Raw genomic sequence first — 857,904 nt, forward strand, 5'->3', positions numbered from 1 at the left:
CCCCGGCGTGTCCGGCAGGGAGAGTCCGGCCGTGAAGTCCGCGATCAGGGCGTGCACGGACAGCTCCGGCCGTTCCTCCAGCAGCGCCTTCGCCGCACCGCGAAGCGCGCTCTCGCTCACATCGACCGGTACGTAACTGTGCAGCCGGGGCAGGGCGTCGAGCAGATGCCGGGTCTTCTCCGAGGAGCCCGAGCCCAGTTCGACCAGGGTCCGGGCGCCGGACGCGGCGGCGATCTCGTCCGCCCGGTCGAGCAGGATCTCGCGTTCGGCGCGGGTCGGGTAGTACTCCGGCAGCCGGGTGATCTCCTCGAACAGTTCACTGCCCCGGGCGTCGTAGAACCACTTGGGCGGCAGTGTCTTGGGGTGCCGGGTCAGGCCGTGCAGCACATCGGCGCGCAGCGCCGCGTCCGTCGCGTCCACCGGCAGGGTGCGGGTCAGCAGGAAGGGACTCACTCGGTGGGCTCCTTGAGCGGGGTCAGCAGGACATCGGTGCCGGTCGCGGTGAGCAGTGTGCGGTCGGGGACCTCGTGCCAGCGCGGATCGTCGTCGTAGGGCTCCGAGGCGACGACCGTGTGCCGGCCGGGCTCGGCCAGCAGCCACAGGGTGTCGCCCCAGGCCGTCGCCACGATGGTGCGGCCGTCGGTGAGCAGCAGGTTGAGCCGGGAGCCGGGTGCCGCCTCGGCGACCTCCCGGACGGTGTCGGCGACGGCCTGCGGGAGCGCGTCGCCCGCCTCCAGCCGGTGCAGTACGAGCGCCCACACCAGGGCGGAGTCGCAGCGGGCGGTGAGCCTGAGCAGTTCGGCCGCGGGAAGCGTCGCCGCCAGGGGGGCCATCGACTCCGGCCAGCCCTTCACCGCGCCGTTGTGACTGAACAGCACTCCGCCCCCGGTGAAGGGCGCGGCCGCCGCCTCGCCGTCCGGATCCGCCTCCGTCGCGTCCCGGACCGCCGCGAGCAGGGCATGGCTGCGCACCACCCTGGCCAGGTCCGCGAAGGTCTGGTCGCCCCAGACGGGCCCCTGCCTGCGGTAGCGTCCCGGGACCGGGTCCCCCTCCGCGTACCAGCCGACACCGAACCCGTCCGCGTTGACGGTCCCGTACCGCTGCCGGCGCGGCTCCCAGGACTGGCGCACCAGCGAGTGCACCGGCTCCGTCACCATCGTGCCCAGAGTCACCGGCGGTCCCAGGTAAGCGATATGACGGCACATCAGAGGTCCCTCGCGGTACGGAATCCGGAGAAGATCTGGCGCCTCACCGGCAGGTCCCAGTTGCGGAACGTGCCCCGGCAGGCCACCGCGTCCACCGCGAACGAACCGCCGCGCAGCACCTTGTGCTCCGGCCCGAAGAACACCTCCGAGTACTCGCGGTACGGGAACGGCGCGAAGCCCGGATAGGGCAGGAAGTCGCTCGACGTCCACTCCCAGACGTCGCCGATCAACTGCCCGGCGCCGGACGGCGACCGCCCGGCCGGGTACGCCCCCGCGGGCGCGGGCCGCAGATGGCGCTGCCCCAGGTTGGCGTGGACCGGTGCCGGGTCATCGTCGCCCCACGGATAGCGCCGGGAGCGCCCGGACGCCGGGTCGTGGCGGGCGGCCTTCTCCCACTCCGCCTCGCTGGGCAGCCGGCGGCCGGCCCAGCGGGCGTACGCGTCCGCCTCGTACCAGCTGACGTGCAGCACCGGCTCGTCCTCCGGCACCGGTTCGGTCACCCCGAAGCGGCGGCGCAGCCACTGCCCGGCGTCGCGGTGCCAGAACAGCGGTGCGGTCAGCTCGTGCTCCCGGACCATCGCCCAGCCCTCGGGCGCCCACCAGCTCCGCTCGCCGTATCCGCCGTCCTCGATGAACGCGCGGTAGGCGCCGCAGGTCACCGGGGCGGTGTCGATGAAGAACCCGGGGACCTCGCGCCGGTGCGCGGGGCGTTCGTTGTCCAGCGCCCACGGCTCGGTCGACGTCCCCATCGTGAACGGGCCGGCGGGCACCATGACTTCGGCCGCCAGGGTGGCCGCGTCGGTGGCGTGCGGCGGCTCGGGCGCGCTCAGCGCGGCAGGACCCGAGCGCAGCTGATGGGTGATCAGCATGGTCTCGTCGTGCTGCTGTTCGTGCTGGGCGATCATGCCGAAGGCGAATCCGGACCGGACGAGCGCGGGACCGCCCAGCGGGGTGGACTCCAGGACGTCCAGGGCCCGTCCGCGTACCTCCGAGGCGTAGGACCGGGCCTCGGCCGGTGCCAGCAGGGGGAGCGAGGGGCGGGTGGCCCGGGGGTGCTCGAAGGCGTCGTAGAGGCCGTCGATCTCCGGGCGCATGGCCTCCCGGCCCGCCACGCCGCGCAGCAGCCACAGCTCTTCCTGATTGCCGATGTGCGCGAGGTCCCAGACCAGGGGCGACATCAACGGTGAGTGCTGGGCGGTGAGTTCGTGGTCGTCGACGCTGTCGGTGAGGAGCGTGGTGCGCCGTCGGGCGGTGAGGAGCGCGGCGAGCGCGCGCTCCCGGAGCACCTCGGGGTCCTGGAGGTCCGGGCCCCGGGTCCCGTGCGGCGAAGGTGCGGGGGAGTCGGTCATGAGAGGGTCCCCTTCGGGTGGTCCGGACCGTGTGCCCGGTCCGTCGTGAACAGTCCCCGCAGGTCGTCGGCCGGACATCGGCCCCGTGCGACGTAGCGGTCCCGGAATTCGGCCACCGCGTCCTGGACGGCGCGGGTCGCACCCATCCGCGGCAGCGCCTCCAGCGCGAGGCCGAAGCAGACGGCGGCGGCCGTCCGCAGTTCCGGATCGGCCAGTCCGTCGCGGGCGGCCGCCACCCAGAGCGGATTGCGCGGCGCGGCCAGCGGCCCCGCCGTCTCGGCGAGGGGCTTGACGGTGCGGTACACGGTCTCGGCTGCCTCCGGGTCGTCGAACAGGGCGGTGGTGACGGCGAGCGGCACGAGCCAGCCGTCGTCACCGGGCTGCGCGTCGATCATGCGCAGCTCCAGGTGCCCGCGCGGGCGCACCGGCGGGAACAGCGTGGTGACGTGGTAGTCGAGATCGGCGCGGACCGGACGTCTGGGCACTCCGCGACGGATCCATTCACGGAAGGTGAGCCCCTCGGGCACCACCCAGACGCTGTCCTCGTCGCCCCGGATGCACATCACCGGTGTGTCGAGGACGTGCGCGCTCCACGCGTCCCGCGGCGGCAGCTGTCCCGCGGGGGCCAGCGTGCGCAGCGGGTCGAGGTCGGCCCACAGCGACTGACGCGTGGACTGCCAGGGCGTCGGCCGGCCCAGCCGGTTCGGCGAATTGGCGAACGCCGCCACCAGCACCGCGCCCAGCAGGTGGGCCAGCTGCCAGCGCCGCCCGTACCCGAGCGGTCCCGGCTCCTCCTCGCCGGCGTCCAGACAGACCTGGACGGACGCGGTCGTGCACATCATGGCGCGGCCGGCCGGGCCGAACCGGTCGAGCGAGGTCTCCATGGCGTCGTAGCGGGGCTGCCGCAGCAGCCGGCGCGGCGGATGCCAGGGATCGACACCGAGCCCGACCGGGGCGAGGCCCAGCCGGCCGAGGGTGTCACGTACGGCGATGAGGTCCGCGGCGGTGTCGTCGACGCACGCCATGAGGGAATCGGCGGGACGCGAGCTGAGCTCCAGCTGGCCGCCCGGTTCGAAGGTGAGCGCCGCGTTCAGCGGCAGCTCCCCGACGGCCGTGGCGGCCGCTTCGAGACGGTGGGGCGAGACAGGGACATGGGGCCGGTCGAGATCGTGGAGGAGCCATTCGAGCTCGACCCCCACGATGCGGGGCGGTCCTGTCTTGAAGCAGATGCCGCGCAGTAAATCCTCGGCCTCGCCCTCGCCGATGGGGGAGTCCGATTCCTGTCCGGGCGGACCGTGGCCGCCGGGTGTGTCGGATGACATGCCGGGCCTCCTGTTCCGGTGCGTCCGTCCTACCCAAACCCCTGCCGGGAGATCGCACAAGGGTGCCCCCGTGCGTCAGAAATTCGCTTGCGTCACTGCGGCGGGGCATCGACGATGCCCCGTATGCACCATAAGGGGGAGGGCCGGTGAGCGCCCGGCTGCGCGGTATCGCGCGGGAGACCGAGACCATCGTCGACGCGGGTGTCTACCGCACACCGCAGGGCCGCGAGGTCAGCATCGAGCGGGCCCTGACCGCCGCGCTCTCGGGGACCAGGCTGTACGGCCCCGAGCCGGTGCCCGTCGCGGTACTGGACCGGGACCGCGCACCGCGCTTCGAGGTCACCGGCGAGAGCAGCCTGCGGGCGGCCGCCAGGATGACCGCCGAGGCACCGGGCAAGGTGGCCGTCCTGAGCTACGCCTCCGCCCGCAATCCGGGTGGCGGCTATCTCAACGGGGCGCAGGCGCAGGAGGAGGCCCTGTGCCGCGGCTCGGCGCTCTACACCACGCTGCTGCGCGCCCCCGAGTACTACGCCCACCACCGGGCCGAACGGGACGCGTTCTACACCGACCGGGTCATCCACTCGCCCGGGGTGCCGGTCTTCCGCGACGACCGGGGCCGGCTGCTCGACACCCCGTACACGGCGGGATTCCTCACCTCGCCCGCGCCCAACGCCGGAGTGATCCGCAGCCGGACCCCGGAGTCCGCGCACCGCATCCCCGCCGCGCTCGCCTCGCGGGCCGAACGGGTGCTGGAGGTCGCCGCGGTGCGCGGCTACCGCCGGCTGGTGCTGGGTGCCTGGGGATGCGGCGTGTTCCGCAACGACCCGGCCGAGGTCGCGGGCGTGTTCCGCGCCCTGCTCAGCGACGGCGGACGTTTCGCGGGTCACTTCGAGCAGATCGTCTTCGGGATCCTCGACCGTGACGGCGATTCGCCCACCAGGGCCGCCTTCGATCGTACGTTCGCTGATCGGGTCCAACCCTGACGCTGAGGTTGAGCCATAGGGTTGGACATCGGCGGACTCGCGACGGCTGAGCCGTTCGGGCGTGGCGGTCCCGTCACGACGGCATCGGGAGCCCGGGGGCACGCGAGCCCGGCCGTGACGGGGACCGGCGCACGCCACCGCCGGCCGGGGCGCTATTTCCAGCCGTAGCGCTCCCGCAGCCGCTCGACGACCAGATCGAACCTGTCCCGGTCCAGTGCGCACGCCTCGCGCCGCATGCCGTCCTCGTGGACACGCAGGACCCGGTCCACATCGACCCAGGACGGGCGGCCGGAACTGTCCCAGGGGCCCGCGCCCAGAGCCACCCACTCGCGGTCCCGGTCGTGCTGCTTGCTGGAGAGCTGGACGGCGAGCAGCGTGCCCGCCCCTTCGCGGGCGACCACGAGAACCGGCCGGTCCTTGCCGCGTCCGTCGTTCTCCTCGAACGGCACCCAGGTCCAGACGATCTCGCCCGGATCGGGGTCGCCGTCGCGGTCGGGGGCGTACGAGGTCCGGACCGGGCCCACGTCGTGCGGGTCGGCCTGGGAGGTGGCGGTGGGACCGGTGCGGCCGGGGAAGTCGGCCGTGCCGTCATTGCTGTCGGTGCGGTGCTGGATGGTCATCGCAACACCGTAGGACCTGTACGGCCCCGCGCGGGGAGCGGGTCCGTCGAACGGGCCACCGGCGACGGGCGTGACTGACCCTCACCCGCCCGGGTCCTGACCTCCACTTGAGGTGCACATCCGGGTCCGGGCCCCGGCGCGTTCCCGCGCCGCACGGGTCTGGAAGACTGCCCGACGCCATGAGTCAGTTACCCAAGCAGCCCGCCGAAGGCCCCGTCCCGACCAGCGCCGACGTGGCGCGGCTCGCCGGCGTCTCCCGGGCCACCGTGTCGTACGTACTCAACAACAACGCGGCCGTGCGGATCAGCGATCCGACCCGCCGCCGGGTGCGGGAGGCCGCCACCGAGCTCGGCTACGTACCCCACGCGGCGGCCCGGAGCCTGCGCGCCGGACACTCCCGCATGGTGCTCCTGCCGACGGCCGGCTTCCCCTCCGGGCCCCTGCACCACCGCTTCCTCCACGAACTCGAATCGGGCCTCCGACGGCTCGACTACACCGTCGTCCAGTACGGCTCGATCGGCCTCGACCCGGACGACGCCGCCCGCGCCTGGGCCGAACTGCGGCCCGTCGCCGTCATCGCGCCCGGCTCGGTCCCCCTCACCCCGCAGGGCATCGCCGTCCTCCGGCGCTCCGGGGCGAAGGCCGTGATCACCCTCGGACCGCAGCCGCTGGCCGGCGCCCACGCGCTGATCATGGACCAGCGCGAGGTCGGCGGCAGCGCCGTCCGGCACCTGCTGGCACGCGGCCGCCGCCGGATCGGCGTGGTGATCCCCGGCGAACCCGGCCTCGCCCTGTTCGCCGAGCCCAGACTGGCCGGTGCCCGGCGGGCCGCGGCGACGGGCGGGGTCCGGATCGAGACGCTCCCGCTGCGGTACGCGGAGGATTCCGCGGCCGACCTGGCCGCCCGGTGGCGCACCCTCGGACTGGACGGCGTGTTCGCGTACGACGACAGCTACGCGATGCTGCTGATGAGAGCCCTTCAGGACACCGGTGTCGACGTGCCCGCGGAGACCGCCGTCGTGGGCGCGGACGACTCCATGCAGGCGCGGCTGCTGAGGCCGCGGCTCAGCAGCGTACGGATGGAACTGGCCACGGCGCAGCCACTGGCCGACCTCGTCGACCGGCTGGTGCAGAACCCCGGGACGGAGTTCGAACGGCACGATCTGCTGCGGGCCCGGACCGTCCACCGGGAGTCCAGCTGAGCCGCCCCGTCAGCGCGGCGACATGCGCGGCGGACCTCCCTTGCCTAGCGTCATGACCATGAGCCATCCGCAGAGTTACGAGATCCTGCTGGTCCCCGCGTTCGCCGACGACCGGAAGACGCGGAGCAAGGGCGCTGCCGGTACGAACGACGTCACCGCGAACGACGTGGGTACGGACGACTCCGGCGCCAACGATTCCGGTACGGGCGACTCCGGAACGGACGACTCGGGGACGAACGATTCCGGGACCAACGATTCCGGTGCGGGCGACTCCACCACCGGGACTTCCGAGCCGCAGGCTTCCGGCAGCCGGGCGGTCGGGAGCGTCGGACCCGGCTCGGCGATCCGCTCCGCCGTCGTGGTGGCCACGGGCGAAACGGGCGAGACCGGATACCCCCGCTACGCAGGCGACGGCATGGTGGCGGACATCGACCCCGAGACCCAGACGGTCGAGGGCCTGCTGATCGACGGCTCGGAGCTCGACTACGGACTCTCGGCCCGGATCTCCGAGCGGACCACGGAGGACTGAGCGGGTACCGGAACCCGGTACGGGGCACCGCAGCAGTCAGGGCCCGGCCGTCACCGGCCGGGCCCTGACACGTGGGCGAGCCCTCGGCCCGCCTACTTCTGCTCCTTCTGCTGGTCCTCGATGGACTTGCGCACCTCGTCCATGTCCAGGTTCCGCGCCTGGCCGATGACGTCCTCCAGCGCGGCCTCGGGCAGCGCGCCCGGCTGCGAGAAGACCGCCACGTTGTCCCGGACGATCATCAGCGTCGGGATGGACCGGATCTCGAAGGCGGCCGCCAGCTCCTGCTGCGCCTCCGTGTCGACCTTGGCGAAGACCAGGTCGGCGTGGCGCTCGGACGCCGAGTCGTAGACCGGGGCGAACTGCCGGCACGGGCCGCACCAGGAAGCCCAGAAGTCGATCAGGACGAACTCGTTGTCACTGACGACCTGATCGAAGTTTTCCTTGGTGAGCTCTACGGTGCTCATGTTCTGCTACCTCTTCCTGTGCCCGTATCGACGTGTCCGGGACAACGGTGCCTGTGCTTGCGCTATTCCGCCTGCCCATGTGGCCGCCGCGCACACCCATGACCAAAATGGTCCCCATGACACATGCTGTGGAGCCTGTCGCGTACGACGTCGTGGTCATCGGAGCAGGTCCGGTGGGTGAGAACGTGGCGGACCGGGCCCGGGCCGCCGGGCTCAGCGCCGCCATCGTGGAATCCGAGCTGATCGGCGGCGAGTGCTCGTACTGGGCCTGCATGCCGAGCAAGGCGCTGCTGCGCCCCGTCGTCGCCCGCGCCGACGCCCGCCGCGTCCCGGGTCTCGCCGACGCGGTGCAGGGGCCCCTGGACACCGCCGCGGTCCTCGCGCACCGCGACGCGTACGCCTCGCATTGGAAGGACGACGGCCAGGTGTCCTGGCTGGAGGGGATCGGCGCCGACATCTACCGCGGCCACGGCCGGCTCACCGGCACGAAGGCGGTCACCGTCACGGGCCCCGACGGTGCGGAACAGCGGCTCACGGCCCGGCACGCGGTGGCCGTCTGCACGGGCAGCCGGGCCGTCGTGCCCGAGCTGCCGGGCATCGACGGCGCCCGCCCCTGGACCAGCCGGGAGGCGACCAGCGCCAAGGAGGTGCCCGGTCGTCTCGTGGTCGTCGGCGGGGGAGTGGTCGGGGTGGAGATGGCCACCGTCTGGGGCGCCCTCGGTGCCCGGATCACCCTGCTGATCCGCGGCGAGGGGCTGCTGCCCCGGATGGAGCCGTTCGCCGGTGAGCTGGTCGCCGAGGCACTGACCGAGGCGGGCGCCGACATCCGTACCGGCGTCTCGGTCACCTCCGTGCGGCGTGCCGCCCCCGACGGACCGGTGACCGTCGAGCTCGACAACGGCGAAAACGTCGAGGCCGACGAGATCCTCTTCGCCACCGGCCGGGCCCCGCGCACCGAGGATCTCGGCCTGGAGACGGTCGGCCTGGAGCCGGGGTCCTGGCTGACGGTCGACGACAGCTGCCGGGTCGAGGGCACGCCCTGGCTCTACGCCGTCGGGGACGTGAACCACCGGGCACTGCTGACCCACCAGGGCAAGTACCAGGCCCGCATCGCGGGGGCCGCGATCGCCGCCCGTGCCCAGGGCGTCCCGCTCCTGGAGACGGACCGCTGGGGGGCCCACGCGGCCACCGCCGACCACGCGGCCGTGCCCCAGGTCGTCTTCACCGACCCGGAGGCGGCCTCGGTCGGCCTCACGCTCGCCGAGGCGGAGCGGGCCGGGCACCGGGTCCGGGCCGTCGACCACGACCTGGCGGCGGTGGCGGGTTCCGGTCTGTACGCGGACGGGTACCGGGGCCGGGCCCGCATGATCGTCGACCTCGACCGGGAGATCCTGCTGGGGGTCACCTTCGTCGGCCCGGGCATCGGTGAACTGCTGCACTCGGCGACGGTCGCGGTCGCGGCCGAGGTGCCCGTCGACCGCCTCTGGCACGCGGTTCCCGCGTACCCGACGATCAGCGAGATCTGGCTCCGACTGCTGGAGACATACCGGGGGTAGCAGACCACCGCCGAACGCGGACCCGTTCGGTTGCCATCCCCGATGCCCGGAGGACGAGCGTGCGACCGAGTCTGCCCCAGCGCCTGTACCTGCTCTGCTACACCGTGGAGAAGGAGAAGTTCGAGCTCACCGATCTCCAGGGGCGCGGCCAGTTGCTGCGGGCCGGGGCGCTGACCGAGCTGGCCCTGGCCGGACTGCTCACCGCCGAGGGAGGGAAGGTCGCACGGCGTGCTGCCACGGCGCCGGGTGATCCCTTCCTCGCGGCGGTGTGGCGCGATCTGCCCGAGACGCCGAAGAGGTGGCTCTCGTACGTCCACAACAAGGCGCACACGGCGGAGAAGCCCGTCCGTGAGCAGCTTGCCGCCGCGCGCGCGATCACCGTGCGGCAGGAGAAGCGGCTGGGAGTGCTCCCCGTCGACCGGGTCGTCGTGGAGGATCCGCAGCAGGTGCGCGCCCTGCAGGACAGGGTCCGGGACGCGGTCATCGGCGGCTCCGAACCGGCCGCGATCCCCGTGGACGAACTGACCATGGCCGTGCTCGCGGCGGAGACCGAGGTGAGCAGCGTGTTCAGCGGGAAGGAGCGCCGGGCGTACAAACCGGCGCTCAAGGCGCTCGCCGCGCACTTCGACGGCGTCGTGCCCGGCCTGCGCAAGGCATTGCGTGACTCCTACCTGTCGAGCCGGGCGGTCGGGGGTGGCTGGGGCGCCTGAGCGCCGGCCGTCTCCGCCGTGAGCGGCCGGCCGGTACGAAGGTTCCACCTCCCGGACCGGCCGCTGAGCTCCGTCAGCGTCAGAGGGGCGACGTCGATCCGCCAGAAGGCCCGCGGCGGAAGGTCCAGCGCGTGGACGACCGCGGCCCTGACCACGGCGGGCTCGACCACCGCCAGCACGCGTCCGGGTCCGCCGCCGTCCAGGGAACCGAGCCAGGCGCCGGCCCTGGCGCACAGACCGAGCAGCGACTCACCGCCGTGCGGGGCGGCGGAGGGATCCGCGAGCCAGGCGGCCACTCCCTCCGGATCACTCGCGCTCACCTCGTCCAGCCGGGCGCCCGCCCAGCGGTTCAACTCCCAGTCCCGGAGGGCGTTTTCAGGGGCGGAACGGAGCCCGAGGGCGGCTGCGGTCAGGCTGCACCGACGGGACGGCCCGTGCAGCAACCGGTCGGCTGCGGGCACCGCGTCCGCGGCGGCGCGGGCCTGCCGCTGCCCGGCTTCGTCGAGGGGCGCGTCCCCCGCGAAACGGGCCTCGCGCAGCGCGGCGTTCATCGCCGGTGAGATCAACATCACCCGTACCGTCATAACCGCTCTCAACTCCCTGAACTGTGGCCACTTGGCCAAGCACACCATGGCATTCGGGGCCCCCGGTACGGCCGGCGGCACCATGGCGGCGCCCGCGTCCAGGCGGTATGGTCGCGACGACATGACGAGGGTGTGACGGAAGTCCGGTGAGAATCCGGCACGGTCGCGCCACTGTGAACCCGTACCCGTACGGGAAGTCAGACCCAGCACCTTCGTCTCAGGCACCACGATCGGGACGCGTGTTCCCCCAGGAGGTTCTGCCATGGCACAGACTGCTGCCCCCGCCACCGGCGCACCCGCCATCACTCCCATCTCGCTGAAGGCCATTGCCCCTTGGGCCGCCTTCTTCGGCATCCTCATGCTGATCCTGCTGTACTTCGTCGGCGCCGAGCAGGGCGCCACCGCGCTCATCTCCGGCGAAGGCGTGCACGAGTGGGTCCACGACGGGCGCCACCTCCTCGGTTTCCCCTGCCACTGATCCCGTCGCTTGATCCAGGGGAACCCCTCATGAACTCCATATCTGTCCGAGCCCTGCTGGTCCGCGGCATGCTGGCCGGTCTCGCCGCGGGTGCGCTCGCACTTCTCGTCGCCTACTTCCTCGGCGAGTCCCGGGTGGACGCGGCCATTGCCCTCGAAGAGGCGCACAGCCACACCCACGACCACGGCGGCGGCGAGGAACTCGTCAGCCGCACCATGCAGTCCACCGCCGGTCTCGCCACCGGTGTCCTGGTGTTCGGCGTGGCGGTCGGCGGCATCGCCGCACTCGTCTTCTGCTACGCCCTCGGCCGGATGGGGCGGTTCGGCCCCAGGGCCACGGCCGCGCTGATCGCCGGTGCGGCCCTGCTGACGGTGTACGTCGTGCCGTTCCTGAAGTACCCGGCGAACCCGCCGGCCGTCGGCAACCCCGACACCATCGGCAAACGCACCACCCTGTTCTTCCTGATGGTCGCGCTCAGCGTCCTGCTGGCCGTCGCCGCCGTCATCCTCGGCAAGCGGCTGGCTCCCCGCCTGGGCAACTGGAACGCCACCATCGCGGCGGCGGCCGGCTATGTGCTGGTGATCGGGCTGGCCTACGCCTTCCTGCCCTCGTTCAACGAGGTCGGAAAGGACTTCCCGGCCTCGCTGCTCTGGGAGTTCAGGCTGGCGACGCTCGCCGTCCAGGTGACGCTCTGGACCACCTTCGGGCTGGTCTTCGGGTATCTCACCGAGCGGTTGCTGGTGCCGAGGCCGCAGGCGGTCACGGCCGAGAACGGCAAGGCGAACCGGCCGGCCACGGTCGCCGGCTGAGCCCAGGGCAGTGCGATGTGCGGGGCCTGCCGGGAGAACCCGGCAGGCCCCGCCGCATGCGTGGGTCCGGTGCCTCACTCCGGCTGTCCCACTCCCGCGGTGGGGCCCGTCCGACTCCCGCTGTCTCACCCCTGCGGGGCGGGCGCGTCCCACTCGATCCGGTAGTGCTTCAGCAGTGCGTCCTCCTTCACGAAGAGCATTCCCGCGGCCGTCATGACGTGCTGGGAGGCGACGTTGTCGAGGTCGGTGTCACCGTGCACGCAGACGACGCCCCGGTCACGGGCGAACCGCAACAGGCCGCGAAGCGCCTCGGAGGCGTACCCCATGCCCCGTGCCGACGGCACGAGTCCGTAACCGATCGTGACGTGCCGGTGCTCGTCGGGCGTCCCGTGGAACCCGACCCCACCGATCACCACCGCGTCCTCGCGGCGCTGTATCACGTACCCTCCGAAGGGGCCCGGATCCCCGCTCTCCGCACAGGTGTTGAGGAAACGCGTGGCCGCCGCGACCTCGCCGACGGAGGGGTAGCCGGGCGCCCAGCGCACGCCCGGCGCGGGACTGCCGGCCACCACCTGCTCGGCGTCGGCAACGGTCATCAGGCGGAGGGACAGGCGCGGTGTCACAAGGTCGGTCATGACTCCGTGGACTATCACGTGCCACGACCGGGCCGCACCCGGATTACGCGGGTGCGGCCCGGTGCACGCGGAGGTCAGGCGCCGGATGCCGGGGCGAACTCCCCGGACAGGGCGGCCGCCATCCGCAGCTGCGTGTCCGCCTCGGCCTGCCGGCCCTGCCGCTCCAGGGTGCGGCCGAGCATCAGCCGGGCGTACTGCTCGACGGGGTCACGCTCCAGCACCGCGCGCAGTTCACCCTCGGCCCGCACGAGCCGCGCCGAGTGGTAGTAGGCCCGGGCCAGCAGCAGCCGCGGCGCCACCTGCTCCGGAACCTCCTCGACCAGCCCGCCGAGAATCCGGGCGGCGCTCGTGTACTCCTTCGCGTCGAAGAAGAGCCGTGCACGGTCCCAGCGCTCGGCGGCGGTGCCGAACTCGAAGTAGGTGTCGCTCATATGACCTCCTCGGCCGAGGGTGGTAGCCGGGCCGCTCCCGTACGTACCGATCCCCACAACACACAGAGATGGTTTAACATTCCACTAAATATTCGGCGTGGGTGCCACCCGCCCGGACTCGCACGGGAATAGGTTGAGCGCCATGAGCAATCTCGATCGCCAGGCAGCACTCTCCGTCTGCGGAGGGCGTGGCTTCGTCGTCGCCGAACCCGTACGTGAACTCCTCACTCCGCGCCGGGTGCAGCTCGGCGAGTCCACCGAGGTCCGCCGGCTGCTGCCCAACCTGGGCCGCCGCATGGTCGGGGCGTGGGCCTTCGTCGACCACTACGGCCCCGACGACATCGCGGACGAGCCCGGTATGCAGGTGCCGCCCCACCCCCACATGGGCCTGCAGACGGTCAGCTGGCTGCACGACGGCGAGGTCCTGCACCGCGACAGCCTCGGCAGCCTGGCGACGGTCCGCCCGCGCGAGCTCGGCCTGATGACCTCCGGACGGGCGATCAGCCACTCCGAGGAGAGCCCCAAGCAGCACGCCGCACTGCTGCACGGCGCCCAGCTGTGGGTCGCCCTCCCCGATGCGCACCGCCAGGTCGAACCGCACTTCCAGCACCACACGGACCTCCCGTCCGTCACCGCACCCGGCCTCACGGCCACGGTGATCCTCGGCGAGCTCGACGGCGCCACCTCGCCCGGCACCGCGTACACCCCGATCGTCGGCGCCGACCTCGCCCTGAGCCGGGACGCCGAGGCACGCCTCCCGCTGAACCCGGACTTCGAGTACGCCGTGCTGTCGATGTCCGGCCGGGCGGAGGTCGACGGCGTCCCCGTGGAGCCCGGCTCGATGCTCTACCTCGGCTGCGGCCGCACGGAGCTGCCGCTGCGCGCGGACTCCGACGCGGGCCTGATGCTGCTGGGCGGTGAACCCTTCGAGGAGGAGATCGTCATGTGGTGGAACTTCGTGGCCAGGAACCAGGACGAGATCACGCAGGCCCGGGAGGACTGGATGAATGGTGATCGGTTCGGCGCCGTGCGGGGGTACGACGGTGCGCCGCTCCCGGCTCCCGCACTGCCCGCTGTGCCCCTGAAGCCGCGTGGACGTGTGCGCTGAGCTGCGGGTTCTTACGGGTTGCTCGCTTACGAGGTGAGCCCGATCATGCCTGCGTCGTTGCTGTGGGCGGGAGGGGTCTGGAAGCGGCTGAGAGTGCCTCGGAGGAAGGCCTTCCACTGGACCGGCGTTCCCGTCTGTGCTCGCGTCTGACCTCGTGTGCCAGGACGGATGCTGACTCAATGCTGACTTCGCACACGCCGACTGCCAGGGCCTCATGCGCGAACACGGGGTGCGGATCCAGTCGTGGGGCGGCTTCGCCGAGGGGCGGAACGACCTGTTCACCGACCCGCTGCCGGCGGACATCGGCAAGGGACACGGCAAGTCGGTGGCGCAGGTGGTGCTGCGCCGGCTGACCCGGCGGGGTGTGGTCGCCATCCCCAAGTCGGTGCGTGCCGAGCGGATGGCGGAGAACCTCGACGTCTTCGACTTCCGGCTCACCGACGAGCAGTTGGCGCGGATCGGCACGCTCGACACCGGCGCCTCGCTGTTCTTCGACCACCGGGACCCGAGATCGTCGCCTGGCTCGCCAGGCGTCGCCCGGACGCCTGAGCCGTCCGGGCGCGGACCGGTCCACGTGCAAGTCAGCCGTCGGACGACCGGATCGGAGGATACGGGAAAGATCTTCCCGGAATGTGCGTGCCCCGAACGAAAAAGTGTGGCGTCATGTGTCATGTACTGAACATTTTCGCATCGCTGTGATGCGTCAAGGAGAAGGGCGCCGACGCCATGAGAAGAACCGCCTCCCGGGGCCTCGTCCGTCTGAGCCTCGCACTGGGTGCCGCCGTGGCGTCGACCGCGCTGGTCACGACGGCGAGTGCGGCCTTACCGGTGACCGCCGGGTCCACGGGGCCGCCCGTCGCTCCTCGGACCGGCACCGAACGCGGCTGTGTCGTCGTGTACTTCGACCTGGGCGAGACCCTGGTCCACACGGCCGACGACGACACCACGGGCTACCGGCAGGACGCGGCCGCCCACCTGGCCGCACTGCGCAAACGCCACATCAAGGTCGGGCTGATCACCAACGTGCCGTCCTCCTGGGGCACGACCGACGCCGCGCGCGCGGCCGTGCTCAAGAAGGAGGTCGACAGCACCTGGACGGGCAGCACGCCCTTCGCCTGGGACGACTTCGGTGACCGGATCCTGACCCCGCGCACCGAGGCCGAGCGCAAGCCGGCGCCCGCCCTCTGGGAACGCGCACGGCACGCGTCCGGTGGCTGTCGTCTCGTCTACCAGGCCGAGACGGCCGAGGAGACCGACACCGCCGCCTCGCTCGGCTACGTGGCGTACCGGATCGGACAGCCCGCCCGGCCCGCCTTCCTGCCGGCCCCGCTGATCGAGCTGCTCGCCCACCTGCCCGGCTGACGCCCGCCGGCGACGCGCGCCTTCCTAGGAAGGCGTGTCCGCCTGCCGGCGCCCCCCTCCGGCCGGACGGCCCGCACCGTCGGCGACGGCATCCAGCCGTACGCCCGGGGCCGTTCGGTCGGAGGGCCGCTTCACCACCCCGCTGCGCAGCACCAGTTGGAAGACCCCGAGCAGCACCGCGGTCGCCAGGGCACTGTGCCAGAGCAGGGCGTCCAGGCGCCCGGCGGAGAGGTACGCGCCCGCGGCCACCGCGGCCAGCGCACACACCGCGCGGTCCACGATGCTCTCCACCGAGAGCAGGGTGGCCCGTGGTGCGTGGGCGGGCACGGCGTCGTTCACCAGCTTGCGCTGGACCGGGTAGGCGAAGCCGGTGGCGGCGGCGAACAGGCAGAGCAGGGCGACCACCGCCCAGGGCCCGCCCAGGGTGAGCCCGGCCAGGGTGCCCGCGAGCGCGAGGCTCAGGACCGATACCCAGGCCACCGGCGTCAGCCGGCGGCTCAGCCACTGGGGCCTGGCCGATGCCACGGCCTCCGCCACCGTCATGGCGGCCAGCACCCCGCCGTGCGAGGACTCACCGATGCCGTGGTCCAGCAGGATGGGCTGGAAGAGGTTGACCTGGCAGATCCGCGAGAGCGTGAACACCGCCACGCCCTGCATCATCACCAGGGCGAGCCACGGCGAGGAGGCGACGCAGCGTAGCGCGGAGCCCGCGTCGCGCAGGAACGCCCCGCCCCGGCGCCCGCCCCCCGCCCGTCCGCCGGCCTTCCCCGAACCGGCCGCGTCCGCCGGGACGGTGAGCCGGGGCAGGGCCACCGCACAGGCCAGGGAGCCCGCCGCGCTGGCGGCGCTCAGCACGTACGGGGCCGTGTGGGCGAGGGCCATCAGCGGCCCGACCAGCGGCCAGCACACGACCTTGGCCGCCAGCCCCAGGGCCCGCGCCGTGCCCTCCGCCTTCAGGTAGTGCTCGTCGCACTTCTCCGCCCGCAGCCCGTCGTACAGATAGGCGCTCGCCGCTCCCGAGGTGAGCGAGCGGCCCGCGGCGATCGCGAGGAAGTGGAGCAGGAACCCGGTGTACGAGGCGCTGAACACCGGTGCCAGGTTCGCCGCCGTCATCACGACGGCCCCGGCCCGCAGGCAGTTGCGGGTGCCGATCCGGTCGGCGATGAGCCCGGTCGGGATCTCGAACAGGCAGAACGCCACGTAGTAGATGCTCTGGATGCCGAAGATCTGCCCGTCCGAGAGCCCGGCCGCCTTCTGGTAGGCGTAGAACACCGGCATCCACCACAGCAGGTTGAACAACAGCTGGAAGCCGTAGTTCAGGCGAATGATCCGGCGGGCCGTGTCGGTCAGTGCGCCGCCGGTCCGGCCGGTGGAGGGCGCCCGGGGGAGGCGGGCCCTCACAGCGCGTAGGGGCGGATCTGGACCAGGCGGAGCTCGCCCCGGTCGCTCATCAGCCACTCGATGTCCAGCGGCCGGTCCACGTCGTCCGCGCTGAAGTGGGACTGCAGGAGCCGTCCCGTCAGCGACAGGTCGGCGAGCCGGGCGCGGGTGGCGGCGGGCAGCCCCTCACCCCAGGAGCCGAGGGCCACGGTGCGGCCGCCGCCCTCCACCGTGTTGTACAGGTACTGCTGCGGCAGCACGGAGCCCTCGACGACCTGCTCGGGGGAGCCGGGGGAGCAGTTGAGGTAGACGTTGCGGAAGTCCTCGCGCCGGGTCGGGTTGCAGGTCACCAGGACGCCGCCGAGGGAGGCGGGGACGTACTCCTGGATGATCACTCCCATGTACGTGTCGTCCAGGGAGATGCCGACCTGATGACGCAGCCGGACGCTGCGCGGTGACAGCAGCGAGGCCCACACCTGCCTTACGGCATCGAGGAGTTCGGCGGTGCCGCGCACGGTGGTGACGGAGTCGTAGACACCGGCCGCGGAGAAGCCGGGGAGGTCCTCGGCGTTGGAGGAGGAGCGCACCACCAGGCGGCTGCCCGCGGCCAGTGGCGCGGGGAACGCTTGCCTGATCTGCCGGGTGACGGTCTCGGGCATGGGCGTGTGGCGGATCAGGTGCTGGAGCTGGAGACAGAGCGCGTCCAGCATGTCGGTGGCGTCGAGTTCCAGCGCCATCTTCAGCTTGCCGATGCCCTGCTGGAGCGCCGGAGAGGAGGTGAGGAAGGCGTGCTGGAGCGCGAAGGGCAGCGCGACGCCGTCCGGCGCACCGACCGTCGCCGCGACGAACGCGGCTGCTGCCGAACGCAGTTCGGCTGCGGAGGGCGCGTGCAGACCGAGCCGGACGGAGAGGTGCCCGTAGAGGTCTTCACGCGGCGGGCGGGGACGTCCGTAGAAGGCGGTGAGATCGGCCGTGCGGCTGTCCAGGACGTGGTGCAGCTCTCCGAGATTGGCCGCCTTCGTGCCGTACCGGTCGCGGTCGTCGCTGCGCAGCCGGTGCAGAGACAGCACGGGCGCGTCCTCCAGCAGGGGCGGCTCCAGACGGATGCGCTGCCGGTGCCAGGCCGGGGCCTGCAGGGCGGGCTCCCGGTCCAGCCGCTCCAGACTGATCTCGTCCTCGCGCACCCGGTAGCGGACCCACGCACCGTCCAGGCCGTCCTTCTCGACGAGCTGTTCCAGGTCGCGGACGATGGCGTTGGGGATGCCCCAGCCGGAGGCGAGGACGTTGGTGTGCGAAAGAGGCGTGATCTGTGCCGTGTTGAGGAATCCGGCCACGCGCGGTACGTCGTCCGGCAGGCAGGGCATGGCGACGATGTCGGCCCAGCCGAGCCCGGCCTCGGCGGCCGCGTACTCCTCACGGGTCCGGAAGAAGCGCAGCCGCCCGGTGGCGTCGCCGGGGTTCAGAGGCGTCCGGTTCCGCGTGCCGAAGAGCTCGTGGCCGAGGATGCGCGGTACCCGCGGCTCGCTGATCGCCGTCAGCTCCTCTTCCTGGCCGTGGTTCGCGGGCTTGAGCAGCAGCGGCAGCCTGCCGTCGACGCGCTCCCGGACGAACTCGTAGAAGGACTCCAGCAGTGCGCCGTGCATGGTGTCGGCCTCGGTCGTCTCCAGGACGAGGAAGACCCGTTCGCGGCCCTCCGCCTCCTGCTCCGTGTGCAGGGACAGCACCCCGAGGAGGAAGCGGCGCCCGGGGTCGGTGTACACGGAGGCGTTGAACGCGTCCAGGCCGGCGTCCAGCGCGGACAGTTCCATGCCCAGGACCCGGGTGGCGATGTAGTTGACGTGGAAGGGGTGCGCGGCGGTGTCGAGCAGGTGCCAGGTGTCCTCGGTGCGGTCGACGACGACCTTGAGGTACGGGTGACCTGCCAGCACCCCCGAAAGGGTCCGGAACAGCGGCAGCGACAGGTTCCCGCCGACGACCGTACGGTCCGTCGCCGGTTCCGGTGCGCCGGTGGAGAGCGTGGCGGTCATATGGCGGCTCCCTCGGGCAGCGCGGCGGGCAGTACCCGGGGCAGGGCGTCGACCAGGGCCTCGAAGTCGCGGAGCACGGTGCGCGGGTCGGCGGCGGAGAGCAGGCACAGTGCCGCCATGGTGTTGGCCCCGGCAGCCGGGTCGTAGACCGGTACGACGCTGCCGTCGGCGAGCGAGCTCTCCGTGACCACGGACAACTCGCTGCCGCGGCTGAGCGGGACGCCCGCGGAGACCACCGGGAAGTCCCAGACCCGCAGGTCCTGCCAGGCTTCGCCGCTGCCGTCGACCGCGAGGACGACGAGGGAGCCGGCCGCGCCGCTGGCCTGCGCGGGGGTACGCGCCTGCTGAGGCCAGTCGACCGGGCGACCGAGGAGGTGGTCGACCAGCATGCCGACGAGGTCGAGGTGGAAGACCTCCTCGATCTGCGGGACGGTCATCGCGCCGCCCAGCCGGGCCGCCGTCTCGATCAGCCACATGCGGCCGTCCGCCCCGAGCTTGATCTCGGTGTGCGTACCGCAGTTGCTGAGCCCGAGGGCATCAACGGCCTCCCGGGCGAGGGCCACGACACGCTCCTGGGCCTCTGGCGGCAGCAGGGCGGGGGTGATGCCCGCGCGTTCGGTGAACGGTTCGACCGTGGGCATCCGGCCGCTGAGGCAGACCGGGTGGAAGTCGCCGTCGGCCACGACGCCCTCGACGCTGACGTAGTCGCCCCAGCCGGGCTCGTCGAACCAGTCGGTGGCCAGACCGGTGACGATCTCCTCGACGACGAAGTCCGCCTGGGCCTCGGCCACGTGGAGTTCCGCGTAACCCAACTGGGCTGATTCGGCCATTACTTCCCGCGAGCGGGACCAGGCGGCGGAGGCCTCGTGGGGGGAGCGGATGATCTGGTGCGCGGTGGAGCCCGCGCTCCAGGCCGCCTTGAGCAGCAGTGGGAAGGTCAGTGCTTCGGTGGCCGCGTGGAGGTCCGCCTCCGTGGCGACGGGGCGGAACTCCGGTTGTGGCAGCCCGTGTTCCTGCCAGGTGCGGCGCATCAGCCGCTTGTCGCGGGCCAGGGCCGAGGCGCTGCCGGCCCCGGCGAGTCCGAGTTCCTCGCAGGCCTCGGCGACTGCCACCACCGCGTACTCGGAGAAGGTGAGCACCGCCTCCGCCCTGACGGCCCGCGCCCGCGAGACGATCAGGGAGACCAGGTCCGCCCGCTCCGCGTCGGCCGGCGTCTCGACCGAGGCGCACAGCCGCGCGGCGGAGCCGGCGACCGAGGGCGGCAGGGCGCTGAGCGCCAGCAGGTGCACCTGCGACCTCGCGGCCGCCCGGGAAAGGACGTGACCGAGCGGCGGACCACCCTTGGCATGCACCAACAGCACCTTGCTCACTGAAGTTCGTCTCCGTTCGTTCGTGTGGTCAGAAGCCGCGGCCGGGCGGTTCGCCCCGTACCCGCTGCGGGGCCCGGCCCCGGAGCCGTGCGTCCGGGAAACATCGGAAGGAGACCTCGCCCGTGACATGGCGTGTCTGCCCGCACACACAAGGGAATCAGGCGAGAGGGGGCCGGAATGACGGTGAAGGCGTGCAACGGTCAGGCAAATGCCAGAGTTGCAGGCCGCGTAGAAGGATCGTGAGAGTTCCGGGAGGCCCGCCGGCGCGTCACGGGTGAGGCGCCCGCACTCCTCAGGTCGGCCGAGAACCGAGCATGCGCCGGATCGGGACGGGATACACATTGCGATGGCAACCCGTGTCAGTCAGTCGACCGAGGACGGAACATCACTGTGGACGATCACGCGCTCAAGGCACTGCTTGAACATCTACCCGTGTCCTGGTGGGAGGTTGACGGGCAGTGGCGCGTTCTGGAGCGAGGTGGCGGCGCCTTCGCCGACCTGGGTACGGCGCAGCGGTTCCTCGACCGGTTGCGGCAGGAACTGTCGGATCCGGGCTCCTCGACCGCGGACGGCCACCGGCGGACCCGGTTCGACGGCCGCACCTTCGACGTGACCTGGTCACTGGACGGGGCACGTGGCCAGGGCCGCAGGCGCGGGCTCGCGGTGGAGGCCGACACGCGGCCCGAAGTGCCGCGCCGTTACGCCGCGTTCGCGGACTTCGCCGACCTCGCGCCCGCCGCCGCCTTCATCCGGGACCGGGAGGGACGCTATCTGTGGGCCAACCACGCCTACGCGCACCTCTACGGCACGACCCCGCAGGAGGTCGTCGGCAAACACATCGAGGACTTCGACTCCCCGGCCGACGCCGTGCAGTTCCGCGCGCTCGACCAGGAGATCCTCGCGCGCGGCAGGCCGGTCCGCCACACGCTCGGCTATCAGCGCGCGGACGGCACCACCGGGCAGGCGGCGGGCCACCGCTTCCCCGTGGAGGAGAACGCGGAGACCTGCGTCGCCGGGATCTACGTGGACATCACGGAACACACCCGCGCGATGGTCCAGCGCCGGGAGGCCGAGGAGAACCTGCAGGCGCTGCGCGACCACAGCGGGCTGCCGTGCGCGCTGCTGTCGGCCAACGGGCGGGTCGTGCAGGCGAGTGCGGCAGCCGCTGAGCTGTTCCGGACGAGCCTGGCCGATCTCGTCGGCCGCCGTGCGCACACCCTGCTCGCGCCCGCGCCCGACCTCGGCCAGCTGCACCGGAGATGGAACGGGCTGATAGCCCGCAGGGTGAGACGGGTGGAGACGTCCGCCGTGTTCGTCGACCTCCAGGGGCGGCAGCGCCGCGTACAGCTCCACCTGACGACGGTCGGGCGCTCCGCGGCGCGGGCCCGGCACGTGTGGGCCGTCGTCACCCACCAGAGCCTTGCCCACGCGGCCCATCCGCCGCTCACCGCCGCGCAGGTCCGCATTCTGTCCCTCCTCGCCGAGGGCAGCAGCAACGGCGAGATCGCCACGTCACTGAGGCTGTCCCGGCAGACGGTCGACTACCACCTCAGCCGGCTCCGGGAGATCCTCGGGGCCGCGACCAGGCCGGCCCTCGTCGCCCGCGCCTACGTACTGGGCATTCTGGCGCCCCGGGCCTGGCCCCCGCGCTCCGTCACGGCTACCCACCCCCTCAGTTCCACCTGAGCCGCCGCTGCCCCGGAACCGTATCGGGCCATCCGCGCGGGAGAGCCGCCGTCCGCCCTGCTCCGAAAGTCCGCACGATGATCCGAACGAAAGCGCCCGGGGCGGCAGTCCCACGCCCTGGACCGGCGCGCACGCGCGGCGAGAGCGCGGACGGAGAGTGCCCCCCTCCCCTCGCGTGCGATCGGTGAGAAGATCATCGAGACCCTCGCGGCGTGCTGCCGTACGGCGCTGTCGGAATCGGGAGGGTCGATCGAAGCGCTGAGGAACGGGGCGAGCATTGCAGGGGAGAGTCGCGGAGCGGGACCGCATGGATCAGATGCTCGCCGACACCCTTCGGGGAATGAGCAGCGCATTGCTGGTCCGCGGGGAGGCGGGCATCGGGAAGACAGCCCTGCTCGACTACGCCGCCGGGCGGGCGGACGGCATGCGCGTGCTGCGCGTCGAAGGCGTCGAGTCGGAGATGGAGCTTGCGTTCGGCGGGCTGCACCACTTGTTCCTGCCGGTGCTGCATGTCGTCGACCAACTGCCCGGCCCGCAGGCTGCGGCGATGAGGGCGATATTCGGACTCACCGACGACGTCGTGCGCGATCGTCTCACCGTCGGCCTGGCCGTCCTCACCATGCTGTCCGAGATCGCGGACGAGAGGCCCCTGTTGTGCCTGATCGATGATGCGCAGTGGCTCGACCAGCCATCGGTGGACATGCTCACCTTCGCCGCGCGCCGACTGCGCACGGAGGGCGTCGTGATGGTCTTCGCCGTCCGCAGCGGAGCCCGCGGCGCCGATGTTCGAGGGCTGCCCGACCTCCTGCTCGAAGGATTGGACCGGGTGGCGGCGGAAGAACTGGTTGCCGACCTGCCCCCCTACGTCGCTGATCGGATCATCGAGCAGTCACAAGGCAACCCCCTGGCTCTCATCGAACTGTCCGCCGCGCTCACCCTTGCCCAGCGGGAGGGGCAGCTGAGCCCCCTGCCGGTCCCCGAGGTGACGTCCCGGCTCACGGGCCGCATGCAGGACGCGTTCCTGACGCAGATTGCCGCTCTACCTCGGGCCACCCAGATGGTGCTGAGCGTGGCAGCCGCGGACGACACCGGAGAGCTGCCGCTGGTACTCGCGGCCGCAGGCCGACTCGGTGCCGTGGTCGAGGATCTCGCCCCTGCGGAACGCTCCGGGCTCGTCTTCGTGTCTGGCGAGATGGTCCGTTTCCGGCATCCCCTGGTCAGGTATGCCGCTTACCAGGGGGCACCACTCGCCGGCCGCATCGCGGCACACAAGGCGCTGGCGGATACGTTGGCGCCCTCCGGGCATGCGCACCGGCGCGCCTGGCACCTGGCCGCTGCGTCGACGGGCCCGGACGAGCAGGTCGCCGACGAGCTGGAGCGGGTTGCCGAATGGGCCGGCAGTCGGCAGGCCATGGCGTCCGCCTCCGCAGCCTACGAACGCGCGGCCCAGCTCACGGCGGTTCCGCAGCGTCGCGCGCGCCGCCTCATCTGTGCCGCGCAGAAGGCGAGCGACGCCGGCCAGGACAAGCGGTGCGGGGCGCTGGCCGACCAAGTGCCTCTTCCTCTTCTCGACCCTGACACGGCGGCGGATTTCGCGCGGGTGCGAGCCGTCGTCGAGCTCGGCTACGGCAGGCCGGAGACTGCCGGCCGCATCCTGCTTGAGTGCGCCGACCTGATCGGCCCCAACCGCCCCGACAGCCTTGCACCGCTCCTGGTCGACGCGGTTCATGCGGCCTTCTCCGCGGGCGACGCGGGGCTGATGACCGAGATCGGAGCCCGCGCCCCTGACCTGCTGGTGGTCGATGTGGCAGCACGTCTGTTCACCGACGACCCGACCGGCGCGCTCGGCTCCCTCCAAGCGTTGGTGCGGGCCGGCAGGGAACCCGGTACCGGGTTCATGGACCGGCTGATGACCGGGATCTACTGCCACGTCGTCGCCGACCACGCGGCCGCACACGAGATGGCCGCCGCCTCGGTCGCCCACTGCCGCGACCACGGGATCAGCGGCTGGCTGCCCACAACACTGCACCTGCTCGCCCAGGCTGAGCTGGCACTCGGCCGGCACGAAGAGGCAACGGCAAGCGCCGCCGAGGGACTGCGACTGGCCGAGTACTACAACCTGGACCACCGGGCCGCGCACCTGCGGGCGGTCCTGGCGACACTGGCCGCCGTCCGGGGGCAGGAGCACGACAGCCGCACCCTGGCGCAGGAGGCCCTGGACTACACGCGACCGCGCGATGTCGGACGGGGCACAGCGGACGCCCTGTGGGCACTGGGCCTGCTGGAGCTGGGCCTCGGGCGGCCGGAATCGGCGCTGGAGCTGCTGGAATCGGCGCAGAAGCAGGTGGACCACCCCCTGCTGACCATGTTCCTCCTGCCCGACCTCGTCGAGGCTGCGGTGCGCGCCGGCCGTCCCGAGCGGGCCGAGGAACCAACCCGCCTCCTCGGCGCGTGGGCGGCCGCCGCTCCCGGGACTCTCCTCGACGCCATGGCCCTGCGCTGCCGGGCCATGGTGAGCCAGGACGACAGGGCCGAAGAGCACTTCACCGCAGCCGCGCACCTCCATCATGGCCGCGGCGACTTCGAACGGGCCCGCACCGAACTGCTCCACGGCGAATGGCTGCGCCGGCTCCGGCGAAAGATCGATGCCCGGGATCACCTGCGCGAGGCACTGGAGGTCTTCGAGAGGCTAGGAGCTCGGCCCTGGGCCCGCCGCGCCCGCGCGGAGCTCCAGGCCGCAGGGGGCAGCGCCGACCTCACCGGGCCGGTCGACGGACGGGTCAATCCGTTGAGCCCGCAGGAGCGCGAAGTCGTACGGTTGGCCGCCACGGGTGCGACCAACCGCGAGATCGCCACCCAGCTGTTCCTCAGTCCCCGCACCGTGGGGCATCATCTCTACCGCGCGTTCCCCAAACTGGGCATCAGCTCCCGCACCGAGCTCGCTGAGCTCCTGGCCTCGTGATCCGCTCAGGACTCCGGCGCCGAGTAGATCATCCGGATCTGCGCGGTGCGGTATCCGGCCCGCGCGAAGGCAGCCGCCATCGGCGCATTGCCCGTGTCCGTGGTGGCCGTGATCACCTCGGCTCCGGCCTCCGCGTGGACCCGGGTGATCTCGGCGAGTACCTCATCGACATAGCCGCGTCCGCGGAACTCGGGGATGACTCCCAGGTATCCGACATTGCGGTTGTACGGAGTGGCCGACGGGATCGCCAGGCCCACGGTCTCCCCTTCGGAGTTGCGGGCCAGCCGCCACCAGGCGCGCTCCCCCGGGCAGCCGAGATAGAAGTCCATTTCGTCACGGGCCGTGGCCTCGGCCCCCTTGGCCGCCAGGTTCCTGCGGGTCTCGCCATCCAGGCTGCCCACCGCGATCTGTCGGAATACCCGCAGAAACTCCTCGTCGCTCGCCTCCACGAAGTCAAGGCTCCCGTTGACAGCAGGGACCCCTGTGCCGGGTGCCCACTCCAGGCGCAGCCGCTCGACCTCGTCAGTGAGACCGGCCGCCAGGGCGGCGTCGCGCCGCCAGGCAAGAGCGGCCGCGACGGCCGGAGTCTCACGCCAGCCGTTCGGCAACGTCACGTTGTACAGCGGCATCTTGGGTGCGCCCTGTTCGGCGAAGGCTTTCAGACTTGCGGACACCAGCCCTGCCGCGACCGCCGTACGGTCGGGGGCCGAGGCGTCGACGTGCAGGCAGTCCAGGGCAAGGGGGTACTCACCGCTCGGCTGCCCCCACCACAGGGCACGGCCCACCACCTGCCCTGCGTCCTCGGCGATCCAGGTCCACTCCGGCCTGTACATTGCCTGGCCCAGCTCATCGAGGTAGCGATCGGCGGCGATCCAGCTGACGGGTTCGTCGACCGTGACGTCTGTGACCCGGTCGAGGTCGGCTTCGGTCGTAGATCGGAACAGCATGTGCTCTCCCTGGTTGTTCACACAAGTGGTCATGGTTGTGGCGGAGTTGAGGATCCGGGAGTCAGCCGGCATGAGGCGATGTGGCGGCTCCGCTGACGATCCGGTGGCGCCTGACATGCAGTTCGTTGATCTCGGTCATCAGCCGACGAGTCTTGGCGAGGCGAGCCGGCGGCCGAGAGTCCGCATCGCTGCCCACGGCCGGCGGCGGCCGCCTCGGCACCGTCCGGCTCAGGCGGATTCGAGGAGCGGTCGGAGTTCGAGTGCCTCAGAAGTGGGGAAGGAGCAGGCCAGCTCGACGGCCTCGGCGTGGTCGGTCACCTCCAGCACGAACCAGCCCCCGAGCGTCTCCTCACCGCCGTGTACGGGCCCCTCGCCCACGGTGGCCACCCCGTTCTCCGCCTTCCGTACGGTGGTGGCGCCTCGGCGCCCGGTATCGAGCGCGTCGCCGCCCACCAGCTTCCCTGCGGCTGCCGTCTCGCCGATCCAGGTCTCGTATGCCTTCCGGTACAAGTCCCGGTCGGCCTGGATCTGAGCGCGCGAGGCATCCGTCTCGAAGATGACGAGTGCGTACTTCATGGTTCGTTCCTCCGGTCGCTGTTGCTGGTTCTGTTGCTGTTGGCGGGGGGTCAGCTGCCTCGACGGGCTGGTACGAGGCGGGCGAGGGAACCGACTTCCAAGGCTGCCCACAGGGCACCGTCCGGGCCGACGGTGATGCCGTGCGGTTCCGAGGCCGGGGTGGGCAGGTCGTGGACTGCTACGACGCCGTCCGTGCCGAGGGACCCGATGCGGTTGGCACCCCACTCCGTGAACCATGCCGTTCCACGGGAGTCGGTGGTGACGGCGTGGGGGCGGGACGAGCGGTCAGGCAGAGGGTGTTCGGTGATTCGGCCCTCGGGAGAGATCCGGCCGATCTGGCCGGCGGCGATCTCTGCGAACCAGACGTCACCGTCGGGGCCGACAGCGATACCCACCGGGCAGGCGGCGTCGGTGGGCAGGTCGTGGAGGAAGATCCGACCGTCCATGTCGATGCGGCCGACGGCGTTGGCCTGATTCAGCGTGAACCACATCGCGTCCTGCCCTGCGGCGATCGCGGAGGGGAACGCCCCGTCGCGCGACAGCGGGTACTCCGTGACCGTTCCGTCAGGGGTCAGGCGCCCGATGCTGTCGGTGGCGGTCTCGGTGAACCAGAGCGCACCGTCCGGCCCTGACGCGATACCGAATGGCCCGCAGGAGGCACTTGGCAGCGCGAACTCCGTGACTTGGCCCTCCGTGGTGATCCGGCCGATCCGGTGGGAGCGGTATTCGGTGAACCACAGCGCACCGTCGGGACCCGGGGTGATGACGGTCGGCCCGGAGCCGGGGTCCAACTGGTGGATGACCGGCTGCTGTCCGGGCAGCAGGCGGCCGATGCCGCCGCTCTGCACCAGGGTGAACCACAGTGCACCGTCCGGACCCGTGGTGATCCCGTAGGGGCCGCCGTCCCGTCCGGACACGACGTACTCCTCGATGGCGGGTGGCCCGGCGGACGTCACAGCGCCTGCCCCGGCCCCTCGGCAACGGCGGCTGCGATGTCCTGCGGAGCTTGCTCCCTGAGAGTGCGGGGCGGCACGGGGCGAACGATGTCTGAATGAGGCAGCACGCGGAATCCTTACCGGCGGCGGGGTTGACGTCATCGACGGTAGGGCCGGCGGTAGTCCGCCGGCATCGGTCACCCCGACTTAACATGACCGGCCCAGGGCCACCCCTGAACGGACCGGTATGCACTCGGCGGTCTTGAACGGGGCAAGTCCTGGTGGTGTGTCGGCAGACGGCGGAGTCCACGGAGACGGCCCGGCCCACGTCGGCGTCGGCCGCGGTCAGGACTGCCACGAGGACGAGTTCCGGAGTGCCGTCCACGGCCCAGTGGTCATGACACGACCGGCGAACCGGCGTCCGTGGTGGCGTGGGCGGCAGAGACCAGCCGGCAGAGTCGCTCCCATCCCGCACCGTCCTGCGCGGGCAGTGTCACCCGAAGCGAGGCTTCGAGACGCTCCGCGGCGCCCTCGTCCGGCGACCCGCACGCCTGGTCGAACTACCTCACCGAGACCATCGATCTCTTCGGTGACGAGGTCGAGGCGGTTTCGCCCCCACCACTGGGGCCACGGATGAGTGACAACGTCGCGGAGTTGACCGACAGTTCCTTTGGCGCACCGGCAGCCGGCGGCCACCTTGCCACCCCCGCTCATTGCCCGGTGCTTCAGTCCGCCGTGCCGGGCTTGACGCCCCACACGTAGACGCGGTCGTCCACCGCGAGGAGGTCCCACAGGGCCGCCGCGTCGTCCACGGTCAGGTTGACGCAGCCCGCCGAGCCGCCGCCGTCGTACAGGTCGCCCGGGTGTCCGTGGAGTGCTTGTCCGCCGTCGAAGAACTGGGCGTACGGCATGGGGGCGTTGTCGTAGATCGTGGAGACGTGGTCGCGGTGGCGCCAGTAGATCGAGTGCCACCCCGGCCGGGTCTCCTGCGCGTCGCGGCCCGTACGGATGGGCGCTGGTCCGAAGACGACCCGCTTGCCCCGCTGCACCCACAGCAGTTGGCGGTCCATGTCGACGCAGGTGACGCGGGAGGGCTCGACGGGGCAGTGTCCGGCGGCGTTCGGGTCGGGGGTGGCCTCGACGACGAGCACGGTGCGGTACGTGCCGAGGTCGGCGCGGCCGTCGGCGTGCGGCCGGTCGTGTGCGGTCTGGAAGGACCGGATTGCCCGGCAGTCGGCCATGGACTGGCGGCCGTCCACGGGCCGGCCCAGGTGCTTCTCCAGCTGGCGCTGGTAAGGCCCGGCCGGTGCCGTGCACGGGATGTCGTCGGCGGAGGCGGAGGGGGCGGCCGCCGAGGGGGCCGCGGTACACAGCAGTGCCGTGGCCGCTGTGGCGACCACGGCACCGATGAGGCTGTTGGGACGCACTGCCGGACCTCCTGGCGGATCAGTGACCGAGTCCTGCCAGCCAAGCAGCGCCCCCGCCCGGCCGCCCATTGATGGGCGGCCGGGCGAGTGACCGGATCAGGCGCGCGCACCCTCGTGGACGCGCTTCTTGCAGTCCTTGCCCTTGCAGGGCTCGCCGCGCTCGTTGGACAGTTCGACGGTGACGCCCTGCGAGCTGTTGGCCTCCGTCACCTCGAACGGCCCCGAAACAGGGTTGGCCGGCAGGACGTATCCCTCCGGGACGGCGGTCTCGCGCAGGTAGTACTCACCGAGAGGCAGATCGTCGAACGTGCACTCACCCGTGTCGTCCGTCGAGCACCCCGCGTCGGCGAGCGTGTCGGGGTTCGTCCCGGCCGTCTGGAGGCCGGGCACGTCGTTGGTCTCGCGCCACAGCTCGAAGACGGCCCCGGCGAGCGGCTGCCCGTTCTTCGCGTCCGTCTTCTCCAGGGTGAGCGAACCCGTGACCGGCGGTACCGGCTCCTCGGTGTTGGCGGCCTCGGCCTGGACGCCGGCGTCGGCGTTGTCCTCGGTCAGCACGAGCGGGCCGAACACGGCCGGATCCGGCAGTTCGTAGCCTTCGGGAGCCTGTGTCTCCTGCCAGTAGTAGGTGCCGGGCGTGGTGGTCGCGGCGCAGACACCGTTCGCCGGGGTCGTGCACGTGGTGACGAGGGTGTCCGGGTCCGCGCCCGTGGTCTGCAGGCCGTCGACGCCGTTGGTCTCCCGCCACAGTTCGAAGTCGGCACCCGCCAGCGGATCGCCCGTCTCGGCGTCCGTCTTCAGGACCCGCACCTCGCCCGTGACCGGCGGTACCGGCTCCTCGGTGTTGGTGGCCTCGACCTGGACGCCGGCGTCGGCGTTGTCCTCGGTCAGCACGAGCGGGCCGAACACGTCGGGGTCGGGCAGTTCGTAGCCTTCAGGTGCTGCCGTCTCGCGCCAGTAGTACGTGCCCACGGTGGTGGTCTCGGCGCAGACGCCGTTCGAAGGTGTGGTGCAGGTGTCCACCAGGGTGTCGGGGTCCGTGCCGGTGGTCTGGAGGCCGTCGACGCCGTTGGTCTCTCGCCACAGCTCGAAGTCGGCACCCGCCAGCGGATCGCCGGTCTCGGCGTCCGTCTTCAGGACCCGCACCTCGCCCGTGACCGGCTGCGGTCCGTCGCAGTCCGGGAGGTCGCCGTTGAAGGGGTACGCGTGGAACTCCTGGCCGCCACCGCCGGTCGCGGAGCTGGTGTGCGTCACCGAACCGGTGGTGAAGAACCTGCCGTTGACGCCCGGAAGGGACACGGTGGTCATCGAGGACTGCTCGCCCATCAGGAAGCTGCCCTGGAACTGGCCGGTCCCCGCCAGGTCCACGGTGGTGGCGTCCGGGAAGTTCCACAGGAGGCGTTCGCGGTAGGCGTTCAGCGGGTCGGTGTCCGCGATTCCGCCGCTGTAGGTGTTGATCGCGCGGTCGGCCCCGATGACGTTGACCAGGATCGTCGCGTCGTCGGGGATGCTGTCGGGGTCGAAGACGACTCCCTGCTGGCCGCCGCCGTCGGCCGTCAGGTCGAAGTCCACGTTGAAGACCTGGAGGGCGGACGTCCCGTCACCCGTGAAGAGGGTCTGCGTGCCCTGGTTGACCGCGGTCCCGGTCGGAGTCCGGAGCTGCCCGCCGGGCCGGGCGTAGCACTGGCTGGCGTCGGTGAGCTGGTCGCGCAGTCCCACGTAGGGTGCCGCGGCGTCCGGGTCCTGGACGAGGGCCCCGGTGACGGTGCCGGTCTGCGTACCGGCGTAGCGCACGGTGCCCACCTCGTCGACGAGGCCGCCGGTCGTGTCGAGGGTCTGGCCATCGGCGATCGTCACGTCTCCGCCGGTGGTCAGGAAGTCGGAGTCGACGGGCGGCGGGACACGGGATCCGACACCGACGATCCCGAGGTTGTACGAACCGCCCGCCTCCGGGTCCTTGTCCTGGTCGAAGTCGTCGAGCACCACGACCCGGCCCTCGGCCTCGGCCGCCCGGCCGCGTACGAGGAAGTCGTCCCCGACGTAGATGTTGATCGCGTCGTCCCGGCCCGCGAAGTCCCCGTTGTTGATCGGCGGGAACGGGTCCGGGCAGTCGCCCGGCACGCACGGGCCCAGCCCGCCGGGCAGCGGCGCGGCGGCGGCGGGCGCCGCGCTCAGGCCGAGAGTGAAGGCAGGGACGACGGTGGCCAGCACGGCGCAGGCCGCGCCGGTGGCGCGGGCGCGGGCGCGCAGCGCGGCAAAGCGCTTGGGCATGGGTCTCATACGGGCATCCTGGGCAGCGGCTGCGCACCGGTTCCGGGGCGACACGGGCCATTGCCCCGTCCAGCGGCCGACCCCACCCGGACGGACCTCCCCCGACACGCCCTGCTTCGGATCCTCACCAGCGGCCGGCTCGCGAGGCCAGAAGTCGACGGGTTGCCGTGATCGGTGAGGATCGCACCGTGTGGTTCGCCGACCCACCACGTGGCCGGCCTCGTCCAAAGCAGCGGTGACCTGCAGGAGCTTGTGGCGAAGTGGCCCAGTGGTCGTCGGTCGCCCTTGTCCGCTGCGCGCACCGTCGATGTGACGGATGCTGGAGACGCTGTGCGGAATCCAGGGAGCCGCATGACGCCGTCGGAGCCTGCGGAGAAAAGGGCCTGAGCTGCGGGTTCGTGGCTCGAGTAGCCTTTCTGCTTGTTTCCCACCGAGCAGGGGGTGGAGTGGACGGCTCGCCCCCGCATGCCTCCTGACGCGTACATTGCAGCAGGTCAGGGTGGGTGCGGGGAGGGTCGTGCGCCTGGGTGACGTTGTGGCCGGCCGCTGCTGGGGCAGCTGCGGTCTCCATTGAATTGAGGGTGACCGCTTGCCCGGGGCACCGGTCTCTGCCCAGGGCCCGCAGGCTCTCGTGTGCGGCCAGACCCTGGCCCCGACGGATCGTTCGCGGGCCTGCCCGCAGACTGTGGGCCGGGCCCACGCTTCGGCTCGTGTGTTCCTCCCTGCCTCCGTATGCTGATCTAGGTACCTGGATCGGTGAGTGCGGGAGATGGTTGTGCTTCTTCGCCTCTTCAGAACAGCCATGGCGGTACCGGCCGCACTGCCGCTGGCGGTCATGGGAATCGCCCTCGTCGTGGACGTAGCCACGGGTACCCAGTTCAACCTGCTGCCGGTCTACGCGGCCGGCCCGGCTCTCGCCGCAGCGCGTGGACCTGTACGCCTCGTCCCGGCGGTGGGCGTGGTCGCGATGGCCGTTTGCGTCGCAGTGGCGGCGAGTTCGGGCCGTCTGGGCTACGCCCGGATGTACGTCGCGCTGATCGCCATCCTGTACGTCACGCTGGCCGCGTCATACGCGGCGTGGGCCAGGAGCAGGGCGGAACGACGCCTCGTGGATGTGCAGGAAGTCGCCAACACCTTGGAGGACGTGCTCTTCGCCCCTGTGCCGCCGATGATCGGCCCCGTCCGACTCGCTGGTTCGTATGTCTCTGCGAGTCGGGCCACCCGCGTCGGAGGGGACCTGTACAAGGCGGTGGCCTCTTCTCGGGGGGCCCGAGTAGTGATTGCCGATGTCCAGGGCAAGGGGCTCGGAACCGTACGCTGCGCGGCCGTGGTGCTGGCCGCGTTCCGGGAAGCCGCTCCCGACGCGGTCCAGCTGACGGAGATCGCCCGTCGCGTGGAGACCGCTCTGGACCGCAGCACTGACGGCGAGCGGTTCGTGACCGGCCTCCTCGCTCAGGTCAGCGACGCCGGACACCTCGTGGTGCTCAACCAGGGCCACCCCGCTCCGCTGCTGGTGACCACCCACGGGCGGGCCGAGCTGATCGAACCGAGCGTGTCCCTTCCACCTTTCGGACTCACCGCCCTAGCGGGAGCGGACCCCCAGCAGGAAGGGGTCACACGATCGACTCTTCAGGCCGGCGACCGGATCCTCTTCTACACCGACGGGCTCAGCGAGGCCAGGGACGGCACCGGCCGCTTCTACCCAGTGGCCGAGCGGGCGGGGCCACTGCTCGCTGAAGGCCGTCCGGAAACAGCCCTGCGCCGACTGCGTGCCGACGTGGCCACGTTCACCGGGAGCACCCCGAACGACGACTCCGCGCTGCTCCTCCTGGAATTCGACCCGGGAAACCCGCCATCTAAGAGAGCCTGAGCGGGCTCAGGGCGCCCGATCGGCAGGTGCTGCCGCGGGGCCTTGCCAGTCGAGGCACAGGACGGTTGCGTCGTCCTTCGGCGGTCGGTCGCCGTAGGCGTCGGCCACTGCGGCTACCAGAGTGCGGACGACCTCGCGTGGGTGCTCGGCGGCGGTCTGGACCAGGAGGCCGGGCAGGTCGACCGTCTGCGCTTCGCGTTCCTGCATGCCGTCTGTGTGCAGCACGAGACGGTCACCGGGGCGCAGGTCGATGTCCTGTACCTGATAGGACCCCTGCGAGGTGAAGCCGAAGGGCATGTCGACGGCCAGGCCCAGCTCCTCGACCGTGCCGTCGCGAAGCCGGAGGGGCCCGGGGTGGCCGGCGTTGACGAGCTGGGCGAGGCTCCCGTCGAGGGAGATGCGCAGCAGCTGGCCGGTGGCGAAGGTGTGCCGCCCGTGATCGAGGAGGGCCTGATGCATCTGGCGGGCCTGTTCGGCGAGATCCGCTCCGGCGCGGCGTGCGCCGCGGGAGGCGTTCACGACGAGGGTAGCGATGAGTGAGGCATTGACGTCGTGGCCCATGGCGTCGGTGACGGACAGGTGCAGAGCGTTGCTGTCGAGGCTGTAGTCGTAGGTGTCTCCGGCGATGTCCGAGGCCGGAACGAGGGCTCCGGCGAGGGCGAACTCCGCCGCCTCGCACGAGGGGGCCGAGGGGAGGAGCTGGCGCTGGATCTCCGCCGCCAGGCTGACCGCCGTGGTGCGATTGCCCCAGTGGTAGAGGTCGGTGAAGCGACGGTCGGTGACGATGATGTACGCCAGCGCGTGCGCGGCCTCCTCGACCTGCTCCAACACGTCCTCGGTCACGACGTCGAGGAACAGCTCCAGCACGCCGATGGTGTCCCCGCGGTTGGTCACCGGCGCAAGGACCCGCTGCCCCTGCCCGCCCTCCTCCAACCGCACCGGTCTCTGGGCGCGCAGAACCTTGTCGTAGATGCCACTGCCGACGAGGGGGACTCTCTCAGCTCGGTGCCCCTGTGAGGCGCCTGCTGTGTCGTTCACCCGCAACAGACGTCTGCCGACCACGTCGACGAACAGGAACGATACGTACCGCGCGCCGAACCGGGCACGCAGATTGCGGGCCACGACATCAAGCGAGTCCACCGGTGCGGCGTCCTCTGCCGCAGCCAGCACTTCAGCCAGTCCAAGCCGATCACACGCCACCACAGCCTCCAAAAGTTAAGAGGGCTTCTGCCCGCCCACCCGCCCCGCAGTACCTCGGCCGAAAAATCCACCCCACCCGACCCCGGAGGCGCTCCTCACCAGACTTCTCACGTCCTGCTCCTCACCAGATCGTCGTGCTGGCCCCGGCGGCACCTTGAGCATGCTGCAGCTATGAAGCGGGTCCGTCCTGTCCGGGTCGGATGCCGGGGTGAGGCGGGCGGTGAAGGCACGGGTGACCGGGCGAGCCCGGCCGATACAGGCCGCGCGGCCGCCCTGGACCACGGCTGGTACGGGGGCGTGGAAGTGATGCTGATCGTCGTCGTACTGCTCATACGCGTACATCCCACCTGTGATCGGTTGTACTGCTTGTGACGTGACGCCCCGCCTGCCCGCTCTGCGAGTCCTTCACACCTCCCGGTGGATGTGCTCAGTGCAGTTTCCAGGTAATGCGCACCGCAGGACATCACTGTCAGTTGGTTCAGGAAATCTGCCATGGCGGAGGTAGACATGCGGGTCGCGCTGGGGTTAGTGTTTTGCCCGTAGCCAAGAGATCGAGCGGCCCGGCAGAGATGAACTGCCGGGAAGCACTACACGTAAGTGCAGGTCGGTGCGGTGGTGGAGTTCCGAAGCCAGGTATTTGCAGAAAGGGCGACGGGACTGGCCCCGGACCGGGTGGCCCGCAGTGATCAGGGGCCACCATGAGCAGTACGCAAGTGCAGTCGCAGTACCAGTGGTCCCTCGGTAAAGGCGTCAGGCTGCGGCGCGCGTACCGGGAAGTTCGGCAGTGGGGTTCTAAGCCAGAGCAGACGCAGGACGGGCGACGGGGCTGGCTGCCGGAGTGGCGCTGGGAGAGGCCACCAGGAGTACGGAAGTAGTTTGTCCAGAGGGAAGAACGGAGGAGCCAGGCGCCATCAGGATCGCCCGGGCGGAGTGTTGAGCCCGGGTACCGCAGGACATCGATAGTGAGGTGGTCTCCGGTCAAGCAACCGCGATCCCCGCAACCCCCGGACCTCTTCCCGGCAGGTATGCGGAAACACAGAGCCGGCGTAGCCGATCAAGGCCGGCTGATGGTGTAGCAGTTCCTTCGGGGCCCTGGTGCCAATGGCACCAGGGCCCCTCCGACGCGTGTTCCACAGGAAGGTACAGATGACAGCAGACGATTCGTTCGGCCGCCTCGATGATGATGACTACCCCGCCTACACCATGGGCCGGGCCGCCGAGATGCTCAACACCACCCAGAGCTTCCTCCGCGCCATCGGCGAAGCCCGCCTCATCACCCCGCTGCGCTCCGCGGGCGGCCACCGCCGCTACTCCCGCTACCAGCTGCGCATCGCGGCCCGCGCCCGCGAACTCGTCGACCAAGGCACCCCCATCGAGGCCGCCTGCCGCATCGTCATCCTGGAGGACCAGCTCGAGGAAGCCCAGCGCATCAACGCCGAGCATCACCGCGCCGGCGAATAGAGCAGTCCACGAGATCGTGCTTGTCCGGCCGACGGGATGCAGTCTCGGTCTCGCAGGTGCCACGCGCCTCCCCAGCAGCGGTGTGTCCAACTGCGCGTCGGCCGGGTCTGCTCCGGTGCTGGCTCGATCGTCCTTAGCGCGAGTAGCTCAGGACAAGTAGTCGTTGGTCCAGAACCCCGATTCTATTTTGGCTGACCCGGGCAGGGTGCCCAACTCCATCACGAACTGGAGCGTGTGCTTCCATGTGCCCTTGTCCATATCTGCGAAATAGGGCCAATCGACTTCCTCAATGTGGCCGGCATCACTGCGTCCGGGATGCCGGGCATCGCCTGCCTGACTGCAGGGACAATGGCCGGGTCGTCCACATGTAAGTTCAGGTAGGCCGAGCCCTGTTCCACCGCCGTGATGAATTTCTTGACTGTCGAGGCGTGCTGGGCGGCGTACGTTCTGCGGCTCACCACTACCTGTCCGTAGCCGGCGTAGGACCCTGACCATTCATGCACCGTCTGTGAGTTCGCTACGACGACGCCGTCTCCGGCGGCCTGGATCTGCAACGGAAGCGGCTCCGAGGTCACGAACCAGTCGATCCGGCCATCGGTGAGTGCTGCCCTGTCCTCGGTGGGGCTGGCCAGAGACACCCAGGAGACTTCGTCGAGGTCCACGGAGCGGTTCTTGAGGAACATCTCCGCCTCTGCCCTTGTGTTGGCCGAGCTGTAGCCGCCGACTGAGCCCCTGAGGGTCTGGGCCGCCTTCTTGGGGGATGTCTTGGAAGTGAGTGCATGCTGCTCTGCGAACCGCTTGTTCACGACAAGTCCGAGCGGATTGCCGAGCCCGTCTGCACCGATCGCCACTTCCTTCTTCCCCTTCGCCACCGCTGAGAGGAAGTTGGTGGGGCTGGAGTTGAGGAACTCAAGGGCGCCGGACTCGAGGGACGGCCGTCCACTGGCTGCTGTCACATGTACGAATGTGACCTTCAGCCCCTGCTCTCGGAAGAAGCCGCGGGCATCCGCCACCCGCAGGGGGGCGTCAAAGATGTTGCCCGCGACGCCGACGGTGACTGATTCCGCCTCGTTGGAGGCGGGGCTGCTATACCCGCTGCACGCTGCCAGCAGGACCGAACCGAGCGCGATGGTGGTCGCGACCACCATCCTCCTGGCGCCGAGCGACGACGGCCTGCTGCTGGCGGATGCTGACGCGGTCCGTCTGAGGGGGTACTCCATGATTCTCCTGTCACCAAGTCTTAGGGGCGGGGATCGGCCGGCGGGTGCACGGGAAGCCGGCGAGCCCCTGGCCGGCTCGCCATTCCCCAGTCGATCGGGTCCGGCGGCACGGAGGCGTCGCGTCCTCGCCGGTCTGGCAACGGGAAGCACCCCAGCCGTGCGTCAGCGTGGCGGGCTAGCCACGTCCGTGGGCGGGGGAGGCTTCAGGTTGTGCGGATCAAAGGGCTGACCCTTCGCGTCCTTCCGGCCTCCGACAGCATCGCGAGGCATCCTGCAGGGAGTGCGGCTTCGCCGATGTCGCGGAGCCGAGGCCTTTGTTCGTGCTCGACGGGGGTTCTTGGCATCTCGGCGTGATCGTTCCGTGCGCAGGGAGAACGGCGGATCGTGCCTGACGTGGTAGCGCCTCGGGTGGGCAGCCGCGTTGGTTCGCCACCAGCGTTGCTTTAGCTCGCAGGGTGAGCGGCGAACGGGCGCGCGACGGTGAGCGACGTCTGCCGACAGGACAGGGCGTTCGTCTACCGCGTCGGCACGGCCGTTCTCCTTGTGTGGTCAGCCATCCCTGCGCGATTGCAGATTGTCTGACAAGTGGTGCGTGGGAATGTAGCAGCAGTGATGTCGCGCTTCAAGGGTCCAGGTGAAGGGCTGCGTGTTGCGCTTGGTCGGTCTGTTCAGCGTTATCTCGGTGGTTGCTGCCGGGCGGTCGCCTCATCTGCCCCTTGGAGGGAAGGGCGTCATCTGTCGCGGGAGGGGAAATCAGGTATCAGAACCTTCGGGTGAACAGTTTTGTCCGACGATCCTTGTTGCAAATCAGTCAAATCAGTCATACTCAACCTTGATTGAGACTGGCGGGGTGCCGCTGCTGGAGGGTGCGGAATCAGAGGCTGGGTGCATCGGTCACCCGCCTGTCCGGTCAGGAGTTGCGTCACCGGTTCCGAGGGGGGCGTCGAGAGGCTCGAGCGGCCCGCTGATGCGCGCACCCTCGACTGTGGGCGCTTCGTCCCGTGGGGTGCCCTCTTGGGGTCGCGCCAGGAGGCTGTCGTTCGCCGTCGAGTGTCGCACTGGCCCGGCAGGTCGGCGTGGCACGGTCGGGGCTGGGACATCTTCTGCCGCCGGGCCGGCGCCCCGCGCTCTTGGGCTGAGTGACGGCGTTGCTCTGGTGTCGGCCCCCACCTCGCGGGTGCAGCACCCTGTGCGCTCGAGGTGTGGCGCTCTGCCGGTGACGACCCTTTGTCGGACAGTTCTCCAATGGGTAACCCGCGATTCCTGTGAATGACGGCTTCTTCCTGCGCACTTCTTGTGCGGCCCGGATGGCGGTGTTAGCTTCCCCTCATCGGTTGTCAGACAATCTGGCGGCGTCGGCGTCGCCGATGACTGATCAGCAGGAGAGCCAACGCCAACCTGGATGCCCGTCCGCGTGCTCCAGGCGCACCACCTTCACAGCACCGCCATCCACGACGCCGCCACAGGCGCGAGCGCACGGCCCCGCTTCAGCTCTTGCGAGGACGAGGCCGAGGAGACAGATATGTCGACCACACAGCGCAACTCCCATTCGGAGGCACTCCGTCTGGACCACGTCACGCTGGAGTTTCCCGGGACTCACCGACCGGCGATCGAGGACGTGTCGTTCAGTGTCGATCGCGGCAAGGTCGTGGCCGTGATCGGGCCCAGCGGGTGCGGAAAGAGCACCATCCTCAACCTGGCCGCCGGACTGCTCACTCCTACGCAGGGGCAGGTCCACTACGCCGGCGAACCGGTCACGGGCGTCAACTCCGACGCGGCGTACGTGACTCAGCAGTCCCACTTGCTGCCCTGGCTGAGCGTCCAGTCCAACATCGGACTGGCGCTGAAGTTCCGCAAGGTTCCCAAGGAGGAACGCGAAGAGCGCGTCGCCCAGTGGGTCGAACTCGTCGGCCTGACCGGCTTCGAGCATCACTTTCCCCGAGAGTTGTCCGGCGGCATGCAGAAGCGCTGCGCGATAGCGCGGGCCTTGATCTACAACCCGTCCATCGTGCTGATGGACGAGCCGTTCGGGCCGCTCGACGCCATCACCCGTCTGGAACTCCAGCAGGAACTGCTCAACATCTGGCGGGAGCAGAACGGGACTCTGATCTTCGTCACGCACGACCTCAACGAGGCCATCTACCTGGCCGACGAAGTCATCGTGATGTCCAAGGGGCCCGGCACGATCCGCCGTGTCATCAAGGTTCCCTTCGAACGTCCTCGGCAGATCGGTTCGCTCGTCGAGTCGCCCGAGTTCTCGGAGCTCTACAACGACCTCTGGGGTCTGTTCGCCGCCGAGCGCAAGGCCGCCGCGTAGCACAGCCAGGCCCCGGAGCCGGATCGGACAGCCCGCACAGGTCCCCGGTCCATGTCCGGAGCTCCGCGCCCCAAGACACCATGCCGGTCGTGCCGTCACGCCCCCTTGTCCGTCTGACGTCGCACCTGCCGCCCAGTGAGGTACACAGCTTTGATATCGATCACGGAAGAGATCGTCGTTCCGAGTCCGCCCGAACGGGTGTGGGAGGTCATCTCCGATCCCTCTGCCGTCGTCTCGTGCATCGGCGGCGCCGAGCTCGGCCCGTCGCACGACGACGGATCCTTTGACGGCACCCTGGCCATCAGGTTCGGTGGCCTCCGGGTCAAGTTCGCCGCCCGGGTTTCCCTCGATCTGGACGAGACCGCACATGAGGGACGTCTTACGGCCCGCGGCGCGGACGGGCAGGGGGCCACCCGCTTCAGTGCCGGCGCCACCTTCCGGGTCGTCGAGGGGGACACCCCCGGCGCCTCGCGGGTCTTCTGCGACGGGGAGATCAAACTCAACGGCAAACTCGCCAAGTTGATCGAGTCGGGTGCGGGGATGGTGGTCTCCAGAATGACGAAGGAGTTCACCGACCAACTGGTCCAGAAGTGCGCCGCCGCTCCTGCCGAGCCCCTTGCTGCCACGCCAGTGGAACCTGCCGCAGCCACATCCGACGGGACGCGGACCGCTCAGCCGCGGTCGGCCGGACTATTTGCCCGCTTGCGGGCGTGGTGGGCAGATCAACGGGCCAGGCGCGCGGGACGGACGACGCAGCGTCCTGAGGGCAAGTCCGCGGAGGCACTCGACCAGGGAGGTCGGCGATGACAACATCCAGGCTCAACAAGGTGATCGGCGCCCTGGCCGAAGGGAAGCACGTCTTCGCGACCTTCGCGGCGGCCGATCCGACGTCGGCGATCGAGCTGAGCAACTCGGACTACGACGCCGTGGTGTTCGAGATGGAGCACAAGCCCTGGGACATCAATGCGCTCAAAGACAGCTTCCAGTACCTGCTGAGCAGGCGCCGGGTCTTTGAGGCGCACAGCCTGGCGCCGGACGTCACCCCGATGGTGCGGATCCCCGCCAACGGTGCGGAGAAGGCGCAGTGGCATGCCAAGCAGGCACTCGACCTGGGCGCGTTCGGCATCATCTGGCCGCACATCTCCACCGTGGAGGAAGCCCGTAACGCCGTCGCCGCCTGCCGCTACCCGCGACTGCCCGACACTCCGCGCTACGAGCCCGCCGGCCTGCGAGGGGACGGCCCGCACGCCGCGACACGGTACTGGGGCATCTCGAACATCGAGTACTACGCCCGCGCCGACGTATGGCCGCTCGACCCCGACGGCGAGATCCTGGTCGGCCTCATGATCGAGGACCAGCTCGGCATCAAGAACCTGCCGGACATCCTCGACCAGGTGCCGGGCATCGGACTGATCCTGATCGGCGAGGGCGACATGAGCCAGGAACTGGGCTTCCCGCGCCAGTACGAACACCCGCGTGTCCTGGAGTGCAAGCGGCAGATCCTCGACATCTGCGCCGAGCGCGGAGTCGCCGTTGCCCACCCGCACGTCACCGCCGGCAACGTCAAGCAGGTGCTCGACGACGGCTACCGCTTCCTGATGTCGGCGCCGGTGCGTACCTACCCCGGCCTGCAGAAGGCCCGCGAGCTGACCGGCCGCAGCTGAGGGACGCACCAGCCCGGGCCGCACGGCACGTCACCACCGCATCGCAAGTTTCGGAGTAATTCATGATCATCGACAGTCATGGTCACTTCACCACGGCGCCTCCCGCGCTGGGGGAGTGGCGCGAGAAGCAGATCAGAGCGTTCGAGGAATGCGGCGCCCGGGTCTCGCCCGACGAGCTGCACATCAGCGACGACGAGATCCGTACCGCCATCGAGAACGGGCAGCTCAAGCTGCAGATGGAGCGCGGCACCGACCTGACGGTCTTCTCGCCGGGTGCGGGCAAGATGGCTCATCACTACGGCGACGAGCAGACCAGCCTCGACTGGTCCCGGGTCAGCAACGACCTGATCGCCCGGGTGTGCGGTCTCTTCCCCGAGCGGTTCGTGGGCGTGTGCCAGCTCCCGCAGTCGCCGGGCGACGCCCTGGCCGCTTCGCTAGGCAACTCCGTCATCGAACTGGAACGCTGCGTAGAGGAGTTGGGCTTCATCGGCTGTCTCCTCAATCCGGACCCATCGGACGGCTACTACCAGGCGCCGCCGTTGACGGACCGGGTCTACTACCCGCTGTACGAGAAGATGGTCGAGCTCGACGTCCCCGCGATGGTTCATGTCGCGATGTCGAGGAACCCGGCGATGCAGGGCACCTGTGCCCACTACCTCGCCGGCGACACCGCGGCGTTCATGCAGCTGTGCGAGGCGGACCTGTTCAAGGACTTCCCGACGCTGAAGCTGATCCTGCCGCACGGCGGCGGCGCCGTCCCGTACCACTGGGGCCGCTACCGCGGAATGATGCAGGACCGCGGTCGGCCGCCGCTGGAGGAGTCGATCCTGCGCAACGTCTATTTCGACACCTGCGTGTACCACAAGCGCGGCATGGAACTGCTGCTGGACATCATCCCCGCCCAGAACGTCCTGTTCGCCTCGGAGATGATCGGCGCCGTCCGCAGCGTGGACCCGGAGACCGGGCGTCGGTTCGACGACACCAAGTACACCCTCGACTCCATCGACACCCTGAGCGACACCGACCGCCAGGCGGTCTACGGAGGCAACGCGCTCCGGGTCTTCTCACGGCTCGACGGCGTCCTGAAAGCGCGGGCGACGGCCGCGGCGAACGTGAAGGAGTCCCACAAGTGAAGGTCTACGAAGCACTCGCCGAGGCGTTCGTCAAGGAAGGCACCAGCGACGTCTTCGGCATGATGGGCGACGCCAACATGCACTGGATGGCCGCGCTCGCCGACCGCGGTGTACGGCTGTACGAGGTGCGGCACGAGGGCTCCGGACTCGGCATGGCGGACGGCTGGGCCCGCGGCGCGGGACAGCCCGGCGTGGTTACCACGACCAGCGGCCCCGGCGTCTCGCAGCTCGCCACTTCGATGCTCTGCGCGAGCCGGGCGGGCACCCCCCTGGTGGCCTTCTGCGGGGAGACCCCGCTGGGCGACGAGGGAGCCACGCAGTACCTCGACCAACGGCGCTTCGCCGCCGCGATCGAGTGCGAGTTCATCCAGGTGACCCGGCCCGAGAACGCTCAGGAGGCGGTACGAGACGCCTTCTACCTGGCACGGACCAAGTCCAAGCCGGTCATGATCAGCGCGCCGTTCGACGTCCAGGTCGCCGATATGGACGACTACGACGAGAACTATGTGCCGTCCACCGCCCTGATCGAGAAGTCCCGGCTGCTGCCCGACCCGTCCAAGGTCCAGGCAGCCTGCGACCTGATCCAGGACGCCAAGCGTGTAGTGATCATCGCCGGGCGGGGTGCACGCAAGGCGGAGTCGGGCGAGGAGATCCTTGCTCTGCAGGAGCAGACGGGCGGCCTGCTGGCCACCACCCTGCAGGCGAAGAACTGGCTGTGCGACCGCACCGACTTCCACGTCGGCCTGTCGGGCCTGTTCGGCGACAAGCTGTCGATGGAGCTGCTGCAGGAAGCCGACTGCGTGATCGCGGTGGGCGCCAGCCTGAACCACTACACCATCGAGAGCGGCTACCTCTACCCCGAGGCCGAGTACATCCAGATCGACACCGCTCCACACCTGGTCATGGGCAACGGCAAGGGGGCGGACTGCTACCTGCAGGCCGACGCGGTCACGGCTCTCAGCGAGCTGACCCGCGTGCTTCAGGAACGTTCGGTCCGGCTGGAGGGTTACCACACCGACCAGGTCCGCCAGCACCTGACCGGCCGGCTCCAGCAGCCGCAGTACGTGCAGGAGCCCGGCCGGCTCGACCCGCGCGAGGCCATCTGGATCCTCGACCACGAACTTCCGGGCGAGATCGGTCTGGTCCTGGGAAGCGGACACCAGACCGACTTCGGCACCATGCTCTTCCAGCGCTCCCGTGACGTGCTCTCCAACTACGGCATGTTCGGCGCCATCGGCCAGGCACCCCTGATCGCCATGGGCCAGATGGTCGCCAAGGGCAACAAGCCCGGCTTCGTGGTGGAGGGTGACGCGAGCTTCATCATGCACCTGTCCGAGTTCGAAACGGCGTGCCGGTACGACATCCCGCTGCTGGTCGTCGTGATGAACGACCAGGGCCTGGGCGCCGAATACCACAAGGCGAAGGCCAAGGGACTCGACCCTGAGCTGGCGACCATCTCCACGCCGGAACTGGGCGCGGTCGCCCAGGCACTTGGCGGTGGCGGGGCCACGGTCCGCACCGCACAGGAGCTGCGTGACGCACTGGCGGAGTACGTGCGGGCTCCCCGGCCCACAGTGATCGACGTCCGCATCACCCGAGAGGTGCTGAGCACCCCGTACCGCCGCATCCAGTACGGCGAGGACGTGTGAGCCGCATGAGCGAGACACACCCCACGGCACCGCTGACCGTGCTGCTGGGCAACTACCCGCACACCCGGCCGCTGAAGGACGGAACCATCCCTGTGGACGGGGTGGGCTGCCAGTACCTGGAGTCCTCTCCGCTGCCCCCGGCCTTCGCCCGGATGGTACGTGAACTGGCTTACGACATCTGTGAGATGCCGATGGCCACCTACCTTCAGGCGCGCGACGCCGGCATCCCGTTGACCCTGCTGCCGGCGGTACTGGTGGGAAGCACCCACCACCGTTCCCTGACCCGGCTGCCGCAGGACCCGGAGATCACTCCCGGGGACCTTGTCGGCCGACGGGTGGGCGTCCGCGCGTACGGCCAGACCACCGGTTTGTGGGTGCGGGGCTGGCTGCAGGAGGAGTACGGGGTCAAGTCCTCGGACGTGACCTGGGTGACCACCGAGGACGTGCACGTCGCCCAGTACGTCAACCCTTCTTATGTGGAGCGGTCGGGGGCCGAGCGGGTCGTGGACCTGCTGCGCTCCGGCGACGTGGCCGCGGCGGTGCTCGGCCCGAAGGCGATCGGCGGGCAGGGCGCGGGACTGGTCCCGCTCGTGGCGGATGCCGAGAGCGCCGGGACGGCATGGGCCGAGCGGCACGGGACAGTCCCGGCGAACCACCTGCTGGTGGTCCGCGACGACGTCCTGCGCACCCGTCCGGACTCCGTGCTCAATTTCTACCGAACTCTGAAGAAGGCGATCGTGGCCACCGCCGGCGAGCGCGACGACTCACCCGCCGGACGTGCGGTCACGGCCGGATGGAGCGCATCCCTGATCGCCTGCCTGGAGATCGCCGGACGCTACGCCCAGGAGCAGGACCTCATCAGAACGCCGGTCGATGTCGAGGCGATCGAGGAGAAGACAGCCTTCCTCGACAACTGAGGAGGCGATCGATCAGGGGTGTGCCGCCCAGCGGCGCACCGTGAGCAAACACCGAGAGGAGGAGCAGCGATGGGAGAACCAGTAGGGCTGCGCAAGCGGGGCAACCCGCCCACTCGCAAGCCGGAGACCTGGACGCCCGACCTGCTCGAAAAGATCGCCTGGCGAGTGAGGGCGGCCAAAGAACCCTTCCGGGGTGTGGCCACGTCGGACGGGATAGAGCCGGGACTGTTCCCGCTGCGCGACACCGGCGCGGACGTCAGCAAGGTGTACCTGGCGGCGGAGGACTACCTGGCCGGCCTGACCGCGGAGGAACTCGCCGAAGGCCGGTTCCCGATGGACGACGTGAGCTGGCGTCACTGGAACAACGGCGCCCGCTACTTCCTGCGCCACGGTCTGCTGCTGGAGGACTTCGACGACGTGGGGCGCGACCGGGCCCTGGCCGTCATCCGGGCCAGCCTCAGCGTCGACGGGTACCGCCAGATGGTCGACCTGATGCGCCTCAACCTCACCATCGGTGAGATGAGCGACAACACCGACGGCCTCAACGAGTGGCTGTACTGGTTCTCCCTCTACGGCGAGCCGGAGACCGGTGGCCCGTGGGGCTGGCAGCTGGACGGACACCACGTCAACATCAACTGCGTGTTCGTCGGGGACCAGATGGTTCTCACCCCCACCTTCCTCGGCGCCGAGCCCGTGGTCGCCGGGTCCGGGAAATACGCCGGGACTGTGGCTTTCCGGGGCGAGGAAGCACTGGGCCATGAGCTGTTCACTCAGCTCGACGGAGGGCAGCGGGAGCGCGCCGTGATCGCGGACGCGATGCCCAAGGAGCTCCTCGTCGGAGCGTTCCGGGACAACTGGGAGCTCGACTGCCAGGGACTGCGGCTCGCCGACATGTCCTCCGGCCAGCGGGAGACCGCCCTCCAGCTTCTCGGTCTGTACGTGAACCGGGCCGACGACCACCACGCCCGGCTCCGCATGAAGGAGGTGCTGGCTCACGAGGGCGACACCCGCTTCGGCTGGGCCGGGGACCCGGACGGCACCTTCTACTACCGCTTCCACAGCCCGGTGATCCTCGTCGAGTTCGAGCACATGGCCGGTGTGCTCTTCGACAACGACTACCCCTCGCGCCGTCACATCCACACCATCGTGCGCACCCCCAACGGCAACGACTTCGGCGTCGACCTGCTGCGTCAGCACCACGAGCGGCACCACAAGCCGCGGACGGTGCGCCCCGGCCAGCAGGTCTGAAGCGCTCCAGCGCTTTGCAAGAAAAGAGGAGAAGAAGATGAAGTTGGTGCTCGGCCGCGATGATCTCGCGGCAGCCGCACTGTCGGCGGCCCGCGAAGCGGGTTCGGAGCCGGAGCGCGTCGACATCAAGCCGGTGCACAAGGCTTCCCGGGGCTTCGTGAACGAGTCGACCGTGGACCTGTGTGAACTGGCGATCGTGACCGTTCTGCAGGCCCTGGCCCACGGCAAGCCGGTCCTGCTGCTGCCCGTCACGGCCCTCGGGCGCCACCAGCACCAGACTCTGGTGACCCTCGGCAAGCTGTCGGCCGCCGATGTGGAGGGACACAGCGTCGGAGTGCGCGCCTGGAGCCAGACCACCGGTGTGTGGATGCGCGGTTTCCTCACCGAGCAGTACGGCGTCGATCTGCGCAAGGCCGATTGGACGACGTACGAGGGCCATCACGTCCAGGGTGCTGAGGACCCGTCCTGGGTGCAGCGGGCGCCGCAGGGTGCCAAGCTGCCGGCGGACTTCCTGGAGGGCCGGGTCGACTTCGGGATCATGGGCAACGAACTGCCTTCCGACGACCGCATCCGCACCGCCATCGACAGCGCCCACGAGGTCGCCGAACAGTGGTCGAGGGACCAGGGATTCATCCCGGTCAACCACGTGGTCGGTGTATCCGAAGCAGCCGCGGCGGAGCACTCCGCCGCCATCCTCGCCGCCTACGACGCGATGCGCTCCGTACTCACCGCCAACGAGGAGGGCGGGCCTGTCGCCCTGCATCCCGTGGGCTTCGAAGGACTGCGCGCGGCGTTCACCAAGGCCGCCGCCTACGCGCTGGAGCAGGACGTGATTCCACGGGCGGTGGACTACGACGAGCTCGTCGAGCGGTCCTGCGCGGCACTCGGCGTCTCCCCGGCACGCCTCGGCGGCTGAACGCCGCACCGGCAGCCGGAACCGAATCAGAAACAGCAAAGGACAGGGTATGGACAAGCTCACGGTAGTTCTCGGAGACTTCCCGCACGCGCAGCCGCTGCTGGACGGCGACACCGAGACAGACGGATTCCTGATCGAGCCCGTCCAGGTCAAGCCGGTCATCGGCGCATACCGGCGCATGATCCGGGACCTCGAGTTCGACGTGTGCGAACTGGCTCCGGTCTCCTACCTGATGGCACGCCAGGAAGGCATTGCGCTGACCGCGGTGCCGGTGTTCCTCAACAGGCGCTTCCACCACGGCGACGTGCAGTGCGCCACCCACTCGGGCATCCGTGTGCCGAAGGATCTGGAAGGACGCCGGGTCGGTGTCCGTGCCTACTCGGTGAGCACGGGTGTGTGGGTACGGGGCGTGCTGCGTGACCAGTACGGAGTGGACATTGACAAGATCACCTGGGTGGTGGACGACGACGACCACATCGAAGGCCGGGTTCCCTCCAACGTCGAGCGCGTCACCGACGGCCGCTCGCTGGGCGAGCTGCTGCGCGCCGGAGAGATCGACGCCGCACTGACCGGAAACGCGGGGACGGGACGGGCCGGCGCACCCAAGGCCGGGTGGACGGCGGCGGCAGAACCCGAGTCCGCCGGCGGGGACGGCCCCTACCCGCTGTTCGCCGAAGCCGGCACTCTCGCCGTGGACCACTACCTGCGCACCGGCGTCTACCCCCTGCACTCGCTGATCTCCGTGCGCACCGAGCTCGTGGAGCGCGACCCCGGCCTGCCGACCAAGCTGTACGCCGCCTTCGTGGAGAGCAAGCGGCGCCACCTCGCCGCGCAGCCCCAGTGGTCGGCCGTGCCCCGGCTGGCCAGGCAGGGACGTGCGATCGGCGGCGACCCCGTCCCCTACGGGATCAAGGCCAACGAAGCCAGCCTGAACGCGATGGTGCGGTTCGCCAAGGATCAGGGGCTGCTCGACGCGGACTTCTCCTCCGACGCGCGTTCGCTGTTCGCGAAGGGCGACTACCCGGACGCCTGAGCCGGCCCGCACAGATCACACCGAAGACAGAAGACGAAGGGAGCAGCACGTGGACGTCGTCGACGCACACTGTCACATCATCTCCGAGGACCTGACCCGCTACCCCAAGGACCCCATCGGGGGCAAGCAGTCCGAATGGGCCGCGACCCGGCCGGTGACCGCCGAGGGCATGGTCAGCCGCATGGAGGAGACCGGCGTGGACCAGGCCGTCCTGGTCCAGGCCACCACGAACTACGGCTACGACAACTCCTACGTCCTGGACAGCAGCCGCCGCTGGCCGGAGCGTTTCGTCGCCGTCGGTACCGTCGACCCGCTGCGACCGGATGCCGCCTCGAACCTCAAGGCTGCGGTCGGCGAAGGGGGACTGGCCGGCGTCCGGCTGTTCACCAGCGGCAGCACCGTGCCCACGCAAGGTGAGTGGTTCGTTGCGCCGGAAACGTTCCCCTTCTGGGAGCAGGCCCAGGAACTGGACCTGCCGGTCTGCCTCCAGATGCGCCTGGGCCCGGCCACCGCGCAGCTGGTGGAACTGCTGGAGCGGTTCCCGGGTGTGAAGGTGCTCCTCGATCACATCGGCTACCCGGACATCGCTTCCTCGCCCGCCCGTGCCGGTGCCGAGGTTGCCCAACTTGCGGCCCACCCCGGCCTGCACCTCAAGCTCACCCACCGCAACCTTGAGCGGCTGCAGGATGCGGGAGAGCGAGCCGGAGAGTTCCTCGGACCGGTTCTCGACACGTTCGGCGCCGAGCGGATCGCCTGGGGCTCGAACTGCCCCGCGGCCGAGCAGTCGCTGCCGGACCTCCTCGCCCTCGCCCAGGAGGTCCTCGTCGGACTGCCGGAGCAGGTCCAGCAGGAGATCTTCGCGGGCACGGCCCGCCGTCTCTACCCGTCCCTCGGCGCGCACGGAAGCTGACCTGCCATGTCGTCGGTTAGTGTTCCGGCCTCAGTTCTCACTTCTACGCAAGAGGAAGGCGGCCGCGGTGGACAGCGAGAGCATCGGTGCCGAATCCGGAGCGAAAGCCTCGGGCACCCGCTACAGCCAAGCCTACGAGGGGCTGCGCTCCTTGTTGTTGTCGGGGAGTATCGAGCCCGGCACGCGGCTCACCGAGGCGGACCTCACGCGGATGTTCGACGTGTCACGGAGCACGATGCGCACCGCGCTCGCGCGGCTGACGCAGGAGGGCTATATCACCGGCGAGGTCAATCGTGGGGTGCGCACCAGGAGCTTCTCCGTCGAGGAGGCAGCGGACATTCTGGAGGCCCGCGAGATTCTGGAGTCGGCACTGGCCGGCAAAGCGGCGGAACGGGCCACAGCCGAGGAGGTCGCACGGCTGCGCAGCACATTGCAGGACATGGAGGAGTCGCAGTCACGCGGGGACCAGGACGCCTACTCGCGTGGCAACCGCAGCTTTCACCAGCAGGTCAAACTGGCAGCGCACCAGACAACTCTGGCCCGCGCCTACGACACGCTGCTCTACCCCCTGGTGATGCGCCAGTACCGCAACCTCTCCGCTCAGCACCCCCGATCCGGGTCGCTGGAGGAGCACCAGACCATTCTCCTCGCCATCGTTACGCGCAATCCCGATGCTGCTGTTGCGGCGATGCGCCATCACGTCGGCTCCGCCCGCAGGGCGTTGCTGCTGGACAAGTCCCCGATGCCACCGGTCACCTGACCGTAAGCGGGGGCGGAAAGTACCCCATGCGCCACACGGTTGACACCGAAGCGGGGCCCGTTGAGGGCATACCGTGCCGGGACCGCGCCGTCACCGTATTCCGAGGTATCCCGTATGCCGCCCCGCCGGTCGGCGACCTGCGGTGGCGGCCGCCCCAGCCGCCTGTGCGCTGGGAAGGTGTCCGGCGTGCCGACCGGTTCGGGCCCATGTGCCCTCAGGCGCCGACCGATGCGGCCGCGACCGGTGTCGATGTGCCCATGAGTGAGGACTGCCTGAGTCTGAACATTTGGACGGGGGCACCCGCCACCGCGGAGCTCCGCCCTGTCCTCGTGTGGATCTACGGAGGCGGGTTCCGCGAGGGCACGGGAGCTCACCCCCGCTACAACGGCGAAAACCTTGCGCGCAACGGTCTCGTCGTGCTCACCTTCAACTACCGCCTCGGCGCCTTCGGCTTCCTTGCCACCCCAGAACTGAGCGAGGAGTCCGAGCACGGCGCCTCTGGCAACTACGGTCTCCTCGACTGCGTCGCCGCCCTGCGGTGGGTGCGCGACAACATCACACGCTTCGGCGGCGATCCCGCCCGCGTCACCATTGCCGGCCAGTCCGCAGGAGCGGGCATGGTCAACTTCCTGGCCATGTCTCCCCTGGCCAAGGGTCTGTTCCACCGCGCGATCACACAGAGTCACTCCCGCTACGCACGCGATCCCGAACTCCGCTATATGTCGACCTCCTACCGGCTGCAGCGGGACGCGGAGAGCGCCGGCGACCGCTACACAAGAGCACACGGCGCAAACACGGCCCGCGACCTACGGGGCCTGCACTGGCGGAAGCTGATCGACGGGCACCACCCGCTCGACACGGCCGTCGACACGGGAGGCCCGGCAGGGCCCCCGCTCTTCCGCCCCGTCGTGGACGGGTGGGCCCTGCCGGCCGGCTACGACGAGACCTATGCCAAAGGGCTGCAGAACGACGTCGACTACCTGACCGGAAACAACCTCGACGAGAGCGGCGCGGTTCCGGAAGCCCTGGTCTCCGCCCTGCGCAACGGCCGGCAGAAGGCCAGGCCGGGCTCCCCGCCGGTCAACGTCACCCTCGAACAGCACGTCACGTCGGCCCGCCGGAAGTTCGGGCCCTACGCCGAGGAGTTCCTGCGGCTCTACCCGGCCGGCACGGACGACGAAGCGGCGCGGGCGAGCAGCCTCGCGGCACGCGACAACTCCCGCATCTCGACTTCCCTGTGGGGATCGGACTGGACACGCCACGTTACCGGCACGGTGCGCTCCTACTTCTGGACCCACCGCGCGCCGTCACCGGATGCCGGGCCGAGGCGGGCCGGCCACGGTTCGGAGATCGACTACGTCTTCCATAACCCCACCGGCGGCACCGGTGCCTGGAACGAGGAGGACCACGAGATCGCCCGGACGATGGCCGGGTACTGGACCAACTTCGTCTCCACGGGCGACCCCAACGGAAGCGGCCTGCCTCACTGGCCCGCCTTCTCACCGGACTCCGCCACCGTCATGGAGATCGGCGCGCACTTCCGCACGATCCCTGTCTCCGATCCAGTACGCACCGACTTCTGGATCCGATTCTTCGCCTCCCAGCAAGCCTGGTGAACAAAGGAGTTCCCATGAACCACCGCACGAACCGCTCGTCCCTCGCACTGGCCATCTCCGTGATATCGAGCGCAGCACTCCTGACCGCCTGCGGCAACGACGGCGCTTCGTCGGTCGGCTCGGACGGCAAGACGACCGTCTCGGTCGGCGTCAGCGGCAACGTCTTCGACCTGTCCATCCGCCTGGCGGACGAGGCCGGCTACTTCGACAAGCAGAACATCAAGATCAAGTACGTCACGCTGACCGCCTCCACGGGCACCTCGGCACTCCAGTCGAATTCCGTGCAGTTCCTCAACTCCAGCCCGACCAGTTTCCTCGCCGGCCTCAGCAAGGGCCTGCCGGAGCTGTCGGTCGCCACGAACGGCGGAGGAAACCCGCTCGGAATCGTCGTCAGCACAGCGTTCGCCAAGAAGCACAGCCTGACCGCGGACAGCCCGGCGCCGGAGGTGGCCAAGGCGCTGGCCGACTCGACAGCCGGCGCCAGCTCCGCGAACACCAAGGCCGAAGCAGGAATCTTCCTCAAGGCACACGGTGTGGACCCGACCAAGCTGAAGTGGGTCTCGCTGCCGAGCCCGGCCGCCGACAAGGCAGCACTCACCAAGGGCGAGGTGGACTGGTTCATCACCTCGGAGCCGATCCCGCTGCAGGTCCAGCACGAGGGCGACGGCGTTGTGGTGGCCAACCCCAAGAAGGTGCCCGAGTGGGGCGCCGGACAGGCCGGCTACGGCCAGGTCGTGGTCGTGAAGAAGGACTACGCGAAGAGCAATTCCGCCCTGGTCAAGGGATTCGCCACCGCCGTACAGGAGGCGACGACCTACCTCGACACCCACGCCTCCAACGACAAGGCCGTCGTGGCTGCGGCGCGCGAGAGCCTGCCGGGCATGCCCGACGACGTGCTGAGCGCAGCCGTCGCGGAGGTGGACTGGCCCACGACCGCCAAGATGGATGCCGACGGATGGAAGAAGACCGTCACTTTCGTGAAGGACGGCATAGGCGCGGTGCCGGACGCGAGCGTCAACGCTGACAACTGGACCAACACGTACCTGCCGTGACACGGCCGAACCCAACCGGAAGGGAGAAGACCATGGCAACCGTCACAGACAAAGCCGTGACCAAGCCCGAGCAAGCAACCTCGGAGCGGCCCGTCAACAAGGCGCGCGCCGGCTGGCAGAGTACGGGCTCCGTCATCGCGCTGCGCATCCTGGTGATCATCGCCGCCCTTGTCCTGTGGCAGCTGATGAGTGGTCCGGTCGTACCTGAGTACGCAGTCAGTAAGCCCACCGAGGTGTACGACGCACTTACGGACATGCTCGGCTCCGCCGCCGGATGGAACAACATCAGGGTGACCACCGTGGAGGTGCTGGCGGGCTTCGGCCTGGGCGTCGCAGCAGGGACGGTCATGGGCCTCGTGCTGGGCTCCTTCCCGCTCCTGGGGCGCGTCCTCGAACCGCTCGTCGCGGCCGTCAACGGCATCCCGAAGATCGCACTCGCCCCGCTGTTCCTGCTGTTCTTCGGCATCGGACCCTGGTCGAAGATCACCATCGCCATGACGGGCGTCGCCTTCGTGGTCTTCTACAACATCTATCTCGGCCTGCGGATGCGCGAACGCGAACTCGTCGAGGTAGTCCAGGTGATGGGAGGGCGCAGGCACCACGTCCTGGGCTACGTGACGATTCCGACGCTTGCCGCGCCCTTCTTCGCCGCGCTCAAGACCGGCGGGCCCCTGGCCATCCTCGGCGTCATCGGCGGAGAGTTCATCGCCTCCTCCGAGGGCGTCGGCCACGAACTGTTCACCGCAGCCCAGAACCTTGACGCGGCCTCCGAATTCGCCGGCCTCATCGTCCTCGTCGTCCTGACCCTTTCCCTCAACGGCGTGCTCAGCGGCCTCGACACCTACGCTCTCAAGCGCCTCGGCCTCGCGGCCCGCCGCCGGCCCCAGACCAAGCACTGAATCGCACTCCCTCCGGCATGTGAAAGGACAGTTCCCCCGATGAACGAACCTCCGCACGTCTCAGCCGGCGCCATCCGGGGCGAGGCGCCCTCCCGCAGGACCCTGCTGGCAGCCATCGCGGCATCGACCGCAACCGCCGTGCCGCTGCTCTCCAGCACAGCCGCCGCCTCACCGGCTCGGCACCCCGGCCATGACCTGCTCTACATCGGAACCTGGGGCAAGAACCAGGTGCACGCCCTACGGTTCGACCCCGTCCGCGGGACCATGAACCCCCTCGGGGCTGTGGCAGAGGTCAGTTCGAACTGGGTCGCGGTGCACCCGACCCGCCCGGTTCTCTACGTCGCCGGCGCGGAGCCGGGCGGATTCATCCGCACTTACCGCATCGACGACACCTCCGGAGCCCTCCGAAGGACCGGCGAGATCGAGACGGAGGCCGTCCCGGGCGGCAGCGGCGGCCTGTCGTACATCGGCCTCAACGCGGACGCGGACACCCTCCTGATCGCCGACTTCGCCACCGGCTCAGCAGCGACCGTTCCGGTCAGGCCGAACGGTGAGCTGGGCCCGGTGGCCTCTAGTGTGCAGAACACCGGCTCAGGGCCCAACCCACGCCAGGCCGGCCCGCACACGCACCACGTAGTGATCGACCCGAGCCGCAGGTTCGCTCTGGTCGCCGACTTCGGCGCCGACCGGGTCTTCATCCGACACTACGACCGAGCCACACACCAACTGTCCGACGGCGACCGCTCCTACGCGACGGCACCCGGGTCGGGCCCCCGGCGCCTGGCCTTCCACCCGAACAGGCAGTCGGTGTATCTCCTCAACGAGCTGACGGCGGACATCGAGGTCCTGCAGTGGGACGCCCGTCAGGGATCGCTGACACCCCGCCAACTCCTGACGACGAACGCCCAGGGCCACATCGGCACCACCAGCGCGGCCGAACTGGCAGTCAGCGATGACGGACGGCACGTCTACACCTCCAACCGCGGCGACAACACTCTGGTCGTCTTCGAGGCCGACCCGAGGACCGGACTGCTGACCGAAGCCCAGCGCCTGCCGTGCGGGGGCGTCACCCCGTGGAGCTTCTCCCTGCACCCGGGAGGACGCTGGCTCTTCGTCGCGAACAAGGCGAGCGCAACGGTCAATCTCTTCCGTGTAGACCCGCGATCCGGGCACCTCACGGACACCGGAACGGCCGTGGACATCCCCGATCCCGACTGCATCAGCGTCCGCATGGCACGCCACTGAGTCGATCCGCCCTTCTCCTGTGACGGCGCGGATGCCGCCGCGCCTGACCGGCCCGGCAGCATCCGCGCCGTCACAGGAGCTTTCGCAGCCCATTCCGGTGACAGCCGGGCCGATCACTGGTCGCGGGCCGCGCGAGGCACGGACCGGCGAGGCACGGACCGGGACACAACGAGCATGGCGATTCCGACGGCTGCCGCGGCTAGACCGCCCACCAGGAGGGCGCTCCGGGGCCCACTCGCCGTTCCGACCGCTCCGACAGTCGGCGCTCCGATGACGGTGCCCCCCATCCAGCCGATCGTCCAGATCGATACCACCCGGCCCCGCATCTGCGGAGCCGCACTCGTTTGCATCAGCGTCTTGGCCGAGGAATTGAACGTGATCGACCCGGAGCCGACGAGCAACAGCGCGGCCAGCGCCAGCGGCAGGTTCGGAGCCAAAGCGGCGGCACAGATCAGAGCTCCCCAGATCACCGCCGACACCGACAGGGACCGCGTAGTGACATGAGCGCGTCGCACCACCATGAACCCGCCCAGGACCGCGCCAGCACTCATGACAGCCATCGCCGCCCCGAACCCCTCGGGGCCGGCATGGAACACAGAAGTGGTGAGCAGCGGAAGTGTCACCGGAAACTCCCAGGTCAACACGCCCGTCACATACACCATGATCATGGGATGAAGGAGTTCGGGGGTGCGACAGATGTAGGCGATTCCGGCACGGATCTGTCCCTTCGCACGAACCTCTCGTTCGGTGGGGCGCATCTCCGCTTGCCGCAGGGCCAGGAGACTGATGATGACGGCCGCGAAAGACAACGTGTCCAGCGCAAAACACGGAGTCACCCCGAGGGCAGCGATGATGATTCCGGCGAGCCCCGGGCCGACGAGCTTCGCCGTGTTCACGAGGGTGGAGTTGATGGCAATCGCGTTGGGCAGATGTTCCCGGTCGACCAACTCGCTGATCAGGCTCTGGCGCGCCGGACTGTCGAAGACATTGATGGCACCGAGGACGAGCATGATCGCGACGAGCAGTGGCAACTTCACCAGACCGGCCCAGGACAGCACTGTCAACACAGCGGCTTGAACAGCGAAGAGGACCTGCGTGAGCGTGAGTAGACGCCGACGGTCATGACGGTCCACCACAAGCCCGCCCCAGGCACCCAGGAGCAGGATCGGCAGGTACCGGGCGGCCGTGACAAGGCCAAGCATGGTTCCGCTGTGCGTGAGCTGCAGTGCCAGCCAGCCCACCGCAATGCTCTGCATCCAGTTGCCGACCACTGAAACGGACTGCCCGAGCATGTACAGGCGGTAGTTGCGGATCCTGAGCGACGCGAAGCTGCTCAGTCGAGCAGCGTCGGCGTTGGTGCTCCCGGCCGGCGCAGGGCGATCGAGAGCACTCATCGGTCCACCTCCGCAGTTCGGCGCACCTCGGCTGCCGCGGGGCGGCACCTGTTCCGTATGACGCGTACGGCCTGTAGCCGAAGGAATGTCACGAAGCCCCTTCCGGGTGCCCGACTCCGACGGACACGGCATCTGGACAGAACGCGAATCACCAGGCCTGCTGGCTGGCTCCGAACCGATGCCTCCAGGCTGCCAAGAAGTTTCAGACCGGTACTAAATACGGTACGCCATCCGGAGGTCTGCGGATGAGGTTCCACCCTGTGAACTGACGTCGCAGTGGTCATCCTTGGGCTGTTCGGAGCTCAACTAGGTGCCCATACGCTTCATCGCCGGTGTCGCGACCCCGGTGAGTAAGCAGTATGACTCAGGGGGAGGAGCATGAGATCAAGTATTGATACGCAACTAAATGACAGGCCGCAGCTTCGCTCGCACGGCATGGCTGATCGACGTCCCGCCTGTCAGGCGCGCGGGCGTTTCGAGGATCAGATCGGGATGGCGCGGTCTTCCTCGACTGGATTGTCGACCGCAGCCGTACTGCCCTGTCGCGCATGACAGTCGATGCGTGCCGGCGTCCGGGCCGCACGCAGGACTTCGGCATGCCCAACACTTCTGGCCGCAACCCTCGATCCGGCGGCGCGTTCCGGAAGAGCCCGTGCCAGTCGTCACTGAGGGGCGGTGCCTGTACTGCGTACGACAGTCAAGTTGGCGTCTGGCGAGAAGGGTGCCTGGAACTGCTACACCCCAGCGACCGCGGGTGGCCCCAAACGGGTCGACCAGTAGAAACACGGTGCCCGGTTCGTTCAGTGTCAGCTCCGGACGCCACAACACGACCTCGCCGTCGCCGAAGTAGGAGCCCAGTCCCGGAGACTGGGCCTGCTGCCAGTCGCTGAATTCCTTCGAGTGGAACGTGTCTTCGTTGTCCCAGACACGGCATTCAGTTCCGTGCTGGTCCCAGGTGGCTTCGTCGTAGGTTTCGTCGTGGAGACTGGCCTTGGCCTAGGTGTTCTGCCCACAGAGGTTCGTGACGCGGCACTCCGATTGGCGCCCTTTGGCATGCGTGGAGGTGGGAGCTGGGCGGCCCAGCTTCGGCCGTGCAGGCTGGCCTTCGCGCGGCTGCTAGGTGGCGGGCGGGCGGATCGTGACGCGCGCGATGATGAGGTCGATGCCGGCCAGGAACTGCGCGCGGTCGTCGTGGTCCAGTCCATGGTCGGCGACGGCTCGGGTGAAGGGGTATTCCTCCGGGCTGAGCTGTTTCCATGCGCCCGCCACAGTGTCCGTGAAGGCACCGCGATCGGTTTCCGTCCCGAGACTGCGGGCGCGCGAGGTTCGCGGCGTTTTGGCCGGCGGCGCCAAGGATGTAGTGCATCAGGGCGGACGTCGCGGTGATCTGGGCAGCGAGCCAGTGGTAGCTCCCGATCGCGCCGAAAAGGCCGAGAGCGACGTTGTGTATCCCTCCCGGCGGACCGGTCTTCTCTGCGGCCAGTGCGAGGCTGGCGACGCGGCCTGTGGCCGCGGCCAGGATCTCGCTTTTGTTGGCCACATGCCAATAGATCGCACCGGGGCCGGTAGCCAGGCGTTCGCTCAGCGCTCGGAAGGACAATCCGGTCTCGCCGGCCGTGTCCAGCAGGTCGATGGCGGTATCGATGACCTGCTCGCGGGAGAGTGGGTCGGGGCGGCACGCATCTGGCGCTCCGCTGCGTGACAGAAGGAGACAGACATGGCACTGCAGGACCAGCCCGCCTACCTCATCAAGATGCGCGCCAAGCCCGGACACGGCGACAAGCTGTTCGCGCTGGCCACCGCGGGCATGGAGAAGTCGGGATCCTCCGATCGGTTCATCATTGCCCGTGAGGACGCCGACCCCGACGTGCTGTGGAACATGGAGGTGTTCCGCAGCCACGAGGCCAAGGACGCCTATGAGAACAGCCCGCTTGCCGACGAGCTGCGCGACGAGATCATCGGCCTCCTCGCCGAGCCGCCCCTGCGGATCGAAGTCCACCCGTACGCGGCTCTGCCCGCCGACCCGGCCTGAGGGCGGCGAGGTGCCCGCCGAACCGCCTCTTCGGCGAGTGCCTCGCCCTCTCGCACCGCACCGGTGAGCGCTCCGGACTTCATCGCCGCCCCTCCGCTCGGGAGACCGTCAATCCGTAGGAACTGAACCCTCGTCGTGGACCGGGCCGGGCTCAGTCCCACCACAGGACGACGGTGAGCCGCCGTTCAGCGGCCTGCTGGTAGAAGGTACGGAGTGCCTCGAAGTGGCGAGTGAGGTACGGGCGAGGGTCGCCAGTGATGTCTATTCCCAGGGCAGCTGCCGCTTCTTGGCCGTCCGCCGGAAGCGCCGCGATGGCGGCCTCCCAGTCGACCGCAGCGAGTGTGGCGGCGATCTCCGCTACTGCGGCGGGGGCAAGGGCTCTGGGCGGAGGACCGAAGGTGCCAACGGCGTCGTCGTGGTCGAGGTAAAAGACATCGACCAGCGCATCGCCGTAGGTGGATCGTTCGAGTGCCGCAACTGCCGCCGGTCCGACCCGGGCCAGTTGGCAGAGCCGCCGGAGGGACTCGGGCGACCAGCCGAGGTCGATCCAGTCTGCCCTTGGCGGGTTCCACTCGGGGTTGGCGTCCGGGGAGGCTTGTGATGCCTGTCGGCAGAAGTTCAAGTACTCCGTCGTCACTCGTGCGAGCTGCTGCGTCACTGCCATGGCGGCAGTGTTCCGGACGGGCGTCACCGCTCACCAGTCGACCGACAGCACCGACAGCACCGACGGGGCCACCCCGGGACGCCACACCCTGCGTTTTTGGTTTGGCCGCATCGCGGGACGTGGGCTGCGTTTCCATGTCCCGCGGACCGGCGGCCTCATGTCCGGTGTCCGCGGCGCCGTCCGGAGGCAGAACCGTGTCGACCCGCCGCCGGGCGATCACCCACTCCTGCCATTCCTCCTCGGCCGCGGCCAACTCGGCCTGGATACGGTCAGAGCAACTTCCAACGCCCCGGCGAGTCCTTTGCATCGTCTCGCGGCTGACGAGCTGCCAGTAGCAGACCTGGGAGTCCGGTTCGCAAAGGACCACCACGACCGGCAAGGAGTGGTTGAGCCAGTACTGGACGTGCGCGGAGTCAGGGCGAATCCACCAGCCACCACGAGCTGGGTGTGGGTGACTCCTTCGCTGCCGACCTTGGCAGCGGGATTTTGGCGCATCATGGCCGCCACTATTCGCTGCGCTCGGGGCGCCGCCGCTTTCGCGGATGCTCTCAGACCGCACCCGGCCTCCAGCCCTCGGCGCCTGCCCTGCGTTCAGGCCGGCCAAGTCCGAACCACACTTGTCGACGCCATCAGCTACCGAGGCAACCCTCTTTGGCCATGCTCGCAGCCGGCCAGATCACAGGGTGCCTCCAGCTGCCTGGCGGACCCTGCCTACGTCTCACGCCGGCCCCGAAGGTTTCAGTCCTCCGCCGACAGCCCATCAGCAGGAGCGACCAGGCGTTCCAGCAGCATCACGGCAGCGTCAAGCATGACCCTCTCCGCCTCGGAGAAGTCGGCCAGCCGTGACAGGAAAAACGTGTCGGTCCGTTCCGAAGTCGCGGCGAGGACCCGGGTACCTTCCGGTGTCATTCCGACCAGAGTGGACCGGCCGTCGTTCACGTCCGATGTGACTTCGACAAGCCCGTCCGCCGCCAGGTTGCTCACGATGCGTGTGACCGAGGACTTACTGATCTTCTCCAGACGCGCGAGGTCCGTCATCCGCAGCGGCCCGAACTTGTCGACCGACCACAGAGTGGAATGCCGCGACGGCGTAATGGACGTTGCGACAGCGGAAGGCTCACGCATCTGCCGAGACAGCCACATCGTGACCGTGCGCAACCGCGCCAGGACCGCCGCGTCGTCGGACCTCTGGCCCATGACTCTCCCTCGGTGCACCTCGAGCTTCTGGCTCCGTGAACCACGAGTTTAACGAGACCTCGCCACGTCAGGCGCAGAGGCGCCGGAGGGCCGACTGCGGATGCGAGCGATGGAACCGACCCGTCGTAGTTGTCGGACAATCAAGGACGCTCCTGGGGTGGCGGATGGGTCGTGTGCCGTGTTCTTGCAGGATCTCTTGTGGTCGGATTTCCGCGGTGTTACGTTCACGCCCAACTTGTTCGACAATCCATGCGGCGGGCGCATGTACTGACGAGCCGAGCGGCCCCCTGGGACCTGGCTGAGTCGCAGCCGACAAGGCCCTACCGCAACTCCGCAGATGCGTCACGCGCGGCGACTCTCCCGTGCGGTCACGCGCCCTCCCGTCAACGAAAGGACCCGGACAGCGATGTCACCTGACATGAAGCGTCGAGCGTTCCTCACGGCCAGCACGGCCGTCGCCGGCGTCGCACTCCTGCCCAAACCGTTCGCCGTGGCGGCAGCAGCGTCCGGCAAGAAGGGGGTGATGCTGATGAACCGCATCGGCCCATCCTCTTCAACCCTTTGCGTCGCGAACGCTGACGGTTCCAACGAACGCGTGCTGCTGCAGAGCGCGGCCTTCGATCACCACGCCGCCTTCTCCGCCGACGGGGCATCGGTGTTCTTCACATCCGAGCGCACCGGGGACGGAAACTCGTGCCTCTACCGGGCCAAGACCGACGGAACGGGCGTCCAGCCGTTGGTGGTCAACTCCGCCATGAACGACTGGGCCGTTCCCTCTCCGGACGGAAAGAAGGTGGCCTACGTATCCACGAGCGGCGACCACAAGACACACATCTGGCTGCTCGACCTGGCCACGAACAAGCGGACCAACCTGACCGGCACCTCAGCCCTCGCCGGCGATCCCGCAAGCCCTGACGGCCACTTCCGCCCCTCCTGGTCACCGGACGGCAAGTGGATCGCCTTCTCCAGCGACCGCAACACAACCTGGCGGGGCCACGGCAACGGCACCGGCTGGGAGCACACGCAGGAACTGAGCGTCTACATCATCCGGCCCGACGGAACCGGCTTTCGCCAGGTAGCGACCCGGGACGGATACTGCCTCGGTTCACCGAAGTGGTCTCCCGACGGCTCCCGAATCGTCTTCTACGAGATCACCGTCGAGGGGACCTGGGGCGCGCACCGGCCGGAAGCCATCGGTACCGTCGTTTCCCAGATCGTCTCAGTCGATCTCGCGACCGGGGCACGCGTCGAGCACACCTCCGGTCCCAACCTGAAGGTCGCGCCCCAGTACGTGAGCGCGACCGAGATCGGGTACCTCGTCAAGGGCGGAGCCGACGAAGGACTGGCCTACGTCGGCGGCAATCGGCTGCCGGTCAAGAGGGGCTTGCGTTCGCCGGTCTGGTCGCCGGACGGAACGAAGGTGATCTACGAGAAGCTCGACTACACGACACGTACCCTCGACGAGCCGCTGTACAGCTGGGACCCGGACTGGGACTACCGCTTCTGCGACGTCTTCCCCGCACTGTCCAAGGACGGACGCCTCGCTATCACCAACAAGCAACTCGGAAACTCCTCGATCGTCACCATGCGCCCGGACGGATCAGACCAGAAGGTCGTTTTCGACACCGCCACCTCGGGCCTCGACCAGGTGATGGTCCAGCACGGGCTAGCCGGCGCGTTCCGGCCCACCTGGTCGCACGACGGCAAATGGATCGCGTTCGGGCTGGGCGGATGGTTCCAGACCCGCGCGACCACCAATGCCGTGCTGGTCAGGGTGCCCAGTGACGGCTCCTCGCACCAAGTGCTCACCGACGGTACGACCAACGCCGGTTTCCCGAGCTACTCGGAGGACGGCAACCGCATCGTCTACCGCGTCTGGGGCGACGAAAAGGGACTGCGCATCCTCGACCTCAAGACGGGAGCGACGACCGTCCTGACCACCGAGTCCGACAACCTGCCCGACTGGTCCTGGGATGGCAAACTCATCCTCTTCACCCGCAAAACGAGCCCTACCAACTTCGACGTCTGCACCATCAAGCCCGACGGAAGCGACCTGAAGATCCTTACGAGCAGCGGCGCGAACGACGGCCACGCTGTCTGGAACTACGACGGCCGCATTCTGTACAACAGCGGCATGCACGGGTTCCGCGAAGAAGCCGCACTCTACGACGACACTTTCCAGCCCTACGGTCAGATCTTCAGTATGAACGCCGACGGGTCCGACAACAGGATGCTGACGGACAGTCAGTGGGAGGATTCGATGCCGCTCTACCTCACGCAGGATGCCCTCTGCATGTGAGGCAAGCGAGAGGCCGGCGGTACGTGCAGCAAGTAGAGGACACGTGCGCCGCAGCCCTCGGGTATTCGCCGATCGGCGAGACGAAAGCCTGCACGACGACCGCTCGCCATGTCATGCCCGCCTCGCGCGCGATCGAGGTATGACCGGGACGCGGCGGGTGGCCGCGCCTCGTCACTTCTGGTGACGAGAGCTCGTCCACTACGCCGCGTCGCCTCGAGCACCTGCACGCGCGGCCCGAGTCGCCGTGGCCACCCCCAGGACAACACCGCGAGCACACAACGGAACGGTGATAGGTGAGTGGACGCCTGGTCGACGGGCCTGAAGGTCCTCGTGGGTGACGCCGGATACTGCGCCGCATCGACCGCCGGTATGGGCGCTTCATCACGTCCCGCTCGGTGGAGGGCAGCCGCCGGCGTCTGCTCTCACTCGCCCCACGCAGCTGACGACCCTCGGTGCGACGGCAGTAGCATCGAGCGAGTTGCCCGCATGATTGAACCCGGCACCGTGGAAAGGGTGTTGCTGAACGAATTGATGGGCAACCCCGACCACGCCTTCAAGGGCGCACACATCACCACCGTCCCCAAGTGCGGCGAGACGAGCAGGCCGACCGCCTTGCCGAAATCCTTCGCGAGCGGACCAGCACCACCCGCGCCACACGCCGGTAACGGCACCCAGCCCCAAGGACTCACCACCCCCGCTCTCGCCACGTCGGCCGTCCCTCACTGAGGTAGACGGCCGCCCCCGGCCGGCGCGTGCGCCAGCACAGTCAGCGGCGCGTTCCCATCCACATTGGTCGGGTGAGGATCTGTGCCAGGTGCCGTCCCGCTGCCGCCGGCGGAACAGGTCGTAGATCCGTCCCCACGGCCCGTATCCGCCGGGCACGTCCCGCCGCGGCACACCGGTCCGGAGCGGAACCGTATGCCGTCGATCAGCTGCCTCCAAGGCCACACCGGCGACTGCCCCACCCGCGCCCCTTCGGCAACAACGGATCCAACACCGCCGACTGCTCGTCCGTCCTGGTCCTGCTGCAGAACCGAGGCGAAGTGCGCAGCGTCTGCGGACCCACCGTGCGTCGGTATCCGGAGGCAGGGCAGTGAGTGAGAGGTGAGCGGCCACAACCCTGGCGGGTCGTGCGGTGCAGCCGTCCGGGTTGGTGACACGGAGTGCGGTGCGTGTCCCACCCGTGATGTTCATCCGTTTTACATACTTTTCTTGACATGAGTCTGAGAGATTTACGCGCCACGACCTCCGGAGCCGGACGCACTTCCGGGCTGCGGTGGGCCGCGACCGGGCTGGGTGTCCTCGGGATCGTGGCCGCGGGCCTGGGCCTGCCGGGCCAGGCCGCATCCGCGCAGCCCGTGGGCGTACCTTTGGTCGACGAGACGTTCACCGGGGCCGACGCGCAGGCGGAGTTCGAAGCGTTCGGGCCCGCGTGCCTGACGGGTGCCCCACAGGCCCCGGCCGCCGGAACGGGGACACACCCCCTCACGGGGTGCCCGGCCGGTGCAACCGGGCCCGTCCCCCCGGACAACGGGGCACCGAACGGCTACCTGCGGCTGACCGACGCATCGAACGACCAGTCGGCCGCAGTCCTCTACAATCACGCCCTGCCGGCGAACGCGGGTCTGGTCACCACGTTCGATCAGTGGCAGTACGGAGGGGCCACCAACCCTCCTGCCGACGGCATCTCGTTCTTCCTGATCGACGGTGCGGCCTCTCTGGCCTCACCGGGCGCCTTCGGCGGCAGCCTCGGGTACGCACAGAAACTTCCCAACGACGACCCCGCTGAGACGTTCGTTCCGGGAGTCAACCGAGGCTACGTCGGCGTCGGTCTGGACGTGCTCGGCAACTACTTCGGAGACTGGGAGCACCGCGGCAACGGCTGTGCCAACCGCTCCCCGGCCGGCACGTCCTTCCGGATTCCCGCACCGGGCACCAACATGGTGACCCTGCGCGGCCCGGGCGACGGGATCGAGGGTTACTGCTTCCTCGACGCCACCACCAACAACTTCTCGACGACCGGCCCCTGGCCCTCCACCCTGCCCGGACAACTGCACGGGCCCACCACCTCGATCCCCGCCGGCTCCACCCCGGCGCAAGCCGAGGCGCTGCTCGAGCCCTCGCGTCGCACCGTGACGGTGGAGATCTCACCCTCGCCCGACCCAGTGATCACGGTCGCGATCGACTTCCACGACGGCAACGGCTCCCAGGAAGTGCTTTCGACCCCGGCTCCGCAGCCCGTGCCGGACACGTACAAGTTCGGCTTCGCCGCGTCGACCGGCCTGTTCACCGACGTCCACCTGATCCGGAACGTCACCGTCCATCCGGCTGCCGCGCTGCCCCGGCTCAACCTCGTCAAGCAGGTCTCCCAGGAGCCCCCGCTGCCCACCCCGCTGACACCGGGCATGAACGTGCCGTACGAGTACGTGGCGACCAATAGCGGCAACGTCCCGCTGACCGGTGTGACGGTGACCGACGACCGTGTCACCGGGATCACCTGCCCGAAGACGACGCTCGCTGTGGGCGAGACGACGACCTGCACCGGTACCTACACCGTCACGGACGCCGACGGGACGGCCGGATCGGTCACCAACACCGCCACCGCGCAGGGACAGGACGGCAGCACGCCCGTGGTGTCGCCACCGGACGACGTCACGCTGCCTGTCCGGACCGGCCCGGGGCTGCGGCTGGATAAGTCGGCCGACGATACCCAGGTGTACCGGGCCGGTGACGAGGTGACGTACACCTACACCGTCACCAACACCGGGCCCCAGGAACTGACCGGGATCGGTGTCACCGACGACCACGTCACCGGCGTGTCCTGCGGTGCAACGACGCTCGCCCCGGCCGGCGACCCCGGCGACAGCACCACCTGCACCGGCTCCTACACGGTCACGGACCAGGATGCCGCCCAGGGATCCGTCACCAACGTCGCCACCGCGCAGGGCAGGGCCGGCGAGACTGCTGTCCAGTCGCCGCCCGACAATGTGACCCTGGTGGTCGGCTCCGAACTGAGCCTGCACCTGGATAAGTCCGCTGACGACAACCGGGTGTACCGGGCCGGTGACGAGGTGACGTACACCTACACCGTCACCAACACAGGCGACACGCAGTTGACGGACCTCGCCGTCACCGACGATCTCGTCCCTGACGTCACCTGCCGGTCCACCACTCTCGCACCGGGAGCGACCACCACCTGCACCGGCACCTACACCGTCACCGAAGCGGACGCTGCCCGGGGCTCCGTGATCAACGTGGCCCTGGCGCGCGGGAAGGCCGACGGAACCGAAGTCGTCTCGCCGCCCGCCGACGTCACCCTCAAGGTCGAAGCCAAGCGCCCGTGCCACGGTAAGCACTGCCCCAAGCCGGAGCCGTGCCGTGGCAAGCACTGCCCCAAGCCGACTCCCACGCCCACCCCCACACCGACGCATACGCCGAACCCGGTGCCCAGCTCACACCCGAGCCACGCCGGCCACCACGGTGGTGGTCACCTGGCCGACACAGGTTCAGGGACCACGCTGCTTGCGAGCGGTGCGGGCCTGGCGGCCGCGGGCCTTCTGCTGAAGGCGGCGTTCGTCATGTACTCCCGTCGCAGCCGTACCCGCAGAGGAAGCGGCTCATGACGCCACCGGTTCAAGCGTAGGAACGCACACCGGGCCGGGACCGCTTCAGCGGTCCCGGCCCTTTGCGATCAGGCGGTGCCGTTCCAGCCCGTGCGCGCGATGGCGATCCGTTTCATCACACGGCGCTGCCGTAGTAGTCGCTGATCGCATAGTGCTGCACGGCCCTGGCGCTGGATCTCTGCCACCAGGCTGACCGCCGTGGTGCGATGATGTATGGCGACACTGCGGAGCAGACTGACCTCAGTCTTCCGCCGCCATGTCCGGCGCGACCGCCGTTCCAGGACTTCTTGGCCAGCCCCCCGGCTCGCCGAGAGGGTGACACTTTCCTCGTGGGACAACTCAGTCGGTGAGCATGCCGGTACGGAGTTTCGCGAGGGTCTTGTTGAGGAGGCGGGAGACGTGCATCTGGGAGATGCCGAGCTCCTCCCCGATGCTGGACTGGGTCATCTCCTGACCGAAGCGCATACGGAGCAGAGTGCGTTCACGGTCGTCCAACTGCTCGCGCAGCAGAGGTGCCAGGGTGTTGAGGTTCTCGAACAGTTCGATGTCCGGGTCGCGGCCACCGATCAGGTCCGCGTAGTTGCGGCTGTTCTGGTCCAGCCCCTCGTCCGCGCTGTCCATCGGCATGTCCAGGGAACCCGCGGTGTAGCCGTTGGAAGCGATCATGCCCTCGATGACGTCGTCCTCGCTGATCTCCATGTACTGGGCGAGTTCGGCGACACCGGCGTCCCGGCCGAGTTCGGTCGCCAGGTGCTCGCGCGCCTTGGCCAGGTTGACCCGCAGTTCCTGGAGGCGGCGCGGCACGTGCACGGCCCAGCTGGTGTCGCGGAAGAACCTCTTTATCTCGCCCACGATGTAGGGGATCGCGAAGGAGGTGAACTCGACCTCGCGGGTCAGCTCGAATCGGTCGATGGCCTTGATCAGACCGATCGTGCCGACCTGGATGACGTCCTCCATGTCGCCGCCGCCGCGGTTCTTGTAGCGGCTCGCGGCGAACTGCACCAACGACAGATTCATCTCGATCAGGCTGTTGCGCACGTACTGGTACTCGTGCGTGCCCTCTTCGAGGTTCTGCAGCCGGTCGAAGAAGACCCGGCCAACGGCCCGCGCGTCCTTCGGCGCCACCTGGGAGGGATCCCCCACGGCGGGCAGGTCCAAGGCCGCGACGATGTCGACACCTGCTGAAGTGGAAGTCTTGACGGCCACGGGGGTCCTCCTAGCAGAGATACAGGCATTCGCGCGTGTCCCCCTTCGGACAGAGCCCAAACCCCTTATTAGGGAGCGATTCTTCTGCCGCCGTGTGGGGTGAACTCAGGCCCGATCGATGCCCCGCTGCCTACGTCCTGCCCGGAGTCAAGAGCGAGGTCAAGAGCGGCGTCAGGGCACCGGTCCGTCCGGTTGGGGCGGGCACGGGGTTCATGTAAGGGAGATCAGGGCGACGATGCTCTTGCCGCCGGGGTGGACGGTGACGGACACCTGCTTGGCTAGCCGACGCACCAGGGCCCAGCCGTAGCCCCCGATGCGGCCGACACAGGAAGTCTCGGCATCGGTATCGACGGGGACGGGCAGGTCAGGGCTGGCATCCGCGACCGAGAGGCGGAGTCCCTCGTCAGTGAGTTCGGCTGCGAATCCGGTGAGTCCGCCGCCGTGCCGGACGGCGTTGGTCACCAGTTCCGACGTGACGAGCAGCGCGTCGGCCACGACCACGTCGGCTGCCAATCCCTCGTTGACGAGCCCGCAGAACTGTGACGTCAGGAGCCGCATGACGGCGTCACGCGCCTCGGCCGCATTCGCCGGAACAGGAGTAGTAACGGACTCATCCAGCCCACCGGCCGGACTCGTACCGCGCTCCGCCATCTCTCGTTCCCCGTGCATAAGGTTCATCGCATGCCCGGCCAAACCCCGCTCACACGCCGCTGCGACCAAAGGGTGCAGCTCATTCACTGATCGCCTCGTCGACATCGTCCGCGAAGCGGAAGGCGTCAAAGGTGCCGGTGACCTCGAACAGGCGGCGCACCTTCGCGCTCAGCGGACCGGCCACCACCAGACTCACCCCCGCCTTGTCGTGCTTGCGCTGGCCGTGCAACAGGGCGTGCAGACCGGCCGAGTCGGCGAAGTCAACGCCGGACAGATCCACCACGGTCCGCCGCCCTCCACCCCCGGCCACCTCCGTCAGTGCCTCAACCAACTCGGCGGAGCCCGCCCAGCCGTCCAGACTGCCCCGGACCCGAACCAGCACGACACCGTCGCCGACGGGCTCCAGGACCGGGCCCCCTTCTTCGGACGCACCCGATGAGGGCTCTCGCATATTTGCCACACAGCAATTCTTACAGAGCCGAACAATCGTTCCGCAACTCACCCAAGAAAACGGAGATTCAGCCGTCGTGTTCCGGGACGGTATGACGGACCGCCGGGGCAGTGGTCCGCCATACCGCAACCGCTGGCACCCGTCACCGCGTCGTCTTGCGTGGACCGAGTGCCACCGACGCGTGCGGTGTCTGACGGTACTCTCGACCCTGGCGCGTCACTCGGGGCGCCGTTACTCATGTCCGGGACTGACCGGTGAGTTGGGGACGGGCTCGGTCGTGGTGTCGGGAGTGCCTGGCTGGGCTACAGGACAGCGTAGTGAGCGAGTGCGGGGGCATCCTCAGGAGTCGCGGTCGCGCCTCGCCCCACCGGGGCCCGGCGTGCTGCCAAGCGTTGTGGCAGTGGATGATACTCTTCGGATCGGTGACCTTCGTCGTCCCGTCGGTTGGGTTCGAATCCAGTACGAGCGGGCAGCGACAGCCAGCGCGACTCCGTACACGGCGAACGCCCCCAAGCCGATCCAGGCGACCAGCAGGGCATCGCTCGGGGAGTGGAAGTCGCCTCGTGGCATCGTCACCACGCCGGTCGTGGCCAGGGCCGCGTAGCCGACCCCGAGCACCCCGTACGGAGCCAAGCTGGCGGCGCCGATCAAGGCCGGGGTCAGGGGGAGCCAGCGCTGAACGCGCCGACCACTGAGCCACCGCGTCCAGCGTGGGAAGACCTGGCCCCACGGGCGGACCAGGCCCCACAGCAGGAAGGTGCCGAGCACGGCCAGCAGCACGGTGCCGTCCAGGCCCCAGGACTCCAGGGTGAGCCAGATTCCCGACGCACCGTTGCGCTTGGAGGCCGCACGCATTTCCGCGCCGGTCATCCCGGCGAAGGTGCCGCCGGAAGCCCAGATCAGCTTCATCGCCGCGTAGGGGAGAAATGCCACCGTCCCGGCGCAGGCGGCGAGTTGGACCGGCCGGGAGGCGGCAGAAGGGGGACGCACAACAGCTGCTCCGGACGGGCGGCGGACGGATCGGGCAGTGGCCGCGAGCAGCCCAACCCCAACCGCCGCCAGCGCGTGGTTCGCAGCGGCCATCCCACTGTCCACCCCCTGGCCGAACGCCAGTGTGATGAAGTCCATCAGCAGACCGAACGCGGCGAGCCCGGCCAGCAGGCAGACCGCCCACAGCACCACCCGTAACGCCGGCCGCAGCCCCAAGCGCCTCACCACGCAACAGGTCACCGCAGCAAGCGACCCCACTGCCACGACCGCCCAGCCCAGCGCTGAGGGCCCCGGCGCGTCGCCCAAGTAGAGCAGGGCCTTCCCGCTCAGCACGCATGTCAGGCCGAAGCCGGCGTACACCGCTGCCCAGAGCGTGGTGGCCGGGCCCACCCAGCACGGCCACCGCTGCAGCCACGTGCGCCAACGCGCCTTCGTCGTCCCTGTCGCACCGATCACGCATTGACCCTCGCATCGCCTGCGGCGCCGCGACATCAACAGACAGAACGACCTCCCACCCCCTGCCGAGGGAGGGCCTCTACGACCTAGGCATGACATCACCGGCCTGATGTCACAACGGGCCATACGTGAGGGACTCGGACCAGCCGCCCTCAGCGTGGCTGACGGGCGGCTCGCCGTCTCGCGTGCGGAACCACGACAGTGCCGTCCTTTCGCATCGACATTCATGAGTCAGATGATCATCAACTGCCTCCGGAACCGGGCGACAGTTGCTGGCCCCAGAAGGGAACAAAGCCAGTCCGGCTCACCTCCGCTCATGCGGAGAGCACGGAGGAGTCGGCATGAGGGACGGGTGCGAGCCCGAAGATCCCATCCCCCGAGGTCGACGAGGACGCCGATGGGAAGCACCTGCTCAACCCTCCCGCGGAATTCCTGGCCCACCACTGTGCGGTCGGCGAAAACCTGGAGGGGGCCGGGCTCCAGTGCCCGCCAGGACAGTTCGGGGATACCGAGGAACCCGACACCGGGCGGCACCTTGATGGCCCGGACGAGTCCCAACTGTGCAGCGAGCAAAGCGGGTCACAGTGCGTCGTGGCCCTCGAGGACCAGGACGATTTTGCCTTTGGTGCGGTTTGTCTCGCCCAGGGTGTGTGCCTTGGGGGCCTCGGAAAGCGGGAAGGTTGCCTCGATGTGGGCGCGGAGCCGGCCGGTCCGGGCGAGGTCGGAGATTGCCTGCATGCCCGCGTGGTCGGCTTCGACCAAGAGGGTCTTGACTCGGACGCCGAGCAGGGCGGCTGCTCCTGCTTCTTCCTCCGGTGCGGCCGCGGGCAGGAGTGAGACGAGGATGCCGCCGCGGCGCAGGACGTTGAGCGAGCGGGCGCGGGTCTCCCCGGCGAGCGGGTCCAGCACCACGTCGACGTCGCTGACGGTCTCGGTGAAGTCCACGCTGCGGTAGTCGATCGTTTCGTCCGCGCCGAGCTCGCGCAGGAAGTCGTGCTTGGCGGCGCTGGCGGTGCCGATCACGTACGCTCCGCGGGCTTTGGCGATCTGTACGGCGAGGTGGCCCACCCCGCCGGCGGCCGCATGGACGAGGACACGCTGTCCGGGCTGGACGTCGGCGGTGTCGACGAGCGCTTGGTAGGCGGTGAGCGCTGCGAGAGGGAGGGCTCCGGCCTGCACGTGGTCGATGCCGGCGGGCTTGTGCACGAACGCGCGGGCGGGACCTGTCACGTATTCGGCATGCGAGCCGACCCCGTGGGGGTAGGGGAGCATGCCGAATACCTCGTCGCCCGGTTCGAAGAGGGTCACGCCGAAGCCGACCGCCTTCACAACGCCGGAGACGTCCCATCCGAGGATCAGCGGGAGCCTGTTGACGAACAGACCGCCCGCCCGGTGCTTCCAGTCCGTGGGGTTGAGGCCGGCCGCACGGACGGATACGAGGATCTCGCTCGGCCCGGGGGTCGGGCGGGGAACGCGGGCTTCCCCGAGGACCTCGGGACCGCCGTGCTTGTCCTGGCTGATGGCGCGCATGGAGGGCGCCGCTGCATCGCTGATCTTCGGGCTCATGCACTCCAGTCTTCAGGAGGCGGCCCGCCTTGGCCATGGCAGGGTTGCCATCTTCCGATAGGATTCTGCCATGCGTTCCCATCGTGTCGTCGTTCTGGCCCTGGACGGGGTCTATCCGTTCGAGTTGGGCATTCCGAGCCGCGTCTTCGGTGCGGCGCACGGCCGCTACGAGGTTCTGACCTGCACGGTCGACGGACGGCCGGTGCGGAGCAACGCCGACTTCTCGGTCGCCGTGGACAACGGGCCGCAGGTTCTCTCCACGGCGGACACCGTGGTGATTCCACCGGTCGACCCCTCCCTCATCACGAAGGAACTCCCCGAGGCCGTTTCCGCCGCCCTGGCGTGCGTGCGGCCGGGTGCCCGCATCGTGTCCATCTGCACCGGTGCGTTCGTCCTGGCTGCCGCAGGGCTTCTGGGCGGCCGCCCGGCCACCACTCACTGGCGCCTCGCAGCCGTCTTCCGCGAATGGTTCCCCGAAGTGGCGCTGGATCCGGACGTCCTGTACGTCGACGACGGCGACATCCTGACCTCCGCGGGAGCGGCCTCGGGCGTGGACGTGTGCCTGCACCTCGTACGCAAGGACCACGGAAGCAAGGTGGCCAACGAGGTGGCACGCCTCTGCGTGGTGCCGCCGTGGCGGGACGGCGGGCAGGCCCAGTACATCGATCATCCGGTGCCCGAGGCGTCCGCGAACGGGACGTCCGCCACCCGGCAGTGGTCCCTCGAACACCTCCGCGAGCCTTTGACCGTGGCCGAACTTGCCGCGCATGCCGGAATGAGCGAGCGCACCTTCGCCCGCCGTTTCCACGACGAGGTCGGCATGAGCCCCGGCCGGTGGCTGATCCAGCAACGGGTCGACCGGGCCCGGCACCTGCTCGAATCCAGTGACCTTTCGGTGGACGAGATCGCCGGTCAGGCGGGTTTCGGTACGGCGACATCGCTGCGACAGCACCTGCACGCGTCCGTCGGGGTCGCCCCCCTTGTCTACCGCCGCACCTTCCAAGGGAGCCGATAGGCCGCCCGCCGCGGGGTCAGTTCTACGTCATGGAAGAGGCATTGCTCCGGCTGGAGGTTCTGTTGCTCCCGTCGGTTGCCGACGGGACGGTTCTGGCGGTGGACGTATGTGACGAGGCGGTACGCGTAGAGGTCCGGATCTAGGGCCTCTCGTTCGGATCATGCCGGGCTCGCGGGCCCCGGCACGCGCATCTGCCGCGTTGTCGTCAGTCGCCAATGCTCCGCAGTGACTCCCTCCTCCGCCTTGCAGCTGCACGCACCGGACCCCGCTCCCTGATCCAGCCTGATCCAAACGAAAGACCCTAGCCGCTTGGACCAAGTCATCGGGCGTGTGTGACGATCGGGCCGAGGGCGGCCGAGCGTGACCGCAAGGACAGTGAGTTCGCGCGGGATGGCCCGTAGGGCAAGGAGGGGTGCCGGGAATGTTCGCCGGCGGAACTGCCGGTGCGGTTCTCGCGATCCTGTGATCCAGCAGGTCACGGCCCGTCAAGACGTAAAGGTGCGTGCCGATCTGGAATCCCGGCCGTTCACGCAGAGCTCGTCCCTCTGACTGCCCTGCGCCACGGGCTGGGACGGGGCCGGCCAGGGGAGTGAGGCGATCGCCAGGCGGCTGTCCGCATCGATCATGACTTGCACGTTCGCTGAGGACAGTCACTGGAGGGTGCGGCGACCGTGCGGTCGTGGACCTGTACCCGGGTTCCGTCAAGGATCCGCAACCGTTCGACATCCGCGACGGGCTGCGAAGACAGCTCGATCGCGAGGAGTGGCTGCGGGCGCTGAATGGCCCGGCGGGCGGTGGCCGGGGCAATTCCGAAGTGCGGGGCGAGCTGCCGCAAGCTGAGGTCGGTGCGGTAGTGCATGGCTACCAGAAGGGCCCGGTCTGCCAGCGGTGGGCACTGCGGGCGACCGCCACCGGGGCCGTTCCTCCCGCTCTCGTACGGCCTTCACCAGCTTCTCGAACCGGTCCATCCGTCGGCCGGGGAAATTCCACTCCCAATGGTTCAGTCGCAACACTCCACCCATACAAGAGGAATGCCCCATCTCGGGTGTCCTGCAACAGCCTTTGGGTGAGGCTTGCGGTGTTTGCCGGCGGTGTGCGGCGTGTGGCTCACGCGTCACCGAGTGGGGGCGGGGTGAGGTCGCGGAGGCCGGCGATGACTTGTGCGCCGGTGGGGGCATGGTCGGGGTCGACCAGCCACTGAAGCATGAGGCCGCCGAGGAGTGCGAGGGGGACTGATCCGCCGAGGCCGTCGCGTGCCCGTCGTTGGCCCTCTGCGAGGCGCTCGCGCACTGTCGGGGAGCGTTCGGCCTGGACGACGGCTTCCAATTGGGCGACCCAGAGTGCCCGGTGGGTGGTGAAGCTGTCGATCAGGGCCTGCCAGCGTTCCTGCGGGTCGGGCGTGCCCGGGTTGGTGGCCAGGGTTGCGTCGAGTTCGTCGACCGCCTCCACCAGGGCTTGCGTGAGCAGTGCTTCGCGTGAGCCGAAGTGGTAGCCGATGGCCGCGTGGCTTACGCCGGCGGCGGCGGCGATGTCACGGACTGTGGTTCGTGCCCAGCCGCGCTCGATCAGGCACTGTTTGGCGCCATCGAGCAGGTCCTGCTTGTTTCCCATCGCCCAAGCGTAGCACCGCCTTGACCAAATGGATTAGACGAACGACTAGACCATTTGGTCAAGGCGGCGTACGGTCCCAGCCATGACAAAGAAGACGGTCCTCATCTCAGGTGCCGGTGTGGCGGGTGCCGCCCTCGGACACTTCCTCCACGCTGACGGCTACCAGGTCACCGTCGTCGAACGCGCTTCCGGCCTTCGCAGAAGCGGCTACGCCGTCGACTTCCGCGGCGGCGCCTTCGACGTCCTGGACGAACTCGGTGTGCTGGACGAGGTCCGCAGCCTCGACACCGCGATGCGCGGCACCACACTCGTCGACGCGGACGGAGTGGAGGTCGGCCAGCTGCCTGCCGAGATGTTCGCCGGGGAACTGGAGGTGCCCAAGCCGGAGTTGACGAGGATCTTGCACCGTCTGACCGAGTCGGAGCTCACTTACGTCTTCGGCGACTCCGTCACCTCGCTCACCCAGTACGACGACGGTGTCGCGGTCGCGTTCGAACACGGCGAGCCCCGGTCCTTCGACTTGGTGGTCGGCGCGGACGGGCTCTTCTCCAAGGTGCGCCAACTGGCCTTTGGACCGCATGATCAGGCCTTGCGCCACCTGGGCATGTCGGGCGTAGGGTTCACGGCCGACAACATTCTCGGACTCGAACACAGGGGGGTGCTGCAAAGTGGCGACAGCACCGCGGTCTACGCCGTCAGCGCCGCCGATCCCGGCCGGATGTCGGTCAGCCTGTCGTTCGCAACCGACGCACCCGTCCTGGACCGCCGGTCGCGGAGCGAACAGGAGCACGCGCTGCGGGAGGCGTTCGGCGGTGCCGGCTGGGTCGTACCCGAACTACTGAAGGCGATGACAGCCGCCGACGACTTCTACTTCTCCTCCTCCGCCCAGGTCCACCTGGGCGCCTGGTCGACGGGCCGGATCGTCCTCGTGGGTGACGCCGGATACTGCGCCGCACCGACCGCCGGTATGGGCACCTCACAAGCCCTGATCGGGGCCCGTACCCTGGCCCGTCACCTGGCCGCGACCGAAGGCGACTATGCCGCCGCGTTCGCTGCCTACGAGGCCGAGCTCCGCGGATATGTGACGGAGAACCAGATCATAGGGCAGGAAGGTGCTGCCGCCTTCGGTGGCAGCAGCCAGTAACCCCACAACCTGGACCGTGCACACCCCGAACACCAGCAGGGGGAACGGCTGAACACTGAGCTGTGGTAGATCAGTTCAGCGATGGGCCTGCAGGTGACGGCGGTGTGCAGTCGGCCGGCGTCGGCACGGCTCGGAATGGCCACGGCGAAGCAGGAGTCCGCCCGATTCCGTTGGCGCGGGCCGATCGCGTGGTAGTCGATCCGGTTCGCGGCTTCTATCGCCCACGGTCGGTATCCACCGAACCTTCTGCCGGTACGGGGGCGGCGCTCAGTTCGCCGGTGCAGCAAACCACTGGGCGGCGGCCTGCTCGAAGGTGTCACGGTCGTCCCCGGCCCATGCGACGACTCCATCCGGCCGCACGAGTACGGCCGTCAGGCCGAGGCGGTTGCGCGCCGGACCGGCGGCATAGTGGAGGCGGCCCCGCCACGCCTGGGCCGCCTCCTTGAGTTCGTGGTCGGCGGTGAAGTCGAGCAGGACGCCCTGGCCCTGGTGCAGCAGATCACCGAGGCGGGTGCCGTCCTCGAAGCAGAAGTCCGGGGAGCTGCGGCCGGCGAGCGGGTGCCCGCTGCCCAGGTCGTAGTGGTGGAACAAGCCCGAGGTGCGGCGGTACACCAGGGTCGTACCGTCCGGGGTGCGCATGAGGTCGTGGACCAGGGCACGCAGGGCGGGGGCGGCGGGGCCCGGCTTCATGGTCGCCACCTGCGCGCGTGACCAGTCGAGAATGCCGGCGCCGACGGGGTGGCGCTCGTGGGTGTAGGTGTCGAGCAGCCCGTCGGGAGCGATGCCGCGGATGGTGGCGGCGAGCTTCCAGCCGAGGTTCATCGCGTCGCCGATGCCCAGGTTCAGGCCCTGGCCGCCCAGCGGCGAGTGGATGTGCGCGGCGTCGCCGGCGAGCAGCACGCGGCCTGTTCGGTAGGCCGTCGTCTGCATGGCGCGGTCGGTGAAGCTGGAGGCCAGGTGGACCTCGTCCAGTATGACGTTCGTGCCGGAGATGCGGCGCAGCACGGACTGCAGATGGTCGCGGGTCAGCGGCTTGGAGCGGTCGAAGGTGCCGCCGTCGAAGTCCATCATGCCCAGGTGGCCTTCCAGCGGCGTACGCAGATACATGCCGTTGTCGGTGAGGTTGAACCCGAGCGGCAGCTGGTCAGGGTCGGCGAAGGTCACCCGGGCGACGTAACCGGTGAACAGCGGCTCGGTCCCGACGAAGTCGAAGCCGGCCAGGCGCCGCACCGTGCTGCGCCCGCCGTCGCATCCCACCAGCCAGCGCGCGGGATAGTGCTGTCCGCCCGCCGTGACGGCCACCTCGTCGTCGTCCTGGCTCACCGCAGTGACTGCGGCGCCCCGGACGATCTCCACGCCGAGTGAGAGAGCCTGCTCGGCCAGCACCTCGGTGACCGCTTCCAGGCTCGTCATGAAGCCTTCCATGGCCGGACTGGGCAGGCGGTAGGCGAGGGCCGCGGTCTCGACGTCGGCCGCACTGAGGGGCATGCCGGCGAAGTGGCTCAACTCGCGGGGATCGGGAACGTCGACTGCATCGGAGCTCGCGCCGACCCGTTCCACCGGGACGCCGGAAGCCTTCGCCATCGCGTCCAGCAGCCCGCGCCGGTAGAACGTCTCGACCGATCCGGCATTGAGTCCGCGCAGTCCGAGCGGAAGCGCCTTCAGCGACGGACGGGCGTCCGGGTCCTGTTCGAGGACCAGAACGGAGCAGCCGGCCAAGGCCAGCTCCCCTGCCACGAACAGGCCGACCGGGCCGGCGCCCGCAACGATGACGTCATGCATGGGAAAGCTCCTTGTCGGTAAAAAGTGGTGAAGAGGAGATCGGCGGGCGCCGTGCGGCCGGTCAGCGCAGCCGGGTCAGGCCATCGAGGACGACGGCGATACCGGTGAGGAACTGCTCGCGGTCGTCGTGTTCTCGTATCTGGCCGGCGACGGCGTTCAGGAACGGGTAGTGAGCGGCCGGGAGTTCCTGCCAGGCCGACGACGTCGCGCCGAAGAAGTCCGCGCGGTCCACGTCGGCGTCGAGCTCCGAGGTGTCGCCCTCGATGTGCGCGTTCTGGCTGATCGCGCCGAGGATGTAGTGCACGAGCGTGGAGGCCGCGACGAACCAACGATCCTCTGGCACGCCGAGCGCGCTCACCTGACCGCCGATCCGCTCGAAGATCCCCACGGTGACCGGGCCCGTCGGGTTGCGCACGATCTGCAGTGTCAGCCGCGTGGCGAGCCACTCGTGCGCGGCGATCGCGTCGAACAGAGCCAGCGCCACACCGCGAATCTCCTCCTGCGGGGAAGTGCCCGTCCCGGCGGGCGTGGCGGTCAGAGCGGCCATGACGAGCGATTCCATCGCCGCGTCCAGCAGCTCGTCCCGTTTGCCCACGTGATAGGCGATCGCCCCGGAGCCGGTGGACAGCCGCTCGCTGAGAGCCCGGACGGTCAGCGCGCGCTCCCCGCCCGCATCGAGCAGCGCGATCGCGGCCTCGATGATCTGCTCCCTGGAGAGCACCTGATTACGCCGCTCGGTGCGGCGTGCTCGCGTTGTCATGTCTCCATGCTGCCACATTTGGTGCGTCATACCAAGTTGGAGCGACGTACCAAATGACGTAGTGTCGCGCATTGGCGCGTTGCACCAAATCGAGGACGGTGCGTCTATCACCCCTGCTGACGAGGGGGCATCATCAGATGCGGCCCCGCACCATCGCCCGCCAGGGGTCGGGTCCCTTGGGCGAGAGGCCGTGGGCGTCCTTAGCGGGTGGCAGAGGCCGTCCACCTGGCAACGTGTGGATCCACCCGCCCGGGGAGATGACCAGGACCCCTGTTATCGTGCGCCGATGTCAACGATCAAGCAGCTCCAAGTGACCTTCGACTGCGCGGAACCTGCGCGCCTCGCCGCCTTCTGGTGCGAGGTGCTGGGATACGTCGTACCGACAGTCCCGGACGGATTTGCCACGTGGGAGGAGTACCACCACTCGCTGTCGCCTGAGGACGAGGTCTACTTCGCGTGCGCTGATCCCTCAGGTGTGGGCCCGCGCGTGCTTTTCCAGCGGGTTCCCGAAGGCAAGGTCGTCAAGAACCGGGTGCATCTTGATGTGCGGGTCGGCACAGGGCTCGTGGGTGATGAGCGCCTGGCCACACTCGAGACTGAATGCGCACGGCTGATGGCGCTCGGCGCAAAACACGTGCTGACGCAGCGCGCCGATGGCGTCAACGAGTCCTGCATCACGATGCAGGACATCGAGGGCAATGAGTTCTGCCTTGCCTGATTCTCCTCCGGGACTGCGAGGGGGAGCTTGAACTCCCTCCCGGGGGGGCGTGAGAGCGAGGTTGCGCAGTCGGGCGATGCCGAGCACGGCGTGTCGGACGCCGTCGCCCTTGAGGCGGCAGTCGCTGAGGATCTTCCAGGTCTTCACGCGGGCGAAGACGTGCTCGACGTGGGCCCGGAGCCCGGGCCCCTTCATGCGAGCGATTGTGCTCGCGCTTCCAGCCCGCCAACTCTGCGCCCGGGGCGCGGCGGTGGGGCATGAGACGGCCTGCGCTGAGCTGCCAGGATACGAGGCAGGGCCCCCACGCCGTGGCGGGCCCTGCCCGTGCGTGCGGTGGGGGATCAGCGGCCCTGGACGTACTGGGCGTGGAAGTAGCCCTGCTCGGCCTCGACGTGTGCGGGAATGTGTCGTGCCGGGTGGGGTAGCGCCCATCGGGGCGGGGTCGTAGTTGCCAGTTGAGGTCACCACCGGATGCTCGCGGTAAGAACCCGTCGAGGAGTCATCAAACCTGCCTGTTGCGTCGTCGGGCCTTGCACTGCCGCTGCGGCCAGAGGTCACACCGCGCGCAGGTGGACCAGCGCGGCGCTCTGGGGTGCGCGCTCGGGGCCGGGCAGGCCGAGCGTGCCCAGAGCCGCGCCGGAGGCGTGGATCCCCTGCACGTTCCAGGTCACCTGGGGATCCTCCGGTGCGACGAGCGAGGCGCGGTAGGTCCGGTCGGGGTCGAGGCCCGGGATGCGCAGCCGTGGAGGCACGGGCACGATCTCGTCGAGCTGGGCATAGGAGAAGACCGCCTCCGACCTGTCCCTGGCGACCACTCCTTGCGCGAGGAGGCCGTCCGGCAACTCGACGCGCGTCAGCCTGCCCGTGTGGAGGAGAGCGCGGTGCTCCTTGTAGAGCTCGATCCAGCGGGCGAGGCGGTCCAGTTCCCGGGCCGGGACCTTCGTGAGGTCCCACTGGACGCCGAGCTGACCGAAGAAGGCCGTGCCCGCGCGCAGGTCCAGGGTGCCGGGGCGGCCGGTCTGGTGGGAGACCGGCGCCGTGACGTGGGCGCCGAGGTACTCCAGTGGGGCGAGCTGTGCGGTCCAGTGCTGGATCGACTGGCGGGACAGGGGGTCGGTGACATCGGAGACCCATGTGCTCTGCACGCGTTCCAGCACGTCCAGATCGATCCGGCCGCCCCCCGAGGCGCAGCTCTCCCACGCGATGCCCGGATGGCGACGGGCCAGCTCGCCGAGGAGGCCTCGGAAGGCGAGGGTCTGCCGCCGTGATGCCGCCCGGCCCGAGCCGCGCGAGTCGCCGCCGTCGATCAGGTCCCGGTTGTGGTCCCACTTGACGAAGTCGATCCGGTGGGCCGCGGCCAGGTGGTCGAAGGCGTCGAGCAGGTGGGTCCGTACCTCGTCCCGGCAGAGGTCGAGCAGGTAGCACTCGCGCTCCAGCACGGGTGAGCGGTCACCGGTGCGAAGGATCCAGTCGGGGTGGTCCCGGTAGACCGCCGAGTCGGGGTTGACGGCCTCCGGCTCCCACCAGAGCCCGAACTCCATCCCCTTGTCATGCACTCGGTCCACGAGCGGAGCCAGCCCCTCCGGCCACACCGCCGGGTCCGCGAACCAGTCGCCCAGGCCCCGGGCGAGGGAGGTGCGGTTCGCGAACCACCCGTCGTCGAGGACGAAGCGCTCGGCGCCCAGCTTGGCCGAGGTGTCGACCAGTGTGGTCAGCGTGTCGACGTCGTGGTCGAGGTAGACGGCCTCCCACGGGTTGAACATGACGGGTGCGGGCGTGGACGGGTGGGCCGGGAGCGACCGCACGTACTGGTGGGTCGCGTCCGCCAGGCCGTCGAGCCCCTGTGCCGAGGCGTTGGCGTGCACCCAGGGCGTCTCGTACGTCTCGCCCTCCGCGAGGACCAGTTCGCCCGGGTGCAGCAGTTCGCCGGCCCGGACGACCGCGGTGCCGGAGCTGAGTTGCTCGACGGCGTACCGGTGGTTGCCGCTCCAGGCGAGGTGGACGCCGAGTACCTCACCGTGGCCGTAACCGAAGCCGGGCGTGCCGACGACGACCAGTCCGGTGCCGTCGAGAGCCCGCATGCCGCGGCGGTGCTCCCGCACCCACTGCCCGTCCGCGAGGGCGCGGCGCTGGGGCTGGCGCTCGCGGGCCCAGCGCCCGGTGAAGTCGAGGATCTCGCCGGCGCCGGTCGGCAGGGGCAGGACGACGTCGAGGGCGTCGACGACGTAGGGGCCGCTGCCGGTGTTGGTCAGGAGGTGCCTGAGCCGGAGCCCTCCTCCGGTGACGGCTTCCGCCTCGAAGCGGAGGGCGAGTCCCGCGGCCCGGTCGGTGGCCTCGACCGTGAGCGAGCCATCGGTGCACCGCACCGAACCGGGGCCGAAAGCGGTGGACCAGTCGCTGCCGGGTCCCTCGGGGCCGATGCGGTGCCCGAGCAGCGCGGGCCGTCCGAGGTAGCCGCGCGCGTGCTCCGGGAGGAGGCTGACCGGCGCGCCGATGAGCCAGGCGTTCCACGACGTGGTCTCGATCGAGGCGGGGGCGGTCAGGGCACGTATGTCCGCCGCAGGCAGGGGCCGGCCCATCCAGCCGATGTCGGGCAGGCCGTCCGCGCGGGGCAGCAGGACCATCGTGGTGGTCTCCGCCCCGTCGCGACCGGACACGGAGACGGGGGTGGTGGGTGCGGGCTCGGCGACGCGTCCGGGCTCGATCATGGGGTGGCTCCTTCGGTGCGGGGAGGGGACGCGGGTCAGGCCGGCACGGCGAGCATGCGCGCCTCAAGGTCTTCGAGGGCCATCCGGGCCGCGCCGAGCGCGACGGACTCGTCGCCCAGGAGGGACAGGCGGATCTCCGGCGCGTCGAGGGCGGTCTCGGCGAAATGGCGCCGGAACGGGCCGGCGAGCACGTCGCCCGACCGGGACAGACCGCCGCCGAGTACGACGAGGTCGGGGTCGACGGCGTGCACGAGGGCCGAGGCGCCCAGGGCGAGGGCCTCGGCGACGCGGTCGACGGTGCGCACCGCGGTGTCGTGCCCCGCGGCGGCGGCGTTGAAGAGCGCCAGGACCTCTTCGCCGGTGGCCTTGTCGGCGGTCGAGCCTGCGAGGCGGCGGCTCTGCTGGTCGAGGCTGGCCATCGCCTCGGGCCACCCCAGGATCTTCATGGCGCCGATGGAGGCCCCGAGTCCGTGGCGTCCGCTGTGGATGCGCCCGTCGATGACGATCGCCGACCCGATGCGGCGGCCGGCGTGCATGTAGACGAGGTCGCGTGCCTCGGTGGCCGCCCCCTGCCACTGTTCGGCCATGGCCGCTAGGTGGATGTCGTTGGCGATCAGCACGTCGCGCTTGAAGCGCGCGGAGACCTCCGCGACCACATCGATGCTGTCGAAACCGGGTAGCGAGTAGACGTCGAGGTTCCGGCCCGCGGGCAGATTGCGGATGTCCCTGACTCCTGATCCGTCGGTCACCGTGCCGGTGATACCGCATGCCACGGAGCGCACGCGGTCCCAACTCGTCCCGCTCTGCCGGACGCTCGTCTCCATCAGGCGCGCCGCCGCGCCGATGCGTCCGGCAGGTCCGAGGTCCGGATCGACGCTGCGCCGGCGCACCGACACGGTGTTCCCCCGCAGGTCGCAGATGACCACCGCCACCTTGTGGGCGCCGATGTCGACCCCGACGACGTTGAACGCCTCGGCGTCCACCTCGAAGTGCCGGGCGGGCCGCCCCGCGGACCTCTCACCGTTCGGCTGCTCGGCCGCCTCGCGAATGAATCCCTGGTCCAGCAGCGTCGACAGCACCTCGTCGGCGGTGGGCCGTGAGACGCCGATGCTCGTACGCAGCCCGCTGACCGTCAGCGATTCGGCGTCGAGGAAGGCTCGCATGGCGGCTGCGAGATTGAGCTTGCGCAGCAGGCCGGCATCGCCGGACCGGCCGGCCGGAGTCTGGGCGGATTGTTTCCCGCGGGTGTCTTGACGCACATCGGCACACTATCTAGATTGACCCCACCTCAGCAATATTGCAAAGAAGCTTACTTTAATTATTGCGAGGTTCGAGCGAAGCCCAACACGGGGTTCGACGGCTGAAGGAGCGCCCCATGGGCAAGCTGACTAACCGGGTCGCGATGACCACGGCACTGGGCCTCGTCGCACTGACGGGCTGCTCCGTCGGGGGCGGAAGCACCAGCGGAGGAACGGCGGACGGCGAGGTGAAGCTGAGTCTGCTCACCTTCGAGACCCCCAACCTCACCGCCAAGTACTGGGACGACATCATCGCCAGGACCAACGCCGAGGTACCCGGGGTGAAGATCGAGAAGCTCGTCGCGCCCAGCTCCGAGCAGCGCAACGAGTACGCCCGCCAGCTCGAATCCACCGGCGCACTGCCCGACATCATGGTGGCGGTGGACCCGGCCGGACTGGCCGAGTCCGGCAAGCTCGCGAAGTTCAGCCGCGCCGAGCTGGCTGACTGGACCGACCCGACCGCGAACAGCTTCGGCGGCGACATCTACCAGTTGCCGACCAACTCGCAGACCTGGCAGATCTATTACCAGAAGGCCGCCTTCAAGAAGGCCGGCATCGCCAAGCCCCCGGCGACCTGGGACGACCTGCTCGCCGCCGTCGGAAAGCTGAAGACGGCGGGGGTCAAGCCGTTCGTCATCGGCGGCGGAGCGCCCGACGGTCTCGGCCCGCGGTGGACCTTCTCCCAGCTGGTGGGCACCGAGGTATACGCCAAGGACCCGAAGTGGCTCGACAAACTGGCCGCCGGGAAGACGGACTTCAACGACCCGCTGTTCGTCGCCGCGGCGACCAAGATGAAGGCGCTGGCGGGCAAGCAGAACGTCGACGACCTGTCCGCCACCTACGCGGAAGCGCAGAACGCCTTCCTCGCCGGCAAGGGCGCCATGTACCCGATGGGCTCGTGGTTCCCGGCCGCCCCGGACAAGGAGCAGCAGAAGCAGATCGGCGTCTTCGCGATGCCCACGCAGGACGGCTCGCTCGTCGTGCCCACGTACACCGGTGGCGGACTGTCGGTGAGTGCCAGGAGCGGAGACGTCGCGAAGGCCAAGAAGTGGGCCATCGAGTTCTCCAAGCAGAACGCCGACGGCGGCGCGCGGTACGACGGTCTGTTCGTTGCGCTCAAGGGCTACAAGCCGCCCACCGACCTGCCGCCGCTGTACAACGAGACCCTCGCTCTCTACGAGAAGGGCCGGACCACCGGGAAGGTGACGGCCGACTTCGGCAGCGAGGGCGGCCTGCTCGCCCTTCCGTCGGGATTCATGACGGAGGTCGACGCCGCACTGACCGATCTGCTCAACGGCCGCTCGGACGTCCCCTCGTTCGTCAAGAAGCTGAACGCGAAGTACAAGGAACTCTCGAAGTGACACGTCTTTCGCCATCCCGGACGACAGCAGTCGCCGGTGTGTCCGCACCGGCCGCACGACCCGAGCCCTCCCCGGCCGGTCCAGGGGCCACGACCAGGCGATCCGCCTGGTCGTGGCCGTCGGCCGGAGGCTTCGCCGCCTTCGTCCTGCCGTCCGTCGCGATCTTCACCGCGTTCGTCCTCGCACCCATTCTCTGGACCCTCTACATCGGCATGACCGACGAGCGGGCGACCCGCCCGGACACCTCGTTCGTCGGCCTCGACAACTACCGGCTGCTCCTCCAGGACGAGGGCTTCCGGCACTCCCTGTGGAACACCGTCACCATCACTGTGATCGTGGTGCTGCTGACGAACGTGCTCGGCCTCGCGGTCGCCCTGCTCCTGCGCAAGCATGGCCGGCTCTACAGCTTGCTCCGCAGCGTCTACTTCACGCCGGTCATCCTCTCCGCCGTGGTGGTGTCGGTGATCGGACGCTCCCTCCTGGCGGACAAGGGCCTGCTGAATACCACCCTCGTCTCCATGGGCGTCGACAACCCGCCGGGCTGGCTCACGGATCCGTCGTACGCGCTGTACTCGGTCTCCGGGATCATGGTCTGGCAGATGCTCGGCTTCGCCGTCGTCGTCTACCTCGCGGGGCTCGCGGGAATCCCCGTGGAGCTTGAGGAGGCGGCGAGCCTGGACGGAGCCGGCCCCTGGCAGCAGTTCCGCGCGATCACCTGGCCCATGCTCGCGCCCGCGCTGACGATCAACACCGTGATGCTGATGATCAGTTCGTTCAAGATCTACGACCAGATCGCGGTGCTCACCAACGGCGGACCCGGTACGGACGGCACGGCCACGGTCGCCTTCGACGTCGTCCGTACCGCCTTCTCCGAGCAGCGCCCCGGAGTCGCGTCGGCGATGGCCGGGATCATGCTCGTCATCGTCGCGATCGCGAGCGTCACCACGCTGAGGCTCCTGCAACGACGAGAGGCGAACCTGTGAAGTCCCGAATCCCCTGGCTGCGGCCGTTGTTCGCCACCGGCGTGGCCGGCGTGTTCTGCCTGCCGCTCTACGTGGCACTGGTCAACGTCTTCAAGCCCAGCGCCGACGTCGTGTCGTCCCCGCTGGCACTCCCCGCCCCGCCGACGCTGGAGAACCTCCAGCAGGTGCTGAACCGCCCGGACGGTCTCTACTGGTACGGCCTCGCCAACTCCGTCATCCTCACCGCGTCATCGATCCTCATCACCACCGTGCTGGCCGCGATGGCCGCGTACCGCCTCGTGCGGTCGGGCCGCTGGTGGAGCCGCGCGGTCATCGCCGTCATGCTGACCGGCCTGATGATCCCGCCCGCGGTCATCATCCTGCCGATCACCCGGATCCTCGACACGATCGGTCTGATGCACACGATGCCGGGCGCGGTCCTGGTCAACGTCGGGTACTACCTGCCGTTCGCGATGCTCGTCTTCATGGGCTTCGTCCGCTCGATCCCGCGCGAACTGGAGGAAGCGGCGGCGGTCGACGGGGCAGGCCTGTTCCGGACCTTCTGGCAGGTGGTCTTCCCGCTCCTGCGGCCCGCCTCGGCCAGTGTGCTGATCTTCCTCGGCGTGTGGGTCTGGAACGACTTCCTCACCCCGCTGCTCGTCCTCGGCCCGGGAGCGGGCAACACCGTCACCGTCGGCATTTTCCGGTCCATCGGCCCCTACCAGCAGGACTTCGGCGCCGTGTTCGCGTTCATGCTCCTCGCGACCCTGCCCGTACTGGTGCTCTACCTCGCGTTCCAGAAGCACTTCGTCCGCGGCCTCACGGGTGGCGCGACCAAGGGCTGACCGGCGAAACCGGCTGTGCCGGGCCGTATCCATCGAGAGAACAAGGGAGAACGTCATGGAATCCCCGAAGCGCACACCCCCCTCTCAGCACCTCCCGCGAAGAGCGGTACTCGGCCGGACAGCCGGTGTACTGGCTGCCGCGATGCTGCCTGCCGGCGCCCTTTCCGCGCTCGGCGCACAGCCGGCCGCGGGCGCCACCGGCGCATCCTCGCCGGAGGCGCCGTTCGCCACCGCCGTCGTCAGTCAGTCGCTCCCCGCCCACAACGAGATCTGGACGTCGAAGAGCGCCGACATCACGGGCTCGATGCCCATCGGGAACGGAGTACAGGCCGCCAACGTCTGGGTCGAGGGCAATCAGCTGCGGCTGCTGCTCACCGCGGGCGATGCCTGGGAGGAGAACGTCCGGCTGGCCAAGATCGGACGGCTCGACCTCACCTTCTCTCCCAACCCGTTCGAGTCCGGCGGCTTCCGCCAGGAGCTCAGGCTCCACGAGGGCGAGATCGTGATCACGGCGGGCAGCGCACCGGTGATCACCACACGGATCTGGGCCGGTGCGAACGAGCAGACGATCCACGTCGAGACCGACGCACCGGACGCGTTCACGGTGGACGTGTTGTTCACCAACCTCCGGCCGCAGAACAACCCGTCCCCGGCGACCAGCTCCTTCACCTTCATGGACCTCGTCAACACCGAGGACGGCTACGTGGGCATCCAGCCGAAGATCTGGGCCGACGGAGTCCAGAACGTGCCCGGGACCGTCACCTGGGCACACCACAACGGGGCGTCGGCGTACGACAAGATCATGCGCCTCCAGAAGCTCGACCCGGGCGTCCACGACGACCCGCTCACCGGCCGCACGTTCGGCGGGCAGGTCCGCGGTTCCGGCTTCGCCGCCGTCTCCCCGGCCAGACTGCTCTCCGCGAATGCCACGTCGCACAGGCTCGACATCACCTTGCACTCCAGCATCGACGCGTCCACGGGGTGGCGGAAGACGTGGGGGAAGCAGATCGGCGACCTGGCCGACGCCAGCGCACGCACGCCCGTCGAACAGCTCCGCGCCGACCACCGCACCTGGTGGGACCAGTACTGGAATCGCTCCTACATCTTCGCCACCGGCGACGCGGACGCCGCCAAGGTCACCAAGGGCTGGTTGCACACGCGGTACGTCCAGGCCGTCGCGGGCCGGACTCCGGCGATGCCGATCCGGTTCAACGGCTCGCTCTTCACTCCGGGCCGCCCGGACGACCCCGACTTCCGCATGTGGAACAGCTACCACGGGTTCAACCAGCGGTTCTCCTACTGGAACATGCTCGGGTCCGGTGACTTCGACCTGATGCAGCCGTACTTCGACCAGTACGCCGACTCGCTGCCGCTGGCCAAGGCCAGGGTCCAGGCGTTCTGGGGTCGACCCACCGTCGCGGAACCCTCCACCGTCGAGCTGCCCGCCACACAGGGGGCGATGTGGCCCGAGGTGATGGGCCTGTGGGGCCAGGCCGTCGGGGGCGAGTACGGCTGGAACCGCACCGGCCATGCCGACAGCTGGTTCTCCGGCAGCTGGACACGCTGGCTCTACGCGGGCAACGTCGAAATCGTCACGATGATGCTCGACTACTTCTCGCACACCCGCGACACGGCATTCGCCCGCGACAAGCTGCTGCCCATCGCCCGGGAGGTCGTGAAGTTCTACGACACCCACTGGCACCACAAGGACGGCAAGATCGAGATGTACCCGATGTACTCGGGTGAGGGCGACCGGAACCTGCACAACCCCGCCGCCGACACCGCGGGTCTGCACCGGATTCTCGGCGAGCTGCAGACCTTGCCGGCCTCGCTCACCACGTCCGCCGACCGGTCCTACTGGGCCGAGGTGGAGGGCCGCCTCCCCGACCTGGCGGTGGGCGCGAACGCCCAGGACAACGACACCGCGTGGGGGCCGGGGGACCGGCTCAAGACCGCCCACGACGTGTTCCTCGGCACCGACACGAACAACCAGAACCTCTACCCGGTCTTCCCCATGCGGCTGTTCGGCGCCGGCCTGCCCCACCTCGACCTGGCCGTCGCCTCCTACCAGGGGCGGCGCGGGAAGTACCCCGCCAACGGCACCCAGGACTGGCGGCACGACGCCATCCACGCCGCGTATCTCGGGCTGACGGCGGAGGCGAAGTTCCAGACCGTCGGCGCGTTCCGTACCGGGACCTGGCGCTACTCCGGATTCGGCCCCGGATCGTCCGACGGCGAACCCGGCCAGGAAGCCCACGCCATCGCCAAGACGGCCCTCCAGGCCATGCTGTTGCACCCGGGCGCCGGCGACGACGCGATCCTCTACAACGCCTGGCCCAGCGAGTGGGACGTGCAGTTCAAGCTCCACACCACCGGCGGGCGCACGGTGCAGGGCCGGCTGCTCAACGGAGAGTCCGAACACACCGTGACGCCCGAGGGCGCGGGCAATGTGATCGTCGACGGGAGGGACTCCGGCGCCGGCGCAAGCACCGGCGCCCGCTAAGGAAGCGAGCATCGCGCCTGATGGACTGTCGACACTCCGATCGGATCGGACCGTAGGTCCGCAACAGCCTCCGGGCGGAGCCGTGGACACCGAGGGAGCACGCCGGCGTGACCGAAGCGGATATCAGCGATTCGGCAAAACGACGAGGTCGCGGCTGCGGCCGCGACCTCGCTTCCGGAAAGGTGCCGGTGCTGCGGGGCTCGCCGAGCGGCACCCCGCCGGCCTGCGCGCAGGCGCTGGCCATGTACTTCCTGTTCCTGAAATTGTGGCACAAGGTCGAGATCCGTCGGATGACCGTAGAGGCACCTGGCGGAGTTCGCCGGCTTCCCTGTGCTTGAGGGGTTCCAGGGTGACGGCCCGGTCGGTTCGCCGGTACCAGCCGCGGATCCTGCCGGGCGGTTCAGGTTCTGTGCGTGCCGGCTCCGGCCGTGGTGGCTGCGGCGGGCGTGGTGGGGTCTGTCGGATGCGTAACCGCCGGTGAGTCGCCGTCATCGCCTCGCCTCTGCCGGCACGGATCCGGAAGACGTGGGGGTGGTCGAGACCGTTCCTGGGGTACGAAAGTGGCCCCGGCTGGGCCGTATTTCGCCTACGGCTGGCTTGTCTGGTCAGCTTGTGGCTTGCGTTGTCGGGTGACCTTGGGGCGCGATTTCGGTGCCGTGGCCCGCGAAACGCTGAGTTGATGCATCTCCTTGCCCGTCTCCAGGACGTCCACGACGATCCGGGCGGTGAGTTCTTGCTTCAGAGGGTCGTCGAGTCGCTCGGCAATACGTTCGGCAGTGAGGAAGTACCCGTTCAGCACTGGCTGGTTGAAGTACTGGTTCAGCTGTTGAAGAGACCTGTCGTAGACGGCTAGGAAGGTCTTGCTGAGGTAGCCGATGAAGACGGTTGAGAGTGCGGCGAGCGAACCGATGAAGACGCGTTCACCGAGGGCGTTGTACTGCATCGATGCCACGAAGGCGCCGACAAGGACAGCCAGCCCGACGCCCATCGCGATGAGGCTGCTGACGAAGGATTTGTTCGCTTGCCTGGTGGCGATCCCGTGGTACTTCTCCAGCAGGACACGGTTGAAGTTCACCAGGCTTGCCAGCTCCATGCGCTCGCGAAGGTTGTCGGCCGCGTTGTCAAGCCTCGCCTGTTCGTCGCGTCGCGCAGCGGCCTTGCGTCGCTCACGGAGAATGATCGCAATGACTGCTGCGAAGACGACGACAGTAACCGTTCCTGCAAGGGTTACCAGGAGCCATCCTGGAATGGGATCCGCTTCGGACTTGCCTGGGTCGTCGGCCAGCAGGACGGCGCCGGCTCCAGCGGCCACTGCCAATCCGGCAGCCCCAAGAACCGGTGATTCCTGCCGGATCACTGCCAGCGTGATTTGAAGGGCAGCCCCGAGCACAGTTACGCGAGGCTGGGTGGCGTTCCCCTCTGTATCCGCTTCGTGTTGATCATTCACTGAATCCCCCACTGTCATACTGCGAGGCGTCAGAGTAGCGAAGATTTCCTGCCCTGCAGCGTGCTGCGCGAGTCGCAGGGGCAGTGGCGCAGAGCGTTGGCGCACCGTTCGCCCGATGATCGCTTCCTCTGTCGGACAACTTGCTCTTCGTAGCATTTGCTGGGAAGAGCCTGCCCAGGACCACGAGCTCTAGGGACATGTGCTGATCACAGCCACCCGCTGATCGCCCTAAGGGGACAGTGGCCTCATAGAGGACCGCGAGCTTGTCATCGGGTGGCCGCGACCCGGTGCCTCTTGAGCTGGTTGGTCGCCGCACTCGGCCGCGTGGCGCTCGCGGTAGTCGGCCGGGTCGAAGTGCACTGGCCGGCCGTCGCGGGAGCCGAGCTTCTGACGGTTGCGTGCGCGGCCGCCCTTGTCGGGGATGGTGCAGGGGATGGATTCCGCGGCGGCGCAGGATGCCCGACAACGGGGCCTGCCGACCCGCCGTCAGGGACGGCACGTCCTGCAGACGCAGCTGCTGTACCTTCCCGCCTTTGAGGCCGTGGTTTCCGTCAGCGGTCGGACGCCGGTCGTTCGCCGGATGCGGTGACAGACCGTGGTGGACGGCCGGACCGCGCCGCCCCCTGCGTACACGCGGCTCATCAAGGCTGCGGAGCGGCGCGTCCGCTGGTGGCTGAGGTGACGGGTGGCGCGTGTGGCTCAGGCCGATGCTCGGTGGCCGATGTCCTGTCCGGATGTGCTGACCGCGTCGCACAGGGCGATGAGTCCGGTGGCGAGGGCGTTCTGGGCCTCGGGAGTCATGCGGCTCATGGCCTGGTGGAGGACTTCCTCGCGGCGGTTCCTGATGGCGTGCAGGTGCGCGATGCCGACGTCGGTGAGTTCCAGTTGCATCTCACGGCGGTCCTCGGGGCGCGGGGTTCGGCGCACGAAGCCGGCAGCTTGGAGACGGTCGCAGAGGCGAGTGATCGAAGGAGCGGCGGCGGAGAGACGGCGGCCCAGCGTGCTCAGGTTGACGCCGGGCTCCCGCTCGATGATGTACATCACACGAGTCTGGGCGGGGGAGAGCGGCGCGGTGCTGAGCGTGTCGCGGCGATGCTCCCAGGCGATTTCGAGCAGTTCGAGCACCTGGCCGATTTCGGGCACGGCAGGGGAAGTGTGCTGGTGGAGGGAGGTGAGGGCCTCGCGCATGTGACACTCCCGTTTGGACCTTGGTGCCCGTTCCGGCCGGTCGATGTTGGCAGTCGCTTTGATGAAGATATGCGAAAGAAAGTAGGTCCGGTACCGGTGGACAGACCCAGTGCGGTCGAGCGCTCTCTGCGCGAGGCCGCGCCCCACGAGATTTTTGACGTCGTCCGTTCCCTGATCGAGCGCCGGCATGGTGCCCGGTCGGTGGACCTGCTGTTGGTCGACTACGCGATGACGCGGCTGCAGCCCGTCGGGGTCCTGCCGCACACCCGGCCTCCGGTGCCGGTGCACGACAGCGCTCCGGGTCGTGCGTTCGGCGCCCAGGAACCTCACTGTGTGCACGACCACCAGGCGTCCACGGTGACCGTGTACCTGCCGGTCAGCGTCCGAGGTGACCGCCTGGGCGTCCTGAGCGTCACAGTGCGGGCGGCCGAGGACGGCGAGCTGTCTGCGGCCGTACTGCAGGACCTGCAGGAGTGCGCCGACGCTCTGGCGCACGAGGTGGTCGTCGCCGAACGCGACACCGACGTCTTCCTGCAGGCGCGGCGCGCGGAACGGCTGACCCTGGCCGCCGAGATGCAGTGGCAGTTGTTGCCGGGGCGTTCCTGTGCCCGGCCGGAGTACAGCCTGGGTGCCCAGTTGGAGCCCGCCTATGCCATCTTCGGTGACAGCTTCGACTGGTCCGCCTCTGCCGATGACCTGTACGTGACCGTCAGCAACGGCATGGGCGAGGGGATCGACGCCGCGCTGCTGACGAACCTCGCCATCAACGCGCTGCGCAATGCCCGCCGCGCCGGCCTGAGTCTGAGCGACCAGGCGTATCTGGCCGATCAGGCGGTGTACGGGCAGCACAGGGGAAGCCAGTACCTGTCGACTCTGCTGTTCCGCTTCCACCTCCCGACCGGGGACGTGGAGATCATCGACGCCGGTTCACCACGGGTGTGGCGGGTGCGCAGGGGAGTGGTCGAACCGATCGAGCTGGAGGCGCAGATGCCCTTGGGCATGTTCGAGGACACCGCGTACGTTCCGCAGCAGTTCCGGGTCGAGCCCGGAGACCGGCTGCTCTTCATCAGTGACGGCGTCTACGACGCCCTGTCGCCGGGCGGAGAGAAGTACAGCCTCCGCGCACTGGCCGCGTCGATCAACAACACCCGTCTGCTGCCCGCCCCGCAGGTGCCCAGAGTGATGCTCCAGGAGCTGCTGGGGCACCGCGGTTCCGGCCCGGCGGCGGACGACTCCCTGGTGATGTGCCTGGACTGGCACGGCCGTTCCGCGAGCCATGGCCGCTGACGCTCCAGGTGCTCGAAATGTGGTCCTTACGTGAAGACCTTGCGGCCTTCGTCGTGAAATGCCCGCTCAGCACACGTCTGCAGCAAGCGGCGCGCGGGGGTGGGTTGCTATCGCGGACGCCCACACGCAATGCTTGCCGCACGTTAACTATTCTCTGTCAGCGGGAAGGTGGTGCGGTTCGCCCCGGGCGGGCCTCTTCATGGCTACTACCGAGGGAGTCTCCGTTACGCGAACCGAGCAGCGTTCCGCGCCCGACCTATGGGCCCTGGCCCCCTACCCCATGATCATGGCTGACGAGAGGGGCACCGTCCTGGAGGCGAACCCCGCCGCCGCACTTCTTCTGGAGGGTGCGGTGCCTGGGGCGAGCATGCGGGACACGGTCCCCGACTGGCTGGCACAGGCCCACCTGGAAACGGTCGTGCAGGGCCGGTCGCCCGCCCGGAGGCATCAGAAGGCCGGTGGGCTGCCTTCGGTATCGGGGCGGATCTCGTCGCAGAGTTTCGAGGCGCATCCGACCTGGAGCCAGAGCGGGGACGTGGTGTGGTGGCTGGTCGACGACACCGACCGGCGACTTGCCGAAGAGGCACTCGTCACCGAGCGCGAACGCACGACTTTCCTCGCGGAGGCGTCCAATGTCCTGCTCTCCTCCTTGAACACCGAGAAGTGCATGGCGGCCACCGCGGAGCTGGCCGCTCAGCATCTCGCAGATGTCGCGGTCGTCGTCACCCCGCCGTCCGGCAGCCGAATGCTCCTCGCCCGCGCCATCGCGGGACAAGCCGCCACCCGGGCCGCGGTGAGCGCTACCCCCTCGCAACTGCCCGGTCTCAGCGAGGCACTGCAGGGATTCCCGCCCGTGCCCTCCCGCTGGATCGACCCTGCGACCCTGCCCGACTGGATCGTCCCGCAGGACTTCAGGGGGTCCATCGGGTCCGTCGTCGTGACCCCTCTCCCCGGCCATGGTGTGCCCGCCGGAGCCCTGATCCTGCTGCGCAGTTCGGACCGTGCGCAGTTCAGTGAGAACGAGGAGATCTTCGCCCGGCTGTTCGCCGCACGATCCGGGGCCGCCCTGTCCGCGGCCCGTCTCTACGGCGAGCAGAGCGCCATAACCCAGACCCTGATGCGAGATCTGCTGCCTCCCCGGCTGGAGCGGCTCAACGGGGTGGAGATCGCCGGAGGCTACCGGCCCGCCGAGGCCGGCGAACGTATCGGCGGCGACTTCTACGACGTGCACCCCGGCAGCACCGCGGCGGAGTCCGCACTGGTGGTCCTCGGCGATGTCTGCGGGAAGGGCCTGGAGGCGGCAGTCCTGACCGGCAAGATCCGCAACACCCTGCAAGCCCTGATGCCGATGGCCGACGACCACGGGCGGATGCTGAACCTGCTCAACGGCGCTCTCCTGAGCTCCCACCACACCCGCTTCGCGACGCTCGTGATGGCCTCGGTGCAGCGTGCCGAGCACCAGGTGCGGCTCCGTCTCACCTCCGCCGGTCACCCTCCGCCCCTGGTCGTCAGAGTGGACGGCAGCGTCGAAGAGATCCCCACACAGGGCACCCTGATCGGTGCACTGCCGACGATCGACATCAGCTCGGTCGAAGCCGTACTGCAGCCGGGCGAGACATGCCTGCTCTACACCGATGGCTTCACCGAGGCCCGCGGCGGACCGCTCGGCGACGAACTGTTCGGCGAGCAACGCCTGAAGCGTGCCCTGGCGGAGTGCGTCGGCATGCCCGGGGAAGCTGTCGTCGAGCACATCCAGATGCTCGCCGCGCAATGGCTCCGCAACGGCAGCCACGACGACATGGCCGTCATCGCGATCAGCGCACCTCCCACGAACCACCTGAGCGCGGTGAACGGCCACACCCGGGGCAGGTACACGGCATGAGTTCAACCCACGACGCCGGCTCCGGCAGCGAAAGCATCCAGGCAGTGCGCGGCCGGCTCTGGACAGCGGTCACCAGCCGCGACGAAATCCGCGCCGCGGACATCCTCATCGCCGCCCTGGAGAACGGCATGGGCGCCGAGACGATCCTGCTCGACCTCATCGCGCCGGTGCAGTCGAAGGTCGGGAGCGAATGGGCGGCCAACCGCCTGAGCGTTGCCCAGGAACACGCCGCCAGCGCCATCACCGAACGCGTCATCGCCGCCCTCGCCCACCATCCCTCCACCCGTACCCCACCGACGCTCGGACGGATCACCGTCGCCTGCGTGGACCAGGAATGGCACGTCCTGCCCGCCCGCCTTCTGGCGGAAGTCCTCACCCTGCGAGGCTGGCAGGTCGACTTCCTGGGCGCCCAGGTCCCCACTCCCCACCTCATCGCCCACCTGCACAACAACGGTGCCGACGCGATTGCCCTGTCCAGTTCGATCCCCACCCGGCTGCCCACCGCCCACGCCGCGATCACCGCCTGCCAGGCCATCGGAGTGCCCGTCCTCGCCGGCGGAGCGGCCTTCGGGACAGACGGCCGTCACGCCCGCCTCCTGGGCGCCAATGCCTGGGCGCCCGACGCCCGTACCGCCGCCCAGCTGCTCGCGGACGGCCTTCCCCGGCACAGTCCCGCCGCGGGGCGGCAGCAGATCGACGATCTGCCCCACCTCGCCGACCAGGAGTACACACTGGTCGCCCGCTCCCAGCCGCAGCTCGTCAAGGAAGTGCTCGCACAGCTGGAAGACCGCTTCCCGGCGATGGCCGCCTACAGCACTCAGCAGCGCGAGCGCACCGCCGAAGACATCGCGCACATCGTCGAATTCCTCGGGGTGGCTCTCTACACCGATGACGACGACCTGTTCACCGACTTCATCATCTGGACCGCCGGCATCCTCACCGCCCGCCACGTGCCAGCGGACTCCCTGCACCCTGCCCTGGACATCCTGGCGGGCCGGCTCAACGACTTTCCCCGATCCACCCGGCTGCTCAACCGGGCGCGCTTCGCCCTGGACGACGCACCCCTGGCAGCCGGCACACACCCCGGAGTCCCCGCATGATCCCCCCGCCCCATACCCCCTTCACCATCACCGTTGAAGCCGGCCCGGGCACAACGCATCTTCATCTCACCGGCGACCTCGACTACGACACCAGCGACGAACTCACCCAGCAGGCCGACCGATGCCTCAACGCCCACCCCGGCATCGAGGAACTGCGCCTCGACTGCGCAGCACTCCGGTTCTGCGACTCCATGGGCATCTCGGCCCTGCTGATGATCCACCGCAAAGCCGCCGAGCGAAGTGTGCGGCTGTACCTGGACCATCCGCCCCCGTTCCTGGAACGCATCCTGAACACCACGGGAATCCAGCGGCTCTTTTCACCCGCACCTCGCAGCAACGAGACCAGCGACGGCCCCCGGCGATAACGACGCACGGCGCAAGCCGGAAGCTCGCGTGCCGCCTCGTCGCGCCGAGCGGAGGTGAGCCGGTTCGGGGTTCGAGGTGCGGTGTTGGACTTTCCTGTGCGACCTGTTGGAGGTTCACCGCGATGCAGTACGAAATCCTTCCCCGCGCTACCCGGCGTGATTAGTTTCCCGGCTGTACGACGGAACTCGGGAGGTTCAACTTGACCACAAACATGTCACGGCGACGGCTCTTCGCGGTCGGCGGTGGTGCGCTCGGCGCTGCGGCGGTGGGGTCGCTGCTGCCGCCTTCGCTGCAGGCCGCGATAGCCGCGCAGCCGGCGCATTCGGCGGGGTCCGGAGGCCGCGACGGGCTCGGAGAGATCAAGCACGTGGTGATCCTGATGCAGGAGAACCGTTCCTTCGACCACTACTTCGGGACGCTCAGGGGCGTACGCGGCTTCGGTGACCGCAATGCCGTCGAGCTGCCCTCGGGCAAGCCGGTCTTCGAGCAGCCCGTACCGCTGGGCACCTCCGTTCTGCCGTTCCCGGTGCGTGGTGCCGCCGAGACGCAGAAGAAGGACCTCCAGTACATCGGCGCGCTCGACCACTCCTGGAGCGGCGGCGGCAAGGCGTGGGCCGGCGGGTGGATGAACGGCTGGGTGTCCGCGAAGACGGCCGCCACCATGGCGTACTACGACCGCCGTGACATCCCGCTGCACTACGAGCTGGCCGACACCTTCACGGTGTGCGACGCCTACCACTCCTCCATCCACTCCTCGACCAGTCCCAACCGCAACCACCTGTGGAGCGGGAAGACGGGCAACGAGCCGAACGGCAAGCGGGCCGTCGGCAACGACGCGTACGACGAGGGCACGCATCCCGGATACGACTGGGGCACCTATGCGGAGCGGCTGGAGAAGGCCGGGCGCAGCTGGCGTACGTACACGGAGTGGGAGAACTTCACCGACAACCAGATCGAGTTCTTCGCCACCTTCAAGGCGATCGCCCGCAAGGCGCTGGCGAGGACCGGCGGGCACACGTACATGGAGTCGTTCTACGCCGCCGTGCGGGACGCGGACGCGGCCGGGCGGGATCGGCTGTTCGACCTGTTGGAGGAGGGCGTCGCCACCCTGGACAAGGCCGAACGCTCCCTCTTCGAGCGGGCGTTGCGCCGGGTGGAGACGGGAACGCTGGCCGACGAGTTCGCCAAGGACGTGGCGGCGGGCACGCTTCCGGAGGTCTCCTATCTGGTGCCCTCCGCCATGGACTCGGAGCACCCGAGCGTCTCCTCGCCGATCCACAGCGCGACGATCGTCTACAAGGTCCTGGACGCGCTGGGCAAGCACCCCGACGTGTGGCGGCACACCGCCGTCATCATCAACTACGACGAGAACGACGGCTTCTTCGACCACGTGCCGCCGCCGGTCGCCTCGCCCGAGGTGACCGAGGAGCAGTGGGAGGGCAAGCCCACCGGTCTCGGCATGCGAGTGCCCATGCTCGTCGTGTCGCCATGGACCGTCGGTGGCTACGTCTGCTCCGAGGTCTTCGACCACACCTCCGTGATCCGCTTCCTGGAGCGCTGGACCGGAGTGCGGGAACCGAACATCGGCGGCTGGCGGCGGACCGTCACCGGCGATCTGACCTCCGCTTTCGACTTCTCGCGAGGGCGTCGCCGGCCCGAGGTGCAGCAGCCGGGGGCCATTCCGCCGTTCAGCGGCCGCTGGTCGCCCAGGCCGCCGCTCGTGCAGCACATGCCCGTGCAGGAGCCGGGTGTACGGCCGGCGCGTGCGCTGCCGTACCAGCCGGACGCGCAGGCGGAGGTGGTGGATGGCGCGGTGCGGGTGACCCTCAGCAACACCGGGCGTTCGTCGGCGCACTTCGCGCTGTATCCGTACGCGGGTGAGTTCCCGGTGCCGCAGCACCGGGACGTGAAGGGCACGACGCGGCTGACGGTGCCCGTCACGGGTGCGTCGTACCGGTTCACGGTGACGGGACCGAACGGGTTCCGCCGCGAGTTCGCCGGGTTCACGAAGGACGGTGCCCCGGCCGGGGTTGCGTCGCGGGTCGACGCCCGTGAGCTCGATCTGCATATCGCGCTGCGCAACACGGGGCGGACGACGCTCACGTTCAACGTGCGGCCGCGCGGATACGTCGAGGAGGCGGACCTGCGTGACTGGACAAGGACCGTGAAGGTCAAGCCGGGGCGCAGCCGCACCGTTGTGCATTCGGCGGCCGACGCACACGGCTGGTACGACCTGGAGGTCACTGTCGAGGGGGACGACACCTTCCGGCGCCGGCTGATGGGGCACATCGAGAACGGACGGGCGAGCGTCTCGGGCTGACCCGGATCCCGACGGTTGGTCCGGGCGGTGGGTCCGGGCGGTGGGCGCCCCTCGCCACCGGGGGCCCACCGTTCCGGCGTCGGGCCGGGTGAGTCGGTCGAGAAACGGCGTCACGGGTACTTTCGCCCCGCGAGTTCGCGCACCGGGTGTATCGATGCGGGCTGCGTCCGGTCCGCGTCCGGTCGGTCCCCGTCAGGTGGCCGCCGGGCGGCTCCTGGCCAGCAGGCGCCGGCGCTGCTGCGGGTCGGTGGCGAGCTCGACCGCGGTCCAGGCCATGGCGACGGCGCCGTCGAGGATCGCCAGGTCGGCGGCCGGGGTGGTGCCGGCCGCCGCGAACTCGACGGTGTGCTGATGCGCGCCGCCCGTGTCGTAGCCGATCATCGGATGGATGGCCGGGACGACGTGAGAGACGTTGCCCATGTCCGTGGAGCCGCCGAGGCCGGGCTCCTCGTCGAGGGTGCGGCCGAGGGCGGTGACCGCACTCGCGTAGATCTCGCTCATCGCCGGGTCCTGGCGCAGGTCCGCGAACTCGTTGCCCCGGGGTTCGATGGTCACGGACGCGCCGGTGGCGAGGGCGCCCGCCTCGAAGCAGGCGCGGACCCGGGCCTGGACCGCCCGAAGCCGTTCCAGGGTGGGGGCACGCATCTCGAAGTGGGCGGCAGCCCGGTCGGGAATGACGTTGGCCGCCGAACCGCCGTCGGTGATGATGCCGCTCACCACGGTGCTGCCGGGGAGTTGCTGGCGGAGCAGACCAATGGCCGTCTGCGCCACGGTGAGTGCGTCGAGGGCGTTGACGCCTTCCCAGGGCGCGGCGGCGGCGTGTGCTGCCCGGCCGGTGTAGACGACGTCCCAGCCGCTGATGGCGAGGGAGGATCCGCCGACGCTGTCGGAGGGGGCTGCGTGCACCATCATCGCGGCAGCCACGTCGTCGAAGACTCCGGCCTCGATGAGGAGCACCTTGCCCCCGGCGTCCTCCTCCGCGGGAGTGCCGATCAGCTTCACCGTGATGCCGAGCTCATCGGCGACGGCGCCGAGTGCGATCGCCGCGCCGAGGGCGGCCGTGCCGTTGACGTTGTGGCCGCAGGCGTGGCCGAGTCCCGGGAGCGCGTCGTACTCGGCGCAGAGCGCGATGACCAGCTCGCCGGTGCCCAGTGTCGCGGTGAAGGCGGTGGGCAGGGAGCCCGCTCGGCGCTCGACGGAGAATCCGGCGGACTCGGCGAGAGCGGCCACTGCTTCGGCCGACCGGTGCTCCTCGAAGGCCGTTTCGGGGTCGGCGTGCAAGCGGTGGCTGAGCTCCACCAGGCGCTCACGCCAGGCGTGCGCCCGGTCGCGAACGGTGGCGCGCAGGGCTGTGCGGTGCTGAGCCGTGTGGTGCCGGGCGGTGTCCTGCTGAGCGGGGGTGCTCACGGGGGCTCCTTGGGTGGAGGTCAGTACGAGGAGGTCGGCTGGGGTACGGGGGCGGGCACCTCGGTGCCCGGGAGGAGGGACTGCCTCCGCAGGAGCAGGGCGGAGATTCCGGCGAGTACGCCGCCCGCACAGCACATCCACCAGCCGGTGGTGTAGCCGCCTGTCGCCACGTGACCGGTGACGTCGGAGTGAGCTGCCAGGGCGGCACTGAGCGCGGCGGCACCGACGGCCGCGCCCAGGGACAGTACGAGTTCGTTGATACCGGCGGCGATCGCGGTGTCCTCCTGCGGAACCGCCTCGACGGACAGGGCCCGGGTCGCCGATTCGAAGACGCCCAGGCCGATGCCGTTGAAGGCGGTCAGGATCAGGAACACGGTGAGGTCGTCGTGGGCGAGCGCCAGCCCGGCGAAGCCGATGGCGGTGGCGACACCACCGGCGAGAAGCGTGGCGCGGTCCCCGATGCGGCGCAGCGCGAAGGGCGTCAGGGACGACGCGGCGATCCCCGCCGCGATGAAGGCCAGCAGAGCCCAGCCGATGGCGTCGGAATCGAGCCCGAACCCGTACCCGCCGGAAGCCGGATCCGCTGCGAGGAAGGTCGCGTTGACGACGATCGAGCCGAGTGTGGAGAAGGCGAGGAAGAAGGTCACCACGCTGAGCACCGCGATCCGCCGGTTGCGGAAGACCCGGACGTCCACCATCGGACGGTCCGTGCGGAGCTCGGCATACGGCCACAAGGCGAGGGCGGCCAGCCCGACGGCACCGCTGAGCAGGGTGGCGGCCGAGGTCCAACCCCAGGCGGAGCCCTGGGAGAGAGCGAGGACGACTCCGGCCAGGCCGACGGTGAGCAGGCCGAAGGCCGTCATGCTGAAGCGCTCGGCGGAGGGCCGGGTGTCGGCATCCGGCATCACCACGCAGGCGACGAGGCCGAGGACACCGGCGGCGACGCCCACCCACAGGCCGTGCCTGGCATCACTCGCACCGAAGACACCGGCCACGATCCCGCCGAACCCGGTCGCCAGGAGCAGCGCGCCGACGAGGATGCCGATGCCACGGCGCGAAGCCTCGTCACCGGCCCGGTTACGCAGGATTCCGATCATGAGCGGCATGAAGCCGACCACGCCGCCCTGCAGGACGGCGCCGAGGAGGAGCAACGGCAGGGTGGGCCACAGGGCCATCAGCAGTGAGCCGACGGTGACCATGCCGACGGACAGCCGCAGGATGCGCCGGTAGCCGTGGCTGTCACCGAGGCGGGAGAGCACCGGGGTGAGAACGGCCATGCTGACCGTCTGGACGACGTAGATCCAGCTGATCTGGGCGGAGGTGATGCCGCTGCGCACACCGATCCCCGGAAGCAGCGGCGAGAGGTACTGCTGAGTGAAACCGCTGGTGACCTCCACCAGCACCATGGAAACGAGCAGCGTGCGTACGGGGTCGACAAGTCGACTCGATGCGGATCCGGGCATGGCTGGGGATACCTCCGGGGCAGGCGTACGGGCAAGGGGGTGCCGTCGGCACGGCGGTGGGTGGTCCGTCAGCGTGCGGTGCGGGGACGGATCCTGGGCACTCGGCCCGTCATCACCAGGTCGACGAGTTCGTCGACCTGCTCAGGCAGGAAGGCGTCGGAACGGACTTCGGTACGGAACATGGCGACGCCCGACCAGGTGTCGATCAGAAGGTCCGCATCCACGTCGGCCGGGATGTCGCCGCGTGCGATTCCGCGCTGGATCACGGCTCGGGCGTTCTGCCGGCGCGGCAGCAGCACCTCGTGCCGAAAGCGCTCCATGACCGAGGGGTCACCCATGTTCGCCCAGAGCGCGGGGAGGATCGCACCCCCTTCACCGCGGACGTCCCTCAGCACCATGTCGAGCAGGGACCGCAGCTCAAGGCGGGTGTCGCCGTGATCAGGCACGGCTTCGACCCGTGCCTGCGAGATCAGCAACTCACCCACCAGTGCCGCCTTGTGGGGCCACCGGTGGTAGACGGTCTTGCGGGTCACACCCGCCAGAACCGCGACCTTGTCCATCGTCAGTTCCAGATAACCGAGCTCGGCCAGCAGGGTCGCTGCGGCGTCGAGCACCTTCCGGTGCACCAGCTCGGCGCGGGGACTCTTGGTCATGGTGTGCGGGCTCCGAACGCCTGACGGTTCGGGCGCGGGATGGGGACGCCCTCGATGAGCACAACCTACGGAGACCTATGCAGCACGTCAACGAGTGAAAGGAAACATTCTGTATCTCTTCGTGGACGGTGATCCTGCCCTGTCATCTGCATCTCTGCCCTTGAAAAGGAAACACTGTGTCTACGTTGCCCCGGCCAGCGGTCCCCGGAAGGCTCTACGTGCCGGCAGGCGCGATGAGCCGGCGGGGGTGAATTAACGATAATTCCAAGGAGTGTCGTTCATCTGCTACGGTGTGTGGTCATGGCTGGTGAAAAGGCAACAAGGGGCGGCGTCGTCTACGCGCAGATCCGCGAGGACATCTTCCAAGGGGTGTTCGAGCCGGGGCAGCGGCTGCGCCTGGTGGAGCTGTCCCAGCGCTTCTCGGTCAGTCAGTCGGTCGTGCGAGAAGCTCTCACCCGCCTGTCCGAGCAGGGGCTCGTCCACGCCGCACCGCAGCAGGGCTTCAGCGTGGTCACGGTGTCACTGGCGGATCTGAACGAACTGACGGAGGCCAGGGTCGAGATCGAGACCCTGGTCCTGCGCCGGTCGATGGAGCGCGGTGGCATCAAGTGGGAGTCGTCCGTCGTCGCGGCCCACCACCACCTGGCCGGCACCGCCGGGGTACGGGACGACGGAACCCTGAACAGCGACTGGTTCCCCGTGCACGAGCGCTTCCACCAGACCCTGCTGGAAGGGTGTGGCAACGCCCGGCTGCTGGCCGCCGCCCTCAGCCTGCGGGACGCGGCCACGCTCTACCGGCGCTGGTCGTGGCCCGTCGGCCACGACACCGAACGCGACGTCGCAGGCGAACACCAGGCGCTCGTCGATGCCGTGCTGGCCAAGGACGCCGACGCGGCGGTCGAACTCCTCGCCCGGCACATCGACCGCACCTCCGAGGCCCTGCGCACCGTGATCGAGGAAGAGCCCGACGCGGTCGCGTAGCCGTACCGGACCAGGCCGTACGTAGTCCCGGTGGTACCGCCCGAGTCCCCTCGGCCCAGGTGCATTGGCGCGCCCCGAAGCGAGGTGGGTTCCGAGGACAGGGCACGGCTTCCGACGGCAGCCGTAGGGCTGTGGTCCGGAGGCACCCCGCGCGGCAACGCAGCGCACGCTGCTCTCACGACGGCAAGGACGGCGTCATGACGGTTCACCACGATCCCGCCCCCTCCGGCTGGATCCGCCGGCTCGCCCCCGACCGTGCTCACGCGCCGCAGGGGCCCGCCAGCTCGGCTCGCACCATCGCCGAGGCGACCGACCGCCTCGGCTCCCGTCCCGTGGCCTGGGCCGTCACCGTCGGCGCTGAACTCGCCCGTGTGATCACCCGCGAGGTTCCCGAACTGGGCGGCGGACCGGCACCCTTCGAAACCCTCCGGATGGGCACCGAAGCAGCGACGCTGCGCGCACTGCTGCTGCTGGCCGACCCGGCGGCCGGCCTCGCGGTCCCCGAGGAATCCCTGCTGGGGGACCGCGAGTTCGCCCGCCGACGCCTGGGCCTGGACAAGGTCCTGCGCGGCATCCGCGTCGCTCATGCCGCGCTGACGCAGGCCCTGATGGCGGCGTGCCAGGAACGGACCGCGCCGTCCGAACGCGCGGAGCAGTTCCGCCGCATCTCCGACCTGCTCTTCGGATTCATGGACGAGTTCTCCTCCCGGATGACCGCCGAGTACCTGGCCGAGCACGACCGGTGGCTCGCCAGCGGGGCCGTGGCGCGTGAGGAAGCCGTCCGGGCGATCCTCGCCGGGCAACCGGTCCGGGAGGAGACAGCGCGCGAGCTCCTCGCCTACCGGCTGGAGGGCCGCCATCTGGCCGTCGTCGCGTGGTCCGACAGCCCGGCCGCCGACACCACAGGCGATCTGCAGCGAACGGCGGCCGAACTACTGCACCTGCGCGGCTGCTCCTCGGCCCTCGTCCTCCCCACCGGCCGGACCACGCTCTGGGCGTGGGGGGACCTGCATGAACCGTTCCCCGCGGCGGTGCCCGGGACATACCCGTACCCCGAAGGCTTCCGTTTCGCGTTCGGGTCGGTCCGCCAAGGGGCCGGAGGGTTCCGGCAGTCCCACGCGGACGCCCAGCACGCCGCCCGCACCGTACGGCTCGACCCTCGCGGTACGGGCCCGGCCGTCGACTACCCGGACATCGCGCTGCCTGCCCTGCTCTCCGGCGACCTGCCCGCCCTGCGCCGCTTCGTGGGCGACGAACTCGGGGCGCTGGCGGTGGACAACCCCCATGCCGAGCAACTGCGCCGGACGCTGCGCCTGTACCTGCGCAACGAGCGCAGTCTGATGGCGGCCGCGACGCAGTTGCACGTGGCGCGCAACACCGTCACCTACCGGGTCAAGCGGGCTCAGGAACTGCTCGGACACGACCTGGCATCCCGGCTGCCCGAAGTGATGGCGGCCCTGGAGGCCGCCCGGGTGCTGGGTCCCGGCGTGCTCCGGCCGGAAGACACCGGCTCGCGGGACGACCCTGCCCGCCCATCCTGATCGACGCTCAGATCAGTGGGGTGACCTGCTCCTCGACGCCCAGGAGCGCCCGCCCGTACAGCTCGCCGGCAATGGCCGGATTGATCACCGCGTGCCGGCTGCTCGTCTCCTGGTCCCGCCAGATCCGCTGCAGCGGGTTGGCCTCCGCGAAGCTGCCGGCGCCCTGGATGCTCAGCAGCAGGTCCAGGGCCTCACGGGAGCGCCGCGCCACGTAACCGGTGTCCATCCGGACCCGGGCCCGCGTCTCGAACGGCATGTACTCGTCCCGGGCCGCCCAGGTGTCGATGTCGTCGGCGGCCCGCATCAGGTGCAGCCGGGCGGTGTCGATCAGCTGGGCGGTCTCCGCCATCTGGATCTGCGTCGAGGGCGCTTCGCCGGCCCGCTCGTAGAAGGTGTAGGAGATGCCCCTGCCCTTGGCCAGAGAGGCCCTGACCAGGTCCATTCCCGCCTGCGCCAGCCCCACCTGCGGGCCTGCCAGCACCAGCGCCAGGACCGGCACCAGTGCCGAGCGGTACAGGACCTCGTCCTTGAGTTCGGTCGGATAGGCGCCCTGCACACCCTGGCTCACCGACAGGATGCGGTGCGCGGGAACGAACACCTCGTCGGCGACGAGTGTGTTGCTGCCCGTGCCGCGCATGCCGGCGACGTACCAGGTGTCCTCGATCGTCAGGTCGCTCATCGGAATGAGAGCGGCGCCCTGGTCGGTCTGCTGACCTGCGGCGTCCACGACGGGGATGCCGAGCGTCGCCCACTGCGCGTGCAGGCTGCCGGATGCGAAGCCCCAGCGGCCGGTGACGACCAGGCCGCCCTCGACGGCCCGGCTGGTGGCGCTGGGAGCGAGGACACCGCACACCCGGGCGTCGGGGTTCTCGCCCCACACCTCCTGCTGGGCCCGCTCGGGGTACAGGCCGACCATCCAGTTGCAGACATTGACCAGGGTCGTCACCCAGGCCGTGGACCCACACCCTCGCGCCAGCTCCGAGGAGACCTCCAGGAAGGTCCGGAAACCGGTCTCGTGCCCGCCGAAGCGCGCCGGCACGGTCAGCCGGAACAGTCCGGCGTCGGACAGGGCTTTGATGTTCTCCTCGGCAATCTTGCGGTCGGCTTCCGTGCGGGCGGCGTTGTCCCTCAGCAGTGGAAGCAGCTCCGCCGCGCGCTCCTTCAACGGCGTGGTGGACGCGGCGGGCGTCTGCGGGGTGGCAGCGGTCGTGGTCATGGTGTCCTCCGGGCGTGGCACGGCTCAGGTGGCGCACCTCGCGTGACGAGGTGCCGCTCCTGGGATTGCACGCCCGGTTCGCCCGGCTGTCTTGGTTCCGGGACCACACAATCGCGGCCGCTCCTTGCGCTGCCGGACCAGTCGGGCGGTCGTTCGGTCCCGGCGCCCAAGCCCGTCCACGCTGCTTGGCCCCCCGGCCCAGTGCGATGACGGGACGACCGTGGAATCACTGGGACGAGAGACCCCGGATCCCGCCCTGGAGGCAGCTGTGCCCACCTCGTCCCCCGCCGCAACGGACCTGACCGTCGCCGGCCCCGACCCGGCGGTGTTCCGCCATGTCCTGGGCCACGTACCGACCTCCGTGTGCGTGGTGACCGCCATGACGCCGTCGGGCCCGGTGGGTCTCACGGTCGGCAGCTTCACGTCCGTGTCACTCGACCCGCCCCTCGTCGTCTTCTACGCCGGCCTGACCTCGGCCAGCGCCGAGGCGATCGTCGGCGCCGGGTGCTTCCGTGTGAACGTGCTGGCCGAGGACCAGCAGGAGGTGTGCACGGCCTTCGCCCGCAGGGCGGCTGATCGGTTCGCCACCGGGGACTGGGAGTTCGGGGCGAGCGCGGCCCCGCGGCTCGGTGGGGCGGCGGCCTGGATCACCTGCGACGTCGAGGGAAACCTTCCGGCAGGGGACCACGTGGCGGTGGTGGGCCGGGTACGGGACCTCTCCGCGGCCCGCCCGCCACGCAAACCCTTGATCTTCCACCGCGGCCGGCCGACCCGCCTCGACCGCGCCCACGGCGTACACGCTCCCACCCACGCGTTCGGCTGGTGGGATCTCTGAGCTCCGGCCCGGAGGACGGCACATGAGGACGAACCGGGTGGGCGGACCCTTTGCCCGGTACCGGAGCGGCGGCACAGGCTCCATCCCTCCCTGCGTGCTTTCGTCACGGCGAGGCAGGGGAGCCGCCGGCACGAGCAGCCCGGTGTCCTTCCTCCTCCAGCCGACGGGAGATCGCGCGGGCGGTGGCCCGCACCGCCGGGCTGTAACCCGCCTCCGCGAAGCCGGTACTGGGCGCGACGACCGACAACGCCGCCACCACCTCGCCGCCGTCCCGCACCGGCGCGGCCACGGTACTCACGGGCCAGGGACGACTCTGCCGGCCGAAAGCGTGATCACCGCGCCGTACCTCGGCGAGCATGCGGCGCAGGTCGGCGGAGGTGGAGATGCCGTCATGGCCGTTCCCGGGCTCGTAGGTGTCGATGGCGTGGTCCTGGACGGCCGCCGGAGCGAAGGCGAGCAGCACCAGGCCGGCGCCGGTGGCCGCGAGCGGAAGCCGGCCTCCCACGCGGTACTGCACCGGGCTGGCGTCGAGCGCCGAAAGCCGTTCGACGAGCAGGGCCTCCTGCTGCTCGCGCACGGCGAGCAGCACGTGCTGTCGTGTGACGTGGAAGAGGTCTTCCATGAAGGGCATGGCCACGGACCGCAGCCCGTGGCCACGCGGTGCCAGGGACGCCGTCTCCAGCAACCGCAGCCCCACGACGTAGCGCCCGTCGTCGAGACGTTCCAGCGCACCCAGACGGACGAGAGCGCGGGCGAGTCGCAGCGCACTGCTGCGGGGCATGCCGGCCCGCTGCGCCAGGCCGGCGAGAGACAGCGCCCGGTGGTCGCTGTCGAACGCGTTGAGCAGGGCGAACGCCCGGTCGACGACCGGTTGGCCCTCGGCCGGCTTCTTTCCGCGCCGTGGCCGGGAGCCGCTGTCGGAACCCGGCGTTTCATTGATTGGCATCACTCATTCCATCCTACGGTCACGTTCCTACGCTGGTTCGGGTACGGACCCGCAACCCAGGGAGCCCCCATGACCCCGACCGGTCTCATCGACGTCCACGCCCACTTCGTCACCGACGGCTATGTCGCCGCCGCCCGGTCCGCCGGGATCGAACACCCCGACGGAATGCCCGGCTGGCCCACGTGGAGCGTCGAGCGGCACCTCGACCTGATGGACCGCTCGGGCACCGAGAAGTCCTACCTCTCGATCTCCTCACCCGGCGTGCACTTCGGGAACGACGACGCCGCCCGTGCTCTCGCGCGTGAGGTCAACGAGTTCGGCGCCGGGGTCCGAAGCGAGCGTCCGCAGCGGTTCGGTCACTTCGCCTCCCTGCCGCTGCCCGACGTCGAGGGCTCACTCGCCGAAGCCGCCCACGCACTCGACGTGCTCGGTGCGGACGGGGTGGCCGTGGAGACCAACCACCACGGCGTCTACCTCGGCGACCCGCGCTTCGAACCGCTGTGGGAGGACCTCGACCGCCGCGGAGCCCTCGTCTTCGTCCACCCCACCTCACCGCCCCACGCCGACGATGTCGCCCTGGGCCGGCCCCGGCCGATGCTGGAGTTCCTCTTCGACACCGCCCGCGCCGCGAGCGACCTGCTCCTGCGCGGAGTGTTCACCCGCTTTCCGCGGATTCGCTGGGTCCTGACCCACGGCGGGGGAGCGCTGCCGCTGCTCGCCGACCGCATCGACATGTTCGGCGCCGTGTTCCGCGACGGCTCCACGGACGCGCCCAGCGCCCTGAAGGAGCTCGGCCGCGTCTGGTACGACATGGCCGGGACGCCCTTCCCGCGTCAGATTCCGGCCCTGGACGCCGCGTTCGGCACCCAGCGCCTGCTGTACGGCAGCGACTACTGCTGGACACCTGCCGAAGGTGCGCTCGCCCAGGTCGCGTCCGTCGACGCGGCGGCGCAGCCGTCCGCCACCGACACCTGGCGGGACCTCACCACCCGCAACGCGCGCCGGCTGTTCACCGGGTGACGGCCGCCCGAATGCCGTAGCCGCAAGCACTGAATCGTGAGGACACCGTCGTGATGACACCAAGGAGAAGCATGAGCAGGTACGTCGAGCCGTCCTCGGTCAACGGGCGCGTGGTGGTCAGGGATGTCACCGTGGTCGACCCACTGGACGGGCGCCGCAGCCCCGGTCAGGACGTGGTGGTGGAAGGGGGCCGGATCACGTCGGTGACGGCGACCGGCGCACCCGCCACGGACGCACACGTGTTGGAGGGGCGGGGCCGGTTCGTCGTTCCGGGATTCATGGACATGCACATGCACGCCCTGAACACTCCGAAGGACGTCGACGGCACGTATGCGCTGATGCTCGCCAACGGGGTGGTCGGCTTCCGCCAGATGTCGGGGAACAGGGCGCTGCTGAAAGCCAGGAACCAGGGCACCCTTCCGCAGCCGGCCGGCGCCCCCGCGCTCAAGGCGACGGCCGGTGACCTGCTGACCCCCCTGAACGCGAGCACCGCCGAGGGCGCGGTGCAGGCCGTGCGCGAACAGCACCGGGACGGCGCCGACTTCGTCAAGGCGGGCATGACGACCCGGGACACCTTCCTCGCGGCCCTCCAGGAGGCGAACCGCCTCGGGATCCGCCTCGGCGGCCACCTGCCCGCCGACCTCGACCCCCGCGAGGCCGCGCGCGCCGGGGTGTGGTCGGTCGAACACCTCGGCCCCGGTGTCACCGTGTTCGCCGCGGCCTCCTCCAAGGAGAGCGAGGTCCGCGCCGGCAACCCCACCCGCAAGCTCCCGCCGATCCCCAGGATCAAGATCCCCGGCGCCGAGAAGCTGGCGATGAAGCTGATCAAGGGCATGGTCACGAACCCCGCGACCAGCACGTCCGAGGTCGAAGCGCACGCCTACGACCTGGCCGACGGCTCCTACGACCAGCGGAAGGCCGAGGAACTGGCGGCCCTGTTCGTCGAACACACCACCTGGCAGTGCCCGACCCTGATCCGGGTCCACACCCAGCAGTTCGGTGACTCGCCGGAACACACCGAGGACCCGAGGCGCCGGTACATGGCTCCCAAGGAGCTGCGCACCTGGGACAAGTCGTCGAAGAAGTTCTCCAGGCTCCCCGACGTCACCCGCAACGCCCTGCGCAACCACTGGGACGCGCAACTGCGGATGACCAAGACCTTCGCCGATGCCGGAGTGCCGATGATCGCGGGAACCGACGCGTGCGGGGCCGCGGGAATCATCCCGGGCTTCGCCCTTCACGACGAGTTCGGCCACCTGGCCGAAGCCGGGCTCGACCCTCTGACCATCCTGCGGATGACGACGACCGAGCCGGCCCGATTCCTCGGCGAGGAAGGCCGGTTCGGCCGGATCGCACCCGGCATGCCCGCTGACCTGGTGCTCCTGGACGAGGATCCGCTGGAGAGCCACACCGCCCTCCGCGCGATCGCGGGAGTGATGAGGGATGGTTCCTGGTGGTCCCGCGCCGACCTCGACGCCGTACTGGAGCGCATCGCCGCCGAGCCCGGCGCCCACTGACACGGTCCCGGTGCCGATGACCGCAGACAGCGCTGAGGCCCTGCTGCTCACGTGTGCCGTGAGCTCGCCGGCGCCGCGATCTGGCCGGACAGGAAGGAGAGCACGGCCGGGATGACGGCGACATCGCTGTGTCCGGCGTCGCTGACGACGTCCAGTCGTGTGGCGATGCCGTGCCGGTCCCAGTTCTCGCGCAGTTCGCGCAGGCGGTCCATTCGGCTGCCCGGTTGTTCCGCACCCTCCCAGACCTCGATGTGGGTGTCCTGTTCCCCGATGACGAGCTGTACGGGTACGTCAGCCATGGCCGTGGGGTCCGGAGCGAAACCGAAGAGCTCCGTGCTGTCGGCGGTGCCCCGCCACCAGCGGGTTTGTTCGTCGAGGAGGGTGGTGCGGCCCGGAGCGCCCACGGAGAGCGAGGCCAGGCTGTGGGGGTGGAGGTAGAAGAAGCGGTGCGCGAACTGGCCGCCGCCGGAGAAGCCGTGGAGGTGGAAGCGGTCGGTTCGGATGTGCCACCGGCCGGCCGCCTCCCTGATCATGTCGAGCAGGAGAAGGTCGGGCCGGATGCCCGGCTCGGTGAAGAATTTGTAGCTGTCGAGGTCGTTGGGGCCGGTGAGTCCGGCAGGGAACAGCGGGGCGAGGACGACGCAGTTGTGTTCCTCGGCGAAGTCGGCGAAGTGGTCGCGGACCTGGCCGACGTTTCGGCGGGTGCCGTGGACGGCCACGACGAGGGGGCGGGGTTCACCGGTGTTGCTGTGGCCACGGGGAACGTACAGGCAGTAGGAGACGCGCGGGTCGGCGGCGAGCGCGAACAGGGGCGTGGAGCCGGTGAGGAAGAGCTGTGCGGGGTGGTCGGGAGGCAGGTGCCAAGGGGAAAGGGGACGTTCGGTGGGCATGGGTGCGGCTCCGGAGTGCGTGAGGAGGAGGGCGGTCGAGGTCAGGGGGCCGCGGGCAGCTCCATGTCCATGAGCGGGGCGTACTGCTGGCCGGCGTAGCAGTCGGTGTCGTGGAGGTCGCCCTGAACGGTGGGGCGGGGCAGGGAGACCTTGACGGCTAGTGCGCCGGGGTGGTTGACGACGAGGATCCGATCGGGATCGGTGCCGTAGAGGGACGCGAAGAGGTTCGTGTCGAGGAAGCCGGTGGCCACCAGTGCGTCGTAGGCGGCCCGGTCGTGGCACATGAAGTCGAAGGTGAGGGTGAAGGGTCCGGCGTTCTTGGAGCGGACCAGGGAGCAGTAGTCGAGCAGGGTGGCCATGGGGTTCTACAGCTCCTCGGTGGTGGTGCGGAACAGCTCGGTGGGCGTGATGCCGGTGGCGACGTGGTTGAGCGTGAAGCGGTAGAGCGGTCCGCGGTCCGTCTCGGGGGGCGAATAGGGGTAGGCGAGGGTGGAGACCAGTCCGTCGTACTCGGCGATGGGCAGGTGGCTGCTGGCGTGGGCGACGAAGGTGGCGACGGCGTGGGCGGTGGCCTGGTCGGGGGCGGTCACCGTGATCAGTACGCCGAGTTCGCGGGGCCGGAGCGGCTCGGGCTCCGTACCGGTGAGGACGGCCCCGCCGCCGTAGAGGCGGTAGTCGATGTCGACGGAGGCCGGATCCACCGAGCCTTCGAAGACGTCGAGGATCTTCGCGTCGAAGTACTGCTGGGCGAAGGGCAGGAGCTTGGGCAGGGCGTCGATGACGACGCGGTCGCGTACCCCGCCGATGATGACGGTCTGATAGCCGACGAGTTCGGCGCCTTCGAGCTTGTTGGTGTAGCCGTCGGCGGGGAGGTAGCGGGCGCCCCTGACGCGGACGGTCTGTTCGTCCACCGCTTCGTAGGTGGCGTCGGTGGTGTCCAGTACGCCTGAGGGTTCGGCTATGTGGAACGGGTCGGCGTTCTCGTACAGGGTGTGGGCGGCGACCGAGCGGGGTGTGAGCCGGGTGCGGTCGGCGAGGGTGGTGACATCGAAGTGGTTGTCGCGCAGCGTGGCGAGCAGGCCGTTGGCGGACGGCGGGACGGCGCAGGCGGCGCCGCACTCGATGGTCTTGGCCAGGTGCCAGGCGAGACCCGGATCGGCGCCTCGCAGGTGGGGGAGGGCGGCGAACAGGGCGGTGTCGGATGCACGGCCGGCCAGGATGACGTCGCAGCCCTGGACGAGCGCTTCCTGGATGGGTTCGACGCCCATCATCGCCACCGTGTGGCTGCGCCCGAACAGCTCCCGGTCGATCTCGGGTGCGTTGGCGAGCGGCCGGATGCGGCCGGCGTCGTAGAGGTCCCGGAGCCGGTCGGCGGGCTGGTCGGAGTAGATCAGTCCGAGTGTGAAGTGCAGGTTCTCCTCGCCGGCGATACGGCGGGTGAGGGCTGCGACTTCGTCGACGCCGACATCGCGTCCGGAGGTGCCGCACGAACCGATGACGAGCGGCACTCCCAGCTCGTCGCGGGCCTTCAGCAGGAGCCGCAGGTCGCGCGCGACGGCCTGGGCCGAGAGCTTCGGCGTGCCGGAGCCGAGGGCCGCGGGGCCGGAGTCGGTGGACCCCGCGTCGCAGGCGATCACATGGGGACGGGCTGCGACGCCGCGACGGAACGCGTCCGCGTCGAAGCCGGCGCCCAGTGCCCCGGTCGGGGCGAGGATGCGGAATTCCATGGGGTCAGGACCTTTCGTTGTACTGGTGGAGCGGTTCCTCACGCCGTACTCCGGTCGGGAGTCCGGCGGGCCAGCAGGGTGAAGACGGCGAAGGTGACAGCGGCGAAGGCGGCGGCGTTCAGCATCATGAAGCGCCAGCTGGTGAGGTCCACGGTGATGCCGAGGATCGCCGGGCCCAGGGCCATGCCGGCGGAGGAGGCGATGGTGTAGAGGGCGGTGTAGGTGCCGAGCACCTTCTGGGTCGGGGCCAGGTCCCAGAGCGCGACCAATGCGTTGACCGCGAACGAGGCGTAGCCGATGGAGGAGAGGACCGTCGAGACGACCGTCCCGGGGACCGTCGGGACGGCGAAGCCGACCAGGAGGCCGACGATGAAGAGCCCGACGCCGTAGCGCATGGCGCGCAGTTGCCCGAGCCGGTCGGAGCCGTAGGCGAGCGGCAGCACGCACACCAGGAAGGCGATGGCGCCGGGAAGGGCGAGCCCACCGGCCTCGCCGCGGGTCAGCCCGAGCACCTCGGTGCCGTACGGCGTGTTCAGCGAGCGCAGCGCGGTCCACATGCCCGAGAAGCAGAAGATTCCGATCATCAGCAGCACCGTCGGGCTCGAAGGGCTGCGCACCGCGTTCCTCAGGACCGCCCAGGGAGAGGCGAACTCCGGTGTGTCCTGGCCGCCGTCGGTGGGTTGCTCGGGCAGGACGGACCGCTCGTGCCGGCGGCCGAGGAACATCCATGACAGCCCGAGCATGACGAGCATCAGGACCGGGGGGAGCGCGAACGCCAGGTGAAGGCTGCGGTCCACGACCAGCAGGCTGATCAAGGACGAGATGATGATGGTCAGGCTGACACCGGCCTTGATGAACCCCTGGGCCCTGCTGCGGCTGCCGGCGGGGACGTAGTCGGATATCAGCGTCTCGGTGACGCCCTTGAAGGCGTTGGCGACCAGGGCGAACCCGACGACGCACACCATCAGTACGGGAAGACTGCCCGCCCAGGGGATGAGGACGAACGGGACCGTGGCGATCACGGCGCCGATGAGCACGATCGGCCACCGCCCCGCCCTGCGGCGTACGAGCCGGTCGGAGAGGAACCCCACGGACGGCTGGGTGAAGATCCCCAAGGAGTGGTCGAGACCCATGATCAGGCCGATGACGCCGGCCGACGCGACGTAATGGCGCAGTTGCTCGGGGACCTGTGCGTCGTAGAAGTTCCAGACCGATTCCTGGGCGAAGACCGCCAGGGTGACCCACAGCACCGCGCTCGCGCTCATCCGTTTCCCGGGGGCGGGCGCGGGCGGCGCGAGGGTGGGTGTGCCGTCCGTGGCGGTCGCGTCCGGGTGGTGATGCAGCATGGCGGCTCCTTGCCATATGCTATAGCAACAAGAGGATGCGAGTGCGGCGACCATCGTCGTCGTTCGATGGACAGGCACTCGGAGGTGTTCGGTCAGCTGCTGGAGAGCTGATGCAGCGCCTCGCGATGGTGATGTGCGGCCAGCAGTTCGGCCCGCTCCTCGTCCCGGTCGACCAGGGCGTCGAGCAGGCTGCGATGCTCGCGGAACCGCCGGCGGAAGGCCTCGGCGCGCTCCGGAGCGAGCTTGATCGTCAGATCGAGGCGCTCCTCGTCACTGAACGCGCGGGCCTGTTGCAACAGTCCTTCGAGCACCGGGTTGCCGACCGCCGCTTCCACCTGGTGGTGGAAGCGGCGCATGAGGCGATGGATGGCCACCAGCTTGTCGGTGGTGTCGGCGTGCGCCCCGTGTTCGGCCACGTCCTGCTCGATCTGTCCGACCAGGGCGTCGGCCCGCTCCAGCACACCGGCCAGATCCGCGAGCTGGGCATCGGTGGCGTTCCGTGCGGCAAGGCGGGCCATGAGCGCCGACAGCCGCACCTCGGCCTCCACGATCTCCGAACGCGCGGAAGCCGAGTGGTCGGCGATCCGCAGCGCCCGGGTCCCGACGCGCTCCACCACCTTCTCGTGCACCAGCTGACGCAGTGCCTCACGCACGGGCGTGGGGCTGACCCCCAGGCGGGCGGCGAGATCGCGTTCGGTGATCTTCTCGCCCGGCTGCAACGATCCCTCACGGACGGCGGCGCGAAGCCGCCGGTAGGCCTGGTCGGCCAACGACGTCGTCTCCATGGGGCTGAGGGCATCGGAACTCATGCGCGCAACATTGACTCCGCTATAGCAAATAGTCAATGGGTGTGTCGGGTGCGATCGGCCTGGCTGCGTCCGTACCGGCCGTGCGCGCCACCGCACGGACGATCTCCCGGCAGCTGCAGAGCACCGAAGCCGTCCGGTGAGCGGCGCTACCGGGCGAAGCGGCTGAAGTACGCGAGGGCGTCGATGTCGTCGACGGCCTCGCGACCGGCCACCTTGCCGATCGGCGCACCCTGGAGAAGACGCTTGACGGGCACCTCCAGCTTCTTGCCTGTCCGGGTGTGAGGCACGGCCGGCACGGCCAGGATGTCGTCGGGGACGTGCCGGGGCGATGCCCGCGTTCGGATGGCGGTGCCGATTCGGTCGCGCAGCGCGTCGGTGAGTTCGTGGCCGACTTCCATGACGACGAACAGCGGCATCCAGTAGGTGCCGTCGGCGAGTTCCGCCCCGATGACCAGGCTCTCCTGGATGCCGGGCAACTCGTCGACGACCGCGTAGATGTCGGCGCTGCCGAGCCGTACGCCCTGCCGGTTGAGGGTGGAGTCGGAGCGGCCGGAGACGACGACGCTGCCGTGCGACGTACGGGTCATCCAGTCACCGTGGCGCCAGACACCCGGATAGGCGGCGAAGTAGGCGTCACGGTAGCGGGAGCCGTCGGGGTCGTTCCAGAAGTACAGGGGCATCGACGGCAGCGGCCGGGTGACCACGAGTTCGCCCACCTCGTCGGTCACGGGACGGCCGTCCTCGTCCCAGGCCTCCAACGCGACACCGAGCACCGGGGCGGAGATCTCACCCGCCCAGACCGGGGTGGTGGGCGCGCTCCCGGCGAATCCGCTGACGATGTCGGTTCCCCCGCTCGTGGAAGAGACCTGGACATGTGCGCCGACGTGGTCACGGACCCAGTAGTAGGGCTGTGCCGGGAGTGGGGCTCCGGTGCTGCCGAGGCCCCGCAGAGCGGAAAGGTCGAGGTCACGACCTGGTTCTAGGCCCGCCTTCGCGGAGGCGAGGAGATATCCGGGACTCACGCCGAGCACGGCCGCGCGGTGTTCCGCCGCGAGGTCCCACAGCCGACCGGGCTCCGGATACGTGGGGCTGCCGTCGTACAGCACGACGGTGGCGCCGATCAGCAGACCGGAGACCACCAGGTTCCACATCATCCAGTTCGTGGTGGTGTACCAGAAGAACCGGTCGCCGGGACTCAGGTCGAGATGCAGACCGAGCAGCCGGTGATGGTCCAGCAGCACTCCGCCGTGCCCGTGCACGATTCCCTTCGGCGTGCCCGTCGTCCCGGAGGAGAAGAGCACCCACAGGGGTGCGTCGAACGGTAGCTGCTCGAAGACGGGCTGCTCCGAACCCCCGGTCACCTCGGCCCAGTCGGACACCTGAGCGTCATCGTCCACGGGAAGTCCGAGGCACGGCACGCGGACGGTGTGCCGCACGGTGGGCAGGGCGGCGCGCAGCGCGTCCGATTCGGCACGGCGATCGTGTTCCTTGCCGTTCCAGCGGTAGCCGTCGGCGGCGAACAGGATGACGGGTTCCAGCTGCGCGAAGCGTGTCGCGGCGCCGGGAGCCCCGTAGTCCTGCCCGCAGGCTGACCATACGGCTCCGATGCTGGCCGCGGCGAGGAACGCGACGACGGTGTGCGTGGTGTTGGGCAGGTATCCGACCACCCGGTCGCCGGCCGTCACACCGCTCCGGCGCATCCAGGCCGCCAAGGAGCCGACCTGACGCCGGAGTTCGTCCCGCCCGGTGTGGGTGGTGGTGCCGTCCTCGCCGACCGAGAGGATCGCCGGATGCGGTCCCTCGTCGCGCAGGGCGTGTTCGGCGTAGTTGAGCCGGGCGCCGGAGAACCAGCGGGTGGCCGGCATGGGCGCCCCGTCGAGGACTTCGTCGTACGGGGTGTTTGAGCGCAGGTCGAAGAATTCCCACACCGCCGACCAGAACCCGGCGAGATCGTCCACCGACCATTCCCACAGCGACCGGTAGTCGGCGTGCGCCGTACCGGTACGGGTCGCGACGAACTCGGTGAAGCGGGCGATACGCGAGTGGGCGGCGGTGGCCGGGTCGGGGGTCCAGACCGGTGCCGGGGGAGAGGGGTTCCCGTCTGTCGTGTTCATACGCCGCCTGCCAGGGCCGAGGAGCCGGGTGCCGCCGCTGTCGGGACGGAGGGGGAGGAGAGCTGGTGCCGGAGACCGGTGACCAGAGCCGCCAACTCCTGCGGGGTGCCTGCCGTGCCGTAGACGTAGTGGTCGGGGCGGATCACCACGCCCATGTGTCCCGCTGCCGCCAGGTGCGGCAGATAGACGTCGAAGGCGGCGACCTCCGCGGCGGCTTCGGCACCTTCGGGGGCCAGTTGCAGCAGTCGGGCACCGATGCGGTCGAGGAAGGCGAGCTGCTCAGCCGTGAGGACGGTGCGGGGATCAGCGGTGGACGCCACCACGAAGCCGTGCCCGACCACCTCGTCCAGCAGGCCGGTACGGCCGCGGTGGCGGACCCGTGCCTGCATGCTGAGCACCCCGGCCGACGGATCCGGACCCTGCGCGCCCCCTGAGATGATGCCGTGGGGGAGCGTGGACGGGGGCAGCGGAGGCAGGATGCGCTCCGGGTCCGCTCCGAGCCCGATCATGCCGGCGTCCCGCCCGGCTGCGGCGTCGGCGTCGGTGACGCAGATGACCTTGCCGAGTTCGACGGACTTGGCGATGGCGTGCTGGACGTGGGCGCCGCGTTCGCCGCCGTAGGTGTCCAGCACCGCCGGATCGGCCTCGCCCTTGAGAACGAGACCGAGCTTCCAGGCGAGGTTGGCCGCGTCGCGGATGCCCGAGCACATGCCCTGCCCGGCGAAGGGCGGCATCAGGTGGGCTGCGTCGCCCGCGAGGAGCAGCCGGCCCGAGCGCCAGATGTCCGCCCACTGCGCCTGGAAGGTGTAGACGGCGTGCCGTTCCAGGGTGCAGTTGTCCGGAGTGAGGTCCCAGGGCTCCAGGAGACTCCAGGCGGTGGCTTCGGTGTTGAGCTGCTCCACCGTCTCTCCCGGCATGCGCATGAACTCCCACCGCCTGCGCCCGGGTCCTCCGGAGACGACGGTGGTGGGCCTGGCCGGGTCGCAGATCTGGAGGTTGACGGGGTTCCAGACACGTTCCTCGTGCGGATGGACGTCGACGATCAGCCAGTCGTAGAAGAAGCCGAGGTCGAGCATCCCGGTCGGCATGTGGGTGCGCACGAAGCTGTTGGCTCCGTCGCTGCCGACGACCCACGGTGCGGTGAAGTGGTTCTCGTCCCCGTGGGTGTCGCGGGTGGTGATGTGTACGCCCTCGGCCCTCTCGACGAGGCCGACGGCTTCGTGGCCACGCAGGATGGTGATCGCCCGGTCCGCTTCGGCGGTTTCGACGAGGGCCCTCTCCAGGTCAGGCTGGTACATCATCGACGCGGTGGGCCAGCCGGACGGGCCGAGCATGGACCAGTCGAATCGCAGCAGTGTCTCGCCGGCGGCGTTGCGCCACTCGTAGGTGTCGGCGGGCTCGGTGAGGTCCCTGAGCCGGTCGCCGAGTCCGGCGCCGGCCAGCAGGCGTGCGACCTCGTCGTCGAAGTGCACGGCACGAGGGCGGGGGTAGGGGGAGGGCCACCGTTCGAGAACGGTCACCGTCCACCCGTCGCGCGCCAGGAGGAGGGCACACGCCAGGCCGACCGGGCCGGCTCCGACCACCAGGACGTCGCTGTCCGTGGTGCGGTCCGATTGAGGGGTCATGTCGGGGGCTCCTACTTGGCGGGGGCGGCGTGGGCGCCCGTCATGAGTTCCGCGAGGTCCTCGGGCGCGAGGAAGGACGGCGGCGGGGGCGGCCCCCAGGCCCACAGGGCCTTCGCGCCCTCCCACTCGCTCGGCTTCCACAGCGCGTCGTCGACGATGCAGTCCAGATCGGAGTAGTACTCGGAGAAGGTGCCGGCCGGGTCCTTGAGGTACCAGAAGAAGTTGGAGCCGATGAAATGCCGTCCGAGGCCCCAGGTGTGCCGGCCGGGATCGGCCTCCAGCATGGCCGTCGCACCCCGGCCCACCTCGTCGACGTCGTCGACCTGCCAGGACGTGTGGTGCAGAAAGGCTACCGGCGCCTGCTGGACCAGCACGTTGTGGTGGTCGCTGGAGCAGCGCATGAAGGCGGCCAGGCCACGGACGGTGTCGCTGACCTTGAAGCCGATCCCCTCCTGGAAGAACCGCTGCGAGAACTCCTGTGCGGTGGAACCGAGCACGACATGTCCCAGCTTGCGCGGCCTGACGGGGGTCTCCCGCAGGATGCCCGGGGCGCGCTCGTGCAGGCGTGCGCTGACCCCCGGGGTGTTGTACGGCGGCGGCGGTGTGGCCGCCTGCTCGTAGCGGGGCGCGAGCTCGACGCGGACCAGCAGCTCGGTGCCGGGGTCGACGGCGGAGACGGTGGCCGGGGTTCGGTCGACGGGGACGCCGAGTTTCGACAGGGAGGCCGCGATCCGGTCGAGGTCGTCCGGGTCGTCCGCGCCGACGCCCAGCTCGACCAGGCGCCGACGGGGCGAGTGCACGATGCGCAGTTGCTCTCCGCCGTCCACGGTGGAGAAGCCGAGCCCGCCCACGGGTGCGGCGACGGTGTTCAGCGGGCCGGTGCTGGGGGTCAGGCCGAATTCCTCGTAGTAGGCGGCGGTCTGTTCGACGTTCGGTACGCCCATCACGATCTGGGTCAAGCGGTGCAGTGGCATGGTGGCCGGCTTTCTTCAGACGGACTGTTTCTCTCGGGGACAGGCGCGGTGGTTCAGGAGGACAGCATCGGGTTGCGGAGCTCGCCGAGCCCCTCGATCCAGCTGACGAGGACGTCACCGGGCGCGAGGAACTTCTGCGGGGTACGGGCTCCGCCCACGCCGGCGGGAGTGCCGGTGAAGATGAGGTCACCGGGCAGCAGCGGACACACGGCGGACAGGCGGACGATCAGCTCCGGGACGTCGAAGATCATGTTGGAGGTGCGACTCTTCTGCAGCACCTCCCCGCCCTCCAGCGTGCACCCGATCTCCAGGTCGTCCGGGTCGGCGAGCTCGTCGACGGTGACCAGTTCGGGGCCGGTGGGAGCGAAGCCGGGGTAGGACTTGCCCAGGGAGAACTGGGGTGCGGGCCCGGCGAGCTGGAGCCGCCGTTCGGACAGGTCCTGGCCTACGGTGACTCCGGCGACATGGGACCAGGCGGTCTCGCGGCTGGCCAGGTGGCAGCGGCGTCCGATGACCACGACGAGCTCGACCTCCCAGTCGACCAGCCCTTCGGGCAGGGTGACCGGCCGGTCGTGCCCGGTGAGCGAGGTGGCGAACTTGGTGAAGACGGCGGGCTCGTCGGGGATGGACAGCCCGGACTCGATCACGTGGTCGCGGTAGTTCAGCCCGACGGCGAAGACCTGGGCCGGGCGCGGGACCGGAGGCCCCCACACCACTCCGTCGCCCGGCGCGGGACGCAGCCCGGAATCCGCCTGCCCGTCGCGCACGAGTTCGTGCGCCCACCGGGAGAAGGCCTCCCAGTCGTCGAACGCCTGCTGCGGGTCCGGGCCGAACCGACCGCCGCTCGCCTCGGCGACGTCGAGAAGGCCACCGGGGCGGCTCAGGGTCAGCCGTCCGTCGATGTTCGCCACACGCATGGGTACTCCCGCTGTTTCGTGCGCTGTCGCGCGCTCTGCATCTGGAACCCAGTGTTCACAGGGCTTCTCACGAATGCAATAGATTAGCGATAATCTCGGTCCTTGGCTTTTTTCGGTTACGGTCGGCGGCCATGCCGGGAGAGCGGCCGGCGCGAGCAGCCGGGGGTGCGCGCAGATCCGGGAGGTGGTTCTCCGGGGAGTGCAGAGCCCCTGGGGGCCTGGTCGGGCGCGCCGGGCGTTTCGAGGTCGGTCAGTCCGTCGTTCGGGGAGCGCAGATCCGCCTGTCCGGGCAGGGAGAGGTGACCGCCGAGCCCGGGCCTCGGGCGACGGTCATGGCTGGTCTCGCTTGCGGTGGCGGCAGCGGGGCGACGCGCCTCAGCGGGAGGAGCCCGCCCATTGGCGGGCGATCTGCTGGACCTCGGCTTCACTCAGTACGACACCGAGGTCATCGGCGGCCGACTGCGGGCGCAGTGAGCTGATGATCAGCTCCAGGTAGCGGCTGTAGGCATCCGGGCGAACCGGAGAGCTCCGGTGTGCGAACTCCGTGAGCATCAGCATGATCATGACCAGGTCGGCAACCGTCAGATCGGGACGCACCGCGCCTTCCCGCTGGGCGCGCTGGAGAAGCTGCTCCAGCCGCGGCGCCAGGCCGTCACGCAGCGCGTCGGCGCGCCGCCGACCGTGCCTGGAGCTGAAAACGATGTCGCGCAGCCCGCGGTCGGCGACGTTCATGGCCACCGCCTGCCGCATGACGTGAGTCAGCCCCTCCCAGGCCGTGGCCGCGGCCAGGCCGTGGTCCACCAGCGCCGTCAACTCCGTGAAGCGGTCACCGAGTGCGGCGTCGACGAGGACCTGTTTGTCGGGGAAGTGGCGGTAGATCGTGCCGATGCCGACACCTGCGTGGTGAGCGATCTCGTTCAGGCCGGCTCCGACGCCCTGGGCGGCGAACACCTCGCGCGCGGCATCGATGGTCCGCCCTCGGTTGCGCGCGGGGTCGCGTCGCGGCGCGCGTCCGGCGGACGTGACGCCGGACGGCTCGTCGTCCTGCCCCTGTGAGCCCTCGGTCGATGTCACGCCACCATCCGAGCCGCTGCGTTCGGCTGGATCGCCATCGACGTGATGGTCGGGATCATGACGCTCAACCTCGTGCCCGACGACATCTACATGCCGATGCGTCTCGGTGACCACGTCATTGCGGCCACGTGGCTGATCACCGTCTCCTTGCTCTCCGGGCCCGTTCTGTTCAGGAACCCCGGAATCCTCACCGGTGTCTGGCTGGCCCTCTTCAGCTTCTTCGGCGCCCACCTGCCGATCGCCCTGCTCGGGCCTCCCGGCAGTCTGGTCGTCGTCTGGCTCGTCATGGCCGGCTCGTACCGGCTGGATCCCCTGGGCGGCCTCACCCGAGGCGCGCGTGACCCGCTTGCGACGGGGACTTCCCCGGGCGTCGCCGGCAGCTGAGGCCGCGGTCCGGGTCCGTGTCCGAGAGGACCGAGAGGCGGTACGCGAAGGGATCTCCTCGCGTGGAGATCCCTTCGCCGGTGTGCCGGGCCGCCCCGGCTCCGCCTGGGACGCGCTTCCTCAGGCGGCGGCAGCCGCTGCGGCGACGATCCAGTTCCTGAACTCGACGGCGTAGTGCCGAAGGTGGTGCTCCAGGACCTCGTCCGGGCACGTGACGGGGAAGTACACCGTCAGGTTCGCCGTGAAGCCTTCGGCGGTGTCACCGAACTGGATCAGTGCCCGCCCGACGACCGTGCCGTCGGCCAGGAAGAGATTCGAGGACATCTTGCGCGGGAACTCGGCCTCCGGGAGGAGCTCCTCCGCGTCCGTGGCCCAGGCCAGGGCTGCCGTTCCCCAGCCGCCCATGTAGAAGTCGGCGACGTGGGGGCCGATGTTCTCCACCACGCGCGCTCCGATGGAATCGGTGCCCATCACGTAGTGCTCGGGGTGGGCCGCGAGAAGGGGGCGCTCGTCGCCGGCGAACGCCTTGTCCATCCAGTCCAGGAACACGCCCGAGGTGAGTCCCTGTGTGGTGAGCACCGTCGTGCCGGGCTTGAACTTCCCTTCGGACGTGCGGGCGCTCTCGCGCAGGAAGGCGTTGCCTTCCTCGATGTCGTCGGCCAGGAGGTCGAGCAGGCCCTGGCGTCCCAGCCGCGTCCTGAAGCGGTCAAGGGCGCGGCGGGCGTAGAACAGCTCGAAGTCGTCGATGCTCCCGCCGGTGGGTCCTGACTCGAGCGTCACGGTCACGGGCGATGACGTCTGGTTGTCGGTCACTCTAGAACCTCCATAGAATGCGAATGTGAATTCATGTTCGCATTAAGTTACGCGCAGGAGTGAGTGACTTGTCAAGAGAACCTGCTGAGACTGTCGCCGATACGATGCGTGACATGACCGAGGAGCCAGATCGTCCACCGCTCTACCGAGAGCCCCGGCAGGCGCGCAGCGCGGCGACCTTGGCCCGCGTACTGCAGGCGGCCGAGGAGATCGCCTCCTCATCCGGCCTGGAGGAAATGACGATCTCCGGTGTCGCGGAACGCGCCGGTGTCTCGGTCGGCACGATCTACCGCCGCTTCGACGACAAGGAGCAGCTGGTCACCGCCCTGGCCGAGCGGATGCTGGAACGCCGCGAGGCGTACGTCGCCGAGCGGCTGCGCACAGCCGAGCCGTCGCTCTCCGGCGTCATGGACACCTACGCGCACGCCCTGCTGCAGTCCTTCGCCGAAGGCAACAAGCTCTTCCCCGAGCTGCTGCGCGCACGGGGAGCCAAGGCGCTGGACCGCGGGGCCCATGCCATCGCCGAGATCCACCGCCTCCTGATCGAAGCCGCAACCCCCTATGCCGGCCAGGTCAGGCGCTCCGACCCGCAGGCGGCCCTGGACGCCGCTGCTCGCGCCCTCCTCGGCGCCTGCTTCCACAACTCGGTGCGCCCCGACCCCATCACCGGCGAGGTCGCTCTGCGTCGGTACGCGGACGAACTCGGCGACATGGCGATGGCCTACCTCGTCACTCCCGACCGCGACCGGACTGCCCGCTCCTGAGTCGCTGACGCAGGCCGTGCGGTGAGCGCCCGTTCCTTCCGCGCAAGAACCAACAGGAGGCGCGGGCCGGTGCGCGCTGTCGCGCCGGCTCGGCATGTTCACGCACACCGACGTGGGTTCGAAGCCGCGTCGTAACGAGCGGTCGTGACCACTGGGTTTGCAGGCGCTCTCAGTCTGTCGGCGCGGACGCGGCGCAGGCGTCGGCGATGGCTTGCGTGTCCCAGTAGAACGGACGGACCTCGGTGATCCGCCCTCCCTTGACCGTGATCGTTTGCAGGATCGGGAAGCTGAGTTCACGGCCGGTCGCACGGGCGCGAGCACGGACCTGAGTGAGCACGACCGCAGTCTCGCCGGTGGCGAGAAACTCCTGCTCCACCATGTGGAACGTTTCCCAGGCCCGTCCCATCGCAAGGAAGAACCGCGTCATTCCGTGGTGCCCACGCCAAGTACCTCCGTACGGCAGAGCATCCGCTTGATGCAGCTCGACGTCCGGCGCGAAGAAGGGGGCGAGCAAGTCGAACGAAGCCTCGCCAGGGCCTCCGGCCGCCAGGTACTGCGCCTCAGCTGCGTACATGCCGGTGAGCACTGTCACTGAGTCTGTTGTGGATGACATCGTCATGCCGCCAGCATGATCAGCGACGACGCGTCCTGCTCGCGGGAATCAGACATCGTTGTACGGCAGGGGCAACACTTTCGCGAGTCGGCCGGTACCGCCTTTGGATGGGAGCCGCGACGAGGCTGACCCCCGCGGCCGCTCAGGCACTCCCTCCGTGTACCCGGTGGTGTCAGCGCGGAGCCTCCAGGAGCCCGTCGATGATGTGGCGCGCCTTGCCCACTGCTTCCGCGTCGCCCGACTGCAGGGCCGTGTTGGCGGCGCAGAGCAGGGCGTCGATCTGGAAGACGGTGAGCTCGACGTCGAGTTCGGCGACCTCGCCGGACTCCACGGCCTTGCGCAGTTCGGTCGCGATGACTTCGCGCCACTCCCGCTGATCATGGAACAGCGCGTCGTGGACCGGACCCTCCCGGCTGTCGAACTCGGCGAGATTCGCCACTCGGAAGCACCCGCCTTCGAACAGGGGGGTCTCTGCGTAGACGACCCAGTGGTCCAGCAGTGCGTGCAGGCGGGGGATGCCTGCGGGGGCTGTCCTCGCAGGGCGGATCACGGCGTCGATGAACATCTCGCGCGCGAACTCCACGGTCGCGAGCTGCAGGCTCTCCTTGGTCTTGAAGAGGGTCTGGATCCCCGCCTTGCTGTGACCTGTATCGGCGGCGAGCCGGCCGAAGCTGACTCCGCCGAGACCCTCCAGTGAGGCGATGTCGACCGCCCGGCGAAGCACCGTCCCGCGTGTCCGGGCTCCGCGCAGGAGACGCTTGTCCGTGACTTCCGACTGAATCCCCTCCGAGGCCAGGTGGGGCAGAGGCGATGCGGCTTCTCCGGCTCGGGAGCTCGTCGGCTCCTCAGCACTGCCCGTACGGTCGATCGTAGCCTGTTCGACCCGGGTCATCGGGTCCATGCAGGCCGGCCCCGGAAGTGCCCCGGAAGCGCTGAAGTGATGTCGCGTCGAGCGGGACGACCTTGATGGACAGCTCGTCAGTCAGTCCCTTGCGTACGACTCAGCACGTGAGCCAGCTCCTTGACCATCTCGGTCGCCAACACGGCCTGCCCTGAGGCCGAGAAGTGGATGCGATCCTCGCTGAGCAGGTCTTCCCGTGCGTTGACCGGGTGGTCCCACATGTCGACGACCACGGCCCGGTACTCGGCGGCCAGTGCGCGGGTGATGTCGTTGACCCTGACCACTCGCTCCGTCCAGTCCGGGAAGGCCGGAACGACGTAGGCCCTGCCCAGGGTGAAAGTGGTCAGCTGAGCCCCGGTCCGGGACGCCAGGGCGTACATGCGCCGCAGCAGTTGCTCGATCCGGTCGAAGTCCGGCTGCCGGCGCACGAGGTCGTTCGCCCCGCACGGCAGGTGCACCAGGTCCGGGCCGAACTCGTACAGGCGATCGATCTGCTTGTCGAGGGTCTGTTCCGTGGTGGCGCCGACCTCGGCCGTATTCAGATACGTCAGATCCGGCCGCACCCGGCGAAGGACCGACGCCAATCTGTCGGGCCAGCCCGCGTTCGTGTATCCCGGGCTCGGGCCCCCCGTGCCTGCCGACAGGCTGTCGCCGATCACGGCGAATCGGCTCCAGGGGGCGTCGAACAGAAGCGCCGCCGCGTCCAGGGGCTGGAGGCAGTACGGATCGGACTCCTCGGTGAGCTGCGTCAGAGGCATGAGAAAAGAATACGTACGGTCGTATGTAATAGCAAGGTGTCCGACACCGCTCGACCGGCATATGTGGCAGGCCGGGAATCGTTCGGCCCTGCCTGCGTCGACGTGGCTGCACCCAACCTTTTCGGGGAGGGCACGCAACCTTTTCGGTGGTTGAGCGCACTGAGGTCAATGACAGAAAGCACAGCACCCCATTCGCTTCGATCCGAGGATGTCCCCTCATGCTCCTTTCCCCGCTGCGGGCGGCAATCGCCCTTGCCGTCGGGCTGACGGCGGTCGTCGGCACCGCCGTCTCACCCGCCGCCGCTGCACGCACCTCCCACTGGCGGGACGTCAGTCCGCCGGCGAGCGACGGGAGTGTCCTGTTCGACGTCGAGACCGCCGGAGGTGCGACCTGGGCGGTCGGAATGAGCAGAGACGCCACCACCGGGTCCAGCGCACCGCTGGCGATGCGCTGGAGCCGCACTGGCTGGCAGACGCCCCCGCAGCCGGCCGACGAGGGCCGCCTGGAGGATGTTGCCGTCGGTGCGCCCGATGAGGTGTGGGCCGTCGGCACCCGTAACGACGCAGCGAGCGGAACGGGATCGAAGGAGGCGCGTGCCCTCCTTGAGCGCTGGAACGGCGCTGCGTGGAGCGAGACCGCCTTGCCGTTCCCGGAGGGTGCGAGCTGGACGTCCCTGTCCGCCGTCGATGTGGACGCGGGCGGATCGGTGTGGGTGAACGGCGGCTACGTCGATACGGCGGGGGAGTACGTACCGGCCCTGTTTCGCGGGGACGCGGCCGGGGGCGGCGCCTGGAAGCGGCTGCCCGCGGACACCGGGCTCACCTGGGTCTCCCAGCTGGAGGCGGGCCCGGGCGGCATCGTCTACGCCATCGGTGACGGGGTCTCGCGCTTCGACGGCACGTCATGGACCAAGCAGAGCCTGCCGCCCGCACTCGGCGAGGCGTTGTTCGACGGCCTCGAGATGCGGACTGGGAACGACGTCTGGGCCGTCGGCCACATTCGGGACGAGAACCTGTGGCGGCGTCCGGTGATCGTGCGTTACGACGGTCATGCGTGGCGCACCGTTCGCACCCCCGCCGAGACGGGCCAGCTCTACGACATCGCCTTCGACCGCTCCGGCAGCCCAGTGGTGGTGGGCGAGACGGCAGATCCTGCCGTCAACCCGGCCGGCAACTACGTCCTGACCCCTGGCCCGCACGGCGTCCTCACCCGTACCGAAGAACCGTCCGGAGCCGGATACCTCTACAGTGCCGCGACCGACGCGGCGGGCCGTATGTGGACCGTGGGCGGTACGGCCGGCGCGGAAGGCGGCATCTCTCCGTCGGCATACGCGGGCATCCGCCGCTGACCCGGACAGTGTGAGCGCCACACCCGAGCCGGATGTGGCGTGCCGGTCCACTTGACCTGGGCTCGGGCGGAATCCAGGAGGAGGCGATGTCGCGCTGACCCGGCGCGACTGCGGACAGGTCAGGAGCCGGTGCCTCCGACTCGGCCTGGACGCATCGTCCGGGTGTGCCCGCGCTCTCGGATCGTCGACGGCGCGGCCGGTCCCGTGCAGGGGCGGCCGTCGCCGTCGCCGGTTCGATCGCCAGGTTTAGTGCCGCTCAACCTGGGCTTAGGTATGGGGCGTTGTCGGCGGCCGCTGCCGGCTGCGAGCGTGGGGAGATGACCGTTCCGGTCCTCTTCGAAGGAGTTCTGACGTGCCCGTGTGTGAACAGGTGGCTTTCGCCGGTGGCAACGGCAAGCTCGCCGGGCGTCTGTTTCTGCCCGATTCAGGTTCTGACGCGACCGATCCCGTGGCAGCTGTCCTGGTCGCCGGGACCTGGACGTCGGTCAAGGAGCAGATGGCCGACCGCTACGCCGAGGAGCTGGCCCGGCGTGGCTTCGCGGCGCTGTCCTTCGACTTCACCGGATACGGCGAGTCCGAGGGCGTGCCGCGCGACTACGAGTCCGCGGCGCTGAAGATCCGCGACCTGCGAGGGGCGGCCGACTTCCTGGGCGGCCATCCTGCCGTCGCCGGCACCGGACTCGGCGTACTGGGCGTGTGCGCGGGGGCGATGTACGCGAGCGCCTTCGCCGCCGAGGACTCCCGGGTACGGTCCCTCGCGCTGGTGGCGCCGTGGCTGCACGACCGCCGCATCTGCGACGAGAACTACGGCGGCCCGGAGGGCGTGGAGGCGAAGAAGGCCGCGGCGGCCGCGGCCCGGCACCAGTACGAGGAGACCGGGGAGGTCGCCTACGTTCCGGTGGTCAGCGGAAGTGACCCTGACGCGGCCATGCCCTTCGACATCGACTTCTATCTCAACCCCGGGCGCGGCGGGATCGAGCAGTGGCCCAACCGGTACGCCGTCATGGCCTGGACCGAGTGGCTGGACTTCGACGCCATTGCCCTCGCCCCGCGGCTCACGGCACCGACACTGCTGGTGCACAGCGAGGGCGCCGCGATCCCCGACGGCGCCCGCCGCTTCCACGCCGCCCTGGCAGGAGCCTCGGAGTTCCTGTGGACCGAGGGCGGACAGTTCGACTTCTACGACCAGCCGCGGCAGGTCGCGTTCGCCGCCGACGCGACCGCCGAACACTTCGCCCGCACGCTGTGAACACCACAACCCCCGCCACCACCGTCCGGAGGTCCCCCGGCATGCCCGAAACCGTCACCACCATCGAGGCCAAGTACGCGGTCGCCGAGACCTGTACCCGGATGGCTGTGCACGCCGACCGGCGCGAATGGCAGCAGCTGCGCGGGCTCTTCGCCGACAGGGTCCTGCTCGACTACACCAGCCTGGCCGGTGGCGAACCGGTCCGGCTCAACCCGCAGGAGATCGTCGACGCCTGGGCCGGCACGCTCGGTGCCTACGACGCCACCCAGCATCTCGTCGCCAACCATCTCGTCGACGTTGACGGCGACCGCGCCGTGTGCACGGCCTCCTTCCAGGCCACCCACCGCCTGGCCACCTCATACGGAGACCCGTTGTGGACGCTGGGGGGCGACTACCGGTGGCAGCTGGTCAGGACCGGTGACCGCTGGCTGATCGACACGGTGGTGATGACCGCGACGTGGGGCGACGGAAACCAGGCACCGCCCTCGCAGGTGGCCGGCTGATGCCGCACCGGGGGACGACAGCCTCCGCACTGCCGCCCACCGAAGTCCGGGGAGGCTCTCCCGCCGTGCTCGGCGCGGCGCTGCTCGGCTTCTTCCTCATCTCGCTGGACGCACTGATCGTCACGGTCGCGCTGCCCGACATCGGCCGCAGCCTCGGCGTCGGCATGTCGGGGCTGCAGTGGGTGGTGGACGGCTACACGCTGATGTTCGCCTCGCTGATGCTTTCCGCGGGCGCGCTGTCCGACCGGATCGGCGCCAAGCGGGCGTTCGGCGGTGGTCTGGTGCTCTTCGCCCTGGCTTCGGCCGCGTGCGGGATCGCGCCCGGGCTCGGGGTGCTGGTGGCCGCCCGGCTGCTCCAGGGCGCGGCGGCCGCGGTGATGATGCCGGCGTCCCTGGCCCTGGTCCGACAGGGTTTCCCCGATCAGGCCGAGCGGGCGCGGGCCATCGCGATCTGGACCGTGGGCGGCGCGGTCGCGGTGGCCGTGGGGCCGGTGGTCGGCGGGGTACTCACCGCCTCGATCGGATGGCGGTGGATCTTCTTCGTCAACCTGCCGGCCGGCGTGCTGGCCCTGGTCCTGCTCGCCCGGGTCCCGGCGTCACCGCGGCTTCCGGCCCGGCTCGACTGGATCGGCCAGGTGGCGGCGGTGCTGACGATGGGCGGGCTGACGTACGGCGTGATCGAGGGTGGCGCCGAGGGTTTCTCGCGTCCGGCAGCAGTGCTGTCGCTCATCGTGGCCGTGGTCGCGGCTGCCTGCTTTCTCGCGGTGCAGGCCAGAGGCGCGCACCCGATGCTGCCGCTGCCGCTGTTCCGGAACCGGGTGGTGGCGGTGTCCCTGGTGGTGGGTTTCATGCTGAATGCCGCCTACTACGGCGGGGTGTTCAATTTCAGCCTGTATCTCCAGCAACAGCGGGGGCAGTCGGCTCTGCACGCAGGCATGATGTTCATCCCGATGACAGCGCTGGTCGCCGTGGCCAACCTGGCCTCGGCACGACTCGCCACCCGGTACGGGCCGCGGGTGCCGATGGTGACAGGCCAGCTCATCGGAGCCGCAGGCCTGCTGGCACTCCTCACCATCGGGACGCACACGAATGTCTGGGTGGTGGCGGGGCTGACGGTGCCGGTCGGTCTCGGTGGCGCGCTGGCGGTCCCGGCACTGACCGCGATGCTGCTCGACAGGGTGCCCGCCGACCGGGCGGGTGTCGCCGGGGCGGTCCTCAATACCGCCCGTCAGGTCGGCGGCGCGCTCGCCGTCGCGGTCTTCGGGGCGCTGCTGGCCGGCGCGGACTCCTTCCTCAGCGGGATGCACTGGAGCGTGCTGATCGCTGCGGCCGGTCTGCTGACGACGGCCGGCGCGACGCTGACCCTCCCGGCAGCCGGGCGAACCAGCCGGACGGCCACGGTGTAGGAGCAGGTCAGTGCGGTGCGGGGGCGCAGTCGAGGATGGTGCGGATGACGGCCTGCAACCCGGCTGATCTGGTCTCGTCGCGCCACATCAACGCGTACTCGACGGGACCCGCGTCAACGAACGGCACGTAGGCGATGCCGGGCCGGGCGTGGTACGTCCCGGCTCTGGCCGCCGCCACAGTGGCCCCCTTGCCCGCGCCCACGAGCGACAGCACGCCTTCCCAGCCGCGCGCCGTCGGGCCCTGCACGACGCGTCGGCCGCTGGGCGTCCGGCAGGGGTAGAACTCCTGGCGCCACGCCTGTGACACCCCCGCGGCCGTGACCAGGGGCAGCAGAGCAAGATCTTCAACCGACGCCGTCTCCCGCTTCGCCAGACGATGGGCGGTGGACACCACCAGGGCCCGGCGCTCGGAAAGCAACACCGGACCGACGACGACGTCGGGCTCCTCGACGGGGGGTTCGGCGATCAGCAGATCCACCTGTTTCTCCCGCAGCGCCGCTACGGCGTCGTTGTAGGTCATGTTCGACAACTCGACCGCGCAGCGCGGGTAACGGGAGGCGAAGACGTCCCCGGCGTGTACGAGGAGCTCCCCGGTCCACGGAGCGGTGAAGCCGATTCCCAGCACGCCGCTGACCTGCGCGCAGGCGTCCCGGGCATTCGCCACGGCTCGCTGGATCTGCTCGTGCGCGGGCAGCAGATCGTCACGGAGCTGACGGCCGACAGCGGTGAGGGCGACACGGCGGCTGCTGCGCTCGAACAACGCGCCACCGATCTGCCGCTCAAGCGCCTTGATCGTCTGGCTGACCCGACCGGGGGAGACCCGCAACCGCTCGGCTGTCCGCGCGAAATGCAGTTCGTCCGCCAGCGTGAGGAAGGTCTCGATCTCGTAGCGCTCCACCAGGCTCCCCGTTCGAAACGAAGCGTGTCCTCTCGCACCCTGCCGGTTCAGGCCGATAACTCGATGAACAGTAGATCTTCCCCGGCGCCACGGGTCCAGCCCCGCCCACAGGGCGGCCGCGGTGTACGTCAGGCCCGCGGCCGCCCTTCCGCTGCCGGTCGCAGGGCATCCACCACGAGGTCCAGCAGCCGTCCCGCCAGCTCCGGGCTGTTGACGGCAGTCGTGGACAGGAACACCCCGAGGAGCATCATCGTGACCTCGTCCGGCTCGACGTCCGCCCGCAGCGATCCGGCCTGCGCCCCGGCGTCGAGGATCACCGCGATTGCGGCGGTGAGCCGCTCCCGGGTGGCCGGTGTCGCGATGGTGCCGGCGGCCCAGCCGGCGCGGAGGGTGTCGGAGATACCGCGTTTGGCCGCGAAGAACGCCGCGTAGCGGTCCATCCACGCCCGCAGCGCCGCCTCGGGCGGCAGCGTGGAGAGCAGGGCGGGGGCGCTGGTGACGACGGCGTCGAGTTCGGCCGCGTAGATGGCCTCGACGAGCGCTTCGCGGGTGGGGAAGTGGCGGTAGAGCGTGCCGATCCCGACGCCGGCCTCGCGGGCGATGGCGTCGAGGGGCGCCTTGCCGCCGGTCGCGGCGAAGGCGTCGCGGGCGACTTCGAGCAGCCGCTCACGATTGCGCCGGGCATCCGCGCGGCCCGGGCGCCCGGTCGCTTTCGCTGATCCGTCGGGGACTGGCGAGTCTGACGCGGTCAAAGCGGAGGCCCTCCGTTTAGTGTTACGGTCGTGAGTAACGGAGTCTCTCCGTTTACCTCCATCGTCTCATGAGAGCGAGACCGCCATGACGTCCACCGCTCGATCTCCCCAGCTCACCGCCACCGGAGCGGCACGGGCCGGCGGAGCCGGTGCGCTCGCGGGCCGCACCGTCTCCCGCATCGGCTACGGCGCCATGCAGCTGCGGCGGCTGGATCGCGAGGCCGCGATCGCGCTGCTGCGCCGCGCCGTCGAACTCGGCATCGATCACGTCGACACCGCCCAGTTCTACGGCGACGGCTTCGTCAACGAGGTGATCGCGGCGGCGTTCCGCCCCGAGGACGACGTCCTGGTCGTCAGCAAGGTGGGCGCCGAACCCGCCAAGGGCGGTCCCGTCCCGCTGCGCCTCGCCCAGCGGCCCGAACAGCTGCGAGCAGGAGTGGAGGACAACCTCAAGAGCCTCGGACTCGACCGGATCCCGCTCGTCAACCTGCGCCGCGCCGACCACGGTCCCGGGCTGCGGCCCGAGGGCGACCAGATCGTCGACCTCGACGACCAGCTCGCCGTCATGGCCGACCTGCGGGACGAGGGAAAGATCGGCGCCATCGGTCTCAGCAGCGTCTCCGTCGACGTACTGCGCCGGTCCCTCGCCGTGGGCATCGCCTGCGTACAGAACGCCTACAGCCTGGTGTCGCGCGAGGACGAGGACATGCTGCGGCTCTGCCTCGCCGAGGGGATCGCCTGGGTGCCGTACTTCCCGCTCGGCGGTGCCTATGCGGGCCTGCCGAAGGTCACCGAGGAGCCCGCCGTCGCCACCGCCGCGCAGGCACTGGGCGCCACCCCCGCCCAGATCGGCCTGGCCTGGCTGCTCCAGCACGCCCCGAACACGCTCCTCATCCCCGGCACCGCCGACCCCGAGCATCTGCGGGCGAACACCGAAGCGGGAGCGATCACCCTCGACGCGGCCACTCTCGCCGCACTCGACGCCGTCCCCACGCGCTCAGGCGACATCGAGGTCGCGTAGTCCCCTTCACCCGCGCCACCACACAGGGAGGACCTCCTTGACGCTGAACGCCGCCGAGCGGCTCCGTACGGGCGAGGAGTTCGCCCGGAACCTCGCACTGACCGGGCTCGCGCCCCACGACGTCGCCGCCGACCTGGCCTTCACGCCCGTGCGGCTGCGGCAGACGCTCGACGTCGACCCCGCATCCGACCCCGTCGACGTATGGCAGCTGCGCGACTGTCTTCAGCAGGCGGTCCTGGACGCCGGGGGCACGCCCGTCCCCTATTCCGTGCTCAGTGACCGCTCCCGGCTCAAGGCGCGCCTCTGGTTCCGACTGCGCGGCGCCCCACGGCACGCCTTCGTGAGGCCATGAACCGGCCCGCGACCGCTGTGCGAGGTGACGGCGGCATCTTCCGGTCCGCATGATGGCCGCATGGCGCAACTCCACGACATCGTCATCGACTGCGGCCACCCTGCCGCCGTCGCCCGCTTCTGGGCGGCCGCACTGGACGGATACGCCATCGCCCCGTACGACGACGCGGAACTCGCACGCCTACGCGCGCAGGGGGTCTCCGGTCCGGAGGACGATCCAACCGTTCTCATCGAGCCAAAGGACGGTGGCCCCCGGGTCTGGTGCCAGCTGGTGCCGGAACGCAAGCGTGCGAAGAACCGCCTGCACCTGGACCTGCGTTCCGCCGACATGGCGGCCGAGGTCAGCAGGCTCGTCGCGATCGGCGCCGTGGTCCTGGCCCGCCATGCGGAGCACTGCGTCCTGGCGGACCCCGAGGGGAACGAGTTCTGCCTCTTTCCGCACCGGTGAGGGATGCCCGTGGCCGCTGACCACGGGTGGGATGATCGACGAGGTGGTTGCATGGCCCGCGGGCCGATGGCATCACCTCATCAAGGCTGACGTTCTACATTGGCCGTCGATCGAAGGAGGCGGCACATGGCCGACGTCATGGAGCTGATCTGTTACCCCATCAAGGGATGCGCCGGTACGTCGATGAGCGATGCGCTCCTCACACCGGCGGGCCTCGCGCACGACCGAAGCTTCATGGTCATCAGCGAGGACGGGATCTTCCGCACCCAGCGCCGCCACCCCCGTCTCGCCCTGATCCGGCCCGCCATCAGCGCCGACGGCACTCGGCTGGAGCTCAACTCGGCCGAAGAAGCCGGCCGTTACGGCACGGTGCGCCTCGACGTGACCACGTCCGCACCGCGCCGCGACGTCGAACTGTTCGGCACCGCCTTCCAGGGGATCGACCAGGGGGACGACGCCGCCGCCTGGCTCTCGGAGGTCCTCGGCGCGCCCAGCCGTCTGGTCCGCGTCCCGCCGGAGCACGACCGGGTCACCGACGGGCTGACCCCTGGCACCTCCGGCTATGCCGACAGCAACGCCGTGCACCTGCTGTCCCGCGCCTCCCTCACCCTCCTCAACCAGCGGATGGCCGAGCGTGGCGCCCCGCCCCTGTCGATGAACCGCTTCCGTCCGAACATCGTCGTCGACACCCGCCACGGCCACGGTCATGACAGCGACGGCGGAGACTGGGCGGCCGCACCGCACGCCGAGGACCGCGCACGCCGTATGACCATCGGCGGGACCCGGCTGGGCTATGCCAAGCTCGCGGTGCGCTGTGCGGTCACTCTGGTCGAGCAGGAGGCCGGGGCGCGGCAGGGGCCGGAACCCCTGCGCACGCTCGCGGACTACCGCCGGGCGGCGAGCGGGGGCGTGGTGTTCGGCGCGAAGTTCGCCGTGCTGCGGACGGGGAAGCTGTCGGTCGGCGACGAGGTGGCCGTCCAGGAGTGGGGCGACGCCGAACTCTGACAGCACGGCGAGCGAGCTCCTTCAGGCGCAGGCCGTGTTCACAGCATGGCGGTGCGGGAGCTGCGCGTGTTGGTGACCGTCACGGTCGCGGTGTCCGAGCGGTAGCGGTCCTCGGACCATTCGACGGGGGTGCCCTGGGAGTCCGTCGTGAGGCGCCGCTCCCTGAGCAGCGGGAAGCCCTCGGGGACGTCCAGCAACTCCGCGTCAAGGGTGTTGGCGGGGACGGCATCGAACGTGTGCCGGGCCGAGTGCAGATCCACGCCCTGCTCGGTGAGCAGGGCGTAGATGGAACCGGCGTCCAGGTCCGCGGAGATCAACGGGCGGCCCACCGACTCGACGTACGTCATGCGTTCCAACATGGCCGGGCGTCCGTCGAGCAGACGCAGCCTGACGAGCTGGACCGCGAGGTCGTCCGGATTGATCTGGAGAGCCGCGGCGATCTCCGGTTCGGGGCGGCGCAGCGCGATCTCCTGAAGTCTCTGGCCGGGGGAGTAGCCGGTCAGTTCCGCACGGCGGGTGAAGGACAGGAACGACTCGAACGGCTGGGTGGGAACGGTGTCCAGCACCACGGCCCGCTTGCCCTGCCCGCCGCCGATGACCCCCTCGTCGCGCAAGGCCGCGAGGGCCTGCCTGACCGGTCCTCGTGACGCCGAGAACTCCTCGCAGAGCTGGGACTCGGACGGCAGCGACCCACCGACCGCGAGGTTCCCGGAACGAATCCGCTGGCGGAGTTCGGCTGCGATCGTCCGGTGCAGAGGGGTGGCCATGCACTTGACCCTACAGGTCGCGGTCCTGTACCTCCGGCCCCGCCTCGGCCGGTGGTGCGGGCGCTCGGGCGCCCGGGGTGACAGCTGTCGATCCGTCACGGGCCCGGCGGGCGGGCGCCTCGCAGTTCGGGGCCACCCGGGTGCACAACTACCGCCCCGCCAACCTCCCGTTCACCCTCGCACCACTCCCCGCCCATCACGGAACGCGTGCTCCCGGGCGCGGGTGAACAGGGCGCGGCGCGTCGACGGGCCCATGAACTCCGAATGACTTGTCGATACAAGCTATTGCCCCTTGTTGCTCACTCTGCCAGCGTCTGCGGCACAGGCGCCGAAACGGGCGCCCACCCCTCGGTCCCCGCATCCGCGCAGGGCGGATACGGGGCGCCTGCTTTCCGAAGGAGACACACATGCCGGACAACGGCCTGGACAGACGGAAGATACTGACGGGCGGTGTCGCCGCGGCTCTCACGGTCGGGGTCGCCGGACCGGCATCCGCCGCGGGCGCCGCGCCGCGCGCAGCCGACGAAACCGCTCCGCTGCGTGCCGCCGTCCTGGAGTACGAAGACCCCTGGACCAAGGCCCTGGGACTGGCGGAACTCCTGCGGACCGCGGGCTTCGAGGTCGTGCCGCTCGACCTGACGCTCCCGGCCGACGAGCAGCCGCGGCCCGTCGACCTGATCGCGTTCGGCACCTTCACGAACAACAGCGACGACTACCTTGACTACGTCGCCGAACAGGCCGACTCCCTGCGCCGGTTCGTCGCCGGCCACCGGGTGGTGCTGGACCTGGCGCAGTCCGACCAGTACGGCGCCGCAGTCGCCTATCTGCCCAGTGGCGTGTCGGCCGTGCGCACCGACGCCGACTACGACACGATCCACCCGGTCGACGCCGGCCACCCGCTCGTCAAGGGGCTGCGCGTCAGCAACGGCCGGCTGTTCACCGGCCGGAACGCCAGTCCCCGGGTCAGCTACGAGACGGTCCAGCGGTGGAGTTCGATGCGGGTCCTGATGGCCTGTTCCGCCTCCGGGTTCCCGCCCGCCCTGCTGGAGGGCCAGTTCGGGGCGGGCCGGTTCCTCGTGACCAGCCTGACCGTGGACAAGATCCGCAACAGTGCGGGCGCGGTGGTGCAGCCGCCCGACGCGGTGGCGGACAGCGAGGCGTTCTTCACCGCGCTGGCCGGCTACGTCGCGTCGGTGCGCACCGGCTCGGCGCCCGCCGTGGTGCCTACGCCGATGCCGCCCGAGCAGCCCGTCGGGCCGATGGTGGGACACACCGAACCCGGCAACGCCCGTATCTGGGCCCGCCCCGGCCTCGATTCCTCCCTCTACTCCCGCTGGAACTGCGCCTACCGGCAGCTGGGAGGGAAGGGGAACAGGGCCTGGCGCACCGTCACCACCGCTGTCGACCCCGGCAACGACAACACGCTGATCGCCCAACTGCGGGGGCTGGCACCGGACACGGCGTACGAGTTCACCCTCACCCCGGTCAGGGAAGCGGCCGGGTTCACGCCGATGACCGGCTCCTTCACCACCTCGCCCGACCCGGACAGGCCCTCCGTGGTCACCATGGGCATGGGTTCGTGCGGCCCGTCGGTCCCCGACCACGTATGGACGGCGATCATGGACGAGGGCTGCGACAGCTTCGTCATGCTCGGCGACACCCCGTACGTCGACAGCTCCGACCTGGAGGTGGCCCGCCGGAAGCACCGCACGTTCCTGGTGCAGCCGGAGATCTCCCGGCTGGTGTCCTCCATGCCGGTCTGGGCCACCTGGGACGACCACGACTTCGGCGGCAACGACTTCCACGGTGACTACAAGAGCAAGCGCCAGAACCGCACCGCCTTCGTCAACTACCGCGCCAACCCCTCCTTCGGGCAGACGGCCGACGGGAAGATCCTCACGCAGCGAACGGACGGCGAGGGTGTCTATACATCCTTCCGCCGGGGCCCGATCGAGGTCTTCCTGCTGGACCCGCGCTGGTTCAGCCGTACCGCACCGAGCTGGGCCGACAGCACCCAGGTGACCTGTCTGGGCACGGTGCAGTGGGACTGGCTCCGCGAGCGGCTGAGCCGGAGCACGGCCCCCTTCAAGGCCATCGCCACCGGCATGATCTGGGACGACAAGCAGAACGCCGAGAAGGACGACTGGGCCACCTACTCCTACGAACGGGACGCGATCTACGACTTCATCGCCGCGGAGAAGATCCCGGGCTGCTTCCTGATCGGCGGCGACATCCACGTCTCCCGCGCCCTGAGCTACGGCCCCCGGGTCGGCTACGACCTGTGGCAGTTCATCGTCAGCCCCCTGCACGACAGCACCATCCCGAGCCTCAACGTGCCCAGCCCCTACCTGGTGCACAGCGCCGTCGAGCCGCACGTCTTCCTCAAGCTGGTCGCCGACACGACGCTCGACATGCCGACCCTCACGGCCACCTGGATCAACCGCGACGCCGAGCGCCTCTTCGAGGTGACCCGCACCGCGGCCGAACTCGGTCACACCTCCTACCCGAGGCGTCCCGGACACGCCCACCACGGCCGGGACGAGAAGCACCCCGGCGACGGACGCGGACACGGCCACCGCTGAGCCGCGGCCCCGTCCCTCCCCTCGGCCGCGAGGCCGGGCGACTCACTGCCGACTCACAGATGAACAGTTGGCAACCTGTCGATACAAGTGTTGACCGGGGTGGCTGTGCCTGAAACGTTGGCCACAGCCGCCCCGGCGAGCGACTCCCCCCACCCCGCGCACCTCCCGCTTCCTTCCCCCGTGCTGTCCTCGAACCCGGAGTTCACCGTGTCCGTCCGCCCTGTCATCCTCGCCACCTCGCTCGCCGTGGTCGCCGCGCTGTCCCTGACCGCCTGCGGCGGCAGTTCGGACGCCGCCGAGTCCGCCACCTGCCCCGGCGGAAAGATCCGCTTCGGTGTGGAGCCCTTCGAGGACCCCGCCAAGCTCACCCCGGCCGCCAAGGTCCTCGCCGACGCCCTCGGTGAAAGCCTCGACTGCGAGGTGGAGCTGACGATCACCGAGGACTACTCGGCCGAGGTCCTCGCCATGGAGAACGGCAAGCTCGACATCGCCATGTTCGGTCCTCTCGGCTACGTCTTCGCCAGCGGACGTGCCAAGGCGGAGGCAGTCGCCTCGTTCGGTGACGGCAAGGGAAAGGTGTCCAGCTACACCGCCGGCATCTGGGTCCCGAAGGACTCCGCCGTCAAGTCGGTCGCGGATCTCAAGGGCCACTCCCTCGCACTGGCCTCCGTCGGATCGACGTCGGGTGACGCCTTGCCGCGCCAGGCCATGCTCGACGCGGGCCTGAAGAAGGACGACGTCAAGGTCAACTACGCCGGAGGCCACCCGGAAGCGCTGCTGGCCCTCGCCAAGGGCACGGTCGACGCCGCCGAGATCAACTCCCAGCAGCTGGCGAGCGCCACCGCCGCCGGCACGTTCGAGCCGTCCGGGTTCCGGAAGGTGTGGGGCTCCGACCCGATCCCGAACGACCCGATCACCGTCCGCGGCAACCTGGACGCCGAGTTCAAGAAGGCCGTCACCGACGCCCTGCTGAAGCTGCCGCCGGACAAGGTCGGCAGGATCGGCGCCCTCCTCGACGTCGACCCGCCGGCGCCGCTGATCGCCGTGGACAAGTCCACGTACCAGCCGCTGTTCGACCTGGCCGCCGCCCTGAACCTGACCGAGAAGGACGTCTGATGCTCGCCCTGTCCGGGATCACCGTGCGGTACGGGGAGCGGCAGGTGCTGCACGGGGTGGACGTCGACGTCGCCCGGGGCGAGCTGCTCGCCGTACTCGGGGCCAACGGCTCCGGCAAGTCGACCCTGCTACGAGCCGCGGCCGGGCTGGAACCGATGACGGCAGGCAGCGTGAGCATCGACGGGAAGCCGTCCGCGCCGCTGGACACCGCCGTGGTCTTCCAGCACATCCACCTCGTGCGCCGGCGCACCGTACTGGAGAACGTGTGCGCCGGCGCCCTGGGCCGGCTCCCGCTGCGGCACTCGCTCGTTCCCGCGCTGTTCCCGCGCGCGCTGCGGGAGGAGGCGATGGCCTGCCTGGACCGGGTGGGTCTCGCCGACCGGGCGCACGACCGCGCGGGCCGCCTCTCCGGCGGCCAGCAGCAGCGCGTCGCCGTGGCCCGTGCCCTGTGCCAGCGCCCCCGCGTCCTGCTGGCCGACGAACCGGTGTCCGCACTGGACCCGGCCGCGTCCGAGCAGGTACTCGCGCTGCTGGCCGAACTCGCCCACGACGCGGGCCTGGCCGTACTCGCCGTCCTGCACCAGCCCTCGCTCGCCGCCCGCCACGCCGACCGCATGGTCGGCCTGCGAAACGGCCGGGTGATCCTCAACGGGCCACCCGGCCAGAACGTCGACGCCCTCTACCGGGCCGCGGTCGTGGAGGCCGTTTCATGACCGACCTCAACGGGGTACGAACGCTGCCCGTCCCCCCGAAGCCGGCCCGGCCCCGGACCGCGGCCGTGGGAGCCGTGGTCACCGCCGCGGTCGTCACCGCCCATGTCGTCGCGTGGAACACCACCGACATGTCCTTCGGCGCACTGGCCGAGGGCTGGGGCGGCATCGTGGACTTCCTGGGCGACGCGATCCCGCCCGATCTGAGCTGGGCCGTCCTGGGGCCCAGTCTCGACGGTGCTCTGGTCACCCTGTGGATCGGGTTGCTCGGCACGACGTTGTCCGTGCCGTTCTCGCTGCTCCTGGCACTGCTCGCGGCACGCGGCACCGCCCCGTCGACGACGGTCTACCAGGCGGCGCGCTCACTGCTGTCGTTCCTGCGCGCCGTACCCGACGTCGTCTTCGCCCTGATCTTCGTCACCGCTGTCGGACTCGGTCCCTTCCCCGGCGTGCTCGCGCTGCTCCTCCACAACGTCGGTGTGATGGGGAAGCTGTGGGCGGAGGCGCTGGAGGACGCCGACCCCGGCCCGGTGCAGGCCCTGCGCTCGGCGGGGGCGGGCAGGATCCAGATCGCGGCGCACGCCCTGCTGCCGACCGTGACACCCCAGCTCATCGGACTGCTGCTGTACCGGCTGGACGTCAACGTGCGTGCCTCGCTGGTGCTGGGACTCGTCGGCGCGGGAGGCATCGGCTTCCTGATCAACCAGTCCATCAAGCTGTTCCAGTTCGACGAGATGCTGACGCACATCCTGGTCGTGCTCGTCCTGATCGTCGCCGTGGACCGGCTGTCGGCATGGGTCCGGCAGCGCCTGGCCTGACCGTGTGCGGCATCGATGCCGGGCGGGCCGTGGGTCCGGGCTATGGGGGCGATAGCCGAAAGACGTGTTCCTCGTGGCCGCTCCTGCCAGCACGCTCATGGGGCAGCAGGATTTCGGCCACGTCACATCCAGCAGGGAGCCCCTCGTGACCTCAGGGACGTTCAGTGTCAACGGCAGGACCTACTCGATGCCCCGCGGGCCGGTGGTGGTCATCTGCATCGACGGCAGTGAGCCCGACTACCACATCGAGGCGATGGCGGCCGGGCGCATGCCCTGGCTCAGCAAGGTGCTGGAGGGAGAGGGCACGTCCTGGCCCGCCCACTGCGCGATGCCGGCCCTGACCAATCCGAACAACGTGTCCATCGCCACCGGCCGCCCGCCGGCCGTGCACGGGATCAGCGGCAACTACCTCTTCGACACCGAGCTCGGTGAGGAGGTGCTGATGAACGACAAGCGGTTCCTGCGCGTCCCCACCGTCTTCGGTGCGGCGAACGAGGCCGGCCTCGACGTGGTCGTCGTGACCGCCAAGGACAAGCTCCGCAGGCTGCTCGGCGCCGGACTCGTCGAGGAGGGGCCCTCGCTCGACGGTTCCGGCGAGTTCGTCGCACCGTCCCGGCGCGGCATCTGCTTCTCGGCGGAGAAGGCCGACCGCGCCACCGTCGAGGACAACGGCATCGGCGACGTACTGGAGTTCGTCGGAAGGCCATTGCCGAGCGTCTACTCCGCGGACCTCAGCGAGTTCGCCCTCGCCGCTGGCGTCAGGATCCTGGAGACCCGCGGCGCCGACCTGATGTACCTGTCGCTGACGGACTACATCCAGCACAAGCACGCGCCCGGCACCGAAGCGGCCAACGACCTGTACGAGAAGATCGACCACTACGCCGGCCGGCTGGCCGGACTCGGCGCGACCGTCGTCCTGACGGCCGATCACGGCATGAGCGCCAAGACGGACGACACCGGCGCGGCCCGGGTGATCTACGTCGAGGAGGAGGTCCGCAGGATCCTCGGAATCGCCGAGGACGCCGAGGCGGAGGGCCTGCGGGTCATCCTCCCGATCACCGACCCCTACACGGTGCACCACGGCGCACTCGGCTCCTTCGCGAGCGTGTACCTGCCGCCGGGAGCCGACCGGGCCGCCACCGTCGAAGCGCTGCGGGCCATCGGGGGAGTGCAGGAGGTGCACGGCCGTGAGGAGGCCGCCGCGCGCTACGCCCTGCCCGCCGACCGCATCGGCGACATCGTGGTCCTCGCGGAGGCCGGCACCGCGCTCGGCCGGTTCGCCGCCTGGCACGACCTCAGCGGGCTCGACGCGCCGCTGCGCTCGCACGGAGCCCTGGGCGAGCTGCAGATCCCGTTCCTGATCAACCGTCGGCCGGCGCGGCCGGAGCTGCTGGACAAACCGTTCGGCGCTCCCGCCCGCATCCACAACTACGACGCCCTCTGGGTCGCCACCACGCTGGTCGCCGAGCAGGAGAGCGCGTCCGCCCGGACCACCTGATGAGACGTGGTCGCCTCGGGGGAATCCGGCCGCTCCGGAGCTGCCCCGCGAGGCCGGCCACGCCCCGGCGGCCACCACCGCCTCACACACCGGCCCCTTCCCCGCGGCCGGACACACGGCACCTTCCCCGGATCGGTTGGGAAACCATGTCGAACGCCGAGAACGTGATGGCCGGGAGCCGCACTCCCGAACCCCTGAAGGAGCACGCGTACACCCGGCTCAAGTGGCGCATGCTGCTGTCGGCCATGTTCTGCTACTTCTTCTTCTACACCGGCAGGCAGACCTTCGGATTCGCCATCCCCGGCATCGAGGAGGACCTCGGCCTGAGCAAGGCCACGCTGGGTGCCATCAGCGGCATCCTGCTCTGGTCCTACGCCGCCGGACAGATGATCAACGGCAATCTGGCCGACAAGTGGGGCGGCCGGCGCATGATGGCGGCCGGCGCGGTCCTGTCCACGGTCCTCAACTGGGGCACCAGCTTCTCCGTCGGGGTGAAGTCCCTGGGCGTCCTGTGGGGCGCGAACGGCTTCGCGCAGTCGCTCGGCTGGCCCTCCGGCGGGCGGGTCATCTCCAACTGGTGGGCCCCGCACGAGCGCGGCAAGAGCTTCGGCTTCTACACCTTCGCCGCCGGCATGGCGTCCGTCCTGGCCTTCGTCACCTCCACGATCGTCGTGGACACGCTCGACCTCGACTGGCAGTGGATCTTCCGGGTGCCGGTGCTGCTGATGCTGGTGGGCGGCATCACCTTCTACCTGGTCGCCAGGGACAGTCCCGCGCAGGCCGGTGTCACCCCGCCGGCCGGGTCGGCCGACGCCATCGAGGCGGACGAGGCCGCGCAGGAAGCCGGCGCATCGGCCGGTGAGACGTCCTTCCAGCGGTACGCGGCCGTGCTGCGCAACCCGAGGATCTGGTCGACCGGCATCGCCATCGGCTTCCAGAACATGGCCCGCTACGGTCTGTTGATCTGGGTCCCCGTCTACTTCCTCGGCGACAACTGGGAGGACGGGGGCAGCAGCATCAGCCCTCTGTGGATCTCGGTCGCCCTTCCGGTGGGCATGGCTGCGGGCGCCCTCGTCAACGGCCAGATATCGGACCGGCTGTTCGGGTCCCGGCGTGACCGACCCATCATCCTGTTCATGGTTCTGGGCGCGCTGATGGCACTCACGATGTACGTGGCGCCCCTGAACGTGACGACCGGGATCATCGTCCTCTTCCTCACCGGATTCTTCGTCTACGGCCCCCAGTCGTCCTTCTGGGCGCTGTGCCCCGACATCGCGGGCAGGCGGATGGCCGGCACGGCGACGGGGGTGGTCAATTGCTTCGCCTACGTCTTCGCGGGGGCCGCCGAACCCATGGTCGGCGCCCTGATGGACAGCACCGGCAACACCAGCCTCATCTTCCCCATCGTGGCCGCGGCCTGCGGGTGCAGCGCCCTGGTCGCCCTCACGATCCGACGTTAGGCGGACAGAAACATGACCGAACTCAGCAGCGGCCCGACCGGAGTCCGTGAGCGCACAGGCGCGACAGCGGCCGTGTGGAGGGGGCCGGGCAGCGGATTCACCGTGGAGAGCCAGCCGATGCCGAGGCTCGCGGCCGGTGAAGTGCTGGTACGGGTGGAACTCGCCACGCTCTGCGGCAGCGATCTGCACACCATCGCGGGTGACCGGCCCACCCCCTTGCCCACCGTGCTGGGCCACGAGGCGGTCGGCGTGGTGGAGGCCGTCGGCGGCACCCCGGTCGCATCCGACGGACGGCCCGTGGTTCCCGGACAGCGCATCACCTGGACCATCGGCACATCGTGCGGCCGCTGCCGGCGCTGCCTGCGCGGAGTACCGCAGAAGTGCGAGAGCGTCCGCAAGTACGGGCACGAGGCCATGACGGACCGATGGCGGCTCAACGGCGGGCTCGCCACCCACTGCCACCTCGTCGCGGGCACGGGGTTCGTGACCGTCCCCGACTCGCTCCCGTCCTCGGTGGCGGCGCCGGCCAACTGCGCGACCGCCACGGTCGCGTGCGCCGCACGGCGTGCGGGTCTCGCGCCGGGGGACACCGTGGTGGTGACCGGCTGCGGCATGCTCGGACTCACCGCCGTGTCGTACGCGCGAGACCTCGGCGCCGAACACGTCATCGCCTGCGACGTGGATCCCGCCCGCCGTGACCTCGCGCTGAGGTTCGGCGCCACGGTGGCCTGTCCGCCCGGCGCGCTGGAGGAGGCGGCGAAGGACCTCGGCGCCGATGTGGTCCTGGAACTCTCCGGCAACAGCGGCGCGGTCGAGTCGGCACTGCGCGTCGTGGGACTCGACGGGTGCGTGGCCCTGGTCGGCTCGGTGTCACCCGGCCCCGATGTGACCTTCGCACCCGACGCCGTCGTGCGTAACCTCACGCGTGTCGTCGGCAGCCACAACTACACCGTCGAGGACCTGGCCGAGGCCGTCGCCTTCCTCGTACGCACGCCGCACCGGAACCTGTTCGCGGACCTGGTGCCGGAGCCGTACGCCCTGCGGGACATCGACGCCGCCGTCGCGGCCGCGCGATCGGGGGCCGCGCCCCGTATCGCCGTGCACATGAACTGACGACCGCTCTCCGCGACCACTTTCCGCGTCCACGCTCTGCGACCACTCTTTGCGACCACCGAGGAGTCCCCCATGGCACAGCCGAGCCCCGACCACCTGCTCAACCACATCGACGGGCGCTGGGTACCGCCCCTGACCGGAGCGGTGCGCGCGAACATCAACCCGGCCGACACCGACGACGTCGTGGGACAGTTCGCGGAGTCCGGCGCGCAGGACGTCACCGCCGCCGTCGACGCGGCGTCCACCGCGCAGCGGGAGTGGGACGCGATCGGTCCCATCGAGCGGGCCACGGTCCTGTCGGCGGCGGCACGGCTGATCGGCGAGCGAGGCGGCGAGTTCGCCGCGGCGATCACCCGTGAGCAGGGCAAGCGGCTCTCCGAGAGCGGAGGCGAGGTGGCCCGTGCCCTGGCGATCCTCGACTTCACCATCGGGGAGGCCCGCCGTATCAACGGGGTGACCACCCCCGCGGAGGAGCCGCGCACGATCGCGATGACCTTCCGGCGGCCGCTCGGTGTCGTGGGTCTGATCACTCCCTGGAACTTTCCGGTGGCCATACCCATGTGGAAGGTCGCTCCCGCGCTGGTGGCGGGCTGCACGGCGGTGCTCAAGCCGTCGCCGCTGACTCCGTGGACATCGGCTCTGCTGGTGCAGGCGTTCACCGACGCGGGTGTTCCCCCGGGCGTTCTCAACCTGGTCCAGGGGGACCGCGCGCCGGGCGAGGCGCTGGTGGCCGACGAGCGGGTGGCGGGCATCTCGTTCACCGGTTCGCTTCCGGTGGGGCGGGCGATCAACAGGGCGGGCGCCGGCCGGCTGATGCGGACGCAACTCGAACTGGGCGGGAAGAACGCCCTCATCGTGCTCGCGGACGCCGACCTCGACGCGGCCGTCGACGCGATCGTCCACGGTGCCTTCGGGCAGAGCGGACAGCGGTGCAGCGCCACCAGCCGGGTCGTGGTGGACCGATCGGTACGGGAGGCGTTGCTGGAGCGGCTGATCCCGCGGGTCGCGGCGATGCGTGTCGGCCGCGGCGACCGGGACGGGGCGGACATCGGCCCGGTGGTCAACGAGGAACGGCTGCGGGCCTGCCTGGCGGCGGTGGAGGGGGCGACGGCCGCGGGCGCGACCGCGGTCTGCGGTGGCCGTGAGGCCAAGGCGGACAGTCCGGGATACTTCGTCGAGCCGACCGTGCTGACCGGTGTGGCCCGGGACAGCGGGATCGCGCAGGAAGAGGTCTTCGGGCCCGTGCTGTCGGTCATCGACTGCGAGGGCTACGAGGACGCCATGAGCATCTCGAACTCGGTGAAGTACGGGATGTCCGGCACGATCTTCACGCAGAATCCGGGCCACATGTTCCAGGCGCTGCAGGACTTCCAGGCGGGCATGCTCCATGTGAACCGGCCGGGAGTGGGCGCGTACGCCCATCTGCCGCACATGGGCGCGAAGGCGTCACAGCTCGGCGCCCCCGAATGCTCGCCCGACGTGTGGGACTTCTACACCGACCTGCGGTCCGCCTGCATCAAGTACTGACAGCATGTCAGGAAGGCCACTCGGCTACGGCCCGGACCAGTTCGGCGAACGCCTGCTCCGGCGGTGTGAGTACGCGGTCGCTCCGGCGGACCAGGGACACGGTCCGCTTCGGAGGTGCGGGGCTGACCGTCAGGTCGGCGAGCATCCCGGCGGCGATCTCGTAGCGCGCCACGTGCTCGGAGAGCAAGGCCACCCCGAGCCCCTCGCACACCGCCTGCTTGAGGGTGCCCGGTCCCCACATGTCCCACTGCTCGGCATCGTCGAGTCCCCAGGCGCGCAAAGTCTCCTCCTGGAGGTGCCGGGTGGCCGAGCCCGCCTCGCGCATGAGGAAGCGCTGGTTCCGGAGATCCGGGGGAGTCAGCGCACGGCCGGCGAGCGGCGTCTGCGGCTCGGCCACCAGCACCATGGCCTCCTCGAACATGCCCTGGGAGACCAGCTGTTCATCGCGGGGCGTGCCGGCGCACAGTCCCAGGGCGACCTCCCCGCGCAGCAGCCACGACTCGACCGCGTCCTCGTTGCCCACGCGGATCTCACACCTCACCTTGGGAGCCCGTGTGGAGAAGTCCGCGACAAGACGCGGCAGGAGGTACGTGCCGAGGGTGGTCGTCCCCGCGAGGACCAGCCGGCCACCCCCGAGCCCGCGGAAGCCGGCGACCGTCCGCTCCAGGGAGTCCATGACCGCGAACACCTGGCGTGCGTGCTCGGCGACCACCTCACCGGCGGGCGTGGGGCGCGCACCGGCGCTCGTGCGGTGGACCAGCTGGATCCCGCAGGAGTTCTCCAGATTGCGGATGTGGTTGGAGACCGAGGGCTGGCTCATGAACAGCGATTTCGCGGCTCCTGAGAACCCCTGGTGCTCCAGCACCCTCAGCAGGACTTCCAACTGATTGAGCGTCACCATGCGGCGGATCTCCCGACGGACAAGCCATGGCATGCGCATGGCTATCGCACACGTTGTGGACCGGCCGACCCACTCATCGATCTTCATCCATCAGCGGAGGAAAACCCATGCCCCAGGACGGAATTGCCCGGCGCGCGGTGCTCGCGGCAGGGGCGGCCACAGTCGCGGCCGCCACCACGACACTCGCTCAAGCGCCCGCGGCCCACGCCGCCCCGGCCCTGCCGAACGGCATCAGCAAGGACAAGGTCCTCATCGTCGGAATGGACGGCCTGCGGCACGACCGGATCGACGCGGCGAACGCGCCGCACCTCAAGGCCATGATGGCGGCCGGTACGTACGCGAGGTCCCTGCTCTACGCGAACCCCATGGCCCCCACCCTGTCCGGACCGGGGTGGTCGACGATCTCGACCGGGGTCTGGCCCGACAAGCACGGCGTCAAGGACAACGACTTCACCGGCAGGCGATTCGACGAGTACCCCGGTCTCCTGGCCCGCCTCGCCCGGGTGAAGCCCGGACTGTCCACCTACGCGGCCGTCGACTGGCCCCCGCTGGACACCTACGGTGCCGTCACCGAGGGCGCCGACGCCAGACTCGTCCTGCCCCAGCACGACATACCCAACGACCAGAAGATCGCCGACGAGGCCGCGTCCGTCATCCGTAACCAGAACCCGGACGTCCTCTTCGTCTACTTCGGCTACACCGACCAGGTGGGCCACGAGAGCGGAACCGGTGACCGGTACCTCGACGCGATAGCCGGGCAGGACGTCCATCTGGGGAAGCTGTGGGCCTCGATCAGGGCGCGGCCCACGTACGCCTCCGAACGCTGGACCGTCATCGTGGCCACGGACCACGGACATGCGGACGCCGGCGGTCACGGCGGCAGCTCGATCGAGGAGCGGCGGACCTTCGTCCTCGCCCAGGGGCCAGGGATCGAGGCCGGAGGCCGCCCGATCGACACCCGGCTCGTGGACGTCGTGCCCACGGTGTTCAAGCAGCTCGGTCTGCCCGTCGACCCCTCCTGGGGGATGGACGGCAAGCCATTGCAGGACCGGACCGACGACGGCTTCGACACGCTTGGGCCGAAGCTGGCCGCCCGCGTGGACGAGACGGGGATCCCCGCCGACGTCCTGGGCTTCACGCACACAGCGCCGAGCGGCTGGTCCGTCATCAACGACGCCATGGGAACCGGCGGCGTGACGGAATGGCGCGGCTGGACCTTCACCACGAACGAGTTCTGGTCGCGCACCCAACGCGACCAGTGGCGCGAGCTCAATGTGCGGGCCCGCGGCGTCTTCGCGGTCGCCGACTCGGACGAATGGTCCGACAGGACGTTCTCCGGCCGGTTCGACTCGACCCTCGTGTCGCCCACGGTCGGCGGCCTCTCGGGCAGGAGCACGCTGACGATCGAGTTCGTCACGCACTACCGGCAGGTGGAACAGCAGACGGCCAGGGTCCTCGTCTCCTTCAACGCCGGCACACCCGTCGAGGTCCGGAGCTACACCACGGATGTCACGTCGCAGGAGCAGTCCATCGAGGTCCCGATCCCACCCGGCGCCACGTCGGCGCACGTCCGCTTCCACTACACCGGCGACAACGACTTCTTCTGGGTGATCGACAGGTTCCGGTTCCACGCCAGGTGACGCCACCGGCCGCACGCTTACGGGCCTGCTCCCGCGGGATGGCCCGCGGGAGCAGGAGCAGGAGCAGGAGCACAGCACGGCTCTCACCTGTACCTGGGATGTGACCCCGTCGTGTGAGGCAGTGCCGCGCACCGGCCCGGTCAGCCGCTCCGCGGAGCTGTCCTCGGTGATGCTGAGCCAATGGTTGAGCAAGGGGCTCCGTCGCGGTTCCGAGGCCGGCGTCGTGGCGGGCTGTCCACCCCGATGCCGCGGAGCGTCGCAGGGCAGGTGTTCCTGCTGCAGGTGGTCGTCGCGGTCCTGCTCATCGCCGCCACCCTCGTGGTCCTCGTCGTCCAGTCGCAGCACAACGCCACGGACGAGGCGCGGGACAGGTCGCTCGCCGTGGCCGTGGCGTTCCGGGACGCACCGGGCACCGCCGCGGCGATGCGGTCGCCGAACCCGACCCGGGTGCTCCAGCCCAGTTCGGAGAAGATGCGCAAGGACGCCGACGTCGGCTATGTGGTGGCCTTCGACCCGAGGGGCATCCGCTGGTCCCACCCCGATCCCGGCCGCATCGGCGGCCATGTCACCGGCGGCTTCGGACCCGCGCTCACGGGGAAGCCCTTCCAGGAGACGTTCGACAGCGCCCTGGGGCGAGCCGTCGACACGACCGTCGCCGTCTTCGATGCCGAGGGCCGGGTCGTCGGACTGATCTCGGTCGGGATCTACGTCAAGAGCGTCAACGAGATGGTCTCGCACCAGCTGCCGGCGATCCTCGCGGTCGCGGGCGGGGCACTCCTGCTGGCCGCGGCCGGGGCGGCGGCCGTGAGCAGACGCCTGCGCCACCAGACCCACGGCCTGGGGCCCGCCGAGATGACACGGATGTACGAGCACCATGACGCCGTCCTGCACTCGGTGCGGGAAGGCGTGCTCATCATCGACGACCGCGGTGTGCTCACGCTGGTCAATGACGAGGCGCGACGACTGCTCGACCTGCCGCGCAACGCCGAGCAACGCGAGGTGGCCGACCTCGGTCTGACACCGGACACGACGCAACTCCTGGTCTCGGGACGGACTGCCAGCGACGAGGTGCACTCCAACGGGGACCGGCTCCTGGCCGTCAACCTCCGTACCGTCGAGGGTTCAGGAGGCCCTCGGGGCAGTGTGGTCACTCTGCGCGACACCACCGAGCTGCGTGAACTGGCCGGCCGGGCCGAAGTGGCGCGGTCCCGGCTGCAACTGCTCTACGAGGCCGGCACGCACATCGGCACCACCCTCGACGTGGTGCGCACCGCCGAGGAACTGGCGGCCGTTGCGGTGCCCCGGTTCGCCGACTTCGTCACCGTGGAGTTGCTGGACCCCGTACTGCGCGGTGAGGAACCCACAGGAGCCGACTCCGACATGCGCCGCACCGCGATCGCCGGGATCCGGGGCGATCACCCCCTGTACCCGGTGGGGGAGATGATGCACTTCCCCGACGGCAGTACCGCGGCGCTCGGTGTGGCCGGCGGCCGGGCCGTGCTCGCCGCCGACCTCTCGGCCTCCGAGGTCTGGATCGCCCTGGACCGGCCGCGGGTGCGCGCAGTCCTGGACTACGGCATCCACTCCCTGATCTCCGCCCCGCTGCAGGCGCGCGGTGTGGTGCTGGGGAGCGTCGACTTCTGGCGCAAGGACAAGAGCCCCTTCGAGCCCGAGGACCTGTCCGTTGCCGAGGAACTGGCCGCCCGGGCGGGTGTGGCCATCGACAACGCGCGCCGTTTCACCCGCGAGCACACCATGGCCGTCACACTCCAGCGCAGCCTGCTGCCCCGCTCGCTGCCCACGCACTCCGCCCTTGAGGTGGCCCATCGCTACCTCCCGGCTCAGCCGGGCGTGGGCGGGGACTGGTACGACATCATCCCGCTGCCCGGAGCACGGGTCGCGCTGGTGGTCGGTGATGTCGTCGGCCATGGCCTCCACGCCGCCGCCACCATGGGGCGACTGCGCACCGCGGTGCACAACTTCTCGGCCCTGGACCTGCCCCCCGACGAACTCCTCGCCCACCTCGACGCCCTCGTCGGCCGGCTCGACGCCGAGGGGGACAGCGACGTCGAGATCTCCGGTGCCACCTGCCTCTACGCCATCTACGACCCGGCCACCGGGCACTGCACCCTGTCCAGGGCCGGCCACCCGGGCCCGGCCCTGGTGCTCCCGGACGGCACCGTCACCTACCCGGAGATCCCCGGGTCGCCGCCGCTCGGCATCAACGAGGGCCTGCCGGTGGAGACCACCGATCTCGTACTGCCCGCAGGAAGCAGACTGGTCCTGTTCACCGACGGGCTGGTCGAGCGGCGGGGCCGCGACATCGACGCCGGGCTCGAGGTCCTGCGTGCCACTCTGGCCCGCCCCGGTGACCTCGGCCCCGAGGCCACCTGCCAAGCGGTCATCGACGCCCTGCTGACCGACCGGCCCACGGACGACGTGGCCCTGCTCGTCGCCCGCACCCATCTCATGGACCCCGGCAGTGTCGCCGACTGGGACGTACCCGACGACCCGACCGTGGTCGCCGGCATCCGTGCGGAAGCGGCCCGCGCGGTGAACGGGTGGGGACTGGCGGACGCCACGTACGCGACGGAACTCATCGTCAGTGAGCTGGTCACCAACGCGATCCGCTACGGCTCCCCACCGATCAGGCTCCGCTTGCTGCACGACGACGACACCCTGATCTGCGAGGTCGCGGACGGCAGCAGCACCGCCCCGCACGTGCGTCAGGCCGCCACCACCGACGAGGGCGGGCGCGGCCTGTTCATCATCGCCCGGCTCGCGCACCGCTGGGGCACGCGCTACACCGCACGCGGCAAGGTCATCTGGGCCGAGCAGTCCCTCGGCACCGAGGTACCTCACAGCAGCCTCAACGGCGAAGCCCTGCTCGACCAGTGGGCGGACGAGGACTGGTGACGCCGCGATCGTGACGCCGTGGTGGTGCCTCGGCGTCAGGGAGAGCGAGTGGTCCGCCCGGCGGGAGCGTGAGACCGGGGCGCGCGGACTCCGCCCAGCAGGACCACGGCCGCGCCGCCACCGGCCCAGGCCAGAAGCGTCCACAACGGACCGCCGGCACCCGCGCCCCGGAAATAGGCGACCGAGGTCAGGGCATCCAGGCCCGCACCGGGCGGCAGGGACGGACCGGCCGTGCGCCAGAACGTGGGCAGCAGCTCGGTGGGATACACCCCACCCGAGCCGGGCACACCGAGAACGACCACGAGCACGAGCGCCAGACCGATTCCCGGCACTCCGGCCAGTTCGTGCAGGGCAAGTGTGAGGGCTCCCGCCGCCAGAACCAGCAAGGACCCCACGGCCCACAGTGCCCAGAAGTCTCCCGGCACCGCGTTCAGAAGAGTCCTGGCGACCAGGACACCGAGCAGTCCGGCGAGTACCGAGTACATGAGCAGCACGCCCGTCTTGACGGATGCGCGTACTACCCCCGGACGGCGCCCGGCAACGAGTGCCTGCACCGAGGCGCACAGGATGCCGCCCGCACACCAGCCCACAACGAGCGAGAAGGAGGAGAGGAGACGCCTGTCACCCGGCGCGATCGGCGCCACGTCCCGGACGCGGACAGTGCGGCCCTGCTGTCTTTCGGCCGCACCGACGTGCGTAGCGAGTTCCCTGGCCAGCGACGGGCCCGCACCACTGGCGACCAGCAACAGGTCGTCGGTGCCGGAGCGGGAGACGATGAGCGCACCCTTCACCTGACGACCGCGGATCCGGTCCAGGGCCGCAGCCTCGTCGGCCACCCGGAACGGGTCCACCGGCTCACCGGGGAGCAACGCGAGCTGATAGAAGGTGTCGTCGGCGATCCGGGTCGTGGGAGCCGTGATGGCCAGGGGAACGCGGTGCGGGGCGGGATCGCGGAACGCGCCGATGCACGAGAGGACGAATGCCGTCTGCAGCACCAGCACCCCGAGGACCAGGCGCACCGATGTCCCGCTCATGCCTTCTCCGATGCCGCGGAAGCCTGCGGACGACCGACCGCCGGGGACGCCATCCGCGCTCTGTGCCGGCATACGTCCAACCTCGGCGCAAACCTGAGCCGCCGCAGCCCGGACGGGTCCGAACGGCTCACTCCGTACGGCGCCCGGTTCTGCGAGCGGGCGACCTCCGGGGTGGGCAGGCGACGGTCAGCGCACCGGGTCGCGCAGAATCGGTCCCGTGCGCTGCCGTTCCTCGATGTCCTCGATGCGTCGGGCCTGTTCGTCGGTGATCACATCGCAGACCCAGTCCCAGTGCAGAGCCACCCGGTCGCCCGGGGAGAGGCCGTCGATCAGCGTCCTCCCGCCGGCCGAGTGGCGAGCGGTCTCCTCCTGCCAGTCACCGGTGATCAGTTCCGTGCCGTTCCAGCTGAGCGGGCGGCACCGTACCGTCGCCAGATGCCGGTCGGCGCGGAGGACCACCCCTGTACGGATGCGGCACTGGTCGAGCACGGACAGGGCGGTGGGATTCCCGCCCGTCCGCAGCATCGGCGCCCATGGGTACACCTCGAACACCTGGAAACTGTGGTGCGCGAGCGCCCGCTGCGCGGCTTCGCGCCAGGTGCCGCCGAGCTGGCCCCGGAACCGGTCCGTCATGCGCTCCACCAGACCGGCGGGATCGACCAGGTCCAGCAGCTCGTTGCCGATCCAGTACGCCTCCACCACCCGCGCGTCGAGCGGGTCCGGGATCCCGGCCACCTCCGCCAGGTACTCGAGATAGCACCAGGCTCCCTCGAACTGCCTGGCCCGCAGCTCGATGTCGGCGGTCGCTTCACGACGCAGGAGGGCCGCTGCGTCGGCGGGGCCGCAGTAGCCGAGTTCGTTGGGCGGGTAGGCGTATCGCGCGAACAGCAGTGCGCCCTCGGCGCTCATCTAACAGATCCTCGGGAGCTGTTCGCCGATCGGTAGCCCGATCACCCGGCTCCCGCCCAGCCCCGTCCTGGCGACCACCATCCCGGCGTGATCCGGCACGCAGCTGCCGATCCTGCATGCGTCCCGGGCCAGGGGGTGGGCCCGCATGGCCGCCAGCACCCGGTCCGCGTCCTCGGCCGGAACGATCGCGATCAGTTTGCCCTCGTTGGCGACCTGGAGCGGGTCGAGTCCGAGCAGACTGCACGCGTCCCGCACCGTGGGCGGCACGGGAAGCGACCGCTCGACCAGTTCGATGCCCACGTCCGAGGCGCGGGCGATCTCGTTCAGCGATGCCGCGACACCGCCGCGCGTGGGATCCCGGAGCACATGGACGTCGGCGCCGGTGGCGATCATGCCGGCGACCAGCCCGTGCAGCGGAGCGGTGTCGCTCTCGACCGTCGTCCCGAACTCCAGGCCCTCCCGGCAGCTCATCACGGCCACTCCGTGCACCCCGATGTCGCCGCTGACCAGCACGGCATCGCCGGGACGGGCCCGGCGTGCGTGGATGTCGACACCGGAGGGGACCACTCCGATGCCCGAGGTGTTGATGTAGACGCCGTCACCGCTGGAGCGCTCCACGACCTTCGTGTCCCCGGTGACCAGGCGTACGCCGGCGTTCTCCGCCGCCCGGCCCACGGCCTGGGCGATCCGGCCGAGGTCGTTCAGTGCGGTGCCCTCCGCGAGGATGAAGGCGGTCGACAGGAACATCGGCGTCGCGCCCGACATGGCCAGGTCGTTGACCGTCCCGTTCACCGCCAGGTCACCGATCGATCCGCCGGGGAAGAACATCGGCTTCACCACGAACGAGTCCGTGGAGAAGGCGAGGCGGGTGCCGGAACCGACCGTCAGGACGGCTGAGTCGCCGAGATCGGAGGCCGCCGCGGCACCGTAGGCGGGCAGGAACAGATGCTCGATCAGTTCGCCGGACATCGCGCCGCCACCGCCGTGGCCCATCACGACCGAGGGGATGTCCCGCAGCGGTACGGGGCAGGTCCATCCCTCGAAGTCGAGGCCGGCGGCGTCCGGCCGCGCGCCGGCCACTTCTTGAATCGCGTCAGTCACTTGGCATCGACCAGTTCCAGTCGGCGGTGGGTGTAGTACGCGGCGCAGGCACCCTCCGAGGACACCATGGTCGCGCCCAGCGGATTCCGCGGTGTGCATTCCCTGCCGAACGCCTCGCACGCGTGCGGCTTGATCAGGCCCTGGAGGACTTCGCCCGACCGGCAGAGAGAGGACTCCGCGGTGTGGATGCCCGTCACGTCGAACCGTTCCTCGGCGTCGAACTCCCGGTATCTCGCGGAGAGCCGCCAGCCGCTGCGGGGGATGGCCCCGATGCCGCGCCAGGTCCGGTCCGTCACCTCGAAGACGTCTGCGAGCATCTCCATGGCCGGTGCGTTGCCCTCGTCGCGAACCGCCCGGGGGTAGGCGTTCTCCACCTCGTGCCGGCCCGCCTCCAGCTGGAGGACGGTGCGGCGCACGCCTTCGAGGATGTCCAGGGGCTCGAAGCCGGTGACCACGATCGGCACCTTGTACTTCTGGGCCAGCGGCGGGTACTCCGCCGTCCCCATCACGCTGCACACGTGCCCCGCGGCGAGGAACGCCTGTACCCGGCAGGTCGGGGACTCCATGATCGCGGCGATGGCGGGCGGCACCAGCACGTGTGACACCAGCAGGCTGAAGTTGCGTACGCCGAGCCGCTTGGCCTGGTAGACCGTCATCGCGTTCGCGGGCGCGGTGGTCTCGAACCCGATCCCGAAGAACACGACCTCGCGGTCCGGGTTCTCACGGGCCAGCTTCAGTGCGTCGAGGGGGGAGTACACCACACGTACGTCACCGCCGGCGCTTCGCACGGAGAACAGGTCCTGGCTGCTCCCGGGCACGCGCAGCATGTCGCCGAACGAGCAGAAGATGACGCCGGGGCGGGCGGCGATCGCCAGCGCCCGGTCGATGATCTCCAACGGCGTGACGCAGACGGGGCATCCCGGGCCGTGGATCATCTCCACCCCGCCCGGCAGCAGTTGGTCGATGCCGTGCCGGATGATCGAATGGGTCTGGCCCCCGCAGACCTCCATCATGGCCCACTTCCGCGTGGTGGCCGCATGGATCTGGTCCAGCAGCTTCTTCGCGAGATCGGGGTCGCTGAACTCGTCGAGGTACTTCACCGGCCGGCTCCTTCGGTGGATTCGCCCTGCTGGGCTGCGAGTTCGAGGCCGTCGCCGAACTCCTCGGCGAGGATGCCGAGCCGCTCGAAGTTGGCGAGGGTGTCCTGGGCCGACCGTTCGTCGAGGCGCTGGATGGCGAACCCGACGTGCACGATGACGTACTCACCGACCGTCACGTCGGGGATGTACTGGAGGCACACCTCCTTGCGCACCCCGCCGAAGTCCACCTCGGCCATCACGGTGCCGTCGACTTCGGCGGTGCTGAGGACTCGCCCCGGAACAGCCAGACACATGGTCCCTCTTCTCTGTGGATCCCTTGGGGTACGGGGGAGGCGGGGCGGTCAGCCCGATGCGGCGATCAGGAGCTGGCCGAGGGCGATCCCGCCGTCGTTCGGCGGCAGCAACCGCGGCCGCAGGACGGTGAAGCCCCGTTCCGTCAGGCCGTGTTGTGCCGCTTCGAGCAGTACGGCGTTCTGGAAGACGCCGCCACCCAGGGCCACGGTGCCGAGCCCGGTGCTCGTGCGGCAGATGTCCGCGAGGTCGGCGACAAGCGCCGCGACGCACAGGTGGAAGCGCGCGGCGATCAGTTCGGCGGGAACGCCGGAACGTACGTCGCGGGCCACGGCCCGGACGACCGGGCCCGGATCCGCGACGGCGGGTTCGTCTCCCGCCCCGGGCCGGATCCCGAAGCCGTAGCGGGTCTCCGGCACGCGGGGGTCGGCCTGCCCGCTCCGTGCCAGCCCCTCCAGCTCCACGGCTGCCTCCGCCTCGTAGTCCACCGCGTGCCGGACACCGGCCAGCGAGGCGACCGCGTCGAAGAGCCGGCCCATGCTCGATGTGGGCACGCATCCGAAGCCGGTGGTGAACTGATGCGCCAGCAAGTCGCGTTCCGCGTCCGGGCACGCCTGGACCGCAGGGGAGTCGTCGTCCCAGGGGACACCGGCCGCGTGCAGGTGCGCGAGCGCCATCCGGTAGGGCCGCAGCACACTCGCGTCGCCCCCGGCCAGCGGCACGTAGCCCAGGTGGGCCGCCCTGTGGAACGCCTTGTAGCCGGCCACCAGGACCTCACCGCCCCAGGCAGCGCCGTCGTCGCCGTGGCCGGTGCCGTCGAAGGCGATGCCGATGACGCTCTCGTCCGCGCCCAGACCGTGCTCCGCCATCACGGACGCGATGTGCGCGTGGTGGTGCTGCACCGTGCGGACCGGCCGGCCGGCGGCGTGGGCGCGGGCCCACTCGCCGGAGTGGTAGCCGGGATGCCGGTCGGCCACCAGACGGGCCGGCCGCACACCGGTGAGACCCTCCAGGTGCTGCTCGGCCCGGGTCAGGGCGCGAACGGTGGACAGATCGTCCATGTCGCCGATGTGCTGGCTGAGCCAGGCGTAGCGGCCCTCGGCCAGGGCGAAGGTGTTCTTCAGGTCGGCGCCCACGGCGAGCGTCGCCGGGACGTCGAACGGCAGCGCGAGCGGCAGCGGTGCGTACCCGCGCGATCTGCGGAGCGGGAGTTCGGCGCCGGCCACGTACCGGCTGACGGAGTCGTCGCACGGCACGTGGATCCGCCGGTCGTGCCGCAGCCACGCGTCGACCAACGGCTCCAGTACGGTCAGCGCCGCCTCGTCGTCGGTGACGATCGGCTCGCCCGACAGATTCGCTGAGGTCATCACCAGCGCGTCCGGGCCCGGCCGGTCGTCCCCGGTCCCCAGGAGCAGGACGTGCAACGGGGTGTAGGGAAGCAGCAGTCCGAGATTCGGATTTCCGGGTGCCACGGCCTGCGACACCCCCGCTCCCGGCCGGTCCGGACGCCTGGGCAGGAGCACGATCGGACGGCGGCCGCCGGTCAGGAGCTCCTCCTCGTCGCCGGTCATGGTCACCAGCTCCCGCGCGGCATCGAGCCCCGGGACCATCACCGCGAAGGGTTTGCCGCCGCGCTGCTTGCGGCGGCGCAGTTCGGCCACGGCCCGGTCGTTGCGAGCGTCGCAGACCAGGTGGTACCCGCCGAGTCCCTTGACCGCGATGATCCCGCCGGCGGCCACCAGCTCTCGCGCGGCCCGCAGCGCGTCCTCACCGCAGGGCCGGTCAACGGTGTCCTTGCGGACCAGTTCGAGCCGCGGCCCGCAGTCGCGGCAGGCGATCGGCTGGGCGTGGAAGCGGCGGTCGTGCGGATCCTCGTACTCCGCCCGGCAGACCCCGCACATGTCGAAGGCCGCCATCGTGGTGGCGGCCCGGTCGTACGGCAGTCCGGTCACGATCGTGAACCGCGGGCCGCAGTGCGTACAGGTGATGAAGGGGTGGCGGTAGCGCCGGTTCGACGGGTCGCCCATCTCGTCGAGACAGTCCGGGCAGGTCGCGATGTCCGGCGAGACGAGCGTCCGGGCCCCCTCGCGCGTGCTCGACTTCTCGATGGTGAAGTCCGTACCGCCACGCGTCGGCTGTTCGCTCGTACGGACATCCTCGACGACCGCGAGGGGCGGGGCGTCGTCGCGCAGCCGGCGGCCGAACTCCTCGACGGCGTCGGACGGCCCCTCGACCTCGGCGAGCACACCGTCGCCGGTGTTCGTCACCGTGCCGGTGAGCATCAGCTCGGAGGCGGTGACGTAGACGAACGGCCGAAAGCCCACGCCCTGCACGACGCCGCGCACCTCGAACCTGCGCCGGATCCGCTGGACCCGGCCCCTGCCCATCATCTCCAGGCCCGACAGGGCGTCCCGGGCCTTCGCCCGGTCGATGAGTTCGACGGCGAAGCCCATGTGGAGAAGGACCCAGTCGTCGCAAACGGGCGGCGCGTCGAGCATGCCGATGTTGACGCGTCGCCGCGCGCCCTCCACGTCCACGAGAGCCAGCTGCCCCGCATACCCGTCCACGATCTCCACGACGCGACCAGGAATGCCAAGGCACATGATCAGGATCTCCGGGGTTCGGCGCTCTTCACGGACGTGGTCGGTACGGCTGATACGAGCTGCCGGACCAGGGTGTGCACTGCCTGGATCGCCTTGGGCACCGCGTGGGCGACGGCTTCACTGAGCCCGATGCCCTCCTCGACGCCGGTGGGGGTGCAGCCCACGAGGTAGGTGAGCGGAAGAGTACCGCCCAATTGATCCAGATTTGCAAGGACAGCAACCGGATTCATCCCATGGGCATCGAATTCACCCGTACCGAGGTCTTCCACGCCGATCCGGAGCACCGTCAGCTCCCCGGGCGGACCGCCACCCGGGTAGGCGTCGACCAGCACCAGCGCGTCGTACCCGTCGAGCAGGTCGTACGCGAGGTGCATGCCGCGGATGCCGTAGTCGACCAAGCGGACCCGGGAGGGCAGCCCGCCGGAGTGGCTCAGCTGCCGCACGACCTCCGGGCCGAAGCCGTCGTCACCGAGGAACAGATTGCCGATGCCCGCCACGAGCACCTGTCCGGATGTGTCCGGTTCCTGCGTCATCCTCGGCTCCTGCTTCGTGAAGGGTCGTGGGCGAGAGCACCGGGCCGCCTCAGCCGCCGGACTGCAGGTGGGGAGAGTCGGGGTCCTCGGGCTTCTTCGGCTGCACGGAGGTGCCGGAGCGTTCGTCCGAGGTACCCGACGGCCGGTCCGCCGGGCCGCCCTCCGGCTTGTCCGAGCCGGTGTCCCGCGAACCCTTGGGGCCGCGTACCTCCTGCGGCTCCTCCTCGACGGCACTGTCCTTCTTCGGCGTATCCGCCATGGGTGCACTCCTCACTCACATCGGGACTCACACATCAGGGTTCACACATCGGAATTCACATCGAACGGATTCTCAGGTAGCGGCGGATGTCGGGGATCGACCTGATCCCGACGCCCACGGCGACCAGCGCCACGGCCGCCGCCACACCGGCGGTGATCATGCCCAGGCTCTTCACGATCGGTTCTCCTCTCGGTACTGCGCCGCCTCCTCGGCGGACAGGGGTGTCAGCTCGTCGGGTGCGAAGTAGAAGTAGCGGCCGTACCAGTCGTGCAGGTCGGCCGCCGGGTCGTCGACGAGGACCAGGGCGACGTGCGTACCGCCGTCAACGTCCGCGAGAACCGCGGTCACCCGGGCCACCTGACCGGCGAAGAACAGGTCCTGCGCGTCGGCGCGCCGTGACGGATGGACGCGGACCAGACTCCCCTTGGCCACGCGCTCCCCGCCGATCGTCACCGCGTCGCTCTCCGGCCGCACCGACGCGTCGGCCGCCGGATCCCACCAGGGCGCGCCCGCGGTGTCGAAGGGGCTGTGCTCGGCGTCCGGGCCGCCGGCCGCCGGGTCCACGAGTGCCGCGGCGGAGGCCGCCGCCGGCGGATGCGGATCGCGCAGCAGACCGTGCAACTGCTGCAGGTCCGCAGGCGACATCCCGTCGCACCGGTCGATGATCTCCCGGGCCCGGGGATCGGTGGCCCGTGCCTCCGCCTTCTCCGCCTCCGTCATGGTCATCACCCGGAGGGTCAGGATCTCGTCGATCTCCGTCGAGTCGAACAGGGCGCCGGCGCTCTGCTCGGCCACCTCCGGGTAGTCGTACAGGATGATGGGCGCGCCGAGCACCGTGTCCGTCGCGCCCTTCGGACCGGCCAGCACGGGCCAGCACCTGCGCTGCCGGCAACGGCCGGCGGCGCCCGTCGCCGCGGTGGGGGGTTCGAGCAGCGAGACGAACGCGGCGTCGTGCGCCCGGAGCAGCAGATGGGCACCGATCAGTGAGGAGCGCACAGCGGCGTCCTTGGTCGTGACCGTGTCCGGGTGTTCGTTGCGCACCGCCACCGACAGCCGGACGAAGCCGTCATCGGCCTCGCTCGCGGTCCTGATCCTGACGGCCAGCGGCAGCCGGCGCCGGACGATCCGCCCCACGACCGCGCCGCTCGCATCGCTGAGCGGCTCCGACTCCTCGCCGCCCGGGACCTGGTGGACGTCGTCCATCGACTCCGCCAACGGCTTTGCGGCGAGCACGATTTCCTTCTCGACCGCCTCGTCCCAGGTCATCACGGAGACCCCGTCGACGGTGAGCTTCCCGACCGGAACATGGCTGCCGTCCGCTTCCCTGCGCTGCACCTCGCGGACCTGCAGTTGAAGGAAGCGCAGATGGACGGTGACCGCCGCGGGCCCCTCGCCCGGAGCGAGGAGGCACTGTGCCTCCATGCCCGGTTCCTCGCCGAAGCTCGCCGCCGTCGCGTGCGGCGGGCCGAGGACTCCGAACTGCCAGCGCGACCTGTTCTTGTGCGAACTCGCACGGTACGGGTACAGGAGGTACCCCTCGTACAGGACCGCGTCCGCGACCGTGCGCACCTGGTCAAGACTCACAGGACCACCTCGTCGCTCTCGGCCAGGAGGGCCTGCACCGTCTCGTCCCAGCTGATCAGCCCGCGCCGGGCCCGGAAGTCCGCGAACCGTGCCAGCACCTCGTGGTCCAGCCTGATCCAGCCGGTGTTCGGGAAGTGCGACGCCACCATGTGCCGCCACACCTCGACCGGCATCTGATACCGGGCCTCGCAGTCCCACGGCACCTGCTCGACCCCGAAGCCCTTGCTGCCGCGGGTGAACACCGTGCCGGAGAACATCAGGGCCAGGGGGACCGAACCCTCACCGAGAGCGTGCAGATAGCGGGAACCGACCACGTCGAAGTCGTACGTGCACGGCAGGGCGAGGTCGGCCTCGGTCGAGCCGCTGAACCCCTGAACCGTCGTGTCGCAGCTCATCCACTGGAACGGCTTCAGAGTGTCCGTCCAGCGCTCCCGGGTACCGAAAAGTGCCTGCAGGCCACTCTGTTCGGCGTCGTCGTAGTGCCGGCGCTGAGGCTCGATGCGGACCTGGCAGTGCAGGGCGACGGCGTGGACATGCTGGCCCGTCAGCTCCTCGATCCGCAGCCGTGCCGTCAGCTGAGGCACCGCCGCGTACGGTTCGGCGAACACATCCAGCACGGAGAAGGCGAAGTTGCTCACGGTGCCCCGATCTCCGGAGCGGGCCGGCTGCGGTCCGCCACCTGTGCGAAGAAGACGTCCATCGCGGTGCGCGCCTCGGAGCCGCCGTCGAACCCGCGCCACAGCGTGCGCAGCTGACCCACCAGTTCGTAGCAGGCATCGATCGGCACCAGATGGCACGAGCCGCCGCTCTCCGCGGTGCGGCGGATCAGCAGCGCCTCGACGTCGGGACGCAGCACGGCGAGCTCCGGGCTCGACTCGACGACGGTCTCCCATGCCTCCAGGGGCAGTTCCGACTCCGTCGCCCCGGCAGGACCCGGGTAGAACGCGACCATGCGGTCCTGCACGGAGTTGCGGAACAGGAAGGCGAGCCCGACGGGAATCTGCAGCTCGTCCCAGGCACGCCCGTCCACGGTCAGACCCGCGAAGTGCAGATAGCGCTCGGGCACCGCCCGGTAGCGCAACTGCGCCCCCTCGTCGGTGAACAGCAGGTAGCAGGCCCGGCAGCCGCACATCAGGGCGCGGCTGTCGAGGTTCACCACATGGGGGTGGCTCTCGCCGATCGGCTCCGCGCACATCTCGCAGCGTTCACCGGCGGCCGCGACCGGCCGGTCACGGGTGAGGCGCAGGAGGGTGGACGCCGGGGAAGCGGACCGGCCGGCCGGGATCACGGTGCCACCGCCGCGGGCACCGAGACGGCGACGGATCCAGCGTCCGAGAGGAGCGGGAGCGGCGCCAGGTGCACACCGTCCCCGTCGAGGCAGACCCCGGCCCGCTTGACGTCGTAGTGCGCCCTGCATCCGGCGCACCGCAGGACCGCGTCCCCGGACCCGCCACCCAGCCTTCGCGCCAGGGTGGCACCCTCGAACGGCCGCTCGCAGCGAGCGCACCGGTCCTCGAAGGCGAACAGCTCCGAGCCCACCCGGCAGGCCACCACCGGCACCCTGCCGACCTCGACCCGGGCCACGTCGCCGGTCTGCAGCTCCGCCAGCTCCGGGACGGGCTCCCAGGACGCGCCGTCGTCGCTGGCCGTCCCGGTCTCCGTGTGCAGCCGCGCGAACAGCGAGTCCACCGGCACCAGCGGACCCGACGCCCCGGCCTCCTCGTCGGCCGCCGTCTCGACCTCGATCGAGGTGATCTCCGGAGCTGCCGCCTCCACCGCACCCTGCACGGCCAGCTTGAGCGTGACCGAGGACGACGGACAGCCGTCACAACTGCCCAGCAGCCGCAGCCGGACGGCACCCTCGTCGGTGACGGCGAGCAGCTCCACGTCACCGCCGTGCGACCCAAGATAGGGCCGCACACTCTCCAGCGCCTGCTCGACCCGGGTCTCCACACCGTACGGGTGCAGCCCGTGCACCAGCAGGACACTGGCCACCAGGTCGTCACCGGCCAGCGCGGCCAGGACCTCGTCGTCCAGCCGCCCCTGCTCGTGCATGAGGTCGAGCAGACGTTCCAGCCCGGCACCGTAGAAGTCGGCGACGAGCCGGACCAGTTCCTCGCTGCGCTCGCGCGCGACCGCGCCGCCGGAACCGCTGGCGGCGATCAGGGTGTCGATGCGGTCACCGGTCGTCCGCCAGTCGGGCGCCGCCGGGGATTCCTCCTGCGCCATCACTCACTGCCCGCTGACTGGGTGGGGGAGTGCAGGAGTTCCAGCTTCTTGCCCTCGCCGAGGTACATGTGCACGCCGCAGGGCAGACAGGGGTCGAAGCTGCGCACCGTGCGCATGATGTCGATGCCCTTGAAGTTCTCCCGGTCGTTCTCCTCGAAGATCGGCTGACCCTGCACGGCGTCCTCGTAGGGGCCAGGCGTGCCGTAGGTGTCGCGCGGGCTCGCGTTCCACGGAGTCGGCGGGTACGGGTGGTAGTTGGCGATCTTCCCGTCCCGGATCACCATGTGGTGCGAGAGGACACCTCGGACCGCCTCGGTGAAGCCGCAGCCGACACCCTCCTCGGGCACCTCGAACTTCTCCCAGGTCTTGGTGTTCCCGGACCTGATCTCCGCGAGCGCCTTCTCCGCGAAGTGCAGCGCGCAGGCGGCGGCGTACGCCTGGAAGTAGCTGCGCGCCCGGTTGCGCTCGATGGTGTTGCTCCACTTCGGGACGTGCCACTCCAGCTCCACCGGGCCTTTGAGCGCGGTCTTGGGGAGGTTGATCTTGACGCTGTGGCCGGTCGCCTGGATGTAGCCGATGTCGACCAGGCCGGCCAGCGCGGTGGTCCACAGCCGGGCGAGCGGCCCGCCGCCGGTGTCCAGCGCCAGGTAGTCCTTGCCGTCGAACCACCGCGGCGACATGACCCAGCTGTACTTGTCGTCGAGGTCCCGCTTCTGCGGCTGCGGGTTGGTGTGCTGGTTCCACGGGTGGCGCCGGTCGACCGGATTGCCGAGCGGGTCGTGTGAGACGAAGGTCTCCTGCTCGTCCCAGTCGTTGTAGTACGACGAACCGAGCAGGATCCGGATGCCGAGGTTGATCTTCACCAGGTCGGTGGTGACCAGCTTCCCGTCGACGACGACACCGGGGGTGACGTACATCTTCCGGCCCCAGTCGGTCATGTCCTTGTACTCGAAGTTGCAGTGCTCCGGGTCCTGGAAGGAGCCCCAGCAGCCCAGCAGGATGCGCCGGTTGCCGACCTGCTCGTACCCGGGCAGGGCCTCGTAGAAGAAGTCGAAGAGGTCGTCGTGCATCGGCACGACCTTCTTCATGAACTCGACGTACCGCTGGAGCCGGGTGATGTAGTCCGTCATCAGCTGGATGGTCGCCACGGTTCCGACGCCGCCCGGATAGAGCGTGGAGGGGTGGACGTGCCGCCCCTCCATCAGGCAGAACATCTCCCGGGTCATCCGGCTGACCTGGAGCGCCTCGCGGTAGAACTCGCCGGTGAACGGGTTCAGCGACCGCATGATGTCGCCGATGGTCTTGTACCCGTGCGCGTCGGCGTGCGGGGAGGGGGTGCGGTTGGCCTGCTCCAGCACCCCGGGGTTGGTCTCCGCGACCATCTTCTCGCAGTAGTCGACCCCGACCAGGTTCTCCTGGAAGATGTTGTGGTCGAACATGTACTCCGCGGCCTCGCCGAGGTTCACGATCCATTCGCCGAGGTGAGGCGGCTTCACCCCGTACGCCATGTTCTGTGCGTAACAGGAACACGTGGCGTGGTTGTCACCGCAGATTCCGCAGATGCGGCTCGTGATGAAGTGCGCGTCCCGCGGGTCCTTGCCCTTCATGAAGACCGAATAGCCGCGGAAGATGGAGCTGGTGCTGTGGCACTCCGCGACCACTTTCTGCTTGAAGTCGATCTTCGTGTAGATGCCCAGGCTGCCGACGATCCGGGTGATGGGATCCCACGCCATTTCGACCAGGTCGTTCTTGCCCCGGCCCCCTCCGGCACCCTTGTGCTGCGTCGCGGTCATTGCGCCGCCTCATCTTTCTGTCCGTTGCGGTGAATACGCGGTCGGTTACCAGGTGCGTGTGGCGCCGGTCCTGAGTTCCTTGCCGGGCTTACGCCACTTCGGTTCGCGGTCCAGGGTGTGGGTGGTGATGTGGCGCAGGCGCCGCATCGTCGACCCGTACAGCCCGACCGCGTTGGTCGAGAGCTTCCCGCCGGGAGGTTCGTCCATGAACGGCATGAACTTGTCCGGGAACCCCGGCATGGTGCAGCCGATGCAGATGCCGCCGACGTTGGGGCAGCCGCCGATGCCGTTCATCCAGCCCCGCTTGGGCACGTTGCACTTGACCGTGGGACCCCAGCAGCCCAGCTTGACGATGCACTTCGGCGAGCCGTACTCCGTCGCGAAGTCGGCCTGCTCGTAGTACCCGGCCCGGTCGCAGCCCTCGTGGACGGTCGACCCGAACAGCCAGGTCGGCCGCAGCGCGTCGTCGAGCGGGATCATCGGCGCCTGGTCGGTGGCCATGTACAGCAGGTAGGTGAGGGTCTCCGACAGGTTGTCCGGCTGGATCGGGCATCCCGGCACGCACACGATCGGAATGCCGGCCTTGGACTTCCAGTCCCAGCCCAGATAGTCGGGGACCCCCATCGCGCCAGTCGGGTTGCCCGCCATGGCGTGGATGCCGCCGTACGTCGCACAGGTGCCGACCGCGACGATCGCCGTGGCCTTCGGGGCCAGCCGGTCGAGCCACTCACTCGTGGTGATCGGCTGTCCGGTGGCCGGATCGCTGCCGAATCCGCTCCAGTACCCCTCGTCGTGCAACTGCTCGTTGGGAATGGATCCCTCGACCACCAGGACGAACGGTTCCAGCTCTCCGCGGTCGGCCTTGAAGAACCATTCGAGGAAGTCGTCGGCGCCGCCGGTGGGCCCGCACTCAAAATCGATGAGCGGCCAGTGGACGGCTACCTGCGGAAGGCCGGGAAGGGCACCGAGTGCGATCTCCTCGATGCTTGGCTGAGTGGCGGCGGTCAGGGAGACGGAATCGCCGTCACAGCTCAGTCCCGCGTTGATCCACAGCACGTGGATCAGTGTGTCCTCCGCCTTTACCGCTTCCTCTGTCGGCATGGCAGTGCCGCCTTTCAGGATGACGGCCAACCGGCCATCGGCCCCCACGGATGGGTATGCGCACATTGCTACCATCACGCCCCGATTCGAGTGCTTCGGCAACACGGCGAACTCGCCGCTCCGGCTCACGTACGGGAGCCGAATGACGGCACGTGGTGGTCCGCTCGGGTGATCCGGCCTGGGCCGGTCCGGTCGGACGGCCTCACAGCCCCGTCGTGGCCCTACGGTCGGAGCCACCCGCGGAAGGACGAGGCACCGGTGCACGAGCTGGCCATCACGCAGAGCGTCGTCGACGCGGTGTGCGAACGCGCCGAGGGGCGTCCGGTCCTCTCGGTCCGGGTCCGTGTCGGAGCGCTCACCGCCGTGGTGCCGGACTCGATGCGGTTCTGCTTCGGCCTGATCACGGAGGGGACGGCGGCCGAGGGGGCGGAGTTGGAGATCGACCGGAAAGCCGGCGCCGGCCGCTGCCGCACCTGTGCCGGCGAATTCGCCCTGACCGACTCAATTCTGCTGTGTCCCTGCGGCAGCGCGGATGTGGAGATCACATCGGGACAGGAACTGCAGATCGTTTCCATGAAGGTGGGCTGACCCATGTGCGGTACCTGCGGCTGTTCCGAGGAGTCCGGCGGGACCCGGATCGTGATGCTGCGCGAGGATGATGCACCTGATCACGGGCATCCGCATCCCCACGAACACCCTCATCCGCCCGAGCGCCGGCACCCGAACGGCAGCGGTGCGACGATCACCGTCGAGCAGAAGGTCCTCGCCAAGAACGACCTCGTCGCCGAGCGTAACCGCGCCCTGATGGCCAGCCGCGGCATCGTGGCCGTGAACATGATGAGCTCGCCCGGAGCCGGCAAGACCACCCTGCTGGAGCGCACCCTCACCGACCTCGCCGGCCGGCGGCCGGTGGCCGTCATCGAGGGCGATCAGGAGACCGGACTCGACGCCGAACGCATCAGGCGCACCGGCTGTCCCGTCGTCCAGGTGAACACCGGTGCCGGGTGCCACCTCGACGCGGAGATGATGCGGGACGCGCTCACGGCGCTCTCCCCGGCCGAGGGCGCACTTCTCATGGTCGAGAACGTCGGGAACCTGGTGTGCCCGGCGATGTTCGACCTGGGGGAGAGCGCCAAGGTCGTGATCATCTCGGTCACCGAGGGCACGGACAAGCCGCTGAAGTACCCGTACATGTTCGCCGCCGCCGATCTGATCCTGATCAACAAGGCCGATCTGCTGCCGTACGTCGACTTCGACGTCGAACAGTGCACCAGGCATGCGCGCTCGGTGAACCCGGACGTACGGGTGCTGACGCTCTCCGCGACCACCGGCGAGGGCCTGGCCCAGTGGTACGACTGGCTGGCGGAAGCGCGCTAGCTGCGCGCCGCCGGCCTCCAGGCCGCTACGCCCCCGAGAACGCGGGGAACGTGGGGAACGTGGTGACTACCGAACGGCGGTGCCGGGCGCCGGGCGTTCCTTGAGTACGAAGGCCCGGCGCAGCCGGTGATACTCATGGTCCGGGTCCATGAAGATGCGGTGCATGCGCACGAGTTCGGCCTCGCGGTACGGAGCCGGATCGACCCGGTCCCGCTCCGCCTTCTTCGCGTTGATACGGGACTGCGTCGCGGGCAGCGCGGCCAGGTGCGAGGCTAGGGCCCCGACCTCGGAGTCGAACGACTGAGGGTCGCACGCGATCACCCTGTCGATCAGCCCGAGCCGGCAGGCCGCCGCGGAGCTGACCGGCAGAGCCTCCCGCATGAGCCGGTCGGCTGCCGCCGCCCCCACGCGCCGCGGCAGCGAGTACGTCCAGTACTCCGACCCGTACAGCCCCATGAGCCGGTAGTGCGGATTGAGTACCGCGCCCGCCCTGCACCACACCTCGTCGGCGGCCAGAGCCAGCATCACGCCGCCCGCCGCGGCATTTCCGGACAGGGCGGAGACGACGAGCCGGTCCGTGGTGGTCAGAACGGCCTCCACCAGGTCGTCCATGGCGTTGATGTTGGCCCAGGACTCGGCTCCGGGATCGGACGACGCCTCGATCACGTTGAGGTGGATGCCGTTGGAGAAGAAGTCCCGGCCACCGCCGACGACCAGCACCGAGGTGGGCCGGGAGCAGGCGAACCGGTAGGCGCGCAGCAGGCGTCGGCACTGCTCCGTGCTCATCGCGCCCCCGCGGAACGAGAACGACAGGAAGCCGGTCCCGGCCTCCTCCCGGTAGCCGATCTCGGACCAGACGTCCTCGTGCCCCGTCCTGTGCAGCGGAGCCGGCAGCTCCGGCACGCCGGACAGCCGCCCGGCCAGCGCAGAAGTCGCGGGGAGCTTGAAGGTGACAGGACCGCCCGGCGCACGCCGGGCCCGCAGCTCGGGGATCCACACCGCGCCGTCGGTGGTCGCCCGGCAGACCGCGCCGTCCCGGGTGGCCAGCAGTTCCCCCGGCTGTCCGCTCAGCCGCGGCTCGGGATGCCCGCCGTGCAGGAACCACTCGCCGCCGAGCAGTTCGTCGAGGACGCCCGGCTGGGAGTCCGCCGCCCTGAGCTTGCGGACCACCGTCGCGGTGGAGTCCGACCCCCAGTCGATGCGGCGCGAGGCCTGGCGCATCAGGGGGCGGCAGCCCTCGCCGGGGCCGGAGGGCTGTGGAGCCGGGACGTACGTTTCGGACGCGAAGCGCCCGACCGCCAGGAGCACCGCCTCCACGGCGGCGTCCGAGACCTCGTTGCGGTACAGGTCGCTCTTGCCCACCGGGGGCAGCGAGCAGGAAACGGTCGCCCAGACGTCGCCCGCATCCATCTCCGCATTGGCCTGCAGGACGGTCACGCCCCAATTGCTCTCGCCGTCGGTGACGGCCCAGTCGAGGGAGGAGGGCCCCCGATCGCCGACCGGCCCGGGATGGACGATGAGACAGGTGTGAGCCGACCACACGTCCCTCGGCAGCGCCGTCTTGAGGTACGGGGCCACGACAAGGGCCGGGCACTCCCGGCGCACGGCCTCCCGGACAGCGTCGTCCCCGTGCGCGAGCTGCACGGCGACGGAGTGCCCGTGGTCCCTCAGCTCGGCCTGAACACGTTGGGTGAGGCTGTTGAATCCGCTCGCGACAAGCAGAATGTGCACGGCGATCTCCCGGAGGCTGCGGTCGTCCCGATCGAGCGTGAACGCAAATTGTTGCTCGCCGGGACGGAATCGGCCGGAACACGCTGGGACTTCACTCGAAAGCGCACGCAGCGGATGGCGGAGGCGGACCGCCGGCACCTGATCCGCGCGTGGCGCGGACACGGGGCAGCGGGTACGGAGCCCCGGGCAGGCCAGGGTGCAGGATGAGGGCATGACGATCCAGCCCCGCGGCTACGCTCATGTGCGACTTACGGTGACGGACATCGACCGCTCCCGTGCCTTCTACGACGCGGTCCTGGGTCTCCCGGTGGCCTTCGACCTTCCGCCCGACGCGGACGAGGAGACCCGCGAACAGCTCTCCTTCCTCTTCGGGGGAGTGATCTACCGGCTCGGGGACTCGCTCTTCGGCCTGCGACCGGTCGCCACGGACCGCTTCGACGAGGACCGGGTGGGCCTCGACCACGTCAGTTTCGGCGTGGACGGCCGAGCCGACCTGGAGGCCGCGGTACGTCGGCTCGACGAGCTCGGGGTCCCGCACGAGGAGATCAAGGACATCGGGGCCGGGTACATCCTGGAGTTCCGGGACCCCGATGACATCGCCCTGGAGCTGTTCGCACCCGCCGGCTGACTGCCCGCGGGACCTGTTCCTGTGAGCCGGAGTGAACGGCCGGTGCGGGCTTCGGCGGAGAACGTGGGCAGACCGATTCCGGGCTGCCCCGGTGCCCGGCCAGATCTTGAGCGGTTGCCCGGGGTGGGGGCGAACATTAGCTGGAGCGTTACTTACCGCACCATGATCCGTCTCACTCGGGCTCGCTCGGACACCGTGTAGCGCCGGGGGCGAGAACCGGCGTCCTGCCCGGGAAGCCGGGGCGGACGGGGCCGGCTTGTACTCTGCACTCATTCGACGATCGGACGATCACGAGTACGACGTGAAGTACGAGTACGGGTACGCCGGCACGGGCCAGGCGTCCAGGGGCGGGAGCGCGGGGAATTCGATGAGTGACGCACATCCGATACGAAGCCGCAGACCGGGCCTCTCGGGAGGTGCCATCATCATCGCCGGGGTCCTCCTCGCCGTAGTCGGGGCGGTCGGCGCCTGGCTCCAGCACGACGCTCCCGGCCGGAGTGCGGAGCCGCGCACGGAGTTCACCGCGAACAACCCGCCCGGCGGTCTGCCCGCCGCGCTCACCACCGGCCAGCACCTCCGCTGGTCCCGCTGCACCTCGCCGTCCACGGCGCGCACGGGTTACGACTGCGCCGTCATGAAGGCCCCGCTCGACTACCGGAAACCGGACGGCAGGACGATCGACGTCGCCCTGATCCGCCGCAAGGCCACCGGTCCGAACTCCCGGCGCATCGGCTCGCTCGTCCTCAACTTCGGCGGCCCCGGCGTGTCCGGCGTGAGCGGACTGCCCCAGTTCCTCAACCAGTACAAGCCGCTCCTCGACCGCTACGACCTGGTCTCCTTCGACCCGCGCGGCGTCGGCGCGACCATCCCCGTGCGCTGCGGGAAGACCGCGGAGGACACCGGCTACGACGGGGCCGACGCCTGCGCCCGGCACTCCGGGGCGCTCCTCCCGTACATCGGCACCTCGCACACCGCGCGCGACCTCGACCTGATGCGCTACCTCCTCGGCGACAAGCGGCTGAACTACTTCGGTGTCTCGTACGGAACGTCGCTCGGCGCGGTCTACGCCCACCTGTACCCGTCGCACGTCGGGCGGCTCGTCCTCGAAGCGTCCGTCGATCCGACCGAGAACCTCGACGAGGAGCGGGTGTCGCAGGTCAAGGCGGTCCAGGCGGCGTTCGACCGGTTCGCCGCGCACTGCGCGTCCCGTATCCGCAACTGCCCGACCGGCGACGGGCCCGAGGAGGCCGCGCGGCGCATGGCGAGCCTGGCCGACCGCCTGGAGAAGAAGCCCGCCCCGGCCGGCGGCGGCAGGAAGCTCGACGCCGACGGACTCGCGTACGCCGTCAGCGGCCATCTCGACCTCGGCACAGACGGCTGGCCACCGCTCGCCAAGGCGCTCACGGCGCTGATCGACCACAACGACGGCCGTCCCCTGAGTGAGGGCGCGGAGGACATCGGCTCCGCCGACCGGGCAGAGGCTCCGGGCGACAACAGCCGCGCCGCCCGGACCGCGATCACCTGCGCGGACTCCAGCCTGCGCCCCGGTTTCGAAGACATCGACAGGGACGTGGCCCGCATCGAAGCCGCCTCACCCGTCTTCGGCGCGGCCTGGTCCACCGGCGTCTACCTCTGTTACAACTGGCCGTTCGACGGCGAGCGCGCCACGCCCCAGGTGAAGGCCGACGGTGCGGCCCCCGTCCTGGTGGTCGGCGGCACCGGCGATCCGACGACCCCCTACCCCGGCGCCCGCCACATGGTCCGCGCCCTGGGGGACGGCGTCGGCGTGCTCCTGACCGCCGAGGAGGAGGGCCACGGTACGTACCCGCAGAACCGCTGCGTCACCGAGACGGTCGACCGCTACCTCCGGACAGGCCGCACGCCGGCCCCGGGGACGGTGTGCCGGGGCAGCATGTCCTGAGGCCTGCACGGATACCGCGGGGGCCGAGCTCAGCGTGCGGCCTTCGAGAGGCCTCGCAGTGCCCACTTGCTCGTCGTGTACGCGACCGGCCCAGTTCTTCTCGCTGGTGACGTCCAGATCGCGGCAGCTCTCCCCGGGGTCGACAGCCGTGGCGATGACGTGGCCGCCCTCGCGGGCCAGGGCTGCGGCCTCGGCGGCGCCCTGACCACGGGCAGCGCCGGTGACGACGATCACCTTGCCGAGCAGTCCCGTCGGGGGACGGGTGGTCACGGACGCTCCCGGTTGCGGCGCCGGCCGGCGGGCAGCGGGAGGCGTTCCGCACCGGGGACCACGGTGTTGGTGAGCGTGCCGATGCCCTCGACGGTCAGGCTCACGGTGTCACCGGGCCGCAACGGGGGTGGGGTCTGCTCGCCGCGCAGGCCCCAGAGTTCGGCGAGGCAGCCGCCGTTGCCGCAGGTGCCCGAGCCGAGGACGTCGCCCGGTACGACGCGGGTGCCGCGTGAGGCGTAGGCGGTCATCTCCTCGAAGGTCCAGCTCATGTTGGAGAGCAGGTCCTCGCCGACGGTCTCCCCGTTGACCCTGGCGGTGAGGGCCAGCCGCAGGAAGCCTTCGGCGTCGCGGTGGGGCTCCAGCTCGTCGGCCGTCACGAGGTAGGGGCCGAGGGTGGTGGCGGTGTCCTTGCCCTTGCACGGGCCGAGGCCGACCTTCATCTCGGCGGACTGGAGATCGCGTGCGGACCAGTCGTTGAAGACGGTGTAGCCCACGATGTGGTCGCGGGCCCGTTCCGGTGTGAGGTCACGGCCTTCGCGGCCGATGACGGCGCCCACTTCGAGTTCGAAGTCGAGCACCGCGGAGCCGGGCGGCACCGGGATCCCGTCCCGGGGTCCGTAGACCGCGTGCGGATTGGTGAAGTAGAAGGTCGGTGCCGCATACCACTCGTCGGGCACCCCGGTGACGCCGTCGATCGATCGGCGCACGCCTTCGACGTGCTCCTCGAAGGTGACGAAGTCGCGTACCGAGGAGGGCTGGAGAGGGGACAGCAGCCGCACCTGGGACACATGGGGCCCGGCAGGCACATCGAGTGCCGCCGCGCCTGCGGCGAGCAGGCCGGGCAGCCCGTCGGTCTCCGCGAGCAGCGCGGTCAGAGACATGACGCCCGGCAGGGGGAAGAGTGTGCCGTCCTCTTCCACGACGGCCACCCGGTGGCCGTGCGGACTGTCGTAAGCGGCGAAGCGCATGGTGCGGCTCCAGCGAAGTGGGGTCAGGGGAGAGGGGGCGGGGGGAGGGGTGTTCCCGGGGCACGGCGGGGTGCGTCGGACAGGGGCTGTGCCGCCGCGCCCCGGGTTTCGTCCGATCAGACAGGCGGGGCGACGAACACGCCGCGGTCGGGGTCGTTGAACGACTCCTTGGCGACGATCTCGTTCATCGCGTTGGCGGTGCCCCACTGGTCGGTGACCTCGGGCCGGGAGAAGTCGTAGACGTGCGGATGCCAGGTGTCCTCGTCGAGGTTCTCCAGCTCGGTGGTGTATTCGACGGTGTTGCCGTGCGGGTCGAGGAAGTACGTGAACGTGTTGTCGCCCGCCATGTGCCGGCCCGGGCCCCAGATCTTCCTGAAGCCCGCGCGCATGACCCGGCCGGAGCCGCGCATGTACTCGTCGATGCCGCGCATCTCGAAGGAGACGTGGTGCAGGGCGGTGTGCGGGCCCTGGGCGATGGCCATCGAGTGGTGCTGGTTGCTGATCCGCATGAAGTGCATGACCTCGCCCATGTGCGGTGAGCTGAGGGTGTCGGAGAGGGCGAAGCCGAGGTGGCGCTCGTACCACTCGCGCGTGCGGTTGAGATCGGGGGAGTTGAGGACGACGTGGGACAGCTTGACCGGGATCGCCTCCTTCTCCTCGATCCGGCGGTGCTGCCGGACCTCGACGTCGGCGGACACCTCGATGGTGCGTCCGTCCACGTCGAAGAAGCGGAAGCCGTACCCGCCGCCCGGGGTGTCCACCTTCCCGGGACGGGTGATGAGTTCCACGCCCCCGGCCAGCAGCCGCTCGGCGAGGGTGTCCACGTCGGCCGGGTTCGCGGCACCGTAGGAGACGAGGTCGAGGCGCTTCTCCTCGGCCCTGCGCAGCCGTACGACGTAACGCTCGGGTGAGCCCTCGGCGGCGAGGAACGAGATCCCGGAGTCCTCGGCGACCTTGGTCAGGCCCCACACTCCGGCGTAGAAGTCGAGCTGCTTGTCGTAGTCGGGTACGGCCAGGTCCACATGGCGCAGATGAGTGAGCAGGCGCATGGGTCAGTCCTTCCGGAGGAGGGCGGCGGCGTTGCCGCCCCGGACGGCGTGGAAATCGGAATCGGTGAGCCGTGCGGCGCGCAGTGCGCCGACCGGGTCCTCGCTGCCCATGTCGAAGGGGAAGTCCGAGCCGAGGAGCACCCGGCCGGCCCCGGCGACGCGGACCAGTTCGCGCAGGACGTGGGGGTCGTGGACGAGCGAGTCGAAGTACAGCTGCTTGAGATAGCTGCTGGGCAGGCGGGCGCAGCCGGCCCCGGCGTCGGGGCGGGTGGACCAGGCGTGGTCGGAGCGTCCGATGTGGGTGGGCAGATAGCCGCCGCCGTGCGCGGCGATCACCTTCAGGCCAGGGTGGCGGTCGAGCACCCCCGAGAAGATGAGGTGGGAGAGCGCGACCGCGTTCTCCGTGGGCTGGCCGACGGTGTTGGACAGGTACCACCGGTCCAGACGCTCGTCGAGCGTGCACCCGAAGGGGTGCAGGAACACCACCGCGCCGCTCTCCTCCGCCCGTGCCCACAAGGGTTCGTACGCCGGATCGGACAGCTCGCGCCCCGGTGCGTGACTGGAGATCTCGATCCCGAGGAGCCCGCGTCCCAGGGCGTCGTCGAGGGCTTCGACGGCCAGGTGCGGGTGCTGGAGCGGTACGAGTCCCAGGCCGCGCAGCCTGTCCGGGGCTGCCGCGCAGTGTGCCGCGGTTGCCTCGTTGGCCAGCCGGCAGACCTTCCCGGCCGTCTCCTCGTCCGCCCAGTAGTGGTAGTGCGACGGGGACGGGCTGACCAGCTGCACGTCGACGCCCTGACGGTCCATCGCCGCAAGGCGCACGGCGGCGTCCGTCAGTGCCGGGATCCGTTCACGCACCATGGGACCGCTCACGGCGAGCGCCTGGGCACCGTTGCGCCGGGCGTCGAGTTCCCTGGCTCCGGCCAGGCCGGGCAGGCCGGCCACCAGCGCCTCGACCTCCGGGAGGAGGACGTGCGCGTGCACATCGACGGTGGGCGCAGTCACGGCAGCTCCCGGAGCATCATCATGGTGCGGCCCATCAGGCCGGGTACGTCCGCGTCGCGTACTCCGTCGAGCTGCCACTGCCCGATCCGGACGGACGCCTCGACCACCGGACGGACCCGGGTGATCCGACGCTCGTAGTACGCCCGGAACAGCGCGTCGTCCCACGTCTTGGACCCGGTCAGCAACTGTGCGAGGACCCACGCGTCCTCCAGCGACAGGGCGGCACCCTGGGCGAGCGTGGGCGGGCAGCAGTGCGCCGCGTCACCGATCAGCACGACGCGCCCGCGATGCCAGGACCCCTCCACCAGCATCCGGTCGAACCAGGTGTAGTTGACCTCGGCCGGGTCGGTGATGTGCTCGGTGATCTCCGGCCAGAAGCCGCCGTAGGCGGAGGCCAGCCGGCGCATCTCGTCGGCGTACGACTCCGGCGGGATCGAGGCACGGTCGCGGTTGGCCTCGACGACGTAGGCGTACAGGGTGCTGTCGCCGGTGGGGCAGTAGCCGGCGATGTAGGCCGGACCGCCGTAGGCGAGGTCCGTACGGGACACTCCGGCCGGGCGCGGGGCGGCGATCCGCCAGATGGCCATGCCGGTCGGTTCGGGCCTTGCCGTGATGCCGATGGCCGCACGGGTGGCGGAGCCGAGACCGTCGGCGGCGATCACCAGGCCGTAGCGGCCCTCCGAGCCGTCACTGAAGCGGACGCGGACACCGTCTGCGTCCTGGTCCAGGATCTCGGCGGTTATGCCCAGCCGGACGGAGGCGCCACTGGCGCGCACGGCGTCGATCAGGATGCGCTGGAGCCGCGGCCGCTGCATGCCGACGGTGGCGGGGAGGTCGTCGCCGCCGCTGCGGATGTCGTCCTGCACGTGCAGCACGGTTCCGTCGGGGGTGGTGATGCCGACCGAGCCGAAGCAGTGGCCGGACGCCTTCACCTGCTCCCACACCCCCAGTTCGCGCAGCACCCGCAGGGCGTTGCCCTGCAGCGTGATGCCGGAGCCGGCGGTGGCGTTCCAGTCGTCCTTGGCCTCGATCAGGTCCACGTCGATTCCGGCGCGCCGCAAGAGGAGCGTCACGGCGTTTCCGGCCGCGCCGCCACCGATCACCAGGACCGTTGGGGCTTCAATCATGGTGGAACTCCCTTGTTCCTGTGTCTACTTGACGGCGATCGGGTTGACGGGGGAGCCGACCGCGCCGGTGATGGGGAGGGGCGCGGCGGTGAGCAGGAACTCGTACGCGCCGTCGGCCGCGCAGTCCTCGGCGAGTGCCTCCAGGTCCCACATCTCACCTATCAGAAGACCGATGTTGGGGATGGCGACCTGGTGCAGCGGCTGGAACGCGACGTCGAACTCGTTGGGCCGGACCTCGAAACCCCAGGTATCGGTGGCGATCGCGGCGATCTCGGTGCCGTGCAGCCAGCCCGCCGTAGTGAAGGACAGGCCGGGAGCCGGGCCGCCTGCGTAGTCGCCCCAGCCGTCGCGGCGGGCGCGGGCGAGCTGTCCGGTACGAATCAGCACGATGTCGCCGCGGCCGACAGCCACACCCTGCGCCTCTGCGGTTCCTGTCAGATGTTCCCCGGTGATGGCGAAGCCGTCGGGGAGTTCACCGTCCTCACCGATCGTGCGGCCGACATCCAGGAGCACGCCGCGTCCGGCCACGTGCGGGGCCATGTGCTCGATGCCGGTGACCAGGTCACCTTCGGAGGTGACGGTCCTCGCCGCGTCCCGGCCGTTCCACGCCTTGCCGTGGTCGAAGATATGGCCGAGCCCGTCCCATTGGGTCGAGCACTGCAACGGCATCGCTATGACGTCGTCGGCACCGCCGAGACCGTGCGGGAAGCCCTGCAGCCCGAGGGCCGCGTCGGTGCCGGTGTCGAGCATGGTGTGCACCGGATTCGTGCGCCGCCGCCAGCCCTTCTGCGGGCCGTGCATGTCGAAGCTCTGGGCGAGAGAGAAGCTGACGCCCCGGCGGACGAGCGTGGCCGCTTCGCGCCGCTTCGCCTCGTCCAGGAAGTTGAGCGTGCCGAGCACGTCGTCGTCGCCCCAGCGGCCCCAGTTGGAGTACGCGCGGGCGGCTCGCGCGATCGACCCTTCGGGGTCGTGGCGGTCGGGAGTCACGACGACACCTCGGTGACACAGCGGGTGCGCTGAGCACCGAGACCCGTCACGGAACCGTCCATGACGTCGCCGTCGCGCAGCAGCCGGCCCCAGTGCATGCCGTTGCCGGCCGGGGAGCCGGTCAGGACCAGGTCCCCGGGCAGCAGTTGGGCCGTCTGCGAGGCGTAGGACACCACGCGCGCCACGTCGAAGATCATGTCCTTGGTCGACTCGTCCTGCATGGTCTCGCCGTTCAGCTTCAGCACGAGACGCAGGTCGCCGGGGTCCGCGATCGACGCGGTGGGCACGATCCAGGGGCCGAGCGGGGTGAAACCCGGCGCGTTCTTGCTGCGCAGCCAGTCCGTCCCGATCTGCGGCATGTCACGGCGGAAGACCGTGGCCCGGTCGGTCAGGTCGTTGGCGATGGTGTAGCCGGCGATGTGGTCGAGGGCCTCTTCCGCGGACACCCGGCGGGCCGGCCGGCCGATGACCGCGACGAGCTCCAGCTCCCAGTCGGGCTTCTCGGCCCAGGCGGGAAGCACGACGTCGTCGTACGGACCGGTGATCGCACTCGGCAGACCGGTGAAGACGTAGGGCAGGTCCTCGGCCGCCCGGCGGTCCATGATCTCCGCGGCCTCGGCGCGCCGCTCCTCCTCGGAGCGCTCGTCGGCCGGGTCCCGGTGCGCGACATGCAGATCGATGACGTGCTGCCGGTAGTTGGCGCCGGACTGGAACACCTGGCGCGGCTCGACCGGAGCATGCACCCGGAAATCCGCCAGCGGCATGCGCTCCGGCCCGCTGTCTTCGGCCAGGGCCGCCACGCGCGCCGCGGCCGTGTCCCAGATCTCCAGGAGGCCGCGGATGGACAGGCCGTCGTCGCCGAAGACCGCCCGCAGGTCGAGCACCTGGGCGTCCGCCGTGACGAGTGCGGGGAAGGGAGGTCCGTCCGGTGCCGAGAGCGTGGCCAGCGCGAACGGTCCTGAGAAGAGCGCGGACGCGGATGCAGAATTCACGAACATGTCCTCCTGGTTGCGGTGCGACTAATCTGGACCCGGCACCCGCAATCAGGGAAATCGATTCCGTGGATGACTCTCATCCATCGCATCTATTCTTTGCGGTCAGCGCCTTACAGCAAGGGAAGTCCCGTGAATCTGGCCCGCCTCGACCTGAACCTCGTCGTCGCCCTGCGCGCCCTGCTGGAGGAACGCAACGTCACCAGGGCCGGGCAGCGCGTCGGTCTCAGCCAGCCCGCGATGAGCGCTTCGCTGGCCCGGCTGCGCCGCCACTTCGACGACGAACTCCTTGCCCGTGTCGGCGGCCACTACGAACTGACCGCTCTCGGGCAGGTCCTCCTGCAGCGCACTTCCGCCGCCTACGAAGTGGTGGAACGCCTTTTCGCGAGCCAGGCCGAATTCGATCCGGGCAGCGAGAAGCGCGAGTTCAAACTGGTCGCATCCGACTACGCGGTCGCCGTGTTCGGTGCGGACCTCGCCCGGGTGGTCCACGAGGAGGCGCCCGGAATCCGGCTGCGCTTCGTCCAGACCCCGCCCACCGTGGTCGACGACACGGCCACGCTGCTGAGCACCACCGACGGACTGCTCATGCCGCACGGCGTGATCAGCGGCTTCCCCGCCACCGACCTCTACGACGACACATGGGTCTTCCTCGTCGCGGACGGCCATCCGAGCGTCGACGACCGGCTCACCCGCAACGATCTGGGCCGGCTGCCGTGGGTCACCTACCAGAGGACCTACGACGCCCCGGCCGTGCGCCAGCTCGGCATGCTCGGCATCGAGCCGCGCGTGGAAGTGTCCGTCGACAGTTTCCAGCTGCTGCCGCTGATGGTGGCGGGCACCCGGCGCATCGCCCTGATCCAGGCACGTCTCGCCCGGCTCCTCGCACCGCTCGCCGCCGTGCGCGTCGTGGAGCCCCCTTACGAGGCGGTGCCGCTGCGCGAGGCGATGTGGTGGCATCCGGTGCACACACACGACGCGGCGCACATCTGGCTGCGTGAAACGACGGCCCGCGTGGGCAGGCGCATGGCTGAAACGTACGAGGCACCGGCCGCTGACTGACACGCGGTGAAGCGGTCGCTGCCGCGGCCCGGGCCCCGAAGCCGCGGGCAGCGAACGGCCGGGACCCGCGACCGGCCAGGCGTGTGCGTCACCCGGACGGGCTACTCGTCCGAGCGGCGGCACCGGCTGTGTAGGTGAATGAGGCGCAGTACGTGATTCTGGCGACGAGCCCGGGAGACCGCATGCGTGTCACTGACCTGCCCTTCGAGGACACCACGGCCGCGACGAACGCCGATCGCGGGTTCATCGCGGCGCTGCCCGACCCGGTGGTGAAGGACGAGTCGGGCAAGGTGGTGTTCGACACGGCGGCGTACGCCTTCATGGATGCCGAGTGTCCGGACACCGCCAACCCCAGTCTGTGGCGTCAGGGGGGTCTGTGTGCGCGCAGCGGCCTGTACGAGGTGACCGAGGGCATCTACCAGATCCGCGGTGTGGACCTGTCGAACATGACGCTGGTCGAGGGCGACAGCGGTGTCGTCGTGGTCGACCCGCTGATGTCCGTGGAGACCGCCGCGGCCGGTCTGGCGCTGTACCGCGCCCACCGCGGCGAGCGCGCGGTGAAGGCGATGATCTACACCCACTCCCACGGCGACCACTTCGGCGGTTCTCGCGCCATCGTCCCCCACGGCGTCACGGACATCCCCGTCATCGCGCCGTCCGGGTTCATGGAGCACGCCGTCTCGGAGAACGTGTACGCGGGCAACGCCATGAGCCGCCGCGGGGTGTACATGTACGGCATGGGGCTGCCCAAGAGCCCCGAGGGGCAGATCGGCTGCGGTCTGGGCAGCGCCACCGCGCTCGGGACGATCAGTCTCGTACCGCCGACCGTGGACATCGCCGAGACCGGCCAGGAACTCACCCTGGACGGGGTACGGATCGTCTTCCAGCTCACCCCGGGCACCGAGGCCCCCTCGGAGATGAACTTCCTCTTCCCCGACCACCGGGCCCTGTGCATGGCCGAGAACGCCACCCACACCCTGCACAACGTCCTCACCCTGCGCGGAGCGGTCGTCCGTGACTCCCGTATCTGGGCGCACTACCTCAACGAGGCCCTGGTGATGTTCGAGGGGCAGGCCGACGTCGTCTTCGCCTCCCACCACTGGCCCACCTGGGGCGAGCAGGAGCTCACCGCGTTCCTCAGCGCCCAGCGTGACCTCTACGCCTATCTCCACGACCAGACGCTGCGCCTGCTCAACCAGGGCCTGACCGGTCCGGAGATCGCCGAGGACTTCGCCCTGCCGCCGGCGCTGGAGAAGACCTGGGCCACGCGCGGCTACTACGGATCGGTGAGTCACAACGTCAAGGCGATCTACCAGCGGTACATGGGCTGGTTCGACGGCAACCCCGCCCACCTGTGGGAGCACCCGCCGACCGAACTGGCCAAGCGGTTCACCGCCGACTACGGCGGGATCGACGCCCTGGTCGCCAAGGGGCGGGAGTACGCGGAGGCCGGCGATCTGCGGTTCGCGGCGACGCTCCTCAACCACGGGGTCTTCGCCGAACCCGGCCACAAGGGCGTACGCGAGGCGCTGGCCGGTGTCTACGACCGGCTCGGGCACGGTGCGGAGAACGCCACCTGGCGCAACTTCTACCTCACCGCCGCGATGGAGCTGCGCGGCTCCGTGGCCACCACCGTCGTCGACCTGGCCAACCCCGAGATGGCCATGGCGCTCTCCGTCGACCAGATCATCGACACGCTCGCCATCCGCATCGACGGCCCCCGTGCCTGGGACACCTGTCTGACCATGGACTGGCACCTCACGGACCAGAACCGCACCTGGCACCTGACGCTGTCCAACGGGGCCCTCACCTACCGGACCAGCGAAGGCGCCCCCGCCACCGGCGGCGCCGACCTCACCCTGTCGTTGACCAAGCCCCAGCTGCTCGGTGTCGTCGCCGGGCGCGGGCTCGACGGCATCACCACCCATGGCGACGCCGCCGTCTTCCAGAAGCTCGCCGGCTTCCTCGACACCGCCGACCCCGATTTCGCCATCGTCACTCCCTGACCCCGCACGCTCGGCACCGCCGGAGTGCCGGCCCGTCAGTGAAGGCCGGCACTCCGGTGCCGGCGGCGGAGCTCCGTCTTGAGGATCTTCCCCGCGGCGGACGTCGGCAGGGAGTCCACGAAGTGGATCTCCCTCACCTTCTGGTACGGCGCGACGCGGGCGGCGACGTGGTCCATGAGCTCCTCGGCGAGCACCGGACCGGAGGCCGCCGGCGGCCGGACCACGACGTACGCCACGGGAATCTCACCCGCCGATGCGGAGGGCGCCCCGATCACGCATGCCTGGTCGACGGCCGGGTGCCGGGTGAGCAGTTCCTCCAGCGCACCCGGGTACACGTTGTAGCCCTTGTAGATCAGCATGTCCTTCAGCCTGTCGACCACGAAGACATGGCCGTGTTCGTCCTGCCGGGCGATGTCCCCCGTGCGCAGCCACCCGTCGGCGTACTGCTCGGCGGTCAGCTCGGGATGGCCGAGATAGCCGGCCGTGATCTGCGGACCCCGGGCCCACAACTCACCGGTCTCTCCCGCGGGAAGGGCCTTCCCCGGGCCGGCGGGATCGCGGATCTCGATCTCCGTGTCGAAGACCGGGAGCCCGGCCGAACCGACGGGCACCTGGTCGTCCAGGTCGACCAGACCCGTGACCAGGCCCATGGTGGCCTCCGTGAGGCCGTACCCCTCCACCACCGCCGCGTTCGGGAACAGTGCCCGAAGCGCTTCGAGGGTCGTCGTGTCGATGGGAGCGGCACCCGAGTTGACCGTGCGCACCCCTGGGAAGGAGCGGCCGTCGGCGGCGGCGATGAGCGCGTGCAGCAGCGCCGGGGAGCCGGTCACGTGGGTGGCTCCGTGGTCTTCCACCAGCTTCAGGTAGCGGTGCGGATGGAAGCGGCCGGCCAGGAGCACCGTCTGACCGGCCAGCACGGCGTTGGACTGGCTGATCAGACCCATGGCGTGGAAGAGCGGCGAGATACCGACCGACACACCGTCCCCGGACGGCGCCATCGCGGCCGTCTGCGCCCCGGGCACGAGTTCGGTACGGATGCCGCCGTGCTCGTCCACCGCGGGCAGCGCACCGGTGCGCCAGCAGGTGAACTGGAGGACGTTGTGGACGACGTGCCGGTGCAGCACCATGACCGCCTTCGACCGTCCCGTGGTCCCGCCGGTGAACGACAGATGGGCGATCGACTCCGGATCGGCCCGCGGCCCCTCGACGGGCTCGGCCGCCAGCAGGTCGTCGAGCGGAACGGTCCCGGGTGACGCCGAGCCGTCCGGGGCGGGGGCGATGTCCGTACCCGTAACCACGACCACCGGACGGAGTCGCTCGGTTCCGGCGGCAAGGAGCGCCTCGGCCGTCGCCGGGTGGGTGATCGCCGCCACGGCGGAGACCTCGTCGAGCTGCTCGCGCAGTGTGGCGGGCGGCAGAGTCGGGTTCATGGGTGCGGCCGTGGCGCCGGCCAGCAGGATTCCGTAGTAAGTGACGCTGAACCAGAGTGAGTTCGGCTGATGCAGTGCAACCACGTCACCCGGTCGGATGCCCCGCTCGCGCAGGCCCTGCGCGCAGCGCAGAGCCCGGTCGTACAGCTCGGCGTAGGTCAGGGCGGCCGAGCCGTCGAGCAGAGCCGTACGGTCCGGATGGCGGCGGGCGGCCCCCGCCAGGATGTCGCCGACGCAGACCCCCGGCGGATAGTCGAGCGTGTCGGGCATGCCCTTGGGGCGGCGAGGGTTCATGGGGGCTCCCTTGCTCGGGTGCGGCACGACGGACCGCGGACACCACCTGGCCGAACATTCGTTAAAGTACGAGTGCTCCCCCTGGTTGTCCAGGGTTCCGGGTGGTGCGGGTCCGGCCGTACGTGATGCCCCCGCCCGCCGGGCCCGGGGTCACCGCTGGGCCGGGCGGATCCGGATCAGCGCCTCCTGCTGCACGGTCGCCACCAAATCGCCCTCGGCGGACCAGATCTCGCCCCGCGACAGGACCCGTCCGTCGGAGATGGCCGTGCTGTGCTGTGCGTACAGCAGCCAGGCGTCGGCCCGGCACGGCCGGTGGAACCACATCGCGTGGTCGAGCGAGGCCAGCATCACCCCGGACGGCCGGGACCGGCGCGAGCCCAGCGGTTCCCACGGCAGTGCGGCGGTGGGGGAGAGGGTGAGGTCGGAGAGGTACGCGAGGGCGGCCGCGTGCAGCAGCGGATCGTCGGACATCGGGTGGGCCGCCCGCAGCCAGGTGCGCCTGCGGGCCAGCCCCGTCGACACGGCGGTGCGTTCCTGCTCGTCGGCGGGCACCGTGCGCAGGCTGACGACGCGCGGGATCACGGCCGCGGCATGGCTCTCCGGGTGCTCCTCGGCCCACAGCGCGTACGGGTCCTCGCACTCATCGGGTCCCGGCGCCCCGGGCATCCGCGCCTGCCGGCCGGGCGTGGTCTCGGGCCTCTTGAACGAAGCGGTCAGATGGAGTACTTCCGTACCCTGCCGGGCGTCGACCTGCCGCGCGGCGTACGAACTGCCGTCACGCAGGGCGCGTACCCGGTACGTCACCTCCCGCTCCGGGTTCACCGCGCGCAGGAAGTAGGCGTGCAGGGAGTGGAGTTGCCGGTCGGGTCCGACGTCCAGGCCGCCCGCGCGCAGGGCCTGGGCGAGGGTGACGCCGCCGAAGGCGCGGGGCGGACGGCCCGCGTGCGGACGGCCGCGCAACGCACCGTCCCCGGCGTCGGTCAGCTCCAGCACCTGTTCGAAGCCCAGCGGCGGGGGTGTCCGCGGGGATGTCTCCGCTCCGTGCTCCTCGGTGTCCGGGCGGTCGCTGTAAAGAGCGCTCATGCTGCTGAATGGTGCCAGGGTGAGGCGTCGCTCCACCTGTGACGGTGCTCACTCGGCGACGGGTGCCGTGGGGCGCGCGCGTGGACGTGGGGGTGGATCCCGAGGCTGGCTTAACGGGCGTTCGACTGAGAGGCTGAGGTCTCCGGCCCGGAGGAGGCTGCTCGGCCCTCCTCGCACGCGCACGAAAGGCATCCCATGCTGATCAACGGTTCGTCAGCCGTCGTCACTGGTGGCGCCTCCGGCCTCGGCCTCGCCACCGCGAAGCGGCTGCTCGCGGCCGGTGGCAAGGTCGTCCTGCTCGACCTGCCCGGCTCCGACGGCGAGGCCGTGGCCGAGGAGATCGGCGCCGCCTTCGTCCCCGGCGACGTCACCAGTGAGACGGACGCCGCCGCGGCCGTGGCGGCCGCGGCCGCCCTCGCCCCTCTGCGTATCGCGGTCAACTGCGCCGGGATCGGCGGTGCGCGCCGGACCGTGAACAAGGACGGCGCCTACCCGCTGGACCGGTTCGCCAGGATCGTCACGGTCAATCTGATCGGCACCTTCAACGTGCTGCGCCTGGCCGCCGAGGAGATCGCCAGGAACGAACCGGTCGACGGCAAGCGCGGCGTGATCATCAACACCGCCTCCGTCGCCGCGTACGAGGGACAGATCGGCCAGGCCGCCTACTCCGCCTCCAAGGGCGGCATCGTCGGCATGACCCTGCCCATCGCGCGCGACCTGGCGGCACTGAACATCCGCGTCATGACCATTGCCCCCGGCCTGTTCGACACCCCGCTGCTGGGCGGCGCCCCGCAGGAGGTCAAGGACGCCCTCGGCGCCCAGATCCCGCACCCCTCGCGCCTCGGCGAGCCCGCCGAGTACGCCTCCCTCGCCGAACACATCGTCAGCAACCCCATGCTCAACGGCGAGGTCATCCGCCTGGACGGCGCCATCCGCATGGCGCCGAAGTAGCCGGGACCCGAAGCGCCTCCCCCTTCCTCACCGGCCGTCGGCGACGCTCCTGTCCCGGGTCAGACCGCGCCGTCGGCGCGCAGCGCGGAGATGGCGGTCTCGTCGTAGCCGAGGCCGTGCAGTACCGAGTCGGTGTGCTCGCCGACCGCGGGCACCGGGTCCATGCGGGGGGTGAGGCCGCGCGGCGTGGCCGGGGGCAGCAGCGCCCTGACCGTGCCGCCCGGTGTGGCGACGTCCCGCCAGCGGTCGCGCCCGGCGAGGACGGGATGCTCCAGGAACGCGTCGACCGTACGGAGCCGGGCGTTGGCCACGTTCGCCTCGTCGAGGAGCCTCACCGCGTCCTCGGCCGCCAGCTCGGCGAAGCGCGCGGCGACGATCGCGTGCAGCTCGTCGCGGCGCGCCACCCGGGCGGAGTTGCGGAAGAAGCGCGGGTCGGTGGCGAGATCCGCGGCGCCGAGGAAGACCGCGCAGAACGACGCCCACTCGCGCTCGTTCTGGATCGCCAGCAGCACGGTCGGGCCGTCCTGCGTCTCGTACGGGCCGTACGGCGCGATCGTCGCGTGCTGCGCACCCGTGCGCGGGGGCTGGGTGCCGGAGTAGGCGGTGTAGTACATCGGGGAGCCCATCCACTCGGACAGCGCCTCGAAGAGCGACACCTCGACGGCGCGCGCACGGCCGGTGGCCCGGCGCTCGTACAGGGCGGCGAGGATGCCGGAGTACGCGTACATCCCGGCGGCGATGTCGGCGACGGAGATGCCGGCCTTGGCGGGCTCGGCCGGGGAGCCGGTCAGCGAGACCACGCCGGTCTCGCACTGGACGAGCAGGTCGTAGGCCTTGCGGTCCGCCCACGGCCCGTCGTTGCCGTACCCCGAGATGTCACAGACGACGAGGGACGGATGCCGGGCCGCCAGCTCGTCGGCGCCCAGACCGAGCCTGCGCGCGGCACCCGGAGCGAGGTTCTGGACGAAGACGTCCGCGTCGGCCAGCAGGCGGCCGAGTACCTCGCGGCCGCCCGGCGTCTTGATGTCGAGGGTCAGGGACTCCTTCGACCGGTTCAGCCAGATGAAGTGGCTCGACTGCCCGTGCACCGACTCGTCGTAGCCGCGGGCGAAATCGCCGGGCCCCGGCCGCTCCACCTTGATGACGCGCGCACCGAGGTCGGCGAGCTGGCGGGTGGCGAACGGCGCGGCGACGGCCTGTTCGAGGCTGACGACGGTGATGCCTTCCAGCGGCAGGGCGCTCATGACTGCTCCAGAGGTGCGGGGTCGGGGAACGGCCCGGGCGATCGCGGCACCGCGCGCGTCGTGCTTCTCCGCGCACCGTACCTGGCTGAACGATCGATCAACCAGAGGAGTGTGCGTGGCGCCGGAGACCACGGGCCGCCGTCGCGGCCCCGGCCGCCGGCGATGGATTCCGGGCGGGCGGGGCGGCCGGACTGAGCGATCGTTCCGGTTGATCTCCCTGTTCAGCGGCTCGGGGCGGCCGGCAAGCGCGGATTCATGGGGCGTCGCAGGCGGCGACGTTACGATGTGACCGCCCAGGCGACTGCTGTGACTGTCCGGTCCGTTCAGTCGCTTCCGCCGGGGAAGGGCGCAGCGAGAGATCGGAGCGGTGTGTCCAGCCGACCTGCCGGCCACACGGCCATCGTCGATGCCGCGCGCGCGGAGTTCTCCGAGCAGGGGTACGGGGCGACGTCGATCCGGGACATCGCGCAGCGCGCCGGAGTGAGCCTGTCGGCGCTGTACTACTACTACAAGGGCAAGCAGGATCTGCTCGTCGCGATCCTGGAGGAGGGTGTCGAGTCCTTCTCGGCCGAGTGCGACGCCGCGCTGGCCGAGGTGGGTGACGACCCGGCCGAGCAGCTCGAGGCGATCGTCTCGGCCACCGTGCGGTTCCGTGCCGGACACCCGGACAAGAGCAACATCGTCCTCAGCGAGGGGCGCAGCCTGGAGGCCGCCCATCTGCAGCGGTACCGGGAGAGCGAGGAGCGTGGGACGCGACGGTTCCGCGACATCATCGGGCGCGGTGTCGAAGAGGGCATCTTTCTCACGCTGTACCCCGACGACGCGCGGCGCGCCGTGATCGCCATGTGCAACGCGATCGCCCAGTGGTACCGGCCCGAAGGCGCGCTGACCGTGGACGAGTTGGCCGAGCGCTATGTCTCCCTGGCGCTGACCCTGGTGGAGTACCGGCCGCGCACCGCGCGCCGCTTCGCCCGCGACTGATCCGGGTCGCCGCGCGCTGCCTGTGAAGCCCCGGTCCCGGAAGGGCCGGGGCTTTCGTGTGTCCGGAACCGTGCCGCATCGGTGCGGTGCCGGCCGGATCCGCGGGGAAAGCAAAACCGTCAGAGGTGACTGTTTGGGGTAGTCATTAAACGATCAGCGTTGTATGTTTTCTGTGGTCGGTGCGGAAGCCGACCGGAGAAACGTCCCGGAAGCGGGGCCCGGAGGACGAAGGAGACCTCATGGCCGCGGAGATCACGGAACACCGCACGCTCTTCATCGGTGGGCACTGGACCGAGCCCTCCGGTGACGGCGTCATCGAGGTCGTCTCGCCGCACGACGGCCAGGTCGTCGGCCGCGTGCCGGCTGCCACCGCCAAGGACGTCGACGCGGCCGTGGCCGCGGCCCGCGAGGCGTTCGACCACGGTCCCTGGCCGCGGACGGCCCTCGCCGAGCGCATCGCGGTCGTCCGGCGGATCGCCACTGATGACGGCCCGCGCGCAGGAGTTCAACGAGATCATCTCCCGGCAGAACGGCTCGCCGGCCGGCAGCGGCATGGCCTCCCAGGTGATGGCGGCCGTGGGACACCTCTCGATCGCTGCCGCGGCGGCAGCGGAATACCCCTTCGAGGAGCGGCGCGACGGGATGCGCTGCCCGCTGGTGATCCGCAGGGAACGGGTCGGCGTCGTCGCGGCGATCGTGCCGTGGAACGTGCCGCAGTTCACCACCGCCACCAAGCTCGGCCCCGCCCTCGTCGCCGGCTGCACCGTCGTCCTCAAGCCGTCCCCCGAAACGCCCCTCGACGCCTACCTCCTGGCCGAGGTCTGTGTCGAAGCCGGGCTTCCGGAGGGCGTGCTCAGTGTGCTGCCCGCCGACCGTGAGGTCAGCGAACACCTCGCCTCCCATCCGGACATCGACAAGGTGGCCTTCACGGGTTCCGTCGGTGCGGGCAAGCGCGTCATGGAGGTCGCGGCCCGCAACCTCACCCGCGTCACCCTCGAACTGGGCGGCAAGTCGGCCGCGATCGTCCTGCCGGACGCCGACGCCGACACCGTCGTGAAGACCGTCCTGACCGGCAGCTACGTCAACAACGGGCAGGCCTGCGTCGCGCTCACCCGCATCCTGCTGCCCCGAGCCCGCTACGACGAGCTGAGCGCCCGCATCGTCGAGGCGGTGGCCGCGCTCAAGGTCGGCGACCCGCTGGACCCCGCCACCCGGATCGGCCCCCTGGTCTCCAAGCGCCAGCAGGCCCGCAACCTCGACTACATCCGCATCGGCAAGGAGGAGGGCGCCACGCTGCTCCTCGGCGGCGGCGTCCCCGAGGGGCTGGAAGCCGGAGCGTACGTGGAGCCGACCCTGTTCGGAGACGTCACCAACGACATGCGCATCGCCCGCGAGGAGATCTTCGGCCCCGTCGTGTGCCTGCTGCCGTACGAGGACGAGGAGGAGGCCGTACGGATCGCCGACGACTCCGACTTCGGTCTCTCCGGCGCCGTCGTGACCGCGGACGTCGAGCACGGCCTCGACATAGCCCGCCGCATCCGCACCGGCACGTACACCGTCAACGGCTTCGCCCTCGACCTCACCGCTCCCTTCGGCGGCTACAAGAACTCCGGCATCGGCCGCGAGTTCGGCGTCGCCGGTCTCTCGGCCTACCTGGAGCAGAAGACCATCGCGATGCCCGCGAGCTGAGCGGCCGGTCGGCCGAGGCCCTGTGCCCCGGTGACCGCCCCGCCCCGGGACGGCCGCGATATCCGCTGCCACGTCGGGCCGGCTCCCGCGGCCCGGGTGGCCCCACGACGTAGGATCACCGCATGTCCGAGCCCAGCAGCCCGCCCCGCCGCCGACGCGTGCAGCAAAGGGCTCTGGACACCCGCGAGCTGCTGCTGCGCACCGCGGTTCAGGTGCTGGTCGACCAGGGGTACGCGCAGTTCTCCACGCTCGCGGTCGGCGAGGCGGCCGGGGTCTCCCGGGGCCGCCTCGTCCATCACTTCCCGACGAGACTGTCGCTGATCGAGGCCACCCTCGACTACCTCGCCGACCGCTACGAGGCCAGAACCCCGAGGCACCGCGAGATCATCACGGACGGGCCGCCGGGGGGCCGGCTGGTGCGCGCGCTCGACGTCCTGTGGGAACTGAAGCGCACCCCCGAGTACCAGGCGTGTCTCGAACTGATGGCGGGAGCCCGGGGCGACGCCGAACTCCGGGCGATGCTGCGGGCGTTCGACCGGCGACTGGACGAGACGCTCAACGACGCCGTACGGCTCCTGGTCGGCGACGTCGTCGACCGGCCCGAGTTCGCTGCGAGCCTGCTCACCGCCATCAGTGCGATGCGCGGGCTCCTGGTCGTGGCACGGGCCGAGGGTGCGGAGCCGGAAGAGCTGAACGCACGCTGGCGGGGCGTGCGGGACCGGCTGGTCCTGGTGTTCCGGGAGTTCGACCCGGCCCACTGAGCCGGCGGGCAAGCCGTGCGCGCCCCCGAGCGGTTGTGGCCGAGGGGCGTTTCCAAGGAGGCTGAGGCCATCCCCGCTGACGCCGGCAGACCGCTCAGTCAATGCCCCGGCCGAGCAGGTGCTCATCACCCCGGACGAGGGTGAGATCGAGCCCCTCGATCCGCAGGAGATCTCCCGCCGCGCACGCGTCGGCTCCTTGTACGGCCAACGAACCCGTTTCCCTTCCTCTTGCATTCGCAAGGGTTTGGCGCGTCGAGTAGTCGTAAATGCAAGGCGTCCGATACGGAATCCCTCTTGGTTGAATCACCAGGACGCGGCCGGACGGGCTGAAGGTTTTCCGTGTTGCGCACCAGTCGTTTTCGGCCTCCCGGGCGGCTTCACTGACGGGACGGCAGCGGATGGAGACGGTGGGAGACATGGATCTGAACACGGTTCTCGACGTGCGGGACGCGCGGCGCCAGGAGCCCTGGCGGGCGGGCGACGCCTGGCTCGGCGGCGGAACGTACCTGTTCTCGGAACCCCAGCCGCATCTGCGACGGCTGGTGGATCTGAGCCGGATGGGCTGGGAGCCGATCCGTACCCGGCCCGACGGCTCGGTGGAGATCGCGGCCACGTGCACGATCGCGCAGCTGTCCCGGTTCGGGCGGTCCCTCGGCACGGCGGCCGCCCCGCTCGTCGAGCAGTGCTGCCGGGCGTTCCTCGCCTCGTTCAAGATCTGGAACATGGCGACGGTCGGCGGGAACCTCTGCAACGCGTTGCCTGCCGGCCCGATGATCTCCCTCACCGCGGGCCTCGACGGCGAGTGCCTGCTCCGGGCGCAGGACGGTTCCGTGCGCCGTGTGAAGGCCGCGGACTTCGTCACCGGTGCGGGCCGCAAGGACCTGGCCGAGGGGGAGTTGCTGCGCTCGGTGACGATCCCCGCGCGGTCGTGGAGGTGCCGGACCGCCTTCCGGCAGGCGTCGCTCTACGGCCTCGGACGCTCCGGCGCCCTCGTGACAGGGACGCTGGATCCGGTGGACGGCTCGCTGGCCGTGACCCTCACGGCCGCCACCCGACGGCCCTTCCGCCTCTGGTTCGCGCTGCCGCCCGACCGGGCCGGACTGCACGCGACCATCACCTCGGCCGTGGGCGAGTCCGACTGGGTCGACGACATCCACGGGCTGCCCGCATGGCGCCGGCACATGGCCTTCCACCTCGCCGAGCAGGTACGGCGCGATCTCACCCGGGACGGTGTGCGATGAGTTTCGGCATCCAGGTCAACGATCAGCCCTTCGACTCCGAGCCCCGTCCCGGCCAGTGCCTGCGCACCTATCTGCGCGAACGCGGCTGGTTCGGGGTCAAGAAGGGCTGCGACGCCGGCGACTGCGGCGCCTGCACGGTGTATGTGGACGGCGAGCCGGTGCACAGCTGTCTCTACCCGGCCGTTCGTGCCGAGGGCCGGTCGGTGACCACGGTGGAGGGGCTGGCCGCCCGGGACGGCGAACTCCACCCCGTACAGCAGAAGTTCCTGGACGCCCAGGGCTTCCAGTGCGGATTCTGCACGGCCGGGTTCCTGATGACGACGGCCGCCCTCGAACAGGAGAAGGGCACCGCCCACGACGACGGCAAGCTGGACGACCTGCCGCGGGCCTTCAAGGGCAACATCTGCCGCTGCACCGGATACCGCGCCATCGAGGACGCGGTACGCGGGGTGAAGCACACCGAACGCCCTTGCGCAGGACAGGCGGTGGGAAAGAGCCTCGGCGCCCCGGCCGGCCCCCAGGTGGTGACGGGCACCGCCCGGTACACCTTCGACATCGACGTACCCGGGCTGCTCCACATGAAGCTGCTGCGCTCCCCGCACCCGCACGCCCGCATCCTCGCCATCGACACCACCGCGGCCCTGCGGGTCCCCGGCGTCCACGCCGTCCTCACCCACGAGGACGCCCCCGCCACCCTGTACTCCAGCGCCCGCCACGAGCACCCCACCGAGGACCCCGACGACACCCGCGTCCTCGACGACACCGTCCGTTACGTCGGCCAGCGCGTCGCCGCCGTCGTCGCCGACAGCGAGCAGGCGGCCGAGGAGGGCTGCCGGCGGATCGACGTGACGTACGAGCAACTGCCGTACGTCACCGATCCCGAGGAGGCCATGCGTACCGGTGCGCCCGTCATCCACGCGGGCAAGGGGAAGGAGGCGCGGATCGCCCGCGTCGAGAACAACGTGGCCGGTGAGGTCCACGGCGAGATCGGCTGTGTGGACGACGGCTTCGCCGAGGCGGCAGTCGTTTACGAGGAGACCTTCCGCACCCAGCGGGTCCAGCACGCCAGCCTGGAGACGCACGGCTGCGTCGCCTCCTTCGAGCCGAAGGAGGACGGCACGGGCGAGCGGCTCACCGTCCGATCCAGCACCCAGACCCCGTTCCTGACCCGGCGCGCCCTGTGCGCGCTGTACGGGCTCCCGGAGGACGAGGTCCGGGTGGTCGCGGGCCGGGTGGGCGGCGGCTTCGGCGGCAAGCAGGAGATGCTGACCGAGGACATCGTCGTCCTCGCCGCGCTCAGGCTGCACCGCCCCGTCAAGCTGGAGTACACCCGCGCCGAGCAGTTCTACGGTGCCACCACCCGCCACCCGTTCACCATCCGCATCAAGCTGGGCGCCCGCGCCGACGGCACGCTGACCGCGATCCGGATGCGGGTGGTCTCCAACACCGGGGCGTACGGCAATCACGGTCCCGCCGTCATGTTCCACAGCGTCGGCGAGTCCTTCGCCGTCTACCGGGCCCCGCACAAGAAGGTGGACGCCTACTCCGTCTACACCAACGGCGTTCCCGCGGGCGCCTTCCGGGGCTACGGACTGGGGCAGGTCACCTTCGCCGTCGAGTCCGCCATGGACGAGATGGCCCGTCGCCTGGGCATGGACCCGCTCGCCTTCCGGGAGAAGAACATCATCGGCCCCGGCGACTCCATGGCCAGTCCGATCGGTGAGGAGGAGGACCTGCACATCGCCTCGTACGGGCTGGCCCAGTGCCTGTCGATCGTCCGCGACGCCATCGCGGAGGACCGGAGCACGGAGGAGGTGCCGGAGGGATGGCTGACCGGCCAGGGCGCGGCCATGGCGATGATCGCCACCGGTCCGCCGGGCGGGCACTACGCCGACGCGACCGTCACTCTCCTCACCGACGGGACGTACGACATCGCCGTCGGCACGGCGGAGTTCGGCAACGGCACCACCACCGTCCACAAGCAGATCACCGCGGGGGCGCTGAACACCACCGTCGACCGGACGGTCATCCGCCAGTCCGACACGGACGTCGTCCGCCACGACACCGGCGCCTTCGGCTCGGCCGGTACGGTCGTGGCCGGCAAGGCGGTCCTGCTCGCCGCGGAGTCCCTGGCCGGGCGGATCACCACGTTCGCGGCCCGGCACACGGGAGTGGCCCGTCATCTGTGCACGCTCGGGGCCGACGCGGTGGACTGCGCCGGCCGGACCGTCACCCTGAAGGAACTCCACGAGGCGGCCTGCGCTGCGGGGGCGCAGGACGAGCTCACGGCGGAGGGCCACTGGGGCGGCAGCCCGCGCTCGGTCGCGTTCAACGCCCAGTGGTTCCGGATCGCGGTCGACCCGGACACGGGCGAGATGAAGATCCTCCGCAGTGTCCACGCCGCCGACGCCGGCAAGGTGATGAACCCGCTCCAGTGCCGCGGGCAGATCGAGGGCGGCGTCGCCCAGGCCCTGGGTGCCACGCTCTTCGAGACCGTACGGCTCGACGAGCGCGGCGAGGTGACCACGGCGGCCTTCCGGCGCTACCGCCTCCCGCAGTACGCGGACGTGCCGCGCACCGAGGTCCACTTCATGGAGACGACCGACGCGATCGGGCCGCTCGGCGCCAAGTCGATGAGCGAGAGCCCCTTCAACCCGGTGGCACCCGCCTTCGCCAACGCGCTGTACGACGCCACGGGCATCCGCTTCACCGAGATGCCCGTCACCCGGGACCGGGTGTGGCTGGCCATGCATCAGCGGGCGGCGGGGCCGGCCGACCGGCCCGCATGAGGGCGTGGCGGCCGGACCGGACCAGGACCGCCGTCGCGGTCAGGGCGATGAGGGGGACGGCGAAGCCCGCCCTGGCACCGCCGGGACCGTCGACGAGGCGGCCGGCCACGGCGGCGGACGCGGCGATGCCCGCGGCGCTTGCGGAGTTCGTCCAGGTGAAGGCCTGGGTCAGGACCGACCGGTCCACGACCGACTCGACGAGCGTCGAGGAGACGATGATGCACGGCGCGACGCACGCACCGGGGAGCAGCAGGGTGAGGGCGAGCTGCCAGGGGGCGCCCGCCAGCAGCGGCAGCATCGACGCGGCGGCCAGGAGCGTCAGGATCAGGGGGAGCTGGGCCGCGGGTGGTGTGCGCCGGCGGAACCGCCCGTAGACCAGGCCCGACAGCAGACTCGCCGCGCTCATCAGTCCGTACAGCACCCCGGCGGCCGCGGCGGCGTGATGGACCTCGGCGAAGGCGCTCACCGAGACCTGCATGGAGCCGAAGAAGACCCCCAGGGCCAGGTTGACCGCCAGGAGCGTGCCGAAGCTCCGGGTGAGAAGGGCGCCTCTCGTGCCTCGTGCCGTGGACGTACGGTTCCGGGCCGCCGCCGTCGGCGCAGGAGCCGTCCCCCGCAGCGCCGCGAAGACAAGTCCGGCACCGACGACGAGCGTTCCCGCCAGCACCGTGCCCGCGGCCGGGTGCAGGTACGTCGCCGTCAGCACCGCGAGGGCGGGGCCCAGAAGGAAGGCGGCGTCATTGCTGAGCGCTTCCAGTGCGAAGGCCGGGGTGAGTTCGGGGCGGCCGTGCAGCAGGGCCGACCAGCGGGCGGCGGAGAGCGCACCGAACGGCGGGACGGTCGCTCCGGCGGCGAGGGCGGCCGCCATCAGCGACACCGTGGGCGCGGCCGTCAGCACCAGCGCGACCAGGGCGGCCAGTGCCCCGGCGTGGGCGCACAGGAGGGGGACGAGGACGCGTGGCTGGCCGAACCGGTCCATGAGACGGGCCGACTGCGGACCCGCCAGGGTCTCGGCCACGGCGAACGAGCCGGTGACCAGGCCGGCCACGGCGAAGGATCCCGTCGCGGCATGGACCAGCCGGACGAGACCGAGGCCGGCCATGGCGACCCCGACCCGGGCCGGCATCGCGGCCAGGAAGAACGCCGTCGCGCCGGGTGTCCGGAGAGCCGAACGGTAGGAGACGGTTTCCGCGCGGACCGGGGCGCAGGGGCGGGACCTGTGTGCCCTGCGGCGGAGAACGGGTGCGGGACGACGAGTGCGGTGCCGCGAGGTCACGGCGAACCTTCCGCTGCGCGGTGGGGCGGTCCGGGAGGCCGGGCCCGTCGAGGGCGCCGCGCTCCCGCCGCCTGGAGTCGTCCATGGTGACGCGACCGGGGCGGAACCGAGGTCCGCACCCGTGTCCGCGTCGGCTCCGGCGCCGGCAGAAACGTTGAGTGTCGAGTGGGAAAGCAGGTGGTTCGGGACCGGGAAGCGGGCCGGTCCCGAGCAACACCCTAGCTGCGTCGGCCGGTGGACAGAAGATGGCGGGTGGAGAGGTGCCGTCCGGAAGCCCGCCGCCCCGCCGGCGACCTGTGGTCTCCGACGGGGCGGGCCGTCATCGCGGGGCGCGGGAACCCGCGGCCCGTCCGGGCGTGGTCAGATGCGGACCGCGGCCAGGAAGCTGCCGATGGTGTTCATCGACTCGTAGCGCACGTAGGCGCCCGGATACGGCGCGTGCAGCACGGTGTTGCCGCCCGCGTAGAGGCCCACGTGTGAATTGCCGTTGAAGAAGACCAGGTCGCCCGGCTTCAGCTGGCTGCGCGCGATCCGGGTGCCCTGGTTGATCTGGGTGTACGTGGTGCGGGTGATCTGGACCCCGGCCTGGGCGTAGGCCCACTGCGTCAGGCCCGAGCAGTCGAACGAGTTGGGACCGGTCGCCCGGGGGACGTACGGCTTGCCGATCCGGGTCTGGGCGGCATGGAGGGCGGCCGCGCCGAGTGCGGAGGCGGGGACCTCCTTGCCCAGGTCGGGAGTCGAGGCACTGGATCCGCCGGATCCGCCGGACCCGCTCGCGAGCCCGGCGCGGTCACCGGCGGCGCGGCTGGCGCGGAGGTCGTCCTCGCGCATCTGCGCCTGCTCGGCGGCGGTGAGGGTGTTGAGCACCTTGCGCGCCTCGGCGAGCTTGCTCTGTTCCTGCTTCTTCTTCTCGCCGAGCGTCTTGCGGACCTTCGCGAGGTCGCTCAGCTTGTCCTGCGCCTCCTTGCGCTCCTGCGCGAGGGACCGCTGCTTCTCCTGGATCTTCGACAGCGACTCGGCCTGCTTGGCGGTCAACTGGTCGAGTGCGGAGGCCTGGTCGAGGAAGCTGTCCGGGTCCGACGCGAGGAAGAGCTGCACGGAGGGGTCGATGCCTCCGGAGCGGTACTGCGCGGCGGCGAGGGAACCGAGGCCGGCGCGGAGCGAGTTGAGATCCTGCTGACCGCGGGCGACCTTGTCCTGGATCGCGTCGATCTGCTTCTGGAGCTTGTCCTGCTTCTCCTTGGCCCCGCTGTACTGCTCGGTGGCCTTCTCCGCCTCGTGGTAGAGCTTGTCGACCTTCGCCTTGACCTCGCTCTTGGTCGGCTTGGGGTCGGCGTGTGCGGCCTGGGAGGTCAGGGCCACGGCTGCGGCGGCGGTCGCGGTGAGCACGGTCACGCGGGTGCGGCTCGGCGGTTTGGGACGACGGTGGGACGCCACGAAGGCGAGCTCCTTCTTCCTCGAGCCGCCTACCGGGCTATGGGGGGAGGAGAATCCCCGGCTCCGTAGACAGCACGGAATCGGCGGTTCCTTCGCCGTCACCCCGGATGGGTGATCAATAGCGCGAAGGTTCGAGGCTCGACCCTAGTGACCATCCTGTGATCTTTCAAACCCTCACAGCAAAATTCTCCTCACGTGAGGGTCGTCATTTCTTCACATCGTACGCGCAGTAGCAACTGCCTGACGGTCCGTTCCGTGCGAACGGGGTACCGGCATCACAGCACCGCTGCCTTCCGGGTGCCCGGGATGGCGGCGAGCAGTTCCTCGGTGTACGGATCGGACGGCGCGGCGAAGATGTCGTCCGTCGTGCCCGTCTCGACCAGGCGCCCGTGCCGCATCACACCCACCCGGTCGGCGATCTGGCGTACGACGGCCAGGTCGTGGGAGATGAACAGGTAGCTCAGACCCAGGTCGGTCTGGAGGTCCACCAGCAGCTCCAGGATCTGCGCCTGCGCGGAGACGTCCAGCGCGGACACCGGCTCGTCGCAGACGACGAGGTCGGGCTCCAGTGCCAGCGCCCGGGCGATCGCCACCCGTTGGCGCTGGCCGCCGGACAGTTCGGTGGGCCTGCGCCGCAGCACGGAGCCGGGCAGCGACACCCGCTCCAGCAACTCGCCCGCGCGCCGCACCCGTTCCCCGCGGGTCCCCACACCGAACGCCCGCAGCGGCTCGGTGATCACGTCCGCGACGGACTGCCGGGGGTCCAGGGAGGCGTACGGACTCTGGTACACGATCTGCATCCGCTGCCGCAGGCGCCGCAGCGCGCCGCCCCGCAGACGTGTGATGTCCTGCCCGTCGAAGACGACCCGGCCGCCCGAGGAGTCGGCCAGCCGCACCACCATGCGCGCGGTCGTCGACTTGCCGGAGCCCGACTCGCCCACGAGCGCGAACGTCTCACCGCGGCGGATGGTGAAACCGACGTGGTCGACCGCCCGGAGCGTGCGTGCGCCGCCCGTCCGGCGGGGGAGCGGGAAGTCCTTCACCAGGTCCTGGACGACGACGAGGTCCTGGACGGCGGCTGGTTCCTGGACCGTGACGGGTTTCCGGGTCCCGACGGGATCCTTGGAGCCGGACGTCCCGGCAGCAGCAGCCGGCCCGGCCGTGCGCCGGCGGTCCACGACCAGGCGGCTGCCCGCGAGGCTCGGGGCTGCCGCCAGCAACTGCCGGGTGTAGGCGTGCTGCGGGTCGCCCAGCACCTGCTCGGTGGCTCCCGCCTCGACGACCGAACCGCGGGCCATGACCACGATCCGCTGCGCCCGGTCCGCCGCGACCCCGAGGTCGTGGGTGATCAGCAGGACGGCGGTGCCCGACTCCCGGGTCAGCGTCTCGATGTGGTCCAGGATCTGCCGCTGCACCGTGACGTCCAGGGCGCTCGTCGGCTCGTCGGCGATCACCAGCCGGGGTCTGGCGGCCACCGCGACGGCGATCAGCACCCGTTGGCGCATCCCGCCCGACAGCTCGTGCGGATACTGCCGGGCCCGCACCCCGGGGTCGGGCAGACCGGCCTGGCCCAGGATCTCCACGGACCGGGCCGCCGCCGACTCCCGGTCGGCGAGACCGTGGATCCGCAGCACCTCGGCGACCTGCGGACCGATGCGCTGCACCGGGTTGAGGGAGACCATCGGATCCTGCGGGATCAGCCCGATGTCCCGGCCGCGCAGGGCCCGGAGCTCCTTGTCCTTCACCCGGGCCAGATCGGTCCCGTCGAAGAGGATCTGCCCGGCCTCCAGCGCGCCGCCCGCCGGGAGCAGCCCGATCAGCGCGTGCGCGGTCGTGCTCTTGCCGGAGCCCGACTCGCCCACGACGGCGACGACTTCGCCGGGCCGTACGGTCAGGCCGACCCCTTGCACGGCCGGTACGACGCCTCCCCGGGTGCGGTAGGAGACCTGCAACCCGCGGACGTCGAGGAGTGGTTCGTCGCTCATGGTGTCTTCCTGTCTTCGCCGTCGAGCGCGCGCGAGATCCGGTTGGCGGCCAGCACCGTGGCCGCGATGGTCAGTCCGGGCAGGGCGGTCAGCCACCACGCCGTGGCCAGGTAGTCCCGGCCGCCCGAGACCAGTGCCCCCCATTCGGGGGCCGGTGGCGTCGCCCCGTACCCCAGGAAGCTGAGCGACGACACCTGGAGGACGACGGCGCCGAAGTCGACGGCGGCGTACACCAGGACCGGGCCCGAGGCGTTCGGCAGCACGCGGCGCACCAGCACCGAGTACCAGCGCGCCCCGGAGGCCCGCGCCGCCTCCACGTACACCGCGCCGCGCACCCGCAGCACCTCGGAGCGCATGATGCGGGCGAAACCGGCCACGCTGGTGATGCCCACGGCGATCGCGACGTTGACCGTGCCGAACCCCAGGGCCGTCACCACGGCCATGGACAGCAGCAGGTTCGGGATGGACAGCAGGACGTCCGCGCCGCGCATCAGGACGGCGTCGACCCAGCCGCCGAGATAGCCGGCGAGCAGCCCGGTCAGCGATCCGCCCACGAGGCCCACCGCGACCGCCAGGACCGTCGCCCGCAGCGACAGCGACGATCCGTGCACCACCCGCGAGAACAGATCGCGGCCCAGCTGGTCGGTGCCGAAGAGGTGGCCGGCGCCGGGGCCCTGGAGCTTGTCGCGGGGGACCCCGGCCAGGGGGTCCTGCGAGGTGAACACGCCGGGGAAGAACGCCGATACGAGCACCAGCGCCAGCAGGACGAGCGACAGGACGAGCCCGGGGCGGCGCAGCAGGAACCGGGCCGAGCGCCGGACCCGTTGCCCGGCACCCTCCCGGACGGACGGTCCGGGGTCCGGGGCGTGCGGCTGCCGGGCCGGCCCGGTCAGTGTCCCGGGAGTGAGGAGTCCGGTCATCGTGCCACCGCCGCGGATGTGGTGATCCGGGGATCGAGCAAGGGGTAGACGAGATCGACCGCCAGGTTCGCCAGGACGAACACGAGCGCGCCGAACACGACCAGCCCCTGGACCACCGGAATGTCCTGGGAGGCCACCGCCGTGGCGGTGATGCGTCCCACGCCGGTCCGGGAGAACACCGTCTCCACGACCACCGACCCCGCCAGCAGGTTGCCGACGAGCATCCCGACCACGGTCAGGGGAGGGATGGAGGCGTTGCGGGTGGCGTGCCGGAAGTGCACGCGTCCCCGGCTCGCGCCCTTGGCCAGCGCGGTCTCCACGTACGGTTCGGACAGGGTGGTCCGCAGGCTCTTGGCGAAGACCTGCGCGAGCACCGCACCGGTGGGCAGGGCCAGGGTGATCATCGGGAGGACCAGGCTGTCGAACCCCTCGTTGCCGACGGCGGGCAGCAGCCCCCAGCGGAACGAGACGATCTGCACCAGCACGAGACCGACCAGGAACGTCGGCGCCGACACCCCGAGCGCCGGCAGCGACAGCAGCACCTGCCGCAGCCAGCGCCACTGGGTGTACGTGCCGAGCAGGGCGGTGGCCCCGCCCAGCACCAGTGCCAGGAGCAGCGCACCGGACGTCAGCCGGAGAGTGTCCGGCAGCGCCGTGCCGATCATGTGGCCGACCTTCTCGCCGCTCTGCACCGAGATCCCGAAGTCGCCCTGCAGGGCGTGCCGGAGCTGGGAGACGTACTGTTCGAGGACCGGTTTGTCGAGCCCGTACGTCTTCCTGAGTTCGGCGAGCTGCTCCGGGCTGATGTCGTTCGTGTCGCCGCCGCCCGCCGCCATGATGGAGACCGGGTCGCCCGGCAGCAGGTACAGCACTCCGAAGGACAGGGTGAACGCTGCCCAGAGGACGAGGACCGCCTGGAGGAGGCGTCCCGTCAGATAGCGCGTCATGACAGCCACGTCTCGTGGAACTGCAGCCGCGACGAGGCCTCGAAGTCCAGGTCGTGGACCTTCCCGGACAGGCCGAGCACGGTGGTGAGTTCGAAGACGGGGATCTGGTAGGCCTTGTCCAGCACGAGCTTCTGGGCCCGGGCCACGTGCGCCGCGCGCGCCGCCGGATCGCTCTCCGACGCCTGCTCGTCCAGCACGCCGTCCAGCTCGCGGTCGGCGAGGTGCCCGAAGTTGAGCAGCTTGCCGGAGAAGCCGGTGCGCAGGATGTCGGGGTCCACCCGTGTCGTGTTGCCCCAGGAGAAGTCGTAGTCGCCCTTCTGCCGGAGCGCGATGAAGTCGCCGATCGTGGCGGACTGCAGGGTGATGCGGATGCCGGACTTCTTCAGCTGCTGCTGGATCAGCTCCAGGGCGGTCTGGTTCGGCCCGAAGTTGGCGCCCCAGATGACCTTGAGCGAGAGCTTCCTGCCGTCCTTGGTGCGGATGCCGTCGGAGCCGGTCCGCCAGCCCGCCGCGTCGAGGAGCTTCTCGGCGCCCGCCACATCGTGGCCGAGCTGTGCGCTCAGGTCCTTGTAACCGCTGGTGGTGCTCGCCAGGGAGCTGGTGGCCGGTTCGTAGCTGCCGCTCAGTACCGTGTCGACGATCTCCTGGCGGTCGATGATCTTCTGGATCGCCCGGCGGACCCTGAGGTCCTTGGTGATCGGCCGTGCCACGTTCGCCGTGAGTGCGAACGGCAGTCCGGGGTTGGCCCGGCTCTGCAGCGAGAAGCCGGCGCTCTTCAGGCCCGGCTCGTCCTGCGGCGCCACACCGCCGATGGCGTCGACCTGGCCGGACTGGAGGCTGCCGGTGCGTACCCCGGACTCGGGTATGACCTTGAAGGTCAGCTTGTCCAGGTAGGCAGGGCCCTTGCGGCTCCACAGGGAGGAGCCCCAGGTGTAGCCCGCGCGCCGGCGCTCCTCGACGGACTTGTTCGGCGTGTAGTCGACGAGGGTGAAGGGGCCGGAGCCGACCAGGTTGTCCGTGCACCGCTTCTCGGCCGGCAGCTTCACCGTGGACGCGGCGAGCAGCCCGAGGGTGAACGTCGATGTCGCCTGGAGGAACTGGGCGTTGGGGGCGGCGAAGGCCACCTCGGCGGTGTGCTCGTCGACCACGGTGGTGCCCTTGTACCCCGCCAGGTACCCGCTGCCGAGGACTGCCTTCGCGCCCAGCTTCACGATCCCGTCGAAGTTGTCCTTGACCGCCCGCGCGTTCACCGGGGTGCCGTCGCTGAAGGTGGCTCCCTCGCGGAGGGTGAAGGTGAACGTCGTCGCGTCCTTGCTCACCTTCCAGGACTTCGCCAGCCAGGGCACGATCCTGCCCGTCCGGGGGTCCTGGTCGGTCAGCGAGTCGACGAGCTGACGGGCGGGGTAGAGGGCGTCGTTGTTGCCCGCCTGCTGCGGGTCGATGCAGATGGGGTCGGAGGCCAGGGCGAAGGTCAGGTGCCCGCCGGAGTGCGGGGTCGAGCCGCCAGGGCTGTCCGCGCTGGACGAGGAGCACGCACCGGCCGCGAGGGACAGGACGGTGACGGCGGTGAGGGAGGTCAGGACACGGCGAGGCCGGCGGCGTGGGTCGGACATCAGCGGTTCTCCAGCTGAAGAGGAAGGAGGCCGGGCACGGCGGCGCTCTGCACGGACGACGGTGTCCGCGCGCGGAGGCGGGGCCGTGAAGCGGGCCGGTGGTCAAGCGGTGAGGGACGTCAGGCCTGACAGATGGCGCTGGAGACGCGGTGCAGATCGATGTGCCTGCGGGCCGCGAGGCGGGCGCCGATGAAGGTGGCGCAGCGCGTACCGGCGACACGGCTGGGGGATGCGGCCCCGGCGGCGTTCGGCTGGTACGGCATGAGTGGCGCGGTCCCTTCGAGCACAGCGGCGTCGAGCACGGCAGCACCGTCCCCGAGGGACGATGCGGCGCAACGTATCAGCCCGAACACCCTTGTGAGAAGCGGCTTCCGGGGCAGCACACCCGCTGTTCGCACAGGTGAAACACGGTGCCCGTCCAGGGGCGGGCACGACAGGGCCGCGTGGGCACGCCCACCGCTGGACGTGCCCACGCGTGACGGCTGCGAAGCCTCAGGAGGCGGCAGCGGTCCCCTGGCGCTCCACGCCGATGACCTTGCGGTAGACCCGGGCGCCGTTGCCGTAGTCGTCCACGGCGTAGTGCCAGGTCGCCCGGTTGTCCCACAGCACGAAGTCACCGGGATTCCAGCCGAACCGGATCGTGTAGTCCGGGGAGGAGGCGTGCCGGAGCAGGTGGTCGAGCAGCGCCTTGGACTCGGCGGGTGTGACACCGGTGAGCCGGAGTGCCGAACTGCTGATGAACAGGCCCTTGCGGCCGGTGTCCGGGTGCGCCAGGACGACCGGGTGCTCGACGGTCTCCCCGACGGCGGTCCGCTTGCTGCCCTGGGCGTAGTTCTCCGGATCGCCGTCGTAGACGGCGTTCACCGATTCCAGCAGCACCTTGAACGGCTCCGACAGATCGTCGTACGCCGTCTGGAGATCGGCCCACAGCGTGTGCCCGCCGAGCTCGGGCACCTCCTCGTAGGTGAGCGACTCGATGGCGAACACCGGGCTCCGCCACAGACCCCCGATGTGCCAGGTGCTCGCCTTGCCGGTCTGCTTGACGTTGTACGGGTAGACCAGCGGGTTGGCCGCGTCCTTCACGGCGGTGGGGTGGTCGAACGGGTCCGCGAAGATGCTGACGGCCGCAACGTGCTGATCGGGTGTCAGGTGCTGGTTCCGGAACACCAGGACCTTGTGGTCCTCGAAGGCCTGGCGCAGCTCCTGCGCGGTGGCGTCGTCGACGGGCCGGGTGAGGTCGACGCCGAACACCTCGGCGCCGAACCTGGGTCCTGCGCGACGTATCTCGTGACGTGTGACGGTGGTCATGCCCAACTCCCTGTGTGGTCGTGCGGGACGGACGCGCGCGGCACGGAGTGCGGCGGCGCGGACGGGTGTCAGGCGCGGCGACAGAGGGAGGCGCTGGTGCGCCCCAGATCCACGTGCAATCTGCGGTACAGGACGTTGTCGGTCACCCGGCCACGGTAGACGGACGGCCGGGCCGCGGCGAGGGCGTGCGGCCGTTCCCGGCGTCCGGCGGCCCCTTTCCCGCGGCGGCACGAGCCCTGCGACGCAGGTCCGGCCGCATCGTTTCACTCGCATGAAGAATCCGCGCGCCGGCCGGGCCCGGCTGCATGGAAGCTGCGTGGAGCATTGATTGACGGTCAATCAGGTCGACCGGGGCGGGGGGAGCGGGGCCGGGGGATCGAGACGTCTTGCCACACCGATACTCGTGAATGTTAGGTTAGCCTTACCTGAGTCAAGGTGGCCCGGGTGGAGAGGGGGAGGCGTCATGCCGGCGTCCGCCCCGGAGGAGTCGTCCGATGAGTCAGACCTTGTCGCCCGAACGCATCCGCGCCGACATAGCGGAGCTGCTCGGCTGCGACCCCGACGGGATCGCGCCCGACGAGAACCTGGTCGACCTCGGCCTGGACTCGGTGCGGATCATGGTCCTGGTCGAGCGCTGGCGGGCCGCGGGAGCCGCCACGCTGGAGTTCCCCGATCTCTTCGAACTCCCCGAACTGGCCCACTGGACAGCATTGCTGACGGGTGTGAAGGCGTGAGCCGGGTCGATCACCGGGGCCGGCACCTGGACCGGATCGCAGAGGTCCGGGCCGGTCTCCATGCCGAGAAGGTGGGCTACCCGATCGGTATCCGGCGGACCGAGGTCGTACGCGTCACGAGTGTCGGCTCCGGCCTGCTGCGCGTGACCCTGGGCGGGCCGGGCACCGAGGGCTTCGAGGCGCACGCACCCGATGAACACGTGAAACTGATCTTCCCCGACCCGGACGGCACGCTCAGGCTGCCCGAGCGGAACGGGTCGATGCTGCGCTGGCCGCGCCCGGCGCTCACCTCGCGCGAGTACACCGTCCGCCGCTACGACCCGGTGGCCGGCGAGATCGACATCGACATCGCCGCGCACGACGGCGGGCTCGCGTCGGACTGGGCGCGCGAGGCCCGGCCGGGCGACGGCATGCACCTCGCCGGACCCCCCGGCGGGCTGATCGTCCCCGACACCTACGACCGCTTCCTGCTCGCGGGTGACATCACCGCCCTGCCCGCCATCGCGCGCAGGCTGGAGGAGCTGCCCAGAAGTGCGAAGGGCTGGGCGTTCGTCGAAGTCGCCGATGCCACCGAGGAGATCGGCCTGTCCGCCCCCGAGGGGTTCGAGGTGCGCTGGCTGCACCGCGGGGATCTCGCGGCGGGGGCCGGGGACGCGCTGGAGCGGGCCGTCACCTCGGTGACCGTGCCCGAGGGCGAGCGCGTGTACGTGTGGGCCGCCGGCGAGGCCGGGCAGATCAAGCCCCTGCGGCGATGGGTCCGCGACGCGTTGCGCCTGGAGAAGGCCGACCACGACATCACCGGTTACTGGAAGCGCGGCGTCGCCGACTTCGACGAGGACGACCACTGATCCAACGCCGGACAGGGGGCAGGCGCGATGCGGCCCCCGGGTTTGTTCTGCCGCAAGAATCTCAAGTAAGGTAAGCCTTACCTAAATAGCAAGGAGTGCGGGAATGTCCATACGCAGATCGGCCGGCCTCGTCGGAGCCGTTTCGCTCGCCCTGGTCCTGGCCGGGTGCGGTTCGTCGTCGGACGGTGGGTCGGACGTCTCGGAGAAGGCGAAGACCCGGGTGTTCACCGCGGACAACGGCAAGATCACCATCCCGGCCGACCCGAAGCGTGTGGTGGCCACCGGGTACGCCGTGCCCGTCATGATCGAGGCCGACGCGCCGCTCGTCGGGATCTCGTCGTGGCAGCGCGGCGAGCCGATGATGACCAAGGAGGACCTGGCCACGTACAAAAAGCTCACCAAGGTGGCCGGTGAGCAGGCGGCCGAGACCAACTACGAGGCCGTGGCCGAGGCCGAACCCGACCTCATCGTCATCGGGGTGCCCGCCCCCGTGCTCGGCGACATCGACATCAAGCGGCTGGAGTCCATCGCCCCCGTCGTCGCGATCGGCCCGACTCTGCCGTCCGCGTGGCGCGAGCTCTCCCACAAGCAGGCCGACGCAGCGGGCGCGCTCAAGCAGTTCGACGTCGCGAAGAACACGTACGAGACCAAGGCCGCCGAACTGGCCAAGAAGTACAAGGACGTGCTGCCCCGGCTGAAGCTGGGACACGTGGGTGCCTACGGGGACGCCGCCAAGGGCACGTTCCAGCGCGAGTTCAACGGCTCATGGGGCACCAATATCGCCGAGGACCTCGGCGCGACGTACTACGGCAAGGTCAAGAAGTCCGGCCCCGGCTCGCAGTCCGTCAGTGAGTACCCCTCCATCGAGGAGCTCCCGGCCGCCTTCGGCGAGGCCGACGTCATGACCTACTCGGTCAACGCCGACGGCAGCGTCCCCAAGTCCGTCCAGTACGTCCTGGACTCCAAGCTCTGGAAGAACCTGCCCGCGGTGAAGGCGGGGAAGGCCTACCCGTTCCGCTACACCGAGGCCGCGACCTACGGGGAGGCCGTCATGACCCTGGACGCGATCGACAAGTCGCTCGCTCCGCTGCTGAACCGGTGACCGTCGCGGGCCGCGCGTACCGTGCGGCGCGGAGCGGGCGGGCCGTTCCGCAGGCCGGACTGCTCGTCGGCGGACTGGTGCTGCTGGCAGCGGTCGCCGTGCTCAGCATGGGAGTCGGGGCCCGCCACGTGCCGCCCGCCGAAGTCGTACGCGCCCTGCTGGATTACCGGGGCACCGACGACCAGGTGATCGTGCGGGACGTCCGGGCGCCGCGCGCGCTGCTCGCCGTCGCGGTGGGCGCCGCGCTCGCGGTGTCCGGCGCGCTGATCCAGACGCTGGCCCGCAACCCGCTGGCCGAGCCGGGCATCCTCGGAGTGACCGCGGGTGCCGGCTTCGCCGTCACCGTCGGCTCCGCCCTCGGACTGGCCACCGGCCGGACCGGCGAACTGGGCTTCGCCGTCACCGGATCCGTGCTCGCCGCCCTGCTCGTCGCCGCGGTCGGACGGCGCTCACCCCTGCGCCTGGTCCTCACCGGAGTGGCGCTGACCGCGGTGCTGAGCGGCGTCGCGCTGGGCATGCGGCTGATGCTCCCGGACGTCTTCGACACCTACCGGTTCTGGTCGGTCGGCTCGCTGGCAGGCCGCGAACAGAGCCCGCTGGCCGTCCCGTTGGCCGCCATCGCCGTGTCGCTGATCGGCGCACTGCTGCTGAGCCGGGCCCTCAACGCCCTCACCCTCGGCGAGCACGTCGCCCACACCCTGGGCGCGGGCGTCGGCCGGGTGCGGATCGCCGCCCTGGTGCTGATCACCGTGCTCAGCGGGGCCGCGACCGCGGTCGCCGGGCCGATCCTGTTCGTCGGACTGATCGTGCCCCACCTGGTACGCAGGCCCGCCGCCGGCTCGGTGCCGTGGCTGATCCTCTACACGATGGTCCTGGGACCGGTCCTGCTGCTCGTCGCCGACATCGCGTCGCGCGTGCTGCTGCCCACCGGCGAGGTGCCGGTGGCCATCGTGACCGCGTTCCTCGGAGGCCCCATGCTGATCTGGGCCGTCCGCCGCTACGGGGCGGAGTCGCTGTGACACTCCTGCACACGGCACGACCGCACACCACACGCCCGCGCGGACCGCGGATCGAACGCCGCACCGTCGTCCTGATCGCCGCCTTGGTGCCCCTGATGCTGGGCCTCGGCCTGCTGGGGCTGTGTTACGGGGCGTCATGGTCGTCCCCCGGCAAGGTGTTCGCCGTACTCACCGGCACGGACCACTCCGTGGTGATCCGGGACTGGCGGCTGCCGCGGGTACTGGCCGGGCTCGTCTTCGGCGCCGCACTCGGGGTGGCGGGGGCGCTCTTCCAGAACCTCACCCGCAACCCGATGGGCAGCCCCGACGTCATCGGCCTGGACGCGGGTGCCTACACCGGAGCCCTCGTCGCCCTCACCGTGCTCTCGGGAACCTCCGCCCAACTGGCCGCCGGGTCGGTGCTCGGCGGACTGCTCGTCGCCGCCGCGATCTACCTGCTGTCGTACCGGCAGGGCTTCTCCGGAATGCGGCTGGTGGTCATCGGCATCGCGGTCAACGCGATGGTCACCGCCGTCAACTCCTGGATCGTGCTGCGGGCCGACCTGGAGGTGGCGATCGCAGCGGTCGGCTGGAGCGCCGGATCGCTCAACGGCGTGGGCTGGGAGGACCTCGGAATCCCGTTCACCGTCATCGCCGTGCTGCTCGCCCTGATGACCGTACGGGCCCACGCCATGCATCAGGCATCGCTCGGCGACGCCGTCGCCGTCACCACCGGCGTCGCACTCGACCGGCTGCGCGTGCTCATGGTGCTGGTCGGTGTCGGCTGCACGGCCACGGTGACCGCGGTCGCCGGACCCATCGCGTTCATCGCGCTCGCCGCCCCGCAGATCGGCCGCCGGCTCGCGGGCGCGGCCGGAGTGCCGCTGCTCCCGGCGGCACTCACCGGAGCGGTGCTGCTGCTGGGCGCCGATCTGATCGCCCAGATGCTGCTGGCACCCGTGGCCCTGCCCGTGGGCGTGGTGAGCACCGCGATCGGCGGCTGCTATCTGATCTGGCTGCTGACGAAGGAGGTGAGGCGCGCGTGACCGCACGCCTGACGGCGCGGGAGATCACCCTGCGCTACGGAGACCGGGTCGTGTCCACACGGCTCAGCCTCGACATACCCGACGGCGCGTTCACTGCCGTCGTGGGACCCAACGCCTGTGGAAAATCAACCCTGTTGAGTGCCCTGGTCCGGCTGCTGCGCCCCGCATCGGGGCAGGTGGAGCTCGACGGCCGCGAGGTCGGCGGCTACGCGACCAAGGCACTGGCCAGACAACTCGGCTTCCTGCCGCAGGACCCGCTGGCACCCGAGGACATCAGGGTCCGTCAACTCGTCGGCCGGGGAAGGTTCCCGCACCAGTCGATGCTGGCCCTGTGGTCGGCGGACGACGACAAGGCCGTCGACGGGGCGATGGCGGCCGCCGGAGTCGCCGACCTCGCCGGCCGGCCGGTGCGGGAACTCTCCGGCGGGCAGCGGCAGCGCGTCTGGATGGCCATGGTGCTCGCTCAGCAGACCTCCTGCCTGCTGCTCGACGAGCCGACGTCCTTCCTCGACATCACGCACCAGTACCAGCTCCTCGGCCTGCTCGCCAGGCTGCGCAACGAGGGCCGCACCGTGGTCGCGGTCCTGCACGACATCAACCAGGCATGCCGCTTCGCCGACCACCTGGTCGCGATGAAGGACGGCCGGGTGGTCGCCGAGGGCGAGCCCGGGGACATCGTGGACGCCGCCCTGATCAAGGACGTGTTCGACCTGCCGAGCGTCGTCGTCCCCGACCCGGTGACCGGCACACCGATGGTCGTTCCCACACTTCAAGGAGAGTAAGTTGAGCCCCGCAAGCGCGCCCTCGGACGGCCTTCTCGCCCTGACCAGTGCCCAGTCGGGCATCTGGAACGCGCAGCGCCTCGAACCCGACTCGCCGTACTACGTGGTCGGCGACGTGGTGGAGATAACCGGCAGCGAGCCGGTCGACGCGGAAGCGCTGGCCCAGGCGGTCCGGGCGACCACCGAGGAGGCCGAGACGCTGCGGCTGCGGGTGTACGACACCCCGGACGGACCCCGCCAGGCGGTGAGCGACGAACCGGTCCCGCTGCCCGAGGTCGTCGACGTCAGCGGAGCGGCCGACCCGGTGGCCGCCGCCCAGGAGCTCGTCGACGCCGAGCGCGCACGGACCGCCGAGGCCTGCCGCGGCATGACCGGCCGGCCGCTCTGCTCACGTACCGTCATCAAGCTCTCCGACCGCGAGGTCTGGTACACCCAGCTCGGCCACCACCTGGTCTTCGACGGCTACACCGCCGCGATGCTCGCCCGGCGGACCGCCGCCCGCTACACCGCCCTGGTGCGCGGCACCGAGGTGCCGCGGTCGACCTTCGGCACCTTCGCCCGGCTCGTCGCCGCCGACCGGGCCTACCGGGACGGCGACCGGTTCGCGGAGGACCGCGCCTACTGGGTCGCGCGGTTCACCCCGCTGCCCGACCTCGGCTCCGCCGACGACTCCGGCACCGCGGGCCCGGCCGGCGGCACACTGACCGCCCGCGCGACACTCACCCCCGAGGACACGGCCCGGCTGCGCGCGTTCGCCGACGCCGAGGGCGTCACCTGGGGCGAGGCCCTGATCGCCGGCTACGCCGCCTTCCTGCACCGCATGCTCGGCCGCACCGACGTGGTGTTCGCGCTGCCGCTGATGTGCCGGACGGACTCCGCCGAACTGCGCACCCCCTCCATGGCCGTCAACGTGCTGCCGCTGCGCGTCACCGTGCGCGGCGGCGACGGACTGGGGGAGCTGAGCCGGCGCGTCGCCTCCGCCATGCGCGAGATGCGTGAGCACCAGCGCTACCGGGGCGAGGACCTGCCGCGCGACCTCGGCGTGCCCGGTGCGGGCGCGCTGCTGCACGGACGCGGGATCAACCTCAAGGCCTTCGACCTCGCTCTCGACTTCGCCGGCGCCGCCGGAGCGATGCGCAACGTGGCGGGCGGCCCGCCGGAGGACATGGGGCTGAGCGTCCTGCCCACCCGTGACGGCGGACTGCTGCTCGGCTTCGAGGTCGATGCCGGGACCAGGGACCAGGCGGCCGTCGACCGCCTGTTGTCCGGGCTGCGCACCCTGCTGACCGGGCTGACGGACGGCCTGCCCGTCGGACGGATCTCCCTGGCCGGTGACGAGGGGCTGATGGCGGACTGGTGCCCGCCCGCGCTGCCGGGCACGGCCCCGCACGTGCCGGACGCGCTCGACGCGATGGCCGCCGCCGGTCCCGGGCGGACCGCGCTCGTCTGCGGTGACGAGCGGCTGTCCGCCGGCCGGCTGGCGGAACGGGTGCACCGGCTGGCCCGCGCGCTGCGGGCCCGCGGCATCGGCGCCGGGGATGTCGTGGCCCTGGCCCTGCCGCGCTCGGCCGACTCGGTGGTCGCGCTGCTGGCCGTACTCGACGCGGGCGCCGCCTTCCTGCCGCTCGACGCCGCCCACCCTCCCGAGCGGCTGCGCGAGCTGATCGAGGACACCCGCCCCGCGCTCGTACTGACCGACGGAACAGTCGACGGGTCGGCCTGGACCACCCTGACGGCCGAGGCCGCCGTGCTGCCCGGCACACCCCTGACCGACGGCGAACTCGCCGCACCCCGCCACCCCGACCACCTCGCCTACGTCATCCACACCTCCGGTTCGACCGGACGCCCCAAGGGCGTACTGGGCCGGGCCGGCGGACTGGCCGGGCTGGTGCACCACCAACGGTCCACAGTCGTCGCGGAGGCCGAGAAGGCCGCCGGACGACGGCTGCGCGCCGCACACACCTACTCGTTCGCCTTCGACTCCGCGTTCGACCACCTGGTGTGGCTGCTCTGCGGGCACGAAATGCACGTCTACGACACCGAGACCGCCCGTGACGCCGACGCGCTGCTCGCCGCCTTCGCCCGCGACGGCATCGACATCGTGGACACCACCCCGTCGATGGCCTCGCCGCTGATCGACGCCGGACTGCTCGACCTGGCACCGACCCTGCTGGTCCTCGGCGGAGAGGCCACCCCGCCCGCGCTGTGGCGGCGGGTCGCCGCGTCCGGGATCACCGCGCGCAACATGTACGGACCGACCGAGGCGACCGTCGACAGCACCACCGCGCGCATCGACGGCGACGAGCCGACGATCGGCCACCCGCTCGCCGGCACCCGGATCTACGTGCTCGACCACGCACTGCAGCCGGTGCCCCACGGCACGCCCGGCGAGCTGTACCTCGCCGGTCCTCATCTGGCCCACGGCTACCTCGGCAGGCCCGGCGCGAGCGCCGAGCGGTTCGTCGCCGACCCGTTCGGCGAGCCCGGGGAGCGGATGTACCGCACCGGCGACCTGGCCCGCTGGGTCCCGGGCCGGGGCCTGGAGTACGGCGGCCGCGGCGACGGACAGGTCAAGATCCGCGGCCACCGGGTGGAGACCGGCGAGGTCGAGGCCGCGCTCGCGGCCGTTCCCGGGGTCACCGCATCCGCCGCCGGTGTCCGCTCGACCCGGCTGGTCGGCTACATCGTGTCCGCCTCCGTCACCGGGGACGAGGCGCGGGCCCACCTGGCCGGGCGGCTGCCCGAACACATGGTCCCCGCGGCCGTGGTGGTGCTGGACCGGCTGCCGGTCACCCCCAACGGCAAGCTGGACCGCGCCGCACTGCCCGCACCGGCCCTGTCCGGCGCCGGCCGGGAAGCGGGCACCGAGCGGGAGCGGCTGCTGTGCACGGTCCTCGCCGATGCCCTCGACGTCGAACGCGTCGGTGTCGACGACGACTTCTTCGCCCTCGGCGGCGACAGCATCACCGCGATCACCGTCAGCAGCAGACTGCGGGCCCTGGGCATCGGACTGCGACCGCGCGACCTGCTGGCCCGCCGCACCTTCGCCTCGCTCGCCGCCTCCGCCGAACTCCTGACGGAAGCAGCCGGCCCGGCGGACGACCCGGTCGGAGCCGTACCGGCGCCGCCGATCGTACGCGGCCTCCTCGACCCCCATCCGGACGTGGACGCCGTCGCCGGATACGCCCAGTGGACCGCCCTGCACGTCGACGGACTCTCCCACGACGACCTGGTCAGGGGCGTCCAGTCCGTGCTCGACCACCACGACGCGCTGCGGCTGCGGGTGGCCGGCGGACTGGAGGTACTGCCCCGGGGCATGGTGCGCGCCGTCGTCGCCGAGACCCGCGGCGAGGACGTGACCGGCCTGGCCCGGCGGCTGGCGGACGAACTCGACCCGCGCTCCGGAGACCTGCTGCGGGCGGCCCTGCTCCGCAGCGGCGACGGCACGGCCGACCGGCTGGTCGTCGTCGTGCACCACCTCGCCATGGACGGTGTGTCCTGGCGCATCCTCCTGCCCGACCTGCACACGGCCTGCACGGGCGGCACGCCCGAACCCGTCGGCGCCTCCTGGCGGCGGCACGCCACGCTCCTCGCCGAGCAGGGCACAACCGGCGCACGCCGGGGCGAACTCGCCCACTGGCAGACGGCGCTGGGCGCCGCGTCCCGGCTCGGCGCCCGGCCCCTTGACCGGACACGGGACACGGTGTCGACCGCCCACCGCTCCGTCACCGTGGCCTCGGCCGAGGCCACCGAAGCGGTCCTGACCACCCTCACCGCTGCGTACCGCGCAGGGGCCGACGAAGTGCTCCTGGCCGCACTCGTCCTCGCCCTGCGGGGATGGGGCCTGCGCGGCGACGCCGTGACCGTCTCCATGGAGGGGCACGGCCGGGAACACCTCGATCTGGCCCGCACCGTCGGCTGGTTCACCAGCGAGTACCCGGTCCGTGTCCCCGCGTCCGACGACGTGGGGCAGGCGCTGCGCGCCGCCAAGGAGGCCCGGCGCGGCGTCCCCGACGGGGGCATCGGCTACGGCGTCCTGCGCCACCTCGACCCGGAGACCGGCCCCGCACTCGCCGCCACCCCGCCGCCGGACGTACTGCTCAACTACCTCGGCAGGTTCGCCCCGCTGTCCGCCCCCGGGTGGCGGCTGCCGGAACACGACGCCTTCGCGGTGACGGAGCCGGACGCCAAGGCCCTCGAACAGGTGCTGGCCCTCAACTGCTTCGTCCACGAGGGCGACACACCCCGGCTCGCCGTCGAGTGGACCGCCGCGACCGGGGTGCTCGGCACCGAAGCCGTGGCGGCCCTCCAGGACGCCTGGGCCGCAGCCCTGGACGCACTGGCCGCGCACGCGCTCCACACCCCGGGCGGACTCACCCCCTCCGACCTGCCGCTGGTCGACATCGACCAGAGCGCCATCGACGCCCTCGAACGCACCGGCCGCGTCACCGACGTCCTCCCCGCCACCCCCCTCCAGGTCGGGCTCTCCTTCCACACCATGGTCCGCGACGGCGACGACACCGACGTCTACGTCGTCCAGGCCGTGACGACCCTCGCCGGTGAACTCGACCCGGAGCGCATGGCCGAGGCGGCGCGCGAACTGCTGCGCCGCCACCCGGCCCTGCGCGTCCACCTGGCCACGGCGGGGGACGACGTGGTGCAGGTGATCCCCGCGGACATCGCCCTGGACTGGCGGCAGGACGACCGGTTCCCCGAAGCGGCCCGCGCCGATCTGGAGCGACCCTTCGACCCGGCCCGCCCGCCGCTCATCCGCTTCCTGCTGTCCCGCGTCGGGCCCGCCGAGCACAAGCTGGTGATCACCAACCACCACGCCCTGCTCGACGGCTGGTCGATGCCGCTGGTCGGCCGCACCCTGCTCGCCCTCTACGCGGAACTGGGCGGAGGCCCCGCCGCGCCCTCCGCCCCGCCGCTGTCCGAGTACTTCCGGTGGCTGGCGGACCGGGACGGCGAAGCAGCGCTCGCCGCATGGCGGGACGCGCTGGCCGGCGTCGACGACGCGACGCGGCTGGCACCCGCGAGCACCGGCGCCGGAGTCGAACGGCCCGGCCGCGAGACCGTCGGACTGGGACGGGAGTTCAGCGACCGGCTGCGCGCGTTCGCCCGCGAGCAGGGCGTCACCCTGACCACCGTCCTCCAGACCGCGTGGGGTCTGCTCCTCGGCAGGCTCACCGGGCGCCGCGACGTCGTGTTCGGCTGCCCGGTGTCCGGGCGGCCCGCCGAGGTCGACGGCGTCGAATCGATGATCGGCCAGCTCGGCACCACCATCCCGGTACGCGTCCGGCACACCCAGGACGAGACCGTGCGCGACCTCCTGGCACGGGTGCACGCCGACAGCGTCGCCCTGGCCGAGCACCACCACGTCGGCCTGCCGGGCATTCAGCGGGCCGTGGGCATCGGCGAACTGTTCGACACGATGCTGGTCATGGAGAACTTCCCGTTGTCCAGCCGGAAGCGCACTCCCCTCGCCCCCGGGCTCGACCTGGCCGGGGTGGACATCACCGACGCCACGCACTACGCCCTCACCGTCATCGTGATCCCGGACGACGAGATCACGATCGGCCTCGGCTACCAGCCGCGCGCCTTCGATGCCGGCGCCGTCCGCGACTACGGCCGCTGGCTGCACCACCTCCTGCGCGAGATCGTCGACGACCCGGCACGCCCCGCGCTCCGACTGCCGGTCCTCGACGCCGACGAGCGGGCGACGATGCTGCGGACCGGCACCGACACCGCCGCCGCCCGGGCCCGCGGCCACTGGCTGGACGAGTTCGCCGCGTGGGTGGGCCGCAAGCCCGGCGCCGAGGCCCTGGTCTGCCGTGACCGCAGCCTGAGCTATGCCGAACTCGACCGGCGCGCCAACCGCCTGGCCCACGCGCTGATCGGGGCCGGGGTACGGCCGCAGGACCCGGTCGCGGTGCTCATCGGCCGCGACGTCGAGATGACCGTGGCCCTGTTCGCCGTGGCCAAGGCAGGCGCGGTGTACGTACCGATGGACGCGAGCTATCCGCGCGAGCGGCTGGCCTACATGTTCGACGACATCGCCCCGGCAGCGGCCGTCACGACCGGCGCCGAACTGCCCGTCGACCGCGACATCCCCGTCCTGCGTCTCGACGACCCGGCCACCCTCGCCTCCGTACCGGACGACGACCCGGCCCAGGCGCGCGCCGGGCTCACCGAGGACGCGCTCGCCTACGTCATCTACACCTCCGGAACCACCGGGCGCCCCAAGGGAGTCGGCGTGACCCACCGGGGCGTGCCCGACCTCGTCGCGCTGCAGGAGGAGGTCGTCGGCGTCACCGAGCACGACCGGTACCTGCACTTCGCGTCGACGAGCTTCGACGTCGCGTTCTGGCAGACCATGGTGCCGCTGCTGTCCGGCGGCACGTCCGTCATCGCGCCCGAAGAGGTGCGCGTCCCCGGCGACGAACTGCTCGACTACATCGTCGAGCACCGGGTGACCGGAGTGAACCTGCTCCCGTCGTTCCTGGCCGCGATGCCGGACGACCGCACCGTCGACCCCGACGTGTTCTTCGTCGTCGGCGCCGAGCGCCTCGACCCGGAGCTGGCGCGCCGCTGGGGCAGGGGCCGCCGGGCGCTGTTCAACGCGTACGGACCGACCGAGGTCACCATCAACTCCACGACCTGGCACTACGACCCGGACGACGAGGGACCGCTGCCCATCGGCCGCCCCGACCCCAACATCCGCGCGTACGTCCTCGACGGCGGGCTCCAGCCGGTCGGCACCGGGGTGACCGGCGAGCTGTACCTCGGCGGGCCGAGCCTGGCCCGCGGCTACCTCGGCCGCCCCGGTCTGACCTCCGGCACGTTCGTCGCCGACCCGTTCGGTCCGCCGGGCGAGCGGATGTACCGCACGGGCGACCTGGTGCGATGGCGGCCCGACGGACAGCTGGTGTTCCTCGGCCGCGCCGACCACCAGGTCAAGGTCCGCGGCTTCCGCGTCGAACTGGGCGAGATCGAGTCCGTGCTGACCGGCCACCCCGACGTGCGCGCCTGCGCCGTGATCATGCGGGAGGGCAGGCTCGTCGGATACGTCATCCCGGCCGACGGCGCCGGCCTCGACACCGCGGGCGTGCGCGGCCACCTGGCCGCGGAACTGCCCGACCACATGGTGCCGACGGCACTCGTCCCCATCGACCGGCTGCCGCTGAGCCCCAGCGGCAAGCTCGACGCCGCCGCGCTGCCCGCCCCCGAGACCGCCGCCGTCGCCCGGCGCGAACCCGCCACCGAGGCGGAGGCGGTCCTGCTCGCCGTGTTCCGCGACGTCCTCGGCACCGACGACATCGGCCCGGACGACAACTTCTTCGACATAGGCGGGGACAGCATCGTGTCGCTGCAACTCGTCTCCCGGGTCCGGCGGCAGGGCCTCGGCCTGACCCCGCGGGACGTGTTCGACGGCGAGACGGTCGCGGGGATCGCCGCCCGCGCCCGTACCCTCGACGGCGACGTGGCCCCCGCCGTCGGGGACGCGCCGCTGACCCCGGTCATGCGGGACCTGCTGCGCCGCGCGGGAGCGGCCGCGGACGGGTTCTGCCAGTGGACGGAGATCTGCGTCCCGCCGGGCGGCGACGAGACGACCTGGCGGGCGGTGCTCGACGACGTCCTGGCCCGTCACGACGTGCTGCGGGGCAGGCTGGCGGGCGACGTGCTGCGCATCCCGCCGGCCGGCGCGGTGACCGGGGCCGATGTGCTGACCCGGGTGCCGGCCACCGAAGACCTCCGGGGCGCGGTCGATGCCGCGATCGCCGCCGCCCAGGCGTCGATGGACCCGCGCACCGGTCCGCTGCTGCGCGCCCTGTGGGTGGACGCGGGACCCGGCAGGCCGGGCCGGCTGGCCCTCGTCGCCCACCACCTGGCCGTCGACGGAGTCTCCTGGCGCGTCCTGCTGGACGACCTGGAGCACGCCCACTCCGGCGGCGCGCTGACCCGGCACGGCCAGTCGTTCCTCGGCTGGGCGTGCACCCTGCACGACGCCGACCGGCGTGCCGAACTGCCGCACTGGCGGCGGATGGACGCCACTCCGGCACTCGCCGGACCGTTGGACCCCGCCCGGGACACCGTGGCCACCGCCGGGCACCACGAGATCCGGCTCGACGCCGAGTCGACCCGCGCCCTGGTCACGACCCTGCCGGCCGCCTACCGCACCACCCCGGACGCCGTCCTGCTGACGGCGCTCGCGCAGGCGGTACGGGAGTGGCGCGGCACCCCGCAGGTGCTGGTCGCGCTGGAGAGCCACGGCCGCCCGCGGGACGTCGACCTGTCCCAGACCGTCGGCTGGTTCACCGCCGTCCACCCCGTGCGGCTCGACGCGGACGACGACGTGCGGGCGGTCAGGGAGCGGCTGCGCGCCCAGGGCGACGGCCTCGGGTACGGCATCCTCACCGCGGCCGGCCTGCTGGACCCGGTGCGGCCGGAGATCGCCTGGAACTACCTCGGCCAGTACCCCGCCACCCCGGACCGGGAGACGGCGTGGCAGACGCCCCCGGACGCCGGACCGCTCGGCTCGAACGGCTCCGACGCGATGCCGCTCCCGTACGGCCTGATGGTCAACGCCCTGGTGCGGGACGACGCGCTCGGGATCCGGATCACCTGGCCGGCCGCGCTGTTCACGGCCGCCGGGATCGAGGAACTGGCCGGACATCTGCGGACCGCGCTCCTGCGGATCGCCGCCGCACCGGAGATCGGCGCGCTCGACCGGGACCGCCCGGTCGCCGGCGTACAGCCGCTCACCCCGCTCCAGGAGGTGATGCTGCGGCACTCGCGCACCGAGCACCCCGACCCGTACACCGTGCAGTCGGCGTTCTCGCTCGCCGGCCGGCTCGACACCGACGCGCTGCGGGCCGCGGGCGACGACCTGCTGGCCCGGCACCCGAACCTGGGGGCGGTGTTCCCCGCCTCCCTGGCGGTGATCCCGGTGCTGCCACGGCCGGAGTTCCGGGTCACCGACGAGCCCGTGGAGGAGGTGCTGGCCGCGGATCTCGCGGAGCCGTTCGATCTCGCCCGGGGCCCGCTGTTCCGGCTCACCGTGATCCGGCGCGGACCCGAGCGCGCCGAGCTGGTGATGACCAGTCATCACGCGCTGTCCGACGGCTGGTCGGCCCCGCGCATCCTCACCGAACTGTTCGCGCTCTACACGGCACGGACGCGCGGCGGGGCTCCGGAGCTGCCGGCCCCCGTCCCGTTCGCCGGCTACCTGGACTGGCTCGCCGGGAACGAGCCGGACCTCGGTGCCTGGGCGGACGAGCTGGCGGGGCTGCCCGAAGGGGACTACCTGGGCGGTGGTGAAGCCGGTCCTGCCTGGCAGGAACCCGAGGTGATCGAGTTCGACGCATCGCTGGTGGCCGGCCTGACCCGCCTCGCGGCCCGGCGCGGGCTGACCCGGAACACGCTGGTGCAGGGGGCGTGGGCGGTGCTGCTCGCCCGGCGGTCCGGGCACACGGACGTCTGCTTCGGCGCGATGGTGTCCTGCCGGCCGCCGGAGCTGGCGGGCGTCGAGGAGATCATCGGGCTGCTGGCCAACACCGTGCCGGTACGGGCACGGCTCACCGGCACCCTCGCCGACACGCTCAGCGCACTCCAGTCCCGGCAGCGGGAGCTGGTCGAGCACCACCATGTCGCCCTGTCCGACCTGGAACGGCTGACCGGGCGACGCAGGCTGTTCGACAGCATGGTGGTGTTCGAGAACTACCCGGTCGACCCGGACCGCCTGCGTGAACCCGCCCCGGGGCTCACCGTCGTCGGCACCCGCTTCCGCGAGTCCACGCACCACCCCGCGACCCTGACCGTCATGCCGGAGGGTGACGGCTGGACCGGTGTGCTCGCCCACCGGGCGGGCACGGACGTCGGGGGACTCGCCGGCGAACTGCTCGAACTGCTCCGCGGCATGGACAAGCACCTCGACGACGACGTGCGCGATCTGCTGGAGGGCCGATGAGCGGGAAGACCGCGCCGCCCGCCGGGCGAGTGGACAGGGAACTGCTGAGAACCGCGTTCATCCTGGTGCTCGGCACCTTCATGGCGACCCTGGACGCCACGATCGTCAGCGTCGGCATCGGCACCCTGACCGATGAGTTCGGTGCCTCCGTCGCCGAGATCCAGTGGGTGACCACCGCCTACCTGCTCGCCGTGGTCGCCGCCGTGCCGGCGTCCGGCTGGCTGGCCGACCGGTTCGGCGGGCGGCGGACCTGGCTCGTCGCCGTGGGCGTGTTCCTGCTCGGCTCCGTCCTGTGCGCGTGCGCCTGGTCGGTGACCAGCCTGATCGTGTTCCGGGTGGTCCAGGGCCTCGGCGGCGGGCTGCTTCCCGCGACCGGTCAGGCGCTGCTGGCCCGGATCGCCGGCCCCGGCCGGACGGGACGGGTGATCAGCGTCGTCGCGGTCGTGCCGCTCCTGTCCCCGGTGTTCGGCCCGCTGGCCGGCGGCTCCGTCCTCGCCGTGGCGCCGTGGCCGTGGCTGTTCCTGGTCAACCTGCCGATCGGCGGGGCCGCCGTGCTGCTCGCCCGCCGCCACGTGCCCGTCGTGCCGCCCTCCACCCGGCGGACCGCGTTCGACCTGCGCGGGGCCCTGCTGCTCTCGCCCGGGCTCGCCGTGTTCGTGTACGGGCTGACCGAGGTGGCCCACGGCAGGACCCTGCCGGCGACGGCCGGCGTGTGCGCGGGGCTGGTGATGCTGGCGGGCTTCACCGTGCACGGGCTGCGGACCCGTGGTACCCCGCTGGTCGACCCCCGGCTGTTCGCCCGGCCGCCCTTCGGCGCCGCGGCCGTGGCGCTGCTGGTCCTCGGCGCCTCGGTGTTCGGCACGATGTTCCTGCTGCCGCTGTACTTCCAGACCGGACGCGGGATGCCGGCCTGGCAGGCGGGGCTGCTGCTGGCGCCCCAGGGGCTGGGAGCGGCGGCCGGTTCGGTGCTGGTCAACCGCACGATCGACAAGGTCGCGCCGCGGACCCTGGTGGTCACCGGCATCGTGCTGATCCTCCTGGGCACGGCTCCGTTCACCCAGCTCGGCCACGAACTCCCGGACACCGCAGTCGTGGCGGCGCTCGCGGTCCGGGGCGTCGGGATGGCCATGGTCGGCGCGCCGGTGATGAACATCGTCTACAGCCGGATCGAGCCCGAGTACCTTCCGCGTGCCTCCGGGGCGCTCAACCTGCTCAACACGGTGGGCGGCTCGGTGGGTACCGCTGCCCTCGCGGTGATCCTTCAGGACCGGCTGTCCGCCCGTGGCGCGGACGTCCCGGCGGCGTTCGGCGACACGTTCTGGTGGGTGCTCGGGTTCTGCCTGTTCGCGGCGGCCGGGGCCACGAGGCTGCCACGGTCCGAAGACGCGCGGCCGGAGCGCGCCGCCGCCGGCTGAGGCGGGGAGCGCGGGGGCCGTCGGTCGTCAGCCCACGGCCGCCGCCGTTCAGTCCTCGGCCGGCATGGGGAGCGGGGCGTCCGCCTGGTGGCGGAGGCCGTTGACCAGCAGGGTGATCATGCGCCGGGTGTAGTCCTCGTCATCCTGCGCGAGGAGGTCGCCGACGGCGCGCAGCAGGTCGAACGGGGGGATGTCGGTCCGGATACCACCGGAGGTGCTGGCCGCTTCCAGCAGCTCCGTCACGACCGGGAGGAAGCTCTTCTGGAAGTAGGCGGGCAGGCTCTCGTACGCGGGGTCGCCGGAGTGCAGGGCGCCCTTGAGGCCGCGCTTGGCGGCGACGAACTGTGCGAAGCGCTGGAGCCACCGGGTGAGGGCCTCGACCGGCTCGTACTGCTGGGCGAGAGCGGGAGCCGCCTCGACGCAGGCGTCGACCTCGTGCCGGAAGACGGCGGTGATCAGGTCGGAGCGCTGCGGGAAGTGCCGGTAGAGGGTGCCCGACCCCACCCCGGCCCTGGCGGTGATCCGCCGCACGGGGGCGTCCACGCCGTCCGACGCGAAGACCTCGGCGGCCGCGGTCAGCAGGGCGTCCAGGTTGCGCCGGACGTCGGGCCGTACACGGCGGGCGGCCGGTTCCCCGGCAGGGCGATCAGGCATGGAGGGTTCCCTTTTGCGCTGCGGAACGTTGTTCCGTATTGTGGTTGCTGAACGGTGTTCCGGTTTCATTCTAGCCGGGCCTCCGACCGGCAGCCCAGAGGAGGAACACCATGCAGTACCGCACGCTGGGACGGACCGGGATCAAGGTCAGCCCCTACTGCCTGGGCGCCATGATGTTCGGCGCCTTCGGCAACACCGATCACGGGGACTGCACCCGAATCGTGCACAGGGCGCTGGACGCCGGGATCAACTTCGTCGACACCGCCGACATGTACTCACGCGGTGAGTCCGAGGAGATCCTCGCCAAAGCCCTGAAGGGCCGCCGGGACAACGTCGTCCTGGCGACCAAGGCGCACGTCGCGATGGGGGACGACCCCAACCAGCAGGGAAACTCGCGGCGCTGGATCGTCCGCGCCGTGGAGGACTCGCTGCGCCGCCTGCAGACCGACCACATCGACCTCTACCAGATGCACCGCCCCGACCCGGACACGGACGTCGAGGAGACGCTCTCCGCGCTCACCGACCTGATGCGGGCGGGCAAGGTCCGGGCCATCGGCTCCTCCACCACACCGGCCGCCGAGATCGTCGAGGCCCAGTGGGTCGCCGACCGGCGCGGCCTGCAGCGCTTCCGTACCGAGCAGCCGCCGTACTCGATCCTCAACCGCGGGATCGAACGCGACGTCCTGCCCCTGTGCGAGCAGTACGGCATGGGCGCCCTGGTCTGGAGCCCCCTGGCCCAGGGGCTGCTCACCGGCCGCTACCGCAAGGGCGAGGCCGTCGACACCCACCGCGCAGCCTTCGGCTTCAAGCACCTCAGGGACGAGCGCCGCCTGGACGTCGTCGAGCAGCTCATCCCGCTCGCGGACGAGGCGGGCATCAAGATGTCCCACCTTGCCGTGGCCTTCACTATCGCCCACCCCGGCGTCACCTCCGCCATCATCGGGCCGCGCACCATGGACCACCTCGAGGACCTCCTCGACGGCATGGGCACCACGCTCGACGACGAGATCCTCGACCGCATCGACGCCATCGTCCCCCCGGGTACCGACATCGGCACCCTCGACATGGCCTACAACCCGCCCGCCCTGACCGAGACCGGCCGGCGCCGCCGTCCCACGGCCACGCGCAACGCGGCCTGAACCCACCCACCACTCCGAGCGCACCGCCACAGGCCTCCGCTCACCACCGGCCGCTCCGCTCCCGCGCGGGCGACGCAGCGGCTCGTCACGTCCCTCATGAGTTCCGAATTGAGTTCCGAAGTGGGTACTCCCATGTCCGAAACAGTCCTGTCCGCCGGAAGAACCGACACCGGCCCCGACCCCAGGCGCTGGAAAGCGCTCATCTTCATCGCCCTGGCCCAGCTGATGGTCGTGCTCGACGCGACCATCGTGAACATCGCGCTGCCCTCCGCCCAGCAGGACCTGGGGATATCGGACGGCAACCGGCAATGGGTCATCACCGCCTACGCCCTGGCCTTCGGCGGTCTGCTGCTCTTCGGCGGCCGCATCGCCGACCTCTGGGGGCGCAAGCGCGCCTTCCTCGTCGGCCTGACCGGCTTCGCACTGGCCTCCGTACTCGGCGGCGCGGCCCAGGGCGAGGCCATGATGCTCGGCGCCCGCGCCCTGCAGGGCGTCTTCGGCGCACTGCTCGCACCGGCCGCCCTCTCGCTGCTCGCGGTGACGTTCACCGAGGCCCGGGAGCGCGCCAAAGCGTTCGGCATCTACGGTGCGATCGCCGGTGGCGGCGGCGCCGTGGGCTTCATCCTCGGCGGCACCCTGACCGAGTACCTGAACTGGCGCTGGACGTTCTTCGTCAACGTCCCCTTCGCGATCGTCGCCGCGCTCGGCGCGTACTTCGTGATCCGTGAGCCCGCCGGCGGCCGCAACCGCTCGCCGCTCGACATCCCCGGCGTGGTCCTCTCCTGCCTCGGCCTGGTCGCCCTGGTGTACGGCTTCACCCGCGCCGAGTCGGCCGGCTGGTCGGACGCCCTGACGATCGGCATGTTCGTCGCCTCCGCGGTGCTGCTCGCCGCGTTCCTGGTCACCGAGTCCAGGGTCAAGGCCCCGCTGCTCCCGCTGCGCGTGCCGGCCGACCGCAACCGCGGCGGTGTCTACCTCTCGCTCGGACTCGCCGTCATCGCGATGTTCGGCACCTTCCTCTTCCTCACCTACTACCTCCAGATCGTCCAGGGCTACTCACCGATCAAGACCGGACTGGCCTTCCTGCCCATGGTCGCGGGCATGATCACGGGCTCCACCCAGATCGGCGCGCGCCTGATGACCAGGGTGCCCCCGCGGCTGCTCATGGGCCCGGGCTTCCTGGTCGCGGCGGCCGGCATGCTGTGCCTGACCCGGATGGACATCGGCAGCTCGTACGCCGGACTGGTGCTGCCCGGGCTCCTGCTGCTCGGCCTCGGCATGGGGACGGCGTTCATGCCCGCCATGTCGCTCGCCACCCACGGTGTCGCACCGCGTGACGCCGGTGTCGCCTCCGCCATGGTGAACACCTCGCAGCAGGTCGGCGGCGCCATCGGCACCGCGCTCCTGAACACCATCGCCGCCTCGGCCACCACCGCCTACCTCGCCGCGCACGCCGCGGGTGCGACCACTCCGGCCGCACAGAAGCTGGTCCAGGCACAGGCCATGGTCGACGGTTACGCCTCCGCCACCTGGTGGGCCGCCGGCATCCTGGTGGTCGCCGCGGGCATCGCGCTGACGATGATCAACGCGGGTCACCAGGGCGGCCCCGCGGCCGCTTCGTCCGCCACGGAGGGTGCCCAGGACGAGGTGAAGATCCCCGTCGTGGCCCACTGATCCACGTACGACCCCGGGGTCACACCCCCGGCGAAGGCCGCGGCCGGCATGCCGACCGCGGCCTTTCCGGCTATCCGGCGCGCTCCTCCAGCAGCTGCTCGGGCACGAATCCGGCCCGCGCGAGCTCCTTCCAGAGCTCGTCCGGGACCGGGAAGCGCGCGTTCGCCGCGTTCGCCGTGACCTCCGCCGCCGAACGGCAGCCGAGGACGACCGAGTCGACGGCGGCGTGCAGCAGCGGGAACTGGATCGCGGCCGCGGCCAGGGGTACGCCGTACGCGTCGCACAGCGCCCGGCACTCCCGCGCCCGCTCCAGCGTCTGCGCCGGTACGGGACGGTAGTTGAACATGGCGCCGGGGTTCGGGTCGGCCAGCAGACCGGTGTTGAACACACCGCCGACGACCACCGAGGTGCCCGTTTCCCCGCACAGCGGCAGCAGAGTGGTGAGTGCCTCGTGGTCCAGGAGCGAGAGCCGGCCCGCGATGAGCACGACGTCGACCTCGAACTCCGCCACGTACGAGGCCAGCGGGCCGCTGTGGTTCATGCCGAACCCGATGGCCCGCACCAGTCCCTCGTCGCGCAGCCTGCGCACCGCCGGATAGGCAGTGCGGCGGATCTCCTCCGGGTAGTTGTCCGGGTCGTGCAGATACAGGATGTCGACGCTGGAGCGGCCCAGGCGCGTCAGGCTCGACTCCAGGGACTCGCGGATGCCGCGCTCCGTCCAGTCGGTGATCACCTCGCCCGGGGAGCCGTCCGGGCGGGGACGCAGCAGCCAGCCGGTCTTGGTGGAGATCAGCGGGGCCGGGCCGGCGGACGGGTCGTGCAGCCGGCCCAGACGCTGTTCGGCGAGCCCGTGTCCGTAGCGGGGCGCGGTGTCGAAATACGTGATCCCGGCCGCGGCCGCCGCCTTGAGCGTGGCGGCGGCCTCCTCGTCGGCGACGTCCTCGAAGAGCCCGCCGAGCGGGGCGGTGCCCAGGCCGATGCGGGGCAGGGTGAAGGGCAGCCGCTTGGCTGCCGGCCGGTCGGTCATGCCTTCTCCCACGGGGAGGCGCAGGCCGCACGGCCCGCGCGGAGCGTCATGGTCAGGGTCAGCCGGATCGCCGAGTGCGCGGGCAGGCCGACACGGCAGTACGGTCCGCCGACCGGCTGCTCGGGGCCGTCGTCCACGCGGACGGCGGCGATGTGGTGCTCGGCGAACGAACCCGTCTGCACCAGCAGGGAGCGCGCCGCCGCGCCGAGGTTGACCAGCTCGACCACCGTGTGGTCCGGGCGGATGTCGGACACGAGCGCGGCGACGTCCGGCGGCAGGCCGGGGCGCCGGGTGTCCGCGTCGTGGTAGCGCACGTGCAGGTGGAGGACGCCGCCGTTGTAGAGCACCTGCGGCGACCCGGTGGTCAGCTGCAACAGGGCCTCGGTCACCACCGGGTTGAGGTGCTGCCAGTGATGGATGTCCAGGGCGTCGGGTCCGACGGCCGGGTCGACGGTGTCGCTCTCGATGGCCTCCACCCGCTCGGCGCAGCTCGCCAGCGCACTGTGCAGCATCAGCTCGGGATACCGCGGGTTCCGCCCGTGCAGGAACTCGTACCAGGGCTCCTCGTGTCCCGCCTCGTCCTTGATGCGCTGGGTGTGCACGGCGGTCCAGTCCCAGCGGGAACCGGCACGCAGGCGCTCGATCCGCTCCCGGTCGACCTCGTCCCGGCTGAAGTGCCACAGGGAAAGGGGCAGTTGCCCGGGCATGACGGTGAAGTCGAACCAGCCGGAGTCGTTGTGCCGCTGGGGGACCATGAGGGTGCGCTCGGCCGTCATCGTGCGCAGGTGGGGGTCCCAGCGCTCACCGAGCGTGCCCCGCCCGTCGGGCCCGCGCTCCTCGGCGCGCGACAGCACCACGTCGAGGGGGTTGCGGGCGAGGTCCAGGAAGCCCCGGTCCCCGGTGAGCAGGGTCGCGTTGGCCGCGCCGATGACGGTGGCGCTTCCGACGGGGGACAGCCCGTGCGGCCAGGACCACCCGTAGTGGCCGCCGTACCAGCGGCCGTCCAGGTACTCACCCACGACACCGTTCAGACCGGCGTTGTCCGGCACCACGTCCCGGCCGGCGAGCCGCTCCTGCCACACGCCGACGTACTCCGCCACCCAGTCCGCGTACCGGCGTTCGCCGCTGAGCAGGAAGGCATGGGTCGCGAGGCCGGTGGCGGCCAGGTTCACGATCGTGTCACCGCGGCCCATCCGGTCCCACATCGCGCGGCCGTACGCCCGGGCGCGCTCGGGTGAGCCGGACAGGTCGTCGAAGGACCGCACGTCGTCGACCCCGTCCAGCGGCAGGCCGTACGGGCGCAGGGCCTCGCTCCACGGGAAGTACGCCTCCTCGTCGCTGAAGCCGAAGCGCGGTCCCGCCGAACCGTTGTGCGGGGCGCGCAGGACCCGGTTCGCGGAGTCGTAGTTGGGGCCGCCGGGAAGGTAGAAGTCGGCGAAACGGCAGGCGAGTTCGCGCAGTTCCGCGTCGTCCGGGTCGGCCAGGCACAGGCCGTAGAACAGCAGCAGGCCCTCGCCCTGGTGGAACCAGTCGTAGCCGCGCTCCAGGCCGTCGCTGAGCATGCCCATCTCGGCGAGCTGGGCACTGACCCCGCGCCAGTGCCGGCGCGCGGCGGACAGCAACTCCTCGCTGCCGCCCAGCAGATACAGCGTCGGCCAGTTGAAGAACGGCTCGTAGAAGTCGTCCACGCCGTCCCGGCCGTCCAGGCCCTCGCCGAGCGTGCCGCGGAAGACGAGGCGGCCGTCCCCCTCGGTGTAGCGGTCGGCGAAGAGCCGCCACGCCTTGTTCTGCTCGGCGAACAACTGCCGTTCCAGTTCCGCCCATCGGGGGACTCCCGTGAGGCTCCGCGTCGCCGTCAGCAGTGGCCCGTGGTCACCTTCCCCCGTGTGTGTGCCGCCGGTCCGCTCAGGGCTGAGCATCGAGAACACCTGCTCCCTCGTCACGTAAGCATTGAATAATCGCCCATCGATAGCCGATGGTTAGACTCACCGGCGGGGAGCCGACGTGTCAATACTCAGGAGCCGCCCCGCATGCTCCGAGGAGGAGGCGCACCGTGATCGACTGCCATGTCCACCTGTGGGATCCGGCACGGGGATTCCCGTGGATCAAGCCCGGCGGCGAGCATCATCAGGTCTACGGCGAGGACGAGCTGGAGCGGTCGGGCGCCGGCCTCGGCCTGACCGGGGCGGTGCTGGTGGAGGCGTCGCGCGGCGACGCGGGGGAGACGCACGCCCTGCGTGAACTGCGCCTGCGCCGCCCGGATCTGGTCGCCGGATACGTCGCCAACCTGCACGTCCACGGCGAGGACGGCCCGGACGCCTTCCGCGCCCTCCTGCACGGGATGGGCGGCTCCCGCCCGGCCGGCATGCGGCTCGGCGGCGCCACGTGGGACGACACCCCCGAACCGGCCCGGGCGCTCGTCCCCGTACTGGCCGGAGCAGGCGTGGCCCTGGAGCTCAACCTGCACCGGAGCGCCCTGCGGGCCGCGGTCGACACCGCCGCGCGGCACCCCGGGCTGACCGTCGTCGTCGACCACCTGGGCAACCCGCCGGACCTGCGCACAGCCGCGGCGGGGGAGTGGTACCGCGACATCGAGCACGCCGCCGCGAGCCCGGACGTGGTGGTGAAGATCTCCGGGCTGCTCACCCAGCAGCACGGGGTCCCGCCGCAGCAAGTCGCCCACATGGTGCGGCACGTCGTGGACGCGCTCGGCCCCGGCCGCTGCCTCATCGGCTCCGACTGGCCGATCTGTCTGCCCCGCGGCTCGCGGGCGGACTCCCTCGCGACGTCCCGCCTCGGACTGGCACATCTGACCGACCATCAGCGCGATCAGGTGCTGCGGACGACGGCGGTCCGGGTGTACGCACTCGACGGCTGACCACCCGCGTGGTTGACAGTGCTCGAACGCCCCTGATTCGATTCCCTCGATGATCGATAGGCGATGATCAGTGACCGACTCCTCCTCACCCCGGGCCGGCCCGGAGGGTGAACACGCCGGAGCTCCACCGGCCGGCCGCACAGCAGGAAACCTCGGTGCTACTCCATCGAGCGAAGTCGGGCGCGTATTATGTCGCAACTGACGTGCCCCAGTGCAGGATTGGGAATTCATGGCATCACAAGCGTCCGGTGGGTTCGTCTCCACGCTGGCCACCAACAAGGACCGGTTCCGCAAGACCCTGATCTCGGACCAGGTGTACGAACTGCTCCGCCAGGCCGTCGTCGAGGGCGATCTCGCACCGAACGACCGTGTGGTCGAGTCCGAGATCGCGCGGCGGCTCGGCGTGAGCCAGGCCCCGGTCCGCGAGGCCGTCAAGCGGCTGGCCCGTGAGGGCCTCTTCACACACGTGCCGCGCCGCGGGCACTTCGTCGTCGAGATCTCCTCGCAGGACGCCGACTACGCCCGTCAGGTGCGCGAACCGCTGGAGGGCCTCGCCGCGCGCCTTGCCGCCGAGCACATCACCCCGGAGCAGCTCGCCGAGCTCGACGCGCAGGTCGAGCGGATGCACCGGGCGGTGGCCGCGAACGACGTCAGCAGCTTCCGCGACGCCGACGTGGAGTTCCACTCCCTGGTCAGCCAGTTCGCCGGCAATCCCTTCCTGGCCCGCATGTGGGAGGTCATCGAGCCGAGTCTGCGCACCCTGCGGGCCATCTCCGACCCGCTGTTCGGCGGTGACTGGCAGGCGATGGCCGAGGAGCACGGGCGGCTCGTGAGCCTGCTGAGGACCGGCGAGCCCGACAAGGCGGCCCAGGCGTTCGCCGACCACGCCGCGGGCCGCGGGCCCGTGCCGGATGTGCGGGAGCCGGGGAAGCCGCGCAGGAAGGCCGCCGCGACGAAGCGGACGGCGGCCGCGAAGGCGTCGCCGAAGTCGAGTTGACCGGAACGGCCGTGTGCCCGGCCCGGAGTCTTCCGGGGCCGGGCACACGGCCGTCCGCGTGCGGACTAACGGCGGGCGCCCGCAGTCCACTTGGGTGCTCCGTACTGGTAGGCCCCGAGACTCGGCGCCGGATCCACGGAACCGTCGTTGATGCCCGGCAGTGCGATCGCCTGATTGCGTGCCGGTGATCCGGCGGTGAGCCGGAAGTCATGGTTCGCCGCGTCGACGAACAGCGGATCGACGGCCGGGTCGAGGTTGTCGGAGAGGACGAGCCCGCCGTCCGTCGCGCCGGCGAGACCCCGGATCGTCCCCAGGTTGTTGTAGATCTTCGTTCCGGTCGACTGCCCCGGCTCCTTCACGTAGAACAGCGTCATGCCGCCGGTGTTGTTGTAGACGCCGTTGTCGTGCGATCCGGTGCCCAGACCGTTGAGCATCACGGTGCCCTCCCGGTTGCCCCAGCCCACGTTGTTCGCGATCACGAGGTCGCTCTGGCCGTTGTCGGCGTAGATCCCCGAGATCCCGAACGTGGTCGACGTCGTGGCCGGCGCCGGGTCGTGCAGCACGTTGTGGTCGATGGCGGTGCCCATCATCCACGCGCTGCAGCAGGTGTAGATCGCGGCGACGTCCAGGCTCATCCGGGCGTACCCGGAGATGTCGTTGTAGGCGATCACGTCCTTGCCCGGGGTGAGGCCCGCCACCTCGTTCCACTGGAGGTTGATGCCGCTGCGGCCGACGCGGGAGATCGTGTTGTGCGTGACCGTCTGGCTGTTGCCCTGCACGGCGATGCCCGCCGCGTAGGTGCCCATGTAGTCGACGTCGTGGATCACGTTGTCCGTCGCGGTGTTGTTCTGTCCCCGCAGCGCGATGCCGTTCCCGGCGCTCAGCGACAGATCGCTGTTCACGACGCTGTTGTGGGTGCCGTCGAGGATGATCCCGGTGTCACCGACGCCCCGCGTCACCGTGCTGCCGCAGTCGGTCGCGCCCCGGGTGATGTCGGTGTAGTGCGACAGGTACCTGCCCTTGATGCCGTCCAGGGTGACGCCGGTGCTGGTCGGACCGGTCTTGACCGTGGTGGCGAACAGGCCGATCCCGTCGATCGTGGTGTGGCCGGTGTTCGTCAGGTCGAAGCCGAGGGTGCGGCGCTTGGCCTCGACGACGTGGCTGTCCGGGTCGTCGGCGCCGTACAGGTACAGCCGCTTGGCGGTCGCGTCGTAGAACCACTCGCCGGGGTGGGCGAGTTCGCCGATCTTCCCGGAGAGCGCGTAGCGCGTCTCGGCGGGCACGACCTTGTGGACGCACGGCGGCGCGGCGTCCAGCGTCACCGAGCCGACGGCCGAGCTCTTCACCGTGGTGGTGGCCGAGATGTACCAGTAGCCGGTGAGGGCACGCGCGCCGTCCCAGTACCCCGCCGGGCGGGTCAGGTCCGCGTCGGCGACGGTGGCGTCCGCGCTGCCCGCGCCGGCGTACTGGAGCGCGGGGTCGAGGAGATCGAGCCCGGGATAGGGCCACTGCGCCTCGATGTCCATCGTCTTGTCGGTGAACACCTGGACGGTGCTCACGTCCGCGCCGAGGTCGACGTCCGTGCTGTAGATGTGTCCGGCCGCCACCGCGTCGCTGAACTGCGAGTTCGCGGCGAACGGATCGGCCTGGGCGATCGCGGTGGCATCGGCGGCGGTGACCGGCTCGAAGCCGCCGATCCTGGAGGCGCCGCTCACCGTGACGTCCGCCCCCGGCGCGGCACGGTAGGTGATGGGGAGCGCGGCGGTGCCGGAGCGCGCCGGCACGACGGTCTCCTCGTACGTGCCGGACAGGATCAGACACGTGTCACCGGGCACCAGCACGTCGGCACACTTCTGGATGTGCCGGAACGGCGTGCCGGTGGTCTTGCCGTCGGCGGTGTCCTGGCCGGCCGGCGAGACGTAGTACGTCTGTCCCGCCAGGGGGCGGACCGGATGGGCGGCGGCGGGGTGGCCGGCCGCCACCATGGTCAGGGATGCGAGCAGGGCGGCTGCGGACCACAGTCCCGTGCGGGACGGCGGCCTCCTTCTCATCGGCACTCCGGAGTCCTTTCTCTGGGATCGGCTCGTTCTCGGACGGGGATGTCGCACCCGGGCGGCGTCCCGGTCAGCCCTTCACGGCGCCGACGGTGAGACCGCTGATGATGTGGCGCTGCATGTAGATGAAGAAGATGACGACGGGTGCGATGGCGAGCAGGAGGTTGGGGAACACCTTCGTCAGGTCGGTCGAGTACTGGCTGATGCCGGCGTAGACCGCCGTGGTGACCGTGTAGTGCCCCGACGAGGGGCTGAGCAGGATCTGCGGGGAGATGAAGTCGTTCCAGATCCCGATCGAGTTGAGGATGAGCACGGTGACGACCGCCGGGCGCATCAGGGGGAAGATGATCGACCAGAACGTCCGGTTGCGGCCCGCGCCGTCGATCGTCGCCGCATGGTCGATGTCCACCGGGATGGTGCGGATGAAGCCGACGAACAGGAAGATGCTCACCGGCAGGGTGGACGCCACATCGTGCGCGACCAGGCCGGTCACCGTGTTGGCCAGGCCGATCTCGCGCAGCACGTAGATCACCGGGATGATCACCGCGGCACCCGGGATGAACGTGCCGGCCAGGAAGTACAGCAGGACCAGCTGGGTGCGCCGCTTGAGGCTGCGCGCGATCGCGTACGCGGCGGGGCCCGCGAGCAGGATGCACAGCACGTCCACGAGAACGACGAGGAACAGCGTGAAGCCGTAACCGTGGATGACGTTGAACTGCGGGCTGTTGACCGCCGCCGACATGTGCTCGAAGGTCAGCCCGCCGAGCGGGATCGAGAACGGGTTGTCGAGGATGTCCTGCTGCGACTTGAAGGCGTTCACCACGAGCAGGTACACCGGCACGATCATGACGACGAAGAGCACCCCGAGAAGGGCCCACCGCACGGGCGAGCGGGACTCCTCCCGGTCCGCCCGCGGCGCGTCGTCCGCCTTGGCCGGCGCGGCCTTCGGCCTGTCGCGGACCTCTGCTTCCAGTACAACCACCAACGGCTCCTAACTTCCTGTCGCGGCCTGGTCCTGACGGTTGCGCAGCGCCGTCACCACGAGGGCGAACACCGCGGACACCACCATCAGGAACACCGCCTGCGCGGTCGCGTAGCCGACCTTGGTGCCCTCGAAGGACCGGGCGAGAATGAGATAGGTGAACGTCTGCGTGGACCCGGCCGGACCGCCTCCGGTGAGGCTGACCACGATGTCGTACGCCCGGATCAGCCCCACCAGGTTCAGCACCGTCGCCACGGTCACCACGGGCGCGATCATGGGGATCACGATCCGCAGGTTGATCTGCCGCTTGGAGGCGCCGTCGATCGCCGCCGCCTCCAGCAGCTCGGCCGGCACCGTCTGCAGGGCGGCGACGAACAGCACGACGTTGAAACCGAATCCGGCCCAGACGATCACGGCGATCAGCGAGATCAGCGCGAACTGCTCGTCGAAGAGGAAGCCGACCGGCTCGATCCCGAACTTGGCGAGCGTGTTGTTGATGGCGCCGTTGGTGCCGAGGATCGCCGCCCACAGATAGCCCAGGATCAGCGCGCTGATCACATGCGGGAAGTACGCGACGGCCCGGAAGAACGAGTTCGCACGCGAACGGCCCTTGAGCGCGAGCGCGTACACGAGCCCCAGGCCCACCATCAGGACCGTGCCGACCGCGGCGATCAGCGCCGTCACGTACCAGGCGTCCGACGAACTCGGGTCGTCGAAGAGGTGCTTGTAGTTGTCGAGTCCGGTGAAGGCGGCGGTGGAGAAACCGTCCCAGTCGGTGAAACTGAGGTAGACCGCGACTCCCACCGGGACGACGGTCATCACCGTGTAGAGCAGCACCGCCGGGCCCATCATCCCGAAGGAGACGGCCGACTCGCGCAGCCGCGCCCGGCGCCGTGCCCGGAGATCCGGTCCCGCGGTCAGCTCTGCGAGTTCCACCACTTGTCCAATCCGTCGGCCGCACCCGAGGCGGACGAGCCCGTGTACAGGGACTGGACCTGCTTGTTGAGCTCGTCGCTGAAGCCCGCGATCGGCTGGCTCTCACCGGACTTCACGATCACCGAGGGCGCCTTGTCCAGGATCTGCTGCACGGAGGTGCCGAGGCTGGACATCTTGTACGTGAAGCCCTCCCGCAGGTTCGCGTCGGAGGCGAGCTGGCTCCTGATGGCCGCCGGGTCGGTGGTCGCCCACTTCACGAACTTGACCGCCTCGGCCTTGTGCCGCGACTTGCCGACCACGACGTACGGGTTCGAGATGTTGCCGAACTGGCCCGACGGGTAAGCCCCGTCGGTCGGCATGGTGAACACGCCGATGTCGTCGCTCTTCTTGGCGGCGTCCGCGGCGGGCACGAAGAACGAACCCATGATGTACATCGCGGACTTGCCGTTCAGGAAGGCCGTCTGCCCGTCCGCGTAGGTGAGGCCGAGCGCGCTCTTCTCCAGGTAGCCCTTGTCTATCCAGCCCTTGTACCGCTCCAGGTAAGGCAGGTAGCCGCTCTTGGCGAAGGAGGCCTTGCCGTCGTTGCGCTTGACCGTCCACCGGGGGTCGGCGGTGAGCACCCCCGCGTCGGCCATCATCGAGAACTGCGATCCGGTGACCCACTGGCCGGCGGCCTGCAGCGGCTTGTACCCCGCGCCCTTCAAGTCGCCCATCGCCGCGGTGAACTGATCCATGGTCCGGATCTTCGAGGCGTCGAGCCCCGCCTTCTCGAAGGCGGCCTTGTTGTAGAAGACGAGCGACTGGATCTGCTCACCCACGCCGACGACGTAGCGCTTGCCGCCGACGGCGTACTGGTCGGCCAGCGGAGTCTTGGCGGTCCAGGGCTGGTCGGACAGGTCGGCGAAGAGCGAGGCGGTGTCGGCGGTCGGGACGATCTGCTGGGCGACATCCGGCGGATCGCCCGCCGCCAGGTCCTGCCGCAGCTTCGCGTCCGCCGAGATCGTGCCGGTCAGTTCGAGCTTGATGTCGACCCCGGGGTGCGCCTTCTCGTACGAGGCGAAGAGGTCGTTCCAGTACTTCTCCGTCAGGTTCGGCGTGATGTTCACGATCACGCGGAGAGTCGTGCCGTCCGAGGCCTGGCCGGACCCGCCGCCGCAGGCCACGGCCGATGCCATCAGCAGGGGGGCCACGGCGAGCCCGCAAGTACGGCGCCACTTAGTTTTCATCGGGACACGCTCCGTTGCGTAGTCGTGAATAATCGATAGCTGTTCTGCAGCCGCGTACTCCCGGTGGAGCAGCGGCAGGGGGGTGCGGGCGCAAGTGCGGATTGCCCGGCGGGTCGTGCGGTGCGGGGGGAGGCGGGGCAGGGCCCTCACCTTCAAGCCAATCGTCTATCGATTGTTGATGCTAGGGCTGGGTTCTCTCTTTCTCAAGAGTGCTGCCGCAACCTCTGGGATCCGATGACGCCGCTCAACGTGAAGGCCCCGCCCCGGGGTTCACTCCGCGCCGTCCAGTTCCAGCTCGATGACGGGGAGCAGCACGTCGGGCCGGGCGATCGGCAGGGTCAGGGTGAGGGTCCCCGCCGGCTGGCTCGGCGGCGCGAGGTTGTTGTGCTCGTGCCGCGTGCCGTCCAGCTCGCTGAACAGGATCTCCGAACCGTCGTGCAGGAGTTGGGCGTAGCGCACGCGCCCGGCCAGCCCCGGCAGGTGCAGGTGCTTCAGCGGCCAGACCGGCAGATGCAGATAGAGGCGGTTTCCGGCCTGCGTGTAGAGGCCGGCCGCGGGCGCTTCGTGGGCGCTCGGCCCCGCGCCCCGCACGGACCGCTCGTGCAGCGCCGACCAGTCGCCGATGGCCCGGAGCGTGGCGCGGGCCTGCGGGTCCAGGGCACCGCGGCCGGTGGGCCCGACGTTCAGGATGAGGTTGCCGCCGCAGGCGACGGACTGCACCAGCATCCGGACCAGCAGCGCGGGGTCCTTGTAGTCGTGGTTGTCACGGTCGTAGCCCCACGAGCCGTTGAGCGTGTGGCAGGCCTCCCAGGTCACCCGCTCGCCGGCCCGCTCCAGCGGCCGGTCGGGCTGGTACTGCTCGGGAGTGACGTAGTCCCCGGGCACGCCGAGGCGGTCGTTGACGAGGATGTCCGGCTGCAACGCCCGTACCGTGGACAGAAGGTGTTCCGCACCCCACTCCTCCGGGCCCTTCTCCGGGTACGTGAAGTCGAAGAAGAGGGTGTCGATCTTCCCGTAACCGGTGAGGAGTTCGCGGATCTGGCCCTCCATGTACGCGCGGTAGCGCGCCATGTCGCGGGGTTCCTCCTCCGCCGCGGTGCCGCGCAGGGGGTGGTGCTCGTCGATGGTGAAGTCGGGGTGGTGCCAGTCGAGCAGTGAGTAGTACAGGCCCACCCGCAGGCCCTCGGCGCGCATCGCGTCGACGAACTCACGCACCAGATCGCGGCCCGTCGCCCGCACCGAGGTGTAGTCGGTGAGCGCCGAGCCGAACAGGCAGAAGCCGTCGTGGTGCTTGGCCGTCAGCACCGCGTACCGCATCCCCGACTCCTTCGCGGCGCGCGCGAGTTGACGAGCATCGAACAGGTCGGGGTCGAAGCGGTCGAGGTAACGGTCGTACGCCTCCTGCGACATGGCCTCCCGGCTGCGTACCCACTCGTGCCGCGCCGCCATGCTGTACAGGCCGAAATGGACGAAGAGTCCGAAGCGGGCGGCCTCGAACCAGGCGGTGGAATCAGGGGATTCGGCACAATCGGCGGAATCTGTGGGGACACCGGTCACGGAGGGCTCCTGACGCATTGACAGCACTAATCGATTGGCTGTTATCTACCATCGATAGGCGATGATGTCACTGGCGTTGCGTGCGACGAGCGCGCGGAGAGGCACGTGCATGCACCCGATGGAGGAACAGACGGCGGCGCCGACGGGGGAGACCCGCACGAACGGGACGGAGGGGACCGGTGCCTACGCGTCGATGCGATCACCGGTCCACACCTCGTCCTACGTGCGGCCCACGGCGCAGATGGTGGACGCCCTGAAGGACGTGAGCGCGGCGACCGCCTGCGCGAAGCTGCATCAGATGGGCATCACCCGGACGTTCATCGACGGCCCCGTCCCGCTGCACCGCGAACCGGACGTCAAGATCACCGGCGGCGCCGTGACCCTGCAGTTCCTCCCGCAGCGGGAGGACGTCTTCAACGGCGCCGAGCAGGAGGACATCGAGAGCAAGACCCCGCTCTGGGGCGTTCTGGAGTCGATCCAGCCGGGTGACATCCTGGTCGTGGCGGCTCACGGCAGTCACTTCACCGGCTGCCTCGGCGACATGCTCGTGCGCTACTTCAAGCTGCGCGGCGGGGCCGGGATCGTGGTGGACGGCCGGGTACGGGACGCGGCCCGGGTGCGTGCGCTCGGTGTCCCCATCTGGTGCACCGGTGTCACCCCGCACTACGCCTCGCAGACCGAGCTGTTTCCGTCGGCCTTCAACGTACCGGTCGGTGTCGGCGGCTCCCTCGTCACGCCCGGCGACCTGATCGTCGCCGACGAGGACGGCGCCGTCGTCGTGCCGCAGCAGAACGCGATCCCGCTCGCCGAGGACTCCCTGCTGCACCAGGACCGGGAGGCGTTCGCGCGCCAACGCCTCGACGAGGGCGGGCTGCTCTCCGACTACTACCCGCTCACCGACCGGGGCCTCACCGAGTACCTCGCGAGCCGGGCGGCCACCTGAGTCGGGCGGCCATCTGGCCCACCGGGTCCGCGCCGACCCGGCGGGCGCCCCCGGCACGCCCACGGCGAATTCGCTCGACGGGACACCGCCCCGACGGCACCCTGTGGGGATGGAGTTCTTCTGCTACCACCGCGACCGGCCCGGATCCCTGCCCTTGCGCCACGAACTGCTGGAAGACCATTGGGCGTACATGGACGGCTATGCGAAGGAGATGATCGCCAGGGGGCCGACGCTCACCGACGACGGCTCCGAACCCACCGGCAGCGTGCACATCCTCGACCTGCCGGATCCTGCGGCCGCCCGCGCGTTCGCCTTCGATGAGCCCGGCTACCAGGCAGGCGTGTACCAGGACGTGATGCTGCGCCGGTGGCACAACGGCCTGGGGCGCACCATGTGGGAATTCGCCGGCGGGGACAGCGAGGGTGACCGCTATCTGGTGCTCGGACTCGGCATGGAGCAGGACGCCGATCTCGACGTGCCGCCGGACCGGGAGGACCTGATCGCCTTCGGTCCGCTGCTCTCCGACGACGGTTCCGTCCGGCTGGGGGCGGCGGCGCTGGTCCGGGCGCCGGACCCGGGCACCGCCCGCGCCGTGCTGACGGCGGGCCGGTACGCCGCCGTCGAGGTGCACCGCTGGCAGTTCGGCGGCCGGTCTTCCTGACCGGGGCCGGGGCGGCGGCGGGCCGGCACGTCAGACCGGCCGCCGTCGGACGGCGTCGGCCGTCGCCGCTGTCACGAACCTGTCGACGGCCGCCGCATCCGGCGGGCCGGGATCGCGGTCCGCGAACAGGAGATGGCCCCCGCCGACCAGGGAGAGGGTGAGCGAGCCGATGTCGGCGTCGGCCGCGATACGGCCCCGGTCCCGCTCGTCGGCCAGATGGTCGGAGACCGCGGTCGTCACCTCGGCGAGGATCGCGATGCCGCCGCCGGGCCGGGCCTGCCGCAGCCGGGTGCGCAGCTCGTCCCTGAACGTGATGAGCGGGATGATCGCCAGCGGAACCGGTCCGAACAGGCCGGTGAGCGCGGCGGTGAGGTTGCCCGTGACCGTTCCGGTGCCGGCGGCCTCGCGCAACACGGCGGCCCGTGCCTCGAGTTGCGCGGCCCGGTCGAGCACCAGCGCGGCCAGGAAGCCGTCGAAACCGTCGAAGTGCCGGTGCAGGACGCCCTTGGCGCAGCCCGCCTCGTCGGTGACGGCCCGGCTGGTCAGCCCGCTCGGCCCGTCGCGCAGGAGCACCTGTTCCGCGGCGTCGAACAGCTGCTGCCGCGCGTCGCGCAGATGTACTCCGGTCGGCACTGACCGATCCCTCCGTACGTTCGGGCCCTGGCGTCCGTTGCCCAGTGGGCATGTGCCCACTAGAGTGGGCGCATGCCCATACTACCGCGAGAGCAGCCGGAACAGCCGCGGGCGGAAGCGCACCGGGCGCGAGGGATGGCCGAGTCGTTCGGCGTCGACGCGCAGCGCTACGACCGGGCCCGGCCCCCGTATCCCGACGTGTTGGTGGCGCGAATCGTCGCCGCGAGTCCCGGCGCCGATGTCCTCGACGTCGGCTGCGGCACGGGCATCGCGGCCCGCCAGTTCCGGGCCGCTGGCTGCGAGGTGCTCGGGGTCGAGCCCGACGAACGCATGGCCGCCCTCGCCCGGACCCGTGGTCTGCCGGTCGAGGTGGGGACGTTCGAGGCCTGGTCACCGGCCGGGCGGACCTTCGACATGGTCGTCGCCGCGCAGTCGTGGCACTGGGTGGATCCGGCCGCGGGCGCCGCGAAGGCGGCGGACGTGCTGCGCCCGGGAGGACGGCTCGCCGTTTTCGGGCACGCCTACGAGCCGCCGCCCGAGGTGGCCGAGCCGTTCGCCGCCGCCTTCCGGAAAGCGGTGCCCGACTCGCCGTTCAAGGACCAGCCGGCCCACCGTCCGGTGGAGCTCTACGAGGCGGTCTACGCGAAGGTCGGCGCAACGATGCGTGAGGCGGGGCGTTTCGACGTACCCGAGCAGTGGCGGTTCGACTGGGAGCGCACCTACACGCGTGACCAGTGGCTGGACCTGCTGCCGACGACCGGGGGTCTCACACAGCTGGCTCCCGACCGGCTCGCGGGGATACTCGACGCGGTCGGACGGGCCATCGACTCCCTCGGCGGCCGCTTCACGATGCACTTCACCACCCTGGTGGCGACCGCCGTACGCACCGGCACCAGCTGATCCGTCCCCGGGGCGGGGGCTACTGGCCCACCCGTCCGTCGACGCACTCGCGCAGCAGGTCGGCGTGCCCGCAGTGACGGGCGTACTCGTCGATCCTGTGCACCATCAGCTCCCGGAGCGCGATCCCGTCCTTCCCCAGCCGCTCACCCAGATCGGGGTGCCCGGCCAGCGCGGTGTCGAGCGCGGCCTGCTCCCGCGCCAGATCGGCGTAGGCACCGTCGACCACGGCCTGATCGGCGACCGCGCCGTCGAAGTCCGCGTCGTGTGCGCCGTACAGCTTCGGCAGCGGATCACCGTCGCTGATCCAGTTGCGCCAGTCCCGCTCGACCTCGGCGAGATGACGCACGAGGCCCAGGAGCGACATGGTCGACGGCGGAACCGAACGCCGGGCCAGCTGTTCCGGATCCAGGCCCTCGCACTTCATGCGCAGGGTCAGTCGGTAGTCCGAGAGGAAGTCCTGCAGGGTCGCGAGCTCGCCCTCCGCATTCCCGCCCTCGCTGTTGCGGGGGTCGTCGTCCGGGTCCGCCCACATGTCCGGGTAGACGGTGGACCTGGTCCATCGTTCGGGTTGATCACTCATCCGCCCATCGTCGTCCGCGCGGAACCCGGTCCGCCAGTGGTTTTCCCCGGCCCGGACAGCCGTTGCTACGCCTGCTCGGCTGACCGCCCTGCGTCCTCGTGCCCACCGGCGCTTACCAGCCCCGTCTCGTAGGCCACGATGACCGCCTGGACCCGGTCACGGAGACCGAGCTTGGCGAGGATGCGGGCGACGTGCGTCTTGACGGTCGTCTCGGCCAGGTGGAGGCGGGCGGCGAGTTCGGCGTTGCTCAGCCCCTGGGCCAGCAGGCCGAGGACCTCCAGTTCGCGCGGGGTGAGCGCGGCCAGGTCGCGGTGGAGGGCGGCCGCGTCGCCGCCGCGCCGGGCGAACCGCTGCACGAGCCGGCGGGTGATGGCGGGCGCGAGCAGGGCGTCACCGGTCCGGACCGTGCGGACGGCCGAGGCCAGGTGCTCGGGCGTGACGTCCTTGAGGAGGAAGCCGCTGGCCCCGGCGGACAGTGCCGCGTACACGTACCGGTCGAGGTCGAAGGTGGTCAGGATGATGACGCGGGGTTCGCCCGGGGCGCCGGTCAGGATGCGGCGGGTGGCCTCCAGGCCGTCCATCTCGGGCATCCGGACATCCATCAGGATCACGTCGGGCCGGGTGCGCCGGGCCGCCTCGACCGCTTCGGCCCCGTTGACCGCCTCGGCGACGACGGCGATGCCGTCGGCACCGAGAATCATCCGGAATCCGGTGCGGACCAGGGTCTGGTCGTCGGCGAGGAGCACCCGCAGGGGCTCGGTCACGGTGCCTCCAGGGGGATCAGCGCTTCCACACGGTAGCCGCCGGTCAGCCGCCGGGCGGTGTGCAGGGTCCCGTCGTAGACGGCGAGACGCTCCCGCAGTCCGATCAGGCCCCGGCCGTTGCCGGAGCCCGCGTCCCGCCCCGGCCGTCCACCGGTATCGGTGACCTCCACCCGGAGCCGCTCCGGGCCGTACTCGACGGTCACGGCGGCAGTGGCGCCCGAGGCGTGTTTCACCGTGTTGGTGAGGGCTTCCTGCACCACGCGGTAGGCGGCGAGCCCGATACCGGGCGGGATCTCGCGGGACGGGCCGGTCACGGTCAGCCCGACCGGCAGCCCGGCGTCCCTGACCCGCCCGACGAGCGCGTCCAACTGGTCCAGCCCGGGCTGCGGGGCCAGCTCCACGCCCGCCGGCTGCCCGCTCCCGTCGTCCGGCGCGCCCTCGCCGGCCATCGTCAGCAGCCCCATCACGTGCCGCAGTTCGGTCATGGCCGCCCGGCCGCCCGCCTCGACGGCGAGCAGCGCCTCGCCGGCCTGCTCCGGGGCGGTCCGCATGACCTTGCGGGCGGCCCCCGCCTGAATGACCATCACGCTGACGTTGTGCGTGACGACGTCGTGCAGTTCGCGCGCGATCCGCGCACGCTCGCGCTCGACCGCCCGGCGCAGGGCCTCGGCCTGTTCGCGCTCCAGATCGGACAGCCGGGCCCGGCCCTCGTCGGTCCGGAGCTTCCAGGTGCGCAGCCCCAGGGAGGCCCCCGCCATCGGGACCAGGATCAGCAGGGCGATGTACTCGTTGGGGACGATCGGTGTCACCGAGTTCCCCGAGGTGCCGACGAGCAGCACCGACACGGGCAGCGCCGCCAGGGTCGCCGCCCGGTAGGGGCTGTGGACGGCGGCGCTGTAGACGGCGATCACGAAGGCGTAGAAGGTCAGCCGCATCACGCTGTGCGGTGTCATCAGCACCGCGGCGGTCACGACGCACAGCACGGCGAGCGGGAAGCGGCGGCGCAGCGCGAGCGCCCCCGAGGCGATGGCCGCGAGCGTGACCATGAGGGCCAGGCCCCCGGTTCCGGCCGGGCGCGCCACCACGTACTCCACGCCGGGCGCGATCTCCCGCACCACGACGTTGTCCGCGTTGTCGATGCCGTAGTAGACGGTCGTGACCCCGAGCACCAGCGCCACCAGCGCGTCGAACCGCACGGCGCGGCGGCCGGGCCGCAGTGGTGGACCGGTGGGGAGCCCGACGTCGCGCAGCGCCTCACGGGCGGGCACCCAGAGCCGCTCCAGCGCCGTCATCACGTTCATCACCGGATCATTCTCGCCGCCCCCCGGTCCGGGGGAGTCCGTCTCAGCGGTCGTTCCCGCCGCCGCCCGTACATCGGGCGCCTACATCGCAGGGATGACGTTTCGCCGGGTCGTTCCGCTGCGGTACGGCGAAGGGTCCGGGCGGCCGACGCGCGAAGACCGGGCGCGCTCCTAGCGTTCGGCGGGTCCGATGCCCGCACTGAAGGAGACCGCTCATGACCACGCCGGTGATCGAACTGTGCGAGGTGAGCCGCCGTTACGACGACGGCCCGCCCGCCCTGCACGAGGCGTCCCTGACCGTGCGGCCGGGTGAGGCGGTCGCGATCCTCGGCCCTTCCGGCAGCGGCAAGTCCACACTGCTCAACCTGATCGCGGGTCTCGACCGGCCCGATACGGGGACCGTCACCGTGGACGGGGTGCGGGTGGACCGGCTGGGCGAGGGCGGATCGGCGCTCTACCGGCGCTCGAAGATCGGCATGGTCTTCCAGTTCTTCAACCTGCTCGACGATCTGACCGTCATCGACAACGTCGTCCTGCCCGCACGGCTCGCGGGAACCGCACGCGGTCCGGCGGTCCGCCGGGCGGAGGAACTCCTGGACACCCTCGGCATCGGCCGGCACGCCCGCGCCCACCCGGGCCGGCTGTCCGGCGGCGAGCGGCAACGCGTCGCCGTGGCAAGGGCGTTGATGAACAAGCCGCCGCTGCTCCTGGCCGACGAGCCGACCGGGGCCCTGGACACGGCCGCGGGACAGGACGTCAGCAGGCTGCTCAGGGACCTCAACGCCGAGGGGCAGACCATCGTCGTGGTCACCCACGACCTGGCACTGGCCCGGTCGTGCACCGACCGCACGGTCCGCATCGCCGACGGCCGGATCACCGAGGACGTCCGGTCCTGCGCCGTCACCCCTGAGGCCGTCCGATGAGCGGGCTCGGTGGGGTGGTGCGCTCGGGGGTGGGGCGTCGCCGGGTGCAGACGCTGGTGATCGGGCTCGCCACGATGATGGCGGTGGCCGCCTCCGTCCTCGGCGGATCGCTGCTGGTGGTCTCCGCTGCGCCCTTCGACGACGCCTTCGCCCGGCGGCACGGCGCGCACCTGTCCGTGCAGTTCGACGCGGGCCGGGTGAGTGCGGGTCAGCTGGCGGAGTCCCGGGAGGCCGCGGGGGTGAGCGGCGCGGCCGGGCCGTTCCGTACGGCGACGGTCGTCCCGAAGGCGGACGCGGCGGGTCCCGGGTGGCCGATGACCGTGGCCGGCCGGAGCGGCCCCGGGCGGGACCTGGACGAGGTGACCCTGCTCGACGGGCGGTGGGCCGGGCGCCCCGGCGAGATCGTGCTGTCCGCCGACTCCTCGCTCATCCCCACCCCGGGCCGTCAGGTCGTCTTCCCCGCGCTGCCGGGCGACCCGGCGCTGACGGTGGTCGGGGTGGCCCGTTCGGTCACGCGGACCGCCGATGCCTGGGTGGTCCCTTCCCAGATGCCGGCGCTCACCGCGCCGGGCGGCGGCGGATTCCAGATGCTCTACCGGTTCACCTCCGCGGGCTCCGCCGCGGGGATCGCCGCCGGGCGCAAGGCCGTGACGGAGTCCCTGCCCCCCGGAGCAGCGACCGGCGAACAGTCCTGGCTGACCGTCAGGAAGACGGCCGAGCGCGACACTTCCCTCTACGTCCCGTTCCTCGTCGCGTTCGGTGCGCTGGGCCTGGTCATGTCGGTGCTCGTCGTCGGCAACATCGTCGCGTCGGCCGTCGGTACGGGAACGCGCCGGATCGGCATCCTCAAGGCCGTCGGGTTCACTCCGGCCCAGGTCGTGCGGGCGTACGTCGGCCAGGCGCTGATCCCGGCCACGGCCGGTACGGCACTCGGTGTGCCGGCCGGCCATCTGCTCGCCGTCCCCGTGCTGGCCGAGACCGGGGAGCTGTACGGCACGTCGTCCCTGACGGTCGTCCCGTGGGTCGACCTGACGGTGATCGCGGGGGTGCTCGGCCTGGTGGCGGTGACCGCGTGGGCGAGCGCCTGGCGGGCCGGCCGGCTGCGTACGGTCGACGCGCTCGCCGTCGGACGTTCCGCGTCGGCGGGGCGCGGTCGCCGGGCGGCCCGCCTGGCCGGCCGGCTGCCGTTGCCGCAGCCGGTCGCCCTGGGCCTGGCCCGGCCCTTCGAGAGGCCCGCCCGCGCCCTGGCGATGGGTGCGGCGGTGCTGTTCGGCACCGTCGCCGTCACGTTCACCGTGGGCATGAGCGCCTCGCTCGGCGAGGTGATGAAGGCCAAGGCCCACGACGCCGCCGATGTCACCGTGGCGGCGCCCCTGCCGGAGTCCGGCCCCGGGGGACCGGTTCCCGCGAAGGGGCCCCGGGCCGAACCCGCCGAGGTCGACGCGGCGATCGGGGCCGCCGCCGGCACGCGCAGGCACTACAGCGCCTCGACGGTACGGGCGGCCGTGTCCGGGCTGACCGGCACCATCGACGTGACCGCCTTCACCGGCGACGCCTCCTGGGGCGGCTACACGATGGTCTCGGGACGCTGGATCGACGGGCCCGGCGAGGCCGTGGTCCCGACGCCCTTCCTGGCCGCGACCGGCACCCGTATCGGCGACACCGTCGCTCTCACCGGCCTCGGCGAACCGGCCGGACCGGCCACGGTCCGGATCGTCGGCGAACTCCTCGACCCCCGCAACGACGGCATGCGGGTGTTCACCGACGCCGCGAGCCTCCCCACCGCACTTCCGCGTACGGCTGAGACGAGCCATCACATCGCGGTCGTGCCGGGCACCGACATCACCGGTTACGTCGACGCGCTGAACAAGGACCTGACGCCGCTGGGGGTCAGTGCGCGGGCGGGCGGGCCAGACAGGGGCAGCGACATGGTCGTCACGCTCAACGCGCTCGCCGGGGTCCTCACCCTGATGCTCGTCGCCGTGGCGGCGCTCGGTGTCCTCAACGGTGTGCTGCTCGACACCCGCGAGCGCGTCCGGGAGATCGGTGTGCACAAGGCGCTCGGCATGACGCCCCGCCAGACCGTCGCGATGGTCCTGACCTCGGTCGCCCTGACAGGGCTCGTCGCGGGTGCGCTGGGTGTGCCGCTCGGGGTGGCCCTGCACGGGTGGGTCATGCCCGCGATGGGCGAGGGCGCCGGGCTCCGCCTCCCCGCCTCCGTCATCGCCGTCTACCACGCGGCCCTGCTGCTCCCGCTCGCACTCGGCGGCCTGCTCATCGCCACCCTGGGCGCGCTCCTGCCCGCCGGCTGGGCGGCGAGGGCCCGCACCGCCACGGCCCTGCGCACCGAGTAGCAGCCGGTCCGCGCCGACCCGCGCGCTGACCCCGAGTCCGGCTGACCGCCGCCTCGGGGCAGCGCGCGACCCGCAGTGAACCGGCCATCGACCTGCGAGGGTGGCCGGTTTTCATTCATGGTTAGGTTAGGCTAACCTCGCCCCGTGATCGTGACTCCACTCGACCGAGAAGACACCCCACCGCGTGGCCGCGCCGTGGCCGAACCCGGCGTGCCCGCCGGGGACTCCGCCGCCCGGTCCGGGCTCGCCGCGACGGACCTCACGGTCGCCTACGACGGCACCGACGTCGTGCACCAGGCCGACCTGCGGCTGCCGCGCGGCCAGGTCACCGCACTGATCGGCCCGAACGGCAGCGGGAAGTCGACCCTGTTGCGTGCCGTCGCCCGCCTGCACCGGGCCCGTACCGGCAGCATCACCCTGGAGGAGGGCGACGGCGGTCCCGTCGACGCCCTCGCCCTCTCACGTACCGACTTCGCCCGGCGCATCACACTCCTCGCACAGAGCCGCGCGACCCCTGCCGGTCTCAGCGTCCGCGAGGTGGTGGCCTTCGGACGCCACCCCTACCGCAGCCGGCTGCGCGGCAGCGACCCGGACGGGGCGCGGCTCGTCGAGCACGCCCTCGCCGTCACGAACGTCACCGAGCTCGCCGACCGAGGCGTCGAAAGCCTCTCCGGCGGCCAGTTGCAGCGCGTCTGGTTCGCCTGCTGCCTGGCCCAGGACACCGAGGTGCTGCTGCTCGACGAGCCCACGACCTATCTCGACCTGCGCTACCAGGTGGAGATCCTGGACCTCGTCCGGGACCTCGCCGACACCCATGGCGTGACCATCGGGGTCGTTCTGCACGACCTGGACCAGGCGGCCGCGGTGGCGGACCGGATCGTCCTGCTCTCCGCGGGCCGCGTCGCCGCCGCGGGCACCCCCGCCCAGGTGTACGACCCCGCACTGCTCACCGACACCTACGGCATCCGCATCGAGGTCGAGACCGACCTCGCCACCGGCACCCCCCGCACCCGTGCGGTGGGACGACACCACCTCCGGCTCGAAAGGCCCTGAACAACCATGACGACCAAGCACTGGGCATGGCCCGCGATCGCGGCGGCCACGGCGGTCACCCTCGTCGGCTGCGGCACCTCCGAGGCACCCGAGAAGGAGACGGTCGCGGACTCCACGCTGACCGTCACCGACTCGCGCGGCCAGAAGGTGAAGCTCGACGGGCCCGCCAAGCGCGTCGTCGGCACCGAATGGAACGTCGTCGAATCGCTCATCACCCTGGGCGTCGACCCGGTCGGCGTCGCCGACGTGAAGGGCTACAACGCCTACGACACCGCGGCCCCGCTGCCCAAGGGCGTCACGGACATAGGCACCCGCGGCGAACCCAGCGTCGACACGGTCGCCGGCCTCAAGCCCGACCTGATCGTCGCCACGGACGACCTGAGCGGCTCCGCCATCAAGCAACTCTCCAAGGTGGCCCCCCTCATCGTGGTGAAGGCGGCCGACGCGAGCCGTCAGATCGACCGGATGACCGACAACGTGAACCTCATCGCCGAGGCCACCGGCACCCAGGACAAGGCCAGGACCGAGATCGCCTCCTTCCGGAAGAAGCTCGCCGACGGCAGGAAGGAGATCGCCGCCGCCGGACTCGCCGGCGAGAAGGTCGCCTTCGCCGACGGCTGGAAGGAGGGCAGCCAGGTCTCGGTGCGCCCGTTCGTCAAGGGATCGCTGCTCACCGACGTCAACACCGAACTCGGCCTGGTCAGCCCGTGGACGATGAAGGGGGACAAGGCCTACGGGCTGGCGGCCACCGACGTCGAGGGCCTCACCAGGATCGGCGACTCCTCGTTCGTCTACATCGCCAACGACTCCGACGGCGGCGACCCGTTCGCCGACGGACTGAAGGACAACGCGGTCTGGAAGTCGCTCCCCTTCGTGAAGAAGGGCGACGTCCACCGGCTCCCCGACGGCGTCTGGATGTTCGGCGGCACGGCCTCGATGAGGCAGTACGTCGACGCGGTCGTGGACGCACTGACCAAGTGAACGTGAGCACCCGTACGGCGAAGGCCGCACCCGTGTCACCGGCCGGCCCGGCGGAGTCCTCGCACTCCGCCGCGGCCGCCCGGCCGGCCCGGCGCGGCAGTCTGCCCCTCATGGCACTCGGCGCTCTCCTGGCCCTGCTCGTCCTGACGGCCGTGCACATCAGCCAGGGCACGGCGACCGTCGGACCGCACTCCCTCTGGCGGGCCTTCGCCGCACAACTGCCGGGCGGCGACGACGGACCGGCCCAGGCCGACGCCGTCCTCGTCGCGTCCCGGCTGCCGCGTCTCGCCGCGGGACTGGTCGTCGGCTGCACCCTCGGCGCCGCGGGCGCCGCACTGCAGTCCGTTTCCCGCAACGTGCTGGCGTCGCCCGACACGCTCGCCGTCGACGCCGGCGCCTACCTCGCGGTCGTCGCCGTCGCCGCGTTCGGCATCACCCTGCCGCCCCTCATGGCGGGCAGCACGGCCCTGATCGGCGGACTCCTCGCCGCCGCCGTCGTCCTGGGACTCGCCCGGGCCGGAGCGGGCCCGACCCGGCTCGTCCTCGCCGGCTCCGCGCTCACCCTCGGACTCAGCGGCCTGAGCCAGATGCTCCTCCTCCTGCGTGCCCAGCAGACGACCGGTCTCTACGCCTGGGGCAACGGCTCACTGGCACAGATCGGCATGCAGACGATCAACCCCCTCGCCCCGGTCGCCCTGGTGGCACTCGCCGGGCTGATCGTGCTCGGCCGACGGCTGGACATCCTCGCCCTCGGCGACGACAACGCCGCCGTGGTCGGCGTCAGCCCCCGCGTCACCCGGGCGGTCACGGTCGTCCTCGCCGTCGTCCTCGCGGCCGTCTCCGTCACCGTCGCCGGTCCCATCGGCTTCGTCGGACTGTGCGCACCGGCCATCGTGCGCCTGCTCGGCGCCCGGGTGCCCGCGCTGCTGCGCCACCGCGTGTTCGTGCCCGCCTCTTCGGTGGCCGGCGTGTTCGTCGTGCTCGGCGCCGATGTGCTGCTGCGCGCGCTCTTCGGCGGCCAGGCGGGCGCCGCCGTACCGACCGGCATCGTCACCAGCTTCTTCGGCGCGGTCGTCCTCGTCGCCCTCGCCTACCGCTCCCACGACGTGGGGGACAGCGGCCCCGCGGCGGCCTTCGTCCGCCTCCGCAGCCGCCGGGCCTTCGTCGTCACCCTCGTGGTGCTCGGCGCCGCTCTCGCCGCGACCGTCGTCGCCTCGGCACTCCTGGGCGACGCGCCGCTGCTGCTCGGGGACGTGGTCAACTGGCTCACCGGACGCTCCGGACGGTTCGTCACCTACGTCCTGGACAGCCGGATGCCGCGGATCGCGGCCGCGCTGCTGGCCGGGGCCGCGCTCGCGGTCGCGGGAACCGTGGTGCAGGCGGTCTCGCGCAACCCCCTTGCCGAACCCGGCATTCTCGGGGTCGTCGGGGGAGCGGGAGCGGGCGCCGTCATCACGCTGACGGCCGTACCGCTCGCGAGCTACTGGGCGGTCAGCGGTTCCGCCCTGGCCGGAGCGGCGGGCGCCGCCGCGCTCGTCTTCGGCCTCGCCGCCCGGCGCGGACTGGAGCAGAACCGGCTGGTGCTGATCGGCATCGGCGTGTCGGCGGGCGCCGCGGCGTTCGTCAGCCTCCTCATCGTGCTGACCGACCCGTTCAACGGCACGAAGGCACTGGCCTGGCTCGCCGGATCGACGTACGGGCGCACCTTCCCGGAGACCCTTCCCGTACTCGCCGCACTGGTCGTCGCCCTGCCGGTGCTCGCGGCCCGGCGCCGCGAACTCGACCTCATCGGGCTGGACGCCGACACCCCGCGCCTGCTCGGAATCCGGCTCGGCACGAACCGGCTCGGCCTGCTCGCCATCGCCGTCGTGCTCACCGCCACCGCGGTGTCGGCGGTCGGGGTCATCGGCTTCGTCGGACTCGTGGCGCCGCACGCCGCGCGAGCCCTGGTGGGCCAGCGCCACGGGCGGGTCCTGCCGGTGGCCGCTCTGCTGGGGTCCCTGCTGGTCGTCGTCGCGGACACCATCGGCCGTACGGTCATCGCGCCCACACAGATTCCGGTGGGCGTGGGGACTGCCGTGGTCGGGGCCCCGTACTTCGCCTGGCTGCTCTGGCGGTCCAAGGCGGAGAGGTAGGGCGGGGCCACCCGACTCCCTCGGCCGGCCGCTCCCGGCGTCCGGCCGAGGCGCGTCCGGCACCGGTGCCGGACGCCCTCAGTCCAGCAAGGCGGCGGTGAACACCTCGCGTTGCGCGGCCAGCCACTCCTGCCTGCGGTCCCAGCGGCGCATGCCACCCCGCTCGGCCAGCGCCCGGACGTAGACCGGGTCACCGTCGGCGACCCGGCCGACGACGAACGCCCGGCAGGACGCGGTGGCCTCCTCGATGACCCCGGGCAGTTCGGCGCGCTCCCGCCGGGAGAGGCCGTAGCTGTCGGCGAGGATCCGCAGCCGCCCCGCCGTGTCGAGCCCCGCGGGATACTGGGCCGCCGTGGACTCGGGATCCCGCACCGGAACCCAGTACAGCGCCGTCATGGCGACGTCCCACACGGGGCGGCCGGGAGCCGCCAGGTCGAAGTCGATCAGGGCCGTCGCCCGGCCGTCACGGAAGACGACGTTCTCCGGGCACACGTCGTTGTGGCAGAGGACCGTGCCTCCCGCCGGGTCGGACAGGGCCCGCGGCCAGTCGGCGAGGGTGTCGACCGGGACGGCCGCCGACACGTCGTGCAGACGCCGCAGCAGCCTGCCCACCGACCGCAGTGCGGCCTCCGTCATCACCCACTCCGGAAACGGCGGCAGCGCCACGTCGCCGGGGAGGTACGTCAGTTGCTCGCGGCCGTCCTCGGTGAGCCCGACCGGAACCGGGGCCGCGTCGAAGCCCCGCTCACGCAGTGCGATGAGGTGGGCGTGGAGGGCGCGCGCGGTGCGCGGCGCCGGACGTTCCACCAGGTCACCGCGGCGGAAGACCGCCCCCGCGTTCATCATGCCGCCGGTCAGCTCTTCACCTGGTGGCGTATCACCCTCGCTCGTCATGCCCGTCACGCTACCGGCGCCACGGGTGCGGCCCCGGGGCGGTGTGCTCAGAGGCGGACGGTCAGCCGCACGGCCACGTCGTCGCCGGCGGCGAGGTTCTGCGGCTTGCGCACCGCGTTCTTGAGCGGCAGCAGATAGCCGCCGTCCCTGGGGAAGAGCGAGGTGGTGAAGGCCGTCCCGCCGATCTCGGCGTCGACCGGGACCGCTCCCCAGCCGTACGTGGCCAGCGCGGCCACCTCACGGATGTCGGCGGCCTGTTCCTCGGGCACGGCGGCGAAGTAGAACGGCGAGGGACCGCGCCATTCCACGACGCGGCCGGTGAAGACAACCTGCATGGGATCGTTCCGCTCAGCGAGAAGGGCCGGACCCCGGGCAGCGTACCCTGGCCGCCGCCGGCCGCGGCCTCCCGGTGTCAGTCGTCCCAGTCCCACGCGCCGACGTACGCGGCCGTGCCGGTCCGGCGGGCCTCCGCGACCGCCTCCAGCCGGGCGAAGTCCCTCGGTGACATGAGCGCCCGCCACTCGGGCAGCGGCAGCACGCGTGCGTCGTCGTGCTCGGCCGGGTCCAGGGTCAGGGCGCTGATCTGCCCGGCGGTGAGCCGGCCGCCGTCGAAGACGAAGCCGATGGTCGCGTAGGGCCACTCCGCGCCCGGCTGGCCGAAGACCGTCGCCAGGAGCCGGGCGGGGCCCTCGAAGTCCATCCCGGTCTCCTCCCGGCACTCCCGCAGGGCCGTCTCCCACGGTCGCTCGCCCGGGTCCATCGTTCCCCCGACCAACTGCCACACATGGGTACGGGAGTACACCGCCTTCAACTGCAGCGGACGGTCCTGCTCGTCGGTGAAGTACAGGCAGGCGAACGCGGTCGCCTTCAGCACGGTCTCGGCGTACTCCTCCGGCGGCAGCCATTCCGGGCTCGCCGGCCGGTCCTCGCGTCCTGCCGGTGGCCGGTTCCCGCGCGGGAGCGTGCGGGACTGCGAGTGAACCGGGGGAGTCATCAAGGCGCTCCGATCGTCGGGAGGGAACGCGGACGTGCCGGAGCCCGTACGGGCACAGGGGCACAAGACACCACGTCGTCCTCCGGGAGGGTCCGGGCAGGGGCTGCCGACGCCCTGAGAACGGCCCCGGGAAGTGCCGGTAACGGCCCGTGCGGGAGGAGTTGGGGAACGGGTGTTCCAGACCCCGGTGTTCGGGACCGCCAACGGCCTGGACCGCGGGCGTCCGGGACCCGATGCCGCCCTCCCGGTGCCGGATCAGCCGCGGTCCTGCCGGTCGTCCCCCTCCCAGGGCACCTCGGTGCCCGGCAGGTACGCCAGTCCCCGCTGCGTCCAGAGCCGTCCGTGGCGGGCGAGGCGCTCGCGGTACTCCGTCCACTGCGGAGCGCGTCCGCACCAGGCGGCTTCCGCCACGGACGCGAGGCGGGGAAGCAGCAGGACGGTGACGTCCTCGAAGCCCTTGAACCGCTCGGCGAACACGGTGGCTTCCACCCCCGCGACGGACGCGTCGGGGACCGGGTACGCGGACGGATCCCACGACGCCGTGTGCCGGATGCTCCGGGGGCGGTAGGCGGTGAAGCCGAGCCGGCCGGCCGTCCCGGCCTGCTCGGGCGGTACGGACTCGGCGGCGTACGGCCGGTCCAGGTACAGATGGGACTGGGGCGACAGCAGAATCCGCCCGCCCGCTTCGACGACCCGCTCGACGTCCTGGTCCGTGGGGGCGAAGAACGACTTGAGCGCCCCGACGATCTCCGGGGTCATGCCCGCGGTCGCGAGCTCGGGACGGCCGGCGAGCTCCTCGGAGGTGTCGGGCAGGTCCATCATCGGCACGTCCACCCAGTGCTGGGCGATGTCCCGCGGCTCGATCCCGGCGCGGGACGACTCCTGCCAGCCGACCGGACGCTTGCCGAACGCGCGGACGATCGCGCGCAGTTCGCGTACGGACGCGGCGAAGCTCTCGGGCGTCGCGCCGAACGCCTCGTCGGCGCCGATGTGGACGTGGGGCCCGGTGGTCAGTTCGCAGACCTCGGCGAGGATCCGGGTGACCGCCGCGTGGGTGGCCTCGTCGGTCAGGTCCAGCGGCGGGACGAAGGGGAAGCGCTCCTTGAGGCCGGCCGGGGCCGGTGCCTCGCGCAGCCCCGGTACGGCCTCGCGGAGGGTGCGGCAGTGGCCCGGCAGGTCGATCTCGGGGACGACGGTGACGAAGCGCCGGGCCGCGTACTCCTGGAGGGACCGGTAGTCGGCCACGGTGTAGAAGTCCCGCGCCCGACCGTCCGCTCCGGGCTCCGTCAGCCGGGGCGTGCCCGGGAGTTCGATGCGCCAGCCCTCGTTGTCGGTGAGGTGCAGGTGCAGCACGTTGAGCTTGTAGAGCGCGGCGAGGTCGATGATCCGGCGCAGTTCGTCCGGGGTGAGGAAGGTGCGGGCCGGGTCCACCATGAGGCCGCGCCAGGCGTACCGCGGGGCGTCCGCCACTTCCTGGAAGGGGAGTTCGCCCGTCCCGTGGGCCGTGGCGATCAGCTGCGCGGCGGTGGTACCGGCCCGGAAGGCCCCTTCCGCCGTGCGGGCCAGGCAGGTGATGCCGTCGGCGGTGACCCGGAGCCGGTACGCCTCGTCGGCCGGGTGAGCGCCGCCCGCCGGGTCCACCCCCAGCGTCGTCCGGGGGGCCGCCCGGGGCAGGTCGTCGAGGGCGAGCGTCAGCGTGGGAACCCCGGTGTGACGCGTCCCGGCCGGCACCAGGCGGTCGGACAGGTGCGGGGCGAGCAGTGCGCGCAGGGTGTCGGCGACCTGTTCCAGGGCCGGGTCACCCGCCACCACCTGCCAGCGGCCCGAGGCCACGAGTACTCCGCCGGCGGCCGGCGGCGCGGGATCGGCGTGGGGGATGACGGCGTTCATGGGACTTCTCCCTCTGTGCGGGTGGATCCAGGGGGCCGGAGCGGCGCGGTCAGGTTCGGCGGTCCGGCCCCCTGGGGCTCTGCGCGGCCCGCTCCGGTGCGAGTTCGGCCCGGCCGCCTCTTCTCCCGTACCGCCGCCACCTGTACGCTAACACGAAAACCGATCAATGAACGCTTTTTGCGGAGTGGGTGCGACCCGGCTCCGGGCGGAAGGAGAACCTCGATGGTGAACGCGGCCGGACCCGGTCCAGCGCTGCCGGAGGGCTTCCTCATGGGAGCCTCCACCTCGGCCCACCAGATCGAGGGGGGCAACGTCTCCAGTGACTGGTGGGCCCTGGAGAACCACCCCGGCAGCTTCGTGGCCGAGCCCAGCGGGGACGCGGCGGACAGCTTCCACCGATGGCCCGAGGACATGGACCTGCTGTGCGAACTGGGCTTCGACTCCTACCGGTTCAGCATCGAGTGGGCCCGGATCGAGCCACGCAGGGGGATGATCTCGCGGGCGGCAGTCGAGCACTACCGGGCCATGGTGAGAGGGGCGCTGGAGCGTGGCCTGACCCCGGTGGTGACGCTCCATCACTTCACCTCGCCGCAGTGGTTCAGCGACCTCGGGGGCTGGACGGCACCGGAGGCGTCCGAACTGTTCGCCGCGTACGCGCACACCGCCACCGACATCCTGCGCGACGGCGTCCGCTACGTCGCCACGATCAACGAACCGAACATCATGGCGCTGATGTACGCCCTGAAGCGGCATGCGGCGGAGCACGGCTGGGAGAGCCTCGCGCAGGGTTCGGGCGCTGCCCGCGAGGGCGGGGCGGCCGCCGTCGACCCGGCCTCGTTCGAACCGGACCCCGAGGTGGTGCGGGCGCTCGTCCGGGCCCACCGGGCCGCCACTGCCGTCCTGAAGGCCGCGCTCCCGGACCTCCAGGTCGGCTGGACCGTGGCCAACCAGGTCTACCAGGCCGAGCCCGGCGCCGAAGCGGCGCTGACCGCCTACGCGTGGCTGCGCGAGGACGTGTTCCTCGAAGCCGCCCGTGAGGACGACTGGATCGGTGTCCAGGCGTACACCCGCCACCGCATCGGCACGGCCGGGCCGCTGCCGCCGCCCGCCGGCTGCGAGACGACGCTGACCGGCTGGGAGGTCTACCCCGAGGCGCTCGGCGAGGCGGTCCGGCACACGGCGGACGTGGTCGGACCGCACGTCCCCGTCATCGTCACCGAGAACGGCATCGCCACCGACGACGACGAGCAGCGCATCGCCTACACGGCCCGCGCGCTCACGAGCCTGGCGTCGGCGATGGACGACGGCGTGGACGTACGCGGCTATCTGCACTGGAGCGCGCTGGACAACTACGAGTGGGGCACCTTCCGGCCGACGTTCGGGCTCATCGCCGTCGACCGGACCACGTTCGTCCGCTCGCCCAAGGAGTCGGCGCGCTGGCTGGGGGCCCTGTCCCGGAGCCGCAGGCTGCCGGACCCCGCGGGTCTCGCCTCGGTGTCCGTCCCGTCCTCGCGTTAGGGTGACCGGCATGGCGAAACGGGGCCCGTACGAGAAGGGCGAGGCCAAGCGCAGCGAGATCCTGCACGCGGCACTGGAGATCTTTGCCGCGGAGGGCTACCGCGGTACCTCCCTGCGCAAGGTGGCGGCCAAGTGCAGCCTCAGCCTGCCCGGGCTGATGCACTACTTCGACTCGAAGGAGGACCTGCTCACCCAGGTCCTGCGCATGCGTGACGAGACGGCGCGGGTGCGCCAGGTGGAACGCGACGATCCGCAGAGCTACCGCGAGATCATCAGGGAGAGCGCGAAGACCCCCGGCCTGGTCGAGCTCTTCGTCTCCATGGCCGCGGCCGCCAGCGATCCGGCGCACCCCGCCCACGCACACTTCGCCGAGCGCTACCCGGTGCTGAGGGAGCGGGTGGCGGCCTTCGTCCAGGGGCGGGTGGACGAGGGACGGATCAGTTCCGTCGTCCCCCCGGACCGGCTGGCGGTCCTCCTGATCGCCGTGGCCGACGGCATCCAGCTGCAATGGCTGATCGACCGGTCCACGGACATGGAACAGCCCATCGAGGACCTCATGCGGATCCTCGACCCGCGCCAGGAGCCCGACGACACCTGAGCCGCGGACGCGACGGCACGACGGGGAGGGGCGGGCCGGATGATTCCGGCCCGCCCCTCCCCGTCGTCCCCGTGGCGCCGGGGCGTCAGTCCCGCGCGAGCGCCGCGGCCGTGCTCACCACCGCACCGGTCCAGTCCGTGGGCGTGGCAGAGGAACGCGGAGCCGGGTTCCCACAGCGGCCGCATCGCCGCCGGCTCCGCGACCACGCCCTCCCGGTCGAGGAGCCCGGGCAGCCCGACACCCGCAGCGTCGGCGGTGAAGGCGGGCAGCCCCGCCCGGTGGGTGAGGAGATCGGCCACCGTCGTTCCGCCCTTTCCCGCAGCGGCGGACTCCGGCCAGTAGCGGGCCACGGGCGCGTCCAGGTCCAGCAGGCCGCGCTGGCTCAGCAGATGCGCGCAGACGGCGACGAGACCCCTGGTGGCCGACATCAGCACACCGACCGAGTCCGTCCCGTACGGAGCCGGGCCGGACGGACCGGCCGGCGGAGGCGGAGGCGGCCGGACCGGCCGGACACCGTCCGGCCGGCTCCGGCTGACGCGGAACGGACCGGAGGCGGACCGGCCGGCGAGGTTCCGGCGGACGCCAGGTCCACCACCGGCCGTCCGTGGTGATGGACGGCCAGTTGCGCCGCACGGGGGTCGTTCGCCCCAGCCCCGCGCGAATGCCTCCCGCACCGCCTCCCCAGGCCGCCACCCGCCCGCTCCCCGGTCGTGTCAGGCCCCTCGACCTTCCCGTTCGACCTCGGCCGTGCGGGCCTCGACCGCGTCGGCGAGTTCGCCCAGGCTCTCCGGCGGTACGGGGCTCTGCGGGAACTCGCAGATGACATCGAGCGGCACACCGGCGAGGAAGCGCCGCATCACCGGATCCGCCAGTGCGCCCTGTCCCTTCTGGGACGCGTCCGCCCGGGCCCGGGCGAACCGTTCGGCCAGCAGCGGCCCGCCCACCGGGTGTTCGAGCCACTCCGCGAGGGTGTTGCGTCCGGTGAGGCGGATGCCCGACGGATCGCCGGCGACGGTCACCTCGACCCGGGCGCGGATGTCGCGCGAGGAGGCGCCGGCCTCGAAGCCGTACCGGCCGCCTTCGACCTTCCAGCCGTCCTCCCGCTCACTGAAGTACGCCAGATCGTGCCGTGTCACCTCCACGACCGCCTCGCGGCTCTCGCCGGGTTCGAGGAACAGTGAGACGAATCCCCGCAGTTCACGCACGGGACGCCGTACGCGCGAGTCCGCGGGGCCGCTGCCGTAGATCTGGACGACCTCGCGGCCCGCCCGGGAGCCGGTGTTGGTGACGGTCAGCGCGACCCGGAACACTCCCTCGTCCTCGTCCACGCGCATGCCGTCGTAGCCGAACGTCGTGTAGGACAGGCCGTGACCGAAGGGGAACGCGACCTCGCCGCGGCGGGCGTCGAAGCCGCGGTACCCCACGAAGATCCCCTCGCCGTACCGGGACCTGCCCTCCTCGCCCGGGAACGAGGGGTGGCTGGGGGAGTCCTCCAGCCGCAGCGGAATCGTCTCGGCGAGCTTGCCGGACGGGTTGACCGACCCGAACAGCACGCGTGCCAGTGCACCGCCTCCCGCCTGTCCGAGCAGCCAGCCCTCGACCAGGGCGGGCACCCGCTCCTGCCACGGAGCCGTGCGGACCACTCCGCCGTTGGAAAGGACCACCACGACACGGGAGTTGACTGCAAGCACGCGTTCCAGCAGTTCGGTCTGGACGGCGGGAAGGTCGATGTGGTCGCGGTCGAAGCCCTCCGACTCGTCCTGCGCCGGCAGTCCCAGGAACAGGACCACCGTCTCGCTCTCCGCCGCCAGCCGCACGGCGTCGTCCAGCAGCGAGGAGCCGGAGCCGTCGGGGGCGGCCGCGGAGGGCTCGGTTGCGGCGCCGGGCAGGGCGTAGCCGGCGGCGAAGCGCACCTCGGCGCCGGTGGCCAGTGCGCGCAGGCTGTCCAGGGGCACGTCGAGCCGGGTCGGGGTCACCTGCGAGCTGCCGGCTCCCTGGAACCGCGGGGTGCGGGCGAGTTCACCGATGACGGCCACGCTGCCGCCGGCCGGATCCAGCGGGAGCAGCGCCGGTTCGTTCTTCAGGAGCACGACGCACTGCTCGGCCGCCCGGCCGGCGATGTCGTGATGCCCGGCCACGTCGATCTCCCCGGGAGAGCCGACAGGGTCCGTCGTGCGACGGGCGAAACGGGCGAGCCGCTCGACGCCCAGGTCGAGGACAGCCTCGTCCAGCGCGCCCGACTCGACGGCCGCGATCACCTCTCGGTCCGTCCGTCCGCCGGTGCCGGGCATCTGGAGGTCGAGTCCGGCACGCAGTGCGGCCACCCGGTCGCGTACCGCGCCCCAGTCGGACATGACGACCCCGTCGAATCCCCACTCGCCGCGCAGAATGCCGGTCAGCAGGCGGGCGTTCTCCGACACGGGCACGCCGTTGACCCCGTTGTAGGAGGCCATCACCGACCAGGGGCGGTCGCGGCGGACGACGCGCTCGAAGGCGCGGAGGTAGATCTCCCGGAGCGGGCGCTCGTCGATATCGGCGCTGACCCGCATCCGGTCCGTCTCCTGGTTGTTGGCCGCGTAGTGCTTGAGGGCCGCTCCCACCCCGGCGTTCTGCAGTCCGCGCACCATGGCGCCGCCGAGTTCGGACGAGACGAGCGGGTCCTCGGAGAAGTACTCGAAGTTGCGTCCGCACAGGGGCGAGCGCTTGATGTTGATGCCGGGGCCGAGCACGACGCCCACGCCGTGCGCCGCGGCCTCGGCCGCGATCGCGGCGGCGACCTGTTCGGCGAGCTCCGGGTTCCAGCTGCTGCCGAGGGCGACGGCGGGCGGGAAGCAGGTCGCGGGGGCGGCGCTGTGCAGATCGAGCTGGCCGCCGTCACCGCTCTCCTTGGGCAGCCGAAGGCCGTGCGGCCCGTCGGAGAGCAGGACGGCGGGAACAGCGGCCGCCACCGACTCCTCGGTGACGAAGTCCCCCGCACCGCTGGTCAGTGCGGCCTTCTCGGCGAGGGAGAGGGTGGCGGCGGGCGACGGGTGGGACGGGTTCTGCTGAGGCATAGGGCGTACCTATCAGGCTTTCGTGGGGCGGGACCGCGGATCTGCGGATCCAGGGGTTCAGGGGGCGGGTCGGTCCGTGGCGCGGACCGCCATGGCGGCCTGATGCCGCGAATCGGGGCAAGACGGCATGCGACCCAAAAACGTATGGTGATCGGTTTTTGGTGTCAAGGGGTCGCGCCGGCGGGACTCCGGGGGCCTCCGGCTCCCCGGATTTCTTTTCGGCGGGACCCTTGACGGCTAGAAACCGATCACCGTACGGTTTTCGTGCTCGGGCGGCCCGCTCCGATGTGTTCGCTTCCGCCGCCCGCCCCATCCGCTCCGCTCCGCACTGCCACGAATCGAGGAACGGTCATGTCGGTCTCCGGTCGGTCATCCATGCCTGCGCACCGGGAAGCGGTCCCGCCGGCCCCGTTCCCGCGACCGGCGGGCCCCTCCTCCCGTGCGCCGCGCCTGGCCCTGACCGCGGCCGCCACCGCGGCCCTGCTGATCGGCGCGGCGGCCCCCGGTGCCGCGGCACCGGCCGGGGAGCGGGCCGCGCGGGGGGAGCGCTATGTGGCGCTCGGCGACTCGTACAGCTCCGGACCGGGGATTGGGCCGCAGACCGATACGCTCTGCGGCCGCTCAGGCCGGAACTACCCCTCGCTCGTCGCGAGCGCGGTCGGTGCCGAGGACTTCACCGACGTGACGTGTGCCGGGGCCGACACCACGCACATGGCCGGCCGGCAGGATTCGGCGCCGCCCCAGCTCGATGCCCTGCGCCCCGACACCACCCTGGTCACCCTGGGGGTCGGCGGAAACGACCTCGACCTGACCGGTGTCATCACCCGCTGCGTACTCGTGGGCTACCTGGCGCCCTACGGCTCACCCTGCAAGCACAGCTTCACCCTGCTCGGCACGGACGAGATCGGCTCCCGGATCAACGCGACGGCGCCGAGGATCGACGCGGTCCTGAACGAGATCCACACCCGCTCGCCGCAGGCCCGCGTCCTGCTCGTCGGCTATCCCTCACTGCTGCCGGACGACGGCTCGTCCTGCCGCGCGACGATCCCGCTGGCGACGGGTGACTTCGGCTGGGTCCGGGACGAGGAGAAACACCTCAACGCGATGCTCGCCCAGCAGGCCCATGTCTACGACGCCGACTACGTCGACACCTACGGGCCGTCCGTCGGGCACGACGCCTGCCGGGCGGCCGGCGAGCGCTGGATCGAGCCGGCGGACTCCGCCGAAGGTGCGGGATTCCACCCCAACGCGACCGGACACAGGAGCATGGCCGATGCGGTGCTTGCCACCCTCAATCACTGACGCCGCTCGCGGCGTCCACGCGCTCCGGGCGCAGCCCGTGCATCCGGAGGAAGGCGCGGACCTGCTCCGCCATGTCGACGGTGTCCGGTTCCAGCAGCCACTGCGTCTGGAGCCCGTCCATCAGGGCGAGCCACTGCTGGGCCACGGCCGCCGGGTCACCCGTGACCTGCGGTCCGGCCGCATCGAACAGCACCTCCAGGAGCTCGGTCATCTCGCGGCGCAGAATGCGATAGCGCTTCACGAAGTACTGGTGGGCGGGGTGTTCCGGATCGGAGGCCTCCGCCGCCAGCTTCGCGTACAGGGCGACGAGGCCCGGTGTCCCGGCATTGCGGACGACGACCTCGACCAGGCGGTGCAGCCGCTCCGCCGGCTCCGGCTCCGGGGCGTCCGGCCGGAGGATGCCGGGGAAGAGCAGCTGTGCGTCGAGCTCGTCCCGCAGGCTCAGCACCTCCAGCAGGAGCGCCTCCTTGCCCGGGAAGTGATGCAGCAGGCCGGCGTGCGTGAGTCCGGCGTGCGCGGCGATGTCCCGCAGCGAGACCGCGTGGAAGCCGGAGCGGGCGAAGAGTTCGGTCGCCGAGCCGAGGATCCGGGCACGGGTGCGCTCGCCCTTCGACGGGCGGTGCGGGGCGCCCGGCTCATGGTCGTTCACTTCGGCGGCCTCCAGCGGCAGTCGGTCGTTGCCGGGCAGTGTCGCGCATCTGCCGCCCGGGTGTCGCACGGGGCCGCGCCACGGCCCCGCCGGACGACGGAACCCCCAGGTGGAGGGCGCTTTCGCAGCGTGCTCCGAGATGTCGTCCGGCAGAACCTACCGGCTGGTTGATGTCACCGAACGAAAACCTACCAAGTGGTTAATTCCGTGTGTAGGCTCACCCGCAATCTTCCCCGGGGCAGACATTCCCCGGCTCTCCAGACGGAGTGAAAGACATGAGCAGAACTGCCAGAATCGCGACGGCGGCCGCCTGCGTCGCGGCATCTCTCGCCCTCGCGGGCTGCGGAGGCACCGGCAGTGGCGCCGAGGGCGCCGCGTCCTCGACGCTGAACATCGCGACGATGACCCTCCCGCAGAGCCTCGACCCCGCCGTCGCGACCGGGAGCGCCCTGCCGTTCTTCCAGACGGTGTACGACACCCTCATCAAGCGTGAGCCGGACGGCAGCTTCAGCCCGATGCTGGCGACCCGATGGACGTACAACACCGATCGCACCCAGCTCACGCTGACCCTGCGCAAGGGGGTCGAGTTCGCCGACGGGAGCGCCTTCGACGGCGCCGCGGTCAAGGCGAACATGGAGCGCTTCAAGAAGGGCGGCGGAGCCTCCGCGAAATGGCTGAACGACCTGGAGGCCGTCGATGTCACCGACGCCGCCCACATCACGCTGAAGCTCAGGCAGGCCAACCCGGCCCTGGAGTTCTACCTGAGCGACGCGCCCGGTCTGATGGCGAACCCCAAGCAGTTCGCGAAGGGCGACAGCCTCAAGACGACGCCCGACGGCACGGGTCCGTACCGCCTGGACAAGGCCAGGACGACGGTCGGCACGAAGTGGTCCTACCAGCGCAACGAGAAGTACTGGGGCAAGAAGCTCCCGTACAAGACCATCACCATGAGCTTCTTCGACAACGAGACCGCGATCACCAACGGCCTCAGGACCCGGCAGGTCAACGCGGCACTCCTGCAGTCGGCCGACCAGCAGGTGGCCATCGAGTCCGCCGCCGGGGTCACGACACAGAAGCAGGCCGTCGACTTCCAGGGCCTCCTGCTCTTCGACCGGGCGGGCAAGCTGACGCCGGCACTGCGCGACCCGCGCGTGCGGCAGGCGCTCAACTACGCCATCGACCGCGCGACGATGCTCGACCGCATCCGCCAGGGGCGCGGCGAGACCACCTCGCAGGTCTTCGGCCCCGAGACACAGGGGTACGACAAGAAGCTCGACCCGTACTACTCCCACGACCCTGCCAAGGGCCGCGCGCTGCTCAAGGAGGCCGGGTACGCAAAGGGATTCACCCTGAAGCTGCCCCGGATACCGGCGATCGTCAACGACGCCCTCGCGTCCTCTCTCCAGTCCGACCTCAAGGCCATCGGGGTGAAGCTGGTGTGGGACACCCTCGACGGTGCCACCGCCGTCCAGAAGGTGTTCAGGGACCGGGCCTACTCCGGAATGGTCATGAACATGGGGCAGCCCGCCTCCGACTGGGCGGCGGCCGACGACCTCGTCACGCCCGGCTCGTTCAACATGTTCGGCACCACGGACGCGACTACGCAGAAGCTGCTGCCCCGCATCCAGGCCGGAACCGGTGCCGAGGCACGGACGGCCGCGCGCGAGCTCGACGAACACCTCGTGCGGGACGCCTGGTTCGTGCCCTTCTACCGGATGACGTACCTCCACGTCTCGGACGGCAGCGTGAAGATCGCCCCGCAGTCCGGCATGGCCGTCCCCTCCATCTACAACTACGAACCGGCCAAGTAGCGCCCCGCTCCGACGGATACCGAGTGTCATGCTGAACTTCATCGCCCGCAGGATCGCCTCGGGCGCCGTGCTCCTGATCGTCATCTCCTTCCTCTCCTATCTGCTCCTGTCCGTCCCGCACATCGACGTGGGGCGGCAACTGCTCGGCGCGAGCGCGGCCCAGGACGCCGTCGACGCCAAGAACGCCTCGCTCGGCCTCGACAGTCCGGTGCTGCAGCAGTACGGGAGCTGGCTGGCGCACGCGGTCCGGGGCGACCTCGGCAGCTCCTGGTTCACGAGCGAGGACGTGGGCCGGGCCGTCGCCAACCGGCTGCCGGTCACGGCGAGTCTGATGCTCGGCGTCACGGCCGTCACCACCGCCCTCGCCTTCCTCCTCGGAGTGTGGGCGGGCGTGCGGCGCGGAGCCGTCGACCGGTTCGTGCAGGTACTGGGCGTGGTGGGGTACGCCCTCCCGGGGTTCCTGCTGACCCTGGTCCTGGTGCTGGTCTTCGCGGTCCGGCTGGGCTGGTTCCCCGCCATCGGCTACATCGGCTTCACCGATTCGCCCAGCGGCTGGCTGTCCACCGTCACCCTGCCGGTCCTGTCCCTGTCGGTGGCCTCCGTCGCGGGCGTCTCCCAGCAGGTGCGGGGCGCCGTCATCGACGTGCTCCGGCAGGACTACGTACGCACCCTGCGGGCCCGCGGGCTGCCGGCGTCCCGGATCGTGTTCAAGCACGTGCTCCGCAACGCCTCCGCGCCCGCGTTGTCCGTGCTGGGCATGCAGTTCGTGGGACTGCTGGGCGGCGCGGTACTCGTCGAGCAGATCTTCGGTCTCCCCGGCATCGGCAGCATGACCGTCACCTACACCACCCGCGGCGACATCCCCGTGATCATGGCGCTCGTCATGCTCACCGTTGTCGGCGTCGTCCTGATCAACCTCCTGGTCGACGTACTGATCGGCTGGCTCAACCCCAAGGCGAGGGTCGCATGAGCGAGAACCTCCCGGTGACGACGGCCCAAGGGGCCGCCGCCGGCACACCCTCGAAGAGCGGCGCCGCTCCCACCCGCACCCGCGGCGGCATCGTGCGACGGGTGCTGCGCAACCCCCTCGGCGGGGTGTCCGCCGCCCTCCTCGCGATCCTCGTCCTTGCCGTCCTCCTGGCACCCCTGATCGCACCCCAGGCACCCGGCGCCTCGTCCCTCGCCGACGCGTTCGCCGACCCGGGCACCGCGCATCCGCTCGGCATGGACTCGGCGGGCCGCGACATCCTGTCCCGGGTGCTGTACGGCGGGCGCAACACCCTGGGCGGCGCCCTGCTCGCCCTCGCCATCGCCCTGGCACTCGGAGTGCCGGCCGGACTCTTCGCCGGCTACTACGGCGGCAGATTCGACTCCGTCGCCACCTGGTCCGTCAACCTCGTCATGGCGCTGCCCGCCATGGTCGTCCTGCTGGCCTCCCGGGCCATCCTGGGACCCGACGTCCGGGTCCTGATGATCGTGCTCGGCGTGCTGGTGGCACCCAGCTTCTTCCGGCTGGTACGCGGCATCGTCGCCAACGTCCGGGGCGAGCTGTACGTGGACGCCGCCAAGGTCTCGGGCCTGTCCGACGCCCGCATCGTCGCCCGGCACGTACTCATCGTCGTCCGCGGCCCCATCGTCATCCAGGTGGCCCTCGTCGCGGGCATCGCCATCGCCCTCCAGGCCGGCCTCGAATTCCTCGGCGTCGGCAGCGGATCGACGGCCACCTGGGGCGCCATGCTCAACGAGGCGTTCCAGAACATCCAGCGCGCCCCCCTGCTCATCCTCTGGCCCGGACTCGCCCTTGGCCTCACCAACTGCGCTCTCGTCCTGATGGCCGCTGCCGTGCGGGACGCCCTGGAGGAACACGCACCCCGCCCGTCGCGGTCCGCCCGCCGCGCCCGCCGGACGGAGACCGCCGCACGCACGGCGCCGGCCGCCCCCGCCCGGCCCGGTCCGCCCCGCGCCGCGCTCCTGTCCGTCCGCGACCTCGCCGTCGCCTACGCACAGGCGGGCAGCACCGACAAGGAGGTCGTGCACGGCGTCGACCTCGACGTCCACCCCGGCGAAATCGTCGGACTGGTGGGCGAGTCCGGCTCGGGCAAGACCCAGACCGCCTTCTCGGTCCTCGGCATCCTGCCCGAGGGCGGCCGCGTCACCCGCGGCAGCATCACGGTCAACGGCCAAGAGGCGGCCGGGATGAAGGAGCGCGACCACCGCGCCCTGCGCGGCAGGACCGTCGCGTACGTCCCGCAGGAACCCATGAGCAACCTCGACCCAGCCTTCACCATCGGCAGCCAGCTCATGGAACCCATCCGCCACCACCTCGGACTCTCCCGGAAGGAGGCCGCGGCCCGCGCACTGGAACTCCTGCGCCTCGTGGAGATCCCCGAACCGGAACGCACCCTGCGCCTCCACCCGCACGAGATCTCCGGCGGCATGGCCCAGCGCGTCCTCATCGCCGGGGCGATGTCCTGCGACCCCGAACTCCTGATCGCCGACGAGCCGACCACCGCACTCGACGTACGCGTACAGGCCGAGGTCCTCGGCCTGCTGCGCCGGCTCCAGAAGGAACGAGGACTCGGGGTGCTCCTGGTCACGCACAACCTCGGTGTCGTCGCCGACATCTGCGACCGGGTGGCCGTGATGAGCGCCGGCCGCATCGTGGAGTCCGGCCCCGCCGAACAGATCCTCGGCAATCCGCAGGACCCGTACACCCGGACCCTGCTCGACGCCGTACTCGACGACGCCCCCACCCGTGCCCCCTGGCAACACCGAGCAGCGAGGACCGTCACCGCATGAGCAGCCACGAGACCGCGGGCCGGCCGGACGCCCTGCTCGACGTGCGGGACCTGCGGGTCTCCTTCCCCGGCAAGGGATGGCGCACCCCGGACACCGACGTGCTCAAGGGCGTCGGCCTCACCATCCGGCCGGGCGAGACCCTCGGCCTGGTCGGCGAGTCCGGCTCCGGCAAGTCCACCATCGGCCGGGCCGTCCTCGGCCTCGCCCCCGTACGTTCGGGCTCGGTCACCTTCGACGGCGAACGCATCGAACGGGCCGGCGCACGCCGCCGCCGAGCCCTCAGCCGCGACCTCCAGGTCATCTTCCAGGACCCCTACACCTCACTGAACCCCGCCCGCACCATCGGCGACACCCTCGCCGAACCCCTCATCGGCCAGGGCGCCGGCACCCGCGAGGCCCGGACGAGGATCGGTGACCTGCTGGACCGGGTCCACCTCCCCTCCGACGCGGCGGGCCGCCTGCCCAGGGAGTTCTCCGGCGGCCAGCGCCAACGCGTCGCCATCGCCCGCGCGCTGGCCCTGCGCCCCCGCCTGGTCATCTGCGACGAACCCGTGTCCGCACTCGACCTCACCACCCAGCGCACGGTGCTCGACCTCCTCCTGGAGATCCAGCAGGAGACCGGCATCGCCTATCTGTTCGTCTCCCACGACCTGTCCGTGGTCCGCTTCATGAGCCACCGGGTGGCGGTGATCCACCGGGGCGAGATCGTCGAGACCGGCGACGCGGCGAAGATCACCTCCGAGCCCGACCACCCCTACACCCGCACCCTGCTGCTCGCCTCACCGGTGGCGGACGTCGCCGAACAGCGGCGGCGGCGCGAGGCATCGGAGCAGGCCGGCACGGTAGGGCGGGCCTGACCGCAGGCCGGGGGCGCAGCCCGGAGCCCGGTCCCTGGCCGAAAAGTCACATGCCGTCAGGCCGAGAAAAACGCGTGGACCCGGCGCGCGGCCGGGCGGGAGACTGGCACCTCGCCCGACCCTCCTCATACCCCCACCGACGCACCGCCGCGAGCCGCGCCGGGGCTCTCACATCGCGCGCGCCGTGTGCCGCGGGACCGCCGGGCGAGGCAGTCGACCGAACCGAACCTCCGCGCGCCCGGTGAGTCCGGCAGCTCACCCCGCAGCCGCACAACCACACAGGGTTGATATGGGATCGCCTCAATCGCACGAAGCTCCGGGCAGGGGCTCCGTGCTCCTCGCCCTCCGGTACTACGGACGGGAGCTGGCCCGCCGAAAACGGGTGACGCTCCCCGCGATGCTGCTGCCCGCACTGGGCAACATCGGCATCAACTACGCCGCGCCGCTCGTCGTCGCGAAACTCGTCGGGCACATCGCCGGCGACCACGACACCTCGATCGCATCGATGCTCCCCTACGTCCTCGGCTTCGCGGGCGTGCTCCTCCTCGCCGAGGCGTTCTGGCGCGTCGGCCTGCACTTCCTGAACCGCCTCGCCGCCCACTCCATCGAGCACCTGTACGTGACGGGCATGGACGAGCTGTACGCCAAGGACTCCTCGTTCTTCCACGACAACTTCGCCGGATCGCTCACCAAGCGGGTCCTGAGCTTCGCCTCCCGCTTCGAGGACTTCGTCGACACGCTGACGTTCTCCGTCGTGGGCAGCTTCGTGCCACTGGCGTTCGGATCGGTGGTGCTCTGGCGCTACGAACCGCTCCTCGTCGTCGGACTGCTGGCGATGATCGCGGTGACGGGGCTGGGCGTCGCCCCTCTCATCCGCCGCCGTCAGGTCCTCGTGGGCCGGCGTGAGGCGGCCATCGCCCGGGTGTCCGGCCACGTGGCCGACAGCCTGATGAACATGGACACGGTCCGGGCGTTCGCCGCCGAGAAGCGCGAGGCCGCCGAACACCGGTCCCGCGTGGCGGAGTCGCGGCGTCTCACCCTGCGTTCCTGGGACTACGGCAACCTCCGCATCGACACGCTGGTCGCGCCGATGTCCGTACTGACCAACGCCTTGGGCCTGTTGCTCGCCGTCGCCCTGGGCGGCGGCGGCAACGGTGTGGAGGCGGTGGTCGTCGCCTTCATGTACTACTCGAACGCGACCCGGATCATGTTCGAGTTCAACCAGATCTACCGCCGGCTGGAGAGCTCCATGACGGAGGCCGCCCAGTTCACCGAACTGCTGCGGACACCGCCGGCCCTGCGCGACCCCGAGTCGCCGGAACCCCTGCTGACCCGGGCCGCCGACGTCCGCTTCGAGCAGGTGACGTTCGCCCATGCCGGTGCGCAGCCCCTCTTCGAGTCCCTCGACCTCTCCGTGCCCAGCGGTACGAAGATCGGCCTGGTCGGCCGGTCCGGCGGCGGCAAGACGACACTCAGCCGGCTGCTGCTGCGGATGACGGACATCGACGGTGGCCGCATCCTCATCGGGGGCCAGGACATCAGCAGACTGCGCCAGGCCGACGTGCGCGGCATGATCGCGTACGTGCCGCAGGACCCGGCGATGTTCCACCGCACCCTGCGGGACAACATCGCCTTCGCCCGGCCCGACGCCACCGACGCCGACATCCGCCGCGCGGCCAAGGCCGCGCACGTCACGGAGTTCGCCGACGCGCTGCCCGAGGGCTTCGACACGATGGTGGGGGAGCGCGGGGTGAAGCTGTCCGGCGGACAGCGCCAGCGGGTCGCCCTCGCCCGGGCGATCCTGCGCGACGCGCCGATCCTGCTCCTCGACGAGGCGACGAGCGCCCTGGACTCGGAGAGCGAGATCCTCGTCCAGGAGGCGCTGTGGCGGCTCATGGAGGGGCGGACGGCGCTCGTGGTGGCGCACCGGCTGAGCACGGTCGCCACCATGGACCGGCTCGTGGTCCTGGACCGCGGCCGGATCATCGAGCAGGGCACGCACCACGAACTGCTCGCGTCTCACGGCGCCTACGCGAAGCTGTGGCAGCACCAGTCGGGCGGCTTCCTCGACGCCCCCACCCCGCAGCCGCAGCGGGCCGACCTGCGCTGAGACCGCGCGGACGCGGCCGGACCCGGGAGGGGGAGTCCGGCCCCGGCCGCCGCGGGTCACAGCCACCCGGCGCGCTGTGCCTGCAGCGCCATCTGGAAGCGGTTCGCGGCACCGAGCCGGGCCATCAGGACCGCCAGCCGGCGGAACAGAGTGCGGCGGCTGATCCCCATCTCGCGGGCGATCACGTCGTCGCTCGCGCCGCCCGCCAGGAGCCACAGCAGCCGGCGGTCCGCGGGTGGCAGACCGCCCGGCCGGGTCGCGTGGCCGTGGAACGGCAGGGCGTTCTGCCAGGACTGCTCGAACAGGGCCACCAGGGCGGAGAGCAGCCCGCACGGCTGCACGACCAGCGTCGTGTTGTGCACGTCGGCCTCCCTGATCGACAACGACACGAGGGCGTAGGCGTCGTCGATGATCAGGAGCTTGACCGGCACCGATGGCAGGACCCTCGCCTGCTCGCCGGCCTTGATGCACGGTTCGATGACGTCCTTGAGATGGCCCGGATGCTCCAGCGACTCCCGCGAGTACACGACCCGCTGGGTCACTCCGCGGGCGAGCGTGGCCAGCGCGTCGTCCGTCGCCCCGGGCAGCGGGATGTACGGAGGCGACTCGAACTGCCGGATCTGCGCCCGGGCACTCGCCCACGCCTGACGGGTCCTGGGGCCGACGGCGTCCCCCGTGACGACCTCGACGAGATGGTCGTTGTACGCGGCCAGCCGCTGCCGCCGGAACGACTCGAACGCGCCCCCGACCGCCAGGCGCGACTCCTCGACCTCGGCCGCCCGGTGCCGGGCCAGGATCTCCAGGCCCGCGGCGGGCGGAACCGGGGCCACCACGTCCTCGCCCTCCCCGGCGGCACTGGCCAGACCCGCGTCGACCAGCGACGCGTACGCCGTCGCGAGTTCCGCACGCCCCAGACCGGACGCGGAGCCGATCGCGGCAAGCGGGGCGGGGGCCAGCTCCAGCAGTGCCAGATAGACCCGGCGCGCCTCCGGACCGATGCCCAGCAGCCGCAGCGCCTCATCGAGTCTCGCGTTCGTCATACCCGGCATTATCGACGGTTTCCGCCCGGCTCGTGGCCGATCTGTGCCAGTGGCGGCTCCGGGCGCCACACGCGTGTGCGCCGGGATACCGTCCGTGAACCGCCGGCAGCGAGGGCCGGACGGGGCCTTCCCCGGTTGCCCTCGCCCCCATGAACCCATCCCGAAGAAGGAGCACGACGTGGCGAAGGGCCGAAAGAACGGTCTCTACTCAGGGATCTCCGAGGAACTCTCCGCCCTCATGCGGACCGGCTGGGCTGACACCGAGCAGCACGACCTGCCGCCCGGCGAGCAGGCCCCGTACGCGGCCGGCCGCCGCGCCGCCCTCTCCGCGAGCTTCCCCGGCGAACGCCTCGTGATCCCCTCCGGCGGTCTCAAGGTCCGGTCGAACGACGACACCTACCCGTTCCGCCCGTACTCGGGCTACGTCCACATGACGGGCGACCAGGCCCGGGACGGTGCCCTCGTCCTCGAACCGCGCGCGGAGGGCGGCCACGACGCCTACTGCTACCAGCTGCCGCGGGACAGCCGGGACAACGACGAGTTCTGGACCGGTCCCACGGCGGAGCTGTGGATGGGCCGGCGCCGCTCCCTCGCCGAGTCCGAGCGCGTCCTCGGTCTGCCCTGCCGCGACGTCCGCACGGCGGCGCGCGACCTGGCGGCCGCCTCCGGCGCACCGACCCGGATCGTGCGCGGTATCGACCCGTCCCTGGAGGACGCACTCAGCACCGACGAGGGGCGCGACGCGGACCTCGAAGAGGCGCTCGGCGACCTGCGCCTGATCAAGGACGAGTGGGAGATCGGCGAGCTCCGCAAGGCGGTGGACTCCACCGTGCGCGGATTCACCGACGCGGTCGGCGAGCTGTCCGGCGCGGTCGCCTCGTCCGAGCGGTGGATCGAGGGCACGTTCCTGCGCCGCGCACGCCTGGAGGGCAACTCCGTCGGCTACGGAACCATCTGCGCCGCCGGTGACCACGCCACGATCATGCACTGGACGGACAACGACGGCCCGGTGCGCCCGGGCGAGCTCCTCCTGTTCGACGCGGGTGTGGAGACGCACACCCTCTACACCGCCGACGTCACCCGCACCCTGCCGATCAGCGGCACCTTCACGCCGCTGCAGCGCAAGGTCTACGACGCCGTGTACGAGGCGCAGGAAGCCGGCATGGCCGCCGTCAAGCCGGGCGCCGCGTACCGCGACTTCCACGAGGCGGCCCAGCGCCACCTGGCCGTCCGGCTGGTCGAATGGGGCTTCATCGAGGGCCCGGCCGAGCGCGCCTACGAGCTCGGGCTCCAGCGCCGCTTCACCATGGCGGGCACCGGTCACATGCTCGGCCTGGACGTCCACGACTGCGCGCAGGCCCGGCACGAGGAGTACGTCGGCGGCGTGCTGGAGCCCGGCATGGTGCTCACCGTCGAACCCGGTCTCTACTTCCAGCCCGACGACCTCACCGTGCCCGAGGAGTGGCGCGGCATCGGCGTCCGGATCGAGGACGACCTGCTCGTGACCGCCGGGGGCCACGAGAACCTGTCGGCCGGCCTGCCCCGCTCGGCGGACGACGTCGAGGCGTGGATGGCCCGCGTCGCGGGCTGAGGACGGGGGAGCACACGCGGCTGCCCCGGGCCCGGCTCGTTCGCCGGGGCGGTCGCACTCCTCGTACCCTGATCACCGTGCCCGCCTCCCGCCTCCACCGCACCGCCGTCCTCGTCCTCGAAGGCGCGAAACCGCTCGATGTCGGGATTCCCGCCCAGGTGTTCACGACGCGCGCGAGCATGCCGTACGAGGTGCGGGTGTGCGGAGCGGCGCCCGGCCTGGTGACCGGTGGCGACGGCCTCTCGTACCACGTCGCCGACGGGCTGGACGCGCTGGAGTGGGCCGATATCGTGTTCATCCCCGGCTACCGGTTCCCGGACCGTGACGACCCGCCGCGGCCCGTCGTCGAGGCGCTCGTCGCCGCCCACGACCGGGGCGCGCGGCTCGCCGCCATCTCGACGGGCGCCTTCGCCCTGGCCGCCACCGGTCTGCTCGACGGCAGACGGGCCACGACGCACTGGCACTACACGGGGGCGCTGGCCGCCAAGCACCCACTCGTCAGGGTCGACGAGAACGTGCTGTTCGTCGACGAGGGCAGCGTCCTGACGTCGGCCGGCGCCGCCTCCGGGATCGACCTGTGCCTCCACATCCTGCGCAAGGACCTCGGCGTGGCCGCCTCCAACCACGCGGCCCGGCGGCTGGTGGCAGCGCCGTACCGCAGCGGCGGACAGGCGCAGTACGTCCCGCGCAGCGTGCCCGAGCCGCTCGGCGAGCGCTTCGCCGCCACCCGCGAATGGGCGCTGCACCGGCTCGGCGCCCCCCTCACCCTGGAGGCCCTCGCCCGGCATGCGGCGGTCTCACCGCGCACGCTCTCCCGGCGCTTCGTCGAGGACACCGGCTACACCCCGATGCAGTGGGTCATGCGGGCCCGTGTCGACATGGCCCGTGAGCTGCTCGAACGGTCGGAACACAGCATCGAGCAGATCGCCGCCGAGACCGGACTGGGCACCGGGACGAATCTGCGGCTCCACTTCCAGCGCATCCTCGGCACCACCCCAAGCGAGTACCGGCGCACGTTCGCCAGCGGCGAGTAGCGGGCGGCGCGACCAGTGGCGCGCACGGTGGCGCGATCCTTTCGAACCGTGGCGCTCTCGCCGCTGCCGGGGAGCGGTACGACGAGCGAACCTGGGTGACGAGACGAAGGGACACTCACTCATGACTCGCATCGCCATCAATGGATTCGGCCGCATCGGACGCAACGTGCTGCGCGCCCTGCTGGAGCGTGCCAGCGACCTGCAGATCGTCGCCGTCAACGACCTCACCGAGCCCGCCACCCTGGCGCGGCTGCTGGCCTACGACTCGACGTCGGGCCGGCTGGGCCGCCCGGTGACGCTCGACGGGGACGTGCTCGTCGTCGACGGCCACCGCATCAAGGTCGTCGCCGAGCGCGAGCCGGCACAGCTGCCGTGGGCCGCTCTCGACGTGGACATCGTGCTCGAGGCGACCGGCCGCTTCACCTCGGCCAAGGCCGCCCGCGCCCACCTCGACGCCGGCGCGAAGAAGGTACTGGTCAGCGCGCCGTCCGACGGCGCCGACGTCACCCTCGCCTACGGCGTGAACACCGACGCCTACGACCCGGCCCTGCACACGATCGTCTCGAACGCCTCGTGCACGACCAACGCGCTCGCGCCGCTGGCCTCGGTGCTCGACCGCCTCGCCGGCATCGAGCACGGCTTCATGACGACGGTGCACGCCTACACGCAGGAGCAGAACCTGCAGGACGGCCCGCACCGCGACCCCCGCCGCGCCCGCGCCGCCGCCGTCAACATCGTGCCGACCACGACCGGCGCCGCCAAGGCGATCGGCCTGGTCCTGCCGAACCTCGAAGGCAAGCTGTCGGGCGACTCGATCCGCGTACCCGTGCCGGTGGGATCGATCGTCGAGCTCAACACGACGGTCGCCCGCGACGTGACGCGCGACGAGGTGCTGGCCGCCTACCGCGCCGCCGCGGACGGACCGCTCGCCGGCGTCCTGGAGTACTCCGAGGACGCGCTCGTCTCGTCCGACATCACGGGCAACCCGGCCTCGTCGATCTTCGACTCGGCCCTCACCCGTGTCGACGGCCGCCACATCAAGGTCGTCGCCTGGTACGACAACGAGTGGGGCTTCTCGAACCGTGTCATCGACACGCTCGAACTCCTCGCCCGCGGCTGACCGCTCCCCAGGCCCCGCGTCCTGCCGTCCCCGAGGTCCCGCACACGGAAGCGGGGCCTCGTTCCGGGGCGGCGGCGCCGTCCCGGAACCGCGGTCTCAGCCCCGCAGCCGCACCGGCAGCCTCGCCACGCCGTTGCCCACGAACGAGGCATGGCGCGGCAGTTCGTCCTCGGGCACGGCGAGATCGAGGCCGGGGAAGCGCGCGAACAACTGGTCGAGCGCGATGGTCGCCTCCATCCGGGCCAGCGGCGCACCCATGCAGTAGTGGGCGCCGTGCCCCAGGGAGAGGTGCCGGGTCCCGCCCTCGCGGGTGACATCGAAGCGATCGGCGCCCGCCCCGTGGGCCTTCGTGTCGCGTCCCGCCGCGGAGTAGCCCGCGAGCACCGGCGTCCCCTTGGGAATCAACGTGCCGGCCAGCGTCAGGTCGCGGGTGGGATAGCGGAACGGGAAGTAGCTGACCGGGCTGTCCCAGCGCAGCGTCTCCTCGACCACGTCCGCCCAGCTCGCCCGGCCCGACCGGACCAGGGCGAGCTGGTCCCGGTGCGTGCACAGGGCGCGGACGGCGTTGCTGATCAGGTTGAGCGTCGTCTCGTGCCCGGCGATGATCGTGAGCATCAGCGTGCCGATCAGCTCGTGCGGGCCGAGCCGGTCGCCGTCCTCCTCGCGGGCGGCGATCAGCGCGCTGGTGAGATCGTCCCCGGGACTCTCCGCCCGGCCGGCGGCGACCGCGCTCAGCACCTCCACCATCTCCCGGTTGGCGGCCATCGCCTCGGCGGGGCCGATGTCGGTGGAGACGATGAGGTTGGACAGCCGGTGCAGCCGGTCGTGGTGGCCGGCGTCCACGCCCAGCAGTTCGCAGATGACGCCCATCGGCAGCGGCAGCGCGAAACGCGCCCGCAGATCGACGACACCGTCCACGGCCGCGCCTTCGAGACCGTCGAGGAGCGATGCCGTCAACGCCTCGATGCGCGGCTGCAGTTCCTCCACGCGCCGCGCGGTGAACGCCTTGCTCATGAGGGACCGCAGCCGCCGGTGGTCGGCCCCGTCCGCCGTGGTCATCCCCTGCACCGTGGCGAACGTCTTCAGCGGCCAGCCGTCGGCGATCAGCCCGTCCTGGAGCGTCGCGAAGTGCCGCGCGTTCTTCGCGACGTCCGGGTGCGCGAGGAACTCCTTGAGCGCGTCGTGTCCCAGGACCGCCATGCCCTCCACCTCACCGGGCAGGACCACCGGTGTGACGGCTCCCTGTGCGAGCAGCCGGGCATTGGCCGCGTGCGGGCAGCCGCCCGCGGGGTCGAGACGGTGCGGCGGGAGCGCCGCGGCGTTCACCGGTGACGTGTTCAACAGGGCTCTCCAGCTGCTCGGTCGGATGATCGCGGAGCCACGAGGGGAAGCCCCCTTCGTCCGGGGGGTGCACCGAACTCCCCTTCGTAACAGGGCGCATGAAGAGCCTAGACCAACACGGCGGGCGGAAAAGGGGAGCGGGCCCGCCGCACATGGCGACGGGCCCGCGGGTTCTTCGCAACTGCGGCAGGCGTCAGGGGGCGATCGCCATGTCGAAGACGTGGACGTTCGCGTTGGCCGGGAGGACCACGAAGTCGACGGTCCTGGACGGGTCCAGCGGAACCGAGTTCGCGAAGACGCGGTACTTCACCGTGGCGTTGCCGTATCCGTCGGGCCGGTTGCGGCCGTCCGTCGACCTGACCAGCGTCGCGCCGTGGGCGTCGGCCGGGTCGAAGGACCAGTTCGGGAAGCCGAACGACCCCGAGGCGGACGTGCCGTCGGTGTAGAAGACGGTGGCGGTGCCGGTGGCCCCGCTGCCGACGCCGGAGCCCAGGAACACCAGACCGGAGCCCTTCCCGGCCAAGCTGACGGCCTGTCCGGAGCTCGACACGTTGTCCTTCGTGCCGGCCGGCACATCGGGCCACGTCAGGGTGGCACCCAGCGCGTCGACCTTCGCGCCGGGCGTCAGACCGGCCGAGGCGAGCTTCTGCGCCGAGAAGGTGTTGCCCTCACCGTCGTAGTTCCCCGCCGTCGGCGCGGACTCGTCGGTGATCGCGACACCGTTGTACGCCGCCGCCAGATTCGCCTGCGGGGAACCGGAGCGCTCGGTCCGGGTACCGGTGGCGGTGCCGAGGCCGTCGCCGCCCTGGTACGTGGCCGTCGCCGTGAACGTACGGATCACGAACCCGGACCGCTTCTCCGGCACCTGGATCCGGAACGTCGCCGAGGCCGATGCTCCTGTCGCCAGGGACCCGGACACGCTCTGCACGGAGGGCTGCACCGCCCATCCGACGGGCCCGGCGAAGGCCACCTTGAGTGAACGCAGGCGCTGCGGCGCGGAGTTCTTGACGGTCACCTGCACCGTCGAGATGGCCGGTCCGTCGAGATCCACGGCGGAGACGGTCACCTCCGTCCGCGCCTCGGAGGCCGCCGCGGGCGGCGCGGGCGCGGCCGAGGCGGCCTGGGCGGGAACGAGCAGGAGAGCTGCCGCCGCGGTGGCGGCTCTCAGCGGGGTCATCAGTCGGGCCGGTCTCATGGCTGCTCCTCGGAGGCGGAGGCGGAGGTCTGGCGGGGAGGTCATCAGGCGACGGGGGGCATCTCGGTGGTGCGCGAGTCCAGACCGGTGCGCAGATTCACCCACGAGCCGCGGGTGAAGTCCGGGATGTCGACCGGACGGCCCTTGGCGGCAAGGGACTTGACGCTCAACGGGACGGGGGCGCACCACGCCGCCGAGTCGTACACATCGATGTCCGGAACCAGCCCGGCACGCATCAGCTGGACCGTGCGCCACTGCAGGACGTAGTCCATGCCGCCGTGACCGCCGTTCTCGGCCTCGTCGCCGAGCTCCTTCCACAGCCAGTGGTCGAACTCCTTGCGGTACGCGTCGAAGTCGCGCCAGGTGTCGCCGCCGTGGTCCGGCTCGACGTAGATGCGCGCGCCCGTGGGCGAGGTGCCCGCGTAGTCCTCGAAGATGCCCCGGCTGCCGACGAGCGAGTTGATCCGGCTGTACGGGCGGGGCGAGCTCACCGCGTGCTCGGCGCGGATCGTGCGGCCCTTCGCGGTCTCGATCTGGCAGGTGACCAGATCGCCGTTGATGTACGTCTCCTTCCACGACGGGTGGGACTTGGGCAGGAACCGCTCCCGGTAGTCGGCGAGCCCCTTCGGTTCCGTCGCGGTGGCCGCGAGGGTGGTCAGCCGGTCGCCGCGGTTGATGTCCATGGCCGCGGCGATGGGGGCCAGTCCGTGCATGGGGTAGAAGGAGGCGGTGGAGCGGGTGTGCCAGAGCCGGCGCCAGGAGTCCGTGTAGTAGGTGTCGGAGAAGAGCAGGGACCGCAGGTCGTGGAGGTAGCCTCCGTGCCCGTTGGTGACATCACCGAACAGACCCTCGTGCGCCATCTTCAGCATGGCCAGCTCGTTGCGTCCGTAGCTGCAGTTCTCCGACAGCATCAGGTTCTTGCGGGTGCGCTCCGAGGTGTCCACGAGGTCCCACAGCTGGTCGAGCTCGGTCGCGATGGGGAGCTCGACGACCACGTGCTTGCCGGACAGGAGCGCGGCCCGGCCCTGCTCGTAGTGGAACTCCCAGGGCGTCGCGATGTAGACGAGGTCGATGTCGTCGCGCTTGAGCATCTCGGCGTACGAACCGTCCGAGCCGCCGAACTCCGCCGGTCGCGGGTTGCCCGCCGCGACCAGTTGGTCGGCGGTGCGCTTGGCACGGTCGGCGCGGATGTCGCAGACCGCCGCCACGACGCAGCCGGGGATGACGGACCAGCCCGTGGTCATTCCGGAGCCGCGGTTGCCGAGCCCGATGACGCCGACGCGGACCGTCGCGTGCGGTTCGAAGGGCACGTTGATCATCGACTTCTGGCCCGCGCGCCGACGAGGGGTCGCGGCTTGGCCGAGTACGGACGCGGGGGCGGTGGCGGGAGCCGCGGAAGCGCCGGCCGCCGATCCGATTCCGACGGCGAGCGCCCCCGTGGCCAGCGTTCCTCCCAGGACCAAACGGCGTGAGACTGCAGGGATTTCAGGCATGCGACAACGCTCCTCGTTACGCGACCGGGCATCACTGGCGGGGTCGACTCTCGCCGGAACGTCGGTGACATGTCAAGAGTTGCTCACCATCGCCGAGTTTCGAGCATTAGTGAGCATTCGATCGACCCGGGTCTGTCCGGAAGTCATGACGACGGACCGTCCCCTACGCTGCTGCTCGTTCGTCGTGTGGGTGAGAACCCACTCACTCCGGAGGATGCGATGCAGTACGCCCTGCTGATCTATGCGGCGCCCGACCAGGAGGATGCGCTGTCGGACGCCGAACGCGAGGCGGCGTACGCCGAGTACCTGACGCTGGCCGAGGACCCGCGGAGCGTTGCGGCCGCACAGTTGCAACCGGTCGAGATGACGACCGGTGTACGGGTGGCCGGTGGCCGCACCCTGATCACGGACGGCCCGTTCGCCGACACCAAGGAGGCGCTCGGCGGGATCTGCCTGATCGAGGCGGCGGATCTGGACGAGGCGATCGAGACGGCGTCGCGCGTTCCCGCCGCACGCTACGGCGGCATGGTGGAGATCCGGCCGGTGGTGCGGCGCTGACCGCGTTGGAGGAGGTCTTCCGGGACGAGTGGGGCCGGGTGCTGGCCGCACTCGTCGGGTATCTCGGCGACTTCGACCGGGCCGAGGACGCCACGCAGGAGGCGTTCGCGATCGCGGCCGAACGCTGGCCCGGATCGGGCGTGCCCGACCGGCCGGGGGCCTGGCTGGTGACGACCGCCCGCAACCGGGCGATCGACCGGATCCGCCGGGACCGCACCCTGGCCGAGAAGATCCGCCTGCTGCCGGCACCGGAGGCCGTCATGGACGCGTTCGACGACACCGTGATCAAGGACGAACGCCTGGAGCTGATCTTCACTTGCTGCCACCCCGCACTGCCGCCGGAGGGGCAGGTGGCGCTCACGCTGCGGGCCCTGGGCGGCCTGGAGACCGCCGAGATCGCCCGGGCCTTCATGGTCTCCGAGGAGACCATGAAGCGGCGGCTGACGCGGGCCAAGGCGAAGATCAGGGCGACCGGAATCCCGTTCGCCGTCCCCGGCGCCCACCTGCTCCCGGACCGTCTCGACGCGGTCCTGGCCGTCCTCTACCTGATCTACAACGAGGGCTACCGGGGCCGGGTCGACCTCGGGGCCGAAGCCATCCGCCTGGGGCGGGTGCTCGCCGATCTCATGCCGGACGAGCCGGAGACGCACGGGCTGCTGGCACTCATGATGATCCACCACGCCCGGCGGCACGCCCGGTTCGCCGGCGAGGATCTCGTACTGCTCGACGACCAGGACCGCTCGCTGTGGGACATGGACCGGATCGCGGCGGGACGGGCGGTGCTCGACCGCGCCTTCGTGCTCGGCGGGCGCGGCGCCTATGTCGTACAGGCCCTGATCGCGTCGATGCAGACACGGCAGCCGGTCGACTGGCCGCAGATCGCCGCGCTGTACCGCCGCCTGGTCGAGCTCACCGGCTCCCCGGTCGTCGAGCTCAACCACGCCGCGGCACTCGCCCAGGCCGGCGACCCCGCCGGGGCGCTGCGCGCCGTCGACCGGCTGGACCTGGACGGATACCTCTACTACCACTCGACCCGGGGCGAACTGCTGCGGCGGCTCGGCCGGCCGGCGGAGGCCCGGGACGCCTACCGCCGGGCTGCCGAACTGGCCACCACGACGCCCGAGCGCCGGTTCCTGAACCGGCGGATCGAAGAATCCTGACCCGGGCCGTCCCCCCGGGGCCGGCCCGTTCGTCGTCCGGGTGAGAGGGAGAACCCACTGATCCATGGAGGACGTCGTGAGCACCGCCCCAGCCACCGCGGCGATTCCGGGATACCTGGCCGGCACGTGGCGGGCCGACCCGGACCGCTGCGAGGTCGCCTTCTCCCTGCGGTACCTCACGTTCGGCACGGCACGCGGCCGGTTCACCGGGTGCGACGCCACGATCGTCACGCGCGAGGAGCCCCGGGCCTCGGCGGTCACCGCGACGGTCGACGTCGCGTCGATCGACACGGGCAACGAGAAGCGCGACAAGCACCTGCGCTCCGCCGACTACCTCGATGCCGAGAACCATCCGACGATGAGCTACCGGTCCACCGGAATCCGCCGGAGCGCCGACGGCTGGACGGTCGACGGCGAGCTGACGCTGCACGGGGTCACCCGCCAGGTACCCCTGGCCGTCGAGCCGGACGGCTTCGGCCCGGGCCCGTCAGGCGGGCAGCAGGCCGGTTTCACCGCGACCGCGCGCATCGACCGGCGCGACTTCGGGATCACCGCCCGGACCGACGGGGGAGGCGTCCTGGTCGGCAACAAGGTGTCGATCCGCCTGCTGGTCCGGGCCGCCCTCGTCAGGTAGCGACCCGGGCCGGGCTCCCGAGTGACGCGGGCCGTCACTCCGTACACGACCTCAGGAGAGGCAACATCCTCAGGAGAGGCAACATGTCGACAGAGCAGGAAACCCGCAACAGAGCGGCATTCGACCGCTTCCACGACGCGACGAACAGCGGGGACCCGGACAACATCGCGAGGACGGTCGACGAGGTCGTCGCCCCGGACGTGCTGTTCCACGCACCGCTGCCGGGCGACCGGACGGGTGTGCAGGCGATCAAGGAGGTGTGGACGGTGCTGCTCCGCGCCTTCCCCGACATCCAGGTCGCGGCCGAGGACGTGATCGCGCACGGGGACCGGATCGTCAGCAGGCAGACCGTGACCGGAACCCACCGGGGCGAGTACCGCGGTATGCCGCCCACCGGCAGGTCCGTCAGGTACGGCGAGATCTTCATCCTCCGCTTCGAGGGGGGCCGCATCGTGGAGATCTGGGGGGTGGTCGACGTCCTCACCCAGCTGCGACAGCTCGGCATGGCCCCCGCAAGCGCTGCGTGAGCGCGGATACGGCGAGGACGACGGGTCAACGAGGTTGCGGGGTGCGGCGGGAGGTCCGGCCCACGGCTGTCGCGCGGTCGGCGGAGGTCGAGGAGGACGAAGCAGCTCAGTGAGGAGCCGAGTCCCGGCCGGTCAGCAAGGTCTGGCCGGCACGGGCGCCGCTTCCGCCCATTCCCGGCAGGGAATTGCCGCTGTCGCGGGCCCGGCGCAGGATCGTGTCCGAAGCGATCCACCGGGCAAGGAGTGCACACGTGACCGAGAGTGACCCGCAGGACCTGGCCGACCGCTACATCGCCCTGTGGGTGGTACCGGATGCCGGCGAACGCCGTGCGGCCATCAAGCAGTTGTGGGCCGAGGGCGGCACCCACTTCCTTCAGCCTCCCGTGGAGATGCGGGAGACCGCGGCAGGACTCGGCTTCGACCGAACGGCTTTGACGGCCCAGGGCGTCGATGCCTTCGAGACCCGCGTGGCGCGCAGCCACGAGCAGTTCGTCAAGGAGGCGGGACTCACCTTCCGCTCGCGCGGTGACGCCGTACGCCTGCACGACATCGTCAAGTTCTCCTGGGAGACGGTGTCCACCGGCACCGGCGACGTGGTGGGCGGCGGTCTGGAGATCCTGGTGCTCGACGACCACGACCGGATCACGGCCGACTACATGTTCCCGGGGGCCTGACCGGGAGCCGGTCCCGCCGGGATCGTCTGCCGGGCCGCTGACGCGAGGGCGTCGGCGGTCTCCTGGTCGGCCGGCAGGAACGCCTCCAGTCTCAGTTCGGCGAGCGTCACGTCGACGGCGGTGGCGAAGGTCGTCACCGTCGTCATCAAGCGCAAATCGCCCAGCGATGAGCGGAGTTGGAGGGGAACGGCGAATCCGAGCTGACCGGAGGAATGATCCGGGCCGGGGACGTATCCGGCGAGTTCGTCGCGGAGTTCCTTCAGATGACCGAGGCCGGCGAGGATGTGGCGTCCCCATTCGGAGAGGTTGCGGATGCGGGGAGCCAGTCCGTCGGGGTGAAGGGCGAGGCGGTAGACGTTCCTGCCCGGGCCGACCAGCTCGGGGGCCGCACCCTCGGTGAGGAGACCGAAGGCGGAGTTCGAGGCGACCAGGTCGCCGGCCCGGTCCACGACCAGGGCCGGGTAGGGCAGATGGCCGTACAGAATGCGGTCGATCGCCGCCCGTACCGGGGCCAGTTCCGGTCCGTCGATCGAACCCTCCGGGTACGCGGGCGCGTACCCGGCCGCCAGGAGCAGGTCGTTGCGCTCGCGCAGCGGCAGCTCCAGCGACTCGGCCAGCCGTACGACCATGAGCCGGCCCGGGGCAGACCTTCCGGACTCGATGAAGCTGAGGTGGCGCTGAGTGGTTCCCGCCCGGAGTGCCAGGTCGAGCTGGCTGAGCCGGAGACGGGTGCGGCGGTCGCGTAACGCGCGGGGGAAGTCCACGGGCCCGTTGTACCGGTGCGGGAGGATTCAGGTCCATTCCCCGCAGGGAATGAGCGGGGCGTCTCCCGGCTCACCGGCCGTGCGCGGAGCGGCCGTTCGTCCCGGCGGGCTGCCCGAAGAGGCAGTGCCGGATGCCCCGGCCCCGTCGGAGGCGGGCTGGACGGGGCAGGGAATCTGCCGTGATGGTGGAGAACCGGCAGGAGGAGCGGGCCACTGCGGTCCTGCGTGGTGCACGCCCGCGACGGTGCGGCCAGGGAGACGGTGATGAGCGCACAGGACCACGGCCATCCGCACGAACAGGACGCCGGGCGGGAGCACCACGCTCCGCCGCGGGAGGGCGAGTACGACCCGGGGCGCGGGCACGGGGAGCACCTGCACGGTGCGGCCGCCGTGGCGCAGCGTGCGGCGGACACCTGGGAGAGGGGTGCGGACACGCACCACCTCCTCCGGGCGGCGGCCACCGGCCGGGCCGATGTCGTCGGAACAGCCGGCATGGGAATCCTCCAGCGGACGGTCGGAAACGCCGCGCTCGGCCCGATGATCCAGCGCTCCAGGGCGGCGGGAACACCCGAACGGGCCGAGGACGAACCGCGGTCGCCGGTCCACGACGTCATCTCCTCATCGGGCGGCACCCCACTGGACACGGACACCCGCACGGATCTGGAGAACCGGATGGGCGCGGACTTCTCCGACGTACGCATCCACAACGACTCCTCCGCGCACGAGTCGGCCAAGGGCGTTGGCGCGCACGCGTACACCGTGGGGAACAACGTGGTCTTCCAGCGTGACGCCTACGACCCCGCGTCACCGCAGGGACGCACGACGCTGGCGCACGAGCTGACCCATGTGATCCAGCAGCGCAGCGGACCCGTCGAGGGTACGGAGGCGCCCGGAGGCATCCGGGTCAGCGACCCATCGGACCGGTTCGAGCGCGAGGCCGTGGCGAACGCGGACCGCGTGCTGGCCGATCCGGCGCCGGCGGCCGCCCCGGCCGCCGCGCCGACCGTCGCATCCGCCCCCGCCGTGCAGCGGGCCGCCACCGAGGACGAGGACGAGCAACCGGCCGACGTGCAGGGCTCGTTCGTACAGCGGGCGCAGGAGAGCGGCGCGGAGGAAGAGGAGGAGACCCCGCCGGCCTGAGCGCCGCGCCGGCATCTGCCCCGGTCAGCCCGCGGAGTCGGCGCGCATCGTGCCGCCGAGGAAGAGCGACTCCGAGCACCGCGAGGGTGTGCGTGCGGCGACCGGCTTGCCGACCTTCCGGCAGTCGATCGTCATGGTGACCTTGCCCCCCGCCGGGACCAGGATCGGCGTCACGAAGTGGTAGTCCGAGTCACGGAAGTTCTCCAGCCCGAGGCTCAGCACACTCGTGTTCGACCCGGCGGAGACGACGACCGTTCCGGCATCTCCCTGCGGGTTCTGGACGACGATGTCGGTCAGCTGGAACGTGTGGCCGTCCGGCACCTGGAGGGCGGCCGCGGAGTTGGTGCCACCGCCCACCGAGTCCCTGACCCGGACCTGCGCACTCGTCGGAGTGGCCGCCCCGGCACCCGCTTCCGAACCGGCCTCGGCGGAGGGGCTCGGCGTGGGCTTCGAAGCGCCGCCGCCCGACCCCGCCCCGGCGGAGTCACCGGTCCCGGCATCGGCGCCGGCCCCCGCCGCGTCGCCCTGCTGCGGCGCCTTGCTCTTGTCGGCCGCGGCGGCGGAACGTACCGCCTCGGGGGTGACCGCCTCCCGCGCCGCGGACTTCACGGCCGGCCGCAGCAGCGCGTACCAGAGCCCGACCAGGGCGATCAGCAGAACGGCCGCCGTGATGAGGGCCCGCGGCAGCCAGCGCGGCAGGATGGGCTCCTGCTGGTAGGAGCCGTCGACGAGGACCGGTTCGACGGGCTCCTGGCCCTCGGCCACCTGCGTGGCGGCGAACACCTGGAAGGGGTGCGTCACCGGCGTACCGCGCCAGATCCGCTTGGCGGGCCGGACCCGCAGCCGGCCGAACTCCGCCTGCCCGGGCGCGATCAGCAGCTCGGGCGCGACGAACGCGACCCGGGCGAGCTCGGTCCCCGGCTGTGCCCCCAGCCGCACCGTCACCGGTGTGTTGCCCAGGTTGTCGACGGCGAGCTGGTGCCGTCCGCGCCGTGAACCGTGCGAGCTGCGCGGGACCAGTTCGGCCGTCGTCGCGGTGAACGGCAGCACGGTCACCCGGCCCTCCGGCACCACCGTCCCGCTCTGCTCGCCGGTGGGTACCACCCGTACTCCGAACGGGGTCTCACCGGCGGGAACGGTCGCATCGCGGGGCGGCCGCAGCACCAGTGACACGGTCCCGGAGTCGCCGGGGTACAGGGACAGGACCGCCGGCTCGACCGCCGACCAGGCGGCGCACGCACCGACCACCTCGAAGCGGTACTCCTCGACGGTCGGGCCGGAGTTGCGGACCTGAAGGGGGACAGCCGTCTCCTCGCCCGGTGCGGCGTTGACGGACGAGGCGTCGAGACTTGCCGTGAGACTCATACCGCGGACCGTAGAGTCGGCGGAGCCATCGAACATCGGCCTCGAAGGAACACTTTCGGGCAGATCCCATGCCCCTGACACTCTTTTAGTTTCCCTTTTCGAAGCCAAGGGCATCTTCTGACCGCCTCATGACCAATGAGGCGTACGCGAACGGCTGTGAGGCGTGTGCGTGTTGTGGCTTCCAGCTGTCGCCCGAGGGGGAGCATCGGCATGGAACACAAGGAACGCATGACGGTCGCGTTACGGGCCCAGGATCCGATCTCGCAAGCAGGTGTGGCCAGCCAGTTGAGGGCCCGCCCCGAGGTCAATGTCATGGAATGGGGCGAGGGCGAGAACGCACCCCAGGTCGTCGTCATGGTCGTGGACTCGGTCGACGAGGACGTGTTGCGGACGCTGCGCAATATTCAGCGCACCAGCGACTCCCGCACCGTGCTGGTCACCACGGACATCGATGAGCAGAAGCTCGTGAGCGCGGCGGAGTGCGGGGTCGCCGGCGTGATCAGGCGGTCGGAATCCACGCCGGAACACCTGGTCCACGTCATCGCGACGGTCTCCCGTGGCGAGGGCCATCTGCCCTCCGACCTGCTGGGAAGGCTCCTCGCGGAGGTGGGCAGGCTCCAGGGACAGGTGCTGGGACCGCGCGGTCTCCACTTCACCGGTCTGGCGGCGCGCGAGGTGGACGTGCTGCGTCTGGTGGCCGAGGGATACGACACCGCGGACATCGCCACGAAACTGGCCTACTCCGAACGCACGATCAAGAACGTGCTGCATTCGGTGATGACCCGGCTCCAATTGCGGAACCGTTCCCACGCGGTGGCGTACGCGATGCGCCAGGGTCTGATCTGACTTCTCCGGCACCCCGCACCCGGCTGTTCCACTTCCGGAATCCGCCGAGTTGATCCCTTTCACGTGATCTCCCGGACCCGTTTCCCGGAAGTGATCTTTCGGAGTGATACTTAGCGGTGATCTCTCGGAATGATCCATTGGATCCATTTCCTGGGCCGGCCGGGCGTGCGCTTTCGCGGAATTGCCCCAAAGGGCAATTCCGGCTACCCGGGGAAGTGGCTCGCCTTCCGCTGTGGGCGGCAGGTCCCCGCGGGATCGTGTGGGCGCGGCTCTTGGCTGAGAGGGTCCGGGTGCGGGGGAGGAATGCGGTGCGGTGGTTCCAGCCGGTGAAACGGTCACGCGGACTCGTGGGCGCGCGCCGTTCGGCGGCGCTGGTCCTGCTCCTCCTTGCTGCCGGAGTCGCCCCCGCGTCGACCGGGTCAGGCATGGCCCGGGCGGTCCCGGTGCCACCCGATCCGTGGGTCACTCCGGCGAGCGTCCACGAAGCCCTCGATCCGGGCGGCTCGACGGGGGTGGACAAGCAGGTGCGCACACCGGCCATCCCGCCGAAGCCGGATGTGGTGCTGCTGGTGGACGGGACCGGAAGCATGGGTGTCCCGATCGACAACGTGAAGTCCGGCCTGAAGTCCATCACCGACGCGGTACGCGCCGAGCAGCCGGACTCCTGGTTCGCCGTGGCCACCTACGGTGACGAGAAGGACGACCCGACGGCGGAGTTCGCGGTCCTCCAGGGCCTCACCGACAACCTGAGCGACGTCCAGCACAAGGGCGTCGACGAACTCGGCACCGGCCGCGGGTTCAAGAGCAAAGGACCGTCGGAGGACTGGATCTACGCCCTGTGGAAGGTGGCCAACGGAGCGGACGGCGGGACGGCGTTCAGGGCGGGGGCCAGCCCGGTCGTCGTCCTCGTCGGAGACGCGTCGAGCCACAACCCGAGCAACGGGATCCGCTACGAGGACGCGGTGTTCGCCCTCCAGGACAAGGGCGTACGGGTCATCGCCGTCGACGTGACGACCGCGGACGGCGACGGCCTCAACGGGAACGGCTACTCGAGCGACACCTACCAGGACCCGTATCACCAGCCCGACCAGGCCAAACGGATGGCCGCGGCCACCAACGGGCGGATGCTGAACGGAATCCCCGGCGACGGGGTGTCCGATGCGATCATCGAGGGCCTCAACAACCTTCCCACCGCGGTGGGTTACCGCCTCGACAACTGTGACCCCCACCTGACCGTCGCCCTCGACCCGCCCACCGTTCAGCTGACCAGTGGCGAGACCGCGCACTTCGCGGAGAACATCGACGTCTCGGCCGACGCGCCGCAGGGCACGACCCTCACCTGCACCGTGCAGTTCCTGCTCGGCACCCAGGTGCCGGGAACGGACACCATCGGGCCCGCCGCAGCCGCCGATCCCGACTTCCAGCAGCAGATCAGCATCGACGTGAACGACATCGACGCCCCGGTCGTCACCGTCGACGACCGCATCGCCCGGCCCGAGAACGACGACGGGGCACGCATCCGCTACACGGCGACGGCGACGGACGCCAACGACGGGACCCTGCCCGTGGTCTGCACCCCCGCCTCCGGATCGTTCTTCCCCGTCGGAACGACCACGGTCACCTGCTCGGCCACGGACGCGGCGGGCAACACCGGAACGGACACGGCACGGTTCGAAGTGCTGAAGCCGCCGCCACCGGGGAAGCCCCCGACCCCGCCGGGGCCGCTGCCGCCCGCGTCCGAGATCGCGGTCAAGGTGGACGTCAGCCCGGACCGCACCTACGTCACCCGCCCGGCCCGCGCCCGCTTCACCGTCACCAACGCCGGCCCGGACACGGCCAGGGGAGTCGTCATCGGCGCGACCTGGCCGGCCCCGACCGCGGCGAAGGACCGGAGCCTGCCCGCACTCACCCGCTGCACGGCCGCCGAGCCGTGCACGATCCCGGCGGGCGGCCGGATCGAGGTGACGCAGCCGGCGACCTACCGTGCGGCGATCACCGGTGACGTACGGGCCACGGTGCGCGGCACGGTCCCGGACCACCGCACCGCGAACAACCGGGACACGGACCGGTTGCGTGTCCTGAAACCGGCCCTCACCGTCACCCCGCAGGTCGCCAGACCGGGACAGCCCGTGCTGGCCCGGGGGAGGGACTATCCGCCCGGCGAGACCGTGAACCTCACGTGGGACATCGGCATCACGGCCGACCGCTCTGGCGTGAGAGTGGCCCGCGACGGCACGTTCGAGGTGCAGATGCTCGTGCTGCGCAAGGACACGCTCGGCCCACGCGTCCTGCGCGCGGGCATCCGCAGCCTTCCCCGGTTCCAGAGGCCGGTCCTGGTGGTCCAACGCAACCTGCAGCCACCGGACTTCAAGGGCCGGACATGAGAGAGGCCGTCTCCGGATGATCCACGAGGTGGACGACGTACTGCGCTCCCTGATCCGGGCCGAGGTGCTGGAGGGCGGCCAGATCGCGGTGGTCTTCGACGCCCCGACGCGTGAATGGGCGGCCAAGGTGAACGCCCCGATGGTCAACCTCTACCTCTACGACATCCGCGAGGACATGCGGCGGCGCGAGCGTGGACTCCACAACGAGTACGACGAACGGGGCGCCGTCGTGGCACGCCGCCGTCCGCCCCGCTACTTCAAGCTGTCGTACCTGATCACGGCGTGGACGAAGCGCCCGGAGGACGAGCACCGCCTGCTGTCCTCCCTGATCTCCTGCCTGCTGGCGTACGAGGCCCTGCCCCCGGAGAGGCTGGCCGGCTCCCTCGCCCGGATCGGGGCCGCCGTCCCGATGTCGATCGCGCTGCCGCCGCCGGAGGACCGCTCGTTCGCGGACGTGTGGAGCGCGTTGGGCGGTGAGCTGAAGCCCTCGCTGGACCTGGTGGTGAGCGTCCCGGTCACTGCCTCGCCGACCTACACGGCGGGCCCGCCGGTGGGGGAGGAGGGGCTCCAGGCGCACGTCGGGGACGTACCGCCGCCCGTGGAACCCCAGCGCCGCGATCCGATGCCGGGACGCGACGGCCTCCCCGTGTACGGCAGTCGCCCCGGGCGGCCAGCACCGGAGTCGGCACCCGCCTCCACGGAGCCCCGTCGCGGCCTGGCCCTCCGGATCACCGAGACCCGCCGCGCGGAGGACGGCCGTACGGAGGACGGCCGTACGGAGGGCAACTCCGCATGACACCACCCCCCGGGCACCACCCCGCCGACGACCCGAACCTGCGCCATCTGCTGGCCCGAGCGGTGGACGTCGAGCGGCGCATCCGCCATGCGGTCGAGGTGAGGCAACGCACGGATCCGGACCCGGAGGACGGGTTCCGGGGGCTGTACCTCACGGACGAGAACATCGCGAGGCTGCTGGAGGGGGACGGAGGGCGGGAATTCCCCGAACCCCCGGCACAGGGCGACGTCGGCCCTTCCGGGAGCACGGACTCCCGCCTCACCACACTCCAGGCCGACTTCGGACTCACCGCGCTCGACATCGACATCCTTCTCATCGCGCTGGTCCCGGATCTGGACGACCGCTTCGAGGCGTTCTACGGCTACCTCAACGACGACGTGACCCGCCGCCGCCCGTCGATCGGCCTGGCGCTCGGCCTGTGCGGCCGGTCCCCGGCCGACGCGGTGGCGCGGGGCCGGCTGGCGGCGCGCGCCCCGCTCCGTCGGGCCGGCCTGCTCCTGGCCGAGGACCTGGACCGCCCGTTCCTGAGCCGGGCCCTGCGCGTACCGGACCGGATCACGGCCCACCTCCTGGGCGACGACACGAGGGACCCGCGCCTCGCGGACCTGCTCGCGCCCTGGCACGCGATGGCGGGCGTTGGCGATCCCGCCCCCCTGGCACGGGTCCTCGCCGACGGACTCCCGCTCGCCTACCTGAGCGAGGACCAGGGCGGGGCGGGAACGGCCCTGGCCGCATCGGCACTCACGCTCGCGGGCCGGGACGTCCTGGGCCTGGACCTGAGCCGCCTGGCGGAGGACCCGGCCCCGCCCGACGCGGTACGGTCCCTGGTCCGCGAGGCACGACTCACGAACGCGGGCCTGGTCTGCGCCCCGCTGGACGCGCTGTCCCGCGAGCACCCGCAACTCCTCAGACTGCTCACCGGCACACCCGTCCAGACCGTCATGGTGGGCAGAGCGCCGTGGGACGCGTCCTGGTCGACGGTCCCGCCGCTGCTGCTGCACGCCCCGAGGGTGGAACCGTCGGCACGCGGCGCACTGTGGAGCGACGCGTACGCACACACGACATCGACCCCGATCCCACCGTCCCTCGACCCGGACCACCTCCTGGCCCCCTTCCTCCTCACTCCCGAGCAGGTCACGGGCGCGGCCCGCAGCGCGGCGCAGACGGCGCAACTGGACGGAGGAACGCTCACCCCGGACCACGTACGCCAGGGAGCCCGCGCCCAGAACGCGGCAGGCCTGGACCGCCTGGCCCGCCGCATCGAACCGGCGGTCACCTGGAACGACCTGGTCCTCCCACCGGACGCCCACACCCAACTCCGCGAACTCACCGCCCGCGCCCGCCACCGCGACCGCGTCCTGGGGGAGTGGGGCATGCGGCCGGGAGGGGGCAGGGGCCGGGGCGTATCAGCGCTCTTCGCAGGCGACTCCGGCACGGGCAAGACGATGTCGGCGGAAGTGATCGCGGCCGATCTGGGCCTGGACCTGTACACGGTCGACCTGGCGACGGTCATCGACAAGTACGTCGGCGAGACGGAGAAGAACCTGGAACGCATCTTCACGGAAGCGGCGGGCGTCAACGGCGTGCTGCTCTTCGACGAGGCGGACGCGATCTTCGGCAAGCGCTCGGACGTGAAGGACGCGCACGACCGCTACGCGAACGTCGAGAGCGCGTACCTCCTGCAACGCATGGAGTCCTTCGACGGCCTGGCCATCCTCGCGACCAACCTCCGCGCCAACCTCGACGACGCCTTCACCCGCCGCCTGGACCTGGTCATCGACTTCCCGGTCCCGGACCCGGAGCAACGCCTGGTGCTCTGGGAGCGCTGCCTGGGCACGGTGCTCCCGCGCGGAACGGATCTCGATCTCCCGTTCTGCGCCGAGAACTTCGAGCTGGCGGGCGGCAACATCCGCTCGATCGCGGTGACGGCGGCGTACCTGGCGGCGGACACGGGGGGCCCGGTGACGATGACGACGCTGATCCATGCGATCCAGCGCGAGTACCAGAAGCTGGGGAGGCTGACGCTGGCTTCGGAGTTCGGGCCGTATCTGGGGTTGGTGCAGGGGTGAGGGGCGAGGGCCGGCCGGCTTCCCCTGGGCCGCCTGACACATCCCTCCGCGTGTTCCCTTGCGCGGGCCGGTGGATGACGCCACCGTGGGCGGGCGGACGTGCTGTTGACCGACAGACCACCGCTGTACTGCGACGGGAGCCGACGTGACTGCTTTGTCTGTTCTGCCTCATACCCTGCACGGCGAGGGTCCGCACAAGGTGATCGCGGTCCACGGCTGGCTCGCCGACCGTTCCGCGTACGACCCGGTGCTGGCGGACCTCGACGTCGCTACGTTCCAGTACGCGGTGGTGGACCTGCGGGGATACGGCGAGGCGAGGGATGTGGGCGGCGCCTACACCACGGCTGAGGGTGCCGCCGACGTGCTTGCGCTGGCCGATCGGCTCGGCTGGGACCGCTTCTCGCTGATCGGCCATTCGATGGGCGGTTCCGTCATCCAGCGGACGCTGGCAGCCGCGCCGCAGCGGGTGCGCAGGATCGTCGGTGTGTCACCCGTCCCCGCGTCCGGCCTGCCCCTGCCGCCTGAGCAGTGGGAGCTGTTCGCTGATGCGGCGCAGAACCCGGGCAACCGTCGGGCCATCCTGGACATCACCACCGGAGGCCGACGCCCGGCCGCCTGGCTGGACCGGATGGTGCGTCGCTCGGTCGAGTGCAGCGACGTGAAGGCGTTCCGGGCGTGGCTGGATTCCTGGGCGGGCGAGGACTTCCACGACCGGATCGACGGTTCGCCGGTGCCGGCCCTGGCGGTGGTGGGGGCTCTGGACCCGGCCCTCTCCGCGGATCTGCAACGTTCCACGTGGATGCGCTGGTTCCCGAGCGCCGAGCTCGTGGAGCTGCCGTCGTGCGGACACTACGCGATGGACGAGGCTCCGCTCGATGTCATCCGGGCGGTGGAGGACTTCTTGCGGGCGGACACGGAGGGTGGCGAGGCGAGCGCGTGAGCGGGCCCATCTCCCCGGTATCCGTCCCGGACGTCTTCGATCCGAGGCAGTACGCGCTGGGCGTCCCCCACGACCGCTACCGCCACCTGCGCGACCACCACCCCGTCGCGTGGCAGAAGGAGCCGGAAGTTCTGGGCTGGCCGGCGGGCCCGGGCTTCTGGGCGGTCAGCCGGCACGAGGACGCCGTCCGCGTACTGAAGGACTCGTCCACGTACTCCTCGTACCTGGGCGCCACCCAGATCCGCGACCCGGACCCCGCGGACCTGCCGTTCATCCGCCGGATGATGCTCAATCAGGACCCCCCGCACCACCGGCGACTGCGTACGCTCGTCAGCCGCGCCTTCACCCCGAGACGCGTGGACCACTTCGAATCGGTCGTACGGGAACGAGCCCGCTCCCTCCTCACCCGCGCGATCACCGAGGCACGGGCCGCTGACGGCACCTGCGACCTGGTCACTCAGGTCACCGACGACTACGCCCTGCTCAACCTCACCGATCTGCTGGGCGTACCGGCCACCGATCGCGCGCTCCTCCTCCACTGGACCCAACGCGTCATCGGATATCAGGACCCGGACGAGGCAGGGACGCCGACACTCGGCCCGGACGGCAAGCCGGTCAACCCGCGCTCCCCGGCGTCACTGCGCGACATGTTCGACTATGCGCACACGCTGGCGGCACACAAGCGCCGACACCCTGCCGACGACGTCATGACGGCCCTCGCCACCGACCCGGAACTGACCGCACCCGAGCTGGAGATGTTCTTCTTCCTGCTGGTGGTGGCGGGGAACGACACGGTACGCAGTGCGGCCCCAGGCGGTCTGAACCTCCTGGCCGAGTACCCCGAGGCGTACGCTCGCCTGCGCATCGGCGAGGTGAGGTTCACCACCGCAGTCGACGAACTGCTGCGTCGCCACCCGCCCGTCCTCACCTTCCGCCGCACTGCGGCGGCGGACACGGACCTGGCGGGCACGCGCATCCGCGCCGGCGACAAGGTGGTCGTCTTCCACGCCTCGGCCAACCACGACGAACGCGTCTTCCCCGACCCGTTCACCCTGGACCTCGCCCGCTCCCCGAACCCGCACATCTCGTTCGGCGACGGCCCGCATGTCTGCCTGGGCGCGCACTTCGCGCGCTTGCAGCTGAGGGCGTTGTACGAGGAGGCGTGCCGGGTACTCCCTGCCGGGCCACTCCGGCTTGAGGGCCCACCACGTCGCCTGGTGTCGAACTTCATCAACGGGCTGAAGTCGCTGCCGGTGCGGGTGGCCGATGAGTGACGCCGACATTGTCTGACGTAAGTGGGCGGGACGCGCGCATGCGTTGCCGCTCGTGCGAGCCCGTAGCTGCGTCCCCATCCCCGGAACCGAGCTGTGACGCCTGCCATCTGTGGGTGAGGAGATGGAGCACGGTCTCCACGGAGGCGCGCAGATCGTGCCGGGTCGCGGCCAACACCGGACCTCCAGGCCGAACCGTGCGAGGGCCGAGCAGGCGAGATCATAGGGTCTCGGCCCAGCTCCTCCGCGACTGCGGCACCGAGGGTGCTGGCATGCCGCCTCTGCATGCGCTCCCGGTCCTCGTGGAGCGCGGGTGTCCTTCGCATCAGTGCGGTGAACCGCTCCCTCCCGACGCGGATCCGACTCCAACTTCCCTTACGGCTTCAGTGCGTGCGCGCGGAGCGCTTCGACCACGTTCTGACCCTTGAGCCCCTCGCGTACGGCGGCTGCTCTCACCTGCTCGGCCAGTACCCGGACTGGTCACACCGGATGCTTCGGGTGATCACCGAGAACGACGGCGTTCACGCCAACATCGCCTGCTCCTCGCCCTGCCAGTGCCGCACGTGGGAGCACGCGACCGTTGCGGCACGTCTCGGAGATGCCGCGCACCTCATGCCCTCATTGGGTGTCGGCATCAACCTCTTCGTGCTCGATGCCAGCAAGCTCAGCGTGAGATTGGAAAAGGCTCATTGAGACTACGCTTCCTCATTCACGAGTCGCATACGCTCCCTCCACCGGTCACGCAGGTCTGTCAGGTCGGTATCGGGAAATTTACGGGTGAGGAATTCGAGCCCGTCGTGCAGATTGGGGAGCGAGGCGCGCATTCCATAGTTCTCTTTGTCGGGTGTCGCGAACAGGTACTGCCAGTTGTATAGGCCCTTGGTGTGCAACATGACGTCGAGGTATTCGCTGTAACTGATGTCAAGTCGAGTAGGGCCCTGTCGGATATCAAAATACCAAATCTCCGGTGAGTCCTGATTATGGGTCAGTCTCAATGCAGAGTATGTTCCGGTTCCTCCCGTGGGATGGGTCTCGAAGACTCTGAACTCTCCAATGAGTTGCCCCAATTCGGAGTCCGGGTCGAAAGAAGACGACTGTGGTCCGCGGACTATGGCCTCGGCAATATGTACAATATGAAATTCTCCTGCGATCTTGTCGAACGGGCTTGCGGCTCGCCATGAGAAGAGAAGCCTTGAAAAGCGGTGAAAGTTTCTGGTCAGTTCGTTCGGTAGGGCAGCGTCTTGAACCAGGCGGATAATCTTGAATGCGTCTTCGGCCTGCTCCATGTAAACGGCAATCGGCCCTCGGTCGTATTCCTCGATTTGAATCGAATTACAGGCCTCTACCTGATCTACGGTTTCGCGAAGCCTGATTTCATATTCTGTTTCCATGTCGTCCTCCGGTTCGAATGTAGGGGGGACTGCTTCGGGTGAAGTTCAATCGAACCTGAGTCGCTGTGTGGCATTGGCGATGGTGAGCTCTGTAGTCAGATGTGGGAACTTGCTGATGGCGTCAGCCAGGTCGGAAAGCGGTGTACTCTTCACCAGCTTTTTGATTGCCCTTGCGTCGGTTCTGCTGATGTCGAGGGCGTTGTAAACGGCGTTCGGCGACGTCGGGACGTTGATTCGTAGTACGTGATGTGGTGCCATGCCGAATCTGAGTCGCTGTACCGCGTCGGCGTTCGTGAGCTCTGTAGTGAGGTGTGGGAATCTCCTGAGGGCGTCGGCAAGGTCGATGAGTGGCCTCTTCTTTACCAGTTTCTTTATTGCCTCTGCGTCGGACCTTCCGATTCCTAGCGAATCGTAAATAGCGTACTTTACTCCTGACAGGTTGATTCGAAGAACATCGCTGTTCAGTGGAGCTGGCGTATCTTGCGTATCTCCGAAGGAGCTGGATCCGTTGCCTCGGAGAGGCGGGCGCTCAGTCCATGTTCCGCCGGCGTAGTCGTAGCCGCCCCATTGGATTTGAATATTTTCAGGAAAGCCCTTTGGTGCTGTGTGGTAACTCACATTCACGTTGTACCAAATCATGCGCTCAAGCGCAGGGCTACCCGCCGCCTTGTCGAGGGACTTCCGGGCCGGGTTCTCCACGGCCCATAGGAACATTGGGTTGTTGATAAAGCCCCTCGCGGGGACGAGGTTGGAGTCCTTTGCGTCACCACCAAGGAATGCTGGCAGTAGATGCATCTTTACCCAGGCATTCGTGTCGGCTCTAGTGTTGTAGGTTTTCGCTATGTTCCATCCCTCCAGGGTTGCGCCACTATATGTGTCCGCCTCGCTTCCTTTCTCGATGTCCTTGTTGATGTAGCTCGCTTTGAACGGTCGAGCGAGGACGCCGTGTTCGAACGGCGGGAGAACTGGAGGGGGGAGTTGGGGATTGGGGCCTGGTCGATGGGCCAGCAGTTGGGCCAATTTTGAAAGGGCTGCGAGTAGGTGTTTGTATGCATCCTGCTTTGCATTCGATTGCATGGTCTGGGAGCGAAAATTGCGATTCAGTTTCCTGACTATTTCCTCATTTTTTTTGACGTCGTCAAGGGCGACGCGAGAACCTCCTGTTACCTCCAGTTCGGCTTCCCAGTCCTTGATGTATTGATCGATGTCCTGTGGCGTGCTGTGCACGACAAGGCTGGCCTCCGCACTCTCTCCACTGAATAGGACCTTGTGGGTCTCTTTGTCGATGGACTCGAAGCTCCTCTTTGGGGGTGGGTAGGAGGTAGGCCTCTTCTCCTCCTTCTTCGCATTCTCCGTCGCATTTTTGTGGTCGGGCTTCTTCTTGATCTTGGCCCAGAGCTTCTTTCCCTTCTTGACGATGAAGTCCACGATCTTGTCGATCGCCCTGGTCACCGGCCGCGCCACCGCATGGAAAACGCTCTTTACCTTGTTGGCCAGGCTCCCGATGCCCAGCAACGACGCCAGGAAACCGATCAGCAGCGGCACGCTCGCCGCCAATGCGGCCTCGACCATCTTCGGGACGCCTGCCTGGCCGCCGTTGGCTATCGCCACCACCGCGTCCAGCACCGAGTTCACGAATTCCGCGATCTGGGCGCCCTGGGTCACGACGAACGTGACGATGTCGATGATTCCCTTGACCGCGCGGACGAAGGCGGAGGCCGGGTTGAGCAGGGAGAGGATCCATGTGACGCCCGCGATGATGACCGTCGGGATCAGGTAGCTCGTCAGCTTTTCCAGGATCGTGGCCTTGAGATCGCCGGCCTCCGCCTGGATTTCCTTGACCGCGCCCGCCGGGCCCTCGCTCGCGATGTTCTTCGCGACCGGGACCGACGTCTCGACCGCCGCCATCGCCTCGTCCGGGACGCCCTTGCGGGTGACGCGGGCCTTGATGTTGTCCCAGGTCAGGCCCAGCAGTGAGCCGATGAGCTGGATGATGCCCTTCATGTCGAACTTCTGGGGGAGTTCGAGGCCCGCCTTGACCGCGGTGCCGAGGAGCCAGGAGACGACGCCCGTCTTCAGGTGCTCCGCGATGTTCGTGACGAAGAGGTTGAGGCCCGCGCCCACGGCCCTGACCAGGTTGCCCAGGAAGCCGATGGGGTCCTTGATGATCTTCATGATGGCGCCGGCGGCCTTGGCGAGGATGCCCAGGAGGAGGTTCTTCAGCTCGTTGATCGTCTTGATGGCGCCGACGATCGCGTCCTTCGCCTTGTCGATCAGGCCCTTGTTGGCCTCCTGGAGTTTCTTTATTTCTTCGTCGATCTTGTTGAGCGCCGCCGTGTACTTGGACGCCAGGTCCTGGACCAGCTGCTCCGACTTCTCGTTGACCGTCGCTTCCAGGTCGTCGAACTTCCCCGCGAAGTCCTTCGCCGCCTCCTCGCCGAACTGGCGCAGGTCCGCGGGGAGTTTGTCGACCTCCGCCTTGAGTTCGGTGCGGCCCTTGGCGATGCGGGCCTTCGCCTTGCCGAGTTCCGTGCCGATGATGTCGGCGACCGAGGAGATCACCGTCTGCATCTGGGCGACGTAGAGCTTGCGCGCTTCCTGGTAGAGGTCGTTCGCCGCCTCGGGGAGGCCGGCGAACTTGTCCTTCACCCAGCGGGCCTTGCCGGTCCAGCCCGAGTAGCGCTTGTCCTTGTACTTCTTCATCCGGCGCTTGTGGTCCGCCGTGAACGCGTCCCTGGCCGCCTTCTCGCCCGCCGTGAACGCCGTGTCGACCTTCTTGTCCAGGTCGGAGAGCGTGGTCTCGACGTCCTTCTTCGTGCCGTCGTAGACCTTCTGGAGCTTCGCCGTGACCTCGGCGCGCTTCTTCTCGTCCTTCGACTTCGTCTCGCCCTTGCCGCCGTCCACTTGCTGGCCGGCCTCGCCGCGCGTCGCGGTGAGGGCCGTCATGGCGGCCGCGCCGGAGGCGGCCGCGCCGGCCTTGGCCGTGGTGAGCTGCTGGTTCTCGGCGGCCCTGCCCTTCGCGGGGGCCTTCTCGGAGTCCGCTTCGGCCGTCTTCTTCGCGGAGAGAGCCTCGTTGAACTCCGGTTCGTTGCCCTTGGCCAGCTGGTCCTCGGTGACCTCGGCGTCCGCCATCTCCTTGTCGTTCTGCGCCGGGCCTTCGGAGAAGTCGGTGACGGCCGGCGGCTGCTTCGCGGGGATCGCGTCCGACGCGGCAGGGGCGCCGGGATTGCCCGGCGGCCGGTCCGGGGTGAGGGGAGTGACCGGTTTGTCCTTGGCGGCCGAGGTGTCCGGTGGGGCCTTCGTCGCCGTGTCTATGTCCTTGGCCGACGACTCCTTGCCGTCCGTGACCTTGCCGTCGACCTCCGCCTTGACCTTCTCGGCCTTGCCCGACTTGGAGAACTTGTCGGCCTCGTCGAGGTTCTTCGGCGCCTGGGCGTCGATCGCCTTGTTCACCGCGTCGACGAACGCCTTCTTGTCGAACTCACCGGGCTTCGCCGCGTTCATCTTCTCGGCGTTGGCCGCCTTGCCCTGGGCTTCCTTGTCGTCAGGGGGTGCGACCGCCGCGTCCTGGGACGCCTTGGACTCCGCGGCCGCAGGCGGGTGGACGGCGATGTGCGTCTTCTTCGCCGCCACGGCCGCCTTGAGGCTGCGGAAGCCGGGGGCCTGGGCCGGGGCCGGCTTGACCGGGGCCGTGTAGCGCTGGGCCACCAGTCGGGAGACCGCCGCGTTGCCGGCCGCCCGTTGCAGGCGCTGGATGCTCCGGCGGTCCGGGGCCGCGGCGGACGGGGCGGGGGCGGCCCGGTCCGTGCGGGGGGCGGCGTCCGTACGGGGCGTTTCGGGTGGGGTCTTCGCCGGAACCGCCTTCATCCGTCCCTCCCGCCAGCCACCGAACCGCCCGGACGTGGTGTGCCAGGCTGCCGCGCGCGTACCGGGCGGGTCGAGCGCGGGCGGACCGCGGCCGGGGCACGCCCCCGTGGTGCGGGAGGCGCTCGCGGATTGCCTCATCGGGCAGCCGCCGGTGCACGGCGGGGCGGCCGAGTATCCGTTCCCGGTGATCGTGCGACTGGCGAGAATTGCTCGCGGTCCCCGGCCGTGAAACGGGGCGAGGAGCATGTCGAGGAGCGCGTCAAGGAGAGGCTCATATGCCGTCGTACCTGTCCCCGGGCGTCTACGTCGAAGAGGTCGAGTCCGGATCCCGGCCGATCGAAGGGGTGGGCACATCGGTCGCCGCCTTTGTCGGCTTCGCCCAGCAGGGTCCGTTCGACGAGCCGACGCTCATCACGAACTGGAGCCAGTTCGTCAGCACCTTCGGCGACTTCGTCGACGGCACGTACCTCGCCTCCTCCGTCTACGGCTTCTTCGCCAACGGGGGCGGCATCTGTTACGTCGTGCGCATCGACGAAGGAGCTGACGGAGCGGAAGGGGCCGAGCGGGCCGAGGGACTGGACAGCGGTGCCGGTGCGCCGGCCGTCGGGGCCGAGGTCCAGATCGGGCCGTACGCCGTCAAGCCCCGGGCCGGCGTGACCGGTGAGATCAGCGTGGAGGTCGCGGAGGCCGAGGGCGACGACCCGCCCTCCGACGTCTTCCAGCTGATCGTCAGGCGGGACGGGCAGGTCGCGGAGACGTACCCCTCCGTCACCACCAAACGCAGCAAGGAGAACGTCGCCACCCGCGTCAACGCGAAATCCGAGCTCATCGAGATACGCGAGACGGGGCGCGGCGCCGCCCCCGCCAGGCCCGAGGTCCAGTCCGTCGCACTCGCCCCGGCCGCCCCCGCCGCAGGCGGTGCCGGAGCGCTCGCCCCCGAGGTGTACGTCGGCGACGCCGACCGACGCACGGGGCTCGGCGGGCTCGAAGCGGTGGACGAGGTCACGATGATCGCCGTGCCCGACCTGATGGGTGCGTACCAACGCGGCCTGCTGGATCTGGAGTCGGTCATCGCCGTGCAGCAAGGGCTGATCACTCACTGCGAGTTGATGGGCGACCGCGTCGCCATCCTCGACCCGCCGCCGGGACTCTCTCCCCAGCAGATCAGGGGCTGGCGCACCGACCGGGCCAACTTCGACTCGAAGTACGCCACGCTCTACTACCCCTGGATCAGCGTCGCCGACCCGTCATCCGGCCGCGCCACCCTCGTACCGCCGAGCGGGCACATCGCGGGAATCTGGGCGCGCAACGACGACACGCGCGGGGTGCACAAGGCGCCCGCCAATGAGGTGGTGCGCGGGGCCGTGGCGCTCCAGACGCAGCTGACCAAGGGCGAGCACGATCTGCTGAACCCGATCGGGCTGAACTGCATCCGCTCCTTCCCCGGGCGCGGCATCCGGGTCTGGGGCGCACGCACCCTGGCCTCCGACCAGGCCTGGCGCTACCTCAACGTCCGGCGGCTCTTCAACTACCTGGAGGAGTCGATCCTCTCGGGCACGCAGTGGGTCGTCTTCGAGCCCAACGACGATGCGCTGTGGGCACGTATCCGGCGTACGGTCTCGGCGTTCCTGGTGAACGAGTGGCGCAAGGGATCCCTGTTCGGGCTCACCCCTGACGAGGCGTTCTACGTGAAGTGCGACCGCGAGACCAACCCGCCCGAGAGCGTCGACGCGGGCCAGGTCATCTGCGAGATCGGCGTCGCCCCGGTCAAGCCGGCGGAGTTCGTGGTGTTCCGGCTGTCCCAGCTGACCGGCGGCAGCGGGGGTGTCGACGAGTGACCCGGGCGCCGGCAGCACCTCGCTCAGCAGTGACCGGCCCGTCCTCCCACCTGGCGTAAGGAGCCTGTTGTGCCACTTCCCGATCTGGACAGTTCCGTCGGGCATTCCTTCGGCCTGGAGTTCGACAGCGTCATCATCAAGCAGATCACCGAGGTCAGCGGTCTGAAGATGGAGCAGGACGTCATCGAGCTGAAGCAGAACACCGCCGACGGCAAGTACGCCATCAAGAAGCTGCCCGGCCGGCCCAAGGCCGGTGAGGTCACCGTCACGCGCGGCCTCACGGAGGACAACAGCTTCGAACGCTGGATCAAGGACTCCCGGTTCGGCCGCATGATGAGCGCCCGGCGCAACGGAGCGGTCATCGTCTACGACTACGAGGGCCTGCCCATCAAGCGGTACAAGCTGATCAACGCCTGGCCGAAGTCCCTGGAGATCGGCACGCTCAAGGCCGGTGACACCTCGGTCCTCACGGAGAAACTGTCGATCACCTACGAGAGCATGGAGCTCGACTGATGCGGCGCTCGGTCCAGTTCCAGGCCCCTCAGCGGGAGCCGACGGAGCGGGGGGAAGGTGCCGGGCGGCCCGAGCCGTTGCGCACGGAGTTCGCCTTCGACCTGCCGCGCGGGTACGTCGACGAGTCGGGCACCGTCCACCGTTCCGGTGTGATGCGGCTCGCGACGGCCCGGGACGAACTCGTGCCGTTGCGCGACGACCGGGTCCGGGAGAACTCCGCGTATCTGTCGGTCGTGCTGATCTCCCGCGTCGTGACCCGCATCGGGACGGTCGAGGACATCCACCCCGGTGTCATCGAGGACCTGTTCGCGTCCGACCTGGCGTTCCTCCAGGACTTCTACCGCCGGATCAACGCGGAGGGGCACACCCGTGCCGCCGTCTCGTGTCCGTCCTGCAAGGAGGAGTTCGCGGTGGATCTCGCCGGCGGTCGCCTGGGGGAATCGTGACGTACGCGGCCGACCTCCTCTACGAGGAAGTCGCGTACCTCGCCTACCACTTCCACTGGCCGCTGGACGACCTGCTGGACCTGGAACATCCGGAACGACTGAAGTTCGTCGCACAGATCGCTCGCCTCAACGGGCAGTAGCGGGAGCGCGGGAAGGGCGGGAGATTCCATGGGACTGATGTCCTGGCTGCGCGGCGGTCGCGCCACCGGCGACGCGTCCTCCCCGGCCGTCGTGGACGCTCCGCGGCCGATGGGGCGCGACCGCGTCGATGTGAGCCGGCTGGCGCCTGTGCAAAGGTCCGTCACCGCGCAGGACCTCGTCATCGACCCCGGCGGATTCCAGGCCGCTTTGACGACTCGTCGGGAGACGGCACTCGGCACGCCGCTGGGGCACTTGGTCAGCCCGGACGCGCCCGCGGGGCTGGTGCGCGGAGTCGCCCTTGCGGCGCCCGGAGTCGCCCTTGCGGCGCCGGGGAGCCCCGCCCCCGCGGTGCAGCGGGCCGTCGAGATGCCGCTGCGGATGCCGGGCAGGTCCGCTCCGGTGGCTGTTCAGCGCCAGGACGGGGACGACGCACCGTCCCTGACGTCAGCCGGGGGTTCCTCGGCCGTGGCCGGTCCTCCCGTACGGCACCTGGTCGGCGAGCAGCCGCTCGTACAGCAGGTGGAACACGTCGAGCACCCGGCGGCGGGTGCGGAATCGGGAGGGGAGGCTCCGCCCGGTGCGGCTGCGGTGCAGCGCACCGCCGGCTCCCCGCCGGCGCAGCCGCCTCGGCGTACGCCGGGGCTCGGGGCGCCGCTGCCCGGTCTGCCGCCGACCGCGCAGCGCCGGGCCGATCGTTCGCCTGCCCCGCAACTACCCGCGCTCCGGCAGCCGTTGGTTCAACGGGACACGGCCCCGGACGCGCCGGTGGACGATCCGGCCGTTCCGGCGGACGGCGGGACACCTGCCGCTCCGGAGGTGCAGGAGTCGTCCGAGCCGTCCGAGTCGGCCGAGCCTCTCGCCCCGTTGCTCGGTGATGCCCCCTCGGTCGGTGTGGTGTCCGGCGGAGATCCGGGCGGGGAGAGCATGGTGGCCCCGGCCTCCACGGACCGCACCGTCCCCGTCCAGCGCTCCGCGGCGGATTCGGCTCCCACCCCCGTACCTCCGATCACCCCCGTACCGCCGCCCGCAGTCGGCCCCACGGCGCCCCTTCTCGGCGAGCGCCCGTTGTCCCTCCGCGCCGCCAGCGCTCCGGACGATGCCGGTCCATCGGCCGCGGCGGCCGTGCAGCGCGCGTCCGAGGGCGGTGGCGGGGTGCAGCGGATGCCATCAGAGCCCGGCGGCCCGCCCCTGTCCCTGATTCAGCCGTCCGCCGTGCCCGTACGGTGGACCGCCCCGGCTCCGGGAGCGCCTGCCGGTCCGCCGGCGGCCCTCTTGCAGCGTGAAGTGTCGCCCGTACAACGGCACACGGGCGGGGCGCCGCCCGTGCCCGGCCCGGCCGCCCGTACCGGGGGCCGTGCAACGTACCCCACCGCCGGCTCCGCCGCCGTGGCGGCCGGAGTTGCCCAGCGCATGGCCGACGGGAGCGTCGTCTTCGCGGCCGCGCCCCTGCACGGGACCTCGCGGCCGGTCGTCCAGCGGGACGCGGAGATCGCCGAGGAGCCGCCACCTCTGCCGGAGCCCGAGCCGCCTCCCGTGACGGATTCCGGAGCCGAGGAGGGGCCGGGGCCGGAGGGCGGTCCCTCCGGCGACGTGTCCGCCGGTCCGGAGACCCGCACCGGGGCGCCGCCGGGTCAGGGCGCGCCTCCCGTGACGGACGAGCTGGTCCGTGCTCTCTACGGGCCGCTCAGCCGGCTTCTCAAGGCCGACCTCCGACTCGAACGCGAACGCGCCGGATTCCTGATCAACACCCGCCACTGACGATGAGCGCCCGTACCCGAGTCACTGAGCCACCGAGTCATCGAGCCACCGAGTCATCGATCGAGAGGCACGTGCCATGGCCACCTCCCCGGACGACGATCCCGCCGTCAGCGTCTGCTTCGTCGTGACCATCGACGACATCGAGCTCGGGTCGTTCAACACCTGCGACGGGCTGGGCTGCGAGGTGGTCCTCGAAACCCGGGAGGAGGGCGGCAACAACGGGCATCTGTGGCAGTTGCCGACCCGGCTGAAGTACTCCAACGTCAAGCTGTCCCGGCCGCTCACCCGCGAGACGGAGAAGGTCGCGCGCTGGTTCGCCACCATGACGACCGGGTTCAGCCGCAAGACGGCGCACATCGAGGCGCGGACCGGGGACGGGCGGAAGGTGGCCCAGTGGGGGCTGCTGGAGGTCGTGCCCGTGCGCTGGACCGGGCCCTCGTTCACCCCCGAATCGCCCAAGGTCGCGATGGAGACGATCGAGATCGCCCACCACGGTTACGTGATGGAGGGCTGAGCGGCGTGAGCGGCGCGGGACCCATCGCCTTCAGTGCCGCCGGTACGTCCGGAGCGGCGTCCTCGGCCAAGGGCGGCTCGGCCAGGCCCAAGCTGGAGCACGCCTATCTGGAGCTGCGGACGCCGCCCACCGGGGGCGGGCTCACGCCCGGCGGACCGTGCGGGCGAATCGACTTCCAGTTCAACCCCAAGGAGCTGAGCCTGACCAAGGCCGCCTCCTGGAAACGCACCCCGGCCAAGGGGGCGAAGAGCTCGGGCCCGCCGGAATACCAGGGGTCGCAGCCCAGCAAGCTCACCGTCGAGATGTTCTTCGACGCCAGCGACACGCAGGACACCCGGGTGGTCACCTCGGTGGAGCAGCTGTTCGCCTGCTGCGTGCCCACGAGCGAGACCCGGCAGCAGCAGCGGTCGTCACCGCCGTGGGTGGTCTTCCACTGGGGCGGACTCACCGGATTCCCCGGATACGTCAGCCAAGTCGCCGCGAAGTACACCCTGTTCACCACGTCCGGGGTGCCGATCCGGGCCGTCTGCCAGGTCACCATGGAGGAGATCAGCGGGGAGACGCCCGGCCAGAACCCGACATCGGGCGCGCTCGCCGCCCGGCGCGTGCACCGGGTCGCCGCGGGGGACTCGCTGCCTTCGCTGGCCCACCGGGAGTACGGGGACGCCGGCGCCTGGCGGATCATCGCCGAGGCGAACCGTATCGACGACCCGCTGCGCCTCGCACCGGGGACACAGCTCCTGCTGCCCGCCCTCGACGAGCTGAGCAGACTCGGCGGCGGCGAAGCGGACCGGGGGCCGGTGCGATGACCCAGCAGGGCGTGGCCACCGCGCTGGTGGTGGAGTTCAACGGCACCCCGCTTCCCGCGAAGTTCGTGAACACCCTCGTCGAGGGGTACGTCGACGACAGCCGTACGCTCCCCGACCTGTTCCTGCTGCGGTTCCGGGACCCCGACCGGGTGCTGCTGGAACAGGCCGGGCTGAGGATCGGCAGCGAGGCCCGGCTGCTGGCCAGGGCGGGCGGTGACACCGCTCCGAAGCCGCTGCTCGAAGGCGTCGTCACGGCGCTCGAGGTGGAGCTCGACGAGACCGGCACGTTCACCGTGGTGCGCGGACTCGACGAGTCGCACCGGCTGCTGCGGGGACGGCGCGTCGCCAGCTACCAGAACATGACGCTCGCCGACATCTGCGGCCAGGTCGCCCAGCGCGCCGGACTGAAGCCGGGGACGGTGGACGTGGCCGGTCCCGTGATCGAGCACATCGCCCAGCCCAACGTCACCGACTGGGAGTTCGTCCGCGGGCTCGCCGAGGAGGCCGGTGCGCAGGCGTACGTACGGGACGGGCAGCTGCACATCACCCGTCCCGCCGAGGCGAGCGCGGCGCCGGACGGATCCGCGCGCGCCGGACGCAACGCCCTCGTCCTCGAACTGGGCGACAACCTGTTGCGCTGCCGTGCCGGGGTGTCGGCCGCCGAGCAGGTGTCCGAGGTGGAGGTGCGCGGCTGGGACGTCGGCGCGAAGGAGCCGGTGGTGGGCAGGGCCCCGGCCGGAACCTCGACGACGCTGGAGCTCGGCGTCACGGCGGCCGACGTGTCCGCACCGTTCGGTGAGGCGCGGTTCGTGGTGACCGACGCGGTGTACGGGGCGCAGGCACAGGTGGACCGGGCGGCGAAGGCACTGGCGGAGCGGATCGCCGGGTCGTTCGCGGAGCTGGAGGCGGTGATCCGGGGGAACCCCGAGGTCAGGGCCGGCAGCGCGGTGGCGCTGAACGCGGTGGGGGCCCCGTTCGAGGGCCGCTACACCGTCACTTCGTCGCGGCACGTCTTCGACGCCGTACGCGGCTACGAGACCTGGATCACCGTGTCCGGGCAGCAGGAACGCTCGCTCTTCGGGCTCACCGGAGGCGGGCATGGTTCGGCCGGTGCGTCCGTGGGTGGGGGGCGATGCGCCGGACTGGTCAGCGGGACGGTCACGGACACCCAGGACCCCGAGGGATCGGGCCGGGTGAAGGTGCGCTTCCCCTGGCTGTCGGACGAGTACGCGAGCGACTGGGCGCGCACCGCCCAGTCCGGCGGGACGGGCGGCGGCGAGGCCTTCATCCCGGAGGTCGGGGACGAGGTGCTGGTCGGCTTCGAGCACGGGCACCTGGACCGTCCGTACGTGCTGGCCGGGCTGTACAACGGAAAGGACCGGCCCGGGGGCGGCGGTGGTGGAGGCGCCCCGGCCGCTGCCGGGACTCCCGGCGACGGCGGCGATCTCGTCGATCCCACCACCGGCGCGGTGAACCGTCGCGCCTTCGCGTCCAAGAGCGGAAACCAGCTCGAACTGCTGGACGCGGCGAACGGCCCGCAGGGCGTCAGGCTCCGTACCGGCGACGGAAAGCTCACGATCGACCTGGACCGGCGGGGCACGGCCGTCGTCATCAACAGCGACGGCAGCGTGACGATCGAGGCCAGGGAACAGGTCTCCGTCAAGGCGGCCAAGGGTGTCGCGCTCGACGCCGGCGCAGGGGCCCTGGAACTCGCCGGCGACAGCGTCACGGTGACGTCCCGCAGCGGGGTCACGGTCGACGGCGGGAACGGCGGGGTCGCGCTCTCCACCGGCGGCGCGGTGGAGGTCCGGGGCGGCCAGGTCACCGTCGAAGGAAGCCGGCGCACGGACGTCAAGAGCGGCGGTTCGGTCTCCGTCAACGCGCCGCTGATCAAGCTCAACTGACCTACAGGGACCAGCTGATGACCAAGTTCGGCCGGCCTGCCGCGATCGACCGCCGGTCACGCTCGACCGACCTGCCGCAATCAGGGGAAGAGGAGTACACCGCATGCCGTCAGCAGCAGCCGCACGGGTCACCGACCCCACCGGTCACCCCGGCACGGTCGGACCGCCCGGAGTGGTGTCGGTGCTGATCGGCGGGAAGCCGGCCGCCACCGTCGGCACCGCCCATCTGTGCGCGTCCCCCCTGGCCCACCCGCCGTCCACGATCGCACCGCCCGGCAGCACCACCGTGCTGATCGGCGGGAGTCCGGCCGCCCGGGTCGGAGATCTGAGCGGCTGCGGGTCCCCGGTCGTGTCGGGCTGCGCCACCGTGCTGATCGGGGGCTGAGCCGGTATGGGACAGCAGTTCATCGGCGCGGGCTGGGCCTTTCCGCCGCGCACGGATGCCACCGGCTCCATCGCGCTGGTGCGCGGCGAGCGGGAGCTGGAGGAGTCGATCCGGCTGATCCTGGCGACCTCCCCGGGGGAGCGGCCGATGCGGCCGGAGTTCGGCTGCGCCGTCAACGACTACGTGTTCGCGCCCGCCGACGCCGGGACGGCGGGGCAGCTCGCGTACGAGGTCCGGCTGGCGCTGGAGCGCTGGGAGCCCCGGATCGAGGTCGCCGAGGTCACCGTCCGGTTCGACGAGGCGGACAACGGGGTCCTCTACATCGACATCGGCTACTCGGTACGCGGCTCCAACGACCCCCGCAATCTCGTCTTCCCGTTCTACGTGATCCCGCAGCACGCGCAGGAGACGAGCCCCGACGACGAGGAGGCAGGCGCGTGACGCTGCCCAGTCCCCATCTGGACGACCGCCGCTTCCAGGGCCTGGTGGACGAGGCCAAGCGCCTGGTCCAGCAACGCTGCCCGGAGTGGACCGACCACAATGTGTCGGACCCGGGTGTCACCCTCATCGAGGCGTTCGCCACGATGGTCGACCAGCTCGTCTACCGGGTCAACCGGGTGCCGGAGAAGAGCTATCTGACCTTCCTCGACCTGATCGGGGTGCGGCTGCACCCGCCCACCGCCGCCCACACCGAGGTGACGTTCCGCCTCTCCGCACCCCGCCCCGAGCCGGTCGTGGTGCGGGCCGGCACGGAGGTCGCCACCGTACGGACGGAGACGGAGGAGGCGGTCGTCTTCACGACCGCCGAGCAGCTGACGATCACCCCCTGTGCCTTCGCCCATCTCGCCACCTGGCCGGTGTCGGGCGAGGCGGCCGACCGTACGGAGGAGCTGGCGATCGGCCGGGACGTGACGTGCTTCGGGGCGACCCCGGCACCCGGCGACTGTCTGTATGTCGGCCTGTCGGCCGCGGTGCCGGCGGGAGTCGTCGTCCTGCGGCTGGACTGCAGGGTCGAGGGCGTGGGCGTCGACCCGCTGCGGCCGCCGCTGGTCTGGGAGGCCTGGGACGGCACCGCCTGGACGGCCTGCGAGATCGAGAAGGACGACACCGGCGGCTTCAACCGCTCCGGCGAGCTGATCCTCCACCTGCCGAGGACACACACCCCCGCAGCCGTGGTGCGGCGCACCGGAGGCTGGCTGCGCTGCCGCCTGATCGAGGCGGAGCCCGGCCGGCCGACCTATCTGGCACCGCCCGTCGTCCGCCGGATCACCGCCTTCACCATCGGCGCGACCGTGCCCGCCGAGCACGCCGAGACCGTCACCGACGAGGTGCTCGGCGCGGCGGAAGGCGTGCCCGGCCAGGTGTTCGCACTGGCCCGTCCGCCCGTCGTGCCGGGCGACTTCGTGGTCGAGGTGGCCGGTCCGGCGAGCGGACCGGAACCGGAGTACACCCGCTGGACCCGGGTCGACGACTTCGCGCACTCCGGGCCCGACGACCACCACATCACCCTCGACCCGAACTCCGGCCGGGTCGAGTTCGGCCCGGCGGTACGCGAGCGGGACGGCTCCATCCGCTACTACGGCGCGGTCCCCGCGAAGGGCGCCACCGTCCGGGTGCGCTCCTACCGCACGGGCGGCGGCCTCCGCGGAAATGTCGCCAGGTCGACATTGAAGGTCCTGCGCAGCGCGCTCCCTTACGTGGCCCGGGTGGAGAACCGCCGGCCGGCCCTCGGCGGCGTCGACGGCGAGAGCGTCGACAGCGCCCGGGTGCGCGGCCCGATGACGCTGCGCACCCTGCACCGCGCCGTCGTCCCGCACGACTACGAACTCCTCGCCCGGGACATCGCCCCGGACGCGGCCCGCGTGCACTGCATCCGGGCCGATGAGCACGAGGGCGGGGGCGACAGCGACGGCTCCGCCCACGGGGTGAGGCTGCTCGTCGTCCCGGCCGGCCGCAGCGACGAGCAGGGCCGCGTCGAGTTCGACGAACTCGTTCCTCCCGAACACACGCTCCGCCTCATCGCCGGTCACCTGGAGGCCCGCCGCCCGATCGGGGCCCGCCTCGTCGTCGAACCGCCCTTCTACCAGGGCGTCACCGTCGTCGCCTCCGTGCAGGCCGAGCGCGGAGCGGAGCCGGATCGCGTCCGGGAGACGGCCCTGGCCGCGCTGTACGGCTACTTCAACCCGCTGTCCGGCGGGCCGGGCGGTCAGGGCTGGCCGTTCGGCCGGCCCGTCCAGTCGGGCGAGGCGTTCGCCGTGCTCCAACGGGTGCCGGGGGTGGACCTGGTGGAGGACGTACGCCTCTACCCCGCCGACCCGGTCACCGGCGAGCGCACCGACGCCACCGCCAAGATCCCGCTGGACCGGCACGCCCTGGTCTTCAGCTACGAGCACCAGCTACGGGTGAGAGGAGCCTAGGCCCATGCGTACCGGCGTCACCGGCCTCCCGACACCGCACCCGCTGATCGACCAACTCCCCTCCGTCTACCTGGAGCAGGACTTCCTCCGGCGCTTCCTCGCCGCGCTCGACGACGTCCTCGCCCCGGTCCTGCTCACCCTCGACAACCTGCCCGCGTACCTGGATCCGCGCAGCGCTCCGGAGGACTTCCTGGCGTGGCTGGCCCAGTGGGTGGCTGTGGAGCCTCACGAGGACGGCCCGACGGCGCGGCGCCGGGAGACCGTACGGGGCGCGGTCGCACGGCACGCCCGGCGCGGTACGGCGGGCGGGCTCGCCGACGCGGTGCGGCTGGAGACGGGCACGGAGCCCGAGATCACCGAGAGCGGCGGAACGGCCTGGTCGACCGTCCCGCAGACCGTGCTGCCCGGCCGGGCCCGCCCCTGGGTGACGATCCGGGTCCGGGAACCGCACGGCCGGGCGCTCGACCGGGTGCGGCTGGAGGAGCTCATCGGCAGGGAGGTCCCGGCCCATGTGGGCTACACCCTGGAGATCCTGCCCGAGGCCGGGGACATGGAAGGAGGTGCGCGGTGATCTGCGAGAGCTGTGGTCACCGGAACGCGCCGGGGCGGGAGTTCTGCGCGTCCTGCGAGGCTTTCCTGGCGTGGGAGCCGGATGAGGCGGGCGGCGCCGGTGGCCTGGACGGCCGGGCCGGCGAGAGGCGTGGGGGCGGTCCGGCCCCTGCTCCGGGTGTGACTGACCCGGTAGTCGGGGGGCCCGTGCCCGCCGTCCCGCCCGATGGCTCACTGCCCCGCCCCGCGCCGGCGCCCGCTGCGGTGAACCCGCCTGCCGGCCCTTCGCCGCAGGTGACGGCCGCTCCCCGGCGTCCCGGCGATGCTCCCGAGGGGCCCGCGCACGGGCCCGAGGCATGGCCTCCCGGCCAGGGGTCCGACGACCCCGCTCCACCCGGGCCGGCGCCGACGGCCGGCGGCGTGCCACGGGTGTGCCCCAACTGCCGTACCGAGAACGCTTCCGAACGCACCTACTGCATTCGGTGCGCACTGCTCCTCGACCCGGGGCCGCCGCCCGGGCTCCGTCCGCCGTGGTGGCGACGCATCCTCCGCCGGGGGCGGGGCAGAGGCCGTGCCGCCGGTACACGCCCCCGACGGGGACGGCGCAGGCCGAGGTTCGCGCTGCCGCTGGTGCTGATCCTGCTGGCGGTCGGCATCTGGTTCGCACTGCCGTATCTGCCCGGCCTGTTCGGCTTCGCCAAGGAGGAGACGGGTGCACCGGAGTCGGTCGTGCCGTCCGCGTTCCGGAGTTCCAGCGCGGCGTCGGGGCATCCGGCACGTGCGGCCTTCGACGGCTTCAACAATCGCTACTGGGCTCCGGGGGAGACCGGCGACGGTGCGGGGGAGTACCTGGAGTGCACGTTCGCCCAGCCGGTCCGCCTGCTGAAGATGGTGGTGTTCTCCGGGACTTCGGCCCGCAAGGACGAGTTCCTCACGCAGGCCAGGCCGGCCCGGCTCACCGTCCTGCTGACCTCGAAGGACGGCAAGAAGACCATGCGTACGATCCGGCTGACGGACCAGGCGGGCCAGCAGACCTTCGACCTCCGCGGATCGGAGACCGTCAGCGCGCGCCTCACGGTCGACTCGGCGTACGGCACCGGCAAGGGCCGCCGGGTGGCCGTGGCGGAGGTCGAGTTCTTCGGCCAGGGATCGTGACCGCCACGGACCGTGGCCCCCACTGTGTCCCGGCTGCCGGGGCGTTCCGCCTACGACCGTGCTCCGTCGTTCCCTCTACCCGGCCGCTCCGACTCCCGGCCTTTCCGACTCCCGGACGAGGTGCGTCAGACGCAGGAGCAGCCCGTCGTCACCGAAGCCGCCCGCCTTGATCAGCACCGGAAGCGAGGGCTGCCCGAGCGGCGTGCCACGGGCGACGCCGGGCTCGGGTTCGTCGAGCAGGTCGATGCCGTGGATTCCCAGGGCCTCGAACACGGTCGCGGCCGTCTCCCCGCCCGTGACGACGAGCGCGTCGGCCAGACGTTCTTCGGCCGCGGTCCGCACGACTGCGGCCAGGGAACGGGCGAGCACGTGTGCGGCCTCCGGCGCCCGGCGTTCATCGGGCGTCTGCAGGGCGAGGACGGGCGCGGTCAGGCCGCGCAGTGCGGCCACCGCCGCGGCGGGGTCGTCACCGACGGTGACCCCCTGCACGTCGGGCCGGGCGCGGAGCGCGGCGAGCTGTCGCCGGGTCGCCGGGTTGGCGCTGCCGACGACGACCAGCGGGCGGCGGGCCGGTGCGGGGGCGGGAGCGGCCTGACCGGCGGCGGGTGCGCAGCGCCGGGCCAGGGCGGCCGCCAGCCCTGGGGAGCCGACCCACAGCACGTCGTCGAGGTGCGGGGCCGCGGCGACGAGACGGTCGAGATCGCCGTCCGTCGCCGCGGAGCAGACGATCAGGCCGCCCCCGCCGGTCAGCCCGGGCAGTTCGGCCGCCCGCTCCGGACCGAGCACCACGGCCTCGGGGAACACCGTCGCCAGGTCCGAGCACCGCACGGGGTGGACCGGATCACGGGCGAACTCGCTCTCGTGGACCGGGACGCCCCGCACGTACTGCACCGATCCGACCGTCACCCGGCCCTCCGCGGGAAACGCGGGAGCCATGACGACGGCGGTGCGTCCCGATCCGGCCCACGCGGCCCGGACCTCCGCCGCGACATGGCCGCGCAGGGTCGAGTCCACCGTCTTGAGCAGGAGCGCCGAGCCGGCGAAGCGCCGGGCGGCCTGTCCGGTACGTGTGGCGGCCGGGGTCTCGTCCAGCAGCCGGGTTCCCAGGTCGACCGCGGTCACGCCGGGGCCACGCGTCGTGGCCGCGCCAGGGTCCTGCGGGGGCACCGTCCCCGTAGCCGAGAGGATGATGCGCGCCCCGTGGCCGGTCCGGCGAAAGGGTGCGGCGCCGTCGCCCGCGCTGGTGAGGTCGTCCGCGAGGATGCCGATGCCCCGCCGGTCGTCCGTGCCGGATGTCATGCCCACCTCGTCATCTCTCGACGTCATCGCCCCACATCATCCCTTCACGGCCGAGTCGCCCGAATCCCCGAGTCGCTTCATCGACCGGCACGGGAGCGCGGGACGGCGGACCTCGCTTGCGGCCACGCCACCGGCACGGCAGGGTTCCGGGGTGTGGCCACTCTGCTGATCGTGCATCACACACCCTCGCCGAACTGCCAGGCGCTGTTCGAAGCCGTCGTCTCCGGTGCGACGACGGACGGGATCGAGGGCGTCCGGGTCGAGCGCCGCGCCGCGCTCGCCGCGACCGTGTCCGACGTGCTGGCCGCCGACGGCATCCTGCTCGGGACCCCGGCCAACCTGGGCTATGTCTCCGGTGCGCTCAAGCACTTCTTCGACCAGGTCTACTACCCCTGCCTGGACGCGACGCGCGGCCGTCCCTTCGGGTACTACGTGCACGGCGGCAACGACGTCACCGGGGCCGTGCGGGCCATCGAGTCGATCACCACGGGCCTGGGGTGGCGCCGCGCCGCCGACGCCGTGACGGTCACGGGAGAGCCCGCCAAGGCCGACATCGAGGCGTGCTGGGAGCTGGGTGCCACCCTCGCCGCCGGTCTCACGGACTGACCCGCGGATTCCGGGCCCCGCGCCCGCAGGGCCTCCGCGGCGCGATGTCACCCGCTTGCCGGTCCCGGGGTTGCCGCTAATGTCGATATGTAGGCCATTTGTGGATTTTCGTTTCCGCGCTCTCCCGGTGGAGGGACGGCGCCGTACGAGAAGGAGCCTCCCATGACCCGTACATTGCGGAGCGCGATCGCCCTGGCCGGAGCGGCGGCCCTGTCGCTGGGCGCCGTGGCGACCAGCGGCGCGGCGCAGCCGGGGACGGGCCGCCAGGCCGACCAGGTGAAGATCGGCCTGCTGCTGCCCGAGAGCAAGACCACGCGGTACGAGAAGTTCGACCGGCCGTACATCGAGGACAAGATCAAGGAGCTGGCGCCGGGCGCCCAGATCGACTACTACAACGCCGCCGAGAGCGCGACCACCCAGCAGCAGCAGGTGAACACCGCCCTCGCCAAGGGCGACCAGGTGCTCATCCTGGACGCCGTGGACGCCAAGTCGATCCAGTCCTCCGTGCAGAAGGCCCGGGACGCGGGCGTGAAGGTCGTGGCGTACGACCGGCTCGCGCAGGGCCCCGTCGACGCCTACGTCTCGTACGACAACCACAAGGTGGGAGAGCTGCAGGGCAAGGCGCTCCTCGCCGCGCTGGGCAGCAAGGCCAAGAGCGGCGAGATCGTCATGCAGAACGGCTCGCCGACCGACCCGAACGCCGCCGAGTTCAAGGCCGGCGCCCACTCCGTCCTCGACGGCAAGGTGAAGATCGGCAAGGAGTACGACACCCCGAACTGGGACCCGAACAACGCCAACCAGCAGATGGCGGGTGCCATCAGCGCACTCGGCAAGGACAAGATCGTCGGTGTGTACTCGGCCAACGACGGCCTGGCCGCCGGCATCGCCACCGCCCTGAAGGCGGCAGGCATCAGCGTGCCGCTGACCGGCCAGGACGCCCAGCTCGACGCCATCCAGCGGATCCTGGCCGGCACCCAGACCATCACCATCGAGAAGCCGTACAAGCCGGAGGCGGACACGGCGGCTGCGATGGCGGTCGACCTCGCCCAGGGCAAGGACATTCCGAAGTCCCTGACGCCGACCACCGTCAAGAGCGGCAGCGGTGAGAAGGTCCCGGCCAAGCTGCTGACACCGGTCGTGGTCAACAAGGACAACATCAAGGACACCGTCGTCAAGGACGGTCTGTACACGGTCAAGGAGATCTGTACTCCGGCCTACGCCGATGCCTGCAAGAAGGCCGGCCTCCAGTAGCTCCCGCGCCCGGCCCACGGCCCTCATGACCGTGCACGGCCGCGCACGAACCCGGACGAGCCGCGACACGCGGCTCGTCCGGCGGGGGCCGAGACTGTCCGCCCGTGTGTACGGGCAACCCAGGAGGCGGTTCCTTTGCCGCAAGCACCTGTGCTCACTCTGCGGGGGATCTCCAAACGCTTCGGCGCCGTCCAGGCACTGTCGGGCTTCGACCTGGAAGTCAGTCCCGGCGAGGTCGTCGCACTCGTCGGCGACAACGGGGCCGGGAAATCGACAGCGGTCAAGGCGATCGCGGGCGTCAATCCGCCCGACGAGGGCGTCATCGAATGGCAGGGCCGCCGAGTGGCGATCGGCCGCCCGCACGACGCCCAGAACCTCGGCATCGCGACCGTCTACCAGGACCTGGCCCTGTGCGACAACCTCGATGTCGTCGGCAACCTCTTCCTCGGCCGCGAACTGCGCCGCTTCGGCGTGCTCGACGAGGTCCGCATGGACCAGCGCTCGCGCGAACTGCTCGACACGCTGTCCATCCGCATCCCCAGCGTCCGCATCCCCGTCGCCTCCCTCTCCGGCGGACAGCGCCAGACGGTGGCGATCGCCCGTTCGCTGATCGGCGACCCGAAGGTCGTCATCCTGGACGAACCGACCGCGGCCCTCGGCGTCGAGCAGACGGCCGAGGTCCTCGACCTGGTCGAACGGCTCCGCGACCGCGGCCTCGGGACCATCCTCGTCAGCCACAACATGGTGGACGTCATGGCGGTCGCGGACCGGATCGCGGTGATGCGCCTGGGCCGGAACAACGGCTTCTTCGACCGGCGCTCCACCACCACCGAGGAGATCATCTCCGCCATCACGGGTGCCTCGGACAGCGCGGTCACCCGCCGCCAGGCCCGTAAGCGGGAGGAGGAGCGATGACCCGGGATCCGTCACGCGACGCCGACGACGCCGGCCAGCAGCCGGCCCGCGATGCCATGCCCGCCGTCGACTCCCGGCTGCTCGTCCGTGAGGAGGGCATCCGGGGGTACGCCAACGAGTTCTGGCGCAAGATGCGCAGCGGGGAACTCGGCTCGCTGCCCGTCGTCATCGCGGTGATCATCATCTGGACGGTGTTCGGCAGCCTCAACAGCACGTTCCTCTCGGCGCAGAACCTCTCCGACCTCAGCCAGCAGATCGTCGGCACCGGCATGATCGCCGTCGGGATCGTCTTCGTGCTGCTCCTCGGTGAGATCGACCTCTCCGTCGGCTCCGTCAGCGGCCTGTGCGCCGCGATCTTCGCCGTGCTGAACGTCCTCAACGGAATGAACGAGTGGCTGGCGCTGCTCATCGCCGTGCTGGGCGGCGCCGCCGTCGGGCTCATCCAGGGCTTCTTCTTCGCCAAGGTCGGGGTCCCCGCCTTCGTCGTCACCCTGGCGGGCAACCTCGCCTGGAACGGGCTGATGCTCCAGGTGCTCGGCGCCAGCGGCACGGTCAACATTCCCGGTGACAGCGTCGTCGCCGAGATCTACTCGACCATCTACCACAGCCCGGCCGCCGCCTACGTGGCCGCGGCCGTCGGGGTCGGGCTCTTCCTGCTGGCGTCCCTCCTGGACGCGGCGCGGCGCAGAGCGGCCGGAGTGCCGTCCCGGCCGGTCGCGGAGATCGTGCTGCGCACGGTCGTCATCGCCGCGATCGCGTTCGTCACCGCGTACATCCTCAACCAGTACCAGGGACTCCCGCTGGCTCTGCTGATCTTCCTGATCGTGCTGGTGCTGCTGGACTTCGTGCTGCGCCGCACCACCTACGGGCGGAAGGTCTTCGCGGTCGGCGGCAACTCCGAGGGTGCGCGGCGGGCCGGTATCAGCGTCCCGTTCGTCCGGATGTCCGTCTTCTCGATCGCGGGAACCATGGCCGGGGTGGGGGGCCTCTTCCTCGCCGGGCAGATCCAGTCGGCGAGCCAGACTTCGGGCGGCGGCAACCTGCTGATGAACGTCATCGCCGCGGCCGTCATCGGCGGTACGAGTCTGTTCGGCGGGCGCGGTTCCGTCTGGTCGGCGCTGCTCGGTGCCCTGGTGATCGGTTCCATCCAGTCCGGGATGAACATCATGGGCGTGAGCAACGCCGTGCAGTTCATGATCACCGGATCGGTCCTGCTGGCGGCCGTGGTCGTCGACTCCCTGTCCCGCAGGAGCCAGAAGGCGGCCGGACGCGCCTGATCCCCGCCGGCCGGCGGGCTGGGGCAGGCAGGCGGAAAACAGTCGTCCGACGGCGGAACAGACGGCGGGGCCCCGTTGTTGAGGCTCACGGCAGTGTGAACACGACCATGATCTGCCGGGCATTGCGCGGCGCCGCCGTCGCGCGTAGCGTTCCCGGCAGGTCATGAGTGTCAGCGCACAGCCCCGGCTCGCTGACCGGCAACCCTCCTGCGCGGCGGGGTGCTCCGGGTGACGACCGGGCGGGGCCCGACCGGGTTCCGCAAGCGCGAGGCCCCCGGGCCCGCCGAGCGGGAAGAGCGGAGGCGACGGTCATGCCACCGGTGACGCGTCCGCTCGTCAAGGTCCTCGCCCCCCGGCGCCGTGTCCACCTGTACTCCCGGCAGCACATAGACCTCCAGCGCGTGGCCGGCGCGCTCTGTTGTTCCTGACCCGTTCCCGCGACGCCGAACCTCCCGACGAGGCCCGGCGATCACCCACGGTCGATCAGGAAGGCACCCTTTCGTGTCCGCATCGTCATCGCCGCACCCTCCCCTGTCCGCATCCCCCCTGCACCTCGCCGTCGCCCTGAACGGTGCCGGCTGGCACCCGGCCGCCTGGCGCGAGCCCGGGGCCCGGCCCGGGGAACTGCTCACCGCCGCGTACTGGACCGACACCGTCAAGGAGGCCGAAAGCGGCCTGCTCGACTTCGTGACCATCGAGGACGCCCTCGGGCTCCAGTCCTCGCGGTACACCGAGCCGGACGGCCGCACCGACCAGGAGCGCGGCCGGCTCGACGCGGTGCTCATCGCCGCCCGGGTGGCCCCGCTGACCCGCCACATCGGGCTCGTCCCCACCGTCGTCGCCACGCACACCGAGCCGTTCCACATCTCCAAGGCGATCGCCACCCTCGACTACGTGAGCGGCGGCCGGGCCGGTCTGCGCGTCCAGGTGACGCCCCGGCAGCACGAGGCGGCCCACTTCGGACGCCGTACGTTCCCGCGCTTCCGCATCGAGGACCGGGACACCCCTGCCGTACGGGACCTGACCGCCGAACTCTTCGAGGAGGCCGGCGACTACGTCGAGGTGGTACGCCGGCTCTGGGACAGCTGGGAGGACGACGCGGAGATCCGGGACGTCGCCACTGGACGGTTCATCGACCGCGACAAGCTGCACTACATCGACTTCGAGGGCCGCCACTTCAGCGTCAAGGGCCCCTCGATCACCCCCCGGCCGCCGCAGGGCCAGCCGGTCGTCAGCGCCCTGGCCCACCAGAGCGTGCCCTTCCAACTGGTGGCGCGCTCGACGGACATCGGATACATCACCCCGCACGACACCGGTCAGGCCCGCACCGTCATCGACGAGATCCGCGCCGGACAGACGGCGGCGGGGCGGGCCGCGGAACCCCTGCACATCTTCGGTGACCTCGTCGTCTTCCTCGACGACGATCCCGCGGCCGCGGCGGCCCGCCGGGAGCGTCTCGACGAACTCGACGGCGCGCCGTACACCAGCGACGCGAAGGTGTTCACCGGCACCCCCGCACAACTGGCGGACCTCCTCCTGGAATGGCAGCAGGCCGGACTCTCCGGCTTCCGGCTGCGCCCCGCCGGGACCGGCCACGACCTCCGGGCCATCACCCGGGGACTGGTGCCCGAACTGCAGCGCCGCGGAGCCTTCCGGAGCGCCTACGAGGCCGACACCCTGCGCGGGCTCCTCGGCCTCGCCCGCCCCGCCAACCGCTACGCCACCGTCTGAGCCGGAGGGACCACCGACATGAGCACCAGCAACGGCGCCGGCACCAGCACCGGCAAGCCGCTCAAGCAGATCCACCTCGCCGCCCACTTCCCGGGCGTCAACAACACCACCGTGTGGAGCGACCCCGCGGCCGGCAGCCACGTCGAGTTCAGCTCGTTCGCGCATCTCGCACGGACCGCCGAACGCGCCAAGTTCGACTTCCTGTTCCTCGCGGAGGGGCTCCGACTGCGCGAACAGGGCGGAAAGATATACGACTTGGACGTGGTCGGGCGCCCCGACACGTTCACCGTGCTGTCCGCCCTGGCCGCCGTGACCGATCGCCTCGGCCTCACCGGCACCATCAACTCCACGTTCAACGAGCCCTACGAGGTGGCCAGACAGTTCGCCAGCCTCGACCACCTCTCGGGCGGGCGCGCGGCGTGGAACGTCGTCACCTCCTGGGACGCGTTCACCGGCGAGAACTTCCGGCGCGGCGGATTCCTCCCGCAGGAGGAGCGGTACTCCCGGGCCAGGGAGTTCCTGGCCACGGCCAACGAGCTGTTCGACTCCTGGCGCGGCGACGAGATCGCCGCCGACCCGGGGACCGGCACGTTCCTGCGGGACGCGCGGGCCGGGTCGTTCGCGCACAAGGGACAGCACTTCGACATCGAGGGGCAGTTCAACGTGCCCCGCAGCCCGCAGGGCCGCCCGGTGATCTTCCAGGCCGGCGACTCCGAGGACGGCCGCGAGTTCGCGGCGGCGGGCGCCGACGCGATCTTCAGCCGGTACAGCGCCCTGAAGGAGGGGCAGGCGTTCTACGCGGACGTCAAGGGCCGCCTCGCCCGCCACGGCCGCACCCACGACCAGCTGCTGATCCTGCCCGCCGCCACCTTCGTCCTCGGCGACACGGACGCCGAGGCGCAGGAGCACGCCCGCGAGGTACGCCGGCAGCAGGTCAGCGGCGCCACCGCGATCAAGCACCTGGAGTTCGTCTGGAACCGTGACCTGTCCGCGTACGACCCGGAGGGTCCGCTGCCGGACATCGACCCGGACCCGGGCGAACACACCATCGCCCGCGGCCGGGCCCAGGTCCGGATGTACCGCGACCCGCTGGCCACCGCCCGGGAGTGGCGGGAGCTCGCGGCCGCGAAGAACTGGTCGATCCGCGACCTGGTCATCGAGACCGGCAGCCGCCAGTCCTTCGTCGGCTCCGCCGCCACCGTCGCCGCCGCCATCAACGACTTCGTCCAGGCGGACGCCGCCGACGGCCTGATCCTCGCCCCGCACATCACCCCCGGCGGTCTGGACGTCTTCGCCGACACCGTCGTCCCGCTCCTCCAGGAGCGGGGTGTGTTCCGTACGGAGTACGAGGGCACGACGCTGCGCGACCACCTCGGCCTGGCCCACCCCGACGACGCGGCGTCCGGGCGGGTGGCGTCATGAAGTTCCTGGCCATCACGCTCATCGTCCACGCTCCGGACCCGGTGACCGGTGTCCAGAAGTCCACGAACGAACGCTTCCGGGAGGTGATCGACAACGCGCTGCTGGCCGAGGAGCTCGGATTCGACGGCTTCGGCGTCGGCGAACGGCACGAGCGGCCGTTCATCTCGTCCTCGCCGCCGGTCGTGCTCAGCCACATCGCCGCACTCACCTCGCGCATCCGGCTGTTCACCGCCGTCACCACGCTCAGCCTGCTCGACCCGGTGCGTGCCCACGAGGACTACGCCACGCTCGACCATCTCTCCGGCGGCCGCCTCGACCTCATCATCGGCAAGGGCAACGGGACGGCGCAGCGCGAGCTGTTCCACGTCACCCCCGAGGACCAGTGGGACCGCAACGCCGAGGGCTACGAACTGTTCCGCCGGCTGTGGCGCCAGGACAAGGTGAGCGCGCAGCCGCGCTTCCGGCCGGAGCTCACGGACGCGGAGGTGTGGCCGCGGCCGCTCCAGCAGCCCGTCCGCGTCTGGCACGGCAGCGCCACCAGCCGGGAGTCGGTCGACCTCGCCGCGCGCTACGGCGACCCGCTGTTCTCCGCGAACGTCACCCACGCGATCGAGCCGTACGCCGAACTGATCCGGCACTACCGGGAGCGGTGGGAACACTACGGCCACGATCCGGCGCTGGCTGTCGTCGGTGCCGGAACGGCCGGCGTCCACGTGGCCCGGACCTCGCAGGAGGCCGTCGCCGCCTACCGGCCGGTGTTCGAGGGCTATCTCGCCTTCCAGAAGCGGCTGGGGGCCGAGCCGGTGTTCCCGAACCTGGAGGACTTCGTCGAGCGCAGCTCGGCCCTGATCGGCAGCCCCCAGCAGATCATCGAGAAGGTGCACCGCTACCACGAGCAGTTCGGCCACACCGTCCTGCACCTGAACGCGGACGCCGGCGGACTGACGGATGCCCAGCACCGGGGCTCCCTCGCGCTCTTCCAGTCCGAGGTCGCCCCGGTCCTGCGACGCGAGATCCCCGACCCGCCGTTCGACTGGGCCCCCGTGCTCGCCGGGCCCGTCCCCGTCCCGACCAACCGCTGAGGAGCACCCCGGTCATGTCCCGCATCCCTCTCGGCGTCCTCGACCTCATACCGGTTCCCTCCGGCGCCACGGCCGGCGACGCGCTGCACAACACCATCGACCTGGCCCGCCGGACCGAGGAGTTCGGCTACGCCCGCTACTGGTTCGCCGAGCACCACCTCAACCCCGGAGTGGCCGGCACCTCACCCGCCGTCGTCCTGGCCCTGACCGCCTCGGCGACCTCGACGATCAGGATCGGCTCCGGAGCCGTGCAGCTGGGGCACCGCACCGCCCTGTCCACGGTCGAGGAGTTCGGCCTCATCGACGCCCTGCACCCGGGGCGCCTCGACCTGGGCCTCGGCCGCTCCGGCGGACGTCCGCCGGAGCGCAAGGACGGGCCCGCGCCGACCACGATCCCGGTCACCGACGGACGCACGCCGAACGGGCTGCGCATCCCGCCCCGCTTCTCCTTCGAACACCTGCTGGGCTCACCCCGGACAGCGCTCCAGCAACGGCTCCTGCATCAGCCGGGCGCCCGGGCACAGGACTACGGCGAACAGATCGACGACATCCTCGCGCTCCTGCACGGCACGTACCGTTCGGACGACGGCATCGAGGCACACGCCGTCCCCGGCGAGGGCGCCGACCTCCAGGTGTGGATCCTGGGCAGCAGCGGCGGACAGAGCGCGGACGTGGCCGGCCGCAACGGTCTGCGCTTCGCCGCGAACTACCACGTCAGCCCGGCCACCGTGCTGGAGGCGGCCGAGGGTTACCGTGCGGCGTTCCGGCCCTCCGACGAGCTCGACAAGCCGTACGTCAGCGTCTCCGCGGACGTCGTCGTCGCCGAGGACGACGCGACCGCCCGCGAGTTGGCCACGGGGTACGGCCCCTGGGTCCGCTCCATCCGCACGGCCGAGGGGGCCATCGCGTACCCCACCCCGGAGGAGGCCCGCGCCCTTCCGTGGAGCGACGCGGACCGGGAACTGGTCGCCGACCGCGTCGACACCCAGTTCGTCGGATCGCCCGGACGCGTCGCCGACGAGCTCGAACGCCTCCAGGAGGCCACGGGTGCCGACGAGTTGCTGATCACCACCATCACGCACGGCCACGCCGACCGGGTGCGCTCCTACCAGCTGCTGGCCGAGGAGTGGCGGAGGCGTTGAGGCGGGGGCGGCCCCCGGCGGGCGTTCAGGCGGGGTCCGTGAGCACCTCGGCGAGCGACTCGATGAGGACGGTGAGACCGTCCCGCCCGGGGCCGCTGCGAGCCCTGCGGTATCCGTGCCGCCGGCCCCAGAACGCGCCCTGCACCGCATGGAGCTGCGCCCAGCGGCGGGTGCGCTCACGGTCGAGCTCCGCCGCCTCGGCGAAGATGTCCAGCGTGCGGCCGGCAGCCGTGCGCAGGTCGCCCGCGCCCCGGAGCGCGAGCGCCCGCGTCTTGAGGAGGGTGCCGCCGTCGTACGCCGGGTCGCCCGCGTAGCCCTTCGGGTCGACGGCCACCCACGGCTCGCGGTCGGCGCGCAGGATGTTCCTGGCGTGGAGGTCGCCATGGACGATCACGTCCGGCTGGGTGGAGCCCAGTTCGCGGACCGTGGCCACGGCGGCGTCCACCGCCCGGGGCGACAGCCGGTGGGCCAGCTCCCGGGCATCCGTGCGCAGTTGCTCCTCCCAGGCCCCGGCCTGCTCCCGCAGCCGGGGCAGCCCCGGCGGAGCCGGTACGGCCAGCCGGTGACTGAGGCGGCCCGCCACCCGCACGACCTCGTCGTTGTCCTCGACCTCCCCGAGGTCCGACATCCCCACACGCTCCAGCAGCATCGCGAAACGCCCGTCGTCACGCTCGTACAGCCGGACCGCTCCGCGCCCCTCCCACGCGACGAACGCATCCGGTTCGTGGACGTTGCCGGGGTGCGGGAAGGACACCTTCAGCACCGCGTCCGCCGCGCCCCGCCGACGGACCGGCACGATGACGCCGACCCCTCCGTGCACGGCCTCGCCGTCCGGAACGCACTCCCAGCGTTCGAGCAACTCGTCCACCAGCAGCGGCAGTCCGGCGATCCAGGCCGCTCCTGCCGCACCCTCGCGCGCAAGGGTGCCGCGCGTGAACACCTCCGGGATCCCGATCATCCCGGCACCCTATGCGCCGGCCCGGGCAGTGTCGCGGAAAAGGCGTGGCGGGCACGGACGCGGCGCGCTACGCTGCCCGCGATGACGACACACACTGCTCTCAGATTGGGGGACCCGTCCGCGCAAGGTGAGTGCTGATGCTCATCGAGAACGCGAATCGGGATCCCTTCCTGTCCTTCTGGCTGCGCGTGCGCGAGTTCGCCGTGCCGCCCTCCATGATCGAGACCGCGACTGCCCGCCGCCACGCCGGGGACTGGTCCGGGGCCTGCGCCGCCGCGGGCATCGACGTCGACCTGAAGCCACGCTCCCTGGCACGCACCCACGGCAGCGAACTCGCCACCCGGGTCCGGACCGACCTGCGCCACCTGGTGCCGGACCTGCTCCGCTGGCACCTGCCGAGGATCGCCCCGCACGGGCTGTTGCGCCCGGGGCTGACGATCGCGCTGGCCCGGTACGACTCCGAGGAACCGGGTGGCCGCGCACCCGTGCACCTCGTGGTCCGGACACCGCCGGCCTGGGCGGACGCCGGACAGCGGATCAGCCTCGCGCTGTGGGACGGTTCCCGTACCGAGGCCGGCGCCCGCCGCCACCCGCACCCCCACCCCAGCCGGCGGTTCCGCCTCGACCTGCACCGTCACCTCTGGGACGCGCGCAGGACCGGTGAACTGCGCGGCCGGTCCGGGGCCGACCGGCCGGCCGACGGCGGCGAGCCCGAACCGGACCGTACCGTACGGGACATGGTGCCGCGGGGCCGGCGCTGCGCCGTCGGCCGCTGGGCGGACGAGGCCGCCCAGCTCCTGCGCGCCGAGGGCGGGTCCGCGACCGCGGGGACCTTCCTCGTACGGTTCGGGGGCCGCCACCGCCTGCTCCTGAGCCTCGACGCGGACGACGACGGAGCCGGCGCGCACGTCCTGCGCCTCACGCCGGCGCCCGCGGCGGGAGCCGGCACCGCGCCACCGGTCCTGCCCGACGCGGCGACCTGGGCCCTGCCCGACCTGGAGCTCATCCGCACCGGCGCCGTCGACGCCGGCCGGCTGCACCCGCTGGTCGCCTCGGCGCTCGTCCCGGATCACGTACCGGTACGGCCGTCACCGGTTCCGGACGGTGCCGGGCAGCCGCGCCCGGTGGAGTGCCGGGGCGCGCGGCACCGCATCGGCCTGGTCGACGGGGTGCTGGTGCCCCTCGACCACGACCCCGCCGAGGTCCGGCGCGAGGAACTCCTGGCCGCCCTGACGGGCACGCCGATGCCGTGTCTCCAGGCCATCGACGCGGCCCACCGCCGCCCGGAATGCCTCGACGGCGTCCGGGAGCGCCTGGACCACGGCGACATCACCGGTGCGCTGGCCGTCGTCGAAGGGCTGCTGGGCCCCGGCGCCGTACTGCGCAGCGGAGCCCTGCGGGACGAACTGGAGACCGCCGCCCAGCGGCGGATCGACTACTGCCTGTTCCGCGCGGACCTGATGGGACACGGTCCGGGCAGCGGCCGCCCGGAACACCCGCGCTCCCGGGACCGGCACCCGTACCGGCTTCCCCGCCACGCAACCTTCCGCTGAACCGAGGGCCTTCGTCCCCCGCGATCGACGCCGCATCCCTTCCGTACCGAGACCCCAAGGTGATCGCCATGCCCACACGCACCCTGTCCGCGCCCACCCGCCCCGCCCACGACCGGGCCGCCGCCTCCCAACTGGACGTCGCGGGCGAGCTGGTGGCCCTCCTGAGCGACACCACCACCGAACCGCGTCCCGACACCCAGCTGGAGGCCCTGACCCTGGCCGTCGCCGCCGACCTGCCCGTACTCCTGTGGGGAGAGCCGGGCATCGGCAAGAGCGCCGCCCTCACCCAGCTCGCGGACTCCCTGGACCTCCCGCTGACCACGGTCATCGCCAGCGTCCACGAACCGTCCGACTTCTCGGGGCTGCCCATCGTGGGCGACGACCCGGCGGAACAGGGTGTCCCGATGGCCCCGCCGGACTGGGCGGTGCGCCTGGTGCGGGCCGGCCGCGGACTGTTGTTCCTCGACGAACTCTCCACCGCGCCGCCCGCCGTCCAGGCCGCCCTGCTCCGCCTCGTCCTGGAGCGGCGCATCGGCGCGCTCCGACTTCCGCCGGGGGTAAGGATCGTGGCCGCCGCCAACCCGCGCTCCTCGGCGGCCGACGGCTGGGAGCTGAGCCCGCCGCTGGCCAACCGGTTCGTCCACCTCCAGTGGGTCCACGACCACGAGGTCGTCGTCCGTGGCCTCGGCGGCACCTGGCCCCGTGCGACCCTGCCTCGGCTCGCCCCTGAACGCCTCGCCGACGCCGTCGGCTTCGCGCGCCGGGCGGTGTGCGGACTGCTCTCCGCACGCCCCGCGCTCGTCCACCGGCTGCCCAGCGGGGAGACCCGCAGGGGCGGAGCCTGGCCCTCGCCGCGGAGCTGGGAGATGACCCTGCGGCTGATCGCCTTCGCGACCGCCGCAGACGCCTCACGCGACGTGCTGTCCCTGCTGGTCAGAGGAACGGTGGGGGACGGTCCCGGGCTGGAACTCCTGGCGAGCCTGGACCGGATGGACCTTCCGGACCCGGAGGACCTGCTCGCCGACCCGGCCGGCGCCGATCTGCCCGAGCGGGGGGACCTGCGCCAGGCCGTGCTCGACGGCGTGGTGGCGGCGGTCCGGCGACGCCCGGAGAAGGCCCGCTGGGACGCGGCCTGGGCCCTCCTGGTCAGGGCGCTGGAGACCGGGGCGCCGGACCTGGTCGTCGTCCCCGCCACGACACTCGCCACGCTCAGGCAGGGGGACTGGGACGTACCGGCGTCGATCGAGGCGCTCTCCGGGGCCGTGCTGCTCTCGCGGCGCGCCGAGCAGGCGGCGGCCCGTGCCACGGCCGCCACCAAGGCCGGCCGGTGACCGCGGGCGGCGCGGGGACGCTGGACCGCGACAAGCTCTTCGCCGCCCGGCTGCAGGCGGCCCTGGCCCGGCCCTACCTGGCGACGGCGCTGTTCGCCCTGCACACCGTGGAGTCGCGGCAGGTCCCGACGATGGCGGTCGACCGGCACTGGCGGTGCTACGTCGCGCCGGGCTTCGTGGACCGGACACCGGTGGAGGAACTCGCCGGCGTCTGGGTGCACGAGGTGTCGCACCTGCTGCGCGACCACCACGGGCGCAGCGACCGGGTGGCGCGGGAGCGCGGGCTGACCGGCCGGGCCGAGCGGCTGCGGATGAACATCGCGGCCGACTGCGAGATCAACGACGACGTGTACGGCGACGGCCTGGTCCGGCCCGAGGGAACCGTCGAGCCCGCGACCCTGGACCTCCCCGAGGGCGAGCTGATGGAGGACTATCTGCGGCAGTTCGGACTCGGCCCGCGTACGCAGGACCTGGCCTGGCTGGACTGCGGCAGCGGCGCCGACGGGCTGGAGCGGGAGTGGGACCTGGGGCCGGACGGCGGCCACGGCCTCAGTGAGCAGGAGCGGGACGCGGTGCGCTTCCGGGTGGCCCAGGGCATCACCGGCCGGCCGGGGAGCGCCTCGAAGGGGTGGCGGCGGTGGGCGGAGGAGGCCTTCCACCCGCCGCAGCCGTGGCGGCAGTTGCTCGGTGCGGCGCTCCGCTCGGCGGTTTCGGGCTCGGGGGCGGGGGAGGACTACACGTACGGCCGGCCGTCGCGCCGCTCGGCCGGTGTGCCCGGAGCCGTACTGCCGAGCCTCAGGCGCAGGCCGCCGCGGGTCTCGGTGGTCGTCGACACGTCCGGATCGGTCAGCGACACCGAACTGGGCACCGCCCTGCTGGAGGTCGCCGCCATCTCCCGTGCGGTGGGCGGCCGTCGGGATCTGGTCACCGTGCTGTCCTGCGACGCTGCGACCCGGGTGGTGCACCCGCTCTGCCGGGCCGAGGGCATCGTGCTGCTGGGCGGCGGGGGCACGGATCTGCGTGCCGGCTTCGCCAAGGCGCTGAGGTCCCAGCCACGGCCCGACGTCATCGTGGCCCTCACCGACGGACAGACTCCCTGGCCCAGTGCGCCGCCGCCGTGCCGGACCGTGGTGGGCCTGTTCGACCGGCCCGGCCGGCGGCGATGGGACGAGGACGAGGCCGAATACGTCCCGGACACACCGCCCGCGTGGGCGCGCACGGTGGTGATCGGATCCGCTGCCTCGTGAGAGGCCCCGCGGGTCAACAGGCCTAGGGCTGCGGCGAAGGCCCGCCCGCACCCGGTGCCCCGGCCCGGAGCCCGTCCATCACGAGGTCCAGCAGCCAGCGGGCTCTGGGCTGCCAGTCGCTGTGCGGGTCCAGCTGCCAGAGTCCGGCGATGGCGAGCACGAAGTCGTCGGGGGTCACCCCGGGGCGGATCGTGCCCGCCTCCTCGTTCGCGTTCAGCAGGAGGGTGAGGCCGCGGGTCACCGGGTCGTGGCCCAGCTGGGCCAGGCTGCCGTATCTGCTGGCGGTGGTGCGCAGGGCGTCGGCCAGTCCGGCCTTGGCCATGGCGTACTGCGCCAGCCGGTCCATCCACTCCCGCAGGGCCCGGTCGGGCGCGCGGGTCCTGAGCAACTGGGCCGCGGTGTCGGCGACCTGCTGCATCTCGTAGCGGTAGACCTCCAGGACCAGGGCCTCGCGGTTGGGGAAGTTCCGGTAGAACGTCCCCTGCCCCACGCCCGCCTTCTTCGCGATGACGCTCACCGGGGCGTCCGCGGACCGGGTGAGCTCAGCCAGCGCGACGTCCAGGATGCGCTCGCGATTCCTTTGCGCGTCCGGGCGTTGGGGCGTGCCCTTCTCCTCCTGCACGCCTCCTCCTTCCGACACACGGCTGAGCCGGTCTTGCTGAGCGGACAGCTGTCCGCTAGGTTCGACAGATAAAGCGGACAGCTGTCCGCTTCACTCCACCATAGCGGCAGACCGGGCCAGTGTGGCCGACCGGTGTCTTTCATTTCCTGCTACCACCGGAATGGCCCTCTCCCACTCGGTACTTCCGCCGGATCGTCTCGTTCGACGCGCATAAGCAATGCGAAAGAAGGCTGATCATGGCCCCATCGACGTCCAGTGCCATCACTCTGAACATCAATGGCGAAAAGCACACCCTGCCCGTCGACCACCGCACCACCCTGCTCGACGCCCTGCGCGAGCGTCTCGATCTGACCGGCACCAAGAAGGGCTGCGACCAGGGGCAGTGCGGCGCCTGTACGGTGCTCCTCGACGGACGCCGGGCCGTCTCCTGTCTGCAGCTCGCGGTCGCTGCCGAGGGGCGCGCGATCACCACCATCGAAGGCGTCGCCGACGGCGACCGGCTGCACCCCGTGCAGCAGGCCTTCCTCGATCTCGACGGTTACCAGTGCGGCTACTGCACGCCCGGACAGATCTGTTCGGCCCTCGCGGTGATCGAGGAGCACGCCGCGGGCTGGCCGAGCGCCGTGACCGAAGACGTACGGCCGGAGGCCGGGGTGCCCGCGCTCTCCGCCGAGGAGATCCGGGAGCGGATGAGCGGAAACCTCTGCCGCTGCGGCGCCTACGTGTCGATCGTGCAGGCCGTCGCGCGCGCGGCGGAAACCTCCGCGGCCGAGTCCGAGGAGGTCGTGGCATGAGGGAATTCGGATACGAACGCGCCCTGGACGTCTCCGGGGCCGTGGCCCTGCTCGCCGAGGACCCCGACGCCCGCTTCCTGGGCGGCGGCACCAATCTCGTAGACCTGATGAAGGCCGGCGTGGAGCGGCCCACGACTCTCGTCGACGTCCAGGAACTCCCTCTCGGCGACATCACGTTCACCCCCGACGGCGGGCTGCACATCGGGGCCACCGTCACCAACAGCGACCTCGCCGCGCACGCCGATGTGCGCCGTCACTACCCGGCGCTGGCCCAGGCCGTGCTGGCGGGCGCCTCCGGGCAGCTGCGGAACATGGCCACGGTCGGCGGCAACCTGCTCCAGCGGACCCGCTGCGGCTACTTCGGCGACCTCGGGAAGCCGTGCAACAAGCGGACCCCCGGCAGCGGTTGCCCCGCCCGGGCGGGCGAGCACCACAACCACGCGATCCTGGGCGCATCCGAGCACTGCGTGGCCACCCACCCGTCCGACATGGCGGTCGCGCTCGCGGCCTTCGACGCCGTCGTCTCGTACGAAACGGCCGACGGGCCGGGGGAGTTGCCGATCGGCGACTTCTACCTGCCGGTGGGCGACACCCCGCACATCGAGACGGCCCTGCCGCCCGGCGCCCTGATCACCGGCGTCACCCTGCCGCCGGCCGGGGTGGCCGCGCACTCCCGGTACCGCAAGGTGCGCGAGCGGGCCTCCTTCGCCTTCGCGATCGGCTCCCTCACCGCCGCGCTCGACGTCGAGGACGGCACCGTCCGCGAGGTGCGGCTCGCCTTCGGCGCGGTGGCGTCCCGGCCCTGGCGGGCCCGTGCGGCCGAGCGCGCCCTGACCGGGGGACCGGCGAGCGCGGAGGCGTTCGCCGCGGCGGCCGACGCCGAACTGGCGGCGGCCGAGGCCCTCCCGGACAACGGATACAAGGTGACGCTGATGCGCAATCTCGTCGTGGCCGTACTCACCGAACTCGCCGAGGAGGCCGCCCGATGACCACGACCACCGACAGCACCACCGTCCAGGGAGCCGTCGGCTCCTCCCGCACCCGCGTGGAGGGCCGGGACAAGGTCACCGGCGCCGCCCGCTACGCCGGGGAGATCCCCTTCGCCGAGCTCGCCCACGGCTGGCTGGTCCTCTCCACCGTGGCGCGCGGCCGGATCCGGTCCGTGGAGGACGCTCCCGTCCGGTCCATGCCCGGAGTCCTCACCGTCCTGCACCACGGGAACGCACCGCGCATCGACACCGACTACACGGGCATGCTGGGCCGCCCCAACCCCGTCGTCGGGCTCTTCCAGCACGACCGGGTGCCGTTCGTCGGCTGGCCCGTTGCGCTGGTCGTCGCCGAGACGTCCGAGCAGGCCAGGGAGGCCGCCGAGGCGCTCGTGGTCCGCTACGACGAGGAACCGCACGACGTGGAGTTCCTCGCCGGGCATGCCGGGGCCTACACCCCGGACGGCTCGGACGCGGAGACGGAGAAGGGGGATCTGGAAGCCCGGCTGAGGGCCGCCGCCTTCGTCGTGGACGAGGAGTACTCCACCCCGGAGGAGCACCACAACTCCATGGAGCCGCACGCGGCGACGGCCCGCTGGGAGGGCGGCCGGCTCGACGTCGTCGACTCCAACCAGGGCACCTTCTGGGTGTCGAGCGAACTCGCCTCGCTGTTCTCCCTCGACCCGGGCTCCGTCCGGGTGCGCTCCGAGCACGTCGGCGGCGGCTTCGGGTCGAAGGGCCTGGCACCGCACCAGGTGGCGGCTGTCATGGCCACGACCCTGCTGCACCGCCCCGTGCGGGTCGTGCTGACCCGTCGCCAGATGTTCTCCCTGGTCGGTTACCGCAGCCCCACGGCGCAGCGGATCACACTCGGCGCCGGCCCGGACGGCCGTCTGAGCGCCTTCGACCACCGGGCGCTGAGCCTCACCTCGACCGTGCACGAGTTCATCGAGTCGAGCGCCAACGTGGGACGCACCATGTACGACGCCGACGCGCACCACACCCGGCACCAGGTGGTGCGGCTCGACGTGCCGACCCCGACCTGGATGCGTGCGCCGGGCGAGGCACCGGGCTCCTTCGCCGTGGAATCGGCCCTCGACGAGCTGGCCGAGAGGAGCGGCATCGACCCGGTCGAGCTGCGGGCGCGCAACGAACCCGCGGCGGGCCCCGTCTCCGGGCTGCCGTTCAGCCGCCGCAATCTGCGCGCCTGCCTGGAGGAAGGGGCCCGCAGGTTCGGCTGGGCGGAGCGCGACCCGCGCCCCGGACTGCGCCGCGAGGGGCGCTGGCTGCTGGGTACCGGAATGGCGGCGGCGTCCTTCCCCGCGGGCGTCGGCCCCTCCACGGCCGCCGTGACCGCGGAGCCCGACGGCACGTACACCGTGCGGATCAACGCCGCGGACATCGGGACCGGCGCACGGACCGCGATGGCCTCGGTCGCCGCTGACGCGCTGAGGACGGACCTGGAGCGCATCCGCGTCCGCCTCGGCGACAGCGACCTGGGACCGGCCTGGATCGCCGGAGGCTCCATGGGCACGCGCTCCTGGGCCTGGGCGGTGCGGCTGGCCGCGGACGAACTGCGGGAGCTGCTCGCGCTCGGCGGGTCCGTTCCGCCGGAGGGACTCACCACCAGGGCCGACACCTCCGACGCCATCGGCGCCATGGCCCAGAAGGAACGGCACTCCTACGGGGCGCAGTTCGCCGAGGCCGCGGTCGACGTCACCACCGGCGAGGTGCGCGTCCGCAGGCTGCTGGGCATCTTCGCCGCGGGCACCGTCGTCAACCCGCTCACCGCTCGCAGCCAGCTCGTCGGCGGCATGACCTGGGGCATCTCGATGGCCCTCCACGAGGAGGCGGTCCGCGACCGGGCGTCCGGCGGCTACGTCAACGCCGACCTGGCCGGCTATCACGTCGCCGCCCACGCCGATGTGCCGCACGTCGAGGCGGACTGGGTCGACGACCACGACCCGGAGGACCCGGTGGGGATCAAGGGCATCGGCGAGATCGGCATCGTGGGCGTCGCCGCGGCGATCGCCAACGCGGTGTGGCACGCGACCGGGGTACGCCACCGCCGGCTGCCGATCCGCCCCGACCGCGTCCTGGCGGCGGAAGAGGCCCGGCCGGGGGCGGAGGGAGCCAGCGGTGCTTGACATCGCGGCGGCCCTGCACCGCTGGTCCCAGGAGGGCCGGGACTTCGCCGTCGCCACCGTGGTCGAGGTCGGTGGCAGCGCACCCCGCGGCCCCGGCGCCGCGATGGCCGTCGACGGCGACGGCACGGTCATCGGCTCGGTCTCCGGCGGCTGTGTGGAGGGGGCCGTGTACGAGCTCTGCGTCCAGGCACTCCAGGACGGCCGGACGGTACGCGAGCGGTTCGGCTACAGCGACGAGGACGCCTTCGCCGTGGGACTCACCTGCGGCGGCGTCATCGACGTGCTCGTCACACCGGTGCGCTCCGGCGCACCGGTGGTCCGGGCGGCGCTGTCGGCCGCGGACCGCGGCGAGCCGGCGGCGCTCGCCCGCGTGGTCCGCGGCCCCGAAGGACTGCTCGGCCGCGCCCTGCTCGTCCGGGCCGACGGAACGTACGAGGGGAGCCTCGACGGGCGTGCGGACCTCGACCGCGAGGCGGCGGCGCAGGCCCGGGCGCTCCTGGACTCCGGGCGCACCGGATCCGCCGAACTCGCGGAGGACGGGACGAGCTGCCCGGGCGGACTGACCCTGTTCGTGGAGTCGAGCGTGCCGCCGCCCCGGATGATCGTGTTCGGTGCGGTGGACTTCGCGACGGCGCTCGTGCGGGCGGGGAAGTTCCTCGGCCATCACGTGACGGTGTGCGACGCCCGGCCGGTCTTCGCCACCCGTGCCCGCTTCCCCGAGGCGGACGACCTCGTCGTCGACTGGCCGCACCGCTACCTCGCCGGCACGGAGACCGACGCGCGCACCGTGCTGTGCGTGCTGACCCACGACGCGAGGTTCGACATTCCGCTCCTGGAGGAGGCGCTGCGGCTGCCGGTCGCGTACGTCGGGGCGATGGGCTCCCGCCGTACCCATGAGGACCGCAACCGGCGCCTGCGCGAGGCCGGTCTGACCGACGAGGAGCTGGCCCGGCTGCGCTCCCCGATCGGCCTCGACCTCGGCGCCCGTACGCCGGAGGAGACCGCGCTGTCCATCGCGGCGGAGATCGTCGCGGAGCGCCGGGGCGGCACGGGAGCCCCGCTCACGGGGTCGCGGACGCCCATCCACCACGACGGCGGCGGCAGGACGGAGGACGGGACCCCTTCGCCCGCCGCGGCATGAAGGGGCCGGGCGGTGGGCAACCCCACCGCCCGGCCCCCGGCCCGCCGTCAGAACGTGCGCAGCGTGACCGAACCGCCGGGGCGCAGGCCGACCTTCCTCGTCCGCCCCGCGAAGCTCACCTCGGTGGTCCGACCGCCGACGCTGTGGATCCTCGCCTCCCGCACCCTGCCGTCACGCCAGCTCAGGTCCACCAGGAACCCGCCGCGCGCCCCGATCCCGGTGACGGAACCCGAGCCGGCCCAGGCGTCCGGCAGCGCGGGCAGCAGCTCGATGTGGCCCGGCCTGGAGTACAGCAGCATCTCCAGCATGGCGGTCGGGGTGCCGAAGTTGGCGTCGATCTGGAAGATGCCGCGGTCCTCCTCGACCTGGTAGATGTCGAACAGGTTCATCGAGGAGCCGTTGCTGCTGCTGACCGACGGCCGCAGGTTGTTGACGACGAGCTGGTACGCGTTGTCCGCGTTCTTCAGCCGCGCCCAGCACATCGCACGCCAGGCGTTCGCCCAGCCGAAGCTCTCCATGCCGCGGGCCCTCAGCAGCGCGGTCGCCCCGTCCAGCAGCTCGTCGGACACGGCACCCGGGCGGATGCGGTCACCGGGGAAGAGACCGATCAGCGGGGAGAGGTGACGGTGGGTCGTCTCACCGAGGTTGTCCGGGGACATCCACTCCTGGAGCCAGCCCGTCGTCGGGCTGACCTCCGGGAGATACAGCCGCTTCCGCATCGCCGCGACCGTCGCGCCGTACCGTGCGTCGCGGCCCAGCAGCGCACAGGCCTCCTCGAAGTGCAGGAAGAGGTCCCGCACCACTTCCTGCACATAGGTGTTGCCCTTCGTGTCCTGCGGCCCGTGCTCCGGTGACCAGTCGCCGTCCGCGATCAGGACCTCGCGCCGCTCACCCGTCGCCGCGTCCGTCACCGTCGTCGTCAGCAGCCGCGCCTCCCAGAACTCACAGGCCCCCTTCAGCATCGGGAAGATGCGCGCCACGTGCGCGCGGTCCTGCGTGAACTCGTAGTGCTCCCAGAGCGAGTTGCACAGCCAGGCGTTGCCGGCCGGGTGCCACCACCAGCCGAGGCCGCCGTAGATGTTCGTGGAGAACGCCACGGTCCAGCCGGCGACCCGGCCGCTGGAGTTGCGGAACCGGTTGGCCGGGTCGTTGAAGTGCGCCCGGGTGAGCTCGCTCCAGGACGGCAGCTGGGCCAGACAGTAGTCCGTCAGCGCGTCGAAGCAGGAGGAGAGACCCGCGCGGCCCGCCATCCAGTAGTTCATCTGGATGTTGATGTCGGTGTGGTAGTCGCCCATCCAGTCCGGGTCGTTGCCGTCCAGCCACAGCCCCTGGAGCGCCACCGGAAGGCCTTCGCGCGAACCGGAGATCATCAGATAGCGGCCGAACTGGAGGTACATCGCCTCGAGTTCGGGGTCGGGATCGCCCTCGGCGGTGCGGGCCTGCAGCCGCTCCCAGGTGTCCAGGGCGCGCTGCCGAGGTGTGGAGGAGCCCAGCTCGACACTCATCCGGCCGAACAGTGCCCGGTGGTCGGCCACATGGGTGTGCAGCAGCTCGGTGACGGTCGCGGCGGCCGCGTCCCGCGCCTTGGTACGGGCGAGGACGAGCGGGTCGACGGCGGGGGCGCGGTAGCCCGTGGCCGCGTCGGGTGCGTAGTCCGTGCCGCCGCTGATCACCACGGTCAGGTCCGCGCACCGGGTGAACGTGATCCGGCCGCCGTCCGTGGACACCTTCCCGCTGCGGCTGTGCGCGAGCACGACGGCCCCGTACCGCAGCCCGTTGGCGAACGAGGCCGCCAGGAAGATCTCGGCCCGGTGCGCGTCGGCCGACGTGGATTCGCCGTGCGTGCCGTCGAGCGCTATCGAGCCGGTGTAGTGGCCGCCGCCGCGCTGGGTGAAGTGGGCGACCACGACGTCGTCGGGGCGGCTGGCGAAGACCGTGCGCTCGTAGACCACACCGGACCGGGTGTAGCGGGAGCTGACGACGCCCTGGGCCAGGTCGAGGCTGCGGCGGTAGCCGGACACCGCGGACAGTTCGTGGTCCGGCAGCTCCACGGACACGTTGCCGAGGAGCGTGAAGCTGCCGAAGTCCTCCCGGCCGTAGGGGAACTGGCCGTCCGCGTCCAGCTGGTCGTTGATGCCGCCGGTCCACAGTGTGGCGTCGGTGAGGTGCAGCAGTTCGTGGCCGGGGTCGTTGCCGACGAGTGCGCCGAGCCGCCCGTTGCCGACCGGGAGGGCCTGCTCGATCATCGCCCCCGCGTCGGCGGGCACCCGGTACCACATCTCGGTGGTGCGCCCGGGAGCGCGCATCGGGGACGAGGCGGGCCGCACCGGTGGCGCGCTCGCGGCGAAGGCGGGCAGCGAACCGAGCGCGGTGGCCGAGCCGACGGCGGCGGCGAGCGAGAACAGCCGGCGGCGGCTCAGACGGTCGGCCTCCGGCCGGGACTGCGGCTGGGGGTGCTGGTCTTTCACGGTGACTCCATTCCGGTACGGCTCACGTGCGGGGGAGAAACGGTGCGGGCGCGGAGCGCGGCGGCCGGGTGAGCCGGCCGCCGCGCCCGTCGGAGAGGTGATCAGCTCCGCTTCGGCACATCGATCCGGTCGATGTCCGGCGAGAAGCCCGATGCGCCGCTGTCGAACGTGACGGTGTTGCGGCCGGCCGCGAGCGTGACGGGCACGCTGACGGTCTCCGGCGTGCCCCAGTCACCGGTCGACGGGAAGACCCTGCTGACGGCCGGCTTCCCGTTCACGGAGATCCCGACGGACCGTTCGTCACCCGACGCGTAGGTCACGTCGACGTAGTACGTCCCGGCCCGTTCGGCCTTGACGCCGGTGAAGGCGAGGGAGCCGCCCTGGTAGAGGTTGCCGACCTTCTTGCCGCCCGAGCAGGCCTCGCAGCCGGAGACCGCCGCGTTCCCGCTCAGCGTGTTCGCCGGCGACTCCGCCTCGTACGCCGTGGTCCGCAGTCCGGGGCCGTGCGGGGTGACGGTGAACAGCCGTGAACCGTGGGCGGGCAGCGCCTGGCCGATGCCGTCCTTGTGCTGCCCGAGGTTCTCGCGGTTCCACAGGTCCCGGACGTCCGCCCGGCCGGTGAAGCCGAGTGCGGACCAGGGGGCCGTGACCGACGCGGGGGAGTCGCCGAGGTTGAACAGCGCCACGGTGTAGCTGCCGTCGGGGTTCTTCGACGCCCACACCTGCTGGTCGCCCGTCGTGGTGACCGGACGGGCCGGGGTGCCGGGCTGCTGGTTGACCCGCAGGACCTCACGGTTGGTCAGCAGGGAGACGCCGTACGCGTCGAGCTTCGTCAGGTCGTCCCCGGAGTAGAGCGGCGACTTGGCGATCGACCACAGCGTCATGTAGCTCTGCCGCTCGGCCTTGGTGAGTCCGTCCATGTCGCCGTTGCCGACATCGACGGCGTCCAGGTCGTTCCACCCGCCCGGTCCCGCGTGCCGGGTCCAGCCCGGGGTGTCGCGCCAGCGTGCCTTCACGGAGTTGTCCCACGTCACCAGCGTCTCGCAGTAGCACTCGACGTCGGTGTCCACCCGCCAGCCGTTGGAGGTCTTCTTCCAGTCGTCGGCGTAGCCGATGTCCAGCGACCAGGAGATCTCCAGGTGGACGGAGCGGCCCGTCCGCTTGATCGCCCGGTTCCAGGCGGCGACGTCGGCCCGGTTGTCGTAGTTGTCCCCGCTCTTGAAGGAGCCGGGACCCACCCCGTCGAGCTTCAGGAAGTCGTAGCCCCAGTCCGCGATCAGCTGCGCCTGGGAGTCGACGTACTTCTGGGCGCAGGGCCGGGAGAAGTCGATCTTGTACGAGCTGTCCCAGCCGTTCGTCGTGCGCAGATCGGGATAGACGATGTCACCGGTCGTGCAGCCCGGCGCGTGCCAGATGGGCAGCGTGCCGCCGCCGTACCCCTCCTTCTCCAGGCCGACCGGGAGATAGATGCCCGCCTTGAGGCCCTTGGCGTGCAGGTCGTCGGCGACCGGCTTCATCCCGCGCGGGAAGCGCTCCGGGTCGGCCTGCTGCCGTCCGTACCCGTCGAACTCGGGCGTCCAGTCCTGGCCGCGCCACCAGCCCGCGTCGATGTTGATGTACTCGTAGCCGAAGCGCTTGAGCTTGGCGGCCATGGCGTCCGCCTGCTTGAGCACGTTGGCCTCGGTCAGATAGCTGTACTGGCCCGTGGGGTTGAGGCCGGGGTACGAGCTGGTCTGCATGGACCAGCTGCTCCACCCCATGAACGGCTTCTCGGCCGGCCGCTGCGCGGGGGCGGCCTTCGCCGGGGCGGCCGCGACGGTGCCGGGTACGGCCTGCGCCGCGGGCAGCGCGGTGGCCAGGGCGGCCGTGACGGCGAGGACCGTCACGGCCCGCACCGCTCGTCTCGTGGATCGGGCGGGGGAGTGCATGCGGGTGGTCTCCTGCTCTGTGTGCGGGTGGACAGGACGGTTCGGTACGGCCCGGCTACTTGCCCGCGCCGATGGTGAGGCCGCTGATGAACTGGCGCTGCAGCGCGAAGTACACGAGGAGCGTCGGCACGGCCGTCATCAGCGCCCCCGCCGCGATCAGGTTCGGGTTGGTGAAGTACTGCCCCTGGAGGCTGGCGAGTGCCGAGGTCACCGGCCGTTTGTCGCCGGTCTCGATCAGCACGAGCGGCCAGAAGAAGTCGTTGTAGATCCAGATCGACTCCAGCGTGGCCAGCGCGGCGAACGCCGGACGGCACAGCGGCAGCACGATCTGCAGGAACTGGCGCCACACCTGCGCGCCGTCGACCAGCGCCGCCTCGGTGATCTCCTTGGGGATCGTCTTCATGTAGTTGCTGAGGACGAAGGTGCAGAAGCCGCACTGGTACGCGATGTGGATGGCGATGATGCCCCAGTACGAGTTGTACAGAAGCAGCGAATCGCTCATCCAGGCGGGCAGCGGCACCTGGAGGTACAGCCGGTAGAGCGGGGTGATCAGGACCTGCGCGGGCAGCAGATTGCCCGCGGTGAACAGCATCAGCAGCGCGATGTTCCACCGGAAGTCGAACCGCGACACGAAGAACGCCACGGCGGCCGAGAAGAACAGCGTGCCGAGCACCGCGGGAACGGTGACCAGGACCGAGTTCCAGAAGTAGTGCGGCATGCCCGACTGGCCCCAGGCGGCGGTGAAGTTGTCCAGTCCGATGCTGCGCGGCCAGGACAGGTAGCCGTGCGCCGCGGTGTCCTCGTACGGCCGCAGCGAGGTGAAGACGGCCCACAGCAGCGGGACCAGCCACAGCAGGGAGATGCCGGCCAGCATCACATGGCGTCCGGTCTGACCCCGGGGCCGGGCCGGTGCGGGCGCGGACGGCGGGCGGCGGGCCGATGAGCCGCGGACGCGCGGCGGCGATGCGGTGACCGTCACTGGTCCTCCTTGCGGAAGTTCTGTACGAGGAAGGTGCCGATGGCCGCCAGCGAGATCACCAGCATGATCATCGCGAGCGCCGATCCGTAACCGATGTGGCTGGACTCGCCGATGATGTTGTCGGTGATCAGCAGGGACAGCAGCTCCATCCCGGGCTTGCTGCCGACGCCGCCGCCGAGCACGTACACGATGTCGAAGGCGCGCAGCGACTCCATGGCCGTCACGACCAGGATGATCACGTTGACGGGCTTCAGGGCGGGGAAGACCACGCGCAGGAACGTCTGCCGGCCGTTGGCCCCGTCGAGGGCGGCCGCCTCCTTGAGGGCCGGGTCGAAGCCCTTCAGACCGGCCAGGTAGAGGATCATGATGTAGCCGGTGTGCCGCCACGCCGAGGCGATGAGCACCATCCACAGATTGAGGTCCGGGTCGCCCAGCCAGTCGATGTGGTGGCCCGGGGCGGCTGTGGCGAGGATGCCGTTCAGCAGACCGTTGTCGGGGTTGTAGATGATCTCCCAGATGAGACCCACCACGGCCAGGGACAGCACCATGGGCAGGAAGATCGCGGTCTGGTAGATCCGGGTGAAGCGGATCTTCCGGTCGAGCTGGTAGGCCAGGAAGATGCCGAACGGGGTGGGCAGCAGGGCGGTGAAGAGCAGCCAGATGACGTTGTGCTGGACGGCCGGCCAGAACGGCGGGTAATTCGTGAGAATTTCCCGGTAGTTGTCCAGGCCGGTCCACTGGATGCCGGACAGTTCGAGCCCGTCCCACTGGGTGAAGGACAGGGCGAGCGACGCGAGCGCCGGCAGCCAGACGAAGAGCAGCAGGGCGAGCAGCGGGATGCCGACGATCACGGTGAGGAAGAGCCGGTCGGAGAGGCCGAGCCGTCGTGGCCGTCGCGTCCGCCGGGTGCCGGGCGGCGCGGAAGGTACGGAGGACATGGGTGGGGCTTCCCTGGGTCGGTCAGGCGGCGAAGAATCGCGAACGCTGCGACTCGATCTTCTTGAGCGCGGCCGCGCCGTCGTCGGGGCTGCTCAGCCACTGCGACAGTCCGGGCAGCACGACGGTGGAGATGAAGCCCGGGTCACTGTCCCGGTCACCGAACTGGGTGATGTGGCGGGCCTTGGAGATGAGTTCGGCGGACTTCTTCTGGAGGGCGTTGTAGCCGCTGGTGTCGGCGTCGCCGTGCACGGCGACATTGCTCGGGTCGACCCCCATGTACAGGCCCTCCGCCCGGGCTCCGCCGAGGAATTCGAGGAACTGCTTCGCCTTCTTCTCGTTCCGGGGCCGGCGGCTGAGCATGAATCCGTCGGTCGGCGCCTCGACGGTGTCCTGGCCGTGCGACGGGTCGATCTCCGGGAAGGCGAAGAAGTCGATGTCGTCCCGCAGCTTCGGGTCGCTGATCTGCTGTCCGAGGAACAGGCCGATCACGGCCATGCCCGACTTCTTGTCCAGCAGCGACTGGGCGGCGTCCTGCCAGGAGCGGCCGCCGGCCCGCTCCTGGTAGTACGGGCTCAGCTCCCGCCAGTGGTCCAGCACGGCCCGCACCCGGGGGTCGGTCCAGCTGACGTCGCCGCCCAGCAGCGACATGTGGAACTCGTAGCCGTTGACCCGCAGGTTGAGGTAGTCGAACGCACCGAGGATGCTCCAGGTGTCCCCGCCGCCGTAGCCGGCGGCGATGGGCGACAGCCCGTCCTTCTTCATCTGCTTGGCCAGCGCGACGAACTGGTCCCAGGTGGCGGGTGCCCGGTAACCGCGTTCCCTGAACAGGCTCTTGCGGTAGAAGACGGCCCAGGGGTAGTTGTACAGCGGAACGAAGTAGTACTTTCCGTCCTCGCCGCGGGAGAGCTGCTTGGCCGCCTCGCTGAAGCCGCCGCCGATCTTCTCCCACACGTCGTCCAGCGGTGCGCAGAGCTTCTTCTTGGCGAAGTACTGCATGCGGTAGCCCGCGAACCAGGTGAAGACGTCGTCCGGAGTGCCCTGCAGATAGCTGGAGATGCTCTTCTGGAACGTGTCGTGGTCGACGGTGTTGGTCTTGACGTCGAGTCCGCTGTCCTTCTTGAACGCCGTGGTCAGCGCCTCGTACGCCTTCTTGGGGGTGGCGTCGGCACCGTTCGACCCGAAGGTCACCGTCTTCGGGTCGGCGGCGGCCCCGCCCCCGCAGGCCGTCAGCGCGGGGGCGGCCAGTGCCGCGGCGCCCACGCCCATCAGCCCGCCCATGACACGCCGGCGGCCCGGACCGCCCTGCCCCGGTATGCGGCTCTGCTCAGACATCGCTACTCCTAGAAGGTGTCGGACCCGATGAAGGTCTGGATGGCAGTGGCCGCGGCCCCGCGCGCCCACTGCTCGAACGGCAGCGGGCGTGTGATCACGTCGCACTGCGCGGCTGTGCTGAATACGGTGGTGGCGAACGCGTCACGGATCTGCGCGGCGAACAGGTCGTACGCCGCGAGGCCTTCGCCGGAGATGATCACGCACTCGGGACCGAGCAGGTTGGCGACCGCTCCGATGCCCCGGCCGATGGCGGCACCGGCACGGGCGAACGCCGCACAGGCCACCGGGTTCCCGGACCGTGCCAGCTCCAGGGCGTGCGCGGGCCCGCCGACCGGCCGTCCCGTCTCCTCCTCGATGCGCCGGACGATGGCCGAGTCCGAGGCGATCGCCTCGACGCACCCCCGGTTGCCGCAGTGGCACAGCGGTCCCAGCGGATCGATGGACAGATGACCGATCTCGCCGGCCACCCCGTGCGCCCCGGCCACCACCCGGCCGTGCACGACCAGTCCGCAGCCGATCCCGGCTCCGACCGTGACCAGGGCGAAGTCGGAGCGCCCGACCCCTGAGCCGAACCACTGCTCGGCCACGGTCAGCGCCCGCACGTCGTTGTCCACCGTGACGGGCAGCCCGGTCGCCGTTTCCATGAGCGCGGCGAGGTCGACGTCGCGCCAGTCGAGGAACGGCGAGTACCGGACCACACCGGCGGCCCGGTCCACATCGCCGGAGACCGCGACGGCCAGGCCGCGCACCCCGACGCCGTACGCCTGCGCCTCGGTGAGGAGTCCGGCGGTGAGCGTGGCGACCGTGGAGATCACCTCGGCCGGAGTCCTTCCGGGCAGCGGTGCGTGACGGGCCGTCCGGACCCGGCAGCAGAGGTCGGCGAGCACCGCGATGACCTCGTCCGCGGTCACCTTGACCCCGATGAAGAGAGCCCGACCGCCGTTGACGCGTACCGGGTTGGCCGGCCGGCCCACCGCGGGCGGCGTGCTGCCGTCCAGGTCCTCGACGACGTATCCGGTGTCCATCAGCGGACGCACGGCCCTGGTGACGGCGGCCGAGGAGAGCCCGGTCCGGCGGGCGATCTCCACACGGGAGAGCGGTCCTTGGGACAGAGCCGTGGTGAACACCAGCGAGCCGGCCGGCGTTGCCGCCGGGAACGTCTCGACGAGGTCGGTCAGTGACATGGCCGGAAACGTAGGGGAGTTAATTTCCTCTGTCAATAAAAAAACTCAAACGAACGGGTTGGGTTCCCTGTCGTTCGACATGGGCATGCCATCGCGTGGCGAGTCCGGCAGGCGGACGTCAACCAGGAGGCAGCAGTGAAGAACTCAGGACGGCTCCGCAGGGCGTCGCTCACCCTGGCCGCGGCCGCGGTGCTCGTCGTCGCCTCGTCCGGCAGCGCGTTCGCGGCCGTGCCGGGCGCCCTGCCCGCGAACGCGGACGGGCTGGAACAGACCTTCCAGCCCGCCTTCGACTACGACGGGGACGGCTGCTACCCGACCCCCGCCATCGGCGCGGACGGCACGGTGGCACCCGGGCTGAACACCACGGGTGCGGTCAACGGCAGTTGCCACGACGCCTCCGACCTGGACAACACCAACGGCTACGCCCGCTCGCTGTGCAACAACGGCTGGTGCGCGATCATGTACGGCCTCTACTTCGAGAAGGACCAGGCGGTTGCCGGCAGCGGACTCGGCGGGCACCGCCACGACTGGGAGCACGTCGTGGTCTGGGTGCAGGACAACGAGGCCAAGTACGTCTCCACCTCCGCCCACGGCAACTTCGACGTGTACGCCCGGGACGCGATGAAGTGGGACGGTACGCACCCCAAGGTCGTCTACCACAAGGACGGGATCGGCACGCACTGCTTCCGCCCCGCGACCACCGGCGACGAGCCGCCCGAGAACCACTACCACCAGTGGCAGTTCCCCGACCTCGTGGGCTGGAACGGCTACCCCGCGGGCGTCCGGGACACGCTGGTGCAGGCCGACTTCGGCAGCGCCGTCTTCGGCCTCAAGGACGGCAACTTCGCCGCTCACCTGGCCAGGGCGAAGCCTGCGGGAATCCCCTTCGACCCCTACGCGTGACCGGCCGAGAACGGCCCGCCGGGCACGGCCCGGAGCCCGGCGGCCGCCTCGTTCCTCCCGGGGAGCGGGGCGAACAGGCGGTGCGCCGCGACGGCGGCGCCGCCGCGCGCCCAGGTCTCGAACGGCAGCGGCCGCACCACGATTTCGCACCGGGCGGCCGCGCCGAACGCCTGGTCGGCGAAGGACCGGCGGATCTCCTCGGCGAACAGGTCGTACGCGGCAACGCCCTCGCCGGAGATGATGATCCGCTCCGGCCCGATGAGGTTGGCCACCGACGCGATGGCCAGGCCGAGGGCCCGCCCCGCCCGGGTGAACACCCCGCGTGCGGCCGCGTCCCCCGCGCGCGCCAGGCGGACGGCGCCCGCCAGCGACAGATCCGTGTCCCCCGTCCGCTCCTGCACCTGTTCGACGATGGCCTGCGTCGAGGCGACGGCCTCCACGCAACCGGTGTTGCCGCAGGTGCAGACCCGGTCGGTACCGCCGACGGGCAGATGCCCCAGCTCGCCCGACACCCCGTACGCCCCCGCGATCACGCGCCCGTCGACCGACATCCCGCAGCCCACCCCCGCGCCCACCGTGACCAGGGCGAAGGAGGAGAGCCCGACCCCCGCGCCGAACCACTGCTCGGCGACGGTGAGGGCCCGGACGTCGTTCTCGACGGCCGTCGCGATGCCGGTCGCCTCCTCGATCAGTGCGGCGAGCCGCACCCCGTGCCAGTCGAGGAAGGGGGAGTAGCGCACGATGCCGGCCGGTCCGTCCACGTCGCCCGAGACCGTCACGCCGATACTGTGCACCGCCGGACCGGCCTCACCCCTCTCGCCCTCCGCGGCACCGGAGAGCGTGCCGGCCAGGCGGGCGACCGCCTTCACCACCGTGCCGACGTCCCGGGAGCGCAGCGGGACCCGCCGGGTGGTCAGCGGGGTGGCGGTGAGGTCGACGAGCATGCCGATCAGTTCGTCCGCCGTCACCTTGATCCCGATGAACCGGGCACGTCCGGGCCGGACCGCCACCAGCGTGGCGGGCCGTCCGGGCTGCCGTTCCCCGGACGGGCCGAGCTCGGTGATCCAGCCGTCGTCGAGCAGGGGGGCCGAGACCTTGGTGACGGCCCCCGAGGACAGCCCGGTACGGCGTCCGAGCTCCGCCCGGGTCAACGGTCCCTGGGTCAGCAGGGTCTGGAGCACGAGGGCTGCGGACGGCGGCCGGTGGGAGAGGTTCACCCCGTCGAGATTACCTTCTGCCCGAAAGCAAGGGGATGGATCGGTTACGGCGCAGGTGGCGCGAGTGGTCGATCCCCGCTCGGGATGGCACGGAATATATTGACGATGGAAGGAAATTATCGTTAGCTTCGTCGCGGCGAAGAGTGCGCCGTGGAGCAGTTCGTGAAGAGCAGTTCGTGAACCGTCCATCGGGGTAGGGCCGTTGCGCCGGGTTCCGGCAGGAGGCCGTCTCCGCCGGGCGGTGGAGCCACGACCCCGCCCCACTGGTTTCGAGAGGACAAGGCATGACCCGCATCACCGACCGGACCGCACACCTGCGCGCAGCCGGGGTGAGTTTCGTCGTCGAGCTCCGTGCTCCGCTGCCCCGCATCCTGCACTGGGGCGAGGACCTCGGCGAGCTGACCGACGAGGGCCTCGCCGCCCTGGGGCTGACGGCGGACGGCGTCGCCCTCAACAACTCCCTTGACGAGGCGCGGCAGTTCACCGTCTGGCCCACCGAGGCCGACGGCTGGTCGGGCACCCCGGCCCACCAGGGCCACCGGGCCGGCACCGCCACCACGCCCCGGGTCACGATGACCGGCGCCGAACAGAGCCAGGACGCCTTGGTCATCGGCCTCCACGACGCCGACGCCGGCCTCGATCTCACCCTCACCTACCGGCTCGACCCGTCCGGCGTGCTGGGTGTGCACACCCGGGTGGCCAGCCCGCCCGACGCGTCCGGCACCGCCGCCCCGTACGACCTCTCCGCCACCACCGCACTCCTCCCGCTGCCGAACCGGGCCCAGGAGATCCTGGACTTCACCGGCAAGTGGTGCCGCGAACGCTCCCCGCAGCGCGGCCCGCTCGCTTTCGGCGGGCACGTCCGCGAGATCCGCCGGGGAAAGCCGGGCCTCGACGCGCCCCATCTGCTGACGGTCGGGGTGCCCGGATTCGGCTTCCGCAGCGGCGAGGTGTGGGCCCTGCACGTCGGCTGGAGCGGCAACCAGCGCTGGCTGGCCGAGCGGCTGCCCGAGGGCGCGGGGGTCCACGGCGGCGTCCTCGGCGGGGGTGAGCTCCTCGCACCCGGCGAGATCCGGCTCGGCCCGGGGGACAGCTACACCTCGCCCGAGTGCTTCTTCGCCTGGTCCGACGAAGGCCTGGACGGACTGGCCGGCCGCTTCCACACGATGCTCCGTGCCCGGCCCGGGCATCCTTCGTCACCGCGTCCGCTGACCCTGAACACCTGGGAGGCGGTCTACTTCGACCACCGCCCCGAAAGGCTCCTCGCACTGGCCGACACCGCGGCGTCGGTGGGGGTGGAGCGACTCGTCCTGGACGACGGCTGGTTCCTCGGCCGCCGGGACGACACGGCCGGGCTCGGCGACTGGGCCGTGGACCCGCAGGTGTGGCCCGAGGGGCTGAGCCCGCTCGCGGACCGGGTGCACGCCCACGGCATGCAGTTCGGGCTCTGGGTGGAGCCGGAGATGGTGAGCCTCGCGTCGCGGCTGGCCCGGGAGCACCCCGAGTGGCTGCTCGGCCCGTCCGTTGGCCTGGGGCCGAGCGCCCGCCACCAGTACGTGCTGAACGTGGCGCACGAGGACGCGTTCGCGTATCTCCTGGAGGCGCTGGACGCCCTCGTCGCCGAGTACCGCATCGACTACCTGAAGTGGGACCACAACCGGGAGCTGCACGAGGCGGTCCACCGGGGTGCGCACGGTGGTGACCGGCCGGGGGTGCACGCCCAGACCCGGGCCCTGTACCGGCTGATGGACGCACTCAGGGCCCGCAGGCCCGGCCTGGAGATCGAGTCGTGCTCCAGCGGGGGCGGGCGCGTCGACCTCGGGGTGCTCGCCCGCACGGACCGGGTGTGGGCCTCGGACTGCAACGACCCGCTGGAACGCCAGACCATCCAGCGGTGGACCGGTCAGCTGCTCCCGCCCGAGCTCGTCGGCGCCCACGTCGGGGGCCCGCGGAGCCATACGACGGGCCGGGTCGCCGACGACTCGTTCCGGCTGATCACCGCGCTGTTCGGGCACGCGGGCATCGAGGACGACCTGACCGCGCGGACACCGGAGCAACTGGAGACGCTGACGCGCTGGGCCGCGCTCTACAAGGAGGTGCGCGGGCTGCTGCACGGCGGCCGGGTGGTGCGGGCGGACCTCGATGACGACGCGACACAGCTGCACGGGGTCGTCGCCCCCGACGCCGGGGCCGCGCTGTTCTGCTGGGTGCGGACCCGGACGTCCGTGCCGGCTCAGTCGGGCCGCGTCCGCCTCCCCGGCCTCGCCCCGGGGCGCGGCTACCGGGTCCGGATCCGTACGGAGGCCGGGCTGCCCTCCGTGCACCAGATCACCGGACCCGCCTGGTACCGGGCGGCGGTCGAGGACTGGGTGGCACTGCCCGGCACCGTACTGACGGGTGCGGGACTGCCCATGCCGACGCTCAACCCGGGGCAGGCCCTGCTGGTCGAGGTCGCCCCGCAGACCACGGCGCACTGACCGGTCGTCACCGGCCCGCCCCGTCCAGAACGCCTGGACGGGGCACCGGGGGAGCTGATGGCATGACCGCCCCGGAGTTCGCCGCACTGCGGCCCTTGCGGTGAACTCTGAGGTGGGTGGTGAGGAGCGGCACGGGGCGTCCTGCGTGATCACATCGCGGGGACCCGGACGTACCGCTCGGTGATGTGCAGGTCGGCCTCGATGCGCCCGGCCGCCTCGCGCAGCCGGGGCAGTACGTCCGTGACGCACTCCTCCAGAGTGCGGCTGCTGCTGTGCATGGCGACGTTGACCGCCGCCACGACCGTGCCCCGGCGGTCGTGCAGGGGGACGGCCACCGAACGCAGCCCCACCTCCAGCTCCTCGTCGACCAGCGCGTAGCCGTCGGCCCGGGCACGGTCGAGGGCGGCGCCCAGTTCGTCGGGGCGGGTGACGGTGTACGGGGTCAGGGCGTGCGGCTCCGCCGCGGCGAGGCGGGCCGCGCGTTCCGTGGCGGGCAGCGCGGCGAGCAGGACGCGGCCCATGGAGGTCGCGTGCGCCGGAAAGCGCGTCCCGACGGTGATGTTGACGTTCATGATGCGCCGGGTCGCGACGCGGCCGGTGTACTGGACGTCGTCGCCCGCGAGCACCGCGAGCGAGGCCGAGTCCCGGACCTGTCCGGTCAGCGCGGCGAGGTGGGGCTGGGCGATCTGCGGCAGCGTCGCGCGCGACAACGGCGGGTAGCCGAGGGCCAGTACGCGCGGGGTGAGGCGGTGCTCCCGGCCCCGCGCGGTGACGTACCCGAGGTGCTCCAGGGTGATCAGGGCCCGCCGGGCGGTCGCCCTGGCCAGCCCGGTCGCCCGGGCGACGTCGGACAGGGTCAGGGCGTCCCGGCCCTCGCCGAACGTGGCGAGCACGGTCAGCCCGCGCGCGAGCGACTCGATGAACTCGCGGCCCAGCTCCTGCTTCGACGCCCCGGTCCAGGAGGCGAGCGCGGTGGGCGACTGCGGGGTGAGGGTGGGCGCGGCCTGCCGCAGGTCCTCCTCCATGGCCGCGGCGGCCGCCCGCACCCGGGGCAGCAGGGTGTCGCGCAGCGAGGCCGCGGTGTGCCGGCTGGTGTGGCTCACGACGCTGACGAGACAGGCCACTTCGCCCGCGGGGGAGCGGACCGGCACGGCGAGCGCGACCAGACCGGGCTCGATCAGCTGGTCGTCCAGCGCCCAGCCGTCGCGCCGCGCCTGTTCGGCCCGTGCGGCGAACTCCTTCTCGGACACGGGCGGCCGCGGGGGAACGGCGGGGAAGGCCAGGCCCTCCGGGTCCGCGGCCCGGTGCTCCCGCCACTCCCGCCACTCCCGCCACTCCCGCGCATCCCAGTCCGCGGCCAGCAGCGGTCCCGGGGCGGTGCGTTCGGCGGGCAGCAGGTCACCGATGCGGAAGCTCAGCGACATCGCGCGACGCCGGGTGGCCTGATGGATGAAGCGGATCCCGTCGCCGTCACCGACCGCCAGGGAGACCGACTCGTCGAGCGCGTCGGCCAGGGCGTCGGCCCGCTCCCCGAGCAGGGACGGCAGCCGCAGCGCGGACAGAAACGCGTTTCCCAGCTCCATGAGACGGGGGGCGAGCGTGACATCCCGCCCGTCCACGCGGACGTACTCCATCCGGGCCAGGGTCGCGGTGATCCGGTCGACCGTGGACCGGGCCAGGCCGGTGGCGCGTTCGATGGCGCTCGGGCTCAGCGTGCCGCCCGCGTCGGTGAGCCGGCGCAGGACCGTGATGCCGCGCATGAGCGGGGCGACCGCCTCGGCCGGTGCCGACGTCTCGGTCTGCTGGGGCGGGTGGGTCGGTGGCATCGGGCTCTCCGTCGTGCGTCGTGGGGACACAGTAGTGAACACCGGCAGGTGAGGGGCGGTACTCCGGCGCCGGTGAGGTGCCGACCGTTGACAGGGGTGCGGGCGGGCGGCAGACTCCGGGTCAAGAATAGTGAAAGAAACTTCACTGTGCGAACAAGCGAAGATGTGAGGGACGGTCCCATGGACAAGGTGGTCGCCTCCGCCGCGCAGGCCGTGGCCGATCTGCCTGACGGCGCCTCGATCGCCGTCGGCGGCTTCGGACTCAGCGGCGTCCCCGACGCCCTGATCGCGGCCCTGCACGCACGCGGGACCAGGGGCCTGCGCGTCGTCTCGAACAACTGCGGCGCGCAGGACTCGGGGCTCGCGGTCCTGCTCGCCGACGGCCGGATCAGCCGGGTCACCGGCTCGTACATCGGCGGCAACAAGGAGTTCGGCCGCCAGTACCTGGCGGGCGAGCTTGAGCTCGAACTCATCCCCCAGGGCACCCTCGCCGAACGCCTGCGCGCCGGCGGGGCGGGCATCCCCGCGTTCTACACCCCGGCCGGCGTCGGCACCCTGGTCGCCGACGGCGGAATGCCCTGGCGCTACGACGGCAACGGCGGTGTCGCCCTCGCCTCCCCGGCCAAGGAGGTACGCGACTTCGACGGCACGCCCTACGTCATGGAGCGCGGGATCCGCACCGACTTCGCCCTCGTCAGGGCGGCCAGGGGCGACCGGCACGGGAACCTCGTCTTCAACAAGGCGGCCCGCAACTTCAACCCGCTCGCCGCCATGGCCGGCCGCATCACGATCGCCGAGGTCGAGGAACTGGTGGAACCCGGCGAGATCGACCCCGACCACGTACACCTGCCCGGCGTCTTCGTCCGGCGCGTGGTCGCGCTGACCCCGGAGCAGGCCGCGGACAAGAGGATCGAGCAGCGCACCGTGACACCACGGACCGGCGCGGACCAGGACGGTGGCCGATGAGCTGGAACCGGCAGGAGATGGCCGCCCGCGCGGCCGCCGAACTCCGCGACGGCGAGTACGTCAACCTGGGCATCGGGCTGCCGACCCTGATCCCCAACCACCTCCCCGAAGGCGTGCACGTCGTCCTCGAATCCGAGAACGGCATCCTGGGCACCGGCCCCTTCCCCTACGACGAGGACGTCGATCCCGACCTGATCAACGCCGGCAAGGAGACGGTCACCGTCCTGCCGGGGGCCTCGTTCTTCGACTCGGCACTCTCCTTCGGCATGATCCGCGGCGGCCACATCGACACGGCCGTGCTCGGCGCCATGCAGGTCTCCGCCCGCGGCGACCTCGCCAACTGGGCCGTCCCGGGCAAGCTCGTGACCGGCATCGGCGGCGCCATGGACCTCGTCCACGGCGCCCGCCGCGTCATCGTGACGATGACGCACACCGCCAAGGACGGCAGTCCGAAGATCGTCGAGGAGTGCACCCTCCCGCTCACCGGCCGCTCCTGCGTCCACCGGATCATCACGGACCTGGCCGTCCTCGACGTGACCGCCACCGGCCTGGTGCTGACCGAGACCGCACCGGGCGTCGGCGTCGCCGACGTGCTCGCCCGGACCGCCGCCCCGGTCCGTGTCGCAGAAGGAGCCGGAGGAATCAGGCCGTGACGCCCCGACCCCGTACAGGCAAGGAAGGACCGCCTCCCATGACCAGCCCGTCCGCCCCGGCCGTGCCCCGCGCACTCACCCAGGCCGACATCAGCGCCGAGATCACCGCGGCGCGCGAGGACTACGCCGCGTCCCTCGCCGCGGGCGCACCCGTCCGCCCGCACCCCGCCCGGGACTACGCCCCCTACCGCAGCAGCACCCTGCGCCACCCGCGGCGGCCGCTGATCCCCGTAGGCGCGGACCCCGAGGCCGTCGAGCTCTCCGGCCCGGTCTTCGGCGCCACGGACATCACGGAGCTGGACCACGACCTCACCCGGCAGCACCAGGGCGAACCGCTGGGGGAGCGGATCACCGTGACCGGCCGCGTCCTCGACCGGTCCGGCCGCCCCGTGCGCGGCCAGCTCGTCGAGATCTGGCAGGCCAACGCCTCGGGCCGCTACGCCCATCTCCGCGATCAGCACCCCGCCCCCCTCGACCCCAACTTCACCGGCGTGGGACGCTGCCTGACGGATGATCAGGGCGCGTACTCGTTCGTCACCGTCAAGCCGGGCGCCTACCCCTGGCGCAACCACGCCAACGCCTGGCGCCCAGCGCACATCCACTTCTCGCTGTTCGGAGCCGCGTTCACCCAGCGGCTGATCACCCAGATGTACTTCCCGGGCGATCCGCTCTTCGTCTACGACCCGATCCTCCAGTCCGTCACGGACGACGACGCGCGCGGCCGGCTCGTCGCGGCGTACGACCACGATCTGTCCACCCCCGAACGGTCGCTCGGCTACCGCTGGGACATCGTCCTCGACGGCCCGTCCGCGACCTGGACCGAGGAGGGCCGCTGATGCCCGCCACACCGCCCGCCGCCGCACCGGGGAAGCTCCTGCCCACCCCGTCCCAGACCGTCGGCCCCTTCTACGGGTACGCCCTGCCGTTCGCGGGCGGCGGCGACCTCGCCCCCGCCGGTCATCCGGGCACCGTGATCCTGCACGGCCACGTCCACGACGGCGCCGGTGCGCCGGTGCCCGACGCCCTCATCGAGGTGTGGCAGCCCGCGCCCGACGGCTCCCGGCACGGCGCACCCGGCTCCCTGCGGCGCGACCCCGTCACCGGAGCGGTCATCGGCCGCCACGGCCTCGTGTTCACCGGCTTCGGCCGGGTGCCGACGGACGCCGACGGGCACTACACCGTCACGACGCTGCCGCCGGGCGGATCTCCGTACCTCGCGCTCGTCGTCTTCGCCCGCGGGCTGACCCACCACCTGCACACCCGCGCCTATCTGCACGACGCCCCCGGCCTCGACGGGGACCCGCTGCTCGCCCGACTCCCCGAGGAGCGGCGGGCCACGCTCCTCACCACGCCCGAGGAGACCGGCATCCACCGATTCGACATCCGTCTGCAGTACGACGGCGTACATGAGGAGACGGTCTTCCTTGACTTCGCCTGATGCGGACACGTCGGACCGGGCAGCGGCGGACGTCGGCCTGCTCGCACCCGTCCGCGCCGGAACGGCCGTGGAGGCGGCGACGGGTGACGCGGCGTACGTACGGGCCCTGCTCGACGCCGAGACGGCGCTCGTCCGCGCACAGGAATCGCTGGGCCACGCCCCGCCCGGCACGGCGGACGCCGTCGCGTCGGCCGCGGCGGACCCGGACCGGTTCGACGCGCGCGCCCTGGCGGTGCGGGCCCGGTCGGGCGGCAACCCCGTCATCCCCCTGGCCGCCGACCTGACGGCCGCCGTCGCCGAACGGTCCCCGGCCGCCGCCGCCCATGTCCACCGGGGCGCGACCAGCCAGGACATCCTCGACACCGCCGCCATGCTGGTGGCCTCCCGGACCCTGCGGCTGATCCTTGCCGACCTGGACCGGACGGCCGGTGCCCTGGCCCGCACCGCCGCCGAACACCGCGACACACCGATGGCGGGACGCACCCTCACCCAGCACGCCGTGCCGACCACCTTCGGCCTCAAGGCGGCGGGCTGGCGCAGTCTGGTCCTCGACGCCCGCGAGCGGGTCGCCGCGGTCCGGGGCGCGCTGCCGGTCCAACTGGGCGGCGCGGCGGGGACGCTGGCCGCCTTCGCCGCCTTCGCCGAGCCCGGGAGTCCGGACACGGGAGGGGCGGGCGCGGCGGGTGACGACGCTGCGGCGGACGCCGGGGCGATGCTCGTCGGGGCGTACGCCACCGCGACCGGACTGGCCGCGCCCGCGCTGCCCTGGCACACCCTGCGCACGCCGGTCGCCGACCTCGGCGGAGCACTGGCCTTCACCGCCGGAGCCCTCGGCAAACTCGCCGCGGACGTTCTCGTCCTCTCCCGGACCGAGATCGGCGAGGTCTCCGAGAGCACGGGCGGGACATCGTCCGCGATGCCGCACAAGGCCAACCCGGCCCGCGCCGTCCTCATCGCCGCGGCCGCCCGCCAGGTCCCCGCACTCGCCGGGATCCTGTACGGCGCCCTCGTCGCCGAGGACGAGCGCCCGCCCGGCGCCTGGCACGCCGAATGGCAGCCGCTGCGCGAGGCGTTGCGCACGGTCGGTGGAGCCGCCGACGCGGCGGCCGCACTGGCCGAGGGGCTGCGCGTCCACCCCGGGCGCATGCGCGAGAACCTCGGCATCACGGGCGGACTGATCGTCAGCGAACGGCTCGGTGCCGTCCTCTCGGCCAGGATCGGACGAGCCGCGGCACGGGCGGCGGTCACCGGGGCGGCCGCCCGCGCGGCCCGCGAAGGACTCCGCCTCCACGACGCCCTGGCCCAGGACCCGGCACTGGCGGGCGCGGTGACACGGGACGAACTGAAGACCCTCACCGATCCGTCGAGCTACCCGGGCTCGGCCGGCCCGCTCGTCGACCGCGCGCTGCGCCGCCGCACCGACGGGACGGGGGCGGACTGACGGAGCATCCCGCACGGAACGAGGTGACGCGTGCCTGCTGCCGGGCGCGCCTCGGGCAGTGGCGCGAGCGGTCGGCACGGAACCCGACCTGACCCGCACCCGCTGCCGGACGCCTTCGACAGCGGTCGGAACCGAACCGATCCGTACCCGTCGCAGGGCGCGCCTTCGACAGCGGTCGGGACCGAACTGAACCGACCTGACCCGCACCTCTTGTCGGGCGTGCCTCCGGCAGCCGCCTCGGACGCCCCGCACGGACGACCCGTCCCGATACCCCTGCAATCCCCCAGGCACCCCTCACCACCGGCACCCGCCGGCCCAGGAGCCCCATGAGCACCCCGAACGCACCCACCACCCCGGCCCCGCGCCTTCTCCACCACCAGGTCGACGGCCCCCTCACCGGACCGCCCCTCCTCCTCGGGCCGTCCCTCGGCACCGCACTCTCCGTCTGGCACGCGCAGACCGCCGGCCTGGCCCGCGACCACCGCGTCGTCCGCTGGGATCTGCCCGGACACGGCGGCAGCCCGGCCGGACTGTTCCCCGAGAGCGGCGGCGTCGCCGACCTCGGCCGGCAGGTGCTGCGCCTCGCCGACGCCCTCGGCATCGACCGGTTCGCGTACGCGGGCATCTCCCTCGGTGGCGCGGTCGGGACCTGGCTCGCCGTGCACCACCCCGACCGGATCACCTCGCTCGCGCTGGTGTGCTCCTCGGCCCGTTTCGGTGATCCGCAGGCCTGGCACGCGAGGGCCGCGCTGGTACGGGCCGAGGGCATCGGACCGGTCGCCGACACGGCTGCGGGCCGCTGGTTCACCGCGGACTTCGCCGACAGCCCCGCGGCCCGTGCCGCCGCAGCGGACCTGCGGGACGTCGACCCGCACGCCTACGCCTCGTTGTGCGAGGCCCTCGCCGCGTACGACCTGCGCGGCGACCTGCACGCCGTCACCGCCGCCACGCTCGTCGTGGCGGGCCGCGACGACCCCGCGACCCCGGTCGCGCACGCCCGCGAACTCGCCGACGCCATCCCCGGCTCGACCCTGCTCGAACTCCCGGGCGCCTCGCACCTCGCCAACGTCGAACGTCCCCTCCCCGTACAGGCGGCGCTGCTGAGCCACTTCACGGCCGGGGGCGCGGCCGGCACCGACGACGCGTCCCGGCACACCGCGGGCGATGCCGTACGCCGCACCGTCCTCGGCGACGCACACGTCGACCGGGCCATCGCCCGGACCACGCCGTTCAGCGCCGTCTTCCAGGACTTCATCACCCGCTACGCCTGGGGCGAGGTGTGGACGCGGCCCGGTCTCGACCACCGGACCCGGCGGTGTCTCACCCTCACCGCCCTGGTGGCACGCGGCCACCACGAGGAACTGGCCATGCATCTGCGCGCCGCGCTCGTCAGCGGCGACCTCACCCCCGAGGACGTCCAGGAAGTCCTGCTCCAGGCGGCCGTCTACTGCGGAGTCCCGGCGGCCAACGCCGCGTTCGCCGCAGCGGACCGGATCCTCGCCGACATCGGCAACACCCCAGAGGAGACGAGGTAGCCCATGCCCATGCACACGACCGTGGGAATCATCGGCGGCGGACCGGCAGGGCTCCTGCTCGCCGGGCTGCTCCACCGCGCCGGTGTCGACTGCGTGGTCCTGGAGAGCCGCGACCGCGCGTACGTCGAACAGCGCCAGCGCGCCGGCATCCTCGAACAGCCCACCGTGGACGCCCTCCGCGAGGCCGGGGCCGCCCGGCGGCTCGACGCCGTGGGCCTGGTGCACGACGGCATCGAGCTGCGCTGGAACGGCCGGTCGCACCGCATCGACTTCCCCTCCCTCGCCGAGGGACGCCGGGTGTGGGTCTACGCCCAGACCGAGGTCGTCAAGGACCTCATAGCGCTCCAACTGGCCGACGGCGCACCGCTGTTCTTCGGGGCCACGGTCACATCGGTCGAGGGGGCCGACACCGGCCGGCCGACCGTCCGCTACACGTACGAGGGCCGCGACGAGGTCCTGACCTGCGACTACGTGGTGGGCTGCGACGGATTCCACGGTGTCACCCGCGCCGCGATCCCCGCCGGGGCGCAACGCACCCACGAGCGCGTGTACCCGTACTCCTGGCTGGGCATCCTGGCCGACGTACCGCCGTCCTGCGACGAACTGATCTACGCCCACTCGCCGCGCGGTTTCGCCCTGCACAGCATGCGGTCGCCGGAGGTCAGCCGCCTGTACCTCCAGGTGCCCAACGGGACCGACCCCGCCGACTGGCCGGACGCGCGGATCTGGGACGAGCTCGACGCCCGCTTCGCCGTCGACGGGGACTGGACGCTGCGGCGCGGTCCGATCACGGCGAAGTCCGTTCTGCCGATGCGCAGTTCCGTCACCGAGCCCATGCGCCACGGCCGCGTCCTGCTGGCCGGCGACGCAGCCCACATCGTGCCGCCCACCGGGGCGAAGGGGCTCAACCTCGCGGCAGCCGACGTCGTCGTCCTCGCCCGCGCCCTGACGCGGCTGCACGCGACCGGCTCGTCCGATCTGCTGGACGCCTACTCGGACACCTGTCTGAGCAGGGTGTGGCGGGCCGAGCACTTCTCGTACTTCATGACCACCACACTCCACACCGACCCGGAGCAGAGCGGATTCGATACCCGGCTGCAGATCTCGCAGCTGGACAGGATCGCGGACTCGGCCCACGCCGCCGCCGAACTCGCGCAGAACTACGCCGGCCTGCCGCTCCCGTAGGGCCGGCGCGGCCGGAGCTGCGGTGAGGCACGCAGCGATCGAATAGCGGCGCAACTGATCGCATTTCGGTACGAAACGACACGGCTCCGCCTCCGTCCGGTCGGGTGCGGCGGCGGCCGTGCACCACCCGGGCCGCGGTGTTCTACTGGCCCGCGCGGACAGGAAATCCGCCGCCACCGGTACGGGCGCCGGCGGAGCGCGGTCCGTGCGCGGCCGGGCGGTGGGAGCAGGCGACAGGACGGTGGGGTGACGGGGCCGTGAGGCTGGCCGGGAGAGACGTCGGCGGTCGGTACCGGAAGGAGACACGCCTCGCACGCGGTCGCGACGAGGTGTGGGTCGCGCACGACACGGTCCTCGACCGGAAGGTGACCCTGGCGCGGATACGGTTCCGTGACGGCGGTCTCCGGGAGGCCGGCGCCGTCCGTTCCCTGGCCCGGATCCGGCATCCGCACCTGGCCGCGCTGTACGACACCGCGGCCGTGCACCGGGACGAGGCCTGGGTGGCGATGGAGTACGTGCCGGGTGTCAGCCTCGCCGACCGGCCGCGGATGTCCCTGGGGGAGGCGGCCAGGATCGGTGCGGAGGTCGCCGGGGCACTGGCGGCCCTGCACCGCGAGGGCTGGGTCCACACCGGTGTCCGGCCGGGCAACATCGTGATCACGGCGGACGGTACCGCCCGGCTCACCGGACTCCACGCGGCGCACCGGGTCCGCGATCCCCTGGACGACTCGACCCTCACCGGCGACGTCCACCTGTCCAACCCGGGCTTCGGCGCCCCCGAGTCGCTCAGCGGCTACTGGCCCGAGGCCGCGTCCGATGTGTTCTCCGTCGGCGCGACGGTGTACACGCTGGTCACCGGGGTGCCGCTCTACCGCGACGAGGACGTCGAGGAGTTCCGCAGCGGCTGGATGGCGGAGCCGGGGGCCGTGTCGCTGCCGGAGGACGTCGGGCCCCTGCGACAGGTGCTGTCGGCCCTGCTCCAGCGCCACCCGGGACGCCGGCTGAGCGCGCTCGGGGCGCAGCGTCAACTCGCCGCCGCCGCCGAGCAGATCTGCGCGGACCCGACGGCGGACGCCGCGTCGCTCCCGGTCGTGCTGTACGACCCCCCGCCGCCTTCGCCGCCGAAGGAGCTGCACGAGGCGGCCCCCGCACCGCTGCCCGCGGCACCGCCGGCCGTTTCGTCCCCGCAGCCCCCGGGACCGCTCCCGCCACCCCGCCGGCCCCACCGGCTCGGCGCGGCACTCCTGACCCCGGCGGTGGCAGCCGCCGCCTTCGTGACCCTCGCGGTCACGCCGTGGACCCCACTGAGCCACGGGTGGTGGCTCGTCCTGTGGGCTGTGCTCTGCGTCATCCTCGCCCGGCCTCGTAACACGTCGCCGGCGCATGCGCAGTCCGTAACTCCGCGCCGTCGGCCGCACGTCCCGGACGGCGCGCCGTCACGGCGGCGGGCGGTCCTGCTGGGGCTCCTGGATCTCTCGCCCGCTGACGTCACTCACCGGGCGGCCGGGCAGGCCGGCCCCTCGGTGGAGGAACTGCTCCGTCGCGCCTACGACGAACTCGGCCCGCCCCCGGGCTTCGCACACCCCGAGCCCGACCACAACGACGCGGGGTCCGACGGCCCGACACCTCTGGGAGACGTCTCGTGACCGCCCCCGCACCGGCCTCCGCCCCCGATCCGGGAGAGGTGAACGAGGCCGGCCACGGCTGGCAGGACCTGCCGCTGGCCGAACAGATCGCCCAGTGGGAACGCGTCGTGCCCGGCAGCGCCGAGCGCATGCTCCGTCAGGTCGAGGCCGACTACGAACACCGCCGGTGGAGGGAGCGGACGGAACTGCGCTGCCGGGTGGCCGGCATGGTCCTCGGCGCCGGGGCCGTCACCGGAGTGCTGTGGGTCGCCAAGCACCTGATCGACGCGGGCGCGGCCACCGCGGGCGCCGGACTCCTCGGCAGCTCGGTCGCCGCGCTCGTCGGCCTGGTCCTGACACGACAGCGCCAAGCGGGCTGACTGGCTGGGAAGAGGGGCCAAGTGGCCCACCCGCACAGCCTCGAAGTGCCCCACGCAAGGGAGCCGATTCCTGCGTAACGTCAGGGCCATGCCGAACCTACTGCCCCCGCCCGGACCTCAACGCACACTCTCACTGGCCCAGTTGAGCAACTCCGTCGGCGACGGCGCGTACTACGTCACCTCGGCCCTGTACTTCACCCATGTCGTCGGCCTCGCACCCGCCAGGATCGGTCTCGGACTCACCGTGGCCTGGGCCGTGGGCTCGGTCGTCGGGGTACCGCTCGGCCGCATCGCCGACCGCCGCGGCCCGCGGGGGACGGCGGTGCTGCTCACCCTCACGACCGCTGTCGCCGTCGCCTCCTTCCTCGTCGTACGGGACTTCGCCCTGTTCCTCGCCGCCGCCTGCCTCTACGCCACCGCGCAGTCCGGCCTGGCCGCCGCCCGGCAGGCGCTGCTCTCCGGCCTGGTCGCCCGGGAGGAGCGCACCGGGGCCCTCGCCCATCTCCAGTCGACGCTCAACGCGGGCCTCGCGGTGGGCGCCGCGCTCGGCGGCCTCGCCCTGTCCGCCGGGACCACGGCGGTGTACCTCGCGGTGTTCGCCGTCGACGCCGTGAGCTTCCTGCTCTGCGCACTCGTCCTGCTGCGGCTGCCGGCCGTCGCCGCGGTGCCCGGGGAGCCGGGCGCGAAGCTCGAAGTGCTGCGCGACCGGCCGTACGCCGTCGTCACGCTCCTCAACACGGTCCTGCTGCTGCGGATGCCGCTGCTCAGTCTCGGTCTGCCGCTGTGGATCACCGAACGGACCCAGGCTCCTGAGTGGCTGGTCTCCGCGCTCTTCGTGCTCAACACCGGGGCGGTGATGCTCTTCCAGGTCCGCACCGCCCGCTCCGTGACCGGCATCCCCACGGCCGCCCGCGCCCTGCGCCGCTCCGGCGCACTCATGCTCCTCACCTGTGCCGTCTTCGCCCTCTCGGCCGTCGACTCCCCCTGGGGCGCGGTCACCGCCCTGGCCGGCGGTTCCGTGCTCCTCGTCGCGGCGGAGATGCTCCACTCGGCGGGCTCCTGGCAGCTCGCCTTCGATCTGGCACCGGCGGGACGCATCGGCGAGTACCAGGGCTTCTTCGGTACGGGTGTCACCGTCGCGCGCACGCTGGGGCCCCTGCTGCTCACCGCGCTGCTGGTCGGGTGGGGCCCGGCGGGCTGGCTGCTGCTCGGCGGCGCGGTCCTCGCCGCGTCGTACGCGCTGGGTCCGGTGGCCCGGTGGGCGGCCGGAACACGCCGGGAGCCCGCGCCCGCGGCGGTTCCCGCTCAGGGCGTCTGAGCGGGAACCGCCGGGGTGCGACGCCGTCAGGGGCGCGGCCGGTGCGCGAACCGCACCCCCTCCCACGGCGTCCCGGCCGGAAACGACTCCACGCGGCGCTGGCCGGCCGGACGGGCCGCCGCCCGCTCGATCTCCGGTTTGGTCCCCTCGACCCGCACCAGCCACTCCAGCAGTTCGGCGCGCAGGGTGTCGGCGACCTCCCGGTGCGAGTCCAGGCCGACGAGGTTGTCCAGCTCGTACGGGTCCGCCGCCAGGTCGTACAGCTCCGTCTCCGCGTAGCGGTCCGCGCCCCGGTCGTTCCAGGCATCTGCACCCGGCGCGTCCACCGCGTACTTCCAGCGGGAGGTACGGACCGCCCGCCCCACCCGGTCCTCGCTGATCTGGACGAACACGGAACCGGGCCGGCCGGGATCGCGGCCCCCGCCGGTCAACGGCAGCAGGGAACGCCCCTGGACACCGTCCGGCACCGGGAGGCCGGCGGCCGCCAGCAGGGTGGGCATCAGGTCCACCGTGCCGACGGGCTGCCGGACGAGCCCGCCGCCGGTGAAGCCCGGCCCGGTGAGCGCGAGCGGCACCCGGACGGACGCCTCGTGGGCCGAGCGCTTGTACTCGCTGTTGCGGGTACGGAAGTGGGAGCCGTGATCCGCCGTCCAGGCCAGCACCGTGTTGTCCTCGGTCCCGATGCTCCGCAGGGCGTCGCGCAGCCGGCCCACCCCCTCGTCGACCCGCTTCAGCTGACCGAGGTAGCCGGCCAGGTGACGGTGCGCACCGCCCTGCGGGGCGCCGGGAGAGAGCGCGGCCAGGTCCGGCGGCAGCCAGGCTCCCTCGTAGCGCTCGCGGTAGCCCGCCGGGGCCGGGTAGTCGTCGGTCGGGTTCTGGTGGTGCGGCTCCAGCAGCGAGAGGAACAGCAGGTACGGGCGGTCGTGGTGGTCGGCCACGAACCGGATCGCCGCGTCGATCAGCGCGTCCGAACGGTATCCGGGCAGCCGGACGGCGGCCCCGTCCTCGTCGTACACCACCGTGCGGTAGGCGTCCGAGGTGAACTCGAGCCGGTCCGAGGCGAGCCACCGGTCGTAGCCGCCCCGGCGGCCGGGCTCCACCGGGCCGTCCGGCTGGTCCTCGCCCGCCAGGTGCCACTTGCCGATGTACCCGGTCGCATACCCGGCCGCCGCGAACTCCCCGGCCAGCGTGGGAATGTCGCGGGGGAGCGGCAGACCGTTGCGGAAGACGCCCGCAGCGGTCGGGTAGCGGCCGGTCTGCAGCGCCGAACGAGCCGGTGCGCAGACCGGGTTGGGAGTGATCGCCTGCTCGAACAGGGTGCCCTCGCGGGCGATCCGGTCGAACTCGGGAGTCACCCCCGCCGGATTCCCGTGCACACCGGCCGTGTCCCAGCGCTGCTGGTCGGTGAGGACCACGATCACCTGCGGGGGCGCCCCGGCGGGGGGCGCCGCTGCGCCACCCGCCGGGAGCGGTGCCTCACCGTGCGGAACGGACTTCGTCATGCGCCGGCCGTCGCCGCTGCCTCGGCCGTCGAGGCGCCGGACGCGATCCCGAAGGACGGGTCGGGCACAGCCTCGGGGCTGATGAGCGTGGAGGTGCGGCCGTCCGTGCCGACGGGGACGTCGCCGTCGATGGTGACGCGCCGCAGCTTGCGCTCGTGGGTGTCGGAGTCGTCCACGCCGTAGTGCTGGGTGGCGCGGTTGTCCCAGATGGCGACGTCGCCCACCTGCCAGTCCCAGCGCACCGTGTTCTCCGGGCGCTCGATGTGGGACTGGAACAGATCGACGAGGGCGCGCGAGTCGCTCCCGGTCAGCCCGGCGATCCGCTGGACGAAGTTGCCGAGGAGCAGCACGCGTTCGCCGGTCTCGGGGTGGACGCGGACCACCGGGTGCTCGGTGAGGAACTTCGTCGACGTGAACACCTCGCGGTACTTCGCGAGCGCCTCCGGCAGGGCGTTGGGACGCAGGGCGACGTAGTCGTAGTCGTTGGAGTGGACGGCCCGCAGACTGTCGGCCAGGGTGCGCAGCTGCTCCGGCAGTTCGGCGTACGCGGCCGCGGTGTTGGACCACAGGGTGTTGCCGCCGTACGGCGGGATGACGACGGCGCGCAGGATGGAGAAGGCCGGGTAGGCGGGCACGAACGTGACATCGGTGTGCCACTGGTTGGCCCGGCCGCCGTGGTCCGAGTCGATGCCGAGCGAGTAGCGGCCGTCCGCGGACGGAACGGTGGGGTGCGCGACCGGGGTGCCGAGCAGCCGGCCGAACGCCTCGTGGCTGTCCTCGTCCAGGTGGTCCTGGCCGCGGAAGAAGACGACCTTGTTGGCCAGCAGCGCGGACCGGACGGCCGCGACGGTCTCGGGGGCGAGCTCCCCGCCGAGGCGCACCCCGGAGATGACGGCGCCGATCCGGCCGCCGAGCTTCTGGACGGTCACGGTGGGAGCGGGGGCGGTGGTGGTGGAGGTCATGACGGGTTCCCTTCGAAGGACACGCTCCTCCGCCGGCCGTTCATGGCGTCCGGCCGACGGCGGAGTTGATTAATTCGGGAGCGGAAGTAATGAAGACGTCGGACTGCCCACCACCGGACCTGGGCGGTCCGGGAGAGCGGTGGGGCGGCCGGAGCCGGATCAAGTGCGGCGCAGCCCGGGTGAGTCGGTGCGAGGAGCAGCCCGGTGCGTGCGGTGCGGGGGCCGCCGGGTCAGGCGGCGGTACAGGAGCCCGGACACGCGGGCTGCGGTGCGGTGCGGCCGGCGCGGGCGGGCCGCGCATCGGTAACGGCCGTCGCGAACATGTTCCGGAGACTTCCAGCGCCCCACGGTCGGCGTCAAGCGCCCCGGCCCGCCCCGCGGCGGGCCGGGCAGTGGTTCAATCGGCCCTTGCGCCGGGCCCGCACCCCCACCGGACAGGCGCCGCGAAACAGCTCCTGACCTGCGGGTTCACCTGCCGTGCCGGAGAGCCCGTACCCCCCGCCCCGCCACCGGGTCCCAGCCCGGAGGCGAATTCATGCCGCCGTAACGTTGCGACCGCGCCCGTGTCGCAGGACCGAAGGACGACCTCATGACAGCTGCCTCCCACGTCTTCCGGGCGACCGGTGACGGCCGGCGCGAGGCCAACGCCGCCACGGTGCTGCGTACCGTGCTCGACCACGGGCCGGTCGCCCGCCGTACGATCGCCGACCTCTCCGGGCTCAGCCCGGCCGCCGTCTCCCGCCAGTGCACGGACCTCGTCGGCCTCGGCCTGGTGCGCGAACTGCCCGATCCGGTGGCGGGCGGCGGAGTCGGCCGGCCGCAGATCCCCGTCGACCTGCACACCGGGGAGAGCGGCGGACCGGTGGCGGCCGGGGTCCACATCGGGGTGCCCGGATCGACGTTCGGTCTGCTGGACCTGCGCGGCCGGCTGCTCGCCCGGCGCTCGCTTCCGCACGAGGGCATCGCGCCGGGGGAACTGTCGCTCCGGATCGTCCAGGGGCTGCGCGCCTTCCTCGCCGACACGGGCCGGGGGCGGCGCCTGCTCGGAGTGGGCGCCGCCCTCGGAGGCTGGGTGGACCCGGGCACGGGGACGGCGGTGCGGCATGACGCGCTCGGCTGGCAGCAGCGGCCGATCGCCGCCGAACTCGCCCGTGGCCTGGGCGGACTCGACGTACGGATCGACAACCACGCCCGGGCGGTGGCCCAGTCGGAGATCCTCTTCGGCCGCCCCGCCGCGCGCCGCAGCCTGGTCCACCTCTTCGTCGGCAACGTCGTCGACGCGGCCCTCGGCATCGCCGGAGTGGTCCACCAGGGGCCGGGGTCCGGAGCCGGTGACGTGGCCCATCTGCCGGTCCCGGACTCCACGGTCATCTGCCCGTGCGGACGGTCCGGCTGCCTGGAGGCGACCGCGTCCAACACCGCCGTCGCGCGGACCGCGGTGCGCCGCGGCATCGTGCCCGAGCCCGACGCGTTCCTCTTGGTGGACGCCGCGGCGGCCGGCGACCGGCGGGCCGACCGGCTGCTGCGCGAGCGCGCCCGCGCGGTCGGCCGGGCGATCGCCCTGCTCCTCGACGTCCTGAACCCGGACCTGGTCGTCGTCACCGAGCACTCCAGTCTGCTCAATCCCGACTACCTGGAGGAGATCCGGGGCGCGGCGGTGGACCTGTCCCACGTCTGCGACGACCCCGAACGCATCGTCAGTCCGCATGCCGGGACGGCCGTCCTCCCCGTCGCCGCGGGCACCATTCTGCTGAACCCGCTGTTCAGGAGCCCGCTCGCGGCATCCAGGAGCTGAGCATGCGACCCGGGCGGAAACGGGACACGTACCAGGATCCGGACAGACCGGGTTGACCGTCCGGCGAAGCCACTGTCATATTGCTCCCGTGAACCCGGACATGCGCCTCGTCTCCCGCAGGCACGTCGACCTCTGTCGGCAGGCCAGCGCGGTCTGTGCTGTCCGCGTCTGACCCGGACCGCCCCTTTCACCGGCCCGTCCCGGGTGTGCGCGGCACCTCACTGACGCCGCACCGGCACCGCGGCGTTCCCGCCCGGAGCCGGTTCCCCGAGGTCCCGCACCGCGTAACGGCCTGAGCGCCGTCGCACTCCGCACACCGCCTCCGCCCGCACCGAACGGCCCACGCTCCCGCCGTCGGCGCTGATTCCGTACGTCCGCCAAGTGCCCCCGCGCGGTGCGTCCTTGATGCTGTGCGGCCCCTCGCCTCAATTTCTCCCGCTGCGGAACGAATCACGCGGCGGAACGCATGCACCGGCGCGTCCACTCCCTTCACCGTCCTCCACCGTCACAGGCAGGCTTCGATGACCGAGCTGTACCCCCTCACGCCCCCCGGGCCCTCCCGGCGCTCGACGCTGCGCGCCGCAGGAGGCGGCACCCTGCTTCTCGGACTGGGTCTGGCGGGCTGCCGCTCGGCGGTGTCGGACTCCTCGTCCGCACCGCAGGGCGCGAGCGCCGCACCCAGGCGGGGCGGTGTGCTCAACGTCGCCGTCAACAGCGACTTCACGCCCGCCCTGCTCTTCTCGCAGAGCGGGCAGTCCCTCCAGCACCGGCTGATCTACAACACCCTGACCCGTTACGACGACCGGCTCAGCCCGCAGCCCGAGCTGGCCCGCTCCTGGACGTACGCCAAGGACGGGCGAAGCATCACGCTCCGGCTGCGCGACGACGTGACCTTCCACAACGGCCGCGCGTTCACCGCCGCCGACGTGATCTTCGCGGTGAAGAACCTTCAGAACCCGGTACGCGCAGCTCAGTTGCGCAGCACGGCCGCCACGGTCAGCGGATTCGAGAAGCGCGGCGACCACGAGCTGGTGCTGAAGCTGGCGCATCCGGTGAACAACCTCTTCGACCTCTTCGAGTTCATGATCATCGCGGACTCGGAGTCCGTCGAGGACGCCGTCACCGGGAAGAAGCTCATCGGCACAGGGCCGTTCCGGCTGAAGAAGTGGAGCCCCGGCTCCGGTCTGAGCCTGGCCAGGAACGACAGCTACTGGCAGGCGGGACGCCCGTACCTCGACGGAGTCGAACTGCGGGTGATACCGCAGGCCGACGCGCTGATCTCGTCACTGCGCTCCGGTCAGTCCCAGCTCTCCTTCAACGTGCCGGGCAAGAGCCTCGGCGTCGTGAAGAGCGATCCGCACCTCACCATCAGCGACTACGACACGGGCGCGGGCGCCGTCTATTTCGGCGTCAACACCGCCATCGCCCCGCTGGACGACCGGACCGTCCGCCAGGCCCTCGCCTGGGCCGTCGACCGCGACCGGCTGCTCGCCCAGACCCTCGGCGGCTACGGCCTCGCCTCCGCCGCCCCCTGGCCCAAGTCCTCTCCCGCCTTCACCGAGGCGCACCGCACCCACTACTCCCACGACCCCGGCAAGGCCCGTGAACTCCTGAAGTCCGCCGGGCACAGCAAGCTCGAACTGCCGCTGCTGCACCTGGCGCTGCCCAGCGAGACGGCCATCGCCGAATCCATCCAGTACGACCTCAAGCAGGTCGGCGTCCACGTCACGCTCCAGCCCACCGACCCGGCCACCGGCCAGAAGAAGCTCATCTCGCAGGGCATGCCGGCCCTGTGGACGATGGGGCACGGCTTCGCCCAGGTACAGCCCTCGACCCTCGCCGTGAGCGCCTATCCGTTCAACGAGGCGAAGAACACCTCCAAGTACCGCTCCGCCGAGTACACCAAGGTCGTGCGCGCGGCCTGGACCGAACCCGAGACGAACGCCGCCGCGGCCAACGCGCAGCACGAGAAGATCTCCGCCATCCTGCTCGACGAGGCGTTCCTCATCGACCTCGTCGTCCGCGGACAGGTCCAGGTCGCCGCCGACGGGCTGCACGGCGTCACGCTCAACAAGTTCTCGTACCTCAACCTCGACAACGCCTACCTGGTGTGACATGCGCAGCTACGTGATCCGCAGGCTGCCGTCGGCCCTCCTCGTCCTGCTCGCCGCCTCCTTCCTGATCTTCACCATCCTGCGGCTCGTCCCGGGGGACCCGGCCACCACCCTCGCCGGTCCCGACGCGGACGCGGCGACCGTCGCCGCCATCCGCGACCGGCTCGGCCTCGACGCACCCCTGCTCTCCCAGTACGCCCACTGGATCGGCTCGCTGCTCACGGGCGACCTCGGACCCTCGTACGCGATCGGCGGCCAGACCGCCGACCTGATCGGGGACGGCCTCGGCGCCACCACCGAACTCACCCTGGCCGCCCTCCTGTTCGTGATCGTCCTCGGTACGGCCTTCGGCGTGCTCGGGGCCACCTCCCGCAGCCGCTGGATCCGGACCGCGGTCCGGGTGACCACGACCGCCGCACTCGCCGTGCCGCCCTTCGTCAGCGGGGTCCTGCTCGTGCTGCTGTTCGCGGTGATCCTCGGAGTGCTGCCGCCGGGCGGCCGGGTCGCCTTCCTGACCGCGCCCGACCTCGCCGCGCAGTACCTGGTGCTCCCCGCGCTCTGCCTGGCCCTGCCCAGCGCCGCCGTCCTCGGCCGCTACCTCAAGGACGGCATCGAACGGGGCCTGGCCGAGGACTACATCCGCACCGCGACCGCCGCCGGAGTCGCCCCTCGCCGGCTGCTGTGGCGCCACGCCCTGCCGAACGCCCTCCCGCCCGTCGTCACCCTGCTCGGCATGCAGGTGGGCCATCTGCTCGGCGGAGCCGTACTCGTCGAGGCCATCTTCGCCTGGCCGGGACTCGGCCAGCTCGCCGAACAGGGCCTCCAGCGCCGGGACTACCCGGTCGTCCAGGACCTGCTGCTGCTCCTGGTCGCCGTCTTCGTCCTCGTCCAGCTGCTCACCGACCTCGTGTACGCCTGGCTCGACCCCCGGATCAGGTGGGAGTAACCCATGACCTCGACGACCGACCTCCTCGCCGCCGGCCCGCCCCCGCCGGCCTCCGGGCCACGCGGCCGGACCCGCGGCCGCCACCCCTACCGCAGCGCCCTGTCCACCGCCCGCGCCCGCACCGGCCTCGTCCTCGTCGGCGCCGTGATCCTCGCCGGGCTGCTCGCACCGCTCATCGCCGGACACGGCCCCACCGACCAGAGCGGCCAGAGCCTCGCCGCCCTCGGCACCCCGGGCCATCCGCTGGGCACGGACGACCTCGGCCGGGACCTGCTCAGCCGCGTCCTCCACGGAATCCGAGCCGACCTCGGCATCATCGCGGTCGCCGTGCCCCTCGGCGCCGCACTGGGCTGCCTGTTCGCCCTCGTCGCCGCCGCCCACCCGGTGGCCGACACCGTCGTCCAGCGCGTCTTCGACCTCCTGCTCGCCTTCCCCGGCCTGATCCTGGCGCTCGCCGTCACCGCGATCCTCGGCCCCGGACGCCTCCCCGTCGTGCTCGTCATCGCCCTCGCCGAGATCCCCGCGTTCGGACGGCTGCTGCGCGGCGGAATCCTCGTCCAGCGGGAGCGGGAGTACGTCACCGCCGCCCGGGTCGGCGGCAGTTCGGGCCGCCGGGTGCTCGTCCGGCACATCCTGCCCAACGCGGCCGACCCGCTCATCGTGCAGATCGCCGTCTCCCTGACCGTGGCCGTCTTCATCGAGGGCGCGATGAGCTTCCTCGGCGTCGGCGTACGCCCGCCGGAACCCACCCTCGGGGCCGTGCTCAGCCAGTCCATGCCCTACCTCGCCCAGGCCCCCAACTTCGCCGCGGGCCCCCTGATCACCGTGACCGCGCTCGTCCTCGGACTCTCGCTCATCGCCGAGGCGCTCAACCGGGAGATACGCCGATGACCGCCCAGGAGCTGCTGCAGGTCCGTGACCTCGGCGTCGAGTTCACCGCACCCGACGGTTCGGCGCTGCGCGCCGTCCGCGGTGTGTCGTTCACCCTGAACCGGGGCGAGACCCTGGCCGTCGTCGGCGAGTCCGGCTCCGGCAAGTCCACCACCGCGCTCGCCCTGAACCGGATGCTGCCCGGCACCGGCCGCATCACCACCGGCACGGTCCACCTGGACGGCCGGGACCTGGCCGCCGCCACCGGACAGGAACTGCGCGCGGTGCGCGGCGCCCGCATCGGCATGATCTTCCAGGACCCGATGACGGCCCTGAACCCGGTCCTGACGGCCGGCCGCCACATCGAGGAGGTGCTCCGCGCACACGGCGACCGCGACACGGCCGCCCGCAGGGCCCGCGCCGTCGAACTCCTGGCCCGCGTCGGCATCCCCGAGCCGCACCGGCGCGCCGACGACCACCCGCACCAGTTCTCCGGCGGCCAGCGCCAGCGCATCCTCATCGCCATGGCCCTGGCCGGCGAACCCGACATCCTGCTCGCCGACGAACCGACCACCGCGCTGGACGCCACCGTCCAGGACCAGATCCTCACCCTGCTCGCCGACCTCAACCGGGAGACCGGCACCGCCCTGGTCCTCATCACCCACAACATGGGCGTCGTCGCCCGCGCCTGCGAACGCGTCCTGGTCATGTACGGCGGCACGGTCGTCGAGGACGGGCCCACCGCCGAGGTGCTGAGCCGCCCCCGCCACCCCTACACCGCGGGGCTCCTCGCCGCAGTGCCCCGCCTCTCCACCCCGTCCGGCACCCGGCTCACCGGCATCCCCGGCAGCCCGCCCGACCTCACCCTGCTCGGGGACGGCTGCGCCTTCGCCGACCGCTGCACGCTGGTCGAGGACCGCTGCCGCGCCGCCGCACCACCGCTCACCCGCACGGCGGACGGGGTGCACGTCGCCTGCCTGCCCGCCGCCGCGCGGACCGAACCGCTGCCCGCCCCGGTCCCGCCGGCCCGCATCGACCGCCCGGCCCCCGGGCCCGTCGTCCTGGAGGCGGAGGGGCTGCGCAAGACCTACCGGCGGCGCGGTGTCCGGCGGCACGCGGTCCCCGCGCTCGACGGGGTGTCGCTGAGCCTGGCGGCGGGGGAGACCCTCGGCATCGTCGGCGAGTCCGGCTCCGGGAAGTCGACCCTGGCCCGGGTGCTGGCGCACGCCCACACCGCGGACGAGGGCAGCATCCGGCTGAACGGCGAGGACGTCACCCGGCCCTCGCGGCGCGCCCTGCACGCGGTGCGCCGCCAGGTCCAGATGGTGTTCCAGGACCCGTACGCCTCGCTCAACCCCCGGATGACGGTCGGCGAGATCGTCGCCGAACCCCTGATCGCCTTCGGCCTGGGCGACCGGGCCGAACGCGAGACGCGCGTGGCGGAACTGCTGCGCCGGGCCGGCCTCGACCCGGCGGTCGCCGACCGGCATCCGCGCTCCTTCTCCGGCGGCCAGCGCCAGCGCATCGGCATCGCACGGGCACTGGCCCCCGAACCCTCCGTCCTCATCTGCGACGAACCCGTCTCCGCGCTCGACGTGTCGGTCCAGGCACAGATCGTCGGCCTGCTCACCGACCTCCAGCGCGACCTCGGGCTCGCGCTGGTCTTCATCGCCCACGACCTCGCCGTCGTCCGGCAGGTGAGCCACCGCATCGCGGTCATGCACCGGGGCCGGATCGTGGAGACCGGCAGCGCCGACGAGGTCTGCGAGAACCCCCGCGACCCGTACACCCGAGCCCTGCTGGCGGCGGCGCCCGAACCCGTACCCCCGGCCGCCCGTGCCGCGGTGGCACAGAAGACGGGAGCGCTCGCGTGAGCGCGTGCCGCACCCGGCGGCCACGACACCGCGGGCAACGACCCGGAGCGGTGCACCGACCCGCGGCGGACCGGCGCACGCGTCATCCCCGGCCGTTCCCACCCGTGCCGCTCCCCGGACCGCGACCGCTGCCGGCCCGCCTCCTCCCGCTCGTCCCGACGCCTCACGACGGAGCCCCCAGCCGATGACCACGAGCACCCGCCGCGACCCGTACGAAGGCTTCCCTGGCCGGATCGGCCGTACCTTCGCCGAGTCCGAACCGGCCTGGCCCGCATCCCGCACCCCGGGCGGCCGGGCCCCCAACATCGTCGTCGTCCTCGTCGACGACATGGGCTACAGCGACATCGCCCCGTTCGGCTCCGAGATCGCCACCCCCACGCTCACCGCCCTGGCCGAGGACGGCGTACTCCTCAGCAACTACCACACCATGCCGCTGTGTTCACCGGCCCGGGCCGCCCTCCTCACCGGCCTCAACCCGCACCGCGTCGGCTACGCCATGGTCGCCAACTCCGACCCCGGCTTCCCCGGCTACGGCATGGAGATCGCCGACGACATCCCCACCCTCGCCGAACTCCTCCACGACTCCGGCTACGCCACCTACGCCGTCGGCAAATGGCACCTGGTCCGCGACTCGGCGTCCAACGCGGCCGACGACCGGGAGAACTGGCCCCTGCGCAAGGGCTTCGACCAGTACTACGGCGTCCTGGAGGGCCTCACCAGCCTCTTCCACCCGCACCAGCTCGTCCGCGACAACAGCCCGCTGGACATCGACGAGTTCGCGGACGACTACTACTACACCGACGACATCACCGACCAGGCGATCTCCATGGTGAAGTCGCTGCGCGCCCACGACCCCGACAAGCCGTTCTTCCTCTACCTGGCGCACAACGCCGTCCACGGCCCCCTCCAGGCCAAGGCCGAGGACATCGACCGCCACCGGGGGCGCTACGACGAGGGCTGGGACGTACTGCGCGAACGCCGCTTCGCCGCCCAGCTCGCCACCGGTCTCCTCCCGCCGGGCACCGGACTGCCCGACCGCAACAGCGAGGCCGGACTCGACGTGCCCGCGTGGGCGAGCCTCACGAAGGAGCAGCAGAAGCTCTACGCCCGCTACATGGAGGTGTACGCGGCGCTCGTCGACAACATCGACCAGAACCTGGGCCGCCTCACGGAGACCCTCGACGCCCTCGGTGAACTCGACAACACCATCATCGTCTTCACCTCCGACAACGGCGGTACCGGGGAGGGCGGCGCGGAGGGCACCCGCTCCTACTTCAGCCGCTTCGTCCACCATCCCGCGCTCCCCGGCGACTGGACCCCGGACGTCGACCGCGACCCGGAACTGATCGGCGGCCCGCGCAGTCTGGTGCACTACCCGCGCGGCTGGGGCATGGCCTCCAACACGCCCTTCCGGCTGTACAAGGGACACACCTACGCCGGCGGCGTCCGCGTGCCCTTCGTGCTGTCGTGGCCGAAGGGAGCCCGCGAAGGACAGCTCGCCCCCGGCCTGCGCACCCAGTACCAGTACGTCACCGACATCGCCCCCACCCTGCTGCGGCTCGCCGGACTGGAGCGGCCGGCCGGCCGGCGGGGCGTCACGCTCCAGGAGCCGGACGGCGTCGGTTTCGCCCCCGTGCTCGCCGACGCGGATCACGCCTCCACCCACCCCGAGCAGTACTGCGAGATGACCGGCAACCGCAGCTACTACCGCGACGGCCACAAGCTCGTCACCCTCCACCGGCCCGGCACGCCCTACGACGACTCCGAGTGGGCGCTGTACGACATCAGGACCGATCCGACCGAGATCCACGACCTGGCCGCCGAGCGGCCCGCCCTCGTCAAGGAACTGGCGGCCGCCTGGGAGGACGCCGCCCTGCGCAACGGGGTCTTCCCGCTGCCCGACCTCAGCGGAGCGCTCGCGCGCCGCAACCCGGCCGAACAGCGGCTCGCCCGGCCGCTGACCCTGCTGCCCGGCACACCGGAACTGGAGCGCTACCGCTCCTCCCGGCTGGTCGCGCTGCGCTCCTTCGAGATCGCCGTCGCGATCGACGAGACGGGGGAGGGCGTGCTCGTCTCGCACGGCGACCAGGGCGGCGGCTACGTCCTCTACGTCGAGGAGGGCCGGCTGCGCCTCGCGTACAACGAGTACGGCGTGCTCCACGAGACCGACGCCGGCCCCCTGGCGCCAGGCGGGCACGCGGTCGTGCTCGCGGCCACGGCCGAGCAGGGGCTGCGCTGGAGCTTCACCCTGAGCGTCGACGACGAGGTACGGGCCACTCCCCGTAGCGTGCACCAGCTCATCGGCATGGCCCCGTTCCAGGGCATCAGCATCGGGATCGACCGCAAGTCTCCGGTCTCCTGGCCGCTGTTCGAGCGCCACCGCTCCTTCCGCTACGGGGGCCGACTGCGGTCGGTGACCTACCGCCCAGGTCCGCCGGGGCCCGATTCGCCGGAGGCGGTGGCGGGCGCCCTCCGGGAGGCGGCCGCGGCGTTCGAGTGAGCGTGCGCCCGATTGGCGGCGGCCGACGGGCGGAGCTAACGTCGGGGGAGTGAACGATCGCGTTCACTGACGGTTCGAGTGCGAACGACGAGTCGCGTGCGAACGACGGCTCGACCGACGAGCAAACCCATGACGGGCTCCCAGGCGACACCCCGGCAGGCTGCCGAATCCCCGAAGAAGGGACGCGGCAGCGGGATCGCGCTTCTCGTCATCTGCTCGTGCCAGCTGATGGTGGTCCTCGACATCACCATCGTGAACATCGCGCTCCCGCACATCCAGACCTCGCTGGGCTTCTCGACCGAGAACCTGTCCTGGGTGATCAACGCCTACACGCTGACGTTCGGCGGGCTGCTCCTGCTCGGCGGCCGGCTGGGGGACATCCTCGGCCGCCGCCGCGTCTTCATGTTCGGTGTCGCCCTCTTCGTGCTCGCCTCGTTGCTCGGCGGGCTCTCCCAGGAATCGTGGCAACTGCTCGCCGCGCGGTCCCTCCAGGGAGTCGGCGGCGCGATCGCCTCGCCCACCGCCCTGTCGCTCATCACCACGACCTTCCGTGAAGGCCCCGAACGCAACAGGGCGTTCGGGGTGTTCGCGGCCGTGTCGGCAGGCGGCAGCGCCATCGGTCTGCTGGCGGGCGGCGTGCTGGTGGAGTGGCTCGACTGGCGGTGGATCTTCTTCGTCAACGTGCCCATCGGCCTGCTGATCGTGCTCGCCACCCGGCGCTACATCCGGGAGTCGGAACGGCATCCCGGACACTTCGACGTCGTCGGTGCCCTGACGGCGACCCTGGGCATGGTGTCCCTCGTCTACGGCTTCATCCGGGCCTCCGAGGAGGGCTGGAGCGACTCGCTGACCCTCGTCGCCTTCGCCGCGGCCGTGGTGCTGCTCGGCTCGTTCATCATGATCGAGAGCCGGTCCCGGCAGCCCATCACACCCCTGTGGATGTTCCGCGACCGCAACCGCTCCGGCACGTACGCGATGATGCTCTGCCTCGCCGCCGCGATGTTCGGGATGTTCTTCTTCCTGACGCTGTTCGTGCAGAACATCCTCGGCTTCAGCCCGCTCAGGACGGGTCTCGCCTTCCTGCCGGTCAGCGTCATCATCGCGATCGGCGCCGGTATCACCTCACAGCTGCTGCCCAAGCTGGGACCCAAGCCCTTCATGGTGACGGGTTCGCTCCTGGCGGCCGCGGGTCTGGCGTGGCTGACGCAGACCGATGTGCACAGCTCGTACCTGGGCAGCATCCTGGGCCCGGTGCTGGTCTTCGGCCTCGGCATGGGGCTGCAGTTCGTGTCGCTGACGCTGATGGCCGTATCGGGCGTGCAGCCGAAGGAGGCCGGCGCGGCGTCCGGCATCCTCAACACGACGCAACAGGTGGGCGGCTCGCTCGGTCTGTCCATCCTGGTCACCGTCTTCGGCACGGCCAGCCGCAACGAGGCCACCAGCCAGGCGCCGAAGTTCCTCGCCGACGCGACCCCGGCCCAGCTGGCGGAGTTCCGCAGGACCGGACAGCTTCCCGGGCAGTGGGGCGATCAGGTCCTGACGTCCGGCGTCTCCAGTGCGTTCGTCGTCGCCGCGGTCTTCGCCGTCGTCGCCGCCCTGGTCGCCCTGATCGTCATCCAGGTGCGCCCCTCTGACCTGGAACGCCTGCGCGGGGGCGGTGCGATGCCCGGGGCGGGTGCGGCGGACACGCCGGCGGAAGGGGCGGCCGCCGCCGATGTGCCGGACCCGGCGCCGCGGCGGCCCGGTCCGGACGGGATGGACCGTCCCGGCCCCGACCGGTAGCGCGCCCGCTCCGCGTACTCCTACGCCTTCGTCGTCGGCCCCGGCGTCCCGTCCTCACGGGACAGCCGGTGCGGCCACCACACCCGCGCGCAGATGTCGAGGAAGAGCGATGTCACGAGCACCGAGCGGACGACGAAGGTGTCCAGCAGGACGCCCAGGGCCACCGCGAACCCGATCTCGGCGAACACCACGACCGGGAGCGTGCCGAGCGCCGCGAAGGTACCGGCGAGGACCAGTCCCGCCGAGGTGATGACCGCGCCGGTGGCCGCCAGGCCGGCGACGACACCCGTCCGGGTGCCGTGGAGGACCGCCTCCTCGCGGATCCTCGTCGACAGGAAGATGTTGTAGTCGATGCCGAGAGCCACCAGGAACACGAAGACGAACAGCGGGAAGTCCGTGGACTCGCCCGCGTAGTCGAAGACGTAGCGGAAGGCCAGGGCGCTGATACCGAGGGCGGCGGCGAACGAGAGCACCACGGTCGCGACCAGCAGGACGGGCGCCACCACCGCGCGCAGCAGCAGCCCCAGGATGATCAGCACCACCAGGAGGACCAGGGGGATGATCAGCAGGTTGTCGTGCCTGGTCGCGGTGTCCATGTCCAGCAGCGCCGCGGTGCTGCCGCCGACCTGGGCATCGGCGTCCGGCACCGCGTGCACCGCGTCGCGGACCCGTTCCACCGTGTCCTTGGCCGCGTCGCTGTCCGCCGGATCCGTCATCGTCGCTTCGAGGATGACCTGACCGTCCGCCTCGGGACGGGCACCGGGCGGGGTGCCGACCGAACCGCGCACCACCCCCGGGGTCGTCGCCACGGCCGCCCGCACCGCGGTGGCGCGGCCGGCGTCGGCGATGATCACCAGCGGGTCGCCGCTGCCGCCGGGGAAGTACCGGTCCTGGACCTCCTGGCCGGTGATCGAGTCCGGTTTCCCGGTGAACGAGTCCGCGTTGCTGAGGCCGGAGGCGCGCAGCTGCGTCAGCCCCAGCGACAGGGCGGCGAGCACCAGCGCGGTGACGATCCAGATCGTGCGGGGGCGGCGCGAGAGCCGCTCGCCCATCCGGGCCCAGACCCCGTGCTCGGTCGGCTCGGTGGAACCGAAGTGCGGGACGACCGGCCAGAACACCCACCGGCCGAAGATCACCAGCAGGGCGGGCAGCAGGGTGAGCATGGCGACCAGGGCGACCGCCACACCGATCGCGGCCACCGGCCCGAGCCCCCGGGTCGAGTTCATCTCCGCGACCAGCAGCACCAGCATGCCGAGCACCACCGTGCCACTGCTCGCCAGCACGGCGGGACCGGCCCGGTGCAGCGCCCGGGCCATCGCCTCGTGCCGGTCCTCGTGGCGGCGCAGTTCCTCCCGGTAGCGGGCCACGAGCAGCAGGGCGTAGTCCGTGCCGGCACCGAACACCAGCACCGTGAGGATGCCCGCGCTCTGCCCGTTCACGGTCAGGCCCGCGTGCGCCGCCAGCAGATAGATGACCGCCTGGGCGCTGAACAGCGCGGCCACGACCGCGATCACGGGCAGCAGGAGCAGGGTGGGGCTCCGGTAGGTGATCAGGAGCATGATGATCACCACGGCCAGGGCGGCGAACAGGAGCGTCGAGTCGATTCCGGAGAACGCCTCCGCGGAGTCCGCCGTGACCCCGCCCGGACCGGTCACGTGGACGGCGAGACCGTCGCCGCCCTTCCCCACGATCTCCCTGATGTCGTCGACCGCGGGGCCGATCTGTTCCCAGCCCTCCTCGCCCATCGTGATGGGTACGAAGACCTGCGCCGCCGAGGGCGCGACCTTCTTGTCGTAGACGGGGCCGCGGGTCTGCGCGCCCCGCACGCCGTGCCCGCCGAGGGCGCGCAACTGCCGGGTGTCCTCGACGATCTCGGCGCGGTCCGCCACGGTCAGCCCGCCCTCGCGGGCGTACACGACGATGGCGGTGATGACCTCGGGCCGGAAGTTCTTCGAACTCTCCAGGACCTGGGTGGACTCCGCGCTGCTCGGCAACCAGGAGGTGGCGTCGTTGTCCTGGGCGTCGGTGAGTTTCTGGGCGAGCGGCGCCGCGACGACGAAGACGATCAGCCACAACGCCACGACCAGCCATTTGGTGCGCCGGCCGCAGACCAGGGCGGCCACCCCCGGCCGTCGTCGCTGCTGCTGTACGTGCGGCATGCCACTCCCCGTACTTCGTCGTGAGTGACGTCGTCATCGAGGGGGACGGCGGGCGCCGGAGCGGCCCGCACAGCGCCGATACCGCAACGTCACCCGCTCCCAGGTTCCGTGCGGGTGACAGTAGGCGGCATGCCGCGGGGCGCCCCCACGACATGCCGCCGGGCCGCCGCCGGGGCCCGGTTGGGCTATCCCGGCGGGTGACCGGCGCCCGGCACTCGCTGCCGGGCGCCGTCGGTGCTCAGCCCTTGACCGTGAAACCGGCGCGCAGCAGTGCCGCGTCGCGCGATGACGGGCCGACGAGCAGTTCGAACGCGCCCGGCTCGACGATGCGCCGGCCCTCGGCGTCCACCAGCGTGCAGTCGGCGACCGGCAGTTCGATGGCGACCTCTCGGGACTCACCGGGGGCGAGCGCCACCTGGCGGTAGGCCTTGAGCTCCTTCTCCGCCCAGGTCACCGAGGTGACCGTGTCGCTGATGTACGTCTGCACGGTCTCCAGGACCGGACGGTCACCCGTGTTGCTGACGGTGACGCGCGCCCGCAGGGTGTCGCCCGCGCCCAGGACGTCGGTGAGCACCTCCAGGTCCGTGTACGCGACGGTCGTGTAGCTGAGGCCCTCGCCGAAGACGAACGCCGGACTCTGCGTCAGATCCGCGTACCGGGAGCCGTGCTGGCCGCGTACCTGGTTGTAGTACGTGGGCTGCTGCCCCGAGTGGCGTGCGAAGGAGATGGGCAGCCGCCCGGACGGCTCGATGAGACCGAGGGCGAGTTCGGCGACGGCCCGGCCGCCGAGCATGCCGGGGTTGAAGGCGTGCACGATCGCCGCCGCGCCGTGCGCGGACGGCGGCAGGACGAGCGGCTTGGAGCTGATGACGACGACCACGAGCGGCTTGCCCGTCGCGGCCAGTGCGTCGAGCAGCGCGACCTGACCGCCGATCAGCTCCAGGGTCGCCGTCGAGCGGCCCTCACCGATCAGCTCGATCCGGTCACCGACGACCGCGACCACGTAGTCGGCGGCCTCCGCCGCGGCGACGGCCTCGGCGATCAGGGTCTCGGACGGCTCCGCCGGGACGACGATTTCCGGCCGCGGCTGTCCGTCCGGGAAGAACGCGCCTTCGGGGTCGGGGCCCACGGTGAGGATGTCGGCCCCGCGCGCGTGGGAGACGGTCCAGCCGGCGGGCACGTGCTCCCGGAAGCCGTCCAGCACCGTACGGATCATGGCGCGCGGCTGGCCGTCCGGCAGCCAGTCCGCCTGGCCGGACGAGCCCGCCCAGTCGCCGAGCTGGGTCTGCGGGTCGTCGGCGTTGGGGCCGATGACGGCGACCGTACGCGGAGCGGAGTCCGCACCCGCGACCGCGCGGCCCTGCGGACCGGCCTCGAAACCGCCGGCCAGCGGCAGCGTGCCGTCGTTGGTGAGCAGTACCAGCGAGCGGCGCGCCGCTTCCTGGTTCAGCCCGGCATGGTCCGCGCTGCCGATGACGGCGGCCTGGCGCTCGCGGTCGGGGTGGCGCGGGTTCTCGAACAGGCCCAGTTCGAACTTGAGGGTGAGGATGCGCCGGACCGCGGCGTCGACCTCCGCCTCGCTCAGCGTGCCCGCGGCGACGGCCTCCTGCGCGCCGCCGAAGAAGGCCGGCGTCGTCATGACCATGTCGTTGCCGGCGCGGACCGCGGCGGCGGCCGCCTGCGTGTGGTCGGCATACACATGCTGCTCCCACACCATGCGGCCGACGTTGTCCCAGTCGGTCACCAGGGTCCCGGTGTAGCCCCACTCGCCGCGGAGCACCTCGTTCAGCAGCCAGTTGTTGACGGTGACCGGCACCCCGTCCATGGACTGGTAGCCGAGCATGAACGTCCGGCAGCCCTCGCGGGCGACCCGCTCGAACGGGGGCAGGAACCACGAACGCAGCTTGCGCCGCGAGATGTCGGCCTCGCTGGCGTCGCGGCCGCCCTGGGTCTCCGAGTAGCCCGCGAAGTGCTTGGCGCACGCGAGGATCGCCGTCGGGTCGTCGAGCCCGTCGCCCTGGTAGCCGCGCACCATGGCCGAGGCGAGCTCACCGATGAGGAAGGGGTCCTCGCCGAACGTCTCGCTCACCCGGCCCCAGCGCAGGTCGCGGGTGATGCACAGGACCGGCGAGAACGTCCAGTGGACGCCGGTCGCGGCCACCTCGACGGCCGTGGCCCGGGCGATGCGCCGCACGAGCTCGGGGTCCCAGGACGCCGCCATGCCGAGCTGGGTCGGGTAGATCGTGGCCCCCTCCCAGAAGGAGTGGCCGTGGATGCAGTCCTCGGCGACGAGCAGCGGGATCCGAAGCCGGGTCTGCTCGGTGAGGGCGGCGGCCTCCAGGACCCGCTCGGGGGAGGCGTGCAGGATCGAGCCCGCGTGCATCTCCTCGATGTGGGAGCGCACCCCGTCCTTGGCGTTCAACTGGAGCATCTGGCCGACCTTCTCGGGCAGCGTCATCCGGCCGACCAGGTCGGCGACGCGCTCCGGGACGGACAGGGCGGGGTCGAGATAGGGCAGGGAGGAGCCCACAGGAGTTCCTTTCACAGCGTCGGCGGGACGGCACGGCGCAACACGGCCGCTGGGATCCACCGTACGCTGAATCCCGACCGGGTGGTAAGTATGTGAGTATGCGACTGTACGCAGAAGAGCCGTTCGAGACGACCGGGGAGAGTGACGAGTGACGGGTGAGGCGCGGCGGGGCTATGCGAAGGGCCGCGCCAAGCGGGTGGAGATCCTCGACCAGGCCATGGCCCTGTTCGGTGAGGTCGGCTACCGGGGAGCGTCGTTGCGCGTGATCGCGACGCGCTGCGGCATCTCGCACCCTGGGCTGCTGCACCACTTCCCCACGAAGGGGTCACTGCTGCTCGCGGTCCTTGAACGCCGCGACGACGTGGACGGCGAGCTGTTCGCCGTCGGCGAGCCCACGGGCGTGGACTGCCTGCGCCGGCTGGTCGACCTCGCCGTGCTGAACGCCGAACGGCGGGGCATCGTCGAGCTGTTCTCCGTGGTCGCCGCCGAGGCCACCTCTGCCGAGCACCCGGCTCACGCCTATTTCGTGGAGCGGTACCGCGACCTGGTGCTGACGACCGCGGTCTCGTACACGGAAGCCCGCGACGCGGGTGCCCTGCGGGACGGGATCGACCCCGACGAGGCGGCTCAGCAGCTGATCGCGATGATGGACGGACTCCAGACGCAGTGGCTCCTCAGTGACTGCACGACGGACATGGCCGGTGTGCTCCGCGCCCACCTTCAGGCGCAGTTGACCGTGCCGCTCTGAGCGGTGGCGGTGCGGCGGGAGTCACGCCGGGAGCCGGAACTCTGACCTCCGCTTGAGGAGGGCCCGATGCGGGCCGTCAGACCTCTTTACGGCCTTGTCATGTGCCGGTAACTTCCGAGCTGCAAGAGATTGCAGCAACATTCCGGCTGGAGTTTCAGTCGGAACGCACCCCCATCGCTCGGACCTTGAGGCGCGTCAGGGTTTCCGGCGGGACGGCGCAGGTCCCCGATTCCTGCGCCCTGGACGCCTCGGCTCGCCGTCGCCGTGGCCCTTCCCTGGAGACACCGATGAAACGCACCCCTCACAGGCTGCTCAGACGCCCCCTGGCGGCAGCCACGGCCGCGGCCGCAGTGCTCGGACTGTTCACCGCACTGCCCGCCACCCCCGGTCTGAACGCGAAGCCCGTCGCCGCATCCGAGACGTCCACCACCGTCTTCTACTACACGAAGACGAAGAACTGGGCGGCGTACAAACTCCATTACGCACCGGACGGCGGGTCCTGGACCACGGTGCCCGGCGTCGCGATGGAGGCCGCCTGCACCGACTGGGTCAAGAAGACCGTTCCGCTCGGCACCGCGCAGGGACTGAAGGCGACCTTCAACAACGGATCCGGTGTCTGGGACAACAACGCCGGCAAGAACTACGACCTGGGCAGCGGCGACATCACCGTCAAGGACGGGGTCGTGGCCCACAGCGACCCGTGCGCGGACGGCACCGGCCCGGACCCGAGCCCGAGTCCCACCGACAGCGCCGCGAACACCGCATCGGTGTACTACTCGACCGCCACCGTCGGCTGGACCACCACCAACCTGCACTACCAGCCCGTAGGCGATTCCTGGACCGCGGTGCCCGGCGTCGGGATGGAGCCCGCCTGCACCGGCTGGGTGAAGAAGACGGTCGACCTCGGCACCGCCGCCTCGATGCAGGCCGCGTTCAACAACGGCAACGGCGTCTGGGACAACAACAACGGCGGCAACTACACCCTCTCCACCGGCGTCAGCACCGTGAAGGACCGGGCCGTCGTCAAGGACGCCAAGGACCCGTGCGTCGCCGAGACACCCGACACCGAGGCGCCGACCGTGCCCACGGGCGTCACGGCCAAGGCCGACGGCATCGGCGTGGTCCTGACCTGGGAACCCTCCACCGACAACAAGAAGGTGACCAAGTACCAGGTCACCCGGACCGGAGGCACCAAGGGCAGCGTCGTCACCGACGTGAGCTCGACCGTGCTCTCCGAGTCGAACCTGGAGGAGAACACCGCCTACACCTACACCGTCAAGGCGGCCGACGCGGCGGGCAACACCTCCGGGGCCTCCGCGGCCGCGAAGGCCACCACGGGCGACAGGCCGCCGGCCGCCGCCCAGGGCAAGCCGCTGGGCACCGACCCGCGCAAGGACCCCATCTACTTCGTCCTGACCGCCCGCTTCAACGACGGCGACGCGAGCAACAACCGCGGCGGCAACCAGGACGTGAAGTCCGGCAACGCCGCCAACAACGACCCCATGTTCCGCGGCGACTTCAAGGGCCTGGTCAAGAAGCTCGACTACATCAAGGGGCTCGGCTTCTCCGCCATCTGGATCACCCCGGTCGTCCTGAACCGGTCCGACTACGACTACCACGGCTACCACGGCTACGACTTCTACAAGGTGGACCCCCGCCTGGAGTCCGCCGGAGCCTCGTACCAGGACCTCATCAACGCCGCCCACGCCAAGGGCATCAAGATCTACCAGGACGTCGTCTACAACCACTCCTCGCGCTGGGGCGCCAAGGGCCTCTACACCCCGACCGTCTACGGGGTCCGTGACAGCCAGTGGAGCTGGTACTACGACGAGAAGAACGAAGGCTTCGAGTACGACGGCCTGACCGTCGATCCCAAGACCGGCAAGTCGTATTACAACGGCGACCTGTGGTCCACGGCCGAGCCCGCGGGCAACACCTGCGTCGACTGGGGCAAACCAACCCAGTACACCTCCCCGGAGGGCTACCGGATCTACAACTGCCAGTGGCCGAACCCGACCTCGGGCATGTTCCCGAAGGAGTATTACCACAACTGCTGGCTGGGCAACTGGGAGGGCGAGGACTCCCGCTCCTGCTGGCTGCACGACGACCTGGCCGACTTCAACACCGAGTCCGCTCCCGTGCAGAACTACCTGATCGGCGCGTACAACAAGTACATCGACATGGGCGTCGACGGCTTCCGCATCGACACGGCCGTCCACATCCCGCGCACCACCTGGAACCGCCGCTTCCTGCCCGCCATCCAGGAGCGCGTCACCCGGCAGTTCGGCGCCGGGGCCGCGAAGAACTTCCTGGTCTTCGGCGAGGTCGGCGCGTTCGTCAACGACAAGTGGAACCGCGGCTCGGTCAACCACTCCGCGCAGTTCTTCACCTGGAAGGAGCGCAAGGAGTACGACGCCGACGACACCAAGGCCGCCCTGGAGATGTACACCTACGAGGAGCAGCTCGGCACCGGATCACAGCCCACGTCCACCAACGCGTTCCTGGACGGGAACAGCTACCACACCCCGGACCACAGCCAGTTCTCCGGCATGAACATCATCGACATGCGCATGCACATGAACTTCGGTGACGCCCCGAACGCGTACAACAACGGCAAGGACTCCGACGACTCGACCAACGACGCCACGTACAACGTCGTCTACGTCGACAGCCACGACTACGGCCCCAACAAGAGCAGCGAGCGCTACGCGGGCGGCACCGACGCCTGGGCCGAGAACATGGCCCTGATGTGGACCTTCCGCGGCATCCCGACGCTCTACTACGGATCGGAGATCGAGTTCCAGGCCGGAAAGAAGATCGACTGCGGGCCGACCTGCCCGCTGGCCACCACCGGACGCGCCTACTACGGCGACCACCTCGCCGGCGACGTCACGGCCTCGGAGTTCTCCAAGGTCGACTCCGCCACCGGCGAGGTCGCCAACACGCTGTCCAAGCCCCTGGTCAAGCACGTCCAGCGGCTCAACGAGATCCGCCGTGCCGTGCCCGCCCTGCAGATGGGCCAGTACTCCACCGAGGGCATCACCGGCCAGATGGCGTACAAGCGCCGCTACACCAGCGGCACGACGGACAGCTTCGCCCTCGTCACTGTCACCGGCGGCGCCTCGTACACCGGCATCCCCAACGGCACGTACAAGGACGCCGTCACCGGTGACACGCAGGTCGTCACTGACGGAAAGCTCACCGCCGCCGCACCCGGCAAGGGCAACATGCGCGTCTACGTGCTGAACGGCCCGGGGAAGATCGGCACGGCCGGTCCGTATCTGAAGTAGCCCGGAAACAGCGGCACTTCAGCCGTGCGGCGCGTGCCCCGGCGGACCGGTCACTCCGGCCCGCCGGGGCACGCGCACACTCGGGTGCGGCTACGAGCCGCCGCCGTCCGCCGCCAGCAGGGCCTCGCGGCCGATCATGGCGGTGGAGCCGGGAGCCGTGCACGCGAAGGCACCCGCCACCGCGCCCAGGCGGGCGGAGCCGAGGGCGTCCCGGCCGTCGAGCCGCCCGTACAGGAAGCCGGTGACGAACGCGTCACCAGCGCCGTTGCTGTCCACGACCGGCGCCGGCGGCACGGTCGCCGGGACGTGGTGCGGGTCCCCGCCGCCGTCCCGGGTGAGGACGTAGGAGCCCTCCGCGCCGGCCGTGGCGACCACCGTCGAGGCACGGCCCTCGCGCAGGATCTCCCGCATCAGGGCGGGGGCGCGGTCGCCGGTCGTCGCCGCGCTGAAGAAGACCAGATCGGACCGGAGCGCGAACTCCCTCTGGTGGTCGGCCAGTCCGTCCCAGTCGTGCAGATCCGTCGAGACGGGGAGGCCGAGGGCCTCGATGTCGTCGTAGAGGAAGCGCGTGAAGTTTGTAATGGACAGATGCACATGGCGGGCGCGCCGCAGCCGGGGAAGGTAGAAGTCCCGCGGCATCCGCAGATCCGCCGGATCGCGGGCGTCGTAGAAGGACATCCGCCGCCCCGTCGCGTCCACCAGGTTCACCGCACGGCGGGTGCCCGCAGCCGAGATCAGCGGGTGGAACTCCACATCGCCCTCGGCCAGCCGCTCGCGCACCCGCGTGCCGGTCCAGTCGTCGCCGATGCAGTCGAGCAGCGCGACGTCCAGCCCCAGCGCGCGGGCACCGAGCGCCACGTTGCCGCCGGTCTGACCGGGCCACTCCTCGATCGGACCGACCATGACGGCGTCGGCGAGCGGAACCGGGAGGGAGTCGACGCGGACGATCGTGTCCACCCCGCTGCCGCCGACCACCAGGACGTCGTATTCGGATTGTTGTCGGGCCACTGTGCCGCCTCTCTGTACCCGCCGTGATCAAGTATGGCCGAACGCCCGTACACCCGTCCGTCCCGGCCGAGGGTCCGCCATGTGAACAGTGCCGTGGAGTGCGCGGACGTCCTCTAGGGTGGGCGGTGCAGCTGGTTCGCCCTGTCCGCCAGGCAGGCGCGTCGCAAGAGGGAACCCGGTGGGAATCCGGGACTGCCCCGCAGCGGTGAGCGGGAACGACCGCCGTCATACGCACTGGATCCGAAGGGTCTGGGAAGCGACGGCCAGTAGGTGTCTGCCTCGGCAGACGTGCCCGCGAGTCCGAAGACCTGCCCGCTGCCCGCGTCCGAACCCCCGGAAGCGGAGATCTCGGTGACCTCGTGGGCGGGTCGGCGGCAGACAGCGGGCGGACGGCACCGAAACGGTGCGGTGAACCGCCCGGTCCGTCACACCTTCGCGCCCTCGTCCCGGTCCGGGATCCGCAGGAGACACGCTCGCGAAGGAGAGCTACGTGACATCCGAACCCACCACGGCGACGGCAGCGGCCACCGTGTACGGCTACCCCCGCCAGGGCCCCGACCGTGAACTGAAGAAGGCGGTCGAGGGCTACTGGAAGGGCCGCGTCACCGCCGACGCCCTGCGGGAGCAGGCCGCCGCACTGCGCCGGGCGAACTGGCGGGAACTCGCGGCCGCCGGCCTCGGTGAACTCCCCACCGGCGACTTCTCGCTCTACGACCACGTCCTGGACACCAGCGTGATGGTCGGCGCCGTCCCGGAGCGCCACCGGGCCGCCGTCGCCGCCGATCCGCTGGACGGGTACTTCGCGATGGCCCGCGGCAGCCGGGACGCAGCCCCGCTGGAGATGACCAAGTGGTTCGACACCAACTACCACTACCTGGTGCCCGAACTGGGCCCCGACACCGTGTTCACCGCCGACTCCGCCCGGCAGGTCGCCGAGTTCCGTGAGGCCGCGGACCTCGGTCTGACGGCACGTCCGGTCCTCGTCGGCCCGGTCACCTACCTGCTGCTGGCCAAGGCGGCCCCCGGCACCCCCGCGGACTTCGACCCGCTGTCCCTGCTGGACCGGCTGCTGCCCGTGTACGCCGAGGTGCTCGCCGACCTCCGGGCGGCAGGCGCCGGCTGGGTGCAGCTCGACGAGCCCGCCCTCGTACAGGACCGCACCCCCGCGGAACTGGACGCCGTCGCCCGCGCCTACCGGCTGCTCGGCGGGGCGGACGACCGCCCGAAGCTCCTGGTCGCCTCCTACTTCGGGCGGCTCGGCGAGGCCCTGCCCGTCCTGGCCCGCACCCCGGTCGAGGGACTCGCCCTCGACTTCACCGAATCCGGCGCCGCCAACCTGGCCGACCTCGCCGCCGCGGGCGGGCTGCCCGGCAAGCGGCTGGTCGCCGGCATCGTCAGCGGCCGCAACATCTGGATCAACGACCTGGAGAAGTCCCTCGCCACGCTGGGAACCCTGCTCGGCCTCGCCGGCCGGGTCGATGTCTCCGCCTCCTGCTCCCTGCTGCACGTCCCCCTGGACGCCGCCGCCGAGCGCGGCACCGACCCGCAGATCCTCCGATGGCTCGCCTTCGCCCGCCAGAAGACCACCGAACTCGTCGTCCTCGCCCGCGGCCTCACCCACGGCACCGGCGCCATCGCCGCCGAACTCGCCGCGAACCGGGCGGCCCTGGCATCCCGCGCAGGGTCCGCGCTGACCCGCGACCCGGCCGTGCGGGCCCGCGCCGCGGCCGTCACCGACGCGCACGGCCGCCGCTCCCACCCCTATGCCGAACGGAGCCCGCTGCAACGCGCGCACCTGGGACTGCCCCCGCTGCCCACCACCACGATCGGCTCCTTCCCGCAGACGGACGAACTGCGCACCGCCCGGGCCGATCTGCGGGCCGGACGGCTCGACGGCCCCGGCTACGACAAGCGCATCGAGGCCGAGATCCGCGAGGTGATCGCCTTCCAGGAGGAGACCGGACTCGACGTCCTGGTGCACGGCGAGCCCGAACGCAACGACATGGTCCAGTACTTCGCCGAACAGCTCACCGGCTACCTCGCCACCCGGCACGGCTGGGTCCAGTCCTACGGCACCCGCTACGTCCGGCCGCCGGTGCTGGCCGGTGACATCTCACGGCCGGATCCGATGACCGTGCGCTGGACCTCGTACGCGCAGTCCCTGACCGCACGCCCCGTCAAGGGCATGCTCACCGGGCCGGTCACCATGCTCGCCTGGTCGTTCGTGCGCGACGACCAGCCGCTCGCCGAGACCGCCCGCCAGGTCGCCCTGGCCCTGCGCGACGAGGTGGCCGACCTGGAGGCGGGCGGCACCTCGGTCATCCAGGTCGACGAACCCGCCCTGCGCGAGACCCTGCCGCTGCGGTCCGCCGAGCACGCCGCCTACCTGGCGTGGGCCACCGAGGCGTTCCGCCTGACCACGGGCGGCGTGCGGCCCGAGACCCAGATCCACACCCACATGTGCTACGCCGAGTTCGGCGACATCATCCGCGCCATCGACGAACTCGACGCCGACGTCATCAGCCTGGAAGCCGCCCGCTCCCACATGGAGGTGGCCAGGGAACTCGCCGGCCACGGCTACCCGCGCGAGGCGGGGCCCGGGGTCTACGACATCCACTCGCCCCGGGTGCCGAGCGCCGAGGAGGCGGCCGCCCTGCTGCGCACCGGCCTCGACGCACTGGGCACCGAGCGGCTGTGGGCCAACCCCGACTGCGGCCTCAAGACCCGGGGCTGGCCGGAGACCCGCGCCTCCCTGGTCAACCTCGTCGCGGCGGCCCGCACGGTCCGGGCCGAGTCGGCAGGCGACACCGCCTGACCGGCGCCGGGGCCGGAGCCGCCGCCATCCGGCGGTCTCCGGCCCCGGCCGGCCTTCTCTGCGCGCGGCCCCGACTTCCGCTGGCTATCGTCGGTCGGGGGCCATCGACCCGAACCGTGGAGGAGCCTCATGCTGCCGTTGCCCGAACCGCGCGACCTTCCGCCGCGCATCGCCACCGGCGCGTTCATCCTCAATTCCGGCCTGGGCAAGCTCAAGGCCGACGAAGCGACCGCCCAGGGCCTGCACGGGATGGCCTGTACGGCCTACCCGTTCCTGAAGAAGCTCGAGCCCGACCGGTTCACCCGGCTGCTCGCCTGGTCGGAGATCGCGGTCGGCAGCAGCCTGCTGGTCCCGTTCGTGCCGACCAGGCTCGCCGGACTCGCCCTCACCGGGTTCTCCGGCGGCCTGCTCGGCCTGTACCTGCGGGTGCCCGGCATGCGGGAACCCGGCAGCCTGCGCCCGAGCCAGGACGGCGTCCCGCTGGCCAAGGACTCCTGGATGTTCGGCATCGGTCTGGGCTTCCTCGGCGCGGGAACCCGCCGGGCGGCCACGGCGTCCCGTCACTGCCGCCGGCACCGCCGCTGCGGGCGCTGAACCACCCGGCGCCGGGCGGTGCCACGGAGTCCGTGGCACCGCCCGGAGTCAGTCGCGCACCCGGGCCACCAGCAGCGCCACGTCGTCATGGCCCTGGGGGTGCCGGAGCTCGCGCAGCAGCCGGTCGCAGCACTCCTCCAGCGAGGGGTCGGGATCGCGCAGCAGCCCGAGCAGGGTGTCCAGCCGGGCGTCGATGTCCTGGTCCCTGGTCTCCACCAGCCCGTCCGTGTACAGCACCAGCCGGTCCCCGGGGCCGAGCGCGACCGTGACGTCGCTGAACGGGACACCGCCCACCCCGAGCGGCGCCCCCGGCGGCAGTTCGAGCAGCCTCGGCGTGCCGCCGCGCGGGATCAGCACCGGCGGGAGATGACCGGCGGTCCCCACCCGGCACCGGCCCGCGGCCGGGTCGTACACGGCGTACACGCAGGTGGCGAACCACGGGTCCAGATCGACGGTGATCTCGTCGAGGTGCCCCAGCACCTCGGCGGGCCGCAGGCCGAGCCGGGACAACGTCTGGGTGGCGGTGCGCAGCCGCCCCATCGTGGTGGCCGCGTTGATCCCGCTGCCCATCACATCGCCCACCACCAGCGCGGTCCGCCCGTGCCGCAGCCCGATCACGTCGAACCAGTCGCCGCCGACCTCGTAGCGGGAAGCGGCCGGCTGGTAGCGGGACGCCACCTCGAGACCCACCGGATCGTGGTGGTTGTGCGGCAGCATGCTGCGCTGGAGGGTGAGCGCCGTCTCCCGCTGCTGCCGGTACAGGCGCGCGTTGTCGATACTGACCGCCGCACGGGCGGCCAGCTCGGACGCCAGCAGCTCGTCGTCCTCGGTGAACGGCAGCGGATTGTCCGTACGGATCAGGTCGATCGCGCCCAGGACCTCGCCCCGCGCGATCAGCGGCACCGCCAGGTAGGAGTGCGCGCCCGCCTCCGCGAGCAGTGCCGCCGAGCGGCTGTCACGGGCGATGCGCGAGAGTATCTCCGCGTCGAGAACCGGCTCCCGGACCGGCCGGGCCGTGCGCACACAGCGGGTGATCAGCCGGTCGGTGCCGTACTGGGCGGCGTGCCCCGGTGGGTCCGCTGCCTCCACGACGGGGTTCGGCCGCGCGGCCACGAGGGCCAGGGCCTGGATGAGGATCGGCCCCTCGGTCACACCGGGGCGCCCCTTCAGGACACTGTCCAGCACATCGACCGCGGCCACGTCGGCGAGCTCCGGCACCGTGACCTCGGCGAGCTCCCGGGCCGTGAGCTCCAGATCCAGGGTGGTGCCGATGCGCACCGAGGCGTCCGCGACCAGCGCCAGGTGGTGCCGGGCCCGCTCCGCCTCGGCCGCCGCCCGGTAGCGGTCGGTCACATCGATCAGCGACACCGCGATCCCCAGCACCCGGCCGCCGGAGTCGTCCAGCCGGTACAGCGACACCGACCAGGCACGGTCGGTCCCCGGATCGGCCGCGGTACGGCCCGCCACGTCGTGGGACACGTACGGCACACCGCTCCTGAGGACTTCGCGCATGGCCGCCACGAGGGCGCCGGACTCCAGGAACGGCAGTGCCTCGCCCACCCGGCGGCCCAGATGATCGGCGGCACTCAGCCCGTCCATCCGCTCCAGTGCGGGATTGGCCGCCAGGTACCGCAGATCGTGTCCCAGGACCGCCAGGCCGATCGGGGACTGGTCGACCAGGCGCACGGACAGCGCGAGGTCGCGCTCGACCTGGCTCAGGGTCGCCCCGTCCGCCGCCAGCCCCAGCGCGAAGAAGTCACCGCGGTCGTCCTGGAGCCGCATGTTGCGGAACTCCAGCAGCCGGGCCGTGCCGTCCTTGTGGCGTACGGGAAAGACCCCCGCCCACGCCTCGCCGCTGCTCATCACCTCGGTGAACAGCGTCAGCACCAGCTGGAGGTGGTCCTCGTCCACCAGCAGCCGGGCGGCGAACCGGCCCAGCGCCTCCTGCGGCGAGTAACCGAGCAGCTGCTCCGCCTGCGGGCTCCACAGCACGATGCGGCCCCCGGTGTCCAGCACCATCGCCGCCACCCCGAGGACATCCAGCAGGCCGCCTTCGGGCGAGCGGCGCACACCCTCCGGCTGCGCCTCTCTCCAGCCGGTCCGCATGTCATCAGTGCCGCCCACGGACATCCTTCCCATGCCGTCACCGCGCCCGGACGCAGGCCCGCTGTCTCCCATGGTCGCCCCGGAGCCGCCGCCCCCGCAGCTTCGACGGCCGCGACGCGTGTGCCGCGGGGGGTTTCGGAAACGTCAGGGCGGTCACCCGCAGCGTACTGAGCCGAATGGACGCACACGACCGTCAGGAGAGTGAGATGCCCGTCGAGAACTGGCGTATGCACGCGGCATGCCGCGAAGAGGACCCCGACCTGTTCTTCCCCATCGGGAGCACCGGCCCCGCACTCGTGCAGACCGAGGATGCCAAGGCGGTGTGCCGAGGCTGCCCCGTAAGGGAACAGTGCCTGCGGTGGGCCCTGGAGAACGGCCAGGACGCCGGGGTGTGGGGCGGCCTGGGCGAGGACGAGCGGCGCGCACTGAAGCGCCGCTCGCGCAGGCGGGCCAAGGAGCAGAGCTGAGGGCGAGGCCGCCGTCACAGGGGGCCGTCCGCGCACCCGCTCGGTGATTTCCCGTTCCGCGGGTACACGTGAGGCATGGACACCACGACATGGATCGTCATCGCCGCGGTTCTCGTGCTGCTCACCATGGGCGTCGCAGCCGTCCTCCTGGTGCGGGTCCTGCGCGCCAGGAAGCTGCTGACCGACGCCGGAATCCCGCTGCACAACAAGGCGCTGCTCTGGGCGGCGGTGCTCTACACCGTGTCGCCCGTCGACCTGCTGCCCGACCCGGTCTACCTCGACGACATCGGCTTCCTGCTGCTCGCCCTGCGTTCCCTGCACTCCGCCGCGCGGGCGGCCGGAGTGGGGACGGGCAAGCGCGGCGAGCTGCCGGTGGAGTCCCGCGGCCTCGCGCCGTAAGGCAGCCGCGCACCGCCGGCACGTACCGCAGGCGGGGGAGTGACGTCCGGATTCCGGGCGTCCGTACGACCCCGCGGAATCGACCTCGTCACGCTCGTTGACACCGGAACGGGTACACGTCACTCTCCTGGGAGAGCGCTCTCCCATTCGTTACGGGACACCTGTCCCGCACTCTTCTGCCAGGAGAGAACGTGCACAGAGTTTGCGCAGCCCTGCCCCGAAGACCGCGTTCGGGCACGCTGTTGATCACCCTTCTCGCCCTTCTCGCGTCGTCGCTCGTGATGCTGACGGCGGCGCCTCCCGCCCGGGCCGCCGAGTCCCTGCTGTCGCAGGGGAAGACCGCCACGGACTCCTCCCACGAGGGGGCCGGGCTCGCCGCGTCGGCGGCCGTGGACGGAAATCTGACCGGCACCCGCTGGGCCAGCGAATGGCGCGACCCGCAGTGGATCCAGGTGGACCTTGGCGCCACCGCCGACCTCAGCAGGGTCGTCCTGACCTGGGAATCCGCCTACGGCAAGGCGTACGAGATCCAGGCCTCGGACAACGGATCCGACTGGCGCACCCTCAAGGCCGTGACCAACGGCGACGGCGGCACGGACGAACTGGCCGTCTCCGGCTCCGGGCGCTACGTCCGGATGTACGGCACCGCCCGCGCCGGCGGATACGGCTACTCCCTCTGGGAGTTCCAGGTCTACGGCTCCACCACCGGCACCCCGCCCGACCCCGGCGGCGCCGTCCGCGTCACCGGCTCGCAGGGCAACTGGCAGCTGACCGTCGGCGGGAAGCCGTACCAGGTCAAGGGACTGACCTGGGGGCCGTCCGTCGCCGACGCGGGGCGCTACCTGCCCGACCTGAAGTCGATGGGCGTGAACACCATCCGCACCTGGGGGACCGACGGTTCCTCGAAGCCGCTGCTGGACGAGGCCGCGGCCAACGGGATCCGGGTCGTCAGCGGCTTCTGGCTCCAGCCGGGCGGCGGTCCGGGCAGCGGAGGGTGTGTCAACTACCTGACCGACGACGCCTACAAGTCGTCCTCGCTCACCGAGTTCGCCAAGTGGGTCGACACCTACAAGAACCACCCGGGCGTCCTCATGTGGAACGTCGGCAACGAGTCGGTCCTCGGCCTCCAGAACTGCTACAGCGGTGACGAACTGGAGAAGCAGCGCAACGCCTACACCACCTTCGTCAACGACGTCGCGAAGAAGATCCACACCATCGACCCGAACCACCCGGTGACCTCGACCGACGCCTGGACGGGCGCCTGGCCGTACTACAAGCGCAACGCCCCCGACCTCGACCTCTACTCGGTCAACTCCTACGGCGACATCTGCGGGGTCCGCGGCGCCTGGGAGTCCGGCGGCTACAACAAGCCCTACATCATCACCGAGGGCGGCCCGGCCGGTGAGTGGGAGGTCCCCGACGACGCCAACGGCGTCCCGGACGAGCCCACCGACGTCCAGAAGGCCGAGGGGTACACCAAGGCCTGGAACTGCATCACCGCCCACCAGGGCGTCGCCCTCGGGGCCACGCTCTTCCACTACGGGACGGAGCACGACTTCGGCGGCGTCTGGTTCAACGTGGTGCCGGACGGCAAGAAGCGGCTCTCCTACTACGCGCTGAAGAAGGCGTACAAGGGCTCGACCGTCGGCGACAACACCCCGCCGGTCATCAGCAACATGACCGTGCAGAACGCCAACGGCGCACCCGCCGGACAGGAGTTCACCGTCCGTGCCGACATCCGCGACCCGGACAACGACCCGCTGACGTACAAGATCTACCTGAGCGGGAACTACGCCACCGGCGACAAGGCCCTGGTCGAGGCCGCCTGGCGGTCCACCGGCAACGGCACCTTCGCGGTGAAGGCGCCGGAGCGGCTCGGGGTGTGGAAGGTCTACATCCAGGCCGAGGACGGACACGGCAACGCGGGCATCGAGACCAAGTCCGTGAAGGTCGTGGTGCCCCCGGTCTCCGGCACCAACCTGGCCGCCGGACGGCCGGCCACCGCCAGCTCCGCCCAGGCCGGCAGCACCGGCTGCCCCTGCACGGCCGCGATGGCGTTCGACGGCCGGATGGACACCCGCTGGGCCAGCGACTGGAGCGACCCCCAGTCGATCCAGGTCGACCTCGGTGAGCGGAAGTCCTTCCGCCACCTCCAGCTGGTGTGGGACCCGGCGTACGCCAAGGCGTACGAGGTACTGGTCTCGGACGACGGCAGCAACTGGCGCTCCGCGTACTCCACCACGAGCGGGAACGGTGACGCCGACGACATCGACGTCGCGCAGACCGCCCGCTATGTGAAGCTCAACCTGACCCAGCGCGGCACGGGTTGGGGCTACTCGCTCTGGGAGTTCGGCATCTACTCCTGATCTCCCCGCGGCGCCGGTGAGGGACCTTCCCCTCACCGGCGCCGCCCGTCGTGGGGCGTGTCGGTGACGGGGGCGGAGCGGGGGAGCGGGGATGGTGAGGACATGAATGTCGCAGACCTTTTGGTGGACGGATTCACCCGCGTCCGGGAGACGGTGCACTCGGCCCTGGAGGGCCTGGACCCCGACGACCTCCATGCCCGCATCGACGACGGCGCCAACTCGATCGCCTGGCTGGTGTGGCATCTCACCCGTGTCCAGGACGACCACATCGCCGACGCGGCCGGGATCCAGCAGATCTGGTTCACCCAGGACTGGACGGCCCGCTTCGACCTGCCCTTCGCCAAGGAGGCCACCGGCTACGGGCAGAGCAGCGCCGACGTGGCGGCCGTGCGGGTGGGCTCGCCGGAGCTGCTGATCGGCTACTACGACGCCGTGCACCTGCAGACGATCGGCTTCGTGCAGGGCCTCGACGGCAGGGCGCTTGACCGGGTCGTGGACGAGGCCTGGTCGCCGCCCGTCACCCTGGGCGTACGGCTGGTCAGCGTGCTGTCGGACGATCTTCAGCACGCCGGACAGGCGGCCTTCGTCCGCGGCTCGCTGGAACGCCGGTAGCCGCCGTCAGGAGGCGGGCACGGCGAGCGCGCCGCGGGTACGGGCGTAGTGCCCGGGACCGGTCCCCACGACGCGCTTGAAGTGGCGCGTCAGATGGGACTGGTCGTAGAAGCCGACCGCGCTCGCCACGTCCGACGCCGGCATCCCCTGGAGCAGCAGCCGGCGGGCCAGGTCGACGCGGCGTCCCGTCACGTACTGGTGCGGTGCCATCCCGAACTCCCGGCTGAAGGCCCGCACCAGATGGGTGTGGTGGGCCTGCAGACGCAGCCCCGCCTCCTGGAGGGTGATCCCCGCCACGAACCGTTCGTCGAGGAGATCGCGCAGCCGGTGCGCGACCCTGCGGTCGTGCACGTGGCGCACGGGTTCCGCCCGGTTGCGCAGATGCTGTTCGAGCCGCTCGGAGACCAGGGCGAGCCGGCTCGCCGCCTCCAGTTCGTCGCCCGGTCCGGCGAGCGCGGCGTGGAGACGGTGGATCCGGCGCCGCAGGGCCGGATCGTCGACGACGGGCCGGTCGACGGCGGTGCCGACGAGCCCCTCGTCGACCTGGCCGACATCGAGGTACAGGACGCGCTTGCGGAAGCCCTCGGGGGTGGCTGCGCCGCCGTTGTGCGGAACGTGCGGGGGCAGCAGGGTCACCACATGGGTGAGCACACCGTGCTCGTGGCGGTCCAGGTCGTAGCGGACCATCCCCTCGTCGACGATGAGCAGGGTCCACGCGTCATGCGTGTGCATGGGGTAGGTGTGGTCGGTGAAGTGGGCGTGGAAGACCTCTTCGATTCCCGCCACGGCAGGCCGCCACGCGGTGATGTCCGGACGAGCAGCAGCCATGCCCCGATCGTACGCCCGGCCCCTCCGCGCCCCCGATGCCGAGGCCGGACGTGCAAAGTTCGTACAAGACGGAGCGGCGGGCGGTCCGGCAGGCTCGGTCGCATGACAGACGAACCAGTCCCCGTCCGCTTCGACACCAAGATCGCCGTACTGCTCCGGGACGACCTGGAGACCTGGCAGCGGCTCAATGTCACGGCCTTCCTGGTCAGTGGCGTCGGTACGGCCGTGCCCGAGGTGATCGGCGAGCCGTACGCCGACGCGGACGACACCCCGTACCTCCCGATGTTCCGCCAGCCCGTTCTCGTCTTCGAGGGGTCGAAGGAGCTGCTGACGACCGCCCACACGCGGGCGGTCGGCCGGGGTGTGACCCTGTCGGTGTTCACCTCCGACCTCTTCGCGACGGGCAACGACCGGGACAACCGGGCCGCGGTCCGCGCCGTCCACCGTGACGCGCTGGACCTGGTCGGACTCGCCGTGCACGGGCCGCGCAACGCGGTGGACAAGATCCTCAAGGGCGCGTCGATGCATCCCTGACCACGCCCGCCGCGTGCGGGGGCGGGTGCGCGGCCGGCCGGGGCCGGCCGCGCGGGGCGTCACAGGGTGCGTGCGGTGAAGTACGGCAGCAGGGCGAGGAGGTCCGCCAGCGGGTCCGGGGCCAGCGTCACGCTCTCCAGACAGGCCCGGGCACGCTCCAGATTCCGGTCCGCCTCGGCCACGGCGGCCGCGCGTCCGCCGGCCTCCTCCGTCAGGCCGGCCGCCTGCCGTGCGGCGCGGTCGTCCAGGGGTTCGCCGGACCGCAGCAGCGCACCGAGCCGCTGGGCGGCGGGACCGCCGGCGGTGAGGGCGGCGAGCACCGGATACGTCTTCTTGCCCCGCCGCAGATCGCTGTGGACCGGCTTGCCGGTGACCGCCGGATCGCCCCATATGCCGAGCACGTCGTCCACCGCCTGGAACGCCACCCCCAGATGGCGCCCGGCCGCGGTGAGGGCATCGGTCTCCGTGCGCCCGGCGCCGCCGAGCACGGCGCCCAGACCGGCGGCACAGCCCAGCAGCGCGCCCGTCTTGTGCTCGGCCATCAGCCGGTACTCCTGCGGCCGCACAGCGTCGGGCCCGGTCCACGGGCGCGACTCGAAGAGCAGGTCGTCGGCCTGGCCGCGGACCAGGTCGCCGAGGGCCCCCGACAGCAGCCGGACCGCAGGCGCGCAGCTGCCCCCGGGAGCCGCGGCCAGGGTCTGCACGGCCAGGGCGAAGAGCGCGTCACCCGCGAGGACCGCGGGCCCGGTCCCGTACGCCTTCCAGGCGGTGGCCCGCTGCCGGCGGGTCTCGTCGCCGTCCATGATGTCGTCGTGGAGGAGCGAGAACGTGTGGATCAGCTCGACGGCCACCGCGCCGGGGACCGCGCTTCCCGCCTGGGCGCCGACGGCCTCCGCCCCGAGCACCGCCAGTGCCTGCCGCACCCCCTTGCCCTGCGCACCGGGGACGGCACGGCCGTCGGGCCCCTCCCAGCCGAGGGAGTACGCGGTGATCTCGGCATGCCACGGATGCAGCGTCGCCACGGCCCGGCCGAGGGCCGGCCGGACCAGATCGCGGCAGCGGGCGAGGACGGCGGGCGCCTCGGTCCGCTCGGCCAGGGGAGGCGTCATCGGCTGCCGCCCGCCGTGGCTTCGGCGGTGGAAGCGGCCGGTGTGACGCCGAGCTCCGCGTACGCCTTGTCGACCATGTCGCGGGCGTTGAGCAGCCCGATCCGGTCCAGCGTGCCGCGCAGCACGTCCAGCTCCGCGGCGGTCTCCGCACGGTCGCGGCCGAGCCTGGCCAGGGACTTCACCAGCCCGAGCCGGGCCAGCGCCTCGCCCCGGGGCTCCGTCATCTCACGGAACTCCGCCAGCGCCTGCTCGTAGACCTCGCGGGCCTCCTCGTACCGCCCGGCGCGATAGAGCACGTTGGCGCGCATCTTGTGGTTGTAGGCGAGGGCGCTCGACAGCTTCATCGCCCGACAGGTGAGTTCGGCCTCGGACAGCAGGGCGAGCGCGCGCTCCGGGTCGTTGTCGCGTACGGAGATGATGTCGGCCATGCCGCGCAGCGCCCAGGCCCGGCCGCGCCGGTCGTCCGCGTCACCGGCGAGCTGAGCCGCCTCCTCGAACATCTCCAGGGCGGTGTCGAAGGACCCGGTGTTGCGGTGGATCTGGGCGATGCCCTCCAGGGCCCAGACGGTGTGGCGGGCCTCGCCGCGGGCGCGCGCCTCGGCGAGCAGCTGCTCGTGGAGCGCGGCGACGGTCCGGTAGTCGCCCTGGATGCGGCCGGTCTCCGCGAGGCCGGCGAGGGAGTAGCCGCGCGCCACCACGTCGCCGCCCGCCTTCCCCAGGTCCGCCGCCAGCCGCAACAGGCGGAAAGCGAGCCGCAGTTCGCCCCGCTGCCGGGCGAGGGTCCCGCCGCTCCACAGTGCCCAGGCCCTGGCTCCCGTGTCGTCGGCGGACCGGGCCGCCCGGTAGCTGGCCTTCCACGCCCGGTCGGCGTCCTGGACGTTGCCCAGCCGGCGGTGCGCCTCGGCCACCGCGAGGCCGGTGCGGGCGACTTCCTGCGGGGAGCCGGAGAGCTCGGCTTCCCGCAGGTGGCGTTGTCCCTCGGCCAGTACGTCCGTGAGGCAGGCGTTCACGGACATCTTGGTGAGGGCGCCCTGGTACTCGGGCGCCAGTGCTTTGCTGTGCATGGGAGCCTTTCGCGCGCGAACAGGGCGTCCCGACTGCATCTATACGCTCCATGTATACATCTGGCGTATAGATGCACGGTAGTCGGACCCGTGCGCTCGTGGGGGGTCGGTCGAGGTCGGTCGTGTGCGGCGTGCCGCCTTGTTGTGGATCAAGACGACAGAAGCGTGCGCAGGGTTGCTTCGCGTGACGGGAAACCCCACGGGCATCCCTTCGGACCGCCGGGGCGCCGATGGCCGGCGGTCCGCCCGCGGGTCAGCCGGGCCGCTCCGTGAGATGGCCGGTGAACCACTCCAGGGCCAGGCCGGCGACCTGGTCGAGCGCGCCCGGCTCCTCGAAGAGGTGGGTCGCCCCGGCGACGACGTCGAGCCGGTTCTCGCAGCGCAGCCCGGCCTGGGCCTCCCGGTTCAGCTCCAGCACGCGGGTGTCGTGGCCGCCCACGATCAGCAGCGTCGGGGCCCGTACGTCGCCGAGACGGTCCCCGGCGAGGTCTGGGCGGCCGCCGCGTGAGACGACCGCGCCGATCCCCGTGCCCCGTTCCGTCCCGGTGGACGCCGCGGCCCGCAGCGCGGCGGCGGCTCCGGTGCTCGCCCCGAACACGCCGACGGCGACCGGTGCGCGGCGCTGCACCCACCCGGTGGCTCCGGCCAGCCGTCCGGCCAGGGTGGGGATGTCGAAGACGTTGGCGCGGTCGGCCTCCTCGGCGGGGGTGAGCAGGTCGAACAGCAGCGTGCCGAGGCCGGCCCGGTTCAGGGTGGCGGCCACCGCGCGGTTGCGCGGGCTGTGCCGGCTGCTCCCGGAGCCGTGGGCGAACACGACGAGCGCTCCGGTGTCCCCGCTCGCGGTGAGCTCGCCCGGCAGGACCACACCGCCCGCGTCCACCTCCACCTCGACGGTGGCAGAGGGGTGCACCGGCGGCGCGGCCCGGCCCAGCAGCGCGACGACCTCCTCGTCCGGTGTCTGGCCGAAGTCGCGGTACCACTCGCCCACCGCCGAGAAGCCGAACGGCGTCGACAGGCAGACCAGTTCGTCCACCGAGTCCCGCAGCCGTTCGGCGGCATCCGGCGGCGCCACCGGTACGGCCAGCACGACGCGCGCCGCGCCCTGCGCGCGAGCCACCTCGCACGCGGCCCGGGCGGTCGCACCGGTCGCGATCCCGTCGTCGACGACGATCACCGTGCGGCCCGTCAGGGGGATGCGGGGCCGGTCGCCGCGGAACGCCCTTGCCCGGCGCGTCAGTTCCGCCTCCTCCGCGCGCTCGACAGCGGCAGCGGCCGCCTCCGACACCCGGCCGCGGCGCATGATGTCCTCGCTGATGACCCGTACGCCGCCCTCGCCGATGGCGCCGAAGCCCAGCTCCGGGTGGTGCGGGACGCCGAGCTTGCGGACGACGATCACATCGAGCGCGGCGCCGAGTCCGCGGGCCACCCGGAAGGCCACCGGCACGCCGCCGCGCGGGAGACCCAGTACGACGGGGTCGCTCGCGGCCAGCGGGCGAAGGGCCTCGGCAAGCCGTTCCCCCGCATCGGCGCGGTCAGCGAACAGCACAGGGATTCACCCCGGATCAGGCGAGCACGGGCGGCCGCCCGGCCGCTTACTCCGAATCAATACCGTGCCGGGGCGACCCGCAACCGGCGAGCACCCTCCGGCCGGAGGGAACCGAACCGGCCGCGGCGGGGCGGGGGCGAATCCGCAGACCGGAGTCTCCCCGCGGTGCAGGCCGGCGCCCCGCATGCCGGGATGAATTCCGCACCGCTAGATGACAATGAAAACGATTGTCGATAGCGTGTGCCGTGCCGGGTGGGCGGCCCCCGGGTGGGTGCCGCCGCCTGCCCGGGTCCTGAACTGCACAGCGAAGAGGGGTAGTCGTGGCACATCTGCTGATGGTCGAGAGCTGGGTCGGATCGATGAGCAGACTGCTGCCACGGGCGATCCGCGAAGGCGGACACACGTTCACCTTCCTCACCCGCGATCTGCACCACTACCTGCGCGCCGCCCCCGAGGGCGCCGCACACCCGCTGCTCTCGGCCCGGCACGTGCTGACGGCCGACACCAACGACTCCGGGACGCTGCTGCCGTTCGCCGAACGGGCCCACGCATCCCTGGAGTTCGACGGCGTCATCACGTCCTGCGACTACTACCTGCCGGCGGCCGCCGGGATCGCCGCCCGGCTGGGCCTTCCCGGCCCCGCCCCGGCCGCCGTGCGGAACGCCTGCCGGAAGGACGCCACCCGGCGGGTGCTCGCCGAAGCGGGGGTGCCGGGACCGCGGTTCGCGGTGTGCCGCGACCCGGCGGAGGCGCTGCGGGCCGCGCGGGACATCGGACTGCCGCTCGTCCTCAAACCCGTCGACCTGTGCGCCGGGATGTTCGTGCGGCGCATCGACGACGAGACCGGCCTCACCGAGGCGTACCGCGCACTCGCCGACTTCCCGGTCAACGCCCGCGGGCAGCGACGCGACCCCGCCGTACTCCTGGAGGAGTTCCTCCACGGCCCCGAAGTCAGCGTCGAGACCGTGACGTCCGGCGGACGCACCCAGGTGGTCGGGGTGACGGACAAGAGCATCGGCGGAGCACCCGCCTTCGTGGAGACCGGCCACATGTTCCCCGCCCCGCTCACCGGGCCGGACGACCGCGCGGCCCGGGAGACCGCCGTGGCTGCGGTCGAGGCGCTCGGCCTGGATGCCGTCGTGGCGCACACCGAGATCAAGCTGACCCCCGAGGGCCCACGCGTGGTGGAGGTCAACCCCCGCCCGGCCGGCAACCGCATCACCGAACTGGTCCGCCATGTGACCGGCATCGACATCACCGCCGCCTGCGTGAACGTGGCGCTCGGCCGCGAACCGGATCTGCGCCCCCGCGCCACCGGACTGCACAGCGCGGCCATCGGCTTCCTGGTGCCGGGAACCGGGGGAGTGCTGGACCGGATCGAAGGCGACGACGAGGTGGGCGCGGCGCCCGGAGTGCTGGAGCTCAGCCTCGCGGCACCCGGCACCCGGGTCGGCGCCACGGGCAGCAACAACGACTACCTGGGCCATGTCATGGCCGGCGACGCCGACGGCCCGGGCGCCCGGGACCGCGTCGAGTCGCTCATCGCCCGGCTGCGCCCCCGGGTGGCGGCCCGATGACCGCGGCCGCCGCCACCGTGCCCGCCGCGGCCTCCTACGAGGACCTCGTCGCCGGAGTCCTGGCCGGCCGCTACGGGCCCGACCCGCGGAGCAGGCGCATCGCCATGGCCTTCACCACCCGCCAGTCCGTACGCCACGCCGGGCGTGGCAGCGGCTACCGCAACGAGGTGCTGAGCCTGCGCCTCGACGCGGCCGTCGGCTCCTGTGCCGTCGAGCCGGGCGAACTGCCCGCCGGCGTCGTCGACGACTGTGTCGGCGCCGATGTCGCCACGCTGCTCGGCCACGAGCTGGGCCCGGTGCGGGCCGCCGCCCTCGACACGTATCTCCTGCACACCCGGCCGCACGGCCCCGGGAGCGGTGCCCGGCCGTGGCCGCTGCCGGCCGGCAGCTCGCTGGAGAAGTCCCGGGCCCGGGCACGCGCCGTCGTCGGGCTGCTCGGCACCCCGCCGGGCGGCACCGTCCTCGTCGTCGGCGTCGTCAACTCCCTTCTGGAGGCGCTGCGTGAGCGCGGGCTCGGCTACGTGCCGTGCGATCTCAAGGGCGGCACGACCGAATGGGGCGAGCCGGTGCGGACCCGGGTGCCGGCCGGACCGGAGGACTGCGACGCGATCCTCGCCTCCGGAATGACCCTCGGCAACGGCACCTTCGAGCCGCTGCGGGAACACGCCCTGCGGCACGGCAAACCCCTGGTCGTCTTCGCCCAGACCGGCAGCGCGGTGCTGCCCCGGCTCATCGGCGCCGGAGTCACCGCGGTGTCCGCCGAGCCCTACCCGTTCTTCTGGCTCGACGGCGGCCCCGGAACCATCCACCTGTACGGAGGCACCCCGTGACCACCGCACTGCTGCGCCCCGCCGGCAACCGCGAGCTCCTCGGGCTCGTCGGCCGCACCCCGCTCGCCCGCATCACCGCCGACCTGCCCTGCCCGCACCCCGGCTTCTGGGCCAAGCTCGAAGGCTTCGCCGTGGGCGGCATGAAGGCGCGCGCCGCCGTGTCGATGCTGCAGGGAGCCGAGCGGCGCGGCGAACTGCGCCCCGGCGCACCGGTGGTGGAGTCCACCTCCGGCACCCTCGGCATCGGACTCGCCTTCGCGGGCCAGGCACTGGGCCACCCGGTCGTGCTGGTCGGCGACAGCGAACTCGAACCGTCGATGCGCCGGCTCCTGCACGCACACGGAGCCCGGCTGGAACTCGTCGACCGGCCCGCCCCCGAGGGCGGCTGGCAGGCGGCCCGGCTGGCCAGGCTCCGGGAACTGCTCGCCGGACTGCCCGGTGCCTACTGGCCCGACCAGTACAACAACCCCGACAACACCGCCGGTTACGCCTCGCTCGCCGCCGAGATCACCGGCCGCCTCGACCACGTGGACATCCTCGTGTGCAGCGTAGGAACGGGCGGGCACAGCGCCGGAGTCGCCGGTCCGCTCCGCGGGCGCTGGCCCGGACTGCGGCTGATCGGTGTCGACGCCACCGGCTCGACGATCTTCGGACAGCCCGCAAGGCCCCGCCTGATGCGCGGACTCGGCAGCAGCATCCGTCCGCGCAACGTGGCGCACGACCAGTTCGACGAGGTCCACTGGGTCGGGCCCGCCGAGGCCGCCGACAGCTGCCGGCGGCTGGCTAGGGACAACTTCGTCAGCGGCGGCTGGAGCACCGGAGCCGTCGCGCTCGTCGCGGCCTGGGCCGCCCGAGTCCACCCGGGTGCGGTCGTCGCGACGGTCTTTCCGGACGGACCGCACCGCTACCTCGGCAGCATCTTCGACGACGGGTTCAACGCCCGGCACGGACTGGTCCCGGAGACGGCGGCGGTCAGACCGGTGGAGATCCGCCATCCGCAGGCCGTGGAGGCGACCGGCTGGACCCGCTGTCGCACGGTCACCGGCCGGCGCGAGGACCTACGGCCGCCGCGACTGCCGGTCAGCCGTGCGCCCGCGGGAAACACGCTGCCGCACACCCGCCCGTACACCGTCCGCCTGCCCTACGCACCGGAGGAGTCCCGATGAAGGCGACCCGGCGCACCGTCGGACTGCGGCTCGCCGAGCCGCTGCGGATCTCCCGGTCCACCACGACGGCCCGGGACGCCGTCCGCCTGTCCATCGAGCACGAGGGTGCGCACGGCCACGGCGAGACCGTCACCAGCGTGTACTACGGCCTCGACACCGCCACCGTGACCCACTGGCTGGACCGGTGCGCCCGCGCACTCACCAGGTTCCCCGACCCGGAGACGGCTCTGGCCGCCCTGTCCGCGCATGCGTCCGGCGACCCCGGCGGTGACGGCGGGCCGCTGGGATCCGGTACGCCGCCGGCCGTCACCGCCGCCGTGGAGTCGGCGCTGCTCGATCTCGTCGGCAAGCGTGCCGGACTGCCCGCGTACCGCCTCATCGGCACGGCCTCGGCACCCGCCGCCGCCACGGCCCGCACCATCGGGATCACCTCGCCCCGCCGCGCCGGCGCCCTCGCAGCCCGGCTGGCGGACGACGGGTTCACCGTCATCAAGCTCAAGGTCGGCTCGGCCGACCCGGAGGACGACGTCGCCCGCGTACGTGCCGTGCGCGCCGCCGCCCCGCACGCGCGGCTGCTCCTCGACCCCAACGGCGGCTGGAGCGCCGCGTCGGCGCCCGTCCTGCTGGGGCGCTTCGCCGAACTGGGCGTCGAGGCCGTCGAACAGCCCGTCGCCCCGGGCGACCCCGAGGCCTTGGCCCGGCTCGCCGCACGCTCACCGCTGCCCGTCATCGCAGACGAGGACGCCGTGGACATCGAGGACGCCCGGCGGCTCGCCGGCCGGGTGCAGGGCATCAACGTGAAACTCGCCAAGTGCGGAGGCGTGAGCGCCGCCCTGCGCATCGCGGGGCTGATCGCCGGCAGCGGCACCGGTCTCATGCTCGGCTGCCTCACCGCCAGTTCGCTCGGCATCGCCCCCGCGGTGCACCTCGCCGACCGCGCCCGGTGGACCGACCTCGACGGACACCTGCTGCTCGACCACGACCCGTGGACGGGGATCGGCGGCACCGACGGCAGCGTGCGGGCGAGCGGTCACCCCGGACTCGGCGTACGCCCGCGCACGCCCTTCGACGTGCGCCGCTCGCACCCCGTGGCGGACGGCCCCGCACGGGTGCGTATCCGGGCCGCCGAGGTGACCCCGTGAAGACCTGGCGCGAGATATGCGCCTTTCCCCCGGCCGTACGCCTTCTGCTGGTCAACCAGCTCGGCGTCAACACCGGCTTCTACCTGCTGATCCCCTATCTCGCCGTGCACCTGAGCGACGGCCTCGGGATGTCCGCCGCCGTCGTCGGCACCGTGCTCGGAGTGCGCAGCCTCAGCCAGCAGGGGCTGTTCGTCATCGGGGGCTCGGCCGCGGACCGGCTGGGCGCCCGCGGGGTGATCATCGCCGGATGCGGACTGCGGACGGCCGGCTTCGCTCTATTCGCGCTCGGTGACGGGATCGCGGTCCTGCTCGCCGCGTCCGTACTCAGCGGACTGGCCGGCGCGTTGTTCAACCCCGCCGTCCGCAGCTACCTCGCCCAGGAGGCGGGGGAGCGCAGGGCCGAGGCGTTCGCGCTGTTCAACGTCTTCGCGACGACGGGCGCGCTCATCGGCCCCCTCCTCGGCAGCGTCCTGCTCCTCGTCGACTTCCGGGCAGCCGCGCTCACCGCCGCCGGGATCTTCGCCGTGCTCACCGTCGCCCAGGCCCTGGTGCTGCCGCCCCGCCGGGCCGCACCGGCCACGAGCGGCGTACTCGCCGACTGGCGCGAAGTGGTCCGCAACCGCCCCTTCATGGCCTTCGCGTGCGCGCTGGCCGGCATGGTCGCTCTGGAGAGCCAGCTCTATCTGCTGTTCCCCGACGGCGCCCGCAGGGCCACCGGCTGGGACGGTGCGGCGGGCCTGGTGTTCCTCGTGGGGACGCTCGCCGGACTGGCGTTCCAGCTGCGCATCACCCGCGCCCTGAAACGGCGGGGCAGCCGGGCCACCTGGATCGCCACGGGTCTGCTGCTGACGGCCGCGGCCTTCGTGCCGCCCGTGCTGGTGACGTCCGGCGCCCCGCCGGACACGGACACGAGCCAGGCGGTGCTGCGCGCGATACCCGTCCTTGCGGGTTCCCTGCTGCTGCAGACCGGGCTCATGGTCGCCCAGCCGTTCGTGATGGAACTGATCCCCGCCTTCGGCAGGCCCGGCCTCACCGGCACCTACTTCGGTGTCTTCTACGTCGTGTCCGGCATCGCCGCCGCCCTGGGGAACGCCGCCGTCGGCTGGGCGATGGACACCGGTCAGCGCATCGGCGCCGGCTGGCTGCCCTGGGCCTGCTGTCTGGTGCTCGGTCTCGTGTCCGCCGCCGGGACCCTACGCCTCCACCGCCGCGGCACGCTGCCCGGCCGACCGGTTCCCGTACCCGTCCATGCCTGAGGAGAGCCCCGTGGACGACGCCAACCTGCTCACCGACAACCCGGCGCTGTACGAGGCCCGCTTCCCGGACCCCGAACGGCTCGCCGGACGCTGGACCGAGGAGACGCTCAGGAGGTACGGAGCCGGACCGCGCGTCCTGGACATAGGCTGCGGCACCGGCCGCGACGCCGCCCACCTCCACGCGGCGGGGCGCGCCGTTACCGGTGCCGACCTCTCCGGCGCGATGCTCCGGCATGCCTCCCGCGAGCACCCTGGGCCGGAGTATCTCCGGGCCGACCTGAGGGGGTTCGACCTGGGAGCACGGCGCTTCGACGCCGTCGTCTGTCTGGACAGTGCGCTGCTCTACTGCCGGACCGACGCCGAGACCGACAGCTTCCTCACCTCCTGCCGACGCAGTCTGACGCCCGGCGGTCTGCTCGTCGCGGAGATACGCAACGGCGCGTACTTCCTCCGCGGCGCCGCACTCCCCACGGCCCCGGCCGTCCACACCTTCACCCATCGGGGCGTCGTCCACCGCTCCGTCACCCGGCTGCGCGTGGACCCGGCCGCCCGCCTGCTGCACCGCAGCCGCACCTGGACCACGGACGACGGCTCATCCCCGGTCGAACAATGCTCCGCCTGGCGGCTGTTGCTCCCCGCCGAGCTCCGACAGGCCCTCACCGCCCACGGATTCGAGGTCCTCGACCTCCACGACGGCCCCGGCCCACGCACCGAACCCCCCTGGCGCGAGGGCCTCCTGCCCACCGGAACGGCCGACGCCGACCGCCTCCACGTCATCGCCCGGCTCACGGGCAGCTGACCGGGCCCCTCCTCCTTCCTCGTACGCTCCCACCGGATCAAGGACATCCCCATGCCCAGCGACGAACGCACCACGACAGCGACACCCTTCCCCGGCCTGCACCGCCGCGGCTTCCTCGCCGCCTCCGGCGCGGCCGGCCTCGGCACCCTCGGGCTGACCGGCTGCGCCGGCCCCTCGGACACCCGGGCCGACGTCGACGGCGAGGCCGGTCGGCCGAAGCGCGGCGGACGGCTCAGGGCCGCCTTCGCCGGGGGCGGTGCGAGCGAGACCCTCGACCCGCACCTGAGCAACCTGTTCGCCGACGCGGCCCGCGCCAAGGCCCTCTACGACAAGCTGGCCGACTACGGCGCCGACCTCTCCGCTCAGCCCCGCCTCGCCTCCTCCTGGGAGCCCAACAGGACCCTGGACCGGTGGAAGGTCTCCCTGCGGGCCGCCGTCTTCCACGACGGGCGGCCGGTCACCGCGAAGGACGTACTGCACAGCTACCGCCGCATCGCCGACCCCGCGCGCGCCTTTCGCGCGAAGGCGTCACTCGAACCGGTCGACCTCGCGGCCAGCAGGGCCCTGGACGCGCGGACCGTCGAGTTCGTCCTCAAGCGTCCGACGGCCGAATTCCCCAACGTCATGGCCGCGTTCGGCGCGTACGTCGTCCCCGCGACCGCCCGGGACGGCGACTTCGACCACCGGCCCGTCGGCAGCGGACCGTTCCGGCTGGTGTCCTTCGCCCCCGGCCGGTCCACCGTCCTGCGGCGCAACGACGCCTACTGGGACGGCGCCCCGCACCTCGACGAGCTGGAGTTCGTCGTCGCCAACGAGGAGTCCGCACGCGTCAACGCCCTGCTCGGCGGCCAGGTCGAGTACGCCCACGAGCTGAACCCGGCGACCGCCCGCGCCCACGAGGACGGCGGGCGGATCCGGATCGTGCGCCTGCGCAACAGCGCGATGCAGTCCTTCGCCATGAAGACCGACCGGCCACCGTTCGACGACCGGCGCGTCCGGCAGGCCCTGCTGCTCGTCGCCGACCGCGCGGAACTCGTCAAGGGAGCCCTCTCCGGCGCCGGCGAGATCGGCAACGACCTCTTCGGCAAGGGGTACGAGTACTACGCCGACGCTCTGCCCCAGCGCGAACAGGACCTCGGCCGGGCCCGCAGCCTGCTGAGGCAGGCCGGCGCCGATGACCTGCGGATCACCCTCGACACCTCACCCGTCGCCGCCGGATTCACCGAGGCCGCGGCCGTCTTCCGCGACCAGGCGGCCCGGGCAGGCATCACCGTCGAGGTGAGGACCGGCAGCAAGGACACCTACTGGAAGGACATCCTCGACGCCGGCACCCTCTGCTGCTACCGCTCCGGCGCCATGCCCATCGAGTCACACCTCTCCCAGCGCCTGCTGACCGGTTCGACCACCAATGCGACCAAGTGGCGCCACCCCGACTTCGACACCCTCTACCAGCAGGCCCAGTCGACGAGGGACCCGCGGGAGCGCGCCGCCGTCTACGCCCGCATGCAGCGCCGCCTCCACACCGAAGGCCCCTTCCTGATCTGGGGCTTCGCCGACTGGATACTCGGCACCGCCCGCACGGTCCGGGGCGTTGAGCGGCAGGCGCCCGCCAACACCCTGGACTGGGCCCGCTTCGACAAGGTGTGGCTGGCGTGAGCGGACCCCTGCCCTGGGCGGCGCGGCGGCTGCTGCTCGGCGGGGTGCAGACCGCGGCCGTCGTGCTGCTCGTCCTCGCCCTCACCGAGGCGCTGCCCGGCGACGCCGCCGTGGCCCTCGCCGGTGACCAGCCGGACCCGGAACGGATCGAGACGGTCCGGGCCGCCCTGCACCTGGACCGGCCGCCGCACGAACGGCTGCTGGACTGGTCGGCCGGGCTGCTCCACGGCGACCTCGGAGTCTCGCTGACCTCGGGGCGGCCCGTAGCCTCCTACCTCGGCGACGGCTTCGGCCCGACCCTCCTGCTCGCCGTCCCGACGGTCGTGCTCCTCGTCCCGGCGGCAGTCGGCCTCGGCGTGCTGGCCGCCCGGCACCAGGGACGCGCCGTCGACCGGTTCGTCAGCGCGGTCCTGCTCGGCCTCTACGCCGTACCGGAGTTCGCACTCGGTGTCCTCCTGGTCACCGTCTTCGCGCTGCGGCTCGGCTGGCTGCCGCCGACCGCCGTCGGGTACGGCACCGACCTGCTCGCCCACCCGGCCGCCCTGGTGCTCCCCGTCCTGGTCCTGCTGGCGCGCCCGGTGTGCTCGCTCGCCCGGCTGATCCGCGCCGGGATGGCCGACGCGCTGGCCTCGCCGTACGTCGCACACGCCCGCCGCCACGGACTGTCCGGCGCCCGCGTCCGCTACGCCCACGCGCTGCCGAACGCGCTCGCTCCGGCCGCCCAGCAACTGGCCCGCACGATCGACTGGCTGCTGTGCGGCGTGGTCGTGGTGGAGGCGCTGTTCGTCATTCCGGGACTCGGCACGGTCCTGATGAACGCCGTCGCGGAACGGGACGTCCCCGTGGTGCAGGGCCTCGCGGTCGTGTTCGGCGTCGCCACGGTCCTGCTCAACCTCGGAGCGGACCTGGTCACCCACCGCTTCGCCCCGCGAGCGGGGGTGGCGGCGTGATGGCCCTCGCGCTCGCCCGTTCCCGGCGCGGACTGAAGACGCTCGTCGTCGGGCGGCGAAGGAGCGACGACGGGCGTGCCCGGGCCCGCTTCGGCCGTCTCCTGCCCGGCCTGGCCGTCATCCTGGTGCCGCTCATACTGGCACTGGCCGGACCGCTGTTCGCCGGGGAGGCCGGAGCGCGCGGAACCTCGTTCACCCCGGGAGGCGGACACTGGCTCGGGACCGACTTCGTCGGCCGCGACGTCGGCCGGCAGGTGCTGCTCGGCGGCCGGCCGGTGGTGCTGATCGCGCTCGCATCGACGGCCCTGGCCTACGCCGTGGCGCTGCCCGTCGGCTTCGTCTGCGCCCTCACCCGCCGGGCCTGGGCGGAGGAGCTGCTGATGCGTCCGCTGGACGTCCTGCTCTCCGTGCCGTCGCTGCTGCTGATTCTGCTGGTCGCCGCCGTCGTCGAACCGGGGCCTGCCGGTCTCGCGCTGCTGGTGGCCCTCGTCAACGTCCCGGACGCGGCCAGAATCGTCCGCGCCGCCGGGGCCGAGGCCGCCTCGCGCCCTGCGGTCGAGGCGCTGCGCATGCAGGGCGAGAGCTGGGCACGCATCGCCTTCGGCTACGTCGGAAGGTCGGCCGCCCGGCCGCTGGTCGCCGACGCGGGCGTACGCCTGACCGGGGCGCTGTACCTGGTGGCCACCGCGGCGTTCCTCGGTGTGGGCGTCGGGCCGGACGCCGCCGACTGGGCGGTGATGGTGGACCGCAACCGTACCGGCCTGTTCGTCCAGCCGTGGGCGGTCGTCGTCCCGGCCCTGCTGATCGTCGCGCTCACCATGGGCGGGAACCTGCTGGCCGACGCCGCACTCGTACGTTCCGACAGCAAGGAGAGGCGCCCGTGAACACGGCCGCGCAGAACCGTACGGCGGCTGAGGCAGAGCCCGTCGCCGTGGTCGAAGGGCTCCGGGTGGAGATCGGCGGGCGGGCGATCGTCGACGGTGTCGGCCTGCGGGTGCTGCCCGGGCGGATCCTCGCCCTGGTGGGCGCCTCGGGCAGCGGGAAGACGACCACCGGGCTCGCCCTGCTGGGCGAGTACCCGCCAGGGGCGCGTGTGACGGGCACCGTGCGGGTGGCGGGCGGTCTGATCGGCTACGTGCCGCAGCACCCGGCCACGGTGCTCAATCCCGCCCGCCGGATCGGCGCGCTGCTGAGGGACATCGCCCGGCGTCAGGTGCGGCACCTCCCGGGGCGCCGGCGCCGGGCAGCGGTTCGCGACCGGGTCCTGGATGCCCTCGCGCGCGTCCAACTACCCGACGCGGAAGCGATGCTGCGCCGTTTTCCGCATCAGCTGTCCGGCGGCCAGCAGCAGCGAGTGGTCCTCGCCCAGGCCCTCCTGCTGGGCGCCCGGGCGGTCGTCGCGGACGAACCCACCACCGGACAGGACCCCCTGACGAAACGTCGCATCGTCGAGCGCCTGGCCGCCGTCGCCGGCCAGGGCGTCGCCGTCGTCCTGCTCAGCCACGACCTGGACGTCGTCCGTGCGCTCGCCGACGACGTGGTCGTCCTCCGCGACGGAAAGGCCGTCGCTGCAGGCCCCGCGGCGCAGGTTCTGCACGATCCTGATGACACCTGGACCCGCCGGCTCCTGGCCGAACCACGGGACATGCGGCCCATCGCGGCGACAGCGGGCGGCACGGTGCTGGACGTACGCGCCCTCACCGCGCGCCACGGCCGGACCCCCGTGCTCCACGACGCGGAACTCACCGTGGGCGCCGGTGAATGCCTCGCCGTCGTCGGCCGGTCGGGCAGCGGCAAGACCACCCTGGCCCGCTGCATCGGCGGACTCCACCGCGACCACGACGGCGAGGTGCTGCTGAACGGCAGGCCGCTGCCGCGCAGCCTGCGCGACCGTCGCCGTGAGCAACTGGCCGCTGTCCAGTACGTCTTCCAGGACGCGGAGGCGGCCTTCGACGCCCACCGCCCCGTGCTCGGCCAGATCGCACGGACGGCCGTCCGGCTGCGCGGCCTGGACCCGGCCGAGGCCAGAGCCGAGGCGCTCACCGCGCTGAGCACCCTGGACCTCCCCGCACAGCGCTCCCTGCGCCTGCCGGGGCAGTTGTCCGGCGGCGAACTCCGCCGGGCCGCCCTCGCCCGCGCCCTGCTCGCCCGCCCCGAGGTCCTGGTCTGCGACGAGATCACCTCGGGCCTCGACACCTTCACCCGGACCTCCCTCCTCGGGCTCCTCACGGAGCTGCTCGGGTCGGGCGCGATCCCGGCGCTCGTCCTTATCACCCACGACCTGGACACGGCGGCCCGCGCCGGCCGGATCGCCGTGATGGAGCGCGGCCGCATCGTGGAGACCGGGGCGGCGCACGACGTACTGCACGCGCCGCGCCACCCCTTCACCGCCGAACTGGTCCACGCGGCCCGGCAGTTCCGGGGCGCGGCCGGCTGACGGAGGCTCTACCGTGTTCCGGAGCGGGCGACGCGGAACCCCGTGTCGTCGATCCGGAACGTGGGGTGGCTGCGCCGCCGCACCGAGGCCCGGCAGCTCCAGTGCTCGTCGAACCAGCCACCGCCCCGCAGCACCCGGTAGCTGCCGTACACCTCGGCGTCGTAGACGTCCCAGCACCACTCCCACACATTGCCCAACGTGTCGTACAGGCCCCAGTCGTTGGGCAGCCGGCCGCCCACCTCGTGCGGCCGCTCAAGGGAGTTGCCGCGATACCAGGCGATGTCGTCGAGGGGGCCGTACCGCGCCTGCGTCGTGCCCGCCCGGCACGCGTGCTCCCACTCGGCCTCGGCCGGCAGCCGGTAACCGTCGGCGGCCGCCTCCCACCGGATCTGCCCGGCCTCGGGGTGGAGGAGGTAGGCGGGCGTCAGCCCCTCGCGCAGGGACAGTGCGTTGCAGAAACCGACGGCGTCCAGCCAGGAGACGCCCTCGACCGGCAGTGGGTCGCCCTGCGCGGTACTCGGCCGCTCGCCCGTGACCTGCGCGTACTGGGCCTGGGTCACGGGGTGCGTACCGAGCCGGAACGGTGCGACATCGACCGTCCAGCTGCGCTGCGTACGACGGTCGGACAGGGTCACCCGCCCCGGCGGAACGTCGGTCATCGTGATCTCGGTGCTGGGGTCCATGGGGCGGTGATCCTATCAACGGCGCCTTCGGCAGGACCGTGCGCCCTGCGCGAGGTCCCCGGTCAACCCGGCTGTTCCGCCAGCGCCTTGATGAGGAGCAGCGCGATGTCGTCGCTGCCCGGTGTGGACCGTTCGGCATAGCGGACGAGCGTGTCGGCGAGGGCTTCCATGGGCCGGCCGGCGGCCCGGGTGAACTGCTCGGCCAGGGCCGCGGTCGCCTCGTCGAGATCGGTGCCGGGCGCCTCGACGAGTCCGTCGGTGTACAGGGCGAGCGCGGCGCCCGCCGGCAGCGGGATCTCGGTCGTCGGGTACGTGGCCTCCGGGTCGATGCCCAGCAGGAGACCAGGCGGCAGCCGCAGTACCTCGGTGTGCCCGCCGGGGTGGTGCAGGAGCGGCGGCGGGTGCCCGGCCGTGGCCAGCAGGGCGCGGTGCCCGGCCAGGTCGAGATGGACGTAGAGGCAGCTGGTGAACAGGCCGGGGTCGAGGTCGGTGAGCAGCCGGTTGGTGCGGGCCAGCACCTCGGCCGGCGGCGCCCCCGCCGAGGCGTGCACCGCGGTGCGGACCTGGCCCATCAGGGCGGCCGCCTTCACGTTGTGGCCCTGGACGTCGCCGATGGTGGCGGCCGCGGTGGTGGCGTCGAGGCGGATGACGTCGTAGAAGTCGCCGCCGATGCCCGTGCCGTGGGCCGCCGGCAGATAGCGGGCGGCGATGTCCAGACCGGGGATCCGCGGCAGGGTGTGGGGGAGCAGATGGGCCTGCAGGCTGTGGGCCAGCTGGTCCTTCGCGTCGTACAGGCGGGCCCGGTCCAGGGCCTGTGCGATCAGTCCGGCGATCGACGCGAGGAGCGCGCGTTCCTCCGGTTCGAACGGGCGGGTCATCTCGTAGGCGAGCACCAGTGAGCCGACCGGGCGGCCCGAGGCGATCAACGGCAGGAACGCCCACGCCGCCAGGCCCTCCTGGAGCACGGCGGGCGGGTAGGCACGCTTCAGCTCCGCGAACGAGCGGTAGAAGCTGGGCACCCCGGTGGTCAGGACGTGAGCGGCCGGGGTGCGTGAGGCCAGCGGGGCGCCGTCGAAGCGGTCCATGAGCTCGGGGGCGAAGCCGTGGTGGCCCTCGACCCGCAGCCGGCCCTCCGCCGCGGTCATCACGGCGAGCGCCTGGATCCGGAAGGCGGGGACGAGCTGGTCGGAGAGCAGCCCGACCACGTCCTGGATGCCGACGGCCTCGGTGAGCGTCGCGGCCAGATGCATCAGGTGGTAGAGCGCGACGGCACGGCTCGGGGCGCTCGACGGCGCGGGGGACTCCGCGGCGGGCCCCGCCGCGTGCGCGGCGGTGCCGGGCGTGATGTACACGCTGATGCCCGAGGCGTCCGGGTAGAGGCGGAACGAGAGCCACCGATCGGGCGGGCGCAGCGCGGTGAACGAGGTCGGCTGACGGCTGACCACGGCCCCGCGGTACTGGTCCTCGAAGAGCGGGTCGTCCAGCCAGGGCAGCGACTCCCAGGGCAGCGTCCCCATCAGGTCGGCCGCGCTCCCGCCGACCAGTTCGGCCCCGGTGTCGGTGAGGAACGTGATCCGGCCGTGCATGTCGAGGGCGCAGCAGCCGCCCGGCAGCCGCTGGAGGTACTCCGCCGCGCGGGACGCCGTGGCGGTGTCGGGCGGCGGTGCGCTGAGGGGCGGCAGGACCCGCAGGCCGAGGTCGGGCGGCACGGGACGGCCGTGTTCCTCGGCCTCGTGCAGCACCAGGGCGATCTCACCGCACCCGGCATGGACCGCGGCCCGCTCCTCGGGGCTGAGCTGCGGCGGGTGCGAGCCCGGCCACAGCAGCACCAGGCCACCCCACACGGCGGCGCCCGTGAGCACCGGCGCGGCGGCCAGTGCGAAGCGGTACGGCAGCACGAGCGCGGGCCGCGGATAGCGTCTGGCCAGCTCCTCCTGGCTGCCGAGCCAGACCAGATGCTGGTCCTTCAGGGCGTCGGCCACCGGCATCGGAGCGGAGAGCGGGACCCGGGTCCACGGGGCGGCGAACTCGGCCGGCACCCCGGCGAGAACGGTCAGCCGCAGCGTGGACTCGCCCGGCGCCAGGAGGTACAGCATGGCCACGGAGGCGCCGGTCCGCCGGACGGCCCGTGCCACGGCCCGGTCCAGGAGCTCCGCCCCGGACTCCGTGCGGGGCCGTACGTTGTCCATATTCGGACCATACGCCCACGTTCTGCGGTCGACCTGGTGGTACCGGCCGTGCGGCCGGGGGTCCCGGAGCCGTGCTCACCCCGCCGAGGCCTCGCGGGTGATCCGGTCGAACCGCGCACCCATGGCGGCGGCGAGCGCCTGCGCAGCGGAGAGGGGCCGGACCATGACCATCAGGTCGTCGATCTCGCCCGCCTCGTTCATGTGGAGGAAGTCGCAGCCGGTGATCTCCCGGTCGTCCACCTTCGCCTCGAACACCAGGGCGTGGTCGCGGCCGTCCTCGCTCGCCATCTCGCGGACGTAGCGGAAGTCCGTGAACACCTCGGAGACCGCGCGCAGGATCGCGGCGGTGACCGGCCGGCCGGGGTAGGGCTTGAACGCCACCGGGCTGGTGAACACGACGTCCTCGGCCAGCGTCGCCTCGATGGCGGCGTGGTCGTGCGCCTCGACAGCGGTGCGGAAGGGGTGCATCCGGGACTCCATAGTCAAATTGTTGAATAGGTGTGAAAGAGATTAATCACATGGCTGTTAGTCTGTCCAGATGTCTCTCAAGTACGCGGTCCTGGCGGCGCTGCTCGAAGGGGAGGCCTCGGGCTACGACCTGGCCAAGGTCTTCGACGTCTCGGTGGCGAACTTCTGGTCGGCCACCCCGCAGCAGCTCTACCGCGAGCTGGAGCGCCTGGCGGAGAGCGGCCTGATCGGGGCCCGGGTCGTCGAACAGCAGCGCAGGCCGAACAAGCGGCTGTTCACGCTCACGGACGAGGGCCGCGCCTCGCTCGCCTCGTTCACCGCACAGCAGCCCCGCCCCACGGCCATCCGGGACGAGCTCCTGGTCATGACCCAGGCCGTGGACGGCGGCGACGGCGACGCGGTGCGCGCCTCGGTCGAGGAACGCATGGAGTGGTCCCGCGCCCGGCTCGCCCGCTACGAACGGCTGCGGGACCGGATGCTCGACGGCCGCGACGAGGACACCTTCGTACGGGAGACCGAGCGCATCGGCCCGTACCTGACACTCATGCGGGGACGGTCCTTCGAGCAGGAGAACCTGCGCTGGGGGAAACGGGCGCTGGAGATCCTGGAGCGCCGCGCGGCGTCGGCCACCGGAGAACCGCGGGGCTGAACCGCCGTACCCCTCGAACAGTCGAACAGGACGCGCGCCCCCGCACCGTCCCGGGCTGCAATGGACAGGTGACCGCGCCCCCGGACGACTGCCTCGCGCGCAACGAATGGATCTGCGGCGCCTATCTGACCAGCCGTCGGCACATCCTCTGGGACGCCGTGCTGCAACACCTCCAGCTGACCGCCGTCTCCGTGCTCATCGGACTGGTCATCGCGCTGCCGCTCGCCCTCGCCGCCCGCCGGTGGCGCTGGGCCGCCGGACCGGTGCTCGGACTGACGACGATCCTCTACACCGTCCCCTCCCTCGCCATGTTCTCGCTGCTCCTGCCCGTGTACGGGCTCTCCGCCTCCCTCGTCGTCGCGGGCCTCGTCCTGTACTCGCTCACCCTGCTCGTACGGAACATCCTGGCCGGGCTGCGCGCGGTCCCCGAGGAGACCCGGCAGGCGGCGCGCGGCATGGGGTACGGGCCCGTCCGGCTGCTCGTGGCCGTGGAACTCCCGCTCGCCCTGCCGGCAGCCATGGCCGGCCTGCGCATCGCCACCGTCTCCGCCGTCTCCCTGGTCACCATCGGCGCGATCGTCGGATACGGCGGCCTCGGCAACCTCATCTACGCGGGAATGAACACCTACTTCAAGGCGCAGGTGCTCACCGCGTCCGTCCTGTGCGTCGTCATCGCCGTCGCCGCCGACCTGCTGCTCCTGCTCGCGCAGCGCCTGCTCACCCCCTGGACACGGAGGCAGTCGTGAACACCCTCTCCGACGCCTGGTCCTGGCTCACGACCTCCGCGCACTGGTACGGCGAGGACGGCATCTGGACCCGGCTCGCCCAGCACCTCGTCCTCACCGTCGTCTGCCTGCTGATCAGCTGCCTGATCGCCCTGCCCGTGGCCCTGGTCCTCGGCCATCTGGGCAAGGGCGGCGCGCTCGCCGTCAACATCTCCAACGTCGGCCGGGCCGTGCCCACCTTCGCCGTCCTCGTCCTCCTGCTGCTCACCCCGGTCGGGCGGTTCGGGGAGGGGCCGACCGTCGTCGCGCTCGTCCTGTTCGCCGTACCGCCCCTGCTCACCAACGCCTACGTCGGCATGCGCGAGGTCGACCAGGACGTCGTACGGGCGGCCCGGGGCATGGGGATGACCGGCCGCCAGATGCTGACCCAGGTCGAGGTCCCGCTCGCCCTGCCGCTCATCCTGACCGGCGTACGGATCGCCGCCGTCCAGCTCGTCGCCACCGCGACCATCGCCGCACTGGCCGGCGGCGGCGGCCTCGGCCGCATCATCACCGCCGGGTTCAACCTCGCCTCCACCGCCCAGGTGGTCGCCGGGGCCGTGCTGGTCGCCGTGTTCGCCCTGATCGTCGAAGGGCTCTTCGAGGTGGCCCAGCGGCTCGCGCCCGAATGGGTCCGCGACGGGAACGCCGGATGAGGGCCCGGCACGCCCTCCCGGCGCTCCTGCTGCTCCTGGCGCCCTTCACCGCGTGCACGACCGGACCCACGCTGGAGGACCAGGGCGAGGTCACCGCACCGCCCGGAGACAGCAAGCACCTGACGATCGGATCGGCGGGATTCACCGAGAGCGATCTGCTCGCCCAGATGTACGCTCTGCTGCTCGACGACGCCGGATACTCCACGGAGATCATCTCCGTCACCAACCGGGAGATCTACGAACCGGCCCTGGAGAGCGGCCAGATCGACGTCGTCCCCGAATACGCCGCCACCTTCGCCGACTGGCTGAACGCCAAGAAGAACGGAGCCGACGCCGCCCCCGTCGGCTCGCCCGACCTGGCCGAGACGATGAAAGCCCTGCGCGCGCTGGCCGCACCCCGCGGCCTCACCGTCCTCGACGCCGGCCGCGCCGTCGACCAGAACGCCTTCGCCGTCACCGCCGCCTACGCGAAGGAACACCATCTGAAGTCGCTCAGCGACCTCGGCAGATCGGGGCTCCCCGTCCGGCTGGCCGCCGGCGACGAATGCGTGCAGCGCCCCTACTGCGCGCCCGGGCTGAAGAAGACGTACGGCATCGACATCACCGCCGTCGACCCCAAGGGCGTCGGCACCACCCAGGCCAAACAGGCCGTCCAGAGCGGCCGCGACCAGATGGTCCTGACGACCACGACCGACGCCACCCTGGACGACTTCGGCCTCGTCCTGCTCGCCGACGACAAGCACCTGCAGAACGCCGACTACCTGGTCCCCGTCGTCAACCGGTCCCGCGCGGGCAGCGAAGGCGTCCGTACGGCGCTGGGCAAGCTGAACACCGTACTGACGACCAAGGACCTGGTCGAGCTGAACGAACAGGTCGACAGCTGGCGCCGGCTCCCCGAGGACGTCGCCCGCACCTACCTGCGGTCCCACGGCCTCATCCCCGGGGACTGACCCGCCGGGCGCGCGGCGCCGGGTACGGCCGGTCAGGCGGTCGCCTCCGCCGGTTCGGGCGCCCAGCCGGGGGCGTTGCCGTGCAGGGCGCTGTAGTACGGGTCGCCGGGGCCGATCTCGCCGGCCCGGACGGTGTTCCCGGTGAAGGCCGCCTTGTAGAGCGCGGCCACCAGCTCCAGGCTGGTGCGGCCGTCGGCGCCGCTGCTGCGCGGCCGGCGTCCCGCCCGCAGATCGGCGAGCAGACCACGCAGTTGCGCCTCGTGGGAGCTGGGCACATCGGCGCCGAAGTCCTGCCAGGCGGCGGCCAGTCCGGGCGCGACGCCGGGGGCGGGGGTGACGCGCCAGTCCGCGTTGCGATGGCCGTACAGATGGGTGAGCTCGACCGTGGCCCGCTCGCAGTCGATCCGGATCCGGCTCACCTCGTCCGGACTGAGGACGCTGTTGACGACCGTGGCCATGGCGCCGCTCTCGAAGCGGACCAGTGCCGTGGAGACGTCCTCCGTCTCGACGTCGTGCACCAGCCGCCCCGCCATCGCGCGGATCTCCGACCACGGGCCGAGCAGATCGAGCAGCAGATCCATCTGGTGGATGCCGTGGCCCATCGCGGGGCCGCCGCCCTCCGTGCTCCAACGCCCGCGCCACGGCACGGAGTAGTAGGCCTCGTCCCGGTACCAGGTGGTCTGGCAGTGCGCGACCAGGGGCCGCCCCATCGCCCGCTCGGCCAGCAGCGCCCGGACATGGTCCGAGCCGGACCCGAACCGGTGCTGGAACACGATCGCTGCATACGGGCCGCCGGCCGGCCCCTCCGCCGCCTCGATGGCGTCGAAGTCCTCCAGCGAGGGGCACGGGGGCTTCTCGCACCACACCCAGGCCCCGGCCCGCAGGGCGGCGATGGTCTGGTCGCGGTGGAAGCGGGGCGGAGTGCCGATCGTGACCAGGTCGGGGCGCTCCTCGGCGAGCATCCGGCCGAGATCCGAGTACGGCCGGCCGGCGCCGGCCTCGGCGCAGAACGACGCCGCGGAAGCGGCGTCCACATCCACCGCCGCGACGATCTCCAGGGGCTGTTCGGCGGCCAGCGCGCGCAGGGCGGGCAGATGGCTGCCGCGCGCGATCGCGCCGGTCCCGACGATCGCGACCCGGACCGGCCTGCTGGGGGAAGCCTGGCTGGACGTGACAAACACCTCCACGGTGAACGGGGCGCCCACCGCGTGGCAAGCGCTTTCTACCAGCGGAAACCTAGGCTTTGCGCGGGCTTGCGGTCAAGGGACCCGGAGCCTCGCCCACCCGCCCCGGGAGCCGCCGAAAACGAGTTGCCCGGCCGTCCGCCCCGGACGCAGTATCTGGCCATGACCACGGACATCGCCCTCGTGCCGCCGGCTCCCACCGACCGATCGGTGACGAGCGGCCGACAGCAGCCGGGGCGGCCGCGGAAGCCGGTGCGACACCGGCACGGATGACCGCCGTCCTGGTCGCGGGACTCCTCGCCGGATACGGCATCGCCATGCCGGTCGGAGCCGTCGCGACCTACCTCGCCGCCCTCACCACCCGCACCTCGCTCAGGACCGGTGCGTTCGCCGCGCTCGGAGTGGTGACCGCGGACGGGCTCTACGCGCTGATCGCCGTCGCGGGCGGAGCGACGCTCACCCCCGTCATCGAACCGGTGATGCGCCCCTTCCGCTGGGCCTCCGCCGCCGTCCTCGTCGCCCTCGCGGTACGCGGCGCGCTCACCGCGTACCGCGCGCACCGGAGCGGCACCGCGGCAACGCGCGACGACAGCGCGCAGCTCACCCCCGTGCGGGCCTACTTCACGCTGCTCGCGCTCACCCTGATGAACCCGATGACCGTCGTCTACTTCGCGGCCCTGGTCCTCGGCAGCGAGGCGGTCGCCGCCTCGGCCCCCGCGCACCGGGTGGTGTTCGTGCTCGCGGCCTTCGCCGCCTCGGCCAGTTGGCAGCTGCTCGTCGCGGGCGGCGGAGCGCTGCTGGGCCGCGCGCTGACCGGCAGCCGGGGGCGGCTCGTCACCGCGTTGGCCTCCAGCACCCTGATCACCGTGCTGGCCGTCCGCCTCCTGCTCCCGTCACCCTGACCCCCGTGCGAACGCAGCCCCCGAGGCCTCCCTCAGGCATCCGCCACCGAGTCGAACTGCACCTCGTCGCGTCCCACACCCTGCGCGTCCGCGTCCACCGAGCGCCGCAGCGCCTCATGGAGCTTCGCCGGGGTCAGCACTCCGAGGAAGCGCGCCCCGTCCAGCACCGCCACCCACCCGGCGTCGTGCTGGAGCATCTCGCTGAACGCCTGCTTGAGCGGGGCGCCCACCGGCACCCACGCGTCCATCCGTCGGGCCAGTTCAGCCACCGTCCCGTGCTCCCCGGCGATCCGCAGCGCGTCCGCCGACACCCAGCCGTGGAGCTCGCCGTCCCCGTTGAGCACCACCGCCCACCGCGAGCCGGCGGTGCCGAGCCGGGCGGCCGCCGCATCGGCCCGCTCGTCGAGCCGGGCCACCGGCGGCTCCTCCAGGTCGTGGGGTTCGATCGTCGTGACGGAGAGCCTCTTCAGCCCGCGGTCGGCGCCGACGAACTGGGCCACGTACGGGGTCGCGGGGGAGCCGAGCACCGTTCCCGGCCGGTCGAACTGCTCGATGCGCCCCTCCCCGTACACCGCGATCCGGTCGCCCATCCGCACCGCCTCCTCGATGTCGTGGGTGACCATCAGGACCGTTTTCCTGACCGTGGCCTGCAGGCTCAGGAACTCGTTCTGCAGCCGCTCCCGGACGACCGGGTCCACCGCGCCGAACGGTTCGTCCATCAGCAGCACCGGCGGGTCCGCGGCCAGCGCGCGGGCCACCCCGACGCGCTGACGCTGGCCGCCGGAGAGCTGGGCGGGATAGCGGGAGCCGTACGTCCCGGGGTCCAGGCCCACCAGATCCAGCAGCTCGGCCGCGCGCGCCCGGGCCCGGGACCGCTTCCAGCCGACGAGGGCCGGGACCGTCGCGGTGTTGTCGAGGACCGTCCGGTGCGGGAAGAGACCCACCTGCTGGATGACGTAGCCGATGCGGCGCCGCAGCTTTACCGGGTCGGTCTTCGAGATGTCCTCGCCGTCCACCAGGATCCGGCCCGAGGTCGGCTCGATCAGCCGGTTCACCATCATCATCGTGGTGGTCTTGCCGCAGCCCGAAGGGCCGACCAGGGTGACCAGTTCCCCCTCGGCGACCTCGAAGGACAGCTCGTGGACCGCGGTCGTGCCGTCCGGAAAGACCTTGCCGACCTGCTCGAACCGGATCATGACTGCACGGTAGGAGCCGGGCGGGTCCGCCGCACACGGGCCGGGACTGTCCGGGTCACGGCGGTGTGCTGAACTGTCCGGGAACCAGCGATCCAGGAGTCCCCTTGAACAGCTACCGCCAGCCCGGCCTCGTCCTCACCGACCGTCACTTCACCGTGCCGCTCGACCACACCGACCCCGGCGGTGAGCAGATCGAGGTCTTCGGCCGCGAGGTGGTGGCCGCCTCCCGGGCCGCCGAGCAGCTGCCGTGGCTGGTGTACCTGGAGGGCGGCCCCGGATTCGGCGCCCGGCGCTTCACCGGCGCGGAGGCGTGGCTGGGGCGGGCGGTGCGGGAGTTCCGGGTGCTGCTCCTGGACCAGCGCGGCACCGGACTGTCCACCCCGGCCAACCGGCAGACCCTGCCGCTGCGCGGCGGACCGCGCGAGCAGGCCGACTACCTCGCGCACTTCCGGTCCGACAGCATCGTGCGCGACTGCGAACTGATCCGTCCGCAGCTGACCGGCGGCGCGCCCTGGACCGTCCTCGGCCAGTCATTCGGCGGCTTCTGCGCGGTCCGCTATCTGTCGGCCGCGCCCGAAGGCCTCGACGCCGTGCTGATCACCGGTGGCCTGCCCTCCCTCGACGCCCACGCGGACGACGTCTACCGGGCCGCGTACCCGAGGATCGAGCGGAAGGTCGCCGCGCACTACGCCCGCTACCCGCAGGACGTCGGGCGCGCCCGGGAGATCACCGCTCACCTCGCGGAGCACCGCCCCGAGAGCGGCGGCCACCGGCTGACGCCCGAGGGGTTCCAGTCCCTCGGCATCCTGCTCGGCGGGGGCAGCGGCAGCCACCAGCTGCACTACCTGCTGGAGAACGCCTTCGTCGCCACCCCGCACGGCACCGAGCTCTCCGACACCTTCCAGGAGGCCATGCGCTCGGCCGGCTCGTTCGCGGGTCACCCGCTGTACGCGCTCCTGCACGAGGCCATCTACGGCCAGGACGAGCGCCCCACCGGCTGGGCCGCCGAACGGGTCCGTGCCGAGTTCCCGCAGTTCGACGCGGCGGCCGCCCTGAAGGGCGACGGCCCGGTGCTGTTCACCGGCGAGAGCATCCACCCCTGGCACTTCGAGGTCGACCCGGCGCTGCGCCCGCTGCGCGAGACGGCCGAACTGCTCGCCACCCGCGGCGACTGGGAGCCGTTGTACGACACCGAGCGGCTGGCCGCCAACGAGGTTCCGGTGGCCGCCGCCGTCTACCACGACGACATGTACGTCGACACCGCGCACGCGCTGCGGACCGCCGGTGCGATCCGCGGGCTGCGCACCTGGGTGACCGACGAGTTCGAGCACGACGGACTGCGCGCGGGCGGGCCGCGCGTGCTGGACCGGCTGCTCGCGCTGGTCCGCGACGAGGTCTGAGCCCGCCGGAGCGGGCGGGAGCCGGGCCGCACCCGGATCCCGCCCGTGCGGCTCAGCCCTGGAGGGCGTCGAGCGTCGCGTCGAGGTTCGACGCCGAGTGCGGCGCACGGTTGTGCGGGAGCTTCGACAGGACAGCCGCCATGCCGCAGGTGTTGGTCACCGCGGAGAAGACGAGACCGGAGCCGATGCCGGCGGACAGCCAGCGCGCGGCCGGGTAGCGCACACCCGCCAGCAGACCGGCCACCACGAGGGAGCCGGCCGCGAGCCGCACCTGGCGCTCCATCGGCCAGGTGCCCCGCGCACCGTCCGGGCGGTCGAGGCCATGGCCCTCGCCCTCCCACGCGGAGGTGCCGCCGGAGAGCGTGGCGGCGTCGATGTCCGCCGCGGACAGGATGTCGCAGGCCCGGGTGGAGCGGACGCCGGAGGCGCACACCACCAGCAGGGCGCCGCGGGCCGAGGCGGACTTGAGGGCGGGCACCGCCTCGGAGAGCCGGTCGAGCGGGATGTTCAGAGCGCCGGGGACGTGCCCGGCGGCGTACTCGCCGGGGGCGCGCACATCGATCACGGTGAACTCCGCGAGACGGGCGGCGGCCTGGGCGGGGGAGAGGGATACGGGGCTGGTCACTGGCAGTGATTCCTTTCGTTCACCGGGTGTGAGGCGGAGACTCGGTCTCTCCTGCCCCGGAGGGGATAGAATACCCCTTGGGGTATTAAAAGGAGGATGTGTGGAACTCGACATGGCCGCCGATGAGCTCAAATCGGTGCTCAATCGTCTGCGCCGCGCACAGGGTCAGCTGACCGGAATCATCAGGATGATCGAGGAGGGGCGGGACTGCGAGGACGTCATCACGCAGATGGCGGCCGTTTCGCGCGCCCTGGACCGGGCCGGCTTCGCGATCATCGCGACCGGACTGCAGCACTGCCTGGCCGACGGCGGCACCGATCCCGCGGACCGGGACCAGATGCGCGCCCGGCTGGAGAAACTCTTCCTCTCGCTCGCCTGAACGGGCGGCACCGGGCATCCGTCGTTGCGAGCGCCGCGCGGGGGCCGGCCGGTTAGCCTGCCGACATGACCGAGCAGCTGAAGCCCATGCCCGCCGACTGGCAGCGCGCCCTCGCCGTCGTCGCCCACCCCGACGACCTGGAGTACGGCTGCGCGGCGGCCGTCGCCGGCTGGACCGACGGCGGGCGTGACGTCACCTATCTCCTGGCCACCCGGGGCGAGGCCGGGATCGACACGCTCGAACCGGAGCGGTGCGCACCGCTGCGCGAACAGGAGCAGCGCGCGAGCGCGGCCGTCGTCGGGGTCTCGCGGGTGGAGTTCCTGGACCACCGGGACGGGGTGATCGAGTACGGCACCGGCCTGCGCCGCGACATCGCGGCGGCCATCCGCCGGCACCGGCCCGAGCTGGTGATCACACTCAACCACCGGGACACCTGGGGCGGCGTCGCCTGGAACACCCCCGACCACCGCGCGGTCGGCCGGGCCACCCTGGACGCCGCCGGTGACGCCGGGAACCGCTGGATCTTCCCGGAGCTGACCGGGCAGGGGCTCGAACCGTGGGACGGCGTGCGGTGGGTGGCCGTCGCCGGATCGTCCACGCCCACCCACGCGGTCGACGCGACCGAAGGCCTCGAACGCTCCGTGCAGTCGCTCCTGGCGCACCGCACGTACATCGAGGTCCTCACCGACGAGGATCCCGAGGCGTACTGCCGCACCTTCCTGACGGGCAACGCGCAGGCGTCCGCGGAGCGGTTCGGCGGCCGGCCGGCCGTCACCTTCGAGCTCTTCGCGCGCTGAGCCCGGACGGACCCTGGTCCGTTGCCGGGGTGCGGCCGTACGCTGTTCCGCACACCGGTATCTGACGAGTCGTCAGTCCATGGAAGGGGCGGCGGTGCTCGACACGCTCGACCACGACATCCCACCGGGCCAGGAGCGGATCACGCTCCGGACCGAGAACGGCGTCGGTGTGCTGACGCTCTGCCGTCCGGACCAGCTCAACGGCTGGAGCTGGGAGTCCAGCCGGCAGCTCGGCATCATGGCCGACCGGCTGCGGTTCGACGACACGGTCCGGGCGGTCCTGCTGCGGGGCGAGGGCCGGGCCTTCTGCGCCGGGATCGATGTCACCGCGCCCGGGGGCGGCATCACGGGCCGTTCGCCCGCCGAGCGGACCCAGCGCTACTACGAGGGCATCCGCTGGGCGCACGAGCGCTTCGCCGCGTTCGCCGGGCTGCCGCAGCCGGTGATCGCCGCCGTACAGGGCTACTGCCTCGGCTTCGGCTTCGAACTCGCCCTCATGGCGGACATCCGGATCGCCGCGGACGACGCCGTGTTCGCGCTGCCGGAGGCCGGGATCGGGGTGGCGGTCGACGCGGGCGGTGACATGCGGATCGCCCGGGAGGCGGGCGCGGGCTGGGCGAAGTACCTGGCCCTCACCGGCCGCCGGATCGACGCGGCGACGGCCGAGCGGATCGGACTGCTCCAGGCCGTCACACCGCCCGGTGAGCTGGAGCGCACCGCACGGTCCGTGGCCGAGGCCGTGGCGGGCAACGCGCCGCTTGCCGTGCGCCACATCAAGCGTTCCGTCGACGCCTTCGCGGATGCGGGGCTCGGCGAGGCGCTCGACCGTACGGCCCTGGCCGCGGCGCTCACCCTCACCTCGCAGGACGCGGCCGAGGGCTATGCCGCCAAGGCGGCCCGCCGCCCGGCGCACTTTGAGGGAACCTGAACCGGTGCCGCGGTTCACGGACCCTCCGCGATGCCATCCTCCCGGCTGCCCGGCGGGGGCCCGTCACCGTCGGGCAGGGTGAACGGGCCGCGGCCCAGCTGCTCGCGCACCGGTACCACGGGCGGGGTCACCAGCGAGCGCCGCTGCCAGTTCGCCCCGTCGACCACCAGTGAATGACCGGAGACGAACGCGGCGTACGGCGAGGCCAGGAACGTCGCCGCCCAGCCCAGCTCGCGGGGCAGTCCCACCCGGAGCGCGGGCTGCCGCCCGTCCAGCTCCCGGGCCCCGCCGTCCTCCGCCCCGGCCCGGTCCAGGTTGGCGCGGATGTTCTCGTGCATGTCCTCGTGCGGCATCAGCCCGGGCACCAGCCCGTTTGCGCGGATCCCGTACGGACCCCACTCCACGGCAAGGGTCTCGACCAGGTTCTTCACGCCGGCCTTCGCGGCCGCCGAGTGGGCGTACCCGGGACCGCCCGTCCACGCGTACGAGGCGCCGACACAGATGATCGACCCCGCGGTCCCGGCCGCCAGATGGCGCCGCCCGAACTCCCGGGTCATGAACCAGGTGCCGGTCAGCGTGATGTCGAGCACCGCCCGCCAGGCGTTCGGTGACAGATCCTCCGCGGGTGAGGGGAAGTTGGCCGCCGCGTTGTTGACGAGCACGTCGGGCGGACCCGTCTCCGCCTCGGCGGCGTCGAAGATCTCCGTGATCCTCTCCGGGTCCCGGATGTCGCCCGGGACGGTCAGGACGCGACCGCCGGTCAGCGCTGCCAGCTCCTCCCGGGCGGCGGCCAGCCGTCCGGGGTTCCGGCCGACGATCACCAGGTCCGCCCCCAGCCGGGCGAACTCGGCCGCGATCGCCTTGCCGAGCCCCGAGCCGCCGCCGGTCACCAGGACGACGCTCCCGTCGTACGTGCCGGCCGGTAACGCGCTCGCGCCCAAGGGGGGCGGAGCGGGGAGTCCGCGGGTGTGCACGCTCTCCGTCATGGCTGCATGAATACAGTCTCCGACGACAAAAGACCAGGTCCACGCACTGATGTTGTCCAGACCATTGACATGCCAGCGCCAGACTGTTGAATTCAGTGTCGTTGTGTTGCGCGACTCTGGTGACTTGAGTGACCAATGGAGGATCTGTGACGCCTCGCCCACCCCGCCTCACCGCACTCGCCGCGGCGGCCGCCCTGCTCGCCGGCGGTCTGCTGACCACCGTGCCGTCCGCCCAGGCGGCCGGTGGCAGCCCGGCCGGCCCCTCGGCCAAGGCCCGGGAAACCCCGGCCATCACCCCGACCCCGCAGTCCGTGAAGAACCGGACGGACCGGATCGTGATCACTCCCACCGTCACCCTGGTCACCGGGGCGACGCCCGACGGGCCGACGCTCGACGTGGTGGAGACGGCCCTGCGCAAGGCCGGCGCACGGCACGTCGTCCGCGCCACACGGCCGGCCCGCAACGGCCTGAACGTCTACATCGGCGACCCCGGCGCCCTCGCCGCCCAGAAGCTCGAAGGGCCGTCGGAGCTGCCCGCCGACGGATACGTCCTCGGTATCGGGGCGGACCGCATCGTCCTCGCGGGCAAGGACGCCACCGGCACCTTCTACGCCGCCCAGACCCTGCGCCAGGTGCTGCCGCAGCGGAAGCAGCCGGGCGGCAAGGTCGCCGGACTCGCGGTGCGCGACTGGCCGGGAACCGCGCTGCGCGGTGTCATCGAGGGCTTCTACGGCACTCCGTGGTCCCACGAGGCCCGCCTCGACCAGCTGGACTACTACGGCGAGCACAAGATGAACATCTACGTGTACTCGCCCAAGGACGACGCCTACCTCCGCGAGAAGTGGCGTGATCCCTACCCCGCCGAGCAGCTGGCCCAGATCAAGGAGCTCGCGGACGAGTCGGTCGAGCAGCACGTCGACTTCACCTACGCGCTCTCGCCCGGTCTTTCGGTCTGCTACAGCTCCGACGAGGACGCCGAGGCGCTCGTGGCCAAGTTCCAGACGATCTGGGACATCGGCGTCCGCACCTTCGCCGTGCCGCTGGACGACATCAGCTACACCGACTGGAACTGCGACGCCGACAAGGCGAAGTGGGGGACCGGCGGCGGTGCGGCCGGCGCCGCGCAGGCGTACCTGCTGAACCGGGTCAACAAGGAGTTCATCGCCACCCATCCCGGTGCCGAACCGCTCCAGATGGTGCCCACCGAGTACTACGACGTGACCCCGTCCCCGTACAAGACGGCTCTCTCCCAGCAGCTGGACCCGGACGTGGTCGTCGAGTGGACCGGTGTCGGAGTGGTCGCCCCGACCATGACGGTCGCTCAGGCCGACGCCGCCCGCGAGGTGTTCGGGCACCCGATCCTGACCTGGGACAACTACCCGGTCAACGACTACGCGACCGACCGCCTGCTGCTCGGTCCGTTCAACGGCCGCGAGAAGGGGCTCCCCGGCCGGCTGGCCGGGATCACCGCCAACCCGATGATCCAGCCGTACGCCTCGAAGCTGTCGCTGTACACCGTCGCGGACTACGCCTGGAACGACGCGGCGTACGACCCGCGCACCTCGTGGGGGAGGGGGCTCAAGGAGTACGCGGGCGGCGACCCGCGTACGGAGCGGGCGCTGCGCGCCTTCGCCGACGCCAACTACAGCTCGGCGCTCAACAAGGAAAAGGCGCCGGAACTCGCCGCGGAGTTCGCCCGGTACTGGAAGTCCGGTGACGCCAGGCGCCTCACCTCGGTGCTCACCGACCTGGGCGCCGCCCCGGCCCGGCTGCGGGCCGGCCTTCCGGACCGGGGCTTCGCCGAGGACGCGGGCCCCTGGCTGGACGCCACCGAGGCCTGGGCCTCCGCGTCGGGCACCGCCCTGCGCATGGTCGAGGCGGCCAGGGCCGGGGACGGCGCCCGGGCCTGGGAGCTCCGTCAGCAACTGCCCGCACAGGTCGAGCACGCCACGTCGTTCACGTACACCGGTCTGGACGGCCGCAAGGTGCCGGTCCACGTCGGTGACGGGACGCTGGACGGGTTCGTCGACGCGGCCACCGCCGAGTACGACCGGATCCTCGGCGTGAGCGGCCGGCCCACCGCGTCGACGAACCTCGGCACCTACCAGAGCAACACCGTCGCCCGCGTCCTCGACGGCGACGACTCCACCTACTTCTGGAGCGACGGGGCACCCGCCGCGGGCGACCAGCTCACCGTCGACCTCGGCGAGGCCAGGGACATCGGCCAGGTCACCCTCGCCATGGCCAAGCCGGGCAGCACGGACGACTACCTCCACGCGGGGGTGCTGGAGTACTCGGCGGACGGGCAGAACTGGACCACGCTCACCGAGTTCTCCGAGAAGCCGGACGTCACCGCGACCGTGCCCGCCGGCACCGAGGCCCGCTATGTCCGGGCCCGCGCGACCGCCGGACAGGGCAGCTGGGTCGTCGTCCGCGAGTTCACCGTCGCGACCACGGACGGTGAGATCACGGGCAACCCGCCCGCCGCCGCCGGATCCGCGCTGCGCTCGGCCGCCGACGGCGACCCGGGCAGCGTGTACAGCGCCGCGCGGGCACCCGAGGCCGGCGAATCGCTCCAGGTGGATCTCGTCGCCGCGCGCCCGGTCGGCTCCGTCACGGTTCTCCGGCCGGACGGTCCCGGGGCGGCGGCCGACATCCAGCTGCGGGGCGCGGACGGGAGCTGGCAGACCGTCGGCGCGCTCGACGGCCCGTACACGCGGGTCGGCACGGCCGGCCGGACCGCCGACGCGGTGCGTCTCCTCTGGAGCACCGGCTCGGCGGCGCCCCGGATCGCGGAGGTCGTGATCGGGAAGTAGGAGCCTCGTTCCACCGTGCGCCCGGCGCCGCCGCACCTTCCGGGGAGGGGCCGGGCGCACAGCCGTGCCGGGTCCGGCCGAATCGGTGGGCACGGATTGTTCCCACAGTGGCAAGCGACCGCTTAGTATGCCCGGGAGCAGTGGTAATGCCGACAGTGTTGTGGAGGCCCCTCATGCAGGCATGGCGAGTGCACCGGAACGGCGAGCCGAGCGAGGTGATGCGGCTCGAAGAGACGGACCGGCCGACGCCCGGCGACGGGCAGGTGCTCATCGAGGTGCTCGCGGCGAACATAAACTTCCCCGACGCGCTGCTCTGCCGCGGCCAGTACCAGGTGCGGCCCCCGCTGCCCTTCACCCCGGGTGTGGAGATCTGCGGCCGGACCGAGGACGGGCGCCGGGTGCTCGCCACCCCCGCCCTGCCGCACGGGGGGTTCGCCCAGTACGTCGTCGCCGACGAGGCGGCGCTGCTGCCGGCACCCGAGGCCCTGGACGACGCCGAGGCGGCGGCCCTGCACATCGGCTACCAGACCGGCTGGTTCGGCCTGCACCGCAGGGCGCACCTCCAGGCCGGTGAGACGCTGCTCGTCCACGCGGCAGCCGGAGGCGTCGGAAGCGCGGCCGTGCAGCTGGGGAAGGCCGCGGGCGCCACCGTCATCGGTGTCGTCGGCGGAGCCGAGAAGGCCAAGACCGCCACCGAACTCGGCTGCGACCTGGTCATCGACCGGCGCACCGAGGACATCGTCGCCGCGGTCAAGGAGTTCACCGGCGGCCGCGGCGCCGACGTCGTGTACGACCCCGTCGGCGGCGACGCGTACGCCAAGTCCGTGAAGTGCATCGCCTTCGAGGGCCGGGTGATCGTCGTCGGCTTCGCCAGCGGTGTCATCCCCACCCCGGGGCTCAACCACGCCCTGGTGAAGAACTACTCGGTCCTCGGACTGCACTGGGGGCTGTACAACACCAAGGACCCGCAAGCGGTCCGGGACTGCCACGACGAACTCACCCGGCTCGCCGCCGAGGGCGTCATCAAGCCGCTCGTCAGCGAGCGGGTCGCGATGGACGGGGCGGCGGCCGCCGTGCAGCGCGTCGCCGACGGCACCAGCACCGGCCGCATCGTCGTCCTCCCGTCAGGAGCCGCCCGATGACCGCCCCCGACGCGGCCGAACTGCGCCGCCTCACCCGCGAACTGCTGGCCGAGCACCCCCCGGCCAGCACGGACCGCACCGACTTCCTCAAGGCGCGCTTCGACGCCGGACTCGCCTGGGTGCACTACCCGGCCGGGCTGGGCGGGCTCGACGCGCCGCGCTCCCTGCAGCCCGTCGTCGACGCCGAACTCGCCGCGGCGGACGCGCCGGACAACGACCCGCGCCGCATCGGCATCGGCCTGGGCATGGCCGCCCCGACCGTCCTCGGCTTCGGCACCGACGAGCAGAAGCAGCGCTTCCTGCGCCCCCTGTGGGTCGGCGAGGAGGTGTGGTGCCAGCTCTTCAGCGAGCCGGGCGCCGGCTCCGACCTGGCCGCCCTCGGCACACGTGCCGTGCGCGACGGCGAGCACTGGGTGGTCGACGGCCAGAAGGTATGGACGTCCAGCGCCCATGTGGCGCGCTGGGCGATCCTCATCGCCCGCACCGACCCGGACGTGCCCAAGCACCGCGGCATCAGCTACTTCATCTGCGACATGACCGACCCCGGCGTCGAGGTGCGGCCGCTGCGCCAGATCACCGGCGAGGCGGAGTTCAACGAGGTCTTCCTCACCGGAGTACGCATCCCCGACAGCCGCAGGCTCGGCCCGGTCGGTGAGGGCTGGAAGGTCGCGCAGACGACGCTCATGAACGAGCGCGTCTCCATCGGCGGATCCCGCATCCCGCGCGAGGGCGGCATGATCGGCCCGGTCTCCCGGACCTGGCGCGAACGCCCCGAACTGCGCACCCACGACCTGCACCAGCGCCTGCTGACCCTCTGGGTCGAGGCCGAGGTCGCCCGGCTCGCGGGCGAACGGCTGCGCCAGCAGCTCGTCGCCGGACAGCCCGGCCCCGAGGGCTCCGGCATGAAACTGGCCTTCGCCCGCCTCAACCAGGAGATCAGCGGCCTCGAAGTGGAACTCCTCGGCGACGAGGGGCTGCTGTACAGCGACTGGACCATGCGCCGCCCCGACCTCGTCGACTTCACCGGCCGCGACGCCGGCTACCGCTACCTCCGCTCCAAGGGCAACTCCATCGAGGGCGGCACCAGCGAGGTACTGCTCAACATCGTCGCCGAACGGGTGCTCGGTCTGCCCTCCGAGCCGCGCAACGACAAGGACGTCGCCTGGAAGGACCTCTCCCGATGACCGCACAGCCCGCCACGAGCCGGACACCCGATCTGCTGTACTCGGAGGCTGAGGAGGATCTGCGGGCAGCGGTCCGCTCGCTGCTCGCCGACCGGGCCGACGCGCCGACGGTCATCGCCGGCACCGAGTCCGACACGCCGTACGACGCGCAGCTCTGGAAGGCCCTCGCCGCCGACATCGGCGCCGCAGGGCTGCTGGTGCCCGAGAAGCTCGGCGGACAGGGGGCCGGTCACCGCGAGGCCGCCGTCGTCATCGAGGAACTCGGCCGCAGCGTCGCCCCCGCGCCCTACCTGACCAGCTCCGTCGTCGCCACCGAGACGCTCCTGGCGCTCGGCGCCGAGGAAGGACCGGTGGCGGAACTCCTCGCCGGCCTCGCGGCGGGCCGCAAGGTCGCGGTGCTCGCCGTCCCCTTCTCCGCCTCGGCGTCCGGCACGCCGGTGGTGACCGCTGCCCTGGACGGAACACTCGGTCCGGTCGCCGACGCGGCCGCCGCCGACGTGTTCCTGGTGCCCACCACCGACGGCCTGTACGCGGTCGCCGCGGACGCGCCCGGTGTCGCCGTCCAGCCGCTCGTCCCGCTCGACCTCACCCGCCCGCTCGCCACGGTCACCCTGAGCGGGGCCACCGGAACGCTGCTCGCGGACGCCGGCGCGGCGCGGGCCGCGGTGGACCGGGGGCTGCTGGCCGGTGCCGGACTGCTCGCCTCCGAACAGCTCGGACTCGCCGAGTGGTGCCTGACCGAGACGGTCCGCCACACCCGGGAGCGGCACCAGTTCAACCGGCCGATCGGCTCCTTCCAGTCGCTCAAGCACCGGATGGCGCAGCTCTGGCTGGAGGTCGTATCGGCCCGGGCCGCGGCCCGCAACGCCGCCGACGCGCTGGCGACGGGCAGCCCCGACACGCCGTTGGCCGTGGCCGTCGCGCAGGCGTACTGCTCCAGGGTCGCCGTCCACGCGGCCGAGGAGTGCGTCCAGTTGCACGGCGGCATCGGGATGACCTGGGAGCACCCCGCGCATCTGTACCTGAAGCGCGCCAAGGCCGACGCGACCGCCTTCGGTACGGCGGGCCGTCACCGCGAGACCGTCGCCGGCCTGATGGAGCTCCCGGCGCCGTAACACCCGCCAGGACCCGGAGCGGGGGCACGTGCGGCAGGCGCACGTCCCCCCGCTCCGGCATGTCCGGGAACCGTGCGGACGTATCCCCGCTCCGGCACGTGCGGGACAGGTGCACATGCATCCCCGCTCCGTCGTGCCCGCGTCACGCGCGGGCGGCAGGACGGATCCCTGCGGATACGGCCAAGGCGGGCGGAACGCGGGCCGAAGAACGGGCGGCGAACGAGACAACTCTCCTCGTCCGCACACCCGTTGAGGCGTGAGGCTTCCATACTCGGTCGCGTCCCCCCGTCCGGCACGCCTCGCAACCGGGAGAATCCATGGCGTTCCCCACCCGCCGCCGCGTCGTCACCACCGCACTGGCCACCGCGGCCGCAGGCACCCTCCTGCCACTCCAGAGGGCCACCGCGAACGAAGCGCCCGCCACCGCCCCGCGTGCCCGGGGCCCGCGCCCCCTGCCCCGCGCGCACGCGCACAACGACTATCTGCACCCCCGCCCGCTCCACGACGCACTGGCCCGGGGATTCACCAGCGTCGAGGCGGACATCTTCCTCGTGGACGGCGAACTGCTGGTCGCCCACGAGGCCACCGGCCTCGACCCCGCCCGCACCCTCTCCGCGCTCTACCTCGACCCGCTCCTCGCCCGGGTCCGGGCCCACCACGGGACCGTGTTCCCCGGCGACCGCACACCGGTGCAGCTGCTGATCGACATCAAGACGGACGGCGCGGCCGCCTACGCGGAACTGGACCGCCAACTGCGCCGCCACCGGCAGATGCTGACCTCCTTCTCCGGCGGCCGGGTACGGCCCGGAGCCGTGACCGCCGTCGTCTCCGGCGACCGGGCTGCCCGTCCCCCGATGGAGGCCCAGCGCACCCGGTACGCCTTCTACGACGGCCGCTTGGAGGACCTCGGCACGGCGGCCACCGCCTCGTTCGTCCCGCTCATCAGCAGCAGCTGGACCGGGACCTTCGGCTGGCTGGGCGCCGGGCCGATTCCGCCCGCCGAACGGGACGCGCTGCGCGCGATCACCGCCGCCGCGCACCGGGCGGGGCAGCGGGTGCGGTTCTGGGCCACGCCCGATGTCCCGGGGCCCGAACGCGAGGCGCTCTGGGCCGAGCTCCTGGCGGCCGGGGTGGACCATCTCAACAGCGACGACCTCACGGGTCTCGCCCGCTTCCTGCGTACCCACGACCGGAACGCACGGTAGACGCAGGTCGTACCCGTTTGGCGTACACGCCAGTGCGCCGGATGGCTCCTCCGCTACGCCAAACTGACGGCGAATGCCGCAATTCCGGCGCGGCGGAGGAGGTTGGCCATGGCCATTTCGATCTCACTGGTGCTGCTTCTGCTGATCCTGGCGGTGATCTTCCTCCGCAGCGGCGGACTGAAGGTCTCGCACGCGCTGGTGTGCGCCCTGCTCGGGTTCTTCCTGGCGGGCACGAGCATGGCCCCCACCATCCAGGAGGGCCTCACCGCCACGGCCGACGTCGTCAGCAGCATCAGGCCCTGACCGGACGCCGGGACCGAACCGGGTGCGCAAACGCGCAGGACCGGTCCCGGACCGCACCGAGACATGATCATTACGGTCGGCCCGGTGCACCATGCGGTCTCCCGGGGTCCGCGGGCCCGCCGGTGTGCGACGGTCGGGTGGGGCGCGGAGCCGGGCCGGACCGCTGCCCCGCCCGGCGCGGGAACCGCCACCGGGTGCCGCACCGAGCCGGGCCCGGAGAGCGCAGCCATGTCATTTCCTCCTCCGGGACGCGATCCGGGCGCCGTTCATCACGAGCACTGCCACAGCGGCCGCTGCTGCCGGTGCCAGCAACGGCCCTGGACGAAGGCCGTCGGCGGTGAACGCCTCTGCGGGCTGTGCGCGTCCTGCTGCCGGGAGTGCGGCCGGGCGCCCGCCCCGCATCTGGACGGACTCGATCACGGACTCTGCGGTGACTGCCGAGGACTGTGCGGGCGCTGCGGAACGCCGCTCTCGGCCGACGGCGACTGCCGGTGCAGACAGTGGCAGCGGCCAGGGGCCGACCCGGTCGGCTATCTCCTGCACGCGCTTCCGCCGCCGCTCGCGCGGGAGTTCACCGGCGGGTATCCGAACGAACTCGTCGCCCTGATCCGGCGGGAACTGGGCCGCCGCAGCCCCGACCAGCTCCTGGACCGGATGGAGCGCCGGTGGAACGCCCGCTGGTCCCACGCGCTCCACGAGAAGGACGAGGACGGGCGCAGGCGGCAGCCGATGGAGATCGCCGAGCGGCTGCTCCGGCCCGGGCGCTGCGACGGGCCGCAGTGCGAGGACGGCCGGCTGATCGCGGCCGACACCCCGTGTCCGTACTGCGCCCGGCCGCTGCACCGCTTCGTACCCGCCCAGGCGGACCGCGGCACCGCGTCGGACCGGGCCAGGGCCACGGCCGCCGCGATCCGGCGCGAGATGCTGGACCGCCGCACCGGCGGGCGGCGTTGAGACGCACCAGAGGCGCCGGGCATCACGCGGGCAACATTGCACCACCGTGAAGCGTCCATGAAACGCCCTGCATTTCCATGGACACCTCAAGGACCTCGCCCTAGCGTCGGGCGGCGGCGCGACCCCCGCCCCCGACCGAGGAGTCCGATGTCCCCGCTGTCCCCGCTGTCCAGAAGTGGACCTCTGCGCGCACTGGTACTGGCACTGGCCCTCTGCGCCACGACGCTCATGGTGTCCGGCACACCGGCCGCCGCGGCCGACATACCCCGGGCCCCCGGGCACCGGCTGGTCAGTGACTACGAGGGCGGCCCGGCCACGGCCGTGCCCGTGCCCGGACAGGCCCCGCCCCAGCATCCCTTCCTCGCGCCCAACGGCCGCAGCGGCATGCACGCCGACGCGGCCGGCAGCGGCACCCACCCGTACTCGGGGCCGCTCGGCCGCAGCCCCGAGGTCAGCAGCGAACAGATCGCGCCCCTGGGCGGCGAGTGCGCCACCGCCACCTTCGACGCGGCGGGCCGGCTGATCACGGTGTGCGGCACGTTCACCGGGTTCCTCCTCAAGCTCCTGGACCCGCGCACCCTCGACACCCTCGCCGAGTACGCACTGCCGCAGCGCTCCTCGACCGTCGAGGCCATCACCCGGCTCGACTTCTCGAAGATCTTCAAGGACACCTCGGGCGGCGCCTACTTCTACCTCGACGACCAGGACCGCGTCGTCCTCGCCGACTCGCGCCAGCACATCCAGCGCATCGCCCACGGGCAGGCCGCCGACGGCAGCTGGCACTTCACCGTCGTCGACGACTGGGACCTCACCGCGCAGGTGCCGCACGACTGCGTCAGCTGGACGAACCTCTACCCGAGTGGCACCTGCGACCCCGTCACCTCCGTCATGCCCGACTGGCAGGGCCGCATCTGGTGGGTGACCAGGCTGGGCCGGGTCGGCACGGTCGACCCGCGGACCTCCGCCGTGCGCTCCGTCCAGCTCACCGGCGAGGAGATCCAGAACTCCTTCTCCGTCGCCGAGGACGGCGTCTCCATCGTCACCGACCACGCCCTCTACAGCTTCGCGGCGACGGCCGACGGCACCCCGCACATCCAGTGGCGGCAGACGTACGACCGGGGGACCGGCACCAAACCCGGCTCGGTCAACCAGGGTTCGGGCACCACGCCCGACCTCTTCGGTGACGGGGACGACTACGTCGCCATCACCGACAACGCCGACGACCGGATGAACGTCCTCGTCTACCGCCGGGCCCCGGGCGTCCCCGACGACCAGCGGCTCGTCTGCAAGGTCCCGGTCTTCGGCTCCGAAGCCTCCACCACCGACAACTCCATGATCAGCTGGGGCAACAGCCTCGTCGTCGAGAACAACTACGGCTACGAGAACGTCACCACGCTGCTCCTCGGCCGCAGCGTCGTCGGCGGCGTCGCCCGCATCGACGTACGGCCCGACGGCAGCGGCTGCGACACGGTCTGGAACAGCGCCGTCCGCTCACCCTCCACGGTGCCCAAACTCTCCACCGCCAACGGTCTGCTCTACTTCTACGAGAAGCAGCCCAACATCCTCGGCATCGACGCCTGGTACCTCACCGCCGTCGACTACCGCACCGGGCAACGCCGCTGGACGAAACTCACCGGCACCGGACCCTCGTACGACAACAACTGGGCGCCGGTCACCATCGGCCCCGACGGGACGGCGTACGTGGGCGTCTTCAACGGCATCGTGGCGGTCCGCGACACCGGCTGACCCCGTGTCCCGAGCGCGGCCGTCTCCGGACCGACGAAGGGCCCGTACACACGCGTGTACGGGCCCTTCGTCGTCGCGCCGTTACTCCGTGGCCGCTTCGCCCGCCGCGACGTCGGGGCCGGAGTGACCGGTCGGGACCGTGGCCGCCGAGCCCTGCCTGACCGCTTCCACCGCGGCCTCGTGCAGCGTACGGCTGGCTTCCTCCGACGGGCACGGAACGGGGCTGCCCGCCATCGTGAACCAGTCGGCCGCGTCGGTGTACTGCACGGTGATCTGCGCCGTGCCCTCGGCCCATGTGGTGTGCACGGTCAGGTCGCCGGACAGCGGCCCGACCTCTTCGGTGAGCACGCCGCCGTGCCCCGAATATATTCCGCGAGTCGTCCAGGACGCCCAGGTCATGCATCCAGGCTCGCACCAAAGCCCGCGGATCGCGACCCGCGGGCGGCAATTCCCGCGGACGCGGCGTCCGCAGGCCGGGCGCACGCGGCGCGACAGGGAACGGGCGGTGGATTTGAACGAAACTTTTCGCGCGCCCACCCTGCGGTTCCCGCAGGGGCCGATCCCGTTGTCCTGATGCGATCTTGATGACAAATCGTTGATCCCTGGCGCCGTGGCAACGAATTCCGAAGGAAATCTGCTATTGACCTGCGGAACGCGTCGGTATTGCATGACGCGCTGGGAGCACCGGAACCATCCAGCACACCCCGTCCGGAGGCGATACCGCTCCCGCGCTCAGAGACCGCACCTGTTGATCGGAACCCGACTCGATGACCGACACGCTCAGCGCTCCACAGGCGCTCGCCCCCGCGACCGGCCCCACCCCGCAGAAGCTCAAGCGTTCCATCGGCGTCGTCGGAGGGACCCTGCTCACGCTCTCCTGCGTGACTCCCGCCTCCACCCTCTTCGTGGTGGTGCCCGACCTGTTCTCCAGCCTCGGCACCTACACCGCGCTCACCATCGGCATCGGCTCGCTCCTCTGTATCGCGGTGGCGTTCTGCTACTCGGAACTGGGCACCCTCATCCCCAGCGCCGGCGGCGAGTACGCCATGGTGTCGACGATGGCGGGCAGGCTGGCGGGCTGGCTCGTGTTCGTGCTCTCCCTGCTCGTCGTGATGATCGTGCCGCCGGTCATCGCCATGGGGACCGCCGACTACCTGGCGCCGCTCGTGCACATCCCGGCCTCCGTCGCCGGGGCGGGCGTCATGCTGCTCGCCACCCTCGCGGGCCTCCTCGACCTGCGCGCCAACGCGTGGATCACCGGCGTCTTCCTCGTGCTGGAGGTGATCGCCGCCGGTGTGGTCGCCGTCCTCGGGTTCGCCCACTCCGAACGCGGCGCCTCCGCGCTGGTGCACGGCTCGGTTGCCGCCCCCGGCGGCACCAGCTCGACCGTCACCGCGATGATGGTCGTCTCCGGTCTCGCCATCGCTCTCTTCATCACGCAGGGCTTCTCCACGGCCGTCTACCTCTCGGAGGAGCTGGAGAACCCCCGGCGCAACGTCGCCCGCACCGTCCTCGCCACGCTCGCCATCTCGACGGCGGTCATCCTGGTCCCCGTCATCGCCATCACCGTCGGCGCCCCCGACCTCGCGGCCCTGACCTCCGGCGACCTCAGCGGCATGGTCGAGGCCTGGTCCAACTCGGCCGTGGGCACGTTCGTCAGCCTCTGCGTCGCCCTCGCCATCATCAACGCGGGCATCGTCATGGTCATCCAGAACTCCCGGGTGCTGTTCGCCTCCGCCCGCGACAAGGCCTGGCCGGCACCCGTCAACCAGGCACTGTCCCGGCTCGGCCGGTTCGGCTCGCCGTGGGTCGCGACGCTCCTCGTCGGCATTCCGGGCGCCGCCCTCTGCTTCGTCAACCTCGACACCCTGTACGGCGTCACAGGTGTCTCGGTCACCGCGATGTACCTGCTGGTGGCCGTCGCCGCGCTGCTCTGCCGGCGCGGCTCCCACCGCCACGCCCCCGCCTGGCGGATGCCGCTCTGGCCGGCGGTCCCGGTCCTGCTCATCGTCGTCCTCGCCTACATCCTGACCCAGCAGGAGACCGAGTACCTGCTCTGGACCGGCGGGATCACGGCGGTCGCCACGCTCTACTGGGCCCTCTACCTCAGGCCCCGGCGCGCGACCCGGTGGCTGGTCAGCATCCCCGAGGACGAGCAGTCCTGAAGCCGGTTCGTGGTTGATCGGGTGACTCCGGGCGGTGGGACGTCATGCCGGGACGGTGCGGCGGTTAGGCATGCCGGCATGACATGTGAACCCTCACCGAAGAAAACCGGCTTCCTCCGTACCCACCGCCTCCGCGCGGCCGGCGCCGCCGGCGTGCTGCTGGCCGCGGCGCTGCTGACCGGCTGCGGCCAGGACAGCGGCGGCACGTCGACGGGCACGGCTACCTCGGAAGCGGCGCGCGCCGTCCCGGAGCGGACGACCACCCCGTCGTCCGGTGCGAGCAAGAGCGCGTCGCCGACTGCCACGCTGACCGAGGACCAGAAGGACCGCAAGACCCTGCTCGGCGCCACGAAGATCACGTTCGACAAGGCCGTCACCACGGCCGAGGGCGCCGTCGCGGGCAGCAAGGTGATGGAACTCGACCTGCGCGGACCGGGGGAGTCGGACGACGACACCGACCGCGACGAGAGCGCCTCGCCCAGCGCGAGCGCCAGCACGAGCCCGTCCCCGAGCGGCACCAGCGCCTCGCCCAGCGCCTCGCCCAGTGCCTCGCCGGCCGCCACCGGCCCGGAGTGGGTCGCGGTCGTCGTCGCCAAGGACGGCACCGAGCACAACGTCCGCGTCGACGCCGTCTCCGGCAAGGTGATCCAGTCCACCGAGGACCCCGGTCAGGACGCCGAGGAGAAGAGCAAGCTGGCCGACCGGATGGCAGGGGCCAAGCAGACCGCGCAGCAGGCGGCGAAGGCCGCCACGGACAAGAAGAAGGGCACCGTCACCTCCCTCGACCTGGACGACAACGACAAGAACGTCCTGGTCTGGTCCGTGGATGTGGTCGACAAGGCGTGGAACGAGACCACGGTCGGCATCGACGCCGCCACCGGTGCCGTCACCGCCGAGGAGACCGACACCGACTGACCGTCCCCGCAGACCGCACGCACGAATGCCCCCGGTTCGCACGGACCGGGGGCATTCCTCTGCGTGCCGCACTACCCAGGACTCAGAGGGACTTCGCGTGTGCCCCGTCCTCTGCCCCGTCCGCCACCGCCGGCGCGTCGAACTGCGTCCGGTACAGCTCCTCGTACCGGCCGCCCGCAGCCAGCAGCTCCGTGTGGGTCCCGCGCTCGACCACCCGGCCCTCCTCGATGACGAGGATCAGATCGGCCGCCCGAACCGTCGACAGACGGTGGGCGATCACCACCGCGGTGCGTCCCTCCAGCGCCTCGGCCAGAGCCTCCTGCACCGCGGCCTCCGACGTGGAGTCGAGGTGCGCGGTCGCCTCGTCGAGGATCACCACACGCTGGCGGGCCAGCAGCAGCCGGGCGATCGTCAGCCGTTGCCGCTCACCGCCGGAGAGCCGGTAACCGCGCTCGCCCACGACCGTGTCGAGCCCGTCGGGCAGCGAGGCCACCAGACCGTCCAGCCGGGAGCGCCGCAGCGCGTCCCAGATCTCGTCCTCGCCGGCCCCGGGCCTGGCCAGGGTCAGATTGGCGCGCACCGACTCATGGAAGAGGTGCCCGTCCTGGGTGACCATGCCGAGCGTCTCGCGGATCGACTCGGCCGTCAGGTCGCGTACGTCCACGCCGCCCAGCCGCACCGCACCCGCATCGGCGTCGTACAGCCGCGGCAGCAGCTGCGCGATCGTCGACTTCCCCGCGCCGGACGAGCCGACCAGCGCGATCATCCGGCCGGGTTCGGCGCGGAAGGAGACCTCGTGCAGGACCTCCGTCCCGCCACGCGAATCGAGCGTAGCGACCTCCTCCAGGGAGGCGAGCGAGACCTTGTCGGCGGAGGGGTAGCCGAACGAGACACCGTCGAACTCGACGGACACCGGACCCTCCGGGACCTTCCGGGCGTCCGGCTTCTCGGCGATCAGCGGCTTCAGGTCCAGGATCTCGAAGACCCGCTCGAAGCTCACCAGCGCGCTCATCACCTCCACCCGGGCACCGGCCAGCGCCGTCAGCGGCGCGTACAGCCGGGTCAGCAGCAGGGCGAGGGAGACGACCGCGCCCGGTTCCAGACTGCCGCGCAGGGCGTAGTAGCCGCCGAGTCCGTAGACCAGCGCCAGCGCCAGCGCGGAGACCAGGGTGAGCGCCGTGATGAACGTGGACTGCGCCATGGCCGTACGGATACCGATGTCACGGACCCGGCTCGCTCGGGCGGCGAACTCCGCGGACTCGTCGGCGGGCCGGCCGAAGAGCTTGACGAGCGTGGCACCGGGGGCGGAGAAGCGCTCGGTCATCTGCGTGCCCATCGCGGCGTTGTGAGCGGCCGCCTCGCGCTGCATCCGCGCCATCCGGGAGCCCATCCGGCGGGCGGGCACCACGAAGACCGGCAGCAGGACCAGCGCGAGCAGGGTGATCTGCCACGAGATGGTCAGCATCACCGCCAGGGTCAGCAGCAGCGTCACCAGATTGGAGACCACCCCGGACAGGGTGTTGCTGAACGCCCGCTGCGCCCCGATCACGTCGTTGTTGAGCCGGCTCACAAGGGCGCCGGTCCGGGTCCGGGTGAAGAACGCGACCGGCATCCGCTGGACATGGTCGAAGACCGCGGTCCGCAGGTCCAGGATCAGACCCTCACCGAGCGTCGCCGACAGCAGCCGGGTCAGCAGGCCGAGACCCGCCTCCGCCACCGCGATCACGGCGATCAGCAGCGCGAGCCGGGTCACGGTGCCGCTGTCCTCGCCCTGCACGATCGCGTCGACGACATGGCCGGCCAGCACCGGCGTGGCCACGGCCAGCAGAGCCATCACGATGCTCAGCAGCAGGAAGCGCAGGAGCTGGCGGCGGCGGGGCCGGGCGAAGTCGGCGATCCGGCGCAGGGTGGCCCGGGAGAAGGGTCTGCGGTCCTGTTGGGCGTTCATCGCGCTGTGCAGCGATGACCAAGCGGTGACTTCCATACTCATGCGGTGCCTCCGGGGTGCGAAAAAGCCGACGCGGCTCCCGGTGGCCGGACGCGGACCGGGGGCGCAGACAGAACGCTAGGAGCTCAAGCGGACTTGAGGTCAACTGCTTTCCGGCCGCACCACACCCGGCGCAGGATCTCACGCCTCCTCGGGCGGCCCGATCGGCAGGCAGACCGTGAAACGCGTGTCTCCCGGCTCGGAGGTGACCCGGATGTCCCCGCGGTGCTTGTTGACGACGATGCGGTACGAGATGTCCAGGCCGAGACCCGTGCCCTCACCGACCGGCTTCGTGGTGAAGAACGGCTCGAAGATCCGGGGCCTGATCGCGTCCGGAATGCCCGTGCCGGTGTCCGCGACCTCGACGAACAGCCGGTCCTCGGCCCGCCAGGTCCGCAGGGTCAGCGTGCCCCCGTCGGGCATCGCGTCGAACGCGTTGACGATCAGGTTCGTCCAGACCTGGTTGAGTTCGGCCCCGTACGCGGACACGGGCGGCAGCTCGCGGTCGTACTCCCTGACCACCCGCACCCCGGCCGGGATCTTCGCCTGGAGCATCGTCAGGGTCGCGTCCAGCAGGGTGTGCACGTCGACGGTCTGCTGGGGTGCCCGGTCCAGCTGGGCGTACTGCTGGGCGGCGCCCACCAGCCCGGAGATACGCGTCACCGCGTCGTCGATCTCACCCATCAGCAGCTCCGTGTCCACGGTGTACGCCAGCCAGCGCACCGTAGGGACGAGATTGTCCGCGCCGACGGTGGTGGCGGCCGCGTCCAGCCACGGGACGCCGATGCCGGCGGAGACCAGGGTGGGGGCCAGCTCCCAGCCGCCCGCCACCCCGTGCTCCTCCAGCCAGTCGCCGACCGCGTCCTCGGCGTCGGCGGCGGCGAGAGCGGGCAGCGCGTCGGCCTCGCCCGCGCGTCGCACCGCGTCGTCCTGCAGCTCGACGAGACGGTGCAGTTCGGAGCCGTCCAGCCGGCCGTCGGCGATCATGGCGAGCTTGTGCCGCATCCCGGTCACCCGCTCCCGCAGCGCGGCGGTGGCCCGCACCGCGGCCGCCGCCGGGTTGTTCAGCTCATGCGTGAGCCCCGCCGACAGCGAGGCCAGCGCCAGCAGGCGTTCCCGCTCGTTGACGATCGCGTTGGCGGCCCGCGAACCGAAGAACAGCCCCTCCAGCAGATGCAGCGCCATCGGGAACCAGGTCCGCACCGCGTACGCGAACTCCTCGGCCGGCAGCACGAAGAACTCGGCGTCCGTGACCGCCCGCAGCGTGTGCGCGTACCGCTGCTCGACCCGGTCGCCCAGATAGGACCGGGTGGCACCGGCGTACACCCCGCGCTGATCCGTCCGGCTGACCTCCACGTCGTCGCCGTGCAGCACCCGGCTCAGCGCGATCGCCCCGCCGAGCAGTACGAAGAAGCACGTGGCGGCCTCGCCCTCCTCGTACACAGCCTCACCCGCCGGACGCTGTTCGGTGCGGCCGCGCTCCGCCAGCCAGCCCAGCTGCTCCTCACTGAGCTCCTCGAACAGGAACAGGGTCCGCAACCGCTCCGGCGACAGCCGGTCCGACTCGCTCACTGCGCCTCCAGATAGCGGTGCACCAGGGAGACCGCCATGGCTCCCTCGCCGACGGCCGACGCCACGCGCTTCACCGACGAGGAACGCACGTCCCCCGCCGCGAAGACACCCGGCACGCTCGACTCCAGGTGGTACGGATCGCGCGGCAGCCGCCAGCCGGCCGGACGCCCGCCCCCGGCCACCAGATCGGGACCGGTCACGACGAACCCCCGTGCGTCGCGCGTGACGACGCCCTCCAGCCACTGCGTACGCGGTTCGGCCCCGATGAAGACGAACAGCCACGAGGCCGGTACGGCGCGCTCCGTGCCGGACCGGCTGTCGCGCAAGGTGAGCTCCTGCAGATGCCCGTCGCCCGCACCGGCGCTCACCTCCGTCCACGGATGGACCTCGATGGTGTCGATGCCGTTGATCTGGTCGATCAGGTAGCTGGACATGGAGCGGGCCAGATCGCCCTGGCGGATCAGGATGTGGACCCGCCGCGCGTAGCGCGAGAAGTGCACCGCCGCCTGGCCCGCGGAGTTGGCCCCGCCGACGATGTACACGTCCTCGCCCGAACAGCTCGGCGCCTCCGTGACGGCGGAGCCGTAGAACACCCCCGCACCGGCGAACTCCGCCAGCCCGGGCGCGGTCAGCCGCCGGTAGGAGACCCCGGTCGCCAGCACCACCGTGTGCGCGGCGATCGAGCTCTCGGGGCCGAGCCGCAGGACCCGGCCCGCCCCGGCCGCCTCCAGGGCGACCGCCCGCTGCGCGCTCAGGATCTCCGCCCCGAACTTCAGCGCCTGCCGGCGGGCCCGGTCGGTGAGCTGGGAGCCGGAGACACCGTCCGGGAAGCCGAGGTAGTTCTCGATCCGGCTGCTCTGCCCGGCCTGACCGCCGGTCGCCCGCTCCTCCACCAGGACCGTCCGCAGCCCCTCCGACGCGCCGTACACGGCCGCCCCCAGGCCCGCGGGCCCGCCGCCGACCACCACCAGGTCGTAGAAGTCCGAGGACGGCACCGTGCTGAGGCCGACCTGCGCGGCCAGCTCCTGCTCGGTGGGGGAGACCAGCGGCTTCCCGTCCGGGGTGACGACCACCGGGACGTCTGCCGCGGAGAGCCCGGCCGCGGCGAGCAGCCCCTGCCCCTCCGGCTCGTCGGACAGCAGCCAGCGGTAGGGGACCAGATTGCGGGTCAGGAAGTCACGGACCGCGAACGACGGCGCCGACCAGCGGTGCCCCACCACCCGGGTCTGCGTCTCGCCCGGATCGGGAATGGCGTGCCAGGTCTCCAGCAGGCCGTCGATCACCGGGTACAGATGCTCCTCCGGCGGGCTCCACGGCTTGAGGAGGTAGTGGTCCAGGTCCACCACGTTGATCGCGTCGATCGCCGCCTCGGTGTCCGAGTACGCGGTCAGCAGCACCCGGCGGGCGAGCGGGAACAGGTCCATCGCCGCTTCCAGGAACTCGATGCCGTTCATGTGCGGCATGCGGTAGTCGGCGAGCAGGACGGCCAGCCGGTCGCCGCGCAGTTTGATCTCGCGCAACGCGTCGAGGGCGTCACTGCCGGAGAGCGACCGCACGATGCGGTAGCGCTCGCCGTACTGGCGCCGCAGGTCGCGGGCGACGGCGCGGGAGACCGCCGGGTCGTCGTCGACGGTCAGGATGGTCGGATTCGCCATGGTGCCCATCATTCCCGCAAGGACGGCGAAACGTCGGCCGAAGATCGGAGTCCGGACAGAACCGCAGGCCGGCCGGGGTGCGTGCCCACTACCCGGTGCCCTCCGCGGCGGAGATCGCGGACCACGTAGAATCGGCCCCTGTTTCCGGCCGAACCATGGCATACACAATCGATTGAGGCAGTGCGACGTGAGTTTCACCGACAGTACCGAGGCACCGATCTACGCCGGACTCGTGGAAGAACACGGGGATGTGCCGGCGGAGGTGCGCCGGGTGGCTGAGGAGACGCTGCGCGAGGCCGACCGGGCCATCGACTTCAGCGATGTGCGCAGGTCGGCGGCGTACCGGTAGCCCGGACCGCTCGCGCGGGGGAACCCCCGTCCCCGGCCTGACAGCGCCCCCGCACCGCGTCGGCGGCACCCTTCCCCGACGCCCGCCGGGCCTGTCGGCACCCGCCGGCGCACCCCCGCCGGCCCCCTGACCTCCCTTGCGGCGGCGGGGCACACGACCCCGTGCCCCGCCGCCGTCACGACGTCTCGTACTGCGGTCCCGGCTCTCCCGTCGGAGCATGGAACGAACAGTCGGCGACGACATCGGGACGAAGGGATGCCGGATGGGTGGTGAACGGGACGATCCGCCGCCGGACGCACTCGATGCCGAGCTGGGCCAGATCGACGCCCTGAACCGGATGGAGACACCCCGCCCCGGCTCCCCGGACGGGCAGGAACCATCGGGTCCTGGCCGGTCCGGACCCACGGGTGAGGACGGCAGGCGCCGCGACTCCCTGCTGCTCTCCGCCGGACACGCCGTCGCCGCGGCCGACTCGCTCGACGAGGCACTGAAGCTGGTGGCAGCGCTGTACGCCCCCGACTTCCCGCTGGACGGCCAGTGCGTGTTCGGCATCGGCGAGGGAAACCTGAACGTGCTGGGGCAGTACGGCTTCCGCCCCGGCGGCGCCGACCGCGGCTTCCGGATGACGCTGACGGCCGGCTACCCGGCCGCCGAGGTGGCCAGAACCGGACGCGCCGTCTATCTGTCCTCCACGGACGAGTACCGCCGCCGCTTCCCGGCCACCTGGCACCTCTCCGCCCGCAAGAAACGCGAGGCATGGGCCTTCCTGCCGCTGGTGACCGCCGGGCGGGTGACCGGCGTCTGGCTGACCGCCTTCCGTTCCCCCGTCGCCTTCACCGCCGCCGAACGCGCCCTGCTGACCATGACCGGACGGATGCTCGCCCAGGTACTCGAACGCGCCCGCGCCAGCAGGGCGGAGCTGGAACTCTCCCGCGGACTGCGCCGCAGCATGCGCACCGCGGGCCCCGCCCTGACCGGACTGAGCGTGGCGACGCGCTATGTGCCGACCGGGGGAGGGCTCATGGTCGGCGGGGACTGGTACGACAGCATCGACCTGCCCAACGGACGCCTCGCCCTGGTCATCGGCGACGTGCAGGGACACGACGTGCACGCCGCGGGGCTGATGGCCCAGCTGCGTACCGCCGTGCACGCCTACGCCGCCGAGGGACACGGCCCGGACGCCGTCCTCGCCAGGGCCTCGCGCTTCCTCACCACCCTCGACGAGGACCGGTTCGCCACCTGCCTCTACATCGAGGCCGACCCGTCCACCGGCGACCTGCACATCGCCCGGGCCGGACACCCGCATCCCGTCCTGCGCACCCCGGACGGCACCTGCCTGATCAAACACATCAGCGGCGGCCTGCCGCTCGGCCTGATGCCCGGCGAGGAGGACTACCCTGTCGACATCGTGCGGCTGCACGACGACGAGATCCTGATGCTGTGCACGGACGGGCTGATCGAGAACGGCGGCCACGACATGTACACCGGCTGGGTGCGGGTACGCGACGCGTTCTCGCCCGGCCCCGTCGACGACCTCGAGGGCATGGCCGACCGGCTGATGTCCGCCGTGCTCAGCCCCGGACCGGGGGCCGAGGGCGGCGCCACCACACGCGACGGCGACGACATCGCCCTGTTGCTCCTGCGCCGCGACTCCGGACAGCCGCGGGCGGAGGTCAGCCCCCGCAGGCTGATGCTGACCGTGGGCCAGCACCAGGCCGAGGGACTGGCCGAGGCCCGGGCCGAGCTGAAGGCCCTGCTGCACGACTGGGCACGGCCGGACCAGGTGGACACCGCGGTGCTCCTGGCGACCGAGCTCCTCGGCAACGTCCTCGTCCACACCGACCAGGACGGCGCCCTCAACGCGTACGTCACCGGCGAGGCCGGCCGGCGCCGGCTCCTCGTCGAGGTGATGGACCGCGGCGACGAACTGCCCCACCAGCGCGCCCCCGGTGAACTCGCCTCGTCCGGGCGGGGACTGATGCTGCTCGACATCCTGGCCGACCAGTGGGGCGTGCGCCCCGAACCCGAGGGCAAGACGGCCTGGTTCGCGCTCGCCGAAGTGCCCCCGGCGGACGCCGGCGACACCGCGGCGGCGGACTGACTCCGTACGGCCGGGCCGGTCAGCCGGCCCGGCCGGGCCGCTGGGCCGCCACCGCACCCACCAGGAGCCCCGCGGCGATCGCCGTCACGAGGGTCACGAGTTCGGTGAGATCGCGGAACCCCTCGACGGTGTCGCCGCCCGCCAGTGCCGTCAGACCGCGCATCCCCAGCGAACCGACCGTCAGCGTGAAGAAGCCCGGGAGCACGAGAATGTTGCGCCGGCGACCGTCGCCAGGACCGCGGTGCTGCCCACCTCGTACCAGGTCGGCTGCATCAACGGCGCGAAGCCGACCGAGAACAGGACGATGCCGATCAGCTTTGCCCACCAGGGATACGGGAGAGGGGACGAGGTGATGGCGGTGAGGCGGCGGTCGGCCTGCGCCACGTCCAGCCGGCCGGCCGCCACCTCGTGCAGGAACGGTTTGAGCGCTGCCATCCGGTCCATCCGGAAGACCTCGGGAAAGGCCCGCACCACCACCGTGGAGCTCCGGCCGTGCGAGGTCACGGCGACGGTGGCGGCATCCGGGAGCACGGCCAGGGTCGCCGTGCCGCCGAGTCCCCGGGCCACCGCGGCGACGGCCCCCTCGATCTGCTCGGCCCCCTCGCCGCTGGAGCCGAGCATCAGCCGGGTGAGCCGGCCGAGGAAGCCGGCCAGGTCGTCGTGCCCGGTCTCCCGCACGACGTCCGGCGGCCCCTCGGTCATCCCTCTCGCCCCGCCACCGGACTCAGCGGTGGGCCCGGGCGTACGCGTGGAGGAACAGGGCCTCCACATGCGCCATGTGCTCGATCTCGGTGGGGTCCACGCTCTCGTTCGGGGCGTGGATGAGGCACTGCGGTTCCTCGACGCCCATCAGGATGATCTCGGCCGACGGATAGGCGTCCGCGAGGACGTTGCAGAGGGGGATGGACCCGCCCTGGCCCAGGAACGTCATCGGCTTGCCGTACACCGTGCGCATCGCATCGCCGAGCGCCCCGTACGCGGCACCGTCCGTGGCCGCGCGGAACGGCGAGCCGGTGGACTCCGGCTCCACCTTCACCCGCACCCCCCACGGCGCCCGTTCCGTGAGGTGGCCGGTGAGCGCGGTCCGGGCCGCGACCGCGTCGGTGCCGGGCGGGATACGCAGACTGACCCGGGCCGCGGCCTTCGGCGGCACCGCGGCCGCCGAACCCACCACGGGCGGGCAGTCGATGCCGAGGACGGTGACGGCCGGCCGGGCCCACAGCCGGTCGGCGACGCTGCCGGTTCCGGTGAGGGGCACACCGTCGAGTACACCGGCGTCGGCACGGAACTGCTGCTCGTCGTAGCCGGCGCCCTCCCAGCTCCCCGAGGCGTCCAGGCCGTCGATCCGCGTCGCGCCCGACTCCGGGTCGCGCAGCGTGGACAGCAGCTGGACGAGAGCGGCGAGCGCGTCGGGGGCGGGACCGCCGAACATGCCGGAGTGGATCTCACCGGCCAGGGTGTCGACCGTCACCACGACATTCACCAGCCCGCGAAGGGAGGTGGTGGCGGTCCCGACACCCACCGCCGCGTTCCCGGTGTCGCACACCAGCAGGGCGTCGGCCGTGAACAGGTCGCGGTGGGCGTCGACGTACTGCTCCAGGCCGCCGGTGCCCTGTTCCTCCGAACCCTCCGCCACGAACTTCAGCCCCACCGGAATGTCGTCGCCCAGCGCCCGCAGGGCGGTGAGGTGCATGACGATGTTGCCCTTGCAGTCGGCCGTGCCGCGCCCGTACCAGCGGCCGTCCCGTTCGGTCAGGGCGAAGGGCGGTGTGGTCCACGCGTCGTCGTCCAGCGGCGGCTGTACGTCGTAATGGCAGTACAGGAGCACGGTCGGGGCGCCCGGCGGGGGCGGGCGGTGACCGATCACCGCGTTGCTGCCGTCCGGTGTCTCGACGAGGTGTACGTCCTGCAGCCCGGCCTCGGTGAAGGCGTCGGCCACCCACTGGGCGGCCCGGCGGCACTCCTCGGGCGGGTACTGGCGGGCGTCGGCGACCGACGGGATGGACACCAGCTCGGTCAGATCGGCCTGGGCACGGGGCATCAGCGCGGCGATGCGGCCCGCGAGTCCGTCGGTGCTCATCAGCGCCTCACAGTGTCGTCGGTCTTGAGGTCGTCGATCTTGTCCTGGATCTTGTGCAGCTTGTCCGGGCAGTAGATCTCCAGGATTTTGGCCTCCGCCCGGACCGCCTCGGTGTCCGCGATCACGGGGCGCATGCCGGGGCCGGTCGCCCCGTTGCCCAGGTTGATCTTCCACAGCGCGGTGTTGAGCGCGGAGCCGGGCTTGTCGCAGACCTGGCCGCCGTCGTTGCCCAGGGCCTGCTTGAGGTTGTTCACGTCCGGGCGGGGGAGCCCGGCGTCCTCGGCCGCGTCCGCGAGCTGTTCGGCCTTCTTCGTCGCCTGGTTGTCGGTCTCGACGTTCTCGTACCGGATGACGCCGACGACGGCGAGAGCCACCAGCAGCACGATCGCGCCGATGTACAGCCAGCGGTGCTCCGAGGCGAATCGGGTGGGGCTCATGACGTGGCCTCCTCACCGGCCGGGTCGGCCGCCGTGGTGCGCCAGCTGGGCTTGCGCAGCCGCAGGAACAGGTACGGGACCAACAGACCGAGGATGACCAGACCGCCGCCGATGATCGCGACGTACACGCCGACGCTTCCGCCGCCGAACTGCGAGGGCGGCACGAAGCCGATCGCCAGGGCCGCGACCGAGGCCAGCAGACCGACGACGCACAGTACGTTGAGCGCCGGGACGCGGTAGCCGCGCGGGTGGTCCGGCTGCGTCTTCCGCAGCCGCATGGCGGCCACGAACATCAGCAGGTACACGATCAGGTACACCTGCGTGGTGATGGTGGAGAAGATCCAGTAGACGTTCGAGACGTTCGGGATCAGCGCGTACATGAGCGCGATGACGGTCGTCACCACACCCTGGGTGACCAGGATGTTCTGCTGGATCCCGTTCTTGTTGAGGCGCTGGAGGTACGGCGGCAGATAGCCCTCGCTGCGGGAGATCTCCAGCAGGCCCTTGGACGGTCCGGCCAGCCAGGTCAGCATCCCGCCGAGGGCCGCCGACACGAGCATCACCGCGGCGATCGGTGTCATCCAGCCGACGTGGAAGTGGGCGAAGAACGCGTCGAACGCCTGCATCACACCGGCCGTCAGACTCAGCTGGTTCGCCGGCACCACCCAGCTGATCGCCAGGGCGGGCAGGATGAAGATCAGCAGGACCAGGCCCATGGCCAGGAACATCGACTTCGGGTACTCCTTCGCGGGGTTCTTCAGCGAGGAGACGTGGACCGCGTTCATCTCCATGCCGGAGTACGACAGGAAGTTGTTGACGATCAGTACGAGGCTGGCGAGCCCCGCCCACTGGGGGAGCAGGTGCGAGGAGGTCATCGGGGCGGCGGAGCCGTTGCCCTGCCCGAGGAAGACCATGCCCAGCACGACCAGCACGGTGCCGGGGATCAGCGTCCCGATGACGAGCCCCCAGGAGGAGAGCCCCGCCAGCGCCTTGGTGCCCCGTGAGGAGATCCAGACGCCCGTCCAGTACAGCACCATGATCACGATCGCGGTGTAGAGGCCGTTGGAGGCCAGGGCCGGATCGATGACGTAGGCGATGGTGGAGGCCACGAAGGCCAGCAGGCTCGGATAGTAGAAGATCGTCATCGCGAACTGGCACCACACGGCGAGGAATCCGAGCGGCTTCGACAGCCCCTCGCTCACCCAGCGGTACACACCGCCCGGCCAGCCCGATGCCAGTTCGGCCGAGACCAGCGCGGTCGGGAGCAGGAACACGATCGCGGGGATGAGGTAGAGGAAGACACAGGCGAGCCCGTAGACGGCCATGGTGGGCGCCGCCCGCAGGCTCGCCACCGATGCCGTGGTCATCAGAGCCAGCGTCAGCCAGCTGAGTCGTGGTGCCGCCGGCCGGGCCCTGGCCACAGGTCGTGCCGCTTCCTTGGGCAGGTCGGCCGGCATGTCCATCGCGCTCATGCGTACCTCCGGTTGCAACGCCACAGATGCGGGGCGTTCGAAACGTCAGCTTCCGGCGAACTGCACCGGATCGCGCGCGGGGTCACCCGAACGGGTGGTCGGACGACCGCTGATGGCGGTGGGCCGGTGTGCTCCTGGTGGACGTCGTCCCGTGAGGTGTTCCTGCCAGAACTGTTGACACCCCCTCGGGTGGCTGGCTTTATGGGCAGCAGGCGTATGGGAGCGCTCCCATGCCTGCGTGGTCACGCACCCCCACCGACGTACGGAAGGGAATGTTCCGTTGCGCGCGCTCACTCTCCCCACCTGGCGAAGACGCCCGTCCGTCCACCGGCCCCGCCGCCCCGGCGCGCTCGCCACCGTCCTCGCCCTCGGCGCCGGCCTGCTGCTTCCCCTCTCGGCGCCCGGCGACGCCGCCGCCGCACCGGCCTTCGACTACGGCGAGGCACTCCAGAAATCGGTGCTGTTCTACGAGGCGCAGCAGTCGGGCACGCTCCCGGACACCAACCGGGTCGGCTGGCGCGGCGACTCCGCCCTCGACGACGGCAAGGACGTGGGACTGGATCTGACGGGCGGCTGGTACGACGCGGGCGACCACGTCAAGTTCGGCCTGCCGATGGCGTTCTCCACCACGATGCTCGCCTGGGGCGGCGTCGAGCAGGAGGACGCGTACGCCGCGTCCGGCCAGCTCCCGTACCTGCGGAACAACCTCCGGTTCGTCGACGACTACCTCCTGAAGGCGCACCCCTCGCCCAACGTGCTCTACGGCCAGGTCGGCAACGGCGGGGACGACCACAAGTGGTGGGGACCGGCCGAGGTGATGCCGATGGCGCGGCCCGTGTACCGGATCGACGCGTCCTGCCCCGGCACCGACCTGGCGGGCCAGACCTCCGCGGCCCTCGCCTCGTCGTCGATGGTGTTCGCCGGCAGCGACCCGGCGTACGCCGCGAAACTGCTCACCCACGCGAGGCAGCTGTACACCTTCGCGGACACCTACCGGGGGAAGTACAGCGACTGCATCACCGACGCGCAGGCCTACTACAACTCCTGGAGCGGGTACGCCGACGAGCTGGTCTGGGGTGCGGTCTGGCTGTACAAGGCCACCGGCGACAGCGCGTACCTGGCGAAGGCCGAGTCGTACTACGACAGCCTCTCGACCGAGCCGCAGAGCACCACCCGCTCCTACCGCTGGACGCTCTCCTGGGACGACAGCTCCTACGGGGCGTATGTGCTGCTGGCCCAGCTGACGGGGAAGCAGAAGTACGTCGACGACGCCAACCGCTGGCTCGACTGGTGGACCGTCGGCGTCAACGGACAGCGGGTGGCCTACTCACCCGGTGGCCAGGCCGTGCTGGACAGCTGGGGATCACTGCGCTATGCGGCGAACACCGCTTTCGTGGCGCTGAGTTACTCGGACTGGCTGACCGGCGACAGCACCCGCAAGACCCGATACCACGACTTCGCGGTCCGGCAGATCGACTACGCGCTGGGCGACAACCCGCGCAGGTCGAGCTACATGGTCGGCTTCGGCAGCAACCCGCCGACCAAGCCGCACCACCGCACGGCCCACGGCTCGTGGACCGACCAGATGAACAGCCCCGTGGAGAGCCGGCACACGCTGTACGGAGCGCTCGTCGGCGGACCGGGCGCCGCGGACGACACGTACACGGACGACCGCTCGAACTACGTCAACAACGAGGTCGCCACCGACTACAACGCGGCCTTCACCGGAGCGCTGGCCCGGCTCTACGGCGAGTACGGCGGCGCCCCGCTCGCCGGCTTCCCGCAGCAGGAGACACCGGACGGACCCGAGATGTCCGTCCAGGCCTCGGTCAACGCCGCGGGCAGCACCTTCACCGAGGTCAAGGCGTACGTGGTCAACCGGTCCGCGTGGCCGGCGCGCGCCCTCACCGACGCGTCGGTGCGCTACTACTTCACGCTGGAATCCGGCACCACACCCGGGCAGATCAGCCTCACCACCAACTACAACCAGTGCGGTGACGTGACCGGCCCCACGCACGAGGCGGGCGACGTCTACTACGTGACCGTGGACTGCTCCGGTACGGACATCGCCCCGGCCGGCCAGTCCGCGTACCGCAAGGAGGTGCAGTTCCGCATCACCTCGGCCGGCGCCTGGGACCCGGCGAACGACTGGTCCTACCCGTCGTCGGCGACGACCCCCGGCACCACGCCGGTGGACGCGCCGCACATGGTGCTGCTGGAGGGCTCGGCGCCGCAGTGGGGGAGCGCGCCGGGCGGCACCGGTCCGGACCCGACACCGGATCCGACCGTGACGCCCGATCCGACGCCCACGCCCGACCCGACGGGGACCCCGGGACCGGCCGGCTCCTGCGCGGTCACCTACCGGGTCAGCCAGTCATGGGGCAGCGGGTTCACCGCCGACGTCTCGGTGCGCAACACCGGGAGCGCGCCGGTCGACGGCTGGCAGCTGGGCTTCGCCTTCGGCGGGGGAGAGGCGGTCACCAACGCCTGGAACGCGACCGCCACCCAGAGCGGTTCCCGGGTCACGGTGAGGAGCGCCGCCCACAACGCCGGCATCCCGCCGGGCGGCACCGTCTCCTTCGGCTTCCAGGCCACCGGCGCACCCGCGGCGGTCCCGGCCGCCTTCACGCTCAACGGGAAGGAGTGCGGCTGACTCCCGCGAGGGTGCCGTCCCGGCCGCTGCCGGGACAGCACCCTCTCAGGCGGCCGGAGTCATCGCGGCATCCAGGCCCGCCACGTCTTCTCGTTCTCGTCGACCCACTTCTTCGCCGCGTCCTTCGGCGACATCTTCTTGTCGGCGATCATCAGGGCGACCTTGTTCTGGTCCTCCGTCCCCCAGGAGAAGTTCTTGAGGAACGCGGCCGCCTTGCCGCCGGCACCGGCGAACTTCGCGTTGAGGTACTTCTTCAGCGGTGTGTGCGGATAGGCGCAGGCCACCTTCTCCGGTACGGCGTCGCAGCCCTCCTTGTACGCGGGAAGTTTCACCTCCGTCATCGGCACCTGCTCGAACAGCCACTGCGGCTTGTACCAGTAGGTGAGGAACGGTTTGCCGCTCTTGGCGAACTGCTTGATCTGGGTGATCTGCGCCGCCTCGGAACCCGAGAAGACGACCTGGTAGTCCAGGCCCAGATTCCGTACGAGCGCCTTGTCGTTGGTGACGTACGAGGGCGAGCCGTCCAGCAGCTGGCCCTTGCCGCCGCTCTCCGCGGTGCGGAAGCTGTCGGCGTACTTGTCGAGGTTCCGCCAGTCGGTGACATCGGGATGCGCCTTGGCGAAGTAGGTGGGGACGAACCAGCCGATGTGGCCGGTGACCCCGAGCTCCCCGCCGGGGCGGATCGTCTTCTTGTCCTTGACGTACCGGTCCTCCTGCTCCGGATGCCCCCAGTCCTCCAGGATGGCGTCCACCCGGCCCTGGCTGAGGGCGTCCCAGGCCGGCACCTCGTCGATCTGGACGGTGTCGACCCGGTAGCCCAGCTCGTGTTCGAGGAGGTACTCGGCCACCGCGACATTGGCCTGGGCCCCCACCCACGACTGCACGGACAGGGTCACGGTCTTCGCGCCCCGGGCGTTGGCGAACGGCGAGGCCTGCTGGGTCATGTCCGCCGCGCCGCAGCCGGCCACGGCGACCAGGGCCGTGGCGGACGCGAGAGCGACCAGGGGTGTACGCGGACGAGCCATGTCAGGCCCCCTTTCCGGAGCGGCGGGTCGGCTGGGTGACGCGGTCGAGCATCAGGCCGAGGAGGACGATCGCGGCGCCGGCCACCAGACCGGTCGCCAGGTCACCCTGGGCGAGGCCGAACACGGCGGCGTAGCCGAGCGAACCGCCTCCCACCAGACCGCCGATCACCACGACGGCCAGGACCAGGACGACGCCCTGGTTGACGGCGAGGAGCAGAGCCGGGCGTGCCAGCGGCAGCTGGACCTTGAGCAACTGCTGCCTGCGCGTCGCGCCGAGCGAGCGCGAGGACTCCATGGCGACGGGGTCCACGCCGTTCATCGCCTGGGTGGTGATCCGCACGACGGCGGGCAGCGCGTAGATGACGGCGGCGGCCACCGCCGGAGCGCGGCCGACGCCGAACAGGGCGACGACCGGGATGAGATAGACGAACTGCGGCATCGTCTGGAACACGTCGAGCACCGGGCGCAGCAGCCGCTCCACCCGGGCGCTGCGGGACGCGGCGATGCCGGTGGCGAAGCCGGCCACCAGGGTCACCGCGACACCGGCCAGCACCTGCGAGAGCGTGTCGAGTGCGGGGTCCCAGACATCGAGGACCCCGATCGCGGCCATCGCGAGGACGGCGGTCAGCGCGGTGCGCCAGGTGCCGATCAGCAGGGCGAGCACGGCGATCAGCAGCAGTACCGCCCACCAGGGCAGCCACTGGAGTCCGTCGCGCACCGGGTCCAGGACCCAGGTGGTGAACCGTCCGGCCCAGTCCGCGGTGCCCCCGATCACCGGCACACCCGAGTAGAGGTGGTCGGTCATCCAGCCCACGGCCTTGTTGACGGGGCGGGCGATGTCGGCGGTCCAGCCGTCCGGCCAGGATGTCGCGGAGACCAGGCGCGCGACCACGGCCGCGACGACCGTCCCGGCCGCCGCGAGGGCCCAGCCGAACAGGGCGGACCGCCCGGTCGGCGCGGCCCCGATGCGGTCGCCCGCCGCGGCGGTGACGCGGTCGAGCACCACCGCGAGGAGCACGATGGGGATGCCCGCCGTGAGCGCGGCTCCGACGTCGACGGAGGCGAGCGCCTGGTAGACGCGGTCGCCGAGCCCGCCGGCGCCGATCACCGAGGCGATGACGGCCATCGACAGAGCCATCATGATCGTCTGGTTGAGGCCGAGGAGCAGTTCCCTGCGGGCGAGCGGCAGCCGGGCCGTCAGCAGCCGCTGCCGTCCGGTCGCGCCGAGCGAGGCCGCGGCCTCCATCACACCCGCGTCCGCGTTCCGCAGTCCGAGGGCCGTCAGCCGGGCCATCGGCGGCGCCGCGTACACGACGGTCGCGAGGACGGCGGCGGGCACACCGATGCCGAACACGAGGACCACCGGCAGCAGGTAGGAGAACGCCGGCATGACCTGCATGGTGTCGAGCACCGGCCGCAGTAGGCGGAACACGCGGTCCGACAGCCCGGCGGCGAGTCCGAGGAGCGCCCCGAGCGCCACCGACGCGAGGACCGCGACGACCATGAGCGCCAGGGTCTGCATGGTCGGCACCCACATGCCGAGCAGGGCGCAGACGAGGAACGACGCGACGGCCGTCAGCGCGAGCCGGACGCCCGCGACCCGCCAGGCGATCAGCCCGGCGGCCGCCGTGACACCGGCCCACCCGGCGGCGAGCAGGACCAGGTAGACGCCGCGGACCGAGAGGACGACGGCGTTGCTGATGTGCCCGAAGAAGTAGAGGAACAGCGGGTGGGTGTCCCGGTGGTCGATGATCCAGTCGCTGACGTCACCGAGCGGTCCGGTGAGGTCGACGGTGAGGCTCGCCGGCCAGGGGCCCGTGCCGACGAGGACGGAGCCGAGCACCAGCAGCAGGGCGGCGCCGGCCAGCAGGAGCGGGGTGCGGTGCCGGGCGAGGGAAGCCGCGTACCCGGCCCCGGCGAGCGGGGCGCGGCGTGCGGGGGCCGTGGTGGTGGCGGTCATATCGACCACCGCACCCGGCGGGCGTTCCCGGTGGCCGCGGCGCGAGCGCGCGTACGGCCCGGCGGTCCCGAAGCATGGTCCGTACCCATCACGCGGCCTCCTTCACGGCCGGGATGCCGGCCACGACGCCGAGCAGGCACGCGTGATCGACCACGCCGAGGCAGCGGCCCTCGTCGACGACCCGGGCCGCCTCCCCGCTGCGGACGACCGCCTCGATCGCCGCGGAGACGGTGGTCCCGGGGGACAGGGCGGGGCCGGTGACGCTCTCGGCGCCGTCGGCGGGACGCATCGCCGCCCGAACGGTCACCACCTGCTCCCGCGGCACATCCCGCACGAAGTCGCGGACGTAGTCGTCGGCGGGCGAGCCCACGATCTCCTCCGGCGTCCCGAGCTGCACGATCCGGCCGTCCCGCATCAGCGCGATACGGTCGCCGAGCTTCAGGGCCTCGTTCAGGTCGTGGGTGATGAAGACCATCGTGCGGCCCTCCTCGCGGTGCAGCCGCACGACCTCCTCCTGCATGTCACGGCGGATCAGCGGGTCGAGCGCGCTGAACGGCTCGTCGAACAGCAGCACTTCGGGATCGACGGCGAGCGCACGCGCCAGCCCGACCCGCTGCTGCTGGCCGCCGGAGAGCTGCCCGGGACGGCGGTCCTCCAGACCTTCGAGACCGACCTTGCCGACGAACTCGGCGGCCCGCGCACGGCGTTCGGCCCGGCCCATGCCCTGGATCTCCAGGCCGTAGGCGACGTTGTCGAGGACCGAGCGGTGCGGCAGCAGACCGAAGTGCTGGAAGACCATGGCGGCGCGGTGGCGGCGCAGTTCGCGCAGGCGTCCTGCGTTCATGGCGCGTACGTCCTCGCCGTCCATGGTGACCTTGCCTGACGTCGGCTCGATGAGCCGGGTGAGGCAGCGCACGAGGGTGGACTTGCCCGAACCGGACAGGCCCATCACGACGAACACCTCGCCCTTGCGGACGTCGAAGGAGACGTCGCGCACGGCGGCGGTGCACCCGGTGCGAGCACGCAGCTCGGCGGGGTCGAGCGCGGCGAGCTCCTCGTCACCGGGCACGCGGTCGGCCTTCGGGCCGAACACCTTCCAGAGGCCGCGTACGGAGAAGACGTGCGGTGGCGTGTTCATCAGGCATGACCCCCATGGGTGGCATCGAGCAGATCCGCGCACTTCTCGCCGACCATCAGGACCCCGATCATCGGGTTGACGGCCGGCATGGTCGGGAAGACCGAGGCGTCGGCTATCCGGAGGGCGTCGAGGCCCCTGACCCGCAGATCGGGTGCGACCACCGCGAGCGCGTCGTCGGGGGCGCCCATGCGGCAGGTTCCGGCCGGGTGGTAGACGGTGTGCGCGACCCTGCGCGCGTACTCGCTCAGGTCCTCGTCGGAGGTGACCTCGGGCCCTGGGCAGACCTCGCGCTTCAGCCAGCCGGCCAGCGGCTCCTGGGCGGCGATGTCACGGGCGATCCTGATCCCGTCGACGAGGGTGCGCCCGTCGTAGTCGTCCGGATCGGTGAAGTAGCGGAAGTCCAGGGCCGGTTTGACGTCCGGGTCGGGACTCGTCAGATACAGCCGGCCGCGGCTGCGCGGCTTGGGGATGTTCGGTGTCATCGACACCCCGTGCGGCGGCCGCTCGTAGCCGAGCCGCTCCGGGTTGTCCGTGAACGGGATCTGGTAGAAGTGGAACATCAGGTCGGGGCCCGGACTCGCCGGATCCCGCCGTACGAAGAGCCCCGCGTCGCTGTCCATCGCGGAGTTCTCCGGGATCGGGCCGTGCGTCTCCCAGACGATGACGGACTCGGGGTGGTCGAGCAGGTTCTCACCGACGCCCGGCAGGTCGTGCACCACCGGAATGCCGAGCTTCTCCAGCTCGGCGCGGTGTCCTACGCCGGAGTGCAGCAGCAGCCGCGGGGTGTCCACCGCGCCCGCGCACACCACCACTTCGCGCCGTGCCCGCACCACACGCTCCTCGCCGTCCGCGGTCCGCACCCGCACACCGGTGGCCCGGGTGCCCTCGAACTCCAGCCGGAACGCCCAGGTCTCCAGGGCGATATGGAGGTTCGGCCGGTCCAGGAAGGGATGCAGATACGCGACCGAGGCCGAGGAGCGCTTGTTGTTCTCCGGGTGGTAGGCGAGGTCGAAGAACCCCACCCCGTCCTGGAAGGCCTCCTTGTTGAAGCCCTCGACGCGCGGCACCCCGAGCCTGGCCTGCGCCGCGTCGACGAAGTCGCGCGCGATGGCGTTCCGGTCGGCCTCGTCGACGGGGACGATGTTGTTGCGCAGCCGGTGGAAGTAGGGGTCCATCGACGAGGCGTCCCAGCCGTCCGCGCCGGCGGCCGCCCACTCGTCCCAGTCGGACGGCAGCGGCTTGAACGCGATCAGTGTGTTGTGCGACGAACACCCGCCCAGGACCCGGGCCCTGCTGTGACGGATGTACGAGTTGCCGCGTGGCTGCTCGGTGGTGGGGTAGTCGTAGTCCAGCTCACCGCCGAGAAGCCCCATCCAGCGGCGCAGCGTCAGCACGTCGTCGCGGCCCACGTCGCTCGGTCCGCCCTCGATGAGGGCGACGGTGACGTCGGGGTTCTCCGTGAGCCGGGACGCGATCACCGAACCGGCGGTGCCGCCGCCGACGATGACGTAGTCGTAGGGGGTCATGTCGTTCTCCATCGCCTCTGCTCCCGTGTTCCGTTCAGCCCGCGAACCAGCGCACCGGGCGCGGGGCGAGGTTCTGGTAGATGTGCTTGGCCTCGCGGTACTCGGCCAGACCGGCCGGACCCAGCTCGCGGCCGATGCCGGACTTGCCGAAGCCGCCCCACTCGGCCTGCGGCAGGTAGGGGTGGAAGTCGTTGATCCAGACTGTGCCGTGCCGCAGCCGGGCCGCGACCCGGCGCCCGCGGCCCGTGTCCGAGGTCCACACACCCCCGGCCAGCCCGTACTCGGTGTCGTTGGCCAACGCCACGGCCTCGTCCTCGGTACGGAAGGTCTCGACGGTCAGCACCGGGCCGAACACCTCCTCGCGCACGACGCGCATGGAGCGGTCGCAGTGGTCGAGCACGGTCGGGCGGTAGAAGTAGCCCGGCCCCTCGGGGCGTTCGCCGCCCGCCCGCAGCACCGCGCCCTCCTTGAGGGCGGAGGCGACGAACTCCTCGGTCCTGGCGAGCTGCCCGGCGGAGACGAGCGGACCGCACTCGACACCGTCGTCCGTGCCCCGGCCGATGCGGATCAGCTCGGCACGCCGGGCGAGTTCGGTGACGAACCGCTCGCGCACCGACTCCTCGACGATCAGCCGCGATCCGGCGGAGCAGACCTGACCGCTGTGGATGAAGGCGGCGTTGAGCGCCTGGTCGACGGCGGTGTCGAAGCCCTCCTCGGTGGAGCACGCGTCGGCGAACACCACGTTGGGGTTCTTGCCGCCGAGTTCGAGCGCGACCTTCTTGACCGTGTCCGCCGCGGCCCGCATCACCTTCGTCCCGCTGGCGAGTCCACCGGTGAACGACACCAGGTCGACATCGGGGTGGTCGGCCAGCCGGGCGCCGACGGTGGCTCCCGGGCCGGTGACGATGTTGGCCACGCCCTCGGGCAGTCCGGCCTCGGCGAGCAGGGCGAGAAGGGCGACGGTGGTGAGCGGGGTGATCTCGCTGGGCTTGATCACGAAGGTGTTGCCCGCGGCCAGCGCCGGAGCGATCTTCCAGCTCGCCTGGAGCAGTGGGTAGTTCCACGGCGTGATGAGGCCGCAGACACCCACGGGTTCGTGCACCACGACGCTGTGCACGGTGTCGGACCCGGCGTCGACGACCCGTCCGCCGCTCTCGTTCATCACGAGATCGGCGAAGTAGCGGAAGGCGTCGCGCACGCAGTCCACGTCGACGCGGCCCTCTTCGAGCGTCTTGCCGGCGTCACGGCACTCCAGCGCGCCGATCCGCTCCCGGTCCCGCTCCAGCAGGCCTGCCACCCGCCTGAGCAGCGCGGCGCGCTCGGCGACGGGGGTGTGCGGCCAGGGACCCGTGTCGAAGGCGGCCCTGGCGGCGGCTACCGCGGCGTCCGTGTCCGCGACGTCCCCCTCCGCCACGACGGCGAAAGCGGTCCCGTCGACGGGGTCGAGGATCTCGCGCGTGGCGCCGGATGCGGCCGCTCGCCACTCTCCCGCTACCTGGATGGTGAGTTGTGCCGACACGTCGTGTGCTGCCCTTTCGGTGGCCGATGGTCACTCGCCGGGCGATTCCCAGCGGTCTGGCCGTCTGCCCAGGAAGGGTGCGGCCATGCGCGGCGGCCGCGGGTAAGTGACCCGGCTCACGCGCCGGCCAGGACAGCGGAGAGGAGGGGCTCCGGGACCGACGGTCCCGGAGCCCCTCCTCCGTACGGATGCGCGCTGTCGCCGGCCGGCTCACCGGTGGTGGCAGTTCCAGTGGCCCTTCACCCAGTGGGTGTCCCAGTGGCCGGGGACGTACACCGTGGTCCAGTGCCCCTTGTGCCACTGGGTGTGAGTCGTCCAGTGACCGTGGTGCCACGTCCCGTGACGGTCGTGGTGGCCGGGGTGCCAGGTCCGGTACTCGGAGTAGTGGCCCTTGTGCCACTGCTTGTCCCAGTGGCCCTTCACCCAGTGCTTCTGCCAGTGCCCCTGTTCCCAGGTGCATCTGTCGTGGTGGCCGGTGGCGGACGCGGCGGCGGCGACGGAAACCGGCGCCGGGGCGGCCTCGGCCGTACCGGCCGCACCCAGCGCGGCCGTGCCTGCGAGCAGGCCCGTCGCCGCGGCTCCTGCCAGCACATTGCGGACTCGGACGGAGAGGGTCATCGGGCACTCCTCTCTCTTGTGGAGTGGATCCCCGAGCCGGACGGTGCCGAATGTGAAGAAGATATAAATATATCTCCTATCTCCGATCCTGGCGCGTACGGGAGCGGAGCCCCCGGTTCGGCCCGTGCACCCACGACGGGCTGCGCATCCTTGCCTCCTCTGTCCGCGTCGGCCGGAATCAGCGGGCCTCGGGCCCTCCCGGCTGAGGGAATCAGGCGCCCGCCACGTGTGCTGACGTTCCGTGGACAGGCAGGAACGTCCGGACGGCCGGCCCGACCGGCGTACGGATCTCCGACCACACGCACGCGTGCCGCAGCGCGCGCCCGCTCAGGCAATCCAGAGAGGCTCCCCATGAAGACGCTCGTCATCGCCGGTGGCACCGACGGCATCGGCAAGGCCCTCGCCGAGGTGTATCTCCGCCGGGGCGACACCGTCGTCGTCATCGGACGCGACAAGGCCAGGGGCGGGCACTATCTCGACGCCGCCCGCGCATCGGGAGCCGCGGACCGCGCCTTCTTCGTGACGGCCGACCTGAGCCTGCTCTCCGGGACCACCCGGGCCGCGGAGGAGATCCGCGCCTCCTTCCCCGCCGTCGACGCCCTGGTGTTCTGCGCCCGCCACTACCGCTCCCTCCGTACGGAGACGGCGGAGGGGTACGAGGAGAACTTCGCGCTCTTCTATCTGAGCCGGCGTCTGCTGGCCCGTGCGCTCGCCGCGCCCCTGGCGGCGGCCCGGCGTCCGGTCGTCGTCAATGTGGCGGGACCGGGGTCCGGTCTCGACCTCGTACGGTGGGACGACCTCCAGCTCACCCGCGGATACGAGGGCACCACCGCACTCGCCCAGGGCGGAAAGCTCAACGACCTGCTGGGCGTCACCTCGGCCGAGCAGTACGGCCCCGCCGGTATCCGCTACGTCCTGATCCACCCGGGCGTCACCGCCACCGGCTTCTCCGGCGAGTACGACGCCGCGACGCTGCCCCACATCCGTTCCATGAGGCAGCACGCCAAGCCGGTGGAGGCGGCCCTGCCCCCGATCACCGGCGTCATCGACACACCTCCGGCCGAGCCGCTCAGCGCGTACGTCGAGGGCCGGCGCATCCCCGTCGACACCCCGGACTTCGACCCCGCCGCCGCACGCCGGCTGGAGTCACTCACCGAACGGCTCCTGGGCGAAGGGCCGCGGTGAACCGCGATGCGCCGGCCCGCAACGGCGGGGGAGGTGTCCCTCGCCCGGCCGCTCGCACCGGAATGGGGGCTTGGTAGCTTGATCGCCATGACGGTGGCATTGATCGACTCGGGGCTCGGCCTTCTCGCCACGGCGGGCCGGCTGCGGCACCTCGCCCCGGAACTCGATCTGCTGCTGCTCCTCGACCCCGAGGGCGCCCCGTGGGGACCGAAGAGCACGTCCTTCATCACGGATCGTCTGGTCAGTGCCGCCCATGACGCGGTCGAGCGGGGTGCGGAGGCCCTCGTGGTGCCCTGCAACACCGCCACCGTCACCGCGATCGAGGCCCTGCGCCAGGAGTTCGAGCCGCGCGTGCCGGTGATCGGCACCGTGCCGGCGGTGAAACCGGCCGCGGCGGCCGCCCCGGGCATCGCGGTGTGGGCCACGGTCCGGACCACGGCGAGCGACTACCAGACCCGGCTGATCGCCGACTTCGCGCAGCACAAGCCCGTCGTGCGGGTCGCCTGCCCCGGACTCGCCGAGGGGATCGACCGCGGGGACCCGGCGGCCGTGACCGCATCGATCGCCGACGCCGCCGGGCGGACCCCCGGCCACTGCGCCGCCGTCGTGCTGGGGTGCACGCACTACGCGCTGGTGGCGGCGGAGATCCTGCGACACCTGCCTGCCGGGACCACGCTGTACGACAGCGCGGAAGCGGTCGCCCGGCAGACCTTGCGACGTCTGGGCCGGACCACGGAACCGCACGGCGCGGCGGGGCGCGTCGACGTCGTCCTCAGCGGCAGGCCGGGTTCCCTGCCGGCCGCCGCCCGTTCCTACGCCGTCGGCCGGGCCCTCGCCGCCGCGACGCACGTGCCCCGCGAGGCACTCCTGCCCGACCCGTTCCTTCCCGAAAGAGAGCACGCATGAAGATCGTCGACGCGACGGTCGTCGTCACCAGCCCCGGCCGTAACTTCGTCACCCTGAAGCTGACGACCGACGAGGGCCTCACCGGCCTCGGGGACGCCACACTCAACGGGCGGGAGCTGGCCGTCGTCAGCTACCTCACCGACCATGTGGCACCCCTGCTCATCGGCCTCGACCCGCACAGGATCGAGGACACCTGGCAGTACCTCTACCGCGGCGCCTACTGGCGGCGCGGGCCGGTGACCATGGCCGCGATCGCCGCCGTGGACGTGGCGCTGTGGGACCTCAAGGCGAAGGCCGCCGGCCTGCCGCTTTACCAACTGCTCGGCGGCGCGAGCCGGGACCGGATCGGCACCTACGGCCACGCCAACGGCCGCGACATCCCCGAACTCCTCGACTCCGTACGGGCCAGGCTGGCCGAGGGCTACCCCGCCGTCCGCATCCAGACGGGCATCCCCGGACTGAAGGCCGTCTACGGGGTCTACAACCAGGACGACGCCGGGGACACGGTCGCCCACCAGCAGGCCCGGCCCCTGGTCGAGGACTGGGACACGGACGCGTACCTGCGCCACACCCCGGCCGTCTTCGACGCGGTGCGTGCCGAGTTCGGCGCCGGGCTGCCGCTGCTCCACGACGCCCACCACCGGCTCACCCCGGTCCAGGCGGCCCGGCTCGGCAAGGACCTGGAGCCGTACCGCCCGTTCTGGCTGGAGGACTGCACACCCGCCGAGAACCAGGAGGCGCTGCGCCTGGTCCGCCGGCACACCACGACGCCCCTGGCCGTCGGCGAGGTGTTCAACACGGTGTACGACTACCAGACGCTGATCACCGAGCAGCTGATCGACTACGCGCGTTCCGCGGTCACCCACTTCGGCGGGGTCACACCCCTGCGCAAGCTCTTCGACTTCGCCGCCCAGTACCAGGTGAAGAGCGCCGTCCACGGCCCGGAGGACATCTCGCCGGTCGGCATGGCCGCCGCAGTCCACCTCGACCTCGCCGTCCACAACTTCGGTATCCAGGAGTACTCCGGCCACAACTCCCGTACCGAGGAGATGTTCCGGCACGCCTACACCTTCACCGACGGATACCTGCACCCGGGCGAGGCGCCGGGCATCGGGGTGGAACTGGACGAGGAGATGGCGGCCGCGCACCCGTACGAGCAGGCCTACCTCCCGGTCAACCGGCTCCGGGACGGCAGCGTCCACGACTGGTGAGCCGCGGCGCGCCGCCGCCCCGTAGGGGGTCACGTCCTACCGGCGCCCGGGGGCCGCACATCCGCGGGCCCCGGCGCCGGGCCCCGTCAGGGGTGGGCCGGCTGGAGGCCCGCGTACACCCCTTCCCGGCCCAGCAGTTCCTCGTGCGTCCCCACCTCGGCTATCCGGCCGCCCTCCATCGCCACGATGCGGTCGGCCCCCTGGATCGTGGACAGGCGGTGCGCGACGACGAAGACCGTCCGGCCGTGCACGAGCCGGGAGAGAGCCTCCTGGACCAGGGCCTCGGAGCGGTTGTCCAGCGCGGAGGTGGCCTCGTCGAGTACCAGCACCCTGGGGTCTCGGATCAGCGCGCGGGCGATGGCGAGCCGCTGCTTCTGCCCGCCCGAGAGGCGGGCCCCGCGTTCGCCGACGACCGTGTCCAGACCGAGCGGCAGACCGCGCACGAACTCCAGCGCGTTGGCGTCCGTCAGGGCGCGCATCAGCGTGGCGTCGTCGGTGTCCCCCATTCCGTACGTCACGTTGTCGCGGATGCTGCCCTCGAACAGGATCGACTCCTGCGGCACCACGGACAGGAACCGCCGGTAGCTGCGCAGGTCGAGCCCGGCCATGTCCGTGCCGTCGAGCATGATGCGGCCCGACGTCGGACGGATGAAGCCGATGAGGAGGTTGAGGACGGTCGACTTGCCGGCGCCCGACGCACCGACCAGCGCGATGGTCTCGCCCGGCCGTGCGGAGAGGGTGAATCCGTCGACGGCGGGAGCGGAGTCGTCGTAGGCGAAGCCGACGTCCTCGAAGTCGATGCGGCCGGTGACCCGCTCCACCTGGGCCTTGCCCGCGTTGCGCTCCAGGTCGGGGGCCTGGAGCACCTCGCCCGCCGAACGCACCGACTCCAGCCCCTTGGTGAGGACCGGGGCCAGACCCAGCAGCGTGGTCACGGACCCGGTCAGGACGGTGAAGAAGGCGCTGAGCATCACCACGTCGCCCGGCGTGATGGGCATCCAGCCGTGGTACGCGACCAGCGCGGACCCCGTCAGGCACAGCACTCCGAGCGTGTTGAGGATGACCCAGGCCAGCGATCCGAAGCGGCCGTTGATCACGTCCAGGCGCAGGCCGGCCGCGAAGACCTGGCGCAGCGAGCCGTCGACGCGGCCGAGGGCGGTGCGCTCCAGCCCGTGAGCGCGGGTGATCGGGATGAGCGTGGTCATCTCGCCGACGCGGGAGGAGAGTTGCTCGACCTCGCGGCGGAAGGACTCGTTGTGGCTGCGCAGCCGGGCGCGCAGCTTCATCACGAGGAATCCGGCGGCGGGCACGACGATCAGGAAGACCGGCAGGAACGCGGGCACGCGCACCCCGATGACGACGAGCCCGCCGACCAGGGTGACGACGGCGCCGAGCCCCATGTCGGCGCTCTGCTGCATCATCTGCTCCACCGACTCCACGTCGCGGACCACCTTGGCCTGCAGGACGCTCGAACTGACGCGTGCGTGATAGCCGATGGACAACTGCTGCATCCGGCGGCAGAGCGCCGAGCGCAGGGTCGTGCCCATGCGGCGGATGCTGCCGCCGAGGCAGCGTACGTACCACTGGTGGAGCGGGTAGTTGATCACGAGGATGAACAGCAGGACGCCGGTGGACTTCCACAGCCCGGACTCCGGGCCGTGCTGGACGACCACGTCCAGGACCGTGGCGGTGATGAGGGGAAGCAGCCAGATCGGGCTGTGCTTCACGACGAAGATGACGACCGCGAGGGCCAGCCGTCCGCGGTCGGGCCTGAAGAGGTGGCCGAGGGTGCGGACCGGGTTCTCGCCGCGGTAGCGATGGTCGAGGTGGTCGAAGGGCGCCAGGGATTCGGCGGAGGGTTGGGCAACCGCTTTCTGCATGAGTCCATCCCACCCCGCTCCCGCCGTCCGGGGCAAGCCGGTTCCACGGACGGGACAGGGGGCGGGGGAGGCGAGACTTCGGGGCCCGAAGTGCCTCAGTGGACGCGGAGTTCGTCCGGCTGCGGCGCCGGTGCCGGAACCTCGGGGCGGGGGCGGCCCGCCGAGGCGATGACCGCCGTGACCAGGCCGGCCAGCAGGCCCCAGAACGCGGAACCGATCCCCAGCAGGGTCACCCCGGAGGCGGTGGCGAGGAAGGTCACCACGGCCGCCTCCCGTGACGCCTTGTCGGCCAGCGCCGCCGTCAGCGAGGCCTCGATGGTGGCGAGCAGCCCGATCCCGGCGATCGCCAGGACGAGTTCCTGCGGCATCGCGGTGAGCAGGGAGGCGACCGTCGCGCCGAGCAGCCCGACGCAGAGGTAGAAGACACCCGCCCACACCGCGGCCAGGAAGCGCCGGTCGCGTTCGGGGTGGGCCTCCTCGCCGGTGCAGATGGCGGCGGTGATCGCGGCGAGGTTGAGACCGAAGGCACCGAAGGGGGCGAGCAGGGCGTTGGCCGCCCCGGTCCACGTCATCAGCGGCGACACCGGTACGTCGTAGCCGGCGCCGCGGAGCACGGCGACACCCGGCAGGTTCTGGGAGGCCATCGTCACGACGAACAGGGGCGCGCCGACGCTGACGAGGACCTTCCAGTCGAACTCCGGGGCGGTGAACACCGGGGTGGCCAGGGCGAGCCGGACCTTGCCCAGCTGCCACCCGCCGGTGAACACGGTGGCGACGACGCCCACGGCGAGCGCCAGCAGCACCGCGTACCGGGGGAGCAGACGCCGGCTCAGCAGGTAGAGCACGAACATGGGGAACGCCACGGCGAAACTGTCGTGCATGGTGCTGAACAGGCCCGTGCCGAAACGCAACAGCACTCCGGCGAGCAGGGCGGCCGCCAGCGGCACCGGAATCCGGCCCATGAGCCGGCTGAACCACCCGGTCACCCCGCTGACGAGGATGAGCAGACCCGAGAAGACGAAGGCGCCCACCGCCTGCGCCATCGACACCCCGCTCAGACCCGTCGTCAGCAGCGCCGCTCCGGGCGTCGACCACGCGGTCACGACGGGGGCCCGGTAGCGCAGCGACAGACCGATACAGGTGCAGGCCAGGCCGACACCGAGCGCGAGCATCCAGGAGGAGATCTCGCGCGAGTCCGCCCCGGCGGCCCTCGCCGCCGTGAAGACCAGGGCCGCGGAACTCGTCACCCCGACCATGACGGCGATCAGTCCGGCGGCCACGGCCGAGGGCGGTGCCGCCGCGCGTATGCGGGTGATCGCGAGCATGAGTGAGCCACTTCCCTGTGCCGAGCGGTTCGGGGCAGCGCCGACGGCCGGAGCGGGCCCGGGACGCGCCATCGTTCCGTATACGGAACGTTCTGTTTGTGGAACACTAGAGAGAAGGGCCGATGCCCGTCAACCAGGACAGCGGAGCGGGTGCACGCGGATGGGACTGAACGAGGACGTGGGGCGCAGGCTGCGCGCGCTGCGGCGCGAGCGGCAGCTGTCACTCTCCGAGCTGTCCCGGCGTTCCCGCGTGGGCAAGGGCACGCTCTCGGAGCTGGAGAGCGGGACGCGCAATCCGACCCTGGAGACGCTGTACGCGCTCGCCACCGCGCTCGGCCTGCCGCTGAGCGCCGTGCTGAGTGACCCGCTGCCCGCCGGCGGCCCCGGCCCGGCGCTCCCCGGCGTCTCGGGAAGCGCCGTCACCGCCGTCCTGCTCGAACGGTACGAGGCCGGGTTCGCGGTCACCGACGTGTTCCGGATCAGCATCCGGGCGGGCGCCGTCCAGGAGTCGCAGGGCCACGTCCCGGGCACGCGGGAGAGCCTGATGGTGCTGTCCGGCACTGCCGTCGTCGGCCCGCCCGACGACACCCGCACGGCCGGCCCCGGCGCCAGTGCCGAGTGGCGGGCCGATGTGCCCCACGTCTACGGCGCGCCCGACGGCGAGGTGCAGGGCGTCCTCTTCGTCCGCTACCCCCCGGCGGGCGAGCCCGGCCCCGGCTCCGGTGGAGGAGCCGAGACCGGCTGAGCGCCGCCCTCACGCCGCCTCGGCCACCACGCCGTTCGCGTAGGGGAAGGCCGGGCGGTCGCCGAGCCGTCCGACGAATTCCTGGAGGCGGGGGTACCCGCACAGGAAACCGGCCGTGCCGGGCTGCACGAGCGTCACCCACAGGTCCACATCGGCCGCCGTCAGCTGAGGGCCGCACACGTAGGGGTGCAGGGAGAGACGGTGCTCCATCACATCGAGCGCGGCCGAACGCTCCGAGGGCTCCGCCGCATCCGTGACCCCGAGCTCCAGCAGCTCACGGATGCCGTCGATGTCGGCGGCGAGCTCCGGCGGGTGCAGCGGGGAGGGGCAGGCCTCGTCGTGGCCGGACAGCAGCCCCGCGAGGTCGCGCAGGATGTCGGGCGTGTGGTTGCTGACGATGCGTCCGCTCCAGCGGTCGCACAGCGCGGGAGCGGTCAGCGGCCCGTTGTAGTGGTGCACCGTGGCCTCGTACGCACCGCGCAGCGCCGCGAAGCCCTCGGGTGTGCCGGCCGGGTGGGTCAGGAGCGTGGTGGCGACGGAGTCCTTGAGCCCGAGCAGGCCGAGGGTGATCGAGATGCGCAGCGAGCGGGGACAACTCACCGACAGGAACAGCTCGTAGCGGTGCGGTGCCGGATAGAAGCCGCCGGCCAGACCGACGCCGATCCGGCTGTGGATGGGCGCGGACCGTACGGCCGACGCGAGGAGCAGACCTGACGGACGTGACGCCGGTGCGGATGAAGCGGGGCCGAACGTACACGCGTTGCCTGTGCCACAACCGCGCGATGCTGTCTCGGGCATGACTCTCCCTGTGGGATCCCTGGGGGAACGACGAAGCCACCGCTGCCTCGTGGGCACCGGCGGCCGGATGCGGAACGACTGAGCCTGCATACCGGTCCGTCCGGAGGAACGCGCAAGGGGCCGGTTCGACAGCCCGGTACGCGTCCGTCCGCCGACGGACCCTAGTAAGCGCTGGAGACGCGCAACAGATCGATGTGCAAGCGCCTTGTCAAGCCGATCCTGGGCATTCCCACCGGTCCTGCCGTCGGGGCTCGCGAGACGCGAGACCGCGCTTGCCCCGTCGCACCGACGGGACCCGGTCGTCACCCGGGGCACCCCATCGCGGTGGAAGGGTTGCCTGTCAGCGGGCCGGGGCCGATGACCGCACGAGCGGGAGATCCCGTCCGGGCGGCGCTGACAATCGTGACCGTCCCCGCCAGTCTCGGTGCGCCCGGTGACGTCGTCAAGGAGGTGGTCCGAGCCGTCTCGCCTGGTGGTCACCGGCGTTGACATCCATTTCGGAACGGCCCTAACCTCCGGCCCAGAGCAGCACGGTCACGAGTGCCGGTGAAAAGCCCTGGCTCGCCGGCCGGCAACCCTCGCACGCGGTGGGGTGCCCCAGGTGAGGACCGGACCGGATGACGTTCGGTAAGCGTGAGGCCCCGCGGGGCGGAATGGTGACGGTGAGCGAGATGTACGCAGCTGACGGGACGGCCGCACGACGGCCCCGCGGCTGCGTCCTGCTGTGTGCGGACCGCACCGTCGACCTCCTGCGTGTCAACAGCGCGCTGTGTACGGCCGCTTCCCGCCCTCTCTGTCAGGGCTGACGGCTCTCCGATTCCCTGACACCCACCGCTGCCGCGGTGTGCCCTCTCCCCGCCCGGCCCCCTCCCGCGCTGTGTGCCGCGTTCCGCCGATCCGTTCCGACGGACACGGCGGCGTGCCGCCCGCCGCGGTCCGGGGTGTCCGCATCCGCTGGAGCCCTCCATGAGTGAATCCTCCGGCGTCGCTGTGCCCAAGGGATCAGCGCCGCCCACCGGGACGATGCCGCGCCCCGATCCGGCCGCCGGGACGGACAGCCGCCCGGCCCCGCCGAAACCCCTGGCGGCGCAACGGGTCGTCCCCCTCCGCCGTCCCTTCCGCTGGATCATCACGGCGGTCGTCCTCGTGCTGGTCGCCCAGATCACCCACGGCCTGGTGACCAACCCCTTCTACCAGTGGGACCGGTTCCAGTACTGGTTCCTGCGCCCCACCATCCTCGACGGTCTGGTCGTCACCCTCGAAGTCGCCGTGTACAGCGCGGTGCTGGGGCTGCTCGGCGGCGTGCTGCTGGCTCTGGCGCGGCTCTCCCCGAACCCCGTGCTGCGCACCGTGAGCTGGCTCTACACCTGGCTGTTCCGCTCGGTGCCGCTGATCGTGGTCCTGCTGTTCCTCTACAACTTCAGCGCGCTCTACCGGACGTTGAGCATCGGAGTGCCGTTCGGTCCGGCCTTCTTCACCTTCGACGAGTCGCGCCTCGCCACCGACATGGCCGTCGCCGTCGTCGGCCTGAGCCTCAACGAGGCGGCCTACGCCTCCGAGGTGGTGCGCGGCGGCATCCTCTCCGTCGACCAGGGCCAGCACGAGGCGGCCTCCGCGCTGGGCCTCCCGAAGCGGTACCAGTTCGCCAGGATCGTCTTCCCGCAGGCGCTGCGCTCCATCACACCGAACTACGTCAACCAGCTGATCGGCCTGATCAAGGGCACCTCGCTGGTCTTCTACGTCTCGCTGCTCGACCTGTTCGGTTCGGTGCAGAGCATGGGCAGCACCTACCCCGGCGACATCGTGCCGCTGCTGCTGGTCGCCACCTTCTGGTACCTGATCCTCACCAGCGCCGTGTCCGTCGTCCAGTTCTACGTCGAGCGGCACTACTCGCGGGGCGCCCTGCGCACCCTGCCGCCGACCCCGTTGCAGAAGGTACGGAACGGTCTGGACGGTCTGCGGGCCCGGGCCCGGAGGGAGACGGCGATATGACCACCGACACGCAGGAGATCAGCCCGGCCGCGGTCGAGGTGCACGACGTCTACAAGTGGTACGGCAGCCAACGCGTCCTGGACGGAGTGGCGCTGACCGTGCGGCCCGGAGAGGTCACGGCCGTCCTCGGCCCCTCCGGCTCGGGGAAGTCCACCCTCCTCCGGGTGATCAACCACCTGGAGAAGCCCGAGATCGGCCATGTCAGCCTGAACGGCGAACCGATCGGCGTACGCCGGCAGGGCGGGCGGCTCAAGGAGCTCAGCGAACGGGTCATCCTGGCCCAGCGCAGCCGGATCGGCTTCGTCTTCCAGAACTTCAACCTCTTCCCGCACCTGACCGTGCTGGACAACGTGGCGGCCGCCCCGGTGGCCACCGGCAAGCTCGCCAAGCGCGCGGCGCAGGAGCAGGCCCGCGAACTGCTCGCCCGGGTGGGCCTCGCCGACCGGGCCGGGTCCTACCCGCGACAGCTGTCCGGCGGCCAGCAGCAGCGGGTGGCCATCGCCCGCGCCCTCGCCCTGCGGCCCGGGGTCATCCTCTTCGACGAACCGACGTCCGCCCTCGACCCCGAACTGGTCGGCGAGGTGCTCGCGGTCATCAAGGACCTCGCGCGCAGCGGAACCACTCTCGTCATCGTCACCCACGAGATCGGCTTCGCCCGTGAGGTCGCCGACCGGGTGGTCTTCATGGACGAGGGACGGATCGTCGAACAGGGCCCGCCCGCACAGGTGCTGGACCACCCGGAACACGACCGGACCAGGGACTTCCTCAGCAAGGTCCTCTGACCCTCCCGCCCGCACCCTCATCCCACCCTCACCGGACAAGGACAGCCATGCACACCCTCAGTCTCCGCAGCAGACTCCTCCGAGGCACCGCCGCCACCGCGGCCGCCCTCTCCCTCGCCGCAGCCCTCGCCGCGTGCGGCGGCGACAGCGACGCCGCATCCGCGGACACCGCGGCGGTGGCCGGGACGGTCACCGTGGGCGCGCTGTCCAACGGCGCCGCGAAGGAGACCGGACTCAAGGTGCCCGAGGTGAAGTCGATCAGCGCCGGGCTGCCCGGAAAGATCAAGGAGCGAGGCACGCTGGTGATCGGCGTGGGCGCGCTGCCGGCCGGATTCCCGCCCCTGGCGTACGTGGGCGACGACCAGAAGACGCTCACCGGTGCCGAACCCGACCTCGGCCGGCTGGTCGCCGCCGTCCTCGGACTCAAGCCGGAGATCAAGAACTCGACCTGGGAGAACATGTTCGTCGGCATCGACAGCGGCAAGGTCGACGTGGCCCTGTCCAACGTCACCGACACCGAGGAGCGCAAGCAGAAGTACGAGTTCGCCTCCTACCGGCAGGACAACCTCGCCTTCGAGGTGCCGAAGAAGAGCACCTGGAACTTCGACGGCGACTACCGGAACCTGGCAGGCAGGACCGTCGCCGTCAGCGCCGGCACCAACCAGGAGAAGATCCTGCTGGAGTGGAAGACGAAGCTGGCGAAGGACGGCAAGAAGCTCGGCATCAAGTACTACCGGGACAGCAACGCCACCGCACTGGCCCTGGCCGGCGGAAAGATCGACACCTCGTTCGGCCCCAACCCCGGCATCGCCTACCACATCACCCAGACCGCGAAGACGCCGAACGCGACGCGCAACGCGGGCACGTACTCCGGAGCCGGCTCCACGCTCCAGGGCCTGATCGCGGCCACCGCGAAGAAGGACAGCGGGCTCGCGAAGCCGATCGCCGCAGCGATCAACCACCTGATCAGGAGCGGCCGGTACGCTGACTGGCTGGCCGCCTGGAACCTCTCCAACGAGGCGGTCGACACCTCCAGGGTCAACCCGCCCGGCCTGCCCCTCGACAACTCCTGATCCGCTGACCGTCCGGGGGCCCGGGCCGTGCCGCGGCCGGGCCCCCGCCCCACCCGGCGCCTTCCCGAGACGGAGACTCCGCACCGCCATGTCCCTCAGCCATCCCGCCGCACCCGCGCAGCCCCCGCACATACTCGACAACGCGGCCTGGGCCGCCCTGACCGGCCCGCACGCCCGCTTCGCCGAACGGGTCGGCCGGGCCGCCCGCTACCCGACGGACGTCTCCCCGTTCACCGCACTCGACGACCCGGCCGACCCCCGCGCCTGGGACGACCTGGCCGCACTCGTCGGTCCCGGCACCGTCACCCCGGTCACCGGCGTCCGGTCGGTGCCCGACGGATGGGAGACCGAGCAGACCGGCGAGGGCGTCCAGCTGATCGACACCGCCCTGCGCGCCGAACCCGCTCCCGAAGCGGTACGCCTCGGCCTCGCCGACGTACCCGAGATCCTCGAACTGATCGGCCTCACCCGGCCGGGGCCCTTCCTGCCCCGGACCGTCGAACTGGGCACCTACCTCGGCATCCGCGACCACGGACGGCTGGTTGCCCTGGCCGGCGAGCGGCTGCGCCCGCCGGGCTGGACGGAGATCAGCGCGGTCTGCACCCACCCCGGCCATCGCGGCCGCGGGCTGGCGACCCGGCTGGTGCGCGCGGTCGCCGCCGGGATCAGGGAGCGCGGGGACGTCCCCTTCCTGCACACGGCCGCGAGCAACACCGACGCGATCCGGCTCTACGAGTCGATCGGCTTCACCCTGCGCCACCGCAGCCGGTTCGTGCTCGTGCGCAGCCCCCACGCCCGCGACGGCGACGCCGGACGCCCCGAGCGGCCGCAGGCCGGCTCGCTGCTCAGCCCGCGCCCAGCAGGTTGACCATGCGGATGTAGCGGACCCAGTCCCAGTTCGGTCCGGGGTCGGTGTGGTCGGTGCCCGGGACCTGTACGTGCCCGAGGATGTGCGTACGGTCCTTGGGGATCGAGTAGCGGTCACAGACCGAGGCGGTCAGCAGCGCCGACTTCTCGTACATGGCATCGGTGAAGTAGGCGGGCTGGTCCACATAGCCCTCGTGCTCGATGCCGATGCTGCGGGTGTTGTAGTCCCAGTTCCCCGCGTGCCAGGCGATGTTCTTCTCCCGCACGCACTGGTCGATGTAGCCGTCGGCCGAGCGCACCACATAGTGCGCGGACACCTGCTTGGCCGGGTTCTGGAAGATCGCCACCGCGTCCGGGAACGTCTCCTGGGTGACGTGGATGATCACGTACTGGACGGGATAGGCCGAAGGCCGGGTCGACACGGTGTAGTTGGACGTCGAGGCCGGTACCCAGTGGGCCGACGGATAGTCCGTGTCGCCGGCCGTCGCCGCGGCGGCGGCGCGGGCGGACGCGGGCAGCACCGCGGCCGCCACCGTCGCCGCGGTGCCCTGAAGGATCCTTCTGCGATCCATGCGTACTCCTGGGTGTGGGGGAGGGGGAACGGGTGGAAGCCACGGTCCACCGCCCCGCGGCCCGGCGGCGTGCGGCAGGTCGGTACCCGATTCCCCCGACATCCCGTGACTCCCTCATGTCCGATGACCGGAACGCACTGTCCGATGTGCGGCCGGGCCATGTGCGCGCCCTACCGTACGGGCGTCACGCGAGTGGCGGAAGACGGCAGGGTCCCGAAAGGGGCTCGGCACAGACGGAGTTGGCGGCCCATCAGGAGGGGCTGGACCGCCGGACGGCCGGGTCCGGCGGCCCGCAGCCGGATACGTCAGTGCGTCAGCGGGCGCGGCAGCTTCAGCAGCGTCACGGACGTCTCGATCCCGGAGTCGACCAGCCGGCCGTCCGCGTCGAAGGCGCCCGACCCGTCGGTCATCCCGAAGTCGTTGTCGTTGACGAGGGCGAGGGTGTCCCGCCCGGTCACCGCGACGCCCTCGATCTTCCCCGGCACACCCGCGACCCTGCCCAGATCGACGACGAGGCTCTTGCGCAGGACCGGGACGCCCGCGGCCGCCGGATCGGTCAGCTCCTCGTACGAGGGCGAAGCCGCCGGCGTGTCCCAGCGGGAACCGAGGATGCCACGGCCGTGGGGGAGCGTCACCCGGTGCAGCCGGGCCGCCCGGTCGGTGCGCTCCTCCACCAGGAGCTCGTCGCGTCCGATGGCGACGACCGAGGAGATCTTCAGCTCGGACGTGTCGTCCTCACCCGGGTCCACGACGTCCACCGCGTCGAAGCGGTAGGCGTACTCCGCCGTCACCGCGCGCTTCCCCGGCGAGAAGCGCAGCAGCCGCACGTTGCGGGAGGCCTCGCCCGCGTCCTGGTCGGGCAGCGAGAGAGGGCTCTGGACGGCGAGCACCAGATCGCCGCCCGGCAGCAGCGCCAGGCCCTCGAAACCGCGGTTGGTCTTCCGGTGGAGCAGGACTCCGGGGAGCGCCTCCACGACCGGGTAGTCCGCACCCTTGAGATTCAGGCCCCTGGGGACGTAGCGGGCCAGCACCCGGCCCCGGCCGGAGACGTGCACCAGCGACGGACCGTACTCGTCGACCAGCCAGAACGAGCCGTCCGCGACGCGGACGATGCCCTCCGTGTCCAGACCGTTCGGGTTGTACGCGAGCGGAGTCCCCGCGTCGTAGGAGTACGGGGCCTCGTCCCGGCCCTCCTGGTTGGAGAGGCCGGTGACGGGAGCACCGGAGCGCGTGGTCAGCGGGACGGCTTCCAGCACCCGGACGCGCCCGCCGCTCACCCGCACCTTGACGATCGCCGGGTCGAAGCCGGGGACGGGGAAGGTGCGCCGCTTGGCGCCGTCGACCTTGATCTGGCCGTTCGGGCCGCGGTCGGTGACGGTCCAGAACTCGCCCGTGCGGCCGGCCGGGTAGATGTCGCTGCCGATCCCGCCGAGCATCACACCGCGATCGTCCCCGACCGTCCCGGGCAGCAGCCCGTTGCTGAAGCCGGCCAGCGGGATGTCGGCGAGCACGGCGGTCGACGTGACCTTCGGTGCGCCGTCGGGGCGGTGGTGGCGGTCCTGCGCGCCGGTCGCGGTGCCTGCCACGCACACGGTGCCGAGCAGGGCGAGCGGCAGCCCGACGGCAAGGGATCGACGGACAACACGCGCGGACATGGAACCTCCCGAGGAGCGAACGGCCTGACGGCCGTCAGGTTCCGCCCCGCACCTCAACGAACGGTGACATCGAGTTGAACTCCCGGGCGGAACGCGGCGGCGGACAGGGGTTCTTCGCCCCGCCCGCCGCCGGTGATCCGCCGTCAGTCGTCGGCCGGGGCCGCGTCGGCCCACGCCGCCGCCGGATCCTCGTCGGACGGACCCGCCGGAACCCAGCGGCCGCTCTCCTTGCGGTACGGATACCAGCGCCCGTCCCGCCCGTAGCGCAGCTGGACCGTGCCGTCCGCCGACGTCCAGCGGTTGCGCTCGGCCCGCAGCCGGGGCGCCTCGTCCTCGTCCCAGGCCCCCGCGAGCCGCGTCCTGGCCCGGGCGAGGGCCGCCGCGTCCGGCGCCCACTCCTCGTCCAGCACGGTGAGCGCGGCGGCGCCGCCGTACTGCCAGGCGCGCACCGCCGCCGGCAGCCCGGCGCGCTGCCGCCCCGACCCGGCCGCCAGCCGGTTCACGATCCACGGTTCGGGCCGCGCCTCGGCCGCCAGCCGCACCGCGTCCTGCTCCGGCGTCAGCCCGGCCGGGACCGGCTGCTGACCGTGCCCCGGCGACAGCGCCGCCGCCAGCATCCGGTGGGCCCGCACGGCGCTGTCCGTGGCCAGCATCTCCAGGGCCGTCGGATCGAGCCCCGGTTCGGGGTCGGTCTCCGTGTCCAGCGAGGGTGACGTGCCCGGTTCGGCGGGCAGCGCCGGGGGAGGGGGCAGCGCCGGGAGAGCGCCGGCCGCCGCGTAGGCCGCTGCCGCCGGGACACCGCGCACGGCCGGGTCCTCGGCCTCCTCCGCGGGCGCATCGGCGGTGCCGGGCGGGCCCTGGGCCGTCGCCCTGGCCGCGATCCGCACCTGCAGTTCGTCCAGCAGCCGGCGTTCCCCCCGGCCGCGCATCAGGAGCAGGACGAACGGGTCCTGGTCCAGCAGCCGCGCCACCTGGTAGCAGAGGGCGGCGGTGTGCTGGCAGTGGTCCCACGCCTCGCAGGTGCACTCCGGGTCGAGATCGCCGATCCCCGGCAGCAGGTCGACCCCGGCCGCCGCCGCGTCCTCCACCAGATGCGGCGGCATCTCGCGGTCGAGCAGCGCGGCGATGTGCCCCGACCGTTCGACGGCCATGTCCAGGAAGCGGTCCCACTCCTCCTCTGTCAGCTCCTGGAGCAGCACATCGCTGCGGTGGCCGGACTCGTCCCGGATGACCGCGGTGATCCGGCCCGGCCGCACCGATACCGCACCGACGCGGCCCTCACGGGCGAACCGGCGGCCCTTCTTGAGCTGCTGGTTGTCGAGCGCGGTGTCCTCCAGGGCCTTCAGCCAGGCCTGGCCCCACCAGGACTCGGCGAAGCCGCGGCCGCGCGCGGGAGGCAGCGCGGCGAACGTGCGCTCCTGCTCGGGCGCCGGATCGTCCTGACCGTCGCCTTCGTACCGGTCGTCGTATCCGTCCGACTCGTATCCGTCGCTCATCGCGCGCCCCCTCGCAGCTCCACCAGATCGGCCAGTTCCGCATCGCTGAGCTCGGTCAGGGCACTCTCGCCCGAACCGAGGACCGAGTCCGCGAGCCCCTGCTTGCGGGCGAGCATCTCCGCGATCCGGTCCTCGATCGTGCCCTCGGCGATCAGCCGGTGCACCTGCACGGGCTGGGTCTGGCCGATGCGGTACGCGCGGTCGGTGGCCTGCGCCTCGACCGCCGGGTTCCACCAGCGGTCGAAGTGCACCACATGGCCGGCCCGGGTGAGGTTGAGCCCGGTCCCGGCGGCCTTCAACGACAGGAGGAAGACCGGCGCACCGCCCGACTGGAACCGGTTGACCATGGCCTCGCGCGCGGCCACCGGCGTACCCCCGTGCAGGAACTGCGTCCCGATCCCCCGCGCCGCCAGATGCCGTTCCAGCAGCCGGGCCATCTGCACGTACTGGGTGAAGACCAGCACCCCGGCGCCCTCGGCGAGCATGGTGTCGAGCAGTTCGTCGAGCAGCTCGACCTTGCCCGAACGGTCCGCGATCCGCGGCTCCTCCTCCTTGAGGTACTGCGCGGGATGGTTGCAGATCTGCTTGAGGGCGGTCAGCAGTTTGACGACCAGGCCGCGCCGCGCCATCCCGTCCGCTTCTGAGATGGCCGCCAGGGTCTCGCGCACCACCGCCTCGTACAGGCCCGCCTGTTCCGGGGTCAGCGACACCGCGCGGTCCGTCTCGGTCTTGGGCGGCAGCTCCGGGGCGATGCCCGGATCCGACTTGCGCCGGCGCAGCAGGAACGGCCGTACCAGAGCGCCGAGGCGCTCGGCTGCCCCCGGATCGCTGCCGTCCTCCACGGCGCGCGCGTACCGGGTACGGAAGGTGCCGAGCCTGCCCAGCAGACCGGGGGTGGTCCAGTCGAGGATCGCCCACAGCTCGGAGAGGTTGTTCTCCACCGGGGTGCCGGTGAGGGCGACCCGTGCCCGCGCCCCGATCGTGCGGAGCTGCTTGGCCGTCGCCGAGTGCGGGTTCTTGACGTGCTGCGCCTCGTCGGCGACGACCATGCCCCACCGCACGGCCGCGAGCCGCGGCGCGTCGAGCCGCATCGTGCCGTAGGTGGTGAGGACGAACTCGCCGTCGGCCAGCTCCTCCAGGCTGCGCGATCCGCCGTGGAAGCGGCGGACCGGGGTGCCGGGGGCGAACTTCTCGATCTCCCGCTGCCAGTTGCCCATGAGTGACGTCGGGCAGACCACCAGGGTCGGTCCGGCGGCGTCCTCGAGGGTCTGGCGGTGCAGGTGCAGGGCGATCAGGGTGATGGTCTTGCCGAGCCCCATGTCGTCCGCGAGGCAGCCGCCGAGCCCCAGCGAGGTCATGGTGTGCAGCCAGTTCAGGCCACGGAGCTGGTAGTCCCGCAACGTCGCGGTGAGCGCAACCGGCTGACCGACCGTCCGTTCCTCGTCCTGCCGGGACTCCGGATCGGCGACCCGCTGCCGCAGCCGCTCCAGCCAGCCGGTGGCCCGGACGTCGACCCGGTGGCCGTCGACCTCCGTGGAGCCGGTCAGTACGGCGCCGAGCGCGTCGATGGGTGTGACCTTGCGGTCCTGGGTCTCCCGGGCGCGACGCGCCTCCTCGGGATCGATCAGAACCCACTGGTCGCGCAGCCGGACCAGCGGCCTGCCCGCCTCGGCGAGCCGGTCGAGTTCGGCCCGGCTGAGCTGTTGGTCGCCGAGTGCGAACATCCAGTTGAACGCCAGCAGGGCGTCCGCGGACAGCAGGGGTGTCGTGTCCGAAACCTGTCCCCCGGCTGCTCGGTTTCCGTCCGGTCCGCCGTCGCCGTCCTCGTCGTCCGGGGGCCCGATCACGGCGCGGGCGGTCAGCTTGCCGGCCGTCAGTTCCCGGGGCCAGTGGACCTGGACTCCGGTCGCGGCGAGGGCCCGTGAGGCGGGGCCGAGGAGCTCGGCGATCTCCTCGTCGGCGGGTTCCACGGCGTCCGGTACGGCCGCCGACAGCAGCGGGGCCAGCGGCGGCCAGGCCCGGGCGGCCCGGCGCAGCATGAGCAGGGTGTCCATCCGGGCCCTCGGCCCGAAGGCCGCGGCGGCCCGTCCGGAGCCCGCCCAGATCTCGGCGGCGTCCGCGACCAGGCCCGGATCACTGACGCCGTGGATCTGCGGAACCACCCGGAACGAGGGACCGGACGCCCCGGCCGCCACCCCGGTGCGGTCCAGGCCGGACACCTCCACGCGCAACGAGAGCCGGAGCCCCGCGTCGTGCCCCGCGGCGACATCGGCGACCCAGGCGCGCTGGCCGGGGAGATGCTGGGGGGCGTCCGCGGCGAACGCCGGGCCGCCCGCGGCGGACGACGCGGCCGGGGTGCGCGGCAGCCCGTCCGCGACCGCGTCGAGGAACGCCCTTACCAGGCCCTCCGGTTCGGGCAGCAGCAGCGGCTGGGACAGGGCGTCGACCGGCACCGCGTGGGCGGTCGGCGGCATGGCAGCGGCGAGGGTCCGGATCCGGGTCAGGTCGTCGGCGGTGAGCGGGCCGGCCCGCCAGGTGTCGTGATCCGTGGCGCTCAGTCCGGGCAGCAACAGCCCCCGGGCGGCGAACTGCAGGGCCAGCAGCCCCGCCGCCCCCCAGAACAGGGCCGCCGGTGAGGCGTGCGCGGCGGCCCGGGCGCGCGTGAGTACGGGAAGGGCGTCCCGCACCGGCAGGAGCCGGGCCGGCACCCCGTGGGGCAGACCGTCGGCGTCGGCGACAGTCAGTTCCCCGACCGTTCCCGGGGCCTCGGGCGGGCTGCTGCCGTCCGGGTACCAGAAGGCGACCCGCCCGGTCCGGGCGGGATCCGCGGGCAGGAAGACCACGGAACAGGCGGCGAGTGCGGAGATCTCGGAGAGCGTTGCTGCGGGGAGGCGGTGCACAGCGATGTCAGAGTCCTCAAATTTGACTAGTGGGCCGAGGTCGCCGAGGGTACTCCATCAATCGTTCCGGCGGCGGTGGTCGGTGTGTGATTCACCTCACCCGCGTATGTCCGGAATGTCTCCCGGGTGTGGCTGACCCCCCGTCGGAATGAGGGGGTTGGCACCAGGAAACCCGGGGTGTTGGCTCCATGGCTGCTATACATCTGCGACCCGTACGTTTCATCAGGTCAGCGCACCTATAAGACCGGAGACATCATGCCTCAGGCCGCAACCACTGTCGTGGAACGAACCCACGACAGTGCCGGAAGTACCGGAACTGCCGGAAATACCGGAAGCACCGGAAGTGCCGGAAGTGACTTCGCGCCACTGCTGCGGGCCGTGAAGGGGCAGGGACTCCTCGAACGGCGCACCGGCTGGTACGCGGCGGGCATCGGCGCCAACCTGCTCGCCCTGGGCGCGGTGATCACCGCGGTGGTCCTCCTCGGGAACACCTGGTGGACCCTGCTGCTCACGCTGCCCCTGGCCGTCATCTGGTCCCGCACCGCCTTCGTCGGGCACGACGCCGGCCACGCCCAGATAACCGGCGACCGCCGGGCGAGCCGGGCCATCGGCCTGCTCCACGCCAACCTGCTGCTCGGGATGAACGAAGCGTGGTGGAACGACAAGCACGTACGCCACCACGCCAACCCCAACCACATCGACAAGGACCCGGACGTCGGCGTCGGCGCCCTCGTCTGGACCCAGAAGCAGGCGGCCCAGCGAGAGGGCTTCGCCCGCTGGCTCACGCGCAACCAGGCCCGGCTGTTCTTCCCGATGCTGCTCCTCGAAGGCATCGCCCTGAAGATCTCCGGCTTCCAGTACCTGCGACAGCAGCCCGTCAGGGAGCGGGCCCTGTCCGGTCTGCTCCTGGTCGCGCACCTGGGCCTGTACGCCGCGCTCCTGCTCGGCGTCATGTCGCCCGGCAAGGCCGTCGTCTTCGCGCTCGTCCACCACGCGCTGTTCGGCCTCCACCTGGGCATGGCCTTCGCGCCCAACCACAAGGGCATGGAGATGCCCGACCCCGACGGAGACCGCTGGGGGCACCTCCAGCGCCAGGTCCTCACCTCGCGCAACGTGCGGGGTGCCGTCCTCACCGACTGGTTCCTGGGCGGACTCAACTACCAGATCGAGCACCACCTCTTCCCGAGCATGCCGCGCCCGCACCTGCGGCTGGCGCAGCCCCTGGTCAAGGCTCACTGCGAGGCGCTCGGCATGCCGTACGCCGAGACCGGACTCATCGAGTCCTACCGGCAGGCACTGGAGCACATGCACGAGGTCGGTGCCCCGCTGAGGTGAGGGGCGCGGATCCGGAACGGCCGCCGCCGCGGACTCGTCCGCGGCGGCTGGAACCGATGGGCACGCACAGGCGTTCTCACAACAGGAGCGGCCACTGGCCGCGAAGGAGGCGTGGACGATGTCGAACAGCGCGAAGATCGCCATCGGGGGAGTTGTCGTCGCAGTCGTCCTGATGCCGTTCATCGGGTTCTGGCTGTCACTGCTGGTGCTCATCGGGGTCCCCGCGATCGCTTATCTGGCCTTGGATCCGAGCCAGCGACGCAGGCTCCGTAGGATCACGCGTAAGGAGATAGGCCGCTGAGAGAGGACCTGCGCAGTGAGCGGGACAGTCACCGTCGTGAGCAGTAATGACACGTACAGCTTCACCAAGCCGAACCGGGACAGCATCACCCTGCTGACCGGGCTCGGTGTGGAGGGGGACGTGCACGCAGGAGTGACGGTCAAGCACCGCTCCAGGGTCGCGCAGGACCCCACACAGCCGAATCTGCGCCAGGTCCACCTCATCCACGAAGAGCTGTTCGGCGAACTGCGCGAGGCCGGCTTCGAGGTCGCCCCCGGCGATCTCGGGGAGAACGTCACCACCAGTGGTGTCGATCTGCTGGCCCTGCCCGTCGGCACCCTGCTGCACCTCGGCGACGAGGCCGTGGTCGAGGTCACCGGGCTGCGCAACCCGTGTCTCCAGATCGACAACTTCCAGGACGGACTGCTCAAGCAGGTCGTCGGCCGGAATGCGGAGGGCACCATCGTCCGCAAGGCCGGGATCATGAGCGTGGTCGCCGTGGGCGGCGTCGTGCACCCCGGGGACCCGGTGAAGGTGGAGCTCCCCGCGGAGCCCCACCGGCCGCTCGAACGGGTCTGACCCGGACCGAGGACGCCCTACGTGAGGGGGCCCGGGATCTTCTGATCCCGGGCCCCCTCACGTAGGCATCGCGCCGCGCAGGTCAGGAGGGCCGGACCGCCAGCGCGTCCAGCGCCTCGAGGAGCTTCGGGAGCTCCGTCCCGCGCCCCACGGGCAGGATCTCGCCGGGCACCTCGTCGAGCAGCATGAAGGCGATGTCGTCGGTCCTGGCGACCATCGACCAGCCGGGGCCGTCGGCCCGGATCATCCGTGCGTCGCCGGGGGCGAAGGAGGAGCGGACGCGGCCGGGCGGCGGCGGCGCGTCGACGTAGGCGTGCGCCTCGGCCAGCGCCCTTCGTATGCCGGGGTGGGTGCCCGAGGCGTCGTCGTCGGGCTCCGGCGAACCGGACTCCCCGTCCACGTCCTCCGAACGCGACTCCGGTTCCAGGTCCTCCGAGCGGGATTCCGCGTCCTCGCCCGCCCCCGAGTCGCCCGTCGCCCCGGCCCCGTCAGCCACCGCAGTCACCCCCGCCGAGGACTCCGCGCCCGGTCCGTCGTTCTCTTCCGCGTTCTCGTCACCCGCCCCGCCGCCACCCGCCGGTGCGAACGCCGTCGCGTCGTCGATCTGCTCCCGCCAGACCGCCCACTGCAGGGCGATCGCATCCGCCCCGAGCCGGCGCTGGGCGGGACCCCAGACATCGGTGGCGGGCGGGGCCAGGGGCGGCAGGTCCTCGCCGTCCGCCTCCGGGTCCGGCGCCGGATCGTGCGGGGCGGGCACGCCGGGAGCGGCGACCGCCAGGGCGAGCGGCCATCCGGGCAGGGCGGAGACCACCGAGCGGTCGTCCGGCGACAGGTCGTACTCCATTCCGCAGTCCCAGGAGGCTATGGCCACGGCCACCAGGGACACGTCGTCCACGACCACCGTCCACCGGGCCCCGTCGCTGTCCTGGCCCATCACCAGGCCGTAGCCCTCGGCGTACGGTTCGAGGCCCAGGGCCGCGCATGCCGCCGGGTAGTCGTCGCCGAGGACACTCGGGAACTGGGCAGGGGTCAGCAGGACCGCGGTCAGCACGTACAGTGCGTCGTCGTCGGCGACTGTGTTGTCCGTCCCGGCCACTGCACCCTCCTCTTCCGTCACCTTTGTCGTCGGCGCACCTTAACCAGTGGGTAACCCGCTCGTCGAGGCCCTGACAAGGCAGGATGCGGCCCGGCCGCGGCCGGCCGCTCCGGCTCAGTCGTCCGCAAGACCGAGCAGGGTGCGCGCCACCGCCTCCGGGGATTCGTCGCGCTCGCGGGCGAGCGCGATGACGGCCCGGCAGGCCAGTTCGCCGACGCCGAAGGAGAGCGCCTCCGGCGACACCCAGCCACTGGCCTCGTCCATGCGCTCCTGGTCGTCCTCGACCGATGCCGCGACGAACGTGGCGGCCGCCTCGAAGAGGTTGTGCTGCCGGCGGGCCGCGGTCCGGGTGGGGGCGGCGGGTCTGCCGTCCTTGCGCCCGGGGGTCACGGCTCTGCGCAATATGCCGAACATGCCGCTCATGGGATCGCCCTTCGTCGAAGTGTGCGCGGGGGCGGACGCCACAGGCACCTGAGGTGTACCTGCCGCTCTGTCCGCCGTGCGTACTCACCGTCCTGCCCGCACGCGTAGGCTTGGACACTCGACCGGGACGAAGGAGCTGTGCCGTGAAGCGTTTCGACCGGCTGAAGCACATCCAACGCCTCGATCCGGAGCGGGACTTCCTGGAGATCTACCGGATCACGGCGACGTACGAGTTCCCGTGGGACATCACCCGCGCCCTCGAACTGGCCCTGTACCGCACGTATGCCGTCCCCTCCATCGGCCGACTCCTTTCGGAGACCGCCGAACTGACGGACCGGTCGCAGAAGCGCTACGACGACACCGCGCTGCTCCTGGACACCGTCGTCGAGCACGGCTTCGAGAGCGAACCGGGGCGCACGGCGATCCGCCGGATCAACCGGATGCACCGCAGCTACGACATCAGCAACGACGACATGCGCTATGTGCTGTGCACCTTCGTCGTCACCCCGAAGCGCTGGCTCGACGCCTACGGCTGGCGCCGGCTGTCCGACCACGAACTGCGGGCGTGCGCCGCCTACTACCGGACCCTGGGTGCGCACATGGGGATCAGCGGCCTGCCGCAGACGTACGAGGACTTCGAGCGCACCCTCGACACCTATGAGGAGGCGCACTTCGGCTGGGACGAAGGTGCGCGCGCGGTGTCGGACGCCACCCTGGACCTCATGGCGTCCTGGTATCCGCGCCCCCTCGCGCCGGTCGTGCGCGGCGCGAGCCTCGCGCTTCTCGACGACTCCCTGCTGCGGGCCTTCCGTTACGAACGACCGGGTGCGGCGGCCCGCTCGCTCACCCGCGGCGCCCTGCGCCTGAGGGCTCGCGCGGTACGGCTGCTGCCGCCACGCGGGAAGCCGCACTACGCCCGGCAGAACCCGGAGATCAAGGGATACCCGGGCGGATACGAGGTGGCCGCGCTCGGCACCTTCCCCACGCCCGGCGCCGGGGGCTGCCCGGTCCGGCACCTGAGCCGTCCGGACGCCCCGGCCGAGTGACCGGACCGCCGGCGAGGCGGCTCAGCCGGCCCGTTCGGCCAGAGCGAGGAAGCGGGTGTCCTCGTCGGCGTACAGGGTGAGGTGCCACCCCGAACCGGCCAGCAGCGGACGGAGGCGGGGCTCGGCCCGCAGGTCGTCATCGGTGAGCCTGCGGCCGTGCCGTGCGGCGAGCGCCGCCCGGCCGATGGGATGGAACAGCGCCAGGACCCCGCCCGGCCGCACCACCCGCGCCAGTTCGGCCAGATCCGGTCCCGGGCGCGACAGGTGCGAGATCAGCCCGGCCGCGAACACCGCGTCGAGCGACCGTGACCTCAGCGGCAGCCGGGCGGCGTCGGCCTGGAGCAGCAGTCCGCTGCCGCCGCGCCCGGCACGCGCCGCCGACTCCAGCATGGCCGCGGTGAGATCGGCGCCCAGCACCGTGCCCCGGGGACCGACGGCGGCCCGCAGGGCGGGCATCGCACGTCCCGTACCGCATCCCGCGTCGAGCACCGCATCGCCGGGGCGAAGCCCCAGGGCGGCCACCGCGGCGTCGAACGCCGGTCCGTCAGCGGGAAAGCGTGTGTCCCAGTCCGCCGCGCGCGCGGTGAAGAACTCCTGGACGTGTGTGTGGTCATCGGCCATACGGACATGATCGCGCAGCCGCCGCCCGAACGAAACGTCGCGAATCGGTGTGCACGTTCGACCACGGTGCGATCGTTGGGGAACATCTCTCTGTCATATCTCGGCAGCTTTCGAATGCGCCCGGGGCGCGCGCACCGGCGCGACTAGCGTCCCCGAGTCATGGGACACCTGGACCACGCCACCTTCGGCTGGCTGACACCGCTGCTGTCGTACGCGATGGCCTGCATCGGCGCCGCGCTCGGCCTGAGCTGCACCGTGCGCGCGCTCGACACGACCGGGCGCTCGCGCCGCAACTGGCTGATCACGGCAGCGTCCGCGATCGGCTCCGGCATCTGGACCATGCACTTCGTCGCGATGCTCGGTTTCGGCGTGTACGGAACCGACATCCGCTACAACGTCCCGTTGACCCTCCTCAGCCTGCTCGGCGCCATGGTGGTGGTCGGCGGCGGCGTCTTCGCCGTCGGATACAGCCGTGACCGGACCAGGGCGCTGCTGCTCGGCGGGTTCGCCACCGGGCTCGGCGTCGCCAGCATGCACTACCTCGGCATGGCGGCACTCCGGCTGCACGGCACCGTCCACTACGACCCGCTGCGGGTCGTCCTCTCCGTCGTCATCGCGGTCATCGCCGCGACGGCCGCGCTGTGGGCCGCGCTCAACATCAGGTCGACGCGCGCCGTGGCCCTCGCGTCCCTCGTCATGGGCGCGGCGGTCAGCAGCATGCACTACACCGGAATGCTGGCCGTGACCGTGCAGGTCACGCCCTCGGGAAGCGCACTCCACGGGGCCACCGCCATGCAGTTCATCTTCCCGCTCGCCGTCGGCCTCGGCTCGTACCTCTTCCTCACCTCGGCGTTCGTGGCACTCTCCCCAACCGCCCCGGAACGCGCCGCGTACGTCCACGCCGAGCGTGCGGAGGCACCCGCCGACCCGGTGTCCGCTCCCGGGGCGGGCCCGTCCGCACGAGTCCCGGACCTCCGGCCCCGGCGCGCCCCGAAGCGCCCGGACGCCGCACCCGCCGGCACCCGTTGACGACCGGACCGCCCCGCCCCAACTCCACCCACTCCACCCACCCAGCTCCGAACCGGAACGAGGAGGCCATGCGCCCACCCCGCACGACCCCGGACACCGGTGCCTCCGATGCCCGGACCGGCACCCCGTCGGCGCCGCCGGCCCGAGGCCGCCGCGCGCACGCCGGACCGCCCGCCGACGAGAGCGCCGAGCACGACGGACCGCAGCACACCGCGGGCATATCGGCCCCGCGCGGACGGCGGACGCTGCGCCCCAGGACCGTACGGGCGAAGATCATCTCGCTGCTCATGGTGCCGGTCGTCTCCCTGCTGGCCCTGTGGGGCTTCGCCACCGTGTCCGCGGCCCAGGACGTGGCGCGGCTGCGCCAGTTGCAGCGGGTGGACGACGAGGTCAGGGCGCCGGTGGCGGCGGCGGTCGCCGCACTGCAGAGCGAACGCAAGGCGGCCATGGTCCAGGCGGCCGATCCCAGCAGCGCACACGCCTCCGCCCTGGACCAGAGCGCCGGGGACACCGACACCGCCCTCAAGGCGCTGCGGCTCGGCGACGGCCACACCATCGCTGACACCGGCAGCCTTCCCGGCGGCGTGGCCGGGCGGCTCGACCACTTCCTCGGCCTCGCCCAGGACCTGCGGACGGACCGGGGAGCCGCGAAGGGCGCCGAAGGGGACGAGGACGCGGTGTACGACCGGTACACCGCGACGGTCACCGCCGCCTTCGCCGTCTCCGGAGCCCTCACCGGCATCCAGGACGACTCCCTCGGCTCCGACGCCCGTGTCCTGCTCGAACTCGCCCGCGCCGACGAGATGCTGGCCCGTGAGGACGCCCTGCTGAACACCGCCGCCCGGGCCGGAACCCTCCAGGACGGCCCGCTTCGGCTCTTCACCGGAGCGGTGGCGACCCGGCGCAGCCTCACCGAGACCGCCGGCGTCGATCTGCCCGCCACCGAACGCGCCGCGTGGCGCGCGTTCACCGCCCGGCCCGCCTACCGCAGCATCCAGGCGGCGGAGGACCAGGTGCTCGCCGCGGCTCCCGGCCGGGCGGCCGCAGGCGTGGTCCGCGCCGCCGACTGGCAGCGTGCCGCCGACGACGTCAGGGGCGAACTGCGCAGCATCGGCACCGGTGCCGGGGAACGCGCCGCCGACCGTGCCGACCCCCTCGCCCACGGGCTGTTCAGCCCGTCCGGCGCGGCCGTCGTCTTCGGCTTCGTCGCCGTCGCCGCCTCCCTGGTGATCTCCGTCCGCATCGGGCGCGCGCTCGTCGTGGAGCTGGTCAGCCTCCGCAACAGCGCCCTGGAGATCGCCCGGCGCAAACTGCCCCTGGCCATGCAGCGGCTGCGCGCGGGCGAGGAGCTCGACATCCGGGCCGAGGCGCCACCGGGGCTGGCCTCCCACGACGAGATCGGCCAGGTCGGCGAGGCCCTCGGCACGGTCCACCGGGCCGCCCTCAGCGCAGCCGTCGAGCGCGCCGAGCTCGCGGACGGCATCTCCGGCGTCTTCGTCAACCTCGCCCGGCGCAGCCAGGTGCTGGTCCACCGTCAGCTGAACCTCCTGGACAGCATGGAGCGGCGCGCCGACGACCCCGACGAGCTGAGCGACCTCTTCCGGCTCGACCACCTCACCACCCGGATGCGCCGCCATGCCGAGAGCCTGATCATCCTGTCCGGCGCCGCACCCGGCCGGGCCTGGCGCATGCCCGTGTCCCTGACCAACGTGGTGCGCGCCGCCGTCTCCGAGATCGAGGACTACGCCCGGGTTGAAGTCAGCCGGCTGCCCGACGCCGCGGTGAAGGGCACGGCCGTCGCCGACCTCACCCACCTGCTCGCCGAACTCGTCGAGAACGCCGCGCAGTTCTCGCCCCCGCACACCAAGGTCCGCATCACCGGCGAGCCCGTGGGCAACGGCTACGCGCTGGAGATCGAGGACCGCGGCCTCGGCATGGGGCCGGAGCTGCTGGGCGAGGCCAACCGCCGCATCGAGCAGGCGGAGGCGCTCGACCTCTTCGACAGCGACCGGCTCGGCCTCTTCGTCGTCAGCCGCCTCGCCGTACGGCACCACGTCAAGGTCCAGCTGCGCACCTCTCCGTACGGCGGCACGACGGCCGTGGTCCTGCTCCCCACGGCACTGCTGCAGACCGCGCTGCCCCCCGCCGAGGAGCAGACGGCGCCGCAGAAGGCATCGGCCGAGCGCCGGGACGAGCACGAGCGCACCTCGTTCGGCCCCGGCCCCCGTGCCGTACGGGCGCAGAACACGGCCTTCCCGGCGCCCGTACCGGTCCCCGCCCTGGAGTCCCGCACGGGTCCGGCGGGGGCCCAGGTGACCTCACTGCGACCCCGCCGGACGGAGAACAGGAGCGAGCCGCGGCCGCCCGCCGCCGAGCACGCCGACGACGACACCCTGCCCCGCCGGGTGCGGCAGGCCAGCCTCGTGCCGCAACTGCGCGAGGAGCCACGGCCCGAGCCGCCGCCGGGCGGCGGACCGGCCGAGGGCGCGGCCGCACCGCGCACCCCCGAACAGGCCAGGGACCGCATGACCGCCTACCGGGACGGCTGGGTGCGCGGCGGCGGAACCGCCCCCGGCGCACCGGCGCCCGTACCGACCACCACCGAACCACGCCCGAGCGGCGAAGGAGACCCTGCATGATCGCGAACGACAGGACCGGGGTGCCCCGCAGATCCGGCGAACTCGACTGGCTGCTGGACGATCTGGTGACCCGGGTCGGCGAGGTCCGGCACGCGGTCGTGCTCTCCGGCGACGGGCTGGCGGTCGGCGCGTCCAGCGCGCTGAGCCGTGAGGACGCCGAGCACCTGGCGGCGGTCGCCTCCGGGTTCCACAGCCTGGCCAAGGGCGCGGGACGCCACTTCCGGGCGGGCGACGTGCGCCAGACGATGGTCGAGATGGACGACGGCTTCCTGTTCGTCGCCGCCGCGGGGGAGGGGTCCTGCCTCGCCGTCCTCAGCACGGCCTTCGCCGACATCGGCCTGGTCGCCTACGAGATGGCCCGGCTCGTCAAGCGGGTCGGCGAGCACCTGCGTACCCCGGCGCGCCTCGCCGAGCACCCGTCAGCCGGCTGAAGGAGACCGATACCGCAGTGTCCAGGACCGACGAGGGCCCGGGAGCCCCCGACCCGTACGAACTGCCGGGCAGCCAGTGGTACGACGCCGACGCGGGCCCGCTGGTCCGTCCGTACGCCATGACCGGTGGCCGCACCGAACCCGGCCCGGGCGGCGAGCACTTCGACCTGATCGCGCTCGTCACCTTCGACGAATCCGTGTCCGGGAGTTCCGACGACGCGCTGCTGGGACCGGAGCACCGCACCCTGCTGACGCTGTGCCGGACCGAGACGCAGTCGGTCGCCGAACTGTCCGCCGACGCCGACCTGCCGGTCGGTGTCGTGCGCGTGCTCCTCGGCGACCTGCTCGAATCGGGCTACGTCACGGTCAGCCGCCCCGTACCACCGGCGCAGTTGCCCGACGAGCGCATCCTCCGCGAGGTGATCAACGGCCTGCGGGCGCTGTGAAGGGACGCGGGAGCGTGCCTAGGAGCGCCGCTCCTCGGGACGCAGATGCGTCAGCTCGTCGTTCATCGCCTCCAGGAAGCGGACGACGACGAGCAGTTCGTCCTCGTCGAACTGCCGGCGGGCCGCGTCCGTGCTCGCGGCCAGCGGCATGAAGAAGTCGCGGGCGACCAGCTTCGCCGCCGGGGCGTAGTGCAGATGCACCACCCGGCGGTCGCCGCTGTCCCGGGACCGGCGGACGTGACCCGCACGCTCCAGCCGGTCCAGGCAGGCCGTCACCGCACCCGAGGTGAGATCGAGCTGCTCGCGAAGCCGTCCCGGGGTCATGGCCGATCCCGCCTCGCCGTGGTCGGCGTCCAGGATGGCGATGAGCGCCTGCACGTCCGTCGGGTGGAGCCCCTGCTTCTGGGCGAACTCATGGGTGAGCCGGTTGAACTCGCTGTTCATACGGCGCAGCAGCACGGCGAACGACTGAAGCCCCGTGGGACTGTCGCTCCTGCCTCTGTCCGGGCCCTCGTCTGCGGTGCGCATACCCCTACACTAATATCTCTCGATCATTGAGATAATGAATGATCGAGAGATATCCGTCGTGCGTCGACCCATGGGGAACCAATGAAGCCCGCATCACGGCACCGCATCGTCCGATGGCTGGTGCCCCTGGCCCTGCTCGTCGTCTGGCTGGGCATCGGCGGGACGCTGGGCCCGTACGCCGGAAAACTCGGCGAGGTGGCCACCAACGACCAGGCCGCCTTCCTGCCGCGCAGCGCCGAGTCCACCCGCGTCGCCGAGGCCCAGAAGGCCTTCCAGCAGTCGGCGACCGTACCCGCGATCGTCGTGTGGACCGGCGGCGCGGACGGGATTCCCGCCGGTGGGCAGAAGGCCGCCACCAAGGCCCTCGCCTCCCTGGCGGGGGAGCCCGGAGTCGTCGGAACGCCCTCGCCCGCACTGCCGTCCGACGACGGCCGGGCGCTCTCCGGCGTCGTCCAGCTCCGCTCCGATCTGGGCGACGCACTGCCGGACACCCTCGACCGGGTACGCGCGGCGGCCGGTGCGGTGGCGGGCACGACCGTGGGGATCGCCGGGCCCGCGGCCAGTCAGGCCGATCTGAAGGACGCGTTCGCGGGGATCGACGGTCTGCTCCTGGGCGTGGCGCTGGCCGCGGTGCTGGTGATCCTGCTGCTCGTCTACCGCAGTCTGCTGCTGCCGTTCCTGATCATCATCAGCGCCGTCCTCGCCCTCGGGCTGGCCTGCGCCGTCGTGTACGTCCTCGCGGACCACGACCTGGTCCGCGTGGACGGGCAGGTCCAGGGCATCCTCTCGATCCTGGTGATCGGCGCGGCCACCGACTACGCCCTGCTGCTCACCGCCCGCTTCCGGGAGGAACTCGCCGGACACGGCGACCGGACGGCCGCAGCCCTGGCCGCGCTCCGCCGCTCCTTCGGAGCGATCTCCGCGAGCGCCGCCACCGTGGCGCTGGGCCTGCTCGCGCTCCTGCTCAGCGATCTGACCAACAACCGGGCGCTGGGGCCGGTCGGCGCCATCGGCATCGTCTGCGCGGTGCTGAGCACCTGCACGTTCCTTCCCGCGGTGCTGGTCCTGTGCGGCCGGGCCGCGTACTGGCCGGCCAAGCCGCGCCAGGCGGACGAGGAGACCGGCGGGCGCGGCATCTGGCGCCGGGTCGCCGCACGGGTGAACCGCACCCCGCGCAAGGTGTGGGTGTCCACGACGCTCGTCCTCGTCGCCTGCGCGGCCTTCGCCCCCACCCTCAAGTCGCAGGGCGTGCCCCTGGACGAGATCTTCGTGAACGACGCCCCGTCCGTCTCGGCCCAGGCCGCGCTCGGCAAGCACTTCCCCGGCGGTTCGGGCAATCCCGCCGTCGTCGTCGCGGCGGCCGGCCGTGCCGACGAGGTGACCGCCGCGGCGGCGGGGACGCCCGGTGTGGCCTCGGCCGCGCCCGTCACCGCGTCCGGCCGTCCGGGCGGGGGTGCCCCCCTCGTGGTCGACGGCCGGGTACGGATCGACGCGACCCTGGAGGACGACGCGGACAGCGACGCGGCCAAGGCGACGGTCCAGCGCCTGCGCACCGCGGTGCACGGCGTGACCGGAGCCGACGCCCTGGTCGGCGGATACACCGCGCAGCAGTACGACACGCAGGAGACCGCCGAACGCGACCGCGGCATCATCGTGCCGGTGGTGCTCGTCATCATCCTGCTGATCCTGATGGGGCTGCTGCGCTCGGTGCTGGTGCCGGTGCTGCTGGTCGCCACCGTGGGGCTCAACTTCCTCGCGACGCTCGGGGTTTCCGCCCTCGTCTTCAAGCACGTCTTCGGCTTCAGCGGCACCGACGCCTCCGTGCCGCTCTACGGATTCGTCTTCCTGGTGGCCCTGGGCGTCGACTACAACATCTTCCTGATGTCACGCGTCCGGGAGGAGGCGCTGGAGCACGGGGCCCGGCAGGGTGTGCTCCGCGGGCTGGTCAGCACGGGCGGTGTCATCACGTCGGCGGGCGTGGTGCTGGCCGCCACCTTCGCGGCGCTGATCGTCATCCCGCTGGCGTTCCTGGCCCAGATCGCCTTCATCGTGGCCTTCGGTGTGCTGCTGGACACCCTGGTGGTGCGGTCGCTGCTGGCCCCGGCCCTGGTCGTGGACATCGGCCCCAGGGCCTGGTGGCCGAGCCGGATCAGCCGGATCCCGGCCGGAAAGGGGTCCCGGGAGTGAACTGCGCGGGCCCCGGTCCCGTCCCCGGAGTTCACGGGGCGGGGCCGGGGCCCGCGCACGTCGAGCGCCGTGTGTCGGCGTCAGACGTTGACGCCGTAGTCGGACGCGATGCCGGCCAGGCCGGAGGCGTACCCCTGGCCGACCGCGCGGAACTTCCACTCCGCACCGTGCCGGTACAGCTCGCCGAAGACCATCGCGGTCTCCGTCGACGCGTCCTCGCTCAGGTCGTAGCGGGCGAGTTCCACCCCGTTGGCCCGGTTCACCACGCGGATGAACGCGTTGCGCACCTGACCGAAACTCTGCCCCCGGCTCTGCGCGTCATGGATGGAGACCGGGAACACGATCTTCGCGACATCCGCCGGGACGCCGGCCAGGTCCACGTTGATGGACTCGTCGTCTCCCTCGCCCTCGCCCGTGAGGTTGTCACCGGTGTGCTGGACGGAACCGTCCGGGCTGTTGAGGTTGTTGTAGAAGACGAAGTGCAGATCGGAGAGGACCTTGCCGGAGTCCGAGCACAGCAGTGCGCTGGCGTCGAGGTCGTGATCGGCGCCCGTCGTCGTCCGTACGTCCCAGCCCAGGCCGACCGTCACCGCGGTCAGGCCGGGTGCCTCCTTCGACAAGGAGACGTTACCGCCCTTGGCCAGGGTCACACCCATGAACTTCCTCCAATGATCCGGTGATCCGTTGATCAGCGATTCTTCGGCCGTCGTCGAAGAGGACGGCGGCCCTTCCCCTATGGTTCCCTGGTTGCGCAGGTCATGAAGTGGTGGCGTGGTCGCGCGATTCGCCGCCGGCGGGCTGCTGCGGCGCGTCGTCCTTCATGGCCTTGGTCTCACTCTTCAGGATCCGCATGGATTTGCCCAGGGCGCGGGCGGTGTCCGGCAGTTTCTTCGAGCCGAACAGCACCAGCACGACGATCGCCACGATCAACAGGTGCCAGGGTTCGAGGCCGTTGCGCAGCATGTGCGGTACGCCCTTTCTCAGGTGTGTTCCGGTCAATGTTTCCAGCAGGCGTTCGTGGACAGGGGATCGGACCGACGATGGACGGGGCCGTTGATCCACACGGACACCAACACTTGCTACATTGCGCAACTGTACAACCATGGGGGGCGGGCGTCGGCTCTCCCCCGTGGCAGCCGGACGAACGGGGTGGTCGATGACAGGCAGTCACAAGGGGGCAGTGGTCCCGGGGCGGGGAGGCCGGCTGCGGCGCACCGCGATGTTCGGGCTGTCGTTCCTCGTCCTGCTGGTCGCCGGGGCGGGCTGGGGCTACCTCAAACTGACCGGCAGCATCGACACGTTCAGCGCGGACGGGATCTCCGGCGACCGGCCGCCCGACACATCCGCCGGACAGAACGTCCTGGTCATCGGCTCGGACTCGCGCTCGGGCGAGAACAGCGGACTCGGCGGGGGCACGGGCGAGGTCGGCCGTTCCGACACCGCGTTCCTGCTGCACGTCTACGCCGACCACAAGCACGCCGTCGCCGTCTCCGTCCCCCGCGACTCGCTGGTCGACATCCCGGCCTGCAAGAAGCCCGGCGGTGACTGGACGGCCCCCCAGCAGCACGTCATGTTCAACGGCGCCTTCTCGGTGGGGGAGACGGCGGAGGGCAATCCCGCCTGCACCCAGAACACCGTCGAACACCTCACCGGCCTGCGCGTCGACCACACGGTCGTCGTCGACTTCGCCGGCTTCTCCGCGCTGACCTCGGCCGTCGGCGCCGTCCCCGTCTGCCTTCCGCAGGACGTCTACCAGCGGGACCTGAACCCCAAGCGCCCCACCCGCGGCGAACTCGTCTTCGGCAAGGGGCCCCAGAGGGTGTCGGGACAGCGCGCGCTCGACTACGTACGGATCCGCCACGGCATCGGTGACGGCTCCGACATAGGACGCATCAAGCGGCAGCAGGCCTTCGTGGGTTCCCTGGTCAAGAGGGTGAAGTCGCGTGGCCTGAACCCCACCACACTGCTCCCGCTGGCCAACGCGGCCACCGACGCGATGACCGTCGACCCGGGACTCGGATCGGCCGACAAACTGCTGAAGTTCGCCCTGTCGATGAAGAACATCGACCTGCACAACACCAAGTTCGTCACCGTCCCCTGGCGTTACGAGGGAGCCCGCGTCGCCATCGTGGAACCGGAGGCGGACGCGCTGTGGGCGGCGCTGAAGGCCGACCGTACGATCGACGGCCAGGACGCGGCGGGCACGTCCCGCAGCAAGGGCGCGGCACCCGCACCGGGCAAGCCCTCTCCCACCGGACCCGTCTCGGGCCGGGGCATCGACGTGGCGGTCTACAACGGCACCACCGTGACCGGACTGGCGGCCCGGGCCGCCGAACTCCTGCGCGCGCACGGCTTCACCGTCACCGGCACGGCCACCGCGAACTCCCAGGACCAGACCGGCACCGTCGTCACCTACGGACCCGGGCTGAAGGACGAGGCCGAGACCACGGCCCGGCTCTTCGCGGGCGCGCGGACCACCCAGTCGGACAATGCGGGAATCCAGGTGATCGTGGGCAGCGACTACGCGGCCAGTCCCTCGGCCGCCCCCACCTCACCGAAGCCCGAGACCGTGCCGTCCGGCGTCGCGGACGGGGCCCGCTCCGCCGACGACGACCTGTGCAGCGACGTCTCGTACGGCTGAGGACGCGGCGGACGGCTCAGGCCGGCGGCCGGGCCGTCCGCAGCTGGAGTGACGGGTTCGCGGGCGGTGCGAACCCGAACGACTCGTACAGCCCGGCCCCGTCACCCGTCGCGTTGAGACCGACGACCGGCACCCGGGTCTCCTGACGGAACCACGTCAGCAGCGCGTCCACGCAGGCGCGGGCGTATCCGAGCCTGCGCCGCCGCGGATCGGTGCTCACATTGGACACGTGTCCGTGCAGCCCGGCCGGATTCGACGGACTCGGCGCGTGCACGTCGCACGCCCCCACCGCGCACGCCACCACGCCCAGTTCCGTGTCCTCGACGAGGAACGCGGCGAACTCGTCCGCCCGGGGCATGCGGTCGGCGAACCACCGTGCGGAGTCCGCCCGCCAGGCGGCGGTGTCGTCCCCGACGTCCATGCCCATGTCGGCCAGCATCAGCGCCCGCATCCGCACCAGCGCCCCGACATCGGCGATCGTGGCCCGGCGTACCGACACCGGCCGGCCGGGACCCGATCCGCCGTCCGTGTGTCCGGCAGCCACCGTGGTCATGAGATCCCTCGATTCCTCTCGTAGCGGTTGCGCGCCCAGCGGAGACCGCATGCGTACACCGCGAGTACGCCGGCGAGCAAAAGGTAATAGAGCGGCGGCAGGGCGCTCATCCCGAGCAGCGGGCCGAGGGGGGTGAGCGGCAGGAGCACACCGACGACCGCGAGACCGGCCGCCGCCCGCAGCGGGCCGCCGCGTCCCTCCGCGGTCCGCCGGCCGGTGCGCAGGAGGAGCATCACCAGGGCCTGGGTGAGGAGGTTCTCGGTGAACCAGCCGGAGTGGAAGGCCGCCTGCCCGTCCGCGGGTGAACCGTGCAGGGCCAGGGCGAGCACGCCGAACGTGGTCAGGTCGGCCGCCGCGTTCAGCAGCCCGAACCCGGTGATGAAGCGCAGGAAGTCCGCCGGGCGCAGAACCGTCGGCCGACGCAGGACGGAGGGCGCCGGCCGGCCGAAGGCGAACGCGAACTGCGCCGCGTCGAAGCACAGGTTCTGCACCAGCACCTGCGCCGGCAGCATGGGAAGGAAGGGCAGCAGGAGACCGGCGGCGAGCATCGCGATGACGTTGCCGAGATTCGACGACAGTGTGATGCGCAGGTACGTGGCGATGTTGCCGCTGCTGCGACGGCCCGCCGTGATGGCGTGATCGATGGCGCAGAGGTCCTTCTCGGCGAGGACGACGTCGGCGGCCTCGCGCGTCACGTCCACCGCGTTGCGCGGACAGAGACCGACATCGGCCGCGTGCAGCGCCGGCAGGTCGTTGACCCCGTCGCCGAGGAAACCCGTAGTGCGTCCCGAGGTCCGCAGCGCGTCGACGATCCGGGCCTTGTGCGCGGGGGTGCAGCGCGCGAAGACCGTCGTCCGTGCCGCGGTCTCGGCGAGCTGTTCGGCGGACAGCGCGTCGATGCCCTCTGCCGGGACAACCAGCCCCGGGTCCAGCCCGAGGTCCCGGCAGGCGCGGGCCGCCGTGCCCGGGTGGTCGCCGGTCAGGACCTTCACCGTCACACCGCGCCGGGCCAGGACGTCCAGCGCGTCGGCCGCGCTCGGTGCGAGCGCGTCCCGCAGGGTCACGAAACCGAGAAACGTCAGTCCGCGCTCGTCGGCCGGGGTGTACGCGCCGAGCCGGGCGGGCCGCTCGGTCCGGGCGACGGCGAGCAGGCGCAGACCGCCGGCCGCCTCGCGGGCCGCCAGCGCGTCCAGCCGTTCCCGTTCCGCCGGCTCCAGCGCGCACCGCTCCAGGACGGCCTCCACCGCCCCTTTCGTCACCAGCACATGGGTGCCGGTGCGGCCGGGAACACGGACGACCGCCGTGGCGAGCCGGCGCACCGGGTCGAACGGCAGCACGGCGACCGCGTCGTACTCCTCGGCAGGCAGCAGCGGCGCCTCCGGGCCGTCCTCTTGGTCCCAGGCGTCCAGGACGGCCTCGTCGAGCGCGTCGGGCGCCGGCAGATCCGCCAGCTGCAACGTCCACAGTGCATTGACGGCCGCCCAGTGCAGTACCGGAGCATCGGGCTGACCCGCCGGTCCGAGCGCCCGGTCCACGACCGGACGGTCCTGGGTGAGGGTGCCGGTCTTGTCCAGGCAGAGCACATCGATCGCGCCCAGGTCGTGCAGCGCGGGCAGCCGCTTCACGATCACCGCATGGTCACGGGCGAGCAGCGAAGCCCCCCGGGCCAGCGCCGTGGTGACGATGACCGGGAGCATCTCCGGCGTCAGCCCGACCGCCACCGCGACCGCGAACGGCAGCGTCTCCAGACCCCGTCCGCGCAGCGCGGCATTGGCCATCAGCACCAGGGGCGGAGTGATCAGCATGAACCGGATCAGGGTCCAGGAGATCCCCTGCACCGAGCGGTCGAACGCGCTCGCGCCGCGCCGGCGCGCCGAACGCTCGTAGGCGGCGGCGAACCGGGTGTTCCCACCGGTCGCCACCACCACCGCCGTGCCGCTGCCCGAGGCCACACTGCTGCCCTGGAAGCACAGCCGGCGCTCCGCGAAGTCGCCCTCCGCACCGTCGGGCACGGGCTGGGGCCCGGTCGCCCGCAGCGCACCGTCGTCCACGGGATGCTTGGGCACCGGGGCGGACTCCCCGGTGAGGGCCGACTGGTGCACGGTGAGGCCGCTCGCCCGCAGCAGTTGCACATCGGCGGGTACGAGATCGCCCGGGGCAAGCCGGACCACATCACCCGGTACGAGCTCCCCGACGGGCACTTCGCGGGCCTGCGCCGCCGCATCCGGGCCGCTGCGACGCAGCACGGTCGCGGTCGTCGCCACCAGCTCGCGCAGCGCGGCCGTCGCCCGGTCGGCCCGGTGCTCCTCCGTGGACCGCAGCAGACAGCTGACGACGACGAGCACCGAGATCACGGCGGCCGTGCCCCAGGCGGAAACCGCGGCGGAGACCAGTCCCAGGCAGAGCAGGACCGAAGTGAAAGGGTCCCGCAGCGTGCGCAGGAAGCGGCGCGGCCACGCGACCGGGCGCCGGGCTGGGAAGGTGTTCTCGCCGAACCGGGTCAGCCGCTCCTGCGCCTCCGGCTCCAGCAGCCCGCGCGGCCCGCTGCCGAGGGAGCGCAGGACCTGCAGCGAGGTCGGCACCGCGGGCGGCCGTGCAACGGGGGGCGCGGATCCGGCCCCGGGCATCGGCACGACGACGCCCGACCGCTCGCCGGTCCCTCCGGGTCCCGCAGCGGCAGCGTTCTCAGGCACCGAGTTCACGGAGACGCGCGGGCTGCGCGGGCGGATACCCGGCCCGTTCCGCAAGCTGTCCGACCATCAGCCGCACGACGGTCACCACATCGGGATCATCGACCAGATACACCTGGCGGCGGCCCTCGCGGCGGGAACGGACGAGACCGGCGAGCTTCAGCTTCGTCAGATGCTGGCTGACCGAGGGCAGCGTGCCGCCCACCCGGTCGGCCAGGCCTGTCACATCGCTCTCGCCCTGGGACAGTGCCCAGACGATGTGCAGCCGGGCAGGGGTCGCCAGAAGACCGAAGGCGGCGGCGGCCTGCGCCAGCACGTCCGCGGGCGGGTCCTGGAAACCGCCGCCGGTATCTGTCGACACTTCTGTACTCCCGTCCGCGTGGGCCGACTCCTCGCACCCGAGACGGCCAGTGTAGGCGCCGGTGACGGAGCCCTCCGAGCCGCTCGGAGCCGTGCCGGCGGAGCCACCGCCGGGTCAGAGCCCGGTGGGCAGCGGCACGGGGCGGCTCCAGATGTCCGGCGGGACGGTGCGGATCCGGCGGCCGTCGGGACCGAGCACCTGCGCGGCGAACTTGTGGCAGTGCAGCACGACGAACGAGTCGGCGATCCTGAGCCCCGGAATCCGCCGCATCAGGGTGCGCGAACAGCCCGGCAGATCGTCGAGCGAGCGCAGGGTGAGAGCGATGGCGAGGTTGTGCGGTCCGGTGATCGACATCATCTCGACCGTCTCGCGCAGGTGGACGATGGGCGGGGCAGCGGAGAGATCCGCGGCCGGCGAGTCCGCCCACAGGACCACTGACACGGGCCAGCCCGAGTAGAGCGGGGCCGGCCGGCAGATGTGGGTGAGGGTGCCGGTGCTCTCCAGTCTGATCAGCTGGCGCCGTGTGGCCGACTCGCTCCGGCCCTGCCGGCGGGCCAGTTCCGCGATGCCGAGCCGTGAGTCGGCCGCCATCGCCAGAACCAGCGGCCGGTCCTCGGGCCTGAGGGACGGGACCGCCGTCGGGCCCGGCTCACGCGGGCGGCCGGGCAGATCGATCAGGCTCCGGGTCTGCGTGGGGTCGAGCCGGTCGAGCCGCCACCGGGAACCGGACCGGTGCACCGCGGTGACGAGATGAGTACGCGTCCCGGTCACCCCCGGCAGCCGCGACAGCCGAGTGGTGACGTGCTCGTCGAGCATCGAGAGACGGGGGAAGGCGACGAACAGCAGCATGGCGCGATCGCCGGTCACCTCGAACACGGAGAGGACGTGCGGGTCCTCGGTGAGCACGGCCGACCGCAGCGGGTTCCGCCCGCCGTCGCAGAAGACCTCGATCCAGGCCATGCAGGGAGGTGCCTCGCCGGTGTGCAGCCCGAGCGCCCCGCACCACCCGGTTCCGGCGGCGGAGATCCTGGCCCAGCGTCGGGCCAGCGTGTCCGGACGGGCCCCGAGGACCGTGCCGAGCCGGTTCCAGCCGGCCCGCGGAGCGATCTGGAGGGCATGGATCACCGCCCGGTCGGCTTCGCTGAGGAGGTATTCGCTGCGTGGCACGTGGGTTCCAGGTGGTTTCACCGGTTGACGGCGGAAATCGGAAGGCGTCAGCGGACTATGCCATGAGCATGTGTACGCATGATCATCGGGATGTGAAGGGCTGTGCGCGCGGTGGGCAGGGACCAGGACATACGAAGCCTCAGCGGGCTTCTGACGGGGGAACGGCTCGTCACGGTGCACGGCCCGTCAGGCATCGGCAAGTCGTGGCTGGCGCGCCGGGCCGCCGACGCGGAACTCCGGTCGGGCCGGCAGGTGGTGTGGATATCCGCTACCGGTCCGGCGGCCGACAGGCGTCCCAGAGCCGCCGCCCACCGGCTGCGCGGCCTGGATCTCCACGACGCGCTCGTCGTGATCGACGACTGCGAACACCTCGGGCCGCACGCCCGGTCGGAGACGGCGGGTCTGCTCAACGAGTTCCCCGGCATCTCCCTCCTCGTCACGGCCCGGCGCAGGCTGTACCTGGCCGGCGAGGCGGCTCTGCTGCTGGGCCCGCTGGACGACCCCGAAGCACTGCGGTTGTTCACGGAGACGGCCGCGGCCGCGGGCGCCCCGCTGCCCGGGCCCGTCGCGGACGGCAGCGCACCGGGCGCGGTCCTGCGGGCCCGGGTGACGGAACTGTGCGAACGCCTCGACGGGATGCCGGGCCCGGTGCGGTACGCGGCGGCCCGGCTGGGAGGCGAGAGCCTGGACGCCGTCCTGGACGATCCGCTCGCGGCACCGGCGGGGTCCGGCCCCCAGGCGGACGCCGAGCAGGCCTATCTGACGTGTGATCCCGAGGAACGCCTGCTGTGGGAGCGGCTCTCCCTGTTCGAGGGCCCCTTCGACCTGGCCGGCGTGCGGGCTGTCTGTGCGTCCGGGGCGCTGCCCGAGGCCCAGGTCCTCGCCGCCCTCGACCGGCTCGCCCCGCAGCTGCTGCTGACGGACGACCGGGGCCGCTACCGGATGCCGCTCGCGGCGCGCAGGACCGGGACGGCCCGGCTCGACGCGCGAGGGGACCGATGGGCCGTGGTCCTGCACCACCGGCGCCACTACGCCGCTGTGGCCGAGGAGGCATCCGTCCTCTGGCGGGCGGGCCGGCATCGTGAGGCGCAGGAGCTGGTGGCCTCCGCGGGTCAGGACCTGGACGCCGCGATGGACCCCGGGACCGGACCACTGTCCCCCGCAGCGGAGGCGGAGACCGCCTCGGGCATCGCCGTCTCGCTGTGGTTCCACTGGGCGACCGGCGACCGGGCCACCGACGGCCGCCGCCACGTCGGCCGTGCCCTCGGTGACACCCTCGCCCCGCGCCCCGCCAGGGCGTTGTGGCTGCTCGCGTACCTCATGGTGTGCGGCGGAGAGGTGACGGCGGCGGAACCGGTGCTCGCCGAGGCCTGGCCGCTCGCCGTCCGCGACGGTGACAGCACCTGCGTCGGGCAGCTCGCCCAGGTCAGGGGTCTCGCGCGGCTCTGGACCGGGCAGCCGGCCGAAGCCGCCGCCGAGTTCGAGGAGGCACTCGAAATCCTGCCGCGGACACCGGCGTTCGGACCTGGCAAGGGACTGACGGTGGCGCTGCTCGCGCTGGCCCTCGTCCAGACCGACCCGGAAGCCGCCATGGACGTGCTCACCACCTCGGGCGAGTGGACCCCGTCCGCGCCCGACGCCCAGGCCGACGCCTGGACCCGGTTCGTGCTGGCGGAGATCAGCCGGTGGGAGGGCGATCCGCTCCGCGCCCGCCGCTACGCCACGCAGGCCACCCGCCTGATGCTCGACCTCGGGGACCGCCAGAGTGCCGCCGTGGCCGCGGAACTCCTCGCCGACATCGAGACCGGTCTGGGCCATCACCGTGCGGCGGCCCGGCTGATCGGTGCCTCGGTCCTGTCGGGACCGGACGGTCCGGTGAGCGGGCCGGCCGCCGTCCGGACGGCGCAGCGGCACGCCCGGCGATGGGAGAGGCTGCTCTCCGCGCTGGGCGAGGAGGAACTGCACCGGGAGCAGGAACGCGGCGCCGAGGAGGGGCTGGACACGGTTGTCGGCCCTGTCGGCGTTATCGGCCAGGAACAATCGAATGACTGACAATCGCACCGGAATTCGAGCCGTTCCGGGCATCGAGTGGCCCGAATCAGTCACATCCTCAAAATAGCGATCGCCCCCCACGGGTCGGATGCCTCTTTGCCATGCTGTCGCCGTACGCCTGCCGATGAAGCACTGAGTCCGAGGCTCCTCGAGATGGCTCTGACCTGCGTATTCGACGTCTTGAGGCTCCATGGTGAGAGAAGTGATCGATGCCGACCGAGCACGCTGACAGCACCCGGGGAGAGACCGCCGGGACCGCCCCGTCCGACGCCCTGGCCCTGAAGATCCTGGTCGCGGGCGGATTCGGAGTGGGCAAGACGACCCTCGTCGGCGCGGTGAGCGAGATCCGGCCACTGCGCACGGAAGAACTCCTCAGCGAGGCCGGGCAGTCGGTCGACGACACCGATGGCGTCGCCCAGAAGACCACCACCACCGTCGCCATGGACTTCGGCCGCATCACCATCCGGTCCGGGCTCTCGCTCTACCTGTTCGGCACCCCGGGGCAGGACAGGTTCTGGTTCCTCTGGGACGAACTCTCCCAAGGCGCCCTGGGTGCGGTCGTTCTGGCGGACACCCGCCGCCTGGAGGACTGCTTCCCGGCGGTCGACTACTTCGAACACCGCCGGATCCCCTTCGTCGTCGCCGTCAACTGCTTCGCGGGAGCGCGTGCGTACGGCGAACAGGACGTGTCGCGGGCCCTCGACCTCGACCCCGGCACGCCCGTGGTGCTCTGCGACGCCAGGGACCGGGATTCCGGCAAGGAGGTGCTGATCCGGATGGTGGAGTACGCGGGCCGGATGCACACGGCCCGGCTCCTCGACTCGGTGGGCTGAGCCGTCATGGCCTGATCCCGCCCCGCTCTTGTATCAGGAGACGCTTGCCCGTACGTGACCGGTGCGCAAGGCTTGCACGCAAGTGGGGCACGGGGAACGTATGAACGGGGAGGAACAGAATGGCGCTGGACAGGGGACTCGACTGGCTGCTCGACGATCTCACCAGCCGGGTGGAGCACATACGGCACGCCCTGGTGCTGTCGAACGACGGCCTGGTGACGGGGGCGAGCACGGGCCTGGCACGTGAGGACGCGGAACACCTGGCCGCGGTCTCCTCCGGACTGCACAGCCTCGCCCGGGGATCGGGACGGCACTTCCGTGCCGGAAGGGCCCGGCAGACGATGGTGGAGTTCGACGAGGCACTGCTCTTCGTGACGGCGGCCGGGGACGGCAGCTGTCTGTGCGTGCTGAGCGAGGCCGAGGCCGATGTCGGTCAGGTGGCGTACGAGATGACGCTTCTGGTCAACCGGGTCGGGGAGCATCTCGGGGTGGCGACGCGGCAGGACGGAAGCGCGGGAGTGAACCGGATCTGACGGAACTCATCGATCTGCGCGGAGTCGTGGGGCTGATGGGGGCTTATGGGACCTGACGGCTCTTGACCGGACCGAGGGGCCCTGAGGTGTCCGGCGGCCCGGCGCTCCGGCGGACTCGACCGAGCCCGATCAGTACTGCCGCCCGGCCCCTGGGAGTTATCCACAGGCCGGGCGGCAGTTGCCTTTCCCGGGCTACCGTGATCACGGAGAGTATTCGGATCTCACGGGGGAGAAGCGTCATGCCGATGACGGATGCGGTGCGCGACGACGGTGTTCGCAGGGTCGCCGTGAGCAGGGCGGCGGCGGATCTGGAGCTCAGGCGCGCAGAGTTCGACCTGGCGGTACACCTGGGCATCCTCCGGGTGGGCACACGGCGGAACGGCGGGCGGGTCACGGTGCGCCAGGAGGAGATCGACCGGCTCCGCGCCGAGGACGGGTTCCCGGACACACTGCGGGAACGGGTGCGCACGGTGGGGACCGCGGAGGGCGCCCAGCTGCTCGGGATCAGCCCGGTCCGCTTCACCCGGCTGGCCCGCGCGGGCTGTGTCACACCGGTCGCCTTCTACCTCAACCGGTACCGGGCGGTGGTGTGGCTCTACCTCGCCCAGGAGCTGGCGGGGCTGGCGGCCCGGTCACCCGAACTGCTGGTGGGCATCAGCCCGCCCTGGATGCGCAGCCGGCTGGACGGAGGCACGGACTGCCGGCCGCGCAACTGGCGCTCGCGCCGGATCGAGCGGCTGCTGAGCCTGACCGGGGACCCCTGGGCCCGTGCGGCTGTCATTGCGGAGGCGCTGGACCCGGTCCAGCTGGCGGAGGTGGTCGACGATCCGTACGAGCGCGCGTACTTCGGCAGGGTCCGGCCCGAACCGGTCTTCGGCCAACGGGGGTCGGTGGCCGGCCGGGAGGCGATGGCGCGCCTGATGCTCGCCGACGAGCCGGACGAGATCCTCTGGCGCCGGGTCACGCTCGGCATGGAGCTGGACAGCGCACGGGAGCTGCGCCAGGCACCACGGCCGGGGGAGGAGCGTCTGACGGGGGAGGAGGACCTGACGGGGCCGTCGGCGGTCGAACCGGCGGACGCACGCGCGGACGGGACGGCACTCGGGCACGTGCCGGCGCTCCCGGTCGAACAGGGTGGCCCTGGGGAGGCGTCGGCCGAACGGCCGGATCCAGTAGGCGAGGGAGCTGTGTCCGGGCTGCTGGCCCGGCTCCGTCTGCGCAGGCCGCGGGGGACCGGGCGCGCTCGGCGGACTGGCCCGCCCCGGGGTAAACGGTTCGCGGCCGACCCCCGGACCAGGCATTCTGTGCCCCATGCTGATCAGAGAAGCAACCGCTGAGGACTGGCCCGCCATCTGGCCCTTCTTCCACGAGATCGTCGCCGCGGGCGAGACGTTCACCTACCCGCTCCATCTCGAAGAGGACGAGGCGCTCGGCTGGTGGCTCCTGGAGCCGCCGAACCGGACGGTCGTCGCGGTCGCCGACGACGGGACGGTGCTGGGCACGGCGAAGATGAACAACAACCATATGGGCAACGGTTCGCACATCGCCAGCGCCAGCTACATGGTCGACCCCCGGCACTCCGGGAAGGGCGTGGGACGGGCCCTGTGCACCTACACGATCGACTGGGCGCGCAGTGCCGGGTTCCGGGCCATGCAGTTCAACGCGGTGGTGGAGTCCAACACCGCCGCGGTCGGGCTCTACCGTTCCCTCGGCTTCGAGGTGCTGGGGACCCTGCCGGAGGGCTTCGACCACCCGAAGCTGGGCTTCGTAGGAGTGCACATCATGCACCGGCCGCTCTGACGGGCGCCGGCCGGCCACTGGTCCGCCACGGTCCGCCGTCGAGCGCTCACTTCCCGCCATGACCGTCCGGCCCGAACCCCGGCTGCTGTGTCCGGGTTGCCCCAACCGGCGACGATGTGCGGGCAGTTGTGACTCCACATGGTTTGTGGGGCGGGTGCACACATGGGGCACGGGGGCAGTACTGTGCGCCCCACCGCCATTCGGGCGATGAAACATTTGCGGAGGAAGAATCCATGACCATACCCAGGAGATCGCTGCGTGCTGCGGGAACCCTCGCCGCCGCTGCGGTTGTCGGCCTGACCGGCGCGGTTCTCACCGCCGGCCCGGCCGCAGCTCACACCCCCACCTGGGACGTGACCTGTACCGAAGTGAACCTGCACCTGACCGCGTACAACGGTGACGTCACCAACTCGGTGACCGTGACCGTCGACGGTAAGGACCTCCTGCCGACGGAGACCTTCGGCAAGGGACTGGACAAGAAGCTCGACCTGCCCGAGCACGACAAGGCGCTGACGGTCCGTCTCGTCGTCAAGGCCGGGGACGGCGACCAGTACTCGCGCGACGAGTCCAAGCAGGCTCCGGTGTGCGAGGACAGCACGCCGACGCCCACGCCCACCCCGTCGGTGACGAAGCCTTCGGAGACGCCCACCACGGCGTCGCCCACCCCGACCGCGACTCCCAGCGAGACCGCTTCGTCGTCTGCGCCCGCCGCAGCCACGCCGAGCCCCAGCTCGCCGGATCTGGCCGAGACCGGTTCGTCGTCGGCCACGCCCATCATCGGTGGTGCGGCTGTCGCCGTGCTGCTGGCCGGTGGCGGCATCATGTGGTCCGTGCGCAAGCGCCGTACCGCGCAGCACTGACGTAGTCCGGTCGTCCGGGTGCACTGAGAGCGCCCGGATCCCGGTCGAGGGGCGTGCCGTATCCCGGCTCAGGGACGGGCATGCCCCTCAATGCTGTCCGCCCACTGGTCAGGCGGGGTCCGTGGGGGTGACCGGCTCCGCGGCGTCCCTGTGCACCGGCGCCGACGTGGGCGGCGCCGCCGGCCCGATCTCGCACCAGACCGCCTTGCCCTCGCCGCGCGGCTCGATGCCCCACCGGGTGGCGACGGCGTCCAGGAGCAGCAGGCCCCGGCCCGAGGTCGCGGTCTCGCCCGGTGTCCGCCGCCGGGGCCACGCACTGGAGCGGTCCTGCACCGACAGCCGGACCCGGCGCACCGGTTCCGGCAGCACCTCCAGGGTGAGCACGGCCCCGCCCTCCGTGTGCAGCAGCACATTCACCAGCAGCTCACCGGTCACCAGCTCGGCGTCGTCCGCGAGTGCGGCCATGTCCCAGTCGGTCAGGGCCTGGCGCACGATCGTGCGCGCGTCGGAGAGCCCTTCCGGGTCGGCCTGGTGGATGTACTGGTGGAGCCGGGGCGCCCGCGGCGACCCGGGGTCCGGGCTGCGCCGCAGCACGAGGAGCGCGACGTCGTCTCCCGAGCCCCAGCGCTCCCAAAGCCGGTCCGACAGGTGGTCGGCCAGTGCCTCGGCGCCGGCCGGCCCCGCGCTGACCTCGTTGATGAGGGTGCGCACTCCCGCGTCGATGTCGGCGCCCGGTTCCTCCACCAGCCCGTCGGTGTACAGGACCAGCGTCTCGCCGGGCACCAGGTCCAGCCGCGTCTCCGGGAACTCCTCGTCCTCGAAGTCCGTCGAGATGCCGAGCGGCAGCCCACCGCGCACCTGCGGGGTGCCGACGCGGCCGTCCGTGTGCCGGATCAGCGGGCCGAAGTGGCCGGCCCGCACCACCCGTACCGTTCCCGTTCCCAGATCGACCTGGGCGTAGGTGCAGGTGGCGAACCGGTCGGTGTCCAGCTCGGCGAGGAACCGCGACGCCCGGGCCAGCACGGTCGACGGCGGATGCCCCTCGGCGGCGTACGCACGCAGCGCGATCCGCAACTGGCCCATGATGGCCGCCGCGTGCGTGTCGTGGCCCTGGACGTCGCCGACCACGATGCCGAAGCGGTCCTTGGGGAGTGCGATCACGTCGTACCAGTCGCCGCCGACCTGACGGCCGCTCCATGCCGCGTGGTACCGGACGGCGATCTCGCCGCCCTCGATGTCATGGATGCGGCGGGGGAGCATCGCGGACTGGAGGCCGGTGGCGAACTCGCGTTCCTCGTCGAAGAGTGTCGCCCGCTGGAGGGACTGGGCGACGATCGCGGCCAGCCCCAGGCACAGGTTGCGCTCATCGGCGTTGAACGGCGTGCGCTCGCGGTAGAACAGCGCCAGACCGCCCAGCGTCCGCGCCTGGGCGACGAGCGGGAGATAGGCCGCGGCCTGGAACCTGAGCTGTCCCACGAACGGTTCCAGCACTGGATAGCGCCGGGTGAGCGCGCTGAGCGAGCTCACGAACCGCGGACGTCCGCTGAGGACGGTGTCGGCCAGCGGGAACTTCGGGTCGAGCCGGCCCGAGCCCAGCTCGTCGACGACTTCCAGGGAGTCGCCGCTCAGCGCGATGACATTGAGCGTGGTGTTGTCCAGCAGGCCGAGCGCGAGCCCGTCGGCGCCCAGCCGTGCCAGCCCGCCCGGTCCCGTCAGCGCGGCCGTCACATCGTCCACGGTCACCGCACGCGACAGCGCACTCGTTGTCCGTTCAACGATATCGGTCTGACGCTGGCGGCGTTTTTCCAGTTCCAGTACGAAGGCCGAATGGGTGACTTCCGCCGTCGCGTCCCGCACCAGACCGATCACCCGGTGCGCCCGCCCGTCCGCGCCGCGCAGGATCCGCGCCTGGACATGGGTCCACTGATCGCTGTCGTCCTCGAGCGGAACCCGGAAGTGAACGCTGTAGGAGGCGCTGCCGCCCTTGATGGCCTCGTCGATTGCCACATCGAGGCGGATGCGTTCGGCCGGGTCGAGCCGTTCCATCAGGGACTCGGGCCGGGAGTCGAACACGGCCGGATCCAGGCCGAAGACCAGCAGCCCCGCCTCGTCGATGTCCAGCGTCCGGGCGTCGAGGTCCCACTCGAAACTCCCGGTGCGGTTCATGGCAAGCCGCTCCGCCGTCCCGGTCTCGCCGTTGTGGGTCTTCTCGACCAACAGGCGGGGCGGGACGGGGATGAACGGTGGCCGGTCGTGATCGGTCATTCCTGCTCCGAAGATCGTCCGGCGGGCTGCCGTACGGCGTGACTCAATTGTCTGGCCGCTCCGGCCCGGCTGCCACAGCGGGAGCCAGGCCGCACGGCGCTCCCGACCGGTGTCCCCGTGGCGGACCACCCCTCATGCCGCTGCCCCCGGACGGCCGCGCACAATGGCAGCGGAAGATCGTCCGTGACCGGCGGACGGTACGGCACTGGGGCTGACCGGAGCGCACGCATGAACCACGAGGATTCCGTCCTGCTGCACACCGAGGGACGCATCCGCCACCTCACGCTGAACCGTCCGCGCGCCCTGAACGCCCTGAACCACGCCATGGTGCTGCGCATGGCCCAGGCGCTGGACGCGGCGGAGCAGGACACGGCCGTCGTCGCCGTCCTGCTCACGGGCGCGGGGGAGCGGGGCCTGTGCGCGGGCGGTGACATCCGCTCCATCCGCGACGACGCCCTGGCCGGCGGCCGGTCCTCGCTGGACTTCTGGCGGGACGAGTACCGGCTCAACGCCCGGATCGCGCGCTTCCCCAAGCCGTACGTGGCCCTCATGGACGGCATCGTGATGGGCGGCGGCGTCGGCGTGTCCGCGCACGGCTCGATCCGTATCGTCACCGAGCGCTCCCGCATCGCCATGCCCGAGACCGGCATCGGATTCGTCCCGGACGTCGGCGGCACCCGCCTGCTCGGCGCCGCCCCCGGCGAGCTCGGTACGCACCTTGCGCTCACCGGCGACGCGGTCGGCGCGGCCGACGCGCTCGCGTGCGGCCTCGCCGACCACTTCGTGCCGTCCCAGGACCTCCCCGCCCTCGTCGCGGTCCTCGACACCTGCACCACGCCCGAGGCCGTCGTAGCGGTGGCGGAGCGCTTCGCGGGCACCGCCCCGGCCGGTGAGCTGGCCGGACACCGCGACTGGATCGACGCCTGCTACGCGGCGGACACCGTCGAGGAGATCGTCGAACGCCTCGCCGACCGCGGTGTGCCGGCCGCGAAGCAGGCCGCGACGACGATCCTGGCCAAGTCGCCCACGGCGCTCAAGGTGACGCTGGAGGCGATCCGTCGCGCCCGTCGGCTGGACAGCCTGGAGGCGGTCCTCGACCAGGAGTTCCGGGTCTCGTCCGCCGCCTTCACCGGACCCGATCTGGTCGAGGGCGTGCGCGCCCAGATCGTCGACAAGGACCGCAACCCCCACTGGCACCCGGCAGAACTCGCGCAGGTCACCGACGAGGACGTGACACGCCACTTCGCACCGCTGGGCGACGGCGAACTCGGTCTCGGGCCCGCGCCCGGCACCGGCCCGGCGGCAGCCGGCTGAGGACGGGCGCGCCGGTACGGCCGTGACCGGCCGACGCCGGAGGCCCGGTCAGGCCTCCCCGTTCCGTCCCCCTCCCGGACCGGGCCCGAGCCGGGCCTCCGCGCGGTCCCAGGCACGCCGGTCCCCCCGCGGTGCGTAGTGCCGCACCTCCTGAGTACGGGCGACCAGCCGTCGCAGTCCCGCGAGGTCACCCACGAGGCCGTGGGCGCGGGCCTGCAGCAGGACGTTCCCGAGAGCGGTCGCCTCCGCGGGTCCCGCCGTCACCGGAAGCCCGCTCGCGTCGGCCGTCCACTGGCACAGCAGCTCATTGCGTGAGCCGCCGCCCACCAGGTGGATCCGCCGCGGCTCGCGCCCGGCGAGCTCGGCCGCCCTGCGCAGCGTTCTGCGATGGGCGAGAGCCAGACTCTCCAGCACGCAGCGCACGTACCCGCCCGGCGTCCGGAGCGGCGCCTGACCCGTCCGCAGCAGATACGCGTCGATCCTGGCCGGCATGTCACCCGGTGCCAGGAACGACGCGTCGTCCGGGTCGATCACCGCGGCGAACGGCCGCGCCACCGCCGCGTCGGCCAGCAGACCGGCCAGGCCGAGAGGCACGCCGGCACGGTCCCACGCCCTGCGGCACTCCTCCAGCAGCCACATGCCCATGATGTTGCGGAGGTAGCGGACCGTGCCGTCCACCCCGCGCTCGTTGGTGAAGTTCGCCGCCCGGGACTCCTCGGACAGCACCGGAGCGTCCAGTTCCAGCCCGGCCAGCGACCAGGTGCCGCAGGACACGTAGGCGAAGTCCGCCTCCGTCGCCGGGACCGCCGCGACCGCCGACGCCGTGTCGTGCGAGGCGACCGTCGTCACCGGAGTGCCGGCAGGCAGCCCGGTGAACTCCGCTACGTGCGGCAGCAGCGTGCCCGCCGGGTCGCCCGGCTCACGCAGCGGCGGGAAGAGCGAACGCGACAGCCCCAGCCGCCCGATCAACGCGTCGGACCAGTCACCGGCGCGGGCGTCGAACAGCCCCGTCGTCGACGCGTTGGTGATCTCCGCGCCCACCGATCCGGTCAGCCAGTGCACCAGCAGATCCGGCATCAGCAGCAGCGTCCGCGCCGCCCCCCACTGGGCCGTCGTGCGGTGGGCGAGCAGCTGGAACACCGTGTTGAACGGCAGATGCTGCAACCCGCTCACCGCGTACAGCTCCCGCTCGCCACAGCCCTCCGGCAACCGCTCCGGCATCCCGGCGCTGCGCCCGTCCCGGTAGTGGAACGGCAGCCCCAGCAAGGCACCGTCGGCGTCCAGGAGCCCGTAGTCCACCGCCCAGGTGTCCACCCCGGCCGAGACCACCGGGCCGGCGCGTCCGGCTGCCCGCAGCCCCTCCAGCATGCCCTGGTACAGGGCCAGTACGTCCCAGCGCAGACCGTCCGGCAGGCGCACCGGAGTATTGGCGAACCGGTGCGCCTCGGCCAGATCCAGCGTCCCGGGCCCGACCCGGCCGGTCATCACCCGGCCGCTGGTCGCGCCGAGGTCGACGGCGGCGAAGACGGCGCCGCCGGCCGTGTTGCCGAGGGAGTTCACAGCCATGGCGCCCGTGTCCGCGTCATCGGAGGAAGGCCGCGGCCACGCCGGCGTCGACCGGAATGTGCAGACCGGTGGTGTGGGTGAGATCGCCGCCGGTCAGGGCGAACACGGCGTTGGCGACGTGCTCGGGCAGCACCTCGCGCTTGAGCAGCGTCCGCTGGGCGTAGAACTCGCCGAGCTTCTCCTCCTCGATACCGTACGTCGCGGCCCGCTGCGCGCCCCAGCCCGCGGCGAAGATGCCCGAACCGCGCACCACCCCGTCCGGGTTGATGCCGTTGACCCGGATGCCGTGCACGCCCAGCTCCGCCGCCAGCAGCCGCACCTGATGGGCCTGGTCGGCCTTGGTCGCCGAGTACGCGATGTTGTTCGGACCGGCGAACACGGCGTTCTTGGAAGCGATGTAGATGATGTCGCCGCCGAGGTGCTGCGCCTGCATCACCCGGGCGGCCTCCCGCGAGACGAGGAACGAGCCGCGCGCCATGATGGCGTGCTGCAGGTCCCAGTCGTGGGCGGTGGTCTCCAGCAGCGGCTTCGAGAGGGAGATCCCCGCGTTGTTCACGACGAGGTCCACGCCGCCGAACGCGAGCACGGCCGCCCTGAACGCCTCCGCGATCTGCTCCTCGCTCGTCACGTCGACCGTGACGGCGACCGCCCGGTCCGGTCCGCCGAGGTCCTCTGCGACCGCGGCCGCACTGTCGGCGTTCAGGTCCGCGACGACGACGCACGCGCCCTCGGTCACCAGCCGGTGCGCGATGGCCCGCCCGATGCCCGAACCGGCCCCGGTCACCAGAGCGACCCGGGTGGCCAGCGGCTTCGCCTTCGGCATCCGCCGCAGCTTGGCCTCCTCCAGCTCCCAGTACTCGATCCGGAACTTCTCGGACTCCTCGATCGGCGCGTACGTGGAGACGGCCTCGGCGCCGCGCATCACGTTGATCGCGTTGAGGTAGAACTCCCCGGCGACACGGGCGGTCTGCTTGTCCTTCCCGAAGGAGAACATCCCGACCCCGGGCACCAGCACGATCGCCGGGTCCGCCCCGCGCATGGCGGGGGAGTCCGGGACCGCGTGGCGTTCGTAGTACGCGCGGTAGGCCTCGCGGTACTCGCCGTGCAGCACCTTCAGCCGCTCCACGGCCTCGGCGACGGGCGCGTCCGCCGGAAGGTCGAGGACCAGCGGGCTGACCTTCGTACGCAGGAAGTGGTCGGGGCACGAGGTGCCCAGCGCGGCGAGCCGCGGATGTCCGGTGCGGGAGAGGAAGTCCAGCACGGGTTCGGCGTCGGTGAAGTGGCCGACCTGGGGGCGGTCGGTGGACGCCAGGCCGCGGATGACCGGCGCGAGTGCCGCCGCCCGCTCCCGGCGTTCGGCCGTGGGAAGGGCCTCGCGGCCGGGCAGCACGGCCCCGAACGGCTCGGGCCTGCCGCGCTCCCGCAGGAAGGTCTCCGCCGTGCGGATCATCCACAGGGCGTTGCGTTCGCAGGCGTCCGACGTCTCGCCCCAGGCGGTGATCCCGTGACCGCCCAGCACGACGCCGACCGCCTCCGGGTTCGCCTCCTTGACGGCGGCGATGTCCAGCCCCAGCTGGAAGCCGGGCCGGCGCCAGCCCACCCATGCCACCTTGTCGCCGAAGCACTCGGCGGTCAGCTTCTCCCCGTCGGCCGCGCAGGCCAGGGCGATCCCCGAGTCCGGGTGCAGGTGATCGACGTGCGCCGCCTCGACCAGGGCGTGCATGGCGGTGTCGATCGACGGTGCGGCGCCGCCCTTGCCGTGGAGGCAGTAGTCGAAGGCCGCCACCATCTCGTCCTCATGCTCCACCCCCGGGTACACCTCCTTGAGAGCGCGGACCCGGTCCAGGCGCAGCACCGCGAGACCTTCCTCCTTCAGGGTGCCGAGGTCGCCCCCGGAGCCCTTCACCCACAGGAGTTCGGTCTCGCCGCCGGTGACCGGGTCGGCGCCGGCCGCCTTCACCGAGGTGTTGCCGCCTGCGTAGTTGGTGTTGCGGGGGTCGGAACCGATGCGGTGTGCGCGCTCCAGGAGCGCGGCGACTTCGGCGTGCGTCGCGGATGTCATGAGATTTCCTTCGGGACGGGAGGTGCGTGGTCGACGGTCGGGGCGTACGGGCGGAGCCGGGTCAGGCGCCCCAGCCGGCCTGGGTGCCGCCCACCCTCGCGGCCGCGATGCGCTGCTGGTTGCCGGAGGCCAGGTAGGCGGCGAACGGGTCGCCGGCCAGACCCTGTTCGCCGCGGACCTCGGCCAGCAGCGGCCGTACGTCGGTGTTGTAGGCATCCATCAGTACGGCGTTCGACGCGAGCACATCACCCGATGTCTGCGCGGCGACGAGCGCCTCCGTGTCGACCAGCAGGGCCTTGGCCGTGGCCTCCTGCACGTTGGCGACGGACCGGATCACCGCGGGGATCTTCGCCTCGATGTTGTGGCACTGGTCGAGCATGAAGTTGACGTTGGTCTCGGCGCGGAGACCGCCGTTCTTGACGACCTCGTGCATGATCCGGAACAGCTGGAAGGGGTCGGCGGCCCCGACCATCAGATCGTCGTCCGCGTAGAAGCGGGAATTGAAGTCGAACGCGCCGAGCCTTCCCTCGCGCAGCAGCAGGGCCACGATGAACTCGATGTTCGTGCCCGGCGCGTGGTGGCCGGTGTCCACCACGACCTGTGCCTTCGGGCCGAGCTTGAGGCAGTGCGCGTACGCCGTGCCCCAGTCGGGCACGTCTGTCGTGTAGAACGCCGGCTCGAAGAGCTTGTACTCCAGCAGCATCCGCTGGTCGTCGCCGAGCCGCTCGTACACCTGGGCCAGCGCCTCGGCCAGGCGGTCCTGACGGGCGACGATGTCGTCCTGCCCGGGGTAGTTCGTGCCGTCGGAGAACCACAGCTTGAGATCGGGTGACCCGGTCTCGTCCATCACGTCGACGCACTCCAGCAGATGGCCGGTCGCCTTCCGGCGCACCGCCGCGTCCGGGTGGGTGACCGAGCCCAGCTTGTAGTCGTCGTCCTGGAAGACATTGGAGTTGATCGCACCGATCCGCAGCCCGAGGCTCTCGGCGTGGCGGGTCAGGGCGGCGTAGTCCGCCACCTTGTCCCACGGAATGTGGAGCGACACCTTCGGGGCGACGCCGGTGAACGTGTGGACCTGCGCCGCGTCCTCCATCTTCTCGAACGGGTCGCGCGGCACCCCGGGCTGCGCGAACACCTTGAACCGGGTCCCGGAATTGCCGTATCCCCACGAGGGGGTCTCGATCACCTGGGACTTCAGGGCTGCCTTGACGGCCGACACATCAGACATGAACACCTCGTAAGCAGATTCATCCGACGACCGCGACCGTCAAGATGATGTGAATCGTTTCATCTGAACGTACGCTAGGTTTGGCGCCGCTCACTAGTCAAGCGGTCGGACGGTGTTCATCTGGGGCGGAACATGGTTTGAATCAATTCACCATGGATCGGGGCGTCCTGACCGAAGACGGGCCCGGCCCGCCCCGGCGATCCGGGGCGGGCCGGTCACGGTGCCCGGCGCGGTGTGCGACGGCGCCCGGGGCGCGCAGGTCAGCGCCCGCTGCTCGACATGCTGGGCTGGAGCGCGCGTACGAGGTCGAAGAACCGGGACTCGTTGCCCGAGAGCCCGGCCCGGCGCAGTGCGCCGTCGGCCTCCTCGATGGGTGAGGTCAGCAACGGCAGGTACAGCGGGGCGTCGTCGGGATCGGAGAGCGCCGCCCGGGTCGCCTCCAGTAAACGGACATAGGCCTGCGCCGCCGCGAGTTCGTCCTTGCGCATCTCAGCATCTCCCGGTCAGAGGTGTCGGACCCACCAGCATCTCCCATGGGTCTGACAACACCCCGCGCCGACGGCCTCGGCACGCCTTCCGGGCGGTCCGGCTATCGGCTGTCCGGCCGGGGCGCACCGGCCGGCGGCTCCACCTCCAGGAACCTCCGGCGGCGTGGCCCCCGGTAGAGCAGCGCCGTCCATCCCCACTCCCTCAGCACCGCCGCGCACCGGGTCAGTTCGGCCTCCTCCTCGTGCGCCGCGCCGCTGCCGGGCGGGCCGAGCCATTCGACCCGGGTGGTGCCAGGCGCCGTGCCCGCCGTTACCCGGTACCCCGTCACCGTGCGCTGCCCCGACGCGTCGACGGCGGACGCGATGAGCCCCGACGCCTCCAGGGTGAGCGCGACGGCCCGTACCGCCCGGTGCGTTTCCCACGGGGCCGGCACGGATTCCGGGGCGGGGTGCCCGGTGTTCGTCAGCCGCCGGATCTGGAGCATCCCGGCGAACGCGGTCCGCACCGAGGCCGCCCGCCGGTCGGCGGGCCCGGGGAGCGGTGGACCCTCCCCGATGGCCGGTTCGAAACCGGTCTCTTCCTCGGCGCCCATCCGTCTCCCCTTCGCCGTACGGCACTGGTGCCAGTGTGCGCGGCCGCACTGACAACGGGGTCAGGCGGCCCCGATCACCTTGCCCGGGTTGAGGATGCCGTGCGGGTCGAGCGCCGCCTTCACCGCGTGGTGCATGGCGAGCACCGCCGGGCCCAGCTCCTTGTTCATGCCGCGCATCTTCAGCAGCCCCACCCCGTGTTCACCGGTGACCGTGCCGCCGAGCGCGATCGCGTCGTCGAGGATGTCCTCGAACGCCGCCTGGGCGCGGGCGCGCGCGGCCTCGTCCCCCGGCGGTGTGATGATCAGCGGATGGAGGTTGCCGTCGCCCGCGTGCGCGATGTTCGCCACCAGGATGTCGTGCCGGGCCGCCGTCCGTTCGATCCGGGCCAGCATCTCGGGCACCGCGGTCCGCGGCACGCAGACGTCCTCGGTCAGCACCGGGCCGAGCCGCTCCAGCGCCGGATAGGCCAGCCGCCGGGCCTGGAACAGCGCGTCTGCCTCCTGCTGGTCCGTGGAGACGGCTGCCCAGGTGGCACCGGCGCGTTCGAAGCAGTCGCGGACCAGTTCGGCCTCCGCGTCGCCCTCGGCGCCAGGCGTGTCGACCCGGCCGAGGAGGACCACGTCGGCGTCCGCGGACAGGCCCATCTTCTTCCAGGCGTCGACCGCGGCCAGGCAGTGCCGGTCGACGAGTTCGAGGGCCGACGGGATGACGCCGGACGCGGTCACCGCGCTGACCGCCTCGCCCGCGGCGACGACCGACGAGAAGTAGCCCGCCACCGTGCGCTCCTGGAGCCTCGCCGGGCGCAGCCGCACCGTGATCTCCGTGATCACCCCGAGCGTGCCCTCGGAACCCACCATCAGCCCCGCCAGGTCGTAGCCCGCCACGCCCTTCGCGGTACGGCGTCCGAGCGAGACGACCTCGCCGAGCCCGTTGACGACCTGGAGCCCCAGCACGTAGTCGCGCGTGACGCCGTACTTGACGCAGCACATGCCCCCGGCGTTCGTCGCGACGTTCCCGCCGATGGTGGACCAGGGCGAACTGGCCGGATCCGGCGGGTACCACAGCCCGTGCTCCGCGCTCGCCGCGCGCAGATCGTCGTTGACCACGCCGGGCTGGACCACGGCCAGCCGCTCCGCGCGGTCGATGGTGACGATCCGGTTCATGTCCTCGAAGGACAGGACGATCGCGCCGTCGACGGCGTTCGCGCCCCCGGACAGGCCCGTGCCGGCGCCGCGCGGCACCACTGGGATGCGGTGGGCCAGGCAGTGGCGCACCACGTCCCGCACTTCCTCGGTGCTCTGCGGGCGCACCACGGCCAGCGGAGTGCCGTACGGAGCCCATTCGGCCTCGTCGTGCTGGTAGCGGGCCAGGCCCGCCGGATCGGTCAGCACCCGCTGGGCCGGAATGCTGTCGACCGGTGCGTTCGCCACGATGGTGGCCACCTCCCAAAAGATGTATTACCCATCATTATGGAGCGGGGTCCCTCCGGGCGGCGGGACCGGGGGGCGGGCCGGGCCGAACGGGGCGCCGGACCTCGGTAGGCTCGGCCCCCGATGAACCCCGCACACCGGAGGACCGACGTACCGTGCCCGACAACGACCGAGCTCCCGCCCCCGACCGCGCGGACGGCACCGGCCTCTCCGCTCTGCGCGCCGACTGCGGGAACTGCTTCGGGCTGTGCTGCGTCGCGCTGACCCTCACCCGGTCCGCGGACTTCGCCGTCAACAAGGCGGCAGGCACGCCCTGCGGCAATCTCCAGGACGACTTCCGCTGCGGCATCCACACCCGGCTCCGGACCGAGGGCTTCGCCGGCTGCACCGTGTACGACTGCTTCGGCGCGGGCCAGAAGGTGTCGCAGGAGATCTTCGGCGGACGGGACTGGCGAACGGAGCCGGAGAGCGCCCGGCAGATGTTCGAGGTGTTCCCGGTCGTGCGGCAGCTCCACGAGCTCCTCCGCTACCTCACGGAGGCCGCGTCCATGGCGCCGGCCCGCCCCCTCCACGCCGAGATCCGGCGCACCCTCGAAGCGACCGACCGCCTCACCCGCCTCGACGCCGACGCCTTCGCGGACCTGGACGTGGCCGCGCACCGTGACGAGGTCGCCGCCCTGCTGGCACGTACCAGTGAACTGGTGCGCGCCACCGCACCGCGCAGGAAGAAGCGCGACCACCGCGGCGCCGATCTCATCGGGGCCCGCCTCAAGGGCGCGGACCTGCGGGGCGCGGACCTGCGCGGCGCCTACCTCATCGCGGCGGACCTCGCCGGCGCCGACCTGCGGCTGGCCGATCTCATCGGCGCCGACTTCCGGGACGCGGACCTGTCGGGCGCCGACCTGACCGGTGCGCTCTTCCTCACGCAGGCGCAGGTCAACGCGGCCCGGGGGAACGGTGCCACCCGCCTGTCGCCCGCACTCGACCGCCCGGCCCACTGGGAGAAGTGACCGGCCGCCGCGTCATCACACCTGCGGAACCTCGCTCTCCAGCGCCGCCTTGAGACGCTGGAGCGTGGTGCGGATGTTGTCGCGCTGGAAGACCGCGAAGGTCTTGCCCCGGGTCGCCGCCCGGTCGAAGGCGTTGGCCAGGAAGTCCGGCCAGGCGCGGCGGTCGTCGGTCCAGGTCTCGGTGACCCGGGTGCCGCCGTCCACGGCCTCGAAGCGGTACTCCCAGGTGGCGATCGAACCCGGCAGCCGCGGCCGCTTGGCACCGATGGCGTGGACCCGGAAGGCGAACCGCTCACCCGGGTCCGCAGCCGTCACCGTGCACCGCGTCGTCCAGCGCATGGACCCGCGCTTGTTTCGGCCCTCGAAGACCATGCCGACGTACGTGCTCCGCGGCTCGCCGAGCACCCTCGCGCCCCGGTTCTCCGGACTCCAGCGCCCCATCGCCGTGGGGTCGCTGACCCGTTCGTACACGGCCGACGGCTCGGCCAGGACCACGATGCTGTCCGACACGGACATGGTGCGGGGCATGGAGCACTTCCGTTCCGCGGCCGACTGCGGCAACCACCGGGGCGTCGGGCCGACCGCACGGCCGACGGGCTCCCGGAGCCCACACCCTACTCACCGGTCACATAGGCTCCGGAAGCGGGCACCGGCTCAACCGGCGGACCGGCGAGAACGCTTCGCGTCCGTGGTTCGTTGGACGAGAACGGCGTACCCCGAAACCGCGAACACCCGCGCCGACCGGACCGAGGAGCCCGCACATGCCCATCCGAACCGAGCCCGGCAGTACCGACACCAGCCGCACCCGCCTGATCGAGCGGCTCATGGAGCAGTTCCCGCACGTGCCGCGGGAGGCCGTCATCAAGGAGGACCTGCTGCGCGGCGGCCTGGCCTTCGACGAGTCCGCGCTCAGCGACAACGAGGACGGTGACGTCAAGCCGAAGTCGTACTTCATCTTCTCCTTCGACCACGGCACCCTCCCCGAGCTGGGCGCGGCCGCACTGCGCCGCCCGCCCGAGGAGATCGTGCTCACCGGCGGCCCGTACGAACTGCGGCGCACCGTCGTCTCCGTGCGGGTCAACCCGTCGTCTCCCTACCGCGTCGCGGCGGATGCCGACGGCGTGCTCGGGCTGTACCTCGACGGCCGGCGGATCTCCGACGTCGGACTGCCGCCCATGCCGGACTACTACCGGCACACCCTGGAGAACGGCAAGTCCGTGATGGAGGTCGCGCCCACCATCCAGTGGGGCTACCTCGTCTACCTGACGGTCTTCCGCGTCTGCCAGTACTTCGGCGCCAAGGAGGAGTGCCAGTACTGCGACATCAACCACAACTGGCGCCAGCACAAGGCCGCGGGGCGCCCGTACACGGGAGTGAAGCCCGTCGAGGAGGTCCTGGAGGCGCTGGCCATCATCGACCGCTATGACACGGCGAAGACGTCCACCGCCTACACCCTCACCGGCGGCGCCATCACCTCCCACATCGGCGGACGCGACGAGGCGGACTTCTACGGTCAGTACGCCAAGGCCATTGAGGAGCGCTTCCCCGGCCGCTGGATCGGCAAGGTCGTCGCCCAGGCACTGCCCAAGGCCGACGTACAGCGCTTCCACGACTACGGCGTGCAGATCTACCACCCCAACTACGAGGTGTGGGACCGCAGGCTCTTCGAGCTGTACTGCCCGGGCAAGGAGCGTTACGTGGGCCGGGACGAGTGGCACCGCCGCATCCTGGACTCCGCCGACGTCTTCGGCGCCCGCAATGTCATCCCCAACTTCGTCGCCGGCGTGGAGATGGCCGAGCCGTTCGGCTTCACCACGGTGAAGGAGGCGATCGACTCCACCACCGAGGGCCTGCGGTTCTTCATGTCCCACGGCATCACCCCGCGGTTCACGACCTGGTGCCCCGAACCGACGACACCGCTCGGCCGGACCAACCCGGACGGTGCGCCGCTGGAGTACCACATCCGGCTGCTGGACGCCTACCGCTCGACGATGGAGGAGTACGGTCTCAGCTCGCCCCCCGGCTACGGGCCGCCCGGCCCCGGGCGCGCGGTGTTCTCCGTCAGCTCCTTCATGGACAGCCTCCCGGCCCGCGAGGAGGATCCGGCCTAGGTCGGTGGACTACCCGACGCGCTCGTCGCCGATGAACGCGGTCAGCGCGGCCACGGTCGCGTCGGGCTGTTCGTCGGGGATGAAGTGTCCGGCCCGCGGGATGACGACGCCGGTGACGTTCTCCGCCCAGGGGGCGAGGGAGCCGGCCATGTCGGGGACCGAGCCATGGGAGCTGGAGATGCCCAGGACCGGGACGGTCACGTTCCCACGCCCGAGCGCCTCGTGATTCCCGCGCGCCGATTCCGAGGCGTCGCGGTAGTAGGCGAGAGATGCCCGGAGTCCGCCCTCGGCCGCGAGGGCGGCGGCGTAGTGGCGGACCTCGGCGTCGTCGAAAGCTTTCGGGGAGAGGGACTTGGCCCTCAGGAACCAGTCGACGTAGTCGCGTTCGCGGCCGGTCAGCAGGGTCTCGGGCAGTTCGGGCACCAGGTGGAACGCGAAGTGCCAGGTCTTCCAGGCCCGGTCGGGGTCCGTGGGGACGGAGTCCGGGAGGGTGATGCCGGGGATGCCGGCGTCGAGCAGGGCGACGCCGTGCAGGCGCTCCTCGTGCCCGAGGGCCAGGGAGAAGGCGACCCAGGCCCCGATGTCGTGGGCGACGAGCCAGTACTTCGGCACGTCGAGCGCGGTCAGCGCGGCCTGGACACGCGAAGCGACGGTGTGTGTGTCGTAGCCCCCTTGCGGGCGGTCGGAGTGGCCCTGCCCCGGCAGGTCGACCGCGATCACACGGAAACGCCCGGCAAGGCCCGGCATCACCTTCCGCCAGGCCCACCAGGTCTGCGGGAATCCGGCGAGCAGGACGACGACGGGACCGGCCGGCGCGCCGCCCTCCACGGCGTGCAGCCGGATTCCTTCCGCGTCGACCCAGCGGTGAGTGAAGCCCGCGAGGTCGTGCAGCGCCAACCCGGGGAACGGGTTCTGGTCGCAGGAGCGGTCCGGGGCTGTGGCGTCGTCGGTCATGGCGTGATCCTAGCTCATCTTGAACTGATCAGTTCAAGATATGATGAGCAGGACCGGGGCGGCCGGTCCAGGAGCGAGGTGCACGGGTGATGGCCGGGAAGAAGCAGTTCGACGTGGAGGTCGCGCTCGACGCGGCGATGGTCCAGTTCTGGCGCGCCGGATACGCCGACACGTCCGTCGACGACCTCTCCAGGGCGACCGGGCTGAACCGCAGCTCCATCTACTCCTCGTTCGGGGACAAGGACGCCCTCTTCCTGCGCTGCCTGGAGCGCTACGCGGTGCGGTACGGAAGCAGCTACGACCAGGCGCTGTCACGGGCGTCCGAGGAACCGCTCCAGGCGGTACGGGCGTTCTTCGAGGTCACCCTGCGGCGCATCGCCGATCCCGACGTGCCCGACGGGTGCCTGATGGCCCAGACGGCGATGGCGGCACCGGTGCTCAGCCCCGCCATCGCCGCACGCGCGGTCGAGGCCCTGGGCCTTCAGCGTGCACGGCTGCGGACCGCCCTGAACACCACGCGGCTGGCCGGGGGCCGGGCCGACGACTTCGCGGTTCACCTCGCGGCGGTCAACCAGTCACTGGCCGTGCTGAGCAGGACCGGGGCGAGCCGGGAGGAGCTGCGCACGGTCATCGACATCAGCGTGAGCGCGCTTTCGCAGGCCTTGGACGACCGGAGTCGCTGAGCCAGTCCGGCACACCGTCCCCACGCCACGCCACGTCACCCGTCGACCGGAGCGGGGGTGCCGGCCAGTTCCCGCACCACGCGGGCGAAGCCCCGTACCAGTGAGCTGTCCATGCCGTCCGCCCAGGCGAGCACCACCCGAAGGGGTTCCACGTCCGTCAGCGGCACCCAGGACAGATCGGGCCGTGCGTAGTACCGGGCCATGCTGAGGGGGGCGAAGCAGACGGCGGATCCCTCCGCGACCTGCTCCAGCATCTCCTCCACGTTGTCATTGGTCGGCCCCCACTTCGGACTGGAGCCGTCGGGCCGGGGGTTGACGGCCCACCAGTCGACCCACTCCCGTGGTGCCCGCTCCGTCCACATCAGCGGATCGTCCCCGACCTCCAGCACCGAGACACCGGTACGGGACGCCAGGGCATGCCCGGACGGCAGCCCCACCACGCGCGGTTCGGTGTGCACCAGCTCGCTGTGCAGGCCGGTCAGATCGTTGGGCAGCCAGACGAAGGCGACATCGGCCAGGCCGTCGCGCAGCGCGTCGGCCTCCTGCCCCCAGTCGTACCGCTTGGGCGCCACCCGCACCCCCGGGTGGCGCCGGGAGAACTCCGCCCGTGCCCGTGTGGTCAGTTCACCGGCGCCGCTCGCCTCGAAGCCCACCCGCAGAACGCCCGTCTCGCCCCGCGTGTGCCGCTCGGCCGCCGCCGTCACCCGCTCGGACTGGCGCACCGTGAGCAGCGCCTCGGCGATCACGTCGCCTCCCGCGGCCGTCGCCGAGACGCCGCCGGCGTGACGGTCGAAGAGCCGCACTCCCAGTTCGGACTCCAGGCTCTTGAGTGCGTACGAGAGGGCCGGCTGGCTGACGAACAGCCGACGGGCGGCCCGCCCCAGGTTCTCCTCTTCGGCGATCACGGTGAGGTAGTGCAGCTGACGCAGCTCCATCCAGCGATCATAAGGGCCGTTTATCGATCCAGAAGACTTTTGTCTTGGACCGCACGGGACCGCGGATGACACAAATGAATCACCGCAACACCGCTACGGACAGAGGGAGTCGGACATGAACGCCGCACAGGGAGCAGCCGCCCGCGACGCCGCACAGGACGCACAGGGCCGCGTCTGGCTGATCACCGGCGCCTCGTCCGGATTCGGACGCGCCATCGCCACCGCCGCGCTCGCCGCCGGCGACACCGTCGTCGCCACGGCCCGCAGGCCGGAGGCCCTCGACGACCTGGTGGCCGCGCACCCCGACCGCGCCTTCGCCGTCCAGCTGGACGTCACCGACACGTCGCGCATCGCTGACGTCGTGGCGGACACCGTGCTCTGGCACGGCCGCATCGATGTGGTGGTCAACAACGCGGGGATGGGGCTCGTGGGCGCCGTCGAGGAGACCAGCGACCGCGAACTGCGCGACCTCATGGACCTCCACTTCTTCGGCCCCGCCGCCCTGGTGCGCGCCGTTCTGCCGCACATGCGCCGCAACGGCTCCGGAGCCTTCGTCCAGATGAGCAGCATGGGCGGCCGCTTCACCTTCCCCGGCGTCGGCGCCTACTCGGCGACGAAGTTCGCGCTGGAGGGCCTGTCGGAGGCGCTGGCCGCGGAGGTCGCGCCGCACGGGATCAAGGTCCTCATCGTCGAGCCCGGTTCGTTCCGTACGGGCTTCGCCGGGGGCGGCGCGCTGCGGCAGTCCGCCGCCCTGCCCGCCTACGAGGAGACCGTGGGCCCCGTCCGCAGCAACCTCCCCGGCTCCGACGGCAAGCAGGAGGGCGATCCGGACAAGGCGGCCGCGGCCATCCTCACCGCGCTGGACGCCCAGGACACCCCGCTGCGGCTGCCCCTCGGCAACGACGCCACGGACGCGGTCCTGGCGAGTCTCGACTCCGCCCGCTCCGAATTGCTGACCTGGGAGAAGCTCAGCCGCAGCACCGGCTTCGACGCCTGAGGCCCTCGCGCGGACGAGGCCGTGCGGCAGGGGCGCGCCCCTGCCGCACACAGCCGTACCGGGTCTCAGGCGCGCCACTCGGGGGTCCGCTCGGCGGACGCCGAGGCGAGGGCCTTCTCGATCGCCGCGACGTCGCCGCGATGGCCGTAGACCGGGGTGCCCGGCTGCTGGCGCCACGACTCGTCGAGCCCGCCGGCGTCCACCGTGTCGAAGCCGAGCTCGTCGATCAGGTCGCGCACCGTCTGCTTGGCGGCCGCGTCGTCCCCGGCCACCGGCAGTGCCTGGCGCTCCGCGGTGCCCTTGGGCGTGCCGTTGGAGAGGATGTCCTGCGCGTACGTCCCGTTGAAGGCCTTGATGACGGGGTGGCCGATCTGCTCCTGCGTCCACAGGCTCTCCGGCTGACCGTCCTCGATCGCGGCGATACGGCCGTCGCGCTCGCGCGGGTAGTAGTTCCCGGTGTCGATGACGGCGAAGCCCTCCGCAGCGCCGTCGAGGAATCCGGCGGGCAGCGCCGGCACGGCCTTGAGCGGCACGGTGACGACCACGACCTGGGCGCCCTTCGCCGCCTCGGCGGCGGTGACCGCGGTGGCACCGGTCTCCTCCACCAGGGCGGTGAGGGTCTGGGGGCCGCGCGAGTTGGCGACGGACACCTCGTGGCCGAGCGCGGTGAGGCGCCGGGTGAGGTTGCCGCCGATGTTCCCTGCCCCGATGATGCCGATCTTCATGGGTCCGACCTTCCGATGGTGCGAGCGGTACGTGAAGTGGTCTCGCCGGTTCACCAACTCCTGGCTTCCGGCACCTATTCCGTGCGCGGGCAAAAGGTTTCCCGCCCCGCGGAAGGATGGGACCCGCCGGCTGCGGGCACGTAACAGGGACAGGAAACGGAATCCCCCGAACCCCCGTAAGGCGGTGCCCATGCTGCACGGTGTCGACGTCAGCGCGTATCAGTCCTCCTTCGACACGGACGGTCTTGATTTCGTCCTCATCAAGGCCACGGAAGGCCGCTCCTATGTCAATCCGCGGCTGACCACACAGACGAAGCTCGCCCGGGACGCGGAATGCGTGGTCGGCTTCTACCACTTCCTGTGGCCCGGGAATATCACGGCGCAGGCGGAATACTTCCTCAGCAAGGCGCCGGAAAAGGCGGGTGACCTGCTGGCCGTCGACTGGGAGCAGAACGGCGAGGGCACGCACGCGAGCAATGCGGAGAAGGACCGCTTCATCCGCGAGGTCAAACGGCTGCGACCGGACCACAAGGTCCTGCTCTACTGCAACCGCTACTTCTGGCTGAACCACGACACGACGTCGTACGCCGGGGACGGCCTCTGGATCGCCGACTACGTCACCGCGGGAAAACCGCGCATCAAGGCGTCGTGGCGCATTCACCAGTACACCGACCAGCCGCTCGACAAGGATGTCGCGGCCTTTTCCTCGCGGGCGGCCATGCGCACCTGGGCGAAGGGGTAGCGACCGCGATCGGCCGGGCAGCCGAGAAAGGGCGAGAATCGGCCATCCGAAATACCCTGTTCCGAGGCTTGCGCGCCCCGGTCCGTGTGAACCGGACCGGCCGGAGGCGCGCATCGAAGCGGAGGAGCACCCATGAGAGCCGCCGTTGTCCGCAGCTTCACCGAGCCGCTGGTCGTCGAGGACAGGCCGGTGCCCACCCCGGCCGGACACCAGGTGCTGGTCCGCATGGAGGCGTCGGGGCTCTGCCACACCGACATCCACGCCGCCCACGGGGACTGGCCGGTCACGCCGAGTCCGCCCTTCGTCCCGGGGCACGAGGGCATCGGGATCGTCGAGGCGGCCGGTGACCAGGTCAGCCATCTCGCAGTGGGGGACCGGGTGGCCATCCCGTGGCTCGGCGAGGCGTGCGGACACTGCGACCACTGCGTCTCCGGCTGGGAAACGCTCTGCCTGGCCCAGCAGAACAGCGGCTACTCGGTCGACGGAAGCCACGCCGAGTACGCCCTCGCCCATGGGACGTACGTGGTGCCCGTGCCCGAGGGCATCGACCCGCTGGATGCGGCGCCCCTGACCTGCGCGGGCGTCACCACGTACAAGGCCGTGAAGCTCTCCGGTGCCCGGCCGGGCACCCGTGCGCTCGTCTCCGGCATCGGCGGGCTGGGGCACCTCGCCCTGCAGTACGCCCGGATCTTCGGCGCGGAGACCATCGCCGTCGACGTGACCGACGAGAAGCTGGCGCTCGCCCGGGAGTTGGGTGCCGATCACGTCATCGACGCCCGGGTCCAGGACGTGGCCGAGGAGACGCGCCGGCTCGGCGGCGCCGACGCGGCCATCTCCCTCGCCGTGAGCAACGAGTCCTTCGCCGCGGCCTACGGGTCCCTGCGGCGCGGCGGGACGCTCGTCCTGGTGGCTCTTCCGGCCGGGGGGAAGCTGGAGATCCCGGTCTTCGACACGGTCCTGAACGGCACGAAGATCGTCGGTTCCATCGTCGGCACCCGGCAGGACCTTGCCGAGGTGTTCCGCCTCCACCTCCTCGGCCGTACCCGTGTGGTGCGTGAGACCAGGGACCTGGCCGACATCAACGCCTCGATCGACGAAGTGCTCAAGGGCGAGGTGTCGGGGCGGCTCGTCTTCGACCTGGGCCGTCCGAAGGCGTGAGCGCCACCCGCACACCTTCGTAGGTGCATACCCGCCGCGGGTATGCACCTACGATATGCGTGATGAACGAGACCCCGCCCAGCCTCCTGGGACTCACGACGTACCTGATGTCCAGGACCGGCAAGGCCGCGCGGAGCCGCCTCGCGGAGCGGCTGGCCGGACGCGGCCTGCGGCTGCGGCACATGGCGGTGCTGTCGGCGCTCGTGGACTTCGGCCCGCATGCGCAGCGGGAGCTGGCGGACCGGCTCTCGATCGACCGCGGCGACATCGTGAACCTCGTGGACGATCTCCGGGCGGCCGGACTCGTGGACCGGGCCCGCGACACCGCTGACCGGCGACGCGTCACGGTCACCGTCAGCGAGGCGGGCCGCACGCTGTTCGAGAGCCTCCGGGCCGACGCGCTGGACGTGCAGGACGAGATCCTGGCACCCCTCACCGCGCGTGAACGCAGCCGTCTGACCAGTCTGCTGAAGCGTGTGCACGACCATGTCCGGGAAAACGCCGGGGACTGACGTCACCCGGCTCCGGTCATGGCCGCAGTCGCGGCCGATCTGCCGGACGGGCCGTGGCGGCCAGGTCGCTGACCGATTCCGCGTACCGGGTGCGGCAGACTTCTTCGGTGACCACAGCCGCGGCTCAGCCGCCTCGTGACCGTGCACTCGGGCGCGGTATCTCCACTCTCATTCCGCAGGCCGCGACCGCGACACCTGCCGAACAGGCGGCCGCCGTGCTGACGGCCATGCAGAGCGTTCCGGTACGGGTCGGTGTGCTCCAGGCCGCCGTCGTCCTGCTGGAGGAACGGGTGCGCGCCACGGGCGACGAGGCCGAACGCGCCGCGGCGGCGACCACCGTGGCCATGCTCCGCACCGCGATCGGCCAGGCCGGCTGACCACCGGCACGGTGGACGCGCCGGCGCGGGAGGCCCGCAGGATCAGCGCAACAGTTCCAGTGCTTCGGCGCACGACCCCGGATGCTCCCGCCAGTACCGCCAGTCGCCCTCCTGGGCCAGCACCGCGGCGAGCGCCCCCTCCAGGTCCAGGCGCCCCCGCCCCGCCATCTCCCGTACCACCACGACGGCGGCGGCGAGCCCCTCGTAGCCGTGCCCGGAGAAGTGCCCCAGGGCGGATGCGGGATCGGTGGCCGCCTTCGTACGCGTGGCCGCGACCAGGGGCTCCAGCCAGCGCGCCCAGCGGTCGTAAGGCCGCTCACCGGGCGGTTCCGCCGCCGCGAGCAGGGGCTCCAGCGCCCGGCCGAGCCGCTCCGTGAGCCCGGCCGGGCTGTCGTCGGCCCAGGGGTACTCGGCCGTGAAGTGCTCCCATCCGCCTTCCACGCCCAGCGCGTCGATCCACCAACGACCGGCGGGGCGCAGCCCGTCGGCTCCCGCGAGGGTGAACGCGGCGCGCACGACGTCGTAGCGCGGTGCCGTGTGCTCGGCGAGCAGGACCGCGTCGTACAGGTCCTTGCCCTGCGGATACGCGTCGCTGACCAGCCAGAGCAGCTTCCAGGCCAGGGACAGGCCGGGGGAGGCGGCCATGATCCGGCAGCCGGGACCCTCGCCGATGGGGTGCAGCTCGGTGGACAGCGGAGGTTCGGGGAGCTGCTCGTTGAAGACCACGTCCAGCTGCACCGTCCCGCCGGGTGTGCCCGGCGCCGTCCACGGCAGCAGCATGCGCCGGCCCGGCACCCGGTCGTACGTCCAGATCTCCTCGGTCACGCGGCCCGACGCGTCGATCCGGACGGGCCCGCGGGCGGCGGCCTCCGCGTCCCGCGCGACGGTCTCGAACAGGGCCGCCGTACGCGGGGAGTCCACCTCCCATTCCCGGGGGACGGCCACGAAGTCCAGATCCCCCGGATCGCGCGCCGCGTCCCCGAACCAGGTGGCCATCAACACGCTCCCGCGCAGGACCAGATGATCCGCCCACGGTCCGGTGGCGACCGCCGCGAGGACGGTGTCCAGGGCCGTTCGTCGGGCGCGGCGCCAGGCGTGGGCGGCCGCCGGATCGTCGAACCGGGGCTCGCCCGCCCGATAGGCGTTCGGGAACTGCTTGAGGGCGGGGTCGAAGACGACCGGCTGCCGCAGCCCGGGCGGCGCCGGGACCAGGGTGCGCGGGAGGTCCTCGGCCCGCCGGGTGCGCTCGCTCAGGGGGCTGTGCGGGACATGCGACGACCGGTGCCACAGACGCTTCCACGTGGGGTCGTCGGCGGAGGAGGTCATGGTGGGCTCCTGGGCGGGGAGCGGGCGCGAGCCCGCGAGCGGCGGTGACTTCACGCGTCCGCGTGCGTCGGGGGCGAGCATAGTTGCCGTGGTGCCGGTGCCGCCGCGCACGCCGGTCCGGCCGAAAACCCCTGGTTGCGGGCGGAGTTGTCCGGAGAGCAGCTGCGCGAACCATTGACAGCCTCCCCGCCCCCTCACTACCGTCACGCCAACATTTCGAACGCCTGACGAAATATCGAACAAGCTCGGCTCGACTGCCCTGCCGTGCACGAGGGATGTCCGGGGTGCCGGATCCTCGGCTGCGTCCGTCCGTCGTGCACGCCGAACCGTGTCCGGAATACCGAACCATTGATGAGAGGGCGCGCGGCCGGCCCGGCCGCCTCCCTCGCACCCGGAGGATCGACCATGCGCACCTCACGTACCGTGTCCGCCCCGCGCGTCGCCCGGACCGCAACGGCCCTCACCGCACTCGCCCTCTCCCTGACCCTCGCCGCCTGCGGGCAGAGCGGTGAAGGGGGCAGCAAGGACAAGAAGTCCGGCGGCAAGGGCTCGACCATCGGAATCGCCATGCCGACCAAGTCGTCGGAACGCTGGATCGCCGACGGCAGGAACATGGCCGCCGAGTTCAAGAAGCTCGGCTACAAGACCGATCTGCAGTACGGCGAGGACGACGTCGACCAGCAGGTCTCCCAGATCGAGAACATGATCACCAAGGGCGTGGACGTCCTGGTGATCGCCGCCATCGACGGCCGCGCCCTCAGCGACGTACTGCACCAGGCGGGGGAGCAGGGCATCAGGGTCATCTCGTACGACCGGCTCATCCTCGGCAGCCCGGACGTCGACTACTACGCCTCGTTCGACAACGAGAAGGTCGGTGAGCTCCAGGCCGGCTACCTCCTCGACAAGCTCGGCCTGAAGTCCGGCGCCGGGAAGGGGCCGTTCAACATCGAGCTGTTCGCCGGATCGCCGGACGACAACAACACCCGCTATTTCTTCCAGGGCGCCTGGAAGGCCCTCAAGCCGTACATCGACAAGAAGCAGCTCGTCGTCCGCAGCAAGCAGACGAAACTGGACCAGATCACCACGCTGCGCTGGGACGGCGGGACCGCCCAGAAGCGCATGGACGACCTCCTCACCAGCGCCTACTCCTCGGGCCGGGTCGACGCGGTGCTCTCACCGTACGACGGGATCTCGATCGGCATCATCTCGGCCCTGAAGTCGGACGGCTACGGCACCGGCTCCAAGCCGTACCCGCTCGTCACCGGCCAGGACGCCGAGGTCGCCTCGGTGAAGTCGATCATCGCGGGACAGCAGACGCAGACCGTCTACAAGGACACCCGCGCCCTGGCCAAGCAGGCCGTCCAGATGGCCGACGCCGTACTGAACGACAAGAAGCCCGAGGTCAACGACTCCACGACGTACGACAACGAGAAGAAGGTCGTGCCGTCGTTCCTGCTCCAGCCGGTCAGCGTCGACAAGTCCAACTACCGTGCCGAGCTGGTCGATTCCGGCTACATCAAGGAGAGCGACCTCCGATGACCACACCGACGGCGGACCCGGTGGCCGACGCCGGGCCGGTCCTGGAGATGCGGTCCATCGTGAAGACGTTCCCCGGTGTGAAGGCCCTCTCCGACGTCTCCCTGACCGTCGCCCAGGGCGAGGTGCACGCCATCTGCGGGGAGAACGGGGCCGGCAAGTCGACGCTGATGAAGGTCCTCAGTGGCGTACATCCGCACGGCAGCTACGAGGGCGAGATCCGGTTCAGGGGAGAGGACTGCGCGTTCAAGGACATCCGGGCCAGCGAGGCCCGCGGCATCGTGATCATCCATCAGGAACTCGCCCTGGTGCCGTACCTCTCCATCGCCGAGAACATCTTCCTCGGCAACGAGCACGCCACCCGCGGCTTCATCAGCTGGAACGAGACCCTGCGCCACGCGGCCGCCCTCCTGGCCAGGGTCGGTCTGCGCGAGCACCCGCAGACCAGGGTCGCGGACATCGGCGTCGGCAAGCAGCAGCTCGTCGAGATCGCCAAGGCGCTGTCCAAGAAGGTCGAACTGCTGATCCTGGACGAGCCCACCGCCGCCCTCAACGACGAGGACAGTGCCCAGCTCCTCGCCCTCATCAAGGAGCTGAAGGGCGAGGGCATCTCGTCGATCATCATCTCGCACAAGCTCGGCGAGATCACCGCCGTCGCCGACTCCGTCACCGTCCTGCGCGACGGCCGGACCGTCGAGACGCTCGACGTCCGTGCCGGATCGACCACCGAGGACCGCATCATCCGCGGCATGGTCGGCCGCGACCTCGACCACCGCTTTCCCGAACGCACCGCGTACGCGGGAGACCCGGGAGCCCACCCGGCCCTGGAGATCCGCGACTGGACCGTGCACCACCCGATCGACCAGCACCGCAAGGTCGTCGACCGGGTCTCGGTCCGGGCGCACCGCGGCGAGATCGTCGGCATCGCCGGACTGATGGGCGCGGGCCGCACCGAACTCGCCATGAGCGTCTTCGGCCGGAGCTACGGGCGCAACATCAGCGGCACGGTCCTCAAGGACGGCAAGGAGATCAGGACCCGCACGGTCTCCGAAGCCGTCCGCCACAAGATCGCCTACGTCACCGAGGACCGCAAGCAGTACGGCCTCAACCTCATCGACACCATCGGCCGCAACATCACTCTCGGTGCCCTGGGCAAGGTCGCGCGGCACGGGATCGTCGACGAGCACGAGGAGACCCGCGTCGCCGAGTCGTACCGCACCACCATGAACATCAAGGCCCCCACGGTCTTCGGTCAGGTCGGCCGGCTCTCCGGCGGCAACCAGCAGAAGGTCGTCCTCGGCAAGTGGATCTTCGCCGGTCCCGACGTCCTCATCCTCGACGAGCCGACCCGCGGGATCGATGTCGGAGCGAAGTACGAGATCTACTCCGTCATCGACCGGCTGGCCGCCGAGGGCAGGGCCGTCGTCCTCATCTCCTCCGAACTGCCGGAGCTCCTCGGCATGTGCGACCGCATCTACACCATGGCGGCCGGCCGGCTCACCGGCGAAGTCCCGCGCGCACAGGCCACCCAGGAGGTCCTCATGCGCCATATGACCAGCGACAAGAGGTAGCAGGAATGACCCAGGCCCCCACCGACACGCCGCCGCGCACCGGCAAGGAAGCCCACGCCGCGCCCCCGGCGACCGGCGCCCTCCTCCTGGACGCGGCCCGTCGCAACATGCGCCAGTACGGGATGCTTATCGCCCTCGGGCTGATCGTCGTCCTCTTCGAGATATGGACCGACGGGGTCCTGCTCAAGCCGAACAACGTCACCAACCTCGTCCTCCAGAACAGCTACATCCTGGTCCTGGCCATCGGGATGATGATCGTCATCATCGCCGGGCACATCGACCTGTCGGTGGGCTCGCTCGCCGCGTTCGTCTCCGCCGCCTGCGCCGTGATGATGGTCGAGCACGATGTGCCCTGGGTGCTCGCCCTCACGCTGGGCCTCCTCCTCGGCGCGGTCGCGGGCGCCTGGCAGGGGTTCTGGATCGCGTACGTCGGCATCCCCTCGTTCATCGTGACGCTGGCCGGAATGCTGCTGTTCCGCGGGGGTACGCAGATCCTCCTCGGCAGCCGCTCACTAGGCCCGATCCCCGAGGGCTTCCAGAAGATCTCCACCGGCTATCTCCCGGAGGCCGGTCCGCAGACCAACTACCACAACCTGACCCTGCTCCTGGGGCTCGTCCTGCTGGCCTTCGCCCTGCTCCAGGAGGTCCGCGACCGGCGCCGCCAGAAGCGCTACGAACTCGACGTCCTGCCGCGCAACCTCTTCCTCCTCAAGTGCGCGGCCATGGCGGCCGCCGTACTCGCGTTCACCATGACCCTGGCCAGTTATCGCGGCGTCCCCGTCGTGCTCCTCCTGCTCGCCGTGCTGCTGATCGGCTTCGGCTACGTCATGCGCAACGCGATCATCGGCCGCCATGTCTACGCACTCGGCGGGAACCGCGCCGCGGCGAAACTGTCCGGCGTGAAGGACCAGCGCGTCACCTTCTTCGTGTTCGTGAACATGGGAGTGCTCGCCGCGCTCGCCGGTGCCGTCTACGCCGCCCGCCTCGGGGCCGGTGTGCCCCAGGCCGGCACCAACTTCGAACTGGAGGCCATCGCCGCCGCGTTCATCGGCGGCGCTTCGATGAGCGGCGGCGTGGGCACGGTCTTCGGCGCCGTCATCGGCGGCCTCGTCCTCGGCGTACTCAACAACGGCATGTCGCTCGTGGGCATCGGCACCGACTACCAGCAGGTCATCAAGGGCTTCGTGCTGCTGGCCGCGGTGGGCTTCGACGTCTACAACAAGCGCAAGGTCGGCTCGTAGCCCGCCGTCCGCCTGCTCCGAATCCGGCAGGCGTGGTGGGGGCATGGTGGTGTTCGAAGTTCATGGGTCTGAATGATTTTCACATACATACACATTGACGTGAACATGGCCGAGTCCTAGGGTCATGGGAAAGCGCTTGCACGGGCCAGTTGGAACACCCCGCCAGCTGACTCGTTCATGGACTCGAACGGACACGTTGCCACGACCGGCGTCCCGGCAGAAGGGGTCGGAACCCTTCTGCCGGCTCACGGCCCTCGTGCGTGTCCGCGTTCAACTCGCCTTCCTCGCAGCGCAGTCGGCTGTGCGGCACCCGCTCCGGAGGCGCGCGGACCGCTGCGAGCACGTCGAACGACCTTGCCGAACGAACTCGTCGAACGAACCAACCCCACCTGGAGTCGAACGATGCAGATCAAACCCGTCATCGCATGCGCAGGCCTGCTGGCCGGCTCGCTCGCCGTCCTCTCGGGCACCGCCACCGCCCAGGCCGCCCCCGTCCTCCAGCGCTCGGCGGCAGCGCCCGCAGCGGCCTCCGCGGTCGCAGCGGTGGACGCCGCCGCCCTTTACGTGGCACCCGACGGAACCGACGACGCGGCCGGCACGGAGTCGGACCCGACGACGCTCTCCTCCGCGATCAGCCGTGTCGAGTCCGGCGGCACGATCTATCTGCGCGGCGGGACGTACCACTACGCGGAGACCGTCACCATCCCGCCGGGCAACGACGGCACGTCGAGCGCCCGGACGACCCTGGCCGCCTACCCGGGCGAGAGCCCCGTGCTGAACTTCGCGGAGATGAGCGAGGACCCGGCCCATCGCGGGCTCGCCGTGAACGGGGCCTACTGGCACGTCAACGGCATCACCGTCGAGCACGCCGGCGACAACGGCATCTTCGTCGGGGGCAGCAACAACATCATCGAGCGGGTCGTGACGCGCTTCAACCACGACTCGGGGCTCCAGATCTCACGGATCGCGTCCACCACCCCCGACGACGAGTGGCCCGCCGACAACCTCATCCTGAGCTCGGAGTCGCACGACAACGCCGACTCCGACGGCGAGGACGCCGACGGCTTCGCCTCCAAGCTCACCTCCGGCCCGGGCAACGTCTTCCGCTACACCGTGTCCCACAACAACATCGACGACGGCTGGGACCTCTACACCAAGACCGACACGGGGCCCATCGGCCCGGTGACCATCGAGGACTCCCTGTCGTACGGCAACGGAACCCTCTCGGACGGGACCGTCAACGCCGACGGCGACCGCAACGGCTTCAAGCTCGGCGGCGACGACATCGAGGTCGACCACATCGTGCGCCGCAACATCGCCTACGACAACGGCCACCACGGATTCACCTACAACAGCAACCCCGGCTCCATGACGGTGTCGGACAACGTCTCCATCGACAACGAGGAGCGCAACTTCTCCTTCGACAAGGGGACGTCCGTCTTCCGGAACAACACCTCGTGCCGCAGCGGCAGCGGCTCGAACGACAAGACGATCGGTGACGCCGACGGCTCGAACCAGTTCTGGACCGGCTCGAACGGGTCCCGGTGCTCCGCGTACGACGGCGCCATGGACTGGTCGTTCGCCTCGGACGGCCACCTCGTCGTGACGTTCGGCGGCACCGAGGTGACGCCGTAGCCGTTCCGCCACCCGCCGGTGCCCGTCACGGGGCCGGACGCCCCGGGCCGGTGGACGTGGGGGACCCGCATCCCGCACGTCCGCCGGCCGCGGGGCGTCGTGCGGGGCCTGCGGGCGGGAGCCGGCGGATACTCAGCGCAGGATGCCGAGCTGCCGGGCGGCCCTCAGCCAGGACGGGAACTCGGACAGCAGCCGGTCGTACAGTTCCGGGTCGGGGACCTTCTCGATGTCGTCGGCTGCGAAGAAGCCGACGTTGTCGACGCGGCGACCCGGCAGCGTGTCGAAGTACTCGAGTACGCCGTACTGCGACCGTCCGAGCCCGATGAACTGCCAGAACACCGGCTCCTCCACCGCCGCCCGCAACTCCCGTTCGATCTCGGCGTTGCGGATCACACCGCCGTCCGAGAAGAACAGGACCAGCGTCGGATCGGGCACCGGGTGGTCGCGCACGAAGGCGCGCACCTCGGCGATGACCTTCTGCTCCTCGTTCTGGATGCCGACGGCCCGCATGTCCACCTGACCGGGCCGGAGTCCCTTCGGGGGCTTCTTCCGGCCGAAGAGGCTGATCTGTCCCACGCGCACGTGCAGCGACAGCCACTCGGGGAGTTCGCCGATGACGAGGTCGGGCAGCCGGGCGGGGTTGCTGGCGAAGGTCCAGGCCTGCATCTCGCCGTCGTCGTCGAGCTGTGCCGCCACGGCCGCCATGCGCTCGGTGACACCCGCCATCGTGCCGCGCGAGTAGAGCGCGCTCATCGAGCCGGACGCGTCGAGCACGAGAATGACGCGGGCCGTGAGCTTCGGCAGGCCGTGCTTGGTGAGGCTGACCGCGATCTGCTGCTTGCGGAGCGACAGCCGCTTGCGCATGTCGACCGGCAGATTCTCCTCACCCTTGGTGAGCCGTACGGCCGGCTCGTCCCGGCCGGCCACCGCGGGAGCGGAGTGCGGCGGCGCGGACACGGGCGCGGGGGAAGGGACCGGGGCGGGAGCCGTCGCAGGTGGTGCCTCGTCGACGCTGATGCCGAAGTCCTTCGCCAGTCCCGCGAGTCCGCTGGCGTACCCCTGGCCGACGGCACGGAACTTCCATCCGCCGGCGCGGCGGTAGAGCTCACCGCTCACATAGGCGGTCTCCGCGCCGGCCGCCATGTCGAAGCGGGCCAGCTCGGCACCGGAGGCGGCATCGAGCAGACGCAGATGCAGCCCTGGCACCTGCCCGAAGGCGCCACCGTCGGACGAAGTACAGAGGGCGACCCGTTCGACGTCTTCCCCCAGTGCGGCGAGATCGATGTCCAGCGAGTCCGAGCCCGGCTGCTTGCCGAGGTGGCGCACGGCGCCGGAGGCGTGCCGAGGCTGGTTGTAGAAGACGAAGTCGCCGTCGGAACGGACCCGCCCGCTGCCGTTCAGCAGCAGCGCCGAGGCGTCCACATCGGGCACGCCGGGCCCGGCCGACCAGCCCAGGACTGCTCTGACGGCCGGGACCGTCACCGGCATGTTGGCACCCTTGCTCAGTGTCGTCACGGGGACAGTCTGCCTGGCGGTGGCCGGGAAAGCCCAGGTCCCGGATCACGGGGCGACGGCTGACCCGCGAACGCGCCGGTCACCCGGCCGGCGAGCCGACCGGCGCCGGGTGCGGGCTCCGGAAGGTGAAGGCTCCGGGGCCTTCACCTTCCCTCCGGATGAGGGCGACGCGGTCCATCGCCTCCTCGATGCCCGGGCGGTGCCCGGCGGGCACCCACCACATCGCGAGATGGAATTCGGCGAGCCGCTCGAACCACTCCCGGCGGCGTGCCAGCACCTTGAGGTGCTCGCTGCGGTAGGTGTAGTCCCGCAGCGCCTCGACCGACTCCCAGACCGAGCAGTTGATCAGGAGCATGTCGTCGTCGTTGTCGGGACGCAGATCCGTCGAGTCGGCCCCGTCGTCGTCGACCATGCGCCAGACGAAGCCGGGAGCGTGATCGGCCGCGGCGTTGATCTCCGGGAGCTGTGCGACGAAGTCGGCCAGTTGGGGGCTGCCGAGCGGGGCGAGGATGCGCCCGATATTGACCTGAGCGAGATGAAAGTCGTTCACGGGGCTCAGCATGCCCGGATGAACCTTCTAAAGTCAATGAATTCAGTTTTTAGACTCCCGGGTGCTCCTGCGTGCTCCTGAGGGACACGCAACACCCGTGCGGGAGCGGGTCCATGGCGGCGATCCAGTCCTGTCCGTCCGGCCGTCCGGCGAGGATGCCCTCGATCCTGGCCAGGTTCATCCCGCAGGCCAGGGCGGGGTACTGGTCGGCCAGCGCGTGGAACGGGCAGTTGTTCAGCCGCCAGGTGTCGCCGTCCCGGAACGGCTCGTAGCCGCGCGACCGCAACGCCTCGACCGGGTCGGCCCCACCGTCCGGGCCGGCCCCCTCCGCCTCTCCGGACGCCCGCGCCGCCGCCTGCAACTCCCCGTCGAGACCGGCCTGTTCCACCACCTCGGCCAGCAGGTGGCTCGCCGTGTCGTAGGCGCGGGGCGGCAGCGACACCGTCCGCTCGCCCTCGGCCCGCCGGTACAGCTTCGAGGGCCGCCCCGAGCCGGGACCGCTGCGCCCCGACAGCCGTCGGAAGCTCACCTCCAGCAGCCCGGCCTCGACCAGCTTGTCCAGATGGAACGCGGCCAGCGAGCGGGAGACCCCGGCGGCCTCGGCCGCGGCATCCCGTCCCACCTCGCCCGGCGCTCCGGTGACGTGCCGGTACAGCCCGCGCCGCACCGGATCGCCCAGTACGGCCAACGCCTCAAGTGCGGAATCTTCGCTGCTCACGCTCCGATTCTATAACCAGCGTCCATTGGTCCAGTGTCCTGGAATCAGCGGAGCGAGGGCCGGGGCGCCGGGGTGCGCTCCGGGAGCGGGACGATCGCCGGGCCGGGGTCCTGGCCCAGGAAGAGGCGCCGCACGACGCGCTCGGCGGCGCGCCCGTCGTCGTACTGGCAGAAGCGCTCACGGAAGGCGGCACGCAGCGCTTCGGCCTCGGGGCTGCGCCAACGGCCGCTGCGGAACGCGTCGACGAGCTCGTCCTCCGTGGTCGCGACGGTCCCGGGAGTGTCACCGGGGCGGCCCGAGAGGAGGTCGAACGTCACGCCGCGGACGTGGGCGTACGTGTCCCAGTCATGGGCCTCGATGACGATGGGGCGGTCCAGGTTGGCGTAGTCGAAGGTGACGGAGGAGTAGTCGGCTATCAGGGCGTCCGCCGCCAGGCAGAGGTCCTCGACGGCCGGGTGGCGGGACACGTCGATGATGCCGCTCTGTGCGGCCGGCTCGCTCAGGTGCGGGTCGTCCAGGTCGAGGTGGTGGGTGCGGACCAGCAGGACGAACTCGTCGCCCAGGGACTTCGCCAGCCGTGCCAGGTCGAACGGCGGCGTCCACTCCTTCCGGTATTCGCGGTGGGTCGGCGCGTACAGGAGAGCGGTCCTGGCCTCGGGTATACCGAGCCGGGCACGGATCGCGGCGATCTCCGCCGCTCCGGAGGCGTAGTAGCGGTCATTGCGCGGGTAGCCGGCATCGAGGGACTCGAAGGTGCCGGGGTAGACGCGCTCCCACTGCTCGGTGGAATGCTGGTTGGACGACAGGCTGAGGTCCCAGCCGTTCACCCCCTCCAGCAGCCGGTCGAAGTCCACGCCCTGCGCGGCGGCCGGATACTCCTGCTGGTCCATGCCCATGCGCTTGAGCGGGGTGCCGTGGTGTGTCTGCAGGTGCACCTGTCCCGGGCGCTTGACGAGATGGTCCGGGAAGCCGGCGTTGCTCACGAAGTACGTGGCCCGGGCCATCACCTCCCAGGAGCGGCGCGAGCCGGGGACGACGTGGTCGATCCCGTCGGGGACCTGGCCGGCGAGTTCCTGGCGTACTAACCAGACGCCGTGCACCTGCGGTGCCAGCTCCTTGGCCTTGTCGAAGACCGCGAGCGGATTGCAGGACGGCAGCCTGTCCCCGTACGAGGTGTAGACGGCGAGGTGAGGATCCAGCGGACGCCGGCGCTGCACGCCGTACAGGCTCACGGACGCGCGTCTGCCGACCTTGCCCGTCGCGTCGAGGACCCTTGTCGGTCCCGCCCGCTTGATGCGCGCGGCCAGCCCCATCGCCTGATAGGCGCGGAACGAGCGCCGGGCCAGGGCCCGCATCTGGATCCCGGTCGCTCCGCCGGGCAGCGTGAAGCCGGCCGGGAGGTGTTCCGCGTAGAAGTCCGCCGTGAGTCCGAAGAACTCCTTGCGGTCGGAGGGTCTGACCCGCTCGGGGCGCTTGAGCGCGAACAGCATGTGGAAAACGGCACGCTCGAACAACAGCGAGTGGGACCAGGCAAGTTCGGGACGCGCGGCGAGGAAGGCGAACAGTCCCTCGTACTGCTCGAAGATGTCGAAGTGCTTGCGCCCGGGCGTCTTCGTGATCGCCCCGTGGCGGCGCTGGCGGTACTCGACGCCGACCTTGTTCAGACAGCCGATGCGCTCGGCCGTGACCATCGCCATCTGTGTGACCGGCGCGTCCTCGTACAGGCCGGGTGCGTACTGGAAGCCCTGCTCCAGGAAGAACGCGCGGCGGAACGCCTTGTTCCAGGCCACCAGGAACAGATGGATGTACTCCGGCCGGTCCTGGAGGCGGAAGACGTCCGTGCCCGCCCGCTCGAACAGGCCCGTGGACTGGCTGGGGCCGCCCCTGCCGTGCCAGTAGGTGCGCACATGGTCGAAGGCGAGGATGTCCAGCTCCCCGGCCTCGTCGAGCCGGTCGGCCAGCGACTGCAGCAGACCGGGGGTGTAGAAGTCGTCGCTGTCGAGGAAGAGGACGTAGTCCCCCTGGGCTCGCTGCAGCCCGGCGTTGCGCGCCCGGCCCAGACCGACGTTCTGGGGGAGGTGCACGGCCTTGACGCGTTCGTCGCGGGCGGCGTACTCGTCGATCACGGCCCCGCAGGAGTCCGGTGAGCAGTCGTCGACAGCGATCACCTCGATGTCCTGGAAGGACTGCTCCAGAACCGAGTCCAGACATTCGTGGAGGTATGCCTGCACCTTGTACACGGGGACGACGACGCTGAAACGAGGCATTCGGGCAACTCCAGGTGAAGTACCGGGGACCGAGGCCGAGCAGGAGGACTCCTGAGCCCTGTGGAGCGTGGCTCGTGCCCCCTGTGGCACGAGCGAAACAAAGGGCAGGTCCTGCGGTCATCCAGCGTCCGGTACGGCCGCCTCCGTCCTTAGCACGCCTATCAGGGTGGCCAGTTGGAGGTGGGCGCGGCGGTGGCCGATCGTGGCGACGCCGATGTGCCGGGCCGGTGCGGGGGGCCTGACCGGGACGGCGCGCAGGCCCGGTATCCGCGGTGCCAGCGCGATGGACGGGATCAGCGAGATGCCCATGCCCGCGGCGACGAGGGAGCGGGCGAAGAAGTAGTCGCTCGTCGTGCCGCGCACCTCGGGGTCGAACCCGGCCCGCACCGCGTAACGGCGCAGATACGCCTCGGTCTTGAGACAGCCGAGCACCCACGGCTCGCCCGCCAGTTCGGCGAGACCGAGTTCGTCACGGCCGGCCAGTCGATGCCCCTCGGGCAGCACGACATGCAGCGGGTCGTCCATCAGCGGCGTCCACTCCAGGGCGGGGCTCTGCCCCGGCTGTCCGGGCAGCGGCCCGTCGAAGTGGTAGGCGAGGGCGACGTCCACCGCGCCCTGACGGACCAGGGGAAGACTCTCCTCGGGCTCGAACTCCCGTACATGCAGCACGGTTTCGGGATGGGTCGCGGTCAGCTCGGCGAGGGCGCCGGGGAGCAGCAGCCTGCCGCCACTGGTGAACGTGGCGACGGTGAGCTGGACCCGGCCCGTGCGGAGCTCGGTCACCTGCTGCTGCGCGTGTTCCAGCTCGGCGGCGACCGACTCCGCCGCGCCGACCATGATCCGGCCTGCCGGTGTGAGGGTGACGCCGCGCGTGCTCCGCGCGACGACCTGGGAGCCGAGACTCCGTTCCAGAGCGGCCACGTGCTGGGAGACCGCCGAGGGTGTGAGGCGCAGCGATGCCGCCGCCCGGTTGAAGCTGCCGTGTTCCGCCACCGCCCGCAGAACGCGCAGCCGCTGCACATCGATCAACAGTTTTCCTTCATACGGGGCCAGTAAGCCGGTACTTCTGCTGCGTACGGTACGTCTCCAGGATGGGGGGCATGCAAAGAATCTGCGTCATCGGCGGCAGTCGGTACTTCGGAAAGCTCCTGGTTCAGCGGCTGTTCGCGGCCGGGCACCAGGTCACGGTCATCAACCGCGGCTCGACCCCGCCGCCCCCCGGCGTCGAGCACCTCGTCGTCGACCGCGACGACGAGGCCGCCCTCACCGCCGCGCTCGGCACCCGTACGTACGACGTGGTGGTGGACCAGGTCTGCTACACCCCGGTCCAGGCCGCGATCGCCGTCCGCGCCTTCGGCGGCCGCACCCGGCGCTACGTCATGACCTCCACCATCGAGGTCTACGACCCGGCGACCGCCGCCCTGCCTGCCGTCGGCCCGGACACCCCGGTGGCGGAGGACCTCGTGGACCCGGCCGCCTGGCAGGTGAGTCCGGACCTGCCCTGGCACGACGCGACGTATCTGGAGAGCCACTACGCCGAGGGCAAACGACAGGCGGAGGCGGTCTTCACCCGGGACGCCCCCTTCGGGTTCGCCACCGTGCGCAGCGCCCACGTGCTCGGCGGCGGCGCCCAGGAGTTCACCGGACGTCTGGCGTACTACGTCGAACGCGTCGCCCGCGGAACGGAGATCGCCGTGCGCGCCGATGACCTGCCCACGGTCTTCATCCACTACGAGGAACTCGCCGCCCTCCTGCTGTGGGCCGCGACGGCCACCACCTTCACCGGCCCGCTCAACGCCTGCTCCGACGGCCTGCTCGACGCGCGCGCACTCGGCGCGGCCATCGCCGCACGGACCGGCCGGCCACCCGTGTTCCGCACGGTTCCCCCGGACACCCCGGCCGGCCCGTTCTCCGTCGACCGGCACTACGCCATGAGCAACGGCCGTGCCAAGGAACGGGGATTCGTCTTCTCCCGCACGGCCGACTGGCTGCCCGGAGCCGTCACCGAAGCACTCGCCGCATCCACCGACCCCGCCACCCGAGGATGAGTCCCGCCATGGACCACCGCACCATCGGAACGGTCGAGGTCAGCGCCATCGGCCTGGGCGCCATGCCGCTCTCCATCGAGGGACGCCCGGACGAGTCGCAGGCCGTCGCCACCCTCCACGCCGCTCTCGACGCGGGCATCACGTTCATCGACACCGCCGACAGCTACCACTGGCACGCCGGCGAGAGCGGCCACAACGAATTCCTCATCGCCCGCGCCCTGCGGAGCCACGGCGGCGACACCTCCGGCGTCCTGGTCGCCACCAAGGGAGGCCGCGGCCGGCCCGGCGACGGAACCTGGACGGTCAACGGCACGCCCGACCACCTCAGGCGCGCCGCCGAGGCATCCGCACGGCGCCTGGGCGTCGAGTCGATCGGCCTGTACCAGCTCCACAAGCCGGACCCGGCCGTGCCGTGGGCCGACTCGGTCGGGGCGCTGAGCGACCTGATCGACGCCGGTACGATCCGCGCGGCCGGCATCTCCAACGTGACCACCGGCCAGATCCGCCAGGCGCACGCGATCCTCGGTGACCGGCTGGTCTCCGTACAGAACCGGTATTCTCCCGCGGTGCGCGACAGCGAGCCCGAGCTCCGTCTGTGCGAGCGGCTGGGCCTGGCGTTCCTGCCCTGGAGTCCGCTGGGAGGCATCTCCCGAAGTTCGCTCGACGGCCCGTCGGGACCGGTCTCCGCCGGCACCGCCTTCCACCACGTCGCGGCCGCGCACGGCGTCAGTCCGCAGCAGGTCGCCCTGGCCTGGCTGCTGGCCCGGTCCCCGGTCTCGGTCCCGGTGCCCGGATCCGGCCGCCCGGGATCGATCCGGGACTCGGCCCGCGCCGTGCACCTCACCTTGAGCGAGGCCGAGATGGCGCGGCTCGAGGATGCCCGCCCGTGAGCGCCCGGCCCCGCGGCAGAGGATTCCCGCGGGGCCGGGCGCTAGACGCGGCCGGAGGCCGGTCAGGTGGTGAAGCGGTGTCCCCCCGAACCGGCGGCGAAGACGGCGCACCCGTCCTCCATCCGCAGGAACTCCGCGCTGCCGTGCGAGACGTCCGCCGCGGCCGCGGCCGGAATCCAGACCTCGGCGGTCGTGTTGGCCGGCAGGGTCAGATCGAGCCGGAAACCGTCCGAGGTCTGCTTCCAGTGGGTGCCGACCGGTCCGTGGACGGAGACGAATCGCGCCTCGGCCTCGGTCACCCCGCCGCCGGGGCGCGGCCGCACAAGGATCTTCCGGAAGCCCGGCGCACCCGGGGCGATGCCCGCGATGTTCGCGTACATCCACTCACCCACCGAGCCGTACGCGTAGTGGTTGAAGGAGTTCATGCCCGCGTCCTGGAAGCTTCCGTCCGGCCGTATCGAGTCCCACCGCTCCCACATCGTGGTGGCACCACGGTCGATCTGGTAGCCCCAGCTGGGGAAGGTGCGCTGCATCAGCAGCCGGTACGCGACGTCCGTGTGCCCGGTCGCGGTCAGCACCGGCAGCAGCCGAGGGGTGCCGAGGAAGCCCGTCGACAGATGCCAGTCCTTGGCCCTGATGAGCTCGACGAGCCGGTCGGCGGCCGGCCCGCGCTCGCCGTCCGTCAGGAGATCCATGGACAGGGCCAGGACGTAGGCGGTCTGTGTGTCGCCCTTCACCCGGCCGTCCGCGGAGACGTAGGCGGCACGGAAGGCGTCGCGGACACTGCCGGACAGGGAGGTGTACGGGGCCGGGTCCTTGCCGAGCACCTCCGCGGCCCGTGCGACCAGGCCCGCGCTGTACGCGAAGTACGCGGTGGCGATGACGTCCTTCGGCGTCTCGTCCTGGATGTTCAGCCAGTCGCCGTAGCCGGAGGCCGGCCGCAGGAAGCCGGTGCTGTTGCGCTCCAGATAGCCGAGCCACTTCACCATGGAGGGCCAGGACTGCTCCAGGACGCGCACATCCCCGTACGCCTGGTAGAGCGCCCACGGCACCGTGACCCCCGCGTCTCCCCAGCCGGCCGCGCCGCCGCCCATCGAGTCGAGCTGCGGCGCGACATCCGGGAAGGCGCCGTCGTCCGCCTGGCCGTCGCGCAGGTCGACCAGCCATTTGGAGAGGAAGCGCGCCGACTCCATGGTGTAGGCGGCGGTGGGGGCGAAGACGTTGATGTCACCGGTCCAGCCGAGCCGTTCATCGCGTGCGGGAGTGTCGGTGGGCACGGACAGAAAGTTGCCGCGCTGGCCCCAGGTGATGTTGTGGTGCAGCTGGTTGAGCAGGGGCGAGTCGGTCGTGAAGTCCATGGTGAAGGGCGCCGATGTGTGGATGACGCGCCCGGTCACGGCCGAGGGCGGGGGAGTGCCGGGATAGCCGGTCACCTCCACGTAGCGGAAGCCGTGGAAGGTGAACCGCGGCTCGTACGTCTCCGTTCCGCCGCCCTTGAGCGTGTACGTGTCCGTGGCGCGGGCCGTGCGCAGGTTGGCGGTGTAGATCGTGCCGTCGGGGTTGAGCACTTCGGCATGGCGCAGGCGCACGGTGGTTCCGGCGGCCCCCGACACGGTGAGCCGGACGGCGCCGACCATGTTCTGGCCGAGGTCGAAGACGAAGACGCCGGGCTCGGGCTCGGTCACCTTCCGGGTGCTGAGCTCGCGCTCCACGCGGGTGGGCCCGCCGGCCTCGGCGACGAGTCCGGCCGTGACCTCCGCGCCCTCGGCGGCCGGCAGCCACGCCGAGTCGTCGAACCCCGCACCGGTCCAGCCCTTGGTCTCCAGCCGGGCGTCGTACTCCTCGCCCATCAGCAGATCGGCGCCGGTGACGGGCCCGTTCACCACCCGCCAGTCGGTGCCGGACAGCACCCGGCCCGTCGTGCCGTCGGTGTAGGTGATCTCCAGCTGGGCCAGAAAGGCGGGCTCTCCGCCGTACTGGTGCGAGCCGAACCAGGCGATGTTGCCCGCGTACCAGCCGGGCGCGAGCGTCGCCCCGAACGCGTTGGCGCCGGACTTCAGCAGGGCCGTCACGTCGTACGTCTGATACTGGACACGCTTGCGGTAGTCGGTCCAGCCGGGTGCGAGCCGGTCCTCGCCGACCCGTTCGCCGTTGAGATACGCCTCGTACACGCCGAGCGCCGTCGAGTACAGGCGGGCCCGCGCGATCTTCTTGCGCGGGATGCGGAACTCGTGGCGGAGCTGCGTGGCGGGGGAGTGCGCGGGCATCACCTTGCCCCAGGGGCCCGCGCCCCACGGTGCGAGGACCGCGGCGGCGGACCACGAGCCGTCCGCGTACCCGGGAGTGCGCCAGTCGTCCGGCGGCTCCTCGGCGGTGGTCTTCCAGGTGGCATCGGTGGAGTACGTGCGCACACCGTCGGCGGTCGTCAGCTCCAGCAGGCCCAGCAGACCGGCCGGGCTCTCGGTGGCATTGACGGCGGCGACGGCGATGACGACGGAACCGGTACCCGGGCCGAGTGATCCGGTGAGGTCGACGACGGCGGGGCGGCGCCAGCCCTCGGCCGGGCCGTCCGGTTCGGCACGGGAGACCTCGACGCCGTCGGCGTACGCGGTGTAGCCGTCGTCGGCCGTCATGACCAGACGTGCCCGCGTGACACCGGCCGGCACCTCGACCCGGCCGCGGAACCAGCGGGTGGCGGCGGGGGCGTTGCTCGCCGGGTCGCCCTCGGGGAACCAGATCCACGAGGCGCCGTCCAGCTTCGGGGCGCCGAGCGCCTCCGGCGCCCCGATCCAGCGCGCCGACCAGTCCGAGGCGCCGGTGAGACCGGTCTCCCACCACGACGGCGCGCTCCACGCGGAGGCGGCGCCCGTGTCGTCCCAGACGCGCACCGACCAGTAGTAACGGGTGCGCGCCCTGAGGGCCGGGCCCGCGTACGGCACCAGGACCGACCGTTCGGACGCGATCTTGCCGCTGTCCCAGACGTCCGGCTCCGGGAGCCGCTGCGGCGCGGTGGCGACGCGCACCTGATAGGCGGTCTGTTGCCGGCCGGGCAGGTCCGCGGCGAGCGGCCAGCTCATTCTGGGCGCCGGGGTGTCGAGGCCGAGCGGATTGCGGACGTACTCGACGGTCGGTTCGGTCACGCGCAGCGAGCCGCCAGGACTTCTCCTCCCCTCGGCGGCTCCGGCGGCCGGAACTGCTCCGGCGGCGATGGCGGTCCCCAGCGGGGCGGCGATGGTGCCGAGCAGTCGTCTTCTGCTGATCACAGTGAGGGCTCCGTCACGACTCGACGATGAATCGTTTCAGGGTGTGAATCTAGGTAATTGCGACAGTCGCGTCAAGAGTTCGCGTCGACCTTCAGGGGGTTTGAAGATTTCCAAGTCCAACCATTGACTGCGTAGTTGACGCGGGTCTAGCTTCCCTGGGAATTGAATGAAACCTTTCAGATGTAATGGAACGAAACCTCGATGACCGATCGGTGTCAGCCATGAGAGAGCCCCCCGTCCTGGCCGCACAGGGCCTGAGCAAGTCCTTCGGCGCCGTACGCGCCCTCCAGGACGTCTCCCTGGAACTCCGTGCCGGCGAGGCCCACGCCCTCGCGGGTGAGAACGGCGCCGGAAAGTCCACCCTGATCAAGACGCTCGCCGGCGTCCACCGGCCCGACACCGGCACGCTGTTGCTCGACGGAGCCCCGGTCGTGTTCCACGGTCCGGCCGACGCGCGCGACGCGGGCATCGCGGTGATCTACCAGGAGCCGACGCTCTTCCCCGACCTGTCCGTCGCGGAGAACATCTTCATGGGCCGTCAGCCCCGCCGCTCCCTGCGCCGCGTCGACCACCGGGCCGTGCGCACCGAGGCGGCCGCACTCTTCGCCCGCCTCGGCGTGGACCTCGCCCCCGATCAGCCCGCCCGCGGCCTGTCCATCGCCGACCAGCAGATCGTGGAGATCGCCAAGGCGCTCTCGCTCGACGCCCGCGTCCTCATCATGGACGAGCCGACCGCCGCCCTCACCGGGAGCGAAGTGGCCCGCCTCTTCGGCGTCGTGCGCAACTTGCGCGAACAGGGCGCGGCGGTCCTCTTCATCTCCCACCGGATCGAGGAGATCTTCGCCCTCTGCGGACACGTCACCACCCTGCGGGACGGCGCCCTGGTCGCGAGCGAGCCCGTCGAAGACCTCACCGAGGACACGCTCGTACGCCGGATGGTCGGCCGGGACCTCGACGAGCTCTACCCCAAGCAGCCCGCGGAACCGGGCCCCGTGGCACTCAGCGTGCGCAGGCTGACCCGCGAAGGCGTCTTCACCGATGTCTCCTTCGAGGTGCGGCGCGGGGAGATCGTCGGCCTCGCGGGACTGGTCGGCGCGGGCCGCAGCGAGGTGGCCCGGGCGGTGTTCGGCGTGGACCGCTGGGACGGCGGCGAGGTCGAGATCGACGGCCGGCCGCTGGCCAAGGGCGCGCCCAGTCTGGCCATGGCCGCCGGACTCGCCCTCGTGCCCGAGGACCGGCGCGCCCAGGGCCTGGTGATGAACATGTCGATCGCGCGCAACATCGGACTGACCGGACTGCGCACGACGGCGCGGGCCGGCCTGATGGACCGGGCGGCCGAGCGCGACCGCTCCCTGGACTGGGCGGTCAGACTTCAGGTCAAGTACGCCCGGATCGCCGACGCGGTCGGCACGCTCTCCGGCGGCAACCAGCAGAAGGTCGTCCTCGCCAAATGGCTGGCGACCGGCCCCAAGGTCCTCATCGTCGACGAACCGACCCGCGGGATCGACGTCGGCACCAAGGCGGAGGTGCACCGGCTGCTGTCCCGGCTCGCCGCCGACGGGGTGGCCGTCCTGATGATCTCCTCCGACCTGCCGGAGATCCTCGGTATGGCGGACCGGGTCCTCGTCATGCACGAGGGCCGCATCACCGCGGAGATCCCGCGCAGCCTGGCCACCGAGGAGTCCGTGATGACGGCAGCCACCGGGAGGGCGGCATGACGGTCACGGCACAGCCGCCGGCACCTGCCCTCGATCCCGGCAAGACGGGTGGCAGGCGCCTCGTCGACCTGGTCCTCAAGGTCCGCGAACTCGCCATCCTCCTCGTCTTCCTGGTGATGATCGGCATCACCCAGGCCCGCAACGGCGAGTTCCTCTCCGAACAGGGCATCAAGGACCTCCTGCTCAACGCCACCATCCTGGTCCTGGTCGCGGTGGGCCAGGCCGTCGTCGTCATCACACGGAACGTCGATCTGTCGGTCGGCTCGACGCTCGGCATCAGCGCCTTCGCCGCCGGCACCTATCTGCACGGCGGCGGCAGCCCGGTCATGGCGGTCTTCCTCGCCGTCGCACTGGGCATCGGCTGCGGACTGCTGAACGGGCTGCTCGTCAGCCTCGGCCAGGTCCCGGCGCTCGTCGTCACCCTCGGCACGCTGTACATCATCCGGGGCATCGACTCGATCTGGGTCGGCTCCCGCCAGATCACCGCGTCCGACCTGCCCGGCGGATTCGTCGACTTCGGTTCGGGCGGGCTGTCCGCCGTCCCGTACCTGGCACTGATCGCGCTCGCCGTCGTCGTCGCCACCGCCTTCTACCTGCGGCACTACCCGAGCGGGCGCGAGCTGTACGCGATGGGCTCCAGCCCGGAGGCCGCCCGGCTCGCCGGAATCCCCGTACGCAGGCGGATCCTGGCCGCCTACACCGCGTGCGGAGCCCTCGCGGGCCTGTCCGGAGCCCTCTACCTCGCCCGCTTCGGCAACGTGGACAGCTCCACGGGCAGCGGCTACGAACTGACCGTCGTCAGCGCGGTGGTCGTCGGCGGCGTCGTCTTCACGGGCGGCTCCGGCAGCGTCTACGGCGCGGCCCTGGGCGCTCTGCTGCTCACCTCCATCAACAGCGTGCTGCCCGCCCTCGGGGTGAGTTCGGTCTGGGTCCTCGCCATCAACGGCGTGCTGCTCATCCTCGCCATCGCCGTCGACCGGATGGTCGCACTGCGCGTCGCCCGCGCTCTGAAGAAGAGGAACGCCCGCAATGGCTGACTCCCTCGGCACCTCACTCACCCGCGCCGTGCGCTGGGACACGGTCGTCGGCGCGATGCTCCTCGTACTCCTGCTGCTGTCCTTCGGCTTCGTCGACGGATTCGGGAACGCGCTCAACCTGTCGTTCCTGATCGGCAACACGCTGCCGATCGCACTCATCGCCCTGCCGATGACGCTGCTGGTGGTGGCCGGCGAGATCGACCTGTCCGTCGCCTCCACCGCAGGGCTCTCGGGCGCGGTGATGGGCGCGCTGTGGAACGCCGGACTGGCCATCGAGATGATCATCCCGCTGTGTCTGCTGATCGGCGTGGCCTGCGGTCTCGTCAACGGGCTGCTGGTGACCCGGCTCGGGCTGCCCTCCCTCGCCGTCACCATCGGAACCCTGGCCGCCTACCGGGGCATCGCCCAGATCGTGCTCGGCTCCGACGCCGTCACCGATTTCCCCACGCAGTACCTGGACTTCGCCACGGGCCGCATCGGCGACACCTTCGTGCCGTACGCGCTCCTGCCCTTCCTGGTCCTGCTCGCACTAGCCGTCGTCGCCCTGCACGCGACGCCCTTCGGCCGCTCCCTGTTCGCCGTCGGCGCCAACGAGGAGGCCGCCCGGTTCGCCGGGGTCCGCGTCAAGCGCCACAAGCTGTGGCTGTTCGCCGCCACCGGCCTGCTCGCCTCGCTCACCGGCGTCTTCTGGGCGCTGCACTACGCCAGCGCCCGCTACGACAACGCCACCGGACTCGAACTCTCGGTCGTCGCGGCCGTACTGCTCGGCGGTATCGACTTCGACGGCGGCAGGGGCACGCTCGGCGGCGCCGTCGCCGGAGTCGTCCTGCTCGGTGCCCTGCAGAACGTGATGAGCCTGCTCAACGTCTCCGCACAGTCCCAGATCGTCGTCACCGGCGTGCTGCTCGTGGTCTCCGTGCTCGGGCCGCGCGTGGCCCGGCAACTGGCCACCGCCCACGCCGGCCGCAGAGCGCCGACACCTCCCGCCCCGTGACGCACCGTCATGCACTGCAACGCACCCGTACCTTCCGAAAGGGACCGATGATGTTCTCTCCCGCCCTCCGCCGTGCCTGCGCGGTGCTGGCCGTCACCACTTCGCTCGCCCTCGGCGCCACCGCCTGCGGCGGCACCACCAAGAGCGACGCCAAGAAGGACTCCGGTGCCAAGGCCTCGGACGCCAAGGCCGATCCGAACGCGGCCACCAAGAAGGGCCTCACCGTCGGCTTCCTGCCCAAGCAGGTCAACAACCCGTACTTCACCATCGCCGACAAGGGCGGCGAGGCGGCGCTGAAGACCCTCGGCTCGAAGTACAAGGAGACCGGCCCCAACAGCGGCACCGACACAGCGGGCCAGGTGAGCTACGTCAACACGCTCACACAGCAGCAGGTCGACGCGATCGCCGTGTCCGCACAGGACCCTGGGGCCCTGTGCACCGCGCTCAAGCAGGCCATGAAGAACGGCATCAAGGTCGTCACCTACGACTCCGACACCAACCCCGAGTGCCGGGACGCGTTCGTCTCCCAGGCGAGCGCCGAGGCCCTCGGCCGCACCCAGGTACAACTGCTGGGCAAGCAGCTCGGATACAAGGGCGAGATCGCGATCCTGTCCGCCGGGCAGACAGCCACGAACCAGAACACCTGGATCGACTTCATGAAGGACGAGCTGAAGAAGCCCGCGTACAAGAACATGAAGCTGGTCAAGACGGCCTACGGCAACGACGACGCGCAGCAGTCCTTCCAGCAGACGCAGGGCCTGCTCCAGCAGTACCCGAAGCTCGCCGGCGTCATCTCCCCGACCACCGTCGGCATCAAGGCAGCCGCCCAGTACCTGTCCGGATCCAAGTACAAGGGCAAGGTGAAGCTCACCGGCCTCGGTACTCCGAACGACATGCGGCAGTACGTGAAGAACGGCACCGTCGACGCCTTCGAGCTGTGGGACCCGGCGAAGCTCGGATCCCTTGCCGCCCACACCGCCGTCGCACTGTCCTCGGGCCGGATCACTGGCGCGAAGGGTGAGACGTTCGACGCGGGCGACCTGGGGAAGTTCACCATCGGGGACAAGGGCGTCATCGACCTCGGCGAGCCCACGGTCTTCGACAAGGCGAACATCGACCAGTTCTCGTTCTGAGCGGGACGGCTTTCCGAGGAAGGGGGTGGGCGGGTCCGCGAGGTGACATGGCTCGCGGACCCCCCCCGCAGGTGGTGAGGCCACCGTGGAGTGGATGACGCAGATGATCGTCTCTCCAGGACGGAGCCTAGGATGGGCCCATGCCCCAGATGACGTCGCGGGTGGAGCTGCACCCGCTCACCCTGGCCGACCAGGCCGAGTTCTGCTCGCTCGTACGAGCCAGCGCCGAGCTCCATACCCCGTGGATGCAACTGCCCGGGACCGAGGAGCAGTTCCGGAGCTGGATGGAGCGATTCGGCGACGGCACCAACGAGGGGCTCCTGATCCGCGTCAGGGAGACCGGTGAAGCCGCCGGCATGGTCAACATCAACTCGATCATTCGCGGCCGCTACCAGGGCGCGTCCCTCGGCTATGCGGCCTTCGCCCCGTCCGCGGGACGCGGGTACATGGCCGAGGGGCTCACCGCCACCCTGGAGTACGCCTTCGACGACCTTCGCCTCCACCGGCTGGAGGCCAACATCCAGCCCGCGAACAAGGCGTCGTTGGCCGTGGTGCGGCGGCTGGGCTTCCGGTACGAAGGCCTGTCGCCCTCGTACCTCTACATCGACGGGGCCTGGCGCGACCACGAACGATGGTCCATCACCGCGCCGTCCCCCTGGAAGCCCGACCCTTCCCTTCCCGAGGTCTAAGGGCTGTCCCGCCTGTACAGGGGGACAGGCCGACGCCCGCGTTCTCGTGGTTTCCGCCATGCCTGAGGGGCTGCCAGGCCGGGAGAGACTGCTGGCCAAGGGGCCGCGACCGCCCGAACCCGGCCTGTCGCGCCCACGGCTCGGTGGAAGTACGGGGAGGACGACACGATGAGCGCCCGGCAGCAGTACGACGAGATAGGCGAGGCGTACGAGGGATTCAAGGCCCTGCCTCTGGAGCAGTACGCAGTGGTGCCCAGCTTCCTGGCGATGGTGGGGGACGTGAGCGGGAAGTCCGTCCTCGACCTGGCCTCCGGTACCGGCTTCTACAGCCGTGAGTTCGGGCGGCGCGGCGCCACGGACGTGCTCGGCATCGACATCTCGGGTGAAATGGTGGCGGTGGCACAGCAGTTGGAGGCCGCCGATCCGCTGGGTGTGCGTTACGAGGTGGGCGACGTATCCGAACTGCGCGCCTTCGAGCAGCGCTTCGATGTCGGCCTGGCGGTTCAACTGCTCAGCTACGCGCCCGACATCGCCACCACGGAGCGGATGTGCCGCAACGTGCACCGGAGCCTGCGGCCCGGTGGCGAGCTCTTCGTGCTCAACCAGTCACCCGACTTCCGCTTCGACGGGCCGTCCCCGGACAAGTACGGCTTCCGCAGCGAGCTCACCGGCGAGGAGGTCGAGACCGGACCGCAGGTCCGCATCACGGCGCTGCTCGACCCGCCCGTGTCGTTCGTCGCCAACCGCCCCCGGCGCGAGGTCTACGAGACGTGCCTGAAAGCGGCAGGATTCAGCGAGGTGACCTGGGTCCCCGTCGAGGTGTCCGAGGCCGGCGTGCGCGCGTTCGGCGCGGACCACTGGGCGGACCTCCACGCCAACCCTCCGCTGGAGATGCTGCGCTGCCGAGCCTGACGACCCGGCAGCCTCTATGGCGTAGTGCCCCTGTGCGGGGGTGGCGCGGACTCGCGGCCGCTCCCGCCGGGGTCGGAGGCCGTCGCGGCGCCACTCGTGGCGTCGCACTGTGCGGAGGTGGCCGCATATGTTCTGTCGCCGTGCGCATCGGTGATGTCGATGATCACGCCCTTCCACTCCTCGGCGGGTTCCTCCGGTACCTCACCCGTCTGATACACGGCCTCCGCCAGCAGGTCCTCGGTCACCCGGACGCCAGTGAGGCGCTCGGTCAGTGCGAACACCGCCGCCTTCCCGTCCACGCCGGGGTCCTGATCCCCCGTGGGGTTGAGTCCGACTTCGCGCATCACAGCGGTCAGCTCGTCCGGAGTGCTGCCGGACCGGTACGCCGCCGATTCGAAGGTGGTCCGCAGCTCCCCGTCCTCGTACCAGTGGAAGAAGTGCATGGGCTTCCCCCCGTTGCTCGAATGCGACACCGCTCGCGTCCCGGCGGAGAGGGCCTCCATGATGGCGGGCCGTGTCCCCAGGTCGCCGCCGAACTCCAGGGCGAGGGTCCAGTCCCCGCATTCACCGGGCACCGTGAACGCCCCCGCGACGAAGGACTCGGGCCAGGTCTCGTGCCCGAACAACACCTCCGTGTGTTCCTCGATCAGTGCGGCAAGCCCCGAGACCGCATCGCGTGGCACCGCCCCCGCCCTGCGCAGCACTTCCGTCGGCGGCACGCCCCGCACCAGCGTCAGCGTGTATCCGAACTCAAGGGCATACGTGAACAGCGACGACGAGGAACGTATCCAGCCGTAGTCGGCTGCGGTGGACGGGCTCATGCGGCGCATCCTGTCAGGGCGCACTGACAGCCCGGTGCGCTGGCCGGAGCCGCTCCGGGGACGGGCGGAGCCCGTTGTCCCCGATCGGCCCAAGGCGTCGAGGTAGGCGGAGAGCTGACCGGCGGCGGACAGCATGGCCAGTCCTCGGGACGTCAGGTCGCGCCGCCACGGCTCCAGAGTCCTGGCGAGCGCGTCGAGGCTGCCGACGTCGCGGAGTTCCCGGAGGACGGTGGCGATGGTGCCCAGGGAGCGGCCTCCCCGGCGCAGCAGGTGCGCGAGCTCGGCGTCGCGTACGTCCTGCGCGACGTACCGGCGGTGACCGGTGCGCGGGTCACGTCGGGGGGCGAGGACTCCGGTGCGTTCCCAGGTGCGCAGGGTGGCCGGGGCGAGCGCGAGATGCCGGGCGACTTCGCCGATGCTGAACGGTTCCCGGGCGTCGCCGGCCGTCGCGCGGGTGCCGACGGCTCCGAGATGGGAGAGCGCCGATTCGACCGTGCGCAGCGTGGCGCGGTCGCGAGCCAGGAGCGCGTGTCCGTCGTCGACGTACTCCAGAGCTTCGTCGAGTCGTCCGGCGGTGGCGGCGTGCATGATGCGTCGGCTCGTCGAGGAACCGAAGGCGGGGACGAGTGCCACGTACGCAGCGAGGCCGGCGGCATGGGCGGCGGTGTAGTTCCGGTAGCCCGTCGGGCCGCGGCCGGCCGGCGGGATGATGCCGGCGTCCTCGTAGTTGCGGACCGTCTGCGTGGAGAGGTCGTGCCGACGGGCCAGGTCCACGGGTCGCACATGACCTCCGTTTGAGGGTTGCGGCGTGGAGTGGCGGAGAATTCCGGGCAGAGTCTCCACCGGGCGTTCAAGGATACGATTCAGACTCATGGCACAGAGCAGGTACACCGGGTCCGGGGACTTCGACCTGACGACGGACGAGCTGCGCGTCGTGGCGCGCTACGTGGTTCAGCACGCGGAGGACGTCCTGCCGGTCTTCGAGCACGCCGTTCCGGATGATCAGCGCCCCCGCGCGGCGATCGACGCGGCCCGGGAATTCATCCACGGGGCCGGCAGGACGAAACTGCAGCGCGTCGCTTCCGCTGATGCCCATCGAGCCGCCAGGTCTGCGCCCTCCGAAGCCGCGCGACTGGCCGCACGCTCTGCGGGTGACGCCGCGTCGGCTGCGTACCTGCACCCCATAGCCCAGGCCGGCCAGGTCGGCCACATCCTCCGGGCGTGCGCGAGTGCTGCGCGCATCGGGGAGTTGGAAGCGGGTGGGGATCCCGCGATCGCGGATGCCCTGTTGGAACGGTCACTTCGGCGTGCGACACCCGTGCTCGTCGATGTGCTCCGCCGCTATCCGCCGGTGACAGGCGGCAGCAGCCGTGTCGCCCAGCTGATGAGCACCCTGGACCAATCCCTGCGCCGGACGGCCGGCAGGCCGGCCGGCCGCCAAGGCGCGTCGTGATCCTCCCGAAGATCCGCGATCCCCGCTTCGTGACGATCCGCCGTGGCGGAACGCTCACGGATGCGGATCACCGACTCCTCGCGCTATGGGCCGCCACCTGTGCTGAGCACGTCCTCGGCCTCTTCGAGTCCGTCCGCCCCATGGACCCGCGACCGCGCCGGGCGATCGAGCACGCCCGGGCCTGGACGCGCGGCGAGGTCGGGATGATGCGGGCCCGCGCGGCGGGCGGTCATGCGATGGGGGCGGCGCGCGACCTGAGCGGGGCGGCACGGCACGCCGCGTACGCCGCCGGCCAGGCCGGGGCCGTCGCCCACGTCGCCGCGCACGAACTCGGCGCGGCCGCCTACGCGATCAAGGCCGCGCGGGCGACGGTACCGGAGGGCGAGAGTGAGACCGCGCGACGGGCCGAGTGCGAGTGGCAGCGCCGGCAGCTCCCGGATGCGATCCGCGAGCTGGTCCTCGACGATCAGCGGCTGCGCAACGACATCTGCTGGTCGGTGTTCGACCGTCAGTAGTGAACGCGTTCAATAACGAGCGTAGGGTGGCGGCGAATTGCCTGCGAGTGCATCAGGTGCGGTGTGCGCGGGGCGGAGTCGGGGGCGTGATGGCGCAGGTGGTGGACGGGCGCGCAGCCGACCGGGTGGGGGCGGCGCCGTCGTCCGTGTCGATGGCTGTGCTGTGCGTCGTCATGCCCGCACTGGCACCGGCGCTGTCGTGGACCGGACTGATCGGCGGTGCCTCCCCGGGAGGGCTACTGCTTCCCCTCGCGCTGGTGATCGGACTGCCCCTGCTCGTCGGCGCGAGCGCCCTGCTGACCGCCGTGTACATCCTGCCGACGGTGGCCCTGGGGCATTGGCTCGGGCGGCTCGCCGGCCACGGGAGGAAGTGGTGGTACGCGCTCGCGGGCACAGCGGTGGGGCTGCTGCCCGTGGTCGGGCTGCACGCGGTGGCCCGGATGTCGCAGAGCGGGATCCATGGGTGGGGACGACTGGCCGCGGACGGGTTGCTGGCCGCCGCTGCCCTGTGGGTCGCTTCGGCGCCGGCATCCATCGCCGTCCACGTGACCGTGCTGCGCGAGGAAGCAGGGCGTCCGGTCCGGCCGGTGGGCGGCATCCTCCTCTGGGGGACCCTCGGGCTGACCGTCGAGGGCACCGCGTGGGTGATGTGCCTCTGACCGCCCGCCGGAGCCGAGCCCGAGTTGCTCTCCACCCCCCGGGCGCGGCCGAGGGCTGCCCCTACGCCGTGTCTGCCGTTTCGTCGTCGATGCGGATGCCCAAGTGGCCGGCCACCGCCGTGAGGGCCGGTCCCAGGGGGAGTGCGACGCGGGTGGCCGCGAGTCGGTCGCCCCGTGTCGGGTCCCGGTTGATGATCAGTACCGGTGTCCCGGCCTGGGCCGCCTGACGGACGAACCGTAGCCCGGACATCACCGTCAGCGACGACCCCAGCACCAGGACCGTGGCGGCGCCCCGCACGAGTGCGCGGCAGTGCTCGACCCGTGGGAGTGGAACGGATTCACCGAAGAACACGACGTCCGGTTTGAGGATGCCGCCGCAGACCGTGCAGGGCACGACGTGGAAGTCTCCGACCTGCTCGTCGGTGAGGTCGGCGTCGCCGTCCGGGTTGATGCCGGAGGCCACCGGTGCGAAGTCCGGATTGGCCTCCTCCAGGCGCCGGGCCAGTTCGCGGCGCCGGCTGGAGTCGCCGCACGTGAGACAGACGACCCGGTCCAGACTCCCGTGGAGTTCCACGACGTCCTCTCCGCCGCCCGCCTGGTGCAGTCCGTCGACGTTCTGCGTGATCACGCCCGACAGCAGGCCGTGCCGCTCGAACGCGGCCACGGCCCGGTGCCCGGCGTTGGGGCGGGCGCGGCCGAAGGTGCGCCAGCCGAGGTGGCTGCGCGCCCAGTACCGGCGACGGGCCTGGGCACTGGCGGTGAAGTCCTGGTACGTCATCGGAGTGTGCCGGCTCAGGCTCCCGCCCTCGCCCCGGTAGTCGGGGATGCCCGATTCCGTGGAGATGCCCGCCCCGCTGAGCACCAGCACACCGCCGGCACTCAGCGCTTCGGCGACCGGTTCCGGATCCGTGGTGGCGGGGGGCAGGTCTTCGGTGGGGGACCAGCTCAGGGCGGGGCGCATGCGCATGCGCCCCAGGGTACGGAACGGGCGGCCGCACCGGCGATCGCCTCAGGCGGCGAAGGCGTCGACCGCCACGGCGATGTCGTCCCCGGTCAGGGGCTGCTGCATGTCGCTGAGCAGCCGCGCCAAGGCGGGCAGGGCGGTCTCCTGGCCGGCGAGGGCCACACTCACGTAGTCCCGGTCCGGGACCAGGACCATGGCGGCCCGATAGCCGGGCAGGCGTCCGTTGAGATACATCTGGCCGGACGGCCCCAGGGCCCAGCCGAGCCCGTAGGCCATGGGGTCGTCGGACCGGGTGCGCGGACGGCGGATCTCCTCCAGGAGGGCCCGGTCGGCGAGCAGGCCCTCGCCGAGGGCCAGCAGCTCCGCCACCGATGACCACAGGCCGCCGCTGGGGCGTCGGGTGCGCGGATAGCCGAGCAGCGGGAGTTCGGCCGTGCCGTCCCACCCGGTGACGTACGCGGCCGGGGCCTCGAAGCCCGTGCGTTCCAGGCCCCAGGGCCCGAGGAGGTTCTTCTCCAGCGCGTCCTCGAACGTCGTGCCGCCCAGGGCCGCGAGAACCGCGCCGACCAGGAAGTAGTTGCCGTTGTAGTAGGACCACCGCTCGCCGGGCTTCCGCTCGTTGCCGGCGCGGACCACGAGCCGGCCGGCCTCCATGAGCGCGCTGTCCCCCTCGCCCAGTGCCTGGACGGCTGCGGCGTCCACCGATTCGTGGAGTCCGGACACCTGCCCGAGTATCTGCTCGACGGTGAGGGCTTCGTCGGCCCGCCAGTCCGGTTCGAGGCCGGGAAGCAGTTCCATGACAGATGTGTCCAACGGGATGCCCCGGTCCCGCAGCATGCGGACCAGGGCCGTGGAGGTGAAGGCCTTCGTCAGGGACGCGATGCGGAAGTGCGAATCCGGCGTCACCGCGAGCGCCCCATGAACGGCCGTCGCGCGTGTGCCCGCCATTGACGAACCCGCTGCCACGGCCGGGACATCGCGAAGGTTCGGCTGTTCTTCCATCAGCTTCTCAAGATTCACAGGGGGCATGCTAGTGACGGCGTTCCGGGCTCTCGGACACCGCCGTCCCGGCGCCGGGCGCAGACCGCGCGCGGGGGAGTGCGCAGGAGCCACCGCCCCCCCCGCGTGGGCCCCGCCCGCGGTCTGCGCTCCTACCTCTGCCCGCTGCTCACGCCCGGCGCAGTGCGGAGCGGCCCGCGAAGCGTGCCGAGTCGCCCAGCTCCTCCTCGATCCGGATCAGCTGGTTGTACTTGGCCGTGCGGTCGGAGCGGGAGAGCGAACCGGTCTTGATCTGACCGCAGCCGGTCGCCACCGCCAGGTCCGCGATGGTGGTGTCCTCCGTCTCGCCCGAACGGTGGGACATGACAGCCGTCCAGCCCGCCTCGTGGGCCGTGGTCACAGCGGTCAGCGCCTCGGTCAGGGTTCCGATCTGATTGACCTTGACCAGGACCGAGTTGCCCACGCCGGTGCGGATGCCTTCCCGCAGCAGTGTCTCGTTGGTGCAGAACACGTCGTCGCCGACGAGCTGGCAGCGGTCGCCGACGCGGGCGGTCAGCTCGCGCCAGCCGTCGTGGTCGTTCTCCGCCATCGGGTCCTCGATGGAGACGACCGGGTAGGCGTCGACGAGCTTGGCCAGGTAGTCGGCGTTCTCGGACGGGTTGCGGCGCACTCCCTCGCCCGCGTAGTCGTACACCCCGTCGCGGAAGAACTCCGACGACGCCGGGTCCATCATCAGGGCGATGTCCGTTCCCGGGCGGTAGCCGGTGCGCTCGATGGCCGTCATCACGAAGTCGAGCGCCTCCTCGGCCGTCCGCAGCGCGGGTGCGAAGCCGCCCTCGTCGCCGACGCCCGTCGAGTGCCCGGCGGCCAGCAGATCGCGGCGCAGGGTGTGGAAGACCTCACTGCCCATGCGGACGGCCTCGGCGAACGTCTCCGCACCCACGGGCGCGATCATGAACTCCTGGAAGTCGAGCGGATTGTCGGCGTGGGCGCCGCCGTTGACGATGTTCATCATCGGGAGCGGCAGGAGGTGGGCGTCGGCCCCGCCGAGGTAGCGGTAGAGGGGCAGGCGGTGAGCCGCCGCGGCGGCCTTGGCGGTGGCGAGGGAGACGCCGAGGATCGCGTTCGCACCGAGCCGGGACTTCGTGGCCGTGCCGTCGAGGGCCACCAGCGCGGCGTCGAGCCCCGCCTGGTCCGCCGCGTGCCGGCCGCGCACGGACGCGGCGATCTCTCCGTTGACGTGGGCCACCGCGCGGTCGACACCCTTGCCGTGCCAGCGCGCGGAGTCGCCGTCGCGCAGTTCCACCGCCTCGCGGGCGCCGGTGGAGGCGCCGGAGGGAACGGCCGCGCGCCCCAGGGACCCGTCCGTCAGGACGACATCGACCTCCACCGTGGGGTTGCCCCGGCTGTCGATGATCCGGCGGGCGGTGACGGTCTCGATGGTGGCGTAGACGGTTCCGGTCGGCTGAGCGGACATGGGAGTCCCTTCCCGTTGTCGTGTGTCGGGGCCCTGGCTGCGACAGCGCTGGCGCTGAGCCCGACAACCCGAAACCATACAGCAATGCTGCTCAGTTTTGCTGTTCAGTTATGCTGTACAGCATGGCTGTACAGGTCAGGTGCGCAGCGTTGCTGACCAGCGGGGTAAAGTGCCCTATGCCCACCTCGGAAGCCGCTGCCATCGCCGCCGAACTGCGCACCGCGATGAGCAAGCTCACCCGACGCGTCAAGCACGAGGACCGCATCCCGCTGGGCCAGGTCGCCGTCCTCGGCGCACTTGACCGCGACGGTGCCATGACCACCAGCGACCTCGCAGCCGACCAGAGGGTGCGCCCCCAGTCGATGGCCCGGGCGGTGGGGCTGCTCATCGAACAGAGCATGATCACGCGCCGTGCGCACCCCACGGACGGCCGAAAGTCGCTGGTCGAGCTCTCGGACGCGGGTAGGGCCGCGCTCGAGGCGGAGCGCGGCCGCAGGGCCGGTTGGCTCGCGCAGGCCATCGAGGCCGAACTCACCGATGAGGAGCGGACGTTGCTGGCACGGAGCGCCGCTCTGCTGGACCGGCTCGCCACCCGCTAGCCGGCCGGTCCGCGACGGGGTCAGTCCTGCCAGGTGGCGCGGATGGCCGCCGTGGCGAAACCGGGCCCGTACGCGACGGTGACGCCGGCCGCGCCCGCGGGAGGCGGGGCGGTGTGGGTGCGCTCCAGTATCCGGAGGACGGAGACGCCGCCGAGATTGCCCTCTTCGGCCAGGGTGCTGGTGGAGTGCCGGGTGTCGTGCGCGTCGAGGCCCAGCGCGGTGGCGGTGTCGGTGATGATGCGCGCGCTGCCCGGGTGGATGACGCCGAAGTCGACGACACGCCGGCCGAGCCAGTCCAGGAGGTGGGGGAGGACGTCGTCCGCCGCGGTCAGCGCTTCCTTCGTGGAGTCGAAGTGGAAGCCGGTCGCGTCGGCCCGCCCGTTGTAGCGGGTGAGGCTGTGGGGGAGGACGTGCTCGTACGTGTCGGCGGGGGAGTCGACGGTCAGGCCGGGGCCCAGAGGGGTGCTGGTGACGAGGGTCGCTGCCGCGCTGTCCCCGAAGAGGGCCTTGTAGATCATGTGCTCCACGGCGTCGTCCTGATGGTTGTACACGGCGGAGATGACCTCGGCGGCGACGACGAGGACGCGGATGCCGGGCCGTGCGGTGACCATGTCGACGGCCCGGATCAGGGCCTGGGTGCCGCCGGCGCAGGCGAGCGTCGTCAGCGCGATGCGGCGGACGCCGGGTCTCAGGCCGAGGCGGTCGATGAGGTGGATGTCGAGGTTGGGGACGGCCCAGCCGGTGGAGTGCGTGGTGATGACCGCGTCCACGTCGTCCGGGGTGAGGTGATGGCGGGTCAGGGTGGTGCGGGCCGCCTGTACCGCCATGTCGACGGCGTCACCGAACGCGGCGGCGGCCCGGGCGTCGATGCCCGCGGTCCCGGACACGGTCGGGGCGTCGAGGGGGCGGGTGAAGTACCTGGTGTTCACACCGGTGTTGTTGACGATGCGGAGGATCGCGCCCAGGCGGGGATGGCCGGGGTGGTGGGCGCGGATGTCGTCGGCGATCTCCCCTGTGGTGACCTTGTGGGCGGGGAAAACAGTGCTGGGGCGGGCTATGTGGGCGGGCACGACATCCTCCGGCGGACAGGGTGCGGCGGCATGTGGGGGGTGACCACAACCTAAGGCACTCGAGCCGGGTATTGCCCCTGATCAGAGCAGCTTCGGGAACAGAACGTGCAGTCCGTGCCCCGGCGGGTTCCGTGGAGGGTCCGCCGCGGTTCCGTTGCGCCCCTTCTGGGTTCCGCCGGGTTACGGGGCGTGGAGTACGGGTACGCGGGAGTGCGCCCGACGGGCCCCGGGGTGGAACACGAGGACGATCAGGCGGGCGCCGGGCGCGGTCATGGGCTGCGCGGCGCACATCGTCACCCAGCCGGGGCCGTCGGAGGCGTGCAGGAGCGGGCGTTCGTCACCGTCGGGGTGGATATGGGCACCGCCGCTCTCCCAGATCGGTGCGCACGCGGGATCGACGGCGACCTCCTTCTCGATCCGGCGGAGCACTTCGTCGTCGGGCCGGGTGGCGAGCGCGGCCCGCAACTGGGGGAGTACGAGGGGCGCCCAGGCGGTCGCCCAGTCGGTGAGGGTGCTCCTTCCGTCGGGGTCGAGGAGCATCCACCGCATGGTGTTCGCCGGGACCCGCCCGTTGGGGAAGAGGCGGGTGAACGGGGCGTTGTACGCGATCAGTTCCCACGAGGCGTCCGTCACGTAGGCCATGTGCGTCATGCCGTCGACGGCCTCCTGCCACACCCCGGGGACCTCCTTGCCGGAGCGGGGGGTGAGGGGGGAGGGCGGGTCGCCGATTCCCGCGTACCGGCACAGGGATACCCACTCCTGCTCGTTCAGCGCGAAGAGGACAGCGATGTCGCGCAGCAGGTCGACGGGCGGGTTCGGGTACGAGCCGGACTCGAGCCGCCGGTATGTGCCGAGGGTGCGGTGGCACAGCTGATCGACCTGGTGCTGGGACAGGCCGGGGGCGCGCCGGCCTTGTCTCGCGGGACGCTGGAAGCCGTGGCCGGTCGGATCGATCAGGGCGCGGCGTTCCGTGAGGAGATCGCGCAGGGCCTTCTTGTTCATTCGTTGAAACCCCCCGGGTGTGAGACGTCGCGTGCGGCACGCAGCCTATTTATGTTCATGGGGCTTAGCGATAAAAACCGGCCGAAGATATCCATCTGTTGACCCGTCATGCTGGGCAGGTGCGAGACGCTGGCCTGCAGTCCTGCCGGACCGTGATCACAGTGCTGCATGTGCGGGATTCCATGACAAATCGCTACATGGCGTGTGCGGTGCGGTCGTTTGGCTGGAATTCCGTGGCCCGTTCAGAACGGTGACGGGAAGGGTTTGACCAGCAGACGGTATTCCACCCCGACGGGGTGGGCTTCACCGCACGTCTGCTGCTCCAACCCTTTCCGCCGCCCACTCCGATCCACGTATCGGGCGGGACGGGCTATGGGTGCGACCGGGGTCCCCTCGTCGGTCGCACCCATTCGCATGCCTGCCCTTGCCCCGTCGCAACGCCGCATCCGCTGGGCCTGGTTCGCCGGCCGGCCGGCACACGGAGCCCCGTACATGCAGATGCTGTGCAAGTGGGTCTGGTGGCAGCCCGTACCCCTGGCCGGGCGGCTGCCAGGTGTCCATCGAAGGCCCGGAGCCCACCGGCCCGCCGGGCGCGGGACGTACGTGATGACCGCCGCGGCGGGAGGGGAGCCGGTCCCGGCGCTCGCACGCCACCGATGGTGGAACCGGTGTCCGTGAAGCGTCGTCCCGGTGGCGTTGCCGGCCCGGGCCGGCAACGCCACCGGTCAGGACCCGATGTTCTCCAGGTCCTCCAGCAGGCTCGGGTGCTTCGGCTGCCAGCCGAGGGTCTGGCGGGTGTGGGCGCTGGACGAGGGCTGGTCGTTCGCGAAGATCGGGCCCAGCGGGCCGTACGTCTCCTCCGGCACCGACTCCACCGGCACACCCAGACGGCGGCCGATGACCGCGGCGATGTCCCGTACGGCGTCGCCCTCGTCGGCCACGGCATGCCAGGACGTACCGGCCGGCGCGGCCTCCAGGGCGAGGCGGAAGAGGACGGCCGCGTCGAGCGCGTGCACGGCCGGCCAGCGCTGGGTGCCGTCGCCCGGGTAGCCGGACACTCCGCTCTGGCGCGCGATGCCGGTCAGCATTCCGGCGAAACCGCCCGCGCCTTCGTTGTGCACCGTGCGCGGCAGCCGCACGGCCGCGGTCCGGACCCCGCGCGAGGCCAGGTCCAGGGCCGCCGTGACCGCGACGCCGCGGCCACCGACCGGGCCGTCGGTCGGCACCGGGTCGGTCTCGGTGGAGGCGCGGCCCGGCGCGGCGGGGGTTCCGGAGACGGTGACGAACGGGCGGTCGCTGCCGACCAGCGTCTCGCCGAGCGCGGCGATGGCGGCGCTCTCCTCGGAGACGGCCCGCGCGAGTGCTTCTGGGCTGCTGAAGTCGTTGCTGAACGCCAGGTGGATCACTCCGTCGGCCTGGGCGGCGCCTGCGCGCAGGACGTCCAGGTCGGTGAGGGAGCCCCGTAGCGGTTCGGCGCCGGCCGCCTCGACGGCCTGTGCGGAGGCGTCGGAGCGGGCGAGAGCGAGGACGGTGTGGCCGTTGCCGAGCAGTTCGGCGACGACGGTGGAGCCGATCAGACCGGTGCCACCGGTGACGAAGACGCGCATGGAACTCTCCCGCGGGTGATGAGGCTGGGGGGCCGACCGTGATGGGACCCTTGTCCCATCACTCTAACAGGGTGATGGGACAGGAGTCCCATCACATAGAATGAGACTCATGAGCCGATGGGAACCAGGAGCGCGCGAACGCCTCGTCGTGGCGGCGGTCGACCTGTTCAGCGAGCAGGGGTACGACGCCACGACGGTCGCGCAGATAGCCGAGCGCGCCGGGGTCACCAGGAGCACCTTCTTCCGGTACTTCCCCGACAAGCGGGAACTGCTGGTGGCGGGGCAGGAGACGCTGAGCCGGCTGCTGACCGAGGGCATCCACGAGGCACCCGCCGGCGACGCCCCGCTCGCCGCGGTCGCCGCCGGTCTCGAACGTGCATCGAGCACGATGGGCCCCATCAACCGGGAGCTCGCGCCGCGCCTCAAGGCGGCCGTCGCCGCCAGCACCGAGCTTCAGGAACGTGACGCACTCAAGAGCGTGAGCCTCGCGGCCGCGATGACGACCGCCCTGGTCGCCCGCGGAGTGCCCGACCCGACCGCCGCTCTCGCGGGCGAACTCGGCGTGCTCGCCTTCAAGCGCGGGTACGCCCAGTGGTCCGAGGCCGACCCCGAGGCCAAGGAGGACCTCGCCGGCTACGTGCTGGCGGCCCTCGACGAGCTGCGGAAGGCGAGCGCCTCGCTGGGCTGACGGCCGGCGACCGGGTTCGCCCGCGACGGGAGCCCGGCCGGGCCGGTCAGGACGGGGCGCGCCCCGGGTGGCTGCGGTGAGCGTCGGGAACGGTGAAGGCCGCCCGGAGCCCGCCGGCGGGGCTCGCGCCGAGGTGAAGTGAGCCGTCGTGGAGGTGCGCCTGCTGTTCCACGAGGGCCAGACCGAGTCCGGAACCGGGTGCACGGGTGCGTGGACCGCGGGTGAATCGGTCCTTCATGGCGGCGCGCTGACCTGGTGGGATGCCGGGACCGTCGTCGCTGACGGTGATCCGGACGGTGTGCGCCTCATGGGTGAGGCGGACGTCGGTGGTGCCGTCCGGGCGACCGTGGAGAGCGGCGTTGTCGAGGAGATTGTCGATGGCCAGGCGCAGCCCGACGGGCCAGCCGTCCACCGTCGCGGGCGCATCGACGGTGAGCCGGTAGGTGGTGGTGCGGTGGCGGCGGGCCGCGTGGGCGACGGCTTCGTCGAGGAGCTCGCCGAGGTCGACGGGGACACGGTCGGGCAGGGCGTGCGCGTCACCGCGGGCGAGGGTCTGGAGCCCGGTGAGGAGCGCGGTGATGCGGTGGTGCTCCGCGCCCATGGTTTCCAGTGCGCGGGCGCGTTGCGCTTCGGACAGCTCGGGGTTGCGCCGGAGGGTCTCGACCGTCATGCCGAGCGTGGTGAGGGGAGTCCGCAGTTCGTGGCCCGCGTCGGCGGTGAAGCGGCGGGTGGCCTCCATGCTGGTACGCAGCTGGTCGAGCATCCCGTTCAGGGCGCGGGAGAGGTCGGCGACTTCCTGGGGGCGGGTGATCTCGGGAAGGCGCGGGCCGGTGGTGTCGGCGCTGACGGCGAGGGCGCCGGTGCGCAGGCGCTGGAGCGGCTGGAGGATGATCCGGGTGATCAGCCAGACTCCCGCGGCGGCGACCAGAGCGGCGGCGAGGGTGACGGCGGCGACGACGGCGGTGTTGTCGGCGAGACGGCGTTCGATCGGGTCGATGTCCTGGAGGACTTCGAGACGGTCACCGGCGCTGTTGAGGGGCTGGGTCAGAGTGCGCCAGGTCTGTCCGCCGGCCTCGACCGTGCCGTAGCCGTCGCGGGCCGGCAGCGGGAGCGGGGCGGGCGGGGTCTCGCCGCGCTGGGCGATGACCTGACCGTCGGAGATGAGACGGACCAGCGTCTGACTGCCGGCCAACAGCCCGCCGTAGTCGTCCTGTCCGCCGTCTCCGTCACCGTCGGCGTGGTCGCCCTTCCCCAGCAGCTTGTCGGCGTCCTGGTGGACCTTTCCGGCACGGGTGGCGAGCTGGCGGTCGACGTCGGCGCGGTCGCGGTGGTCGATCCGGGCGACGATGACCAGCCCGGCGAGCGCGACGACGACCGTGACCAGCACGGCGACCGCGACACTGATCCGGGTGCGCAGGCTGCGCGGGCGCCACTTCACGGGCCGGTGCGCAGGACGAAGCCGACCCCGCGAACGGTCCGCAGCACACGGGGACGGCCGTCCGCTTCGAGCTTCTTGCGGAGGTAGCCGATGAAGACATCCACGACGTTGGTGTCGACGTCCCAGGTGTAGCCCCAGACCTGCTCCAGGAGCTGGGCGCGGGAGAGGACCTGTCCGGGCCGGTGCGCGAGCGCCACGAGGAGATCGAACTCGCGCGTGGTCAGGGGCAGGTCGCGCCCCGCGCGGGCGGCCGTGCGCCGGGCCGGCTCGATCGTGATGTCGCCGATGACCAGGGGTCTGACGGCCGTCGACTCGTGCAGGCGGACCAGTGCGTGCAGACGTGCCGCCAGTTCGGCGACGGAGAACGGCTTGACGACGTAGTCGTCGGCTCCGGCCGCGAGTCCCGCGACCCGGTCGTCGACCTCGTCGCGGGCGGACAGCATGCACACCGGCAGCGTCCGCCCCTGCGTGCGCAGGGACCGGACCACCTCGATGCCGGACAGGCCCGGCATCGTCACGTCCAGCACGATCACCGCCGGCAGCCGCTCGGCAACCTGCGCAAGCGCGGCCCTGCCGTCCTCGGCGAGGCGCACCGTGAAGCCTTCCAGCCCGAGTCCCAGGCCCAGGGCCTCGCGCACGCCCGGATCGTCGTCCACCACGAGCACTTCCGGCCTGCCGGTCGCCGCCATCGCCACGCCTTTCTGCCTCTCCGGCGGCGCCCGCGGGATCGGGGGCTGCCCAAAGCCAAGGATGGGCGGCAAACGACAAGGAAGTCTAAGGACCACGCGGTCGACGGACCGGCAGCGCGGACGGCACTCCGGCCCGCACCCCTCACACCACGCGCCAAGGCGCGTACCTGGCCTCTTCCTGCCCAAGGCACCTGCCGCTGGTCAGCCGCACTGGCTGAGGGTGCGGGTCAGGCCGGGGTCGACGGCTCGCGCGGCGTTGCGTCCGGGTTGCCCGTCCGACCTGCGCGGCGTGGCGGGAGGGGGATCGGCATCCGCACAGCCGCACTCGCGAGTCGAACGGGAGATAGAGGCTGGAAATGGTGAAAATGGTGCACTGATCAGCCCCTGCCCGCGGTGTGCCTCGGGCAGGGGGAGCCCCGGGAGTGAGGTGGCCGCCGTGGCGGAGTCATCGTCCGCTGCGCAGGGCGATGCGGGACCCGTCGAAGCCGGCGGCTACCGGCAGGAGCTGAAGCGGACGCTCGGCTCCTTCCAGGTGTTCGCGATCTCGTTCGCGTTCATCTCGGTGGCGGTCGGCATCTTTGCGACTTTCGACGAAGTCCTGGTGACCGCAGGGCCGGTCGGGATCTGGCTATGGATCGTCGCCGCGGTCGGACAGACCCTGGTGGCGTTGGTGGTCGCCCAGTTCGCGGCCCGTATCCCGCTCAGCGGTTCCTCGTACCAGTGGGCCTCGCGGCTGGCCAGCCCGAAGATCGGCTGGTGGTTCGGGTGGCTGACCTTCTCGTACCTGGCGATCGGCGTGGTGGCGGTCGACAACGCACTCGCCAGCCAGGCGTTCATGCCGCTCGTCGGCATCGCGCCGGACGAGGACGCCGCGCGCCTGATCACACTGGTGGTGCTGCTCGTCCAGACCGTGCTGGCCGTGGCCTCCACACGTATCGTCAGTCTGATCAACACGGTCGCGGTCGGGCTCGAACTGGCGCTTGTCGTGGTGGTGGCGATCGCGCTCGTCATCGCCGTGGCCGTCACGGGCGACGGCGCGGTGGGCAACCTCACCTCGCGTGGTGTCGTCGAGAACGCCCCCGGCTATTTCGGGGTCGGCGGCGGGCTGATGCTTGCGATGATCATGGGGCTTGCGACGCTCGTCGGCTTCGACTCGGCGGCGAACCTGGCCGAGGAGGCCAAGGACCCGTTCCGCACCGTTCCGCGCGCGATCGTGGGGTCGGTCGTGGCGGCCGGGGTGCTGGGCATGCTGTTCCTCATCACGCTCACCATCGCGATCGACGACATCCCCCGCGTCAGCGCCGAGGGCTCACCGGTCGCGGCGATCATGCGCGACCAGCTCGGTCCGATGGTGGAGAGGGCGCTGCTGGCCGCCATCACCATCGCGTTCTTCGGCGCCGGGATCGTGGTGATGGTCGCGTGCTCGCGGCTGGTGTTCGCGATGTCGCGCGACGCGCGCTTCCCCGCCCACCGGCTGATGCGGCGGGTGAACCCCCGGACGAGGACGCCGATCCCGGCGACCGTTCTGGTCTTCGCTCTCGGCGTCGTCCTGATGGTCGCACTGCCGGGGGCCGCGCTGCTGGAGCTGATCACGGCCTCGACGATCCTCCCCGCCCTCACCTACGGCTCGACCATCGTGCTCTACCTGACGGTGCGCGGACGCCTGAGCCGGAAGAAGGGAGCCTTCGACCTCGGACGCTTCGAACTGCCGGTCGCCATCTGCGCACTGCTGTGGACGCTCATCGCGTTGTTCGTTCTGGTGACCCCGGAAGAGGCCTTTGTCTCCGTGGTGATCGTGGTGGGCCTGCTCGTGCTCGGCGGCCTGTTCTTCCTTGCCATGCTGAGGTTCGACCGCCAGGCCATGGAGACCGAGCCGGGAGAGGCGGACTCTTTCACCGGCTGACCGGAGAACATAGCCTCTGTCCGAAGGGATCTCCCTTACAGGACGCATGGTGTGCAGTTAGAGCGTCCGCCAGTAGGTGGTGAGTTGTGGCTTAGCGGTTTCGGTGAAGTCGCCGACGGGTGCTGGTCACAGGTTGAGCCCGTCAGCAGCGCATGACAGGCTCGTGCCCCATGGTTGATGACTTCGCGAAGGACTACCTGCACAGCGACCTGCAAGGGTTGCGCAAGGCGATCCTCTGGAAGCTCGACGGGCTCTGTGAGTACGACATCCGTCGCCCGCTGACCTCGACGGGTACCAACCTTCTTGGCCTGGTCAAGCACCTCTCGCTTTGGGAGGCCAGATACTTCGGCGAGGTCTTCGGCCGACCCTTCCCCGAACTTCTGCCCCGGTGGGACGACACCGCCGAGCGCGGCGCTGACCTGTGGGCGACCGAGCACGAGACGCGCGAGGAGGTCACCGACCGCTACCGTCGCGTATGGGAGCACTCGGATGCGACGATCACCACCCTCACCATCGACGCCCCCGGACACGTGCCCTGGTGGCCACGCCCCGACGTGAAGCTGTTCAACATCCTTGTCCACGTGCTGACCGAGACCAGTCGGCACGCCGGACACGCCGACATCCTGCGCGAACAACTCGACGGCTCGACTGGGACAACAGCCGAATACGCGACTGATCAGCGCGACGCAGCCTTGCGGGATGCCCACAGCGCGACGATCGAGCGAGCTGCCAAAGCTGCTGCCGAGAAGGACCAGCACTTGACTTCGCAGTAGCCGCCTAGCGGATGCGGGGGCTGGCGAGCCGGGAGTGCCAGCGGTGGGTGTTCAGGTCCTGCGGACGGGGCGTGTGGTCACGGATGTTCGCTCTGGCGGGCACCGTGAACACGGGTATGCCGCAGCTGTCGGTGAGCCAGAAGCGAACGGACTTTCAGTACTCCCGGACCCCCCCCGCGCTCGAAGCTGCCACAGAGCCACCCGAACGGCACACATGCGGATGATCTAGGCCTGTCCGGCGCATCTTGCGTGTTGACCTTGCCGCCCACGGGGAAACCTGAAGGTCTGCCCCCGATTCCAGGAGGCGTCGAACTCCTCCCGAGGCCGGACCGGGCTCGCAGCCGCTGACCACTCCCATCAGGAACCGTGAACGATGAGCCGCCAAGCGCGTTCCGGCTGAGGAGGCCGAGGGCCGGCAGGGAGCCAGGAGCAGTGGGCTCTTAGAGCGGCCACAAGAACCGGGGCCAGGGTGAAGTCATGCCCCGAGCACCTGCGCGGGGCCGTCGCAGTCGTCCTGACGAAGGAAGCGGGCCTGATGACCCTGTCCACCATGCTGCCCCAGGCGCACCGCAAGCCACCCGGTCGTCGGCAGGGCCGGCGAGGGTTCAGCCCGGCCGACCCGCTCGGCGCGCTCGCGATCCTCTCCGCGGTTGCCGTCGTCGCCCTGTGGGTGATGAACCAGGGCGGTCCGCTGAGCCTCACCAGCCCGGACCGGGCGATGGGCTCCCTCGGGCTGCTCGCGGGGCTGTTGGCCAGCGACCTGATGATTCTTCAGGTCGTGCTGCTCGCCCGTATCCCCTGGGTCGAACGCTCCTGGGGCCACGACCTGCTGACCCGCCGCCACCGCCTGATCGGCTTCGCCTCGTTCTGGCTGATGATCGCCCACGTCGTCCTGTTCGCCGCCGAACGCGCCGTGCGGGGGCCGGCGGCGACGCTGACCGCCCTGGTGAGGGTGTTCATCACCGACTCGTGGATGCTGTTCGCCACCGTCGGCACCATCCTGCTGATCATGGTGGTCGTCACCTCGGTGCGCGCGGCACGTCGCCGTCTGCGGTACGAGTCCTGGCACCTGATCCACCTGTACTCCTACGCCGGGATCGCCGCGACGTTCCCCCACACCTTCGCCGACGGCGCCGACTTCCACGAGACCTGGACCCGCGTCTACTGGTGGTGCCTGTACGGCTTCGCGTTCGCCGTCACCCTTCTGTACCGCGTGGCCCTGCCCGCCTGGCGGTCCTTCTACCACCGCCTGCGGGTCGAATCCGTGGTCACAGAGGCGCCCGGTGTCGTCTCCGTCACCGCCGGCGGGCACCGGCTGGACAGGATGCGTGCCGCGTCGGGCCAGTTCTTCATCTGGCGCTTCCTCGACGGCCCCGGCTGGTCGCGCGGGAATCCGTACACCCTCTCCGCCGCGCCCACCCCCGACCGGATGCGCATCACCATCAAGGCGGCCGGCGACGGCAGCGAACGTGCGGCGCGCCTCGTTCCCGGCACCCGCGTCCTGATCGAAGGCCCCTACGGCACCCTCACCGCACGCAGGCGCACCCGCCCCCGCATGCTCCTGATCGCCGCCGGGATCGGCATCACGCCCATGCGCGCCCTCATCGAGGACACGCCCTACGCCCCCGGCGAGGCCACCCTCATCTACCGCTACAGCGAGGACCAGCACGCCGTGTTCGCCGACGAACTGCGCCGGATCGCTGCTCGCCGCGGCGTCGAACTGATCTTCCTCCCGGGCCCCCGCCGCGCCGGTACCTCCTGGCAGGCCGCAGTCCCCGCACACCTCGGCGACGACTCCGAGGTCCTCAACGGCCTCGTCCCCGACATCGCCCACTGCGACATCTACGTCTGCGGACCACCCACCTGGCTCACCGCCGTCCGCAAGGCCGCCCTCGGTGCCGGTGCCCACCGCGACCAACTCCACACGGAGGAGTTCGCCTGGTAGAAGGCGCGGCCCCACCGCCCCACCAACACCCCGCATTCATCTACCCACTTGGAGCACACTCGTGCGACGCATCACGATCTGGATCACCGCCACCCTGGCCGTGGCCGGCCTCCTGTTCGCCAGGGCAAACCCGGCGACGACACCGCCGGTGACGGCGATCACGCAGGCAAGCCCGGCGAGAACAAGTAGGTGACTGACCAGGACCCGCAAGGGCCCCTCTGGCCCCTCACCGGCCGGCAGGCCAGGCCTTCAGCTCCTTCGGATGTCCTGGGCGCGGGCAACGAGTCCCGGAGGCAGCTTCGGCCCTGCACACGCGTGGTCGAGCAGCAGGTTCCGGTACGCGGTGTCCGAGAGCTCCGGCGCCAGGTCGATCAGGGCCGTCAGATCGTCGGACGAACCGGACAGGCGCGTGCGATAGGCGGCGCCCGCCGCACGCAGGGAGACCTCGTGAGGCGCGTGTTCCAGACCCTGTTCGACGAGGGCCGCTGCTGCGGCGAAGTCGCCCTGCTCGGCACGGAGGTCTGCCAGGTCCAGGTGGAGGGACCAGTTGGCGGAGTCCAGGGCCAGGGCGTCCTCGAAGGCCTCCGCGGCCCGGTCCAGGTCGCCCGTCGCACGCCAGGTCGCCGCCCGCGCGACCGCGGTCCACATGACCCGGTCGACGGCATCGGCGCGGTCGCACAGAGCGAAGGACAGCGCGTACCGGCCGCAGGCCCGCGGCAACCGGGCCATGGCAGCCAGCGACTCCGGTACGGGGCTGCGCGCGGACACCACGTCGAGCGCACGGAACCAGGGCGCGAACCGCTCCCGCATCTCGTCGCTGTCCAGGTCATGGCCGTGGTCCAACGTCCGCAGACACGCCTCGGCCAGGGCCTCGGCACTCACCGTGCCGAGGAACCGCGCCTCGCCGAACCAGGGCGCCGCGCCCCACGGCACGTCGGGCCGCACGCCCGTGACCGAACCGAGGGCCATCACCGCGTCGTCCATGTTCCCTTCGAGGAACAGGAAGTACGCCTGTGCCAGCACGGAGCTCAAGGAGCCTTCCTCTTCGAGGCTCCCCCTGAGCTCCGGCCCCCGGTCCTGCCACAACTCGGCAAGGGCCGCATAGGACTCCGGGGCCGCCGGCGCCGAGGCGATCGCCCCCACCAGAAGCTTCACGGCGGCGACCGGGTTTCCGCCACAGTGGGCCAGCACCCGGGCGAGACCGACTCCCGCCGTCACAGACTGATTCGACATGGCCAGAGAATATCCATGGCCAGAGGTACCGTGAGCCCGCGCTGGGACAGCGGTGCCGCTGTCCAACGAACCGAAGGGTGAGCATGACTACTTGAAGAGCACCGGCAGAGCGACGCGGCTGGGTCAAGGCCGCGGCCTGGGAGACGGCCAGGGACGGTGATCGCTGGATCTGTGTGACGTGCGAGACCGCGGTCTGTTCCTACCGGTTCCGGTACTATCCGCCCGATTCCCCCATGTACGAGCGGTGCATCGGATTGGCATGGTGTTCCAAGTGCCGCGTCTACTCCGGTGCGATGGTCCACGTTCCCCGGACGCATGTCCTCGTCGACGCGCTGGCGTCCCTCCCGACGGACGAGCGCGATCGACTGCGTCGTAGCGAGGCGAAACTCGTTGCCCACCTCGACGCCCGGGGCGCCGGTCGTATGTGATCGATGTCGCCCGGGCGGCAGGACGGCTCGCAGAACATCCCCATCAGCCGACGGGGTACGGCTCGGGCTCCCCTTGCCTTCGGGTGCGACGCCGGACTCGCCTCAACGGAAACCCGGTGGTCCGTACGGACGGAGCTGCCTACGCTGCTTTGCGTGATCCCTGCCCTGCGTGTCCGTCGGCTTTTCCACGCTCTTGAGGAGTACCAGGGCGTGGACGTCATTCTCGCAGTCGTCGATCCGTGGCTGGACGAGCACGCCGACGTCGTCCGGGAGGCGCTCGCACCGCTGGCTACCTTCGGCGGGTGGGCCAGGACCACGTACGAGTTCGGCGACCCCTTGGAGACGGCGTACGCGCTGAGCCGCGTCAACGATGCGCTGATCTACACGTTCCAGCCGCCGCTGCCGGCGGACGCCGAGACTCCTTGGGCGCACGACATCCACCACCCGGAACGTTGGCCACCCGTCACCCCTGACCAGTACCTGGCCGCCTTCGCCCGGCTCGGCATGGCCCCGATCGGCGACGTCGCGTACGAACCGTTCTTCCATGAGGTCGTCCACGTTGCCGAGAGCGAGGCCCCGGGGGCGCCGGTCGAGATCACCGGGACCGTGTGGCCGGGCCTGATGTTGGGGGAGATGCTGTTCAGCCGCACCGGTGTCACCGTGCGTGCCGGTGCCCAGCACCTGGTCGCGGGCGTGGCGGACCGCTCACCGCTCTTCGACGTATTCATGCGCAGGTACCGGGAGACCTCGGACGAGTCGATGGGCTGGGGCAGCAACTCGCAGTGGAGAACCGACTTCCGCCGCGACTACGTCACCGACGACGCCTTCCACTTCGATGTCGACGAGGAGTTCGATTCGTCCCGGGACCAGTTCGGCGAGCCGAGAAAGCTGACTCCGGCCGAGCGGTCCGACCTGGTGCGGCACCGCTGTCTGACCCGTCCCCTCCAGGATCCGGATGCCTGGGAAACTGCCTGCCCGGGTGGGAGGCTCACTGTCCGGCGGGCCTGATCCTCGCGGAGGCCACGTTCAGCCGGGCCGGCATCGCGATTCCACGGTTCAGGGGCGGACCGCCATGGGTCACGGCCTGTTCAGGCCGAGCGCAGACAGAAGGGATGTCCGGCCGGGCTGGCGTAGACGCGGGAGCCCGGCCGGTCGGCTTCGACGACACCGGTGGTCGGCCGGAGCCGTCGGCCGCCTCCGCCGAGCACTCGCTGGTCGGCGGCTGCCGCGTCGTCCGTGGACAGGTCGACGTGCATCTGCTGGGCGGCTCCGTCGGGCCACTGCGGCGGCACATGCCCCGGTGCGTGCTGGATCACGAGCACGGGGAGGCCGTCGGCCTGTACGAAGTGGTGCGTTGCCGTCCTCGTGACCGAGCCGCCGAGCAGGTGGTGCCAGAACGAGCTCTCGCTCTCCAGGTCCGCGGCGTCCACGCTCAGTGATACCAGGTTGATGGTCATGATCGATGCCTCTCTTCGAGTGCGGCGCCGGTGGTGGGGCGGATGCGAGGCCGCCGCCCTCCGCCCGGCGGCGGCCCCGTTCCCGATCGGAGCGGCGTACGCTTCCATAAAGTGAACCTGACTCCGGAAACTGTACACACAACCTGAACCCGACTCATCTTATGGAGCACTGTTGCCGTCATCACGTCCGCTGCGCGCCGATGCACGCCGCAACCGCGAAGCACTCCTGGCCGCGGCGCGTGAGGCGTTCCTCGCCGACGACGAGGCCCATGTGGAGGAGATCGCCCGCCGGGCAGGTGTGGCAGTCGGCACCCTCTATCGCCACTTCGAAACGCGAGAGGCGCTCGTCGCGGAGGTCTACCGCCAGGAGGTCGCCGAGCTCTGCACCGCCCCCGCCCGGCTGCTCGCGGACCAGTCCCCGGACGAGGCCCTGCACACCTTCCTGCTGTTGCTCGTGGAGCACGCGGCCGTGGGGAGAGGGATGGGGCAAGCGCTGGAGAGCATCATGGCGACCGACTCGCCGGTCTTCGGCGACGCGCGAGAACAGATGGCCCGCGCGCTCGACGAGCTGCTCGCTGCCGGCGTTGCGGCCGGCCTGGTGCGCGGAGACGTGAGCGGGCTGGTGGTGCTGCGTGCCCTGGGTGGTGTGTGCGGGATGCGCGCCAAGGGCTGGGAGGACGATGCGGCACGCATCGTCGCGGTGCTCTACGACGGCTTGCGTTACGGTGCCGGGCGCCTGGGGCAAGGCCCGTCCGGCGGTCCACGGGAGCCCTAGGGGCTGTCCCGCCAGGAATTGCGCGACAGCCCTTTCGTGGCGCAGCGCGGCACCAGGCCGGGCAACCGGCGTACGTGCGCGCATGGTTGGTGCTCAGTCCCGCGCGACGCCCCGGACCATGCGGCCGATGACGGTCGAGGCCTGCTCAGGGTGCGTTTCCAGCCAGCCGCTGACGTGTTCCCGGACGGCCTCCTCGACGCAGAGGCGGGCGGCTCTGTTACCCAGGACGGCCCGGGTGGCGCCGAGGAACTCGGGGCGGTCCACCTTCACCGATACGACCGCGGTCAGACCCGTGCCGATCTGGCCGGCGCTGAGATCCGGGTCCGCAGATGTGAGCAGCCCGCGCTCCCGTGCGTACGTGTTGACGGCGGCGGAGAGTCCGGCGCTGAAGCCCACCATGTGCGTGCCCCCCTGGTAGGTGGGCCGGCTGTTGGCGTAGCTCAGGACCTGCTCTTCGTGCGAGCCGGACCATCGAAGGGCCACCTCCGACGTGCCTGCCATCCGTGGATCCTCCCGTTGGAATGAGATGGCCTCCGGATGAACCGGTTTCCGGTTCTGTGCGTCGAGGAAGGCGACGAAGTCGCGTGCGCCGCCCGGAAACCGAAACCGTTCCGAGCGGGGTCGGTCCGGGACGCGTTCGTCGGTAAGAGTGATGTCCAGGCCCCGGTTCAGGAAGGCGAGTTCCCTGAAGCGCTCTGCCAGGGTGGTGAAGGAGAAGTCGTTCGTTCCGAAGATCTCGGGGTCGGCCACGAACGCGATGCTGGTCCCGTGTCCGGTCGCAGGTCCCGCGGCTGTGGGCCGGGTGACCGCGATGCCGCGCGCGTACTCCTGGATCCACCGCGTCCCCTCGCGCCGCACTTCGACCGTGAGACGGCTTGAGAGCGCGTTGGTCACGCAGAGCCACGTGCCGTTGGAGTCCAGGGCCACTCTGTGACGCCCAACGGACCCCGCTCCGGCTTCCATGCCGGTGGGCTTCGAGCCCCGGCGCCCCACCGGCCTCGGTCCGGAGGGGGCTGCCCGGTCCGTCGTCGGCGATACGCACGCCGCCATCGGGAGTCAGGGTGATGCCGATGGAGCCGACTCGGCCCTCCAGGGTCTCTTTCACGGCACGGTCGGCGACGTTGAACACCAGGTGGTGCAGGCCTCGCTCGCTGGTCGAGCCGATGTACATTCCCGGCCGTTTCCGAATGGCTGCCGGCGCCTCCAGGAACTCTGCGCGGGCGGCGTCGTACCTGACGGTTCTCTCACTCACGTGATACCCCTCCGAAGGTGTCCGGCAAAGCCCTCCCACCCTATGTGGATCCTCGTAAAGTGCCAGGTCAGGGACGGTTTCGCGAAGGTGTAAACGGGCGGTGGAGCGGCTTGTGGCAGGCGGTCGGCGAGGAGGTCCCGCACCAGGGCCAACCTGCGTTCAGCGCCCGCCCGAAGCCGCGCACGGCCCCGTTCCCAGCGGCTCGGAGGCCGCCGATTTCCGCTACGTGGCCGGGGTGGCGCAGCTATGTGCACCGGCGGCGTGCTGTGCCTCGACGAGGACCGCCCATGGGACAGCAGCACGGCTTCACTTCGGGCCGGGCACGGAAGGGAGATCGAGGAGGGCAAGAAAGGCGGTGGCCGCGGGAGTGCGGCCGACGCGGCCGCAGATGACGTATTCGACGCGGGCCGGTGCGTCGGTGACCTCGATCGTGGTGACGCCGGTGAGCTGAGACGCGTACGCGGACGGGAGCATGGCGATGCCCAGCCCCTGCCCGACCAGCCGGGCCAGGAAGTCCGCATTGGTCACTTCGAACGCGACGTCACGGCCGAGACCGGCGGCCGCGAAGGCCTGGTCGGACTGGATGCGTCCCGCGGTGTTGGCCGGCAGGTCGACGAACACCTCCGAAGAGAGCCGCCGGAGGTCGACGGTCGATTGCTCGGCAAGTGGATGATCGGGCGCGACCACGGCGACGAGCAGGTCGCGGGCGAGTTCACGGGCCTCGACTCCTTCGGGGCGCGCGGTGGTCGGCAGGCCGAGGAAGGCCACTTCGAGGGCGCCTTCCCTGACCTGCTCGACGAGTTCCTCGCTCGCGCCCACGCGCAGACTGATGCGCACGGCCGGGTACTGCCGGTGGAAGTCGCGAAGGGCGCGCGGGATGTCGACCGCGGCGACGCTGGGGATCAGACCCACGGCGAGCCGCCCGCGTACCTCACCCACGGCCGCGGCCACCTCGGCGGCCGCACGCTCGGCGGCGTCCAGACACTGACGGGCGGCGGGAAGGAACGCGGTACCTGCCGGTGTCAGCCGCACCCGGCGGCTGGTGCGCTCGAAGAGTCGCGCACCGAGTTCCTTCTCCAGGCGTGCGATCTGGTGGCTGAGCGCGGACTGGACGACCAGGCATTGCTCGGCGGCCCGGGTGAAGCTGTTCGTTTCGGCGACGGCGACGACGTAGCGCATCTGCTGGAGCTCCATCGATCCATCGTCAATCACGATCAATCAGATGACAAACATGTGTTGGACTCATTGATCGCCGCCGGTCGAGACTGCGGGCATGACCAGTCCAACAGCACAGAGAGTTCTCGCAGGGCCTGTCAGCGGTGTACCCCGCGGACATCTGCCGCGTGCCGTCCTGACGGCGCTCACCCCCATGGCGTGGGGCACGACCTACATCGTCACCACCGAACTTCTTCCGCCGGGTCACCCGCTGTTCGCGGGCCTGCTGCGGGCGTTGCCCGGTGGCCTGATCGCCCTGGCGGTCACCCGGACGCTGCCGCGCGGAGCATGGTGGGGGAGAGCCGCAGCGCTGGGTGTGCTGAACATCGGCCTCCCCTTCCCGCTGCTGTTCCTGGCGGCCGAACGCCTGCCCGGAGGCGTGGCGGCCACCCTGGCGGCGGCCCAGCCGCTGGTCATCGCCCTCCTGGCCGTGGCCGTCCTGCGCGAGGCGCTGTCCGCCTGGCGCCTCGCCTGGGGACTGACCGGCATGGCCGGTGTCGGCCTGGTGGTGATCGGGCCGAGCGCGGCGCTCGACGGCGTCGGCATCCTGGCTGCCCTCGGCAGCGCCGCGTCCATGGCGCTCGGCATCACCCTCACCAAGCGATGGGGACGTCCTCCCGAGGCGGGCCCCACCGCCTTCGCCGGGTGGCAGCTCACCGCGGGCGGACTGTTCCTGCTGCCCCTCACGTTCCTGGCGGAGGGGACGCCGCCCGCCATCGGCCCGGCCGCGGCCCTCGGCTACCTCTGGATGGGCCTGGTCGGCGGACTCCTCTCGTACGTCGTGTGGTTCCGCGGCATCACCACGCTGCCCGTCACCTCGGTCGCCGTTCTCGTCCTGCTCTCGCCACTGGTCGCCGCGATTCTCGGCGCCGTCGTGCTCGGCCAGACCTTCGGCCCGGTCCAACTCCTGGGGTTCGGGCTCGCGCTCGCCGCGATCGTTGCGGGGCAGCTCCCCGCTCCCACCCGGAGGAGATGAGGAACTCCCCGGCATCGCCCCGGCCGTCGGCGGCGCCCTGCCCGTGGGAATGCCCGCATACTCACGCGCCTTCGGCGACGACGGGAGACGGTTCGGTGACTGCCTCCACGGGGCGTGCCGAAAGCCGGCCCAGATGGTGGAAGAACAGGTTGAGCAGGACGGCCGACAGTGTGCCGAGCATGATGCCGCTCTCGAAGAGCACCTGGAGCTGCCGCGTGGGCATGTGCTCCGCGAACTGGGGATAGGCGGTGGGCAGGAACCCGATGCCGAGGCTCGCCGCGACCAGCACGGTGTTGCGGGCATCGGAGAGGTCGGCCTTGACCAGGATCTGCACGCCGACGACGGCGATCGTGGAGAACAGCACGATGGTCGCCCCGCCCAGCACCGCCGCCGGCATGGCGGCGACCAGCGCACCCACCTTCGGCATCAGACCGAGGACCAGCATCAGCACACCGGCCGCCGCGACGATCCACCGGGAGATGACCCGGGTCAGCCGCAGCAGTCCGACATTCTGCGAATAGACCGTGGTCGGGAAGGAGTTGATCAGCCCGGCCAGGACGGTCGCCAGTCCGTCGGCCCGCAGGGCGCGGGTGATGTCCCGTTCGTCGACGTCCCGTCCGGCTATCTCCCCGACCGCGAAGAACTGGCCGATGGACTCCACCGCGATGATCACCAGAACGAGGACGATCGCGAGGACGGCCATCACGTCGAAGCGCGGTGCGCCGTAGTGCAGGGGGGCCTGCATGCCGAACCAGTCGGCCCGGCCGATGCCGGAGAAGTCCGTACGTCCCACCGTCGCGGCCAGTGCCGTGCCGGCGGCGAGGCCCACGAGCACGGCGACCGAGGCGAGGAAGCCCTTGGCGAACCGGGACAGAACCACGATCACCGCCAGCGTGGCACCGGCGAGCCCGAGATGCGCGGGCGTGCCGAAGTCGGCCGCGGAGGAGTCGCCGCCCCCGACCTGCCGGGCCGCGACGCCCATCAGGGTCACACCGACGATGATCACGATGGTGCCGGTGACCAGTGGCGGGAAGAAGCGTATGAGCCGGCCGAAAACGGGTGCGACCAGGAAGAGGACCAGGCCCGCCGCGATCACCGCTCCGAAGACCGTGGGCAGTCCGGCCCTCCCGCCGCCCGCGGCGACGCCGACCGATACCAGGGAGGGCACGGCCGCGGTCGACATGCCCTGGACGACCGGCAGCCGGATACCGATGCCCGGCAGGCCGACCGACTGCAGCAGCGTCGCGGCCCCGCAGGCCACCAGCGCGGTGTTGATCAGAGCCGCCGTGTCAGCGGGGGACAGCCCCATGCCCTGGGCCACCAGAAGCGGCATGACCACGGCACCCGCGTAGAACGCGAGGACGTGCTGCAGTCCCAGTGCGCCGAGCCGCCACCACCCCGGCACCGCCTCGACCGGGTCGGCGACAGCGCCTCCGGAACCCAGTCCGCCCGGCCCCGGCACCAACCGAGCCGGCTCCGGTTGCGTACGCATGTCCGTCATGATGTCGCCACCCTTCTCCGCAGGTTCCGGTTCCCGTCACGCCACGGCCCCGTCAGAGCACCGAAGTCCGCCCGCCGCACCAAGCGCTCCGCCCGTTCCCGGGCGTGCGCGGCGAGTGCGTCCTCGTCGATGCCGGGGCAGCGGCCGTTCTCGTACACGACACGCCCGGCGACGAGCGTCATCACCACGTCCGCCGCACGCGCGGAGTAGACGAGTGCGGACACCGCGCGGTGCACGGGCTGTACGGCTGTGCCCGTCAGGTCCACGACCACCAGATCGGCCGGGGCGCCCTGACGGATCACCCCACCGCCTTCGACACCCGCGTACCGGGCACCGTCGCGTGTCGCGGCCTCGACGGCCTCCTCGCACCGCACGGCGGACGGATCGAGGCTGCTCAGACGCTGACCGAACAGGGTCTGCTTCATCACCTCGAACATGTCCTGGCGGCCGCCGGCGCTCGGGCCGTCCGTGCCGAGCGCCACCACCGCGCCCGCATCGCGCAGGCCCCGCCACGGCATTGCGCCGGAGGCCAGATAAGCGTTTGAGCAGGGGCAGTGCGCCACACCCGCCCCGTACGCGCCGACCGCCTCGGTCTCCTCCTCGTCGAGCCATACGGCGTGCGCCAGTGTGGCGTGCCCGTCGAGCAGGTTCTCGGCCGCCAGCCAGGTCACCGGCCGTTTCCCGTAGCGGTCCAGGAAGCTCTGCGGGTCCTTGGCCCCCTCGCTGCAATGGGTGTGCCAGCGAACCCCGTGCTCACGGGCGAGGGCAGCGGCTCCGCGCACCAGGTCCCGGTCGCCGTACGAAAGGTTCAGCGGGGCGGGCCAGACGCGTACCAGGGACTCGGCACCGCGGGCCGCCATGCACTGCCGGGTGAGGTCGAGTTCCTGGTCGGTGCCGTAGCGGTAGAGGGCGGTCGGCAGGCCGCGTGCCTCGGCGACGGCGGTACGGTCCCCGAGCATGCCGCGGGCGACCGCTCCGCGCAGTCCGATCTCCTCGATCGCGTCGGCGACGGCCAGAACGGTCTCGGGATCGCTGGGCGCGTAGTGGTGGTCGACGACCGTCGTGATACCCGCCCGGGCGGCCTCCACCGCGCCCAGTCGGGCGGCGACCCGGGCGTCCTCGGCGTCGAGGTGAATGGCGTACGGCCACATGAACTCGTTCAGCCACCGCCCGATGGCCATGCCGTCACCGATGCCTCGGGCCAGGCTCTGGAACAGGTGGGTGTGCGCGTCGGTGAAGCCGGGCAGGACGGCGCTGCCCCGGCAGTCGACGGTGCGGTGCGGCCGCCAGCGGGCGACCAGGTCGGCGGTCGGGCCGACGTCGACGACGCGGTTGCCGTCGACGGCCACGGCCCCGTCGGTGTGAACGGTGCGCGCGTCATCGACGGTGACCACCTGGGCACCTGACAGCAGCAGCGCACACGGGCGTGTTTCGGACATGCGGGACCCCGCTTTCGTGCGTGGGTGTCGGAGAGGGCCGCCGCGGCCGCTCGTGCGAACGGCCACGGCGGCGGACGCCGCCTCTGTGGGCGGCCGCCCGTCAGCCGGCGAAGTTGGCGGCGATGCGCTGCCGCAGGTACTCCTCGGCGGTGATCGGTGCATGACGCCCGTCCGGCGCGGCGATCACGGCGTCCCGGTCGGCCTGCGCGAAGTAGGCGATGGAGTAGCGCGGCCCCTGGTCGTCGTCCGGCCCGGGCGGCGCGACGCGGTGGAAGTTGGACGGCAGGAGATCGCCGCTCCACCGCATGAGCATGTCGCCGATGTTGCAGGTGATGAGGTCGGCGCGGGCCGGTACGGGCGTCCAGGCACGGGTGTCCGCCTCCTTGCCAGGGCACACCTGGAGACCGTCCTGGCCGTCGCGCTGGAAGAGGAGCGTCAGGCAGTCGAAGTCGGTGTGCGCTCCGGCGCGCCACCCCCCGTCCGCCCGACCGCGTGCCCGCTCGGGTACGGCGTAGTAGTGCAGCAGACGCAGGGTGCTCTGGTGCAGCGGGCTGGCCGGATCGTGCCGGCGCGCGAAGAAGTCACGTTCGAAGCCGAGGCCTTCGGCGAAGCAGGACAGGACCTGGTGGGCGAGGCGGTGGCAACGGCGCTCGAAATCCAGCAAGGTCGCGCGGAAGCCCGGCAGTTCGGCCTCGTCCGGCCACAGCCCGTCCATGTGCGGCCGGGTGAGCTGGTACGACTCCTTCTCGTCCGGGGTACCGGTGGAGGGACGTACCTGACTCCGGTACTCCCAGCCCGTGTTCAGCCCCTTCTTGAGGGCGTGGCGGCTCTTGATGCCGACGGGCAGGGCGAAGTACGCCTCCGCTGCGGCGAACGCCGAGTCGATCCCGGCCGGGTCGATTCCGTGCCCCGACAACTGGAAGAAGCCGATCTCGGTGGCGGCCTGCCACAACTCCTCGGTGATGTCGGCGCGCCGGGCATCGAAGTCGGTCAGATCGACGACCCGGATGTCACGGGCCGCGGTCGCGGTCCCGGTCGCTGCGCCCATCCGCCGTTCCCGGTCGAGCTCCTGATCGGCTCCGGAGCGTCGCTCGGCGGGTGTGTCGTACGGCTGTGTGGTCAACGTGGTTCTCCCTGTGCGCGGCGTACGCGGCCGTTGAGCCGGTACGCGGGGGAACGAAGCGCGGTCACCGCCCCCGGCGCTTCCACCGACCCGCACACGGCGGACCGGGCACGCACGCACCGGCCCTGCTGCCGGACGCGTCGTGAGCTTGCAGCCCCGGCGGGTGGATGTGCCCGTCGATCCCGGGAACTGCGCGGTGCGGAGAGTCTTGCGTTCGGGTGTTACGGGGGAGCTACGGAAGGTGTCCCCTGCGTAAAAGCGAAGCACGGGCGCGTACCCGGGGACGACGCTCAGCCCTGTTCCTGACGCCGACCGGAGATCCGCACACCGCCACCCGGCGTGGGCCTGAGGAAGTGGCGACCGCGCAGAGCGACGATCCAACCGGCGTCGCCGCAGCCATTGAGACCGCCCGCGCCACCAGGGCCCTCAGGAGGCACCGGGACGTCCAGCCGCCACCCATTCGCGAAACGCACCCGCAGAACGCCCGAGTCCGCGGCGTGAACCTCGGCCACCACTTGGTCGAGCAACTGCGGCATCCGGCCCGGGTTGATCCGACCGTAAGCGTGTACGGAACACGTCACCCCGTCCGCGGTCAGCTCGGCAGGACTCCACACCTCGATGCCGTGGGGACCGATGTGCAGCCGCATCGTGTTGCCGATGGTCACCTCGCCCACACCCACTCCCCGTATGGGGCGGACGTCCCAGCCGTCCTCCACGCGCTCGATCCCGTTCTCCATACGGCAAGACTACGGAACGGCGAACGCGAGGCACCTGGCTGGTGGCCGCGGACCGGCGAGCCCGAGTTGACCCTCCCCCTGCGTCAGGCTTGAGGCTGGGCGCCGACGAAAGGACGGACGGATGAGCTACTCCGTGGGGCAGGTCTCGGCCTTCGCCGGGGTGACGGTGCGTACGCTGCACCACTACGACAAGGCGGAACTGCTCTCGCCCAGCGACCGCAGCCGGGCCGGCTACCGGCTCTACAGCGAGGCCGACCTGATCCGGCTCCAGCAGATCCTCTTCTACCGTGAACTCGGATTCCCGCTCGATGAGATCGCCGCGATCCTCACGGATCCGCAGGCGAACGCCCTGGAGCGGCTCCAGGTCCGCCGGCGGCAGCTGAGTGAGGAAGTCGCGAGGCTGGAGCGGCTTGCCGAGGTGGCGGAACGGGCGATCGAGGTCCAGCAGACCGGGGTCCCGCTGACCCCTCGGGAACGCTTCGAGGTCTTCGGCGAGGTCGCCTTCGATCTGAGTTACGCCACCGAGGCCGAGCTGAAGTGGGCTGATTCGCCCGGGCAGCGCGAGGCGATGACGCGCGCGGCAGGCCACACCAAGGAGGACTGGCGTCAGCTCATGAGCGAGGCCGCCGCATGGCGGGCGGAGTTGCTCGCCGCCTTCGACGAGGGTGAGCCGAGCGACGGCGAGCGGGCCATGGACCTCGCCGAGGAACACCGCCTGCACATCTCACGCTGGTTCACCTCCTGCCCGCCCGGCATGCACCGGCGCATCGCGGACGACTTCGCCGCCGACCCCCGCGCCTTCGCTCTGGTCGTCCCGGCGCCGCAGCAACGCCCCGGCCTGGCCGCCTACGCATGCAAAGCCGTCCACGCGAACGCGGCCCGCCACTCGGAGGGACGTACGGACCCGGAGGAGGACCGATGAGGATACTGATCGTCGCGGCCGGATCGCGCGGCGACGTCGCGCCCTACACGGGCCTGGGCGCCGAACTGAGACGGGCCGGGTACGACGTAGCCCTCGCCACCACAGAACCCTTCGCGACTCTCGTACGCGACGCAGGACTGGAATTCCGCAGTCTCGCCGCCGGCACACGTGTGCCCGGTGGTGTCACAGGACAACGTGACATGTTGCGTACCGCTGCCACCTTCGTCACCGAGCTGGGCGACGGCTTCGCCGACGCGGTGGCCGTCGGCTCCGACGTGCTCCTGCTGTCGGCCTCCACGGCCCCGCTCGGCTGGCACCTCACAGAGGCGACGGGCACACCGAGCCTCGGCGTGTACCTCCAACCCACCGCCCCCACCGGCGACTTCCCGCCCGTCGTCACCGCCTCCCGCTCCCTGGGCCGTCCGGCCAACCGGGCCACCGGACGCATTGCCCTGAGGATGGCAGACCGTGTGTACACACAGGCGGTCGCCAAGCTTCGACAGCGCCTCGGTCTGCCCCCGGCCTCCCCGTCGGAGATGCGCCGACGTCAGGAACAGGCGAACTGGCCCATCCTGCACGGATTCAGCCCGGCACTGGTACCCCGTCCACCGGACTGGCGCACCGGCCTGGACGTCGTGGGCAACTGGTGGCCACACCTGGCCGCGGGCGCACGGCTGCCTGCCGGGCTTGAGGACTTCCTGGGTGCCGGCCCCCGCCCCGTGCTCATCGGCTTCGGGAGCATGGCGTCGGGCGAGGGGGAGCGGCTGAGCGGGATCGCTGTGCGGGCGCTGCGCCGCGCCGGGCTGCGGGGCATCCTCCAGTCCGGCAGCGCCGGACTCGCCGCCGAGGGGGACGATGTGCTCACCATCGGGGACGTCCCGCACGCGCTGCTGTTCCCGCGGCTGGCCGCGGTGGTCCACCATGCCGGGGCCGGCACCTCGGCGGCCGCGTTGCGGGCCGGCGTCCCGGCGGTGACCGTGCCGGTGACCGCGGACCAGCCGTTCTGGGCAGGGCGACTCGCATCCCTCGGCGCCGCCACCGGACCGATTCGGTTCAGGTCCCTCACCACCGAGCGGCTTGCCGACGCGCTCGCCCAGGTGACGAAGGGACAGGCACACGGCCGGGCCGCGGCGGCAGCGGCGAAGTCCATGGCGACCGAGAACGGAGCGGGCCAGGTGGTCGAGGCCATCCAGCAGCTCACCGGTGGGCCGGTGTGAGTGCGGAGTTCCACGGTCCTGTTCCGGCACGGGTCAGCGCTCCAACAGCGCCCAATCGTGGGGAAGTTCGGCCGACAGCAGCATCTCGACCTCGGCGGGTGGGAAGTCGGGCCAGCTGCGATCCACTTCGTGCCGGCGGTTGAGCCGACGGTCCAGGAAGCGCTGGGTGCGGATCAGCCCGTCCGTGGCGTCTGCGGCGCTCAGCCGGCCGTCGGCCACGGCCGTGGCGTAGTCGTCGAGGTCGAGGACTCTGTAGGGGTGGCCGGGCGGCCCGACGATGACGTCGATCCACAGGTCGTCGACCCGCAGCAGCTCGCCCTCCTGGGCGACAGCCACCAGGTCGCAGTACCACCAGCCCTGTTGTTCAGGAGGGAAGAGCACCGGCTGATTGATCTGTATCCCGTCGTCGAGCAGCACGAAGCTGCGTTGGACGTGGTGCTCTCCTCGCTGTTCAAAGCCCCAGTCGTACGCGACGACGTCGCCCCACCGGAGGCCCGCGGCCCGAAGTCTGCCGTCCCGCAGGACGGTCACGGGTTGTCCCGGGTATGCCATCGACTCAGTCACGGCGCCCAGCCTGCCATGTGTGTCGGTGACCAAGGCGCAGAGGTCCCTCGGCGCCACCCGGCTCGACGGGACGGAGCAGGAGCACCGGAACAGTGCGACCCGCCCTCCGTCCGCGAGCGCCGACCCGCCCTCCTCCGCCAAGTCGCCGAGCTGGAGGACGGATTGGCTACTGCGCCAACGCATCGACACGTCCTGTCACATGCCTACTGCGGCTCGGTGGACGGTGGCCAGGCGCGGGGGTGGGGGACGCGCAGCGACTCGGCTGTTACGGGTGTGTGCGGGGCGGCGGCGTGCAGGCGGCCGTCACGCAGGACGATCGCGCCGCCGGCCAGCATGGTGGTGACCAGTTCCGTGGCAAGGGACTCGGGTGCGACATCCAGCAGCCGGGCGGCATCGGTGAGCCAGGCACGGGCATGCAGGTACGGCTCGACCTCGGAGGTGGTCATTCCGTCGCGGATCATCAGAGCGAAGGCGAAGATCCGCCGGGCGCCGTACCAGAGCGCTCCGCCCGGGTCGTCGACGAGGCGCTGGGCCCGGCGCAGGGCGGTCGCGAACGCAGCGGAGGGGTCGGCGGGGACCGGGCCGTGCGAGGGAAGGATCACGCGCGGGGCCAGTGCGGCCAGCCGGTGCAGGGAGGCCAGTGCTGTGGCGCCGGCGTCGGGGCCGTCGAGGGCGAGGTTCACCCAGCCGACGTCGTAGTCCGACAAGGCGTCGCCGACGACGAGGAGTTGCTGCTCCGGCTGCCACAGCCCGAGGTGTCCTGGCGTGTGCCCGGGTGTCCGGACCACTTCCCAGTCGGCGTCGCCGAGGCGGAGGACCTGTCCGTCGTCGAGCGGCATGTCGACCGTGTACGGGGCGACGGGCTGGTCGAGATACTCGGCTGCGCAACAGCCCGGGTCCCGGCGGGAGATGGCCTCGGCCTCGGGCGCTCCGGCGGCGATGACGGCTCCCCGCGCCTGCAAAAGGGCGTTGCCGCCGACGTGGTCGGAGTGCCAGTGGGTGTTCACGACCAGAGCGACATCCCCGGCCTGCGCCCGGGCCCAGGAGGCGGTGTCCTCCGCATGTCCGACGAATCCGCTGTCGATCAGCGCCGGCTGCCGGCCCGGCAGCAGAAGCGTGTTGGCGTCGGGGAACGGCCGTTGCCACCAGGTGGCCCAGGACGGCAGGGAGGGCGCGGACGGCTGCGGGGTCACTCGGCGGGCCTGTTCGCCCGGATCAGAGTCTGCTGGCCGTTGGCGACCAGTTTCCCGCTGCCGTCGGACTGGACGCCGTAGACCTCCAGCCGGCAGACGGTCAGGGTGCGCCCGGGTTTCAGTACGGTGCCGATGGCTTCGAGGTGATCACCGGCGGCCGGTGCGAGGAGGTTGATCTTGTATTCGACGGTGAGTACGTCGGACTCCTCGTCGAGCAGGGTGAGCGCCGCGTAGCCGCCGGCGCTGTCGGCGATGGCACTCGTCGCGCCGGCGTGTACGTACCCGTGCTGCTGGGTCACCTCGGGACGAGCCGGAAGCACGATGTGGACGCGCCCCGGGCCGATGTGGGTGAGGCGCGCGCCGAGGTGGGCCATCAGGCCTTGGCTGTCGAAGCTGCCCTGAACGCGTGCGCGGACCGAGGAGCTTGCCTGTTCCTGTTGCGTCCGGTCTTCCATGTGCGTGCTCTCCTTCGAGTCCGCGGACAGGTGCGGGGTGGGCACCTCAGCCGGTCAGGCGTTCCACCAGCAGGAGGGCGCCGATGGTGATCATCATGGCACCGCTGACTCGCGTGACGGCCAGGGCGGCCGAGGGCCGGGTCCTGAGAACAGTCCGGGCCAGGACGCCGACGGCGAGGTAGACGACGGCGCACGCGGTCAGGTGCACGGTGCTGAGGAGTCCCGTCTGGGCGGCTACCGGCCAGCCGTCCTCGGCATGGACGAACTGCGGGAACAGCGAGAAGTACAACAGCAGCGCCTTCGGGTTCAGGCCGCTGATCCCGAGCCCCTTGAGCATGATCCGCATGCCGGAGGCGCCCAGGTCCTCCTCGTTGGCTGCCGGCAGGGCGGGCTGCCGCAACACGTTCGAGCCGAGCCACAGCAGGTATCCCGCGCCTCCGACGGTCAGGGCGGTGAGCGCGGCCGGGTGACTCGCCACGATCACCGCCACGCCCGCGACGGCCACCAGCGCGTAGACCGCGTGTCCGGCGACCAACCCGACGACGGCGGGGCCGACCGAACGCGTCCGCAGTCCGGCGGAGATCGCGTACGCCCAGTCCGCGCCCGGGGTGAAGACCAGCAGCAGGTCCACGACCAGGAAGGCCGCCAACGTCGTCGTATCCATCGAATGTTTCCTCTCATCCATGCTCCGAGAGGAAGGTTAGGGCGATTCATCCCAAAAATGTTTTCCTATTTACCCCGGCAATGCGGATTCTGAGGCAAGATCTACTGTATGGATGAGCTGGACCGGAAAATTCTTGCCGAGCTTCAGCTCGACGGGCGCTTGACCGTCACGGAACTGGCCGCCCGCGTGCAGCTCAGCGTCTCGCCCTGTCACCGTCGCCTGCGCGATCTGGAACGTGAGGGTGCGATCCGGGGCTACCGTGCCGTCGTCGACCCGGCTGCCGTCGGCCTGACTTTCGAAGCCCTGGTCTTCGCCACCCTGCGGTGGGAGTCGCCCGACACCGTTACCACCTTCGAGGACGCTCTCGCCGACATTCCGAACGTCCTCCAGGCCCAGCGTCTGTTCGGCGAACCCGACTACCTCCTGCGGGTGGCCACCACCGATCTCGCGGCCTTCCAGCAGCTGTACGACCAGCAGCTCGCCCGACTGCCGGGCGTCCAGCGCCTGACCTCCACCCTCGTCATGAAAAACGTCATCGATGACCGGCCTCTGCCGGGGTAGTCGCGGTCGTCAGTCGAGGCCTTCGATGATGCGGAAGTCACGCTCGACGCCGTCAGCAAGAGAGGCCAGCGCCTCCTGGTGGGCCGCACTCGCATGTGCGGCGACGGCCTGTTCGAAGCTGTCGAACTCGATCAGGACGGTGCGCCTCAGCTTTCGGTTCGACTCGACCCGCCCAGGCCCGGCACACCGGCCGGGGCTGTGACCGGATCGGTCTGGGGTGAGCGCCGGCGGGCGAGGGCGGCGAGCGTCGTGATCGCCATCGCGGCGACGCCGATCAGCGCCGCGTTCGTGTAGGCGTCGTCGTCCGGGAAGAGGCGGCCCGTGTCGGTGCCGGCGGCCAGGACCAGGCCGCCGATGGCGCTGCCCAGGGAGTATCCGACGCTGCGGACGACGTAGTTGAAGCTCATGGCGCTCGACGTCTCGCTCCTGGGGGTGACGGCCAGGATGACGCCGGGCATGGCGGCCGTGAAGCTGCCGACGCCGAAGCCCAGCACACCCATGGCCGCCAGCAGTTCGGCCAGGTTCGACCGGGCGGCGGCGAACAGGACGAATCCGCCGCCGACGATGGCGGCACTGCCGGCCAGGAGCAGGGGGCCGTCGACCCACTTCCGGACCCGGGGCGTGAGCTTGCCTGCGACGAACCCCAGCACGGAGAACGGGATGAGGACCAGCCCCGCCACGAAGGTGGTCAGTCCGAAGCCGTAGCCGGCGCTGTGCGGCGTCTGCGCGTAACGGGTGATGAGCGTGAGCAGGAGGTACATGCCGATCCCGCCGACGAACATGGCGATGTTCGCTCCGGCGACCGCCGGGTGCCGTACCGCCCGGACGTCGACCAGGGGCGTCCCGGTTCGCAGTTCGGAAACGGCCCAGACGCAGAGCAGGAGCACGGCGGCGACGGCAAGGGCCACCGCCACGGCGAGGTGTCGGCTCCACAGGGTCCTCTCGCCGGCCAGGAACAGGACGAGGAGCAGCCCGCCCGCCAGGACGAGCGCACCGGGCACGTTCACGTGAGCGGAGCGGCCTTCGGGGGCTGCGGGCATGGAGCGCCACGCGGTCACGAAGGCGATGGCGGTGACGAGCAGGCCGAGGCCGTAGGCGGCCCGCAGTCCGCCGAACTCGGCGAGCAGCGCGGCCAGCGGGTAGCCGACGCCGGCTCCGATGATGGAGACCACCGAGATCAGGGCGATCGTGGCCGCGCTGCGCTCCTCGGGAAGATGGTCGCGGGCCACGCCCATCATCAGCGCCGTGAGACCGAGTCCGACACCCTGGGCGGCCCTGCCCACGAGCAGCCAGGCGAACGGCAGCGGCAGCACGGTGAGTGCGCCGCCGCCGACGACGATCGCCAGGGTGACGAGAATCGTGGTCCGCCGGTGCGGTCCGGCTCCGAGCCGGCCGAGGACGGGCGTGGCGACGGCGCCGCTGAGAAGTGCGATGGTCAGGGTCCACTGCGCGCTGTCGAGGGAGACGTGGAACGTGGTCGCCACGCTGGTGATGAGCGGCGTCCCGAGGCTGGCGACCGCCGCCACGACCAGGGCGACGAATATCAGGGCGGGGACCAGCAGACGTGCCTCGGAACGTATGGGGGCAGTGCCCGTGGGCTGGTCATGAGCCTCGGCCGCGGTCACCGGTCCGACTCCTCTCGGGCGTGGCTTTCGAGCTCCGCCAGATGCAGCAGCGCCGGAAGGGCTGCTGCCAAGGCCTCGACCTCGTCACCGGCGAGTTCGTCGATCAACCGCGCGTACGCGTCGACGCCCGCCTGGCGTCGCGTCCGGACGTACGACGCGCCGGCCTCGGTCAGGCACACCAGCGTGACCCGCCTGTCGGACGGATCGCCCTTCCGCTCGACCAGTCCGGATTCCTCCATCACCCGGACCAGGACGGTCATCGCAGGCTGGGTGACGCCCTCGGCCACCGCCAGATCGGTGATCCGTCGCGGGCCGGTCCTGTCCAGGGTGGCCAAGGTGGTGGCGGACGTCAGGCTCATGTCGCGGGGAAGACGTCTCACGGCCCTGGTGGCCAGACCGTAGAGGGCTGACCCGATGGCATCGGAAGCGCCGTGCGTGGCGTCGCGGTGACTCATCCCTAAAGCATAAGGGCTTTATATGAATCCTTTATGTAAATCCTGATTCCGATGGCTTGCGACGCGTCCGCGTAAGGATGAACGCCGTCGGTCCTGACCCGTGCAGCCCTGATGTCCAAGGCGGGCACGGTGATTCTTTGGACCCGGTCAGCGACCTCGCTGTCCGGCACGCAGCAGTGCGTACATGAACATGTCCCGCCGGTCCGCCCCCACCTGCTGCCGGCCCCGCAGCAGCCCCTCACGCCGGAAGCCCGCGCGCTCGGCAGTGCGCACAGAACCCGTGTTCCACGGCGGCGGGGCGCGCAGCCGACCAGTGCGTGTGCAGTCCGGCGTGTGCCTACAACTGCTCGAAGTGGAAGGAGCGGATGAAGCAGTCGCGCGACTGGCCGATCGCGAAGAGGACGCAGTCGAGCACGGACCGGGTAGTCAGCGGGTCATCTGCCGTCCGGGAGGCGTGCTCCCAGGTGGAGTCGAGCGGGTCGCCGTCCGTGAAGTCCGGTGGGTAGAGCGAGATCACACGGATTCCCTCGGGGCGCAGCCGCTCGGAGAGGACGTCGGCGAAGCCGGCCTGGGCTGCCTTGGCCGCGTAGAACGCGGGGTGTGCCTGAGAACGGTGGTTCCGGGGTTCCGCGGCCGAGGAGACCAGGTTGACGACATCGGCACCGGGCGAGGCGCGCAGCAGCGGGAGGAAGTGCTTGACCGTGAGCAGGGTGCCCGTGGCTCCGGATGCGATCGTGTCGGTGATCGCGTCGTCGTCGGCATCCCACAGATCGGGACCTTCCAGATAGCGGGCGCCGTTGTTGATCAGCACGTCCACCCGGTCGGTGCGGGTGGAGACCGCGCCTGCGAATGTCCGTACGGAGACCGGGTCGGCCAGATCGCAGTCGAAGGCGTCGGCTCGTGCGCCGCTGTCGGCCGCCACCTCATCGGCCACTCGCTGTGCCGCGGCCAGGGAGCGCGCCGACACGAACACGCGCGCACCCAACCGGCCCGCGTTCAAGGCCAATGCTCGCCCGAACCCACGCCCGGCCCCGGTCACCACCACTGACTTCCCCGTGAGATCTGTGGGGTCCGTGAGACTCATGGCACACCTCCTCTGTGTTGATCACTGCGAGCGTAGCCGTGGGGTCTTACGTGCCGGACTCCTCCCTCGGCGAAGCGCGATCGGGGAGATCCGCTGAGCGCGCCTCGGCCGGATGATGCGCGCGTCCGGCCCGGCCCGGCCACCACCCAGTAGCCGGCGGTCCAGACCTCGGAGCTCGAGGTTCACGGAGTCTGAGCGGCAGGGGTACGTGATGCAAAGCGACAACCCCCGCCGTCGAAGCGCGTGCCGGGGCTCGATCCGCCGTCAACCCGTACGCCGACGTCAGTAAGAAGCACCACCCCTTCGCGTGACACTCGTTCGGCCCGAGAGCCGTAACGTTCCTGCTCCATACCGCCTCTGATCTGCGCGATCTTCGCAATCTGCAGTTCTGTGGATATTCGTTCGAGGGACAGTCGCGCTGGTCAAGATCCTTTTCGTGCCTATGGTCATGCCGATTCCATTCGAGACGTGATCCCGGCGAGGTGTGGGTGTCTGGCGAACTATTTCTCCCAGAAGAAGAGTTGAGAAAGCGGGACGGCTCTCCGGCCGCCGTCGTCGAGGGCCTGGCCGGCTGGGTTCCGCCTCGCGTGGTCGTCAACGAGGAGCTTCCGGAGGCCTGGGAGGTCGATGACGCGTGGGTACGTCGCCGCACAGGCATCGGCACACGTCACTGGACCGATCCCGGCACATCCACCGGCGATCTCGCCCTGGAGGCCGCCGGGCGCGCCATGGCCGTGGCCGGACATCCCCGGATCGACGCTGTCGTCGTGGCGACCTCCACCCCCGACCGGCCGATGCCGGCCATGGCCCCCCAGCTCGCCGCCAGGATGGGCCTCGGGCCGGTCGCCGCCTGGGACGTTTCCGCAGCGTGCAGCGGATTCGTCTACGCCCTGGCCACTGCTGCGGGCGTGCTCGCCGCCGGGATCGCCGACCGCGTCCTGCTGGTCGCGACCGACGTGTACTCCACCTTGCTGGCCCCGGACGACCGCAGCGCCGGGGTGGTGTTCGCGGACGGCGCCGGTGCCGTGGTGCTGCGCCGGGGCGAACGGGGTGTCCCCGGCAGCGTCCTGGGCTTCGACCTCGGCAGCGACGGAACCTTTCACGACCTCATCGAAGTGCCGGGAGGCGGCGCGCTGGAACGGTCCGCCCCCGAGCGGTACGCACCCGGCGACCGGTACTTCCGGATGAACGGGCGCGAGGTCTTCCAGCACGCGGTCACCCGGATGACCGAGTCCTCGCGGTCGGTCCTGCGCTCCGTCGGCTGGCGGGTCGAGGACGTCGACCGGTTCGTCGGCCACCAGGCCAACGCACGGATCCTGCGCGCCGTCGGCGAACGGCTCGCCGTGCCCGCGCAGCGGCAGATCGCCAACATCGACCGGGTCGGCAACACCGGTGCGGCGTCCATTCCGCTCGCGCTCGCCGACGCGGCGAGCCGCGGGGAACTCCGGCCTGGACAGCGGGTGTTGCTCACCTCCTTCGGCGCCGGGCTCACCTGGGGATCGGCCGCCCTGGTGTGGCCCGACCTCGCCCGCGTCCCGCCGGTGGCGGACACCGTCAGCGTGCCGGCGGCTTCCCCCGCCGCCGACGACTCGCCGCACCCCGCCCTGAGCGGCACCGCCCGCACCTAAGGGCTGTCCCGCAGGGCCCTCCTCCTGGATCAGGCCGGCCTCCGGGCTCCGGGACTCGCATCCGGACCAGGTCGGGACCTCGTCTGGATCATGCCGGGCTCGCGCCCTGGCCGGACGAACCCCCAGCACTCCTCTCCCTCATTTCTCCCCCCCTTTCCCAGCACCCCTCACCAAGCGAAGGCCACACTCATGTCTCCTGTCGACACCGCCGTCAACTCGGTCCTGACCGGCAAGTTCGAGGTCGTTCCGGACTCGATCCACCCCGAATCCACTCTGGAGAGCCTCGACCTGGACTCGCTCTCCCTGGCCGAACTCGCCCTCGCACTCCAGGAGGAGCTGGGCGTCAAGGTCGAGGAGCACGAGGCGACCAAGACCACCACGGTCGCCGAACTCATCTCGACCCTGGTCGCCAAGCGCGTCGCGGCAGGGGCACTGTGACGGCTGGCAGCCGTGCGGTCGCCGTCACCGGTCTGGGGATGATCACCCCGGCCGGTGTCGGCCGCGAGGCGACCTGGCAGGGCGTGCTGCGCGGTGAGTCCACGGCGGCCCGGGACTCCCAGCTCAAGGAACTCCCCACCGACTTCTCCTGCCGGATCCCTCCCATGCGCGCCGGCGAGGGGCGCATCGGCGGCGGCAAGGCATGGAGGATGGCCCGCTTCAGTCAGCTGGCCGTGCTCGCCGCACGGGAGGCCGTCGCCGACGCCGGCCTGGACCCGAAGAGCTGGGACGGCACCCGGGTGGCCGTGGTGATCGGCTCCGGGCTCGCGGGCGCCGCCCACCTGGAGGAACAGACGGCTCGCCTGCTGCAGGCCGGGCCGGATCTTGTGTCGCCGGTGCTGATCCCCATGCTCATCTCCAACATGGCAGCGGGCGAAGTGCTCCTGGACCTGGGGGCTCGCGGGCCCTCGCTCGCCACCGAGACCGCGTGCGCGTCAGGGGCGAGCGCCCTGGCCGTGGCCCGCGACCTGCTGCTGTCCGGCGCCTGCGACATCGCGGTCGCCGGCGGCACCGAAGCGGCCGTCAGCCCCGTGGTCACCACCGGCTTCCAGCGGATGGGCGCCCTCTCGTCTCGTACCGGCGACCCGGCGGCGGCCTCGCGTCCGTTCGCGGCCGACCGGGACGGATTCGTCATCTCGGAAGGTGCCGCGATCCTGGTCCTGGAGCGGGTCGCCGACGCTCGGGCCCGCGGCAGGAGCGGATACGCGCAGTTGGCGGGAGCCGGGCTGAGCTCGGACGCCCACCACCCCACGGCACCCGCGCCCGGCGGAACAGTGGCCGAGACCGCGCTGCGCAACGCCGTCGCCGAAGCCGGTCTCAGCCCGTCGGACATCGACCACGTCAACGCCCACGGCACCTCCACGCCACTGAACGACAGCATGGAGGCGGAGCTCATCGACCGCGTGCTGCCGCACCGCCCCAGCATCACCGCCGCCAAGGGCGTGCTGGGACACAGCCTCGGGGCGGCCGGAGCCATCGAGGCGGCGCTCACGGCGCTGACCATCCACCGTTCCACGGTCCCGCCGATCGCCAACCTCACCCCGAAGACCCTGGCCTTCCCCCTGCGGTGCGTGATGGGGGAGCCGCGCCAGGAGACCGTACGCGCCGCCGCAAGCCACTCCTTCGGCTTCGGCGGGCACAACGTGGTCCTGGTCCTGCGCTCGGCCTGATCTCCGCACCGCGTACCCGCAACGCCCCGCGCGGCAGGGCGTCCCGCCCTGCCGCCCGCTCCCGCCTGCCCACGGCGCCGTTCCGCAGAGAGTCCGCATCCCTTGACCGTGTACAGCTCCCTCGCCCACGCGAGCGTCCACGTCCCGCCCGGCCGCCAGACGGTCGCCGAGACCGAGGACCGCTTCCGCGCACACAACCCCGGCATCGCGATGTCCCCCGGCGTCCTACGGCACATGTACGGCCTCGTCGAGCGCACCGTGGCCCCCGCCGAAGAGCAGCCGTCCGACCTCGCGGCACATGCCGTACGTACCCTCCTCGACCAGCACGGCACCGACCCCCTCGACATCGACCTGCTGCTGTTCGCGGGCATCCTCGCCGATATGGAGGAGCCGGCGACGGCACACGTCGTCGCGGACAAACTCGGCCTGCGATGCCCGGTGTTCGACCTCAAGAACGCCTGCAACGGAGTGCTCAACGCCCTGGAGGTCGCCGACGCGTTCATCCGGTCCGGCCAGTACCGCCGGATCCTGGTCACCACCGCGGAGGTCAGTACCCGGGAGAGCCGGTGGAGCGTCCGGAGTGCCGACGACGTGCTGCGCGCCCTGCCGAGCCTGAGTACGGGGGACATGGGGTCGGCCGTACTGGTCGAGGCCCGCGACCGGCCCGGCATCCTCGGTTCCCGCTTCTTCGCCAACTCCTGGGGCTGGCGGGCGGCCACCCTCCCGAACCCCTACGCCAACCACCGCACCCTCGGACACCTGCGCATCGACTCCGCCGAACTCGTCGCCTCCTTCGAGGGGATGCCCGAGAAGGTACGCCGTGCGATGCACGACATCGGAGTCAAGAGCGGCGACCTGGATCTCGTCTGCATCCACCAGCCCTCCGTCGCCTTCACCAAGGTCGCCTGCGACTGGGTCGGGGTGGACCCGTCCCGGATCCTGGCGACATTCCCCACTCACGGCAACGTCGCCACGAACACCATTCCGCTCCAACTGGCCCTGGCCCTGGACGAGGGCCGGCTGCACCGGGGCGATCTGGTGGGCCTGTTCGGCTTCGCGAGCGGCGCGAGCGCAGGCGTCGTCATCTGCGAGTGGTGACCCCCCCCCACACTTCGCCCCGTTTCCACGTTCCCTCCCTTCCCCCTGCCTGTACGGAGCCAGCGATGCCCCCCTCTGCCACCGCCCCGCCGCACGGCGCCCCCGTCCCTCCGGCCCGGCCCGGCCCCGGCGGGCCGCGGCTCGTCCCCCTCACACCGGACGAGTGGCCGCCATCGCTGCGTACGGTGCTCGACTCCTCCCGCAAGGACGGACCGGGCAGGAACAACCTGTTCGGCACGCTCGCCCACCATCTGCCGCTCGCCGAGGCCTGGTTGGCGCTCGCGCGGGTGCTCACCCATGACGGCACGCTCGGCGCGCGGGACCGGGAACTCGTCGTCCTGCGCACCGCACACCTGCTGGGCTGCGACTTCGTCCACGCCCGGCACATCGGACAGGCCCGGCTGGCCGGACTGGACACGGCCGAGACGACGGCAACCGCCCTCCCACTCGACGCGCATCCCTGGGCGCCCGACGACCTCGCCCTGCTGCGGACCACCGACGCGCTCGCCGCCCACGCCGACGTACCGGACGCCGTCTGGCAGCAGCTCACCGAACGGATGCGACCCGACCAGCTGGTCGAACTCCTCGTGCTGGCAGGTCAGTCGGCGATGATGTGCATGACCCTGCGCACCCTGCGTACACCGGCTGACGCGCCTTCCGGGCAGCCGGAGGCGACGGGCCGGGAAGTGTTCGAGGTCCGTATCGAACGGGACCTGTGCTGCAGTTCCGGCCAGTGCGTCAGCACGGCCCCCGAGTCGTTCGAGCAGAGCGACGTGGACGGGCTGGTCACACTCCGCCCTGACCACCTCACCCGGTCCCGGCCCGCAGACCTCCAACTGGCCGCGGAACTCTGCCCCAGTGGCGCGATCACCCTCACCACCGTCCAGCAGCAGTAGCGCTGCTCACACTCCAGTCACACTCGCAGCAGAAGAACCGGAAGGCAGTCCGCGCATGTCCCTGACCAGTCCCGCACCCAGCTCCGTCCTCGCCCTCCCGGCGCAGTACGGCGACTGCCCGTACGGTCCGCCTCCGGCGTACGTGCAGGCCTCCCGGGCATCCTCGGTGACGTGCTCCGTGCTGCCTGACGGTTCCAAGTGCTGGCTCGTCACCGGTTATCAGGAGGTGCGTGCCGCCTTGGCCGACGCGCGCTTCAGCGCCGACGCCCGTACCCCCGGTTTCCCCTTCCTCTCCCCGGGGCAGCGCCATCTGGCCACCGCCAAGCCGAGCTTCATCCGGATGGACGACCCCGAACACGCCCGCCTTCGGCGCATGGTCACCAAGGACTTCCTCGTCAAACGTATCGACGCCCTGCGCCCCGCCATCCAGGAGATCGTGGACGCTGCCGTCGACCGGATGCAGGCCAAGGGCGCACCCGCCGACCTGGTCGGTGACTTCGCACTGCCCGTGCCGTCGCTCGTCATCTGCCACATGCTGGGGGTGCCGTACGAGGACCATGAGCTCTTCCAGTCGCTGAGCAGGACACTCCTGGACAACACGACGGGCCAGGACCGGGTCACCGAAGCCCATCAGGACCTGATGGCGTATCTGACGCAGCTGGCCACCAGCAAGCAGGCGCAGCCGGGCGACGACATCCTCAGCCGGCTGGTCGCACGCGACGACCTGACCCCGCAGGAGACCGCGTCGCTGGGCTTCCTGCTGTTGGTCACCGGCCACGAGAGCACCGCCAACATGACAGCCGTCAGCACCCTGGCGCTGCTGCGTCGCCCCGATCAGACGGCTCTGTTGCGGGAGCGGCCGGAGCTCGTCCCCGGCGCGGTCGAGGAGTTGCTGAGGCAGCAGACCATCATTCACCTCGGTCTCGCCCGAGTCGCCAAGGAGAGCGTGGAGGTCTCGGGGACGACCATCGCCGCCGGTGACGGGGTGATCTTCATGCTGTCCACGGCCAACCTGGACGAGGACCTGTTCACGTCGGAGACCGGCGCCTGCCCCACGGAGCTGGACGTGACCCGGGACGCACGGCGCCATCTCTCCTTCGGCTTCGGCATCCACCAGTGCCTTGGCCAGGCGCTGGCCCGGGCCGAACTGCAGATCATCCTGGAGACCCTGCTGCGCCGCATGCCCGCTCTGCGGCTCGCGGTGCCGGAGGAGGACCTGGACTTCTCCACCGAGAGCATCGTGTACGGACTGAGGTCGTTGCCCGTGGCGTGGTGAGCGTGGCACCCAGGATCCCGGTTCGTGGGGGAGCGGACATCGGTGCTGCGTGTCGGAAGCTCCGATGTGCCGACGCGGTGGGCTACTTCACCCCGTCGGCGGTAGCACGACGGGTGATGGTCGCAGGACGCACTGGTGATCGTTTCGGTGACAGCACTGGAGTGACGCGTCGTGACGGTCCTGGTCGTTGGTGGTTCCGGATTCTTGGGTGCTGAGCTGCTCCGGCAAGCGGTCGCGGCCGGGCACCCCACGGCCGCGACCTACGCGACCAGACCCGGAAGCGCCCCAGGTGTCGCCTGGTACGACCTCGACCTGCGGGATCCCGGACGTGTCGAAGAGGTCGTGGCCGATGTCGGCCCTCGCGTCATAGTCAACGCGTCGAGCGGCGAGGCGGACTGGGCGGTCACGGCCGAGGGCCCTGTCCGGCTGGCGATGGCGGCGGCAAGGTCGGGCAGCCGTCTGATCCACGTCTCGAGCGATGCCGTGTTCTCCGGCGCCCGCGTCCACTACGAGGAGTCCTGTCTGCCCGATCCCGTGTCCCCGTACGGGGCGGCGAAGGCAGCGGCGGAGACAGGCGTTCTCCTCGTACATCCTGATGCTGTGATCGCGCGTACCTCGCTGATCATTGGCGACGGTCAGTCGAAGCACGAACGGGTGGTGCACGAACTCGTCGCCGGGACGCGCGACGGTGTGTTGTTCACCGACGACATCCGGTGCCCGGTGCACGTGGCCGACCTCGCCGCAGCTCTTATGGAACTCGCGTCGGGTGACGCCAGCGGTGTCCGTCATCTCGGCGGGAGCGAGGCTCTGAGCCGTCATGATCTCGGCGTCCTCATAGCCGGACGCGACGGACTCGACGCCTCCCGACTGCGCAGGGGGCGCCGTGCCGACGCAGCGCTTCCCGGGGCTCTCGACGTACGCCTCGACAGCCGTGCGACCCAGCGCAAGCTGCGCACCAGACTGCGCGGCGCCCACCAGTTCCTGACCCCAGAGGTGTGATCGCGCCCGCACGAACCGGCTCGAAGCGTACGGGCTGCGTCCACATGCACGGCCTGAGCGCCGCAGCCGCCGGCGGGCTTTGCCTCGCCGCACTCCGCGAGGGCGGCGTCAGACGGTGCATCGGCCGTTCACGGTGCACGGTCCGCCGACCGCTGCCCCGAGCCGTAGTGGTGCCGCGCTGCGGGGTAGCGGCCGGCCGGACCGTGGCGGGGTCAGCCGCCGATTCCTGAGTCCTGCGCGGCGGCAATGATCGACGTCGCGTCCTCCGGCAGCAGGAAGCCCGCATCGACGGACGACTGCGCGGCCGTACGTACCTTGCCCACGTAGTCGGCATGGGTCGGGTAGAGCCGGCTGAGTACCGGCTCCGCCGTGGCAGGGAAGAGCGGGTCGGACGGGTCGCCGTCGTCGTGGCGGTCCCACGCGTCGGCGTCGCCGTTCCACGGATCGCGGGCGCCGTACAGGCCGCAGAAGACACCGCTGCCACTGGTGTCGCGCGCACCGGTGAGCGTACGCGTGGGCACTGTGACGTCGGGCAGGCGGACACCGCCGGTGGCCAGGCCGGTTGCCGGGTCACGCAGGACGGTGCTCAGTGACCGTCCGCTCGGGGGACGCGCACCGCCCCGCGCCCAGACGCCCAGGTGCCGCAGCGCGGAGTTCATCGCCCAGTGACCGGGCCCGTCGTTGAAGGGAGCGGAACCGGCGGCGCAGTCCGGCGACGGCGCGGCCGTACCCGCCGACTTCGTCACGGTTGCGTCGCCGAGGTCGTACGCCCACTGGTCGCCGTGCGCGGTGCCGGCCAGCTCCCAGTGCACGACGCTGCCGGTGTCCGGCTGCCGTGCGGTCGCGGCGCCCGGCACGTCGGTCTCGGTGAGCACGACGAACGTCGGCGCAGTCAGGTCGGTCCTGATCCGGGACGGGTTCGGCATCAGCAGGGTGTCGGCGAGCACGCCGCTGATGGGCGAGGCGATCGCACTGTTGCTGTGCACCATGAAACCGTCGTAGACCTTGGACACCGGCTGGACGGCGTTGACGTACGTGGTCATGAAGCCCGCCGACTGCGACTCGCCGTCGGCGAGCAGGGTCCGGACCGGTAGGCCGCCGAGGGGGTCCGGCCCGTCCGGGGTGCGCAGCGCCTGGCCTGCCTGGGAGAAGATGTCGTAGGCGAACGCGTCACCGGGGTGGACCAGACTGCCGTACCTGGCCGGGTCCCAGCCCTTGAGACCCTTGATCTCGCCCAGCCCGCCGTTGACCCCGACGGCCTGTGCCGAGACACCGACCCAGGCATACCCCTCGCGCAGCAGTTCGTCCCGTTCGAACCAGTAGTCCGGGGAGAGTTCGAGCTGGCCGCTGACGTTGAGCCACTCCACGACCACCGTGCCGTTGAACTTCGCCGGATCGGTGGGCCGGCGCACGAGCAGGCGGCTCTTGAAGGCGGCGGTGCCGGACGTCCGGACGTTCCACCTGCCGTCGGATGTCCACAGGCCGGACTTCGCGTATGACGTCGCGGTGCCCGAGAAGAAGTACTCGCTCTCGGTGTAGCCGAACGAGCCGAGGTCCTCCGCGGCGGCGAGGAACGGGAAACCGTGGCTGCCGGCGGGCGGGACGGTCACCGTGGGGGCCACGGCTGCGGCGGGGGAAGCCGCGGCCGGGGCGGTCAGCGGGGTGGCGAGGAGGGCACCGCAGAGCAGTACCCCCAGTGCGGTGGCGGCGACGGGCCGCCTGGATAAGCGGGAAAGCATGCGCATGGATTGCCTCCGTGAATGCGTGTCCCAACGCGTTGACTTGTTGAGACCGCAGTTTCTACGGATGGCGGCGAGCTGCCATCGGTGAATCCACCGGTGTCCCAGGAGCGGTGACCCGTGACCGTCCTTCGGCGTTGACCGCCTCGAAGCCGCGGTCGGTGCCACCGCGGCTCCGAGGCCGGCCGGGCGTGCCCTCTTGCCGTGTCCGCAGGCAGCCGCCTCCGCCTCTGGACCCGTTCAGGGATCCGGCGCGCTCCGCACTGTGGTGGTGCCTATGCGGCGCGGTCACTTCTCAGAGCCTGGACGAGCCAGGGGTGCACCGGGATCAGGTTCGGTACCACCTGCCAGCCGTTGACGATCCGGACCAACCGCCAGTACTGGTCCGCCCCGGGATCGTGCGCTTCTTCGAACTGCCGGGCCATCCGGTCCCGGAACTCCGTGCCGGGGGTGCACGCGAACACCTCGGCGAAGCGGTGCACGAGGTCGTCGACGACGGGGGCGGACTCATCGCCGACCGGGGCGATGCCCGACTCCATCGCCTCGGCCACCTTCTGTCGGGTGAGCTCCATGAGGGCCTCGCCGGCCTTGCTCTCGATGTCGGGCGTGCGCCCGGAGGCCTGGCACATGGCCCTCCGGCGCAACCGGATCCGGAAGTCCTCGTCGCCGATCGGACTGACCAGTCCTCCGGCTCCGGTGGGTGCGCTCACTCCCGTGATCCGGGCGCCAGGCTCTCGGCCGGATCCTCCCTCATGAAATCCGCCACCAGCTCGGCGGGATTGGCGGCCGACGTCAGCTCGAACATCGCGTCCGGTTCGAACATGTCGTAGAGGATGACCGGCGTCGGGCGTCCCAACGCCTCCACGATGCGGCCGCTCAGGTGGAGGCGGCGGGCCGCCCCGACGCAGACCTCGTGGAACCATTCGATCAGCAGGTCGTCGCGGCCGTCCGGCTCCTCGTCGTCCTCGTACCGGAGCCCCCGGGACTCGGCCTCCCGCCGGTGCGCCTCCGCGCCCTCCGGATCACGCCCGACGGCCCGGACGCCTTCGAGCCCCGTTCCGGGGAAGTACGCGTAGCTCCAGCGCGTCTCCCAGCCGTCCGACGCCTGCTGCGCCTGCTGTGCCGACCTCGCGGCGTCGGCCTCCGTCGTGTAACCGATGGCCACGTACGGGAGCCGGGGATCCTGGTCGACGCTGTCGATCCGGAACGTCACGGCGTAGATGCCGGCGTCGGCCGGAAACGCTCCGACCACCTCGTCGGCAACCCGTTCCACGTACTCAGCGAATGACATGTGCACCTCCTGGATCGGCTCAAGGATGCCAGGCGGTCCGGCGCGGGCGGCTGTCGGTGTCCGCTCAGGGTTGGACGGGGACGGGGGAGCACCGCGCCGCCCGTGATCAGATCCTGCCCCAAGGTGGCCGGCCAGTTGCCGAGATGTCCGTATTTTCGTCATGTGCAACCGGGGGTTGACCGTTCCGGCAAGTGGCTCTAGGTTTCTCGCAGCCCACTGGTACATCGATTAACCACATGGTTAACGTCCTGGTTGGAGACATCCCGCTGTGCGCTCATCCCTGAGCCGGCGCGGTTTCCTCGCTGCAGGCTCCGGCCTCGCCGCCGCTACCGCTCTGTCCGGCTGCTCCACACTCGCCTCGGCCGATTCCGACCCCGGCACCCTGACCGTGCACACCCAGCTCGGTACCACCGCGCCCGGTTCTCCCACCTACAAGGCAGTCGTCAAGGCGTTCCACGAGGAGAATCCGGACATCCGGATCAAGAACCTCGTCAACGGCGACGACCTGCCCCAGGTGTACGAGACCTCCCGGCTGGCCCGCAAGGAGCCGGACGTGGTCATGGTCAACCTCTACGACAAGACCCTGGCCTGGACCGATGTCGGGGCCACCGTCGACGTGAAGGGCTACCTCGACGACTGGGGGCTCCGCGAGCGCGTGCTGCCCGCCGCCATCGAGGAGTGGACCGACGCCGACGGCAGGCTCCGCGCCTTCCCGTACTTCGCCACCAACTGGCCCGTCGCCTTCAACACCGCCCTGCTCGGGCGGGCCGGCGTCGACTCCGTACCCACCACCGGTGACCAGCTGATCGGGGCCGCGCGCCGGCTGCGGGCCAAGGGCATCGCCCCGGTCACCGTCGGCGGAAACGACTGGACCGGACAGAAGCTGCTGGCCCAGATCATCCAGACGTTCCTCACGCCCGACGAGGCGCGGAAGGTCTACACGAGCGGAGACTTCAGCGGCAGCAGGGGAGCCCGCGAGGGCATCGACTACTTCGTCCAGCTGCGCGACGCCGGTGTCTTCGCCGACAAGGCGCAGGGGCTGACCTCGGACATCATGACCACGCAGTACAACACCGAGGCGGCGGCCATCCAGTCCGCGATGTCGTCGGCGCTGGCGAAGGTCTCACCGAAGGCGGCCGGGCACACGGAGGTCGGTGGCTGGCCGCTGGCCCCCGGCGCGGCGCACAGCAAGCCGACCATCCTGCGCTCGTACACCCTCATCGGGTTCTGGATCAGCCCCAACGGCGTCAAGAAGCTGCCATCGGTCGAGAAGTTCCTGCGCTTCATGTACCGCCCCGAGACGGTCTCGCGCTTCATCACCGAGAGCGGCCGGGACATGGCGCTCGTCACCGACACCGTCAGCAAGGACTTCCCGCTGGTGGCCAAGGCCCAGCAGCTCGGCGACCGGGTCGGCCAGGTACTCCTGCCCGACCTGTACGTCCCCCCGACGGCCACCCAGCCCCTGATCACGGCGACCAGCACCGCCTTCACCCGGGGGACGAGCGCGGCCGCCGTGCGCTCCGCCCTCGAATCCGCCTACCGCACGGCCTGATCCGCGCGCCCGAGCCCTCTGCGAGTCCCTTCATGACGTTGCTCTCGTCCGCCCCGGGCGGCGCCTCGGTCCGCCGGCCGGCCCCGCCCTCACCTCCTCCCGCACGGACCGCACGCCGCAAGCAGTCCGGGGTCGTCCTCGCCGTGCCGGCACTGGTCTGGTACCTCGTCTTCATGGTCGGCCCGCTGGTCGCCATCTTCGTCATCGCGGCCCTGCACTGGCCGGGCATGCTCCAGCCCGTGTCCTTCGCCGGGCTCGACAACGTCCGCACGGTGCTGGACGACCCGGTCTTCTGGGACTCGGTGGGCAACACCGCCACCCAGCTGGTCATCGCCCTTCCCGTGATGATCGTCTGCGCGTACATGCTCGGGTACTACGTCGCGCAGAAGCCGCCCGGCCACCGCGTCCTGCGCTACCTGCTCTTCATCCCCGGCCTGATCTCCACGCCGGCCAAGGCGATGGTCTTCTACGCGGTCCTCGCGCCCGACGGGATGCTCAACGGCGCACTGGACAAGGCCGGTCTGGGTTCGCTCACCGACGCCTGGCTCGCCTCCCCGTCCACCGCCCTCTACTGCCTCATCGTCCTCGACGTGTGGAGCGGCATCGGATTCACCGCCGTGCTCTTCGCCGCCCGGCTCGGCAGCGTGCCGGACGAGATAGGCGAGGCCGCCCAGCTCGACGGCGCCGGCCACTGGCGCGCCATGTGGCGCATCCACTTCCCCGTCATCCGCGACTTCGTCGGCGTCGTGACCATGCTCCAGTTCCTGTGGACGCTGTTCGGCTCCGCGCAGAACGTACTGCTGCTCACGCAGGGCGGCCCCGGAAGCTCGTCGACAACGTTGTCCTTCCTCGTCTACCAGAAGGCGTTCATCGCGGCCGACCTCGGCTACAGCCAGACGGTCGGCGTGGTCCTGTTCCTGGTCGGTCTGGCCGGGCTGCTGACGATCCGTCGCGTCTTCCGCCAGAACTACTGATCGGAGCGGTTCCATGAAGTTCGGAAGGTCCTGGCTGCCGGCCCACATCCTCGCGTGGCTGTACGCGGCGCTGCTGGTGGTGCCCCTCTACTACCTGCTGGTCTCGGCGTTCAAGACGAACGACCAGATCTTCGGAAGTCCCTTCTCCCTGCCCACCTCGTTCTCCCCGCACAACTTCGGGGAGGCGTTCTCCTCCGCGGACCTCGGGCCGGCCGTCGTCAACTCGGTGCTCGTCACCGCGCTGGCACTGGCGCTCACCCTGGCCCTGGCCATTCCGGCGGCCTTCGCGATCGCCCGTACCGAGGGACGCCTCGGCGCCTTCGTGGAGCGGGTGTTCTCCCTGGGGTTCCTGGTCCCCACGTTCGCCGCGCTCTTCCCCACGTTCCTGCTGGCCGCGGCGACCGGACTCTTCCACACCCGCACCTTCATGGTCCTCTTCCTGCCGGCCACGGCGATGCCGCTGTCCGTCGTGATCCTCGTCCAGTTCATGCGGACGATCCCGCGCGAGATGGAAGAGGCGGCGCGGATGGACGGGGCGTCCACCTTCGCCGTCCTGCGGCACATCTACACCCCGATGTGCATGCCCGGGATCGCCACGATCCTCCTCCTGAACTTCCTGACGTTCTGGAACGAGTACCTGTACTCCCTCGTCATCATCGGCCCCGACCCCGAACAGCGCACCGTGCAGGTGGCGCTGCCCACCCTCAAGTCCCTGACCGGCACCGACTACGGCATCCTGACCGCGGGCACGGTCCTGACACTGGTTCCCGTCTGGGTGGTGTACACCGTGCTCCAGAAGCGCATGCAACAGGCACTCGTCAGCGGGGCGGTGAAGATGTGAAGGAACGTCTCAAGGGGCGCACCCAGGAATCGGACGGCACGGCGGGCACACCGCCGGGGCAGCCGGCCCAGACCACCGGCCGGCCCACGATCAAGGCGGTGGCCGCCGCGGCCGGGGTCTCCACCGCCGCGGTCTCCCAGGCCGTCAACGGCACCGGCCGGATCTCCGAGGCCACCCGCCGCCGGGTCCTCGCGGCGGCCGCCGAACTGGGCTGGTCGCCCAGCGCGTCCGCGTCGGCCCTGCGCCGGGCCCGGACCCGCACGATCGCGCTCGTCGTCAGGCGCCCCACGGACGTGCTCGGCGCCGACCCGCACTTCAGCGAACTGATCACCGGCCTGGAGGGCGAACTCGCCCCCCGGGGCTACGGTCTCCTGCTCCACCTGGTCGCCGACATCGCCCAGGAGAACTCCCTGTACGAACGGCTGGTCGCGGAGGGCCGCATAGACGGAGCCGTACTGACCGACGCGCGCGCCGACGACCCGCGCCCGCACCTGCTGCGGGACCTCGGACTGCCCGCCGTCCTGCTGGGCGCACCCGACCCCGAATCACCCGTGCCCGGTGTGGGGCTCGGTCAGCAGGACGCCGGTGTCCGCGAGGCCGTCGCCCACCTGCTGGAACTCGGCCACCGGCGGTTCGCGTACGTCGCGGGCCCAGCCGAACTGGTGCACACCCGGCTGCGCCGCGCCGCCTTCGAGGATGCGCTTGCCGTGGCCGGGCTGAGTCCCGTGGCCGTCCGGCACACCGATTTCACCGAACAGGCGGCCGTCGCCGTGACCGAGGAACTGCTCGCTCTGCCCGGCCGGCCGACCGCGCTGGTCTTCCCCAACGACTCCATGGCCGTCATCGGCATCGGCACGGCCCAGCGCCGCGGACTCCGGGTGCCGCAGGACGTGTCGGTGGTCGGTTACGACAACCTGCCGCTCGGCCGCTGGCTCCACCCCCGTCTGACCACCGTGGACCAGCAGGTGCAACGGGTCGGTGCGGCCGCCGCCCGTGAACTGCTCCTCCGCTGCGGCGAGGACGTGCCGGCACCTGTCCTCGACGGACGCCCCAGCCTGGTCGTCCGGGAGTCGACGGGCCCGTCTCCCGCCGGGTCGTGAAACGTGAGCTCCCCAGACCGCCCCGCCCGCGGCCCGCCCCTCAGGCCCCGCTCCGCCCCGCGGCTCCCGGCCCGCCCCACCGGCCGTTCTCCCGCCGCACCGATCCACCCCCGCACATCGAAGAGGTCAGGACCCGACCATGCGACGCCACAGCGCCCAGCTCACCCACGACTCCGCCGTTCTTCCCTGGCTCGGCGCCAACTTCTGGTCCCGCACCGGCGGTCCGCTCATGTGGCGGAACTACGACCCGAAGACCGTCCGCGAGGAACTGGCCGTCCTGCGCGACCACGGACTGAACATGACCCGCTCCTTCTTCTACTGGCCCGACTTCCACCCGGAGCCCGGCCGGATCGACGAGGAGCTGTGCGAGCGGTTCCGCGACTTCCTGGACGCCCACACCGAGGCGGGGATGGGGACGGTCCCCACCTTCATCGTCGGCCACATGTCGGGCGAGAACTGGGACCCGGCCTGGCGGGGCGACCGCGACCTGTACGAGGACGTGTGGCTCGTCGGGCGTCAGGCCTGGTTCGTCTCCCAGATGACCCGCCGCTTCAAGGACCACCCCGCGGTCACCGGCTGGCTCATCACCAACGAGATGCCGGGCTACGGCCGGATCTACCAGGTCGACCCGCCCTCCAGCGACGTCGTCACCGCCTGGGCGCAGTTCATGTGCGACGCGGTCCGGGCGGCGGGCGGCACCCAGCCCGTCTCGCTCGGCGACGGCGCCTGGGGCATCGAGGTCACCGGCCGCGACAACGGATTCTCGCTGCGGGACACCGCCGAGTACGTGGACTTCGTCGGGCCGCACGTCTACCGCTCCGACACGGACCGGCCGCGCCAGCACTACCGTGCCGCGTTCGAGTGCGAACTCGCCGCGGTGACCGGCCAGCCCGTGGTGCTGGAGGAGTTCGGCCTGTCCACCGACACGGTCTCCGCCGCGAACGCCGGAGTGTTCTACCGCCAGACCCTGCACAACTCGCTGCTCGGCGGCGCCACCGGCTGGATCGCCTGGAACAACACGGACTACGACGACCTGTGGGAGCAGTCGCCGTACGATCACCACCCCTTCGAGATGCACTTCGGCATCACCGACCACACCGGCCTGCCGAAGGAACCGCTGCGGGAACTCGCCGCCTTCGCCGAGGTCCTGAAGCAGGTCGACTTCGCCCGCTGCCGCCGCACCGACGCCGACGCCGCCCTCGTCGTCCCCGCTTTCCTGGAACGCGGCTACCCCTACAGCCGGCCCGCCGACCGCCCGCTGATCTTCACCTCCCTCCACCAGGCTTACGTGGCCGCGCGCGGCGCGGACCTGCCCGTGGCGTTCGCCAGGGAGGCCGACGGACTGCCCGACGACGCCGCGCTGTACCTGCTGCCCTCGACCCGGCAGCTGACCACCCGCACCCGACGCGCGCTGGAGCGCCGGGCCCGCGAGGGCGCCACGGTCTACCTGTCGTTCTGCTCGGGCGAGCACCCGGCGACACGTGGCCCGTGGTTCCACGATCTGGACGGACTGTTCGGCGTGGAGCTCCAGCTCTCCTACGGTGTCGCGGAACCGATCGAGGACGACGTGCTGGAGATGACGTTCACGGAGGACTTCGGCTCCATAGCCGCAGGTGAGACCCTGACGTTCCCCGTCGCCGGGAACGAGGACAGCCGCGCCTACCTGCCCGTCGTCCCCACCGGCGCGCGCGTCGTCGCGACCGACGCGCACGGCCGCCCGGCGCTGCTCCGCCACGAGACGGGCGAGGGCCGCACGATCCTGGCCACCTACCCGCTGGAGCACATGGCGGCCCGGACCGCGCGGGCCAACCCGGAGCAGACACACCGGCTGTACGCGGCGCTCGCCGAACTCGCCGGGGCCGCACGGCCGGTGACGGCCGGATCGCCGTACGTCGCCGCCGACACGCTGGTCCGGGAGGACGGCACCCGCTTCGTCTGGCTGGTGAGCCAGTCCGCCGATGAACTGACCGTCCGCCCGTCGGCGGACGGTGAACTGCACGAGCTGACGGGCGGCGACCCGGTGGTGGACGTGGTGATCGCCCCGTACGGGGTGCGCGTCCTCGAACTGCGCTGACAGGCCGCGCGTCCGGCCCGACCGCTTCGCCCGTCCCGCTCAGCCCGCCCCTGAAAGTGAGCCACCGATGTCCCAGCCGCTCTTCCGTGATCCCGCGGCGCCCGTAGCCGACCGGGTGCGTGACCTCCTGTCACGGATGACGCTCACCGAGAAGGTGGGGCAGGTCAACCAGCGGATGTACGGCTGGGACGCGTACGAGCGCGAGGCCTCGGGCCACCGCCTGACCGATGCCTTCCGCGCCGAGGTGGCCGCCTTCGACGGGATGGGCGCGCTCTACGGGCTTCAGCGGGCCGACCCCTGGTCGGGCGTGACCGCGGCCACGGGTATCGGTGCGGTGGACGGCGCGCGTGTCTCCGACGCCGTGCAGCGGCACGTCGTGGAGACCACCCGGCTCGGGATCCCCGTTCTCCTGGTCGAGGAGATGCCGCACGGTCTCCAGGCACTGGACGGCACGCTGCTGCCCGTCAACCTGGCGGTCGGCGCCACCTGGAACCCGGACCTGTACGAGGAAGCCGCGGCGCTCGCCGCCGCGCAGCTGCGGTCACGCGGCGGCCACGTAGCCCTGGTGTCCGCGCTCGACCTGGTGCGCGACCCGCGCTGGGGGCGTGCGGAGGAGTGCTTCGGTGAGGACCCCTACCTCGCGGCGCGGTTCACGGAAGCGCTGGTGCGCGGTGTACAGGGACCGTCCGGAGCGTCCATCGGCCCGGACCGGGCGGCCGTGGTCCTCAAGCACTTCGCCGGGCAGGGCGCCACGATCGGCGGCCGCAACAGCGCGGCCACCGAGCTGGGCGCGCGCGAACTGCACGAGATCCATCTGGAGGCGGCCCTGGCCGGCGTCAGGGCCGGAGCGGCCGGCCTCATGGCCGCGTACAACGAGTTCGACGGCATCCCGTGCGCGGCCAACAGGGAACTGCTCACCGGCATCCTGCGCGAGCGGTGGGGGTTCACCGGACTGGTGATGGCGGACGGGTTGGCGCTCGACCGCCTGGTGCGGCTGGCAGGCGACCCGGTGGCGGCGGGTGCCATGGCCCTGCGCGCGGGCACGGATCTGAGTCTGTGGGACGCCAGTTTCCCCCGCCTGGAGGAGGCCGTGCGGCGCGGCCTCGTGGACGAGGGCACGCTGGACACCGCGGTCGGCAGGGTGCTCGCGCTGAAGTTCCGGCTCGGCCTGTTCGAGAACCCGTACACCGGGGACCGCACCCCCGCGCCGGGCCCCGAGCAACTGAGCGAGCGCATCGCCCGGGAATCGGTCACCCTGCTCACGCACGACGGCGGGACACTCCCGCTCGGCGAGCGCGCCCGCCGGATCGCGGTCATCGGCCCGAACGCCGACTCCGTGCCGCAGCAGATCGGCGACTACACCGCGCCCCAGCGGCCGGGCACGGGCATCAGCGTCCTCGACGGACTGAAGGCGGCGGCACCCCGGGGCACGGAGATCGTGCACGCCCGGGGGGCCGGTCTCGTGGGCGGCGACCTGTCCGGCCTTCCCGGCGCAGTCGCGCTCGCAGCCGGGGCCGATGTGGCGGTCGTGGTGCTCGGCGGATCGAGCGCCCGAGAGTCGGGAACCCGCTTCGACGCCAACGGGGCAGCGGTCGTCTCCTCGGGCAACCCTGTCGAGATGACATGCGGCGAGGGCGTCGACCTGGCCGAACTCGGCCTCCCACAGGGCCAGTCGGCCCTGCTCGACGCCACCATCGCGACAGGGACACCCGTCGTCGTGGTGCTGGTCCAGGGCCGCCCGCACGCGCTGCCGGACCTCGCCGGCCGGGCAGCCGCGGTGCTGAGCGCCTGGTACCCCGGCCCCTGGGGCGGGCGCGCGGTGGCCGACGTCCTGTTCGGCGCGGCGGACCCCGTGGGGCGGCTGCCCGTCTCGGTGCCGCGCTCGGCGGCGCAGCTTCCCGTTCACTACAACGGGAAGGACCACGGATACCGCGGCTATGTCGACCAGCCCGCGACCGCCCGCCACGTGTTCGGCCACGGGCTGAGCTACACGACGGTCGAGTACGGCACCCCGCGCCTGTCCCGGAGCTCTGTCCCGGTGGCGGAACTCACCCCCGCCGCACCGAACACCACGCATGCCCCACCTCAGCCGCTGGTGTGCACGGTCGGCATCCGCAACACCGGTGCCCGGCCGGTACGGGAGACGGTGCAGCTCTACGTACGCCGGGTCGTCGGGGGCACTTCGTGGCCACGGGTCCGGGAACTGCGCGGCTTCGCCGGGGTCGCTCTCGAACCCGGGGAACGGGCCGAGGTCTCCTTCCCCCTGGAGGCACGGACCCTGGCCTCCGTCACGCGCGACCTGGAGCGGGCCGTGGAGCCGGGCGAATTCGAGGTGGAGACGGGCCCGTCCTCCGACCGGACCCGCGGTGCCCGGCTCACCGTCCTGGCCGACGGGCTCGACTGACCACCGGCGCCGACGCCGCGGCACCGTTCTCCGTGTCGTGGGGGAGCGGGGCCGTGGCAGTTGACGCGCGAGCGGTGGCCCTTACCGGTAGGAGGCCGGGTCCACCGGCTCGTCGGTGTTCTCGGACGCGATCAGGAAGGGCCAGCAGTCCGGGCGCGAACCGTCGAGGTCGGTGAAGCCGTACTCCTGCGCGAGTTGACCGCTGGAGAGCGACTCGCCGTTGCGGCGCGCGACGTCGGCATCGGCGGCCAGAGCTGCCACCGCCCGTCCGACGTAGGCAGGGCTCTCCGAAATGGCGAACAGCGGCACCTTGGCAAGCGCGTCGCGCCAGTTGTCCTCCGCGACGCCGAACGCGTCGAGCATCATCTCGGAGCGAAGCCAGCCCGGAGTCAGCGCCACAGCCGTCCCGCCGTGCTCCTTCAGTTCGTGCGCGAGCACGAACGCCATGCGCAGCACACTGTTCTTGACCAGGTCGTAGAAGTACGAGTTGCGGTAACGCCCGGCGTTGTACGCCGCCGTTCCGTCGGTCATCTCGACCACCAGCCCGCCCGGCCGGCGGATCAGCAGCGGCAGCACGAAGTGACTGGTGATCGCGTGGGTTTCCACGCCCAGCCGGAGCAGGCGCAGCCCCTTGTCCAGATCGTGCTCCCACACCGGTTCGTCGAACGCGAACAGCTTCTCGCCGCCCCAGATGTCGTTGACGAGAACATCGAGCCGGCCCTGCTCGGCGTCGATGCGCGCGGCCAGTGCGCGGACCTCCTCGGGCACCAGGTGATCGGTCGGCACGGCGATGCCGGTTCCGCCCGCGGCGGTGACGCGCTCCGCGGTCTCCTCGATCGTCTCGGGCCGGTCGTACTCCGAGCGCCGCTCCCGCGTCGTGCGCCCGGTGACGTAGACCGTCGCGCCCGCGGCCCCCAACCGGACCGCGATGCCGCGCCCGGCTCCCCGGGTGGCCCCCGCGACGAGCGCGATCTTCCCGTGGAGGTCCGGTGCCGATGTTCGAGGCGTGTTTCCCATGGAGTTCCTTGTCTGTCAGAGCTTGGCCCGGCCGGCGTCCGTCGTCGACGCCGACCGGTGTCACCATGCTCGACATGCTCGACCGGAAACCCGACATCCTGTGTCGTGTTTCTGCGGGAAGGTTCCGCAGAATCCGGGCCGACCGCGGGTCAGACCCGGTCGGCGGCGATCAGGAGGTACTGGAAGGAACCGTCCCTGTAGGAGTTGATGAACGCGTCCTCGATGCCCGTCACCAGCGACGACGTGGCCCGCAGCTCCCAGTAGGGCAGCGTGTCGGGAGTGAGGTCGATGACGGCCTGCGGCACGAGCCGGTTGTCGGCCATGGCCCGCAGGTACTCCCGGCGCGAGTGGATGTTGCACTCGAAGTGCGCGTTGATCTGCGAGACCCACTTCGAGGGCTGGCCGTACCGCGGATTCCAGCAGCCGGTGATGGTCACGTAGCGGCCGCCGACCGAAAGGACACGGGAGTGTTCGGCGAAGAGGTCGTCCAGGTCGACGTACATGCTCGACTCGTTGTTCCACGAGGCGGCCGCCGACCCGGTTTCGAAGGGCGTGGCGAGCATGTTGCAGACACGGGCCCGGACGCGGTCCTGGATGCGCAGTTCCCGGGCGCGGGTGTTGGCGAAATCGGCCTGCTTGGCCGACAGCGTGACACCTTCGACCTTGCACCCGAAGCGCTGGTGGGCCATCACCATCGAACCGCCGCGGCCGCAGCCGGCGTCCACCAGTGTGTCGTCGCTCCCGATGTCACCGAGGTGCCCCAGCAGGACATCGGCCTGGGCCGACTCCAGCCGGTGGAGCTCGGCGATCAGCCGCTTCTCGCTCGCGCTGTCCTCGGTGTCGCCGAGCGCCGAGTGGTCGACCTCACCGATGCCGTAGTGGTGGTGGTAAAGGCCGTCGACATCGCCGAGGCGCAGGTTCACGGGCCTGGCCTCCCCGTCCCAGTAGCGGGCGATGTCTCCCTGGTACGGGGTCGTCGGGCCGGGAATGCGCAGGGCGGTGGAGGTGAGTTCGGTGTGCGTCACAGATGATTCCATTCTCTTACCAGAAGTCGGGCAGGCTGTAGCGATAGGTGTTGGACCGGTGCCAGTGGTGGTTGCCGTCCACCCAGGCGGCCACTCCCCGCAGGAAGCGCTGCACACCGGGTACCGGGCAGGCGACGGCAAGCGCCGCTGCCTCGGTCTCGAAGTCGTGCATGAGCTCGTTGTGGACCTCGACCGATTTCAGATACGCGTCCCGGTCGGAAAGGCCCTCCCGTTTCGCGATCACGACGGGAAGGTTCAGGTGCTGGCCGGGGGAGTCGAGTTCCTTGGTGTACGAGTACAGGTCGTTCACGATCGTCGTCGCGTTTCCCGCGAGAGCGATGACCTTCTGCATGTCCGCCCGGGCATGCAGGTCCGCGGGCAGTTCGTACCCGCCGACGGTGTCCGTGATGGTGGGGCAGGGGCGGAAGTTGTTGAACTGGCGCATCGCCAGGTACTCCCACACCTCCGGTACGTGGTCCTGCTGGGCCCAGGCCGCTTCGGCGAGGTACCCCATGTGCAGCCGCGCCATGTCGTGCCGCAGCCGGTCGGCCTGGGATGGGCCCGCCGCCCGGACGAAGTACTCCATGGCCGAGCGGTACGCGCGCCGGGGCGCGTCCGCGCGGAGCGACTCCGTCCACTGCGGCTGGTACTCCTTCGCCGTGTACAGGGGGTCCAGGGCGGTGTGCGCCAGCAGCAGGCGCTCGCCAAGACCGACGGGCGACCCGCCGTGGTCCTCGCAGTAGCAGTCGTCCACGGCGTTCTCCGCGACCATCAGCCGGGTGGCGAGCATCAGATGGTCGATGCTGGGCGCGTCCGGATGACAGCCGACCATGTACCGCCCCACGGAGAAGCCGTCGAACTGGTCCTCCCACTCCTCCGGATACAGGGCGACCTCGTCCAGCGCCCAGGCCTTGATCCGCCGGCTGACCTCCTCGACCCGCACCGGGTCGGGCTCGGGGATCGGGTGGTAGTACAGGCCCGGGACCGGCCGGCCATCCGCCGTGGCCACGGCCGGCTCCGAAGGCGTCGGCGGCTCCTCCCGCCGGAAGAGACGGAGCCCCGCCGTTCCCAGACCGCTGGGGCCGCGCAGGATCCGTTCCAGACCGGTGCCCCTCCCCGCCACCCCGGCGGGCGGGGTGGCGGAAGCAGCGGGCGCGGGTGGCGGGGTGGCGGAAGCAGCGGGCGCGGGTGGCGGGACCGCCGGCGGTGCGGGCGGAATAGGCAGGCCGACCGGGCCGCCGGTCGCGGCCTTGATGTCGCGGGCCCGGCTCGCGGCGTCGGACAGCACGTGCGCCCCGAAGCGGGAAGCGGCCTCCGGCAGGTTCGATTGCGGCGGTGTCGGCTCAGGCGCGGACATCCATGACTCCTCGGTGGGTGGGTGGGCGGCTGTTCCGAATCCCACCGGGCACATGCGGACGTTGCCGGGCGGCTTCGAGGGCGTCACACATGTCTCGGCGGGCCGGATCCGCTACTTGGGCCAGCGCGCGATCTGGACGTTCTCCAGCACCCCGACCGCGTCCGGCACGAGGATGGCGGCGGAGTAGTAGGTGCTGACGAGGTAGGACGTGATCGCCTTCTCGTCGACGCCCATGAAGCGCACCGACAGGCCCGGTTCGTACTCGTCCGGGAGCCCGGTCTGATGCAGCCCGATGACGCCCTGGTTCGCCTCACCGGTACGCATCACGAGGATCGAGCTCGTCTTCTCCTTCGTGATCGGGATCTTGTTGCAGGGGAGGATGGGAACCCCGCGCCACGCGGGCACCTGTTGGCCGCCGAGATCGACGTGGTCCGGGTACAGCCCGCGCGCATTGAACTCACGCCCCAGCGCCGCGATCGTCCGGGGGTGCGCGAGGAAGAACTTGGAGCCCCGGCGGCGGCAGAGCAGTTCGTCCATGTCGTCCGGGGTCGGCGGGCCGGAGTGGGGCTGGATGCGCTGCTTGAAGTCGGCGTTGTGGAGAAGGCCGAACTCCCTGTTGTTGATCAGCTCGTGCTCCTGGCGCTCGCGCAGCGCCTCGACGGTGAGCCTGAGCTGTTCCTCGGTCTGGTTCATCGGCCCGTTGTAGAGGTCGGCGACCCTGGTGTGGATACGCAGAATGGTCTGGGCGACCGAGAGTTCGTACTCGCGCGGATTCAGCTCGTAGTCGGCGAACGCGCCCGGGAGTTCCTGCTCCCCGACGTGGCCGGCCGACATCGCGATCTCCGCCTCACCGCGATGGTTCTGCCGCTGGCGGGAATGCGATGCGAACGATTCGACGTGCTCTCGGAGAGCCGGCGCCGTGGAGAGCACGGCGGCGAAGTCGGCGCGCGACAGCGTGAGCAGAGTGCCCGAGGTCTCGGCGGTGGCGGTCTGCTCCCACCGCGCGTCCTCGTCCAGCAGCGCGTTCTCCCCGAACCGGTCGCCGTCGGCGAGCACGTCCAGAACGACCTCGTCGCCGTAATTGCCGACCGTGGTCTGGCCGATGCGCCCGTGAGCGATGAGATGGAGCTCGTCCGCGGGCGCCCCGCGCTCGACCAGCGTCTCTCCCGTACGGAAGTCCCGCTGGACGCACCGATCGGCAAGGGCGGTCAGCACCTCCACGTCGTCGAAGCCGCGCAGCAGGGCCAGTTCGCCGAGTTCCCGCGGGATCACCCGGACTCCGGCACCGTCCTGGACGAACTCGACGACTCCGTCGCCGACGGTGTACGTCAGGCGGCGGTTCACCCGGTAGGCGCCGCCCTTGGTCTCCACCCAGGGCAGCATCCGCAGCAGCCAGCGGGAGGTGATCTCCTGCATCTGCGGGGCGGACTTGGTCGTGGTGGCGAGGTTGCGGGCAGCCGCCGTGCCCAGACTGGACTGCTGGGGCAGTTCCAGTCGTACGTCCGCACTCGGTTCAACAGTCATCGGGACAAGCTCTCCTTGGTCAGGACGGCGACGTGCGTATGCGGACGCCGCCGGGCAAGAGGAGGAAAAAGGGTTGTAGGGACGGGAATCCGCCCAGATCCACGAGAACCCTAAGGGCCGCCCCCGGCCCCGGACCAAGGGAAATCGGTGACATTAACTCGATACGATGATCGCGTGCGCCCGATGTTTGTCCGGGTACCCGCAGGATTGAGCCGCGATCGAGGGTGCGTCCCGGAGAGCGGCCGGATCGGCCTCCCGCTCGGGGCGGGTGAGCCGAGGGTCGGCAGAAGCGGGGCACAGCCGCACTGTTGCGGGGCAGTCGGGCAGGACGGGGCGGCTTCCCCGCGGCAGCCACACTCCGCAGCTAGCACGAACGGTCTCGCGGCACTACGTCGGAAACGCGACAGCGAGCAGCCCGGCGACGAGCCGGCAGGGTGTGAGATGCGCGATCGTGCGCCCGACGCCGACCGGGGCGAGCGCCGCCCCCGTGGCCGTCTCGCACGGGCCCGAGCTGCTACGACTGGCCGAGGGGAAGCTCGAATTCGTGGTGGGCCGAGGAGATGTGCAGGCCGGCGAGGGGCAGCGCCTGGCGTAGTGCGGTGGCTTCCTGGAACTCGAAGATGTTCAGTTCGGTGACGTGGGGGTGGTCGCGTTGCAGACGGGTGACGAGTGCCGAGATGACAGCGGCGAGGGTGTGCGGGCCGGCGTTCCGGTGGTGGATCGATTCCGCGGCGTTGAGGTAGGCCATGGTTCCCTCGACGCGGGCCGAGACATCTGCCTCCGATGTCGCCAGCGTGAGATCGGGCCCAGGGATCAGCCGCACGAGAACATCGGGCAACCCGACAGGGGCCCGCCAGGTGGCCGGGTCGGTGCTCCAGGTGCGGGCGTATTCGGCCTGCGTGCGGGCGAGCAGAGCGGTCGCGGCACGTCCCTCGGGGCCGGTGTCCGCGCCGCCCCAGCGCAGGAACTCGTATCCGGCCCGCTGGGCTGCCCGGGCGGCCTGTCGGCAGAGGCTCTCGACCATGATGAACTCCTCGCCCGGCGGCGCGAGCAGATCGTAGCTGCCGTTGGTGATGCGGCGGACCTCGCGCGGAACGTACAGGGCCTGCACGCGCGCCGCCCCGTCCCCACCCTGTTCGTCCTCGAACACCCAGCCCCATCCGAGCAACACACCGTCGCGACGGGCCACCGCCGAGCCGATCGTCCGGGGCCGGGGCGCCTCGTCGGTCAGATCGGGCACCGGTGCCCCGACGGACTCGAACATCTCTGCCGACAGTCGGGATGCCACCTCGGGCCTGCCGTCCCAAGAGATGGACATTTCGGAACTCATGCCCGAAGCGTACGGATCGGGACCCGGATCGGGCGGGAACCGGCGCCCCAGCTGGGCGAGGTCATCTCGCGGCCCGGTGTCTACGGCCGCCTCTGCCGTGCCGTCGTCGGCCGCCGCTCAATCAGCCGTGAAACCGAAGGAGTGCCTGATCCATGACGCCTACGCATCGCTGGAAGCATCTGATCGAGGGCCGGCTCAGCGAGGCGGCCGAGGTGTTCGGCGCCGTCCCCGGCGTCCATGGCCTGATCGTCGGCGGCGGCAGTCCCGGACGCGATGAGCCGATATCCGACAACGATCTCCTGCCTGTCTACGTCCCCGTCCCCTCGATCGACGCCGTTCTCGATCGGCAGCTGTCCAGACCCCTTCTCCGGTGATCAGTAGTCGGCGCGGGACGCCGCACGGGCCGTGAATCCGATGACCAGGACCCGGCGCCCCCGGGTGTGGCCTGCGCGGCTGTCGGCGTGAGCAGCCGCTGCCTCGCTGAGCGCGTACGACTTCTCGACCGGGATGTGGAGCCTGCCCCGCGAGATGAGATCGACGGCCTCGGCGAGCGCGTCCGGCACGCTCCCCGCCACGCCGGAGAACCGAACGCCCAGCCGCGGCGCTCCGAGGTCGGCGATGGAGACGACCTTGCGCGGGTCCCCGGTCAGTTCGACGAGTTCGCGGATCACGCCCGAGCCGGCCAGGTCGAGGGCCGCGTCGACCCGGCCCAGGTGCCGCACCCGTTCGACCCACCCCTCGTCGTAGGTCGTGGCGAGGGCGCCCAGGCCGCGCAGGTAGTCCTGGTTCGCCGCCCCGGCCGTGCCGATCACCGTGATGCCGCGCGCACGGGCGATCTGCAGCACCGCCGACCCGACGCCGCCGGACGCGCCGCTGACCAGCAGCGTCTGCCGGGGCCGCACGCCCACCTCGCGGATAATGCGCACCGCGGTCTCCACCACCGACGGATACCCTGCCGCCTCCTCGAAGGGCAGTCCCTCGGGCATCCGGGCCCAGGCCGACAGCACGGCGAACTCGGCGTACGTGTCGGCGCCTTCGCCGAACACCCGGTCGCCGACCTCGACTCCGTCGACGCCCTCGCCGACCTCGTCCACCACCCCGGCGGCGTCCAGCCCGACCCCGGCGGGCAGTTCGACCGGATGGGCTCCCAGGACCTGGCCCTCCCGGATCCTCCAGTCGACCGGGTTGACCCCCGCCGCCCGTACGGAGATGCGTATCCGACCGGGAGGCGCGTGGGGCTCCTCGGCCTCCACCAGTCGCAGGACCTCGGGACCGCCGAACTCGGCAAAGCTGATTTTCCTCATGCGGTCGACGATAGTCCTAACCGTTAGTGTTTCGCAACGGTTAGCTATTCATAGCTGGTAGTGTCATCGTCATGATCGAGCCCTCCGGACGCCGCGAACGCAAGAAGGCTGCGACCCGTCAGAAGATCGCTCACACCGCGCTGAGCCTTTTCCTGGAGCACGGCTACGAAGCCGTGGGCATCCGTGACGTCGCGACCGAGGCCGACGTGGCCGTCACCACCGTCTTCGCCCACTTCGCCTCGAAGGAGGCGCTGGTGTTCGAGCGTGACCCGGACTTCGAGCAGCGCCTCACACGGGCGGTGACCGAACGCCCTGCGCACGAGTCGCCCGTCCCGGCGCTGCACCGCGAGGTCCAGGCCCTCGTGCGGCACTGCACGGCGGAGGGCAGCGCCCCCGTCCGGCGCATGATCGAGGGATCACCCGCCTTGCAGGAGTACGAGGATTCGATGGGCCTGCGTCACGCGCAGGCGCTGGCGGCGGCGTTGGCCGCCGATCCCGGCCTGTCCCGGAGCGTGACCGCCTGCCGGGCGATCGCGCGATTCGCCATCGACGCCTACGCGCTGGCCTGCCGGGCGGACGACCCCGAGGCCACGGTGGACGAGGTCTTCCGGATGATCGAGGCGGCGTGGGAAGCCACCGCGCCCTGAGCCGACGTGCGTCGGGGGGCGGGCGCCGAGTGCGTGACGGCAGCCGGGGCGAGGAAATCCCCCTTGTGCGCGAGGAGTTGGCGCTCGCATCATTCCGGGATGGACGACACACCGAGCCAGTGGCCGGCCACCTTGCGCAGGCTGCGTGCCGCAGCGCGGGAGACGGGCTTCCTCATGTCCTGCGAGGAACGCACCGGCGGCCGGATTCTCGAACTCGGCACCGGCGTGGGCGAGGGCGCCGCCTGGCTGCTGAGCGGGATGGACGGAGCCTCCGGTCTCGTCACCGTGGAACTCGACCCCGACGTCCAGGCGGTCGCACGCGCGCAGTTGGGCTCCGATCCACGGGTGACATTCGCGACCATGGACGGTGGCGACTGGCTGGAGGCGTACGACGGAGAGCCGTTCGATCTGGTCTTCGCGGACACCTGGCCGGGCAAGTTCACGCACCTCGACCGGGCCCTGGAACTGGTGGCCCCCGGCGGCACCTATCTGATCGACGACCTCTTCCCCCAGCCCGGTTGGCCGGAGAGCCATGAAGTCGCCGTAAGGCGTCTGCTGACCGAACTGGAGGGACGCGAGGACTTCCGGTCCGTCCGCATGGCCTGGGCGAGCGGGCTGCTGATGGCGGTACGCACCGGCTGAGCCGGGTCGCCCCACGGGTCGGCCACCTCGTCGGATGCCCGCCGCGTGCCGCGCGGTGCACTGAGGGCTTTCCGACCGTCATGACGCAGGTCACGGATCTTGTTCGGTGAGGCAATCCCTTCGCAAAGAATCCCTTCGGCGCGCAGCGCACGGCGCATGATCACGACGCCGAAATCGAATGGTTGAGCGTATGGGGGAAGTGCTGTGAGTCGTAGATGGGTGAAGGTCCTGGCCATCACGGTGGTCGTGCTCGCTGTGCTCTTCACCTTGGCCGACCGGGTGGCGGTGCACTACGCGGACAAGGAGGTCGCTCAGCTCGCGAAGGAGAAGTACGGATACGGGAACACCACCGACGGCCATCTGGACCTGGCCATCAAGGGCTTTCCGTTCTTCACCCAGGTAGCCGGCGGCACCCTTCATCACGTCACCCTGGACGCGGGCATGTTCTACGTCGACAGCACGACCAACGCACGGGGCGGCTATCTGCACATCGAACGCCTCCACCTCGATCTGAACGATGTGACGGTGACCTCGCTGTCCGCGCGCAGAGCCGAAGCGAACCTGGCCACCGGCACCCTGACCCTTTCCTACAAGGAACTGTCCGGGGTGGTGACACGGCTGGCAGGTGCCGGCCCGCTGACGGTCTCGCAAGCCTCTGGATCGAGCGGCCAGGCGGCACACGTCAAGATCGCGGGCACCGGCGAGAGGGCGGTGAACGGCGTCGGGACGCTTCTCGCGCAAGGCCGAGAGCTCACCCTGAACCTTCCCGGCGTCGAGGGGGCCAACATGGTGTGGACGGTCGGCCTTCCGAACGGCGCCGGCTTCACCGCGGCCCGCGCCACCGAGAACGGCGTGGAGATGAGCATCGTCGGGCATCAGGTGAACCTCGGCTCGTCTCGCTATTGAGCCCCTTCCGATCCTGCGGCGCGGACGTACGCCCTTCGGGGCACTGCTGCCCCTGAGAGGGGCCGCCCGATCCCTGACGGACGTCCCCGACGCCTCAGCCGAGCGTGATCCGGCGGAAGCGCGACAGGGCGACCGCCATGAAGACGCCGATGACGGCCCCCGCACACAGCAGCGCGTGGGCCACGGGCCGCGCCTCGCTCATCGGCATGCCTGGTGGGCGGCGGGTTGCCGAAGAGCCTGCGTACGGCGGTGGAACCACGTCACGGTGGGCGGCACACCCGAGGGAGTGCCGCCCACCGTGACGGTGGCGCCCGGCCCCCGGCGCTCTCAAGGGGTCGCTGCGCCGGTTCGCCGTCAGTCGTCGAGTGCCTGGTAGAGCGTGGTCCAGAAGTCGTGCATCAAATGGATCGGATCCGGCACGGACGCCCCGACCTGGGTGAGCAGGATGCCGGTCAGCCCGTTGGCCGGGTCGGCGTACGTCGAGGTGCCGCTTCCGCCGTCCCAGCCGAACTGGCCGATGGGCGCGTAGTCACCGCGGTAGGTGCGTACCGCCATCCCGAAGCCCCAGCCGCCGTGCTGGCCCTGGCCGAAGGAGATGTGGACGTTGTCGGTGGCCAGCTGATGCCGGGCGGCCTGCTGTCCGGGGGTGAGGCGGTTGGTGGTCATCAGCTCGACGGCGGCCCGGGACAGGATCCTCTCGTTCCCGTGCATCCCGCCGTTGAGCAGCATCCGGAAGTACGCGTGGTAGTCGTCGGCGGTCGAGTTCAGGCCACCGCCGCCACCCTCGAAGGCCGGAGGCGCGCTGTGGCGTCCCCCTTCCGCCTCGTCCCATACGTGGAACTCGCCGGTCTGCGGGTCGGGGGCGTACAGCGGCGGCAGCCGGTGCATCTGGTCGGCCGGCACATGGAACCCGGTGTCCTTCATCCCGAGCGGGCCGAAGACGCGCTCCTGCAGGAACGCGCCGTACGACTGGCCCGTCACCCGGGCCACGAGCACACCCAGCAGATCGCTGGCGATCTGGTACTGCCAGCGCTCGCCGGGCTGGTGCATCAGCGGCAGTTCGCCCAGGCGGCGCAGCCACTCGTCAGGACCGGGCATCGGCTCCGGCAGATTGGGCGTCAGCCCCTTCTCGAAGATCGCGCCCATGACGGGCGTGCCCAGTGACGTCATATCCATGCCGATCCCGAACGTGGAGGTCAGCACGTCCCGCACGGTGATCGGCCGCCGCGCCGGAACGGTCTCGTCCAGCGGGCCGTCGATCCGCTTGAGCACCTGTCTGTCGGCGAGTTCGGGCAGCCACTCCTGCACGGTGTCGTCCAGCCGCAGCCTGCACTCGTCGAGCAGGACCATCGCCGCCGCGACCGCGACCGGCTTGGAGGTCGAGGCCATGCGGAAGACCGTGTCGCGGCGCATCGGCTCGCCACCGTCGTGGCGCATCGTCCCGAGCGTCTCGACATGTGTCTCGGCGCCCCGGCTGAACAGCGCGACGAGGCCCGGCACCTTCCCGGACTCGACATGCCGTGCCAGCACGTCGCGCACGCGTTGCAGTCCTGTCTTGGAAAACCCGTTGTGCCGGTCGTCGATGGCGTTGGGCATCGCTGTGTACTCCTTGGATCGAACGCGGATGGCGGATGCGGTGTGTTCGCAGTCGGGCCCGGAACACCGGGGCCGGGGCGATCGGTTCGGGTCGCCCGAGGGCGAATCAGCCTGGGGTGAAGGGACTTGGCGGGCGCCGGGGCGGTCAGCAGCCGAGCCGGTCGGCGATCACGGCGAGTACCTGCCGCAGATCGCGTGACATGCGGGTACGCAGGCCCAGCTCGGCGATGCCGACCGCGAACCCCGGATGGTGGGGGAGGACCCGGTGGACACCGTGGGTCACCCGGGTGCCAGCCGGGCAGGCGGTGACGGTGTGCACTCCGGCGTACCAGCTCTGCACCGCGATCCTGGACCGGTCCCGGTCCACCTGGATCGCCACGGGTTCCACGGGTCCTGCGAGTTCGGCGCGGTAGGTGCCGGCGGCCGACCCGGCCACGACGGTCATCGCCCCCTTCCGAGCAGCCGAAGCCCGGGCCAGCACCAGCAGGTTGTCGTCGCCCACGCGCCCCTCGCGGACCACGAGCAGCAGTTCGGCGACTGCCGCGACGGGCGCGGCGAGTGTCCCCTGCACTTCCCATCGAGCGGGAAGCGCGTCCAGTCCGTCGAGCAGGGAAGGCGTCGAGTGCATGGCACAGACCCTCGGCGCTGCGGCCCGTCCCGGGCAATCCGTGCCGCAACACCCGGGACGGGGGACGCCTTCACGGCAGACGTCTGACCTGCGCCGCGAAGTCAGCGGACGGCTGCCTCGCGGGTGTCCCGGGACGGGACGGGACAGCTGCTCCACCGCTGGGACAGGATCAGGAGACCCGGGCCAGCCCCGCACGTGCCGCCGGTTCCAGATAGGTGACCCCCTGCGTGGTGGCGATCTCCAGCGCCACCCGGAACCGGCGTGCCGCCGCCTCCCGGTCGCCGGTGACCAGGCACGCCTCCGCGTACAGGAGAAGACTGCGCACCATGCGGTGCGGCTCGCCCGCCTCTTCGAGGATCAGCAGCGCCTCGGCGTGCGCGGTCGTCGCCTCGTCGACGGCGCCGAGGTGGCGCAGGGCCACGGCGGCATCCGTCCGGCTGATGGCCTCGAAGACCGGATAGCGCGTCTCCCGGTTGATCGCCACGGCCCGCTCGGCCAGGTCGAGGGCCGTCCGGGCGTCACCCAGGCCGAGTGCCGCCCGGCCGAGCACGTCCAGGCACATGCGCTCCTTCTGCCGGTCCAGCCCGCGCGCGGTCCCCAGCAGCCCGGAGACGGCCTCGTGGGCCTCGGCGGGCTCTCCCAGCAGCAGGAGAGCCCGCCCGAGCCGCACACCTATGTACACACGGACCACTGCCTGCCGGGGTGGCACCAGCCCCGTCGCCCGGCGCAGGAGTTCCAGGGCGCCCTCGGCGTCATCGGCGTAGAGACGGACCTCCGCCAGCTGTTCGAGAGCCAGCGCCTGGCCGACGACGTCGCCCTCCGACGCCATCAGCACACGAGCCGTCTCCAGCTCGGGAACCGCGTCCGCCGGCCGGCCCACCCGGAGCAGGGCGGCACCCAGCAGGTACCGGTGGGAGGCGAGCATCCGGCGCTCGCCGAGCGCCTCGGCGGCGGGGAGACTGGCCGCGAGCCCGTCGCACACCTGCGCCATGCCCCCGCGGCGCCCGAGCGAGATCACGAAGGCGAACTGGCCGAGCCCGACCGCCGTCGCGTCGATCCGCAGCTCCACGGTGAGTCTGAACGTGGCGACGATGTTGCCCCACTCGGCGTCCAGCCAGTCGAGGGCGCCGTCATGGGAGAAGCCGGGAAGCGCGGGAGCGTGGTGCGAGACGATGACCCGCACGGGGACGACGACCAGCTCGATCACCTCCGCCGCGGCCAGCATGCCGCCCAGGTAGTAGTCGCCCAGCCGGGCCATCGCCGGTCCCGGGTCCGCCGCCGATTCCTCGGCGCGGGCGGACTGTCGCAGGAGGTCGTGCATCCGGTACCGGCCCGCGGCCGGTTCCTGCAGCAGATGGACGTCGACCAGGTCCTCCAGCAGCGAACGGGCGTTGGCCAGCGGGATCCCGGCCAGGGCCGCGGCGCCGTACGCGTCGATGTCCTCGCCCGGCACGAGCCCCAGCAGTCCGAACATGCGCCGCTGCGCGGAGTCGAGTTGCCGCAAGGACATCTCGAACACGTCGGAGACCGCCAGCTCGCCCTCGCGCAGCCGTTCCACCAGGGTGTCGAGCGTCCACGCGGGCCGGTGGCGCAGGCGGGCGGCGGCCACCCGGATCGCCAGGGGAAGGTTTCCGCACCGGCGCAGTACCTCTCCGACATCACCGGGCCGGTCCCCGCCCGCGGATGTGAGGAACAGGTCCGCCGCCTCCCGGGCGGGCAGGACGTCCAGCGAGATGGGCTGAACACCGTCGAGCTCCACCATCCGCCGACGGCTGGTGATCACGAAGAAGCTCCGGCCCGCACCCGGCAGCAGATCGCGCACCTGATCGGCGTCGGCGGCGTTGTCCAGCAGGACGATCGCGCGCCGCGTCGCCAGCTCCGACCGCCACAGCGCGGCCCGCTCGGCCACTCCGTCAGGGATCCTGCCGGGTGGCAGCCCGAGCGCGGCGAGCAGCACACGCAGCGCCTCGGAGGGGTCGACCGGCTCGCGGCCCGGAGTGAATCCGTGCAGATCCAGGTGGAGCTGGGCGCTGGGGAAGTCCGCGGTCAGCAGATGCGCGCCGTGTACCGCCAGGGCGGTCTTGCCCACGCCGCCCATTCCGTCGATCGCCACCATCGTCGTGTTCCGCGGGGCGTCGAGGAGCGCGGCCAGCTCCTGCCCGCGCCCGGTGAAGGCAGTGACGTCGTGGGGCAGGTCGTTGCGTACGGACGGAGTGACAGCGGCGCTCGCATGGGGGGTGTCCTTGGCGCGCCCCCAGACCTCGTGCAGTTGCCTGGGGTCGCGACCGGCCGCCTTGCACAGAGCGACCACCGTCGACCAGGGCGGGACGGCCTGGCCGGAGAAGTAGCGCGACAGCGAGGAGCTGCTGACGTGGATCTCGCGTGCGAGGTCACGCAGGCTCCGTCCGGTCAGATCACGCAACTGCCGTAGCTGCCCTGCCAGATCGTCACGCAGTCTGTCCGCCTTCACGCGTCGATCGTAGAGCGAGTGGAGCGGTCACGCCCTTTCGTTCGGATCAAGGAGTCGTCAAGGTGGGAGGCGTCTTCACTGCGGAAACCGGCACCGCACGCGCGGAGCGCCCGCGGTGCCGGTTTCCGGGGATCACACCGGGCTCAGCCGCGGGCGGTCCCGGGCCGTTCGGCGAGCCGGGTCAGCAGACTGGTGCGGTGGTCCTGGTCCGTGGCCAGGGCGAGCGCCGTCCAGGCCATGGCCAGTCCGCCGTCGAGGACGGCCCGGTCCGCCCCGGGGCTCGTGCCGTAGCGGGTGAACTCGGGGTTGTGCATGATCGTGTCGCCGCAGTCGTAGCCGATCGAGGGGTGGATGGTCGGGACGAGGTGGGACACGTTGCCCATGTCGGTCGACCCGGCACGCATGGAGTCCGGGGTGTCGGAGATGGGGCGGCCGAGGCCCGCCATCGCATCCCGGTAGGCGGCCGAGACGGCCAGGTCCTGCCGCAGGTCGGCGTAGTCGTTCCCGACCGCTTCCAGGGCGAGTTCGGCGCCGGTGGCGTGGGCACCGGCCTCGAAGCAGGCCCGGATCCGTGCCTGCAGTTCGGCGAGATCCTCGGCGGTGGCGGCCCGGCAGTCGTAGTCGGCGGTCACCTGGGCCGGGATGACGTTGGGCGCCTCACCGCCGCCGGTGACGATGCCGTGCACGATTCCGTCCGGGATCATCTGCTGCCGGTACGCGCTGATCGCCACCTGGGCGACGAGCATGGCGTCCGCCGCGTTGATGCCCCGGTGCGGCATGGCGGCGGCGTGGGCGGCGCGGCCGGTGTAGCGCACCTTCCAGCTCCCGATGGCGAGGGACGTCACGCCCACGCCGTCCACCGGTGCGGCGTGCACCATCATGGCGGCGGCGACATCGTCGAAGGCCCCCGCGTTCAGCAGGTCGACCTTGCCGCCGCCGTACTCCTCCGCCGGGGTGCCCAGCAGTTTGACGGTCAGGCCGAGTTCGTCGGCCAACGGCGCCAGGGCGAGGGCGGCGGTGACGGCGGCGGCGCCGTTCACGTTGTGCCCGCAGGCGTGTCCGATGCCCGGCAGCGCGTCGTACTCGGCCGTGAGCGCGATGACGAGGTCGCCGCTTCCGGCGACGGCCTCGAAGGCCGTGTCCAGGCCGTAGGCGCCGCGCCGCACGTCGAAGCCGGCGGCTTCGGTGAGATCGGCGATCTTCCGGGCCGACCTGTGCTCCTCGTAGGCGAGTTCGGGTTCGGCGTGGAGGCTGTGGCTGAGGGCGATGACGTCGTCGCGGCGGCGGGCGACGGTGGCACGGGTGTGCTCGCGCAAGGCGTGCTGATTCACGGGGGGTCCTTCCTCGGGGATGGTCAGGCGGTGCGGGTGCCGGGCCGGTAGAGCAGGGCGGTCGCGGCCCCGGCCAGGGACGCCGCGACGCACACCGCCCAGCAGGTCGCGTACGCCGAGTAGTGGGGCAGTGCGGCGCCGGCCGGGGTGGCTGCGGCCGTGACGGCGAGCACGCAGGCCGCACCGAGCGAACCGCCGACGTTGATGAGCAGTTCGTTGATGCCGGAGCCGACGGCCGTCTGTTCCTTGGGGACCGACTCGACGGCCAGCGTCCGGGTGGCCTGCTGGAGCAGTCCTGCGCCGAGACCGGCCACCGTCTGGCAGATCAGGTAAGGGGTGACCGAACCGTGCAGGGCGAGGGTGAGCACGTAACCCGCGGCCATCAGCAGCGAACCGGCGACGAGCGTGGCACGGTCGCCGATCCGTGCGGCCAGCGCCGGTGCGGCCGTCGCGGCGAGGCCGGTCGCGGCGAGCGCGGGAATCATCGCGAAGGCGATCTGCAACGGGGTCAGCCCGAGCCCGTAGCCCATGTCCCGCGGTGTGCCCATGAAGATCGCCCCGGCGACCTGCAGGCCGATCATGCAGAACGAGAACGTCGTCGTCACGATCGCGACGACCGTGACGTTCCGGCGCCGGAACAGACGGACATCGATCATCGGGTCCACGGTGCGCGTCTCCGCCAGAGCCCACAGGGCCATCATCAGCGCACCACCGACCAGACAGCCCAGGGTCCGGCCGGAGCTCCACTCCCAGCCCGGCATGCCTCCCTGGCCGAGGCCGCACATGATCGCCACGAGGCCGGCGCACAGGAGGAAGCCACCGCGCAGGTCGAGGCGGCCGCCGGGACGTTCCGTCGTCTCGGGCAGCAGGGGCCAGGTGACAAGGAAGGCGATGCCCACCGCCGCCGTGGGCACCCACAGCGCCGCGGTCGGGGTATCGACGTAGTGGGCCACCAGGCCGCTGGCCACGCCACCGACACAGATGCCGCCCACCAGCGCCGCCACCATCGTGCCGATGGCTCGCCGGCTCTCGGCGGCGCTCCCGCGATTGCGCAGGATGCCGACCAGCAGCGGGAAGAAGCCCGCGAAGGCTCCCTGGAGCACCTGGCCGACCATGAGAACGCGGAACGATCCGGCCATGCCGACGACCACCGAGCCGGCCAGGACGACGGCGATGTTCCAGCGCAGGACGCGGCGGTGGCCGTGGAGGTCACCGAGGCGGGCGAGCAGCGGTGTGAACGCGACGCTGGCCATCAGGTTCGCGATGCTGATCCAGTTCAGGTCGGCGGCGGTGACGTGCAGTACGTCGGTCAGGCTGCGCAGGACCGGCGACAGGAAGCCCTGGGTGATGCCGCTGGAGAGCTCGACGAGCACGATCGAGACCAGGACGGCCACGGCGGAGACGGATGTCGGTGGAGTCTTCGGGGCGATCTTGCGCGCAGGTCTGACTACTGCGTCGGGCATGGGCTCCACCTCTGCGGACGGCCGGATGTCGGCTGAATGATGCTGTCCGGTAATGTGCGGGTCACCACCGAAACCAGGCAAGAGGTGCCTCCGAGAATGCGTGAAGCAGGCGTATCCCGGAATCAGATGGCGGAATCGGGCAAACGAGGGGAACGCGTGGCGGAATCGGACCCGGCCGGGCGGTCGTCCTTCGACGCCCAGGATCTGGCGGTGCTGCGGTTCCTCGCGCAGAGCCCGCGCGCCTCCTTCGCCGACGTCGGCGCCCACGTCGGCCTGCACGAGCGCACCGTCGCCCGCCGCCTGGAGCGCATGCTCAGGACCGGACAGGTGAGGTTCATCGGCGGGCTGGTGAGCGAGTACCTGGGGGACGACCTGGTCGTCGAACTGGCCGTGCGCTGCGCCCCCGGCCGTCTGGAGGAGGTCGCCCGCACCATCGCCGCGCGCCCCGACAGCCGCTCCGTCGAGGTCGCCACGGGCGACCTGGTGGTCCTCGCGGAGATGACGGCCGCCGACGAGAACGAGCTCATCGCACTCGTGGACCGGACGATCGGCACCATGCCGGGAGTCCTCGACATCCACTCCGCCCTGGTGCTCCGGCTGCTCCTCACCGCAGTCGACTGGGCGCCGTACCGGTCCGGACCGACGCGCATGCGCCGGCTGGCGATGGAGGGGCGGCAGCCCGTCACCGGGACCCGCGTGGACGACGTCGACCGGGAGCTCGCGGCCCTGCTCGCCGAGGACGCGCGCATGCCGACGACCAGCCTGGCGACCCGGCTGAACCTGGGCGAGTCCACGGTACGCCGACGGCTCAACCGGCTCATGGCCTCGCACGTCTTCCACCTGCGGCTGTTCGCGGAACCGGGGGTACTCGGCTATCCGGTCGAATCGCGCTTCAAGCTCCGCGTCGAGCACGTCCACCTCGACGCCGCGCTGCGCCACCTGGCCGCCGAGCCCTCCGTCCGGCACCTCGTCGTCACCACGGGAAGGGACAACGTCCTCGGCTACAGCAGCCACGCCACGACCGCCGACATGCACGACTTCCATGCCCGGGCGTTCTCGGGGCTGCAGGGCGTACGAGAAGTCCAGACGGCCCTCCTGATACGCACGTACAAGCGCGCCGGAAATCTCGTACCGAGGTGAGAGCAGCGCTCATGGCCGACCGCGCGCGTGCGTCAGGGATGCCAGGGGCGTGCTGAGGGCGTCCTGAGGGTGCCGGAGCCCGCACCGCGAGGAGTCTCCTCCGCGCCTCGTTTCCCACGGGCCGCTCGTTTTCCGATATCCGGCCGGCCGCCATGCGTCTCCCTCTGTGCGGACAGGTCTCCCGTTCGTCGAACCACGACGACGGGGAGGCCGGCCTGCCCCCGAACACGCCCGAACCCAGCAAGCCCCGCCACAGGAGGCGGCAGTCCGACCGGCACTGCGGCCTTGCGGCGGACCAACGCCCCGGACGAGGTCTTCGCATGACTGGAATGCACGCGCGGCACACCCGCACGGATCCCACGACGCCCGCTGCCGGGTGCCCGGACCGGGAGCTGGGGCTACGGGTCAGACAGTCGGGGAGCACGGCAGCCGCCGCTGAGCTGTACGAGCGCCACCACTCGGCCGTCCTCGGCTATGCCCGCACCTTCGCGCGCGATCCCCACACCGCGGAGGACCTCGCCTCCGAGGTGTTCGCCCGTGTCCTGCACGCGGTGCGGTCGGGCAGTGGGCCGGAGGACGCCTGGCGGCCCTACCTGCTCGCCGTGGTGCGGCACACCGCGGGGGAGTGGGCGGCCACCGCGCGACGGACCGAGCTGAAGGAGGACTTCGAGCAGTGGCTTGCCGAGCAGGCGGCGCCCGGTCCGGACATTGGGGTCGTGGAGTACGCCGACGGAGAGGAGCGGGTGATCGCGCGGGAGGACCGGGACATGATCGTTCGCGGCTTCCGCGTCCTGCCCGAGCGCTGGCAGGCGGCCCTGTGGCACAGCGTCGTGGAGGGCGAGTCCGCCGAACGGATCGGTGTACTGCTGGGCCTGAGCCCCAGCGGTGTCACCTCGCTCACCGCGAGGGCCCGAGAGGGGCTGCGAGAGGCGTATCTCCGTGCGCACGCCGAGACCGGCAGCCGGAGCGAGGAGTGCCGGCGCCACGGTCCGCTGCTCGCCGCGGCGGTCCGTCGCGGCGGGTCCCGGCGTGACCGGCGGCTGGGCCGGCACCTGGACGGGTGCGAGGGCTGCAGGCGGGCGCTCGCCGAACTCACCCACCTGGACAGCCGGCTCGGAGCCGTGCTGCCGGCAGGTCTGCTGCTGTGGGGCGGCCACGCCTACTTCCAGGCCCAGTTCGGGGCGGCCGCCGGTGGCGCGGCAGCGGGTTCGGCGGGCGGCGCGACGGCGGCCGCCGCGTCCACCGCGGGAGGCAAGGGCGCCCTGCTGGGCGCCGCCGTGGTCACCGCGTCCGCCCTGCTGGGCGGTGGCCTGCTCCTCCTGGACGGAGGAGAGGACAACACCCCGAAAGCCCCTGTGCACTCCGCAGAGGCCGCCCCGGTGCCACCCGGCCCCCGTGTCCCCAGCAGCCCGGCCACGAAGTCCCCACGTGCCACCGCGAGTGCCTCCCCTTCCGCGCCGGCCCCACCGTCCCCGACCGCGTGGCTGCCGAAAGCGGAGGACCGCACCAGGCTCAGGCTCGCCTCCACCGGCAGGTGCATGGAGATCCCCGGCGACAGCACGGCCGCAGGCGTCCAGGCGCGGGAGGCACCCTGCCGGGGGAGCCGCCGTCAGATGTGGGATCTGCTGCGCCCGGGTGACGACGGGCGGGTGCAGATACGCAACACCGGGACCGGGATGTGCCTGTCCAACCAGGGCACCGAGACCGACGACGCCCCGGTCGTCCAGACGAACTGCTCCTCCGCCGACGCCGGACAGCTGTGGGGTCTCTACGCGCCGGACGGCTCCGGCGAGGCGCGGTTCATCCAGCGGGGCGACCGGATGTACCTGGGGCTGAACGACTGGGCGCACGCGGCCGACGGTCTGGAGCACACGACGGACATCGGCACCAACCACCACTACTACGCCTCGCCCTCGTTCGGCTTCCGCTACGACGGCGCCCTGTTCGACGGCCGTCTCGCCGGGCTGCCGCCGGCTGACGGCGCCGCCGCGTACTGACTTCGAAGCCTCCGCCACGGCGGCTTCGGTAAAGGATCGGCAAAGCGGCGGGACGGGGGAGTGCGCGCACACTCCCCCTCCCCGCAATGTTCCACCGATCCCAAGGACCCCCCATGTACAAGCGCGCCCGTACGGGACTCGCCACCGCAGCGGCAACGGCCGCCGTGCTCGCCGCGGTCGGCCCCGCCGCCCCGGCCCATGCCGCCGACGAGGCCCCGGCCAGGAACCGGGTACTCGTGGTCGTGGTCGACTTCAAGGACGCCAAGCACGCCGACGCCGAGGCGGTCAAACAGGACGCCAGGAAGGAGTACTTCGGCGGTTCCCAGTCGATCGCGGGGTACTACACCAAGGTCTCCCAGGGAGCCTTCACGTATGTCCCGGCCGCCGAGGACGAAGTCGTCGGACCGTACGAACTCGACCTGCCGCAGAACCCGTGCGACGCCGGAGCCGTGAACAAGGCCGCCAGGGAGGCCGCGCTCGCGGACGGCTACACGGAGAAGGAGGACTACGACAGCATCTCCGTGCTGCAGCCCGGCGCCGGAAGCGACTGCGGCTGGGCCGGACTCGGCTCCGTACCGGGTCCGAACACCTGGCTGCAGGTCGGCGAGGACGGCACGACCAGCAAGGCCGCCATGGTCCACGAGTTCGGCCACAACCAGGGCTACAGCCACCACGAGCGCGACGAGTGCCCGGGCGGCGACCTCGGCCGCTGCGCCAGTGCGGAGGGGTACAGCGGCAAGACCCCCATGGGCGGCGGTGGCGTCGGCGTCGGCTTCGCCGCCCCCGAGCTGATCAGCCGGTCCTGGCTCCCCGGCGGTCAGGCCGTCACCGTGAAGAAGTCCGCCACCTTCACCCTCAGCCCGCTCTACGGCGGTGCGGCCGGTGGAGTCAGGGCGCTCGACATCCCGCTGGGCAAGGACCGGTTGGTCGTGGAGTACCGCCACGAGGACCCCTCCTACACCGATGCCGAGGACGGCAACCTCGACGCCGCGATCGAGGGTGTGCACGCGTATCTGGTCCCCGAGGGCAACTACAACTCCTCCCGTCTCATCGACCCCACGCCGGGCGAAGGGAAGGGCAAGGAGGACGCGGTCACCGCGTTGACCGACAAGGCGAACAAGGTCCGGGTGGAGGTCGGCCGGTCCGGCAACGGGTCGGCCACCGTCTCGGTCAGCCTCGGTGGCGTACCCGCACCTGCCGCGGCCGGATCGTCGAAGCAGGGCAACACCACCGCGCCCGACCCGAAGCCCCAAGGTGGTGAGGGAGCGCCCGTCTCGGAGAAGGGCACCGACGCCGACGCGCCCACCGCGCCGGACGGCCACGCGGGGAAGGGCGGCGCCGACGCCCGGAACCTGGCGGAGACGGGCGGCAGTTCCACGACCCCGCTCATCGCCGGCACCGGGGCCGCGCTGGCCGCCGCGGGAGCCCTCTCCCTGTACGCACTGCGCCGCCGCGGACGCCGTAGCGCCTGATCAGGGGGCCGCGTCCCGGCCGAGGCCGGCCGGGACGCGGCCATGACGGCTGGTCCCAGCGCCGATCGAAGGCGTGGCTCCGGGGGACCGCAACCGGTCCGAGGCCCCGGGCACAGGACCGGCTTCACCGCATCGCGCCGACTGCTGATTTCGCAGCAACTTGGCCCACACGCAACGGATTTCGTTCTTCAGAAAACACCTGACAGCTGTATAGCATTCCGATCAGACGGTTCTGCTCCGAAATCCGAAGATCCATGTGGGGGTCTCGCATGCCCAGATTCAGTGATCACGAGCTCGGTATGAACAATCGGAAGGTCACCCGCCGTGACTTCCTCGACGGGGTGGCGGTCACCGCGGTCGGCGCGGCCGCGGCCATGGCGCTTCCCGGTACGGCGCAGGCGGTGCCCGGCACTTCGCACGGACACGGGCACGGCAGGCCGAGCGCGCCGTACCCGCCGACCGCGACCGGCCTGCGAGGCCAGCAGCCGGGTGCGTACGACGTGGCGCACGCCGTACGCGACGGCGCCTTCGCCCCCGGCCGTATATCGGATACCCGCGAGAGCTACGACCTGGTCGTGGTCGGCGGCGGCCTCAGCGGTCTGGCCGCCGCCCACCTCTACCGCAAGCACGCCGGTCCGCGAGCGCGGGTGCTCATCCTCGACGCCCTCGACGACTTCGGCGGACACGCCCGGCGCAACGAATTCCACGTCGGCCGTACGCAGTTGCTGTCCAACGGCGGCACCGTGAACATCGACACCCCGAGCACCTGGTCGCGTGGCGCCCGCGATCTGCTGACCAAGGATCTCGGCGTCGACCTGAAGGCACTGGAAGCCACGGTCAAGGGCGACGCCTACGCGCCGTACTCCCTGCGCAGCGGCACCCTGTTCAACTCCGAACGCTGGGGCAAGGACCAACTGGTCATCCGCGAATCGGGCGAGTCCTGGGCGTCGTACGCCACCAGACTGCCGATGAGCGAGGCAAGCCGAGCCGCACTGGTCCGCCTCTACACGACGACCGAGGACTTCTACCCCGGACTGACGGACGCGCAGAAGAAGGAGACCCTCGCCCGCACCCCGTACGAGGCCTACCTCCGCGAGAAGCTCGGCCTGGACGACGACGCGCTGGAGATCGTCAAGCGGGGCACCAACGGCCTGTGGGGTGTGAACGTCGACCACGTCGCCGCGGCCGACGCGTGGGCGACCGGACAGCCGGGCTTCGGCGGTCTGGGACTCGAACACACCCCGTGGCCGGGCGCCGGACTGACACCGCTGATGCACCTCGCGGAGACCGAGGACGACGGCAACTTCTACTTCCCCGAGGGCAACGCCTCGCTCGCCCGCCTGCTGGTCAGCAAGCTCGTCCCGCAGGCCTTCGACGAACGGCGCCCGGACTGGCGGGAGATCGTCACCGCGAAGGCGGACTACTCCCGCCTCGACGACCGGGACAACCACGTCCGCATCCGGCTGGGCAGCACGGCCTTCCACGTCCGCAACGACGGCAGGCACGCCGCCGTGGTCGACTACTCCAAGGGAGGCCGCAGCTACCGGGTCCGGACCAAGGGCGTGGTCATGGCCTGCTGGAACTCCGTCTCCTCGTACGTCGTGCCCGAGCTGCCGGCCGAACAGATCACGGCGATGCGCTACGGCACGAAGGTGCCGCTGGTGTACGCACGGGTCGCGCTCCGCGACTGGCGGGCCTTCGCCCGAGCCCGCGTGTCCCGGGTCAGCACACCCTCGATGTTCTTCTCGAGCTTCGGCCTGCCCACGGTCACCGACATCGGTGACTTCACCATGCCGCACCGCCCCGAACTGCCCACCGTCGTCTCCTTGTCGGCGACCCCGGGCTCGCCCGGCCTCATCTGCCGCGAGCAGCACAAGGCGGGCCGCCGCACCCTGATCAGGATGCCGTTCGAGGACTTCGAGCGCGAGATCCGTGACTCGATGACCCGCTCCCTGGGCGACCACGGCTTCGACCCGGCCCGCGACATCACCGCCATCACCGTCAACCGCTGGGCCCACGGGTACGCCTACGAGTACAACTCCCTCGACGATCCCGCCCTGTACCAGCCCGAGTCGCAGCGCCCGTACGCCAAGGCCCGTCGCCCGGTCGGGCGGATCGCCATCGCGAACTCCGACGCCGAGGCGTTCGGATACACCCACGCCGCGTTCGACGCGGCCATCCGTGCCGTGACACACCTTCTCTGAGACGGCTGCGAGGTGGGGTCCCGTGTCGCGCGGCGGCGCGGGACCCCACCTCTTTCCGTCGGTCCGAAGTCCGTCATGACCCTCATGACCACCGCTGACGGCCGTAGAGTTGACGGGATGTCATCGCCCTTGCGCGACCTGGTCCGCGTGGGTTGTGAAGCTGAGGAGCGGTGCGCTGATGGTTTCGGCAGGGGCAGCACGCGGGTGGGCCGTGGTGACGGCAGTGGTGACCGGAGCGGGGACGGTCGGTCTGGTCGTGCTCACTGTCGCAGGGGATCTGGACACGGCGGGCCAGGTGGCGAGTGTGACGGGCGCTGTCGTCGGTCTGGCCGCGCTGCTGGTCTCGGTCCTGGCGCTCTTCCGCGGTGCCGGCGGGGGTTCCGTCGGTGGCCGGAGGGTGCGAGCGGGGCGTGGCGGGATCGCCGTGGGCGGCGACATCACCGGCTCGGCGCTGGGAAAGAACTCCAAGGTGACCGGGCCTCCCACGCAGGCGCGCACCGCCTCGGCACCGGCGCGCGAGGGGGACGACGTCAGGGCGGCCCGGGACGGGATCGCAACCGGCGGTGACGTCACCGACAGCGCGTTGGGCGAGGGAAGCGAGCGGTGACTCCGCCGCTCCGGCCGCGACGCAGAAAGTCCGGGGTACCCCGGGACGAGCGGGAGAGGCCGGCGCCGGGCGTGTCGGCCGGGGCGGGTGGTGTGGCCGCGGGCCGCGACATCAAGGGCTCGGCGCTCGGCGACAACAGCCGGGTCACATATGTCGAGAAGCAGTACGTGGTGCCCCCCGGCGCCTCGGTCCGGTGGGCGGGCGCGAGAGGCAGGGGAGCCCTTCTCGTCGGTATGTTCGCCAGCTTGTGCGTCGTCGCCCTGGTGGGAGTGCAGCAAGGCTGGCTGCCCCGGGCCGGCGGGGCCTCGGGGGCAGCCGCATCGGCCTCCACTGCCCCGCCCCACGCGGCCGTCTCCACGTCCCCGGAAGCGAAAATGGACAACTCGGGTGGCTGGGGTCCCGGCCGCAAGACGTTCACGATGCAGAAGCCCGCTTCGTATCCCGTGTTCAATTCCATTACCGACAACCGGGTGCACGGTGACGAACGGAACTTCGTCCAGTGCCGCGACAAGCAGGACGGGAACGAGCGCTACGCGGACCAGGTCATCGCCAACGACGGTCACCACTACCGCTGCTATTTCTTCTTCAACAACGACATCACTCCGGCATTCGACACCAGAGTGGTGGACGGGAAGGAGTACCCCAACCCCGCTGCCGCTCTGCAGGGCTCCAGGGCGCGCGTCCTGCTGCCGCCCGAGGCCCTGTACAACCCCGCCGTCAGAGGCCTGCTCTCCGCCGAGAACTCGATCACCGTGTGGGACAGCTGCAATTTCGTGGCGCCGCGACGCATCAGGTTCACCTACGTGCCGGGGTCGGCGCGGATGCATGTGAAGGGCGTCGCCAACGGCGGGGTCCCGCTCAAGGAGACGCAGGAGGCAGGCGTCATGAAGTCCGGCCTCACGGTGGCGCCCGGCGCGCTGCTCGGGGACAGACAAGACGGATTCCTGTACCAGAACGGCGGATTCCTGATCTTCGAGATCAAGGTGGCGTACGCCTCCTGACGCACGGCGCGCCCGGCCGGCCGTGCCACGCGGGCGCACAGCCGGCCGGGCGCGCGGCCGTTCAGACCATGCGTCGGGTCTCCGCGGTCTGGAGGCCGAGGACGAACTCGGCGTGGCTCGGGGAGCGCGGAGGGCTGGACGAGGCGACGCACACGCTGGTGGGCGGGGAGCCGGAAGATGCGGAAGGTGTCCGCGGCCACCGGGTCCACGTGCCGCACCCCGTCGATGGCCGCTGTCAGCAGCGGCCAGAGGGCTCAGGAGACGACCAGGACGAGTCTCATCGTCGAGCCGAGCGTCAGCAGCAGGACCGGGCACAGGGCAACGGCGGGGATGGTGCGCAGGAAGTCGGTGAGCAGCCGGGTGCTGCGGGTCAAGGACCGTGAGGTTCCGAGTGGGTACGGAGCTCTGCGGCAGCAGTCCCTCGCGTACGGCCAGTTCCCGCCGTTGCGCTGCGCGAGGCCGAGCCCTTCGCTGAGCAGCGCGATGGCCTGCACGGCGTGTCCCTCCTCGTGCAGCATCCTGCCCAGCTGCTGGTACGGGACGTGGGTCCAGGTGCTCTCACCGAGCTCCCGGAAACCGCGTACGGCCTCGGCCAGTGCGGTTCTGGCGAGCTGGACGCCCCGGTGAGCACGGGCATGGACCTCGCGAGCCCGTAGCCGGGCGGTGCCGTCCCCCGCGGCCGGCAGCGCGAGCACCTCGTCGAGCAGACAGATGCCCTCCCGCAGCCGGCCCCGCCCGAGCCATTGGCCGCGCAGGGCTGCAGCCAGGTCGAGGGCGCGCCCGTCGGCGGAGTCGATGAGGAACCGGAGTGCCGCCCGCACGTCCGGCAGTTCCTCCTCGACCCGGCGGGGCCCAGATCTCCGCTGCCGTGCTTCTCGTGCCCGTCCAGAACCCGGGTTCGATCACGTCCTTCTGCACGGCCGGTGCCGCTGGTGGTACGACCAGGTCACCGCCGCCAGGAGCGGGCCCCACAGCAGGAGGGGCGCGTAGCAGGCGACGAACACGGCTTCACCGGCTGAGACGCCGGGGCCGGGGTCGGGGCCGGGGGAGGTCAGCAGTCCGCCGAAGAAGAGGATCCACCACAGGACGGTGACCATGAGGGCTCCCAGCGAAGCGGTGAGAACCGCGAGCCCGTGGTTGACCGGGCGCCCGCCGAGGAGCGGGATCCAGTGCGGCACCACTTCTCCCCAGGGGCGTACCAGGCCGAGCGTGAGGTACGAGGCCGTCTCGGCGACCGCACCGATCAGCAGTACGTAACCCAGGGCCAGCAGGGCGGAGTTGCCGGGGAAGGCCGCGAGGAACTCCTCGCGCTCCATCACCCCGACCGGCACCCCGACCACGAGCGCGACGCGCCACACCCCGGAGGGGGCGGTCGACCAGGCCGCGACACGGGCGGCGCGGACCGCCCAGCGCGGGGGTGGCGGGACCGGCGGCCGGGCCGTCGGCGGTACGCGGGGTTCGGGCGGGGCGGAGTCCTTCGTCGTCATGACCCGAATCTCGCGCACCGCCCGGCCCGGCACGTCATGCCGCATGAGGATCCGCCTCCGCCGCACGGGGGAAGGCGGCGCACGCACCGGCTATCGATGCCGCAGCCAGTACACGGCCCACGTCACGGATGCGGAGCCCGCGGCTCCGGCAGCACCGATTGCCACCTGGAGAAGGAGGCGGCGCCAGAGCGGCGTCCGGAGCTTTTCGCTCGTGGTGTCGACGGTGTGGGTCATGGGTGGAAGTCCTCCTGCGTCCGCCAGGCCCGCCATGGGCAGGTGCTCCTGGTCCTCTTGCCTGTCTCCACCCATGGTTACCGGCGTACGCGCCGCATCGGAGCCCTCTGGTGTTGCCGTGCGCAGACGGCACCGGTGGGGCTCGTTGCTGCCGTTGACCGGCAACAACCGGCGGCGTTGCCAACTGAGTTGGCAACGCCGGACGAGCCATTCCGGTGCGGCTCCCGGCGGATACTGGTGGGCATGTCTGACATCGCCTTTGGGATCATCGACACCAGCCCCGGCGGCCCTTTACGGCCGGAACGTCCGGTGGCGTTCAAGGAGGACCTGCCCGCGGAGAAGAGGGCTTTGGCCGAGGACCTCCAGGCGCTGTTCGGGGCCCTGGGCATCAGCCGGCGGCGGTACGCCGTGCGCCGTCATCTCGACCCCAGCTCGGTGACGCGCTATCTCAACGGTGACCGGGTCCCTCCGTGGGACTTCGTGGCGGGCCTGATCAGCGATGTCCGGCAGGAATCGGCGCCCCTGACCCTTCAGGCCGAGGCCGCGCTGCGCGAGACGCACCGGGTGGCGCAGTCGGCGAACCGCCGCCACAGCGCCATGCAGGAGCTGCAGGACGAACTGGCGAGCGCGGACGAGGAGACCCGCCGGATCAAGACACGCGAACGGGCCCTGGAGCAGGCCCTCCACGATCGCGAGCGGAGCCTGTCCGAGTCGACGAGCCGGTCCCAGCACCTCGAACGGGACCTCGACAACCAGCAGTTGGCTCATCGGGCGGACGTGGCCCTGTGGGAGGGGGAGTACGAGCAGCTGCGGAGGGACTGCGACGACCTCCGCGAGGAGATGGTGCACTTGCAGGAGGCCCTCGCCGTCACGAGGGCCGAGCTGATCGCCGCAGAGGAACAGTGTCATCAGCTGGAGACCGAACTCGACGCGATGGCGCAGCTGGAAGGCGGCGCCGAGGGGGCGTCGTCGCTGATGGCCGCGCTGGAGGCGGCGAACCAGACCTCTTCCGTGGCCGAACTGGTCGAAGTGGTGGGCGACCTGGAGGCGCGCACGCAGCAGGCGATAGCGCGCGAGCTGGTCTCGGCGGCCAGCCGTTCGCGCCGGGTGGAGGAGGTGGCGGCGCTGTTGTCGGGGTTGCAGCGGGCCGGTCTTCACGCCCATGCGGAGAGTGTCGTGCCGGCCTTGGTGATGACGCGGCCCGTGGCCGAGACCGCGGCGCTCGTCGGCGAACTGCACCGGGCGGGCTTCGAGGAAGGGGTGGCGGCGGTACTCCGCTCCTCGGTCGAGCTGAAGTCCCCGTGCGACATCGTCGGCCTGTCGCTGGGACTGCACAGGAGTGGGTTGGGTGAACTCGCCGAAAGCCTGCTGACCGCCGCCTTCGTCGTGCGGACGGTGTCCGAGGTGGTGGCGGTCACCGTGTGGGCGGCCGGGACCGAGGTCGAGCCCCTCAGCCTGGCGGCGCTGGGACCGGCCGCGGGCCGGCGCTATGTGCAGGAGGTGGTGGAACTGGTCATCGCGCTGCGCGCTGCGGGCCGGCACAAGCACGCAGAGTCGCTGCCGGTCGCGGTCGCGGAACGGCGCGAGGCCAGTAGCGTCGTCACCGCCATGGAGTGCTTCACGTCCAGAGGCATGACCGGGGAGGCCGATCTCATACTCTCCGCGACACAGAGCCGCGGGGTTTCCCACGTCCTTGCCCTGGTACGTGCCCTGGTGCAGGGGAGGCGCAGCCATGACGCGGCTTCGGTCGTGGATCGTGCGGTGGGGCTCTGGCCGGCGGACTCTGTCGCCACCATGATCGCCGATCTGTACAGCACGAATCACTTCCCGCAGGCCGCACAGGCGTTGATGGGGTCGATGCGTCACTCCGCCGCCTCCACGCGATCCCTCCTGTGCTGTCTGGACGAGGCCTACCCCGGCGCGGAGGCCGTGGTGGAGATGGTGGCCGCAACAGGCAGCCCGGAAAGGGCCGCTCATCTGTTCACAAGCCTTGAGACGCGTGAACTGCCCCAGCTGGCCGAGGTGGTGTTCCAGCACACGCTTCGGGAGAAGCCCACCGGCCATGCCGGAATGTTTCTGCAGGCTCTCGACCACTCCGACGCTGCGGTCGTGCAGGAAGACCAACTGTGCGCCCGGGCTCGTGCGGCTCAGGGGCCGAGCATGGCACCGCTCCTCCTCGCCCTGACCGCGGCCTGGCGGGACTCCGCCGTCACCGCCGTAGTGCGAGGCTGTACGGGCAAACGCGACATCGGTGAACTCGTGCTCCTGCTGCGTCAGTTGCACAACCTTGACAACCGCACACGGCCACGCGCTCCGGACGTGGTCGATCAGATCATCGCGTCCGTGGTGCAGAGCTGGCCCACGGACCAGCAGGCGGTTCTGGTGATCGCGCTCGCGGGTGCGGGCCTGCCGCAGGATGCTGACCGGCTCTCCTGCCGGGCCGCAAGGCAGCCCAAGTTCAAGGGCATTCTGAAGTACGAGCAGACCAAGCACGAGCAGAAGGTGCTCTCCCTCGCGTTCTGGAGGAAAGGCTCGCGTGGCAGGAACGATGAGCAGAGTGCTCCGTAAGCGCGGTCTGCATGCGTACGACCGGCCCTGCGCACAGGTTGTCTGCCGCACTCGTTCTCCGGACGGGGCGGATCCGGGAGCGCATCATGACACTCGCCCTGTCGCGCCCCGCCGGATCACGCTCGGCCGACCCCACCGGACCTTTACCAGGGACCGGCGACCGCCCGCAGGGTCAGCAGCACACCGACGAGGAGTACGAGACCGGCGGACGCGGCCGGTACGACTGCCGAGAGGCGGGCGGCCGGGGCACGCAGGCGGGCGAACTTGTCCGCCCGCGCCTCGATCCTGTCGCGCAGTCGGACCAGCAGCAGGCCGGCGAGGGTGAGCGTGGCGGCCATGCCGAGGCCGTACCCGACCACGAGCAGCACGCCGAAGGCCGTACGTCCGAGGGCGACCGCACCGAGCAGGACGACCAGGGCCGAGGGGCTGGGGACGAGGCCCCCCGCGATCCCCATGCCGATGAGGCCGGTGCGGGACGTCCTGGCTCCGTGCACGGGGCCGGTCCGGGCGGACGGCGGAGTGTGGGAGTGGGTATGCGTGTCCCTCTTGGCCGGGGCGAGCACCGTGCCGCCCTCCTCGGCCGAGGTCGCTCCGGGCTGACGCCGTTCCGGCAGGAGCCGCGTCGCGGAGGGCGGGTCGGACCGAGGCGTCGCCTGCGTCCCGTGATCGTGGTGGTGGTCCGCCTGATGGGAAGCGGACGGGGAGGAGACATCGTGCTCGTGAGCATCCCCGTGGTGGTGGCCGTGATGGTGATGGCCGTGACTGTGGCCGTGGTCGTGGCCGTGGCCGTGCGCGTGGTGGTGGTGGCCCGCGCCTTTGGTCAGGGCGGTGTGCAGGAGCCACAAGCCGATGCAGGTGACCATCAGCCCGCTGATCAGACCGAGCCAGGTCAGGACGGTCTCCCCGGCCAGCGAGGTGGCGACCGGCAGGGCCAGCCCGAGCGCCAGCACCCCTGCGGTGTGGGTGAAGGTGACCGTGACGCCGACGGTGACGGCATCCCGTGGAGTGCCCCGGCGGCCCGCCAGGTAGGCGGCCATGATCGTTTTTCCGTGGCCGGGAAGCGCCGCGTGCGAGGCGCCCAGCACCAATGAGAGAAGGAGCGCCAGGAGCCCTGCGGGGACGGTCAGTTCGCGTTGGCCCACCAGCGAGTCGAAGGCCGCGGACACTTTGCCGAGCGCCGCAGTGAGCGGGCCCGCTCCGGGCAGCACCGTGCGGGTGGCAGCGGCGGAGCGGCCGTCCCCCGGTTCGGTGTGGAGCCGGGCCGACCGCTGGTTCAGGGGTGTGGCCAGCGGGTCCTTCGGGTAGTGGCGGAGTTCGTCGGTGGGCGAGGTGGCCGGCAGCGGTGACCGGGTGAGCGTGACGCCCTGTCCGCGCGCCGTCATCTCCTGCCAGCCGATGCGCCGTTCGTCGTAGCCCGTACGCACGCCGATGTCCGCCGGGGCGGCCAGACCGGCCGGAGCGGTCAGGGTGCAGGCCATCCGGCTGGTCTGCAGACCGCCCTCGCCCTGGTGATAGGTGAGGCTGCTGCTCCCGGTCCTCCAGCGCACCGGTGTTCCGGCGATGTCCAGGTGCAGCTGACGGGCGAGCACGGCGCAGCCCTGCGCGGCGAAGGAGCTTCTCTCCGCCGGATCGAGAACGCCGTTGTGGTCGCGGTCTACGCCCGGCCGTTCCTGTGCGGTGGCGATCTCCGCGCGGTCCACGACGATCACCGCGTCCACGGCGTCCTGCCGGAAGGTCAGCCCGGTGTGGTGATTCACCGTGAAGTTGCCCAGGGGGTGCGCGTGGGCGGTGGTGGCCAGGCCCGTCAGGACAGCCGTCAGCGATCCGGTGAGGGTCAGCGCGGCGAGGACGTGAAGGCATGTTCGGTTCATCGGGCGGCTTCGATTCTGCTGAGCGCGGCGCGCGCCCTGGGGGCGTCCACCGGATGGAAGTGAGGGTCGGTGTCCAGGGCGCGCCCGAGGTCCGTGCGGGCGGCACCGGTCCGGCCCAGGGCCTCGTTGATCAGCGCCCGGTGATAGTGGAACGGTGCGCTGACCGTGCCCTGGGCGAGAGCGAGGTCGGCCTGCGCGATGGCCTCGGTGTCACGGCCGGCCCGGTGCAGGGCCCAGGCCATCGCGTCGTGGACCGCGATGAACGGCCGCAGGCGCAGCGCCGCACGCCCCATCGTGACCGCCGTGCCGGGGTTCCCGTGGTCGGCCTCGAAGAGGATTCCGTCGACGTCGGCAACGCCGCCGGTGGCTTCGCGCAGCTTCTCCTGAGCCCTGAGTACGTCGTACTGCTGCTCGGCCCTCTCCGGGTGCCCGAGGGATGTCTGGAGATCTCCCAGGCCCAGGAGGTACTGGGGCAGGGGAGCGGCGGCGATGGCGGCGGTGAAGTCGGTGACGGCCTGCTCGTGGTGGCCGAGCGCGGTGTGGGCGCGGGCGCGCGCCTCCAGCAGGGCGGCGTCCCCGGGCAGCGCGGTGAGACCGGAACCGGCGAGGCCCAGCGCGGTGCGGGGGTGGCCCGACTCCAGGGCGAGCGTGGCGAGATGGGTCAGTGCGAAGGCCTTCTCCGCCGGAGTACCGGCGGCCTGGAGCGACCTGCTCATCAGGTCGCGCGCCCTTTTCGTGTCGCCCCTGAGTTCCCAGCTGTAGGAGGCGCGTGCCAGGGCGCTGCTGTCGGGTCTGAGATCGGTCATGCGCTGGACCGCCGCGTAGGAGTCCTCGTAGCGGCCGAGCTGGGTGAGCGCGTCGGCCAGGACACCCTGGGCGGGTGCGCTGTACGGGTTGGACGCGGTGGCCCGGCGTGCCCAGGTCAGGGCCTGGGCGAAGCGGTGGCGGGCGGCTTCGAGGGCGCCCATTCCGGTCTCCGCGGCGAAGTTGTCGGCTGGCTGGAGCGCCAGGGACTTGCGCAGCGCGGTCTCGGCCCGGGCGTGGGTGGCCGCGTCGGCGGTGCTCCGTGCTTGTTGTACGTAGGCCATGCCGAGGGAGGACCAGCCCGCGGGGTCGGCGGGCAGCTGGCGTACCCGGGCCCGGAGGGCCTCCGTTGGGTCGGCGCTACGAGGGCCGGCCGCCGCGGACGACGCGGCCGGCGTCTGCTGCTGCGGAGCCAGGCCCAGCGCTCCGACCGAGAACAGGACGGCCCCCAGGGCGAGAGTGATGGCCGTGTTGCGCAGTCGTCTGCCGCCGCGGGCCGGAGCAGTGGGGGCATGGTCGGTCGGGCCTGGCACTGGTACTCCCTGTGATGTGTGACGGGCAGGGGGCGGAAGCGGTGTCCGGACCGGTGGGTCCGGTCCGGACACCGCCGTCACCCGGGATCACCCCTGGACGGGGCGGCCGGTCAGCTGGTGGCGCGGCGCCGTCGCAGGCGCAGTCCGCCGAGGCCGAGCAGGGCGACACCCGCGGTGCCGAGGGCCGCGGCGTGCGACGGGTTCATCGCCGACTGCCGGGTTCCGGACGGTCCGCTGTTGACGCTCTTGGAGTGGGGGAGCGCCAGGTACGGGAAGCGTGCGCCGAAGGGCACCTCATTGGCGTCGACCTTGTCGCCGGCGGCGAGTGCGGGTACGAGCTTGCCGGTCTGGGCAGCGCCCTCCACCGCCTGGAGGGAGATGTCGATGACGTCGTCCGCCAGCCGGCGCCCGTTCGGGAAGCCGGCCAGGTCTCCGGCGAGCACCCCGAGGCGCTTGGGCTGCGCGGTGGGCGGAACGGCCATGTTCAGGCGCAGCTCCTCGGCCGGGACGATCTTCTTGAGCGAGGCGTCCTTGTTCAGCCGGTGTGCGTTCAGATCGGCCTTGATCGGTCCGCAGGCCTTGCAGATGCCGGTGAGGTAGATCTCCGCCAGGTCCTTGCGGGGCGCCTTGGGAGCCGGTACCCCGTACACCTTCTGGATGAGCTTGGGCAGGATCGGGTCCAGCACCTTGTCCACGACGGGCTGGACGGTACGGTCCTGGCTGGGGTTGAGAGTGTTGAAGGCGTCCTTGTACTTCAGCGGTACGACGACCTCGTTGACCAGCGGGTTCCCGAGACGGGAGATCTGCTTCCACCCGGTCCGGGCGCTTCCGCTGCGGGAGTCCGTGACCTGGGCGCCGCGGCGTTCGGTGGTGGACCAGATGCCGACGACGGGGTTGCGGGTGGCGTTGCCCCGCAGTGCCAGGTCCTTCTTGGGGATCTGGAGCGCCACCGAGTTGACGTTGTACCCGGCGAGGGTGTCCTGCCCGCGTTCGCTGAGGTCCCCGCCGTAGAGCAGGTCGAAGACGCGCAGGTCGGCGAAGAACGGGTCCTCCGCCTGTCCGGCGAACGCCTTGCCGCCGCGCGGCACGTTGCGTACCGCCTGAGAGCGCAGGGTGGCGTAGTTCGGCATGGACGCCTTGCCGACGTTCGACGGCGCGACCGGGGCTCCGCGCAGGATCGTGGAGGTGCCTCGGGAGGTGGTCACCGTCAGGTCGTAGACCTGGCGGATGTTGAGGTCCGGGTCGTTGAGCGAGGTGACCGGGCCCGTGTTGTAGAGGAACTGGCCGCCCGCGTCCCGGGTCAGGGTGCGAAAGCGCCAGCTGTACGTGACGTCGGCGTTGCCGTCACCGGTGTTGTCGATCTTGATGTTGTACCGGGCGTCGTCCGCGAACTGGTAGAAGTTCGGACCGCCGTTGGGCTCCTCGAAGGGAATCCAGTTGGCGGCGAGCGTCACCGTGTCCGAGCGGTCGGGGCTGGTGAAGGCGTACACGTCGGTGTTGTCCGCCCGGGGGTCACCGGCGATCAGCGGGGCCTCGCGGTGGCTCGACGCCGCGCTGATTCCGGGTGCGAGCGAGAGAACGCCGAGACCTGTGGCCAGCGCACCGGTACCGAGGACGAGGAGGGAGTGGTCGAGGACGCGCCGGCTGCGCGGCCTCGGAGTGGGGGAGGTCAAGACTGAGCCTCTCGACAGAGGGATCACCGCGCACCGCCTGTGTGGGTCACACGTGCCGGTCCGGGGTATCCGTGGGGTGGATCGAACGGATCCGACGATCACGCGCAAAGGACATGAAGATCCGGGCGTATGCCCAGGGGGCGGGGCCCCGCTGATCGTCGGGGCGACAGCGAACCACATTTCTCCGGAAATGAACTCACGCCAGTGTCAAGAAATTCATCGACAGAACGTTCCATTCCTCAATAGCCGCAGATGAACGCAGGAATGGGCGCCGTCGAGCGGACGGAAAGTCGCTGAATCACGCCACTCCGTCAGTAGGCCAAAAGTGGGACCTGACCCTTATTGCAAGCTATTCGCAGTAGTGGTGTAGTGCCTCTCGGAGGGCTTCTCCTGTCGGATCGAAGTGCATGACAGCCGTCAACTCGGCTGGCAGGCAAGGGGATCGGCCTGGCGTGGTCGATCGACCGCCAGTCCTTTGATCACTTGAATGGCACACGAGCAGGCCTGAATCTGCGACGGGTTCGATCCGGGAGCAATCCGCGACCGGCGCTGCTACGAATCACTCATGGATGTGCCCCTGCGAGGGGCTTTGTGGCGACTGCGGAGAGGAAATAAACCGAAAGGGCGCGAGATCAATAGCGCCGCCAGGCAATCGGCTATTCGGCATTCCCGGAAGTCGGTGGCGGAATTTCGCGATCCCTCCCATGGGGAAACTGAACCCCATGGGTATCTCCGTCGGTGTCTCGCCTGCGGTGAACGTCACCGGGCGGTCGGGGCTGTGAGCTCTCGGGCCGGGGGCGGTGATCGAGTGGTGATGGTGAGCGCCGTCTCACGGGTGTCTGGGGGTCTGTCGGGTGGACGGGATGCGCCGGGACAGGCCGGGCATTTTGCCCGCACATGGTTCCGGGTCCTCTCTTGACATATATATAATTGCCATATGCATCAATCGTCATCCCCGTCAGGGCTCACCGACGAGCAGCGCATCGAGGCCGCTGCCCGGGGCCTCCTCAGAGGCATCGGACGACTGGCGCAGACACTCTTCCGCACGGGCGAATTCGGACTCACCCGCAGCCAGGCGGCCGTACTCGACGCGCTGGAGGACCGCCCCCGGCGGGTGACCGCACTCGCGGCGTACACGGGTATGGCGCAGCCGCGCGTGACCGTGGTCCTGCAGAGCCTCGAAGAACGCGGGCTGGCCTCGCGCGAACGCTGCGCACCCGACCGGCGTGTCGTGGAGGCGACCCTGACGCCGGCCGGCCGGACCCTGCTCGAAGAAGGGCGCCGACGGATGGCCGCGGCGCTCCTGAGGGGCCTCGACGCCGGCGTCGAGGACTCCGAGCGCGCGGTGGGCGACGCCCGCGACGCCCTCACCACCCTGCTGAACGCGATGGAATCGGAGACCAGTTGACCAGCCCAGGAGCCGCGCCGTCGGGCACGGCGTCGGCCCGAGCAGCGTCCGCACCACCCACCGGCACCACCCCCGCACCCGGGCCTGCCGCGCCATGCACCCCCGTATCCGGGGCCGGTGTTCCCCGCGCCCGCGCACCACGCCGGGTGGGCGGACCCCGAAGGCGCTGGGACTGGGTGCTCGCGGCGGATCCCGGCCTCGGCCAGCTGCAGGCGGGATGGCGCACGTTCGTCGCGATGGTGACCGCCCTCGCGGTCGGCTACGGCATGGCGCGCGCCCTCGACATCCCGGCCATGATCGGCATGATGGTCGGCGGGATGATGGGGCTGATGAGCGCCTTCGCCGTCGCCGAGAACACCTGGCAGCGGCTGACCCACGCCATCCTGTGGATGCCGTTCCCCTACGCCGCCGTCCTGTGGCTGGCCGCGGAGCTGCACGACGACCGCCGCCTGGAGATCGGCCTGATGGTCGGCGCGCTCGCCCTGACGTTCTTCCTGGCCCGATTCGGCCAGCTGTCCCTGCTGACGGGGATGATGCTGTTCAACGGCCTGATGGTCGGCATGATGGCGAACATCCCCGCGGGGATGTCGGGCAAGGCGTTCCTCGTCGCCCTTACGTCCGCCGCCGCGGTGCTCGCGACCCGGCTGCTCCTCTGCTACCCGATGCCGCGCGAGGACCTGCTGCGCACCCAGCGCGCGTTCGTCGTGGAAGCCCGCCGGGTGGCGGACGCGGCCGTCGAGGCACTGGACCCCGATGCCGACCAGGAACGGGCGGTACGCCGTATGGCGCGCGCACTGCGCCGGCTCAACGTCACCACCGTCACCATCGACGGACGCCTCGCCCAGCCGGAGGTCGCGGCCGATCCCGACATGGCCGAACTGCTCCACCGCCACCTCTTCGACGCGGAGCTCGCCCTGCGGGGGATAGGCCGGGCCGTCCAGGACCTGACGCGGCTCGATGTGCCTCCGGACCTGCGCGAGGCACTGGTCGTCGGACTCGTCGTCGCGCGGGACACCCCTCTCGGCGGCGCCCAGGGACTGCGCCCCGCAGCCGAGATCATCCGGCAGCAGGCCGACGCTGTGCCCCACCTTCCCCATGCCGCGCCCAGCCCTCCCGATGCCGTGCAGCAGCAGACCGATACGGGCACCGGGCAGGCGGAGAGCGTCGAACCGGCCTGTCGCGTGGCCCACCTCCTCGACTCGCTGGCCGGCTCGCTGTCCCACTGGCTCGCGCTGGGCCGGAACTCTCCCGAGTCACCGGACGAGGTCCCCTTCCAGTCCACCGTCGCCCTGGAGCGCAACCGTCCCGCCGGATCGGCCGCGGCGACGAAGCGCGTGCTCGCGGCAGGGACGGAGACGAGCTGGCGACGCGCCGTCCCCTTCGTACGCGCACCGCTCCACGCGGGGGTGGCCGCCGCGATCGTCTGCCCGATCACCGACGCCATCGACCCGCACCGTTTCTACTGGGGGCTGGTCGGCGTCATGATCACCCTCTTCGGTACGAACACGACCCATGAGCGGCTGCGCAAGTTCGGCCACCGCATGGCCGGCACCGTGGTCGGCGCGGTGATCGGCATCGCCCTGCTCCACCTGGTGGGTCACGGTCACGTCTACGTGATGCTCACGGTCATCGTGGCGGGGATCACGCTCGGCGCCTGGGGAATGCAGCGCGCCTACGCCTTCTGGGTCGTCGGCCTCGTCGTCGCACTCGTGCAGTTGTACGGGCTGACGACGCCCGACGCGGGCATGGACCACCTGCTCGGCGAGCGGCTGCTGGACAACGGTCTCGGCATACTGGTCGCGACCGTGTGCGCCGCATTGATCTTCCCGCTGTCCGGCCGGAGGATCACGCGGGAGGCGGAGCGCGGCTACGTGTCCGCCGTCGACGAACTCGTTTCGCAACTGGCCCTGCGCTGGGAGGACCCCGATGCCCCCGTCCGGCTGCGCGGAGCCGCTCGCGCGGTCGACTCCGCCCTCTTCCAGGTCGTGAGCCTGGTCCGGCCACTGGTCAGGATGCCCCTCGGTGTGCGGGAACGGGACGCGGACAACCGCACCGCCCTGCTCACCACGGCCACCGGTCACGCCCGCGCCCTCGCGGCTGCCGCCGACATCGACATCGACCTGGCGCCCCGGCAGGCCGAACGGTTCACACGCATCACGGCCACACTGACCGGTTCGCTGCGGGCCCTGGACCGCGCCCTGGCCACCGGCGAACCGGATGAGCCCTGGCAGGCAGTGACCCCGCTGATACGGGAACTGAAGGCGGACCTGGACCCGGCTCCACCGGGGCCCCGCGCCGGCCGCATCCGTACGGCCCTGCGGGAACTGGCCGCGCTCGACGAATCCCTCGCCGGGTACGCGGAGCGCTGCGGACTCACCGTGCGCAGCACTCCGCGGCAGGACGTCGTGAGTTCGCCGATGGAACGGCGCACGCAGGCACTCGTGGCGGAGTGGGGAATCCGACGGACGCCCCACGACGCCGCGACCTCCGGGCGCTCCGCCGGCGTCTCGACCACTGCCGCTCCCGGAACGGCGACGGCCGCACCCCAGTCCGTTCCGCCCACTCCTCCAGCCGTCTCGGCCACGCCTTCCGGTGGAGTCACCGTCGCGGGAACCGTCCGGTGCGACCGGCACCCGGCCGGCTGCGCGGGATGGATCACGGTGATCGACGCACGCGGGAAACGGGTCGCGGCAGGGTCCGTGCAGTCGGGCCGGTACCGCGTCGCCGGGCTGCGGCCGGGTCCGCACACACTCGTCGTGTCGGCTTCCGCCCATGCCCCGCATGCGGAGCTGCTGTCCGTGCCAAATGCGGGCGGGACGGGACGCATCGGCCACGACATGCGGCTGTAGCGGGGGCGCTCGGACGAAGTGCGGGGCAGCTCCGCAGGTGCCAGGTGTGCACTTCGTCCGCGGTGCTTCACCCCGTCCATCGCCCCGGCCTCCGCCTCCGGTCAGCGCGCGCCGGCGTCAGGCTCGGCGAGCAGGTCCGCGTACCGGCCCCGCCAGGGATTCGCCTCCTCTATCTGGGCGCTCAGCGCGATCAGCGTCGCCTCGTCGGCAGGGCGCCCCACGAGCTGGACCCCGACCGGAATCCGGCCCCCCTCCGTCCAGTACAGCGGAAGGCTGACGGCAGGCTGGCCCGTCATGTTGTACGGGCTGGTGAACGCACTGAACGCGCTCTGCCGGTACAGGTTGACCAGCGGGTCGCCCGACTCGTCGAAGTACTCGACGCTCCGCGGGAGCGTCGCAAGGGTAGGGGTGAGCACGACGTCGTACGCCTGTGTCGAACGGATCGCGCGCCGCGCGGCACCGTGCATCGCCGTGACGGCCGCGGCGAACTGCTCGCCCGACACTCCGCGCCCGTACTCCCTCCAGGCCCGGGTCACCGGCCGGAGCAGGCTCTCCCGCCCGGCCTCCAGCGAGCGCCCGAGCGACTGCACACCCCATGCGGTCACGAAGTGCTCGGAGATCTCGGGGCCGAACGGGGTGGGTATGTCCTCCACGACGTGGCCCAGGCTCTCCAGCAGGTGAGAGGCGTGTTCCCAGGCGGCCAGGCAGGCAGGGTCGAGGGTGATGCCGTCGGCGGCCGGTACCGCGTACCGGCCGATGCGCAGCCGTCCGGGAGTCCGGTCGGCATGGCCGAGGAACGACTCGCCGGCCGGCAGCGGCGGCGTCCAGTGCGGGTCGCCCGGCTCGGGCCCGGCCAGGACGTCGAGCAGGGCCGCCGCGTCACGCACGGACCGGGCCAGCGGACCCTGCACCGCGAGGCCCGTGACCTCGGCGCCTGACGGTCCCGAACTGACGCGGCCCCGCGAGGGCTTGATGCCGACGAGCCCGCAGACGCTCGCCGGGATCCGGATGGAGCCACCGCCGTCACTTGCATGGGCGACGGGGACCAGGCCGAGCGCCACGGCCACCGCGGCTCCGCCGCTCGACCCTCCTGCGGAGAGAGACGGGTCCCAGGGATTGCGGGCCGGGCCCACGAGATCGTTGTCCGTGTAGCAACAGCAGCCGAATTCGGGTGTGTTGGTCTTGCCCAGGCTGATGGTGCCTGCCGCACGCATCCGCGTCACCGTGTGGGCGTCGGTATCAGGGACGTGACCGGCGAAGGCCTTCGACCCGTACGTGGTCGCAACCCCGGCCGTGTCGACGAGGTCCTTGACGGCGGTCGGCACACCGAACAGTGGCGAGCGGTGTGCGGGCTGCCGCTCCGGGAGAGCCGCTGCTTCGGCGAGTGCGGCCTCGGGAGTCCGCGTCAGAAAGGCGCCGAAACGTCCGTCGTACCGCTCCACGCGGGCGAGGTGATGGCGTACGAGATCCAGTGGGCCGGCCTCGCCCTTCCGCACGGCGGCGGCCTGTTCGAGCGCGGTGAGTTCGTGCAGCCGGGTCTGTTCGGTCATGCGGTGCGTCCTTCCTCGGAGTCGGGCCTCATCTCGGCGAACTGCCGGGCCACGGCCTCCTCGTGCAACTGGAGGTCACGCCGGGCGTCACGCGGCCGCCATCGGCCGGACATGACGAAGACGAACGGCAGGAACAGCACCTGCCCGCCCAGACACACCCACCACCAGGTCTGCCACTTGCCCGGGTTGTCGGCACTGGCCCGCTGTACCTCGGGCCCGTGCTCGCGCAGGAGCTTCAGCTGCGGCGCAGCCTTCCGCACCGTGCGCAGCTGCTCGGCACCGACCTCCTTCTCCGCGCGGGAGAGCAGGGAGGCGGGCACCTTGTCCGGTGCGTACGCGTCGAGTTCGGCGAAGATCTCGGGGTGGGCCCTGGTCACCGCCAGTGCGGGCGCGGCCTGGACCGAAGCCTGTTCAACGGCCGGCCCGTACTCGATGAGAGGGGTCACGGTGTTCACCACGAGCGGTACGAAGGCCGCGGACAGGGCCACGGTGATGCGGACCGTCCAGCCCCAGACGGCCAGGCCCATCGCGGTGGCGGCCGGGTTGTGCCGCTCCACCGTCTCGGTGAACCCCGCCATCCACGGGGAGTAGGCGATGCCGCTGGTCACACCGATGCCGGCCACGATCAGGGCGAACGTGTAGTACCCGGTGTGGGGTTCGGTGGCGCGCAGGGTGAACCACAGAGTGAAGCCGATGGAGCCGATACCGCCCAGCAGCATGAACGGCTTGCGCACCCGCAGCCGGTCGGAGACGACTCCCGCCACGACGAGGGTGATCGCGTTCGCCCCCCAGTACCAGTTCAGTAGGGCGTTCGCGCGCTGCGCCGAGTAGCCGAAGGTGGTCGCGAAGTACAGCACGAAGTTGCCGACGGCGGCGTAGTACAGGAGCAGGTACAGGCTGATCGCGACAGCCGACCCGACGACGTCCGGACGCAGCATCTGACGCCACTGGGCGCGCAGCGCTGAGTCCGTGTCCATGCCCTTGGCGCGGGCCTCGACCAGCGCACGGTCCCGCAGACTCACCATGATCTGATCGCGCAGCGCCGGGGCGAGCTCGCGCAGCCCGAACAGGGCGACGACGAACAGCACCAGACCACTGATGCCCGCGAAGCGGATCTCGTCCTGCCAAGTGGTGCCGCCGCCGTAGGTGCGTGAGGTGACGGCGGTGACGACGAGGCTGCCGATGATCGGGCCCATCGTCCAGTAGCCCATGGCGGAGGCACGGCCCAGCTGGGGTGAGAAGTCCCGGATCAGAGCGGGTGTGGCCACCAGGATCATGCCCTCGACGAACGCGATCGCGGCGTAGATGAGCAGGTAGCTCACCTTTCCGGGCGCGTTGGGCAGAGCGAACGTGGTGAGCAGGCCGACCGCGAGAAGCCCGTAGACCACGATGTTGGCCCGGCCCCAGCGGTCGGCGAGACCGGCCACCAGCGAGGAGAACGCTCCCACCGCGTTGGCGGCCACCGAGATGTACACGAAGTACAGGAACGTCATGTGGTACTGGCTGATGACGGCGGTCGACACCGCGTACTGGATGTACAGCTGGTAGTAGAGGACGATCGTGACGAGGACGACGACCACCAAGTACCAGTGCCGTACGCCTGGTTCGGGGTACCGGTCGAGTCGTCGCGCCCCGAGTCCGCGCAGTGCCGATGGCGCCCTCTTGGCCGTGCGCGGCTCCGTCGTCGCCGGTGGCGAAATCGACACCTTGCCTCCCAGTGCTGGTCAACGGCACGCCGCAGTGCGTGCTCGCCGCCGCGAGGCTAGTACCGACCAGTCGGTACGGAAAAGGGGGTGTGCGGAACTTTCTGCCTGGAAGTGATCAGGAGGCGGGGGAGCCCCGGGGCTCGCAGGGTCCGGCATTCAGGCAGGGGCAGGATGGCCCGAGGGCGGCCCCATGCCGGCTCGGCAGACGCCCGGAACGGTGCCGCGTCGCCGCGTCCGGACGCCCTGCACTGTTTCACGGCACCGCGCCGGGAGCTGTGCGAGGGCGTCCGCCGACCGGCTGCCGCGGGCGCGACTGCGATGGCCGACCGTCAGCCCGGCCACGTGGTCGATCGGTACGACAGGTGGTGGCTAGCGCTTGGCGGCCACGAATCCCCACTGGTCGACCGGTTCGCCGACGACAGGCTCTTCGGGGCGCCACAGGCTGATCGAGCCGAAGCCCGGCTCCACGAGTTCGAGTCCGTCCGCGAAGGTCGCCATGATCTCCTTGGGACGCGAGATGTACGGCATGGCACCGCCACTGGCGTACTCCTCGGAACCGGCCTCGGTCTCCGGGGTCCCGATGGTGTCGCACAGCATCAGATAGCTGCCCACGGGCAGTACGTCCAAGTAGCTGCGCAGCAGCGCCGCGGCGTCGCCCGAGTCCGCGACGTGTCCCAGCGTCGACAGCACCATCACGGCCACCGGCTTGTCGAGGTCCAGCGTCCGGGCTGCCTCGCGCAACACCGACTTCGCGTCCGTCAGGTCCGCGTGCACATAGTCCGTCGCCCCTTCGGGCCGGCTGGTCAGCAGGGCACGCGCGTGGGCGAGGACGATCGGGTCGTTGTCCACGTACACGATGCGTGCCGTCGGCTCGACCTCCTGGGCGACCTCGTGCGTCGCGTTCGCGGTCGGCAGCCCGGTGCCGAGATCCAGGAACTGGCGCACCCCGGCCTCACCGGCAAGAAAGCGCACCGCCCGCGCCTGGAACGCCCGCGAGGCGCGCGCTATCTCGATGATCTGCGGGTACAGCTCCTCCATCGTCGCCCCGAGCCGGCGGTCCACCTCGTAGTTGTCCTTGCCGCCCAGCCAGTAGTTCCACACCCGTGCCGAATGCGGCGTGCCCGTGTCGATTCCGTCCACCGGCGTCCGGATGCCCTGCTCGTCAGTCATCGGCCCTCTTCATGTCGCACATCGATCGCGCGGACGACCCCCGTACCGCGCCCGCCCATGCTTCCTCACCAACATCATCCGCACCAGTCCACCAGGGGAGCAACTCCCTTGTGGAGGACAAAGGGAGAGAGAGGGGGGAGGGGCGGGCCACGGGGTTGGTGCGGAACGTCCAGCGGCTGGAGAGGTCTTCGCCCCGGCCGATGCCGTACGTCAGCGAAGCCGCTTCCCGGCCGAACGTCTTCGGGAACATCATCCCCCGCCCGAAGCAGCCTCCGCGAATGCTCCTGCCACCAGGAGCTGTTCGTCTCCGCCCGGTGCGGCCAGCAGGCAGATTCCGACCGGCAGGCCGCCCGCGCGAGGACCGGGAACGGTGAGGGCCGGAAGGCCGCCCAGACCTGCCAGGCAGGTCAGGCCGAGCAGCGCCTCGCGCACTCCGGTGCCCGGCTCGCCGTACGCCGGGGCGGGCGTCGGTGTGGCGGGGATCGCCAGTACGGCGCCCGCCAGGTGCTCGCCGAGCCAGCGGGCGACGGCCGCCGCGCAGGCCCGGGCGCTCTCCTCACGGTCGCGTCCCACCCGGCCCGCCATCCGCAGCCGTGCGGCGACGTTCGGGCCGAACTCCGGGCGGGCCCGTGTGATCCACCGGCCGTGAGCGCGCCACACCTCCGCGGCCTGGACCGTGGTGAAGGCGTCTCTGGCCGCGGCGTGCGGGACCGGCGCCCGGTCGTCGAACAGGGAGGTCCGGTCGGGCTCGACACCCAGTCCGGCGGCCAGCCGGGCGAGAGCCGGTGACAGTGCGGCGCGTACGTCCGGAGCCGCCAGGGACCACAGGTCGGCCGGGGCGAGCAGCCGGCGGGTCGTGAGGTCGCCGGACTCGGTGCCTGCCAGGAGGGCCCCCGCGGCGTCGCGCATCAGGGGAAGGGTGCGGGTGAGAAGGCCCGGGGTGTCGAAGGAGGGGGCGAGCGGGCTGATCCCGGTGAGGTCGGCGCGTGCGTGCGTGGGGCGCAGCCCGTACAGGCCGCAGTAGGAGGCCGGCACCCGGATGGAGCCGGCGGTGTCGGTACCCAGCCCGACGTCGGCGAGCCGCCCGGCGACCGCGGCCGCCGTACCGCTGGACGAGCCGCCCGTCAGACGGCCGGGCGCAGCGGGGTTGGCGGGTGCGCCGTAGTGGGCGTTGGTGCCGCCCAGACTGTAGGCGAGCTCGTCGGTGTGGGCCTTGCCCGCGGCCACTCCTCCCGCGTCCAGCACGCGGGACACACACGAGGCATGACGCGAAGCCGTCGCGGCTTCGGCGAGCAGCAGGGGGTGCCCGTTGCCGGTGGGAGCGCCGGCGAGGTCGATCACGTCCTTGACGGCCACCCGGGCACCGGCCAGGCCCGCGGCGGCGACGGGTTCCGGCAGTACGGGCGACGGCAGCCAGGGGACGTACGGCCCGATGACGGGCAGCGGGTTCGGAGCGGACGTTCCCCCGGTCACCGGAGCAGGCCCGGCGCGGTGGGTCCGTCGATCAGAAGTGGACCGAGATCCGCCTTGGGAAGGCACACATGGACCCCCTTCACACCGTCCACTACCTGCGATATACGCAGATCGACCGCTGCGCTCAGATAGGCCAGCGCCACCGAGCCGGGCAGGCCGCAGCGTTCGGCGAGATAGGTGAGCGCCGAACGGGTGGCCTTGCGGACGGCCTCGTCGAGGTCCTCGTCGAGACCGGTCACGAGATAGTGCCCGGCCGTCTCCGCGTACGGGCCGGCGAGCCCTGCCGCGAGCCGCCGGGCCCGGCTGTCGGAGTGCAGGGTCAGCCGCAGGGTGGCCCGCAGAGGAGCCTCGAACGCGGTGAGGGCGACCTCACCGTCGCCCTGGGCGAAGTGCGGGTCACCCGCGTAGAACATGGCCTCCGGCACCTGCACCGGGAGGAACAGCCGCGCGCCTTCACCCAGGAGCCGGATGTCGAGGTTTCCGCCGTGGGCTCCCGGCGGGACCGAGTGCACCGGCTCCTCGGTGGCGGGCGCGACACCCATGATGCCGAGGAAGGGAGCGAGCGGGAACCCGATGTCCCGCCCGTCGCCGACCGGCAGTCGGCCGCGACCGTCGTCGTCGACATGGGCGACCAGGGACACCGGGGGGACGGGCTGCCCGTCCGGGTGGCCCGGAGCCGGCGCCGGGTACTCCCCGGGCAGGGCGCCGCGCCCGTGCCGGTTGCTGATCACGCCGTACGCCGTCCTGCGCCGCAGGCGCACGACCTCGACCTCCAGCACGTCGCCCGGCAGCGCACCGCGCACCGCGATCGGCCCGGTGACGATATGGGGCCCCTGCGCACCGGGGTCGAACAGCGCGTCGGACGAGGCCAGTTCGATCGCGTCGTGCAACACGTCCCGCTCCGCGATCCCGGCCTCCGCGAAGAACTTCACCGGGTCGCGCCCCTGGTCCGGCAGGATGCCCTCGTGGCTCGTCGTGTCGAGGCACACCGTGGTGCCGGAGTCGACGGTGAGGGCGGGGCGGCCTGCCGCGTTGGGGAGCAGACCCCAGGTCGTCGCCCCGTGGTCCGCGGCCAGGTAGACCGAACCGTCGATGGTGCCGGTGTGAGGCTGAAGTACGCTCATGGCGTTGACCTTTGCATACACCCGTTACAAGCCGGTTAACCCATGCGGCCCGGCGAAACCCGGAGGGCGGAGCCATGGCCGAACTCGGCGCGGTGCGGAGGCGGGACGCGGGGCAGGCGGTGTGCGACGCCATCAGGAACGACGTGGTCACACGCGTGTTCACGCCCGGGGACCGCCTCACCGAGGAGAGGCTCGCGGCCCGTTACCGGGTCTCGCGCATTCCTGTCCGTGAAGCCCTGCGCACCCTGGAGGCCGAGGGGTTCGTCCACTCGCGTCCGTACGGGGGCACGTTCGTGGCCGAGTTGAGCGACAAGGAGGCCGAGGACCTGCTGGGCATCCGCCTGCTCATCGAGCCGTTCGGTGCCGAGCGTGCCGCCACCCGCCGGACCGCGGTGCACCTGGCCACGCTCGAACTCCTCGTGGCCGAGGCCAGGGAGATCCTGGATGCCGGCTCGTCGACGGGGCTCGCCGATCTCAACACCCGCTTCCACCGGGTACTCGCCGAGGCGTCGGGCAGTCCGACGCTGGCGGCACTGGTGGCACAGCTCGGATACAAGATCTCCTGGGTGTATTCAGTCGAACTCCCGCGGCGCGCACCGGACTCGTGGGCCGAGCACGAGGGAATTGTCCAGGCGTTGCGCGACCAGGACCCGAAGGAGGCGCGCGACCGGGTCGCCGACCACATCATGCGTGCGCAAGCCGCCTACCGGCTACGCGGAAAGCGCTGATCGGAGGGTGCTGCGCACCGCCGCCATGCGCCTTACCCCCGCTGTCTTCCTGCCCGTCTTCCCGGCTTCCCGTCCACCTGTCCGGCGGTCCCGTCCGCAGCCGCGGCCGTGAAGAGCTGTCGGAAACACGAGCGTCACGCGGTTAGCGGTATGCCGTAACGCGGTCTCTGTATACACCTTCTGGACGTCATCGCACGTCACTCTTTCCCGAAACGCCAGAAGGGGATCGCTGTGTACGACCTCGTGCTGCGCCGCGCGTTGATCACGGAGGACGGTGCGCCGGCCGACATCGCCGTCATCGACGGAATGATCGATGCGGTGGGCGACGTGCCGCCGCAGGCTCCCGCCCGCGAAACCATCGACTGCGACGGACTGGTCGTCGTCCCCGGTTTCATCGAGCCCCATCTCCACCTGGACAAGGCCCTGTTGAGCGGAGTCGGCCGACCTGCGGAGACGCTGGCCGATGCCATCGAGGTGACGGGGGAGCTCAAACGCGACTTCACCCCTGACTCCGTCAGGGCACGCGCCCTCCAGGTGCTCCGGTGGGCCGTCGGCAACGGCACCACACTGATCCGCGCCCATCCGGACGTCGACCCGGTCGCCGGGCTCGTCGGGCTGGACGTCATGCTCGAACTCCGCGAGAGCCAGAAGCATTTGGTGGACCTCCAGGTCGTCGCCTTTCCCCAGGAAGGGATCGAACGTGCACCGGGCACGTACGCCCTGCTGCGGGAGGCGCTCCTGCGGGGTGCGGACGTCGTCGGCGGCTGTACGTACAACGAGGCGGACGTCGGCGCCTGCCGTCGCCACATCGACACGGTGCTCGGCCTCGCCGTCGAGTTCGGGGTACCGGCCGACCTGCACGCCGACTTCGCCGACGACACCGCCGACGGGCGCTTCGCCCTCGCCGGAGTCCTCGCCGAGGCCACCCGGCAGCACGGTCTCGGCGGCCGGGTGACGCTCGGCCACGTGACCTCGCTGGCCGGACGGCCGCCCGCCGAGCGGGCCGAAGTCGTCGCGCTTCTCGCGGAGGCCGGAGTCGCGGTAGTCGCGCTGCCCGCCACCGACCTGTACCTCGGAGGGCGAGGCGACGACCGGGCCGTCCGCCGGGGAGTGGCCCCGGTCCGGGAGCTGATCGACGGGGGAGTGGTGACCGCCTACTCCTCCAACAACGTCCGCAACGCCTTCACGCCCTTCGGCAACGCCGACATGCTCGACATCGGCCACCTGCTCGCCCAGACCTGCCACATGGGCGGCCCGGCCGACACCGGGCGGATCCTGCGCATGGCCACGACGGAGGCCGCCCGCATCACCGGCGTCCACGACGGCTACGGCATCCACCCCGGAGCCCGCGCCGACCTGGTGGTTCTCGGGACGCGCCGCCACGCGGACGTGCTGGTCGACCGGCCGGAGCGCCGCTGGGTCGTCAAGCGTGGTCGCGTCGTGGCGCGTTCCGTCCGCACCACCGAAATCATCGACACCCCGGCAGAGGCCGCCGGAGGCATCCGGGCCGCGTAGAGCGCTGACCGGCCGCCTCGCGCCCACGACTCGCAATCGGTCGCGGACGAACCGTCCTCTGCCGTCCCCCGTTCCCGGAGACCCCTCCCGGGATGGTCTCTGCCCCTTCCCACCTGCCGTACGTCAGGAGCACGCCATGCGTGAGCGCATTCCGCACGAACTCACCGCGTCCGTCCTCGCCGCGACCACCGCCTTCGTCGGCGGGACAGCGCTGAACCTGCCGCCGTGGGCGATCTTCATCTCCTGGGCCGGACTGCACCTGATGGGCGGACCGACCCTGGCCAACGCCACCCGGCTCTGGCGGGCGATGCCGGTGGGCTCGGCCTTCGCCCTGGCCATCGTCGTCTGCGAACAGCACCTCGCCCCTCACGTCAGCGAGGCGCGATGGGCACAGAACGCCCTGCTCGGCACGGTCATCCTGGTCCTCAACACCGCCCTCATGTACACCGGCCGCCTCCGCGCCACCTCACTCGTCCCGGGCATGTTCCTGGGATTCGCCTCCTACTTCGCCACCTACTTCGGAGGCTTCGGCTATGAGCCGGGAAACGTCTGGGCGGCATGGCTGAGCGTCGTCGCGATGAACGCGCTCGGCCCCGTCTACGCGTATTTGGCACACCGGCTCACCCTGTCCCGGCCCGTCCCCGCCGTGGAGTTCCAGACCGTCGCGGCGGAGGCCCGCTGACCATGCCGCAGAAACCGACTGAGGCACCCGCCGCCCTGGACCGGATCGATCGGCCCGAGATCGTCGCCGAGGTCCGCGCCCTTGCCGATGCCTACGAGGCCGCACTGACCGGCAACGACATCCCCGCCCTGGACGGCTTCTTCCGGGACGCCCCGGAGACGGTCCGCATCGGCGCGGGGGAGGAGCTCTTCGGTGCGGCGGAGATAGCCGAGTTCCGCCGTCGGCGGCTCGCCACCGGACTGCGGCGCACCCGGCTCAGGACCGAAGTGACCACCTACGGACACGACACCGCCGTCACCACCACCCTGTTCGTCCGCGACGGCGACCCCGGCGTCGGCAGACAGACCCAGACCTGGCTCCGGCTGCCCGAGGGCTGGCGCGTCGTCGCCGCCCACGTCTCCCGGCGCCCGCCGGCGCCCTGAGGCTCCCGCACACCCCGTCCGAGCAGCGCCACCCGCGTACCACCGAAGGGATCACCATGGCCGAACCACGCACGACCGCCGACCACCACACCCCAGCGGGTGAGGAGTACGAGCACACCGCAGTCCCGGCCCACGCCAGGAAGAGCCTGCTCTCCGTGGCCGGAGTGTGGGCAGGCTTCCCCATGTGCCTCGGCAACGCCGTGTTCGGCGGCCTGATCGTCTACAACCTCGGCCTCGAACAGGGTTTCTGGGCCATCCTCACCGGAAACCTTCTGCTCTTCTGCTACGTGGGTGCGCTGAGCCACCACGCCGGCCGGACCGGGCGCAGTTTCGCGCAGCAGTCCGCCGCGGTGTTCGGCCCGCGCGGACGTGCGGTCGTCTCCGGATTCCTCGCCACCGTCGTCATCGGCTGGTTCTCCTACCAGGTCGGTCTCACCGGCACGGCCCTGCACCAGGTCCTCGGCTGGGCCCCGTTGTGGGGAGCACTGCTCGGGGCCGCTGTATACATCGGCCTGACCGCGGCCGGTATACGCGCCCTGTCCGCCGTCGGGCTGCTCGGCGTCCCGCTCTTCCTCGTCACCGCGGCCCTCGCCTTCTGGTACGCGGCGCAGGACGGCGCCGGCCTCTCCCAGGCCCTCGACTTCCAGGGGCACGACCACGGCATCACCTTCTGGTCCGCCGTCGGCATCGTCATCGCCGGTTTCGTCGACTCGGGCACCATGACGGCGGACTTCACCCGCTGGAGCCGGGACGGCCGGTCCGCAGTCCTGGCCACATTCAGCGCGTTCCCGCTCAGCAACACCGTCGCCTACCTGGTCGGTGGCGCCGTCGTCGCCACCGGCGGGGCCGCGAACCCGGAGACCGACGGCGGCACCTACCTCGGCCTGCTCACCGGACACGGCGCCTGGATCACCGCGTTGGCCGTCCTCTTCACCCTCACGAACCTGGGCTCCGTCGCCGCGCACTGCCTGTACAACGCGGCCCTGGGATGGTCGGGTACGACACCGCTGCGCATGCGCCCCCTGGTCGTCGTCCTCGGGGTCCTCGGATCGGTCATCGCCCTGACCGGGGTGTGGAGTTCCATCGTGAGCTGGCTCCAGCTCCTCGGTATTCTCGTGCCGCCCATCGGGGCCGTGCTGATCGTCCAGCACGCGACCGACCGGTTCCGGCGGCGTCCGCCGCGACCCGCCGACGACGTCGAGGCACCCGCCGGGGGACCGGGTTCCCGCCACGCCGGATACGTCCTTCCCGCGCTCGTCGCCTGGGCGGCCGGATCGGCGGCGGCGTGGGTGCTGCACCACACGCACCCCGGCTCCGTGGACGCCGCGCTCGGGTTCGTGGTGGCCGCCCTGGTCCACGGCGGCCACCTCTGGTGGACAGGGCGCCGCCCGACCGACGCCGAAGCCCCCTCGGGTATGCCCCCGCTGTCCGGCGCCCAGGCCGGCCCCACCCCTGCCGAATCCGCCGAGCCCGATCCGCTCCACGTGTGAGACGAGCAGCCTGCCCGCCCCCGTCCCCACTTCTCCGACCCACCCCACCCCACGTCCCCGCCGAGAACAAAGGGCTCCCGTGACCCCCGAAGAACGCGACGAACTCTGCTTCCTGCCGGCCACCGACATCGTCAACGGCGTGGCCGACCGCCGCCTCAGTCCGGTCGAGATCGTGGACGCTGTGCTGGACCGGATGGACGAGGTCAACCCACTGATCGGCGCCTTCTGCACACCGGCTCCCGAACAGGCCCGCGCGAGGGCGGCCGCGCTGGCGGACCACCTGGCCCGTGGCGGCACCCCCGGACCGCTGGCCGGTGTGCCGCTCGGCGTGAAGGACCTGATCGCGACCGCGGGTCTGCGGACCACCTCCGGTTCCCCCGCGTACCGCGACCACGTACCCGACGAGGACGACATCGTCGTGGAACGGAGTGTCGAGGCCGGAGCCGTCGTGCTGGGCAAGACCAACACCACGGAGTTCGGATACAGCGCCGTCGGCCACAACCCCCTCTTCCCGCCCAGCCGCAATCCGTGGAGCACCGGGCTGACCCCCGGGGGCTCCAGCGCCGGTTCGGCCGCCGCGGTCGCCGCGGGACTCGGCCCGGTGGCGCTCGGCAGCGACGGCGGTTGCTCCTTGCGCGTGCCCGCCGCCTTCTGTGAACTGGTCGGCTTCAAACCGTCGATGGGCCGCGTCCCCGTCTGGCCGGGATGCCGCGACGAGCGGTTCCCCGGCGTCTCGGGCTGGGAGAGCCTCGAACATCTGGGAGTGCTGACCCGGACGGTCGCCGACACCGCCCTCATGCTGTCCGTGCTGGCCGGCCCCGACCCGCGGGACCGGCACTCCATCCCGTGCCACGACGTCGATTGGAGCACGGCGGTCCGGCGCGGCACCGTGGAAGGATGCGGCGGACTCCGCATCGCCTACAGCCCCGATCTCGGCTACCTCCCGGTGGACCCCGAGGTGCGTGCGGTCGTCGACGACGCCGTCTCCGTCTTCCGCGACCTGGGCTGCACGGTCGAGGAGACCGATCCGGGCTGGAGCGACCCCGCGGAGGCGTTCCAGGCGCTGATCACCGCCGAGACGGACCTGACCGGCATGCGCCGCCTCATCGACGCGCACGGCCCGTCCATGTCCCCGCACCTGGTGTCCTGGATGACCCGCGAATGGACGGCGCAGGAGCTGACCGACGCCAACATCGCGCGCAAGGCCCTCACCAACCGCATGGCCGCCCTCATGGCCCGCTACGACATCCTCATCACGCCCACCTCCGCCGTGCCCCCGTTCCCCGTCGGTATTCAGGGCCCTGGCCGTATCGATGGACAGCGCGTCACCGACACCGCCTGGATCGGCTTCAACTACCCGGCGTCCCTCACCGGCGCGCCCGCGGTCAGCCTCCCGGCGGGCCGCACACCGGACGGTCTTCCCGTCGGCCTCCAGCTGATCGGCGGCCACCTCGCCGACGGGACCGTCCTCCGCACGGCCGCGGCCTACGAGGCGATACGTCCCTGGGCCCACCGCCGTCCGAGCCTGACCGGCGGCCGGGCGGTGCGGGAGCGGACGGCGGACACCGTCGCTCCCTGAAGACCGCCGTCGGGACGCTTCTTGAGGGCCTCAGCGCCCCGGCGTGGCGTTCTCGTGATCGAACTCGACGGGGCGATGATCGGCACGATCACGCTCGATCCCCACGCGGAGCGTCCCGGGCGCCTCCGTCCGGACATCGGATCGGCCGAGCCCGGCTATCCCCGACGGGCGGTCTCCTGAACGCTGAGCAGCAACCCGTCCCGCGTCACGGCGGTCACCACCCGTACGTCCACGACGGAGCCGTCGACGACGTGGCGCTCAACGAACCGGTACACCTCGGGGGTGATGCCGGTGACGTCCTCGATCCGGATCGACAGGCCGGGCCGGCTGCCGCCCGCACCACGGAGGGAATCCTGGAGCGTCTCAAGGCCGAGGACCGTTCCATCTGTCGTCACGAGCATGAAGGACTCGTGGTGCGCGCCCAGGAAGGCGTCGAGGCTTTCGGCCGCTCCGTCCCTCAGCCACGCAGCCAACTGGTCGTGCAGTCGGTCGAAGAAGTCTTCGTTCATCCCCCAACTGTGACAGGGAAAGCCCAGGCGTATGCAGTTCCGGATCGCCTTCCGGGTCAAGGCGGGCAGATCGGCGATGGTGCGTCGGCGGACGGGCTTGGTTCGGGCGCGGTGTCATCGGCCTCCCAGCGAAGCAGTTCGCCGGGCTGACAGTCGAGCGCCTCGCAGAGCGCGGCGAGCGTCGCGAAGCGCACCGCCTTGGCGCGGCCGTTCTTGAGTACCGCAAGGTTCGCCGGCGTGATCCCCACACGGTCCGCGAGTTCGCCCACGGACATCTTCCGCCTGGCCAGCATCACGTCGATGTCGACGGCGATCGGCATCAGATCACCTCGTTCAACTCGGACTGCAGATGCGCCGCTTCGACGTCACGGGCGACGGCCTGGGCCAGGAGCATCCGCAGCACGAGCACGATGAGCGCGACTCCCAGGATGGCCACGGCGATCCCGCCCATGATGACGGTGACCCCCGGGTCGTCGCGCTGGCCGGGTGCGTTGAGCGCGGTCACCGCGAACCAGACGACAGCGGCCGCGACGATCGAGCCGATGATGGCGTCCACGTACCTGAAGGCGGCGTGGGAGAAGACGGTTCCGCGGCGCACCATGGTGACCAGCCGCCATACGGAGACGAGGGCGACCTGGGCGGTCCCGATGCCCAGGATCGTGATCACGCGCAGCGCGGTCAGCGGGAGCGACCCGTCCTCCGGGTCGTTCCCGCTGACCAGCGCCCACACCATCAGTGCCTGCACGCATAGCGTTCCGGTGAGCACCACCACGAGCACGGCGCGCAGCGCGCGCACGGTCAGTTTTCCCATGACCCATCCTTCCATCGAGATACGATGGGAATCTATCGAATTTCGATAGGTTAGGCAAGGGCTGATTCCTGGCGGGGTGTTCACACCTGTGCCGGCCGGCTCACATCCGACTCCGACACCTCGGCGGTGAACATCCGGGCGAGGACGTTGTACGCGGCCCCCCTGGCGAGTGCCGGTTCGTCGGCGACGGCCAGTTCCAGCTCGGGGGCGGGTGTGTTCTCGTGCGCGTACTGGAGGCGGAACATCCGCTCCGTCCGGGCCGCGAACGCGGGCAGGTTCATCTCGTGGGTGAAGGCCATCACGACGCGTTCGGGGCCGAACATCTTGGCGGCGTTCGCCATGGCGGTACCGAGCTTGTCCGCCGCGTCGGTCATGACCGCTCCGCCGTCGTCGCAGAGGTCCTCGGCGTCCGCGCCGCGCCGTTCCAGTTCCTGCCGGATGCCCCAGTGGCTGCTCCAGGTCTCCAGGCAGTTCGCCGCCCCGCAGTGACACGGCCGCGGCGCTGCGATGTCCGCGCAGACGCGGGAATGGGCGAACCCTCCCGCCGAGCCGTTGAAGCCGCGGTGGATACGCCCCTTGACCACCACCGACGCGCCGAGGCTCGGACCCACACTGAAGAGCAGCAGGTCGCGGCCGGCCAGCCGGCCGTCGAACAGGAGCAGTCCGGACGCGAAGGAGTTGACGTAGCTGTCGAGGACGACCGGGGTGCCCGTGAGCTCGGTGAGCCGGTCCCGGAGCGGTACGTTCTCCCAGCCGAGGGAGCCGCTGTGGCGGACCATCCCCGTCGCCTGGTCGACGACCCCGGAGACGGCGACGCCCACCCCGGTCAGGGTGGCCTCCGGACGCAGGGCCGAAGCGGTTGCCACGGCGCGGGCGATGGCGGCTTCGGCGGCTTCGGGGCGGGTCGAGGGGAGGGCCTCCCGGTGTGAGGCGACCGAGTCCCCACGCAGGTTGACCAGCGTCACGAACGCCTCGGTGCCGGAAAGGCGTACGCCCGCCGCGAGCACGGTTTCGGTGCCCAGCTCCAGCAGCCGGGCGGGCCGTCCTCCGGTGCTGGGTACCGCGTCCGTCTCGGAGAGCAGCCCGGACTGCAGGAGCTTGCCGGCGATCCCCGTGACGGTTGCCGCGCTGAGACCCGTACGGGCGGCGATCACCGCCCGCGCCACCGGGCCCTGGGCCCGTACGACATCGAGCACCAGGGCTTCGTTGATCTCGCGGATCAGGGCTTTGCTCCCTGCGCGTGGCTTCATCTCGGGCGGATCCTTCGGGCTGCTCGGCATCGGGCGCCTGCATTCTGGCAGGCGGTACTTAATTCGGTCATTGACAAAAGTAGCGCAGGCTGGCAAGTTTCCGCCACATGAGTCATACGGTCGGTGCTGACCCCGAGCCGCCCAGCGGCCCCCGTTCCCCCGAGAAGCCCCGGATTCTGCTGAGTGTTCCCGCAGCCGAGGCCGACGCGTTCTTCCCGCCGGGCACCCGGAGCGCCCTTGCCGCTCTGGGGGAGGTGACCGAGGCCGAGCCGAGAGCGCTGCACGATCCGGAGGCGTTCCGGAGCGCGCTGACGGGTGTGCACGTGCTCGTCACGGCCTGGGGCTTCCCGCGTCTGGACGCCGAACGCCTCGCTCTCGCACCCGATCTGCGGTTCGTCATGCACGCCGCCTCCTCGCTCCACTGGCTGATCAGCGACGACTTCTGGCAGGCCGGAGTCCCGGTGTCGCAGGCCGGCGCGGCGATGGCGCCCGCGGTCGCGGAACTCTCGCTCTCCTTCACCCTGTCCCTGCTGCGGCGCACCCACCGCTACGACCACGCACTGCGCGGGGGAGCGGACTGGCAGGCGGCCCGCGGGGCCCGCAAGGCACGCGAGATCCGGGGCGCGCGCATCGGCGTCGTCGGCGCGTCCCGCACCGGCCGCCGCTACATCGAGGCCTGCCGGGCCCTCGGCGCCGACGTGCGCGTCCACGATCCGTATCTGGCCGAAAGTGATCCCCTCGCCGCATGCGCGGCCACACTGCCGTCGCTGCTCTCCTGGTGCGACGTACTCGCCGTCCACGCCCCCGCGACCGACGAGACCGCCGGGCTGATCGGCGCCGACGAGATCGCGTCCCTCAAGGACGGCTGCCTGGTCGTGAACACGGCCCGGTCCTCGGTCCTCGACATGGACGCGCTGTTCGAGGCGGTGGCCTCGGACCGGATCGACGCGGCGCTGGACGTGTTCGACGAAGAACCCCTGCCGGCCGGCGACCGCTGGCGGAACCTGCCCAACGTCCTGCTCACCCCGCACATCGCCGGCGCCACCGCCGACTCCCGGCAGCGGGCCGGACGGATCGTGGTGGACGAGATCCGACGGCACCAGGCCGGAGAGCCCCTCGAACACGCGGTCACGCGGCAGGCGATGGAGTCCATGGCATGAACAGCGACACGGCACCCAACATCCTCGTACTCCACTGTCACGACCTCGGCCGGTTCCTCGGCGCCTACGCCGTGCCCACGGTCGTCACCCCGCACCTGGACGCACTCGCCGCGGAATCGGCGCTCTTCGAGGCGGCCTTCGCCACGTCACCTCACTGCAGTCCCGCCAGGGCCTCCCTGTTCACGGGCACCTATCCCCAGACGAACGGCGTGCTCGGCCTCACCCACGACCCGTTCGGCTGGGACCTGGCCGAGCCGGCGGACCACCTCGCCCACCGGCTGAGTACGGCCGGGTACCGGACCGAACTCATCGGCGTGCACCACGAGTCCAGGGTCCTGCCCGACGACGTCGTGGCGGCACGGCTCGGATTCGACCGGGTGCGCACGGGCGGCGACCGGGACGTCGTCGTCGAGCGCACCACCGAAGCTCTCGACCGGGCAGCGGAGCGGGCGGAACCCTTCTACCTCCAGGTCGGCTTCCACGAACCGCACCGCACCCCGTCCAGGAACGACAGACCCGGCGTGATGGGGTTCCTCGGCGATGCCGTCACCCCCGACGACTCGCTCGGCCACACCGTCCCCGCGTACCTGCGCGACGACGAGGGAGCGCGCGAGGAGATCGCCGAACTCCAGGGCGCCGTACGCCACATGGACGAGGGCGTCGGCCGCGTCCTGGAGCATCTCGACACCCTCGGACTGCGGGACGAGACCGTCGTGGTGTTCACCACCGACCACGGACTTCCCCTGCCCCGGGCGAAGTGCACCCTCTACGACCCCGGCCTCGAAGTCGCGCTCATGCTGCGCGTACCCGGCCGTGACGCCTGGGAAGGGCGCCGGATCACCCCCATGGTGAGCCACGTCGACGTCCTGCCGACCCTCCTCGAACTCGTCGGCCTGCCCGAACCCGAGCGCGTCGCCGGAACCAGCCTCGTGCCGCTCGTGGAGACGGGAGCCGCAGTCGCCGCGCACACCTTCGGGCAGCTCACCCATCACACGTACTACGACCCGAAACGTTCGGCACGCTCGGACACCCACAAGCTCGTCGTGAACTTCGCCAACGCACCACGTGCCATGGACCCCACCCAGTCATGGGTGCACCGCAGCCTGCCGGCCGATCTGAACGGCCCCACCATCGGGTCGAGCCCCCTGCTGGAGCTGTACGACCTCGGCGACGATCCGCACGAGACCCGCAACGTGGCCGACGAGCCCGCGTACGCCGACGTGTTCGCCGCACTGGCCACCGCGCTCCTCGGCTGGATGCGGGAAGCCGGTGACCCCCTGCTCACGGACCGGCCCCTGCTGGCGCGCCACCGCGACGCCCTCACCGCACTGACCACGGCCGCAGGGGTGCCCCTGCCCGCCGCACCGTCCGCGCACGGCCCCGCCCCCGACGCACACCGCTCCGACAGCGGAGCCGTACCCGCCCGAGCACGAGAGCGAGAATCAGCATGAACATCCGACCACTGCGTACCGCAGTACTGGCCGCCTCCCTCGCCGTGGTGTCCACGGCCTGCTCCGCTCCGGGCAACGGCGGCAAGCCCGAAGTCACGGTGTGGATGTATCCGGTCATCAAGGACGAGGCGGCCGGGAAGAAGTACTGGCAGCAGACCGAGGCGGACTTCGAGCGGACCCACCCGGACACCGACCTCACCATCCAGATGCAGACGTTCGACAAGCGCGACGCACAGATATCCGCGGCCCTCGCCGCAGGCTCCGGTCCGGACATCGTGCTCATCACCCCCGACCAGGCGGCGACGTACCAGACGGTGGGAGGTCTGCTGCCCGTCGACGACGCCGTGAAGGACGACCGGAAGGCCTTCTATCCCGAGACGCTCAAGGCCGCCACCATCGACGGCAAGCTCTTCGGCGTACCGCTCTTCCAGAACATCAACACGACCGCCTACAACACGAAGATCTTCGAGGACGCCGGTCTCGGCCTCCCGAAGACCTGGGACGACGTCCTCGCGGCCGCCCCCGTGCTCGCCAAGCAGGGCATCGCGGTCATGGACTACGCGGGCAGTCCGGAGCAGACCCTGAACCTCTCGTTCTACCCCCTCCTCTGGCAGGCCGGCGGCAGCGTCTTCACGGATGACGGCAAGGACGTCGCGTTCGACTCGGACGCGGGCGTGTCCGCGCTGCAGTTCCTGGTCGACCTGAAGAAGAAGGGCGGCCTGCCCGCCGACGCCGCCACCGACGGACCCGCGGTCGAGGGCGCGCCCATCGCCGACGGCAAGGTCGCGATGCGTGCCGTCACCTCGCTGCCCGAACTCACCCAGATGCGGGCCGCGCTGGGCAAGGACAACGTGGCTCTCGGCCTTCCCCTCCAGGGCAAGGAGCGCGCCACCTACGGCAACCCCGGTCTCCTCGCGCTGACGTCCATCACCGAGGACGGGAACCGCGACGCGGCGAACGAGGTGCTCGCCTACCTGAGTTCACCCGAGCGCCAGGCGTCCCTCAACGCCGCGGCAGGGAACTTCCCGACCCGCAAGGACGTGAAGACACCCGGCACCGGGCCGGACTTCAAGGCCCTGAACGACTCGTTGCAGTACGCCAGCCCCGGCGAGCCCTCACCGGCCGCCCGCCAGGTGATGGCCGCCCTCGCCCCATACATCCAGGGCGCCCTCGGCGGGGACCTGTCGGCGCGGGAGGCGCTCGAGAAGGCCGCGAAGGAGGCCCGCGAACTGCTGGCCCGCTCCTGACCCGCGGCGTCGAGCGGCCCCGCCGAGGGCCGCCACCTGTCCCTTCTCCACTCTCCACCCCCTGAGCGCTGATTGGCCGCCATGTCCGTACACACACCACCGAGAACGGTCTCGGACGGCAGGAAACCCCGACGCCCCGACGCGACGCGCACCCACGCGAACAGCCACACCGCGATCGGCCGGATCCGCCGGCGCGAGGCGGCCGCCGGCATCCTGTTCGTGCTTCCCACCCTCGTCATCTTCGGCCTGTTCAAGTTCTTCCCGATCGCGGGCGCCGGAGCCATGAGCCTGACGCGCTACCGCCTCAACGGCGACGTGACCTGGCTCGGCGGCGACAACTACACCCGGCTGTTCGCCGACCCACACTTCTGGCAGAGCCTCGGCGCGACGGCGACGTACGTCCTCGTCTTCGTCCCGCTGATCATGGCCGTCGCCCTGGCCGGTGCCGTGCTGCTGAACAAGATCGTGCGGTTCTCCGGCACGTTCCGCGCCCTGCTGTTCGTGCCCTATCTCAGCTCCTTCGTGATGGCGGGCATCGTCTGGTCGTGGATCTTCGCCAGTGACGGACCGCTGAACACGGCCCTGGACAAGATCGGCGCCGGCCCGGTGCCGTTCCTCTCCGGCGACCAGCTGCTGGTCCTGGCATCGCTGGCCCTCGTCGCCGTGTGGAAGGGCTTCGGCTACTCGATGCTCGTCCTGCTCGCCGGGCTCAAGGCACAGCCCGCGGAGGTGCACGAGGCGGCACGCATCGACGGGGCGAACACCCGTCAGGCGTTCTGGTACATCACCCTGCCGCTGCTGAGGCCCGTCCTCTTCTTCGTGCTCGTCATCGAGACCATCGTCGGATTCCAGGTCTTCGACACGATCTACGTGATGACCGGCGGCGGGCCCAACCGGGCCAGCCACAGCCTCATCTACTTCCTCTACGACGAGGGCTTCAAGTTCCTCGACTTCGGCTACGCGTCCGCGGTCGGCATGGTGCTCTTCGTCATCGTGCTCATCCTCTCCCTGATCCAGCGGCGGTTCGTCGAAGGAAAGGACGCCAAGTGACCACTTCGCACCCGCCCGTTGCCCAGCACCGACGAGCCGCCGAGCGGCTGCGCCGGACCGGCCCGGGACTGGCCCTCGCCGTCATCTCGCTGTTCACCGTCGCACCGCTGATCGCCGTGGTCGTCCTCGCGCTCTCGCCGAAGGACGCCCCCACCCTGCCGCACGCGATCCCGCACTCCCTCACCTTCGACAACATCACGCGCATCTTCGACATCGGCGAGTTCCCCGTCTGGCTGCTCAACTCGCTCGTGTACTCGGCCGTCTCGGTGGTGGTCATCCTCCTCACCGCGTCCATGGCCGCCTACGCCCTCGTACGCAAACGCTTCCCCGGCCGCAACATCCTGCTCTGGGCCATCGTCGCCACGCTCATGGTGCCGATGCAGGCGACCCTCATCCCCACGTTCATCCTGGTCGCCCGCATGGACGGGGTGAACACCCTGTGGGGACTGATCATGCCCACACTCGCCAACGCCCAGGCCGTCTTCCTCATCCGGCAGTTCGTCCGCGACCTCCCGGACGAGATCTTCGACGCCGCCCGCATCGACGGCGCGGGGGAGTGGCGCACCTTCGTCGCGATCGTGCTGCCCCTCATCCGCCCGGTGCTGGCAACGCTCGCGATCTTCGTGTTCCTGTGGCACTGGAACGACCTGCTCTGGCCCCTCGTCGTGGGCCAGACGGACGCGGCCCGCACCCTGACCGTCGGGCTCGCCACGCTCCACACCGAGACGGTCTCCACGGCGGACATCATGTCCGCCTCCCTGGTCAGCTTCATCCCCTGCCTCATCGTCTTCCTGGTCCTCCAGCGCCACATCGTCGCCAGCATCACATCGAGCGGAGTCAAGGGATGACGGACGTCAAGGGACCGGCGGCGCCGGTGCGGTTCGGCCTCATCGGACTGGACTCACCCCACGCCCCTTCCTTCACCCGGCTGTTCGGAGACGGCATCAGCGGCGAGGTGGCGGGCGGTACGGTCGTCAGCGCGTGGAAGGGCCGGGCGGCTGCGGACTTCCCGCTCAGCCGTGACCGGATCGACGGCTTCGCCGACGAGGTGGCCGGTCTCGGCGTCGAACTCCGGGAGACCCCGGAGGAGGTCGCCGAAGCCTGCGACGCCCTGCTCGTCGTGGCCGCCGACGCGCGCACCCACCCCGACCACTTCACCCGGGTCGCGCGCTTCGGCAAGCCCGTCTACGTCGACACCCGCTTCGCGCTGTCGACCGCAGACGCACGGTCCATGCTGGCCGCGGCGCACCGGCACGGATGTCTGCCGCTGGCCGGATCACCGAAGCGGTTCACTCCCGCGTTCCGCAGTGCGCTCGCCTCGTTCGAGCCCCGTCGCATCGACCTCACGGGCCCGCTGCCGACCCAGCCCGGCCATCCCGTCCTGGACTGGTACGGGGTGCATCTGGTGGACCTCGCGGTGGCCGCACTCGGGCCCGGCTGTGCGAGCGTGGACGCCCGCCGCGGTCGTCGGACCACACTGACGTGGCCGGACGGCCGTGTCGCCACACTCGGTGGCGACGCGGAATGGTCGCCCTTCACCCACGCCCGCATCGGTGACGGCCGGGAGGAGCGGGACCTCACCATCGAGGCCGGACCTCCCATGCTCACCGGTCTGCTCACCTCACTGGTCAGCGCGTGCCGGACCGGCACACCCAACGTTCCCGAAGCCGAAGTGTTCGATATCGTCGCGATCATCGAGGCCGCCCGCCGAAGCCGCGAGGCCGACGCACCGGTGGCCGTCCGACGCCCCTGACCCATGGGCCCGCCGCACGAAACAAGGTGCCACCGCACATGAACGCCCCGAACCCGAGCCCTGACCCGACGCCGGACCCGATGCCGTGCTGTGCCGCGACCCGCGGCCCCGGGCAGCTCCCGGAGCCCGGCACAGGAGAGGAAACACCCGCACCGCAGGACACGGGGTCCCCGGACCGCACCGCGATGGTGCGCCTGGCCGGCGGCACCTTCCTGATGGGAACCGAAGCGGGCGACGGATACCCCGCCGACGGCGAAGGCCCCGTCCGGGAGATCCGGCTCGACCCCTTCCGGATCGACGTCACCACGGTGACGAACGCGGCCTTCGCCGCGTTCACCGGCGACACGGGATGGGTGACCGTGGCCGAGCGGCTGGGCTCCTCGTTCGTCTTCGACGGCCTGCTCGACGCGAGGCTCCGGTCCGCCCCGGCGGTGGCGGCGACACCCTGGTGGCGAGATGTCCGAGGCGCCCACTGGCGCAGCCCGGAAGGTCCCGGATCGGACATCGCCGACCGGATGAACCATCCGGTGGTGCACGTCACCTGGCGCGATGCCCGCGCCTACGCGAAGTGGGCGGGCAAGCGACTGCCGACCGAGGCCGAGTGGGAGTACGCGGCCCGTGGCGGGCTCGTACAGGCCCGCTACCCCTGGGGCGACGAGCGGGAGCCGGCGGGCGTGCACCGGATGAACGTGTGGCAGGGCGAGTTCCCCACCCGCAACACAGGGGCCGACGGATACGTGGGCACCGCCCCCGCCGACGCGTTCACCCCCAACGGCTACGGCCTCCACAACACCTGCGGAAACGTGTGGGAGTGGTGCGCCGACTGGTTCCACCCCACCTGGCATGTGACCGGCCCCCGTTCGAACCCGACGGGCCCGCCGAGCACCACCGGCAGGAAGGCCATGCGCGGCGGCTCCTACCTCTGCCACGAGAGCTACTGCTTCCGGTACCGGGTCGGTGCCCGGAGCTCCAACACCCCGGACAGCAGCGCCGGCAACATCGGCTTCCGCTGCGTGGCCGCGGACGACTGACGGGCCGCGCGGACGGGGCCATCGGCCCAGGACGGCTAGCCTGTGCAGCCGTCGACGGGCAAGTGGGCGAAGTGGGGTGGCATCAGCCCGGAATGCTGAGGCCCGGTCCCCCGACACGACGCGAGGAAATCGGCGTCGTACCACCAGTGAGCCTTCGAGCGGAGCGCCAGATCGGACAGGAGGGCTGCTTCCTCGGGCTGGGCGGGCCGGATCGAGATGCGCACTCAGCACCTCCCCGGTGTTGTCGTCATCACCTCATGATCCACTCGCACGGTTCCGGAGAGCAGGCAGTCCGGGAACACGTCCGAAGAAGCCGGACAGACACACTCAGCCGTGCCGAAGCTCCGTCAGCAGCCTGCGGGTCGCCGAGGAGGGAGTCGCGCTGACCTCCTCCAGGGCCAGCCCGCACCGACGGTAGTGGTGGATGACCTCGTCGTACTGCCCGAGCGCACCCGTGATGCGCATGAGCAGCCGCCACATCGACTCCCGGTAGGGGTCCGCCTCCAGCGCCTGCTCGGCCAGGGCGAACGCGGTCTGCGGCTGGTCGAGCCGCCAGGCGAGCTCGGCCGCCTCCGTGCTGACGTCGAGGGCGAGCCGGGCCAGTTCCGCCCGTCGTCTCTCCGCCCACGCCGACGTGACGCGCGGCAGGTACGGTCCGTGCGCGGCCACCGCCAGCGCGGACGTGAGACGGGCCAGGCGCCGGTCGCCCCCGGCCGTGGCCGCTGCGGCGACCAGACCGGTGAACTCCTCCGTGTACGTGGTCACCCGGCAGGCACCCGTCAGTGAGATCCGGCCCTCCTCCAGCCGCACCGCCTCCTCGTCCGGCAGGACGAGGCGCAGTTGGTGGACGGCCTGCCGGAGGTAGGCACGTACGGAGTTGTCGGAGCGGCTGTCGAAGAGGGCGTCGAGCGCGGCCGTCCGGGTCACCGTGCGCTCGGGCGCGGCGAGCAGCAGCCCCATCAGTTCGTACGACTTGGCGATCCGGGGCCTGCGCACCTCGCCGTCGACGAGGAGCCGGGTGGGACCCAGGTCGTGGAACTCCACCACCGGCGCCCCCTCGGCGGCCGGTAGCGGCTCACGCGGCTGCGCGGACACGGGCCGGGCGGTGGCCGTGGTGAGAAGGGTGCGGCCGAGGCTGTGCCAGGGGGAATCGGCGTCGGTGAGTCCGTCCAGGCGGCGCGAGAGGACGCCGGGGAACGCACGCAGCGCGCCGAGCAGGGCGTGCCGGGTGCTGAGCCGTTCGGCGATGGCGAGCGCCAGGTCCGCGGCGCTGTCCGCCGCGTCGGGATCGCCCGCCCGCCACTCGGCCTCCGCCAGATACACGGCGGCCGCGCACAGCTCCAGGATCCTGTCCGCCTCGTCCATGGAGGCGACCGCCCGGCGCAGCCGCAGCAACGCCTCCGCGTCGTCGGCCGGCGTGCCGAGGCCGAGCAGGGCGAAACCGTAGAGCGCGTCGAGCTGTTCACCGGTGGACTGGTAGCTGCGCGCGTACGGCAGGGCCTCCAGGTCGTCCAGGATCAGGCGGGCCCGGCGCGGGTCGCGGCACAGCCGCAGCTCCAGTTTCGCCTCGGCGAGCATGGAGAACATGTCCCACACCAGGCTGCCGTTGCGCCGGGCGATCGCGCGCCCCTCGGTGAGGAAGGCGCGGGCCCGCTCCTCCTGCCCCAGTTCGGCGGACAGCTCCACGCCGACCACGGCGCTCAGGCCGGCCGTCACCACACCGCGCTCGATGGTCGCGCGCAGCAGCAGATCCGCCTCCTCCAGCCGGCCCAGCGCCCGGAGCGCGGCGATCCGCCAGGGCCCGGACACCACGCCCGCCCAGCGGCTGTCCGTGCTGGCGAGGACGTCGTCGAGGCGGCCCCGCCAGTAGTGGGCGCGGGCGATCAGGCCCTCCGCGGGCACCCCGACCACGCTCGGCGGGATCCGGCCGCGGTCGCGGGAGTCCACGAGGCTCGCCAGGTAGTGCACGGCCTCGATGTCGTCGCCGGGCGGCGCCAGTCGCAGCATCTGTTCCAGGTCGTCGACGCGGCACGCGTGGTAGTACGACCACGCCATCATCGCGGCCGCCCGGGTGGAACGGGAAGCTATCGCGTCGCGCTCGCCGAGCCGGTGGAGCTGGTCAGCGATGCGCACCCCGCGCCGGTAGTCCTCACGGCCCACGGCCAGCATGAGTTCGGCGGTGGTCAGCGGGGAACTGCCCGCGTGGTCGGCGTAGGCGAGCTGGTCCAGCCAGCGCTCCGCGACCTCGTGGTCGCCCCGCTCGATGACGTCCTCGATCGCCTCGACGGCATGCGGCAGCGCGGCCGCGTCGCCCAGGGCGAGGAACGCCTCGGTCGCCTCCTCGTGCCGGCCCTCCGCACCGAGCAGTTCGGCCGCCGTGAGCCGGGCGGTGCGGGCCCGGACGTCGCCGTACTCGTCGAGCTGCTGCACCAGGCAGTCGCGGAAGCACAGGTGCAGCCGCATCGCGGGCGGGCGGGCCTCCCAGACGGCGGGCAACTGGTGGGTCCGCAGGGTGGCGAGAGTGCGGGCGGCGTCCGTGAAGCCGAGGGCCTCGGCACGCTGCGCGGTCACCACGTCCAGCACCGACGTCCCGATGAGGAACGTCCGCTGGTCCTCCGTCAGCCCGTCCAGGAGCTGCTGAGACATATAGGCGGACAGCGGCTCCGTGTCGTGCGAGGGCCAGGTGCCGTCGCCGGCGGCCGGGGCCTCGGCGAGGAAGCACACGCCCGTCACCCAGCCCCGAGTCACCCGCAGCAGCTGATCGACGTCACGGGACGGACCGGGGAGTCCGGCTATGACCTGATCGGCCTCGGCGAGGGTGAGGGCGAGGTCTGCCTCACCGATGACGGTGGGCGGTGCGCCCGGCACCGTACGCGGCACCGGCGCGTGGCCCAGGCGCACCGCCCGACGGCTGACCAGCAGGAACCGCAGGCCCTCGGGGGCGTACCGGAGCAGGCCGTCGATGACGGCGAGGGCGGCGGGGGAGTCACTGAGGCGTTCCACCTCGTCCAGGACCAGCACCAGTCCGGGACAGCCGTTGCTGCCGTTCATGGGGGAGGCCGGGGCGTCGTTTCCCTCGGGGCCTGGCGCCGCCTGGTCCGTCGCCTCGCTCAGCAGCCCCGCTGCCTCCGCGTGCGGAATGCCCGCTGCCAGTGCGGAGGCGACCGTGCCCTCGATCTCCGGCACGGCCGTGGCCAGCGCCGCCTCCAGATAGGTCAGCAGCCGGCCGGACGCGCAGTCGGTGTCGTCGAGGGACAGCCAGGCGACGCGGCTGCCGGCCGTCGCGAGGTACTGGCGCACGGCCGTCGTCTTCCCGGAACCCGCCGTGCCGAGGATCTGCACGGTCTGATGCCCACGCAGTGCGTCGTCGATCAGAGCGGTCAGCCGGGGGCGGGCGACCGCGCGGTCGGGCAGCGGAGGCGGCTGGATCTTGCGCCGGATGAGATGGACGTTCTCCCGGTTCATCCGTTCCGTCTTCCCCTCGTCGTGATACCCGCCCCGACGGATCAACAGGTCCGGCGTGGCGCAATACAGGTGTTCAGGCCGGAATCTACGTGGTCGGTGACCGAAATGGCATCCCCCTTCCGGGACGGGCCCCCTGCCCCCGGTGCGGCGAAACGTGGTCCCTGTGCCGGTTTCGCCCTCGTTAACGGGATGCCCGGCAGTCTGTGGGGCGTGACGAGTGAGATGACACGAGGCGGTCTCCGGGACCATGCGGACAGCAGGCCGCTGCCGGTACGTGAAGTACGGCGGCTGGCCGCGCTGGTGGCGCGGGCCATGGAGTCGGGTGAGCCGACGGCCCCCCTGCACCTGGCCTTCCCCGAGGTGGACGGTGCCGAGGCGGAGCGTATCCGTGCGGCCCTGCTGGACCACGCCGCCGGCGGCGCCCCGCACTGGGCCGTCGCCGTCGACCCGGCACCCGGCGGTGAGCTCCTGCCCGTCCTTGTCACAGCGGGCATGGTCCACCCCGGTGACCGCGTCCTCGTCGAGCGACCGGACGCGGTGGTACTGCGGGCCAGACTGCTGCTGCGTGCAGCGGCCTGTTCCCCGGGCCTGCTGCCGCCGCTCGCCCTCTGCTGGGAGCTGCGCCGCCAGGTCTACGGGAACGTCCCCGGCCCCGCGGATCTGATCGCCGCCAACGCGGGCGTGCTCCTTGTCGTCCCCGGCGACCTGCCGGGCGAGGCGGCGCGCGGACGGGAGTCCGGCCCGGTGGCGTGGCACGTCAGCGCGGGCGGCGACCCCGCCGCCGAAGGCGTGGTCACCGCCGAAGACATCCACGACGACCTCGCGTGGGCGGCCGAACTCACCGGCGACCCCTTCGCGTACGTGCTGTCCCGGCCGCTCGGCCCACCCCTCGGCCCCGGCGTCGGCACTGCGACTCTCTCCGCCGTCTCGGACGGTCGCACCTGCTCGGTGACCGTGGCACTCGCGGCGCCTGCCAGGTCCCGGGCTCGGAAGGACCCCGGCCCCACCGGTCCGGGGACGCCGGGACTTCTGACCGGCCGAGGTACGGCATCACCCGCGCCGCACCTCGTGCCCGGGGACAGCCCGCCCGGTCAGCGGTGAACAGTCCAGCGGGATAACCGGCCACGAGCCACCGAGCGATCCCCGGTGGTCCGCCGCACCCCGGGGCGGACCGCTCCCCGGCGGGGAGTGCCCCGCCCGAACGGTGTGGCGCCCGGTGCACCCGACGCCGGGACACCCGTTTCGTCCGAAGGCCCGCACCCCTTCGATCCTCCGCCCCGCACGGATTCCCGCGCCGTCCCGTACGGCCCCTCCTCCCTCCCGCCCCCGTGCCCTCCCCGCCCCCGCGAGGAGGCACTCATCCGCCCAAGGTGGTAGCGATGCAAACCAACGCCCCGCAAACCCCGTCCCCGCACACGGAAACGGTCACCGACCACAAGGAAGCCCCGGACCGGCCCGGTCCGTCGGCGGCCGCCGCCCGGCCTGACGGTGCGAAGAGCGCGGAAGGCAGGCGCGCGTCCGGCGGCGCCGCGGACCTCTTCCAGCGGTACGCGGTACTGCTCGTCCTCGTCGCCCTGGTGGGTGTCTATTCGGTGCTCGCCCCCGACACCTTTCCCACCATGGCCACCTTCCGCGTGATCACCTCCACGCAGGCGGTGCTCATCGTGGCCGTCCTCGGCCTCACGCTGCCGTTCGCCGCAGGCGAGTTCGACCTGTCCTTCGGCGCCGTCATCGTCTGGGCGTCGACGCTCACCGCCGTCCTGACCAAGCAGCACGAGTGGCCGCTCTCCGCCGCCGTACCGGTCGTGCTGATCAGCTGTCTGCTGTGGGGAGCGCTCAACGCGCTGTTCGTGGTCGGTTTCGGCATCAGTTCGATGGTGACCACCCTCGGCTCGAGCACCGTCATCATCGGGCTCACCCTCGCGGTCAGCCAGTCCCAGGTCATCGCGGGCCCGCCCGAGCTGCTCTCCGACCTCACGACCGGCAAGCTCCTCGGCCTGCCCTACCCAGTGTGGTTCGGCTTCGCCGTCGCCGTCGTCGTCTGGCTGGTCCTCGAACACACCCCGCTCGGCCGCTACCTGTACTTCACGGGTGAGGGCCGGGAGGTCGCCCGGCTCAGCGGCCTCCCCGTGGACCGGCTGCGTACCGGCGCTCTCATCGCCAGCGCCGGGTTCTGCGGTGTGGCCGGGATGATCAGCTTCGGCCGGCTCGGCAGCGCCGACCCCAATCTCGGCTCATCGTTCCTGCTGCCGGGCGCCGCCGCGGTGTTCCTCGGCGCCACCGTGGTCCGCCCGGGCCGGTTCAACGCCTGGGGCACCGTCATCGCCGTGTACCTCCTGGTCACCGGAGTCACCGGACTGCAACTCCTCGGCGGGGCGGGCTGGCTGGAGAACGTCTTCAACGGCGGGGCACTCGTGCTCGCCGTCACCTTCGCCCACGTGGTCGCCCGCCGCCGTACGCGCGTCTGAACCACTCCGTACGCCTGGCCCGGCACCTCCCCTCACCGGCCGGACCCCATCCGTCCGCGGGACGAGCGCACACCACGACTCCCACCCGAACGCCGAAAGGACACCCTCGTGAGAATCCGCAGCCGCTCCCGGAACAGATCAGCCGCCGCCGCGTTCCTCGCTGCCGCAATGACACTGGCCCTCGTCGCGTGCGACGCCGCCGCCCAGGACACCAGCGAGAAGGCCGCCGACAGCAAGACCGTCGCCGCCGCCCGGAAGAGCGCTCAGGCCCTCGTCGACAAGGCCTCCGGTGCCACCGTGTTCAGCAAGCCTGCGGACGCCTTCGACACCGGCGCGGCCCGAGGCAGAACCGTCTGGGTGGTCACCCTGGACAACAGCATCCCGTATGTGCGGGCCGTCCTGAACGGGATGACGGAAGCCGGCCGCAAGGCCGGGGTAAAGGTCCGCGTGTTCGACTCCAAGGGCTCCACGAGCAACGCGGGCAAGGGCGTCGAGCAGGCACTCGCCACCGGTGCCGCGGCCGTGGTCGCCTTCGGCATCAACCTCAGCGAGGTCAGCGGCGCGGTGCGGTCCGCACAGCAGGCGAAGGTGCCGGTGATCTCCGCGTTCAACGTGGACGCCCACGCCCCCCTGGAGAAGGGTGCGGCCGGCGCGGTCAGTGTCGACTTCCACGCCTCCGGCCGGATTCTCGCCGCCCACGCGGTCACCGCCACCGACGGCCCGGTCCACGCCTCGTACCAGCACCTGCCCTCCGTCGCGACGTTCGCGGCGCTGAAGAAGGGCCTCCAGGACGGGTTCAAGGAGTTCTGCCGCAGCGGATGCAGCCTCTCCGTCGACGATCTCAACCAGGCCGACTTCAAGCAGGGCGCCGAACGCGTCACCTCCTCGACGCTGATGCGCAACCGCAAGCTGAACTGGGTGTTCCCGGCGATCGACGGCATCGCCCAGTTCACGGTCCCCGCTATCGAGGCCGCGAACCGACCCGGGACGCAGGCCTCCAGCATCAACGCGGTCGCCGCCAACCTGGAGTTCGTCCGTGACGGACGCGTCCAGAGCGCCGACATCGGCAACAACAACTCCTGGCTGGGCTGGGCGATGATGGACCGCAGCCTGCGCGCGATCGCGGGGCAGAAGCCGGACACGACGGTCGTCCCGATCAAGCTCTTCGTCAAGGAGAACCTGAAGGGCAAGGACCTCACCGACGAGGACGCCCTGTTCGACGGCGCCGGCTACCGCGACGGCTTCTCCGCCCTGTGGAAGACCCGATGACCGCCCCCGGGGCCCTTGCGGAACAGGGCGACGCACACTCCACGGAGCACCGGGGCATCCGGCTGGAGAACGTCAGCAAGACGTTCGGCCCGACCCGCGTCCTGCACTCGGTCTCCCTCGACTTCCCGGCCGGCCGCACCACCGCCGTCCTCGGGGAGAACGGCGCCGGCAAGTCCACCCTCTTCAAGATCCTCTCCGGCTTCCACGCCCCCGACACAGGCGGCCGTCTGCTGGTCGACGGCGTCGAGCACCGGCTGCCGCTCACTCCGACATCCTCGGCCGACCTGGGCTTCGCCTTCGTCCACCAGGACCTGGCCCTCGCCCAGACACTCAGCGTCGCCGAGAACGTGTGCGTCGGCGCACTCGTCACCTCCCGCGCCGGACTCGTCCGGTGGCGGGAACAGGCCCGGCAGGTAGCGGAGTTGCTGGACGGCCTCGGCATGGACATCGACCCCGCGGCCCCGGTCCACCGGCTGCCGCAGGGCGAGCGGGCCGTGCTCGCCATCGCCCGCGCCCTGTACGCACGCGGGCGCCGCCACTCCCGACTGCTCGTCCTCGACGAGCCGACGGCCAACCTCACCGAACGCGAACGCACCAGCCTGTTCGACGCCATTCGCCGGGTCACCGCCCGCGGCACCGCCGTCGCCTTCTGCACCCACCGCCTCGAAGAGGTCGGGATGATCGCGGACCGCGTGGTCGTGCTGCGCGACGGCCGCCGGGTGTCCGAGCACGACGCGGCCGAAGTGGCCGGACCGGGTGAACTCGCCGCCGCCATCATCGGATCCGCGCCCCAGGAGGCAGCCGTCCGGACCGCGCGCACGGAGCCGGGCGAACCCGTCCTCCGTACCGAGGGACTTCGCGGCCGCACCGGCAGCCCGATCGACCTGACCGTGCGCGCGGGCGAGATCGTCGGCGTCACCGGGCGCGCGGGCGCCGGGCACGACGCGCTGCCGACATTGCTGCTCGGCTCAGGCCGCACCGCCGGCACCCTCGCCGTCGGCGGACGGGTCCTCCGGACCCTGCGGCCATCGGCGGCACTCGCCGCGGGACTCGCGGTACTGCCCGCCGACCGCAAACAGCACAGCGGCGTGCAGAACTTCGGCATCCGGGAGAACCTCACCCTCGTCAGCCTGCGCGGCCACACCCGCCGCGGTTTCGTCGACCGGGCGGCCGAACGGCGCACCGTCCAGGACATGATGGAGCGCTACGACGTACGGCCCCGCACCGAACCGGACCGGCCGCTCGGCACCCTGAGCGGCGGCAACCAGCAGAAGGTCCTGCTCGCCAAATGGCTCCAGCGGCCCGGGCTGCGCTGCCTGGTGCTGCACGAGCCGACCCAGGGCGTCGACGTGGGAGCCCGCCGCGCCCTGCTCGACACCGTCACCGCGCTCACCGAGGACGGCCTCGGCGTCCTCGTCGTCGGATCGGACCACGAGGAACTGGCCCAGATCTGCGACCGCGTCCTCGTGATGTCCCGCGGCGCCGTCGTCGGCGAACTCGACCACCCGACCGCGGACGAGATCTCCACGGCATGCCTGGGCGCGACGACACCCGCGACCCCGGGAGCCACCTCATGACCGGGCACCAGGTATCGGGGACGCCGGATTCGCCCACCACGACGGCCGGCGCACGGCCCGGACCGATCCGCGGGCCCGGCTCCTCCGTCCTCGTCCTCAACCCCAACAGCTCCACCGCGGCGACCCTGCGCATCCGTTCCGGCACCGAACTCTGGGCAGGTCCCGGCATCGAGGCCGATGTGCGTTCGGTGCCGGCCGGCCCGCGGGGCATCGACCGCGCCGCCGACATCGAACTCGCCGCCGCGCTGATCCTCCGCGACACCCCGCGGCTCGCCGCAGGACACGACGCGGTCGTCATCGCCTGCGGTCACGACCCGGGCCTCGCCGAACTCCGCGCGCTGCTGCCGGTCCCCGTCGTCGGCATCGCCGAGGCCGCGATGCTCCAGGCCTGCTTGTACGGCGGCCGGTTCTCCGTACCCGTGTTCTCGCCCGGTTCCGTACCCCTGGTACGGAACATGGTCCACCGCTACGGGCTCGACGCGAGGCTCGCGTCGGTCGTCCCGATGGCCACCGACACCGCCGCCGCCGTACGCGACCCCGAAGCACTGTTGGACCAGTACGTACGGGCCGGGCGCACCGCACGGGACCGGGACGCCGCCGACAGCCTCGTCCTCATCGGCTCCGTCGTCGGCTCCCTGGCCCCGGAGCTGGAAGCCGTACTCGGCATCCCGGTGGTTGCCGGACTGCCCGCTGCCCTCGCCCTCACCGGCGCCCTGCTCGCCACCCACCGCCCCCGCACCCCCCAGGAGTCCACCCGATGAGCGCCACCACCACCCTGGTCCACGGAGGCCCGGTCCTCGACGTACGCGGCGGAACCTGGCGCGAGGGCGCCGCCGTCGTCGTCGAGAACGGGTACGTCACTCAGGTCGTCGGCCGCGAGGCCGTCCCGCACGAGACGGACGCCGAGGTCATCGACGCCGACGGCGGGCACATCCTGCCCGGCCTGATCGACGCGCACGCCCATCTGATGAGCCGGTCCGGCGTCGAGGCGGACGCCGACCTGATCACCCGCAGCGTCATCGACGGCGTCATCACCGCCCGCCGCTTCATCGAGTCCGGCATCACCACCGTCCGCGACCCCGGCTGCAAGCACCGGGGCATCCACACGCTGCGGGCCGAGCTCGCCGCGGGCCGGGTGCTGGGTCCCCGCGCCTTCACGGCCGGCCCCAACGTCGTGGGCAGCGGCGCACCCACCGACTGGCGCAACGTCTTCGCCGACGGCAACGACGCCGTACGCCGTGCGGTGCGCCTGGAACGTCTGGCAGGTGCCGACTTCATCAAGCTCGTCCTCAGCCACACCACCGCCGACTCCGACTGGAGTCTCTGCCTGCGCTACCTGGGGGACGAGGAGATCGCGACCGCCGTCCACGAGGCCCATCTGCTCGGCGCCCGGGTCGGCTGCCACTGCGAGGGCATCGACGCGGCCCGCGCCGCCGTCGCCGCCGGCGTGGACGTCATCGACCACGGCCTGACCATCGACGCCCCCCTCGCCGCCCGGATGGCCCGGCAGGGCACCGTCTACGTCCCCACACTGTGGGCGTTCCGCACCGAGACCCATCTGACCGTGGGCCGGACGATCACCGAGGACCAGGCCGCCGTGTACGAGGAGCGGATCGGCGCCGTCCACGAACAGTCGGTACGCAACGCCGTCGAGGCCGGTGTCACGATCGCCGCGGGCAGCGACCCGATCCACTGGATCCCCGCACGGGACGTACTCGTCTGCGAGCTGGAGGCCCTGACAGCGGCCGGTCTCAGCACCGCCGACGCGCTGCGGGCCGCGACCCTGGGCAGCGCCACCGCGCTCGGGGAACAGGACCGCCTCGGCAGCCTGGAGACCGGCTACCGCGCCGACGTCCTCGTCGTTGACGGCGATCCGCTGGCCGATCTGCGCGCCCTGGGCCGGCCCCGGCTCGTGATGAAGGACGGCCGCGTTCTCGTGGACCTCCGCGACGACAAGAAGGCGTCCGAAGCCCTCTGGGCCGACATCGCCACCGGCGAACCGGCGTCCGAGCGCCAGCCTGAGATCTGGCTGCGCCGCGACTGAAACGCCCGGCCCGGCCTCGGACCCCGACCACACCACCCACCACCCACCGCCCATCGCAAGAGGAGCACCCCATGACCGTCACCACCCAGGAATGGCACGAGCGGGCAGAGCGACTGAGCTGGGAGACGCGCGCGTTCATCGACGGCGCCCACACCGACGCCGCCTCCGGCGAACACCTCGACACCGTCTCGCCCGTCGACGGCCGCACCGTCGCCACCAGCCCCGCCATGGGCGCGGCGGACGTCGACCGGGCCGTCGCCGCCGCCCGCCGCGCGTTCGAGGCCGGCGTCTGGTCGCGGATGGCACCGGTCGCCCGGCGCGCCGTGCTGCTGCGTTTCGCCGAGCTGATCCGCCGCGACCGCGAACACCTCGCCCTCGTCATGACCCTCGACAGCGGCAAGCCGATCGGCTCCACCCTCGGTGAGGCCGACCACGCGGCCGACGTGCTGCGCTGGTTCGCCGAGGCCATCGACAAGGTCTACGGCGAGGTCGCGCCGACGGCCGACAGCGCGCTCGCCCTCATCACCCGCGAACCGCTCGGCGTCGTCGCCGCCGTCGTGCCGTGGAACTTCCCGATCGGCATGCCGATGTGGAAGATCGCCCCCGCCCTCGCCACCGGCAACTCCCTGGTCGTCAAGCCCGCCGAGCAGGCCCCGCACGTCATCCTCGCGCTCGCCGCCCTGGCAGCCGAGGCAGGCGTCCCGGAGGGGGTGTTCAACGTGGTCACGGGTCTCGGCGAGTCCGTCGGGCGCGCCCTCGGCCTCCACCCGGACGTCGACAAGATCGCCTTCACCGGCTCCACCCAGGTCGGCAAGTTCTTCCTGGAGTACGCAGCCCGGTCGAACATGAAGAGCGTGTCGCTCGAGTGCGGCGGCAAGTCCCCGAACATCGTCCTGGAGGACGCGCCCGACCTGGCGGCCGCGGCCCGGGGCGCCGCACTCGGCGCCTTCGTCAACCAGGGCGAGATGTGCAGCGCCGGATCCCGCGTCATCGTGCAGGAGTCCGTGCGCGAGGAGTTCACCGAACTGCTCATCGAGGCGGCGGGCACCTGGCGTCCCGGCGACCCCCTCGACCCGGCCGTCAAGATGGGCGCCATCGTCGACGAGACCCAGCTCACCCGGGTCCTCGACTACGTCGGCATCGGCCGTGCGGAAGGCGCGCTCCTCGCCACCGGCGGCGAGCGCGGACGCCCGGACTCCGGCGGCTGCTACATCGAACCCACCGTGCTCGCCGACGTCACCAACGACATGCGCGTCGCCCAGGAGGAGATCTTCGGCCCGGTGCTGTCCCTGATCACCGCGAAGGACACCGACGACGCGGTGCGGATCGCCAACGACTCGCCCTACGGTCTCGCCGCCGCCGTCTGGACCCGCGACATCACCACCGCGCACCGGGTCTCCCGCTCCCTGCGCGCCGGCACGGTCTGGGTGAACTGCTACAACCAGTCCGATGTGACCGTCCCCTTCGGCGGGTTCCGCCAGTCCGGCACCGGCCGCGACAAGTCGCTGCACGCCATGGAGCAGTACACGCTGCCGAAGACGGTCTGGGTGAACCTCGGTGAATGAGCGCACCCAGGGGCGGGCCCCGCGACGCACCCCGTCCGGCGCGCAGGCGCCCGCGGCCACCGGACGGGTACTGATCACCGGCGGCACCGTCATCGGCCCCGACACCACCGCACCGGCCGATGTCCTCGTCGAGAACGGGACCATCAGCGCCATCACGGGACCGGGCGTGCTGCACCGGGGCGACGCGGACGAGACGGTCGACGCGGACGGCTGCTGGGTGCTGCCCGGCGGCGTCGACCCGCACACCCATCTGGACACCCTGATCCGCGGCCACCGCACCTGCGACGACTTCCACCGCGGCACCGTCGCCGCACTGGCCGGGGGCACCACGTCGGTCATCGACTTCTGCTACCCCGAGCCGGGGGAGTCCCCACTGGCCGCCCTGCACGCGTGGCAGGCCCGGATGCTCGCCCAGCGCCCCACGGCCGATGTCGGTGCCCATATGGTGCTGGTCCAGCCCGGCGAGGACGAACTCGCCGAACTGCCCCGCCTGGTGGCCGAAGGCGTCACCAGCATCAAGGTCTACATGGCCTACCGGGGCCGCCGGATGACCGACGACCGCGGACTGCTGCGCATCCTGCAGTGCGCGGCCCCGCTCGGCATCACGGTGCTGGTCCACGCGGAGAACGGCGACGCGATCGACCTGCTCACCGCGCAGGCGATCGACCGCGGTGAGACCGCACCGCACCACCACTCGCACACCCGGCCCGACCTCCTCGAAGCCGAGGCCGTCAACCGGATCGCGCACCTGGGCCGGGTCGCCGGGGCCCGGGTCTACATCGTCCACGTCTCCGGCTCCACCGCCCTCGACCCGATCAGCAGGTCGCGGGCGGCGGGCTGGGACCTCCACGGGGAGACCTGCCCGCACTACCTCGTGCTCGACGAGCACGCCCTGGAGGGCGACCTGGTCTCCGCGGCACAGGCCGTGTGCTCGCCGCCGCTGCGCCGGACCACCGACCAGGACGCGTTGTGGCAGGCCCTCGCCGACGGTGTCCTCAGCACGGTCTCCAGCGACCACTGCGCGTTCCGGATCACCGATCAGAAGATCATGGAACCGCGGTTCGACTGCATCCTCAACGGTCTGCCCGGCATCGAGCAACGCATCATGCTGCTCCACCACTTCGGGGTCCGCACCGGCCGCATCACGCCGCGCCGCTGGGCCGACGCCGTGTCCACGGCCCCGGCCCGCATGTTCGGCCTGTACCCCCGCAAGGGCCTGATCGCACCCGGCGGCGACGCCGACCTGCTCGTCTTCGACCCGGAGCGCCGGCGGACCCTGACCGTCGCCGATCACCATTCGGCGGTGGACCACCTGCCGTACGAGGGCATCGAGGTCGTCGGTGCACCCCGCGCGGTCCTGGCGGGCGGCCGGACCGTCGTACGAGACGGGCGCCCGGTGCCGGGCCTCACGGGCGGCGGCCGCTTCCTCCTTCGCGCCCCGGCCGAGGTGTCCGCACAGGAACCGCAGCCCGTGGCCGCGGCCGAACCTGGCACCCCGGCCCCCCGCACTACAGTCCACCCCCGATTCACGGCCCCCCGAACGCCCGCCACCGTCAGGAGTGAGTCCGTATGACCACCGCCCCCGACCGCCCCTACGCGCCGCCCACCACGGTGTCGCGCTCGCGCGGGCGCCGCACCGGCGCGTACCACCTGCTCACCCCCGCGAACCAGTTCCCGAGCCGCCTGCCCGGCTTCGACGGCCTGACCGTGAAGAAGCTGGCCACACCGCGCCTGCACCGCGCCCGGTTCGGCTGGTACCTCCTGGAGGCCGAACCCGGCGGCGGCACCACGTCCGTCACCGGCGCCCAGCACGAGCACTTCCTGCTCGGTCTCGACGGCTCGCCGCACGTCCTGGCCGGCGGCACCCGGTACGGCCTCGCCGGCCAGGGGTTCGCCTTCCTGCCCACCGGCACCGGCTTCGAGCTGCGCAACGACAGCGACACCCCGGCCCGCCTGCTGTGGATCAAGCAGGAGCACCAGCCCTGGCCCGGCGTGCCCGCCCCGGAGCCGGTCAGCGGCACGCTCGGCGACGTCGAGTACCGGCCCGGCTCGGTCGCCGGGATCACCCGCGCCGAACTCCTCCCTGTGGACGCGCCGTACGACTTCTCCATGAGCGTGCTGTCCTTCGAGCCAGGTGCCGTCTTCCCGAAGGTCGAGGTCCACGACGAGGAGCACGGCCTGTGGATGCTGAAGGGCTCCGGGCTGTACCACCTGGACGGCGACATCATGGAGACGGAGACCGAGGACTTCATCTACATGGCGCCCTACTGCCCGCAGTACTTCTACCCGACGGGCCCCGGCGCCGCCGCCTACCTGCTCTACAAGGACATCAACCGTGACGGCTTCTGAACACACCCCCGACCCGGCCGGCCCGGTGCCGGCCGGCACCCCACTGCGCGACGCGCTGTGGGCGAGGATCGACGAACGCGCCGACGAATTCCTCTCCTGGCTCGTCGAGCTCGCCGCACAGCCCAGCGTCAGCGTCACCGGTGAGGGCGTCCGGGAGTGCGCCGCGCTCCTCACCGACATCCTCCGGCGGATCGGCGTCGAATCCGAGACGCTGGAGACCGGCGGCAGCCCCATCGTCTGGGCCGCCCTCGGCGAACACGCCCCCGACGACGCCCCGCACCTGCTGGTCTACGGCCACTACGACGTCGTGCCCGCGGGCGACCTCGCCGACTGGCCGTTCCCGCCGTTCGAGCCCACCCTCCACGACGGGGCACTGTGGGGCAGGGGCGTGGGCGACAGCAAGGGCCAGCTCCTCGCCCATCTGTGCGCCCTCGCCGCCTGGACCGATGTCACGGGCGCCCCGCCCCCGCTGCGGCTCGACCTGATGCTCGACGGCGAGGACGAGACGGGTTCCCTCAACACCCGCCGCTTCATCGCCGAGCACCCGGAGCGGTTCACCGCCGACGCCCTCTACACCTCCGACGCCTCCACCCTGGGGCTGTGGCAGCCGGCGCTGTTCCTCGGGGTGAGGGGCGCCCTCTACCTGGAGTTCAGCTGCGAGGGCAGCGCCCAGGAGTGGCACTCGGCGAGCTACGGCGGCATCCTGCCGAACCCGGCGGACCGGCTCGCCCGGGCGCTCACGTCCCTCACCGACGCCGAAGGACACATCCTCGTCGACGGCTTCCACGACGACATCGAGCCGGTCACGGATTCGGTGCGCTCCGCGGCCGCGGCCCTCCCCGGCACGTTCCTCCCGCCGGCCGAGGACCTGGGGGTCCGCGCGTACACCACCCCCGACCCGGTGGACGCCATGTTCTTCACGCCGCGGATCTGCGTCTGCGGCATCGAGGCCGGATACACCGGTGAGGGCCTGAAGATGGCGGTCCCGACCCGGGCGACCGCCAAGGTCGACATCGCCCTCATGCCGGGCCAGAGCCCCTCGCGCATCGCCGAACTGATCCGCCGCCATCTCGACGACCGCGACTGGCAGGACATCACCTTCACCGTCCTCGCCGACTGCCCGCCGTCCTCGATCCCCGACACCCACCCCCTCGTCGCCACGGCCCGCGCCGCGCTTGCGTCCGTGTGGGGCCACGAGGCGGCGGTGATCCCGTCGATCGGCGGCGGAGGCGTCTTCGGCGCGTTCGTCGAGCACGCCGGACTGCCCTGCCTCCTCGTCCCCTACGGGCAGCCCGACCTCCAGGAACACTCCTCGCAGGAGCACTTCTCGCTGGAGTGGTTCAGGAACGGCATCAAGACCAGTGCGGAAGTGCTGCGCCGCCTGGCCGAGGGCGAGACCACGGGGTGGACACGCCGTGTCACACCCAAGGCGGCCCCATGACCGTCGTCGACGTCCACACCCACATGCTGCCTCAGGCCATGCGGGCCGGCGACTGGCCACCGGCGCTCGCGGTGGGCCTGCGCACCGGCGAGGACGGTTGCCTGCTCGGCGCCACCGGCGAACGCCTGCCCGCCCACTACCCGGAACTGACGGACCCGGCCGCGGCCCTGGCCCGTATGGACCGGCAGGGCGTGGACCAGGCCGTGGTCTCCCTGACCCCGCACGCGTACGCCCTCGGTACGGGGCCGGAGGCGACGCTGTACGCCCGTGCCGCGAACGACGCGCTCGCCGCACAGGTGGCCGGCGCGGCAGCGGCCGGCCGGCTGACCGGGCTCGCCACCCTGCCCGTGGGCCGCCCCGAGGACGCCGCGGCCGAACTGGAGCGCGCGGTGACCCGCCTCGGCCTCGCCGGCGCCCAGATCACCACGGGCCCCGTCGCCGGCCGCCCCCTCGACCGGGCGGACCTGACCCCCCTCTTCGCGGCCTGTGAGGCGCTGGACGTCCCGCTGTCCCTGCACCCGTCCTACTGCGGCCCGCTGCGGGACCCGGATCTGTTCCTGCACAACTCGGTCGGCGCCCCTCTGGACACCGCCCTCGCCTACGCCCGCCTCGCGGCGTCCGGCACCCTGGACCGCCACCCGCGCCTGCGCCTGGTCCTGGCCCACGGCGGCGGCGTACTCGCCCAGCTCCTGCCCCGCCTCGACAACAACTGGCACTACCGCGCCGACCTCCGCACCCGTGCCCAGCACCCTCCGAGCGCCTACCTGGACCGGGTCTGGTGCGACACGGTGGTCCACAGCGAACCGGCCCTGCGCTTCCTCAAGGAGACCTTCACCGAGGCCCGCCTGCTCCTGGGTACGGACGCCCCGTACGGCACGGGAGTCGCTGACCCGGTCCCGGCTCTCGAGCAGGCGGACCTGAACCCTCACGCACTGGGCGAGTCGGCCCAGCACCTGTTCCGGCGCGGATGCGGCCCTGCCGGCAGGGCCGTAGTGCACCCCGACACGTCCCTGAGGACCGCGTCGTCATCACCCGCATGACCGGCCCCCGAGAGGAAGACGAGCGACGATGACAACGACGGTGACGACGTACGGCGCTGTGCCCGGGTCCGCGATCGCGGGGTGCTGGGCCTGGGTGACCGACCAAGGCCGGTGGAGACTGGGCGGTCACCCGCATGACGCGGCCGAGGAGCGCGAGTTGACGGCCGTCCTGGACGTGCTGAGGTCGACCGCGGACAGCCGTGAGCCGCTGCGGATACTCCTCCAGAGCAGGACGCTCGCCGCGGGCCTGACACCGGGCCCGGCGGATCGCGAGGCCGCGGAAGCGGACGGACACGACCGGCCCGGTGCCTCGCCCCACGACGGGATCCGCCGCGAAAGAGCGGGCCGAGAGGTGGATTTCGCCTGGGCGGGCACATTCCCCGGGACCGCCTCGGCCGCACACCCCTGGGCAGTCGCACCACACCCGGACGCGGGTCCCGAACGGGGAGGCACCCACGCCCCGACGGAACTGCGTGAGCAGATCGTCCGCCTGGAGTCGTCGCTCCTCGGCGCGGAGGCCCGAAGCGATGTCGAGCGGCTCGAGCAGCTGATCCACCACGACTTCGACGAGATCGGGCGCACCGGTCGGTACTGGGAGCGGGAGGAGGTGATCCGGGTCCTCCACACTCTCCCGGACCAGGTGCAGGCCGTGACTTTCGACCGGGTGGTGGAGCTCGCTCCGGGCGTCGCACACATCCGGTTCCGCACCGAGGACGCCCGCGGAGTGGTGCACCGCAGTTCCGTCTGGGTGCGGGAGGGCGACAACTGGCAGCAGCGGTACCACCAGGGAACGCCGGACACGCAGACGGACTGACCCCGGCGAGTCGTTCAGGTCTCCGATCGTCCTGGCCCGGGTTCCGGCAGGGCTGTCCTCGTCAGCACACTCCCTGACTGCGGATCCAGCCGCTCGGACGGCAGTAGTGCGCTCACGTAGCCGCGGCGGTTGAGCATGAGGTCCATGCCCGTGAACTCCGTGAGCACCGCGGCGGTCCGCTCCGGCGCCCATGGCAGCGGATACGGGTGCTGCGACTCCGTACCGTTGCGGCGTGCCCACCCGCTTGCGGGGCGGGCCAGGCCGAGATCATCGACGGTCACGATGCGACCGAGGCGCTCGGTGAACAGGGTTGCGAGCAGCTGGGGCACGGGATCGCGCGGGGTCTCTCCCAGGTCGATCCAACGGCGCACCCGCGAGGTGTCGGTGGCGATCTGCGGGTGGCCCATGGCGGCCGCCTGCCGGTTCACCATTCTGGCGAGTTCGCCTCTGGACCATCCCGTCAGTTCGAACGCGTCCAGCAGCCGGAGGTTGGGGGAGCCCCGCCGCTGCGGCGTGAGCCCGCCGAATGGCTCCAGATGAACCACGCGCCCCAGCTTTCGCTCCATCAGGGCGGTGACCGCCTCCATACCTCGCACCACGGCGTCGGCGGAGAGGTCGCCAGGGGCGACGAACACGATGGCGTCACGGGTCAACTTCCTTGCGGTGAAGGGCAGCCCGAGCCGTCTCGTCGCACTCCGCCAGGCCCGCCCGGTCCGCCGGAGGCCCAGCCAGGTGCCGAATGGTGTCCCGTAGGGCGGCTCGGACCTGTCGAGGGACCTGAAGCGCCGCCGTAGCCAGAAGAGAACGCCGCACGTGGCGACCAGCGACAGCGGGCCGAACACCTGCCAGTGCGCGTACAGGACCGGCAGCAGGGCTCCTCCCTCGGACCACCACTGCGGGGAGAGCGGGCCGGATCCCCCGCCCGGCTCCCTCGCGGGAGGGGTGTGCTGCAGCGGATCGCCGATGAACCGGCCGGTCACGCAGACGATGCCGGCGACCAGGGCGGCAACGAGGCTCGCGCGCAGAAGCACCATGCCACGCGAGACGTGGGTGGCGACCGTGCCGGGCGCCTTCCCCATCAGGGCCGCGGTCTCGGCCTGGGTGCAGTCCAGCCCCTTCGTCGCCCACACGGCGGTGCGCTGCGGGAGCGTCAGGACGCTCATGGCCTGCTCGACGGCACAGCGGTTGGCCACCAGGGCGGCCATGTCCGCCGACTGCAAGGGGTCGAACCGCAGCGGATCCGCCGCACGCCGTGCCTCCAGCCCACTGCGCCGGGCCTGCTGCCGGGCCCGGTTGGCCGCCTCCGTACGGATCACCACGCGCAGATAGCTGACCGGGTACTCGACGGACGCCGGACGCCGCAGCACCTTCGCGAAGGCGTTCTGCACGAGATCCTCGGCCGAGACGACCGACTCCGGCACTCCGTGGGCGAGGAGCGCTTGCTGAGCGGTGTTCGTGAGGCTGCTCCGGTACTTCGCGTACAGGGCGCCCAGCGCCTCGGCGGACACCGCCTCGTGCTCAGCCATTGCCTTCCCGCCCTTCTCGTTCCGTGCCCCTGCCCCGGGAGCCGCCCTGGCCGGCCGACCGGGCACGAATGATCTCGGCCCGGGCCGAGGACCGGTTGCGAAGCGCCACGCTGTCCAGCCAACGCCTGACCGCAGGGACCAGAGGAACAACCGCGGACAGGACTGCGGCAGTGAGCTCCACCGTCCAACCTCCCGTGCATCGTGGGCCGGTGGCGCTCAGGAGGCGCGGTGGCCGTTCATGGAAGAGAGGCGGCACCCCGCCATTCTCATGACGTCGCGTTGAGATTTCTTGCCGGACTCGACAGCGCGAGCCGGCGGGCGAGCGATCGCCCGGGCCAGAAGGCGGCCCGGGCTGACCGTCGTTGGGCTCGCCCCCTACGCTCGTGATCATGACTAACGGATTCAGCGACCAGTTCCTGCTCGAGGCCGAGCGCCACTCCGTCTGGGGCGCCGCCCAGCTCGAGGCGCTCATGGAGTTCCTGCCCGAGGCACCGTGGACCGCGGACCTGCCGACGTGTGCGTACCAGCAGGGTGAGGTGCAGCTACGGGTCGGTGTCCTCGGGACGTACGACATGGAGCAGGGTTCCTGGCTGTGGGGCTGGGCGAACCCGGGGCTCGGCGGGAGCGAGGTCGTGGCGTTGTCCGCTGCCGTGGCACGGTACGGACAGGCGCACGGCATTCCTGAGTTCACCGCTCAGGAACTCGATCTGTCCGGGTTCGACGATCCCCGGCGGGCCGCCGAGATGCTGGCCTTCGCGGGGATGGGGGTCACCAACGCTCCCGGCTACATAGGGCAGCCCGCCGGACCCGGCACCCAGGTGTACTTCCTGCCCGACGACCCGAAGGTGCCGAGCGCCCGGCTCGATCCGGTCGCCCTGCCCCGCGTGCTCATGGCCGGTGTCTCACTCATCGGGCGTTCGCCGCGGCAGGCCGTCACCGGGTACTTCGAGCACCACGGGGTGCCACAGCGCATGGAAGGCGACCGGCTGATCGCCGATCTGCCGACCGGGAACGCCGCCGTCGTCTCGTTCGACGGGATGGGGCGCATCGGCAACATCCAGCTCACGGTCGGAGGCTGACCCGGATCGTCCGGTGGCGCCGGGGCGCGAGGTCATGACCCCCGGGGTCATCCCGGTTGGTCACCGGCGCGGATGTCGTGAGCGGCCGGGGCGGCCGTGCCACGTCGTCGTGCGTGGTGGGCCGTCTGGGTCGGCAGCATCGATGCCGGAACCAGCGCGAGTGCCGCGAGTCCGGCGAGGACCCCCAGGGTGGGAGCCGTCGCCGAAGCCGACATGGCTGGGGTGATGCCCGCGGCGACGGCGATCCCGAGGGCCGGACCGACGTTCATGGCAGTCTGCTTGAGTCCACCGATGACCCCGGCGTATCCCGCCGGGGCCTCACCCACGACGGTGGCCGTGGCAGTGACCATGACAGTGGCGAATCCCGCACCGAGGACGGCAAAGGCCACGCCGGTCACCGCCCAGCTACTTGTGAAGGCGAGCCGGGACAGACCTCCGATCCCAAGGACGACGAGGACCGTACCGAGGATCGCCGTGCGGCGTGGACCGTACCGGCGCAGCGCGGCGCCGGCGACGGGCGCACCGACGACCATGAGCGCGGTCAGCGGGAGCGCCCTCAGACCGCTGGCAAGGGGGGAGAGCCCGAGTACGTCCTGGAAGAAGAACGTGGTCACGAACAGCGCGCCGAACATCCCGCCGGTGGTGACCAACAGGATGGCTACCGACGCCGTCACCGGTACGGACCGCGCCACGACCGGCGCGACGATCGGGTGCGCGGCGCGGCGTTCGTGCCCGGCCAGTGCCACCGCGCCGCCCGCCACGGCGGCGAGGCCGAGCCAGGTGGGCGCGGAGGCCCAGCCGTGCGCCGGTATGCCCGACAGGGTGTGCACCAGGAGTGCGAGAACAGTCGCGATCAGCGCCGCTCCGGTGAGGTTGAGCCTCTGATTCCCGGTGCGTGAGGGCACCGGCACTCTCACGCGGAGAGTGAAGGCGGCGATCGCGAGCGCTACGGGCACGTTGATCCAGAACACGGCACGCCAGCCCAGGTGTGCGACGAGAAGGCCTCCGAGTGCCGGACCGGCCGCCGCGGCCACCCCGATCGCGCTGGTGCGGATGGCGACGGGCCTTCCGAGGCGATCCGCCGGGTACGCCAGCCTCAGCAGCGCGAGCGTTGCCGGCTGGAGGAGCGCACCGAACACACCTTGTACGGCACGCAGAGCGATCACCCAGCCGACGTCGGGAGCGAGCCCGATGCCGGCGGATGCCGCGGCGAAGCCGAGCACGCCGACGAACAGCATCCGGGAGTGACCGTACCGGTCACCCAAGCGCCCGGCGATGACGAGGAGCGCGGCCACCGCGAGCAGGTAGGCGGTACTGGTCCACTGGACCTGTGCCACGCTCGCGTCGAAGTCACGTTGCAGGCTGGGCTGCGCCACCATGAGGGCGGTGCCGTCCAGCGCGACGATCATCGCGCCGGCCACACTGGCCACGAGTGCGAGGCGCTGCCCCACTACGGCGGTCACGGGTTCACCGGACCGGGGCGAGCGGCGCAGGCCGCCGCGACAGGCACCGCCGCGGAACCCCGAGTGACGCCCCCGCCCGGCCGACGATCCCGCGCAGCACGCGGCGAGGCGGTTCCTTCGGTCATCACGAGGTCCACTCGGACGTCGGCCAACCGTTCCCTGAGAGAGCTCCCACGTTCCATAGACAGTGTCTACCGGGATGGGTTAGACACTGTCTACGAGTACGTCAGAGTGCCTTCGCGGGCGTTGGGGACAGGGGATGCCGAGCGCCGGCGACGACGAGTGAGACGTTCTGTCCACCGAAGCCGAACGAGTTGCTGAGTACGGCCTCCTGGGGGCCCTCTCGTGGCTCTGTGACGACATCGAGATCGATGTCGGGACCGACGCCTGCCGAGGCGAGGTTGCGGGTGGGCGGAATGACGCCGTGCTCCAGGCTGAGGACGGCGATGAGCGCTTCGATCGCACCGGCGGCACCGAAGAGGTGACCGAGGGACGCCTTGGGGGCCGTCACGGTGGCGCGGCCGAATACTTCCCCGATGGCACGGGCTTCGGCGGCGTCGCCGACCGGAGTGCCGGTGGCGTGGGCGTTGACGTGGCTGATCTGCTCGGGAGCCAGGCCGGCTTGCGCAAGGGCCTTCCGCATGGCCGGGATCTGGCCGGAGCCGTCGGCGGCGGGAGCCGTGATGTGGTGAGCGTCCGCGGTGATGCCGGCGCCCGCGAGTGCGGCGTGGACGCGCGCCCCTCGGGCGCGGGCGTGGTCGGCGCTTTCGAGCACCATGACAGCCGCGCCTTCGCTGAGGACGAATCCGCTGCGGTCCGCGGCGAACGGCCGTGACGCCGAAGCGGGTTCGGAGGTGTGCCGCGACAGCGCCTGCGCCTGGGCGAAGCCGGCGACGGTGATCGGGGTGAGGGCGGCCTCGGTGCCGCCCGCGATGACTACGTCGGCCTCGCCTGAACGGATGAGCCTGGCCGCCAGGGCGATCGCCTCGGCGCCGGAGGAGCAGGCCGAGACCGGCGTGTAGGCCCCGGCCCGTGCGCCGTATTCGATGCTGATCAGCGCCGCTGCCGCATTGGGCATGATCATCGGGATCGTGCGGGGCGAGACACGCCGGGTCCCGGTCGCCTCCAGAGTGTCGTCTTCCTTCAGCAGCGTCCGTACGCCGCCGATGCCCGTCCCGATCGCAGAGGCGAGCCGGTCCGGGTCCACCTCCGGTGCGCCTGCATCGGCCCAGGCCTCGGCCGCGGCGGCGAGGGCCGCCTGCTGGGAGCGGTCGAGCCGCCTGGCCCGTACCGGCAGCAGCAGTTCGGCGGGGTCGACCGCCATCGTCCCCGCGACGGTTTCGGGCAGACCGACACCCTCGTGGCCGCGCAGGACGCCGCCACGGATGCCGGAGCGGCCGGCAAGCAGGGCCTCCCACGTGGACGCCACGTCTCCGCCGAGTGGCGTGATCGCGCCGAGTCCCGTCACGACGACCTCAGTCCGATGCATGCTCTTCAACCTTTCTTGTATGCGATACAAGTGAACGGGGATTGTTGTATCACATACAATTCGGCTGTGGAGAAGAAGCGAACCGAAGCTCGTTCAACATCCGCGCGACCGCGTGACCGCGGTCGCGCGACGAGGCGCCGGCTGATCGAGGCGACAGCACGGCTCTGCAGGGAACGGCCCGGCGCCGAGGTGAGCGTCGCGGAGATCGCGAACGCGGCAGGCGCCTTCCCGAACCAGGTCACCTACTACTTTGGCTCCAAGGACTCGCTGCTCGTGCACGCGGCCTTCCTCGGCCTGCTGCACGACGCCCGACGGGTTGAGCGCATCGGAAGCCAGGCCCCCGACGCGGCCGCGTTCCGGCGCAACATCGCCCGCGCCGTCATGGCCATGCCCTCGCTCCCGTCGGTCGCGCGAGCGCTCGCCGCCGGAATCTCCAAACCCGAACTCGCACCCGTGGTCGACCGGCACCTCCAGTTGCTGTTCCGGCAGTCGGAGCGCTTCGTGAGTCGGCTCGTCGACGGTCGAGGCTGGAGGGCGCGCCGACCGCTCGACGTGGAGGCCAGGACGTTCTGGAGCACCGCGCTCGGTGCGGTGCTGCTCGTCCGCGCCGGTGCCCACGGCACTGTCGCGGACCTCGACCTCGCCGGGGCGCTGACCATTCACGACGAACCCGAGACCGGTTGCGGACCTTGAGTGTGCGACGTCGCCCGGGTTGACGGCAGAGTCACGACCGGCGCCACCCCGTCCGGCAAGGTCCCGCCCTTCCGTCTTCCATAAAGGATGAAACGGTTTTCATACGACAAATGCGGGCATGTCCAAGGTAGGAGCTGTGGGTTCTTCACGCTGGCATGCAGCCCCGGGGCGAGGCGCCTGCGTCTGACGGGCGCCGATGTGCAGCGGGAGGAGGGCCCATGGATCCATGGCTGATCTGGCTGATCGCCGCAGGGGTCCTGGGCGTCGTCGAGATCTTCACCCTGACGGCCGCGCTGGGAATCCTGGGGGTGGCCGCACTTGCCACCGCAGGTACGGCGGCGCTCGGTCTGCCGCTTCCTCTGCAGTTCGTGGTGTTCACCGCGGTCGCGACCGTCAGCCTGCTGTTCGTACGCCCCCTGGTCGTGCGTCATGTACTTGCGCCTCCGACGGAACGGTTCGGCATCGACGCCTTGGTGGGTCAGGCCGCTCGGACCGTCTCGGAGGTGACAGCGCTCGACGGCAGGGTGCGCATCGGTGGTGAGGAGTGGACGGCCCGCTCCTACGACGAGACGCAGACCATCCCACCCGGCACGGCAGTCGACGTCATGGAGATCAGTGGCGCCACCGCGTTCGTCTACCCACGGGAGTGAGCCATGGAAGTCTCGGCGCTGCTCATAGCCGGTGTGATCGTCGCTCTGATCGCGGTCTTCACGGTGGTGCGGGCGGTCCGGATCGTGCCGCAGGCGCGCGCTCGCAATGTCGAACGCCTGGGCCGCTACCGCCGCACGCTGAAGCCCGGCCTGAACCTCGTCATTCCGTACGTCGACCGGGTCTATCCGCTGATCGACCTGCGAGAACAGGTCGTCTCTTTCAAACCGCAGCCGGTCATCACCGAGGACAACCTGGTCGTCGAGATCGACACCGTCCTCTACTTCCAGGTCACCGATCCACGAGCGGCCGCCTACGAGATCGATGACTTCCTGCATGGCGTCGAGCAGCTCACCGTGACCACCCTGCGTAACGTCGTGGGTTCCATGGACCTGGAGATGACGCTCACCTCGCGCGACACCATCAACAACCAGCTGCGCGGTGTTCTGGACGACGCCACCGGCAAATGGGGGCTGCGCGTCAACCGCGTGGAGATCAAGGCCATCGACCCCCCGCAGTCCATCAAGGACGCGATGGAGAAGCAGATGCGCGCCGAGCGGGACAAGCGGGCCGCGATCCTCGGAGCCGAAGGGCAACGGCAGTCGCAGATCCTCACCGCCGAAGGCGACAAGCAGTCCGCCGTCCTGCGCGCGGAGGGCAACCGCACCGCCGAGATCCTCAAGGCCGAGGGCCAGGCCCGCGCCGTCGACGAGGTCTTCCAGGCCGTGCACCGCAACGACCCCGACCCCAAGCTGCTCGCCTACCAGTACATGCAGATGCTGCCCCAGCTCGCACAGGGCCCGGGCAGCACGTTCTGGGTCATCCCCAGCGAGGTCACCGCGGCACTCGAAGGCGTGTCCCGGGCCTTCGGCGAGAAACTGCCCCCCTCACCGGCAACCCGTGAGAAGTCCCCGGACAACAGAGCCGCGGAAGCCGCCGACGACGCGGCTCAGGCCGCCGAGGCCGCAGCGGAGGCTCTCGCCGACGCAGCCGAGGCCGACACCGCATCGACGGCCCTTCCGTTCGGTTCACCCGCCAACAGCAGCCAGGAACCCGGCGACCGGCGACCGATGTAGAGCCACTCCGGGCTCGTGCCGCCATAGGTGATCGCGGGGACCACACCCGAGGGCGAGATCGAGTGATGAGTCCGGCCACCAGGACTGCCCGCATCGATGGCCACTTCTTCCGGCGTCAGGAACGGGCCATGAGCGCCGCGAGCCCCGCCCGGGTCGCGACATCCGTCTTACGGAACACCCGGGAGAGGTGGGTCTCGACGGTGCGCGGACTGAGGTAGAGCCTGGTGGCGATCGCCTGGTTGGTGAGGCCCTCGGCCACCAGTTCGGCCACCTCCCGTTCGCGTACCGTCAACGAGGCCAGCCACGGCGGAACCGTGGTGGGCGGCGCCACGGGCACGGGCGGCCGGGTCATCTCCGCCAGGCCGAGCAGCAGGCCCGCGCCTCCGCCGGCGGCGAGTCTGCGGCCCTGTTCCCACATGGCCGCACCGCGCGCTTCGAATCCGGCGGCGGTCATCGCCGGGGCCGCGAGCAGCAATGACCGCGCCTCCCAGAACACCGCCCCGGCCCGTGAGCATTCCGCGGCCGCTTCCGCGAGCAGAGTCGCCGCCCTGGCCGGGGCACCGCCGTGCAGTGCCAGCTGGGCCGCACTCCGCATCGCGGACGCGCGCTGTACGGGCAGACCGAGCCGCTCCGCCTCGTCATGGGCCCGCTCGGCCCATGCGGACGCGGCGTCGACATCCCCTGTGGCGAGGGCCGCCGTGACGAGGAGTTCCGACAGGAGCGGACGCATCGAGGGCTGCAGACCACGCAGATCATCTCCTCCGGCCCGGAGGAGAGCGTCCCGTGCGCGGTGCGGATCGCCGCCGGTGAGCGCGGCGTAGCCGAGCATGCACCAGGCCATGGAGGCCCGCCAGTTGTCGCTCGGCCCCATGGACGCAACGGCCTCCTCGGCGGCCGCCAGAGCCTCCTGGTCACCGGGTGCGGACGCCGCGATGCGTACCTGAGCCTTGTTCGCCAGGACGAAGGCCAGCAGTTCGCCGCTGCCGATGCCGCGGGCGATGTCCTCGGCCTCGTCCGCCAGTTCGCAGGCGGACGGCAGACGGCAGGTCTGTATCCGTACGTGTGCCTTGCACAGCAGCAGGAGGGGCAGGAGGTAGACCTGCCCGGTGCGCCGGGCGATCCCGAGGCCCCGGTCGGCGTGGCGTTCGGCATCGGTGAAGCGGCCGAGGAACGCCTCCGCCCAGCCCAGTCTGCCCAGCGGTTCGCACAACGCGGTGAGGTCGTCGTCGGGCAGACCGTCCAGCAGTCCGGCCGCCTGCGCCGCGTATGTGCTCGCGCGGGCCATGCCGCCCTCGTAGGCCTCGCCGAACGCGGCGACCGCCAGGGCCCCCGCCTCGCCCGGTTCGTTGCCGACGGCGCGGGCATCCGCGAGGGTCCGTGCGACGTGCTCCCGCATCTGCGGGTAGGGGGTGTTGTGCGGTGCGGACGAACTCAGTTCGAGTCCGATCGACACCCTCTGGGCCGGCGACGGCTCAGGCTGCCTGCTCAGCTCGCGGCGCAGCAGCGCGATCGCCTCGGGGTATCTTCCGAGGTGTCGCTCCGTCAAGGCGCACAGCACGACCGCCGATGTTCGGACATCGGCCTCGTCCGGACCGGCGGTGCTGATCACCTTGTGCAACAGGTCGCGGCTCTCCTGGAGGCCTCCGGCGACGCCGAGTGCGCGTGCCCGCCGGAGCATCAAAACCCTTCGTTCGGCGCCGCGTTCCACCGTATCGGGCAGGATCCGTAAGGCAGCCCGGAGCCAGTGTGCGCAACTTGTCGGAGCCGACGACGCGGTCTCCTCGGCAGCCTGCCTCAGCACGGCGTACGCCTGCGGGTCCCACGTGGGCACCGACCGTTCGACGTGCCGCGCCTGTTCCACGGCAGGTGCTCCGGTTCGGGCGAGCTCGGTGGCGGCAGCGCGATGGATCTCGACGCGCCGCCGGGCCGCGGTGGACTCGTGGACCAGGGCCCGGATCACCGGATGGCGCAACACCATGCGGCCACCCGCGGCCCGCCGCACGAGGTCACGCCGCTCCAGGTTCGTCAGATCATCGTCGAGCTCGGCATCGGTACGTCCGGTCGCCCTGCCGATCACCGGGAGCACGGCGTGATCGCCGAGTACGGCGATCGCCTCCAGAGTCCTGCGCTGCGACGGGCTCAGCGGGTCCAGCTCATTCAGCAGCAGCGCGCCGAGTCCCGAGGGCAGTTCGCCGATTCCGTTCTCAACGGAGGCGGAGGCGGGGCCGGAGGTGAAGGGGAAGACGGAGGCACGGGATGAGGATGAGGCACGCCGTCGCGCGGCGTCCTCGCGGTGTGCGTGCAGGAGGGACAGGAAGTAGAGCGGGTTGCCCTCGCCCGCGGCGTACAGCTGCGCGGCCCGGGCTCGCGGCAGATCGGGGGCGAGCCCTTCGACGCAATCCTGCTCCGCGAGCGGCGCCAGACCGATCCGCAGCACCGCGCCGGTATCGGCTTCGCGGGCGAGCACGGCGGAGAGCGCCGTCGGCGTCTGCCGGTCACGGCGGGCGACGACGAGGACCACAGGGCCGGACACCGGATGCCGGACGAGGTGGTCCAGGAACTCCAGTGACGCCGGGTCGGCCCAGTGCACGTCGTCCAGCGCCACCACCAGACCGCCGGCCCGGCCGAGCTGCGCCAACAGCCCTGCCACCGAACGGTGGAGACCGAAGCGGTCGGTAGCGGCCGGCACCGACCCGTCGCCACGGCCGCCGAGGATGCGAGGGACCGCGTCCAGGTGCGATTCGTCGTGCGGTGGCCGCTCGACCAGATCGGCGAACGCGTCGGCGAACGGATGGAAAGGGAGGTGCCGTTCGTACTCCGCCGCCCGGCCGCGGAGCACCGTCACCCCACGACGCCGCGCGCGTCGGCAGAACTCTGCCATCAGCCTGCTCTTGCCGATCCCTGCCGCGCCCGTGATGTCGACGACGGGCGGCGCCCCATGGCCCAGCCGCTCGATCACCGAGTCGAGCACCGCCAGTTCGGCCATGCGTCCGACGAGCGGGCTCCCGCCGTCGTGACGCCTGGCAGCACCTTCGGGCGCTCCGACGTGTGCGCTCTCTCCACCGAACTCCACGACATTGTCTACCACGTTGGGGGGAGGGTCGTTCGGGAGTCGTACACATGTCGCGTCCGGGCCCTGCCGCGTACGCGGTGCGTGCCGTACGTCGTCCGCTCAGCCGAACAGGGCGGTGCCGATGGAGACGAGAACGCCCACCAGGACGCCGAAGACGAGAGCGGCGATCTCCGCGGCGATGAAGAGCAGGACGTAGTCACCGTTGTGGCTCCACGTGCCATCCCGAGCACTGGCGCGGAACGACAGCGACAGGGCGAGGAACGGACCGAGGAGGAGCCCGGTGACAGTGACCCACGTGCCCAGCGCGTAGCCCGAGAGTTCGTGTGCTCTGCCTCTCGCCAACCGCACCTCCACGGTGCTGCCGGGCGCGTGCGACTCGGCAGCCTTGTCCAGCGTGATCCGACGCCGGGGCTCGCCCGCCGCGCGCGGCGTGTACGTCCCTGTGCAGTCGGTACCGTCCTGATAGCCCTCCGCGTCGGTCGACTCGTAGCACGAGGAGATCGTCATGACGCCGTCCACGGGACCGAACCCCAGGACAGCCGCCAGGTGGGGTCCCGGAAGCAGCCATATCAGCCACCCGGCGACAGCGAGAGAGACGACCATTCCGGTCCGGCCGACCCTCCGCTCCCATGTCCCTGCCGTTCGTGCCACAGCGCCCGCCCCCCTGAAGCCGGCCGTCACCCAGACCGACGGTCATGTGCACGGATCACCGGACCGCCCACGACTCTCGCACCCATCGCGGCGCCGCGAGTCAGTGATTTCCCTGAGAGCGATACGTAGTTCAGCGGGTGAGGCGGCCGCCCGGTCATTGCGTAGCGAGGTACGTGGTTCCACCGACGGCCTCGACAGCGAACCCTGCGAGCATCTGCTTCCCGTACCGCGCCACCGGCACCTACGCGTCGCTGCCCGTATCCGGACCATCCGCCCGCCGAACAAGAGGTGCTCTTCGTGTCCCATCGCGTCCTCGTCTCTCCCCTCCTCGCAGTCGTCCTGGCGCTGTCCCTCGCCGGCTGCGGATCCTCGGCCGACACGGGTGCCGACACCGCGGCCCCAACAGCCGCGGGCGGTGCGGCAGACGGGGGAGGGGTCGACGAGGACGCGTCACGGGACTGCCCCGAAAAGCACGCGGTGACCGTGCAGGACGAAAGGTTCGGAGGGACGGCGGACATCGACCTGTGCGCGCGTCCCGAGGTCCGTAGGACGGCCGTCAGTGCGGCCTGGACCAGCGTCTACGAGAGACCCAGTGTGAGCCCGCCCCTCAACATCATGTCTGTCTCCTGCACGGGTGATTCCGAGGCCGACTGCACGGTACTCAAGGTCAGTGACACCGAGCTGTGCAACCAGGCAAAGCCCAATTGTCACCCGCGGCGTGGCGAAGAGGTACCCGTGCTCTGCTCGGCCGTGGACAAGCTGAACTCCGACAGGCTGTACTACGGCGTCATCCTCGACAGCAAGCGACTGCTGGCCATGGGGACGGATCACGACCGCAGCTACACGAAGGACTTCACCGACAAGGGAGACATCTCCGTGGGCTACGTGGATGCGGCGCACCTGGAGAAGGTGCAGGGCGAACTGCCCGCCTGCGACGGCGGTCTGCTCCACGGCTCAGGAGCCCGCACTCTAGGGCAGATGCAGGGTCTGCCCCTCGACTGAGGCCCCGGAGCGAGAGCACCCGCTCCATGGCCGGGACGGGGGCCAGGGGAGCAGGGTGCACGGCTGGACATCCCGGGCGCCAATCGGAAACTGGTCCGTCTGCCGGACGGACGGCGTTACCGCTGCCAGGCCGGAGGACGTTTCTCGGTGAACGCGGAGGCGCCCTCCGTCGCGGCGGTGGTGGCGAAGACAGGTGTGCTGAGGGGATCCTGGACGCTGTAGCCGGTGTGGTCGTCGAGGCCGCGGGTGTCCTGCACGACCTGTTTCGTGACACGGACGGCGTCGCGTGAGTGGGCCTGGACGCGCTCGGCCAGGACAAGGGCCGCGCCGAGGGCGCCACCCTCGGGGGTGAGCTGATTGACGAGCCCGTACCGGGCCGCGTCCGGAGCGGGCAGCGGGGCGGCGGTGAGGAGCATCTCCATGGCCACGTGGTAGGGGAGGCGGCCGGGGAGACGGATGGCGCCGCCTTCGGCGGCGATGAGTCCGCGGGCGACCTCGGGCAGGGCGAAGAACGCGGTGTCGGCGGCCGTGATGAGGTCGCAGGCGAGGGCGAGCTCGAATCCGCCGGCGACGGCCGCGCCCTCGAGGGCGGCGATGAGCGGCTTACGGATTCGGGCGCGGGTCAGCCCTGCGAGCCCACGGTCACCGACGACGGGGATGCCGTCGGTGGGGAACGCCTTGAGGTCCATGCCCGAGCAGAAGTGACCGCCCGCTCCGGCAAGGACGCCGATGGCCAGGCGGGAGTCGTTCTCCAGCCGTGTCAGGGCCGCGTCCATGGCGTCGGCAAGGGACTGGTCCACGGCGTTGCGGACATGTGGCCTGTTCAGCGTGATGAGCAGAACGCCGGCGCGGGGCTCGGTCACCACCACGGGGTCTTGGCTGTCCATCCGGTGTGCTCCTGGTTGGGGGATGTGGCGGCAAGTGTGGCGGTGCGGTCAGGTCCGAACGACGGGCAGCGCAGCCAGTCCGCGCATCACCCGGGCCGGCCGCCAGGCCAGCTCATCGGCGGGCTTGGCCAGCACGACGGGGCCCAGGCGTTCGAGGAGCAGGGGGAAGGCAACGGCGCCTTCCAGGCGGGCCAGGGCGGCGCCGATGCAGAAGTGAGGTCCGTACCCGAAGGCGAGATGGTCATTGGGCGCCCGCCCCACATCGAGCCGGTCCGCGTCACGGAAGCGGGACTCGTCCCGGTTGGCGGAACCGATCAGGAGGCTGACGATGTCGCCTTCGCCGATCAGCTGCCCGTGGAGTTCGATCGGTTCCGCTGCGCACCGGAACGTGGCGTCCCGTACCGGAGAGTCGTAGCGCAGCAGTTCTTCGACTGCGGTGGTGACCAGGCCGGGTCCCGACTCCGGTCCGGTGAGGCGGGCGGCCTCGCCGGGATTACGGAGCAGGGCGAGCATGCCGTTCCCGATGAGGTTCATGGTGGTGTCGTGCCCTACCAGCAGCAACAGGTAGGCGGTGGAACGGAGTTGGGTGTAGCTCCCTTGGAGGGGCTCATCAACGCAGTTCAGAAGGCCTCTGCGGACTGCGTGGGTTGACCGGGACGTGGGGCATGAGGTGCTCCCGTACAGCCGTGACCATTACCTGGAACGTAATCGACACCCTGCCGCCAGGTCTGGCACCTTGATCGGAACAGGCCAACGGGAGGAAACGCAATGTTCTTCGAGACCCATGACGGCACCCGCCTCGCCTACGAGGACTACGGCCAGGGCGAGCCCATCGTCTTCGTCTCCGGCGCCATGCTGAACGCGGACATGTGGGAGTACCAGATTCCGTACTTCACCGAGCGCGGCTACCGCTGCATAGCCTTCGACCGCCGGGGCCACGGCCGTTCCGACCGTCCCTCATCCGGCTACGACATGGATTCCACCGCCGACGACCTCGCCGCCCTGCTCACGCACCTGGACCTGAGCGACGCAACTTTGGTCGGCCACTCCATGGGCGGCGCGGAAGTCGTCCGCTATCTGTTCCGGCACGGTGCCGGGCGGGTGGCCCGCGTGGTGCTGCTCGCGGCTGTTCTGCCCTTCCTCAAGCAGACCGACGACAATCCCGTGGGCCTCCCGGAGCCCGCCTTCGACGCGCTGATCGCCGCGGTCCGGGCCGACCGGCCGAAGTGGCTGTCCCAGCAGCAGCAGGCGTACTTCGCCACCCACCTCGGCAACCCGGTCTCTCCCGGCCAGGTCGCGCTCACCCTCGAACAGTGCCTGTCTGCCTCGGCATGGGCGACGCTGCAGTGCCAGAAGACTGTCTTCCACACCGACAACCGCGAGGCCGTGCGAGCCATCACGGTGCCGGCGCTGGTGCTGCACGGTGGCGCAGACTTCTCGGCCCCGGTGGAAATGACGGGCAGGAAGACGACGGAGCTGCTGCCCACAAGCACGTACAAGGAGTACCCGACGGCAGGACACGGCATCTACGTCAGCCACCACGGCGAAATCAACGCCGACATCCTGGAGTTCATCAAGAACTGACCGGGCCGACCACCGCGGCCCGCGCCGATCCGAGTCTCCTCGGGGGAAGAGTTGAGCTGGGGGAACGCCGCTTGGGGTGATGGTGGGCGGGCTGGTTCTCTACCTTGAGGGTGGAGGAGGCGGCGCTGATGGGGGCGTTGATCGGTGAGTTGGAGGCGCGGGAGGCGGCGGCCCGGGCTCGGGTAGAGGAACTCGAGGCCCAGGTCGCGGAGTTGACGACGCGACTCGCGGGTGAACGCGAGGTGCTTGCGCGGCTGCAAGTGACGCGGGAGACGGTGGCCGAGGTCCTCACGGAGTTGTCCGGACGGTACGTGGACGCCGGCCCGGCGGTGGCAGCGGAGCCCGTGGCCCGGGTGGAGTCAGGGGTGCGGGTGGTGGGAGCGGTCATGGTGCCGCACTGGCGCGAGGGCCTGTCGGTGGATGTGCTGCCGGATGTCTACCGCGACATCGTGGAGGTCGTGGCGGACGCGTCGTCGCCGATGCAGGCGAAGCAGATCGTGCCCCGGATCGGGCTGCCGCCAAAGACCGGGAAGATCGAGGGGACCCGCGGCAAGCTGAAGCGTCTGGTGGAGCGGGGGTGGCTGGTCGAGGACCAGCCCGGACGGTTCGCGCCGGCGCGGCGGGATCGGTGAACTCGCGGAACGATAAAGGCTCTTCTCTCTGACTTCGGAGGTAACCAGCCAGACCGAAGTACAGAAAGAAGAGCCGTTGTGGAACCCTACGACGCCTTGGATGCCATCGATGTGTTCGCCGCCGCGACAAGCGCCTTCGAGTGCCTGAAAGGCACGTTGGCCACCGCCGACACGGCCGTGCTTGCGCACCACGAACTGGAGGAACTGATCGAGGCGGAGGGCCGAGAGCTGCTGCGCCTGCTGTTCCAGGCCCACCTCGATCGACGCGAACGCGCGGATCACCACGACGTTGGGCCGGTGCGGGGCCGGGACGGACGGGTCCGATCGCACTGCGAACCGGGGCATTCGCGGCTGCTGGCCTGCGTGTTCGGCACGGTCACCGTGACGCGGACGGCATGGCGGGGCAAAGGCCTGACCAGCGTCCACCCGGCGGACGCCGCACTGTCGCTGCCCGCCCACCTGCACTCGAACGGACTGCGGCGCCTGGCCGTCCTCGAGGCCGTCCGCGGCTCCTTCGACCTGGCCAAGGCGGCAATCGACGACCGGTGCGGGAGCGTGCTGGGCAAACGCCAGGCCGAACAGCTCGTCGCCCGGGCGGCCATCGACATCGACTCCTTCTACCGGCAGCAGGTGCCGCTGCCGGCGAGCGCCAGCACCACACTGGTCCTGCAGTTCGACGGCAAAGGCATCGTGATGCGCCCCGAGGGCCTGCGACCGGCGACCCTGAAAGCACACCTGACACAGCAGCGGGCGATGCGGACCCGGATCGCGCCGGGCGAGAAACCGAACCGCAAGCGGATGGCCACCCTCGGCTGCGTCTTCGACGCCGATCCGGCCCTCAGAAGGCCGCACGACATCATTGCCCCGCCCGACGGCCGCACCAGCCTCCGCCCGCCGCGGCCGGGACCAGTGGCCCGGGCGAAGTGGCTGACCGGATCGGTGATCCATCCGCCGGAGCACACGATCGCCGCCGCCTTCGACCAGGCCGAGGCCCGCGACCACGCTCGCACCTGGCTGGTCCTCGTCGACGGCGCCCGCCACCAACTCGACCTGATCGAGAGCGAATCCGCCCGGCGCGGCATCGAGGTGACCGTGCTGCTGGACATCGTGCACGTCAGTGAGTACGTCTGGGCCGCCGCGCACGCCTTCCACGCGGTCGGCACCCCCGAGGCGGAAGCCTGGGTCGCCGGCCATCTGACCACGATCCTGCACGGCCAGGCCGCCCGCGCCGCCGCCGAGATCACGACCGAAACCGACTCACGCGGACTGCGCGGAGCCAAACGCGACGCCGCCGACGCCTGCGTCCGTTACCTCACCTGCCACCTCACCCAACTCCACTACGACACCGCCCTCGCCCGGGGCTGGCCGATCGCGACCGGCGCCATCGAGGGCGCCTGCCGCCACCTCATCGGCGACCGCCTGGAGATCACCGGGGCCCGGTGGGGGCTGACCGGCGCCGAAGCCATCCTCAAACTCCGAGCCCTCAACGACAACGACAACGGCGACTTCGACGCCTACTTGCGCCACCACCTCGCCCGCGAACACCAACGCCTCTATCTCAGCCCCGACCAGAACAATTACGACCTCACCGCCTGAACGAAAACCTTCCCTCAGCGCGAGCTACACCCAACGGAGTTCCTCCTCGCTCATCGCCCCACTGTCGTCACTGGCCTGCACGAGGGCACCCAACAGATCCACTCCGCTGCGCTCGCCACCCGCGCGCTTGTCGGCGATCAGAGTGTCCAGCAGGGCGTGCGGATCGCCTTCGACCCTGGCGGGGTTCAGGTCGGGGGCAGGGGCGATGGTGGCCATGAGAGTGTCCCGGGTCGCCGTGTTGTCCAGTTCTCCGGGCACTCCGAGGACCGCGCAGATCATCCGGAAGGTCAGCGGCGCCGCGAAAGCGTCGATGACATCCACGTGTGTGTGCTGCTCGACCCGGTCCAGCAACTGGTTCGCGGTGTCCGTGATGAAAGGTTCCAGCTGCGCGATGCGGCGGGGGACGAACGCGGCGTTGACCAGGGTCCGCAGGCGTGTGTGGTCCTGAGGGTCGGCTTGGACCAGATGCCGGCTCAACCCGGTCGGCCCCGGAACGTAGCCGGGCACTCGGCCGGGGTCCTTACTGAGCCGCCCGTCGGTCAGCAGGCCAGGGGGCGGCAGAGTGAGGGCGGACAAGGTGGCTCCGGGCTCGAAATCCAACCAACATGGACATCGCACCAACGTTCAAGGACGCCCGAAGATACGCAACCCGCGACCTCGGTTATCAGCGTCGGCCGGGGCGCTAGGCGTCCGCAGATCAAAGCCAGTGCTGGAACCGGAACGGGCGGAGAGAACCAGGTCCGCGGGGCCCACTGGGCATCAGCCAACACACCCGTACAACGACGGTTCGCCTACACCGCAACGAATCAGAACCCGGCCATGGACTTGTCGAGCACACCGCCCGCAGCACCATAGACGCTGCATCGAACGGAGTGTCCACCTCTGCGACGGAGCCCGAACCCCACGACGAACGACACCGCGAAGAGTCCGCCGAGTACCACCGCCACGACTGGGGCGTAGACGAAGTACCCCAAGCATGCGACGCCGGCCCAGACCAAGAGGGGGAGGAGCGAACCACGCAGCACGGCCCAGAACGTGACCTGTTGTGGGTCTCCGGGCAGGGCACGTTGCCGCCACACGCCTATGTGGTTCCTGGTCGCACATTTCTCACGCCGCATGGACCCATCACATCACTGGGTGCTCACTGATCCGTGAGAAACGGCCCAGCCGCTCGATGGCGCGTCATCCGCAGACCCGAGCCGGATCGCGTCCAGGTTCGCGGTACAGGATGTGGCGCCCGACTCCAGGACGGAAGCGGGACAGCCCGGCCAGTAACGTCCGCAGCCGATCGACGTCGATCCGGCCGCAGTTCAAGCCGCCGTACCTCCCCAGCACCTCGGCCGGAGCAACTGATCAGACGAAGGCGGACGTGACCACGCCCGCCGAATCCCCTTGCGAGTGAAACAGTTCGAGACGCATGCGAGCCCGTGGCACCATGTACCGCATGACGACGAACCGAAAGGTCCATGCCGCGTAGCCGGCCAGGACGGATCCGTGCCGACGCCCCCGGCAGCCACCGAACAACGGGTGCACGGCCAGTCATCGATGGCCTGTCTTCGCGTGCACTGTCCGAGATCATCGACCTCGAGCGCACCCGAAACTATCTGCAGCCAGGCGACGTCAGTGCGGCGGTGGGCCTGTGGAAGGACTACGTCCACCAGCCCGAGCGTGCTCTGTGGCACGACTACGAGTGGGGCAACGCGCACTGGTACTGCTGCGGCAACCCGATGGAGGCCCGAGCCCTCCTCGACACCGTGATGCAGGCCATGTCGACACGGAGCGCTCGCGAACTTCGAAAGATTGTCGGCCGCTCCGACGCCGTCTGGAACCTTCCGTCCCCGCCCTACGACACGGACGGATGATAGAGAACAAGCGCACTGCGCCGTTTGGCGTCTGGCGGCTGCACCAGCAGCCGAGACGTCCGGAGACATCCGTTCAGCTGTCGATGTCAATCGGCAGCGAGCGCCAGGTCATGGACCATGAAGTGGAGTTCCACGTCGTCCATCGACTCCGCCCACAGCCCCTCTGCGTCCAGCACGGAGGCCGCGACCATTCGTGCCTCAGCGACGAGTTCGGGGCGCGAATGGAAACCTGGCCAGGGAAGGACGGGGTAGTCGTTTTCCTCGCCGAACCGCCGCACCTGCTCGATGTCGCCCAGGGCGGCGTGCGGGAGTGACTCGTTCGCCCAGGACCACAGCCAGGTCTGGTGGGTGACGCTGACGCTGCCGATCAGTGTGAGTCGGCCGGTGAGGAACACCCTTCCGTCGCGCGACCACGTGATCTGCGCGTCCTCCATCGACCAGTCGTACTGCACGTCTCACGACAGTCCGAAGCGCTCGACCATGAGTGCCTGCCGCGAGCGGGCACGCTCGTGAGCCGCGAGCACGACCGCATCCCAGTCGGGGTGGTCATGCTTCGAGTGGACGTCCACGTGGCCTCCTGGTAAGGAACTGTCGGCAAGATCCTTTCACCCCGGCCCGCAGCTCGCGAAGAGGCCTGACCAGGCAGAATGTGAACGCTCCCGCCCCCGTGGCGGACGCCATCCGTTCCTCCCAGCTCTCCGGGGGCTTTCGGGAGGCTGTCCGGGCGAGTGGGGGGAGGGGCCTGGCCGGGGACGGTGACCGCCAGACCACCGTCGTACTCCGGCCCTCAGCTACACCCCGCTGCCCGCAGCTGGACCAGATGCGGGCAGCGGGTCTCCGCGCCACGCTGGAGGTATGGCTACTCCACCGATCGTGATCCACCGGCCGGCACCATCCGGTGCCCGACTCGTCACCGTGCAGATCGGCGGCCGCGAGGAGCGGCTCGGCCTCGCCCACAGCGACCACGACGTCATCGTCTTCCTCGCCGACGCCGGAATGGCGGACCCCGAGCGGGCCCTCGACACCCCGGCCCTCGTCGAATGGCAGGGCGCCGGCGCCCACGAATACCCGGAGCCCTAGCCGCGCCGGAGCGAGACCGGCCAGCGCGTCGGCCTCAGGTCTGCCCCCTGTCGGCTTCTGGCGCCCCGGCCTGCGGATTCTGGGGCAGACGGCCGCCTTCCGGCCGGTCTGTCCGGCTGGTCGCGCGGGCGTCGACGGAGCCCTCCCCGTCGTCCGGGCTTCCGGTGGGCCGCTGGATGCCCGGACGACGAGATTCTGCAGTCTTGGGACGGCGTTCCGCGATGGGCCGTGCGGCAGGGGCGGGCCGAGGCCGCCGCGAAGGCTCCGTGTGCCTTGAGATACGTGTCTGGGGTGTCTTTCAGATCGGGATCTGAAAGACACCCCCTTGAACGCGTCGGGGATTCTGGACGCGTCGGAAAACTCCGACGCATACTGAGGTCATGCCTACCGACGTGTTCGGTGTGCTGGCCAGTCCAGTGCGCCGCAGACTGCTCGAAAGCCTGCGTGAGGGGCCTCGCTCCACGGGTGAGCTGGCCGGTCTGTTCGAGCTCGGGAGGCCTGCGGTCTCCGAACACCTGGCCGTGCTCCGGAACGCTGGACTGGTGCGCGAGGAGCCCCGTGGCCGCCATCGTTTCTACCACCTCGAACCGGCCCGGCTCGCAGAGGTGAGCCAGTGGTTGCACCCGTTCGAGCACTACTGGAAGCAGCGCATGGACGCACTGTCCGATCTCCTGGACGAGGAAGAAGGAAACGAGAAATGACCCGGATCGACACCGTCACCTGCGAGAGGTTCCTTCCGCACTCCCCGGCAGCGGTGTGGAGGGCCCTTACGGACCCCGAACTGCACGCCCGCTGGTGGGCCGCCGGCGACATCAAGCCGGTCGCCGGGCACCGCTTCACCCTCGACATGGGCAACTTCGGCGAGCAGCCCTGCGAGGTGACCGCGGTCGAGGACGAGCGCATCCTTGCGTACCGGTTCGCCGAGGGCACCCTCGACACCACCATCACGTGGACGCTTCACCCACAGGGCGACGGCACCCGGCTCGTGCTCACCCATGCCGGCTTCGACCTCGACTCCCCGATGGGCCGACAGGCATTCGAGGGTATGGGGAAGGGCTGGCCCCGCGTCCTGGGGCGCTTGGAGAAGGTTCTGGGCGAGCCCGCCTGACGCGCACACGACCTTGAGACCACCGCCGAGGCCGAGTGGTGTCCTTCGCCCGGGCGCAACGGACATCCCGGCTCCGAGGACACATAACGGCGCGCTTACTCGCTCTGCGGGGCGGTCTGCGCAAACCAGTGGGCTTGGTCTGGTCAAGAGCCAGTGGCGCGCACAAGGCTGCATCGGGTAGCGGGACGCGGTCAGCGGTGCATTCGCAGGCGATAAGTCCGCGACGTCAGGGGTCGTCTCCGGGATACTGGTCGCCCATGGATGAAGTCGAGGTCGTCGTCGCCCATTCCGAGCGCGCGACCCTGCGCGTCGGCGACGTGTTCCTGAAGGTGGATGCCGATCAGGCGCGTATCGATGCCGAGGTCGATGCGATGTCGCGCGCGCCGGTCCCGACTCCGAAGATCCTTTGGCGCAAGCCGCCCGTGCTCGCGATCGCTGCGGTCCCAGGAACGACGCTCGGGCGCCTCGGTGGGCCGTCGACCGGGTCGGTGGCGGCGTGGGCCGCGGCGGGCGCCGCGATCTGGAAACTGCACGACGCGCCGCTGCCGCCCCGGCCCGGCCGAGCCGGCCGGACCGTCGTGGAGTTGGCGGCGGAACTCGACGACGAGTGCGAGTTGCTCGTGACGAATGGCCTCCTGCCCGCGGACCTGGTCACCCGTAACCGCCAGGTCGCCGAGGCCGCACTGCGGCCGTGGACTCCGGCATTCACGCACGGCGACCTCCAGATCGCGCACGTCTTCGTCGACGGCGACGAGGTCACCGGCATCATTGACTGGTCCGAGGCAGGCCAGGGCGATGCGCTGTATGACCTCGCCACCTTCACGCTGGGACACGAGGAGCGCCTCGACGACGTTCTCTCCGGCTATGGCAGCGACATCGACCTTGACGTGATCCACGCCTGGTGGTCGTTGCGAAGCCTGCTGGCAGTTCGCTGGCTGATCGAGCACGGCTTCGACCCGTTCGCCCCAGGCTGTGAGGTCGACGTACTGAGATCCCGAATGTGAGGCGACGCGGGTACGACGCTCCGCATGCGTTCTGACGCATGGAGAAGCCCGTCCTCGGGCGTTCGCTCGCCCTCCCTCTCGAGCACCTACTGCTCATGCTCTTCGCCGGTCATGACCACAGATGGCCCTATGGCTTGTCCCGTAGAGCGATCTACTGCCACAGAGTCTGTGCAAACTCGCTCGCCTCGCGTGCGGCCTCCGTTCAACTCCCAAAGGCATATACCGATTCGTGCGGCGCATCTTGTCAACGACCGAACACACTCCTACAGTCCGGCGACAGGTGAGGCGTGGAATCGCTCCCACGTCTCGATGCTCATCCAAGCAATGGAGCTGCGATGACCCCCACGTCCCGCAAGTTCAGCCGCAGAGGCATACTCGGTGCCGCCCTCGCAGTGCCGCCGGCACTGATGCTGGGCGCGCCGGCCGCACGAGCCGATTCCTGGGGCAGTCCCGTGACCGTCACCTCCTGGAACAAGATCAGCGGAAGGTGGACTGCCAACAACGAGCTGGAGACCTACACGCCGGACTGTGTCTGGTACGAAGGCGACACCCTGGTGATCAAGGCGTACAACGCCGGCGGCGGGACCTACTACTCGGGCCGCGTGGAGTCGACAGCGCTGTACGGGTACGGCACGTACAGCTTCACCGCGAACATGCCCAACGGGCAGGGGCTGCTTCCTGCTGTATGGGCGGCGTACCTGAATCCGTGGCTCCCGGAATTCGACGCCGCTGAGATCGTGGGCCAGAACCCGAACGTCGTCTACCAGACGTCCCACGACGCCAACAACGCCCAGCAGCAGTTCTCGAAGACGAACTCGGCAGGGTGGACCAACGCGTTCCACACGTACTCGTTCAGCTGGTTCCCGGACCACATCGACTTCGCAGTGGACGGCGCCATTACGGGCACCAACTGGTACAGCACTCCGGCCGGGACAGGTATGCGCTTCATCGCCAACATCGCCGTCGGAGGCGACTGGCCCGGCAATCCGGACTCTTCGACCTGGGTCACGGGCGACGGTGCCCGCTATCTCAAGGTCTCGTCCATCACGCACACGCCGTACTACCCGTGAGATGAACTGTCGGGTGCCGTCGCTGACAGCCCGGATCGCCCTCGGCCACAGGGTTCGTCGGCGCACTGCACGCTGCGACCGTGTCCGCCCGGCTGCTCGACCGACTGCTGGGGAAGCGGGTCACGACCGGGACGGGACGATCTCCGTACGTCAATTGCCTGGAGACCGGAACGCACAGGGACGTGGCATCTGTGAGGCGGCCCGAGCGTCCGTCCCTGCGCGCTTTCCGCGATGCTTGTCCGGAGCCGGAGCGGCGGCAAACCCTGACGGGACCATGCAAAAGCAGGGCCCGCGCACCATGGCGGGCCCTGCTTTTGCGTGAGTACGGTCGAGGGTCAGCGACCCTGGAGGTACTCGGCGTAGAAGTAGCCGGCCTCGCCCTCGAAGTGCGCCTTCTTCGCCTTGGCGTAGGTGACCCCGTACGGGCCGCCCAGGTTCAGGTATTCCGCGCTGGCGCGGTCCGCCTCGACCTCGGAGTATCCGGCGCCGACCTTGCCGCCCTCCCAGCCGCCGTCGGAGTCGTTGGCGACGGCGGGTGCGGCTGCCACGAATCCGGCTGCGGCGACGGTGGCCAGGGTGATCGCGATACTACGAAGCATGGGTGCCCCTTCTCGACAATGCGTAGCGGGTGGTGTGCAGGACAAACCCTTACTGTCGATGGCACCGCAGGAGGGCAAGCGCGCTGAGGAGCCGACTAAACGCACCTGATCAGTCGAAGCGGCCTCACGTGTCGGGCAGGGCGGACGAAGCCGCACGGACAGGGGAATCCGTCGGCTTTGCATGTCGCAGACCTCTTCGGCTCGGGTGCGCGACACGGCGTCATCGGATGCGCCTGGGGCTGCCCCGTGTGGCGCGAGCCCGCCGACCCACCGGAGCCTGGGCGGTTACGCCACCCCGGAGGCGTCAGCGTGCGTCGTCTGATCGATGACCCAGTCCAGACTGCTGTGGCCCGGCTCGTAGGAGGGGGCTCTGCGCCAGATCCGGGCGAAGGCGTCGACCAGCGCGTTGTGGGCCCGTTCCAAGGACCGTCCATGCGAGCGAAGCAGCGCGAGGAGCAGCGGCGCGAGCAGGTCGTACAGCTCGGCCAACGCGCTTCTGCTGCCGTGCGCGATCTGCACCAGCAGGTCGTCGACGTGCACCGTCACCTTGCCCGGAACCTCACAAGCGGGGCCGGAGGGCTTCAACAGATCTCCGGCCCGAGCCTTGTTCACAGCAGCTTTCACACCACAGAGGCTATCGTCCTGCGTACCCCCACGACTGCGCTCTCCCTGATCGGATCTGCGTTTCCCTCGCCGAGCAGCCTGCTGGATGGATTGGTTCGGGCGGCCCAGCGGCTCAGCAGCGTCCCGCCGCCCGGAACATCGTGTACGTGGCATGTTGCTGCGACGCCTTGACCGCCCCATCAGTTGTCGAACGGGGGTGCGCTCGTCTTGGCTGTACGCCTGGATTCCCCGTCTTCCCCGTGCGACAGCACGGGCCCATCGAACCAGGCGGTGCAGAGACAGAGATGCAGCCACCGAACCAACCGGGATCGTCCTGACGAGTGACGAGTCGTTCGGGCACGTCGGCAGGACTGTCACCGGCGGCTCTCCGCCCGCGGCAGCGGGAGTCAGGCGAAGGTTCGGTGCAGATGGGCTGCCAGCGATGCCGGAACGGCAGGGTGGAAGCGCCCCGAGACGTATCCGTCCGGGCGGATCAGGATGGCTTCGCCGTCACGCGGTGCGTAGGCGTCGCGGAACTCGCCCGCAGCGTCGCGCACCCGTGGCGGGCGCAGGCCGACGGGGCGGGCGTCCTGCGGTACCTCTGCGGCGGTGATCAGATAGGCGTCGAGAAGGCCGTGGGCGGCGCGATGGGCCTCGGCGGCGCAGGCTTCGAGTCGGGCGGCGCCTTCGCCGGAGGCGTGCTCCGAGTCCGCGAACAGCAGCAACACGTGTCGTGGGGTGCGCAGCAGGTCGAACAGCCGCCGCGGGTAGGCGGCGAGGTCGCTCAGCAGCCCGCGGCAGTCCGGGGCGCGGTCGCCGGGGGCGGGACCGGCTTCGGGCGTGCGTTCTGTCGTCTGCGGCTGGACCAATGGACTGTCCGGGTAGGCGACCAGCAGCTGGGCCTGACGTCGTAGCTGCGTTTCGGCGTCGTCCCCGTTGCTGCCGAGGCCGGAGGGGGCGGGGCGGGCGGCGCGGGCATGGCGGACGGTGCGGTCGATCACCTCCTGCGCGACCGGGTGTCGTTCGGCGTGATAGCTGTCCAGCACGTCGTCCGTGGCCAGACCGTGGACGGCCAGGGCCAGCTTCCAGGCGAGGTTGTAGGCGTCCTGCACGCCGGTGTTCAGACCCTGTCCGCCGATCGGCGGGTGGATGTGCGCGGCGTCCCCGGCGACGAAGAGGCGGCCGTTGCGATAGCGGTCCACCATGCGGTGGCTGGTCCGGAAGATGGACGACCAGCGCAGCGTGGAGGCGGTCGTGACCTCAGGGGACAGCCGGTCGAGCACGGCCTGGAACTGGCTGAGTTCCGGTCCGCGGCCCTCCTGCGATCCGAGGGAGGGCCCGTTCGGCGCGCTGGGGTCGTCCTCGCCTGTGGCCTGGGCGCGGGGGAGCAGCGTCGACAGCCAGTACCGCCGAACGCCCGGCATCGGAATGCAGACGACCATGTCGTTCATCTCACCGTTGTCGTCCAGGCTCACGGCCCGCATGCTGTGGCCGGCGGGGAGTTCCCAGTCGACCTCGACGTCGCCGATCATGTACTGCTCGGGAAAGGCATCGCCCTCGAAGGTCAGGCCGGCCGCCTTGCGGACCAGGCTGTGCGCGCCGTCGCAGCCCACGACGTAGCGGGCATGCAGTTTCTCGATCCTGCCGTCGGCGTGCGCGAGGACGGCTTCGACCTCGTCCGGGCGCGCCTCCAGCGAGCGGAGTTCGGTCGACCGCTCCACCTCCGTGCCGAAGCCTGCCAGGTGCTCGGTGAGCAGCTGCTCGGTGGTGCACTGAGGCAGCGTGGCGAAGGGGTAGGGGACCTCGGGCGGCAGAGTCAGTTCGAAGCGAGGGCGTGGCTTGCCGTCGATGAAGACCAGCTGGCCCAGGTGCGGCACCGCCTCGTCCAGCGCCCTGTCGACCAGGCCCATGGAGTCCCACACCTCCAGGGTGCGGGGCACGATGCCGATGGCCTTGGCATGGGGCTGCGGGGCGGCCAGCCGATCGACGATGCGGCAGTCCACGCCGTGCCGCCGCAGTTCGGCCGCCGCTGTCAGGCCCACAGGGCCCGCGCCCACCACGAGTACGTCGACATCGGCCACAGTCAGGCTCCCTCGTTGTCCGGTATTCCCGCGCCATCGGGTTTCACCAGATTGCGCTGACCCGAATGGATTGAGGTTCCGGCGCGGTGCGGAACCGGAAGAATCGAAACCTGTTCTTTACCAATTGTTTACCGATCATATTGCCTGGATTATTCTTCAGGTCAAGAGCGGTGAAAGCCGTCGGAGTCCGCAGAGCGATTCCGGAGCACCCGACGCAACCAATGCCGCATACCATCGGATTCGTTGTACTTGCCTCCGCATTCGCTTCCATCCCGACCCGGATGGCACACCGGATTCAGGCGCCGCACTTACCCACGCAGGGAATGACTTCGGGCTCGCCATCTTCGGGAGCGCCCTCGACGTCGGCGATCGCATGAGGAGAGAGCCTTCTTCGCCGCATACCCCGGACCACGGAAGGGGGTTTCGAGGATGTGCGGCTCATCCATACGGTTTCGCTACTCGCGGAAGGTGTGGATCAGCCGGGAACGAGCCCGCCCCGGGAGACCACCCCGGGGGATCGTGGCGGGCCTGTACGCCCTCGGCGAAGCAGCGCCCCGCAGGTTCACCGTCCGTGTTTGAGTGCGCGGATGGAGATTTTGGTTCTGGGCGGGACAGCGTGGGTGGGCCGTGAGATTTCGCGGCAGGCATTGGACCGCGGGCACAGGGTGACCTGCCTCGCTCGCGGGGAGAGCGGCGAAGTGGCCGTGGGCGCGGAACTTGTCGTCGCGGACAGGGGCGACCCGTCGGCGTACGAAGGTCTGGCGGGGCGGGACTGGGATGCCGTGTTCGAGGTGTCGTGGCAGCCGGCATTCGTCCGCGGGGCGCTGGCAGCTCTCGGTGAGCGTACGACCCATTGGTCGTACGTGTCCTCGATCAGCGCGTACGCCTCACACGCACAGCTGGACGCGGACGAGACGGCGGAGCTGCTCCCGGCGGCCGATCGGGACGAGGTCGACCGTGAGGCGTACGGGGAGGCCAAGGTGGCCTGCGAGGCAGCCTCGACGGCCGCCGTGGGCGACCGGCTCCTCATCGCGCGGGCCGGACTGATCGGCGGCCCCGGCGACCACAGCGGCCGCACCGGATACTGGGCCGCCCGCGCGGCGCGCGAGCCGCTGGCACCGCTGCTGGTGCCCGCCTCGCCCGGCGTGGTGACGCAGGCGGTCGACGCGCGGGACCTCGCGGCGTGGCTGCTCGACAGCGCGGAGAAGGGGACGACCGGAACGTACGACGCGGTCGGCCCGGTCGTGCCGTTCAGCGAGTGGGTCGCGATGTCGCGGGAGATCGGCGGGCACACCGGACCGGTGGTGGAGGCCGGCGCCGACTGGCTGCTCGAGCAGAAGGCGGGCCAGTTCATGGGTCCGGAATCGCTCGCGATGTGGATGGCCGACCCGGAGTGGGCCGGCTTCAGCGCCCGCAACGGTGCCGCCGCCCGGGCTGCCGGTCTGCGTCATCGGCCCCGGGCGGAGCTGCTGGCGGACGTCCTGCGCTGGGAGCGGGAGCAGGGTCTGGACCGGCCCCGCCGGGCGGGCCTCAGCGGCGAGCGCGAGCGCGAACTGCTGAAGGCCTTCGGCTACGGAGACGTGCGCGAGGCCTGACGGAGTGACGGAGACCTGGGAGCCAGGCAAGGCTCTGTTCCCTGACTTCGGAGTTCCTTGACTTCGGACGCCGAAGCGGTGAACCGGGCCGGCGCGCGACGGGTGTCCCCCTGAGCCGGGACTGCGCTCTGGAGTACCCGCCGGGTCGGCCCGTGGTCTCCCGGGTTCCCCGCCGGGCCATGGCCCGGCGGCGGACTCACCTGTCCCGTCGCCGGTTCCGGATCAAGGTCAAGGCATGCGGGACAACGGAACGGAGAACAGCAGGCGTTCGGGAATCACCTGCGACTTCCAGGTGCTGCTCGCGTCCTCGTTCACCCAGTCGGCGTTCTTGTCAGCGGCCCATTCGGTCTGGCTCCACACCGTCTTCGTGCTCCACCAGAGCGACAGCCCCTGGGACTTCGCGGCCCAGCACGCGGTCGGTGCATCCGTACCGGTGCACGTCGTGGACGTCACACCGGTGGCGTCGCGACGTTGGTAGACGCCGCGCTGACCGACTCCGCCACGGTGCCTGGGCAGGTACCAGGACCGTTTTCCGGTCGCCGGATCCCGGTAGGAGAGGGTGCCCTGTGCTCCGGCCATGTCGGCCGTGAACATCTCCGACACGTTCACGTACCCCGAGGAGTCCTTCAGCAGTGGCATGCCCGACTCCGACGGCGCAGCCAGTTGGTAGCCCCACATCTTGCCGATCTTGGGGGTGCCGGAGGTCTGGTACTCGTTCAGGACGATGCTGTCCGGAGTCGCACTGCGGTCGAGGGAGACGTGGGCAGGGCAGACGATGCCCGTGGTGGAACCGCACTTCTTGCTCAGGCCGTACGAGCCGATGGCCGGCATGACGTACTGGTAGCCGTGGGCCGAGTAGCCGCCGGACACCCTGCCGATCGCGTTGCTGTTCACGGTGGCCTGCAGGATGTGGTTCATGGAGAAGACGTACAGGGCGTTGGTGCTGGGGTCCCCGCCCTTGGCCGTGACGATCAGCTTGTCCCCGAACCACACCATGCCGCCCAGCTGGACCCCGGCGTTGTCGAAGTTGGCGCCGCCCTCGGTGGGAATCACGAGCAGCACCCAGCGATAGGAGAGAGCGCTGGGGTTGTTGGCGTTGATGAAGGCCACGCGCGCCAGATGCTGCCCGTTGGGGTCGTTGTTCAGCATGGTGGGAAAGTCGGTGAACAGACCGTCGTTGGACTTCCAGCCGGACAGCAGGATCTTGTCGTTACCCCACAGGCCGTCGTCGTCCGCATCGCCTGAGGAGGTCACGCCCTGCGGGAGCCAACGCTGGGTGTATGCGTCGCCCGTGTCCCAGCAGTAGGCGGAAGCGGGTGTGGGGTTCACGGGGAACGCCTTCACCTCTTGCGGGTAGCAGTCGGCGGAGTTCCTCATCGTGTGGTTGGCGCTGGCCAGGACGTCGGTCACCTTGACGTTGTCCAGCCGGGAGTGGAGCTCTGCGAGCGTCGTGCCGGAGACTCTGCGCTCCTCGAGCCGGAGCTTGGCAGCCTCGGTGGTGCTGGAGAGCGGTCTGACCTCGTCGTAGACCTCCTCCTGGACCTGGGCGGCACCTGGGGTGATCCCCGCCGCCGCCAGGCTGAGCACGGCCGTGGCCAGTACTAACCAGTTCCGACTCTTGTTGCGCATGTTGCCCCCCACTACTGAATGCTCACGTCATTGAGACGCGAGTGAATAGTGTGGTGCACCAACTGTCAACCGGGCATGGGGATATGGAGGACAGGGCCGGCCTGGCAGCCTTCGCGGTGCTCGGCACATTGTTGCGGTCGGTTGTATGTGGTCGGTGGGCATCCCAGGGCAGCGCCGTTCCCGCGCAGGGAGGGCCGCTGGGCGGGACGGCGAGCAGGGCCGGCTCCCCGATGGAGAAGTCGATTCGCGGGAACCCGCGCTGACGGCCAGTAACCTGGCTGCCTGACAACCACGCACGTTCCTTTGAAATGAAGTACAGGATGCACATCCTGGAGGATCCGTCCGAGCTCTCGACACTCGCGCAGAGCTTCCTGCATCGCGCGGCCCGGCGTGAGCGCCCTCGCCGGTCCGGGCCGCCGATAGAGTTCTGGCGAGTGCGCGGCCACTCGGGGAATCTCGTCCCCGCCCCCATGGATCTCATCATCCGGTGCGAGGGATTCGAGCAAAAGTACGGAGGCCTGCGCTATGAGGTGCGCCGTAGCCGGTTGGTGAACGGGGACCGGTACGAGACTGCCCGCGAGTGGGAGTACGACCACCTCGGTCTGCAGACGGCAGCGTGGCAGGACCCGGGAGAAGGAGGTTGGTACTTCGAATGGACCGGCGAGCGTGTGTCGAAGCCGTGCCGGGACTTGATACACACCGACGGCAGCGTAGGCACCGACGTCGACGGCGCCAGCCCCTACCTCTCCATCGCCCCGTCGATCCCGCATCTGATCGAATCACATGCCCTCGCCGACACCGTCGCGTCGTGGAAGCCATGGCCCATGGACAGCCTTGCCGCGTCGGCCATCGATCTCCTCGACGGCCTGGTGGAGGTGCCTGAAGCGTCATGGGGTTCCTCGCGGTGGCGACTGTCGGACACCGTCGCCGTCCTGGACTACGACAGTTGGGTCCACAAGAACCCTCACCGCCGGACGCTCGTCTGGTCTGGCGACGAGGGCGGTCACCGTCAGGTGCAGGCAGCCCTGGACCGATGGCAGCACCGAGATCAGAGCGACGCCGTGACCCTCGGTGGCACGACCTCGTAGAGGCGCCAGTCCCGGATCAAGGCCACAGGGCGTTCATCCTGTCACTCGGCGGCGGACAGTGCCTTAGGTTGGTCGACGTGAGGGCGCGGGGGCCGAGTTACAGATATGTCGGACCGGTCGAGCTGAAGGCTGCGGTCCGGCCGGGCAGCGGCGGGTGCCGCATGGGCTCGGCGGCTGATTTCGGCGGCTGGATCGCGGAGCGATCGGCAGCAGAGCTGACCGAACCGTTCACCTTCGTGATCGGCACGGACGGTGTGCTTCGGCTGGCGCCGCGGCGAAGCGAGCATGTGGCCTGTGCCGGCGGGGACATGGTTCTGAGTGCAGGCGAGATCAGCTTCGTGTGCCATGCAGGCCGGTGGGCTGTGGGCGAGGTCAGCAACCAGTCCACCGGATACTGCCCGGACGTCACCTCTTGGGCGACAGTCGCTCGCGCTCTGGACGACATAGAACTTGGGCGGCCCTCCGGCTTCACCCACGAGGTCGTTTTCCGGCGATGCCCCGACTGCCAGGAGCTCAACATCGTGCGCGAGGACGACTTCGTCTGCGTCTTCTGCGGCAGCGTTCTTCCTGCCGCATGGAACGTGGATCCCGGCGTATGACGTACGGGGGCAGAGCCACTCGTTGATGGCAGCGACCAGGACAGTCGCTTCGTCGTGGACCGCGAGCTTGTCGTGGCGCGTAGCCCGTAGCGCATGGAGACGGCGCGGTGCCGGGCGCGGCATACCGCGGAGTCGATGCTCGGGCCCCTTACCCGGAACCGTATGCCGTCGATCCACTGCTCGCCGAGGCCAGACGGGCGGTCGCCCCGCCCAGGCCCCCGACGGCCTCGGCACCGATACGTCCCACTACGCCACTCCGCCGGCGGAACGCTGAGTCTGCGACTGAGCACCGAGCACGAGGACTACACGCGCGCCCAGATGGCGTACCGATGATTTTCCCGCGTCGCGCCGGTCTGTACCCGTGAGACCGGTTTACGGAAGGATGGCGCCATGCGGAAGCTGATCTACGGCATGAACCTGACCCTGGACGGCTACATCGCCGCACCCGGTGACGACATCGGCTGGAGTGTGCCGAGCGACGAACTGTTCCAGTTCTGGTCCGACCAACTGCAAGCCACTGACCTGTCGCTGTACGGGGGCAAGCTGTGGCGGACGATGAGCTCCTACTGGCCGACCGGCGACCAGCAGCCCGACGCCACCCCGGCGGAGATCGAGTTCGCGAGCCGTTGGCGGGACATGTCGAAAGTGGTGTTCTCCTCGACGGTCGACAAGGTTGACTGGAACACCCGCCTTGTCACCGGCGACGCGGTTGCCGAGATCACCCGCCTCAGGGCCGAGGAGGGCGGACCGATGGACATCGGCGGTGCGACGCTTGCCGGGGCGGCCATGCGGGCCGGGCTGATTGACGAGTACGTGCTGGCCACCGCGCCGGTCCTGGTCGGCGGCGGCACGCCGTTCTTCACCGCGTTGGACAACTGGGTGAACCTGAACCTGGTGGAGACGCGGACGCTTCCCTGCGGCGTGATCCTGACCAGGTACGAGACGAGGCGCTGAGCGCCGGTCCCGCGGCTCGGCCGTCTTCCAGGCCTACGCGGACGTGACGCCACCACTGGGGTGGGCTGCCGGCAGCGCGGCCATACCTTCACCGTTCCCGGACCGCGCTCGGTGGTCAAGACGCAGTCCGGATGCGCTTGCCGGCCTGCCCCTCCACAACGCCCTTCTGGAGGTTCGTGCGGTTCGTGTCCTGCTCAGCGGCTGTGAGCCGGGGCCGGCCCAGGTGCCTCACGCTGTGCCCACCCGGCCAGATTTACCGTTGCGTCCGAATCCCCGGACCGGCTCTTGCGAGTCGCCTCGTGGTGGGTGGTGACGTTATGGGCAGCCCCGTGCGGTCGCAGTCGCGCGGGGCTGCCCAGGCGCTTCAGCTGAGCTGTGCCTCAGCGAAAAGCGGCGATGTTACGGACCGCCCAGTCGTTGAAACGGTGCGGAGCGCGACCGAGGACCTGCTCCACGTCCGAGCTGATCCGCAGTTCCGCGGGGTTGGGGGCGGAGATGATGTCCAGGGTGTCGTCGGCGAGCTCCAGCGGCACGAACCGGGTCATCGCGGCCTTGGCCTCCTCACGGGTGAGTTCATGGAACCGCACCGGCGAGCCGAGCGCGGAGGCTATGGCCTCCGCCTGCTGACGGGGCGTGATCACCTCGGGCCCCGTCAGCTCGAAGATTCCGCCGGTGTGCCGGTCGTCGAGCAGGCAGGCTGCCGCGACCTCGGCGATGTCCGTCGGATCGACGACAGGAACACCGACATCGCCGAAGGGTGCGGCGGCCGTTCCCTGCGTGCGGACGGACTCCGCCCACGCGAAGGCGTTGGAGGCGAAACCGCCCGGTCTCAGGACGGACCAGTCCAGGCCGGACTCTCTCAACGCGTCCTCCACCGCGCGCATCGCGATCCGCGACGGGCCGGTCGGCCTGGTTGCCACGCCCTGCGAAGAAAGGAGGACGACTCGTCGGACCCCGCTGGCAGCGGCCAGGTCGATGATGTCGGCCGGCCTGGCTCCGGGGGCGTGCAGGTCGCCGGACAGCAGGAGGAACAAAGCCTTCGCCCCGTCCAGAGCGGGGGCGAGACCCTGCGGGTCGGCCAAGTCGGCCAGTATGTGCCGAACCCCGTCCGGGACCGGCGCCGCGTGGCGTGACACCGCCGTCACCTGCTCGCCCGCGTTGGCCAGGGCCTGCGTCAAAGGCCGGCCCACATTCCCGGTCGCTCCGGTTACCACGATCATGTTCAGCTCCTAGTCCGTTGTGCGCTGAGGCAATTGACGCTAGGAGGCGGGCTTACTTTTCGTAAGAACATACCCAGAGGTAAGCTCATGACATGAGTGAAGGTGCGCAGCTGACGCAGGCCGAGGCAGGCGTTCGGTATGACGTGTTTCACACCGACTGCCCTGCGCGCGACGTGGTCGACCACGTGACCAGCAGGTGGGGTATCTGGGTACTGATCTCCTTGCGGACCGCCGACCTTCGGTTCTACGAGCTGCGCGACAGCATCCGGGGCATCAGCGAGAAGATGCTCGCTCAGACACTGCGCGCACTGGTCCAGGACGACCTGGTCTGGCGGAAGGTCGAGCCGACGACGCCGCCCCAGGTCACCTACGGACTGACTGAGTTCGGGCAGGAAGTCGGAGCACCGCTGACGGACTTGTTCGACCGGATCACACAGCGGCTCGCAGCCGACGAGCGTCCGCCTCGGAGCGCCTGAGCGCAAGAGGTCAAGCGCGGCAGCCGACCTGCCCCCCGGGCCGGCAAGGTGCGTCATCTCGACGACGAACACCGACCGTGACACCAAGAAGGTTCGTGCCTACCCCTTCGTTGGTCAGTGGCAGACGGGCCTAGCCACCCCGACACGACGCGTCCATGGAGGACGCCGCGAACCTTGCGGGTACGCGCCGCTGACGTGGTGCGCGGACTGGGGCTGGCGGCGTACGCGCCATGGCGACCAGTGGCGCGCCGTACGCCTCCACACCTGCACCATGCCGACTGGCCCCGCAGCGCGGTCCGTCGGAGAGGAACTCGCGGATCCATCCGGCCTCTTCTGACTCAAGGGGAACGGCGCATGGGTATCCAGGGGGGTGGGGTCCGTGGCGCCAGGTGGACGGCGTAGGAGGACAGGCGAACCGATGAGCCTCCCGGGTCGCAGCACAATCGTGTTGACCGCCCCGGAAGGCAGTGCTTGAGTCGGCGGGTGAACAGCATCTCTGCCAACCGGCGGTTCTGGAACCAGATCAGCGGCACCTACCAGCAGAAGCACGACCCGCAGATCGGTGCGACGCCCCGGCTGTGGGGTACGTACGCCATCCCCGACGCGCAGCTGAACGCCCTGGGCGACGTCACCGGCAAGCGTGTCCTCGAACTCGGCTGCGGCGCCGGCCAGTGGTCCAGGGCGCTCGCCGCCGAGGGCGCCAACGTGGTCGGGCTCGACCTGTCCGAAGCCCAGCTAGCCGCGGCAGCCGGCGCGATGGGACCGGCCCGCTACCCGCTGGTGCAAGCGGCCGCCGAGCACCTGCCGTTCGCCGCCGACAGCTTCGACCTGGTGTTCTGCGACTACGGCGGACTCAGCTGGGCGCCCGCGCACCTGGCCGTCCCGCAGGTCGCACGCATCCTGCGCCGCGGTGGGCGCCTGGTGTTCAACGTCGCCAGCCCATGGTTCGAAGCCTGCTACGACGAAGCCGGCGGCCGCGCAACCACGACTCTGCACCAGGACTACTTCGGGCTGGACAGCATCGCCGAGGATCAGGACGCGGTGAGCTATCAGCGCACCTACGGCGACTGGATCAAGGTCCTGCGCAGCGCAGGTCTCGTCATCGACGACCTCATCGAGCCGCGGCCCGATCCCGGAACAGCCAACGGTTACAACCCGACCGACCCGCCTGACTGGGCACACCGCTGGCCGGCAGAAATGCTCTGGGTAACCCACAAACCGTAAGCGGCGCCGCACCGAGACATGAAGGTATCCACTCTCCCTCCAACGGGTGCGGCTTCATCCGGATCAACGCCTCACTCGGGGTGCTGCTGTCCTCTGCAAGGTGGGACAGCGCCCCGGTGATCACCTGGCCTGCGCAGGCCGATGCGGAGACCGGCCTTTCGGAATGTCATCCGCCGGTTCGACGAGATCGGGCTGACTTGCCTCGTGTCCGCAGCGAGAAGGGCATCTGCTGGGGCGGAAGGTCACTACGAGCAGCAGCCTGACTCGGCCGGTCATTGCCCCGCATGCTGTCCAGAATCGATGTGCAGCGAACTCATGCCGTAACGGACAACGCCTTTGGCCGGAGCGAGGGTACGAGGACGACCTTGCCGAGGTTGCGGCGCTGTTCGATGAGGGCGTGGGCCCGGGTGGCTTCGGCGAGGGGGATCTCCTCGTGCACGGCGGTGCGCAGGGTGCCTGTCTCGTGCAGCTGCCAGAGCTCGCGCAGCCAACGGTCGTACAGTTCGGGCTTGCCGACGGCGATGGCACGCATCTGGAAGCCGATCACCGAAGCGCCGCGGACGAGGAGTTCGTATGCGTCCACCACGCCCCCGCCGGAGCTGAAAGCGACCAGCCGGCCGCCCGTGGCCAGGGCTCGCACGGCAGGGCCGAGCAGGTCGCCGCCGACTCCATCGAGGATCGCGTCGTACGGGGCACCCCAGTCGGCGTCCTCGTACAGAAAGACCTCGTCGGCGCCCAAGTTCCGTAGGAAGGTGGCCTTGGCAGCACTGCTGACAGCAGCCACCACGCGTCCAGCCCCGTTGGCCTTGGCGTACTGGAGAGCGAGCGTGCCCACCGCACTCGCCGCCGCCGTTACCAGGACCGACTCGCCAGGCTCCACCCGCGCAGCTTCGTAGGCGCCGCGCGCCACCATCCCGCTGCGGACCAGTGCCACCGCCTCCACGTCACTCGCGCCGTCCGGAATCCGGGAGGTCATCGCGACGTTCAGGACCGCGTAGTCGGCGTAGGCGTCGGTGAAGCACAACCCAGTGACACGGTCTCCGACGCCGAAGGCCGCGACACCCTCGCCGAGGGCGGTGATCTCCCCGGCGACTTCGCCGCCGAGCGAGATCGGCTCCCTGGCGTCCCGGACCTTGCGCACGGAGGGCAGTGTCACCCCAATGGCCTTGGTCCGGATCAGTACCTCCCCGGCTCCCGGCTCGGGTCGGTCGGCCTCTTCGGAGACCAGCGCAGTGGGCCCTCCGCTCACCTCATGGCGAATGCGCAGCACAAGGGCCTCCCTGTCCATTTTCATTGGGATATCCAACGATAGCTTGAAGTCGTAGGGAGTCCCAATGAATTTCGGGATAGGCTCACTCCATGCCCGCAGCCCTCCAGCGCATCCAGTCCCTGCCGAGCTGGCTCGTCGGCCGCGTCGCAGCGCGCGCTCGCGGCCTGGTCGCCGACGCGCTTGCCGCGGAAGGGCTGAAGCTCATGCACCACGCGGTGCTGGCCGCGACCGCCGAGTACGGGCCGGTTGCCCAGGCCGAGCTGGGCCGCCGGCTCGCCGTCGACCCCAAGGACATGGTCGGCATCCTCAACGACCTCCAACAGGCCAAACTTGTCCTGCGCACCCCGGACCCCGTCGACCGCCGCAAGAATGCCATCACGGTCACCCCCGAAGGCATGGCCGCCCTCACCCGCTGCGCGGCCCTGGCCGAAGCAGCCAACGCCGAGTTGCTGGCACCGCTCACTCCGGAGGAGCAGAACCAGCTGATGGCACTGCTGGCCCGGGTACACGAGGCGCCATAGGCATGGCCTTTGGGGGTTGGGCGAGGCGATCGGCGACGAGGAACCGGCCGCACCGCGGTGCCGACCGGTCCCATGGATCTCAGACGACCAAGCGATGGTCCTCACCGTTCCGCTCCGCACATGATCGGCCGGACGACGATTCCAGCCGACCCCACGGCGCTCTCGAAAGGGGCCTGGGTACCCGGGTCCGCCGTGTGTGCCTGGGCTTCAGGATGTGTAGTGCAACAGGCTCGTTGCGGTGCTCAGTTCGAGCGTTGCAGGCCGGGCAGATCGGCGCACAGCGCGGCCGGGAAAGCGGGCTCGACGCGGTGCACGTCGGCGCAGCCGGCCTTCGTGCCGCGTGCGAGAGGCACCCAGCCCGACTTCTCGGCACGGAAGAACCACCGGTCGCCGAGTCTCGCCCCACATCCCGGCGCCTCGCCCTCGGCGCAGGCCGCGCCCATGCGCGAGGACACGTCGAACACCAGCCACTTCCCATCGCAGTGCTCCTCGCCGCGGGAGGTGTGGTTCGGTACGTCGAGCGCCGCCACCGCCTGGTCGTAGGAGGCGGCGGTGCAGCCGGTGGGTGCCGGGTGGCAGCCGCGGTCACCGCACAGGCGCAGGTCGGGCAGGTCGGCGTCGTCCGCGGTGAACGTCGTGTCGTTGTCCACGACCAGTTCACGGTGGCCGAGCGCGGACGGCAGTCGCACCTTCGCGGTGCCGGGTGCGGTCGTCGAGCAGTCGGCGTGCGGGTCGCCGATAAGGGTGGAGAAGGTGACCTGCACCCACACGGTGCGCTCCGACGTGGAGGTCACGACCGCCTTCAGCTTGCGCGCACAGGTCTTGCCCTTGCCGGGTACCTCTACGTCGACGCTGAGCGCGCGCCCGCCGCCGGAGAGCCGGGCGGCGGTCGCGCGGATCGGCCCGAACGTCTGCCAGTGCGGCGTTCCCGCCGTCGAGGGCGCCCCGGCTCGCTGGGTCCCACAGGCACTGAGCAACAGCGCGGCGACGATGCTCAGCAGGACGCCGGCCAGTGATCTCGTGGCTTGCATGTGTTCCGGACCCCCCCCCCCATGAAAACGGTCGACCCGGGCGACTATAGAACGCCGCGTACACGTCAGGCCCGGCGCACTACACAGTCGCGAGGGGCGGCAGGCTCGGCGGGCGGCCGTGGGGCCGCTTCGGCGCGGCGAGGGCGGTTTCAGCAGACCCGGCTCGTCGAGCGCGACACGGAGGCGGGCATCGCCTGACGGCTTTCGCACGGACGCATGCGAAGAGCCAGGAACTGTTCCGGGCAAGCTACGCGGCGGCGTGATTGCCTGCCGGCCTCTTGGACGCACGCAAACCGTGGCTGATCTGGAGTCGCCGGGAGGCGCCTTTCGGCGTACGTGCAGGTCGTGGCGGTGGGCGCATCGGATATGCCGGGGCCTGTGCGGCGGATGATGGTGATGGCAAAGTGTGCCCGTGAGTTACAGCATCTTTATCCTTCGGTTCGTGGACGGTGAGGTTGTTGCTCTGGATGTCGAACGGCTCCGACAGGTGACGGAACCGTACGTGGTGGCGGGCGGTCTCGATGAGGGCTTCTCCCAGCTCCGCGCGGAGGACGGGGGTGAGGCGGACCTCTACCACGAGTCCCTGAACGAGGCGGGGATGCTGTGTGTGACGGCGACGCACTTCGCCCGCGGTGCGATGCTCGGCGTGCTTGCTCGGCTGGCAGCAGCCCTGGAGGCCTCGATCGTGCCCCAGAGCGGTGCCACCCTGGTCTTCCATGAGGGCGACCGTCTTCGTCTTCCTGCGGACGCCCAGGGGGAGGCGGTTGTCATAGCCGCCACGGCGGACGCGCTTCAGGCGGCATTCGATAGGCCGAGCGGAGGATGGGGGCGCGGGCGCGTGGGAGGAGCATGTGAATGCTCTAACTTCCCCTGCCGCCAGTGCAATTTCCTCACGCCGATCGAGGTTGGCCCTTTGGCCTCACAACACGATCTTGAAACAGTGGATAGTGCGGCTGGCGCTCGACCCGCAACAATGGCGCCGCGAGCTCAGACAGTCCGGTCGGCACAATCCAGTCCCACCGCCGACTCTCGATGAAGGCGGGCCATCCCAACGCGCCGTATGGGGCGCTGTCTTAAGCGTTGGGCCCAGATCCAGATCCATATCGTCGGCCTTCCGCGCACAGCCCGCGACGTTGACGACTGCCCCGGCCCCGGTGTCGGCGACGGGCACCGCGATCCGCTTCGGTCCTGCTGTCACAGATCGAAGCCCGCGGCGCTCCCCGGACGATGCCGAGACCGGGCCCGGAGAGGCCCTGGCTCACCGCCGTACGCACTGGTGGGCCGCAAAGGGGGCAGGACCGTCGTGCATCACCCCCGTAACGAAATGATCAGCTTCCTTGTGCGGGCCGCGTCCACGCCCGTGAAGTGGAGTGATGCACTTTCCGACAGCAGACGGTCCGTTCCTCCGTCACTTGCGCATGTGGCACGCCGTGGCTGCCTTCCTCGTAGCGGTGGCGGTGGTGGCGTTCCTCGTCCTTCGGCCAACCGGCGGCGCGCGTGCCGTGCCCAACAGCCCCTGCCGGGCTGTCGATTCCGCGCGCCAGGCCACGCCCGCGACCCCCGATGTCGACGGGGACGGCTTCGTCGATCTGGTGCACGAGGTCTCCGAGACGGAGAACTTCGACCTGTTCGTCGTGCCCGGCTCCGAGCACGGCCCTGACCCCGACCGCACGACCGTCTTCGCCCACGACGACCTCGGTGTGCCGCACGACGTTCAGACGGGCGACGACCCGTTGCAGCCCACGGTCGCCGACCTGGATGAGGACGGCCACGCCGACCTCGTCGTGAGCGGCGCCGCCCAGGTCCTGTGGGGAGGTCCCAAGGGCCCGCGGGTCGGCGGAGCGCACGGGCGTGTGCCGCTGCCGGGCACCGGCTACCACACCGCGCCTGTCGCAGGCGACTTCGACGGGGACGGCCACATCGACCTCGCGGTGCTCAGAGACTCGAACGAGGCTCATGAACTGGTCGTCCTCAAGGGACCGTTCAAGCGCTCCGGCGCCCCGGTCAGGACCGTGGAGATCCCCAGCCCGGTCGACGAGGGCGCGTCACCTGTACTGGTCGCCGGGGACGCGAACGACGACCGTGCCACCGATCTCGCGCTCTACGGCTCTCCGTGGGATCCGCCCCTGCTGTTCACCGGGGGCGCCCGTACCGCCGGCGGCCTGAGCACGGAACCCGAGCGGCTGCCGGAGGGCGAGAACATCGTCTTCGGCGACTTCGACGGCGACGGGCGCCAGGACATCGCCATCGGCCGGAGCTTCGTCGACAGCTACGACGAGGTCGAGACACCCCATCGGCGCGGCCAGGTCAGCGTCCGCTACGGGAAGGAGCCGGGGAAATGGGTCACCATGGACGGCGGCGACTTCAAGGAGGGCTTCGGCGCCGGGCTCGCTGTCGGGGACTTCAACGGCGATGGTTGCGACGACCTGGCCGTACAGCTCACGAAGAAGAAGGAGGCGGGGGACGCGCGGATCGAGGTGCTGCGGGGCGGCTCCGAGCACGGGCTCGGATCGAAGCCCTGGCACTCCACAAAGCGGTCCGTGCCGGGTGACGACGGCCCCGATGGTGGCATGCTCTTCGCCGTCCATGACTGGGACGGCGACGGCCGCGCAGAACTGACTCTGCTCGGCGGGAACAGATGGTGGATCACCGACGGCACGGGCCGCGAGGAGGCATCCTTCCCGGTCGCCCCCAGCGAAGATGAAGGCTCTTAGGCAGGATCATGCTTGCTGCCCCGGGCTCGTCCTCCTGGGCCTCGAAGACACCGGTGTACCGCCACTGCCGAGACCGGTAGTGCACGGTGGACCAGGCGCCACACCGGCTCGGCCTGCGAAGTCCCGCCGGGAGCCGGTTCGGCCGCGCCGGAACCGGCTCCCGATCCGAGCACGTCGCGGTTCAGGATCCGCTCACCTCGGCCGAGAACCAGTCCACGCTCATCCCCGCACCGGAGGTGATATCGGCCGAGGGGGAGGTGCAGCCGCAGACCTTGTCCGGATACGAACCGCCGATCGCCACGTCGAAGATGGCGAAGAACCCGTGGTCGACGGCGGCCTTCCAGGTTGCGTCGGAGACCTCGTTCTGGTTCACCGCGAACGTCTGCACACCGTCCAGGTAGAACCGCAACTGCTCGGCCGCCGTGTTCCGGCGGTCGACGATCACCGAGTACGTGTGGTAGCCGGACTGGCAGCCGTCGCAGGCCTGCAGTCCGCTGCTGATCCCGTCGGGATCGTGGCACTCGCCGGCCCACTGGCCGCAGTGGAAGGTGGTGGAGTGCTGGCTGAGTGCGTTGACGTCCTCCATGATGTCCAGCTCGCCGATGCTGGGCCAGTTGGTGGCGCCGGTCGGCCGGGCGTCGGCGCCCATGGCCCAGAAGGCCGGCCAGTAGCCGAGCCCGCTCGCCGGGTCGGGCTGCTTCAGGGAGGCGCTGAGCTGCATCTGTCCGCCCGCCGGCGCGGCGAAGTCGGTGCGCTGGGTTTCCACCCGGCCGGATGTCCAGTGCCCGGAGGCGTCCCGTATGGGCTTGATCACCATGTGGCCCGAGCCGTCCTGGTAGACGTTCTCGGTCGAGTCCGTGGAGGTTTCGATCTCGCCGGTGCCCCAGTTGGCGGCGCCGCCGGGGTAGCTGGTGCCGATGTCGTAGAGCCAGTCGGTCCTGTTGAGTCCTGTTCCGCTCGCGCCGTCGAAGTCGTCCCTGAACATGGTGGTCCAGTCGGCGTCGGCCGCACCGGCGCTCGCGGCCGGTTCTGCGGCCGCGGCGGTACCGGAGAGCCCGGCGGGGCCCGCCGGGCCCATGAGACCGGCCAGTGGCAGGCAGAGTGCGAGCGCGGCGAGCGTGACCGGCAGACGTCGACGGGTGCGATGTCCGGGGCCGGGGGTGGGGCCTGGCGATTCACTGAAGACAGCGATCCTGTACATGGGGGCTGCTTTCGTGGGGGGTGGGGGGAGGGGCGAGAGCGTCTGCAGCCGCGTTCCGAACCCGGTTGAGAGCGCTCTCAAGAACCTTGTGCACGACTGTCCGGCACGGTGACTGACCCCGTCAAGGTGGTTGCCGTGTTTACTTCCTGTAGGCAATTCCCTTTAGGGTGAAGGCAGTTGGTGCGCGAGATTCAACTGTCCATGCTGCAAAGCCTGTATGCGGCGAAGTGTGTTCAAGCGATGGTGGTTTCGCGGACTGGTTCGATGAGCATCTGAAGCCGTCCCGTCAGGAGTTGCCGGCGGTGGTGCGGCGACGGCCGTCCACCGTGGACGAGGCAGCGCGTGGACCAGGCGCCAGACCGCCTGGATCACCCCGGCCGGTCGCTGACAGGGAAGGGGTGGCCCGACCGCCATATGGCCGGGCCACCGCTTGGGGCATGCGCTGTCAGACGGGCTGTGCGGCGGGTGCCGGGGCAGGGGCCTGGCGAGCGCTACTCGTCTCGCGGAGGGTCAACAGGCCCGTAGTCGCGATCAGTGCAGAGGTCAGGCCGTGGATGCCGAACGCCGCCGAGTACGAGCCGTGGTGGGCCAAGACGTTGATCATGTCACCGAACGGGGCGACGGCCTCCATCAGCAGGACCCAGCCCAGGGCGCGGCGGTGGCCCGTCGCCAGCAGGATGCCGAGGACCAGACCCATGGCCAGTTCGCGGGTGCCCTTCATGATGAGGAAGCCGCCGCCATCGCCGGCGGGCCAGCTCGGCAGGCCGACGCCGGGGGTGGACGCCTCCGGGGCCAGGATGAAGGACAGTCCGAGGTAGACGACGAACAGGGTGCAGGCCGCGGCCAGGACGGTGGTGACGTTCTTCAGCGACATGATGCTTCTCCTTCGATGTTCAGACTGGAGTGGAAGGGTTCATAGGCAGGCGTAGCTGGGCCGCCGATGGCGAGCCATGACGTGGGCCGGTGCCGGAGGTGCGGACGGTGTCGCCCTGGCCGGGGCATCTTCGACCGTGCTGGTCTGCCGGTTCGTCGATGCCGCTGCGGGCTTGCCGGGCGTCTGGCCGACCGGGCGGCCGGCTCCTGGCCGTGACCGTCAGCGGTGTCCGTACCCCGCAGATCGGAAGTGCTGCGAAGTGCTGCGCTGCGACAGAGGGTCAGGCAGTGACATGGCTGTCCGCGCATCGCGGCCTCGCCGGCGACTGTGAACACGATTCCGCAATCACCGGCGAAGGCGTGATCCGCGGGACGCCGTCCGGCTTATGCCCCGGCGCCGCCCGTGGTGAGAATCTCCATGAGATGTCCGTCAAGGTCGTGGAGGTACGTGCCCCTGCGGCCTTCGACGCGCTTGCTGCGATAGATCTCCCCAGCCTCTTGGCATGCAGGATCGCCGTAGTGGGCGATCCCGGCTTGCTGGATGCGGACCAGGGCGGCATCGAACTCCTGCTGGTTGAGCCCGAATGCGTAGTGGTGGGGTTCGAAGTCGTCCGACCGGTCGTAGTCCAGGCTGACCTGGTTGGCCAATCTGACTGGAGTGAAATGCGCCGCCGGCGGTTCGACACTCAGGCCGAGGACTTCGGCCAGGAACTGCGCCGAGGCCTGTGGGTCACGGGAGGGGACGATGGTGTGATTCAGCTCCACAGCCACAGAGGCTCCTTGTCGGGACCCCGTTACGCGTAACGGGTTTCGCGTAACGGGGTTACGCGTCATGGGTTGCTCGGCCGACTTGGTGACCCGGCATTGTGCGGATGCGTGAACGGCTGAGGGAGGGCGCGGTTTCTCCGGTTGCGTTCGTCCGGTTGCGGCTGCCGTGTCACGCGTCGATCTGCTCGAAGATGTGCGGGTACGACACGATGTCGTCGGGGAACTCGGCCGCCATGCGCTGGAACTCCGGGCTGCCGAGCGCCGTGGCGAGCGCCGCGGTCGACTCCCAGACCGCGACGTTCATCAGAAGCCGGCTGCCCGCCGTTCCCTTGTGCATCTGCAGGGAGACGAATCCGGGCTGAGCCCTCATGAATGCGGCCTGCCTCCGGAAGAGGTCCAGGAATGCCTCGGTCCTCTCCTCCGGGACGAGGAAGGTGTTGGCCAGGACGATGGGCCCGGTCTCCTCCTGGAACTGCGCGAACATCGGTGTGATCGGGTCCAGACTCTGCAGCTTGGTCATTTTTGCTACTTCCTCTCGCTGTCGGTTGTCCCACGGCACTGCGGGCGGCCATCGCCGTACTGGACCCGGCGCCGCCTATTACTGCTCGGCGCCGGTGGTACGAGGCGGATCTGACGGGCACTCAACGGGCGTCGCCGATGTCGGCCGCCAACGACCGCAAATTTGCCAACGTCCGTTTGCCAACTGGTGTTGGTCAACCTGTGTTGGCAAACGTAGAGCCCTGAATCTGGACTGTCAACACGTGTTGGCCTATGCTTGTTGGCATGACCGGCACCACGGAGAACCAGCAGGCCGCGCGGCGTTCCGACGTAACCCGCGCAACGATCCTCGACGCGGCCCGCGAGCGATTCGCGGCGGACGGCTACGAGAAGGCGACCATCCGGGCCATCGCGCACGACGCCAAGATCGACCCGTCGATGGTGATGCGCTACTACGGCAACAAGGCGGGCCTGTTCGCGGCGGCCGTCGCGATCGATCCCGGATTGCCGGGTCTGCCCCTCGAACCGCGGGAGGAGATCGGCAGTACGCTGGTGCGCCACTTCCTCACCCTGTGGGAGGGGAACGGGGAGCTCACCGCACTGATGCGGGTCGGTGCCACCGACCCGGCCGCCGCCGATCGCATGCAGAGCGTGCTGCGCGAGCAGCTGATCCCACTGGCTCGCAGGCTGGGCCATGAACCGGAGCAGGCGCAGGCTCGGGCGGCGCTGTGCGTCTCGACCGTGCTGGGGCTCGCGCTGACGCGCTACGTGTTGCAGTTCCCGGCGAGTATGGCGCTGGGCCGTGAGGAGATCGTGGACTGGCTCGGCCCCACGATCCAGCGGTACCTCACTGCTCCCACCCCCTGAAGAGTGCGTTGAGGTGCCCATTGCGACCTCGGGCGCGGCGGATGCCCGCATGGGGACTGCTTGATGCCGTCCGCAACGACGCCCTGCCTGGCCCCCACCCCTTGTCGCTGGTTCGAGGCTCATCGCGGCAGGTGGGGGTCAGGTGGGGGTTGCCGGGTTTCGAGGTGGCCTGCATGGATGCCCGCGCTCGGCTGCGCTTCCGTCCGGGCGCGGCGGGCTGTACGCCAAAGGGCAAGCTATGCGTCGTCGTTGCCGTCACGCAGGGAACGGGTCATGCTCTGCAGGATTCGGAACGCGCCTGACTGCTCGGTCTCGGTGAGGCCGGCCAGCATTCTCAGCTCGACGGACCGGACCGCCGCGGTCGCCTTCTCCAGGCTCCGTCGGCCGCTGGGTGTGAGCCGGGCGGGAAGAACCTTGCCGACGGCCGCTTCGGCGGGCCTGATCACGTAGCCGTCGCGCTCCAGGGTCTGGAGCAGTACGTTCATCGACTGCCGGGTCACGAACGCGCCACGCGCGAGCTCGGAGTTCGACAGGCCCGGTCGCTGAGCGAGCAGCTCCAGGCAGGAGTAGTGCGTCACGCTCATGCCCAGCGGCCGTAGCACCTCTTCCATGGCTGCGCGCAGGGCACTCGAAGCCTCTTTCAGCAGGTAGCCCAGCGATTTGTCCAGATCGACACCGACACCCTTTTGACTCATGTCAGAAGTCTGACATACATTGACGTATGTCAGGAATCTGACATGGACTAGAGGGAGCATCATCATGCCCGCCACCGGACCCGACTTCATCTCGCTCCAGGTACGCGACCTCGACGCCTCGCAGGCGTTCTACGAGCAGTACCTCGGCCTCGTCCGCGCACAGGCCGGACCGCCGCACGCCGTCGTCTTCGAGACGAAGCCGATCGCGTTCGCACTCCGCGACGTCCTTCCCGGCACCGATCTCACATCCGTTGCCCAGCCCGGCATCGGCGCCGCGATCTGGCTCCGTGCCACAGACGTCCAGGCCATCCACGATGCTCTCGTCGCCGACGGCCGCACCATCGTCTCCGCACCGATCGACGGCCCCTTCGGCCGGACATTCACCTTCGCCGACCCGGACGGCTACCACATCACCCTCCACGACCGCGCCTGATACGCCCGTTCGCCGCCGGACGATCACGGGTCTCGGCGACCAGGGCTGGGCCCGAGACGGGAGAATCCGGGCGCAGCGTGCTGCACTGTCTGGTGCACGTCCCGCTGGGCCGACGGCCACGAGCCTGCTCGTTCCGCATCCGCCCGTACCGCCGGTTCCGCCGGTCCGCTGTTGAGGCTGCGGGTGGGTCTGGCGTCAAGGCGCGACCGACCGTGGCTGCCGTCCGAGGGAGTAACTGACGCCCCAGCGGTGGTCTGAGCGCTGAAGAGCGTGGCCGTCGACCGAGTGCCGATCGCCCGGACCTGCGCCGGGCGTGGGGTTTCCAGGCCGACCGCCCGCAAAGCCGTCCTGGCGACCGGTCAGCAACTGCTTGTCGCCGTCGCCGTCGCCATCGCGACTCGCTTCGAGTGCTCCGGGAGCCCGCCCTGCACATCGAGGGCGCCTGTCCTGCGGCGTCTCCCGCTGATGTGGCGTTCGCCGGGCAGATGTGGACCACCGGGTTTGCCGTCGAGCCGATGCTCACCGCCTGACACAGGCAGGGCTGAAGGTCACGGCAGGAGCTCGGCGTGTCCGGTGTGGCCAGCAGGCCCGTCCCATGCGGACGCGGCCCAGGCGTACAGTCGGCGGGCTGCCTCAGCCCGCGCCGGACCGGGTTGTGTACGGTACCCCATTCCGATCTTTGTGCCGGCCAGGTGAGGCTATGACCACTACACAGAATTCCCCGGAACTACCCCAGGCTCTTCCTGAGGCTCGCACGAGAGCCTCGGCCGAGGAGCGCATCACACGGATAAGACGGAGGCTGGAGCGGCTGATAGGCATCGCGGCCACCGAAGGCAATGCCCTGGTGCCCTTGCGGAACGGGGACGAGATCTTCGCGGCGATGCTGGACGGCATCCGATCAGCCCAGCACACGGTTGACATGATGACGTTCGTCTACTGGAAGGGCGACATCGCCCGCCAGTTCGCCCAGACGCTTGCCGAACGCGCCCGTGCGGGCGTACGGGTGCGCCTGCTGCTGGACGGCTTCGGCAGCCGGCTCATCGAGGCCGAGCAGCTTGAGGCGATGGAACAGGCCGGCGTGCAGGTGGCATGGTTCCGCAAGCCGCTGTACCTGTCGCCGTTGAAGCAGAACCACCGTTGTCACCGCAAGGTCCTGGTCGTGGATGAAGGGACGGCCTTTACCGGCGGTGTCGGGATCGCGGAGGAGTGGTGCGGCAACGCGCGCAACGAGCACGAGTGGCGCGACACCCACGTCCAGGTCCGGGGCCCGGCCGTGGACGGGATCGCCGCCGCGTTCGCCCAGAACTGGGCCGAGTGCCACGACGACCTCTTCGACGACCACGATCGCTTCATCGAGCACAGCCCGCAGGGCAACTCGATCGTTCAGGTGGTGCGCGGCTCAGCCAGCTTCGGCTGGCAGGACATGCAGACTCTGATGCGCGTCATGCTGGAATCGGCCGAGGAACGCTTCCGGCTGTGCACCGCCTATTTCGCACCCGACACCTACTTCATAGAGCTCCTCTGCGCGGCCGCCCGGCGCGGCGTCGAGGTGGAGATCCTGCTGCCCGGCCCGCACACCGACAAGCGGGTCTGCCAGCTGGCGGGTCAGCACTTCTACGAGGACCTCACCGCCTGCGGGGTCAAGATCTTCCAGTACCAGCCGACGATGATGCACGCCAAGGTGATCACCGTCGATCACGTTGCCGCACTGATCGGATCGACGAACTTCAACCGGCGCTCTCTCGACCACGACGAAGAGGTCATGCTCGCCGTCCTGGACCAGGAGTTCACAGCGACGCTGGACGGGCACTTCGATGAGGACGTGGCCCTGAGCGAACAGATCAGCCGCGGCCGATGGAAGAAACGCTCGTTGGCACAACGTGCCCGCGAGGTGGCCGTTCTGCCCATCCGCCGGTACTTGTGACCACCTCGGGCGGCCGCCACAGGGCAGTCCCCGGTACCGGATGACCGTCGGCCTGAGGCTCAGTCAGCGACGCTTGACGAGTTGCCGGGGCGGGGTCCGCGAGTCGATCTCCGGCGGTATCTGAGTGCCGCGACAGCCGCGGTGAGCGGAGCGTCGCTGTCGGGGGAGACCGCACCGGTGCCCGTCGATGAAGGGGCGGTCCCGGCCCGAGACGCGTGCGGTTCATCGTCTCGGAGGCCGGTGACCGTCGGCAGAGAGGGGTCCGGGCGGCGACCTGCGTTCCGGCCGACGCCTGTCCGACCTCTAATCGGCGGTCACCGTGGCGCTCGTTCGGCAGCCCGGCCGCCTCTGCGAACGGGACCCTTGGCGTGCTCCGACGAGACCGGCCCCGTCTCGGCTGTGTGGTGGATCGCGGTCCCGGCCCGCGAGGCAGGGCAGCAATGATGTGGTCGTGACGCGGGAGGATCGCGTCGGCCAGGTCGACCCGCCAACTCGCCTTTCCTTCAGGCCGCTGTGGCGCGTCGGGCTGCCGCTCAGTGGAAGCCACAAGCGGCACAAGGTTGAGGGGCCGGTTCGTGAGTTGTTGTGCATCTCCGTCCGGACCCGCGCAGCCCGTCGGACGGATGGCAGACTGAACAGATGATCGACGATCTTCCCGCCGGCCTGACGGCTCGACATCTCGCCAACGAAGACCATCTCCGGGTGCACGCCGTACTGGACACTTGGTGGGGTGGCCTGAAGGGGAAGGCAGGGTCGGCCGAACGGGCGCTGCTTCTGCCCCGGCTGTACTTCCAGCATTTCACCACCACCAGTTTTCTCGTCGAGCACGACACTGGCGAGATAGCCGCCTTCCTGGTCGGCTTCCTGTCGCCGGCACAGCCCGACACCGCTTACGTGCACTTCGTCGGTGTCGACCCCGTACTGCATGGTCAGGGCATCGGGAGCACCCTCTACCGGGCATTCTTCACACTCGCTCAGTCCCACGGGCGCCGCTACGTGCACTGCATCACCAGCCCGGAGAACGTCGCGTCGCGGGCATTTCACGCGCGGCTCGGTTTCGCGGCCTCAGCCGTGCAGCCGGACTACGACGGTCCAGGACTTGATCGGGTGGCGTTCACCATCGACCTTTCCGCACATCCGGTGCCCATCGCCTAGTGGGACCACGCTTTGGTTCTGCGCCCCCTGTGCGCTTCCTCCTGCGCCTGCCGCCCCTTCTTGCCAAGTGAATGCCGATGAGCTACCGGCGATCATGATCACGTGGCATCCCAAGCCGCTCGCAGCAGACTGAACTGCGCCTCGCTGAGAAGCGGGTCGAATCCCGCGCTCCGTCCCCTCCGTCCGGCGGCCGGCCGGCGTTGCGGCGGGGGGCAGGGATGTCGTCGCAGGTCAGACGTTCATGCAGGTCAGGTTGGGTGGCGTAACTTCGGCGAAACCTTGGGTTGGGTACGGTCGCTCCGTCTTGGAAGGAGGCGGAGCATGACCGATGCCCGGTCGAGCAGTACAGACGAGGCCAACGGCAGGGCGGTGCGTGCGCGCCGTGTCGCCGATGTCCTGCGCCAGCGGATCGTCGAAGGCGACTACGAGAGCGGCACACTGCCGGACGAGCGCGTACTGGGCCGCAGCCTCGGCGCCACGCGCAACGTCGTGCGCGCGGCACTGGACCTGTTGCGCGACGAGGGTCTGGTGACGCGGCGACGCGGCATCGGCACGCTCGTCACCGCACGCAAGGCAGGGCACGGACTCGGCCGCCTCACCGGTCTCGCCGAGGAACTCACCCCGTACGGGACTGTGACCAACGAGGTGCGCGAGGCTCGCCTGGTCCAGCACGCACCTCCGGCCGTTGCCGAACGGCTGATGCTTCCCGACGGCTCCGCTGCTGTGTACATCGAGCGGCTGCGCCACCTCGACGGTTCCCCTCTCTCGCTCGACTCGACCTGGCTCGCGCCGGACATCGGCGGCCCGCTGCTGGGACTCGACCTGGCGTGGCGCGACCTGTTCGCGCTCATCGAGGAGAACAGCGGCGTGCGCCTCGGCAGTGCCGAGATCACCGTTCACGCCGTCACCGCCGAACCGGACACCGCCCAACTGCTCGGTATCCCGAACGGATCCGCTCTCTTCGCCATCGACCGTCTCACCCGCCTCGCGGACGGCCGTCCCGTCGACCTCGAGTCGCTGCGAGTGCGCGGCGACCGGTTCGCCCTGCACACCGTGCTCGAGCGGGCATGACCATGGACGTTCTGCACCTCGTGGTCCTTGCCGCAGCCGGACTGCTCGGCGGCATCGGGATCACCGCACTCGGACCCGGGGGAGTGCTGCCCACCATCGGCCTCTTCCTCTTCTCCGGCCTTACGCCCGCCGGGGTGGCCGGCACCGCCATCGTCACGCATGTCGCCACGGGCCTGCTGGGCACGGCCGCGTACGCCCGCTCCGGCCAGCTGCGCGAGGCGGAGACCCGACGCTGCGCGGCGATCCTGGCATGGATCGCGCTGGTCGGCGCACCACTGGGCGTCCTGCTCAACACTCTTGTCCCGAGCCACGGGTTCGGGATCCTGCTGGCCTCCGCGGTGGCAGTGAGCGGGATTCTCGTGTGGGTGCGCGATGCGCGGGAACGGCGCGGCGACGCATCGGCGCCAGGCCGGGTGCCGGCCGTACGCGTGGCGGTGGTTGGCCTGGTGGTGTCCGTCGCGGCAGGCCTGTTCGGGCTGGGCGGCCCGATGCTGTCCGTTCCCCTCCTCGTCGTGTCCGGCATGCCGGTCCTTGCGGCGCTTGCCGCGGCCCAGGCACAGTCAATCGTGATCGCGAGCGTCGGCACAGTGGCCTACGTGGCTCACGGGTCTGTGGACTGGGCCTTGGCGGCCGTGGTCGGCGTACCGGAACTGGCAGGGGTACTCATCGGCTGGCGGATCGCCCACGCCGTGCCGGCCGAGCGGCTCAAGTACGCCTTGGTAGCCAGCCTGCTGGTGCTCGGTCCCTACCTCGCCTGGCACGCCTGACCCCACGAGCACGGCCGGGGCCGGCGGCAGCATGTGGCAAGAGCGGGCACCGAGTGGGAGAGCCGATCCGAAGCGCATCGACGGGCCCTACCCTGACCCGGTACCGATGAGTGGCCGTCCTGGAGTGGCTCGATGACTGACGATGCCCTGCAACTGCGTCCAGTGGCCGAGGACGATCTGCCAGTGCTTGAGCGGTTCCTGACAGAACCGCAGGCGACCGGGCCCTTTCAGTGGCTGGGCTGGTCAGATCCGGGGCGCTGGCGGCGGCGCTGGGCGCAAGACGGCCTGCTGAGCGATGAAGGCGGTCAGCTGATGGTGGTGACCAGTGCCGACCGGCTCGGCTTCGTGGCATGGCGGAAGGTCACGACATCGAGGAGCTCGTACTGCTGGAACATCGGAGCCCAGTTGCTGCCGGAAGCCCGTGGCCGAGGTGTCGGCCCCCAGGCTCAACGGCTGCTGACGCGGTACCTGTTCGCGTACACGCCGGTGGTCAGGCTCGAGGCGGACACGGAGACGGGAAACATTGCTGAGCAGCGCGCGCTTGAAAAGACGGGCTTCATTCGCGAGGGCGTGCTGCGCAGCTTCGTGTTCCGGGACGGGCAGTGGCGGGACGTGGTGCGCTACAGCCTGCTCCGCGACGAGGTGGCGCGAGACAAGAGACCTGCTTGGTGACAACTCCGGTGCCCGGCCGCTCCACGAGCGTGCCACTGGCTGACCGCTTCTGAGGACACGGCCATCCGCATTGACCAACCCGTCGATCTCTTTCGTCCGAGGACGGTCGCACCCTCCCCATCACCTCATCGCACGGCTGGTCCACGCCGGCCTGGAGCCGTCCGCGAAATCAAGGGACAAGCGCCCGCCACCGTCATAGCGTGGGCCGAGTGCGGTCGCCGGTAAGGGATATGGCCGTCCCGCCAACCACCCAACCCGTTGAACACGCTGACAAACGTCAACCGGGGTCAGCACACTGAGCGCATGCGATATGGGAATCGGTCCGAGCGAGCCAAGCTCAGGGCCGTGAAGGCGCTCATCTCGCTGGCCATCCTCATAGTCTCACCGGTGCTGCTGATATCAGGAGCGCCGATCAACCGCTGCTACCGCCGCTACGTGTACCGCGATGGCGCCCCGCACATCCTCGACAAGCAGCGGGGGTTCGTCAGCGCCCACTACTTCGTCCTCACCCACCCCCTGTTCAACTGGCTCTGCTGGCCCTCGGAGGCACTGACACGTCTCATCGGCCGCCCAGGCTGAACGACGGATGAGCATCTGTTCGAGATCACTCGCAGAGGCGCCCCCGACCATCAAAGGCATGGGAAGGCTGCTCTATGTGGCGGAGCGGGCCTTCGCGCAGCTCCACCACTCCCCAAGACGCGCCGCCTGGACGGCACTGCCGCATCCGATGAGGCGCTGTCCGCTCCGGTGGGTCCCGACTCGATGGTCATCTTCGGTCAATCCGGCATGTCGGTGACGCTCACGAAGGGGACGTGCCGCCCTCACCAGCCGCGGTGGCGCTCTGGACGCAGCCGCGGAGCAGCGCGCGGCGCTGGTCATGTACGGCATCGGGTTCCTGGCTGCTGGCCGCATATACGTTGCTGACCGGTGACCAGGCCATGGACATGGCGATGACCATAGCCATGATGTCGAAGGGGTCACCCGCGCGGATCCGCCCGGCGGCCTGGGCCTCGGCGATGGCCGCCAGCTTGCGGTCGTCGTAGTGCTGGTGGGTCTCGACGAGGTGCCCGGCAGGCCGGCGCTCCAGCCGTGTCCAGGTCGCAAGCCGGATGAGGTCGGGGCGGCGCAGGTACTCGTCGTAGAGACGAACGGCCCATTCCGCGAGGTCGTCGGCGTCGATCGGCACGACGTTGGTGATGCGCTCCAGCGAACTGAGGAAGATCGCGTCGAAGAGCCGCTCCTTGTCGCCGAAGTAGGCATAGAGCTGTGCCTTGTTGGTGCGCGCTGCCTTCACGACGCGTTCGATGCGTGCCCCGGCGATGCCGTGCTGCGCGAACTCTTCGGTGGCGGCGTCCAGGATGCGCTGATACGTCGCGGCGCCTCGCGAGGTCTGGGGCTGTTCCGGCATGCCGACAGCCTACCAAACAGAACAGTTGGTTTGCTTTGGCGGGCGGCCGGGCCTAGTCTTTGGCAGACCGAACAGTCTGTTTAAGGAGTCACCATGCGAACGACCACCGGATGGCAGGCGGCCGGACCGACTGCGCTGCGGCGCACGTCACTGGAGCGCCGTGACCTGCGCCCGGATGACATCGCGGTGCAGGTCGACTACTGCGGCGTGTGCCACAGCGACCTGCATGCCCTGCAGGCGTACGACCAGCAAGCGGGATCGCCCCTGGTGCCTGGTCACGAATTCACCGGTGTGGTGACCGCGACCGGCCCCGACGTGACCACCTTCTCGATCGGCGACCGCGTCGCGGTGGGCAACATCGTCGACTCCTGCGGCGAGTGCGCCATGTGCGAAGCCGGACAGGAGAATTTCTGCCACTCCTTCCCGACGCTGACCTACGGCGGCGCTGACCGGCAGGACGGGGCGACCACCCTGGGTGGCTACTCCCGCGAGTACGTCGTGCGCGATGCCTTCGCCTACCCGCTCCCTGCCGGACTTGACCCGGATGGGGCGGCCCCGCTGATGTGCGCCGGCGTCACTGTGTGGGAACCCCTGCACTCCCTCGGCGTCGGCCCCGGCAGTCGCGTCGCTGTGGCCGGGCTGGGCGGGCTCGGCCACCTCGCAGTCAAGATGGCCGTGGCACTCGGCGCCACCACGACTGTCATCAGCCGATCCCAGGACAAGCGTGACGACGCCCGCAAGCTCGGCGCTCACGACCTCATCGACTCCACCGACGCCCGGTTCATGGCCTCGGCACGCGACACCTTCGACGTCGTCATCGATACCATCTCCGCCCCTCACGACCTCGCGCCGTACCTCAAGCTGGTGGCGATGGACGGCACCCTCAGCCTCCTCGGGTACCTGGGCCCCGTCACCGTCGAGGCCATGGACCTGCTCATCGGCCGCAAGAAGCTCAGTTCCGCGGGCAGCGGAGGCCGCCCGGCGACAGCAGAGATGCTCCAGTTCTGCGCCGACAACGGCATTGCCGCCGACATCGAAGTACTCCCGTCGTCACAGGTGGACACGGCACTCGACCGCCTCCGGCGAAACGATGTCCGCTACCGCTTCGTGCTCGACATGTCCGACCTTGACTGAAGGGACAGTTGGCCGGGCCATGGCCCGCAGACCGGGCAACGGCGTGCACACGGCCCGGCACTGATTCTGCTGCCGGTGCTCCCGGTCCCGATCCTGGGCTCGCGGACTTCGCGGTCCGCGCCACGCAGTTGGCGCCGCGCAAGGTGCTCCCGCGTCGCTGACGCCGTTGGCGGCACACCTTGCCCGGCCGCGCTGACGACTGCGCCTCGACTCGTGATGACACTCACTCACTGCCGCGGCGAACGGTCGGTGGCTTGCCCGAGGCCGCTCCCACCCCTGCGGCTACGCGTTCCGTATGACCGCGAGGTCCTGACGGGAAAAGCGGGGCAACTGCACGCAGCCGAGCCCAGGAGCCACGGCCGAGCCGACGCATGCGGACCGGATCGCAGGGCAGCTCCGGCTATTCCTCGCGCAGGGCCTCGGCCAGCCGCCGCAGCGCCGGGTTCGGGCTGTCGGGGCTCCAGCAGGCGTGCAGCGTCACCGAATGCGCGTCGGCCGCGTCCAGTTCGCGGTACCGGATGCCCTCGACCCGCATCGCCGTGATCGACCGTGGGATCAGCGCACATCCCAGTCCGGCACGCACCAGCGCGAGCATCGTCGGTACCTGTGAAGCCAGTTGGCTCACGGCGTACCGGTCCATGCCGATCATCGCCGCGCAGATGTCGTGCAGGTACTGCGAGCCCTCCGGGCTGTACCCGATGTAGTCGGCGGTGGCATCGGTCAGCGACACCGGCCCCTCTCCGGACGCCAGCGGATGCGAGTCCGGTACGGCGAGGACCAGGTCCTCCGAGTGCACCAGCAGCGACTCGAACCTCTCCGGGATCGGCGGCCGCACCAGCCCGAGATCGATATCGAGATTCGCCAGTGCCTCGAACTGCGCGGGACTCACCAGCTCCGTCAGTTCCGCCGTCACACCCGGCGTCCGTTCGGCGACCAAGGTCAGGAAGTCGGCGAGTACGGCGTACGCGCCGATCGCGGTGAACGCGAGCCGCAGTGTCCCGGTCGTCCCGTCGGCCGCGCGCCGGGTCGCCTCCGGAGCGACCTCCAGCAGCGCGAGCACGCGGCGGGCGTGCTCCAGGAACACTCCGCCGGCCGCGGTCAGCCGGACCCCGCGGCCGGGGCGGTCGAACAGTCGGACATCAAGTATCCGCTCAAGGGCCTGGATCTGGCGGGTCAGCGGCGGCTGGGTCAGGTTCAGGCGCTGCGCCGCCCGCCCGTAGTGCAGTTCTTCGGCGACGGCGATGAAGCCACGGAGTTGCTGAAGCGTGAAATCCATGCGCGCACGGTATCGGTTCATGCGAAAACGGGCTTGGACCTGCATGACGGAAGGCGCCTACCTTCAGATTCACGCCAACCCGAAGGAGCTCCCGTGCCGAACCCCCGACTCGCGGCCCTCATCTCACCCGAACGTGCCGCCGATGTCATCGACACCGCCACGCGCCGGCTTCTCGACGAACGCTTCGAGGTCGTCTGGGCGGATGACAGGCACACGGCGGGCCCGGCCGGGGCGGGTAACCCTCCTGCTCTCGACCCGGCCGCCCTGCCCGAGTTGGCCGCCGGCGCCGACGTCCTGCTCACCAGCTGGGGTACGCCGAAGCTCGGCGAGGAGTTGTGGGCCGGAGGCCAGGGCCCCAAGGTCGTCGCGCACGCGGCCGGCACGGTGAAGCACCTGATCGACCCGGTCGTCCTCGACCACGGCGTCGGTGTCTTCTCTGCCGGTCAGCGGATCGCCTGGTCGGTCGGCGAGTTCTGCCTCGGCGCCCTGCTGACCCTCGCCCGCCGGCTTCCGCGGTTCGACGGCGCGATCCGGTCCGGCGGCTGGAAGCAGACGGCGTACCGCGGCCACGAGCTGGCCGGCGCCAAGGTCGGGATCATCGGCGCGAGCAGCACCGCCCGCGCACTGATCGCCATGCTCCAACCGTTCGGCTGCGACATCGCGGTCTACGACCCGTACCTGCCGCCCGCACGCGCGCAGGAACTCGGCGTACGGACGACGACGCTCGAGGACGCCGCACACAGTCCGTTCCTGAGCATCCACGTCCCGAACGTGCCCGAGACCAAGGGCATGATCACCCGCGAGCTGATCGAGAACCTGCCCGAAGGGGCGGTCGTGGTCAACTCGTCACGCGGCCCCGCGATCGACCAGCAAGCACTCCTGGACCACGCACTCGGCGGCCGGATCTATGCGGCCCTGGACGTCTACGACCCCGAGCCCACGACGTTCGACGCGACCGTCCTCCGGGCCCCGAACCTCCTGTTCACCCCGCACATAGCCGGCGACACCGCCGAAGGACACCTCGCGCTCGCTGGCTATGTGCTCCGCGACGCCCTGCAGTGGCTGGCCGACGGCACCCGCGGACCGAGCTTCGTCGACCCGGCCGCCTGGTCGATCAGCGCCTGAAAGGACCGCAGATGTCCCGCATCACCCAGGTCGAGGTCTTCCCCGTCGCCGTCCCGTTCGCCCGCCGCTTCGTGCTCGGCAGCGGAGCCGTCGGCACACCCGGCACCGCGCCGGACCAGTCCGCGGCGGTGATCTTCGTCAAGCTGACCACCGAGGACGGCGTGGTCGGCTGGGGAGAGCAGCGCGCACTCCCGAGCTGGAGCTACGAGACCGCCGAGACGATGGCCGTCGTGATCCGCCGTCATCTCACGCCGATCCTGCTCGGCCTCACACCGTTCGATGTCGAGCTCTTCCAACGGCGCGCCGCCCAGCGTCTCAGTCCCGCGGTCTCGAACGGCTTCCCGTTCGCCCGCGCCGCGGTCGACGTCGCGATGCACGACGCGGCCGGCAAGCTCGCGGGCGTTCCGGTCCACGCGCTGCTCGGCGGCAAGGTGTACGACGAGATCCCGCTCTGTTCGGCGATAGGTGTCGGCGACCGGGCCGCGGTCCGCGAGCACGTACTTCAGTCGTCTGACTATTCGGCATACAAGATCAAGATCGGTGGTGATCTGGACGCCGACACGGCGGCGATCGAGACCGCCGCCGAAGTCGCCGACGGCAGACCGCTGTGGCTCGACGCGAACCAGTCGTACCGTCCGGCCGCGCTCAGACAACTCCTGGACCGGACGGCGCACGTCCGGACGATCCACTGTGTCGAGCAACCCGTGCCGAGCACCGACACGCTCGCCATGGGCCGGCTGCGTGAGCTGATCGACCTGCCGATCGCGATCGACGAGGGCAGCTTCTCCGCCCAGGACCTGGCGCGTGCGATGCGGCTGGACGCGGCGGACCTGGTCGTGATCAAGGTCTGCAAGTCCGGCGGACTGCGCAACGCCCTGAAGACCGCCCAGACCGCGCTCGCCGGCGGTCTGGAGATCCTGGCCAGCGGTCTCACCGACTGCGGAATCGCGTTCGCCGCCGCACTGCACGTCTTCAGTCAGCTCGAGCTCGCTCTGCCCGCCGAACTCAACGGGCCGGAACTCCTGACCGATCTGTACGTCGACGGGCTGACCATCACCAAGGCCGTCGCGACGGTCCCCACAGCCCCTGGACTGGGCGTCGAGGTCGACGAGGAGCGTATTCGCGCCGAGTCGATCAACCTGCTCTATCGCTGAGGAGAACCATGATCAGCAAGCTGTCCCGCCGCAGCTTCCTTGAGCTCGGCGGCCTCGCCGGCCTCGGACTCGCCGCAGCCGGCTGTTCGTCCGCCCCGACCTCCGGCAGGGCGACTTGGTCCATGTGGTCCAGCAGCGCCGAGGAGATGAAGGTCTGGGAGGACTTCGGCACGTATGTCGAGCAGCAACTCGGCGTGCGCTCCGTCGCCACTCTGACCCCGTCGAGCGGTTACTCGACCAAGCTCGATCTGCAACTCGTCAGCGGTACCGCGAGCCTGGTCACCGCGCTCAACGGCACCCTCATCCCGACGTACGCCGCCCGCGGCGCCCACCGCCCGCTCGACGACCTGATCGCCGCCGACCCCGACTTCGAGCTCGACGACTTCTATGAGACCAGTCAGCGGATCTCGACCTTCAACGGGAAGACGTACGCGATCGGTTTCGATGTCGCGCCGACCGTCATGTACTACAACAAGGACCTCCTGAAGAAGCAGGGCGTTCCCCTGCCGTCACGCACCGAACCGATGTCATGGGCAGCGTTCCGCGAACTCACCAAGCAGCTCACCGAACCCGGTGAGCAGTACGGCTTCACCTGTGCGCCGGCGATCGGCGACCTGGTGTCGTGGATCTACTGCGCCGGCGGAAACGTGATGAGTGCGGACGGCGGCCGGAGCATCCTCGGTGAGCCGCGGGCGATGGAGGCGCTGGAGTTCGTCATCGACCTGTTCGTGAAGGACAAGGTCACACCGCCGATCAAGAACCTCGTCACCGAGAACTCGCTGTCGAACTTCCTGCAGGGCAACGTCGCGTTCCTGCAGAACGGGCCGTGGCAGGTGGTCAACGCCCGTAAGGCGAAGTTCGACTGGGACGTCATCCCGTTCCCCGCCGGTGCCGCCGGGAGTACGCCGCGCGTCTCGGGGACCGGCTTCGCGATTCCATCGGGGGTACGAGAGGGCGCCGAGCTCGACCTCGCGTGGAAGCTGCTCAAGACACTGACCAGTACCGGTGCGCTCGACATCTACGCAAAGGCCGGCCGCAACAATCCGGCCCGGCGCAGCGCGGGCAGCGCCTTCCAGCCGCCGCCCGCCAACCTCGGGATCGTCCGGAACATCCTGGCCGGCAAGCTCGCCGGCGGGCACGCCTACGACGTCACCACGAACTGGAACCAGGTCGAGCAGCTGCTCGGTCAGGATCTGCCGCGCGCCTTCCTCGGCCAGGTCGGCATCCGCGAGGTCATCGACGGGCTCACGCCGCGCCTCGACGTACTGATGCGTCAGCATCGCGACACCGTCAGCCAAGCCACGGCCAGGAAGAGGTGACCGCGATGGCTGTCGACACTCCACCCGCCACCAGCACTTACCTACAGCTCACACCCGCTCCCACCCGGCGCCGGCGTAGCCGTGAGGCGCTCACCGCCTGGCTGTTCCTCCTTCCCAGCCTGATCGGCTTCCTCGTCTTCACCGCCGGTCCGGTCGTCGCGGCCGGCGTGATCTCGCTGCTGGACTGGAACCTGTTCAGCTCTCCCACCTGGGTCGGCCTGCGCAACTTCGCACGCCTCGGTCCCGATCCGACGTTCTGGTCGGCGCTCGGCAACACGGCCTACTTCACCCTGGTCAGCGTGCCGTTGACGATCCTGGTCAGCCTGGCACTGGCATTGCTGCTCAACCAGGGACTCCGGCGGATCGCCGTCTTCCGATCGCTCCTGCTGTTGCCGTACGCGACCATCACGGTCGCGGTGGCGTTCGTCTGGATCTGGCTCTACATCCCGCACGACGGCCTGGTGAACGCGGTCCTGGGCTGGTTCGGCATCAGTGGACCGGCATGGCTGGTCTCGGACAGTTGGGCGATGCCGGCGCTGATCATCATGAGCGTGTGGAAGAGCTTCGGCTTCGGCATGGTCGTCATCCTGGCGGGGCTCCAGGCGATTCCGCAGCAGCTCTACGAGGCGGGACGCGTGGATGGTGCGTCGCCGTGGCACAGCTTCCGGCACATCACACTGCCGATGCTTTCCCCTGCGCTGTTCTTCGTCGTCGTCACATCGGTGATCGGCTCGTTCCAGGTCTTCGACCAGGCGCTGATCATGACGAACGGCGGACCTGGCACCCGGACCACCACGCTGGTCATGTACATCTACCAGACCGGCTTCAAGAACTACGACCAGGGGTACGCCGCCGCGCAGTCACTGGTGCTGTTCGCGTTCATCGTGCTGATCACTGCGGGCCAGTTCCTCTTCCAACGGAAGCTGGTGCACTATGACAAGTGACACGAAACCTGTCGTCAGGCGCAAACTGGTTGTCTTCGCCTGTTTCCTGGTCACCGCGGTCACGCTGATCCCGGTCGTGATGATGGTGCTGGTTGCTTTCCAGTCCGACGACGAGTCGATGGCCGCGAAGCCGGCGTTCTGGCCGAGCAGTTGGCACCCCGAGAACCTGGGCCGCGTGTTCGATCTCGTCCCGCTCGGCAGGTACCTGCTGAACACCGTCTACTTCGCCGCCGGGACGACGATCCTTGAAACGGTCACCGCGGCGCTGGCCGCGTACGCGTTCGCCCGGCTGAACTTCCGAGGCCGAAGCTGGCTGTTCGGGGTCTACCTCGCCACGTTGATGATCCCCTCTCAGGTGACGCTGATTCCACAGTTCGTGCTGGTCGCGAAACTGCACGGAATCGACACCTGGCCGGGGATGATCGTGCCGCACGCGTTCACCGCGATCGGGGTGTTCCTGCTCCGGCAGTTCTTCCTCGGCATCCCGCGCGACTACGAGGAGGCGGCCCGCCTCGACGGCGCGAACCGCTGGCAGGCGTTCGTCCGCGTGATCGTGCCGCTCGCCCTGCCGGCGATCGCGACCCTGGCCGTGTTCAAGTTCATCGGGCAGTGGAACAACCTGCTCTGGCCGCTGGTCATCTCGAACAGCGACGCCACCCGCACCGTCCCGGTCGGCCTGCAGGTGTTCCAGGACATCAACGGTACCCAGTGGAACCTGCTGCTGATGGCGGCCACCTTCACCACGATCCCCCTGATCATCCTGTTCTTCCTCACCCAGCGCTGGTTCGTCCGCGGAATCACCATGAGTGGTCTTGGCGGCCGTTGATGCCGGATCTGCGGCCCGACTTCACCAAGCCCCGGGCGGCTGATGGGCGGAGCCGTGCGCGGCACCGCCGAGGCGCCGGTACACGACACGGCGTGACGCACGCCGGCTGATTGAACCCGCACTCGTTCCGGCCGAGCGGTACGACGCACCGTCCGACCCGACGTCCGTGCCGCCCCGCCGGGCCGCGCCGAAACGGTGCCGGGACCGTCGTCGACGGCAGCCCGAGCGATCGTGCGCGAGCCCACCGCACCATCCCCCTCCGGAGAAAGGCAACACTGGATGCAAACGGTCCTGTTCACCAAGCTGTTCGGCGACCGCGAAGTCGCCGAGACCGTCGACACGATCGCCGATCTCGGCTTCGACGGCGTCGATCTCCTCATCCGGGACGGGTTCACCGCCTCCCCGGCAAGTCCTGCCGGCATCTCCGCGGCGGTTTCCCGCTGCCGCGAAGGCGGACTGTCGGTGCCGCTGGCGACGACCGACCTCAGCGATCCGGCGGCCCACCCGGCCGAGTCCGTGCTCGGAGCCTGCGCCGCGGCCGGGATCGGCACGGTTCGGCTCGGCTACTGGAAGTACGACCCGCACACTAGGGTCACCGAGCAGATCGACCGGGCCAGGCACGATCTCGACAGGTTGGGCGAGATCGCGGAACGAGCCGGTGTCCGCCTCGCGCTCCAACTGCACGGCGGCACCGTGCACAGCTCCGGTGCGCTCGCGCACCGGCTGCTCGACGGGCGCGATCCGGCCACGTTCGTCGCCTACCCGGACCCCGGGAACCAGGCTGTGCAGGAAGGGCGGGAGGACTGGCGGCTGACCTTCGACCTGCTGGATACCTGGCTCGACTGCGTGGGCGTGAAGAACGGGGGGTGGTACCCGGCAGCCCTCGATCCGAACGGCCGGCGGGCGTGGGCCTCCGACTGGTTCGGACTCGCCGACGGCATGGTCCCGTGGCCCGCCATCGTCGCCCATCTCCGGGCAGCCGACTTCGACGGCGTGCTCACCCTGCACAGCCACTACGCGCTGCCCTACGCACAGGTGCTCGACCAGACCCGGACCGACGCGGCGTACATCCGGCGGCTGGTGGCCGGATGAGCATCCCACCATCACCACAGGGCCCGCTGAGCGGGCACGCGGTTCTCGTCGCGGGTGCCAGCAGCGGCATGGGGCGAGCGACCGCACAGACGCTGGCCGGACTCGGTGCCGACCTCGTCATCGCCGCCCGGCGGGCACCGGAACTGGCCGAAGTGGCGGACCGCCTGCGGGGCGGCGGCACACGAGTGCTCTGCGTCCCCGGCGATCTGGCCGACCTCGAAGCAGCTCTGACGGCAGTCGACCGTGCCACCGCCGAGTTCGGCGGACTGGACGCGGTGGTCAACTGCGTCGGTACGAACGTGACCCGACGCTCCCTGGACACCCTCTCCGAGAGCGACTGGCGTGAGCTGTTCCGGGTGAACGTCGACGCTGCGTTCTCCCTGACCAGGGCGGCGCTCCCCGCGCTGAAGCGACAGGGCGGGGGAGTGCTCATCCACGTGTCGTCATCGGCAGCGAAGAGGCCGGACCTGTCCGGCGTCGGCTACCAGGCGGCCAAGGCAGCAGTGGCCGCACTGGCCCACGCCGCCATGGAGGAGGCTCGCGCCGACGGTGTCCGGATCAGCGTCATCTACCCCGGATTCACCCGGACCCCGATGATCGCCAAGCGTCCGACCCCTCCCACGGCCGATCAGCTGGCACACGCACTCCAGCCGGAGGACGTGGCGGCGATGGTCGCCGCGATCCTGCAGCTCCCGCCGCGGGCGCACGTACCTGAGCTGATGCTCTGCCCCAGCCGGTCATGACCGCCGTACCGAAGGAGGAGATGTGAGCGCCGAACCCGAATCCGCCACCCCCTCGACCGATCGCACGCGCACCGGGAAGTCCGGTCCCCGGGCCGCCGCTCGCCCGGCCGGCTTCGCCCCCGTGACCGACGGGCAGGGCGACGGCGACACCTGGGAGGCAGCGCCGGATGTGTTCTCCGGCAACCGGGTGGCCGCCCACAGCCCGCGGCGCGCAGTGCCGAACGCAGAGCCCCCGCGGAACACCGCCGAACACTCGACTGGTGCATACCCGTGTCAAGGCGGGCCCACGGCGTACGCAATCGGACGACCGCTCGAACGCGAGCCGTCGCACCACGAAATGAAGGCCGATCAGACCGGGAGGTTGGCATGAGCCAGACACCGACACACGTGCGGACGACCGGGATCCCCTCGTTGAGCCTCCAGGGGCGCAGGGCCCTGGTGACCGGCGGCGGTACGGGCATCGGAGCGGCGGTGGCGGTCGCACTGGCGGACGCCGGTGCCGACGTGGCGCTGACGTACAAGACCCACGACGGCCGTGAGACCGCGGAGCGGATCGCCGCCACCGGCAGGCGCGCGCACGCCGAGCAGCTCGACGCCACCGATCCGGCAGCCGTCGAGGAGGCGGTCAGCAACGCCGCCGAGCAGCTCCAGGGCCCGATCGACATCCTGATCAACAACGCCGGCGGTCTCGTGGGCCGTCACCGTCTGGTCGACATGCCCGACGAGCACTGGCACACCGTCCTGAATCTGAACCTCACCAGCGCGTTCCTGGTGACCCGCGCAGTGGTGCGCCGGATAGGCCCCGGAGGCGGCAGGATCGTCAACATCAGCTCCCAGGCCGCACGCAACGGCGGCGGACCGGGCGCCTCGGCGTACGCCGCGGCGAAGGCGGGCATGCACGGCCTCATGCTTGCCTGGGCGAAGGAGTTCGGCCCGCGCAACATCACCGTCAACACGATCGCGCCGGGCTTCATCGGGGACACCCCGTTCCACGCCACCTTCACGCCGCCCGAGACCCGGCGTGCGGTGATCGAGGCGACGCCACTGCGCCGAGCCGGTGTGCCCGAAGACGTCGCCGGCGCGGTGCTGTACCTGGCGTCCGACCTCGGCGGGTTCTGCACCGGCGAGATCATCGACGTCAACGGGGGTGCCTACCTGTGACGCGCTCATCCGCGCCGGTGCGCGCAGTCCTCGTCGGCGCCGGGCACCGCGGCGTGCTCTACTCGCGCTACGCGCAGGTCGCGCCCGATCAGCTGGCGATCACGGCGATCGTCGAGCCCGATCCGACGCGTCGAGAGCGGTGGGGCGCAGAGTTCGGGATCCCGCATGCCGCCCGGTACGCATCGCTGACCGACCTTCCGGATGCCGGCGAGGTCGCGGAGGCGGCGATCGACGCCACGATGGACCAGGATCATGTACGGACCGCCACCCGACTGCTCGCCGCCGGCTACGACGTGCTGCTGGAGAAGCCCAGCGCACAGAACGCGCAGGAACTCATGACCCTGGCGGAGGCGCAGCGGACGTCCGGACGGATCCTGATGATCTGTCACGTGCTGCGCTACGCACCCTTCTACACCGAGGCCAAGCGCCGCATCCTCGCCGGTGAGATAGGCGAGCCCCTGAGTATCGAGATGGCCGAGCACGTCAGCTACGACCACATGTCGATGGCGTACGTCCGAGGACGCTGGGGCAGTTCCGAGCAGTCGGGCTCGTCGATGCTGCTGGCCAAGTGCTGCCATGACCTGGACCTGATGACCTGGCTGTGCAACTCCGCAGCCCCGGCCCGCGTCGCCAGCTCGGGGTCCCGTGGCATGTTCATCCCCGAACGGGCGCCGCAGGGTGCGGGGACGCGGTGCCTGTCCGACTGCTCGATCGAGGCGACGTGCTCGTACTCGGCACGCCGGCTCTACGTCGAACTGAACGGGTGGCAGGAGTACGTCTGGGAGCAGGCGGAGCACGTGAGCCCGGAGCTCGACCTGGACCAGAAGCTCGAGTCGTTGCGCACCGACAACCGCTACGGCCGCTGTGTGTGGCGCGCCGGCAACGACGTGCTCGATCGCCAGAGCGTGAGCGTGGAGTTCGCCGACGGTGTCCTCGGATCCTTCGCGTTGGCGACCAACACGCCGGCTCCGAGCCGCACGCTCCACGTGGTCGGAACCGCCGGTGAGATCTCCGGCGCCCTGGAGGAGGGGACGCTCCGGGTCCGTCGTATCCGGACCGACGCGGCTGCTTCGTTCGACGAGGAGATGATCAAGACGTCGGTGACCGGCGACATGCACGGTGGCGGTGATCGTCCGCTCGTCGCGGACTTCGTCCGAGTCGTGCGCGGAGAGCCGGCCAGCGTGTCGAGTACGCAGTTCGCAGACTCGGTCAACGGCCATCTGCTGGTCTTCGCCGCCGAACTCGCGCGACAGGAGCATCGCTGGGTCGAGCTCGCCGAGTTGCAGACTGTGACCGGCGCATGAGGCGACGGGTCGTCTCGTGATCAGGTGCCGATGTGGCCCACGAGTATCGAGGAGTGCTGATGATAGGCACCGACATGGGCCACTCAGGCCGTGGCGTGTACGGAAACGCGTCCTCACCGGGCTGAATGATGAGCGGATAGAGCAGTACCCGACGGAGGTAGTCCGATGAATCTGTTCAACCTGACCGGGCGGACCGCGCTCGTTACCGGCTCCAGCCGCGGTATCGGGTACGCCCTTGCCCAGGGCCTGCTCGAGGCGGGCGCCCGGGTCGTCGTCCACGGGCGCGGCGTCGAGGCGGCCGAGGCCGCCGCGGCCCGACTGCGGGAGATCACCGGCGGCGAGGTACGGGTGGCCACCTTCGACGTGACCTCACCGGACGAGGTGGACTCAGGCGTCGGGCGGATCGAGGCTGTCTGCGGCACCCCGGACATCCTGGTCAACAACGCCGGCATCCAGCGTCGTGCGGCCTTCACCGAGTTCCCGATCGCCGACTGGAACGATCTGGTCGCCACCAATCTGACCAGTGCCTTCCTGGTGGGGCAGCGGGTCGCCCGCGGCATGGTCGCCCGTGGCAGTGGCAAGATCGTCAATATCGGGTCGGTCCAGAGCCGACTGGCACGGCCCAACATCACCCCGTACAGCGCCACCAAGGGAGGCGTGGTGATGCTGACGCAGGGCATGTGCGCCGACCTTGGTCCGCACGGCATCCAGGCCAACGCGCTGGCTCCCGGCTACTTCGCGACCGAGCTGACCCAGGCCCTGGTCGAGGACGCCGACTTCAGCGCCTGGGTCGCGCAGCGGACACCGGCCGGCCGCTGGGGCCGGGTACACGAACTGGTCGGCACACTGGTGTTCCTGTCGTCGCCGGCCTCGGACTTCGTGAACGGGCAGACGATCTACGTCGACGGTGGCATGACGGCGGTGGTGTGATGATCATGGAGATAGTGCCGCGCACCCGCGTCGGGGATCGTGCACGGCAACACCCCGAGCGGCCATCTGCCACGCGTGTGGCTCGACACAGGCGGGCGTGCTCCACCGTCCGCCACGACGAACCGATGACGGTGCCACTCGGCCCCGGCGGCGTGATCGTGACCGGCACGCCCGGCACGCCCGGCACGCCCGGCACGCCCGGCACTCCCGTACCCGTCCAGCCCGGTGACGTCGTCGAGCTCCTGGTCGACGACATCGGCACGCTCTCGAATCCGGTGGTCCGATCATGACTGTGCCTGTCTCGTCCCCGGCTGTCGTCGTCCACGCGGCGGACGACCTACGAATCGACGACGTTCCGCTCCGATCACCCGAGCCCGACGAGGCCGTGGTCGAGATCGTCTACGGCGGCATCTGCGGCTCCGATCTGCACTACTGGACGCACGGCGCGGCCGGCGAGTCGATTCTGCGGGCACCGATGGTGCTCGGTCACGAGGTGGCCGGCATCGTCGCGTCAGCGGCCGCCGATGGGTCCGGGCCCGGTGTGGGGAGGAGGGTCGCGGTTCATCCGGCCTCGCCCGCCGGTGATGAGGTCACCCGCTGGCCGGCCGACCGGCCGAACCTGTCACCGGGTTGCACCTACCTGGGATCCGCGGCCGGGCTTCCGCACACCGACGGGGCGTTCATCCGCTACGCAACCTTGCCGAGCAGGATGCTGCGGGCGCTGCCCGATGCTCTGGGCCTACGGACGGCAGCCGTGGTCGAACCCGCGTCAGTGGCCTGGCACAGCGTCACCCGGGCTGGAGACGTGACCGGCGGAACGGTCCTGGTGATCGGTGCCGGACCGATCGGTGCGCTGGTCGTCGCCGTGCTCAAGCGCGCGGGCGCGGCGGAGATCGTCGCGGTCGACCTCCATGATCAACCGTTGACGGTGGCCAGGGCCCTGGGCGCCACCCGGACCTTGAGCGCCACCGACACCGAGGGGATCGCCGCGGTGCAGGCTGACGTGGCGATCGACTCCAGCGGCAGTCACCAGGGTCTTGCCGCCGCCATGCGCGGCACTGCCCGCGGCGGACGAGTGGTGATGGTGGGACTGCTGCCGGCCGGCGATCAGCCGGTGCCGATGTCGTTGGCCGTCACCCGCGAACTGGAGCTGGTGGGCTCGTTCCGGTTCAACGACGAGATCGACGAGGTGATCGCGGCCCTGGCAGAGGGCAGTCTGGTGGTCGACGCGGTGATCACCCACGAGTACCCGGTCAGTGAGGCGCTGGAGGCCTTCGCGATGGCCAAGGACGCCTCGCGCTCGTCGAAGGTGCTGTTGCGGTTCTGACCCCCCTGCCCTCGGTCCGCCGCCAGGCCTCGGAGGCCGCCATACGGCTACGCGCCGAGCTCGGCGCGTAGCCGTATGGCTCTCCTCGCTCATCACTTTCACACCACTCGACATCGAAATCCGCATCGGAGCCCATCGAAGGCGCAGCCTCCCAAGCTCAGCGGACCATCGGATCGATGGTCATGATCTTCCCGCCTCCTACGAACACATGGCTTGAATGGCACTTCTCCTTGACTTGAATTAAGTTTCGCCATCGGTCTTTCGGTTTCGTTCGGAATCGTGCCAGCATGCAGACGCGATGAAGCGCCCCCAACATCTTTCGAACGATGTCGCTTTCTCGTTGGGTGTCGACCGCACGTGCCGGTGTTGAACGAGCACCATCTGGCGGCCTTCGGCCCGTTCTCGCAGCCCCACGATGTCGAGGAGTCAAAATGATCAAGGTTCTCAAGGTGTCGACCGCCCTGTGCGCAGGAGCACTGCTGGTTCCCGTTCTGGTGTCGTATTCGGCGGGAGCCGAACCGGAGGGCGCCTCGCTGCCCGGCTCCGCGCACGCGCAGTCCACCGCGGAGAAGCTGAAGGTGGACTACGAGAACGGAGCCCTGGACTCCGGAGTGGACGGACTCAGCACCACGCATGCGACGGCGGCGGACGCCTCCGGCGTCGTGCAGCCCGGGCACGAGGGCTCGTACGCGGTTCAGCACAAGGTGACGCTCGGCGACGGGGGATACGAGTCCAACGGCGCGCCCCGGAGCGAGAGCGCGACGGATCTGCTTCCGTCCGGGCAGTTCGACGTCGGTGACGTGCAGCGCTACGAGTTCAGTGTGCTGCTCAAGGACTGGAAGACCTACACGCCCGGTGACAGCGACTCGGGCGACATCGTCTTCCAGGGCAAGTACGGCGGTGGCAACGTCCCGGCGTTCTACCTCATGGCGAAGCGCAACGAGGTCGCGTTCCGGTCGCCGCACCTGAACCAGCAGACGACGGTGGTGCCGGACCTCCGTCCGTACGTGAACCAGTGGATGAGCTTCCGCGTGGACGCGCGCTGGACCACCGACGAGACGGGCTACTTCAAGGTCTCCGTGCGCCTTCCGGGCGAGTCCGACTACAAGCCCGCCGCGTCGTACGAGAACGTGCGCACGTACCAGCCGGAGAACCCGGCCGATCACGGATACATCAAGTGGGGGCTCTACCGCCCCTCGGAGTCGATCGAGAACGGTGACGTAGCCACGCGGATCGTCCAGCACGACGACATCCGCATTCTCGACCTGTCCTGACGCGGACCACTGAATCGCTGAATCCCACGTTCCTCCGAGCCCCTCGATTCAGGGGATTCAGGGGATCCAGAGGATTCGGGGACTCGTCGCTCGGCACAGACTCAACACCCCTTGGAGCACAGATGACCGTTTCTCATTCCCTGAGCAGGCGCCGGCTGATCCAGACCGGCGGTGCGTTCGGGCTGGCCACTGCCGCCGGAGCTCTTCTCACCCCGCAGGCAGGCGCAGCACTCGCGGCGGCGGCCACGACCACGGTGACGGACCTGGGGCCGGGCCTGGTCCAGTTCTCGCTGATGAGCGGCTTGCAGGTCGGCGACACCGTCTACATCGGCTCGCGCAACCTGACCCCCTCCAGCGTCGTCGGCTTCCATCTGCCGAGCCGGAAAGTGGTGTCGTCCACCAGCCTCGGTGCGGGGCCTGAGCCTTCCGTCCAGGCGCTGGCAGCGGATCCCACCGGCCGCTACCTCTACATCGGAGTCCTGGTCAAGTCCGACCAGGGCAAGCCGAATCTCTACCGGTGGGACCTGAAGACGCCCGGCACACCCGCCGTGCCCGTCGGCAGGACCGAGGACCGCGACATCCGGGATCTCGCCGTCGCGCCCGACGGCACGGTGTTCGCCGTGGGCGGCGTCCCGGACGAGCCACCCGTCCTGTGGCAGTACGACCCCGCCACAGGTGCCGTGACCAACCTGGGTGCCCCGGACCCGAAGGCGACGCTGGCCAGGGCGGTCGCGGCCACGGACACCACCGTCTTCTTCGGCGCTGGCAGCGTCCTTTCCGGTGGAAGCGGTGCGAGCAAGGCGTCCCTGTTCGCCTTCGACCGGAAGAGCCGTGAGTTCACCTCGATCGTGCCCAAGGAGATGGAGAAGGACCCCAGCCTGCGCGAACTCGCCGTTCATGACGGGAAGCTGCTGGTCGGCACGTCGGGTGCGGTCGATCCCGCGAAGCTCGCCGTGATCGACCTGGCGGACCACTCCTCGTACACCGTGGTCAAGACCGAGGGCACCGTCGTCAAGGCGTTCGCCTCCGACGCCGAGCGGATCTACTTCGCCTCCGAGTCGGGAGTCGAGGCCTACTCGAAGGCCGACAGGACCATCTCCCACGTGGAGTTCACCGGGCCGGATCTCGGCGAGATCTGGGGGCTGGACCACGCCGACGGAAGGCTCGCTGTCGTCTCGGGCTACGGTTTCGTCGCCGAGATCGACATTGCGGCCAAGACCTCCGCGGTCACCGACCTGAAAGAGGCAGGAGCCGAGGCCGGACCACAGGCGGGCATGGGGATCGCCGCCGGCCACGGGTACGTCTACGTCGGCGGCAACGGCGCCATCTCGCGGCGCAACCTCAGGACCGGCGAGGTCGTCAACCTGTCGGCACCGGGGGAGGCCAAGGACGCCGAAGTGATCGAAGGCGTCCTGCACACCGGCCAGTACAACGCGCAGGGCATCTGGCGGTACGACTCCTCCCGGCGGCGGCAGCCGCAGCAGGCGGCGGGATTCCCCAGCGAGCAGAACCGACCGCTGGACCTCTCGTGGGACCCGGACAACAAGCTGCTCCTCGTCGGCGTGCAGTCCGACACCGAGGGCGGCGGCGCACTCTGGACGTACTCTCCCCGGACCGGGAAGTCGGTGTCCTACGTCAATCCGATCGACGACGTCCAACTCGTACGGGCGGTGGCCAACCGGGAGGGCATCGCATACCTGGGCGGTGACAACGCCGCCAAGGAGGGCGCACGCGCCACCGTAGTCGCCGTCGATCCGGTCACCGGCAAGGAGCTGTGGCGCGTCGACACGAAGCAGGCGGCCGGCGTGGCGGCTCTGGCGGTGCAGGGCCGGAACCTCTACGGCCTCACCACCGGGGGAGGGCTCTTCGTCATCGACGTGCGGGCCAGGAAGGTGGTCCACACCGCGGACGTCAGCGGTGTCAGCAAGGGTTTCGCCGCCATGGTCACCAACCGGGGCGCGGTCTACGGGGTCTCGGACACCACGCTCTTCCGCTTCCATCCGAAGACGTTCGCCGTCACCACCGTCGTCGCGGACATCAACGGGGCCTGGTACAGCGGCCCGCATGTCAACGTCGACGCGGGTCTGCTGTACACGCTCCGCGGCGGCAACCTCGTCGCCGTCGACGACCGGCCGTCGCACTGACCCCGCTACGGGATCCGCCGCTCCAGGCCATCGTTGTCCTTTGATTGATATCTTTTCGATTGTCGAGTGAAGATCGATGACTCACTCGTTGTCGAGAGGGGACTGCAGGGTGTTGGCTAACGAGCGGCGGGAAGCGATCCTGCGCGCGGTGGAGCGCCAGGGTTCGATCACCGTGAAGGCGCTGGCGGAGGAGATGGGTGTCTCCGCCGTGACCCTGCGCCAGGACGTACGGGAGCTGGCCGGCCAGGGACTGCTGAACCGTGTGCACGGCGGTGCCAGGGCCCTGTCACCGGATGCTCCCGCTCCCGTGGAGGTCCATGCCGCGGCACCGGCCCCCGCCGGGGAGAAGCACGCCGTCGGACTGGTCGTGCCGCCGGGCGGCTACTACTACGCCGAGGTGATCCGGGGCGTCCAGAACGCGGCCCGCGCGCGTGGCGTCCGCGTCGTACTGGCCGTCTCCGGGGAATCGCTGGCGGAGAACCAGGAGCAGGTCCGCCGGCTCGTGGCCGGCGGGATCGACAGCCTGCTGCTGATGCTGCACCCGGGCCTGCGCCCGCTGGACGAGGCCGAGCAGTGGCTGAGCACTCTTGACGTGCCGGCCGTGCTGGTGGAGCGCAGGGCCGGGATACAGGCCGGCCGGCTGGAGCAGGTGGCCTCGGACCACGCCTACGGGGCGGCCCTCGCGGTGCGCCATCTGGCCGGGCTCGGGCACGACAAGGTGGCCCTCGTCGCCAGGGTCGAGAGCCCCAACACGGCGCTTCTCAGCGTCGGTCACGCCGACGCGGTGAAGGCGATGGGGCTGACGCCGGGGCCGGAGTTCCTCATCAGCACCGCCGGTGACGCGGCTCCGGCCGACGCGCGCTTCGAAGAAGTGGTGCGCGCCGTGGAGTCCGGCGAGGTCAGAGCCGCTCTGGTGCACAACGACATCGATGCCATCGCCCTCGTCGGCATCCTCCGCGCACGCGGTGTGCGCGTACCGGAGGATCTGGCCCTGGTCACCTACGACGACGAGGTCGCCGAGCTGAGCGACGTCCCCCTCACCGCCGTCGCACCCCCCAAACAGGCGGTGGGGGCGTGGGCGCTCGACCTGGCGGTGCGCCGGCTGTCCGACCCGGCCACGCCTCTCGCCGAGATCCTGCTCCGCCCGGAGCTGCGGGTACGAGCGTCCTGCGGCGCCGAGCGGCACACCGACGCATGAGCAGGTGATGTCATGTGGTTTCGTAATCAAAAAAACGAAACCACATGCATTGACTCGCTGTCGTACGTAACGAATGATTGCGGTGACACCCAAGCAAACGATCGGTGGCACATCATGTTTCGTAGACGACTGACAGCACTGGTCGGCTCCGTCGCGGCAATCGGCCTTCTCGCCACGGGATGCGGGAGCTCGGACGGCGGGAGTTCCGCGGCGGAGAAGGGCACCGGGAAGGTCACCTTCTGGTCCTTCGTCAAGGGCTCCGACGAAGTGGCGAAGGCATTCAACCGGACCCACCCGGACATCAAGGTGACCTTCGAGGCGGTGCCCTCGGGCCAGGAGTACTACTCCAAACTCACGAACGCCGTGAAGGCCGGCACCGCCCCCGATGCCGCGGTCGTCGAGTACCCGCAGCTGCCCGAGTTCGCCACCCAGGGCAAGCTGGAGACGCTGAGTGATTCGCTCGGACCTCTGGTCAAGGACCACTTCCCCAAGTCCGTAAGGCAGTTGGTCGAGCTGGGTGGTCAGACCTGGGGCGTTCCCCGCGACGCGGCTCCGCTGATGCTGTACTACCGCAACGACTTCTTCAAGAGCCACGGGATCGGCGTCCCCAAGACGTGGGACGCGTACCGGAACATGACCGCTCAGGTGAAGAAGGCGGATCCGAAGGCCCGCGGCGGCGTTCTCTACACCGACAACCCGGGTCTGCTGACCGCCCTCGCCTGGCAGGCCGGCTCGCAGTGGTTCGGCACGGAGAAGGATGCCTGGAAGGTGTCGCTGGACGACGCTCCGTCCCGGAAGGTCGCCGACTACTGGGGTGACCTCGCCCGGAAGGACCTCGTCACCTCGGTGAGCTCGCTCGACCCGTTCTGGACGGGCGTTCAGCAGAACCGCACCGTCGCCTACGTCTGCGCGAGCTGGTGTGCGGGAGCGCAGCAGGCGACGGTCGCCGACCAGAAGGGCAAGTGGTCGGTGGCCCCGGTGCCCACCTGGGACGGCAAGCCGGCCTCGGCCATGTACGGCGGCTCCTCCTTCGTCATACCGAAGGGCGCCAAGAACAGCGGAGCCGCCGCCGAGTTCATCAAGTGGATCACCACCGACCCCGAAGGCATGAAGGCGTGGGTCTCCTCCGGGACCAGCAGCATGTTCCCCGCGGATCCCAAGCTCGTGCCGGTCACCAAGGCCGCTTTCCCCACCGACTACTTCGGCGGGCAGGACGTGTACGCCCTGGGCAACAAGTCCTACGCGGCGGTCCGGCCCGGCTGGACGTGGGGCCCGGTCATGGGGACCACGAACACGGCCATCGTCGATCAGCTTCCGAAGGTCGCCCAGGGCAAGGTCAAGCTCTTCGACGTCCTCACCGGCGCCCAGCAGGCGACGGTCCAGGACATGGAGCGGCGCGGGATGAAAGTCGCCCCGTAGTACGCGAAGCAGTTCGCGAACCCCGGTGAGCCGATGCCCGCCCCGCAAGGCCGGGGCCGGCATCGGCTCCCGCCCCGACGCCTCCCGCTCCCCTTTCGAGAAAGGCCCGGTATGACAACTCCGTCAGCCCGCGCCCAGCGCCGCACCGCCGCCCTGCTCCTGGCCCCCTTCTTCGTCCTCTTCGCCGCCGTCACCCTCGCCCCGCTGGTCTACGCGGGCTGGATGAGCCTGTTCACCACCCACACCTCGGGCCTCGGCTTCGGCGGGACGGAAGAGGTCTTCGCCGGACTGGACAACTACGTACACGCACTGTCGGACCCCGCGTTCCGCGGCGGATTCCTCACCATCGCCGCGTACGTCGCGATCTACATCCCGGTCATGATCGGCGGGGCCCTCGTCCTCGCCCTCCTGCTGGACTCGGCACTGACCAGGGCGCGGACCTTCTTCCAGCTGGCCCTGTTCCTCCCGCACGCGGTGCCCGGTCTGATCGCGGCACTCATCTGGGTCTACCTGTACACACCCGGACTCAGCCCGGTGATCGACTTCCTCGCCGCGGGCGGTCTCGACATCGACTTCCTGTCGGCGGACAACGCGGTCTTCTCCGCGGCGAACATCGCCGTCTGGGAGTGGATCGGGTACAACATGGTCATCTTCTACGCCGCCCTCCAGGCGGTGCCGACCGAGGCCCTGGACGCGGCGAAGATCGACGGCGCCGGCCAGATCCGTACCGCCCTGTCGATCAAGGTGCCGATGATCCGCCCGGCCATCGCCCTGGCCGTGCTGTTCACCGTCATCGGTTCGGTCCAGCTCTTCACCGAACCGAAGGTCATCTACAGCGCGTCCAGCTCCATCGGCAGCAGCTGGACGCCCAACATGTTCGTCCAGACCGCAGCCTTCACCCACAACGACTTCGGACTGGCGGCAGCGGCCTCGCTGCTCATCGCGCTGTTCGCCGCGCTGCTGTCGTTCCTCGTCACCCGCTTTTCGCGCAGCAGGAGCAAGCCGTGACCAAGACCATGACACGCGTTGCCCCCGCCGGCTCCTCTCCGGCTCCGGAGCAGACGGACGGCAGGCCGACGGACAGGAACCGGCCGGGCCGGCGCGGCCCCGGGAACCGCCCATCGGTCCTGCTGTCCAGAGCGGGAGTGACGGCGATGCTGGGCCTCGCTGCCCTGTACACGCTGCTGCCGATGCTGTGGCTGCTCCTCTCGTCGACCAAGAGCCGTCAGGACCTCTTCGCCACCAACGGCTTCGCCCCGGGCAAGGACTTCGCGCTCGGCGACAACCTCACGTACCTGTTCGAGGTCGACAACGGGATCTTCCTGCGCTGGCTGCTCAACACGGTCCTGTACGCCGGTGTCGGCTCGCTGCTGGCGACGGTGTTCAGCGTGGCCGCCGGGTACACCTTCGACAAACTGAACTTCCCCGGCAAGGAGAAGCTCTTCTCCTTCGTCCTGCTGGGTGTGATGGTGCCCGGCACGGCGATGGCGATCCCGCTCTACCTGATCGCGGCCAAGGCCGGTCTGGTGAACACCTTCTGGGGTGTGTTCATCCCCGGCCTCGTCTTCCCGTTCGGGGTGTACCTGGCCCGTGTCTTCAGCGCCTCGTACATACCCAACGAGGTCCTGGAGGCCGCACGTGTGGACGGGGCGGGCGAGTTCAGGACCTTCTGCAGGATCGGTCTGCCCATGATCGCACCGGGCTTCGTGACCATCTTCCTCTTCCAGTTCACCCAGATCTGGAACAGCTTCTTCCTGCCCTTGGTGATGCTGTCCGACAAGGATCTCTTCCCGGTCAACCTCGGGTTGTACGTCTGGTACTCCTCCGCGCTCTCCCAGGGACACCCGCAGGACTACCTCCTGGCCATCGTCGGATCGCTGGTGTCCGTGGTTCCGCTGGTCATCCTGTTCCTGATGCTCCAGCGGTTCTGGAAGTCCGGCATGACAGCCGGCGCCGTCAAGTAGGCCATCGTCCTGAGGATCATCCCCATGCCACCCACTCCGCCCCGCCCGCGTGCCCTGTTCGCGATGGGCCGTCCGCACCGGGACGCCCTCTTCCCGCCCGCCGCGATCGACCGGCTGACCCGTCTCGTCGACATCGAACCCCAGGTCGTCGCCGAGGACTTCGACCACGTGCCCCACCTAGCAGATGTCGAGATCCTGATCACGTCCTGGGGATGCCGCCCGCTCGACGACGCCGTGCTGGCCCGCATGCCGGCCCTGAAGGCGGTCGTGCACGCGGCAGGAAGTGTCAAACACCATGTGACGGACGCCTGCTGGGACCGCGGGCTCCTCGTCTCCACGGCGGCCGCCGCCAACGCCGTACCCGTCGCCGAGTACACGCTCGCCGCCATCCTCTTCGCCAACAAGCGCGTCCTGGAGATCGGCGGACTCTACCGCGAGCACCGGAACGCCCTGGACTGGGCGGCTCACTTCCCCGGCTTCGGCAACTACCGCAGGACGATCGGTCTGGTGGGCGCGTCCCTCGTGGGACGCAGGGTGCTGGAACTGCTCCGCCCCCACGACTTCGACATCCTGGTGGCCGATCCGCACCTCGATCCCGACACGGCCCGTTCGATGGGCGCCCGGCTCGTCGGGCTCGACGAACTGCTGGCCGCCTCCGACATCGTCTCGCTGCACGCGCCCGCCCTGCCCGAGACGTACCACCTGCTGGATGCCCGCGGACTGTCGCTCATGCGGGACGGCGCCACCCTTGTCAACACGGGGCGCGGCTGCCTCATCGACACCGAGGCACTCACCGCGGAAGCGTTGTCGGGACGCATCCACGCCGTCCTCGACGTCACCGAGCCCGAGGTGCTGCCGGCAACCTCACCGCTGTACTCGCTGCCGAACGTGCTGCTCACCCCACACATCGCCGGCTCACTCGGCGGTGAGCTGCTGCGTATCACCCGAAGCGCTCTGGACGAGGTCGAACGCTACTGCGCGGGGCGGGAGTTCGCGTACCCCGTGACCCGAGCGGCCCTGACCACCTCGGCCTGAGCACTTCGGCCCGAGCGCCTGGGCCTGAGCTTTTCGGCCTGAGTGCCCGGGCGGCCACCGTGCCGCCCCACCACCCCGTCCATCAGAACCCGGAGTGCCGACATGTCCCACATGTCCCAGACCGACCGCCTGTCGGACGTTCTCGTCTTCACCCGCACCACGGCCTACCGGCACGACTCGATCCCCGCCGGGCAGGCGGCTCTGCGCGAGCTGGGGGAGGAGCACGGGTTCTCCGTGGAGACCTCCGAGGACCCCTCGGTCTTCACCGACGCCTCGCTGGCGGGGCGCAGCGCGGTGGTCTTCCTCTCCACCAGCGGCGAGGTGCTCGATCCGGACGGCCGCCTGGCGCTGCGGCGCTGGACCTCGGACGGCGGCGGCTTCATGGGCATCCACTCGGCCGCGTGCACCGAGTACGCCTGGCCGTACTACGGGGAGCTGCTCGGCGCACGCTTCGCCGGCCACCCGGAGTTCCAGGCCGGCACCGTGCTGGTCGAGGACCGGAGCCACCCCTCGACGCGCCATCTGCCGTCGCGATGGGACTGGAACGACGAGTGGTACGACTTCCGGAGCAACCCGCGACGCCCCGGCGTGCAGGTCCTCGCCACCATCGACGAGGCCGGCTACGAGGGAGGCGGCATGGGCGCCGATCACCCACTGGTGTGGTGCAGGGAATCCGGCGCCGGCCGCTCGTTCTACACATCGCTGGGCCACGCGGAGAACGCCTATACCGACCCGGCCTTCCGCGGCCACCTCCTGGGCGGCCTGCGCTGGACCGCGGGCTGACCCCTCCGGCCACGGGGAGGGCCATGAACTCCCCGTGCGCATCCTCAGAAACCGACGAAGGAGCACACAACCATGCAGGACGGATCGATCACACGACGCCAGATAATGCAGTGGGGGGCCGTCGGTGCGGGTGCACTGGCCGTCTCCGCCCTGCCCGCGACCGAGGCCCTGGCGAGGTCGGGGGCGCGGGTGACGGACCTCGGACCGGGGGTGAACAACTTCTCCCTCGCCGCTGCCATTCCGGTGGGCAACAAGGCCTACATCGCCTCACGCAACATCGATCCGATGCGGATCATCGGCTTCGACTTCGACACGCAGAAGGTCACCAGCGTCACCGACGGGCCCGGGATCAGCACCCAGCTGCTCGCCGTCGACCCGGACGGGCGGTATCTGTACTCAGCGATCCGGGAGTACGACTCCGCCCCCGGCCCCGGCTTCATCCGGCTCGACCTCTCCGTGGCCGGCGCGCCCAAGGAGGACCTCCACTCGATCCCCGGCCTCGATCCGTACGCGATCAGCGCCTCACCGGACAACAAGATCTTCTTCGGTGGACGAGAGCTCCAGCCCAAGCTGCGCCAGTACGATCCGGCCACCGGTGAGCTCACCGAGATCGCGATCCCCGATCCGGACGTACCGATGATCCGCTGCCTGCTGGCCACACAGGACAAGATCTACATCGGCACCGGCGCGTCACTCGGCGCCACTCCGACCAGTACCAAGGCCGGACTCTTCGTCATGGACCGGGCCACGAAGAAGATCACGCCGATCCTGCCGAAGGAATTCGCGGGGCAGGTGGAGGTCCGCGACATCGGTCTCCACGACGGCACGCTGTACGTGTGCTCCACCACCGACGCCGGCGCAGCGGTCGCCGTCATGGACGCCGACGACCCGGCCCGGTACACGCTCGCGCAGAGCGAGCAGCACTTCCTGCGACTGCCGCGCAAGCTCGGCGACAAGATGTACTTCAACGGCGCCGCCCTCATCGAGCTGACGTTGAGCACCGGTACGTTCCGCGAGATCAAGCCCAAGGAGGGGGACTTCGGCGAGATCTGGGGCCTGTGGATCCGCGACGACAAGGTCATCGTCGTCTCGGCCTTCGGCCTGATCTTCGAGGTCGATCCCGGCACGGGCTCGGACACCTCATGGGATCTGATCGAGGCGGGCGCCCCGATCGGGCCCCAGCTGGCGATGTCGGTAGCCGCCGACACGCACAACGTGTACGTCGGCGGGACGAACTCGGTCGCACGGCATGATCTGCGTACCGGGAAGCAGAACAGGGTGCTCGCGACGAGCGAGGCCAAGGACATCCTGCTGCACCGGGGCACTGCCCACTTCGCCCAGTACAACGCGATCGGCCTCCTGGCGTTCAACCCGCGCGTCGACGACGAGTGGGCCCGCAAGCTGGCCGATCTGCCGCCGCAGCAGAACCGCCCGCACCAGATCGTCTGGGACGACCGCCACCGGCTGATGGTGATCGGACTGCAGTCCGACTACGAGTCGGGCGGATCGCTGATGACGTTCGACCCGAAGAGCGGTGCCACGACGACCGCCGTCAACCCGATCGATGACGAACAGATGGTCCGTGCGGTCGTCGCGCACGACGGCGTGACCTATCTCGGCGGCCAGAACGTCGCCGCGACCGCCGGCACCCTGGTCGCGTGGGATCCGGTCCGGAGGCGAGAGCTGTGGCGGATGACGCCGCAGTCCAGGCCCACCGGGATCACGGGCCTCACCGTGCTCGGCCGCCACCTGTACGTCATGTGCTTCAGGGGCGACTTCTTCGTGATCGACCTGCGTACCCGGAAGGTGATCCACTCCGCCAACCACGGCTCGGTGGTGCCGAACTACGGGACGCTGCTCGCCGATCGCGGGTACGTGTACGGGGCGTCCAGCTCGGATTTCGTCCGCTACGACAAGAAGACGTTCGCACGTACCGACCTGGTGGAGCTCGACGCCGACTGGTACGGCATCCCGCGAGCCGCGGTGGACGAGCGCGGCAGGTTCTATGCCATCCGCGGCCGCAATCTGATCCGGATCGACGTCAGCCGCTGCTGAGGTGACTCACGACGCTCTCCTCGGCGTTCCGACGTGTGCCGGAACGCCGAGGAGAGCGTCACGACGGCATGGACGACCGACGACCCTCACCATCGGTCCGGGCCGTACGGGAACGCCGCACTCTCGCGGAGGCCGGCAGACGCGTCGGCCGAGGACCACCTGCACACGGTGGACGCGCTGCTTGCCCGGGACGAGAGACGCGCGTGCACGGTCCTCACCTGCCGCCTCGGTCGCGTCGGGGACGCCCACCACCCGGCTGAAGGGTCAGCTCGGGGAGCGGAGCCAGCCATGAGTGCGGGCGGTGTCGGCGGTGACCTGGAGCAGCCGGGCCGTGACGGGCTGCCCGGTGCCGCCGCGGGTGAGGAGGTGGATCTCGATGGCCGAGACCGGGGACAGCGGCCGCCACACCAGTCCGGCCGGCAGACCGGGAAGAACGGATGCGCCGACCACGGAGACCGCGTTGCCTTGAGCTACGGGCATGTGCGCGACGTCGAAGGACAGCTGCCGTTCGCGCAGCTTCGGTGCGATGCCGGCGCGTTCGAAGATGCCGGTGATCGCGTCGTGGTGCCCGGGGTTGTCGCTGCGGGCGTGCAGGAGGACCGTCTGGCCGGCGAGTGCGGCGACATCGACCTCCGAGTGCTCGGCCAGTGGATGTCCTTCCGCCATGAGTACGCCCTGGGGCTCCAGGCGCACGAAGGTGCGGACGAGTTGGGGCGTCGGCGGCGGGCAGCGGACCAGGCCGGCGTCGAGGGTGCCCTCGGCGACGCCGGCTACGACCTCGGCGGTGGGCAGCAGCCGGGTGGTGACGCTGATGTCCGGGTGCGCCTCGGCGAGTGCTGCGAGCAGGGTGGGTGCGGTGTCGTAGCTGGTGCTCGCGCTGTAGCCGATGGAGATCTTCCCCTGGGCCCCGGTGGCGAAGGCGCGTACGTCGCGCCACAGCCGGTCGGCTTCCGCGCAGAGTTCCTGGCCGCGCTCTTGAAGCAGTCGGCCGGCCTCGGTGACCGAGGTGGACTGGGTGGTGCGCTCCAGCAGTTGCACACCCAGTTCCTTCTCCAGCTCGCGTATCTGGCGGCTCAGCGCGGGCTGGGCCAGGTGCAGGCGCGCGGCGGCCCGGGTGAAATTGAGCTCCTCGGCGACGGCAAGGAAGTAGCGAAGGCGGCGGAGCTCTGACATGCCGAACATCGTACAGGTGGGTTGAACTGCCGTTATGCCGCTGTGTTCTGGGCCGAGCCGGAACAGGTCTTTCCCTTCCGAGGTGGGGGATCCGTAGGTTCGAGGCATCGGAAAGAACACCGCCACGAAGGGGCAGAACATGAACGAGCGGGAGCACACCGAGGCCGGCAAGGCAGTCGTCCAGGCGTACATGGACACCCTGATGACCGGTGATGTCGACGCGCTGCGCGACTTCTTCACCCCCGACACGACCTGGACGCTGGCCGGTGACCTGCCCCTGTCGGGGACCTGGACCGGGCCGGACGAGATCCTCGGAGAGTTCGTTCCGCGGATGGTGGCCCGGCTGCGCCCGGAGACGATCGAGTTCACCTTCGACGGGCTGATCGCCGAGGGCGACCAGGTCCTCGCCGAGTGGAACACCCGCGCCCTGGCCAAGACCGGGGGCCGCTACGACCAGCACTGCCTCGCAGTCTTCACGGTCCGCGACGGCAGGATCGCGACGGTGCGCGAATACTTCGACACCCTGCACGCCAAGACGGTCGTCTTCGCCTGACCACGCCTGCCCCCCCCCGACCCCGCCTGCGACGAACCAAGGAGCACCGGCATGACCGCGCAAACCGAACCGACCGCTGTGGTGCTGCGCTACTTCGAGGCACTGGAGGCCGGCGACCAGGAGGCCATCCTCGACTCCTGGGCCGAGGGAGGCAGCTGCTGGTACGGCGGCGACCTGCCGATCTCCGGTACGTGGCAGGGCCACGACCAGGTGATCAACGGTTTCCTGGCCACCGCCTTCGCCCACCTGGACCCGGTGAAGGAGATCGGAATCAGGATCACCAACCACTTCGGCGCCGGCGAGCAGGTCCTCGTCGAATGGGACTCCTGGGCCACTGGCCGGACCGGCCGTCCGTACCAGGAGAACAACGTCGGCGTCTTCACGGTCCGCGACGGCAAGATCACGAACATGCGCGAGTACGCCGACACCCAGCACTGGGAGCGCGCCCTCGTCGCGCCCGTCGCCTGAACCCCGAGCACCCGCACACAAGCGAGAGGCCTTTGAAGCGATGTCAGGAATGATGAAGGCGATACTGCCCGGAGCAACTGCCGACACCGGCCAATCGGTCGTCCTCGGTGAGGCCGCCGAGCCGGAGCCCGCCACGGACGAGGTGGTTGTCGCGGTGGAGGCGTACTCCGTCAACCGCGGGGAGACCTTCCAGCTCGACGGCGGTCTCGATCGCCGCTGGGCGGGCTGGCGGCCCGGCAAGGACGTCGCCGGTACCGTCGTACGGGCCGCGGCCGACGGCAGCGGGCCGGCCACGGGAACCCGGGTCGTGGCCCATCCGCCCGCATACGGCTGGGCCGAGCGCGTCGCCGTGCCCACCACCAGTCTCGCCGAGCTGCCCGACAGCGTCGATGCCGTGACCGCCGCGGCCCTGCCACTGGCGGGGATCACCGCGCTGCGACTGCTGCGCGCCGCCGGTCCGCTGGCCGGCCGTCGGGTCCTGCTCACCGGTGCCAGCGGTGGCGTCGGCCACTACGTGACGGAACTCGCCGCCGCAGGCGGTGCTGCCGTCACCGCGGTCAGCGCCACCGCGGACCGCGGCGCGCAGCTGCTGCAGCTGGGGGCAACCGAACTGATCACGTCGGTGGATGACGCCGCAGGCCCGTACGACGTGGTGCTGGAGTCGGTCGGCGGGGCCGGCCTGCCCGCCGCTCTGGCCCAGCTGGCTCCCGGTGGCCTGCTGGTGTGGTTCGGCCAGGCGAGCCGCGAGCCCGTCACCCTCGACTTCTTCGACTTCTTCAGGGGCCCGAACCAGGCCCGTATCGCGCATTTCGACTACACCACCTCGGACGCAACTTTCGGCGGGGACCTGTCCGCCCTGGTGCGACTGGTCGCCGCCGGCCGCCTGCACCCCGAGATCGGCACGGTACGGGACTGGGCCCGCACCGCCGACGTCATCGCCGACCTGCGCGCCCGCACCGTCCGCGGCAAAGCCGTACTGACCGTCGCCTGACCCGTCGCGCGCACCGGACTCGGACAGCGCGGATCCGGGATGAGGGAGCACGAGCCGCTCTGTCCGGATCGGATCGCGTGGCAAGGGCTGTGGGGCCCAGTTCTGTCGTACCGGCAAGACAGTCAGCAGGCTCCTGGCGGAACCCGGGTCGAAGCTTGAGGACCAGGCACTGGGCTTGTCCTCGAACCGCTGCACGTCACTGCGGAGTGCTGACCCGTGGGGAAAATGAGGTGCGTGCCGGCACCACGCTGGTCAGACTCGCTGACATGACCGAGAAGATCACCCGCATCAACCCCGAGCAACTGCATGCGACACCCGGCTACCACCACATCACCGTGGTGGAGGCAGGCCGTACCGCCTATCTGGCGGGGCAGTGCCCGCTTGATGGGAACGGCGACCTCGTCGGTTCCGACTCCCTCGAGACGCAGATCGACCAGGTGGTCGCGAACGCGCTCACTGCCCTGGCAGCCGTGAGCGCCCAGCCCGAACATGTGGTGCGGTCGGTGATCTACGTGCGAAGCGATGAGAGGGACACTCTCGGTGCCGCATGGAGTCGGCTCACCGAGTCCGGCCTCGGTCCGGCATTCACCACTGCCAGCACGCTCCTGGGCGTCGCCCAGCTGGGCTTTCTGGGACAGCTCGTCGAGGTGGATCTCACCGTGGCGCTGCCTGAGTGACTTCGAACGGCGTTTCGGGCCAGAGGGTCCAGCTTGGCATGCGCGTGGCTGTCGGACGCCAGTGCCACTGAAGCCGGCATCGCCCGACTTCCGGCGGCCCCGGGGGAAGCCGGCCCACCATGAGGTGGGAACCTGTCCCCGGCGAATGAGCTGACGGTTGGCCCCATGGGCGTATCCGCCATGCGGTGCCGGGTCACTCCGGATGGGCCAGTGCGTCCTTCTGTAGTTGTGCCGCCGCCAGCAGGCTCAGTTTCGGTTCCGCCTGACGCAGCGCCTTCACCGCAGCGACTGAGGCGATGTCTCCGGTGAACCCGGCGGCTGCCAGCCGGGAGCGGACCCAGCGGGCGCGCAGTAGGCCCTCGGTGTCTGCGGCGGTCGACTCCACGAGCGCGGCGGCGCGTTCCAGGCCTGGACGCTCCTCGGGCGATGCCTCGGCCAATGCCTGACGCAGGGTTGCCGCGATCTCGTCCGCGTCCCGGATGACCAGCACGAAGTTGTGCTTTTTACTGAGTCCCGTGATGGCTGCCATGTGGATCAGCGTGACGGTCATGATCTCCGTATGGCAAGCAACTTGAGGATTTCCAGAGGCTCGGCCCTCCCACTGCCTGCGCCCGGCAGGGGCCTCACGCATGGACACGCGACCCGGGCCCGCGCACGGGACCGCGGTGAGGCGCGGGCCGGCCGGGGCCCACCGTGGTCAGGGCAGGGTCTCCCCGTACTGGGCCAGGAGCGCCCGCAGGCGGATCGCCTTGTCGTCTCCGCGGCCCCGGAGACGGTTCTTGTGGTTGCGCTTCCACCTGGCGAGCGCCTTCTCGTGTTCGTCGCCGAGGGTCAGGCTCGGCTGTATGTGGCCCCGTGCCGCCCCGAAGTCCTGAAGGTGCTGAAGCATTGCGGTCCACTGGTCTCCCTGCTGATCCCAGGTCCATCCCGGGAGCGCCTCGAGCTCGGCCTCCTGTGAGGCAGACAGGACATCGCGGCGGGTGCGCCAGGAGTTGAGCCACACTCCCACGGGGTGGCTGTTCCACTGCTCGCGCTGTTTGACCGACGAGACGGGACGGCCGGTGGCGGCACAGAACTGCTGCATCACCTCGACCTTCGTGTCGTGGGCGTCCTGATAGGGGTCCCAGGACCAGCCGGGTACCTTCTCCATGGCTTCGAGCTGATCGCCCGGCAGATCGCCGCCGCAGGCGATGAGCTCGGCCCGCCGCTTTCGGAGGTTGTTCGCCCACACGGTCGCATCGCGGCTGGACGGCAGTTCCTCCCGCTCGCGCGGATCTCCAGGTTCGGCCCGCCGCAGGTACCGGTCGTGGCCGGCCCAGAAACCTGCCTCGTGCGCAGTCCGGGAGGACCAGGTGGCGATCGTCGCCAGACGCCCGGCCCGGTCGGCTCGCAGGCGACCGGTGCGCTGAAGTCGCCGCTGCTTGCGGCACCAGAGTCCCAGATTGCGTCCGTCGACGCAGAGCTGGTCCGTGGGGTAGCAGTCGCCGGTGTCGGCCTCGTACGCCACCAGCTCCTCGAACATGAAGCCCCACGCGTCGTTCTGCGCCGAGTACTCCAGCCGCCGTGCCGCTTGCTCGCCGATGCGCTCGCGGATCCACCTGCTCGCTGTTTCCTGTGCCTGGGGAGCGTCCAGGGCCCGGTACTGTTCGGCCGCTGCCGGGTTCAGCAGACCAAGCACCACCAGGTGGTCGAGGACGTCGGCCGCGGCGGTCTCCGGCTCTGCGAGGAAGCCGACCCTTACGTCGTAGGCCGGGTCGAGGAGGTCGAGTGGGGCCTCCCTGATACGCACCACGATCCAACCGGACTCGCGCAGCCGTCGGGACTTCTCACTGTCCCTCCTGGCCGACTGCTCGTTCCCGTGGAAGTAGGAGCCGTCGAACTCGAGGACCATGCGCAGACCGTCGGCGTCGATCACCATGTCGACCCGCTCGACGAACGGCATCACGGTAGGCGTCGATGGCGAGGACTGTGCTGAGTTCGGCCTTGAGCCGCAGCTCCTGCGCTGATGTCTGGCGCAGGCGGCAGGTGGGGCATCCGGTGCCGTAGCGCTTGCGGAACCCTCCGCTGCGGTTGTTCACCACGGCTTCCCACGGATCGTGCGCGGGAAAGTCCGGGCAGTTCCAGTAGACCTTTCGGTTGGAGGCGACCGTCAGTGAGTCGGGGGTGACCCCTGACCTCTCGACGTTCAGTGTCGCGGCCAGGTCCGGTTTCACTGTCGATAACCGGTTCGCGTCCGTGATCCGTACGGTCCCCACGTAACTGCTTCCTTCCGGCTCGGACTGCGCCCGGCCACGGTGCCTTGCCGGGGGTTGGAGTGGAACGGGGCGAGGGCGGTGACGGTGCGGGCCGAGGTTCGTTTGAACGGGTCGGCTGCTCGCTGTCAGGTGCAGTGCCGTGCCGCTCACCTATGGGCGGAACCCTTCGATCGCGAGATCCAGGAGGCGGTCGACCTGGGCGGCACCCTCCGGGCCGTTCGGCGTACGCCACAAACAGCTCAACAGCATGATCACGTCGACGGGGTCAATGCCGGGGCGCACCTCGCCCGCCTCGACGCAGGCGTCGAGGAGGCGCTGGACCGCGGCCGTTACGGGGGGCCAGGAGGCGCTGATCACGTCCTTGGCGGCGGCGGAGTGCAGCGCTTCGCCGAGGCCGTGCTTGATGCGCACGTAGCCGGTGAGGGTGATGAACCAGGTGCGCAGCGCCTCCAGTGGGGGCTGGGCGGCGAGGGCGTCGCTCACGGCGTCGGTGAGTCGGTCGATGCCGTGCTGGTGGACTTCGAGGAGCAGTGCTTCGCGGGTCGGGAAGTGCCGGTAGAGGGTGCCGGGGCCGATGCCCGCCCGCTTGGCGATCGAGTTGAGCGAGGCATCGGGGGACTCGGTGAGTGCGTCGTGGGCCACCTGGAGGATCAGCTCCCGGTTCTTGAGTGCGTCGGCGCGCTGCCGTGAGGCCTCGGGCATGGGTCCTCCTGGTGGTGATGCGGCGGTGAGGGGCTGCGGAGGGCGGCCTTCGCTTGCTAAGCGGAGAGCTCTCCGTTACCGTCGAAGAGTCAGGCGGAGACATCTCCGTTTCTGCTCTCTCATTGTAGGAGCTCTCCCATGCGTTACATCAAACTGGGCCGTACCGGCCTCGATGTCTCCCCGATCGCAGTCGGCGCCATGACCTACGGCGAGCCCGGCCGCGGTCACCCCGTGTGGTCCCTCGACGAGGAGTCCAGCCGCCCCCTGATCAGGCACGCCCTGGACGCGGGCATCAACTTCTTCGACACCGCGAACATGTACTCCTACGGCTCGTCCGAGGAGATCCTGGGCCGGGCCCTGAAGGACTACACCGACCGCGACGACGTCGTCATCACCACCAAGGTCCGCCACACCATGCGACCCGGCCGACCGAACAGCGGCGGGCTGTCCCGCAAGGCGATCATGTCCGAGATCGACGCCAGTCTGCGCCGCCTGGGCACCGACTACATCGACATCTACATGATCCACCGCTTCGACAACCAGACGCCACTGGAGGAGACCCTCGAGGCGCTGAACGACGTGGTGAAGGCCGGCAAGGCCCGCTACCTCGGCGCGTCCTCCATGCACGCCTGGCAGTTCGCCAAGGCCCTGCACCTCCAGGAACGCAACGGCTGGGCCGGCTTCGTGACCATGCAGAACCACTACAACCTCCTCGCCCGCGAAGAGGAACGCGAAATGCTGCCGCTCTGCGCCGACGAGGGCGTCGCCACCATGGTCTGGAGCCCGCTCGCCCGGGGCCGCCTCGCCCGCCCCTTCGACGAAGCGAACACCGGCGCCCGCGCGGCGACCGACGGCGGCTTCGCCGACATGCTCTACAAGGCCAACGCGGACAGCGACCGCCAGATCATCGACGAGACCGGCGCCATCGCCGAAGCCCACCACGTCAGCCGCGCCCAGGTCGCTCTCGCCTGGCTGCGCCGCAACCCCGTCGTCGCAGCCCCCCTGGTCGGTGCCCGTACCCTCCAGCAGATCGACGACGCGGTCGCCTCCCTCGACCTCGACCTCACCGACGACGAGGCCCGCCGCCTGGAACTCCCCTACACCCCCCGCCACGACTTCCAGGGCGTCTCCGACGAACGCGAGATCGAACGTATCAAGGCCTCCATCCCCGGCTACGCCAACACCTGAGACACCGGGACCGGTGACGCACCACGCGGCGCCACATCCGGCCCCTCCACAGGGTGAGGCCCGGCCGCCGCACTCCGACCTCGACGGCATTCTCTGCTGCGTGGTGGTGCCTGCCCCTCCCTCCTCGGGAACGAGTGTGTGAACGCCGGACCCGGTTCACGACATGTGCGCAACGCCGAAGAGGGTCGTGAGCGTGCCTACACCGGTCTCGCCCCCGTCCCTCGCGACGACAGAGACGTCGCCGTGGTGTCGTGGGAGGGGCCGGAACGGTCCATCCGTTTCCAGACAGGGAAGATCACGGGGCTGAGCGTGGCAAGCAGGTACACGCCGCCGAACGTCACCAGCGCGGACTGCAGGCCGGCAGAATCCGCGAGGAAGCCCGCGGCCAGTCCGCCCAGGGGAGTGACCAGCTGGGTCGCGGCCGTTGTCGTACTCAGCACGCGGCTGCGCAGCTCTTCGGGCACCGCTTCGTAGGTCACTGTGGCCATGATGGGGTTGAGGACGCCGAAGGCGAGACCCTCGACTGCCATGATCACGGCCAGCGGGGCGAAACGGTCGGTGAGGGCGGCCACTGCGAAGCGAGGCAGGCCCGCGACGAGAAACGCGATCGTGAACACCGGCCACCGCCGCAAGCGGCTGCCGATCGCCCCGTAGACCAGCGCCCCTGTGAGTGCACAGATCCCGAACGCTGCGTTCAGCAGACCGAGATCGATGGCACCACCATGCTCCTCACGGGCATGTACGGGCAGGAGCACCGCGCTCCATCCCTGGTCGAGGCCCCTGGTGACCAGCGTCATCAGGCACAGGCCCAGCAGCAGCGGGGTGGCCGCCAGGAATCGGTAGCCTTCCGCGAGTTCATGGCGGTAGGCACGCAACGATGTCGCCTCGACCTGCCGCTGGGGCTGTGCCTCGGGCAGGTCGCGCACCCCGAACGCGAACAGCGGCGCGGCCACGACGAACGTCGCCGCATCCACCAACAGGACGCTTTCGGCACCGAGCGCAGCGATCAGCACGCCCCCGAGAGCCGATCCGGTCAGCGCCGCACAACGTGCCGCACCGTCGTACAGACCTGCGGCTCTGGACAGCGGCATTCCGGCGCGCGCGGCGAGCGTGGGCAACAGCACGCTGCGGGCCGTCTCACCCGGAGAACGAAACAGTCCTGTCAACGCCATCAGCACACACAGCATCCAGAACCGCAGGACGCCGGCGAACTGCAGCAGCGGAATCGCCGCAACCGCGACTCCGCAGGCGAGATCCGAGGCGACACTCACCCGACGTCGCCCGATCCGGTCGATGACCGGACCACCGACGAGCGCAGCGAGCACGACGGGCACCAGGGTGCAGAACGCGACGATCCCGGCCGCGGTGGCGCTGCCCGTGCTCTGCAGCACGAACCACGGCACACCCATATACGTCAGACAACTGCCAGTGATCGAAACGAGATTGGCGGCAAGAACCGTTGTGAGAGGACGACGGTCACCCGTCAGGAAGTCTTCGGACACTACGGGGGTCTCCCATGAGGGGAAGCGCCCACCGCGTACGGGACAAGTCAGCCGGCGGGCGAAGCGAAGGAGTCAGCGTCTGGCGCGCATGACGAGGCGCACCGCGATGCGGTGTTCACAAGCAGCGCCTCCAACACTTCGCCGGGAAGACCACCCAGCACCTTCACGCATTGTCGCTTCAGGCCCCGAGCCTCCGCAATGCATTCCTGAGGCCACAGGAACGAACACGGCGTCCGCCCGCGGACACATCCCAGGGCGGGCATCGCCGCCGGGCCGGTCAGGCGCCTGCCGCCCACGTGACGCCCAGCTCGCGCAGAGCCTCCACCTGCTCCTGGTCGAGCCTGCCGCGGCGCTGCTTCCGGTTGGAGTACCAGACCCCAGGCGCGAGCTCGTGCTCCTGGCCGTCGAAGACCACCCACTCTCGATGAACCCGCTTCACCGACGACGTCGCCTCAAGGGCGACGTCTTGTGCGTGGGCGGTCAGGTCTCGACGAACCTGCCGTGCCTTTGAGATCAGGCCCTTCGTCGCATGCACGGCGGCGAGGGCGGGAGAGGAGGCCTCAGCTGGGGCCGTAGGTGCGACGGACGACCTGCTCAGCCGGTGTGGGACACCATGGCGTCGATCAACTGCGGCCAGAGTTCGCGGGGGCGGTCGTGGCCCATGTCGGGGATCAGCAGCAGTTCCGCACCCGGGACGAGTTCCGCGGTGCGCCTTCCACCGCTGGGGTTGATCAGCGTGTCGTCCAGGCCGTGGATCACGAACGTCGGCACGCGCAGGTCGCGGAGGGCGTTCTCACGTGAACCGCTGAGGATCATCGCGCCGAGTTGCCGCCCGATCCCCGCGGGGTAGTAGGAGCGGTCGTAGCTTGCGGCGGCCAGCTCACGCAGAGCCGTGGCGTCGCCGTAGCGCCTGGAGGCCCACACCAGTTCCTTCTCCGCCGCCGCGACATATCCTGCGCGGTCCGCCGGCTTCGCAGTGAACAGCACCGCTTGAGCCTCCGGGCTGGACTGGCCGTACTCACTCTCGCCGGTCGAGGACATCATCGACGTCAAGGTCAGCACCCGCTCCGGGGAGGAGAGGGCCATGGTCTGGGCGACCATCCCGCCCATTGAGGTGCCGACCACGTGGGCGCGTTCGATACCGAGGGCGGTGAGCAGGCCGAGACCGTCGTCGGCCATGTCTTGTAGGCGGTAGGGAACCATCGCGAGGGCGGCGGGAATGTCACCCGAGCTGACAGTCGCGATGAACTTGCCCATGTCGACAGGGTGATCGTCGAACTTGGTGGACAGCCCGCAGTCGCGGTTGTCGTACCGGATCACGTACCGGCCACGACCTGCCAGTGCCCGGCAGAAGTCCTCGGGCCAGGCAAGCATCTGCGCTCCGAAACCCATCACGAGCAGGATGGGTGGGTCCACGGGGTCACCGAAGCTCTCGTACGCGATGGAAACCTCGGAAGACACCACAACGACAGACATATGTGCAGCCTGCCACAGTCGGCCAAGACACCGGCTCAGCAAGCGCGCGTGACCTGCGACTCTTCTGTTGATCTCCCCGCGATCCGCCGGGCAGGACCTGTCCATAAGTCACCGCGTACTGGCACATGCCCGGGAAGACCGGTGGTGCGGCGCGCCGGCCCGTCCTCGTACGTCCTTCCCGCACGGGCTTTCGGGCTCAGGATTCCCAAGCGATGCGTTGCCGCAGGGCGACGGGCATTTCCTCACGACTTCGGAGACCTGGACACGGCATGCGCCCGTGCAGTGCCGTGTCCGGCGGCCACCTGTGTGGGGGTTACCGCGCCGGGAGGAAGTGCATCGGCGGCGTCGGAATGAAGCGGTCGGTGACGTCTCCGACGAGTCCGCCTTCGAGTCCGCTGTCGTTGGCCAGATCGAGTTTCAGCGCAGGTGCACCCTCGGAGAGATCGAGGCCGGACATACGGACCCAGACAATATTGGGCCGCGATGTCGACTCGTAGATGTAGATGCCGTTGCTCAGGTCCGCGAGCGTGCGCCAGATGGTCTCTGAGGCGTAGGGCTTGTCAGGGTCGGCCACGCGGAAGGGCTGGGCGGCGTTACGCATCACGCTCAGCAGTGAGGCGACCGCCTCGGTCGTGCCATGGGGCTGCGGAAGCCTCGTCAGGTAATACGCCGCGCGTGCGAAACGGTCCGAGGGATCGGTCCCGCCAGGCAGCGGCTCGTTGCCACCAAGACCTTGGATGGTCCGGAGGTGTGCGAGCTGCTCCTCGAACGGAGGCGAGTTGGTGACCACCGTGTAGGCCCGGTCATGGTGGACCCGCGGCGTTCCGTCCAGGTATTCCACGATCGCCGAGTCACCCGACCGGTCGTCCAGTGCCATGTGCAGGGTCACCGACTTCCCGCTCGACGGGTCGCTCTGCGCCACCACTTGGAGCTGTGAGCCCTCGATCCACTCCACCGCTTCGGCGACGGTCGCGAAGTTGTCAAGGACGTACTGCATCCAGACCGCCGCGCTCAGCGCCGGGCGGCTCTCGTCCCGCTCGCCGTAGTCGGACTCCGGGAGAAAGAGCTGATGCGCCGCAAGGCCGGCCTGGTTGATTCCGTCGACAGTCATCAGGTCGTGTGCGCCGGCGACCAGGCTTCCGTATGCGGATGTCCAGGTCAGGGCTGCGTCGAGCCCGTCATCGCGGACCATGCCGCTGGGGAACGCCCAGAGGTTCGTCCGCATGTCCTCCATCCAGTCCATGTTGCGCCCGGCAAGAACTGCCCCGCCCGCATCCGCCCAGAGTGCTCGCGTGCACATAGATTCTCGCCTTCCGGATGCCTGAGATCCGAACTAGACCCGTGGCGGACAGTTTCTGCCCGCGTTTCGTGACTCATTATGACGTTTTGGGTAGAAAGAATCCCATCTATCGGGCGTGACACTTCAGATGGAAGTCAGCGCAGGTGGAGCCTGACGTGGATGGTGACCTGGATATATGCGTGCCACGTGGCGCCGGCCCGCCAGCCGGAGCGATGCGTGTCGGATCTGGGGGATGGCGGCGGCCGGCGGCCTGGAACGAGGCGGTACGGACCGGGTCATCTCGTGCTGCTGGCCCGCGAACTCTGAGCGCTCGGTGTCAGCTGCCTCATAGGCTTCGCGGATGAATGATCATCCGCTGTCAAACTCCCGCGCCGAACCCCCCGCACGCGACGCTGATTTGCGGGTCAGTGCTCGCGCTGTGGTGCTGGATCAGGCGAGTCGGGTCCTTCTGATCCGGCACTGCGACAAGGGCCAGGAGTTCCACGTGCTGCCCGGCGGACGGGTCGACCCTGGTGAGACGGCTGCCGAGGCCGCCGGCCGTGAGGTGCTGGAGGAGACCGGATTGCAGGTCACCATCGGTGAACTGCTCTGGGTCCGTGAGTACCTACCGGAGCGGCACCCCGGCAATCCGTACCACCGCACGCAATTGCAGCAGCTCCAGCTGTACTTCAAGGCCCAACTGGAGCCCGGAGCCGCCTTGCCGGCGACTGCCCCGGATAGCACGCAAACGGCCGTTGTCTGGCATCCCCTGGCTACGCTGAGCCAGTTGGTCCTGCTTCCACTGGGGCTACAGGCCCCGCTTGCAGGCCTTGGCACGGGTCAGGCCGCAAACACTCCGGTGTACTTCGGTGACCTGATCTGATCCTGATATGTCGCAGACACCGCGAGGTCTGGTGCCTCACTGATGGTTGGCGGAGAGGCAGCAGGCCCTCGCCGGTGGGGAGGAACTCCGCTGACATTGTGGCAGGCGCTGCTGGGTCGTGCGCTTCCCACCCGCGGTCCTCGGTCTTCGGTACACCGATCCGGCCGAGCGCGTACGGAAGGTTGGCCTCGCCCGTACGGCAGTGGCATCGGATGGCGAGGGCGGCTTCGGAACCGCGTCAACTCTGAACGGTATACCTGGCCGCTGAGCGCGATAGTTGGACGGTCAGATCGTTGCAGTTGGCCTGCGCATGCCGGAATCCGCCAGGAGCCCAGACGGTGAGCGCGACCGGTGTGGGTGGGGCCGTGGCGGCGTCGTCCTGAAGCGTGGTGAAACCTGCCGGGGGACGCCGCGCGGGGCGTGGCGTGGTCGTACGCATACGCGATCATGCCGTAGCCGTACCGAAGCGCACTGAGAAAGGGCTTGAGGGATGTGGACTTGGTGAGGGATCTGGGCCACCCGGACCGGCACGTCGCTGCGGCGGCCGTATTGGCCGCGGGGTCGTTTTCGCTGCGCTCCATCGCGTTGCCCGTGGGTCACGACCGCCTGATCGGCTTTATTCACGAGTCTCGGCAGCGCTGAGGTACTTGCCAGGGCAGCATCGGGGTGCTCCTGGTGAAAGGCCCCGGTCATGCCGCAGATGTCCAAGGTCGAACTGTAAGAGGCGATCCGGCGTGATCACCGTGCCGAGATGAATAACGTTATCTACAGGAGGGCAACTGATGCGCACTCTTTACGTCGTCACCCATCCGGAGGCGACGCACCACGTCGAGGGAGTCGTTGGCGGATGGCATGACTCGAAGTTGACGCCCGCTGGCGTCCGTGCGGCCGTCTCCATCGCGCAGGCGTTGCGGGCCCAGGTCCCGGACGGCGCCGAAGTGGAGCTGTTCTCCTCGGATCTGCAGCGCACTCTGCGGACGGCCGAGGAGGTGGCCAAACTGTTCGGAGTGAAGCCGATTGTGGACCGCAGGCTGCGGGAGAAGTCCTATGGTGAGGCGGGGGGAAAACCGCAGGAGTGGCTGGACCGGCGCTTCGTCCCCCCGCCGGCTGTCGGGGAGCGAATGGACCACGACGAGGGCGTGCAGGGTTCCGAGACCAAGGCTGCGTGGGCGCAACGCGTCTACGCAGCAACCGACGAGATCCTGCAGAACCCTTGCGAACATCAGATCATCGTGACGCACGGAGGCTCCCTGACGTTCGTCGTGGCGTCCTGGATCAAGATGCCGATCGAGTCGGCCGGCTATGCCAGTTTCCGGGCCCCCTCCGGGAGCATCACCACGCTCCGCGAAGACGACTTCTTCCACAACCGCCAAGTCGTCAGCCTCGGTGACACTCTTCATCTCGGCTCCGCACAAGCTGGCTGACCTCAGACTGGCCCGCATCGACGGCCCGCCGCCCGCGAGGGCGGCGGGCCGTCCCACACTGACGTCATCTCTCTCTCGTGAACATTCCCGAGCCCGTCGACGTCCCTCTGCTGCCCAACGTGCTGGACAAACTCTGCTGTTAAGAGTGACCGAAGCCACCTGATGCTTCGTCGGCCACAAGGCCGCCTCGTGTCTGGGCCAGCTCCGGCCTCGGGTCGAGGGCGCTGGTGTCGGAACTGGTTATGCCCTACCGTCCATGGCGTGGCGAGGACTCTGCGGCTGGCGGTTGCACAGAGCACGGTGCCGGAGGACCCCACTGATCGAGAAGCGCTGCGGGCGGCAGGGCAGGAGATCCGGGCTCTGATGGTTGAGGCCGCCGGAGCGGGTGCGCGGCTGGTGCAGTTCCCCGAGGGTGCGGTCACCTATCCGAGCAAGCACGTGATGGCGGCGGGCCCGGCCGGCGAGTGGGCACCGGCTGACTGGACCCGTGCCGCGTGGGACGTCCTGCACGAGGAAGCGGAGTCGATCACCGCGCTGGCGCGGGAGCTCGCCCTGTGGACGGTGTTCGGTTCGATCCACCCGCTCACACCGCCGAACCGGCCGCACAACAGCCTCTACATCGTCTCCGACCGTGGCCGGCTGATCGCACGGTACGACAAGCGTTTCCTGTCGCACACCGAGATCTCCTACCTGTACTCCCCGGGACAACAGCCGCTCGTCGTCGAGGTGGACGGCATCCGGGTCGGCTTCGCGCTGTGCATCGAGGCCAACTTCCCGGAGGTGTTCGCCGAGTACGAGCGCTTGGACGTCGACTGTGTCCTGCTGTCGGTGATGGTCGACGACGCGCCCCGGGCCCGCGTCGCCCAGGCGTACGGGACGCTCTACAACTACTGGCTCGGCTACTCGGTCCCGGCCCAGTTCAGCACCACCGTGCCGTCCGGGATCGTGGCGCCCGGCGGTCGGTGGCTGGCACGCTGTCCCGCGGACGGACGGCCCGCCCTGGCAATCGCGGACATCGACCTCGACTCGCAGGACGATGACATCACCATGGCCCTTCGCTACGCCCGTCCGTGGCGCCGCTCGGCCCGGGACGGACTCTACGGAGATCGGCTCCCAGTCGGCGACCCTCGCAGCGACACCCGCACAGCGTTCTGAGACCGCCCAACTGCCAGCCCCCCGACCGGACTCATCCACTGGCGCCGCCGCCGTGGAATAGCTCGCTGGCAGCGCCATACGGTCGAGTGCGGGATCAACCGCCTCAAGAGACAGCGCGCGGTCGCCACCCGATACCACAAGCTCGCGGTTCGCTACGAGGCGACCGTCCTCGTCGCCGGTATCAACGAGTGGCGGTGACCCGCGGCCGCCACACAGTGGGCAGTTTGCTGCCGTGCTTGTCAGTGGCCCCTGGCACCATGCGCGCATGAACACAGAGAGCAAGGAGAAGATGACGCTGTCGGCGTTCCTCGCGGCGCAGCGCTCCAGTGTCCTGGCCATCGTCGACGGGCTCGACACGCAGGCACTGACCACACCCATCCTGCCCTCCGGCTGGACGCCCCTCGGGCTCATAGAACATCTGGGGCACGTGGAGAGGCACTGGTTCCAGGAGGTCGTCACCGGAGCGGCCGAGCCGTTGCCATGGCCCGATGACCATGCACCGTTGACGACACCGCGTGCGCCGGAGGTGGTCTTCGCCTTCTACGACGACCAGTGCCGCCGTTCCGACGTCGTCATCGCCCGCACCCCGTTGTCGGCACCCCCGCGGGGGCGGCACCCCGAGCCCATGGGGGACGAACTCGCCGACCTGCGCGGGATCATCCTGCATGTTGTTGAAGAGACCGCGCGGCACGCCGGCCATATGGACGTCGTCCGCGAACTCCTTGATGGCCGAACGGGACTTGGACCTCGCTGAGCACCGGCCCGTAGCGCTGACCGGCACCCGGCTCGCACTCTCGCTACACGCCCTGGTCGCAATGCCGTTCGGGTAGGGGTGCGATCGGCGGTGCACCTTGGGTGTTTCGGCTGGTGATACGGAAATGCAGTCCGCGACTTCGTCCACCGCGTCGGCAAGGTGGGCCTTTCCGTCGGCCCTGAGCTGTTCGGCCAGCGCGGGGGAGGGAGGAAATGCTCCTGGATAAGGTTCTTTCCCTGGGAGACGACGATGGTGATGTCGGTGATTCCGGAGGCGACGAGTTCACAGACGGTGTGCTCGATGACGGGCTTCTCGCCGATCGGCAGCATCTCTTTCGGGATGGCCTTGGTCAGGGGCAGCAGCCGGGAGCCGATACCTGCGGCAGGAATGACGGCCCGGCGGATATTGGTGGGCATGGTTGCCTTCTCTGCGGATCGAGTGCCACGCCGGCAGGCAGGGCACGGGGACGCTACCAACCTGCGTCGCGCGCGGGTGCGCGCTCGATGCTCGCGGCACTCGGTCGTAGACGCCGTCGGCCAGTTGGATACGACCGGCGTGGCGGGCTCGTCACTTACCCGCACCGCCCTGCTGGCCGACATCATCGACGAACAGGAACGACGCTGCCCGCGCTCGGAACCGGTCGCTCAGAATGCGTGCCGTCACAGCGAGCAACGTCCCGGCGCCCCGCCGATCTGTGCCCGCCGCGGCCGACGGCGGTGCTGGCCCGGCAACTTCATGCCGACCAGGGCTACGACTACGCCTGCCTGCGGCCATGGTTACGCGAGCGAGGCATCACGCGCCGCATTGCCCGCAAGGGAGTCGAGTCGTCGCAACGACTGGGCCGCCACCGCTGGACCGTGAAGCGCACCACGGCCCGGCTCGTCGGTTGTCGCCGCCTTCCCCGTCGCCACGAACACAAGGCAGACCACTTCCTCGCGTTCACCGGCATCGCATGCACCCTCAGCTGCTGCCGCCGGTTGACGGCGTGACATGGCTTGTGAGCCATTGGCTTACCTTGGCGAGGTATCCGGGAACGAGGGCCGCTGAGCCCTCTGTCTGCAGACGATGATCACCGCCCGGGAGCACCTCCACAGTCAGGGTGGCGCGGTGAAGGCGGGCGGAGTGGCAGGCGGCTGCGGCGAAGACACGGATGCTGTCGGCGACCGGCACCGTTGAGTCCGCACCACCGAATAGCGCCAGATGCGGGCAGCGCAGCTGGAGCAGGTCCGGAGTCGGGTCGTGGTCCTGCTTCCGCTTCAGGAACGACCAGAGGCGTTCGTCCACGTCGCCCCAGTAGTAGGCGAGTCCCGGCGGCGCTCCCGCGTTGTCGACGAGCTGTTGCGCCGTGGAGAAGTCGGCGTTGCGTCGGCCTGCTTCCGCCAGTTGGTCGTACAGGGTCAGGGTGCGGCGGACCTCAGGGTGCCCATCACCGTGTAGACCCTTGAGGTGGTTGCCGAGGGCGTAGCGTTCCTGCTCAGCAGGGCTCACTCCCGGGCAACTGCTGGTGACCACCCACGGCAGGTCACCCCGCGCCGAAGAGGCGCGCAGAGCAACCCAGCCTCCCTCGCTGTGCCCAAAAAGTCCCGCGGCTTGAGGTTGAACCCCAGGCTGAGCACGGAGAAAGCTGAGCGCGGCGACCGCATCGGCCGCCAGATCATCCATGGTCGCTGCGCGCCAGTCACCAGATGACCGGCCAACACCGCGCTTGTCATACGAGAGCACGGCAAATCCAGCCTCTGCGAGGTGCTGCTGGATCGGCTGGAAGTATGTGCCGTTGTCCCTGTCGGTCGGCCCGGACCCCCCGACCAGCACCACGCCACCAACGGGCGGGTCGGCCTCAACCGGCACGCGCAGTGAACCGGCCAGCTCTACCTCCCCGTTGGCGAACGTGACGTCTTGCACTCTCACGCTTCTCATGAGCTCAGTCTCATGGTTCTGGACGGACCTCGTTCGGTTGATCCGGAACCTCGCCCGTGCAGAACGGAACCTCCCGTGAGCTTCCACCAGTGCCCTACAAGACAAGGCGATCAGGGCGGGGACGGAGAGGATCAGGTCATTGGTGCAGCCAGAACCGCCGTACGGCGTGAGCGCCGCTCTCAGGCGTGGACCGGGTGGGCGGCTTCCGCGGCGAGGCGCTGATAGGCGCGACGGACCTCGGGCACCAGACGGGCCGCGGCCTCGGCGTCGGCGTGTTCCGTCCGGAGCTTCAGGATGTCCCCGCCCCGTCGCGCCTCGGGCACGTCCGCGCCCCGCGCCGTGATCAGCGCGTGGAAGTGCGGATGGTTCTCACCGAAGACCAGCAGGTACGTCGCGGGCGCACCGGTCACCTCCGTCACTGCCGCGACCAGATCCCGGGCACGGCGGCCGAACGCGGCCAGTTCCGCTTCGTCGAGCCCGGTGATGCGCTCGGCGTGGCGGCGGACCCGCAGAACGAACCACCCGGGTACGTCGTAGCCGGAAACCGAATCCCCCGACCACAAGGGGTCTCGGAAGACAACGGAAGCGTCGTCGTTCTGTTCCAGGCCACACATGAAGCAGTCGGCCCGGTGGGCGGGTGTGCTCAACGATTGTCCTCGGGGTAGTGGGGTTTGGGGTTGGGTGCTCGAGCGAAAGCGAGTGACCGGCCGCGACCGCTGAGCGAGGGCTGCCGCCGGAGTGCCGGGACTGCTTCCGGCACCCCGGCTCCGGTCCCCGTTCCGCGCTCAGACGGCTCCGGTGAGGACCAGCATCGGGTCGGGCAGACTGCTCCTGAGCGCCCAGGACCGGGGGATCAGGTCCTCGACGGCGGCGCCGGAGCGGCGGGCGGTGAGCATGGCCTCGGGGTCGAAGGCGGGGCCGACGGCGTCGGACCCGTACTCCGGTCCGTTCATGTAGCCGGTGGCCTCGTCGGGATCGGCGAAGTTGTCGATCTGCATCTCGACGAAGCCGCCGTCCGGGTCCTGGTAGTACATGGACGTGGTGACTCCGTGGGCGATGCACACCGCGGGGGTGACGCCCTTGTCGCGCAGGAGTTCGTAGCGCACGAGAAGGTCGTCGAGGTGCTCGAAGGTGTAGGCGACGTGATGGGCGCCCGCAGTCGTGGGCGTCTTGCGCTCCAGCGGGACGGGCGGGGTGAGCAGGGCGACGCGGTGGTGCTCCTCGTCGTAGGTGAGGAAGCACAGGGTGTCGTTCTGGAACACCACATGTCCGTCCAGGACGGCGCAGTACCAGTCCCGCATGGCGGTCGGGTTGCTGGTCTGGAAGACGACATGCGCGAACTTCGGTGCGGCGGTCATTCGATCCTCCTTGATCGAATCTGCGGGTGCGTCCATGGGAGGTGCGTCCGCGGCCGCCCCGGCGGGACGGTGGACGACCGGCGCGCCCGCACTCTCGGTGCCTTCGTCACGGTCGTGACGTGCGTGCTGCCCCGTGGAACACGGGCCGACGTCGGGTGGTGGGTTCAGGGCTGTGCGGTGAAGCGCTGACGCAGCTCGCCGATGCCCTCGATCGTGCTGACCAGCTCGTCGTCGGGCGCGAGCCAGCGCTGGGGGTTCCGGGCGAGGCCGACACCGGCGGGGGTGCCGGTGAAGATCACGTCTCCGGGCAGCAAGGGCATGACCGAGGAGAGGCGGGCGATCAGATCCGGAACGGGGAAGATCATGTCGCTGGTGCGGCTCTTCTGGACCTCTTCGCCGTTCACCGTGCAGCGAAGCTCCAGGTCGTCTGGGTCGGCGAACTCATCCGGTGTGACGAGCCACGGACCGGTCGGAGCGAAGCCAGGAAAGGACTTGCCGAGGCTGAACTGGGGTGATGGTCCGTCGAGTTGGGTGATGCGCTCGGAGATGTCCTGGCCGGCGGTGAGGCCGGCGACATGGTTCCAGGCGGCGTCCGCGGTGACGTGGTGGGCGCGGGTCCCGATGACGACGACGAGTTCGATCTCCCAGTCGGTGTGACCGTCGGGCGGGAGAACGACCTCGGTGAGGGGTCCGCTGAGGCTGGAGGCGAACTTGGTGAAGACCGGCGGCATGCTGTCGGGCAACGCGAATCCGGCTTCGGCCGCGTGGTCCCGGTAGTTGAGCCCGGCTGCGATGAGCTGGCGCGGGGCGGGCGCGGGCGCGTCCAGTTGTGTGGGGTCGAAGACGTCCCCTTCGGGCAGTCGGGCCTGCGCCGCCCAGTCGCGGAACTCCTCCCATCGCTCGTAGACGGCTTGCGGGTCCGCGGTGAAGAGGCCGCCGCTGGCCTGTTCGACGTCGACGGCCAGGCCGTCGACGACGAGTGCCAGGCGGCCGGCGAGGTTGGCGATTCGCACGAAGTTGCTCCTGGGTGTCTGATGCGTGGCACGTGTCCGGCGGGGGCGAATGCCTCAGGCGAGGAAGCCCTTCCCTCGGGCGCCGAGCAGGTGAGACCCCGTCACGGACCGTGTACAGGAGGGCAGGCGGGGGCGGTCGTGTGGCGAAGTGTGTGGCGGCGCCGATGTCTTCCGTAGCCGCCCCGGGGTGATGCGGGCGCCTGTACGTGGGCTTACGGGGGTGGGTAGTTGGCAGTCTGGCCGGCCACCCGGTGACCATGCCGGCCGAAGGCTTGCGGGTGCTGAGGGATCACCATGGTCGGCTCCAGTCGGCGAGGTGTTCCGGAGGGCGCGGTCCGTCGCCCACGGAGGGCCCGGTCCTTTGGGCGGCTTGAGGGAGGGCCGTCCCGCGGTGCCTGCGGGGCTGATCACACAGTAGGGCGCTATATGTGATAACAGCAAGGCTTCAGGCGGATGAACTTGCCGAACGGGAGGGTGCAGCCGGCCACGCGAGTCCGCGCGGTACGAAGGGTGGGATGTGCGGGACGGGGACACTTGCTCCGCGGTCGCGCCCGTCACCTGCGCCGGATTTCGGGCGGGGTGTGCACCGCGATGCCACGCGACTGCCACCCTCGGGCAGCGGTTCCCGCCTGGATCAACGTGCGGCGGACCGGCGCAGGAGCGGCGCTATCCGGTAGTCGACCATCCGGCGCATGACGAGAGCCGTGCTCGTCCGCTCCACTCCGGGGATGTCGAGGATGAGGCCGGCCACGCGGTACAGATCCTCGGCGTCGGTCGAGACCACCTGCACCAGGAGGTCCGTATCACCGCTCAGCCCGTGGACCTGGAGAACTTCGGGAATCGCCGCGAGCGCGTTCGCGACCTCGGCCAGCCGCCGCTGGGCGACCTGGGTGGTCACGAAGGCGGTCAGCGGATAGCCGAGGGCCGACGGGTCGATGCGCCGCTCGAACGACTCCACGGCACCGCTGCGGTCGAGCCCCGCCAGACGAGCCTGGACGGTGTTGCGACTCAGCCCGCTCTCCTCGGCGAGCGCGACAGTGGTGGCACGGGGCTGCGCGGTGAGAGCGAGAAGCAGCCGCGCGTCGGTGGAGTCGATCCGCTCACGATTGGGCACTGTGCGCACCTTCCGGGGTCGCGGGGGCGGGTGGATGGGCGTTCTGCGCAATCTCACCACAGGTGCTTGTGCACCTTCCTCGCCCGGTGGTCTCCTCATCGGCAACGTCCCCGCGGCCGGCGCCTCCGCAGCCGCCCGCGCACCCGTCGTCAACCCGCCTGACTGGCCTGGGTACCGCCGGTGCGCCCGTATCTCACACCGCCGCATTCCGCTCCCTGCCCATCCGGCCGCATATCGGCACACAGGGGTGTGTCACAGCGCAAGGAGACCGATTCACGATGCCCAACGTATCCATCACCCCACGGCCGGCCACTGCCGCCGATCTGGAAGTGCTCAAAGCCGTCGAGGACCGTGCGCTGTGGCTGTCCAGCGCGATCGTGCACCACGCCAACCGCGTACGGCCCAATCCCTCGGGGCTCAAGGTCGGCGGGCACCAGGCCTCGTGCGCCTCGATGGTGTCCATCATGACCGCACTGTGGTTCCGTCACCTGGGTCCCCAGGACCGGGTGTCGGTGAAACCTCACGCCTCCCCGGTCCTCCACGCGATCAACTACCTGCTGGGCGAGCTCGACGCCTCCTACCTCCCCACCCTGCGCGCCTTCGGCGGTCTGCAGAGCTACCCCAGTCGCTCCAAGGATCCCGACCCGGTCGACTACTCCACGGGATCGGTCGGCATCGGGGCCACGGCGACGATCTGGGGCGCGCTTGCCCGCCGCTACGCCGGAAAGAACACCGGTGGCGGGTTCGCCGGCCGGCAGTACGCCTTGGTGGGGGACGCGGAACTGGACGAGGGGGCGGTGTGGGAGGCGATCGGGGATCCGCAGGTCGCCGACCTCGGCGAACTCGTGTGGATCGTCGACCTCAACCGCCAGTCGCTGGACCGCGTCGTGCCGACCATCGCCGCCACCCGCCTGCGGGACACGTTCGCCGCAGCCGGATGGCAGGTGCTCGTACTCAAGTACGGCACGCTCCTGGAGGAACTGTTCGCGCGGCCCGGCGGCGAGGCCCTGCGGGAGCGGATCGACGGCATGTCCAACGCCGAGTACCAGCGTCTGCTGCGCTGCTCGGCGGGCGAGTTGCGGGACCGGCTGCCCGGCATCGGCCCCCGCGCCCAAGAGGTCGCCGCACTGCTCGCGGACATCGACGACGCGATGCTGTCCGAGGCGGTCCGCAATCTCGCCGGCCACGATCTCGCGGCTCTCGACACCGCACTCTCCGAGGTGGACGACCGTCGGCCGACGGTGATTCTGGCCTACACCGTCAAGGGTTACGGCCTGCCCACCCATGGGCACCCGCAGAACCACTCGACGCTTCTGACGGAGCAGCAGATGCGTGAGCTGGCGGATGCGGTGGGTACCGATCTCGACGATCCCTGGGAGAAGTTCGCCGCGGATTCGGAGGAGGGGCGGCTGTGCGCCGAGGCCGCGGCCCGGCTGCACCGCGAGGGTGTACGGGCCGCCGAGGCGCCGGCGGTTCCGACGGACATCGGCCGGACGCCGGCCGGCGTGGCAACCACGCAGGCCGCCCTGGGCCGGGTGCTTCTCGACCTGACCCGTGCCGCCCCCGAGGCCGCGCGCAGGGTGGTGACGGTCAGCCCGGACGTCAGCTCGTCGACCAATCTGGGCGGCTGGGTCAACAAAGTCGGTGTCTGGTCGCCCACCGAGCGGGTGAACTGGTTCGCCGACGACGCCGAGACCATCCTGCACTGGAGGGAGCGTCCGACGGGTCAGCACATCGAACTGGGCATCGCCGAGACGAATCTGGTCGGCCTGCTCGGGGAGCTCGGCACGACCTGGAGCCGATGGGGCGAGCCTCTGCTGCCCATCGGCGTCATGTACGACCCGTTCGTCCAACGCGCCCTGGAGCCCTGGTCCTTCGGCATCTACGCAGGCGGACAGTCGATCCTCGTGGGCACCCCCTCAGGTGTGACCCTCGCACCTGAGGGCGGTGCACACCAGTCCATCACCACGCCCTCCCTCGGCATCGAACAGCCCGGCTGCACCACCTGGGAGCCGGCATTCGCCCTCGACACCGAGTGGGTGCTGCTGGCCGCTCTCTCCCGCCTCGGCCGCCCCGACGGCGGCTCGGCGTACCTGAGGCTGTCGACCCGCCCCGTCGACCAGACGCTCACCCGCGTCCCCACCGACCCGGCAGCCCGCGAGCGCCGTCGCCGGCAGGTCGTTGCCGGCGCCTATCCTTTGCGCCGCCGGGAGGGAGCCCGCGTCACGATCGCAGCCATGGGGGCCGTCGTCACCGAGGCGCTGACCGCGGCGGACCGCCTCCAGCAGATCGGCATCCTCGCCGATGTCGTGTGTGTGACCAGCCCGGGTCTGCTGTACAGGGCGCTGGACGCCCGGGCCGGGCAGGGCGATGCGCCCGACTGGATCCTGGACCAGGTCTTCCCCGCCGAGCGGGCCACTCCGCTGGTCACGGTGCTGGACGGGCACCCCCACACGCTCGCGTTCCTGGCCACCGTCAACGGTGTCGCGAACCGCAGGCTCGGAGTCACCGAATTCGGTCAGTCCGGTTCCCTGGAGGAGGTCTACCGGTACCACCGGATCGACGCCGACAGCATTGTGGGTGCCGCGCTCGATCTCGCCGACTGAGGAGAGGAGCGCGGCCCCGGTCGAGGGCCGGGGCCCGCCCCGGCCGGCAGTCCAGCCCCCGGACGGCGGTTCACCGCTGTCCGGGGGCTGGGGCTCGTGATGTGAGGACGGCCGGCTCGACAGGTGACGAGTTCCCGCCCCGGCTGCCGCTTCCCGTCCGCCCGCCGTGCCGGTGGCCGGACGGAGGCCGGACGGCCGGTCAGGTGCCGGGGGAGTACTCGATGCCGCCCACCCAGACGCGCTTGATGTTGCGCGTCGCCCGTATGTCGGCCAGCGGGTCACCGTCGATGAGCAGGAGGTCGGCGCGGTATCCGACGCGGATCGCGCCGCGGTCCCGTAGCCCGAAGGCCTGGGCCGGCAGGCTGGTCGCCGAGTTCAGAACCTCCCGAGTGGTGAGCCCGGCGCGGACCAGCAACTCGAGTTCATGGTGCATGCTGACGCCGTAGGCCGGCTGGACCGGAATGCCCGGGGTGCTGTTGGAGTCGGTACCCGCCAGGATCCGCGCACCGGCGTGGCGCAGAGCGGTGACGCTGCCCTCCGCAGCCGCGTAGTCGAATCCGGGTATGCCGAGAGCGGCGAAGCCTTCCATCATCGTGAGGGTGGGGACCGCGACAGGGCCGCCGGCGGCATACCGCGCGGCGACCGCGGGGGGCAACGGACTGTCCAGGGGCACATGGTGGATCATGTCGACGCCCGCGGCCAACGCACGTTCCACCGTGACGCCGGAGGTCGCGTGGGCCATGACGAGCTTCCCGGCGGAGTGAGCCGCCTTCACCAGGGCCTTGACGGTCTCCGGGGCCAGCCCCGGCTCCTCGACGATGATCTTGATGTAGTCGGATTTCTCGGCGACCCGGGCGCGTACGAAACGGGGGGCCTGCTCCGGTCCGGTCACGACCCCGTCCGCGGGGAAGGTCGGCAACTGGCTCTGCGGGCTTCCGGGCGCGACGGCCGGTGTGCCCGCGCTGCGAATGTCGGTGAGGCCTGGCCGGTGGCGCAGAGCGTCGACGGCCGACGGCGGGAACGAGGCCATGTCCAGACCTGTCGTCACACCGTAGGCGGTCAACTGCTGCAGTGTGCTCAGGTCCTTGAGGTGGAGGTGGGCGTCGATCAGTCCGGGCAGCAGGACGGCGCCGCCGCAGTCGACCTTGCGGGCGCCGAAGGTGCTGACACCGATCCGGCCGTTGTCGATGACCACGGTGCGCGGTGCGGTCAGTCCGTTGCCGTCGAAGACCCGGGCATTGGTCAGTGCCACGTTTCCGTCGAACCCGATGGCACGTTCCCGGGCCTGTGCGGTGGTGGGCGCCGCCAGAGCCTGTACTCCGGCGACACCGATTCCGGCCGCCGCGGCCGTCTTGAGGAACGCACGTCGGTTTCCGTCATTGATGCACATCGTTGTGCCTTTCTGCCAGGCGAGCGCGGAAGGTGGGCTGTTCATGCCTTCGGGCCGGTACGTGGCCACGGTGTCGGTGGGCAGTACGGCACCTGAGGTTTCGCGGGAGCAAGCCATACGGGGCAGAGCGTTCCGGACTCGGATCGCGTCCGGTGGGGCGGCCGGCCGGTGCGGCATCGGCGATTCCGGCCGAGGCGAACGCAGGCCGGAAGGACGGGTCGATGCCGTGAAGAGAGCCGACAGCACCATGTCCTTCACCGGAACCTAGCTGCTATATGTGATAACAGCAAGCCTCTGGTGCCCCTCCTTCGTTGGCTTGGGGTCGCGGGGTGCCTGGCGCAGGCGGGCGGGACGGAGGGCGACCCGCTGCCGCGCCGAAGAAGAGCGGGCCACGGGTCACGGGTGGGGCGAGGCGACCGGAACGCCCTGTACGACGCGCGATGTCGTCCGCCGAGCACCGCACGGCTGTCTGCGCGCGGCGGTGGTCGGCCCCGGCACCATCGCGATGAAACCCTCAGTACGCCGCAGCCTGATTAGGTGACAGCCGCTCCGGCCCCCATGATTTCGTGGCAGCAAGTCATGAGGGACTCGGCGCCGCTTCTCAGGAAAGCGCCGACACGGCGATCTTCTCGTTGCGGGCGAGGTGTTCCTCGACGGCGGCTGCGACCGCGTCGGGGTCGCGGGTGCGGAACGTGGCGACGAGGCCGGTGTGCGCCTTCCCGCGTCGCTCGTGTTCTGCGGGATCCGGGTCGAGCTGGCCGAAACCGATCCGGATGTAGCGCTCGCCCGCTCGCCAGAGGGTCGTCAGGAGCCGGATGTCCCAGGCGGTCGCGGCAGGGGCGAGGAGGGCGAGGTGAAAGGCGTGGTGGCCGTCGTAGATGTCGGCCATGCCGTGGTCCCTGGCTCCGAAGTCGAGGGCCTGCGCGTCGAGGCCGTCCAGCTCATCGTCTGTCAGGAGGCGGCACGAACGCCGCGCGATCTCCGGTTCCAGGGTGCGTCGCAGACGGTAGATGCCGTGCAGGTCGTCGAGGTCGAGGGGGGCCACGACAGCGCTGCGGCCCGGCCGCATGATGACCAGGCCCTCGCTCTCCAGACTCCGCAGGGCCTCGCGGATGGGGATGAAGCTGATGTCGAGCATTCCCGCCAACTCGCGCAGTGAGTACTCCCCACCGGGTGCAAGCGTGCCGGCCAGGATGGCCCGGCGCAGCTCTTCGGTGGCCTGCTCCACCACCGACCGTGACGTGATGGGCTGTACGGCCCCTCTGGGTGTCGCCACGCTCGGTCCCTCGCTTCAGCTGTCCGTCAGTTGATATCAACTATAGCGAGGCGTGCGAACGGAGTTCCGTCCGCCGGTCAGGGCCGTCGTCGAACGGGGCGCGGGCGGCCGCTGCGGCAGGCGGGCCACCCGCGCCCCACATGAGAACCCGGGCCCGCCCACCCTCTCCCGGGGAATGGCGGGTTCGAGGTGCCAGCACGCGGTTACAGCCGCAGGATGCGCTCGGCGTTGCGGTGGGCGATCTTCTGGATCTGGGCGCTCGGCAGGCTCGCGTGACGCAGGAATCCGACGGCCTGTGCGCTCTTCTCGAAGGGGTAGTCGATGGCGAAGAGCACGTTGTCGATACCCACGGCCCCCACCGCGGCCCGGAGCATGTTGTCGTCCATCACCCCGGACGTGGTGATGGCGATGTTCTTCCGCAGGTATTCGGAGGGCTTCCTCTTCAGCGCCACCCGCGTGACGATGTTGTCGATCTGCACGTCGAGGCGCGACATGTGGAAGGGCAGGAACTCGCCCATGTGGCCCAGGATGAGCCTGGCCCCGGGGAAGTCGTCGAAGACTCCGCCGAGGACGACGCGCAGAGCGTGCCCCGCGGTCTCGGCCGCCCAGCTGTACAAGGGGCCGACGAGCTCGGGCCGGTCCTTCAACAGGCCCCAGTCGCCTGCCGGGGCCGGCGTGGGATGCAGGTAGAGGGCGGCGCCGAGTTCCTCCAGTGCGGCCCACACCTTCCGGAACTGCGGTTCATCCAGGTAGTGCCCGCAGGTGTGGCCGTTGACCAGGAACCCGGCCATCCCGAGGTCGCCCATCGCGCGCCTGGCCTCGCGTACGGCTGCCTCGGGATCCTGTAGCGGAAGGGCGGCGAGGCCGCCGAACCGGGTGGGGTGCGTGGCGATGATGCCCGCCAGCGCGTCATTGGCACGTTGGGCGTCCGCCACGGCGATGGCCGCGTCGGGCTGCATCTGCACCCCCGGGGGAGCGAGCGACAGCACCTGCATGGTCACACCGTTCTCGTCCATGTCGGCGAGCCGGTACGCCGTGATGTCCGGCAGCCGCTTCATCCACTGCGCAACGACTTCGGGCTTGAACGGGATCGCGCCGTTCAGCGCCGTGCCCTGGGTGACGAGGCCGGGCAGCAGAACCGCTTCCTCGATAGCGATGATCTTCATGCGGTTCTTCGTGCCGTGTCCGCCCCCGTGGGCCTGGGCAACGCCGGTGTTCAGCAGCGCGGAGGAACCACCGAGGGCGACGCCTGTTCCCGCTGCCCTGTTCAGGACCTGGCGTCTCGTCCATGTGTGAGCACTCATGTCTCCTGCTTCCGTCGGGATGAAGGTGTTCCTGGCCACGCCGGGTGCGGCGCTGGGCTGCGGTGCGCCCAAGCCGCCCGGTCGGGTTCGTCTTCAGGGATGGGTCCGCCCCGGCCGTATGGCAGTTGGGACAGGGCACGGCCGGGGCGGGGTCTGGTGGGGGTGCGCGGGCGCCGGCGGCCGGCAGGGGCACTGCCGGCCGTGAGCGGATCGACGGGGCGACGCGGTCCTGACGGGCCGGAACACCCAGGGATCCGGGGGCTTCTCAGCCCGGTCGGGGGCAGCCCCTCAGCGTGTCGATGAGGGCCAGGACCTGCTCGGGAGGCTCGTCCCCCCGCCATCCGACCACCTGGTCAGGCCGGATCAGGAGAAGACGCGAGCCGAACACCTCGGCGTAGGGGTGGCGGCTCGTCGCCTCCGACAGGTCCACCACCCTGAGCGGGACGTTCCGGGCTCGGGCAGCCTCCTCGATGACCTTCTCCGACGTGCCGCGTTCCAGGACCAGGAGCGTCAGATCGGCGCCGAGCAGGTCATAGAGGGAACGGCCGTCTCCGAGGAACACGTGGGGCAGCCGGGCTCCGGTCCGCGCCACGTGGTCCCGTCCGTCCGGGTTCGCCGGGACGATCGGGGAGGCAGCGATACGCAGCCCGAGAACCAGGTCCAGCGAGTGGAACTCCACCCGTTTGGTCTCCTGGATACGTGCACCCGCAGCCCGACGGGCCTGCCCTCCGGCCCGGTCGCCCTCGTCGAGGTTGTCGGCGAGCAGTTCGGTCGAGAGCACCCGCATGTTGGCGGTCGCCTCCTGGATGACCCGCTCCTGGACGGGGCGGCGCTCGATCTCGTAGCTGTCGAGCGCCTCGGCGCCGCCCCAGCCCTCGAGCACGGCCGCGAGCTTCCAGCCGAGGTCGACCGCGTCCCCGATGCCGGTGTTGAGACCGTGGCCGCCGAACGGCGGATTGAGGTGCGCGGCGTCCCCGGCGAGGAACACCCTCCCGTCGCGCATCCGGTCGACCATGCGCATCTGGGCGGTCCACGGATCGGTGGAGAGCACGTCGGCCCGTACCGGCCGGCCTGCCACACCGTCAATGATGCGATGAGCCTCCCGTTCCCCGGTCTCCCGGTCGACACCGAAGGCGATGGCCCACCAGGAGCCGGCGCGGTCCAGCGGGCCCACCAGGGCCGGAGCGGACGGGTTGACGATCCAGTACTGGACGGCAGGTCCGTGCCGCACGTGGTCCATGAGTTCGGTGCTCTCGAAGACCATGCCGAAGTTCGGGCGCAGGGCCGCGCCGCCCACGTAGCAGGAGCCGATCTGGTCCCGCACGACGCTGCGCGGGCCGTCGCAGCCGATCACGTAGTCCGCGGTGACGCCGCTCCGGCCCCCGAAGGAGTCCTCGACGGTCACGGACACCGTGGCATCGTCCTGCTCCACGGCGACGACCCGCGACCCGAGGACGAGCCGGCACGTGTCGAGCCCGTCGACCGCCTCGCGCAGGATCTCCTCCAGGAGGTACTGGGGCGCCTGCTGTCCGACTTCCGGGAAGCGGTCACCCTCGGGCGTGAGCCCGAGGACGCCGGAGAAGCGTGACAGTTCCCAGCCGGTCAGCGAGGTGCAGAACACGATGTCCTGCGACCACGACGTGGGAAGCGGAGCCAGTGTGCGAAGCCGGTCGGCCAGTCCCCAGCGGCGCAGGTGTTCCATCGTGCGGACGTTGAGCGTCTTGCACCGGGGGCGGGCCCTGGAGACGGTGGGGCGGGGTTCGACGACCAGGCAGTCGACACCGCGCCGCCCGAGCTCCATGGCCGCGGCCAGGCCGACCGGGCCGCCACCGGCGATGAGGACCTGGACCTTCCGCGGCAGCCGGTTGTTCTCGACGGAGGGCATCAGTTGTTGTTCTCGCCTCTCCGCTGTGCCGCGGCCCAGGCCGTGCACTCCTCGGCGAACGCCAGTTGCCGCAGATGAGTGGCGAAGCCGAGTGTGTGGTGGTCGATGCAGTGGCCCGTGCCGCGGGCGACACTCGCGTCCACGAAGGGGGCCGCGGTGAACAGTGCGGCGAAGCGGGCGACGTTCGCCGCGCTGCTGTCCCACAACGCGTCGAACTCGGCGAGCGCGTTGTGCACCGGGACGCGGACCCGGGGTGCGAGGGTGGTGAGGTGTTCCCTCGGCCACGCGGGAGCCTGGACCAACTCCCGTACGGGCACGGGGGCGTAGGACCCGTGTGCTTCCTGCACGCTTGCGGCTCGGTACGTGTGCGCCGGCCCGAACATCACCCGGTCGCGTTCCTCGTACGGCAGATCCACCGTCTCGTCCGGCGGGAGCGAGCCGAGCGCTTCGGCTGCCCCGCCGGGAGGGATGACGGCGCCCATTCCGGTCGCCGAGACGCCGATCAGAGGGATACCCGGTGCGGTGGCGGCGATCATCAGGGCGATCATTCCGCCTATGGAGTGCCCGACGAGGAGAACGCTGTCGGCCGCGAGGCGCGCGGTGGCCTGCTCCAGGGCGCCCCCCAGCAGTTCCGCGTGCCGATCGAAGGTGTTGTCGTCCGGGGCGAGAGGCGTGCTGCCGCCGTAACCCGGGCGGTCGAAGGCCACGACCGGGTAGCCGTGGGCGGTGGCGACGTCGATGAACGACCCCTCGGGCGCGCCCGCGACGTCGAAATACTGTGCCGTGTACGTGCCCCCGTGCAGGGCGGCGATCAGCGGTTTGCCACTCGATTCGATGGGGCCGGCGGTAACCGCCGTGAGCTTGTGTCCGTCGACCTCGAAGGTCAGAAGGTCGCGCTGCTTGGCCATCTTTGGCCTCCTGCCAGGGGTGGGTGCCGGCGAGCCGCAGGGATGAGGCTTCGCGCGGAGAACGGCGAGGCGCATCTCGCGGGGGCCGGCCTGCGAACGAGGGGCCGATGGCCTGGCTCGGTCGGTGCCGGCCCTGCGAGACTAAGCGCTATATGTGATAACAGCAAGGGTTGTGACGGGCCGTGAGGGAGCAGACGGGGGACCGGACGAAGGGGCGTGCCGCGCGCCGTTTCCCGGACCGGCGCGCCGGGAACGTCCCTCCTTCCACCTGCGTCGGGTGTCGCCGGTGCTCACCCCTCGCCCGTCACCCGACGGGCGGTGCGTAGTCCTGGGTGATCTGCTTGTACTCGAGGAAGTCCTCCATCGACGCGAGGCCCCCGAGCCGGCCCACGCCGCTGGACTTGAAGCCGCCCTCCTCGAACTCCACGGTCAGATTGGCCCAGCTGTTGACGGAGATGAGACCTGCGTCGAGCCGGCGCGCCACACGCACCGGCCGGTCGGCGTCACGGCTCCAGATGCAGGCGCTGAGACCGTACTCGGTGTCGTTGGCGAGGGCGACGGCCTCCGCCTCGGTGTCGAAGACCTGGAGGGTCTGCACCGGGCCGAAGGTCTCCTCCTGGACGATCGGGAGCGAGGAATCCGGGACCGCGAGGAGGGTGGGGTGGTAGAACGCGCCGCCGGCCAGGTCGGGGCGGGTGCTCGGACCGCCGCGGACGAGGGGCTTCGCGCCGGCTGCGATCGCTGCCTCCACGGCAGCGTCGACCCGGGCCACCGACGCCTTGTCGATCAGGGGGCCGATCTGGCTCTCCGGGTCGGAGGCCGGTCCGGGACGGACGCTCTCCAGCCGCTCGGCCAGGGCCGAGGTGAACTCGTCGGCGATCTCCCGCTGCACCAGGACCCGGCTGCCGGTCATGCAGAACTGCCCGGCGAAGACGGTGCACGACGCGACCACGGTGGCGAGGGCGGCGTTCAGGTCCGCGTCGGCGAACACCAGGTGAGGCGTCTTGCCGCCCAGTTCGAGCCCCACCCGCTTGAAGCGGGCCGCCGCGCCCTGCGCCACGAGGCGCCCGGTCTCGGTGCTGCCGGTGAAGCTGATCACGGGCACCCGGGGGGAGTCGACCAGCAGGCGTGCGACGTCGGAGCCGGACTCGACGAGCACGTTCACCGCTCCCTTCGGCAGTTCGGGAACGGAGGCGAGGATGTCGCTCATGAGCGCCGCCGTCCGCGCCGCCTGGCCCGGCATCTTCACCACCGCCGTGCACCCTGCCGCGAGGGCCGGGGCGAGTGCGCGTATGCAGAGGTACGCGGGGGAGTTCCACGGGACCACGATGCCGGCGACTCCGACGGGCTGACGGATCGACATGGCCTGACGGCCCGGCTGGGTGTCGGTGATCCGGCCGTGCGGTTGCAGGGCGAGCCCGGCCGCGAAGCGCAGCGCGCGGAGGATGAAGTGCGCCTCGAAGCCCGCTTCGTGGCGGAGTTTGCCGTTCTCCTGGCACAGGGTGCTGATGACCTCGTCCATGCGCGCCTCGTACGCGTCGGCGAGATGGCTCAGGGCGGTGGCCCGGATCATCGGGTCCAGGTGCCAGGTGCCTGACGTGAAGGCGCGGGCCGCCGCGTCGATGGCGGCTTTCCCGGCCTCGGTGTCGGCTTCGGCATAGGTGCCGATCACTTCGCCCGTCGCCGGATCGATGCTGTCGGAAGTCCGTGACGAACCGATCAGCTCGCCGTCGATCCAGTGCCGTACGGGGTTCTCAAGGGCCATGGCGGCCGCTCCTTGCTCAAGAGGAGGGGAGGAAGGGGTGCATGAGTGTGCCGGGACGCCGGCATTCCCTCGTGCGGAGTGCGGGTCTTCGTTACAGGTGGAGCAGCTGCTCGGCGTTGAGGTGGGAGATCCTCGCCCGGTCGGACTCGCTGATCGGAGCCGAGTCGAGGAAGGCGGTGGCGGTCGCCATGTCCTCGAAGGGGTAGTCGGTGCCGAAGAGGATGCGCTCGGGGCCCAGGGCGAGCAGCGCGCACAGCAGGGGCGGAGCCGAGCAGACGCCGCTGGTGGTGACGTACAGGTTGTGCCGGAGATACTCGGAAGGGTTGCCCCGGGCGAGCTCGACGCCGTGGTGATTGTGGTATTCCCAGCGGGAGTCCAGCCGCCACATCACGTAGGGCAGGCCCTCGCCCATGTGGCCCAGCAGCAGTTTGGCCCGTGGGAAGTCGTCGAAGACGCCGCCGAAGACACACCGCAGGAAGTGTGAGGCGGTCTCCGTCCCCCAGCTCCACATGGGGCCGATGAGCTCGGGGTGCCCCTCGATGACGTGCGGCGTGCCGACGCCGTTGGCGGGGTGAAGGTACAGGGGCACGTCCAGCGCCTCGGCGCGCTCCCACACCACGCGGAGCTGCGGGTCGTCGAGGTAGCGGCCCTGGGTGTGCGCGTTCACGAGGGCGCCCCGCATGCCCAGTTCGGTCACCGAGCGATCCAGCTCCTTGGCCGCCGCCTGCGGATCCTGCAGGGGCAGAGCGGCGAAACCCGCGAACCGGTCGGGATGGTCCCTCACGACGTCGGCGAGCAGATCGTTCACCGCTGTCGCCCGGGCGACGGCGACGACGGCGTCCGTTTCCGCCTGGATCCCGGGCGAGTTGAGGGACAGCACCTGCACGTCCAGGCCTGCCGAGTCCATCTCCGTGAGCCGCTCTCCGGTGATGTCGAGGAGCCGCCGGGACGCTTCGCGCCACTTCGACGGCTCGATGATCGAAGCCGAGCCGGCGCCGTAACCGACGAGTTCCGGCGTGACGAAGTGTTCTTCAAGGCCGATGGTGCGCATCGCTCAGTGCCTCATTTCACTTATATGCATTGACTTCATGGATAGTGAAACGTACGTTCCGTCGGTGTCAACCCATCGGAAGGGGTCCAGAAAATGGAGGTGCCCGATGACAATCACGAGTGACGCGGCCGGAGATCCCACCCAGAGCGGGGCTGTGGTGGACGTGGTCGTAGTGGGTTACGGACCGGTGGGCATGGTGGCGGCCGGCCTCCTGGGGCAGGCCGGGCACCGGGTCCTGGTGCTCGAACGGTACGAAGGCCTGTACAACTTGCCGCGAGCGGCGAGCTTCGACGACGAGACCATGCGCACGCTCGCCCGCCTCGGCGTGGCCGCAGAGCTGCTGCCCAAGGTGCGGGTGCAGCGCACCTACGAGTGGCGCAACGGGAGCGGAGATCTGCTGATGGAGCAGCACTTCGCGGAAACCGGGCGCAGCGGCTGGGCGGAATGGAACATGATGTACCAGCCGGACCTGGAGGAGGCGCTGGACGGCGTCTGTCGGTCGATACCCCAGGTCGAGGTGCGGCACTCCAGCCCCGTCGTCGCGCTGGAGCAGGGCCGGGACAACGTCACGCTCACCGTGGACGGGCCCGGCGGTCCTCGGCAGATCACCGCCCGCTACGTCCTCGGATGCGACGGAGGCAACAGTTTCGTGCGGTCGGCACTCGGCGTCGGGACACAGGATTACGGCTTCTCCGAACCGTGGATGGTGTGCGACTTCCGCTTCCGCCGCCCCACTGCGGTCCCCTGCGCGCTGCAGCTGGGTGATCCGCTGAGTCCGACGTCGGTCATCTCGCTGGGCCCGGCGCACCACCGGTTCAGCTTCATGCTCGACTCCGTCGACGACTTCGGAACCGAACGCGATCCGGAGCGGGTCTGGAGACGCGTCGCGTCCTACCTCACCCCCGACGACGCCGACCTGATCAGGGTCGCCACCTACACGTTCCGGTCCCTCGTCGCGGACGACTGGCGGCGCGGCCGGGTCCTTCTCGCGGGCGACGCGGCGCACCAGATGCCGCCGTTCCTCGGTCAGGGCATGTGCTCGGGATTCCGTGACGCGCAGAACCTCGCCTTCAAACTGGACCTCGTCCTGTCCGGAGCCGCGGGGGAGGACATCCTCGACACATATCAGCCGGAGCGCGAGCCACATGTGCGCGCGGTCACCGAGAAGGGCATCGAGCTCGGCCATCTGCAGACCCTCAGGGACCCCGGACGCGCCGCGGAGCGCGACCGCGTGCTGTTGGCCCGGCGCGCGGAGGCCGGCTCTCCGGAAAGGATGAGGCTGCCGGGTCTCGACGACGGTCTGTTCGCCCGGGTCTCGGGCGCCGGCCGGGGCCGGCTGTCGGTCCAGGGTGTGGTGCACGACGGCACGCGCAGCGACCGTCTGGACCAGATCGTGGGCGGCGGCTTCCACCTGATCGTCGACGAGGAACTGCTCGGCGCCCTGGAGCAGGATCACCTGCTCGACGACCTGATCCTGGCGGGCGTGCGGGTCGTCGCGCCCGCCGGCCGGATCAGCGCACATCCGAGGGCGCTGTCCGTCCGCGACGTCCACGGCACCTACCGGGACTGGTTCGACGAGTTGCGCTGCACGGCCGTCGCGGTCCGCCCCGACTTCTACGTGTACGGGACCGCCGGCACCCCTGACACGGCCGTCGCCCTCGCCGGCGAGCTGCTGAGCACGGTGCGAAGGCCCACAGCGGTCCCGCGCAGTTGAACGTCCTCCGGTAGCGACACCGCGGCCACACCTCCTGGGGACCCCGTGAACTCGGCCGGCGAGCCGAGGAGCGACCCCGCACGAGGAGAGGCCCGGAGCCCGCGGCCCGGCACTCACTATGATCGCCTCTGTGACAGCTCAGCTTCCCTCCGAACCCGCGAACAACGAGGCATCACCGGCGCGACAGGGCATCCAGTCCGTCGAGCTGGCGATGACGGTGCTGCAGGCCCTCGAAGAGGGCCGCGGCCCGATGAGCCTGACGCAGATCGCCACGGCCAGCGGGATGCAGCCGAGCAAGGCACACCGCTACCTGGTCAGCCTGGCCCGCGTCGGACTCGTCGCCCAGTCCCGCAGCTCCGGGCGCTACGACATGGGTCCGTCCATGCGGCGGCTCGGCGTCGAGTCGCTCCGCAGGATGGACGAGGTGGCGCTGGTGAGTGAACATCTTCCCGGTCTGCGGGACCGGACGTCGCATGCCGTCAACCTCGCGGTGTGGGGCGACCACGGACCTGTTGTCGTTCGCTGGGAGTACGGCGCCCACGCCCTGCCGATCACTGTGCGCATCGGTGCCACGATGCCGTTGCTGAACAGTGCCATGGGCGGGGTCTTCCTGGCTCATCTGCCCGCACAGCTCACCGACCCTGTGCTCCGCGTCCAGCTGGAAGAGGGCCGGCTGGACTCGGCCACGACGGAACGTGTCCGCAAGATCCGTTCCGATGTTCTGGACAGCGGTGTGGCCACCACCTGGGGAGGGGTGATTCCCGGCGTCACGTCGGTGGCGGCCCCGGTGTTCACCGCCGGCGAGTCACTTCCGCTGGTCGTCACCCTCGTCATGCCGACACGCGGCACCACGGAGGACTCGCTCGCAGGGCTTTCGGCGGAACTGCTGCGCTCCACGCGCTCCATGTCCGAAGAGCTGGGCTACGCGCCGCACCGCGACGACGCATAGCGCATGTGCCGCACGATGGCTGAGGGGGCCGGCGCCGTGAAGTGCGCGGTCGCCACGGCGTTGGCGATGCGCCGCGGGCAGCGGACGACATGCTCCAGCGCCGGGATGCAGGCGGCGGCTTCACGCGCGCGACCTGATCGACGCCCACCTCGCTCTTGCGCACGCGGACCGGCAAGAGACGCGGAGTCCCCGCGAAACGCCTCCTGCGTGGCGTGCCGGCGTACCGGTGCGCATTGAGTTGTCGGCTGAGGGATCTCCGCCCGGCCGGTGTCGCCGACCCGGGCCTGTCAGTTGGGCATGATGTCTGGCGATTCGAGTGCGGGGTCGATGAGGATTTTGGCGTGGATGTCGGGGTCGGCGAGCGCGGTGAAGGCGTGGGCGACCCCGGCGAGGCCCACCTTTCCGGTGACGAGGTGTGAGGCGTCGAGAGTGCCGTCGGCGAGTGCGTGGAGGGTGTCGCGGAACTCCAGCGGGGTGTATCCGACGACGAACCGCAGATCGAGTTCCTTGTTGACCGCGAGTGAGGGCCGGATCGTGTCTGATCCCATGCAGACGCCCACGACGACGACGCGCGAGTGCAGTGGTGCCGCTGCCATGACGCCGTCGAGCATGCCGGAAACGCCGACGCACTCGAACACCACCGGGCGCTTCGGGCTGGTGGCCCCCACCTTGTCCAGGGCGCGCCACGTGGTCCACCAGGGCACGGGGAGCCGGTCCATGCCTTCGATGGCGTCGATGCCGGCGTTGTACTCGTCGGGCATCGTGGCCATGAAGCCCCGGCCTGCGGATGCCCTCTGCCAGGGGGACTCGACGGCGGGGTCGACCACGGTGTCGGCCCCGCAGCTCCTCGCGAGCGCCCGCCGGCCCGCGGAGTAGTCGCTTGCGATGACAGCGGCGACGCCGCGGGCCTTGAGTACGGCGATGACCGCGAGGCCCACCGGGCCGCAGCCGAGAACGACAGCGGTGTCCTTGCGCGTCACCTGGCCACGGTTGACGGCGTGCCAGGCCACCGCCATGGGCTCGGTGAGCGCGGCGACGTCGGGGTGGAGCCCGTTGGGGACGCGAAGCGTGAGCGACTCCTGGACGACGACTTGGTCCGCGTAGCCGCCGGGGGCGTCGGCGGACAGGCCGATACCGTCGACCTGGCGGCCGGTCCGGACGAGGGGGACGGTGACGACCGGTGTGCCGGGCTTGAACCTGTCCGACGTCCAGGGGCCGTGGCCGACGACCTCGCCGTAGATCTCGTGCCCCATGACGACGCGTTGTCCGGAGCGCATGTAGCGCGGGTAGCCGCACAGTTGGAGTGTGTCGGCGAGGTCGTCGCCGTGCAGGCGGGCGTGGAGGTCCGACCCGCAGATCCCGCACCGCTTCACGTCGAGGAGTAGCTGGCCGGCCTTGGGGCGCGGTGCCGGCAGGGTCACCAGTTCGAGGCTGCCCCTGATGAGGCTCGCCGCCTTCATGACGCGTCCGCGGTCGTGGCCTGCGGCCGCCGCCCCGCTGAAGGTGAGGGTGGTGCGAGACGGTACGCGTCCGGCTTCCACCGGGTGGCCTGGCGGCGGAAGGCGAAGGTCCAGTCGGGGTAGAGGGTGGCGTTGCGGCCGTTCGCGTCGCGGTAGAAGCTCCGGCAGCCGCCCGTCTCCCACACCGTCGTGGCCAGCTTGCGGTCGAGTTCCGCGTTGTACAGGTCGTGGATACGCCGGTCCACCTCGATGGTGGCCGAGCCGGAGATGTCGAGGGCCCGGATCGCCTTCCTCACGTGCTCGGCCTGCGCCTCGATCATGTAGACCATGGAGCTGTGTCCCAGGCCGGAGTTGGGGCCGAGGAACATGAAGAAGTTCGGGAAGAGCGGTACGGACACGCCGAGGTAGGCACGTGGCGAGCCCGCCCACACGGTGCTCAGCAACTTGCCCGTCCGGCCCCGCACCTTGTCGGCGAACGGGATGTCGGTGACGTGGAAGCCGGTACCGAAGACGATGGTGTCCACCTCTCGTTCCACGCCGGCGGAGTCGATCACGCTGTGCTCGCGTATCTCGCGCAGGGCCCGGGGGACGAGTTCCACGTTCGGCTTCTGCAGGGCGGGATACCAGGTGTTGGAGGGAACGATCCGCTTGCACCCGAGGGTGAAGTCCGGTGTGAGGGAGCGGCGCAGCGCCCGGTCCTTCACCTGGCGTTCCAGGTGTTTGCGGGCGACGTTCTGGAGCAGTCCCATCAGGTGTGGGTGCTTGGCGAAGCCGAGTACGAGCAGTTCCTTGGAGACGTACACCTTGCCGCGCTCGATCTTCTGACGGAGCGGGCGGGCGCGGAACCTGGCGCGTTCGGTGTCGGTGATGGGCCTCTTGTCGTGCGGGGTGATCCAGGGGGCGCTGCGCTGAAAGACGAAGAGGGTGCCAGTCCGGTCGGCTATCTCGGGTACGTACTGGATCGCGGAGGCGCCCGTGCCGATCGAGGCGACGCGCTCGCCGGTCAGGTCGTGGTCGTGGTCCCACTGAGCCGAGTGCATGATCTTGCCCTGGAATCGGTCGATGCCGGGGACGTCGGGGAGCTTGGGCTCGGTGAGCGGGCCCACGGCGCTGACGAGGACCTGGGCGGTCCACGGTCCGGTGTTCGTCGTGACGTGCCAGAGCTGGTCGTCCTCGTCCCAGTGGGCCTCTTCGACCTCGACGCCCGTGCGCAGGTGCGGGCGGAGCCCGAAGCGGTCCAGGCAGCGTCGCAGGTAGTCCTGGATCTCGGGCTGCGGTGAGTAGGTTGAGGTCCAGTCGGGGTTGGGGGCGAAGGAGAAGGAGTAGAGGTGCGAGGGGACGTCGCAGCGGCATCCCGGATAGGTGTTGGACTGCCACACCCCGCCGGCGTCGGAGCCGCGTTCGAGGATGCGGAAGTCGGTGAACTTCGATTTCCGCAGCGCGCGTCCGAGCGCGATGCCGGAGAAGCCGCTGCCGACGATGAGGACTTGAGTGTGCTGCGCCACGAGGCGTTCTCTTTCTGTGTGCGGTGATGCTCGTACCGACGTCTCTTGCGCCGGCGCCGCGGGGACGGCGGCGCGGGGCCGCCTCTGAGGCGTCGGCCCAGGTCCGTCGTGAGGCCGGCGGCGCGGGCTGCCGGGCTCTGAGGCCGCGGCAGCTCATGCCCGCCGTCCCTGTGCTGGGGCAGCGGAGCCTTCAGGCGGACGGCGACAACCGACTCATCTCCAGGTCCACGGCTCGCTGGTGTGCTTCTGCGTCCTCGCGCGCCCGGCGGGGACTCCACCGGCCCTTCATGGCGAAGGCGAGCGGCAGGAACACGATCTGGCCGCCCATGGCGACGAGCCACCAGTCACGCCACTGCGCGGGGCCCTCCTCGGACGCCTTCTGGACCTCGGAGCCGTGCTCCTCGAGCACCTTGAGCTGAGGCTGCGCCTTCTGTACGAGGGCCAGATCGGCCGGACCCACTTCGGCCACCGCTCTGGTCTGCAGCTCGGCCGGCACCTTGCCCGGCGGATACTTGGCGAGTTCGGCGAACAGTGCCGGGTGGGCCTGCACCACGGCGAGGGCGGGACCGGCCTGGGCCTGAGCCACCTGGACCTCGTGGCCGTGCTCGACGATCGGCGTCACCGAAGTCACCGCGACCGGCAGGAAAGCGGCGGACACGGCGACCACTACACGCAGGATCCAGCCCCACACGGCCAGCCCCGTTGCGGTGGCCGCGGGGTTGTGCCGCTCGACGGTCTCGGTGAAAGCCGCCATCCACGGCGCGTAGGTCAGCCCGCTGAACAGGCCCATGACCACGAAGAGCCAGGCGAAGGTGTAGTACCCCGTGTCCTGCCGGGTTGCCAGTGAGGCGAAGACCGCCGTACAGACCACGGAGCCGACACCACCCACGATCATGATGGGCTTGCGCACCCGCAGCCGGTCGGAGAGTATGCCCGCCCCGATCAGGGCGATGGCGCTGGACGCCCAGTACCAGTTGCCGAGGGCGTTGGCGCGCTGCTCGCTGTAGCCGTAGACGGCCGAGTAGTAGATCACGAGGTTGCCGACGGCGGCGTAGTAGAACAGCAGGTACACACTGATGCCGAAGGCGGGGCCCAGGATGCCGGGACGCAGCATCTGACGCCAGTGGCCGGAGGTCTGCGCCTCGGGGGCGACACCTCGTGCGCGGGCCTCGACCAGGGCCCGGTCGTGCAGGCTCACCATGACCTGGTCGCGCAGCCTGGGGGAGAGTTCCCGCAGTCCGAACAGTGCGATGAGGAAGACGACGAGCGCCGCCACCCCCGCATAGCGCAGTTCGTCCTGCCAGCTGGAGGTGTCCAGGGTCGCGCTCGTCACCGTGGTGACGACGAGGCTGCCGATGATCGGCCCCATGGTCCAGGACCCCATGGCGGTGGCCCGGCCCAGCTGTGGTGAGAAGTCCCGGATGAGCGCGGGCGTCGCGACCAGGACGATGCCCTCGATGAAGTACAGGGCGCAGAACAGCACCAGATACGTCGTCTTGTCCGGTGCACTCGGGAGGAACAGGACGAGGACGGCGGCCAGCAGCACGCCGTAGACGACCATGTTGGCGCGGCCCCACCGGTCCGCGAGGCCCGCCACGAGGGAGGCGAAGGCGCCGACGGCGTTGCCCACGACCGACAGCATGATGAAGTAGCCGAAGGTCATGCCGTAGTGGGTCATGATCGAGGTGGCGACGGCGTACTGGATGTAGAGCAGGTAGTACAGCACCACGGTGGTGACGACGACGATCCCCAGATACGTGTACCGGGAGGCCGGCCGGGGATAGGTGGGCAGGTCACGGGTCCAGAGCCGGGAGACCACCCCTGGTGAGGTGTCGTCCAGGACGAGTGAAGGGGCGGACACGCGGCGGCTCCTGTGGTGAGAGAGGTGTGCCGGACCGGAGGGCGGCTCGGGAGATTCGACGTCGGAACGGCCCGGAGAAACGGGTTGCCTGCGCTGCTCCCCGGACGGATCCGTGCGGCGCCGCGGTGCACCGGGGACCGCTGGGAAAGCGGTGTGGCAAGCAGTATGTGAGCGGGTCCGCCGGGCGCACAAGGTTCAGGAACGCACGAGTTCCAGATTTATTCGGCTGCTCGTCCCGCCAGTGATCCAGGGCTACCCGGGGCTGCCCTGTCAGGATCTACGGGCCGGCCCTTAGGGTTTGAGGGGCGGGCTGGACACAGGAGCGGAGCCGGTTCGCGTTCGGAAAGGGGAACGGATTGAGCGGGCAAGAGGCGGGCGAGCGGGTGCGGGGCGAGAAGTACGGAGGACAGTCCCGCGAGGCGCGCGCCGCCGATCGGTGCGAGCGCCTCGTCCGGGCAGGCCTGGAGCTCTTTGCTGCGCGAGCCTTCGACGACGTCACCGTGGCCGAGGTCTGTGCACGCGCGAAGGTGTCGAAGCGCTACTTCTACGAACACTTCACCGACCGCGAGGAGTTGCTGCTAGCGGTGCACCGGCAGCAGAACGACTGGCTCCTCGCCGGCATGGCCGCGGCGGCACCGCAGAGGCCCGCAGACCTCGAGGCGTTGCTGCGCCCCATGATGACGACGCTCGTGCACATGCTCGCCGGTCACCCGGATTCGGCGCGGGTCATCTACATCAACGCCCCGCGCATGGAGCTCCGGCGCCGGGGTCTGCTGCGCAAGGACGCCGAACTGTTCGGCCGGCTCATCCGCCGCACCCTGCCCGAGCCACCCGACGCGCTGCGCCACAACCGGGAGCTCCTCGGCCTGGTGGCCGGAGTCACCGAGGTGCTGATCGACTGGCTGGAACGCGACATGGCGGACGATGCCGACGTCCTGGCCGACCACCTCACCGGATTCGCCCTCGCGCTCCTGACCGGTTCCGAGTGATTGCCGTGCCTCTACCGCACGGACAGTGTGACTGCCCGCAAGGCGGCCACCGATACGCTGTGCGGGAGGTGGCCTTCGCGCATGGGGAGGCTCCTTCAGAGCTCGGTGGCACCTGAAGCGCCGAGGCCGGACCGGCACAGCCCAAGCCGGCGCGGGCAGACCGTAGGCGCGGCGCCGTCGCAGGTTGCCGGCTCCGGAATATGCCGACGACGGCTATTCCGGTCAGCGCGGTGTGTGCCGGGGTTAGCGACGGTCGGGGGAGGCCATCGCTCCGACTTCCTGGAAATTCGAGAACGTGGCTACCGGGGCAGCCGCCAGGTCGTCCGCAAACACCTCGCCGTCCTCAGTGCCGGCAATGCCGAACCCGTGCGGACCGACATCCCCAGCCCTCGAGAGATCACCAGCTGGATCATGCGCCCTCGCGCGACTCTCACCGACCAGCAGCAGGAGAAGCTCCTCGAAGTCGGGATCGCCTGCCCAGACGTCACCCGGGCCTGCGATCTCGCGCGAGCGTTCACCGACCTGGTCCGCAACCGACGTGGGACCTTCGTACTCGAATGGATCCGGCAAGCCGAGCAAGACGCCAAGAAACCGATGAACGGCTTCGCCGACTTCCCTCGCCAGGACTTGGACGCCGTCACCGCCGGAATCACCCACACATGGAGTTCCGGTGTATTCGAAGGCCATGTCAACCGGGTCAAAACCTTCAAACAAGCCATGTACGGCCGCGCATCGTGCACGCTTCTGCGGACCCGGATCCTCACCCAGCCCTGGCATTCGACGTCCCTGACACCCCTCGAACTCTCTCAGCCGAGTAGGCACCTCACAGACTCCGGCAGGTTGTCCGACCCAGGTGCCATGCTCTGCCGCCATGGACATCGAACAGTTCTGGAACCTGATCGACCAAGCTCGCGGCAGCGCCGGCGACTCCACGGATGCCGATGACATCGCATCCCAGGCCACCGCGCTGCTGGCCGCCCATGAGCCCCAGCAGATCCTCGCCGCCCAGCAGATCCTTTGGGATCTCATGGCTGCCTCCCATCAAGCCCCCCTCTGGGCTGCGGCCTACCTCATCAACGGCGGATGCTCCGACGACGGCTTTGACTACTTCCGCGGATGGCTGATCGCTCAAGGCCGCACCGTATTCGAGCAGGTCACGGCCGACGTCGACTGCCTCGCCGATCTTCCAGCCGTCCAGGCGGCAGAAGCCGAGGGGATCGACCTTGATGGCGAGCAAACTCTGAGCATCGCCTGGGACGCCTACGAGATCGCGACAGGCACGGAGCTTCCCAGCGATGCCTTCACCATCAACTACCCCGATCTCGATCCCGCCTGGGACTTCGACTTTGACGACCACAGCGAGGTCGCCGCCAGGCTGCCCCGGATCGCGGCGCTCTTCCCAGAGTGATCGGTCAACCAGGAATCTGGTGCGTCACCATTCGAGCCATCTTTCCGGACGATGGTCCGAATGGTTCACGGAACTCCGGGCAGAGCCTATTCAAGGCTCTGCCCGGAGTTCCGTGAATGATCTTGAGCAGATGCCTCGGTGTCCTGATGCCGAAAGCGTGGCGGCACGTCGTCACACCCGCTCGTCCGCAGAGGCCGTGATGACAGGATCAGAGCCGGTGGGTAGGAGTTCAAGCACGAGAGCCACAGCCTCTTCGGCGGTGTCAACTTCGCCGATGACGGCGAAGGGATGGCGTCGGCGAACCTTGAACCGTCCGTTGTTGAGCAGCACAACGTCGCCCAGGGCGATGCCGTAGGCGGAGAAGGGAATGCAGGCGACCTCGTAGCTGCCATCGTTGACTGCCTTGAGCCAGAGCTGCTCGACCTGTCCGTCCAGGTCAAAAGGGGGCCAGGTCGGCGCGCGCGATGTAGTTGGTCGAGGTGCGTCCGACCGGTTGCTCAGGGACAACGAACTGCATGACGGACCCCCTCATTTGGCCAGCTCTGATGGGCTGCCATGATGCCGGAGCCTGACCACTACTGGAGCTGGGATAACGGCCACGAGGGGCCCGTTGACCTCGAGGCGGAGGCCCTGGAGACGATCAGCGCATGAGCACCAAGGCCCCCCGCGTGCTGCTGGGACCAGGCCGTCTTTTGATGCGGCCTCGCTGCCTGACGGCACTTCAGAAGTCCGCTCCGGGGCGGCCGCCATCGGCCTGGTAACCACGTTGACCGCCCCGGACCCACCCAACCCGTACGAGACGAGAGGGAGAGCCCCGTATGAACTTCGATCTTCGCGTTCACAGCCGGATCGGCCCGCGCACCCTTCTGATCGCCACCGCCGCCTGACCACTGGCCGGCTGGACCGCGCACGCCGTTGCACTGCACAAGCGCCTCGCCGCGACCAAGCGCGACCCGCTGACCGGGCAGCGGTGATCCCCTCAAGCTAATGCGGCTTTCGGGATCACCGCGCAGACGTCATGCGCTATGTCGGCGCCGCCTGCCCGGAGCGCACCGCGGAACTGCCCAGGTAGCGGGCCCGCTCCGAGCCCGACGCCACCTGAAAGCCCATGGCGGTGTAGCAGTGGGTCCGGCATCATCCCCATGTGATTGTGATGCAACCCGTTCTGGAGATCTCCGCCGCCGACGACTTCGCGCTCTGGCCGGTTGGCGAGCAGGAATCGTATGGCTACCTCCTGCTGAACGGGGGGCTGACTCCGGCGGAGGTCGGCACGGCGGTTATGCAGATCGCCGCCTGCAACGACTTCGAGCCGGAGGAGGAGCACGGGCCGTGCCCGACCGACCCGCTCGGCGCATTCCTGCACGGGCTGCTCACCATGCCTGATCTGTTCGCCGCCGGAGGGTTCCGGGTGATCGAGAATGCCACCGACACCGTCTTCGTCGAGCCGGGCTGCTGCAACGGCCTGGAGACCTGGCGGGACTGGCTGGAGGTGCTCGACGGCACCGGCTGCGCCTACTTCGGCCACGATCCGTCGTCGGTGGCCGAACGCGTTGGCGACACTGTCCGGCTGACGTTCGACGCTTACAGGACGGACGGCAGCCCGGTGATCGAGCTGTCGGTATTCCAGGCACGCAGGCTCGTCGCGGGCGCCCAGCAGGATCTGCAGGACTTCCTCGGTCTTGCCGGAATCTGGGCTGAACAACACTTGCTGGCGCACGCCGCCGCCGTCACTGCCGCCCTGGCACGGGCACTGGACCTGGCGCCCACATAATGACCAGTTTCCTGACCCACCGATCGCACGTGCACGACGCCCGTCTCCCCCTCCGCCGCGGGCACAGCGCGCTGCGGACTTGCATCACCCTCTTTGCTCCGTACGGCTTCCGGGCGACGTACCACCACCTCACACTCAGCGCCGCGATCCCCCGGCGGCTGGAGGCGGACCAGGACGCGCTGGTGCGGGCAGTGGAGGAACTGCAGAAGCGGGCGGGGCGGCGGGCTGTGGTGAACCCACTACCGTGGTGGCTGCGGAGCTGGTGGGAGGGCCCGAACCGCGCCTGGTACGAACACCCGTTTCGCCATCCGTCGCTGCGGCTGCCTGAGTACGTCCGGCGACAGAACGCGATCCTGGATGGCGCCGACCTCCCCGGCTGCCCCGACTGCGGGGACGAGAGACCGCTGGTGTCGAAATCGACCGGGCACGGCTGGGTGGAGCCGTGTCGTGGGTGCGCGTGGGTGCTGGCGCCATGTCCGTGCGGGCAGCGGCACCGGTTCGTCCCGGAGACGCCATTCAACTGGAAAGGGATCTGGCAGCGGGCGCACATGAGCGATGACGGCATGCCGAACCCACGTTGGTCTGCGGGCTAAGAAGTGATCTCATTAGGTTGCCGCTGTGAAAGGGCGATGGCCTCTCACATGCCGCGGTCTGGGCCGTCCCAAGGTTCGGGGCGTTCGTCAGCAGACATTGGAAGATGTCGCAACTGCACGGGGCCTGGGTAGAAGGCTGCGCTGTTGGGCCCGCTCATGTCTTCGCCGATGAGGTAGCGGTAGAGCCATTCCGCGAAGCACATGCGGTGCTCTGCCCAGGTTTCGTCATAGTTGATCAGGAGCCTTGGAGCGTCGGGGGCATCGAGCAGGAAGATAGTCTCTCCTCGGTCGGTGCTCGCGATCGGCCATAGCCCATTGCGGGTGCCAAAACTCAGCTCGTCGAGTCCGAAGAGCCGGCGGGGGTCCTCCTCTGCCTCAAGATCGAGGTCGTCCCACGGCACCTCGGACCACGACGTGATCTTGCTACGAATGGTGCGGCCCAGGTTCCACCGCTCGGTCGCAGGGTGGGCAAGGTAAAGGTGCGCGTTGATCTGAATGGGGGCGAACGCGTCCACGAGGGTCCTGTAGTCGGGAGGCAGTTGCATGCCGAGCTCTGTGTGGAGTCGGTCCCAGGCGCCCGGGTCCGCATAGCGGTTCTGCGCCGGGCCGAGCATCGCCATCGCGGCAGCCAGGTAGTCAGTCATGAGTTCCTCGACGTGTGTACGCGGCGCGGTCTGTCGCGTTTGGCCGCGTCATATAGAGCCGTACTTTACGGATCAAGTCGAGTTGATGACCTTCGCGAGTCTGCGGTAGCAGATCAGAGCGGCGGCGATTCCGGCGAAGGCGAGGAAGTGCCCTGCTTTGCGTTCGTACTGACGGTGCAGGCGGCGGCATCCGGCAAGCCAGGCGACCGTTCGCTCCACGGTCCAGCGATGACGTCCCAGGCGCTGGGAGGACTCGACGCCCTTGCGCGCGATGCGCGGGGTGATGTTCCGCGAGCGCAGCCACCGGCGCAGGTGGTCGTAGTCGTACCCCTTGTCGCCATGGAGCTTGGCGGGCTTTCGTCTCCTCGGTCCGCGGCGTGAGCGAATGGGCGGTATGCCGCGCACAAGAGCTTCGAGCCCTTGGCTGTCGTGGGTGTTCGCGGCGGAGATGCCGATGGAGAGGGGCAGACCTGTCCGCTCCGTGATCAAGTGGATCTTTGATCCCTTCTTGCCGCGATCTACGGGATTCGGACCTGTCAGGTCCCCCCTTTTAGACATCGTTTCTTATGGTGGCTGTTGGAGCCTGAGCAATGCAGGGATACTGCTGCTGTGCTGTTGACGTGGATTGCTGAGGTTACGGACGAGCCCTTGGTGCTGGAGCCAGCTGACCGGCATGTGGAGTGGGAGACCAATACCTGGTCGCTGGGTGCGGCGGACGAGGACAGGAGCTCATTGTCCGCCGACGAGGTGGTGGCTGCCTTCGAGCGGACTGCTGCAGCCATCCAGGAACGCATTCTTGGTCTGAATTTCTCCGAGGCGGCGACGTTCTACGTGTGGTACGACGAACAGACCCGGCAGCTCCGGTGCTCGACCGGTTCCGTGGCCCCGGACGCGTTGCCGTTCGGGAGTGCCTACGTGGCTTCCGACGACCTCGGTCCGATCGTCGAGGGCTTTTTGGCAGACAGCGAGCTCGGCTCCGGCGCATGGTCGCACCTGGAGGACGTGCGGAGCCGCTCGGAGCAGACCGAGACCGAGCCGGAGATCGCGCCCTTCCCCGTCTGGGTCAGCAGTGTCGGGGCCTCACACTGACTTCTCCTGCCTGTCCACGCTGACGAGGCGGCGGTGACAGATGAGAGTTACGGCTATGCCGACGAAGGCGAGGAAGTGCTCGGGCTTGCGTTCGTAGCGGCGGTGCAGGCGTCGGCAGCCGGCCAGCCAGGAGACAGTTCGTTCGACAACCCAGCGGTGGCGGCCGAGCCGCTGCGATGACTCGACGCCCCTGCGGGCGATGCGGTGGCGTATGCCGCGGCCGCGGAGCCATCGCCGCAGGTGGTCGTAGTCGTAGCCCTTGTCCGCGTGCAGCTTCCCGGGCCGCCTGCGGCGGGGTCCACGGCGGGAACGGATGGGCGGGATGCCGCGGATGAGCGGTTCCAGGCCCTGGCTGTCGTGCATGTTGGCACCGGAGATGCCCAGCGACAGCGGCAGTCCGTTCCGATCGGTGACCAGATGAATTTTCGATCCCAACTTGCCACGGTCGGTCGGATTCGGTCCCGTCAGAAGCCCCCTTTTGCCGCCCTGACACTGACCGAGTCGATCGCGCACCGCGACCAGTCCAGCTCGCCCCGGGCCCCGAGTTCGTCCAGGACCACACGGTGGAGCTTGGCCCACACCCGGTCATGACTCCACTGGGAGAACCGCCGGTAGACCGTCTGCCAAGCCGGTCCGAATACCGGTGGAAGCTGGCGCCACGTGCAGCCCGAGGTGGCCACAAAGATGACCGCCGCCAGAACCTCGCGGTCACCCGCTCGATGTCGGCCCCCGCCCTGCGGACGCTTCACATCTGTGGGCGGGACCACTCGCCGAAACAGCACCCACAACTCTTCCGGCACCAACCGCTCAACCAGATCCGCCATGCACAGCTCAACGAACGATCAAGCCATAAGAAACGACGCCTTAGCCTGCGGTCCATGGATCTGGATGCTGAACTGAGCGCGCTGGCGGCCCAAGAGGACCTCCCCTCCGACCTGGTGTGGCGTCTGCTCCGGCATCCGGCGGCTCGGCGCTCGATGGCGCTGAGGCGTCGGGACCTGACCGAGCAGCTGATCGCAGAGATCATCAAACTCGGCTCCGCACGTTCCCTCGCGGCCAACACCTCCGTGCCCGCAGACGTCAGGGCCCGCCTGGCGGAGCACCCGGAGCCATCGGTCCGGTGCGGGGTCGCCGCGAGCGTCGCGGACGAGCCGCCAGGGCTTCTGGCCCGGTTGGCAGACGATCCGGATCCCTCCGTGCGGTCGTTTCTCGCGATGAACGACCGCCTGTCGCCGGAGCTGCTGGCCCGCCTGGCCTCAGACCCAGAGCCCAGTGTGCGGTCGTCGACCATCAAGCACTGGCGCGATGCCCCGGACTGGGTGTGTAGGGCTCTGCTGACGGATGCCGATCCCAACGTCCGCAGGGACAGTATTTCGGCTTACTCCCCGCCGGCGGACCTGCTGCCAGGTCTGCTCGCTGATCCTGTGACCCGTTCCGCCGCTGTCCCATATACAGCCCCATCGCTGGAACTGGCTACCGATCCGGACTCGGCCGTTCGCGAGGCCACCGCCGCCCATCCGGACCTGCCTACCGGTCTGCGTGATCTGCTGGCAGAAGATCCGGATAGTTTTGTCCGCAACGCGATCGCAGGCCGCCCGGACACCCCGCTGGGTCTGCGTGAGCGGATCGTGGCCAGCATGGAGACCGCCAGCCTCTTCGCGGAGTGGATCCTGTCGTCCCATCGCAACCCACACACGTGTCCCTCACCAGCACCGGCCCCGCCGATTCTCACCCGAGAACAGGCGGAAGTGCTCCTCGCCAAGGCTGACTTGTAGGCGTGACTGGCAGGTAGCTGAAGAGAACCGTTATCCATCGTTGGTATCTGCGGGCCTTTGCAGGGTCGCGTAGGCCAGGTAGTCGGTTCCGGCTCGTTCGGCGTAGCGCATCGCGGTCTTGGGGTTGATACCGAGGGCGTCGCCGAGGACGGATGGAGGGGCTTGTCGGACCATCTGCATCCAGGCTCTGGAGCGCGTCGCCATGGCGGGGATGCCGCTTTCGCGGAGGATCGTCGCGACGGAGTAGACGTGCATCGTTCGGCCGGGCATCCGGCCGGGGAACGCCAAAGGGGAGTCCGGATTCGCCGCCGTGCTGAGGCCCGGGCGTGAGGCGAGGTGGAAGCGCATCACAGCGGCGGCCGGCTCCGGGATGTCCGTCCAGTCCTTGCCGAGTTTGACCTGTAGCCCGTCTTGGCCCTCACGGAATGCTTCCATGCGCATGGTGACGATCTTGGAGACCGGCTGTCCGAACAGGACGAGCATGATGCCGATGGCCCTGTGCGCGGCGGGCTTCGGCTGAAGCCCCATGGAGCCCTCCGCCGAGAGGCGACCACCCTCCCTACCCGCGCCTCTCATACCGCCCCGGCTGGCGCCCCCGACCAGCCGGGGCTTCTCGCGTTCGGGCGCCCCGCCGTTGGCCGATGGGTTATGCCGACGGGAGCCCGCTCTCCGGCATGCAGACCTGGCACGGCTCGACGTCCGGTTCGTCCAGGGCTATGACGGCGTCTTCGTAGCTGATGAAGCCGAAGGCGCTCTTGTAGAGGGAGCAGTCCCCGCGGTGCAGCAGCGCGGCCTCGTGCGAGCGCTGCGGCTGGATCTTCCATGACTCCCGGGCCTGTACTCGCTCAGCCTGCCGGCGCTCCTTCTCCTCCGCGGCCTCGAGCTCGCGCACCCTCTGGTCTGCGCACCGCAGCTGCCACGCGAGGTACTCGCGCGTCGCCCGCCACTTGTCGAGGCTGGATATCGCACCAGAGCCGGCGCCGGACATCGCTCTCAGCCCGCCTCACCGGCCGGCTGTTCATGAGCATGTTGCAGTGCCCTGCGGGCCGCGACCGCGTTCTCGCTCAGCTCTTTCCAGTACGGGTGCGTCATCACGGTGGTGCTCAGCTCCAGGAGCTGTGCCCGGTATGCCGCGAGCTGCTTCTGCTGCTGGTCGGTGTAGCCGGGGCTGTCGGGCTTGGCGGAGCGGTAGCCGGAGTGCAGCTGCTTGTCCGCCTCCCATCCGGGCATCGGCTCAGCCGACCACGGCAGCGTCTTGGCGTACTGCTCCATGGTGGCGCGGGTGCGGTGGAGGGCGAGCTGGGCGTCGCGCAGGTCCTGGGGAAAGTCGTACGTGGGCACACCCGAATGGTACGTCTGTTCGAATAACGGATGCGAGGGCGCGCCGGGCCGTCATGCGGCGCTCACTCGGACGGCCCCACCCTGCTCCCCGGCAGGGCTGGCGTTCACCGGTTCGGGTATTGCGCCCTGCCTGACGCCGGGGATCGGGCATGGTCGGAGTGGTGGCAGGAGACCGAGCCGCGGCACGTCACTGACGTCGGCCGTGGGGGAGTGGGGTGGGGTATGTGGGAGACCGAGGAGTTCGGCGCGTCGCATCAGGGGCGCCCGGGTCCGGTATTGGCCGACGGCACCGAGCCGAAACCGCTGATCTTCGATACTGGCAGCGGTTCGGAGATGCATCAGACCACTGACTGGTGGGCCTACGACGGCACGCTGCACGCGCCCATCGCGGCTGCGTTGCGCGGAGCGTGCTCGTGCGGCTGGCGCGCCACCGCCCTCCATGCCCTTGACTGGCAGGAGGTCGCCGCCGAAGGCCCGGACTGGTACGACACCAGCGGGCCGGAAGCCGACTGGGACCAGCACATCACCGACATCGAACACCGCACTGTCCCCGTCCCTGAAGACGTCACCGTCCTCCTCGCACAGCTTCGCGCCCGCCTGGAAACCCTGGCCATCGACGCGCCCCTGGCCGCACTCCGAGCCGTCGCCGCCCTCGAGTACCCCCTCGCCGAGGCCGCCCGCACCGCCGCCCGCAACGCCCGCGCGGACGACCAGCCCTGGGACACCATCGCCACCGCTCTCGGCCTCACGGATCTCGACACCCGCACCCGCCTCCACCGCTACGCCCGGCGTCCCTGAGCCGGTTTCGCCGGCTGCTGGGATGTCGTTCGTCGGCGAGCCGCGTTTGGCGGGCGTGCTGGTCGTTGGAAGAGCGTGACGAATTCAGCTCTGCGCCCGGATGACTTCTCCGACGCGGTGCTCGCCCGGTGCCCCGAGATGTCGGAACGCGATGCGGCGAGGCTGCGGGCGAAGGTCCGCGGGGCCCTTGAGGGGCATCCGGTGGAGGAGTGGAGGACCCGGTTCGCCGACGTGATCATCGATCACCGGCACGAGGCGTTCGCGAAGCCGTTCTTCGGGCGGTCGGTGGCGCGGGGAATGCAGGGAGTGCGGGGAATGATCAGTGGTAGTTGAGCGTTCATTCGCATGTGGGTACGGAGGGGACAGTGTCCCCGGGCCTCACCTATCGCCTATGGGGAAGATCGTTCGGCTGAAGCCCCATGGAGCCCTCCGCCGAGAGGCGACCACCCTCCGCACCCACACCCCTCATACCGCCCCGGCTGGCCTCCCCCGACCAGCTGGGGCTTCCTGCACTCGGGCCCGGGGCAGGCGCGGGGTGAGAGCTCTGGCGTCAGGTTCCGGCCGTGTGCCTGCGTCTGTAGCGGCCGCCAGAGCGACAGCGGTCTGGTGCCCGGTGTGAAGGTGTCGGTGAAGTGCGGTTGGGGTAGCTCTCCCGGAGTTGACGGAGGGGGCAGCGGTGGGGCGGGCTAGCCGGGGCAAAAGGGCACGCGACCGGGACCACCAGGGCGAGTGGACCGCCACCAGGGCGGCGGTGAAGGCGTCAGCGATACGGTCGGACACGCTGAGGTTTCTGCCCGGAAACCCCTGGGTGCGTGTCATGGTCAGCTCGAACATCAACAACGTGCTCAGTGACATGCACCGGGTGCTCCTCAACAGTGACGCACCTGAGGGCTCCGCGTGGGAGCTGGCCTGCTCGATGATCCTGGGCAAGCTCGGTATGCGCCCACCATGGCCACCCGGTCCGGACGCGGCCGCGACATGGCAACTGGATCAGGACGTGCGCATCCTGCGATCAGCCGCGCTGACGGTCATCTCGCCCTCCGCTCACGCCGCGGTGATGGCGGCCGCTGCCACCCTCGAGCCCGGCGACCTCACCCTGCTCTCCCGCGACCGGGACGTCGTCACCCCCACCGGCCTGCTCGTCCTGCCCGAGCCCGTCGTGTGCGTGAACCGCACCGGATCACAGTCCGACACCCTCGCCTACGGCTGGCACTTCACGACCCAGCACCAGATGTTCCCCACCGCCCAGTACGCGGGCGTCCGCATCAGCACCTTCATGGACCGCGACGGTCCCGTACAGCCCGACGACTGGCGCACCGCGGTGACCCAGGCCCGCGCAGCAGGCCACCCCCTGCCCCGACTCGTCCCCGACGGCACGTACGGGATGCGCGGCGACCGCGCCGGAACACACGCCAGCGAGCCATCCACCGAGCTGCTGACGCAAAAGCACAAGGAACTCCAGGCCGCACTCACACAAGCATCCGCCTGGCGCTCCGAACCGGTCGCCGACATCGGCGAGTGGTCCGGCGGCCGCGTGGAAGACCCCGACGACGACTTCGCGTGCCGCTACATGTTCGCCTTCTGGCGCCTCGTCGCCCAAGGCATCACCACCACAACCTCCCCGCCCCCCGCACCCCAAGGCCCCCAGTCAACAGGTCACCCCCACGACCCCGACATCCGAGTGGTACGCCTGGCCCGGCAGATCCCGGCCCAACGGAACCCAGAAGCCGGCCAGAACAAGGAGGTGCGGACTTACCACCACAGGTGGCCCGTGCGTATGCACAAGGTGCGGCAGTGGTACCCCTCCGCTCAGGAACACCGCCTCATCTGGCGCGGCCCCTACATCAAAGGGCCGGCCGACGCGCCCCTCATGCTGGGCGAGAAGGTCTATGTGACCGACAGCAACTGATGCTGGATGGAGGCCGCGCATTCGCTGACCGCGGTCAGCGAGATCCGCCGCCGCCCGCCAACTGGCGGGGAGGGTTCACCTCAAGGCCTGGTGACATCCCCCGTAGCAGCGCGCCGAGGCTCGACAGCGGCGTGCTGCCCGTGAGCAGGGCATTGGCGGCGAACAGCGAGGCGCCCTGTGGTGTCATGCCCTCAGCGCCCAAGTTCTGGTCCCATTGGGCCAGTGGCTTTGTCCACGAGAGTACGGGTTCTGGCTCAACTTCTGTGAAGAGTGCACGTGAGTGATGAACGACAGGGGTCAGTTCAGGCGTCCCTCGGGAAACCTGAACTCCATGAGGAGGTCCTCGGCCTCGCTTGGGCCTGGCCGCCCTCGCCCTGCCGGCGCTGCGCGTCATCCTTCGTCACCAGTTGCGCGTCCGGGCCGTCGCCAAGGCTGAGGCCGCCGACCTGCCCGCCCTCTTCCGCGCCTTCAGCCCCAACGAGGCAGAGCCGGCCCCTCCAGCCGACACACCGGAACAAAACCCGAGGAGCTCCCTCAAGGTGCTTGACGCGATAGAGCAGCCTCGGCCAGGGCGTTGCCGCGCCGGTTCGAACAACTGCGCCGCGCCTGGCAGTGACGCGCCCGCGCTGCTCGACCTTGGGCCGGTGCTGCGACGCTGGCCGCCAAGCCCCCGGGTGGCCCTGTTTTCCGGGTCAGCAGGTCCTGCGGTAGGGGACGTCGGGGATGTGGGCTTTCCATTCCTGCTCGGTGAGGGAGCCACTCTTGGTGCAGAGTTCCCGGATCAACTTCGCAGGCGCTACGGCGTGTGTGAGGAATCTGCCGTCCTTGTCCACGCTGGTCAGCATCGAACCATCGGGGGTGAAGGTGACCGCTACGACCGAGCCCAAGGGATCCAGGGTGCCCGTAAGCGGAGGGCCGAGCTGGCTGTGGGTGCGGCTGTCCCACACCGTGATCTGCGCCTGCTCGCCGGGGTCTTGGTTCACCGTGGCGAACAGGCGGCCGTCGTGTGAGACGGCGACGGGATGGCCAGACTCGGTGAACACCGCCCCGGTGCGCAGGTCTTCCCCTGCGGGCAGCAGGGTTTGGGCGTCCAAGGTCCTGAGGTACGGCTGGTCTCCCTGTGGATAGGAGTAGACCGTCGAGCCGTCGTCGCTGATGGCGTTCATCTGCAGGTTCCCGGCGCTCTTGGTGATGATGCGGCCGGACCGGAACGCGACCCGCCCGAAGTTGGGCGCCGCGATCAGGGACGTGCCGCTGGGGTCGAAGAACACGGCTGATCCGTTGCCGTCGTCCCCGAGCTTCGCGCGTATGTCCCGGATCCGGTGCATGGTGGTCAGGTCCCAGAACCTGAGCGCGTTGGTCCCGTCGGGCATCACCACCTGGGCTGCGAACGACCGGTTGTCGGGTGAGAAGGCGAATTCCTGCATCGCCCCGCTGCGCTGTTCCCAGTCGAGGGGAGTGGGGAGAGTGCCGAGCTTTTTCTTCTTGGCCAGGTCCCAGATCTCAATCTTAGTGAGGCTGCTCTGGACGGCGAGGAGGCGTCCGTCGGGGCTGAGGGTGAGGTTGTCCGCCGAGGCACCCGGGCTGGGGATGGTGGTCCGTTTGGTGTGTGTCAGTAGGGACCAGATCTCGATGCTGTTGCTGTTGAGGAGCGCAAGGGTGCGCCGGTCGGCGCTGACCGCGCTCTCCGCGTATAACTTGCCTGTGCCCTTGGGTGCTTTGGTGACTGTCGTGATGTCGAGCGAACGGACGGCGCCGTCGATACCGACGCATCGCAGTCCTGAGCCATCGGCTGTGAAAAGCAGGCCGTTGTCGCTGAAGCACTCGCTGTCGGTGGTCGAGTAGTGCATGAGGGGCTTGGTCTGGCCCAGGAAGGCCATTTCCCAGATGACACCGCCTTGGGCGAGGTACCGGCTGTCCTGGCTGAAGCGGAGGGGATACAGCAAGGGGTCGTCACCCCCGGTGAGCTCTGTGTCCCAGTAGCCCTCTGCCCGGTGGTACACGCGAACCTTCCCGCCATTCGCGCTCAGAGCGGCGAGTTTGCCGTCCGGGCTGAAGACGACCGGGCCGGGAAATCCCTTGGTGCTCAGCTTGAGGTCGGGAACGGGGATCTTCTTCCTCGTCCGGGTGTCATACCAAGTGAACGGCTGTCCCTTGCCGTTGGGGTAGGGGAGGGAGAGTATGCGTTCGTCCGGTGAGAACGAGGTGTCCCAGACGGGAAAACTGCCTCCGGTCGTGGTGGTGATGATCTTCTTGGCCGTGCGGGTGTCCCAGATCGCCATGGTGGGCTTCGTGTCGGCGTCGATTCCCTCGGTCCGCAGATAGGTGCCGTGAGGGCTGAGCGCCACTCTCGGTTGGTGCATGTCTCTGCCGCTGGGGTAGGTGTGCGTGCCGAGGGGGCGCGCGTTGGTGGCATCGAGCAGGCGGGTCTTGCCGTCCTCGGTGCTCACGGCGGCCGTCCTGCCGTCGGCGGACAGCGTGACGTAGCGAACCTTGGACCGGGCGTTGTAGTGGCCGGTTTGTCGGCGGGTGTCGACGTTCCAGATGCCGACGCGGGTGCCGCCGGCGGCGATGAGGGTGTGCCCGGTCTCGTCGAGGGTGGAGGTCGACACGACATAGCCAGGAAGCTTGAGGACCTCGTCTTCCTGCTGATTGTTCAGGGTGAACAGTGCGGACCGCGACTCGGGGGTATCGCCGAGTCGGGCGGAGGCCACCGCCAGTCGGCGGGCGAGCTGGGGGTCGGTGCGGCGGAGCGACTCGGCGGTGCCGGCCACCTGAGCGGAGGCCGCACGGTCGCGCTGACCGACGACGGTCTGTCGCTGTTGGAAGGCGACGCCTGCGGCGATCAGGGCGAGGGTCAGTGCCGTGGCGAGGAAGATGTTGATGCGTTTGGTGCGGCGCAGCTGTGAGCGCTGATGCTGCCGGCTGGTTTCCAGCAACACGGTGATTTCCTCGGGGAGTGGGCGCTGATCCGCCCACTCCTCTCCCTCCGCGAGGAGGGAGCCGTTCAGCAGGTCTCCGGGAAGCTCGCTCTGCGCGTGGCTGGCCTGTTGGTCGGTGGCGCGGTGCAGCCAGACGTGGAACTGCCGGTCCTCGGCGACCCAGTCACGCAGGTCGGCCCAGCCGCGAATCAGCGCGTCGTGGATGAGTTCCGCCGCCGGCTCCCCAGGGGGCTCGCCGACGGGTGTGGTGGCGCCATCGGTGGTGATGATGCGGTGGCGGGTGAGCGCCGCGATAGCGTCGTCGAAGGCGCCGTCGGTGTCGGAGCCGGGGCCTCTCGGGTCGGTGGCCAGGGCGCGCAAGCGTGTGAGGGGGACTTTCTGGCGGGTGGCGGGGATGCCGCTGGCCTCGTCGGCGGGCCGCACCAGTGCGGTGAGGATCCGGCGGGCGGTGGGCTGTTGGTCCGCGGGCACTTGGCTGAGGGCGTGGTTGCACAAGTCTGAAAGGCTGCCCGTGACCTTGCCCATCTGCTCGTAGGCCTCGTGGGTGAGGCGCCCGTTATTGTTGTCACGGCGCAACCACAGCTGAAGAAGTGCCAGTTGCAGAGGTGGGAGCAGCGTGACCGGGGCCTGCCGTGCCACCGGGTCGATGTCCAGGATGTCGTCAACGATCCGGTCCGCGAGGTCGGGCGCGAGAGGCAGGCCGACAGCGGCGGCAGGCCGCGTGATGATCTCGTGCAGGTCGCGGCGGCTCAGCGTCTCGGGGACGTTGCACAGTCCGGGCAGGGCAACGGTCATCAGGTCAGGGGCGAGGGTGCTGAGGGGAGCGTAGAAGTCATTGCGCATGACCAGGAGCACGGTCACGGCGGCGTGGGACCTGCTCAGCTCCACGAGCTGGTCGATGGCTCGCAGCCGTTGGTCCTCGGTGTGTGTGTGCGAAGGCCCGGCCGGCTGGGTGAGGAGTTCCTCGAACTGGTCGATGACCAGGAGTAGATGGTCGTGGTCCGGCTCGCCGTCGAGGCGGGCCCGCGCCGCGCTCGTCAGGCCTTCGGCTACCGTGCCGGGCAGTCCGGAGTCCTCCAGTTCGGTGAGGAGGTCCTGGCCGGGGCGGGCACGCAGGGCCAGCCAGCGGTCACTGCCTGGAATGCCCCCCTTGGCCAGGGCAGGCAGCACGCCCGCGTTGACCAGTGAGGACTTTCCCGCCCCTGATGGGCCGAGCAGCATCAGCAGGCGCCGGTTTCCCCTCAGTGTCGCAAGTACACGCTCCACTGCGGCCTCGCGGCCGTGGAACCAGCCGGCCTGCTTCTCGGTGAACGGCTCCAGCCCCAAATACGGACATGCCGTGTCCTCTGCCAACTCGGGCCAGACGTCCCGCAGCACCTCGGCCGGGGTGGCGTAGGCGGTGCCGAGCCCTTTCAGATACCGGTCAGGGGAAGCGATGGAGGTGACCATGCCAATCGTCAGCCCGGTCAGCTCGTCCACGACCGGCCCGCCGCTGAATCCGGTGGTGAGGTCGTTGGCCTTCGTTAACTGGAGCAGCCGTCCCGTGGCACCGCCCCCGGTCAACAGACCGCCGGCCTCTCCGTACCCGAAGTGGCCACCCGGCGGCGCCTGGGAGGGAAACCCGTATGAGAAGACCCGGTGTCCGCGGGAGCCCACACTCGCGCCCACGGACATGCCCTGGGCCCCAGGCGGCACTGACTGGAGGCGGAGGACGGCGACGTCCTCGGCTCCCGGCGCCCGCCTTTGCTCGGCGACCACCGCCGCCATGACCCGCGGTGTGTCCGGCAGGCGGGGGAAAAGCACCTCCACCTGCCCTCCGGGGTGCTGCCCTGCGGCGTCGACGACATGCGCGCAGGTAAAGCCAGTCCTGCCCTCCGTCAGGAAGCCCGCCCCGGCGACGCCGCCGTCCGGCGCGAGAACCTGGAAGACGCCACTGTGGACGACTAGTTCACCTGAGCTGGCAAGGCTGCTCACGCCCACCCGGGAGGTCATCAGGCGGCCGCTCCGGCCCGGCGCCGAAGCGCCCCCCGCTTCTTCACGGGGCGTCCTGCCCGGAGTCACCGCGCTCCCATACCATGCGGACCTTGAGGTGGAGGGCCGCCTCCCCGGCCGTGATGACCGCACCAGCCTTCGCCGACAGATTCACCCCGAACTCCACCTCCACCTCCCGGGGCCCCGCCTGCTTCAGCTGGTCCAGCACTGCCCGTGCCGTCTCGCGTACGGGGACCAGCGACTCGTGCAGGGTCCGGGGCAGTTCGCGCACCGCTTCGCCGACCCGACCCGCTTTGACCGGCCCGTCGAACTCCGGTGCGCCTTCCACTTCTTCCAGCAGAATCGCCCCGCCGCCTTCCAGCGGCATCCGCGCAAGAGCGGGCACTGTCCTACCTCCTTGGGACCTCCACAACGAATTTGATCCATTTAACCGGGAAACGTCTCCCGTCGGCCGCTGGTCTCCCTGCTTCCTCACAGACCGCCACATACGGATCAGGCGATTCCGTAATCTGGCTCGTGGGTCAGAAGGACGACCGCGGCCTGAAAGTAACGAGCGCATCGGAAAGCATCGCCGACCCGGACCCCGAACCAGCCGCCCCGCGCGTGGACGCCGACGACCCGCTCGCCCCGTACCGCAAGCGGCGCCGACCTCTGATGGACATCTACCGTCGTCACCGTCCGGTGCACGGCGGCGCCAGCCACCTGCGGCCCGAAGAACCACGTGTCCTGGAGCATTGGGACGACTTCACCTACTAGGTGGTTCGGCACCGCGCCGAACCTCGCCGCTGCCCAGAACTGGGTTGCTGAGCTGGCACTCGCTGACGACTCCGCCGCGTGATGCGGCAGGTCAGGCCTTCCGGGCGGGGCGCTGGCCGGGCATGTCATGCCGTCGCCCCAGGTAGCTGATCATCCCGAGCGAGAAGCCGGTCTCCTCGGCGAGCTCGCGGCAGGTGCGTCCGGCGGCCCGTTGATCGCGGAGCCAGCCCAGATCGATCTGGCGCCAGCGGGTTGCCTTGCCCTCACGGCTCATGCCGTACTCGCGGACCAGGACCTTGATGGCCTCCTCGTTTACGTCGACGTGCTTCGCGATCCACTTCAGCGTGCGGTATTCGTCAAGGTAGAAGCGTGCGAACTTGTCCCTGGGGAGCGCGGCGCGAGCCCGTCGAACAGTGGCCCCTCTCTCCCACTTCGCGCTCTTCGCCCCTGCGGGAGGGGCTGGCAGCTCCTGCAGGACGAAGCGGACGGCGTCATGGCTGACGCCGAGGCGGCGGCCGGCCTGTGCTGCTGTCAGGCCTTCGTCCCTAATGAGCCGGTGCAGCATGCTGGGGTCGATGTCCCGCAGGTCGCAGCCGGGCAACTTTGAGATCGCAGACGATGTCTGTCGGGGGCTGCCAGGAGAGGGGTTCGTCGCGGATTCCCTGCTGGTTGAGGAACTCGGCTGCGTGTTCTTCGAGCTGGCTCATCAGCGCAGGGGTGAGACCTGTTTCGAAGGTCCGCAGCATGGTCCGCAGTTCCGTGGTGCTGGGCGCGTAGGCGGCCGGGGCGAGGGTTGGAGGGAGTCCGCTGAGCTGTTCGAACAACAGCGCTCGGGCGAACTGGTGGCGCCGCACTCCGCCCGCTTCAAAGTCGATGTCCCGGCAGAGCTGCGTCCAGGTGTCCAGCGGCAACAGGTCGCGGTAGTCGACCGTGCGGCGACGGGTGTAGTCGATCGGTGATCCTTCCTGGTCAAGGTAGTCCGCCAACGCGAGCAGGCCGAGGCTGATGCCGAGGAAGTGGCCCCGCTTCGTGAGCCGGACGGTCATGTGAGAGCCCAGCCGGTCCTCCACCGGTGCATGGAGGAGGCGGGCCGTCGTGGTGAAGTCTCCCGTGCCTCCGACCAGCAGCAGGTAGCACGACAGAGCCGGGCGGATCGTGCGGGAGAGGGCCCCGTCCAGAGGGCTGAGCCGGGCGGACCAGGCGGGCCAGAGCTGGGTCGGGGTCCTGCGGGCCCGCTCGGCGACTCGCGTTGCCGCCGAGCGGTCGGGCTTGCGTGGCAGTTGGTGCGCGGTGCGGTAATGCAGCTGATCAGGGCCCCCCAGACGAGGTGCGAGCGTGGCGAGATGGATCGCGTCGAAGACCGGACTGGTGTGCGCCCACCGGAGTCCGACCTTGAGCGGAATGCTGCCGTCGGTGTCGCTGATCAGGTCACGAAGGGTGGCTCCGGCCGCGTGGACGTCGCTCTGCTGGAGGATGTGCAGGGCCGCGCTGGTGGCGAGGGCGGCGGCCGCGGCCCGCCTTGGAGCGAGGCGGGCCGGACGGGTCTCTTCGACGGGGTCGAAGGACCGCCGTTTCTCGGGCAGCGGCTGCTGGTGCAGTGCCAGGATCTCCGGTGGGACGAAGCCTGCCAGCCGGCCGGTGTCGGGGACGCGGCGAAGAAGGATGCAGGCCAGTGCCCGAAAATCTCCGAACAGCGCAAGACTGGGCTGGGGATGGTCCTGGTAGATGCCGAAGCCTGCCTGCCCGCTGGAGATCGCCTTCTCGATGAGGTTCTGGGCCGCGATCACCGAACCCCGAGCGGCGAGCGTGAGCGTGGACGCCTCCTCGAACGGCTGCCCGCAGCGAGCCGGCGGGGCACCGGTCTCCGAAAGGCTGTGGCAACGGCCCGGAGCGAGCGGGCCTGTCCAACCACCTGGCCTGCCTGCGCGACTGCGGCCTCGTCGTCACCGTCCCGGACGGGCGCCGCACCCGCTACGAACTCGCCGACAAACGCCTCGGCCACGCCCTGGACCACCTGCTCGCCGCCGTGGTCGCGGTCGAGTCCGACCAGACCTGCCCGGACGCCGCCACGAAGGACTGCTGCTGATGACCGCGATATCCCTCGGGCCGTCCCCGACCCGCCGCGACGCACTCGCCCGCCGCATACGGTTCCTGGTCGCCGCGACCATCACCTACAACGTCATCGAGGCGGTCGTCGCCATCACCGCGGGCACGATGGCCTCGCCCACGGCGCTGATCGGCTTCGGTCTGGACTCCGTGATCGAGGTGTCTTCCGCCGCCGCGGTCGCCTGGCAGTTCTCCGCCCGAGACCACGCCGTACGCGACGCCCGCGAGAAGGCGACCCTGCGGATCATCGCCATCTCCTTCTTCGCACTGGCCGCCTACGTCAGCTTCGACGCCGTCCGAGCCCTGACCGGCACCGGCGAGGCCGACCGCTCGATCCCCGGCATCGTCATCGCCGCCCTGTCGCTCGCGATCATGCCGTTCCTCTCCGCCGCCCAGCGCAAGGCCGGTCGCGAACTCGGCTCCGCCTCTGCGGTCTCCGACTCCAAGCAGACCCTGCTGTGCACGTACCTCTCCGCCGTCCTTCTCCTCGGCCTGGTCCTCAACGCCACCCTCGGCTGGTCCTGGGCCGACCCGATCGCCGCCCTGGTCATCGCCGCCATCGCCCTCAAGGAAGGCCGCGATGCCTGGCAGGGCAAGGGCTGCTGCGCGCCAGCCGCGAACACCTCGCTCCCCGCCGTCGGGATTGTGACGGCCGAGGCGGACGCGTGCGGCTGCAAGCCGGGCTGCACCTGCTGCTCGTGAACATCTCGTTGCCGAACCGCGGCTCGGCGACCCACTCCGTCCATACTGACCGGGCGATCACGGAGCGGCGGGGGCAGCGGTGGAGTGGACGATCTGGGCCGGGTTCGCGGCCGGCCTGCTGATCTCGACGGTGACCGCTCCGGTCGGCGTGTCCGGGGCCGTCTTCCTCCTGCCCGTCCAACTCAGCGTCCTCGGCGTGCCGAGCCCCGCGGTCACCCCGACGAACCTGCTGTTCAATGTGATGGCCGGGCCCGGCGCCCTGTGGCGGTACCGCCGCGATGGCGCGCTGCGCGGCGGACTGGCCCGGCGCCTCGTCACCTGGACGCTGCCCGGCGTCATCGCCGGCGCCGCCATCCGCGTCTTCGCCCTCCCCGGCCCCGGCATCTTCCGCCTCCTGGTCGCCGCCTTCCTGCTGCCGCTCGGTGCGTGGCTGAGCTGGCGCACCCTGCGCCCTGCCCAGCGGCGGTCGGACGCGGCCGAGCCGTCGGCGCCCGCGCTCGCCGCTCTCGCCCTGACAGTCGGAGTGGTCGGCGGGATCTACGGGATCGGCGGCGGTTCCCTGCTCGGGCCCGTCCTCGCCGCGCGCGGCATGCCCATGGCCCGCATCGCACCGGCCACCCTCGCCGCGACCTTCACCACCTCCGTCGCCGGGGCCGGTGCGTACGCGCTGCTGGCCCTGGCGAGCCCCGGGCCCGTCTCGCCCGACTGGTGGCTGGGCTTGGCCTGCGGCGCCGGCGGGCTGATCGGCGGCTACCTCGGTGCCCGCCTCCAGCCGCACCTGCCCGAGACCGCGCTCCGGCTCCTGCTCGGCGCCCTCGCCGCCGCCCTCGGCGCGGTATACGCCGCCCAGGCCCTGACCTGAACAGGACGGCAGGTCAGTGGCCGCGCGGGGCGTACATGATGACCGCCATCCCGGCGAGGCAGACCAGGGCGCCGATAACGTCAAAGCGGTCGGGACGGTAGCCGTCGGCTACCACGCCCCACGCGATCGACCCGGCTACGAAGATCCCGCCGTACGGCCGCGAGGATCCGCCCGAAGTTGTCGTCGGACTGCAGGGTGGCCACGGCACCGTAGAGCCCGAGCGCGATAACGCCGGCGCCGATCCAGACCCAGCCCTTGTGCTCGCGGATGCCCTGCCAGACCAGCCAGGCACCCCCGATCTCGAACAGCGCGGCGACGGCGAACAGGGCGCTGGAACGGGCGACCAGCACGGCGGAAATCTCCGGAGCAGAGGGAAACGGGCGGGAAGGAGAGAGCGCGGTCAGGCGGCCGGGCCGAACAGATCAGTCAGCAGTCCGGCGCCGTCGGCCGGCGCGCGGACCTCCAGGTGCAGGCGCGGGCCGTCGAGGTGGAGCCGGAAGTCGAAGAACGGGCAGCACTTCTGCTCGGCCGCCGCCAGTTCCGCCACCCGCGCCGCCCGGACGACGGGCAGAGTCAGCCGCAGTCCGTCGGGCACCGACGTCCGCACTGCGCCGTCGACCGCCTCGCGCCACTGCGCGGTCCGCTCGTACAGCCCGTCGCCGGTCAGGGAGCAGGCCACCGGCGCCGTCCGCCACCCCTCCGCCTCCGCCTCGGCGACCTGGCGGCTGGGCGCGAGCACCACGTCCACCACCCTCGTTCCGACAGAGGCCGGGGCCGACGGGGCGAGGAAGCCGCACTCGGGATCACACGGGCTCGCGCGATCGGGCAGCGCATCCAGGTGCTCCAACGCCGTGTGAAGGGAAGCCGTGAACGCCGCCAGCTCGGCGGCCCGGGACTCCGCCTCGACCAGGCGGGCGGCGATCCGCGGCCGCAGGTCCGCCTTCACATCCCGGCAGGCACCGGCCTCCCACACCCTAAGCAACTCGCCCACCTCCTCCAGCGGCAGCCCCAGGTGCTTGGCCGCGCCGATGAACGCCAGCCGCTCGACCGCGTCCTCGCCGTACAACCGGTAGCCGGCCGGGGTCCGGTCGGCGTGCAGGAGCCCGGCGCCCTCGTAGAAGCGCAGGGTGGTCGCCGGCACGCCGGAGCGCTCGGCGAGCTGGGAGATCCGCATCGTGCTCACACCTCGACGGTAGACCTTCCACCCAGGTCGAAGGTGGAGAGCCGCACGCCGGCAGATCGCGGCCCGGCCTCGCTGACCCCTTGGCCCTGCGGGTGGCCCCGCCTGGGGCTGGTGAACGGCAGGACTCAGCGGCGTGGGACGATCGCGCGATGTTGAGGAGCATTGAGGTCACCGCGGAGCTCGTCGGCCTCAGCCGTGGCGACGGGTTTCATAATGTGCACTGGCAGGGCAGGCTCGCCGTGAACTTGGACTGTTTCATCTGCGAGCGGACCGATCGCACGACCTTCCTCGAACGCGCTGAGGAACGGGCCGTCTGTTCGTCCGACGATCAGCACGGAAAGCACTTCACCGCAGCCCGAATCGCGGCGTTTGATTCCACGATCGAGGACGAGCGGTTGAGGTTGAGAGCGATCATCGATTTCTGGTGGACTCCTTTTAGGGACTCCAAGCACGACCGCCCGTCGATAGCCTTGACGCGGGCGCCTTGGGTGCGACTTCATCTGGGCTCATACTGCGGCGAACACGGTGAGTCCGGCGAAACGTCGATCCAGAGCAACATGGTTCGCCCTGTTGGCTTGGGTTGCCGTCACTGTGACGCCATGATGGCCACCAGCGTCGAGGCCCCCACGGTCCGTCTCTTGCGCTGACTTGGACCAGTACGGTTCGAGGCCGCGATTCGCTGAGGCGAGTGCGCCAACTGGCGTCGTTGCTCGCTCGACGCCCCTCCTGGCACCTTCGGCAGACTTCCGAAGACCCTGGACGCGGCCTCGACGAAGGACATCGCCAGCCGCATCGAGCAAGCCGTGACTCAGCGCGAGTGGTCAGACGGATGGGTCCTGAGGAAATGCCGCGAAGCTGAGACTCCTGCACGCGGGCCGGCGCTGAGACAGCCCAGGGGCCGCTGGTCAGAGCACTGCCTTATGACACGCGCGGCGAGATCCTACACCGGGAGCAACCCGTGAGACATCTTTCGAACGCCGGTGCGCCGGGCGTGCCGTGCGGCGCGCGCTCATATCGTTCCGTTCCTGTCTTCGCCAGGATCGGAGCGATGCCCTGCCGGCCATGCGCCCCGGATGTGGCCGGGCGTTCATCGACAACCTTGGCGACAACGTCCTTGGCCTTCTGAATGGCCGGACGCTGCCGCTGCCGCAGGCACGCCCGCAGATCGCCCTGACGCCGAACTGCCCGATCGACCATGTGCGTTCCTTGCGTCCAGATGGTCCGCAGCCGCACTGGGCGCCCACCTCACGGGCGAGCACCCGCCCCAGGCCAGAGGTCGCTCGGGGCGAAGATCGTCGCCCAGGTGGCCCGTGCGGGCGGCAGTTGTACCGCGCCGGCCCGGCGCGCCGTGGTTGCTGATGATGTGCGAACTACGGCAGGGGCCCTGATGCCCAAGATGATCACCCCGCCAAGGAGACCGGCGACGACGGCCCAGAGCTGTGCGGCGTAGAGACCTCGCCCGGGTGGCGCTGCATCAGGTCAGCGAGGCCCGGACGTGCCGGTAGTGCTGGTGGGCGAAGTACGGGCGCAGCATTGTTGGACCGAAACGGAGAGGTGGTGCGGCGTGGCGAGGCCGGCGAAGAAGCGGGGTGTGCGGATCCCGTACGTCGAAGATGCCCGTGGGCAGAAGTTCGGCCGCGACGCGATCGATGTGCAGCCGCGCCCGCCGTACGCGGAGCCCCTCATGTGCTGGGAGTGCGGCGTGGCAGTCCACGTACGGCACGGCAAGGCCGATGACCCAGGCTCCACCAGCTCGCACTACGTCAAGAATCCAGGCAAGGACCACGGTCCGCGGTGCCCGTACGATCTGGAGCGCCGCGGCAAGGAACTCGTGGACTCCTCGGCCAGCACCGTGGTCCGCAAGGACGGCCAGTGGAGGCTGATCTGCCCACCACTCCCGCGCCCCGGGGCACACGGCGCGAGCAAGAAGCCTTCCGGCCGGGCAACCGGGAAGCGCCAGCCCACGGCCAGCACCGCAAAGGTGACAAGTCGGCAGGCGGGACAGGCGATCGCGTCCGCGCGGCGGATCGTGCGCCTCCTGGAAGCCTTCGATCAGGACCCGGCCGCCGTCGCCGAGTTCGCGGCGACCGCTCCCGGCGGCCGCCGCGACATCGAGTGGTCTCAGTTCTGCCGCGGCCGTGAAGACGCCCACCAGGTCGCCCAGGACCTCATCGACCACGGCCGGATCGTCACCACCATTCCCCACGCCGTGTGGGGGCCGGTCACCACTGCCTCCGCGGTCGACGGCAAGTCCGGTCGCACCTACGCGGTCCAGTACACCGCTGCTCACTCCGTCATGATCGGCGGCCGGCGCCTGCCGTTGCGCGTGATCATGCGCAGCAAGAACGCCGACTGGATCGGCGCGAGCAACGCTCAGGCAAGTTCCTTGGCTACGGCTACTGGAAGCTCTACCGCTGGCCCGAGGACGCCAGGGGCCGGATCGAGCTCCAGCTCTGGATCGATGAACCGTGGCAGGCCGACCGGTGGGACGCCGACGGTGCCACCGTGGCGTTCCCGGCCTCGCCCGTAGGTTCGACGCTCTCGCTGCCCACCGCGTTGGTCGAGAGGGTCAAATCGCAGGCCGCTCCGGTTCCCGTCGCCGATACCGACAACGAGCTGGTTATGCCGGTTACGGCACCAGCATCGTCCGAGGAGGCAGAGGCGACCGCCCCAATCACCCCGTCGGCGCCCCTCGCCGCGACGGACCCCGTACGAGCGGATCCCGCGGTGGTGGATCCACGCTCAGAGGCGGAGCAGCCGTCCGCGATCGGGGCAGCGCCACCGGGCACCCCCAACGGACCGGATGAAGGCGGCCCGCTCGAACCGGTCAGGCCGGCCGTAGGCGCGGCGGCCGCCGAGGAGCGTGCCGAGGGGGGAAAGGCGGCCTGCCGGCAGAGGTGCTGGAGGAGCTCCGGGACTGCGCCGATCGCGGCGGCCCGCACCTTCAAAGAGACAGCCGCCGAGGCCGCAGCGCACCATGGTGCGCTCGCTGCCGAGAGTCGCATGCGGCCGCCGCTGACGGGAGCCTGGCCCCGCATCGCGCTCCGCTTGCCATAGATCGACCGTTCGTCGGCCCGGAAACCCATGTACTTGACCGCGTTGACGGTGATGCCCTTACCGAAGGCATCGGCCGGGTTCGTGGAGAGGTCGACGATCCCCTGGGCCTCGCCGATCCTGAGGCCGAGCCCGGGTGTCAGGGCCAGCACAGCAGCGTCCGTGTTGCTGATGATCGCGGCGGCCCGTACCTTGCCCGTGGCGACCAGGTCGTCCGCATACGGCTGTCAGTTGATCGCCCGGCTGCCGCTCACACTGGTGTGGCTCTGGCGTACGTCCGGCACGGCCGTCTGCGCCGAGGAAACAGCCCCTGGGCCATGCCCAGCACACGCGCACCCGGGACCACTGCGCGCGTCAGAACTCTCATCGTCTTCTCCTCGCCAGCGCGGGCTCCATGCCCGCTGCCTGACGCCCGCCCAACACGTCGGCAATCACACTCTCCCCACATTCCCGGAGTCGTGAGCGAGGCCCAAGCCAATCGGCGTACACGCACCGGGCGGGCCCTGACGGGGCCGCTACCGGCCCGGCGTGCGCGGCTGGCCCGCTCGGCCGCCTCGGCACCCCGCGGGACACGGCGCACCTGGTGGACTTCCTGTGCTCCCCGCCGGGGCAGTGAGTCAACGGGCAGGTGCTGAAGAGCAACGGGAGCCTCGCCTGAGGACCGTCGCGCAAGGGCAGGTCACCGGGTGCGCGTGCAGGTCCGGTACGCTGCCGCGCGGCCCGGTCACAGGCGGACGACGACCAGGGCGGTGTCGTCCGTGTTGCCACCCGGGGGGATCAGTTCCGCCAGCAGGGTGTTGGCGAGGGTGTCCGGATCCGCCTGTCCGTGACGGCCGAGGCAGTCGGCGAGCCGGTTCAGACCGGTATCGATGTCCTCGCGGCGGCGTTCGATGAGGCCGTCGGTGTAGAGAACGAGGGTTGCGCCCTCGGAAAAGGCCGCTTCGGCCTGGATTCTCGGAACGTGCTCGTAGCGGGCGCCGAGCGGCGGGTCGGTGGCCCGGTCGAGGAACTCGACTGTCCCGTCGGCGTGCAGCAGAGCGGGCGGGGGGTGGCCGGCGCTGCTGTAGGTCACGGTGCGGCTGTCGCAGTCGATCACCGTCTGCAGAGCGGTGGCCGACTCGGCGCCCTCCACCGAGCGGGCGTAGAGACCAAGGGCATCGAGGGCCGCCGCGGGGCCGTCGGCCACACGGACGGCTGCGCTGAGCGCACTGCGGAGCTGGCCCATGACGCCGGCCGCGGTCAGGCCGTGGCCGACGACGTCGCCCACCGCGACCGCGAAACACCCGCCGGGCAGTTCGGCCAGGTCGTACCAGTCGCCGCACACGTTCAGCGACCCGACTGAGGGCTGGTAGCGCACGGCACCACGGTGGCGGCCCAGCGGTCCGGGCGCGGGGAGCATCGCGGACTGCAGGCTCAGGGCGACCTCGCGTTCGCGGGCGTGGGCCCGGCGCAGCCGCTCGTTGACCTCCTGGAGCTCCCGGGCGCGGGTGTACAGCTCGGCCTCCATGGCCCTGGTCCGGTCCTCCCCGCCGAAGCGCCCGCCACGGGCGCGGAGCAGTGCGGTGACCTCCTCCACCCGGTGCAGCACCAGCGCCACTTGCCCGTCCGCGTCGACGACCGGGGCGTTGACCGGGCTCCAGTACCGCTCCTCCCACCGGCCGGGCCGGTCGGGGTCCTCGACGTCGTAGCGCTGCAGCGCCCCGGCGTCGCGCTCCCCGGTGGCCGCCACCCGCAGCAGCGACGCCTGGAGGTTGCGCGTGCCGCTCGCGGCGGGATCGCTGGGGTTGTCCGGGAACACATCGAACATGTAGCGGCCGACGATCTGGCTTCGGGTGCGCCCCGACGCGCGCAGATAAGCCTCGTTGACGTCTGCGTACACCAGGTCGGTGGTGAGCAGGGCCGCTGCGGCCGGCAAGGCCTGGAAAACCGCCTCGTAGTCGATCCCGGAGTGCTTCACGACGCCCTTCGCCTCTTGTGCAACAGCGTGTCCGGCGAAACCTGCCGCACTGGACCCGCGGGATCCCGACGTAACAGCGGCCGAACGCCCACAGCGTGACCCAGCCCGACAACCCAGGGCCCCATTGCGCCATAGGCGGCATGTCACCTGCCGGCTCCGGTCACCCCGGCGACCTCATGGACCTGCGTGCGGCGGACACCGAAGTCGTTGGCGGGCATCGCCTCGTAACCGGGCGCGCCCCTGCTCCAGTTCTGGTCGATCACGGAGTCGCACTCCGTGCCCTTGGAGCCCCGGTGAAGGGGGGCGCGTAGAACGTCCGCGTGAAGACAGGTGATGCACAGGTCACGGCGGCGGACGCGGGGGCTGCCTCGGTGAGCAGACCACCCGCGGTGGCGACCGTTGTTCCTCAGGGTCGGTATAGGCGTTCCTTCGGTCTTGATCGTGCGGGGCAGCGTTGATGCCGATCTCGAATTTTCCCCACTGCTGCTCTTCGCCTCAGTTGGTTCACGAAGTGAACCAACTGAGGAAAATGGGGAGCGGAAAGCAGAAGGACTCACCGATCGCTGGGTCGGTGAGTCCTTGAGCGTGGGGTGGGTCAGTGGGACGAGACGAAGCCCGCTGACTGATCGAGGCGGAATGGTGCGCCGGGGCTCTCCGGCGACCAGCCGTCAGTGAGAGCGGTGCGGATGCTGTCAGCCACCTGGGCAGGCAGGATCGGGCTGCCTTGTGTTCCGAACCAGTTACTCGGGTGCGGCTGGTTGGTGGTGACCACCAGTGTGGTGCCGGGAGTGTCGGCGCGCTCGACCGCGTAGGTGAGCGGTGACCGGACCAGCCCCTGGTCGTAGGTCGGCCGTCCGCGGAGCCGCCACCGGTAGGCGGTGCCGTTCACGTTCATGAGTCGCGATCCCATTTTGACCAGTGCCATGTCCACATCCTTTCCCATGTGACAGTAGTGAACGGCTATGTTCGTCCGGGCTCGCGGCCGACGAGTCTCACGCGCAGTGGAGGGGAAGACGTGCCAGGCGAGAGACTTGACGCGGAGTGGGTCCGATCCTGGTGGGAGCATGCCGATGCGGCCCTCACGAAACTGATGCGGTCGTTCATCACAAGGCATGGCTTCCCGCCCGGCCAAAACGCCGTGACACTTGCAACGGACGACAGCCACCAGGCGACGGACGCACTCGTGGACCTGACGCCGATCCCCTCCGATCTGACCACGCTCTACTGGGTGATCGGCGAGGCTTCCCTGCCCGATGTCGACAACGGCTTCTTCATCCACTCACCCTCGACCGTCGCAGGGCACTTCCGCGAATACGGCCTTCCTTCGATCGACGGGGAATTTGCACTGGTATTCGCCAGTGACGGCGGGGGCCATCTGTTCGCGGTTGGCGACAGCGGACGGGTCTGGAGATCGACCACAGCTTCCTGGTTTGACGACTTCGAGGTCGCCGCAGCCAGCCTGCAGGACTTCCTCGAGCAACTCGATCGGCGGATCACGAACCAGCTCTGACGCCCCGTCGAGGAGCCAGCGCCCCACAACACCTTCGTCCCACTGAACCGCGCCCAGAAAGGCGCTCCGCCTCCCAGCCGGTGAGCGCAGTCATCCCCTCTGCCCCTCGCCACAGCTGGGGAACCGGGGTGAGCAGGTATGGCCAATAGCCGAGTACAAGGTGGGGAAATTCACCGAGCCTCATCAGCGTGCGACTGCCCCAGAAGATCAAGACGTTTGACGGCCGCAGGCCCCAGGGAGAACCGATGCTCCGGAGCTACCGGCCCCGCGGCCGCCGCTGGTCCATGACCCGCGACTTCGGCTCCGGCGGGCCCTTCACCTTCACCACGTCCTCCCGCGACGGCATCCGTAGAGCAGCGGTAGCACCTCGCTGATCTTCGGGGACTTCCGGCACCACGGGGCCAGAATCTCGAGGACAACTGCTTACGTTCGCCGGTCGCCTCGTCCACCCGGCGGTCGTTCACCCGGGGCGCGGCGACCTCGACCGGCCCGGCCGCAGTGACCACAGTCCGTGCCAGGTGACGGCCATTGCGCACCACCATCCGGTGCCCGCGCTCGTCCCGCTCGGCTGCCAACTCGGCTATGTACTGGTTGACTTCCGCCTCCAGCGCCGCGGCCGGCATACGGCGGGCGCCGTCGCGCACAATCTCGTCGATCAGGCAGCCGTCTCGCGTGGCGGCGTCGTCATTCACTACGGTGAGCACGGGCGTACCTTCCCGACCGGCACTCGCCTACGGGGCGAAAATACCCCAAGGTCGTCAAACGGATCACGGACGATGAGGACGAGATGCTGGCGTTCTTCGACTTCCCCGCTGAGCACTGGATCCATCTGCGCCCCACCAACCCGATCGAGTCCACCTTCGCCACCGTCCGGCTCCGCACCAAGGTCACCAAGGGCGCCGGCTCCCGCGCCGCAGGACTGGCCATGGTCTTCAAGCTCATCGAGTCCGCCCAGGCCCGCTGGCGGGCCGTGAACACACCCCACTTGGTCGCCCTGGTCCGCGCCGGAGCATGCTTCGAACGTGGCCAACTGGTGGAGCGACCGGAAGGGCTCGCCGCATGACCGACCAACCCTTCGACGAGGAACCCCCCGAGCACCTCCGCTACCGCAGGTACCTGGGGGATCTGGAAGATGTCTCGGAGGCGGACGAGGCCGCCCTGGTGGCCACCGTCCTGGAAGATCGGAACGTGTCGATGGCGGAAGCCGCGGTCAACCGCCACCTTGAGCGTCAGGCAGCCCGCCTGCTGACCGACCCAGCGTTCCCCGCCTGGGCCCAGACCTTGGCCACAGTCATCGGAGACCGTCCCTTCCTCGCCCGTCGGCTGCGCGAGTGGACCCTGCTCAGGGCAATCGCGCTGGATGAGTCATGGACCGCCGAGGACCTCACCACTGCATCTGACTGGTTCCAGCGCACGGCCTCGGTCGTACTCGTTGTCGCCTCACCCGAGGCCCTCAGCCTGCTCGCCGAACGGGGACGAACCCGTCGCGTTCGGAACGCAGCGAGCCGCCGACTGCAACATCCAGATCAACACCGACCCGACTCGATCCACAAGTCTTGACGATTCCTCCTGAAGACGTCGTAGAGGATGTTGTTGACCAGGGCGCCGCGTTCGCCTGTGGTGCGGATGGGCTGGTCGTCACTGTTGTGCTCGCGCGCACAGTCCGGGGCGGGCGAGCTGTCGCGCGGGCGGCCGACGGGATCGGCCGTATTCGGTGCCGTGAGGTGGCGGGCGCGGGGTAGTCGGAGGTCACCCGGACGGCGCTTTTGCCGCCCGGCCCGATCCCACAGCCCTCGAGGAGCACCATGTTCACCTTCAGCGCGTTGTCCCGGCGACTGCAGCGCAGTGCGCGCAAGGTGTTCGGATGGGAGCGGTTGCGCCCGGAGCAGTTGCGGGCGATGAAGTCGGTCATGGAACAGCGCGACACTCTCGTGGTGATGCCGACCGGCGCAGGGAAGTCCGCCGTCTACCAGGTGCCCGGGGTGCTTCTGTCCGGCCCCACCGTCGTCGTCTCCCCTCTGATCGCCCTGCAACGGGACCAGGTGAGCGGCCTGCTGAGACGGGCCGGTGCGGACGCCGCGGCCGTGAACTCCACCCAGAGCCGCGGCGAGAACGACGCGGTGTGGGACCGGATCAGCGAAGAAGACGTCGACTTCGTCTTCCTCGCCCCGGAGCAGCTGGCCAAGGACGAGGTGGTCGAGCAGCTCGCGGCGGCACGGCCCGCGCTGTTCTGCGTGGACGAGGCACAGTGCGTGTCGACCTGGGGGCACGACTTCCGGCCCGAGTACCTGCGGCTGGGCCAGGTGATCGACCGGATCGGGCGCCCGCCGGTGCTCGCCCTCACGGCGAGCGCCGCCGCCCCGGTGCGGGCGGACATCGTCCAGCGGCTCGGCATGCGCGACGTGCGGGAGGTGGTCACCGGCTTTGACCGGCCCAACATCCACCTGGAGGTCATCCCTTTCCGGAGCGCCGCGGACAAGCGCCGGGCGGTGGTCGAACGCGCCGCCGCCGAACCCAAGCCCGGGCTGGTCTACGCGGCGACCCGCAAGGAGTCCGAGGAGTACGCCCGTGAGCTGGGCGACCTGGGGCTGGGCGTGGCGGCGTACCACGCCGGCCTGCCCGCCAAGGAACGCGGCGCGGTGCACGACCGTTTTCTCGCGGGGGAGCTGGACGTGGTGGTGGCCACCTCCGCCTTCGGGATGGGCATCGACAAGCCGGACGTCCGGTTCGTGCTGCACGCCTCGGTGCCCGGCTCCCTGGACGCCTACTACCAGGAGATAGGCCGCGCCGGACGGGACGGGAAGCTGGCCCGGGCGATCCTCGCCTACCGGTCGCAGGACCTCGGCATGCAGCGGTTCTTCGCCGCCGGACGCCCCGACCCGGACACCGTTTCCCAGGTGGCCGGCACGCTGGAGGAACACACCGGCCCGGTCCGGCCGAGCGACCTGCGCAGCGAGACGGGCCTGACGGCCAGTCGGCTGACGGCCGTGGTGAATCTGCTGGAACAGGTTGAAGCGGTACGCACCACCGAATCGGGAGACCTGGAGACCACAGGCGCCGCCGATCCGGCGGAGGCCGCCCGCAAGGCCGTCGAACTTGGTGACGCACACCAGCAGCTGGAGCGATCGCGGGTCGACATGATGCGGGGCTACGCGGAGAACACGGGCTGCCGGCGGCGGTTCCTGCTCGGCTACTTCGGGCAGGAACCGGAAGCCGGGGGGTCCTGCGGCTCCTGCGACCGCTGCGAGGCCGCCGCACTCTCCCCGGACGGCCCGAAGGCGGCCGCGGGGGTGCTGGCCGGCACCGGCGGACCGGTGGCCCTGCAGGAGGTGAGCCGCGCCGACGACGCCCCGCACCCCTTCCGGCTCGGCGCCCGGGTCCGGCACGGTCAGTGGGGGGACGGCTCGGTGATGAGTCAGGACGGCCGTCGGCTGACCGTGCTGTTCGAGACGGCCGGCTACCGCACGCTCTCCCTGGACGTGGTCGAACAGAACGGCTTGCTGACGTTGCGCTGAAGGCCCGCGGCCGGCGCGGACCACGGCCGGGCCCACCCATCACACGCCTCCCGAGCTGCTGCCACTCGTGTTCGCCGAGTTCCACCGCACCCTGGAACCCGGTGGACATCTTCTTCTCATGGGCCACGTCGGGTCCGGTGAGCACCGTCGTCCTGCACAGGCCTACGGCGGCTTCACAGCGGTCACCGACCCGTCCGACTCGCTGAGCTGGACGAAGACGACCACCTTGGGCAGAACGGCCTGGCCGCTGCCCTCGCGGGCGTGGAAATGCTTGGCCCCCGGTGTTTCAGCGCCCACCTGCCGGTCTGCGTAAGGGGTGGTGGTGATCCCTACAGGTCGCGGAGAAGGTCATCGATCCGTCCGTTGCCTTCTTCCCATCCCGAGCCCCCTTGCTCAAAGAGCATGATCCGCCGTATCTGCTCAGGAGTGAGACCGCGGTCGTGTAAGGCGAAAACCTGCTCACGCCACGCGACCGACGTTGCGCCCCCGTCGATATTCCAGTGCGCCACTAAGGCGCGTTCCGCGAGGTCCTGAGCCTGATTCAGTGCGAGGTCAGCCCGCCTTAGGCTCTGTTCGGCCGCAACTTGGGCCTGGGCCAGAGCCTTGTCCGACTTTCGAAGGCTGAAAAAGGCGATGGCGACAGCGATCAGATTTCCTGTGATGCTTGAGAGCAGAGTGATGACGTCCGACGTGTCCATATGACCCCCTGCTGCGTATTCCACGCATCCGTCGCAGCAAAACTTGGCCTACCAGCGCATGCCCAGCTCGGTCAGCTCCTGGCGCCGCTCATCGCTCAGCTTGTCGGCCCGGCGGCGGGCGTTGTCTACGAACATGCCGAGTTTGTCAGCGACTTCCCGCAGAACCATCTGCTGGCGCATGGGGGCGAGGCCGGAGAACCAGCTCACACAGCGTCCAACGTGCGGAGCTCCTGGGCGATCTCGTTGACGACCCGCTCGGTCTCGCGCCGGAAGGTGCGGCCGTCGTCGCTCGCTGCTGGCCGAACCCCAGCGACGGCGCAGCGAGAAGACGTCTTCTGGTCCTGGCGGGCCCAGAGTGCGGTCGCGGCCGCGCTGCTGGGCGCTGCGCTGCTGCTCGGGCACTCGGGCTGGTGGCTGCTACTTCTTGTGCCTCACCTGGTGGCCACCTTCTGCGGCTGGCAGCTCAAGGTGACGCTGAAGGATCACCTGGACCGCCGCTACGCATCCCTCGGACTGCACGTGGTTGCGATCCTGTTAGGCCGTGTATCGAAAGCGCTGTTTGCGGTGCTCATGGGTGGCTGCGGGCAGCGCTGGATGCACGAGCCGGGGCAGGTACGCTCCACCCCTCCAGTCGCAGAGTCGAACACGTTCAATGAGTCTGACAAAGTATCTCTCCACGGCCCACTTCTATCGGTTGGCCGAAACGGGCTGAGGGTGGGAGGTCCTGGTGGCGGGCGGAAGCAGGCTGCGTGCGTTGGGAGCGACCCTCGGTGGCTTGATGGCGGTTTTGGCTGCTGTGACTGCGTGTGCCGGCCCCTATCAGTACTACGAGGGAACAGGGATCCACGACACCATGGCGGCCGAAGTCGCTGGGGGCTGGGAAAACGTCGAGGGAACCCGCGTGGTGCTTCGCAAGGACGGAACGGCTCTTCTCGAGAAGCTCGATGGGCAGGACTTCGACTTCGAGGACGGCTGGCGCCTCTCCGGTACGGGGACCTGGCAACTGACTGACGAAAACGGTGGACAGGTTGTCCGACTCAGGCTGACAGCCCGGACACGAGCGGAGAGCCGTTCCACCGCGGCTGCCACTGACACCTCGACTCCCGAACCCCCATCGACATACGCGTGGTCTTTCTACGTGGACCGAGATCAGAACCACGAGCTGAAGCTGTTCTTCTTCTACGGCGATCCCGACATCGGGAACACCTACCTGATGACGCGCGAGACAGGGGCATAGCCATTCGTTGATCGCTGCGACCAGCACAGTCGCCTCGTAGCGGACCGCGAGCTTGTCGTAGCGCGTGGCGACAGCGCGGTTCCTTTTGAGGCGGTTGATCCCACACTCGATCGCATGGCGCTCGCGGTAGTCGACAGAGTCAAAGCTCGGCGGCCGGCCGCCGCGGGAGCCGAGCTTCTGGCGATTGCGGGCCTGGTCGACATTGTCCGGGATGGTGCAGCGGATACTGCGGCGGCGCAGGTAGGCGCGGTTCGCGCGGGAGGCGTACGCCTTGTCGGCCCGCACGCGGTCGGGGCGGACACGTGGCCTGCCCCGCCCGATGCGGGGCACGCGGACCTTTTCCAGCACGGGCTCGAACTGCGGCGAGTCCCCGCGCTGCCCGGCGGTCACCACGATCGACATGGGCTTCTGGCCCTGCTCGACGGCCAGGTGCAGCTTGGTGGTGAACCCGCCGCGCGAGCGTCCCAGCCCGTGATCACCGGGCTCGGTAAACACGCCGCCCGGTGGCTCCTTCTGAAGGTCGCCCTGCTTCCGAGCCCCGGCCGCATGCTGGTGGGCGCGGCACACCGTGGAGTCGACGCTCAGGTCCCACGTGATAGCACCTTCCGCGTCGGCCAGGGACTGAAGACGGGTGAGGATCCGGTGCCAAGTGCCATCCCGCTGCCATCGGCGGAACAGGTCGTAGACGCGGCCCCACGGCCCGTACGCGACGGGCACGTCCCGCCACGGAACGCCGGTCCGGACCCGAAAGCGTATGCCGTCGATCAACTGCCGCCGAGGCCAGACCGGCGGCCGCCCCGCCCTGGCACCCTTCGGCAACAGCGACTTCAGCACCGCCCACTGCTCGTCCGTGAGATCTCCCCGCCCCATGAGCCGTGATCACTCACAGCCCGAATTCACTTTCGATACACGGCCTAGTCACCGCTCTGATGAGCCATGATTTGTGTTGGAAGTGATCGGTTGGGGAGGGGTGCGTTGAGCAGGACAGTGCCGGTGATCTTCGGTGACGCGATGTTCTGGGCCTATGACGTGGCGCTCGGAGTTCTCTTCATCGAAGCAGCGCGAGTTGGTGTGGAGATGTCGGAGGAACTGCGGCCCTCGTGTTGGCCGGAGTTGGAGCAGGATCTCCGCACCCACGCGTTCGTGGGCGGCAGTTCCGCTGTCTTGCTCGACGACTTCGGCGTCGAACGGCGGCAGGTACTACTGAGCTCCGCTGTGGAGGCGGCTCGTCGGATCGAGGCCCGCGGCGGCGTGAGCCGAGGCGAAGTATCGACCTGGCCCGAGTTGGAGGAGAGTGCGACCAGCTTCCTGCGTGGTGCGGAACATATCGCCGCTGCTCCGCTTGTTGAGCTGGCGCAGGCTCTGGTTGATTTGGCTGCTGGCAAGCTCTCCCCAGCTCCGGCTGATCGCTTTTGGTACTACGGAACCCCGGAGGGCCGAATCGTGCAGGGCGGATAGGGCATGCTGCGACCACCCGTCATAACCACTCGTTTATGACTGCGACCAGCACCGTTGCTTCGTATCGGACGGCCAACTTGTCGTATCTCGTGGCCACCGCGCGGTGCCGCTTCAGCCGGTTGATCCCGCACTCCACCGCGTGGCGCTCCTTGTAGTCCTCCTTGTCGAAGGCTGGCGGCCGGCCGCCTTGGGAGCCGAGTTTCTTGCGGTTGCGGGCCTGGTCGGCCTTGTCCGGGATGGTGCAGCGGATCCCGCGGCGGCGCAGGTAGGCCCGGTTCCTGCGGGAGGCATACGCCTTGTCTGCCCGCACCCGATCGGGGCGGACGCGGGGTCGGCCCGGCCCGAGGCGGGGCACGCGAACCTTCCCCAGCACCGGTTCGAACTGCGGCGAGTCCCCACGCTGCCCTGCCGTCACCACAATCGACAGAGGCTTCTGCCCCTGCTCGACGGCCAAGTGCAGTTTGGTGGTGAACCCACCGCGCGAGCGTCCCAGCCCGTGATCACAAGGCTCGGTGAACACGCCACCCGGTGGTTCTTTCTGCAGATCACCCCGTTTACGGGCTTCAGCCGCATGCTGGTGGGCGCGACAGACCGTGGAGTCAACGCTGAGGTCCCAGGTGATCGCGCCCTTCGCATCGGCCAGGGACTGGAGGCGGGTGAGGATGCGGTGCCAGGTGCCGTTCCGCTGCCACCGACGGAACAGGTCGTAGACCCGGTTCCAGGGCCCGTATTCGACAGGGACGTCCCGCCACGGAACACCGGTCCGGACCCGGAACCGTATGCCGTCGATCAGCTGCCGCCGAGGCCAGACAGGCGGTCGCCCCGCCTTCATCGCCTTCGGCAACAACGGCTCCAGCACCGCCCACTGCTCGTCCGTGAGATATCCCCGGCCCATGAACCGTGATCATCCACAGCCCAAGATCCACTTTCGATACACGGCCTAGCAGGGCGGCTCGGCGTTCGAGGCATCGACGTCGTCGAAGAGCTCTAGCATCCGGCCCAGCACCCGGACACAGGCGGCGACGTCCGTGTCGGTAAGGTCGCCGCCCGCTTGGCGCAGCATGGCGTGCTCGCGGGCGGTTACGGCGGTGATCGCCGCGTGGCCGCCGTCGGTCAGTCGGATCAGCGAGGAGCGTTGGTGCGCTGGGTTCGGGATGCTCTCGAGGAGCTTCCTCTCAGCGGCGTCGTTGACCATCCGCTGTACGAACTGGCGGCTCAGCGATTGGGCCCGGCCCATCTGCGGCACGGTCATCGGGCCGTTCTCGCGCAGCAGGTCCAGCACGGCGCGCACGCCCACGGAGAGTCCCTGGGCGGCGTCCAGCTCGATCCGGCGCTGTACGCGGCGGTAGAGCGGGCCGACGAGCGCGAAGACTTCCATGAGGCGTCCCGGCAGCTCGTCGGGGGAGAGGGGCTCGGAGGCTGGTTCGGTCACGGGACCACTGTCTCACACCATATGACAACCAAGTTGCCATTCTCGCTCATTCATGACACCTTGGTTGTCATGAATGAGATCACATTCGAGACCTTCCAGTCCGCCGACGGCCTGCTCGCCTACCGCGACGATGGGCCCCGCGACGGCGAGGCGCTGGTGCTCCTGCACAGCGCCTACGCGGACAGCACCCTGTTCGACAACCTGATTCCGGGCCTGACCGCCCGCGGCTACCGGATCATCGCCCCCGATGCTCGCGGCCACGGCCGTTCCGCCAACGCGACCAAGCCGTTCCGACAGGCTGACGACCTCGCGGACCTACTGCGGCACCTGGGCCTGCGTCAGGTCCCGCTCGTGGGCATCTCAATGGGCGGCATGATCGGCATCGACACGGCCGTCGAGCACCCCGAACTGGTCAGCGCCCTGGTCGTCAGCGGCCGGGGCCTGGGAGAGCCAGACCTGACCGGCGCCTGGTCCACCGCGATCGCCGAGCGGCAGCGCACGGCACTGGCCGGCGGCGACCTCTCGGGCTACCTGGACGGCATCGTGCAGTGGATCGCGGGGCCGGAGCGCAGTCTTGACGAGGTCAATCCCGCGATCGTGGCGCACGTCCGCGACATGGCCCTGCGCACCCTGATGAAGCACACCCCGGACGAACCGGACCACCGGGTTCCGGTCGAGGATGTGGCCTCCCGCGCCAAGGGCATCACCGTTCCGGTCCTGGCCATCGACGGCGCCCTCGACATGCCCGGCCTCCTCGACACCGTCACCGCCCTGATGGACGCTGTCCCCAACGGCCGCAGTGCGCAGTTGGACGGCGCCGCCCACTACACGACGATGGAGCAGCCGGAGGAATTCACCCGGATCCTCGTGGACTTCCTGCGCGAGGTCCACGCACAGGAGGGGTAAGTGAGCGTTTCGTTCTCTGATGTCTGTTTCATTTGGTCTAGCTGTCGCGCCAGTTGTGGGTGGTCTCGTGGGTGAGGCGGCGGGTCATGAGGTTGATGGCGGCCAGTTGGATCATGGCAGGTCGTGGGTGGGCTTGCGGATGCCGGCGCGGGCTTGGCGCCAGGCTTCCAGGGTGGGGCGGATGAGTTCCCAGCGGGCGTCGGACAGATCGCTGGGGTAGGAGTGTGAGGGCTGCATGATGCCTGGGTACGTGGCTGCAGCCGACCTGAGCAGGGCGTGTGGCGAGGCATCCGGGGCACTGGGGGTCTGGCAAGCCCTTTTCTTTTCCCTCGTCGCGTTCCCGGCCGTGCTATCCGCGGGCCTGCTCATTCTGTGGCTCGTAGCTGTCTAGCAACCCTGGGAGTGGCTCGCGGACCACCTCGGGGTGATCCGGAGGAAGGGCCATGGCGGGACGGCTGCATCGCTTTCGGTGGCTGTGACCGTGGTGGGTTGTCCCGGGCGCTGAAGGAACTGCCCGATCGTGTTCGGCACCGTTGCCTGCCGACCGGGCGGCTGGGACTCTGGTCGCATGGTCGACACTCACTCGCGCGGGTACCTGCTTGCCGCACGCTGGATGGTCCGGTGCGGAATCCCGTTCTTCGTACTCGGTCTGGCCGGCGTTGCTGGTGCGCATAGCGACGGGGCGATGTCGTGGACGTGTGAATCGACTTGCCGACGCGTGGAAAGCGGGCTGTGGAGCAGCGTTGGGACGGCCGGCGCGCTGAGTACCGTGACAGGGGTGGTGCTGCTGGTTGCGGCGTTCCTGATGGTCATGCTCCGCAGGCCCCGCTCCGAGGGAGGAAGCGATGGAAGGTGATGGACGCCGCCTGTCTCACACGCAGAGTTCCCAGGCCAAGCGCCTACGCCCGCGTTACCAAACACCCCTGTTGGAATGAAACGCTCTTCTACGCCTTTCGTTCGCGGCTCCGTCGGCTGAGCATTCCGGGGCTCAGCTGCTTATGCCGGGTGGGTTCCCGGAGTCGCGCCCCGACCCGCGGGCGACGTACACGGGGAACATGAGCGAAGAGCAGACGTCCTGGCATTCGGGCGAGGTGGTGCCGGAGAGCGGGATCTACGAGTGCGACTGCGGCGCGGCCACGACTGGAGCACCGACGTGAAAGGCCACCGATTCCCACCCCTCCCGGCGGGCTGCCCCGGGGGCTCGTGGAGGCTCCGGACGGAGGCGCACCCAGACTCCTGACACGCCAAAGGCCCTGACTCACCGGGAGGAAGCCCCGCCTGGTGCTGGAGCCCATATCCGTGCGTGACCCCCATCCCACGGCTGAAGCCCCGCCAACGCCTGCGTTCCCACCCACCCCGTTATCCGTGACTTCTGCGGCCCCGACGCCCCGGACGGCACCCCTTTTTGCCCCGGCACTGCGGCCGAGCCTCGGTGTAGGCGCCGATTGTGGCGTGCCCGCTGCTCGCGTCCCTCGCGTCCCTCGTGTCCCTCGTGTCCCTCTCGTTCTGGCCGGTACTGGAACTGGTACTGGAACTGGAGCTGGTACGGGAGCCGGTACTGGTACTGGTACTGGTACGGGAGCTGGTGCCGGATGCGGCCCTGGCCGTGCGGCGGGTGCCGGGACTGGTCTTCCGTATCCGGGCCCGCCGGTGCATCCGGCTGTCGGCCTCTGTTCAGGCGCCGTGTGCACGGTCTGCCTTTCACGCGTTGTGGGCGAGGGTGGCATCACTGCAGAGCGTCCGGGCCGGCGGGTGCTGTGCCCGGGGGAACTTGGCGCTCCTTCGCCGAGAGCACCGTGTACATCATTGGTTCCGTCCTGACGGATCCCTTCGCGTACACCGGCAGTGCCGGCGCTTCCTGTTGGAGGTGGCATCCCGTTGCCTCGGACGCGCTTGAGCGATCACTCTCCCGCGGCCCGGAACCGGCGGGTGTGGAGCCACCGGGGGTCCGGAGGCGATGGCGACGCCGGCGGAGGACTTGGCCGGGTCGTGGATGCCGATGCCCTCCCGGGCTCCGGGGGACGCTGCCACCAGTGGTGGCCGGTACGCGCCACCCCCAGGCCGACTCGCGGTACGGGCGGGGATGCCGGGCCACAACCGTCATTTACGTCATCCGTACGCGTTCAGTACGCGAAAGGTGCGCTTCAGGCTAGGGTTGGGGGACTGGAGGTGCTGCATGTCAGAGCTGTTCGATGCGGTCGACGCGCTGGTTTCGTCCCGTTCAACGCTGCCGCCTCCGGCGGAACGCAAGAGGCTGCGCCAGGCGCACGGCCTGACGCTGGACGAGGTGGCCGCCGCTCTGCAGGTGCGCCGGGCCACGGTGTCCGGCTGGGAGGCCGGCAGGACCGAACCGCGGCCGCCGGAGCGTGATGCCTACGCCCGCCTGCTGAAGCAGCTTGCCCAGCTCTACCCCGCAGGCGCCCCGGTGCCCTGTGAGGACACGGCGGCCCCCGAGACGCCTGTCCTCGCAGCCGCTCCTGCGCCAACGGGAGCTGAACCGGCCAAAGCCCGCCCCGAACCCGCAGACCAGGCGCCGGGGCCTGTTTCCGAGGACACCGCGCTGGTCTCTGCCGTCGTGCCGGATCCGGTGGCCACGACCAGGCCGGCACCGCGTCGGCCGCCCGCGCGTAAGGCTGCCCCCGCCGCCAGCGACGGCGGTGGTGGTGATGCACGGTTCGAGAACGGGCCGCTCGCGGTCGTCGACGTCGACGCAGATGGTCAGGTGCTGGCGTACTGCGTCGGGGGCCTGGTCCTGGACGTACCGGCGAAGTCGATTGCGGCTCTGGTGGAGTGGACGCTGAGCCAGGGGCGGCTCGGTCAGCCGAAGTTGTCCGGGCCGGGCAAGGACGGCGATCCGCTGCTCGTGCTCACCAGGGCTGCGCTGGAGTATTACGGCCTGCCGGTCACGCTCACACCACAGGAGCGCCTGGCCGGGCGGATCCCGGAGGGCCACAAGGTCATCAAGCAGCTGACGCGCGCCAGCTGGCAGCTGACCAAGCGCGGCTTCGGGCCGTGGGCGCGGATCTACCGCCCCGCGCAGGGCTCGGAGCGGGCGTGCGTGCAGTTGTGCATCCCGTCGTGGGACGCGCTCGACACCCGGCACTGGGCGGACACGGGGCAGCTGCCACCGGCGGATCTGGCCCGGCTGCTGGGCACGTATGCGGCCCGGGTGATGACGCCGCGCGGATCGACCGCCGTGACCGGTCTGGAACTGATGACCGCCCTGCATCCGCCGACCCGTGCCTCCGAACCCGATGAGACGGGCAAGCGGCACTCCGAGCACAACCCCGGCTCGCTGGGCAGGGACCCGGTTCAGTGTGCACCGTGCGAGGCTCCCGACGGCCACCCGCTGCTCGCGGACCTGCCGCGTTTCCACCACCGCACCCCGGCGGAGGTTCTGGTGGAGGAGGCGTACGACTGGGCGCGCCCGCTCACTGACGCCGAATGCCTGCACCGCAACCTGGTGGGCATCGATGTGAACATGGCCTTCGCCGCCGGCGCGAACGGCCTCACGGTCGGCCTGGGCGCACCGGTGCACGTCAAGAACCCCGTCTTCGACGCGAAACTGCCCGGCTCCTGGCTGGTCGACCTGTCCCATGCCGACCTGTCGAGGGTGAAGGTGGCCAAGGACACGTGGGCGGACCTGGACGGCTCGCTGCTGCCCAGCCCGTTCACACCGAAGGGTGAACGGCCCGAGGGCCCGGCGTGGTACGCCACGCCCACCGTCGCCTACGCGGTGGAGCTCGGCTACGACGTGACACCGATCGAGGCGTGGGTGCGCCACGACAACGGCCGTTACCTGGACGGCTGGTACCAGCGGCTGCGCGACGCCTACCTGGCTACGATGGCCGACCTCGGGGTGGGCGCCGATCTGTCGCCGGAGGAGTTCTTGAAGGCGATGGACGGCTACCGGCAGCGTGACCCTGAGCTGGCGATCGTGGTGTCCGCGGTCAAGGCGTCCGTGAAGGGCGGCATCGGCAAGCTGCGCGAGCGCCCGCGCGGCGAGGGCTGGAAACCTGGGCAGCCCTGGCGGGCCCTCGCCCGGCCCACCTGGCGGCCGGACATTCGCGCCGCCGTTATCTCCCGGACCCGGATCAACATGCACCGCAAGATCGTCAAGCATGCCGCTTTCACCGGGCAGTACCCGGTCGCGGTCCTCTCGGACTGCGCCGTCTACGCCTCCCAGGGGCCCTCCCCGCTGGACTTCCTGCCCTACCGGGACGGCAAGCCGCTGCCCGGCGGCTTCAAGCTCGGGGTGAACCCCGGCCTGGTGAAGTGGGAGGGCACCCAGAGCGTGCTGTGGGGCGAGGGCGTCCGCGAGCAGTTCCACGCCCCCGAGCTCAACCTCGCCCGGTACATCAAGGACGGCACCGTCACCGACGTCGACAGGGGAGAGTAGGAGAACGCGACGATGAGCCTGTTCGGGGACGGCCTGGAAGCCGCGGTGCAGAAGGCGTTCACCCGCCCGGCGCCGAAGAGCGCGGGCCCGCAGATGCGCTACCTGGTCAAGCAGCTGGGGGGCACCAAGGCGGTCGCCCAGATGCTGCGCATCTCCCAGCGCACCGTCGAGCGGTACGTGAAGGACCAGATCAGGAAGCCCCGCCCGGACCTCGCCGCCCGCCTGGAGCGCGAGGTGAAGGCCCGCTGGCAGCCGCAGATCCGTGCCAAGGCCAAGGCGAAGGCCGCGTCCACGGGCGGCATCGTCGTCGACACCCGCGCCCGCATCGGCTACACCGCACCGATCGGGTCGACGGACCAGGACCGCATCCGCCACCTGACCATCGCCCTGCCGCCCCGCTACGCCGCCCGCCTCTTCGACGCCCAGGAGCAAGGCGCCACCGACCAGCGGCTCCAGGAGATCGCGGCCGAAGCGCTCAAGGAGGTGTACTTCCAGGACGGCGGCCGCCGCGCCGGCAGCCTGGAAGAGGTCCGGTTCACGGACATCGAACACCTCGAGTTCGACCTGTAGATCCCAGCGGAAGGGCCCGAACCGCCCTCTGGGTGCAGGCCCTTACCGCTGCTCCTGGCTTTGCCGAGCCGGTGAGACCGGGAATTGCCGGACTCCGCGCCTGGAATGCGGCCCGTGAATCAGGACTGGATGAGACAGCGGCTTGAGGCGTTCGACAACCTGACCCTGCGCTGCGAACGCAGGACAGGGCCAGGCCCTTACGCGGGTGATCCGGCACTGTATGAGCAACCGCACCGCGCAGAGCCCACGGTCAAGCAGATCCGGCGGCTCCCAGACCCGCAGCTCGCCGAAAAGCCCGGCCTCGGTCAGACGGCAGGCGAAGACCTGGCCCGCAACGAGGTTCACAGAGGCACTGGGCATCCTTGCCGACCTGGACGACCGGGCTGCCCGGCTCCCACCGGATGCGCCCACCCTGCCCGCCGGCCGGCTCCCAACCCTGGGCGTGGGAGCCGGCCGCCGACCTCGCCGAGGACTCCACGAGGGTCCGGGTGACAACAGCTGTGATGCCGGCGAACCCAGAGGGTCCGGGTGACAACAGCTGTGATGCCGGCGAACCCAGAGGGTCCGGGTGACAACAGCTGTGATGCGGCGAGCCCACCGCGATCTTGAGCATGTGCCGTCCGATCACTGAGGGGACGTGACTGATCGTGGTCAGCCAGTGCGGGCGACAGGAAGGCTGTCGTGGGGGATGGGGGCGTGATTTGCTATGTGCCCGAACAGGGCCTGAGGGAGTTGCTGGACCGGTGGTGAGCGGGGTGCATTTCGCGGGGGGCGTGCGGCCGGACGGCCTGCCGGCGGCGCTGTCGGATTCGGTACGGCTCGCAGCGGTGGCGGCCACGCGGTTGCTGGACACCGGGCCGGAGGAGGCCTTCGAGGACCTGGCGACGCTGGCGGCGCGGGTGACCGGCTCCGGGCGGGCGTTCGTGACCCTGGTCGATGCCGACCGCTCATTCTGGAAGACCTGCATCGGCGTGGACGCCGAAGAGCTGTCCGACCGGCAGAACGCGGTGCGCGAGAGCTTCTGCTACTTCCTCGTCGGCCTGGACGGGGAATCCTTCATCGTGGACGACGCGGCCGCTGACCCGCGTACCCGCGACCACCCCTCGCTCACGCCCATGCGCATCGGCGCATGGGCCGGCTACCCCCTTCTGTCCCCGCAGGGGCAGGTACTGGGAAGTCTCTGCGTCATCGACGACAAACCCCGCACCTGGACACCGGGAGATCTGACGACCCTGGCAACACTGGCTCGCTCGGTCTCGGCGGAAATTCACCTGCGGCAGAGCCTGGAATCCTCCCGCCAGGCGCACCGGGTCTCCGCCGATCTCGCCCACAGCCTCCAGCAGGGACTGCTGCCGCCGACACTGCGCCCCGTACCGGGCCTGGAGACCGCTGCGTCCTACCTCCCGGCATCGACCAGCGGACGGGCCGGGGTCGAGGTCGGCGGGGACTTCTACGACCTCTTCCACACCCACGGGCACTACTACGGAGCGGTACTCGGAGACGTGTGCGGCAAGGGCGTGGCCGCAGCGCAGGTGACCTCGATGGCTCGCTACACGGTTCGGGCCGACGCCGGACAGACGCCGTCACCGGCCGCGCTTCTGGACCGGCTGAACACCGCGATGCTGGAACAGCGGGCCCCCCGCTTCCTGACCGCCGTATACACCACCTTCCGCATCACCCGGGCCGGGCTGTCCGGACGCATCGCACTGGGAGGCCACCTGCCGGCACTGGTGCGCCGCGCCGACGGCCGTATCCAGCAGCTCGGAACGCCGGGCACGCTGCTGGGTGTGCTGCCCACCACGCAGCTGACCGATGTGCGCTACCGCCTGGCGCCCGGCGACCTGCTGCTGCTCTACACCGACGGGGCCTGTGAGGGCCGGCCGCGCCCCGGTACCCCGGCCGCCGCCCCGCCGACCTTCGGTGAGGCCGAGCTCGCCGCGGCGCTGGCCGCCACGACCGGCCTGGACGCTGCCGCGACGGTCAAGGAACTGGCCGCCGTGCTGTCCGATCACCACGGCGGGTGGGCCAGCGATGACACTGCCCTGCTGGCCCTGCGCGTCCCCCCCAGCGCCTGACGGTCTCCACCAGCCCCCAGGAGTGACATGCCGGTCAGATGGACCACGCGGGCGGACCCGACCACGACCTGACCGTCCCCAACGCCCGGTTCCATAGCCCTGACACCTACGTGCTGACCCCTGAGGCATCGCGGGCCCGGACAGCCATGTGGAATTCGGAACAGCCTTTGCCCGCGCCGCCGCGTCCGGCTACCCCTGACCGTGGCCCTGCCCGGCCCTGTGAACGAGACCTTTCTTGGACGGCTGTCCGTCACCTGGCCTTCTCCACGAGACTGGGTTCTGGCACAACTCCCGTGAAGCCGTACCGATCCTCGGCGTCCGAGGCCGGCGACCCTGGCGAACCGGCAGGCCAGCAGCGCGTCCAGAGGCCAGCGCGAGCCCCGGCCGACGGGGCTTCACGGAAGTTGCGCCAGAGCCCGGGGTCCGGCAGCACCAAGGAGCCGTTGGTCCGGGTTCCGGGCCCTGACGTACGTTCGGGCCCATGACGCAGGCCCTGAAAACCCGACCGGTGGCCCAGTGAGCGGCTGGTGGGCCTACCTGGAGGAACGGACCTGCCGGGAGGTGGACGCCGCCGTGCTGCGGGATCGTCGGCTGTCGGCGGTCAGGTCCGTCTGGGAGGCATTGCGTCCGCTGGGGATAGGCCTGCACGAGGCCGAGCGGGTGGTCCACACACGATACGAGGCCCTCGGCGACCGAGTGCAGCACACCCCGCCGGATCCGCTCGACCTTCCGTCACTCGCAGCGCGCGCCGCAGCCCTCCCGGGCCGGGTGGCCGCGGTGGAGGCGGTCTGGGACGGCGACACCGTGCACGACTACTGGTTCGTGTTCCTGGTCGCGGTCCTGGATTTCCCCAGACGGGGCGAGCCGCCTGGCGACCGTCTACCGCCGCCCTGACGGCTCTCCGCCCGGCATTGCCTCCGCCAAGGCGGGCCGGGCGCTGGCCCGCCACCTTGGCGTGCCATTTCACTTCGCTTCGCCGGATGCCCCGGACGATGATGAGGATCCCTGAAAACGGCCGGCACCCCATTCCGCCGAAGCGGGTGGCAAGGGGGCCGGCCCAACCGAACTTGTATGCCCTGCTGCCGAAATCGGGCGGACGGCCACCGAGCCGGCCTCGCTTCAGGCCACGGCCAACCTGGTCGGACGGCTATGGAACGACAACGCGGACCCCTCGCCGCCGCAGGTGGGTCCGGACAGCACGTGAGGAATACACACGGCCGGGCAGGACGGCCCCGACCGGGGCTGAAGTTACCGAGATTAGGATCCCGTGCATGACTCAGAGGCCCGGAACGGAGCAACAGGCCGTAAGGCAGCAGAGGTTCACAGGCATGCGCCCGACGGAACCGCCTCCGACCGGAGCCGACGCCCTTGAGGTGACCACCCACTACCTGGAACATTTCCGCAGGGAGTACACGCGCACCCGCGAGTTGATGAAGATGAAGGCGCGACGGACCACGGTGGGCATCGCCGCTCTGAACGGAATGATCGCGGTGCTGGGCGTAGCAGTCGCGGCCTGGCGGGCCTACGCTCCCTGGCTCGGGTTGGCCAGCACCGCGGTAGCAGGCGTGATCGGCGTGATCACGGCGTGGAGCGGCCTCATGCGTCACCACGATCTGTGGCAGCAGCGGAGCCTGATCCTTGCGGAACTCCAACGCATCATCAGAAATGTCGAGCGTCGCGAAGCGGCGGGCGAGGACCGGCAGACCATCGCGCAAGAGGCGATGGAACTGCTTGACGCGACACTCAGCCAGGATGCCAGCAACTGGGGCAGCCTCACCCGCACCCCACTGGCCGGAGCCCAACCACCGACGCTCCCGGCGGCGCCCGGCGACCGCACCCAGGAGTAACGAGGACGCGCCGCGGGCAGACGTGGTCAGCGGTCACACAAGCGCCCAGACGGCCGAAGAGCGCCGACGCCAACTGGAACACGGGAATGCTCGCCCTCTGCAGGGGCGAACTCTTCCTGGGTCTAATGAGAAACAGCTGCATGGCTGCGCTTCGACCCCGCCCCGCGACGCGCTCCTACACCCACCGCATTCCGACCTCGGACAGCTGCTCCATCCGCTCCGGGGTCAGCGCGGCGGCCCGGCTGCGCTGATTGTTGACCCACGCCCCCAGGCGGAACTGGTCCTCGTGACTGTCTTCGGAGAGCACGATCTCCACGTGCTTACGTGGCACCTTGAGGTGTCCCTCGCGCTCGAAGAACTGCCGGGCGGCCGCGAGGTTGGCGACCCATTTATCGGCCTGCGTACGACGCGGCTTCGGCTTCTCTTCCTCGGGCACAGGCGTGACCCCGAGGACCTGCTCGCACATCCACTGCTGCACGCCACTCAGCTGGTCCCACCCGTAGCGAACCGACGTCACCCACCGCCCGAGGTCTTCACCCTGGCGCAGGACCTCGCCCGCCTCGGCGGGCACCGCCTCGCCCGCGTCCAGATGCATCCGCACGAGGTGGAAGCACCGCTGCCACGTCACGGGCCACGACGGGCACCAGGACGCGTCGATCTCCTCCAGCTGCTCGCGTCGGTCCTCCGACAGCGCCCCGGCCACCGATCCCACCAGCAGGCCCTCGGCACGCCGCTGCTCGTTCTCGGCAGCCTTGCGGGCGGCGGCCCGCGCGTTCTTCAGCCAGATGCCCACCGCCGCGCCCTGGAAGGTGGCGTCCAGCGGGGCCAGGAGGTGGCCGTGTTCGGCGGCCCACCCGCGCGCGGCGGTCAGGCCCGCCTCCCATGCGACGTCGAAGTGGGACCAGATCATGCCGAGCTTCTCCAGCTGTGCGACACGGGCCTCGTCCATATCCCCGCGGGCGTAGAAGCGGCGGGCGTCGGCGGTCCACTGCCCCAGCGGGAACCCGGCGAGCGAGGCCGGCCACCCCTGGCCTTCAGACTCCTGGTCGTTGACGGCCGGGACACGAAACGTGAACGGCACCCGCAGGTCACCGCGCTCGCGCGCGTAGATCACAGCGGCCTCCACACCCCGGCGCCAGTGCTCATGCTCCGGATTGATGACCCGCAGGTTGATGAACGCTGCCAAAGCAGCCGGGTCGCGTGGCGTGGAGAACTTCAGCAGGGCCCTGGCGGGGGAGCTCACGCTCCCGGAGCCCTCGCCGCTCCCCTTGCTGACGGGCTTGCAGGCGCTCGGGGCCTGCTGCTCCGCGAGGGCCTCCACGATCCGCGCGTCGTGCGCCCGCAGCGCCTCCAAGAGCTTGGCCAGCCCGCCGAACGCCCGGGAGGTCAGCATGTTGTCCGCCGTCTCGCCCGGTCCGAGCAGCACCGGCACCACGAGCGAGGCCACCTTGCCCTCGCCTGGCTGCATCCGCAGCGCCCGGCCCACGGCCTGGACCAGGTCGGGCATGGAACCGCGTACGTCGGCCCAGTAGACGGAGTCGCAGTGCTTGGTGTCGACGCCCTCGCCCAGGACCTTCACCGAGCACAGGAAACACTTCTCCACCACGGTGCCATCGGTGGCGATCCCGTCGGCGAACTCGCCCAGCAGACGCCGCCGGTGGAGCGGCTTATGGTCGCCGCACAGCCAGTTTGCCCAGATCGTGGCCGGATACAGCTCAGGGTCGGAGGCATGCAGCTGCGCGGCGACGTCGGGGAGGCCGGCCGCAAACGCCTCGGCCTCCTTCACCATGTGGTGGAAGACCAGCGTGCGGCGGAAGCCCTCCTCCGAGGATGCCTTCACCAGCGCGGTCTGGAGAGCGGCGAGCCGGGCCCCGCGGACCTCTGCCGAGCGGCCTTCGGCGCCCAGGAGCTGCGCGGCCTGGAGCGCGGTGTCGGTGACGTCCACGCATACAACCTGGTAGGGGGCACAGATTCCCCGGTCGATGGCCTCCGAGAGCGTCAGCGTGAAGCAGCGGCTACCGAAAGGCCCGTCCGGGTTGTCGTCCATGCTCGCGACCAGCTCGCCCGGTGCGCCGGTCTCGTCCTCGTCCCCGAGCTGCCACAGCCGGGGCGTGGCCGTCATGTAGAGGCGGCGCAGGGACGGAATCTTCTGGTTGTCGTGGACGACCGCCCACGGCTTCCCGATCCGGCCAGAAACGCGGTGGGCCTCGTCCACGACGATCAGGTCCCAAGCCGAAAGGCCGGCGACGTGCGCCCGCTCAAGCGTGCCCAGACCGAGGCTGGCGTACGTGGCGTACACGGTGACCTTGTCCAGGCCACGGGTCCACTCCACCAGTTCGTCCACGTCCGTGGTGTTTGGGAAGGACACCTCCTCGCCCCGCAACGAGGACACCCCGATCACCGGCCCCCGGCGGCCCCCCTCGCGCCATGCGGACTCCGTCTGGGCGAGCAGGTC

General features: G+C 70.8%; 727 protein-coding genes, 23 pseudogenes and 5 riboswitches (1 of these 755 only partly in view). Of the genes and pseudogenes, 419 read left to right on the forward strand and 331 right to left on the reverse strand.

Annotated elements, in window-relative coordinates; translation table 11 throughout:
* The 4 genes in view from egtD to egtA are tightly spaced (each overlapping or abutting the next) and all read right to left on the reverse strand, a layout consistent with a single transcriptional unit that may run on beyond the window.
* A protein-coding gene (gene egtD / locus OG408_RS36315; RefSeq protein ID WP_285572509.1) for an L-histidine N(alpha)-methyltransferase crosses the window boundary here: on the reverse strand, nucleotides 1-453 show its beginning. Its footprint begins 510 nt before the window's first position; the window shows 453 of its 963 coding nt (coding positions 1-453); its start codon is at nucleotides 451-453; its stop codon lies beyond the left edge, outside the window.
* On the reverse strand, nucleotides 450-1,205 hold the full coding sequence (gene egtC / locus OG408_RS36320) for an ergothioneine biosynthesis protein EgtC (RefSeq protein ID WP_326673768.1): 756 nt from the start codon (nucleotides 1,203-1,205) through the stop codon (nucleotides 450-452). Before egtC ends, egtD begins: the two co-directional genes overlap by 4 nt.
* Complete coding sequence (gene egtB, locus OG408_RS36325; RefSeq protein ID WP_326673769.1) at nucleotides 1,205-2,554, reverse strand: ergothioneine biosynthesis protein EgtB; 1,350 nt, start codon at nucleotides 2,552-2,554, stop codon at nucleotides 1,205-1,207. Before egtB ends, egtC begins: the two co-directional genes overlap by 1 nt.
* Complete coding sequence (gene egtA / locus OG408_RS36330) at nucleotides 2,551-3,876, reverse strand: ergothioneine biosynthesis glutamate--cysteine ligase EgtA (RefSeq protein WP_326673770.1); 1,326 nt, start codon at nucleotides 3,874-3,876, stop codon at nucleotides 2,551-2,553. The genes egtB and egtA overlap by 4 nt, the downstream gene beginning before the upstream one ends.
* A 146-nt stretch (nucleotides 3,877-4,022) precedes the next feature.
* On the opposite strand from egtA, the gene OG408_RS36335 reads away from it, so the two are divergent.
* Nucleotides 4,023-4,859 (forward strand): TIGR02452 family protein, encoded by an 837-nt coding sequence (locus tag OG408_RS36335; RefSeq protein WP_285572501.1) that lies wholly within the window; start codon nucleotides 4,023-4,025, stop codon nucleotides 4,857-4,859.
* Nucleotides 4,860-5,011: 152 nt separating this feature from the next.
* On the opposite strand, the gene OG408_RS36340 is transcribed toward OG408_RS36335, so the two are convergent.
* The gene (locus tag OG408_RS36340; protein ID WP_285572499.1) at nucleotides 5,012-5,479 is read right to left on the reverse strand and encodes a type II toxin-antitoxin system PemK/MazF family toxin; all 468 of its coding nucleotides are present in this window, start codon (nucleotides 5,477-5,479) and stop codon (nucleotides 5,012-5,014) included.
* A gap of 179 nt (nucleotides 5,480-5,658) precedes the next feature.
* Here OG408_RS36340 and OG408_RS36345 point away from each other — a divergent pair, with 179 nt between their 5' ends.
* Together OG408_RS36345 and OG408_RS36350 are read left to right on the forward strand one after the other, a co-directional pair.
* The gene (locus OG408_RS36345; RefSeq protein WP_285572497.1) at nucleotides 5,659-6,681 is read left to right on the forward strand and encodes a LacI family DNA-binding transcriptional regulator; all 1,023 of its coding nucleotides are present in this window, start codon (nucleotides 5,659-5,661) and stop codon (nucleotides 6,679-6,681) included.
* A gap of 328 nt (nucleotides 6,682-7,009) precedes the next feature.
* Nucleotides 7,010-7,210, forward strand: a pseudogene (locus tag OG408_RS36350) (hypothetical protein); the annotation flags it as partial.
* Between the two features lie 92 nt (nucleotides 7,211-7,302).
* On the opposite strand, the gene trxA reads toward OG408_RS36350, so the two are convergent.
* Nucleotides 7,303-7,674, reverse strand: coding sequence for a thioredoxin (gene trxA / locus OG408_RS36355; RefSeq protein WP_285572493.1), 372 nt, complete (start codon nucleotides 7,672-7,674; stop codon nucleotides 7,303-7,305).
* Between the two features lie 116 nt (nucleotides 7,675-7,790).
* On the opposite strand from trxA, the gene OG408_RS36360 reads away from it, so the two are divergent.
* The gene (locus tag OG408_RS36360) at nucleotides 7,791-9,230 is read left to right on the forward strand and encodes a dihydrolipoyl dehydrogenase family protein (protein WP_285572491.1); all 1,440 of its coding nucleotides are present in this window, start codon (nucleotides 7,791-7,793) and stop codon (nucleotides 9,228-9,230) included.
* 59 nt (nucleotides 9,231-9,289) lie between these two features.
* Nucleotides 9,290-9,940, forward strand: a complete 651-nt coding sequence (locus OG408_RS36365) for a GOLPH3/VPS74 family protein (protein ID WP_326673771.1) — start codon at nucleotides 9,290-9,292, stop codon at nucleotides 9,938-9,940.
* On the opposite strand, the gene OG408_RS36370 is transcribed toward OG408_RS36365, so the two are convergent.
* Nucleotides 9,898-10,524 (reverse strand): histidine phosphatase family protein, encoded by a 627-nt coding sequence (locus OG408_RS36370; protein ID WP_326673772.1) that lies wholly within the window; start codon nucleotides 10,522-10,524, stop codon nucleotides 9,898-9,900. The genes OG408_RS36365 and OG408_RS36370 overlap by 43 nt on opposite strands.
* A 123-nt stretch (nucleotides 10,525-10,647) precedes the next feature.
* Nucleotides 10,648-10,741: riboswitch (adenosylcobalamin (AdoCbl) riboswitch) on the forward strand.
* A gap of 45 nt (nucleotides 10,742-10,786) precedes the next feature.
* Between OG408_RS36370 and OG408_RS36375 the strand changes: the two genes are divergently transcribed.
* Together OG408_RS36375 and OG408_RS36380 are read left to right on the forward strand one after the other, a co-directional pair.
* Nucleotides 10,787-11,002: a CbtB domain-containing protein gene (locus OG408_RS36375; protein ID WP_285572484.1), complete on the forward strand. Its 216-nt coding sequence runs from the start codon at nucleotides 10,787-10,789 to the stop codon at nucleotides 11,000-11,002.
* A 29-nt stretch (nucleotides 11,003-11,031) separates the two neighbouring features.
* Complete coding sequence (locus OG408_RS36380) at nucleotides 11,032-11,811, forward strand: CbtA family protein (protein ID WP_285572482.1); 780 nt, start codon at nucleotides 11,032-11,034, stop codon at nucleotides 11,809-11,811.
* Between the two features lie 125 nt (nucleotides 11,812-11,936).
* Here the strand turns inward: OG408_RS36380 and OG408_RS36385 are convergent, their stop codons facing one another.
* The gene (locus OG408_RS36385; protein WP_326673773.1) at nucleotides 11,937-12,446 is read right to left on the reverse strand and encodes a GNAT family N-acetyltransferase; all 510 of its coding nucleotides are present in this window, start codon (nucleotides 12,444-12,446) and stop codon (nucleotides 11,937-11,939) included.
* Between the two features lie 74 nt (nucleotides 12,447-12,520).
* Nucleotides 12,521-12,877 carry a tetratricopeptide repeat protein gene (locus tag OG408_RS36390; protein ID WP_326673774.1) on the reverse strand — a complete coding sequence of 119 codons (357 nt, stop codon included), beginning with the start codon at nucleotides 12,875-12,877 and terminating at the stop codon, nucleotides 12,521-12,523.
* A 142-nt stretch (nucleotides 12,878-13,019) separates the two neighbouring features.
* Between OG408_RS36390 and OG408_RS36395 the strand changes: the two genes are divergently transcribed.
* The 3 genes and pseudogenes from OG408_RS36395 (at nucleotide 13,020) to OG408_RS36405 (ending at nucleotide 15,347) form a co-directional block, all read left to right on the forward strand.
* The gene (locus OG408_RS36395; RefSeq protein WP_326673775.1) at nucleotides 13,020-13,985 is read left to right on the forward strand and encodes a pirin family protein; all 966 of its coding nucleotides are present in this window, start codon (nucleotides 13,020-13,022) and stop codon (nucleotides 13,983-13,985) included.
* A 187-nt stretch (nucleotides 13,986-14,172) separates the two neighbouring features.
* Nucleotides 14,173-14,534 (forward strand): annotated as a pseudogene (locus OG408_RS36400) (aldo/keto reductase); the annotation flags it as partial.
* A 177-nt stretch (nucleotides 14,535-14,711) separates the two neighbouring features.
* Nucleotides 14,712-15,347 (forward strand): hypothetical protein, encoded by a 636-nt coding sequence (locus OG408_RS36405; RefSeq protein WP_326673776.1) that lies wholly within the window; start codon nucleotides 14,712-14,714, stop codon nucleotides 15,345-15,347.
* A gap of 24 nt (nucleotides 15,348-15,371) precedes the next feature.
* Here OG408_RS36405 and OG408_RS36410 read toward each other — a convergent pair whose 3' ends face one another.
* Genes OG408_RS36410 through OG408_RS36420 form a run of 3 tightly spaced genes read right to left on the reverse strand, consistent with a single transcriptional unit; the run spans nucleotide 15,372 to nucleotide 20,115 of the window.
* Nucleotides 15,372-16,748, reverse strand: a complete 1,377-nt coding sequence (locus tag OG408_RS36410) for an MFS transporter (RefSeq protein WP_442806096.1) — start codon at nucleotides 16,746-16,748, stop codon at nucleotides 15,372-15,374.
* The gene (locus OG408_RS36415; protein ID WP_326673777.1) at nucleotides 16,745-18,754 is read right to left on the reverse strand and encodes a PEP/pyruvate-binding domain-containing protein; all 2,010 of its coding nucleotides are present in this window, start codon (nucleotides 18,752-18,754) and stop codon (nucleotides 16,745-16,747) included. The genes OG408_RS36410 and OG408_RS36415 overlap by 4 nt, the downstream gene beginning before the upstream one ends.
* A complete protein-coding gene (locus tag OG408_RS36420) occupies nucleotides 18,751-20,115 on the reverse strand; it encodes an ATP-grasp domain-containing protein (protein ID WP_442806097.1) in 1,365 nt (454 codons plus the stop codon). The genes OG408_RS36415 and OG408_RS36420 overlap by 4 nt, the downstream gene beginning before the upstream one ends.
* A 441-nt stretch (nucleotides 20,116-20,556) precedes the next feature.
* On the opposite strand from OG408_RS36420, the gene OG408_RS36425 reads away from it, so the two are divergent.
* Both OG408_RS36425 and OG408_RS36430 read left to right on the forward strand, forming a co-directional pair.
* Nucleotides 20,557-21,810 carry a PAS domain S-box protein gene (locus tag OG408_RS36425; RefSeq protein ID WP_285566668.1) on the forward strand — a complete coding sequence of 418 codons (1,254 nt, stop codon included), beginning with the start codon at nucleotides 20,557-20,559 and terminating at the stop codon, nucleotides 21,808-21,810.
* Between the two features lie 277 nt (nucleotides 21,811-22,087).
* Nucleotides 22,088-24,772, forward strand: coding sequence for a helix-turn-helix transcriptional regulator (locus tag OG408_RS36430; protein ID WP_326673779.1), 2,685 nt, complete (start codon nucleotides 22,088-22,090; stop codon nucleotides 24,770-24,772).
* Between the two features lie 5 nt (nucleotides 24,773-24,777).
* On the opposite strand, the gene OG408_RS36435 is transcribed toward OG408_RS36430, so the two are convergent.
* The 5 genes from OG408_RS36435 to OG408_RS36455 form a co-directional block, all read right to left on the reverse strand.
* The gene (locus tag OG408_RS36435; protein WP_285566664.1) at nucleotides 24,778-25,719 is read right to left on the reverse strand and encodes a GNAT family N-acetyltransferase; all 942 of its coding nucleotides are present in this window, start codon (nucleotides 25,717-25,719) and stop codon (nucleotides 24,778-24,780) included.
* 228 nt (nucleotides 25,720-25,947) lie between these two features.
* Nucleotides 25,948-26,295: a YciI family protein gene (locus tag OG408_RS36440; RefSeq protein WP_326673780.1), complete on the reverse strand. Its 348-nt coding sequence runs from the start codon at nucleotides 26,293-26,295 to the stop codon at nucleotides 25,948-25,950.
* 50 nt (nucleotides 26,296-26,345) lie between these two features.
* Nucleotides 26,346-27,251, reverse strand: coding sequence for a Vgb family protein (locus OG408_RS36445; RefSeq protein ID WP_326673781.1), 906 nt, complete (start codon nucleotides 27,249-27,251; stop codon nucleotides 26,346-26,348).
* Between the two features lie 704 nt (nucleotides 27,252-27,955).
* Nucleotides 27,956-28,657 (reverse strand): L,D-transpeptidase, encoded by a 702-nt coding sequence (locus OG408_RS36450; RefSeq protein ID WP_326673782.1) that lies wholly within the window; start codon nucleotides 28,655-28,657, stop codon nucleotides 27,956-27,958.
* Between the two features lie 96 nt (nucleotides 28,658-28,753).
* Nucleotides 28,754-30,934, reverse strand: a complete 2,181-nt coding sequence (locus OG408_RS36455) for a SpaA isopeptide-forming pilin-related protein (protein ID WP_326673783.1) — start codon at nucleotides 30,932-30,934, stop codon at nucleotides 28,754-28,756.
* Between the two features lie 793 nt (nucleotides 30,935-31,727).
* Between OG408_RS36455 and OG408_RS36460 the strand changes: the two genes are divergently transcribed.
* Nucleotides 31,728-32,795 carry a PP2C family protein-serine/threonine phosphatase gene (locus tag OG408_RS36460; RefSeq protein WP_326673784.1) on the forward strand — a complete coding sequence of 356 codons (1,068 nt, stop codon included), beginning with the start codon at nucleotides 31,728-31,730 and terminating at the stop codon, nucleotides 32,793-32,795.
* A 6-nt stretch (nucleotides 32,796-32,801) separates the two neighbouring features.
* Here the strand turns inward: OG408_RS36460 and OG408_RS36465 are convergent, their stop codons facing one another.
* Complete coding sequence (locus OG408_RS36465) at nucleotides 32,802-33,995, reverse strand: PP2C family protein-serine/threonine phosphatase (RefSeq protein ID WP_326673785.1); 1,194 nt, start codon at nucleotides 33,993-33,995, stop codon at nucleotides 32,802-32,804.
* 1,146 nt (nucleotides 33,996-35,141) lie between these two features.
* On the opposite strand from OG408_RS36465, the gene OG408_RS36470 reads away from it, so the two are divergent.
* The gene (locus OG408_RS36470) at nucleotides 35,142-35,456 is read left to right on the forward strand and encodes a helix-turn-helix domain-containing protein (protein WP_285566651.1); all 315 of its coding nucleotides are present in this window, start codon (nucleotides 35,142-35,144) and stop codon (nucleotides 35,454-35,456) included.
* A gap of 218 nt (nucleotides 35,457-35,674) precedes the next feature.
* Here OG408_RS36470 and OG408_RS36475 read toward each other — a convergent pair whose 3' ends face one another.
* On the reverse strand, nucleotides 35,675-36,676 hold the full coding sequence (locus tag OG408_RS36475; RefSeq protein ID WP_326673786.1) for an ABC transporter substrate-binding protein: 1,002 nt from the start codon (nucleotides 36,674-36,676) through the stop codon (nucleotides 35,675-35,677).
* A gap of 1,522 nt (nucleotides 36,677-38,198) precedes the next feature.
* Here OG408_RS36475 and OG408_RS36480 point away from each other — a divergent pair.
* The 15 genes from OG408_RS36480 (at nucleotide 38,199) to OG408_RS36550 (ending at nucleotide 54,035) form a co-directional block, all read left to right on the forward strand.
* Nucleotides 38,199-38,993, forward strand: a complete 795-nt coding sequence (locus OG408_RS36480) for an ABC transporter ATP-binding protein (RefSeq protein ID WP_285566643.1) — start codon at nucleotides 38,199-38,201, stop codon at nucleotides 38,991-38,993.
* A 150-nt stretch (nucleotides 38,994-39,143) separates the two neighbouring features.
* The gene (locus OG408_RS36485; RefSeq protein ID WP_285566640.1) at nucleotides 39,144-39,800 is read left to right on the forward strand and encodes an SRPBCC domain-containing protein; all 657 of its coding nucleotides are present in this window, start codon (nucleotides 39,144-39,146) and stop codon (nucleotides 39,798-39,800) included.
* Nucleotides 39,797-40,657: an HpcH/HpaI aldolase family protein gene (locus tag OG408_RS36490; RefSeq protein ID WP_285566639.1), complete on the forward strand. Its 861-nt coding sequence runs from the start codon at nucleotides 39,797-39,799 to the stop codon at nucleotides 40,655-40,657. The genes OG408_RS36485 and OG408_RS36490 overlap by 4 nt, the downstream gene beginning before the upstream one ends.
* A gap of 62 nt (nucleotides 40,658-40,719) precedes the next feature.
* Nucleotides 40,720-41,790 carry an amidohydrolase family protein gene (locus OG408_RS36495; RefSeq protein WP_285566637.1) on the forward strand — a complete coding sequence of 357 codons (1,071 nt, stop codon included), beginning with the start codon at nucleotides 40,720-40,722 and terminating at the stop codon, nucleotides 41,788-41,790.
* A complete protein-coding gene (locus OG408_RS36500; RefSeq protein ID WP_326673787.1) occupies nucleotides 41,787-43,439 on the forward strand; it encodes a thiamine pyrophosphate-binding protein in 1,653 nt (550 codons plus the stop codon). Before OG408_RS36495 ends, OG408_RS36500 begins: the two co-directional genes overlap by 4 nt.
* Before the next feature lie 5 nt (nucleotides 43,440-43,444).
* On the forward strand, nucleotides 43,445-44,356 hold the full coding sequence (locus tag OG408_RS36505) for an ABC transporter substrate-binding protein (protein WP_285566633.1): 912 nt from the start codon (nucleotides 43,445-43,447) through the stop codon (nucleotides 44,354-44,356).
* Between the two features lie 69 nt (nucleotides 44,357-44,425).
* On the forward strand, nucleotides 44,426-45,604 hold the full coding sequence (locus tag OG408_RS36510) for a DUF3500 domain-containing protein (protein WP_326673788.1): 1,179 nt from the start codon (nucleotides 44,426-44,428) through the stop codon (nucleotides 45,602-45,604).
* 37 nt (nucleotides 45,605-45,641) lie between these two features.
* Nucleotides 45,642-46,520 carry a hypothetical protein gene (locus OG408_RS36515; RefSeq protein WP_326673789.1) on the forward strand — a complete coding sequence of 293 codons (879 nt, stop codon included), beginning with the start codon at nucleotides 45,642-45,644 and terminating at the stop codon, nucleotides 46,518-46,520.
* Between the two features lie 49 nt (nucleotides 46,521-46,569).
* Complete coding sequence (locus OG408_RS36520) at nucleotides 46,570-47,553, forward strand: ABC transporter substrate-binding protein (RefSeq protein ID WP_326673790.1); 984 nt, start codon at nucleotides 46,570-46,572, stop codon at nucleotides 47,551-47,553.
* Between the two features lie 49 nt (nucleotides 47,554-47,602).
* Nucleotides 47,603-48,463, forward strand: coding sequence for an amidohydrolase family protein (locus OG408_RS36525; protein ID WP_326673791.1), 861 nt, complete (start codon nucleotides 47,603-47,605; stop codon nucleotides 48,461-48,463).
* Nucleotides 48,464-48,530: 67 nt separating this feature from the next.
* A complete protein-coding gene (locus tag OG408_RS36530) occupies nucleotides 48,531-49,223 on the forward strand; it encodes a GntR family transcriptional regulator (RefSeq protein ID WP_285566623.1) in 693 nt (230 codons plus the stop codon).
* Between the two features lie 26 nt (nucleotides 49,224-49,249).
* Complete coding sequence (locus tag OG408_RS36535) at nucleotides 49,250-50,839, forward strand: carboxylesterase/lipase family protein (protein ID WP_326673792.1); 1,590 nt, start codon at nucleotides 49,250-49,252, stop codon at nucleotides 50,837-50,839.
* Between the two features lie 14 nt (nucleotides 50,840-50,853).
* Nucleotides 50,854-51,891 (forward strand): ABC transporter substrate-binding protein, encoded by a 1,038-nt coding sequence (locus tag OG408_RS36540; protein WP_285566619.1) that lies wholly within the window; start codon nucleotides 50,854-50,856, stop codon nucleotides 51,889-51,891.
* 32 nt (nucleotides 51,892-51,923) lie between these two features.
* Nucleotides 51,924-52,790: an ABC transporter permease gene (locus OG408_RS36545; RefSeq protein WP_285566617.1), complete on the forward strand. Its 867-nt coding sequence runs from the start codon at nucleotides 51,924-51,926 to the stop codon at nucleotides 52,788-52,790.
* 39 nt (nucleotides 52,791-52,829) lie between these two features.
* A complete protein-coding gene (locus OG408_RS36550; RefSeq protein ID WP_326673793.1) occupies nucleotides 52,830-54,035 on the forward strand; it encodes a lactonase family protein in 1,206 nt (401 codons plus the stop codon).
* Between the two features lie 113 nt (nucleotides 54,036-54,148).
* Here the strand turns inward: OG408_RS36550 and OG408_RS36555 are convergent, their stop codons facing one another.
* Complete coding sequence (locus tag OG408_RS36555; protein ID WP_285566615.1) at nucleotides 54,149-55,429, reverse strand: MFS transporter; 1,281 nt, start codon at nucleotides 55,427-55,429, stop codon at nucleotides 54,149-54,151.
* A 1,116-nt stretch (nucleotides 55,430-56,545) separates the two neighbouring features.
* A pseudogene (locus OG408_RS36560) lies at nucleotides 56,546-57,158 on the reverse strand (TetR family transcriptional regulator).
* On the opposite strand from OG408_RS36560, the gene OG408_RS36565 reads away from it, so the two are divergent.
* Nucleotides 57,147-57,461, forward strand: coding sequence for a putative quinol monooxygenase (locus OG408_RS36565; RefSeq protein WP_326673794.1), 315 nt, complete (start codon nucleotides 57,147-57,149; stop codon nucleotides 57,459-57,461). The pseudogene OG408_RS36560 and the gene OG408_RS36565 sit on opposite strands and share 12 nt — an antisense overlap.
* A 151-nt stretch (nucleotides 57,462-57,612) precedes the next feature.
* On the opposite strand, the gene OG408_RS36570 is transcribed toward OG408_RS36565, so the two are convergent.
* The 3 genes and pseudogenes from OG408_RS36570 to OG408_RS36580 all read right to left on the reverse strand — a co-directional run bounded on the left by OG408_RS36570 (nucleotide 57,613) and on the right by OG408_RS36580 (nucleotide 59,322).
* Nucleotides 57,613-58,125 (reverse strand): DUF1877 family protein, encoded by a 513-nt coding sequence (locus OG408_RS36570; protein ID WP_326673795.1) that lies wholly within the window; start codon nucleotides 58,123-58,125, stop codon nucleotides 57,613-57,615.
* A 355-nt stretch (nucleotides 58,126-58,480) separates the two neighbouring features.
* Nucleotides 58,481-58,684 (reverse strand): annotated as a pseudogene (locus tag OG408_RS36575) (hypothetical protein); the annotation flags it as partial.
* Between the two features lie 179 nt (nucleotides 58,685-58,863).
* Complete coding sequence (locus OG408_RS36580) at nucleotides 58,864-59,322, reverse strand: MarR family winged helix-turn-helix transcriptional regulator (RefSeq protein WP_285566610.1); 459 nt, start codon at nucleotides 59,320-59,322, stop codon at nucleotides 58,864-58,866.
* Nucleotides 59,323-59,728: 406 nt separating this feature from the next.
* Here OG408_RS36580 and OG408_RS36585 point away from each other — a divergent pair, with 406 nt between their 5' ends.
* Both OG408_RS36585 and OG408_RS36590 read left to right on the forward strand, forming a co-directional pair.
* A complete protein-coding gene (locus OG408_RS36585; RefSeq protein WP_326673796.1) occupies nucleotides 59,729-61,621 on the forward strand; it encodes a TolB family protein in 1,893 nt (630 codons plus the stop codon).
* A gap of 1,217 nt (nucleotides 61,622-62,838) precedes the next feature.
* A complete protein-coding gene (locus OG408_RS36590; protein WP_326673797.1) occupies nucleotides 62,839-65,244 on the forward strand; it encodes a DUF7507 domain-containing protein in 2,406 nt (801 codons plus the stop codon).
* Nucleotides 65,245-65,583: 339 nt separating this feature from the next.
* On the opposite strand, the gene OG408_RS36595 is transcribed toward OG408_RS36590, so the two are convergent.
* The 5 genes from OG408_RS36595 to OG408_RS36615 all read right to left on the reverse strand — a co-directional run bounded on the left by OG408_RS36595 (nucleotide 65,584) and on the right by OG408_RS36615 (nucleotide 70,528).
* Nucleotides 65,584-66,450 carry a SigB/SigF/SigG family RNA polymerase sigma factor gene (locus OG408_RS36595; protein ID WP_285566602.1) on the reverse strand — a complete coding sequence of 289 codons (867 nt, stop codon included), beginning with the start codon at nucleotides 66,448-66,450 and terminating at the stop codon, nucleotides 65,584-65,586.
* Between the two features lie 210 nt (nucleotides 66,451-66,660).
* Nucleotides 66,661-67,101, reverse strand: coding sequence for an ATP-binding protein (locus OG408_RS36600; protein ID WP_326673798.1), 441 nt, complete (start codon nucleotides 67,099-67,101; stop codon nucleotides 66,661-66,663).
* A gap of 79 nt (nucleotides 67,102-67,180) precedes the next feature.
* On the reverse strand, nucleotides 67,181-67,552 hold the full coding sequence (locus OG408_RS36605; RefSeq protein ID WP_285566750.1) for an STAS domain-containing protein: 372 nt from the start codon (nucleotides 67,550-67,552) through the stop codon (nucleotides 67,181-67,183).
* A gap of 339 nt (nucleotides 67,553-67,891) precedes the next feature.
* On the reverse strand, nucleotides 67,892-68,998 hold the full coding sequence (locus tag OG408_RS36610) for a hypothetical protein (protein WP_326673799.1): 1,107 nt from the start codon (nucleotides 68,996-68,998) through the stop codon (nucleotides 67,892-67,894).
* A 579-nt stretch (nucleotides 68,999-69,577) separates the two neighbouring features.
* Nucleotides 69,578-70,528: an NADP-dependent oxidoreductase gene (locus tag OG408_RS36615; protein ID WP_285566748.1), complete on the reverse strand. Its 951-nt coding sequence runs from the start codon at nucleotides 70,526-70,528 to the stop codon at nucleotides 69,578-69,580.
* A 106-nt stretch (nucleotides 70,529-70,634) separates the two neighbouring features.
* On the opposite strand from OG408_RS36615, the gene OG408_RS36620 reads away from it, so the two are divergent.
* Nucleotides 70,635-71,579 carry a GlxA family transcriptional regulator gene (locus OG408_RS36620; protein ID WP_285566597.1) on the forward strand — a complete coding sequence of 315 codons (945 nt, stop codon included), beginning with the start codon at nucleotides 70,635-70,637 and terminating at the stop codon, nucleotides 71,577-71,579.
* Nucleotides 71,580-72,169: 590 nt separating this feature from the next.
* On the opposite strand, the pseudogene OG408_RS40225 reads toward OG408_RS36620, so the two are convergent.
* Both OG408_RS40225 and OG408_RS36630 read right to left on the reverse strand, forming a co-directional pair.
* A pseudogene (locus OG408_RS40225) lies at nucleotides 72,170-72,601 on the reverse strand (helix-turn-helix domain-containing protein); the annotation flags it as partial.
* A gap of 85 nt (nucleotides 72,602-72,686) precedes the next feature.
* Complete coding sequence (locus OG408_RS36630; RefSeq protein WP_326673800.1) at nucleotides 72,687-73,190, reverse strand: TetR/AcrR family transcriptional regulator; 504 nt, start codon at nucleotides 73,188-73,190, stop codon at nucleotides 72,687-72,689.
* An 82-nt stretch (nucleotides 73,191-73,272) separates the two neighbouring features.
* Here OG408_RS36630 and OG408_RS36635 point away from each other — a divergent pair, with 82 nt between their 5' ends.
* A complete protein-coding gene (locus tag OG408_RS36635) occupies nucleotides 73,273-74,334 on the forward strand; it encodes an FAD-dependent monooxygenase (RefSeq protein WP_326673801.1) in 1,062 nt (353 codons plus the stop codon).
* 267 nt (nucleotides 74,335-74,601) lie between these two features.
* Here OG408_RS36635 and OG408_RS36640 read toward each other — a convergent pair whose 3' ends face one another.
* Nucleotides 74,602-76,116 carry an FAD-dependent oxidoreductase gene (locus OG408_RS36640; RefSeq protein ID WP_326673802.1) on the reverse strand — a complete coding sequence of 505 codons (1,515 nt, stop codon included), beginning with the start codon at nucleotides 76,114-76,116 and terminating at the stop codon, nucleotides 74,602-74,604.
* A 61-nt stretch (nucleotides 76,117-76,177) separates the two neighbouring features.
* Nucleotides 76,178-76,876, reverse strand: a complete 699-nt coding sequence (locus OG408_RS36645) for a TetR/AcrR family transcriptional regulator (RefSeq protein WP_285566586.1) — start codon at nucleotides 76,874-76,876, stop codon at nucleotides 76,178-76,180.
* 286 nt (nucleotides 76,877-77,162) lie between these two features.
* Here OG408_RS36645 and OG408_RS36650 point away from each other — a divergent pair, with 286 nt between their 5' ends.
* Complete coding sequence (locus OG408_RS36650; protein ID WP_285566584.1) at nucleotides 77,163-77,594, forward strand: VOC family protein; 432 nt, start codon at nucleotides 77,163-77,165, stop codon at nucleotides 77,592-77,594.
* 51 nt (nucleotides 77,595-77,645) lie between these two features.
* Here the strand turns inward: OG408_RS36650 and OG408_RS36655 are convergent.
* The 3 genes and pseudogenes from OG408_RS36655 to OG408_RS36665 all read right to left on the reverse strand — a co-directional run.
* Nucleotides 77,646-77,862, reverse strand: a pseudogene (locus tag OG408_RS36655) (transposase family protein); the annotation flags it as partial.
* A 286-nt stretch (nucleotides 77,863-78,148) separates the two neighbouring features.
* Nucleotides 78,149-80,302, reverse strand: a complete 2,154-nt coding sequence (locus OG408_RS36660) for an alpha-galactosidase (protein WP_326673803.1) — start codon at nucleotides 80,300-80,302, stop codon at nucleotides 78,149-78,151.
* Between the two features lie 35 nt (nucleotides 80,303-80,337).
* A complete protein-coding gene (locus OG408_RS36665) occupies nucleotides 80,338-81,561 on the reverse strand; it encodes an ROK family transcriptional regulator (protein ID WP_326673804.1) in 1,224 nt (407 codons plus the stop codon).
* 116 nt (nucleotides 81,562-81,677) lie between these two features.
* Between OG408_RS36665 and OG408_RS36670 the strand changes: the two genes are divergently transcribed.
* The 5 genes from OG408_RS36670 (at nucleotide 81,678) to OG408_RS36690 (ending at nucleotide 87,609) form a co-directional block, all read left to right on the forward strand.
* On the forward strand, nucleotides 81,678-82,961 hold the full coding sequence (locus OG408_RS36670; protein ID WP_285566578.1) for an ABC transporter substrate-binding protein: 1,284 nt from the start codon (nucleotides 81,678-81,680) through the stop codon (nucleotides 82,959-82,961).
* Nucleotides 82,958-83,944: a carbohydrate ABC transporter permease gene (locus OG408_RS36675; protein WP_326673805.1), complete on the forward strand. Its 987-nt coding sequence runs from the start codon at nucleotides 82,958-82,960 to the stop codon at nucleotides 83,942-83,944. The genes OG408_RS36670 and OG408_RS36675 overlap by 4 nt, the downstream gene beginning before the upstream one ends.
* Nucleotides 83,941-84,768, forward strand: coding sequence for a carbohydrate ABC transporter permease (locus OG408_RS36680; RefSeq protein WP_285566574.1), 828 nt, complete (start codon nucleotides 83,941-83,943; stop codon nucleotides 84,766-84,768). Before OG408_RS36675 ends, OG408_RS36680 begins: the two co-directional genes overlap by 4 nt.
* 55 nt (nucleotides 84,769-84,823) lie before the next feature.
* Nucleotides 84,824-87,271 (forward strand): DUF5703 domain-containing protein, encoded by a 2,448-nt coding sequence (locus tag OG408_RS36685; RefSeq protein ID WP_326673806.1) that lies wholly within the window; start codon nucleotides 84,824-84,826, stop codon nucleotides 87,269-87,271.
* Between the two features lie 107 nt (nucleotides 87,272-87,378).
* A complete protein-coding gene (locus tag OG408_RS36690) occupies nucleotides 87,379-87,609 on the forward strand; it encodes a hypothetical protein (RefSeq protein ID WP_285566570.1) in 231 nt (76 codons plus the stop codon).
* Between the two features lie 248 nt (nucleotides 87,610-87,857).
* Here OG408_RS36690 and OG408_RS36695 read toward each other — a convergent pair whose 3' ends face one another.
* Both OG408_RS36695 and OG408_RS36700 read right to left on the reverse strand, forming a co-directional pair.
* Nucleotides 87,858-88,718 carry a TRADD-N-associated membrane domain-containing protein gene (locus tag OG408_RS36695; RefSeq protein ID WP_285566568.1) on the reverse strand — a complete coding sequence of 287 codons (861 nt, stop codon included), beginning with the start codon at nucleotides 88,716-88,718 and terminating at the stop codon, nucleotides 87,858-87,860.
* Nucleotides 88,719-89,417: 699 nt separating this feature from the next.
* Entirely contained in the window at nucleotides 89,418-90,095 is a 678-nt protein-coding gene (locus OG408_RS36700) for a MarR family winged helix-turn-helix transcriptional regulator (protein WP_326673807.1), read from the reverse strand.
* On the opposite strand from OG408_RS36700, the gene OG408_RS36705 reads away from it, so the two are divergent.
* The 5 genes from OG408_RS36705 (at nucleotide 90,003) to OG408_RS36725 (ending at nucleotide 96,861) form a co-directional block, all read left to right on the forward strand.
* Entirely contained in the window at nucleotides 90,003-91,193 is a 1,191-nt protein-coding gene (locus OG408_RS36705) for a PP2C family protein-serine/threonine phosphatase (protein WP_285566565.1), read from the forward strand. The two genes, OG408_RS36700 and OG408_RS36705, sit on opposite strands and share 93 nt — an antisense overlap.
* Before the next feature lie 199 nt (nucleotides 91,194-91,392).
* Nucleotides 91,393-93,075, forward strand: coding sequence for a SpoIIE family protein phosphatase (locus OG408_RS36710; protein ID WP_442806098.1), 1,683 nt, complete (start codon nucleotides 91,393-91,395; stop codon nucleotides 93,073-93,075).
* Entirely contained in the window at nucleotides 93,072-94,175 is a 1,104-nt protein-coding gene (locus OG408_RS36715) for a cobalamin B12-binding domain-containing protein (RefSeq protein WP_326673809.1), read from the forward strand. Before OG408_RS36710 ends, OG408_RS36715 begins: the two co-directional genes overlap by 4 nt.
* Nucleotides 94,172-94,540, forward strand: coding sequence for an STAS domain-containing protein (locus OG408_RS36720; protein ID WP_285566559.1), 369 nt, complete (start codon nucleotides 94,172-94,174; stop codon nucleotides 94,538-94,540). Before OG408_RS36715 ends, OG408_RS36720 begins: the two co-directional genes overlap by 4 nt.
* Nucleotides 94,541-94,740: 200 nt before the next feature.
* Complete coding sequence (locus OG408_RS36725) at nucleotides 94,741-96,861, forward strand: phosphocholine-specific phospholipase C (protein ID WP_326673810.1); 2,121 nt, start codon at nucleotides 94,741-94,743, stop codon at nucleotides 96,859-96,861.
* Nucleotides 96,862-97,053: 192 nt separating this feature from the next.
* On the opposite strand, the gene OG408_RS36730 is transcribed toward OG408_RS36725, so the two are convergent.
* The 3 genes from OG408_RS36730 to OG408_RS36740 form a co-directional block, all read right to left on the reverse strand.
* Entirely contained in the window at nucleotides 97,054-98,268 is a 1,215-nt protein-coding gene (locus OG408_RS36730; RefSeq protein WP_326673811.1) for an amidohydrolase, read from the reverse strand.
* Between the two features lie 20 nt (nucleotides 98,269-98,288).
* Nucleotides 98,289-99,731, reverse strand: coding sequence for an MFS transporter (locus tag OG408_RS36735; RefSeq protein WP_326673812.1), 1,443 nt, complete (start codon nucleotides 99,729-99,731; stop codon nucleotides 98,289-98,291).
* A 68-nt stretch (nucleotides 99,732-99,799) separates the two neighbouring features.
* Nucleotides 99,800-100,384: a TetR/AcrR family transcriptional regulator gene (locus OG408_RS36740; protein WP_285566552.1), complete on the reverse strand. Its 585-nt coding sequence runs from the start codon at nucleotides 100,382-100,384 to the stop codon at nucleotides 99,800-99,802.
* Between the two features lie 300 nt (nucleotides 100,385-100,684).
* Between OG408_RS36740 and OG408_RS36745 the strand changes: the two genes are divergently transcribed.
* A complete protein-coding gene (locus OG408_RS36745) occupies nucleotides 100,685-101,365 on the forward strand; it encodes a GntR family transcriptional regulator (RefSeq protein ID WP_285566550.1) in 681 nt (226 codons plus the stop codon).
* 197 nt (nucleotides 101,366-101,562) lie between these two features.
* On the forward strand, nucleotides 101,563-102,906 hold the full coding sequence (locus OG408_RS36750) for a PucR family transcriptional regulator (RefSeq protein ID WP_326673815.1): 1,344 nt from the start codon (nucleotides 101,563-101,565) through the stop codon (nucleotides 102,904-102,906).
* Nucleotides 102,907-102,913: 7 nt separating this feature from the next.
* On the opposite strand, the gene OG408_RS36755 is transcribed toward OG408_RS36750, so the two are convergent.
* The gene (locus OG408_RS36755) at nucleotides 102,914-104,122 is read right to left on the reverse strand and encodes an acyl-CoA dehydrogenase family protein (RefSeq protein ID WP_326673817.1); all 1,209 of its coding nucleotides are present in this window, start codon (nucleotides 104,120-104,122) and stop codon (nucleotides 102,914-102,916) included.
* A gap of 268 nt (nucleotides 104,123-104,390) precedes the next feature.
* Between OG408_RS36755 and OG408_RS36760 the strand changes: the two genes are divergently transcribed.
* Nucleotides 104,391-104,957 (forward strand): flavin reductase family protein, encoded by a 567-nt coding sequence (locus tag OG408_RS36760; RefSeq protein WP_285566544.1) that lies wholly within the window; start codon nucleotides 104,391-104,393, stop codon nucleotides 104,955-104,957.
* 103 nt (nucleotides 104,958-105,060) lie between these two features.
* On the opposite strand, the gene OG408_RS36765 is transcribed toward OG408_RS36760, so the two are convergent.
* Complete coding sequence (locus OG408_RS36765) at nucleotides 105,061-105,903, reverse strand: IclR family transcriptional regulator (protein WP_326673819.1); 843 nt, start codon at nucleotides 105,901-105,903, stop codon at nucleotides 105,061-105,063.
* Between the two features lie 69 nt (nucleotides 105,904-105,972).
* On the opposite strand from OG408_RS36765, the gene OG408_RS36770 reads away from it, so the two are divergent.
* Nucleotides 105,973-106,923: an amidohydrolase family protein gene (locus OG408_RS36770; RefSeq protein WP_326673820.1), complete on the forward strand. Its 951-nt coding sequence runs from the start codon at nucleotides 105,973-105,975 to the stop codon at nucleotides 106,921-106,923.
* 71 nt (nucleotides 106,924-106,994) lie between these two features.
* Nucleotides 106,995-108,440, forward strand: a complete 1,446-nt coding sequence (locus OG408_RS36775) for an amidohydrolase family protein (RefSeq protein WP_326673821.1) — start codon at nucleotides 106,995-106,997, stop codon at nucleotides 108,438-108,440.
* Nucleotides 108,441-108,487: 47 nt separating this feature from the next.
* On the opposite strand, the gene OG408_RS36780 is transcribed toward OG408_RS36775, so the two are convergent.
* The 10 genes from OG408_RS36780 to OG408_RS36825 form a co-directional block, all read right to left on the reverse strand.
* A complete protein-coding gene (locus OG408_RS36780; protein ID WP_326673822.1) occupies nucleotides 108,488-109,330 on the reverse strand; it encodes a PHB depolymerase family esterase in 843 nt (280 codons plus the stop codon).
* A 41-nt stretch (nucleotides 109,331-109,371) separates the two neighbouring features.
* Complete coding sequence (locus OG408_RS36785; protein ID WP_326673823.1) at nucleotides 109,372-109,689, reverse strand: DUF4387 domain-containing protein; 318 nt, start codon at nucleotides 109,687-109,689, stop codon at nucleotides 109,372-109,374.
* Nucleotides 109,690-109,695: 6 nt separating this feature from the next.
* Nucleotides 109,696-111,057, reverse strand: coding sequence for an acyclic terpene utilization AtuA family protein (locus OG408_RS36790; protein WP_326673824.1), 1,362 nt, complete (start codon nucleotides 111,055-111,057; stop codon nucleotides 109,696-109,698).
* Nucleotides 111,058-111,095: 38 nt separating this feature from the next.
* Complete coding sequence (locus OG408_RS36795) at nucleotides 111,096-112,403, reverse strand: MFS transporter (protein WP_326673826.1); 1,308 nt, start codon at nucleotides 112,401-112,403, stop codon at nucleotides 111,096-111,098.
* Nucleotides 112,404-112,495: 92 nt separating this feature from the next.
* On the reverse strand, nucleotides 112,496-113,212 hold the full coding sequence (locus OG408_RS36800) for a GntR family transcriptional regulator (RefSeq protein WP_285566528.1): 717 nt from the start codon (nucleotides 113,210-113,212) through the stop codon (nucleotides 112,496-112,498).
* Between the two features lie 146 nt (nucleotides 113,213-113,358).
* Nucleotides 113,359-115,326: an acetoacetate--CoA ligase gene (locus OG408_RS36805; protein WP_326673828.1), complete on the reverse strand. Its 1,968-nt coding sequence runs from the start codon at nucleotides 115,324-115,326 to the stop codon at nucleotides 113,359-113,361.
* Nucleotides 115,323-116,951, reverse strand: a complete 1,629-nt coding sequence (mhpA, locus tag OG408_RS36810) for a bifunctional 3-(3-hydroxy-phenyl)propionate/3-hydroxycinnamic acid hydroxylase MhpA (protein ID WP_326673830.1) — start codon at nucleotides 116,949-116,951, stop codon at nucleotides 115,323-115,325. The genes OG408_RS36805 and mhpA overlap by 4 nt, the downstream gene beginning before the upstream one ends.
* 11 nt (nucleotides 116,952-116,962) lie before the next feature.
* The gene (locus OG408_RS36815; protein WP_326673832.1) at nucleotides 116,963-117,925 is read right to left on the reverse strand and encodes a VOC family protein; all 963 of its coding nucleotides are present in this window, start codon (nucleotides 117,923-117,925) and stop codon (nucleotides 116,963-116,965) included.
* A gap of 53 nt (nucleotides 117,926-117,978) precedes the next feature.
* On the reverse strand, nucleotides 117,979-118,842 hold the full coding sequence (locus OG408_RS36820; protein WP_326673833.1) for a fumarylacetoacetate hydrolase family protein: 864 nt from the start codon (nucleotides 118,840-118,842) through the stop codon (nucleotides 117,979-117,981).
* Between the two features lie 375 nt (nucleotides 118,843-119,217).
* On the reverse strand, nucleotides 119,218-119,916 hold the full coding sequence (locus OG408_RS36825) for a TetR/AcrR family transcriptional regulator (RefSeq protein WP_326673835.1): 699 nt from the start codon (nucleotides 119,914-119,916) through the stop codon (nucleotides 119,218-119,220).
* 57 nt (nucleotides 119,917-119,973) lie between these two features.
* On the opposite strand from OG408_RS36825, the gene OG408_RS36830 reads away from it, so the two are divergent.
* Nucleotides 119,974-120,300 carry a hypothetical protein gene (locus tag OG408_RS36830; RefSeq protein ID WP_285566516.1) on the forward strand — a complete coding sequence of 109 codons (327 nt, stop codon included), beginning with the start codon at nucleotides 119,974-119,976 and terminating at the stop codon, nucleotides 120,298-120,300.
* A 120-nt stretch (nucleotides 120,301-120,420) separates the two neighbouring features.
* Here the strand turns inward: OG408_RS36830 and OG408_RS36835 are convergent, their stop codons facing one another.
* The gene (locus tag OG408_RS36835; RefSeq protein WP_326673836.1) at nucleotides 120,421-121,113 is read right to left on the reverse strand and encodes a hypothetical protein; all 693 of its coding nucleotides are present in this window, start codon (nucleotides 121,111-121,113) and stop codon (nucleotides 120,421-120,423) included.
* 113 nt (nucleotides 121,114-121,226) lie between these two features.
* On the opposite strand from OG408_RS36835, the gene OG408_RS36840 reads away from it, so the two are divergent.
* Nucleotides 121,227-121,877 (forward strand): TetR/AcrR family transcriptional regulator, encoded by a 651-nt coding sequence (locus OG408_RS36840; RefSeq protein ID WP_326673837.1) that lies wholly within the window; start codon nucleotides 121,227-121,229, stop codon nucleotides 121,875-121,877.
* 169 nt (nucleotides 121,878-122,046) lie between these two features.
* Here OG408_RS36840 and OG408_RS36845 read toward each other — a convergent pair whose 3' ends face one another.
* The 3 genes from OG408_RS36845 to OG408_RS36855 form a co-directional block, all read right to left on the reverse strand.
* Nucleotides 122,047-122,496, reverse strand: a complete 450-nt coding sequence (locus OG408_RS36845; protein ID WP_326673839.1) for a nuclear transport factor 2 family protein — start codon at nucleotides 122,494-122,496, stop codon at nucleotides 122,047-122,049.
* A gap of 166 nt (nucleotides 122,497-122,662) precedes the next feature.
* Nucleotides 122,663-123,214: a TetR/AcrR family transcriptional regulator gene (locus OG408_RS36850; protein ID WP_285566509.1), complete on the reverse strand. Its 552-nt coding sequence runs from the start codon at nucleotides 123,212-123,214 to the stop codon at nucleotides 122,663-122,665.
* A 254-nt stretch (nucleotides 123,215-123,468) separates the two neighbouring features.
* Nucleotides 123,469-124,149 (reverse strand): SGNH/GDSL hydrolase family protein, encoded by a 681-nt coding sequence (locus OG408_RS36855; protein ID WP_326673840.1) that lies wholly within the window; start codon nucleotides 124,147-124,149, stop codon nucleotides 123,469-123,471.
* Between the two features lie 218 nt (nucleotides 124,150-124,367).
* Here OG408_RS36855 and OG408_RS36860 point away from each other — a divergent pair, with 218 nt between their 5' ends.
* The 4 genes from OG408_RS36860 to OG408_RS36875 all read left to right on the forward strand — a co-directional run bounded on the left by OG408_RS36860 (nucleotide 124,368) and on the right by OG408_RS36875 (nucleotide 128,656).
* Nucleotides 124,368-125,498 (forward strand): hypothetical protein, encoded by a 1,131-nt coding sequence (locus OG408_RS36860; protein ID WP_326673842.1) that lies wholly within the window; start codon nucleotides 124,368-124,370, stop codon nucleotides 125,496-125,498.
* Nucleotides 125,499-125,850: 352 nt separating this feature from the next.
* A complete protein-coding gene (locus tag OG408_RS36865; RefSeq protein ID WP_326673843.1) occupies nucleotides 125,851-126,747 on the forward strand; it encodes an alpha/beta hydrolase in 897 nt (298 codons plus the stop codon).
* 41 nt (nucleotides 126,748-126,788) lie between these two features.
* A complete protein-coding gene (locus tag OG408_RS36870; protein WP_326673845.1) occupies nucleotides 126,789-127,250 on the forward strand; it encodes a nuclear transport factor 2 family protein in 462 nt (153 codons plus the stop codon).
* Nucleotides 127,250-128,656: an MFS transporter gene (locus OG408_RS36875; protein ID WP_326673846.1), complete on the forward strand. Its 1,407-nt coding sequence runs from the start codon at nucleotides 127,250-127,252 to the stop codon at nucleotides 128,654-128,656. Before OG408_RS36870 ends, OG408_RS36875 begins: the two co-directional genes overlap by 1 nt.
* Before the next feature lie 7 nt (nucleotides 128,657-128,663).
* Here OG408_RS36875 and OG408_RS36880 read toward each other — a convergent pair whose 3' ends face one another.
* On the reverse strand, nucleotides 128,664-129,554 hold the full coding sequence (locus tag OG408_RS36880) for a LysR family transcriptional regulator (RefSeq protein ID WP_326673847.1): 891 nt from the start codon (nucleotides 129,552-129,554) through the stop codon (nucleotides 128,664-128,666).
* 128 nt (nucleotides 129,555-129,682) lie between these two features.
* Nucleotides 129,683-130,306, reverse strand: a complete 624-nt coding sequence (locus tag OG408_RS36885) for a TetR/AcrR family transcriptional regulator (protein WP_285566498.1) — start codon at nucleotides 130,304-130,306, stop codon at nucleotides 129,683-129,685.
* An 85-nt stretch (nucleotides 130,307-130,391) separates the two neighbouring features.
* Here OG408_RS36885 and OG408_RS36890 point away from each other — a divergent pair, with 85 nt between their 5' ends.
* From OG408_RS36890 to OG408_RS36905, 4 genes are all read left to right on the forward strand, one after another.
* Nucleotides 130,392-131,327 (forward strand): aldo/keto reductase, encoded by a 936-nt coding sequence (locus OG408_RS36890; protein ID WP_326673848.1) that lies wholly within the window; start codon nucleotides 130,392-130,394, stop codon nucleotides 131,325-131,327.
* 37 nt (nucleotides 131,328-131,364) lie between these two features.
* A complete protein-coding gene (locus OG408_RS36895; protein WP_326673850.1) occupies nucleotides 131,365-131,679 on the forward strand; it encodes a DUF2316 family protein in 315 nt (104 codons plus the stop codon).
* 60 nt (nucleotides 131,680-131,739) lie between these two features.
* Nucleotides 131,740-132,126: a VOC family protein gene (locus OG408_RS36900; RefSeq protein WP_326673851.1), complete on the forward strand. Its 387-nt coding sequence runs from the start codon at nucleotides 131,740-131,742 to the stop codon at nucleotides 132,124-132,126.
* 126 nt (nucleotides 132,127-132,252) lie between these two features.
* Nucleotides 132,253-133,131 (forward strand): MOSC domain-containing protein, encoded by an 879-nt coding sequence (locus tag OG408_RS36905; protein ID WP_326673852.1) that lies wholly within the window; start codon nucleotides 132,253-132,255, stop codon nucleotides 133,129-133,131.
* A gap of 38 nt (nucleotides 133,132-133,169) precedes the next feature.
* Here the strand turns inward: OG408_RS36905 and OG408_RS36910 are convergent, their stop codons facing one another.
* Nucleotides 133,170-133,898, reverse strand: a complete 729-nt coding sequence (locus OG408_RS36910; RefSeq protein ID WP_285566489.1) for a GntR family transcriptional regulator — start codon at nucleotides 133,896-133,898, stop codon at nucleotides 133,170-133,172.
* Nucleotides 133,899-134,305: 407 nt separating this feature from the next.
* On the opposite strand from OG408_RS36910, the gene OG408_RS36915 reads away from it, so the two are divergent.
* The 8 genes from OG408_RS36915 to OG408_RS36950 all read left to right on the forward strand — a co-directional run bounded on the left by OG408_RS36915 (nucleotide 134,306) and on the right by OG408_RS36950 (nucleotide 144,722).
* The gene (locus OG408_RS36915) at nucleotides 134,306-136,480 is read left to right on the forward strand and encodes an alkaline phosphatase D family protein (RefSeq protein WP_326673854.1); all 2,175 of its coding nucleotides are present in this window, start codon (nucleotides 134,306-134,308) and stop codon (nucleotides 136,478-136,480) included.
* 207 nt (nucleotides 136,481-136,687) lie between these two features.
* Nucleotides 136,688-137,596 carry a phosphate/phosphite/phosphonate ABC transporter substrate-binding protein gene (locus OG408_RS36920; RefSeq protein ID WP_326673856.1) on the forward strand — a complete coding sequence of 303 codons (909 nt, stop codon included), beginning with the start codon at nucleotides 136,688-136,690 and terminating at the stop codon, nucleotides 137,594-137,596.
* The gene (locus tag OG408_RS36925) at nucleotides 137,596-138,309 is read left to right on the forward strand and encodes a phosphonate ABC transporter ATP-binding protein (protein ID WP_326673857.1); all 714 of its coding nucleotides are present in this window, start codon (nucleotides 137,596-137,598) and stop codon (nucleotides 138,307-138,309) included. The genes OG408_RS36920 and OG408_RS36925 overlap by 1 nt, the downstream gene beginning before the upstream one ends.
* A complete protein-coding gene (gene phnE / locus OG408_RS36930) occupies nucleotides 138,306-139,124 on the forward strand; it encodes a phosphonate ABC transporter, permease protein PhnE (RefSeq protein ID WP_285566481.1) in 819 nt (272 codons plus the stop codon). The genes OG408_RS36925 and phnE overlap by 4 nt, the downstream gene beginning before the upstream one ends.
* 145 nt (nucleotides 139,125-139,269) lie before the next feature.
* Nucleotides 139,270-140,622 carry a phosphonoacetate hydrolase gene (phnA, locus tag OG408_RS36935; RefSeq protein ID WP_285566479.1) on the forward strand — a complete coding sequence of 451 codons (1,353 nt, stop codon included), beginning with the start codon at nucleotides 139,270-139,272 and terminating at the stop codon, nucleotides 140,620-140,622.
* 146 nt (nucleotides 140,623-140,768) lie between these two features.
* Complete coding sequence (locus tag OG408_RS36940) at nucleotides 140,769-142,082, forward strand: MFS transporter (RefSeq protein WP_326673858.1); 1,314 nt, start codon at nucleotides 140,769-140,771, stop codon at nucleotides 142,080-142,082.
* Nucleotides 142,083-142,094: 12 nt separating this feature from the next.
* On the forward strand, nucleotides 142,095-143,195 hold the full coding sequence (locus tag OG408_RS36945; RefSeq protein WP_326673859.1) for a zinc-binding dehydrogenase: 1,101 nt from the start codon (nucleotides 142,095-142,097) through the stop codon (nucleotides 143,193-143,195).
* 72 nt (nucleotides 143,196-143,267) lie between these two features.
* Nucleotides 143,268-144,722 carry an aldehyde dehydrogenase family protein gene (locus OG408_RS36950; RefSeq protein WP_326673861.1) on the forward strand — a complete coding sequence of 485 codons (1,455 nt, stop codon included), beginning with the start codon at nucleotides 143,268-143,270 and terminating at the stop codon, nucleotides 144,720-144,722.
* Nucleotides 144,723-144,729: 7 nt separating this feature from the next.
* On the opposite strand, the gene OG408_RS36955 is transcribed toward OG408_RS36950, so the two are convergent.
* Nucleotides 144,730-145,623 carry a LysR family transcriptional regulator gene (locus tag OG408_RS36955; protein ID WP_326673863.1) on the reverse strand — a complete coding sequence of 298 codons (894 nt, stop codon included), beginning with the start codon at nucleotides 145,621-145,623 and terminating at the stop codon, nucleotides 144,730-144,732.
* 107 nt (nucleotides 145,624-145,730) lie between these two features.
* On the opposite strand from OG408_RS36955, the gene OG408_RS36960 reads away from it, so the two are divergent.
* Together OG408_RS36960 and OG408_RS36965 are read left to right on the forward strand one after the other, a co-directional pair.
* Nucleotides 145,731-147,263 carry an alkaline phosphatase family protein gene (locus OG408_RS36960; RefSeq protein ID WP_326673865.1) on the forward strand — a complete coding sequence of 511 codons (1,533 nt, stop codon included), beginning with the start codon at nucleotides 145,731-145,733 and terminating at the stop codon, nucleotides 147,261-147,263.
* A gap of 243 nt (nucleotides 147,264-147,506) precedes the next feature.
* Entirely contained in the window at nucleotides 147,507-150,179 is a 2,673-nt protein-coding gene (locus OG408_RS36965) for a SpoIIE family protein phosphatase (protein WP_326673867.1), read from the forward strand.
* 35 nt (nucleotides 150,180-150,214) lie between these two features.
* On the opposite strand, the gene OG408_RS36970 is transcribed toward OG408_RS36965, so the two are convergent.
* From OG408_RS36970 to OG408_RS37035, 15 genes are all read right to left on the reverse strand, one after another.
* Nucleotides 150,215-151,213, reverse strand: a complete 999-nt coding sequence (locus tag OG408_RS36970; protein WP_326673868.1) for a DUF3533 domain-containing protein — start codon at nucleotides 151,211-151,213, stop codon at nucleotides 150,215-150,217.
* A gap of 186 nt (nucleotides 151,214-151,399) precedes the next feature.
* Nucleotides 151,400-152,122, reverse strand: a complete 723-nt coding sequence (locus tag OG408_RS36975; protein WP_326673869.1) for a DUF6390 family protein — start codon at nucleotides 152,120-152,122, stop codon at nucleotides 151,400-151,402.
* Complete coding sequence (gene hypE / locus OG408_RS36980; protein WP_285566746.1) at nucleotides 152,123-153,115, reverse strand: hydrogenase expression/formation protein HypE; 993 nt, start codon at nucleotides 153,113-153,115, stop codon at nucleotides 152,123-152,125.
* Nucleotides 153,116-153,219: 104 nt separating this feature from the next.
* Nucleotides 153,220-154,323, reverse strand: coding sequence for a hydrogenase formation protein HypD (gene hypD / locus OG408_RS36985; protein ID WP_326673871.1), 1,104 nt, complete (start codon nucleotides 154,321-154,323; stop codon nucleotides 153,220-153,222).
* Entirely contained in the window at nucleotides 154,320-154,616 is a 297-nt protein-coding gene (locus tag OG408_RS36990; RefSeq protein WP_285566457.1) for a HypC/HybG/HupF family hydrogenase formation chaperone, read from the reverse strand. Before OG408_RS36990 ends, hypD begins: the two co-directional genes overlap by 4 nt.
* 48 nt (nucleotides 154,617-154,664) lie before the next feature.
* Nucleotides 154,665-157,217 carry a carbamoyltransferase HypF gene (gene hypF, locus OG408_RS36995; RefSeq protein WP_326673873.1) on the reverse strand — a complete coding sequence of 851 codons (2,553 nt, stop codon included), beginning with the start codon at nucleotides 157,215-157,217 and terminating at the stop codon, nucleotides 154,665-154,667.
* Between the two features lie 2 nt (nucleotides 157,218-157,219).
* Entirely contained in the window at nucleotides 157,220-157,750 is a 531-nt protein-coding gene (locus OG408_RS37000; protein ID WP_326673874.1) for a hydrogenase maturation protease, read from the reverse strand.
* 49 nt (nucleotides 157,751-157,799) lie between these two features.
* Nucleotides 157,800-158,009: a hypothetical protein gene (locus tag OG408_RS37005; RefSeq protein ID WP_285566454.1), complete on the reverse strand. Its 210-nt coding sequence runs from the start codon at nucleotides 158,007-158,009 to the stop codon at nucleotides 157,800-157,802.
* Nucleotides 158,010-158,064: 55 nt separating this feature from the next.
* Nucleotides 158,065-158,184 (reverse strand): DUF6893 family small protein, encoded by a 120-nt coding sequence (locus OG408_RS40230; protein ID WP_374119350.1) that lies wholly within the window; start codon nucleotides 158,182-158,184, stop codon nucleotides 158,065-158,067.
* A complete protein-coding gene (locus OG408_RS37010) occupies nucleotides 158,181-159,593 on the reverse strand; it encodes a hypothetical protein (RefSeq protein WP_326673875.1) in 1,413 nt (470 codons plus the stop codon). Before OG408_RS37010 ends, OG408_RS40230 begins: the two co-directional genes overlap by 4 nt.
* On the reverse strand, nucleotides 159,590-160,231 hold the full coding sequence (locus OG408_RS37015) for a DUF6084 family protein (protein WP_326673876.1): 642 nt from the start codon (nucleotides 160,229-160,231) through the stop codon (nucleotides 159,590-159,592). Before OG408_RS37015 ends, OG408_RS37010 begins: the two co-directional genes overlap by 4 nt.
* Nucleotides 160,228-160,881, reverse strand: a complete 654-nt coding sequence (locus tag OG408_RS37020) for a DUF5947 family protein (protein ID WP_285566447.1) — start codon at nucleotides 160,879-160,881, stop codon at nucleotides 160,228-160,230. The genes OG408_RS37015 and OG408_RS37020 overlap by 4 nt, the downstream gene beginning before the upstream one ends.
* On the reverse strand, nucleotides 160,878-161,822 hold the full coding sequence (locus tag OG408_RS37025) for a NifU family protein (protein ID WP_326673878.1): 945 nt from the start codon (nucleotides 161,820-161,822) through the stop codon (nucleotides 160,878-160,880). The genes OG408_RS37020 and OG408_RS37025 overlap by 4 nt, the downstream gene beginning before the upstream one ends.
* Nucleotides 161,822-163,615: a nickel-dependent hydrogenase large subunit gene (locus OG408_RS37030; protein ID WP_285566443.1), complete on the reverse strand. Its 1,794-nt coding sequence runs from the start codon at nucleotides 163,613-163,615 to the stop codon at nucleotides 161,822-161,824. Before OG408_RS37030 ends, OG408_RS37025 begins: the two co-directional genes overlap by 1 nt.
* A gap of 45 nt (nucleotides 163,616-163,660) precedes the next feature.
* Nucleotides 163,661-164,716: a hydrogenase expression protein HypE gene (locus tag OG408_RS37035; RefSeq protein ID WP_285566441.1), complete on the reverse strand. Its 1,056-nt coding sequence runs from the start codon at nucleotides 164,714-164,716 to the stop codon at nucleotides 163,661-163,663.
* A gap of 258 nt (nucleotides 164,717-164,974) precedes the next feature.
* On the opposite strand from OG408_RS37035, the gene OG408_RS37040 reads away from it, so the two are divergent.
* Together OG408_RS37040 and hypB are read left to right on the forward strand one after the other, a co-directional pair.
* Nucleotides 164,975-165,304: a hydrogenase maturation nickel metallochaperone HypA/HybF gene (locus tag OG408_RS37040; RefSeq protein ID WP_285566439.1), complete on the forward strand. Its 330-nt coding sequence runs from the start codon at nucleotides 164,975-164,977 to the stop codon at nucleotides 165,302-165,304.
* A 3-nt stretch (nucleotides 165,305-165,307) separates the two neighbouring features.
* Entirely contained in the window at nucleotides 165,308-166,093 is a 786-nt protein-coding gene (gene hypB / locus OG408_RS37045; protein ID WP_326673880.1) for a hydrogenase nickel incorporation protein HypB, read from the forward strand.
* 66 nt (nucleotides 166,094-166,159) lie between these two features.
* Here the strand turns inward: hypB and OG408_RS37050 are convergent, their stop codons facing one another.
* Nucleotides 166,160-167,824 (reverse strand): hydrogenase maturation protein, encoded by a 1,665-nt coding sequence (locus tag OG408_RS37050; protein WP_326673881.1) that lies wholly within the window; start codon nucleotides 167,822-167,824, stop codon nucleotides 166,160-166,162.
* Between the two features lie 211 nt (nucleotides 167,825-168,035).
* Here OG408_RS37050 and OG408_RS37055 point away from each other — a divergent pair, with 211 nt between their 5' ends.
* Both OG408_RS37055 and OG408_RS37060 read left to right on the forward strand, forming a co-directional pair.
* Nucleotides 168,036-168,452 carry a VOC family protein gene (locus tag OG408_RS37055; RefSeq protein WP_285566428.1) on the forward strand — a complete coding sequence of 139 codons (417 nt, stop codon included), beginning with the start codon at nucleotides 168,036-168,038 and terminating at the stop codon, nucleotides 168,450-168,452.
* 367 nt (nucleotides 168,453-168,819) lie between these two features.
* Complete coding sequence (locus OG408_RS37060) at nucleotides 168,820-170,373, forward strand: alpha/beta hydrolase (RefSeq protein WP_326673882.1); 1,554 nt, start codon at nucleotides 168,820-168,822, stop codon at nucleotides 170,371-170,373.
* An 87-nt stretch (nucleotides 170,374-170,460) separates the two neighbouring features.
* On the opposite strand, the pseudogene OG408_RS37065 reads toward OG408_RS37060, so the two are convergent.
* From OG408_RS37065 to OG408_RS37095, 7 genes and pseudogenes are all read right to left on the reverse strand, one after another.
* A pseudogene (locus OG408_RS37065) lies at nucleotides 170,461-170,643 on the reverse strand (3-oxoacyl-ACP reductase); the annotation flags it as partial.
* Nucleotides 170,640-171,611, reverse strand: coding sequence for a fumarylacetoacetate hydrolase family protein (locus OG408_RS37070; RefSeq protein WP_326673883.1), 972 nt, complete (start codon nucleotides 171,609-171,611; stop codon nucleotides 170,640-170,642). The gene OG408_RS37070 and the pseudogene OG408_RS37065, both read right to left, overlap by 4 nt.
* A 116-nt stretch (nucleotides 171,612-171,727) precedes the next feature.
* Entirely contained in the window at nucleotides 171,728-172,660 is a 933-nt protein-coding gene (locus OG408_RS37075) for a VOC family protein (protein ID WP_326673884.1), read from the reverse strand.
* A 3-nt stretch (nucleotides 172,661-172,663) separates the two neighbouring features.
* Complete coding sequence (locus tag OG408_RS37080) at nucleotides 172,664-173,662, reverse strand: amidohydrolase family protein (RefSeq protein ID WP_326673885.1); 999 nt, start codon at nucleotides 173,660-173,662, stop codon at nucleotides 172,664-172,666.
* Complete coding sequence (locus OG408_RS37085) at nucleotides 173,659-174,789, reverse strand: FAD-dependent oxidoreductase (RefSeq protein WP_326673886.1); 1,131 nt, start codon at nucleotides 174,787-174,789, stop codon at nucleotides 173,659-173,661. The genes OG408_RS37080 and OG408_RS37085 overlap by 4 nt, the downstream gene beginning before the upstream one ends.
* 24 nt (nucleotides 174,790-174,813) lie before the next feature.
* Nucleotides 174,814-175,776, reverse strand: coding sequence for a cyclase family protein (locus tag OG408_RS37090; protein ID WP_326673888.1), 963 nt, complete (start codon nucleotides 175,774-175,776; stop codon nucleotides 174,814-174,816).
* A complete protein-coding gene (locus OG408_RS37095) occupies nucleotides 175,773-176,774 on the reverse strand; it encodes a fumarylacetoacetate hydrolase family protein (protein WP_326673889.1) in 1,002 nt (333 codons plus the stop codon). Before OG408_RS37095 ends, OG408_RS37090 begins: the two co-directional genes overlap by 4 nt.
* 126 nt (nucleotides 176,775-176,900) lie before the next feature.
* Here OG408_RS37095 and OG408_RS37100 point away from each other — a divergent pair, with 126 nt between their 5' ends.
* Both OG408_RS37100 and OG408_RS37105 read left to right on the forward strand, forming a co-directional pair.
* On the forward strand, nucleotides 176,901-177,830 hold the full coding sequence (locus OG408_RS37100) for a LysR family transcriptional regulator (protein WP_326673890.1): 930 nt from the start codon (nucleotides 176,901-176,903) through the stop codon (nucleotides 177,828-177,830).
* 182 nt (nucleotides 177,831-178,012) lie between these two features.
* Nucleotides 178,013-179,836 (forward strand): alkyl/aryl-sulfatase, encoded by a 1,824-nt coding sequence (locus OG408_RS37105; RefSeq protein WP_326673891.1) that lies wholly within the window; start codon nucleotides 178,013-178,015, stop codon nucleotides 179,834-179,836.
* A 35-nt stretch (nucleotides 179,837-179,871) separates the two neighbouring features.
* Here the strand turns inward: OG408_RS37105 and OG408_RS37110 are convergent, their stop codons facing one another.
* Complete coding sequence (locus OG408_RS37110) at nucleotides 179,872-181,560, reverse strand: class I adenylate-forming enzyme family protein (protein ID WP_326673892.1); 1,689 nt, start codon at nucleotides 181,558-181,560, stop codon at nucleotides 179,872-179,874.
* A 150-nt stretch (nucleotides 181,561-181,710) separates the two neighbouring features.
* A complete protein-coding gene (locus OG408_RS37115; protein WP_326673893.1) occupies nucleotides 181,711-182,643 on the reverse strand; it encodes an acyl-CoA thioesterase in 933 nt (310 codons plus the stop codon).
* A gap of 195 nt (nucleotides 182,644-182,838) precedes the next feature.
* Between OG408_RS37115 and OG408_RS37120 the strand changes: the two genes are divergently transcribed.
* Nucleotides 182,839-183,594, forward strand: coding sequence for a 3-hydroxyacyl-CoA dehydrogenase (locus OG408_RS37120; protein WP_326673895.1), 756 nt, complete (start codon nucleotides 182,839-182,841; stop codon nucleotides 183,592-183,594).
* A 59-nt stretch (nucleotides 183,595-183,653) separates the two neighbouring features.
* On the opposite strand, the gene OG408_RS37125 is transcribed toward OG408_RS37120, so the two are convergent.
* Nucleotides 183,654-184,838: a CaiB/BaiF CoA transferase family protein gene (locus tag OG408_RS37125; protein WP_285573451.1), complete on the reverse strand. Its 1,185-nt coding sequence runs from the start codon at nucleotides 184,836-184,838 to the stop codon at nucleotides 183,654-183,656.
* A 369-nt stretch (nucleotides 184,839-185,207) separates the two neighbouring features.
* Here OG408_RS37125 and OG408_RS37130 point away from each other — a divergent pair, with 369 nt between their 5' ends.
* The 6 genes and pseudogenes from OG408_RS37130 (at nucleotide 185,208) to OG408_RS37150 (ending at nucleotide 192,299) form a co-directional block, all read left to right on the forward strand.
* Complete coding sequence (locus tag OG408_RS37130) at nucleotides 185,208-185,819, forward strand: TetR/AcrR family transcriptional regulator (RefSeq protein ID WP_326673897.1); 612 nt, start codon at nucleotides 185,208-185,210, stop codon at nucleotides 185,817-185,819.
* A gap of 239 nt (nucleotides 185,820-186,058) precedes the next feature.
* Nucleotides 186,059-186,238, forward strand: a pseudogene (locus OG408_RS40235) (aldehyde dehydrogenase family protein); the annotation flags it as partial.
* A 64-nt stretch (nucleotides 186,239-186,302) separates the two neighbouring features.
* Entirely contained in the window at nucleotides 186,303-187,508 is a 1,206-nt protein-coding gene (locus OG408_RS37135) for an aldehyde dehydrogenase (RefSeq protein WP_442806100.1), read from the forward strand.
* A 122-nt stretch (nucleotides 187,509-187,630) separates the two neighbouring features.
* On the forward strand, nucleotides 187,631-188,269 hold the full coding sequence (locus tag OG408_RS37140; RefSeq protein ID WP_326673898.1) for a TetR/AcrR family transcriptional regulator: 639 nt from the start codon (nucleotides 187,631-187,633) through the stop codon (nucleotides 188,267-188,269).
* Nucleotides 188,270-188,685: 416 nt separating this feature from the next.
* A complete protein-coding gene (locus OG408_RS37145) occupies nucleotides 188,686-189,510 on the forward strand; it encodes an FAD binding domain-containing protein (RefSeq protein ID WP_326673899.1) in 825 nt (274 codons plus the stop codon).
* Nucleotides 189,507-192,299, forward strand: coding sequence for a molybdopterin-dependent oxidoreductase (locus OG408_RS37150; protein WP_326673900.1), 2,793 nt, complete (start codon nucleotides 189,507-189,509; stop codon nucleotides 192,297-192,299). The genes OG408_RS37145 and OG408_RS37150 overlap by 4 nt, the downstream gene beginning before the upstream one ends.
* On the opposite strand, the gene OG408_RS37155 is transcribed toward OG408_RS37150, so the two are convergent.
* The 8 genes from OG408_RS37155 to OG408_RS37190 form a co-directional block, all read right to left on the reverse strand.
* Nucleotides 192,232-193,425 carry an MFS transporter gene (locus tag OG408_RS37155; RefSeq protein ID WP_326673901.1) on the reverse strand — a complete coding sequence of 398 codons (1,194 nt, stop codon included), beginning with the start codon at nucleotides 193,423-193,425 and terminating at the stop codon, nucleotides 192,232-192,234. The two genes, OG408_RS37150 and OG408_RS37155, sit on opposite strands and share 68 nt — an antisense overlap.
* 510 nt (nucleotides 193,426-193,935) lie before the next feature.
* Nucleotides 193,936-195,012 carry a C40 family peptidase gene (locus OG408_RS37160; protein ID WP_285573431.1) on the reverse strand — a complete coding sequence of 359 codons (1,077 nt, stop codon included), beginning with the start codon at nucleotides 195,010-195,012 and terminating at the stop codon, nucleotides 193,936-193,938.
* Nucleotides 195,013-195,287: 275 nt separating this feature from the next.
* On the reverse strand, nucleotides 195,288-196,997 hold the full coding sequence (locus OG408_RS37165; RefSeq protein WP_326673902.1) for an ABC transporter ATP-binding protein: 1,710 nt from the start codon (nucleotides 196,995-196,997) through the stop codon (nucleotides 195,288-195,290).
* On the reverse strand, nucleotides 196,994-197,917 hold the full coding sequence (locus OG408_RS37170; protein ID WP_326673903.1) for an ABC transporter permease: 924 nt from the start codon (nucleotides 197,915-197,917) through the stop codon (nucleotides 196,994-196,996). The genes OG408_RS37165 and OG408_RS37170 overlap by 4 nt, the downstream gene beginning before the upstream one ends.
* Entirely contained in the window at nucleotides 197,914-198,864 is a 951-nt protein-coding gene (locus tag OG408_RS37175) for an ABC transporter permease (protein WP_326673904.1), read from the reverse strand. Before OG408_RS37175 ends, OG408_RS37170 begins: the two co-directional genes overlap by 4 nt.
* Nucleotides 198,861-200,477 (reverse strand): ABC transporter substrate-binding protein, encoded by a 1,617-nt coding sequence (locus tag OG408_RS37180; protein ID WP_326673906.1) that lies wholly within the window; start codon nucleotides 200,475-200,477, stop codon nucleotides 198,861-198,863. Before OG408_RS37180 ends, OG408_RS37175 begins: the two co-directional genes overlap by 4 nt.
* A 119-nt stretch (nucleotides 200,478-200,596) precedes the next feature.
* Nucleotides 200,597-200,779 (reverse strand): hypothetical protein, encoded by a 183-nt coding sequence (locus OG408_RS37185; protein ID WP_285573418.1) that lies wholly within the window; start codon nucleotides 200,777-200,779, stop codon nucleotides 200,597-200,599.
* A gap of 190 nt (nucleotides 200,780-200,969) precedes the next feature.
* Entirely contained in the window at nucleotides 200,970-201,785 is an 816-nt protein-coding gene (locus tag OG408_RS37190) for a TauD/TfdA dioxygenase family protein (RefSeq protein WP_326673908.1), read from the reverse strand.
* 494 nt (nucleotides 201,786-202,279) lie between these two features.
* Between OG408_RS37190 and OG408_RS37195 the strand changes: the two genes are divergently transcribed.
* From OG408_RS37195 to OG408_RS37230, 8 genes are all read left to right on the forward strand, one after another.
* On the forward strand, nucleotides 202,280-202,519 hold the full coding sequence (locus tag OG408_RS37195) for a phosphopantetheine-binding protein (protein WP_326673909.1): 240 nt from the start codon (nucleotides 202,280-202,282) through the stop codon (nucleotides 202,517-202,519).
* Nucleotides 202,516-203,367, forward strand: a complete 852-nt coding sequence (locus OG408_RS37200) for a siderophore-interacting protein (RefSeq protein WP_285564535.1) — start codon at nucleotides 202,516-202,518, stop codon at nucleotides 203,365-203,367. Before OG408_RS37195 ends, OG408_RS37200 begins: the two co-directional genes overlap by 4 nt.
* A gap of 103 nt (nucleotides 203,368-203,470) precedes the next feature.
* Nucleotides 203,471-204,469 carry an ABC transporter substrate-binding protein gene (locus OG408_RS37205; protein WP_326673912.1) on the forward strand — a complete coding sequence of 333 codons (999 nt, stop codon included), beginning with the start codon at nucleotides 203,471-203,473 and terminating at the stop codon, nucleotides 204,467-204,469.
* Complete coding sequence (locus OG408_RS37210; protein WP_326673914.1) at nucleotides 204,466-205,488, forward strand: FecCD family ABC transporter permease; 1,023 nt, start codon at nucleotides 204,466-204,468, stop codon at nucleotides 205,486-205,488. The genes OG408_RS37205 and OG408_RS37210 overlap by 4 nt, the downstream gene beginning before the upstream one ends.
* Nucleotides 205,489-205,583: 95 nt before the next feature.
* Nucleotides 205,584-206,513, forward strand: coding sequence for a FecCD family ABC transporter permease (locus OG408_RS37215; protein WP_326674646.1), 930 nt, complete (start codon nucleotides 205,584-205,586; stop codon nucleotides 206,511-206,513).
* On the forward strand, nucleotides 206,510-207,295 hold the full coding sequence (locus OG408_RS37220) for an ABC transporter ATP-binding protein (RefSeq protein ID WP_285564532.1): 786 nt from the start codon (nucleotides 206,510-206,512) through the stop codon (nucleotides 207,293-207,295). The genes OG408_RS37215 and OG408_RS37220 overlap by 4 nt, the downstream gene beginning before the upstream one ends.
* A 1-nt stretch (nucleotide 207,296) precedes the next feature.
* A complete protein-coding gene (locus tag OG408_RS37225) occupies nucleotides 207,297-217,265 on the forward strand; it encodes a non-ribosomal peptide synthetase (protein WP_326673915.1) in 9,969 nt (3,322 codons plus the stop codon).
* Nucleotides 217,262-218,680, forward strand: coding sequence for a DHA2 family efflux MFS transporter permease subunit (locus OG408_RS37230; protein WP_326673917.1), 1,419 nt, complete (start codon nucleotides 217,262-217,264; stop codon nucleotides 218,678-218,680). The genes OG408_RS37225 and OG408_RS37230 overlap by 4 nt, the downstream gene beginning before the upstream one ends.
* A 48-nt stretch (nucleotides 218,681-218,728) precedes the next feature.
* On the opposite strand, the gene OG408_RS37235 is transcribed toward OG408_RS37230, so the two are convergent.
* Nucleotides 218,729-219,334, reverse strand: a complete 606-nt coding sequence (locus tag OG408_RS37235; protein WP_326673919.1) for a TetR/AcrR family transcriptional regulator — start codon at nucleotides 219,332-219,334, stop codon at nucleotides 218,729-218,731.
* 110 nt (nucleotides 219,335-219,444) lie between these two features.
* Between OG408_RS37235 and OG408_RS37240 the strand changes: the two genes are divergently transcribed.
* Nucleotides 219,445-220,473, forward strand: a complete 1,029-nt coding sequence (locus OG408_RS37240; RefSeq protein WP_326673921.1) for an aldo/keto reductase — start codon at nucleotides 219,445-219,447, stop codon at nucleotides 220,471-220,473.
* A gap of 132 nt (nucleotides 220,474-220,605) precedes the next feature.
* A complete protein-coding gene (locus OG408_RS37245; protein WP_285564527.1) occupies nucleotides 220,606-222,147 on the forward strand; it encodes an MFS transporter in 1,542 nt (513 codons plus the stop codon).
* 70 nt (nucleotides 222,148-222,217) lie between these two features.
* Here OG408_RS37245 and OG408_RS37250 read toward each other — a convergent pair whose 3' ends face one another.
* Together OG408_RS37250 and OG408_RS37255 are read right to left on the reverse strand one after the other, a co-directional pair.
* Nucleotides 222,218-223,174, reverse strand: a complete 957-nt coding sequence (locus OG408_RS37250; RefSeq protein ID WP_326673923.1) for an aldo/keto reductase — start codon at nucleotides 223,172-223,174, stop codon at nucleotides 222,218-222,220.
* Nucleotides 223,171-225,117: a hypothetical protein gene (locus OG408_RS37255; protein WP_326673924.1), complete on the reverse strand. Its 1,947-nt coding sequence runs from the start codon at nucleotides 225,115-225,117 to the stop codon at nucleotides 223,171-223,173. Before OG408_RS37255 ends, OG408_RS37250 begins: the two co-directional genes overlap by 4 nt.
* 110 nt (nucleotides 225,118-225,227) lie before the next feature.
* Here OG408_RS37255 and OG408_RS37260 point away from each other — a divergent pair, with 110 nt between their 5' ends.
* Together OG408_RS37260 and OG408_RS37265 are read left to right on the forward strand one after the other, a co-directional pair.
* Nucleotides 225,228-226,052: an amidohydrolase family protein gene (locus OG408_RS37260; protein WP_285564524.1), complete on the forward strand. Its 825-nt coding sequence runs from the start codon at nucleotides 225,228-225,230 to the stop codon at nucleotides 226,050-226,052.
* A 229-nt stretch (nucleotides 226,053-226,281) separates the two neighbouring features.
* The gene (locus tag OG408_RS37265; protein ID WP_285564523.1) at nucleotides 226,282-227,049 is read left to right on the forward strand and encodes a GntR family transcriptional regulator; all 768 of its coding nucleotides are present in this window, start codon (nucleotides 226,282-226,284) and stop codon (nucleotides 227,047-227,049) included.
* Between the two features lie 65 nt (nucleotides 227,050-227,114).
* Here OG408_RS37265 and OG408_RS37270 read toward each other — a convergent pair whose 3' ends face one another.
* The 5 genes from OG408_RS37270 to OG408_RS37290 all read right to left on the reverse strand — a co-directional run bounded on the left by OG408_RS37270 (nucleotide 227,115) and on the right by OG408_RS37290 (nucleotide 233,804).
* Nucleotides 227,115-229,100: a right-handed parallel beta-helix repeat-containing protein gene (locus tag OG408_RS37270; RefSeq protein WP_326673926.1), complete on the reverse strand. Its 1,986-nt coding sequence runs from the start codon at nucleotides 229,098-229,100 to the stop codon at nucleotides 227,115-227,117.
* A gap of 73 nt (nucleotides 229,101-229,173) precedes the next feature.
* Nucleotides 229,174-230,085, reverse strand: a complete 912-nt coding sequence (locus tag OG408_RS37275) for a carbohydrate ABC transporter permease (protein ID WP_326673927.1) — start codon at nucleotides 230,083-230,085, stop codon at nucleotides 229,174-229,176.
* A 9-nt stretch (nucleotides 230,086-230,094) separates the two neighbouring features.
* A complete protein-coding gene (locus tag OG408_RS37280) occupies nucleotides 230,095-231,024 on the reverse strand; it encodes a carbohydrate ABC transporter permease (protein ID WP_285564520.1) in 930 nt (309 codons plus the stop codon).
* Complete coding sequence (locus tag OG408_RS37285) at nucleotides 231,003-232,247, reverse strand: ABC transporter substrate-binding protein (protein WP_326673929.1); 1,245 nt, start codon at nucleotides 232,245-232,247, stop codon at nucleotides 231,003-231,005. Before OG408_RS37285 ends, OG408_RS37280 begins: the two co-directional genes overlap by 22 nt.
* Nucleotides 232,248-232,517: 270 nt before the next feature.
* Nucleotides 232,518-233,804 carry an alpha-L-fucosidase gene (locus OG408_RS37290; RefSeq protein WP_326673930.1) on the reverse strand — a complete coding sequence of 429 codons (1,287 nt, stop codon included), beginning with the start codon at nucleotides 233,802-233,804 and terminating at the stop codon, nucleotides 232,518-232,520.
* A 109-nt stretch (nucleotides 233,805-233,913) separates the two neighbouring features.
* On the opposite strand from OG408_RS37290, the gene OG408_RS37295 reads away from it, so the two are divergent.
* The gene (locus OG408_RS37295; RefSeq protein ID WP_285564517.1) at nucleotides 233,914-234,747 is read left to right on the forward strand and encodes a ribonuclease activity regulator RraA; all 834 of its coding nucleotides are present in this window, start codon (nucleotides 233,914-233,916) and stop codon (nucleotides 234,745-234,747) included.
* 109 nt (nucleotides 234,748-234,856) lie between these two features.
* A complete protein-coding gene (locus tag OG408_RS37300) occupies nucleotides 234,857-235,408 on the forward strand; it encodes a YciI family protein (RefSeq protein WP_326673932.1) in 552 nt (183 codons plus the stop codon).
* Between the two features lie 30 nt (nucleotides 235,409-235,438).
* Here the strand turns inward: OG408_RS37300 and OG408_RS37305 are convergent, their stop codons facing one another.
* Nucleotides 235,439-236,041, reverse strand: coding sequence for a TetR/AcrR family transcriptional regulator (locus tag OG408_RS37305; protein ID WP_326673933.1), 603 nt, complete (start codon nucleotides 236,039-236,041; stop codon nucleotides 235,439-235,441).
* Nucleotides 236,042-236,113: 72 nt separating this feature from the next.
* Between OG408_RS37305 and OG408_RS37310 the strand changes: the two genes are divergently transcribed.
* Nucleotides 236,114-236,941, forward strand: coding sequence for a class I SAM-dependent methyltransferase (locus OG408_RS37310; RefSeq protein WP_326673935.1), 828 nt, complete (start codon nucleotides 236,114-236,116; stop codon nucleotides 236,939-236,941).
* 19 nt (nucleotides 236,942-236,960) lie between these two features.
* Here the strand turns inward: OG408_RS37310 and OG408_RS37315 are convergent, their stop codons facing one another.
* The 3 genes from OG408_RS37315 to OG408_RS37325 form a co-directional block, all read right to left on the reverse strand.
* Nucleotides 236,961-237,521 (reverse strand): DinB family protein, encoded by a 561-nt coding sequence (locus OG408_RS37315; protein ID WP_326673936.1) that lies wholly within the window; start codon nucleotides 237,519-237,521, stop codon nucleotides 236,961-236,963.
* Between the two features lie 65 nt (nucleotides 237,522-237,586).
* On the reverse strand, nucleotides 237,587-238,285 hold the full coding sequence (locus OG408_RS37320) for a response regulator transcription factor (protein WP_326673937.1): 699 nt from the start codon (nucleotides 238,283-238,285) through the stop codon (nucleotides 237,587-237,589).
* Nucleotides 238,282-239,577: a sensor histidine kinase gene (locus OG408_RS37325; RefSeq protein WP_326674648.1), complete on the reverse strand. Its 1,296-nt coding sequence runs from the start codon at nucleotides 239,575-239,577 to the stop codon at nucleotides 238,282-238,284. The genes OG408_RS37320 and OG408_RS37325 overlap by 4 nt, the downstream gene beginning before the upstream one ends.
* A gap of 224 nt (nucleotides 239,578-239,801) precedes the next feature.
* On the opposite strand from OG408_RS37325, the gene OG408_RS37330 reads away from it, so the two are divergent.
* From OG408_RS37330 to OG408_RS37350, 5 genes are all read left to right on the forward strand, one after another.
* Complete coding sequence (locus tag OG408_RS37330) at nucleotides 239,802-240,509, forward strand: ABC transporter ATP-binding protein (RefSeq protein ID WP_326673939.1); 708 nt, start codon at nucleotides 239,802-239,804, stop codon at nucleotides 240,507-240,509.
* Complete coding sequence (locus OG408_RS37335) at nucleotides 240,506-242,863, forward strand: ABC transporter permease (RefSeq protein ID WP_326673941.1); 2,358 nt, start codon at nucleotides 240,506-240,508, stop codon at nucleotides 242,861-242,863. The genes OG408_RS37330 and OG408_RS37335 overlap by 4 nt, the downstream gene beginning before the upstream one ends.
* Nucleotides 242,864-243,013: 150 nt before the next feature.
* On the forward strand, nucleotides 243,014-243,916 hold the full coding sequence (locus OG408_RS37340) for an ABC transporter ATP-binding protein (protein WP_442806155.1): 903 nt from the start codon (nucleotides 243,014-243,016) through the stop codon (nucleotides 243,914-243,916).
* A 6-nt stretch (nucleotides 243,917-243,922) separates the two neighbouring features.
* Nucleotides 243,923-244,897 (forward strand): ABC transporter substrate-binding protein, encoded by a 975-nt coding sequence (locus OG408_RS37345; RefSeq protein ID WP_285564509.1) that lies wholly within the window; start codon nucleotides 243,923-243,925, stop codon nucleotides 244,895-244,897.
* On the forward strand, nucleotides 244,894-247,032 hold the full coding sequence (locus tag OG408_RS37350; protein ID WP_442806101.1) for an iron ABC transporter permease: 2,139 nt from the start codon (nucleotides 244,894-244,896) through the stop codon (nucleotides 247,030-247,032). Before OG408_RS37345 ends, OG408_RS37350 begins: the two co-directional genes overlap by 4 nt.
* Before the next feature lie 78 nt (nucleotides 247,033-247,110).
* Here the strand turns inward: OG408_RS37350 and OG408_RS37355 are convergent, their stop codons facing one another.
* The 4 genes from OG408_RS37355 to OG408_RS37370 all read right to left on the reverse strand — a co-directional run bounded on the left by OG408_RS37355 (nucleotide 247,111) and on the right by OG408_RS37370 (nucleotide 250,810).
* Complete coding sequence (locus OG408_RS37355; protein WP_326673944.1) at nucleotides 247,111-247,926, reverse strand: phosphotransferase family protein; 816 nt, start codon at nucleotides 247,924-247,926, stop codon at nucleotides 247,111-247,113.
* Nucleotides 247,927-247,973: 47 nt separating this feature from the next.
* Nucleotides 247,974-248,261 carry a DUF1905 domain-containing protein gene (locus tag OG408_RS37360; protein WP_285564506.1) on the reverse strand — a complete coding sequence of 96 codons (288 nt, stop codon included), beginning with the start codon at nucleotides 248,259-248,261 and terminating at the stop codon, nucleotides 247,974-247,976.
* 77 nt (nucleotides 248,262-248,338) lie between these two features.
* Entirely contained in the window at nucleotides 248,339-248,920 is a 582-nt protein-coding gene (locus OG408_RS37365) for an NUDIX hydrolase (RefSeq protein WP_326673945.1), read from the reverse strand.
* A gap of 255 nt (nucleotides 248,921-249,175) precedes the next feature.
* Nucleotides 249,176-250,810: a family 20 glycosylhydrolase gene (locus tag OG408_RS37370; protein ID WP_326673946.1), complete on the reverse strand. Its 1,635-nt coding sequence runs from the start codon at nucleotides 250,808-250,810 to the stop codon at nucleotides 249,176-249,178.
* Between the two features lie 222 nt (nucleotides 250,811-251,032).
* Between OG408_RS37370 and OG408_RS37375 the strand changes: the two genes are divergently transcribed.
* The gene (locus OG408_RS37375) at nucleotides 251,033-252,328 is read left to right on the forward strand and encodes a glycoside hydrolase family 1 protein (RefSeq protein ID WP_326673948.1); all 1,296 of its coding nucleotides are present in this window, start codon (nucleotides 251,033-251,035) and stop codon (nucleotides 252,326-252,328) included.
* 10 nt (nucleotides 252,329-252,338) lie between these two features.
* Complete coding sequence (locus OG408_RS37380) at nucleotides 252,339-252,926, forward strand: TetR/AcrR family transcriptional regulator (RefSeq protein ID WP_326673950.1); 588 nt, start codon at nucleotides 252,339-252,341, stop codon at nucleotides 252,924-252,926.
* Nucleotides 252,927-253,090: 164 nt separating this feature from the next.
* On the opposite strand, the pseudogene OG408_RS40240 reads toward OG408_RS37380, so the two are convergent.
* Both OG408_RS40240 and OG408_RS37390 read right to left on the reverse strand, forming a co-directional pair.
* Nucleotides 253,091-253,600: pseudogene (locus OG408_RS40240) on the reverse strand (serine hydrolase domain-containing protein); the annotation flags it as partial.
* Nucleotides 253,601-253,639: 39 nt separating this feature from the next.
* A complete protein-coding gene (locus OG408_RS37390) occupies nucleotides 253,640-255,979 on the reverse strand; it encodes a glycoside hydrolase family 3 C-terminal domain-containing protein (protein ID WP_326673952.1) in 2,340 nt (779 codons plus the stop codon).
* Nucleotides 255,980-256,330: 351 nt separating this feature from the next.
* Here OG408_RS37390 and OG408_RS37395 point away from each other — a divergent pair, with 351 nt between their 5' ends.
* The gene (locus OG408_RS37395) at nucleotides 256,331-257,281 is read left to right on the forward strand and encodes an SGNH/GDSL hydrolase family protein (protein ID WP_326673954.1); all 951 of its coding nucleotides are present in this window, start codon (nucleotides 256,331-256,333) and stop codon (nucleotides 257,279-257,281) included.
* Here the strand turns inward: OG408_RS37395 and OG408_RS37400 are convergent.
* Nucleotides 257,271-257,930: a TetR/AcrR family transcriptional regulator gene (locus OG408_RS37400; protein ID WP_326673955.1), complete on the reverse strand. Its 660-nt coding sequence runs from the start codon at nucleotides 257,928-257,930 to the stop codon at nucleotides 257,271-257,273. The genes OG408_RS37395 and OG408_RS37400 overlap by 11 nt on opposite strands.
* 275 nt (nucleotides 257,931-258,205) lie before the next feature.
* Between OG408_RS37400 and OG408_RS37405 the strand changes: the two genes are divergently transcribed.
* The 5 genes from OG408_RS37405 (at nucleotide 258,206) to OG408_RS37425 (ending at nucleotide 265,507) form a co-directional block, all read left to right on the forward strand.
* Nucleotides 258,206-259,741: an ABC transporter substrate-binding protein gene (locus OG408_RS37405; RefSeq protein ID WP_326673957.1), complete on the forward strand. Its 1,536-nt coding sequence runs from the start codon at nucleotides 258,206-258,208 to the stop codon at nucleotides 259,739-259,741.
* 28 nt (nucleotides 259,742-259,769) lie between these two features.
* Nucleotides 259,770-260,711: an ABC transporter permease gene (locus OG408_RS37410; RefSeq protein WP_326673959.1), complete on the forward strand. Its 942-nt coding sequence runs from the start codon at nucleotides 259,770-259,772 to the stop codon at nucleotides 260,709-260,711.
* Nucleotides 260,708-262,540, forward strand: coding sequence for a dipeptide/oligopeptide/nickel ABC transporter permease/ATP-binding protein (locus tag OG408_RS37415; protein ID WP_326673960.1), 1,833 nt, complete (start codon nucleotides 260,708-260,710; stop codon nucleotides 262,538-262,540). Before OG408_RS37410 ends, OG408_RS37415 begins: the two co-directional genes overlap by 4 nt.
* Nucleotides 262,537-263,397: an ATP-binding cassette domain-containing protein gene (locus tag OG408_RS37420; protein ID WP_326673961.1), complete on the forward strand. Its 861-nt coding sequence runs from the start codon at nucleotides 262,537-262,539 to the stop codon at nucleotides 263,395-263,397. Before OG408_RS37415 ends, OG408_RS37420 begins: the two co-directional genes overlap by 4 nt.
* 289 nt (nucleotides 263,398-263,686) lie before the next feature.
* Nucleotides 263,687-265,507 carry an ABC transporter ATP-binding protein gene (locus tag OG408_RS37425; protein WP_285564502.1) on the forward strand — a complete coding sequence of 607 codons (1,821 nt, stop codon included), beginning with the start codon at nucleotides 263,687-263,689 and terminating at the stop codon, nucleotides 265,505-265,507.
* Nucleotides 265,508-265,563: 56 nt separating this feature from the next.
* On the opposite strand, the gene OG408_RS37430 is transcribed toward OG408_RS37425, so the two are convergent.
* Complete coding sequence (locus OG408_RS37430; RefSeq protein ID WP_285564501.1) at nucleotides 265,564-266,547, reverse strand: LuxR family transcriptional regulator; 984 nt, start codon at nucleotides 266,545-266,547, stop codon at nucleotides 265,564-265,566.
* A 178-nt stretch (nucleotides 266,548-266,725) separates the two neighbouring features.
* Between OG408_RS37430 and OG408_RS37435 the strand changes: the two genes are divergently transcribed.
* The 3 genes from OG408_RS37435 (at nucleotide 266,726) to gap (ending at nucleotide 270,292) form a co-directional block, all read left to right on the forward strand.
* Nucleotides 266,726-268,138, forward strand: coding sequence for an aminopeptidase P family protein (locus tag OG408_RS37435; RefSeq protein ID WP_326673962.1), 1,413 nt, complete (start codon nucleotides 266,726-266,728; stop codon nucleotides 268,136-268,138).
* 77 nt (nucleotides 268,139-268,215) lie between these two features.
* Nucleotides 268,216-269,172, forward strand: coding sequence for a GlxA family transcriptional regulator (locus tag OG408_RS37440; protein WP_285564499.1), 957 nt, complete (start codon nucleotides 268,216-268,218; stop codon nucleotides 269,170-269,172).
* Nucleotides 269,173-269,293: 121 nt separating this feature from the next.
* Nucleotides 269,294-270,292, forward strand: a complete 999-nt coding sequence (gap, locus tag OG408_RS37445; RefSeq protein WP_326673963.1) for a type I glyceraldehyde-3-phosphate dehydrogenase — start codon at nucleotides 269,294-269,296, stop codon at nucleotides 270,290-270,292.
* 96 nt (nucleotides 270,293-270,388) lie between these two features.
* Here gap and OG408_RS37450 read toward each other — a convergent pair whose 3' ends face one another.
* The 3 genes from OG408_RS37450 to OG408_RS37460 form a co-directional block, all read right to left on the reverse strand.
* A complete protein-coding gene (locus OG408_RS37450; protein WP_326673964.1) occupies nucleotides 270,389-271,633 on the reverse strand; it encodes a cytochrome P450 family protein in 1,245 nt (414 codons plus the stop codon).
* A 193-nt stretch (nucleotides 271,634-271,826) separates the two neighbouring features.
* Nucleotides 271,827-272,828 carry an NEW3 domain-containing protein gene (locus tag OG408_RS37455; protein WP_326673966.1) on the reverse strand — a complete coding sequence of 334 codons (1,002 nt, stop codon included), beginning with the start codon at nucleotides 272,826-272,828 and terminating at the stop codon, nucleotides 271,827-271,829.
* Between the two features lie 44 nt (nucleotides 272,829-272,872).
* Nucleotides 272,873-274,321, reverse strand: a complete 1,449-nt coding sequence (locus tag OG408_RS37460) for a Gfo/Idh/MocA family protein (protein WP_285564496.1) — start codon at nucleotides 274,319-274,321, stop codon at nucleotides 272,873-272,875.
* A gap of 219 nt (nucleotides 274,322-274,540) precedes the next feature.
* Here OG408_RS37460 and OG408_RS37465 point away from each other — a divergent pair, with 219 nt between their 5' ends.
* The 5 genes from OG408_RS37465 (at nucleotide 274,541) to OG408_RS37485 (ending at nucleotide 277,874) form a co-directional block, all read left to right on the forward strand.
* Entirely contained in the window at nucleotides 274,541-274,879 is a 339-nt protein-coding gene (locus tag OG408_RS37465; RefSeq protein ID WP_326673967.1) for a YciI family protein, read from the forward strand.
* A 5-nt stretch (nucleotides 274,880-274,884) separates the two neighbouring features.
* Nucleotides 274,885-276,039 carry an RNA polymerase sigma factor gene (locus OG408_RS37470; RefSeq protein WP_326673968.1) on the forward strand — a complete coding sequence of 385 codons (1,155 nt, stop codon included), beginning with the start codon at nucleotides 274,885-274,887 and terminating at the stop codon, nucleotides 276,037-276,039.
* A gap of 76 nt (nucleotides 276,040-276,115) precedes the next feature.
* A complete protein-coding gene (locus OG408_RS37475) occupies nucleotides 276,116-276,673 on the forward strand; it encodes a YceI family protein (RefSeq protein WP_326673969.1) in 558 nt (185 codons plus the stop codon).
* An 83-nt stretch (nucleotides 276,674-276,756) separates the two neighbouring features.
* The gene (locus tag OG408_RS37480) at nucleotides 276,757-277,200 is read left to right on the forward strand and encodes an ester cyclase (RefSeq protein ID WP_326673970.1); all 444 of its coding nucleotides are present in this window, start codon (nucleotides 276,757-276,759) and stop codon (nucleotides 277,198-277,200) included.
* A 251-nt stretch (nucleotides 277,201-277,451) separates the two neighbouring features.
* Entirely contained in the window at nucleotides 277,452-277,874 is a 423-nt protein-coding gene (locus OG408_RS37485; protein WP_326673971.1) for a hypothetical protein, read from the forward strand.
* Here OG408_RS37485 and OG408_RS37490 read toward each other — a convergent pair.
* Entirely contained in the window at nucleotides 277,853-278,638 is a 786-nt protein-coding gene (locus tag OG408_RS37490; RefSeq protein ID WP_285564490.1) for an MmyB family transcriptional regulator, read from the reverse strand. The genes OG408_RS37485 and OG408_RS37490 overlap by 22 nt on opposite strands.
* Nucleotides 278,639-278,902: 264 nt before the next feature.
* On the opposite strand from OG408_RS37490, the gene OG408_RS37495 reads away from it, so the two are divergent.
* Complete coding sequence (locus OG408_RS37495; RefSeq protein WP_326673972.1) at nucleotides 278,903-279,778, forward strand: eCIS core domain-containing protein; 876 nt, start codon at nucleotides 278,903-278,905, stop codon at nucleotides 279,776-279,778.
* A 24-nt stretch (nucleotides 279,779-279,802) separates the two neighbouring features.
* On the opposite strand, the gene OG408_RS37500 is transcribed toward OG408_RS37495, so the two are convergent.
* Nucleotides 279,803-281,143, reverse strand: coding sequence for a COG1470 family protein (locus tag OG408_RS37500; RefSeq protein ID WP_326673973.1), 1,341 nt, complete (start codon nucleotides 281,141-281,143; stop codon nucleotides 279,803-279,805).
* Nucleotides 281,144-281,371: 228 nt separating this feature from the next.
* Between OG408_RS37500 and OG408_RS37505 the strand changes: the two genes are divergently transcribed.
* The 7 genes from OG408_RS37505 (at nucleotide 281,372) to OG408_RS37535 (ending at nucleotide 290,142) form a co-directional block, all read left to right on the forward strand.
* Nucleotides 281,372-281,989: a response regulator transcription factor gene (locus OG408_RS37505; RefSeq protein WP_326674651.1), complete on the forward strand. Its 618-nt coding sequence runs from the start codon at nucleotides 281,372-281,374 to the stop codon at nucleotides 281,987-281,989.
* Nucleotides 281,990-282,315: 326 nt separating this feature from the next.
* Nucleotides 282,316-284,373, forward strand: coding sequence for an HYR domain-containing protein (locus OG408_RS37510; protein WP_326673974.1), 2,058 nt, complete (start codon nucleotides 282,316-282,318; stop codon nucleotides 284,371-284,373).
* 16 nt (nucleotides 284,374-284,389) lie between these two features.
* The gene (locus tag OG408_RS37515) at nucleotides 284,390-285,169 is read left to right on the forward strand and encodes a DUF4255 domain-containing protein (protein WP_326673975.1); all 780 of its coding nucleotides are present in this window, start codon (nucleotides 284,390-284,392) and stop codon (nucleotides 285,167-285,169) included.
* Nucleotides 285,166-287,238: an ATP-binding protein gene (locus OG408_RS37520; protein ID WP_326673976.1), complete on the forward strand. Its 2,073-nt coding sequence runs from the start codon at nucleotides 285,166-285,168 to the stop codon at nucleotides 287,236-287,238. The genes OG408_RS37515 and OG408_RS37520 overlap by 4 nt, the downstream gene beginning before the upstream one ends.
* Nucleotides 287,239-287,383: 145 nt before the next feature.
* On the forward strand, nucleotides 287,384-288,178 hold the full coding sequence (locus OG408_RS37525; RefSeq protein ID WP_326673977.1) for an alpha/beta fold hydrolase: 795 nt from the start codon (nucleotides 287,384-287,386) through the stop codon (nucleotides 288,176-288,178).
* Nucleotides 288,175-289,452 (forward strand): cytochrome P450, encoded by a 1,278-nt coding sequence (locus tag OG408_RS37530; protein ID WP_326673978.1) that lies wholly within the window; start codon nucleotides 288,175-288,177, stop codon nucleotides 289,450-289,452. The genes OG408_RS37525 and OG408_RS37530 overlap by 4 nt, the downstream gene beginning before the upstream one ends.
* 387 nt (nucleotides 289,453-289,839) lie before the next feature.
* On the forward strand, nucleotides 289,840-290,142 hold the full coding sequence (locus OG408_RS37535; RefSeq protein WP_326673979.1) for a hypothetical protein: 303 nt from the start codon (nucleotides 289,840-289,842) through the stop codon (nucleotides 290,140-290,142).
* 2 nt (nucleotides 290,143-290,144) lie between these two features.
* Here OG408_RS37535 and OG408_RS37540 read toward each other — a convergent pair whose 3' ends face one another.
* Complete coding sequence (locus tag OG408_RS37540) at nucleotides 290,145-290,840, reverse strand: hypothetical protein (RefSeq protein WP_326673980.1); 696 nt, start codon at nucleotides 290,838-290,840, stop codon at nucleotides 290,145-290,147.
* Nucleotides 290,841-290,885: 45 nt separating this feature from the next.
* Entirely contained in the window at nucleotides 290,886-294,707 is a 3,822-nt protein-coding gene (locus OG408_RS37545) for a phage tail protein (protein ID WP_326673981.1), read from the reverse strand.
* Nucleotides 294,708-294,982: 275 nt separating this feature from the next.
* Between OG408_RS37545 and OG408_RS37550 the strand changes: the two genes are divergently transcribed.
* From OG408_RS37550 to OG408_RS37610, 13 genes are all read left to right on the forward strand, one after another.
* Nucleotides 294,983-296,545 (forward strand): phage tail sheath family protein, encoded by a 1,563-nt coding sequence (locus OG408_RS37550; protein ID WP_285564481.1) that lies wholly within the window; start codon nucleotides 294,983-294,985, stop codon nucleotides 296,543-296,545.
* Nucleotides 296,546-296,614: 69 nt separating this feature from the next.
* On the forward strand, nucleotides 296,615-297,058 hold the full coding sequence (locus tag OG408_RS37555; protein ID WP_148016754.1) for a phage tail protein: 444 nt from the start codon (nucleotides 296,615-296,617) through the stop codon (nucleotides 297,056-297,058).
* Nucleotides 297,058-297,504, forward strand: coding sequence for a hypothetical protein (locus OG408_RS37560; RefSeq protein ID WP_285564480.1), 447 nt, complete (start codon nucleotides 297,058-297,060; stop codon nucleotides 297,502-297,504). The genes OG408_RS37555 and OG408_RS37560 overlap by 1 nt, the downstream gene beginning before the upstream one ends.
* A complete protein-coding gene (locus tag OG408_RS37565) occupies nucleotides 297,501-297,644 on the forward strand; it encodes a DUF6760 family protein (protein ID WP_187284983.1) in 144 nt (47 codons plus the stop codon). The genes OG408_RS37560 and OG408_RS37565 overlap by 4 nt, the downstream gene beginning before the upstream one ends.
* Nucleotides 297,645-297,672: 28 nt before the next feature.
* A complete protein-coding gene (locus OG408_RS37570) occupies nucleotides 297,673-299,403 on the forward strand; it encodes a hypothetical protein (RefSeq protein ID WP_326673983.1) in 1,731 nt (576 codons plus the stop codon).
* A gap of 76 nt (nucleotides 299,404-299,479) precedes the next feature.
* On the forward strand, nucleotides 299,480-299,917 hold the full coding sequence (locus tag OG408_RS37575; protein WP_148016756.1) for a phage tail protein: 438 nt from the start codon (nucleotides 299,480-299,482) through the stop codon (nucleotides 299,915-299,917).
* A gap of 5 nt (nucleotides 299,918-299,922) precedes the next feature.
* Nucleotides 299,923-300,726, forward strand: coding sequence for a CIS tube protein (locus tag OG408_RS37580; protein ID WP_285564476.1), 804 nt, complete (start codon nucleotides 299,923-299,925; stop codon nucleotides 300,724-300,726).
* Nucleotides 300,723-302,630 (forward strand): VgrG-related protein, encoded by a 1,908-nt coding sequence (locus tag OG408_RS37585; protein WP_326673984.1) that lies wholly within the window; start codon nucleotides 300,723-300,725, stop codon nucleotides 302,628-302,630. The genes OG408_RS37580 and OG408_RS37585 overlap by 4 nt, the downstream gene beginning before the upstream one ends.
* A 103-nt stretch (nucleotides 302,631-302,733) precedes the next feature.
* Nucleotides 302,734-303,015, forward strand: a complete 282-nt coding sequence (locus OG408_RS37590) for a PAAR domain-containing protein (protein WP_285564474.1) — start codon at nucleotides 302,734-302,736, stop codon at nucleotides 303,013-303,015.
* 6 nt (nucleotides 303,016-303,021) lie between these two features.
* On the forward strand, nucleotides 303,022-303,456 hold the full coding sequence (locus OG408_RS37595) for a GPW/gp25 family protein (protein ID WP_285564473.1): 435 nt from the start codon (nucleotides 303,022-303,024) through the stop codon (nucleotides 303,454-303,456).
* Nucleotides 303,453-305,432 (forward strand): putative baseplate assembly protein, encoded by a 1,980-nt coding sequence (locus OG408_RS37600; RefSeq protein ID WP_326673985.1) that lies wholly within the window; start codon nucleotides 303,453-303,455, stop codon nucleotides 305,430-305,432. The genes OG408_RS37595 and OG408_RS37600 overlap by 4 nt, the downstream gene beginning before the upstream one ends.
* Nucleotides 305,433-305,436: 4 nt before the next feature.
* Nucleotides 305,437-306,003 (forward strand): phage tail protein, encoded by a 567-nt coding sequence (locus OG408_RS37605; protein ID WP_326673986.1) that lies wholly within the window; start codon nucleotides 305,437-305,439, stop codon nucleotides 306,001-306,003.
* Nucleotides 306,004-306,611: 608 nt separating this feature from the next.
* A complete protein-coding gene (locus tag OG408_RS37610) occupies nucleotides 306,612-307,136 on the forward strand; it encodes an NADase-type glycan-binding domain-containing protein (RefSeq protein ID WP_285564470.1) in 525 nt (174 codons plus the stop codon).
* A 75-nt stretch (nucleotides 307,137-307,211) separates the two neighbouring features.
* Here the strand turns inward: OG408_RS37610 and OG408_RS37615 are convergent, their stop codons facing one another.
* A complete protein-coding gene (locus tag OG408_RS37615; RefSeq protein WP_285564469.1) occupies nucleotides 307,212-308,462 on the reverse strand; it encodes a four-carbon acid sugar kinase family protein in 1,251 nt (416 codons plus the stop codon).
* Between the two features lie 126 nt (nucleotides 308,463-308,588).
* On the opposite strand from OG408_RS37615, the gene OG408_RS37620 reads away from it, so the two are divergent.
* The 9 genes from OG408_RS37620 to OG408_RS37660 all read left to right on the forward strand — a co-directional run bounded on the left by OG408_RS37620 (nucleotide 308,589) and on the right by OG408_RS37660 (nucleotide 317,861).
* On the forward strand, nucleotides 308,589-309,041 hold the full coding sequence (locus OG408_RS37620; protein ID WP_285564468.1) for a flavodoxin family protein: 453 nt from the start codon (nucleotides 308,589-308,591) through the stop codon (nucleotides 309,039-309,041).
* A 162-nt stretch (nucleotides 309,042-309,203) separates the two neighbouring features.
* Complete coding sequence (locus tag OG408_RS37625) at nucleotides 309,204-310,292, forward strand: sugar ABC transporter substrate-binding protein (RefSeq protein WP_285564466.1); 1,089 nt, start codon at nucleotides 309,204-309,206, stop codon at nucleotides 310,290-310,292.
* 135 nt (nucleotides 310,293-310,427) lie between these two features.
* On the forward strand, nucleotides 310,428-311,207 hold the full coding sequence (locus tag OG408_RS37630; protein WP_285564465.1) for an ATP-binding cassette domain-containing protein: 780 nt from the start codon (nucleotides 310,428-310,430) through the stop codon (nucleotides 311,205-311,207).
* Nucleotides 311,204-312,484 (forward strand): sugar ABC transporter permease, encoded by a 1,281-nt coding sequence (locus tag OG408_RS37635; RefSeq protein WP_285564464.1) that lies wholly within the window; start codon nucleotides 311,204-311,206, stop codon nucleotides 312,482-312,484. The genes OG408_RS37630 and OG408_RS37635 overlap by 4 nt, the downstream gene beginning before the upstream one ends.
* Nucleotides 312,485-312,643: 159 nt before the next feature.
* A riboswitch (SAM riboswitch) is annotated at nucleotides 312,644-312,756 on the forward strand.
* 39 nt (nucleotides 312,757-312,795) lie between these two features.
* Complete coding sequence (locus OG408_RS37640) at nucleotides 312,796-312,912, forward strand: putative leader peptide (RefSeq protein WP_326673987.1); 117 nt, start codon at nucleotides 312,796-312,798, stop codon at nucleotides 312,910-312,912.
* Nucleotides 312,913-312,985: 73 nt separating this feature from the next.
* Nucleotides 312,986-314,215 (forward strand): LLM class flavin-dependent oxidoreductase, encoded by a 1,230-nt coding sequence (locus OG408_RS37645; protein ID WP_285564463.1) that lies wholly within the window; start codon nucleotides 312,986-312,988, stop codon nucleotides 314,213-314,215.
* An 18-nt stretch (nucleotides 314,216-314,233) separates the two neighbouring features.
* The gene (locus tag OG408_RS37650) at nucleotides 314,234-315,637 is read left to right on the forward strand and encodes an NtaA/DmoA family FMN-dependent monooxygenase (protein ID WP_326673988.1); all 1,404 of its coding nucleotides are present in this window, start codon (nucleotides 314,234-314,236) and stop codon (nucleotides 315,635-315,637) included.
* Nucleotides 315,634-316,719: an LLM class flavin-dependent oxidoreductase gene (locus tag OG408_RS37655; protein WP_285564461.1), complete on the forward strand. Its 1,086-nt coding sequence runs from the start codon at nucleotides 315,634-315,636 to the stop codon at nucleotides 316,717-316,719. The genes OG408_RS37650 and OG408_RS37655 overlap by 4 nt, the downstream gene beginning before the upstream one ends.
* A gap of 14 nt (nucleotides 316,720-316,733) precedes the next feature.
* On the forward strand, nucleotides 316,734-317,861 hold the full coding sequence (locus OG408_RS37660; protein WP_285564460.1) for an LLM class flavin-dependent oxidoreductase: 1,128 nt from the start codon (nucleotides 316,734-316,736) through the stop codon (nucleotides 317,859-317,861).
* 25 nt (nucleotides 317,862-317,886) lie between these two features.
* Here OG408_RS37660 and OG408_RS37665 read toward each other — a convergent pair whose 3' ends face one another.
* Nucleotides 317,887-318,819 (reverse strand): aminoglycoside phosphotransferase family protein, encoded by a 933-nt coding sequence (locus OG408_RS37665; protein ID WP_326673989.1) that lies wholly within the window; start codon nucleotides 318,817-318,819, stop codon nucleotides 317,887-317,889.
* 137 nt (nucleotides 318,820-318,956) lie between these two features.
* Between OG408_RS37665 and OG408_RS37670 the strand changes: the two genes are divergently transcribed.
* From OG408_RS37670 to OG408_RS37680, 3 genes are all read left to right on the forward strand, one after another.
* Nucleotides 318,957-320,372: a hypothetical protein gene (locus tag OG408_RS37670; RefSeq protein WP_326673990.1), complete on the forward strand. Its 1,416-nt coding sequence runs from the start codon at nucleotides 318,957-318,959 to the stop codon at nucleotides 320,370-320,372.
* A 68-nt stretch (nucleotides 320,373-320,440) separates the two neighbouring features.
* A complete protein-coding gene (locus OG408_RS37675) occupies nucleotides 320,441-321,703 on the forward strand; it encodes an AAA family ATPase (RefSeq protein WP_326673991.1) in 1,263 nt (420 codons plus the stop codon).
* Nucleotides 321,700-322,950 carry a vWA domain-containing protein gene (locus OG408_RS37680; protein WP_326673992.1) on the forward strand — a complete coding sequence of 417 codons (1,251 nt, stop codon included), beginning with the start codon at nucleotides 321,700-321,702 and terminating at the stop codon, nucleotides 322,948-322,950. The genes OG408_RS37675 and OG408_RS37680 overlap by 4 nt, the downstream gene beginning before the upstream one ends.
* Nucleotides 322,951-322,972: 22 nt before the next feature.
* Here the strand turns inward: OG408_RS37680 and OG408_RS37685 are convergent, their stop codons facing one another.
* Nucleotides 322,973-323,572: a TetR/AcrR family transcriptional regulator gene (locus OG408_RS37685; RefSeq protein ID WP_326673993.1), complete on the reverse strand. Its 600-nt coding sequence runs from the start codon at nucleotides 323,570-323,572 to the stop codon at nucleotides 322,973-322,975.
* A 236-nt stretch (nucleotides 323,573-323,808) separates the two neighbouring features.
* On the opposite strand from OG408_RS37685, the gene OG408_RS37690 reads away from it, so the two are divergent.
* From OG408_RS37690 to OG408_RS37705, 4 genes are read left to right on the forward strand one after another with little or no spacing between them, the layout of a single operon-like run.
* Entirely contained in the window at nucleotides 323,809-324,366 is a 558-nt protein-coding gene (locus OG408_RS37690; protein ID WP_285564454.1) for a (2Fe-2S)-binding protein, read from the forward strand.
* Entirely contained in the window at nucleotides 324,363-325,355 is a 993-nt protein-coding gene (locus OG408_RS37695) for an FAD binding domain-containing protein (protein WP_285564453.1), read from the forward strand. Before OG408_RS37690 ends, OG408_RS37695 begins: the two co-directional genes overlap by 4 nt.
* Nucleotides 325,352-327,499: a xanthine dehydrogenase family protein molybdopterin-binding subunit gene (locus OG408_RS37700; protein ID WP_326673994.1), complete on the forward strand. Its 2,148-nt coding sequence runs from the start codon at nucleotides 325,352-325,354 to the stop codon at nucleotides 327,497-327,499. The genes OG408_RS37695 and OG408_RS37700 overlap by 4 nt, the downstream gene beginning before the upstream one ends.
* Nucleotides 327,492-328,640 (forward strand): XdhC/CoxI family protein, encoded by a 1,149-nt coding sequence (locus OG408_RS37705; protein ID WP_326673995.1) that lies wholly within the window; start codon nucleotides 327,492-327,494, stop codon nucleotides 328,638-328,640. The genes OG408_RS37700 and OG408_RS37705 overlap by 8 nt, the downstream gene beginning before the upstream one ends.
* A 47-nt stretch (nucleotides 328,641-328,687) precedes the next feature.
* Here OG408_RS37705 and OG408_RS37710 read toward each other — a convergent pair whose 3' ends face one another.
* From OG408_RS37710 to OG408_RS37735, 6 genes are all read right to left on the reverse strand, one after another.
* On the reverse strand, nucleotides 328,688-331,108 hold the full coding sequence (locus OG408_RS37710) for a glycoside hydrolase family 95 protein (protein WP_326673996.1): 2,421 nt from the start codon (nucleotides 331,106-331,108) through the stop codon (nucleotides 328,688-328,690).
* Between the two features lie 101 nt (nucleotides 331,109-331,209).
* Nucleotides 331,210-333,036, reverse strand: a complete 1,827-nt coding sequence (locus tag OG408_RS37715) for an alpha-galactosidase D (protein WP_326673997.1) — start codon at nucleotides 333,034-333,036, stop codon at nucleotides 331,210-331,212.
* Nucleotides 333,037-333,091: 55 nt separating this feature from the next.
* Nucleotides 333,092-334,015 (reverse strand): carbohydrate ABC transporter permease, encoded by a 924-nt coding sequence (locus OG408_RS37720; RefSeq protein WP_326673999.1) that lies wholly within the window; start codon nucleotides 334,013-334,015, stop codon nucleotides 333,092-333,094.
* Nucleotides 334,012-334,953 carry a carbohydrate ABC transporter permease gene (locus OG408_RS37725; RefSeq protein WP_326674001.1) on the reverse strand — a complete coding sequence of 314 codons (942 nt, stop codon included), beginning with the start codon at nucleotides 334,951-334,953 and terminating at the stop codon, nucleotides 334,012-334,014. The genes OG408_RS37720 and OG408_RS37725 overlap by 4 nt, the downstream gene beginning before the upstream one ends.
* Before the next feature lie 22 nt (nucleotides 334,954-334,975).
* Complete coding sequence (locus OG408_RS37730; RefSeq protein WP_326674003.1) at nucleotides 334,976-336,286, reverse strand: ABC transporter substrate-binding protein; 1,311 nt, start codon at nucleotides 336,284-336,286, stop codon at nucleotides 334,976-334,978.
* An 8-nt stretch (nucleotides 336,287-336,294) separates the two neighbouring features.
* Nucleotides 336,295-337,470 carry an ROK family transcriptional regulator gene (locus OG408_RS37735; protein WP_285564445.1) on the reverse strand — a complete coding sequence of 392 codons (1,176 nt, stop codon included), beginning with the start codon at nucleotides 337,468-337,470 and terminating at the stop codon, nucleotides 336,295-336,297.
* A gap of 135 nt (nucleotides 337,471-337,605) precedes the next feature.
* On the opposite strand from OG408_RS37735, the gene OG408_RS37740 reads away from it, so the two are divergent.
* On the forward strand, nucleotides 337,606-338,373 hold the full coding sequence (locus tag OG408_RS37740; protein WP_285564444.1) for an NPP1 family protein: 768 nt from the start codon (nucleotides 337,606-337,608) through the stop codon (nucleotides 338,371-338,373).
* On the opposite strand, the gene OG408_RS37745 is transcribed toward OG408_RS37740, so the two are convergent.
* Entirely contained in the window at nucleotides 338,364-339,590 is a 1,227-nt protein-coding gene (locus OG408_RS37745) for an ROK family transcriptional regulator (protein ID WP_285564443.1), read from the reverse strand. The two genes, OG408_RS37740 and OG408_RS37745, sit on opposite strands and share 10 nt — an antisense overlap.
* A gap of 284 nt (nucleotides 339,591-339,874) precedes the next feature.
* Between OG408_RS37745 and OG408_RS37750 the strand changes: the two genes are divergently transcribed.
* A complete protein-coding gene (locus tag OG408_RS37750; protein ID WP_326674004.1) occupies nucleotides 339,875-342,067 on the forward strand; it encodes an alpha-galactosidase in 2,193 nt (730 codons plus the stop codon).
* Nucleotides 342,068-342,216: 149 nt separating this feature from the next.
* On the opposite strand, the gene OG408_RS37755 is transcribed toward OG408_RS37750, so the two are convergent.
* Nucleotides 342,217-343,893, reverse strand: coding sequence for an IclR family transcriptional regulator domain-containing protein (locus OG408_RS37755; protein ID WP_326674006.1), 1,677 nt, complete (start codon nucleotides 343,891-343,893; stop codon nucleotides 342,217-342,219).
* 180 nt (nucleotides 343,894-344,073) lie between these two features.
* Here OG408_RS37755 and OG408_RS37760 point away from each other — a divergent pair, with 180 nt between their 5' ends.
* From OG408_RS37760 to OG408_RS37805, 10 genes are all read left to right on the forward strand, one after another.
* Entirely contained in the window at nucleotides 344,074-344,859 is a 786-nt protein-coding gene (locus OG408_RS37760) for a CoA transferase subunit A (RefSeq protein ID WP_285564440.1), read from the forward strand.
* Complete coding sequence (locus tag OG408_RS37765) at nucleotides 344,856-345,512, forward strand: CoA transferase subunit B (RefSeq protein ID WP_326674008.1); 657 nt, start codon at nucleotides 344,856-344,858, stop codon at nucleotides 345,510-345,512. The genes OG408_RS37760 and OG408_RS37765 overlap by 4 nt, the downstream gene beginning before the upstream one ends.
* A 38-nt stretch (nucleotides 345,513-345,550) precedes the next feature.
* Nucleotides 345,551-346,348, forward strand: a complete 798-nt coding sequence (gene pcaH / locus OG408_RS37770) for a protocatechuate 3,4-dioxygenase subunit beta (protein WP_326674010.1) — start codon at nucleotides 345,551-345,553, stop codon at nucleotides 346,346-346,348.
* A complete protein-coding gene (gene pcaG / locus OG408_RS37775) occupies nucleotides 346,348-346,950 on the forward strand; it encodes a protocatechuate 3,4-dioxygenase subunit alpha (RefSeq protein WP_326674012.1) in 603 nt (200 codons plus the stop codon). The genes pcaH and pcaG overlap by 1 nt, the downstream gene beginning before the upstream one ends.
* On the forward strand, nucleotides 346,937-348,391 hold the full coding sequence (locus OG408_RS37780) for a lyase family protein (protein WP_326674013.1): 1,455 nt from the start codon (nucleotides 346,937-346,939) through the stop codon (nucleotides 348,389-348,391). Before pcaG ends, OG408_RS37780 begins: the two co-directional genes overlap by 14 nt.
* Nucleotides 348,392-348,717: 326 nt before the next feature.
* Nucleotides 348,718-349,926, forward strand: a complete 1,209-nt coding sequence (pcaDC, locus tag OG408_RS37785) for a bifunctional 3-oxoadipate enol-lactonase/4-carboxymuconolactone decarboxylase PcaDC (RefSeq protein ID WP_326674014.1) — start codon at nucleotides 348,718-348,720, stop codon at nucleotides 349,924-349,926.
* Between the two features lie 9 nt (nucleotides 349,927-349,935).
* Nucleotides 349,936-351,111, forward strand: a complete 1,176-nt coding sequence (locus tag OG408_RS37790) for a 4-hydroxybenzoate 3-monooxygenase (protein ID WP_326674652.1) — start codon at nucleotides 349,936-349,938, stop codon at nucleotides 351,109-351,111.
* A gap of 257 nt (nucleotides 351,112-351,368) precedes the next feature.
* Nucleotides 351,369-352,757: a serine/threonine-protein kinase gene (locus tag OG408_RS37795; RefSeq protein ID WP_326674016.1), complete on the forward strand. Its 1,389-nt coding sequence runs from the start codon at nucleotides 351,369-351,371 to the stop codon at nucleotides 352,755-352,757.
* Nucleotides 352,754-353,116 carry a DUF2335 domain-containing protein gene (locus OG408_RS37800; protein ID WP_285564433.1) on the forward strand — a complete coding sequence of 121 codons (363 nt, stop codon included), beginning with the start codon at nucleotides 352,754-352,756 and terminating at the stop codon, nucleotides 353,114-353,116. The genes OG408_RS37795 and OG408_RS37800 overlap by 4 nt, the downstream gene beginning before the upstream one ends.
* An 88-nt stretch (nucleotides 353,117-353,204) precedes the next feature.
* Complete coding sequence (locus OG408_RS37805) at nucleotides 353,205-354,434, forward strand: MFS transporter (RefSeq protein ID WP_326674017.1); 1,230 nt, start codon at nucleotides 353,205-353,207, stop codon at nucleotides 354,432-354,434.
* 26 nt (nucleotides 354,435-354,460) lie between these two features.
* On the opposite strand, the gene OG408_RS37810 is transcribed toward OG408_RS37805, so the two are convergent.
* Together OG408_RS37810 and OG408_RS37815 are read right to left on the reverse strand one after the other, a co-directional pair.
* Entirely contained in the window at nucleotides 354,461-355,936 is a 1,476-nt protein-coding gene (locus OG408_RS37810; protein WP_326674018.1) for a sulfatase-like hydrolase/transferase, read from the reverse strand.
* Nucleotides 355,933-356,898 carry a TauD/TfdA dioxygenase family protein gene (locus tag OG408_RS37815; RefSeq protein ID WP_285564430.1) on the reverse strand — a complete coding sequence of 322 codons (966 nt, stop codon included), beginning with the start codon at nucleotides 356,896-356,898 and terminating at the stop codon, nucleotides 355,933-355,935. The genes OG408_RS37810 and OG408_RS37815 overlap by 4 nt, the downstream gene beginning before the upstream one ends.
* A 589-nt stretch (nucleotides 356,899-357,487) precedes the next feature.
* On the opposite strand from OG408_RS37815, the gene OG408_RS37820 reads away from it, so the two are divergent.
* The 8 genes from OG408_RS37820 to OG408_RS37855 all read left to right on the forward strand — a co-directional run bounded on the left by OG408_RS37820 (nucleotide 357,488) and on the right by OG408_RS37855 (nucleotide 368,779).
* Nucleotides 357,488-358,693 carry an ROK family transcriptional regulator gene (locus OG408_RS37820; RefSeq protein ID WP_326674020.1) on the forward strand — a complete coding sequence of 402 codons (1,206 nt, stop codon included), beginning with the start codon at nucleotides 357,488-357,490 and terminating at the stop codon, nucleotides 358,691-358,693.
* A 100-nt stretch (nucleotides 358,694-358,793) separates the two neighbouring features.
* Complete coding sequence (locus OG408_RS37825) at nucleotides 358,794-358,865, forward strand: putative leader peptide (protein ID WP_326674653.1); 72 nt, start codon at nucleotides 358,794-358,796, stop codon at nucleotides 358,863-358,865.
* A gap of 349 nt (nucleotides 358,866-359,214) precedes the next feature.
* Nucleotides 359,215-360,807 (forward strand): ABC transporter substrate-binding protein, encoded by a 1,593-nt coding sequence (locus OG408_RS37830; RefSeq protein ID WP_326674021.1) that lies wholly within the window; start codon nucleotides 359,215-359,217, stop codon nucleotides 360,805-360,807.
* 1 nt (nucleotide 360,808) lies between these two features.
* On the forward strand, nucleotides 360,809-361,753 hold the full coding sequence (locus OG408_RS37835) for an ABC transporter permease (RefSeq protein ID WP_285564427.1): 945 nt from the start codon (nucleotides 360,809-360,811) through the stop codon (nucleotides 361,751-361,753).
* A 3-nt stretch (nucleotides 361,754-361,756) separates the two neighbouring features.
* Nucleotides 361,757-362,644, forward strand: a complete 888-nt coding sequence (locus OG408_RS37840) for an ABC transporter permease (RefSeq protein WP_326674022.1) — start codon at nucleotides 361,757-361,759, stop codon at nucleotides 362,642-362,644.
* Entirely contained in the window at nucleotides 362,641-364,497 is a 1,857-nt protein-coding gene (locus OG408_RS37845) for an ABC transporter ATP-binding protein (RefSeq protein ID WP_326674023.1), read from the forward strand. The genes OG408_RS37840 and OG408_RS37845 overlap by 4 nt, the downstream gene beginning before the upstream one ends.
* A gap of 184 nt (nucleotides 364,498-364,681) precedes the next feature.
* On the forward strand, nucleotides 364,682-366,997 hold the full coding sequence (locus OG408_RS37850; protein ID WP_326674025.1) for an arylsulfatase: 2,316 nt from the start codon (nucleotides 364,682-364,684) through the stop codon (nucleotides 366,995-366,997).
* Between the two features lie 129 nt (nucleotides 366,998-367,126).
* Nucleotides 367,127-368,779, forward strand: coding sequence for an MFS transporter (locus OG408_RS37855; protein ID WP_326674027.1), 1,653 nt, complete (start codon nucleotides 367,127-367,129; stop codon nucleotides 368,777-368,779).
* A gap of 20 nt (nucleotides 368,780-368,799) precedes the next feature.
* On the opposite strand, the gene OG408_RS37860 is transcribed toward OG408_RS37855, so the two are convergent.
* Together OG408_RS37860 and OG408_RS37865 are read right to left on the reverse strand one after the other, a co-directional pair.
* Nucleotides 368,800-370,938: an MMPL family transporter gene (locus tag OG408_RS37860; protein WP_326674029.1), complete on the reverse strand. Its 2,139-nt coding sequence runs from the start codon at nucleotides 370,936-370,938 to the stop codon at nucleotides 368,800-368,802.
* Nucleotides 370,939-371,176: 238 nt separating this feature from the next.
* Complete coding sequence (locus OG408_RS37865) at nucleotides 371,177-373,468, reverse strand: glycoside hydrolase family 3 N-terminal domain-containing protein (RefSeq protein WP_326674031.1); 2,292 nt, start codon at nucleotides 373,466-373,468, stop codon at nucleotides 371,177-371,179.
* A 148-nt stretch (nucleotides 373,469-373,616) separates the two neighbouring features.
* Here OG408_RS37865 and OG408_RS37870 point away from each other — a divergent pair, with 148 nt between their 5' ends.
* Nucleotides 373,617-374,216: a TetR/AcrR family transcriptional regulator gene (locus tag OG408_RS37870; RefSeq protein ID WP_285564420.1), complete on the forward strand. Its 600-nt coding sequence runs from the start codon at nucleotides 373,617-373,619 to the stop codon at nucleotides 374,214-374,216.
* Between the two features lie 287 nt (nucleotides 374,217-374,503).
* Nucleotides 374,504-377,506 (forward strand): carbohydrate binding domain-containing protein, encoded by a 3,003-nt coding sequence (locus tag OG408_RS37875; RefSeq protein WP_326674032.1) that lies wholly within the window; start codon nucleotides 374,504-374,506, stop codon nucleotides 377,504-377,506.
* Nucleotides 377,507-377,596: 90 nt separating this feature from the next.
* Here OG408_RS37875 and OG408_RS37880 read toward each other — a convergent pair whose 3' ends face one another.
* Nucleotides 377,597-378,484, reverse strand: coding sequence for a carbohydrate kinase family protein (locus OG408_RS37880; protein WP_442806156.1), 888 nt, complete (start codon nucleotides 378,482-378,484; stop codon nucleotides 377,597-377,599).
* A 144-nt stretch (nucleotides 378,485-378,628) separates the two neighbouring features.
* Nucleotides 378,629-378,844: riboswitch (cobalamin riboswitch) on the forward strand.
* Nucleotides 378,845-379,004: 160 nt separating this feature from the next.
* Between OG408_RS37880 and metE the strand changes: the two genes are divergently transcribed.
* Both metE and OG408_RS37890 read left to right on the forward strand, forming a co-directional pair.
* On the forward strand, nucleotides 379,005-381,329 hold the full coding sequence (metE, locus tag OG408_RS37885) for a 5-methyltetrahydropteroyltriglutamate--homocysteine S-methyltransferase (RefSeq protein ID WP_326674034.1): 2,325 nt from the start codon (nucleotides 379,005-379,007) through the stop codon (nucleotides 381,327-381,329).
* A 129-nt stretch (nucleotides 381,330-381,458) separates the two neighbouring features.
* Nucleotides 381,459-381,923 carry a hypothetical protein gene (locus OG408_RS37890; protein WP_326674036.1) on the forward strand — a complete coding sequence of 155 codons (465 nt, stop codon included), beginning with the start codon at nucleotides 381,459-381,461 and terminating at the stop codon, nucleotides 381,921-381,923.
* A 48-nt stretch (nucleotides 381,924-381,971) separates the two neighbouring features.
* Here the strand turns inward: OG408_RS37890 and OG408_RS37895 are convergent, their stop codons facing one another.
* Nucleotides 381,972-384,029 carry a SpoIIE family protein phosphatase gene (locus tag OG408_RS37895; RefSeq protein WP_326674655.1) on the reverse strand — a complete coding sequence of 686 codons (2,058 nt, stop codon included), beginning with the start codon at nucleotides 384,027-384,029 and terminating at the stop codon, nucleotides 381,972-381,974.
* 206 nt (nucleotides 384,030-384,235) lie between these two features.
* Here OG408_RS37895 and OG408_RS37900 point away from each other — a divergent pair, with 206 nt between their 5' ends.
* The 4 genes from OG408_RS37900 (at nucleotide 384,236) to OG408_RS37915 (ending at nucleotide 387,873) form a co-directional block, all read left to right on the forward strand.
* A complete protein-coding gene (locus OG408_RS37900; RefSeq protein WP_285565617.1) occupies nucleotides 384,236-384,496 on the forward strand; it encodes a WhiB family transcriptional regulator in 261 nt (86 codons plus the stop codon).
* Nucleotides 384,497-384,571: 75 nt separating this feature from the next.
* Entirely contained in the window at nucleotides 384,572-384,895 is a 324-nt protein-coding gene (locus tag OG408_RS37905) for a YkvA family protein (RefSeq protein ID WP_285565615.1), read from the forward strand.
* Nucleotides 384,896-385,086: 191 nt separating this feature from the next.
* On the forward strand, nucleotides 385,087-387,261 hold the full coding sequence (locus tag OG408_RS37910; protein WP_326674037.1) for a discoidin domain-containing protein: 2,175 nt from the start codon (nucleotides 385,087-385,089) through the stop codon (nucleotides 387,259-387,261).
* A 102-nt stretch (nucleotides 387,262-387,363) separates the two neighbouring features.
* Nucleotides 387,364-387,873: a mycothiol transferase gene (locus OG408_RS37915; RefSeq protein WP_285565609.1), complete on the forward strand. Its 510-nt coding sequence runs from the start codon at nucleotides 387,364-387,366 to the stop codon at nucleotides 387,871-387,873.
* 6 nt (nucleotides 387,874-387,879) lie between these two features.
* Here the strand turns inward: OG408_RS37915 and OG408_RS37920 are convergent, their stop codons facing one another.
* Complete coding sequence (locus tag OG408_RS37920; RefSeq protein ID WP_326674039.1) at nucleotides 387,880-388,701, reverse strand: helix-turn-helix domain-containing protein; 822 nt, start codon at nucleotides 388,699-388,701, stop codon at nucleotides 387,880-387,882.
* Between the two features lie 102 nt (nucleotides 388,702-388,803).
* On the opposite strand from OG408_RS37920, the gene OG408_RS37925 reads away from it, so the two are divergent.
* Nucleotides 388,804-389,235 carry a DUF2000 domain-containing protein gene (locus OG408_RS37925; RefSeq protein WP_285565607.1) on the forward strand — a complete coding sequence of 144 codons (432 nt, stop codon included), beginning with the start codon at nucleotides 388,804-388,806 and terminating at the stop codon, nucleotides 389,233-389,235.
* Between the two features lie 59 nt (nucleotides 389,236-389,294).
* On the opposite strand, the gene OG408_RS37930 is transcribed toward OG408_RS37925, so the two are convergent.
* The 3 genes from OG408_RS37930 to OG408_RS37940 form a co-directional block, all read right to left on the reverse strand.
* Nucleotides 389,295-390,344 (reverse strand): polyprenyl synthetase family protein, encoded by a 1,050-nt coding sequence (locus OG408_RS37930; protein ID WP_326674041.1) that lies wholly within the window; start codon nucleotides 390,342-390,344, stop codon nucleotides 389,295-389,297.
* Nucleotides 390,341-391,408 (reverse strand): tetratricopeptide repeat protein, encoded by a 1,068-nt coding sequence (locus tag OG408_RS37935; protein ID WP_326674042.1) that lies wholly within the window; start codon nucleotides 391,406-391,408, stop codon nucleotides 390,341-390,343. Before OG408_RS37935 ends, OG408_RS37930 begins: the two co-directional genes overlap by 4 nt.
* Nucleotides 391,409-391,661: 253 nt before the next feature.
* The gene (locus tag OG408_RS37940) at nucleotides 391,662-392,954 is read right to left on the reverse strand and encodes a phosphoribosyltransferase (protein ID WP_326674043.1); all 1,293 of its coding nucleotides are present in this window, start codon (nucleotides 392,952-392,954) and stop codon (nucleotides 391,662-391,664) included.
* Nucleotides 392,955-393,274: 320 nt separating this feature from the next.
* Here OG408_RS37940 and OG408_RS37945 point away from each other — a divergent pair, with 320 nt between their 5' ends.
* From OG408_RS37945 to OG408_RS37990, 10 genes are read left to right on the forward strand one after another with little or no spacing between them, the layout of a single operon-like run.
* A complete protein-coding gene (locus tag OG408_RS37945; RefSeq protein ID WP_326674045.1) occupies nucleotides 393,275-394,531 on the forward strand; it encodes an ATP-grasp domain-containing protein in 1,257 nt (418 codons plus the stop codon).
* Complete coding sequence (locus tag OG408_RS37950; protein ID WP_326674046.1) at nucleotides 394,528-395,361, forward strand: hypothetical protein; 834 nt, start codon at nucleotides 394,528-394,530, stop codon at nucleotides 395,359-395,361. The genes OG408_RS37945 and OG408_RS37950 overlap by 4 nt, the downstream gene beginning before the upstream one ends.
* The gene (locus OG408_RS37955) at nucleotides 395,358-396,527 is read left to right on the forward strand and encodes a PLP-dependent cysteine synthase family protein (RefSeq protein WP_326674047.1); all 1,170 of its coding nucleotides are present in this window, start codon (nucleotides 395,358-395,360) and stop codon (nucleotides 396,525-396,527) included. The genes OG408_RS37950 and OG408_RS37955 overlap by 4 nt, the downstream gene beginning before the upstream one ends.
* Nucleotides 396,524-397,669, forward strand: coding sequence for an enolase C-terminal domain-like protein (locus OG408_RS37960; protein ID WP_326674049.1), 1,146 nt, complete (start codon nucleotides 396,524-396,526; stop codon nucleotides 397,667-397,669). Before OG408_RS37955 ends, OG408_RS37960 begins: the two co-directional genes overlap by 4 nt.
* Nucleotides 397,666-398,925: an MFS transporter gene (locus OG408_RS37965; protein WP_326674050.1), complete on the forward strand. Its 1,260-nt coding sequence runs from the start codon at nucleotides 397,666-397,668 to the stop codon at nucleotides 398,923-398,925. Before OG408_RS37960 ends, OG408_RS37965 begins: the two co-directional genes overlap by 4 nt.
* Nucleotides 398,926-398,935: 10 nt before the next feature.
* Nucleotides 398,936-399,724 (forward strand): class I SAM-dependent DNA methyltransferase, encoded by a 789-nt coding sequence (locus OG408_RS37970; RefSeq protein WP_285565598.1) that lies wholly within the window; start codon nucleotides 398,936-398,938, stop codon nucleotides 399,722-399,724.
* Nucleotides 399,725-399,775: 51 nt separating this feature from the next.
* The gene (locus OG408_RS37975) at nucleotides 399,776-401,380 is read left to right on the forward strand and encodes an ABC transporter substrate-binding protein (protein ID WP_326674052.1); all 1,605 of its coding nucleotides are present in this window, start codon (nucleotides 399,776-399,778) and stop codon (nucleotides 401,378-401,380) included.
* Nucleotides 401,377-402,330 (forward strand): ABC transporter permease, encoded by a 954-nt coding sequence (locus OG408_RS37980; protein ID WP_285565596.1) that lies wholly within the window; start codon nucleotides 401,377-401,379, stop codon nucleotides 402,328-402,330. The genes OG408_RS37975 and OG408_RS37980 overlap by 4 nt, the downstream gene beginning before the upstream one ends.
* Complete coding sequence (locus OG408_RS37985) at nucleotides 402,330-403,214, forward strand: ABC transporter permease (RefSeq protein ID WP_326674053.1); 885 nt, start codon at nucleotides 402,330-402,332, stop codon at nucleotides 403,212-403,214. The genes OG408_RS37980 and OG408_RS37985 overlap by 1 nt, the downstream gene beginning before the upstream one ends.
* Nucleotides 403,211-404,767 (forward strand): ABC transporter ATP-binding protein, encoded by a 1,557-nt coding sequence (locus OG408_RS37990; protein ID WP_326674054.1) that lies wholly within the window; start codon nucleotides 403,211-403,213, stop codon nucleotides 404,765-404,767. The genes OG408_RS37985 and OG408_RS37990 overlap by 4 nt, the downstream gene beginning before the upstream one ends.
* An 8-nt stretch (nucleotides 404,768-404,775) precedes the next feature.
* On the opposite strand, the gene OG408_RS37995 is transcribed toward OG408_RS37990, so the two are convergent.
* From OG408_RS37995 to OG408_RS38005, 3 genes are all read right to left on the reverse strand, one after another.
* Nucleotides 404,776-405,450: a formylglycine-generating enzyme family protein gene (locus OG408_RS37995; protein ID WP_285565594.1), complete on the reverse strand. Its 675-nt coding sequence runs from the start codon at nucleotides 405,448-405,450 to the stop codon at nucleotides 404,776-404,778.
* 62 nt (nucleotides 405,451-405,512) lie between these two features.
* Nucleotides 405,513-407,639 carry a SpoIIE family protein phosphatase gene (locus OG408_RS38000; RefSeq protein ID WP_285565593.1) on the reverse strand — a complete coding sequence of 709 codons (2,127 nt, stop codon included), beginning with the start codon at nucleotides 407,637-407,639 and terminating at the stop codon, nucleotides 405,513-405,515.
* 75 nt (nucleotides 407,640-407,714) lie between these two features.
* On the reverse strand, nucleotides 407,715-408,107 hold the full coding sequence (locus OG408_RS38005) for a nuclear transport factor 2 family protein (RefSeq protein ID WP_285565592.1): 393 nt from the start codon (nucleotides 408,105-408,107) through the stop codon (nucleotides 407,715-407,717).
* A gap of 70 nt (nucleotides 408,108-408,177) precedes the next feature.
* Here OG408_RS38005 and OG408_RS38010 point away from each other — a divergent pair, with 70 nt between their 5' ends.
* From OG408_RS38010 to OG408_RS38025, 4 genes are all read left to right on the forward strand, one after another.
* Nucleotides 408,178-408,756, forward strand: a complete 579-nt coding sequence (locus OG408_RS38010) for a PadR family transcriptional regulator (protein ID WP_285565591.1) — start codon at nucleotides 408,178-408,180, stop codon at nucleotides 408,754-408,756.
* Between the two features lie 68 nt (nucleotides 408,757-408,824).
* Nucleotides 408,825-409,502: an ABC transporter permease gene (locus OG408_RS38015; RefSeq protein ID WP_285565590.1), complete on the forward strand. Its 678-nt coding sequence runs from the start codon at nucleotides 408,825-408,827 to the stop codon at nucleotides 409,500-409,502.
* The gene (locus OG408_RS38020; protein WP_285565589.1) at nucleotides 409,499-410,176 is read left to right on the forward strand and encodes an ABC transporter permease; all 678 of its coding nucleotides are present in this window, start codon (nucleotides 409,499-409,501) and stop codon (nucleotides 410,174-410,176) included. The genes OG408_RS38015 and OG408_RS38020 overlap by 4 nt, the downstream gene beginning before the upstream one ends.
* Entirely contained in the window at nucleotides 410,173-411,126 is a 954-nt protein-coding gene (locus OG408_RS38025) for an ABC transporter substrate-binding protein (RefSeq protein ID WP_326674056.1), read from the forward strand. The genes OG408_RS38020 and OG408_RS38025 overlap by 4 nt, the downstream gene beginning before the upstream one ends.
* A 32-nt stretch (nucleotides 411,127-411,158) precedes the next feature.
* Here OG408_RS38025 and OG408_RS38030 read toward each other — a convergent pair whose 3' ends face one another.
* Entirely contained in the window at nucleotides 411,159-412,331 is a 1,173-nt protein-coding gene (locus OG408_RS38030) for a Gfo/Idh/MocA family protein (protein ID WP_442806104.1), read from the reverse strand.
* A gap of 248 nt (nucleotides 412,332-412,579) precedes the next feature.
* On the opposite strand from OG408_RS38030, the gene OG408_RS38035 reads away from it, so the two are divergent.
* The gene (locus OG408_RS38035) at nucleotides 412,580-413,212 is read left to right on the forward strand and encodes a LysE family transporter (RefSeq protein WP_326674057.1); all 633 of its coding nucleotides are present in this window, start codon (nucleotides 412,580-412,582) and stop codon (nucleotides 413,210-413,212) included.
* Between the two features lie 32 nt (nucleotides 413,213-413,244).
* Here OG408_RS38035 and OG408_RS38040 read toward each other — a convergent pair whose 3' ends face one another.
* Nucleotides 413,245-414,408 (reverse strand): ABC transporter ATP-binding protein, encoded by a 1,164-nt coding sequence (locus tag OG408_RS38040; RefSeq protein WP_326674058.1) that lies wholly within the window; start codon nucleotides 414,406-414,408, stop codon nucleotides 413,245-413,247.
* Between the two features lie 104 nt (nucleotides 414,409-414,512).
* Between OG408_RS38040 and OG408_RS38045 the strand changes: the two genes are divergently transcribed.
* Nucleotides 414,513-415,808 (forward strand): alpha/beta fold hydrolase, encoded by a 1,296-nt coding sequence (locus OG408_RS38045; RefSeq protein ID WP_326674059.1) that lies wholly within the window; start codon nucleotides 414,513-414,515, stop codon nucleotides 415,806-415,808.
* Between the two features lie 52 nt (nucleotides 415,809-415,860).
* On the opposite strand, the gene OG408_RS38050 is transcribed toward OG408_RS38045, so the two are convergent.
* Nucleotides 415,861-416,433, reverse strand: coding sequence for a rhodanese-like domain-containing protein (locus OG408_RS38050; RefSeq protein WP_285565584.1), 573 nt, complete (start codon nucleotides 416,431-416,433; stop codon nucleotides 415,861-415,863).
* A gap of 100 nt (nucleotides 416,434-416,533) precedes the next feature.
* Here OG408_RS38050 and OG408_RS38055 point away from each other — a divergent pair, with 100 nt between their 5' ends.
* The 3 genes from OG408_RS38055 to OG408_RS38065 all read left to right on the forward strand — a co-directional run bounded on the left by OG408_RS38055 (nucleotide 416,534) and on the right by OG408_RS38065 (nucleotide 418,537).
* Entirely contained in the window at nucleotides 416,534-416,812 is a 279-nt protein-coding gene (locus OG408_RS38055; RefSeq protein WP_285565583.1) for a metal-sensitive transcriptional regulator, read from the forward strand.
* A 65-nt stretch (nucleotides 416,813-416,877) separates the two neighbouring features.
* Entirely contained in the window at nucleotides 416,878-417,609 is a 732-nt protein-coding gene (locus OG408_RS38060; RefSeq protein ID WP_326674060.1) for a PIG-L deacetylase family protein, read from the forward strand.
* A 79-nt stretch (nucleotides 417,610-417,688) separates the two neighbouring features.
* Entirely contained in the window at nucleotides 417,689-418,537 is an 849-nt protein-coding gene (locus OG408_RS38065; RefSeq protein WP_326674062.1) for an enoyl-CoA hydratase/isomerase family protein, read from the forward strand.
* Between the two features lie 14 nt (nucleotides 418,538-418,551).
* Here the strand turns inward: OG408_RS38065 and OG408_RS38070 are convergent, their stop codons facing one another.
* Entirely contained in the window at nucleotides 418,552-419,523 is a 972-nt protein-coding gene (locus OG408_RS38070; RefSeq protein ID WP_326674063.1) for an SDR family oxidoreductase, read from the reverse strand.
* 146 nt (nucleotides 419,524-419,669) lie between these two features.
* On the opposite strand from OG408_RS38070, the gene OG408_RS38075 reads away from it, so the two are divergent.
* The 8 genes from OG408_RS38075 (at nucleotide 419,670) to OG408_RS38110 (ending at nucleotide 429,988) form a co-directional block, all read left to right on the forward strand.
* Nucleotides 419,670-422,339, forward strand: coding sequence for a beta-N-acetylglucosaminidase domain-containing protein (locus OG408_RS38075; RefSeq protein WP_326674064.1), 2,670 nt, complete (start codon nucleotides 419,670-419,672; stop codon nucleotides 422,337-422,339).
* 173 nt (nucleotides 422,340-422,512) lie between these two features.
* Nucleotides 422,513-423,481, forward strand: a complete 969-nt coding sequence (locus OG408_RS38080) for an NADPH:quinone oxidoreductase family protein (protein WP_285565579.1) — start codon at nucleotides 422,513-422,515, stop codon at nucleotides 423,479-423,481.
* Nucleotides 423,478-424,665: an acyl-CoA dehydrogenase family protein gene (locus tag OG408_RS38085; RefSeq protein WP_326674066.1), complete on the forward strand. Its 1,188-nt coding sequence runs from the start codon at nucleotides 423,478-423,480 to the stop codon at nucleotides 424,663-424,665. The genes OG408_RS38080 and OG408_RS38085 overlap by 4 nt, the downstream gene beginning before the upstream one ends.
* Complete coding sequence (locus tag OG408_RS38090) at nucleotides 424,662-425,780, forward strand: acyl-CoA dehydrogenase family protein (protein ID WP_285565577.1); 1,119 nt, start codon at nucleotides 424,662-424,664, stop codon at nucleotides 425,778-425,780. The genes OG408_RS38085 and OG408_RS38090 overlap by 4 nt, the downstream gene beginning before the upstream one ends.
* A 317-nt stretch (nucleotides 425,781-426,097) precedes the next feature.
* Nucleotides 426,098-426,985 carry a phosphatidylinositol-specific phospholipase C/glycerophosphodiester phosphodiesterase family protein gene (locus tag OG408_RS38095; protein ID WP_326674068.1) on the forward strand — a complete coding sequence of 296 codons (888 nt, stop codon included), beginning with the start codon at nucleotides 426,098-426,100 and terminating at the stop codon, nucleotides 426,983-426,985.
* 108 nt (nucleotides 426,986-427,093) lie between these two features.
* Complete coding sequence (locus OG408_RS38100; protein ID WP_285565575.1) at nucleotides 427,094-427,288, forward strand: hypothetical protein; 195 nt, start codon at nucleotides 427,094-427,096, stop codon at nucleotides 427,286-427,288.
* A 228-nt stretch (nucleotides 427,289-427,516) separates the two neighbouring features.
* On the forward strand, nucleotides 427,517-428,242 hold the full coding sequence (locus tag OG408_RS38105) for a hypothetical protein (protein WP_326674069.1): 726 nt from the start codon (nucleotides 427,517-427,519) through the stop codon (nucleotides 428,240-428,242).
* A gap of 147 nt (nucleotides 428,243-428,389) precedes the next feature.
* Nucleotides 428,390-429,988 carry a hypothetical protein gene (locus OG408_RS38110; RefSeq protein ID WP_442806105.1) on the forward strand — a complete coding sequence of 533 codons (1,599 nt, stop codon included), beginning with the start codon at nucleotides 428,390-428,392 and terminating at the stop codon, nucleotides 429,986-429,988.
* An 81-nt stretch (nucleotides 429,989-430,069) separates the two neighbouring features.
* Here the strand turns inward: OG408_RS38110 and OG408_RS38115 are convergent, their stop codons facing one another.
* Nucleotides 430,070-430,387, reverse strand: a complete 318-nt coding sequence (locus OG408_RS38115) for a hypothetical protein (protein WP_326674070.1) — start codon at nucleotides 430,385-430,387, stop codon at nucleotides 430,070-430,072.
* A 368-nt stretch (nucleotides 430,388-430,755) separates the two neighbouring features.
* Here OG408_RS38115 and OG408_RS38120 point away from each other — a divergent pair, with 368 nt between their 5' ends.
* Together OG408_RS38120 and OG408_RS38125 are read left to right on the forward strand one after the other, a co-directional pair.
* The gene (locus OG408_RS38120) at nucleotides 430,756-432,153 is read left to right on the forward strand and encodes an APC family permease (protein WP_326674072.1); all 1,398 of its coding nucleotides are present in this window, start codon (nucleotides 430,756-430,758) and stop codon (nucleotides 432,151-432,153) included.
* 78 nt (nucleotides 432,154-432,231) lie between these two features.
* On the forward strand, nucleotides 432,232-433,068 hold the full coding sequence (locus OG408_RS38125) for a PepSY domain-containing protein (RefSeq protein WP_326674074.1): 837 nt from the start codon (nucleotides 432,232-432,234) through the stop codon (nucleotides 433,066-433,068).
* An 82-nt stretch (nucleotides 433,069-433,150) separates the two neighbouring features.
* On the opposite strand, the gene OG408_RS38130 is transcribed toward OG408_RS38125, so the two are convergent.
* From OG408_RS38130 to OG408_RS38140, 3 genes are all read right to left on the reverse strand, one after another.
* The gene (locus tag OG408_RS38130; protein ID WP_326674075.1) at nucleotides 433,151-435,058 is read right to left on the reverse strand and encodes an ABC transporter ATP-binding protein; all 1,908 of its coding nucleotides are present in this window, start codon (nucleotides 435,056-435,058) and stop codon (nucleotides 433,151-433,153) included.
* 138 nt (nucleotides 435,059-435,196) lie between these two features.
* A complete protein-coding gene (locus OG408_RS38135) occupies nucleotides 435,197-436,627 on the reverse strand; it encodes an ATP-binding protein (protein ID WP_285565569.1) in 1,431 nt (476 codons plus the stop codon).
* Nucleotides 436,624-438,282 (reverse strand): FAD-dependent oxidoreductase, encoded by a 1,659-nt coding sequence (locus OG408_RS38140; RefSeq protein WP_326674078.1) that lies wholly within the window; start codon nucleotides 438,280-438,282, stop codon nucleotides 436,624-436,626. Before OG408_RS38140 ends, OG408_RS38135 begins: the two co-directional genes overlap by 4 nt.
* Nucleotides 438,283-438,469: 187 nt before the next feature.
* On the opposite strand from OG408_RS38140, the gene OG408_RS38145 reads away from it, so the two are divergent.
* Both OG408_RS38145 and OG408_RS38150 read left to right on the forward strand, forming a co-directional pair.
* On the forward strand, nucleotides 438,470-438,631 hold the full coding sequence (locus OG408_RS38145) for a hypothetical protein (protein WP_285565567.1): 162 nt from the start codon (nucleotides 438,470-438,472) through the stop codon (nucleotides 438,629-438,631).
* 217 nt (nucleotides 438,632-438,848) lie between these two features.
* On the forward strand, nucleotides 438,849-440,732 hold the full coding sequence (locus tag OG408_RS38150; RefSeq protein WP_405406844.1) for an ATP-binding SpoIIE family protein phosphatase: 1,884 nt from the start codon (nucleotides 438,849-438,851) through the stop codon (nucleotides 440,730-440,732).
* Nucleotides 440,733-440,751: 19 nt separating this feature from the next.
* On the opposite strand, the gene OG408_RS38155 is transcribed toward OG408_RS38150, so the two are convergent.
* From OG408_RS38155 to OG408_RS38175, 5 genes are read right to left on the reverse strand one after another with little or no spacing between them, the layout of a single operon-like run.
* Nucleotides 440,752-440,895 carry a hypothetical protein gene (locus OG408_RS38155; protein ID WP_326674079.1) on the reverse strand — a complete coding sequence of 48 codons (144 nt, stop codon included), beginning with the start codon at nucleotides 440,893-440,895 and terminating at the stop codon, nucleotides 440,752-440,754.
* Between the two features lie 17 nt (nucleotides 440,896-440,912).
* Nucleotides 440,913-441,434: a threonine/serine exporter family protein gene (locus OG408_RS38160; protein WP_326674080.1), complete on the reverse strand. Its 522-nt coding sequence runs from the start codon at nucleotides 441,432-441,434 to the stop codon at nucleotides 440,913-440,915.
* Between the two features lie 22 nt (nucleotides 441,435-441,456).
* Nucleotides 441,457-442,812: a dipeptidase gene (locus OG408_RS38165; protein WP_326674081.1), complete on the reverse strand. Its 1,356-nt coding sequence runs from the start codon at nucleotides 442,810-442,812 to the stop codon at nucleotides 441,457-441,459.
* Nucleotides 442,812-443,249 carry a hypothetical protein gene (locus OG408_RS38170; RefSeq protein ID WP_285565563.1) on the reverse strand — a complete coding sequence of 146 codons (438 nt, stop codon included), beginning with the start codon at nucleotides 443,247-443,249 and terminating at the stop codon, nucleotides 442,812-442,814. The genes OG408_RS38165 and OG408_RS38170 overlap by 1 nt, the downstream gene beginning before the upstream one ends.
* On the reverse strand, nucleotides 443,246-444,721 hold the full coding sequence (locus OG408_RS38175) for an APC family permease (protein ID WP_285565562.1): 1,476 nt from the start codon (nucleotides 444,719-444,721) through the stop codon (nucleotides 443,246-443,248). The genes OG408_RS38170 and OG408_RS38175 overlap by 4 nt, the downstream gene beginning before the upstream one ends.
* Nucleotides 444,722-445,001: 280 nt before the next feature.
* Here OG408_RS38175 and OG408_RS38180 point away from each other — a divergent pair, with 280 nt between their 5' ends.
* Nucleotides 445,002-447,374 carry a glycoside hydrolase family 9 protein gene (locus OG408_RS38180; protein ID WP_326674083.1) on the forward strand — a complete coding sequence of 791 codons (2,373 nt, stop codon included), beginning with the start codon at nucleotides 445,002-445,004 and terminating at the stop codon, nucleotides 447,372-447,374.
* Nucleotides 447,375-447,433: 59 nt separating this feature from the next.
* Here OG408_RS38180 and OG408_RS38185 read toward each other — a convergent pair whose 3' ends face one another.
* The 6 genes from OG408_RS38185 to OG408_RS38210 form a co-directional block, all read right to left on the reverse strand.
* Complete coding sequence (locus OG408_RS38185; protein WP_285565560.1) at nucleotides 447,434-448,399, reverse strand: ABC transporter substrate-binding protein; 966 nt, start codon at nucleotides 448,397-448,399, stop codon at nucleotides 447,434-447,436.
* 1 nt (nucleotide 448,400) lies between these two features.
* Nucleotides 448,401-450,359 carry an ABC transporter permease gene (locus OG408_RS38190; protein ID WP_326674084.1) on the reverse strand — a complete coding sequence of 653 codons (1,959 nt, stop codon included), beginning with the start codon at nucleotides 450,357-450,359 and terminating at the stop codon, nucleotides 448,401-448,403.
* A gap of 88 nt (nucleotides 450,360-450,447) precedes the next feature.
* Nucleotides 450,448-451,497 carry a quaternary amine ABC transporter ATP-binding protein gene (locus OG408_RS38195; RefSeq protein WP_326674086.1) on the reverse strand — a complete coding sequence of 350 codons (1,050 nt, stop codon included), beginning with the start codon at nucleotides 451,495-451,497 and terminating at the stop codon, nucleotides 450,448-450,450.
* Complete coding sequence (locus tag OG408_RS38200; protein WP_326674087.1) at nucleotides 451,497-453,023, reverse strand: GMC family oxidoreductase; 1,527 nt, start codon at nucleotides 453,021-453,023, stop codon at nucleotides 451,497-451,499. The genes OG408_RS38195 and OG408_RS38200 overlap by 1 nt, the downstream gene beginning before the upstream one ends.
* 34 nt (nucleotides 453,024-453,057) lie before the next feature.
* Complete coding sequence (locus OG408_RS38205; protein WP_285565556.1) at nucleotides 453,058-454,542, reverse strand: aldehyde dehydrogenase family protein; 1,485 nt, start codon at nucleotides 454,540-454,542, stop codon at nucleotides 453,058-453,060.
* A 210-nt stretch (nucleotides 454,543-454,752) separates the two neighbouring features.
* Nucleotides 454,753-455,160 (reverse strand): hypothetical protein, encoded by a 408-nt coding sequence (locus OG408_RS38210; RefSeq protein WP_285565555.1) that lies wholly within the window; start codon nucleotides 455,158-455,160, stop codon nucleotides 454,753-454,755.
* Nucleotides 455,161-455,511: 351 nt separating this feature from the next.
* On the opposite strand from OG408_RS38210, the gene OG408_RS38215 reads away from it, so the two are divergent.
* The 3 genes from OG408_RS38215 to manD all read left to right on the forward strand — a co-directional run bounded on the left by OG408_RS38215 (nucleotide 455,512) and on the right by manD (nucleotide 458,462).
* Nucleotides 455,512-456,345, forward strand: a complete 834-nt coding sequence (locus tag OG408_RS38215; RefSeq protein WP_326674090.1) for an SDR family NAD(P)-dependent oxidoreductase — start codon at nucleotides 455,512-455,514, stop codon at nucleotides 456,343-456,345.
* 87 nt (nucleotides 456,346-456,432) lie between these two features.
* Nucleotides 456,433-457,251, forward strand: coding sequence for a glutamate racemase (locus OG408_RS38220; RefSeq protein ID WP_285565553.1), 819 nt, complete (start codon nucleotides 456,433-456,435; stop codon nucleotides 457,249-457,251).
* Complete coding sequence (gene manD, locus OG408_RS38225; RefSeq protein ID WP_285565552.1) at nucleotides 457,248-458,462, forward strand: D-mannonate dehydratase ManD; 1,215 nt, start codon at nucleotides 457,248-457,250, stop codon at nucleotides 458,460-458,462. Before OG408_RS38220 ends, manD begins: the two co-directional genes overlap by 4 nt.
* A gap of 86 nt (nucleotides 458,463-458,548) precedes the next feature.
* On the opposite strand, the gene OG408_RS38230 is transcribed toward manD, so the two are convergent.
* Nucleotides 458,549-460,342 (reverse strand): ABC transporter ATP-binding protein, encoded by a 1,794-nt coding sequence (locus OG408_RS38230; RefSeq protein ID WP_326674092.1) that lies wholly within the window; start codon nucleotides 460,340-460,342, stop codon nucleotides 458,549-458,551.
* 95 nt (nucleotides 460,343-460,437) lie between these two features.
* Nucleotides 460,438-461,667, reverse strand: a complete 1,230-nt coding sequence (locus OG408_RS38235) for a benzoate/H(+) symporter BenE family transporter (protein WP_326674094.1) — start codon at nucleotides 461,665-461,667, stop codon at nucleotides 460,438-460,440.
* 160 nt (nucleotides 461,668-461,827) lie between these two features.
* Here OG408_RS38235 and OG408_RS38240 point away from each other — a divergent pair, with 160 nt between their 5' ends.
* On the forward strand, nucleotides 461,828-462,412 hold the full coding sequence (locus OG408_RS38240; protein ID WP_326674096.1) for a helix-turn-helix domain-containing protein: 585 nt from the start codon (nucleotides 461,828-461,830) through the stop codon (nucleotides 462,410-462,412).
* 9 nt (nucleotides 462,413-462,421) lie between these two features.
* Here OG408_RS38240 and OG408_RS38245 read toward each other — a convergent pair whose 3' ends face one another.
* Nucleotides 462,422-463,210 carry a hypothetical protein gene (locus tag OG408_RS38245; RefSeq protein WP_326674097.1) on the reverse strand — a complete coding sequence of 263 codons (789 nt, stop codon included), beginning with the start codon at nucleotides 463,208-463,210 and terminating at the stop codon, nucleotides 462,422-462,424.
* Nucleotides 463,211-463,371: 161 nt separating this feature from the next.
* Nucleotides 463,372-463,437, reverse strand: coding sequence for a putative leader peptide (locus OG408_RS40245; protein WP_353051434.1), 66 nt, complete (start codon nucleotides 463,435-463,437; stop codon nucleotides 463,372-463,374).
* Between the two features lie 36 nt (nucleotides 463,438-463,473).
* Nucleotides 463,474-463,618: riboswitch (SAM riboswitch) on the reverse strand.
* A gap of 124 nt (nucleotides 463,619-463,742) precedes the next feature.
* Nucleotides 463,743-463,850: riboswitch (SAM riboswitch) on the forward strand.
* Between the two features lie 326 nt (nucleotides 463,851-464,176).
* On the opposite strand from OG408_RS40245, the gene OG408_RS38250 reads away from it, so the two are divergent.
* The 4 genes from OG408_RS38250 to OG408_RS38265 all read left to right on the forward strand — a co-directional run bounded on the left by OG408_RS38250 (nucleotide 464,177) and on the right by OG408_RS38265 (nucleotide 467,925).
* Complete coding sequence (locus OG408_RS38250; protein WP_442806106.1) at nucleotides 464,177-465,202, forward strand: amino acid ABC transporter permease; 1,026 nt, start codon at nucleotides 464,177-464,179, stop codon at nucleotides 465,200-465,202.
* The gene (locus OG408_RS38255; protein WP_326674098.1) at nucleotides 465,199-465,984 is read left to right on the forward strand and encodes an amino acid ABC transporter ATP-binding protein; all 786 of its coding nucleotides are present in this window, start codon (nucleotides 465,199-465,201) and stop codon (nucleotides 465,982-465,984) included. Before OG408_RS38250 ends, OG408_RS38255 begins: the two co-directional genes overlap by 4 nt.
* A gap of 47 nt (nucleotides 465,985-466,031) precedes the next feature.
* Complete coding sequence (locus OG408_RS38260) at nucleotides 466,032-467,057, forward strand: ABC transporter substrate-binding protein (protein ID WP_326674100.1); 1,026 nt, start codon at nucleotides 466,032-466,034, stop codon at nucleotides 467,055-467,057.
* Nucleotides 467,058-467,145: 88 nt separating this feature from the next.
* Complete coding sequence (locus OG408_RS38265; protein WP_285565545.1) at nucleotides 467,146-467,925, forward strand: GNAT family N-acetyltransferase; 780 nt, start codon at nucleotides 467,146-467,148, stop codon at nucleotides 467,923-467,925.
* Here OG408_RS38265 and OG408_RS38270 read toward each other — a convergent pair.
* The 4 genes from OG408_RS38270 to OG408_RS38285 form a co-directional block, all read right to left on the reverse strand.
* A complete protein-coding gene (locus OG408_RS38270) occupies nucleotides 467,903-468,496 on the reverse strand; it encodes an N-acetylmuramoyl-L-alanine amidase (protein WP_285565544.1) in 594 nt (197 codons plus the stop codon). The two genes, OG408_RS38265 and OG408_RS38270, sit on opposite strands and share 23 nt — an antisense overlap.
* A 305-nt stretch (nucleotides 468,497-468,801) precedes the next feature.
* On the reverse strand, nucleotides 468,802-470,151 hold the full coding sequence (locus OG408_RS38275) for an esterase-like activity of phytase family protein (RefSeq protein WP_326674102.1): 1,350 nt from the start codon (nucleotides 470,149-470,151) through the stop codon (nucleotides 468,802-468,804).
* 143 nt (nucleotides 470,152-470,294) lie between these two features.
* Nucleotides 470,295-471,647 (reverse strand): SWIM zinc finger family protein, encoded by a 1,353-nt coding sequence (locus OG408_RS38280; protein ID WP_285565542.1) that lies wholly within the window; start codon nucleotides 471,645-471,647, stop codon nucleotides 470,295-470,297.
* Entirely contained in the window at nucleotides 471,644-474,547 is a 2,904-nt protein-coding gene (locus OG408_RS38285) for a DEAD/DEAH box helicase (RefSeq protein WP_326674104.1), read from the reverse strand. Before OG408_RS38285 ends, OG408_RS38280 begins: the two co-directional genes overlap by 4 nt.
* A 255-nt stretch (nucleotides 474,548-474,802) precedes the next feature.
* On the opposite strand from OG408_RS38285, the gene OG408_RS38290 reads away from it, so the two are divergent.
* The 3 genes from OG408_RS38290 (at nucleotide 474,803) to OG408_RS38300 (ending at nucleotide 476,741) form a co-directional block, all read left to right on the forward strand.
* The gene (locus OG408_RS38290; protein WP_285565540.1) at nucleotides 474,803-475,882 is read left to right on the forward strand and encodes an acyl-CoA desaturase; all 1,080 of its coding nucleotides are present in this window, start codon (nucleotides 474,803-474,805) and stop codon (nucleotides 475,880-475,882) included.
* Between the two features lie 118 nt (nucleotides 475,883-476,000).
* The gene (locus tag OG408_RS38295; RefSeq protein ID WP_136325839.1) at nucleotides 476,001-476,183 is read left to right on the forward strand and encodes a hypothetical protein; all 183 of its coding nucleotides are present in this window, start codon (nucleotides 476,001-476,003) and stop codon (nucleotides 476,181-476,183) included.
* A gap of 15 nt (nucleotides 476,184-476,198) precedes the next feature.
* Nucleotides 476,199-476,741, forward strand: a complete 543-nt coding sequence (locus OG408_RS38300) for an MOSC domain-containing protein (RefSeq protein ID WP_326674106.1) — start codon at nucleotides 476,199-476,201, stop codon at nucleotides 476,739-476,741.
* Between the two features lie 82 nt (nucleotides 476,742-476,823).
* Here OG408_RS38300 and OG408_RS38305 read toward each other — a convergent pair whose 3' ends face one another.
* Nucleotides 476,824-477,837 (reverse strand): hypothetical protein, encoded by a 1,014-nt coding sequence (locus OG408_RS38305; RefSeq protein ID WP_326674108.1) that lies wholly within the window; start codon nucleotides 477,835-477,837, stop codon nucleotides 476,824-476,826.
* Between the two features lie 114 nt (nucleotides 477,838-477,951).
* Nucleotides 477,952-478,260 carry a hypothetical protein gene (locus OG408_RS38310; protein ID WP_285565537.1) on the reverse strand — a complete coding sequence of 103 codons (309 nt, stop codon included), beginning with the start codon at nucleotides 478,258-478,260 and terminating at the stop codon, nucleotides 477,952-477,954.
* Nucleotides 478,261-478,403: 143 nt separating this feature from the next.
* On the opposite strand from OG408_RS38310, the gene OG408_RS38315 reads away from it, so the two are divergent.
* Nucleotides 478,404-479,306, forward strand: coding sequence for an oxygenase MpaB family protein (locus tag OG408_RS38315; protein WP_326674110.1), 903 nt, complete (start codon nucleotides 478,404-478,406; stop codon nucleotides 479,304-479,306).
* A 21-nt stretch (nucleotides 479,307-479,327) separates the two neighbouring features.
* Here OG408_RS38315 and OG408_RS38320 read toward each other — a convergent pair whose 3' ends face one another.
* Nucleotides 479,328-479,927 (reverse strand): class I SAM-dependent methyltransferase, encoded by a 600-nt coding sequence (locus tag OG408_RS38320; protein ID WP_326674112.1) that lies wholly within the window; start codon nucleotides 479,925-479,927, stop codon nucleotides 479,328-479,330.
* 159 nt (nucleotides 479,928-480,086) lie between these two features.
* On the opposite strand from OG408_RS38320, the gene OG408_RS38325 reads away from it, so the two are divergent.
* The 4 genes from OG408_RS38325 to OG408_RS38340 all read left to right on the forward strand — a co-directional run bounded on the left by OG408_RS38325 (nucleotide 480,087) and on the right by OG408_RS38340 (nucleotide 484,472).
* Nucleotides 480,087-480,956, forward strand: a complete 870-nt coding sequence (locus OG408_RS38325; protein ID WP_326674114.1) for an MHYT domain-containing protein — start codon at nucleotides 480,087-480,089, stop codon at nucleotides 480,954-480,956.
* A gap of 68 nt (nucleotides 480,957-481,024) precedes the next feature.
* Entirely contained in the window at nucleotides 481,025-483,595 is a 2,571-nt protein-coding gene (locus OG408_RS38330) for a sensor histidine kinase (protein ID WP_326674116.1), read from the forward strand.
* Complete coding sequence (locus OG408_RS38335; RefSeq protein WP_285565532.1) at nucleotides 483,592-484,026, forward strand: roadblock/LC7 domain-containing protein; 435 nt, start codon at nucleotides 483,592-483,594, stop codon at nucleotides 484,024-484,026. The genes OG408_RS38330 and OG408_RS38335 overlap by 4 nt, the downstream gene beginning before the upstream one ends.
* A 17-nt stretch (nucleotides 484,027-484,043) precedes the next feature.
* Entirely contained in the window at nucleotides 484,044-484,472 is a 429-nt protein-coding gene (locus OG408_RS38340; protein WP_285565531.1) for a DUF742 domain-containing protein, read from the forward strand.
* Nucleotides 484,473-484,490: 18 nt separating this feature from the next.
* On the opposite strand, the gene OG408_RS38345 is transcribed toward OG408_RS38340, so the two are convergent.
* The gene (locus OG408_RS38345) at nucleotides 484,491-485,000 is read right to left on the reverse strand and encodes a MarR family winged helix-turn-helix transcriptional regulator (protein ID WP_285565530.1); all 510 of its coding nucleotides are present in this window, start codon (nucleotides 484,998-485,000) and stop codon (nucleotides 484,491-484,493) included.
* Between the two features lie 81 nt (nucleotides 485,001-485,081).
* On the opposite strand from OG408_RS38345, the gene OG408_RS38350 reads away from it, so the two are divergent.
* Nucleotides 485,082-487,187, forward strand: coding sequence for an MMPL family transporter (locus OG408_RS38350; RefSeq protein ID WP_326674118.1), 2,106 nt, complete (start codon nucleotides 485,082-485,084; stop codon nucleotides 487,185-487,187).
* Nucleotides 487,188-487,267: 80 nt separating this feature from the next.
* Here the strand turns inward: OG408_RS38350 and OG408_RS38355 are convergent, their stop codons facing one another.
* A complete protein-coding gene (locus OG408_RS38355; RefSeq protein ID WP_285565528.1) occupies nucleotides 487,268-487,843 on the reverse strand; it encodes a TerD family protein in 576 nt (191 codons plus the stop codon).
* Between the two features lie 100 nt (nucleotides 487,844-487,943).
* On the reverse strand, nucleotides 487,944-488,150 hold the full coding sequence (gene tatA / locus OG408_RS38360; RefSeq protein ID WP_285565527.1) for a Sec-independent protein translocase subunit TatA: 207 nt from the start codon (nucleotides 488,148-488,150) through the stop codon (nucleotides 487,944-487,946).
* Between the two features lie 193 nt (nucleotides 488,151-488,343).
* Here tatA and OG408_RS38365 point away from each other — a divergent pair, with 193 nt between their 5' ends.
* The gene (locus OG408_RS38365) at nucleotides 488,344-489,828 is read left to right on the forward strand and encodes an LCP family protein (protein WP_442806108.1); all 1,485 of its coding nucleotides are present in this window, start codon (nucleotides 488,344-488,346) and stop codon (nucleotides 489,826-489,828) included.
* Between the two features lie 16 nt (nucleotides 489,829-489,844).
* Here OG408_RS38365 and OG408_RS38370 read toward each other — a convergent pair whose 3' ends face one another.
* The 4 genes from OG408_RS38370 to OG408_RS38385 form a co-directional block, all read right to left on the reverse strand.
* Nucleotides 489,845-490,381 carry a GNAT family N-acetyltransferase gene (locus tag OG408_RS38370; RefSeq protein WP_326674119.1) on the reverse strand — a complete coding sequence of 179 codons (537 nt, stop codon included), beginning with the start codon at nucleotides 490,379-490,381 and terminating at the stop codon, nucleotides 489,845-489,847.
* Complete coding sequence (gene mgtA / locus OG408_RS38375) at nucleotides 490,378-493,074, reverse strand: magnesium-translocating P-type ATPase (protein ID WP_442806109.1); 2,697 nt, start codon at nucleotides 493,072-493,074, stop codon at nucleotides 490,378-490,380. The genes OG408_RS38370 and mgtA overlap by 4 nt, the downstream gene beginning before the upstream one ends.
* On the reverse strand, nucleotides 493,067-493,432 hold the full coding sequence (locus tag OG408_RS38380; RefSeq protein WP_285565524.1) for an ArsR/SmtB family transcription factor: 366 nt from the start codon (nucleotides 493,430-493,432) through the stop codon (nucleotides 493,067-493,069). The genes mgtA and OG408_RS38380 overlap by 8 nt, the downstream gene beginning before the upstream one ends.
* 114 nt (nucleotides 493,433-493,546) lie before the next feature.
* Nucleotides 493,547-494,599, reverse strand: a complete 1,053-nt coding sequence (locus tag OG408_RS38385; RefSeq protein WP_285565523.1) for an Lrp/AsnC family transcriptional regulator — start codon at nucleotides 494,597-494,599, stop codon at nucleotides 493,547-493,549.
* Between the two features lie 174 nt (nucleotides 494,600-494,773).
* Between OG408_RS38385 and OG408_RS38390 the strand changes: the two genes are divergently transcribed.
* The 6 genes from OG408_RS38390 (at nucleotide 494,774) to OG408_RS38415 (ending at nucleotide 500,677) form a co-directional block, all read left to right on the forward strand.
* Nucleotides 494,774-496,651: a hypothetical protein gene (locus OG408_RS38390; protein ID WP_326674121.1), complete on the forward strand. Its 1,878-nt coding sequence runs from the start codon at nucleotides 494,774-494,776 to the stop codon at nucleotides 496,649-496,651.
* 209 nt (nucleotides 496,652-496,860) lie between these two features.
* Nucleotides 496,861-497,484, forward strand: coding sequence for a GTP-binding protein (locus tag OG408_RS38395; RefSeq protein ID WP_326674122.1), 624 nt, complete (start codon nucleotides 496,861-496,863; stop codon nucleotides 497,482-497,484).
* Nucleotides 497,485-497,603: 119 nt separating this feature from the next.
* Nucleotides 497,604-498,017: a roadblock/LC7 domain-containing protein gene (locus tag OG408_RS38400; RefSeq protein ID WP_285565520.1), complete on the forward strand. Its 414-nt coding sequence runs from the start codon at nucleotides 497,604-497,606 to the stop codon at nucleotides 498,015-498,017.
* A gap of 239 nt (nucleotides 498,018-498,256) precedes the next feature.
* Entirely contained in the window at nucleotides 498,257-499,354 is a 1,098-nt protein-coding gene (locus OG408_RS38405; RefSeq protein WP_326674124.1) for a DUF6397 family protein, read from the forward strand.
* Nucleotides 499,329-499,817 (forward strand): GNAT family N-acetyltransferase, encoded by a 489-nt coding sequence (locus tag OG408_RS38410; RefSeq protein WP_285565518.1) that lies wholly within the window; start codon nucleotides 499,329-499,331, stop codon nucleotides 499,815-499,817. The genes OG408_RS38405 and OG408_RS38410 overlap by 26 nt, the downstream gene beginning before the upstream one ends.
* A 233-nt stretch (nucleotides 499,818-500,050) precedes the next feature.
* Nucleotides 500,051-500,677: an LAETG motif-containing sortase-dependent surface protein gene (locus OG408_RS38415; protein ID WP_285565517.1), complete on the forward strand. Its 627-nt coding sequence runs from the start codon at nucleotides 500,051-500,053 to the stop codon at nucleotides 500,675-500,677.
* Between the two features lie 108 nt (nucleotides 500,678-500,785).
* Here the strand turns inward: OG408_RS38415 and OG408_RS38420 are convergent, their stop codons facing one another.
* A complete protein-coding gene (locus tag OG408_RS38420) occupies nucleotides 500,786-502,942 on the reverse strand; it encodes a SpoIIE family protein phosphatase (RefSeq protein WP_285565516.1) in 2,157 nt (718 codons plus the stop codon).
* Between the two features lie 228 nt (nucleotides 502,943-503,170).
* Between OG408_RS38420 and OG408_RS38425 the strand changes: the two genes are divergently transcribed.
* Complete coding sequence (locus OG408_RS38425; RefSeq protein ID WP_326674126.1) at nucleotides 503,171-504,256, forward strand: enoyl-CoA hydratase/isomerase family protein; 1,086 nt, start codon at nucleotides 503,171-503,173, stop codon at nucleotides 504,254-504,256.
* A gap of 48 nt (nucleotides 504,257-504,304) precedes the next feature.
* Here the strand turns inward: OG408_RS38425 and OG408_RS38430 are convergent, their stop codons facing one another.
* The 6 genes from OG408_RS38430 to OG408_RS38455 form a co-directional block, all read right to left on the reverse strand.
* Nucleotides 504,305-505,822: a rhamnulokinase gene (locus OG408_RS38430; protein ID WP_326674128.1), complete on the reverse strand. Its 1,518-nt coding sequence runs from the start codon at nucleotides 505,820-505,822 to the stop codon at nucleotides 504,305-504,307.
* Nucleotides 505,823-505,838: 16 nt separating this feature from the next.
* On the reverse strand, nucleotides 505,839-507,884 hold the full coding sequence (locus OG408_RS38435; protein WP_326674130.1) for a bifunctional aldolase/short-chain dehydrogenase: 2,046 nt from the start codon (nucleotides 507,882-507,884) through the stop codon (nucleotides 505,839-505,841).
* Between the two features lie 61 nt (nucleotides 507,885-507,945).
* Nucleotides 507,946-509,112, reverse strand: coding sequence for an L-rhamnose isomerase (gene rhaI, locus OG408_RS38440; RefSeq protein WP_326674132.1), 1,167 nt, complete (start codon nucleotides 509,110-509,112; stop codon nucleotides 507,946-507,948).
* A 260-nt stretch (nucleotides 509,113-509,372) separates the two neighbouring features.
* Nucleotides 509,373-509,600 carry a hypothetical protein gene (locus OG408_RS38445; RefSeq protein ID WP_326674133.1) on the reverse strand — a complete coding sequence of 76 codons (228 nt, stop codon included), beginning with the start codon at nucleotides 509,598-509,600 and terminating at the stop codon, nucleotides 509,373-509,375.
* A 101-nt stretch (nucleotides 509,601-509,701) separates the two neighbouring features.
* A complete protein-coding gene (locus OG408_RS38450; protein WP_326674135.1) occupies nucleotides 509,702-510,193 on the reverse strand; it encodes a hypothetical protein in 492 nt (163 codons plus the stop codon).
* Between the two features lie 60 nt (nucleotides 510,194-510,253).
* Nucleotides 510,254-511,624, reverse strand: a complete 1,371-nt coding sequence (locus OG408_RS38455) for an FAD-binding oxidoreductase (RefSeq protein ID WP_285565509.1) — start codon at nucleotides 511,622-511,624, stop codon at nucleotides 510,254-510,256.
* A gap of 155 nt (nucleotides 511,625-511,779) precedes the next feature.
* Here OG408_RS38455 and OG408_RS38460 point away from each other — a divergent pair, with 155 nt between their 5' ends.
* On the forward strand, nucleotides 511,780-512,634 hold the full coding sequence (locus OG408_RS38460; protein ID WP_285565508.1) for a pentapeptide repeat-containing protein: 855 nt from the start codon (nucleotides 511,780-511,782) through the stop codon (nucleotides 512,632-512,634).
* Nucleotides 512,635-512,649: 15 nt separating this feature from the next.
* Here the strand turns inward: OG408_RS38460 and OG408_RS38465 are convergent, their stop codons facing one another.
* Nucleotides 512,650-513,162, reverse strand: a complete 513-nt coding sequence (locus OG408_RS38465) for an SRPBCC family protein (RefSeq protein WP_285565507.1) — start codon at nucleotides 513,160-513,162, stop codon at nucleotides 512,650-512,652.
* Nucleotides 513,163-513,395: 233 nt separating this feature from the next.
* Here OG408_RS38465 and OG408_RS38470 point away from each other — a divergent pair, with 233 nt between their 5' ends.
* Nucleotides 513,396-514,745 carry a radical SAM protein gene (locus OG408_RS38470; RefSeq protein WP_326674137.1) on the forward strand — a complete coding sequence of 450 codons (1,350 nt, stop codon included), beginning with the start codon at nucleotides 513,396-513,398 and terminating at the stop codon, nucleotides 514,743-514,745.
* A 9-nt stretch (nucleotides 514,746-514,754) separates the two neighbouring features.
* On the opposite strand, the gene OG408_RS38475 is transcribed toward OG408_RS38470, so the two are convergent.
* The gene (locus OG408_RS38475) at nucleotides 514,755-515,699 is read right to left on the reverse strand and encodes an alpha/beta fold hydrolase (protein ID WP_326674139.1); all 945 of its coding nucleotides are present in this window, start codon (nucleotides 515,697-515,699) and stop codon (nucleotides 514,755-514,757) included.
* 89 nt (nucleotides 515,700-515,788) lie between these two features.
* Between OG408_RS38475 and OG408_RS38480 the strand changes: the two genes are divergently transcribed.
* Entirely contained in the window at nucleotides 515,789-516,382 is a 594-nt protein-coding gene (locus OG408_RS38480) for a TetR/AcrR family transcriptional regulator (protein WP_326674141.1), read from the forward strand.
* Between the two features lie 35 nt (nucleotides 516,383-516,417).
* Here the strand turns inward: OG408_RS38480 and OG408_RS38485 are convergent, their stop codons facing one another.
* Complete coding sequence (locus tag OG408_RS38485; RefSeq protein ID WP_326674142.1) at nucleotides 516,418-517,317, reverse strand: LysR family transcriptional regulator; 900 nt, start codon at nucleotides 517,315-517,317, stop codon at nucleotides 516,418-516,420.
* A gap of 115 nt (nucleotides 517,318-517,432) precedes the next feature.
* Between OG408_RS38485 and OG408_RS38490 the strand changes: the two genes are divergently transcribed.
* Nucleotides 517,433-518,314: an oxidoreductase gene (locus OG408_RS38490; protein ID WP_285565502.1), complete on the forward strand. Its 882-nt coding sequence runs from the start codon at nucleotides 517,433-517,435 to the stop codon at nucleotides 518,312-518,314.
* 65 nt (nucleotides 518,315-518,379) lie between these two features.
* Here the strand turns inward: OG408_RS38490 and OG408_RS38495 are convergent, their stop codons facing one another.
* Nucleotides 518,380-519,231, reverse strand: a complete 852-nt coding sequence (locus tag OG408_RS38495) for an NADPH-dependent F420 reductase (protein WP_285565501.1) — start codon at nucleotides 519,229-519,231, stop codon at nucleotides 518,380-518,382.
* Here OG408_RS38495 and OG408_RS38500 point away from each other — a divergent pair.
* The 4 genes from OG408_RS38500 to OG408_RS38515 all read left to right on the forward strand — a co-directional run bounded on the left by OG408_RS38500 (nucleotide 519,230) and on the right by OG408_RS38515 (nucleotide 521,828).
* On the forward strand, nucleotides 519,230-519,781 hold the full coding sequence (locus tag OG408_RS38500; RefSeq protein ID WP_285565500.1) for a glycoside hydrolase family 25 protein: 552 nt from the start codon (nucleotides 519,230-519,232) through the stop codon (nucleotides 519,779-519,781). The genes OG408_RS38495 and OG408_RS38500 overlap by 2 nt on opposite strands.
* 132 nt (nucleotides 519,782-519,913) lie before the next feature.
* Nucleotides 519,914-520,939 (forward strand): alcohol dehydrogenase AdhP, encoded by a 1,026-nt coding sequence (gene adhP, locus OG408_RS38505; RefSeq protein WP_326674144.1) that lies wholly within the window; start codon nucleotides 519,914-519,916, stop codon nucleotides 520,937-520,939.
* A 62-nt stretch (nucleotides 520,940-521,001) separates the two neighbouring features.
* Nucleotides 521,002-521,451 (forward strand): MarR family winged helix-turn-helix transcriptional regulator, encoded by a 450-nt coding sequence (locus tag OG408_RS38510; RefSeq protein ID WP_326674145.1) that lies wholly within the window; start codon nucleotides 521,002-521,004, stop codon nucleotides 521,449-521,451.
* A 107-nt stretch (nucleotides 521,452-521,558) separates the two neighbouring features.
* Nucleotides 521,559-521,828, forward strand: coding sequence for a hypothetical protein (locus OG408_RS38515; protein WP_285565497.1), 270 nt, complete (start codon nucleotides 521,559-521,561; stop codon nucleotides 521,826-521,828).
* Between the two features lie 42 nt (nucleotides 521,829-521,870).
* Here OG408_RS38515 and OG408_RS38520 read toward each other — a convergent pair whose 3' ends face one another.
* Nucleotides 521,871-523,154 (reverse strand): nucleotidyl transferase AbiEii/AbiGii toxin family protein, encoded by a 1,284-nt coding sequence (locus OG408_RS38520; RefSeq protein WP_326674146.1) that lies wholly within the window; start codon nucleotides 523,152-523,154, stop codon nucleotides 521,871-521,873.
* Nucleotides 523,155-523,559: 405 nt separating this feature from the next.
* On the opposite strand from OG408_RS38520, the gene chvE reads away from it, so the two are divergent.
* The 4 genes from chvE to OG408_RS38540 all read left to right on the forward strand — a co-directional run bounded on the left by chvE (nucleotide 523,560) and on the right by OG408_RS38540 (nucleotide 529,137).
* The gene (gene chvE / locus OG408_RS38525) at nucleotides 523,560-524,693 is read left to right on the forward strand and encodes a multiple monosaccharide ABC transporter substrate-binding protein (RefSeq protein WP_326674148.1); all 1,134 of its coding nucleotides are present in this window, start codon (nucleotides 523,560-523,562) and stop codon (nucleotides 524,691-524,693) included.
* Entirely contained in the window at nucleotides 524,690-526,261 is a 1,572-nt protein-coding gene (mmsA, locus tag OG408_RS38530) for a multiple monosaccharide ABC transporter ATP-binding protein (RefSeq protein WP_326674149.1), read from the forward strand. The genes chvE and mmsA overlap by 4 nt, the downstream gene beginning before the upstream one ends.
* Nucleotides 526,262-526,266: 5 nt before the next feature.
* Nucleotides 526,267-527,502, forward strand: coding sequence for a multiple monosaccharide ABC transporter permease (mmsB, locus tag OG408_RS38535; protein ID WP_285565493.1), 1,236 nt, complete (start codon nucleotides 526,267-526,269; stop codon nucleotides 527,500-527,502).
* A 402-nt stretch (nucleotides 527,503-527,904) separates the two neighbouring features.
* Nucleotides 527,905-529,137 carry a right-handed parallel beta-helix repeat-containing protein gene (locus tag OG408_RS38540; protein WP_326674151.1) on the forward strand — a complete coding sequence of 411 codons (1,233 nt, stop codon included), beginning with the start codon at nucleotides 527,905-527,907 and terminating at the stop codon, nucleotides 529,135-529,137.
* A 132-nt stretch (nucleotides 529,138-529,269) separates the two neighbouring features.
* Here the strand turns inward: OG408_RS38540 and OG408_RS38545 are convergent, their stop codons facing one another.
* The 5 genes from OG408_RS38545 to OG408_RS38565 all read right to left on the reverse strand — a co-directional run bounded on the left by OG408_RS38545 (nucleotide 529,270) and on the right by OG408_RS38565 (nucleotide 535,216).
* The gene (locus OG408_RS38545; protein ID WP_326674153.1) at nucleotides 529,270-530,652 is read right to left on the reverse strand and encodes a VWA domain-containing protein; all 1,383 of its coding nucleotides are present in this window, start codon (nucleotides 530,650-530,652) and stop codon (nucleotides 529,270-529,272) included.
* A gap of 79 nt (nucleotides 530,653-530,731) precedes the next feature.
* On the reverse strand, nucleotides 530,732-531,202 hold the full coding sequence (locus OG408_RS38550) for a DUF3291 domain-containing protein (RefSeq protein ID WP_326674155.1): 471 nt from the start codon (nucleotides 531,200-531,202) through the stop codon (nucleotides 530,732-530,734).
* Nucleotides 531,203-531,251: 49 nt separating this feature from the next.
* Complete coding sequence (locus OG408_RS38555; RefSeq protein WP_285565489.1) at nucleotides 531,252-531,920, reverse strand: helix-turn-helix transcriptional regulator; 669 nt, start codon at nucleotides 531,918-531,920, stop codon at nucleotides 531,252-531,254.
* Between the two features lie 44 nt (nucleotides 531,921-531,964).
* On the reverse strand, nucleotides 531,965-534,187 hold the full coding sequence (locus tag OG408_RS38560; RefSeq protein WP_326674157.1) for a bifunctional glycosyltransferase/CDP-glycerol:glycerophosphate glycerophosphotransferase: 2,223 nt from the start codon (nucleotides 534,185-534,187) through the stop codon (nucleotides 531,965-531,967).
* A gap of 117 nt (nucleotides 534,188-534,304) precedes the next feature.
* Complete coding sequence (locus OG408_RS38565; RefSeq protein ID WP_326674158.1) at nucleotides 534,305-535,216, reverse strand: LysR family transcriptional regulator; 912 nt, start codon at nucleotides 535,214-535,216, stop codon at nucleotides 534,305-534,307.
* Between the two features lie 71 nt (nucleotides 535,217-535,287).
* On the opposite strand from OG408_RS38565, the gene OG408_RS38570 reads away from it, so the two are divergent.
* On the forward strand, nucleotides 535,288-536,235 hold the full coding sequence (locus OG408_RS38570) for an NAD-dependent epimerase/dehydratase family protein (protein ID WP_285565486.1): 948 nt from the start codon (nucleotides 535,288-535,290) through the stop codon (nucleotides 536,233-536,235).
* An 8-nt stretch (nucleotides 536,236-536,243) separates the two neighbouring features.
* On the forward strand, nucleotides 536,244-537,125 hold the full coding sequence (locus OG408_RS38575) for an aldo/keto reductase (protein WP_326674159.1): 882 nt from the start codon (nucleotides 536,244-536,246) through the stop codon (nucleotides 537,123-537,125).
* 62 nt (nucleotides 537,126-537,187) lie between these two features.
* Here OG408_RS38575 and OG408_RS38580 read toward each other — a convergent pair whose 3' ends face one another.
* A complete protein-coding gene (locus OG408_RS38580; protein WP_326674160.1) occupies nucleotides 537,188-540,388 on the reverse strand; it encodes an alpha-L-rhamnosidase in 3,201 nt (1,066 codons plus the stop codon).
* Between the two features lie 221 nt (nucleotides 540,389-540,609).
* Here OG408_RS38580 and OG408_RS38585 point away from each other — a divergent pair, with 221 nt between their 5' ends.
* The 6 genes from OG408_RS38585 to OG408_RS38610 all read left to right on the forward strand — a co-directional run bounded on the left by OG408_RS38585 (nucleotide 540,610) and on the right by OG408_RS38610 (nucleotide 546,871).
* A complete protein-coding gene (locus OG408_RS38585; protein WP_285565483.1) occupies nucleotides 540,610-542,106 on the forward strand; it encodes a sugar ABC transporter ATP-binding protein in 1,497 nt (498 codons plus the stop codon).
* Entirely contained in the window at nucleotides 542,103-543,143 is a 1,041-nt protein-coding gene (locus OG408_RS38590; protein WP_326674161.1) for an ABC transporter permease, read from the forward strand. The genes OG408_RS38585 and OG408_RS38590 overlap by 4 nt, the downstream gene beginning before the upstream one ends.
* Nucleotides 543,136-544,137 (forward strand): ABC transporter permease, encoded by a 1,002-nt coding sequence (locus OG408_RS38595; protein ID WP_326674162.1) that lies wholly within the window; start codon nucleotides 543,136-543,138, stop codon nucleotides 544,135-544,137. Before OG408_RS38590 ends, OG408_RS38595 begins: the two co-directional genes overlap by 8 nt.
* Before the next feature lie 50 nt (nucleotides 544,138-544,187).
* Entirely contained in the window at nucleotides 544,188-545,270 is a 1,083-nt protein-coding gene (gene rhaS / locus OG408_RS38600; protein WP_285565635.1) for a rhamnose ABC transporter substrate-binding protein, read from the forward strand.
* 140 nt (nucleotides 545,271-545,410) lie between these two features.
* The gene (locus OG408_RS38605; protein ID WP_285565480.1) at nucleotides 545,411-545,959 is read left to right on the forward strand and encodes a GNAT family N-acetyltransferase; all 549 of its coding nucleotides are present in this window, start codon (nucleotides 545,411-545,413) and stop codon (nucleotides 545,957-545,959) included.
* 168 nt (nucleotides 545,960-546,127) lie between these two features.
* Nucleotides 546,128-546,871, forward strand: coding sequence for a class I SAM-dependent methyltransferase (locus tag OG408_RS38610; RefSeq protein ID WP_326674163.1), 744 nt, complete (start codon nucleotides 546,128-546,130; stop codon nucleotides 546,869-546,871).
* 14 nt (nucleotides 546,872-546,885) lie between these two features.
* On the opposite strand, the gene OG408_RS38615 is transcribed toward OG408_RS38610, so the two are convergent.
* Complete coding sequence (locus OG408_RS38615; protein WP_326674164.1) at nucleotides 546,886-548,475, reverse strand: DUF6461 domain-containing protein; 1,590 nt, start codon at nucleotides 548,473-548,475, stop codon at nucleotides 546,886-546,888.
* Nucleotides 548,476-548,563: 88 nt separating this feature from the next.
* Between OG408_RS38615 and OG408_RS38620 the strand changes: the two genes are divergently transcribed.
* The 3 genes from OG408_RS38620 (at nucleotide 548,564) to OG408_RS38630 (ending at nucleotide 550,319) form a co-directional block, all read left to right on the forward strand.
* A complete protein-coding gene (locus tag OG408_RS38620; RefSeq protein ID WP_326674165.1) occupies nucleotides 548,564-549,145 on the forward strand; it encodes a putative immunity protein in 582 nt (193 codons plus the stop codon).
* The gene (locus OG408_RS38625; RefSeq protein WP_326674166.1) at nucleotides 549,142-549,660 is read left to right on the forward strand and encodes a putative immunity protein; all 519 of its coding nucleotides are present in this window, start codon (nucleotides 549,142-549,144) and stop codon (nucleotides 549,658-549,660) included. The genes OG408_RS38620 and OG408_RS38625 overlap by 4 nt, the downstream gene beginning before the upstream one ends.
* 89 nt (nucleotides 549,661-549,749) lie before the next feature.
* A complete protein-coding gene (locus OG408_RS38630; RefSeq protein ID WP_326674169.1) occupies nucleotides 549,750-550,319 on the forward strand; it encodes a hypothetical protein in 570 nt (189 codons plus the stop codon).
* A 61-nt stretch (nucleotides 550,320-550,380) separates the two neighbouring features.
* Here the strand turns inward: OG408_RS38630 and OG408_RS38635 are convergent, their stop codons facing one another.
* The 3 genes from OG408_RS38635 to eno form a co-directional block, all read right to left on the reverse strand.
* The gene (locus OG408_RS38635) at nucleotides 550,381-551,286 is read right to left on the reverse strand and encodes an NAD-dependent protein deacetylase (protein WP_326674171.1); all 906 of its coding nucleotides are present in this window, start codon (nucleotides 551,284-551,286) and stop codon (nucleotides 550,381-550,383) included.
* Nucleotides 551,287-551,328: 42 nt separating this feature from the next.
* Nucleotides 551,329-552,303: a serine hydrolase domain-containing protein gene (locus tag OG408_RS38640; RefSeq protein ID WP_285565475.1), complete on the reverse strand. Its 975-nt coding sequence runs from the start codon at nucleotides 552,301-552,303 to the stop codon at nucleotides 551,329-551,331.
* A 148-nt stretch (nucleotides 552,304-552,451) separates the two neighbouring features.
* Nucleotides 552,452-553,759, reverse strand: coding sequence for a phosphopyruvate hydratase (gene eno / locus OG408_RS38645; protein WP_326674172.1), 1,308 nt, complete (start codon nucleotides 553,757-553,759; stop codon nucleotides 552,452-552,454).
* A 176-nt stretch (nucleotides 553,760-553,935) separates the two neighbouring features.
* Here eno and OG408_RS38650 point away from each other — a divergent pair, with 176 nt between their 5' ends.
* Entirely contained in the window at nucleotides 553,936-554,358 is a 423-nt protein-coding gene (locus tag OG408_RS38650) for a MarR family winged helix-turn-helix transcriptional regulator (RefSeq protein WP_326674174.1), read from the forward strand.
* A gap of 20 nt (nucleotides 554,359-554,378) precedes the next feature.
* Here OG408_RS38650 and OG408_RS38655 read toward each other — a convergent pair whose 3' ends face one another.
* The 3 genes from OG408_RS38655 to OG408_RS38665 all read right to left on the reverse strand — a co-directional run bounded on the left by OG408_RS38655 (nucleotide 554,379) and on the right by OG408_RS38665 (nucleotide 558,037).
* The gene (locus tag OG408_RS38655; RefSeq protein ID WP_326674176.1) at nucleotides 554,379-555,428 is read right to left on the reverse strand and encodes a PhlD; all 1,050 of its coding nucleotides are present in this window, start codon (nucleotides 555,426-555,428) and stop codon (nucleotides 554,379-554,381) included.
* A 180-nt stretch (nucleotides 555,429-555,608) separates the two neighbouring features.
* Nucleotides 555,609-556,430, reverse strand: a complete 822-nt coding sequence (locus tag OG408_RS38660; RefSeq protein ID WP_285565471.1) for an MmyB family transcriptional regulator — start codon at nucleotides 556,428-556,430, stop codon at nucleotides 555,609-555,611.
* Nucleotides 556,431-557,155: 725 nt separating this feature from the next.
* Nucleotides 557,156-558,037, reverse strand: coding sequence for an SDR family oxidoreductase (locus OG408_RS38665; protein WP_326674178.1), 882 nt, complete (start codon nucleotides 558,035-558,037; stop codon nucleotides 557,156-557,158).
* A 109-nt stretch (nucleotides 558,038-558,146) separates the two neighbouring features.
* Here OG408_RS38665 and OG408_RS38670 point away from each other — a divergent pair, with 109 nt between their 5' ends.
* Entirely contained in the window at nucleotides 558,147-558,725 is a 579-nt protein-coding gene (locus tag OG408_RS38670) for a TetR/AcrR family transcriptional regulator (protein ID WP_285565469.1), read from the forward strand.
* A gap of 46 nt (nucleotides 558,726-558,771) precedes the next feature.
* Here OG408_RS38670 and OG408_RS38675 read toward each other — a convergent pair whose 3' ends face one another.
* Nucleotides 558,772-560,163, reverse strand: a complete 1,392-nt coding sequence (locus OG408_RS38675; RefSeq protein ID WP_326674179.1) for a HAMP domain-containing sensor histidine kinase — start codon at nucleotides 560,161-560,163, stop codon at nucleotides 558,772-558,774.
* Nucleotides 560,160-560,852, reverse strand: a complete 693-nt coding sequence (locus OG408_RS38680; RefSeq protein ID WP_326674180.1) for a response regulator transcription factor — start codon at nucleotides 560,850-560,852, stop codon at nucleotides 560,160-560,162. Before OG408_RS38680 ends, OG408_RS38675 begins: the two co-directional genes overlap by 4 nt.
* A gap of 436 nt (nucleotides 560,853-561,288) precedes the next feature.
* On the opposite strand from OG408_RS38680, the gene OG408_RS38685 reads away from it, so the two are divergent.
* The 3 genes from OG408_RS38685 to OG408_RS38695 all read left to right on the forward strand — a co-directional run bounded on the left by OG408_RS38685 (nucleotide 561,289) and on the right by OG408_RS38695 (nucleotide 565,473).
* The gene (locus tag OG408_RS38685; RefSeq protein WP_326674181.1) at nucleotides 561,289-562,755 is read left to right on the forward strand and encodes an APC family permease; all 1,467 of its coding nucleotides are present in this window, start codon (nucleotides 561,289-561,291) and stop codon (nucleotides 562,753-562,755) included.
* A gap of 170 nt (nucleotides 562,756-562,925) precedes the next feature.
* Nucleotides 562,926-563,528 carry a DinB family protein gene (locus tag OG408_RS38690; protein ID WP_326674182.1) on the forward strand — a complete coding sequence of 201 codons (603 nt, stop codon included), beginning with the start codon at nucleotides 562,926-562,928 and terminating at the stop codon, nucleotides 563,526-563,528.
* 535 nt (nucleotides 563,529-564,063) lie between these two features.
* The gene (locus tag OG408_RS38695; protein ID WP_326674184.1) at nucleotides 564,064-565,473 is read left to right on the forward strand and encodes a ferredoxin reductase family protein; all 1,410 of its coding nucleotides are present in this window, start codon (nucleotides 564,064-564,066) and stop codon (nucleotides 565,471-565,473) included.
* A gap of 249 nt (nucleotides 565,474-565,722) precedes the next feature.
* Here OG408_RS38695 and OG408_RS38700 read toward each other — a convergent pair whose 3' ends face one another.
* Nucleotides 565,723-566,706 (reverse strand): tetratricopeptide repeat protein, encoded by a 984-nt coding sequence (locus tag OG408_RS38700; protein WP_326674185.1) that lies wholly within the window; start codon nucleotides 566,704-566,706, stop codon nucleotides 565,723-565,725.
* Nucleotides 566,707-567,344: 638 nt separating this feature from the next.
* On the opposite strand from OG408_RS38700, the gene OG408_RS38705 reads away from it, so the two are divergent.
* Nucleotides 567,345-568,142, forward strand: a complete 798-nt coding sequence (locus OG408_RS38705) for a hypothetical protein (protein ID WP_326674186.1) — start codon at nucleotides 567,345-567,347, stop codon at nucleotides 568,140-568,142.
* An 80-nt stretch (nucleotides 568,143-568,222) separates the two neighbouring features.
* Here the strand turns inward: OG408_RS38705 and OG408_RS38710 are convergent, their stop codons facing one another.
* Nucleotides 568,223-568,591 carry a VOC family protein gene (locus tag OG408_RS38710; RefSeq protein ID WP_285565460.1) on the reverse strand — a complete coding sequence of 123 codons (369 nt, stop codon included), beginning with the start codon at nucleotides 568,589-568,591 and terminating at the stop codon, nucleotides 568,223-568,225.
* A 172-nt stretch (nucleotides 568,592-568,763) separates the two neighbouring features.
* Between OG408_RS38710 and OG408_RS38715 the strand changes: the two genes are divergently transcribed.
* Nucleotides 568,764-569,366: a TetR/AcrR family transcriptional regulator gene (locus OG408_RS38715; protein WP_326674188.1), complete on the forward strand. Its 603-nt coding sequence runs from the start codon at nucleotides 568,764-568,766 to the stop codon at nucleotides 569,364-569,366.
* Between the two features lie 93 nt (nucleotides 569,367-569,459).
* Here the strand turns inward: OG408_RS38715 and OG408_RS38720 are convergent, their stop codons facing one another.
* Nucleotides 569,460-570,293 carry a hypothetical protein gene (locus OG408_RS38720; protein WP_326674190.1) on the reverse strand — a complete coding sequence of 278 codons (834 nt, stop codon included), beginning with the start codon at nucleotides 570,291-570,293 and terminating at the stop codon, nucleotides 569,460-569,462.
* 631 nt (nucleotides 570,294-570,924) lie between these two features.
* A complete protein-coding gene (locus OG408_RS38725; RefSeq protein WP_326674191.1) occupies nucleotides 570,925-571,812 on the reverse strand; it encodes a LysR family transcriptional regulator in 888 nt (295 codons plus the stop codon).
* A gap of 79 nt (nucleotides 571,813-571,891) precedes the next feature.
* On the opposite strand from OG408_RS38725, the gene OG408_RS38730 reads away from it, so the two are divergent.
* Nucleotides 571,892-572,809, forward strand: coding sequence for an EamA family transporter (locus OG408_RS38730; RefSeq protein ID WP_326674192.1), 918 nt, complete (start codon nucleotides 571,892-571,894; stop codon nucleotides 572,807-572,809).
* A gap of 61 nt (nucleotides 572,810-572,870) precedes the next feature.
* Here the strand turns inward: OG408_RS38730 and OG408_RS38735 are convergent, their stop codons facing one another.
* The 4 genes from OG408_RS38735 to OG408_RS38750 form a co-directional block, all read right to left on the reverse strand.
* On the reverse strand, nucleotides 572,871-574,301 hold the full coding sequence (locus OG408_RS38735) for a nucleobase:cation symporter-2 family protein (protein WP_326674193.1): 1,431 nt from the start codon (nucleotides 574,299-574,301) through the stop codon (nucleotides 572,871-572,873).
* 5 nt (nucleotides 574,302-574,306) lie between these two features.
* Nucleotides 574,307-575,749, reverse strand: a complete 1,443-nt coding sequence (locus tag OG408_RS38740; RefSeq protein ID WP_326674195.1) for an amidohydrolase family protein — start codon at nucleotides 575,747-575,749, stop codon at nucleotides 574,307-574,309.
* Between the two features lie 100 nt (nucleotides 575,750-575,849).
* Entirely contained in the window at nucleotides 575,850-576,797 is a 948-nt protein-coding gene (locus OG408_RS38745) for an isopenicillin N synthase family dioxygenase (protein WP_326674665.1), read from the reverse strand.
* 365 nt (nucleotides 576,798-577,162) lie between these two features.
* A complete protein-coding gene (locus OG408_RS38750) occupies nucleotides 577,163-577,609 on the reverse strand; it encodes a DUF6188 family protein (protein ID WP_326674196.1) in 447 nt (148 codons plus the stop codon).
* 121 nt (nucleotides 577,610-577,730) lie between these two features.
* Here OG408_RS38750 and OG408_RS38755 point away from each other — a divergent pair, with 121 nt between their 5' ends.
* Together OG408_RS38755 and OG408_RS38760 are read left to right on the forward strand one after the other, a co-directional pair.
* On the forward strand, nucleotides 577,731-578,531 hold the full coding sequence (locus tag OG408_RS38755) for a MerR family transcriptional regulator (RefSeq protein WP_285565451.1): 801 nt from the start codon (nucleotides 577,731-577,733) through the stop codon (nucleotides 578,529-578,531).
* Nucleotides 578,528-579,748, forward strand: a complete 1,221-nt coding sequence (locus OG408_RS38760; RefSeq protein ID WP_326674197.1) for a glycosyltransferase — start codon at nucleotides 578,528-578,530, stop codon at nucleotides 579,746-579,748. Before OG408_RS38755 ends, OG408_RS38760 begins: the two co-directional genes overlap by 4 nt.
* 33 nt (nucleotides 579,749-579,781) lie before the next feature.
* On the opposite strand, the gene OG408_RS38765 is transcribed toward OG408_RS38760, so the two are convergent.
* From OG408_RS38765 to OG408_RS38780, 4 genes are all read right to left on the reverse strand, one after another.
* A complete protein-coding gene (locus OG408_RS38765) occupies nucleotides 579,782-580,312 on the reverse strand; it encodes a DUF402 domain-containing protein (protein WP_326674198.1) in 531 nt (176 codons plus the stop codon).
* 203 nt (nucleotides 580,313-580,515) lie between these two features.
* Nucleotides 580,516-581,505, reverse strand: coding sequence for an MBL fold metallo-hydrolase (locus OG408_RS38770; protein ID WP_326674200.1), 990 nt, complete (start codon nucleotides 581,503-581,505; stop codon nucleotides 580,516-580,518).
* A complete protein-coding gene (locus tag OG408_RS38775) occupies nucleotides 581,502-581,960 on the reverse strand; it encodes a PaaI family thioesterase (RefSeq protein WP_326674202.1) in 459 nt (152 codons plus the stop codon). Before OG408_RS38775 ends, OG408_RS38770 begins: the two co-directional genes overlap by 4 nt.
* 46 nt (nucleotides 581,961-582,006) lie before the next feature.
* Nucleotides 582,007-582,624 (reverse strand): LysE family translocator, encoded by a 618-nt coding sequence (locus tag OG408_RS38780; protein ID WP_326674203.1) that lies wholly within the window; start codon nucleotides 582,622-582,624, stop codon nucleotides 582,007-582,009.
* A gap of 108 nt (nucleotides 582,625-582,732) precedes the next feature.
* Between OG408_RS38780 and OG408_RS38785 the strand changes: the two genes are divergently transcribed.
* Nucleotides 582,733-583,185, forward strand: a complete 453-nt coding sequence (locus OG408_RS38785) for an Lrp/AsnC family transcriptional regulator (RefSeq protein WP_285565445.1) — start codon at nucleotides 582,733-582,735, stop codon at nucleotides 583,183-583,185.
* 9 nt (nucleotides 583,186-583,194) lie between these two features.
* Here OG408_RS38785 and OG408_RS38790 read toward each other — a convergent pair.
* The 5 genes and pseudogenes from OG408_RS38790 to OG408_RS38810 form a co-directional block, all read right to left on the reverse strand.
* A pseudogene (locus OG408_RS38790) lies at nucleotides 583,195-583,329 on the reverse strand (DUF1330 domain-containing protein); the annotation flags it as partial.
* A 2-nt stretch (nucleotides 583,330-583,331) separates the two neighbouring features.
* Nucleotides 583,332-584,810, reverse strand: coding sequence for an MFS transporter (locus OG408_RS38795; RefSeq protein WP_326674204.1), 1,479 nt, complete (start codon nucleotides 584,808-584,810; stop codon nucleotides 583,332-583,334).
* Nucleotides 584,807-585,265, reverse strand: a complete 459-nt coding sequence (locus OG408_RS38800) for a MarR family winged helix-turn-helix transcriptional regulator (protein WP_326674205.1) — start codon at nucleotides 585,263-585,265, stop codon at nucleotides 584,807-584,809. Before OG408_RS38800 ends, OG408_RS38795 begins: the two co-directional genes overlap by 4 nt.
* A gap of 147 nt (nucleotides 585,266-585,412) precedes the next feature.
* Nucleotides 585,413-585,538, reverse strand: a complete 126-nt coding sequence (locus OG408_RS38805) for a hypothetical protein (protein ID WP_326674207.1) — start codon at nucleotides 585,536-585,538, stop codon at nucleotides 585,413-585,415.
* Between the two features lie 64 nt (nucleotides 585,539-585,602).
* The gene (locus OG408_RS38810; RefSeq protein ID WP_326674209.1) at nucleotides 585,603-586,349 is read right to left on the reverse strand and encodes an SDR family oxidoreductase; all 747 of its coding nucleotides are present in this window, start codon (nucleotides 586,347-586,349) and stop codon (nucleotides 585,603-585,605) included.
* Nucleotides 586,350-586,870: 521 nt separating this feature from the next.
* Here OG408_RS38810 and OG408_RS38815 point away from each other — a divergent pair.
* The 7 genes from OG408_RS38815 (at nucleotide 586,871) to OG408_RS38845 (ending at nucleotide 593,913) form a co-directional block, all read left to right on the forward strand.
* On the forward strand, nucleotides 586,871-587,977 hold the full coding sequence (locus OG408_RS38815; protein WP_326674211.1) for a beta-ketoacyl-ACP synthase III: 1,107 nt from the start codon (nucleotides 586,871-586,873) through the stop codon (nucleotides 587,975-587,977).
* A 189-nt stretch (nucleotides 587,978-588,166) separates the two neighbouring features.
* Nucleotides 588,167-588,415, forward strand: a complete 249-nt coding sequence (locus tag OG408_RS38820; RefSeq protein ID WP_285565440.1) for a phosphopantetheine-binding protein — start codon at nucleotides 588,167-588,169, stop codon at nucleotides 588,413-588,415.
* The gene (locus OG408_RS38825; protein WP_285565439.1) at nucleotides 588,412-589,644 is read left to right on the forward strand and encodes a beta-ketoacyl-[acyl-carrier-protein] synthase family protein; all 1,233 of its coding nucleotides are present in this window, start codon (nucleotides 588,412-588,414) and stop codon (nucleotides 589,642-589,644) included. The genes OG408_RS38820 and OG408_RS38825 overlap by 4 nt, the downstream gene beginning before the upstream one ends.
* Nucleotides 589,645-589,752: 108 nt before the next feature.
* Entirely contained in the window at nucleotides 589,753-590,742 is a 990-nt protein-coding gene (locus OG408_RS38830; protein WP_285565628.1) for a 3-oxoacyl-ACP synthase III family protein, read from the forward strand.
* A gap of 65 nt (nucleotides 590,743-590,807) precedes the next feature.
* Nucleotides 590,808-591,638 (forward strand): carboxymuconolactone decarboxylase family protein, encoded by an 831-nt coding sequence (locus tag OG408_RS38835; protein WP_326674214.1) that lies wholly within the window; start codon nucleotides 590,808-590,810, stop codon nucleotides 591,636-591,638.
* 55 nt (nucleotides 591,639-591,693) lie between these two features.
* Complete coding sequence (locus OG408_RS38840) at nucleotides 591,694-592,914, forward strand: cytochrome P450 (RefSeq protein ID WP_326674216.1); 1,221 nt, start codon at nucleotides 591,694-591,696, stop codon at nucleotides 592,912-592,914.
* Between the two features lie 171 nt (nucleotides 592,915-593,085).
* A complete protein-coding gene (locus OG408_RS38845; protein WP_326674217.1) occupies nucleotides 593,086-593,913 on the forward strand; it encodes an SDR family oxidoreductase in 828 nt (275 codons plus the stop codon).
* Nucleotides 593,914-594,125: 212 nt separating this feature from the next.
* Here the strand turns inward: OG408_RS38845 and OG408_RS38850 are convergent, their stop codons facing one another.
* From OG408_RS38850 to OG408_RS38860, 3 genes are all read right to left on the reverse strand, one after another.
* Nucleotides 594,126-595,658, reverse strand: a complete 1,533-nt coding sequence (locus OG408_RS38850) for an alpha/beta hydrolase domain-containing protein (RefSeq protein WP_326674218.1) — start codon at nucleotides 595,656-595,658, stop codon at nucleotides 594,126-594,128.
* Nucleotides 595,659-595,927: 269 nt separating this feature from the next.
* Entirely contained in the window at nucleotides 595,928-596,362 is a 435-nt protein-coding gene (locus OG408_RS38855; protein ID WP_326674219.1) for a hypothetical protein, read from the reverse strand.
* On the reverse strand, nucleotides 596,359-596,943 hold the full coding sequence (locus OG408_RS38860) for a hypothetical protein (protein WP_285565433.1): 585 nt from the start codon (nucleotides 596,941-596,943) through the stop codon (nucleotides 596,359-596,361). The genes OG408_RS38855 and OG408_RS38860 overlap by 4 nt, the downstream gene beginning before the upstream one ends.
* 268 nt (nucleotides 596,944-597,211) lie before the next feature.
* Here OG408_RS38860 and OG408_RS38865 point away from each other — a divergent pair, with 268 nt between their 5' ends.
* From OG408_RS38865 to OG408_RS38890, 6 genes are all read left to right on the forward strand, one after another.
* Nucleotides 597,212-598,495: an ABC transporter substrate-binding protein gene (locus OG408_RS38865; RefSeq protein WP_285565432.1), complete on the forward strand. Its 1,284-nt coding sequence runs from the start codon at nucleotides 597,212-597,214 to the stop codon at nucleotides 598,493-598,495.
* Between the two features lie 32 nt (nucleotides 598,496-598,527).
* Nucleotides 598,528-599,469 carry a carbohydrate ABC transporter permease gene (locus OG408_RS38870; RefSeq protein ID WP_285565431.1) on the forward strand — a complete coding sequence of 314 codons (942 nt, stop codon included), beginning with the start codon at nucleotides 598,528-598,530 and terminating at the stop codon, nucleotides 599,467-599,469.
* A gap of 13 nt (nucleotides 599,470-599,482) precedes the next feature.
* Complete coding sequence (locus OG408_RS38875) at nucleotides 599,483-600,310, forward strand: carbohydrate ABC transporter permease (protein WP_285565430.1); 828 nt, start codon at nucleotides 599,483-599,485, stop codon at nucleotides 600,308-600,310.
* Nucleotides 600,311-600,408: 98 nt separating this feature from the next.
* Nucleotides 600,409-601,410 carry a LacI family DNA-binding transcriptional regulator gene (locus OG408_RS38880; RefSeq protein ID WP_326674667.1) on the forward strand — a complete coding sequence of 334 codons (1,002 nt, stop codon included), beginning with the start codon at nucleotides 600,409-600,411 and terminating at the stop codon, nucleotides 601,408-601,410.
* A gap of 139 nt (nucleotides 601,411-601,549) precedes the next feature.
* On the forward strand, nucleotides 601,550-603,484 hold the full coding sequence (locus tag OG408_RS38885) for a glycoside hydrolase 5 family protein (protein ID WP_285565429.1): 1,935 nt from the start codon (nucleotides 601,550-601,552) through the stop codon (nucleotides 603,482-603,484).
* 67 nt (nucleotides 603,485-603,551) lie between these two features.
* On the forward strand, nucleotides 603,552-605,888 hold the full coding sequence (locus tag OG408_RS38890; protein ID WP_326674220.1) for a glycoside hydrolase family 3 N-terminal domain-containing protein: 2,337 nt from the start codon (nucleotides 603,552-603,554) through the stop codon (nucleotides 605,886-605,888).
* Nucleotides 605,889-605,969: 81 nt separating this feature from the next.
* Here OG408_RS38890 and OG408_RS38895 read toward each other — a convergent pair whose 3' ends face one another.
* The 5 genes from OG408_RS38895 to OG408_RS38915 all read right to left on the reverse strand — a co-directional run bounded on the left by OG408_RS38895 (nucleotide 605,970) and on the right by OG408_RS38915 (nucleotide 612,141).
* The gene (locus OG408_RS38895) at nucleotides 605,970-606,905 is read right to left on the reverse strand and encodes an SDR family oxidoreductase (RefSeq protein ID WP_326674221.1); all 936 of its coding nucleotides are present in this window, start codon (nucleotides 606,903-606,905) and stop codon (nucleotides 605,970-605,972) included.
* Between the two features lie 149 nt (nucleotides 606,906-607,054).
* On the reverse strand, nucleotides 607,055-607,930 hold the full coding sequence (locus tag OG408_RS38900; protein ID WP_285565426.1) for a geranyl diphosphate 2-C-methyltransferase: 876 nt from the start codon (nucleotides 607,928-607,930) through the stop codon (nucleotides 607,055-607,057).
* 16 nt (nucleotides 607,931-607,946) lie between these two features.
* Nucleotides 607,947-609,287, reverse strand: a complete 1,341-nt coding sequence (locus OG408_RS38905; RefSeq protein ID WP_326674222.1) for a family 2 encapsulin nanocompartment cargo protein terpene cyclase — start codon at nucleotides 609,285-609,287, stop codon at nucleotides 607,947-607,949.
* A gap of 111 nt (nucleotides 609,288-609,398) precedes the next feature.
* A complete protein-coding gene (locus OG408_RS38910) occupies nucleotides 609,399-610,811 on the reverse strand; it encodes a family 2B encapsulin nanocompartment shell protein (RefSeq protein ID WP_326674223.1) in 1,413 nt (470 codons plus the stop codon).
* A gap of 514 nt (nucleotides 610,812-611,325) precedes the next feature.
* Nucleotides 611,326-612,141: a hypothetical protein gene (locus OG408_RS38915; protein ID WP_326674224.1), complete on the reverse strand. Its 816-nt coding sequence runs from the start codon at nucleotides 612,139-612,141 to the stop codon at nucleotides 611,326-611,328.
* 152 nt (nucleotides 612,142-612,293) lie between these two features.
* Here OG408_RS38915 and OG408_RS38920 point away from each other — a divergent pair, with 152 nt between their 5' ends.
* On the forward strand, nucleotides 612,294-612,515 hold the full coding sequence (locus tag OG408_RS38920; protein WP_326674225.1) for a hypothetical protein: 222 nt from the start codon (nucleotides 612,294-612,296) through the stop codon (nucleotides 612,513-612,515).
* Here OG408_RS38920 and OG408_RS38925 read toward each other — a convergent pair whose 3' ends face one another.
* Nucleotides 612,516-613,445: an NADP-dependent oxidoreductase gene (locus OG408_RS38925; RefSeq protein WP_326674226.1), complete on the reverse strand. Its 930-nt coding sequence runs from the start codon at nucleotides 613,443-613,445 to the stop codon at nucleotides 612,516-612,518.
* A gap of 71 nt (nucleotides 613,446-613,516) precedes the next feature.
* Between OG408_RS38925 and OG408_RS38930 the strand changes: the two genes are divergently transcribed.
* The 3 genes from OG408_RS38930 (at nucleotide 613,517) to OG408_RS38940 (ending at nucleotide 615,640) form a co-directional block, all read left to right on the forward strand.
* The gene (locus tag OG408_RS38930) at nucleotides 613,517-614,092 is read left to right on the forward strand and encodes a TetR/AcrR family transcriptional regulator (protein ID WP_326674227.1); all 576 of its coding nucleotides are present in this window, start codon (nucleotides 613,517-613,519) and stop codon (nucleotides 614,090-614,092) included.
* A gap of 99 nt (nucleotides 614,093-614,191) precedes the next feature.
* Nucleotides 614,192-614,734: an O-methyltransferase gene (locus OG408_RS38935; protein WP_326674228.1), complete on the forward strand. Its 543-nt coding sequence runs from the start codon at nucleotides 614,192-614,194 to the stop codon at nucleotides 614,732-614,734.
* 204 nt (nucleotides 614,735-614,938) lie between these two features.
* Nucleotides 614,939-615,640, forward strand: coding sequence for an LmeA family phospholipid-binding protein (locus OG408_RS38940; protein WP_326674229.1), 702 nt, complete (start codon nucleotides 614,939-614,941; stop codon nucleotides 615,638-615,640).
* Between the two features lie 354 nt (nucleotides 615,641-615,994).
* Here OG408_RS38940 and OG408_RS38945 read toward each other — a convergent pair whose 3' ends face one another.
* From OG408_RS38945 to OG408_RS38965, 5 genes are all read right to left on the reverse strand, one after another.
* On the reverse strand, nucleotides 615,995-617,236 hold the full coding sequence (locus OG408_RS38945) for a serine hydrolase domain-containing protein (protein WP_285565418.1): 1,242 nt from the start codon (nucleotides 617,234-617,236) through the stop codon (nucleotides 615,995-615,997).
* 145 nt (nucleotides 617,237-617,381) lie between these two features.
* Complete coding sequence (locus OG408_RS38950) at nucleotides 617,382-617,864, reverse strand: hypothetical protein (RefSeq protein ID WP_326674230.1); 483 nt, start codon at nucleotides 617,862-617,864, stop codon at nucleotides 617,382-617,384.
* Nucleotides 617,865-618,033: 169 nt separating this feature from the next.
* Nucleotides 618,034-620,334 carry an ATP-binding protein gene (locus tag OG408_RS38955; RefSeq protein WP_326674231.1) on the reverse strand — a complete coding sequence of 767 codons (2,301 nt, stop codon included), beginning with the start codon at nucleotides 620,332-620,334 and terminating at the stop codon, nucleotides 618,034-618,036.
* A gap of 143 nt (nucleotides 620,335-620,477) precedes the next feature.
* Nucleotides 620,478-621,665, reverse strand: coding sequence for an amidohydrolase (locus tag OG408_RS38960; protein WP_326674232.1), 1,188 nt, complete (start codon nucleotides 621,663-621,665; stop codon nucleotides 620,478-620,480).
* A 23-nt stretch (nucleotides 621,666-621,688) separates the two neighbouring features.
* Complete coding sequence (locus tag OG408_RS38965; protein ID WP_285565414.1) at nucleotides 621,689-623,128, reverse strand: MFS transporter; 1,440 nt, start codon at nucleotides 623,126-623,128, stop codon at nucleotides 621,689-621,691.
* 156 nt (nucleotides 623,129-623,284) lie between these two features.
* On the opposite strand from OG408_RS38965, the gene OG408_RS38970 reads away from it, so the two are divergent.
* The 6 genes from OG408_RS38970 (at nucleotide 623,285) to OG408_RS38995 (ending at nucleotide 631,549) form a co-directional block, all read left to right on the forward strand.
* A complete protein-coding gene (locus OG408_RS38970; RefSeq protein ID WP_326674233.1) occupies nucleotides 623,285-624,268 on the forward strand; it encodes an Lrp/AsnC family transcriptional regulator in 984 nt (327 codons plus the stop codon).
* A 320-nt stretch (nucleotides 624,269-624,588) separates the two neighbouring features.
* Nucleotides 624,589-626,265, forward strand: coding sequence for a sigma-70 family RNA polymerase sigma factor (locus OG408_RS38975; protein WP_326674234.1), 1,677 nt, complete (start codon nucleotides 624,589-624,591; stop codon nucleotides 626,263-626,265).
* Between the two features lie 113 nt (nucleotides 626,266-626,378).
* The gene (locus OG408_RS38980; protein WP_326674235.1) at nucleotides 626,379-627,737 is read left to right on the forward strand and encodes an LAETG motif-containing sortase-dependent surface protein; all 1,359 of its coding nucleotides are present in this window, start codon (nucleotides 626,379-626,381) and stop codon (nucleotides 627,735-627,737) included.
* A 299-nt stretch (nucleotides 627,738-628,036) separates the two neighbouring features.
* On the forward strand, nucleotides 628,037-629,941 hold the full coding sequence (locus tag OG408_RS38985) for an FAD/NAD(P)-binding protein (RefSeq protein ID WP_326674236.1): 1,905 nt from the start codon (nucleotides 628,037-628,039) through the stop codon (nucleotides 629,939-629,941).
* Between the two features lie 178 nt (nucleotides 629,942-630,119).
* Nucleotides 630,120-630,548 (forward strand): hypothetical protein, encoded by a 429-nt coding sequence (locus tag OG408_RS38990; protein ID WP_285565409.1) that lies wholly within the window; start codon nucleotides 630,120-630,122, stop codon nucleotides 630,546-630,548.
* A gap of 92 nt (nucleotides 630,549-630,640) precedes the next feature.
* Nucleotides 630,641-631,549 carry a hypothetical protein gene (locus tag OG408_RS38995; RefSeq protein WP_326674237.1) on the forward strand — a complete coding sequence of 303 codons (909 nt, stop codon included), beginning with the start codon at nucleotides 630,641-630,643 and terminating at the stop codon, nucleotides 631,547-631,549.
* 254 nt (nucleotides 631,550-631,803) lie between these two features.
* On the opposite strand, the gene OG408_RS39000 is transcribed toward OG408_RS38995, so the two are convergent.
* The gene (locus OG408_RS39000; RefSeq protein WP_285568103.1) at nucleotides 631,804-632,370 is read right to left on the reverse strand and encodes a hypothetical protein; all 567 of its coding nucleotides are present in this window, start codon (nucleotides 632,368-632,370) and stop codon (nucleotides 631,804-631,806) included.
* A gap of 81 nt (nucleotides 632,371-632,451) precedes the next feature.
* On the reverse strand, nucleotides 632,452-633,036 hold the full coding sequence (locus OG408_RS39005; RefSeq protein ID WP_326674238.1) for a hypothetical protein: 585 nt from the start codon (nucleotides 633,034-633,036) through the stop codon (nucleotides 632,452-632,454).
* A gap of 477 nt (nucleotides 633,037-633,513) precedes the next feature.
* On the opposite strand from OG408_RS39005, the gene OG408_RS39010 reads away from it, so the two are divergent.
* On the forward strand, nucleotides 633,514-635,838 hold the full coding sequence (locus tag OG408_RS39010) for a hypothetical protein (protein WP_326674239.1): 2,325 nt from the start codon (nucleotides 633,514-633,516) through the stop codon (nucleotides 635,836-635,838).
* A gap of 143 nt (nucleotides 635,839-635,981) precedes the next feature.
* Here OG408_RS39010 and OG408_RS39015 read toward each other — a convergent pair whose 3' ends face one another.
* The 3 genes from OG408_RS39015 to OG408_RS39025 form a co-directional block, all read right to left on the reverse strand.
* Nucleotides 635,982-637,709, reverse strand: coding sequence for a HoxN/HupN/NixA family nickel/cobalt transporter (locus OG408_RS39015; protein ID WP_326674240.1), 1,728 nt, complete (start codon nucleotides 637,707-637,709; stop codon nucleotides 635,982-635,984).
* Nucleotides 637,706-638,797, reverse strand: coding sequence for a tetratricopeptide repeat protein (locus OG408_RS39020; RefSeq protein WP_326674668.1), 1,092 nt, complete (start codon nucleotides 638,795-638,797; stop codon nucleotides 637,706-637,708). Before OG408_RS39020 ends, OG408_RS39015 begins: the two co-directional genes overlap by 4 nt.
* A gap of 359 nt (nucleotides 638,798-639,156) precedes the next feature.
* Nucleotides 639,157-640,719, reverse strand: a complete 1,563-nt coding sequence (locus tag OG408_RS39025) for a DUF4331 domain-containing protein (RefSeq protein ID WP_326674241.1) — start codon at nucleotides 640,717-640,719, stop codon at nucleotides 639,157-639,159.
* Nucleotides 640,720-641,656: 937 nt separating this feature from the next.
* Between OG408_RS39025 and OG408_RS39030 the strand changes: the two genes are divergently transcribed.
* Complete coding sequence (locus OG408_RS39030; RefSeq protein WP_285568093.1) at nucleotides 641,657-642,127, forward strand: MarR family winged helix-turn-helix transcriptional regulator; 471 nt, start codon at nucleotides 641,657-641,659, stop codon at nucleotides 642,125-642,127.
* Between the two features lie 176 nt (nucleotides 642,128-642,303).
* The gene (locus tag OG408_RS39035; RefSeq protein WP_326674242.1) at nucleotides 642,304-644,976 is read left to right on the forward strand and encodes an FUSC family protein; all 2,673 of its coding nucleotides are present in this window, start codon (nucleotides 642,304-642,306) and stop codon (nucleotides 644,974-644,976) included.
* A gap of 101 nt (nucleotides 644,977-645,077) precedes the next feature.
* Here OG408_RS39035 and OG408_RS39040 read toward each other — a convergent pair whose 3' ends face one another.
* The 5 genes from OG408_RS39040 to OG408_RS39060 form a co-directional block, all read right to left on the reverse strand.
* Nucleotides 645,078-646,526, reverse strand: a complete 1,449-nt coding sequence (locus OG408_RS39040; protein ID WP_326674243.1) for an amidase — start codon at nucleotides 646,524-646,526, stop codon at nucleotides 645,078-645,080.
* Nucleotides 646,523-648,232 carry an MFS transporter gene (locus OG408_RS39045; protein WP_326674244.1) on the reverse strand — a complete coding sequence of 570 codons (1,710 nt, stop codon included), beginning with the start codon at nucleotides 648,230-648,232 and terminating at the stop codon, nucleotides 646,523-646,525. The genes OG408_RS39040 and OG408_RS39045 overlap by 4 nt, the downstream gene beginning before the upstream one ends.
* Nucleotides 648,233-648,601: 369 nt before the next feature.
* Nucleotides 648,602-649,402: an SAM-dependent methyltransferase gene (locus tag OG408_RS39050; protein ID WP_326674245.1), complete on the reverse strand. Its 801-nt coding sequence runs from the start codon at nucleotides 649,400-649,402 to the stop codon at nucleotides 648,602-648,604.
* 249 nt (nucleotides 649,403-649,651) lie between these two features.
* A complete protein-coding gene (locus OG408_RS39055) occupies nucleotides 649,652-650,875 on the reverse strand; it encodes an amidase family protein (RefSeq protein ID WP_326674246.1) in 1,224 nt (407 codons plus the stop codon).
* Nucleotides 650,872-651,999: an acetamidase/formamidase family protein gene (locus tag OG408_RS39060; protein WP_326674247.1), complete on the reverse strand. Its 1,128-nt coding sequence runs from the start codon at nucleotides 651,997-651,999 to the stop codon at nucleotides 650,872-650,874. The genes OG408_RS39055 and OG408_RS39060 overlap by 4 nt, the downstream gene beginning before the upstream one ends.
* 74 nt (nucleotides 652,000-652,073) lie before the next feature.
* Between OG408_RS39060 and OG408_RS39065 the strand changes: the two genes are divergently transcribed.
* From OG408_RS39065 to OG408_RS39090, 6 genes are all read left to right on the forward strand, one after another.
* Nucleotides 652,074-652,727, forward strand: coding sequence for a GntR family transcriptional regulator (locus OG408_RS39065; protein ID WP_326674248.1), 654 nt, complete (start codon nucleotides 652,074-652,076; stop codon nucleotides 652,725-652,727).
* Nucleotides 652,728-652,958: 231 nt separating this feature from the next.
* Nucleotides 652,959-654,242 (forward strand): amidohydrolase family protein, encoded by a 1,284-nt coding sequence (locus tag OG408_RS39070; protein ID WP_326674249.1) that lies wholly within the window; start codon nucleotides 652,959-652,961, stop codon nucleotides 654,240-654,242.
* 136 nt (nucleotides 654,243-654,378) lie between these two features.
* Nucleotides 654,379-654,924, forward strand: coding sequence for a DUF1097 domain-containing protein (locus OG408_RS39075; protein WP_326674250.1), 546 nt, complete (start codon nucleotides 654,379-654,381; stop codon nucleotides 654,922-654,924).
* A 2-nt stretch (nucleotides 654,925-654,926) separates the two neighbouring features.
* The gene (gene hpxZ / locus OG408_RS39080) at nucleotides 654,927-655,346 is read left to right on the forward strand and encodes an oxalurate catabolism protein HpxZ (RefSeq protein ID WP_326674252.1); all 420 of its coding nucleotides are present in this window, start codon (nucleotides 654,927-654,929) and stop codon (nucleotides 655,344-655,346) included.
* A gap of 56 nt (nucleotides 655,347-655,402) precedes the next feature.
* The gene (locus OG408_RS39085) at nucleotides 655,403-656,836 is read left to right on the forward strand and encodes a purine-cytosine permease family protein (protein WP_326674253.1); all 1,434 of its coding nucleotides are present in this window, start codon (nucleotides 655,403-655,405) and stop codon (nucleotides 656,834-656,836) included.
* Between the two features lie 79 nt (nucleotides 656,837-656,915).
* Nucleotides 656,916-658,415 carry an amidase gene (locus OG408_RS39090; protein ID WP_326674254.1) on the forward strand — a complete coding sequence of 500 codons (1,500 nt, stop codon included), beginning with the start codon at nucleotides 656,916-656,918 and terminating at the stop codon, nucleotides 658,413-658,415.
* 155 nt (nucleotides 658,416-658,570) lie between these two features.
* Here OG408_RS39090 and OG408_RS39100 read toward each other — a convergent pair whose 3' ends face one another.
* The 4 genes from OG408_RS39100 to OG408_RS39115 all read right to left on the reverse strand — a co-directional run bounded on the left by OG408_RS39100 (nucleotide 658,571) and on the right by OG408_RS39115 (nucleotide 660,985).
* Nucleotides 658,571-658,924 carry a hypothetical protein gene (locus OG408_RS39100; protein WP_326674255.1) on the reverse strand — a complete coding sequence of 118 codons (354 nt, stop codon included), beginning with the start codon at nucleotides 658,922-658,924 and terminating at the stop codon, nucleotides 658,571-658,573.
* 56 nt (nucleotides 658,925-658,980) lie between these two features.
* Entirely contained in the window at nucleotides 658,981-659,244 is a 264-nt protein-coding gene (locus tag OG408_RS39105) for a helix-turn-helix domain-containing protein (RefSeq protein ID WP_326674256.1), read from the reverse strand.
* Nucleotides 659,244-659,735: a DUF2975 domain-containing protein gene (locus tag OG408_RS39110; protein WP_326674257.1), complete on the reverse strand. Its 492-nt coding sequence runs from the start codon at nucleotides 659,733-659,735 to the stop codon at nucleotides 659,244-659,246. The genes OG408_RS39105 and OG408_RS39110 overlap by 1 nt, the downstream gene beginning before the upstream one ends.
* A gap of 80 nt (nucleotides 659,736-659,815) precedes the next feature.
* A complete protein-coding gene (locus OG408_RS39115; protein WP_326674258.1) occupies nucleotides 659,816-660,985 on the reverse strand; it encodes an ROK family protein in 1,170 nt (389 codons plus the stop codon).
* 107 nt (nucleotides 660,986-661,092) lie between these two features.
* Between OG408_RS39115 and OG408_RS39120 the strand changes: the two genes are divergently transcribed.
* The 7 genes from OG408_RS39120 (at nucleotide 661,093) to OG408_RS39150 (ending at nucleotide 668,677) form a co-directional block, all read left to right on the forward strand.
* Nucleotides 661,093-662,145: a hydroxyacid dehydrogenase gene (locus OG408_RS39120; RefSeq protein WP_326674259.1), complete on the forward strand. Its 1,053-nt coding sequence runs from the start codon at nucleotides 661,093-661,095 to the stop codon at nucleotides 662,143-662,145.
* Nucleotides 662,142-663,596 (forward strand): sulfatase family protein, encoded by a 1,455-nt coding sequence (locus OG408_RS39125; RefSeq protein ID WP_326674261.1) that lies wholly within the window; start codon nucleotides 662,142-662,144, stop codon nucleotides 663,594-663,596. The genes OG408_RS39120 and OG408_RS39125 overlap by 4 nt, the downstream gene beginning before the upstream one ends.
* Nucleotides 663,593-664,843: an extracellular solute-binding protein gene (locus OG408_RS39130; protein ID WP_326674263.1), complete on the forward strand. Its 1,251-nt coding sequence runs from the start codon at nucleotides 663,593-663,595 to the stop codon at nucleotides 664,841-664,843. The genes OG408_RS39125 and OG408_RS39130 overlap by 4 nt, the downstream gene beginning before the upstream one ends.
* An 81-nt stretch (nucleotides 664,844-664,924) precedes the next feature.
* On the forward strand, nucleotides 664,925-665,893 hold the full coding sequence (locus tag OG408_RS39135; protein ID WP_326674264.1) for a carbohydrate ABC transporter permease: 969 nt from the start codon (nucleotides 664,925-664,927) through the stop codon (nucleotides 665,891-665,893).
* Nucleotides 665,890-666,741 carry a carbohydrate ABC transporter permease gene (locus OG408_RS39140; protein WP_285568054.1) on the forward strand — a complete coding sequence of 284 codons (852 nt, stop codon included), beginning with the start codon at nucleotides 665,890-665,892 and terminating at the stop codon, nucleotides 666,739-666,741. Before OG408_RS39135 ends, OG408_RS39140 begins: the two co-directional genes overlap by 4 nt.
* On the forward strand, nucleotides 666,738-667,646 hold the full coding sequence (locus tag OG408_RS39145; protein WP_285568052.1) for a Gfo/Idh/MocA family protein: 909 nt from the start codon (nucleotides 666,738-666,740) through the stop codon (nucleotides 667,644-667,646). The genes OG408_RS39140 and OG408_RS39145 overlap by 4 nt, the downstream gene beginning before the upstream one ends.
* Nucleotides 667,647-667,684: 38 nt before the next feature.
* Nucleotides 667,685-668,677 carry a formylglycine-generating enzyme family protein gene (locus tag OG408_RS39150; protein ID WP_442806111.1) on the forward strand — a complete coding sequence of 331 codons (993 nt, stop codon included), beginning with the start codon at nucleotides 667,685-667,687 and terminating at the stop codon, nucleotides 668,675-668,677.
* 327 nt (nucleotides 668,678-669,004) lie between these two features.
* Here the strand turns inward: OG408_RS39150 and OG408_RS39160 are convergent, their stop codons facing one another.
* Entirely contained in the window at nucleotides 669,005-672,142 is a 3,138-nt protein-coding gene (locus OG408_RS39160) for a BTAD domain-containing putative transcriptional regulator (protein WP_326674265.1), read from the reverse strand.
* A gap of 210 nt (nucleotides 672,143-672,352) precedes the next feature.
* Between OG408_RS39160 and OG408_RS39165 the strand changes: the two genes are divergently transcribed.
* The 12 genes from OG408_RS39165 (at nucleotide 672,353) to OG408_RS39220 (ending at nucleotide 686,709) form a co-directional block, all read left to right on the forward strand.
* Nucleotides 672,353-673,243 carry a hypothetical protein gene (locus OG408_RS39165; RefSeq protein WP_285568048.1) on the forward strand — a complete coding sequence of 297 codons (891 nt, stop codon included), beginning with the start codon at nucleotides 672,353-672,355 and terminating at the stop codon, nucleotides 673,241-673,243.
* A gap of 278 nt (nucleotides 673,244-673,521) precedes the next feature.
* Nucleotides 673,522-674,610 (forward strand): ABC transporter permease, encoded by a 1,089-nt coding sequence (locus OG408_RS39170; RefSeq protein ID WP_326674267.1) that lies wholly within the window; start codon nucleotides 673,522-673,524, stop codon nucleotides 674,608-674,610.
* Nucleotides 674,611-674,718: 108 nt separating this feature from the next.
* The gene (locus OG408_RS39175; protein ID WP_285568044.1) at nucleotides 674,719-675,879 is read left to right on the forward strand and encodes a sugar ABC transporter substrate-binding protein; all 1,161 of its coding nucleotides are present in this window, start codon (nucleotides 674,719-674,721) and stop codon (nucleotides 675,877-675,879) included.
* Nucleotides 675,876-677,456 carry a sugar ABC transporter ATP-binding protein gene (locus OG408_RS39180; RefSeq protein WP_326674268.1) on the forward strand — a complete coding sequence of 527 codons (1,581 nt, stop codon included), beginning with the start codon at nucleotides 675,876-675,878 and terminating at the stop codon, nucleotides 677,454-677,456. Before OG408_RS39175 ends, OG408_RS39180 begins: the two co-directional genes overlap by 4 nt.
* Nucleotides 677,453-678,217 (forward strand): aspartate/glutamate racemase family protein, encoded by a 765-nt coding sequence (locus tag OG408_RS39185; protein ID WP_285568040.1) that lies wholly within the window; start codon nucleotides 677,453-677,455, stop codon nucleotides 678,215-678,217. Before OG408_RS39180 ends, OG408_RS39185 begins: the two co-directional genes overlap by 4 nt.
* Complete coding sequence (locus OG408_RS39190) at nucleotides 678,214-679,500, forward strand: amidohydrolase family protein (protein ID WP_326674269.1); 1,287 nt, start codon at nucleotides 678,214-678,216, stop codon at nucleotides 679,498-679,500. The genes OG408_RS39185 and OG408_RS39190 overlap by 4 nt, the downstream gene beginning before the upstream one ends.
* A 71-nt stretch (nucleotides 679,501-679,571) precedes the next feature.
* Nucleotides 679,572-681,065, forward strand: coding sequence for an aldehyde dehydrogenase (locus tag OG408_RS39195; protein ID WP_285568036.1), 1,494 nt, complete (start codon nucleotides 679,572-679,574; stop codon nucleotides 681,063-681,065).
* The gene (hydA, locus tag OG408_RS39200; protein WP_326674270.1) at nucleotides 681,058-682,638 is read left to right on the forward strand and encodes a dihydropyrimidinase; all 1,581 of its coding nucleotides are present in this window, start codon (nucleotides 681,058-681,060) and stop codon (nucleotides 682,636-682,638) included. Before OG408_RS39195 ends, hydA begins: the two co-directional genes overlap by 8 nt.
* Nucleotides 682,635-683,414 carry a (S)-ureidoglycine aminohydrolase gene (gene allE, locus OG408_RS39205; protein ID WP_326674271.1) on the forward strand — a complete coding sequence of 260 codons (780 nt, stop codon included), beginning with the start codon at nucleotides 682,635-682,637 and terminating at the stop codon, nucleotides 683,412-683,414. The genes hydA and allE overlap by 4 nt, the downstream gene beginning before the upstream one ends.
* Nucleotides 683,401-684,855 carry a M20/M25/M40 family metallo-hydrolase gene (locus OG408_RS39210; RefSeq protein ID WP_326674272.1) on the forward strand — a complete coding sequence of 485 codons (1,455 nt, stop codon included), beginning with the start codon at nucleotides 683,401-683,403 and terminating at the stop codon, nucleotides 684,853-684,855. The genes allE and OG408_RS39210 overlap by 14 nt, the downstream gene beginning before the upstream one ends.
* Nucleotides 684,852-685,895: an amidohydrolase family protein gene (locus OG408_RS39215; RefSeq protein ID WP_326674273.1), complete on the forward strand. Its 1,044-nt coding sequence runs from the start codon at nucleotides 684,852-684,854 to the stop codon at nucleotides 685,893-685,895. The genes OG408_RS39210 and OG408_RS39215 overlap by 4 nt, the downstream gene beginning before the upstream one ends.
* Before the next feature lie 28 nt (nucleotides 685,896-685,923).
* Nucleotides 685,924-686,709, forward strand: coding sequence for a nuclear transport factor 2 family protein (locus tag OG408_RS39220; protein WP_326674275.1), 786 nt, complete (start codon nucleotides 685,924-685,926; stop codon nucleotides 686,707-686,709).
* A gap of 107 nt (nucleotides 686,710-686,816) precedes the next feature.
* Here OG408_RS39220 and OG408_RS39225 read toward each other — a convergent pair.
* Together OG408_RS39225 and OG408_RS39230 are read right to left on the reverse strand one after the other, a co-directional pair.
* A pseudogene (locus tag OG408_RS39225) lies at nucleotides 686,817-687,254 on the reverse strand (hypothetical protein); the annotation flags it as partial.
* Between the two features lie 495 nt (nucleotides 687,255-687,749).
* Nucleotides 687,750-688,235: pseudogene (locus OG408_RS39230) on the reverse strand (RNA polymerase sigma factor); the annotation flags it as partial.
* Nucleotides 688,236-688,624: 389 nt separating this feature from the next.
* Between OG408_RS39230 and OG408_RS39235 the strand changes: the two are divergent.
* Nucleotides 688,625-689,314, forward strand: a complete 690-nt coding sequence (locus tag OG408_RS39235; protein ID WP_285568024.1) for a DUF6882 domain-containing protein — start codon at nucleotides 688,625-688,627, stop codon at nucleotides 689,312-689,314.
* 47 nt (nucleotides 689,315-689,361) lie between these two features.
* On the opposite strand, the gene OG408_RS39240 is transcribed toward OG408_RS39235, so the two are convergent.
* Both OG408_RS39240 and OG408_RS39245 read right to left on the reverse strand, forming a co-directional pair.
* Nucleotides 689,362-690,723: an MFS transporter gene (locus tag OG408_RS39240; protein ID WP_326674671.1), complete on the reverse strand. Its 1,362-nt coding sequence runs from the start codon at nucleotides 690,721-690,723 to the stop codon at nucleotides 689,362-689,364.
* A 280-nt stretch (nucleotides 690,724-691,003) separates the two neighbouring features.
* On the reverse strand, nucleotides 691,004-692,266 hold the full coding sequence (locus OG408_RS39245; RefSeq protein ID WP_326674276.1) for a beta-ketoacyl-[acyl-carrier-protein] synthase family protein: 1,263 nt from the start codon (nucleotides 692,264-692,266) through the stop codon (nucleotides 691,004-691,006).
* A 66-nt stretch (nucleotides 692,267-692,332) separates the two neighbouring features.
* On the opposite strand from OG408_RS39245, the gene OG408_RS39250 reads away from it, so the two are divergent.
* The 3 genes from OG408_RS39250 to OG408_RS39260 all read left to right on the forward strand — a co-directional run bounded on the left by OG408_RS39250 (nucleotide 692,333) and on the right by OG408_RS39260 (nucleotide 694,683).
* Nucleotides 692,333-692,959, forward strand: coding sequence for a TetR/AcrR family transcriptional regulator C-terminal domain-containing protein (locus tag OG408_RS39250; RefSeq protein WP_326674277.1), 627 nt, complete (start codon nucleotides 692,333-692,335; stop codon nucleotides 692,957-692,959).
* Between the two features lie 218 nt (nucleotides 692,960-693,177).
* Entirely contained in the window at nucleotides 693,178-693,609 is a 432-nt protein-coding gene (locus OG408_RS39255; protein ID WP_285568018.1) for an NfeD family protein, read from the forward strand.
* Nucleotides 693,610-693,612: 3 nt separating this feature from the next.
* Nucleotides 693,613-694,683 carry an SPFH domain-containing protein gene (locus OG408_RS39260; protein WP_326674279.1) on the forward strand — a complete coding sequence of 357 codons (1,071 nt, stop codon included), beginning with the start codon at nucleotides 693,613-693,615 and terminating at the stop codon, nucleotides 694,681-694,683.
* A 115-nt stretch (nucleotides 694,684-694,798) separates the two neighbouring features.
* On the opposite strand, the gene OG408_RS39265 is transcribed toward OG408_RS39260, so the two are convergent.
* Nucleotides 694,799-697,756, reverse strand: coding sequence for a helix-turn-helix transcriptional regulator (locus OG408_RS39265; protein WP_442806157.1), 2,958 nt, complete (start codon nucleotides 697,754-697,756; stop codon nucleotides 694,799-694,801).
* A gap of 99 nt (nucleotides 697,757-697,855) precedes the next feature.
* Nucleotides 697,856-698,263 (reverse strand): hypothetical protein, encoded by a 408-nt coding sequence (locus tag OG408_RS39270; RefSeq protein WP_326674283.1) that lies wholly within the window; start codon nucleotides 698,261-698,263, stop codon nucleotides 697,856-697,858.
* A 441-nt stretch (nucleotides 698,264-698,704) separates the two neighbouring features.
* Here OG408_RS39270 and OG408_RS39275 point away from each other — a divergent pair, with 441 nt between their 5' ends.
* A complete protein-coding gene (locus OG408_RS39275; protein ID WP_326674285.1) occupies nucleotides 698,705-699,409 on the forward strand; it encodes a hypothetical protein in 705 nt (234 codons plus the stop codon).
* Between the two features lie 116 nt (nucleotides 699,410-699,525).
* Here OG408_RS39275 and OG408_RS39280 read toward each other — a convergent pair whose 3' ends face one another.
* Entirely contained in the window at nucleotides 699,526-700,296 is a 771-nt protein-coding gene (locus OG408_RS39280; RefSeq protein WP_326674287.1) for a crotonase/enoyl-CoA hydratase family protein, read from the reverse strand.
* 48 nt (nucleotides 700,297-700,344) lie between these two features.
* The gene (locus OG408_RS39285) at nucleotides 700,345-700,830 is read right to left on the reverse strand and encodes a cytochrome P450 (protein ID WP_326674288.1); all 486 of its coding nucleotides are present in this window, start codon (nucleotides 700,828-700,830) and stop codon (nucleotides 700,345-700,347) included.
* A gap of 234 nt (nucleotides 700,831-701,064) precedes the next feature.
* Here OG408_RS39285 and OG408_RS39290 point away from each other — a divergent pair, with 234 nt between their 5' ends.
* The 3 genes from OG408_RS39290 (at nucleotide 701,065) to OG408_RS39300 (ending at nucleotide 704,108) form a co-directional block, all read left to right on the forward strand.
* Nucleotides 701,065-701,880, forward strand: a complete 816-nt coding sequence (locus tag OG408_RS39290; protein ID WP_326674289.1) for an alpha/beta fold hydrolase — start codon at nucleotides 701,065-701,067, stop codon at nucleotides 701,878-701,880.
* A 128-nt stretch (nucleotides 701,881-702,008) separates the two neighbouring features.
* Nucleotides 702,009-702,512: a hypothetical protein gene (locus OG408_RS39295; protein WP_326674290.1), complete on the forward strand. Its 504-nt coding sequence runs from the start codon at nucleotides 702,009-702,011 to the stop codon at nucleotides 702,510-702,512.
* 78 nt (nucleotides 702,513-702,590) lie between these two features.
* Entirely contained in the window at nucleotides 702,591-704,108 is a 1,518-nt protein-coding gene (locus OG408_RS39300; RefSeq protein ID WP_326674291.1) for an ISKra4 family transposase, read from the forward strand.
* A 24-nt stretch (nucleotides 704,109-704,132) separates the two neighbouring features.
* Here the strand turns inward: OG408_RS39300 and OG408_RS39305 are convergent, their stop codons facing one another.
* Entirely contained in the window at nucleotides 704,133-704,684 is a 552-nt protein-coding gene (locus OG408_RS39305; RefSeq protein WP_326674292.1) for a hypothetical protein, read from the reverse strand.
* A gap of 1,055 nt (nucleotides 704,685-705,739) precedes the next feature.
* On the opposite strand from OG408_RS39305, the gene OG408_RS39310 reads away from it, so the two are divergent.
* Nucleotides 705,740-705,970, forward strand: a complete 231-nt coding sequence (locus tag OG408_RS39310) for a hypothetical protein (RefSeq protein ID WP_285568004.1) — start codon at nucleotides 705,740-705,742, stop codon at nucleotides 705,968-705,970.
* A gap of 86 nt (nucleotides 705,971-706,056) precedes the next feature.
* On the opposite strand, the gene OG408_RS39315 is transcribed toward OG408_RS39310, so the two are convergent.
* The gene (locus OG408_RS39315; RefSeq protein ID WP_326674294.1) at nucleotides 706,057-706,422 is read right to left on the reverse strand and encodes a DUF6882 domain-containing protein; all 366 of its coding nucleotides are present in this window, start codon (nucleotides 706,420-706,422) and stop codon (nucleotides 706,057-706,059) included.
* A gap of 403 nt (nucleotides 706,423-706,825) precedes the next feature.
* Here OG408_RS39315 and OG408_RS39320 point away from each other — a divergent pair, with 403 nt between their 5' ends.
* The 5 genes from OG408_RS39320 to OG408_RS39340 all read left to right on the forward strand — a co-directional run bounded on the left by OG408_RS39320 (nucleotide 706,826) and on the right by OG408_RS39340 (nucleotide 710,232).
* The gene (locus OG408_RS39320) at nucleotides 706,826-707,050 is read left to right on the forward strand and encodes a hypothetical protein (RefSeq protein WP_285568000.1); all 225 of its coding nucleotides are present in this window, start codon (nucleotides 706,826-706,828) and stop codon (nucleotides 707,048-707,050) included.
* Between the two features lie 380 nt (nucleotides 707,051-707,430).
* Nucleotides 707,431-707,751: an ArsR/SmtB family transcription factor gene (locus OG408_RS39325; protein ID WP_285567998.1), complete on the forward strand. Its 321-nt coding sequence runs from the start codon at nucleotides 707,431-707,433 to the stop codon at nucleotides 707,749-707,751.
* On the forward strand, nucleotides 707,748-708,158 hold the full coding sequence (locus OG408_RS39330) for an SRPBCC family protein (RefSeq protein ID WP_326674296.1): 411 nt from the start codon (nucleotides 707,748-707,750) through the stop codon (nucleotides 708,156-708,158). Before OG408_RS39325 ends, OG408_RS39330 begins: the two co-directional genes overlap by 4 nt.
* A 257-nt stretch (nucleotides 708,159-708,415) precedes the next feature.
* Nucleotides 708,416-709,162, forward strand: a complete 747-nt coding sequence (locus OG408_RS39335) for an aminoglycoside phosphotransferase family protein (RefSeq protein ID WP_326674297.1) — start codon at nucleotides 708,416-708,418, stop codon at nucleotides 709,160-709,162.
* Between the two features lie 335 nt (nucleotides 709,163-709,497).
* Complete coding sequence (locus OG408_RS39340) at nucleotides 709,498-710,232, forward strand: glycoside hydrolase family 16 protein (protein WP_326674298.1); 735 nt, start codon at nucleotides 709,498-709,500, stop codon at nucleotides 710,230-710,232.
* Between the two features lie 335 nt (nucleotides 710,233-710,567).
* On the opposite strand, the gene OG408_RS39345 is transcribed toward OG408_RS39340, so the two are convergent.
* From OG408_RS39345 to OG408_RS39355, 3 genes are all read right to left on the reverse strand, one after another.
* Nucleotides 710,568-710,831 carry a hypothetical protein gene (locus OG408_RS39345; RefSeq protein WP_285567987.1) on the reverse strand — a complete coding sequence of 88 codons (264 nt, stop codon included), beginning with the start codon at nucleotides 710,829-710,831 and terminating at the stop codon, nucleotides 710,568-710,570.
* 285 nt (nucleotides 710,832-711,116) lie between these two features.
* Nucleotides 711,117-711,377 (reverse strand): hypothetical protein, encoded by a 261-nt coding sequence (locus OG408_RS39350; protein ID WP_326674299.1) that lies wholly within the window; start codon nucleotides 711,375-711,377, stop codon nucleotides 711,117-711,119.
* Nucleotides 711,378-711,841: 464 nt separating this feature from the next.
* A complete protein-coding gene (locus tag OG408_RS39355; protein ID WP_326674300.1) occupies nucleotides 711,842-713,515 on the reverse strand; it encodes an FAD-dependent monooxygenase in 1,674 nt (557 codons plus the stop codon).
* 587 nt (nucleotides 713,516-714,102) lie between these two features.
* Between OG408_RS39355 and OG408_RS39360 the strand changes: the two genes are divergently transcribed.
* Nucleotides 714,103-715,110 carry an oxidoreductase gene (locus tag OG408_RS39360; RefSeq protein ID WP_326674302.1) on the forward strand — a complete coding sequence of 336 codons (1,008 nt, stop codon included), beginning with the start codon at nucleotides 714,103-714,105 and terminating at the stop codon, nucleotides 715,108-715,110.
* A gap of 228 nt (nucleotides 715,111-715,338) precedes the next feature.
* Here OG408_RS39360 and OG408_RS39365 read toward each other — a convergent pair whose 3' ends face one another.
* Nucleotides 715,339-716,739, reverse strand: a complete 1,401-nt coding sequence (locus OG408_RS39365) for a hypothetical protein (RefSeq protein ID WP_326674303.1) — start codon at nucleotides 716,737-716,739, stop codon at nucleotides 715,339-715,341.
* Nucleotides 716,740-717,047: 308 nt separating this feature from the next.
* Between OG408_RS39365 and OG408_RS39370 the strand changes: the two genes are divergently transcribed.
* The 3 genes from OG408_RS39370 to OG408_RS39380 all read left to right on the forward strand — a co-directional run bounded on the left by OG408_RS39370 (nucleotide 717,048) and on the right by OG408_RS39380 (nucleotide 719,380).
* Nucleotides 717,048-717,827: a hypothetical protein gene (locus OG408_RS39370; protein WP_326674304.1), complete on the forward strand. Its 780-nt coding sequence runs from the start codon at nucleotides 717,048-717,050 to the stop codon at nucleotides 717,825-717,827.
* 161 nt (nucleotides 717,828-717,988) lie between these two features.
* On the forward strand, nucleotides 717,989-718,426 hold the full coding sequence (locus OG408_RS39375) for a hypothetical protein (RefSeq protein WP_326674306.1): 438 nt from the start codon (nucleotides 717,989-717,991) through the stop codon (nucleotides 718,424-718,426).
* Nucleotides 718,427-718,816: 390 nt separating this feature from the next.
* Nucleotides 718,817-719,380 carry a dihydrofolate reductase family protein gene (locus tag OG408_RS39380; protein WP_326674308.1) on the forward strand — a complete coding sequence of 188 codons (564 nt, stop codon included), beginning with the start codon at nucleotides 718,817-718,819 and terminating at the stop codon, nucleotides 719,378-719,380.
* Nucleotides 719,381-719,760: 380 nt separating this feature from the next.
* On the opposite strand, the gene OG408_RS39385 is transcribed toward OG408_RS39380, so the two are convergent.
* Complete coding sequence (locus OG408_RS39385) at nucleotides 719,761-720,600, reverse strand: SDR family oxidoreductase (protein WP_326674309.1); 840 nt, start codon at nucleotides 720,598-720,600, stop codon at nucleotides 719,761-719,763.
* A 92-nt stretch (nucleotides 720,601-720,692) separates the two neighbouring features.
* On the opposite strand from OG408_RS39385, the gene OG408_RS39390 reads away from it, so the two are divergent.
* A complete protein-coding gene (locus tag OG408_RS39390; RefSeq protein ID WP_285567970.1) occupies nucleotides 720,693-721,076 on the forward strand; it encodes a winged helix-turn-helix transcriptional regulator in 384 nt (127 codons plus the stop codon).
* A 483-nt stretch (nucleotides 721,077-721,559) separates the two neighbouring features.
* Nucleotides 721,560-722,300, forward strand: coding sequence for a class I SAM-dependent methyltransferase (locus tag OG408_RS39395; protein ID WP_285567968.1), 741 nt, complete (start codon nucleotides 721,560-721,562; stop codon nucleotides 722,298-722,300).
* A 313-nt stretch (nucleotides 722,301-722,613) separates the two neighbouring features.
* Here OG408_RS39395 and OG408_RS39400 read toward each other — a convergent pair whose 3' ends face one another.
* On the reverse strand, nucleotides 722,614-723,570 hold the full coding sequence (locus OG408_RS39400; protein WP_326674312.1) for a quinone oxidoreductase family protein: 957 nt from the start codon (nucleotides 723,568-723,570) through the stop codon (nucleotides 722,614-722,616).
* Nucleotides 723,571-723,659: 89 nt separating this feature from the next.
* On the opposite strand from OG408_RS39400, the gene OG408_RS39405 reads away from it, so the two are divergent.
* A complete protein-coding gene (locus tag OG408_RS39405; protein WP_326674313.1) occupies nucleotides 723,660-724,091 on the forward strand; it encodes a MarR family winged helix-turn-helix transcriptional regulator in 432 nt (143 codons plus the stop codon).
* Between the two features lie 242 nt (nucleotides 724,092-724,333).
* On the opposite strand, the gene OG408_RS39410 is transcribed toward OG408_RS39405, so the two are convergent.
* On the reverse strand, nucleotides 724,334-725,122 hold the full coding sequence (locus tag OG408_RS39410) for a hypothetical protein (protein ID WP_285567963.1): 789 nt from the start codon (nucleotides 725,120-725,122) through the stop codon (nucleotides 724,334-724,336).
* Nucleotides 725,123-725,534: 412 nt separating this feature from the next.
* On the opposite strand from OG408_RS39410, the gene OG408_RS39415 reads away from it, so the two are divergent.
* Nucleotides 725,535-726,158 (forward strand): hypothetical protein, encoded by a 624-nt coding sequence (locus OG408_RS39415; protein WP_326674314.1) that lies wholly within the window; start codon nucleotides 725,535-725,537, stop codon nucleotides 726,156-726,158.
* A 337-nt stretch (nucleotides 726,159-726,495) separates the two neighbouring features.
* Nucleotides 726,496-727,836 carry an FG-GAP repeat domain-containing protein gene (locus OG408_RS39420; protein ID WP_326674315.1) on the forward strand — a complete coding sequence of 447 codons (1,341 nt, stop codon included), beginning with the start codon at nucleotides 726,496-726,498 and terminating at the stop codon, nucleotides 727,834-727,836.
* Nucleotides 727,837-728,017: 181 nt separating this feature from the next.
* Here the strand turns inward: OG408_RS39420 and OG408_RS39425 are convergent, their stop codons facing one another.
* From OG408_RS39425 to OG408_RS39440, 4 genes are all read right to left on the reverse strand, one after another.
* The gene (locus tag OG408_RS39425) at nucleotides 728,018-729,037 is read right to left on the reverse strand and encodes a glycoside hydrolase family 16 protein (RefSeq protein ID WP_285567958.1); all 1,020 of its coding nucleotides are present in this window, start codon (nucleotides 729,035-729,037) and stop codon (nucleotides 728,018-728,020) included.
* 445 nt (nucleotides 729,038-729,482) lie between these two features.
* On the reverse strand, nucleotides 729,483-729,911 hold the full coding sequence (locus OG408_RS39430) for a DUF4267 domain-containing protein (RefSeq protein ID WP_326674316.1): 429 nt from the start codon (nucleotides 729,909-729,911) through the stop codon (nucleotides 729,483-729,485).
* 383 nt (nucleotides 729,912-730,294) lie between these two features.
* The gene (locus tag OG408_RS39435) at nucleotides 730,295-730,681 is read right to left on the reverse strand and encodes a VOC family protein (protein WP_285567954.1); all 387 of its coding nucleotides are present in this window, start codon (nucleotides 730,679-730,681) and stop codon (nucleotides 730,295-730,297) included.
* 166 nt (nucleotides 730,682-730,847) lie between these two features.
* Nucleotides 730,848-731,198 (reverse strand): antibiotic biosynthesis monooxygenase family protein, encoded by a 351-nt coding sequence (locus OG408_RS39440; protein WP_285567952.1) that lies wholly within the window; start codon nucleotides 731,196-731,198, stop codon nucleotides 730,848-730,850.
* Nucleotides 731,199-731,461: 263 nt separating this feature from the next.
* On the opposite strand from OG408_RS39440, the gene OG408_RS39445 reads away from it, so the two are divergent.
* Complete coding sequence (locus OG408_RS39445; protein WP_326674318.1) at nucleotides 731,462-732,043, forward strand: TetR/AcrR family transcriptional regulator; 582 nt, start codon at nucleotides 731,462-731,464, stop codon at nucleotides 732,041-732,043.
* Nucleotides 732,044-732,279: 236 nt separating this feature from the next.
* On the opposite strand, the gene OG408_RS39450 is transcribed toward OG408_RS39445, so the two are convergent.
* A complete protein-coding gene (locus OG408_RS39450; RefSeq protein ID WP_285567948.1) occupies nucleotides 732,280-732,738 on the reverse strand; it encodes a MarR family winged helix-turn-helix transcriptional regulator in 459 nt (152 codons plus the stop codon).
* Between the two features lie 64 nt (nucleotides 732,739-732,802).
* Here OG408_RS39450 and OG408_RS39455 point away from each other — a divergent pair, with 64 nt between their 5' ends.
* The 7 genes from OG408_RS39455 to OG408_RS39485 all read left to right on the forward strand — a co-directional run bounded on the left by OG408_RS39455 (nucleotide 732,803) and on the right by OG408_RS39485 (nucleotide 739,339).
* Nucleotides 732,803-733,171: a VOC family protein gene (locus OG408_RS39455; protein ID WP_326674319.1), complete on the forward strand. Its 369-nt coding sequence runs from the start codon at nucleotides 732,803-732,805 to the stop codon at nucleotides 733,169-733,171.
* A 700-nt stretch (nucleotides 733,172-733,871) separates the two neighbouring features.
* Nucleotides 733,872-735,095, forward strand: coding sequence for a phospholipase D-like domain-containing protein (locus OG408_RS39460; RefSeq protein WP_326674321.1), 1,224 nt, complete (start codon nucleotides 733,872-733,874; stop codon nucleotides 735,093-735,095).
* Between the two features lie 639 nt (nucleotides 735,096-735,734).
* Nucleotides 735,735-736,250, forward strand: a complete 516-nt coding sequence (locus OG408_RS39465; RefSeq protein WP_326674322.1) for a GNAT family N-acetyltransferase — start codon at nucleotides 735,735-735,737, stop codon at nucleotides 736,248-736,250.
* Nucleotides 736,251-736,571: 321 nt separating this feature from the next.
* Nucleotides 736,572-737,321, forward strand: coding sequence for a GntR family transcriptional regulator (locus OG408_RS39470; RefSeq protein WP_326674323.1), 750 nt, complete (start codon nucleotides 736,572-736,574; stop codon nucleotides 737,319-737,321).
* Nucleotides 737,318-738,088 (forward strand): sulfite exporter TauE/SafE family protein, encoded by a 771-nt coding sequence (locus tag OG408_RS39475; protein ID WP_326674324.1) that lies wholly within the window; start codon nucleotides 737,318-737,320, stop codon nucleotides 738,086-738,088. The genes OG408_RS39470 and OG408_RS39475 overlap by 4 nt, the downstream gene beginning before the upstream one ends.
* 132 nt (nucleotides 738,089-738,220) lie before the next feature.
* Nucleotides 738,221-738,760: a GNAT family N-acetyltransferase gene (locus OG408_RS39480; protein ID WP_326674325.1), complete on the forward strand. Its 540-nt coding sequence runs from the start codon at nucleotides 738,221-738,223 to the stop codon at nucleotides 738,758-738,760.
* A 303-nt stretch (nucleotides 738,761-739,063) separates the two neighbouring features.
* Nucleotides 739,064-739,339: a hypothetical protein gene (locus tag OG408_RS39485; RefSeq protein WP_285567935.1), complete on the forward strand. Its 276-nt coding sequence runs from the start codon at nucleotides 739,064-739,066 to the stop codon at nucleotides 739,337-739,339.
* A 220-nt stretch (nucleotides 739,340-739,559) separates the two neighbouring features.
* Here OG408_RS39485 and OG408_RS39490 read toward each other — a convergent pair whose 3' ends face one another.
* A complete protein-coding gene (locus OG408_RS39490; RefSeq protein ID WP_285567933.1) occupies nucleotides 739,560-740,168 on the reverse strand; it encodes a TetR/AcrR family transcriptional regulator in 609 nt (202 codons plus the stop codon).
* 93 nt (nucleotides 740,169-740,261) lie between these two features.
* On the opposite strand from OG408_RS39490, the gene OG408_RS39495 reads away from it, so the two are divergent.
* Nucleotides 740,262-741,302 carry an NAD(P)-dependent alcohol dehydrogenase gene (locus OG408_RS39495; protein WP_326674326.1) on the forward strand — a complete coding sequence of 347 codons (1,041 nt, stop codon included), beginning with the start codon at nucleotides 740,262-740,264 and terminating at the stop codon, nucleotides 741,300-741,302.
* 400 nt (nucleotides 741,303-741,702) lie between these two features.
* Here the strand turns inward: OG408_RS39495 and OG408_RS39500 are convergent, their stop codons facing one another.
* Nucleotides 741,703-742,578 carry a LysR family transcriptional regulator gene (locus tag OG408_RS39500; protein WP_326674329.1) on the reverse strand — a complete coding sequence of 292 codons (876 nt, stop codon included), beginning with the start codon at nucleotides 742,576-742,578 and terminating at the stop codon, nucleotides 741,703-741,705.
* Nucleotides 742,579-742,671: 93 nt separating this feature from the next.
* Here OG408_RS39500 and OG408_RS39505 point away from each other — a divergent pair, with 93 nt between their 5' ends.
* The 21 genes from OG408_RS39505 (at nucleotide 742,672) to OG408_RS39605 (ending at nucleotide 766,375) form a co-directional block, all read left to right on the forward strand.
* Entirely contained in the window at nucleotides 742,672-743,703 is a 1,032-nt protein-coding gene (locus tag OG408_RS39505) for a hydroxyacid dehydrogenase (RefSeq protein ID WP_326674331.1), read from the forward strand.
* Between the two features lie 11 nt (nucleotides 743,704-743,714).
* Complete coding sequence (locus tag OG408_RS39510; protein ID WP_285567926.1) at nucleotides 743,715-744,857, forward strand: mandelate racemase/muconate lactonizing enzyme family protein; 1,143 nt, start codon at nucleotides 743,715-743,717, stop codon at nucleotides 744,855-744,857.
* Nucleotides 744,858-744,865: 8 nt separating this feature from the next.
* A complete protein-coding gene (locus OG408_RS39515; protein WP_326674333.1) occupies nucleotides 744,866-746,176 on the forward strand; it encodes an ABC transporter substrate-binding protein in 1,311 nt (436 codons plus the stop codon).
* Nucleotides 746,177-746,181: 5 nt separating this feature from the next.
* Entirely contained in the window at nucleotides 746,182-747,120 is a 939-nt protein-coding gene (locus tag OG408_RS39520) for a carbohydrate ABC transporter permease (RefSeq protein ID WP_285567922.1), read from the forward strand.
* Complete coding sequence (locus OG408_RS39525) at nucleotides 747,110-747,946, forward strand: carbohydrate ABC transporter permease (protein WP_285567920.1); 837 nt, start codon at nucleotides 747,110-747,112, stop codon at nucleotides 747,944-747,946. Before OG408_RS39520 ends, OG408_RS39525 begins: the two co-directional genes overlap by 11 nt.
* Nucleotides 747,947-748,225: 279 nt before the next feature.
* Complete coding sequence (locus tag OG408_RS39530) at nucleotides 748,226-749,038, forward strand: sugar phosphate isomerase/epimerase family protein (protein ID WP_285567918.1); 813 nt, start codon at nucleotides 748,226-748,228, stop codon at nucleotides 749,036-749,038.
* Nucleotides 749,035-749,781, forward strand: a complete 747-nt coding sequence (locus OG408_RS39535) for an SDR family oxidoreductase (protein ID WP_326674334.1) — start codon at nucleotides 749,035-749,037, stop codon at nucleotides 749,779-749,781. The genes OG408_RS39530 and OG408_RS39535 overlap by 4 nt, the downstream gene beginning before the upstream one ends.
* A gap of 366 nt (nucleotides 749,782-750,147) precedes the next feature.
* Complete coding sequence (locus OG408_RS39540; protein WP_285567914.1) at nucleotides 750,148-750,942, forward strand: SDR family NAD(P)-dependent oxidoreductase; 795 nt, start codon at nucleotides 750,148-750,150, stop codon at nucleotides 750,940-750,942.
* Entirely contained in the window at nucleotides 750,939-752,246 is a 1,308-nt protein-coding gene (locus OG408_RS39545) for a Gfo/Idh/MocA family protein (RefSeq protein WP_326674335.1), read from the forward strand. Before OG408_RS39540 ends, OG408_RS39545 begins: the two co-directional genes overlap by 4 nt.
* A 165-nt stretch (nucleotides 752,247-752,411) precedes the next feature.
* The gene (locus tag OG408_RS39550; RefSeq protein WP_326674336.1) at nucleotides 752,412-753,176 is read left to right on the forward strand and encodes an SDR family oxidoreductase; all 765 of its coding nucleotides are present in this window, start codon (nucleotides 752,412-752,414) and stop codon (nucleotides 753,174-753,176) included.
* A gap of 125 nt (nucleotides 753,177-753,301) precedes the next feature.
* A complete protein-coding gene (locus OG408_RS39555; RefSeq protein WP_326674337.1) occupies nucleotides 753,302-753,466 on the forward strand; it encodes a fumarylacetoacetate hydrolase family protein in 165 nt (54 codons plus the stop codon).
* Nucleotides 753,463-754,503: an L-idonate 5-dehydrogenase gene (locus OG408_RS39560; protein WP_326674339.1), complete on the forward strand. Its 1,041-nt coding sequence runs from the start codon at nucleotides 753,463-753,465 to the stop codon at nucleotides 754,501-754,503. Before OG408_RS39555 ends, OG408_RS39560 begins: the two co-directional genes overlap by 4 nt.
* Before the next feature lie 431 nt (nucleotides 754,504-754,934).
* Nucleotides 754,935-755,777 carry a heparin lyase I family protein gene (locus tag OG408_RS39565; RefSeq protein ID WP_326674340.1) on the forward strand — a complete coding sequence of 281 codons (843 nt, stop codon included), beginning with the start codon at nucleotides 754,935-754,937 and terminating at the stop codon, nucleotides 755,775-755,777.
* Between the two features lie 122 nt (nucleotides 755,778-755,899).
* Nucleotides 755,900-757,921, forward strand: a complete 2,022-nt coding sequence (locus OG408_RS39570) for an outer membrane protein assembly factor BamB family protein (RefSeq protein WP_326674341.1) — start codon at nucleotides 755,900-755,902, stop codon at nucleotides 757,919-757,921.
* Nucleotides 757,922-758,030: 109 nt separating this feature from the next.
* Nucleotides 758,031-759,119, forward strand: coding sequence for a LacI family DNA-binding transcriptional regulator (locus OG408_RS39575; protein WP_285567899.1), 1,089 nt, complete (start codon nucleotides 758,031-758,033; stop codon nucleotides 759,117-759,119).
* A 114-nt stretch (nucleotides 759,120-759,233) separates the two neighbouring features.
* Entirely contained in the window at nucleotides 759,234-760,538 is a 1,305-nt protein-coding gene (locus tag OG408_RS39580) for an ABC transporter substrate-binding protein (RefSeq protein ID WP_285567897.1), read from the forward strand.
* A gap of 111 nt (nucleotides 760,539-760,649) precedes the next feature.
* The gene (locus tag OG408_RS39585) at nucleotides 760,650-761,546 is read left to right on the forward strand and encodes a carbohydrate ABC transporter permease (protein ID WP_285567895.1); all 897 of its coding nucleotides are present in this window, start codon (nucleotides 760,650-760,652) and stop codon (nucleotides 761,544-761,546) included.
* Nucleotides 761,547-761,554: 8 nt separating this feature from the next.
* Entirely contained in the window at nucleotides 761,555-762,502 is a 948-nt protein-coding gene (locus OG408_RS39590; RefSeq protein ID WP_405407124.1) for a carbohydrate ABC transporter permease, read from the forward strand.
* Between the two features lie 24 nt (nucleotides 762,503-762,526).
* On the forward strand, nucleotides 762,527-763,537 hold the full coding sequence (locus tag OG408_RS39595; protein ID WP_442806112.1) for a hydroxyacid dehydrogenase: 1,011 nt from the start codon (nucleotides 762,527-762,529) through the stop codon (nucleotides 763,535-763,537).
* Between the two features lie 111 nt (nucleotides 763,538-763,648).
* Nucleotides 763,649-764,320, forward strand: a complete 672-nt coding sequence (locus tag OG408_RS39600) for a ThuA domain-containing protein (protein WP_285568107.1) — start codon at nucleotides 763,649-763,651, stop codon at nucleotides 764,318-764,320.
* 72 nt (nucleotides 764,321-764,392) lie between these two features.
* A complete protein-coding gene (locus OG408_RS39605; protein WP_326674343.1) occupies nucleotides 764,393-766,375 on the forward strand; it encodes a hypothetical protein in 1,983 nt (660 codons plus the stop codon).
* Between the two features lie 264 nt (nucleotides 766,376-766,639).
* Here the strand turns inward: OG408_RS39605 and OG408_RS39610 are convergent, their stop codons facing one another.
* Nucleotides 766,640-767,548, reverse strand: a complete 909-nt coding sequence (locus OG408_RS39610) for a LysR substrate-binding domain-containing protein (protein ID WP_285567891.1) — start codon at nucleotides 767,546-767,548, stop codon at nucleotides 766,640-766,642.
* 139 nt (nucleotides 767,549-767,687) lie between these two features.
* Between OG408_RS39610 and OG408_RS39615 the strand changes: the two genes are divergently transcribed.
* The 4 genes from OG408_RS39615 (at nucleotide 767,688) to OG408_RS39630 (ending at nucleotide 770,237) form a co-directional block, all read left to right on the forward strand.
* On the forward strand, nucleotides 767,688-768,101 hold the full coding sequence (locus OG408_RS39615; RefSeq protein ID WP_285567889.1) for a nuclear transport factor 2 family protein: 414 nt from the start codon (nucleotides 767,688-767,690) through the stop codon (nucleotides 768,099-768,101).
* A 51-nt stretch (nucleotides 768,102-768,152) separates the two neighbouring features.
* Nucleotides 768,153-768,569, forward strand: a complete 417-nt coding sequence (locus OG408_RS39620; protein ID WP_326674344.1) for a nuclear transport factor 2 family protein — start codon at nucleotides 768,153-768,155, stop codon at nucleotides 768,567-768,569.
* Between the two features lie 52 nt (nucleotides 768,570-768,621).
* Nucleotides 768,622-769,560, forward strand: a complete 939-nt coding sequence (locus tag OG408_RS39625) for a zinc-binding dehydrogenase (RefSeq protein ID WP_326674674.1) — start codon at nucleotides 768,622-768,624, stop codon at nucleotides 769,558-769,560.
* 266 nt (nucleotides 769,561-769,826) lie between these two features.
* A complete protein-coding gene (locus OG408_RS39630; RefSeq protein ID WP_326674346.1) occupies nucleotides 769,827-770,237 on the forward strand; it encodes a RidA family protein in 411 nt (136 codons plus the stop codon).
* A 193-nt stretch (nucleotides 770,238-770,430) separates the two neighbouring features.
* On the opposite strand, the gene OG408_RS39635 is transcribed toward OG408_RS39630, so the two are convergent.
* The 4 genes from OG408_RS39635 to OG408_RS39645 form a co-directional block, all read right to left on the reverse strand.
* On the reverse strand, nucleotides 770,431-770,787 hold the full coding sequence (locus OG408_RS39635; protein ID WP_326674347.1) for a hypothetical protein: 357 nt from the start codon (nucleotides 770,785-770,787) through the stop codon (nucleotides 770,431-770,433).
* 147 nt (nucleotides 770,788-770,934) lie between these two features.
* Nucleotides 770,935-772,179, reverse strand: a complete 1,245-nt coding sequence (locus OG408_RS39640) for a Helicase associated domain protein (RefSeq protein WP_326674348.1) — start codon at nucleotides 772,177-772,179, stop codon at nucleotides 770,935-770,937.
* On the reverse strand, nucleotides 772,064-772,642 hold the full coding sequence (locus tag OG408_RS40250; RefSeq protein WP_442806113.1) for a zinc-ribbon domain-containing protein: 579 nt from the start codon (nucleotides 772,640-772,642) through the stop codon (nucleotides 772,064-772,066). The genes OG408_RS39640 and OG408_RS40250 overlap by 116 nt, the downstream gene beginning before the upstream one ends.
* The gene (locus OG408_RS39645) at nucleotides 772,643-773,194 is read right to left on the reverse strand and encodes a TetR/AcrR family transcriptional regulator (RefSeq protein WP_326674349.1); all 552 of its coding nucleotides are present in this window, start codon (nucleotides 773,192-773,194) and stop codon (nucleotides 772,643-772,645) included. It abuts the gene before it with no gap.
* Nucleotides 773,195-773,332: 138 nt separating this feature from the next.
* Here OG408_RS39645 and OG408_RS39650 point away from each other — a divergent pair, with 138 nt between their 5' ends.
* Nucleotides 773,333-774,382, forward strand: a complete 1,050-nt coding sequence (locus OG408_RS39650; RefSeq protein ID WP_326674351.1) for an aldo/keto reductase — start codon at nucleotides 773,333-773,335, stop codon at nucleotides 774,380-774,382.
* Nucleotides 774,383-774,579: 197 nt separating this feature from the next.
* Here OG408_RS39650 and OG408_RS39655 read toward each other — a convergent pair whose 3' ends face one another.
* The 4 genes from OG408_RS39655 to OG408_RS39670 form a co-directional block, all read right to left on the reverse strand.
* A complete protein-coding gene (locus OG408_RS39655; protein ID WP_326674352.1) occupies nucleotides 774,580-775,884 on the reverse strand; it encodes an MFS transporter in 1,305 nt (434 codons plus the stop codon).
* Between the two features lie 277 nt (nucleotides 775,885-776,161).
* Nucleotides 776,162-776,323 (reverse strand): hypothetical protein, encoded by a 162-nt coding sequence (locus OG408_RS39660; RefSeq protein ID WP_326674354.1) that lies wholly within the window; start codon nucleotides 776,321-776,323, stop codon nucleotides 776,162-776,164.
* 155 nt (nucleotides 776,324-776,478) lie between these two features.
* Nucleotides 776,479-777,360 carry an alpha/beta fold hydrolase gene (locus OG408_RS39665; protein ID WP_326674355.1) on the reverse strand — a complete coding sequence of 294 codons (882 nt, stop codon included), beginning with the start codon at nucleotides 777,358-777,360 and terminating at the stop codon, nucleotides 776,479-776,481.
* A gap of 313 nt (nucleotides 777,361-777,673) precedes the next feature.
* Nucleotides 777,674-778,660, reverse strand: a complete 987-nt coding sequence (locus OG408_RS39670) for a linear amide C-N hydrolase (RefSeq protein WP_326674356.1) — start codon at nucleotides 778,658-778,660, stop codon at nucleotides 777,674-777,676.
* Between the two features lie 340 nt (nucleotides 778,661-779,000).
* Here OG408_RS39670 and OG408_RS39675 point away from each other — a divergent pair, with 340 nt between their 5' ends.
* From OG408_RS39675 to OG408_RS39695, 4 genes are all read left to right on the forward strand, one after another.
* Nucleotides 779,001-779,522, forward strand: a complete 522-nt coding sequence (locus OG408_RS39675) for an NUDIX domain-containing protein (protein ID WP_326674357.1) — start codon at nucleotides 779,001-779,003, stop codon at nucleotides 779,520-779,522.
* A 782-nt stretch (nucleotides 779,523-780,304) separates the two neighbouring features.
* Entirely contained in the window at nucleotides 780,305-780,946 is a 642-nt protein-coding gene (locus tag OG408_RS39680; RefSeq protein ID WP_326674359.1) for a histidine phosphatase family protein, read from the forward strand.
* A 300-nt stretch (nucleotides 780,947-781,246) separates the two neighbouring features.
* Complete coding sequence (locus OG408_RS39685) at nucleotides 781,247-782,101, forward strand: carbon-nitrogen hydrolase family protein (protein WP_326674675.1); 855 nt, start codon at nucleotides 781,247-781,249, stop codon at nucleotides 782,099-782,101.
* A gap of 265 nt (nucleotides 782,102-782,366) precedes the next feature.
* Nucleotides 782,367-782,855 (forward strand): DinB family protein, encoded by a 489-nt coding sequence (locus OG408_RS39695; RefSeq protein WP_326674361.1) that lies wholly within the window; start codon nucleotides 782,367-782,369, stop codon nucleotides 782,853-782,855.
* A gap of 129 nt (nucleotides 782,856-782,984) precedes the next feature.
* Here the strand turns inward: OG408_RS39695 and OG408_RS39700 are convergent.
* The 6 genes and pseudogenes from OG408_RS39700 to OG408_RS39730 all read right to left on the reverse strand — a co-directional run.
* A pseudogene (locus OG408_RS39700) lies at nucleotides 782,985-783,271 on the reverse strand (sugar phosphate nucleotidyltransferase); the annotation flags it as partial.
* Nucleotides 783,272-783,815: 544 nt separating this feature from the next.
* Nucleotides 783,816-784,757 carry an alpha/beta hydrolase family protein gene (locus OG408_RS39710; RefSeq protein WP_326674362.1) on the reverse strand — a complete coding sequence of 314 codons (942 nt, stop codon included), beginning with the start codon at nucleotides 784,755-784,757 and terminating at the stop codon, nucleotides 783,816-783,818.
* 194 nt (nucleotides 784,758-784,951) lie between these two features.
* The gene (locus tag OG408_RS39715; protein WP_326674363.1) at nucleotides 784,952-785,419 is read right to left on the reverse strand and encodes a hypothetical protein; all 468 of its coding nucleotides are present in this window, start codon (nucleotides 785,417-785,419) and stop codon (nucleotides 784,952-784,954) included.
* Nucleotides 785,420-785,557: 138 nt separating this feature from the next.
* On the reverse strand, nucleotides 785,558-786,130 hold the full coding sequence (locus OG408_RS39720; protein WP_326674365.1) for a VOC family protein: 573 nt from the start codon (nucleotides 786,128-786,130) through the stop codon (nucleotides 785,558-785,560).
* A gap of 164 nt (nucleotides 786,131-786,294) precedes the next feature.
* On the reverse strand, nucleotides 786,295-787,143 hold the full coding sequence (locus OG408_RS39725; protein ID WP_326674366.1) for a fumarylacetoacetate hydrolase family protein: 849 nt from the start codon (nucleotides 787,141-787,143) through the stop codon (nucleotides 786,295-786,297).
* Between the two features lie 634 nt (nucleotides 787,144-787,777).
* A complete protein-coding gene (locus OG408_RS39730) occupies nucleotides 787,778-788,257 on the reverse strand; it encodes an Lrp/AsnC family transcriptional regulator (protein WP_326674368.1) in 480 nt (159 codons plus the stop codon).
* 278 nt (nucleotides 788,258-788,535) lie between these two features.
* Here OG408_RS39730 and OG408_RS39735 point away from each other — a divergent pair, with 278 nt between their 5' ends.
* Entirely contained in the window at nucleotides 788,536-790,863 is a 2,328-nt protein-coding gene (locus OG408_RS39735) for a transketolase-like TK C-terminal-containing protein (RefSeq protein WP_326674370.1), read from the forward strand.
* Between the two features lie 199 nt (nucleotides 790,864-791,062).
* Here OG408_RS39735 and OG408_RS39740 read toward each other — a convergent pair whose 3' ends face one another.
* From OG408_RS39740 to OG408_RS39770, 7 genes are all read right to left on the reverse strand, one after another.
* Nucleotides 791,063-792,253, reverse strand: coding sequence for an amidohydrolase family protein (locus tag OG408_RS39740; RefSeq protein ID WP_326674371.1), 1,191 nt, complete (start codon nucleotides 792,251-792,253; stop codon nucleotides 791,063-791,065).
* Between the two features lie 601 nt (nucleotides 792,254-792,854).
* The gene (locus OG408_RS39745) at nucleotides 792,855-793,529 is read right to left on the reverse strand and encodes a GntR family transcriptional regulator (protein ID WP_326674373.1); all 675 of its coding nucleotides are present in this window, start codon (nucleotides 793,527-793,529) and stop codon (nucleotides 792,855-792,857) included.
* A 203-nt stretch (nucleotides 793,530-793,732) separates the two neighbouring features.
* Nucleotides 793,733-794,833, reverse strand: coding sequence for an amidohydrolase family protein (locus tag OG408_RS39750; RefSeq protein ID WP_326674375.1), 1,101 nt, complete (start codon nucleotides 794,831-794,833; stop codon nucleotides 793,733-793,735).
* A 265-nt stretch (nucleotides 794,834-795,098) separates the two neighbouring features.
* A complete protein-coding gene (locus OG408_RS39755) occupies nucleotides 795,099-796,718 on the reverse strand; it encodes an FAD-dependent monooxygenase (protein ID WP_326674377.1) in 1,620 nt (539 codons plus the stop codon).
* Nucleotides 796,718-797,626 (reverse strand): alpha/beta hydrolase, encoded by a 909-nt coding sequence (locus tag OG408_RS39760; protein ID WP_326674378.1) that lies wholly within the window; start codon nucleotides 797,624-797,626, stop codon nucleotides 796,718-796,720. The genes OG408_RS39755 and OG408_RS39760 overlap by 1 nt, the downstream gene beginning before the upstream one ends.
* A gap of 304 nt (nucleotides 797,627-797,930) precedes the next feature.
* A complete protein-coding gene (locus tag OG408_RS39765; RefSeq protein ID WP_326674379.1) occupies nucleotides 797,931-799,391 on the reverse strand; it encodes an aldehyde dehydrogenase family protein in 1,461 nt (486 codons plus the stop codon).
* 91 nt (nucleotides 799,392-799,482) lie between these two features.
* The gene (locus OG408_RS39770) at nucleotides 799,483-800,442 is read right to left on the reverse strand and encodes an amidohydrolase family protein (RefSeq protein ID WP_326674380.1); all 960 of its coding nucleotides are present in this window, start codon (nucleotides 800,440-800,442) and stop codon (nucleotides 799,483-799,485) included.
* 106 nt (nucleotides 800,443-800,548) lie between these two features.
* Here OG408_RS39770 and OG408_RS39775 point away from each other — a divergent pair, with 106 nt between their 5' ends.
* Nucleotides 800,549-802,156, forward strand: a complete 1,608-nt coding sequence (locus OG408_RS39775) for a bifunctional 3-(3-hydroxy-phenyl)propionate/3-hydroxycinnamic acid hydroxylase (RefSeq protein ID WP_326674381.1) — start codon at nucleotides 800,549-800,551, stop codon at nucleotides 802,154-802,156.
* Nucleotides 802,157-802,286: 130 nt separating this feature from the next.
* Nucleotides 802,287-803,105 (forward strand): IclR family transcriptional regulator, encoded by an 819-nt coding sequence (locus tag OG408_RS39780; RefSeq protein ID WP_326674383.1) that lies wholly within the window; start codon nucleotides 802,287-802,289, stop codon nucleotides 803,103-803,105.
* A 287-nt stretch (nucleotides 803,106-803,392) separates the two neighbouring features.
* Here the strand turns inward: OG408_RS39780 and OG408_RS39785 are convergent, their stop codons facing one another.
* From OG408_RS39785 to OG408_RS39795, 3 genes are all read right to left on the reverse strand, one after another.
* Complete coding sequence (locus OG408_RS39785) at nucleotides 803,393-804,565, reverse strand: zinc-binding dehydrogenase (RefSeq protein WP_326674384.1); 1,173 nt, start codon at nucleotides 804,563-804,565, stop codon at nucleotides 803,393-803,395.
* A complete protein-coding gene (locus OG408_RS39790) occupies nucleotides 804,562-806,070 on the reverse strand; it encodes a flavin-containing monooxygenase (RefSeq protein ID WP_326674385.1) in 1,509 nt (502 codons plus the stop codon). Before OG408_RS39790 ends, OG408_RS39785 begins: the two co-directional genes overlap by 4 nt.
* A 190-nt stretch (nucleotides 806,071-806,260) precedes the next feature.
* Nucleotides 806,261-807,931, reverse strand: coding sequence for an MFS transporter (locus OG408_RS39795; protein ID WP_326674386.1), 1,671 nt, complete (start codon nucleotides 807,929-807,931; stop codon nucleotides 806,261-806,263).
* 356 nt (nucleotides 807,932-808,287) lie between these two features.
* On the opposite strand from OG408_RS39795, the gene OG408_RS39800 reads away from it, so the two are divergent.
* From OG408_RS39800 to OG408_RS39810, 3 genes are all read left to right on the forward strand, one after another.
* Nucleotides 808,288-808,920, forward strand: a complete 633-nt coding sequence (locus OG408_RS39800) for a TetR/AcrR family transcriptional regulator (protein ID WP_326674387.1) — start codon at nucleotides 808,288-808,290, stop codon at nucleotides 808,918-808,920.
* Between the two features lie 411 nt (nucleotides 808,921-809,331).
* Nucleotides 809,332-809,865, forward strand: coding sequence for a transposase (locus OG408_RS40255; RefSeq protein WP_442806158.1), 534 nt, complete (start codon nucleotides 809,332-809,334; stop codon nucleotides 809,863-809,865).
* Entirely contained in the window at nucleotides 809,792-810,328 is a 537-nt protein-coding gene (locus OG408_RS39810) for a DUF4240 domain-containing protein (protein WP_326674389.1), read from the forward strand. Before OG408_RS40255 ends, OG408_RS39810 begins: the two co-directional genes overlap by 74 nt.
* Nucleotides 810,329-810,499: 171 nt before the next feature.
* On the opposite strand, the gene OG408_RS39815 is transcribed toward OG408_RS39810, so the two are convergent.
* Nucleotides 810,500-810,835 carry a DUF6193 family natural product biosynthesis protein gene (locus OG408_RS39815; RefSeq protein ID WP_326674390.1) on the reverse strand — a complete coding sequence of 112 codons (336 nt, stop codon included), beginning with the start codon at nucleotides 810,833-810,835 and terminating at the stop codon, nucleotides 810,500-810,502.
* Nucleotides 810,836-811,481: 646 nt separating this feature from the next.
* On the opposite strand from OG408_RS39815, the gene OG408_RS39820 reads away from it, so the two are divergent.
* Nucleotides 811,482-812,099 carry a hypothetical protein gene (locus tag OG408_RS39820; RefSeq protein WP_326674676.1) on the forward strand — a complete coding sequence of 206 codons (618 nt, stop codon included), beginning with the start codon at nucleotides 811,482-811,484 and terminating at the stop codon, nucleotides 812,097-812,099.
* A 637-nt stretch (nucleotides 812,100-812,736) separates the two neighbouring features.
* Here OG408_RS39820 and OG408_RS39825 read toward each other — a convergent pair.
* On the reverse strand, nucleotides 812,737-813,336 hold the full coding sequence (locus OG408_RS39825) for an SMI1/KNR4 family protein (RefSeq protein WP_326674391.1): 600 nt from the start codon (nucleotides 813,334-813,336) through the stop codon (nucleotides 812,737-812,739).
* A 72-nt stretch (nucleotides 813,337-813,408) separates the two neighbouring features.
* Nucleotides 813,409-813,888, reverse strand: a pseudogene (locus OG408_RS39830) (IS5 family transposase); the annotation flags it as partial.
* A gap of 57 nt (nucleotides 813,889-813,945) precedes the next feature.
* Here OG408_RS39830 and OG408_RS39835 point away from each other — a divergent pair.
* The gene (locus OG408_RS39835; protein ID WP_326674393.1) at nucleotides 813,946-814,425 is read left to right on the forward strand and encodes a hypothetical protein; all 480 of its coding nucleotides are present in this window, start codon (nucleotides 813,946-813,948) and stop codon (nucleotides 814,423-814,425) included.
* On the opposite strand, the gene OG408_RS39840 is transcribed toward OG408_RS39835, so the two are convergent.
* Nucleotides 814,417-815,249, reverse strand: a protein-coding gene (locus OG408_RS39840; RefSeq protein WP_326674395.1) for an IS5 family transposase whose coding sequence is annotated in 2 segments (ribosomal slippage) — nucleotides 814,417-814,899 and nucleotides 814,902-815,249 — 831 coding nt in all. Because the reading frame shifts where the segments join, the coding sequence is not laid out codon by codon here. The two genes, OG408_RS39835 and OG408_RS39840, sit on opposite strands and share 9 nt — an antisense overlap.
* 54 nt (nucleotides 815,250-815,303) lie before the next feature.
* On the opposite strand from OG408_RS39840, the gene OG408_RS39845 reads away from it, so the two are divergent.
* Nucleotides 815,304-816,200, forward strand: coding sequence for a hypothetical protein (locus tag OG408_RS39845; protein WP_326674396.1), 897 nt, complete (start codon nucleotides 815,304-815,306; stop codon nucleotides 816,198-816,200).
* A gap of 30 nt (nucleotides 816,201-816,230) precedes the next feature.
* Here the strand turns inward: OG408_RS39845 and OG408_RS39850 are convergent, their stop codons facing one another.
* The 3 genes from OG408_RS39850 to OG408_RS39860 form a co-directional block, all read right to left on the reverse strand.
* Nucleotides 816,231-816,728 (reverse strand): hypothetical protein, encoded by a 498-nt coding sequence (locus tag OG408_RS39850; protein WP_326674397.1) that lies wholly within the window; start codon nucleotides 816,726-816,728, stop codon nucleotides 816,231-816,233.
* 118 nt (nucleotides 816,729-816,846) lie between these two features.
* Entirely contained in the window at nucleotides 816,847-817,188 is a 342-nt protein-coding gene (locus tag OG408_RS39855; RefSeq protein WP_326674398.1) for a DUF6233 domain-containing protein, read from the reverse strand.
* A gap of 5 nt (nucleotides 817,189-817,193) precedes the next feature.
* Nucleotides 817,194-817,541, reverse strand: a complete 348-nt coding sequence (locus OG408_RS39860) for a hypothetical protein (RefSeq protein WP_326674399.1) — start codon at nucleotides 817,539-817,541, stop codon at nucleotides 817,194-817,196.
* A gap of 333 nt (nucleotides 817,542-817,874) precedes the next feature.
* Between OG408_RS39860 and OG408_RS39865 the strand changes: the two genes are divergently transcribed.
* From OG408_RS39865 to OG408_RS39875, 3 genes are all read left to right on the forward strand, one after another.
* A complete protein-coding gene (locus tag OG408_RS39865) occupies nucleotides 817,875-818,339 on the forward strand; it encodes a hypothetical protein (RefSeq protein ID WP_326674400.1) in 465 nt (154 codons plus the stop codon).
* Nucleotides 818,340-818,414: 75 nt separating this feature from the next.
* Entirely contained in the window at nucleotides 818,415-818,672 is a 258-nt protein-coding gene (locus OG408_RS39870) for a hypothetical protein (RefSeq protein WP_326674401.1), read from the forward strand.
* Between the two features lie 484 nt (nucleotides 818,673-819,156).
* Complete coding sequence (locus OG408_RS39875) at nucleotides 819,157-820,248, forward strand: hypothetical protein (protein ID WP_326674403.1); 1,092 nt, start codon at nucleotides 819,157-819,159, stop codon at nucleotides 820,246-820,248.
* A 692-nt stretch (nucleotides 820,249-820,940) separates the two neighbouring features.
* Here OG408_RS39875 and OG408_RS39880 read toward each other — a convergent pair.
* Nucleotides 820,941-825,182, reverse strand: coding sequence for an nSTAND1 domain-containing NTPase (locus tag OG408_RS39880; RefSeq protein ID WP_326674404.1), 4,242 nt, complete (start codon nucleotides 825,180-825,182; stop codon nucleotides 820,941-820,943).
* 43 nt (nucleotides 825,183-825,225) lie between these two features.
* Entirely contained in the window at nucleotides 825,226-825,567 is a 342-nt protein-coding gene (locus OG408_RS39885) for a CU044_2847 family protein (RefSeq protein WP_326674406.1), read from the reverse strand.
* Between the two features lie 131 nt (nucleotides 825,568-825,698).
* Here OG408_RS39885 and OG408_RS39890 point away from each other — a divergent pair, with 131 nt between their 5' ends.
* On the forward strand, nucleotides 825,699-825,938 hold the full coding sequence (locus tag OG408_RS39890; RefSeq protein ID WP_326674408.1) for a hypothetical protein: 240 nt from the start codon (nucleotides 825,699-825,701) through the stop codon (nucleotides 825,936-825,938).
* 91 nt (nucleotides 825,939-826,029) lie between these two features.
* Here the strand turns inward: OG408_RS39890 and OG408_RS39895 are convergent, their stop codons facing one another.
* Together OG408_RS39895 and OG408_RS39900 are read right to left on the reverse strand one after the other, a co-directional pair.
* Nucleotides 826,030-826,503 (reverse strand): hypothetical protein, encoded by a 474-nt coding sequence (locus OG408_RS39895; RefSeq protein ID WP_326674410.1) that lies wholly within the window; start codon nucleotides 826,501-826,503, stop codon nucleotides 826,030-826,032.
* Nucleotides 826,484-827,725, reverse strand: a complete 1,242-nt coding sequence (locus OG408_RS39900; RefSeq protein ID WP_326674411.1) for a hypothetical protein — start codon at nucleotides 827,723-827,725, stop codon at nucleotides 826,484-826,486. The genes OG408_RS39895 and OG408_RS39900 overlap by 20 nt, the downstream gene beginning before the upstream one ends.
* A 95-nt stretch (nucleotides 827,726-827,820) precedes the next feature.
* Between OG408_RS39900 and OG408_RS39905 the strand changes: the two are divergent.
* The 3 genes and pseudogenes from OG408_RS39905 to OG408_RS39915 all read left to right on the forward strand — a co-directional run.
* Nucleotides 827,821-828,024: pseudogene (locus OG408_RS39905) on the forward strand (ArsR/SmtB family transcription factor); the annotation flags it as partial.
* Nucleotides 828,024-828,746, forward strand: a complete 723-nt coding sequence (locus OG408_RS39910) for a cation transporter (RefSeq protein WP_326674412.1) — start codon at nucleotides 828,024-828,026, stop codon at nucleotides 828,744-828,746. The pseudogene OG408_RS39905 and the gene OG408_RS39910, both read left to right, overlap by 1 nt.
* A gap of 79 nt (nucleotides 828,747-828,825) precedes the next feature.
* Nucleotides 828,826-829,608, forward strand: a complete 783-nt coding sequence (locus OG408_RS39915) for a sulfite exporter TauE/SafE family protein (RefSeq protein WP_326674413.1) — start codon at nucleotides 828,826-828,828, stop codon at nucleotides 829,606-829,608.
* Nucleotides 829,609-829,621: 13 nt separating this feature from the next.
* Here the strand turns inward: OG408_RS39915 and OG408_RS39920 are convergent.
* A pseudogene (locus tag OG408_RS39920) lies at nucleotides 829,622-829,958 on the reverse strand (YnfA family protein).
* A 50-nt stretch (nucleotides 829,959-830,008) separates the two neighbouring features.
* On the reverse strand, nucleotides 830,009-830,782 hold the full coding sequence (locus OG408_RS39925) for a MerR family transcriptional regulator (protein WP_326674677.1): 774 nt from the start codon (nucleotides 830,780-830,782) through the stop codon (nucleotides 830,009-830,011).
* A gap of 158 nt (nucleotides 830,783-830,940) precedes the next feature.
* Here OG408_RS39925 and OG408_RS39930 point away from each other — a divergent pair, with 158 nt between their 5' ends.
* Nucleotides 830,941-831,438 (forward strand): hypothetical protein, encoded by a 498-nt coding sequence (locus OG408_RS39930; RefSeq protein ID WP_326674415.1) that lies wholly within the window; start codon nucleotides 830,941-830,943, stop codon nucleotides 831,436-831,438.
* A 917-nt stretch (nucleotides 831,439-832,355) separates the two neighbouring features.
* Nucleotides 832,356-833,321: a hypothetical protein gene (locus OG408_RS39935; RefSeq protein WP_326674416.1), complete on the forward strand. Its 966-nt coding sequence runs from the start codon at nucleotides 832,356-832,358 to the stop codon at nucleotides 833,319-833,321.
* A 520-nt stretch (nucleotides 833,322-833,841) separates the two neighbouring features.
* Here the strand turns inward: OG408_RS39935 and OG408_RS40260 are convergent.
* The 3 genes and pseudogenes from OG408_RS40260 to OG408_RS39950 form a co-directional block, all read right to left on the reverse strand.
* Nucleotides 833,842-834,060, reverse strand: a pseudogene (locus OG408_RS40260) (profilin); the annotation flags it as partial.
* Nucleotides 834,061-834,569: 509 nt separating this feature from the next.
* On the reverse strand, nucleotides 834,570-835,802 hold the full coding sequence (locus tag OG408_RS39940) for a PP2C family protein-serine/threonine phosphatase (protein ID WP_326674418.1): 1,233 nt from the start codon (nucleotides 835,800-835,802) through the stop codon (nucleotides 834,570-834,572).
* Nucleotides 835,803-836,397: 595 nt separating this feature from the next.
* The gene (locus OG408_RS39950; protein ID WP_326674678.1) at nucleotides 836,398-836,727 is read right to left on the reverse strand and encodes a hypothetical protein; all 330 of its coding nucleotides are present in this window, start codon (nucleotides 836,725-836,727) and stop codon (nucleotides 836,398-836,400) included.
* Between the two features lie 90 nt (nucleotides 836,728-836,817).
* On the opposite strand from OG408_RS39950, the gene OG408_RS39955 reads away from it, so the two are divergent.
* Nucleotides 836,818-837,312: a hypothetical protein gene (locus OG408_RS39955; RefSeq protein ID WP_326674419.1), complete on the forward strand. Its 495-nt coding sequence runs from the start codon at nucleotides 836,818-836,820 to the stop codon at nucleotides 837,310-837,312.
* Nucleotides 837,313-837,660: 348 nt separating this feature from the next.
* Here the strand turns inward: OG408_RS39955 and OG408_RS39960 are convergent.
* Nucleotides 837,661-838,016, reverse strand: a pseudogene (locus OG408_RS39960) (IS256 family transposase); the annotation flags it as partial.
* Between the two features lie 32 nt (nucleotides 838,017-838,048).
* Here OG408_RS39960 and OG408_RS39965 point away from each other — a divergent pair.
* From OG408_RS39965 to OG408_RS39980, 4 genes and pseudogenes are all read left to right on the forward strand, one after another.
* Nucleotides 838,049-838,375, forward strand: a pseudogene (locus OG408_RS39965) (transposase); the annotation flags it as partial.
* Nucleotides 838,372-838,872, forward strand: coding sequence for a hypothetical protein (locus OG408_RS39970; RefSeq protein WP_326674420.1), 501 nt, complete (start codon nucleotides 838,372-838,374; stop codon nucleotides 838,870-838,872). The pseudogene OG408_RS39965 and the gene OG408_RS39970, both read left to right, overlap by 4 nt.
* Before the next feature lie 245 nt (nucleotides 838,873-839,117).
* Nucleotides 839,118-840,827, forward strand: coding sequence for a RecQ family ATP-dependent DNA helicase (locus tag OG408_RS39975; protein ID WP_326674421.1), 1,710 nt, complete (start codon nucleotides 839,118-839,120; stop codon nucleotides 840,825-840,827).
* 34 nt (nucleotides 840,828-840,861) lie between these two features.
* Nucleotides 840,862-840,999: pseudogene (locus OG408_RS39980) on the forward strand (class I SAM-dependent methyltransferase); the annotation flags it as partial.
* Here OG408_RS39980 and OG408_RS39985 read toward each other — a convergent pair.
* The 4 genes and pseudogenes from OG408_RS39985 to OG408_RS40000 form a co-directional block, all read right to left on the reverse strand.
* Nucleotides 840,990-841,124: a hypothetical protein gene (locus tag OG408_RS39985; RefSeq protein ID WP_285572765.1), complete on the reverse strand. Its 135-nt coding sequence runs from the start codon at nucleotides 841,122-841,124 to the stop codon at nucleotides 840,990-840,992. The pseudogene OG408_RS39980 and the gene OG408_RS39985 sit on opposite strands and share 10 nt — an antisense overlap.
* Before the next feature lie 32 nt (nucleotides 841,125-841,156).
* The gene (locus OG408_RS39990) at nucleotides 841,157-841,525 is read right to left on the reverse strand and encodes a hypothetical protein (protein WP_326674424.1); all 369 of its coding nucleotides are present in this window, start codon (nucleotides 841,523-841,525) and stop codon (nucleotides 841,157-841,159) included.
* A gap of 48 nt (nucleotides 841,526-841,573) precedes the next feature.
* On the reverse strand, nucleotides 841,574-841,732 hold the full coding sequence (locus tag OG408_RS39995; RefSeq protein ID WP_326674425.1) for a helicase associated domain-containing protein: 159 nt from the start codon (nucleotides 841,730-841,732) through the stop codon (nucleotides 841,574-841,576).
* A 1,027-nt stretch (nucleotides 841,733-842,759) separates the two neighbouring features.
* Nucleotides 842,760-843,632: pseudogene (locus OG408_RS40000) on the reverse strand (IS5 family transposase); the annotation flags it as partial.
* A gap of 105 nt (nucleotides 843,633-843,737) precedes the next feature.
* On the opposite strand from OG408_RS40000, the gene OG408_RS40005 reads away from it, so the two are divergent.
* Entirely contained in the window at nucleotides 843,738-844,220 is a 483-nt protein-coding gene (locus OG408_RS40005) for a hypothetical protein (protein ID WP_326674427.1), read from the forward strand.
* 19 nt (nucleotides 844,221-844,239) lie between these two features.
* On the opposite strand, the gene OG408_RS40010 is transcribed toward OG408_RS40005, so the two are convergent.
* Both OG408_RS40010 and OG408_RS40015 read right to left on the reverse strand, forming a co-directional pair.
* Complete coding sequence (locus tag OG408_RS40010) at nucleotides 844,240-845,115, reverse strand: IS5 family transposase (protein WP_326674429.1); 876 nt, start codon at nucleotides 845,113-845,115, stop codon at nucleotides 844,240-844,242.
* Between the two features lie 45 nt (nucleotides 845,116-845,160).
* Nucleotides 845,161-845,598: a MarR family winged helix-turn-helix transcriptional regulator gene (locus OG408_RS40015; protein WP_326674679.1), complete on the reverse strand. Its 438-nt coding sequence runs from the start codon at nucleotides 845,596-845,598 to the stop codon at nucleotides 845,161-845,163.
* 123 nt (nucleotides 845,599-845,721) lie between these two features.
* On the opposite strand from OG408_RS40015, the gene OG408_RS40020 reads away from it, so the two are divergent.
* Nucleotides 845,722-846,558: an alpha/beta fold hydrolase gene (locus OG408_RS40020; RefSeq protein ID WP_326674430.1), complete on the forward strand. Its 837-nt coding sequence runs from the start codon at nucleotides 845,722-845,724 to the stop codon at nucleotides 846,556-846,558.
* Nucleotides 846,559-846,684: 126 nt separating this feature from the next.
* Here OG408_RS40020 and OG408_RS40025 read toward each other — a convergent pair.
* Nucleotides 846,685-846,795: pseudogene (locus OG408_RS40025) on the reverse strand (IS5 family transposase); the annotation flags it as partial.
* Nucleotides 846,796-848,734: 1,939 nt separating this feature from the next.
* On the opposite strand from OG408_RS40025, the gene tap reads away from it, so the two are divergent.
* The 4 genes from tap to OG408_RS40045 all read left to right on the forward strand — a co-directional run bounded on the left by tap (nucleotide 848,735) and on the right by OG408_RS40045 (nucleotide 854,496).
* Nucleotides 848,735-850,957, forward strand: coding sequence for a telomere-associated protein Tap (tap, locus tag OG408_RS40030; RefSeq protein ID WP_326667207.1), 2,223 nt, complete (start codon nucleotides 848,735-848,737; stop codon nucleotides 850,955-850,957).
* 12 nt (nucleotides 850,958-850,969) lie between these two features.
* Entirely contained in the window at nucleotides 850,970-851,527 is a 558-nt protein-coding gene (tpg, locus tag OG408_RS40035) for a telomere-protecting terminal protein Tpg (protein WP_326667204.1), read from the forward strand.
* Between the two features lie 746 nt (nucleotides 851,528-852,273).
* Complete coding sequence (locus OG408_RS40040; RefSeq protein ID WP_442805981.1) at nucleotides 852,274-853,602, forward strand: PP2C family protein-serine/threonine phosphatase; 1,329 nt, start codon at nucleotides 852,274-852,276, stop codon at nucleotides 853,600-853,602.
* Nucleotides 853,603-854,118: 516 nt separating this feature from the next.
* Complete coding sequence (locus OG408_RS40045; protein WP_326667200.1) at nucleotides 854,119-854,496, forward strand: hypothetical protein; 378 nt, start codon at nucleotides 854,119-854,121, stop codon at nucleotides 854,494-854,496.
* A 172-nt stretch (nucleotides 854,497-854,668) separates the two neighbouring features.
* Here the strand turns inward: OG408_RS40045 and OG408_RS40265 are convergent.
* A pseudogene (locus tag OG408_RS40265) lies at nucleotides 854,669-854,830 on the reverse strand (IS5/IS1182 family transposase); the annotation flags it as partial.
* Nucleotides 854,831-854,975: 145 nt separating this feature from the next.
* On the opposite strand from OG408_RS40265, the gene OG408_RS40050 reads away from it, so the two are divergent.
* Complete coding sequence (locus OG408_RS40050) at nucleotides 854,976-855,449, forward strand: SLATT domain-containing protein (RefSeq protein ID WP_285574570.1); 474 nt, start codon at nucleotides 854,976-854,978, stop codon at nucleotides 855,447-855,449.
* 175 nt (nucleotides 855,450-855,624) lie between these two features.
* Here the strand turns inward: OG408_RS40050 and OG408_RS40055 are convergent, their stop codons facing one another.
* Nucleotides 855,625-857,793: a Helicase associated domain protein gene (locus OG408_RS40055; RefSeq protein WP_442806114.1), complete on the reverse strand. Its 2,169-nt coding sequence runs from the start codon at nucleotides 857,791-857,793 to the stop codon at nucleotides 855,625-855,627.
* Nucleotides 857,794-857,904 lie beyond the last annotated feature (111 nt).

Source organism: Streptomyces sp. NBC_01257, from assembly GCF_035917255.1.
In the GTDB taxonomy this organism is placed as follows: Bacteria; Actinomycetota; Actinomycetes; order Streptomycetales; family Streptomycetaceae; genus Streptomyces.

Coding starts and splice junctions, on each gene's coding strand:
- egtC (WP_326673768.1), bottom strand. CDS start 1,205: ATGTGCCGTCATATCGCTTACCTGGGACCGCCGGTGACTCTGGGCACG.
- egtB (WP_326673769.1), bottom strand. CDS start 2,554: ATGACCGACTCCCCCGCACCTTCGCCGCACGGGACCCGGGGCCCGGAC.
- egtA (WP_326673770.1), bottom strand. CDS start 3,876: ATGTCATCCGACACACCCGGCGGCCACGGTCCGCCCGGACAGGAATCG.
- OG408_RS36340 (WP_285572499.1), bottom strand. CDS start 5,479: ATGACCATCCAGCACCGCACCGACAGCAATGACGGCACGGCCGACTTC.
- OG408_RS36345 (WP_285572497.1), top strand. CDS start 5,659: ATGAGTCAGTTACCCAAGCAGCCCGCCGAAGGCCCCGTCCCGACCAGC.
- trxA (WP_285572493.1), bottom strand. CDS start 7,674: ATGAGCACCGTAGAGCTCACCAAGGAAAACTTCGATCAGGTCGTCAGT.
- OG408_RS36360 (WP_285572491.1), top strand. CDS start 7,791: ATGACACATGCTGTGGAGCCTGTCGCGTACGACGTCGTGGTCATCGGA.
- OG408_RS36370 (WP_326673772.1), bottom strand. CDS start 10,524: ATGACGGTACGGGTGATGTTGATCTCACCGGCGATGAACGCCGCGCTG.
- OG408_RS36375 (WP_285572484.1), top strand. CDS start 10,787: ATGGCACAGACTGCTGCCCCCGCCACCGGCGCACCCGCCATCACTCCC.
- OG408_RS36380 (WP_285572482.1), top strand. CDS start 11,032: ATGAACTCCATATCTGTCCGAGCCCTGCTGGTCCGCGGCATGCTGGCC.
- OG408_RS36385 (WP_326673773.1), bottom strand. CDS start 12,446: ATGACCGACCTTGTGACACCGCGCCTGTCCCTCCGCCTGATGACCGTT.
- OG408_RS36390 (WP_326673774.1), bottom strand. CDS start 12,877: ATGAGCGACACCTACTTCGAGTTCGGCACCGCCGCCGAGCGCTGGGAC.
- OG408_RS36395 (WP_326673775.1), top strand. CDS start 13,020: ATGAGCAATCTCGATCGCCAGGCAGCACTCTCCGTCTGCGGAGGGCGT.
- OG408_RS36405 (WP_326673776.1), top strand. CDS start 14,712: ATGAGAAGAACCGCCTCCCGGGGCCTCGTCCGTCTGAGCCTCGCACTG.
- OG408_RS36415 (WP_326673777.1), bottom strand. CDS start 18,754: ATGACCGCCACGCTCTCCACCGGCGCACCGGAACCGGCGACGGACCGT.
- OG408_RS36435 (WP_285566664.1), bottom strand. CDS start 25,719: ATGCTGTTCCGATCTACGACCGAAGCCGACCTCGACCGGGTCACAGAC.
- OG408_RS36440 (WP_326673780.1), bottom strand. CDS start 26,295: ATGAAGTACGCACTCGTCATCTTCGAGACGGATGCCTCGCGCGCTCAG.
- OG408_RS36455 (WP_326673783.1), bottom strand. CDS start 30,934: ATGAGACCCATGCCCAAGCGCTTTGCCGCGCTGCGCGCCCGCGCCCGC.
- OG408_RS36460 (WP_326673784.1), top strand. CDS start 31,728: ATGGCGGTACCGGCCGCACTGCCGCTGGCGGTCATGGGAATCGCCCTC.
- OG408_RS36470 (WP_285566651.1), top strand. CDS start 35,142: ATGACAGCAGACGATTCGTTCGGCCGCCTCGATGATGATGACTACCCC.
- OG408_RS36475 (WP_326673786.1), bottom strand. CDS start 36,676: ATGGAGTACCCCCTCAGACGGACCGCGTCAGCATCCGCCAGCAGCAGG.
- OG408_RS36480 (WP_285566643.1), top strand. CDS start 38,199: ATGTCGACCACACAGCGCAACTCCCATTCGGAGGCACTCCGTCTGGAC.
- OG408_RS36490 (WP_285566639.1), top strand. CDS start 39,797: ATGACAACATCCAGGCTCAACAAGGTGATCGGCGCCCTGGCCGAAGGG.
- OG408_RS36495 (WP_285566637.1), top strand. CDS start 40,720: ATGATCATCGACAGTCATGGTCACTTCACCACGGCGCCTCCCGCGCTG.
- OG408_RS36505 (WP_285566633.1), top strand. CDS start 43,445: ATGAGCGAGACACACCCCACGGCACCGCTGACCGTGCTGCTGGGCAAC.
- OG408_RS36510 (WP_326673788.1), top strand. CDS start 44,426: ATGGGAGAACCAGTAGGGCTGCGCAAGCGGGGCAACCCGCCCACTCGC.
- OG408_RS36515 (WP_326673789.1), top strand. CDS start 45,642: ATGAAGTTGGTGCTCGGCCGCGATGATCTCGCGGCAGCCGCACTGTCG.
- OG408_RS36520 (WP_326673790.1), top strand. CDS start 46,570: ATGGACAAGCTCACGGTAGTTCTCGGAGACTTCCCGCACGCGCAGCCG.
- OG408_RS36535 (WP_326673792.1), top strand. CDS start 49,250: ATGCGCCACACGGTTGACACCGAAGCGGGGCCCGTTGAGGGCATACCG.
- OG408_RS36540 (WP_285566619.1), top strand. CDS start 50,854: ATGAACCACCGCACGAACCGCTCGTCCCTCGCACTGGCCATCTCCGTG.
- OG408_RS36545 (WP_285566617.1), top strand. CDS start 51,924: ATGGCAACCGTCACAGACAAAGCCGTGACCAAGCCCGAGCAAGCAACC.
- OG408_RS36550 (WP_326673793.1), top strand. CDS start 52,830: ATGAACGAACCTCCGCACGTCTCAGCCGGCGCCATCCGGGGCGAGGCG.
- OG408_RS36555 (WP_285566615.1), bottom strand. CDS start 55,429: ATGAGTGCTCTCGATCGCCCTGCGCCGGCCGGGAGCACCAACGCCGAC.
- OG408_RS36565 (WP_326673794.1), top strand. CDS start 57,147: ATGGCACTGCAGGACCAGCCCGCCTACCTCATCAAGATGCGCGCCAAG.
- OG408_RS36570 (WP_326673795.1), bottom strand. CDS start 58,125: ATGGCAGTGACGCAGCAGCTCGCACGAGTGACGACGGAGTACTTGAAC.
- OG408_RS36580 (WP_285566610.1), bottom strand. CDS start 59,322: ATGGGCCAGAGGTCCGACGACGCGGCGGTCCTGGCGCGGTTGCGCACG.
- OG408_RS36585 (WP_326673796.1), top strand. CDS start 59,729: ATGTCACCTGACATGAAGCGTCGAGCGTTCCTCACGGCCAGCACGGCC.
- OG408_RS36590 (WP_326673797.1), top strand. CDS start 62,839: ATGAGTCTGAGAGATTTACGCGCCACGACCTCCGGAGCCGGACGCACT.
- OG408_RS36600 (WP_326673798.1), bottom strand. CDS start 67,101: ATGGCGGAGCGCGGTACGAGTCCGGCCGGTGGGCTGGATGAGTCCGTT.
- OG408_RS36605 (WP_285566750.1), bottom strand. CDS start 67,552: ATGCGAGAGCCCTCATCGGGTGCGTCCGAAGAAGGGGGCCCGGTCCTG.
- OG408_RS36615 (WP_285566748.1), bottom strand. CDS start 70,528: ATGCGCGCCATCAGCCAGGACAAGCACGGCGGTCCCGAGGTCCTCGGG.
- OG408_RS36620 (WP_285566597.1), top strand. CDS start 70,635: ATGCGTTCCCATCGTGTCGTCGTTCTGGCCCTGGACGGGGTCTATCCG.
- OG408_RS36630 (WP_326673800.1), bottom strand. CDS start 73,190: ATGGGAAACAAGCAGGACCTGCTCGATGGCGCCAAACAGTGCCTGATC.
- OG408_RS36635 (WP_326673801.1), top strand. CDS start 73,273: ATGACAAAGAAGACGGTCCTCATCTCAGGTGCCGGTGTGGCGGGTGCC.
- OG408_RS36640 (WP_326673802.1), bottom strand. CDS start 76,116: ATGCATGACGTCATCGTTGCGGGCGCCGGCCCGGTCGGCCTGTTCGTG.
- OG408_RS36645 (WP_285566586.1), bottom strand. CDS start 76,876: ATGACAACGCGAGCACGCCGCACCGAGCGGCGTAATCAGGTGCTCTCC.
- OG408_RS36650 (WP_285566584.1), top strand. CDS start 77,163: ATGTCAACGATCAAGCAGCTCCAAGTGACCTTCGACTGCGCGGAACCT.
- OG408_RS36660 (WP_326673803.1), bottom strand. CDS start 80,302: ATGATCGAGCCCGGACGCGTCGCCGAGCCCGCACCCACCACCCCCGTC.
- OG408_RS36670 (WP_285566578.1), top strand. CDS start 81,678: ATGGGCAAGCTGACTAACCGGGTCGCGATGACCACGGCACTGGGCCTC.
- OG408_RS36685 (WP_326673806.1), top strand. CDS start 84,824: ATGGAATCCCCGAAGCGCACACCCCCCTCTCAGCACCTCCCGCGAAGA.
- OG408_RS36700 (WP_326673807.1), bottom strand. CDS start 90,095: ATGCCGGCGCTCGATCAGGGAACGGACGACGTCAAAAATCTCGTGGGG.
- OG408_RS36710 (WP_442806098.1), top strand. CDS start 91,393: ATGGCTACTACCGAGGGAGTCTCCGTTACGCGAACCGAGCAGCGTTCC.
- OG408_RS36715 (WP_326673809.1), top strand. CDS start 93,072: ATGAGTTCAACCCACGACGCCGGCTCCGGCAGCGAAAGCATCCAGGCA.
- OG408_RS36720 (WP_285566559.1), top strand. CDS start 94,172: ATGATCCCCCCGCCCCATACCCCCTTCACCATCACCGTTGAAGCCGGC.
- OG408_RS36735 (WP_326673812.1), bottom strand. CDS start 99,731: ATGCCCGGATCCGCATCGAGTCGACTTGTCGACCCCGTACGCACGCTG.
- OG408_RS36740 (WP_285566552.1), bottom strand. CDS start 100,384: ATGACCAAGAGTCCCCGCGCCGAGCTGGTGCACCGGAAGGTGCTCGAC.
- OG408_RS36745 (WP_285566550.1), top strand. CDS start 100,685: ATGGCTGGTGAAAAGGCAACAAGGGGCGGCGTCGTCTACGCGCAGATC.
- OG408_RS36750 (WP_326673815.1), top strand. CDS start 101,563: ATGACGGTTCACCACGATCCCGCCCCCTCCGGCTGGATCCGCCGGCTC.
- OG408_RS36755 (WP_326673817.1), bottom strand. CDS start 104,122: ATGACCACGACCGCTGCCACCCCGCAGACGCCCGCCGCGTCCACCACG.
- OG408_RS36765 (WP_326673819.1), bottom strand. CDS start 105,903: ATGCCAATCAATGAAACGCCGGGTTCCGACAGCGGCTCCCGGCCACGG.
- OG408_RS36770 (WP_326673820.1), top strand. CDS start 105,973: ATGACCCCGACCGGTCTCATCGACGTCCACGCCCACTTCGTCACCGAC.
- OG408_RS36775 (WP_326673821.1), top strand. CDS start 106,995: ATGAGCAGGTACGTCGAGCCGTCCTCGGTCAACGGGCGCGTGGTGGTC.
- OG408_RS36780 (WP_326673822.1), bottom strand. CDS start 109,330: ATGCCCACCGAACGTCCCCTTTCCCCTTGGCACCTGCCTCCCGACCAC.
- OG408_RS36785 (WP_326673823.1), bottom strand. CDS start 109,689: ATGGCCACCCTGCTCGACTACTGCTCCCTGGTCCGCTCCAAGAACGCC.
- OG408_RS36790 (WP_326673824.1), bottom strand. CDS start 111,057: ATGGAATTCCGCATCCTCGCCCCGACCGGGGCACTGGGCGCCGGCTTC.
- OG408_RS36795 (WP_326673826.1), bottom strand. CDS start 112,403: ATGCTGCATCACCACCCGGACGCGACCGCCACGGACGGCACACCCACC.
- OG408_RS36800 (WP_285566528.1), bottom strand. CDS start 113,212: ATGAGTTCCGATGCCCTCAGCCCCATGGAGACGACGTCGTTGGCCGAC.
- OG408_RS36805 (WP_326673828.1), bottom strand. CDS start 115,326: ATGAACACGACAGACGGGAACCCCTCTCCCCCGGCACCGGTCTGGACC.
- mhpA (WP_326673830.1), bottom strand. CDS start 116,951: ATGACCCCTCAATCGGACCGCACCACGGACAGCGACGTCCTGGTGGTC.
- OG408_RS36815 (WP_326673832.1), bottom strand. CDS start 117,925: ATGCCACTGCACCGCTTGACCCAGATCGTGATGGGCGTACCGAACGTC.
- OG408_RS36820 (WP_326673833.1), bottom strand. CDS start 118,842: ATGCGTGTGGCGAACATCGACGGACGGCTGACCCTGAGCCGCCCCGGT.
- OG408_RS36830 (WP_285566516.1), top strand. CDS start 119,974: ATGACGCTCAACCTCGTGCCCGACGACATCTACATGCCGATGCGTCTC.
- OG408_RS36840 (WP_326673837.1), top strand. CDS start 121,227: ATGACCGAGGAGCCAGATCGTCCACCGCTCTACCGAGAGCCCCGGCAG.
- OG408_RS36845 (WP_326673839.1), bottom strand. CDS start 122,496: ATGACGATGTCATCCACAACAGACTCAGTGACAGTGCTCACCGGCATG.
- OG408_RS36855 (WP_326673840.1), bottom strand. CDS start 124,149: ATGCCTCTGACGCAGCTCACCGAGGAGTCCGATCCGTACTGCCTCCAG.
- OG408_RS36860 (WP_326673842.1), top strand. CDS start 124,368: ATGCTCCTTTCCCCGCTGCGGGCGGCAATCGCCCTTGCCGTCGGGCTG.
- OG408_RS36870 (WP_326673845.1), top strand. CDS start 126,789: ATGCCCGAAACCGTCACCACCATCGAGGCCAAGTACGCGGTCGCCGAG.
- OG408_RS36875 (WP_326673846.1), top strand. CDS start 127,250: ATGCCGCACCGGGGGACGACAGCCTCCGCACTGCCGCCCACCGAAGTC.
- OG408_RS36890 (WP_326673848.1), top strand. CDS start 130,392: ATGACGTCCACCGCTCGATCTCCCCAGCTCACCGCCACCGGAGCGGCA.
- OG408_RS36900 (WP_326673851.1), top strand. CDS start 131,740: ATGGCGCAACTCCACGACATCGTCATCGACTGCGGCCACCCTGCCGCC.
- OG408_RS36905 (WP_326673852.1), top strand. CDS start 132,253: ATGGCCGACGTCATGGAGCTGATCTGTTACCCCATCAAGGGATGCGCC.
- OG408_RS36910 (WP_285566489.1), bottom strand. CDS start 133,898: ATGGCCACCCCTCTGCACCGGACGATCGCAGCCGAACTCCGCCAGCGG.
- OG408_RS36915 (WP_326673854.1), top strand. CDS start 134,306: ATGCCGGACAACGGCCTGGACAGACGGAAGATACTGACGGGCGGTGTC.
- OG408_RS36925 (WP_326673857.1), top strand. CDS start 137,596: ATGCTCGCCCTGTCCGGGATCACCGTGCGGTACGGGGAGCGGCAGGTG.
- phnE (WP_285566481.1), top strand. CDS start 138,306: ATGACCGACCTCAACGGGGTACGAACGCTGCCCGTCCCCCCGAAGCCG.
- OG408_RS36940 (WP_326673858.1), top strand. CDS start 140,769: ATGTCGAACGCCGAGAACGTGATGGCCGGGAGCCGCACTCCCGAACCC.
- OG408_RS36945 (WP_326673859.1), top strand. CDS start 142,095: ATGACCGAACTCAGCAGCGGCCCGACCGGAGTCCGTGAGCGCACAGGC.
- OG408_RS36950 (WP_326673861.1), top strand. CDS start 143,268: ATGGCACAGCCGAGCCCCGACCACCTGCTCAACCACATCGACGGGCGC.
- OG408_RS36955 (WP_326673863.1), bottom strand. CDS start 145,623: ATGGTGACGCTCAATCAGTTGGAAGTCCTGCTGAGGGTGCTGGAGCAC.
- OG408_RS36960 (WP_326673865.1), top strand. CDS start 145,731: ATGCCCCAGGACGGAATTGCCCGGCGCGCGGTGCTCGCGGCAGGGGCG.
- OG408_RS36965 (WP_326673867.1), top strand. CDS start 147,507: ATGCCGCGGAGCGTCGCAGGGCAGGTGTTCCTGCTGCAGGTGGTCGTC.
- OG408_RS36970 (WP_326673868.1), bottom strand. CDS start 151,213: ATGAGCGGGACATCGGTGCGCCTGGTCCTCGGGGTGCTGGTGCTGCAG.
- OG408_RS36975 (WP_326673869.1), bottom strand. CDS start 152,122: ATGAGCGCCGAGGGCGCACTGCTGTTCGCGCGATACGCCTACCCGCCC.
- hypE (WP_285566746.1), bottom strand. CDS start 153,115: ATGGGCCACGGCGGTGGCGGCGCGATGTCCGGCGAACTGATCGAGCAT.
- OG408_RS36990 (WP_285566457.1), bottom strand. CDS start 154,616: ATGTGTCTGGCTGTTCCGGGGCGAGTCCTCAGCACCGCCGAAGTCGAC.
- hypF (WP_326673873.1), bottom strand. CDS start 157,217: ATGTGCCTTGGCATTCCTGGTCGCGTCGTGGAGATCGTGGACGGGTAT.
- OG408_RS37000 (WP_326673874.1), bottom strand. CDS start 157,750: ATGACGCAGGAACCGGACACATCCGGACAGGTGCTCGTGGCGGGCATC.
- OG408_RS37005 (WP_285566454.1), bottom strand. CDS start 158,009: ATGGCGGATACGCCGAAGAAGGACAGTGCCGTCGAGGAGGAGCCGCAG.
- OG408_RS37025 (WP_326673878.1), bottom strand. CDS start 161,822: ATGGCGCAGGAGGAATCCCCGGCGGCGCCCGACTGGCGGACGACCGGT.
- OG408_RS37030 (WP_285566443.1), bottom strand. CDS start 163,615: ATGACCGCGACGCAGCACAAGGGTGCCGGAGGGGGCCGGGGCAAGAAC.
- OG408_RS37035 (WP_285566441.1), bottom strand. CDS start 164,716: ATGCCGACAGAGGAAGCGGTAAAGGCGGAGGACACACTGATCCACGTG.
- hypB (WP_326673880.1), top strand. CDS start 165,308: ATGTGCGGTACCTGCGGCTGTTCCGAGGAGTCCGGCGGGACCCGGATC.
- OG408_RS37055 (WP_285566428.1), top strand. CDS start 168,036: ATGACGATCCAGCCCCGCGGCTACGCTCATGTGCGACTTACGGTGACG.
- OG408_RS37060 (WP_326673882.1), top strand. CDS start 168,820: ATGAGTGACGCACATCCGATACGAAGCCGCAGACCGGGCCTCTCGGGA.
- OG408_RS37070 (WP_326673883.1), bottom strand. CDS start 171,611: ATGCGCTTCGCCGCTTACGACAGTCCGCACGGCCACCGGGTGGCCGTC.
- OG408_RS37075 (WP_326673884.1), bottom strand. CDS start 172,660: ATGCGCCTGCTCACTCATCTGCGCCATGTGGACCTGGCCGTACCCGAC.
- OG408_RS37085 (WP_326673886.1), bottom strand. CDS start 174,789: ATGATTGAAGCCCCAACGGTCCTGGTGATCGGTGGCGGCGCGGCCGGA.
- OG408_RS37095 (WP_326673889.1), bottom strand. CDS start 176,774: ATGTTCGTGAATTCTGCATCCGCGTCCGCGCTCTTCTCAGGACCGTTC.
- OG408_RS37105 (WP_326673891.1), top strand. CDS start 178,013: ATGCGTGTCACTGACCTGCCCTTCGAGGACACCACGGCCGCGACGAAC.
- OG408_RS37110 (WP_326673892.1), bottom strand. CDS start 181,560: ATGAACCCTCGCCGCCCCAAGGGCATGCCCGACACGCTCGACTATCCG.
- OG408_RS37115 (WP_326673893.1), bottom strand. CDS start 182,643: ATGAGCGCTCTTTACAGCGACCGCCCGGACACCGAGGAGCACGGAGCG.
- OG408_RS37120 (WP_326673895.1), top strand. CDS start 182,839: ATGCTGATCAACGGTTCGTCAGCCGTCGTCACTGGTGGCGCCTCCGGC.
- OG408_RS37125 (WP_285573451.1), bottom strand. CDS start 184,838: ATGAGCGCCCTGCCGCTGGAAGGCATCACCGTCGTCAGCCTCGAACAG.
- OG408_RS37135 (WP_442806100.1), top strand. CDS start 186,303: ATGACGGCCCGCGCGCAGGAGTTCAACGAGATCATCTCCCGGCAGAAC.
- OG408_RS37140 (WP_326673898.1), top strand. CDS start 187,631: ATGTCCGAGCCCAGCAGCCCGCCCCGCCGCCGACGCGTGCAGCAAAGG.
- OG408_RS37145 (WP_326673899.1), top strand. CDS start 188,686: ATGGATCTGAACACGGTTCTCGACGTGCGGGACGCGCGGCGCCAGGAG.
- OG408_RS37150 (WP_326673900.1), top strand. CDS start 189,507: ATGAGTTTCGGCATCCAGGTCAACGATCAGCCCTTCGACTCCGAGCCC.
- OG408_RS37155 (WP_326673901.1), bottom strand. CDS start 193,425: ATGCCGGCCCGGGTCGGGGTCGCCATGGCCGGCCTCGGTCTCGTCCGG.
- OG408_RS37165 (WP_326673902.1), bottom strand. CDS start 196,997: ATGAGCGACGAACCACTCCTCGACGTCCGCGGGTTGCAGGTCTCCTAC.
- OG408_RS37170 (WP_326673903.1), bottom strand. CDS start 197,917: ATGACCGGACTCCTCACTCCCGGGACACTGACCGGGCCGGCCCGGCAG.
- OG408_RS37175 (WP_326673904.1), bottom strand. CDS start 198,864: ATGACGCGCTATCTGACGGGACGCCTCCTCCAGGCGGTCCTCGTCCTC.
- OG408_RS37180 (WP_326673906.1), bottom strand. CDS start 200,477: ATGTCCGACCCACGCCGCCGGCCTCGCCGTGTCCTGACCTCCCTCACC.
- OG408_RS37190 (WP_326673908.1), bottom strand. CDS start 201,785: ATGACCACCGTCACACGTCACGAGATACGTCGCGCAGGACCCAGGTTC.
- OG408_RS37195 (WP_326673909.1), top strand. CDS start 202,280: ATGAGTCAGACCTTGTCGCCCGAACGCATCCGCGCCGACATAGCGGAG.
- OG408_RS37205 (WP_326673912.1), top strand. CDS start 203,471: ATGTCCATACGCAGATCGGCCGGCCTCGTCGGAGCCGTTTCGCTCGCC.
- OG408_RS37215 (WP_326674646.1), top strand. CDS start 205,584: ATGCTGGGCCTCGGCCTGCTGGGGCTGTGTTACGGGGCGTCATGGTCG.
- OG408_RS37230 (WP_326673917.1), top strand. CDS start 217,262: ATGAGCGGGAAGACCGCGCCGCCCGCCGGGCGAGTGGACAGGGAACTG.
- OG408_RS37235 (WP_326673919.1), bottom strand. CDS start 219,334: ATGCCTGATCGCCCTGCCGGGGAACCGGCCGCCCGCCGTGTACGGCCC.
- OG408_RS37240 (WP_326673921.1), top strand. CDS start 219,445: ATGCAGTACCGCACGCTGGGACGGACCGGGATCAAGGTCAGCCCCTAC.
- OG408_RS37245 (WP_285564527.1), top strand. CDS start 220,606: ATGTCCGAAACAGTCCTGTCCGCCGGAAGAACCGACACCGGCCCCGAC.
- OG408_RS37250 (WP_326673923.1), bottom strand. CDS start 223,174: ATGACCGACCGGCCGGCAGCCAAGCGGCTGCCCTTCACCCTGCCCCGC.
- OG408_RS37265 (WP_285564523.1), top strand. CDS start 226,282: ATGGCATCACAAGCGTCCGGTGGGTTCGTCTCCACGCTGGCCACCAAC.
- OG408_RS37270 (WP_326673926.1), bottom strand. CDS start 229,100: ATGAGAAGGAGGCCGCCGTCCCGCACGGGACTGTGGTCCGCAGCCGCC.
- OG408_RS37285 (WP_326673929.1), bottom strand. CDS start 232,247: ATGAAAACTAAGTGGCGCCGTACTTGCGGGCTCGCCGTGGCCCCCCTG.
- OG408_RS37295 (WP_285564517.1), top strand. CDS start 233,914: ATGCACCCGATGGAGGAACAGACGGCGGCGCCGACGGGGGAGACCCGC.
- OG408_RS37300 (WP_326673932.1), top strand. CDS start 234,857: ATGGAGTTCTTCTGCTACCACCGCGACCGGCCCGGATCCCTGCCCTTG.
- OG408_RS37310 (WP_326673935.1), top strand. CDS start 236,114: ATGCCCATACTACCGCGAGAGCAGCCGGAACAGCCGCGGGCGGAAGCG.
- OG408_RS37315 (WP_326673936.1), bottom strand. CDS start 237,521: ATGAGTGATCAACCCGAACGATGGACCAGGTCCACCGTCTACCCGGAC.
- OG408_RS37325 (WP_326674648.1), bottom strand. CDS start 239,577: ATGACGGCGCTGGAGCGGCTCTGGGTGCCCGCCCGTGAGGCGCTGCGC.
- OG408_RS37330 (WP_326673939.1), top strand. CDS start 239,802: ATGACCACGCCGGTGATCGAACTGTGCGAGGTGAGCCGCCGTTACGAC.
- OG408_RS37335 (WP_326673941.1), top strand. CDS start 240,506: ATGAGCGGGCTCGGTGGGGTGGTGCGCTCGGGGGTGGGGCGTCGCCGG.
- OG408_RS37345 (WP_285564509.1), top strand. CDS start 243,923: ATGACGACCAAGCACTGGGCATGGCCCGCGATCGCGGCGGCCACGGCG.
- OG408_RS37355 (WP_326673944.1), bottom strand. CDS start 247,926: ATGACGAGCGAGGGTGATACGCCACCAGGTGAAGAGCTGACCGGCGGC.
- OG408_RS37360 (WP_285564506.1), bottom strand. CDS start 248,261: ATGCAGGTTGTCTTCACCGGCCGCGTCGTGGAATGGCGCGGTCCCTCG.
- OG408_RS37365 (WP_326673945.1), bottom strand. CDS start 248,920: ATGACTCCCCCGGTTCACTCGCAGTCCCGCACGCTCCCGCGCGGGAAC.
- OG408_RS37370 (WP_326673946.1), bottom strand. CDS start 250,810: ATGAACGCCGTCATCCCCCACGCCGATCCCGCGCCGCCGGCCGCCGGC.
- OG408_RS37375 (WP_326673948.1), top strand. CDS start 251,033: ATGGTGAACGCGGCCGGACCCGGTCCAGCGCTGCCGGAGGGCTTCCTC.
- OG408_RS37380 (WP_326673950.1), top strand. CDS start 252,339: ATGGCGAAACGGGGCCCGTACGAGAAGGGCGAGGCCAAGCGCAGCGAG.
- OG408_RS37390 (WP_326673952.1), bottom strand. CDS start 255,979: ATGCCTCAGCAGAACCCGTCCCACCCGTCGCCCGCCGCCACCCTCTCC.
- OG408_RS37395 (WP_326673954.1), top strand. CDS start 256,331: ATGTCGGTCTCCGGTCGGTCATCCATGCCTGCGCACCGGGAAGCGGTC.
- OG408_RS37405 (WP_326673957.1), top strand. CDS start 258,206: ATGAGCAGAACTGCCAGAATCGCGACGGCGGCCGCCTGCGTCGCGGCA.
- OG408_RS37410 (WP_326673959.1), top strand. CDS start 259,770: ATGCTGAACTTCATCGCCCGCAGGATCGCCTCGGGCGCCGTGCTCCTG.
- OG408_RS37415 (WP_326673960.1), top strand. CDS start 260,708: ATGAGCGAGAACCTCCCGGTGACGACGGCCCAAGGGGCCGCCGCCGGC.
- OG408_RS37420 (WP_326673961.1), top strand. CDS start 262,537: ATGAGCAGCCACGAGACCGCGGGCCGGCCGGACGCCCTGCTCGACGTG.
- OG408_RS37425 (WP_285564502.1), top strand. CDS start 263,687: ATGGGATCGCCTCAATCGCACGAAGCTCCGGGCAGGGGCTCCGTGCTC.
- OG408_RS37430 (WP_285564501.1), bottom strand. CDS start 266,547: ATGACGAACGCGAGACTCGATGAGGCGCTGCGGCTGCTGGGCATCGGT.
- gap (WP_326673963.1), top strand. CDS start 269,294: ATGACTCGCATCGCCATCAATGGATTCGGCCGCATCGGACGCAACGTG.
- OG408_RS37455 (WP_326673966.1), bottom strand. CDS start 272,828: ATGAGACCGGCCCGACTGATGACCCCGCTGAGAGCCGCCACCGCGGCG.
- OG408_RS37460 (WP_285564496.1), bottom strand. CDS start 274,321: ATGCCTGAAATCCCTGCAGTCTCACGCCGTTTGGTCCTGGGAGGAACG.
- OG408_RS37465 (WP_326673967.1), top strand. CDS start 274,541: ATGCAGTACGCCCTGCTGATCTATGCGGCGCCCGACCAGGAGGATGCG.
- OG408_RS37480 (WP_326673970.1), top strand. CDS start 276,757: ATGTCGACAGAGCAGGAAACCCGCAACAGAGCGGCATTCGACCGCTTC.
- OG408_RS37495 (WP_326673972.1), top strand. CDS start 278,903: ATGAGCGCACAGGACCACGGCCATCCGCACGAACAGGACGCCGGGCGG.
- OG408_RS37500 (WP_326673973.1), bottom strand. CDS start 281,143: ATGAGTCTCACGGCAAGTCTCGACGCCTCGTCCGTCAACGCCGCACCG.
- OG408_RS37505 (WP_326674651.1), top strand. CDS start 281,372: ATGACGGTCGCGTTACGGGCCCAGGATCCGATCTCGCAAGCAGGTGTG.
- OG408_RS37515 (WP_326673975.1), top strand. CDS start 284,390: ATGATCCACGAGGTGGACGACGTACTGCGCTCCCTGATCCGGGCCGAG.
- OG408_RS37520 (WP_326673976.1), top strand. CDS start 285,166: ATGACACCACCCCCCGGGCACCACCCCGCCGACGACCCGAACCTGCGC.
- OG408_RS37540 (WP_326673980.1), bottom strand. CDS start 290,840: ATGGAAACAGAATATGAAATCAGGCTTCGCGAAACCGTAGATCAGGTA.
- OG408_RS37545 (WP_326673981.1), bottom strand. CDS start 294,707: ATGAAGGCGGTTCCGGCGAAGACCCCACCCGAAACGCCCCGTACGGAC.
- OG408_RS37550 (WP_285564481.1), top strand. CDS start 294,983: ATGCCGTCGTACCTGTCCCCGGGCGTCTACGTCGAAGAGGTCGAGTCC.
- OG408_RS37560 (WP_285564480.1), top strand. CDS start 297,058: ATGCGGCGCTCGGTCCAGTTCCAGGCCCCTCAGCGGGAGCCGACGGAG.
- OG408_RS37570 (WP_326673983.1), top strand. CDS start 297,673: ATGGGACTGATGTCCTGGCTGCGCGGCGGTCGCGCCACCGGCGACGCG.
- OG408_RS37575 (WP_148016756.1), top strand. CDS start 299,480: ATGGCCACCTCCCCGGACGACGATCCCGCCGTCAGCGTCTGCTTCGTC.
- OG408_RS37585 (WP_326673984.1), top strand. CDS start 300,723: ATGACCCAGCAGGGCGTGGCCACCGCGCTGGTGGTGGAGTTCAACGGC.
- OG408_RS37590 (WP_285564474.1), top strand. CDS start 302,734: ATGCCGTCAGCAGCAGCCGCACGGGTCACCGACCCCACCGGTCACCCC.
- OG408_RS37595 (WP_285564473.1), top strand. CDS start 303,022: ATGGGACAGCAGTTCATCGGCGCGGGCTGGGCCTTTCCGCCGCGCACG.
- OG408_RS37605 (WP_326673986.1), top strand. CDS start 305,437: ATGCGTACCGGCGTCACCGGCCTCCCGACACCGCACCCGCTGATCGAC.
- OG408_RS37615 (WP_285564469.1), bottom strand. CDS start 308,462: ATGACGTCGAGAGATGACGAGGTGGGCATGACATCCGGCACGGACGAC.
- OG408_RS37625 (WP_285564466.1), top strand. CDS start 309,204: ATGACCCGTACATTGCGGAGCGCGATCGCCCTGGCCGGAGCGGCGGCC.
- OG408_RS37635 (WP_285564464.1), top strand. CDS start 311,204: ATGACCCGGGATCCGTCACGCGACGCCGACGACGCCGGCCAGCAGCCG.
- OG408_RS37640 (WP_326673987.1), top strand. CDS start 312,796: ATGCCACCGGTGACGCGTCCGCTCGTCAAGGTCCTCGCCCCCCGGCGC.
- OG408_RS37650 (WP_326673988.1), top strand. CDS start 314,234: ATGAGCACCAGCAACGGCGCCGGCACCAGCACCGGCAAGCCGCTCAAG.
- OG408_RS37655 (WP_285564461.1), top strand. CDS start 315,634: ATGAAGTTCCTGGCCATCACGCTCATCGTCCACGCTCCGGACCCGGTG.
- OG408_RS37660 (WP_285564460.1), top strand. CDS start 316,734: ATGTCCCGCATCCCTCTCGGCGTCCTCGACCTCATACCGGTTCCCTCC.
- OG408_RS37665 (WP_326673989.1), bottom strand. CDS start 318,819: ATGATCGGGATCCCGGAGGTGTTCACGCGCGGCACCCTTGCGCGCGAG.
- OG408_RS37670 (WP_326673990.1), top strand. CDS start 318,957: ATGCTCATCGAGAACGCGAATCGGGATCCCTTCCTGTCCTTCTGGCTG.
- OG408_RS37675 (WP_326673991.1), top strand. CDS start 320,441: ATGCCCACACGCACCCTGTCCGCGCCCACCCGCCCCGCCCACGACCGG.
- OG408_RS37690 (WP_285564454.1), top strand. CDS start 323,809: ATGGCCCCATCGACGTCCAGTGCCATCACTCTGAACATCAATGGCGAA.
- OG408_RS37695 (WP_285564453.1), top strand. CDS start 324,363: ATGAGGGAATTCGGATACGAACGCGCCCTGGACGTCTCCGGGGCCGTG.
- OG408_RS37700 (WP_326673994.1), top strand. CDS start 325,352: ATGACCACGACCACCGACAGCACCACCGTCCAGGGAGCCGTCGGCTCC.
- OG408_RS37715 (WP_326673997.1), bottom strand. CDS start 333,036: ATGCACTCCCCCGCCCGATCCACGAGACGAGCGGTGCGGGCCGTGACG.
- OG408_RS37725 (WP_326674001.1), bottom strand. CDS start 334,953: ATGTCCTCCGTACCTTCCGCGCCGCCCGGCACCCGGCGGACGCGACGG.
- OG408_RS37730 (WP_326674003.1), bottom strand. CDS start 336,286: ATGTCTGAGCAGAGCCGCATACCGGGGCAGGGCGGTCCGGGCCGCCGG.
- OG408_RS37735 (WP_285564445.1), bottom strand. CDS start 337,470: ATGTCACTGACCGACCTCGTCGAGACGTTCCCGGCGGCAACGCCGGCC.
- OG408_RS37750 (WP_326674004.1), top strand. CDS start 339,875: ATGACCCGCATCACCGACCGGACCGCACACCTGCGCGCAGCCGGGGTG.
- OG408_RS37755 (WP_326674006.1), bottom strand. CDS start 343,893: ATGCCACCGACCCACCCGCCCCAGCAGACCGAGACGTCGGCACCGGCC.
- OG408_RS37760 (WP_285564440.1), top strand. CDS start 344,074: ATGGACAAGGTGGTCGCCTCCGCCGCGCAGGCCGTGGCCGATCTGCCT.
- OG408_RS37765 (WP_326674008.1), top strand. CDS start 344,856: ATGAGCTGGAACCGGCAGGAGATGGCCGCCCGCGCGGCCGCCGAACTC.
- pcaH (WP_326674010.1), top strand. CDS start 345,551: ATGACCAGCCCGTCCGCCCCGGCCGTGCCCCGCGCACTCACCCAGGCC.
- pcaG (WP_326674012.1), top strand. CDS start 346,348: ATGCCCGCCACACCGCCCGCCGCCGCACCGGGGAAGCTCCTGCCCACC.
- pcaDC (WP_326674014.1), top strand. CDS start 348,718: ATGAGCACCCCGAACGCACCCACCACCCCGGCCCCGCGCCTTCTCCAC.
- OG408_RS37790 (WP_326674652.1), top strand. CDS start 349,936: ATGCACACGACCGTGGGAATCATCGGCGGCGGACCGGCAGGGCTCCTG.
- OG408_RS37805 (WP_326674017.1), top strand. CDS start 353,205: ATGCCGAACCTACTGCCCCCGCCCGGACCTCAACGCACACTCTCACTG.
- OG408_RS37810 (WP_326674018.1), bottom strand. CDS start 355,936: ATGACGAAGTCCGTTCCGCACGGTGAGGCACCGCTCCCGGCGGGTGGC.
- OG408_RS37815 (WP_285564430.1), bottom strand. CDS start 356,898: ATGACCTCCACCACCACCGCCCCCGCTCCCACCGTGACCGTCCAGAAG.
- OG408_RS37820 (WP_326674020.1), top strand. CDS start 357,488: ATGACAGCTGCCTCCCACGTCTTCCGGGCGACCGGTGACGGCCGGCGC.
- OG408_RS37830 (WP_326674021.1), top strand. CDS start 359,215: ATGACCGAGCTGTACCCCCTCACGCCCCCCGGGCCCTCCCGGCGCTCG.
- OG408_RS37835 (WP_285564427.1), top strand. CDS start 360,809: ATGCGCAGCTACGTGATCCGCAGGCTGCCGTCGGCCCTCCTCGTCCTG.
- OG408_RS37840 (WP_326674022.1), top strand. CDS start 361,757: ATGACCTCGACGACCGACCTCCTCGCCGCCGGCCCGCCCCCGCCGGCC.
- OG408_RS37845 (WP_326674023.1), top strand. CDS start 362,641: ATGACCGCCCAGGAGCTGCTGCAGGTCCGTGACCTCGGCGTCGAGTTC.
- OG408_RS37850 (WP_326674025.1), top strand. CDS start 364,682: ATGACCACGAGCACCCGCCGCGACCCGTACGAAGGCTTCCCTGGCCGG.
- OG408_RS37855 (WP_326674027.1), top strand. CDS start 367,127: ATGACGGGCTCCCAGGCGACACCCCGGCAGGCTGCCGAATCCCCGAAG.
- OG408_RS37860 (WP_326674029.1), bottom strand. CDS start 370,938: ATGCCGCACGTACAGCAGCAGCGACGACGGCCGGGGGTGGCCGCCCTG.
- OG408_RS37875 (WP_326674032.1), top strand. CDS start 374,504: ATGAAACGCACCCCTCACAGGCTGCTCAGACGCCCCCTGGCGGCAGCC.
- OG408_RS37890 (WP_326674036.1), top strand. CDS start 381,459: ATGCTGCCGTTGCCCGAACCGCGCGACCTTCCGCCGCGCATCGCCACC.
- OG408_RS37895 (WP_326674655.1), bottom strand. CDS start 384,029: ATGCGGACCGGCTGGAGAGAGGCGCAGCCGGAGGGTGTGCGCCGCTCG.
- OG408_RS37900 (WP_285565617.1), top strand. CDS start 384,236: ATGCCCGTCGAGAACTGGCGTATGCACGCGGCATGCCGCGAAGAGGAC.
- OG408_RS37905 (WP_285565615.1), top strand. CDS start 384,572: ATGGACACCACGACATGGATCGTCATCGCCGCGGTTCTCGTGCTGCTC.
- OG408_RS37915 (WP_285565609.1), top strand. CDS start 387,364: ATGAATGTCGCAGACCTTTTGGTGGACGGATTCACCCGCGTCCGGGAG.
- OG408_RS37920 (WP_326674039.1), bottom strand. CDS start 388,701: ATGGCTGCTGCTCGTCCGGACATCACCGCGTGGCGGCCTGCCGTGGCG.
- OG408_RS37925 (WP_285565607.1), top strand. CDS start 388,804: ATGACAGACGAACCAGTCCCCGTCCGCTTCGACACCAAGATCGCCGTA.
- OG408_RS37930 (WP_326674041.1), bottom strand. CDS start 390,344: ATGACGCCTCCCCTGGCCGAGCGGACCGAGGCGCCCGCCGTCCTCGCC.
- OG408_RS37935 (WP_326674042.1), bottom strand. CDS start 391,408: ATGCACAGCAAAGCACTGGCGCCCGAGTACCAGGGCGCCCTCACCAAG.
- OG408_RS37950 (WP_326674046.1), top strand. CDS start 394,528: ATGACCGCGGCCGCCGCCACCGTGCCCGCCGCGGCCTCCTACGAGGAC.
- OG408_RS37960 (WP_326674049.1), top strand. CDS start 396,524: ATGAAGGCGACCCGGCGCACCGTCGGACTGCGGCTCGCCGAGCCGCTG.
- OG408_RS37975 (WP_326674052.1), top strand. CDS start 399,776: ATGCCCAGCGACGAACGCACCACGACAGCGACACCCTTCCCCGGCCTG.
- OG408_RS37985 (WP_326674053.1), top strand. CDS start 402,330: ATGGCCCTCGCGCTCGCCCGTTCCCGGCGCGGACTGAAGACGCTCGTC.
- OG408_RS37995 (WP_285565594.1), bottom strand. CDS start 405,450: ATGGACCCCAGCACCGAGATCACGATGACCGACGTTCCGCCGGGGCGG.
- OG408_RS38000 (WP_285565593.1), bottom strand. CDS start 407,639: ATGGACAACGTACGGCCCCGCACGGAGTCCGGGGCGGAGCTCCTGGAC.
- OG408_RS38005 (WP_285565592.1), bottom strand. CDS start 408,107: ATGCACCCCTTCCGCACCGCTGTCGAGGCGCACGACCACGCCGCCATC.
- OG408_RS38010 (WP_285565591.1), top strand. CDS start 408,178: ATGTCTCTCAAGTACGCGGTCCTGGCGGCGCTGCTCGAAGGGGAGGCC.
- OG408_RS38025 (WP_326674056.1), top strand. CDS start 410,173: ATGAGGGCCCGGCACGCCCTCCCGGCGCTCCTGCTGCTCCTGGCGCCC.
- OG408_RS38035 (WP_326674057.1), top strand. CDS start 412,580: ATGACCGCCGTCCTGGTCGCGGGACTCCTCGCCGGATACGGCATCGCC.
- OG408_RS38040 (WP_326674058.1), bottom strand. CDS start 414,408: ATGATCCGGTTCGAGCAGGTCGGCAAGGTCTTTCCGGACGGCACGACC.
- OG408_RS38060 (WP_326674060.1), top strand. CDS start 416,878: ATGACCGAGCAGCTGAAGCCCATGCCCGCCGACTGGCAGCGCGCCCTC.
- OG408_RS38065 (WP_326674062.1), top strand. CDS start 417,689: ATGGAAGGGGCGGCGGTGCTCGACACGCTCGACCACGACATCCCACCG.
- OG408_RS38070 (WP_326674063.1), bottom strand. CDS start 419,523: ATGACGGAGAGCGTGCACACCCGCGGACTCCCCGCTCCGCCCCCCTTG.
- OG408_RS38080 (WP_285565579.1), top strand. CDS start 422,513: ATGCAGGCATGGCGAGTGCACCGGAACGGCGAGCCGAGCGAGGTGATG.
- OG408_RS38085 (WP_326674066.1), top strand. CDS start 423,478: ATGACCGCCCCCGACGCGGCCGAACTGCGCCGCCTCACCCGCGAACTG.
- OG408_RS38090 (WP_285565577.1), top strand. CDS start 424,662: ATGACCGCACAGCCCGCCACGAGCCGGACACCCGATCTGCTGTACTCG.
- OG408_RS38095 (WP_326674068.1), top strand. CDS start 426,098: ATGGCGTTCCCCACCCGCCGCCGCGTCGTCACCACCGCACTGGCCACC.
- OG408_RS38100 (WP_285565575.1), top strand. CDS start 427,094: ATGGCCATTTCGATCTCACTGGTGCTGCTTCTGCTGATCCTGGCGGTG.
- OG408_RS38105 (WP_326674069.1), top strand. CDS start 427,517: ATGTCATTTCCTCCTCCGGGACGCGATCCGGGCGCCGTTCATCACGAG.
- OG408_RS38110 (WP_442806105.1), top strand. CDS start 428,390: ATGTCCCCGCTGTCCCCGCTGTCCAGAAGTGGACCTCTGCGCGCACTG.
- OG408_RS38115 (WP_326674070.1), bottom strand. CDS start 430,387: ATGACCTGGGCGTCCTGGACGACTCGCGGAATATATTCGGGGCACGGC.
- OG408_RS38120 (WP_326674072.1), top strand. CDS start 430,756: ATGACCGACACGCTCAGCGCTCCACAGGCGCTCGCCCCCGCGACCGGC.
- OG408_RS38125 (WP_326674074.1), top strand. CDS start 432,232: ATGACATGTGAACCCTCACCGAAGAAAACCGGCTTCCTCCGTACCCAC.
- OG408_RS38130 (WP_326674075.1), bottom strand. CDS start 435,058: ATGAGTATGGAAGTCACCGCTTGGTCATCGCTGCACAGCGCGATGAAC.
- OG408_RS38140 (WP_326674078.1), bottom strand. CDS start 438,282: ATGGCGAATCCGACCATCCTGACCGTCGACGACGACCCGGCGGTCTCC.
- OG408_RS38150 (WP_405406844.1), top strand. CDS start 438,849: ATGGAACGAACAGTCGGCGACGACATCGGGACGAAGGGATGCCGGATG.
- OG408_RS38155 (WP_326674079.1), bottom strand. CDS start 440,895: ATGCGCGGTCTGACGGCACTGGCGGGCGGCGACACCGTCGAGGGGTTC.
- OG408_RS38160 (WP_326674080.1), bottom strand. CDS start 441,434: ATGACCGAGGGGCCGCCGGACGTCGTGCGGGAGACCGGGCACGACGAC.
- OG408_RS38165 (WP_326674081.1), bottom strand. CDS start 442,812: ATGAGCACCGACGGACTCGCGGGCCGCATCGCCGCGCTGATGCCCCGT.
- OG408_RS38170 (WP_285565563.1), bottom strand. CDS start 443,249: ATGAGCCCCACCCGATTCGCCTCGGAGCACCGCTGGCTGTACATCGGC.
- OG408_RS38175 (WP_285565562.1), bottom strand. CDS start 444,721: ATGAGCGCGATGGACATGCCGGCCGACCTGCCCAAGGAAGCGGCACGA.
- OG408_RS38185 (WP_285565560.1), bottom strand. CDS start 448,399: ATGGCTCGTCCGCGTACACCCCTGGTCGCTCTCGCGTCCGCCACGGCC.
- OG408_RS38190 (WP_326674084.1), bottom strand. CDS start 450,359: ATGACCGCCACCACCACGGCCCCCGCACGCCGCGCCCCGCTCGCCGGG.
- OG408_RS38195 (WP_326674086.1), bottom strand. CDS start 451,497: ATGAACACGCCACCGCACGTCTTCTCCGTACGCGGCCTCTGGAAGGTG.
- OG408_RS38200 (WP_326674087.1), bottom strand. CDS start 453,023: ATGACCCCCTACGACTACGTCATCGTCGGCGGCGGCACCGCCGGTTCG.
- OG408_RS38210 (WP_285565555.1), bottom strand. CDS start 455,160: ATGACCCTCTCCGTCCGAGTCCGCAATGTGCTGGCAGGAGCCGCGGCG.
- OG408_RS38215 (WP_326674090.1), top strand. CDS start 455,512: ATGAAGACGCTCGTCATCGCCGGTGGCACCGACGGCATCGGCAAGGCC.
- OG408_RS38220 (WP_285565553.1), top strand. CDS start 456,433: ATGACGGTGGCATTGATCGACTCGGGGCTCGGCCTTCTCGCCACGGCG.
- manD (WP_285565552.1), top strand. CDS start 457,248: ATGAAGATCGTCGACGCGACGGTCGTCGTCACCAGCCCCGGCCGTAAC.
- OG408_RS38230 (WP_326674092.1), bottom strand. CDS start 460,342: ATGCAGAAAGCGGTTGCCCAACCCTCCGCCGAATCCCTGGCGCCCTTC.
- OG408_RS38235 (WP_326674094.1), bottom strand. CDS start 461,667: ATGCTCGCGATCACCCGCATACGCGCGGCGGCACCGCCCTCGGCCGTG.
- OG408_RS38240 (WP_326674096.1), top strand. CDS start 461,828: ATGGGACTGAACGAGGACGTGGGGCGCAGGCTGCGCGCGCTGCGGCGC.
- OG408_RS38245 (WP_326674097.1), bottom strand. CDS start 463,210: ATGCCCGAGACAGCATCGCGCGGTTGTGGCACAGGCAACGCGTGTACG.
- OG408_RS38250 (WP_442806106.1), top strand. CDS start 464,177: ATGAGTGAATCCTCCGGCGTCGCTGTGCCCAAGGGATCAGCGCCGCCC.
- OG408_RS38255 (WP_326674098.1), top strand. CDS start 465,199: ATGACCACCGACACGCAGGAGATCAGCCCGGCCGCGGTCGAGGTGCAC.
- OG408_RS38260 (WP_326674100.1), top strand. CDS start 466,032: ATGCACACCCTCAGTCTCCGCAGCAGACTCCTCCGAGGCACCGCCGCC.
- OG408_RS38265 (WP_285565545.1), top strand. CDS start 467,146: ATGTCCCTCAGCCATCCCGCCGCACCCGCGCAGCCCCCGCACATACTC.
- OG408_RS38270 (WP_285565544.1), bottom strand. CDS start 468,496: ATGGATCGCAGAAGGATCCTTCAGGGCACCGCGGCGACGGTGGCGGCC.
- OG408_RS38275 (WP_326674102.1), bottom strand. CDS start 470,151: ATGTCCGCGCGTGTTGTCCGTCGATCCCTTGCCGTCGGGCTGCCGCTC.
- OG408_RS38280 (WP_285565542.1), bottom strand. CDS start 471,647: ATGAGCGACGGATACGAGTCGGACGGATACGACGACCGGTACGAAGGC.
- OG408_RS38290 (WP_285565540.1), top strand. CDS start 474,803: ATGCCTCAGGCCGCAACCACTGTCGTGGAACGAACCCACGACAGTGCC.
- OG408_RS38295 (WP_136325839.1), top strand. CDS start 476,001: ATGTCGAACAGCGCGAAGATCGCCATCGGGGGAGTTGTCGTCGCAGTC.
- OG408_RS38310 (WP_285565537.1), bottom strand. CDS start 478,260: ATGAGCGGCATGTTCGGCATATTGCGCAGAGCCGTGACCCCCGGGCGC.
- OG408_RS38320 (WP_326674112.1), bottom strand. CDS start 479,927: ATGGCCGATGACCACACACACGTCCAGGAGTTCTTCACCGCGCGCGCG.
- OG408_RS38325 (WP_326674114.1), top strand. CDS start 480,087: ATGGGACACCTGGACCACGCCACCTTCGGCTGGCTGACACCGCTGCTG.
- OG408_RS38330 (WP_326674116.1), top strand. CDS start 481,025: ATGCGCCCACCCCGCACGACCCCGGACACCGGTGCCTCCGATGCCCGG.
- OG408_RS38335 (WP_285565532.1), top strand. CDS start 483,592: ATGATCGCGAACGACAGGACCGGGGTGCCCCGCAGATCCGGCGAACTC.
- OG408_RS38345 (WP_285565530.1), bottom strand. CDS start 485,000: ATGCGCACCGCAGACGAGGGCCCGGACAGAGGCAGGAGCGACAGTCCC.
- OG408_RS38350 (WP_326674118.1), top strand. CDS start 485,082: ATGAAGCCCGCATCACGGCACCGCATCGTCCGATGGCTGGTGCCCCTG.
- OG408_RS38355 (WP_285565528.1), bottom strand. CDS start 487,843: ATGGGTGTGACCCTGGCCAAGGGCGGTAACGTCTCCTTGTCGAAGGAG.
- tatA (WP_285565527.1), bottom strand. CDS start 488,150: ATGCTGCGCAACGGCCTCGAACCCTGGCACCTGTTGATCGTGGCGATC.
- OG408_RS38365 (WP_442806108.1), top strand. CDS start 488,344: ATGACAGGCAGTCACAAGGGGGCAGTGGTCCCGGGGCGGGGAGGCCGG.
- OG408_RS38370 (WP_326674119.1), bottom strand. CDS start 490,381: ATGACCACGGTGGCTGCCGGACACACGGACGGCGGATCGGGTCCCGGC.
- OG408_RS38395 (WP_326674122.1), top strand. CDS start 496,861: ATGCCGACCGAGCACGCTGACAGCACCCGGGGAGAGACCGCCGGGACC.
- OG408_RS38400 (WP_285565520.1), top strand. CDS start 497,604: ATGGCGCTGGACAGGGGACTCGACTGGCTGCTCGACGATCTCACCAGC.
- OG408_RS38405 (WP_326674124.1), top strand. CDS start 498,257: ATGCCGATGACGGATGCGGTGCGCGACGACGGTGTTCGCAGGGTCGCC.
- OG408_RS38410 (WP_285565518.1), top strand. CDS start 499,329: ATGCTGATCAGAGAAGCAACCGCTGAGGACTGGCCCGCCATCTGGCCC.
- OG408_RS38415 (WP_285565517.1), top strand. CDS start 500,051: ATGACCATACCCAGGAGATCGCTGCGTGCTGCGGGAACCCTCGCCGCC.
- OG408_RS38420 (WP_285565516.1), bottom strand. CDS start 502,942: ATGACCGATCACGACCGGCCACCGTTCATCCCCGTCCCGCCCCGCCTG.
- OG408_RS38425 (WP_326674126.1), top strand. CDS start 503,171: ATGAACCACGAGGATTCCGTCCTGCTGCACACCGAGGGACGCATCCGC.
- OG408_RS38430 (WP_326674128.1), bottom strand. CDS start 505,822: ATGGCTGTGAACTCCCTCGGCAACACGGCCGGCGGCGCCGTCTTCGCC.
- OG408_RS38435 (WP_326674130.1), bottom strand. CDS start 507,884: ATGACATCCGCGACGCACGCCGAAGTCGCCGCGCTCCTGGAGCGCGCA.
- rhaI (WP_326674132.1), bottom strand. CDS start 509,112: ATGTCTGATGTGTCGGCCGTCAAGGCAGCCCTGAAGTCCCAGGTGATC.
- OG408_RS38445 (WP_326674133.1), bottom strand. CDS start 509,600: ATGCGCAAGGACGAACTCGCGGCGGCGCAGGCCTATGTCCGTTTACTG.
- OG408_RS38450 (WP_326674135.1), bottom strand. CDS start 510,193: ATGGGCGCCGAGGAAGAGACCGGTTTCGAACCGGCCATCGGGGAGGGT.
- OG408_RS38465 (WP_285565507.1), bottom strand. CDS start 513,162: ATGCCCCGCACCATGTCCGTGTCGGACAGCATCGTGGTCCTGGCCGAG.
- OG408_RS38470 (WP_326674137.1), top strand. CDS start 513,396: ATGCCCATCCGAACCGAGCCCGGCAGTACCGACACCAGCCGCACCCGC.
- OG408_RS38475 (WP_326674139.1), bottom strand. CDS start 515,699: ATGACCGACGACGCCACAGCCCCGGACCGCTCCTGCGACCAGAACCCG.
- OG408_RS38480 (WP_326674141.1), top strand. CDS start 515,789: ATGGCCGGGAAGAAGCAGTTCGACGTGGAGGTCGCGCTCGACGCGGCG.
- OG408_RS38485 (WP_326674142.1), bottom strand. CDS start 517,317: ATGGAGCTGCGTCAGCTGCACTACCTCACCGTGATCGCCGAAGAGGAG.
- OG408_RS38490 (WP_285565502.1), top strand. CDS start 517,433: ATGAACGCCGCACAGGGAGCAGCCGCCCGCGACGCCGCACAGGACGCA.
- OG408_RS38500 (WP_285565500.1), top strand. CDS start 519,230: ATGCTGCACGGTGTCGACGTCAGCGCGTATCAGTCCTCCTTCGACACG.
- OG408_RS38495 (WP_285565501.1), bottom strand. CDS start 519,231: ATGGGCACCGCCTTACGGGGGTTCGGGGGATTCCGTTTCCTGTCCCTG.
- adhP (WP_326674144.1), top strand. CDS start 519,914: ATGAGAGCCGCCGTTGTCCGCAGCTTCACCGAGCCGCTGGTCGTCGAG.
- OG408_RS38510 (WP_326674145.1), top strand. CDS start 521,002: ATGAACGAGACCCCGCCCAGCCTCCTGGGACTCACGACGTACCTGATG.
- OG408_RS38520 (WP_326674146.1), bottom strand. CDS start 523,154: ATGACCTCCTCCGCCGACGACCCCACGTGGAAGCGTCTGTGGCACCGG.
- chvE (WP_326674148.1), top strand. CDS start 523,560: ATGCGCACCTCACGTACCGTGTCCGCCCCGCGCGTCGCCCGGACCGCA.
- mmsA (WP_326674149.1), top strand. CDS start 524,690: ATGACCACACCGACGGCGGACCCGGTGGCCGACGCCGGGCCGGTCCTG.
- mmsB (WP_285565493.1), top strand. CDS start 526,267: ATGACCCAGGCCCCCACCGACACGCCGCCGCGCACCGGCAAGGAAGCC.
- OG408_RS38540 (WP_326674151.1), top strand. CDS start 527,905: ATGCAGATCAAACCCGTCATCGCATGCGCAGGCCTGCTGGCCGGCTCG.
- OG408_RS38560 (WP_326674157.1), bottom strand. CDS start 534,187: ATGCCTCGTTTCAGCGTCGTCGTCCCCGTGTACAAGGTGCAGGCATAC.
- OG408_RS38570 (WP_285565486.1), top strand. CDS start 535,288: ATGCAAAGAATCTGCGTCATCGGCGGCAGTCGGTACTTCGGAAAGCTC.
- OG408_RS38575 (WP_326674159.1), top strand. CDS start 536,244: ATGGACCACCGCACCATCGGAACGGTCGAGGTCAGCGCCATCGGCCTG.
- OG408_RS38585 (WP_285565483.1), top strand. CDS start 540,610: ATGAGAGAGCCCCCCGTCCTGGCCGCACAGGGCCTGAGCAAGTCCTTC.
- OG408_RS38590 (WP_326674161.1), top strand. CDS start 542,103: ATGACGGTCACGGCACAGCCGCCGGCACCTGCCCTCGATCCCGGCAAG.
- OG408_RS38595 (WP_326674162.1), top strand. CDS start 543,136: ATGGCTGACTCCCTCGGCACCTCACTCACCCGCGCCGTGCGCTGGGAC.
- rhaS (WP_285565635.1), top strand. CDS start 544,188: ATGTTCTCTCCCGCCCTCCGCCGTGCCTGCGCGGTGCTGGCCGTCACC.
- OG408_RS38605 (WP_285565480.1), top strand. CDS start 545,411: ATGCCCCAGATGACGTCGCGGGTGGAGCTGCACCCGCTCACCCTGGCC.
- OG408_RS38610 (WP_326674163.1), top strand. CDS start 546,128: ATGAGCGCCCGGCAGCAGTACGACGAGATAGGCGAGGCGTACGAGGGA.
- OG408_RS38620 (WP_326674165.1), top strand. CDS start 548,564: ATGGCACAGAGCAGGTACACCGGGTCCGGGGACTTCGACCTGACGACG.
- OG408_RS38630 (WP_326674169.1), top strand. CDS start 549,750: ATGGCGCAGGTGGTGGACGGGCGCGCAGCCGACCGGGTGGGGGCGGCG.
- OG408_RS38635 (WP_326674171.1), bottom strand. CDS start 551,286: ATGCGCATGCGCCCCGCCCTGAGCTGGTCCCCCACCGAAGACCTGCCC.
- eno (WP_326674172.1), bottom strand. CDS start 553,759: ATGTCCGCTCAGCCGACCGGAACCGTCTACGCCACCATCGAGACCGTC.
- OG408_RS38650 (WP_326674174.1), top strand. CDS start 553,936: ATGCCCACCTCGGAAGCCGCTGCCATCGCCGCCGAACTGCGCACCGCG.
- OG408_RS38660 (WP_285565471.1), bottom strand. CDS start 556,430: ATGAACAAGAAGGCCCTGCGCGATCTCCTCACGGAACGCCGCGCCCTG.
- OG408_RS38665 (WP_326674178.1), bottom strand. CDS start 558,037: ATGCGCGTCTTCGTCACCGGTGGCACCGGTCTGATCGGCTCCACCGTC.
- OG408_RS38670 (WP_285565469.1), top strand. CDS start 558,147: ATGAGCCGATGGGAACCAGGAGCGCGCGAACGCCTCGTCGTGGCGGCG.
- OG408_RS38680 (WP_326674180.1), bottom strand. CDS start 560,852: ATGGCGGCGACCGGCAGGCCGGAAGTGCTCGTGGTGGACGACGATCCG.
- OG408_RS38690 (WP_326674182.1), top strand. CDS start 562,926: ATGGTTGATGACTTCGCGAAGGACTACCTGCACAGCGACCTGCAAGGG.
- OG408_RS38695 (WP_326674184.1), top strand. CDS start 564,064: ATGACCCTGTCCACCATGCTGCCCCAGGCGCACCGCAAGCCACCCGGT.
- OG408_RS38700 (WP_326674185.1), bottom strand. CDS start 566,706: ATGTCGAATCAGTCTGTGACGGCGGGAGTCGGTCTCGCCCGGGTGCTG.
- OG408_RS38710 (WP_285565460.1), bottom strand. CDS start 568,591: ATGACCATCAACCTGGTATCACTGAGCGTGGACGCCGCGGACCTGGAG.
- OG408_RS38725 (WP_326674191.1), bottom strand. CDS start 571,812: ATGGAGCTCCAGCAGATGCGCTACGTCGTCGCCGTCGCCGAAACGAAC.
- OG408_RS38730 (WP_326674192.1), top strand. CDS start 571,892: ATGACCAGTCCAACAGCACAGAGAGTTCTCGCAGGGCCTGTCAGCGGT.
- OG408_RS38735 (WP_326674193.1), bottom strand. CDS start 574,301: ATGCGTACGCAACCGGAGCCGGCTCGGTTGGTGCCGGGGCCGGGCGGA.
- OG408_RS38740 (WP_326674195.1), bottom strand. CDS start 575,749: ATGTCCGAAACACGCCCGTGTGCGCTGCTGCTGTCAGGTGCCCAGGTG.
- OG408_RS38745 (WP_326674665.1), bottom strand. CDS start 576,797: ATGGGCGCAGCGACCGGGACCGCGACCGCGGCCCGTGACATCCGGGTC.
- OG408_RS38750 (WP_326674196.1), bottom strand. CDS start 577,609: ATGGAGAACGGGATCGAGCGCGTGGAGGACGGCTGGGACGTCCGCCCC.
- OG408_RS38755 (WP_285565451.1), top strand. CDS start 577,731: ATGAGCTACTCCGTGGGGCAGGTCTCGGCCTTCGCCGGGGTGACGGTG.
- OG408_RS38760 (WP_326674197.1), top strand. CDS start 578,528: ATGAGGATACTGATCGTCGCGGCCGGATCGCGCGGCGACGTCGCGCCC.
- OG408_RS38775 (WP_326674202.1), bottom strand. CDS start 581,960: ATGGAAGACCGGACGCAACAGGAACAGGCAAGCTCCTCGGTCCGCGCA.
- OG408_RS38780 (WP_326674203.1), bottom strand. CDS start 582,624: ATGGATACGACGACGTTGGCGGCCTTCCTGGTCGTGGACCTGCTGCTG.
- OG408_RS38785 (WP_285565445.1), top strand. CDS start 582,733: ATGGATGAGCTGGACCGGAAAATTCTTGCCGAGCTTCAGCTCGACGGG.
- OG408_RS38800 (WP_326674205.1), bottom strand. CDS start 585,265: ATGAGTCACCGCGACGCCACGCACGGCGCTTCCGATGCCATCGGGTCA.
- OG408_RS38810 (WP_326674209.1), bottom strand. CDS start 586,349: ATGAGTCTCACGGACCCCACAGATCTCACGGGGAAGTCAGTGGTGGTG.
- OG408_RS38820 (WP_285565440.1), top strand. CDS start 588,167: ATGTCTCCTGTCGACACCGCCGTCAACTCGGTCCTGACCGGCAAGTTC.
- OG408_RS38835 (WP_326674214.1), top strand. CDS start 590,808: ATGCCCCCCTCTGCCACCGCCCCGCCGCACGGCGCCCCCGTCCCTCCG.
- OG408_RS38840 (WP_326674216.1), top strand. CDS start 591,694: ATGTCCCTGACCAGTCCCGCACCCAGCTCCGTCCTCGCCCTCCCGGCG.
- OG408_RS38850 (WP_326674218.1), bottom strand. CDS start 595,658: ATGCGCATGCTTTCCCGCTTATCCAGGCGGCCCGTCGCCGCCACCGCA.
- OG408_RS38860 (WP_285565433.1), bottom strand. CDS start 596,943: ATGTCATTCGCTGAGTACGTGGAACGGGTTGCCGACGAGGTGGTCGGA.
- OG408_RS38870 (WP_285565431.1), top strand. CDS start 598,528: ATGACGTTGCTCTCGTCCGCCCCGGGCGGCGCCTCGGTCCGCCGGCCG.
- OG408_RS38875 (WP_285565430.1), top strand. CDS start 599,483: ATGAAGTTCGGAAGGTCCTGGCTGCCGGCCCACATCCTCGCGTGGCTG.
- OG408_RS38885 (WP_285565429.1), top strand. CDS start 601,550: ATGCGACGCCACAGCGCCCAGCTCACCCACGACTCCGCCGTTCTTCCC.
- OG408_RS38890 (WP_326674220.1), top strand. CDS start 603,552: ATGTCCCAGCCGCTCTTCCGTGATCCCGCGGCGCCCGTAGCCGACCGG.
- OG408_RS38895 (WP_326674221.1), bottom strand. CDS start 606,905: ATGGGAAACACGCCTCGAACATCGGCACCGGACCTCCACGGGAAGATC.
- OG408_RS38905 (WP_326674222.1), bottom strand. CDS start 609,287: ATGTCCGCGCCTGAGCCGACACCGCCGCAATCGAACCTGCCGGAGGCC.
- OG408_RS38910 (WP_326674223.1), bottom strand. CDS start 610,811: ATGACTGTTGAACCGAGTGCGGACGTACGACTGGAACTGCCCCAGCAG.
- OG408_RS38915 (WP_326674224.1), bottom strand. CDS start 612,141: ATGAGTTCCGAAATGTCCATCTCTTGGGACGGCAGGCCCGAGGTGGCA.
- OG408_RS38920 (WP_326674225.1), top strand. CDS start 612,294: ATGACGCCTACGCATCGCTGGAAGCATCTGATCGAGGGCCGGCTCAGC.
- OG408_RS38925 (WP_326674226.1), bottom strand. CDS start 613,445: ATGAGGAAAATCAGCTTTGCCGAGTTCGGCGGTCCCGAGGTCCTGCGA.
- OG408_RS38930 (WP_326674227.1), top strand. CDS start 613,517: ATGATCGAGCCCTCCGGACGCCGCGAACGCAAGAAGGCTGCGACCCGT.
- OG408_RS38935 (WP_326674228.1), top strand. CDS start 614,192: ATGGACGACACACCGAGCCAGTGGCCGGCCACCTTGCGCAGGCTGCGT.
- OG408_RS38945 (WP_285565418.1), bottom strand. CDS start 617,236: ATGCCCAACGCCATCGACGACCGGCACAACGGGTTTTCCAAGACAGGA.
- OG408_RS38950 (WP_326674230.1), bottom strand. CDS start 617,864: ATGCACTCGACGCCTTCCCTGCTCGACGGACTGGACGCGCTTCCCGCT.
- OG408_RS38965 (WP_285565414.1), bottom strand. CDS start 623,128: ATGCCCGACGCAGTAGTCAGACCTGCGCGCAAGATCGCCCCGAAGACT.
- OG408_RS38975 (WP_326674234.1), top strand. CDS start 624,589: ATGACTGGAATGCACGCGCGGCACACCCGCACGGATCCCACGACGCCC.
- OG408_RS38980 (WP_326674235.1), top strand. CDS start 626,379: ATGTACAAGCGCGCCCGTACGGGACTCGCCACCGCAGCGGCAACGGCC.
- OG408_RS38985 (WP_326674236.1), top strand. CDS start 628,037: ATGAACAATCGGAAGGTCACCCGCCGTGACTTCCTCGACGGGGTGGCG.
- OG408_RS38990 (WP_285565409.1), top strand. CDS start 630,120: ATGGTTTCGGCAGGGGCAGCACGCGGGTGGGCCGTGGTGACGGCAGTG.
- OG408_RS39005 (WP_326674238.1), bottom strand. CDS start 633,036: ATGACGACGAAGGACTCCGCCCCGCCCGAACCCCGCGTACCGCCGACG.
- OG408_RS39010 (WP_326674239.1), top strand. CDS start 633,514: ATGTCTGACATCGCCTTTGGGATCATCGACACCAGCCCCGGCGGCCCT.
- OG408_RS39015 (WP_326674240.1), bottom strand. CDS start 637,709: ATGAACCGAACATGCCTTCACGTCCTCGCCGCGCTGACCCTCACCGGA.
- OG408_RS39020 (WP_326674668.1), bottom strand. CDS start 638,797: ATGGCCTACGTACAACAAGCACGGAGCACCGCCGACGCGGCCACCCAC.
- OG408_RS39030 (WP_285568093.1), top strand. CDS start 641,657: ATGCATCAATCGTCATCCCCGTCAGGGCTCACCGACGAGCAGCGCATC.
- OG408_RS39040 (WP_326674243.1), bottom strand. CDS start 646,526: ATGACCGAACAGACCCGGCTGCACGAACTCACCGCGCTCGAACAGGCC.
- OG408_RS39050 (WP_326674245.1), bottom strand. CDS start 649,402: ATGACTGACGAGCAGGGCATCCGGACGCCGGTGGACGGAATCGACACG.
- OG408_RS39060 (WP_326674247.1), bottom strand. CDS start 651,999: ATGAGCGTACTTCAGCCTCACACCGGCACCATCGACGGTTCGGTCTAC.
- OG408_RS39065 (WP_326674248.1), top strand. CDS start 652,074: ATGGCCGAACTCGGCGCGGTGCGGAGGCGGGACGCGGGGCAGGCGGTG.
- OG408_RS39075 (WP_326674250.1), top strand. CDS start 654,379: ATGCGTGAGCGCATTCCGCACGAACTCACCGCGTCCGTCCTCGCCGCG.
- hpxZ (WP_326674252.1), top strand. CDS start 654,927: ATGCCGCAGAAACCGACTGAGGCACCCGCCGCCCTGGACCGGATCGAT.
- OG408_RS39085 (WP_326674253.1), top strand. CDS start 655,403: ATGGCCGAACCACGCACGACCGCCGACCACCACACCCCAGCGGGTGAG.
- OG408_RS39100 (WP_326674255.1), bottom strand. CDS start 658,924: ATGAACGAAGACTTCTTCGACCGACTGCACGACCAGTTGGCTGCGTGG.
- OG408_RS39105 (WP_326674256.1), bottom strand. CDS start 659,244: ATGCCGATCGCCGTCGACATCGACGTGATGCTGGCCAGGCGGAAGATG.
- OG408_RS39110 (WP_326674257.1), bottom strand. CDS start 659,735: ATGGGAAAACTGACCGTGCGCGCGCTGCGCGCCGTGCTCGTGGTGGTG.
- OG408_RS39115 (WP_326674258.1), bottom strand. CDS start 660,985: ATGAAGCCACGCGCAGGGAGCAAAGCCCTGATCCGCGAGATCAACGAA.
- OG408_RS39120 (WP_326674259.1), top strand. CDS start 661,093: ATGAGTCATACGGTCGGTGCTGACCCCGAGCCGCCCAGCGGCCCCCGT.
- OG408_RS39125 (WP_326674261.1), top strand. CDS start 662,142: ATGAACAGCGACACGGCACCCAACATCCTCGTACTCCACTGTCACGAC.
- OG408_RS39130 (WP_326674263.1), top strand. CDS start 663,593: ATGAACATCCGACCACTGCGTACCGCAGTACTGGCCGCCTCCCTCGCC.
- OG408_RS39135 (WP_326674264.1), top strand. CDS start 664,925: ATGTCCGTACACACACCACCGAGAACGGTCTCGGACGGCAGGAAACCC.
- OG408_RS39145 (WP_285568052.1), top strand. CDS start 666,738: ATGACGGACGTCAAGGGACCGGCGGCGCCGGTGCGGTTCGGCCTCATC.
- OG408_RS39150 (WP_442806111.1), top strand. CDS start 667,685: ATGAACGCCCCGAACCCGAGCCCTGACCCGACGCCGGACCCGATGCCG.
- OG408_RS39160 (WP_326674265.1), bottom strand. CDS start 672,142: ATGAACCGGGAGAACGTCCATCTCATCCGGCGCAAGATCCAGCCGCCT.
- OG408_RS39170 (WP_326674267.1), top strand. CDS start 673,522: ATGCAAACCAACGCCCCGCAAACCCCGTCCCCGCACACGGAAACGGTC.
- OG408_RS39180 (WP_326674268.1), top strand. CDS start 675,876: ATGACCGCCCCCGGGGCCCTTGCGGAACAGGGCGACGCACACTCCACG.
- OG408_RS39185 (WP_285568040.1), top strand. CDS start 677,453: ATGACCGGGCACCAGGTATCGGGGACGCCGGATTCGCCCACCACGACG.
- OG408_RS39190 (WP_326674269.1), top strand. CDS start 678,214: ATGAGCGCCACCACCACCCTGGTCCACGGAGGCCCGGTCCTCGACGTA.
- OG408_RS39195 (WP_285568036.1), top strand. CDS start 679,572: ATGACCGTCACCACCCAGGAATGGCACGAGCGGGCAGAGCGACTGAGC.
- allE (WP_326674271.1), top strand. CDS start 682,635: ATGACCACCGCCCCCGACCGCCCCTACGCGCCGCCCACCACGGTGTCG.
- OG408_RS39215 (WP_326674273.1), top strand. CDS start 684,852: ATGACCGTCGTCGACGTCCACACCCACATGCTGCCTCAGGCCATGCGG.
- OG408_RS39220 (WP_326674275.1), top strand. CDS start 685,924: ATGACAACGACGGTGACGACGTACGGCGCTGTGCCCGGGTCCGCGATC.
- OG408_RS39235 (WP_285568024.1), top strand. CDS start 688,625: ATGACTAACGGATTCAGCGACCAGTTCCTGCTCGAGGCCGAGCGCCAC.
- OG408_RS39240 (WP_326674671.1), bottom strand. CDS start 690,723: ATGATCGTCGCGCTGGACGGCACCGCCCTCATGGTGGCGCAGCCCAGC.
- OG408_RS39245 (WP_326674276.1), bottom strand. CDS start 692,266: ATGCATCGGACTGAGGTCGTCGTGACGGGACTCGGCGCGATCACGCCA.
- OG408_RS39255 (WP_285568018.1), top strand. CDS start 693,178: ATGGATCCATGGCTGATCTGGCTGATCGCCGCAGGGGTCCTGGGCGTC.
- OG408_RS39260 (WP_326674279.1), top strand. CDS start 693,613: ATGGAAGTCTCGGCGCTGCTCATAGCCGGTGTGATCGTCGCTCTGATC.
- OG408_RS39270 (WP_326674283.1), bottom strand. CDS start 698,263: ATGACGATCTCCTCGTGCTACGAGTCGACCGACGCGGAGGGCTATCAG.
- OG408_RS39280 (WP_326674287.1), bottom strand. CDS start 700,296: ATGGACAGCCAAGACCCCGTGGTGGTGACCGAGCCCCGCGCCGGCGTT.
- OG408_RS39285 (WP_326674288.1), bottom strand. CDS start 700,830: ATGAACCTCATCGGGAACGGCATGCTCGCCCTGCTCCGTAATCCCGGC.
- OG408_RS39290 (WP_326674289.1), top strand. CDS start 701,065: ATGTTCTTCGAGACCCATGACGGCACCCGCCTCGCCTACGAGGACTAC.
- OG408_RS39295 (WP_326674290.1), top strand. CDS start 702,009: ATGGGGGCGTTGATCGGTGAGTTGGAGGCGCGGGAGGCGGCGGCCCGG.
- OG408_RS39320 (WP_285568000.1), top strand. CDS start 706,826: ATGGCTACTCCACCGATCGTGATCCACCGGCCGGCACCATCCGGTGCC.
- OG408_RS39325 (WP_285567998.1), top strand. CDS start 707,431: ATGCCTACCGACGTGTTCGGTGTGCTGGCCAGTCCAGTGCGCCGCAGA.
- OG408_RS39330 (WP_326674296.1), top strand. CDS start 707,748: ATGACCCGGATCGACACCGTCACCTGCGAGAGGTTCCTTCCGCACTCC.
- OG408_RS39335 (WP_326674297.1), top strand. CDS start 708,416: ATGGATGAAGTCGAGGTCGTCGTCGCCCATTCCGAGCGCGCGACCCTG.
- OG408_RS39340 (WP_326674298.1), top strand. CDS start 709,498: ATGACCCCCACGTCCCGCAAGTTCAGCCGCAGAGGCATACTCGGTGCC.
- OG408_RS39345 (WP_285567987.1), bottom strand. CDS start 710,831: ATGCTTCGTAGTATCGCGATCACCCTGGCCACCGTCGCCGCAGCCGGA.
- OG408_RS39360 (WP_326674302.1), top strand. CDS start 714,103: ATGGAGATTTTGGTTCTGGGCGGGACAGCGTGGGTGGGCCGTGAGATT.
- OG408_RS39365 (WP_326674303.1), bottom strand. CDS start 716,739: ATGCGCAACAAGAGTCGGAACTGGTTAGTACTGGCCACGGCCGTGCTC.
- OG408_RS39370 (WP_326674304.1), top strand. CDS start 717,048: ATGAAGTACAGGATGCACATCCTGGAGGATCCGTCCGAGCTCTCGACA.
- OG408_RS39375 (WP_326674306.1), top strand. CDS start 717,989: ATGGGCTCGGCGGCTGATTTCGGCGGCTGGATCGCGGAGCGATCGGCA.
- OG408_RS39380 (WP_326674308.1), top strand. CDS start 718,817: ATGCGGAAGCTGATCTACGGCATGAACCTGACCCTGGACGGCTACATC.
- OG408_RS39385 (WP_326674309.1), bottom strand. CDS start 720,600: ATGATCGTGGTAACCGGAGCGACCGGGAATGTGGGCCGGCCTTTGACG.
- OG408_RS39390 (WP_285567970.1), top strand. CDS start 720,693: ATGAGTGAAGGTGCGCAGCTGACGCAGGCCGAGGCAGGCGTTCGGTAT.
- OG408_RS39405 (WP_326674313.1), top strand. CDS start 723,660: ATGCCCGCAGCCCTCCAGCGCATCCAGTCCCTGCCGAGCTGGCTCGTC.
- OG408_RS39410 (WP_285567963.1), bottom strand. CDS start 725,122: ATGCAAGCCACGAGATCACTGGCCGGCGTCCTGCTGAGCATCGTCGCC.
- OG408_RS39420 (WP_326674315.1), top strand. CDS start 726,496: ATGCACTTTCCGACAGCAGACGGTCCGTTCCTCCGTCACTTGCGCATG.
- OG408_RS39425 (WP_285567958.1), bottom strand. CDS start 729,037: ATGTACAGGATCGCTGTCTTCAGTGAATCGCCAGGCCCCACCCCCGGC.
- OG408_RS39430 (WP_326674316.1), bottom strand. CDS start 729,911: ATGTCGCTGAAGAACGTCACCACCGTCCTGGCCGCGGCCTGCACCCTG.
- OG408_RS39440 (WP_285567952.1), bottom strand. CDS start 731,198: ATGACCAAGCTGCAGAGTCTGGACCCGATCACACCGATGTTCGCGCAG.
- OG408_RS39445 (WP_326674318.1), top strand. CDS start 731,462: ATGACCGGCACCACGGAGAACCAGCAGGCCGCGCGGCGTTCCGACGTA.
- OG408_RS39450 (WP_285567948.1), bottom strand. CDS start 732,738: ATGAGTCAAAAGGGTGTCGGTGTCGATCTGGACAAATCGCTGGGCTAC.
- OG408_RS39455 (WP_326674319.1), top strand. CDS start 732,803: ATGCCCGCCACCGGACCCGACTTCATCTCGCTCCAGGTACGCGACCTC.
- OG408_RS39460 (WP_326674321.1), top strand. CDS start 733,872: ATGACCACTACACAGAATTCCCCGGAACTACCCCAGGCTCTTCCTGAG.
- OG408_RS39465 (WP_326674322.1), top strand. CDS start 735,735: ATGATCGACGATCTTCCCGCCGGCCTGACGGCTCGACATCTCGCCAAC.
- OG408_RS39470 (WP_326674323.1), top strand. CDS start 736,572: ATGACCGATGCCCGGTCGAGCAGTACAGACGAGGCCAACGGCAGGGCG.
- OG408_RS39475 (WP_326674324.1), top strand. CDS start 737,318: ATGACCATGGACGTTCTGCACCTCGTGGTCCTTGCCGCAGCCGGACTG.
- OG408_RS39480 (WP_326674325.1), top strand. CDS start 738,221: ATGACTGACGATGCCCTGCAACTGCGTCCAGTGGCCGAGGACGATCTG.
- OG408_RS39485 (WP_285567935.1), top strand. CDS start 739,064: ATGCGATATGGGAATCGGTCCGAGCGAGCCAAGCTCAGGGCCGTGAAG.
- OG408_RS39490 (WP_285567933.1), bottom strand. CDS start 740,168: ATGCCGGAACAGCCCCAGACCTCGCGAGGCGCCGCGACGTATCAGCGC.
- OG408_RS39495 (WP_326674326.1), top strand. CDS start 740,262: ATGCGAACGACCACCGGATGGCAGGCGGCCGGACCGACTGCGCTGCGG.
- OG408_RS39500 (WP_326674329.1), bottom strand. CDS start 742,578: ATGGATTTCACGCTTCAGCAACTCCGTGGCTTCATCGCCGTCGCCGAA.
- OG408_RS39510 (WP_285567926.1), top strand. CDS start 743,715: ATGTCCCGCATCACCCAGGTCGAGGTCTTCCCCGTCGCCGTCCCGTTC.
- OG408_RS39515 (WP_326674333.1), top strand. CDS start 744,866: ATGATCAGCAAGCTGTCCCGCCGCAGCTTCCTTGAGCTCGGCGGCCTC.
- OG408_RS39520 (WP_285567922.1), top strand. CDS start 746,182: ATGGCTGTCGACACTCCACCCGCCACCAGCACTTACCTACAGCTCACA.
- OG408_RS39525 (WP_285567920.1), top strand. CDS start 747,110: ATGACAAGTGACACGAAACCTGTCGTCAGGCGCAAACTGGTTGTCTTC.
- OG408_RS39530 (WP_285567918.1), top strand. CDS start 748,226: ATGCAAACGGTCCTGTTCACCAAGCTGTTCGGCGACCGCGAAGTCGCC.
- OG408_RS39535 (WP_326674334.1), top strand. CDS start 749,035: ATGAGCATCCCACCATCACCACAGGGCCCGCTGAGCGGGCACGCGGTT.
- OG408_RS39540 (WP_285567914.1), top strand. CDS start 750,148: ATGAGCCAGACACCGACACACGTGCGGACGACCGGGATCCCCTCGTTG.
- OG408_RS39550 (WP_326674336.1), top strand. CDS start 752,412: ATGAATCTGTTCAACCTGACCGGGCGGACCGCGCTCGTTACCGGCTCC.
- OG408_RS39555 (WP_326674337.1), top strand. CDS start 753,302: ATGACGGTGCCACTCGGCCCCGGCGGCGTGATCGTGACCGGCACGCCC.
- OG408_RS39560 (WP_326674339.1), top strand. CDS start 753,463: ATGACTGTGCCTGTCTCGTCCCCGGCTGTCGTCGTCCACGCGGCGGAC.
- OG408_RS39565 (WP_326674340.1), top strand. CDS start 754,935: ATGATCAAGGTTCTCAAGGTGTCGACCGCCCTGTGCGCAGGAGCACTG.
- OG408_RS39570 (WP_326674341.1), top strand. CDS start 755,900: ATGACCGTTTCTCATTCCCTGAGCAGGCGCCGGCTGATCCAGACCGGC.
- OG408_RS39580 (WP_285567897.1), top strand. CDS start 759,234: ATGTTTCGTAGACGACTGACAGCACTGGTCGGCTCCGTCGCGGCAATC.
- OG408_RS39585 (WP_285567895.1), top strand. CDS start 760,650: ATGACAACTCCGTCAGCCCGCGCCCAGCGCCGCACCGCCGCCCTGCTC.
- OG408_RS39590 (WP_405407124.1), top strand. CDS start 761,555: ATGACACGCGTTGCCCCCGCCGGCTCCTCTCCGGCTCCGGAGCAGACG.
- OG408_RS39595 (WP_442806112.1), top strand. CDS start 762,527: ATGCCACCCACTCCGCCCCGCCCGCGTGCCCTGTTCGCGATGGGCCGT.
- OG408_RS39600 (WP_285568107.1), top strand. CDS start 763,649: ATGTCCCAGACCGACCGCCTGTCGGACGTTCTCGTCTTCACCCGCACC.
- OG408_RS39605 (WP_326674343.1), top strand. CDS start 764,393: ATGCAGGACGGATCGATCACACGACGCCAGATAATGCAGTGGGGGGCC.
- OG408_RS39610 (WP_285567891.1), bottom strand. CDS start 767,548: ATGTCAGAGCTCCGCCGCCTTCGCTACTTCCTTGCCGTCGCCGAGGAG.
- OG408_RS39615 (WP_285567889.1), top strand. CDS start 767,688: ATGAACGAGCGGGAGCACACCGAGGCCGGCAAGGCAGTCGTCCAGGCG.
- OG408_RS39620 (WP_326674344.1), top strand. CDS start 768,153: ATGACCGCGCAAACCGAACCGACCGCTGTGGTGCTGCGCTACTTCGAG.
- OG408_RS39625 (WP_326674674.1), top strand. CDS start 768,622: ATGAAGGCGATACTGCCCGGAGCAACTGCCGACACCGGCCAATCGGTC.
- OG408_RS39630 (WP_326674346.1), top strand. CDS start 769,827: ATGACCGAGAAGATCACCCGCATCAACCCCGAGCAACTGCATGCGACA.
- OG408_RS39635 (WP_326674347.1), bottom strand. CDS start 770,787: ATGACCGTCACGCTGATCCACATGGCAGCCATCACGGGACTCAGTAAA.
- OG408_RS39640 (WP_326674348.1), bottom strand. CDS start 772,179: ATGCCGTTCGTCGAGCGGGTCGACATGGTGATCGACGCCGACGGTCTG.
- OG408_RS39645 (WP_326674349.1), bottom strand. CDS start 773,194: ATGCCCGAGGCCTCACGGCAGCGCGCCGACGCACTCAAGAACCGGGAG.
- OG408_RS39650 (WP_326674351.1), top strand. CDS start 773,333: ATGCGTTACATCAAACTGGGCCGTACCGGCCTCGATGTCTCCCCGATC.
- OG408_RS39665 (WP_326674355.1), bottom strand. CDS start 777,360: ATGTCTGTCGTTGTGGTGTCTTCCGAGGTTTCCATCGCGTACGAGAGC.
- OG408_RS39670 (WP_326674356.1), bottom strand. CDS start 778,660: ATGTGCACGCGAGCACTCTGGGCGGATGCGGGCGGGGCAGTTCTTGCC.
- OG408_RS39675 (WP_326674357.1), top strand. CDS start 779,001: ATGAATGATCATCCGCTGTCAAACTCCCGCGCCGAACCCCCCGCACGC.
- OG408_RS39680 (WP_326674359.1), top strand. CDS start 780,305: ATGCGCACTCTTTACGTCGTCACCCATCCGGAGGCGACGCACCACGTC.
- OG408_RS39695 (WP_326674361.1), top strand. CDS start 782,367: ATGAACACAGAGAGCAAGGAGAAGATGACGCTGTCGGCGTTCCTCGCG.
- OG408_RS39720 (WP_326674365.1), bottom strand. CDS start 786,130: ATGACCGCCGCACCGAAGTTCGCGCATGTCGTCTTCCAGACCAGCAAC.
- OG408_RS39735 (WP_326674370.1), top strand. CDS start 788,536: ATGCCCAACGTATCCATCACCCCACGGCCGGCCACTGCCGCCGATCTG.
- OG408_RS39740 (WP_326674371.1), bottom strand. CDS start 792,253: ATGTGCATCAATGACGGAAACCGACGTGCGTTCCTCAAGACGGCCGCG.
- OG408_RS39750 (WP_326674375.1), bottom strand. CDS start 794,833: ATGAGTGCTCACACATGGACGAGACGCCAGGTCCTGAACAGGGCAGCG.
- OG408_RS39755 (WP_326674377.1), bottom strand. CDS start 796,718: ATGCCCTCCGTCGAGAACAACCGGCTGCCGCGGAAGGTCCAGGTCCTC.
- OG408_RS39760 (WP_326674378.1), bottom strand. CDS start 797,626: ATGGCCAAGCAGCGCGACCTTCTGACCTTCGAGGTCGACGGACACAAG.
- OG408_RS39765 (WP_326674379.1), bottom strand. CDS start 799,391: ATGGCCCTTGAGAACCCCGTACGGCACTGGATCGACGGCGAGCTGATC.
- OG408_RS39770 (WP_326674380.1), bottom strand. CDS start 800,442: ATGCGCACCATCGGCCTTGAAGAACACTTCGTCACGCCGGAACTCGTC.
- OG408_RS39775 (WP_326674381.1), top strand. CDS start 800,549: ATGACAATCACGAGTGACGCGGCCGGAGATCCCACCCAGAGCGGGGCT.
- OG408_RS39785 (WP_326674384.1), bottom strand. CDS start 804,565: ATGAAGGCGGCGAGCCTCATCAGGGGCAGCCTCGAACTGGTGACCCTG.
- OG408_RS40255 (WP_442806158.1), top strand. CDS start 809,332: ATGCGCCCTCGCGCGACTCTCACCGACCAGCAGCAGGAGAAGCTCCTC.
- OG408_RS39810 (WP_326674389.1), top strand. CDS start 809,792: ATGGACATCGAACAGTTCTGGAACCTGATCGACCAAGCTCGCGGCAGC.
- OG408_RS39820 (WP_326674676.1), top strand. CDS start 811,482: ATGCAACCCGTTCTGGAGATCTCCGCCGCCGACGACTTCGCGCTCTGG.
- OG408_RS39825 (WP_326674391.1), bottom strand. CDS start 813,336: ATGACTGACTACCTGGCTGCCGCGATGGCGATGCTCGGCCCGGCGCAG.
- OG408_RS39845 (WP_326674396.1), top strand. CDS start 815,304: ATGGATCTGGATGCTGAACTGAGCGCGCTGGCGGCCCAAGAGGACCTC.
- OG408_RS39850 (WP_326674397.1), bottom strand. CDS start 816,728: ATGGGGCTTCAGCCGAAGCCCGCCGCGCACAGGGCCATCGGCATCATG.
- OG408_RS39855 (WP_326674398.1), bottom strand. CDS start 817,188: ATGTCCGGCGCCGGCTCTGGTGCGATATCCAGCCTCGACAAGTGGCGG.
- OG408_RS39865 (WP_326674400.1), top strand. CDS start 817,875: ATGCATCAGACCACTGACTGGTGGGCCTACGACGGCACGCTGCACGCG.
- OG408_RS39875 (WP_326674403.1), top strand. CDS start 819,157: ATGGTCAGCTCGAACATCAACAACGTGCTCAGTGACATGCACCGGGTG.
- OG408_RS39880 (WP_326674404.1), bottom strand. CDS start 825,182: ATGACCTCCCGGGTGGGCGTGAGCAGCCTTGCCAGCTCAGGTGAACTA.
- OG408_RS39895 (WP_326674410.1), bottom strand. CDS start 826,503: ATGCTGCACCGGCTCATTAGGGACGAAGGCCTGACAGCAGCACAGGCC.
- OG408_RS39910 (WP_326674412.1), top strand. CDS start 828,024: ATGACCGCGATATCCCTCGGGCCGTCCCCGACCCGCCGCGACGCACTC.
- OG408_RS39925 (WP_326674677.1), bottom strand. CDS start 830,782: ATGCGGATCTCCCAGCTCGCCGAGCGCTCCGGCGTGCCGGCGACCACC.
- OG408_RS39930 (WP_326674415.1), top strand. CDS start 830,941: ATGTTGAGGAGCATTGAGGTCACCGCGGAGCTCGTCGGCCTCAGCCGT.
- OG408_RS39950 (WP_326674678.1), bottom strand. CDS start 836,727: ATGGCACTGGTCAAAATGGGATCGCGACTCATGAACGTGAACGGCACC.
- OG408_RS39970 (WP_326674420.1), top strand. CDS start 838,372: ATGACCGACCAACCCTTCGACGAGGAACCCCCCGAGCACCTCCGCTAC.
- OG408_RS39975 (WP_326674421.1), top strand. CDS start 839,118: ATGTTCACCTTCAGCGCGTTGTCCCGGCGACTGCAGCGCAGTGCGCGC.
- OG408_RS39990 (WP_326674424.1), bottom strand. CDS start 841,525: ATGGACACGTCGGACGTCATCACTCTGCTCTCAAGCATCACAGGAAAT.
- OG408_RS40010 (WP_326674429.1), bottom strand. CDS start 845,115: ATGGGCCGGGGATATCTCACGGACGAGCAGTGGGCGGTGCTGGAGCCG.
- OG408_RS40015 (WP_326674679.1), bottom strand. CDS start 845,598: ATGGAAGTCTTCGCGCTCGTCGGCCCGCTCTACCGCCGCGTACAGCGC.
- OG408_RS40020 (WP_326674430.1), top strand. CDS start 845,722: ATGAATGAGATCACATTCGAGACCTTCCAGTCCGCCGACGGCCTGCTC.
- tap (WP_326667207.1), top strand. CDS start 848,735: ATGTCAGAGCTGTTCGATGCGGTCGACGCGCTGGTTTCGTCCCGTTCA.
- tpg (WP_326667204.1), top strand. CDS start 850,970: ATGAGCCTGTTCGGGGACGGCCTGGAAGCCGCGGTGCAGAAGGCGTTC.